The 889,693-nt window shown below is 67.0% G+C and carries 879 protein-coding genes, 5 tRNA genes, 1 other RNA gene, 4 pseudogenes and 1 CRISPR repeat array (1 of these 890 running past the window's edge); of the genes and pseudogenes, 487 read left to right on the top strand and 402 right to left on the bottom strand.

The genetic code is table 11. The features are described from left to right. The first annotated feature begins 65 nt into the window (after nt 1-65). Complete coding sequence (locus DSHI_RS16825; protein ID WP_012179980.1) at nt 66-272, top strand: hypothetical protein; 207 nt, start codon at nt 66-68, stop codon at nt 270-272. Between the two features lie 13 nt (nt 273-285). On the opposite strand, the gene DSHI_RS16820 is transcribed toward DSHI_RS16825, so the two are convergent. The 3 genes from DSHI_RS16820 to DSHI_RS16810 form a co-directional block, all read right to left on the bottom strand. Then, nucleotides 286-1,020: a metallophosphoesterase gene (locus tag DSHI_RS16820; protein WP_012179979.1), complete on the bottom strand. Its 735-nt coding sequence runs from the start codon at nt 1,018-1,020 to the stop codon at nt 286-288. Nucleotides 1,021-1,074: 54 nt separating this feature from the next. After that, entirely contained in the window at nt 1,075-2,670 is a 1,596-nt protein-coding gene (gene serA, locus DSHI_RS16815) for a phosphoglycerate dehydrogenase (protein ID WP_012179978.1), read from the bottom strand. A 156-nt stretch (nt 2,671-2,826) separates the two neighbouring features. After that, nucleotides 2,827-3,981 (bottom strand): phosphoserine transaminase, encoded by a 1,155-nt coding sequence (locus DSHI_RS16810; RefSeq protein WP_012179977.1) that lies wholly within the window; start codon nt 3,979-3,981, stop codon nt 2,827-2,829. Nucleotides 3,982-4,205: 224 nt separating this feature from the next. On the opposite strand from DSHI_RS16810, the gene serB reads away from it, so the two are divergent. Next, nucleotides 4,206-5,084 (top strand): phosphoserine phosphatase SerB, encoded by an 879-nt coding sequence (gene serB, locus DSHI_RS16805; protein WP_012179976.1) that lies wholly within the window; start codon nt 4,206-4,208, stop codon nt 5,082-5,084. Nucleotides 5,085-5,098: 14 nt separating this feature from the next. Here the strand turns inward: serB and DSHI_RS16800 are convergent, their stop codons facing one another. Beyond that, nucleotides 5,099-5,410 (bottom strand): hypothetical protein, encoded by a 312-nt coding sequence (locus DSHI_RS16800; RefSeq protein ID WP_012179975.1) that lies wholly within the window; start codon nt 5,408-5,410, stop codon nt 5,099-5,101. A 386-nt stretch (nt 5,411-5,796) separates the two neighbouring features. On the opposite strand from DSHI_RS16800, the gene DSHI_RS16795 reads away from it, so the two are divergent. Continuing rightward, nucleotides 5,797-6,330, top strand: a complete 534-nt coding sequence (locus DSHI_RS16795) for an invasion associated locus B family protein (protein ID WP_012179974.1) — start codon at nt 5,797-5,799, stop codon at nt 6,328-6,330. Between the two features lie 445 nt (nt 6,331-6,775). Further along, nucleotides 6,776-7,486, top strand: coding sequence for a dimethylsulfonioproprionate lyase family protein (locus DSHI_RS16790; protein ID WP_012179973.1), 711 nt, complete (start codon nt 6,776-6,778; stop codon nt 7,484-7,486). Here the strand turns inward: DSHI_RS16790 and DSHI_RS16785 are convergent. Further along, a complete protein-coding gene (locus DSHI_RS16785; protein ID WP_012179972.1) occupies nt 7,483-8,160 on the bottom strand; it encodes a hypothetical protein in 678 nt (225 codons plus the stop codon). The genes DSHI_RS16790 and DSHI_RS16785 overlap by 4 nt on opposite strands. Nucleotides 8,161-8,342: 182 nt before the next feature. Here DSHI_RS16785 and rlmN point away from each other — a divergent pair, with 182 nt between their 5' ends. The 7 genes from rlmN (at nt 8,343) to DSHI_RS16750 (ending at nt 14,320) form a co-directional block, all read left to right on the top strand. Further along, a complete protein-coding gene (gene rlmN / locus DSHI_RS16780; protein WP_044029070.1) occupies nt 8,343-9,527 on the top strand; it encodes a dual-specificity RNA methyltransferase RlmN in 1,185 nt (394 codons plus the stop codon). After that, entirely contained in the window at nt 9,527-10,330 is an 804-nt protein-coding gene (locus DSHI_RS16775; RefSeq protein WP_012179970.1) for a patatin-like phospholipase family protein, read from the top strand. The genes rlmN and DSHI_RS16775 overlap by 1 nt, the downstream gene beginning before the upstream one ends. Nucleotides 10,331-10,404: 74 nt before the next feature. Next, entirely contained in the window at nt 10,405-11,130 is a 726-nt protein-coding gene (gene mtgA, locus DSHI_RS16770; RefSeq protein WP_044028090.1) for a monofunctional biosynthetic peptidoglycan transglycosylase, read from the top strand. Between the two features lie 50 nt (nt 11,131-11,180). Continuing rightward, on the top strand, nt 11,181-11,846 hold the full coding sequence (gene fzlA / locus DSHI_RS16765; protein WP_012179968.1) for an FtsZ-binding protein FzlA: 666 nt from the start codon (nt 11,181-11,183) through the stop codon (nt 11,844-11,846). Beyond that, a complete protein-coding gene (queG, locus tag DSHI_RS16760) occupies nt 11,843-12,877 on the top strand; it encodes a tRNA epoxyqueuosine(34) reductase QueG (RefSeq protein WP_012179967.1) in 1,035 nt (344 codons plus the stop codon). The genes fzlA and queG overlap by 4 nt, the downstream gene beginning before the upstream one ends. 290 nt (nt 12,878-13,167) lie before the next feature. Beyond that, the gene (locus DSHI_RS16755; RefSeq protein WP_044028088.1) at nt 13,168-13,350 is read left to right on the top strand and encodes a hypothetical protein; all 183 of its coding nucleotides are present in this window, start codon (nt 13,168-13,170) and stop codon (nt 13,348-13,350) included. Between the two features lie 28 nt (nt 13,351-13,378). Next, nucleotides 13,379-14,320 (top strand): DMT family transporter, encoded by a 942-nt coding sequence (locus tag DSHI_RS16750; protein WP_012179965.1) that lies wholly within the window; start codon nt 13,379-13,381, stop codon nt 14,318-14,320. A 3-nt stretch (nt 14,321-14,323) separates the two neighbouring features. Here the strand turns inward: DSHI_RS16750 and DSHI_RS16745 are convergent, their stop codons facing one another. Then, a complete protein-coding gene (locus DSHI_RS16745) occupies nt 14,324-15,127 on the bottom strand; it encodes a DUF4198 domain-containing protein (protein WP_012179964.1) in 804 nt (267 codons plus the stop codon). Here DSHI_RS16745 and DSHI_RS16740 point away from each other — a divergent pair. After that, a complete protein-coding gene (locus tag DSHI_RS16740) occupies nt 15,126-16,277 on the top strand; it encodes a HupE/UreJ family protein (RefSeq protein WP_245533022.1) in 1,152 nt (383 codons plus the stop codon). The two genes, DSHI_RS16745 and DSHI_RS16740, sit on opposite strands and share 2 nt — an antisense overlap. On the opposite strand, the gene DSHI_RS16735 is transcribed toward DSHI_RS16740, so the two are convergent. From DSHI_RS16735 to DSHI_RS16730, 3 genes are all read right to left on the bottom strand, one after another. Next, nucleotides 16,274-16,582 (bottom strand): pentapeptide repeat-containing protein, encoded by a 309-nt coding sequence (locus DSHI_RS16735; protein WP_012179962.1) that lies wholly within the window; start codon nt 16,580-16,582, stop codon nt 16,274-16,276. The two genes, DSHI_RS16740 and DSHI_RS16735, sit on opposite strands and share 4 nt — an antisense overlap. Nucleotides 16,583-16,593: 11 nt before the next feature. Next, nucleotides 16,594-16,752, bottom strand: a complete 159-nt coding sequence (locus DSHI_RS22625) for a hypothetical protein (protein WP_203426291.1) — start codon at nt 16,750-16,752, stop codon at nt 16,594-16,596. A 113-nt stretch (nt 16,753-16,865) separates the two neighbouring features. Continuing rightward, nucleotides 16,866-17,735: a branched-chain amino acid aminotransferase gene (locus DSHI_RS16730; RefSeq protein ID WP_012179961.1), complete on the bottom strand. Its 870-nt coding sequence runs from the start codon at nt 17,733-17,735 to the stop codon at nt 16,866-16,868. Between the two features lie 160 nt (nt 17,736-17,895). Here DSHI_RS16730 and DSHI_RS16725 point away from each other — a divergent pair, with 160 nt between their 5' ends. Next, nucleotides 17,896-18,402, top strand: coding sequence for a MarR family winged helix-turn-helix transcriptional regulator (locus DSHI_RS16725; RefSeq protein ID WP_012179960.1), 507 nt, complete (start codon nt 17,896-17,898; stop codon nt 18,400-18,402). Continuing rightward, nucleotides 18,402-19,115 (top strand): response regulator, encoded by a 714-nt coding sequence (locus tag DSHI_RS16720; protein ID WP_012179959.1) that lies wholly within the window; start codon nt 18,402-18,404, stop codon nt 19,113-19,115. The genes DSHI_RS16725 and DSHI_RS16720 overlap by 1 nt, the downstream gene beginning before the upstream one ends. A gap of 7 nt (nt 19,116-19,122) precedes the next feature. Here DSHI_RS16720 and DSHI_RS21500 read toward each other — a convergent pair whose 3' ends face one another. Continuing rightward, nucleotides 19,123-19,671: a hypothetical protein gene (locus DSHI_RS21500; protein ID WP_012179958.1), complete on the bottom strand. Its 549-nt coding sequence runs from the start codon at nt 19,669-19,671 to the stop codon at nt 19,123-19,125. Nucleotides 19,672-19,698: 27 nt separating this feature from the next. Here DSHI_RS21500 and DSHI_RS16710 point away from each other — a divergent pair, with 27 nt between their 5' ends. The 6 genes from DSHI_RS16710 to DSHI_RS16685 are packed head-to-tail and all read left to right on the top strand — an operon-like array spanning nt 19,699 to nt 25,428. After that, entirely contained in the window at nt 19,699-20,640 is a 942-nt protein-coding gene (locus DSHI_RS16710; protein WP_012179957.1) for a histone deacetylase family protein, read from the top strand. Then, nucleotides 20,637-20,879: an exodeoxyribonuclease VII small subunit gene (locus tag DSHI_RS16705; protein ID WP_012179956.1), complete on the top strand. Its 243-nt coding sequence runs from the start codon at nt 20,637-20,639 to the stop codon at nt 20,877-20,879. Before DSHI_RS16710 ends, DSHI_RS16705 begins: the two co-directional genes overlap by 4 nt. A gap of 45 nt (nt 20,880-20,924) precedes the next feature. Further along, on the top strand, nt 20,925-21,758 hold the full coding sequence (locus DSHI_RS16700; RefSeq protein WP_245533088.1) for a polyprenyl synthetase family protein: 834 nt from the start codon (nt 20,925-20,927) through the stop codon (nt 21,756-21,758). 20 nt (nt 21,759-21,778) lie between these two features. Beyond that, complete coding sequence (gene dxs / locus DSHI_RS16695; protein ID WP_012179954.1) at nt 21,779-23,710, top strand: 1-deoxy-D-xylulose-5-phosphate synthase; 1,932 nt, start codon at nt 21,779-21,781, stop codon at nt 23,708-23,710. A gap of 12 nt (nt 23,711-23,722) precedes the next feature. Further along, nucleotides 23,723-24,541, top strand: coding sequence for a class I SAM-dependent methyltransferase (locus DSHI_RS16690; RefSeq protein ID WP_012179953.1), 819 nt, complete (start codon nt 23,723-23,725; stop codon nt 24,539-24,541). A gap of 5 nt (nt 24,542-24,546) precedes the next feature. Beyond that, nucleotides 24,547-25,428 (top strand): glycosyltransferase family 2 protein, encoded by an 882-nt coding sequence (locus DSHI_RS16685; RefSeq protein ID WP_012179952.1) that lies wholly within the window; start codon nt 24,547-24,549, stop codon nt 25,426-25,428. Between the two features lie 29 nt (nt 25,429-25,457). On the opposite strand, the gene DSHI_RS16680 is transcribed toward DSHI_RS16685, so the two are convergent. Both DSHI_RS16680 and DSHI_RS16675 read right to left on the bottom strand, forming a co-directional pair. After that, a complete protein-coding gene (locus tag DSHI_RS16680; protein WP_012179951.1) occupies nt 25,458-26,330 on the bottom strand; it encodes an SDR family oxidoreductase in 873 nt (290 codons plus the stop codon). A gap of 38 nt (nt 26,331-26,368) precedes the next feature. Then, nucleotides 26,369-26,788 (bottom strand): VOC family protein, encoded by a 420-nt coding sequence (locus tag DSHI_RS16675; RefSeq protein WP_012179950.1) that lies wholly within the window; start codon nt 26,786-26,788, stop codon nt 26,369-26,371. A 126-nt stretch (nt 26,789-26,914) separates the two neighbouring features. On the opposite strand from DSHI_RS16675, the gene DSHI_RS16670 reads away from it, so the two are divergent. From DSHI_RS16670 to DSHI_RS16650, 5 genes are all read left to right on the top strand, one after another. After that, nucleotides 26,915-28,384 (top strand): AMP nucleosidase, encoded by a 1,470-nt coding sequence (locus DSHI_RS16670; protein ID WP_012179949.1) that lies wholly within the window; start codon nt 26,915-26,917, stop codon nt 28,382-28,384. Between the two features lie 753 nt (nt 28,385-29,137). Beyond that, nucleotides 29,138-29,428, top strand: coding sequence for an HU family DNA-binding protein (locus DSHI_RS16665; RefSeq protein ID WP_012179948.1), 291 nt, complete (start codon nt 29,138-29,140; stop codon nt 29,426-29,428). Between the two features lie 114 nt (nt 29,429-29,542). After that, a complete protein-coding gene (locus DSHI_RS16660) occupies nt 29,543-30,406 on the top strand; it encodes a DMT family transporter (RefSeq protein WP_044029059.1) in 864 nt (287 codons plus the stop codon). A gap of 58 nt (nt 30,407-30,464) precedes the next feature. Next, nucleotides 30,465-31,178 carry a cytochrome c biogenesis CcdA family protein gene (locus DSHI_RS16655; RefSeq protein ID WP_012179946.1) on the top strand — a complete coding sequence of 238 codons (714 nt, stop codon included), beginning with the start codon at nt 30,465-30,467 and terminating at the stop codon, nt 31,176-31,178. A 15-nt stretch (nt 31,179-31,193) separates the two neighbouring features. Next, nucleotides 31,194-31,610, top strand: a complete 417-nt coding sequence (locus DSHI_RS16650) for a thioredoxin family protein (RefSeq protein ID WP_012179945.1) — start codon at nt 31,194-31,196, stop codon at nt 31,608-31,610. Here DSHI_RS16650 and DSHI_RS16645 read toward each other — a convergent pair. From DSHI_RS16645 to DSHI_RS16635, 3 genes are read right to left on the bottom strand one after another with little or no spacing between them, the layout of a single operon-like run. After that, nucleotides 31,607-33,379: a bifunctional molybdopterin-guanine dinucleotide biosynthesis adaptor protein MobB/molybdopterin molybdotransferase MoeA gene (locus tag DSHI_RS16645; protein WP_012179944.1), complete on the bottom strand. Its 1,773-nt coding sequence runs from the start codon at nt 33,377-33,379 to the stop codon at nt 31,607-31,609. The genes DSHI_RS16650 and DSHI_RS16645 overlap by 4 nt on opposite strands. Continuing rightward, nucleotides 33,376-34,011, bottom strand: a complete 636-nt coding sequence (mobA, locus tag DSHI_RS16640; protein WP_012179943.1) for a molybdenum cofactor guanylyltransferase MobA — start codon at nt 34,009-34,011, stop codon at nt 33,376-33,378. The genes DSHI_RS16645 and mobA overlap by 4 nt, the downstream gene beginning before the upstream one ends. Further along, the gene (locus DSHI_RS16635) at nt 34,008-34,892 is read right to left on the bottom strand and encodes a formate dehydrogenase accessory sulfurtransferase FdhD (protein ID WP_012179942.1); all 885 of its coding nucleotides are present in this window, start codon (nt 34,890-34,892) and stop codon (nt 34,008-34,010) included. The genes mobA and DSHI_RS16635 overlap by 4 nt, the downstream gene beginning before the upstream one ends. A gap of 329 nt (nt 34,893-35,221) precedes the next feature. Between DSHI_RS16635 and DSHI_RS21495 the strand changes: the two genes are divergently transcribed. The 7 genes from DSHI_RS21495 to aroC all read left to right on the top strand — a co-directional run bounded on the left by DSHI_RS21495 (nt 35,222) and on the right by aroC (nt 43,943). Beyond that, a complete protein-coding gene (locus DSHI_RS21495) occupies nt 35,222-38,575 on the top strand; it encodes an ExeM/NucH family extracellular endonuclease (RefSeq protein ID WP_157865353.1) in 3,354 nt (1,117 codons plus the stop codon). A 139-nt stretch (nt 38,576-38,714) separates the two neighbouring features. Further along, the gene (locus tag DSHI_RS16625; protein ID WP_012179940.1) at nt 38,715-39,002 is read left to right on the top strand and encodes a hypothetical protein; all 288 of its coding nucleotides are present in this window, start codon (nt 38,715-38,717) and stop codon (nt 39,000-39,002) included. 2 nt (nt 39,003-39,004) lie between these two features. Further along, nucleotides 39,005-39,613, top strand: coding sequence for a glutathione S-transferase (locus tag DSHI_RS16620; RefSeq protein WP_044029054.1), 609 nt, complete (start codon nt 39,005-39,007; stop codon nt 39,611-39,613). A gap of 268 nt (nt 39,614-39,881) precedes the next feature. Further along, nucleotides 39,882-40,439, top strand: coding sequence for a ubiquinol-cytochrome c reductase iron-sulfur subunit (gene petA, locus DSHI_RS16615; protein WP_012179938.1), 558 nt, complete (start codon nt 39,882-39,884; stop codon nt 40,437-40,439). 14 nt (nt 40,440-40,453) lie between these two features. Next, nucleotides 40,454-41,803: a cytochrome b gene (gene petB / locus DSHI_RS16610; protein WP_012179937.1), complete on the top strand. Its 1,350-nt coding sequence runs from the start codon at nt 40,454-40,456 to the stop codon at nt 41,801-41,803. A 24-nt stretch (nt 41,804-41,827) separates the two neighbouring features. After that, nucleotides 41,828-42,622 (top strand): cytochrome c1, encoded by a 795-nt coding sequence (locus DSHI_RS16605; protein ID WP_012179936.1) that lies wholly within the window; start codon nt 41,828-41,830, stop codon nt 42,620-42,622. Nucleotides 42,623-42,839: 217 nt separating this feature from the next. Beyond that, on the top strand, nt 42,840-43,943 hold the full coding sequence (aroC, locus tag DSHI_RS16600; protein WP_012179935.1) for a chorismate synthase: 1,104 nt from the start codon (nt 42,840-42,842) through the stop codon (nt 43,941-43,943). Between the two features lie 167 nt (nt 43,944-44,110). On the opposite strand, the gene DSHI_RS16595 is transcribed toward aroC, so the two are convergent. Then, entirely contained in the window at nt 44,111-45,097 is a 987-nt protein-coding gene (locus DSHI_RS16595) for a tetratricopeptide repeat protein (protein WP_012179934.1), read from the bottom strand. A gap of 93 nt (nt 45,098-45,190) precedes the next feature. After that, a complete protein-coding gene (locus DSHI_RS16590) occupies nt 45,191-46,138 on the bottom strand; it encodes an LpxL/LpxP family acyltransferase (protein WP_012179933.1) in 948 nt (315 codons plus the stop codon). Between the two features lie 285 nt (nt 46,139-46,423). On the opposite strand from DSHI_RS16590, the gene DSHI_RS16585 reads away from it, so the two are divergent. The 4 genes from DSHI_RS16585 to DSHI_RS16565 all read left to right on the top strand — a co-directional run bounded on the left by DSHI_RS16585 (nt 46,424) and on the right by DSHI_RS16565 (nt 49,723). Then, nucleotides 46,424-46,621, top strand: a complete 198-nt coding sequence (locus tag DSHI_RS16585) for a DUF6494 family protein (RefSeq protein WP_012179932.1) — start codon at nt 46,424-46,426, stop codon at nt 46,619-46,621. After that, nucleotides 46,618-47,691: an Mrp/NBP35 family ATP-binding protein gene (locus DSHI_RS16580; RefSeq protein ID WP_012179931.1), complete on the top strand. Its 1,074-nt coding sequence runs from the start codon at nt 46,618-46,620 to the stop codon at nt 47,689-47,691. The genes DSHI_RS16585 and DSHI_RS16580 overlap by 4 nt, the downstream gene beginning before the upstream one ends. Before the next feature lie 181 nt (nt 47,692-47,872). After that, entirely contained in the window at nt 47,873-48,562 is a 690-nt protein-coding gene (gene dnrF, locus DSHI_RS21835; protein ID WP_157865352.1) for an Fnr/Crp family transcriptional regulator DnrF, read from the top strand. 54 nt (nt 48,563-48,616) lie between these two features. Further along, the gene (locus tag DSHI_RS16565) at nt 48,617-49,723 is read left to right on the top strand and encodes a CaiB/BaiF CoA transferase family protein (protein WP_012179929.1); all 1,107 of its coding nucleotides are present in this window, start codon (nt 48,617-48,619) and stop codon (nt 49,721-49,723) included. Here DSHI_RS16565 and DSHI_RS16560 read toward each other — a convergent pair. From DSHI_RS16560 to fliF, 5 genes are all read right to left on the bottom strand, one after another. Then, a complete protein-coding gene (locus tag DSHI_RS16560) occupies nt 49,720-50,949 on the bottom strand; it encodes a Coenzyme F420 hydrogenase/dehydrogenase, beta subunit C-terminal domain (protein WP_012179928.1) in 1,230 nt (409 codons plus the stop codon). The genes DSHI_RS16565 and DSHI_RS16560 overlap by 4 nt on opposite strands. A 74-nt stretch (nt 50,950-51,023) precedes the next feature. Continuing rightward, nucleotides 51,024-51,752, bottom strand: coding sequence for a flagellar type III secretion system pore protein FliP (fliP, locus tag DSHI_RS16555; RefSeq protein WP_012179927.1), 729 nt, complete (start codon nt 51,750-51,752; stop codon nt 51,024-51,026). 2 nt (nt 51,753-51,754) lie between these two features. Then, nucleotides 51,755-52,024 (bottom strand): FliM/FliN family flagellar motor switch protein, encoded by a 270-nt coding sequence (locus DSHI_RS16550; RefSeq protein ID WP_012179926.1) that lies wholly within the window; start codon nt 52,022-52,024, stop codon nt 51,755-51,757. Continuing rightward, nucleotides 52,017-52,622, bottom strand: a complete 606-nt coding sequence (locus tag DSHI_RS21490) for a FliH/SctL family protein (RefSeq protein ID WP_012179925.1) — start codon at nt 52,620-52,622, stop codon at nt 52,017-52,019. The genes DSHI_RS16550 and DSHI_RS21490 overlap by 8 nt, the downstream gene beginning before the upstream one ends. Further along, nucleotides 52,622-54,292: a flagellar basal-body MS-ring/collar protein FliF gene (gene fliF, locus DSHI_RS16540; protein ID WP_044028082.1), complete on the bottom strand. Its 1,671-nt coding sequence runs from the start codon at nt 54,290-54,292 to the stop codon at nt 52,622-52,624. The genes DSHI_RS21490 and fliF overlap by 1 nt, the downstream gene beginning before the upstream one ends. 120 nt (nt 54,293-54,412) lie before the next feature. Between fliF and DSHI_RS16535 the strand changes: the two genes are divergently transcribed. The 9 genes from DSHI_RS16535 to DSHI_RS16495 all read left to right on the top strand — a co-directional run bounded on the left by DSHI_RS16535 (nt 54,413) and on the right by DSHI_RS16495 (nt 63,042). Continuing rightward, nucleotides 54,413-54,913, top strand: coding sequence for a flagellar basal body-associated FliL family protein (locus DSHI_RS16535; protein WP_012179923.1), 501 nt, complete (start codon nt 54,413-54,415; stop codon nt 54,911-54,913). 8 nt (nt 54,914-54,921) lie between these two features. Further along, nucleotides 54,922-55,302 (top strand): hypothetical protein, encoded by a 381-nt coding sequence (locus DSHI_RS16530; RefSeq protein ID WP_012179922.1) that lies wholly within the window; start codon nt 54,922-54,924, stop codon nt 55,300-55,302. Next, entirely contained in the window at nt 55,302-55,907 is a 606-nt protein-coding gene (locus DSHI_RS16525) for a MotE family protein (RefSeq protein ID WP_012179921.1), read from the top strand. The genes DSHI_RS16530 and DSHI_RS16525 overlap by 1 nt, the downstream gene beginning before the upstream one ends. A gap of 49 nt (nt 55,908-55,956) precedes the next feature. Continuing rightward, nucleotides 55,957-56,826, top strand: a complete 870-nt coding sequence (gene motA / locus DSHI_RS16520; RefSeq protein WP_012179920.1) for a flagellar motor stator protein MotA — start codon at nt 55,957-55,959, stop codon at nt 56,824-56,826. Further along, nucleotides 56,823-58,688, top strand: a complete 1,866-nt coding sequence (locus tag DSHI_RS16515) for a hypothetical protein (RefSeq protein WP_012179919.1) — start codon at nt 56,823-56,825, stop codon at nt 58,686-58,688. The genes motA and DSHI_RS16515 overlap by 4 nt, the downstream gene beginning before the upstream one ends. A 73-nt stretch (nt 58,689-58,761) precedes the next feature. Beyond that, nucleotides 58,762-60,795 carry a flagellar biosynthesis protein FlhA gene (gene flhA / locus DSHI_RS16510; RefSeq protein ID WP_050757908.1) on the top strand — a complete coding sequence of 678 codons (2,034 nt, stop codon included), beginning with the start codon at nt 58,762-58,764 and terminating at the stop codon, nt 60,793-60,795. Then, complete coding sequence (locus DSHI_RS16505; protein WP_012179917.1) at nt 60,792-61,565, top strand: flagellar biosynthetic protein FliR; 774 nt, start codon at nt 60,792-60,794, stop codon at nt 61,563-61,565. The genes flhA and DSHI_RS16505 overlap by 4 nt, the downstream gene beginning before the upstream one ends. Further along, nucleotides 61,562-62,650, top strand: coding sequence for a flagellar type III secretion system protein FlhB (gene flhB / locus DSHI_RS16500; protein ID WP_012179916.1), 1,089 nt, complete (start codon nt 61,562-61,564; stop codon nt 62,648-62,650). Before DSHI_RS16505 ends, flhB begins: the two co-directional genes overlap by 4 nt. Continuing rightward, nucleotides 62,647-63,042, top strand: coding sequence for a hypothetical protein (locus tag DSHI_RS16495; RefSeq protein ID WP_044028079.1), 396 nt, complete (start codon nt 62,647-62,649; stop codon nt 63,040-63,042). The genes flhB and DSHI_RS16495 overlap by 4 nt, the downstream gene beginning before the upstream one ends. Here DSHI_RS16495 and DSHI_RS16490 read toward each other — a convergent pair. The 9 genes from DSHI_RS16490 to DSHI_RS16450 are packed head-to-tail and all read right to left on the bottom strand — an operon-like array spanning nt 63,027 to nt 67,558. Beyond that, entirely contained in the window at nt 63,027-63,518 is a 492-nt protein-coding gene (locus DSHI_RS16490) for a flagellar basal body-associated FliL family protein (protein ID WP_012179915.1), read from the bottom strand. The genes DSHI_RS16495 and DSHI_RS16490 overlap by 16 nt on opposite strands. 8 nt (nt 63,519-63,526) lie before the next feature. Further along, nucleotides 63,527-64,255 carry a flagellar basal body L-ring protein FlgH gene (flgH, locus tag DSHI_RS16485; protein ID WP_012179914.1) on the bottom strand — a complete coding sequence of 243 codons (729 nt, stop codon included), beginning with the start codon at nt 64,253-64,255 and terminating at the stop codon, nt 63,527-63,529. Between the two features lie 12 nt (nt 64,256-64,267). Continuing rightward, nucleotides 64,268-64,693 carry a flagellar basal body P-ring formation chaperone FlgA gene (gene flgA / locus DSHI_RS16480; RefSeq protein ID WP_012179913.1) on the bottom strand — a complete coding sequence of 142 codons (426 nt, stop codon included), beginning with the start codon at nt 64,691-64,693 and terminating at the stop codon, nt 64,268-64,270. After that, nucleotides 64,690-65,475, bottom strand: a complete 786-nt coding sequence (flgG, locus tag DSHI_RS16475; RefSeq protein ID WP_012179912.1) for a flagellar basal-body rod protein FlgG — start codon at nt 65,473-65,475, stop codon at nt 64,690-64,692. Before flgG ends, flgA begins: the two co-directional genes overlap by 4 nt. A gap of 21 nt (nt 65,476-65,496) precedes the next feature. Further along, the gene (locus DSHI_RS16470) at nt 65,497-66,213 is read right to left on the bottom strand and encodes a flagellar hook-basal body complex protein (RefSeq protein WP_012179911.1); all 717 of its coding nucleotides are present in this window, start codon (nt 66,211-66,213) and stop codon (nt 65,497-65,499) included. 6 nt (nt 66,214-66,219) lie between these two features. Beyond that, nucleotides 66,220-66,486, bottom strand: coding sequence for a flagellar biosynthetic protein FliQ (locus tag DSHI_RS16465; protein WP_012179910.1), 267 nt, complete (start codon nt 66,484-66,486; stop codon nt 66,220-66,222). Then, entirely contained in the window at nt 66,486-66,764 is a 279-nt protein-coding gene (fliE, locus tag DSHI_RS16460) for a flagellar hook-basal body complex protein FliE (RefSeq protein WP_012179909.1), read from the bottom strand. Before fliE ends, DSHI_RS16465 begins: the two co-directional genes overlap by 1 nt. Before the next feature lie 14 nt (nt 66,765-66,778). Then, nucleotides 66,779-67,171 (bottom strand): flagellar basal body rod protein FlgC, encoded by a 393-nt coding sequence (gene flgC, locus DSHI_RS16455; RefSeq protein WP_012179908.1) that lies wholly within the window; start codon nt 67,169-67,171, stop codon nt 66,779-66,781. A 6-nt stretch (nt 67,172-67,177) separates the two neighbouring features. Continuing rightward, nucleotides 67,178-67,558, bottom strand: coding sequence for a FlgB family protein (locus DSHI_RS16450; protein ID WP_012179907.1), 381 nt, complete (start codon nt 67,556-67,558; stop codon nt 67,178-67,180). Between the two features lie 94 nt (nt 67,559-67,652). Here DSHI_RS16450 and DSHI_RS16445 point away from each other — a divergent pair, with 94 nt between their 5' ends. Then, entirely contained in the window at nt 67,653-69,005 is a 1,353-nt protein-coding gene (locus DSHI_RS16445) for a FliI/YscN family ATPase (protein WP_012179906.1), read from the top strand. Between the two features lie 102 nt (nt 69,006-69,107). Here DSHI_RS16445 and DSHI_RS16440 read toward each other — a convergent pair whose 3' ends face one another. The 4 genes from DSHI_RS16440 to DSHI_RS16425 all read right to left on the bottom strand — a co-directional run bounded on the left by DSHI_RS16440 (nt 69,108) and on the right by DSHI_RS16425 (nt 73,246). Next, nucleotides 69,108-69,857, bottom strand: coding sequence for a proteasome-type protease (locus DSHI_RS16440; protein WP_044028077.1), 750 nt, complete (start codon nt 69,855-69,857; stop codon nt 69,108-69,110). Nucleotides 69,858-70,031: 174 nt separating this feature from the next. Then, nucleotides 70,032-70,868: a transglutaminase family protein gene (locus DSHI_RS16435; protein WP_012179904.1), complete on the bottom strand. Its 837-nt coding sequence runs from the start codon at nt 70,866-70,868 to the stop codon at nt 70,032-70,034. Between the two features lie 4 nt (nt 70,869-70,872). Continuing rightward, nucleotides 70,873-71,814, bottom strand: a complete 942-nt coding sequence (locus DSHI_RS16430) for an alpha-E domain-containing protein (RefSeq protein ID WP_012179903.1) — start codon at nt 71,812-71,814, stop codon at nt 70,873-70,875. A 4-nt stretch (nt 71,815-71,818) separates the two neighbouring features. Beyond that, complete coding sequence (locus DSHI_RS16425) at nt 71,819-73,246, bottom strand: circularly permuted type 2 ATP-grasp protein (RefSeq protein WP_012179902.1); 1,428 nt, start codon at nt 73,244-73,246, stop codon at nt 71,819-71,821. Between the two features lie 185 nt (nt 73,247-73,431). On the opposite strand from DSHI_RS16425, the gene DSHI_RS16420 reads away from it, so the two are divergent. Both DSHI_RS16420 and DSHI_RS16415 read left to right on the top strand, forming a co-directional pair. Continuing rightward, nucleotides 73,432-74,481, top strand: coding sequence for a glycosyltransferase family 4 protein (locus tag DSHI_RS16420; RefSeq protein WP_012179901.1), 1,050 nt, complete (start codon nt 73,432-73,434; stop codon nt 74,479-74,481). A 217-nt stretch (nt 74,482-74,698) separates the two neighbouring features. Next, nucleotides 74,699-75,721 carry an aspartate-semialdehyde dehydrogenase gene (locus tag DSHI_RS16415; protein ID WP_012179900.1) on the top strand — a complete coding sequence of 341 codons (1,023 nt, stop codon included), beginning with the start codon at nt 74,699-74,701 and terminating at the stop codon, nt 75,719-75,721. A gap of 6 nt (nt 75,722-75,727) precedes the next feature. Here the strand turns inward: DSHI_RS16415 and DSHI_RS16410 are convergent, their stop codons facing one another. The 4 genes from DSHI_RS16410 to DSHI_RS16395 all read right to left on the bottom strand — a co-directional run bounded on the left by DSHI_RS16410 (nt 75,728) and on the right by DSHI_RS16395 (nt 78,275). Then, nucleotides 75,728-76,201 (bottom strand): relaxase family protein, encoded by a 474-nt coding sequence (locus DSHI_RS16410; RefSeq protein ID WP_012179899.1) that lies wholly within the window; start codon nt 76,199-76,201, stop codon nt 75,728-75,730. 41 nt (nt 76,202-76,242) lie between these two features. Then, entirely contained in the window at nt 76,243-76,554 is a 312-nt protein-coding gene (locus DSHI_RS16405; RefSeq protein WP_012179898.1) for a P-II family nitrogen regulator, read from the bottom strand. 10 nt (nt 76,555-76,564) lie between these two features. Then, a complete protein-coding gene (locus DSHI_RS16400) occupies nt 76,565-77,539 on the bottom strand; it encodes a sodium-dependent bicarbonate transport family permease (protein WP_012179897.1) in 975 nt (324 codons plus the stop codon). 85 nt (nt 77,540-77,624) lie between these two features. Further along, nucleotides 77,625-78,275: a carbonic anhydrase gene (locus DSHI_RS16395; protein WP_012179896.1), complete on the bottom strand. Its 651-nt coding sequence runs from the start codon at nt 78,273-78,275 to the stop codon at nt 77,625-77,627. A 146-nt stretch (nt 78,276-78,421) separates the two neighbouring features. Between DSHI_RS16395 and DSHI_RS16390 the strand changes: the two genes are divergently transcribed. The 3 genes from DSHI_RS16390 (at nt 78,422) to DSHI_RS16380 (ending at nt 81,622) form a co-directional block, all read left to right on the top strand. Further along, nucleotides 78,422-78,844: a hypothetical protein gene (locus DSHI_RS16390; protein WP_012179895.1), complete on the top strand. Its 423-nt coding sequence runs from the start codon at nt 78,422-78,424 to the stop codon at nt 78,842-78,844. A 550-nt stretch (nt 78,845-79,394) separates the two neighbouring features. Then, nucleotides 79,395-80,786: a leucyl aminopeptidase family protein gene (locus DSHI_RS16385; RefSeq protein WP_012179894.1), complete on the top strand. Its 1,392-nt coding sequence runs from the start codon at nt 79,395-79,397 to the stop codon at nt 80,784-80,786. Next, the gene (locus DSHI_RS16380; RefSeq protein WP_012179893.1) at nt 80,783-81,622 is read left to right on the top strand and encodes a C40 family peptidase; all 840 of its coding nucleotides are present in this window, start codon (nt 80,783-80,785) and stop codon (nt 81,620-81,622) included. The genes DSHI_RS16385 and DSHI_RS16380 overlap by 4 nt, the downstream gene beginning before the upstream one ends. Nucleotides 81,623-81,625: 3 nt before the next feature. On the opposite strand, the gene DSHI_RS16375 is transcribed toward DSHI_RS16380, so the two are convergent. From DSHI_RS16375 to dapF, 4 genes are all read right to left on the bottom strand, one after another. Continuing rightward, a complete protein-coding gene (locus DSHI_RS16375; RefSeq protein ID WP_012179892.1) occupies nt 81,626-81,976 on the bottom strand; it encodes a DUF2794 domain-containing protein in 351 nt (116 codons plus the stop codon). Nucleotides 81,977-82,360: 384 nt separating this feature from the next. Continuing rightward, on the bottom strand, nt 82,361-84,019 hold the full coding sequence (locus DSHI_RS16370) for a Y-family DNA polymerase (RefSeq protein WP_012179891.1): 1,659 nt from the start codon (nt 84,017-84,019) through the stop codon (nt 82,361-82,363). A gap of 480 nt (nt 84,020-84,499) precedes the next feature. Beyond that, nucleotides 84,500-85,750 carry a tRNA (N(6)-L-threonylcarbamoyladenosine(37)-C(2))-methylthiotransferase MtaB gene (gene mtaB / locus DSHI_RS16365; RefSeq protein WP_012179889.1) on the bottom strand — a complete coding sequence of 417 codons (1,251 nt, stop codon included), beginning with the start codon at nt 85,748-85,750 and terminating at the stop codon, nt 84,500-84,502. Next, entirely contained in the window at nt 85,747-86,595 is an 849-nt protein-coding gene (gene dapF / locus DSHI_RS16360) for a diaminopimelate epimerase (protein WP_012179888.1), read from the bottom strand. Before dapF ends, mtaB begins: the two co-directional genes overlap by 4 nt. A 96-nt stretch (nt 86,596-86,691) precedes the next feature. Between dapF and DSHI_RS16355 the strand changes: the two genes are divergently transcribed. The 4 genes from DSHI_RS16355 (at nt 86,692) to DSHI_RS16345 (ending at nt 89,448) form a co-directional block, all read left to right on the top strand. Further along, nucleotides 86,692-86,767: transfer RNA gene (locus DSHI_RS16355), tRNA-Lys, on the top strand. A gap of 136 nt (nt 86,768-86,903) precedes the next feature. Beyond that, on the top strand, nt 86,904-87,674 hold the full coding sequence (locus DSHI_RS16350; protein WP_012179887.1) for a hypothetical protein: 771 nt from the start codon (nt 86,904-86,906) through the stop codon (nt 87,672-87,674). After that, the gene (locus tag DSHI_RS22825) at nt 87,658-87,969 is read left to right on the top strand and encodes a hypothetical protein (RefSeq protein WP_083768401.1); all 312 of its coding nucleotides are present in this window, start codon (nt 87,658-87,660) and stop codon (nt 87,967-87,969) included. The genes DSHI_RS16350 and DSHI_RS22825 overlap by 17 nt, the downstream gene beginning before the upstream one ends. Before the next feature lie 39 nt (nt 87,970-88,008). Next, nucleotides 88,009-89,448, top strand: coding sequence for a 7-cyano-7-deazaguanine synthase (locus DSHI_RS16345; RefSeq protein ID WP_012179885.1), 1,440 nt, complete (start codon nt 88,009-88,011; stop codon nt 89,446-89,448). A gap of 3 nt (nt 89,449-89,451) precedes the next feature. Here the strand turns inward: DSHI_RS16345 and DSHI_RS16340 are convergent, their stop codons facing one another. From DSHI_RS16340 to DSHI_RS16295, 10 genes are all read right to left on the bottom strand, one after another. After that, entirely contained in the window at nt 89,452-90,510 is a 1,059-nt protein-coding gene (locus DSHI_RS16340; protein ID WP_012179884.1) for a tyrosine-type recombinase/integrase, read from the bottom strand. Continuing rightward, a complete protein-coding gene (locus DSHI_RS16335; protein ID WP_012179883.1) occupies nt 90,488-90,994 on the bottom strand; it encodes a helix-turn-helix domain-containing protein in 507 nt (168 codons plus the stop codon). Before DSHI_RS16335 ends, DSHI_RS16340 begins: the two co-directional genes overlap by 23 nt. Then, nucleotides 90,994-91,197: a MerR family transcriptional regulator gene (locus DSHI_RS16330; protein WP_012179882.1), complete on the bottom strand. Its 204-nt coding sequence runs from the start codon at nt 91,195-91,197 to the stop codon at nt 90,994-90,996. Before DSHI_RS16330 ends, DSHI_RS16335 begins: the two co-directional genes overlap by 1 nt. Before the next feature lie 225 nt (nt 91,198-91,422). After that, nucleotides 91,423-93,463: direct repeats of the CRISPR family, unit length 29 nt; unit sequence GGGTCTATCCCCGCGGGGGCGGGGGAGCC. Nucleotides 93,464-93,526: 63 nt separating this feature from the next. After that, nucleotides 93,527-93,820: a type I-E CRISPR-associated endoribonuclease Cas2e gene (gene cas2e / locus DSHI_RS16325; protein ID WP_012179881.1), complete on the bottom strand. Its 294-nt coding sequence runs from the start codon at nt 93,818-93,820 to the stop codon at nt 93,527-93,529. Between the two features lie 31 nt (nt 93,821-93,851). Beyond that, nucleotides 93,852-94,727 (bottom strand): type I-E CRISPR-associated endonuclease Cas1e, encoded by an 876-nt coding sequence (gene cas1e / locus DSHI_RS16320; protein WP_012179880.1) that lies wholly within the window; start codon nt 94,725-94,727, stop codon nt 93,852-93,854. Nucleotides 94,728-94,731: 4 nt separating this feature from the next. Continuing rightward, on the bottom strand, nt 94,732-95,523 hold the full coding sequence (locus DSHI_RS16315) for a type I-E CRISPR-associated protein Cas6/Cse3/CasE (protein WP_012179879.1): 792 nt from the start codon (nt 95,521-95,523) through the stop codon (nt 94,732-94,734). After that, nucleotides 95,520-96,206, bottom strand: a complete 687-nt coding sequence (cas5e, locus tag DSHI_RS16310) for a type I-E CRISPR-associated protein Cas5/CasD (RefSeq protein ID WP_012179878.1) — start codon at nt 96,204-96,206, stop codon at nt 95,520-95,522. Before cas5e ends, DSHI_RS16315 begins: the two co-directional genes overlap by 4 nt. Beyond that, on the bottom strand, nt 96,203-97,324 hold the full coding sequence (gene cas7e / locus DSHI_RS16305) for a type I-E CRISPR-associated protein Cas7/Cse4/CasC (RefSeq protein ID WP_012179877.1): 1,122 nt from the start codon (nt 97,322-97,324) through the stop codon (nt 96,203-96,205). Before cas7e ends, cas5e begins: the two co-directional genes overlap by 4 nt. Then, a complete protein-coding gene (locus DSHI_RS21485) occupies nt 97,317-97,892 on the bottom strand; it encodes a type I-E CRISPR-associated protein Cse2/CasB (RefSeq protein ID WP_012179876.1) in 576 nt (191 codons plus the stop codon). Before DSHI_RS21485 ends, cas7e begins: the two co-directional genes overlap by 8 nt. Further along, a complete protein-coding gene (locus DSHI_RS16295; protein ID WP_203426289.1) occupies nt 97,885-99,399 on the bottom strand; it encodes a hypothetical protein in 1,515 nt (504 codons plus the stop codon). Before DSHI_RS16295 ends, DSHI_RS21485 begins: the two co-directional genes overlap by 8 nt. 198 nt (nt 99,400-99,597) lie before the next feature. Between DSHI_RS16295 and DSHI_RS16290 the strand changes: the two genes are divergently transcribed. Beyond that, on the top strand, nt 99,598-102,150 hold the full coding sequence (locus DSHI_RS16290) for a CRISPR-associated helicase/endonuclease Cas3 (RefSeq protein WP_050757855.1): 2,553 nt from the start codon (nt 99,598-99,600) through the stop codon (nt 102,148-102,150). Nucleotides 102,151-102,641: 491 nt separating this feature from the next. On the opposite strand, the gene DSHI_RS16285 is transcribed toward DSHI_RS16290, so the two are convergent. Then, nucleotides 102,642-103,808 (bottom strand): tyrosine-type recombinase/integrase, encoded by a 1,167-nt coding sequence (locus DSHI_RS16285; RefSeq protein WP_012179873.1) that lies wholly within the window; start codon nt 103,806-103,808, stop codon nt 102,642-102,644. A 622-nt stretch (nt 103,809-104,430) separates the two neighbouring features. On the opposite strand from DSHI_RS16285, the gene soxC (DSHI_RS16280) reads away from it, so the two are divergent. Further along, the gene (gene soxC, locus DSHI_RS16280) at nt 104,431-105,702 is read left to right on the top strand and encodes a sulfite dehydrogenase (RefSeq protein ID WP_012179872.1); all 1,272 of its coding nucleotides are present in this window, start codon (nt 104,431-104,433) and stop codon (nt 105,700-105,702) included. Next, nucleotides 105,689-106,309: a c-type cytochrome gene (locus DSHI_RS16275; RefSeq protein WP_012179871.1), complete on the top strand. Its 621-nt coding sequence runs from the start codon at nt 105,689-105,691 to the stop codon at nt 106,307-106,309. Before soxC (DSHI_RS16280) ends, DSHI_RS16275 begins: the two co-directional genes overlap by 14 nt. A 252-nt stretch (nt 106,310-106,561) precedes the next feature. Here the strand turns inward: DSHI_RS16275 and DSHI_RS16270 are convergent, their stop codons facing one another. Next, nucleotides 106,562-108,091: a phospholipase D family protein gene (locus DSHI_RS16270; protein WP_245533021.1), complete on the bottom strand. Its 1,530-nt coding sequence runs from the start codon at nt 108,089-108,091 to the stop codon at nt 106,562-106,564. Between the two features lie 218 nt (nt 108,092-108,309). Between DSHI_RS16270 and DSHI_RS16265 the strand changes: the two genes are divergently transcribed. Beyond that, nucleotides 108,310-109,302 carry a hypothetical protein gene (locus tag DSHI_RS16265; RefSeq protein ID WP_012179869.1) on the top strand — a complete coding sequence of 331 codons (993 nt, stop codon included), beginning with the start codon at nt 108,310-108,312 and terminating at the stop codon, nt 109,300-109,302. On the opposite strand, the gene DSHI_RS16260 is transcribed toward DSHI_RS16265, so the two are convergent. Together DSHI_RS16260 and DSHI_RS16255 are read right to left on the bottom strand one after the other, a co-directional pair. Further along, nucleotides 109,299-110,780: a hypothetical protein gene (locus DSHI_RS16260; protein WP_012179868.1), complete on the bottom strand. Its 1,482-nt coding sequence runs from the start codon at nt 110,778-110,780 to the stop codon at nt 109,299-109,301. The genes DSHI_RS16265 and DSHI_RS16260 overlap by 4 nt on opposite strands. Before the next feature lie 275 nt (nt 110,781-111,055). Next, entirely contained in the window at nt 111,056-112,288 is a 1,233-nt protein-coding gene (locus DSHI_RS16255) for a urate hydroxylase PuuD (RefSeq protein ID WP_012179867.1), read from the bottom strand. A 99-nt stretch (nt 112,289-112,387) separates the two neighbouring features. On the opposite strand from DSHI_RS16255, the gene DSHI_RS16250 reads away from it, so the two are divergent. After that, complete coding sequence (locus tag DSHI_RS16250; RefSeq protein WP_044028075.1) at nt 112,388-113,320, top strand: LysR family transcriptional regulator; 933 nt, start codon at nt 112,388-112,390, stop codon at nt 113,318-113,320. Here the strand turns inward: DSHI_RS16250 and uraH (DSHI_RS16245) are convergent. Beyond that, complete coding sequence (gene uraH, locus DSHI_RS16245) at nt 113,317-113,670, bottom strand: hydroxyisourate hydrolase (RefSeq protein ID WP_012179865.1); 354 nt, start codon at nt 113,668-113,670, stop codon at nt 113,317-113,319. The genes DSHI_RS16250 and uraH (DSHI_RS16245) overlap by 4 nt on opposite strands. Before the next feature lie 150 nt (nt 113,671-113,820). On the opposite strand from uraH (DSHI_RS16245), the gene puuE reads away from it, so the two are divergent. The 3 genes from puuE to DSHI_RS16230 are packed head-to-tail and all read left to right on the top strand — an operon-like array spanning nt 113,821 to nt 117,199. Further along, entirely contained in the window at nt 113,821-115,233 is a 1,413-nt protein-coding gene (gene puuE, locus DSHI_RS16240) for an allantoinase PuuE (protein WP_012179864.1), read from the top strand. Then, nucleotides 115,230-115,724 (top strand): ureidoglycolate lyase, encoded by a 495-nt coding sequence (locus DSHI_RS16235; RefSeq protein ID WP_012179863.1) that lies wholly within the window; start codon nt 115,230-115,232, stop codon nt 115,722-115,724. The genes puuE and DSHI_RS16235 overlap by 4 nt, the downstream gene beginning before the upstream one ends. A 50-nt stretch (nt 115,725-115,774) precedes the next feature. After that, complete coding sequence (locus DSHI_RS16230) at nt 115,775-117,199, top strand: uracil-xanthine permease family protein (protein WP_012179862.1); 1,425 nt, start codon at nt 115,775-115,777, stop codon at nt 117,197-117,199. Between the two features lie 74 nt (nt 117,200-117,273). Here the strand turns inward: DSHI_RS16230 and DSHI_RS16225 are convergent, their stop codons facing one another. From DSHI_RS16225 to dnrE, 11 genes are all read right to left on the bottom strand, one after another. After that, entirely contained in the window at nt 117,274-117,615 is a 342-nt protein-coding gene (locus DSHI_RS16225) for a RidA family protein (protein WP_012179861.1), read from the bottom strand. A gap of 204 nt (nt 117,616-117,819) precedes the next feature. After that, nucleotides 117,820-118,689: a bifunctional allantoicase/(S)-ureidoglycine aminohydrolase gene (locus tag DSHI_RS16220; protein WP_012179860.1), complete on the bottom strand. Its 870-nt coding sequence runs from the start codon at nt 118,687-118,689 to the stop codon at nt 117,820-117,822. A gap of 419 nt (nt 118,690-119,108) precedes the next feature. Beyond that, a complete protein-coding gene (locus tag DSHI_RS16215) occupies nt 119,109-120,017 on the bottom strand; it encodes an FAD:protein FMN transferase (RefSeq protein WP_012179859.1) in 909 nt (302 codons plus the stop codon). Between the two features lie 4 nt (nt 120,018-120,021). After that, complete coding sequence (locus DSHI_RS16210) at nt 120,022-120,591, bottom strand: nitrous oxide reductase accessory protein NosL (RefSeq protein ID WP_012179858.1); 570 nt, start codon at nt 120,589-120,591, stop codon at nt 120,022-120,024. Then, nucleotides 120,588-121,412 (bottom strand): ABC transporter permease, encoded by an 825-nt coding sequence (locus DSHI_RS16205; RefSeq protein WP_012179857.1) that lies wholly within the window; start codon nt 121,410-121,412, stop codon nt 120,588-120,590. Before DSHI_RS16205 ends, DSHI_RS16210 begins: the two co-directional genes overlap by 4 nt. Then, nucleotides 121,409-122,305 (bottom strand): ABC transporter ATP-binding protein, encoded by an 897-nt coding sequence (locus DSHI_RS16200; protein ID WP_012179856.1) that lies wholly within the window; start codon nt 122,303-122,305, stop codon nt 121,409-121,411. The genes DSHI_RS16205 and DSHI_RS16200 overlap by 4 nt, the downstream gene beginning before the upstream one ends. Continuing rightward, nucleotides 122,271-123,608 (bottom strand): nitrous oxide reductase family maturation protein NosD, encoded by a 1,338-nt coding sequence (locus DSHI_RS16195; protein ID WP_012179855.1) that lies wholly within the window; start codon nt 123,606-123,608, stop codon nt 122,271-122,273. Before DSHI_RS16195 ends, DSHI_RS16200 begins: the two co-directional genes overlap by 35 nt. A gap of 2 nt (nt 123,609-123,610) precedes the next feature. Beyond that, nucleotides 123,611-125,554 (bottom strand): TAT-dependent nitrous-oxide reductase, encoded by a 1,944-nt coding sequence (gene nosZ / locus DSHI_RS16190; protein WP_012179854.1) that lies wholly within the window; start codon nt 125,552-125,554, stop codon nt 123,611-123,613. Nucleotides 125,555-125,565: 11 nt separating this feature from the next. After that, nucleotides 125,566-127,752: a NosR/NirI family protein gene (locus DSHI_RS16185; protein WP_012179853.1), complete on the bottom strand. Its 2,187-nt coding sequence runs from the start codon at nt 127,750-127,752 to the stop codon at nt 125,566-125,568. After that, a complete protein-coding gene (locus tag DSHI_RS16180; protein ID WP_012179852.1) occupies nt 127,749-128,408 on the bottom strand; it encodes a hypothetical protein in 660 nt (219 codons plus the stop codon). The genes DSHI_RS16185 and DSHI_RS16180 overlap by 4 nt, the downstream gene beginning before the upstream one ends. A gap of 12 nt (nt 128,409-128,420) precedes the next feature. After that, nucleotides 128,421-129,104: an Fnr/Crp family transcriptional regulator DnrE gene (dnrE, locus tag DSHI_RS16175; protein WP_012179851.1), complete on the bottom strand. Its 684-nt coding sequence runs from the start codon at nt 129,102-129,104 to the stop codon at nt 128,421-128,423. Between the two features lie 137 nt (nt 129,105-129,241). Between dnrE and hemA the strand changes: the two genes are divergently transcribed. Together hemA and dnrD are read left to right on the top strand one after the other, a co-directional pair. Then, nucleotides 129,242-130,465, top strand: a complete 1,224-nt coding sequence (gene hemA / locus DSHI_RS16170) for a 5-aminolevulinate synthase (protein WP_012179850.1) — start codon at nt 129,242-129,244, stop codon at nt 130,463-130,465. A 79-nt stretch (nt 130,466-130,544) separates the two neighbouring features. Continuing rightward, complete coding sequence (gene dnrD, locus DSHI_RS16165; RefSeq protein ID WP_012179849.1) at nt 130,545-131,255, top strand: Fnr/Crp family transcriptional regulator DnrD; 711 nt, start codon at nt 130,545-130,547, stop codon at nt 131,253-131,255. 12 nt (nt 131,256-131,267) lie between these two features. Here dnrD and DSHI_RS16160 read toward each other — a convergent pair whose 3' ends face one another. From DSHI_RS16160 to DSHI_RS16125, 8 genes are all read right to left on the bottom strand, one after another. Then, complete coding sequence (locus tag DSHI_RS16160) at nt 131,268-131,537, bottom strand: cytochrome C oxidase subunit IV family protein (RefSeq protein WP_012179848.1); 270 nt, start codon at nt 131,535-131,537, stop codon at nt 131,268-131,270. After that, on the bottom strand, nt 131,534-132,088 hold the full coding sequence (locus DSHI_RS16155) for a cytochrome c oxidase subunit 3 (RefSeq protein ID WP_012179847.1): 555 nt from the start codon (nt 132,086-132,088) through the stop codon (nt 131,534-131,536). Before DSHI_RS16155 ends, DSHI_RS16160 begins: the two co-directional genes overlap by 4 nt. After that, nucleotides 132,085-134,019, bottom strand: coding sequence for a nitric oxide reductase activation protein NorD (locus DSHI_RS16150; protein ID WP_012179846.1), 1,935 nt, complete (start codon nt 134,017-134,019; stop codon nt 132,085-132,087). The genes DSHI_RS16155 and DSHI_RS16150 overlap by 4 nt, the downstream gene beginning before the upstream one ends. An 8-nt stretch (nt 134,020-134,027) precedes the next feature. After that, entirely contained in the window at nt 134,028-134,834 is an 807-nt protein-coding gene (locus DSHI_RS16145) for a CbbQ/NirQ/NorQ/GpvN family protein (RefSeq protein WP_012179845.1), read from the bottom strand. Between the two features lie 5 nt (nt 134,835-134,839). Then, nucleotides 134,840-136,219 (bottom strand): cbb3-type cytochrome c oxidase subunit I, encoded by a 1,380-nt coding sequence (locus DSHI_RS16140; protein ID WP_012179844.1) that lies wholly within the window; start codon nt 136,217-136,219, stop codon nt 134,840-134,842. A 13-nt stretch (nt 136,220-136,232) separates the two neighbouring features. After that, a complete protein-coding gene (locus DSHI_RS16135) occupies nt 136,233-136,685 on the bottom strand; it encodes a c-type cytochrome (RefSeq protein ID WP_012179843.1) in 453 nt (150 codons plus the stop codon). Between the two features lie 109 nt (nt 136,686-136,794). Then, complete coding sequence (locus tag DSHI_RS16130) at nt 136,795-137,985, bottom strand: NnrS family protein (RefSeq protein WP_012179842.1); 1,191 nt, start codon at nt 137,983-137,985, stop codon at nt 136,795-136,797. After that, nucleotides 137,982-140,045 carry a NosR/NirI family protein gene (locus DSHI_RS16125; protein WP_012179841.1) on the bottom strand — a complete coding sequence of 688 codons (2,064 nt, stop codon included), beginning with the start codon at nt 140,043-140,045 and terminating at the stop codon, nt 137,982-137,984. Before DSHI_RS16125 ends, DSHI_RS16130 begins: the two co-directional genes overlap by 4 nt. A gap of 113 nt (nt 140,046-140,158) precedes the next feature. Between DSHI_RS16125 and DSHI_RS16120 the strand changes: the two genes are divergently transcribed. The 11 genes from DSHI_RS16120 to DSHI_RS16070 all read left to right on the top strand — a co-directional run bounded on the left by DSHI_RS16120 (nt 140,159) and on the right by DSHI_RS16070 (nt 149,903). Continuing rightward, nucleotides 140,159-141,910: a nitrite reductase gene (locus DSHI_RS16120; RefSeq protein ID WP_012179840.1), complete on the top strand. Its 1,752-nt coding sequence runs from the start codon at nt 140,159-140,161 to the stop codon at nt 141,908-141,910. An 88-nt stretch (nt 141,911-141,998) separates the two neighbouring features. Continuing rightward, nucleotides 141,999-142,793, top strand: a complete 795-nt coding sequence (cobA, locus tag DSHI_RS16115) for a uroporphyrinogen-III C-methyltransferase (protein WP_012179839.1) — start codon at nt 141,999-142,001, stop codon at nt 142,791-142,793. Beyond that, nucleotides 142,786-143,097: a c-type cytochrome gene (locus DSHI_RS16110; protein WP_012179838.1), complete on the top strand. Its 312-nt coding sequence runs from the start codon at nt 142,786-142,788 to the stop codon at nt 143,095-143,097. The genes cobA and DSHI_RS16110 overlap by 8 nt, the downstream gene beginning before the upstream one ends. A 4-nt stretch (nt 143,098-143,101) precedes the next feature. Beyond that, the gene (locus DSHI_RS16105) at nt 143,102-144,268 is read left to right on the top strand and encodes a cytochrome D1 domain-containing protein (RefSeq protein WP_012179837.1); all 1,167 of its coding nucleotides are present in this window, start codon (nt 143,102-143,104) and stop codon (nt 144,266-144,268) included. A 4-nt stretch (nt 144,269-144,272) separates the two neighbouring features. Further along, a complete protein-coding gene (gene ahbB / locus DSHI_RS16100) occupies nt 144,273-145,268 on the top strand; it encodes a siroheme decarboxylase subunit beta (protein ID WP_012179836.1) in 996 nt (331 codons plus the stop codon). Then, nucleotides 145,265-145,714: an Lrp/AsnC family transcriptional regulator gene (locus DSHI_RS16095; protein ID WP_012179835.1), complete on the top strand. Its 450-nt coding sequence runs from the start codon at nt 145,265-145,267 to the stop codon at nt 145,712-145,714. The genes ahbB (DSHI_RS16100) and DSHI_RS16095 overlap by 4 nt, the downstream gene beginning before the upstream one ends. Continuing rightward, nucleotides 145,711-146,196, top strand: coding sequence for a siroheme decarboxylase subunit beta (gene ahbB, locus DSHI_RS16090; protein WP_012179834.1), 486 nt, complete (start codon nt 145,711-145,713; stop codon nt 146,194-146,196). The genes DSHI_RS16095 and ahbB (DSHI_RS16090) overlap by 4 nt, the downstream gene beginning before the upstream one ends. A 1-nt stretch (nt 146,197) precedes the next feature. After that, nucleotides 146,198-147,412, top strand: a complete 1,215-nt coding sequence (gene nirJ / locus DSHI_RS16085) for a heme d1 biosynthesis radical SAM protein NirJ (protein ID WP_012179833.1) — start codon at nt 146,198-146,200, stop codon at nt 147,410-147,412. Further along, nucleotides 147,387-148,940, top strand: coding sequence for a nitrite reductase (locus DSHI_RS16080; protein WP_012179832.1), 1,554 nt, complete (start codon nt 147,387-147,389; stop codon nt 148,938-148,940). The genes nirJ and DSHI_RS16080 overlap by 26 nt, the downstream gene beginning before the upstream one ends. A 1-nt stretch (nt 148,941) precedes the next feature. After that, a complete protein-coding gene (locus DSHI_RS16075) occupies nt 148,942-149,658 on the top strand; it encodes a sirohydrochlorin chelatase (RefSeq protein ID WP_012179831.1) in 717 nt (238 codons plus the stop codon). Next, entirely contained in the window at nt 149,655-149,903 is a 249-nt protein-coding gene (locus tag DSHI_RS16070) for a hypothetical protein (protein ID WP_012179830.1), read from the top strand. Before DSHI_RS16075 ends, DSHI_RS16070 begins: the two co-directional genes overlap by 4 nt. Before the next feature lie 19 nt (nt 149,904-149,922). On the opposite strand, the gene DSHI_RS16065 is transcribed toward DSHI_RS16070, so the two are convergent. Further along, the gene (locus DSHI_RS16065; RefSeq protein ID WP_012179829.1) at nt 149,923-150,303 is read right to left on the bottom strand and encodes a c-type cytochrome; all 381 of its coding nucleotides are present in this window, start codon (nt 150,301-150,303) and stop codon (nt 149,923-149,925) included. A 33-nt stretch (nt 150,304-150,336) separates the two neighbouring features. Further along, complete coding sequence (locus DSHI_RS16060) at nt 150,337-151,176, bottom strand: FAD:protein FMN transferase (protein ID WP_245533020.1); 840 nt, start codon at nt 151,174-151,176, stop codon at nt 150,337-150,339. A 516-nt stretch (nt 151,177-151,692) separates the two neighbouring features. On the opposite strand from DSHI_RS16060, the gene napF reads away from it, so the two are divergent. Genes napF through DSHI_RS16020 form a run of 8 tightly spaced genes read left to right on the top strand, consistent with a single transcriptional unit; the run spans nt 151,693 to nt 158,234 of the window. After that, the gene (napF, locus tag DSHI_RS16055) at nt 151,693-152,205 is read left to right on the top strand and encodes a ferredoxin-type protein NapF (protein ID WP_012179827.1); all 513 of its coding nucleotides are present in this window, start codon (nt 151,693-151,695) and stop codon (nt 152,203-152,205) included. Further along, nucleotides 152,202-152,504 carry a chaperone NapD gene (locus DSHI_RS16050; RefSeq protein ID WP_012179826.1) on the top strand — a complete coding sequence of 101 codons (303 nt, stop codon included), beginning with the start codon at nt 152,202-152,204 and terminating at the stop codon, nt 152,502-152,504. The genes napF and DSHI_RS16050 overlap by 4 nt, the downstream gene beginning before the upstream one ends. After that, nucleotides 152,491-154,986 carry a nitrate reductase catalytic subunit NapA gene (gene napA, locus DSHI_RS16045; protein WP_012179825.1) on the top strand — a complete coding sequence of 832 codons (2,496 nt, stop codon included), beginning with the start codon at nt 152,491-152,493 and terminating at the stop codon, nt 154,984-154,986. Before DSHI_RS16050 ends, napA begins: the two co-directional genes overlap by 14 nt. A gap of 21 nt (nt 154,987-155,007) precedes the next feature. Continuing rightward, nucleotides 155,008-155,820: a ferredoxin-type protein NapG gene (napG, locus tag DSHI_RS16040; protein WP_012179824.1), complete on the top strand. Its 813-nt coding sequence runs from the start codon at nt 155,008-155,010 to the stop codon at nt 155,818-155,820. Beyond that, nucleotides 155,817-156,725, top strand: a complete 909-nt coding sequence (napH, locus tag DSHI_RS16035; RefSeq protein WP_012179823.1) for a quinol dehydrogenase ferredoxin subunit NapH — start codon at nt 155,817-155,819, stop codon at nt 156,723-156,725. The genes napG and napH overlap by 4 nt, the downstream gene beginning before the upstream one ends. Before the next feature lie 19 nt (nt 156,726-156,744). Next, the gene (locus DSHI_RS16030; protein WP_012179822.1) at nt 156,745-157,188 is read left to right on the top strand and encodes a nitrate reductase cytochrome c-type subunit; all 444 of its coding nucleotides are present in this window, start codon (nt 156,745-156,747) and stop codon (nt 157,186-157,188) included. A 27-nt stretch (nt 157,189-157,215) separates the two neighbouring features. After that, nucleotides 157,216-157,929, top strand: coding sequence for a NapC/NirT family cytochrome c (locus tag DSHI_RS16025; RefSeq protein WP_012179821.1), 714 nt, complete (start codon nt 157,216-157,218; stop codon nt 157,927-157,929). A gap of 47 nt (nt 157,930-157,976) precedes the next feature. Beyond that, nucleotides 157,977-158,234 carry a hypothetical protein gene (locus DSHI_RS16020; RefSeq protein ID WP_012179820.1) on the top strand — a complete coding sequence of 86 codons (258 nt, stop codon included), beginning with the start codon at nt 157,977-157,979 and terminating at the stop codon, nt 158,232-158,234. A gap of 184 nt (nt 158,235-158,418) precedes the next feature. On the opposite strand, the gene DSHI_RS16015 is transcribed toward DSHI_RS16020, so the two are convergent. From DSHI_RS16015 to DSHI_RS15970, 10 genes are all read right to left on the bottom strand, one after another. Next, nucleotides 158,419-159,714, bottom strand: a complete 1,296-nt coding sequence (locus tag DSHI_RS16015) for a TRAP transporter large permease (RefSeq protein ID WP_012179819.1) — start codon at nt 159,712-159,714, stop codon at nt 158,419-158,421. After that, on the bottom strand, nt 159,714-160,211 hold the full coding sequence (locus tag DSHI_RS16010) for a TRAP transporter small permease (protein ID WP_012179818.1): 498 nt from the start codon (nt 160,209-160,211) through the stop codon (nt 159,714-159,716). The genes DSHI_RS16015 and DSHI_RS16010 overlap by 1 nt, the downstream gene beginning before the upstream one ends. Nucleotides 160,212-160,213: 2 nt before the next feature. Next, a complete protein-coding gene (gene dctP, locus DSHI_RS16005) occupies nt 160,214-161,224 on the bottom strand; it encodes a TRAP transporter substrate-binding protein DctP (protein WP_012179817.1) in 1,011 nt (336 codons plus the stop codon). An 84-nt stretch (nt 161,225-161,308) separates the two neighbouring features. Beyond that, a complete protein-coding gene (locus tag DSHI_RS16000; protein ID WP_012179816.1) occupies nt 161,309-161,962 on the bottom strand; it encodes a DUF2848 domain-containing protein in 654 nt (217 codons plus the stop codon). A gap of 3 nt (nt 161,963-161,965) precedes the next feature. Beyond that, nucleotides 161,966-163,255 carry a TRAP transporter large permease gene (locus tag DSHI_RS15995; RefSeq protein ID WP_012179815.1) on the bottom strand — a complete coding sequence of 430 codons (1,290 nt, stop codon included), beginning with the start codon at nt 163,253-163,255 and terminating at the stop codon, nt 161,966-161,968. Beyond that, nucleotides 163,252-163,800, bottom strand: coding sequence for a TRAP transporter small permease subunit (locus tag DSHI_RS15990; protein WP_012179814.1), 549 nt, complete (start codon nt 163,798-163,800; stop codon nt 163,252-163,254). The genes DSHI_RS15995 and DSHI_RS15990 overlap by 4 nt, the downstream gene beginning before the upstream one ends. A gap of 22 nt (nt 163,801-163,822) precedes the next feature. Then, complete coding sequence (locus DSHI_RS15985; protein ID WP_012179813.1) at nt 163,823-164,857, bottom strand: TRAP transporter substrate-binding protein; 1,035 nt, start codon at nt 164,855-164,857, stop codon at nt 163,823-163,825. Further along, nucleotides 164,841-165,743 carry a putative hydro-lyase gene (locus DSHI_RS15980; RefSeq protein ID WP_012179812.1) on the bottom strand — a complete coding sequence of 301 codons (903 nt, stop codon included), beginning with the start codon at nt 165,741-165,743 and terminating at the stop codon, nt 164,841-164,843. Before DSHI_RS15980 ends, DSHI_RS15985 begins: the two co-directional genes overlap by 17 nt. Before the next feature lie 45 nt (nt 165,744-165,788). Continuing rightward, on the bottom strand, nt 165,789-166,685 hold the full coding sequence (locus DSHI_RS15975) for a LysR family transcriptional regulator (protein ID WP_044028069.1): 897 nt from the start codon (nt 166,683-166,685) through the stop codon (nt 165,789-165,791). Between the two features lie 52 nt (nt 166,686-166,737). After that, nucleotides 166,738-167,592, bottom strand: coding sequence for a D-amino-acid transaminase (locus DSHI_RS15970; protein WP_012179810.1), 855 nt, complete (start codon nt 167,590-167,592; stop codon nt 166,738-166,740). Between the two features lie 104 nt (nt 167,593-167,696). Here DSHI_RS15970 and DSHI_RS15965 point away from each other — a divergent pair, with 104 nt between their 5' ends. Next, nucleotides 167,697-168,509 (top strand): M15 family metallopeptidase, encoded by an 813-nt coding sequence (locus DSHI_RS15965; protein ID WP_012179809.1) that lies wholly within the window; start codon nt 167,697-167,699, stop codon nt 168,507-168,509. Further along, entirely contained in the window at nt 168,506-168,982 is a 477-nt protein-coding gene (locus tag DSHI_RS15960; protein ID WP_012179808.1) for a hypothetical protein, read from the top strand. Before DSHI_RS15965 ends, DSHI_RS15960 begins: the two co-directional genes overlap by 4 nt. A 2-nt stretch (nt 168,983-168,984) precedes the next feature. Here the strand turns inward: DSHI_RS15960 and DSHI_RS15955 are convergent, their stop codons facing one another. The 3 genes from DSHI_RS15955 to DSHI_RS15945 form a co-directional block, all read right to left on the bottom strand. Next, nucleotides 168,985-169,725, bottom strand: a complete 741-nt coding sequence (locus DSHI_RS15955; protein ID WP_012179807.1) for a YbaY family lipoprotein — start codon at nt 169,723-169,725, stop codon at nt 168,985-168,987. A 34-nt stretch (nt 169,726-169,759) separates the two neighbouring features. Continuing rightward, nucleotides 169,760-170,722: an acetyl-CoA carboxylase carboxyltransferase subunit alpha gene (locus DSHI_RS15950; RefSeq protein ID WP_012179806.1), complete on the bottom strand. Its 963-nt coding sequence runs from the start codon at nt 170,720-170,722 to the stop codon at nt 169,760-169,762. Nucleotides 170,723-170,801: 79 nt separating this feature from the next. Continuing rightward, nucleotides 170,802-171,563, bottom strand: coding sequence for an HpcH/HpaI aldolase family protein (locus DSHI_RS15945; protein WP_012179805.1), 762 nt, complete (start codon nt 171,561-171,563; stop codon nt 170,802-170,804). Between the two features lie 138 nt (nt 171,564-171,701). On the opposite strand from DSHI_RS15945, the gene DSHI_RS15940 reads away from it, so the two are divergent. Genes DSHI_RS15940 through DSHI_RS15905 form a run of 8 tightly spaced genes read left to right on the top strand, consistent with a single transcriptional unit; the run spans nt 171,702 to nt 179,512 of the window. Then, nucleotides 171,702-173,027: an ABC transporter substrate-binding protein gene (locus DSHI_RS15940; protein WP_157865350.1), complete on the top strand. Its 1,326-nt coding sequence runs from the start codon at nt 171,702-171,704 to the stop codon at nt 173,025-173,027. A gap of 60 nt (nt 173,028-173,087) precedes the next feature. Next, entirely contained in the window at nt 173,088-173,960 is an 873-nt protein-coding gene (locus tag DSHI_RS15935) for a carbohydrate ABC transporter permease (RefSeq protein WP_012179803.1), read from the top strand. A 3-nt stretch (nt 173,961-173,963) separates the two neighbouring features. Next, a complete protein-coding gene (locus DSHI_RS15930; RefSeq protein WP_012179802.1) occupies nt 173,964-174,791 on the top strand; it encodes a carbohydrate ABC transporter permease in 828 nt (275 codons plus the stop codon). A gap of 40 nt (nt 174,792-174,831) precedes the next feature. Then, a complete protein-coding gene (locus tag DSHI_RS15925) occupies nt 174,832-175,890 on the top strand; it encodes an ABC transporter ATP-binding protein (RefSeq protein WP_012179801.1) in 1,059 nt (352 codons plus the stop codon). 4 nt (nt 175,891-175,894) lie between these two features. Then, complete coding sequence (locus tag DSHI_RS15920; RefSeq protein ID WP_012179800.1) at nt 175,895-176,947, top strand: LacI family DNA-binding transcriptional regulator; 1,053 nt, start codon at nt 175,895-175,897, stop codon at nt 176,945-176,947. Between the two features lie 2 nt (nt 176,948-176,949). Then, complete coding sequence (locus tag DSHI_RS15915) at nt 176,950-178,080, top strand: cupin domain-containing protein (RefSeq protein ID WP_012179799.1); 1,131 nt, start codon at nt 176,950-176,952, stop codon at nt 178,078-178,080. 3 nt (nt 178,081-178,083) lie between these two features. Beyond that, nucleotides 178,084-178,836, top strand: coding sequence for an alpha/beta fold hydrolase (locus tag DSHI_RS15910; RefSeq protein ID WP_012179798.1), 753 nt, complete (start codon nt 178,084-178,086; stop codon nt 178,834-178,836). After that, nucleotides 178,802-179,512, top strand: coding sequence for an RraA family protein (locus DSHI_RS15905; RefSeq protein WP_012179797.1), 711 nt, complete (start codon nt 178,802-178,804; stop codon nt 179,510-179,512). The genes DSHI_RS15910 and DSHI_RS15905 overlap by 35 nt, the downstream gene beginning before the upstream one ends. A gap of 7 nt (nt 179,513-179,519) precedes the next feature. Here DSHI_RS15905 and DSHI_RS15900 read toward each other — a convergent pair whose 3' ends face one another. The 13 genes from DSHI_RS15900 to DSHI_RS15840 all read right to left on the bottom strand — a co-directional run bounded on the left by DSHI_RS15900 (nt 179,520) and on the right by DSHI_RS15840 (nt 192,241). Then, nucleotides 179,520-180,419, bottom strand: coding sequence for a DUF2927 domain-containing protein (locus tag DSHI_RS15900; protein ID WP_012179796.1), 900 nt, complete (start codon nt 180,417-180,419; stop codon nt 179,520-179,522). A gap of 140 nt (nt 180,420-180,559) precedes the next feature. Next, nucleotides 180,560-181,030, bottom strand: coding sequence for a hypothetical protein (locus tag DSHI_RS15895; protein WP_012178723.1), 471 nt, complete (start codon nt 181,028-181,030; stop codon nt 180,560-180,562). Between the two features lie 483 nt (nt 181,031-181,513). Next, on the bottom strand, nt 181,514-182,650 hold the full coding sequence (locus tag DSHI_RS15890) for a M56 family metallopeptidase (RefSeq protein ID WP_245533019.1): 1,137 nt from the start codon (nt 182,648-182,650) through the stop codon (nt 181,514-181,516). Further along, entirely contained in the window at nt 182,634-183,041 is a 408-nt protein-coding gene (locus DSHI_RS15885; protein WP_012179794.1) for a BlaI/MecI/CopY family transcriptional regulator, read from the bottom strand. The genes DSHI_RS15890 and DSHI_RS15885 overlap by 17 nt, the downstream gene beginning before the upstream one ends. Before the next feature lie 38 nt (nt 183,042-183,079). Further along, the gene (locus DSHI_RS15880; protein ID WP_012179793.1) at nt 183,080-183,478 is read right to left on the bottom strand and encodes a DUF2160 domain-containing protein; all 399 of its coding nucleotides are present in this window, start codon (nt 183,476-183,478) and stop codon (nt 183,080-183,082) included. Continuing rightward, the gene (locus DSHI_RS15875) at nt 183,478-184,275 is read right to left on the bottom strand and encodes a carbohydrate ABC transporter permease (protein WP_012179792.1); all 798 of its coding nucleotides are present in this window, start codon (nt 184,273-184,275) and stop codon (nt 183,478-183,480) included. Before DSHI_RS15875 ends, DSHI_RS15880 begins: the two co-directional genes overlap by 1 nt. Continuing rightward, nucleotides 184,272-185,135 carry a carbohydrate ABC transporter permease gene (locus DSHI_RS15870; RefSeq protein WP_012179791.1) on the bottom strand — a complete coding sequence of 288 codons (864 nt, stop codon included), beginning with the start codon at nt 185,133-185,135 and terminating at the stop codon, nt 184,272-184,274. Before DSHI_RS15870 ends, DSHI_RS15875 begins: the two co-directional genes overlap by 4 nt. Beyond that, the gene (locus tag DSHI_RS15865; protein ID WP_012179790.1) at nt 185,132-186,205 is read right to left on the bottom strand and encodes an ABC transporter ATP-binding protein; all 1,074 of its coding nucleotides are present in this window, start codon (nt 186,203-186,205) and stop codon (nt 185,132-185,134) included. Before DSHI_RS15865 ends, DSHI_RS15870 begins: the two co-directional genes overlap by 4 nt. A 1-nt stretch (nt 186,206) precedes the next feature. Continuing rightward, nucleotides 186,207-187,268, bottom strand: coding sequence for an ABC transporter ATP-binding protein (locus DSHI_RS15860; RefSeq protein WP_012179789.1), 1,062 nt, complete (start codon nt 187,266-187,268; stop codon nt 186,207-186,209). 72 nt (nt 187,269-187,340) lie between these two features. After that, a complete protein-coding gene (locus tag DSHI_RS15855; RefSeq protein ID WP_012179788.1) occupies nt 187,341-189,080 on the bottom strand; it encodes an ABC transporter substrate-binding protein in 1,740 nt (579 codons plus the stop codon). Between the two features lie 154 nt (nt 189,081-189,234). After that, complete coding sequence (locus tag DSHI_RS15850; protein ID WP_012179787.1) at nt 189,235-190,236, bottom strand: ABC transporter substrate-binding protein; 1,002 nt, start codon at nt 190,234-190,236, stop codon at nt 189,235-189,237. Next, entirely contained in the window at nt 190,206-191,579 is a 1,374-nt protein-coding gene (locus DSHI_RS15845) for a sensor histidine kinase (protein ID WP_012179786.1), read from the bottom strand. The genes DSHI_RS15850 and DSHI_RS15845 overlap by 31 nt, the downstream gene beginning before the upstream one ends. Continuing rightward, complete coding sequence (locus DSHI_RS15840; protein ID WP_012179785.1) at nt 191,576-192,241, bottom strand: response regulator transcription factor; 666 nt, start codon at nt 192,239-192,241, stop codon at nt 191,576-191,578. Before DSHI_RS15840 ends, DSHI_RS15845 begins: the two co-directional genes overlap by 4 nt. Before the next feature lie 101 nt (nt 192,242-192,342). Between DSHI_RS15840 and DSHI_RS15835 the strand changes: the two genes are divergently transcribed. The 5 genes from DSHI_RS15835 (at nt 192,343) to DSHI_RS15815 (ending at nt 197,354) form a co-directional block, all read left to right on the top strand. After that, nucleotides 192,343-193,323, top strand: coding sequence for a tripartite tricarboxylate transporter substrate binding protein (locus tag DSHI_RS15835; RefSeq protein WP_012179784.1), 981 nt, complete (start codon nt 192,343-192,345; stop codon nt 193,321-193,323). 80 nt (nt 193,324-193,403) lie between these two features. After that, complete coding sequence (locus tag DSHI_RS15830; RefSeq protein WP_012179783.1) at nt 193,404-193,892, top strand: tripartite tricarboxylate transporter TctB family protein; 489 nt, start codon at nt 193,404-193,406, stop codon at nt 193,890-193,892. Between the two features lie 3 nt (nt 193,893-193,895). Further along, nucleotides 193,896-195,413 carry a tripartite tricarboxylate transporter permease gene (locus tag DSHI_RS15825; RefSeq protein ID WP_012179782.1) on the top strand — a complete coding sequence of 506 codons (1,518 nt, stop codon included), beginning with the start codon at nt 193,896-193,898 and terminating at the stop codon, nt 195,411-195,413. Then, the gene (locus DSHI_RS15820) at nt 195,403-196,593 is read left to right on the top strand and encodes a CaiB/BaiF CoA transferase family protein (RefSeq protein ID WP_012179781.1); all 1,191 of its coding nucleotides are present in this window, start codon (nt 195,403-195,405) and stop codon (nt 196,591-196,593) included. The genes DSHI_RS15825 and DSHI_RS15820 overlap by 11 nt, the downstream gene beginning before the upstream one ends. Then, nucleotides 196,590-197,354 carry a citryl-CoA lyase gene (locus tag DSHI_RS15815; RefSeq protein ID WP_012179780.1) on the top strand — a complete coding sequence of 255 codons (765 nt, stop codon included), beginning with the start codon at nt 196,590-196,592 and terminating at the stop codon, nt 197,352-197,354. The genes DSHI_RS15820 and DSHI_RS15815 overlap by 4 nt, the downstream gene beginning before the upstream one ends. A gap of 18 nt (nt 197,355-197,372) precedes the next feature. Here the strand turns inward: DSHI_RS15815 and DSHI_RS15810 are convergent, their stop codons facing one another. The 8 genes from DSHI_RS15810 to DSHI_RS15775 form a co-directional block, all read right to left on the bottom strand. Next, entirely contained in the window at nt 197,373-198,617 is a 1,245-nt protein-coding gene (locus DSHI_RS15810; RefSeq protein WP_012179779.1) for a BatD family protein, read from the bottom strand. After that, a complete protein-coding gene (locus tag DSHI_RS15805) occupies nt 198,614-200,125 on the bottom strand; it encodes a vWA domain-containing protein (RefSeq protein WP_012179778.1) in 1,512 nt (503 codons plus the stop codon). Before DSHI_RS15805 ends, DSHI_RS15810 begins: the two co-directional genes overlap by 4 nt. Then, a complete protein-coding gene (locus DSHI_RS15800; protein WP_012179777.1) occupies nt 200,122-201,108 on the bottom strand; it encodes a VWA domain-containing protein in 987 nt (328 codons plus the stop codon). The genes DSHI_RS15805 and DSHI_RS15800 overlap by 4 nt, the downstream gene beginning before the upstream one ends. Continuing rightward, on the bottom strand, nt 201,105-201,578 hold the full coding sequence (locus tag DSHI_RS15795) for a DUF4381 domain-containing protein (RefSeq protein ID WP_012179776.1): 474 nt from the start codon (nt 201,576-201,578) through the stop codon (nt 201,105-201,107). The genes DSHI_RS15800 and DSHI_RS15795 overlap by 4 nt, the downstream gene beginning before the upstream one ends. Beyond that, on the bottom strand, nt 201,575-202,510 hold the full coding sequence (locus DSHI_RS15790) for a DUF58 domain-containing protein (protein WP_012179775.1): 936 nt from the start codon (nt 202,508-202,510) through the stop codon (nt 201,575-201,577). The genes DSHI_RS15795 and DSHI_RS15790 overlap by 4 nt, the downstream gene beginning before the upstream one ends. Before the next feature lie 11 nt (nt 202,511-202,521). Beyond that, the gene (locus DSHI_RS15785; protein ID WP_012179774.1) at nt 202,522-203,487 is read right to left on the bottom strand and encodes an AAA family ATPase; all 966 of its coding nucleotides are present in this window, start codon (nt 203,485-203,487) and stop codon (nt 202,522-202,524) included. A gap of 68 nt (nt 203,488-203,555) precedes the next feature. Beyond that, nucleotides 203,556-204,512: an HAD family hydrolase gene (locus tag DSHI_RS15780; protein WP_012179773.1), complete on the bottom strand. Its 957-nt coding sequence runs from the start codon at nt 204,510-204,512 to the stop codon at nt 203,556-203,558. Between the two features lie 77 nt (nt 204,513-204,589). Further along, nucleotides 204,590-206,191, bottom strand: a complete 1,602-nt coding sequence (locus DSHI_RS15775; RefSeq protein ID WP_012179772.1) for an arylsulfatase — start codon at nt 206,189-206,191, stop codon at nt 204,590-204,592. Between the two features lie 105 nt (nt 206,192-206,296). Between DSHI_RS15775 and DSHI_RS15770 the strand changes: the two genes are divergently transcribed. Genes DSHI_RS15770 through DSHI_RS15760 form a run of 3 tightly spaced genes read left to right on the top strand, consistent with a single transcriptional unit; the run spans nt 206,297 to nt 209,155 of the window. Next, nucleotides 206,297-206,527 (top strand): hypothetical protein, encoded by a 231-nt coding sequence (locus tag DSHI_RS15770; RefSeq protein WP_044028066.1) that lies wholly within the window; start codon nt 206,297-206,299, stop codon nt 206,525-206,527. Next, the gene (locus tag DSHI_RS15765; protein ID WP_012179771.1) at nt 206,520-207,188 is read left to right on the top strand and encodes a Crp/Fnr family transcriptional regulator; all 669 of its coding nucleotides are present in this window, start codon (nt 206,520-206,522) and stop codon (nt 207,186-207,188) included. Before DSHI_RS15770 ends, DSHI_RS15765 begins: the two co-directional genes overlap by 8 nt. 32 nt (nt 207,189-207,220) lie before the next feature. After that, nucleotides 207,221-209,155, top strand: a complete 1,935-nt coding sequence (locus DSHI_RS15760; protein ID WP_157865349.1) for a multiheme c-type cytochrome — start codon at nt 207,221-207,223, stop codon at nt 209,153-209,155. 4 nt (nt 209,156-209,159) lie between these two features. Here the strand turns inward: DSHI_RS15760 and DSHI_RS15755 are convergent, their stop codons facing one another. Further along, nucleotides 209,160-209,927, bottom strand: a complete 768-nt coding sequence (locus DSHI_RS15755; protein WP_012179769.1) for a DsbA family protein — start codon at nt 209,925-209,927, stop codon at nt 209,160-209,162. Nucleotides 209,928-210,060: 133 nt separating this feature from the next. Continuing rightward, nucleotides 210,061-210,678 carry a LysE family translocator gene (locus DSHI_RS15750; RefSeq protein WP_012179768.1) on the bottom strand — a complete coding sequence of 206 codons (618 nt, stop codon included), beginning with the start codon at nt 210,676-210,678 and terminating at the stop codon, nt 210,061-210,063. Between the two features lie 90 nt (nt 210,679-210,768). Here DSHI_RS15750 and DSHI_RS15745 point away from each other — a divergent pair, with 90 nt between their 5' ends. The 4 genes from DSHI_RS15745 (at nt 210,769) to DSHI_RS15730 (ending at nt 213,230) form a co-directional block, all read left to right on the top strand. Next, nucleotides 210,769-211,428, top strand: a complete 660-nt coding sequence (locus tag DSHI_RS15745) for a pseudouridine synthase (RefSeq protein ID WP_012179767.1) — start codon at nt 210,769-210,771, stop codon at nt 211,426-211,428. A gap of 443 nt (nt 211,429-211,871) precedes the next feature. Further along, nucleotides 211,872-212,537, top strand: coding sequence for a CDP-diacylglycerol--glycerol-3-phosphate 3-phosphatidyltransferase (pgsA, locus tag DSHI_RS15740; RefSeq protein ID WP_012179766.1), 666 nt, complete (start codon nt 211,872-211,874; stop codon nt 212,535-212,537). Further along, nucleotides 212,534-212,785, top strand: a complete 252-nt coding sequence (gene moaD, locus DSHI_RS15735; RefSeq protein ID WP_012179765.1) for a molybdopterin converting factor subunit 1 — start codon at nt 212,534-212,536, stop codon at nt 212,783-212,785. Before pgsA ends, moaD begins: the two co-directional genes overlap by 4 nt. 1 nt (nt 212,786) lies before the next feature. Continuing rightward, nucleotides 212,787-213,230, top strand: coding sequence for a molybdenum cofactor biosynthesis protein MoaE (locus DSHI_RS15730; RefSeq protein ID WP_012179764.1), 444 nt, complete (start codon nt 212,787-212,789; stop codon nt 213,228-213,230). A 7-nt stretch (nt 213,231-213,237) separates the two neighbouring features. Here the strand turns inward: DSHI_RS15730 and DSHI_RS15725 are convergent, their stop codons facing one another. Genes DSHI_RS15725 through ubiA form a run of 3 tightly spaced genes read right to left on the bottom strand, consistent with a single transcriptional unit; the run spans nt 213,238 to nt 216,449 of the window. Further along, the gene (locus DSHI_RS15725; RefSeq protein ID WP_012179763.1) at nt 213,238-213,570 is read right to left on the bottom strand and encodes a hypothetical protein; all 333 of its coding nucleotides are present in this window, start codon (nt 213,568-213,570) and stop codon (nt 213,238-213,240) included. Next, nucleotides 213,567-215,420, bottom strand: a complete 1,854-nt coding sequence (locus DSHI_RS15720; protein WP_012179762.1) for an OmpA family protein — start codon at nt 215,418-215,420, stop codon at nt 213,567-213,569. The genes DSHI_RS15725 and DSHI_RS15720 overlap by 4 nt, the downstream gene beginning before the upstream one ends. A gap of 60 nt (nt 215,421-215,480) precedes the next feature. Beyond that, nucleotides 215,481-216,449, bottom strand: coding sequence for a 4-hydroxybenzoate octaprenyltransferase (gene ubiA, locus DSHI_RS15715; protein WP_012179761.1), 969 nt, complete (start codon nt 216,447-216,449; stop codon nt 215,481-215,483). Nucleotides 216,450-216,477: 28 nt separating this feature from the next. Between ubiA and DSHI_RS15710 the strand changes: the two genes are divergently transcribed. The 3 genes from DSHI_RS15710 to DSHI_RS15700 are packed head-to-tail and all read left to right on the top strand — an operon-like array spanning nt 216,478 to nt 219,166. Next, complete coding sequence (locus DSHI_RS15710; RefSeq protein WP_044029002.1) at nt 216,478-217,215, top strand: 16S rRNA (uracil(1498)-N(3))-methyltransferase; 738 nt, start codon at nt 216,478-216,480, stop codon at nt 217,213-217,215. Beyond that, nucleotides 217,212-217,760 (top strand): hypothetical protein, encoded by a 549-nt coding sequence (locus DSHI_RS15705; RefSeq protein ID WP_012179759.1) that lies wholly within the window; start codon nt 217,212-217,214, stop codon nt 217,758-217,760. The genes DSHI_RS15710 and DSHI_RS15705 overlap by 4 nt, the downstream gene beginning before the upstream one ends. Nucleotides 217,761-217,795: 35 nt before the next feature. After that, nucleotides 217,796-219,166 (top strand): glutamate--cysteine ligase, encoded by a 1,371-nt coding sequence (locus DSHI_RS15700; RefSeq protein WP_012179758.1) that lies wholly within the window; start codon nt 217,796-217,798, stop codon nt 219,164-219,166. Between the two features lie 16 nt (nt 219,167-219,182). Here DSHI_RS15700 and DSHI_RS15695 read toward each other — a convergent pair whose 3' ends face one another. From DSHI_RS15695 to DSHI_RS15670, 6 genes are read right to left on the bottom strand one after another with little or no spacing between them, the layout of a single operon-like run. Continuing rightward, entirely contained in the window at nt 219,183-219,689 is a 507-nt protein-coding gene (locus DSHI_RS15695; protein WP_012179757.1) for a DUF805 domain-containing protein, read from the bottom strand. Between the two features lie 2 nt (nt 219,690-219,691). Next, nucleotides 219,692-220,303, bottom strand: a complete 612-nt coding sequence (gene plsY / locus DSHI_RS15690; protein ID WP_012179756.1) for a glycerol-3-phosphate 1-O-acyltransferase PlsY — start codon at nt 220,301-220,303, stop codon at nt 219,692-219,694. Next, entirely contained in the window at nt 220,303-221,601 is a 1,299-nt protein-coding gene (gene pyrC, locus DSHI_RS15685) for a dihydroorotase (RefSeq protein ID WP_012179755.1), read from the bottom strand. The genes plsY and pyrC overlap by 1 nt, the downstream gene beginning before the upstream one ends. Then, nucleotides 221,601-222,179 carry a hypothetical protein gene (locus DSHI_RS21480; protein WP_012179754.1) on the bottom strand — a complete coding sequence of 193 codons (579 nt, stop codon included), beginning with the start codon at nt 222,177-222,179 and terminating at the stop codon, nt 221,601-221,603. The genes pyrC and DSHI_RS21480 overlap by 1 nt, the downstream gene beginning before the upstream one ends. Next, nucleotides 222,176-222,601, bottom strand: coding sequence for a hypothetical protein (locus DSHI_RS15675; RefSeq protein ID WP_012179753.1), 426 nt, complete (start codon nt 222,599-222,601; stop codon nt 222,176-222,178). Before DSHI_RS15675 ends, DSHI_RS21480 begins: the two co-directional genes overlap by 4 nt. Next, nucleotides 222,598-223,548, bottom strand: a complete 951-nt coding sequence (locus tag DSHI_RS15670; RefSeq protein ID WP_012179752.1) for an aspartate carbamoyltransferase catalytic subunit — start codon at nt 223,546-223,548, stop codon at nt 222,598-222,600. Before DSHI_RS15670 ends, DSHI_RS15675 begins: the two co-directional genes overlap by 4 nt. A 109-nt stretch (nt 223,549-223,657) precedes the next feature. On the opposite strand from DSHI_RS15670, the gene DSHI_RS15665 reads away from it, so the two are divergent. Together DSHI_RS15665 and moaB are read left to right on the top strand one after the other, a co-directional pair. Next, nucleotides 223,658-224,455, top strand: a complete 798-nt coding sequence (locus tag DSHI_RS15665) for a uracil-DNA glycosylase (RefSeq protein ID WP_012179751.1) — start codon at nt 223,658-223,660, stop codon at nt 224,453-224,455. Then, nucleotides 224,452-224,994, top strand: a complete 543-nt coding sequence (gene moaB / locus DSHI_RS15660) for a molybdenum cofactor biosynthesis protein B (RefSeq protein ID WP_012179750.1) — start codon at nt 224,452-224,454, stop codon at nt 224,992-224,994. The genes DSHI_RS15665 and moaB overlap by 4 nt, the downstream gene beginning before the upstream one ends. A 24-nt stretch (nt 224,995-225,018) precedes the next feature. On the opposite strand, the gene DSHI_RS15655 is transcribed toward moaB, so the two are convergent. The 4 genes from DSHI_RS15655 to DSHI_RS15640 all read right to left on the bottom strand — a co-directional run bounded on the left by DSHI_RS15655 (nt 225,019) and on the right by DSHI_RS15640 (nt 228,632). After that, a complete protein-coding gene (locus DSHI_RS15655) occupies nt 225,019-225,627 on the bottom strand; it encodes a hypothetical protein (protein ID WP_012179749.1) in 609 nt (202 codons plus the stop codon). Nucleotides 225,628-225,639: 12 nt separating this feature from the next. Continuing rightward, entirely contained in the window at nt 225,640-225,777 is a 138-nt protein-coding gene (locus DSHI_RS15650) for an aa3-type cytochrome c oxidase subunit IV (RefSeq protein WP_012179748.1), read from the bottom strand. Nucleotides 225,778-225,867: 90 nt separating this feature from the next. After that, nucleotides 225,868-226,917: an MBL fold metallo-hydrolase gene (locus DSHI_RS15645; protein WP_012179747.1), complete on the bottom strand. Its 1,050-nt coding sequence runs from the start codon at nt 226,915-226,917 to the stop codon at nt 225,868-225,870. Next, nucleotides 226,917-228,632 carry an acyl-CoA dehydrogenase gene (locus tag DSHI_RS15640; protein WP_012179746.1) on the bottom strand — a complete coding sequence of 572 codons (1,716 nt, stop codon included), beginning with the start codon at nt 228,630-228,632 and terminating at the stop codon, nt 226,917-226,919. Before DSHI_RS15640 ends, DSHI_RS15645 begins: the two co-directional genes overlap by 1 nt. Before the next feature lie 125 nt (nt 228,633-228,757). Here DSHI_RS15640 and DSHI_RS15635 point away from each other — a divergent pair, with 125 nt between their 5' ends. Beyond that, nucleotides 228,758-229,735 (top strand): L-threonylcarbamoyladenylate synthase, encoded by a 978-nt coding sequence (locus DSHI_RS15635; RefSeq protein ID WP_012179745.1) that lies wholly within the window; start codon nt 228,758-228,760, stop codon nt 229,733-229,735. Between the two features lie 57 nt (nt 229,736-229,792). On the opposite strand, the gene DSHI_RS15630 is transcribed toward DSHI_RS15635, so the two are convergent. Next, on the bottom strand, nt 229,793-230,371 hold the full coding sequence (locus DSHI_RS15630; RefSeq protein ID WP_012179744.1) for a YqgE/AlgH family protein: 579 nt from the start codon (nt 230,369-230,371) through the stop codon (nt 229,793-229,795). Nucleotides 230,372-230,490: 119 nt separating this feature from the next. On the opposite strand from DSHI_RS15630, the gene DSHI_RS15625 reads away from it, so the two are divergent. Beyond that, a complete protein-coding gene (locus DSHI_RS15625) occupies nt 230,491-231,300 on the top strand; it encodes a protein-disulfide reductase DsbD domain-containing protein (protein WP_012179743.1) in 810 nt (269 codons plus the stop codon). Nucleotides 231,301-231,409: 109 nt separating this feature from the next. Here the strand turns inward: DSHI_RS15625 and DSHI_RS15620 are convergent, their stop codons facing one another. The 6 genes from DSHI_RS15620 to greA all read right to left on the bottom strand — a co-directional run bounded on the left by DSHI_RS15620 (nt 231,410) and on the right by greA (nt 239,007). Then, nucleotides 231,410-234,817, bottom strand: coding sequence for an efflux RND transporter permease subunit (locus tag DSHI_RS15620; protein ID WP_012179742.1), 3,408 nt, complete (start codon nt 234,815-234,817; stop codon nt 231,410-231,412). Between the two features lies 1 nt (nt 234,818). Further along, nucleotides 234,819-236,282 carry an efflux RND transporter periplasmic adaptor subunit gene (locus DSHI_RS15615; RefSeq protein ID WP_012179741.1) on the bottom strand — a complete coding sequence of 488 codons (1,464 nt, stop codon included), beginning with the start codon at nt 236,280-236,282 and terminating at the stop codon, nt 234,819-234,821. Nucleotides 236,283-236,375: 93 nt separating this feature from the next. Further along, nucleotides 236,376-236,708 carry an AzlD domain-containing protein gene (locus DSHI_RS15610; protein WP_012179740.1) on the bottom strand — a complete coding sequence of 111 codons (333 nt, stop codon included), beginning with the start codon at nt 236,706-236,708 and terminating at the stop codon, nt 236,376-236,378. Beyond that, nucleotides 236,705-237,409: an AzlC family ABC transporter permease gene (locus DSHI_RS15605; protein ID WP_012179739.1), complete on the bottom strand. Its 705-nt coding sequence runs from the start codon at nt 237,407-237,409 to the stop codon at nt 236,705-236,707. The genes DSHI_RS15610 and DSHI_RS15605 overlap by 4 nt, the downstream gene beginning before the upstream one ends. A 63-nt stretch (nt 237,410-237,472) precedes the next feature. Beyond that, nucleotides 237,473-238,507 (bottom strand): hypothetical protein, encoded by a 1,035-nt coding sequence (locus DSHI_RS15600; RefSeq protein ID WP_083768399.1) that lies wholly within the window; start codon nt 238,505-238,507, stop codon nt 237,473-237,475. 29 nt (nt 238,508-238,536) lie between these two features. Next, nucleotides 238,537-239,007, bottom strand: a complete 471-nt coding sequence (greA, locus tag DSHI_RS15595; protein ID WP_044028061.1) for a transcription elongation factor GreA — start codon at nt 239,005-239,007, stop codon at nt 238,537-238,539. 204 nt (nt 239,008-239,211) lie between these two features. On the opposite strand from greA, the gene DSHI_RS15590 reads away from it, so the two are divergent. From DSHI_RS15590 to DSHI_RS15580, 3 genes are all read left to right on the top strand, one after another. After that, a complete protein-coding gene (locus DSHI_RS15590) occupies nt 239,212-240,861 on the top strand; it encodes an electron transfer flavoprotein-ubiquinone oxidoreductase (protein ID WP_012179736.1) in 1,650 nt (549 codons plus the stop codon). A 161-nt stretch (nt 240,862-241,022) separates the two neighbouring features. Continuing rightward, on the top strand, nt 241,023-242,711 hold the full coding sequence (locus DSHI_RS15585; protein ID WP_044028059.1) for a tetratricopeptide repeat protein: 1,689 nt from the start codon (nt 241,023-241,025) through the stop codon (nt 242,709-242,711). Continuing rightward, a complete protein-coding gene (locus tag DSHI_RS15580) occupies nt 242,695-243,558 on the top strand; it encodes a 4-(cytidine 5'-diphospho)-2-C-methyl-D-erythritol kinase (RefSeq protein ID WP_012179734.1) in 864 nt (287 codons plus the stop codon). The genes DSHI_RS15585 and DSHI_RS15580 overlap by 17 nt, the downstream gene beginning before the upstream one ends. Here DSHI_RS15580 and DSHI_RS15575 read toward each other — a convergent pair. After that, entirely contained in the window at nt 243,551-244,555 is a 1,005-nt protein-coding gene (locus DSHI_RS15575; protein ID WP_012179733.1) for a polyprenyl synthetase family protein, read from the bottom strand. The two genes, DSHI_RS15580 and DSHI_RS15575, sit on opposite strands and share 8 nt — an antisense overlap. 55 nt (nt 244,556-244,610) lie before the next feature. Between DSHI_RS15575 and DSHI_RS15570 the strand changes: the two genes are divergently transcribed. From DSHI_RS15570 to DSHI_RS21825, 3 genes are all read left to right on the top strand, one after another. After that, nucleotides 244,611-244,838: a putative signal transducing protein gene (locus DSHI_RS15570; protein ID WP_012179732.1), complete on the top strand. Its 228-nt coding sequence runs from the start codon at nt 244,611-244,613 to the stop codon at nt 244,836-244,838. Then, nucleotides 244,838-245,608 carry a tRNA1(Val) (adenine(37)-N6)-methyltransferase gene (locus tag DSHI_RS15565; protein WP_012179731.1) on the top strand — a complete coding sequence of 257 codons (771 nt, stop codon included), beginning with the start codon at nt 244,838-244,840 and terminating at the stop codon, nt 245,606-245,608. The genes DSHI_RS15570 and DSHI_RS15565 overlap by 1 nt, the downstream gene beginning before the upstream one ends. A 95-nt stretch (nt 245,609-245,703) precedes the next feature. Continuing rightward, complete coding sequence (locus DSHI_RS21825; RefSeq protein WP_012179730.1) at nt 245,704-245,871, top strand: YdcH family protein; 168 nt, start codon at nt 245,704-245,706, stop codon at nt 245,869-245,871. Nucleotides 245,872-245,930: 59 nt separating this feature from the next. Here the strand turns inward: DSHI_RS21825 and DSHI_RS15560 are convergent, their stop codons facing one another. Then, a complete protein-coding gene (locus tag DSHI_RS15560) occupies nt 245,931-246,878 on the bottom strand; it encodes a transcriptional regulator GcvA (protein ID WP_012179729.1) in 948 nt (315 codons plus the stop codon). A gap of 107 nt (nt 246,879-246,985) precedes the next feature. Between DSHI_RS15560 and DSHI_RS22400 the strand changes: the two genes are divergently transcribed. Beyond that, nucleotides 246,986-247,126 carry a hypothetical protein gene (locus DSHI_RS22400; protein WP_157865348.1) on the top strand — a complete coding sequence of 47 codons (141 nt, stop codon included), beginning with the start codon at nt 246,986-246,988 and terminating at the stop codon, nt 247,124-247,126. Between the two features lie 54 nt (nt 247,127-247,180). Here the strand turns inward: DSHI_RS22400 and phbB are convergent, their stop codons facing one another. The 3 genes from phbB to DSHI_RS15545 all read right to left on the bottom strand — a co-directional run bounded on the left by phbB (nt 247,181) and on the right by DSHI_RS15545 (nt 250,344). Then, entirely contained in the window at nt 247,181-247,903 is a 723-nt protein-coding gene (gene phbB / locus DSHI_RS15555; RefSeq protein ID WP_012179728.1) for an acetoacetyl-CoA reductase, read from the bottom strand. A gap of 100 nt (nt 247,904-248,003) precedes the next feature. Further along, nucleotides 248,004-249,179 (bottom strand): acetyl-CoA C-acetyltransferase, encoded by a 1,176-nt coding sequence (locus DSHI_RS15550; RefSeq protein WP_012179727.1) that lies wholly within the window; start codon nt 249,177-249,179, stop codon nt 248,004-248,006. 319 nt (nt 249,180-249,498) lie between these two features. Further along, entirely contained in the window at nt 249,499-250,344 is an 846-nt protein-coding gene (locus DSHI_RS15545; protein WP_012179726.1) for an EAL domain-containing protein, read from the bottom strand. Nucleotides 250,345-250,455: 111 nt separating this feature from the next. Between DSHI_RS15545 and DSHI_RS15540 the strand changes: the two genes are divergently transcribed. Next, nucleotides 250,456-251,025, top strand: a complete 570-nt coding sequence (locus tag DSHI_RS15540) for a DNA-3-methyladenine glycosylase I (RefSeq protein WP_012179725.1) — start codon at nt 250,456-250,458, stop codon at nt 251,023-251,025. Here DSHI_RS15540 and DSHI_RS15535 read toward each other — a convergent pair. Beyond that, on the bottom strand, nt 251,022-251,597 hold the full coding sequence (locus DSHI_RS15535) for a TlpA disulfide reductase family protein (protein ID WP_012179724.1): 576 nt from the start codon (nt 251,595-251,597) through the stop codon (nt 251,022-251,024). The genes DSHI_RS15540 and DSHI_RS15535 overlap by 4 nt on opposite strands. A gap of 34 nt (nt 251,598-251,631) precedes the next feature. Between DSHI_RS15535 and argH the strand changes: the two genes are divergently transcribed. From argH to DSHI_RS15515, 6 genes are all read left to right on the top strand, one after another. Continuing rightward, nucleotides 251,632-253,023 (top strand): argininosuccinate lyase, encoded by a 1,392-nt coding sequence (gene argH, locus DSHI_RS15530; protein WP_012179723.1) that lies wholly within the window; start codon nt 251,632-251,634, stop codon nt 253,021-253,023. Then, the gene (locus DSHI_RS22395) at nt 253,020-253,190 is read left to right on the top strand and encodes a hypothetical protein (protein ID WP_012179722.1); all 171 of its coding nucleotides are present in this window, start codon (nt 253,020-253,022) and stop codon (nt 253,188-253,190) included. Before argH ends, DSHI_RS22395 begins: the two co-directional genes overlap by 4 nt. Continuing rightward, the gene (locus DSHI_RS22620) at nt 253,187-253,339 is read left to right on the top strand and encodes a hypothetical protein (RefSeq protein WP_203426287.1); all 153 of its coding nucleotides are present in this window, start codon (nt 253,187-253,189) and stop codon (nt 253,337-253,339) included. The genes DSHI_RS22395 and DSHI_RS22620 overlap by 4 nt, the downstream gene beginning before the upstream one ends. A 2-nt stretch (nt 253,340-253,341) precedes the next feature. After that, nucleotides 253,342-253,677, top strand: a complete 336-nt coding sequence (locus DSHI_RS15525; RefSeq protein WP_012179721.1) for a DUF2834 domain-containing protein — start codon at nt 253,342-253,344, stop codon at nt 253,675-253,677. A gap of 78 nt (nt 253,678-253,755) precedes the next feature. Further along, the gene (gene lysA, locus DSHI_RS15520) at nt 253,756-255,051 is read left to right on the top strand and encodes a diaminopimelate decarboxylase (protein WP_012179720.1); all 1,296 of its coding nucleotides are present in this window, start codon (nt 253,756-253,758) and stop codon (nt 255,049-255,051) included. A 3-nt stretch (nt 255,052-255,054) separates the two neighbouring features. After that, nucleotides 255,055-257,739 carry a DUF4175 domain-containing protein gene (locus tag DSHI_RS15515; protein ID WP_012179719.1) on the top strand — a complete coding sequence of 895 codons (2,685 nt, stop codon included), beginning with the start codon at nt 255,055-255,057 and terminating at the stop codon, nt 257,737-257,739. 288 nt (nt 257,740-258,027) lie between these two features. On the opposite strand, the gene DSHI_RS15510 is transcribed toward DSHI_RS15515, so the two are convergent. Beyond that, nucleotides 258,028-258,774, bottom strand: coding sequence for a zinc-ribbon domain-containing protein (locus DSHI_RS15510; protein WP_012179718.1), 747 nt, complete (start codon nt 258,772-258,774; stop codon nt 258,028-258,030). 164 nt (nt 258,775-258,938) lie between these two features. On the opposite strand from DSHI_RS15510, the gene DSHI_RS15505 reads away from it, so the two are divergent. The 9 genes and pseudogenes from DSHI_RS15505 (at nt 258,939) to denD (ending at nt 266,317) form a co-directional block, all read left to right on the top strand. After that, on the top strand, nt 258,939-259,610 hold the full coding sequence (locus DSHI_RS15505) for a cell division ATP-binding protein FtsE (RefSeq protein ID WP_012179717.1): 672 nt from the start codon (nt 258,939-258,941) through the stop codon (nt 259,608-259,610). Continuing rightward, nucleotides 259,607-260,500, top strand: a complete 894-nt coding sequence (locus tag DSHI_RS15500) for a cell division protein FtsX (RefSeq protein ID WP_012179716.1) — start codon at nt 259,607-259,609, stop codon at nt 260,498-260,500. Before DSHI_RS15505 ends, DSHI_RS15500 begins: the two co-directional genes overlap by 4 nt. Next, nucleotides 260,500-261,255 carry a lysophospholipid acyltransferase family protein gene (locus tag DSHI_RS15495; protein ID WP_012179715.1) on the top strand — a complete coding sequence of 252 codons (756 nt, stop codon included), beginning with the start codon at nt 260,500-260,502 and terminating at the stop codon, nt 261,253-261,255. The genes DSHI_RS15500 and DSHI_RS15495 overlap by 1 nt, the downstream gene beginning before the upstream one ends. Nucleotides 261,256-261,538: 283 nt before the next feature. Beyond that, complete coding sequence (locus DSHI_RS15490; RefSeq protein ID WP_012179714.1) at nt 261,539-262,249, top strand: hypothetical protein; 711 nt, start codon at nt 261,539-261,541, stop codon at nt 262,247-262,249. After that, nucleotides 262,195-262,581: pseudogene (locus DSHI_RS23140) on the top strand (TniB family NTP-binding protein); the annotation flags it as partial. The gene DSHI_RS15490 and the pseudogene DSHI_RS23140, both read left to right, overlap by 55 nt. Before the next feature lie 13 nt (nt 262,582-262,594). Further along, on the top strand, nt 262,595-263,392 hold the full coding sequence (locus DSHI_RS21475) for a phage protease (RefSeq protein ID WP_083768398.1): 798 nt from the start codon (nt 262,595-262,597) through the stop codon (nt 263,390-263,392). 146 nt (nt 263,393-263,538) lie between these two features. After that, a complete protein-coding gene (locus tag DSHI_RS15480) occupies nt 263,539-263,901 on the top strand; it encodes a hypothetical protein (protein WP_012179712.1) in 363 nt (120 codons plus the stop codon). Between the two features lie 271 nt (nt 263,902-264,172). Beyond that, entirely contained in the window at nt 264,173-265,129 is a 957-nt protein-coding gene (locus DSHI_RS15475; RefSeq protein ID WP_012179711.1) for an L-malyl-CoA/beta-methylmalyl-CoA lyase, read from the top strand. Between the two features lie 243 nt (nt 265,130-265,372). Continuing rightward, nucleotides 265,373-266,317, top strand: a complete 945-nt coding sequence (denD, locus tag DSHI_RS15470; protein ID WP_012179710.1) for a D-erythronate dehydrogenase — start codon at nt 265,373-265,375, stop codon at nt 266,315-266,317. A gap of 3 nt (nt 266,318-266,320) precedes the next feature. Here the strand turns inward: denD and DSHI_RS15465 are convergent, their stop codons facing one another. Beyond that, entirely contained in the window at nt 266,321-267,103 is a 783-nt protein-coding gene (locus DSHI_RS15465; RefSeq protein WP_012179709.1) for a FadR/GntR family transcriptional regulator, read from the bottom strand. 120 nt (nt 267,104-267,223) lie between these two features. Between DSHI_RS15465 and DSHI_RS15460 the strand changes: the two genes are divergently transcribed. Then, the gene (locus DSHI_RS15460) at nt 267,224-268,108 is read left to right on the top strand and encodes an NAD(P)-dependent oxidoreductase (RefSeq protein WP_012179708.1); all 885 of its coding nucleotides are present in this window, start codon (nt 267,224-267,226) and stop codon (nt 268,106-268,108) included. Beyond that, on the top strand, nt 268,105-269,352 hold the full coding sequence (locus DSHI_RS15455; protein WP_012179707.1) for a glycerate kinase type-2 family protein: 1,248 nt from the start codon (nt 268,105-268,107) through the stop codon (nt 269,350-269,352). Before DSHI_RS15460 ends, DSHI_RS15455 begins: the two co-directional genes overlap by 4 nt. Before the next feature lie 3 nt (nt 269,353-269,355). Here DSHI_RS15455 and DSHI_RS15450 read toward each other — a convergent pair whose 3' ends face one another. The 5 genes from DSHI_RS15450 to rbfA form a co-directional block, all read right to left on the bottom strand. Continuing rightward, entirely contained in the window at nt 269,356-270,372 is a 1,017-nt protein-coding gene (locus tag DSHI_RS15450; protein ID WP_012179706.1) for a glycosyltransferase family 2 protein, read from the bottom strand. Nucleotides 270,373-270,434: 62 nt separating this feature from the next. Beyond that, on the bottom strand, nt 270,435-271,865 hold the full coding sequence (locus tag DSHI_RS15445) for a tannase/feruloyl esterase family alpha/beta hydrolase (protein ID WP_012179705.1): 1,431 nt from the start codon (nt 271,863-271,865) through the stop codon (nt 270,435-270,437). A 122-nt stretch (nt 271,866-271,987) separates the two neighbouring features. Next, on the bottom strand, nt 271,988-272,266 hold the full coding sequence (locus tag DSHI_RS15440) for a DUF1294 domain-containing protein (protein ID WP_012179704.1): 279 nt from the start codon (nt 272,264-272,266) through the stop codon (nt 271,988-271,990). Beyond that, nucleotides 272,266-273,180, bottom strand: coding sequence for a tRNA pseudouridine(55) synthase TruB (gene truB / locus DSHI_RS15435; RefSeq protein WP_012179703.1), 915 nt, complete (start codon nt 273,178-273,180; stop codon nt 272,266-272,268). Before truB ends, DSHI_RS15440 begins: the two co-directional genes overlap by 1 nt. 3 nt (nt 273,181-273,183) lie before the next feature. Then, nucleotides 273,184-273,591: a 30S ribosome-binding factor RbfA gene (rbfA, locus tag DSHI_RS15430; protein ID WP_012179702.1), complete on the bottom strand. Its 408-nt coding sequence runs from the start codon at nt 273,589-273,591 to the stop codon at nt 273,184-273,186. Nucleotides 273,592-273,709: 118 nt separating this feature from the next. On the opposite strand from rbfA, the gene dapB reads away from it, so the two are divergent. Continuing rightward, nucleotides 273,710-274,519 (top strand): 4-hydroxy-tetrahydrodipicolinate reductase, encoded by an 810-nt coding sequence (gene dapB / locus DSHI_RS15425; protein ID WP_012179701.1) that lies wholly within the window; start codon nt 273,710-273,712, stop codon nt 274,517-274,519. A 118-nt stretch (nt 274,520-274,637) separates the two neighbouring features. Further along, the gene (locus DSHI_RS15420; protein ID WP_012179700.1) at nt 274,638-275,045 is read left to right on the top strand and encodes a BLUF domain-containing protein; all 408 of its coding nucleotides are present in this window, start codon (nt 274,638-274,640) and stop codon (nt 275,043-275,045) included. A gap of 3 nt (nt 275,046-275,048) precedes the next feature. Here the strand turns inward: DSHI_RS15420 and DSHI_RS15415 are convergent, their stop codons facing one another. Beyond that, nucleotides 275,049-275,687, bottom strand: coding sequence for a TetR/AcrR family transcriptional regulator (locus DSHI_RS15415; RefSeq protein ID WP_044028057.1), 639 nt, complete (start codon nt 275,685-275,687; stop codon nt 275,049-275,051). A gap of 170 nt (nt 275,688-275,857) precedes the next feature. Here DSHI_RS15415 and DSHI_RS15410 point away from each other — a divergent pair, with 170 nt between their 5' ends. The 3 genes from DSHI_RS15410 (at nt 275,858) to DSHI_RS15400 (ending at nt 280,788) form a co-directional block, all read left to right on the top strand. Continuing rightward, on the top strand, nt 275,858-277,066 hold the full coding sequence (locus tag DSHI_RS15410; RefSeq protein ID WP_012179698.1) for an efflux RND transporter periplasmic adaptor subunit: 1,209 nt from the start codon (nt 275,858-275,860) through the stop codon (nt 277,064-277,066). Further along, nucleotides 277,063-280,290, top strand: coding sequence for an efflux RND transporter permease subunit (locus DSHI_RS15405; protein ID WP_012179697.1), 3,228 nt, complete (start codon nt 277,063-277,065; stop codon nt 280,288-280,290). Before DSHI_RS15410 ends, DSHI_RS15405 begins: the two co-directional genes overlap by 4 nt. Before the next feature lie 102 nt (nt 280,291-280,392). Further along, nucleotides 280,393-280,788 carry a hypothetical protein gene (locus DSHI_RS15400; RefSeq protein ID WP_012179696.1) on the top strand — a complete coding sequence of 132 codons (396 nt, stop codon included), beginning with the start codon at nt 280,393-280,395 and terminating at the stop codon, nt 280,786-280,788. An 18-nt stretch (nt 280,789-280,806) separates the two neighbouring features. Here the strand turns inward: DSHI_RS15400 and DSHI_RS15395 are convergent, their stop codons facing one another. Beyond that, the gene (locus tag DSHI_RS15395) at nt 280,807-281,031 is read right to left on the bottom strand and encodes a DUF1674 domain-containing protein (RefSeq protein WP_012179695.1); all 225 of its coding nucleotides are present in this window, start codon (nt 281,029-281,031) and stop codon (nt 280,807-280,809) included. Nucleotides 281,032-281,134: 103 nt separating this feature from the next. Here DSHI_RS15395 and DSHI_RS15390 point away from each other — a divergent pair, with 103 nt between their 5' ends. The 7 genes from DSHI_RS15390 to DSHI_RS15360 all read left to right on the top strand — a co-directional run bounded on the left by DSHI_RS15390 (nt 281,135) and on the right by DSHI_RS15360 (nt 287,133). Beyond that, nucleotides 281,135-282,466, top strand: a complete 1,332-nt coding sequence (locus DSHI_RS15390; RefSeq protein ID WP_012179694.1) for an RsmB/NOP family class I SAM-dependent RNA methyltransferase — start codon at nt 281,135-281,137, stop codon at nt 282,464-282,466. A 68-nt stretch (nt 282,467-282,534) separates the two neighbouring features. Next, a complete protein-coding gene (locus DSHI_RS15385; RefSeq protein WP_012179693.1) occupies nt 282,535-284,253 on the top strand; it encodes a heparinase II/III family protein in 1,719 nt (572 codons plus the stop codon). Between the two features lie 342 nt (nt 284,254-284,595). Beyond that, nucleotides 284,596-284,928, top strand: a complete 333-nt coding sequence (locus DSHI_RS15380; protein ID WP_012179692.1) for an AtpZ/AtpI family protein — start codon at nt 284,596-284,598, stop codon at nt 284,926-284,928. Between the two features lie 3 nt (nt 284,929-284,931). Next, on the top strand, nt 284,932-285,678 hold the full coding sequence (locus DSHI_RS15375) for a F0F1 ATP synthase subunit A (protein WP_012179691.1): 747 nt from the start codon (nt 284,932-284,934) through the stop codon (nt 285,676-285,678). 63 nt (nt 285,679-285,741) lie between these two features. Continuing rightward, nucleotides 285,742-285,966 (top strand): F0F1 ATP synthase subunit C, encoded by a 225-nt coding sequence (locus tag DSHI_RS15370; protein WP_012179690.1) that lies wholly within the window; start codon nt 285,742-285,744, stop codon nt 285,964-285,966. A gap of 77 nt (nt 285,967-286,043) precedes the next feature. Next, on the top strand, nt 286,044-286,568 hold the full coding sequence (locus DSHI_RS15365; RefSeq protein WP_012179689.1) for a F0F1 ATP synthase subunit B': 525 nt from the start codon (nt 286,044-286,046) through the stop codon (nt 286,566-286,568). A 4-nt stretch (nt 286,569-286,572) separates the two neighbouring features. Further along, nucleotides 286,573-287,133: a F0F1 ATP synthase subunit B gene (locus DSHI_RS15360; RefSeq protein ID WP_012179688.1), complete on the top strand. Its 561-nt coding sequence runs from the start codon at nt 286,573-286,575 to the stop codon at nt 287,131-287,133. Between the two features lie 62 nt (nt 287,134-287,195). Here the strand turns inward: DSHI_RS15360 and DSHI_RS15355 are convergent, their stop codons facing one another. The 3 genes from DSHI_RS15355 to DSHI_RS15345 form a co-directional block, all read right to left on the bottom strand. Then, entirely contained in the window at nt 287,196-287,963 is a 768-nt protein-coding gene (locus DSHI_RS15355; RefSeq protein WP_012179687.1) for a FadR/GntR family transcriptional regulator, read from the bottom strand. 55 nt (nt 287,964-288,018) lie between these two features. After that, on the bottom strand, nt 288,019-288,645 hold the full coding sequence (locus tag DSHI_RS15350; RefSeq protein ID WP_012179686.1) for a YiaD family glycine zipper/OmpA-like lipoprotein: 627 nt from the start codon (nt 288,643-288,645) through the stop codon (nt 288,019-288,021). A gap of 106 nt (nt 288,646-288,751) precedes the next feature. After that, nucleotides 288,752-289,615, bottom strand: a complete 864-nt coding sequence (locus DSHI_RS15345; protein WP_012179685.1) for a methylated-DNA--[protein]-cysteine S-methyltransferase — start codon at nt 289,613-289,615, stop codon at nt 288,752-288,754. A gap of 111 nt (nt 289,616-289,726) precedes the next feature. Here DSHI_RS15345 and nth point away from each other — a divergent pair, with 111 nt between their 5' ends. Next, nucleotides 289,727-290,371 (top strand): endonuclease III, encoded by a 645-nt coding sequence (gene nth, locus DSHI_RS15340; RefSeq protein WP_012179684.1) that lies wholly within the window; start codon nt 289,727-289,729, stop codon nt 290,369-290,371. Continuing rightward, nucleotides 290,368-291,369, top strand: a complete 1,002-nt coding sequence (locus DSHI_RS15335; RefSeq protein ID WP_012179683.1) for an adenosine kinase — start codon at nt 290,368-290,370, stop codon at nt 291,367-291,369. Before nth ends, DSHI_RS15335 begins: the two co-directional genes overlap by 4 nt. Before the next feature lie 182 nt (nt 291,370-291,551). On the opposite strand, the gene DSHI_RS15330 is transcribed toward DSHI_RS15335, so the two are convergent. Continuing rightward, nucleotides 291,552-293,009 (bottom strand): aldehyde dehydrogenase family protein, encoded by a 1,458-nt coding sequence (locus tag DSHI_RS15330; protein ID WP_012179682.1) that lies wholly within the window; start codon nt 293,007-293,009, stop codon nt 291,552-291,554. A 26-nt stretch (nt 293,010-293,035) separates the two neighbouring features. Then, entirely contained in the window at nt 293,036-294,331 is a 1,296-nt protein-coding gene (locus tag DSHI_RS15325) for an acetylornithine deacetylase/succinyl-diaminopimelate desuccinylase family protein (RefSeq protein ID WP_012179681.1), read from the bottom strand. Nucleotides 294,332-294,436: 105 nt separating this feature from the next. On the opposite strand from DSHI_RS15325, the gene DSHI_RS15320 reads away from it, so the two are divergent. Further along, nucleotides 294,437-294,700, top strand: coding sequence for a hypothetical protein (locus tag DSHI_RS15320; protein WP_044028055.1), 264 nt, complete (start codon nt 294,437-294,439; stop codon nt 294,698-294,700). Between the two features lies 1 nt (nt 294,701). Next, nucleotides 294,702-295,355, top strand: coding sequence for a DUF1523 family protein (locus DSHI_RS15315; protein ID WP_012179679.1), 654 nt, complete (start codon nt 294,702-294,704; stop codon nt 295,353-295,355). 159 nt (nt 295,356-295,514) lie between these two features. On the opposite strand, the gene DSHI_RS15310 is transcribed toward DSHI_RS15315, so the two are convergent. From DSHI_RS15310 to DSHI_RS15300, 3 genes are all read right to left on the bottom strand, one after another. Next, entirely contained in the window at nt 295,515-297,857 is a 2,343-nt protein-coding gene (locus DSHI_RS15310; protein ID WP_012179678.1) for an aldehyde dehydrogenase family protein, read from the bottom strand. Nucleotides 297,858-297,901: 44 nt separating this feature from the next. Further along, a complete protein-coding gene (gene deoC, locus DSHI_RS15305; protein ID WP_012179677.1) occupies nt 297,902-298,921 on the bottom strand; it encodes a deoxyribose-phosphate aldolase in 1,020 nt (339 codons plus the stop codon). 68 nt (nt 298,922-298,989) lie between these two features. After that, nucleotides 298,990-299,841, bottom strand: a complete 852-nt coding sequence (locus tag DSHI_RS15300; protein WP_012179676.1) for a helix-turn-helix transcriptional regulator — start codon at nt 299,839-299,841, stop codon at nt 298,990-298,992. An 89-nt stretch (nt 299,842-299,930) separates the two neighbouring features. On the opposite strand from DSHI_RS15300, the gene DSHI_RS15295 reads away from it, so the two are divergent. Continuing rightward, nucleotides 299,931-300,758 carry a phytanoyl-CoA dioxygenase family protein gene (locus DSHI_RS15295; protein ID WP_012179675.1) on the top strand — a complete coding sequence of 276 codons (828 nt, stop codon included), beginning with the start codon at nt 299,931-299,933 and terminating at the stop codon, nt 300,756-300,758. A 9-nt stretch (nt 300,759-300,767) separates the two neighbouring features. Here DSHI_RS15295 and DSHI_RS15290 read toward each other — a convergent pair whose 3' ends face one another. Continuing rightward, nucleotides 300,768-301,214: a DMT family transporter gene (locus DSHI_RS15290; protein WP_044028054.1), complete on the bottom strand. Its 447-nt coding sequence runs from the start codon at nt 301,212-301,214 to the stop codon at nt 300,768-300,770. A gap of 169 nt (nt 301,215-301,383) precedes the next feature. Here DSHI_RS15290 and DSHI_RS15285 point away from each other — a divergent pair, with 169 nt between their 5' ends. From DSHI_RS15285 to rpe, 7 genes are all read left to right on the top strand, one after another. After that, the gene (locus DSHI_RS15285) at nt 301,384-302,073 is read left to right on the top strand and encodes an MBL fold metallo-hydrolase (protein WP_012179673.1); all 690 of its coding nucleotides are present in this window, start codon (nt 301,384-301,386) and stop codon (nt 302,071-302,073) included. 117 nt (nt 302,074-302,190) lie between these two features. Continuing rightward, the gene (locus DSHI_RS15280; protein ID WP_012179672.1) at nt 302,191-303,924 is read left to right on the top strand and encodes an ABC transporter substrate-binding protein; all 1,734 of its coding nucleotides are present in this window, start codon (nt 302,191-302,193) and stop codon (nt 303,922-303,924) included. 174 nt (nt 303,925-304,098) lie between these two features. Beyond that, entirely contained in the window at nt 304,099-305,118 is a 1,020-nt protein-coding gene (locus tag DSHI_RS15275; RefSeq protein ID WP_012179671.1) for an ABC transporter permease, read from the top strand. Continuing rightward, nucleotides 305,115-306,059, top strand: coding sequence for an ABC transporter permease (locus DSHI_RS15270; protein ID WP_012179670.1), 945 nt, complete (start codon nt 305,115-305,117; stop codon nt 306,057-306,059). Before DSHI_RS15275 ends, DSHI_RS15270 begins: the two co-directional genes overlap by 4 nt. Nucleotides 306,060-306,070: 11 nt before the next feature. After that, the gene (locus DSHI_RS15265) at nt 306,071-307,801 is read left to right on the top strand and encodes an ABC transporter ATP-binding protein (RefSeq protein WP_012179669.1); all 1,731 of its coding nucleotides are present in this window, start codon (nt 306,071-306,073) and stop codon (nt 307,799-307,801) included. 43 nt (nt 307,802-307,844) lie between these two features. Further along, a complete protein-coding gene (locus DSHI_RS15260) occupies nt 307,845-311,012 on the top strand; it encodes an alpha-mannosidase (protein ID WP_012179668.1) in 3,168 nt (1,055 codons plus the stop codon). Between the two features lie 113 nt (nt 311,013-311,125). Next, the gene (rpe, locus tag DSHI_RS15255) at nt 311,126-311,824 is read left to right on the top strand and encodes a ribulose-phosphate 3-epimerase (protein ID WP_012179667.1); all 699 of its coding nucleotides are present in this window, start codon (nt 311,126-311,128) and stop codon (nt 311,822-311,824) included. On the opposite strand, the gene DSHI_RS15250 is transcribed toward rpe, so the two are convergent. Then, complete coding sequence (locus tag DSHI_RS15250) at nt 311,825-312,133, bottom strand: hypothetical protein (protein ID WP_012179666.1); 309 nt, start codon at nt 312,131-312,133, stop codon at nt 311,825-311,827. 107 nt (nt 312,134-312,240) lie between these two features. Beyond that, nucleotides 312,241-312,897 carry a GntR family transcriptional regulator gene (locus DSHI_RS15245; RefSeq protein ID WP_012179665.1) on the bottom strand — a complete coding sequence of 219 codons (657 nt, stop codon included), beginning with the start codon at nt 312,895-312,897 and terminating at the stop codon, nt 312,241-312,243. 134 nt (nt 312,898-313,031) lie between these two features. Between DSHI_RS15245 and dctP (DSHI_RS15240) the strand changes: the two genes are divergently transcribed. The 5 genes from dctP (DSHI_RS15240) to DSHI_RS15220 all read left to right on the top strand — a co-directional run bounded on the left by dctP (DSHI_RS15240) (nt 313,032) and on the right by DSHI_RS15220 (nt 318,724). Beyond that, nucleotides 313,032-314,015, top strand: coding sequence for a TRAP transporter substrate-binding protein DctP (dctP, locus tag DSHI_RS15240; RefSeq protein ID WP_012179664.1), 984 nt, complete (start codon nt 313,032-313,034; stop codon nt 314,013-314,015). A 67-nt stretch (nt 314,016-314,082) separates the two neighbouring features. Continuing rightward, nucleotides 314,083-314,634 (top strand): TRAP transporter small permease subunit, encoded by a 552-nt coding sequence (locus DSHI_RS15235; protein WP_012179663.1) that lies wholly within the window; start codon nt 314,083-314,085, stop codon nt 314,632-314,634. Further along, nucleotides 314,634-315,950, top strand: a complete 1,317-nt coding sequence (locus tag DSHI_RS15230) for a TRAP transporter large permease (protein WP_012179662.1) — start codon at nt 314,634-314,636, stop codon at nt 315,948-315,950. The genes DSHI_RS15235 and DSHI_RS15230 overlap by 1 nt, the downstream gene beginning before the upstream one ends. Beyond that, nucleotides 315,947-317,200 (top strand): malonyl-CoA decarboxylase domain-containing protein, encoded by a 1,254-nt coding sequence (locus DSHI_RS15225; RefSeq protein ID WP_012179661.1) that lies wholly within the window; start codon nt 315,947-315,949, stop codon nt 317,198-317,200. Before DSHI_RS15230 ends, DSHI_RS15225 begins: the two co-directional genes overlap by 4 nt. A gap of 3 nt (nt 317,201-317,203) precedes the next feature. Further along, nucleotides 317,204-318,724 (top strand): malonate--CoA ligase, encoded by a 1,521-nt coding sequence (locus tag DSHI_RS15220; RefSeq protein ID WP_012179660.1) that lies wholly within the window; start codon nt 317,204-317,206, stop codon nt 318,722-318,724. Nucleotides 318,725-318,868: 144 nt separating this feature from the next. Here DSHI_RS15220 and DSHI_RS15215 read toward each other — a convergent pair whose 3' ends face one another. Beyond that, entirely contained in the window at nt 318,869-321,349 is a 2,481-nt protein-coding gene (locus tag DSHI_RS15215; RefSeq protein WP_012179659.1) for a mechanosensitive ion channel domain-containing protein, read from the bottom strand. Between the two features lie 201 nt (nt 321,350-321,550). Beyond that, nucleotides 321,551-323,686, bottom strand: a complete 2,136-nt coding sequence (gene pnp / locus DSHI_RS15210) for a polyribonucleotide nucleotidyltransferase (protein ID WP_012179658.1) — start codon at nt 323,684-323,686, stop codon at nt 321,551-321,553. 224 nt (nt 323,687-323,910) lie between these two features. Here pnp and DSHI_RS15205 point away from each other — a divergent pair, with 224 nt between their 5' ends. After that, the gene (locus DSHI_RS15205) at nt 323,911-324,819 is read left to right on the top strand and encodes an exonuclease/endonuclease/phosphatase family protein (RefSeq protein ID WP_012179657.1); all 909 of its coding nucleotides are present in this window, start codon (nt 323,911-323,913) and stop codon (nt 324,817-324,819) included. A 39-nt stretch (nt 324,820-324,858) separates the two neighbouring features. Further along, a complete protein-coding gene (locus tag DSHI_RS15200; RefSeq protein ID WP_012179656.1) occupies nt 324,859-325,215 on the top strand; it encodes a hypothetical protein in 357 nt (118 codons plus the stop codon). 98 nt (nt 325,216-325,313) lie between these two features. Here the strand turns inward: DSHI_RS15200 and rpsO are convergent, their stop codons facing one another. Then, nucleotides 325,314-325,583, bottom strand: a complete 270-nt coding sequence (rpsO, locus tag DSHI_RS15195; RefSeq protein WP_012179655.1) for a 30S ribosomal protein S15 — start codon at nt 325,581-325,583, stop codon at nt 325,314-325,316. 242 nt (nt 325,584-325,825) lie between these two features. Here rpsO and DSHI_RS15190 point away from each other — a divergent pair, with 242 nt between their 5' ends. Then, nucleotides 325,826-326,539 (top strand): hypothetical protein, encoded by a 714-nt coding sequence (locus DSHI_RS15190; RefSeq protein WP_012179654.1) that lies wholly within the window; start codon nt 325,826-325,828, stop codon nt 326,537-326,539. Here the strand turns inward: DSHI_RS15190 and DSHI_RS15185 are convergent. From DSHI_RS15185 to DSHI_RS15175, 3 genes are all read right to left on the bottom strand, one after another. After that, a complete protein-coding gene (locus DSHI_RS15185; RefSeq protein WP_012179653.1) occupies nt 326,536-327,423 on the bottom strand; it encodes an alpha/beta fold hydrolase in 888 nt (295 codons plus the stop codon). The two genes, DSHI_RS15190 and DSHI_RS15185, sit on opposite strands and share 4 nt — an antisense overlap. After that, on the bottom strand, nt 327,416-327,934 hold the full coding sequence (locus DSHI_RS15180; RefSeq protein WP_012179652.1) for a DUF1643 domain-containing protein: 519 nt from the start codon (nt 327,932-327,934) through the stop codon (nt 327,416-327,418). Before DSHI_RS15180 ends, DSHI_RS15185 begins: the two co-directional genes overlap by 8 nt. Before the next feature lie 127 nt (nt 327,935-328,061). Continuing rightward, on the bottom strand, nt 328,062-328,961 hold the full coding sequence (locus DSHI_RS15175) for a LysR family transcriptional regulator (RefSeq protein ID WP_012179651.1): 900 nt from the start codon (nt 328,959-328,961) through the stop codon (nt 328,062-328,064). An 83-nt stretch (nt 328,962-329,044) separates the two neighbouring features. On the opposite strand from DSHI_RS15175, the gene DSHI_RS15170 reads away from it, so the two are divergent. Continuing rightward, entirely contained in the window at nt 329,045-329,323 is a 279-nt protein-coding gene (locus tag DSHI_RS15170) for a hypothetical protein (RefSeq protein WP_245533017.1), read from the top strand. 264 nt (nt 329,324-329,587) lie between these two features. On the opposite strand, the gene DSHI_RS21815 is transcribed toward DSHI_RS15170, so the two are convergent. The 3 genes from DSHI_RS21815 to DSHI_RS15155 all read right to left on the bottom strand — a co-directional run bounded on the left by DSHI_RS21815 (nt 329,588) and on the right by DSHI_RS15155 (nt 330,690). Then, the gene (locus DSHI_RS21815) at nt 329,588-330,100 is read right to left on the bottom strand and encodes a YbjQ family protein (protein WP_157865346.1); all 513 of its coding nucleotides are present in this window, start codon (nt 330,098-330,100) and stop codon (nt 329,588-329,590) included. Nucleotides 330,101-330,188: 88 nt separating this feature from the next. After that, nucleotides 330,189-330,264 (bottom strand) — tRNA-Ala (locus DSHI_RS15160). A gap of 99 nt (nt 330,265-330,363) precedes the next feature. Further along, nucleotides 330,364-330,690, bottom strand: a complete 327-nt coding sequence (locus DSHI_RS15155) for a TIGR02300 family protein (protein WP_012179648.1) — start codon at nt 330,688-330,690, stop codon at nt 330,364-330,366. A 102-nt stretch (nt 330,691-330,792) separates the two neighbouring features. Between DSHI_RS15155 and DSHI_RS15150 the strand changes: the two genes are divergently transcribed. The 3 genes from DSHI_RS15150 to yecR all read left to right on the top strand — a co-directional run bounded on the left by DSHI_RS15150 (nt 330,793) and on the right by yecR (nt 332,641). After that, entirely contained in the window at nt 330,793-331,485 is a 693-nt protein-coding gene (locus tag DSHI_RS15150) for a M48 family metallopeptidase (RefSeq protein ID WP_012179647.1), read from the top strand. A 31-nt stretch (nt 331,486-331,516) separates the two neighbouring features. Further along, the gene (locus DSHI_RS15145) at nt 331,517-332,176 is read left to right on the top strand and encodes a GntR family transcriptional regulator (protein WP_012179646.1); all 660 of its coding nucleotides are present in this window, start codon (nt 331,517-331,519) and stop codon (nt 332,174-332,176) included. A 144-nt stretch (nt 332,177-332,320) separates the two neighbouring features. Then, nucleotides 332,321-332,641, top strand: coding sequence for a YecR family lipoprotein (yecR, locus tag DSHI_RS23135; RefSeq protein ID WP_044028052.1), 321 nt, complete (start codon nt 332,321-332,323; stop codon nt 332,639-332,641). Between the two features lie 31 nt (nt 332,642-332,672). Here the strand turns inward: yecR and DSHI_RS15135 are convergent, their stop codons facing one another. The 6 genes from DSHI_RS15135 to cobU all read right to left on the bottom strand — a co-directional run bounded on the left by DSHI_RS15135 (nt 332,673) and on the right by cobU (nt 337,469). Beyond that, complete coding sequence (locus DSHI_RS15135; protein WP_012179645.1) at nt 332,673-333,371, bottom strand: glutathione S-transferase; 699 nt, start codon at nt 333,369-333,371, stop codon at nt 332,673-332,675. A gap of 79 nt (nt 333,372-333,450) precedes the next feature. Further along, nucleotides 333,451-334,449 (bottom strand): NADP-dependent oxidoreductase, encoded by a 999-nt coding sequence (locus DSHI_RS15130; protein WP_012179644.1) that lies wholly within the window; start codon nt 334,447-334,449, stop codon nt 333,451-333,453. 63 nt (nt 334,450-334,512) lie between these two features. After that, nucleotides 334,513-334,863: a hypothetical protein gene (locus DSHI_RS15125; protein ID WP_012179643.1), complete on the bottom strand. Its 351-nt coding sequence runs from the start codon at nt 334,861-334,863 to the stop codon at nt 334,513-334,515. 74 nt (nt 334,864-334,937) lie between these two features. Beyond that, nucleotides 334,938-336,200 carry a sulfite oxidase gene (locus DSHI_RS15120; protein ID WP_012179642.1) on the bottom strand — a complete coding sequence of 421 codons (1,263 nt, stop codon included), beginning with the start codon at nt 336,198-336,200 and terminating at the stop codon, nt 334,938-334,940. 175 nt (nt 336,201-336,375) lie between these two features. Then, nucleotides 336,376-336,948, bottom strand: a complete 573-nt coding sequence (locus DSHI_RS15115; protein WP_012179641.1) for a histidine phosphatase family protein — start codon at nt 336,946-336,948, stop codon at nt 336,376-336,378. Further along, the gene (gene cobU, locus DSHI_RS15110) at nt 336,945-337,469 is read right to left on the bottom strand and encodes a bifunctional adenosylcobinamide kinase/adenosylcobinamide-phosphate guanylyltransferase (RefSeq protein ID WP_012179640.1); all 525 of its coding nucleotides are present in this window, start codon (nt 337,467-337,469) and stop codon (nt 336,945-336,947) included. The genes DSHI_RS15115 and cobU overlap by 4 nt, the downstream gene beginning before the upstream one ends. A 117-nt stretch (nt 337,470-337,586) precedes the next feature. Between cobU and DSHI_RS15105 the strand changes: the two genes are divergently transcribed. The 7 genes from DSHI_RS15105 (at nt 337,587) to DSHI_RS15075 (ending at nt 345,165) form a co-directional block, all read left to right on the top strand. After that, nucleotides 337,587-338,468 carry an RNA polymerase factor sigma-32 gene (locus DSHI_RS15105; RefSeq protein WP_012179639.1) on the top strand — a complete coding sequence of 294 codons (882 nt, stop codon included), beginning with the start codon at nt 337,587-337,589 and terminating at the stop codon, nt 338,466-338,468. A 47-nt stretch (nt 338,469-338,515) separates the two neighbouring features. After that, complete coding sequence (locus DSHI_RS15100) at nt 338,516-339,268, top strand: ChaN family lipoprotein (protein WP_012179638.1); 753 nt, start codon at nt 338,516-338,518, stop codon at nt 339,266-339,268. A 66-nt stretch (nt 339,269-339,334) separates the two neighbouring features. Beyond that, nucleotides 339,335-340,528 (top strand): bifunctional phosphopantothenoylcysteine decarboxylase/phosphopantothenate--cysteine ligase CoaBC, encoded by a 1,194-nt coding sequence (coaBC, locus tag DSHI_RS15095; protein WP_012179637.1) that lies wholly within the window; start codon nt 339,335-339,337, stop codon nt 340,526-340,528. Then, nucleotides 340,525-340,992 carry a dUTP diphosphatase gene (dut, locus tag DSHI_RS15090; RefSeq protein ID WP_012179636.1) on the top strand — a complete coding sequence of 156 codons (468 nt, stop codon included), beginning with the start codon at nt 340,525-340,527 and terminating at the stop codon, nt 340,990-340,992. The genes coaBC and dut overlap by 4 nt, the downstream gene beginning before the upstream one ends. A gap of 4 nt (nt 340,993-340,996) precedes the next feature. Beyond that, nucleotides 340,997-342,037 carry a HesA/MoeB/ThiF family protein gene (locus DSHI_RS15085; RefSeq protein WP_012179635.1) on the top strand — a complete coding sequence of 347 codons (1,041 nt, stop codon included), beginning with the start codon at nt 340,997-340,999 and terminating at the stop codon, nt 342,035-342,037. A 99-nt stretch (nt 342,038-342,136) separates the two neighbouring features. Further along, nucleotides 342,137-344,158: a M3 family metallopeptidase gene (locus tag DSHI_RS15080; protein ID WP_012179634.1), complete on the top strand. Its 2,022-nt coding sequence runs from the start codon at nt 342,137-342,139 to the stop codon at nt 344,156-344,158. A gap of 95 nt (nt 344,159-344,253) precedes the next feature. Beyond that, nucleotides 344,254-345,165: a PAS domain-containing protein gene (locus tag DSHI_RS15075; protein ID WP_012179633.1), complete on the top strand. Its 912-nt coding sequence runs from the start codon at nt 344,254-344,256 to the stop codon at nt 345,163-345,165. Here the strand turns inward: DSHI_RS15075 and DSHI_RS15070 are convergent. Further along, complete coding sequence (locus tag DSHI_RS15070; protein ID WP_012179632.1) at nt 345,138-345,752, bottom strand: SH3 domain-containing protein; 615 nt, start codon at nt 345,750-345,752, stop codon at nt 345,138-345,140. The genes DSHI_RS15075 and DSHI_RS15070 overlap by 28 nt on opposite strands. Nucleotides 345,753-345,885: 133 nt before the next feature. Between DSHI_RS15070 and DSHI_RS15065 the strand changes: the two genes are divergently transcribed. Further along, complete coding sequence (locus tag DSHI_RS15065) at nt 345,886-346,872, top strand: 2-hydroxyacid dehydrogenase (RefSeq protein WP_012179631.1); 987 nt, start codon at nt 345,886-345,888, stop codon at nt 346,870-346,872. Between the two features lie 85 nt (nt 346,873-346,957). Further along, a complete protein-coding gene (locus tag DSHI_RS15060; RefSeq protein WP_012179630.1) occupies nt 346,958-347,296 on the top strand; it encodes a carboxymuconolactone decarboxylase family protein in 339 nt (112 codons plus the stop codon). 12 nt (nt 347,297-347,308) lie between these two features. Here DSHI_RS15060 and DSHI_RS15055 read toward each other — a convergent pair whose 3' ends face one another. Together DSHI_RS15055 and DSHI_RS15050 are read right to left on the bottom strand one after the other, a co-directional pair. Beyond that, nucleotides 347,309-347,902, bottom strand: a complete 594-nt coding sequence (locus tag DSHI_RS15055) for a Hint domain-containing protein (RefSeq protein ID WP_012179629.1) — start codon at nt 347,900-347,902, stop codon at nt 347,309-347,311. A 269-nt stretch (nt 347,903-348,171) separates the two neighbouring features. Then, the gene (locus DSHI_RS15050; protein WP_012179628.1) at nt 348,172-350,667 is read right to left on the bottom strand and encodes a GcvT family protein; all 2,496 of its coding nucleotides are present in this window, start codon (nt 350,665-350,667) and stop codon (nt 348,172-348,174) included. 236 nt (nt 350,668-350,903) lie between these two features. On the opposite strand from DSHI_RS15050, the gene panB reads away from it, so the two are divergent. Continuing rightward, nucleotides 350,904-351,725, top strand: a complete 822-nt coding sequence (gene panB / locus DSHI_RS15045; RefSeq protein WP_012179627.1) for a 3-methyl-2-oxobutanoate hydroxymethyltransferase — start codon at nt 350,904-350,906, stop codon at nt 351,723-351,725. A gap of 168 nt (nt 351,726-351,893) precedes the next feature. Beyond that, nucleotides 351,894-352,088 (top strand): YgaP family membrane protein, encoded by a 195-nt coding sequence (locus tag DSHI_RS15040; protein WP_012179626.1) that lies wholly within the window; start codon nt 351,894-351,896, stop codon nt 352,086-352,088. An 84-nt stretch (nt 352,089-352,172) separates the two neighbouring features. Here DSHI_RS15040 and DSHI_RS15035 read toward each other — a convergent pair whose 3' ends face one another. From DSHI_RS15035 to xdhA, 7 genes are all read right to left on the bottom strand, one after another. After that, nucleotides 352,173-353,270, bottom strand: a complete 1,098-nt coding sequence (locus DSHI_RS15035) for a BMP family ABC transporter substrate-binding protein (protein ID WP_044028046.1) — start codon at nt 353,268-353,270, stop codon at nt 352,173-352,175. Between the two features lie 158 nt (nt 353,271-353,428). Beyond that, nucleotides 353,429-354,355 carry an ABC transporter permease gene (locus tag DSHI_RS15030; protein ID WP_012179624.1) on the bottom strand — a complete coding sequence of 309 codons (927 nt, stop codon included), beginning with the start codon at nt 354,353-354,355 and terminating at the stop codon, nt 353,429-353,431. 22 nt (nt 354,356-354,377) lie between these two features. Continuing rightward, nucleotides 354,378-355,463: an ABC transporter permease gene (locus tag DSHI_RS15025; RefSeq protein WP_012179623.1), complete on the bottom strand. Its 1,086-nt coding sequence runs from the start codon at nt 355,461-355,463 to the stop codon at nt 354,378-354,380. A gap of 222 nt (nt 355,464-355,685) precedes the next feature. Then, nucleotides 355,686-357,221, bottom strand: a complete 1,536-nt coding sequence (locus tag DSHI_RS15020; RefSeq protein ID WP_012179622.1) for an ABC transporter ATP-binding protein — start codon at nt 357,219-357,221, stop codon at nt 355,686-355,688. Beyond that, nucleotides 357,218-358,180, bottom strand: coding sequence for a xanthine dehydrogenase accessory protein XdhC (gene xdhC / locus DSHI_RS15015; RefSeq protein ID WP_012179621.1), 963 nt, complete (start codon nt 358,178-358,180; stop codon nt 357,218-357,220). Before xdhC ends, DSHI_RS15020 begins: the two co-directional genes overlap by 4 nt. Continuing rightward, complete coding sequence (xdhB, locus tag DSHI_RS15010) at nt 358,177-360,522, bottom strand: xanthine dehydrogenase molybdopterin binding subunit (protein WP_012179620.1); 2,346 nt, start codon at nt 360,520-360,522, stop codon at nt 358,177-358,179. Before xdhB ends, xdhC begins: the two co-directional genes overlap by 4 nt. Continuing rightward, nucleotides 360,519-361,970 carry a xanthine dehydrogenase small subunit gene (gene xdhA / locus DSHI_RS15005; RefSeq protein WP_012179619.1) on the bottom strand — a complete coding sequence of 484 codons (1,452 nt, stop codon included), beginning with the start codon at nt 361,968-361,970 and terminating at the stop codon, nt 360,519-360,521. The genes xdhB and xdhA overlap by 4 nt, the downstream gene beginning before the upstream one ends. A gap of 245 nt (nt 361,971-362,215) precedes the next feature. Here xdhA and dnaE point away from each other — a divergent pair, with 245 nt between their 5' ends. After that, nucleotides 362,216-365,710, top strand: coding sequence for a DNA polymerase III subunit alpha (gene dnaE / locus DSHI_RS15000; protein ID WP_012179618.1), 3,495 nt, complete (start codon nt 362,216-362,218; stop codon nt 365,708-365,710). Nucleotides 365,711-365,936: 226 nt separating this feature from the next. Here the strand turns inward: dnaE and DSHI_RS14995 are convergent, their stop codons facing one another. Beyond that, entirely contained in the window at nt 365,937-366,146 is a 210-nt protein-coding gene (locus DSHI_RS14995) for a SlyX family protein (RefSeq protein ID WP_012179617.1), read from the bottom strand. 88 nt (nt 366,147-366,234) lie between these two features. Between DSHI_RS14995 and hisS the strand changes: the two genes are divergently transcribed. The 5 genes from hisS to DSHI_RS14970 all read left to right on the top strand — a co-directional run bounded on the left by hisS (nt 366,235) and on the right by DSHI_RS14970 (nt 371,545). Continuing rightward, nucleotides 366,235-367,728 (top strand): histidine--tRNA ligase, encoded by a 1,494-nt coding sequence (gene hisS, locus DSHI_RS14990; protein WP_012179616.1) that lies wholly within the window; start codon nt 366,235-366,237, stop codon nt 367,726-367,728. A 3-nt stretch (nt 367,729-367,731) separates the two neighbouring features. Continuing rightward, nucleotides 367,732-368,838 carry an ATP phosphoribosyltransferase regulatory subunit gene (locus DSHI_RS14985; RefSeq protein ID WP_012179615.1) on the top strand — a complete coding sequence of 369 codons (1,107 nt, stop codon included), beginning with the start codon at nt 367,732-367,734 and terminating at the stop codon, nt 368,836-368,838. Continuing rightward, nucleotides 368,835-369,554: an ATP phosphoribosyltransferase gene (gene hisG, locus DSHI_RS14980; protein WP_012179614.1), complete on the top strand. Its 720-nt coding sequence runs from the start codon at nt 368,835-368,837 to the stop codon at nt 369,552-369,554. Before DSHI_RS14985 ends, hisG begins: the two co-directional genes overlap by 4 nt. Further along, nucleotides 369,551-370,396 (top strand): pantoate--beta-alanine ligase, encoded by an 846-nt coding sequence (panC, locus tag DSHI_RS14975; protein ID WP_012179613.1) that lies wholly within the window; start codon nt 369,551-369,553, stop codon nt 370,394-370,396. Before hisG ends, panC begins: the two co-directional genes overlap by 4 nt. Before the next feature lie 72 nt (nt 370,397-370,468). Next, nucleotides 370,469-371,545, top strand: coding sequence for a PLP-dependent cysteine synthase family protein (locus DSHI_RS14970; protein ID WP_280985182.1), 1,077 nt, complete (start codon nt 370,469-370,471; stop codon nt 371,543-371,545). Between the two features lie 213 nt (nt 371,546-371,758). On the opposite strand, the gene DSHI_RS14965 is transcribed toward DSHI_RS14970, so the two are convergent. Beyond that, nucleotides 371,759-372,190 (bottom strand): DUF1489 family protein, encoded by a 432-nt coding sequence (locus tag DSHI_RS14965; RefSeq protein WP_044028956.1) that lies wholly within the window; start codon nt 372,188-372,190, stop codon nt 371,759-371,761. Nucleotides 372,191-372,355: 165 nt separating this feature from the next. Between DSHI_RS14965 and DSHI_RS14960 the strand changes: the two genes are divergently transcribed. The 6 genes from DSHI_RS14960 to DSHI_RS14935 all read left to right on the top strand — a co-directional run bounded on the left by DSHI_RS14960 (nt 372,356) and on the right by DSHI_RS14935 (nt 380,047). Further along, a complete protein-coding gene (locus DSHI_RS14960) occupies nt 372,356-374,653 on the top strand; it encodes an adenosylcobalamin-dependent ribonucleoside-diphosphate reductase (RefSeq protein WP_012179610.1) in 2,298 nt (765 codons plus the stop codon). A gap of 354 nt (nt 374,654-375,007) precedes the next feature. Next, a complete protein-coding gene (rpsD, locus tag DSHI_RS14955; RefSeq protein WP_012179609.1) occupies nt 375,008-375,628 on the top strand; it encodes a 30S ribosomal protein S4 in 621 nt (206 codons plus the stop codon). 88 nt (nt 375,629-375,716) lie between these two features. Further along, complete coding sequence (locus DSHI_RS14950; RefSeq protein ID WP_012179608.1) at nt 375,717-377,135, top strand: homospermidine synthase; 1,419 nt, start codon at nt 375,717-375,719, stop codon at nt 377,133-377,135. 76 nt (nt 377,136-377,211) lie between these two features. Continuing rightward, entirely contained in the window at nt 377,212-378,297 is a 1,086-nt protein-coding gene (hisC, locus tag DSHI_RS14945) for a histidinol-phosphate transaminase (protein ID WP_012179607.1), read from the top strand. Further along, nucleotides 378,294-379,235, top strand: coding sequence for a prephenate/arogenate dehydrogenase family protein (locus DSHI_RS14940; RefSeq protein WP_012179606.1), 942 nt, complete (start codon nt 378,294-378,296; stop codon nt 379,233-379,235). The genes hisC and DSHI_RS14940 overlap by 4 nt, the downstream gene beginning before the upstream one ends. After that, nucleotides 379,232-380,047, top strand: coding sequence for an extensin-like domain-containing protein (locus tag DSHI_RS14935; RefSeq protein ID WP_012179605.1), 816 nt, complete (start codon nt 379,232-379,234; stop codon nt 380,045-380,047). Before DSHI_RS14940 ends, DSHI_RS14935 begins: the two co-directional genes overlap by 4 nt. Here DSHI_RS14935 and DSHI_RS14930 read toward each other — a convergent pair. Further along, complete coding sequence (locus DSHI_RS14930; RefSeq protein ID WP_012179604.1) at nt 380,044-381,042, bottom strand: DUF2125 domain-containing protein; 999 nt, start codon at nt 381,040-381,042, stop codon at nt 380,044-380,046. The genes DSHI_RS14935 and DSHI_RS14930 overlap by 4 nt on opposite strands. Nucleotides 381,043-381,108: 66 nt before the next feature. On the opposite strand from DSHI_RS14930, the gene DSHI_RS14925 reads away from it, so the two are divergent. The 3 genes from DSHI_RS14925 (at nt 381,109) to DSHI_RS14915 (ending at nt 384,975) form a co-directional block, all read left to right on the top strand. Continuing rightward, nucleotides 381,109-381,651: a gamma-glutamylcyclotransferase gene (locus DSHI_RS14925; RefSeq protein WP_012179603.1), complete on the top strand. Its 543-nt coding sequence runs from the start codon at nt 381,109-381,111 to the stop codon at nt 381,649-381,651. Nucleotides 381,652-381,741: 90 nt separating this feature from the next. After that, nucleotides 381,742-383,025, top strand: coding sequence for a hypothetical protein (locus DSHI_RS14920; RefSeq protein ID WP_012179602.1), 1,284 nt, complete (start codon nt 381,742-381,744; stop codon nt 383,023-383,025). 3 nt (nt 383,026-383,028) lie between these two features. Continuing rightward, the gene (locus DSHI_RS14915) at nt 383,029-384,975 is read left to right on the top strand and encodes a peptidoglycan -binding protein (protein WP_012179601.1); all 1,947 of its coding nucleotides are present in this window, start codon (nt 383,029-383,031) and stop codon (nt 384,973-384,975) included. A 48-nt stretch (nt 384,976-385,023) separates the two neighbouring features. On the opposite strand, the gene clpA is transcribed toward DSHI_RS14915, so the two are convergent. Then, nucleotides 385,024-387,351, bottom strand: a complete 2,328-nt coding sequence (gene clpA, locus DSHI_RS14910; protein ID WP_012179600.1) for an ATP-dependent Clp protease ATP-binding subunit ClpA — start codon at nt 387,349-387,351, stop codon at nt 385,024-385,026. A 480-nt stretch (nt 387,352-387,831) separates the two neighbouring features. On the opposite strand from clpA, the gene DSHI_RS14905 reads away from it, so the two are divergent. The 7 genes from DSHI_RS14905 (at nt 387,832) to DSHI_RS14875 (ending at nt 394,153) form a co-directional block, all read left to right on the top strand. After that, the gene (locus DSHI_RS14905) at nt 387,832-388,578 is read left to right on the top strand and encodes a class I SAM-dependent methyltransferase (RefSeq protein ID WP_044028037.1); all 747 of its coding nucleotides are present in this window, start codon (nt 387,832-387,834) and stop codon (nt 388,576-388,578) included. 286 nt (nt 388,579-388,864) lie between these two features. Continuing rightward, on the top strand, nt 388,865-389,425 hold the full coding sequence (locus tag DSHI_RS14900) for a F0F1 ATP synthase subunit delta (protein WP_012179598.1): 561 nt from the start codon (nt 388,865-388,867) through the stop codon (nt 389,423-389,425). Further along, complete coding sequence (gene atpA, locus DSHI_RS14895; protein ID WP_012179597.1) at nt 389,426-390,964, top strand: F0F1 ATP synthase subunit alpha; 1,539 nt, start codon at nt 389,426-389,428, stop codon at nt 390,962-390,964. A 12-nt stretch (nt 390,965-390,976) separates the two neighbouring features. After that, nucleotides 390,977-391,849: a F0F1 ATP synthase subunit gamma gene (locus DSHI_RS14890; protein ID WP_012179596.1), complete on the top strand. Its 873-nt coding sequence runs from the start codon at nt 390,977-390,979 to the stop codon at nt 391,847-391,849. A gap of 17 nt (nt 391,850-391,866) precedes the next feature. After that, a complete protein-coding gene (gene atpD / locus DSHI_RS14885; protein WP_012179595.1) occupies nt 391,867-393,291 on the top strand; it encodes a F0F1 ATP synthase subunit beta in 1,425 nt (474 codons plus the stop codon). A 9-nt stretch (nt 393,292-393,300) separates the two neighbouring features. After that, entirely contained in the window at nt 393,301-393,696 is a 396-nt protein-coding gene (locus DSHI_RS14880) for a F0F1 ATP synthase subunit epsilon (RefSeq protein WP_012179594.1), read from the top strand. A gap of 106 nt (nt 393,697-393,802) precedes the next feature. Next, on the top strand, nt 393,803-394,153 hold the full coding sequence (locus DSHI_RS14875) for an H-type lectin domain-containing protein (protein WP_012179593.1): 351 nt from the start codon (nt 393,803-393,805) through the stop codon (nt 394,151-394,153). Nucleotides 394,154-394,162: 9 nt separating this feature from the next. Here the strand turns inward: DSHI_RS14875 and DSHI_RS14870 are convergent, their stop codons facing one another. After that, nucleotides 394,163-395,185 (bottom strand): ribose-phosphate pyrophosphokinase, encoded by a 1,023-nt coding sequence (locus DSHI_RS14870; protein ID WP_012179592.1) that lies wholly within the window; start codon nt 395,183-395,185, stop codon nt 394,163-394,165. A 134-nt stretch (nt 395,186-395,319) separates the two neighbouring features. On the opposite strand from DSHI_RS14870, the gene DSHI_RS14865 reads away from it, so the two are divergent. Together DSHI_RS14865 and DSHI_RS14860 are read left to right on the top strand one after the other, a co-directional pair. After that, on the top strand, nt 395,320-395,919 hold the full coding sequence (locus DSHI_RS14865; RefSeq protein ID WP_012179591.1) for a 2-hydroxychromene-2-carboxylate isomerase: 600 nt from the start codon (nt 395,320-395,322) through the stop codon (nt 395,917-395,919). Beyond that, on the top strand, nt 395,919-396,752 hold the full coding sequence (locus tag DSHI_RS14860; RefSeq protein ID WP_012179590.1) for an alpha/beta fold hydrolase: 834 nt from the start codon (nt 395,919-395,921) through the stop codon (nt 396,750-396,752). The genes DSHI_RS14865 and DSHI_RS14860 overlap by 1 nt, the downstream gene beginning before the upstream one ends. Here the strand turns inward: DSHI_RS14860 and DSHI_RS14855 are convergent. The 6 genes from DSHI_RS14855 to DSHI_RS14830 form a co-directional block, all read right to left on the bottom strand. Continuing rightward, nucleotides 396,719-397,132 (bottom strand): YcgN family cysteine cluster protein, encoded by a 414-nt coding sequence (locus tag DSHI_RS14855; RefSeq protein WP_157865426.1) that lies wholly within the window; start codon nt 397,130-397,132, stop codon nt 396,719-396,721. The two genes, DSHI_RS14860 and DSHI_RS14855, sit on opposite strands and share 34 nt — an antisense overlap. Before the next feature lie 74 nt (nt 397,133-397,206). Then, the gene (locus DSHI_RS14850; protein WP_044028948.1) at nt 397,207-398,157 is read right to left on the bottom strand and encodes a bifunctional riboflavin kinase/FAD synthetase; all 951 of its coding nucleotides are present in this window, start codon (nt 398,155-398,157) and stop codon (nt 397,207-397,209) included. Between the two features lie 52 nt (nt 398,158-398,209). Next, nucleotides 398,210-398,653 (bottom strand): MaoC family dehydratase, encoded by a 444-nt coding sequence (locus DSHI_RS14845; protein WP_012179587.1) that lies wholly within the window; start codon nt 398,651-398,653, stop codon nt 398,210-398,212. A gap of 120 nt (nt 398,654-398,773) precedes the next feature. Beyond that, on the bottom strand, nt 398,774-399,646 hold the full coding sequence (locus DSHI_RS14840) for a TIGR01459 family HAD-type hydrolase (protein WP_012179586.1): 873 nt from the start codon (nt 399,644-399,646) through the stop codon (nt 398,774-398,776). 292 nt (nt 399,647-399,938) lie between these two features. Further along, nucleotides 399,939-400,859, bottom strand: a complete 921-nt coding sequence (locus tag DSHI_RS14835; protein ID WP_044028033.1) for a manganese-dependent inorganic pyrophosphatase — start codon at nt 400,857-400,859, stop codon at nt 399,939-399,941. Between the two features lie 159 nt (nt 400,860-401,018). Then, a complete protein-coding gene (locus tag DSHI_RS14830; protein WP_012179584.1) occupies nt 401,019-402,254 on the bottom strand; it encodes a LytS/YhcK type 5TM receptor domain-containing protein in 1,236 nt (411 codons plus the stop codon). A gap of 203 nt (nt 402,255-402,457) precedes the next feature. Between DSHI_RS14830 and DSHI_RS14825 the strand changes: the two genes are divergently transcribed. Further along, a complete protein-coding gene (locus tag DSHI_RS14825) occupies nt 402,458-403,123 on the top strand; it encodes a DUF2161 domain-containing phosphodiesterase (protein WP_012179583.1) in 666 nt (221 codons plus the stop codon). A 26-nt stretch (nt 403,124-403,149) separates the two neighbouring features. On the opposite strand, the gene DSHI_RS14820 is transcribed toward DSHI_RS14825, so the two are convergent. After that, nucleotides 403,150-404,133 (bottom strand): hypothetical protein, encoded by a 984-nt coding sequence (locus DSHI_RS14820; RefSeq protein ID WP_012179582.1) that lies wholly within the window; start codon nt 404,131-404,133, stop codon nt 403,150-403,152. Between the two features lie 376 nt (nt 404,134-404,509). Here DSHI_RS14820 and groES point away from each other — a divergent pair, with 376 nt between their 5' ends. From groES to DSHI_RS14795, 5 genes are all read left to right on the top strand, one after another. Beyond that, on the top strand, nt 404,510-404,821 hold the full coding sequence (groES, locus tag DSHI_RS14815; RefSeq protein ID WP_012179581.1) for a co-chaperone GroES: 312 nt from the start codon (nt 404,510-404,512) through the stop codon (nt 404,819-404,821). Between the two features lie 43 nt (nt 404,822-404,864). After that, the gene (groL, locus tag DSHI_RS14810) at nt 404,865-406,508 is read left to right on the top strand and encodes a chaperonin GroEL (RefSeq protein WP_012179580.1); all 1,644 of its coding nucleotides are present in this window, start codon (nt 404,865-404,867) and stop codon (nt 406,506-406,508) included. 169 nt (nt 406,509-406,677) lie between these two features. Further along, nucleotides 406,678-407,169: a GNAT family N-acetyltransferase gene (locus tag DSHI_RS14805; RefSeq protein WP_012179579.1), complete on the top strand. Its 492-nt coding sequence runs from the start codon at nt 406,678-406,680 to the stop codon at nt 407,167-407,169. A gap of 40 nt (nt 407,170-407,209) precedes the next feature. Beyond that, complete coding sequence (locus DSHI_RS14800) at nt 407,210-408,355, top strand: alpha-D-ribose 1-methylphosphonate 5-triphosphate diphosphatase (protein WP_044028031.1); 1,146 nt, start codon at nt 407,210-407,212, stop codon at nt 408,353-408,355. Between the two features lie 250 nt (nt 408,356-408,605). Next, complete coding sequence (locus DSHI_RS14795; protein WP_012179577.1) at nt 408,606-409,454, top strand: DMT family transporter; 849 nt, start codon at nt 408,606-408,608, stop codon at nt 409,452-409,454. Here the strand turns inward: DSHI_RS14795 and DSHI_RS14790 are convergent. Beyond that, a complete protein-coding gene (locus tag DSHI_RS14790; RefSeq protein ID WP_012179576.1) occupies nt 409,451-409,897 on the bottom strand; it encodes an NUDIX domain-containing protein in 447 nt (148 codons plus the stop codon). The two genes, DSHI_RS14795 and DSHI_RS14790, sit on opposite strands and share 4 nt — an antisense overlap. A 75-nt stretch (nt 409,898-409,972) precedes the next feature. Between DSHI_RS14790 and DSHI_RS14785 the strand changes: the two genes are divergently transcribed. Continuing rightward, a complete protein-coding gene (locus tag DSHI_RS14785) occupies nt 409,973-410,740 on the top strand; it encodes an alpha/beta fold hydrolase (RefSeq protein WP_012179575.1) in 768 nt (255 codons plus the stop codon). A 54-nt stretch (nt 410,741-410,794) separates the two neighbouring features. Here DSHI_RS14785 and DSHI_RS14780 read toward each other — a convergent pair whose 3' ends face one another. Next, on the bottom strand, nt 410,795-411,760 hold the full coding sequence (locus DSHI_RS14780) for an ABC transporter ATP-binding protein (protein WP_012179574.1): 966 nt from the start codon (nt 411,758-411,760) through the stop codon (nt 410,795-410,797). A 133-nt stretch (nt 411,761-411,893) separates the two neighbouring features. Here DSHI_RS14780 and DSHI_RS14775 point away from each other — a divergent pair, with 133 nt between their 5' ends. The 5 genes from DSHI_RS14775 to DSHI_RS14755 all read left to right on the top strand — a co-directional run bounded on the left by DSHI_RS14775 (nt 411,894) and on the right by DSHI_RS14755 (nt 417,100). Continuing rightward, the gene (locus DSHI_RS14775; RefSeq protein WP_012179573.1) at nt 411,894-412,082 is read left to right on the top strand and encodes a zinc-finger domain-containing protein; all 189 of its coding nucleotides are present in this window, start codon (nt 411,894-411,896) and stop codon (nt 412,080-412,082) included. A gap of 24 nt (nt 412,083-412,106) precedes the next feature. Then, nucleotides 412,107-412,793, top strand: a complete 687-nt coding sequence (locus tag DSHI_RS14770; RefSeq protein WP_012179572.1) for a TIGR02117 family protein — start codon at nt 412,107-412,109, stop codon at nt 412,791-412,793. Between the two features lie 60 nt (nt 412,794-412,853). After that, entirely contained in the window at nt 412,854-413,519 is a 666-nt protein-coding gene (gene trhA / locus DSHI_RS14765) for a PAQR family membrane homeostasis protein TrhA (protein WP_012179571.1), read from the top strand. A gap of 63 nt (nt 413,520-413,582) precedes the next feature. Next, on the top strand, nt 413,583-416,381 hold the full coding sequence (gene polA / locus DSHI_RS14760) for a DNA polymerase I (protein WP_012179570.1): 2,799 nt from the start codon (nt 413,583-413,585) through the stop codon (nt 416,379-416,381). Between the two features lie 182 nt (nt 416,382-416,563). Continuing rightward, nucleotides 416,564-417,100, top strand: a complete 537-nt coding sequence (locus tag DSHI_RS14755) for a pseudouridine synthase (protein ID WP_012179569.1) — start codon at nt 416,564-416,566, stop codon at nt 417,098-417,100. Between the two features lie 60 nt (nt 417,101-417,160). On the opposite strand, the gene DSHI_RS14750 is transcribed toward DSHI_RS14755, so the two are convergent. Further along, nucleotides 417,161-417,766 carry a DUF1285 domain-containing protein gene (locus DSHI_RS14750; protein ID WP_012179568.1) on the bottom strand — a complete coding sequence of 202 codons (606 nt, stop codon included), beginning with the start codon at nt 417,764-417,766 and terminating at the stop codon, nt 417,161-417,163. A gap of 61 nt (nt 417,767-417,827) precedes the next feature. Between DSHI_RS14750 and DSHI_RS14745 the strand changes: the two genes are divergently transcribed. Genes DSHI_RS14745 through DSHI_RS14730 form a run of 4 tightly spaced genes read left to right on the top strand, consistent with a single transcriptional unit; the run spans nt 417,828 to nt 424,589 of the window. Beyond that, complete coding sequence (locus tag DSHI_RS14745) at nt 417,828-418,835, top strand: AAA family ATPase (protein WP_012179567.1); 1,008 nt, start codon at nt 417,828-417,830, stop codon at nt 418,833-418,835. Then, a complete protein-coding gene (locus DSHI_RS14740) occupies nt 418,832-419,734 on the top strand; it encodes a DUF58 domain-containing protein (protein WP_012179566.1) in 903 nt (300 codons plus the stop codon). Before DSHI_RS14745 ends, DSHI_RS14740 begins: the two co-directional genes overlap by 4 nt. Continuing rightward, entirely contained in the window at nt 419,734-422,508 is a 2,775-nt protein-coding gene (locus DSHI_RS14735; RefSeq protein ID WP_012179565.1) for a DUF4159 domain-containing protein, read from the top strand. The genes DSHI_RS14740 and DSHI_RS14735 overlap by 1 nt, the downstream gene beginning before the upstream one ends. Beyond that, nucleotides 422,505-424,589, top strand: a complete 2,085-nt coding sequence (locus DSHI_RS14730) for a membrane protein (RefSeq protein ID WP_012179564.1) — start codon at nt 422,505-422,507, stop codon at nt 424,587-424,589. The genes DSHI_RS14735 and DSHI_RS14730 overlap by 4 nt, the downstream gene beginning before the upstream one ends. A gap of 3 nt (nt 424,590-424,592) precedes the next feature. Here the strand turns inward: DSHI_RS14730 and DSHI_RS14725 are convergent, their stop codons facing one another. After that, nucleotides 424,593-424,958, bottom strand: a complete 366-nt coding sequence (locus DSHI_RS14725) for a hypothetical protein (protein ID WP_050757902.1) — start codon at nt 424,956-424,958, stop codon at nt 424,593-424,595. 158 nt (nt 424,959-425,116) lie between these two features. On the opposite strand from DSHI_RS14725, the gene DSHI_RS14720 reads away from it, so the two are divergent. From DSHI_RS14720 to DSHI_RS14660, 13 genes are all read left to right on the top strand, one after another. Then, on the top strand, nt 425,117-427,276 hold the full coding sequence (locus DSHI_RS14720; protein ID WP_012179562.1) for an esterase-like activity of phytase family protein: 2,160 nt from the start codon (nt 425,117-425,119) through the stop codon (nt 427,274-427,276). A 400-nt stretch (nt 427,277-427,676) separates the two neighbouring features. Continuing rightward, on the top strand, nt 427,677-427,832 hold the full coding sequence (gene pufB / locus DSHI_RS14715) for a light-harvesting antenna LH1, beta subunit (RefSeq protein WP_012179561.1): 156 nt from the start codon (nt 427,677-427,679) through the stop codon (nt 427,830-427,832). 12 nt (nt 427,833-427,844) lie between these two features. Beyond that, nucleotides 427,845-428,186, top strand: a complete 342-nt coding sequence (locus tag DSHI_RS14710) for a light-harvesting protein (protein ID WP_012179560.1) — start codon at nt 427,845-427,847, stop codon at nt 428,184-428,186. A 70-nt stretch (nt 428,187-428,256) separates the two neighbouring features. After that, nucleotides 428,257-429,660 (top strand): PucC family protein, encoded by a 1,404-nt coding sequence (locus DSHI_RS14705; RefSeq protein WP_012179559.1) that lies wholly within the window; start codon nt 428,257-428,259, stop codon nt 429,658-429,660. A 48-nt stretch (nt 429,661-429,708) separates the two neighbouring features. Beyond that, a complete protein-coding gene (locus DSHI_RS14700; RefSeq protein WP_012179558.1) occupies nt 429,709-430,395 on the top strand; it encodes a hypothetical protein in 687 nt (228 codons plus the stop codon). Between the two features lie 155 nt (nt 430,396-430,550). After that, the gene (locus tag DSHI_RS14695; protein ID WP_012179557.1) at nt 430,551-431,993 is read left to right on the top strand and encodes an FAD-linked oxidase C-terminal domain-containing protein; all 1,443 of its coding nucleotides are present in this window, start codon (nt 430,551-430,553) and stop codon (nt 431,991-431,993) included. Between the two features lie 85 nt (nt 431,994-432,078). Further along, nucleotides 432,079-433,215, top strand: a complete 1,137-nt coding sequence (locus DSHI_RS14690; protein ID WP_012179556.1) for an FAD-binding protein — start codon at nt 432,079-432,081, stop codon at nt 433,213-433,215. A 22-nt stretch (nt 433,216-433,237) separates the two neighbouring features. Continuing rightward, complete coding sequence (gene glcF / locus DSHI_RS14685) at nt 433,238-434,542, top strand: glycolate oxidase subunit GlcF (protein WP_012179555.1); 1,305 nt, start codon at nt 433,238-433,240, stop codon at nt 434,540-434,542. A gap of 63 nt (nt 434,543-434,605) precedes the next feature. Next, nucleotides 434,606-435,424 carry a trypsin-like serine peptidase gene (locus DSHI_RS14680; RefSeq protein WP_012179554.1) on the top strand — a complete coding sequence of 273 codons (819 nt, stop codon included), beginning with the start codon at nt 434,606-434,608 and terminating at the stop codon, nt 435,422-435,424. A gap of 139 nt (nt 435,425-435,563) precedes the next feature. Continuing rightward, the gene (locus tag DSHI_RS14675; protein ID WP_012179553.1) at nt 435,564-436,022 is read left to right on the top strand and encodes an Hsp20 family protein; all 459 of its coding nucleotides are present in this window, start codon (nt 435,564-435,566) and stop codon (nt 436,020-436,022) included. A gap of 112 nt (nt 436,023-436,134) precedes the next feature. After that, the gene (locus tag DSHI_RS14670; RefSeq protein WP_012179552.1) at nt 436,135-436,863 is read left to right on the top strand and encodes a glucose 1-dehydrogenase; all 729 of its coding nucleotides are present in this window, start codon (nt 436,135-436,137) and stop codon (nt 436,861-436,863) included. Further along, nucleotides 436,860-437,171 (top strand): hypothetical protein, encoded by a 312-nt coding sequence (locus DSHI_RS14665; RefSeq protein WP_012179551.1) that lies wholly within the window; start codon nt 436,860-436,862, stop codon nt 437,169-437,171. Before DSHI_RS14670 ends, DSHI_RS14665 begins: the two co-directional genes overlap by 4 nt. Continuing rightward, entirely contained in the window at nt 437,168-438,151 is a 984-nt protein-coding gene (locus DSHI_RS14660; RefSeq protein WP_012179550.1) for a P1 family peptidase, read from the top strand. The genes DSHI_RS14665 and DSHI_RS14660 overlap by 4 nt, the downstream gene beginning before the upstream one ends. Here DSHI_RS14660 and DSHI_RS14655 read toward each other — a convergent pair. Next, complete coding sequence (locus DSHI_RS14655) at nt 438,148-438,921, bottom strand: alpha/beta hydrolase (RefSeq protein ID WP_012179549.1); 774 nt, start codon at nt 438,919-438,921, stop codon at nt 438,148-438,150. The two genes, DSHI_RS14660 and DSHI_RS14655, sit on opposite strands and share 4 nt — an antisense overlap. Nucleotides 438,922-438,995: 74 nt before the next feature. Here DSHI_RS14655 and DSHI_RS14650 point away from each other — a divergent pair, with 74 nt between their 5' ends. Beyond that, nucleotides 438,996-440,474, top strand: a complete 1,479-nt coding sequence (locus DSHI_RS14650; RefSeq protein WP_012179548.1) for an NAD-dependent succinate-semialdehyde dehydrogenase — start codon at nt 438,996-438,998, stop codon at nt 440,472-440,474. A gap of 94 nt (nt 440,475-440,568) precedes the next feature. On the opposite strand, the gene lpdA is transcribed toward DSHI_RS14650, so the two are convergent. The 12 genes from lpdA to DSHI_RS14585 all read right to left on the bottom strand — a co-directional run bounded on the left by lpdA (nt 440,569) and on the right by DSHI_RS14585 (nt 454,408). Continuing rightward, complete coding sequence (gene lpdA, locus DSHI_RS14645; RefSeq protein WP_012179547.1) at nt 440,569-441,963, bottom strand: dihydrolipoyl dehydrogenase; 1,395 nt, start codon at nt 441,961-441,963, stop codon at nt 440,569-440,571. A 90-nt stretch (nt 441,964-442,053) separates the two neighbouring features. After that, complete coding sequence (locus DSHI_RS14640) at nt 442,054-442,443, bottom strand: MAPEG family protein (protein ID WP_012179546.1); 390 nt, start codon at nt 442,441-442,443, stop codon at nt 442,054-442,056. 273 nt (nt 442,444-442,716) lie between these two features. Next, nucleotides 442,717-444,207, bottom strand: coding sequence for a 2-oxoglutarate dehydrogenase complex dihydrolipoyllysine-residue succinyltransferase (odhB, locus tag DSHI_RS14630; protein WP_012179545.1), 1,491 nt, complete (start codon nt 444,205-444,207; stop codon nt 442,717-442,719). Between the two features lie 4 nt (nt 444,208-444,211). Beyond that, on the bottom strand, nt 444,212-447,175 hold the full coding sequence (locus tag DSHI_RS14625) for a 2-oxoglutarate dehydrogenase E1 component (protein ID WP_012179544.1): 2,964 nt from the start codon (nt 447,173-447,175) through the stop codon (nt 444,212-444,214). Between the two features lie 189 nt (nt 447,176-447,364). Then, nucleotides 447,365-448,246: a succinate--CoA ligase subunit alpha gene (sucD, locus tag DSHI_RS14620; RefSeq protein ID WP_012179543.1), complete on the bottom strand. Its 882-nt coding sequence runs from the start codon at nt 448,244-448,246 to the stop codon at nt 447,365-447,367. Nucleotides 448,247-448,365: 119 nt separating this feature from the next. Next, entirely contained in the window at nt 448,366-448,812 is a 447-nt protein-coding gene (locus DSHI_RS14615) for a hypothetical protein (RefSeq protein ID WP_157865345.1), read from the bottom strand. An 89-nt stretch (nt 448,813-448,901) separates the two neighbouring features. Then, nucleotides 448,902-449,450: a hypothetical protein gene (locus tag DSHI_RS14610; RefSeq protein ID WP_012179541.1), complete on the bottom strand. Its 549-nt coding sequence runs from the start codon at nt 449,448-449,450 to the stop codon at nt 448,902-448,904. Next, nucleotides 449,447-450,109, bottom strand: coding sequence for a hypothetical protein (locus tag DSHI_RS14605; RefSeq protein ID WP_157865344.1), 663 nt, complete (start codon nt 450,107-450,109; stop codon nt 449,447-449,449). Before DSHI_RS14605 ends, DSHI_RS14610 begins: the two co-directional genes overlap by 4 nt. A gap of 168 nt (nt 450,110-450,277) precedes the next feature. Further along, the gene (gene sucC / locus DSHI_RS14600) at nt 450,278-451,471 is read right to left on the bottom strand and encodes an ADP-forming succinate--CoA ligase subunit beta (protein ID WP_012179539.1); all 1,194 of its coding nucleotides are present in this window, start codon (nt 451,469-451,471) and stop codon (nt 450,278-450,280) included. Nucleotides 451,472-451,674: 203 nt separating this feature from the next. After that, nucleotides 451,675-452,643 (bottom strand): glycosyltransferase family 2 protein, encoded by a 969-nt coding sequence (locus DSHI_RS21470; RefSeq protein ID WP_012179538.1) that lies wholly within the window; start codon nt 452,641-452,643, stop codon nt 451,675-451,677. Between the two features lie 112 nt (nt 452,644-452,755). Continuing rightward, nucleotides 452,756-453,718, bottom strand: coding sequence for a malate dehydrogenase (gene mdh / locus DSHI_RS14590; protein ID WP_012179537.1), 963 nt, complete (start codon nt 453,716-453,718; stop codon nt 452,756-452,758). A gap of 366 nt (nt 453,719-454,084) precedes the next feature. Beyond that, a complete protein-coding gene (locus DSHI_RS14585; protein ID WP_012179536.1) occupies nt 454,085-454,408 on the bottom strand; it encodes a hypothetical protein in 324 nt (107 codons plus the stop codon). A 306-nt stretch (nt 454,409-454,714) separates the two neighbouring features. Between DSHI_RS14585 and DSHI_RS14580 the strand changes: the two genes are divergently transcribed. Genes DSHI_RS14580 through DSHI_RS14565 form a run of 4 tightly spaced genes read left to right on the top strand, consistent with a single transcriptional unit; the run spans nt 454,715 to nt 457,416 of the window. Then, complete coding sequence (locus tag DSHI_RS14580) at nt 454,715-455,602, top strand: HpcH/HpaI aldolase/citrate lyase family protein (RefSeq protein WP_012179535.1); 888 nt, start codon at nt 454,715-454,717, stop codon at nt 455,600-455,602. A 3-nt stretch (nt 455,603-455,605) separates the two neighbouring features. Next, a complete protein-coding gene (locus DSHI_RS14575) occupies nt 455,606-456,169 on the top strand; it encodes an NnrU family protein (protein WP_012179534.1) in 564 nt (187 codons plus the stop codon). Between the two features lie 12 nt (nt 456,170-456,181). After that, nucleotides 456,182-456,385 (top strand): DUF1737 domain-containing protein, encoded by a 204-nt coding sequence (locus DSHI_RS14570; RefSeq protein ID WP_012179533.1) that lies wholly within the window; start codon nt 456,182-456,184, stop codon nt 456,383-456,385. Next, complete coding sequence (locus DSHI_RS14565; RefSeq protein ID WP_012179532.1) at nt 456,385-457,416, top strand: MaoC family dehydratase; 1,032 nt, start codon at nt 456,385-456,387, stop codon at nt 457,414-457,416. The genes DSHI_RS14570 and DSHI_RS14565 overlap by 1 nt, the downstream gene beginning before the upstream one ends. A 36-nt stretch (nt 457,417-457,452) precedes the next feature. On the opposite strand, the gene DSHI_RS22390 is transcribed toward DSHI_RS14565, so the two are convergent. The 3 genes from DSHI_RS22390 to DSHI_RS14555 form a co-directional block, all read right to left on the bottom strand. Then, a complete protein-coding gene (locus DSHI_RS22390) occupies nt 457,453-457,611 on the bottom strand; it encodes a hypothetical protein (RefSeq protein ID WP_157865343.1) in 159 nt (52 codons plus the stop codon). A 122-nt stretch (nt 457,612-457,733) separates the two neighbouring features. Further along, a complete protein-coding gene (locus tag DSHI_RS14560; protein ID WP_012179530.1) occupies nt 457,734-458,612 on the bottom strand; it encodes a cytochrome c in 879 nt (292 codons plus the stop codon). Between the two features lie 9 nt (nt 458,613-458,621). Continuing rightward, a complete protein-coding gene (locus DSHI_RS14555; protein WP_012179529.1) occupies nt 458,622-459,101 on the bottom strand; it encodes a c-type cytochrome in 480 nt (159 codons plus the stop codon). A 299-nt stretch (nt 459,102-459,400) separates the two neighbouring features. On the opposite strand from DSHI_RS14555, the gene sdhC reads away from it, so the two are divergent. The 8 genes from sdhC (at nt 459,401) to DSHI_RS14515 (ending at nt 465,646) form a co-directional block, all read left to right on the top strand. Beyond that, nucleotides 459,401-459,784, top strand: coding sequence for a succinate dehydrogenase, cytochrome b556 subunit (sdhC, locus tag DSHI_RS14550; RefSeq protein ID WP_012179528.1), 384 nt, complete (start codon nt 459,401-459,403; stop codon nt 459,782-459,784). A gap of 11 nt (nt 459,785-459,795) precedes the next feature. Continuing rightward, a complete protein-coding gene (sdhD, locus tag DSHI_RS14545; RefSeq protein ID WP_012179527.1) occupies nt 459,796-460,167 on the top strand; it encodes a succinate dehydrogenase, hydrophobic membrane anchor protein in 372 nt (123 codons plus the stop codon). A 16-nt stretch (nt 460,168-460,183) separates the two neighbouring features. Then, nucleotides 460,184-461,986: a succinate dehydrogenase flavoprotein subunit gene (gene sdhA, locus DSHI_RS14540; protein ID WP_012179526.1), complete on the top strand. Its 1,803-nt coding sequence runs from the start codon at nt 460,184-460,186 to the stop codon at nt 461,984-461,986. 145 nt (nt 461,987-462,131) lie between these two features. Beyond that, entirely contained in the window at nt 462,132-462,959 is an 828-nt protein-coding gene (locus DSHI_RS14535) for a polysaccharide pyruvyl transferase family protein (protein ID WP_012179525.1), read from the top strand. Between the two features lie 2 nt (nt 462,960-462,961). Next, entirely contained in the window at nt 462,962-463,783 is an 822-nt protein-coding gene (locus DSHI_RS14530) for a hypothetical protein (protein WP_012179524.1), read from the top strand. Then, nucleotides 463,780-464,559 (top strand): hypothetical protein, encoded by a 780-nt coding sequence (locus DSHI_RS14525; protein ID WP_012179523.1) that lies wholly within the window; start codon nt 463,780-463,782, stop codon nt 464,557-464,559. Before DSHI_RS14530 ends, DSHI_RS14525 begins: the two co-directional genes overlap by 4 nt. 29 nt (nt 464,560-464,588) lie before the next feature. Beyond that, nucleotides 464,589-465,368 carry a succinate dehydrogenase iron-sulfur subunit gene (locus DSHI_RS14520; RefSeq protein WP_012179522.1) on the top strand — a complete coding sequence of 260 codons (780 nt, stop codon included), beginning with the start codon at nt 464,589-464,591 and terminating at the stop codon, nt 465,366-465,368. Between the two features lie 92 nt (nt 465,369-465,460). After that, nucleotides 465,461-465,646: a hypothetical protein gene (locus DSHI_RS14515; protein ID WP_012179521.1), complete on the top strand. Its 186-nt coding sequence runs from the start codon at nt 465,461-465,463 to the stop codon at nt 465,644-465,646. Here DSHI_RS14515 and DSHI_RS14510 read toward each other — a convergent pair. The 3 genes from DSHI_RS14510 to DSHI_RS14500 form a co-directional block, all read right to left on the bottom strand. Further along, nucleotides 465,643-466,086 (bottom strand): hypothetical protein, encoded by a 444-nt coding sequence (locus tag DSHI_RS14510; protein WP_012179520.1) that lies wholly within the window; start codon nt 466,084-466,086, stop codon nt 465,643-465,645. The two genes, DSHI_RS14515 and DSHI_RS14510, sit on opposite strands and share 4 nt — an antisense overlap. Next, nucleotides 466,083-466,787, bottom strand: a complete 705-nt coding sequence (gene deoD, locus DSHI_RS14505) for a purine-nucleoside phosphorylase (RefSeq protein WP_012179519.1) — start codon at nt 466,785-466,787, stop codon at nt 466,083-466,085. Before deoD ends, DSHI_RS14510 begins: the two co-directional genes overlap by 4 nt. A gap of 146 nt (nt 466,788-466,933) precedes the next feature. Then, nucleotides 466,934-467,404 (bottom strand): hypothetical protein, encoded by a 471-nt coding sequence (locus DSHI_RS14500; RefSeq protein WP_012179518.1) that lies wholly within the window; start codon nt 467,402-467,404, stop codon nt 466,934-466,936. A gap of 67 nt (nt 467,405-467,471) precedes the next feature. On the opposite strand from DSHI_RS14500, the gene DSHI_RS14495 reads away from it, so the two are divergent. Next, complete coding sequence (locus DSHI_RS14495) at nt 467,472-468,005, top strand: DUF4329 domain-containing protein (RefSeq protein ID WP_044027988.1); 534 nt, start codon at nt 467,472-467,474, stop codon at nt 468,003-468,005. A gap of 114 nt (nt 468,006-468,119) precedes the next feature. On the opposite strand, the gene DSHI_RS14490 is transcribed toward DSHI_RS14495, so the two are convergent. After that, nucleotides 468,120-470,093: a protein meaA gene (locus DSHI_RS14490; protein WP_012179516.1), complete on the bottom strand. Its 1,974-nt coding sequence runs from the start codon at nt 470,091-470,093 to the stop codon at nt 468,120-468,122. 259 nt (nt 470,094-470,352) lie between these two features. Here DSHI_RS14490 and DSHI_RS14485 point away from each other — a divergent pair, with 259 nt between their 5' ends. The 7 genes from DSHI_RS14485 to DSHI_RS14460 all read left to right on the top strand — a co-directional run bounded on the left by DSHI_RS14485 (nt 470,353) and on the right by DSHI_RS14460 (nt 477,276). Further along, entirely contained in the window at nt 470,353-471,744 is a 1,392-nt protein-coding gene (locus DSHI_RS14485; protein WP_050757852.1) for a 1-acyl-sn-glycerol-3-phosphate acyltransferase, read from the top strand. Nucleotides 471,745-471,866: 122 nt separating this feature from the next. Further along, nucleotides 471,867-473,159, top strand: a complete 1,293-nt coding sequence (gene ccrA / locus DSHI_RS14480) for a crotonyl-CoA carboxylase/reductase (protein WP_012179514.1) — start codon at nt 471,867-471,869, stop codon at nt 473,157-473,159. A 210-nt stretch (nt 473,160-473,369) separates the two neighbouring features. Continuing rightward, nucleotides 473,370-473,588 (top strand): hypothetical protein, encoded by a 219-nt coding sequence (locus DSHI_RS22385; RefSeq protein ID WP_157865342.1) that lies wholly within the window; start codon nt 473,370-473,372, stop codon nt 473,586-473,588. After that, on the top strand, nt 473,563-474,240 hold the full coding sequence (locus DSHI_RS14475) for a helix-turn-helix transcriptional regulator (RefSeq protein WP_245533016.1): 678 nt from the start codon (nt 473,563-473,565) through the stop codon (nt 474,238-474,240). The genes DSHI_RS22385 and DSHI_RS14475 overlap by 26 nt, the downstream gene beginning before the upstream one ends. A 102-nt stretch (nt 474,241-474,342) precedes the next feature. Then, a complete protein-coding gene (locus tag DSHI_RS14470; RefSeq protein ID WP_012179512.1) occupies nt 474,343-474,963 on the top strand; it encodes an acyl-homoserine-lactone synthase in 621 nt (206 codons plus the stop codon). 49 nt (nt 474,964-475,012) lie between these two features. Further along, nucleotides 475,013-476,548, top strand: a complete 1,536-nt coding sequence (locus DSHI_RS14465) for an AAA family ATPase (protein WP_012179511.1) — start codon at nt 475,013-475,015, stop codon at nt 476,546-476,548. Beyond that, entirely contained in the window at nt 476,545-477,276 is a 732-nt protein-coding gene (locus DSHI_RS14460; protein ID WP_012179510.1) for an SDR family oxidoreductase, read from the top strand. Before DSHI_RS14465 ends, DSHI_RS14460 begins: the two co-directional genes overlap by 4 nt. Before the next feature lie 130 nt (nt 477,277-477,406). Here DSHI_RS14460 and DSHI_RS14455 read toward each other — a convergent pair whose 3' ends face one another. The 13 genes from DSHI_RS14455 to trpS form a co-directional block, all read right to left on the bottom strand. Then, nucleotides 477,407-478,165, bottom strand: a complete 759-nt coding sequence (locus DSHI_RS14455) for a TIGR02186 family protein (RefSeq protein ID WP_012179509.1) — start codon at nt 478,163-478,165, stop codon at nt 477,407-477,409. After that, nucleotides 478,162-479,082: a sulfite exporter TauE/SafE family protein gene (locus tag DSHI_RS14450; protein ID WP_012179508.1), complete on the bottom strand. Its 921-nt coding sequence runs from the start codon at nt 479,080-479,082 to the stop codon at nt 478,162-478,164. The genes DSHI_RS14455 and DSHI_RS14450 overlap by 4 nt, the downstream gene beginning before the upstream one ends. 57 nt (nt 479,083-479,139) lie before the next feature. Beyond that, nucleotides 479,140-480,105, bottom strand: a complete 966-nt coding sequence (locus tag DSHI_RS14445; RefSeq protein WP_012179507.1) for an ABC transporter permease — start codon at nt 480,103-480,105, stop codon at nt 479,140-479,142. Nucleotides 480,106-480,109: 4 nt separating this feature from the next. Beyond that, the gene (locus DSHI_RS14440) at nt 480,110-480,739 is read right to left on the bottom strand and encodes a LysE family translocator (protein WP_012179506.1); all 630 of its coding nucleotides are present in this window, start codon (nt 480,737-480,739) and stop codon (nt 480,110-480,112) included. Further along, complete coding sequence (locus DSHI_RS14435) at nt 480,736-481,854, bottom strand: ABC transporter permease (RefSeq protein WP_012179505.1); 1,119 nt, start codon at nt 481,852-481,854, stop codon at nt 480,736-480,738. Before DSHI_RS14435 ends, DSHI_RS14440 begins: the two co-directional genes overlap by 4 nt. After that, nucleotides 481,854-483,449: an ABC transporter ATP-binding protein gene (locus DSHI_RS14430; protein WP_044028930.1), complete on the bottom strand. Its 1,596-nt coding sequence runs from the start codon at nt 483,447-483,449 to the stop codon at nt 481,854-481,856. The genes DSHI_RS14435 and DSHI_RS14430 overlap by 1 nt, the downstream gene beginning before the upstream one ends. 74 nt (nt 483,450-483,523) lie before the next feature. After that, nucleotides 483,524-484,513, bottom strand: a complete 990-nt coding sequence (locus tag DSHI_RS14425) for a BMP family lipoprotein (RefSeq protein ID WP_012179503.1) — start codon at nt 484,511-484,513, stop codon at nt 483,524-483,526. 181 nt (nt 484,514-484,694) lie between these two features. Continuing rightward, entirely contained in the window at nt 484,695-485,114 is a 420-nt protein-coding gene (gene rimI / locus DSHI_RS14420; protein ID WP_012179502.1) for a ribosomal protein S18-alanine N-acetyltransferase, read from the bottom strand. Further along, nucleotides 485,111-485,767, bottom strand: a complete 657-nt coding sequence (tsaB, locus tag DSHI_RS14415; RefSeq protein ID WP_012179501.1) for a tRNA (adenosine(37)-N6)-threonylcarbamoyltransferase complex dimerization subunit type 1 TsaB — start codon at nt 485,765-485,767, stop codon at nt 485,111-485,113. Before tsaB ends, rimI begins: the two co-directional genes overlap by 4 nt. A 4-nt stretch (nt 485,768-485,771) precedes the next feature. Continuing rightward, complete coding sequence (locus DSHI_RS14410; RefSeq protein WP_012179500.1) at nt 485,772-486,335, bottom strand: NifU family protein; 564 nt, start codon at nt 486,333-486,335, stop codon at nt 485,772-485,774. An 89-nt stretch (nt 486,336-486,424) separates the two neighbouring features. After that, complete coding sequence (locus DSHI_RS14405; RefSeq protein ID WP_012179499.1) at nt 486,425-486,880, bottom strand: universal stress protein; 456 nt, start codon at nt 486,878-486,880, stop codon at nt 486,425-486,427. Between the two features lie 79 nt (nt 486,881-486,959). Then, the gene (locus tag DSHI_RS14400) at nt 486,960-487,820 is read right to left on the bottom strand and encodes a branched-chain amino acid aminotransferase (RefSeq protein ID WP_012179498.1); all 861 of its coding nucleotides are present in this window, start codon (nt 487,818-487,820) and stop codon (nt 486,960-486,962) included. Nucleotides 487,821-488,325: 505 nt separating this feature from the next. Further along, nucleotides 488,326-489,351, bottom strand: a complete 1,026-nt coding sequence (gene trpS / locus DSHI_RS14395; protein ID WP_012179497.1) for a tryptophan--tRNA ligase — start codon at nt 489,349-489,351, stop codon at nt 488,326-488,328. Between the two features lie 99 nt (nt 489,352-489,450). Here trpS and DSHI_RS14390 point away from each other — a divergent pair, with 99 nt between their 5' ends. Further along, nucleotides 489,451-490,134, top strand: a complete 684-nt coding sequence (locus DSHI_RS14390) for a rhomboid family intramembrane serine protease (RefSeq protein ID WP_012179496.1) — start codon at nt 489,451-489,453, stop codon at nt 490,132-490,134. Nucleotides 490,135-490,322: 188 nt separating this feature from the next. Here the strand turns inward: DSHI_RS14390 and murJ are convergent, their stop codons facing one another. Genes murJ through DSHI_RS14375 form a run of 3 tightly spaced genes read right to left on the bottom strand, consistent with a single transcriptional unit; the run spans nt 490,323 to nt 495,985 of the window. Further along, a complete protein-coding gene (murJ, locus tag DSHI_RS14385) occupies nt 490,323-491,927 on the bottom strand; it encodes a murein biosynthesis integral membrane protein MurJ (protein ID WP_012179495.1) in 1,605 nt (534 codons plus the stop codon). Between the two features lie 37 nt (nt 491,928-491,964). After that, nucleotides 491,965-494,796, bottom strand: coding sequence for a [protein-PII] uridylyltransferase (locus tag DSHI_RS14380; RefSeq protein WP_012179494.1), 2,832 nt, complete (start codon nt 494,794-494,796; stop codon nt 491,965-491,967). A 4-nt stretch (nt 494,797-494,800) separates the two neighbouring features. Then, a complete protein-coding gene (locus DSHI_RS14375; RefSeq protein WP_012179493.1) occupies nt 494,801-495,985 on the bottom strand; it encodes a penicillin-binding protein activator in 1,185 nt (394 codons plus the stop codon). Nucleotides 495,986-496,095: 110 nt separating this feature from the next. Here DSHI_RS14375 and rsmI point away from each other — a divergent pair, with 110 nt between their 5' ends. From rsmI to gshB, 3 genes are all read left to right on the top strand, one after another. Further along, the gene (gene rsmI / locus DSHI_RS14370; protein ID WP_012179492.1) at nt 496,096-496,950 is read left to right on the top strand and encodes a 16S rRNA (cytidine(1402)-2'-O)-methyltransferase; all 855 of its coding nucleotides are present in this window, start codon (nt 496,096-496,098) and stop codon (nt 496,948-496,950) included. 24 nt (nt 496,951-496,974) lie between these two features. Then, complete coding sequence (locus DSHI_RS14365; protein WP_012179491.1) at nt 496,975-497,379, top strand: YraN family protein; 405 nt, start codon at nt 496,975-496,977, stop codon at nt 497,377-497,379. 76 nt (nt 497,380-497,455) lie between these two features. Continuing rightward, nucleotides 497,456-498,403: a glutathione synthase gene (gshB, locus tag DSHI_RS14360; protein WP_012179490.1), complete on the top strand. Its 948-nt coding sequence runs from the start codon at nt 497,456-497,458 to the stop codon at nt 498,401-498,403. Here gshB and DSHI_RS14355 read toward each other — a convergent pair. From DSHI_RS14355 to DSHI_RS14335, 5 genes are all read right to left on the bottom strand, one after another. Continuing rightward, nucleotides 498,400-499,914: a YifB family Mg chelatase-like AAA ATPase gene (locus tag DSHI_RS14355; RefSeq protein ID WP_012179489.1), complete on the bottom strand. Its 1,515-nt coding sequence runs from the start codon at nt 499,912-499,914 to the stop codon at nt 498,400-498,402. The two genes, gshB and DSHI_RS14355, sit on opposite strands and share 4 nt — an antisense overlap. Nucleotides 499,915-500,006: 92 nt before the next feature. Further along, the gene (locus DSHI_RS14350) at nt 500,007-500,570 is read right to left on the bottom strand and encodes a YceI family protein (protein WP_012179488.1); all 564 of its coding nucleotides are present in this window, start codon (nt 500,568-500,570) and stop codon (nt 500,007-500,009) included. Nucleotides 500,571-500,607: 37 nt separating this feature from the next. Beyond that, nucleotides 500,608-501,261 carry an ImuA family protein gene (locus DSHI_RS14345; protein ID WP_012179487.1) on the bottom strand — a complete coding sequence of 218 codons (654 nt, stop codon included), beginning with the start codon at nt 501,259-501,261 and terminating at the stop codon, nt 500,608-500,610. A gap of 46 nt (nt 501,262-501,307) precedes the next feature. Then, nucleotides 501,308-502,483 carry a thioesterase family protein gene (locus DSHI_RS14340; protein ID WP_012179486.1) on the bottom strand — a complete coding sequence of 392 codons (1,176 nt, stop codon included), beginning with the start codon at nt 502,481-502,483 and terminating at the stop codon, nt 501,308-501,310. Between the two features lie 51 nt (nt 502,484-502,534). Next, a complete protein-coding gene (locus DSHI_RS14335) occupies nt 502,535-503,434 on the bottom strand; it encodes a DMT family transporter (protein WP_012179485.1) in 900 nt (299 codons plus the stop codon). A gap of 103 nt (nt 503,435-503,537) precedes the next feature. Between DSHI_RS14335 and DSHI_RS14330 the strand changes: the two genes are divergently transcribed. Next, on the top strand, nt 503,538-504,584 hold the full coding sequence (locus tag DSHI_RS14330; protein ID WP_012179484.1) for an aldo/keto reductase: 1,047 nt from the start codon (nt 503,538-503,540) through the stop codon (nt 504,582-504,584). A gap of 10 nt (nt 504,585-504,594) precedes the next feature. Here DSHI_RS14330 and DSHI_RS14325 read toward each other — a convergent pair whose 3' ends face one another. The 3 genes from DSHI_RS14325 to DSHI_RS14315 all read right to left on the bottom strand — a co-directional run bounded on the left by DSHI_RS14325 (nt 504,595) and on the right by DSHI_RS14315 (nt 507,304). Next, nucleotides 504,595-505,272: an NUDIX hydrolase gene (locus DSHI_RS14325; RefSeq protein WP_012179483.1), complete on the bottom strand. Its 678-nt coding sequence runs from the start codon at nt 505,270-505,272 to the stop codon at nt 504,595-504,597. A gap of 23 nt (nt 505,273-505,295) precedes the next feature. Further along, nucleotides 505,296-505,694: a DUF983 domain-containing protein gene (locus DSHI_RS14320; RefSeq protein WP_012179482.1), complete on the bottom strand. Its 399-nt coding sequence runs from the start codon at nt 505,692-505,694 to the stop codon at nt 505,296-505,298. 221 nt (nt 505,695-505,915) lie between these two features. Further along, a complete protein-coding gene (locus DSHI_RS14315) occupies nt 505,916-507,304 on the bottom strand; it encodes a diguanylate cyclase (RefSeq protein WP_012179481.1) in 1,389 nt (462 codons plus the stop codon). A gap of 84 nt (nt 507,305-507,388) precedes the next feature. Here DSHI_RS14315 and DSHI_RS14310 point away from each other — a divergent pair, with 84 nt between their 5' ends. The 6 genes from DSHI_RS14310 to DSHI_RS14285 all read left to right on the top strand — a co-directional run bounded on the left by DSHI_RS14310 (nt 507,389) and on the right by DSHI_RS14285 (nt 513,919). Continuing rightward, a complete protein-coding gene (locus tag DSHI_RS14310) occupies nt 507,389-507,667 on the top strand; it encodes a DUF3572 domain-containing protein (protein ID WP_012179480.1) in 279 nt (92 codons plus the stop codon). A 382-nt stretch (nt 507,668-508,049) separates the two neighbouring features. Continuing rightward, on the top strand, nt 508,050-508,772 hold the full coding sequence (locus DSHI_RS14305) for an HAD family hydrolase (RefSeq protein WP_012179479.1): 723 nt from the start codon (nt 508,050-508,052) through the stop codon (nt 508,770-508,772). Between the two features lie 110 nt (nt 508,773-508,882). After that, nucleotides 508,883-510,442: a trimethylamine methyltransferase family protein gene (locus tag DSHI_RS14300; RefSeq protein ID WP_012179478.1), complete on the top strand. Its 1,560-nt coding sequence runs from the start codon at nt 508,883-508,885 to the stop codon at nt 510,440-510,442. A gap of 38 nt (nt 510,443-510,480) precedes the next feature. Continuing rightward, nucleotides 510,481-512,196: a DUF4153 domain-containing protein gene (locus DSHI_RS14295; protein ID WP_012179477.1), complete on the top strand. Its 1,716-nt coding sequence runs from the start codon at nt 510,481-510,483 to the stop codon at nt 512,194-512,196. A 101-nt stretch (nt 512,197-512,297) separates the two neighbouring features. Next, complete coding sequence (locus tag DSHI_RS14290) at nt 512,298-512,882, top strand: heme NO-binding domain-containing protein (RefSeq protein WP_012179476.1); 585 nt, start codon at nt 512,298-512,300, stop codon at nt 512,880-512,882. Continuing rightward, the gene (locus DSHI_RS14285) at nt 512,879-513,919 is read left to right on the top strand and encodes a diguanylate cyclase domain-containing protein (RefSeq protein ID WP_012179475.1); all 1,041 of its coding nucleotides are present in this window, start codon (nt 512,879-512,881) and stop codon (nt 513,917-513,919) included. Before DSHI_RS14290 ends, DSHI_RS14285 begins: the two co-directional genes overlap by 4 nt. Nucleotides 513,920-513,931: 12 nt before the next feature. On the opposite strand, the gene DSHI_RS14280 is transcribed toward DSHI_RS14285, so the two are convergent. Genes DSHI_RS14280 through DSHI_RS14265 form a run of 4 tightly spaced genes read right to left on the bottom strand, consistent with a single transcriptional unit; the run spans nt 513,932 to nt 516,308 of the window. Next, nucleotides 513,932-515,020 (bottom strand): YeeE/YedE family protein, encoded by a 1,089-nt coding sequence (locus DSHI_RS14280; RefSeq protein ID WP_012179474.1) that lies wholly within the window; start codon nt 515,018-515,020, stop codon nt 513,932-513,934. Between the two features lie 20 nt (nt 515,021-515,040). Next, on the bottom strand, nt 515,041-515,376 hold the full coding sequence (locus DSHI_RS14275; RefSeq protein WP_012179473.1) for an ArsR/SmtB family transcription factor: 336 nt from the start codon (nt 515,374-515,376) through the stop codon (nt 515,041-515,043). A 21-nt stretch (nt 515,377-515,397) separates the two neighbouring features. Further along, the gene (locus DSHI_RS14270) at nt 515,398-515,910 is read right to left on the bottom strand and encodes a GlcG/HbpS family heme-binding protein (protein ID WP_012179472.1); all 513 of its coding nucleotides are present in this window, start codon (nt 515,908-515,910) and stop codon (nt 515,398-515,400) included. Beyond that, a complete protein-coding gene (locus tag DSHI_RS14265; RefSeq protein ID WP_157865340.1) occupies nt 515,907-516,308 on the bottom strand; it encodes a thioredoxin domain-containing protein in 402 nt (133 codons plus the stop codon). The genes DSHI_RS14270 and DSHI_RS14265 overlap by 4 nt, the downstream gene beginning before the upstream one ends. 87 nt (nt 516,309-516,395) lie before the next feature. On the opposite strand from DSHI_RS14265, the gene DSHI_RS14260 reads away from it, so the two are divergent. The 11 genes from DSHI_RS14260 to DSHI_RS14210 all read left to right on the top strand — a co-directional run bounded on the left by DSHI_RS14260 (nt 516,396) and on the right by DSHI_RS14210 (nt 526,218). Next, complete coding sequence (locus DSHI_RS14260; RefSeq protein WP_012179470.1) at nt 516,396-517,130, top strand: cytochrome c biogenesis CcdA family protein; 735 nt, start codon at nt 516,396-516,398, stop codon at nt 517,128-517,130. A gap of 27 nt (nt 517,131-517,157) precedes the next feature. Continuing rightward, a complete protein-coding gene (locus DSHI_RS14255) occupies nt 517,158-517,724 on the top strand; it encodes a thioredoxin family protein (RefSeq protein WP_012179469.1) in 567 nt (188 codons plus the stop codon). Nucleotides 517,725-517,840: 116 nt separating this feature from the next. Further along, nucleotides 517,841-518,323: a sulfur oxidation c-type cytochrome SoxX gene (soxX, locus tag DSHI_RS14250; protein WP_012179468.1), complete on the top strand. Its 483-nt coding sequence runs from the start codon at nt 517,841-517,843 to the stop codon at nt 518,321-518,323. 35 nt (nt 518,324-518,358) lie between these two features. Further along, nucleotides 518,359-518,775: a thiosulfate oxidation carrier protein SoxY gene (gene soxY / locus DSHI_RS14245; RefSeq protein WP_012179467.1), complete on the top strand. Its 417-nt coding sequence runs from the start codon at nt 518,359-518,361 to the stop codon at nt 518,773-518,775. An 18-nt stretch (nt 518,776-518,793) separates the two neighbouring features. Beyond that, a complete protein-coding gene (gene soxZ, locus DSHI_RS14240; RefSeq protein WP_012179466.1) occupies nt 518,794-519,123 on the top strand; it encodes a thiosulfate oxidation carrier complex protein SoxZ in 330 nt (109 codons plus the stop codon). Between the two features lie 49 nt (nt 519,124-519,172). Next, nucleotides 519,173-520,027, top strand: a complete 855-nt coding sequence (gene soxA / locus DSHI_RS14235; protein ID WP_012179465.1) for a sulfur oxidation c-type cytochrome SoxA — start codon at nt 519,173-519,175, stop codon at nt 520,025-520,027. A gap of 134 nt (nt 520,028-520,161) precedes the next feature. Then, nucleotides 520,162-521,856, top strand: coding sequence for a thiosulfohydrolase SoxB (gene soxB / locus DSHI_RS14230; protein ID WP_012179464.1), 1,695 nt, complete (start codon nt 520,162-520,164; stop codon nt 521,854-521,856). 58 nt (nt 521,857-521,914) lie between these two features. After that, the gene (gene soxC / locus DSHI_RS14225) at nt 521,915-523,192 is read left to right on the top strand and encodes a sulfite dehydrogenase (protein WP_012179463.1); all 1,278 of its coding nucleotides are present in this window, start codon (nt 521,915-521,917) and stop codon (nt 523,190-523,192) included. Beyond that, nucleotides 523,176-524,204, top strand: coding sequence for a c-type cytochrome (locus tag DSHI_RS14220; RefSeq protein WP_012179462.1), 1,029 nt, complete (start codon nt 523,176-523,178; stop codon nt 524,202-524,204). The genes soxC (DSHI_RS14225) and DSHI_RS14220 overlap by 17 nt, the downstream gene beginning before the upstream one ends. A gap of 4 nt (nt 524,205-524,208) precedes the next feature. Then, complete coding sequence (locus tag DSHI_RS14215; protein WP_012179461.1) at nt 524,209-524,916, top strand: c-type cytochrome; 708 nt, start codon at nt 524,209-524,211, stop codon at nt 524,914-524,916. Nucleotides 524,917-524,949: 33 nt separating this feature from the next. After that, entirely contained in the window at nt 524,950-526,218 is a 1,269-nt protein-coding gene (locus tag DSHI_RS14210; protein WP_012179460.1) for an NAD(P)/FAD-dependent oxidoreductase, read from the top strand. 120 nt (nt 526,219-526,338) lie between these two features. Here DSHI_RS14210 and dtd read toward each other — a convergent pair whose 3' ends face one another. Together dtd and DSHI_RS14200 are read right to left on the bottom strand one after the other, a co-directional pair. Then, entirely contained in the window at nt 526,339-526,776 is a 438-nt protein-coding gene (gene dtd, locus DSHI_RS14205) for a D-aminoacyl-tRNA deacylase (protein ID WP_012179459.1), read from the bottom strand. Further along, nucleotides 526,773-527,699, bottom strand: a complete 927-nt coding sequence (locus DSHI_RS14200) for a carbohydrate kinase family protein (RefSeq protein WP_012179458.1) — start codon at nt 527,697-527,699, stop codon at nt 526,773-526,775. Before DSHI_RS14200 ends, dtd begins: the two co-directional genes overlap by 4 nt. Before the next feature lie 164 nt (nt 527,700-527,863). Between DSHI_RS14200 and DSHI_RS14195 the strand changes: the two genes are divergently transcribed. After that, a complete protein-coding gene (locus DSHI_RS14195; RefSeq protein ID WP_044027972.1) occupies nt 527,864-528,283 on the top strand; it encodes an Hsp20/alpha crystallin family protein in 420 nt (139 codons plus the stop codon). 6 nt (nt 528,284-528,289) lie between these two features. Here the strand turns inward: DSHI_RS14195 and DSHI_RS14190 are convergent, their stop codons facing one another. The 6 genes from DSHI_RS14190 to DSHI_RS14165 form a co-directional block, all read right to left on the bottom strand. Then, nucleotides 528,290-529,405 (bottom strand): TFIIB-type zinc finger domain-containing protein, encoded by a 1,116-nt coding sequence (locus DSHI_RS14190; RefSeq protein ID WP_012179456.1) that lies wholly within the window; start codon nt 529,403-529,405, stop codon nt 528,290-528,292. 6 nt (nt 529,406-529,411) lie between these two features. Beyond that, entirely contained in the window at nt 529,412-530,542 is a 1,131-nt protein-coding gene (locus tag DSHI_RS14185) for an SPFH domain-containing protein (protein ID WP_012179455.1), read from the bottom strand. 22 nt (nt 530,543-530,564) lie between these two features. Then, nucleotides 530,565-531,512 carry a DUF2927 domain-containing protein gene (locus tag DSHI_RS14180; RefSeq protein ID WP_012179454.1) on the bottom strand — a complete coding sequence of 316 codons (948 nt, stop codon included), beginning with the start codon at nt 531,510-531,512 and terminating at the stop codon, nt 530,565-530,567. Next, nucleotides 531,509-532,702: a toxic anion resistance protein gene (locus DSHI_RS14175; RefSeq protein ID WP_012179453.1), complete on the bottom strand. Its 1,194-nt coding sequence runs from the start codon at nt 532,700-532,702 to the stop codon at nt 531,509-531,511. Before DSHI_RS14175 ends, DSHI_RS14180 begins: the two co-directional genes overlap by 4 nt. A gap of 35 nt (nt 532,703-532,737) precedes the next feature. Further along, the gene (locus DSHI_RS14170) at nt 532,738-533,616 is read right to left on the bottom strand and encodes a 5-bromo-4-chloroindolyl phosphate hydrolysis family protein (protein WP_012179452.1); all 879 of its coding nucleotides are present in this window, start codon (nt 533,614-533,616) and stop codon (nt 532,738-532,740) included. 361 nt (nt 533,617-533,977) lie between these two features. Next, nucleotides 533,978-534,946 carry a pseudouridine synthase gene (locus DSHI_RS14165; protein WP_012179451.1) on the bottom strand — a complete coding sequence of 323 codons (969 nt, stop codon included), beginning with the start codon at nt 534,944-534,946 and terminating at the stop codon, nt 533,978-533,980. Between the two features lie 84 nt (nt 534,947-535,030). Between DSHI_RS14165 and DSHI_RS14160 the strand changes: the two genes are divergently transcribed. Further along, entirely contained in the window at nt 535,031-535,486 is a 456-nt protein-coding gene (locus DSHI_RS14160) for a nucleoside deaminase (protein WP_012179450.1), read from the top strand. A 165-nt stretch (nt 535,487-535,651) separates the two neighbouring features. Here the strand turns inward: DSHI_RS14160 and DSHI_RS14155 are convergent, their stop codons facing one another. Further along, nucleotides 535,652-536,344, bottom strand: a complete 693-nt coding sequence (locus DSHI_RS14155) for a metal-dependent hydrolase (RefSeq protein WP_012179449.1) — start codon at nt 536,342-536,344, stop codon at nt 535,652-535,654. Nucleotides 536,345-536,397: 53 nt separating this feature from the next. Here DSHI_RS14155 and DSHI_RS14150 point away from each other — a divergent pair, with 53 nt between their 5' ends. The 10 genes from DSHI_RS14150 (at nt 536,398) to DSHI_RS14115 (ending at nt 542,268) form a co-directional block, all read left to right on the top strand. After that, on the top strand, nt 536,398-537,063 hold the full coding sequence (locus tag DSHI_RS14150; RefSeq protein WP_012179448.1) for a ceramidase domain-containing protein: 666 nt from the start codon (nt 536,398-536,400) through the stop codon (nt 537,061-537,063). Nucleotides 537,064-537,099: 36 nt separating this feature from the next. Continuing rightward, a complete protein-coding gene (gene gatC / locus DSHI_RS14145) occupies nt 537,100-537,387 on the top strand; it encodes an Asp-tRNA(Asn)/Glu-tRNA(Gln) amidotransferase subunit GatC (RefSeq protein ID WP_012179447.1) in 288 nt (95 codons plus the stop codon). 4 nt (nt 537,388-537,391) lie between these two features. Then, on the top strand, nt 537,392-538,879 hold the full coding sequence (gene gatA / locus DSHI_RS14140; RefSeq protein ID WP_012179446.1) for an Asp-tRNA(Asn)/Glu-tRNA(Gln) amidotransferase subunit GatA: 1,488 nt from the start codon (nt 537,392-537,394) through the stop codon (nt 538,877-538,879). Nucleotides 538,880-538,945: 66 nt separating this feature from the next. Continuing rightward, on the top strand, nt 538,946-539,515 hold the full coding sequence (locus DSHI_RS14135; RefSeq protein WP_050757850.1) for a hypothetical protein: 570 nt from the start codon (nt 538,946-538,948) through the stop codon (nt 539,513-539,515). Further along, complete coding sequence (locus DSHI_RS14130; RefSeq protein WP_085930400.1) at nt 539,476-540,207, top strand: N-acetylmuramoyl-L-alanine amidase; 732 nt, start codon at nt 539,476-539,478, stop codon at nt 540,205-540,207. Before DSHI_RS14135 ends, DSHI_RS14130 begins: the two co-directional genes overlap by 40 nt. Before the next feature lie 11 nt (nt 540,208-540,218). Beyond that, an RNA gene (gene rnpB, locus DSHI_RS21530) (RNase P RNA component class A) lies at nt 540,219-540,602 on the top strand. A 77-nt stretch (nt 540,603-540,679) separates the two neighbouring features. Beyond that, the gene (locus DSHI_RS14125; RefSeq protein WP_012179443.1) at nt 540,680-541,168 is read left to right on the top strand and encodes a PAS domain-containing protein; all 489 of its coding nucleotides are present in this window, start codon (nt 540,680-540,682) and stop codon (nt 541,166-541,168) included. A 132-nt stretch (nt 541,169-541,300) separates the two neighbouring features. After that, nucleotides 541,301-541,468, top strand: a complete 168-nt coding sequence (rpmG, locus tag DSHI_RS14120) for a 50S ribosomal protein L33 (RefSeq protein WP_012179442.1) — start codon at nt 541,301-541,303, stop codon at nt 541,466-541,468. 96 nt (nt 541,469-541,564) lie between these two features. After that, a complete protein-coding gene (locus DSHI_RS22380; protein ID WP_157865339.1) occupies nt 541,565-541,717 on the top strand; it encodes a hypothetical protein in 153 nt (50 codons plus the stop codon). Between the two features lie 77 nt (nt 541,718-541,794). Next, nucleotides 541,795-542,268 carry a hypothetical protein gene (locus DSHI_RS14115; protein WP_012179441.1) on the top strand — a complete coding sequence of 158 codons (474 nt, stop codon included), beginning with the start codon at nt 541,795-541,797 and terminating at the stop codon, nt 542,266-542,268. Between the two features lie 69 nt (nt 542,269-542,337). Here the strand turns inward: DSHI_RS14115 and DSHI_RS14110 are convergent, their stop codons facing one another. After that, the gene (locus DSHI_RS14110) at nt 542,338-543,060 is read right to left on the bottom strand and encodes a Bax inhibitor-1/YccA family protein (protein ID WP_012179440.1); all 723 of its coding nucleotides are present in this window, start codon (nt 543,058-543,060) and stop codon (nt 542,338-542,340) included. Between the two features lie 179 nt (nt 543,061-543,239). Beyond that, complete coding sequence (locus DSHI_RS14105; RefSeq protein ID WP_012179439.1) at nt 543,240-543,458, bottom strand: DUF1127 domain-containing protein; 219 nt, start codon at nt 543,456-543,458, stop codon at nt 543,240-543,242. A gap of 125 nt (nt 543,459-543,583) precedes the next feature. Between DSHI_RS14105 and DSHI_RS14100 the strand changes: the two genes are divergently transcribed. Then, nucleotides 543,584-544,438: a LysR family transcriptional regulator gene (locus DSHI_RS14100; protein ID WP_012179438.1), complete on the top strand. Its 855-nt coding sequence runs from the start codon at nt 543,584-543,586 to the stop codon at nt 544,436-544,438. 176 nt (nt 544,439-544,614) lie between these two features. Here the strand turns inward: DSHI_RS14100 and DSHI_RS14095 are convergent, their stop codons facing one another. Then, a complete protein-coding gene (locus DSHI_RS14095; RefSeq protein ID WP_012179437.1) occupies nt 544,615-545,574 on the bottom strand; it encodes an NADPH:quinone oxidoreductase family protein in 960 nt (319 codons plus the stop codon). Nucleotides 545,575-545,926: 352 nt separating this feature from the next. Between DSHI_RS14095 and DSHI_RS14090 the strand changes: the two genes are divergently transcribed. From DSHI_RS14090 to DSHI_RS14075, 4 genes are read left to right on the top strand one after another with little or no spacing between them, the layout of a single operon-like run. Further along, nucleotides 545,927-546,298: a helix-turn-helix domain-containing protein gene (locus tag DSHI_RS14090; protein ID WP_012179436.1), complete on the top strand. Its 372-nt coding sequence runs from the start codon at nt 545,927-545,929 to the stop codon at nt 546,296-546,298. 58 nt (nt 546,299-546,356) lie between these two features. Further along, entirely contained in the window at nt 546,357-547,178 is an 822-nt protein-coding gene (hisN, locus tag DSHI_RS14085; RefSeq protein WP_012179435.1) for a histidinol-phosphatase, read from the top strand. Beyond that, the gene (locus DSHI_RS14080) at nt 547,175-548,515 is read left to right on the top strand and encodes an 8-oxoguanine deaminase (protein ID WP_012179434.1); all 1,341 of its coding nucleotides are present in this window, start codon (nt 547,175-547,177) and stop codon (nt 548,513-548,515) included. Before hisN ends, DSHI_RS14080 begins: the two co-directional genes overlap by 4 nt. Then, complete coding sequence (locus DSHI_RS14075) at nt 548,512-548,970, top strand: CAP domain-containing protein (protein WP_012179433.1); 459 nt, start codon at nt 548,512-548,514, stop codon at nt 548,968-548,970. The genes DSHI_RS14080 and DSHI_RS14075 overlap by 4 nt, the downstream gene beginning before the upstream one ends. Before the next feature lie 146 nt (nt 548,971-549,116). Here the strand turns inward: DSHI_RS14075 and guaD are convergent, their stop codons facing one another. Further along, entirely contained in the window at nt 549,117-550,403 is a 1,287-nt protein-coding gene (gene guaD, locus DSHI_RS14070; RefSeq protein ID WP_012179432.1) for a guanine deaminase, read from the bottom strand. 137 nt (nt 550,404-550,540) lie between these two features. Here guaD and mgtE point away from each other — a divergent pair, with 137 nt between their 5' ends. The 8 genes from mgtE to DSHI_RS21465 all read left to right on the top strand — a co-directional run bounded on the left by mgtE (nt 550,541) and on the right by DSHI_RS21465 (nt 558,798). Then, nucleotides 550,541-551,923 (top strand): magnesium transporter, encoded by a 1,383-nt coding sequence (gene mgtE, locus DSHI_RS14065; RefSeq protein WP_012179431.1) that lies wholly within the window; start codon nt 550,541-550,543, stop codon nt 551,921-551,923. Further along, a complete protein-coding gene (locus tag DSHI_RS14060; protein ID WP_012179430.1) occupies nt 551,920-552,513 on the top strand; it encodes a 5-formyltetrahydrofolate cyclo-ligase in 594 nt (197 codons plus the stop codon). Before mgtE ends, DSHI_RS14060 begins: the two co-directional genes overlap by 4 nt. 42 nt (nt 552,514-552,555) lie before the next feature. Beyond that, nucleotides 552,556-553,389 (top strand): TIGR00282 family metallophosphoesterase, encoded by an 834-nt coding sequence (locus DSHI_RS14055; protein WP_012179429.1) that lies wholly within the window; start codon nt 552,556-552,558, stop codon nt 553,387-553,389. Then, nucleotides 553,386-554,351, top strand: a complete 966-nt coding sequence (locus tag DSHI_RS14050) for a DMT family transporter (RefSeq protein ID WP_012179428.1) — start codon at nt 553,386-553,388, stop codon at nt 554,349-554,351. The genes DSHI_RS14055 and DSHI_RS14050 overlap by 4 nt, the downstream gene beginning before the upstream one ends. Then, the gene (locus DSHI_RS14045; RefSeq protein ID WP_012179427.1) at nt 554,348-556,147 is read left to right on the top strand and encodes an SLC13 family permease; all 1,800 of its coding nucleotides are present in this window, start codon (nt 554,348-554,350) and stop codon (nt 556,145-556,147) included. The genes DSHI_RS14050 and DSHI_RS14045 overlap by 4 nt, the downstream gene beginning before the upstream one ends. A 90-nt stretch (nt 556,148-556,237) precedes the next feature. Next, nucleotides 556,238-556,642, top strand: a complete 405-nt coding sequence (locus DSHI_RS14040) for a hypothetical protein (protein ID WP_012179426.1) — start codon at nt 556,238-556,240, stop codon at nt 556,640-556,642. A gap of 29 nt (nt 556,643-556,671) precedes the next feature. Then, nucleotides 556,672-557,016, top strand: a complete 345-nt coding sequence (locus DSHI_RS14035; RefSeq protein WP_012179425.1) for a hypothetical protein — start codon at nt 556,672-556,674, stop codon at nt 557,014-557,016. Nucleotides 557,017-557,133: 117 nt separating this feature from the next. Then, nucleotides 557,134-558,798 carry a calcium-binding protein gene (locus DSHI_RS21465; RefSeq protein WP_012179424.1) on the top strand — a complete coding sequence of 555 codons (1,665 nt, stop codon included), beginning with the start codon at nt 557,134-557,136 and terminating at the stop codon, nt 558,796-558,798. 67 nt (nt 558,799-558,865) lie between these two features. Here DSHI_RS21465 and DSHI_RS14025 read toward each other — a convergent pair whose 3' ends face one another. Beyond that, entirely contained in the window at nt 558,866-559,606 is a 741-nt protein-coding gene (locus DSHI_RS14025; RefSeq protein ID WP_012179423.1) for a YebC/PmpR family DNA-binding transcriptional regulator, read from the bottom strand. Between the two features lie 119 nt (nt 559,607-559,725). Here DSHI_RS14025 and DSHI_RS14020 point away from each other — a divergent pair, with 119 nt between their 5' ends. Further along, nucleotides 559,726-561,504, top strand: a complete 1,779-nt coding sequence (locus DSHI_RS14020) for an SLC13 family permease (RefSeq protein ID WP_012179422.1) — start codon at nt 559,726-559,728, stop codon at nt 561,502-561,504. A gap of 136 nt (nt 561,505-561,640) precedes the next feature. After that, the gene (gph, locus tag DSHI_RS14015) at nt 561,641-562,306 is read left to right on the top strand and encodes a phosphoglycolate phosphatase (protein ID WP_012179421.1); all 666 of its coding nucleotides are present in this window, start codon (nt 561,641-561,643) and stop codon (nt 562,304-562,306) included. On the opposite strand, the gene DSHI_RS14010 is transcribed toward gph, so the two are convergent. After that, nucleotides 562,296-563,417, bottom strand: coding sequence for a Gfo/Idh/MocA family protein (locus DSHI_RS14010; protein ID WP_012179420.1), 1,122 nt, complete (start codon nt 563,415-563,417; stop codon nt 562,296-562,298). The genes gph and DSHI_RS14010 overlap by 11 nt on opposite strands. Beyond that, entirely contained in the window at nt 563,414-564,124 is a 711-nt protein-coding gene (locus DSHI_RS14005; RefSeq protein WP_012179419.1) for a GntR family transcriptional regulator, read from the bottom strand. Before DSHI_RS14005 ends, DSHI_RS14010 begins: the two co-directional genes overlap by 4 nt. A gap of 101 nt (nt 564,125-564,225) precedes the next feature. On the opposite strand from DSHI_RS14005, the gene DSHI_RS14000 reads away from it, so the two are divergent. The 8 genes from DSHI_RS14000 to DSHI_RS22375 all read left to right on the top strand — a co-directional run bounded on the left by DSHI_RS14000 (nt 564,226) and on the right by DSHI_RS22375 (nt 570,513). Then, on the top strand, nt 564,226-565,380 hold the full coding sequence (locus tag DSHI_RS14000) for an LLM class flavin-dependent oxidoreductase (protein ID WP_012179418.1): 1,155 nt from the start codon (nt 564,226-564,228) through the stop codon (nt 565,378-565,380). Next, nucleotides 565,380-566,270: an aldo/keto reductase gene (locus DSHI_RS13995; RefSeq protein WP_012179417.1), complete on the top strand. Its 891-nt coding sequence runs from the start codon at nt 565,380-565,382 to the stop codon at nt 566,268-566,270. Before DSHI_RS14000 ends, DSHI_RS13995 begins: the two co-directional genes overlap by 1 nt. A gap of 25 nt (nt 566,271-566,295) precedes the next feature. Continuing rightward, nucleotides 566,296-566,805, top strand: a complete 510-nt coding sequence (locus DSHI_RS13990) for a flavin reductase family protein (protein ID WP_044028903.1) — start codon at nt 566,296-566,298, stop codon at nt 566,803-566,805. Nucleotides 566,806-566,871: 66 nt separating this feature from the next. Continuing rightward, entirely contained in the window at nt 566,872-567,462 is a 591-nt protein-coding gene (locus DSHI_RS13985) for a TRAP transporter small permease (protein WP_012179415.1), read from the top strand. 1 nt (nt 567,463) lies between these two features. Then, entirely contained in the window at nt 567,464-568,753 is a 1,290-nt protein-coding gene (locus tag DSHI_RS13980) for a TRAP transporter large permease (RefSeq protein WP_012179414.1), read from the top strand. Between the two features lie 46 nt (nt 568,754-568,799). Beyond that, the gene (locus tag DSHI_RS13975) at nt 568,800-569,858 is read left to right on the top strand and encodes a TRAP transporter substrate-binding protein (protein WP_012179413.1); all 1,059 of its coding nucleotides are present in this window, start codon (nt 568,800-568,802) and stop codon (nt 569,856-569,858) included. 139 nt (nt 569,859-569,997) lie between these two features. Further along, nucleotides 569,998-570,234 carry a hypothetical protein gene (locus DSHI_RS13970; protein ID WP_044027967.1) on the top strand — a complete coding sequence of 79 codons (237 nt, stop codon included), beginning with the start codon at nt 569,998-570,000 and terminating at the stop codon, nt 570,232-570,234. A gap of 111 nt (nt 570,235-570,345) precedes the next feature. Then, nucleotides 570,346-570,513, top strand: coding sequence for a hypothetical protein (locus DSHI_RS22375; RefSeq protein WP_157865338.1), 168 nt, complete (start codon nt 570,346-570,348; stop codon nt 570,511-570,513). A gap of 79 nt (nt 570,514-570,592) precedes the next feature. On the opposite strand, the gene DSHI_RS13965 is transcribed toward DSHI_RS22375, so the two are convergent. Both DSHI_RS13965 and DSHI_RS13960 read right to left on the bottom strand, forming a co-directional pair. Next, nucleotides 570,593-571,060 carry a hypothetical protein gene (locus DSHI_RS13965; RefSeq protein ID WP_012179411.1) on the bottom strand — a complete coding sequence of 156 codons (468 nt, stop codon included), beginning with the start codon at nt 571,058-571,060 and terminating at the stop codon, nt 570,593-570,595. A gap of 10 nt (nt 571,061-571,070) precedes the next feature. Next, complete coding sequence (locus DSHI_RS13960) at nt 571,071-571,529, bottom strand: tetratricopeptide repeat protein (protein WP_422703358.1); 459 nt, start codon at nt 571,527-571,529, stop codon at nt 571,071-571,073. A 9-nt stretch (nt 571,530-571,538) separates the two neighbouring features. On the opposite strand from DSHI_RS13960, the gene DSHI_RS13955 reads away from it, so the two are divergent. Next, nucleotides 571,539-572,852, top strand: a complete 1,314-nt coding sequence (locus DSHI_RS13955; protein WP_012179410.1) for a cytochrome-c peroxidase — start codon at nt 571,539-571,541, stop codon at nt 572,850-572,852. A 59-nt stretch (nt 572,853-572,911) separates the two neighbouring features. Continuing rightward, a complete protein-coding gene (gene gltX / locus DSHI_RS13950; protein WP_012179409.1) occupies nt 572,912-574,234 on the top strand; it encodes a glutamate--tRNA ligase in 1,323 nt (440 codons plus the stop codon). Between the two features lie 7 nt (nt 574,235-574,241). Here the strand turns inward: gltX and DSHI_RS13945 are convergent, their stop codons facing one another. Further along, nucleotides 574,242-574,832 carry a gamma-glutamylcyclotransferase family protein gene (locus DSHI_RS13945; protein WP_012179408.1) on the bottom strand — a complete coding sequence of 197 codons (591 nt, stop codon included), beginning with the start codon at nt 574,830-574,832 and terminating at the stop codon, nt 574,242-574,244. A 121-nt stretch (nt 574,833-574,953) separates the two neighbouring features. Between DSHI_RS13945 and DSHI_RS13940 the strand changes: the two genes are divergently transcribed. Continuing rightward, nucleotides 574,954-575,214 carry a hypothetical protein gene (locus DSHI_RS13940; RefSeq protein ID WP_012179407.1) on the top strand — a complete coding sequence of 87 codons (261 nt, stop codon included), beginning with the start codon at nt 574,954-574,956 and terminating at the stop codon, nt 575,212-575,214. A gap of 31 nt (nt 575,215-575,245) precedes the next feature. Here the strand turns inward: DSHI_RS13940 and DSHI_RS13935 are convergent, their stop codons facing one another. From DSHI_RS13935 to secG, 3 genes are all read right to left on the bottom strand, one after another. Further along, nucleotides 575,246-576,106 carry a PhzF family phenazine biosynthesis protein gene (locus DSHI_RS13935; RefSeq protein ID WP_012179406.1) on the bottom strand — a complete coding sequence of 287 codons (861 nt, stop codon included), beginning with the start codon at nt 576,104-576,106 and terminating at the stop codon, nt 575,246-575,248. A gap of 60 nt (nt 576,107-576,166) precedes the next feature. Next, nucleotides 576,167-577,810, bottom strand: coding sequence for a CTP synthase (locus DSHI_RS13930; RefSeq protein ID WP_012179405.1), 1,644 nt, complete (start codon nt 577,808-577,810; stop codon nt 576,167-576,169). A 191-nt stretch (nt 577,811-578,001) separates the two neighbouring features. Continuing rightward, complete coding sequence (secG, locus tag DSHI_RS13925) at nt 578,002-578,370, bottom strand: preprotein translocase subunit SecG (RefSeq protein WP_012179404.1); 369 nt, start codon at nt 578,368-578,370, stop codon at nt 578,002-578,004. A 200-nt stretch (nt 578,371-578,570) separates the two neighbouring features. Here secG and DSHI_RS13920 point away from each other — a divergent pair, with 200 nt between their 5' ends. Further along, entirely contained in the window at nt 578,571-579,866 is a 1,296-nt protein-coding gene (locus DSHI_RS13920) for an adenylosuccinate synthase (RefSeq protein WP_012179403.1), read from the top strand. Between the two features lie 24 nt (nt 579,867-579,890). Beyond that, nucleotides 579,891-580,127, top strand: coding sequence for a DUF2842 domain-containing protein (locus tag DSHI_RS13915; RefSeq protein ID WP_012179402.1), 237 nt, complete (start codon nt 579,891-579,893; stop codon nt 580,125-580,127). Nucleotides 580,128-580,169: 42 nt separating this feature from the next. Here the strand turns inward: DSHI_RS13915 and DSHI_RS13910 are convergent, their stop codons facing one another. Then, nucleotides 580,170-582,116: a hypothetical protein gene (locus DSHI_RS13910; protein ID WP_012179401.1), complete on the bottom strand. Its 1,947-nt coding sequence runs from the start codon at nt 582,114-582,116 to the stop codon at nt 580,170-580,172. A 175-nt stretch (nt 582,117-582,291) separates the two neighbouring features. On the opposite strand from DSHI_RS13910, the gene DSHI_RS13905 reads away from it, so the two are divergent. The 7 genes from DSHI_RS13905 to DSHI_RS13875 all read left to right on the top strand — a co-directional run bounded on the left by DSHI_RS13905 (nt 582,292) and on the right by DSHI_RS13875 (nt 589,305). Then, nucleotides 582,292-582,948, top strand: coding sequence for a thiamine diphosphokinase (locus tag DSHI_RS13905; RefSeq protein WP_157865337.1), 657 nt, complete (start codon nt 582,292-582,294; stop codon nt 582,946-582,948). Between the two features lie 105 nt (nt 582,949-583,053). Further along, the gene (rpiA, locus tag DSHI_RS13900) at nt 583,054-583,836 is read left to right on the top strand and encodes a ribose-5-phosphate isomerase RpiA (RefSeq protein ID WP_012179399.1); all 783 of its coding nucleotides are present in this window, start codon (nt 583,054-583,056) and stop codon (nt 583,834-583,836) included. A 45-nt stretch (nt 583,837-583,881) separates the two neighbouring features. Beyond that, the gene (locus DSHI_RS13895) at nt 583,882-585,333 is read left to right on the top strand and encodes an FAD-dependent oxidoreductase (protein WP_012179398.1); all 1,452 of its coding nucleotides are present in this window, start codon (nt 583,882-583,884) and stop codon (nt 585,331-585,333) included. A gap of 66 nt (nt 585,334-585,399) precedes the next feature. Then, entirely contained in the window at nt 585,400-586,548 is a 1,149-nt protein-coding gene (gene hflK, locus DSHI_RS13890; RefSeq protein WP_012179397.1) for an FtsH protease activity modulator HflK, read from the top strand. Next, on the top strand, nt 586,548-587,441 hold the full coding sequence (gene hflC / locus DSHI_RS13885; RefSeq protein ID WP_012179396.1) for a protease modulator HflC: 894 nt from the start codon (nt 586,548-586,550) through the stop codon (nt 587,439-587,441). The genes hflK and hflC overlap by 1 nt, the downstream gene beginning before the upstream one ends. Then, nucleotides 587,441-587,635, top strand: coding sequence for a DUF2065 domain-containing protein (locus DSHI_RS13880; protein WP_012179395.1), 195 nt, complete (start codon nt 587,441-587,443; stop codon nt 587,633-587,635). The genes hflC and DSHI_RS13880 overlap by 1 nt, the downstream gene beginning before the upstream one ends. Nucleotides 587,636-587,865: 230 nt before the next feature. After that, nucleotides 587,866-589,305 (top strand): DegQ family serine endoprotease, encoded by a 1,440-nt coding sequence (locus DSHI_RS13875; RefSeq protein WP_050757849.1) that lies wholly within the window; start codon nt 587,866-587,868, stop codon nt 589,303-589,305. Between the two features lie 112 nt (nt 589,306-589,417). On the opposite strand, the gene DSHI_RS13870 is transcribed toward DSHI_RS13875, so the two are convergent. Then, nucleotides 589,418-589,795 (bottom strand): OB-fold nucleic acid binding domain-containing protein, encoded by a 378-nt coding sequence (locus DSHI_RS13870; protein ID WP_245533014.1) that lies wholly within the window; start codon nt 589,793-589,795, stop codon nt 589,418-589,420. A 107-nt stretch (nt 589,796-589,902) separates the two neighbouring features. On the opposite strand from DSHI_RS13870, the gene DSHI_RS13865 reads away from it, so the two are divergent. Further along, nucleotides 589,903-590,226 (top strand): 2Fe-2S iron-sulfur cluster-binding protein, encoded by a 324-nt coding sequence (locus tag DSHI_RS13865; RefSeq protein WP_012179392.1) that lies wholly within the window; start codon nt 589,903-589,905, stop codon nt 590,224-590,226. Beyond that, nucleotides 590,226-590,984, top strand: a complete 759-nt coding sequence (locus DSHI_RS13860; protein WP_012179391.1) for an FG-GAP repeat domain-containing protein — start codon at nt 590,226-590,228, stop codon at nt 590,982-590,984. The genes DSHI_RS13865 and DSHI_RS13860 overlap by 1 nt, the downstream gene beginning before the upstream one ends. Before the next feature lie 42 nt (nt 590,985-591,026). Here the strand turns inward: DSHI_RS13860 and DSHI_RS13855 are convergent, their stop codons facing one another. Together DSHI_RS13855 and purD are read right to left on the bottom strand one after the other, a co-directional pair. Further along, on the bottom strand, nt 591,027-591,722 hold the full coding sequence (locus tag DSHI_RS13855) for a potassium channel family protein (RefSeq protein ID WP_245533084.1): 696 nt from the start codon (nt 591,720-591,722) through the stop codon (nt 591,027-591,029). Between the two features lie 249 nt (nt 591,723-591,971). Beyond that, the gene (gene purD, locus DSHI_RS13850; RefSeq protein WP_012179389.1) at nt 591,972-593,234 is read right to left on the bottom strand and encodes a phosphoribosylamine--glycine ligase; all 1,263 of its coding nucleotides are present in this window, start codon (nt 593,232-593,234) and stop codon (nt 591,972-591,974) included. A gap of 77 nt (nt 593,235-593,311) precedes the next feature. On the opposite strand from purD, the gene xseA reads away from it, so the two are divergent. Beyond that, complete coding sequence (xseA, locus tag DSHI_RS13845; protein WP_012179388.1) at nt 593,312-594,883, top strand: exodeoxyribonuclease VII large subunit; 1,572 nt, start codon at nt 593,312-593,314, stop codon at nt 594,881-594,883. A gap of 68 nt (nt 594,884-594,951) precedes the next feature. Here xseA and DSHI_RS13840 read toward each other — a convergent pair whose 3' ends face one another. Then, nucleotides 594,952-595,356: a hypothetical protein gene (locus tag DSHI_RS13840; RefSeq protein WP_012179387.1), complete on the bottom strand. Its 405-nt coding sequence runs from the start codon at nt 595,354-595,356 to the stop codon at nt 594,952-594,954. A gap of 127 nt (nt 595,357-595,483) precedes the next feature. Between DSHI_RS13840 and ftsY the strand changes: the two genes are divergently transcribed. The 3 genes from ftsY to DSHI_RS13825 are packed head-to-tail and all read left to right on the top strand — an operon-like array spanning nt 595,484 to nt 598,535. Next, a complete protein-coding gene (ftsY, locus tag DSHI_RS13835; protein ID WP_012179386.1) occupies nt 595,484-596,983 on the top strand; it encodes a signal recognition particle-docking protein FtsY in 1,500 nt (499 codons plus the stop codon). A gap of 23 nt (nt 596,984-597,006) precedes the next feature. Continuing rightward, complete coding sequence (locus DSHI_RS13830) at nt 597,007-597,909, top strand: EamA family transporter (protein WP_012179385.1); 903 nt, start codon at nt 597,007-597,009, stop codon at nt 597,907-597,909. 14 nt (nt 597,910-597,923) lie between these two features. Beyond that, on the top strand, nt 597,924-598,535 hold the full coding sequence (locus tag DSHI_RS13825; RefSeq protein ID WP_044027941.1) for an inner membrane-spanning protein YciB: 612 nt from the start codon (nt 597,924-597,926) through the stop codon (nt 598,533-598,535). Nucleotides 598,536-598,748: 213 nt separating this feature from the next. Here the strand turns inward: DSHI_RS13825 and DSHI_RS13820 are convergent, their stop codons facing one another. From DSHI_RS13820 to DSHI_RS13795, 6 genes are all read right to left on the bottom strand, one after another. Next, nucleotides 598,749-599,090, bottom strand: coding sequence for a DUF427 domain-containing protein (locus DSHI_RS13820; protein WP_012179383.1), 342 nt, complete (start codon nt 599,088-599,090; stop codon nt 598,749-598,751). An 84-nt stretch (nt 599,091-599,174) separates the two neighbouring features. After that, nucleotides 599,175-600,974 (bottom strand): aminopeptidase P family protein, encoded by a 1,800-nt coding sequence (locus DSHI_RS13815; protein WP_044027939.1) that lies wholly within the window; start codon nt 600,972-600,974, stop codon nt 599,175-599,177. A 132-nt stretch (nt 600,975-601,106) separates the two neighbouring features. Beyond that, nucleotides 601,107-602,234 carry an endonuclease/exonuclease/phosphatase family protein gene (locus tag DSHI_RS13810; protein WP_012179381.1) on the bottom strand — a complete coding sequence of 376 codons (1,128 nt, stop codon included), beginning with the start codon at nt 602,232-602,234 and terminating at the stop codon, nt 601,107-601,109. 57 nt (nt 602,235-602,291) lie between these two features. Beyond that, a complete protein-coding gene (cobT, locus tag DSHI_RS13805; protein WP_012179380.1) occupies nt 602,292-604,166 on the bottom strand; it encodes a cobaltochelatase subunit CobT in 1,875 nt (624 codons plus the stop codon). Between the two features lie 55 nt (nt 604,167-604,221). Beyond that, complete coding sequence (locus DSHI_RS13800; RefSeq protein WP_425358959.1) at nt 604,222-604,479, bottom strand: helix-turn-helix domain-containing protein; 258 nt, start codon at nt 604,477-604,479, stop codon at nt 604,222-604,224. Beyond that, nucleotides 604,472-604,993 (bottom strand): DUF2975 domain-containing protein, encoded by a 522-nt coding sequence (locus DSHI_RS13795; RefSeq protein WP_012179378.1) that lies wholly within the window; start codon nt 604,991-604,993, stop codon nt 604,472-604,474. Before DSHI_RS13795 ends, DSHI_RS13800 begins: the two co-directional genes overlap by 8 nt. Before the next feature lie 70 nt (nt 604,994-605,063). Between DSHI_RS13795 and DSHI_RS13790 the strand changes: the two genes are divergently transcribed. Then, a complete protein-coding gene (locus DSHI_RS13790; RefSeq protein ID WP_044027937.1) occupies nt 605,064-605,573 on the top strand; it encodes a hypothetical protein in 510 nt (169 codons plus the stop codon). A gap of 145 nt (nt 605,574-605,718) precedes the next feature. On the opposite strand, the gene DSHI_RS13785 is transcribed toward DSHI_RS13790, so the two are convergent. Then, nucleotides 605,719-607,035, bottom strand: a complete 1,317-nt coding sequence (locus DSHI_RS13785) for a DEAD/DEAH box helicase (protein WP_044027935.1) — start codon at nt 607,033-607,035, stop codon at nt 605,719-605,721. A gap of 442 nt (nt 607,036-607,477) precedes the next feature. Between DSHI_RS13785 and DSHI_RS13780 the strand changes: the two genes are divergently transcribed. From DSHI_RS13780 to DSHI_RS13770, 3 genes are read left to right on the top strand one after another with little or no spacing between them, the layout of a single operon-like run. After that, entirely contained in the window at nt 607,478-608,155 is a 678-nt protein-coding gene (locus DSHI_RS13780; RefSeq protein ID WP_012179375.1) for a phosphatidylserine decarboxylase, read from the top strand. Next, nucleotides 608,152-608,901 (top strand): CDP-diacylglycerol--serine O-phosphatidyltransferase, encoded by a 750-nt coding sequence (gene pssA / locus DSHI_RS13775; RefSeq protein ID WP_012179374.1) that lies wholly within the window; start codon nt 608,152-608,154, stop codon nt 608,899-608,901. The genes DSHI_RS13780 and pssA overlap by 4 nt, the downstream gene beginning before the upstream one ends. 16 nt (nt 608,902-608,917) lie before the next feature. Next, complete coding sequence (locus DSHI_RS13770; protein ID WP_012179373.1) at nt 608,918-609,598, top strand: class I SAM-dependent methyltransferase; 681 nt, start codon at nt 608,918-608,920, stop codon at nt 609,596-609,598. Between the two features lie 60 nt (nt 609,599-609,658). Here the strand turns inward: DSHI_RS13770 and cobS are convergent, their stop codons facing one another. Then, nucleotides 609,659-610,642 (bottom strand): cobaltochelatase subunit CobS, encoded by a 984-nt coding sequence (cobS, locus tag DSHI_RS13765; RefSeq protein ID WP_012179372.1) that lies wholly within the window; start codon nt 610,640-610,642, stop codon nt 609,659-609,661. Between the two features lie 119 nt (nt 610,643-610,761). Then, nucleotides 610,762-611,967, bottom strand: coding sequence for a BaiN/RdsA family NAD(P)/FAD-dependent oxidoreductase (locus DSHI_RS13760; protein ID WP_012179371.1), 1,206 nt, complete (start codon nt 611,965-611,967; stop codon nt 610,762-610,764). Between the two features lie 136 nt (nt 611,968-612,103). Between DSHI_RS13760 and msrB the strand changes: the two genes are divergently transcribed. After that, entirely contained in the window at nt 612,104-612,580 is a 477-nt protein-coding gene (gene msrB, locus DSHI_RS13755) for a peptide-methionine (R)-S-oxide reductase MsrB (protein WP_012179370.1), read from the top strand. Between the two features lie 8 nt (nt 612,581-612,588). Here msrB and DSHI_RS13750 read toward each other — a convergent pair whose 3' ends face one another. The 4 genes from DSHI_RS13750 to hemE all read right to left on the bottom strand — a co-directional run bounded on the left by DSHI_RS13750 (nt 612,589) and on the right by hemE (nt 618,485). Continuing rightward, a complete protein-coding gene (locus DSHI_RS13750) occupies nt 612,589-614,181 on the bottom strand; it encodes a response regulator (protein ID WP_012179369.1) in 1,593 nt (530 codons plus the stop codon). Between the two features lie 108 nt (nt 614,182-614,289). Then, on the bottom strand, nt 614,290-616,008 hold the full coding sequence (gene metG / locus DSHI_RS13745; protein WP_012179368.1) for a methionine--tRNA ligase: 1,719 nt from the start codon (nt 616,006-616,008) through the stop codon (nt 614,290-614,292). A 54-nt stretch (nt 616,009-616,062) separates the two neighbouring features. Continuing rightward, nucleotides 616,063-617,277 carry an MFS transporter gene (locus tag DSHI_RS13740; RefSeq protein WP_012179367.1) on the bottom strand — a complete coding sequence of 405 codons (1,215 nt, stop codon included), beginning with the start codon at nt 617,275-617,277 and terminating at the stop codon, nt 616,063-616,065. Nucleotides 617,278-617,450: 173 nt separating this feature from the next. Next, nucleotides 617,451-618,485 carry a uroporphyrinogen decarboxylase gene (gene hemE / locus DSHI_RS13735; protein WP_012179366.1) on the bottom strand — a complete coding sequence of 345 codons (1,035 nt, stop codon included), beginning with the start codon at nt 618,483-618,485 and terminating at the stop codon, nt 617,451-617,453. Nucleotides 618,486-618,589: 104 nt separating this feature from the next. Between hemE and hemC the strand changes: the two genes are divergently transcribed. Both hemC and DSHI_RS13725 read left to right on the top strand, forming a co-directional pair. Further along, a complete protein-coding gene (hemC, locus tag DSHI_RS13730; protein WP_044027934.1) occupies nt 618,590-619,546 on the top strand; it encodes a hydroxymethylbilane synthase in 957 nt (318 codons plus the stop codon). Between the two features lie 160 nt (nt 619,547-619,706). Then, complete coding sequence (locus DSHI_RS13725) at nt 619,707-620,114, top strand: hypothetical protein (protein ID WP_012179364.1); 408 nt, start codon at nt 619,707-619,709, stop codon at nt 620,112-620,114. A gap of 73 nt (nt 620,115-620,187) precedes the next feature. Here DSHI_RS13725 and DSHI_RS13720 read toward each other — a convergent pair whose 3' ends face one another. The 8 genes from DSHI_RS13720 to urtA all read right to left on the bottom strand — a co-directional run bounded on the left by DSHI_RS13720 (nt 620,188) and on the right by urtA (nt 629,012). Next, complete coding sequence (locus DSHI_RS13720; RefSeq protein WP_012179363.1) at nt 620,188-621,180, bottom strand: threonine ammonia-lyase; 993 nt, start codon at nt 621,178-621,180, stop codon at nt 620,188-620,190. After that, the gene (locus tag DSHI_RS13715) at nt 621,177-622,001 is read right to left on the bottom strand and encodes an alpha/beta fold hydrolase (RefSeq protein ID WP_012179362.1); all 825 of its coding nucleotides are present in this window, start codon (nt 621,999-622,001) and stop codon (nt 621,177-621,179) included. Before DSHI_RS13715 ends, DSHI_RS13720 begins: the two co-directional genes overlap by 4 nt. Further along, nucleotides 622,001-622,690, bottom strand: a complete 690-nt coding sequence (locus DSHI_RS13710; protein WP_012179361.1) for a haloacid dehalogenase type II — start codon at nt 622,688-622,690, stop codon at nt 622,001-622,003. Before DSHI_RS13710 ends, DSHI_RS13715 begins: the two co-directional genes overlap by 1 nt. A 476-nt stretch (nt 622,691-623,166) precedes the next feature. Beyond that, complete coding sequence (urtE, locus tag DSHI_RS13705) at nt 623,167-623,862, bottom strand: urea ABC transporter ATP-binding subunit UrtE (RefSeq protein WP_012179360.1); 696 nt, start codon at nt 623,860-623,862, stop codon at nt 623,167-623,169. A 1-nt stretch (nt 623,863) separates the two neighbouring features. After that, nucleotides 623,864-624,601: an urea ABC transporter ATP-binding protein UrtD gene (gene urtD, locus DSHI_RS13700; protein ID WP_012179359.1), complete on the bottom strand. Its 738-nt coding sequence runs from the start codon at nt 624,599-624,601 to the stop codon at nt 623,864-623,866. Continuing rightward, the gene (gene urtC, locus DSHI_RS13695; RefSeq protein ID WP_012179358.1) at nt 624,598-625,701 is read right to left on the bottom strand and encodes an urea ABC transporter permease subunit UrtC; all 1,104 of its coding nucleotides are present in this window, start codon (nt 625,699-625,701) and stop codon (nt 624,598-624,600) included. The genes urtD and urtC overlap by 4 nt, the downstream gene beginning before the upstream one ends. A gap of 301 nt (nt 625,702-626,002) precedes the next feature. Continuing rightward, nucleotides 626,003-627,619, bottom strand: a complete 1,617-nt coding sequence (urtB, locus tag DSHI_RS13690; RefSeq protein ID WP_050757847.1) for an urea ABC transporter permease subunit UrtB — start codon at nt 627,617-627,619, stop codon at nt 626,003-626,005. 109 nt (nt 627,620-627,728) lie between these two features. Then, on the bottom strand, nt 627,729-629,012 hold the full coding sequence (gene urtA / locus DSHI_RS13685) for an urea ABC transporter substrate-binding protein (RefSeq protein ID WP_044028887.1): 1,284 nt from the start codon (nt 629,010-629,012) through the stop codon (nt 627,729-627,731). A gap of 521 nt (nt 629,013-629,533) precedes the next feature. Here urtA and DSHI_RS13680 point away from each other — a divergent pair. After that, a tRNA-Met gene (locus DSHI_RS13680) sits at nt 629,534-629,610 on the top strand. Nucleotides 629,611-629,657: 47 nt separating this feature from the next. Here DSHI_RS13680 and DSHI_RS13675 read toward each other — a convergent pair. Continuing rightward, nucleotides 629,658-630,059: a c-type cytochrome gene (locus DSHI_RS13675; protein WP_012179355.1), complete on the bottom strand. Its 402-nt coding sequence runs from the start codon at nt 630,057-630,059 to the stop codon at nt 629,658-629,660. A gap of 142 nt (nt 630,060-630,201) precedes the next feature. On the opposite strand from DSHI_RS13675, the gene DSHI_RS13670 reads away from it, so the two are divergent. Beyond that, nucleotides 630,202-630,636 (top strand): DMT family transporter, encoded by a 435-nt coding sequence (locus tag DSHI_RS13670; RefSeq protein ID WP_044027927.1) that lies wholly within the window; start codon nt 630,202-630,204, stop codon nt 630,634-630,636. Nucleotides 630,637-630,671: 35 nt separating this feature from the next. Further along, nucleotides 630,672-631,400, top strand: a complete 729-nt coding sequence (locus DSHI_RS13665; protein ID WP_012179353.1) for a DUF1194 domain-containing protein — start codon at nt 630,672-630,674, stop codon at nt 631,398-631,400. A gap of 12 nt (nt 631,401-631,412) precedes the next feature. Here the strand turns inward: DSHI_RS13665 and gloB are convergent, their stop codons facing one another. Continuing rightward, a complete protein-coding gene (gene gloB, locus DSHI_RS13660) occupies nt 631,413-632,183 on the bottom strand; it encodes a hydroxyacylglutathione hydrolase (RefSeq protein WP_012179352.1) in 771 nt (256 codons plus the stop codon). A 143-nt stretch (nt 632,184-632,326) separates the two neighbouring features. Between gloB and DSHI_RS13655 the strand changes: the two genes are divergently transcribed. Next, entirely contained in the window at nt 632,327-632,881 is a 555-nt protein-coding gene (locus DSHI_RS13655) for a hypothetical protein (RefSeq protein WP_012179351.1), read from the top strand. A gap of 20 nt (nt 632,882-632,901) precedes the next feature. Here the strand turns inward: DSHI_RS13655 and DSHI_RS13650 are convergent, their stop codons facing one another. From DSHI_RS13650 to DSHI_RS13635, 4 genes are all read right to left on the bottom strand, one after another. After that, complete coding sequence (locus tag DSHI_RS13650) at nt 632,902-633,915, bottom strand: cytochrome d ubiquinol oxidase subunit II (RefSeq protein ID WP_012179350.1); 1,014 nt, start codon at nt 633,913-633,915, stop codon at nt 632,902-632,904. A 4-nt stretch (nt 633,916-633,919) separates the two neighbouring features. Further along, nucleotides 633,920-635,314 (bottom strand): cytochrome ubiquinol oxidase subunit I, encoded by a 1,395-nt coding sequence (locus tag DSHI_RS13645; RefSeq protein ID WP_012179349.1) that lies wholly within the window; start codon nt 635,312-635,314, stop codon nt 633,920-633,922. 277 nt (nt 635,315-635,591) lie between these two features. Then, on the bottom strand, nt 635,592-636,077 hold the full coding sequence (locus DSHI_RS13640) for a pseudoazurin (protein ID WP_012179348.1): 486 nt from the start codon (nt 636,075-636,077) through the stop codon (nt 635,592-635,594). Between the two features lie 226 nt (nt 636,078-636,303). Next, entirely contained in the window at nt 636,304-636,720 is a 417-nt protein-coding gene (locus DSHI_RS13635; protein WP_012179347.1) for a universal stress protein, read from the bottom strand. A 302-nt stretch (nt 636,721-637,022) separates the two neighbouring features. On the opposite strand from DSHI_RS13635, the gene DSHI_RS13625 reads away from it, so the two are divergent. Together DSHI_RS13625 and uraH (DSHI_RS13620) are read left to right on the top strand one after the other, a co-directional pair. Next, nucleotides 637,023-638,012: a type I glyceraldehyde-3-phosphate dehydrogenase gene (locus DSHI_RS13625; protein ID WP_012179346.1), complete on the top strand. Its 990-nt coding sequence runs from the start codon at nt 637,023-637,025 to the stop codon at nt 638,010-638,012. A gap of 394 nt (nt 638,013-638,406) precedes the next feature. Continuing rightward, the gene (gene uraH, locus DSHI_RS13620; protein WP_012179345.1) at nt 638,407-638,772 is read left to right on the top strand and encodes a hydroxyisourate hydrolase; all 366 of its coding nucleotides are present in this window, start codon (nt 638,407-638,409) and stop codon (nt 638,770-638,772) included. A gap of 81 nt (nt 638,773-638,853) precedes the next feature. Here the strand turns inward: uraH (DSHI_RS13620) and DSHI_RS13615 are convergent, their stop codons facing one another. Then, entirely contained in the window at nt 638,854-639,858 is a 1,005-nt protein-coding gene (locus tag DSHI_RS13615) for an aldose epimerase family protein (RefSeq protein ID WP_012179344.1), read from the bottom strand. Nucleotides 639,859-640,050: 192 nt separating this feature from the next. Between DSHI_RS13615 and gcvT the strand changes: the two genes are divergently transcribed. The 3 genes from gcvT (at nt 640,051) to gcvP (ending at nt 644,474) form a co-directional block, all read left to right on the top strand. After that, nucleotides 640,051-641,136, top strand: coding sequence for a glycine cleavage system aminomethyltransferase GcvT (gene gcvT / locus DSHI_RS13610; RefSeq protein ID WP_012179343.1), 1,086 nt, complete (start codon nt 640,051-640,053; stop codon nt 641,134-641,136). A 13-nt stretch (nt 641,137-641,149) separates the two neighbouring features. After that, nucleotides 641,150-641,518, top strand: a complete 369-nt coding sequence (gcvH, locus tag DSHI_RS13605; RefSeq protein ID WP_012179342.1) for a glycine cleavage system protein GcvH — start codon at nt 641,150-641,152, stop codon at nt 641,516-641,518. Between the two features lie 91 nt (nt 641,519-641,609). Next, complete coding sequence (gene gcvP, locus DSHI_RS13600) at nt 641,610-644,474, top strand: aminomethyl-transferring glycine dehydrogenase (RefSeq protein WP_012179341.1); 2,865 nt, start codon at nt 641,610-641,612, stop codon at nt 644,472-644,474. Between the two features lie 410 nt (nt 644,475-644,884). Here the strand turns inward: gcvP and DSHI_RS13595 are convergent, their stop codons facing one another. Then, a complete protein-coding gene (locus DSHI_RS13595; RefSeq protein WP_012179340.1) occupies nt 644,885-647,413 on the bottom strand; it encodes an ABC transporter permease in 2,529 nt (842 codons plus the stop codon). Then, nucleotides 647,410-648,114, bottom strand: coding sequence for an ABC transporter ATP-binding protein (locus tag DSHI_RS13590; RefSeq protein ID WP_012179339.1), 705 nt, complete (start codon nt 648,112-648,114; stop codon nt 647,410-647,412). Before DSHI_RS13590 ends, DSHI_RS13595 begins: the two co-directional genes overlap by 4 nt. Here DSHI_RS13590 and DSHI_RS13585 point away from each other — a divergent pair. Beyond that, nucleotides 648,113-648,838, top strand: coding sequence for an arylesterase (locus DSHI_RS13585; RefSeq protein ID WP_245533012.1), 726 nt, complete (start codon nt 648,113-648,115; stop codon nt 648,836-648,838). The two genes, DSHI_RS13590 and DSHI_RS13585, sit on opposite strands and share 2 nt — an antisense overlap. Here the strand turns inward: DSHI_RS13585 and DSHI_RS13580 are convergent. The 5 genes from DSHI_RS13580 to DSHI_RS13560 all read right to left on the bottom strand — a co-directional run bounded on the left by DSHI_RS13580 (nt 648,835) and on the right by DSHI_RS13560 (nt 655,618). After that, nucleotides 648,835-650,865, bottom strand: a complete 2,031-nt coding sequence (locus tag DSHI_RS13580; RefSeq protein ID WP_012179337.1) for a hybrid sensor histidine kinase/response regulator — start codon at nt 650,863-650,865, stop codon at nt 648,835-648,837. The two genes, DSHI_RS13585 and DSHI_RS13580, sit on opposite strands and share 4 nt — an antisense overlap. Then, nucleotides 650,837-652,036: an FIST N-terminal domain-containing protein gene (locus DSHI_RS13575; RefSeq protein ID WP_012179336.1), complete on the bottom strand. Its 1,200-nt coding sequence runs from the start codon at nt 652,034-652,036 to the stop codon at nt 650,837-650,839. Before DSHI_RS13575 ends, DSHI_RS13580 begins: the two co-directional genes overlap by 29 nt. 54 nt (nt 652,037-652,090) lie before the next feature. After that, complete coding sequence (locus DSHI_RS13570) at nt 652,091-652,777, bottom strand: response regulator transcription factor (protein WP_012179335.1); 687 nt, start codon at nt 652,775-652,777, stop codon at nt 652,091-652,093. 357 nt (nt 652,778-653,134) lie between these two features. Further along, nucleotides 653,135-654,901 carry a PQQ-dependent methanol/ethanol family dehydrogenase gene (locus tag DSHI_RS13565; RefSeq protein WP_012179334.1) on the bottom strand — a complete coding sequence of 589 codons (1,767 nt, stop codon included), beginning with the start codon at nt 654,899-654,901 and terminating at the stop codon, nt 653,135-653,137. A gap of 297 nt (nt 654,902-655,198) precedes the next feature. Further along, on the bottom strand, nt 655,199-655,618 hold the full coding sequence (locus DSHI_RS13560) for a c-type cytochrome (protein WP_012179333.1): 420 nt from the start codon (nt 655,616-655,618) through the stop codon (nt 655,199-655,201). 174 nt (nt 655,619-655,792) lie between these two features. On the opposite strand from DSHI_RS13560, the gene DSHI_RS13555 reads away from it, so the two are divergent. Both DSHI_RS13555 and DSHI_RS13550 read left to right on the top strand, forming a co-directional pair. Beyond that, on the top strand, nt 655,793-656,764 hold the full coding sequence (locus DSHI_RS13555; protein ID WP_012179332.1) for an ABC transporter substrate-binding protein: 972 nt from the start codon (nt 655,793-655,795) through the stop codon (nt 656,762-656,764). Then, nucleotides 656,739-657,491: an ABC transporter ATP-binding protein gene (locus tag DSHI_RS13550; RefSeq protein ID WP_245533011.1), complete on the top strand. Its 753-nt coding sequence runs from the start codon at nt 656,739-656,741 to the stop codon at nt 657,489-657,491. The genes DSHI_RS13555 and DSHI_RS13550 overlap by 26 nt, the downstream gene beginning before the upstream one ends. Here the strand turns inward: DSHI_RS13550 and DSHI_RS13545 are convergent. The 6 genes from DSHI_RS13545 to DSHI_RS13520 all read right to left on the bottom strand — a co-directional run bounded on the left by DSHI_RS13545 (nt 657,431) and on the right by DSHI_RS13520 (nt 662,775). Further along, nucleotides 657,431-657,976: a tetratricopeptide repeat protein gene (locus DSHI_RS13545; protein WP_012179330.1), complete on the bottom strand. Its 546-nt coding sequence runs from the start codon at nt 657,974-657,976 to the stop codon at nt 657,431-657,433. The two genes, DSHI_RS13550 and DSHI_RS13545, sit on opposite strands and share 61 nt — an antisense overlap. Nucleotides 657,977-658,022: 46 nt before the next feature. Beyond that, nucleotides 658,023-658,814: an ABC transporter permease gene (locus DSHI_RS13540; protein WP_012179329.1), complete on the bottom strand. Its 792-nt coding sequence runs from the start codon at nt 658,812-658,814 to the stop codon at nt 658,023-658,025. Between the two features lie 481 nt (nt 658,815-659,295). Next, nucleotides 659,296-660,015 carry an ABC transporter ATP-binding protein gene (locus DSHI_RS13535; protein WP_012179328.1) on the bottom strand — a complete coding sequence of 240 codons (720 nt, stop codon included), beginning with the start codon at nt 660,013-660,015 and terminating at the stop codon, nt 659,296-659,298. A 6-nt stretch (nt 660,016-660,021) separates the two neighbouring features. Further along, entirely contained in the window at nt 660,022-660,468 is a 447-nt protein-coding gene (locus DSHI_RS13530; RefSeq protein ID WP_012179327.1) for a hypothetical protein, read from the bottom strand. A gap of 106 nt (nt 660,469-660,574) precedes the next feature. Then, a complete protein-coding gene (locus tag DSHI_RS13525) occupies nt 660,575-661,552 on the bottom strand; it encodes a YVTN family beta-propeller repeat protein (protein WP_012179326.1) in 978 nt (325 codons plus the stop codon). Between the two features lie 62 nt (nt 661,553-661,614). Then, entirely contained in the window at nt 661,615-662,775 is a 1,161-nt protein-coding gene (locus DSHI_RS13520) for an ABC transporter substrate-binding protein (protein WP_012179325.1), read from the bottom strand. A gap of 312 nt (nt 662,776-663,087) precedes the next feature. Here DSHI_RS13520 and pedF point away from each other — a divergent pair, with 312 nt between their 5' ends. The 7 genes from pedF (at nt 663,088) to DSHI_RS13485 (ending at nt 669,936) form a co-directional block, all read left to right on the top strand. Further along, nucleotides 663,088-663,762, top strand: a complete 675-nt coding sequence (gene pedF / locus DSHI_RS13515) for a cytochrome c-550 PedF (RefSeq protein ID WP_012179324.1) — start codon at nt 663,088-663,090, stop codon at nt 663,760-663,762. A gap of 73 nt (nt 663,763-663,835) precedes the next feature. Next, nucleotides 663,836-664,738 (top strand): substrate-binding periplasmic protein, encoded by a 903-nt coding sequence (locus tag DSHI_RS13510; RefSeq protein WP_012179323.1) that lies wholly within the window; start codon nt 663,836-663,838, stop codon nt 664,736-664,738. Nucleotides 664,739-664,814: 76 nt separating this feature from the next. Continuing rightward, nucleotides 664,815-665,345 carry an SRPBCC family protein gene (locus tag DSHI_RS13505; RefSeq protein WP_012179322.1) on the top strand — a complete coding sequence of 177 codons (531 nt, stop codon included), beginning with the start codon at nt 664,815-664,817 and terminating at the stop codon, nt 665,343-665,345. A 48-nt stretch (nt 665,346-665,393) separates the two neighbouring features. Continuing rightward, a complete protein-coding gene (locus tag DSHI_RS13500; protein WP_012179321.1) occupies nt 665,394-665,882 on the top strand; it encodes a (2Fe-2S)-binding protein in 489 nt (162 codons plus the stop codon). Nucleotides 665,883-665,955: 73 nt separating this feature from the next. Beyond that, complete coding sequence (locus tag DSHI_RS13495; RefSeq protein WP_012179320.1) at nt 665,956-668,331, top strand: xanthine dehydrogenase family protein molybdopterin-binding subunit; 2,376 nt, start codon at nt 665,956-665,958, stop codon at nt 668,329-668,331. Between the two features lie 48 nt (nt 668,332-668,379). Further along, nucleotides 668,380-669,168 (top strand): FAD binding domain-containing protein, encoded by a 789-nt coding sequence (locus DSHI_RS13490; protein ID WP_012179319.1) that lies wholly within the window; start codon nt 668,380-668,382, stop codon nt 669,166-669,168. Nucleotides 669,169-669,345: 177 nt separating this feature from the next. Next, nucleotides 669,346-669,936 (top strand): hypothetical protein, encoded by a 591-nt coding sequence (locus tag DSHI_RS13485; protein WP_012179318.1) that lies wholly within the window; start codon nt 669,346-669,348, stop codon nt 669,934-669,936. Between the two features lie 93 nt (nt 669,937-670,029). Here the strand turns inward: DSHI_RS13485 and DSHI_RS13480 are convergent, their stop codons facing one another. Continuing rightward, nucleotides 670,030-672,105 (bottom strand): bifunctional sulfate adenylyltransferase/adenylylsulfate kinase, encoded by a 2,076-nt coding sequence (locus DSHI_RS13480; RefSeq protein ID WP_012179317.1) that lies wholly within the window; start codon nt 672,103-672,105, stop codon nt 670,030-670,032. Between the two features lie 256 nt (nt 672,106-672,361). On the opposite strand from DSHI_RS13480, the gene DSHI_RS13475 reads away from it, so the two are divergent. Further along, complete coding sequence (locus DSHI_RS13475) at nt 672,362-673,414, top strand: cytochrome-c peroxidase (RefSeq protein ID WP_012179316.1); 1,053 nt, start codon at nt 672,362-672,364, stop codon at nt 673,412-673,414. A 46-nt stretch (nt 673,415-673,460) separates the two neighbouring features. Here DSHI_RS13475 and trxB read toward each other — a convergent pair whose 3' ends face one another. After that, the gene (gene trxB / locus DSHI_RS13470; protein WP_012179315.1) at nt 673,461-674,459 is read right to left on the bottom strand and encodes a thioredoxin-disulfide reductase; all 999 of its coding nucleotides are present in this window, start codon (nt 674,457-674,459) and stop codon (nt 673,461-673,463) included. Between the two features lie 164 nt (nt 674,460-674,623). Here trxB and DSHI_RS13465 point away from each other — a divergent pair, with 164 nt between their 5' ends. Continuing rightward, nucleotides 674,624-675,124 (top strand): Lrp/AsnC family transcriptional regulator, encoded by a 501-nt coding sequence (locus tag DSHI_RS13465; protein WP_012179314.1) that lies wholly within the window; start codon nt 674,624-674,626, stop codon nt 675,122-675,124. A 19-nt stretch (nt 675,125-675,143) separates the two neighbouring features. Here DSHI_RS13465 and DSHI_RS21460 read toward each other — a convergent pair whose 3' ends face one another. The 5 genes from DSHI_RS21460 to lgt all read right to left on the bottom strand — a co-directional run bounded on the left by DSHI_RS21460 (nt 675,144) and on the right by lgt (nt 679,078). Beyond that, nucleotides 675,144-675,848, bottom strand: a complete 705-nt coding sequence (locus DSHI_RS21460; RefSeq protein WP_012179313.1) for a Hint domain-containing protein — start codon at nt 675,846-675,848, stop codon at nt 675,144-675,146. A 108-nt stretch (nt 675,849-675,956) separates the two neighbouring features. After that, a complete protein-coding gene (locus tag DSHI_RS22370) occupies nt 675,957-676,109 on the bottom strand; it encodes a hypothetical protein (RefSeq protein ID WP_157865335.1) in 153 nt (50 codons plus the stop codon). A gap of 238 nt (nt 676,110-676,347) precedes the next feature. Further along, the gene (gene pgeF / locus DSHI_RS13455; RefSeq protein ID WP_012179312.1) at nt 676,348-677,106 is read right to left on the bottom strand and encodes a peptidoglycan editing factor PgeF; all 759 of its coding nucleotides are present in this window, start codon (nt 677,104-677,106) and stop codon (nt 676,348-676,350) included. After that, nucleotides 677,103-678,194: a class I SAM-dependent methyltransferase gene (locus DSHI_RS13450; RefSeq protein ID WP_012179311.1), complete on the bottom strand. Its 1,092-nt coding sequence runs from the start codon at nt 678,192-678,194 to the stop codon at nt 677,103-677,105. The genes pgeF and DSHI_RS13450 overlap by 4 nt, the downstream gene beginning before the upstream one ends. Further along, nucleotides 678,191-679,078 carry a prolipoprotein diacylglyceryl transferase gene (gene lgt / locus DSHI_RS13445; protein ID WP_044028876.1) on the bottom strand — a complete coding sequence of 296 codons (888 nt, stop codon included), beginning with the start codon at nt 679,076-679,078 and terminating at the stop codon, nt 678,191-678,193. The genes DSHI_RS13450 and lgt overlap by 4 nt, the downstream gene beginning before the upstream one ends. 112 nt (nt 679,079-679,190) lie before the next feature. Here lgt and DSHI_RS13440 point away from each other — a divergent pair, with 112 nt between their 5' ends. Further along, nucleotides 679,191-679,433 carry an accessory factor UbiK family protein gene (locus DSHI_RS13440; protein ID WP_012179309.1) on the top strand — a complete coding sequence of 81 codons (243 nt, stop codon included), beginning with the start codon at nt 679,191-679,193 and terminating at the stop codon, nt 679,431-679,433. Nucleotides 679,434-679,435: 2 nt separating this feature from the next. On the opposite strand, the gene DSHI_RS13435 is transcribed toward DSHI_RS13440, so the two are convergent. Then, on the bottom strand, nt 679,436-680,356 hold the full coding sequence (locus tag DSHI_RS13435; protein WP_012179308.1) for a hypothetical protein: 921 nt from the start codon (nt 680,354-680,356) through the stop codon (nt 679,436-679,438). Between the two features lie 283 nt (nt 680,357-680,639). Between DSHI_RS13435 and DSHI_RS13430 the strand changes: the two genes are divergently transcribed. From DSHI_RS13430 to DSHI_RS13410, 5 genes are all read left to right on the top strand, one after another. After that, the gene (locus tag DSHI_RS13430; RefSeq protein ID WP_012179307.1) at nt 680,640-681,170 is read left to right on the top strand and encodes a type III secretion system chaperone family protein; all 531 of its coding nucleotides are present in this window, start codon (nt 680,640-680,642) and stop codon (nt 681,168-681,170) included. A 31-nt stretch (nt 681,171-681,201) separates the two neighbouring features. Next, on the top strand, nt 681,202-682,023 hold the full coding sequence (proC, locus tag DSHI_RS13425) for a pyrroline-5-carboxylate reductase (protein WP_012179306.1): 822 nt from the start codon (nt 681,202-681,204) through the stop codon (nt 682,021-682,023). A gap of 3 nt (nt 682,024-682,026) precedes the next feature. After that, nucleotides 682,027-682,365 (top strand): tRNA-binding protein, encoded by a 339-nt coding sequence (locus tag DSHI_RS13420; RefSeq protein WP_012179305.1) that lies wholly within the window; start codon nt 682,027-682,029, stop codon nt 682,363-682,365. Beyond that, the gene (locus DSHI_RS13415; protein ID WP_012179304.1) at nt 682,365-683,315 is read left to right on the top strand and encodes a 2-hydroxyacid dehydrogenase; all 951 of its coding nucleotides are present in this window, start codon (nt 682,365-682,367) and stop codon (nt 683,313-683,315) included. The genes DSHI_RS13420 and DSHI_RS13415 overlap by 1 nt, the downstream gene beginning before the upstream one ends. 82 nt (nt 683,316-683,397) lie before the next feature. Further along, nucleotides 683,398-684,234 (top strand): hypothetical protein, encoded by an 837-nt coding sequence (locus DSHI_RS13410; protein WP_012179303.1) that lies wholly within the window; start codon nt 683,398-683,400, stop codon nt 684,232-684,234. Here the strand turns inward: DSHI_RS13410 and DSHI_RS13405 are convergent. Beyond that, nucleotides 684,231-684,821 carry a thymidine kinase gene (locus DSHI_RS13405; RefSeq protein ID WP_044027920.1) on the bottom strand — a complete coding sequence of 197 codons (591 nt, stop codon included), beginning with the start codon at nt 684,819-684,821 and terminating at the stop codon, nt 684,231-684,233. The genes DSHI_RS13410 and DSHI_RS13405 overlap by 4 nt on opposite strands. A gap of 122 nt (nt 684,822-684,943) precedes the next feature. On the opposite strand from DSHI_RS13405, the gene DSHI_RS13400 reads away from it, so the two are divergent. Continuing rightward, nucleotides 684,944-685,735 carry a hypothetical protein gene (locus DSHI_RS13400; protein ID WP_012179301.1) on the top strand — a complete coding sequence of 264 codons (792 nt, stop codon included), beginning with the start codon at nt 684,944-684,946 and terminating at the stop codon, nt 685,733-685,735. A 114-nt stretch (nt 685,736-685,849) separates the two neighbouring features. Here the strand turns inward: DSHI_RS13400 and carB are convergent, their stop codons facing one another. Further along, nucleotides 685,850-689,167 carry a carbamoyl-phosphate synthase large subunit gene (gene carB, locus DSHI_RS13395; RefSeq protein ID WP_012179300.1) on the bottom strand — a complete coding sequence of 1,106 codons (3,318 nt, stop codon included), beginning with the start codon at nt 689,165-689,167 and terminating at the stop codon, nt 685,850-685,852. Between the two features lie 182 nt (nt 689,168-689,349). Between carB and DSHI_RS13390 the strand changes: the two genes are divergently transcribed. The 3 genes from DSHI_RS13390 to bchJ all read left to right on the top strand — a co-directional run bounded on the left by DSHI_RS13390 (nt 689,350) and on the right by bchJ (nt 691,897). Next, nucleotides 689,350-689,562, top strand: a complete 213-nt coding sequence (locus DSHI_RS13390) for a Flp family type IVb pilin (RefSeq protein WP_012179299.1) — start codon at nt 689,350-689,352, stop codon at nt 689,560-689,562. A gap of 68 nt (nt 689,563-689,630) precedes the next feature. Beyond that, the gene (bchE, locus tag DSHI_RS13385) at nt 689,631-691,274 is read left to right on the top strand and encodes a magnesium-protoporphyrin IX monomethyl ester anaerobic oxidative cyclase (protein WP_012179298.1); all 1,644 of its coding nucleotides are present in this window, start codon (nt 689,631-689,633) and stop codon (nt 691,272-691,274) included. After that, entirely contained in the window at nt 691,274-691,897 is a 624-nt protein-coding gene (bchJ, locus tag DSHI_RS13380) for a bacteriochlorophyll 4-vinyl reductase (RefSeq protein WP_012179297.1), read from the top strand. Before bchE ends, bchJ begins: the two co-directional genes overlap by 1 nt. 42 nt (nt 691,898-691,939) lie before the next feature. Here bchJ and DSHI_RS22515 read toward each other — a convergent pair whose 3' ends face one another. Next, the gene (locus DSHI_RS22515) at nt 691,940-692,542 is read right to left on the bottom strand and encodes a pentapeptide repeat-containing protein (protein WP_162017714.1); all 603 of its coding nucleotides are present in this window, start codon (nt 692,540-692,542) and stop codon (nt 691,940-691,942) included. Between the two features lie 135 nt (nt 692,543-692,677). On the opposite strand from DSHI_RS22515, the gene DSHI_RS22510 reads away from it, so the two are divergent. Both DSHI_RS22510 and aspS read left to right on the top strand, forming a co-directional pair. Then, entirely contained in the window at nt 692,678-693,154 is a 477-nt protein-coding gene (locus DSHI_RS22510; protein ID WP_044027916.1) for a hypothetical protein, read from the top strand. A gap of 99 nt (nt 693,155-693,253) precedes the next feature. Beyond that, a complete protein-coding gene (gene aspS, locus DSHI_RS13365; RefSeq protein WP_012179294.1) occupies nt 693,254-695,026 on the top strand; it encodes an aspartate--tRNA ligase in 1,773 nt (590 codons plus the stop codon). Nucleotides 695,027-695,076: 50 nt separating this feature from the next. Here aspS and DSHI_RS13360 read toward each other — a convergent pair whose 3' ends face one another. Further along, nucleotides 695,077-695,271, bottom strand: a complete 195-nt coding sequence (locus DSHI_RS13360) for a hypothetical protein (protein WP_012179293.1) — start codon at nt 695,269-695,271, stop codon at nt 695,077-695,079. A gap of 166 nt (nt 695,272-695,437) precedes the next feature. Next, the gene (locus DSHI_RS13355) at nt 695,438-696,142 is read right to left on the bottom strand and encodes a response regulator (RefSeq protein ID WP_012179292.1); all 705 of its coding nucleotides are present in this window, start codon (nt 696,140-696,142) and stop codon (nt 695,438-695,440) included. A 131-nt stretch (nt 696,143-696,273) separates the two neighbouring features. Here DSHI_RS13355 and mce point away from each other — a divergent pair, with 131 nt between their 5' ends. Both mce and DSHI_RS13345 read left to right on the top strand, forming a co-directional pair. After that, nucleotides 696,274-696,678 (top strand): methylmalonyl-CoA epimerase, encoded by a 405-nt coding sequence (gene mce / locus DSHI_RS13350; RefSeq protein WP_012179291.1) that lies wholly within the window; start codon nt 696,274-696,276, stop codon nt 696,676-696,678. Nucleotides 696,679-696,681: 3 nt separating this feature from the next. After that, nucleotides 696,682-696,969, top strand: coding sequence for a DUF1467 family protein (locus DSHI_RS13345; protein WP_012179290.1), 288 nt, complete (start codon nt 696,682-696,684; stop codon nt 696,967-696,969). A 27-nt stretch (nt 696,970-696,996) separates the two neighbouring features. Here the strand turns inward: DSHI_RS13345 and DSHI_RS13340 are convergent, their stop codons facing one another. The 5 genes from DSHI_RS13340 to DSHI_RS13320 all read right to left on the bottom strand — a co-directional run bounded on the left by DSHI_RS13340 (nt 696,997) and on the right by DSHI_RS13320 (nt 700,324). Then, on the bottom strand, nt 696,997-697,707 hold the full coding sequence (locus DSHI_RS13340; protein WP_012179289.1) for an EI24 domain-containing protein: 711 nt from the start codon (nt 697,705-697,707) through the stop codon (nt 696,997-696,999). Continuing rightward, nucleotides 697,704-698,309, bottom strand: coding sequence for a nitroreductase family protein (locus DSHI_RS13335; protein ID WP_203426285.1), 606 nt, complete (start codon nt 698,307-698,309; stop codon nt 697,704-697,706). Before DSHI_RS13335 ends, DSHI_RS13340 begins: the two co-directional genes overlap by 4 nt. A 46-nt stretch (nt 698,310-698,355) precedes the next feature. Then, nucleotides 698,356-699,534 (bottom strand): MFS transporter, encoded by a 1,179-nt coding sequence (locus DSHI_RS13330; RefSeq protein ID WP_012179287.1) that lies wholly within the window; start codon nt 699,532-699,534, stop codon nt 698,356-698,358. Between the two features lie 103 nt (nt 699,535-699,637). Continuing rightward, nucleotides 699,638-699,892 carry a hypothetical protein gene (locus DSHI_RS13325; protein WP_012179286.1) on the bottom strand — a complete coding sequence of 85 codons (255 nt, stop codon included), beginning with the start codon at nt 699,890-699,892 and terminating at the stop codon, nt 699,638-699,640. A 9-nt stretch (nt 699,893-699,901) separates the two neighbouring features. Then, nucleotides 699,902-700,324, bottom strand: coding sequence for a thiol-disulfide oxidoreductase DCC family protein (locus tag DSHI_RS13320; RefSeq protein WP_012179285.1), 423 nt, complete (start codon nt 700,322-700,324; stop codon nt 699,902-699,904). Nucleotides 700,325-700,460: 136 nt separating this feature from the next. Here DSHI_RS13320 and DSHI_RS13315 point away from each other — a divergent pair, with 136 nt between their 5' ends. From DSHI_RS13315 to DSHI_RS13300, 4 genes are all read left to right on the top strand, one after another. Continuing rightward, entirely contained in the window at nt 700,461-701,213 is a 753-nt protein-coding gene (locus DSHI_RS13315; protein WP_012179284.1) for a M48 family metallopeptidase, read from the top strand. A 96-nt stretch (nt 701,214-701,309) separates the two neighbouring features. After that, nucleotides 701,310-701,558, top strand: a complete 249-nt coding sequence (locus tag DSHI_RS13310; RefSeq protein ID WP_012179283.1) for a DUF6455 family protein — start codon at nt 701,310-701,312, stop codon at nt 701,556-701,558. Nucleotides 701,559-701,611: 53 nt separating this feature from the next. Then, nucleotides 701,612-701,947: a DUF6455 family protein gene (locus tag DSHI_RS13305; protein WP_012179282.1), complete on the top strand. Its 336-nt coding sequence runs from the start codon at nt 701,612-701,614 to the stop codon at nt 701,945-701,947. A 30-nt stretch (nt 701,948-701,977) separates the two neighbouring features. Further along, complete coding sequence (locus tag DSHI_RS13300) at nt 701,978-702,313, top strand: hypothetical protein (RefSeq protein WP_044027913.1); 336 nt, start codon at nt 701,978-701,980, stop codon at nt 702,311-702,313. A 3-nt stretch (nt 702,314-702,316) separates the two neighbouring features. Here DSHI_RS13300 and cutA read toward each other — a convergent pair whose 3' ends face one another. Both cutA and rimO read right to left on the bottom strand, forming a co-directional pair. After that, nucleotides 702,317-702,652, bottom strand: coding sequence for a divalent-cation tolerance protein CutA (gene cutA / locus DSHI_RS13295; protein WP_012179280.1), 336 nt, complete (start codon nt 702,650-702,652; stop codon nt 702,317-702,319). 74 nt (nt 702,653-702,726) lie between these two features. After that, the gene (gene rimO / locus DSHI_RS13290; protein ID WP_012179279.1) at nt 702,727-704,097 is read right to left on the bottom strand and encodes a 30S ribosomal protein S12 methylthiotransferase RimO; all 1,371 of its coding nucleotides are present in this window, start codon (nt 704,095-704,097) and stop codon (nt 702,727-702,729) included. A 337-nt stretch (nt 704,098-704,434) separates the two neighbouring features. Between rimO and DSHI_RS13285 the strand changes: the two genes are divergently transcribed. Further along, on the top strand, nt 704,435-705,076 hold the full coding sequence (locus DSHI_RS13285; protein ID WP_012179278.1) for a VPLPA-CTERM sorting domain-containing protein: 642 nt from the start codon (nt 704,435-704,437) through the stop codon (nt 705,074-705,076). Between the two features lie 200 nt (nt 705,077-705,276). Here the strand turns inward: DSHI_RS13285 and DSHI_RS13280 are convergent, their stop codons facing one another. Next, a complete protein-coding gene (locus DSHI_RS13280) occupies nt 705,277-705,900 on the bottom strand; it encodes a GcrA family cell cycle regulator (RefSeq protein ID WP_012179277.1) in 624 nt (207 codons plus the stop codon). 154 nt (nt 705,901-706,054) lie between these two features. Between DSHI_RS13280 and DSHI_RS13275 the strand changes: the two genes are divergently transcribed. Further along, entirely contained in the window at nt 706,055-706,858 is an 804-nt protein-coding gene (locus DSHI_RS13275; RefSeq protein ID WP_012179276.1) for an ABC transporter permease, read from the top strand. 115 nt (nt 706,859-706,973) lie between these two features. Continuing rightward, nucleotides 706,974-707,279: a hypothetical protein gene (locus DSHI_RS13270; protein ID WP_012179275.1), complete on the top strand. Its 306-nt coding sequence runs from the start codon at nt 706,974-706,976 to the stop codon at nt 707,277-707,279. On the opposite strand, the gene DSHI_RS13265 is transcribed toward DSHI_RS13270, so the two are convergent. Next, on the bottom strand, nt 707,276-707,725 hold the full coding sequence (locus DSHI_RS13265; RefSeq protein ID WP_044027901.1) for a low molecular weight protein-tyrosine-phosphatase: 450 nt from the start codon (nt 707,723-707,725) through the stop codon (nt 707,276-707,278). The two genes, DSHI_RS13270 and DSHI_RS13265, sit on opposite strands and share 4 nt — an antisense overlap. Before the next feature lie 61 nt (nt 707,726-707,786). Here DSHI_RS13265 and DSHI_RS13260 point away from each other — a divergent pair, with 61 nt between their 5' ends. Next, nucleotides 707,787-708,473, top strand: coding sequence for an NAD-dependent deacylase (locus DSHI_RS13260; RefSeq protein ID WP_012179273.1), 687 nt, complete (start codon nt 707,787-707,789; stop codon nt 708,471-708,473). A 203-nt stretch (nt 708,474-708,676) separates the two neighbouring features. On the opposite strand, the gene DSHI_RS13255 is transcribed toward DSHI_RS13260, so the two are convergent. Continuing rightward, complete coding sequence (locus tag DSHI_RS13255) at nt 708,677-709,009, bottom strand: DUF6476 family protein (protein ID WP_157865333.1); 333 nt, start codon at nt 709,007-709,009, stop codon at nt 708,677-708,679. Here DSHI_RS13255 and DSHI_RS13250 point away from each other — a divergent pair. The 7 genes from DSHI_RS13250 to DSHI_RS13220 all read left to right on the top strand — a co-directional run bounded on the left by DSHI_RS13250 (nt 709,008) and on the right by DSHI_RS13220 (nt 713,766). Beyond that, nucleotides 709,008-710,051, top strand: a complete 1,044-nt coding sequence (locus tag DSHI_RS13250) for an RluA family pseudouridine synthase (RefSeq protein WP_012179271.1) — start codon at nt 709,008-709,010, stop codon at nt 710,049-710,051. The genes DSHI_RS13255 and DSHI_RS13250 overlap by 2 nt on opposite strands. A 193-nt stretch (nt 710,052-710,244) precedes the next feature. Continuing rightward, nucleotides 710,245-711,141, top strand: a complete 897-nt coding sequence (rpoH, locus tag DSHI_RS13245; RefSeq protein ID WP_012179270.1) for an RNA polymerase sigma factor RpoH — start codon at nt 710,245-710,247, stop codon at nt 711,139-711,141. A gap of 52 nt (nt 711,142-711,193) precedes the next feature. Next, complete coding sequence (locus DSHI_RS13240) at nt 711,194-712,180, top strand: Gfo/Idh/MocA family protein (RefSeq protein WP_012179269.1); 987 nt, start codon at nt 711,194-711,196, stop codon at nt 712,178-712,180. Between the two features lie 217 nt (nt 712,181-712,397). Continuing rightward, nucleotides 712,398-712,700, top strand: coding sequence for a DUF4389 domain-containing protein (locus DSHI_RS13235; protein WP_012179268.1), 303 nt, complete (start codon nt 712,398-712,400; stop codon nt 712,698-712,700). A gap of 119 nt (nt 712,701-712,819) precedes the next feature. Beyond that, the gene (locus DSHI_RS13230; protein WP_012179267.1) at nt 712,820-713,062 is read left to right on the top strand and encodes a CDGSH iron-sulfur domain-containing protein; all 243 of its coding nucleotides are present in this window, start codon (nt 712,820-712,822) and stop codon (nt 713,060-713,062) included. A gap of 65 nt (nt 713,063-713,127) precedes the next feature. After that, nucleotides 713,128-713,352, top strand: coding sequence for a hypothetical protein (locus DSHI_RS13225; protein ID WP_012179266.1), 225 nt, complete (start codon nt 713,128-713,130; stop codon nt 713,350-713,352). Between the two features lie 12 nt (nt 713,353-713,364). Further along, entirely contained in the window at nt 713,365-713,766 is a 402-nt protein-coding gene (locus DSHI_RS13220; protein ID WP_012179265.1) for a DUF805 domain-containing protein, read from the top strand. An 84-nt stretch (nt 713,767-713,850) separates the two neighbouring features. On the opposite strand, the gene DSHI_RS13215 is transcribed toward DSHI_RS13220, so the two are convergent. From DSHI_RS13215 to DSHI_RS13165, 12 genes are all read right to left on the bottom strand, one after another. Further along, on the bottom strand, nt 713,851-715,686 hold the full coding sequence (locus DSHI_RS13215) for a M3 family oligoendopeptidase (RefSeq protein WP_012179264.1): 1,836 nt from the start codon (nt 715,684-715,686) through the stop codon (nt 713,851-713,853). 401 nt (nt 715,687-716,087) lie between these two features. Continuing rightward, the gene (locus DSHI_RS13210; protein WP_012179263.1) at nt 716,088-717,293 is read right to left on the bottom strand and encodes an acyl-CoA dehydrogenase family protein; all 1,206 of its coding nucleotides are present in this window, start codon (nt 717,291-717,293) and stop codon (nt 716,088-716,090) included. A 180-nt stretch (nt 717,294-717,473) separates the two neighbouring features. Further along, nucleotides 717,474-718,502, bottom strand: coding sequence for a helix-turn-helix domain-containing protein (locus DSHI_RS13205; RefSeq protein ID WP_012179262.1), 1,029 nt, complete (start codon nt 718,500-718,502; stop codon nt 717,474-717,476). Further along, nucleotides 718,492-719,388: a DMT family transporter gene (locus DSHI_RS13200; protein WP_012179261.1), complete on the bottom strand. Its 897-nt coding sequence runs from the start codon at nt 719,386-719,388 to the stop codon at nt 718,492-718,494. Before DSHI_RS13200 ends, DSHI_RS13205 begins: the two co-directional genes overlap by 11 nt. After that, nucleotides 719,385-720,179, bottom strand: a complete 795-nt coding sequence (locus DSHI_RS13195; protein WP_044027898.1) for an ABC transporter permease — start codon at nt 720,177-720,179, stop codon at nt 719,385-719,387. Before DSHI_RS13195 ends, DSHI_RS13200 begins: the two co-directional genes overlap by 4 nt. Continuing rightward, a complete protein-coding gene (locus DSHI_RS13190) occupies nt 720,172-721,110 on the bottom strand; it encodes an ABC transporter permease (protein WP_012179259.1) in 939 nt (312 codons plus the stop codon). The genes DSHI_RS13195 and DSHI_RS13190 overlap by 8 nt, the downstream gene beginning before the upstream one ends. Then, nucleotides 721,107-721,832, bottom strand: a complete 726-nt coding sequence (locus tag DSHI_RS13185; protein ID WP_012179258.1) for an ABC transporter ATP-binding protein — start codon at nt 721,830-721,832, stop codon at nt 721,107-721,109. The genes DSHI_RS13190 and DSHI_RS13185 overlap by 4 nt, the downstream gene beginning before the upstream one ends. After that, nucleotides 721,826-722,509 carry an ATP-binding cassette domain-containing protein gene (locus DSHI_RS13180; protein ID WP_012179257.1) on the bottom strand — a complete coding sequence of 228 codons (684 nt, stop codon included), beginning with the start codon at nt 722,507-722,509 and terminating at the stop codon, nt 721,826-721,828. Before DSHI_RS13180 ends, DSHI_RS13185 begins: the two co-directional genes overlap by 7 nt. Further along, nucleotides 722,506-724,029, bottom strand: coding sequence for an ABC transporter substrate-binding protein (locus tag DSHI_RS13175; protein WP_012179256.1), 1,524 nt, complete (start codon nt 724,027-724,029; stop codon nt 722,506-722,508). The genes DSHI_RS13180 and DSHI_RS13175 overlap by 4 nt, the downstream gene beginning before the upstream one ends. 10 nt (nt 724,030-724,039) lie before the next feature. After that, the gene (locus DSHI_RS21795) at nt 724,040-724,312 is read right to left on the bottom strand and encodes a DUF6525 family protein (protein WP_012179255.1); all 273 of its coding nucleotides are present in this window, start codon (nt 724,310-724,312) and stop codon (nt 724,040-724,042) included. Beyond that, nucleotides 724,309-724,944: a DUF1826 domain-containing protein gene (locus DSHI_RS13170; RefSeq protein ID WP_012179254.1), complete on the bottom strand. Its 636-nt coding sequence runs from the start codon at nt 724,942-724,944 to the stop codon at nt 724,309-724,311. The genes DSHI_RS21795 and DSHI_RS13170 overlap by 4 nt, the downstream gene beginning before the upstream one ends. Beyond that, nucleotides 724,941-726,152, bottom strand: coding sequence for a GTP-binding protein (locus DSHI_RS13165; RefSeq protein WP_012179253.1), 1,212 nt, complete (start codon nt 726,150-726,152; stop codon nt 724,941-724,943). Before DSHI_RS13165 ends, DSHI_RS13170 begins: the two co-directional genes overlap by 4 nt. A 104-nt stretch (nt 726,153-726,256) precedes the next feature. Between DSHI_RS13165 and DSHI_RS21790 the strand changes: the two genes are divergently transcribed. Continuing rightward, nucleotides 726,257-726,661, top strand: a complete 405-nt coding sequence (locus DSHI_RS21790) for an RrF2 family transcriptional regulator (RefSeq protein ID WP_083768390.1) — start codon at nt 726,257-726,259, stop codon at nt 726,659-726,661. A gap of 116 nt (nt 726,662-726,777) precedes the next feature. On the opposite strand, the gene DSHI_RS21785 is transcribed toward DSHI_RS21790, so the two are convergent. The 4 genes from DSHI_RS21785 to DSHI_RS13150 form a co-directional block, all read right to left on the bottom strand. Continuing rightward, nucleotides 726,778-727,410 carry a tyrosine-type recombinase/integrase gene (locus DSHI_RS21785; protein ID WP_012179251.1) on the bottom strand — a complete coding sequence of 211 codons (633 nt, stop codon included), beginning with the start codon at nt 727,408-727,410 and terminating at the stop codon, nt 726,778-726,780. A 222-nt stretch (nt 727,411-727,632) separates the two neighbouring features. Next, nucleotides 727,633-729,237, bottom strand: a complete 1,605-nt coding sequence (locus DSHI_RS13160) for an ATP-dependent DNA ligase (RefSeq protein WP_012179250.1) — start codon at nt 729,235-729,237, stop codon at nt 727,633-727,635. After that, complete coding sequence (locus tag DSHI_RS13155; protein ID WP_012179249.1) at nt 729,234-730,130, bottom strand: alpha/beta hydrolase fold domain-containing protein; 897 nt, start codon at nt 730,128-730,130, stop codon at nt 729,234-729,236. The genes DSHI_RS13160 and DSHI_RS13155 overlap by 4 nt, the downstream gene beginning before the upstream one ends. Further along, a complete protein-coding gene (locus DSHI_RS13150; RefSeq protein ID WP_012179248.1) occupies nt 730,127-731,155 on the bottom strand; it encodes a ligase-associated DNA damage response exonuclease in 1,029 nt (342 codons plus the stop codon). The genes DSHI_RS13155 and DSHI_RS13150 overlap by 4 nt, the downstream gene beginning before the upstream one ends. Before the next feature lie 289 nt (nt 731,156-731,444). Here DSHI_RS13150 and DSHI_RS13145 point away from each other — a divergent pair, with 289 nt between their 5' ends. After that, nucleotides 731,445-732,200, top strand: coding sequence for an HpcH/HpaI aldolase family protein (locus DSHI_RS13145; RefSeq protein WP_012179247.1), 756 nt, complete (start codon nt 731,445-731,447; stop codon nt 732,198-732,200). 18 nt (nt 732,201-732,218) lie between these two features. On the opposite strand, the gene DSHI_RS13140 is transcribed toward DSHI_RS13145, so the two are convergent. The 4 genes from DSHI_RS13140 to meaB form a co-directional block, all read right to left on the bottom strand. Beyond that, nucleotides 732,219-732,731, bottom strand: coding sequence for a copper chaperone PCu(A)C (locus tag DSHI_RS13140; protein ID WP_012179246.1), 513 nt, complete (start codon nt 732,729-732,731; stop codon nt 732,219-732,221). 43 nt (nt 732,732-732,774) lie between these two features. Then, nucleotides 732,775-733,131, bottom strand: a complete 357-nt coding sequence (locus tag DSHI_RS13135; protein ID WP_012179245.1) for a hypothetical protein — start codon at nt 733,129-733,131, stop codon at nt 732,775-732,777. Nucleotides 733,132-733,455: 324 nt separating this feature from the next. After that, entirely contained in the window at nt 733,456-733,743 is a 288-nt protein-coding gene (rpmB, locus tag DSHI_RS13130; protein ID WP_012179244.1) for a 50S ribosomal protein L28, read from the bottom strand. Between the two features lie 123 nt (nt 733,744-733,866). Then, a complete protein-coding gene (gene meaB, locus DSHI_RS13125; protein ID WP_012179243.1) occupies nt 733,867-734,943 on the bottom strand; it encodes a methylmalonyl Co-A mutase-associated GTPase MeaB in 1,077 nt (358 codons plus the stop codon). A gap of 151 nt (nt 734,944-735,094) precedes the next feature. Between meaB and DSHI_RS13120 the strand changes: the two genes are divergently transcribed. Next, nucleotides 735,095-735,826 carry a DUF3108 domain-containing protein gene (locus tag DSHI_RS13120; protein WP_245533082.1) on the top strand — a complete coding sequence of 244 codons (732 nt, stop codon included), beginning with the start codon at nt 735,095-735,097 and terminating at the stop codon, nt 735,824-735,826. Between the two features lie 48 nt (nt 735,827-735,874). Then, nucleotides 735,875-738,379, top strand: coding sequence for an ATP-dependent helicase HrpB (gene hrpB / locus DSHI_RS13115; protein ID WP_012179241.1), 2,505 nt, complete (start codon nt 735,875-735,877; stop codon nt 738,377-738,379). Nucleotides 738,380-738,544: 165 nt separating this feature from the next. Here hrpB and DSHI_RS13110 read toward each other — a convergent pair whose 3' ends face one another. Further along, nucleotides 738,545-738,934, bottom strand: coding sequence for a DUF2147 domain-containing protein (locus tag DSHI_RS13110; RefSeq protein ID WP_245533010.1), 390 nt, complete (start codon nt 738,932-738,934; stop codon nt 738,545-738,547). Between the two features lie 158 nt (nt 738,935-739,092). On the opposite strand from DSHI_RS13110, the gene hisA reads away from it, so the two are divergent. After that, nucleotides 739,093-739,815, top strand: coding sequence for a 1-(5-phosphoribosyl)-5-[(5-phosphoribosylamino)methylideneamino]imidazole-4-carboxamide isomerase (gene hisA / locus DSHI_RS13105; RefSeq protein ID WP_012179239.1), 723 nt, complete (start codon nt 739,093-739,095; stop codon nt 739,813-739,815). A 260-nt stretch (nt 739,816-740,075) separates the two neighbouring features. Here the strand turns inward: hisA and DSHI_RS13100 are convergent, their stop codons facing one another. Next, nucleotides 740,076-741,200: a THUMP domain-containing class I SAM-dependent RNA methyltransferase gene (locus DSHI_RS13100; RefSeq protein WP_012179238.1), complete on the bottom strand. Its 1,125-nt coding sequence runs from the start codon at nt 741,198-741,200 to the stop codon at nt 740,076-740,078. 100 nt (nt 741,201-741,300) lie between these two features. Here DSHI_RS13100 and hisF point away from each other — a divergent pair, with 100 nt between their 5' ends. Next, complete coding sequence (gene hisF / locus DSHI_RS13095; protein WP_012179237.1) at nt 741,301-742,062, top strand: imidazole glycerol phosphate synthase subunit HisF; 762 nt, start codon at nt 741,301-741,303, stop codon at nt 742,060-742,062. Then, entirely contained in the window at nt 742,059-742,367 is a 309-nt protein-coding gene (locus DSHI_RS13090) for a phosphoribosyl-ATP diphosphatase (protein ID WP_012179236.1), read from the top strand. Before hisF ends, DSHI_RS13090 begins: the two co-directional genes overlap by 4 nt. Before the next feature lie 88 nt (nt 742,368-742,455). Here DSHI_RS13090 and DSHI_RS13085 read toward each other — a convergent pair whose 3' ends face one another. The 4 genes from DSHI_RS13085 to rlmB form a co-directional block, all read right to left on the bottom strand. Beyond that, the gene (locus DSHI_RS13085; RefSeq protein WP_012179235.1) at nt 742,456-742,941 is read right to left on the bottom strand and encodes a CoA-binding protein; all 486 of its coding nucleotides are present in this window, start codon (nt 742,939-742,941) and stop codon (nt 742,456-742,458) included. Nucleotides 742,942-743,211: 270 nt separating this feature from the next. Beyond that, a complete protein-coding gene (locus DSHI_RS13080) occupies nt 743,212-743,667 on the bottom strand; it encodes a YHS domain-containing (seleno)protein (RefSeq protein ID WP_012179234.1) in 456 nt (151 codons plus the stop codon). Nucleotides 743,668-743,773: 106 nt separating this feature from the next. Further along, nucleotides 743,774-744,106: a hypothetical protein gene (locus DSHI_RS13075; protein ID WP_012179233.1), complete on the bottom strand. Its 333-nt coding sequence runs from the start codon at nt 744,104-744,106 to the stop codon at nt 743,774-743,776. Nucleotides 744,107-744,149: 43 nt separating this feature from the next. Further along, on the bottom strand, nt 744,150-744,941 hold the full coding sequence (gene rlmB, locus DSHI_RS13070) for a 23S rRNA (guanosine(2251)-2'-O)-methyltransferase RlmB (protein ID WP_012179232.1): 792 nt from the start codon (nt 744,939-744,941) through the stop codon (nt 744,150-744,152). A gap of 118 nt (nt 744,942-745,059) precedes the next feature. Here rlmB and DSHI_RS22365 point away from each other — a divergent pair. The 3 genes from DSHI_RS22365 to DSHI_RS13060 all read left to right on the top strand — a co-directional run bounded on the left by DSHI_RS22365 (nt 745,060) and on the right by DSHI_RS13060 (nt 746,964). Next, a tRNA-Tyr gene (locus DSHI_RS22365) sits at nt 745,060-745,143 on the top strand. Nucleotides 745,144-745,297: 154 nt separating this feature from the next. After that, nucleotides 745,298-745,939 carry a GntR family transcriptional regulator gene (locus DSHI_RS13065; RefSeq protein ID WP_012179231.1) on the top strand — a complete coding sequence of 214 codons (642 nt, stop codon included), beginning with the start codon at nt 745,298-745,300 and terminating at the stop codon, nt 745,937-745,939. Then, complete coding sequence (locus DSHI_RS13060; RefSeq protein ID WP_012179230.1) at nt 745,936-746,964, top strand: AbrB family transcriptional regulator; 1,029 nt, start codon at nt 745,936-745,938, stop codon at nt 746,962-746,964. Before DSHI_RS13065 ends, DSHI_RS13060 begins: the two co-directional genes overlap by 4 nt. 8 nt (nt 746,965-746,972) lie before the next feature. Here DSHI_RS13060 and DSHI_RS13055 read toward each other — a convergent pair whose 3' ends face one another. The 3 genes from DSHI_RS13055 to DSHI_RS13045 form a co-directional block, all read right to left on the bottom strand. Continuing rightward, on the bottom strand, nt 746,973-747,617 hold the full coding sequence (locus DSHI_RS13055; RefSeq protein ID WP_012179229.1) for a response regulator transcription factor: 645 nt from the start codon (nt 747,615-747,617) through the stop codon (nt 746,973-746,975). After that, entirely contained in the window at nt 747,610-749,916 is a 2,307-nt protein-coding gene (locus DSHI_RS13050) for a cache domain-containing protein (RefSeq protein ID WP_012179228.1), read from the bottom strand. Before DSHI_RS13050 ends, DSHI_RS13055 begins: the two co-directional genes overlap by 8 nt. 397 nt (nt 749,917-750,313) lie before the next feature. Further along, entirely contained in the window at nt 750,314-752,503 is a 2,190-nt protein-coding gene (locus DSHI_RS13045; protein WP_044027892.1) for a dehydrogenase E1 component subunit alpha/beta, read from the bottom strand. A 218-nt stretch (nt 752,504-752,721) separates the two neighbouring features. Here DSHI_RS13045 and DSHI_RS13040 point away from each other — a divergent pair, with 218 nt between their 5' ends. From DSHI_RS13040 to DSHI_RS12940, 19 genes are all read left to right on the top strand, one after another. Further along, complete coding sequence (locus DSHI_RS13040) at nt 752,722-753,363, top strand: LuxR C-terminal-related transcriptional regulator (RefSeq protein ID WP_012179226.1); 642 nt, start codon at nt 752,722-752,724, stop codon at nt 753,361-753,363. Nucleotides 753,364-753,583: 220 nt separating this feature from the next. Beyond that, complete coding sequence (locus DSHI_RS22615; RefSeq protein WP_012179225.1) at nt 753,584-755,929, top strand: phage tail sheath family protein; 2,346 nt, start codon at nt 753,584-753,586, stop codon at nt 755,927-755,929. A 26-nt stretch (nt 755,930-755,955) separates the two neighbouring features. Next, complete coding sequence (locus DSHI_RS13025; protein WP_012179224.1) at nt 755,956-756,465, top strand: phage tail protein; 510 nt, start codon at nt 755,956-755,958, stop codon at nt 756,463-756,465. Further along, nucleotides 756,462-757,280 (top strand): hypothetical protein, encoded by an 819-nt coding sequence (locus DSHI_RS13020; protein WP_012179223.1) that lies wholly within the window; start codon nt 756,462-756,464, stop codon nt 757,278-757,280. Before DSHI_RS13025 ends, DSHI_RS13020 begins: the two co-directional genes overlap by 4 nt. 870 nt (nt 757,281-758,150) lie before the next feature. After that, nucleotides 758,151-759,230, top strand: coding sequence for a Pvc16 family protein (locus DSHI_RS13010; protein WP_012179221.1), 1,080 nt, complete (start codon nt 758,151-758,153; stop codon nt 759,228-759,230). Nucleotides 759,231-759,235: 5 nt separating this feature from the next. Next, nucleotides 759,236-760,570: an ATP-binding protein gene (locus tag DSHI_RS13005; RefSeq protein WP_012179220.1), complete on the top strand. Its 1,335-nt coding sequence runs from the start codon at nt 759,236-759,238 to the stop codon at nt 760,568-760,570. Further along, the gene (locus DSHI_RS13000) at nt 760,567-760,800 is read left to right on the top strand and encodes a hypothetical protein (protein WP_044027889.1); all 234 of its coding nucleotides are present in this window, start codon (nt 760,567-760,569) and stop codon (nt 760,798-760,800) included. The genes DSHI_RS13005 and DSHI_RS13000 overlap by 4 nt, the downstream gene beginning before the upstream one ends. Next, on the top strand, nt 760,797-761,459 hold the full coding sequence (locus DSHI_RS12995) for a hypothetical protein (RefSeq protein WP_012179219.1): 663 nt from the start codon (nt 760,797-760,799) through the stop codon (nt 761,457-761,459). The genes DSHI_RS13000 and DSHI_RS12995 overlap by 4 nt, the downstream gene beginning before the upstream one ends. Nucleotides 761,460-761,462: 3 nt before the next feature. Continuing rightward, on the top strand, nt 761,463-761,825 hold the full coding sequence (locus DSHI_RS12990) for a hypothetical protein (RefSeq protein ID WP_012179218.1): 363 nt from the start codon (nt 761,463-761,465) through the stop codon (nt 761,823-761,825). 4 nt (nt 761,826-761,829) lie between these two features. Further along, complete coding sequence (locus DSHI_RS12985) at nt 761,830-762,969, top strand: phage late control D family protein (protein WP_012179217.1); 1,140 nt, start codon at nt 761,830-761,832, stop codon at nt 762,967-762,969. Beyond that, nucleotides 762,966-763,787 carry a phage baseplate assembly protein V gene (locus tag DSHI_RS12980; RefSeq protein ID WP_012179216.1) on the top strand — a complete coding sequence of 274 codons (822 nt, stop codon included), beginning with the start codon at nt 762,966-762,968 and terminating at the stop codon, nt 763,785-763,787. The genes DSHI_RS12985 and DSHI_RS12980 overlap by 4 nt, the downstream gene beginning before the upstream one ends. 10 nt (nt 763,788-763,797) lie before the next feature. Continuing rightward, the gene (locus tag DSHI_RS12975) at nt 763,798-764,193 is read left to right on the top strand and encodes a GPW/gp25 family protein (protein ID WP_012179215.1); all 396 of its coding nucleotides are present in this window, start codon (nt 763,798-763,800) and stop codon (nt 764,191-764,193) included. A gap of 1 nt (nt 764,194) precedes the next feature. Continuing rightward, nucleotides 764,195-765,388, top strand: coding sequence for a baseplate J/gp47 family protein (locus DSHI_RS12970; protein WP_012179214.1), 1,194 nt, complete (start codon nt 764,195-764,197; stop codon nt 765,386-765,388). After that, the gene (locus DSHI_RS12965; RefSeq protein ID WP_012179213.1) at nt 765,385-768,204 is read left to right on the top strand and encodes a baseplate J/gp47 family protein; all 2,820 of its coding nucleotides are present in this window, start codon (nt 765,385-765,387) and stop codon (nt 768,202-768,204) included. Before DSHI_RS12970 ends, DSHI_RS12965 begins: the two co-directional genes overlap by 4 nt. 3 nt (nt 768,205-768,207) lie before the next feature. Further along, complete coding sequence (locus DSHI_RS12960) at nt 768,208-769,758, top strand: hypothetical protein (protein ID WP_012179212.1); 1,551 nt, start codon at nt 768,208-768,210, stop codon at nt 769,756-769,758. 54 nt (nt 769,759-769,812) lie between these two features. Continuing rightward, the gene (locus DSHI_RS21450) at nt 769,813-774,228 is read left to right on the top strand and encodes a DUF6519 domain-containing protein (protein WP_012179211.1); all 4,416 of its coding nucleotides are present in this window, start codon (nt 769,813-769,815) and stop codon (nt 774,226-774,228) included. Between the two features lie 12 nt (nt 774,229-774,240). Further along, entirely contained in the window at nt 774,241-775,728 is a 1,488-nt protein-coding gene (locus tag DSHI_RS21445; RefSeq protein ID WP_012179210.1) for an eCIS core domain-containing protein, read from the top strand. 3 nt (nt 775,729-775,731) lie between these two features. Further along, the gene (locus DSHI_RS12945) at nt 775,732-779,943 is read left to right on the top strand and encodes an eCIS core domain-containing protein (RefSeq protein ID WP_012179209.1); all 4,212 of its coding nucleotides are present in this window, start codon (nt 775,732-775,734) and stop codon (nt 779,941-779,943) included. A gap of 16 nt (nt 779,944-779,959) precedes the next feature. Next, entirely contained in the window at nt 779,960-780,340 is a 381-nt protein-coding gene (locus tag DSHI_RS12940) for a hypothetical protein (protein ID WP_012179208.1), read from the top strand. Nucleotides 780,341-780,431: 91 nt separating this feature from the next. Here DSHI_RS12940 and DSHI_RS12935 read toward each other — a convergent pair whose 3' ends face one another. From DSHI_RS12935 to DSHI_RS12915, 5 genes are read right to left on the bottom strand one after another with little or no spacing between them, the layout of a single operon-like run. Further along, entirely contained in the window at nt 780,432-781,487 is a 1,056-nt protein-coding gene (locus tag DSHI_RS12935) for an Ldh family oxidoreductase (RefSeq protein WP_012179207.1), read from the bottom strand. Next, nucleotides 781,480-782,334, bottom strand: coding sequence for an ABC transporter permease (locus DSHI_RS12930; protein WP_050757898.1), 855 nt, complete (start codon nt 782,332-782,334; stop codon nt 781,480-781,482). Before DSHI_RS12930 ends, DSHI_RS12935 begins: the two co-directional genes overlap by 8 nt. A gap of 5 nt (nt 782,335-782,339) precedes the next feature. Continuing rightward, entirely contained in the window at nt 782,340-783,149 is an 810-nt protein-coding gene (locus DSHI_RS12925; protein ID WP_012179205.1) for an ABC transporter ATP-binding protein, read from the bottom strand. Continuing rightward, nucleotides 783,149-784,177: an ABC transporter substrate-binding protein gene (locus DSHI_RS12920; RefSeq protein WP_050757897.1), complete on the bottom strand. Its 1,029-nt coding sequence runs from the start codon at nt 784,175-784,177 to the stop codon at nt 783,149-783,151. The genes DSHI_RS12925 and DSHI_RS12920 overlap by 1 nt, the downstream gene beginning before the upstream one ends. A 60-nt stretch (nt 784,178-784,237) precedes the next feature. Then, nucleotides 784,238-785,164 (bottom strand): fumarylacetoacetate hydrolase family protein, encoded by a 927-nt coding sequence (locus DSHI_RS12915; protein ID WP_012179203.1) that lies wholly within the window; start codon nt 785,162-785,164, stop codon nt 784,238-784,240. A gap of 183 nt (nt 785,165-785,347) precedes the next feature. Between DSHI_RS12915 and DSHI_RS12910 the strand changes: the two genes are divergently transcribed. Continuing rightward, complete coding sequence (locus DSHI_RS12910) at nt 785,348-786,028, top strand: FadR/GntR family transcriptional regulator (protein ID WP_012179202.1); 681 nt, start codon at nt 785,348-785,350, stop codon at nt 786,026-786,028. Nucleotides 786,029-786,182: 154 nt separating this feature from the next. Here the strand turns inward: DSHI_RS12910 and DSHI_RS12905 are convergent, their stop codons facing one another. Next, on the bottom strand, nt 786,183-786,734 hold the full coding sequence (locus tag DSHI_RS12905; protein WP_012179201.1) for a hypothetical protein: 552 nt from the start codon (nt 786,732-786,734) through the stop codon (nt 786,183-786,185). A gap of 65 nt (nt 786,735-786,799) precedes the next feature. Beyond that, on the bottom strand, nt 786,800-787,489 hold the full coding sequence (locus tag DSHI_RS12900) for a FadR/GntR family transcriptional regulator (RefSeq protein ID WP_012179200.1): 690 nt from the start codon (nt 787,487-787,489) through the stop codon (nt 786,800-786,802). Nucleotides 787,490-787,657: 168 nt separating this feature from the next. Here DSHI_RS12900 and DSHI_RS12895 point away from each other — a divergent pair, with 168 nt between their 5' ends. From DSHI_RS12895 to DSHI_RS12835, 13 genes and pseudogenes are all read left to right on the top strand, one after another. Continuing rightward, nucleotides 787,658-788,344 carry a fumarylacetoacetate hydrolase family protein gene (locus tag DSHI_RS12895; RefSeq protein ID WP_012179199.1) on the top strand — a complete coding sequence of 229 codons (687 nt, stop codon included), beginning with the start codon at nt 787,658-787,660 and terminating at the stop codon, nt 788,342-788,344. A 46-nt stretch (nt 788,345-788,390) separates the two neighbouring features. Next, nucleotides 788,391-789,419, top strand: a complete 1,029-nt coding sequence (locus DSHI_RS12890) for a substrate-binding domain-containing protein (protein WP_012179198.1) — start codon at nt 788,391-788,393, stop codon at nt 789,417-789,419. Nucleotides 789,420-789,421: 2 nt separating this feature from the next. After that, nucleotides 789,422-789,769, top strand: coding sequence for a TSUP family transporter (locus DSHI_RS21440; RefSeq protein ID WP_012179197.1), 348 nt, complete (start codon nt 789,422-789,424; stop codon nt 789,767-789,769). Nucleotides 789,770-789,999: 230 nt separating this feature from the next. Continuing rightward, entirely contained in the window at nt 790,000-790,158 is a 159-nt protein-coding gene (locus tag DSHI_RS22355) for a hypothetical protein (protein WP_157865332.1), read from the top strand. Between the two features lie 54 nt (nt 790,159-790,212). Then, nucleotides 790,213-790,847: pseudogene (locus DSHI_RS12880) on the top strand (tripartite tricarboxylate transporter permease). A gap of 337 nt (nt 790,848-791,184) precedes the next feature. Then, nucleotides 791,185-791,487, top strand: a complete 303-nt coding sequence (locus DSHI_RS12875; protein ID WP_012179193.1) for a hypothetical protein — start codon at nt 791,185-791,187, stop codon at nt 791,485-791,487. 269 nt (nt 791,488-791,756) lie between these two features. Beyond that, a complete protein-coding gene (locus DSHI_RS12870) occupies nt 791,757-792,029 on the top strand; it encodes a hypothetical protein (RefSeq protein WP_012179192.1) in 273 nt (90 codons plus the stop codon). Between the two features lie 489 nt (nt 792,030-792,518). Continuing rightward, entirely contained in the window at nt 792,519-793,733 is a 1,215-nt protein-coding gene (locus DSHI_RS12860) for a TsoY family (seleno)protein (RefSeq protein WP_012179190.1), read from the top strand. Nucleotides 793,734-793,770: 37 nt separating this feature from the next. Continuing rightward, a complete protein-coding gene (locus DSHI_RS21425; protein ID WP_157865331.1) occupies nt 793,771-794,466 on the top strand; it encodes a Crp/Fnr family transcriptional regulator in 696 nt (231 codons plus the stop codon). Between the two features lie 926 nt (nt 794,467-795,392). Beyond that, complete coding sequence (locus DSHI_RS12850) at nt 795,393-796,694, top strand: NAD(P)/FAD-dependent oxidoreductase (RefSeq protein WP_012179187.1); 1,302 nt, start codon at nt 795,393-795,395, stop codon at nt 796,692-796,694. A 12-nt stretch (nt 796,695-796,706) separates the two neighbouring features. Beyond that, on the top strand, nt 796,707-797,075 hold the full coding sequence (locus DSHI_RS12845) for a DUF5368 domain-containing protein (protein WP_012179186.1): 369 nt from the start codon (nt 796,707-796,709) through the stop codon (nt 797,073-797,075). 71 nt (nt 797,076-797,146) lie between these two features. Beyond that, the gene (locus DSHI_RS12840) at nt 797,147-797,350 is read left to right on the top strand and encodes a hypothetical protein (protein WP_044027884.1); all 204 of its coding nucleotides are present in this window, start codon (nt 797,147-797,149) and stop codon (nt 797,348-797,350) included. Then, nucleotides 797,347-798,324 (top strand): SLAC1 anion channel family protein, encoded by a 978-nt coding sequence (locus DSHI_RS12835; RefSeq protein ID WP_012179185.1) that lies wholly within the window; start codon nt 797,347-797,349, stop codon nt 798,322-798,324. The genes DSHI_RS12840 and DSHI_RS12835 overlap by 4 nt, the downstream gene beginning before the upstream one ends. Before the next feature lie 22 nt (nt 798,325-798,346). Here DSHI_RS12835 and DSHI_RS12830 read toward each other — a convergent pair whose 3' ends face one another. Further along, on the bottom strand, nt 798,347-799,264 hold the full coding sequence (locus DSHI_RS12830; RefSeq protein WP_012179184.1) for a hydrogen peroxide-inducible genes activator: 918 nt from the start codon (nt 799,262-799,264) through the stop codon (nt 798,347-798,349). Nucleotides 799,265-799,335: 71 nt separating this feature from the next. Here DSHI_RS12830 and DSHI_RS12825 point away from each other — a divergent pair, with 71 nt between their 5' ends. From DSHI_RS12825 to DSHI_RS12795, 7 genes are all read left to right on the top strand, one after another. Beyond that, nucleotides 799,336-800,028 carry a peroxiredoxin gene (locus DSHI_RS12825; protein ID WP_012179183.1) on the top strand — a complete coding sequence of 231 codons (693 nt, stop codon included), beginning with the start codon at nt 799,336-799,338 and terminating at the stop codon, nt 800,026-800,028. Between the two features lie 84 nt (nt 800,029-800,112). Then, complete coding sequence (locus DSHI_RS12820; protein ID WP_012179182.1) at nt 800,113-800,790, top strand: Crp/Fnr family transcriptional regulator; 678 nt, start codon at nt 800,113-800,115, stop codon at nt 800,788-800,790. Nucleotides 800,791-800,891: 101 nt separating this feature from the next. Next, complete coding sequence (locus DSHI_RS12815; protein WP_012179181.1) at nt 800,892-801,104, top strand: YgaP family membrane protein; 213 nt, start codon at nt 800,892-800,894, stop codon at nt 801,102-801,104. Further along, nucleotides 801,101-801,535: a YeeE/YedE family protein gene (locus DSHI_RS12810; protein ID WP_012179180.1), complete on the top strand. Its 435-nt coding sequence runs from the start codon at nt 801,101-801,103 to the stop codon at nt 801,533-801,535. The genes DSHI_RS12815 and DSHI_RS12810 overlap by 4 nt, the downstream gene beginning before the upstream one ends. Before the next feature lie 4 nt (nt 801,536-801,539). After that, nucleotides 801,540-801,977 carry a DUF6691 family protein gene (locus DSHI_RS12805; RefSeq protein ID WP_012179179.1) on the top strand — a complete coding sequence of 146 codons (438 nt, stop codon included), beginning with the start codon at nt 801,540-801,542 and terminating at the stop codon, nt 801,975-801,977. A 28-nt stretch (nt 801,978-802,005) separates the two neighbouring features. Continuing rightward, nucleotides 802,006-802,890 (top strand): MBL fold metallo-hydrolase, encoded by an 885-nt coding sequence (locus tag DSHI_RS12800; RefSeq protein ID WP_012179178.1) that lies wholly within the window; start codon nt 802,006-802,008, stop codon nt 802,888-802,890. Nucleotides 802,891-803,273: 383 nt separating this feature from the next. Beyond that, on the top strand, nt 803,274-805,010 hold the full coding sequence (locus DSHI_RS12795; RefSeq protein ID WP_012179176.1) for a SulP family inorganic anion transporter: 1,737 nt from the start codon (nt 803,274-803,276) through the stop codon (nt 805,008-805,010). Nucleotides 805,011-805,141: 131 nt separating this feature from the next. Here DSHI_RS12795 and DSHI_RS12790 read toward each other — a convergent pair whose 3' ends face one another. Further along, nucleotides 805,142-806,134, bottom strand: a complete 993-nt coding sequence (locus tag DSHI_RS12790) for a hypothetical protein (protein ID WP_012179175.1) — start codon at nt 806,132-806,134, stop codon at nt 805,142-805,144. A gap of 84 nt (nt 806,135-806,218) precedes the next feature. On the opposite strand from DSHI_RS12790, the gene DSHI_RS12785 reads away from it, so the two are divergent. Continuing rightward, nucleotides 806,219-806,632 carry a hypothetical protein gene (locus DSHI_RS12785; RefSeq protein WP_012179174.1) on the top strand — a complete coding sequence of 138 codons (414 nt, stop codon included), beginning with the start codon at nt 806,219-806,221 and terminating at the stop codon, nt 806,630-806,632. A gap of 15 nt (nt 806,633-806,647) precedes the next feature. Here DSHI_RS12785 and dusA read toward each other — a convergent pair whose 3' ends face one another. Next, entirely contained in the window at nt 806,648-807,664 is a 1,017-nt protein-coding gene (dusA, locus tag DSHI_RS12780) for a tRNA dihydrouridine(20/20a) synthase DusA (RefSeq protein WP_012179173.1), read from the bottom strand. Nucleotides 807,665-807,883: 219 nt separating this feature from the next. Here dusA and DSHI_RS22815 point away from each other — a divergent pair, with 219 nt between their 5' ends. The 3 genes and pseudogenes from DSHI_RS22815 to DSHI_RS12765 all read left to right on the top strand — a co-directional run. Further along, nucleotides 807,884-808,555, top strand: a complete 672-nt coding sequence (locus DSHI_RS22815) for a hypothetical protein (protein WP_012179172.1) — start codon at nt 807,884-807,886, stop codon at nt 808,553-808,555. A 5-nt stretch (nt 808,556-808,560) separates the two neighbouring features. Then, complete coding sequence (locus tag DSHI_RS22810; protein ID WP_245533008.1) at nt 808,561-809,097, top strand: tyrosine-type recombinase/integrase; 537 nt, start codon at nt 808,561-808,563, stop codon at nt 809,095-809,097. A gap of 260 nt (nt 809,098-809,357) precedes the next feature. Further along, nucleotides 809,358-810,340, top strand: a pseudogene (locus tag DSHI_RS12765) (IS3 family transposase); the annotation flags it as partial. Nucleotides 810,341-810,366: 26 nt separating this feature from the next. Here DSHI_RS12765 and DSHI_RS12760 read toward each other — a convergent pair. After that, nucleotides 810,367-811,478 (bottom strand): IS3-like element ISDsh2 family transposase gene (locus DSHI_RS12760; protein ID WP_076611556.1). Its coding sequence is split into 2 segments (ribosomal slippage): nt 810,367-811,223 and nt 811,223-811,478, totalling 1,113 coding nucleotides; the frame shifts between segments, so codons are not numbered across the junction. Between the two features lie 75 nt (nt 811,479-811,553). Here DSHI_RS12760 and DSHI_RS23130 point away from each other — a divergent pair. From DSHI_RS23130 to DSHI_RS12740, 4 genes are all read left to right on the top strand, one after another. Continuing rightward, on the top strand, nt 811,554-811,664 hold the full coding sequence (locus tag DSHI_RS23130; protein WP_083768428.1) for an integrase core domain-containing protein: 111 nt from the start codon (nt 811,554-811,556) through the stop codon (nt 811,662-811,664). Between the two features lie 31 nt (nt 811,665-811,695). Continuing rightward, a complete protein-coding gene (locus DSHI_RS23125; protein WP_422703360.1) occupies nt 811,696-811,860 on the top strand; it encodes a pyocin activator PrtN family protein in 165 nt (54 codons plus the stop codon). Between the two features lie 610 nt (nt 811,861-812,470). Then, a complete protein-coding gene (locus DSHI_RS12745) occupies nt 812,471-812,887 on the top strand; it encodes a hypothetical protein (RefSeq protein WP_012179170.1) in 417 nt (138 codons plus the stop codon). Nucleotides 812,888-812,961: 74 nt separating this feature from the next. Beyond that, nucleotides 812,962-813,369, top strand: a complete 408-nt coding sequence (locus tag DSHI_RS12740; protein ID WP_044027879.1) for a hypothetical protein — start codon at nt 812,962-812,964, stop codon at nt 813,367-813,369. A gap of 78 nt (nt 813,370-813,447) precedes the next feature. On the opposite strand, the gene DSHI_RS12735 is transcribed toward DSHI_RS12740, so the two are convergent. Then, the gene (locus tag DSHI_RS12735) at nt 813,448-814,791 is read right to left on the bottom strand and encodes a DUF3987 domain-containing protein (protein WP_012179168.1); all 1,344 of its coding nucleotides are present in this window, start codon (nt 814,789-814,791) and stop codon (nt 813,448-813,450) included. A 279-nt stretch (nt 814,792-815,070) separates the two neighbouring features. Here DSHI_RS12735 and DSHI_RS12730 point away from each other — a divergent pair, with 279 nt between their 5' ends. Then, nucleotides 815,071-822,414 carry a cadherin-like domain-containing protein gene (locus tag DSHI_RS12730; RefSeq protein ID WP_157865330.1) on the top strand — a complete coding sequence of 2,448 codons (7,344 nt, stop codon included), beginning with the start codon at nt 815,071-815,073 and terminating at the stop codon, nt 822,412-822,414. A gap of 4 nt (nt 822,415-822,418) precedes the next feature. Here the strand turns inward: DSHI_RS12730 and DSHI_RS12725 are convergent, their stop codons facing one another. Genes DSHI_RS12725 through DSHI_RS23175 form a run of 4 tightly spaced genes read right to left on the bottom strand, consistent with a single transcriptional unit; the run spans nt 822,419 to nt 827,337 of the window. Continuing rightward, entirely contained in the window at nt 822,419-823,738 is a 1,320-nt protein-coding gene (locus DSHI_RS12725) for an HlyD family type I secretion periplasmic adaptor subunit (RefSeq protein ID WP_012179166.1), read from the bottom strand. Continuing rightward, complete coding sequence (locus DSHI_RS12720) at nt 823,735-825,936, bottom strand: type I secretion system permease/ATPase (protein WP_012179165.1); 2,202 nt, start codon at nt 825,934-825,936, stop codon at nt 823,735-823,737. Before DSHI_RS12720 ends, DSHI_RS12725 begins: the two co-directional genes overlap by 4 nt. A 27-nt stretch (nt 825,937-825,963) precedes the next feature. Continuing rightward, nucleotides 825,964-826,959 carry a TolC family protein gene (locus tag DSHI_RS22805; protein WP_479690973.1) on the bottom strand — a complete coding sequence of 332 codons (996 nt, stop codon included), beginning with the start codon at nt 826,957-826,959 and terminating at the stop codon, nt 825,964-825,966. Between the two features lie 9 nt (nt 826,960-826,968). Further along, complete coding sequence (locus tag DSHI_RS23175) at nt 826,969-827,337, bottom strand: TolC family protein (protein ID WP_479690980.1); 369 nt, start codon at nt 827,335-827,337, stop codon at nt 826,969-826,971. A 181-nt stretch (nt 827,338-827,518) separates the two neighbouring features. Here DSHI_RS23175 and DSHI_RS12710 point away from each other — a divergent pair, with 181 nt between their 5' ends. Then, nucleotides 827,519-828,205 carry an OmpA family protein gene (locus DSHI_RS12710; protein ID WP_044028816.1) on the top strand — a complete coding sequence of 229 codons (687 nt, stop codon included), beginning with the start codon at nt 827,519-827,521 and terminating at the stop codon, nt 828,203-828,205. 215 nt (nt 828,206-828,420) lie between these two features. Here DSHI_RS12710 and DSHI_RS12705 read toward each other — a convergent pair whose 3' ends face one another. Both DSHI_RS12705 and DSHI_RS12700 read right to left on the bottom strand, forming a co-directional pair. After that, nucleotides 828,421-829,782 carry an ATP-binding protein gene (locus tag DSHI_RS12705; protein ID WP_012179163.1) on the bottom strand — a complete coding sequence of 454 codons (1,362 nt, stop codon included), beginning with the start codon at nt 829,780-829,782 and terminating at the stop codon, nt 828,421-828,423. Next, nucleotides 829,779-830,498 (bottom strand): response regulator, encoded by a 720-nt coding sequence (locus DSHI_RS12700; RefSeq protein WP_012179162.1) that lies wholly within the window; start codon nt 830,496-830,498, stop codon nt 829,779-829,781. Before DSHI_RS12700 ends, DSHI_RS12705 begins: the two co-directional genes overlap by 4 nt. Before the next feature lie 241 nt (nt 830,499-830,739). On the opposite strand from DSHI_RS12700, the gene DSHI_RS21420 reads away from it, so the two are divergent. After that, nucleotides 830,740-831,300 carry an EF-hand domain-containing protein gene (locus DSHI_RS21420; RefSeq protein WP_012179161.1) on the top strand — a complete coding sequence of 187 codons (561 nt, stop codon included), beginning with the start codon at nt 830,740-830,742 and terminating at the stop codon, nt 831,298-831,300. A gap of 104 nt (nt 831,301-831,404) precedes the next feature. Further along, nucleotides 831,405-831,971, top strand: coding sequence for a cytochrome b (locus DSHI_RS12690; protein ID WP_012179160.1), 567 nt, complete (start codon nt 831,405-831,407; stop codon nt 831,969-831,971). Nucleotides 831,972-832,102: 131 nt separating this feature from the next. On the opposite strand, the gene DSHI_RS12685 is transcribed toward DSHI_RS12690, so the two are convergent. Genes DSHI_RS12685 through DSHI_RS12660 form a run of 6 tightly spaced genes read right to left on the bottom strand, consistent with a single transcriptional unit; the run spans nt 832,103 to nt 838,505 of the window. Next, nucleotides 832,103-833,344: a CoA transferase gene (locus tag DSHI_RS12685; protein WP_012179159.1), complete on the bottom strand. Its 1,242-nt coding sequence runs from the start codon at nt 833,342-833,344 to the stop codon at nt 832,103-832,105. Nucleotide 833,345: 1 nt separating this feature from the next. Then, a complete protein-coding gene (locus DSHI_RS12680; protein ID WP_012179158.1) occupies nt 833,346-834,212 on the bottom strand; it encodes an HTD2 family dehydratase in 867 nt (288 codons plus the stop codon). Continuing rightward, nucleotides 834,202-835,101 (bottom strand): succinate--CoA ligase subunit alpha, encoded by a 900-nt coding sequence (gene sucD, locus DSHI_RS12675; protein WP_012179157.1) that lies wholly within the window; start codon nt 835,099-835,101, stop codon nt 834,202-834,204. The genes DSHI_RS12680 and sucD (DSHI_RS12675) overlap by 11 nt, the downstream gene beginning before the upstream one ends. Nucleotides 835,102-835,113: 12 nt before the next feature. Then, entirely contained in the window at nt 835,114-836,292 is a 1,179-nt protein-coding gene (locus DSHI_RS12670) for a malate--CoA ligase subunit beta (protein ID WP_012179156.1), read from the bottom strand. A 23-nt stretch (nt 836,293-836,315) separates the two neighbouring features. Then, entirely contained in the window at nt 836,316-837,269 is a 954-nt protein-coding gene (locus DSHI_RS12665) for an HpcH/HpaI aldolase/citrate lyase family protein (RefSeq protein WP_044027875.1), read from the bottom strand. A 33-nt stretch (nt 837,270-837,302) separates the two neighbouring features. Further along, entirely contained in the window at nt 837,303-838,505 is a 1,203-nt protein-coding gene (locus DSHI_RS12660; RefSeq protein ID WP_012179154.1) for a pyridoxal-phosphate-dependent aminotransferase family protein, read from the bottom strand. 137 nt (nt 838,506-838,642) lie between these two features. On the opposite strand from DSHI_RS12660, the gene DSHI_RS12655 reads away from it, so the two are divergent. Further along, nucleotides 838,643-840,046, top strand: coding sequence for a helix-turn-helix domain-containing protein (locus DSHI_RS12655; protein WP_012179153.1), 1,404 nt, complete (start codon nt 838,643-838,645; stop codon nt 840,044-840,046). Nucleotides 840,047-840,092: 46 nt separating this feature from the next. Here DSHI_RS12655 and DSHI_RS12650 read toward each other — a convergent pair. Further along, nucleotides 840,093-840,167 (bottom strand) — tRNA-Gly (locus DSHI_RS12650). Nucleotides 840,168-840,343: 176 nt separating this feature from the next. Between DSHI_RS12650 and DSHI_RS12645 the strand changes: the two genes are divergently transcribed. Together DSHI_RS12645 and DSHI_RS12640 are read left to right on the top strand one after the other, a co-directional pair. Continuing rightward, nucleotides 840,344-841,549: a GTP-binding protein gene (locus tag DSHI_RS12645; protein WP_012179152.1), complete on the top strand. Its 1,206-nt coding sequence runs from the start codon at nt 840,344-840,346 to the stop codon at nt 841,547-841,549. Beyond that, nucleotides 841,549-842,190, top strand: coding sequence for a DUF1826 domain-containing protein (locus DSHI_RS12640; RefSeq protein ID WP_012179151.1), 642 nt, complete (start codon nt 841,549-841,551; stop codon nt 842,188-842,190). Before DSHI_RS12645 ends, DSHI_RS12640 begins: the two co-directional genes overlap by 1 nt. 277 nt (nt 842,191-842,467) lie before the next feature. Here DSHI_RS12640 and DSHI_RS12635 read toward each other — a convergent pair whose 3' ends face one another. Then, nucleotides 842,468-845,905, bottom strand: a complete 3,438-nt coding sequence (locus DSHI_RS12635) for a pyruvate carboxylase (RefSeq protein ID WP_012179150.1) — start codon at nt 845,903-845,905, stop codon at nt 842,468-842,470. Between the two features lie 41 nt (nt 845,906-845,946). Beyond that, the gene (locus tag DSHI_RS12630) at nt 845,947-847,116 is read right to left on the bottom strand and encodes an alpha-hydroxy acid oxidase (RefSeq protein ID WP_012179149.1); all 1,170 of its coding nucleotides are present in this window, start codon (nt 847,114-847,116) and stop codon (nt 845,947-845,949) included. Nucleotides 847,117-847,218: 102 nt separating this feature from the next. Here DSHI_RS12630 and DSHI_RS12625 point away from each other — a divergent pair, with 102 nt between their 5' ends. Next, a complete protein-coding gene (locus tag DSHI_RS12625) occupies nt 847,219-849,630 on the top strand; it encodes an ATP-dependent helicase (RefSeq protein WP_044027873.1) in 2,412 nt (803 codons plus the stop codon). A 36-nt stretch (nt 849,631-849,666) separates the two neighbouring features. Here DSHI_RS12625 and DSHI_RS12620 read toward each other — a convergent pair whose 3' ends face one another. The 3 genes from DSHI_RS12620 to DSHI_RS12615 form a co-directional block, all read right to left on the bottom strand. After that, nucleotides 849,667-849,975: an EthD family reductase gene (locus DSHI_RS12620; protein ID WP_012179147.1), complete on the bottom strand. Its 309-nt coding sequence runs from the start codon at nt 849,973-849,975 to the stop codon at nt 849,667-849,669. 224 nt (nt 849,976-850,199) lie between these two features. Further along, complete coding sequence (locus DSHI_RS23000; RefSeq protein ID WP_012179146.1) at nt 850,200-850,322, bottom strand: hypothetical protein; 123 nt, start codon at nt 850,320-850,322, stop codon at nt 850,200-850,202. Nucleotides 850,323-850,413: 91 nt separating this feature from the next. Next, nucleotides 850,414-851,274, bottom strand: a complete 861-nt coding sequence (locus DSHI_RS12615; RefSeq protein WP_012179145.1) for an SDR family oxidoreductase — start codon at nt 851,272-851,274, stop codon at nt 850,414-850,416. 141 nt (nt 851,275-851,415) lie between these two features. Between DSHI_RS12615 and DSHI_RS12610 the strand changes: the two genes are divergently transcribed. Further along, on the top strand, nt 851,416-852,303 hold the full coding sequence (locus tag DSHI_RS12610) for a LysR family transcriptional regulator (RefSeq protein WP_162017712.1): 888 nt from the start codon (nt 851,416-851,418) through the stop codon (nt 852,301-852,303). A 6-nt stretch (nt 852,304-852,309) separates the two neighbouring features. Here the strand turns inward: DSHI_RS12610 and DSHI_RS12605 are convergent, their stop codons facing one another. After that, nucleotides 852,310-852,906, bottom strand: a complete 597-nt coding sequence (locus DSHI_RS12605; protein WP_012179143.1) for a LysE family translocator — start codon at nt 852,904-852,906, stop codon at nt 852,310-852,312. A 72-nt stretch (nt 852,907-852,978) separates the two neighbouring features. Between DSHI_RS12605 and DSHI_RS12600 the strand changes: the two genes are divergently transcribed. From DSHI_RS12600 to mraY, 9 genes are all read left to right on the top strand, one after another. Beyond that, complete coding sequence (locus tag DSHI_RS12600) at nt 852,979-853,434, top strand: Lrp/AsnC family transcriptional regulator (RefSeq protein WP_044027871.1); 456 nt, start codon at nt 852,979-852,981, stop codon at nt 853,432-853,434. Nucleotides 853,435-853,817: 383 nt separating this feature from the next. Continuing rightward, nucleotides 853,818-854,906 carry an Mrp/NBP35 family ATP-binding protein gene (locus tag DSHI_RS12595; protein ID WP_012179141.1) on the top strand — a complete coding sequence of 363 codons (1,089 nt, stop codon included), beginning with the start codon at nt 853,818-853,820 and terminating at the stop codon, nt 854,904-854,906. Nucleotides 854,907-855,552: 646 nt separating this feature from the next. Further along, a complete protein-coding gene (gene mraZ / locus DSHI_RS12590; RefSeq protein WP_012179140.1) occupies nt 855,553-856,065 on the top strand; it encodes a division/cell wall cluster transcriptional repressor MraZ in 513 nt (170 codons plus the stop codon). A 4-nt stretch (nt 856,066-856,069) separates the two neighbouring features. Further along, nucleotides 856,070-857,071 (top strand): 16S rRNA (cytosine(1402)-N(4))-methyltransferase RsmH, encoded by a 1,002-nt coding sequence (gene rsmH / locus DSHI_RS12585; protein ID WP_012179139.1) that lies wholly within the window; start codon nt 856,070-856,072, stop codon nt 857,069-857,071. Then, complete coding sequence (gene ftsL / locus DSHI_RS12580) at nt 857,068-857,424, top strand: cell division protein FtsL (protein ID WP_012179138.1); 357 nt, start codon at nt 857,068-857,070, stop codon at nt 857,422-857,424. Before rsmH ends, ftsL begins: the two co-directional genes overlap by 4 nt. Further along, nucleotides 857,421-859,214: a peptidoglycan D,D-transpeptidase FtsI family protein gene (locus tag DSHI_RS12575; protein WP_012179137.1), complete on the top strand. Its 1,794-nt coding sequence runs from the start codon at nt 857,421-857,423 to the stop codon at nt 859,212-859,214. Before ftsL ends, DSHI_RS12575 begins: the two co-directional genes overlap by 4 nt. 17 nt (nt 859,215-859,231) lie before the next feature. Beyond that, nucleotides 859,232-860,713: a UDP-N-acetylmuramoyl-L-alanyl-D-glutamate--2,6-diaminopimelate ligase gene (locus tag DSHI_RS12570; RefSeq protein ID WP_012179136.1), complete on the top strand. Its 1,482-nt coding sequence runs from the start codon at nt 859,232-859,234 to the stop codon at nt 860,711-860,713. Further along, complete coding sequence (locus DSHI_RS12565; protein ID WP_012179135.1) at nt 860,710-862,149, top strand: UDP-N-acetylmuramoyl-tripeptide--D-alanyl-D-alanine ligase; 1,440 nt, start codon at nt 860,710-860,712, stop codon at nt 862,147-862,149. Before DSHI_RS12570 ends, DSHI_RS12565 begins: the two co-directional genes overlap by 4 nt. A 12-nt stretch (nt 862,150-862,161) precedes the next feature. After that, nucleotides 862,162-863,247, top strand: a complete 1,086-nt coding sequence (gene mraY, locus DSHI_RS12560; RefSeq protein WP_012179134.1) for a phospho-N-acetylmuramoyl-pentapeptide-transferase — start codon at nt 862,162-862,164, stop codon at nt 863,245-863,247. Nucleotides 863,248-863,256: 9 nt separating this feature from the next. On the opposite strand, the gene DSHI_RS12555 is transcribed toward mraY, so the two are convergent. Next, the gene (locus DSHI_RS12555; RefSeq protein WP_044027867.1) at nt 863,257-864,132 is read right to left on the bottom strand and encodes a hypothetical protein; all 876 of its coding nucleotides are present in this window, start codon (nt 864,130-864,132) and stop codon (nt 863,257-863,259) included. A 406-nt stretch (nt 864,133-864,538) separates the two neighbouring features. Here DSHI_RS12555 and DSHI_RS12550 point away from each other — a divergent pair, with 406 nt between their 5' ends. From DSHI_RS12550 to DSHI_RS12465, 20 genes and pseudogenes are all read left to right on the top strand, one after another. After that, entirely contained in the window at nt 864,539-865,537 is a 999-nt protein-coding gene (locus DSHI_RS12550; RefSeq protein ID WP_012179132.1) for a hypothetical protein, read from the top strand. Nucleotides 865,538-865,620: 83 nt separating this feature from the next. Beyond that, nucleotides 865,621-867,114: a phage tail sheath family protein gene (locus tag DSHI_RS12545; protein ID WP_012179131.1), complete on the top strand. Its 1,494-nt coding sequence runs from the start codon at nt 865,621-865,623 to the stop codon at nt 867,112-867,114. A 23-nt stretch (nt 867,115-867,137) separates the two neighbouring features. After that, on the top strand, nt 867,138-867,596 hold the full coding sequence (locus DSHI_RS12540; RefSeq protein WP_012179130.1) for a phage tail protein: 459 nt from the start codon (nt 867,138-867,140) through the stop codon (nt 867,594-867,596). A gap of 12 nt (nt 867,597-867,608) precedes the next feature. Next, a complete protein-coding gene (locus DSHI_RS12535; RefSeq protein ID WP_012179129.1) occupies nt 867,609-868,091 on the top strand; it encodes a phage tail protein in 483 nt (160 codons plus the stop codon). Between the two features lie 33 nt (nt 868,092-868,124). Next, on the top strand, nt 868,125-868,298 hold the full coding sequence (locus tag DSHI_RS22345; RefSeq protein WP_157865329.1) for a DUF5908 family protein: 174 nt from the start codon (nt 868,125-868,127) through the stop codon (nt 868,296-868,298). Between the two features lie 10 nt (nt 868,299-868,308). Next, the gene (locus DSHI_RS12530) at nt 868,309-868,971 is read left to right on the top strand and encodes a CIS tube protein (protein ID WP_012179128.1); all 663 of its coding nucleotides are present in this window, start codon (nt 868,309-868,311) and stop codon (nt 868,969-868,971) included. Continuing rightward, complete coding sequence (gene vgrG / locus DSHI_RS12525) at nt 868,964-870,751, top strand: type VI secretion system tip protein VgrG (RefSeq protein WP_012179127.1); 1,788 nt, start codon at nt 868,964-868,966, stop codon at nt 870,749-870,751. The genes DSHI_RS12530 and vgrG overlap by 8 nt, the downstream gene beginning before the upstream one ends. 10 nt (nt 870,752-870,761) lie before the next feature. After that, nucleotides 870,762-871,061 carry a PAAR domain-containing protein gene (locus tag DSHI_RS12520; RefSeq protein WP_012179126.1) on the top strand — a complete coding sequence of 100 codons (300 nt, stop codon included), beginning with the start codon at nt 870,762-870,764 and terminating at the stop codon, nt 871,059-871,061. 4 nt (nt 871,062-871,065) lie between these two features. After that, nucleotides 871,066-871,515 carry a GPW/gp25 family protein gene (locus tag DSHI_RS12515; RefSeq protein ID WP_012179125.1) on the top strand — a complete coding sequence of 150 codons (450 nt, stop codon included), beginning with the start codon at nt 871,066-871,068 and terminating at the stop codon, nt 871,513-871,515. Nucleotides 871,516-871,532: 17 nt separating this feature from the next. Then, nucleotides 871,533-875,393, top strand: coding sequence for a baseplate J/gp47 family protein (locus tag DSHI_RS12510; protein ID WP_012179124.1), 3,861 nt, complete (start codon nt 871,533-871,535; stop codon nt 875,391-875,393). A 13-nt stretch (nt 875,394-875,406) separates the two neighbouring features. Further along, nucleotides 875,407-876,447: a hypothetical protein gene (locus DSHI_RS12505; RefSeq protein WP_012179123.1), complete on the top strand. Its 1,041-nt coding sequence runs from the start codon at nt 875,407-875,409 to the stop codon at nt 876,445-876,447. A 15-nt stretch (nt 876,448-876,462) separates the two neighbouring features. Further along, nucleotides 876,463-879,063 carry a hypothetical protein gene (locus DSHI_RS12500; protein ID WP_012179122.1) on the top strand — a complete coding sequence of 867 codons (2,601 nt, stop codon included), beginning with the start codon at nt 876,463-876,465 and terminating at the stop codon, nt 879,061-879,063. Beyond that, nucleotides 879,060-879,563: pseudogene (locus DSHI_RS23120) on the top strand (contractile injection system tape measure protein); the annotation flags it as partial. The gene DSHI_RS12500 and the pseudogene DSHI_RS23120, both read left to right, overlap by 4 nt. Before the next feature lie 1,671 nt (nt 879,564-881,234). Then, nucleotides 881,235-883,673, top strand: coding sequence for a contractile injection system tape measure protein (locus DSHI_RS12495; RefSeq protein WP_157865328.1), 2,439 nt, complete (start codon nt 881,235-881,237; stop codon nt 883,671-883,673). Beyond that, nucleotides 883,610-884,995, top strand: a complete 1,386-nt coding sequence (locus DSHI_RS12490) for an ATP-binding protein (RefSeq protein ID WP_085930399.1) — start codon at nt 883,610-883,612, stop codon at nt 884,993-884,995. The genes DSHI_RS12495 and DSHI_RS12490 overlap by 64 nt, the downstream gene beginning before the upstream one ends. After that, the gene (locus tag DSHI_RS12485; protein WP_012179119.1) at nt 884,992-885,558 is read left to right on the top strand and encodes a Pvc16 family protein; all 567 of its coding nucleotides are present in this window, start codon (nt 884,992-884,994) and stop codon (nt 885,556-885,558) included. Before DSHI_RS12490 ends, DSHI_RS12485 begins: the two co-directional genes overlap by 4 nt. A gap of 43 nt (nt 885,559-885,601) precedes the next feature. Further along, a complete protein-coding gene (locus DSHI_RS12480) occupies nt 885,602-886,633 on the top strand; it encodes a hypothetical protein (protein ID WP_012179118.1) in 1,032 nt (343 codons plus the stop codon). 51 nt (nt 886,634-886,684) lie between these two features. Further along, on the top strand, nt 886,685-887,626 hold the full coding sequence (locus tag DSHI_RS21415) for a glycoside hydrolase family 25 protein (protein WP_012179117.1): 942 nt from the start codon (nt 886,685-886,687) through the stop codon (nt 887,624-887,626). A gap of 227 nt (nt 887,627-887,853) precedes the next feature. Then, nucleotides 887,854-889,248 (top strand): UDP-N-acetylmuramoyl-L-alanine--D-glutamate ligase, encoded by a 1,395-nt coding sequence (gene murD / locus DSHI_RS12470; protein WP_012179116.1) that lies wholly within the window; start codon nt 887,854-887,856, stop codon nt 889,246-889,248. A 375-nt stretch (nt 889,249-889,623) separates the two neighbouring features. Further along, nucleotides 889,624-889,693, top strand: the 5' end (the start) of a protein-coding gene (locus DSHI_RS12465) for a Bug family tripartite tricarboxylate transporter substrate binding protein (RefSeq protein ID WP_012179115.1). Its footprint extends 875 nt past the window's final position; 70 of the gene's 945 nt are visible here — the first part of the coding sequence; it begins with the start codon at nt 889,624-889,626; its stop codon lies beyond the right edge, outside the window.

The following is an 889,693-nucleotide window of genomic DNA, read 5'->3' as shown; positions in this document are numbered from 1 at the left end:
GCCATGACAGGGCAGATCAGGGGTGCGGCGCGGTCCTTCGGGGCGGACGCGGCGGGTTGGCGCGGATGAGCAAGTTCGGGCCAACGCGGGGGGAGCTGTGGTTCCGGCTCGGCTTCAGCCTGTTCGGGCTGGGGTTGATGGGGTTTGCCTTGCTGACGCGGGGATTTGGCGGGATCGCCTGGGTCGAGGTGGTGCTGATCGCCAGCGCGTTTTTCGGCGGGACCGCGGTCTGGGCCGCGCGGCGTCTGTGGCAGACGCGCAACCGGCCCTGACCATGGACCGGACTCAGGCCGGGGTGAGCGGGCGGCGTCCGGTCTCGGTCAGGATCGCGGCATGGGGGCCTTCGAATACCGCCGGGACCAGCGGGCGGCCATAGCCTGCGCCACCATCGAGATCGACCCGATTGCCGAAATGGGTGGGTGCATCGAGCGCGGTATGCCCATGCACCACCAGCCGTCCATGGGAACGCACGTCGGACAGAAAAGGCTCCCGGATCCAGAGCAGATCCTCGGTATCCTGGGCGGTCAGCGCGCGACCGGGGCGGATGCCCGCATGCACGCAGAGCAGGCCGGGGGCTTCGAACCACAAGGGCAGGCTTTCGAGGAAGTTCAGATGGGCCTCCGGCACGGTGCGGGCGGCGGCTTCGGCCGCGGGCGCGAAATCGCCGTCCTCGGCGGCGATCCCGTAGGAGGCCAGCGTCGCCGTCCCGCCCAGCAACGGGTGCAGCCAGCTCTTGCCGGATTTCACGTTGGTGTCATGGGCCAGCCCATTGCGGGCGAAGCGGGCGAACATGCGGTCATGGTTGCCCTTGAGCACGATCCAGGGCGCGCCGGCCGCACGCCCGGCGATCAGGTGGTCGAGCACGCCGCGACTGTCCGGGCCGCGATCCACCAGGTCGCCCAGATGGACGACGGGCGCCTCCGGGTCGGCCACGCGCGCCTTGTCCTCGGCAATCAGCCGGTGGGCCCGGCGGAGCTGGTCGAGTTGTCCGTGGATATCGCCGAGAATGTAGAGGCGCATGCTCTCTCCGAGGGGCGACCGGCCCGCCCTGGGCCGGTCGCGGATTTGTCACGCTCAGGCGACGTTGAATTGCAGGGGGCGCACCTGCTGGAACAGGCCGGTCGCGATCAGCTTGTCCTGCACGTCCCGCGGCAGGGGGGCGTCGAGATAGAGCATGGCGATGGCGTCGCCGTTGGTCTCGTTCCGGCCGAGGGTGAAGTTCGCGATGTTGACCTGGTTCTCACCCAGGATCCCCCCCAGGGTGCCGATCATGCCCGGCGTGTCCTTGTTGGTGGTGTAGAGCATGTGCTCGCCGATCTCGGCGTCGATATTGATGCCCTTGATCTGGATGAAGCGCGGCTTGCCATCGGAGAACACCGTGCCCGCGATGGACCGGGTCCGCTGGTCGGTCTTGACCGTCAGCTTGACGTAGCCGTCGAACACGCCGGACTTGTCCTGGGTGGTGGTCGACAGACCGATGCCGCGTTCCTTGGCGATTACCGGGGCGGAAACCATGTTCACGTCCGGGTTCGTGGCCTGCATGATGCCCGCGATCACGGCGCAGTTCAGCGCCTCGAGGTTCATCTTGGCGACCGTGCCGTTGTAGAGGATCTCGATGCTGTCGATGGGCTCGTCGGTCAGCTGGCCCACGAAGGTGCCGAGATGGCCCGCCAGTTTGACCCAAGGCCCCATGGTCTTGGCTTCCTCGGCGGTCACCGACGGCATGTTGAGCGCGTTTTCCACCGCCCCGCTGAGCAGGTAGTTCGACATCTGCTCGGCCACCTGCAGGGCCACGTTTTCCTGCGCCTCGGTGGTGGAGGCGCCCAGATGCGGGGTGCAGACCACGTTGGGCAGGCCGAAAAGCGGGTTCTCGGTCGCGGGTTCCTCGGCGAAGACGTCGAAGGCGGCTCCGGCCACATGACCGGATTTCAGAAGATCCGCGAGCGCCTGTTCGTCCACCAGCCCGCCGCGCGCGCAGTTGATGATACGCACGCCCTTCTTGGTCTTCTCCAGCGCCTCGCGGCTCAGGATGTTGCGGGTCTGGTCCGTGAGCGGCACGTGCAGCGTGATGAAATCGGCCCGCGCCAGCAGGGTGTCGAGATCGACCTTTTCCACCCCAAGCTTGTCGGCGCGTTCTTCGGACAGGAAGGGATCATAGGCGATGACCTTCATCTTCAAGCCCAGGGCGCGTTCGCAGACGATACCGCCGATATTGCCCGCGCCGATCACGCCCAGGGTCTTGGCGGTCAACTCGACCCCCATGAATTTCGACTTCTCCCACTTGCCCGCATGGGTCGACGCGCTGGCCTCGGGGATCTGGCGGGCGACGGCGAACATCATCGCGATGGCGTGTTCGGCGGTGGTGATCATGTTGCCGAAGGGGGTGTTCATCACGATCACGCCCTTCTTGGAGGCGGCGACCTTGTCCACGTTGTCGGTGCCGATCCCGGCGCGGCCCACGACCTTGAGGTTGTCGGCATGGGCCAGCAGCTTCTCGGTGACCTTGGTGGCCGAGCGGATGGCCAGACCGTCATATTTTCCAATGACTTCCGCGAGCTTGTCCTTGTCCTTGCCGAGGGACGGTTCGAAATCGACCTCGATGCCGCGGTCGCGGAAAATCTGAACGGCGGTTTCCGAGAGCTTGTCGGAGACGAGTACTTTGGGCGCCATTTCGGGCTCCTTTTTTGGGGTCTGAGGCAGGTCGGATCGGCGTCGGCCATGTGTCGGACCTTTGTATGCCTCGTAAAATTGTCAGGAATAGCCCGGCCGAGACTGGCCGGACCGGATCTGTTCGGGGGGTAGGCCGGGGTTCACCCCGGCATGCGCTCAGGCTTCGGCCAGTTGCGCGGCGATCTCGGCCTCGAAGGCCCAGGAGAGCCAGGGCAGCAGGGCCTCGACATCCGATGTCTCCACCGTGCCGCCGCACCAGATGCGCAGGCCCGGAGGGGCGTCGCGATAGGCGCCGATGTCAAAGGCGATGCCCTCGGCCTCCAGCCGCTTGGCCACGGCCTTGGCGAACGCCGCCCCGTCCGCGATCCGGTCGTCGGTGAATTTCAGGCAGACCGAGGTGGTCGAGCGTGTCGCCGGGTCCGCCGCCAGGAAGTCGATCCAGTCGTTAGCCGCCACGAAGGCCGCGATGGCGGCGGTGTTCGCCTCGGCCCGCGCGATCAGGCCCGGCAGGCCGCCCACGGATTTCGCCCAGTCGAGCGCGAAGAGGTAATCCTCGACACAGAGCATCGAGGGCGTGTTGATCGTCTCGCCCCGGAAGATCCCGTCGATCAGCTTGCCGCCCTTGGTCAGGCGGAAGATCTTGGGCAAAGGCCAGGGCGGTGTGTAGGATTCCAGGCGCGCGACGGCGCGGGGGGACAGGATCAGGATGCCGTGTGCGGCCTCGCCGCCCAGCACCTTCTGCCAGCTGAAGGTGGTGGCATCGAGCTTGTCCCAGGCCAGATCCATGGCGAAGGCCGCCGAGGTCGCGTCGCAGAGCGTCAGGCCCGCGCGGTCGGCGGGGATCCAGTCGCCATCGGGGACGCGCACGCCCGAGGTCGTGCCGTTCCAGGTGAAGCACACGTCCTTGTCGAAATCGACCGCGGCCAGGTCGACGATCTCGCCGTACTCTGCGGTGCGGGTGGTGGCGTCCAGTTTGAGCTGCTTGATCGCGTCGGTGACCCAGCCGGACCCGAAGCTTTCCCAGGCGAGCATTTCCACCGGGCGTTCGCCGAGCAGGGACCACATCGCCATCTCGTAGGCGCCGGTGTCGGAGGCGGGCACGATGCCGATCTTGTAATCGGCAGGCACGCCCAGCACCTCGCGCGTGGTCTCGATCGCGGCTTTCAGCTTGTCCTTGCCGACAGTGGCGCGGTGCGACCGGCCAAGGGCGGCGTCGCCGAGCGTATCGAGGGTCCATGTGGGGGGTTTGGCGCAGGGGCCAGAGGAAAAACGCGGGTTTGCCGGCCGCGTGACCGGAGCGTCGAGTGCCATGTCTGGTATCCTTCCAGATATCTGCCCTTCGTTGGGGAAGGGTGTCCCGGGGACGCGTATAAGCGGCGGTGCCGGGGGGCGGCAAGCCGGAAAATGCGGCGATTGCGTCGCAATTCCGGGCGTTACAGGGGAGACTGTTTCGGATCGGAAACTGGGTGCGGACGGACTGGCGCGCGGGCGCGGGTCGTGGTTTATGCGCGCCAAACCGGAATGGAGCTGCCCCGATGTTCGTTGCCACCCTGCTGACCGATCCTGCCGCGCCCGCGCTGGAGGAGGCGATGGTCACCGCCCTGCGCGATGCCTGGGGCGGGGGCGATGCGCGGTGGTTGGCCGCGGGGGAGGCGGCGGAGTTTCCGCTGCAGGAGGTGCCCGGCAACCTGTGGCAGGTTTGGGCGGACTTGCAGGGCCAGCGCGTCGATCTGGTGGTGCAGCCCGCGGCGGGGCGGCGCAAGGCGATGCTGCTGGCCGATATGGACAGCACCATGATCCGGCAGGAGTGTATCGACGAGTTGGCCGATGAGGCCGGGGTCGGGCCGCGCGTCGCCGAAATCACCGCGCGCGCGATGAATGGCGAGCTGGATTTCGAGGGTGCACTGCGGGAGCGGGTCGGGCTGCTGGCCGGGCTGGATGCGGCGGTGATCGACCGGGTTCTGGAGACGCGGATCGATCTGATGCCGGGGGGGCGGGCGCTGGTGGCGACGATGAAGCGGGACGGGGCCTATGCGGCGCTGGTCTCGGGCGGGTTCACGGCGTTCACAGCGCGGGTGGCGGCCCTGTTGGGGTTCGACGAGAATCGCGCCAACACGCTGGAGATCGTGGACGGGGTGCTGACCGGCCGGGTGATCGAGCCGATCCTGGGTCGGGCGGCGAAGGTCGCGGCCCTGGAGGAGATCACCGCGCGGCTGGGGATTTCGGAGGCGGATGTGATGGCCGTGGGCGACGGCGCCAATGATCTGGGGATGCTGGGCCGGGCGGGGGCGGGCGTGGCGCTCCACGCCAAGCCAGTGGTGGCCGCGGAATGCGACCGGCGGATCAATTTCGGCGATCTCAGCGCGCTGCTGTTCCTGCAGGGTTACAGCCGGGCGGATTTCGCGACGACCTGACCGCGGACCCGGCCCTAGAACCGCAGGATCAGCCCGGCGATCCAGCCCTCGGAGGCGGGGCTGGGCAGGTCCCGGCTGCTTCTCGTGATCATGACATCCCAGGTTGCCTTTTCGACCGCGCGCTCCGCCGGTTCGGGATGGAGCCGTTCGGGATTGAACAGTCGAAAGGACGTGGACAGGTCGACCTCACGGCTGCGCAAGATGGCGCCGATCCGTTCGGCCCAGCCCGCGTCGGGCGACACGACGAGATCCTGCGCGCCGGCCGAAAGGGGCAGGAGCGCCGTCGCAGCGGACAGGCACAGGGCAGTCACAAGACCTTTGGTCATTGGTCCCTCGCATCATGGTGGCAGCGGGGCGCGCATCGTCCCGACATGTGGCGCCGGGCAGGACAGCGCGCCCCGAGGATGCCGCAGAACCCTTAAGAACGCGTAAAATCCGCCAGTCCAGGGCGCAGGCGGTGCGCGTTGGGCACCGCTTTCGGGCGGGAAAGTGCCCTGCCTGCGCGGTCAACGCTTCCAACCCGTGGCAGAACGTGACATAGGCGCAGGCGGGGTTTTGCCGAGGTTTTGACTGGAAAGGTCTTTGCCTGCGCCATGGGGGGAGTTAGTTTCTCTGCAACAGGGCGAGGTGCCGGACCGGGGCTTCGTGCAGCGACAGGTCCCGAGACGCGGGGCAAGGCCCGGAAGGCGGCAAGACGTTGGAGGCAGCGACGATGAAACGGATGGCAGTGGGTGTTCTGGGACTGGCCTTGGCGGCATTCGCCGTACCGGGGGCCAATGCGCAGGACGTGTCCGACAACCGGGTGGCGGTGAAGACGGATTGGAATGTTTTCGTCGAAAGCGACCCGCGCGAATGCTGGAGCGTATCGATCCCCAAGGAGACGGTGAACACCCGGGACGGGCGGCCTGTGGCCGTGAACCGGGGCGATATCCTGATGTTCGTTGCTTATCGCCCGTCCGAGAATGTCGCGGGTGAGGTGTCCTTCAAGGGCGGTTACGATTTCCGCGAAGGCTCCACCGTGACGGTCGAGATCGGCAGTTCCACCTTCGAGTTCTTCACCGAAGGCGGCAATGCGTGGCCTGCCTCCGCCGAGGACGACGCCAAGGTGATCACCGCGATGAAGCGCGGGGCCGAGGCGGTCGTGACCGGCGTGTCCGAACGCTCGGGCACCACGACCCGCGACACGTTCAGCCTGCTTGGGTTCACCGCGGCGCTCGAAGAGGCGGAGGCGCGCTGCGCCGGCTGAGCCTGCCCTGGCGAGCCGCTTGATCCTCGTCATGCCCGGGGCCTGTGATTCAAGGTGCGGGACGGGCGCAGCGCATGTCGATGATCGCGATGAAATCTTCGCGGACCATTTCTCTGCCTTGGCCTCGATAGACTGAACGCCTGCAAGAGCACGCGACTGGCGTGGGTGCCGGCGGCACTCCGGGGGTTGCGGGTCCAGAGACGCGGACGCGCCTCGGCCTTGGCCAGGCACGCAGCCATGGGCCACCCCATATCGCCGAGGCCGATGAGCCTGATCCGATCTTCCATGCCTGCCCCCCTTGCAACCAGAGCGCAATATGGGCCAGCGGCCCGCGATTGAAGACCCGCATGTCGGTTTCGTCCCCGGGCGGCCGCTGATGCGTTGCATCGCGTGGACCGCGGGGCTATCGGCTGGCGGAACGCAGTCGTGACCGAGAGACATCGCCATGCCGGACCTGCCAAACCCCGAGACGCCCGCCGAGGCATCGGCCCTGCGGCTGATGGATTGCCCCAACTGGGTGTACCTGTTGCGGGAGTTCGACGCGCTCTACCGCTATGGCTCTGCCGGGGGCAGCCCCGCGATCCGCAGTCATCGCAAGCGGGTGCGCGACCGGCTGTCGGCCGTTTTGGCGGCCAATCCGGCGATGGTCGACCGCCCGCGGGAGACCAAGCCCGTGGTGGCCCATTTCGCCCGGGCGCTGGACCTCGGGGAGCGGGCCGCGATGCAGGGGATGGTGCGGGCCCTGCGGGAAGTGAAGGACGACCTGACCTGGGAATACGGGTATGAGAAGGTGCCCAAGGCGCTGGCGCAGAAATACGCCTATTGCGAGGTCTTGGGGCCGCGGGGGCCGGTGCAGGGGACGACCCTGACCCTGGGCTTCGTGCTGTTCGCGCCGAATACGACCTATCCGCAGCACAGCCATCACGACATCGAGGAAAGCTATACCTCGGTCTCCGGCGCCTGGTCGGAGAACAACGCGGCGGTCTTTGCGCCCGGATCGCTGATCTTGAACACGTCCGGCCACGAGCATCGGATCACGACTGGCGATCGCGACCCGTGCCTGTTGGCCTATGCCTGGGCCGGTCCGGCGGAGCGTCTGGCCACACCGGACATGAAGCTGACCGCCCCGCGGCGGGCGCGGGGCGCGGGGGTCTAGGCGGCCTTGCGGCGGGCGCGCAGCAGGCCGAGCGCGCCGAGTCCCAGCAGGGCGAGCGGCGCACCGGCGGGCAGCGGCACGGGCGACGGCTCTTGCAGGGTGTTCACGGTGGTGTTGAAGTTGTCGAAGGCGATGCCGATCTTGCGGGTGCCCCCGAAGGTGGTGCCCGTGATCTCGATTTGCGAAATCAGGCTGCCCAGGCCGCTGAACCCGATCCGGGTCACGGCCCGGTTGCCGGCATTGGCGTCCTGGCCGGTCACGGTCTGCGTGGCGAGGGCATTGCCGGTGGCGTCCCGCGCGATGAAGGTAAAGACCTCGAGGTTGTTGCCGCGCCCGTCGATATCGGCCACGTCGAAGGAGGTGGCCAGCACCGCCTCGGCGAAATCGATGGTCAGGGCGGTCACGGTGCCGAAATCCGAGGTCAGGAAATAGTCGCCGAAGGCGTCCGCCGGGTTCGGCCTGTCGAAGGGCACGAAGCCGTCTGTCTTGCCGCCCACCTTGACGATGTAGAGGCCATTGGGGCTGGAGAAGCTCACGCCGGAGCTGGCCTGGAACTCGGTGCCGGTGATGGCGGTCTTGTTGCCGGAAAACCCTGTCTCGAAGTCGAGGACGGCGGCGGAGGCGGCGGAGGCGAGGAAGGTCAGCGCACAGGCTGAAAGAACAGGTCTCAACATACTCGATACTTTCTTGGCATGGGGGCAGTCCGGAGATTCTGTAGCATTTGCGCAGAATTCATGGAAAATGCCATGGAATTGTCCTGGATTGGTTAACGGCCGTGCCGGGACGCCAAAGGGTGTTTTCAAGCCGGGGTGCGTGCTATATGTCCCGGGCTTTCCCAAGTTTATCGAGCATGCCCATGTCCGCCACGTCGCCGATCACGCAGGATGTCGTCACCTTTCCGCGCAAGCTGCCGGAGGGGGGCAAGCGCAATCTCGTGGGCCTGACCCGGCCCGAACTGGCCGAGGCGCTGGCAGCGGCGGGCACGCCCGAAAAGCAGGTCAAGATGCGGGTCAATCAGATCTGGCAATGGCTTTATGAACGCGGCGTGCGCGATTTCAACGACATGACGAACCTCGCCAAGCCCTACCGCGCCCTGCTGGCCGATCAGTTCGAGATCGCCGTGCCGGAGGTCGTCAGCCGCCATGTCTCGGAGGACGGGACGCGCAAGTACCTGGTGCGGATCGCGGGCGGGCACGAGGTGGAGGTCGTCTATATCCCCGAGGAGGATCGCGGCACGCTGTGTGTCTCGTCCCAGGTGGGCTGCACCCTGACCTGTTCGTTCTGCCACACGGGCACGCAAAAACTGGTGCGCAACCTGACCGCGGGCGAGATCGTCGGCCAGATCATGATCGCGCGCGACGATCTGGGCGAGTGGCCCCTGCCGGGGCGGAACCCCAAGAACGAGACCCGGCTTTTGTCCAATATCGTCCTGATGGGGATGGGTGAGCCGCTTTACAATTTCGAGGCAGTGCGCGACGCGATGAAGATCGCCATGGACCCCGAGGGCATCAGCCTGAGCCGTCGGCGGATCACGCTCTCGACCTCGGGCGTGGTGCCCGAAATCGCCCGGACCGCCGAAGAGATCGGCTGCATGCTGGCGGTGTCGTTCCATGCGACCACGGACGAGGTGCGCGACAAGCTGGTCCCGATCAACAAGCGCTGGAACATTGCCACCCTGCTCGACGCGCTGCGGGACTATCCCAAGGCCAGCAATTCCGAGCGGATCACGTTCGAATACGTCATGCTCAAGGGCGTCAATGACAGTGACGAGGATGCGCGGCGGCTGGTCGAGCTGATCAAGGGCATTCCGGCCAAGATCAACCTGATCCCGTTCAACGAGTGGCCCGGCGCGCCTTATGAGCGGTCCTCGAACAACCGCATCCGGGCGTTTGCCGACATCATCTACAAGGCCGGGTATGCCAGCCCGATCCGCACCCCTCGGGGCGAGGATATCATGGCCGCCTGCGGGCAGTTGAAATCCGCGACCGAGCGCGCGCGCAAGTCCCGCGCGCAGATCGCCGCCGAAACCGGGCTGGGATAATGGCCGGGTTCGGTCTGGCGCTCAGCGGCGGTGGGGCGGCAGGGTTCGGGCATATCGTGGCGCTGGAGGCGCTGGACGAGCTGGGCGCGCGGCCCGTGGCGATTGCGGGCACCTCCGTGGGGGCAATGATCGGCGCGGCCTATGCCAATGGCATGACCGGGGCCGAGATGCGGGCCCATATCCTCGACATGGTGGAGGCGCCCTTTGCCTCGGTGCGGACCTTCTGGGCCGCGCGGCAGGCTGCGGGCGTGGGCATTTTCAGCCCCGTGCCGCCCCTGGCGGCGGTCGAGACGGTGCTGCCCCATGGCCTGCCGGAGCGGTTGGAGGACCTGCCGATCCCCCTGACCGTGGTGGCGACGGATCTCGTGTCGCGCGAAAGCGTCGCCTTTACCGAGGGCGCGCTGCGCCCGCGTCTGGCGGCGTCGGCGGCGATCCCGGGGGCCTTTGCGCCGATGGAACTGGACGGGCGGTATTTCATCGATGGCGGGGTGCTCAACAACCTGCCCTATGACTGCCTGCCCGAGGGGCTGGTGCGGGTAGCGATCGACGTGGCCTCGGAGCCGCCGGAGCCGCATGACACACCGCCGGGCCCGCTGGACGTGGCCACCGGCGCGATGCGGATCATGATGCAGGCGCTGCTGGACGCCAAGCTGGCCAAGGACCCGCCCGAAGTGCTGATCCAGCCCGGTTCGAACCGCTACAGCGTGTTCGACGTGATGAAGGCCGAAGAGATTTTCGAGGTGGCCGCCCCGACGCGCGAGGCGGTCAAGCGCGAGATGGCTGCGATTTTGGAGACCGCGTGAGCGCGCCCGCGCTGGCCCGGCGCGCTGGCCCGGTGTAAGCTGCGCCCCAACCCGTGACACAAGCGGACAGAGCAGTGCCCAGAAAGACCAGAGCCAAGGCCAAACCCCGCAGGAAGGCCGCTGCGCCGTCGTGGCGGGCGCGTCTGCGGCTATGGGTGCTGCGCGGGGTGCTGGGGGTGGTGGGCCTGGGCCTTGCGTGGATCGTCGCCTATCGCTGGATCGATCCGCCGACCACGCCCTACATTCTGGCCGAGCGCGCCCGCCTTGGTGCGGTGCAGCAGGACTGGGTGCCGATGGAGCGGATTGCGCCCGATCTGGCCCGGGCGGTGGTTGCGGCGGAGGACGCCAATTTCTGCCGCCACTGGGGTTTCGACATGGCCGCGATCCGCGATGCGATCGAGGCGGGGGGCAATCGCGGGGCCTCCACCCTCAGCCAGCAGGTCGTCAAGAACGTGTTTTTGTGGCACGGCCGGTCCTGGCCGCGCAAGGCGCTGGAGGCGCTGATCACCCCGGTGATGGAGGCGACCTGGCCCAAGCGCCGCATCCTGGAGGTCTATCTCAACGTGGCGGAGTTCGACGCGGGCGTGTTCGGGGTCGGGGCCGCGGCGCCCCATTACTTCGGGACTGCGGCGGGCGATGTCAGCTTGCGGCAGGCCGCGGCGCTGGCGGTGGTGCTGCCCAATCCCAAGGCGCGCTCGGCCAGATCGCCGGGCCCGGGCCTGCAACGCCGGGCCGCCAGCGTGGCTGACGGGGCGGAGACGATCCGCCGGGATGGGCGGTCGGCCTGTTTCGAGGATTGAAGCCGCCCCGCACCCAAGGCACAAAGGACCAAACAGGATCGAGCCCGCCCATGAATCGCCTCTATCACGTTCCGTTGTCCCCGTTCTGCCGCAAGGTGCGGCTGGTTCTGGCCGAGAAGAAGATCGAAGTGGAGCTGGTCGACGAGAAATACTGGGAACCGTCGGCGGATTTCCTGCGTCGCAACCCGGCGGGCAAGGTGCCGGTTCTCAAGATGGGTGGCACCCATCTGACCGAGAGCCACGCGATCGTCGAGTACCTTGAAGAGCTGCACCCGACCCCGGCGCTCCTGCCCGGCACGCCGCAGGACCGGTTCGAGGCGCGGCGGCTGGTGATGTGGTTCGACGACAAGTTCCACAACGAGGTGACGAAGAACCTGCTCTATGAGCGGGTGAACAAGAAGATCATGGGCCAGGGCTACCCCGAAAGCCGGGCGATCAAGACCGGGGCGCAGAAGATCAAGTACCATATCGACTACATGGGTTGGCTGCTGGAGCAGCGGCGCTGGCTGGCGGGCGATGCGATGACCATCGCGGATTTCACGGCGGCGGCGCATTTCTCGTGCCTCGATTACATCCGGGATATCGACTGGAACCGGAACGCGGCGGTGAAGGACTGGTATGCCAAGATCAAGTCGCGCCCGGCCTTCCGGTCGATCCTCGCCGACCAGATCCCCGGCTTCATCCAGCCGCCCCATTACGCGGACCTGGATTTTTGAATGAGGGCCTCGCGTCGAACCTGAAGGCCGAGGCGGCACGGCTGGGATTTGTCGGGGCCGGGATCTGTGCGCCGGATGCGATCCCCGAGGCGGCTGGGCGGTTGGCGGCCTTCGTCGAGGCCGGACGCCATGGGCAGATGGGTTGGATGGCCGAGCGGATGCATTGGCGCGGCGATCCCGCGAGCCTCTGGCCCGAGGCGCGGTCGGTGGTGATGCTGGCCGAGAGCTACGCGCCGGACAGCGACCCGCTGGCGGATCTGGCGGCGCGGGATCGGGGGCTGATCAGCGTCTATGCCCGGCACCGGGATTACCACGATGTTCTGAAGAAGAAGCTCAAGGCGCTGGGCCGGTGGCTTCTGGCCGAGGCGGGGGGCGAGATCAAGGTGTTCGTGGACACCGCCCCGGTGATGGAAAAGCCCCTGGCGCAGGCGGCGGGGTTGGGTTGGCAGGGCAAGCATACGAACCTTCTGGGGCGCGGGTTCGGGAACTGGGTGTTCCTGGGGGCGCTGTTTACCACGGTCGATCTGCCGAAGGACGCCGCCGAAGTTGACCATTGCGGGTCGTGCCGGGCGTGCCTGGACATCTGCCCGACGGACGCCTTTCCGGCCCCCTATCAACTCGATGCGCGGCGCTGCATTTCCTACCTGACGATCGAGCACAAGGGGCCGGTGGACGAGGCGCTGCGCCCGGGGTTGGGCAACCGGATCTATGGCTGCGACGATTGCCTCGCGGTCTGTCCCTGGAACAAGTTCGCGGCTGAGGCGCGGGAGGCGAAGTATCACGCCCGCGATGACCTGACCCTGCCTGCGCTTGCGGAGTTGGCCGCGCTGGACGACGCGGGGTTCCGCGCGCGGTTCTCAGGCTCGCCGATCAAGCGGATCGGGCGGGACCGGTTCGTGCGCAATGTCTGCTACGCCATCGGCAATTCCGCCACGCCTGCCCTGCGCCCGGCGGTGCAGGCGCTCTGCGACGACCCGGACCCCGCCGTCGCGGATGCGGCGCGCTGGGCGGTGGCGCGGCTGGGCGGCTAGGTCCGGGCCAGCGAGGTGCCCAACAGACCGCAGGCGATGCCCGGGCCTTCATCGCGATCATGGCGACGGTATCAGAGACCGGCAGGGGCAAGGGCGAGAAAGGGCACAAGGGGCATGGGTCGATCAATCCAAAGATGCTGAAATCAATGGGAAACCTGAGCATGTTTGCGGCGTTCGGCCTGCGCACCGCCCGCGCGGGCATGGCCCGCCCGAACAGCTCAAGGCGGAAACCCTATGGATTTGGCGATTCGCGTGTTAGATTGCGTGTCCGATCATGGAAGGAGGACTTCATGAAGCATATCGTGGATACCCAACGCGCCGCCGAGGCGCCCATGCGTGCGGTGCGCTACCTGGCGCAGGAGCGCCGCCTGGGCCGGCACCCCAATACCCTGGCCCTGCACCAGCGCACGCGGCCGGTCAAAGGGACCTTCGTGCAGAAATATCTCCGGATCGACCGGGGGATCGAGGTCTGATCCCTGACGCGGCCTGATCTAGGCAAGCATGGGAAAATCGGATACCGCGCTGGGCATGTCACCGGTGCGCGGTATCCTTTTGAAACTTGGCGCCGTCACGGCGTTCATGGTGATGGCCTCCCTGGTGAAGGCCACGTCCGAAACCGTCCCGCCCGGTCAGGCGGTGTTTTTCCGCTCTTTCTTCGCCTTTCCCATCCTGTTCGGGTGGCTGGCCCTGCGCGGCCAGTTGCGCACCGGGCTGAAGGCGCATCGGCCGGTTTCCCATGTCTGGCGCGGGCTGGTCGGCACCAGCGCCATGGCGTTCGGGTTTGCGGGTCTGGGGCTTCTGCCCTTGCCCGAGGCCACGGCGCTTCGCTTTGCCCAGCCGATCTTCGTGGTGGTTCTGGCAGCCCTGATGCTGGGGGAGCGGATCCGGCTTTTTCGCACCACCGCGGTGCTGGTGGGGCTGGCCGGGGTGATCGTGGTGCTGTCGCCGCGGCTCGGCGGGTTTGCAGATCTCAGCGCGGATCGCGCGGCCCTCGGCGCGCTCTTTTGCCTGCTGTCGGCGGGGCTGGCGGCGCTGGCCCATGTGTTCATCCGCAAGATGGTCGCCACCGAAAGCACGAGTGCGATCGTCTTCTGGTTCACGATCACCTCCACCGTGATGTCGTTGCTGACCCTGCCCTTCGGCTGGGTCTGGCCCAGTGTCGAGGTCGCGGCGCTTCTGGTCATGGCGGGGCTGTGCGGTGGGACGGGGCAGATCCTGCTGACCTCGGCCTATCGGTTCGCGCCCGCCTCGGTGGTCGCGCCCTTCGACTATGCCTCGATGCTGCTGGCGCTGCTGATCGGGTATTTCATCTTCAGCGAGGTGCCCACGGTGCCGATGCTCGCGGGCGCGGCGATCGTCATGGCCTCCGGCGGGGCGATCATCTGGCGGGAGCGGCAACTGGCGCTCGCCCGGGGCGCGGCGCGGCCGGTCCGGCCGGAATAGGGATCACTCGTTTGGCGTGCGGAAGGTCAGCGACGCCCAGAGCGTGTACCAGACCGGATCGCCCTCGGCCGCGGGCTCCAGCGGTTCCAGGATCACCGAATCCACCAGGTATTCCGTCCCCGCCATCATGGGCAGCACCGCCACCCCGGCCCCGTCCGTGCGGTGCAGGGAGGTGGAGACGGTGCCATCCGCGCCCCGGGCGAAAAGCGTTACCTGCACGTCGCTGCGCGGGGCCCCGAAATGCAGTACCCGCACGGGCAAACCGCCCGACAGGTCGTCCGTGTAAGGGTTCGCCAGCGCCACGATCTCGGTATCGAGCCCGATGGGCCGATCCGCGCCCGCCCCGTCGCCCACGGCCACGAGCGCCTTGCCATAGCGGCGATAGACCTCGCTAAAGCCGTGCTCGGGCAGGCCGCGGTCGCGGTGCATGTCCTGCGCCCAGGCGAAATCCTTCTGGCTGGTGAAGGCCTCGAACTTCTCCCAGCTGGGGTACTTGAGGAAGGTGTCGGCGGTTTCATGGACCACGATGGCCAGACCCGGCGTCTCCACCACCCGTTGCAGCGCCGGGCGGTCGCCGATTCGTGCTTGCGGGTCGAGGCGGGTGTCGCCCTGCAGGATCTCGAACCGGGCGGTGCGGGTCGGGATGTAGGGAAAGCCCGCGCCTTTGAGCTTTTCACCCACGCGCAACTCGGCGATGATTTCGCCGCCCGGGGCCACCTGATACGTCTGGGGCGAGATCCAGAACTCATGGGCCTGCGCCTGCGATGTGAGCGACAGAACGAGTGTCAGAGGGGCAAGAGCACGCATGGAACGGAACCTTCGGGGCTGGGTGCGGCTCAGGGTGGCCTGCTGGATGCTGGTGTCAATGGCGCTGCTCCGGGCCGCGCAGGCCGGGGCCCATGAAATCCGCCCGGCGGTCGCCGATGTGATCATCGGGCCGGACCGGGCCGAGGTGGTGGTGCAACTGACCGCCGAGGCGCTGGTGGCCGGGATCGACGTCACGGGGATCGAGGATACCGACGAGGCCCCAGAGGCCGAGGTCTATGACGCCCTGCGCGCCCTGCCGCCGGACGAGATGGCCGCGGCCCTGCGCGCGGCCTGGCCCGAGGTCGCCCGCGGTTTTATCGCCGAGGTGGACGGCGCGCGGCTCGATTGGGTGCTGCGCCAGGTGCGGATCGCCGACGAGCCGGAGCTGGAGCTGCCTCGCGACACCCAGATCACCGCCGAGATCGCCCTGCCGCCGGGGGAGGCGCCCGTGGTGCTGGGCTGGGTGGCGGCGAACGGGCCGCTGGTGGTGCGCCAGAACACCGAGGACGGCGGGGAGGGGTATTCGGGGTACCTCACCGATGGGGCGTTGAGCGCGCCCTTGCCCCGGACCGGCACCGCGACGCAGTCCATCGGCGCGGCCTTCGTTGATTATATCGGGATCGGGTTTGCCCATATCGTGCCCAAGGGGCTGGACCATATCCTGTTCGTGCTGGGCCTGTTCTTCTTCAGCCTGGCGCTGAAGCCGCTGGTGTTCCAGGTCACGGCCTTCACGCTGGCCCATACCGTGACGCTGGCGTTGGCGACGCTGGGGCTTGTTTCGGTGCCGCCCGCCATCGTCGAGCCGCTGATCGCGCTTTCGATCGTCTACATCGCGGTGGAGAACATCCTCGGCGGTGCCATCGGCTGGCGGCGCACGGCGGTGGTGTTCGGGTTCGGGCTGCTGCACGGGCTGGGCTTTGCCAGCGTGCTGGGCGAGATCGGGCTTGATCCGGCACGGTTCCTGACCGGGCTGATCGGGTTCAATATCGGGGTGGAACTGGGACAGCTCGCCGTGCTGGCGGCGGCCTTCGTGTTGCTGGGCCTGCCGTTCGGGCGGATGGACTGGTACCGGCCCGCGGTGGCTGTCCCGGCCTCGGTCGGTATCGCCCTGGTCGGGGCCTGGTGGGCGGTGGAGCGGGTGTTTCTCTAGCCCTGCTTGGCGCGCCAGGCGGCCAGCAGCGCGGTGACCGGGATGCCGTCGATGGTCATGCCGGTCACATCCGCGTTGCGGATCGCGGCATTGCGCAGGGAGACGTCCTCCAGCTCCAGCCGGTCGAGATTGCCGTCGCGGATGAGGCTGCCGGCCAGGGTGACATCCTCGAACCGGCAATCGGCGAGATTGGCGCTCTCGAACACGCTGTTTTCCAGGGTGACGTCGGTGAAGCTGCTCCCGATCAGGCGGGCGTCGCGGAGGGTCAGGGGGCCGTCGCGCCGTGTGTTTTCTGGCTCGGACATGGGGGCGATCCTCAGAAGAACGTGGTGCGGAGAAGGGGCAGGACGGCGGCGGCCAGCACGCCGACCAGCGCGCCCACCACCAGCCGCGCCGCGCGTCCGCCGAGGCGCGGGGCAAAGAGGCTGAGAACCGCACAGACAAGGGCGTAAAAGGCAAGGCTGACAGGGTCCATGCCGGTATCCTTGCACAGGCAGGGGGCGCCGCGCAGTGTGACACGTCGTTCTGATGGACGGTTTTCGCCCCGCGCCCGTGCCCGGGCGCAGGCATCGGGGCAGGCGCGGGCGGTCAGGCCCGCACGAGTTGCTCGTAGCTTTCCGCGATGTCGCGGGTCAGGGCGCCGACCTCGAAGTTGTAGGTGCCGATCTGGCCGACGGGGGTAACCTCGGCGGCGGTGCCGGTCAGCCAGCACTGCTCGAACCCTTCGAGTTCCTCGGGCATGATGTGGCGCTCGTGCACCTTCACCTGCTTGTCGCGCAGCATCCCGATCACTGTCTGCCGGGTGATCCCATTGAGGAAGCAATCGGGGTCGGGCGTGTGCACCTCGCCGTCCTTGACGAAGAAGATGTTGGCCCCGGTCGCCTCGGCCACGTAGCCGCGGTAATCCATGAACAGAGCGTCCGAGCAGCCCTTGGCCTCGGCGGCGTGCTTGGACGTGGTGCAGATCATGTAGAGCCCCGCGGCCTTGGCGTGGACCGGGATGGTCTCGGGTGAGGGGCGCTTCCACTTGGCGATGTCGAGCTTGGCGCCGCGCGTCTTGGCGTCGCCGTAATAGCTGCCCCATTCCCAGCAGGCGATGGCCAGATGGACGGGATTGCGGGCGGATGCGACACCCATGTCGGGCCCCGCCCCGCGCCAGGCCACCGCGCGGACATAGGCATCCGACAGCCCGTTGACCTTCATCACCTCGTATTTTGCGGCCTCGATCTCGTCCACGGTGAAGGGGATCTCGATATCCAGCTCGCCCGCCGAGAAATGCAGCCGCTCGGAATGGCGGCGGCTCTCGAAGATCTTGCCGTTATAGGCGCGCTCGCCCTCGAACACCGAGGAGGCATAGTGCATGGCATGGGTCAGGATATGGACATTGGCGGCGCGCCAATCCACCAGCTTGCCATCCATCCAGATCGTTCCGTCGCGGTCGTCATAGGCCCCAACCATGGTCTTTCCCCCTCATATCCCCACAGGGATTTACAAAAGTTGCGCACATAGGTCCGGTTCGGTCCAAATATTGCGCTAAAGCTGCGATTCGATAGCAATCGGCTCTTGGAAAGTCAACAAGGCTGACATAAAATGCCTGCAACATCGAAAAGAGGCCGACATGAACGAGATCGCCAGCCGCGCCGCCCAGGGTGAGAACCTGCTGTTTTTGACCGACGAACAGCTGCGCAAGGGGATCGAGGCGATGTTCTTTGCCTATCGCGGCTTCACCGCAGATCCCGACCGGATCCTGGCGCAATACGGCTATGGCCGGGCGCATCACCGGGCGGTGCATTTCATCAACCGCGCGCCGGGGACGACGGTGAACAACCTTCTGGATATCCTCGGGGTGACCAAGCAGAGCCTGAACCGGGTGCTCCGCAGCCTGATCGAGGATGGCCTCGTCGAGAGCCGCGTGGGCACCCGCGACAAGCGCGAGCGGCATCTGCACCTGACCGAAGCCGGTGCGGCGCTGGAGCGCGAGTTGTCGGAGGCGCAGCGGGCCCGCATGCGCGCGGCCTTCCGCGACGCGGGGCCGGAGGCGGTGGCCGGGTTTCGCACGGTGCTCGAACAAATGATGGACGCGGAGAGCCGGGCGTTGTTCAATGCGCTCAAGGAGACTTCTTGATGCAGGACGAAGACGCCCATCTGCTGATCGTGGATGACGACGAGCGCATCCGCACGCTCTTGCAGAAATTCCTGATCCGGAACGGATTCTGGGTTTCGGCGGCCCGGGATGCGGCCCAGGCGCGGCGGCTGCTGGCCGGTCTGGATTTCGACCTGATCGTGCTCGACGTGATGATGCCCGGCGAGGATGGCGTTGCCCTGACCAGATCCCTGCGCGAGACGCGGGAGACGCCGATCCTGCTGCTGACGGCGAAGGGGGAGGCGACCGACCGGATCGCGGGGCTTGAGGCAGGGGCGGATGACTACATCGCCAAGCCGTTCGAGCCCAAGGAGCTGCTGCTGCGGATCAACGCGGTGCTGCGCCGGGTGCCCAAGACCGACGAGCCCGCGGCCCGGCCCAAGGTGCTGCATCTCGGCCCGGTGCGCTACGACGTGGAGCGCGGCGAGATGTGGCGCGGCGACGAGCCCGTGCGCCTGACCGCGACCGAAAGCGCCCTGATGCGGATCTTCGCGTCCTGTCCCGGCGAGGCGCTGAGCCGGTCCAAGCTTGTCGATGATCTGGGCCGGGGCAGCGGCAGGGATGGCGGACAGGCCCAGGAACGCGCGGTGGACGTGCAGATCACCCGCCTGCGCCGCAAGATCGAGGCTGATCCGAAGCAACCCCGCTTCCTGCAGACCGTCCGCGGGGCAGGCTACATGCTGTCGGTGGAGTGACGGCCCGCTAGTCCAGCCCGCAACTGCGCGGTGGCTGGCCGTCCCAGAGGGTGACGGGCAGGCGGTCGGGGGGCTGCGTGATTGCGGTCTCTTGCCCGTTCACGGTCAGCACCCCGCGCCCGGTCAGCAGGTTCACGTCGCAGCGTCCGGTATTGGCGGCATCGAGCGTATCGCGCCAGCCATAGGTGAACCCGGCCAGCAGCAGGTCGTCGTCGCGCCAGGCCAGGGTCAGGGTTTGCGACCAGCGCTCGCGCCCGATGCTGTCATTGCCGGTGACGACCTGCAGGCTGCCCGCGGAGGTGGCCTCGAGGCTCGGGCCCGGCGCAGGGCCGCCGAGCCAGGCGATCTTGGGCGCGGTCACGCGGCGCTGACCGGTGTCGAGCACGAGCACCGCATCCGCGTCCGTTCCGACGACCAGTCGCGCGGTGTCGGGCGTGCCGTCGCCGGTCACGTCGACGGTGATCTCGGCCAGCACGGTGCCGGGGGCCGGGAACTCCGCCCGGGCGAGGCCAACGGAAGCCAGCAGGGCGATCGCTGCCCAGAGCCCTTGTTTCATCGCGGTCGATCCTCTAGCCATTCGGTCATGTCCACCGCTGTCTATACCCATTCCGAGTGTCTGTCACACGTCACGCCCCCGGGCCATCCCGAGCAGGTCGCGCGCCTTGTTGCGGTGGCCGAGGCGCTGGACACCCCCGGTTTTGCCGCGCTGGAGCGCCGGTCCGCGCCCCTGGGCGAGATCGCGGATATCCTGCGCTGCCACCCGCAGGGGTACGTCGACCGGGTACGCGCCGCGATCCCCGAGGAAGGCGCGGGTGTGGTGTCGCTGGATGCCGATACGCATGTGATGTCCGGGTCCTGGAACGCGGCCCTGCGCGGGGTCGGCGGAGTCTGCGCGGCGGTGGATGCGGTGCTGGCCGGAGAGGTCGGCAATGCCTTTGTCGCCTGTCGCCCGCCCGGCCACCATGCGGAGACCGAGACCGCGATGGGGTTCTGCCTGTTCGGGAATATCGCCATCGGGGCGAAGCGAGCGCTGGATCACCACGGGCTCTCTCGGGTGGCGGTGGTGGATTTCGACGTCCACCATGGCAATGGCACTCAGGACCTGCTCTGGGACGAGGCGCGGGCGTTCTTCATCTCGAGCCACCAGATGCCGCTCTATCCCGGCTCCGGCGCGCGGCACGAGACCGGCGCCCATGGCAATGTCTTCAACCTGCCCTTCCCGCCCGACACCGCAGGCCCCGCCTTCCGGCGGCAGTACGAGGCGGAGGTATTTCCGGCCCTGGAAAACTTCCGGCCCGAACTGATCCTGGTCTCGGCCGGGTTCGACGCGCACCGGGCGGACCCGCTGGCGCAGATGGCGCTGGTGGAGGAGGATTTCGCCTGGGTGACGGGTCGGCTGTGCGAGATCGCGGCGGAATTCTGTGACGGGCGCGTGGTCTCCACCCTCGAAGGGGGCTATGATCTGCCCGCCTTGGGGGCGAGCACCGCCGCCCATGTAAAGACCCTGATGGAGCACGCGCAATGAGCGATACCCCGGTGGAAGAGATGAGTTTCGAGGCGGCGATGGCCGAGCTGGAAAAGGTCGTCGGCGAATTGGAACGGGGCAGCGTGCCGCTGGAGGATTCGATCAAGCTCTATGAGCGCGGCGCGGCGCTGAAGGCGCGCTGCGAGACCAAGCTGAAGGAAGCCGAGGAGAAGGTGGCGCAGATCACGCTCGATGCGGATGGTCAGCCCACGGGCGTGAAGCCCGCCGACGGGCTCTGAGCCTTGTCGGGGTTTGCAGCGGCCCAAGCCGACGGGGCCACACGGATTGCCGCCTGTCTTGACGATCTGATCGGAGCTCAGCCCGAGAGCGTTATCCGCGACGGGATGGCCTATGCCACCCGGGGCGGCAAGCGGTTGCGCGGAGTGCTGGTGCTGGAGACGGCCTGGCTGCACGGTGTGGCGCCGGAGCGGGCGGTTTACGCCGCCGCCGCCATCGAGTGCCTGCATGCCTATTCCCTGGTCCATGACGACCTGCCTGCGATGGATGATGACGATCTGCGCCGGGGTCAGCCCACGGTGCACGTCAAATGGGACGAGGCGAGCGCGATCCTCGTGGGCGATGCCTTGCAGACCCTGGCCTTCGAGGCGCTGAGCGATCCGCGCATGACCGACGATCCGGCCGTGGCGCTGGCGCTGGTGCGGTCCCTCGCACAGGCCTCCGGGGCGGCGGGCATGGTGCTGGGCCAGGCGCTGGACATCGCGGCCGAGACTGCGGCGGCCCCCCTGAGCCTCGACGAGATCACCCGGTTGCAGGCGGGCAAGACCGGCGCGCTGATCCGCTGGTCGGCGGAGGCGGGCGCGCTGCTGGCCCGGGCGGACCCGGCCCCCCTGCGGCGGTATGCCGAGGCCATCGGCCTTGCCTTCCAGATCGCGGATGACATCTTGGACGTCACGGGCGATGCTGAAAAAGCGGGCAAACGGCTACAGAAGGATGCCGAGGCGGGCAAGGCGACCTTCGTGTCGCTCTTGGGGCTGGAGGCGGCGCGGGCGCGGGCGGCGGCGCTGGTGGCAGAGGCCGAGGCGGCGTTGCAGCCCTATGGCGCGGAGGCAGAGACCTTGTGCGAGCTGGCGCGTTTCGTTATCGCACGCGACACCTGAGGCTGACCGGAGGCCCTGTTATGAGCGACCGTCCCCATACCCCCGTGCTCGACCGGGTGAAGACCCCGGACGACATGAAGGGGCTGAGCGACCGGGAACTGGTCGCACTGGCGCGCGATCTGCGGGCCGAAACGATCAGCGCGGTGTCGGTTACCGGCGGGCATCTGGGGGCCGGGCTGGGGGTGGTGGAGCTGACCGTGGCGCTCCATGCGGTGTTCGACGCGCCCCGGGACCGGATCATCTGGGACGTCTCGCACCAGTGCTATCCTCACAAGATCCTGACCGGGCGGCGCGACCGCATTCGCACGCTGCGGATGAAGGACGGGCTGTCGGGGTTCACCAAGCGGTCCGAGAGCCCTTATGACCCTTTTGGGGCGGCGCATTCCTCGACCTCGATCTCCGCCGCGCTGGGCTTTGCCGTGGCGCGGGACCTGGGCGGCGCGCCGGAGCATGGGATCGGCGACGCGATCGCGGTGATCGGGGACGGGGCGATCAGTGCGGGCATGGCGTTCGAGGCGCTGAACAACGCGGGTCATCTGAAAAAGCGCCTGATCGTGATCCTGAACGACAACGAGATGTCCATCGCGCCGCCCACGGGGGCGATGTCGAGCTATCTCAACCGGCTCTATGCCGGCGCGCCGTTCCAGGAGTTCAAGGCCGCCGCCAAGGGGGCGGTCAGCCTGCTGCCGCCGCCGTTCCAGGAGGGGGCAAAGCGCGCCAAGGACATTCTCAAGCACATGACCATCGGCGGCACCTTGTTCGAGGAGCTGGGCTTTTCCTATGTCGGGCCGATCGACGGCCATGATATGGAGCAGCTTCTGAGCGTGTTGCGGACGGTGAAGGCCCGGGCCGACGGGCCGATCCTGATCCATGCGATCACCAAGAAGGGCAAGGGCTATGCGCCCGCCGAGGGGGCCGCGGACAAGGGCCATGCCACGGCGAAGTTCGACGTGGTCTCCGGCGCGCAGAAGAAGGCCCCGTCGAACGCGCCGACCTATACCAATGTCTTCGCCGAAACCCTGATCGACGAGGCGGAGCGGGATTCGCGGATCGTGGCGGTCACGGCGGCGATGCCTTCGGGCACCGGGCTCGACAAGTTCGCCAAGCGGTTCGCGGCGCGGACCTTCGATGTGGCCATTGCCGAGCAGCATGGCGTGACCTTCTGCGCCGGGCTGGCGGCGGGCGGGATGAAGCCCTTCTGCACGATGTACTCGACCTTTTTGCAGCGCGGCTATGACCAGGTGGTCCATGACGTGGCCTTGCAGAACCTGCCCGTGCGCTTCGCCATCGACCGGGCCGGGCTCGTGGGCGCGGACGGGGCGACCCATGCGGGGGCCTATGACACGGCGTACCTGTCGAACCTGCCCAACATGGTGGTGATGGCCGCGGCCGACGAGGCGGAGTTGCGGCACATGGTGGCCACCGCGGTCGCCCATGACAGCGGACCCATCGCCTTTCGTTTCCCGAGGGGCGAGGGCGTGGGCGTCGAGTTGCCGGAGCGCGGCGTGCCCCTGGAGATCGGCAAGGGCCGGATCATCGCGGAAGGCAGCCGGGTTGCGATCCTGTCCTTCGGCACGCGGCTGGCCGAGGTGCGGGAGGCCTGCGAGGCGCTCACCGCTCGGGGGATCACGCCCACCGTGGCCGATGCGCGCTTTGCCAAACCGCTGGACCGGGACCTGATCCTGCGGCTGGCGGCCGAGCACGAGGCGTTGATCACCATCGAGGAGGGCGCGGTGGGCGGCTTCGGTTCCCATGTGGCGCAGCTTCTGTCGGAAGAGGGGGTGTTCGATACGGGCCTCAAATTCCGGTCCATGGTGTTGCCCGATACCTTCATCGACCAGGCGAGCCCGCGCGACATGTACGATATCGCCGGTCTGAACGCGCCGGATATCGAGGCAAAGGTGCTCTCGGTGCTCGGCGTGGCCCAGATCGACCGCCGCGCGCAATCCTGACCGGAGAGAGCCATGACCGACCAGACGCCCCCGGGGGACCGTGACGACACGGCGCAGAGCGTCCCGCCCGTCCCCGAGGTGTCCGATCTTGCCCCGATCCTGTCGGAGATGCGGAGCACCCTGCGGGATCTGGCGGTCAGCGCCCGGATCATGGCGCTGGGGTCCGAGCGGATCGCGCCGGTCTTCTTTCGCGACAGCATCATCCACACCCATGTCCCCTTCGTGGATTTCGACGAGGGGCAGCGCAAGCTGGCCATGACCGCCCGCCATGACGACGAGTTGTCGTTCTTCCAGTTGGCCGAACATGACATCGTGCCGCCGGGGCGGAGCCTGGTGGTGGTGGGCGGCTATCTCGGGGCCTCCACCGTGGCGCTGGCGCGGGTGACCGCCCCCGGAGCGGTGCATGTGTTCGAGCCGCAGGGCTGCCTGCAGGCGCCCTTGCGCCGAACGCTGGAGCTGAACGGGCTGCAAGAGGCGGTGGTGCATCCGGACGTGGTGACCGAGGACGGGGCCGCGATGACCCTGGGCACCCAGAAGCCCCTGCGATTGGCCGAGACGGTCTTCGTCGCGCGGGACGGCGGGGGCTATCCCGCCACCAGTCTCGATGCGCGGGATCTCGGCGATGTCGGGGTGCTGCACCTGTGTTTCAACGGCACCAAGATCCCGGCCCTGCGCGGGGCGCGCGAGACCATCGCGCGGTGCAGCCCGGTGATCCTGTGCGACAAGTCCGGGCGCGACCTGGGAGAGATCGCGGCCTTTCTGGGTGAGTTGGGCTATGCCCACCAGGCGGTCGGGCCGCGGCTGTTTCTCTACGTTCGCGAGGGGGCCTGAGCCCCATGGCCGTCGCGTTCGTCACGATGGTCTATGACGATGCCTTCTTTCTCGACATCTGGGTGAAGTATTACAGCCGGTTTACCGATCGGCGGAACCTCTATGTCATCACCCACGGGCCGCAGGACTATGCCCATGACATCGCGGCGGGGTGCAATATCGTCGAGGTGAACCGCCGCGCCCCGTACCGGGCCATGGACAGCGACCGGTTCCAGCTGGTGAACCATTTCTGTTCCGGTCTGAACTTCATGTTCGACTGGGTGGTCTATAACGATGTGGACGAGCTGCTCGTGCTGGACCCGGAGGTGGGCCCCGATCCGGTGGCCCATATCGCCGGGCTGGACCGGAGGCTGGAGGTGGTGTCGGCCCTGGGGGTCGAGGTCATTCACAGGGTCGACCTGGAATCCGACTACGACCCGCGGCGGCCGATCCTGTCCCAGCGCAAGCACATGCGGATCAATGCCTGGTACTGCAAGCCCTGCATCACCTCGATCCCGCTGCGTTGGGGGCCGGACGGGCACGGGTCGGAACACGGGACATACAACCTGAGCGACGATCTCTACCTGTTCCATCTCAAGTGGTTCGATCAGAAGTTTCACACCGACCGGCACGCGGATCGGCTCGCCATGCGCGGCACCAATGCCGATGGCAGCGACCTGGTGTTCGGGGCCGGATCCTGGGGCTGGTCGAAATTCGAGTACCAGCGGATCAGCAACGACTATCTGCGCTTCACCATCGAGAAGAAGGGCAAGGGGTTCGATTTCACAGAGGAACGCAAGCGGCTGAAAGAGAGCTTCGTGCAGGGCAAGACCGGGTTCTATTCCACCGACTGGTTCGTGGATGGCGATCTGCGGATCCTGCCGGAACGGTTTGGCGGATTGTTCTGAGCAGCGGGCAGCGCGTGCGGTCCGGGGTGTCAGGGGGTCGCGTTGTGGCTCTCCTCGGCCAGCATGGCCGCCAGGCCGGCGCGGTAGTCCGGATAGATCAGGCGCACGCCCAGCTCGTCCTTGATGCGGTCGTTGCGGACCTTCTTGCTCTCGGCATAGAAGCTGCGCGCCATGGGGGACATCTCGGCTTCCGCGATCGGGATGGCGGGCGGGATGGGCAGGCCGAGCAACTCCGCCGCATGGGCAATCACGTCTTCGGGTGGGGCCGGGTCATCGTCGCAGACATTGTAGGCCGCTCCGGGGTTGGGCCGGGCGATGGAGGCGGCCAGCACCTGGGCGATGTCGTCCACATGGGTGCGGGAGAACACCTGCCCTTCCTTGATGATCCGCCGCGCCGTGCCGTTGCGCACCTTGGAGAACGGCCCGCGCCCGGGGCCGTAGATACCCGCCAGCCGGAAGATATGCAGGGGCAGGTCCGCCTCGTCCGCCAGCGCGCGCCATTCGGCTTCCGCCGCGACCCGGAGCTGTCCGCGTCGTGTCGCCGGGGTCAGGGCGGCGGTCTCGTCGACCCAGTCGCCCTGGTGGTCGCCGTAAACCCCGGTGGTCGACAGGTACCCGACCCAGTCCGGTTGTGCGGCGGCGAGGGCCTCGCGCCATTCCGCGAGCACCGGGTCGCCCGCGTCGGTCGGTGCCGCGGAGGTCAGGATGTGGGTGGCTGCGGCAATGTCGGCGGACAGGTCCGCGCCGGGCCAGACCCGGGCTTCGATCCCCTCGGCCTCCAGCGCTGCGGCCTTCTCGGCGCTGCGGGTGGTGCCGATGATGCGCCAGCCTCCGGGTAGGAGCAGGCGGGAGAGCGCACGGGCGGAGTAGCCGTGCCCGAAAGAGAGGAGGGTTTGTGTCATGGGCGCAATCTGGAAGCGGGACGCGCGGGATGCAAGGCTCAGAGCGCGCGGCTGGGCACCCAGGCGTAGCCATCGGGATCGAGGATCACCGCTTCGCGCAGCCCGTGGGGCTTGTCGGTCGCGCCTTGCAGGATCAGCCCTCCTGCGGCTTCGGCGCGTGCGGCGGCCGCATCCGGGTCACAGTCATAGAGCCGCAGTTCCACCCCGCCGCCGCGCGGGCCGCTTTCGGGAAGCAGGCTGGGCAGGGGATGGGCGTGGTAGGTGGCATCGGCGTGGATCTGGAACACGGCGTCCCCATAGGTCAGGATCGCGAAGTCCCGGGTCGGCTGGTGGGCGGTCATGCCGAACACCTCGGTCAGGAACGCGACGCTGCGTTGGGCGTCCTGTACCAGCAGGTTGATCCCCAAGCCGCGCAGGCTGCGCCCGAACGTGACCGCATCGACCGTGTCGTACTGCATGAAGTGCCCCCTTTAGGTCAGCATTAATGACATAAAATCGGTGGCCGTGCAACTTCGGGCTTGCGGGCCGGGTTCAATCGCGCTCATGGTCTGAAACGCCCGCCCAAGCCGGAGAGACATCGCACCGTGACCCAGACGCTGAAGACCCCTCCGCGGACCCTGCCGCGCAGCTTTGACGATGCCGCTGCCGCGGTGGCCGAGTTGCAGCGCCTTTATGACGAGGGTGTCCTGTTCTTGCAGACCAGCTTCGCAGATGCGGTGCGCGAGGGCGCGGTTTCGGCACGCTACCGGGCGTTTTACCCGGAGATCCGGGTACGGGTGAGCAGCTTCGGGCAGGTGGACAGTCGGCTGTCCTTCGGCCATGTCGCCGAGCCCGGCAGCTATGCCACGACCGTCACGCGCCCGGATCTGTTCGCGAACTACCTGACACAGCAGATCGGCCTTCTGATCCGCAATCACGGGGTGCCCATCGAGATCGGGCAGTCCGAGACGCCGATCCCGCTGCATTTCGCCATGGCGGGCGGGCCGGTGGCCTCGATCCCGCAGGAAGGCGTTCTGGCCTTCACCCTGCGCGATGCCTTCGACGTGCCGGACCTGGCCACCACCAACGACCAGATCGTCAACGGCTACGGCTTCAAGCACGAAGACGGCGCGGGCCCGCTGGCGCCCTTCACGGCGCAGCGGATCGACTATTCGCTGGCGCGGCTGCAGCATTACACCGCCACCAAGGCGGAGCATTTCCAGAACCATGTCCTGTTCACCAACTACCAGTTCTACGTGGACGAGTTCATCGCCTTCGCCCGCAAGGCGCTGGCCGATCCCGACAGCGGGTATCAAAGCTTCGTGGCCCCGGGCAACGTGGAGATCACCGACCCGGACGCGGAATTGCCGGTGCTGCCGAAGGCACCGCAGATGCCGACCTATCACCTGACCCGCAAGGGGCAGGCAGGGATCACGCTGGTCAATATCGGGGTGGGGCCGTCCAACGCCAAGACCGCGACCGACCATATCGCAGTGCTGCGGCCCCATGCCTGGCTGATGCTGGGGCATTGCGCGGGGCTGCGGAATACCCAGAGCCTGGGCGATTACGTTCTGGCCCATGCCTATCTGCGCGAGGATCACGTGCTGGACGACGATCTGCCGATCTGGGTGCCGATCCCGGCCCTGGCGGAGATCCAGATCGCGCTGGAGCAGGCGGTGGCGGAGGTGACCAAGCTGGAGGGCTATGACCTCAAGCGGATCATGCGCACGGGCACGGTGGCCACCATCGATAACCGCAACTGGGAGCTGCGCGACCAGTCCGGCCCGGTCCAGCGCCTCAGCCAGTCCCGCGCCGTGGCGCTGGACATGGAAAGCGCCACGATCGCCGCCAATGGATTCCGGTTCAGGGTGCCTTACGGCACGCTGCTATGCGTGTCGGACAAGCCGCTCCATGGGGAGTTAAAGCTGCCGGGCATGGCGACGGAGTTCTACACCACCCAGGTGGCCCGGCATCTGCTGATCGGGATCCGGGCAATGGAGACGATCCGCGACATGCCGCTGGAGCGTATCCATTCCCGGAAACTGCGCAGTTTCGAGGAAACCGCGTTTCTTTAACCGCTTTCGCGCCGCCGCAAGGCCCCAAAACCGCCGTGCCCGACCAGGGCCAGCGGCAGTATTCCCGAGATGGAAGGTCACCGCATCGCTGTTGCCGACGACGCGGAACAGGTCGCTTGACGCCATGCTGCTTGTGTCAAGGACGACTGTCGGGGTCGCCGGGATCCGGAAGTTCGCGGTGGTGACCTCTTGGATGTCTGCATCTCCACCGTTGACGATGAATTCGAACCCGGGATCGAAGGGGCTCACCGATGCTGTTGAAGGTGCGGAGGCGCGGCCAAGCTCTGCCGAAAGCCCGATGCGCTCGAGGCTGCCGGAGACCGCGATGGCGACGTATGACCGGCTCTCTTCCACCGCGACGACCACGGCCGCCTGGGCGGTACTGGCAAACGCAGCGCAGAGAAACGTCGTCCAAAAGTTTCGAACACAATGTGCCCCTTCAAGATCGGGCAAAAAGGTCGCAACCGTGGTGATCTCGCTGCGGTGTGTCGAAGAAATCTGAGATCGGGATGTGGGTTTCAGGGCCGGATCGGTCGTTCGTTTTGGGTCGCCGAACCCCCGCGCCGTGGCCGCCAAGAGGCCCGAACGGGGCCAGTTGGACAGATACGGGGGGCTCAAGGGGGCAGAAACTCGGGCCAGCCCTGTTTTTTATGGGGTTTTAGGCGCGGGGACTCTTGTTGTTCCCGACAATCCTCTGTTTATCTGTGCACGAGCCTCAGAAGGACCGGGGCTGACAGGAACAGGGAGAGACCTATGGCAGCCAAGCCGCTCACAAAGACTCAACTCGTCGCCGCCCTCGCAGAAGGGGCTGAGCTGGACAAGAAGACCGCGGCCGCGACGCTCGACGCGCTGACGTCGATCGTGACCAAGGAAGTGACCGACGGCGGTGCGGTGACGCTTCCGGGTATCGGCAAAATCTACTGCCGCGAGCGTCCGGAGCGCATGGTGCGGAACCCGGCCACGGGCGAGCAGATCAAGAAGGACGCCGACAAGGTGGTCAAGGTGACCATCGCCAAGGCGCTCAAGGACAGCGTGAACGGCTGAGCCGGACATGTCTGACTGAACGAGAGGGTCGCCGCTCCGGCGGCCCCTTTTTTTGCGAAAGCCCCATGTAATGCCCCGCAAGACCCCCGACAGACCAAAGGCCCGGGCCGCATGATGGACTTGCGGGCACTGGTGATGGGGCTTGGCTTTGCCCTGATGTGGTCGAGCGCGTTCACTTCGGCCCGGATCATCGTGGCGGCGGCACCGCCCCTGACGACCTTGTCACTGCGATTCCTGATCTCGGGGCTGATCGCCGTGGGGATCGCGCTGGCCCTCGGGCAGACCTGGCGGTTGAGCCGGACCCAGTGGAAGGCGACCTTCCTGTTCGGGCTCTGTCAGAACGCGCTCTATCTCGGGCTGAATTTCGTGGCGATGCAAACGGTGCAGGCCTCGCTGGCCGCGATCATCGCCTCGACCATGCCGCTGGTGGTGGCCTTGGCGAGCTGGCTCGTGCTGCGGGAGCGGTTGCGGCCCCTGGCGATGGTGGGGCTGCTGGCCGGGATCGCGGGTGTGGTCCTGATCATGGGGGCGCGGTTGCAGGCCGGTGTGGACCTCGTGGGTGTGCTCTACTGCGGGATCGGGGTTCTGGCGCTGGCCTTTGCGACGCTCGCCCTGCGGACCGCGTCCTCGGGGGGCAATCTGTTGATGGTGGTGGGCTTGCAGATGCTCGTGGGGGCGGTGGCGCTGGCCCTGGTCGGGCTGCCCACCGAGACGCTGGAGGTGACCTGGAGCTGGCAGCTGGTGGTGGCGTTTGCCTACACCACGCTGGTGCCGGGGCTGGCGGCGACCTTCGTGTGGTTCCTGCTGGTGGACCGGATCGGCGCGGTGCGGGCGGCGACGTTTCATTTCCTCAACCCGGTCTTCGGGGTGGCGATTGCCGCGGCCCTGCTGGGCGAGGCGCTGGGCGCGCGGGATGTGGTGGGGGTGGCCATCGTGACCCTCGGCATCCTGGCGGTGCAGCTGTCGCGGGCGCGCTGACGCAGCTGTGATAGTCCGTGTCGGTGACAGGGCCGCTGCCGCGCGGTAGGTCCGGTGCATGGATCTGATCCTTGGATATGGCGCGGGGCTGCTGACGCTCATCAACCCCTGCGTGTTGCCGGTGCTGCCGATCGTGCTGGCCACCGCGTTGCAGGCGGACCCGCGCGGCCCTCTGGCCCTGGCCGCAGGCATGAGCCTGGCCTTCGTGACGCTGGGGCTCGGGGTGGCGACCCTGGGCCGGAGTGTCGGCTTGGGCGAGGAGCAGGTCGGGCAGGCGGCGGCGGTTCTGATGATCCTTTTCGGGCTCGTGCTGCTGGTGCCGCGGTTCAGCGCCGGGTTCGCCACGGCCACGGCGGGCATGTCGGCGCGGGCCGATGCCGGGATGGACGAGATCGACCGCAGCGGCGTCAAGGGCCAGTTCATCGGTGGCATGTTGCTCGGCGCAGTCTGGAGCCCCTGTGTGGGCCCGACCCTGGGGGCCGCGATCTCGCTGGCCTGGCAGGGGGAGAGCCTGTGGCGCGCGGGCAGCATCATGGCGGCCTTCGCGCTGGGTGTGAGCACGGTGATCCTGGCGCTCGGCTATGGCGCGCGGGCGGCGATCCTGCGCCGCCAGGCCCTGATGCGCCGGATCGCTCAGTATGCGCGCCCGGTGATGGGCGGCGTTTTCGTGGCCGTGGGCACGGGTCTGTTATTCGGGGTCCATCACATGGCCGAAGCTTGGGCGGTGGAGACCCTGCCGCCCTGGCTGATCGACCTGTCCGTTTCGTTGTAATCATGGGAGAGAGACATGAACCGTCGTGAGATTTTGGCCCTCGGGGCCGCATTCGTGACCGCGCCGATGGCGGCGCAGGCGATGGAGGGGGCGAAGGCCTATACCCCCGGCATGGTCGACGCGGCGCTGGCGCGGGGCGAGACCGTGTTTCTCGACTTCAAGGCAAGCTGGTGCAGCACCTGCGCGGCGCAGGGCCGGGTGCTTTCTGCGCTGAAGGCGGAGATGCCGGACTATACCTCCAGCATCACCTTCATCGACGTGGATTGGGACGAATTCAAGGACGCCGAGATCACCCGGCGGCTGGAAATTCCGCGGCGCTCGACCCTGGTGGTGCTGAAGGGCGATGAGGAGTTGGGGCGCATCGTGGCCGGGACCGGCAAGGAGCAGATCAAGGCGCTGATGGATACGGCTCTGGCCGCCGCGACGTCCTAGGGGGTCAGCAGCCCGGCATAGGGCAGATAGCGCACCGGGGTGCCTGGGGCGATTTCCTGCGCCTCCGGGCCGAGGGCGACGAGCCCGTCGGCCCAGCTCAGCCCCGAAACCCGGCCCGACCCTTCGGAGGCGAAGACTTCCGCCGTCCCTTCGGGGCTGAGGCGCGCGCGCAGATACTCGCTGCGACCCGGCTTCTTGCGCTTGGAAAACGCGGCGGGCACGGTGAAGCCGAGCGGCTCCTGCCACGGCCCGCCGGCCAGCACCGACAGGGCGGGACGGGCGAAGATCAGGGCGCAGACGAGTGCGGCGACCGGGTTGCCCGGCAGCCCGAAGACCGGAACCCCCCGCCACAGCCCCAGCGCTAGCGGCCGGCCCGGTTTCAGGGCGATCCGCCAGGAGGTCATGGTGCCTTCGCTTTGCAGGATGGCGGACATGTGGTCCTCGTCCCCCGCCGAGGCGCCGCCGGAGGTCAGGATCACATCGCAGCGCTCCGCCGCGTCGTCGAGGATCGCGCGCAGCCCGTCGCGGTCATCGGGGGCCTGGCCGAGATCCACGGGCCGGTAGGCCCAGCCCGCCGCAATCCCCAGCAGCATGGGCCGGTTGGCATCGAAGATGCGCGCAGGGTCATCCGTCTCCCCCGGTGTGGCCAGCTCATCCCCGGTGGACAGGACGCCCACGCGCAGGGGGATGCGGACCGCGACCTCCGCCACGCCGACCGACGCCAGCAACGCCAGGTCCGGCGCGCGGACCCGGTGGCCCGCATCGAGGACCGTGTCGCCGCGCAGCTTGTCCTCCCCGGCCTTGCGGGTATTCGCACCCCGTTTCAGCCCGGCGCCAAAGCGCACGGTATCGGCGTCGAGGGTCACGTCCTCTTCGAGAACCACTGTATCCACGCCCGCAGGCAGGCTCGCACCGGTGAGGATGCGCAGGGCCTGCCCCTCGGGCACGGGATGCGGGTGGGGCACCCCGGCAGCGGCGCGGCCACCGGCCAGCGGCAGCGCGCCCCCCTCGGGGCCGAGGGCGGCATGGGCAAAGCCATAGCCATCCACGGCCGAGTTCGCGGCGGGCGGGTTGGCGCGCAGGGCGGTCACCGGGGCGGCGAGGATGCGGCCAAGCGCGTCCCGGGCCGCCAGTGTCTCGGTGCCGGTGACACAGGTCAGCCCGTCGCGCAGCAGGTCGAGCGCGTCGGCCACCGGGGTCCAGTCGACGCCGGGGGGCAGGGCGAAACAGTCATTGCGCAGCTGCGAGGGCGGCTGATCCTCGGCGGGCTGCGCGGTCAGCCCGGCCTCGCGCAGGATCAGGTCTGCGATGGCGGCGGTGTCGTCGAGGTCGATCACCGGCACCGGAAGTCCCTCCGGCGCACCGTTGGAGGCTACCGCGCGCACGGTCGTATCCTCGCGCGCCAGAAGACCTTTGCCGGTTTCGACCCGGTGCGCTTCGATTTTCGGGTGGCGGCTGCGCTTGTAACCTTCGACCAGCACCAGGTCGACCGGCGTCAGCTTGGGCAGCAGGTCTTCGAGCTCCGGCTCGGGGGTGTCGCGCAGCTCGTGCATCATCGCCCAGCGTTTGCGCGAGGCCAGCACCACCTCTACCGCGCCGGCCTGCCGGTGGCGGTAGCTGTCCTTGCCGGGCTGGTCCACATCCACCGCGTGATGGGCGTGTTTCAGGGTCGAGACCCGGAAGCCCCGACCGCTGATCTCGGCCACGAGACGTTCCATCAGCCCGGTCTTGCCGGAGTTCTTCCAGCCCACAACGCCGAAGAGTTTCATGCCGTGCCCTCGGTCAGGCGGGCGCGGGCAAGCTCCAGATCCTCGGGGGTGTTGACGTTGAAGAACGGGTCGGGGCCGGGCGCGTCGAAGAGCGCTGTGGCCGTGCCGTGCCGGTCGGTCCAGAGCACCACCTTGCGCAGCCCGTCGGTCAGCGCCGCGCGCAGGTCGTCGCGCAGGCCGACGGGCCAGAGCCCGAAGGTCGGGTGGCGGCCCATGCCGCTCTTGCGGCCCCCGTCGGGGGAGGCGGCCATGGCGATGGGATGCCCGGTCTCGGTCCGCGCGGCGTCGAGCCGGGCGACGAGGTCGGTGGGAAAGAACGGGGTATCGGCGGCCACGCTGACCAGGGTGTCGGCGCCAAGCTCCGCCGCCCAGTCGAGCCCGGCGAGCACACCCGCCAGGGGTCCGGCGAAGCCTTCGATACTGTCGGCGATGACCGGCAGGCCGAGATCGGCGAAGCGCGCCGGGTCGCCATTGGCGTTGAGCGCGATCGGCCCCGCCTGGGGGCGCAGCCGGTCGATCACATGGGCGAGGATCGGTTTGCCGCCGAGGTCATGGAGGCTCTTGTCGCCGCCGCCCATGCGGGTGGCGAGCCCCCCCGCCAGGATCACACCGGGATAGCGCGCCGCACTCATGGCTGCGCACTCTTGCGGCGGGACTTCGGGTCTTCCTCGGCCACCTGGGCGAGATCTGCGTCCCAGATCAACCGGTCTTCGCCTGCAAGGCAGATGAAGCGTTTGCCGCGCATCCGGCCGATCACCGTCAGGCCCACGTCGCGGGCGATCTCCACCCCCCAGGCGGTGAAGCCGGATCGTGAGGCGAGCACGGGGATGCCCATCAGGGCGGTCTTGATCACCATTTCCGAGGTCAGCCGACCGGTGGTGTAGAGGATCTTGTCCGCGCCGGAGATGCCCTCGGCCCGCATCCAGCCCGCGACCTTGTCCACCGCATTGTGGCGGCCGACGTCCTCCATGTAGACCAGCGGGCGGTCGCCTTCGCACAGCACGGTGCCGTGGATCGCGCCCGCGCTCAGGTACAGGCTGGGGGTGCGGTTGATCTTGGCCGCCAGCGCATAGAGCCAGGAGGTGCGGACCTGCGTGTGCGGTAGCGCCAGCCCTTCGAGCCCTTCCATGATGTCGCCGAACACCGTGCCCACGGCGCAGCCGGAGGTGCGGGTCTTCTTGGCGAGCTTGTCCTCGTAATCGGTCTCGGTCTCGGTGCGCACGACCACCACGTCGAGATCGTCGTCATACTCCACCCCGGTGATCACATCCGCCTTGGCCAGCATGCCCTGATTGCGCAGAAAGCCCACGGCCAGGTATTCGGGGTAGTCCCCGATGGTCATGGCGGTGACGATCTCGCGGCTGTTGAGGAAGATGGTCAGGGGGCGTTCCTCGACCACGGCGATCTCGCTGGCTGCGCCGGTCTGATCCACGCCGGTCACGGCCCGGGTCAGGCGCGCGCGGCCCGGATCGGGGGCGATCAGATACTCGTCGGACGGGTTCTCGAGTCCCATGGCGCGCGCCTCCCCTTTCCCCACGAACTTGCCCTGTTTCGGCCCTGCTCCGGGCCCATCGGCCTGTCAGTGCCCGCGGGGCGCTCTGCCCGCAGTTGCGCCCGCCGCGTCGAAAGTGTCAAGCGGATGCCCGTCCGTTAAGCTTCGTGAAGATTTGGTTAACAAAACCCTATGCAGTCGCCCCTTGTCATGCTGTTGTTATCGCATCGCGTCAGGACAGACCCGTGATCGGGCAGGCTGTTTCCGCCTGCCTCGCGGCTGTCGTGCTTTGGTGCGGCGCGGCGATACATGACAACAGGGGTACAACCATAATGGCACGCGATTTTTCCTTGGATGAGACGCATCAGGCGGCGGCTGGCAGCATTTTGATCAACGAGGTTCTGGGCAGCACCACCGGCCCCGACGCGGAATATATCGAGCTGATCGGGACACCAGGCGCGTCGCTCGCCGGGCTGTCGCTGATCGTGGTCGAAGGCGACGCGGGCAGCCCGGTCGGCAACATCGACCAGCGTCTGGACTTCGGGCCTGACGACGCGATTGCGGGCAACGGCTTCTTCCTGGTCGCCAGCGTGCAGGCGCAGCTGGTCTACGGGGTCGGCACGAACCTGGAGCTGCCGGAGAACTTTCTCGAGAACTCCTCCTACACCCTGGCGCTGGTGGAGACCGCGTCGCTGAGCGACGGGGCCGTGAGCGGGTCCGAGGTGGTTCTGGACGCGGTCGGCGTGACCGATGGTGGGCCGGAGGATACGTTTTTCTTCGGTGCGCCGGTCATCGGGCCGGACGGGTCCTTCCTGCCTGCGGGCGTGGGGCGGATCGTGGATGGTGTCGATACGGATACCGCCGCGGACTGGCAGATCCTGAATTTCAACAACGAGACACCGAATGACCCTACCTTCGGCGAGGCCGCGCCCGTACCCCTCGTGATCAACGAGGTCCTGGGGAGCACCACCGGCCCGGACAGCGAGTATATCGAGCTCTTCGGTACGCCGGGCGCGTCCCTTGCCGGGCTGTCGATCATCGTGATCGAGGGCGACAACGGGTCTCCCCAAGGCAATATCGACGCGCAGTTCGATTTCGGCCCCGGCGATGTGATTGGCGACAACGGGTTCTTCCTGATCGCCAATGCCACGGCGGCAGGCACCTATGACGTGACGCCCAACCTCGCCCTGCCCGACAATTTCATCGAAAACTCCACCTATACCATCGCGCTGGTCGAGACGGGTTCGATCACCGACGGGGTCGTGACCGGGACCGAGGTCGTGCTGGATGCGGTCGGTGTCACAGATGGCGGCGACGGCGATCAGACCTTCTTCGGCGCGCCCGAGGTCGGTCCGGACAGCAGTTTCCTGCCCGCGGGCGTGGGCCGGATCGCGGACGGGGTGGATACGGATACAGCCGCCGACTGGCAGATCCTGAGTTTCAACAACGATGCGCCGAACGATCCCACACCGGGCACCGGCGATTCTGGCGGGGGCGGTGGCGACGTGTCGCTGGATGACGATCCCACGCTGCTCTCGGCGATCCAGGGCGATGGGGACGAGAGCCCGCTCGTGGGGACCGAGGTGGTGATCGAGGTCGTGGTGACCGGCGACTACCAGGATGGCGACGCCGACAGCTTCCGTGAACTCGGCGGGTTCTTCGCCATGGAAGAGCCGGAGGATTTCGACGCCGACACCGCCACCTCCGAGGGGATATTCGTCGATGACAGCGGGCTGGCCGCGCCGCTCGACGTGGCGGAGGGCGACATCGTCCGCGTGGTCGGCATCGTGCAGGAGGATTTCGGCCGCACCGTGCTGGTGGCCAGCCAGATGCGGGTCGAGGTTGCCGGGGCCTATGAGGACATCGCCGACCTGGCGGTGGAGACCGATCTGCCGGGCCTAGAGGACCGCGAAGCCTTCGAATCGATGCTGATCGAGATCACCGAGACCCTGACCATCACCGAGAGCTTCGATTACGAGCAGTTCGGCGAAATCACCGTCTCGTCCGAAGGCGTGCTCTATCAATACACTCAACTCAACGCGCCGGATGTGGACGGCAACGCGGCCAATGCGGCCTTCGTGGCCGACAACACGATCCAGATCGACGATGGCAGCGACGGGCGCCGCAGCGATCTCAGCCCGCTCTTCGAGCCGGACGGGGACCTGATCGGCGGGGTGGCGGACGGTCCGCGCCTGGGGCAGGACCTGGAGCCGATCATCGGTGTGGTGGATTTCAATTTCGGTGAATACAAGCTGCGCCTGCCTCAGGCCGCCAGCTTCGAGGCCATTGCGGAAAGCAACCCGCGCCCGGAGGAGGCCCCCGACGTGGGCGGCAGCCTCAAGGTCGTCAGCTTCAACGTGCTGAACTACTTTACGACGCTGGAGGGGCTGACCGATAACGGCAACACCCCGCGCGGGGCGGAAAGCCCCGAGGAGCTGGAGCGGCAGGCCGAGAAGCTCGTGAGCGCGTTTCTGGAGATGGACGCGGATGTCTACGGGCTGATCGAGCTGGAGAACGATTTTGCCTCCGATCCGAACGATCCCACGGATGTGACCGCGATCCAGGACCTGGTGGACCGGCTGAACGCCGCCTCGGGGGCCGAGATCTACGATTTCGTGGACCCGGGCCAGGAATTCGTGGGCACCGATGCGATTGCGGTGGGCTTCATCTACAAGACCACCACGGTGGGTCTGGTGGGCGATGCCGCGATCCTCGACACCCAGGCCTTCCTCGATCCGCTGGATGACGGTGACGACAGCAATGGCGACGAGACCCCGAATGGTGACAGCTTCAACCGGGCCGCGGTCGCGCAGACCTTTGTCGAGATCGAGTCCGGTGGCGAGTTCACGGCGGTGGTCAACCATTTCAAGTCCAAGGGCTCTCTCACCGGCGCGGCCGAAGATGAGAACGCGGGCGATGGGGCGGGCAACAACAATGCCACTCGCGAGGCCGCGGCGGCCGAGCTGGCCGCCTGGCTGGAAACCAACCCGACCGGCTCGGACGATCCGGATGTGCTCATCCTCGGGGACCTGAACTCCTACGCGCGGGAGACGCCGATCACTACGCTGGAGGACGCGGGTTACACCAACCTCGTCAGGGCGCTGTCGGGGGAGGAGGCCTATGGCTACCGCTTCAGCGGAGAAGTCGGCTCGCTCGACTATGCCATGGGCACCGACAGCATGACCTCCCAGGTCACGGGCGCGGTGGAGTGGACCATCAATTCCGATGAGTTCGTGATCTACGATTATAACGAGGAATCCACCTTCGGCAGTCCGATCCTGCGGCCCACCGACCAGGGTCTGTTCGACGGGACGAACCCGGCGCGCAACTCGGACCACGACCCGGTGATCGTCGGGCTGGATCTGGAAAGCGACCGGATCAACGAAATCCTCGGAAATGTGCGCAGCAACTTCCTGCGCGGCACGGACGAGGCGGACCGGATCGACGGGCAGGGCGGCGCCATCGACGTGATGACCGGCAATGGTGGCGCGGACGTGTTCGTCTTCTTCGACGAAGAAGGGTTGAACAACCGGCTGCGCATCACCGACTACACCGTGGGCGAGGACGTGATCGACCTTGCCGGGCTGGAGGTGCGCAGCGTGTTCGAGGGCGCGCGCGGCGTGACGATCCGGCTGGACACGGACGGTGTCGATTACATTCGCGTCCTCGGGGTCAGCGATATCGACGACATCGCCTTCCTTTGATCCGGCGGGCCTGACGGGGAAGGGGCGTCCGGGTGGGCGCCCCTTCGGCATTTGTGGCCCCACCGGGCATCGCATGTGCTTTTCCACTTTGCAGAACCGGCCTGCGCGCCCTACCTTGTAAGGCAACAAGGAGGTCGTCATGCCCATTCCCGTCGTGCCCATCGCCAGTGCTGTTCTGAAATACGGCCCGCTCGCCGCAGCGGCCTTGGCCACGGTGGCCTATGCGAGGGCGAGACCGGCACCGGTGAACCAGGCGGCAGAGGACCTGATGGAGGATGTGGACGAAGGCGTGGCCTTCAGCCGCGCGCCGGAAGGGCAGCAGGTCAATGGCCAGGGCCGTTACCGCCGCACCGTGCGGATGCCGAATGGCATCGGGTTCGAGGTAGATGCCAGCGTGCTCGGGCGTGTCCGGTTGCGGCGCGTCTGATGATGGAACTTTTCGGGGCGCCCGCCTCGCCCTTCGTCCGGAAGGTGCGGGTTCTTCTGGCCGAGACCGGTTATGACGACATGGTGACCTTCACCCCCGTGGCCACGGCCGTGGTGGGCGAAGCCGATGCCGCGATCAAGGCGGCCAACCCCCTGGGCAAGATCCCGGCGCTGCAACGGCCCGACGGGCCTGCGTTGTACGACAGCCGCGTGATCTGCCGCTATCTGGATGCGAAATTCACCCTGGAGGCCTATCCCGCCTCGCGCCTGTGGGAGGTGCTGACCCTGGAGGCGACGGCCGACGGGATCATGGATGCGGGTGTCCTGATGGTCTACGAACGCCGCTTCCGCCCGGCGGAAAAACAGGACGACGCCTGGATCGACGGGCAATGGGCCAAGATCGCCCGCGCACTCGACGCGATCGAGGACCGTTGGATGAGCCATCTCGCCGCCCCGATCGACATGAGCCAGATCGCCGTGGGCTGCGCGCTGGGCTATCTCGACTTCCGCCACGCGGATCGGTCCTGGCGCGAGGGACGGCCGGCGCTGGCGGCCTGGGCGGACACGTTCCTGGCACGGGAGGCAATGATCGCGACGACCCCGTCGAACTGACAACCGATTCTCGACAAGGGGGCTGATCATGGGTCGAAACCCGTGGCATGGCGGATTTGCGGGGAACAGGCGCGCCGCGGCATAGCGTCCGTTAGCGATCCCATTTCAAAAATGCGGCGCAAACAAGCCCCCTGCGACAAAACTGCGCTCCTATGTCCCCTCGACGGTCCCAAAAGCACTTCTATAACCCCAATGGAGTTGGGCCGCCGCCTGTGCGGTCCTGCGTCATCGCTGGCGCCGCATTGCGCCCCGAGTAAGGAGAACCCACGTGTCCCACGCAGAGGATCAGACCGGCACACGCCGGGACTTTCTGTACTATGCTACGGCCGGCGCAGGTGCCGTCACCGCAGGCGCGGCCATCTGGCCGCTCGTGAACCAGATGAACCCTTCCGCCGACGTTCAGGCGCTGTCCTCGATCCTGGTCGATATCGGTGAGGTTGCCGAGGGGACGCAGATTTCCGTGATGTTCCTCGGCAAGCCGGTGTTCATCCGCCGCCGCACCGCGGCCGAGATCGAAGACGCCCGGTCCGTGTCGCTGGACGATCTGCCGGACCCCGTGGCCCGGAACGAAAACAACGAAGGCGCGCCGGCGACCGACGAGAACCGGTCCTACGGCGAAAATGGCGAATGGCTGATCATGCAGGGCGTGTGTACGCACCTGGGTTGCGTGCCGCTCGGCGATGCCGGTGACTTCGGCGGCTGGTTCTGCCCCTGCCACGGCTCGCATTACGACACCTCGGGCCGCATCCGTCGCGGGCCCGCCCCCGAGAACCTGCCCGTTCCGCTGGTAGAGTTTATCGACGAAACAACAATTCAACTCGGTTAAGGGAGAGGAACGACATGTCTGGCATCCCGCACGACCATTACGAGCCGAAGACCGGTGGCGAGAAGTGGATTCACTCTCGCCTGCCGATCGTCGGCCTCATCTACGACACGATCATGATCCCCACACCCAAGAACCTGAACTGGATGTGGATCTGGGGCATCGTGCTCATGTTCTGCCTGATCCTGCAGATCGTCACCGGTATCGTGCTGGTGATGCATTACGTCCCCCATGTGGACATGGCCTTCGCGTCCGTCGAGCACATCATGCGCAACGTGAACGGCGGCCACATGCTGCGTTACCTGCACATGAACGGCGCATCGCTGTTCTTCGTGGCGGTCTACCTTCACATCTTCCGGAACCTCTATTACGGCTCCTACAAGGCGCCGCGGGAGATCACCTGGATCATCGGCATGCTGATCTACCTGCTGATGATGGCCACGGCCTTCATGGGCTACGTGCTGCCCTGGGGTCAGATGTCCTTCTGGGGTGCCACGGTGATCACCGGCCTGTTCGGCGCCATCCCCTTCGTGGGCGATGCGCTGCAGACCTGGCTGCTGGGCGGACCGGCGGTGGACAATGCCACGCTGACCCGCTTCTTCTCGCTGCACTACCTGCTGCCGTTCGTGATCCTGGGCCTTTCGATCGTGCACGTCTGGGCCTTCCACACCACGGGCAACAACAACCCGACCGGTGTCGAAGTGCGCCGCACCTCGAAGGAAGAAGCTGAGCGTGACACCCTGCCGTTCTGGCCCTACTTCGTGATCAAGGACCTGTTCGCGCTGGCCGTGATCATGGTGGTGTTCTTCGCCGTGGTCGGCTTCATGCCGAACTACCTCGGCCACCCGGACAACTACATCGAGGCAAACCCGCTGGTGACGCCGTCGCACATCGTGCCTGAATGGTACTTCCTGCCGTTCTACGCGATCCTGCGCGCCTTCACCCCGGATGTCTGGGTAGTGATGTTCGCAAGCTGGATCACCGGCGGGATCATCGACGCGGCATTCTTCGGCGTGCTGGCCATGTTCGGCGCGATTGCCGTGATGGCGTTGGCACCGTGGCTCGACACCTCCTCGGTGCGTTCGGGCCGCTATCGTCCGATGTTCAAGTGGTGGTTCTGGCTGTTCATCGTGAACTTCGTGGTGCTTACCTGGGTTGGTGCGATGCCGGCCGAGGGGATCTATCCGATCATCGCGCTGATCGGGTCGGCCTACTGGTTCGCCTACTTCCTGGTGATCCTGCCGCTCCTGGGCGTGATCGAGAAGCCCACGGCGCCGCCCGCAACCATCGAAGACGACTTCAAAGCCCATTATGGCAAGGCGGATTCCGCCGACGGTTCGGCCGCTGCGCCGACACCGGCCGAATAATCGGGCGAGAGAGAGGATCAACCCATGATCAAACAACTCGCAATCGCCGCCACGGCCCTTTCCCTGTCCGGGGGAGGTGCCTTGGCCGCGGGGTCGGTCGGCGAGATCACCGATTATGCCTTCCCGTTCGAAGGCCCCTTCGGCAGCTATGATACGCAACAGCTCCAGCGCGGCCTGCAGGTCTATACCGAGGTCTGCGCCGCGTGCCATGGCCTGCGCTACGTGGCCTTCCGCAACTTGTCCGACGAGGGCGGTCCGATGCTGCCCGAGGACCAGATGCGGGCTTATGCGGAGTTCTACGAGGTCTATGACGCGGAACTCGACGATTTCCGCCCGGCAAAGCCAACGGACCACTTCCCGGAATCTGCGCTGGAGAACGCCCCTGACCTCAGCATGATGGCGAAGGCGCGGGCAGGCTTTCACGGGCCCTACGGCACCGGTCTGAGCCAGCTTTTCAACGGCATGGGCGGGGCGGAGTATATCGCGTCCCTGCTGACCAAGTATAACGGGTCGGAGAAGGAAGAAGCGGGCACCGTCCTCTATGGCAACGACGCGTGGGGCGGCTATTTCGCCATGGCGCAGCCGCTCTGGGGCGATGATGTGGAATACGCGGACGGCACCGAGGCCACCATCGAACAACAAGCGGTGGATGTGGCGGCCTTCCTGATGTGGACAGCCGAGCCCAAGCTGAACGCACGCAAGGAGGCGGGCTTCACCGCCGTGGCCTTCCTGATCGTGTTGTCGGTGCTTTTGTACCTGACCAACAAGCGCCTCTGGGCGCCGATCAAGCGCAAGGAAAAGAGCCAACCCGCGGAATAACGCCGGGTTCGTGAAACGGATGGAGCGCGCCCCGGATCGGGGCGCGTTTTTCTTTGCCGCTTGGCAAGCGGAGCGCCTGCGGCGCAAGTCTTTCGTCTCGCCTCTGTCCCCTGGGACAGAGGCTCGGGCCGCGCCGCGGCACCGCCCGGGGCGGAAGGCGGGTTGAGTGCCGCGCACGGGCCGGGTAGAGCAAAGCGCGCAGCGGTCAGGAGCGATCATGTCCTTCAACACTTTCGGTCATTTGTTTCGGGTCACCACCTGGGGGGAAAGCCACGGGCCGGCCCTTGGCGCCACGGTGGATGGCTGCCCGCCGGGTGTGCCGATCACCGAAGAGGCGTTGCAGGTCTGGCTGGACAAGCGCAAACCGGGGCAGAACAAGTTCACCACCCAGCGCCGGGAGCCCGACGCGGTGGAGATCCTGTCGGGCGTGTTCGAGGGGCAGAGCACGGGCAGCCCGATCCAGCTGATGATCCGCAACGCGGACCAGCGGTCCAAGGATTACGGCGATATCGCCGAGAAGTTTCGCCCGGGCCATGCGGACATCACCTACTGGCAGAAATACGGCATTCGCGATTACCGGGGCGGCGGGCGCTCCAGCGCGCGGGAGACCGCCGCGCGGGTGGCCGCGGGCGGGGTCGCACGGGCGGCCCTTGGCGCGCTCGTGCCGGATCTGCGGATCACCGGCTACATGACCCAGATGGGCCCGCACGGCATCGACCGCGCCCGGTTCGACTGGGAGCAGATCGACCAGAACCCGTTCTGGACCCCGGACGCCGCAGCGGCGGAAGATTGGGCGGCCTATCTCGACGGGCTGCGCAAGGCGGGCAGTTCCGTGGGCGCGGTGATCGAGGTGACGGCGCGCGGTGTGCCCGTGGGTCTCGGCGCGCCGATCTATGCCAAGCTCGACACGGATCTCGCCGCGGCGATGATGTCCATCAACGCGGTCAAGGCCGTGGAGATCGGCGAGGGGATGGCGGCGGCGTCCCTGACCGGGGAGGCCAATGCCGATGAGATCTTCATGGGCGGGGATGGTCCTGAATACAGCTCCAACCATGCGGGGGGCATCCTGGGCGGCATCTCCACCGGGCAGGACGTGGTGGTGAGGTTCGCCGTCAAGCCGACCTCGTCGATCCTGACCACACGACAGACGATCACCAAGTCCGGCGCGCCCGCAGAGATCATCACCAAGGGCCGCCACGACCCCTGCGTCGGCATCCGCGCCGTGCCCGTGGCCGAGGCGATGATGGCCTGCGTTCTGCTCGATCACCTGCTGCTGCATCGCGGCCAGGTGGGCGACGGGCCGCGCGGCGCGATCGGCTAGGCATCAGCCCGGTCGCCCCCCGACGTGGGTCTCCGGCTCTCGGGCGAGAGCCTGAGACTGCCGATGCGGCCTCGGTCAGCCCGAAGCCCACGGGGAATTTGGTGTTCGATGATGCGCGGTGTGTGGCTCGGAAATGCGGTGATCCGGTCTTTGGGTTCAGGTCTGGTTCAGTCGCGAATGGCGTTCTGCAGGGCCACGACTTCCTTGTAGGCCAGGGCCGCCTTCTGGTACTCGCCGGCCTCTTCGTAGATCGCGCCGAGCGATTCCGAGAACGCCATGAGCCACAACGGATAACCCATCTCCTTGGCGATGGCCTGCCCTTCGGTCAGATGGTCGAGCGCACCTTGCGGGTTCCCGAGCAGATGGTGCGCATGGCCGCTCTCCTTCAGGATCTGGCAACATGCGCGGCGGTCCCCCTCGGTCCGTGCCAGGGCCAGGCCTTCTTCGAGATGGGGCAGGGCCTTGTCGGCCGCACCCTGCTGGATCAGCGCAGCGCCGAGCACCTCCAGAGCATAGGGCAGGATCACCCGGCTGTTAAAGCGACGGCCGAGTTCCAGCGCGGTTTCCGCGTGCTGCGCGGCCTTGGCCGCCGCGCTGTCATGGATATGCGCGCGGGCGATGTTGTGCTCCACCCGGGCCTTTTCCGCGCCACTGGCATGGTCCCAGGCAATCTCCAGCGCCTGGCGGGCCTCTTCCATGCGCCCCCGGTAGCGCAGGATCGTGGAGCGGGTGATGTGGATGTCCACATGTCCCTCGGCCGGCACCGACTCGTCCAGAAGGTTCATGCCGCGCTGCACCATCCGCCCGGCAAAATCCCGCCGTCCCGCGCTGTAATGGATCACACCGAGGAGCGAGTAGACATCCACCAGAATCGCGCGCGCCGCTGTGGGGTCGACGCGCTGCTTGGCCTGCAGGCAGAAGGACGCCGTGGCTTCGAAATCGCCGCGCCACTTGGCCTGCCATGCCAGGGTACGCAAGGCGCTGGCGCGTGCGAGCGCATGCTCGTCGCTCTGGGCTTCGGTGATCTCGAGCACCTGCTCCGCCAGCGTCTGGCTGCGCGCCCGGTCCATCCAACGACATTCCCAGGCCAGCCGCGTCAGAAGCTGGGGGTCGGGCGTCAGGGCCGTATTTGGCGCGCGTCGATCGGTTTGCATCCGGACGTATCGTCTTTGCGGCTGGGACGTATCACTGATTTGAGATAGTCGAAAATCGATTGATCGAAAAGATGAAGTTTACCTAGTGGAAATCTAGGTCAATTGCGGTGGGTCCGCTCGGGCCCTGTCCAGCACCTGACGCCAGTGCTTGTCATAAAGAAACACCCATTCGGCCGGATGGGCCCGGATCAGGGTTGCCAGATCGTCCGCGATCGCTTGCGTTGCGGTCTGCAGGTCCTCGGGGCGGCGCGGCGGAGACAGGTGCAGGACGATGCGGGTCGGTGTCTGCGCCACCATCGCAGGCAGGATCGGGCTGCCGAGCCGCGCGGCAAACCGGACCGGCCATCCGATCCAGCCCACTGGCTGACCGAAGGCATCGACCCGCACCATGTCGCGCATCTTGTCATAGGGCTCCTCTGCGAGGGGCGCGGCCTGGATACGATCCACGACACCGACCACCAGCTTGCCCTGCCGAAGCGCCTTGAGCACCACCCGGGCGACCGCGGCGTCGCTGGTGCGGCGCACGTCGACGCAGTCGCACCCGAGATGGTCATAGTAGCTGCGCTGCGCCTCCGCGCGGGCGCCTTCCCGGCTCTCGCGGACGAGCATCAGGACCGGATACCGGGCCGCCAGCCCGCGCACCATGGCAATCGAGGCATGGCAATGGGGCATGGCGATCACCGCACCCTTGCCTTCGCTCAGGGCACGGTCGATCAAATCGGCCCGCGGGATGTCCAGCATCGCCCCGAGCGCCTGCGCCTGGCCGCTGCGCAGCATCTCCATCCGTTGCAGTCCGAAGGCAAACTGCCGGGCGAACTGCCGATACATGGCAAAGGCATCCCGACGGCCCAGCAGGGCTGCGAAATCCCGCGAGGTTTTCGCCAGCGGCGTGCCCGGCAGCAGATAGGCCACGAGAAACAGCCCCTGCAGCGGGCCGTAGGCCAGGGTCTGCACCCATCCGGGCATCCCTGCGAGCGCGCGCAGGCTTGCGTCGAACCCGCCCCAGATGCGGTCCTTGAAACGGGTGAAACTGAGGGCCAAGCGCGGCTCCGGAATACTGATACAACGGGCTCCGGTTTGGCGCGCGGCGGCCGATCTGTAAACCGGGCAAGATCACCCATGCGCCAAAAGAAAACGCGCTCGCATGGGGCCGGGGCTCTTCGCAGGCCGCAAAACGGGCCCCTCAGGCGCTTTTACGGTCCCAGGCCTTGCTCCGCATCACGCGGCCTGAAACGCCCGATCGGAAAGTCATCGTCGCGCGGCTTGACGCCCGTTACGCGCCGGGTCAACACGGTGTGAACACAAGCGAGACGAAAGGAGATCGCCATGAGTGACGAATTCAACATGAGCATGCGGAAATTCCTCAAGCAGGTGGGTGTCACCTCCCAGCAGGCCATCGAAGAGGCCATGCGCAATGCCGACGGCACCGCGGGCAAGACCTTCGAGGCGAAGGTGGTTCTGACCATCGACGGGGTGAACCTTGAACACGTGGTGACCGGCACGATCCAGGCACCCGACGCATGAGCGTCACCCGCGACGCCGTTCTTGAAACCCTCAAACAGGTGAAGGACCCGCTCGGTGGCGGGGACCTCGTCTCGGCTGGTATGATCCGCGCTCTGACGGTGGATGACGGCGTCGTCCGCTTCGTGATGGAGGTGGACCCCAAGCGTGCCGCCGAGGTCGAACCGGCCCGGGCCGAGGCCGAAGCCAGGCTCAAGGCGCTGGCGGGGGTCGCCAGCGTGTCGGCGGTGATGACCGCCCATGCCGCCCCCGCCGCGCCACCGGAGTTGAAACCGCAGAGCGCCAAGGCCGCCGGGCCGGCGGGGCCGCAGAAGATCCCGGGCATCGACCGCATCCTCGCGATTGCCAGCGGCAAGGGCGGGGTGGGCAAGTCCACGGTCGCCTCGAACCTTGCCACCGCACTGGCGGCCGAGGGGCGGCGCGTCGGGCTGCTCGATGCGGATGTCTACGGGCCGAGCCAGCCGCGTATGCTTGGCGTGTCCGGTCGCCCGGCCAGCCCCGATGGCAAGACCATCCTGCCCCTGCGCAACCATGGCGTCACGCTGATGTCCCTCGGCCTGATGACGGGCGAGAACGAGGCGGTGGTCTGGCGTGGCCCGATGCTCATGGGCGCGCTGCAGCAGATGCTCACCCAGGTGCAATGGGGCGCGCTCGACGTGCTGCTGGTGGACCTGCCCCCGGGCACGGGCGACGTGCAGATGACCCTCGCCCAGAAGGCCGAAGTGACCGGTGCGATCATCGTCTCGACGCCGCAGGACATCGCCCTGCTCGATGCCCGCAAGGGGATCGACATGTTCAACAAGCTGGGTACGCCGATCCTGGGGATGATCGAGAACATGAGCACCCATATCTGTTCCCAATGCGGCCACGAGGAACATGTCTTCGGCCATGGCGGCGTGCGGGACGAGGCCGCCAAGCTCGGCGTGCCGGTGATGGCGGAAATCCCGCTCGACATGTCGATCCGCATGGCCGCCGATGGCGGAACACCCATCGTGGTGTCCCATCCACAAAGCCCGCAGGCTGAGTCCTTTCGAATGATCGCGCGTCAACTCATCGCGGACGGGAACGCATGACCGAAACCACCACGCTGTCCCGGGGTGAGACCCGGGGCGCCCGCGGCGTCTGACATCGGCGCGCATCAGGCTGTCTCAGGTCCTATGTCTTGAAACGTACCGCCCAAAAATTGATGCAGGTCAAAGATATTTTGCGCATGCAGCATTTATAATGGCACAGATCAAGGATGAGACCTGTACTATGTCCAATGCCTCTGTTGCTCAAGTCGCGCGTCTGCTGACCGGTCCTGATTGGCGCGGGCTGAGTGCAGAAGGGTTGAGCTTGCTCGCCCAGACCGCGGAGTTATGCAGCTTCGCCCAGGACGAGGATCTTACGCCCGGGATTTTTGTTATAATCGAGGGTCTTGTCGGAATGATGCGCGGCATTCGCGCGGATCAGAGTGCCGTGACCGCGCTTTACCTGAAATCCGACCTCGTCGATCTGACGCGCATTCCGGATGATGATCAGGATCGCCTCGTCGCCTTGCGACCAACCCGCGCCCTGCGATTTCCGGCGGAGGCGTTTCATGCTGCAATGCGGAATAGTCCTGAGCTTGCCGAGGCGGCCTATGCAAATATCAAGCGCCAGGCTTTCAACCTGCGTGAGCACGCGGCGGAATTGCACACCAAATCGCCCGATCAGCGTCTCGCGGCCTTCCTGCTCTGGATCGAGGCGCTGTCGGGGCTGGGCGAGAACCGCTCCGGCTTCGATCTGCCCATGCGCCGCTACGATCTGGCGCGCTATCTCGGGATGCAGCCCGAAACCCTCAGCCGCAAGATCAAGGCACTGGTCTCCACCGGCGCGATTTCGCAACGCTCCCCGACCCGACTGATCATCGAGGATCGCGACGCGCTCTCGGGCCTTGCGGTCGGCCCGCGCCGCGTCGCCTGATCCCGCGCTTGCGGCCCCGCCCCGCGATGCTAGTTTGGCGCGGGGGAGAGGCACATGACACCTTTGGAAGGCCTGAAAGTCGTCGAACTGGCACGCATCCTTGCCGGTCCCTGGATCGGCCAGGCGCTCGCGGATCTCGGCGCCGAGGTGATCAAGGTCGAAGCGCCCCAGGGCGACGACACCCGCACATGGGGCCCCCCCTTCATCACCCGCGACGGCGACCGCTCTGCGGCTTATTTCTATGCCGCCAATCGGGGCAAGCGGTCTGTGGTAGCCGATTTCCGCACCGAGGCGGGGCAGGCAAAGGTGCGCGACCTGGTCGCCGACGCCGATATTCTGATCGAGAATTTCAAGGTCGGCGGGCTGGCCAAATACGGACTGGATTATGCCGCGCTGGCCGCGATCAACCCCCGCCTGATCTATTGCTCGGTCACCGGGTTCGGTCAGGATGGGCCCTATGCCCATCGCGCGGGCTACGACTTCATGATCCAGGGCATGAGCGGGCTGATGTCGATCACCGGCGAGCCGGACGCCGCGCCCCAGAAGGTCGGCGTGGCGGTGACCGACATCGTCACCGGCCTTTACGGGACGATCGGCATCCTCGCGGCGGTCGAGCAGCGCCATCGCACCGGGCGGGGGCAGCATCTCGACATGGCCTTGCTCGATTGCGCCACGGCGCTTCTGGCCAACCAGGCAATGAACCAACTCGCCACCGGGACAGCGCCCACGCGGCTCGGCAACGCGCACCCCAACATCGTGCCCTACCAGGTCTTCGAGGCTGCGGATGGGCACATGATCCTTGCGGTCGGAAATGACGGACAGTTTGCGAGCCTGTGCGAGATCCTCGATCTGCCCGGCACCGCCTCGGACCCGCGGTTCGCCACCAACGCGGGCCGGGTCGAAAACCGCGATGCGCTGACCGAGTTGCTGAGCCTGCGTTTGCGGGGCTGGTCCGTGGCGCAACTGCTTTCGGCGCTGGAGGCCGCGGGCGTCCCCGCAGGCCCGATCAACACCATCGACCAGGTCTTCGCCGACCCGCAGGTGCAGGCCCGCGGCCTGCAGGTTTCTGTCGAAGGTGTGCCTGGGGTGCGCGGGCCGTGGCGGTTTTCCGATGCGGAGCTGTCCCTAGATCGGACCGCGCCCAAGCTGCCCGACCCCTAATCCTCCGACCGCTCGCCCGGCTTCGGTGTCAGCCCATAGGGTTCTGCCAGCCGCCAGACATGGTCCGGGATCATCGCGCGCATCCGTTTCGGGTGCGCCCGGCGGAGGTGCAGAACCGTCTCCACCGCCTTCATCTCGACCCGGGCCCGCGCGAATTCCAACCCCTTGGGTCCGATCCTGGGCATCAGCCAGCCGACGATCCCCCGCGCCCAGTCAGGCATCTTGCGCAGGGGCAGCCCGCCAGCGGCCCGCGCCGTGTTCTCGGCAAACCCCTTGACCGACCCGGCCCGCTTGCCTGCCGATCCGGGCGTTTCCAGGCGCACCTCGTCGCCCAGCCGGTCGAGGATCTCCTGCCCCCGCGCGTTGCGCACGATCAGCCACTGGTCACCCTCGCCCGCCATGTAGCCCACCGTGATATCGGCCAGCGTATTGGTGTAGTCGACACAGGTCCGGCAGGTCATCGGGAAGAAATCGTTGGGCAGGTCCGACAGGGGCAGTTTCAGAAACGGGATGTCCCGGCGGCTGCCATCGATGAAGCGCAACTCGACATGGTAATCGGCGCGAAACTCGAGATAGGTGATGTCCTCGGGCCGCGGCGAGAGGCGGGCGAGAAACTGGTGGAAGTTCTCGGTCGTGGTGTTGTCCGAACAGGGCGTGCCGATGACATAGAGCCGCTCGAACCCCAGCTCCGCCTCCATCGCGCGCAGGGCATAGACCTGGCAGGGGATGCCGATGATCGCCAGGCGCCGCAGACCCGTTTTCGCCGCCGGCTCCAGCAGCGACAGCAATGGCGCGTACCCCATCCGCATCCCGCGCAGATGGGCCATCTCCGCGGGGTCGGTGATGATGACCGGGCGCGGACGCCAGCTGTCCTCGGGGTCGGGCCCCATGCCGAGCACCGCGTCCACCGCCCCGTCCTCCAGCAGTTTTTGCGCAAGCCGCGTGGTCAGCCCCGTCCATTGCGCGCCGGGTTTGGGGGCGTGCAGGGCGGCGCGGTACATCCGCCGGTAGGGGCCGAAGAATTGCTCGTCGCCCCGGCCGGGATCCCGCGCCCGGCCATGCACCTGCGCTTCCATCTTCGGATAGTCCGGCTGGATGAACTGGCAAGCCTGTCCGCATTTCGCGGCATCCTTGGTCCGTGACAGCCCGCAATCGGTGCACAGCTTGCGCTGGGCCGCGGGGCCGGGTGTCGGCGCCCAGAGGGCAGGCGGGGTCTGGTCGAGCATCGGCAGGTCCTTTTCGGTCTCGCCAATTCTGCGACATCCGCCAAAAATGTCAACTCAAGTTTACACTTTGCCCGTCACATGTAACTGCGCAGCAAAGCCTCCGACAGAAGCGTCCAACCATCGGCGACCACGAAGAACGCCAGCTTGAAGGGCAGCGACACGATCGCGGGCGGCACCATCATCATGCCCATGGACATCAGGATCGCCGCGACGATCAGGTCGATGATCAGGAAGGGCAGGAAGATCAAGAAACCGATCTGGAACGCCTTCTCGATCTCGCTCAGCAGGAAGGAGGGGATCAGCACCGAGATCGGCGGCGCGTCCAGCTCGAAGGGCGCGACCCCCGCGGTCTCCATCCGCAGATTGCCGAGTCTTGCGAGCGTTTCCGGGTCGGTCCGCGCCTGCATGAAGCGAATGAACGGCTCGAGCGCAGCCCGGAACCCTTCCTCCATGTCCACCGCCCCGTCCACCATGGGCTGAATGCCCCTGCTCCAGGCTTCGCGGAACACCGGGTCCATCACGAAATAGGTCAGGAACAGCGCCAGGCTGATGATCAGCATGTTGGGCGGCGATTGCTGCAACCCAATCCCCTGGCGCAGGATCGACAGGACCGTCACCATGAACGGAAAGCAGGTGATCATGATCGCCAGACCCGGCGCGATGCTGAGCACCGTGATCAGGGCGATGATCTGGAAGGTGCGCGCCGAGAGCGAGGTCTCGTCGCCGAGATTGATGGCCAGCTCCTGCGCACCCGCACTGCCGGCAAACAGCGCCAGAAGCGCGAAGGCGAGGGCCAGCCGCATGGTCAGACGACGCGCTCGGGCGAGATCACCTCGGTCAGCCGCACCGACAGGCGGTGGCTGTCCGCATCTTCCTCCAGCACGCCGCGGGCGATCAGGTGGGTGCCGACATAGAGCTCCACCGGGTCCTCGATCCGCTTGTCGAGCAACAGAACCGCGTCCTTTTCCAAGGCGAGCAGCTCTCGCACGGTGGGATGGGCCTGTCCCACGGACACGCTCAGGGCGATCGGTACGCCCACCAGCGGGCTTTCGGGACGCGGGCTCGGGTTATCCATGGGCCTCTTCCTCTTGCAGGTCCTCGAAGAAAGCCGTCGTGCAGCGCTGGATGTTTTCCAGAAGCGCTGCCGCGTCGACCTCGTGTGTCTCGTGACCCAGGGCGAACCGCACCTGGCCTTGGGAGAAGGTCGGCTCGGTGCGCAGCGCCACGGGCAGGCGGTCCTGCTGTGCCAGGAGTTCCTTGAGAAGTGCCTCGTCTTCCGGCGCGCAGACCAGGTCCACGGTGGTTTGGCTTTGCTCTTCGATCTGGGGCAGCAGGGTCTGTTCGAGGAGTTGCGTGAAATGCGCCCGCATCAACTCCGGCGTGACATGGTTGACCAGGGCGGCCACCAGGGGTTTGAGCGAGAAACACACCTGGCGCCGCGCCTCGAAGAAGGTGAAGGACAGCTCTTCGAGATTGCGTGCGAACTCCGCCTGGATATGGGTGTGCTCCATTTCGCTGGATTTCAGCGCGTCATCCCAGCCGGCCTGGTAACCCGCGTCGTACCCGGCCAGCCGCGCGGCTTCGATCTCCGCACTGGGCACGGTGCCTGATGTCGCTTCGGCGGAGGTCGTCTCCGGCGCCGCGAAGAAATCTTCGAGAGACAGGACATTCATCAGCGTACCTCCTCGTTTTCATTGATCCAGGAGCTCAGGATTTCGATGGTCTCGGTCTCCCGTTCCTTGATGAGCTGCCGCAGGCGCGTGACCGGGTCGCGCTCCTCGTCCTGAGACGTGAGCGTTCGGGCGGCCGCAGCGACATCCGACGCGTCGGTGCTGATCTCGCCGGACAGGACCTCTGGCGTTGCCTCCTTCGCAGCGGTGCCCGCGGATTGCTGCAGCCGGGCGACGAGGTTGGACCCCGTCTCGCCGGCGCGGGTCGCGGAACCGGCCGGCGCAGGCAGCCCGGCGGTCTCGGCCGCGGGCAATTGTGCCTGGGCGGGGGCTGATTTCAGGATCGGGCGCAAAACGAACAGTCCCAGGAACAGCGTCACGAGGGCCAATGCCGCGATCTGGATAACCGACATTGTGTCGACCGGCTGCGGCGCGAACCAGCCGCTGCTCTCCACCGGGTCGGGTGCGGCACTTCCCGGCATCTCCATCGAGCGCAGGGTGATGACATCGCCCCGGGTCTCGTCGAACCCGACGGTGGATTTGACCAGCTCTTCGAGGTCCGCCATCTCCCGGTCCGGGCGGGGCGTGAAAGAGACGGTCCCGTCTTCGGACACGCTGGGAATACCATTGACAAGGACTGCGACGGTCAGGCGCTTGGTGGCCCCTGGCCCCCGCTCGATCTCGCGCTGGGTCTCGGACACCTCGTAGTTGATCCGCTCCCGCGTTTCGGTTTCGTTCTGAGCATCCTTGGCGGACTCGGCATTGGCATCGCCGTCGGGCAGGTTGCTCGCCACCGACACCGACCCTTCTGAATCCCGGGAACTCTGCAAGGTGCTTTCGGTCGTCTCGCGGCTCACCGGTACGGTGCCGTTGGGGTCGAACACCCGTTCCACGATCCGCTCGCGATCCCGCTCGGTTTCGATATTCACTTCGACGAACGCGTTGCCGACGCCCACCCGGGCCTCGAGCAGCCGTTCGATCCGCAGTTTCAGCGCGTCCGCCTTCGTCGTCTGCTCCGCGATGGCGGAGGCCGGGCCCTCCCCGGTCAGCATGGTGCCGCTGACGGCGTCTATGATCGACACGTTCTCCGGCCGCATCCCGGCAATGGCGGAGGACACGAGATACCTCAACGCATCGGCCTGCCCGCCCGACAGCGAGCCGCGCGCGGGCGTCAGGAAAACAGAGGCCGTGGGTTCCTTGCGCGCCTCGAAGGGACGGCTGCTGGCGGCTGAAACATGCACCCGGGCCGAGCGCACCGAGGCGCTCGAGGCGATCGTCCGTGCCAGCTCGCCTTCCTTGGCTCGCCAATATGCCGCATCGAACATCTGCGAGGTGGTACCGAACCCGGACAGGGAATCGAGCAATTCGTACCCCGCCCCGCCCGCGGCCGGCAGTCCTTCGGCAGCCAGGGCGATTCGCAGCCTGTCCTGCTGCGCGCGGTCCACGTAGATGCCTGTTCCACGCACCTGGTGCGCAATCCCGCGCTGTTCGAGGTTGGCAATGACCTCCCCCGCGGCGGCAGGTTCGAGGCCTGAATACAACAAGGCGTAATCCGGGGCCAACGCCGTACGGGACAAGGCCAAGAGCGCCCCGAATACCCCAAGGACCGCGGCAATCGCGATCAATTGGTTCCGCAGCCCAAGCCCGGTCCATGTGGTGCGTATCTGCTCCATGGCCATTCTTTCCCTTCTGACCTTCTGGTCGTCGATGAAGCCAAGCTAGAGCGGTCGGTCTTAATAATCGGTTAGTGCTGTTGAGCTAATCCGGTGGGAGAACGAACCGGGAAAGGTGACATGGCCGACGCGGCACAGACAGAGACCGAGGAAACGGAAGGCACGCCCAAGAAGAAGGGCGGAAAGCTGTTTCTGATCATTGGCTTGGTGCTTCTGCTCGCGGGCGGAGGCGGCGGTTTCTATGCCGTCTATTCCGGACTGATTCTCGCCCCGGCGACGGAAACCGCCGAGACCGAGCCCGAACCGCGGGACCAGGGCCCTGAAGTGGCCTTCGTGCCGCTTGACCCGCTGGTGGTGACGCTGGGGGAGAACGGTCGCAACTCCTATCTCCGGTTCACCGCCGAACTGGAAGTCGAGAGCCGCTACGAGACCGAGGTGGCCCATCTGCGACCCCGGGTGCTCGACGTGCTTAACGGCTACCTGCGTGCGGTCCAAGCCCAAGACCTCGAAGCGCCGGCCGCCCTCGCGCGGCTGCGCTCGCAGATGCTTCACCGGGTCCAGATCGTGACCGGCGAAGGCCGGGTGCGAGACCTTCTCGTGACCGAATTCGTGCTGAACTGAGGGGATCCATGACACTCATCGCAGACATCTTTCTCGCAGCAGGGGCGCTTGGCGCCGCGATCTATTGCCTTGTGCTGTCCCGGCGTCTCGCGCGGTTCTCAGATCTCGAAAAAGGCATGGGCGGCGCCATTGCAGTCCTGTCTGTCCAGGTCGATGACATGACCAAGGCACTGGCCAAGGCCCAGGGCACGGCGAGCACCGCGCAATCCGATCTCGATGCGGTCGCCGCCCGTGCCGAGGCCGCCGCGCAACGCCTCGAGCTTCTTCTGGCGTCCATGCACGACCTGCCGACCCCCGCGGCGGAGGCCAAGCCGCAGCCACAGCAGCCCGCCGCCGAAGATGCCGCGATCCAGTGGCGCACGCGACGCCCTGTTGGGGGGGCCTTGTGATGGCCCGGGGAACCTTGTCCATGCGCAGCCTGACCCGGCCGTTGATGGTGGTGGCGATCATGCTGGTCGGTTCTGCCGCGATCCGTTTCTCGGAAGGAATCGGTCCGGTCATGGCCGATGCCACCAGGGGCGCCATGGACAGCGGCGCCGCCGCCATCCGCGCGGCGACGGAGCCCGAGCTGGACCTTCTGCAGAAATCCCTGCTGTCGCGGGAGGCCGATCTGGTCGCCCAGGCCGAGATCGTGGCCGCCCGGGAAGCCGCGGCACAAGCCGCTGAAGAGGAAATCGCGCGCCGCCAGGCCGAGCTTGATGCGGCCGAGAACGAGCTGGCCCATGCGGAGGCGGACCTGGAACGTCGGGTCCGGACCGCCAAAACCGCGAACGAGACCGACATCGCCAAACTCGTGGCCGTCTACGAGGCCATGAAGCCGCAGGATGCCGCTGAGGTGTTCGAGGCGATGTCGCCCGAGTTCGCCTCCGGTTTTCTCAGCGAGATGTCCCCAAACACCGCCGCCATGATCCTCGCGGATCTGTCGCCGGAATTTGCCTACTCCGTGAGTGTTCTGATGGCCGGTCGCAATGCCGGTATGGACGAGTCGAATTGACGCCGGGCGCCTCCCACGCTCCGCGTTGCTTACCTGAAAGGGTCAAGGCGTGATTGGAATTATCGGAATAGTCGTTGTCTTCGTCATGGTCTTCGGGGGTTATCTCGCGGCTGGCGGCAAGATGGGCATCATCCTGAAATCCCTGCCGTTCGAGATGACGATGATCGGGGGCGCCGCGGTGGGTGCCTTCGTGATCGGCAACGACATGAGTGGCATCAAGCACACGCTCAAGGACGTCAAGAAGGTGTTCAAGGGGCCGACCTGGCTGGCGCAGGACTACAAGGACCTCTTGTGCCTGCTGTTCGAACTCATCCGGCTGGCGCGCCAGAACCCGGTGGGGCTCGAAGAGCATATCGAGGATCCCGCGGCCTCCAATATCTTCTCGAAGTATCCCAAGATCATGGCGGACCGCGAAGCGATCGACCTGATCGCCGACACCATGCGCAGCGCGGCGATGAATTACGACGACCCTCACCAGGTCGAGGAAGTTCTGGAGAAACGGATCGAGTCCAATCACGAGCATGCCATGCATGGCAGCCACGCGCTGCAGACCGTCGCGGACGGCCTGCCCGCCCTCGGCATCGTCGCGGCCGTTCTCGGCGTGATCAAGACCATGGGCTCCATCGACCAGCCGCCCGAGATCCTCGGCAAACTCATCGGCGGGGCGCTCGTCGGCACCTTTCTGGGGGTGTTCCTGGCCTACGGTCTCGTCGGGCCGTTCTCGGCCAAGGTCAAATCCGTGGTCGAGGAAGACGCGCATTTCTACCTGCTGATTCGCGAGGTTCTCGTCGCCAACCTGCACAAGCACACGGTCAACAACTGTATCGAAGTGGGCCGTCAGAACACGCCCAGCCACATCCGCCCGACCTTCTCTGACCTCGAAGAGGCGCTCAAGCAACTCAAGCAGGAGGCCGCATGATCCGCGCCCTTCCGCTTGCGCTGCTGGTTGCCGGGCTTGTCCCGCCTGCCTTTGCGGCCGAGATCCGTTCCGGGGAGCACGCGGATTTCTCCCGCCTCGTGATCCAGTTCGACGGCACGTTCGACTGGGAGTTCGGCCGGTCCGCGGATGGCTACGTCCTGAGATCGGAGGGGCTCGAGGCGGCCCTCGACACGTCTCGCGTCTTCACCCTGATCCCGCGCGACCGGATTGCGCGGATTGTGCATGACCGGGATGGCGCGGAGTTCCAGATCACCCTTGGCTGCGACTGCCATGGCGATGCGTTCGAGATCCGCGCCGGACGTGTCGTGATCGACATCAAGGATGGAAAGGCGCCCGAAAACAGCCCGTTCGAAACCGTGCTGACCGGGTCCGCCGCCCCGGTGCCCGTCCCGTCGTCCACCCCACCCGAGGATTTGGTGGACACTCCGGTGCCGGTGGCAACGCGCGCGGCGCCGGCTCAGTTCGAAACCTCGGCCTTCCGGGATGAATTGGTCCGCGGGCTGTCGCGCGCGATGACCCAGGGCCTGGTTGGGTCGGGCCTGTCGCTCGATGACCTGCTCCCGGCGCCCGATCCGACGCCGGTCGAGCCGGAACCGCCGGTCCAGACGGCCGACCCGGAACCCGAGCGGGACGCGCCGGGCGAGATCGGGCTCAGCACCATGACCCAGGTCGAGATCGACCGGCTGCGCAGGTTCCTGAACGATCCCGTGAGCGAAGCGCAGCAATGCGCCAAGCTTGCCGATCTCGACCTGGCTCTTGACGCCTCCGACCCCCTGGCCAAGGTGCGCCACGACCGGGCGGCGCTCTTCGATCCCATGGGCCGCTTGTCTCCCTCTGTCGCATTCGATCTTGCGGTTGCGTATCTTTCGCTGGGCTTCGGGGCCGAGGCGCTCGAAATACTGCAGCTCGTGGACCAGGACGATCCCAGAACCGCGGCCTACCAGGCCATCGCGGCCATTCTCGAACAGCAATCCATCCAGACGGAAAACCCGTTCTGGGGCCAGATCGAATGCCGCGGCGGCTACGTGATCTGGGAGGTGCTTTCGCGCAACATCGCCAGCCGTCTCGACGAAGAGCATCTGCGCGGCATCCAGCTCCATTTTCTTGAGCTGCCCAAGCAGTTGCGCCGCCGCATCGGTCCCGAGCTGGGCATGAAACTCGCCGATGCCGGCTATGTCGAAGTGGCCCAGGTCATCCGCAACAGCCTGGTGCGCGCCGAAAGCGAGGATTTCCCGGCGCTTCGCAACCTCGACGCGTCCATGGACCTCGAAACCGACAACCCGCTCGGCGCGATCCGGCATCTCGAAGAACTCGTGCTCTCCCGCGGCGATGAAAGCCCCGGTGCCCTCGCACGTCTGTTCCGCGCCTATTTCGCCGAAGGCATGGCACCCCCGGAACAGTTTCGAGAACTCCTGTCGAGCTACAGCTTCGAGTTGCAAGGCTCCGAGCTCGGTCATAATCTCGCGATCCTCGAAGTCGAGATGCTCCTGCGCAACGATGCGGCGCCACGCGCGCTCGAGATCGTGGCCCGGATCGAAGAAGGCGAGCGGACCCTCTCGTCCAGCGAGACGACCCAGCTTCTGCAGGCCAGCCTGAATGTGCCGAACGATGTCGGCTTTGCGCGCTTCGTCATGGACCGCATGGCCTTCGTCACTTCCCGCGACATCTCCAAGGAGCTGTTCGAAACCCTCCTGACCCGCGTGATCGACGCAGGCCTGCTCGAATTGGCCCAGCACCTCCTGGACGAAGCCCAACAGAAACCGCCCGAGCTCACAGAGCGTCTCCTGGCCCTGCATGCGGACCGCCAGGCGCGCGTCCTGCTGGCGCTGGACGGACGGTAAGGGAAACGTCGTGATCAAAGAGAACGTCGTCAGCAGCCGACACTTCCTGCAGCCCACCGTCTTCTTCGTGATCATGCTGCTGGGCATCATCGTCATGATGATCCTGCCCATGCCCTCGATCGTGCTCGATATCGGGCTGGCGCTGTCCTTCTCGCTCTCGATCCTGATCTTCACGGTCACGCTCTTCATCAACCGGCCCCTCGATTTCTCGGCCTTCCCCACGGTGCTGCTCGCGTCGCTGATGCTGCGGCTGTCCCTGAACGTCTCGTCGACCAAGCTGATCATCGGGCAGGGGCACGAGGGCACCCATGCTGCCGGCGGCGTGATCGAAGGCTTCGCCAATTTCGTCATGGGCGGCAGCATCTTTCTCGGCCTCGTGGTGTTCCTCGTGCTGCTGATCGTGAACTTCATCGTCATCACCAAGGGCGCCTCGCGCATGGCCGAGGTGGGCGCCCGCTTCGCCCTCGACGGGATGCCGGGCAAACAGCTCGCGATCGACGCCGACATGTCCGCCGGGGCCATCGACCACGCCGAGGCGAAGCGCCGCCGCGAAACCGAACAGGCCGAAACCACCTTCTTCGGCTCGCTCGACGGGGCGTCGAAATTCGTCAAGGGCGACGCGGTCGCGGGGCTTCTGATCACCGCGCTGAACCTGATCATGGGCCTTGTGATCGGCATGACCCTCCATGACATGCCCCTGGGGGAGGCGTTTCGCACCTACTCCATCCTGACCGTGGGCGACGGGCTCGTGACCCAGATCCCCGCGGTCATCATCTCGATCGCGGCCGCCCTGCTGCTGGCCAAGGGCGGCTCGGACGAAAAGGCCGACATCGCCATCAGTGCGCAATTCGGACGCCACCCGGCCGCGCTGGCCACGGTCGGCTTCATGATGTTCCTCTTCGCCCTGATCCCCGGACTGCCCTTCATCCCCTTCACACTTGGGGCGATGGTGCTCGGGGGGGCGGCGCTCTATCTCTACCGCAAGACCCCCGACAGCCCGGAGGGGGAGGACAAGCCCGCCGCACAAACCGACCGCCCGCGCGAGGCGACCATGGGCGATATCCTCGACGTGGACGAAATCCACGTCACCTTCTCGACCGACCTTGTCTCCTCGATCCTCGACGCCGCGGGTGGCCTCGACACCCGGATCCAGAGCATGCGCAACCATATCGCCAGCGAGTTCGGCGTCATCCTGCCCGAGATCCGCCTGACCGACGATGCCGGCCTGCCGGATGCCAGCTACGCCATTTTCCTGCATGGCGTCGAAGAGGCCCGCGGACAGCTCTACCCCGATCGCATCTTGCTGCTTTTGCCCGAAGAAGGTTTCCGCGAGCCGACCGAGTACGACGTCAAGGAGCCGGTCTACGGCGCCCCCGCCCGCTGGATCGAGAAGTCCGAGCGCGACGAGGTTTCGCTGCTCGGCATGACCACCGTCGCCTCGACCGAAGTTCTGGCCACCCACCTGCTCGAAGTGGTGAAGGGCAACCTGGCGCGGCTGATGACGCTCAAGGCCCTGCGCAAACTGATCGGAGAGCTGACCAACACCGCCGACGCCGCCCGCAACGAGGCCAATCGCCTGCTCGTCGAAGAACTGATCCCCGACCGCGTCACCAACGACACGTTGATCGCGATCCTGCGCCTGCTGCTGGAAGAGCGGGTCTCGATCCGCAACCTGCCCCTCATCCTCGAGGCCATCGCCGAGGCCAAGCAGATCAGCTCCGCCATCGACGGTATCCACGAATATGTCCGGCAACGGCTCTCGTTTCAGATTGTCTCCGACCTCAAGCGCAGCGATGGCACCATCCCCCTGATCCAGCTCGCCCAGGAATGGGAGCAGATCTTCGCCGCCAACTCCATCGGCCGCGAGGACGGTGCCGCGGACGTGGCCCTGCCGCCCGATCTGTTTCAGAAGCTGATCCAGAACGCGTCCGAAAAGGTGGTCAAGGCCAATGAAAGCGGCGTGAACCCGGCGATCGTGACCTCCGTCCGGCGGCGCCGCTTCCTCTCCACGGTGCTGGCGAGCAAGGGCTTGCAGGTGCCCGTATTGTCCTTCGAAGAGCTCGGGAAAACCAACCGGCCCTCCCTGGTCGGGGTGGTCTCCGCGTGACCTGGACCCTGGCAGAAATCGCCGGCGATGTGTTTCCGGTTTTCATCCTGGCACTTCTGCGGATCGGCGCGGCCATGGCCTTCCTGCCCGCCTTCGGCGAGCGCGCGGTCCCGCTCCGCATCAAGCTGGTGCTCACCCTCGCGCTCACGGCGCTTGTCCTGCCCACGCTGCTGGCCACCGGCGCACCGCCGCTGGAGCGCCCGGCGGACTGGGTCCTGGCGGGCGGCGCCGAGGTCGTGAGCGGCCTGTTTCTCGGCTTCACCTTCCGGCTGATGGTCTTCGCGCTGCAGGTCGCCGGCACGATCGCGGCCCAGTCCACCTCGCTTGCCCAGGTTTTCGGCGGTGCGGTGACACCGGATCCGCAACCGGCGCTGGGCAATATCTTCCTGATGGCCGGACTGGCGCTCGCCGCGCTTTCGGGGCTCCACGTCCACCTGACCGAGGCCTTCCTTCTGTCCTTCCTGCTGCTGCCGGTCGGCAATTTTCCCAATTCCGACATCATCAGCGCCTGGGCCATCGCCGATGTCAGCCGGATGTTCGTCGTCGGCTTCACGCTCTCGGCTCCGTTCGTGGCGGCCGCGATGCTCTACAACCTTGCGCTCGGGGCGATCAATCGGGCCATGCCGCAACTGATGGTGGCCTTCGTCGGCGCCCCGGCCCTGACCCTGGGCGGCCTGGCTCTCGCCGCCCTCAGCGTCCCCTTCCTGCTGACCCACTGGTGGTACCTTTTCGAGGCGTCAATCTTCGCGCCCTTCGGACCCGTGAGATGAGCGAAGACGAATCCCCCGACGACAAGCCGTTCGAGGCGTCCGAAAAAAAGCTGCTCGACGCGCGCAAGAAGGGCGAGTTGGTCAAATCGACCGACCTCATCGCCACCGGCAGCTATGGTGGCCTGATCCTCGGCCTCGTCTTCGCCGGGGCGGGCACCCTGACGATCTCCGCCGCCACCATGCAGGGCCTGTTGCGCGAGGCCGACACCCTTGCGCCCGAGCTGTTCGCCGGCGGCGCCTCCAGCATCTCGCTCACCCTGATCCTCGGCACGGTCGGTGCCCTGTCGCTGTGGTTCTTCCTGCCCATGCTCGGCGCCATCGCCAGCCTCGTGCTGCAACGGGCGCTGGTCTTCGCCCCGACCAAGCTGGAGCCGAAGCTCAACCGGATCTCCATCCTGTCCAACGCCAAGAACAAGTTCGGCCGCGAGGGGCTGTTCGAATTCCTGAAAAGCACCTTCAAACTCGTCGTGTTCTCGATCCTGCTCGGGCTGCTCTTCATGTACGAGCTTGACACCATGATCAGCCTCGCCGCCCAGCCGGTCAGCGCGATCATCGGGTTCGTCTTCTACCTGCTGATCGAATTTCTCGCCCTTGTCTTCCTGGCCACCCTGCTGATCGGTGGTGTGGATTACATCTGGCAACGCGCGCAACACCTGCGCAAGAATCGCATGTCCCGGCAGGAGGTGGTGGACGAAACCAAATCCGCCGAGGGCGACCCGCACTCCAAACAGTACCGCCGTCAGCGTGCGATCGAGATCGCGACCCAGCAGATGCTGGCCGATGTGCCCGATGCCAGTGTCGTGGTGGTCAACCCGACCCATTATGCCGTGGCCCTGAAATGGGACCGGTTCTCCCCCACCGCGCCCATCGTGGTGGCCTCGGGCGTCGACCACGTGGCCGCGGCCATTCGCCAACGCGCCCAGGAAGCCGGGGTCCCGATCCACCGCGACCCGCCCACGGCCCGGGCGCTCTACGCGACCTGCAAGCTGGGTCAGGAAATCCCGCGCGCCCAGTTCAAGGCGGTGGCCGCCGCGATCCGCTTCGCCGAGGCGATGCGCGCCAAAGCCCGGAAGAAACCGCTATGACCCCCGATGAACTCGCTGCCCTCGCCATGTTGGCCGAAGTAAAGAAACAACAGGAACTCGCGCGCCTGCATCCGCTCCTGGCCGCGCGGCAGGCCCTGACCGAGGAGATCGCGGGCCTGCGCACCCGTCTTGCCGCTCCGCCCGCCAGCCCCGAAGATCCCGGCGCGCTGCTGCGCGCCTCCGAGCATCGTGCGGTACTCGACAAGAAGCTGCGTGAAAAACTGCAAGCCCTCAGCCGGCTGGAGGCGCTGATCGCCCAGGCCTCCCCGGCGCTGGCCCGGGCCACCGCGCGGCTGGACGTGGCTGAAAAACTGGAAACCGATGCCCGCAAGGCTCAGAAGAAACGCGCCGCCGCCCTGCAGCTGGCGCGCAACACTCAGCTCACGTCCTGACGGACGATATCCATCACCAGAACATCCTTGATGTCATCGCCCATGAGCGACCGGGTCGCCTCGCGCATGGCCAGCCGCAGTGTCTTGAGCGTGAAGCTCTCCGTGAACACCCCGTCGAACCCGCCCGAATTCGAATGATCGAACAGGACCGCCAGCAGCGTGTCGCGGATCCGCGGCTCCTTGGCATAGACCTCTTCGCGCAGCCCGTTCGTCACCTCGAGCGTGATCGACAGCACCACCAGAGATGCCACCCGGCCGTCCCGTACCACCGGGACCACGAACTGGTTGTTGAGCTTCACATACTCGAAATTGCCGCTGGGATCGAAAGACTCCTCGGTGGAGATATCGGGCTCTTCCACCACTTCCGGCGTCTCGGTCACCTCCGGCTCCGGCGGGGGCGGGCGCAGGAAATACCCCGCAGCCCCGCCGCCGCCAAGGCCGACAATCAACAACAGGATCGGAAGGATCTTTTTCATGGTACGCCTCAGAACGGCAGAATGATGTCGGCGATCTGCTGGCCGTAGCGCGGCTGCTGAACGTCCGTGATCTGACCGCGTCCGGCATAAGAGATCCGCGCCGAGGCGATCTTGTCATAGGTGATCTCGTTCTGCCGCGAGATGTCCTCGGGCCGCACGAACCCGGTCACGATCAGCTCGCGCAGTTCGAAATTGACGCGCACCTCCTGGGTGCCCTGGATCTCGAACACCCCGTTCGGCATCACGCCGACGACCGTGGCCGCGACCCGCAAGGTCAGTTTCTCGCGCCGCGAGACCGACCCGTCGCCGGAGGATGACCCGTTCGACGAAACCCCGACCGCCGATCCCAGGCTCGCCCCCTCGGGCAACCGGGGATCGATCCGCTGGGGCAGGCCGAAGAAATCGTCGATGGCCAGGGTTTCGCTGCCCGAGCGCGAGCGTTCGGAACTGTTGGAAATCTCGGCACGATCGTCGATCTCGATCACCACGGTCAGGATATCGCCGTTCTGACCCGCCCGCCGGTCCCCCAGCAGCGAGTTGCGCGTCCCGCTCCAGAGCGAGGCGCGCTCCGGGGCCCGGTCGATCGTCCGGTCACTGGCAATCGGGGCCGAGATCATGGCCTGGTATTCGCTGCCCGAGGACGACGCCGTGAAGTCAGGGGCCTGACCCACATCTGCGATCCGCCCGCACGCGCTCAGCACGACAAGACAGGCGACGAAAGGAACAAAAATGCGCATGGGTCACTCCGCTCAGGGGGTTTCGACAATGGCTTGGCCGGGCCCGGTGACCCGGGCGCGGACAGTGGTCTTGGAGGAAATGTTCAGCACCCGCAGGGACTCTCCGAGCCCCGCGCGCCCCAGGGCCCGCCCCTCGGTCGCGATCCGCATGAAGGGCGTGGCGTAGACCAGCGAGACGAGCTCGTTGCGCTCCACCAGGGCCGGGGGACCGACCTGGTCGGCCAGGATCGGGCGCCCGGCATAAAGGATCACGCGACTCTCCAGCCCGATCGCCTCTTCGGGACGGCTCAGCGCCCCCGGCGTGCTGCCCGGGGTCAGGTTCAGGTCCTCCGCCGTCAGGATGGCCTGGGCCCGGATGGTCCGCGCGGCCACCAGGGTCTCTGCGGCGGCCGGCACGCCCATCAGGACAGCGAGGGAGAGAATCAGCCAACGGGTCATCGGATCTGCGACGTCGCCCCCATCATCTGGTCGGCGGCGGTCATCACCTTGGAATTCAACTCGTATCCGCGCTGCGCCTCGATCAGCTCGGTCACCTCGCGCACCGCATCCACCGAGGAGGCCTCGAGGTACCCCTGCCGGAAGGTGCCCAGCCCATCCTCGCCCGGCACCCCGATCAGCGGCGGGCCGGAGGCGTTGGATTCCATGAACAGGTTGCTCCCGATGGCCTCCAGTCCCTTGGCATTGGTGAACCCGGCCAGCGAAAACTGCCCCAGAAGCTCCGGCTCGACCGTGTCGCGGAAATAGGCATAGACCTCGCCCTCCGCATCCACGGAGATCCGCATGGTGCCCTCGGGAATGACGATCTCCGGCACCACCGGATAGCCGTCCGAGGTCACGATCAGCCCCTCGGCCGAGCGTTTGAGCGACCCGTCTCGGGTATAGGCCGAGGCCCCGGAGGGCAACGTGACCTCCAGATACCCCTTGCCCTCGATCGCCAGGTCCAGGTCGCCCCCGGTCTGCGACAGCGAGCCCTGGCTCAGCTCCACGGTGACCGCGGCCGCCCGCACCCCGAGACCCAGCTGGACCCCCGTGGGCAGGGCGGTCCCGTCGGAGGCATTGATCGTTCCCGGCGCCTTCACCTGCTGGTAATGCAGGTCGGCGAACTCCGCCCGGCGCGCGTTGTAGCCGGTGGTGTTCATGTTCGCGAGGTTGTTCGAGATCACCTCGACCCGCATCTGCTGGGCGCTCATGCCCGTGGCGGCGATTGTCAGAGCACGCATTCTGCCTCTCTTTCCGGCCGGTTAGCGGCCAAGGGTCTGGATGACGGTCTTGATCCGGTCATCTTCCTTATCGATGAAGGACTTCGCGGATTCGTAGCGGCGCTGAACCTCGATCATGCGCGCCACCTCCACGATGGGGTTGACGTTGGAGCCTTCGATGAAGCCCTGGTGCACGCTGGCATTCTCCGCCGGCAAAACCCCGCCATTGGGGATGAAGGACGCACCGGGTGCGCGCTCCATCAGCAGCGGGTCCTCGGGCACGACCAGCCCGATATTGGTCAACGGCCGGCCATCGGCGCTCAGGGTGCCGTCGGCGGCCACCGCGATGCTGCGGGCATCGGGCGGAATGAACACTGGCGCCCCCCCGGCATCGAGCAGCTGGTAGCCATCCGGCGTGACCAGCAACCCGTTGGCATCGGGCTCGAACGCCCCGGCCCGGGTCAGCCGTACCCCCTCGGGGGCCGCGACCTGGAAAAACCCGTCCCCCTCGATCGCCATGTCGAAGGATCCGCCGGTCTGGCGCAGCATGCCCTGGCTGTAATTGGTGATCTTCGCGCCACTGTCGGTCATCGAGATCGACGCCTGCCCATGGCCCGTGGCCTGCACGTATTCCGAGAACACCAGCCCCTCGGCCCGGTAGCCTGTGGTCGAGATGTTGGCGATATTGTTGGCGATCACCGTCATCTCGCGTTTCAGCGCGTTCTGGCGGGACAGGGCGGTGTATTGTGTGGCGTCCATGGCGGGTCAGAACCTCTCGATCGTCGGCAGGATTTCCGCCTGGAAGAAGTCCGTGAGGGTTTCGGTCATGAAGCTCATGCTCACCCAGAACACCGCCAGCATCAGCGCCGCCTTGGGCACGAAGGTCAATGTCATCTCCTGCACCGAGGTCAGGGCCTGGAACAGACCCACGATCACCCCCGCCACCAGCGCCACGGTCAGGATCGGCGCCGACATCAGGACCGATACCCAAAGCCCCTGCCGCAGGGTGTCGAAGAAGATGATCTCCGTCATCAGACCGGCATCCTCAGGATTTCCTGGTAGGCCTCGACCACCTTGTTGCGCACGGTCACCGCGGTCTCCACGGCCAGCTCGGTCTGGGCTAGTGCCTCGACCAGGGCATGGGGATCCGCCCCGCCGGTCATCGCCGCTTGCGTGACGGCCTCGCCGTTCTGGAGCGTTTCGGCAAAGCTCCGCGCCGCACCGGCAATGTCGGGCCCTTCGTGTTTCGGCGCGGTCAGCTCCTTGGAACGTGTGTAGAGCTGTGCCGCCGTGCTGGAACGGATATCCATTCTAAACTCCGATCTTAGCGTTTGAGTAGTTCGAGCAGGGAGCGCGACATCTGCCGGGCATTGTCGAAGCTGCGCAGGTTCGCTTCGTAGCTGCGCTGGGCTTCCCGGGCGTCAGCGACCTCCACCATCGTGCTCACGTTCGATCCTTCGTAATACCCAGTGGGGTCCGCCAGCGGATGGGACGGGTCGTAGATCCGCTTCAGCGCCGAGTCGTCGAGCGAGACCCGCAGCACCGCGACACCGTCGGTGCCGTCGAATGTGTCGAACATCTGCTGGAACTCGGCCTGCTTGCGCTGATAGCCGGGCGTGTCCACATTCGCGATGTTCTGCGAGACCACGTTGAGCCGCTGGGCCTGGGCCATCAGCCCGCTGGCCGACACGGTCATGGATTTGAGTAGATCACCCATCGCCCGTCACCTCCCCAGGCTCGTGCGCAGGATGCTCATGGAGGTCTTGTAGACCGACAGGGCCAGCTCGTGCTGGTGCCGGTTCTCCGCCATGCGGATCATCTCGTGTTCAAGGGAGACCGAGTTGCCATTGGGTGCCACGGGGGTATCCAGCACCGTCTGCACCGACAGGTCGAGCCCGCGATGGGCACCGAAGGCATGGTCGTCGCGCGTGGCCCGCAGCCCGGAGGAGGTCATCTCACGGTAGCTGTCGGTGAAATCCTTCAGATCCTGCGTGCGGTACCCGGGCGTATCCGCATGGGCGATATTCCGGGCGATCACGCCGTGCCGCTCGTTGGCATGGGCGACCATGGCACTCGCGGTATTGAGAATCGTCAAATTTTTCATATCGGGGCTTCTCCCACGATGGTTTCAACCAACGCTTAACCCCGATTCCTTTAGAAACAGTAAGTGAACATCCAACGGACCAGAAAGGCCGACGATGACCCCTGACTTCTCAAGCCTCGCCGCGCAGATCGAAGGCGCCTCGTTCCATCGCATCTCCGGGCATGTCTCGGCCCTGAGCGAAGCGGTGGTCGAGGTGACCGGCCTCAACCGCCATGCCCGGCTGGGGGACCGCGTGGTGCTCACCGGCGCCACCGGGGCCGAAGTGGGCGGGGAGGTCGTCACCCTCTCCGGCTCCCATATCGAGGTTCTGCCGGAGGCCCGGCTCGAAGGATTCGCGCTCCGCGACCGCGCCTATTTCCAGGGCCGGTCCGAGGTGCGGCCGTCCGAGGACTGGATCGGCAAGGTGATCGACCCGTTCGGCCGCTGCCATGACGGCACCATTCCCGCCCCCGGCCCGACCGCCTATCCCCTGCGCGGCACACCGCCCTCGGCCATCACCCGCAAACCCCTGGGCCACCGGCTGGAAACCGGCACGGCGGTCTTCAACACCTTCCTGCCCTTGGTGCGCGGCCAGCGTCTGGGCCTTTTCGCGGGCTCCGGGGTGGGCAAATCCACCCTGCTGGGCAAGCTCACCCGTTCCGTGCAGGCCGACATCGCCGTGGTCGCCCTGATCGGCGAACGTGGGCGCGAGGTGCGCGAATTCGTCGACCGCACCCTCGGCGCGGACGGGATGAAGCGCGCCATCGTCGTGGCCGCCACCTCCGATCAGGCGCCGCTCCTGAAACGCCGCGCGGCCTGGCTGGCCATGTCCATCGCCGAATATTTCCGCGACCTCGGCGGCCATGTCCTGTTCCTGACCGACAGCGTCACGCGCTTTGCCGAAGCCCATCGCGAGGTCGCGCTGACCGCGGGCGAGGCGCCCTCGATGCGCGGCTTTCCCCCGTCGACGGGCCAGATGATCATGGACCTGGCCGAACGCGCCGGCCCGGGGCCCGAGGGCAAGGGCGACATCACCGGCATCTTCAGCGTCCTGGTGGCCGGCTCGGACATGGACGAACCGGTGGCCGACATCCTGCGCGGGGTGCTCGACGGTCACGTGGTCCTGTCGCGCGAGATCGCCGAGCGGGGCCGCTTCCCCGCGGTCGACGTGCTGCAATCGGTCTCCCGCAGCCTGCCCGACGCCGCCAGCGCCGCGGAAAACGAGCTTCTGCAACTCGCCCGCCGGACCATGGGCATCTATGAACGCTCCCGCCTGATGATCCAGTCCGGCCTCTACACCCAGGGCAGCGACGCGGAGATCGACGCGGCCATCACCGCGCACCGGGAGCTCGAGGGCTTCCTCGCGCGGGTCGAGACCGGCACCGCCGCCGACAGTTTCGAGCATCTCGCCCAGGCACTCCGGCGCGCAGGCGTGGCGCCGCAACCGCAAGACCCGGGTGCGATCTAGCCCCGCGCCCGTCGCGACCGGTAGGCCGGGGATCTTCCCCGGCCCGCGCCCCGGGCCGACCCGCCACCGCACACGCGGCGGTCGGGGCCGCCCCGGCGCGGCTCAGGTCTCCCGGCTGTCGTCCATGCGGAATTTCGGCAGGCTGTCGAAAGCCATCTTCAAGGCCTCGCCCCAGCCGCTGGAAATCGTCTGGAAATAGCTGTCATCGGCGGTGATCCGGGCGGCATAGCCCAGACGCAGCGCATCGGTCTCGATCACCTGCACGTCCAGCGGCAGATCCACCGACAGGTTCGCCTTGATGGTCGAATCGAAACTCACCAGCAAGAGCTTGATCGCGTCCTCGAAACTCATCTCCGGATCGAAGGCGCGCACCAGGATGGGCCGGCCGTATTTCGTCTCCCCGATCTGGAAGAACGGCGTGTCGTCCGAGGCCTCAATGAAATTCCCCTCCGGATAGATCATGAACAGCCGCGGCGCGCTGCCCTTGACCTGCCCACCCAGAAGCAGCGTCGCGTTGAACGTGCTGTCGGCCCGCGCGCCGGTATTGGCGTTCGACTGGATCACCTCGCGCAGGGTCGCACCGACCATCCGCGCCACCTGGAACATCGACGGCGCCTCGAAGACCGAGGGGCTGCGTTCCCCCGGGGCCTTCATCCGCTCCTCCAGCAGGCTGACCACCGACTGGGTCGTGGCCAGGTTGCCCGCGGTCATCAGGGTGATGACCCGCTCGCCCGGCTGCTCCCAGCTTGCCATCTTGCGGAAGGTCGAGATGTTGTCGACGCCCGCATTGGTGCGCGTATCCGACATGAACACCATGCCGCGGGCCATTTTCAGCCCCACACAATAAGTCATTTCACGTTCCCGGCTGCCATGCTCCGGCAGCGCCATCAAAGCCCCGCCGGGGGCAGGGACTCGCGCCCCGGCCAACGGCCAACGCTTCCGCATACAGAGGATTGCAGGCGCTGTCATCCGCCATGATGCCCGTTGGGGCACGTGCCGCATTGGGGTGTGGCACTGCCGGGGGGGTTATGCCTGGCCCTGGCTCTGGGATTGCGTCTGCGCGCCCTGGGACTGCACCTGCAAGGTCACGTCCAGCCGCTCGGCCCCGTCCCCGAACCGCATCCCCGAGACCGGGGCGGCATCGGTGTAATCCAGCCCCGTCGCCACCCGGACATAGCGTGCATCCGGGCAGATCGCGTTCGACACGTCGAACCCGATCCAGCCGATCCCGTCCACATGGGCCTCGGCCCAGGCATGGGTGGCGTCCTGCTCCACCCGGTCCTCCATCATCAGATAGCCCGAGACATACCGCGCCGGCACCCCGAGCGCGCGCGCCGCGGTGATGAAGATATGGGTGTGGTCCTGGCACACCCCCTTGCCCGCGGCGACCGCCTCCTCGACCGTGGTGCCCACATGGGTCTCGCCCGGGGCATACGCCACCGCGCCCGCGATATGGGCCATCAACCCGTGCAACTGATCCAGCGGCGTGCCTCCCGCGTCGAACTCCCGCATCAGCTTGCGCAGCCCCGGCCCGGCCTTGGTCAGCGGCGTGGTCCGCAAAAACATCCACAACGGCATGAACCCCGAATGCTTGCCGGTCACGCCGCTGGTGTCGGTCACATCGACCTCGCCCTCGCAATGGATCGTCACCCCGGTGACCCCGGGATCGAAGCTGATCAGGTTGGTCTCGTTCTTGTGCTCGTCCTCGTAGCTCACCTGGGGCTGGGCGCCCTCGAAGCTCATGGTCCAGTTCAGCACCTTCTGGGTATCGCGCGACTTCGGCGTCAGACGCACCTGCTGCAACCCGTAAGGGATGGGCGTGTCGTAGCTGTAGGTCGTCCTGTGGGTGATCTTCAGTATCATGCGCCTATCCGTAAAACCTGTAATCCTGCTCGATCTGCTGACCGAGCATGGCGTTGAACCGCAGGAAATCCTGGATGAACTCGTGCAAGCCCCCCTCGAAGATCAGGTCCACCGTACTCGCCCGGATCCGCGCATTCACCGCGTCGGCCGTATCGTGGCAGGGGTGCCGGTCCCCGTAATCCGCCTCCAGGTAGCCCAGGTTGGCCGAGATCTTGGAATAGCAGAACGCCAGCGATCGCGGCATCCGGCGATCCAGGATCAGGAACTCGGCAATATCCGCCGGCGTGCTGTCGGAGCCGTAATTGTGCCGAAACGCCCCTTCGCCCGAGACCGAGCGCAGGATCGTCTCCCACTGCACGTTGTCGAGCGAACTGCCCACGAAATTCGCCGAAGGCAGCAGCACGTAATACTTCACGTCGAGGATCCGCGCGGTGTTGTCCGCCCGCTCCAGGAAGGTCCCGATCCGGGCGAAATCGTAGATGTCGTTGCGCATCATCGTGCCGTGCAGCGCGCCGCGCACATAGACGCTGCGCTGCCGGATGATGCCCAGAACGTCCGGCAGATCGCGCTCCGATATCTTCCGCGCAAGCAGCTTTTTCAAGGTCAGGTAGCATTCGTTCACCGCCTCCCAGACCTCCCGGGTCAGCGCGGTCCGCACCAGCCGTGCATTGTCCCGCGCCGACGAGATCACCGACATCACGCTGGACGGGTTGTCCTTGTCGCGAAGCAGGAAATCCACCGCGTTCGCGCCCTCGAACGCATCGTATTTCTGCAAATAGGCATCGCGCGCCCCCGCCGTCGCCAGGATCGAGCCCCACTCGCTCGCCGCCGCGTCCGAGCGGGTCAGCGCGATCCGCTGCCCGGCATCCACGAGCCGCGCGATGTTTTCCGACCGCTCCAGATACCGAAACATCCAGAACAGGCCCCCGGCTGTCTTGCCCAGCATGACCCTACTCCTCCAGCACCCAGGTGTCCTTGGTGCCGCCTCCCTGGCTCGAATTGACCACCAGCGACCCCTTCTGCAACGCCACCCGCGTCAGCCCGCCGGGCGTGATATGGATCTTCTTTGGCGAGACCAGCACGAAGGGCCGCAAATCCACATGCCGCGGCGCCAGCCCCGAACGCGCGAAAATCGGCACCGTGCTCAGGCTCAGCGTCGGCTGGGCGATATAGCTGTCGGGCTTGGCGATCAGCTTCTCGCGGAAGGCGGCGATCTCCTTTTTCGAGGCCGCAGGCCCCACCAGCATCCCGTAGCCGCCCGAGCCATGCACCTCCTTGACCACCAAGTCGGCCAGATTGTCCAGAACATAGGCCAGCGTGTCGGGGTCGTTGCAGCGATGGGTCGGCACGTTCTTCAGGATCGCCTGCTCGCCGGTATAGAACTCGACGATCTCCGGCATGTAGGAATAGATCGCCTTGTCGTCCGCGATCCCGGTGCCCGGGGCGTTGGCGATGGTGATCCCGCCCGCGCGGTAGACATCCATGATACCCGGCACGCCCAGCAGGCTCTCGGGCCTGAAATTCATCGGGTCGAGGAAATCGTCATCCACCCGCCGGTAGAGCACGTCGATCGGGGTGAAGCCGCGGGTGGTCCGCATCGCCACGCGCCCGTCCACCACCTTCAGGTCATGCCCCTCCACCAGTGCCGCGCCCATCTTGTCGGCGAGAAACGCATGCTCGTAATAGGCCGAGTTGTGGATCCCCGGGGTCAGAACCCCCACCACCGGCTTGCCGGTACAGGCCGGCGGGAAACAGTCGCTCAACGACCGGCGCAGGTTTTGCGGGTACTCGCTGACCGACCGCACCCGGTTGCGCGCGAACAGCTCCGGGAACATCTGCAGCATCGTCTCCCGGTTCTCCAGCATGTAGGAGACCCCCGAAGGCGTACGCGCATTGTCCTCCAGCACGTAGAACTCGTCCTCGCCGGTGCGCACCAGGTCGATGCCGACGATATGGGTATAGACATTGCCCGGCGGCGTCATGCCGATCATCTGGGGCAGGAACGCCTCGTTATTGGCGATCATCTCGGCGGGTATGCGGCCCGCGCGGATGATCTCCTGCCGGTGATAGATGTCGTGCAGAAAGGCGTTGATCGCGCGCACCCGCTGCTCGATCCCCTTGGCCAGCCGGGTCCATTCCCGGGCCGAGATGATGCGCGGCACGATGTCGAAGGGAATGAGCCGTTCGGCCGCCTCTTCGCGCCCATAGACGTTGAAGGTGATCCCCGTCAGCCGGAAAACGTCTTCGGCTTCGCGGGCCTTCTTGCGCAGGCGGGCGGGGTCCTCGCCGCTGAACCAGGTGTCAAAATCTGCATACGGGGACCGGATCGCGCCGTCCCCCATGCCCGTCATCTCGTCAAAGGGCTGCTTTATCTTCATGAATTCCACGCTAGCGATTTCAGCCCCCACTGCAATGGCTAGGTGAACGCGCCTCGGGCGGGGAAAGTTCCCGCACATGCCTCGAAATCGGGCGCTGTCCTTCTGTGCGCCTTGCCGCATTGCTGTGCAGCCCGGGTGTGCGCCTGGCCGATTGCAATGGCGCCCGCCCTGTCCTAGACGACCTCATGTCCACGCGCCCGTCCCCCCGCGACCTCGATGTCATCGCGCCCAACCTCAAGCAGCGGCTCTCGGGCGTGACCTCCACGATCATCCGGCTGGTGCCGCTGCAGGCGCGCCAGATCGCCATCGCCGCGACCGGGCCGGGCCTGCCCGACCATGTCCCCCATATCCCGCTCTCGGCGCTCGTCACCCTGCCGCGGGACCGCTGGCGGGTCTGGCACGCGCGCCGCAATACCGAGATGCTGCTGGGGCTGGTGCTGCGTCACGTGTTCCGCCGCAAGCTGCGGCTGCTCTTCACCACCGCCTCCCAGCGGCAGCATTCGGCCTATACCAAGTGGCTGATCCGGCAGATGGACGGGGTCGTCGCGGTGTCGCGGAAATCCGCGGCCTATCTCGACCGGCCCGCCACGGTGATCCTGCACGGGATCGACCTCGACGACTTCACCCCGCCCGCCGACAAGCCCGCCCTGCGCGCCCGCCTCGGCCTCGATCCGAAGGCCACGCTGATCGGCTGTATCGGGCGGATCCGAGCGCAGAAGGGCACCGATCTCTTCGTCGATGCCATGCTGCGCCTTCTGCCCGACCGTCCCGGCGCCCAGGCCATCGTGCTCGGCCGTGCCACCGAGGCGCACAAGGAGTTCCTTGCGGGCCTTCAATCGCGCATCGCCGCCGCCGGATTGTCCGACCGCATCCATTTCCCCGACGAGGTGCCCCCGGACCAGGTCGCCGCCTGGTACCAGGCGCTCGACCTCTATGTCGCGCCGCAGCGGTGGGAAGGCTTCGGCCTCACCCCGCTGGAGGCGATGGCCTGCGCCGTGCCCGTGGTCGCCGCGGATGTGGGCGCGTTCTCCGAACAACTCGACCCGCCCGAGATCGGCTTGCTCGTGCCCCACGACGACCTTGCTGCGCTCACCGCCGCCACCGACGAGATGCTGGACCGCGATCTCGCCGCCGAGGGTGCGAAGGCCCGCGCGAAGATGGAGGCGGAGTTCTCCCTCAGCCGCGAGGCCGAGGCCCTGATCGCCGTCTACCGCGACCTGCTCTCCCGGCCCTGACCCCGCCCGCGCGCCGGGCGGCCTGCTGCGCTGCGGCAGGATTGTCAGACAATGTGCCCGACACTTGCCCGACACTTGCCCGACAGATGTCCGACGGCGATCCGACCGGTGCCGGACGGGCCCGGCAGGGGCTGCGCGCGCCCTGCGACCACGCCCCCCTTTCGCCGCGCAGAGGCTTGCGATAGAGAGCGCTTCGAACCCCAAAGGAGACCCGAAAATGGGCTACAAAGTCGTCGTCGTCGGGGCCACGGGAAACGTGGGCCGCGAAATGCTGAACATCCTGGCCGAGCGCCAGTTCCCGGTGGACGAGATCGCCGTTCTGGCGTCTCGCAAATCCCTGGGCACCGAGGTGAGCTTTGGCGACAAGACCTTGAAAACAAAGGATCTCGACACGTTCGACTTCACCGGCTGGGACATCGCGTTCTTCGCCGTGGGCTCCACCGCGACCAAGGAATACGCCCCCAGGGCGGCCGCAGCGAAATGCGTGGTGATCGACAACTCCTCGCTCTATCGCTACGACCCGCAGATCCCGCTGGTGGTGCCCGAGGTGAACCCCGAGGCGGTCGAGGATTACAAGAACAAATACATCATCGCGAACCCCAACTGCTCCACCGCGCAGATGGTCGTCGCCCTCAAGCCGCTGCACGACCGCGCCCGGATTAAACGTGTTGTTGTAAGCACTTACCAGTCCGTCTCCGGTACCGGCAAGGAGGCGATCGACGAGCTTTGGGACCAGACCAAGGGCATGTACGTCCCCGGCCAGGAAAAGGCGCCGTCGGTCTACCCCAAGCAGATCGCCTTCAACGTCATCCCCCATATCGACGTGTTCCTGGAGGACGGCTCCACCAAGGAAGAATGGAAGATGGTCGCCGAGACCAAGAAGATCGTCGACCCGGCGATCAAGGTCACGGCAACCTGCGTCCGCGTACCTGTTTTCGTGGGCCATTCCGAGGCGATCAATATCGAGTTCGAAGAGTTCATCGACGAAGACGAGGTCCGCGACATCCTCCGCGAAGCGCCGGGCATCATGGTCGTCGACAAGCGCGAAGACGGCGGCTACGTCACCCCGGTGGAATGCGTCGGCGACTTCGCAACCTTCATCAGCCGCATCCGCCAGGACAGCACGATCGACAATGGCATAAACCTGTGGTGCGTGTCCGACAACCTGCGCAAGGGCGCGGCCCTGAACGCGGTGCAGATCGCCGAAACCCTCGGAAACCGGGTCCTGAAGAAGGGTTGATCCGGATCAGCGCCCCGGGCGCGCGGATGGCATGTCCTGCTCGGCACGCCTCATCACCCGCTCGGCCGGCCACCGGTGGCTGTGGCTCGGGAAGGGCTGGCCGAAACGGCGCATCAGGGTTGCATAGCTGTAGCCCAGATCGGAGCCTTTGCACTGGCGCGCGCCGTCGGGCCAGCTGTGCAGGGCCAGTCCGCCCCCGGCTTCCTGCAAGCTGTATCCCTTCGCCCGAAGCCGGTTTTGCAGCTCTTCCCATCCCCGCGCTTCGGCAAGGTCATTGGCGAGGAGCACCCGCAAGGGTGCGAGGAGCCGCTCATCCGCCCTTGTGGGCGTCTTCGCGTGTTTTCGGTTTCGCCGCGCAATTTCCGCGCGCAACGCGTCACGGATCAATTGCCCCAGCGAGATGTCTTCCGCGGACGCGACCGTTTCGGCGGCTGTGCGCAGCGGGTCGGGCAGTCGGATTTCGATGCGGGTGTCGGCCATACCGCACCCTGTCACGTATTGGTTAAGGGTTTCTCACCGGCTCAGAACCGCTCCGCCCGCAGCACTTCGCAGTCGCTCACGGTGACGACGCCGATATGACGCTCCACCACCTTGAAGGCCGCATCCAGCAGCGTGTCCAGACGATCCGGCCGGATGATGCAGACGACCTGGATCATGCCGCCCGCGCGCCCCACCTGTCCCTCCCGGCTCCAGAGGCCCGACCGACCCGACCCGCCCAGCACCGGCAGGATCGAGAAGCCGGTCACCCCCGCCCCGGTCAGCGCGTCGGTCAAGCGCCGCTCCATGGGTGCTTCGATGATGATGGCGACCCGTTTGGCCTTGTGCGTTTCCATGCGCCTATCCTTATGTCAGGACCGATGCCACGGCGACGTAGATCGGGATTCCAAGTGTCAGGTTGAAGGGGAAGGTCACCCCCAGTGACAGGGTCAGGTAGATCGACGGGTTCGCCTCCGGCAGCGCCACCCGCATCGCCGCCGGCACCGCGATATAGGAGGCCGAGGCAGCCAGGGTCGTGAACAGCACCACGCCCCCCGTCGACAGGCCCAGCAGAAGCCCCGCCGCGAGACCCAGCGTGCCGCCGACCAGCGGCATCACCACCCCGAAGGCAAAGACCGGCGCGGTCATCACCCCGCGCGCTTGGCGCAGACCCCGCCCGGCCACCAGCCCCATATCCAGCAAAAACAGGCACAAAACCCCCTGGAACGGCGCCACGATGAAGCTGGAGATCGAGGCGAGCCCCTCTTCGCCGGTGATCCAGCCGATCGCGAACGCCCCCACCAACAGCACGATCGACCCGTTCAGCAGGATCTCGCGCCACAACTCGCTGTCCATCCGGTCGCCGCCCCCGGCGGTGCGGCTGACCAGGAACAGCGCGGCGAGGATCGCCGGCGCCTCCATCACCGCGGCCACGGCGACCATGTACCCCTCCGAGGCGATCCCCTGGCTGTTGAGCACCGAGGTCGCGGCCACGAAGGTCACGATCGAGATCGAGCCGTAATGCCCGGCCACCGCGGCGGCATCGAGGGTGCTGAGATTGGTCATCACCCGCAAGAGCCCGAAGGCGATGAACGGAATCGCGAAGGACAGCACCCCGCCCGACAGCAGGGCCAGCACCAGCGTGGTGTCGAGCCCGTGGGCCGCCACCGCCGCACCGCCCTTGAAGCCGATTGCAAAAAGCAGGTAGATCGACAGCCCCTTGGCCACCGCTTCGGGCACGGTCAGGTCCGACCGGGCAAACGCCGCCGCCAGGCCGAGGGCAAAGGACAGGATGATGGGCGAGCCGAGATTGTCGGCTGCCAGCGCTAGAATGTTTTCCATGGGTCTCCGAAGCCTGCCCGTCTTGCTCGATGCGCGCTGTCGCTGCGCCGCGGCACACTAGACGCGACCTTGTGTCAATTCCACCCTAAACGGCCTCGAAGGCTTCGGTGTCGCCATGGAAGGCATAGAGCCGACCATCGCCGATATCGTTCCACAACCCGTGCAGGGACAGTTCGTCCCGCTCGACCGCCGCACGGACGCAGGGAAAACTCATCAGGTTCTCCAGCGAGATCAGAACCCCCTCTTTCTCGAGGCTCTGGGCTGGATTGTTGTTCTCCGGTCCGGTGTCGATCCGGGCATAGCCAGGGCGCAGGATGTCGAGCCAGCGGCCGATGAAACTGGTCTCTTCCTCCAGCTCCGCCGCATGTCCGCCGCACATGTCCAGGCATCCGCGCACCCCGCCGCAATCGGAATGGCCCATCACGATCACATGGGCCACCTTCAGCTGGGTGACCGCGTATTCGATGGCCGCCGAGGTGCCGTGATGCGCGCCCGAGGGCGCGTAGGGCGGCACGAGGTTCGCGATGTTGCGGTGAATGAACATCTCGCCGCTGTCGGCGCCGAAGATGTTGGTGACATGCACCCGGCTGTCGCAGCAGGCGATCAGCATGGCGCGGGGCCGCTGGCCTTCCTCGGCCAGGCGCCGGTACCAGAACTTGTTTTCATCATAGGTCGTCGCTCGCCAGCCATGGTAGCGCTGGGCGAGGTACGACGGCAAAGGCTTGGCCGGGGTCATGGGCGCCTCGTTTCGTCATCCGGGGCCTCCCCTATAGCGCGGGTTTCACTAAAAAACGATGGAGTAAATTGGCGCGGGGCAACGGAGTGTTCATAGTGTCGGGGCCATGGTCCTGCCCGAGGTGGACGACAAGACACGAGGGTAAGATGCTCCGACAAACCGCATCAATACAACACAAGCTGAGTGGCGAGCCGAACGTGGTCGTGCTCCGGCCCCACGAACCGGTGGTGCTGGACCAGGACCGGGTGGTGGAGCTGTTCGTGGACCTGGGCGAGATCGGCGCGCAAAGCACCGTCTCCGAAACCCTGACCGACATCCGCGACCGGGTGGGCCTGCTGCCTATCGAGTTCGCTCGCGGGACCTGGGACGGGCTCGAAGGTCTGGCGCAGGAAATCATGGCACTGGCGAGGTCGATCGGGTTCGTATCCTGCGAACATGCCGCGCGACAGGTGGCGGCCTGCGCCCGTGGGCACAAGGCCAACGACATGCCGCCGGTGATCGCCCGGCTCGATCGGGTCTGTGCGATGCCCGGCCCCAAGGCCTGGGGGTCGGCCGAAGTGCTGAACTGACCCGGGCGCGGGGCAGGGCAAGCCAGCCTGCTCCCGTTGAGGCGTGTTGGCCACCGGCGGGATGGCACGGGCGCGCTCCGGATGCAGGTCCGGGGCTGCGGCGTCGCGGCGAGATCGACGGAAGGCCCGGTGCCCGCCGCGACAGGATCGGCGCGCGCGGCATGGCGGCGCGATGTTCCGTTGCGCGGCGAAACCCGACCTCGGGATCGGCGCCTGTTGTTTGCGCGCAGCCTTGCCATCCCGCCGGGTTGCCTGCGCTGCGCGCCGGTCGCAGGCTGGCTTGTGCCCCTTGCGGGGCATACGCCTGGCCGCATCTACAACGCAGACGATCGCAATTTGCGCATGCCGGGCACCACGTCGCCGCCGGCGCCCCCCGGCGCCGCGCATACTGGTTTCCGGCAAACCGCGCGTGCCATCCCGCCGCCCTCCCGCCCGCGTGCCGGAGGCAGGCTGGCTTGCCCGGACTGCGCGCGCCCCCTTGCACCTGCAGGCGGTGCCTCTAACCTGCGCGCACCCCGCCGGTAATCCCGGTCCAGCCCACAGGCCGTCCATGTCAGACCCGCTCTACTCCTTCGCCCCCCCCGGTGTCCCCGCCCGCCCGATCCACGTCGTGCCGGAAGGGGAGACCGACACGGCCCTCGCATCCCTGTCCGGCCCCCAGCGCCGCTGGGCCGAGGCGCAGGGCTTTACCGGCAAGCTTGGCAGTCACGTGATCCTGCCGGACCCGGAGGGCGCGCCGGTCGCCGTGCTCGCAGGCTACGGCACCGCCGAGAGCCGCGCGCGACAGCGCTTCGCGCTCGCCCCGCTCGCCACCGCACTGCCCGCGGGGGACTATGCGTTCCACGGGCTCGACGATCCCGCGGCGCTGGCCGAGCAGAGCCTCGGCTGGCTGCTCGCAGGCTACGGGTTTACCCGCTACAAGGGCACGCCCGCCACGCCCGCGCGATTGCAGCTGGCGCCGGGCCTCGACGCCGCGCGCCTGATCGCCTGTGCCGCGGGCGAGGCGCTGACCCGCGACCTGATCAACACGCCCGCCAACGACATGGGGCCGGAGGAGTTGGAGGCCGCCGCGCGCAGCCTTGCCAGCCGTTTCGCCGCGGACATCACCGTGATCCGCGATCAGGACCTGCTGGCGCAGAACTTCCCGCTGATCCACACGGTGGGCCATGCCTCCGACCGGCGCCCACGGCTGATCGACCTGCGCTGGGGCGATGCGGGGCCGGCCCTGACGCTGGTGGGCAAGGGGGTGTGTTTCGACACGGGCGGGCTGAACCTGAAACCGGGGGTGTCCATGGCCCTGATGAAGAAGGACATGGGCGGCGCGGCCACGGTGCTGGGCCTGGCGCAGATGATCATGGCGCTGGGCCTGCGCCTGCGCCTGCGCGTCCTGATCCCGGCGGTGGAGAACAGCGTTGCAGGCGGCGCGTTTCGCCCCGGTGACATCCTGCCGTCGCGCAAGGGGCTGACGGTGGAGATCAACAATACCGATGCCGAGGGGCGGCTGGTGCTCGCCGATGCCCTGGCGCTCGCGGACGAGGAGTCGCCGGACCTGATCCTGTCCATGGCCACCCTGACCGGGGCCGCGCGGGTGGCGGTCGGCCCGGACCTCGCGCCCTTCTATGCCACGCGGCCTGAGGATGCCGCGGCCCTGCGCGCCGGGGCGGTCCGTGCCGCCGATCCGGTCTGGGAGATGCCCTTCCACGCGCCTTACGAGAAGATGATCGAACCGGGCATCGCCGATCTCGACAACGCGCCCTCGGGCGGGTTCGCAGGCTCGATCACCGCGGCGCTCTTCCTGCGCCGGTTCGTGGAGGCACCGCGTTACCTGCATTTCGACATCTACGGCTGGCAACCCAGTGCGGCGCCGGCCCGGCCCAAGGGCGGGGCGGGGCAGGGCGCCCGCGCGGTGCTGGAGGCGCTGCCGGAGCTTCTGGGCCTGTGACGGGCCCCGACCCGCGCCGGACGCCCTTTGACGGCACCACCGCGCTGGAGGTCTTGCGCGGCGCGGTGCCCGCGGCCCGGTTCACGCCCGGCAGGGCGGCGCAGGTCGTGTGGCCCGAGACCCCGCTGCTGCGCCGCCCCGGAGGCGCGATCGACAAGACCCTGCTGATGGGGGAGCCGGTCACCGTGATTTCCGAGGGCGCGGGCGCGGCCTTCGTCCAGTCGGGCTGGGACGGTTATGTGGGCTATGCGGATCCTGCCGCGCTTGGCCCTGCCCGTGCCGCGACCCATGTGGCGACCGCGCGCGGCAGCCATCTTTACACAGAGCCGGATTTCAAATCGCCGCCGCGGTTCGCGGTCTCCCTCGGCACGGCGCATTCCGTCACCGGGCAGACCGACGGGTTCCTCGAGACGCCCCACGGCTTCCTGCCGGTCCAGCACGCGGCCGCGCTGCCCACACGCCTGCCGCCGCCCGAAACTGCCCGTCGGCTGCGCGGCACGCCCTATCTCTGGGGCGGGAACAGCGGGACGGGCATCGACTGCTCGGGCCTCGTGCAACTGGCTTGCCGCCTTGCGGGCATTGTTGCGCCGCGCGACAGCGATCAGCAGGCGGCGGAGCTGGGCACGCCGCTGCCCCCCGATGCCGCCCTGCAGGCCGGGGACCTCGTGTTCTGGAAAGGCCATGTGGGGATGATGGCCAGCGCGACCGACCTCATCCATGCCAACGCCCATCACATGGCCGTGGCGCAAGAGCCGCTGTCTGAGGCCGCCGCCCGGATCGCCGCGAATGAGTTCGGCGCGATCACCGACCGCCGCCGCCTGCCGGAGTGGGCCTGAGCCTCAGTCCACCGCGCGGATCAGCTTTTTCTCCAGCACCCGCAGCACCGTGCGCAGGTCGTGCCCGCGCTTGAGGATCTGCCCCTCGGCACCGATCACGGCATACATGCCCTGCCGGTTCGCCAGTTTGGGGCGTTTCTCGATCCGGTAGAGCGGATGCTCCGCCGTGCGCCGGAACACCGCGAAGATCGCCACGTCCCGCAGGCAGGAAATGCCGTAGTCGCGCCACTCCCCCGCGGCGACCATGCGCCCGTAAAGCGACAGGATCACCCCAAGCTCGCGGCGATCGAACGCAACCTGTTCGGGCACCGGCGTCTGGGGTTTGCGGAACGGGATCGGATCTTGCACCACCATGGGGGGATGGTGATCCTGATTCCGCCGCAGATCAAGGCCTGACGCGGATTTCGCATCCGCCCCGGAATTGCCATGAAATCACCCCGGCCCGGCCCGCCCGTGCCCGCACAAGCGCCACGGGATCAGCGCAAAGTGATCTGGTCGAGAGCGGCAACGCTCCGATCTCCCGGGCCGGTGTTCTTCATTGCCCCCACCCAGCACACCGTCCCGGGAGATCCCTTTTCCGATTGAAAACGCCCCGCTCGTTTCGTGCGGGGCGTTTTCTGTGCGAGTTCCGCGGTCCGCGTGCGTCTGTGCCTGCGGCCATTGCGCCGCACCGCCATCCCGCCGGTCGGCCTGCCCGCGCGGCGGCGGCAGGCTGGCTTGCGCCCCTGTGTGGGCCCGTCAGGCGAACTGCCCCTGGCAGAACCAGCCCGCGGACAGGGCGCCGCCATGGGCGTAGAACAGCCACAGCCGTCGTCCGTCGCCGGTCTCCACCCGCCAGTAGTCGCGCACGCCGCTGCGCCAGTTGGGATCGTCCAGCCACCATTCCGGGGCCAGCCGTTCGGGCCCCTCGGCCCGGCCCAGCTCCAGTGTCTGGCCGCGCCAGCGGAACCGGGCGGGCGGGGTCGGGTCCTGGGGGGCATGGACGGGCTCGGGGGCAAACAGGGTCAGGGGCCGGGGCCGGTCGCTGCCCGGCCAGTCGCCGTCATGGGCCGCGGACCAGGCCGCCGAGAGCACCGTGGCGCCTTTTTCGGGGATATGGCTGTCGGCGGGGTGCCAGCGGGTGATCGCCTCCAGCCCGATCCGGGCGCCCAGCGTGCCGAGCAGGTCGTCCAGCGCCGTGCGCGTCCGTCCGGCCTTGGCGGCGCGGGTGGCTTCCAGGTGCCCCGCATGCTGGGCGGCCTGGACCGGCTCGGTCTGCACCGCCTCCAGCCGGATCACGTCGATGCCGAACCCGGCCTCGGCCTCGTCCAGTTTCTGCAGGATCAGGGGGCGCAGCCGCGCCGGGTCCGCCGAGGGGTGCGCCAGGCCCAGATCGAAGCTCTGCCGGGTCTGATCGCAGCGCAACAGCTCCAGCCGCAGCCGCCGCGCCCCGCGCCCCGCCGCGGCCAGCTTGTCCCCCAGGGGCGGCAGCAGCCGGTCGATTCCTGCGGTCAGGTCCTCGATCAGCCCGATGGGATCGGGCAGGGTCAGGCGCACCGCAAAGACCGCATCCGGCGCGGCGGGGGAGACGGGCTCGGGCTCCAGCCCGAGGGCCTGGTCGAGCCGTCGGGCGACCTGCAGCCCGAAGCGGCGGGCCAGGGCCGCGCGCGGCAGGCCGGTCAGGTCCTCGATCCGGCGCAATCCGACCCGCGCCAGCCCGGTCTCGGTCTCCGGTGCGAGCCGCAGGGCGGCCACGGGCAGGGGGTTCAGGGCCTGCCGGATGCGCCCGGGCGGCGCGATGCGAGCGACTTCTGCCGGGGCGAGGTCGGCGCGCGGGGCGGTGCCGCCCCGGGTCCAGTGCCGCCGCTTGGTCGCGCGGGAGCGGGTCGCGCGCGCCTCCTGGTCGATGGCGTCGCCGCTGCGCACCGGGTCGAGGCGGCGGCCCGCGTAATGGGCCAGCGCCCAGGCCCCGCCGAGGCTGTCGGCGAGCCCGGCGCGCACGCTCAGCCCCATATCGGCGCAGTCCCGTTCCATCAGCGCGATCACCTCGGCCTCGCCGCCAAAGAGATGGGCGCAGCCGGTCAGGTCGATCACCAGGGTGTTGTCCGGTTGCGCCGCCACCCAGGGGGAGACCTTGCCCGCCCAGCGGCGCAGGGCGGCGAGAAACGCGGCCTCCCCCGGCGGGTCGGCGGGGCGGGTCAGCAGGGCGGGGCAGATCGCCTGGGCGTCGCGCAGGGGTTGGCCCGGCTGCAACCCCCTCTCGCTGGCCGCGATCGAGAGGCTGTCGAGCACCTGGGCTGCCCCCTGTTCGGCGACCGTGGCGAACGGGCCCGGTTCGATCAGGCGGGCGATGCGCAGGGCGCGTTCGGCCCCGAGACGGGGAAACCACAGGGCGAGGATACGGCGTGCCGGTGACATGAATCCAGATGTTCTTTTTTTGTTCACGTTATAGGGCGAGTTGCGGCCGGAGTCGATCTTGTCTGACGGGTCATTTTTGGCGGGTGTGGGGTCGTGAGTATTTGGGCAAAGATGAAGATGAAGATGCGGGTGCGGATTTGGGACCTGCGGGTAAACACATGCAGAAAAACGAATGTTTCGCACGCGAAACAAATCTCTGGAAGTCCTTGATCTAACCGGATTCGCCGGAAAAATTTGTCGGCGGATTTCGCGGGGTCTGCGCGGCGGCGTTTACAAAGGTTAAGGCCGTCGGCGGGGAGGGGAGGCTTGCGTGACCTGCGGGGGCGCTGCCCCCGTCACCTGCGGTGACTCCCCCGGAGTATTTTCGCACAAAAGAAGGGCTCGGGCGCGTCGTGCCGGTTAACGAGGGAGGCAGGATCGCGGAGCGGCGCGGCGGGTAACCTTGATGCTGTTTCAAGGACGCTCCGAGAGGGTGCCCGGTCAGGCCGCCAGCCGCTGTCCTGCGATGCCGGTGATCCGGGCTTCGACGATCTGGCCCTCGGGGTGGTCCTCGGCGAAGGCGACCTCGGTGAACTGCTCTGTCCGGCCCAGGCGGGGAGATTCGATCAGGATCTTGTGGGTTCGGCCCTGTTGTGCGGCCAGGTGGCGCGCGACCTGGGTGGCGCCCAGGGCCCGCAGGCGGGCGGCGCGGTCCTTGATCGCAGCACCCGGGACGGCGGGCATCCGGGCGGCGGGGGTGCCCTTGCGCGGTGAATAGGGAAAGACGTGCAGCCAGGTCAGGTCGCAGTCGGTGACCAGCCGAAGCGAGTTTTCGAACATCGCCTCGGTCTCGGTCGGAAAGCCCGCGATGATGTCGGCGCCGAAGGTCATCTCGGGGCGCAGGCGGCGGGCCTCTTCGCAGAAGGCGATGGCGTCGTCGCGCAGGTGGCGGCGTTTCATCCGTTTGAGGATCAGGTCGTCCCCGGCCTGCAGGCTCAGGTGCAGATGGGGCATCAGGCGCGGTTCGGTCGCGATGGCGCGCATCAGGTTCTCGTCCGCCTCGATACTGTCGATGGAGCTGATCCTGAGGCGCGGCAGGTCCGGCACCAGGCGCAGGATGCGCATCACCAGATCGCCCAGCCGCGGGGTGCCGGGCAGGTCCGCGCCCCAGCTTGTCAGGTCCACGCCGGTCAGCACCACCTCGTTGAAGCCCCGGTCCACCAGCCGCTTGATCTGGTCCACCACCACGCCGGCTGGCACGGAGCGGGAATTGCCGCGCCCGTAGGGGATGATGCAGAAGGTGCAGCGGTGATCGCAGCCGTTCTGGACCTGCACATAGGCGCGGTGGCGGCCGAACCCGTCGATCAGATGCCCGGCGGTCTCGCGCACCGACATGATGTCGTCGACCTGCACGCGCTCGGTCCGGCCAATGAGGTCGGGGACCAGCGCCGCCCAGGTCTCGGGCTGCATCTTCTCGGTATTGCCGAGGACGCGGGTGACCTCGGGCATGGCGGCGAAGGTTTCGGGCTCGGTCTGGGCGGCGCAGCCGGTGACAATGATCGGGGCGTCGGGGTTGTCGCGGCGCAGGCGGCGGATCTCCTGCCGGGATTTGCGCACGGCTTCGGCGGTCACCGCACAGGTGTTGACCACCAGCGCGTCCGACAGGCCCGCGGCCTCGGCCATCTCGCGCATGGCTTCGGACTCGTAGGCATTGAGGCGGCAGCCCAAAGTGGTGAAACGCGGGGCGGTCATCGGGCGGTCTCGGCCAGGAATTGCGGTGTCAGGCGGCCCTCGAACACGGTCATGTTCGGGCCGGTCATCCAGACCCCGTCCTCGCGCCAGTCGATCCAGAGCGTGCCGCCATCAAGGTCGATCCGCGTCTTGCGCCCGGTCAGCCCGCGCCGGGCAGCCGCGACACCGGTGGCGCAGGAGGACGAGCCCGAGGCCAGCGTCACGCCCACGCCCCGTTCCCAGACGCGCATGCGGATATGGTCGGGGCCGACGATCTGGGCCACCTGCACATTGGTGCGCTGGGGATAGAGCGGGTGGTGTTCGTAGCGCGGTCCGAAGGTGTCCAGCGGGATCGCCTCGGCATCGGCGACGAAGAAGGTGCAATGGGGGTTGCCCATGCCCGTGGCGGTGGGGGTGCCTTCGATCGGCAGTTCGAGCGTGTCCATCGCCTCGGCCAGGGGCACCTCGGACCAGAGCGTCTGGGGCTGGCCCATGTTGACGCGGGTGAGGCCGTCGCCCGCGTCCTCGGCCAGCAGCAGGCCCCGGTCGGTGGACAGGCGCAGGGCTGTCGCGCCGGTCTCGTCCAGGATCATCCGCGCGATGCAGCGGGTGGCGTTGCCGCAAGCCGCGGAGGTCGAGCCGTCGGCGTTGTAGAAGGTCAGGTGGGCGTCCGCTTCGGGGGCGGGCGCGATCACGGCCAACTGGTCGAACCCGACGCCCCGGTGCCGGTCGGCCAGGGCCGCGACCAGACGGTCCGACACGGGCCGGGGTGCGGCGCGCGCGTCGATCACGACGAAGTCGTTGCCAAGCCCGTGCATCTTGAAGAAGGGCAGGCCGTCTGGTGCGGTATCGGTCATGGCGGGCATATACGCGTGATCCGCGGCATAATCCAGAAGCTGCGGATTTGTGGAGATTCCACCCTTGACCGTCTTGAACCCACTGGCTAAACGGGCCGCCAGAGTGGGCCGTTAGCTCAGTTGGTAGAGCAACTGACTTTTAATCAGTGGGTCGCAGGTTCGAATCCTGCACGGCTCACCACTGTTTTCAATATCTTACGTACAGATGCAGATCTGGGTGCTAGTGCCGGGTAAGCGCCAGGTAAGCTTTGTGCGTCGTTTTGGCCTTTGATTTTGGTGGCTGCATCGGCGAGCGTCTTTCCTAACGGGAGGATGCCATGGGCCATATAAGGCTGGGCACGTTGCCGCGGTCCAGGAAGTGGCGCGAGGTCATTTCTCTGATCGGCTCGGACGCGCCCCTGGAGGCTGTCGCGGAGGCAGCGGCCAAGGCATCCGAGCGCGACCTCTCGAAGGCCAGCCAAGACCCCCGGTTTCAGTTCGTTGCATCCTTACTCGTGCGCCTGCCGCTTCTGGCGCGCGCGCCTGGCTTCGAGGCGGCGCTGGCTGATCTGGGCGTTGGCGAGACCGCACCGGGATCCGTCACGGGGCTGCTTGCAGGGCTGGAGCTAGCGATCGATCGCAACACCTTCGAGACAGGCGTGTCGTCCGATGCTGGTGAGTTGGCCAAATCCGCCTTTCTGGAGTCGTTATCGGTTCAACTGCGCGACCGGTTGCCCACGCTCTTCGAGCCCACGCCCCAGGAGATCCGCGCCGCGCTTGGCAGCTTTGCCTCGGGTGATCGCTTTGCGGGGTTGGCGCGGGATTTCTTTGCACGTCTGACCCAGCGGTCGCTTGATTATTATCTGAGCCGGGAGTTGGCCAACCATACAGGCCAGGGTGCCCGCTTCGCTGATGATAGCCAGCGCGTCGCCTTCCAGCAGGCGCTGGCGCGGCACACGTTCGAGGCGTCGCGCATCGTCGAGGAGTTTGCCGGCGGATGGTATGGCAAGACCGTGTGGCAGAAGCAGGCGCTGGATCAGCCCGCCATCGACCGGTTCACGGACTATGCCTTCAAGAAGTTGAGACAAGAGCTTGGCCGCCGCCGCTGAGCCGCCGGTGCATGAGGTCGTGTGCCTGCCCCATGAGAGCGCGCGCGACGGCGATGATCTGCTGCGCCTGACGATCGACGGCGCGCCTGTCACCATGAAGCTCAGCATCGGTAGGCTCAGTGCCCGGCTGGTGGCCGATCTGCCCGATCGGGCGCTGGACCTGCTTGAGATCGCGGCGCTGGTTTATGGCGCGGACGCCGCCGTCAGCCGGGGCGGGTCCGCGGATCAGCACATGGGCGCGAAGTGGCACCGCCGGTTCTCGGTGACGGTCCTGGTGCGCGACGCGGCGTTTTGAAGCGCGCCAGAGGTCACGCATGCACTGGAAGAGACGCTCATGTTCCTGACCGGAGATCGGTTCGCCTTCACGTTCACCGAAGCGCCCTCCGCAAAGGCGCCGAGATCGCCTTTCTTCAAGTTCGACAAGGAAAGCTCCTGGCAGGCAACGCGGGTGCTGATGTTCTCGGGTGGTCTCGATTCCCTCTCCGGGGCTGTGGAGGAGATCGCCGAGCATGGCCAACGGGTGGCACTTGTCAGCCATTTCTCCGCGACAAAGATCGCGCCGGTACAGCGATACATGCAAAGGAGTCTCGCGGACGCGTTCGGCGCCAACACGTGCCAGCATGTCCCTGTGCAGGTTCAGATGATGGGGCGCTCACTGAAGGAAGGCACGCATCGCAGCCGGTCGTTCCTGTTTGCAGCCTTGGGAGCGATCACGGCGGAGGCCTTCGACCTGAACCGGGTGTCCTTTCATGAGAACGGTGTGGTGAGCCTGAACCTCCCGCCGGTCGGAAACGTCCTTGGTACAAGGGCCACACGGACGACGCACCCACAGACGCTCTCCCGGTTCACCGCGCTGCTGGGGCAGGTTTTCCAAGGCGCGATGCGCGTTGATAACCCGTATTTCTGGCGGACGAAGAAAGAGGTGGTCGAGACGATCGCGCGCCTGAACATGGCTGAACAGATCGCTGTTTCGCGCAGTTGCGCCGACGTCCACAACCAGACCCGGCAACATCCGCATTGCGGCCGGTGTTCCCAGTGCATCGATCGTCTCGAAGGCAGCAGAACTGATGTTCGCGACCGCGAGATTGCGCTGTCATATGTGCGCAATGCCCAGGCCTTCGAGTATATGACGCCGGAGGATCTCGAGAGATCCTTGCCTGCGGTGCTCGATGCCGTGATGCATGTGCAGCAGCCACCCGAAACCGCCCTGGACATGATCCGCGGCCTTCTGGCGCGCCACGGGTCAAGCGTTGCAGGCGTCATGCGCAAGGCCCTCGATCAGCGCGCCGCGGGGAGCTTTCCTGCGCATAGCCTGCCCCGACTGTACGGTGAGATGCAGACACAGGTTTTGTTGCCGACCGTAGCCGTCGCTGCAGCACCGGCTGGACGCGCCGAGCCGGAGACAATCGCGGTCGAGATCGATGGCGCCGCGCGATGGGTACGAGTAGGACCGCATATCACGTTCCAGCGCGATGCCAATGCAGACCTGCTCCTTGTCCTTGCAGAGAGCTGGTTGTCCGGGGCAGGGCAGGGCCTCACTCCCCTCGACTACCCTTGTATCTCTGCGCCGGAGCTCGCCAGGCGGCTCGGACTGGAAAGTGAAGAGGCGCTGCGACGCCGGGTTCTGAGAGCGAGAAACGCCTTGCAAAAAAAGTTCGCGTCGTCTGGATTGGACGCGGATGCGACGAGGGAAATCATCGAGAACGTGCCGTGGCAGGGCTATCGCCTTGCTCCGGACCGGGTGACGGTCCGTCGTCGCGTGGACAAAGGCTAGGCTTTACTCGATCACGTCAAGGTCGTCGTCGATAGCCGCGCGTTCGCGGAAGCGGGTCATCAGTTCCATCTGGCGGCCAGGTGCGACCGATCCGTAGGAGCGGAAGGTGGTGAGAACGTCGTCGTGGCCCATGTTCTGTGACCATGCCTTGAACTCCTCCGGTGTGCGGCAATGCGCACTCGCCAGTTCGGCGATGGTGTCGCGAACGCGGTGCGGCGAGAAGGGCGGCAGCCCCGCATCGACAAAGGCCCTTTTGAAGATCTTCGCAGCGCTTGACGGACTGGCCCAAGGGGCTCGCGCAATGCCGAGAGCTTGGAACCGGCGATCCGGGCCAACACCCACCCGGGTCTTGGGAAAGAGAGGATCGCCACCGGAAAAGAGATGGTCACGCTTCAGCTCATTGATCCAGCCGAAGAGGATCTTCTCGAGCGCTGCGCCCATCGGATAGAAGCCCGTGGTGAAGGATTTGCCGAACTTGGTGTACACGTCGCGCCCGTCGAATTGCACGCAGCGATGGATCTTGTCGACATGGCGAACTTGCACGGAAATGGCCGCCCCCTCGCGGGAGCCGGTGAGGAACAGAAATGCCAGGAAAGCGCGGTTTCGGCGCTCGATGATAGAGCCGACGGCCATATTGGTGATGACGTGGCGGGCTTGGTCTGGCGAGGGATGCGGCTTCCAGAGCGACCCGCGGCGCGCCTGATCGGACTTGCGATCCGGGCTCAAGTAATCGGCATCCGACCGGCTGATGCGCGATTTGTAACCTGGTTGATCGGCAAGCCAATAATAAAACGCCTTGAGTTCCCGTAGGATGCTGTTCACCGTCGAGGCCGACAGCGGTGACCCGGTGCGCGCGTTCCTGAGACCGCCGAGATGGCGCTTGAAGGATCGGGCGCGTTCGCTGTGAAAAGCGCGAAAGTCCTTCCCGCCGAGCCAATCGTCGTAGCCGGTTATCGCGGCCGCTGTCTTGTCGATCGATGCCTCGGACAAACCGCGGGCGTCCTTGAGCCAGACGAGGTATTTGCGCTTGATGCGCTGGTTATCGCTGTTGCGTCTTGCCATGGGTCCGGCGCTCCCTAGTGGAGGTGACATTTGAACGGGGATCTTCAAGGGACACTAATCTTGGCGAGGCCTGTTGGATTGTGACCTCCAGTTTGGCCCGGATGGCCTCCAGATCGGCGCGCCTAACCATCTTGTTCATGAGGGCGCCACAGGCCGGGCAGATCCCTGTGAGCTGCCCGGTTTCCGTGGTCTGCTGGACGTAGTCCGCCATCCGGCCGTCGGGTTCCTGAGGTGCCTTGCAGCCAAGGCAGTAGCAGTGATGCAGCGCCAGTTTGCAGCGGAGCCGAGCGACCCGTTGGCCCAGAAACGCCTTCAGATCGCGCCCGTCGATGAGCCAAGGACGCTTGCGCATGTCCGCTGCAAGCGCCCCGGACCTGATCCAGCGCCCGACCGTCTGCTTGTGGCACCCGAGCGCGTCGGAAACCTCCCAGACCGTGTAGATGCGGTGGGTCTTGATCCGATTGGCGGGGAACCGCTTCGCCATCAGCCGCGCCCCGGATCGAGCGGGCCGTGGGTGTTCTGGCAAACCTGCCCGGCCTCATAGGCCTCGATCTCGGCCTCGTCATAGAGTACCCGCGCCCCGATCTTGAGAAACCGTGGTCCCTTCCCCAACCACCGCCACTGCTCCAGTGTCCGCGGCGACACATACCACCGCGCCGCCAGTTGCGCCTGCGTGAGCTTTGCCATTTGCTTTCCTCTTCACCTCAATGCGGACCGCCAGGATGCGGTGCGCTTCTAGAGGAAAAGATGTGCTTCTACGGGGAGGAAAGATGTGGACAGAGTCGCAAAAGTTGTGACGGTTTCTGTGGTAAGCTACTGAAATATCTAGGGCGAAAGCTTGAAGTCGTGGCTATCCTGGAAAGCACGTGACCTGCCACTGAACTTTCATCCAGCCGCGACCGAAGCCTGCGGGGGTCTATCCCCACAGGGGCGGGGGAGCCCCACCCAGCGATGTGCAGGAAGCGCTCGCGCCGGGTCTATCCCCGCGGGGGCGGGGGAGCCTGACGCACGTAGTCCGGCCCGAGCGGGGCCTTGGGTCTATCCCCGCGGGGGCGGGGGAGCCTCCACACCAATAATATACCGCTGGCGGTCGTAGGGTCTATCCCCGCGGGGGCGGGGGAGCCTACCTCGAAGGAGGCGACACCCCAATCGCTACGGGTCTATCCCCGCGGGGGCGGGGGAGCCGTGATGCGGTTTCAGTTGACGACGCGAGCCGAGGGTCTATCCCCGCGGGGGCGGGGGAGCCTCGGCGCTGGTGGCGGTCGCAGTGCCCTCGCTGGGTCTATCCCCGCGGGGGCGGGGGAGCCCGGCCCAGGATTATCGACGTGCACGTGTTCCACGGTCTATCCCCGCGGGGGCGGGGGAGACACCTTTTGGGGATCGAGCATATCGGCCATTGCGGGTCTATCCCCGCGGGGGCGGGGGAGCCCTCGATATAGGTCAGGTGCTTTTCGTAATCGCGGGTCTATCCCCGCGGGGGCGGGGGAGCCACCAGATCCTCGATAGTGTCACCCTTGCCGCCGGGTCTATCCCCGCGGGGGCGGGGGAGCCAGGAACGCCACCACAGCCAGCAGGAGCGCGCCGGGTCTATCCCCGCGGGGGCGGGGGAGCCGCGTTGATCTTCAAGAATAGGTCGTCACCAAAGGGTCTATCCCCGCGGGGGCGGGGGAGCCGATCACTAACCGTCACGCCAAAACGCTCGGCGGGGTCTATCCCCGCGGGGGCGGGGGAGCCGCGGCGCCGGACTCCGTGGCGATGATGCGGATGGGTCTATCCCCGCGGGGGCGGGGGAGCCGGTGAAACGGTCGCGGATCAAGCGATCCCACTGGGTCTATCCCCGCGGGGGCGGGGGAGCCATATGAAGCTGCGCCCGAACATGATTTACTACGGGTCTATCCCCGCGGGGGCGGGGGAGCCGTGAATTCATCCAGGCCGCTGGTTTCGGGTGGGGGTCTATCCCCGCGGGGGCGGGGGAGCCCCTTGCCCGTCGGGTGGGCCGAGGGGTTCAAGGGTCTATCCCCGCGGGGGCGGGGGAGCCTTGAACGTCTCAACCGCGACGCTATCAGTCTCGGGTCTATCCCCGCGGGGGCGGGGGAGCCGGTCGGGATCTTGACTTCGCGACGTGTGGTCGGGGTCTATCCCCGCGGGGGCGGGGGAGCCAGCGGGTCAGGTCCAACCACAGCTCCCTCCGGGGGTCTATCCCCGCGGGGGCGGGGGAGCCCGCTGAGCGTCCGGTCTTCGTCATAGGTGAGTGGGTCTATCCCCGCGGGGGCGGGGGAGCCGGCTTTGGCGGCTTTTTCGACGGCATAGGACAGGGTCTATCCCCGCGGGGGCGGGGGAGCCCCCGGCGCGGGGGTGTTCGAGGACCAGGACGGGGGTCTATCCCCGCGGGGGCGGGGGAGCCCAGAATCACCTCCCCCCTCGTGCTGTCCAAGAGGGTCTATCCCCGCGGGGGCGGGGGAGCCACGCTGCCCAACGATCCCGAGGTGCTGTCCAAGGGTCTATCCCCGCGGGGGCGGGGGAGCCAACCTCGGCGGCGCAAGTCCAAGCACCTTCCCGGGTCTATCCCCGCGGGGGCGGGGGAGCCGCATCCAGCGCCCCGGCCAGGCGCGTCAGCAGGGGTCTATCCCCGCGGGGGCGGGGGAGCCAGCGGGTCAGGTCCAACCACAGCTCCCTCCAGGGGTCTATCCCCGCGGGGGCGGGGGAGCCATGAACCCCGGCGACCGGATCGCCCCGGTGTCGGGTCTATCCCCGCGGGGGCGGGGGAGCCCGGCATTCAGGGCCAGGCCCGTTGTCTGGAAAGGGTCTATCCCCGCGGGGGCGGGGGAGCCAGCGTCTCCGCGAGATACGTCCAGCCCGACCAGGGTCTATCCCCGCGGGGGCGGGGGAGCCCTGGTGGTGTCGGTGGCCGCCGGGGCGATGCCGGGTCTATCCCCGCGGGGGCGGGGGAGCCTCTTGGAGCCATTTCCTTGAAATTGCTCGCGATGTCAAAGGGCCGGGTTGAGCGGGTCGCGCTTCACTTTCGTTTTACGAGCAAAATTCCGTCCGCGTCCACGATTTCCTTCGGAGGTGTGCCCAGCATCTCCATCCCGAGACTGCCTGTGGCGGCCGGGTCCCGCCAGACCATGACGATCGCACCGCGGCCCAGGGTTTCGTACCAGTCCGACAGGACCGCCCAGACCCGTTGCCGCACGCCCGCGGACAGATCCGGGGCGACGTAGACCCCCGGTGCGACCTCAAGCATGACGGAGGTGAGAAATCCACGGTAGCGGGCCTCGACATCGCGGGTGACGACCATCGTCATGGGCATGGCGCGGCTGTCTCCGGCCGTGGCTCGCGGCTCATGGGCCCTCTTCGATCAGGGTCTTGATCCGGTCGATCATCGCGGGGATGACCTGCTCCTTCGCCAGCGTCTCGCCGGTCAGGCGGCGCGCGATACGCTCGACGGGCATGTCCGGGCGCTCGGCCGCGCGTTTGGCGGCGCGGAAGGCGCAGGGCAGTGTCACAGTTTCGCGCCAGAGGTCGGCGATATCGAGGACGAAGGACTGGCCGGGATCCTCGTGGATGAAGCCCAGTTGTGGCACGGTCGCGGTTGCGCTCACGGCGATGGCCGCAGCGGCCTCGACGGCGCTGGCGGCGTGGTTGAGGGCCTGGTTGGGCAGGTCGGCGGCTAGCGGGTCGGCCCGGTCGTAGCGCCGGCCGCGCCAGGGCACGCCGAAGCGCTCTGCGGTGATCTTATAGCTTTCCTTGACCCGGGCGCCTTCGATCCCGCGCAGGACATCCAGCGTGCGGTGTGGCAGGACCTCGCCAAGCCGGAGCGCGTACATGCGCCGCGCGATCATGATACGCATGTCGTCATCGGCCCAGAGCCGGGCCTGAAGCCGGGCGAGGCCGGAGCGGTCGGGGATCAGTGGCGGTGCGGTGTAGAGGCGCACGCCGTCCTCGCCCACGGCGGCGAGGGCCGTACGGGCATGGGCGAGCAGGCGCAGGGCGTCGTGGCTGACGGTGGAGCCGGGTCCAAGCAGGATCATCGACACGCCCTGGAGCGGGATCGCATGGTCCCCCTGCGCGAGGGCGTCGGGACCTTCGGCGGACCCGCGCTGGAAGGCAAGTGTGCCATCGCGGGCGGTCAGCGCCCCGCGCGCGAGATAGAGTAGCCCTGCGCGGTCCCCGTGGGGGACCTTCGCACTGTCGAGACCGAGCCGCCCCTTGAGCATTGCCCTATCCTTTCGGCACCGGGCGCCCGGGCGGGCGGATCAGCAACATGCCGTAGCCATAGGCTTTGTGGCGTCCGACCCCCCGGTGCAGTCGTTCCGCGAACGCTTTCGCGTCGCCTACCGTCAACGTGCCGTGCAGGGTCGCATCCGGACCTTCGCACCCCCGGCCGTCCTTGCGGGCGGCGAAGCTGCGGCGGAACGCGGCGAGGGTGACTTGCTCCAGTTCGGCGGCGGGGCCGAAGCGGTCGGCGAGCCAGGCGGCATAGACCGTCTCGCGGCTGCGTTCGGCGGTGTGCATGGCCTCCCGGTCGGGCTGGCGCAGAGCTTCGGCGAGAAAGGCATCGACTTCGGCGCCGGCCTTAAACCCGTGATCCCTTCCGGCGGCGCGATCGGCAGGCGCGGGGATGGCGGAGGCGAGGCGCACGACCGGGCGAAGACGGATGTCGAAGCCGAGCCTGCGCCCGGGCACGGCAAGCTCTGGCATCGGCTTGGTCTCGATCCGGTCGGGGGAGAGTGCGGTCACCATCGCCTCGGACAGCGGGACGGGCGCTGCGATCTCGCGTAGAGCGGTCGCATCCACGTCAGTGTAGGCCCAGAGCGTGCCGGACTTTGCCCGCGGGGCGACCACCAGTCGGAACGGTTGCAGGGCGCCGGGGCCGAAGGTCTCTGCCAGCAGGTGATGCAACGCCCGGCCCTCATCAAACGCCGCACGTCGGCCGCGGGTCCAGCCGCGCTCTCCCGCAGCCCGCGCAAGTGCGGGCAGATCGACCGGCAGACGCGCGAGATAGAGCGTCACAGTGTCCCCTCCACCAAGGCGCGAGTGCCGCCATGCAGCCCGCTGGACCAGACCCGTGTGTCGGCCACGTCGTGCACGCGGTGCCCGTCCGGGCCGTCGTCCTTGGGCCAGGCAGCTGGGCAGGGCGTTGCGCAGTTCAGTTCGGCGAGCGCCGCATATACGGTTGCGCCCCGGACCTCGCCCGCGCGCAGGGGTCGTGTCGGCAGGCATGGCTTGCGCCCAAGAAAGAGCGGCCGCGCGGGTCGGTCCAGCGCGGCGCCGATACGGTCGAGGGTCGGCTCGGCTTCGGCGAGGGCAAGCGTCAGGACGACCCTATACTCCGCATCCATGAGGAAATCGCGCCGCCGCCTGTGAGGCGCGTCGTAGCTTGCCCCGGCCCGGCCCTCCGGCGCGCCGCGCGTTGTCCAGCCCCGATCGGCCTTGGCGAGCTGAGCGTTCTGGCTGTCGGTCAGGGTGTCGCCCTCGCGCAGGATCAGCGCGCCAAAGCGCAGCCGGTCCTGCAGCGCCTGGAGTCGAGCTCTGTCGTCCCAGTCCCAGCCGAGCGCATTGGCGAGAAGCCCTGTCAGCATTGACGACCCAGGCCAGCGCGCGGTGGGGCCGACCTGGTCGATAGAGACCCTCCCGAAGGACAACATCGGCGCGCTCAAGCGTAAAACGAGCCAGCGTGTGTCGGTCCCGCTCATGACAGTTGGGCGGGCAGGGCGGCGGCCCAATCGGCCAACTCCTTGAGCGTTCCGCGCGCCGCACCGGGCAGATCGGTATTCCGCAGCGACAGGAAGCGCCGATCTTCGCCCGTCGAGTAGGCGGCATCCATCTCCGCCAGATGCTCCGTGAGTGCGTCGGTCGCCCCTGCCATGCCTGCCGCGGCCGGAACTGGATCACGGAACGCTTCGGCGAGGGAGCGGGGCTGGCGATCGCCGGCCTCCAGCAGCATCAGACCCGCTCGACCATAGGGCGCGGTCGAGCCCAGCTTGGCCCCCGGGGAGACCTCGGCGACCAAGTGGACGAGGTTGTGCAGGATCGGCCCCGACAGATCGGCCGCGGCAGGACCGAGGTTTTTCGCAAGCCCGGGCAGGTCGACGACCACGTAGCCGTAGTAGAGACCGCAGGTCAGCTCGGTTTCCTGGATCGTGTCTGCGCCTGGCTCGTCCTCCGAGAGGTCATCCACAGCCGTGAAATAGTCTGACTCACTTTCCTCGCCATGAACGGTAAAGGCATGGGCCACATGGACCGGCGCGGTGATGTTGGCCGAGGTGTCCGAGGTCACCATCCGCCCGAAGAGCGCGGCCGTCAGACCGCCGGGCAAGGCGACCGCGTCGCGCATCGCGGCGATGTTCTTCTTGAAGTCCTTGGCCCAGGCTTCAGCGGTCTTGGCCGCCGCCCCGGCATCGCCGCCCGCTTCGGCGACCAGGCGCTCGGCCTCGCCGCGCAGCCAGGCGATTTCCCGGTCCCCGAACAGGAGCGTCTGTCGCGCGGTTTTGCTGGTGCCCTTGTCCCCGTAGACGGCCTTTTGGAACACCGGCTCGATCGCGGCCACCACCGGTTCGGGGCCGAGGCCGCCGAGCACCTTGCGCGTCACCAGCTCGCGCGACCGAGAGGCCGCGTCGGCGCCGTCGATTGCGTGCAGAGCATGGGGATCCTCGGCGATCCGCCAATGCCGCTTGAGGCATTGGGACGAGATCCGGGTGCGCGGCGCGCCGCCATAGGTCAGCCGCTTGGCCAGCCCGCTGTCGTCGCGGTTGAGCAGGGCCGCCGTGTATGAGGTCAGCGTGTGGATCTGCAGAAAGCGGGGCTCAGGCATCAGCTCGGGTCTCCGTGTGGGCGGCGCGTTCGGCGCGGTCGAGGCATTGGTAGTATGGGCGGGCAAGCATGTCCGACGGATCGGCGCGCAGGAAAGCCCAGGCAATGTCGGGCACGTGCACCCCCATTTTCCCGGAGCGCGAGGCGGCAAGCGCACGGATCGCGCGGGTCAGCAGGATGGTTCTTTGTGCTCCGCGTGCGGCCAGAAGCTGCGCCAGACGGCGTTCGCTCAGCTTTGGCTTCGGTTTCTGCCCCGGTCCGAGCTTGCCCGGCCAATCGGGATCGCCCCCGTCACAGAGCACCTTGCCGAGGGGCCGCGCTGCGTCATGCAGGTCGCTGCGATCCTCGGGGGCGCCCTTTGGTGTCAGGATGCCAATCGCGCGGACGATGGGCACCCATTTCTCCGGCGCGTCCGACAGCATCGGGCGCGACGCGGCGAGACGCCAATAGGCGGGCACCGATCCGTCCCCGGTCATCCGGCGCAGGGCGGCCAGGGCCCCTGGGTCGAGAGGGCGAAGGGCGGCGGCGATGGACAGGGCCGTCGCGCCGTGGTCGCGGTCGTCAGGCATGGGTGACCTCCAACAGGTTGGCTTTGCGCAGCGCGCCCTCCAGTCGGCCCCGGGCGCGGATGCGGGCGCGGGGGGCGTGGATGCGCGCGCAGGGGATCGCGTCGAAGGCCCGGGTTAGCTCGTCGCGGGCGGTCGTCACTAGTACGGCACGGAAGTTGGCCCGGGCTTCGGCCAGTGCATCATCGCCCTCATCCATCCCGGCGATACGCGCCCAGAGATGGTCGAAGAAAATCCGGTCAGCGGTGGCATCCAGGCGCTCGCGGGCCGCCGCCGCCCGCTGACGCTGCGGTTTCCCCACAGTCTCGAAATCGCCGCGGGCCGCATAAAGCGCAACCGCTTCGCGCAGAGCTGCATCGGCCGCGGCGATTTCGGCCATCTGCTCCTGCGCGGCCCGCGCGATTCGGTTGCGTATGTCCGCAAGACCACGCACCCGTTTCGGCATCGGCACATTCCGCGACTGCAAGCCGTCCGTCTTGGAGTTACCCCGCGCTAGTGCCTCGGCGACCAGCACCATGTTCCCGGCGACCTCCCCTTCATCGAGGCGGGCCGCCAGCGGCAGTTGCCAGTAGCCTCCGGTCAGCAGATCGACCATGCGTCGGTAGTGAAACCGCCCCCCCTCACCAAGCGTCAGGGTTTTCGGGGTCGCGTCCTTGACATTCACCGGCGCCCAGGGATCGTCGAGCACCCCGTTGAAGGCTTTCGCCTCCACCCGTGCCGCTTTTGATGCCGCGCGTTCGGCGACGACGGTGCCGTCCCGCGCAACCAGCCGGATGCGGCGGCAGACCTCGATGGCGAGTGGGTCCATCTCGAGCGCTGGGATCTGACGCCCCTCAGGCCAGGGCAGCGTCCAGAGCAGGGCTTTGCCGCCGCGGGTCAGCAGGGTTGGCGCATTGCGATTGCGCAACACCAGCGCCAGGTCGCGCCGCCACCAGGATGCCGGGTCCGGCCGTCCGTCCGGACCGGCCGGAGCAAGACCCAACATCGCACGGCTGGATGAGCCGCCATTCATCCGCGCAATCCCAAAGTTGCCGCGCCCTCCATAGCCCTCGGAGGTCTGGAGGGAGATCAACGCGTACACCCAGTCCTCTGGCGCCGCCTGCGCCGCAATCTCCGATTTCAGGTCGTGGTTCCGCGATGTGATCAGCAGGTCCAGCGCGTCCGGCGTCGCAACCGGCTCCCATTTCAGCCCACCCGGATCCGGTGGCTGGAGAAAGGCCGGCTTGGTGCGATCAGGCCCGGTCAGATCCCATGGCCCAGCGACACCTTCTGTCAGCGCGACCAACAGGGCGTGCCAGTCGGCCTCATCCTGAGGGGGCTCCGCGCGCCCGGCCTTGTCTAGGGCCAGAGCGGCAAGCTGAACGCGGAACATGTGCCAGGCGGCGCGCTGATGGGCGCGCAGGCGGGGGAAACCGCGGACCTCATCACAGGCGAGCGCCGCGAAGAGGCCGGGTAGGTTAAGACGCCTGCCCCCTTCGGCGGAAAAGATCGGATCGGAAAGAAGGTTCACCGGCATGCTTTCCTGCACCGCGATAGCCCCGAGGGCCGAGCCCGAAGACCGCGACCTGGCGCGCTGTGCGCGAGCGATGATCCATTCTTGGGAACAGGCGTGCCGCGATGGGGAGAACAGGCCATACCAAGGAACCTTCAACTTGCACGCGAAACGTAGCAAGATGATGCCAGCTATTTGCGAAGGGTCAAGTACAACGTGGACGCGCGCATTACACACAACCCGGCCTGGGGAAAGACCGACGCGGCCGGACGCCCCTCGCATCACCTGGCCCACCATTCGATGGATGTGGCCGCGGTGCTGGAGGGGTTGCTTCGCCATCCGGTGATCTCGGCGCGCGCAGCCGCGGCGGCGGGCATTTACCTTAAGCCGGAGGCTGTCGCCTGGTTAAGCGCCTTTGCCTTTCTCCACGACATCGGCAAGCTGTCCCCGCGCTTTCAGGCCAAGGTCTGGCCCGATGGCATCGCGGGCGGAACGGCCAGTCACCTCAGCGAGGGGCTGATCTGGGCGGATCGGCTGCTAGACGGTCAGCCGCTTCTGGACGGGGCGGCCGGTCCGCTCGTTGCGCCGCTGGTCGCCGGCGGTATGGAAAAGGCGTGGTTTGGCGCGTTGCTGGCCCATCACGGTCGCCCGATGGCGTTCGACAGCTTTGTTTATCCGCCCAACCCGCGGGACGTCTTTCGAGACGTGCCGGGCTACGACTGGCGGGCCGAGGATCGCCGGATGGGTGCGGCTCTGCGCCAGTGGTTCCCTGAGATCGCCATCGATCTGGCGGTCCTGAGATCCCACCGCCTGGTGCACCTCTTCGCGGGTCTGCTGGCGCTCGCGGACTGGATCGGCTCCGACGACGGGGCGTTTCCCCAGCGCCGCGACTTTGACCCTGACTATGGCGCATCCGCCCGCGCGCGCGCCGCGGCGGCGCTTGTGGCCATCGGCCTGTCGAACCCTGCTTGGCCGGGGACCGCGCCCAGTTTCCGGGATTTGACAGGCCACCCGGTGCCGCGCGGCGTGCAACAAACGATCGCAGATATTCCCCTCGAGGCCCGCCTGGTGATCATCGAGGCAGAAACCGGCTCGGGCAAGACCGAGGCGGCGCTGGCCCATTTCGCGCGGTTGCGGTCCGAGGGGCGGGTCGATGCACTTTATTTCGCGGTTCCGACAAGGGCTGCTGCGGGACAGTTGCACCGCCGCATACAGGAGGCGATGGCGCGCATCGGCGGCCCGGAGGCGGTGCTCGCTGTGCCAGGAATGCTTCGCGCCGGGCTGGCGGAGGGACGCAAGCTGCCCGGCTTTCGCGTGCTGTGGGACGATGATCGCGTCCATTGGGCGGCGGAGCACCCCACGCGGTTTCTCGCTGCCCCTGTGGCGGTCGGAACGATCGACCAAGCACTTCTGGCGGGCTTGCAGGTGAAGCACGCACCCTTGCGGGCCGCCGCGCTGTCGCGGAGCCTTCTGGTGATCGACGAGGTCCATGCTTCGGACGCCTACATGAACGCGGTCGCCAGACCTCTGGTGGCTGGGCATACCGCGCTGGGGGGCCATACGCTCTTGATGTCGGCGACGCTCGGCGCGGGGCAACGGGCAGCCTGGCTCGGGCAGCCCGCCCCGTCGCAAAGGGCTGCGAGCGGGCTTCCATACCCCGCGATCTGGCACGATGCAGCTCCTGCGGACCCCCTGCGGCCCGATCCAGTTGGCTACGCCAAGTCGGTACATCCCCGTCTTGTCGGCACGATGGACGCGGAGGCCGCCGCGCACAAAGCCGTTGCGGCGGCTGAGAAGGGCGCCCGGGTTCTGGTACTGCGCAACACGGTGGAGGCGGCTGTGGCGACTTGGCGGGCGGCGACGCGTGCGCGCGCCGATTTGTGCCTCTCAGTTTTGGGCCAGCCAGCCCTGCATCACGCCCGGTTCGCGGCGGAGGATCGGCGAAAGCTGGATGCAGCGGTCGAGCAGGCTCTTGGGCGTGCGGGAGTGACAACGGGAATAGTGGTCTTGGGTACGCAAACCCTGGAACAATCTCTCGACATCGATGCGGATTTCCTGATCACGGACCTCTGCCCCATGGATGTCTTGTTGCAACGTATTGGTCGCCTGCACCGCCACGCGGATCGCACCCGGCCCGCAGGTTTCGAAGCAGCCGTCGCGTCCATTATGGTCCCCGAGTGCGGGCTGGCCGCCTTGGCCGATGGTCCGCGTTTCGAGAACGGGCTGGGCGCGTGGCAGACCGCCGGTGGTTACGCAGGGATCTATCTTGACCTGCGCGGCCTCGAACTCACCCGACGCTGCATTGCCGACCGGCCTGTTTGGCAGATCCCCGAGGACAACCGGACCCTTGTGGAGGCTGCGACGCATCCCGATGCCTTGGCTTCTGTCGAAGCCGCGCTGGACTGGGACGAGTATGGCCATCGCATCGATGCAAAGTCCCTCGCAGAAGGGCGCGCGGGCGGGCTTTTGTCCCTTGATCGGGGCGCGCCGTTCCCCACGGCTTTCCCGGGCGCTGACGAAGCGGTGCAGACCCGGCTGGGCGCGCGCGGCCCGAGTTTCGCATTGCCCACTGGCACCGTCGGCCCCTTCGGCACGCCAATCTCTGTGATCGCTCCCCCGGCCCACTGGTGCGTCGGCCTGACCGGAGAAGAGCCCGTGAACGTGACACAAGGAGAGACTGGGATTCGTCTGACCATTGGCGATAACGAATTTCTCTATGATCGCTCGGGGCTGTCACGCGCACGCGCGCCTCGGCGACCACTTGGATAACTCTATGGTTTTCATAGAAGCCGCACTTCGGTGCTGCGTGCTCTTTATGCAGGCTCATTGTTGCAACGAGGTAGAAATGTCTCACTTGGGCGCTGAGGGGAGAAAAAAACCGTGGCAGGGCGGAGACCTCAGAAGAGTAGGAATCAATTGTCCAACCCGCATTTGACAACGTTAATGCCTTAATATCACGTGGTTTTCCGGATTCGGCGCATGATTCTTAGGGTTCTCTGGCTAGACTTGTCGTTTCGCTGCGCAGCTTTTCCAAGCTCCTGTCTCCACACGAACCCGCATTTGCTCTCGCATGGACGATCTGGGCAGTATCGAGGCCGCCGCATAGTTTGAGCAAAGAGATCTGGCTGTTTTCTCGACTCTGATAGTCTTCTCGCCGACGATGCTGCAGGAGGCTGCATCCTGACCAACGGTTTCCGAAGGCTAGTTTTGCGGGTTGACGAAAAATGAGCCGGCGAGCGTGAAGCTCGTGGGTCGCCTCTTCATTTTTTTTCCGTGTTCGTCAGCTTCTGACCCATCACTTCGGCCGCCTGCCGCAAAGGATCATCTGCCAGATGCGCATAGCGCTGTGTCGTCATAGGGTTGGTGTGGCCAAGAAGGCGCCCAACAATGGGCAAGCTATGCCCACTAGAGACCAAATGGGACGCGTGGGTGTGCCGGTTGTCGTGGAGGCGATAGTCTTTGAGCCCGGCAGTGCTGGTGACCGATGTCCAGAAGCGCTTCAGGTCCTTGATGGGATGACCGGGCTTCCGGCCCGGGAAAACGAAAGGGCTGTCGTCGGTCCGTCCATGCGCAATGGATCGCAGGAGCGCCACGGTCGCTGCCGACAATGGCAGGTGCTCCGTGCGCTTCTGTTTCGTGTGATGAGAGGGCTTCACCCAGACACCGCGGTCAAGATCGAAGTCTGACCACTGTGATGTGAGAACCTCGCCGGTACGGGCGCCGGTCAGCAATTGAAGACGTATGGCATTCGCGGCGCGCTGATTTGGGTGCGCATCCAAGGCTTCACGCAGGCGGTCCAGTTCATTATCGGACAGCCATCGATACCGCTTCTCCTCCGCGAACCGCGGGACGCCCTTCACCGGGTTGTCGCCGCGCAGACCCCACCGGATCGCCAGTTCGAACATCTTGGACAGTAACGCGAGGACGCGATTGGCCTGGTAGGGCGTGTCACGGAGGCTGTTGTGGAGCCGCTGAATGTCCTTGTGGCTCACCTCATCCACCGATTGTCGACCGAATGCGGGAAGGACCACGCGATCCAGCAAAGATCGATCCATGGCCGCACTGCGGGGCCGCTTCTTGGGGAGCGCATGGTTGGTCATGTAGTCATCCGCGAGGTCTCGCATCGACTTCGCCTTCCGCCGCGCCTGCGCCTCCATGACGGGGTCGCCGCCGCGCAGCGCGTCCGCAAGATATCCACGCGCGATCTCGCGCGCCTGGTACAGGGTCATCAGCGGACCGTGCTGGCCGATCGTCTTGCGCCGTGAGCGCCCGGTCTGACGGTTGCGATACTGGACCACGTAACTTTTCGACCCGCTGCTTTTGACGCGCAAACCAAAGCCGGGCAGAGCGGTGTCCCAGAACACCTCGTCGCCGTCACCCGCGGCTGCACTCTCGACGAGTTTCTTGCTCAGTTTTACTTTGGGCATGGGTAAATGCTTCTCTTGGGTAAGCACTGGGTAAGCGTAAGGGAGCGAGTTGGCAAGTAGTGCAAAGTAATATGGAAAGGGTGGAATCTACTCAAGGCCTTGTGAAATATAATAAAAAATAGAAGTAACGAAGCAACCAGAGATCTATAGAAAATCTGACCTCACGACTCTTAATCAGCGGGTCGCAGGTTCGAATCCTGCACGGCTCACCACTGTTTCATCAAATGATCGATCCGTGCGTGATCTGCTTTTTGGGTGGGTTGGTATCGGCGGGTCTTGTGCGTTGAGCCTGCGCGGTGGCTGTAACGGTCTTTTCGAGACGCAAGGCCAGGCATGGTTTTCGGCCGGTCACATGTGCCATGCGCCCGAAATCAGGGGGGCCTCAGCCAAGGTCGGTATCGCGCGGTTTCAAGGGGCGAAACGCGGAACCTGATTTCGGCATGCGCCTTGGGGGCCATGGAGGCGGAGTGCTGGCGCATCCTGTCCCTGCCCAAGCTGGACGAACGACCAATTCCGCTCGATCGAAATAATAAAATCAAATTATTGAATGTAAGATAATAAAATTGCCTCGAATCGTTTTACTGGGCAATGATCGAACCTTACTTGCATTGGGAGAGCTTTCATGGACCAACCTGAGAAGTCTTCATCGCGCCTGCTGGCATCTTCTGGTCGCCGCGCTTTTCTGGGGGCCAGCGCCGGGCTTGGGGCTGCTGCCGTCGCCGGGCTTGCGGCCAGGGCCGCGCCGCTTGCCGTACCCGAAAGCAACCGGACCATGGGCGATCCGATCCCGGAGACGGATTACGGTATGCCGATCGAGTACGAGGACCACGTCCGGCGCAGGCGCACGGATGTTTTCGTCAATCGGCAGAACTATTCTGACTGGAGCATGACCCCCCTGCATCAACAGTTGGGCATCGCGACGCCCAACGGGCTGTTCTTCGAGCGCCACCATAACGGCGTTGCCCGGATTGACCCGGATGTGCACCGGGTCGCGATCCACGGAATGGTGCGGCAGCCGCTCCTGTTCTCGATGGACGACCTGATGCGGTATCCTTCGGTCTCGCGGTTTCATTTTCTGGAGTGCTCCGGCAACGGGCTGACGGATTGGCGCGAGGCACGTTCGACCACCGTGCAACAAAGCCATGGCCTTCTGTCCTGCGCGCAATGGACCGGCATCCCCCTGTCATGGCTTCTGGATGAAGCGGGCCTGCAGGACGGCGCGAGCTGGGTCGTTCTGGAGGGCGCCGATGGGTCCGGGCACCTGCGATCGATCCCGATCGACAAGATCATGGATGATGCGCTGCTGGCCTATGGTCAGAATGGTGAGATGCTGCGGGCGGAGCAGGGCTATCCGGTGCGTGCGATCCTTCCCGGCTGGGAAGGAAACACCAACGTCAAATGGCTGCGCCGGATCTATGTGACAAACGAACCGTTGCACGTTCGGGGCGAGACCGCGCGCTATACCGACCCCATGCCGGATGGCAAATGGCGGCAGTTCTCCATGGAGATGGAGGCGAAATCGGTCATCACCAACCCGTCCGGGGGCATGCGCCTGCCCGGACCGGGCCCGGTGGAGCTGTCCGGCTTTGCGTGGTCCGGAAACGGCACGATCAGCCATGTGGACGTGACCGTCGATGGTGGGCGCAGCTGGGTCGAAGCGCAACTCGAAGGCCCGGTGATGGAGAAGTGCCTGACGCGCTTCCGGTTCCGGTGGAACTGGGACGGAACGCCGGCGAAGATTGCCAGTCGCGCCGTCGACAGCACGGGATACGTGCAGCCCACCGCCGAGCAACTGGCGCGAGTCCGGGAGATCTCGGGCTTCGTGCAGCACAACAATGCGATCTTCCCATGGACGATCGCTTCCAACGGGGAGGTCGGCAATGCAATCGCGTAACTTGATCCGTGCGGCGGGGGTGTTTCTCGCGGCAACCGCGTTTCCGGTGTTCGCCTCCGACTGGGACCGGCCGGACGCCGCTTTTGGCACGCCGATCTCGGAGGCGGACCTTGTTTTGTGGGATATCGCGATTGCGACCCCGTCGGGGGGTAACCTTCCCGAAGGACAGGGCACCGTGGCCGAAGGCGCGGCGGTCTACGACGAGCTCTGCGTCGCTTGCCACGGCGAGAATGCGGAGGGCGGTGCGGATCTGATGTACGGCTCCATGGTGGGGGGCATCGGCACCATGACCGAAAGCCGCCGCGTCCTGACCCCGGGCAGCATGTATCCCTATGCGCCGATCCTGTTCGACTATGTCCGCCGGGCGATGCCCTTGGACAATCCGCACTCCATGACCAATGACGAGGTCTACGCGGTATCTGCCTATCTCTATCATCTCAATGGCCTGATCCCGGAGGATTTCGTCATGAATGCCGAGACCATGCCGGAGATCCAGATGCCGAACCGGGACGCATTCATCACCGACACACGGCCCGACACGATGAACGAGCGCTGCATGGAGGGGTGCGACCCGATCGGGACGGTCGCCATGGCGGACGAGGGCTGACGCCTGCGCAAGTCGGTTTGTGTCTGTGCCAGGCAGTGGCGGGGCCTTTGTGCTCGGCCGCCGCCGAAACAGGCCCGGAGGCCGCGCGGGGCGTCGTGGACACGATCCCGTAACGGAGGGTGGGTCGGTGCGAGTACACGGCTCCGGCGCGACCGGATCACCACGACACCGTTTTCGCAGCACCCCTCATCTTCTTGTACCGTGCTCTTTGCCTGACGCGGTGCCCGCAGAAACCGCTGGGAACAGGCAGCCTCAGAGTTGCGAGCCGATGGGCAGCAGAGCATAGAGCCCCGCGACGAAGTGGTCCCAGGGGGACCCGGTCGGCTCATGATAATAGATCCTTTGGGTGCCATCCGGGTCGGTCTCGGTCCACGAGATCCGATTGTCCTCTTCGAGCCGAACGGCAAATGCCTCGGCCTCCAGGGCCTCTGACAGAGCTTCCGAGGCGTTGGCGGTGAACGTGGGCGAGTCGATCAGGATGCCCATCTCGGTGTTGATGTTCACCGAACGCGGGTCCCAGTTGAACGACCCCACGAAAAGGTACCGATCATCGATGGTGAAGGCCTTGGCGTGCAAACCGGATTGCGATTGACCCCAGTTCACGCCCCGCCGCTGCGCGCGGTCCGCATCGGGTCGCAGCTCATAAAGGCTGACCCCGCTTTCCAGAAGCCGTCGTCTGTCCTTGGCATAATGCGCATAAACCGGTTTCACATCGTTGGAAGCCAGTGAGTTGGTGACTACGGAAACCTCGACGCCCTTGTCCTCGAGCTCGGCCAGCCAGGCGCTGCCGCGGTCGCGCGGCACGAAATAGGCGGAAATGATCTGAACGTCCGATTTCGCCGCGGCGAAGTATTTTGCGAGCTGCGACGCCAGGATTTCCCCGTCATCGTTTGCACCTGCCGCCTTCGACGGCGGGTCGGAATACATCCTTGCAGGCACCCATTCGAGCGCGAGGGTCGAGGCGGTGAAGTTCTGCGCCCTCGCCCGGCGGATGACGCTGGCATATTCCAGTTCGCGAGCATCCCCGATGAGTGCGTCGAGACGGTCGCGCGCTGCATCGAGGCTCATGTCTTTCGGTGCGCCGATCACGGCGCGGGCGGGCACCGCGAACCTGCTGTTCCAGTATGCATCGAAGTTGGTGGACACCGCGTCCACAACGGGGCCTGCCACCAGAACGTCGATATCCGAATAGTTCATGTCCCGCTTGGCGAGGAAATACTCGTCGCCGATATTCCGCCCCCCGACAATCGACATGGCATTGTCGGCGGTCATCGACTTGTTGTGCATCCGCCGGTTGATCCGCTTGAAGTCGGTCAGACCGGCGGCAAGCAGGTTCTGATCCCGCCAGAACGGATTGAAGAGCCGAATCTCGACGTTTTCATGGGCATCGAGGGCCGCCGTGGCAGCGTCATAGCCCCCTGTGTCCATGTCATCGAGCAAGAGACGGACCCGCACGCCCCGATCCGCGGCTTGAAGAAGGCTCCAGGCGAAGACATGTCCGGTGAGGTCATCGTGCAAGAGGTAGTATTGGGCGTCGATCGTCTGCTCGGCGGCGGCGGCCAGAGCAAGGCGGGCGGCGATCGCCTCTTCTCCGTTGCCGATCAATCTGACACCGGACCGGCCATCGCGCGGGTCGCCCAGCTGGCTGACGGCCCTTGCAAGCTGCGTGCGTGTCGGCTGGTCCGGTGCATAAGACGGCGTCTGCTCGAATGTGCGCACCGCTGGTCCGCAAGCGGACAGAAGCATCACGCTCAGACTGGCCATCAGGAAGAAGGTTTTCACGATATGCCTCGTTCGGGCTGCTGCGTTTGCGGTCGGATCGAGAGCACCCAGACCGCCCATGCGACGTGATCCCATAAATCTGCCGTGTTGGTCAAACGCCTCTGCTGCGCGCGTGGCCCGGCGTGGTTCGTGCCTCGACCCTGCCCGAGGCGCGGGGCGACTGGACAGGTTGCAGGCTGGCATGAGACGTTTGGGCACCTTTGGCGGAGGAGGGGGCGATGGACTGGCGCGAGGCGGAGGAGATCATCGGACGCAAGGACGAGGGCGACTACCTGCTCGACCTGCCGGCCCACGAGGCGCGATATCGCGAGAAGGCGCCCGTGCTGGCGGATCTGATGGTTTCGGCGGCCTCGCGCAGTGCGGTGCAATCCTATGCCCGGTTCGATGCGGCAGCCATCGCGGCACAGCGGGGCTACCGGCGGGCTATGAGTTGCGCCAATCTCGGTGCGCTGTTCACCTCGGTCTTCGGGGCCGGGGCCATGGCCTGGACGATCCTGGCCGGCGCGGGCGGGCCGCTGGCGGGCTACGGCGCGGGGGCAACGGTGCTCAGCGTCGGCGCGGCGATCAGTGCTGCGGCAGGGGCCGCGGGGCTTTACTGGTTGCGGCACGGGCGGCTTCTGGAGACCTGGATGGGCAAGCGGGCGGAGGCGGAGACCCACCGCATAGGCTATTTCAGTGGCCTGCTTGCGCGCGCGGCGGAGGGGCCGCAGGAGAGCGCGATGTTGGCGCTGGAATACGTGCGCCGGTACCATTTCGATGTGCAGCGGACGTATTATGACCACCGCGCACGGCAGCATGAGGCCAGCGCCAACCGGACGCTCGCCATCGGGGCGGCAGGCGCATTCCTTGCCACCCTGTCGAGCTTTGTCAGTGTCGGCGCGGATGGGTCGCTGCAGGCGATCTCGGCGCTCGGCGTGTTCGGGGCGGCGATCGGGGCCTATGCCATCGGGCGCGAGCAGATGACCCAGGACCGGCGCAACGCGGAGCGCTACGACCGGACCTATTCGGCGCTGGTGGCGATCACGGCCAAGCTCGACGAGGTGCGCGCGGCGGTGGCGGCGGGCCGGACCGGGGCAGCAAGCGCCTTTGGCGCGGCGGTGAACGAGCAGATCTCGAACGAGCATCGCCAGTGGCTGGAGGGGCAGGAGGCCGCGCGCGAGGCGCTGGAGCGGATCGAGACCGCGCTGCGTCCTGACGGGCAGGGGGTTTAGGCGGTCCGCAGGGTCAGGCGGTCGGTTTGTCCTTCCCGGCCCGCGCGTGCCCAGGCTCCGTCAAAGAGCGCGGTGACCTGCTCGACCGCATCGGGCGCGCAAACCACCAGCAGCCGGTCGGTGGGCACGCGGGCGGCGAGCGCGTCGATCTCGAACAGGATCCCCTGGTTGGCCGGGTCGAAGCCGCGCATGTCCACGAGAATGCGCCTGGCCTGAGCCATCAGTGTCAGGACCGTGGGCTGCCAGGTGCTGTCGCGGCAATAGTAGTCCTGCATCGGGAAGAGCCCGTCGCCCTGCCGCGCGGTGCCGGCGGCGCTGGCCGCCGCCAGGTCCACAGGGCTGTCGATGAAGAGCTCCGACAGGCGTCGGCGCAGGAAGGCGGCGAGTTCGGGCGCGTCGAGGGTTTCGGTGGCGAGATCCTCGGCGCCGATCATAAGGACCGGGCCACGCTGCCGCCAGTCCAGTAGGAGCGAACGGGCGAGGCGGGTCTGGGTGCCCTGCTGGCCGAAGACCCGCAGCAGCAGATGCGTCTCCTGCGCCGGGGCGCGGGGGCGGAGCAGGGCGAGGGTGCCCCGGTAGGCGGCGAAGGCCAGCAGGTAGGCGAGGGTCAGCGGGCCGTGGCTGCCCCAGCCGAGACCGATGACCCAGACGCATTGGAAGAGCCACAGCAGGTCATGCTGCATCATCAACTCGCTGGAGCGGGCCGTGAGCCGCGCCACCGCGCGCACGACCAGCAGCGCGAGCCCCGTCCCGACCGCGAGCATCAGCGCAAGGCCGAGGATCACGTAGATCGCGGCCACCAGGCCCGGAGGGAGCAGGAAGAGCAGGAAATCAAGCACCCCCGCCAACATCATCAGGTAGATCGCTTCGAGCGCGAAGACGAGCGGGACGACCAGCGCGACCGCCACCATGAAGAGCGGCACGGCAGTGGTGCGCAGGGCCGGGTTGCCCACCAGAAGCGCCAGCATCAGCGCTGGGCCGACGAGAATGCCGAGGACGTCGTTGCTCTCCGGGGCGATGACATAGAGCAGCCATGTCCAGAACACTCCCGCCGCCACCATCCAGTACCAGCGCAGCCCGGCCACGTAGAGCGCCATGATCAGCGCGGGCAGCAGGAAGGCCGCCACCACCACGGCAAAGCGCAGGGGCGCGAAGCCGATCCCGTCGAGCAGGAACATCACCGTCACCAGTACAAGCGCGAAGGCCAGGCCCGCCGCGAGATACCGCAGCGCGAGCGCGGGCCGCAGGGGGGGCGCGCGGGACAGGGGCGCGACATCGACCTGCAGGGCGGCGCCGTTGGGATGGCTGGGGCCGGGCACGGCGAAGGCGGCCCCGGGGCTGGGTGTGCCCGCGCGCATCGCGCGCGCGATGGCCTTGCGGTAACGCCGCCGGATAATCGCCCCGAGCAGCGCCGCGAGCGGCACAGCCAGGAAAAAGACAAAGGCGAGAAAGCCGTTGAAGTTTTCATCCGTGAGCATGGCTTGATCCGTCTCCGGGGCGAAGGTCCCTGGTCGCCGATCGGCGGTTGGGCGCCCTCAGAATGCCCAGACAGCGCCCCGAAAGATACCCGTTCGGGCCCGCCTCCCGGGGGGGCTTTCGCAGTGCATAAAAAACATGCTTGGACCTGCAAGGCGAGCTGTCGCGCGCGCGGCCATTGCACGGTCCTGATTTGGCTGCGCTGCGCCAACTGTGCGACGTCTTGGCTGCGAAACCGTCGGGTGGGATCGTGCGGAGAGGTGCGCGGCGTGGCGGGTTACTGGCTTCGCACCTCGCGCACCCATGCGACGATGGCCTGCCGCGCCTCATCATCCATCTGGACGGCGCTGGGCGGGGGCATGGCGTGGCTCACACCGGCCTGCAGGTAGATTGCGCTGGCCTGCCGGGCCACGTCGCCGGGGGTCTCCAGGTGCACATCCTTGGGCGCCCATTGCATGTTGCCCCACAGCGGCTCGCGCGCATGGCACATGGAGCAGTTGCCCAGGACCGCCTCGTAGGCGGCGTCGAACCCCGCGGCGGAGGCGTATTGTTGTTCATAGGGGGTCAGCGCGCGCGCCTCGGCGTCCTCAAAGGTGTTGCCGCTGCTGAAGGTGGAGAGCCACGCAATCGCGATCATCAGCCCGACCGTCACGCCCCAGGTCCAGATCGGGCCCTTGCCGGTCTTGTGCATGGTGTTGAAATAGTGGCGGATCGTGACCCCCGTCAGGAAGATCAGGCTGGCGATGATCCAGGCAAACTCCGTGGCGAAGGCCAGCGGATAGTGGTTCGACAACATCAGGAACACGACCGGCAGCGTGAGATAGTTGTTATGGGTCGACCGGACCTTGGCGATCTTGCCGTATTTTGGGTCCGGCTGGCGACCGGCCTTGAGGTCTTCGACCACGATCCGCTGGTTCGGCATGATCTGGAAGAACACGTTCGCGGTCATGATCGTCGCGGTGAACGCGCCCAGATGCAGCAGCGCCGCGCGCCCGGTGAAGATCTGGTTGTAGCCCCACGACATGATGACGAGGATGACGAACAGCAGCAGCATCAACAGCGTCGGGCTATCGGCGAGCCGCGACTTGCACATGGCATCGTAGAGCAACCAGCCGATCGTCAGCGATCCGGCCGAGATCGCGATGCCCTGCCAAAGGGCCAGGTCCGCCTTGGTGGGATCGAGCAGGTAAAGCTCCCCGCCGACCCAATAGATGATCGCCAGGAGGGCGGCGCCCGACAGCCATGTCGCGTAGCTTTGCCATTTGTGCCAGGTCAGGTGCTCGGGCATCCGCGCAGGGGCCACCAGATATTTCACGGTGTGATAGAACCCGCCGCCATGCACTTCCCATTCCTCGCCATAGGCGCCGTCGGGCAGGGCCTGGTTGGGTTTCAGCATCAGATCCAGCGCGATGAAATAGAAGCTGGCACCGATCCACGCCATCGCGGTGATCACGTGCAACCAGCGGACCGAGAACGCGATCCAATCCCAGAGGATTGCCAAATCATACATGTGTCTCTCTCCAAGCCTGTCTTTGCAGGCACTCTATGCGGGGCGTGATTGTTCCGCTATATCTACCCAAGGCCAAGCAGCATCAAAAAAAACAGAATAATGTCCTATCTCGACAACATCCGCACCTTTGTCCGTGTCTACGAGTTGGGCAGCATGTCGGCGGCCGGTCGGGACCTGCGGATTTCCCCGGCGGTCACCTCGTCGCGCATCTCGCAGCTGGAGGAGCATCTTGGGGTGCGCCTGTTTCAGCGCACCACGCGCAGCCTGGCGCCCACGGATCAGGGCAAGACGTTCTTCGGGGCCGCCTGTGAAGTGCTGGAAGCCGTCGAGAATGCCGAGGCGCAGGTGATCAACATGACCGACAATCCGAAGGGGTCGCTCTACGTGGCGGCGCCTCTCGGTGTCGGTCGCCGCCTGATCGCGCCGCAGGTGCCGGGGTTTCTGGAGCTCTACCCCGAGGTCCGGATGCGGCTCAGGATGACGGATCGCAAGGTGGACCTGACCACGGAGGGGCTCGACCTCGCGTTCTTTTTGGGACACCCCGAGGACAGCAACTTGCGGATCCGCAAGATCGCCGATGTGCGTCGGGTGCTGTGCGCATCGCCGGACTATATCGCGCGCCGTGGGCATCCCCAGAACGGTGATGCCCTGGTCTCGGAGGGGCACGAATGCCTCAACCTGCGGTTTCCCGGGGCAACGGAATTCCAGTGGCGCCTGGTGACGGACCAGGGGCCGAAACGGTTCCGTGTGGCGGGGCGCTACGAATCCGATGATGGGGATGTGTTGACCGATTGGGCGTTGGCAGGCCACGGCATTGCCATGAAGCCGGTTTTCGAGGTGACGGACCATTTGCAGGACGGTCGTCTCGTGCCCGTCTGCGAGGACACGCCGCCGGAACCGATCCAGATGGCCTGCCTGTTCACCCACAGAAAGAGGCAGGATCCCAAGACCCGCCTCTTCATGGAGTACATCATCGAAAAGATCTCGGATGTGGTCAGCGCAGACCGCTTCGGACCGGGCGCGTCAGCCTAGCTTCCGCGATAGGTCGAATACCCGAATGGCGACAGCAGAAGCGGCACGTGGTAGTGAGAGGCCTCCGACATTCCGAACCGTAGGGGAATGACGTCGAGAAAGCGTGGGGCCTCGGGCGGCGTTCCGATCGCATCGAGATAGGCACCCGCGTGGAAAACCAGTTCATAGACACCTGTCCGGAACGCATCCGTCGGCAGGATCTGTTCGTCGGTACGGCCGTCGTCGTTGGTCACCAGCGTTTTGAGATGCGTCCTGCGTTCCCCTTCGATGCGAAAGAGCTCGATCTTGAGCCCCTGTGCCGGGCACCCGCGCGCCGTGTCGAGAACATGTGTCGTCAAGTATCCGCCCATGAAACCCTCCCTTTCGTTGGGCCCAGTGTCTGACAGACTGGTCTGCGCGCTTCAAATCCGGATCGACAAGAGGCTGTATCAATTTTTTTTTGAAAAACAAATCGATTGTATTGCTATATTGCGTAGTGGCAACTTTTGAGGAATGTAAACGTGAACCGCTATCCCCGAGATTTGACAGGATATGGCGCGACCCCGCCGACCGTAACATGGCCCGGTGGGGCGAAGATCGCCGTTCAGATCGTGCTGAACTATGAAGAGGGGGGCGAAAACAACATCCTCCACGGGGATGCGGCGTCAGAGGCTTTCCTGTCCGAGATCACGGGAGCGGCCCCCTGGCCCGGGCAGCGTCACTGGAACATGGAATCGATCTATGAATACGGCGCGCGGGCCGGGTTCTGGCGTGTGCACCGGCTTCTGAAGGACCTGCCGGTCACCGTGTATGGCGTGGCCACCGCCCTGGCGCGGGCCCCGGCGCAGGTTGCCGCGATGAAGGCCAGCGGGTGGGAGATCGCCTCGCACGGGCTGAAATGGGTCGAGCACAAGGATATGGACCCCGAGCAAGAGCGGGCGCAGATCCGCGAGGCCATCCAGCTGCATACGGAAGTGACCGGCAGCGCGCCGCGCGGGTGGTATACCGGGCGCTGTTCCATGAACACGGTCGACCTGGCGGCCGAAGAGGCCGATTTGGCCTATATCGCGGACAGTTACGCCGATGATCTGCCCTACTGGATCCGCGCGGGCGGCAAGGACCAGCTCATCGTGCCCTATACGATGGATTGCAACGACATGCGCTTTGCGATCCAGGCGGGCTACACCAATGGCGACCAGTTCGAGAGCTATCTCAAGGACAGTTTCGACATGCTTTATGCCGAAGGAGAGGCAGGGCATCCGGCGATCCTGTCCATCGGTCTGCATTGCCGCCTGATCGGGCGGCCCGGGCGGGCCATGGCGCTGAAACGTGCGCTGGAGCATTTCCGCAAACACGAGGGCGTCTGGTTCGCCACGCGCGAACAGATCGCCGACCATTGGGCGCAGCAACACCCCCCCGCCGCGCAGCGACGGCCCTCCGAGATGGATCGCGACAGCTTCGTGGCCGCGTTCGGCGGCATTTTTGAGCACAGCCCCTGGATCGCCGAAGGCGCCCACGCGCTGGAGCTTGGTCCGACCCATGACAATGCCGCCGGGGTGCACAACGCCCTGTGCCGGATTTTCCGCGGCGCGTCCGAAGCGCAACGGCTGAGCGTTCTGACCGCGCACCCGGATCTTGCGGGCAAACTGGCGGCGGCGGGCAAGCTCACCGCGGAAAGCACGGCGGAACAGGCGGGCGCGGGGCTCGACCTGCTGACCGACGCGGAGCGCGCGACATTCCAGAAGCTCAACGCGCAGTACGTGGCGCGGCACGGGTTTCCCTTCATCATCGCGGTCAAGGACAACACCAAGGCCACGATCCTCGACGCGTTCCACCGCCGTATCGAAAACGACCGGGAGACCGAGTTCGCTGAGGCCTGCCGCCAGGTGGAGCGTATCGCGGAACTGCGCCTGATCGAGAAGCTGGGCGCATGACACCCACCTTGAAAGCCGAACCGATCTCGCAGGCGGCCATCGCGGGCCTGGCCGAGCTGATCGAAGCCGAGGGCGCGGCGGACAAGCTGATCAACCAGGGGCTTTGCGGGCGCTTCCATGATCGTGCCTCCCTCGACATCGCGGGGGATGCGGGCATCAGCGTATTCAAGTCGGCGTCGTTCTCGCTGCCATACCGGATGGAGATGATGGAGCGTCACCCCCACGGCAGCCAGGCGTTCCTGCCGATGCAGGAGGGTACCTATCTCGTGGTGCTGGCCGAGGACAAGGCCGGCGCACCGCACAACCCGCGCGCCTTCATCGCCGGGCCGGGGCAGGGCGTGAACATCGGGCGCAATGTCTGGCACGGGGTCTTGTGCCCCTTGTCGGACACACCGCCCCAGGCGGCCCTGTTCATGGTTGTGGACCGCGTCACGGACGGGCCGAACCTGGAGGAGCACTGGTTCGACGAACCATACACCATCGAAAAATAAGAAATGCGCGGCTTTGGAGGGTCGCGCAGCATCAAAAGGGAGGGACACTCATGTCAGATGCAACCATTGGGACGCCGGAACAGCTCCGCGATCCCAATTACACACCGCCGCTTCACAAGGCGGTGCCCCTCGGGATCCAGCACGTGCTGGCCATGTTCGTGTCGAACGTGACGCCGGCGATCATCATCTGCGGCGCGGCCGGGTTCGGCTTCGGCTCGAACAGCCCCGATTTCCCGCAGATGATCTACATGATTCAGATGTCGATGTTCTTTGCGGGGGTTGCGACCCTGTTCCAGACCATCGGACTCGGCCCGGTGGGCGCGCGCTTGCCGATCGTTCAGGGCACGTCCTTTGCGTTCATTCCGATCATGATCCCGCTCGTTGCGGGCAAGGGTGTCGACGCTATCGCCGTTGTCATGGGCGGCGTTATCGTGGGCGGCCTGTTTCATGCCTGCCTGGGGCTTTTCATCGGCAAGATCCGCTTTGCCCTGCCGCCCCTGGTCACCGGCCTGGTGGTCACGATGATCGGTCTCGCCCTGGTCAAGGTCGGCATCCAGTACGCAGCCGGCGGCGTGCCTGCCATCGGGACGGAGCAGTACGGCTCGCTTCTCAACTGGACGATGGCGCTGGTGGTGATCTTCGTGACGCTGGGGCTCAAGTTCTTCGCCCGGGGCATGCTGTCGGTCTCGGCGGTGCTGATCGGGCTTCTGGCGGGTTATGTCTATGCCTTCACGCTGGGCGAGGTCAGCCTCGACAATGTCGCCCGCGCCGCCACCTTCGCCTTGCCGAACCCGTTCCATTTCGGGGTGGAGTTCACCGCTGCCGCGATCATCGGTTTCTGCCTGATGGCTTTCGTGTCAGCCGTGGAAACCGTCGGCGACGTGTCGGGCATCACCAAGGGCGGCGCGGGTCGCGAGGCGACCGACAAGGAGATCGAAGGGGCGACCTATGCCGACGGTGTCGGCTCAGCCATTTCGGGGGTCTTCGGCGCGCTTCCGAACACGTCCTTCAGCCAGAATGTGGGCCTGATCGCCATGACCGGCGTCATGAGCCGCCATGTCGTCACCATCGGTGCGCTGTTCCTGATCGCGGCGGGCGTGGTGCCCAAGGTGGGTGCGGTTGTCTCCTCGATCCCAATCGAAGTGCTGGGCGGCGGCGTGATCGTCATGTTCGGCATGGTCGTGGCGGCGGGTATCTCGATGCTGTCGGATGTGCGCTGGAATCGCCGCAACATGGTAATCTTCGCGATTTCCCTGTCGGTCGGTCTGGGCCTGCAGCAGGAGCCGGGCGCGCTTCAGCATCTGGAGGGCACGATCAAGGTCCTGCTGACCTCCGGGCTGCTGCCAGCGGCGCTGATCGCCATCGTCCTCAACCTCATCCTGCCGGACGAGCTGAGCGACGAGGCCACGGAGGAAGTCTCCGGCGGCATGGCCGGGCATGGTCACGGGGAGCTTGTGAAGGACGATCACGTCTGATCCCACCCCACGCACAGCAACGCAAAAGGCCCGGTCACATCGACCGGGCCTTTTCTGTTGCGGGTCGCGCGATGTCAGTCGTAAGCCGCGTCCACGATGAATTCGACTTTCAGTTCGGGCCGCGCGAGCTTTGCCTCACCACAGGCGCGGGCCGGCGCATGGCCCGTCGGAACCCAGGCGTTCCACACCTCGTTCAGACCGGCGAAATCCTTCATGTCGGCCAGCCAGATCGTGACACGCAGCATGTTCTCGCGCGACGATCCGGCCTTTTCCAGAAGGGCGTCGATCTTCTCGAGGCAGAGGCGGACCTGCTCCTGAACGGTCTCGCCCTCCGCGACCTGCCCGGTCAGGTAGGCCACGCCATTGTGCTTGACGATCTTCGAGGACCGTTCCCCGGTTTCGATGCGTTCGATCATGTCATCTTTCCCTTGATGGTGTCTTGATGTGTGTCGGTCGGGCGCGGCGTATCAAGAATGATCCCCGCCTGACAGTCAGAAGCCCGGCATACCGACCCGGATGCCAGACAAAAAAAGCCCCGGGCCATGGAGACCGGGGCAATGCGCTGTGGCATGGGTCCGCGCTTTCAGGGGGCTGCCAAACGCACATCCACGGGCGGGCGTTTATTGCGCCGCCGTCCGAAACGGTGTTGGCATCCGCGCGCCGCCGGACAAGGCCGACACGTTCATGTGGCGGTTCACGTCCTTGTAGAGCAGGTACCGGAACCGGCCGGGACCGCCCGCATAGCATGCCTGAGGGCAGAAGGCGCGGAGCCACATGTAATCCCCCGCCTCGACTTCGACCCAATCGTTGTTGAGGTTGTAGACCGCCTTGCCTTCCAGAACATAGAGTCCGTGTTCCATCACATGGGTTTCCAGAAACGGAATGACGCCGCCGGGCTCGAAGGTCACGATGGTCACATGCATGTCGTGGCGCAGATCCGCAGGATCCACGAACCGGGTCGTCGCCCATTTGCCATCGGTGCCGGGCATCTCGGTGGGCGGGATGTCCTGTTCATTGGCGACGATCGGGTCGGGCAGGGGCAGTCCCGGCACCGCCTCATATGCCTTGCGCACCCAATGGAAGCGCAGCATGTCATCGCTCTTGTTGTGCAACGCCCAATCGGCGCCGGGCGGGATATAGGCATAACCGCCCTCCACCATCTCGTGCTTGGTGCCCGCGAGGGTCAGCGCCGCCGTGCCCTCGACCACGAACAGCACGCCCTCGGCGCCCGGGTCGAGCTCCGGCGTGTTCGAGCCTCCGCCCGGGGCGACTTCCATGATGTATTGCGAGAAGGTTTCGGCAAAGCCAGACAAGGGCCGCGCGATTACCCAGAGCCGTGTCTTGTCCCAGAAGGGCAGGAAACTCGTCACGATATCTCGCATCGTTCCCTTCGGAATGACGGCATACGCTTCGGTGAAGATCGCGCGATCCGTGAGCAGTTGTTCCTGTCCGGGATGGCCGCCGCGAGGGGCGAAATACTTCGGTGTCATATGCACTCCGCAAGTTGAGGACTCAGCCCGAGTATGGCGGTCGCGCTGACCGTCAAACACCCTCGAAAGCCCGACAACTCCCTTCGGGAAAATTTGATAATTGCGAGCATTGCCTCGGGAAAGCGGAAGGTACTTGTCGGAGGCGACCTGGTTTCTGGCGTCTGCCTTGGGCGGATACCGCGCTTGGGCAAGCAGAGGCAGGCTCTGCGCCGCCCGAGAGCATCGGTAAAGGCGGGATAAGCATCAGGCGTGATGTGCTCGGAGGGAACGAGACGATCCTGCCGGACCTGTGCTTGCACCGAGACCGGTCAGGTCACTTTGGAACGGCTTCCGACCCCGGTGTCACGGCGATGCGGGCCGGGTTTCTCATGGCACGCGCGCTGGCCGTCCGTGGCGCTTTGGGATGATAACCCCGTCCCCTAAGCGCGATGCGCGGCTTCCAGGCGCGTGTCCGGGAAGGCGTCGCAGAGCCCGAACACATCTGCGCGGGTGTCACAGAGGCACGCGGCCGTAGAGACCGCGTCAGCCAGGGCCGCCGATGACGAAGAGACCGACAGGGCCGCCCAGGGCGACGCCGCGCTGCTGCCGGTCCGGGGATCGAGGATATGGCCCTGCACCCCATCGCCGCCGAAGGTCATGCCCAGAGGGGCCGAGGTCGCAAGGGCGCGCTGGGCGAGGCCAATGTCGCCGCCCGCCGCGAAGCGCACGGGCCAGGGGCCGCCGGTCCGCGGGTCGTGGCCGAGCGCGCGCAACTCGCCGGTGTCGATCAGGGTGTTGGTCAGGCCCCGGTCCGCAAGGAACGTCGCGACCCGGTCCGCCACATAGCCCTGCGCGATCCCGTTCAGGGTCAGCGCCGCGCCGGAAGGCAAGGAAATCGCGCGGGCCTCGAGGGTCACCTTGGGCCAGCCGGTCACCTCCAGCGCTGCGCGCCGAGCGGTGTTCGACAGTGGGCGGCCCGTTTGCGCGGCGGTGGCCAGCGCCCGCCAGAGTGGCTGAATCGTCGGGTCGAAACGCCCCGCGCTGGCGTGGTAGACCGCGCCCGCCAGCGACAGGCATTCCAAAAGCTCCGCCGGCGGGGCCTCCAGCCGACCCACGGCGTTGAGCCGGGAAAGCGCCGAGTCGGGCCGATAGAGGCTGAAGATATCTTCCAGGCGGGATATTTCCGCCAGGGCCGCGGCGGCGATCACGGGGGCCTCGGGATGGGCCAGCCGCAGTGAAACCTGCGTACCCAAGGCCCAACCGGTTTCCACGTGCAGGGGCGTTCGGGCGGCGGCGGGCCAGGCGCAGGCCGCGGCGGCGATGCTCAGAACTCTGCGACGGGTGAGCATGGGGTCATCCTTCATTGCGGTTGGACAGGGATTGCAGGCGACGGTCGAAATCCGCGTCGTCCTCGGTGTCGTCGCCGATCTGCACGGGGGCGATCACGGCGCTGTCGGGGATGTCGTCGAGCGCGACCAGGGTGCCGCCGTTCGCGGCCATGAAGGCCTGCGCGGCGGCGGTATCGGCGAAGGGCACGATCTCGGGTGCGCCCATGCCGCCGTCGCGCCGCGAGCCGATCACGAACTGCGCAGAGTCCAGCGCGATCCAGTTCTCGGCCCCCGGATCGGCCCAGTCCGCGCCCGGCGCGCCCATGTCATTGACCCAGACCGCGAGGATCCGGTGGGTCTGTTCGGGCAGGCGCATGTAGGCGACCGCGTCGCGAACCTGGCTGAAGAACAGCGGCGCGCCGGGCAGGCCTTCGAGATGGACCTGGGCCTTGGGACCTTCATGCTCCAGAAGGTTCATCTGGCAGAAATGGCCTGTCGCCTCGGGGGTCAGCGCCACGGGATCGACGATCTGCTGCTGCACGTCGTCTTTGCAGGCCGCCAGCGCGAGCAGGAACATAAGGGGCAGGGCTCTCATGGCGTCACCTTGCGGAAGGCCAGTCCGGCCAGGGCGGTCGCGCAGATCGGCCAGATCAGCACCGGTAGCAGCGATTGCCAGACAGGGATCGTGCCGGCCGCACCGCCGATCCCGCTGGCCGCGGCCATGGCGCCGGAGGCGGTCAGGTTGAACAGGCGAAAGGCATCCGCCGGGTTGGCCAGCAGGGCGTAGGGGAAAACGTCGGTGGTGAACCAGCCGCCACCATCGGCTACGATCGCGGCCAGAAGGGCAAGATCATAAAGCACCACCAGCCCGAGCCAGAGCCCGATCGCCAGCCCCGCCGCACCGGAGGGCCGCCGCGCCAGGGCCGAAAGGCCGTAGCCCGCCCCGAGGAAGGTCGCCCCCAGGAGCACCGAGGTCCAGGTCAGCCGCCACAACGCGACTAGCCCCGCCCCGGCGTCGGAATCGCTGGCAAAGGCTATCGCGGCGGCCAGACCGTAGCCCACGACCACCGCGAGGGTCAGCACCGCGAGATGGGCCAGCAGCTTGCCCAGCAGAACCTCCTGCCGGGTGATCGGGTAGGTCAGCAGAAGCGGCAGCGTGCCCCTCTCCACCTCGCCGGCGATGGCATCGAAGCTCATCAGCAGCGCGAGAAGCGGCACGAGGTAGACCGAAAGCGAAGTCAGCGACGCCACCGTCACCGACAGCCGGTCGACCCCGAGCCCGCCGCTGGTGGGGGCGGACCCCACCGCGGCGAGGACCAGCGAGAACACCGCCATAAGGATCAGCGCGATCAGCACCCATCGGTTGCGGATGGCGATGCGCAGTTCAGTTTTTGCCGTCGCGAGGATGCGTGTCATTCTCCGGTCCTCCGGCTGAAATGGCTGTAGAGGTCTTCGAGGCTGGGCGGCATCACCTCCAGCTCGGCGACCTTGGACCCCAGGGCGGCGATCTGGGCGAGCGTGGCGAGTTTCTCGTCCTGGCTGCAGGTGAGCTTCACGCCGGTGTCGAGCCGGATCGCATTGGGCAGGGCGGCGACGATGTCGCTGCCGTAGCCGTTATGGGGGGTGATGATCATGGTGACCGGCAGGTTCGCGCGGCGCCTGAGTTGCGGCAGGCTGCCATCGGTCATCAACTGACCCTCGGACAGGATCGCGATTCGGTCGGTGCGCGCCTCGACCTCGGTCAGCGCATGGGAAGACAGCAGGATCGCGGCACCCTCGGCGGCCAGCCCGTCCATCAGGTCGTAGAAATTGCGTCGTGACACCGGGTCCAGCCCGGAGGTCGGCTCGTCCAGCACCAGCAGTTTGGGCTGCCCGATCAGGGCCTGGGCGAGGCCGACGCGCTGCCGCATGCCTTTGGAATAGGTGCCGATCCGGCGCTTGCCCGCATCCCCCAGACCGACCCGCGCCAGCAGTTCGCCCGCCTGCCGCGGATCGGCGCCGCGCAGGGACAGGTAGTGGCGCAACTGCTCCAGCCCGGTCAGCGCCGGGTGAAAGGCGACGTTTTCCGGCAGGTAGGCCACCTGCCGACGCGCCGCCGCCGAGCCGGGTGCGGCCCCGAGCACCGAGGCCTGCCCGGCGCTTGCATCGATCAGCCCGAGGACGATCTTGATCAGCGTGGACTTGCCCGCGCCGTTATGGCCCAGCAGGGCGACACGCTCCCCGGCGGCGACCTCCAGCGAGACATCGCGCAGGGCGGTTACGTCGCCGTACCGCTTAGTGAGCGTTGAAATTTTCAGGATCGAAGTCATCCTGGTCTCCTTCGTCCCAGCGTCCGGCGGCGGCGGCTTCGAGCGCCAGCAGCGCGTCCGGCACGGGAATGGTTACGGGCGTCATGGCCGGGTGGCTGTCGACGACACCGCCCGGCAAGGTTGCGGGAAAGGACGATTGCGACCAGCGCACGAGCTGCACCGCGGGCGCGCCCAGCAGGAGGGCCGCGGCCGGTTGCGACCACAGGATGTGATCCATCAGGTCGTTTGGCCGGAAGACGTTGTCGGCTGCGCCATCGCCGTTCAGGTCATAGGCAGGGTGATCGGACCAGTAGTTCCCGGCACCCTCATGGCTCCATTCCACGGTCTTGGTGCCGACATAGCGGACCTGCTCGCGGTTGCCGATGAACGCATTGCCGGTCAGCACGTTGCGCTCGGAGCCGGCGGTGAAGTGGATGCCGATGTCGCAGCCTTCGAACCGGTTGTCATAGATCAGGTTCTTGTGGGCGTTATAGATGAACAGGCATTTTTCGGACCCGCCGCGCACCAGGTTGTTCGCCACGTCGGTGTTGTTGGAGAAGTTCAGCATCACGCCGTGGTTGCGGTCGCCGAGGCTGAGATTGTCGCGCACCACCACGCGGTTGGAATACATGATGGCATAGCCCAGCCGATTGCCGATGCTGACATTGCCGATCACTTCGCTGTTATGGGTGTGCATGTAGTGTACCGCAAAGCGCAGGTCGCGGAAGATGTTGTTCCGGAACACGTTCTTCTTCGAGGTATTGGCGAAGATCCCGTCGCGCCCGTAGCGCACGGAGTTGCCCTCGACCACGGCGCCGGGACTGTTCCAGACATAGATGCCGTTGCCGCGATCGTTCAGGCGCGGCTGGAGGGTGCCGACGATCTCGTTATGGGCGACGAGGGCGTCATGGCCGCCGTGAATGTCGATGCCGTGCAGGTTTCCCAGCACGCGGTTATGGGTGATCACGGCGCGGTGGGCCTTGCGCAGGATCTTGATCCCGGCGTCGAGGTCCTTGCTGCTCATGCCGGAGCCGGTGACCGTCAGCCCGCGGATCGTGACGTCTTCGGCCGCGATCTCCACGGCGGTGCCCTGGCCGAGGCCGTCGATGATCGCCTCGCCTCCTTCGGCGGTCAGGGTAACGGGCACGTCGATCCGGAGTGCCCCGGGATAGCGTCCGGGGGCTAGGATGAGCACATCGCCGGGACTGGCCCCGGCGATGGCGGTTTGCAGGTCGCCCGGTGCCCCTGGCGCAAGCCGTCGCTCTGCCGCGGCCAGGGGCAGCGACAGGGTCAGGAGCACGGCGAGCACCAGGAGACGGACCATTGTCAGGCGTCCCGCGGTTCGACGAACATCCGGCCGCGCATCTCCATGTGGAGCGCGTGGCAGAACCACTGGCAGTAGTACCAGTAGACGCCGGGCTGGGCGGCGGTGAAGGTCACCGATGCGGTCGCCTGGGGCCCGAGTTCCATCGCGACGCCGTGGTTGCCCATGGTGAAGCCGTGGGTCAGGTCGTCGATATCGTCGAGATTGGTGACCGTCACCGTCACCTCGTCGCCCTCGGTCACCGTGAAGGTTTCCAGCGAGAAGTTCGGTGCCTGGCTGGTCATGTAGACCCGGACCTTGTTGCCGTCGCGGATCACTTCCTCCTGCCAGTCATCGAGATCGATTCCATCGGCCTCGGCTTGCCGGCGGGTTTCGGCCCACATCGGGTCGTTCCGATCCCAGACCGAAACCGGGTTCACCTTGGAGGGATGGACGATGATGCTGTCATGGGGCTCGGCGAAGGTCGGGCCGTCATGGACCAGTGTCAGCTTGGTGTCGTCGATCACGAAGACCTGCTCGTTCTCGGGCTTGAGCGGGCCGACATTCAGGAAGCGGTCCTTCGAGAACTTGTTCATCGTGATGTAGAACTTGTCCGATGCGTCGAGGGTTTCGCCCTCGGCGGTGGAGTTGTGGCCCGGCTGGTAGTGCACATCCGTCTTGGACAGGATCGGGTTCACGTCGGCGCCGCCATAGGCCTCAACGGCCTTGGCGATGTCCCATTGCACCACCTGGCTGTCGAGGAAGAGCGTGGTATAGGCCCGGCCCTTCCCGTCAAAGCAGGTGTGAAGCGGGCCGAGGCCCAGCTCCGGCTCTGCCACGACTGCCGAGCGCGGATCGGCATCCTCTTCGAACAGCGCGTCGAGCTTGCGCACGTCGATCACCGAAACCGTGGGCGACAGCTTGCCGCCGATGCACAGGTGCACCTTGTCCGGCGCCATGTTGCAGCCATGGGGGTTGTTGGGGATCGGGATGTAGCGGGTGTATTTCTTGTTCGATCCCTTGCGCCCGTCGATGACCTTGACGCCGTTCAACTCGATATAGTCGCCCTCGGCGATGCCCTTCTCGATCTCGGCGATGTTGAACACCACCACGTGGTCCATGTCGGATTCGGTCATGTCCGCGAGAGTCATGCCCATTTCCGAGTTGTAGGAGGTCGAGAAGGCGTACTTGCCCTCGTAATCCGCATCGGTGTTGTCGAGGTTGCCGGTCACCATGACCTGCCAAGCGACGGTCATCTCATCGGCGTTCAGGGCGGTGTAGAAGTTGGTGTACTCCTCGGGCTTGTCCAGGATCTGGCCGTCATTGACGATCGGCACCTCGTCCTCGCCATTGGCGAACACGTAGTTGGTGCGCGGCCATTTCTGCGGACGCAGGCCGTGGATACCCTTGGCGTTCGGGATCTCGATGATCTTGTCGCATTTCATCACGTCGCAACGGATCCGGGCCACGCGGGTGTTGGCCTTGTCGTTCATGAACAGGAAGCGCCCGTCATACTTGCCTTCGGTGAAGGACATGTGGACGTGGTGCAGATCGCCGTTGCGCGGGAATTCCAGCCCGTTGGCAGCGAGGTACTTCTTGGTTTTCTCCGTCAGGCCCTCGGTCAGGATCTTCTTGGACTCGTTGGTGATGCCCCAGCCGGTGGCCGAGCAGATGTTGAAAACAGGGATCCGCATCAGCTCGCGCATGGAGGGCACGCCGATGATGCGCACCTCGCCGGTCTGGCCCGAGGACCAGAAGCCGTAATATTCGTCCAGCTGGCCCGGGGCCACGTGGGTGGACTCGGCGGCCGCGCTGGCCTTGGTGGTCGAGGCTGCGGTCGCCGCACCGAGGGCGCCGCCGGCAAGCATGGCCCGCCCGCCATAGGTTCCGGCCAGAGCCGCGCCTCCGGCGGTTGCGCCCAGAAGGCCTCTGCGGGAGATCCCGCCTTTGGGTGTCTTGTCAGTCATGGTCTGTCCCTTCATTCAGCTGGTTGAGGTGTCTTGACGTTTGGATGCCCGGTCAGGTCGCGCGGGGTCACGGAGCCCACCGTTTGCCGGCGCTTGAGTTTCTTGATGACGACCGGGCAGGTCGTTTCGGATTGATAGAGCACCTGACAATGCAGGCAGTTCACGCATTCGTTCGGGTTGATCTCGCCCGTGGGGTGGATCGCCTGAACGGGGCATTGGTTGGCGCAGCTCTGGCAGGGATTGCCGCATTCGCGGTACCGCTTGAGCCAGTCGAACATGCGCAGCCGGGCCGGGATCGCCAGGGCCGCGCCCAGCGGGCACAGGTAGCGGCAGAAGAACCGCTCGACGAAGAGACCGGCTGCCAGCAAGGCCAGCGCATAGGCCACGAAGGGCCAGGCCCGCTGGAAGTTCAGGATGATGGCGGTCTTGAAGGGCTCGACCTCGGCCAGATGCTCGGCCTGCTCCAGGCTGGCGAGGCTGACGCCGAACAGGCCCAGGAAGATCATGTATTTGACCGGCCAGAGACGCTCGTGCAGGCCCCATGGCAACTCCCACTGGGGAATGCGGCAGGCGCGCGCGATCTTGTTGGTCAGCTCCTGCAAGGCGCCGAACGGGCAGAGCCAGCCGCAATAGGCCCCGCGCCCCCAGAACAGCAGGGCCGCGGCGACAGCGAACCACAGGATGAAGGTCAGCGGATCGAGCAGGAAGGCCTGCCAGCTGAAATCCGTGGTCAGCGCGCCGAAGAGCGCCATCAGGTTGACCACCGACAGCTGTGCATTGGCATACCAGCCGAGATAGACCAGCACGACGCTCAGGAACGTCATCCGGAACCAGAAGAATGCCCGCGCGTTGCGCGTCGCCATCCCCTGGAAGAAGAACACCAGCGTCAGCAGACCCAGCAGCCCGCCGGTCACGGCGATCTCGACCGTCTTGTCCGCCCAGATCCGTTTCCAAAGCGCCTGCTGCGCCGCGGCTTCGTCCTGTGCCAGCAGGTCGTTGACTGCGTTGGACGGCGCAGGCGCGGCTGGAGGTGTCACGGCGCGCAAGTAGCCCGCCGGCAACTGGTAGCCGAGGTCGAACGTGGTGAAGACCTTCTCGATCGGGCCAACCTCGCGCTGCACCAGCAGCTGGATGCGGAACGGCTCGGCAGGATCGAAGCCGCTGTCGGCCGGGATCTTGAACAGGTCGGCTTCCACGAAGACAGGGGCGCCCTCTGCCTCGACCGAGACGATGCGCTTGTGCATCCGGTCGCGGAAGCGGACCGAGATCTCGTCCTGAATCAGTACGATCCGGTCGAAGATGCCGCCGCGCACATAGCCCGAGCCCTTGAAGCTGTAGAGCCCGCGGCCGAAGACCGCGATGGCGTGGTCGCCCGGTTCCAGCCAGTCGGCGACGTTGCGCGCCGTGGCCTCGCCCAGCAGCGACGCGGCGATGGCCGGGTGGGAGACGAGCGCGGTCTGCATTTCGATGAAAGTGGTTTCGGGCGGCAGGGTCAGGGCGCGTTCGGCGGCACGCGGATCGCCCATGGTGGCGAAGGCGGCGTTGATCTGGCCCACGTCCAACGACAGCCGTCGTAGGGTGCCGTCGCCTTCCAGGGTCATCCAGTCCGGCGCGGCAGGGGCGTCGAGATCCAGCTCGAAGGCGGGGCCGGTGTCGGGCGGGGGCGGGGCCAGCCCGCCGAGGCCAAGCGCGCGAGCCACCCGCAGGCCGGAGCGTACGATCGAGTCGTCGATCACCATCACCGTCACCGTCGCGCCCGAGATGATATCAAGCTCATGGGCCGTGCCGCCGGATTCCGCCTCGGCTACGAGGTCGAGCCCGGCATAGGCCTCGATCAGGGTACGCATCTCGGATTCGGGGATACCGATCAGCACGATGGGTTCGGAATGCTTGACCAGCCTGACCGCGCTGACCGTGGCATCCGGGGCGACCGCGACGAGTACGTCGATGGGCTTTCCCGAATACCCGGTGGTGGAGACGAAATCAGAGGTGATGAAAGCCCAGGCGGCGACCTCGCCATCCTTGAGGATTGGCGCTACGGGCACGTCCTCGCGGATGGGGCCGTAGCCCTCGGCACCGGGCACGAGGTCGGCTGCGGGGGTCTTGGCGAGGTATCTGGGCAGAACGGGGTCGGCCCATGCGGGCATCGCCAGGGTCAGCAGAAGGAGGAAATGGGCGATCCATCGTAGGGGGGTCATCGGGGCTCCTGACCGGGTTCGCCGCCGATGAGGACGAGGGACAGCCTTGCGCCGCGCGGCAGCATCGTCTGGTGCGCCTGCAGCATTGCCGCGTCGCCAGGGGCTTCGGGGCGGCGTGTCACGTCGTTCGGCCCCGGAGGGGCGCGCGGCATGGGGATTCTGATTTGACTGGATTGACCGGACTGATCCGGGACGGACCAGTTCACGGGAACCAGGTGGTAAGGCGTAAGGCCAGGCGCGGTCGCATTCGACGCATGGGCGAGGTCCATCCCGCCGAGGCAGTGCTTGCACTGGATACAATGCCGCGCCGGATCGACCGGATTGCCATTGGCATCGATCCAGACGGTCTCGGACTCGTCGCCTGCGCACAGAACCATGGGGATGAGTCCACCGGTTCTGTCACCCCCGCCGGTGGCAAGCGCGCCATGGGCGGTCACCAGCGTGATGCAAAGCCAAAGCAGGCAGAGATTCAGTCCCTTGATCATGCGAAGAGGCTGCGGGAACGGCGAACGCGTCTCCTTGACTTTTGTTAAGTGGGGGCTGCGACCAAAAGACATGCCGCAGGTGCGGGTTTGGGGAAAAGGCCTGCGCAGGCCGTGTGCAGCAAGCGTCTGTGCAGAGCGGCGCCCGAGGGTTGCGACGAAAAGGCTCAGCATGCGCCTGCGACCTCAGCGGACACGGTTGTCGGCAAATTCGGCCAGACGCGCGACGTCCTCGATTCGGACCGAGGCGCGGGTGTTGACGACGCCTTGCGCGCGCAACTGGCGCAGGATGCGGCTGAGGCTTTCGGGCTTCAGGCCGAGCCTGCCTGCCACGAGTTCCTTTTCATAAGGCAGGCTCAGGGTGCAGGCGCCTTCGCGGACCGGTGCCAGGCTGACAAGGAATTCCGCGACGCGCTGCGCGCCGTTGCGGGCCACCAGGGTCTCCACTTGGGCAAAGAGGTTCGTGACATGATCGAAGGCCGACGACAGGAGAGCCTCGGCCACATCGGGGTCCTGCCGCATTCGGGCCAGGAGCGCGTCGGCGCGGATTTCCAGCACGCGCCCGGGGGTGACCGCGTGGCAGCTCACCGGATGGCCCATATCACTCGACGGCAAGGGGTCCCCGAGGGTGTCGCCCCGGGTGAACACGCCGAACACCGCCTCCGTGCCGTTGGACGACAGGCGCGACAGTTTCAGCCACCCTTCGATCACCAGGTAGATCGCCCGCGGCGGCTCGCCCTGAACGAACACGGGCTCACCGCGGTTCAGCGCGAGGGGCCGCGCGCCGGCGAGGATCTTGTCCGCGACGGTCTTGTCCATCCGGGTGAAAAACTTCGCCTGTTTTGCGATGGCGCTATCGTTCAAGGTCATGTCGCCGGTCCCAGTGCGCGCAAGGAGTCCTCGGGAACGCTTGGTCGCACCAAACGCGGCGCGATGTCTTGACGTTGGTTAAGGAACGGCGCGGAGTGCGGTTTTAGCCTTGGGGCAGACAGTTCCAGGAGGCCTCCATGCAGATCGACCGCTATATCGCCGACCGGCTCGCCCAACTTCGCGAAGAAGGCAATTATCGGGTCTTTGCCGATCTCGAGCGTCACCGGGGGGCGTTTCCCCGCGCCACGCGCCGCAGCGGTTCGGGCAGTGGTCCTGTCACCATCTGGTGTTCGAACGACTATCTCGGCATGGGCCAGCACCCCGATGTCCTAGCCGCGATGCACGGCGCGCTTGATCGGTCCGGCGCAGGCGCGGGCGGGACGCGCAATATCTCGGGCACGACCCATGACCATGTCGCGCTCGAAGCCGAGTTGGCGGACCTCCACGGCAAGGAGGCGGCGCTTCTGTTCACCTCGGGCTACGTTTCGAACTGGGCCGCGCTGGGCACCCTGGGCGCGATGTTGCCCGATTGTCTGATTCTCTCCGATGCGCTGAACCATGCCTCGATGATCGAGGGCATCCGCCATTCCCGCGCCGACCGGGTCATCTGGACCCATAACGACATGGCCGACCTGGAGGCCAAGCTGGCGGCCCAACCTCTTGAGCGGCCCAAGATCATCGCCTTCGAAAGCGTCTATTCCATGGATGGGGACATCGCCCCGATCGCCGAGATCTGCGACCTGGCCGACCGCTACAATGCCATGACCTATCTCGACGAGGTGCACGCGGTGGGTCTCTATGGTCCGCGGGGCGGTGGGGTGGCCGAGCGCGAAGGGCTGATGGAGCGCATCACGGTGATCGAGGGTACGCTGGGCAAGGCCTTTGGCGTGGTCGGCGGCTATATCGCGGCGAGCGCGGACCTGTGCGATTTCGTGCGGTCCTTTGCGTCGGGTTTCATCTTCACCACCGCTCTGCCGCCCCATGTGGCGGCCGGGGCCTGCGCCTCTGTTCGGCATCTCAAGCAGAGCAGTATCGAGCGACGCATCCAGCAAGAGCGCGTGGCCGAGTTGCGTGCCCGGTTCGATGCGATCGGCCTGCCCCATGTGCCGAACCCCAGCCACATCATTCCGCTGATGGTGGGCGACCCGGTGAAGTGCAAGTTCATCTCGGACACGCTGCTGGACGAGTTCGGCATCTATATCCAGCCGATCAATTACCCGACCGTGCCCAAGGGGACCGAGCGGTTGCGCATCACCCCGTCGCCGGTCCACGACCCGGCGGATCTCGACCGTTTGTGCACTGCGCTCGAAACGCTCTGGACCCGGTGCCAGCTCGCCCGGATGCCCCGCGCGGCCCAGTAGGGCCGCAGCGCAAAGATGACTCGTTCATGCGACGATTAAGCATGTAGCTTTGAGCGCTGCGTGCTGCGCAAGTAGGGCCATGGCTTTATCGCATCTCAATACGGCAAAAGCGAGTTTGCTGCTGTCGAACTGCCCGGACGAGGTGGCCACGAAGATCCTCAAAAGGTCGTCGGTCAAACGCTATGACCGCGGCCAGGTGCTGTTTTCCCACGGCGAGGATGCGCACTCGGTCTATATCGTGATCGACGGCTGGGTGAAGCTGTATCGAATCACCCCCAATGGCAGCGAGGCGGTGGTCGGCGTTTTCACCCGGGGGCACAGTTTCGGCGAGGCGGTGGCGCTGCGCAACGATACCTATCCGGTCGCGGCCGAGGCTGCCACGGATGTGCGTGTGGTGCAGGTGCCATCGGCCGAGGTGCTCAATGTCATGCGCTCCCATCCGGAGGTCTGCATCGCCATCTTGTCCTCGACCTTTGCGCATCTGCACGCGCTTGTGGCGGAGGTGGAGCAGCTCAAGGCCCGCTCCGGAGCGCAGCGCGTCGCGCAGTTCCTGTTGTCGCTCGTGACCTGCGATGAAGGGAGCTGCCGCGTGATGCTGCCCTATGACAAGATCCTGATCGCGGGGCGCATCGGGATGAAACCCGAAAGCCTCAGCCGCGCCTTTGCGCGCCTCAAATCCCAGGGCGTCACGATCAAGCAGAACCATGCGGAGATCGCCTGCATCGACACCCTGCGCGACTTCGCCGACGAAGACGGCACGGGCGAGGTGCCGCGCCAGCGCATGATGTAGCGCCCGCGAGCGTCAGCCAACCATGTAGAGCCCGGCCAGAAGCAGCCCGGCAAACACCAGGCAGGTGACACCGGCCCGCCGCCAGCTGGGCGCGCCACGCAGGCCAAGATAATCCAGCAGGATGATGCGCGCCTTGGCGATTGCAACCGCGAGGATCGCCAGCCCTTCATACTGCGGTCGCAGCCAGGACACCGCGTCCTGCGACAGAACCGTGCCCAGCACCGTCAACGCCAGCAGCGCCCCCCAGGCCCGGAGGCTCACGATATGCGCCGCCGCTCTCATGCCATCAGGTAGATCACGGGAAAGAGCAGCACCCAGACCAGGTCTACCATGTGCCAGAACGCCGTCGCCGCCTCGACCGGGGCCGGACGCGGGCGCCAGGCCACCAGGGCCAGGACGAGAACACCCGCGACCACATGGGCGGCGTGAAACCCGGTGAGCAGGAAGTAGAAAGTGAAGAAGGCGTGGGTCTCGGTCGACAGCCCCAGCGCCGCGAGATCCGCGAACTCGCTGCCCTTTATCACGAGAAAGACCAGCCCGAGCGTCCCGGCCGCCGCAAGCCAGCCGCGCGTGGCCGCCGTCCGTCCAGCCGTACAGGCCTGCGTTGCCAGCGCCGCGAAAAGCCCGCTGGTGACCAGAACGACCGTATTGATGCCCGCCCGGACGGGGTGCAGGGCCTCCTGTGCGGTGGCGAACCCGCCGGGATCCGTGATCCGGACCCCGAGAAAGGCCGCAAGTCCCGCGCCGAACACCAGAAGCTCGCTGACCACGAGCACCCAGATCATCAGGCCACCCGGCAGCTCGTCGAAAGGGTCCCGCGATGTGTCGCTCATGCGCCGATCAGTTGACGATAGATCGCGGGCAGCGCCTGGATCAGGCGGTTGGGATCGGGCACGACCGAGAAGCCGCCCGCGCCAAACATCCGGGTGAAACTGGCCTTCGAGCGGCTGTCGATGGTGATGGCGAAGACCGCGTGGCCCTGTCGGCGCGCTTCGCGCACGGCCATGCGGGTGTCCTCGACCCCGTGACGCCCCTCGTAATGGTCGAGGTCGTTGGGTTTGCCATCGGTGATTACCAGCAGCAGGCGCCGTTTGCGTGCCTGCCGCGCAAGCCCGGCGGAGGCATGGCGGATCGCCGCCCCCATCCGCGTGTAGAAGCCGGGGCGCAGGCTGGCGATGCGCGCTTCGACCCCGGTGTTCATCGGCGTGCCGAAGCCCTTGCAACGGGTCAGGTAGACCCGGTCCCGTCGCAAGGACGAGAACGCATCGATGGCGAACTCATCGCCGCAGGCCTGCAGGCCCCAGGCCAGTGCTGTCAGGGCCTCCCGTTCGATATCGATCACCTGGCGGCCCGCCACGGCACTTTCGGTGGAGCGGGACACGTCCAGCAGGATCGAAACCGCGAGGTCGCGCGCCTGCGGGCGGGTCTGACGCCAGATGCGTTCGCTTCCGGCCCCGCGGGTGACGAGATCCACCTGCGCGCGCACGCAGGCCTCCATGTCCAGCTCCTCGCCCTCGGGTTGGCCGGGCAGGACCACGCGGCCGGGGCGCAGAGCCTCGAACTGGCGGCGCACGGCCTCGATCCGGCGGTGGGCATCGGGGGCGCGCAGGGCGTCGGTCTGGACCGGGGCGGCCCAGCTGGCCAGCACGCGCGCGTGGTTCGGCAGGTAGCTGCCGCTGCGCGCCTCCCATTCCGGGTAGGTCAGGACATCCGACAGCGCCTCGCGGTCGGCATCCTCGGGCGCAAGGTCCAGGTGCAGTTTCAACTTCGTGGCCGGCGCCTTGGAAATCTGCCCCAGCCCGATCTCGTCGAGATCGTCCGCGGCCTTCTTGGCGTCGTCATTGTCGTCGTCATCCACGCGGCGGTTGAGGTTGAGGAACTCGGCAAAGCTGAGGATCGCCTCGAACTTGTGCAGGATCAGGCTGTCCTGACGCTCTGCCTGTTCGGATTTGCGCCGCCGGGCGCGGTGGGTTTTCTCGCTGCCTTCCTCGGCGGGACCGTCCGTGTCGCGGGTCTCGACCTCGCTGCGGGCACTGAAGGCGACCGGGCGCAGATCGGGCCAGAGCGGCACCGGCCTGTGCGGGCGATACCGTCGCGCGGCGGGCGGCAGGGTGTCGAGCGGTGCGCCCTCGAGCACCGCGTCGATCTCGGCGGCCAGCCCTTGCAGCGGGGCCGGGTGGCCGAGCAGGCGCCGGATGACCGCTTCTGTGGCGGCCTCCTGCGGGGGCAGGCTGTGATCGCGGCGCATCTGCAGCGCGGCTTCGGCCAGGGTGCCGAAGAGCGGCACCAGGCCCGGGCATTCCGCGCAAGCCGCGGTCAGCATGGTCTTGGCGGCCTGCAGCCCCGCGATGTCGGCGTGAAACGGGTCCTCGGGGACGACCGGGTCCGGCGCATGGGCCGCGGCCGCCGTCAGCCAGAGATAGAGCGCCGCATTGGCCTCCCGCATCGGAAACACCGCCAGCCGCTCGGGCAGGCGCAAAGCTTCGCCATCGAAACTGGCGCGCGCATGGCGCTCGGTCTCGGTGCCCAGCCGACGCCGCCAACTGAGCCTGTGGCCCACTGCCTCGTCGGCTGCGGCGCGGAACTCGACGGCTGGATCGCCGCCAAGTCCACGGAAAAAAACGGCCAGACGCCCTGATATCTCCGTCAGTTCAACGGCCGCGTCCGAGAAAATCTCGGGCGCATCAAGACGACTGGCCAGAGCGTGCCACAGCTTCCCGACGGTTTCTTCGGGTTCCCATGGCTCGATCTCGATCTTGCTCATACCATACCTCACCCAAAGACGGCTGTTACAAGATCGGTCAGTCCGCGTTTCACGTCCTCTTCGTCTGTGAGAGGTTCGATCATCGCGGTGCGAATGGCGCGCTCCACCGGCATGCCTTTGGCGATCAGTGTCGCCGCATAGACAATCAGCCGGGTGGAGACGCCTTCTTCGATGTCCTGGCCCTTGAGATCGCGCAGCTTGCCTGCAAGTCGCACCAGCGGCTTGACGCGCTCGACGGACAGACCGCTTTCGCTGGCGACAATCTCGACCTCATGCGCGGGCGCCGGGAAGCCGAACTCCAGCGACAGGAAACGCTGCCGCGTCGAGGGTTTCAGGGTTTTCAGGATATTCTGGTAGCCCGGGTTATAGGAGGCCACGAGCATGAAGCCAGGGGTGGCTTCGAGTTCTTCGCCGGTGCGGTCGATCGGCAGGATGCGCCGGTCGTCGGTCAACGGGTGCAGGACCACGGTGACGTCCTTGCGGGCTTCGACCACCTCGTCGAGATAGCAGATCGCCCCTTCGCGCACCGCGCGGGTCAGCGGCCCGTCGACCCAGACCGTCTCGCCCCCCTTGAGCAGGTAGCGTCCCACCAGGTCGGCGGCGGTCAGGTCGTCATGGCAGGCCACGGTGTAGAGCGGCCGCCCGAGCCGTGCCGCCATATGCGCCACGAAGCGGGTCTTGCCGCAGCCCGTCGGGCCCTTGAGCAGCAGCGGCAGGTTGTTGTCATAGGCAGCTTCGAAGAGGCTGCACTCATCGCCCTGGGCGAGGTAGAACGGGGCCGAAGCCCCATTCCCGTTCATGTGTGATCCATCCATGGTAGTCACTCCGCAGGTGTTTCGGCTGCAACGGACCGGTCGTTGGGTTCAATGATCTCCTTGCGGGGCACGAAGATCGCGTAGATGAACAGCAACGCCCCGAGCACCACGACCACACCGGATCCGAACCGCATCCAGTAGAAGATGGTGATATCGTCCTGCACGCTCATGTAGTCGATGCCCATGACGCGCTGCAGGTGGGTCTGCACGGTGCCCGCGAAGGTCAGCACGAAGGTCATGAAGGTCATGCCGCCGGCCATCATCCAGAAGGATGCCATATTGAGCACCTGGTTGTACGGATCGCGGCCCTTCAGGATCGGCATCGCGTAGCTTATGATCGCGAGGTTGAGCGCGACATAGGCTCCGAAGAAGGCCAGGTGACCGTGCGCGGCAGTGATCTGCGTGCCGTGGGTATAGTAGTTCACCCCGTGCAGCGTGTGCAGGAAGCCCCAGACACCGGCACCGAAGAACGCGAGGGTCGCAGTCCCGAGCGACCACAGCAGCGCGGCCTTGTTCGGGTGATCCCGGCGGCCCTTCCAGACCATCACGAAGGCGAAGGCCATCATGGCGAAGAAGGGGATGACTTCGAGGCTGGAGAAGATCGATCCGATCCACTGCCAGTAACCCGGCGTGCCGATCCAGTAGTAGTGGTGCCCGGTCCCCAGGATGCCCGAGAACAGCGCGGCGGCGACGATGACATAGAGCCATTTCTCGACCACTTCGCGGTCCACGCCGGTGAGCTTGAGCATCAGGTAGGCCAGGATGGAGGCCATGATCAGCTCCCACACGCCTTCGACCCACAGGTGCACGACGTACCACCAGTACATCTTGTCGAGCGACAGGTTGTGCGGGTTGTAGAAGGAGAACAGGAACAGCAGCGCCAGACCCCACAGACCGAGCAACAGGATGTTGGTGATCGCGGTCTTGCGGCCTTTCAGCGAGGTCATGGAGACGTTGTAGAGGAAGATCAGCGCCGCCACGACGATGCCTGCCTTGACCCATTTCGGTTGTTCGATGAACTCACGTCCTTCCTTGCCGAGCAGCCAGTGGCCCTCGAACGGGTTGAACAGGTATGTGACGACCACACCCAGGGTGCCGACGACCAGGATCGCCAGCTGGACATAGGCGAGCATGGGCGAATGGATCTCGCGCTCCGCCTCCTCGGGGATGAGGAAATAGGCTGCCCCGAAGAAGCCCAGCAGGAGCCAGACGATGAGGCTGTTGGTGTGCAACATGCGAATGGTGTTGAAAGGCACCAGTTCCGATAGCGTGTTGGGGGAGACATAGACCCACCCCGCCAGCAATCCGCCGATAACCTGGATCGCGAACAGCCCGAGAGCCGTTGCGAAATAGGCATAGGCGATTTTCTGTGATTCGTATTTCATGGCTTTGCTCTCCTTAACCGGCGTCGTTCGGCGGCCAGCCCTGGGCGTCGATCTTGTCGGTCCAGATCAGGAAGTCCGACAGACCGCGGATCTCCTCATCGGTGAGTTCGAAGTAAGGCATCTGGCGACGGCCCTCGATGCCGGTCGGCATTGCCTGGATCCAGCCCTTGAGGGTTTCGAAGGCCGCTTCGGGATCGTCAACGACGCCCCAGCGGGTCATCACGTTGCCAACCTCGGGCGCGAAGTAGGCGCCTTCGCCGAGGATGGAGTGACAGTTGACACAGGTTTTGTCTTCCCAGACCTTCTTGCCGAGAACCACGCTGTCGGTGAGCTCCATCGACGCGGTCGAGGTGTTCACGATATAGAAATGGCTATGTGCAGTAAGGCCAAGGAAGATCGCTAGGAAAAACAGGGACCCGCCGTAGAAGATATTGCGGGCCATGCCTTTCGTCATGACGTCTTTCATGGGTAGTGCTCCTTGTCGGAGGGTTTAGGACCTCTTCAGGGTGCCTTGCGGGCGCGGCGGGAGTCTTAACCAACGTCAAGACCGGGGCGTGTTGCCGCGCCCGCTTGCGTTACTCCGCGGCGCTCGACCCGAGAATGGCCGGCAAAAGGCTGAGGACGAACAAGGCCATAGCCGCGATCCACAGGGCGCCTGCGACCAGCATCGCCGCGAAGTAGAGGTCGATCTGGGCCGAGGAACCGACCCATCGGATCACAGCGGCCAGCCCGATCAGCCCGAAGGCCAGCGCGACGGGGCGCGGCGCAACCAGGGCGCGTCCGGAATGCCCCAGGATCGCCCGGGACATCACCGCGACGGTCATCCCGCCCACCGTTCCGATCCCCAGAACGTGCAAGGCGGCGACCTCGCTGCCCATGCCGGTCAGCGACAGCCCCAGAAGCAGGTACCCCGCCCCGAGCATTCCGAAGGCCAGGTGCAGGCTCCACAGGATCGGCTGTCCCAGGGTCCAGCCGGTGCGCCACCCCGCCAGCCGCGCGAGTTGTGCAGCACCGCAGATCACGGCCAGCACCGCGATGAGCCGCTCGGGGGCTTCGGCGAGCACGAGCACAGGCAGCCCGATGGCCAGGGCGATCCCAATCAGCTCGACCGGCTTGCGCGACGCGGGCAGGTCGGTCTCCCGTCCGGCGCGGGTCATCGCGTTGCGGGTGAAGGCCGGGGTCACGCGCCCGCCCAGCACCGCGATCATTGCGCAGATGCCGAGCAGCCCGGCGCGCAGGCCGACTTCGGCGCCTGGCCCGCCAAGCCCGATCCAGTCTGCATGGACCGTCGCATTGGCCAGCCAGACCAGGGTCAGAAGCCCAAGGAACATCATGTTCTGTGGCTTCGGGCGGTTCAGAAGCTGGGTCAGGATCTTGGTGGCCAGCACCGGCAGGAACGCGAGGTCCACCGCCGCGACCAGAACCGGCGGCAGGCTGCCGGACATCCAGATCGCCACCCGCCCAGCCAGCCACAGCCCCGCGACCAGCACGATGAAGCCGTGCCGCGCGGCCTTGGCCCCGGTCCAGTTGGGCACTGCCGTCAGGAAGAAACCGCCCAGGGCCGCACCGGCATAGCCGAAGATCATCTCATGGGCGTGCCACAGGTGCGGCGGCGGCGCGAAGCTGTGCTCGGTCACCATGCCGCCGAAGGCATGAACCCCCAGCCACGCCTGCCAGTAGATCGCCGCCAGCAGGCCGAACACGCCCGCCGCGAGGAAGAAGATGCGAAATCCGTCGCCGAAAAGGCGGTGCAAGCTCTGTTTCATGGGGAACCTCCGGGGGCCGCAGCGGTGCTTCGGGCGCGGCGTTTCAGGATCGTGCAGGTGTCTTTGTCGTGGAAGATCCACTGGCATTTCAGGCACAGGATGCATTCGTTCGGGTTGATCCGGCCCAGTGGGTCGATCGCGCCCACGGTGCATTTCTGCTCGCACAGGCGGCATTCGCGGCCACATTGCGGCCGCCGGTGCAGCCAGTCGAAGATCTTCAGTTTTGCGGGAATGGCGAGCCCCGCGCCCAGCGGGCACAGGTAGCGGCAGTAGAACCGCTCGATGAATAACCCGGCCGTCAGGATCGCCAGCACGAACAGCACGAAAGGCCAGGCGCGCAGCATCCGCATGGAGATCGCCGTCTTGAACGGTTCGGCCTCGGCGAGGACCAGGGCGCGTTCCATGGAATAGAAGGACAGCGCAACGATCCCGACAAACAGAACGTACTTGATCACCCAGAGCCGTTCATGGATCGGCTGCGGCACCGCGATCTGCGGCACGCGCAAAGCCTGTGCCGCGCGATTCGTCAGCTCCTGCAGCGCGCCGAAGGGGCACAGCCAGCCGCAATAGACCCCCCGCCCCCAGAACAGCAGGCCCAGGGCCACGAAGCTCCAGAGCATGAAGATCACCGGGTCGATCAGGAAGGTCTCCCAGCGGAAGCCCGAGAGCAGGGAATGCAGGAAGGCCACGATCTGCACCACCGAGAGCTGTCCATTGATGCCCCAGCCGAGCCAGACCAGCGTGGTCGCAAGAAATGCGATGCGACCCGCGCGGTAGAGCCGGGGCCGGGACACGAAGCTCTCCTGCGCGAACAGGATCAGGGTCAGCACCGCCAGCATGGTGGCCACGCCTGCGATCTCGGGGCGCTTGTCCTGCCAGACCGTTTGCCACAGCGGCGTGTCGGGTGCCGCGTCGGGCAACAGGAACGCCGCGGGCAGGCTGTAGTCGACCGGAATCGTGAAGACCACGTCGCCCGAAGCGGTGGCGCGGGTCGCCTGGACTTCGAGCGTGAAGGGCGCGGTCGGGTCAAAGCCCGAATCGCCGCGGATGCGGAACACGCTGCGCTCCTTGAACTCCGGCGCTCCGTCGGCGGCCAGCCGGTCGATGCGCACATAGTCGTCTTCGGTGAAGACATGGACCGTCTCGCCCTGCCGCAAGCTGAGCCTGTCGAACACGCCATCGCGCCGCCAGGCCGTGCCGCGGTGGGAATGCAGCCCGCGGGACGCCACGAAGAGTGCGACCTCGTTTGGACCGAGCCCGCCCACGGCACTGGTGAAGCTCTGTTGGCCCAGCAGGTTACGGCCGATGGTCGGCGGATCGAGAATTGCGATCCAGAGATCGAGGAACGCGCCCGGTCCCGGTTCGGGCGGCAGGCGTCCATCCTTGAGGGCCTCATGGGCTTCGGTCATCGTCACGAGGGTATGGGCGAGGGCGCCCGAGGTCGCGAGCGCGTCCCAGTCGCGCGGCTCGAATGCCACGCGGTCGATCCCGCCATCGCCCGCCATCACGCCGCGCCCCAGGGCCAGGGTGCGCGCGCTGCGCAGCATCGAATCGCGGATCACCCCGGTGGAGACGGTCGCACGCGAGATCACGTCTGGGATCTGCGCCAGCCGGGTCTCCTGCGGGGCGCGCAGGTTCAGGCCTGCGAAGCTGCTGACGAAGGCCTCGATATCCTCGGTCGATATGCCGAGTGTCAGAATGGGCTCGTTGTGCTGGACCAGTTCGGCCCCCGAGACGCGCGCATCCGGTGTCAGCCCGAAGAGCACGTCGAGCGGCCGGCCCGAATATCCGACGGACCCCGACAACTCCCAGGTGGAGCCGATATACCCGGCCACCTGTCCATTGGCGAGGACCGTCCAGCCGGGAACCGGGGCATCCTCTCGGACAAGGCGCACGGGCGGTGCCACCCCGATCAGGCGGGCGGCCCGGGCGGGGTCGGGTGTGCTCACGGCCAGCGTGTCGCCCGGCAGTACGCCGCCGCCAGCGGCCATCAGGGGGGCTGTGGCGCCGGCTCCAAGCCAGAGCACCAGACCCAGAATGAGAAGGATCAGTCTGTGCATGGTGCAGAGTATCTGCCGCGACCACCTGTCCACCCTTAACCAAAGTCAAGGCCGGGGAGTCGTTTCTCGCTCAGGGTCGGGGGGCCTCACCAGCGAAATGGAGACATCCTGAGATGACCAGATCCGCAATCCGGCGAACGAGCCTACTTGCCAGTGCCGCGTTTTTCGCAGTCCTGACAGCGGGCGGAGCAATCGCGCAGGACAAGCCCGAAGACCACGCCAACAGCCCCGCGGGCGCCTATGAGCCCAGCATGACAACGCTTGGGCAACTCAACATCGAAATTCCCGGCCGCAAGCCCGGTGATCCTGTGATCTCGCAGGCCGAGTACGACAAGGCCAACACGATCTATTTCGAGCGTTGCGCCGGCTGCCACGGGGTTCTGCGCAAGGGCGCGACCGGCAAGGCGCTGACGACTGACCTCACCCGCGAAGGCGGCTACGAGTACCTGCGCGACTTCATCACCTATGGCTCCCCGGCGGGCATGCCCAACTGGGGCACCTCGGGCGAGATGACCGAAGAAGACGTGGACCTGATGGCCCGCTACCTTCTGCTGGAGCCCGCGCAGCCGCCCGAATTCGGGATGGCCGAGATGCGCGAGACCTGGAAGGTGCTCGTGGCACCGGAGGACCGCCCGAAAGAGAAGATGAACGATATCGATATCGACAATCTCTTCTCTGTCACGTTGCGCGATTCGGGCCAGATCGCCCTGATCGACGGCGCCACCTACGAGATCCACAGCATCATCGAAACCGGCTACGCGGTTCATATCAGCCGGATTTCGGCCTCGGGACGGTACCTGATGGTGATCGGGCGCGACGCGCTGATCAACATGATCGACCTGTGGATGGAAGAGCCCGCAACGGTCGCCACGATCAAGATCGGCACCGAAGCGCGGTCGGTCGAAACCTCGAAGATGGAAGGCTACGAAGACAAGTACGCGATCGCCGGGGCCTACTGGCCGCCGCAATACGTGATCATGGACGGCGACACCCTGGAGCCGCTCAAGATCCAGTCCACCCGCGGCATGATCTTCGACGAGCAGACGTACCACCCCGAACCGCGCGTGGCGGCGATCCTGTCCTCGCACTACCGGCCGGAGTTCATCGTCAACGTCAAGGAGACGGGCAAGATCCTGTTGGTCGACTACTCGGACATCCGCAACCTGAAGGTGACCGAGATCGAGGCCGAGCGCTTCCTGCACGACGGCGGTCTCGACAGCACCAAGCGGTACTTCCTGACGGCGGCGAACGCCCGCAACAAGATCGCGGTGATCGACACCAAGGAAGGCGAACTCACGGCGCTGCTCGACTCCGATGGCCTGACCCCCCACCCGGGGCGTGGCGCGAACCTGAACCACCCGGTGCACGGGCCGGTCTGGGCAACCTCGCACCTCGGCGACGAGACGGTGGCGTTGATCGGCACCGACCCCGAGGGTCACCCTGACGAGGCCTGGACCGTGGTCCAGCAGCTCTATGCCATGGGCGGCGGGTCGCTCTTCGTGAAGTCGCACCCGACCTCCGAGCACCTCTATGTGGACGCACCGCTCAACCCGGATGCCGAGGTGTCGGGATCGGTCGCGGTCTTCAAGGTGTCCGAGCTTGGCCAGGAAGAGCCGGAATACACGGTTCTGCCGATCGTCGAGTGGGCCGGTATCACCGAGGGCCAACCCCGCGTGGTGCAGGGCGAGTTCAACAAGGCAGGCAACGAGATCTGGTTCTCTGTCTGGAACGCCGCTGACCTGACCTCCGCCATCGTGGTGGTCGACGACAAGACGCTGCAGCCCAAGCACGTGATCAAGGACGAGCGCCTGATCACGCCGACCGGCAAGTTCAACGTCTACAACACCAGGGCCGACGTCTACTGACGCCGTCCTGGACCCCGGGGGCTCCGCGCCTCCGGGGTCCTTCTCCAGAATTTCAAGAAGGCCCAGCCCGCAGCTAGGAGAACGCCCCATGAGACCCTTTGGAAAAGTCAGCCTCGTCGGCGCGGGTCCCGGAGATCCGGAATTTCTGACCCTGCGCGCCCTGCGCCTGATCCTCGACGCCGAAGTCATCGTTCACGACCGGCTCGTCCCCAGCGAGATCGTCAATCTCGCCAAGAAAGGCACGCGGCTGATCTCTGTCGGCAAACGCGCAGGCTTCCATCCGGTGCCGCAATCCGAAATCAACGACATGCTCGTGGACATCGCCATGACCGGCCAGGACGTGGTCCGCCTGAAGGGTGGGGACCCGTTCATCTTCGGGCGGGGCTCGGAAGAAGCCGCCGAGTTGCGGGCCCATGGCATCCGCGTGGAAATCGTGCCCGGCATCACCGCCGCGCAAGGCACCGCGGCCTCGACCGGTGTGCCCCTGACCCATCGCGGCCTGGCCACCGGCGTGCGCTACGTGACCGGCCATCGCAAGGCGGATGAACCGCTGGACCTGGACTGGGCGAGCCTGGCCGATCTCGACACCACCCTCGTGGTCTACATGGGCGGCGCCAATATCGCCGAGATCTCCCGCAACCTGATTGGCCAAGGCCTGCCCGTGGACTTGCCCGTGCTGGCCGTGTCCCGCGCCACCACCCCGGGCGAGCAGCGCTGCCTGACCAACCTCAGCCGTGTCGCCACCGACGTGGAAGCCCGCGTCTTTCCCAGCCCGGTCCTGTTTGTCATCGGGCGCGTCGTCGAATTGGCGACCGATGTCGGCGCCGTGATGCCCGAAGCCGTCGGGCGCGTGAACGACAAGGTGAAGGTGCTCCATGTCTAGGACCGTCGCAGCGCTCTGTCTGATCCTGTGTGCCGCGGGGCCGCTGCAGGCCGGCGAGACACCGCTGGATACCGCTGCGCTCGAAAGGCTTGTCCTGCAGGATTGCGGGTCCTGCCACGGGTTGACCCGAAAGGGCGGGCTTGGCCCGGACCTGCGCGCCGAGGCCCTTTCCCATTGGGCGCCCGAAGATCTCGCTCAGATGATCCTCGACGGTTTGCCCGGTACCGCAATGCCCCCCTGGCGCGCGCTGATGACCGAACGCGAAGCGGCGTGGATCGCCGATTATCTTCTTGCAACGGAGTAGACCCATGGTACGCCCCATCGCCTCGACCCTGCTGTTCCTGACTTTGCTCTTTGCGTTCTGGTTCAACCAGGCGCTCGCCTCGGAACCCCGCAGCACCGCCGGGCTGGGCGTGGTGATCGAACGCGCGACGGGCGCTGTCCTGATCGTCGACCGCAGCACCCACACGGTGCTCGACCAGGTGGAGGGGTTCGGAGACCTCTCCCACGCTTCGGTCGTGTTTTCCGATGACGGGCGGTATGCGTTCGTTTTCGGGCGCGATGGGGGTCTGACCAAGCTCGACCTGCTGACCGGACAGATCGTGGGCCGGGTGATCCAGTCGGGCAATGCCATCGGCGGCGCGATCTCCGATGATGGCACGCTGGTCGCCGTGGCCAATTACGAGCCGGGCGGCGTGCGCATCTTCGACGCGGATACCCTCGAGCACGTGGCCAGTTTCGACACCGGGGCCAAGACCATCGGCCTCGTGGATGTCCCCGGTCGGCGGTTTGCCTTCACCATGTGGGACAGCGGCGAGACCTGGCTGGTGGACATGAACCAGCCGGACCCCGAGCCGCTGATCATAGCCGGTATGGGCGAGAACCCCTATGACGCGCTGATCACCGGTGATGGCCGCACCTATATCGCCGGGCTGTTCGGCGAAGACGGGCTGAGCCTGCTGGACCTGTGGGAGGCCGAGCCCACCCCGCGCCGCATCCTGCCCGGCTACGGTCGCGGCGAGGAACCGCTGCCGGTCTACAAGATGCCCCATCTCGAAGGCTGGGCACTTGCCGGGGATCGCTTCGCGCTTCCGGCTGTCGGCCGTCACGAGGTGCTCTGGCTTGATTCCCGCAGCTTCGAGGAAGTCGGTCGCACGGCGACCCACGGCCAGCCGGTCTTCGCCGTCGCACGCCCCGGAGGGCGGCAGGTCTGGGTGAACTTCGCGCATCCGCTCAACGACACGATCCAGGTGCTCGATACCGCGACCGGCGACGTCATTCACAGCTTCCAGCCTGGCCCGGCGATCCTGCACATGGAATTCGCCCCACGCGGCAACGAGGTGTGGGTGTCCGTCCGCGACGCCGGAAAGGTGCTGATCTACGACACCGAGACCTTTGCGCTGACGGGTGAGATCGCGGCGGAGAGCCCCTCGGGCATCTTCTTCACCGCGCGCGCTCACCGGATAGGATTGTGATGCTATGACACTGGCTGAAATCTCTCTCGACGATCGGCTACTGAACGAGTTTCAGCGCAACGTACCCGTGGTCGCGCGTCCCTTTGCCGAGATCGCCAAGTCCGTGGGCACGACCGAAGACACCGTCCTCGCCCGGATGCAGGCGCTCGTGGCGCGCGGGGCGGTCACCCGCTTCGGCGCGACCTGCCGACCCAACACCGCCGGGGCCAGCACCCTCGCGGCCGTCTCCGCCCCCGAATGGGAGGTGGAAAAGACCGCGGCCATCATCAATGCGCAACCCGGTGTCAACCATTCCTACCTGCGCGAGCATCGCTGGAACATCTGGTTCGTGGCCACCGGCCCCGACCGTGCCCATGTGGATGCCGCACTCGCCCAGATTGGGGCAGAGACGGGCCTGCGGGTGCTCGACCTGCGTCTGGTGGCGCCGTTCAACATCGACCTGGGCTTCGACATGAGCGGCAAGGCCGCCCATGGTGTCGAACCGTCCCGGGTCGCCACGCTGGGGGCGATCGATGCCACGGACCGCAAGCTGATGCAGGTCCTCTCCACCGGCCTGCCGATGGTTGCCCGCCCGTTTCGCGCGGTGGCCCCGGTCTGCGACCTGGACGAGGCTGGCGCGTTGCGCCGCGCCGCCCGGCTTCTGGAGGAGGGCTATCTGACCCGGTTCGGCGTGATCGTGCGTCACCGGGCCCTTGGATGGCGCGCCAATGCCATGGTCGTGTGGCAGGTGCCGCCCGCACAGGTGGCCCAGGCGGGTCCGGCGCTTGCCGCAGTGCCGGGCGTGACCCTGTGCTATCAGCGCAAAGCCGTGCCGGGTGTCTGGCCCTACACGCTTTACAACATGATCCACGGGCGCAGCCGCGAGGACGCGATGGCGGTCCTGAAACGCGCCCGCGCCCTGCCGGAACTGCGCGGAGTGCCGCATGAGATCCTGTTCTCGCTGCGCTGCTTCAAGCAGACCGGCGCCCTGATCGACCTGCCGCGAAAGGAACCCGCATGACCCTTGATGCCACTGACCGGCTGTTGCTCAACGAGTTGCAGGCCGGCTTTCCGATCGCGGCCTCGCCTTTTGCTGTCGTGGGCGATGCGCTGGGCCTGACCGAAGATGACGTGATCGCCCGTATCGCCCGGATGCGGGAGGCAGGCTATGTCACCCGCTTCGGCCCGTTCTACGATGCTGCGGCCATGGGGGGCGGCCTGTGCCTGTGCGCCATGGAGGTGCCCGCGGACGCGTTCGACGCGGTCCTAACCAAAGTCAATGCGCTGCCCGAGGTGGCGCATAATTATGAACGTACGCACCGGCTGAACATGTGGTTCGTTCTCGCGACCGAAACCGAGGATGGCATCACCGAGGCCCAGGCGCGGATCGAGGCGGAAACGGGCCTTCCCGTTCTACTCTTTCCGAAATTGCAGGAGTTTTTCATCGGGTTCCGGGTGGCAGCATGAAAATGGATCATATCGACCGAGCGCTCATCGCCGAAACCCAGGCCGGGTTGCCCCTGGTGGCCGAGCCCTATGCCGCCGTGGCCGAGGCGCTCGGGATGCCCGAGGACCAGGTCATGGCGCGCCTGCGCAGCCTAAAGGCTCGCGGGATCATGCGCCGGATCGCCATCGCGCCCAACCACTACAAGCTGGGCATGACCGCAAATGGCATGACCGTCTGGGACGTGCGCGATGCGGATGTGGCCGAGCTGGGTGCCCGGATCGGCGCGCTCGGCTTTGTCTCCCATTGCTACGAGCGGCCCCGCGCGCTGCCGGACTGGCCCTACAACCTCTTCGCGATGGTCCATGGCGACACCAGAGACGAGGTCGAGGCCAAGCGCGCCGAGATCGCCACCCTGCTGGGAGCGGCCTGCCGGGCGTCGGACGTCCTCTATTCCAAGCGCATCCTGAAAAAGACCGGCCTGCGGCTGGCAAAGGGGAAATGACATGTTCCGGCTGAGCCATTATCTCGACCAGCTCTATCATCCGACCCCGCCGCGTATCGCCAGGGGCACGCCAAAGCCGGTCGTGATCTGGAACCTGACGCGGCGCTGCAATCTCAAGTGCAAGCATTGCTACACGGTCTCGGCGGATGTGGATTTCCCGGGCGAGCTGACGGCGGCCCAGGCCCGCGAAACGCTGGAGGATATCGGACGCTTCAAGGTGCCCGCGCTGATCCTGTCCGGGGGCGAGCCCTTGCTGCGCGATGACCTCTTCGCGCTGGCCAAACGCGCGCGGGCGTTGACCCGCGTGCTGGCCCTGTCCACCAACGGTACCGGCGTGATCGGGTCCAAGGCCGACCGCGTGGCGGAGATCGGGTTCGACTATGTCGGCATCTCGATCGACGGGATCGGCGCCACCAACGACGCTTTCCGCGGCGTGATCGGTGCCTATGAACAGGCGCTGGCCGGCGTGCGTTCGTGCAAGCGGCGCGGGATCAAGGTGGGCCTGCGCTTCACCATCACCGAACAGAATGAGAGCCAGCTGCCCGAGCTTCTGAAGCTCTGCGATGACGAGGGGGTGGACAAGTTCTACCTGTCGCACCTGGTCTATGCCGGGCGCGGCAACAAGAACCGGGGCGAGGATGCCGACCATGCCCGCACCCGCCGCGCCATGGACCTGCTGATCGCACGCGCGCTGGAAAGTGCCGAGGGCAGGGGCCATCCGCTGGAAATCGTGACCGGCAACAACGATGCCGACGCGGTCTATTTCCTGAACTGGGCAAAAGCCAATTTCCCCGCCGCGCAAGTGGCCCATCTGCGCAAGCACCTGGAGGCCTGGGGCGGAAATGCCTCGGGCGTGGGGGTTGCCAATATCGACACCCAGGGCGACGTGCACCCTGACACCTACTGGTCCGAATACACCGTCGGCAGTGTCAAGCAGACCCCGTTTTCCGAGCTCTGGACCGGGCCCGACCCGATGCTGGCCGAGCTGCGCCGCCGTCCGCGGCCGCTAAAGGGCCGGTGCGGAGCCTGTGCCCACCAGGCGGTCTGCGGCGGCAACACGCGCATTCGCGCGCTTCAGCTGACCGGCGACCCCTGGGCCGAAGACCCTGCCTGCTATCTCACCGCGGCCGAAACCGGCACTGCAACGGATATCGACCGCCTGACCGTCAGACCTTTCATCGGAGACCGACATGACCCCAAGCCGGCTTTTGTCTAGCCTCGCGGTTCTGGTCGCCCTGACCACGCCGGCGCTGGCCGATCCTGCGCAAATCTACGCCGAGGAGTGCGCCATGTGCCATGGCGGCGACCGTCTTGGCGGCACCGGCCCCGCGCTGATCCCCGAAACCCTCAGCCGCATGCGCGGCCCGCACCTGCACGATGTGATCGCCCATGGCCGTGCCGCGACGCAGATGCCAGGTTTCGAGGATGTGATCTCCGAGACCGAGATCGCCGCACTTGCGGAATGGCTCAACACCCCGCTGAACGAGATCCCCGCCTGGGGTCCCGAGCAGATCGCGGCCAGCGCGACCATGAACGCGGGCTATGTCGCGGCACCGGCCCCGGTCTGGGACGCGGACCCGATGAACATCACGCTGGTCGTGGAGACCGGCGATCACCATGTCAGCGTGCTCGACGGCGACAGCTGGGACGTGCTCGACCGATTCGAAACCCCCTTTGCCGTCCATGGCGGCCCGAAATTCACGCCGGACGGGCATTTCGTCTTCGTCATGTCCCGCGATGGCTGGGTCCAGAAATACGACCTGTGGTCCCTGCAGGAGGTCGGGCGCGTGCGCGCGGGCCTCAACAGCCGCAACATCGCCATGAGCCATGACGGCAAGTGGCTTGCGGTGGCCAATTACCTGCCCCAGACCCTGACCATCCTGTCGACCGAAGATCTCTCCGTGGCGCGGGTGATGGACGTGATCTCGAAATCCGGGCAGACCAGCCGGGTCTCTGCGGTCTACCAGGCACCCCAGCGGCAGAGCTTCATCCTCGCACTCAAGGACGCTCCCGAAATCTGGGAAGTGGCCACGGACCCGGAAGCCGACCCGGTCTACGAAGGCTTCGTGCACAGCCGCGAGAAGGACATGGTCGAGGCGATCGCCTCCTCTGAGGGGCTCTTCGCTCGCCGCCGGATCGAGACCGCCGAGCCGATCGACGATTTCTTCTTCACCCCGGATTACCGCTTCCTGATCGGGGCGGCGCGCGACGGGGCGCACGGGGTGGTCGTGAACCTCAATGTCGGGCGCGAGATCGCCAAGCTGCCCCTTCCGGGCATGCCGCATCTCGGCTCCGGCATCTCCTGGATCCGGGGCGACACCCGCGTCATGGCCACGCCGCACCTGCGCGAGGGCAAGCTGTCTGTGATCGACATCGAAAGCTGGGAGGTCCTGAGCACGATCGAAACCGAAGGCCCGGGTTTCTTCCTGCGCAGCCATGAGAACACGCCCTATGTCTGGGCCGACGTGTTCTTCGGTCCGAACAAGGACGTGATGCACGTGATCGACAAGCAGAGCCTGGAGATCGTCAAGACCCTGCGCCCGGAACCCGGCGCCACGGTTGCCCATGTGGAGTTCGACCGCGACGGAACCCATGCGCTTGTCAGCATCTGGGAAGAAGACGGCGCGGTGATCGTCTATGATGCGGCCACGCTCGAAGAGGTCAAGCGCCTGCCCATGAACAAACCATCGGGGAAATACAATGTCTGGAACAAGATCACCTTCTCCGAAGGCACGAGCCACTGACATGCCGGAGGCCGTGCTGATCGCTCACGGGGCACCGTCCGACCCCGAACCCACGGAGCTGGCGCTGCAGCAGCTCGCCCGCGACGTGGCCGCCGAATTGCCCGGCTGGCGCGTGCGGGGGGCGACCGTGGCTGCCCCCGGCGCGCTGGAGCGGGCGTTCGACGGGCTCTCGCCCGAGGCGGTGGTCTTTCCTGTCTTCATGTGTGACGGCTGGATCATCCGCCGGATCCTGCCCGACTGCCTTGCCGCGATCGGCCGCGCCGGAACCCGCGTCCTGACGCCCTTGGGACAGGTGCCGGGGTTCCGGTTCCATTGCGCCCAGATGCTGACCGCGGCGATGGCCGAGGCCGGGCTGACCCCGTCCGAGACCACCGTGGTCCTGGCTGCGCACGGATCGGCCCGCGGGCCGATCCCCGAGGCTTGGGCGGCGGGGCTGGCGCGCGATATCACCGATCTGACCGACCTGCGCATGGTCATTCCCGCCTATCTCGAACAGGCGCCTTACCTGGCCGATGTGCTGGCGATGGTGCCTGGACCGGCGATCTGCCTGCCGGGCTTCGCCACCAACGCCGGTCACGCCATGGGCGATGTTCCCGAAGCCATTGCCCAAAGCCATTTCGCCGGGCTGGTTCTGCCGACCGTCGGGACGACGCCGGGTATCGTGCACCTGATCGCGCGCGAACTGCAGGCCAGCGAGATCGCGGAGGTCGCGGCATGAACGCACAGAACTCTTCCGATGCGCCCTGGCCGGTCTGGAAACTGGCCGTGCTGCTTTATCCGCTGGCGGCCGGGGCCGTCGCGGTCAACCTCTTCATGCTTGCATTGATGGGGCGGGTCTTCGGGATCCAGGAATTGTCCCCGGTGGCCGCTGTCCTGGCGGGGTTGCTTCTGGGCATTCCCGCGGCCTGGGCCACGGGCAAATGGATCCGCCGCCTGATGGACGAGGCGGACGGACGCCGTTGAGCGTCCGCCCGGATCAAGGTCACTCGTAGCTTGCGATGTACGCCAGGACGTTCTGGACATCCGCTTCCTTGCGCAGACCGGCAAAAGACATCTTGGTGCCTTTCATGAAGTCGCGCGGCTTGGTCAGGTAGGCGGCCAGGTTGGCTTCGTCCCAGACCAGCCCGTCGGCGGCCATCTCCAACAACACGTCGGAATACTTGAAGTCCGGGACCTGGCCGGCGGGCGCGCCGATGATCCCGTTCAGGACCGGCCCGACCTTGTTCTTGGCATCGGCGCCAAGAGCATGGCAGGCCTTGCACTTGTTGAACACCTTCTCTCCGGCTTCCGGGTCGCCTTCGGCCAGGGCCGGAAGGGCAAGCACGGCCAGGACGGCGGTGGTTGTGATCGTTCTGATGAGCATGGGGTCCTCCTATATTGCTCGGGTGTGGTGGCTTCAGGTGGCAAACTCGACACGCGCACCGGGAAACCGGGCGATGACGGTGGCATGGCTCTCCGGCGGCAGAACGCACAGGGCCGTGGACAGCCCGTCTGCCAGCATCGCGGCCGGGGCCGACACGGAAGTCATACGCCCCCTGTCGGCACTGCGTCCGCTGGCCGGATCGAAGATGTGGCGTGCGCCCGCAAGCGTCATGGCATCCGGGGCGGATGTGGCGATCGCCCGATCCCGCAAGCGGAGCTCGCGGCGCGAGGTGCCGGCGGCATCCGCGATACGGCAGCGCCAGGGCGTTGCGTCCGGCCCGTGGCCCAGGGCGACGATTTCGCCCGCCTCAAGCAGGATGTCGGTCAAACCCCGGTCCCGCAGCCAGGCAGCGATTCGGTCGCTGATATAGCCCTGCGCGATCCCGTTGAGCGTCAGCTGCCCGCCGGGCCTTGCGAACGCTACGCTGTCGGTGCCGATCCTCAGATGGTGCCAGCCGACCGCGGCGCGGGCCCGTGCGACCTCGTCGCCCGAAGGGGTCCGCCCGGCCGCCGCCGCCTGCGCAAAGGTCGCGAAAAGTGGCTGCGTGGTCGGATCGAACGCCCCCCCGGTTCCCCGGTGCAACGCATCGCATTGGGCCAGAACCTCCAGAAGCTCGGGCGCGGGCGCATCCAGTCGACCCTCCCGGTTCAGCCGCGAAACCTGGGATTCGGGCCGGTAGAGGCTGAACAGGGTTTCAAGCCGCCGCAACTCCCGCTGCAGCCCGACCAGGATGTCGGACGCGCTTGCAGGGTCCAGGCCCACGAGTTGCGCGGAGGCATCGGCGCCAAGGGCCGTGCCCTGCCAACGCGTCACGGGTCGGCTTGCCGCGGCAACGCTGCTCGCGCCGCACAAGGCGCCCGCGGAAAGCGCGAGAAACCGGCGCCGAGTCAGCCCTGAGATCACTCCGTTTTTCATGCTCAGAAGCTTCGCCGGGCAAGTCGAATCTGTCCTTAACAAACGTCAAGCGTGTCTCCTTTGCCGCGGGGCGGGTGGGCATTTTGGCGCAGGGCGCCCGGTGTCCCGCGGGACCGCAAAGCGGAATTTGCCATCGACCGGCGCAAGGTGCCTTGCTCGCCCGAATCGGGGAAGTACCCGCGCAGGTGGATGCGGGACGCCGTCTGCCGCGGCCTGGTTCCGCCCATTTGCCCTGCCTTCTGGCGACCCTAAACCCTTATTTGAAAGTCATATTTTTCTGACAGATTAAATGTCAGCTTTGCGCGTCAATTTGCGCCAACGACATGGAAGTTTTTTACGCGCTAAGGTTGAATGATAGCGATAACTCGGGCGGAACGCGCGGGAATCGCACGGAAAAAATACCTAGGAAGCGACATGACCCAACAGGTCAGTCGGCGCGGGTTTCTGCGCCGAGCCACCCTTTGCGACGACTCGAACGCGATCCGCCCCCCCGGCGCGCACCCGGATCACTTCCTCGACCTGTGTCGGAATTGCGACCTTTGCCAGAAGGCCTGCCCGGAAAACGTGCTGGTTCTGGACGAGGGCGGGCGACCGCAACTTTCGCCCGCGCAAGGCGCCTGCACCTTCTGCGGGATCTGTGCCGAGGTCTGTCCGACGGACGCGCTCGATCTCGCCCGGGTGGACGACTGGCCCTGGCGCGCCGAGGCATCCTCGGCCTGCCTGTCGCAGCAGGGCGTGTCCTGCCGGGCCTGTCAGGACAGCTGCGATGCGCGCGCGATCAGCTTCCGATTGATGACAGGAGGTCGCGCGCTCGCTGAGATTGATCTCGATCAATGTGTAGGCTGTGGCGAATGCGTAGCAAGCTGCCCAGTCGGAGCACTCCAGCTCACCAAAACTCAACAAAACGGACGGGAGGACGTCGCATGAATGTTTGTGGTTGCCTTGTGCACGCCGCACCCGATCGGGTCGATGGATGTGCCGAGGACATGCTTGCCATGGATGGCGTGGAGATCCACGGCCGGTCTGACGAAGGCCGCTTCGTCGTCGTCGTCGAGGACACGCCGTCGCTGCGCGCATCCGAGACGATCATGGCCCTGCACCAGATCCCCGGCGTTCTGTCCGTCACCCTGACCTATCACCATTTCGAGGACCTGACCGACACCCCGGCGCAGGCTCCGCTTTCCAGCCCCACTCAATCCGGAGCCCAGACCCATGACCATCTCTGACTCTCGCCGGACATTCCTTAAGGCCAGCGCCGCGGCTGCGACCGCTTCCGCTGCGGGGATCCCGCTGGCCAATGGCACCGCCGCCGAAGCCCAGGCCATCTCGACGGGCATCCGCTGGGACAAGGCAGCCTGCCGGTTCTGCGGCACCGGCTGCTCGGTGCTGGTGGGCACCAAGGAAGGCCGCGTGGTCGCTACCCAAGGTGACCCGGACGCCCCGGTGAACCGCGGGTTGAACTGCATCAAGGGCTATTTCCTGTCCAAGATCATGTACGGCGAAGACCGCCTGACGATGCCCCTGCTGCGCAAGACCAATGGCGTCTACGACAAGAACGGCACGTTCGAGCCGGTGTCCTGGGACGAGGCCTTCGACGTGATGGCGCAGAAGTGGAAAGAAGCGCTGGCCAAGAAGGGGCCGACCAGTGTCGGCATGTTCGGCTCGGGCCAGTGGACCGTCTGGGAAGGCTATGCCGCCGCCAAGCTGATGAAGGCCGGTTTCCGCTCCAACAACATCGATCCGAACGCGCGGCACTGCATGGCCTCCGCCGTGGTCGGCTTCATGCGCACCTTCGGCATCGACGAGCCGATGGGCTGCTACGATGACTTCGAGCATGCGGATACCTTTGTGCTCTGGGGCTCCAACATGGCCGAGATGCACCCGATCCTCTGGTCGCGCCTCACCGACACCCGCCTGACCAAGCCGGGCTCCGAGGTGCATGTGCTGTCCACCTACGAGCACCGCTCGTTCGAGCTTGCCGATAACGGCATGGTGTTCGCGCCGCAGACCGATCTCGCGATCCTGAACTACATCGCGAACTACATCATTTCGACCGGGCGCGTGAACGAGGACTTCATGTCCAAGCACGTCAACATCACCAAGACCGCGACGGATATCGGGTACGGCTTGCGGGATGAACACGCCCTGCAACAGGAAGCGGAGAATCCCAATTCCGGCAAGCTGGAACCGATCAGCTTCGACGAGTACGCCGCCAGCGTCGCCGAATACACGGTCGACAAGGTTTCCGAGCTTTCGGGCGTGCCCGCCGCGCAGCTGGAGAAGCTGGCCGAGCAATACGCCGACCCCAACCGCAAGGTGATGAGCCTTTGGACCATGGGCTTCAACCAGCACACTCGCGGCTCCTGGGTCAACTCGCTGATGTACAACGTGCATCTCTTGGTGGGCAAAATCTCCGAGCCGGGCAATTCGCCCTTCTCGCTGACCGGGCAGCCCTCGGCCTGCGGCACCGCCCGCGAGGTCGGCACCTTTGCCCATCGCCTGCCTGCGGACATGGTCGTGATGAACGACGCGCACCGCGCCCTGACCGAAAAGAAGTGGAACCTGCCCGAGGGGACCATCCCCGCCAAGCCCGGCTTCCACGCCGTGTTGCAGCACCGCAAGCTCAAGGATGGCGATCTGAACGCCTACTGGGTGCAGTGCAACAACAACATGCAGGCCGCGCCGAACATGAACGAAGAAGGCTATCCGGGCTATCGCAACCCGGAAAACTTCATCACCGTGTCCGACCCCTATCCGACCGTCACCACCATGTCGGCCGACCTGATCCTGCCCACGGCCATGTGGGTTGAAAAGGAAGGCGCCTATGGCAATGCGGAGCGCCGGACCCAGTTCTGGCGCCAGCAGGTCAAGGCCCCGGGCGAGGCAAAATCCGACCTCTGGCAACTGATGGAATTCTCCAAGCGGTTCACCATCGAAGAGGTCTGGGGCGAGGAATTGCTCGCCAAGATGCCCGAGCATCGCGGCAAGACCATGTACGACGTGCTCTTTGCCAACGGCAAGGTGGACAAGTACCCGCTGTCGGAGACCGCCGAAGGGTTCGACAACGACGAGTCCGAGCATTTCGGCTATTACGTGCAGAAGGGCCTGTTCGAGGAATATGCCGGTTTCGGCCGCGGCAAGGCCCATGACCTGGCGTCTTTCGAGACCTACCACCAGTCGCGCGGCTTGCGTTGGCCCGTGGTGGACGGCCAGGAAACCCTGTACCGCTTCCGCGAGGGCTACGACCCCTATGTGCCCGAAGGCGAGGGCGTCCGGTTCTATGGCCACAGCGACGGCAAGGCGAAGATCATCTACGCCCCCTACGAGCCTGCGCCCGAAGTGCCGGATGCCGAGTTCGACCTGTGGCTCTGCACAGGCCGGGTGCTGGAGCACTGGCATTCGGGGTCGATGACTCGGCGTGTGCCCGAGTTGCACCGGGCCTATCCGGCGGCCGTGGTCTACATGCACCCCGAGGATGCGAAGGCGCGCGGGTTGCGGCGCGGACAGGAGATCAACATCTCCACCCGGCGCGGGGACATGCTCAGCCGGGTCGAGACCCGGGGCCGGAACAAGGTGCCGCAAGGCCTCGTGTTCGTGCCGTGGTTCGACGAGGGCCAGCTGATCAACCAGTTGACGCTCGATGCGACCTGCCCGCTCTCGAAAGAGACCGACTTCAAGAAATGCGCCTGCAAGGTGGAACGGGCCTGAGGCGCGTCACGGAGAGGTCCCATGTCGGTGCCCGACATATCGCCCGATCGCCGTCGTTTCCTCAAGGATGCGGCGCGCATGGCAGGCGGCTGCATGCTCGCAGGCGGCGGCCTGGCCTGGCTGGCCCGGGATGCCCGGGCTCTGCCGGCCCAGGCGCTGCGGCCCCCCGGGGCCCTGGCGGAGGCCGCTTTCCTGTCGGCCTGCATCCGCTGCGGGCTCTGCGTGCGGGAATGTCCCTATGACACGCTCGTCCTCGCCGAGCTCGGCAGCGACGGCCCGGCAACCGGCACGCCTTATTTCATTGCGCGCGACGTGCCCTGCGAGATGTGCGAGGACATTCCCTGTGTCGCGGCCTGTCCCACCGGGGCGCTCGATCCGGCGCTCGATGATATCGATGACGCGCGGATGGGCACGGCCGTGCTGGTGGATCAGGAAAACTGCCTCAACTTCCAGGGGTTGCGCTGCGATGTCTGCTACCGGGTTTGCCCTGTGATCGACGAGGCGATCACCCTCGACGTGTCGCACAACACGCGCTCCGGTCACCATGCCATGTTCATCCCCACGGTCCACGCGGATCACTGCACCGGCTGCGGGATGTGCGAGAAAAGCTGTGTTCTGCCCGAAGCCGCGATCAAGGTCCTGCCCCTGCGCATGGCCCGCGCTACCCCGGCCGAGCATTACCGCAAGGGCTGGGAGGAAAAGGACGCCAAGGGCGGCCCGGTGGTCGAAGGGATCATCGACCTGCCGGATCGTCTGCCCGGACCGGGCACCGACAATCTCGCCACGCCGGGCGGGTTCGAGCCTGCCTTCAAGCTGCCGGGGACGGGGCAATGAGCGCGCGCACCCGGATGCCTGTCGGGCTGGAGGCCCGGCAGAAGAAGGGCTGGATCGGCGCTAACCGCTACCTGTTGCTGCGTCGGACGAGCCAGCTGTTTTTCCTGATGCTCTTCCTGCTCGGCCCGTGGTTCGGGATCTGGATCGTGCAGGGCACGCTCGCGGGGTCGCTGACCTTGGGCGTGCTGCCGCTGACCGATCCGTTCATCGCGCTGCAAAGCCTCGTGGCCGGGCATCTGCCCGCGACCTCGGCCCTCGTCGGTGCGCTGATCGTTCTGGGGGTCTACGCGGTCCTGGGCGGGCGGGTCTATTGTTCCTGGGTCTGCCCGATCAACCCGGTAACGGACGCGGCCCATTGGCTGCACGTCAAACTGGGCCTCTCCAAAGGCTGGCAGCCCAAGCGCCAGACCCGGCTGTGGGTCATGGCCACCGCGCTGCTCGTGTCGGCCCTCGCCGGAACGGTCGCCTGGGAACTGGTCAACCCCGTGACCATGGTCCATCGCGGTCTCGTCTTCGGGATGGGCGCGGCCTGGGGCATGGTGGCGGCGATCTTCGTCTTCGACCTCGTGGTGTCGCGCCGGGGCTGGTGCGGCCATGTCTGCCCGGTCGGTGCCTTCTACGGGCTGTTGGGCCACAAGAGCGTCGTGCGCATCAGCGCCGCGCAGCGCAGCGCCTGCGACGACTGCATGGACTGCTACGCCGTCTGCCCGGAACAGCAGGTCATCTCGCCCGCGCTCAAGGGCAAGCCCGGCTCCAGCCCGCTGATCCTGTCGCCCGACTGCACCAATTGTGGCCGCTGCATCGATGTCTGCGCCATGGACGTTTTCAATTTCACTCACCGGTTCGACGACCGTGTCGACGACCGCCCTGACCCCCTGACTGCGCCCGCGGGGCGCATCGCATGACACGCAAAGGAGTGCCCCAATGAGAAAGCCGGTCACACTGGGCCTCGCCGCCCTGACAACGATCCTCGTTTTCGGCGGTCTGGCCATGGCCCAGCAAGCCGAGGTGATTACCCTCCGGGGCGCCGAGGTCGACGAACCCGTCCATCTCGACAAGAACCACGGACAGATCGAGACCCGGATGCAGCGGAACTACCGCCAGCAGCCGCCCCTGATCCCCCACACCATCAGCCAGTACCAGATCGATCTGCGCACCAACCAGTGCCTGACCTGTCATGACTGGACCAAGGCGGGGGAGCGCGGTGCGCCCACCCTGTCCATGACCCACTACCTGGACCGCGACGGCAACGAGCTCGATCACATCGCGGGCACCCGGTACTTCTGCAACCAATGCCATGTGCCGCAGGCCAACGCGCCCGCCCTGGTCGAAAACCTGTTCGAGCCGTCCTCCCCGACGGTTCGCTGAGGCGAGAGCACGAAAGGAACACCCGAAATGGCAGATTCCCCCGAAAAAGATCCGCGTCGCAAAGGGCTCATGGGGCTTTGGGACCGGTTCTGGCTCCCCACCACGGTTTTCAGCGTGGGCTTCGTCCTGATCGGCGGCTTCGTTGCAGGTATCCTGTTCTGGGGCGGCTTTCACTGGACGCTGGAGGCAACGAACAAGGAAGAGTTCTGTGTCTCCTGCCACACCATGGAAACCAATCTGGGCGAGTACCGCGAGACGATCCATTACAACAACCACTCCGGGGTGCGGGCGGTCTGTGCGGACTGCCACGTGCCAAAGGAATGGAACCACAAGATGAAGGCCAAGATCATCGCGGTGAAGGATGTCTACCACGAAATCGTGGGGACGATCTCGACCCCCGAGGATTACGAGGAGCACCGCCTGGCCATGGCGTCGGCCGTCTGGACGAAGATGAAGAAATCCAACAGCCGGGAGTGCCGCAACTGCCACGAGTTCGAATACATGGACTTCACCCTGCAGGAAAACCGTGCCGCGGTTGAACACCAGAGGGCCATCGACACCGGCATGACCTGCATCGATTGTCACCAGGGCATCGCGCACAGCCTGCCGCCCGGTCACCTGGAGGAATACCAGCGCATCACCCGCGAACTGGCAGGGCCGATGGCCAGCCATGCCGACGAGCCGCTGGCAAGCAACACCTCCCGTCTGCGCAACTATCTGGACACAGCTCCGGCAGACTGACGCGCAGGCGCAAGCTGTCGGAAAACCCGTAACAAGAGGCCATTGTGATGCTCGATCTTCTTGGAACCATCGGCGGAAACGCCCTCAGCCTGCCCGGAATTCTCGGGCTGGCCCTGGGCATGATGACCCGGAACTGGCGGCTCGCTGCGATCTTGGGCGGTGTTGTCGGAGTGGTCGAGACCCTGATCTTCGCCGGCTTCACGCTCGACAACATCTACCTGCTCGACGCGGTCGTCGCGGTGGTGGTGGGCATGGTCGCCGGCACCCTGGGCTGCGCGATCCGCAACAAGGGCGCGACCGTCTGATACGCCCCTCCGACCGAGGGTCTTGCGTCCGTTCGGGCATCTTGCGCTCGAACGGACGCAAACCTGCGGGACCGCCCCTCGCCAGGGATACCTTAGTGGCGCGTGCCCCTGACCTTGCAGGACCGCGCCATCCCGAACGCTTACCCGCTTCCCGTCGCTGCCCTCGACCGAGCGGACGGCACAGCTACATCAGCGCCCCGGGCAGGAACAGCGCCAGCGCCGGCAGGGCGGTCAGGATCGCCACCCCCGCCAGCAGAATCAGCCAATAGGGCACCGTGGCCTTCGCCGCCTCGCCCAGGGACACCGCGTTCTTGGTGACCGAGACCAGCACCGACAGGTTCAGTCCCACAGGCGGCGTGACTTGGCCGATCTCGATCAGGATGGTGATGATCACCCCGAGCCAGATAGCGTCATACCCCAAACCCGTGAGCAGCGGGAAAACGATGGGCAATGTCATGATCATCAGGGACAGCCCATCGAAAAAGCAGCCCAGCACCAGGTAGACCAGCACCACGACCGCCAGAACCGCGAGCGGGCCCAGATCCGAGGCGCGCACCGTTTCCAGGATCGCTTGTGGTACGCCAAGCAGGCTGACCGCTTGCGCGAGGATCGTCGCCCCGATGACCACGAAAGCGATGGCACCATAGAGCCGGATCGCGGCATAAACCGCCTCGGCCAGCGCCCGCAGGGTCAGCGTGCCCCACAGCCGCCCGATGATGATGGTGGCGATCACGCCGATCCCCGCAGCCTCGGTCGGCGTGGCAAAGCCCAGGGTGATGCTGCCCATGATCGACAGGATCAGCAGCAGGAAGGGCCACAGACCCAGCACCCCGCGCAGGATCTCGCGGCCCGGGGGGCGGGCGGCCTCTGCCGGGGCGAGGCTTGGCGTGATCCGGCAGCGAAGGTAGATATAGACCATGAACATCGCCGCAAAAAGCAGCCCCGGCACGAGCCCGGCGAGGAACAGCTGCCCGATGGACGTCTCCGTCAGCGCCCCGAAGATCAGCAGCGACAGGCTCGGTGGGATCAGCAGCCCCAGCGTCCCGCCCCCCGCCAGCGACCCCACCACCGTCCGGCGATCATAGCCCCGCCGCGTCATCTCGGGATAGGCGACCGACCCCACGGCGGCGGCGGTCGACAGGCTCGATCCGCTGACCGCCCCGAAGAGCGTACAGACCGCCACATTCGTGTGCAGCAACCCGCCCGGCACCCGCATGAACACCGGCGACAGGGCGGAATAAATCCGTGCGCTGACGCCGGAGCGCAGCATGATCTCGCCGAGGATGATGAAGAGCGGTATCGCGCTCAGCGTGAAGGAATTCAGCACATTCCACACCGCGTCCACCGCCACGAAGGTGGCGCCGTTGGCGACGAAGTGCAGGATCAGAAGCCCCGTCAGGCCGAGCGCGGCCCCCAGCGCCAGACCCGAGCCGGCAAAGGCCAGCAATCCGCCCAGAAAAACGCTCCAGAACCCCGCCATCAGTCGCGGACCGCCCCCCGGATCGCGAAGGCCAGCGCAGTCAATATCATAGACACCGGCAACAGCGCCATCCACGGCCAGAGCAGCAGCCGCGCCACCTCGGTCTTGATGGTGCGGGCGAAGGCGAACTCGAACCAGGGGATCGAGAGCCAGAACAGCCACGCACAGAAAATGATGCCGAACAGCGCGGCCAGCCCGGTCACGACCCACGCGATCCGCTCCGGCAGGGCGTTGAGCAGGATGCGCACCTGCACATGCTCGGATTTCAATGTCACGAGCGGCAGCACCAGGAAAAATGCCGCGGTCATCAACAGCCCCACCAGCTCCTCGGTGAACCGGAAGGGCGCGTTGGCGATATGGCGCATGGCCACGCTGGCGCCGATCAGACCGACAATGGCGCTGCCCGCCACGGCGCCCAGCAGGGCGAGTGCCTGGCAGATCGGCGTCACCCCGCGCTCAAGGTGCCGGGCCAGGCGCACCAGGCGCGGCTCGGCCATGCTCAGCGCCCGAGCGCGTCGAGCATCCGCTGCCGGTAGGCCGGGGCGTTTCCGCCCGCCTCTTCGGCCAGTTCCGCCCAGGTGGCGGAGGCCGCTTCGAGGAAGGCCGCCCGGTCCTCGTCCGAGAACGGCTCCAGGAATTCAAGCCCCTGTTCTTCCAGCTTGGCCCGCGCGGCCATCTCGTTCTCCTCGGCGGCCTCATAGGCGTTGGTGCGCTCCCACACCCGGTCCGCGGCGGTGGTGATCGCCGCGCGATCCGCGTCGCTCAGGTCTTCCCAGGCACCCGCGCTCACACCCAGCACATAGGGCACGCCCGCCACCGGATAGAGGTAGGAGGCATAATCCGTCACCTCATGCAGCGAGATCGTGTGTGCAAAAAGCGCCGGGTACACCGCGCAGTCCACCACGCCGGTCTGCAGTGCCACGTAAAGCTCGGTTTGCCCGACGATCTGGGCCGCCACGCCAAGCTTGGTGAAGGTCTCCACCTGGTCGCCGCTCCAGACGCGCAGCTTCTTGGTGCGCAGATCGTCGAGGGTGCGCACCGGCTCGCCCTTGCAGAAGATCGACGCCTGCAAGAGCGGCAACGCCATGTAGCCCGCCGGCACGATGCCCCATTCCGCCAGTTCCTCGGCATAGATCTCCTGGATTTCCGGCAGGACGGTGATCAACTCCTCCGGGCTGCCGACCGACCCCTGCACCAGCACCGCGTTCAGCGCGGGCGCGTCACGGCCCAGGTAATTCGCCCAGACAAGACCCATCTCCACCGCGCCCTGGGGCAGCCAGCGCACCACATCCTCGTTCTTGAGGTTGAGCGACCCGCCATGGAACACGTCGATATTGACCCGGCCCTCGGTCAGCTCGGCCACATCCGCGGCGAACTGGTCGAGCTGCTGGGATTCGCTTCGACCCTCGGGCAACCCGTTGTTGAACTTCCAATCCGCGGCGAGCGCCGGGGTGACCAAGGCGCTGAGTCCGAGTGAAGCGATGGCAAGCGTGTGAAGTTTCCAGGTCATGACCGATCCCCGCTGGTTTTCAATGCGTTGTGCAAAACGGTAACGGTGAACTCCCGCCGCCACAAGCCGGACCCGCGGCAGGCGTCAGGCCACCACCGGCAGGGTCGTGACCGCGTAGGCCAGCGACAGCGCGCGGTCCCGCACCGGGTCGATCAGAGACATCCGGTACCGTGCCGCCGGGCGCACACCGCCCTTGGCCGCCAGCGTCCCGCAGAGCATCGCCGCCCCCTCGCCAAGCCCCGCGCCCGCGATCAGCTCGGGCAGGGGGCGGATGCTGGCGAGCGTGCCCTCCTGGTATCGCACCCAATCGCCACCCTCTTCGATGTCGCAGGTCAGGCGTAGCTGGTCGAGATGGCTCTCCACCTCCGCCAGGGGCCAGAGGCCCCGGCCCACCGGCTTGGCGCAGATCTGCTTCGACGCGGCGACCGAAACCGCCTCTAACGCCCGGTCCGTATGGTCGGAGGCCAGCCCCAGCCACAGCGCCCCGTCCACGCGCAGGATCAGTGGCTCCACCTCGCCCGAGGTATCGGGGCCCAGCACCTGAACCTCCTCCGCCTGGGTCAGCAGGTCGCGCGCCACACGGTAGTAAAGCGGCACGTCCGAGGGCGGCGGCACCCCGATCTCGGCCAGCTCGGCGATATGGTGGTCCACCGCCGCCCGGTCGCGCCCGGTCCAGCCCGCCACGTGGGCGGCGCTCAGGGTGACCTCCAGGGGCCCGGTGGGGGTGTCGAAACGCATGGGTCAGCTCCCGCTCAGCACAGATGGAAGATAAAGGGCGATGGACGGAAACAGGATCAACAGGCCGACCATGATCAGCATGGCGATCACGTAAGGGATCGCGCCCACCATCACTTCGCTCATCTTCCCGGATTTGCGCGCCCCCTGCACCACATAGAGGTTCAGACCAACCGGCGGCGTAATCAGGGCCATCTCGATCAGCACGATCATCAGGATGCCGAACCAGATCGGATCGAACCCCTGTGCGACCACCAGCGGCACGATGATCGGGATCGTCACCACCATGAGCGACAGCGTCTCGATGAAGAAACCCAGCACGATATAGATCAGCACCACCACCAGGATCAGTCCGGTGGGCGTGAGGCCCAGACCGTCCAGCAGGGATTGCAGCTCCCGTCCCAGCCCCGCCGAGGCCAGCGTGAAGTTCAGGAACGAGGCGGCGATGACCACCAGCATGATCATGGACGTGATCTTGATGGTGCCGAGGATACTGTCCGCGAACATCTTTACGCTCACCCCGCCGAAGAGCGCCGCGATCACCACCGCGCCGGCCACGCCCACGGCGGCGGCCTCGGTCGGGGTGGCCCACCCTTTGTAGATCGTGCCGATGATGACCGTGAAAAGCAGGATGATCGGGATCAGCTGCAAGAGCGCGCGCAGCATCTCGGGGAAGGGAAAGGTCCGGCGCAGCCCGCCAAGTTCGGGGCGGATCAGGCAGATCACCACCGTGATCGCCATGAACCCCAGCGCCAGCGCGATGCCCGGCACGAGCCCGGCAAGGAATAGCTGCGGGATCGAGGTCTGGGTCAGGAACCCGTAAACGATCAGGTTGATCGATGGCGGGATCATGATGCCCAGCGTGCCGCCCGCCGCGATCGCCCCGGAAAAGAGCCGCGGGTCATACCCCAGCTTCTCCGCCTGTGGCATGGCGACCGTGGCGACCGTGGCCGCCGTGGCGACCGACGAGCCGGAGGTGGCCGAGAACATGGTGGCCGTGGCCACGTTGGCATGCACCAGCCCGCCGGGCAGCCAGCTGACCCAGCGGTCCAGCGCGGAATAGGTCCGCGTCGCGATGCCAGAGCGTACAAGGATCTCGCCCAGAAGCACGAAGAACGGGATCGCGATCAGAGTGGCATTGTTCGAGGTCGACCAGACCAGGTTGCCAAGCCCCCGGATCAGCGGAAAGGGGCTGAAGAACGCATCCACCCCGAAGCCCAGCAGGAACAGCACGATCCCCACCGGGATCGACAGCGCCAGCAGCCCCAGAAGCCCCGCGGAAATGGCCCAGATCATTTCGCCAGATCCTCTTCCCCGAAGCAGCCGATGGCTTCATCCGCGGTCTCGAAACGCCCCTTCATCACCAGCATGGCCGCCGCGACAAAGGTCAGCCAGGCGACAATCGCGAACCACACCCAGCCCGCGAACCACGGGATCTGCACCCAGGCCAGCGGGGTTTCCAGCGGCGTGTTGGCCCGTGAGTCGTTGGCCAGTGACCGTGCGACCACGGGCCAGCACTTGTACGCGATCAGCGTCACCGTGCCCGTCAGAACCAGCATCGAGAACAGGTCGAAAAAGGCGCGGGCGCGCTGGCCCGCGCGGCCGCGCAGGATGTCGATGCGCACATGGCCCAGCTCCAGCAGGGTGAAGGCCATCCCCCAGGAGGTGGCAATGGCCATCACGTAGCCCGAGATCTCGTCCGTCCCGCCGAAGGAGGACCCCATTTGCCGCAGCACGATATCCGCCAGGACGATCGCGGCGCAGCCCATCAGCACCACGCCCGTGGCGAGCGCGATGCCGCGGTTCAGGCGGCGCAGAATGTGCAGCAGGCTCTCTTCCATGGGATCCCCCGGGGGGCGGGCCTCAGCCGCCGATGCTCACACCGACGACGCTGCCGACACTGGCATTCCAGCGCTCGGCCCAGTCGCCGCCCGCACGCTCCGCCCAGTCGGGGAGAACTTCACCGACCAGCACGCCGCGTGCCTTCTCGAAATCCGCATCCGACACTTCGACCAGCGTCATGTCCCGCGCCTCGCCGGAGGGGCACTCCCCGTTGCCGGTCAGGCAGGCGATGTCATTGACCAGGGCATCCTGCGCGCTGGCCCAGGCCGGGGCTTCGAACTCCGCCTGCACCTGGGACATGATCAGCTCCTGCTTCTCGGCGCTCAGGCTGTTCCAGCGGTCCATGTTCATGGCCGTCACCACGCTGTCCCAGCCACCCAGCGGGATCGCCATCAGGTGTGTGGACACTTCCCACCAGCCCGCCGAATAGCCCGATCCAGCCCCGGTCACGGCACAATCCACCACGCCCTTCTGCAGCGCGCCGGGCACTTCCGAGAAACTGACATTCACGCCCTCGGCTCCCAGCGCTTCGAGGAATTTCGCCGTCATCCGGCCGGAGGCACGCACCTTCAGCCCCTCAAGGTCCGCCAACTCCGACACCTCGGCGTTGCAGAACACCACCTGCGGCGGGTAGGGCGCGATGGCCAGAACCTTGCTGTTGAACCGGGCGGCGTAGATGTCGTCGACCATCGGGCGGGCCGCGTCGACCATGGCGCGCGCCTCGTCCGCCGTCAGCGCCAGCAGCGGCACATCCAGCCCTTCGAGCTCGGGCGCATCGGCCACGGCATAATCCGCCACGGTCATCGCCACGTCATACACTCCGTCCCCAAGCAGGCGGAAAACATCACCCACCCCGAGGTTCATCTGGTTGTGCGTGGTCAACGCCACGGTGATCTCGCCCCCCGAGGCCGCGGGCAGGGTCTCGCCCCAGAACGGCGCCTCGTATTGCTTGTGCAGCGGCAGGCCGGACCAGCTGCCGACCACGGACAGTTCTTCGGCGAAGGCCGGCGTGGCCAGCGCGGTTGTGAGGGCCAGAAGGCTAAGCGTGCGTGTCATGGGTCTCTCCTTGTTGGGTCTGAGATGTATGTTGGTCTTGCGGTCGCAGGATCGGAATCTCGGCATCCTCGGGGATGTCGCTGATCAGCATGTGACCGGGTTTGTGGGTGATGCAGATGGGCATGGAGGCGGCCTCCAGCGCCACTTGCGGGGTCACGCCGCAGGCCCAGAAGACCGGCACATGCCCCTCGGGCACGGGCACCGGATCGCCCCAGTCTGGGCGGGCCAGATCGGTTATGCCCAGCCCCGCGGGATCGCCCCAATGGACCGGTGCGCCATGGGCGAGCGGAAAGCGGCGCGAGATCTCCACCGCCTCGGCGACCCGGTCCTCGGGGATCGCGCGCATGGACACCACCATCTTGCCCCGGAACGGGCCCGCGGGCACCGTGTCGATGCCCGAGCGGTACATCGGCACGGTCTTGTCATTGTCGATATGCCACAGCGCGATGCCCGCCTGTTGCAGCGCGTGCTCGAAGGTGAACGAGCATCCCAACGCGAAGGCCACGAAGTCGTCTTGCCAGAGGTCGCGAATATCCGTCACAGACCCTGCCAGCCGTCCGTCGCGATAGATGTTGTAGGCCGGCACATCCGTGCGGATGTCGATCTGCCCGCCCATGGTGGTCATCATCGGATTGCCGGTGTCCGACACACCGCTCAGGGGGCAGGGTTTCGGGTTGCGCTGGCAATACCGCATGAAGTCCAGCGCATAGGCCTCCGGCATGATTGCCAGGTTGGCTTGCAGGAACCCCTTGCCCAGCCCCGCCGTGTGGGAGCAGTACTGCCCCGCACGGATCGCGGCCCGGACCTCGGCGAGGGGCTTGTGCTTGAGCGTTTGGTAAATGCCGACCTCCCCCGTGACATGACGACAGTGCGCGGGCCAGGGCATAAAATCAAATCGAATAATTTTACCCTTGGCGATAAATTTGGTTTATTACCCATGTTGCTCGGCGTAGTCCGTCGACACCTCCAACGCCAAGGCCGCGGCGGTCTCGGTCAGGTGGCTCTTGGGTTCGCTGACGAAGGACGCGGTGAACTGCAACGGGCTCGGCACCCAGCCGGGATCGAACTCCCGGATGCGCCCGGCCCGCACATGAGTCTCGCCCAGGGACCGGGGCAGGGCCGCGACCCCCATATCCGCCGCCACCAGCCGAAAACAGGCCGAGAGCGACGAGGACGGGAACAGCGACGCATCCGGCCCCACCCGCTCGAAGAGCTGCGCCTTCAACTCCCGGTAGGGGCGGGTGTTGCGGGCATAGGTCAGCACGGGCCGCATCAGGTAGCTGGTCTCATCCGCCACCCGGCGCCCGGAGGCGGCGGTGTACCAGGCCAGATCGAAGCCGGGCAGCAGGATGTTGTCGACCGAGTATTCAGAAATCGGGCCCAACAGGATCGCCAGATCGATCTCGCGATTGATCAACGCCTCCCGCAGGTCGCTGGACACGTCCACCTTCAGCTCGATCTCCAGCTTGGGATAGGCCCCGTGCAGACGGGAGACCAGCTCCGGCAGCCAACATGCCGCCACGGTTTCCGACGCACCGATCCGCAGCCGCCCCTCCAGCCCCGCCGGGTCCACCACATCGCGTTGGACCAGTTCGACCAGGTGTTCGAACTTCTCCGCATGGGCGACCAGCAACTCGCCCCGCTTGGTCAGTTTCAGCCCCCCCGAGGTCCGCTCGAACAGGGCACAGGACAGGGCATGTTCCAGGTTCTTGATCCGCGCGGTCACCGCAGGCTGGGTCAGACCCGCCGCCGCCGCGGCCCGGTGCAAGCTGCCCAGCCGCACGACCGCGAGGAAGGTCCGGATCTGTTCGATGGTGAATCGCGCCATGGGCTCAGTCATGGCACGACCGCGCCCCCGTTGGACAGGGGCGTAGCGTGGGTCAGACCGCCTTCTTCAGGCTCTCTTCGAGATAGATTTCCCGCAGCCGCGTGGCGACCGGGCCGGGCGTGCCGTCCCCGATCTGCGCCCCGTCCAGCTCCACCACAGGCATCACGAAGGTCGAAGCCGAAGTGATGAAGGCCTCCGCCGCGTCCTTGGCCTCCTCGATGGTGAAGGAACGCTCTTCCACGGCCATCTGCGCCTCGCGGGCAAACCGCAGCACGGCGGCGCGGGTGATCCCGTGCAGGATCTCGTTGCCCAGGTGTCGGGTCACGATGGTGCCGGCCTTGGTCACGATATAGGCGTTGTTGGATGTGCCCTCGGTCACGGCGCCGTCCTCCACCATCCAGGCGTCATCGACCCCGGCGGCCTTGGCCATCATCTTGCCCATGGACGGATAGAGCAGCTGCACGGTCTTGATGTCCCGGCGGCCCCAGCGCTGATCCTCGATCGAGATGACCTTGATCCCGGTCTTCGCCACCGGCGCATCGGCGAGCGTCTTGGTCTGGGTGAAGAGCACCAGCGATGGTTTGGGTTCGGCAGGATAGGCGAAATCCCGATCCGCCGCGCCCCGCGTCACCTGAAGGTAGACAAGCCCCTCGTGCACCTCGTTGCGCGCGACCAGCTCCCGGTGGATCTCCAGCAACGCGTCCATGGTGACCGGCGCGGGCATGTCCAGCTCCGACAGGGACCGCTCCAGCCGCTTCGCGTGCCCCTCGAAATCGATCAACTTGCCGCCGAGTACGCTGGTCACTTCATAGACCCCGTCCGCGAACAGGAACCCGCGGTCGAAGACCGAGATCTTCGCGTCTTCCTCGGGCAGGTAGTCTCCGTTGACATAGACGATGCGGCTCATGGGGGTCCTCCGGTCTCGCGCGTTGGCCCGGATATGGCGGTCTGCGCCGCGGCGGGTCAAGCGCGGAGTTGCAATCGGCGGCATCTCCACCCAGTCTGGCCGCCATGAGCCCCGCCCGCCCCCTGCGCCTTTCCGACGGTCCGCTTGCCGCGCTGCGCGCGCGGCCCCTCGCCGCCGAGGTCGCCATCGCCACCGCGCGCAAGGGCGATTACCGCGCCCATCCGATCGACCAGGCCCATGCACTCCATGCCGACCCGATGGTCGATCTGGCGGAGTACGGGGTCGCCGGGGCCAACCACTACCACGCGACCCATAACCCGCCCTACCATGCCGACATCACCGGCAGCATCCCGGCCCTGCGCGCCCGGCGCTCCGTCGCCCAGCGTCTCGCGCGGGTGAACGACCGCCTTGCGGCCTACGGGCTGGAGATTTGGGTGTTCGATGCCTGGCGCCCCATCGCCGTGCAAAACCATTTCCACGACCACTGGATGCCCGATTACCTGCGCCGGGCGCGGCCCGAGTTGGACGCTGCGGCGCTGCAGGCCGAAGTCACCCGCTACTGGGCGAAGGGCGCGCCTGGCGGGCGGATCGACCCGGCCTCGCCCCCGCCCCATGCGACCGGTGGCGCGGTGGACCTGACCCTGCGGGACAGCGCCAGCGGCGCGCATCTCTTCATGGGCTCGATCTTCGACGACGTCACCGCCCTGTCCAACACCGACGCGTTCGAGGCGACCGACGACGCGATGTCCTTCTCGGCGTTGGAGGCCCGCGATAACCGCCGCCTGCTCTTCTGGCTGATGGCGGGGGAGGGGCTGGCCAACAACCCCACCGAATGGTGGCACTTTTCCCATGGCGACCAGATGTGGGCGCGGATCACCGGGGCGCGCGCGGCCCTGTTCGGCCCCGCACCCCCATGACCGCCCCTCGCCGCGCGGGGCATCCCGCCTATCTCATACCCATGCGCCTGATCCTGCCCCTTCTCTTGTTGCTTCCCACCACCGCCCTGGGGTGGGAGGCCGGAACCGATGGCCCCCTGTGCACGCTGGAGCATGCCGAACCCGGGGCGGAGGTGCGCCTGACCTACGACCCGGCCGGGCCGACCTACACCATCACCCTCACCGCGCCGGAGCCCTGGCCCAGCGGGCCGGTCTTCGCCCTGCGGTTCGAGGGCGGGCAGGGCCTGACGATCTCCACCGATCGCCATGTGCTGTCACAGGCAGGCCGCGCGCTCACGGTCACGGATCGGGGCTTCGGCAACGTGCTGCGCGGCCTTGCGGAAAACACCACGGCGACAGGGCTGCTCGGCGCCGCCTCCGTCGGCTTCTCGCTGGACGGCGCGGCCCCGGCTGTCGCTGAATTCGAGGCTTGCGGGCGCACGCCCAGCGTCTGAGGCTAGGGGCGCAGGCGGATGCGCACGGCCCCATCGGCATCCAGAAGGCGCAGCATCTCGCCCTCCATCTCGTAGCGTCGCACGGCCTCCAGCGCGGCGATCATGTCCCGCTCCCACAGGGATTCGGGCTCCGGACAGGCCATCATCGTGCCCGCCATCGGCCCCGGGAAGGACAGCGTGCCCGGCCCGATCTCGGCGCGGCCCGCCAGCCGGTTGCACCCGGCGAACACCGCCGCCGCCCCGTCCTCGGTCAGCTCCAGCGTCGGCGGGCGCGGCAAGCGCGCCGGGGCCCCGTCCACCTCCGTCACGGTCCAGAGTGTCCCGGTCAGGGTCGGCTCCGGCACGGCCCTGCGAGCCTGCTCCAAGGTGATCTCGACCTCGGACCCGGCCCCCCGGGTCAGCACCGGATAGGCCTGGGTGCTGCGAAAGATCACCTCGCGCCCGCTGAACAGCCGGGCGGACACCGTATAGGTCATCCGCGGGTCGATCACCGCCGGGTCATAGGGCAGGGACAAGCTCATCGGCACGCCCGTCATCACCACCCGCTGCGACGCGATCCGCGTGGCCGCCACATCCATAAGCGAGGTGTCGAGCAGCTCGACCTCCAACTGCGCGCCGGGGGGCAGGGCGATCCGCTCCCGGTAGCCGACGGTGACCTCCAGCGTCGCGGTCTCCGCGGGCGCGCGATCAGGCACCGCGATCACCGTCGCGAGCAGCACCAGCATAGCCATCAGACGTCCCATGAGCACCTCCCCTTGCGTGCAACAATGCCATGGCTCAGGCCGCCAGGCCCTTGGTCCCCATGGCCAGGAATTTCTTGCGCCGGTCGCTGACCAGCTCCGCCGGACTGCGCCCGTGCAGATCGCCCAGCATCCCCGCCAGGGCCTTACCGACCCGGGCGATCATCTCGTCCTTGTTGCGCTGGGCGCCGCCCACGGGCTCCGGCACCACCCGGTCCACCACGCCAAGCGACTGCAAATCCTGCGCGGTCAGGCGCAGGGCCTCGGCGGCTTCCTTCATCTTGTCGGCATCCTTCCACAGGATCGACGCACAGCCCTCGGGCGAGATCACCGAATAGATCGAGTGTTCCAGCATCGCGACCCGGTTGGCCGTGGCAAAGGCCACCGCCCCGCCCGATCCGCCCTCGCCAATCACCACCGAGATCAGCGGTACGCCGATCTGCAGGCATTTCTCCGTGGCGCGCGCGATGGCCTCGGACTGCCCGCGTTCCTCGGCGCCCTTGCCGGGATAGGCCCCGGGCGTGTCCACCAGCGTGATCACCGGCAGGCCGAACCGGTGCGCCATGTCCATCAGCCGGATCGCCTTGCGATAGCCTTCGGGCCGGGCCATGCCGAAATTCCGTTCGATCCGGGTCTTGGTGTCATGGCCCTTCTCATGCCCGATCACCATCACCGGCGTGTCGTTGAACCGTGCCAGCCCGCCCATCACCGCATGATCGTCGGCAAAATTCCGATCCCCGGCCAGGGGCGTGTATTCCTCGAACAGCCCGTCGATATAGTCCTTGCAATGGGGCCGCTCGGGATGCCGCGCCACCAGGCATTTCTGCCAGGGCGTCAGGTCCGCATAGAGGTCCCCCAGAAGCTGCGCCGCCTTGCGGTCAAGCGCCGAGACCTCCTTCTCGATATCCATCTTGCCGGACTTGCGCGCCACGGCCCGCAGCTCCTCGGCCTTGCCTTCGATCTCGGCCAGAGGTTTCTCGAAATCCAGGTAGTTCTGCATGGGTGCTCTCCGGTGACCGTGGCCCGGGTTATGACCCCTGCGCGGCACGGGTGCAATATCCCTGGCCGCAGAGCGCCGATCAGGGTCGGCGGGTTTCGGCGATCGCGGCCGACATGGCCCCCATCAGCAGGTTGAAATCATTGCCCGGGGTGACCAGGTCGAACCCCTCCGCCAGCCGCTGGCGCGACAGGGCTCCATCGCCGCAGAAGATACCCGTGGCCACCCCGGCGGCGCGCGCCCGGTCCAGCACATGGGCAATGGCGTCGGTGGTGGCCCTTGGATGCCACTCCGCCCCCGGCCCCTCGCCCAGGTCGAGCGCCAGGTCGTTTGGCCCGACATAGATCATGTCGACACCGGGCACGGCGAGGATGGCCTCGATCCTGTCCACGGCCTCGGCGGTCTCGATCATCGGAATGGCCAGGATCTCGGCATTGGCCGCCTCGAAGTAATCCGGCCCGCCATAGAGCTTGCCGCGTGCCGGACCGAAAGACCGGCTGCCCTGCGGCGGATAGCGACAGGCCGCGACGAAGGCCGCGGCCTCCTCCGGGGTGGAGATCATTGGACAGATCACCCCGTAGGCGCCCGCATCCAGCAGATGCATGATCACCTCCGGCGCCTTCGACGGCGACCGCACCAGCGGCACCGCCTCCGTGGCCGAAATCGCCTGGAGCATGCTGACCGCGGTCTCGAACCCGATCAGCCCGTGTTGCAGGTCCACGGTCACGCTGTCGAACCCCTGGTGCCCCGCCCCCTCGGCCACGTATCCCGACGGGATCGACAGCCAGGCATTCACGATCGGCGTGTCTTGCGCCAGCAGCGTTCGCAGCTTGTTCGGTCTCATGGTTCTGGTCTCCTGTGGCTGCCCCGTGCCGGCGCGCGCGTCGGCGTGGGCTGGCAGACTCGTGATTTAGATGCCTGTTGAATGCGTATTCAAGATGGGTATAGTCGAGCCAATAACGCGTCGCAACGGGAGGAAGAGATGCGCAAGAGAACCTTTTTGGCCACGGTCGCGACCGCGGCCCTTGTCGCCATGGCCCCGGTCACGGTCTCGGCTGAAGAGCTCGGCAAATACAACCTGCTGCCGGGCAAGCCCTTCGAAGGCACCACCCTCAACATCCTCAGCGTGGTCACCCCGCAATTCGACGGGCTGATGCTGCGGGACGAGGAGTTCACCGAGCTGACCGGCATCGAGACCGAGTGGACCTTCATCCCCTTCGGCTCCCTGCAGGAGAAGATCAATGCCGAAGGCATCGCCGCCAACGGCACCTTCGATGTGGTCAACTACCTCGACAGCTGGGGACCGCCCAACGCCCACTGGCTCAAGCGGATCGACGAGTTGATGGCCCGTGACGGGATCTCCATGGACCGCTACCCCGCGGCCTTCGCCCGCTCGGCGCAGTTCGAGGGCGAGACTCTGGGCTTCCCGCTGCGCGCCCATCCGCAGCTGATGTTCTATCGCAAGGACCTGATCCCCGAGCCGCCCGAGACCTGGGAGGACGTGATCCGGATCGGCAAGGAGCTGAAGGAAACCAACCCCGACATCGCGCCGCTCGCGCTCTACTACAACAATGACGGCAACCGGCAGAACCTGTTCATCTGGCTCAACTTCCTGTGGGCCGCCGGGGCGGATATCTTCAACGAGGACGGCACCGCCGCCTGGGCCACGCCCGAAGGCATTCAGGCCACTAAGGACTATATCGAGCTGCACACCGTCCACCAGATCACCAACCCCAACTCGCTCGCCTTCGTCGAGCAGGACGCGCGGCAGTCCTTCATGCAAGGCAACTCGGCGATGATGCCGGTGTGGTGGTGGGCCTATTCCGGCTTCTACAACCCCGACAGCTCCACCCTGACCAAGGACCAGGTCGGCTTCACGGGCATGCCCTCCTATAAGGGCGTGACCAAGACCTATGCGATCTCTATGCCCTTCTCGATCTCGGAGTATTCCGAGAACCAGGAAGCGGCCTGGGAGTTCCTGAAATGGCTGTCCAACCCCGAGATGGACAAGGCCAACGCCATCGAACGCGAGGTGGGCGGCAAGACCATCATCAACAACGTGGTCACCCATATCTCGTCCTTGCAGGACCCGGAGGTGAACGCCGCCAATGACGGCATCCAGGCCGCCGCATGGGAGAGCCTGAAGGAATCCGACATCATGCCCCAGATCCCGGAATGGTCCGAGGTCGGTGACATCCTGTCCGCCGCGATCGCCGAGGCCGCCGCGGGCGGCGATGTCGAGGAACTGATGACCGCCGCGGCCGACCGCGCGGACCGGGTTCTGCGGCGCGCAGGCCGGATCCAGTAACCCCAGGGCACGGGGCGCGGTCATCCGCGCCCCGGCTGCCAGATTGCGAGCGGCGGGACCATGCGTGACAACACCCTGAAATACTTTCTCGTGCTGCCGGCGGTGGTGGTCGTGTTCGCCACGGCGATCTGGCCCCTGATCGAAGCCGCGCGCATGTCCTTCACCGTGGGCCGCCTCAACCGCCCCGGCTCGCTGGAGCAATACATCGGCTGGGAGAACTACGCCTGGGCCTTCTTCGAAGAGCCCGCCTTCTGGAATTCCGTCTATGTCACCGCGCTTTACACCGTGGTGACCGTGGGGCTGACCACGTTGCTGGCGCTGGGCCTCGCGCTCCTGCTGGCGCCCGGCGGGCGGCTGCGGGTCTCGGCCCAGACCCTGCTGATCCTGCCCTTCGCCATGAGCCCGGCGCTGATCGGCGTCTCCTTCCGGTTCATGTTCAACCCCGAATTCGGCCTCTTCGATGCGTTCTTCGGCGTGATGATCCCGCCGCTGGCGGATGTCAGCTGGCTGGCCGACCCGACGCTCGCCTTCGCGGTGGTGGTGATGGCCGATGTCTGGGGCTGGATCCCCTTCCTGACGCTCGTGCTGATCGGCGGTCTGGCCAGCGTGCCCCGCGACACGATCGAGGCCGCCCAGGTCGACGGCGCCAGCAGCTGGCGGGTCTTTCGCGACGTGACCCTGCCGCAACTCGGCCCGGTCCTGGCCGTGGTCATCATCCTGAAATCCATCTTCAGCCTGAAAACTTTCGACCAGGTCTTCATGCTGACCAATGGCGGGCCGGGCACCGCTACCCAGACGCTCAGCCATTACATCTACTTCAACGGCATGAAATACGGGCAGATCGGCTATTCGGCCTCGGTCGCCTGGCTGATGGTGATCCCGATGATCTTCCTCACCTACGCCTATGCCAAGTTCGTCTTCCGGAAGAACTGAGCGATGACCGGCAAACAACGCAAACAATTCTGGAGCGCGGTCCATGCGGTCCTGATCATCGCGGCGATGTTCGTGATGCTGGTGCCGATCCTGTGGATCTTCCTCGCGGCGTTCAAATCCCACGTGGATGTCTATCAACTCAAGCTGTTCTTCACGCCGACGCTGGAAAACTTCGGCACGGTGTTCGACGACCCCTACCGGCTGGGCGAGAAGCTGTTCAACTCCACCGTGGTCGCCCTGGTCACGGTGGTGATCGCCATCCCCATCGCCACGCTCGCGGCCTATTCCTTCAGCCGGTTCCGGCTGGTGGGCGAGACCGCGATGCTGGTGGTGATCCTGGCCACGCAATTCCTGCCGGCGGTGGTGATCATCCTGCCCTTTTTCATCATGTTCCGGGATATCGGCCTGCTGGATACGCGGCTGGGCCTGATCCTGGTGAACCTCGCCATCGTGATGCCGTTCGCGATCTGGATGATCAAGGGCTTCATCGACGGCATCCCCCTGGACACCGAAGAGGCGGCGATGGTCGACGGCTCCTCGCGGTTGCAGGTGATCTGGAACATCGTGCTGCCCATGGCCGCCCCGGGTCTGCTGACCTCCGGCATCTTCTGTTTCATCATCGCCTGGAACGAGTTCCTTTTCGCGCTGATCCTGACCAACAAGGACGCGGTGACGCTGCCCATCGGGCTCGCGCTCTTCAAGGGGGAGGAAGGCGACCTGTGGAACCTGCTGAGTGCAGCGGGGATCATCATCATGGCGCCGATGTTCGTGCTCGCCCTGATGATCCGGAAATACTTTGTCCAGGGCATGACGATGGGGGCGGTGCGGTGACACTGACGTTGGAGAACAACCACAAGAAAGCGGTGCGCTGATGGCCGAGGTGATCCTCAAGGACCTGACCAAGCGGTGGGGCGATTTCGTCGGGGTGGACAACCAGTCCCTGCATGTCCGCGACGAGGAATTCCTGGTGCTGCTGGGCCCCTCGGGCTGCGGCAAGACCACGACCATGCGGATGATCGCCGGGCTGGAGGATCCGACCGATGGCGAGATCTGGATCGGCGACCGAATGGTCAACGACGACCTGCCCAAGGACCGCGACGTGGCCATGGTGTTCCAGAATTACGGTCTCTATCCGCATATGACGATCTTCGAGAACATCGCCTATCCCCTGCGGGTGCGCGGCGTCGACAAGGCCGAGATTCCGCCGCGGGTCCAAAGGGCCGCCGAGCAGGTGGAACTGACCAAGTTCCTCCACCGCAAGCCCAAGGCGCTCTCCGGCGGGCAGCGGCAGCGCGTGGCCCTGGCCCGCGCCATCGTGCGCAAGCCCAAGGTCTTCCTGATGGACGAGCCGCTGTCGAACCTCGACGCCAAGCTGCGCGTCACCATGCGGGCGGAGCTGAAACATCTCAGCCGCGAGTTGCAGATCACCACCGTCTACGTGACCCACGACCAGATCGAGGCGATGACGCTGGCCGACCGGGTCGCGGTGATGAAGCACGGCGTGATTCAGCAACTCGGCACCCCGGACGAGATCTACAACGACCCCGCGAACCTCTTCGTGGCGGGCTTCATCGGCTCGCCCGCCATGAACCTGATCAACGGCTCGGTCGAGGACGGCATGTTCGTGACCACCGGTGGCACCCGGCTGGTCAAGGTGCCCTCCCCGGACCGGGCGCGCGCGATCCTCGGGGTGCGCGCCGACGACATGCAGGTCCACGAAGCCGGGCAGGGCGATATCGACGTGACCATCTATGCCTTCGAGAATACCGGCGAGAGCACCCTTCTGACCGTGCAATGGGGCAAGCAGCGGGTGATCGCCCGCGGTGACCGGCACCTGCGCAAGGAACAGGACGATGTCGTCGGCATCAGCCTGAACACCGACCATTTGTACCTCTTCGATCCGGACACCGAAGAGCGCATCAGGATGTAGCCCCATGGGATCGACGCGCGTGACAGCCAGGGATGTGGCGCGGGCCGCCGGGGTGAGCCAGCCCACCGTCAGCCGCGTCTTCAGCCGCTCGGCGGCCGTCGATCCGGCCAAGGCCGACCGCGTCCGCGCCGCCGCACGGGAGCTGGGCTATATCCCCAACCTCGTGGCGCGGTCGCTGAACTCGGGCCATTCCTTCCGCATCGGCATCGTGCTCGCCTATCTCAAGAACGGGTTTTTCAGCGACGCGTTGCAGCGGCTTTCCAAGGCCCTGAACGCGCGGGGCTATTCCGTGACGGTCTATTTCGCGGGCAACCAGTCCGACGAGGTCGACGCCATCGTCGACGACTTGCTGGCGGACCGGGTGGACGGGATCATCCTTGCCTCCATCAGCCTGTCCAACAGCCTCGTTGCGCGGGTGCGCAAGTCGGGCATCCCCTGCGTGCTTTTCAACCGCGGGCAGGCGGACCCGGATGTCTCGATGGTGACGGCGGCGAATGTCGCCGGGGCACGGGCGGCGACCGAGTTTCTGATCGCCGGCGGGCATACCCGGATCGCCCATCTCGCCGGATGGCGCAAGTCGATGAACGGGCGCGACCGGCAGGCGGGGTTCCTGGCGGCCATGGCGGCGGCCGGACTGGCCCCGGTGGCCTGTGTCGATTGCCATTTCCGCCGCAGCGTGGCGATGGACGAGACCCGCAAGCTCTTTGCCGAGGGGCCGGGCGCAGACGCGATCTTCGCCGCCAACGATCACATGGCCTTCGGCGTGCTCGAAGTGCTGCGCGCCGAACTGGGCCTGCGGGTGCCCGAGGATGTCTCGGTCATCGGCTATGACGACGCGCCCATGGCGGGCTGGAAGACCTTCGATCTGACCACGGTGCGCCAACCGCTGGAACGGATGACCCGCAAGACGGTCGACCTTCTCATCGCCCGGATCACCGAGCCCGACGCCCCGCCCGAGAAGATCGAGATCCCGGGCGACCTGATCGTCCGCGGCTCCGCCCGGCACCCGCCCGGCTGGACCCCACCCCCTGAACACACGCCCCAACCCAGGACCTGAACATGACCCGGATCACCCAGACCGAAGCCGAGGCCCGCCGCGTCAAACGCAGCGACTACACCTCCTGCACCGTCGCCTTCATCGACTGCAAGAAGCCCGGCTCCCACCTCAAACAGAACTACTCGATCATCGGCCCCGGCGTGACCTCGTCCTCCGAGCAGGTGATCAACCTGCCCGAAGCCCACGGGTTCAACATCGGGGCTGCCGCCATGCCCACCGGCATCACCAACAACCTGCACATCCATTTCACCGCCGAGGTGTTCATGGTCTATGACGGGGAATACACCTTCCGCTGGGGCTCGAACGGCGAGCACGAGATGGTCGGCCGCCCGGGCGACATCCTGTCGGTGCCCACCTGGATCTTCCGCGGCTTCACCAATACCGGCGCGGGCGAAGGCTGGATCTTCACCACGCTGGGCGGCGACAACACCGGCGGCGTGATCTTCCATCCCGACATCCTCCGCGAAGCGGCCGATTACGGGCTCTACCTGTCGCGCAACAACGTGCTGATCGACACCACCCGGGGCGACCCCACCCCCGGCGAGGGCGAAACCCTGCCGCCGATGAGCGATGCGGAGGTCGCCAAGCTCCGCCATTACAGCCCCGAGGAGATGCGCGAGCGCCTCGTCAGCACCGCCGAGCGCGACTTCCGCCCCGCCTTCGTCGACCGGGCGCTGGACGGTTGCGGCGCCGAGATCGCTCCGGTGATCGGCCACGGCATCAGCCAGAACCGCGACCACGCCGCCAAGATCCGCAACCCCCACGGGTTCTCCATGGAATGGCTCCGGGTCGCACCGGGGCAGACCGTCTCCCCCTTCACCCTCGACGACAAGATGGTGGTGATCCCGCGCACGGACGGGCTGCGGGCGAGGCTCAACCCCGAGGGCGACGTGACCCTGGACCTCGGCGGGTGGGAGACGTTCTCGATCCCCGCCGAAATCACCCGCGCCTTCGAGAATACCTCCGACAGCCCGGTCGAAGCCCTGATCATCGTCTCCGGCGACCACCAGAAACGGCCCCGCTTCGCGCCGCAGGTGCTCGCGGCGGCGGCGGAAAAGGACCTCGCCCTGGATGCCCAGGGCTACGTGGCCGCCGCCCACCTGATCCCGAGCTATGGCCTCGTGGCCGAGTAAGCCATGATCCCCCATGCGTCCGACGCCTGGGTCCTGGTGCCCGGCACCCTGTGCACGGGGGAGGTGTTCGCACCCATCCTCGACCGTCTCGGCGTGGCCCCGGCGCGCCGTCATGTCCTGATGCCCGACGCGCCCGCGGTCACCGACTATGGCGACCGGCTGCGCGCGGCGGTGCAGGGGGGCGAGATCGTCTGCGGCTTCAGCCTCGGCGCGCTGATCCTGTCGCACAACCTGCCCGCCCTCGCGCGCGCCAGGGCGCTCGTCCTGCTGGCGGCCAACCCCCATCCCGACCCGCCCGAGAACCGCGCGGGCCGCCTTGCGGTGCGCGACCGGGTGCTGGCGGGGGAGGGCCCGGCCTGGGTCGCACAGAACTGGGAAGCCATGTCCACCGACCGGGGCACGGGACTGCGCGACCGGGTGGCCGTCATGGCCGCGGCAACCGCGTCCCTGATCCCGGCCCAGACCGACCTCGCCGCCTCCCGCCCCGGCGCGGCGGCGGCCCTGCGTGCGACCCACCTGCCCACGGTATTCGTCACCGGCGCCGAAGACCGGATGACCCCGCCGGACATGGTCTGTGACATCGCCCGCGACATGCCCCGTGCCACCCTCGCGGTCCCCGATGGGCTGGGCCATTTCGCCCTGCTCGAAGACCCCGACCGGGTGGCGCAGGCCATCCGCGACGGGCTTGCCCAGGTGCTTTCCCCCAACCCCGAGGACTCCCATGGACCGCAGACCGATCCCTCCCACGTTGCTTGACCGCCTCCGGGCCGTGGACACCCCGACCGTTTGCAACGCCATCGAGGTGGTGCAGGGCGGCCGCGGCTTTGCCCGCCTGACGCGCGGCACGATGCAGCATTCCCGCCCCGGCATGCCGCCCATGGTGGGCCGCGCCCGCACCGCCAGGATCGCAGGGCTCGCGCCCCCGACCGAGGCGGAGGACACCATCAAGGCCCGCCGCCGCGCCTATTACCGGGCCATGGCCCGCGGCCCCCAGCCCACCGTCGCGGTGATCGAGGATCTGGATTACCCCAACTGCATCGCCGGGTGGTGGGGGGAGGTCCATGTGGCGGTCCACAAGGGGCTGGGCATGGCCGGGGCCGTGACCAACGGGGTGATGCGCGATCTCGACGTCCATGATGATGGCTTCCCGGTGCTGGCGGGCTCCATCGGGGTCAGCCATGGCTTCGTCCATGTCCGCGAACTGGGCTGCGAGGTGTCGATCCTTGGCCTGCAGGTCGCCGAGGACGATCTCGTCCATGCGGATCGCCACGGCGCGCTGGTCATCCCCGAGGACGTGATCCCGTCACTCGAGGCCGCCATCGCCACGGTGATCGAGAACGAGGCCCTGATTCTCGGGCCTGCCCGGGCGCCGGGGTTCGACCTGGGAAAGCTCGAAGAGGCCTGGGCGGTGTTCGAGGCCCGGCGCACCTGAAGGGCGTTCAGAACTGCGCGCTGGCCACCGCGTGCAGGTAGGGCGCGACCTCGTCGATCTTCATCCCCGACCGCAGCCGGGGGTCATAGAGCATGCCCAGCAGCTTCTCGTCGCGCTTGGTCAGCAGGGCGAACTCCTGGTCGTCGTTGAAGATCGACGGCCAGACCTCCTTGTGGTCGTTCGACAGGCCCAGCCCCTGGGCCAACTCCTCCTGGATGCAGGAGACGCGCATCCGGTCCGGATGCTCGGCCCGCACGATCGCCACCGCGCGGCGAAACCCCTTGCGCCGGTTGCCATGGGGCTCGGCCACCACCATGCACAGGTGGTTGGGCCGCATCCGCGCGATACTGTTCACGGTCGAGGCGGCAATGCCCGGGATCAGCTTGGGCAGGGTCTTGGCCAGGGATTTCCGCTCCGCCTCGGTCACCACGAGCACATGGAAATTGGGCTTGTGCGGGTTCAGGGTGATCGGGTGGCGCGTGGCGCGGGCCAGCGTGTTGACATAGGTCGAGATGGTCCGGACATCCTTGGCCCGGTTCGACTTGGGCACGTTCGGGCCGAACTGCACCTGCACCCGCACGGGCGTTTCCCAGCGCAGAAGCGGCTTGGCGGTCTTGCTGCCCGAGGCGCTCAACCCGCTGCCATATTCCTTGTGAAGTGCGATATGGACGAAGTCGCGCTGGAGAGAGACCGGGTCCATCGGGGCGTTGGGCACATGGCGCGCAGTCTTCATCTTGCCTTGTGCGAGGAACTGCGCCTCCAGCGTGGCGTAATAGGCCGCGAGACTGGATTTGGAGACGGTCGCCGTGCCTTGGCTGCTCTTTTGCACGTCCGCGGCGCCGGGCAGGGCCATGCAGGCGCAGGCGACCAACCCGAGGATGGCGGTGCGGGACGTCGATTTCGCCATGTGGCCACTCTCCGAAAACCAGAATCAGGGTGCCACGAACCGGGTCCGCGTGCAAATGCATCAAGTCAGTCGTTCAGGGTCCTCTTTTTGCAGACGAATGGCCGACCCCGGGTGTGTTCGGGGTCGGCCTTGGCTTTGGTTTACTCGTTGCTTGAGCCTTTTGCGCCCTTGATTGCGGCGAGGTCTGCGAAGGAGTAGTCGGCTGCGTCGAGGCCCAGTTGGGCGGCCAGCTGTGCCTGGGCGGGGGAGGTGCCGACCGACTGGGTGGAGACGACGCCGCCCGGTGCGGACGCGTTGTAGCCGGTGTCGCTGTCGAAGGAGCCCTTGATGGCGGCCAGTTCGGCGAAGGAATAGTCGCCTGCGTCGAGGCCCAGGGTCGCGGCCAGCTGTGCGTGGGCGGGCGAGATGCCGACCGACTGGGTTGAGACGACGCCGCCCGGTGCGGGGATGGTGTAGCCGGTGTCGGTGTCGAAGGAGCCCTTGATCGCGGCCAGTTCGGCGAAGGAGTAGACGCCGGGTGCGACGCCCAGGGTGCGCTCGAGTTGCGTGTTGGCGATGGCCGGGGCGGCGATGGCGGTGCTCAGGGCGGCGATGAGTGCGATGCGTGTCATGTGAGTAGTCCTTTGTGTGCGTTGCGATGCGTGTCGCGGTTGATGTGGCGGCCGTGTGCGGGCCGGTAGGGTCTGGATGGCCGGTTTGGCCGGGGTTTGCTTGAACACCCGTGCGGATGTCTTGCAGGATCGTGCTTGGCAGGTTGGAGTGTGTCCGTGCTGCCGATGGGATGGATTTGGACCTGCCGGGGGTGCAATGAAACGGCGATGATGCGGGGGGTCTATGTGCGGAATTGCACATCACGAGGCGGTGAGGGGTATTTGTGCGCGCGGATTTGTGGTTTTTGCGAAAGGCCGAGCGATATCAGCGCCTTGGCCTGACACGAAGGCTCACGCGCGGGTGATGTTTCCAACACGGCGCCCGATCGGGCCCAAACCCGCCCCGCGACACACGCGGATCACATGTTTCGTGAGCGGGCGTTTCGGGGGCGGCAGGGGGGAGGTGGGTGTGAACAGCCCTTCCCGGCGGGGAAGATGGGGTGTCTAGCGGGACATGGGGGCGACGCCGAGCAGGCCGCTGGCCGGGGTGGCGCGGCCCTGCTGCCGGGTGATGGCGTCGAGGCGTTCGAGATTGACGATGGTCGACAGCATCAGGCGATCCTGGCTCCAGTCGCCCGGGGCGCGCACGGTGGCGGCGATGCTGCCGATGCCCAGGGCAAGGACCAGCGCCAGCGCGGCCAGCATGGGCCGGGTGTGGCGGAAGCTGGGCAGGCGGTAAAGCGACAGGATGCGATGCTCCAACACGCGCTTGGGCGTGTTCGGCGCCACTGACACGAAGGCCACCCGGGCAAGGGCGGGGCCGGTCCGGCGACGCGCGCAGAAAGTCAGCAAACAGGCCGCGTACTCGTGCGGCGTGATGCAGCGGGAGGCGAGGACCCTCTGGTCGCAGCTCAGCTCGCGCAGTTTCTCGAACGCGCGTTTCCACAGAATGAAGGCCGGGTTCCAGAACACCAGGGGACGGAGGGCTTCCAGCGCCAGCTCCCATTCCACGTCGCCCGCGCGCAGGTGCTGGAACTCGTGGGCGAGCACCACGCGCAGGTCACGGGGCCGGGTCAGCAGGCAGGTGGGCAGGACCACATGCCGCCGCCGCAAACCGCGCGCCGCGAAGGGCACGGTGATTCGATCCGAGAGCCGGATATCCACCCGCCCGGTGCGCCGCCACAGGTAGCTGTCGGCCAGGGTGCGCCGAACGCAGAGGGCGGAACGCAGCAGCCGGAGGGTCAACGCAACACTCACCACCGCGAAACCCGCCAGCAGCGGTGCGGCCCAGGAAACCTTCCCCGCGGAGAAGGTTTCCACAAATGTTCTGCGGGTATTCAGCAGGGCCTCGAAGTCCACCGCAGGCATCGCGATGCTGCCGCCGAGATATGCCGCCACGGCAATGTCGCTGAGCGTCGTCGGAGTGTCGGGGACGAGATAGTTTCCCAAGCTGGTGAAACCGAGGCCGAGAATCGGGCTCAGAAGGGTGATCAACAGCACCGTCTTGAGCAAACCGGCCTGGAACCCGTGGTCGTGGCGCAGGGCCGTGCGCTGCAGAAAAAATTGCGCAACGCGCCAGAGGCAGAAAGCCAGCAGCAGCAAGATATTCGCATCAATGAACAGATCAATCGCGGGGGTCATCGCCGTCATCCTGGAGCCTCCTCTCCACCAGCGCCCGAATATCCTCCAGATCCGAGGCGCTCAGCCCCGCATCATCCACCAACCGTGCCACAAGACTGGCCGGTGTGTCGTCAAAAAGCGTGCGCGACAGATTTTGCAGCGACCGGGTCTGATAGGCGTCCTTTTCCAGCACAGGGGTATAGATGAGCGTCTTGCCCTCCTTGCGGCTGGAGACGAACCCCTTGTCGTCGAGAATGCGCAGGATGGTCGCCCCGGAAGTATAGGCGAGGTTGCGCTCCGGTGGCAGCCGGTCCAGCACGTCGCGCACGCCGCCCTCGCCCAGGACCCAGAGCTCGGTCATGAATTCCAGTTCGACATCGGTCAGCAGGTGGGCGGGTTTTTTCTTGCGCATGGGTTCCGGGCCTGGGTGGTTTCGGGGGCGGCGGTCGCTCAGACCTTCCAGAAGGTGAAGATGCCCCAGGCGATGGCGAGGGCAAGCGGGGTCCAGATCGGTTGGCCGATGAAGCCGAGCCAGGCGAGGAAGATGTAGACCGAGCCGAGCAGGGTGATGAAAAGCCGGTCGCCCAGGGTGGTGGTCAGGCCGAGCACGCCCTTGCGCTCCAACCCGTCCTTGTACTTGAACCCCTCCATCAGGCCGATGACGGCGATGGCCGAGAAGATGCCGATGAAGACGGCGAGGGTCGCGGGCGTCCAGGCCATCCAGAAATCGGGCCAGAGCGGGTCGGTCCAGGAGAAGCCTGTCTCTTCGGGTTGACCGACATTGCCCCAGCCGGCCTGTTGGGCGGCGGCCATGCCGGGGGTCAGTAGGAGGGGGAGGAGGACGCGCATCACACCCTCCCCATGGCGAAGCCGCGCGCGATGTAGTTGCGCACGAAATAGATCACGATCGCGCCGGGAATGATGGTCAGCGTTCCGGCGGCCGCCAGCAGGCCCAGCTCGTAGCCCGCGCTGGACGCTGTGCGGGTCATCACCGCGGCGATGGGCTTGGCTTCGACCGCCGTCAGGGTCTTGGCCAGCAGCATCTCCACCCAGGAGAACATGAAGCAGAAGAACGCCGCCACGCCCACGCCCGCGCCGATATTGGGCAGGAAGATCTTGATGAAGAAGCGCGGGAAGGAGTAGCCGTCGACATAGGCGGTCTCGTCCAGCTCCTTGGGGATCGAGCGCATGAACCCCTCCAAGATCCAGACCGCCAGTGGGACATTGAAGAGCGTGTGCGCCAGGGCCACGGCGAGGTGGGTGTCGAAGATCTTCACCGAGGAATAGAGCTGGAAGAACGGCAGGGCGAAGACCGCGGCGGGCGCCATGCGGTTGGTGAGCAGCCAGAAGAACAGCTGCTTGTCGCCGAGAAACCGGTAGCGCGAGAAGGCATAGGCCGCGGGCAGGGCCACCGCGACCGACAGCACGGTGTTCAGCGACACGTAGATGATCGAGTTGATATAGCCCCAGTACCAGGTCGGGTCGGTGAAGATGGTGATGTAGCTGTCCAGCGTGAAGGTTTGCGGGAAAAGCGTGAAGCCCGCCAGGATCTCGTTCGTGGTCTTGAACGACATCGTCACCAGCCAGTAGATCGGCAGCATCAGGAACAGGATGTAGAAGATCGGGATGAGACTGCGTTTTCTCATTTCGGGTCATCCTTGGTCATCAGGGTGTAGAAGACCCAGCTCACCAGCAGGGTGATGGCGAAGTAGATCAGGCTCATGGCCGCCGCCGGGCCGAGGTCGAACTGCCCCAGGGCGATCTTCACCAGGTCGATGGACAGCAGCGTGGTGGAGTTGCCCGGCCCCCCGCCGGTGAGCACGAAGGGTTCGGTGTAGATGTTGAAGCTGTCCATGAAGCGCAGCAGGATCGCGATGGTCAGCACGGTCTTCATCTTGGGCAACTGGATGTAGCGGAACACGGCCCAGGGCGAGGCGCCGTCGATCTTGGCCGCCTGGTAGTAGGCGTCGGGGATCGACACCAGGCCCGCGTAGCACAGCAGCACCACCAGCGAGGTCCAGTGCCACACATCCATGACGATCACGGTGATCCAGGCCGCCAGCGGGTCCTGGGTCATGTCGTAATGCACGCCCAGCACATCGTTCATGAAGTACCCCAGCATCCCGATCTTGGGCAGGGCGAAGATGTTCCACATCGCGCCCACCACGTTCCACGGGATCAGCATCGGCAGCGCCATCAGCACGAGGCAGACGGGCACCCAGATCCCCTTGCGCGGCATGGACAGGGCCACGATGATGCCCAGCGGGATCTCGATCGCCAGGATGATCGCGGTGAACATGAACTGGCGTCCCAAGGCGGCCTGGAAGCGGTCGGAGCGGAGGATCTGCTCGAACCAATCCAGGCCCTGCCAGAAGAAGGTGTTGTTGCCGAAGGTTTCCTGCACCGAGTAGTTGACCACGGTCATCATCGGCACGAGTGCGTTGAAGGCCACAAGGAACAGGACCGGCAGCACGAAGAACCAGGCTTTCTGGTTTTCGGTTTTCATGGGCGGGCCTCCGTGGCGATCCATCCGTCGCGATAGACGCGGGTGTGTTCGGGGCGGAAGCTGAGATTGACGGGGCTTCCGGTGGGGGGCGGGGGCGTTTCGCTGACCGCCTTGACGCGGGTGTTGCCGACCATCGCGTCGAGCACGAAGTGCCGGCCCACGTCGGAGACCTTGACCAGCTGCGCGGGCAGGCCGGTCTCGCCCAGGCGGACGTATTCGGGCCGGATGCCGAGTTTGAGCGTGCCGCCGGTGCCGGTGGCGGGGCCTTCGAGCGCGACCTCGTGGCCTTCGAACACCGCGTGGTCGCCGCGCAGCTCGCAGGGCAGCACGTTCATGCCGGGCGAGCCGATGAAATGGCCGACGAAGGTGTGTTGGGGGCGCTCGAAGAGCTCCACCGGGGTGCCGATCTGCACGACCTCGCCGTCCTGCATCACCACGACCTCATCGGCGAAGGTCAGCGCCTCGGTCTGGTCGTGGGTGACGTAGATCATGGTGGCGCGCACCTTCTGGTGCAGCTCCTTGAGCTTGGAGCGCAGTTTCCATTTCAGGTGGGGGTCGATGACCGTCAGCGGCTCGTCGAACATCACGACATTCACGTCGTCGCGCACGAGGCCGCGGCCCATGGAGATCTTCTGCTTGTTGTCGGGGCCGAGGTTGGACGCCTTGGTGTCGAGCATGTCGGTCACCTCCAGCATCTCGGCGATCTCGCCCACGCGGGCCTCGATGGTGGCGGCGTCCACGCCCCGGTTCTTGAGCGGGAAGGCGAGGTTCTGGCGCACGGTCATGGTGTCGTAGATCACCGGGAACTGGAACACCTGGGCGATGTTGCGCTGGTCGGGAGGCAGGCCGGTGACGTCGCGGTCGTCGAACAGGACCTGGCCCTCGGAGGGGGTCAGAAGCCCCGAGATGATGTTGAGAAGCGTGGATTTCCCGCAGCCCGAGGGGCCGAGCAGGGCATAGGCGCCGCCGTCGCGCCAGGTCACGTCGATCTCCTTGAGGGCGTAGTCCTCGGGGCCCTTGGGGGCGGGTACGTAGCTGTGCCGCAGCTTGGACAGTCGGATCTGCGCCATGTCAGGCCACCCTCTTTCCATCGGTGCCGAAATAGCGGCAGTTCTCGGGGTTCATGTAGAAGACGTGCTCTTCGCCGACCTTGTAGGGGTGCACGCCATGGGCGAGGGAGACCCAGTCGGTGTCGCCGAGGCGGAAATGGGCACTGGATTCCGACCCCGACAGCTCGGTGACCAGCACCGTGCCGCGCAGCTCGACCTCGGCGTCATGGCTGCGCTGGGGGGTGACGCGGTGGGGGCGCACGGCGACGGTGTAGCGCCCGTCGGGCAGGGCGGCGGGCGGGCCCGAGACCTCCCACCCCGCGCCGTTCTGCATCCGGATCTGTGCCCCTTGCTTGGTGATCTCGGCCGCGTTGATCGGCGGGTCCGAGAACACCCGCGCGGCGGTCAGGTTCTCGGGCTCGCGATAGACCTGGGCCGTGGGGCCGAACTGCGTCACGCGGCCGTCGTCCATCAGCGCGGTGCGGCCGCCGAGCATCAGCGCCTCTTCGGGCTCGGAGGTGGCATAGACCACGACCGCCCCGCGCCCGGCGAACAGCTCGGGCAGTTGCTCGCGCAGTTCCTCGCGCAGCTTGTAGTCGAGATTGGCGAGCGGCTCGTCGAGGAACACCGCGCGGCTGTCCTTGGCGATGGCGCGGGCCAGGGCCGTGCGCTGCTGCTGGCCGCCTGACAGCTCGTTGGGTTTGCGGTGGAGCATCGGGCGCAGTTGCAGAAGGTCGGCGGCCTCTTCCACGCGGCCCTGAATTTCGCTCTTGGCCATGCCTGCGACCCGCAGGGGGGAGGCGATGTTTTCAAAGACCGACATATGGGGGTAGTTGACGAAGAACTGGTGGACGAGGCTGATCTGGCGTTTCTGCGTGTTCAGCTTCGTGACGTCCTGCCCGCCCATCAGGATGCGGCCGGAGGCCATGGGGTCGAGACCGGCCATCAGCTTGATCAGCGAGGTTTTCCCGGTGCCCGTGGCGCCCAGAAGGACGTTGAATTCGCCGGGATGAAAGACCAGCGAGGTGGGTTTGATATGGGTGACGCGCCCGACGCGCTTGGTCACTTCCTGCAGCTCGATCATGCGCGATGCGCCCTGTTCCAATCCCAGAGAGGGGAGGGCCGCCGCGATACGGCGGCCCCCGGGTTCATGGCGTCACTGCGCCTGCCAGCGGGCGACAAGCTCGTCATAGTTGACGGTCTCGCCCTGGGGCTTCTCGTTGGCGAGCTTGGGCTTGGGCGAGCCGGGCTGGCTGAACCAGTACTCGGCGTCGCGCTCTTCGTTCAGGCGCGGGCCGCAGCCGCCATAGACACCGGCGGCCTCGTCAGCCTGCTGCATCCGGGCCATGGTGATGTCCATCTCCTCGGCGAGACGGTCCATGGCTTCCTGCGGGGTGAAGGCACCGGAGTTCACGTCCCCGATCTGCTGCCACCAGATCTGCGCCAGCTTCGGATAGTCCGGCACGTTGATGCCTGTAGGCGACCATGCGGTCCGGTCCGGGGAGCGGTAGAATTCCACCAGGCCGCCGAGCTTGGGCGCGCGTTCGGTGAAGCTCTCGTGGCGCACGCTGCTGTCGCGGATGAAGGTCAGGCCCACATGGGACTTCTTCACATCCACGGTCTTGGAGGTGACGAACTGGGCATAGAGCCAGGCCGCCTGTGCCCGGTCGGACGGGGTGGATTTCAGGAAGGTCCAGGAGCCGACGTCCTGGTAACCGACCTTCTGGCCTTCGGTCCAGTAGGGGCCGTGGGGCGAGGGGGCCATCCGCCATAGCGGGTTGCCGTCGTCATCCACGGTGTTGTTGCCTTCGGATTTCGGCTTCACCATGTCGGCGGTGAAGGCGGTGTACCAGAAGATCTGCTGGGCGACGTTGCCCTGGCTGAGCGCGGGCAGCGACTGGTAGAAGTCGTAGCTGGCCGCCCCCGGAGGCGCGTAGTTCCGCAGCCATTCGTCCCATTTGCGGATCGCGTAGACCGCCGCCGGGCCATTGGCCGCCCCGCCGCGGGTGACGGAGGCGCCGACCGGGTTGCAGGTGCCCGCTTCCATGCGGATGCCCCATTCGTCCACGGGGACGCCGTTGGGCTCGCCCACGTCGCCGGCGCCGGCCATCGACAGCCACGCGTCGGTCATGCGCCAGCCGAGGTCCGGGGCGCGCTTGCCGTAGTCCATGTGGCCGTAGATGCGGACGCCGTCGATTTCCTGCACGTCGTTGGTGAAGAATTCGGCGATGTCCTCATAGGCGGACCAGTTCACCGGCACGCCCAGCTCGTAGCCGTATTTTTCCTTGAACGCGGCCTTGTTGGCTTCGTCGTCGAACCAGTCCTTGCGGAACCAGTAGAGGTTCGCGAATTGCTGGTCGGGCAGCTGGTAGAGGTTGCCGTCCGGGCCGGTGGTGAACTGGATGCCCATGAAGTCTTCGAGATCCAGTGTCGGCGAGGTCGTCGCCGCCCAGTCGCCCGCCATCTGCTCGGTCAGGTTGTAGGCCAGTTGCAGCCGCGAGTGGGTGCCGATCAGGTCGCTGTCATTGACGTAGCCGTCATAGAGGTTGCGCCCGGTCTGCATCTGGGTCTGCACCGCCTGGACCACTTCGCCCTCGCCGAGGATCTGGTGGTTGACCTTGATGCCGGTGATTTCCTCGAAAGCCCGGGTGAGGACCTCGGATTCGTAGCTGTGGGTCGGAATGCCTTCCGACAGCACGTTGATTTCCATCCCGGCGAACGGTTCGGCCGCCTGGATGAACCAGCGCATCTCTTCGAGTTGCTCTTCCTTGCTGAGCGTGGATGGCTGGAATTCTTCGTCGATCCAGCGTTGGGCCGCGGCCTCGTCGGCCATAGCTCCGCTTTGCCCCGCGATGACAGCGCCAGCTGCCACGGCGGAGAGTAGATACTTGCGCATCGGTCTCCTCCCAAATGGTCTTGTCTGGTCTCCACCAGACCGCCCAAGCGTGCCGTCCCGGAGATCGTCTTGTCAAACTAAATTTTTAGTATGAATTGGTCCGGGGGCGGGTCCGGATTGGTTTCGGTCGGAATAGTTATCGGGAAACAGGGGGTTACTGCAGGATCGCGCTTTCCCATTCCTCGACGAAGCCGCGCCGTTTGAACCGGTCGAGATAGACCAGAAGGGCCGGGCCGAGGTCGATCCGGCGCAGGGTGCCCTCGCCCGGGGTGGGCTGGACAGGGCGCAGGGCGCTGCCGTCGAAACTGCGCGCCAGCAGTCGGTCGATGAACTGCCCGGCGAGGGCCGGGTTGGGCGCGCGGGCCGGGATCAGCACCGAGCGCAGCATCAGCGTGGTGAAGTCCGCGGGCAGCACCACGGTGAAGGCGTCGCGGTCCGCGCGTTTCAGGGCGTAGCTGGCCAGCACGTTGTAGGCGATGGCCAGCTCGCCCGAGACCACCGCGTCGATCATGTCCGACGAGCAGCAATAGAGCTTGGCGTTCAGGCCGCCGAGCACCTCGGTCAGCCGCCAGTAGGTTTCGGATGTGCGGGCGTCCTGGGTGGCGAAGAGGTAGCCCAGCCCGGAGCGGCGCACGTCATAGGTGCCGACGCGGTCGCGGAACCGCTCGGGATTCTCGCGCAGGGTGGCGATCAGGTCCTGACGGTTGCGGGGGATCGCCATGTCCGCGAAGGCGGCGTTGGACACGACGATGGCGGCGGGTTCCTGGGTGAAGGCGAAGACCTCGTCGTTCCAGGCGGCCCAGTCGGGCAGCCCCGCGGTGATGTCGGAGCGATGGGCCAGTGCACCGCCGTCATTTGCGAACTTGATCTGCAGGTCCATGGCGCTGGAAATCGCGAGGTCGAAGTCGCGCGCGCCGGTTTCCAGCTCGGCCATCAGGTCGGCGGAGCTGACGACCGTGTAGGCCACGGCGAGGTCGGTGCGGCCCGCGAGGAAGGCCTCGATGTTCGGCTTGAAGAAGGCGGTGTCCGCGGTGGAGATGATTTCGAGCGTGGTGGAGGCGTCCTCCGGGCCGAAACGCTGGTAATCCTCGATCTCCAGCGCGGCGGCGGGCAGGGCCGTCAGGCTCAGGCAGAGGGAAAGGATACCGAGACGCATGCGCCACCTTCGGGTCTGTTGGACAGGGACAGGGTGCCACCGTGCACGCGAATGACCTCTTCGGCAATCGTCAGGCCGAGGCCGGAGCCGACGATGTCGCCCACATCTGGGCCGCGCACGAAGCGGTCGGTCAGCGGGGCGGTGGGGTTTTCGGGAAAGCCCGGGCCGTCATCGGCGATGGTCAGGACCGGGCCGGTATCGGTGCGGTGGATGGCGATGTCGATGCGCCCCTCGGGAGGCGTGTATTTCAGCGCATTGTCCAGCAGGTTCGCCAGGGCGTTCTGCAACAGGATCAGGTCGCCGCGCAGATGGGGGTCGCCATGGGTGGCGACGGCGATCTCGATCTCCTTCAGCTCGGCCATGGGGCGGACCCGGGCGACCGCGTCCTGGGCCAGCGCGCTGAGCGAGACGTCCTCGTCATCGAGCGAATCCGCGCGGAAGCTGACCATGGCGTGATCGAGCAGCTGGCCGGCCGTGCGCGAGGTCTCGTCGATGGCGCGGATCACTTCGCGCAGGTTCTGGCGGTTCTCGGGGGTCTCGGCGCGGCGCATGCCGATCTCGGCCTGGGTGCGGACGATGGCCAGCGGGGTGCGGACCCGGTGCGCGGCCTCTGCGATGAAATCCTCGGACCGCGAGAGCGAGGTCTGCAGCCGCGTCATGAAGCTGTTGAGGGTCGCCACGAGCGGGGCCATCTCGCGCGGCACCTCGGTGCTGACCGGGCGCAGGTCGGCGGGACCGCGCCGGGACAGGGAGCGGGTCAGGCGGTTGACCGGGCGGATGGTCATGTTCGCGACCACCAGCGCCAACGCCGCGGTCAGCACGAAGAAGCCCGCGCCGATCCCCACCGCCATGGCCGAGATTCGCCCCAGGGTCGCGCGCTGCCCCTTCAGCGTCTGGGCAACGGAGACTTCCAGCGTCGAGGACCCCTCCAGCACGGAAAACGGGCGCCGGATCGTCGCGATCCGCACCTCGTCGCCCAGGAATTCCGCCGAGCGCAGGGATGTGGCGCCGGTGTCCCGGTCACGGGGCAGGCCGCCATAGCCGGTCAGGAATTCGTCACCCAGCCAGATGGCGTAGAACACGCGTTCATCGGTGGTGCTGCCCAGCATGGAGAAGGCGAAATAGGGGATATCCACCCTGATCTCGCCGCCCCGCACGCGGGTATTGTCCACGATGGAGACCGCCGAGGCGGTCAGGATGTTGTCGAGGCTTTCCTGGGCCAGTTGGCGGGCCACGGACTGCACCACGAAATAGAGGATCACGGCGGTCGCCGCCGCCCCCGCCAGCAGGTAGGTCAGCAGGCGCTGGCGGATCGACGTGGTCGGGCGCAGCAGGGCGATCATGGCAGGTCCAGCTTGTAGCCGAGCCCGCGCACGGTCGTGATCCGGACGGAGCTGTGCTCCAGGTGTCGCCGCAGGCGGGCGACATAGACCTCGATCGCGTTCTCGGTCACATCCTCGTCGAAGGAGAACAGCCGGTCCACCAGGGCCGGTTTCGAGAAGATCTGTCCTGGCGCGTTGGCGAAGGTCTCGAACAGGCGCAGCTCCCGGGTGCGGAGCTGGACGACGCCGCCCGCGGTCTCGAGCGTGCCCGCGAGCGCGTCGAACACCAGGTCCGCGAGGGCGAGCCGGTTGGCCGCCGACCCGCCGCGGCGGCGCAGGACCGCCCGGCACCGGGCTTCGAGTTCGGAGAAATCGATCGGCTTGACCATGTAGTCGTCGGCCCCGAGATCGAGGATGCTGACCCGGTCGGAGACCTCTGAGCGTGCGGTCAACACGATGACCGGGGTCGCCTCGGCGGTCTCGCGGCAGCGGCGCAGGAAGGCGCGGCCATCCCCGTCGGGCAGCATGATGTCCAGCAGGATCAGGTCATAGGAGGTGGTCGCCATGAAATCCCAGGCCTCGGTCATGCTGTCGGCGTGATCGACAACATGACCGTCGAGGCTCAGCCGGTCGATCACGGCCCGGGCGAGCGGGGCATGGTCCTCGATCAGCAGGAATCGCATCGGGTCCAGTTTTCTCCGGCGTGTCAGGTTTGTGTCAGCTTCGAGTGCCACACAGGGTTCATGGGCGGCGCAGGCCGCTTTTGTCAAATGGGAGGACACACATGACACTCGAATTCACGCGTCGGACGCTGATCGCGGCGGCCGCGGCACTTGCGATGACCGGCGGGGCCCATGCGGAAGGGGAGCAGATGCTGGAGAGCATCCATTTCCTGATCCCCGGTGGCGCAGGCGGCGGCTGGGACGGCACCGCGCGCGGCACGGGCGAGGCGCTGACCAAGGCCGGTCTGGTGGGCTCGGCGTCCTATGAGAACATGTCCGGCGGCGGCGGCGGCAAGGCCATCGCCTATCTGATCGAGAACGCCAACAGCAGCCACGGCACCTTGATGGTCAACTCGACCCCCATCGTGATCCGGTCGCTGACGGGCGAGATTTCCCAGAGCTTCCGCGACCTGACCCTCGTGGCCGGCACCATCGGCGACTACGCGGCCATCGTGGTCGGCAAGGACAGCCCGATCAATTCCATGGCGGACCTGATCGCGGCCTATGACGCGGACCCGAACGCGACCGCGGTCGGCGGCGGCTCGGTGCCCGGCGGGATGGATCACCTGGTGGCGGCCATGGTAATGGAAGCGGCGGGCAAGGATGCGCTGGGTGTGAAGTACATCCCCTATGACGCGGGCGGCAAGGCCATGGCGGCGCTGCTGTCGGGCGAAATCGCGGCCCTGTCTACCGGGTTTTCCGAAGCGATCGACCTGGCCGAGGCCGGCGAGGTCAAGATCATCGGCGTGACCGCGCCGGAGCGCGTGGCCGCCTATGACAGCGCCCCGACGATGGTCGAGCAGGGCATCGATACGACCTTCGTCAACTGGCGCGGGTTCTTCGCGGCGCCGGGCCTGCCGGAGGAGCAGCTTGCGGCCTACCAGGCGACGCTGGAGAAGATGTACGACACCCCCGAGTGGGAAGAGGTCCGGGCCCGCAACGGCTGGGTCAACATCCACAACAGCGGCGCGGATTTCCAGAGCTTCCTCGAAGCCCAGGAAGCCCAGATCGGCGATCTGATGAAGAAGCTCGGCTTCCTCTGAGCCCGGGCGCATGACCTTGGGGTGAGGCGGGAGCATAACCCGCCCGCCCCGTTTCAAACGACTTTACGGGAGGGATGGACATGGCGCTCGATCGCTGGATTGCGCTTGTTTTGCTGGGGGTGTGCCTGATCTACGGCTACACGGCCTGGTTCACGATGGATGCCGATCTTGCCCCGTTCATGCGGCGCAATCCGATCTGGCCCTCGACATTCCCCAAGGTTCTGTCGGTGCTGGGCGCCGTGGCCGCGTTGGTGATCCTGCTGGGGCTCGAAGGGCCGCAGAAGCCGCCCAAGGCGGGCGACATCGATTACCGGCGGCTGGGCGATTACAAGATCGGGCAGGCGGCCCTGTTGCTGGGGCTGATGGTGGGCTATGCGCTGTTGCTGCGTCCGGCGGGGTTTTTGGTGTCGACCACGTCCTTTCTGATCCTCGGCTCGGTGATCCTCGGCGAGCGGAACTGGCCGGTGATGATCGGTGTGGCGGTCGTGGCGACCGGGGCGATCTGGTACCTGGTGCAGGAGGTGCTGGGCATCTTCCTGCGTCCGCTGCCGATGTTCATGGGGGTTTGAGAGATGCTTGAAGGACTCCTGATCGGCCTGCAGACGGCCTTTTCGATCCAGAACCTGGCGATGGTGATCGGCGGCTGCCTGATCGGCACCTTCATCGGCATGCTGCCGGGGCTCGGCCCGATGTCGATCATCGCGATCATGATCCCCGTGGCGATCTCGCTGGGTGATCCGTCCGCGGCGCTGATCCTGCTGGCCGGGGTGTATTACGGCGCGATTTTCGGCGGCTCGACCTCGTCGATCCTGCTGAATGCGCCGGGGGTGGCGGGCACGGTCGCCACCAGTTTCGACGGCTACCCGATGGCGCAGCAAGGCAAGGCGGGCAAGGCGCTGACCATCGCCGCCATCGCGTCGTTTGCCGGTGGTACCATCGGCGCGATCCTGTTGATGGTGTTCGCGCCGGCGCTGTCGTCGGTGGCATTGCTGTTCCATTCGGCGGAGTATTTCGCGCTGATGGTGGTGGGGCTGTCGGCGATTGCGGCCTTTGCGGGCACGGGGCAGGTGGCCAAGGCGCTGTTGATGACGATCCTGGGGCTGATCATGGCCACGGTGGGCGAGGGGGCGCTGTTCGCCAGCCCGCGCTTCACCATGGGGTTGATGGACCTGCAATCGGGGTTCGGGTTCATCACGCTGGCGATGGCGATGTTCGCCCTGCCGGAGGCGTTGTTCCTGGTGATGAACCCGCTGCGCGCGGCCTCGGGCCAGGGCGGTGGCGAGATCAAGGACCTGCGCATCACCCGGGCGGAGGCGCGGTCCATCGCGCCGGTGATCGGGCGGCAGTCGGTTCAGGGGTTCTTCATCGGCGTGCTGCCCGGGGCGGGGGCCACCATTGCCTCGTTCCTGGGCTACGCGGTGGAGCGCAACATCGCGTCGAAGGACGAGCAGGCCGAGTTCGGCAAGGGGTCGGTCAAGGGGCTCGCCGCGCCGGAGACCGCCAATAACGCGGCCTGCACCGGGTCCTTCGTGCCGCTGTTGACGCTGGGCATTCCGGGGTCGGGGACCACGGCGATCCTGCTCGGCGCGCTGCTGGCGCTGAACGTGTCGCCGGGGCCGCGGTTGATGATCGACGCGCCGGAGATCTTCTGGGCGGTGATCATGTCGATGTTCATCGGCAATCTGGTCCTGCTGATCCTGAACCTGCCGCTGATCCCCTATATCGCCAAGATCCTGTCGGTGCCGCGGAACTACCTGATCCCCTTCATTTTGTTCTTCACGCTGATGGGAGCCTATATCGGGCAAAACAACGCGACCGAATTGTTGTTGCTGGTGGGTTTCGGGATCTGCGCGACGATCCTGAAATTCGCGGATTACCCGCTCGCGCCGCTGCTGATCGGGTTCATCCTCGGGGGGCTGCTGGAGAACAACTTCTCCCGCGCGATGCAGCTTTACGATGGGATCAGCTTCATCTGGGAACGGCCGATGACGCTTGGGCTGCTGGTGATCGCGGCACTGCTGATCATCCTGCCGAGCTACCGCAATCGCCGGGCCAAGGCCCGGGCGGCCGGGGTGGCCGATGGGGACTGAGACACGCGCGCCCGCGCCCCTGACCGGGGTGCGGGTGCTGGACCTGACCAATGTGCTGGCCGGGCCTTATTGCGGCTATCAGCTGGCGCTGATGGGGGCGGAGGTGATCAAGGTCGAGCGCCCCGGCAGCGGTGATCTGGCCCGGCAGCTTGGGGCGGATCCGGCGCGCAACGCGGCCAATATGGGGATCAGTTTCCTGGCGCAGAATGCGCAGAAACGCTCGGTCACACTGGACCTCAAGCACCCGCAGGGCAAGGCGTTGCTGCGGCGGCTGGTGGCGGGGGCTGATGTGCTGGTGGAGAACTTCCGGCCCGGGGTGATGGACCGGTTGGGGCTCGGCTACGACGTGCTGCGGCTGGATAATCCCGAGCTGGTCTATTGTGCGATTTCCGGGTTCGGGCAGGACGGGCCGCGCAAGGATGACCCGGCCTACGACCAGATCGTGCAGGGGGTTTCGGGGGTGATGTCGATCACCGGCGCGCCGGAGACTGCGCCTTGCAGGGTGGGCTATCCGGTGGCCGACACGTTCGGGGGCATGACCGCGGCTTTCGCCATTGCCGCGGCGCTGAATGCCCGGCCCCGTGGGGCGTTTCTGGACGTGTCGATGACAGAGGCGCTGTTGTCGAGCATGGGTTGGGTCGTGTCGAACTACCTGATCGGAGGGGTCGCGCCTGCACCCCATGGCAATGAGAATACGACCTCCGCCCCGTCGGGCACCTTCGCGACCGCGGATCAGCCGATCAACATCGCCGCGAACCGGGACAGCCAGTGGGAAAGCCTCGCCCGGCACCTGGGGTTGGAGGCGCTGCTGCGCCATCCGGATTATGCCACGCGGGAGGCGCGCAAGGCCCATCGCGACGCCCTGCGCGCGGAGTTGGAGCGCGTGTTGACCACCCGGGCGGCGCGGGACTGGGTGGCGGAGTTGAACGCGCTCGGTGTGCCCGCGGGGCAGGTGATGACCGTGCCCGAGGCGCTGGCCGAGCAGTCGGGGTTGATCGCGGAAGTGGCGTTGGCAGAGGAACGCTTGCCGCTTGCGGGCGCCCCCTGTCGAGTGGATGGGCGGCGTCCGGTTCCGGATGCGCCGCCCCCGACCTTGGGCGCGGATACGGAGCGGGTTCTGGCAGAACTGGGAGTGCCCGGGGCGGAGATAGCAGCCTTGCGCGCGGAGGGCGTGATATGAGCGATGTGGCCGACTGGTGGCGGACCGAGATCATCGACATGGAGCCGGGGCGCATCCATCTGCGCGGCATCCCGATCCAGGAGTTGATCGGACAGGTCGGCTTTGCCGAGATGATCTGGCTGATGGTGCGGGGCGACCGGCCTGACCCGGCGCAGGCGCGGCTGTTCGAAGCCGCATTGGTCTCGGCGGTGGATCACGGGCCGCAGGCGCCCTCCATCGCGGCGGCGCGGATGGCGGTGACCTGTGGTCTGCCCCTGAACAATGCCATGGCAACGGCGGTCAACATGCTGGGCGATGTGCATGGCGGCGCAGGCGAGCAGGCGGTGGAGATGTTCCATGCGCTGCGGCGGGCCGAAAGTGTCGCGGCGGGGCTCGACGGCTGGATCGCGGCGCGGGGCAAGATCATTCCGGGCTATGGCCACCGGTTTCACACACCGGTCGATCCGCGCGCACCGCGGCTTATGGCGCTGACCCGGGAGGCGGTCGCCGCAGGCGCGTGTTCCGGCGCGTTCATGGCGCTGGGCGAAGCGGTGGAGGCGGAACTGGCCGCACGCAAGGGTCGGCCGATCCCGATGAATATCGACGGCGCAACGGCGGTGATCTATGCCGAGCTGGGCTTTGCCCCGCCACTCGCACGAGGGCTGTTCTGCCTCTCGCGGTCGGTGGGGATCCTCGCCCATGCCTGGGAGCAGCAACAACAGCGCGGGCGCAACAAGGGGCCGACCCCGCCCCAATATCGCTGGACCTATGATGGGCCCTGAGCGCGGGGCGTGCGCGCCCTAGAACGGATTGAGCGCTGGCAGGGTCTGTTCGGCCTTGTGCACGCGGTGGGGGCGCAGGCCCGGCAGGGCCTTGTGCAGCGCGGCCCAGCGGGCGCTGATCGCGCCTTGATCGAGCGTGGCGCGGCCGAACCTGATTTCCGTGACCGCATGGAGGGCCGCGTCGAGATCGGCGGGCCTTCGGGCCTCGGGGTGGTGCGTTTCGTAAAGGCGCAGCGCCTGCAGGCTCAAGGTGAGGTCGCGGGCCCCGACGGCCTGTTCCAGGGTCTTGTAGAGGTGCGCCTCGGAGAGCTGCCGCGCCGCGCGGCGGGCCCTTGCCCGCGCGCGCAGGCCGGGGCCGAACCGCCGCCAGCCGAAAAACGCCGCGCTGCCCATGGCGATCAGGGCCAGAAGCCAGCCCGCGATCTGGCCCGGGTCCGGACGGAATGGGGCGGGGGGGCCGGCGGCGACCTCGACCGTGGTGCCGTCGAGCTCGATGGTTTCCACCGCCTTGGAGGACAGGTTGTACCAGGACAGGCTGAGGGGCGGCAGGGTGGCGGTGCCTTCGGCCAGGGCCACGTAGGTGACGGTTTCGGTGCGTGTGCCCGACAGGATCCCGCGGTTCTCGGACTCCTCCAGTACCGGCTCCTTGGGGTAGGGGCGCAGGGTTTCGGTGCCCTCGGTGCCCATCAGGGGCGGGATGAAGAGTGGCGGGGTGCCTTCGATCTTCACCACGATCTGGCGGGTGATCGCGTCGCCCACGGTCAGGTCGCCTTCGGGGAGGGTGATCTGCTGCGTTGCGGTCAGGTCGGAGGCGATCAGGGGCGGGTCCAGTCCCTCGGCCCCCTCGGGCAGGATCGCCTCGAACCGGATTTCTTCGGTCATCACCGTGGTGGTTTCCGGGGTCGCGCCGTCCGCGGCATAGGTGATCGCGACCTCTTGCGGAGGCAGCACGAAAGGGCCGGGGATCATCGGATAAAGGCTGTAGCTGCGGGTGATGCCGGACCAGGTTTCGCCATCGACCTGCTGGCTGGTGGGGGTTGTGGCGCGATCGTTGAGCCGCACCATCAGGTCGGGGATCTCGAAGCTGGGCAAGGACGGCGGGTCGGGCATGAAGCTGGGCACGAGCACGGTAAGCCGCAGGATCAGCGGTTGGCCGATCTCGGTCTCCTCGGCCGCAAGTTCGAGCCGCACTTGCGGGTCCTGGGCCGCGGCGGCGGACGGCAGGAGCAGGGCGATCCAGAGGCAGAGAAGGGCGCGCATCATTCCGGGGCCTCGGCAGATTCGATGCGGAAACGGGTGGCGAGGAAGTCGCTGACATCGGTGTCCACGGAGCGCATCCATTCCTCGGCGCTCTGGACCCCGTCGCCCGCGCCGGAACGTTCCACCTCGGTCTGCTCGCCGAGGCCGCTTTCGTTGTCCATGACCACATCGTCGGCGCCGATGCCGGTCTCCTTGCCGGTGTCGGACTGGGACTGGGTGCTTTCCACCAGCGCCACGATGGCCTGGGCCACCTCGAGGTTCTGTGCGGCTTCGGGGTAGTCCGGGCGCAGCTCCAGTGCGTGTTCGAAGGCGCGCACACCGGCGCGGTATTTGCGGTTGCGCAGGCGGGCCATGCCCTCGCCGAAGGCGGCCTCGGGGCTGTCGAGGGTGGCGTAGGCCTCGGCCGCGGCCTCGTATTGGCCGTCACGGAAGAGCGCCAGCGCGCGCCACATCGGGTCTTCGAACAGCGCGGCCGCGCGGTCGTAGTCCCGTGCCTCGAAGGCGCGGCGGCCCTGCTGGTCCGGAGTCCAGAACCAGTCGGCGATGCCGTCGGCCCGGGCGGTTTGCGGCGTCGACAGGCCCGTGGCGAGGACCGCCAGCGCCGCCCACCGCATGGTCCAGCCGCGGCGGAACCAGATCAGCACGAGGAGGGCCGCGGGCCAGGCGAGCCACCAGCCGCGATCCTCCCAGAGCTGTGTCTCATCCTCGGATTGCGCAGCGCGGTAGGCAGAGACCAGGGCGCGTTCGATCCGGTCGAGATCGCTGTCGTCGGGGCTGAGGCGAACCACGGTCGCGCCGGGCAGCCCGTCGAGTTGCGGCAGGGTCACGGTATCGGGCGCGGCGGCCAGGATCGTGATCGGCGGCAGGTCCATCGCGGCGATGTTCGGGATCGCGTCGGGGGCCATGTCGTCGAGCACCATCAGGATCGCCCCGGCGGCCTCGGCGCGGGCGAGTTCATCGGTCGCGCGGGACAGGGCGGCGGCGGGGTCGTCGCCGTCCACCGGCATCACCGCCGGGCTCAACCCGTTGAGAAAGCTGGTCAGGATGCCGGGATCGGTGGTCAGGGGCACGACCCGGTGGGCGCTGCCGGCATAGGCGATGAGCGCGGTTTCCGCGCCCGCGCGGCGGGCCACCAGGTCGAGGATCTTGAACCGGGCGCGGTCGAGCCGGGTGGGCGACAGGTCGGTTTCGGTCATGGACGGGGTGAGTTTCAGCACCACCACCAGGGGCGCGGTCTCGGCCTGAAACGGGTCGGGCAGGCGCGACCAGGTGGGCCCGGAGACGGCGAGCGTCAGAAGGACCAGCGCCGCCGCGACCCCGTCGATCGGATAAAGCCGCCGCCGCCGGGAGGCCCCGGTCGCCAGGGCTTCGGCCAGGTGCGGCGCGAGGCCGGTGGTGGCCTGCGTGGCGGCCTGGGGCTTGGGCCGGATGCGCCACCACAGCAGCGCGATCACCGGCAGGGCCAGCAACGCCCAGGGGCGGATCAGGTGGAAGGCGTCGAGCAGGCTCATCCCGCAGCCTCCGGTCGGCGCGTGGCATGGAGGAACCCGACCGTGCCGAGGCCGATCAGCAGGGCCAGGGCGAAGGGGATATGGGCCATCGGTTCGCGCGGCTGGTAGCTCGCGCTGTCGGTGACGCGGGGGTTCAGCGCGTCGATCTCGGCATAGATCTCCGACAGGCCCTCGACATCGTCCGCGAAGTAGAACGCGCCGCCGCCGCGGGTCGCGATGTCTTCCAGGGTCGCGGGGTCGAGCCGTTCCTCGCCGCTGCCATCGGGGTTGCCGACGCCGATGGTGTAGATCGTGATCCCCTCTTGCGCCGCGATTTGGGCGGCGTTGATCGGGGTCATCGTGGAGGCGGTGTCGGCCCCGTCGCTGAGCAGGATCAGCAGGCGTTCTTCGATCTCGCTGTCTTCGAAGCTGCGGATGGCGAGGCCTATGGCGTCCCCGATGGCGGTGTTTGGCCCGGCCATGCCGGTCTGCACCTGGTTGAGCAGTTCGACCACGCTGTCGAGATCCTCGGTGAACGGGGCCTGGATGAAGGGTTTCGCGCCGAAGACGATGAGCGAGATCCGGTCGCCCTCGCGCTCGGCCACGAAGGCGCCGACCACGTCCTTGACCGCTTGCAGGCGTTGCAGGCGGGTGCCGTCCGGGGCGGTCATGTCGCGGTCGTCCATGGAGCCGGAGATATCGACCGCCAGCACCAGGTCGCGCGCGGCGCTTGTGATCGTGATCGGCTCCCCCAGACGTTCGGGGCGGGCAAGACCGGTGATGAGCAGGACCCAGACGAGGCTCGCGGCCACCAGTTGCAGGCGGGAGCGGGCAAGGATCAGCGCCCCGTCGGAGGCGGGGCTGCCCACGGCCTCGGTCACTTGCCGGAAGAACGGGATGCGGGTGGCGCGGCTGCGGTCCCGGTGCGGCGGTGCGAAGCGCCAGACCAGGAGCGGCAGGGGCAGCAACAAGAGCACCCAGGGCGCGGCGAGGGTCAGGCTCATGGCTGCGCCCCCTCGTGGCGGGTGATCCAGTGTCGGGCCTTGGTTGCCAACCCTTTGGCGGGCGGCGCCTGCCGGTAGGGGGCCTGGGTCAGCGCCGTGCCCTCGGGGCTGGCCGCGAACCCGGTGCCGGGGGCGGTGCGGTCGAGAAAGGCGAGCCAATCCGGCCCGTGCAGGCCGGCCACCTCGGCCCGGGGGAAGGCGGCCAGCGCCGTGCGGCGCAGGACGGCGGCGATCTGCACCGGGTCCTCGCCCGCATCCGCGAGCGCCTTGAGGGCCGCGCGCCGATAGGCCGTCGCGCGGCGGTGACGCATCCAGGCCAGAACCGCAAACGCGAGCAGGGCAAGCAGCGCGGCACCGAGCACCCACCAGCCCGCAGTCTGGGGCGCGAGCGAGATCGGAGCAGGCTCGGCAATCGGGGCGAGCGCGTCGAACAGGTCCACCAGGTTCTGGGTGTCGAGCGTGTCGTTCATGTCCGCATCCCCCGTGCGCCCATCAGCTCCAGCATCTGCGGCAGGGTTTCCCGGGCGGTTGTCAGGGGCAGGACGGGGATGCCGAACTTCGTGGTCAGGCGCATCAACGCATCGAGGCGTGCGGACGCGAAGTCCTGCAGCTTGGCGCGGGTGTCGGAGGCGCCGAGGTCGATCTGGGCCTGCAACTGGCCGTCGGAGACCACGAAGGACAGGTCTGCGGGCAGCGTGTCGAGCGTTGGATCAGTGACGGTCACGACCACCACGTCATTGCGCCGCTTGATGTCGCGGAGCAGGGTTTCGGTGGTCTCGTCCCAGGCGTCGAAATCGCTGAACACCATGACCAGCCCGCCGGTCTTCACGATCCGGGCGGTGGCGGCGAGGGTCTGGTTCAGGGTCAGTCGGGAGTGTGGCGCGTAATCCGCGGAAAGGGCCTGGTTGGCATTGGCCAGCGACGCGAGGAAGCGGTGCAGGGCGCGCGGCGTGCCCGTGGGGCGATGCTCGATCACCTCTTCGTCGGCGAAGACGATGCCGCCGACCCGGTCGCCCTGCTTGCGGATCGCGTGGGCGGCGATGGCGGCTGCCTCCGCGGCGGTGACGGATTTCATGTTCAGGACGCTGCCGAAGAACATCGACATGCGCTGATCCACGAGCAGCATCGCGGCGCGGTCGCGTTCCTCTGTATAGACGCGGATATAGGGTTTGCGGGTGCGGGCCGTGACCTTCCAGTCGATGGTGCGGATATCGTCGCCCTGGGTGTAATGGCGCAGCTCTTCGAAGTTCAGCCCGCGCCCCTTGAGTCGCGAGGCGTGGCGGCCGTTGAGGATCGATTTCACGGGCTGCCTTGGCAGAAAGCGCAGGGCCGCCGCCCCGCTGCGCAGGGATTGCAAGTGGGGCAGGTCCACATGGATGCGGGTGTCGAGACCCGGGCGCATCGGGTCCTCCTTCAGGGCAGGGCCACCAGGTCGAGCAGGCGCGCGGTGACGGTGTCGGGCACGATCCCTTCGCCCTGGGCCTCGAAGCTGAGTGTGAGCCGGTGGCGGAACACGTCCGGCGCGACCGCCTGGATGTCCGTGGGGTCGAGATAGTCACGCCCCTCCAGCCAGGCATGGGCGCGCCCGCATTTGTCCAGCGCCAGCGAGGCGCGAGGGCTGGCACCAAGGTCGATCCAGCGCGCGAGATCCGCATCAAGGGCCGCCGGGGTCCGCGTGGCGGTGACCAGGTCGGCCATGTAGCGGGCCATGGCCTCGGAGACATGGATCGCGCCGATCTCGGCCCGTGCGTCGAAGACGGTCTGCTGCGGCAGGGGGGCGGCGGGGTCGGGGGCGCTGCCGGCGTCTTCGCCACGCACCAGGGCGATGACCTGCGCTTCTTCCTCCGGGGTGGGGTAGTCGACCTGCACATGCATCAGGAAGCGGTCCATCTGGGCCTCTGGCAGGGGGTAGGTGCCTTCCTGCTCCACCGGGTTCTGGGTGGCCATGACGATGAAGAGCGGCTCCATGCGGTGGGTGGTGCCCGCCACGGTCACCTGGCGTTCCTCCATCGCCTCCAGCAGGGCGGCCTGCACCTTGGCCGGGGCGCGGTTGATCTCGTCGGCCAGCACGATGTTGGCGAAGATCGGGCCCGGCTCGAAGCGAAACTCGGCGCCGGTGTCGGTCTGGTGGTAGACCTCGGTGCCGGTGACGTCGGAAGGCAGCAGGTCCGGGGTGAACTGGATGCGGCCGAAGCTGGCCTCCAGCCCGCCCGCCATGGCCTTCACCGCGCGGGTCTTGGCGAGGCCCGGCATCCCTTCGATCAGCAGGTTGCCATTGGCCAGAAGGCCGATCACCAGCCGGTCGATGACGCGCCGCTGGCCGATGATGGACTGGCCCATCCGGGTGCGCAGGGTTTCGATCTGGTCTCTTGCTGTCATCGTCGTGCTGCCTTGGGTCGGGGTCCGAGAGGGGGCGTGGGTCGGGTATCACGCCGCCCACGACATAGTTACGGCCAGACGCGGGACCAGTCACGGGCCATGTCGACGATGACCCAGCCCCGGTCGGGGCCTTCGTCGAGGCCGCGGTTCAGCACGCCGACATGGCCTTCGCGGTCATAGGCGAACTCGCGCTCCGCATCCGTGTGGTGCAACAGCAGGCCGAACCCAGGCCCGTCGCCGGAGGTGGTGTATTCCAGCATGGCGAAATCGCCGTCGGAATTGCCGCTGGCGAAGATCGGGCGTTTGCCGATGCGGCTGTCGATGCCGACGGGCTTGCCCTCCTTGTCGTCGACGAAGTCGATACCCGGCAGTTTCATGACCTGGCCATCGACGTATTCGGTGGGGCCTGCGGAGCCCATGACCTGCTCGGGAGGGATGTTGTAGGCCCGCTCGGCGAAGGCGCGGATGAAATGGACGCCGCCGCCGGAGACGATCCAGGTCTGGAACCCCTCGTCGCGCAGGTAACTGAGCAGCTCCAGCATCGGCTGATAGATCATCTCGTCATAGCGCATGCCGGTGGTGGGATGGCGCGCGCTGTCGAACCAGGCGTTCACGTCGGCCTGGAAATCCTCGACCGAGATCCCGGCATGGCTGACGGCGAGGACTTCGAGCAGCCCTTCGATCCCGCCCGCAGCGAGGGTTTCGAGATCGCCCTCGGCGGCGGCCTTGAGCGCATCGGTGGACAGGATGGACGGGTCGGCCTCGGCGCGCTCCTTCACCCGGTCGAGCGCATAGATCAGCTGGAAATAGATTGGCTGTTCGGCCCAGAGGTTGCCGTCATTGTCGAAGGTGGCGATGCGGTCGGCAGGGGGGACGTAGTCGGGCGAGGCCGGGTCGGTCACGCGGTCCACGAAGCCGATGATCGCGGATTTGGTGTCGGTATCGTTCCAGGACGGCAGGGGATCGGCGAGGGCGGGAACCGCCGACAGTGCCAGAACCAAGACAGCTTTGCAGAGCGCCCGCATGGGATCCTCCGGAATTTCGAGTGTGGGGAGAGGAAGGGGCCGCGCCCGAGAACGCGGCCCCTTCGTGTCGGTGCGGCTTAGCGCGCGCCGCTGGGTGCGGTCAGCTTCTCCATCACCTTGTCGAGGCTGAAGGAGGCGGCTTCCTGCCGGGGTGGATACTCCTGGAAGGTTTCCAGGAAGTCCGCGACGTAGGCTTGCGCGGGCACCAGCATGTAGGCCCGGTCGAGCATCCAGTCGTAATAGGTGTTCGACGTGCGATACCCGCGCTCATAGGGGTCGCGGCGCAGGTTGGCGATGAGCGGCACCCGCAGCGGCGTCAGAGGCTCCATCCAGGCGCGCAGAGTCGCCCATTCCTTCTGCTCCAGGAAGGTGATCTTCCAGTCGCCGAAGCGCAGGGCCGCAAGATCCCCGTCATCGGTGAAGTAGAAGATCTCCTGCCGGGGGCCGGTGTCAACTTCGCCCGCGAAATAGGGCAGGAAGTTATAGCCATCCAGATGCACGCGGTAATCGCGTCCGCCGCCGACCTCGGCCACGGTTATACCGTCGAGAAGTTCTTCCTTGATGTTCGGACGCCCGGCTGCGGCCAGGTAGGTGGGCAGCCAGTCCATGTGGTGCATGATCGAGTTCGACACGGAGCCGGGTTCGATCAGGCCGGGCCAGCGGACCATGGAGGGCACGCGCCATGCGCCTTCCCACTGGGTGTTCTTCTCACCCCAGAACGGCGTCATGGCGGCATCGGGCCATGTGTTCATGTGCGGGCCATTGTCGGTGGAGTAATGCACGATGGTCTCGTCGGCGATGCCGAGCTCGTCCAGCAGGTCGAGGAACTGACCGATATGCATGTCATGTTCGATCATGCCGGCGGTGTATTCGTCCACCGACTTGCCGACGATTTCGTTGGCCATCTGGCGACGCTCGTCGCTGACATGGGTGCGGAAGTGCATCCGGGTGCCCGACCACCAGACGAACCAGGGGTTGCCCGCCTCTTCCTGGCGCTTGATGAAGTCGATCGCCGCGGCGACGGTCTCGTCGTCCACGGTTTCCATCCGCTCCTTGGTCAGGGGGCCGGTGTCTTCGATCGTACCGTCGGCGGAGGACTTGATCACGCCGCGGGGCCCGAACGCCTCGCGGAAGGTGCGGCCGTCTTCGAGCACGAGATCGCCCGGGTAGTCCTCGTTCTCGGGCTCTTCCTCGGCGTTCAGGTGATAGAGGTTGCCGAAGAACTCGTCGAAGCCGTGGTTGGTCGGCAGATGCTCATCCCGGTCGCCCAGGTGGTTCTTGCCGAACTGGCCGGTTGCGTAGCCTTGGGCCTTCAGCAGGCCCGCGATGGTTGGGTCTTCGACCTGCATGCCTTCTTCGGCACCGGGCAGACCGACCTTGGAGAGGCCCGTGCGGAACACTGACTGGCCCATGATATAGGAGGACCGGCCCGCGGTGCAGGACTGCTCGCCATAATAGTCGGTGAAGATCATGCCTTCTTCGGCGATCCGGTCGATATTGGGCGTTTCGTATCCCATCAGACCCATCGTGTAGGCCGAGATGTTCGACTGGCCCACATCGTCGCCCCAGATAACCAGGATGTTGGGCTTGTCCGTCTCCTGGGCGGCGGCGACACTTGCCGAAATGCCCAGCAAGACCGCCCCCAGCGCGCAGCGCCGCAGCCTTCCTAAGTTGACCATATGTATTCTCCTTGTTGAGTGTTTCTTCTTGTGACGCATGTCGCCCCGTGAAGGTAACGCGATACTTCCGAGGGCCATAGCCTCAGAGCCGGGCCGGCCTTTCGGATGACCGCAGGCGTTCGCCGCGAGGTAATTCTCGCGGTCGCGGATTTTGACGCCGGTGCCATCGCCGCCCTGTTTCACGTTGCCTTCGCGCCCATCGTTTGTTTCAGTTTCCTAAGCGTTGATGTCGCCAAGTCGCCACCGTTTCCGTATGGTGACACGCCATCAGGGCGAAAACTCCATCAAATGATGGATTTCCAATTTTTCTCGAAGGGGGCGGTGCGCCTTGTCTGACGCGGATCTGTTGCAGAAACATGGCTGGCTGGCCGGGCGGTCGCAGGCCTCTCAACGCCGCATCCTGTCCTGCGGGCGGCCGCGCCATTTCGCCAAGGACGAGGCCCTGTACCATTTCGGCGACTCGTCGCGGGGCGTGTATGGCATCGTCGCGGGCAATGTCAGCGTGTCGATTCCCAACGACGTGGGCGCCGCGCAGACGGTTTACCTGGCGACGCCCGGGTTCTGGATCGGGGATGCCGCGCTCTTTTCCGATCAGACCCGGCTTGTCACCGTGATCGCGGAGACCGAGGTCGATGCGCTGTTTCTGCCCAAGGCGCAACTCGATGACCTGGTGCGGGAGCATCCCGACCTGCTGCGCGATTTTTATGCGCTGAGCCATCTGAACCTGAATGTGGCGCTGTCGCTGATCGCGAATCTCGTCACGCCCAACGCGGCACAGCGGCTTGCGGCGTTTCTGTTGAACGTGGACGAGCGCCAGGTGAACCCGGGGGACTGGATACAGGTGGCGCAGGATCGGTTGGCGTCGATGGTGGCGTTGTCGACGCCGACGGTGCAACGGCATCTCAGGAATTTGAGCGCTGCCGGGTTGGTCGAGATCGGATATGGGCGTATGCGGGTGATCGAGCGCGCGGCGTTGCGCCGGTTTTTGATGGAATGACAACGGGTATCGCGCGCATGGGTTTTTCCGTGATGACAGTTTTCCTGGCGCTTGGCGTGGCCCTCACGGCCTCGATCGCGCGGGCGGAAGACCCGCGCGTGCCGGACTATATCGGCACGGCGGTGTGCGCGGATTGCCACCAGGAGGCGTATGAGGCCTGGCAAGGCTCCCATCACGACTTGGCCTGGACGCCGCCCGATGCGCTGCATGTGCTGGGCGATTTCGACGATGCGGAATTCGTCCATAACGGCGTGCGCACGACCTTCACCACCGAGGACGGCGTGTTCTACATCACCTCCGACGGGCCGGATGGCAGGTTGCAGAAATACCCGGTGCACAGCGTTGCGGGGATCGCACCGTTGCAGCAATACCTGATCGAGACGGAGCCGGGGAAGATCCAGTCCTTCGACGTGGTCTGGGATATCGAGCGGGGCGCGTGGTATCACCTCTATCCGGATCAGGACTTGCCGGCCTCGGACGGGTTGCACTGGACCGGGCCCTACAAGAACTGGGGCGCGCGCTGCGCCGAGTGTCATGCCACGGGCTACAAGAAGGGGTACGACCCGGCGACGCGGACCTACACCAGCACCCAGGCGGAGATCGGCGTGGGATGCGAGGCCTGCCACGGACCGGGGGAGGCCCATGTGAGTTGGGCCCTGCCGGGGGGCGATTACGATCCGACCCGCTGGGACCGGGTGGGCGAGACCGGGCTGACCATGGATTTCGCGGCCGGTGCGGAGGCGGAGATCCAGCAATGCGCAGCCTGCCATTCCCGGCGCGAGGCGTTCGAGGAGGGCAATCCGCTGCCCGGCACGCCTTATCACGATGCCTATCGGCTCAGCCTCTTGCGGGACGGGATGTATCACCCGGACGGGCAGATCCTGGAAGAGGTCTATGTCTATGGCTCGTTCATCCAGTCCAAGATGTACGCCGCCGGGGTGGCCTGCACCGATTGCCACGATGCGCATTCGGCGCAGCGGCTGACCGAGACCAATGACCTGTGCACCCAGTGCCATTCGACGGCCGGGAACCCGGAGTTCCCGACCCTGCGGCTGGCGGAGTATGACGACCCGTCCCACCACTTCCACGAGGTCGGCAGCGAAGGGGCGCAGTGCAAGAGCTGCCACATGATCGAGCGCGACTACATGGGGATCGACGGGCGGCGCGACCATTCCTTCCGGGTGCCGCGCCCGGACCTGACTGTCGAGACCGGCGCGCCCAATGCCTGCAACGATTGTCACACGGATCGCAGCGCCGAGAAAATGGCGGCCGAGCTGGAGGCGCGCTTTCCCGACAGCATCCATCGCGGTCCGCATTTCGCCCAGGTCTTCGCCCGCGCCCGGATCGCGCCGCAGAGTACGGCGGAGAACATCGTGGCGCTGACCGAATACCTCGATCTGCCGGGGATCGTGCGGGCGTCGGCGCTGGAGCTGCTGCATCCGATGGCGGGCCCGGAGCTGGCGGATCGCATGGCGATGGCTCTGCGCGATCCTGATCCGCTGGTGCGGGCCGCGGCGGTGCCGATCCAACGTGCGGCACCCGCGCCGGTTCGGGTGGAGCGCCTTGCGCCCCTGCTGTCAGATCCGGTCCGAAGCGTGCGGATGGCGGCAGCCCGTGAATTCCTCGATCTGAACATGCGGGTTGTTCCGCCGCAGACCACGCAAGCGCTCGGAGCCGCGATGTCGGAATGGCAGTCGTCGTTGCGGGCAAAGGCGGATTTCCCGGAGATCCAGATCATCCTCGGCGGTGTCGGCTTGACGATGCGGAACATGCCTGCCGCCCTGTCGGCTTTCTCCGAAGCGGTCGACCTCGATCCGCAGCGCGAAGAAGCCTGGTCTATCATTGTACGCATCTATGCCGCGCTCGGGGATATGGCGGCGGCGAGAGATGCCGTGGACGCAGCACTGGTTGCAAACCCCGAGAGTGTGGCGCTGCGGGTTCTGCGGGGTGAAATCCTCCAGCAATAGCGGGTTAACTGCAGCTGGGGATCGGGCCGTCCCTGCGCTCCAGGGCGATGAGGCGGTCGAGCGTGCGGGCGCTGACTTCGCCCTGCACCAGTGTGCGCCCGACCAAGAGGGCCGGGGTGCCCACCAGGCCAAAAAGCTGCGCCAGCGCCCGGCTGTCAGTGAGGGCAGCGGTGACCTGAGGGCTGTCCATGTCGCGCAGCAGGCGGTCCGCGTCGAGGTCGAGATCTGTGGCAAGAACGCGGAGATAGGCCTCGCTTGGCTGGAAACCGGCCCGGATCAGGCGCGCATGAGCGTCGGCATAGCGCCCCTGCAGTCCGGCGGCGAGGGCGGCGCGCGCCCCGTCGGCGGAGGCCGGACCGAGGAGGGGCAATTCGTGCCATTTGATCCGGATGGTTCCGCCGGAGGTCTCCTCCAGCGCCTGAAGGCGCGGGGTTAGCACCCGGCAGAACGGGCAGGCATAGTCGGAAAAGGACGCGATGGGGACGACGCCCTCGGGCACGGCGTCCATTCCGAAGAGCGCGTCGCAGAGGCGCCCGCGCAGCACGTTGGGCGCAAGCTCTGTCACTGTGGCAGGCTCCAGCCCGATCATCGGGTCGAGCCCCCGGGTCACCGGGCCGAGCGGCATCGTGCGAAAGCCCTCGGGCGCTGCCAGCGGCTCCAGCGCAGGCAGGCCGCGAAACAGGTCGGTGAGCGCCGGCACCCCGTAGCGTAGAGCCGCGTAGCCGCCGCCGAGGATCGCGGCCCCGGTCAAGAATTGTCGTCGTGTCGCCATGGGAGTCCGATCTTTGCGAGTCCAGAAGGTGCCGGCCGGGCCGGTGCGTCAAGCCACGGCTGCGTGAGGCGCATGCTCCTGCCCTCCAGGGCGGGGTCTCTGCGCGTTGCAAGGTTTGGCCTGCTCGGATCGGTCATGTCCTTCCTCCCGGTGCGTAGGCGCCGAGGGCGATCCCGTAGCCGATGAAACACAAGGCCAGGCCGCGGCGCACCCAGAAGTTCAGGATCGCCCCCATCGCCAGTTTCCCAAGCCCCGCGCCGAGGGCGGTGTAGCCGGTATAGGACAGTGCCGTGAGCGTCAGCGCCGTGGGCACGATCACGGTCATCTGCGACAGGATCGGCACGTCGGGTTGGACGAATTGCGAGAAGGCGGCGATGTAGCCTGCGAGGCTCTTGGCGTTGAAGGTCGCGATCAGGAAGGCCCGGCCATAGATCGACCCGGCCCCGGCCTGGGGTTTGACCGGATCCCGGGCGGTGCGCCATGCGCGGATGCCGAGGGCCACCAACACGAACGCTCCGGCAAGCTGGACCCAGCGGAACACGTCCGGTGCAGCGGTGATCAGGGCGGTCACGCCAAGGGCCGACAGGGCGAGAAACAGGCTGGCCTGGGTAAGGATCGCCAGCACGCCCCAAAGCGACCGTCGAAACCCATGGGTCATCCCGTTGGACATGCAGTTGACCGCGTTCGGTCCGGGGGTCGTGACGAACAGCGCCCAGAAGAGCGCGAAGATCGTCCAGGCGTCGAAACTCATTGGGGCCTCCTGCGGCGCACCCTAGGCAGGGCGGGGCTGGCGGGCAACAAAGCCCTGTTCCTTTGCCCGGCTGTGGCGTAATCCGCCCCCATGCCGCCGATCCCGCCAGATACCTATGCTCCGCCCCAGGAGCCGCTGCGCCTGGTCCACGAGGATGCGCATCTTCTGCTGGTGGAGAAACCCTCCGGGCTCTTGTCGGTGCCCGGGCGCGGGCCCGAGTTGGCTGATTGCCTGCTGAGCCGGGTGCAGGGGGCGTTTCCCGACGCGCTCCTCGTGCATCGGCTGGACCGGGACACATCGGGGCTGATGGTGTTCGCGCTGACCGCCCATGCCCAGCGGCACCTCGGCCTGCAATTCGAAAAACGCCAGATCAAGAAGAGCTATGTGGCGCGGGTCTGGGGGCAGGTTGCGGAGGCGACGGGGACGGTCGATCTGCCGCTGATCGTGGACTGGCCGAACCGTCCCTTGCAGAAGGTCGATCCCGAAACGGGCAAGGCCGCCGTGACCGATTGGCGCGTCCTGAAGCGGTCCGAGGCGGAAACGCGCGTGCGGCTCTTTCCCAAAACCGGGCGCTCGCACCAGTTGCGGGTCCATATGCAAGCGTTGGGGCATCCGATTCTCGGGGATCCGTTCTACGCGGAGGGCGCGGCACGGGCATTTCCGCGGCTGATGCTGCATTCGGAGTCCCTGCGATTGCGGCATCCGGATGGCGGTGTGGGCATGACGTTTCGGTCAAAACCGCCCTTCTGAAAGTTAACGACGAGGTGCAGGTGATTCGCAAAACGCAATGATCCACCGCGTGATTCCGGCGCTTTGAGGAAACGATTCCACCTAATCCCTAGTGTTGTTGCGTGGACCAGCCACAAAATAGCCGCCTGCTTCTCCTATAGGTTGAATCGCCTGCCGTGATGGCAGTTAATTTTTTGAACGCTGCGAACCCTATGCTAGCCTCTCGGCACCGGGGCATGCATTTCGCCTCGGCGGAAGCTTTGAAACGGAAAGCTGCGGCGCGTGAGGCGTAGGGGGATGGTACAAGCCTACTTGTGATAGTCGCGTGCCGCAGCCATTTCCGCATCGAGACCCGAAACCGGCAGAGCTCCGCCGAGAGGGATGGCGGAGCATGGCGCGTGTGAGCGCCCCGCCGACGCCGGTTCCCCTTTCCGCCACATCGTAGAGCCGTTACAAGGTGGCGCATGCGATGGACGATCCCGAACCTCATGACTGTAGCGCGGCTGCTGGCCGCTCCGGCGGTGGCAATCGTCTTTGCCCTGCTGCCCCGACCGCTTGCGGATTGGGTGGCGCTGGCGTTGTTCATCGGTGCGTCGCTGACGGATTTCCTCGATGGCTGGATCGCGCGGACCTGGGCACAGACCTCGCGCTTCGGGGCGATGCTGGATCCGATCGCGGACAAGGCCATGGTGATTACGGCGCTGGCAGTGGTCATGGCGCTCTCGGGGCTCGACCCTTTGGTGATCATTCCGGCGGCGATCATCCTGTTTCGGGAGGTGTTCGTGTCCGGGCTGCGGGAATTCCTCGGTGCGGATGCCAGCAAGCTGTCGGTGACCAAGCTTGCCAAGTGGAAGACGACGGCACAGATGGTGGCGATCGCGGTGCTGATGGGGGCCATCGCGCTCGATTACATGCATCTCGCGGCGTTCGCGGCGCTGCCCCGCGATGCGTACCAGGCGGCACTCGACAACGGGCCGCAGGACTGGAACCTTGTGTGGGCGACCATGTCGGTGGGAGGGCCGGCCGGTGTCCTCGGCATGGGGCTGTTGTGGATCGCGGCGCTTTTGACACTTATCACCGGGGCGGACTACTTCAGGAAATCACTGCCTTTTCTATCGGAGAAGCCATGAAACTCGACGTGTTGTATTTCGCCTGGCTGCGCGAACGCATCGGCCTGTCCCAGGAGCGGATCGAGACGGAGGCCAGGACCGTGGCGGAGCTGGTCTCGGAATTGCGCGCGCGGGAGGATCGCTACGATCTCGCGTTCTCCGATCTCTCGGCCATCCGCGTGGCGGTCGACCAGGACCTGACCGAATTCGATGCGGAGCTGACGGATGCCCGGGAAGTGGCGTTCTTTCCGCCCATGACCGGGGGGTGAGATGACCGTTCGGGTACAGCAAGCCCCTTTCGCGCTGGGCGCAGAACTGGACAGCTTCGCGGCGGGGCGCACGGATATGGGCGCCATCGTGAGTTTCACGGGCGTGGTGCGGGACGTGGCGACCGGCGATCTCGACGTGATGGAGATCGAACACTATCCAGGCATGACCGAGCGCGCGATCGGCAAGATCGTCGACGAAGCCAAAGCGCGCTGGTCGCTGGGCGATGCGCTGGTCATCCATCGCTATGGCCGGATGGGTCCGGGCGACCGGATCATGATGGTGGCCACGGCCGCCCCACACCGGGTGGATGCCTTCGCTGCGGCGGAGTTCCTGATGGATTACCTGAAATCCCGGGCGCCGTTCTGGAAGAAGGAAATCAGCGGCGCGGGCGCGTCCTGGGTTGCGGCCACGGACGAAGACGAAGCCGCCCTGACACGCTGGTAAGCCGCGCTCAGCGCCCGGATCGCGCCGATTTCTCGATCTGGCTGCGCAGGTCCTGAGTCTCGCGGCGCGCATCGCGCAGGCCTTCCATCGCGGCGGCCAGTTCGGCCTCGGTCTGGGCCATCTGCGCGCTCAGTTCGCGCTCCCGCTCTTCCAGCAGCACGAGCGCCTGGTCGCGCTCTTCTTCGGCCTCGTGCAGGGATTGCGCCATGGATTCCAGCTCCCCCATTTCCGCCTTGGTGACCCGCGAGAACCGGGCGATGGCCCAGTGGGTGAACCAGCCGAGCAGGAACACCACGAACAGGATGATCGCGGTGGCGGCGATGAATTCCGTCTGGTTCACTGGGGGTCTCCTGTTTCGGTCTCGGCGGTGGGGGAGGTCACGGGCGGCGTCGGGGCGGTAAAGCTGATCCGGCGGTTGGCCTCTCGGCCTTCGGCGGTGCTGTTATCTGCGATCGGCATGGCCTCGCCATATCCCCGGGCGACGAGATTGCCGGTCAGGATCCGCCGTTCCGACAGGGCGGCCAGCACCGCGTCGGCGCGCGCCTGGCTGAGATTGAGGTTCATCACCTCCCGCCCCTGGTTGTCCGTGTGCCCGGCGATCTCGAATTCGACATGGCTGCAGTCCACGAGCACCTGTGCGATGCGGTCCATGATGGCCTCGGCCTCGGCGGCGATCTGGGACGAGCCCGGCTCGAAGGTGATCTTGCCCTCGGCCTGGATCGCGTCGATGCGGGCGTAGCATTCCTCGGGTGTCGGCAGGGCCGTGGCCGGATCGAGGATCGGATCGTAGGTGACGTCGAGCCGCAGATCGGACTCTTCCGGCAGGCGCCGGGCCAGCAGGCCGGCGATCTCGGCGGGGCCATCCTCCGCCCCGGTGCGGCCGCCGATGCGCATGAATTCGGGCGTGATCGTCACGCTGCCATTGTGCAGATGCCCGAGCGCCTCGAGCCCCGCAAGCACCCGCACGGACCAGCCTTCGGGCACGTCCTCGGCCACGGTGGTGGCGGAATAGACATTCGGGGCACCGAACATTGCCTTGGCCATGGTGGCGGTCACCTCCTTGCGGATCGTGTCCGTTACATGGCCGCGCAGCTGCACCAGTCCCTCGGGACTGAGCGTCGCGGTGAAGCGTGTCAGGTTTGGATCGAAGATGCCCGGGCGGGGGGCTTCCGGGCGCGGCAGCGTGCTGGTGAGGGAGAACACCGCCGGCAGATCCGCCTCGAACTCGGCTGCCACGCGCTCGAACAGGGCGGCATTCGTGTCTTCGCGACCGACAAGGGTGACATCGGCATCCGACAGGGTCACGACCCCGCCGCCGAGGGCTGCGACGGCCCGGATGCCCAGGGTGGCGGCCTCGGCCCAGTTCTGCGACGGGGCGCCGAGGCCGAGCACGCAAGTTGTCTCACGCGGGGCGCCGGTTTCCGCGGCGGCGGCGAGGATGCGGGCGCGCCCCGCCTCGGTTTCGGCCGCGCAAGCATCGAATCGTGCCCCGCGGTCATCCAGCGTGAAGCGCAGCAGGAAAGGCGTGATCGCCGGGCGGGGGGCCGCGATATCGAGCGTGACGGCGACGCCCGCGGGGGCCGTGCGCCGCAGGCGGGTCTCCAGCGCGGTCTTCTCGGCGGCGCTGTCGGTGAGGGCGCTGATATGGACCGATTGCGGCGTGACGCTAATCTTTGCGCGCGGAATCTCCGCCGCCGCATCCAGGGCATAGCCGACCGCCCCGAGCCAGCGCCCCGGGATCGGGAAGTCCGCGGTTTCGACCATGTTCGACACCGGGCCCAGCCCGGCCAGCTCGGCGCCCAGGGAGTCGGAGTCCATATCAGCCGGGACCAGCCCGATCAGCGAGATCCCGTCCGCGTTGCGCAAAAGCTCCAGCGAGAAGTCCGGCGGTGCGATGCGGGTTGAGGCCGCCACCGTCATCTCGTCGATGATCCGGTCGGGGGCCACCACGCGCCCCACCGCCGAGAGGGTGGCAAAGCGCGTCGCCTCGTCCGGGGCGGTGCCCAGGAGCGTGACATGGGTGCCATCGATGGCGGCCTGGGCAAACTCGGCATTTTCGGTGAAGAGCACCTCCTCGACCGAAGCGAGGGTGCGTGTCTCGACCTGCTCGACGAGCAGGCGGGCGGTGAAAACCGATGCGAGGGCCGCAGCGGACAAGGCAAGGAGCGGCAGGTATCGACGCTTGGACATGGGGCACGGGGTGCTTTGTTCGAGTGGTCTGGTCCTATCGTCCCCGGCGTCCGGGTGCAATCAAGCGAGCAAGGTCAGGGCGAGAAACAGCGCAAGGATCAGACCGGCGTCCCGATTGGACCGAAACAGCCGCAGGCAGTTGCCGGGGTCGTTCGGGTCGAGCTGCCGCAGCTGCCACACCATGTGCCATCCGAAGGCCCAGACCCCGCCGAGCCCGAGCGCGAGCGCCAGGGGCGCATCCAGTGGGGCCAGCGCGGCAATGACGGCCCCGCCCGCCAGCACGGTTGCCGCGATCAGGAACAGCCCCAACCACCGCCGCGATCGATCGCCGAAAAGCCGCGCGGTCGATTTTACGCCGATCAGGGCATCGTCCTCGGTGTCCTGATGGGCGTAGATCGTGTCGTAGAACAGGGTCCAGGCGATCCCGGCGACATAGAGCAGCACGCTGGGCGCATCGAGCAGAGTACCGGTCTCGGCCGTCCAGGCCAGCAGCGCGCCCCAGTTGAACGCAAGCCCCAGGAAGATCTGCGGCCACCAGGTGAACCGTTTGGCGAAGGGATAGACGCAGACCAGCGCCAGCGAGGCGATGCCCAGCCCGATGGCGGGCAGGTTGAAGCTCAGCAGGATGCCGAAGGCCAGCAGCGCCTGCACCACCATCCAGACCAGCGCGCCGCGCACGCTGACCTGACCCGACGGGATCGGGCGGGAGCGCGTGCGTGCGACCTTTGCGTCGAAGTCGCGGTCGGTGATATCGTTCCAGGTGCAGCCCGCGCCGCGCATCAGGAAGGCGCCAATCCCGCAGCCGACCATGATCCAGGCAGTGCCGCGGTCGAACCCGTCACCCGCCGCCGCCCCCAGAAGAGCGCCCCACCAGCAGGGGATCAGCAAAAGCCAGGTGCCGATCGGCCGGTCCGCGCGGCTGAGCCGCAGGTAGGGGCGGGTTGCGGGCGGCGCGTAGCGGTCGACCCAGTTATCCGCGGGCGCGTCGGCGACGGTTCCGCCGTCTGGTGTCTGCGCCTCGTTGCTCATCGGGATCGCCCCCCATATGGTTCGCGCCATGTCGGCTGGAAAGATCAGGCTTTATGTAGAGCACCCTCTGGGTCAGGGGCAAACGGTTCCGTTGTCGGGCGCCCAGGCCCATTACCTGTTCGGGGTGATGCGCCGGGGTGTGGGCGAGGTCGTAACCCTGTTCAATGGTCATGCCGGGGCCTGGGCCGCGCGGGTGGTCGAGGCCGGGAAACGCGGTGGCGTGCTGGAGGTCGAGACCCAGACCGCGCCGCAGCGCGATCCGCCGGACCTGTGGCTCTGTTTCGCGCCGATCAAGAAGGCGCGCACGGATTTCATCGTCGAGAAGGCCGCCGAGATGGGCGCGCGCCGGATCGTGCCGGTGCAGACTGCCTTCACCAATGCCGAACGGATTCGCCGCGACCGGCTGCAGGCCCATGCGGTCGAAGCGGCCGAGCAATGCGGCGGCACCTTCGTGCCTGAGGTGGCGGATCTTGTGGGTCTGGACCGGCTGTTGTCGGACTGGCCATCGGATCGGTCCCTGATGTTCTGCGACGAAGCCCTTGCGGAGGAGGGGGCGGCGGCGGCGGCGGATACGCCCGCGCTGCCGGACGGGCCCTGGGCGATCCTCATCGGTCCGGAAGGCGGGTTTTCCGAGCCCGAGCGCGCCCGCCTGCGCGCCATGCCGCAGGCACAATCCGTGCGCCTCGGCCCGCGGATCCTGCGGGCGGACACGGCGGCGGTCGCGGCGCTCACACTCTGGCAAATTCGGTACGGGGACTGGCGATGAGCTTCATCCGCCCCCAGGTCGCCGCGCGCCTGCACAAGGGGCGTGAACTTCTGGCTTGCCTTGCGGTGCTCGCCGTCGGTCTGTGGATGACCCAATCGCCGGGGCCGGTGGTCAAGGCGGTGGGCGCGCTGGCCGTTGTGGCGAGCGTGGGTTTCGGCGCGATTGCCTGGCGGCGGTTGCGGTTCGTCGCCGACGACAGCGCGCCGGGTGTGGTGTCGGTGGACGAGCGGCAGATCACCTATCTCGGCCCGGTGATGGGCGGGGCGATGGGTCTCGATGCGCTCATGGTGCTGCGCCTGCGCCGGGAGGGGGCGCGCCGGGCCTGGCTCTTGCAGGGCGAGGACGGCACTGCGCTCGCCATTCCCCACGGCGCGGCAGGGGAGGAGCAGCTTTTCGATGCCTTTGCCGCCTTGCCCGGGTTTCGGATGGTCCATGTGCTCCAGCAGTTGGAAACCGGCCCGGACGGATCGTTCATTGTGTGGCAGCGCACAATGTCCGGCACGGCCCCGCGCTTGACTTCCCGGACACAACGGGACACGTCCTGACAAAACTCGCATCGGCCCGCGGAGAGCTTACCCCCATGTCCATACCCCAATCCGGCGGCGGCCCGATCGAAAGCCGCGCGCAACTGGCCGAGTATCTGAGCGACGGCTCCAAGCCCAAGGATGCGTGGCGCATCGGCACCGAGCATGAGAAGTTCGGCTACTGCAAGGATACCCTGAAGCCGCTTCCCTATGATGGGACGCGCTCGATCAAGGCGATGCTCGAAGGGCTGCGCGACCGCTTCGGTTGGGCGCCGGTGATGGAAGCCGGCAACATCATCGGGCTGGAAAAGAACGGGGCCAATGTCAGCCTGGAGCCCGGCGGGCAGCTGGAACTGTCGGGCGCGCCGCTGGCGACCATCCACGAGACTTGCGACGAGGTGAACAGCCACCTGCGCGAGGTGCAGGACGTGGCCGAGAAGATCGGCGTCGGGTTCATCGGGCTCGGGGCGGCGCCGATCTGGTCTCACGAAGACATGCCGGTGATGCCCAAGGGGCGCTACCGGCTGATGACCGACTACATGGACCGGGTGGGGACCATGGGTAAAACCATGATGTACCGGACCTGCACGGTTCAGGTGAATCTCGACTTCGCCTCCGAGGCGGACATGGTCCAGAAGCTGCGCGTGGCCTTCGCCTTGCAGCCCGTGGCCACGGCGCTGTTCGCGAACTCCCCGTTTCTCGATGGCAAGCCCAATGGCCACAAGAGCTGGCGCAGCCGCGTTTGGCGTGATCTCGACCCCGACCGCACCGGCATGCTGCCCTTCGTGTTCGAAGACGGCTTCGGGTTCGACGCCTGGGTGGACTATGCCCTCGATGTGCCGATGTACTTCGTCTATCGCGACGGGCAGTATATCGACGCGCTGGGCCAGTCGTTCCGGGATTTCCTCGATGGCAAACTGCCCGCTCTGCCCGGCGAGGTGCCGACGCTCAGCGACTGGGCCGATCACCTGACAACCATCTTCCCCGAGGCACGGATCAAGAAATTCATCGAGATGCGCGGGGCCGATGGCGGTCCCTGGCGGCGGCTCTGTGCGCTGCCGGCGTTCTGGGTCGGCCTGACCTATGATCAGGGCGCGCTGGACGCGGCCTGGGACCTGGTGAAGGGCTGGGATGCGGAGACGCGGGAGGCCTTGCGCGTCGCCGCCTCGGTCGACGGGTTGCAGGCGCAGGTCGGCGATCTGCGGATGCACGACCTGGCGCGCGAAGTGGTCTCGATCGCCGAGGCGGGGCTGGCGGCGCGGGCCATGCCGGGGGCGGGCGGGATGATCCCGGACGAGACCCATTTCCTCAACGCGCTCAAGGACAGTATCGAGAGCGGGCGTGTTCCGGCGGACGAGTTGCTGGCCCATTACCACGGGGATTGGGGCGGCGACCTGTCGAAGATCTACGCCGCCTACAGCTACTGAGCGCGGGGCCGGGTGGTCAGTTCGTCAGGCACTTCACCCGCGCCTGGTAGAGCGCGCGGACCTCGGCCTTGCGGTCTTCCTCGGTCTTGCCCGGCGTGACGTCCGGACGCGCGAACCGGCTGCGGGCCGGGCGCGCGCCGCCCCGCGGCGGGCCGAAGCGGTTGTTGCCCCGGTCTCCGGGCTGGACCGCGAAGACCAGCAGCACCAGCAGCCCGATAATCGGCACGAACCCGATCAGCGACCAGAATCCGGAGCGATCCGTGTCGTGCAGGCGCCGCACCAGCAGCGACCAGCTTTGGATCCACAGAAATACGGAAACCCCGAAATACCACGGATTGTCGTCCGTTGCGGCGCCGAGGAGGGCGATCTGCTCGGGCTGAAGAGCGAAGATCACGAACAGGACCCCGCCGATCGTCAGGGCATAGATGAAGAGCTGGAAATACCAGAACTCGGCCCGCGTCGCGCGCCCTCCGAAGTTCACGACATTGACAAATGCGGATGCGATGGCGCGCAGGAATCCCATCTCTACCTCTTCTTGGCTCCGATCCTCGGTTCGGTTCCAGAAAGCAGGCGGATTATGTTTTCTCTGTGGCGGATCCAGATCAAAAAGCCGAGGAACAGGCTCAAAACGACCAATTCCCGCTGGCCGAAACCCCAGGCGAAGATCGGGGTCATCAATGCAGCCATCAGGGCCGAAAGCGATGAGATGCGGAAGGTATAGGCGGTGGCGAGCCAGATCGCACCGGCCGCAAGCCCCAGCGGCCAGGACAGGGCGATCACGGTGCCGAAGAAGGTGGCCACCCCCTTGCCACCGTTGAATTTCAGGTAGACCGGGAAGCAATGGCCGAGAAAGGCCGCCGCCCCGGCGATCTGTGCGGCGTCCTCGCCCACCAGAACGCGCGCAAGGATCACCGCGAAGGCCCCTTTGCCCGCGTCGAGGATCAGGGTCGCCGCCGCGGCCGGTTTGCTGCCCGTGCGCAGCACGTTGGTCGCCCCGATATTGCCCGACCCGATCTCGCGCAGATTGCCGAGGCCGAACAGTTTCGCGATCAGCAGGCCGAAGGGAATCGCACCCAGCAGGTAGGCCGCGAGCCCGACAAGGGCGAGCAGGCCGGGGGCGGTGGTCAGCTCGGGCATCAGTGCCCGTCCCGCACGTGGACGGGCCTGCCGTCGACATAGGTGCGCAGCACGCGCCCCTGCAGCCGGGCACCGTCGAAGGGCGTGTTCTTGGATTTCGAGTGTAGCATCGTGCGGTCGAGAACGAAGGGCGCATCCGGGTCGAACAGCACCAGATCCGCCGGGCTGCCCGGATCGAGCCGCCCTTGCGGCAGGCCGAGCCGGTTTGCCGGGTTCAGCGACAGCGCGCGCCAGAGCTGCGGCAGGGTCAACTCCCCCGAATGCACGAGCCGCAGGGCCGCGGGCAGCAGGGTCTCCAGCCCGACCGCGCCCGAGGCGGCTTCCTCGAAGGGAAGGCGCTTGCTCTCTTCGTCCTGGGGCGTGTGCATCGACGAGATGATGTCGATCTCTCCGGCGGCCACGGCGGCGACCATGGCGACCCGGTCGGTCTCGGCCCGCAGGGGCGGCTTGACCTTGAAGAAGGTCCGGTAGTCGCCCACGTCGAATTCGTTGAGGGTCAGGTGGTGGATCGAGATGCCCGCCGTCACGTCCAGGCCGATCTCGCGCGCGCGGCGCAAAGAGGGCAGGGCGCGGGCGGTGGTGATCTGGTCCGCGTGATAGCGCGCACCCGTCATCTCCACCAGGGCGAGGTCGCGCTCCAGCCCCATGCGCTCGGCCATGGGGGACACCGCGGGCAGGCCGCGCAGGGTGGCGAACTTGCCCGAGGTCACGGCGGCACCGGCGCTCAGCCCCGGGTCCTGCGGATGCGCCATGACCAGCGCGCCGAGGCTGGTGGCATAGGCCAGGCAGCGCTGGAACACCTTGGGGTCCGCGACCACGTGGTCGCCGTCGGAAAAGGCCACGGCGCCCGCATCCTGCAAAAAACCGATCTCGACCATCTCGCGGCCCTGTCGGCCCTTGGTCAGGGCGGCCATGGGCGCAAGGCGCACGGGGCTGGCCTCCGCTGCGCGGCGGGCGGCGAATTCGAGGGTTTCGGGGCTGTCGATGGCCGGGGTGGTGTCGGCGCGGGTGACCATGGTTGTCACGCCGCCGGCCGCCGCCGCGCGCCCCGCGGTGCGGAAACTCTCCTTGTGGCGCTCTCCGGGCTCGCCCACCTTCACGCCGATATCGACGATGCCGGGGGCCAGGCATTTGCCGCCGCAGTCGAGTACCTCGGTGTCGGCCGGGAGCCGTTCTGCGGGTCCGAGATGCGCGGCGATCACCCCGTTGCGCAGCAAGAGCCCGCCTTCGCGGAGCTCTCCGGTGCCCGGGTCCACGATCCGCGCATGGATCAGGGCGAGGGGTTTCGCAGGCGCCATCAGTTGCTCGCCCCGACGATCATGACCAGCAGCGCGGCGATCAGCAGGGCCGCGCCCACGATCAGGGTCCGGCGCCCGGTGGAGATTTCCTCAGGCGCGTCGATTTCGTCGACGGGCGTCGGCGCAGGCATCGGGTCCGGCGGGGGTGCCTTCACGGGTCCGGTCAGCGGCACCTCCGCCATCTTGTAGGCCCCGATAAAGGTCAGGTCCGCCCCCGGCGTGAGGGTTTGTGCGGTGTCGCCGAGTGCCCGGGAGAGCACGATCAGTACCTCGCCCTCCAGCGCATCGAGGCGCGCGCGGTCGGGGGCCAGCGTCTCCATCGGGACGTCCATGGCGGTGGCGATATACCGGCTCAGGCCGAGATCAGCGACGTCCTTGACAGCGAAGGTCTCGGTATAGGTCGGGTCGATCTGGTCTGCGCCCAGCATCTCACGCAGGCGTACGGCTTCGGCGGCGATGTCCTCCGGGTCCTGTTCCAGCCGCGTCAGGAAGCTCTGGGCCGTCCCGGAGCCGCGGCTGTCGCCATTGACGGCGAAGACCCGGACGATGCCGGTCTCGTGGGCGGGCACCTCGATCATGCGTCGGGCTCTGCGGCCGGGGCGGGGCGGGCCTTGGCCACGCCCACCGCGGCCTCGATCCGGGCCTGCACAGCCTTGGCATCTTCCTGGTACTTGATCAGGTGCTTGTCGCCGCTGGCGGTGATGACCTGCACCGAACTGCCCAGCGTGCGCACCAGCGTGATGTCCCGCAGCGCCATCTTGCGCCAGCCAGGCCCTTCGAGCCGGTCGTCGGTCAGGGTCCACTCGATCGCCAGCTCTTCGGAGCCGAGATACCAGCCGCGCAGGGCAATCGCCGCAAGGCCCCCCACCGCCCCGGTCCAGGGGTACGGGTTGCCCAGCGCCCAGAGCACGCCCATCCCGATCGCCATGGCAAACGCCGCCATGGTGGCGTAGGCGCGCAGATACGCGGTGCGATCCGGGCGCAGGACCTCTGTCGTCATGCGCGAACTCCTTCTCGTGCGGCGCGCAGGTTGCGCGCCAGCAGGTCCATCGCCGCCATGCGCACGGCCACGCCCATCTCGACCTGCTCCTGGATGACGGAGCGGTTGATGTCGTCGGCCAGGGTGCCGTCGATCTCGACCCCGCGATTCATCGGGCCGGGATGCATGACGATGGCGTCGGGCTTGGCATAGGCGAGCTTCTCGGCATCCAGCCCGTAGCGGTGGTAATATTCGCGCTCCGACGGGATGAAACCGCCATCCATCCGCTCCTTCTGGAGCCGCAGCATCATCACCACGTCGACCCCGTCCAGCCCGGCCTTCATGTCCTCGTACACCTCGACGCCAAGCTCGGCGATCTCGGCGGGCATCAGGGTCCGCGGCCCCACGAGGCGGATGCGGTTCTCCATCTTGCCCAGCAGCAGGATGTTGGAGCGCGCGACCCGGGAATGGGCGATGTCGCCGCAGATCGCAACGTTGAGCCGGTGCAGCTTGCCCTTGGCGCGCCGGATCGTCAGCGCATCGAGCAGGGCTTGCGTCGGATGCTCATGCCGCCCATCGCCTGCGTTCAGAACCGCGCAATTCACCTTTTCCGCCAGGAGGTTGACCGCCCCGGAATGGGGATGTCGGACGACCAGCAGATCCGGGTGCATGGCGTTCAGGGTCATCGCCGTGTCGATCAGGGTCTCGCCCTTCTTGATCGAGCTGGCGCGCACTTCCATGTTCATCACGTCCGCGCCGAGCCGCTTGCCCGCGATCTCGAAACTGGCCTGGGTGCGGGTGGAGTTTTCGAAGAACATGTTGATCTGGGTGAGCCCGTCCAGCGCGTCGCCATGCTTGTCCGGGCGTCGGTTCAGGTCTGCGTAGCGATCCGCGAGGTCCAGCAGCGTGACGATCTCGTCCGGGGCCAGGTGTTCGATCCCCAGAAGATGACGCGCGCGGAGTGTCATGGCTGCCCCTGTCCTGACTTGCCCGCTTATAGGCGGAGGCCGCAGGCGCGGGCAAGGGGGCGCGCGGGTTGCGATTGCCGCGCGGTGCGGGCTTGGATAGGGTCGCGCCATGGAGCAGGAGCTGGACTATCACACCTTGCGCGCGGCGCTGGAATGGCAGGTGGAACTTGGCGCCACCGAGGCCATCAGCGACGCGCCCGTGGACCGGACCGTCGCGGTGGAGCCGGAGCGCCCGAAAGCGCCCGCAGCGGCCCCCGCGGCGCCGTCCGTGGCCGCCGCCCCTGCGCCGGACGGGCCCGAGATGGCGGTCACCGCCGCGCGCGGAGCCGCCGCGCAATCGGGCAGTCTGGAGGCTTTGCGCGACGCGCTCGCCGCCTATCCCCATTGCGAGCTGCGCAAGGGCGCGCGGAACCTCGTCTTCAGCGACGGGCGGCCCGGGGCGCGGGTGATGATCCTCGGCGAAGCGCCGGGCCGCGACGAGGACCGGGAGGGGCGACCATTCGTCGGGCGGGCCGGGCAGCTTTTGGACAAGATGCTGGCCGCGATCGGCCTGGCTCGGGACGCGCCGGATCCAGGCCATGCGGTCTATATCACCAACATCCTGCCCTGGCGCCCGCCCCAGAACCGCGACCCGCGCCCCGACGAGATCGCCATGATGATGCCCTTCGTGCAGCGCCATGTGACGCTGGCGGACCCGGAGATCCTCGTTCTGATGGGCAATATCTCCTGCCAGGCGGTGCTGGGGCGCAAGGGGATCACCCGGCTGCGCGGCCAATGGACCGAGGCCATGGACCGACCGGCCCTGCCGATGTTCCACCCGGCCTTCCTGCTGCGCCAGCCGGCCCAGAAACGCGCGGCCTGGGCAGATCTGCTCGACCTTCAAGCCAGACTGAAAGGGACCGAATGAGCCGTATCGACGAGAGCAAGACCTTTCTGCCCATGCGAATCGCGGTGCTGGCGGTGTCCGACACGCGGTCTATCGAGGAGGACCGCTCGGGGCAGACGCTGGTGGACCGGATCGAGGGCGCAGGGCACCGCGTGGCCGACCGCAAGATCCTGCGCGACGAGCGCGCCGAGATCGCGGATCAGCTGCGCGCCTGGTGTGCGGACCCGGAAATCGACGTGGTGCTGACCACGGGCGGCACGGGTCTTACCGGGCGGGATGTGACGGTCGAGGCGCACCGGGATGTCTACGAGAAGGAGATAGAGGCCTTCGGGACGGTCTTCACCATGGTTTCCATGAAGAAGATCGGCACCTCGGCGGTGCAGTCGCGGGCCTGCGGCGGGGTGGCCAACGGCACCTACCTGTTTGCCCTGCCGGGCAGCACCGGCGCGTGCAAGGACGCCTGGGACGAGATCCTGCAATGGCAATTCGACTACCGCCACCGCCCCTGCAACTTCGTGGAAATCCTGCCGCGTCTGGACGAGCATCTGCGCCGGAAATAGATCCGCCCGCCTGCGCCGCGCGGGTCAGCCCGCGCCGCCCGGCACCACGCGCAGCGGGTTGGTCCGGTCGAGGTCGTCGTCGTCGAAATAGGTGGTGGTCGTCACGCCGGGCAGGGCGGCGAAGTCTTCCATGATATCCACCGGGAACCAGGTGGAGCGGATGGTCTCGAACCCCGGGTAGTCCCGCAGGATGTCGGATGTGACCCGGGCGCAGTTGGCCCAGCCCGCGGCACCGTTGGCAGCGAAGGCGGCGATCATCGCATCGGCTGTCTGCTGGGGCACCTCGACCCTTTGCTCGACCACGCGCCAGGCCTCGCGGGCATGGTAGTCGATATAGTGGGTCTCCAGCTGCGGGGTGATGCCGTAGTGCAGATCGTTGCGCTCGGGCGACCAGGGGTGCCACCAGGTGCCCGCCGGATCCCAGATCACGCGCTCCGCGCCGTCGATCAGAACGGCCGTATGGCCACCCTCGCCGGTGCTGTTGCGGATAACCGTCAACAAGGTGACCGACGCGGTCCCGCCATCCGCGTAGCGCGATTGGTTCACCTCGGCGTCACTTGCCCATTCCGACTCCGCCGCGCAGGCCGCCAACAGGGTCAACGCCCCCAGGGCGCCCGCGATACGGAACCTCATGTTGCGCCGGGATCAGCCGTTGATCATGTACAGCAGGATCAGGAAGACGATGATCGAGATCGTTGTCCACTTGGTGATGGCCAGGAACCCGTGGAAGGTCTTTTCCTGCTCGGAAATGTCCATCGAACCGTGCTTGTGCTCTTCTGCCATGGTGTCTCTCCCGTTCGCGTGTCGTCCTTCGACTAGCCGATCCGTGCGTCCGTGTCACGAGGGACGGGGCCGCACACCGCAGCGGGCGGGTCAGTCCGCGACAGCGTGCCACAGGCGCACGCCATCCGGCCGCTCGGTCCAGCGCGCCCGCCCGGTGGCGTGCAAGTGGTTGAGATGCGCCACCGCTTCGACCAGCGCGAGGCCGTAGGTGTCGCCGGTGATCGTCCGCTTGAACAGCAGGCCGAAGCAGTCGGGCGCGGTACGCGGCGCTTCGGCCAGAAACGCTTGCAGCCGGGCCAGCGCCTGGTGGTGGTTGTCGATCAGCTGGTCGAGCCGCTTGGGCAGACCGGTGAACGGCAGCTTGTGACCGGGCAGAACCAGGTGATCCTCGGTGGCGTGGGTCGCGAGACGGGTGCAACTGTCGAGCCAGCCGGACAGGGGGTCCGCCTCGGGCTCGGTGGCGTAAACCCCGATATTGGGGGAAATCGTCGATAGCAGCTGGTCGCCGCCCAGCACGAGGTTGCAATCCGCGCTCCACAGAGTTGCGTGTTCGGGCGCGTGGCCATGGCCGATCCGGACGTGCCAGCGGCGGCTCCCGGCTGTGACGGTGTCGCCCTCCCGGATGCGGGTAAAGCCGAGTGGCATGGGGGCCACGGTATCGGCGAAGTTGAACGGCCGCTCGGCCGCGCGCCTTGCAAGGATCTCGGGGTCCATCCCGGCCCGGCGCCAGAAGGTCAGGGTTTCGGGCGTGGGCCGGTCCTGGGCATCCAGTTGCAGCATCCGCGCCATGAGCCAGGCCGTGCGGGTGGTGATCAGCTCGGCCCCGTGGTCGGACTGGAACCAGCCGGCGCAGCCCATGTGGTCCGGGTGGTGGTGGGTGACGATCACCCGGCGCACGGGCTTGCCCGCCAGTGGCCCGGCCAGCAGGTCGTCCCAGAGCGCGCGGCTCTTGCGGCTGTAAAGCCCTGTGTCCACCAGCGTCCAGCTGTCCCCGTCATCCAGCGCGTAGACATTCACATGGTTCAGCACCATGGGCAGGGGCAGGCGCATCCAGAGCACGCCTTGGGCGATCTCGGTCGCGGTGCCCGTGTCCGGCGCGGTCTCGAACGGGGTCCGCAGGGGGCCGAAGGGCATGTTCATCAGGCGACGAGGTCTTCCGGGTCCAGGGCGTAGAGGTCCTTATCCCCCGCAAGGGCCTGGGCGGCAAGGGCGCCGTGTTCGGGCAGAAGCCGCCCGACGAAGAACCGCGCAAGCGCGCTGCGCGGGCCGCGGCCACCCTCGGCAATGGCGGCGGCGAGATGGGCATGCCCGCCCAGCACCCGGGCCGCGGCCATCAGGTACGGCTGTGCCCCGCCGAAGCGGGCATTGAGCCGGGTCTCGGCCACCAGCGCCTCGGTCGTCTCGCGCAGGGTCTCGCAGGCTTGCCATACCGGCTCGGCCAGTTCCGGCAGGCTCCCGCGCGCGGATTCTGCCAGCGCCTCGATCTCGTCCAGCAGGCGGGACATGGCCTCGCCCCCATCCGCGAGCTTGCGGCCCACCAGGTCCATGGCCTGGATGCCATTGGTGCCCTCGTAGATCGCGGTCACCCGCACGTCGCGCAGGTATTGCGCGGCCCCGGTTTCCTCGATCACGCCCATGCCGCCATGGACCTGCAGGCCGAGATCGGCGACCCGGATGCCGGTGTCGGTCCCGTAGGCCTTGCAGATCGGGGTCAGCAGGGCGGCGCGGGCAGCCCAGCTTTCCGCCCCGGTGGCGTGGTGCATGTCGGTGGCCACCGCGGTCGAGAGCGCGATGGCGCGGGCGGCGAAAACCTCGGCGCGCATGGTCATCACCATCCGGCGCACATCCGCATGGGCGAGGATGCTGTCTGCGTCGGCAACCGGGGTCTGGCCCTGTTTACGGTCGCGGGCATGGGCCAGTGCGTGCTGGTAGGCGGCCTCGGCCACGCCGATGCCCTGGACCCCGACGCCGAGCCGCGCGTTGTTCATCATGGTGAACATCGCGCGCATCCCGCCATGCTCCGGCCCCACGAGCCAGCCGGTCGCGCCTTCGTACTGCATCACGGCGGTGGGGCTGCCATGCAGGCCCAGCTTGTGTTCGAGACTGACCACCTTCAGCGCGTTGGCCACCCCCGGATTGCCCGCCGCGTCGGGCAGGTGCCGCGGCACGAGGAACAGGCTGATCCCCTTGGTCCCCGGCGCCCCGTCCGGCAGGCGCGCCAGCACCAGGTGGCAGACATTGCCGGTGAAGTCGTTGTCGCCCCAGCTGATATAGATCTTCTGGCCGGTGATCGCGTAGGTCCCGTCGCCCTTGGGCACCGCCTTCGTGGTCAGTGCGCCCACATCCGAACCCGCCTGCGGTTCGGTCAGGTTCATGGTGCCCACCCAGTCGCCGGAGGTCAGCCGGGGCAGGTAAAGCGCCTTGAGTGCATCGGAGGCATGGGCCTCCAGTGCCTCGATCTGGCCCTGGGTCATCATCGGCGCGATCTGCAGCGAAAGGCAGGCCGAGGACATCATCTCGTTCATGCAAGTGGCCAGTGCCATGGGCAGGCCCATCCCGCCATAGGCCGGGTCAGCCGACATCCCCACCCAGCCGCCAGCAGCAATCGCGCGGTAACCTTCGGCAAAGCCCGGCGAGGTCCGCACCACCCCATTCTCCAGGCGCGCAGGGTGCAGATCGCCCGCGCGCTGCAACGGGGCAAGCTCCCCCTCGCAGAGCTTGGCGGCCTCGGTCAGGATCGCCTCGGTCACGTCCGGCGTGGTCTCGGCGAAACGGTCGGTCGCCTGCACCGCGTCGAAGCCCACCACGTGGTCGAGCAGGAAGCGCAGATCGTTCAGCGGTGCGGTATACGGCATGGTCTCTCCCGAATGGGCAGGGTGTGCGGGCTTGGCAGGGGCGCGGCAGCGGTTTATGCGCTGGTCCCCGAACGGCAGCTTATGGAGCAGGGCCATGACCCTCAAACGGAACGCGACGTCACGGCATGGCTGAAACCGCAAGGACCGAGCGCCTGGGCGCGGATGGGGCGGGCCTTGCACGGGCCGCGGCGCTGTTGCGCGCGGGGAGGCTCGTGGCGTTTCCGACCGAGACGGTCTACGGGCTCGGCGGCGATGCGCGCTCCGACCGGGCGGTGGCGGGTATCTTCGCGGCCAAGGGGCGGCCCAGTTTCAACCCGTTGATCGTCCATGTGCCCGACCTCGCGGCGGCCGGCCGGTTGGTGGACCTGCCTCCGGCGGGATTGGCTCTGGCAGAGGCCTTCTGGCCCGGGGCGCTCACCCTCGTGGCGCCCATGCGCGCGGAGGCAGGGATTTCCCCGCTGGTGACCGCGGGGCTGGAGACGCTGGCCGTAAGGGTGCCCGCGCATTCCGCCGCCCAGGCGCTGCTGCGCGGCTTCGACGGGCCGGTGGCCGCGCCCTCGGCCAATCCTTCCGGCGGGGTCAGTCCAACCACCGCGGCCCATGTTCTGGACGGGCTCGACGGAAAAATCGCGGCGGTGCTCGATGGGGGCGCCTGCCCGGTGGGGTTGGAGTCGACCATCGTCAGCCTGGCGGGGGAGACCCCGATGCTCCTGCGGCCCGGCGGCGTGACCGCGGAGGCATTGGCGCAGGTTCTGGGCGCACCGATTGCCGAGGGGGCCGGGTCCGCGACCCAGCCCACAGCGCCGGGGCAGCTGGCCTCGCATTACGCGCCCGACGCGCCTGTGCGGCTAAACGCAACCGCGCGCCAGGATGGAGAGGTCTGGCTCGGCTTCGGCCCGGACTGCCCGGGCGACATGAGCCTCTCGGAGAGCGGCGAGCTGGCCGAGGCGGCGGCGCGGCTCTTCGCGGCCCTGCGGGCGATGGATGCCCTGGCCGAAGGGCGCCGGATCGCCGTGGCCCCGGTGCCCCAAACCGGGCTCGGTGCGGCGATCAATGACAGGCTCCGCCGAGCGGCGGCCCCGAGGGCGGAAGGCGAGGACTGAGGCCCCAAACCGGGCCGGCGCGGCAGGTGCGCATTCCGGGCCGATCTGGCCCGTCCCTCAGGCCCGCCCGCCCGTGGCCGACAGCATCAGCGGATCGATCCCCAGCGTGCCGAGCGCCATCTGCCATTTCTGCTCCGCCGCGGCCTCGAACACCAGTTCAGGGGCGGCATCGCAGGTCAGCCAGCCATTGCGCTGCAACTCGTTCTCCAGCTGTCCCGGTCCCCAGCCTGCGTAGCCGAGCGCGAGGAAGCAGCGACGCGGCCCGGTGCCTTGGGACAGATCCTCCAGCACATCAAGCGTTGCCGTCATGCCGAACCGGTCGTCGACCTGCAGGGTGGAGCTGTTGCCGGTATAGTCCCCGGTATGCAGCACGAAGCCCCGCCCGCCCTCGACCGGGCCGCCGTAATGGACCAGCACCTCCGGCGCCTCGGCGGGTGGCGGCGAGATCTGCAACTGTTCCAGCAGATCGCTGAACTTCAATTCCGGCGTGGGCTTGTTGATGATCAGGCCCATGGCGCCGTCATCGGAATGGGCACAGATATAGACGACCGAGTGCTCGAATCGCGGATCTCCCATGCCCGGCATGGCGATGAGGAGCTTTCCACGGAGCCCGTCCTGAGGATGCTGCGCTTGCATAGGGCGAAAATGGGATGGGGCTTTACGGGTTACAATAGGCGGTTTGTCTCACCACACGAAGGCACGCTATCGCCTTTTCGTGATTTCCGTTCCCGGGGCGGGGGGCTAGGATCGCTCGGATGATGAAAGACTGGTTGTTGATTGCCCCGACCCTTTGCGCGCTGGCTTTTGCCGGCCTCCTGCCGCAGCGCGGGGTCGCGCAGGAATTCACGGGGGCGAACCTGGTGCAGGTGGACGTGCTCCCGGGCTGGCGGGAGGCCGATGGCAGCCATTTCGCCGGGATCCGCATCCGGATGCAGCCGGGCTGGAAAACCTATTGGCGCACGCCCGGCGATGGGGGCATCCCGCCGCTCTTCGATCTGGCGGCGTCGGGTAACCTCGCCGGGTTCACGCCGCGCCTGCCCGCGCCGGTAGTATTCGACGTCGATGGGCTGCGGTCGATCGGTTACGTGGACGAGGTGGTCTTTCCGCTCCAGTTGCAAACCGTGCAGGGCGACGCGCCGATCCAGCTCGACGGGGCGCTGCATTTCGGTGTCTGCGAAGAGGTCTGCGTGCCGGTGGAGGTCCGACTGAAGGCGGAGTTGACGGCGCCGGGCCAAAGCAGCGCGATGATCGCGGCGGCACTGGCCCAGGAGCCGAAGCTGCATGCGGGCGCGATCAGCTGTGTCTTTACGCCCACCGAGGACGGGCTGCGTCTGCGGGCGGCGATCGCCGAGCCTGCGCGGCCTGGCGAGGTGGCCGTGATCGAGTTGGCGGACCCGACCCTCTGGGTGTCCCACGCGGAGACCCATCGCGAGGGCGGCCAGTTGATTGCGGATGTAAAGATCTATGCCGCCCATGACGGGCCTGTCCCCATCGACCGCAGCGGGGTGCGGATGACGGTCCTTGCCGAGGGAACGGCTTACGAGCGGCGCGGTTGCGGCGGGTAGCCGGGCCGCGGTGGTGCCGGTGTCTCCGAGAGGTGTTGCGCCGACCTTCGGTCGTCGCCGGGGGCCGGACCTGCGGTCCGGCCTGCCAGCGGCGCGGTTGTTTTGAGGCTCAAGCGGTTGGACGCGTCTCGCCCCTCAGACGGGCGCGACCCCGCAAGCCCAGGATCAGCGCGCTGAGCAACCAGGTTGCAAGCGCGATGGCACAGACCCCGCCCAGGAAGGCGACGAAGGTGGCCATGGGCGCCGAGAGGCCCGCGGGCAGCATGTCCGCCAGCGGGGCAGGCAGAGCTCCGGTGACGGCGGACACCCCGAAGGTGGCTGCGGCCCAGCCGGCGCAGAGGGCCGTGGCCAGGATGGCCGCGCGCCCGGCGCCCCCGGCGCGCAGCGGCGCGCCGAGCGCCCGGCGCAGGGCGGCCAGTTGCCGGCCGATATCCTGCTGCATCGCCATGAAGGCGGGCACGAGGATCAGCACCAGCACCATCCCGAACCCCAATCCGTAGACCAGCGTGATCACCGTGGGCTTGAGGAACTGCGCCTGCTGCGAGCCTTCGTAGAGCAGCGGCGTGAGGCCGAGCACCGTGGTCAGGGTGGTCAGCAACACGGGCCGCAGCCGGTCCACCGTCCCGTCGATGATGGCGGGGACGAGGCCCCGCTCCTTGCCGTATTCGTCGATCGTGCTCACCAGCACGATGGAATCGTTGATGATGATCCCCGCCATGCCGATCAGGCCCACCACCGAGAACATCGACAGCGGCACGTCCCAGACGTAATGCCCCCAGATCGCCCCGATCAACCCGAACGGGATCACCACCATCACCACAGCGGGCCGCGTCCAGCTGGAGAAGATCCAGGCCAGGCACAGGTAGATCCCCACGAGGCAGAGCAGGAAGCCGATGGTGGCGTCGGTCAGGAAGGCGCGCTCCTGCTCCGCGAGGCCGGTCTGAACGTAGTTGACGCCGAATTCTTCCTGGATGCGGGGCAGGTGCTCTTCGATCAGCAGGGTGTTGATCTCGGCGGCCCGGACCGGGTCGTCCTCCGAGATGTCGCCGGTCACCGAGACCACCCGAAGCCCGTTCTCGCGCTGGATGCGGGAGAACCCCTCCTGGCTGCGGACCGAGACGATATCGGCCAGGGGCACATAGGCGCCCGAGGGGGTGCGCAGCAGCATCCGGTCGAGGAAATCCGGGCCGATCTCGGCGGCGGGCAGTTCCACCCGGATTGCGCCGGTGCGGGTGCCCACGGGATAGGTCGCCGCCTCGATCCCGTTGAGCCGCGCGCGCAACTCGCGCCCCAGCGCGTCGATGTCGAAGCCCAGCTGGCTGCCCGTGGGGGTCAGATCGAGGATCAGCTCTTGCTTGTCATAGGCCAGGCTGTCCTCCAGCGCCGAGACCTCCGGGTAGATCGCGAGCCGGGTCTTGAGCGCCTCGGCGGCGGCCTTGAGCGTTTCTGTATCCGCGCCGTAGAACTCCACCGAGAGCGCATCGCCGCCCGGACCGGAACGCCAGCCGCGGAAGCTCAGGGTCTCCAGCATCGGGTGGCGCGGGACGGCGTCCTGCAGGTCCGCAAGGAAGGTGAAGGACGAATAGGGGCGCAGGTCGGCGTCGATCAGGTCGATGGCGATGGAGCCCAGCTGATCGGTATCCTTGCTGTCGGCGCCGGCAAGGCCGCGCCCGGTGGTGCCGCCCACCTCGGTCAGCACGAAGGCCAGCGGATTGAGCCCATGCTCGGCCTCGTAGCGGGCGGCAACCTCGTCCGTGCCTTGCTGGATCAGGCGCATGGCCTCGAACGTGTCTTCGCGGGTCGCGCCGGGCAGCATGGCGAAATTGCCGGTGATCGAGCCGCGCTCGGGCGCGTTGAAGAAGCGCCATGTCACGTCGCCCCGCACGAACAGCGCCGCCTGCGCCAGGAGCAGCACGATGGCCCCGGCAAAGACCGGGTAGCGCGCAGCGATGCAGAAGGCGATCAGGCGGCGGAACAGCACCCGTTTCACCCAGTCAAGGCCCCGGTTCACCTGGCGCGAGGGCCAGTCGTACCAGTGTTCCCTGGCGGAATGGGCCAGCGCATGGGCCATGTGGTTCGGCAGGATCAGGAAACACTCCACCAGGCTGGCCAGCAGCACCGCGATCACCGTGAAGGGAATCGCATAGATCAGGTTGCCGAAACTCCCGCCGATGGCCGTCAGACCGAAGAACGCGATGACCGTGGTGATCGTGGCCGTGAAGACCGGGGGCGCCATGCGGATGGCGGCATTGGCGGCGGCGGTCGGGCCGTCCTCGCCCATGTACCGCGCGCGGTAATCGGCATGCTCGCCCACGACGATGGCGTCATCGACCACGATCCCCAAGGTGATGATCAGCGCAAAGAGCGACACCATGTTCAGGGTGAGCCCGCCGAGATACATCAGCGACATCGCCGCCATCATCGCAACCGGGATGCCGGCGGCAACCCAGAAGGCGGTGCGCGCGTTCAGAAACAGGAACAGCAGACCCACAACAAGTGCGAGGCCCAGCAGCCCGTTATCCACCAGGATGTTCAGGCGGCTGGAAATTTGCTCCGCCCGGGTGCGGATCAGCTCGATCCGGACCCCTGCGGGCAGGTCCCGTTCCAGCGCTTCGGCGACCTCGGCCACCTGGGCCTGGATGGCGATCGCGTCGCCCTCCTCGGAGCGGTCGACGCGGACCGAGATGGCCGGATTCGCGCCGACGAAATAGGCCCGGTCCCGGTCCACGCCGCCGACGAAGATCGTCGCCACATCGCCCACGGTCAGCACGTTGCCGTCCGCATCCGTGCGCAGGGGCAGGGCGGCGAGGTCCTCGGCGCTGCGGGTCTCGGTGCCGGTGCGCACCCGGGCGCTGCCCCCGGCGATGTCGCCGGAAGGGGCGCTGTCCACCGCGCCCGCGATCACGTCGGCGATCTCGCGCAGGGTCAGGTCGTGGCGGATCAGGTCGAGCGTGGCGACCTCCACCAGGGTCTCGGGGGCGGCGATGCCGCGGATCGTGGTGCGGGTCACCCCGGCCTCGAAAAGGCGGGCGACGAATTCGTCTGAGAACCGCGCCAACTGGTCCACACCCACGGGGCCGTGCACCACCACGTCGGTGATCCGGTCGCGCCAGTTGTTGCGCCGGATCACCGGCTCCTCGGCGTCTTCGGGCAGGTCGGTGATCGCATCCATGGCGGCGCGCACATCGTCGGTGGCGCGGCTCATGTCCCAGCCGGGCTCGAACTCCACCGAAATCCTTGCGCTACCTTCGCGGGCGGTGGCGTCGCTTTCGGTCACGCCCTCGACCGCCTGCAGGGCAGGCTCCAGCAGGGACACGATGGCGCGGTCCACATCCTCGGCCCCGGCGCCGTCCCAGCTGACCTGCACGGTGATGTCGTCGACCACCACGTCCGGAAAGAACTGGGTCCGCATCTGGGGGATCACTGCGAAGCCGATGGCCAGCAGCATCAGCAGCAGCAGGTTCGCCGCCGTCCGGTGCCGGGTGAAATAGGTGAGAATTCCGCCCAGAGCGCCCATGTCAGCTGCCCATCCGGCTCTCAAGCCGCGCGACCACGGCGGCCGGCACCTGGTCCTCGGCCAGTTGCGCCACCAGCCGGGCCTTGGCCTCTGCGGGCATCCGGTCATTGCCCTCCACGAAGGCGATCAGGCGCGCGCGGCGGTCCGGGTCGAGGGTGAGCATCTCGGTACTGGCGGCGGTCACCGCCCCCTCCGGCGTGGCCCGGATCGGACGGACCTTGATCCCAGCGCCCAGGACCGGCGCGCGCTCGGTCACCACTTCGCGGCCCGCATGGCCGCCGACGCGCACGATCATCTCGTCGCCCTGACGGCGCAGGATCTCCACCCGGCCGACCTCCAGCCGGTCCTCCGCGCCCAGCAGCAAAACGCTGCCATCGGGGGCCACGGCGGTCGCGGGCAGCACCACCGCGTCCTCCACCGGCGGCTCCGGGGCGGTGACGGTCACGAAATCGCCGGGGCGGAAGGCGGGCGCGTCGTCCAGACGGGCGAAGAGCAGCCGGCCGGTCTGCCCCTCGCCGACCCGTGCCGCGGCGCGGTTGAGCTGCGCCGTGGCGCGGATCGCCTCCCCCAGCACCTCGAGCGTGACCTCCACCTCGGTGTCCCGCAACCGCCCGCTGTCGTCCAACAGGCGCAGGTACTGGGTGGCGGAGGTGCGGAAGGCCACTTCCAGCGCCGTGGGGTCGATCAGATCGGCCAGTTTCTCGTTCGCCGCCACGCGCCCGCCGATCACGGCGGCAGTGCCGCTGAGCGTGCCGTCGAAGGCCGCCGTCAGGGTGGTATCCTCCAGGTCGCGGGCGGCCTCGGCCACCTCGATCTCGCGCCGGGCGATCTGGGTCCGGGCCTGGTCGATCCGGGCCTCCACCGCGGCCAGTGCCGTGCGGCGCGACAGCAGTGATTGCAGGGCGGCGGCCTCGGCCAGTTCGGCCCCCTCCACATTGGCTTCGGTCCCGACGCCGCGGGCCAGAAGGTCGCGTTGCCGCGCCAGCGCCCGCCGCTGCAGGTCCAGCTGCGCCTGTGCCGCGGCGACGTCATCGGTCGCCAGCACCAAAGAGCGTTCCGCATCCGCCAGCGTCGCGCGCGCCTCGGCCAGGTCGTTGCGCGCCTTCTGCAAGGCGGTTTCCGCATCCGCCGGGTCGATCTGGGCCAGAACCTCGCCCGCCGCCACGCGCCCGCCCTCTTCGAACGAGGGGTGCAGGGCGGTGATCACGCCGGCGCTGGAGGCGCGCAGCTCCAAGGTGCGGCGGCTGCGGATTTCTCCGAAAACAGTCAGGACCGGGGTGACGACCTCCGGCTCCAGGGTCATCACGCTTGCGGCATAGACCCGCTCGCGGGCCGTGCTGCTCGCCGGGGCATCGGCATTGCGCGCGGTGATCGCATCGGACAGGATCAGCCCGCCCAGCCCCAGAAGCCCCAATGTCAGGGACAGAAGCACAAGGCCCACAAGGCTGCGGGTCAGGAATCGCATGGCTAGGGGTCTCCGGGCTATGAGCGGACCTGCTCTGTATAGCGTAAGAGATAATCGTTTCCGGCGCAGAAAAAAGTCAAACTCGCGCAGGTGTTAGCCCAGGAGCGCCAGCATCCCGTAAAGCGTCGCGATCCCGCAGATGATCGAGAGCAGGACATTCCGGCTCAGCACCCCGACCGCGAGGGTGACGACGGCGGCTGAAATGCGGGCGGGCTCGGCCTCCCCGCCCGTGGCGGCGGGCCAGACCACCAGCGGCGCGATCAGGGCCGGGAACACCGCGACCGAGGTGTAGCGCAGGTGCCGCAACAGCCATTCCGGCAATTCCCGGTCGCCGATCAGACCGAGGAAGGAATAGCGGATCAGGAAAGTCCCGATCCCAAGCAGCACGATCAGCCCCCAGAGCGTGACGGGCGAGATGTCGATCATCGGGCAGCCTCCCGGCGGCGGGTCTGCCACAGCTCCACCCGGGCGCCGACGAGCATCGCGCAGCCCGCCGCAAAGATGGTGCCCAGGCTGAAGGGCAGGCCGACAAAGGCCAGCGCCAGAACGGTCGCGGTGAAGGCCGCGACCACATGGGCCAGGCTGGTCAGGGCCGGGGCCACCAGCGCGAGGAAGGTGATCGGCAGGGCGAAATCCAGCGCCATTTCCGGCGGTATCCGCGCCCCCAGGACCGCCCCGGTCCAGGTCGCGGGGTACCAGCACAGGCAGATCAGCGAGGCCGCGCCGAGATGGAAGGCGAACCGCTCCCGCAGGGGCAATGCGGGGTCCTTCTCGAACCGGGCGACAGAGACGGCATAGGTCTGATCCACCAGAAAATAGGCGCAAATCGCCTTCTGCCAGACGGGCAGGGGGCCGAGATGCGGCGCGATCGACGCGGAATAGAGCGCCATGCGCAGGTTCACCGCCAGGGCCGAGGCCAGCACGATGATCACCGGGGCGTTCTCGCTCAGAAGTTGCACGGCCGTGAATTGCGCGGCCCCCGCGATCACCAGAAGGCTGAATCCCATCACCTCGGCGATGTTCAGCCCCGCCTCGGTGGCGACCACACCGAAGAGCATGCCGAAGGGCACGGTCACGAGCAGAAAGGGCGCGCCTTGGCGCAGGCCCTGGAGATAGAGGCTGGACATGGGTTCACCGTGTTGCCGATACCGGGGCCTGCTAGACCACCGGCGCGGCAGGGGCAAGCGCGCTCACTCGAAGGTCTTGGTCACCCGGCCGAGCAACATGAAGGCCCGCGCCGACCGGGTATCGGCAAGCTTGATGATCTCTTCATCCGTGGCATGGGCCGCGAAGGCCGAAAACGTCCGGTCGAAATGGCGTAGAAAATGGTGGACCGTGTCGCGAAAGATCGGGTCGGACTTCATCCGCGCCGAACTCAGCGCAAGGCAGGACCGGTCCCGGATGCCCCCCAGGGCCGCGACCGTCCGCCCGCGCTCGCCCTCGGCGAAGCGGCGCCAGGCATCGGGCTTGGCCCGGTCCGGGGTCAGGTCGTCCATGTAGATCCCGTCCTCGGACAACAGGGTCAGCACATCCTGCGCCGACCGAATCAGCTTGCCCGCATCCCGATCCTCCAGCGCGCGGCGCAGGGCGCGAAAGCCTTCCTTGTCCTCCGTGGTCTCGGGGAAATTCGCCGCGCGGATGAATTCGGACACGGAAATCGGCTCCCGCAGGTCCTCCGGCGTGTCGAAGCCGAGCGATGGCTGCGTCTCGCGCGGCAGGCGCTTGACCTGCGGCTCGGCCAGGGCGGCCTTGCTCTCGGAGGATTGCGCCGGGCCGGTCCGCGCACTGGCGAAGGTCACCAATGCGGTCTCGGTCTGCTTGGCGGTCTGGGCGATCTGGTCGATCTTCTGGGCGACCGTCGGCGGCATGGCGCCCTGACTGCGGGCCTGCTGCACCACGGTTTCGCGCATGGCGGCAATGGCCCCCTGCAGCCGGTCGGCCTCGTCGCGCATGATCCGCGCCGTGCGCGCCACGGAGGCCGCCACCCAGATCAGCGCGATGGGCAGGAACACCGCCAACAGGATCATCACGATCCCCAGCGCCCCGGCCCCGGTGGCGGCGATGCTTGCGCCGAGGTCGAGCACGAAGAACAGGATCAGCACCATCACCAGCCAGACCAGGCTGAGCCCCAGCGCGATGATCTCGATCGCGGTGATCCCGTGGCGGGCGCCAGGCATGCCGAACCCGCCAAGGTCCTGACCGGTCCCTTTCGACTGCTGCGCCATGCTCGTTTCCGTTTTTTGTGCCGTCGCGGTTACTTGTACGCGATCTCGAGGATTTCGTAAGACTTCGTGCCGCCCGGGGTGCGGACCTCGACGCTGTCGCCTTCCTCCTTGCCGATCAGGGCGCGGGCGATGGGCGATTTGAGGTTCAGCAGGCCCTTTTCGATATCGGCCTCCGCCTCCCCCACGATCTGGTAGGTCTTCTCCTCGTCCGTGTCCTCGTCGACGATGGTCACGGTGGCGCCGAACTTGACCGCGCCCGACAGGGTCGCGGGGTCAATCACTTGTGCGCGCGACAACAGCGCCTCCAACTCCTTCACCCGGCCTTCGATAAAGCTCTGCTTTTCGCGCGCGGCGTGGTACTCGGCATTCTCGGACAGGTCACCATGCTCGCGCGCCTCGGCAATCGCCCGGATCACGGCGGGGCGTTCCACGCTCTTGAGCTGTTTCAGCTCCGTATCCAACGCCGAATGACCCCGGCGGGTCATGGGGATTTTTTCCATGGGTCTTTCCTGAGAATTCGAGTCGAAACCTGAAACAAGAACCATAATCATGCCCCGCGCCCACGCAAGGCCGGTTTGCAGGGCGTGTTCCCACGTCAGAATTCGTTGCAGCGCAGCGTCACAATTGACCCTTCCGGACGCGCCCGCTATCTCGTGGCGCAATATTATTTCAATCCCCCTCGGGGCTAGCCAGTGTGAGAGCGAATGACCCAGATCGAGCGTGAAGCGATGGAATACGACGTGGTGATCGTCGGAGCGGGCCCGGCGGGCCTGTCGGCGGCGATCCGTCTGAAACAGCTGGACGCGGATCTGAACGTCGTCGTGCTGGAAAAAGGCTCAGAGGTCGGCGCGCATATCCTGTCCGGCGCGGTGCTGGATCCCGTCGGTCTCGATGCGCTGATCCCCGACTGGAAGGACCGCGGCGCGCCCATCACCGTGCCCGTGCGCGAGGACAAGTTCTACATGCTGGGCGAGGCGGGCGCGATGCGCATCCCGACCTTCCCCATGCCGCCGCTGATGAACAACCACGGCAACTACATCGTCTCGATGGGTAATGTCTGTCGCTGGATGGCCGAGCAGGCCGAGGAAATGGGCGTCGAGATCTTCCCCGGCATGTCCTGCTCGGAGCTGGTTTACGGCGAGAACGGCGAAGTCAAAGGCGTGGTCGCCGGCGAGTTCGGCAAGAACCCCGACGGCACGCCCGGCGACAGCTACGAGCCGGGCATGGAGCTACACGGCAAATACGTGATGCTGGGCGAAGGCGTGCGCGGATCGCTCAGCAAGCAAGTGATCGAGAAATACGACCTGTCCATGGGCCGCGAGCCGCAGAAATACGGCCTTGGCATGAAGGAAATCTGGGAAATCGACCCCGAGAAGCACCGCGAAGGCAGGGTCGTGCACACCATGGGCTGGCCTCTGGGCAAGAACGCGGGCGGCGGGTCGTTCATCTATCACCTGGACAACAACCAGGTCTATGTGGGCTTCGTGGTGCACCTGAACTACGAAAACCCGTACCTGTTCCCCTACATGGAATTCCAGCGGTTCAAGCACCACCCGATGGTGGCCGAGCTGCTCAAGGGCGGCAAGCGGGTGGCCTACGGCGCGCGCGCGATCTCCGAGGGCGGGTACCAGTCCATGCCCAAGGCCTGCTTTCCTGGCGGGGTGCTGCTGGGCTGTTCCGTGGGGCTGGTGAACGTGCCGCGGATCAAGGGCAACCACAACGCGATGTTGTCGGGCAAGGCGGCGGCGGAGGCGGCCCATGCCGCGCTGGCGGCGGGCCGGTTCGGCGATACCCTGAAGGAATACGAGGGCGAGTTGCGCTATGGCCCGGTGGGCCAGGACCTCAAGAAGGTGCGCAACGTCAAGCCGCTATGGTCGAAATACGGGCTGACGGCATCCCTGACCCTGGGCGGGCTCGACATGTGGACCAACACGCTGGGCTTTTCACTGTTCGGGACGGTCAAGCACGGCAAGACCGACGCCGAGGCCACCGGCAAGGCGGCCAGGTTCACGCCCATCGACTACCCCAAGCCCGATGGCGTGCTGTCCTTCGACCGGCTGACCAACGTGGCCTATTCCTTCACCAACCATGAAGAGGCGCAGCCCGCGCACCTGACCCTGAAGGATGCCAGCATTCCCGTGGGCAGGAACCTGCCCGACTACGCCGGCCCCTCGGCGCGCTATTGCCCGGCGGGGGTCTACGAGTTCGTCCGCGAAGAGGGCAAGCCGACCCGGTTCGTCATCAACTTCCAGAACTGCGTCCACTGCAAGACCTGCGATATCAAGGACCCCGCCCAGAACATCGTCTGGACCACCCCCCAGGGCGGAGACGGCCCGAACTACCCGAACATGTGAGGCGCAGGCGCCCGCCGGGGCGCCCGTGCCCCGTGATGATGCCGTGACGATCCCGTGATCCGCCCCCGTCCCGCCCGGCAGGGGCGGTTGCGCGGATGGACAGTGCCGCGCCGCGCCGCTACGCTCTGGTGTACCTCTCTTCCCCATCGAAAGGCGCAGTCATGGATAGAAAGGCGAAACGCACACTCGGATGGGTTCTGGCCGCGGCCCTTGCGCTGCCCCTCGCCCCGCCGGTCCAGGCCGCGCCCGATGGGGTTGCGGGCGCCTATCTCGCCGGTCGGGCTGCGAGCCTGAACAGCGATTATCGCGATGCCGCCCGCTACTACGCCCGCGCCCTGATGCGTGACCGTGCGAACCCGGCGCTGATGGAAAGCGCCGCGATTGCCTTCCTCGCCCTGGGCGACCAGGCCAGCGCCTATCCCATCGCCCTGAAACTGGCCGAGGGGTATCCCACCAACCAGATCGCCAACCTGATCCTCGCCGCCGATGTGCTTGGCCCCGATGGCAGCCTCGACATGGATGTGCCCAGCGTCGGCCCCGTGGGCGACCTGCTGGTCGCGGGGTGGCGCGCGCTCGACCGGGGACGGCCCGCCGAGGCGCTCGCCGCCTTCGACGAGATGATCGACGACCCCCGCACCCGCGCCTTCGGGATCTACCACAAGGCCATGGCGCTCGCGCAGGTGGGGGATTTCGAAGGGGCCGATGCGCTTTTCCTCGAAGACGGCAGCATCGCCGCAAGCCTCTCGGGCCGCGCGATCATCGCCCACGCCCAGGTACTGGCCCAGCTCGACCGCGCCGACGAGGCCCGCACCCTGATCGAGACCCGGATCGGCGCGGACGACCCGCGTGGGGCCGCCATCCTCGACGCGCTCGACGCAGGCACCCTGGTCTTCGACGTGGTGCCGGACCCCGCCGCGGGCTATGCCGAGACCTTCTTCACCGTGGCGATCGCGCTGAACGGTCAGGCGGCGGATGCCTTCACCCTGCTCTATGCGCGCCTCGCCCAGATCCTTGCGCCGGAACATATCGACGCGCTCCTGCTGACCGCGAGCCTGCTGGAAGACCTGGAACAGTTCGATCTGGCCAACCAGGTCTATGACAAGGTCCCCCGTGACAGCCCCGCCTTCCTGACCGCCGAGATCGGCCGCGCCAACGTGCTGCGCGAGGCGGGCAAGGCCGACGCCGCGATCGAGGTGCTGACCCAGCTGGTCGAAACCCATGGCGACGTGGCCCGGGTTCATGCGGCGCTCGCCGACACCCACCGCCGGATGGAGAATTTCGCCGAAGCCGCCGAGGCCTATGACGCCGCCATCGCCATCGCCGAAGCCCAGGGCCAGGACGACTGGGTGCTCTACTACGCCCGCGGCATCGCCCATGAACGGATCGGCGACTGGGACGAGGCGGAGGTCGACCTGCGCCGCGCGCTGGAACTCAATCCGGGCCAGCCCATGGTGCTGAATTATCTCGGCTATTCCTTCGTCGAGATGGGCGAGAACATGGACGAAGCCCTCGCCATGATCGAAGAAGCCGTCGCCGCCCGGCCCGACAATGGCTATATCACCGACAGCCTCGGCTGGGTGCTCTACCGGATGGAACGCTACGAGGAGGCCGTGCCGCTGATGGAGCGCGCCGTCGCGCTCGAGCCGCTCGACCCGATCATCAACGACCATCTGGGCGACGTCTATTACGCCGTGAACCGCAAGCGCGAGGCGGAGTTCCAGTGGAAGCGCGCCCTGTCCTTCGATCCCGAGGAAGAAGACGCCGAGCGTATCCGCCGCAAACTGCAGGTCGGGCTCGATGCCGTGCTGATCGAAGAGGGGGCCGACCCCATCCATGTCGCCACCGACTGAGGGGCGCGCCCCGGGGTCGCGACCGATCGCGGGCTTTGCCCCGGCGAAGATCAACCTGACCCTGCATGTCACCGGGCAGCGGGGCGATGGCTATCACCTGCTCGACAGCCTCGTGGTCTTCGCCGATATCGGCGACCGGCTGGTGCTCGACCCCGACGCGGCCCTCGGGCTGACCGTGTCGGGCCCGCGCGCGGCGGGCGTGCCCACGGGGCCCGAAAACCTGATCCTGAAGGCCGCGGCCCATCTCGGGGCGGTGCGCGGTGCGATCCATCTGGAAAAACACCTGCCCGCGGCGGCGGGGATCGGTGGCGGGTCCTCCGATGCCGCGACCGCGCTCCGGCTCCATGCGCAGGCGATGGGCCGCGCGCTGCCCGACGATGGCGCGGCCCTTGGTGCCGACGTGCCCGTCTGCCTGCGAGGGAAGGCGACCCGCATGTCCGGGATCGGCGAAGCGCTCACCCCCGTGGCGGGTCTGCCGCCGCTGCCCGCGGTGCTGGTCAACCCTGGCGTGGACGTGCCGACCCCGGCCGTGTTCAGGGGCCTGCGTCAAAAGGAAAATCCGCCCATGCCCGCCGACCTGCCCGGCTTTGCAACGCCGACCGATTGCGCCCGATGGCTCGCCACCCAGCGCAACGACCTGGAGCCGCCCGCCCGCGCCGCGGCCCCCGTGATCGACAGCGTTCTGGCGGAGATCGCGGGCGATCCGGACTGCCTGCTGGCCCGGATGTCCGGCTCCGGCGCGACCTGTTTCGGTCTCTTCGAAACCCCTGCACAGGCGCAGGCGGCGGCGGAAACCCTCTCAACCCGGCACCCGGACTGGTGGGTCGCGCCGACCGTGCTCAGGTGACCCGCGCCACCACGTAATCGGCCAGATCGCGCAGCATGTCGGTCAACGGATGGGGCGCCACCGCCTCCAGCGCGGCCTTGGCCTGGGCGGCATAGGCCACCGCATCGGCCCGGGTCGCCGCCATCGCGCCGTGCCGGTCCAGAAGCGCGAGCGCATGCTCAAGATCCCCGTCGCGCTGGTCGCCCTTCTCGATCACCCGGCTCCAGAAGGCGCGCTCTTCCAGATCCGCCTTGGCCACCGCCTTGATCACGGGCAGGGTCAGCTTACGCTCCCGGAAATCGTCGCCGATATTCTTGCCGGTCTTGGTACTGTCCCCGCCGTAATCCAGCAGGTCGTCGACGATCTGGAACGCGATGCCCAACGCATCGCCATAGGTGAAGAGCGCGCGCACCTGCGCCTCGTCGGCGCCTGCGATCACGCCGCCCACCTCGGTGGCCGCCGAGAACAGCGCCGCGGTCTTGCCCCGCACCACCTTGAGGTAGATGTCCTCGTCCGTCGCCAGGTCCTGCGCCGCCGACAGTTGCAGCACCTCGCCCTCGGCAATCGTCGCCGCCGCGTTCGCCAAGATGTCCAGAACCCGCAGGGAGCCGGTCTCGACCATCAACTGGAAGGACCGCGCGAACAGGTAATCGCCCACCAGCACGCTCGACTGGTTGTCCCACAAAAGGTTCGCCGTGGGCCGTCCGCGCCGCTGGTTGCTCTCGTCCACCACGTCGTCATGAAGCAGCGTCGCGGTGTGAATGAACTCCACCGTCGCCGCGAGATGCACATGGTAAGGCCCGGTGTAGCCGCAGAGCCGCGCGGTCGCCAGCGTCAGCATCGGGCGCAGCCGCTTGCCGCCGGCCTCGACCAGATGCGCTGTCACCTCGGGGATGCGCGGCGCGTGTTCCGAGGCCATCCGCTCCCGGATCAGCACGTTCACCGCGTCCATGTCTTCGGCCAGGTGGGTCGCGAGGCGCTCATGCGGTTTGGTTGCGGCAGGGGTATCCAAGCTCATCACGGCTCCGTCAATCGGCTCGACATCCGAGCCCGGCTACTCTTATCTCGCTAACATGAGAGAGCTTCTGCGCACCAACGATCCCACGATCATCGCCTATGCCTCCGCTCTGCTGCAAGGCGAGGGTATAGACTGCTTCCAGATGGACGTCCACATGAGCGTCCTCGAAGGCTCCATCGGCGTATTGCCGCGGCGCCTGATGGTGCGGCAGCGCGACATGTTCCGCGCCCGGGCGGTGATGATCGACAATGACATCCCCATCAGCGAGGACCGGTCCGCGTGATGCCCTCGGCCTGCGTTGAGACCTCGCTCGATGGGTTCCTCGGCGGACGGCTGGTGCTCGAACAACCCGTGCAGGGCTACCGGGCCGGGACCGACCCGGTGCTTCTGGCCGCCTCGGTGCCCGCGCGGGCCGGGCAAAGCTGCCTCGACCTGGGCTGCGGTGTCGGTGCGGCGGCCCTGTGCCTGATGGTGCGCACGGGGGCGGCCTGCACGGGGGTCGAGTTGCAACCGGGCTACGCCGCCCTGGCGCGCGCCAACGCGTCCCGCAACGACCTGCCCCTGGAGGTGATCGAGGGCGACGCGACCGACCTGCCTCCCGACCTGCGGCAGCGCAGCTTTGACCACGTGTTCTTCAACCCGCCCTATTTCGCCGCCGAGGCCAGTACCGCACCGGCCGATGCGGGCCGCGATCTCGCCCTGCGGGACAGGGGGGATCTGACCGACTGGCTGGCTGCGGCAGTCCGTCGCACCAGGCCCCGGGGAACGGTCACCCTGATCGCCCGGACCGACCGGCTGCCCGAGGTCATGGCGGCGGTGCCCCGCGTGCTTGGCTCGCTGCGATTGCAACCTCTGGTTGCGCGCGCGGGCCGTCCGGCCAAGCGCTTTGTTTTGCAGGGCATCAAGGAGGGCCGCGCCCCCTTCACCCTGCGTGCGCCGCTGGTGCTCCATGACGGATCGCGGCACCTGCGCGATGGCGAGGACGGCTCGGACATCGCCCGGCACCTGCTGCGTGACGGTGGCGCGCTGTCGCTCTCCGACCCGGCCTGCTGACAGTTCGATACAAAATCGCGCACCTGTTTCTCGTGACACGACTCGGCATCTGTGCTGCACTTCGCATACTGTCCACGTCAACAAGGAGGACGCCCATGACCGTGAGTTCGCATCTCGAGGAACTCCGCCGGAAACACCAATCGCTTTCCGCTCGTGTGGATGACGCGCAACGTAGCGCCGCAACAGACAGTCTGACGATTGCCTCGCTCAAGAAGCAGAAGCTACGTCTCAAGGAAGAGATCGAGCGTCTGCAAGCGAACTGACCCTTCCCCCTTAGCCTGCGGTTCGGTCCAGCACCGGGCCGCAGTTTCCCGACCGACCCTCAGGTGCCCACGTCGCCCGCGTCGATGAAGCTCATCTGCCGGTCATGGGCCGCAAACTCCCCCACGTTATCGAACAGCCAGGACAGGAACGCCTGAACCTGGGGCTTTTGCTCCGCGCCCGCCGGGCAGAGCACCCGGTAATGGGCCCTGGTGGTCAGGGCCGTGGGAAACGGGATCACCAGCCGCCCGTCCTGCAGCGCCTTGGTCGTCAATGATATCCGGCCCAGGATCGCCCCGCCCCCGGTCTCGGCCGCATCGATCGCATGGTCGGCCTGGCTGAATTGCGGCGTCACCTCCGGCGGATCGGCAACGCCCATGGCACGGAACCACGCGGCCCAGTCGCAGGGCGGGCGCACGAAATCCAGGTTGCCGTCATCCAGAAGCCGCAGCTTCAGCAAGTCCGCAGGAACGCGCAGCCGCTCCGCCAGATGCGGCGCCACCATCGGTGCCAACCACTCGCGCACCAACACCCGGCTGTAGACCCCCGCGTCGTCACCGCCCATCCCGAATCGGATCGCGAGATCCACGTCGTCCCGGTCGAAATCCACCAGTCGCAGGCTGGCGGAAAACCGCAGCTCGATATCCGGGTGCTTCTGGGCGAAATCGAACAGCCGTGGCGCCAGCCACTTCGCCGTGAACGCAGGCCCCGCCGTCACTGTCAGCGTCCTTGCGTCCAGGCTCCGCCGCGTCGCCATCCAGGCCCGCCGCAGCGCGTCGAACCCTTCCGCGGCCCCGGGGGCCAGCGCCTTGCCCGCCTCGGTCAATTCCACCGCCCGGTTCAGCCGCCGAAAGAGCGGCGCGCCCAGATGCTCCTCCAGCCCCTTGATCTGAAAACTCAGGGCGGCAGGCGTGACGTTCAACTCCGCCGCCGCCTTGGCGAAACTCATGTGCCGCGCGGCGGCGTCGAAGGCGCGCAGGGCGGTCAGCGGGGGGAGGCGATCATGCATTTCGCATAAGTATACCTTAACCGAGGGCGGGAAAAGTCTCGTTTGTCACCACCAATGCAGGCGCTCATATTCAGGACAGTTCAGAAATTCATACAAGGACATGCCCGATGACCCATGCCACCGCTACCCTGACGACCCAAGCCGCCATCGCCCGTGGGCGCCAGGCCCGCGCCGCCGCTTTCGCCCGTCTTTTGGCGTGGGCCAACCCGTTTCATGCCGCTCGTCCCGCCATGGAGGTTACGGCATGAAAATGGGCCGGTCCCGCGCGCGGGGACCGGCCCAACCCTAACGCGCAAACGCGCTCAGACGAAGAACTGCGCCCCGTTTGCCGAGATCGTCGAGCCCGAGATGAAGCCCGCGTCATCGGAGGCCAGGAACGCCACGCAGCGCGCAATCTCCTCGGGCTCGCCCAGACGGCCCACCGGGATGCCCGCAATGATCGACTCGCGCACCTTCTCGGGGATCGCCATGACCATTTCCGTGGCGATATAGCCCGGGCAGACCGCGTTGGCGGTGATCCCGGCGCGCGCGCCTTCCTGGGCGAGGGACTTCACGATGCCCAGATCGCCCGCCTTGGTCGCGGCATAGTTCACCTGGGCGAACTGGCCCTTCTGGCCGTTGATCGACGAGATCACGATGATGCGGCCGAACTTGCGCTCGCGCATGCCGGGCCAGACCGGGTGGATCGTGTTGAACACGCCGGTCAGGTTGGTGTCGATGACCTCGTGCCACTGCTCGGGCGTCATCTTGTGGAACGGCGCGTCGCGGGTGATCCCCGCATTGGCGACGACCACCTCGATCGGGCCGAGATCGGCTTCGACCTGGGCGATGCCGGCCTTGCTCGACTCGTAGTCGGCCACGTTCCACTTGTAGGTCTTGATCCCCGTGGCTTCGGTGAAGGCCGCGGCCTTCTCGTCATTGCCCGCATAGGTGGCGGCCACGGTATACCCGTCCGCCTTCAGTTTCTTGGAAATCGCTTCGCCGATGCCACGCGAGCCACCGGTCACTAGTGCAACACGTCCCATGATATGTCCTCCTCGAGGTCAGTTTTTTGTCCGGCCGGGACGGGTGCGTTCAGGATCCCGCCGGAAGGGGGGGTGGCCCGTCGGGCCACCCGGGATCAGGTCAGGGGCGCTCGACGCAGAGCGCCACGCCCATGCCGCCGCCGATGCACAGCGTGGCAAGGCCCTTCTTGGCATCCCGCCGCTGCATTTCGAACAGCAGGGTGTTGAGAACCCGCGCGCCGGAGGCGCCGATCGGGTGACCGATGGCGATTGCGCCGCCGTTCACGTTCACGATCGCCGGATCCCAGCCCATGTCCTTGTTCACGGCACAGGCCTGGGCGGCGAAGGCTTCGTTGGCTTCCACCAGGTCCAGGTCGTCGACCTTCCACCCGGCCTTCTCCAGCGCCTTGCGCGAGGCATAGATCGGCCCGACGCCCATGATCGACGGGTCGAGCCCGGCGGTGGCGTAGGACGCGATGCGCGCCATCGGGGTGATCCCGCGCTTCTCGGCATTTTCCGCCGACATCAGCAGAACGCCGGCCGCGCCGTCGTTCAGCCCCGACGCATTGGCCGCCGTGACCGAGCCGTCCTTGGTGAAGGCCGGGCGCAGTTTCTGCATGGCCTCCATGGTCGCGCCGTGGCGGATGTACTCGTCCTTGTCCACGACGATGTCGCCCTTGCGGGTCTTGATGGTGAAGGCCACCACCTCGTCATCGAACTTGCCCGCCTTCTGGGCGGCCTCGGCCTTGTTCTGGCTGGCGACGGCGAACTCGTCCTGCATCTCGCGGCTGATCTGCCACTTCTCGGCGACGTTTTCGGCGGTCTGGCCCATGTGGTAGCCGTTGAACGCGTCCCAGAGGCCGTCGCGGATCATCGAGTCGATGAACTTCATGTCGCCCATCTTCTGGCCCGCGCGCAGGTTGGCCACATGGGGGCTGAGCGTCATGTTTTCCTGGCCGCCGGCGCAGACGATCTCCGCATCGCCGAGCTGGATGTGCTGGGCGCCGAGGGCGACCGCGCGCAGGCCCGAGCCGCACACCTGGTTGAGACCCCAGGCCGCGCTTTCCTGCGGCAGGCCTGCGTTGATATGCGCCTGGCGCGCCGGGTTCTGGCCCTGGCCGCCGGTCAACACCTGGCCGAGGATGGTCTCGGAGACTTCTCCCTTCTCGATCCCCGCGCGCGCTACCAGCGCTTCGAGCACGGCGGAGCCCAGGTCATGGGCAGGCGTGTTGGCAAAGGATCCGCCGAAGCTGCCGACGGCAGTACGCGCGGCGGATGCGATTACGACATTTGTCATCTGTAAAGGTCCCTCTTTGGTCTTCCAGGCGCCCGGTTTCGGCCGGCTGCTTGCGGTGCATGACGGAGCGTCCACACTGCTCTAGTGGAGGAACGTGCCTGCGGGCACCTGACATCGTGTCTCACTGGCGCGGAACGGTCCCGCGGCGCGCGATGGGGGATCCACGCGTCGTGGGCCGAGAAGCGGCTTGCTTACAAGGGGTTGGCTGTCGCGGCGGGCCGCGTTTGCCCGCATTGCGCGGGGTGCGGTGCCCATGCGGTCCGTGCAAGCCCGCCTTGCAGCGGGCTGTGCCGGGTCTGTGTGCTGCCCGTTTTCAGGCTCAGGCGCGCAGGCGCTGGGGCTGGTCCAGCCAGGGCGGATTGGTGCTGGGGGCGGCGAAAAGATAACCCTGCATGCAGTCGATCCCGGCCGCGGTCAGGAAGGCCGCGTCGGCAGCGTTCTCCACCGACTCCGCGACCGTGAACATGTCGAAATGTCCGGCCACGGAGATCAGCGCCTGGGTCAGGACCTGGTTGTCCGCACTCAGGGAGATGTTGCGGATGAACTTGCCGTCGATCTTGAGGATGTCGAAGAAGAAGTCCCGCAGATAGGCAAAGGACGTGTGCCCGGCCCCGAAATCATCCAGCGCGAAGGTGATGCCCTTGCGCTGCAGATCGCGCATGAACACGGTCACGATCTCGGGGATGGTCATCGCGGACTGCTCGGTGATCTCCAGGATCAGCCGCTCGGCGATGGTCGGGTCCTTGGCGAGGCCCCGTTCCAGGGTCTCGGTCCATTCCGGATACCCGATGGAGCGCGCGGACATGTTGATCCCCAGCCGCAAGGTCGGCACAAGGCGCAGCGCCTCCAACCCCCGCTCCAGCGCGAGGCAGTCGATCTGTCGGCCAAGCTCCATTTCCTCGACCACGGTGATGAAGTCCTTTGCGGGAATGAGCCGCCCACTGTCATCATGGATGCGGATCAACCCCTCCTGGTAGGCGACCTTGTTCTGCCGTCCGGCCTGCATGATCGGCTGGAAAGCCAGAAGGGCGTTCTTGTGGTTGACGGCCTGTTTCACCAGGGCGATGACGGACTTGTCCCGCTGGGCCACCGCTTCGGCAAGGGGCGTGTTCTGGGGGTTGCGATTCCGGGGTCCGGGGCGTTTCGGCGGTTGCTTCGGCGGCATGGGCAGCTCCAATCGTTACGGGGCGATCCTTGCGCATGAGTCCTTAATTCGCCATGAATCTTCCCGGTTTGTTCCAAATTCAGTTCAAATGCCGCAGATCGGGAGGACAGGATGGCGGAGCGTTGTGGATGGTGCGGGCAGGACCCGCTCTATGTGGCCTATCACGACACCGAATGGGGCGTGCCCGACCGCGACCCCCGGGCCCTGTGGGAGAAACTGGTGCTCGACGGGTTCCAGGCGGGCCTGAGCTGGATCACGATCCTGCGCAAGCGCGAGGCGTTCCGCGCCGCCTTCGCCGGGTTCGACCCCGAGGTGATCGCGGGCTGGGGCCCGACGGAGGTGGAGCGCCTGCTGCAAGACCCCGGCATCGTCCGCCACCGGGGCAAGATCGAGGCGACGATCACCAATGCCCAAGCCTATCTCGGGATCGAAGCCGCGCAGGGCTTCTCGCCCTACCTGTGGGGCTTCGTCGGCGACGCGCCGCTGCAGAACCGCTGGCAAAGCCTTGCGGAGGTGCCCGCCCAGACCGATATCTCCCGCGCGCTGTCGCGCGACCTGAAGGCGCGCGGCTTCAAGTTCTGCGGGCCGACCATCGTCTATGCCTTCATGCAGGCGACGGGCATGGTCAACGACCACCTGGTCACCTGCCCCTCCCACGCCCGCGTGGCGCGCCTCGCCTAGCTGTCCGCGCCGATCAGGGCCGTGACAATCGCCTTGGCCGAGGGCGTGTCCCACTCCGCCTCCCCGGTCATGCGGGCGATCTCCCGCCCGTCGCGATCGAGAATCACCGTGGTCGGCAGGCCCGGCACCTCCATCTCGCGGGCGATGCCCTGCTTGATGTCGCGGTACTGGGGGAGCGTCTGCAAGGCCGTGTCCTCGAAGAATTTCGCGATCCCCGTGGGGGAGTTCCGCCCCGTGGCCAGGGTCACCACCGCGAAATCGTCCCCGCCCAAGGCCTGGTTCAGCCGGTCGAGCCCCGGCATCTCCTTGCGGCAGGGCGCGCACCAGGTCGCCCAGAAGTTCAGCACCACGACCTTGCCGTCATAGGCCGCAAGGCTCGATTCGCTGCCATCGGCGCGCATGAAGGCCAGATCCGACCGCGCCCGGGGCGCCTCGTGAAAGCGCAGCTTTTCCATCTGGCCCTCGCGCAGCGCCTCCAGCGCCGCGATATCGAGCGCCGGCGCTCCTGCGGTCTCGGCGTTTGCACCAAGGGCAACGGCCATATATAGCACGGCGGACGCGATCCAGCGCATGTCTCATCCTTCCTACGTTTCACGGGGCCGTACCATGTCCGACACCAAATCCAACGCCATGTGGGGCGGCCGCTTCGCCGCCGGGCCGGACGCGATCATGGAGGCGATCAATGCCTCGATCGGGTTCGACCGGCGCCTGGCGCGGCAGGATATCGACGGCTCCCGCGCCCATGCGGCCATGCTCGCACAGCAAGGCATCCTTTCCAGTAAAGACGCCGAGGCGATCCGGGAAGGCCTGCTCACGGTCTTGTCAGAGATCGAAACAGGGCAGTTCGCCTTTTCGGCGGCGCTGGAGGACATCCACATGAACGTGGAAGCCCGCCTGAAAGAGCTGATCGGGGAACCCGCGGGCCGTCTGCACACGGGCCGGTCGCGCAACGACCAGGTGGCGACGGATTTCAAGCTCTGGGTGCGCGACCAGCTCGACGCGGCGGATGCGGGGCTCCTCGCGCTCTTGCGCGCGCTCCTCGCCCAGGCAGAGGCCGGGGCCGACTGGGTCATGCCAGGCTTTACCCACCTGCAGACCGCGCAGCCGGTGACCTGGGGCCACCACATGATGGCCTATGTCGAGATGTTCGCCCGCGACCGCGGCCGGATGCAGGACGCCCGCGCCCGGATGAACGAATGCCCCCTCGGCGCCGCGGCGCTGGCGGGCACGTCCTTTCCGCTCGACCGCGACGCGACCGCGCAGGCGCTGGGCTTCGATCGCCCGGCGGCCAATTCGCTCGACGCGGTGTCGGACCGGGACTTCGCGCTGGAATTCCTCGCCGCCGCCAGCATTTGCGCGATGCATCTCAGCCGCATGGCCGAGGAGCTGGTGATCTGGTCCTCGGCGCAATTCCGCTTCGTCACCCTGTCGGACCGGTTCTCCACCGGCTCGTCGATCATGCCGCAGAAGAAGAACCCGGATGCCGCCGAGCTGATCCGCGCCAAGATCGGCCGGATCGTCGGGGCCAATGTGGCGCTGCTGACGGTGATGAAGGGGCTGCCGCTGGCCTATTCCAAGGACATGCAGGAGGACAAGGAACAGGTCTTCGATGCCGCCGACACGCTGATGCTGGCGCTCGCGGCGATGGAAGGCATGGTCCGCGACATGACCGCGAACCGCGCCAGCCTCGAGGACGCGGCGGCCAGCGGCTTCTCCACCGCGACGGATCTCGCCGACTGGCTGGTGCGGGAGTTGAACTTGCCTTTCCGCGATGCACATCATGTCACGGGCACGCTGGTGGCCATGGCCGAAGCGAAGGGCTGCGACCTGCCGGACCTGAGCCTGGCGGAGATGCAATCGGTCCATGGCGCGATCCGGGCCGATGTGTTCGAGGTGCTGGGGGTCCATAACTCGGTCGCCAGCCGGACAAGCTACGGCGGCACGGCCCCGAGCCAAGTGCGCGCGCAGGTTGCGCGCTGGAAGGAGAGACTGGGATGAGTTTGACCAAAGCCTGCCTGGCCGCAGCCCTCTGCCTCGCGCTCGCGGGCTGCAACGTGACGAACCCCCGGGTCGGCGCCGGTGTGAGCATCGGCACCGATGGCGTGAACGTCTCTCCCTATGCCGGGGTCAGCCTCGGCCGCGCCCGCGTGGGGATCGGGCTGTGATCCGCGCCTTAGCCTTGTGCCTCGTCGCGGCCCTTGCCGCCTGCGGCGTCGACGGCCCGCCCACGGCGCCCGACCCGGCGCCTGAGCGGACCACGGGCGTGACCGTGTCCGGCAGCGCCCAGGCTGGCGTGATCTACCGGGAGCAATGACCATGACCCCGCTGCGCTGGCTTTACCTCGCCCTCGCCATCTGGGGCGCGATCCACCCGATGTATTATTTCATCTCCTACATGCAGGCGACGGGCACCGGCCTCTCGGGTCTGATCGACGCGTGGTATGTGAACGACTCGACCACCGGGCTGACCTGGGACCTGACCATCGCGGCGATCGCGCTCACGGTGTTCGTGGTGTCGGAAACCGTGATGCGGCGGAACTGGATCGGCCTGATCGCGGTGCCCGCGACTTTCTGCATCGGTGTGTCCTGCGGGCTGCCGCTCTATCTCTTCCTGCGCGCGGGACCGATCCGCGGGGCCAAGGATCTTGAGTAAGATCCTTGGCAAAATCCTTTCTCAAGGATTTTGCGCCCGGCCCCACCCCTCTGCCTGAGACCACCAAGGACCCGCCCGATGGACCATTTCACCTATATCAAAGGCCAGCTCCATGCGGAGGATGTCCCGGTCTCCGCCATCGCCGACGCGGTGGGCACGCCTTTCTACGTCTATTCCACCGCGACCCTGACCCGGCATTTCAAGCTCTTCGACGAGGCGCTCTCCTGGGGCCCGCACCTTGTGTGCTTCGCGATGAAGTCGAACTCCAACCAGGCGATCCTGAAGCTGCTTGCCGATCTCGGCGCGGGCATGGACGTGGTCTCGGGCGGCGAATACGCCCGCGCGCGGGCCGCCGGCGTGCCCGGCGACCGGATCGTGTTCTCCGGCGTCGGCAAGACCGCCGACGAGATGCGCATGGCCCTGACCGGCGGCATCCGCCAGTTCAACGTGGAATCCGAACCCGAGATGCAGCGGCTTTCCGCCGTCGCCCAGGGCCTCGGGATGCAGGCCCCGATCACCATCCGCGTCAACCCGGATGTGGACGCCAAGACCCACGAGAAGATCGCCACCGGCAAGTCCGAGAACAAGTTCGGCATCCCGATCTCCCGCGCCCGCGAAGTCTATGCCCAGGCCGCCCGCCTGCCGGGGATCAAGGTCATCGGCATCGACGTCCATATCGGCAGCCAGCTGACCGAGCTCGAACCGTTCGAGCTGGCCTATGCCAAGGTGGCCGAGCTGACCCGGCACTTGCGCGCGGACGGGCACGAGATCACCCGCCTCGACCTCGGCGGCGGCCTCGGCATCCCCTATGCCCGCACCAACGAGGCCCCGCCCCTGCCCACCGACTACGGCGCGTTGATCCAGCGCACGGTGGGCGATCTGGGCTGCGAGATCGAGATCGAGCCGGGCCGCCTGATCTCCGGCAATGCGGGACTGTTGGTATCCGAGGTGATCTACGTCAAGCAGGGCGAGGACCGGCAATTCCTGATCCTCGACGCGGCAATGAACGACCTGATCCGCCCGTCGATGTACGGCGCCTACCACGACATCGTCCCGGTCCGCGAGGCCGCCCCGGGCACGCCCACGACCCCCTACGACATCGTCGGCCCCGTCTGCGAGAGCGGCGATACCTTCGCCAAGAGCCGTGAAATGGTGCCCCTCACCGAGGGCGATCTGGTGGCCTTCCGCTCCGCCGGGGCCTACGGCGCCGTCATGGCGTCGGAATACAATACCCGCCCCCTGATCCCGGAAGTTCTGGTCCACGGGGATCAATTCGCTGTCATCCGTCAGCGGCCCAGCTTTGACGAAATCATAAATCGCGATACCATTCCTGCATGGCTGGTGGATACTCCCGTCCCCGCCGAGCAGGAATGACCCATGCCAGACCCCAACGCGGCACCGCGTGACGAGGATTTTGCAACCGGCAAGGACAGCGCCCTCCGGCACCTGACCTGGCCGCGCCGCCTGACCCAGATCGGCATGACGGCCGAGCGCTTCGCGCGCGCTTTCTGGCCGCTCTGGTGCGTGCTGGCGCTCGGCCTCGTGGTGGTGATCTTCGGCGCGGGGCTGAGCGCGCCGCTCGAGGCGATCTGGATCGCGACCGTCGTCTTCCTGCTCGCCGCCGGGGGCGCGCTCTGGCACGGGCTGCGACAGTTCCGCCTGCCCAGCCGGGCCGAGGCCGAGGCCCGCCTCGACCAGACCGTCCCGGGCCGCCCGATCGAGACCCTGCGCGACCTGCAGGCCATCGGGGCGACCGACGCGGGCTCCCGCGCGGTCTGGGACGCGCACCTGCGCCGCATCGCCGAACGCGCCCGCGGCGCCAAGGCGGTCCTGCCCAACCTGCGCCTGGCCGACCGCGATCCGTATGCCCTGCGCTACGTGGGCGCGACCGGGCTCGCGGTGGCGCTGCTCTTCGGCGGGCTGGGGCAGGTGCGCGACCTCGACCGCGCCCTGACCCCCGGCGGGCAGGCGCTCGCCACCGGCCCGGCCTGGGAAGGCTGGATCGAACCGCCCGCCTATACCGGCAAGCCGAGCCTCTATCTCAACGACCTCACCGGCGCCGCCCTGGCGGTCCCCGAAGGCAGCCGCATCACCCTGCGCCTCTACAGCAACGAGGGCGCGCTGTCGGTGCGCGAGGATGTGTCCGACGCGCCCGCCGCACCCTCCAACGATCTCGCCCAGGAGGTGATCGTCGCCCGTGACGGCACGCTCGCCATCGAAGGCGAGGGCGGGCGCAGCTGGGATCTGACCGTGCTGCCGGACGAGCCTCCCACCATCGCCGTGGACGGCCCGGTCACCCGCACCGCCATGGGCGAGATGGAGCTGCCCTTCGCGGCCCAGGACGATTACGCCGTGGTCGGTGGCACCGCCCGGATCACTCTCGACCTGCCCAACGTGCCCCGCACCCACGGGCTCACCGCCGCGCCCGAGCCGCGCGAGACCATCGAGGTCAACATCCCGCTCTCGATCTCCGGCGACCGCTCGGATTTCACCGAGGTGCTGGTCGACAACTTCTCCGAACACCCCTGGGCAAACCTGCCCGTGACACTCACCTTCACCGCCCAGGACGACCTGCGCCAGGAAGGCGTGGCCGAACCGTTCGAGATGCTCCTGCCCGGGCGCCGCTTCTTCGACCCGATGGCCCAGGCCATCATCGAACAGCGCCGCGATCTGCTGTGGACCCGCGACAATGCCGAACGCGTCAGCCAGCTTCTGCGCGCCGTCAGCCACCGCCCCGAGGGGTTCATCACCAACGACACCGCCTACCTGATGCTGCGCACCGCGCTCTCCCGCCTTATCGTCGGGCTGGAGACCGAGGTCACGCCGGTCCTGCAGGAAGAGGTGGCCGAGGCCCTCTGGAATGCCGCCCTGCAATTCGAAGAAGGCGATCTTGCCAACGCCGCCGAACGCCTCCGCCGCGCGCAGGAGCGTCTGTCGGAGGCCATGGAAAACGGCGCCACGGACGAAGAGATCGCCGAGCTGATGCAGGAATTGCGCGAGGCAATGCAGAACATGATGCGCGAGATGGCCGAGCAGTTTCAGCGCGACCAGGAAAACGGCCAGCAGCAGGCCCAGACGCCCCAGGACATGCAGGAAATCACCGGTGACCAGCTGCAGGACATGCTCAACCGGCTCCAGCAACTGATGGAAGAGGGCCGCATGGACGAGGCCCAGGCCCTGCTCGACCAGATGATGCAGATGATGCAGAACATGCAGATGGCTCAGCAGGGCCAGCAAGGCCAGCAGGGCGAGGGCCAGCAGGCCATGGAAGGCCTGCAGGAAACCCTGCGCCAGCAGCAGGATCTGGCGGACGAAGCCTTCAACGACATGCAGAACCAGCAGGGCCAGCAAGGTCAGCAGCAGGGACAACAACAGGGCCAGCAGCAAGGACAGCAGCAGGGCCAGCAGCCGGGCCAGCAACCCGGCCAGGGCCAGCAAGGCCAGGGCCAGCAAGGCCAGCAATTCGGCCAGGGTCAGCAGCCGGGCCAGGGACAAGGTCAGCAGCAGCCGGGCCAGACCCCGGGCCAGGGCCAGGCGCAGAACGGGCAGGGCATGCCCGACGCCGAGAGCCTCGCCCGCCGCCAGGACCAGCTGGGCGACATCCTAGACGAGCAGGCCCAGAACCTGCCCGGGGCCGGCACCGAGCTGGGCGATGCCGCGCGCGACGCGCTGGACCGCGCCGGGCGCAGCATGGACGACGCCGCCGACGCGCTGGAACGGGGCGACCTGGCCGAAGCGCTCGACAACCAGTCCGACGCCATGGATGCCATCCGCGAAGGCATGGAAAACCTCGGGGAGCAAATGGCCCAGCAGCAGCAACAGCAGCAGCCGGGTGGCCAGCAGGGCCAGGCCGCCAACGAGGGCCCGGGCCAGCAACGCGACCCGCTCGGCCGCGACAACGGCAACCAGGGACGGCTCGGGACCGACGAGAACCTGCTCCAGGGCGAGGACCGCTACCGCCGCGCGCAGGAGCTTCTGGACGAAATCCGCCGCCGCTCCGGCGAGCAGGAGCGCCCGGATGCCGAGCTCGACTACCTCAAACGTCTGCTCGACCGCTTCTGACCCGCGCCCCGGGCCCGCGCCCGGTTGGCGTAATCGGGGCAGGGGGCCCGGTCCGCGGCCCCGGAACGCCCCCTCCCGCCCCGCGCGCGCCTTGAACAGGGGGGCAGGCCCCGCCGCCCACGCTCGGCGCAGGGAATAGGCCATGTTGCCCAAGGCTCGCCGCCGGGAAAGCCCACGGATCCGCAGCCGCCCCGCATCGCCCCGCCCTGCGCCACGGCAGCGCGCGCCCTCTTCATCTTTGCAGAAATACGTCGGGGGCTCGGGGGCAGCGCCCCCGCACAGACCGCTTTACCCCTCGGACCCGGTCAGCATTCCTTCGATCGCCGCACCGGCATCCATCAGCTTGCCATTGAGCCACAGCCGCCCCGCGTTCATCTGGCCGACATAGGCCTCCAGGTACGGCGTCGTGGCGGGCAGGCGCGCACTGATTCCGGGCGCATTGGCATAGACCAGCACCGCAAACAGCGCCACCAGCAGCACGCTCGCGAATCCCAGCCGGAAGCCGCGCCCACTGCGCTTCTGCGCTTCGACTTCCGCCTCGGTCAGCCGGTTGGCGGCGGCGGCCTTGGTCAGGGTCTTGGCCCGCAGGCTGGAGTTGATCTCCTCGATATCCGGCAACAGGTCGCGCCGGGGCACCTCGGACCGCTTGGCCTCGGCGAACCGCGCTGGCGCCGGGGCCATGCTGTCTTCCGCCGCCTCGGGCGTCTCCGCCGGGGCAGGCGGGTCGTCCAGGGCAAGTTCTTGCTGAGTTTCCACCAGATCGGCGGTTTCGCGCCGCCGCTGCTGCGCCTCGCGCTCCGCCTCAGCCTTCAGGACATCCGCGATCGCCGGATCGAGCTCCCGCTGGGCCGCCCGCGGGGTTTCCGGCTCCGGGCGCGGCGCCATCCGCGCCTCCGCTACGGCCGTCCGGCCCGCATCGGGCAGCTGGAACCACCCGTGCCCGCAGCTGGAACACTGCACATCCCGGCCCCGTGCCGGTATGGCACTGTCCGCCACCTCGTATTGTGCCCGACAATTGGGACAGGTCAGCCGCATTCTCTGCCCACCGTCTCGATCCTGACCGCTCGTTTCTGTCCGGCGCGTCCCCTAGTATGGCCGCATCCGAACCCCTCGACCACCATGATCGACCCCACCGCACGCAATTGCAACTGCCAAGAGACATGCGCTACAGACAGGCAGCACGAGGGAGACCCCCACCCATGATCACACTGGACAACGTGGCGTTCCGCTACGGCGACCGCCCGCTCTTCGGCGGCGTGTCTCTCGATGTCCAACCGGGGGATTTCTACTTCCTCACCGGTCCCTCCGGCGCGGGCAAGACCACCCTGGTGCGCCTGTGCTACCTCGACCTCGCCCCCGAGGACGGCACCGTCACCTGCTTCGGCAAACCCGGCACCACCCTCGCCCGGGACGAGATCGCCGACATGCGCCAGCGGATCGGCGTCGTCCACCAGGACTGCCGCTTCCTCGACCACCTGAGCGTCGCCGACAACATCGCCCTGCCGGTCTCGGTGGCGGGCCGCGCGGTGTCGGAGGGCGACCTGAGCGAGTTGCTCAAATGGGTGGGCCTGTCGGGCCGCGCCGACGCCCGGCCGCCGGAACTGTCGGGCGGCGAACGCCAGCGCGCCGCGCTCGCCCGCGCGGTGATGATGGACCCGGACGTGATCCTCGCGGACGAGCCCACGGGCAATATCGACTGGGAGATGTCCCAGCGCCTGCTCACCCTGCTGGTGGAGCTCAACCGCATGGGCAAGGCGATCCTGCTGGCCACCCACGACATGGCCCTGATCCGGCAGGCCAAGACCATGACCACCGCCCGCGTCCTGCGCCTTGCAGGCGGGACGCTGCAACAGGCGGGGACCGACCTGTGACGACACACGCCGACGCGCCCAAGATCGACCTCTCCGCCGATGACGTGGTCCCGCCCACGGGCTTCACCGCGTCGCTCACCGTGTTCACCGCCGCCGCCATGGCGTTTCTCGCGGTCTTCGCCCTCGCGCTCGCGGTCTCGGCGGGCCAACTGGCCGACCGCTGGTCCGAGGCGCTCTCGCGCACCGCCACCATCCGCATCGCCGCCCCCCCGGGCCAGGTGGAGGCGCAGACCCGCGCCGTGCTCGACGTGCTGCAAACCACCCCCGGCGTGGCCGAGGCCCGCGTGCTGGACCGGGCCGAGCAGCAGGCCCTGCTGGAGCCCTGGCTCGGCCCCGACCTGCCGCTCGACACCCTGCCGATCCCGCGGCTGATCGAAGTGACCGAAACCGCCCAGGGCTACAGCCCCGAGAACCTGCGCCTGCGGCTCGCGGCCGAAGCCCCCGCCGCCGTGCTCGACGATCATACCCGCTGGCGCCGCCCGCTGGTGGACGCCGCCGACCGGCTTCGCGCCCTGGGCCTCGTCTCGGCGCTGCTGATCGGCGGGGCGATGGCCGCGATGATCACCCTGGCGGCCAACGCGGCCCTCGCGGCGAATGGCCAGGTCATCACCGTCCTGCGCCTGGTGGGCGCGCGCGACATCTTCATCGCCCGCGCCTTCATGCGCCGCTTCACCCTGCGCGCCCTGATCGGGGCCGCGGCGGGCAGCCTGCTGGCGACCCTCGCCTTGCTGCTGGTGCCGTCCTCGGGGCCGCAGGACAGCTTCCTGTCGGATCTCGGCTTCTCGGGTGCTGCCTGGGGCCTGCCGGTCCTCGTGCCGCTGCTGGCCGCCGCCACCGCCTATCTCGCCACGCGCCTCGCCGCGCTGCGCATGCTCAGAAAGCTCGCCTGATGCAACTGATCCGCTCGCTCCTGTTCAACATCCAGATGTATGTGGCGATGTTCCTGCTGTTCTGCTGGTTCACCCCGGTGGCGATCTTCCACCGCCCGGCGGCCTATGCCGCGATCCGCACCTATTGCCGCTACGTGCGCTGGTCGGCCGCCTGGATGATCGGCCTGAAATCCGAGATCCGGGGCACGGTGCCCCAGGGCGAGCTGATCATCGCCGCCAAACACCAGAGCTTCTTCGACATCATCCTGATCTGCTCGGTCATTCCCGCCCCCCGCTTCATCGCCAAGAAAGAGCTGCGCCGCACCCCGATGCTCGGCTGGTACGCACGGCGCGTGGGCTGCGTCTTCGTCGACCGGGGCAAGCGCGGCAAGGCGATCCAGGACATGGTGGCGGGCGTCACCGACCCCGAGGCGCCCAAGGGCCAGCTGGTGATCTACCCGCAAGGCACGCGCGTGGCCGCCGGGGCGGACAAGCCCTACAAGACCGGTGTCGGCGCGCTCTACACCCGCCTGGGCCAGACCTGCGTACCAACGGCGACCAATGTGGGCGTGTTCTGGCCGCGCTCGGCGGTGCTGCGCAAGCCGGGGCTGGCGGTGGTCGAATTCCTCGACCCGCTCGGCCCGGACCTGTCGATCGAGGAATTCATGGCCGAGATCGAAACCCGGATCGAGACCGCCTCCGACGCGCTCATGGCCGAGGCCGGGTTCGACGCCCCCGCCGCCCGCGCGGCTGGCCGCACGGCGTCGGCGGAGTGACCGCAGGCCCCGCAGCCCAACCTCCCGCCCCCGACCCCGCGCCTCGGTCCCGACCCCGCGCCTCGGTCCCGACCCCGCGCCTCCGTCCCGACCCGGCGCCTCGCACCGTCTCAAGTCTCGAAATATCCCGGGGGAGGCGCCGCATGGCGCCGGGGGCAGTGACGGCTTTCACAGGGTTTGAACCCCCTGAAAAACCGGGTGTAATGATTTAAAGGGGTTATGAGAGGGCGATTTCAGCCGGGTTTGCGCGCGAACTCGAAAAAATGTTCAATGATTTCAATGCATGGTCTGCGAAGTCGTGCGCGAAAATGGACTTGGTGAAATACCTTCCCATCGCACCTCAGCTAAGTCGTGGTTTCAAGGTAATGGAATTGCGACCATCACCGACAGGTCTGATGGTCGAAACCCGGAGTTCGTCCGGCTCTACGACCTTCCCGCGCCAGAGCGTCTTGCCTATCTGACGCGCGAGCTGGAGCATTTGCACCTTTCCCCTGGCAGCTATGACGCGGCGGCGCATGAGGCGTTCCTTGCGGCGTCGCCGTCGCGGCGGGACCGGGCGGAGCGGCGGGCGGCGGTGGCGCGGGTTCTGGTAGCGCTCGGACTGGACGTGAACTGGTCGGACCGGCTGCGGATCGTGCATGAGAAGTTCGGCGTAAAAGGGCTCTCAAAGCCTCGTTTGAAGGCCATTTTACGGGCCGTCGAAGGGGTCGATCCGATCAACTTCGCGCCTGCGCTGCTGGACGACTACAAAGGCACGACTGCACGCCAGCCGTTCGATCCGGCCTGGCGCACTTTCATGACGCTGATCCGCGATACAGGGCCTGATTGGCCTCTCAAGTCTGCCATGCGGGACGTGCGCGATATCGGAGCAATGCAGGGCTGGCATGTGCCGTCCTACCCGACCTTCTATCGGCGCTGCCTGAGCCCAACTCGCGCAACATGCCGCGCGTGGGTGACGAGATCGCCGAGGCGCTGGAGCCAGAGAGCTTCGTGATGATCGACGAGGCGCAATACCTTGTACAGGAAAACCCGCGCGGGCCGGACAACTGGATGGTGCTGGAATGGTTGCGTGCCTTGTCCGAGAAGGGCGGCTTCGGCGTGGCGTTCATCGGGGACCGGCGGCTTCTGGACAAGCTCAAGGGCGCGGACCAGCTCCAGCGCCGCACCCATCCCCGCGTGGTCATTCACCACGCCAGCGAAGCGGACGTGGACGCGTTCTGCCGGGCCGCTGGGCTGACCGACCCGGCAATCGTCAAGGTACTCGCCAAGGTCGCGAAACGCTATGGCGGCTTGGGGGATGTGGCCGAGGTGCTGACCACGGCGCGGGACATGGCCGGGGCTGGTCGCGCTCTTTCACCAGGGCGGGATCGACCTGCCCATCGACCACGAACACCAGGGCGACGACCCGGCCCGGCAGAAGAACGGCCCCGTGCCCGCCGCCGGTTGGATCAAGGGGCTCGAAGTGCGCCCCGATGGCATCTGGGGCGATGTGAGCTGGACCGCGAAGGCGCGCGAGATGTTGGAGGCGCGCGAGTACCGCTTCCTGAGCCCGGTCCTGATGCACACCAAGACGGGCGGCAGGATCACGCGGCTCAAGGGCGCGAGCCTGGTGCACCGCCCCAATCTCGACCTGACTGCCCTTGCCAGCGAAGGAGACGACATGACCGACCCCGAAGACACCTCCGCCCTGGCTGCGATTGCCGAGGCATTGGAGCTGGAACCCGTCGCCGACGCGGATGCGATCATGGCGGCAATTCCCGAGCTGCGCAGCAAGGCCGAAACGGCGGAACCGGATCCGGCGAAGTATGTCCCCATCGCCGCCCTGAAGGAGCTGATGCAGGACCGGGGGGCCACCAAGGCGACCCTCTCCGAGCACCTGGTCGAAGCGCGCGTCACCGAGGCTCTGCATGCGGGCTATATCACGCCCGCCATGCGGAGCTGGGCAACGGCGCTATGTGCGCAGGACCCCGACAGCTTCGAGGACTTCATTGCATCTACGACCCCGGCCTATGGCCATCTCTTCAAGCGGGCAGCAATCCCCGGCCTGCCAGCCGACGCGTCGGCCCCGCCTGAGACGGTCGTCCAGTCCCTCTGCGATCAGCTCGGTCTGAAGCCCTCGGACTTCGATATCCGCTGACGAGACACCCGCCGAACACACGTCCGGCGGGCCGAAACCTGCGGGGAGCGCACGCAATCTCCGCTTCGCGAGGGTCGGAAGGCGGCGCGAGCCGTCTGAGCGAAGTTCCCGCGCTGCCCGCAGGTGCCTCAAGACCAGGAGAAACCATGGCCAATACCAAAGACGCGCTTCTCGCAATCGCCCTTGCCGACCTACAGGCCGTCCAGGCGAAAACCGACGCCGCGCAGATCGCTCGAAAACGCGCCTTAAACAGCCTTTCAAAGGTGCTTCACTCGCACGAGTTGGACGCAGCCACACCGCGCGGCAACGCACATCTTGCGAACCATCGAACCGGCGTGCCTGAGAAGATAGACAGCGACCCGGAACTGGAAGCCTTCCTTATGGACCGCATCCACAACACAGGCTTTGTCCAACTCGCCGCAGAGGTGGCGGAGCACTTCCCCCCGAGCGCCGCGTCGGAAAGAGCGCAATCAACGACTGGTGGAACCGAAAACTGCGCCCTGATCTGACCTGACAACCGCCCCCTCCCATCCAAGAACTTCCGGGTTCTTGGGGTTTCTTCCGGGTTCAAACCCAGTGAACAGGGGGGTACAATCCAGATGAAAGCATACACGGGGGCAGCGCCCCCGGGAGCCCCACGCCAGCCTCCCTGTCCCCGCGCCGGTGGTACGCGCCGCACCTGCAATGCTGCGCCCGCAAAATTACGCTTGCGAGCCATGGCGCAATATTCTATCCCGCAGCGAACCCTACGCGAAATATAAGTGCAACAGGAACGCCCCAATGTCCTTCCGCCTCCAGCCCCCGGCCCCCGCCCGTCCCAACCGTTGCCAGCTCTTCGGCCCCGGCTCCCGCCCCGCGATCTTCGAGAAGATGGCCGCAAGTGCGGCCGACGTCATCAACCTCGACCTCGAGGATTCCGTCGCCCCCGACGACAAGGCGCAGGCGCGCAAGAACGTCATCCAGGCGATCGGCGATGTCGACTGGGGCAAGAAAACCCTCTCCGTCCGCATCAACAGCCTCGATACCCCGTTCTGGTACCGCGATGTGGTCGACCTGATGGAACAGGCGGGCGAACGCCTTGACCAGATCATGATCCCCAAGGTGGGCTGCGCCGAGGACATCTATGCCGTCGACGCGCTGGTGACCGCCGCCGAGGCCGCCGCGGGCCGCACCAGAAAGATCAGCTTCGAGGTCATCATCGAAAGTGCCGCCGGCATCGCCCATGTCGAGGATATCGCCGCCGCCTCGCCGCGCCTGCAAGCCATGAGCCTCGGCGCCGCCGATTTCGCCGCCTCCATGGGGATGCAGACCACGGGCATCGGCGGGACGCAGGAAAACTACTACATGCTCCACGAGGGTGCGAAGCACTGGTCCGACCCCTGGCATTGGGCGCAGGCCGCCATCGTCGCCGCCTGCCGCACCCACGGCGTGCTGCCCGTGGACGGCCCCTTCGGCGACTTCTCCGACGATGAAGGCTTCCGCGCCCAGGCCCGCCGGTCGGCCACGCTGGGCATGGTCGGCAAATGGGCGATCCACCCCAAGCAGGTCGCCATCGCCAACGAGGTCTTCACCCCCTCCGCCGAGGCCGTCGCCGAGGCCCGCGAGATCCTCGCGGCCATGGAGCAGGCCAAGGCCAACGGCGAAGGGGCAACGGTCTACAAGGGTCGGCTGGTGGACATCGCCTCGATCAAGCAGGCAGAGGTGATCGTCGCGCAGTCCGAACTGATCGGCGGCTGAGCCGGGTTTCAGGCCCGGTCGGCGTCTTGTCGGGCGACATGCCCGACAGATGCCCGACACTTGCCCGACAAAAGTCCGACAGGTATCCGACGCCCATTTTCGCTGTCTTATGAGGGACTTATGCTCTGCTGCCGGTTTCACGCCCGCACGGCGGCATGGTCAAATCTGTAAAAAATTTACAGACACGGACGCCGCCCTGCTCTATCTCCCGAGGGCGATACCGACAGGACGGAGGAGGCACCCATGCGGGCCATGATCATCGGCGCGGCGGGCATGCTCGGCGCGAAACTCAGCACCCAAATCGCCCAAGGCGCCGTGCCCGGCATCACCGATCTGGTCCTTGTCGACCGGATCGCGCCGGCCCCGGTCCCCGGCCTGCCCTGCCAATGCCTCGCCGCCGATCTCGGCGCGGCGGGCGCGGCGGCGGAACTTGCCGCCCTCGCCCCGGACCTGGTGTTCCATCTCGCCGCCGTGGTCTCAGGCCAGGCGGAGGCGGAATTCGACACCGGCTACGCGGTCAATCTCGATGCCTCGCGGGCCCTGTTCGAGGCGCTCCGGGCCTTGGAAACAAGGCCCCGCGTGGTCTTCGCCTCGTCGCTTGCGGTCTACGGCCCACCCTTCCCGGACGTGGTGCCCGAAGACTTCGTGCTGCGCCCGGCCTCCAGCTACGGCACGCAAAAGGCGATGGTCGAACTGCTGCTCGCCGACTACAGCCGCAAGGGGTTCCTGCGCGGCACCTCCCTGCGCCTGCCAACGGTGTCGGTCCGCCCCGGCGCGCCCAATGCGGCCGCCTCGGGCTTTTTGTCGGGCATCCTGCGGGAGCCTTTGGCGGGGCAGGCCGCGAACTGCCCGGTGCCCGACGTCACGCGGGTCTGGATCGCCTCTCCGGACGTGACGGTGGCCGGGCTTGCCCATGCCGCCGCCCTCGACTGGGACCGGATCGCGCCGCACCCGGTGCTGAACCTGCGCGGGATCAGCGTGACCGTGGGCGAGATGCTGGACGCGCTGGAGCAGCAGGCCGGACCCGACGCCCGCGCCCTGGTGAGCCGTAACCCGGACCCCGCCATCGCGCGGATCGTGCAGAGCTGGCCGGAGGCCTTCGTGACCGACACCGCCGCCGCGCTCGATTTCCCGGTGAACCCGGATTTCCCTGCGATTCTAAGGGAATATATCGACCAATACGCCTGAGGCTCAGCCCGCCTGCCCCAGGCTGTCGCGCAGGCGCGCATGGGGGGCGGCCTCGGTGCTGCCTTCCTCGGGCGCGTCCCACTGGGCCAGCAGGGTCCGGGCGAAATTGTCCAGATGGGCGTGCATGGCGGCGCGCGCGGCCTCCGGCGCGCCTTCGGTCAGCGCCTCGATGATCGCCTCGTGTTCGGCCACCAACTGCGGGCGCAGGTTGCTGTCGGCCACGGCACTCCGGATCGCGGTCCAGAGGGGGTTTTCGGTCTGGTCGCGCCAGAATTGCGCCGCCAGACGAGCCAGGACCGTGTTGCCCGCCGCCGTGGCGATCACCTCGTGGAACCGGGCGTCGGCTTCGGCGTCCCAGCCGCTCCCAGCGCTCTCCAGCGCCTGAAGGCAGCCCCAGAGCGTGTCGAGCTGTGCGGGCGTGATCGCTTGCGCGGCGAGCGCGGCCAGCTCCCCTTCGATCAGGCGCCTTGCCTCCAGCGCCTCGAACGGCCCCGGCACCGGGGCGACGGGCACCACGGCGGCGAGCTTCTGGTCCGCATCCTCCGCCACGGCACCGGGCGGGCCGAGCACATAGGCCCCGGACCCGAACCGCGTCTCGATATAGCCCTTCACCTCCAGCGCGATCAGCGCCTCGCGCAGGGTCGCGCGGCTGACGCCCAACTCCTCGACCAGCACCCGGTCGGGGGGCAGTTTCTCGCCGGTGGGAAAGACGCCTTCGGTGATCTTGCCGGCGATGGCTTCGGCCACGAGCCGGTAGCGGGGGGTCTGGGCGATGGGGTCGAACATGGGCGCTCCCGGGCTAGGCTTGCAGGCATTGACCGGAACGGGGCTGGCGCCCGACGCTCCGGTTGGCTACAGATTGTCTGACAATACTGCCGGGGGACCGGAACTCAAGGGAGAAGACCAATGGCGAAAGTGGCATTCATCGGGCTCGGGGTGATGGGGTATCCGATGGCGGGGCATCTCAAGGCGGCGGGCCACGAGGTGGTGGTCTACAACCGCACCACCGCCAAGGCAGAGGCCTGGGTCGCCCAGCACGGCGGCAGTCACGCCCTGACCCCGCGCGCCGCCGCCGAGGGGTGCGATTTCGTGATGACCTGTGTGGGCAACGATGACGACCTGCGCTCGGTCGTCTTCGGCGAGGAGGGTGCGCTCGCGGCGCTTGGCTCCGGCGCGATCCTGGTGGATCACACCACCGCCTCGGCCGAGGTCGCACGCGAGATCGCCGCGGCGGCCGCCGAGAACGGCGTCGGCTTCGTCGACGGCCCGGTCTCCGGCGGGCAGGCGGGGGCCGAGAACGGCCAGCTTGCGGTGATGTGCGGCGGGACCGAGACCGACTATGCCCGGGCCAAGCCGGTGATGGACAGCTATGCCAAGGCCACGGACCTGTTCGGCGCGGCGGGCGCAGGGCAGCTCACGAAAATGGTCAACCAGCTCTGCATCGCCGGGTTGGTTCAGTCGATCTCGGAGGGGTTGTTCTTTGCCATGAAGGCCGGGCTCGACGCCAGGAAGGTCGCGCAACTGGTCAGCCAGGGCGCGGGCGGGTCGTGGCAATTGGCCAACCGGCACGAGACGATGATCGACAACGAGTTCGACCATGGCTTCGCCGTGGACTGGATGCGCAAGGATCTGGGCATCGCGCTGGACCAGGCCAAGGCGATGGGGGTCTCACTGCCCGTGGCGGCGCTGGTCGATCAGTTCTACGGCGAGGTGCAGCAGATGGGCGGCGGGCGCTGGGATACCTCCAGCCTGATCCAGCGGTTCCGCAAGATGGACGGCCAGGACGTATGATCGCCGATCCCGAACCTTTCCTGCGCGGGCTGTTCCGGGCGGCTGTGGCGGCGGCGGATCCGGGCCTCGCGGTGCCGAACTTCCTGCCCGCCAAGCCCGCCGGGCGCGTGGTCGTGGTCGGGGCCGGGAAGGCGTCGGCCAAGATGGCGCAGGCGGTCGAGGCCGCGTGGGGCCCGTGCGAGGGGATTGTGATTGTGCCCTATGGCGGCGCGTTACCCACTGAAGGCATCGAGATTGTCGAGGCCCGTCACCCGGTCCCGGATGCCGCCGGTGAGGCGGCGGCGGGCCGGATCCTGAACCTCGTCTCGGGGTTGGGCGAGGGAGATCTGGCGCTGTGCCTGATCTCCGGCGGAGGCTCGGCGCTGATGGCGGCCCCGGGCGAGGGGCTGACCCTGGCTGACAAGCAGGCCGTGAACAAGGCGCTCTTGTCTTGCGGGGCGGCGATCGACGAGATGAACTGCCTGCGCAAGCATCTCAGCCGGATCAAGGGCGGGCGGCTGACCGTGGCGGCCTGGCCTGCGCGCACCGTGACGCTGACGATCTCGGACGTTCCCGGGGATGATCCGGCGATCATCGCCTCGGGGCCGACGGTGGCGGACCCGACCACGGCGACCGAGGCGCGGGCGATTGCCGCGCGCTATCACCTGGCGCTGTCGGATGCGGTGGCGGCGTACCTGCAGACCCCGGCCGCGGAGACGCCCGACCCGTCGCACCCAGCCTTTGCCGCGGCCGAGTGCCACCTGATCGCCACGCCGCAGATGGCGCTGGAGGCGGCGGCGGCCACGGCCCGGGCCGAGGGGGTCACGCCCCTGATCCTGGGCGACGCGCTGGAGGGCGAGGCGGCGGAGCTGGGCATCGTTCTGGCCGGTATCGCGCGGGCGGCGGTGACCCATGGTCATCCGGTGACGGGGCCTGCGGTGCTTTTGTCGGGGGGCGAGACGACCGTCACGGTGCGGGGCGGTGCGGGCAGGGGCGGGCGCAATTCCGAGTGCCTGCTGAGCTTCGGGCTGCATGCGCCGGAGGGGGTGTCGGCCATTGCCTGCGACACCGACGGGATCGACGGGTCCGAGGACAACGCAGGCGCGCTCTGGGTGCCGCGCGTGGCAGCCCACAAGGCGGAGGCGCGGAAGTATCTGGAGGCGCATGACGCCTATTCGTTCTTCGAGAAGGCGGGGGGGCTGGTCGTCTCCGGCCCGACCCACACCAATGTCAACGATTTCCGGGCGGTGTATATCCCCGGCTGAGGCTCAGTTTCCCGTCGTCTTGACGTAGAGCTTCGAGGCGCGCCCGAAGAGCCGGGTCAGGCGTCCGGCGATCCAGCCTGCCTGCCGGAAGAGCGATACCAGCCCGTAGCTGCGCGTCACCGGCAGCGACAGGGCGATCAGGACCAGCGACAGCGCCTTGAGCGGCAGCAAAATCAGGATGCTGGTGGCCGCACTGGCCCATTTGCCTTCGGCAACTTTCTGGCCGAAGGAGGTGGCCGACTGGTCCCGGCCGCGCGTGTACTGATAGGGCAAGGTGAGCCGTTCGGGCGGGACGGTTTCATAAACGATGGCGGCAGGGGCCCAGCCGGTCTCGACCCCCTTGGCGCGGGCGTCGCGGAAGAACTTGGTGTCGGACCCGCCGGTGAATTGCAGCGCCTCGTCGAAGCGCAGGCCGAGGTCGCGCACCAGCCGCATGTCGCAAAGCCAGTTGTTCGTGACCACGGTCACCCGGTCGGCCTGCCCGGCCTTCATGCGGTCGACCGCGCGGGCCTCCTTGGTGGCGAAGCGTTTGACCATGCCATCGAAGACGGTTTTCTGGGGTCCGCTGAGAGGTGCCTGCGGCTCGGTCAGCCGCACGGGGCCGCCGATCAGCTCGGCCGTGCCGCCGCGCCAGGCGGCCACGATCTCGGTCAGCCAGTCGGGCGCCACGGTCTCGTCATCATCGACATAGAGCACCAGGTCCGCGCCGAGGGCGGCGGCCTCCACCAGCCCGCGATTGCGTGCCATGGGGATACCCGGCACGGTTTCCAGAACGGCGTGCAGAGGCCCGGGCAGCTTGTCCTCGAAGGCCGCGATCACCTCGGTACTCCGGGCGGTCTCGTCATTCTCGACCACGAGGAAGATCGGCGTGACGTTCTCCGGCACCTCCAGCGCGGCGTAGGAGCCAAGCAACCGCTCCAGCATCTTCGGCCTGCGCCTTGTGCAGGCGGCGACCACCACGGTCAGGGGCCGCGTGGCGCGGATCTCGGCGGGCAGGGGGGCGGAGGGTGACTGGCTCATGGGCGGACCCTAGGGGAGGGCATGATCGGTGCCAAGGGCCGGGCTTGCCCCCCCGGGGCTTGTCAGTTCGCGCTGAGGATGCTGGTGGGGGCGGTGCCGTCCGCCAGCCATGCCTCCAGCGGCGTCATCGGGTCGAGCCCGGCCTGGGTCAGACCGCTCGGCCCGGCGAGGATCCCGCAATGGTCGAGCCCCGGCACCATGAAGAGCGCCACGTTCTCGGCCAGCGTCTCCTCGCCGCCCGCGGCCTCCGCCGCCTTCTCGTACCAATCGACCGTTTTGTAGGGCGTGACGATCGCATCCGCCCAGCCGTGCCAGACGATCATCTTGCCGCCCGCGGCGCGGAACGCGCTCAGGTCCGGGCTGTCGGCGTTGTAGAAGCCCGCGGACCGGGACATCCGGGCGGGGTCGGTTTCAAAGTCGAAATCGGCGGCGGTCCAGCCATGGCCCGGGTCCTGGTCGAAGGCCATGTAGGCCCCGAAATTATCGGCGAAGGCACTCACGAGCCGCCCGCCCCCATCGGCGTTGCCGGTGAGCCACAGCCACCAGAACGGCTCGGACCCTTCGGGAATGCCGCCCGGGTAAAGCTGCTCTCCGGCGGCGTTCACCGGACCCTGCCGCCATTTGGCCAGCACGTCCAACTCCGCTTCGGTGAGGCAGTCATCGCCCGCTGCCCCGGTGCATTGCAGTCCCGACAGGTCGACCTCGCAGGCGCGCGGGTCGGCGATCACCCCGTCCTCGGCCCCGTCCACGGCGTCGCATTGGGCCATCACCGCGTCGCCGATCAGCCCGTCCTTGCCGGGGCCGAGGATCGGGTTGCCGTCCGCATCGAGGTTCACCTGCATCAGATAGGACATCTTGGTGCCCACCAGATCGGTGTAATTCATCGCGGGCGCGCCGGAGATGATGCCGTCGAACAATTCGGGGAAGCGTTGGGCGGCCATATGGGCCATGCGCCCGCCGGTGGAACAGCCCTGGAAAATCTCCTGCTCCGAGCCGCTGCCATAGAAGGCCTCCAGCATCACCTGCGCCACCCGGTGGGTTTCCGAGATCGAGCGATAGCCCCAGTCGCGCTCCGCATGGGGGTTGTTGTCGGCCCAGGCGGCATCGACCACGGACAGCCCATGGTGCCCGCTGTCGGATGTGGCGGTGGCATAGCCGCGCTCCAGCCCCGGGCGCATGGCGTTGATCCAGCCCGCACCTGCGTCCGCGCGCCCCAGGATGCCGCAGAATCCGCCGCACCCGGCCTGGTAATACTTGCCGTTCCAGCCCGCCAGCGGCAGGCGCACCTCGATCGAGATGGCAGGCAGAGCGGTGGCGCGCACCTCGCAATACTCCGGTAGGGTCTCGGCCGCCGGGATCACCCGGGCCGAGGTGACGTAACCCCCGGAGAACACCGTATTGCGCAGCCCCTCGCAGGTGGCGGCATCGGTGGCGAGCGCGGCGGACGCGCTGGCCCCGAGCAGGACGGTGGACAGGAAAATCGCGGCGCGCATGGGCACCTCCCTCGTGCTGTTGGACAGGATGCACGGCCTCTGGCGGGCCGTTGCTGTCCAGTGTTGCCAATGTCACGCGGTGAGGGAAGGGCAAACCTCGAACGCCCCGGAAAAAGCCGGGGCTACTGCGCGAGGTAGAGGGCGAGCGCGGCGTGCGCGACAAGGATGCCGGTCAGGATATGCCGAAAGCCGGGCTTGACGCTCTTGTGGCGGAACACGATCTGCCCGAGCTTTGCGCCCAGGCTGCCGCCGATGATCGCCAGCAGGATCAGGCGGCGTTCCTCGATCCGGGCGCCGCCCTGCACCGCCTGCCGCTTGTCCAGCCCGAAAAGCGCGAAGGCCCCGACATTCAGAAGCAGCAGCGCCAGCCAGACCGGCACGTTCGGGAGAAGGTCGTCCATCACAAGGCTCCGTGTTGGAACACGCGGGTGGGGTGCAATTCCCCGGCGCGGTAGGTGCCCACGGCCACGGCCGTGCCGTTGTAAGAGGCCCAGGCGGTCTCGCCATATTCCGCGTCCGAGGCGCGTACCATGCCCGGGTTGCCGTTGCGCATCCGCGCCGCCCCCTCGGGGGTGCAGGGCAATTCCGGCAGGTCGGCAAGCCCGGTCTCCAGGGGCATCAGGTGGGCATCGAGGGCCGGGTCCTTGGCCAGGTCTTCAAGCGTCTCCAACGGAGTCGCATCGGAGAGCTCGAAAGGCCCGGACCAGGTGCGGCGCAGGGATTTGACATGGCCGAAGCAGCCGAGCGCACGGCCCAGGTCGCGAGCGATGGACCGGACATAGCCGCCCTTTCCGCAGACCATCTCGAGCGTGACGTGGTCGGGGTCGGGGCGGGCGATGAAGGTGAGGCTGTCGACATAGAGCGGGCGGGCCGCGATCTCCATCTCTTGCCCGGCGCGGGCGCGGGCATAGGCACGCTCCCCATCGATCTTCACGGCCGAGAATTGCGGCGGAACCTGCAGGATGTCGCCTTCGAAAGGGGGCAGGGCGGCGCGGATCTCGTCATCGGAGGGGCGCGCATCGCTGGTCTCGGTCACCTCTCCTTCGCCGTCATCGGTGTTGGTGGCTTGGCCCAGCCGCACGGTGAATTCGTAGGCCTTCAGCGCGTCGGTCACGAAGGGGACGGTCTTGGTCGCCTCGCCGAGTGCTATGGCCAGAACGCCCGTCGCCTCGGGGTCGAGGGTGCCCGCATGGCCCGCCTTCTGTGCATCGAAGGCCCAGCGGACCTTGCCCACCACCGCGTTGGAGCTCAGCCCCGCGGGTTTGTCGATCACGATCCAGCCGGAGACCGCGCGGCCCTTCTTGCGCCGTCCCATGGCTCAGTCCTCGTCCGGCTTGTCGAGATCCTGCCGGACGTGATCCTGGCTCAGCAGTCGCCGGGTTTCGTCCATCCGGTCGAAGGTCTCGTCGATCTGGAACCGCAGCTCGGGCGAGAATTTCAGGGTCAGCTCCTTGCTGACCGCGCGGCGCAGCTCGTGCCGGTTGCGGCGCAGGGCATCGAGTGCGTCCTGTGCCCCGTGCCCGCCCAGCGGCAGCACATAGGCGGTCGCCACCTTCAGGTCCGGGGAGGTCCGCACCTCGCCCACGGTGATCGACATCCGGTTCAGGTCCGGGTCGTGGATATCGCCCTGGTTCAGCACCGAAGACAGGGTGCGCCGGATCAACTCCCCCACGCGCAACTGGCGCTGGGACGGGCCGGAGCCGGTATCAAATCGCGAACGTGCCATGGTGGGGATCCTTTCGAGCCGCCCGTGTACCCGCCCCGCGCGCCCCATGCAACACGTGCGTTTGCGCGGGACGCCGCGTCGCGCTAGGAGGGGCGGGACAGACCGAAGGGGACACAAGATGAGCGATGTGCCGGGGATCGTGGTGACAGGGGGCTCTGGCCGGATGGGTCGGATGCTGATCGAGACGGTGCGTGGGTCGGACGCGGCACGGCTGGTGGGCGTGACCGAGCGGCCCGGCCATGACTGGATCGGTGCGGATATCGGCGTAGCGCTGGGCGGGGCGGCGATCGGGGTGACCGTGACCGACGACCCGCTGGAGGCGTTCGCGACCGCACAGGCGGTCATCGATTTCACCTCCCCCGCCGCGACCGTGGCCCATGCGGAGCTGACCGCCCAGGCCCGCGCGGTGCATGTCATCGGCACTACCGGGTTTTCGCCCGCGGATCTCGCCCATCTGGAGGCGGCTGCGCGCCATGCGGTGATCGTGCGGGCGGGGAACATGAGCCTCGGCGTCAACCTGCTTGTGAAGCTGACCGAGAAGGTCGCGGCGGCGCTCGATGCGGATTACGACATCGAGGTGATCGAGGCCCATCACCGCCACAAGGTCGATGCGCCTTCGGGCACGGCCCTGATGCTCGGCGAGGCGGCGGCGGCGGGCCGGGGCGTCGCGCTGGCGGATGTCTCCGACCGGGGGCGCGACGGGATCACCGGGGAACGCAAGCGGGGCGATATCGGCTTTTCGGCCATCCGGGGCGGCGACATCGTGGGCGAGCATGATGTGCTGTTTGCCGCCGAGGGCGAGCGGATCACCCTGCGCCACGTGGCGTCGGACCGCTCGGTCTTCGCGCGCGGGGCGCTGAAGGCGGCGCTTTGGGGGCAGGACAAGGGGCCGGGCGCCTATGACATGATGGATGTGCTCGGTCTTTGAGCATGGGCGCGGCCCGGCGGGTCCGTTCGCCACGCAAACGGCGCATTTCCCGAGGCGTTGTGTTAGTGTGCCCCAGCGGGGCTCACAGGCTGCGCGAGCAGCGCAGGAGCCCGCGCAGATGTCCCTGATCCAGATCGCCTATGTCTCCCGCCCGTTCGGTTACGACGCCGCGGCGCTTGCAGGCATCCTCGTGGATGCACGGGCGCGCAACCGGCAGGACAACCTGACCGGTGCGCTGATCTGTCGGGCGGATCTCTATTGCCAGCTGCTCGAAGGTCCCGAGCAGGCGGTACAGGCCTGTTTTGCCCGCATCGCCCGCGACGACCGCCACCTGGAGGTGCGCAAGCTCGCCACCCTGCCGATCAGCGACCGGCTCTTTCCAGGCTGGGACATGCGCCATGACCCGGCTGAGTCGTGGATGTGGAGCCGGGAAGAGACCACTGCCGGGCACGTGGAAAGCGCAACCGCTCTCGATATCCTCGCGGTGTTCCGCAAGCTGGCGGCCGGGCGCGGCGCGCCGGAATAGGCCTCAGGCCTTCAGTCCGTTCAGCACCAGGTCCAGGTGGCCTTCGAAATAGCGGTCCATGTCGATCGGCTCGTTCTCGGCGAAGGTCATGCCCCAGATCGCGGCCATCAGGCCCGGGGCCATCACCAGGCGCGGAAACTCGCGAATCGGGCCGTCGCGAAACTCCCCCCGGTCGATGCCGCGCTGCACCACCCGGTCGAGTACGGTCATGCCCGGACGGATGCCCTTGTCGTAGTAGAGCGTCCTGATCTCGGGAAATTGATGCCCCTCGCCGATGATGATCCGCATCAGCAGACGGGTATCGGACAGCACGATGTTCTCGTACATCTGCCGCAGCATCCCGCGCAGCAGCGCCTCGGTCGGCCCCTCGAACCCGTCCACAAGGTCGCCCACACGCGACAGCGCGGCGCTGACCTTGGCCTCGATCACGGCCTGGAACAGGGCCTGCTTGTTGGGAAAATACAGATAGACCGTGCCCTTGGCGATCCCGGCCTCGCGGGCGACCTCGTCCACCCGCGCCTTGCCGTAGCCATGGGCGCAGAACACCTTGAAGGCGGCCTCGACGATCTCGGCCGGGCGCGCGTCCTTGCGGCGACGCCGCGGCGGGGCGGCGGATTTCGGTGCGTCTGTCAGGTCGGTCATGTCCTTTCCTTCCTTCGCGGCGTTGCGGTCGCCGGGCACATATACCTTTCGCACAGCCCCTGTGTCCCACCGCACGTAAAAATGACTACTGGGTCAGTTTGGCACTTGATTTAATGACGCGCAAGTCATTAAGTCGAGGCAACCCCAAGCCGCCGCCGGAGGTCGAACCCATGTCGCGCCCGTTTTCCCTGCTCAAGGACCTGTTCTGGGTCGTGTTCTCGGTGGCCCTCGTGGGTGGGGGCGTTCTGGGCTTCCAGTATCTTGGCGCGAACCGGGACGTGGTCGCGCCGCAGCCGGTGGAGCGGCCCGTGGCGCTTGTGGCGACCGAGGTGCTGACCCCCTATGACGGCGCCTTGCCGATCCGGGGCGACGGCTTCATCACCCCGTTCCGGCAAGTGGCCCTGTCGTCCCAGACCCAAGGCCGGATCGTGACGCTGCATCCGGCCATCGACGCCCGCGGGACCTTTGCCGAGGGCGATATCCTCGTGCGGCTCGACGAGCGCGCGGCGCAGGCCGCCCTGGCCCAGACCGATGCCAATATCGCCTCTACCCAGGCGCGGCTCGATCTGGTGGTCTCGCAGCTGGCGCGGGGCGAGACCCTGCGGGAACGGGGCATCATCTCGCAAGAGGCGCTCGATTCGCTTCTCAGCCAGCAGTCGGAGCTGACCGCGACCCTCGACAGCCTGCGGGCGGCGCGGGAAACCGCCCTTGTCACCCTGGACAATGCGCGGATCGCAGCCCCGTTTGCAGGGCGCGTGCTGCGCAAGACCGCCGAGATCGGCGCCGTGGTCAGCCCGGGCCAGGAGATCGCGGTGCTCTACAGCGATGGCGCGCTGGAGGTGACCGTCCCGCTGCGCCAGGCGGATGCCGCGCTGATCCCGGGCCTGTTCGAAGGTGCGGCGGTCCCGGCCGAGGTCCATGCGCGTTTCGCCGGGCAGGATGTGACCTGGGCGGCGGAGGTCGCCCGCGTGGACGCCGCGCTCGACAGCCGGACACGGTCGCTCAACGTCACCGTGCGGCTCAAGGCGCAGACCGGGGCGACCGCCGCGGGGGCGCTGCCGTCGGGCGCGCCACCGGCGCTGATCAACGCGTTTGCCAATGTCACCATCAGCGGGGCCGAGGTGCCGGGCGCCTATGCGATCCCCTCCACCGCCCTGCGCGATGGCGGCGCGATCTGGCTCTATGACGCCGGGGCGCTTGCCGTTGTGCCCGCCGCGTTGATCCACGTGGATGGCGAGCAGAGCTTCGTGCGGCTGGGCGCGCTGCCCGCAGGGGCGGAGTTGATCACCAGCCCGCTCGACACGGCGGTGGCGGGCATGGCGCTGCGCCGCGCGGCGGTGACCGAACGCACCGCCGCCCTGACGGAGCAGCCCCGATGAACCCGGTGATCAAATGGATGACCGAACACCCGGTCGCCGCGAACCTGACCATGGTGCTGGTGCTTGTGGTCGGGCTTCTGAGCCTGTTCGCCATCCCGCAGAAGACATTTCCGGACTTCACCCTCGAAGTGGTCGATATCCGCGTGGTCTATCCCGGGGCCTCCCCGGGCGAGATCGAGCAGAGCATCATCCGCCCGATCGAGGACCAGATCAGCGGCATCGACGGTGTGGACGAGGTCACCGCCACGGCGCGCGAAGGCTCCGGCCAGGTGTCGGTGGCCCTGCTGCTGGGGGCGGATGTGGCCGAGAAGCTCGACGAGGTGAAGACCGAGATCGACCGCATCACCACCTTCCCCGAGGATGCCGAGGAGCCGACCGTCACCCAACGCTCCAACCGCTCCCGCGCTTTGGAGATCGCGATTCACGGCCCGGTGCCGGAACAGGTGCTGAAGGAAGAGGCCGAGCGGCTGAAATCCGAGCTGACCCAGCTGCCCTCGGTATCCTTTGTCGAAACGGCGAACCTGCGCGACTACGAAATTTCCATCGAGGTGGACCGCGACACGCTCAATGCCTATGGGCTGACACTGGCGCAGGTCAGTCAGATCGTCGCTGCGAATTCGCTGGAACTGCCGGGAGGCGAGATCGAAACCGCGACCCTGTCGATCCCCCTGCGCACGCTCGGGCGGAACTACACCCGCGCGGATTTCGAGAACATCGTGGTGCTGACCAATGATGCAGGCGCCAAGGTGTTCCTGCGCGACATCGCGACGGTGATCGACGGGTTCGAGGACAGCGATATCTCCGCCCGGTTCGGCGGCAACCCTTCGGCCACGGTCAACGTGTTCCGCGTGGGCGACGAGCAGCTTCTGGATATCGTGTCGGATGTGAAGGTGCATCTGGACGAGAGTTTCCGCGCCTCCCTGCCGGCAGGGGTCGACGTGACCCTCTGGCAGAACGATGCGGACGAGTTGCAGAGCCGGCTCGACCTGCTGATCGAGAACGCGGTGCTGGGCCTGGCGCTGGTGGTGCTGTGCCTGACGCTGTTTCTCGACTTCCGGCTGGCCTTCTGGGCGGCGGCGGGGATCGCGGTCGCCTTTGCCGCCAGTTTTGCGGTGCTGAACACCATCGGCATGTCGATCAACATGATCTCGCTCTTTGGCTTCATTCTGGCCATCGGGATCGTGGTGGATAATGCCATCGTGATCGGTGAGAACATCTACAAGAACGGCGAGGCGGGGCTGAGCCCCATGGATGCCGCGGTCAAGGGCACCCAGCGCGTGGCGGTGCCGGTGGTGTTCTCGGCGCTCACCACGGTGGTGGCGTTCATGCCGCTCTTCGAGATGCCGGGCACGCTGGGCAAGTTCCTGGGCGATATTCCGGCGGTGGTGATCATCGTGCTGCTCTTGAGCCTGTTGCAGGCGCTCTTCATCCTGCCGCGCAACCTCAGCCGTTTGGACGTGTCGCCGAGCTATCGCCCCAATATCGTGCTGCGCGGGCTGAACGCGGTGCGCCGTGTGATCGACCGGGGCCTGCAATGGTTCATCGCCCGGCCCTTCGACGCGGCACTGCGGTTTGCCACGCGCTACTGGCTGGTGCCCATCGGGGCGGTGATCGGCATGATGATCGTGACCGTCGGGTTGCTGGCCCATGGATATGTGAAGTTCAATTTCTTCCCGGCGATCGACGGCAAGTTCGTCACCGCCAATATCGAGATGGTCGACGGCACCACCTTCGATCGAACCGAAACCGTGGCCGAGCAGGTCCGCGTCGCCGCCGTGCGGGCGGGCGACCGGATCGCGGCGGACCTGCCCATGGACGAGGCGGCGGTGGTCGAGAATATCGCCGTTGTGATCGGGCAGGGCGCCGGGGGCGGTGGTCCTGCGGGCGGCACGGCCACGACGGGGGCGACCCTGGCCAACGTTGTGGTGCGCGTCACCGATCCCGAGCTGCGCGACTGGCCGACCCGGGATTACGTCGCCGCCTGGCGCGACGAGATCGGCGATATCGCCGGGATCAAGGTGCTCGATGTGTCGTCGGCCCTGATCGACGCGGGCGATGCCATCGCGGTGGAGCTGTCCTTGCCCGACGGCCAGGACATTGCGCCGGTGGTGGACGCATTGCGCGAGGGGCTGCGGGGTATTCCCGGTGTGTTTTCGATCCGCGATGACCTGTCGGCCGGGCGGCTGGAGTACAAGCTGTCCCTGCGCGAGGATGCCCGTATCTACGGCGTGACCCTGTCGGACCTGGCCAGTCAGATGCGCAACGGCTTCTTCGGGATCGAGGCGACGCGGGTGCAGCGCGGCCGGGACGATGTGCGGGTCTTCGTGCGCCTGCCCGCGAACCAGCGTGACAGCCTCGCGGACCTTCTAGACTTCAAGATCCGCACCGCCGCGGGCGACCTGATCGCGCTGGGCGATGTGGCCGAGATCACCGAGGGGCTTGCCCCCACCGAGATCCTGCGCCGCAACGCCCGCACCATCACCACGGTCACCGCCGATGTGGATGCCTCGGTCATCACGTCCAGCGAGGCCAACGCGCTGATCACCGCCGAGCTGATCCCGCCCCTCGCGGCGCGTTACGAAGGCCTGATCGTGGAATTCGGCGGTGAACAGCGCACCCAAGGCGATGCGGGCACGGCCCTGGGCAAGGCGCTGGCCGTGGCGCTCTTCGTGATCTTTGCACTGCTGGCGCTTGTGTTCCGGTCTTACGTGCAGCCGCTGGTGGTGATGGTCGCGATCCCGCTGGGTCTGATCGGGGCGGTGATGGGGCACATGATCATGGGGCTGCCCCTGACGATCCTGTCGATCTTCGGGATCATCGGGCTGGCTGGTGTTGTGATCAACAACTCCCTGGTGATGATCGACCTCTACAACGAGTATCTGGACAAGGGCCACGCCCTGCGCGCCGCGGTGATCGAGGGCACGAAGGACCGGTTCCGGCCGATCCTGCTGACCTCGCTCACGACCTTCCTCGGGGTCTTTCCGCTGATCATGGAAACCTCGCTGCAGGCGCAGTTTCTGATCCCGCTGGCGGTGTCCATCGGCTACGGGGTGCTCTTCGGTACGGCGATCATCCTGCTGGCGGTTCCGGCGGTGTTCATCGCACAAGCCCGGGCGTTCGACCTGGTGGCGCGGCTCTTCGGAGCGGCCGCGCCGCAGCTGCCCGAACCCGCACCCGACCCCTTGCCTGCGTCCCGTCTCGCCTCGGTCCGGGCGGCGGAATAGCGCCGAGTGCGGCAGAACTCACGGTCCCGTGACGGGAAAAGTCATCCAGACGGCACATCTTTGCGTAATCCTTTTGAACCTCTTGCGTGAAGGAGCAAAGACATGGGTTTCCAGAAGCCTCTGACGGCCTTGGCGGCGATGGCCGCAGCACTTGTGCTCGGCACGCCCAGCCTGGCCAGTGACGACTTCCAGCGCGTCCAGAGCGAAACCGAATTCGTGGAGATCGTCGCTGGGCGCGAACTGGCAATTGTGCGGCCTTTCTACCTGCGCAATGCGATCAAGCTGCAGGTCCGCCCCGAGGGGGAGATCGCCGGGACCGCCCTGCGCAAGCCGGTGACCGGCGCGTGGAGCTGGCAGAACGGGTATTTCTGTCGCGAGATGACCTATGGTGACAACTCCATCGCGCCGAATTGTCAGCTTGTCGCCGTGAAAGGTGACGAGGTGCGGTTCATCGCAGACCAGGGGGCGGGCGATCGGGCGGATTTCCGGCTCGACTGATCCCGACGGGCTGCGCGATCAGAAATCGATCGCGATGCCCTTTTTCTCCCAATCCCCATAGCGCACGGGTTCTGGCCCGTTCCGACCGCCAAGCTCGGGGGGAAACTCCCGGGCTTTTTCCTTGGCCTTGCGCGCATCGGCTTCTGCGAGCGCCCGGCGCGCGGGTTCTGGCAGGGCTGCGCGGCGCGCGGCTTCCTCCGGGCTGAGGGCCGGGGGCTGGTCGGGTGTTTCGCTGTCGGTCATGGCAGGGCTCCGTCTCGGGGCGTGGGCTGCTTGTCTCGCGCCTGGGGTTGATATACCCCCGCGCGATCCGCAGACAAGCGCGGTGCAACAAGGAGACGCAGCCGTGGCCACCCCCGCCCTCGATCCCGCACGGGCCGCCGCCCTGGCCCTTTTGGCGGGTGTGCTGTCCGAGCGCATGTCCCTGGCCGACCAGACCGCCCACCCCAAAGGGCCTTTTGCGGAGTGTGCCCCGGCGGAGCGTGCCCGGGCGCAGCGGCTGGCCACCGGCGTGCTGCGCCACCTGCGGACCTGCGACCAGATGCTCGGGCCGCACCTTCGCATGCCGCCCTATCCCGCGATCCACAATATTTTGCGGCTCGGCGCCTATGAGCTCTGCGCGCTGGGCGAGGCCCCGCACGGGGTCGTCCATGCCGCGGTCGACCTGGCCCGGGCCGAGGACCCGCAAAGCCGCGCGCCGGGGCTGGTCAACGCGGTGCTGCGCAAGGTCGCCGATCTCGGCCCCGCGCTTTGGGCCGCGGCGCCGCCCGCGCAGCTGCCCAAGCCGTTCCGCAAGGGGTTGGTCAAGGTTTGGGGCAACAAGACCGTTATCGGTTTCGAGGCCGCCCACGGGGCGGGGGCGCCACTGGACCTGACCCTGCGCGATCCGTCCGAAGCCGCGCTCTGGGCTGATCGGCTCGGGGCGGTGGTGCTGCCCACGGGGGGGCTGCGCCTGTCCGATGCGGGGCAGGTCAGCCAGCTGCCGGGCTATGCCGAGGGCGCGTGGTGGGTGCAGGATGCCGCGGCGAGCCTGCCCGCGCGTGCGCTCGGGCCCGTGGTCGGGGCGCGGGTGCTGGACCTGTGCGCAGCACCGGGGGGCAAGACCCTGCAACTGGCCGCGGCGGGGGCGCAGGTTACCGCGCTCGATATCTCGGACGCGCGTGTGGCGCGGCTGCGGGAGAACCTGGCCCGCACGGGGCTGGCGGCGGAGGTCGTGATCGCGGACGGGCTGACCTATGCCGCCGAAACGCCGTTCGATGCGATCCTGCTCGATGCGCCTTGCTCGGCCACGGGGACGATCCGGCGGCACCCGGATCTGCCCTTCCTGCGCGACCTGAGCGATCTGTCGGACCTGACGGCGTTGCAGGCCGGGCTGCTCGACCGGGCGGTGGGGCTGTTGCGGCCCGGTGGGCGGCTGGTCTTTGCCACCTGTTCGCTCTTGCCTGCCGAAGGGGAAGACCAGGTCGCCGCGGCGCTGGCGCGCCATCCGGGCCTGGCGCAAGTGCCGCTGAGCGACCTGGCCGGTAGCGCGGCGGAGTGGCTGACCGACACGGGCGCCCTGCGCCTGCGACCGGATTTCTGGGCCGAGCGCGGCGGGCTGGACGGGTTCTTCATCGCGGCGCTCGCAAAACCGGGGTACGCGCGTTTTGGCCATGACTCGGGGTCCGGCACATCCTAGAGTGCGCCCCGGGCAACAGGACCCGACCCAACACCACAGCTGAGAAAACCACCGAAAAGACAGGGGCAATGGCGGGCAGTCTGCAACAGGACCTTTCGCGGTCGACGGGCTCGCGTTCCCTCGGCCACAGGGTCATGGACGGGTTCCATGCCCGGCTGGCGCGGTTCGGGCGTCCGGCCACGGCCTTCGTGTCGACGCCGGAGCCGACGAGCTTCGGCGATCCGGCGCGGGGGCGGCAGTTGCTGGCGGGCAATCACCTGATCAATGGCGAGGTGATCACCGCGCCGGGCGTGTCGCTGTGGGAGATTGCCGAGAACGCGCCGGGGCGCGATGCGCTGCTGCTGCATGATTTCAAATGGCTGGATGATCTCGCGGCCCTGGGCGGCCCGGCGGCACAAGGGCTGGCGCAGACCGCGCTGGGCGAGTGGATCGCGCGTTACGGGACCGGGCGTGGGCCGGGCTGGACCCCGGACCTGACCGCGCGGCGGATGATGCGCTGGATTTCCCATGCGGTGATGTTGCTGGGCGGGGAAGGATCGCGCCTGTCGCCGGGGTTCTTCCGGTCGCTCGGGCAGCAGGGCGTATTTCTCAGCCGCCGCTGGAAGACCGCCGCGTCGGGGCGCGCGCGGTTCGAGGCGCTGGCCGGGATGATTTACGCGGGGATGAGCCTGCGCGGGCTGGAGGGGCGGGTGGATGCCGCCGCCGCCGCCCTCGACCGGGCCTGCGCGGCGGAAATCGACGGGCAGGGGGGGCTCGCCTCTCGCAACCCCGAAGACATGCTGGAGGTGCTGCTCCTGCTGACCTGGGCCGCGGACGCGTTGGAGGAGCGGGGCCGCAGTCCGAGCGTGGAGCAGGTGCGCGCCATCGCCCGGATCGCGCCGTCCTTGCGTGCGCTGCGTCACGGCGATGGCGGGCTGGTACGTTGCCACGGCGGCGGGCGCGGCGCGGCAGAGCAGGTGGCGCAGGCGCTGGCCCGAACCGGGATTGTCGCGACCTCGGATGCGACGCTGGTGATGGGCTATGCCCGGCTGGCGGCGGGCAGCACCACGCTGATCCTCGATGCCGCGGTGCCGCCGCGGGGGGCAGGGGCGCTCTCGGCCCATGCCAGCACGCTCGCCTTCGAGATGACCTCGGGCCGGTTCCCGATCGTGATCAATTGCGGCTCGGGGGCGAGTTTCGGGGCGGAGTGGCGCCGGGCCGGGCGTGCGACTGCGTCCCATTCCACCCTGGGGATCGACGGCACCTCTTCCTCCCGGCTGGAGCCGCGGGCGCGGCGGCGGGGCCAGGAGGAGGCCCTTCTCGACGTGCCCACGCGGGTGACGGTGGAGGCGTTCGATACGTCGCCGCATCTGCGCGGGCTGCTGCTGACCCATAACGGTTATGACCCGACCCACGGTTTGACCCATGCAAGGCAGGTGCAGTTGAGGGCCGATGGGCGGATGCTGGAGGGCACCGATACGCTGGCTGCGCTGGAGCCCGGCGCACGCCTGCGCTGCGACCGGGCGATGACGGCGGCGGGCGGCGCGGGGCTGGCCTTCACGGTGCGGTTCCACCTGGCCCCCGAGGTGGAGGCGCAGGTCGACATGGGGGGCACCGCGGTGTCGTTGCTGCCGGGCGGTGACGAGGTGTGGATCTTCCGGGCGCGGGGGGCGCGGATGGCGCTTGCCCCCAGCGTCGCGCTCGAACGCGGGCGGCTGAAGCCCCGCGCTACCCGGCAGATCGTGCTGACCGGGCGGCTTCTGGATTACGCCACGGAGCTGGACTGGTCGTTCACCCGGGTGAGCTGACCGGTCTTGAACGGCGCGCCTGCGGCGCAGGGGATACCTGGCCCTGCGGGCCGTTCGGGGGCGCTGCCCCCGCCGCGCTATGCGCGTCTCCCCCGGAGTGTTTTCACGCAGATGAAGGGAGGGGCGGCGCGCCCGGTGGTGGGCATGTGGGTCAAGATCAACCGGATGGTTGAATGTGCCAAGGGGGCGAGGCGGCGCTGACGACCGGGTGGCCAGCTTGTCGCACCAATGAATTATTACACATTATCAATTTGTTACGGGATTCACGCGCCGCGACGCAGCGCGTTGACTCTGCCCCATCCCTCGGCCTAGCTTGCGCGCAACAACGCGGAGACGTGCGGTATGGCTGACGGGCCTGAGGAGCACCGCCTGCGGGCGCTGGAGGAGAGGATCGCGGCGGCCAAGAAGGCGCAGGCCCCTGCTCCGGCGAAGGACGAACATTACAGCCTGGCGCAACACGCCTGGCGCATGGTGGTGGAGCTTGTGGCCGGTCTCGGGATCGGCTTCGGCATCGGGTACGGGCTGGACAGCCTGTTCGGCACAACGCCGATCCTCCTGGTGCTTTTTACATTGCTGGGGTTTGCGGCGGGGGTGCAGACGATGATCCGCTCCTCGAACGAGATCCAGGCACAGAGACTGAAGGCGGAGCGTTCCGCCGAAGACGAAGGGGACTGAAACGTGGCGACCGAAGAAGGCACCGGCCTCACATTCTATCCGATGGATCAGTTCATCGTGTCTCCCCTGTTCGGGGATGGACCGGTGCACTTCTACACCCCGACCAACGTGACCTTGTGGATGGCCCTGGCCGTGGCGGCGATCGCGCTTCTGCTGGTGGCGGGGACCCGCGGGCGCGCTGTGGTTCCGAGCCGGGCGCAGTCGATTGCCGAACTGGCCTACGGGTTTGTCTACAAGATGGTCGAGGACGTGACCGGCAAGGACGGGATCAAGTATTTCCCGTATATCTTCACGCTCTTCATGTTCATCCTGGTGGCCAACTTCCTCGGGCTGATCCCGATGAGCTTCACCACCACCTCGCATATCGCGGTGACCGCGGTGCTGGCGCTGGCGGTGTTCATCACCGTGACCGTGATCGGTTTCGTCAAGAACGGCGCGGGTTTCCTGAGCTTGTTCTGGGTGGCCTCCGCGCCCCTGGCGCTGCGCCCGATCCTCGCGGTGATCGAGATCATCTCCTACTTCGTCCGTCCGGTCAGCCATTCCATTCGTCTGGCGGGCAACATGATGGCGGGCCACGCGGTTCTGAAGGTGTTCGCGGGCTTTGCCCAGGTGGCGGCCGTAGCCCCCATCGCGATCATCGGCGTCATGGCGATCTACGGGCTCGAAGTTCTGGTGTCGGCCATCCAGGCCTACGTCTTCACCATCCTGACCTGCGTGTATCTCAAGGACGCACTGCACCCGCATCACTAAGACAACCGGCGGGGGCGACCCCCGCCTCCGCAACTCAGCAATTCCATCGTAAGGAGACATATCATGGAAGGCGAACTCGCACATATCGGCGCAGGCCTGGCAGCAATCGGTTCCGGCGCAGCCGCAATCGGTGTGGGCCACGTGGCAGGCAACTTCCTGGCAGGTGCTCTGCGGAACCCGTCGGCAGCCGCCGGCCAGACCGCGACCCTCTTCATCGGCATCGCGTTCGCAGAAGCTCTGGGGATCTTCGCATTCCTCGTTGCTCTGCTGCTGATGTTCGCCGTCTGATCTTTCCCAAGCCATCCTTACGGTCGGGTCAGCCTCAAACGGGCTGATCCGATGGATTGAGGGCCAAGGAGGGACGTATGGCAACCGAAGCAACAGGGGCCGTCGAGGCCGCGCCGGGGATGCCCCAGCTCGACTTCTCGACCTTTCCCAACCAGATTTTCTGGCTGATCATCACGCTCGTCGCGATCTACCTGATCCTGACGAAAGTGGCCCTGCCGCGGATCGGATCCGTTCTGGCGGAACGCAGCGGCACGATCACCAACGATCTGGCGGCGGCCGAAGAGCTGAAGCTCGCGGCGGTCGAGGCGGAGAAAGCCTATAATCAGGCGCTGGCCGATGCCCGTGCCGAAGCGCAGAAGATCGTCGCCGAAGCGCGGGCCGAGATCCAGGCGGATCTCGATGTGGCCACTGCCAAGGCGGATGCGGAGATCGCGGCCAAGTCCGCCGAAGCGGAGAAGGCCATCGCCGAGATCCGCGAAGGCGCCATGGCCAGCGTGACCGAGGTCGCGACGGACACTGCGCAAGCGTTGGTCGCCGCGTTGCTGCCCAGTGCCAAGGATGCGGATGTCTCCGCCGCCGTGGCTGAGCGTGTGAAAGGGTAATGGCATGAAAAAGCTACTCCTGCCTGCCCTGCTGACCTTCAGCGCCACACCGGCGCTGGCAGCGAAGGGGCCTTTCTTCTCGCTGGCGAATACCGACTTCATCGTCCTGATCTCGTTCATCGCCTTCATCGGGGTGTTGGTCTATTTCAAGATCCCCGGCATCCTGAGCGGCATGCTCGACAAGCGGGCCGAGGGCATCAAGGCCGAGTTGGAAGAGGCCAAGGCCCTGCGCGAAGAAGCGCAGACGCTGCTGGCCTCCTACGAGCGCAAGCAGCGCGAGGTGCAAGCCCAGGCGGATGCCATCGTGGCTACGGCCAAGGAAGATGCCGAGGCCGCAGCGGCTCAGGCGAAGGTCGACCTCGAAGCTTCCATCGCACGCCGGTTGGCCACCGCCGAGGACCAGTTGGCGTCGGCTCAGGCCGCTGCGATCAAAGAGGTCAAGGACAAGGCCGTAACGGTCGCGATTGCCGCCGCTGCGGACGTGATCTCGTCCAAGCTGGGCAAGGCCGAGCTGAATGCGCTGAACGCCGATGCGATCAAGGAAGTGAAAGCCAAGCTGCACTGATCCGCATCACGGAACCACGTGGAAAACCCGGCCTCCGTGCCGGGTTTTTTGCTGTTCGGGGCTCAGCGGGCCTGTTCGTGCTCGTAGCGCTGGCGCGCGATTTCCTCGTTCTTTTCCATCTGGCGCCAGTCCGCGAGGGAGCCTTCGACGAAATCCAGATGGTGCTGCACCGCCCCCCGCGCGGCCTGGGGATCGCGGGCCTGCAAGGCGGCGTTGATCGCCCGGTGCTGTTCTAGCAGCTGATCCCGTGTGGCGCGCTGCTTGAACATGATCTTGCGGTTGTAGAACACGCCTTCGCGCAGCAGGTCGAACATTGACCGCATCATGTGCAGCATGATCACGTTGTGGCTGGCCTCGACAATCGCCAGGTGGAACTCCGCGTCGAGCATGGATTCCTCGTCCGGGTTGCGCTTGGAGTGGGCCGCTTCCATCTTGCGGAAGATCGTGTCGACCACCTTGAGGTCCGTCTCGGAGCCGAGCCGGGCGGCCCGGTCCGCCGCCAGCCCCTCCAAGTCGCGGCGGAAGGCAAGATAGTCGAACACCGCCTCGTCATGCTTGGCGAAAAGCTGGATCAGCGCGTCCGAGAAGGCGGAGCCGAGCACATCGGCCACGAATACGCCCGCACCCGCGCGGGTCTCCAGCAGCCCACGGGTCTGCAACTCGGCCAGTGCTTCGCGCAGGGACGGACGGGAGACACCGAGCTTCTCGGACAGCTCCCGCTCCGAGGGGAGCCGCTCTCCGGGCCGCAGAATGCCGCGCAGAACGAGTTGTTCGATCTGGCGAATGACCGAGTGCGAGAGTTTTTCCGACTGGATACGCTGGAATGGCATGGCGCTCTCCCTGATTGGTCAATTGATATGACCACTGGGGGCGCGCTGCAAGCGCTTAGCGGGGCGTTATGATGATCTCCACCCGGCGGTTCTGTGCGCGCCCGGCCTCGTCCAGGTTCGATGCGATGGGTTGATCCTCGCCCCGTCCGAAGGCGACGACCCGCGACGACGGCACCCCGTTCTGCAAAAGAATCGCCGCGACCGCGCTGGCGCGCCGCTGGGACAGCTCCTGGTTGTAGCCCGCAGAACCGGTGTTGTCGGTGTGGCCTACGACCTGCACCGTGGTGTCGGGATAGTCGAGCAGGTTGCGCGAAAGCGCCGCCAGATCCGATTGCAGGGTGGATTGCACCACCGCACTGTCCACGGCAAACAGGATATCCTGCGGCATGGTCACCACCAGCTCGGAGCCGGTGTTGACGATCTGCACAGCGTCATTGCCGAGTTCGGCCTGCAGGTCCCGGGCCTGGCGGTCCAGCATGTCGCCGATGGCCGCGCCAACGCCCGCCCCGACCACGGCACCGATCAGGGCCTTTTCCCGATCCTCGGTCGCCCCGAGCGCGCCCCCGGCCAAAGCCCCGATTGCCGCGCCGGTGGCCATGCGGCGGTTGTCTTCGGTCACGGTGCAGGCGCTCAGCGCAAGCAGGCTCGCACAGGCGGCGATCAGGGGTACATGTACTCGCATAGGGCTCGTCCTCGATAGGTTTTGTTTGTCCGCATATCGGGTCAGTCGCGCCGGATATTCAATAGCAGACGGCGCAAGCCCACGGTCGCGGCGCCCTTTTGCCGGTTCAGCCGGCCTGTTCCAGAAGCGCGGCCTCCTGGGCCAGCATGGCGCGTTTGACCGGCAGGCCCCAGTGATAGCCGCCCAGTCCGCCTGATTTGCGCAACGCGCGGTGGCAGGGGATAAGCCAGCTGACCGGATTGCGCCCCACGGCGGTGCCCACGGCGCGCACGGCCCGGGGGGATCCGATGGCTTCGGCAATCTCCGAATAGGTTGTGACATGGCCCGAAGGGATGCGCAGCAGCGCCTCCCACACCTTGATCTGGAATGGCGCCCCGATCAGGTAGAGAGGCGCGCGGGCCAGATCTCCATCCCCCGCGCCGAAGGCCGCCACCGCCCAGGGCCGGAGCCGCGTCGGGTCCTCCACATACCGCGCCTTGGGCCAGCGCGCGACCATGTCGGCCATGGCGGCGTCGGTGCCGGTTTCGGCGGCGAACGCGATGCCGCAGATCCCCTTGTCGGTGCCCATGACCAGCGCGGGTCCGAACGGACTGTCGAACCAGCCCCAGCGGATCGTCAGCCCCGCGCCCTTGCGGGCGAACTCGCCGGGGCTCATGGCCTCCCAGGTCACGAAAAGATCATGGAGCCGCCCGGAGCCGGACAGTCCCAATTCCCCCGCCGCCTCCAGGGTGGTGAAGCGGTCGGCCAGCAGGGCCTTGGCATGATCGAGCGTCAGGTATTGCTGATACCGTTTGGGCGACACGCCGACCCAGGCCGAAAACGTACGCTGCAAATGGGCCGGACTCATCCCGATCCGGCCCGCCAGATCGTCGAGCGGCAGGGGTGTGCCCCCGGCGGCATCGATCTCTTCGATGGCGCGGCGGATCACGCCGTAATGGTAGCGGTCGTCTGCGGTCTCGGGGTCACTCATCTCGGGCCTCCTGTGACGCCCAAGGTAATCCGCCCCCCGCGCCCCCGCGACCCGAATTTTGCGCATTTGGCCCGCTTGCCCCGCGCGGGCGCATTGGGCATACCGGCGCGGATGGCCAAGCAACTCGATTATCATACGATCCGCGAGATCTTCACCCGGTTCCAGGCCGCCGAGGCCGAGCCCAAGGGCGAGTTGAACCATGTCAACGCCTACACCCTGGTTGTGGCCGTAGCGCTTTCGGCACAGGCCACGGATGCGGGCGTGAACAATGCCACCGAGGCCCTGTTCAAGATCGCCGATACGCCCGAGAAGATGCTGGCCTTGGGCGAAGAGGGCGTGATCCAGCATATCAAGACCATCGGGCTGTATCGCAACAAGGCCAAGAACGTCATCAAGCTCAGCCGCATTCTGGTCGAGCAGTATGGCGGTGAGGTGCCGAATTCCCGCGCGGCACTCGAGAGCCTGCCGGGGGTGGGCCGCAAGACCGCCAATGTGGTGCTCAACATGTGGTGGGGGCATCCGAGCCAGGCCGTGGACACCCACATCTTCCGCGTCGGCAACCGCAGCGGCATCTGCCCGGGCAAGGACGTGGTCGCGGTCGAACGCGCCATCGAAGACCACATCCCCGTCGATTTCCAGCACCACGCCCATCACTGGCTGATCCTGCATGGCCGCTACATCTGCAAGGCGCGCAAACCGGCCTGCGGGGCCTGCCTGATCCGCGATCTCTGCCAATTCGAGGACAAGACCGAATGAGTGACACTTCCAAGGACCCTTACCAGGTGGTGGGGATCGGCAATGCCATTGTCGATGTTCTGGCCCAGACCGATGACAGCTTTCTCGACCATATGGGGATCGAGAAAGGCATCATGCAACTGGTCGAACGGCCCCGGGCCGAGATGCTTTATGCCGCCATGTCCGACCGGGTGCAGGCTCCGGGCGGGTCGGTGGCCAACACGCTCGCCGGATTGGGCGAACTGGGCTTGCGCTGCGCGTTTATCGGGCGGGTGAAGGACGACACGCTGGGCCGGTTCTATGCACAGGGGATGGAGGCCGAGGGCACCGCCTTTCCGAACCCGCCACAGCAGGTGGAGGCACCCACGTCCCGCTCGATGATCTTCGTGACCCCGGACGGGGAGCGGTCGATGAACACCTATCTCGGTGCCGGTGCCGATCTCGGCCCCGAAGATGTGCCGGAGGCGGTGTTTGCCCAGGTCGGGCTGCTGTTTCTCGAAGGCTACCTCTTCGACAAGGTGCCCGGAAAGGCCGCGTTCGAGGCCGCGGCGCGCTATGCGCGCGGGGCGGGGGGGCATGCGGGGATCACCCTGTCCGATCCGTTCTGCGTGGACCGGCACCGGGCGGATTTCCAGCGCCTCGTGGCCGATGAGCTGAACTTCGTCATCGGAAACGAGCATGAATACATGGCGCTGTACGAGACCGAGGACCTCGGGGCCGCGCTTGCCCGCGCTGCGTCGGTCTGCGAGCTTGTGGTCTGCACTCGGTCGGGTGACCCGGTGGTGATGATCCGCGGCGACGCGCGCGTCGAGGTGCCGGTCACACGGGTTGTGCCGGTGGATGCGACCGGGGCAGGGGACCAGTTCGCCGCCGGGTTCCTCTACGGGCTGGCAACGGGCAAAAGCCTCGAGGTCTGTGGCCGCATGGGCGTGATTGCCGGATCCGAGGTGATCAGCCATTTCGGCGCGCGTCCCAAGACGGATGTCCGCGCGCGTTTCGTCGCCGAGGGGCTGCTCTAGGGACGGTGCCGGGGCAAGCGGTTTCGAAACCGCTTGGGCGCCCGGTTGTGGGCACTCGGCGCAGGAGCGGCCGTAATTCGGCTTGAGTCGTTGCGCGATCGGGGCGTCACAAATGGGCTGCCCTGTCCGCGAAGGGCTGCAAGCGGCTTCGAAGCGGCTTGGCCCGTGGCCCGCGCGGGTCCCTAGCCGTGATGGGTCGCCACCGTCTTGAGTTGCGAGAAGCCGAAAAGCGCCTCGAACCCCTTCTCGCGCCCATGGCCGGACTTGCCCACCCCGCCGAAGGGCAGCTCGACCCCGCCGCCCGCGCCATAGGTGTTCACAAAGACCTGCCCGGCGCGCAGTCGCTTCGGCATCCGCATTTGGCGCGCGCCGTCGCGGGTCCAGATGCCCGCGACGAGGCCAAACTCCGTGCCATTGGCCAGCGCGATCGCCTCTTGCTCGGTCTCGAAGCGCATCAGGATCTGCACCGGGCCGAAGATTTCCTGCTGCGCCAGCGGGTGATCGGCGGCAATCCCGCCCAGCAGGTGGGGCAAGACGTAACACCCGCCCTCGGGCGCCTCTGGCAGCAGATGCCCGGTGGCGAGGATCTGGTCCGGTTGGGCCTGCGCCAGCATTGCCGAGACGCGCGCCTTCTGCTTCGGCGAGATCAGCGGACCGACTGCCGGATCGCTCAGGGCGGGACCCACGGTCAGGGCGCGATAGGCCTCCGCCATACGGTCCGCGACCGCGTCGAATACGTCCGTCTGCACCAGGATGCGCGCCGCCGCCGAACAGGTCTGGCCCGCGTTCTGCACCCCGCCTTTCACCAGAAACGGCAGGGCGGCGTCGAGATCGGCATCGGCGAACACGATCTGGGGAGACTTGCCGCCCAACTCCAGTGTCACCGGTGTGATGTGACGCGCCGCGGTCGCCTGCACTTCCGCGCCCACGGGGACCGAGCCAGTGAAACTCAGGTGATCCACGCCCGGGTGATCCGACAGGGCCGCGCCCGCCTCGGCCCCGAGCCCGGTCACCACGTTCAGCGCGCCGGGGGGCAGGCCCGCCGCCTCGGCCAGTCGCGCGAAGGCCAGCGCGGTCAGGCAGGCATCCTCGGCCGGTTTCAACACGCAGGCATTGCCCATGGCCAGGGCCGCGCCCACTGAACGGCCGATGATCTGCATCGGGTAGTTCCAGGGCACGATGTGCCCGGTGACCCCGTGCGGCTCGCGCAGGGTGTAGACGGTATAGCCGCTCTGATAGGGGATCGTTTCCCCCATGACCTTATCCGCGGCCCCGCCGTAGAATTCCAGATACCGCGCCAGCGCCAGGGCATCGGCGCGGGCCTGGGACAGGGGCTTGCCCACGTCGCGGGCCTCCATCTCCGCCAGGCGGTCGACCTCACCCGCCACCAGCGCGCCAAGTCGGGTGAGGCACCGCCCGCGCTCGGTCGCACTCATCCGGCCCCAATCGCCGTCCAGTGCGGCCCGGGCCGCCGCAACCGCCCGGTCGATCTCTGCAGCACCCCCGCGGGCGATCTGCGCCAATGGCGTGCCATCGGACGGGTCGATCACCTCCAGCGTGTCGGCGCAGCGCTGCCACACCCCGCCGATCAGGATCTCGTCGCCGGGAAATCCCGGATCGTATGTCGGTCTGTCCAGCATGGCCCCCTCCTTTGCCCGGCGCGAGGTTACGAACCCGGCTGCGGCACCACAAGCAGGTCCTGCAGCGTCAGGGCCATCACCTTGGCGCTGTCGACCATGTCGTCGATCCCCACCCATTCGTCCGGCTGGTGGGCCAGGTCGAGGATCCCCGGCCCATACGCGATGCAGTTCTTCAGCCGCCCGATCCGGTCGATATGTTTCTGGTCATAGGTGCCCGGGCTGACCACGTAATCCGGCTGCCGCGCCAGCACCCGCTCGATGGACGCCGCGACCGAGCGGACCACGGGCGCGTCCCGGTCCGCCATGGTGGGCTGCACCTCGAAAAGCTCGCGGATCTCGTACTCGAAACTGGGTCGGGTGGCCTTCACCCGCTCCAGCAGCGCCGTGATCTCGGCCTTCACCTCCGTGATGTCCTCTTCGATCAAAAACCGCCGATCGAGCACGATCCGGCAGCGGTCCGCGACGCAGGGCGCGGGCAGGCCGGTGTAATCCGCGTCCTGCTCCGGTTCGCCGCCATGGACAGAATTGATGTTCAGGGTGGACTGTCGCGCGCCCTCGGGCACCACGGGCATCTTGGTGCGCTTGGTGGCGAGCAGGGGATAGAGCACCGTCTCGATCTCGTGCAGCACCGCGCCCATGTGGCGGATCGCGCTGTCGCCCAGAAACGGCATGGAGCCATGGGCGATCCGGCCCTTGGTCTCGACCTCCGCCCACCAGACGCCGCGATGGCCGAGGCAGATGCGGTCCTTGTTGAGCGGCTCGGGGATGATCACATGCTGCACACGCTCAGGCGAGAACCAGCCCTGTTCAGCGAGGTACGCCACCCCGCCGAAGCCGCCCGATTCCTCGTCCGCGGTGGCACTGATCTCGATGGCGCCGGAAAACTCCGGGTGGGTGGCGATGAACGCCTCCGCCGCGATGACCGAGGCGGCCAGCCCGCCCTTCATGTCGCAGGCCCCGCGGCCATAGACGCGGCCGTCCCGCACCTCCCCGCCGAACGGGTCCATGGTCCAGCCATGGCCCACCTCCACCACGTCATGGTGCGAATTGAAATGCACGCAGTCGCCCGGGCCCCCGCCCTCGTAGCGTGCCACGAGGTTCCAGCGGGGGTAGCGTTCGCTGTCGGCGGGGGCACCCGTGGCGCGCACCAGCTCGCACCGGAACCCCAGAGGCGCGAGTCGTGCCTCCAGAAAGGCACAGATGTCGTGATAGTGCCGGCCAGGCGGGTTCAGGGTCGGGATCCGGATCAGATCCCGGGTCAGCGCCACCAGATCGGCGCGCCGGGCGCTCACCGCATCGGTCAGGGAGGTTTCGTCGGGCATGGCCGCAGCCTAGGCCCCGGGCCGGGCAGGCTCAAGCGCCGTTGCGATCCAGCCCGCGCGCCCCACATATGCAGCAGGCAACATCCACAGGGCAGGGAGCACGACATGGCCGTCGCACGGGTTGGATTGATCGTTTTTATGGTGCTGGCAGTGGCACACATCGTGGCGGCCATGCTACAGCGGTCACGGAAATCGGCGGAACTGGAACGTCGGTGGATCGAGGAAGGCCAACCCGGCACATGGGCGGCCTATGAAAAAGAGGGGCTGGCCCCCCTGGAGCGGTCGCTGCGCCAGCGGTTGATCTGGGGCGTCTATGCCTTTCCGGCTGCCCTCGTGGGCATGCTGGCGATTTTGACGAATTGGGACTGACATGTTTTGGACCTATCTGCGCTGGACGCTGAAACTCACATTGTTGGTGCTGATAGGGGGGCTTCTGCATTATGTGCTGCCCCAGCACGATGTGGTGCGGATCGTGGACGCCTATGAGCGGCGGATCGACTTCACCGACAACAACCGGATCTTCTGGGCCCAGCCCGACAGTGGCGCGCCGGTGGCGGACAATCGCGATGTGCGCTTCATCGATGCGGTGCGGCCCAACGGCAAGCAGATCGTCTATCGCAACGAGGACACGAACTGGAGCTGGCCGTTCTATTTCAAGTTCGACTCAAGCGACCTGAATGCGGCGGCCAAGGACCTGGTCTCCACCGCCGAGGAGCCGACCTGGGTGATCATCCGGCACTACGGCTGGCGGTCCAATTTCTTCTCGATCTTCCCGAACGCGGTGCATCTGACGGTGACGGACACGCCAGATCCGCGGATCATCCCGTGGTTCAACATCGCGTTCTTCCTTGTGCTGGCCCTGATCGGGCTGCGGATCTGGCGCTGGTGGGTGAATTTCCACGAGGACCGGATCGAGCCGCTGGTGGATGACGTGGTGATCGCCATGCACCGGGCCGAGGACAAGGCTGACCGGACCGGCGGGCGGATCGCGCGTTGGTGGGATCGGGTACGCGGTCGCGCCTGACGTCGGCAGAACTGGCGACCGAGGAACCGGGCGCTGCCCCGGACCCCGGAGTATTTTTCCAAAGATGAAAAGGGCTGCGCGCCTCCGGTCGACCAAGGGACGGGTCCGGATGCGGGGGCGCGTTAACCTTAACGGGGGCCAAGGGAGGTGGAGCGGGGCTTAGGCGCCGTAGGGCACCCAGATCGTCTTGGTTTCTGTCGCTTGCGCCAGGAAGCTGCGCGCGTCCACCTGCATCCAGTCGCGCGCCCGGCCGTGATTGACCCATGTTCGCTTGAGGTTGCCTGCGGCCTCCGCTTCGATCGTGGTGGAAATGTCCGCACCTGAGAAGCTCCAGACCGCGTCGACGCCGAGATGGCTGGCCAGCGGTTTGGCCAGGGCCTCATGCGCGCCGGTGACGATGTTGACCACGCCCGCGGGCACATCCGACGTGTCGAGCACCTGGTAGAGGTCGGTTGCCGCCAGCGGGAAGGGCTCGGACGGCACCAGCACCAGCCGGTTGCCCATCGCAAGGGCAGCCCCGAGGATCGACACCGCACCCAGGAGCGGCGCGTCATCCGGCGCGAAGGCCCCGATCACGCCGACGGGTTCCGGCATGGCCAGGGCGACCCCGCGGATCGGCACCGGCTTGACCGCCCCATCATACTTGTCCGCCCAGGCCGCATAGGTGAAAAGCCGGTCGATGGCCGCCGACACCTCTGCTTCGGCGCGGGGGACGCGGCTGCCGGTCATTTCGGCGATCCGGGTGGCGAATTCTTCGGTGCGGGCGGACAGGTTCTCGGCCACGTAGTAGAGGATCTGCGCCCGCAGATGCCCGGTGGTCCGGCCCCAGCTTGCAGCACCGGTGGCGGCTTCGACGGCGTTGCGGATGTCCTTGCGGCTGCCCTCGGGTGCATGGCCCAGCAGTACGCCCTTGGGGGACCAGACGGGGCGGGAGTACCCGCTGTCAGGCCGGGCCTGCTTGCCGCCGATATACATCTTGGCGGTGCGATCGAGACCGCCGGGCTTCGGCGCTGCCGGGGCCGGGATCGCCGCCACCGGTACCAGCGCCTTGGGGGGCGCCGCTTGCTTGGTATAGGCGCGCAGGCCTTCCCAGCCGCCCTCCCGCCCGAAGCCGCTCTCGCGCACCCCGCCGAACCCCGCTGCTGCGTCGAACAGGTTGGTGGCATTCACCCAGACCACGCCCGCCGCCAGCTTCGGCGCGATGTCCAGGGCGCGGTTGATATTTTCAGACCACAGGGTCGCGGCCAGTCCGTAGCGCGTGGCATTGGCCACCTCCACCGCCTCGGCGGGCGTGCGGAAGGTGGTCGCGACCAGCACAGGCCCGAAAATCTCGTCCCGCATCAGCGGATCGGCGGGCTCAAGCCCGGTGATCAGGGTGGGTGGATAGAACGCGCCCTCCGCCGGAACCGTGCCGGGCTGGTGCACCTCCCCGTTACTGCCCGCGACCATCTCGGCCACCTTGGCGCAGTGCGCCGGGTCCACCATCGCGCCCACGTCGATGCACTTGTCGAGCGGATCGCCGATGCGCAGGGTCGCCATCCGCGCGCGCAGCTTGGCGTAGAACGCCTCTGCGATGCCTTCCTGCACAAGCAGTCGCGAGCCCGCGCAGCACACCTGCCCCTGGTTGAACCAGATCGCGTCCACCAGCCCCTCGACCGCCGAATCGAGATCCGCATCCTCGAACACGACGTAGGGCGACTTTCCGCCCAGCTCGAGCGTCAGCGCCTTGCCCGTGCCTGCCGTGGCGCGCCGGATCTCCCGGCCCACGTCGGTCGAGCCGGTGAAGGCGATCTTGTCCACGCCGGGATGCGACACCAGCGCGGCCCCCGTCGCCCCGTCTCCGGTGACGATGTTCACCACCCCCGGCGGCACCCCCGCCTCGCCGCAGATCTCGGCGAAAAGCAATGCCGTCAGGGGCGTCCATTCCGCAGGCTTCAACACCACCGTGTTGCCCATGGCCAGCGCGGGCGCGATCTTCCACGCCAGCATCAACAGCGGGAAGTTCCACGGCACGATCTGCCCGCAGACCCCCACCGGCACCCGGTCTGGCAGTTCATCCTCCATCAGCGCGGCCATGCCCGCATGGTAGTAGAAGTGTCGCTGCGCCAGGGGGATGTCGATGTCCCGGCTCTCGCGGATGGGCTTGCCGTTGTCGAGTGTCTCCAGCACCGCGAAAAGGCGTGAATGTTTCTGCAAGAGCCGCGCAATTGCATAGAGCACCCGCGCCCAGCCCTGCCCGCCCAATCGCGCCCAGGCGGGCTGCGCGCGGCGTGCGGCGGTCACGGCGGCCTCGATATCCGCCTCCGTGCCCTGGGTGACCTGCGCCAGTTCCGTGCCCCGGGCCGGATTGCGGGTGGCAAAGGTCTTGCCCGGTGCCTGAAACGTGCCGCCGATGAACACACCGAAGCGTCGGCCATGGCGATCGAGCCAGGCCTGCGCGGGCCCGTCATCCTCGGGCGCGGGGCCGTACTCCATGGTCTCGAAGATCTCCTTGACCGTCATCGCACCGCCCCCTTCATTGTTCTGAAAATACTCAAGCCGCGCCCTCAGCCCAGCGCGTGCCGGTGCGTCGCGGAATAGGCGCCGGTGACGTGGTGCTCCAACTGCCGCTCGATATCGCCCAAGAGAGACGAGGCCCCGAACCGGAACAGATCCGGCTGCAGCCACCGATCGCCCAGCTCTTCCTTGATCAGGCTGAGGTAGACCAGCGCATCCTTGGCCTTGGAGATCCCGCCCGCAGGCTTGTAGCCGACCTTCACCCCCGTCGCGGCCTCATAGTCCCGGATCGCCCGGATCATCACGAGGCTCACGGGCAGGGTGGCATTCACGCTCTCCTTGCCGGTGGAGGTCTTGATGAAATCCGCGCCCGCCATCATGCAGACAAGGCTCGCGCGGGCGACGTTGCCCAGGTCCCCCAACTCGCCCGTGGCCAGGATCGCCTTCACATGGGCGTCGCCGCAGGCCGCGCGAAACGCCCGCATCTCGTCATAGAGCGCTTGCCAATTGCCGGTCAGGACATGGCGGCGCGAGATCACGATGTCGATCTCGGCAGCCCCCGCCGCAACGCTTTCCTCGATCTCGGCCACGCGCAGGTGGAAGGGCGACAGGCCGGCGGGAAACCCGGTGGAGACGGCGGCGACGGGGATGCCGGAGCCCTCCAGCGCCTCGACCGCCACGTGGACCATGTCGTGATAGACGCAGACCGCCCCGGTGGTGACCGGCCCCATGCCGAGCGCGGCCAGAACCTCCGGTGCGACGGGCTGGCGCGCCTTGGCACATAGCCGCCGCACCCGGCCAGCCGTGTCGTCGCCCGCCAGCGTGGTCAGGTCGATCAACGTGACCGCCTTCAGCAGCCAGGCCGCCTGATGGTCCTTCTTGACCGATCTCCGCCCGGGCAGGCTTGCGGCCCGGCGTTCCACGGCCGAGGTGTTCACTGCCGCCGACCGCACCCAGTCGAGGTCCAGCGGAAGCCCCGGATTGCGGGGCAGAACCGTGTCGGGCAGGTGCCCCCGGTGCAGGTCGATCTGTTGGCCCGTGGTCGTGGTGTCCGTGGGGGTGCTGCTCACGGCATGGTCTCCTCTTCTCCCTGCGAAGGCTGACATGGGGGCGGAGAAGGCGCAAGCACGCCGCACCGTCACCCGCGCGGGGCCGGGCGGGCGGGCTGGACCACCTCGTGGCGATGGGCCCGGCGCCAGCGCGCGGGCGACGTGCCGTAATGGGCCTTGAAGAGCGCCTGGAAATGGCTTGGCGTCTCGATTCCGCAGGCCTCCGCGATCCGCGTCAGGCTCATATCAGTGCTGGTCATAAGGCGCGATGCATGGGCCATTCGGCGGGCATTGATCCATTCGGTCGGGCTGGCGCCCAGATGCGTGCGGAATGCCCGGGCGAGATAAGCAGGCGACTTGCCCGCGACATCCGCCAGCGCCCTTGGTCCGCGGGTGAAAACGGCGGGGTCCTCGGCAGCGCGCAGCGTTCGGGTCAGCCAGCCGGGCAGGCCCCCGGGCAGGGCGGGCAACGGGCGGAGGATGCGCGTGTGCAACTCCAGCAGCAGCGCCTCCACCGCCAAACGGCTGCGCAGCCCTTCCTCCAGGCGCGCCAGCGCCCGGGCCAACATCCCCGCCTGCTCGGCGTCGAGGGCAAGGGTCACGGGGCGCGCCGCATCGCTCCAGAACGTGCGCCCATCCAGTTCCGGGTAGCGCGCGACCAGGTGGGCGAGGCTGTCGGGGGCCACCAGCAGGTTGATCAGACTGGCCGGGCCGCCGAGCCCGTGGCGATCTTTTGGACGCACGAAGCACAGGGACCGCGCGGGCAGCGCCTCCCGCGTCCCGTTGATGCGATGTCGGACCGTGCCGCCGGTGACAAGGAACAGCTCATGGAAATCCTGGCCATGGGGGGCGGGCATCGGTCCGTCCTCCAGTGTCACGCGCGCGAAATGGCATGCCACGGGCGGCGACAGGTAATCGCGATGGCGCAGGATCAGGGGCATCGGGTGTCAACACAGAGGATATTTTGGGAAATTTACAGTCGGATCCGTTGCTCTACCAGAGAAATACTAACCGCGAAAGGAGCCTTGCCATGCTCGACACGCCCCCCGACCTGTCCTTTGCCCCTGTCCGTACCCCGGCCCCGGCGACCCTGAACGCGGCCCAGATCGACCACTACAACCGCGAGGGCTACCTCACCGGTCTGCGCGCCTTCCCGCCCAGCGTCGCGGAGGCGAATCGCGTGATCTTCGACGGGCTTCTGGCGGGGCTCGGGCGCGAGGGCGCCTATGCGATCAACTGCTACCAGGCCCGTGCCCAGGCGATCTGGGACCTCTGCACGGCCCCCGCGATCCTTGATGTGGTCGAGGACCTGGTGGGGCCCAACGTGATCTGCTGGGCGTCGCATTTCTTTTGCAAGCTGCCGGGCGATCCGAAACACGTCCCCTGGCATCAGGACGCCGCCTTCTGGCATCTGGCGCCCGCGCGCACGGTCACGGTGTGGCTGGCCATCGACGATGCGGATGCCGAGAACGCGGCGATGCAATTCATTCCCCGCAGCCACGACAAGGGCGCGCTGGACTGGCGGGCGTCCGAGGGCGGGGTACTGAACAAGGAACTGGTGGATGCCGAGAGGCTGGGCGCACCGGTCACGAACGCCCTGCGCGCTGGCGAGATGTCGGTTCACGCGGACATGCTGGCCCATGGTTCGGCCGCGAACCTGAGCGACCGGCGCCGCTGCGGTCTGACGATCCGCTACTGTCCGCCGGAGGTGCGCATCACCGACCCGGTCTGGGCACGGGGGATCGAGGCGATCCTCTGCCGCGGCACGGATCCGACGGGCCATTGGCGCCACCATGCGCGGCCCCGGGGCAACGATGTCTCGCCGGAAAACAGCCCCCGCAACCTGGGCGGCAACTGAGTCCACGGTTCACAGCCGTGAGAGAAGCAGCCCGGCGCCGACAAGAACCACGGCGGCGATGCGCGTCGGGCTCACCTCGCGCATCGCCATGCCAAACGCCCCGATGGCATCCAGCAACAATGCTGTCAGCAATTGCCCGAAGACCAGCGCCGCCACCAGCGTAACGACCCCGATCCGGTCCACGCTCCACGCCGCGGCCCAGACATAGACCGCCCCCAGCGCTCCGCCGCACCAGGCCCACCAAGGCAGCCCGCCCATCGCGCTCCAGCCGGGCACGGTGCCCCGCACCGCGACGATGCTGCACAGCACCACGAACCCCACCCCGAAGGAGATCGCCGCAGCCACCACCGGGTCCCCGGAGGCCCGCGCCAGCTGCGCGTTGATCGGCGCCTGCAGGGCAATGCCCGCACCGCCAAGGGCAATCGCCCCGATTGCCAGCCAATAGGTCATACTCATGTCCTGCCTCGCGTTCTCTCCGGGGATCGTCCCGGCCACGAAACCACGTCCCGCCCGCGCGGACCAGAGGTCACGAAGAGGGTTGCTTTGTCCCGCGGCCTATGCTTGCATACCTATGCAAAATCATCGTGCACCATTACGCACCGACTTTGGGAGGGGAAGGGCGGGCATGCAGATCACATGGTTCGGCCATGCGGCGTTCAAGCTGACGGATGCCGCCGGTGCGTCGGTCATAACCGACCCCTACACGCCCGAAGGCGTAGGCTACGCGCCCATCACTGAGACCGCGGACCTGGTCGTGATCTCCTCCGACGACGACGATGCCCATTGCCGTGCCGACCTGATCTCGAGCGCACCCGCGGTGTGCAATGCGCTGAACGTGGCGCTCGATCACGGCGGGGTCCAGACCGTTGCGGGCCGCGAAATCCGCGCCATCGCCGCCGCCGAGTGGGAGCATCACCCCCGCGGCGTCCCGGGACAGAACGGCATGTACCGCTTCGAAATGGATGGAATGCAGATCGCCCATATGGGCGACTTGGGAAACCCGCTCACCAATGACCAGATCGCCTTTTTCGAGGGCACCGATGTGCTGCTGGCGCTGGCGGGCGGGTATCTGACCATCGAGTTGCCGGACCTGATGAAGATGATCCAGGTCGCCAAGCCGAAACTGGTCATCCCGATGCATTTCCGCACGCTCACCTACCGGCCGCGCAATACCATGTGGATCGAGAGCTTCCTGAGCCATTTCGACGAGGCCCAGGTCGATTTCGCCTTTGGCCCCCACGCCACAATCACCCCCGACACCCTGCCTGACACGACCCGCGTTCTGGTGATGGACTACCTGCGACCAGGCGGCTGACCAACTGTGGGGAACTCAGCGCTTGAACTGCGCGCGCAGCCTGCGACATTCTGACTGCAAAGCGCTTTCAAAAGAACAACCGGCGCCATGGCCGGAGATGACAACAGGAGTACAGACATGACCCTTAGACGCACGCTGCTCACGGTCTCCGCCCTGGTCCTTGCGGCCACATCCGGCGCGGCACTCGCCCAGGATGTTGCCCGCGAGGACACGGTGATCTTCGACCTGGACCGCACCATCAAGGACCCGGAGAATTTCAACTGGTTCACCCCGGGCACCAAGCGGATGCATGGCGCGCACCAGGCCATGTGGGAGCCGCTTTTCATCCTGAATTACGGCACGGGGGAACTCGAACCCTGGCTCGCCAGCGGGTTCGAGGGCAACGAGACCAACGATGAGTTCACCGTCACCCTGCGCGAGGGCGTGGAGTGGTCCGATGGCGAGGCGTTCAACGCCGATGACGTGGTCTTCACCGTCAACATGGCGCTGGAGAACGAAGAGATCTCCTCGCGCGAGGCGGCCACCATCCGGGCCCAGGTCGCCAGCGTCGAGAAGATCGATGACCTGACCGTGCGCTTCAATCTGAACGCTCCCAACCCGCGGTTCCTGGTGGAAAACTTCGGGGTGCGGATCTTCGGGTCGTTCCTGATCATGCCCGAGCACATCTGGGCCGGGCAGGATCCCGCCACCTTCGCCTTCTTTCCGCCCATCGGCACCGGGCCCTATACCTACACCTCCAGTGCGACCAACCGGGCCATCTGGGACCGCAACGACGACTGGTGGGGCGCCAAGACCGGCTTCATGGACCTGCCCGAGCCCCTGCGCCTGATCTTCTTGGAAACGGGGGGCGAGGAGAGCCGCGCGCAGTTGATCGCCACGAACCAGATGGACGCGGCGCAGAACGTCTCCGTCGGCACGTTCGAGGCGATCCGCTTCCAGAACCCGAACGTCATCGCCTGGTATTCCGACTACCCCTATGCCGCCGCCGACCCCTGCGCGCGGCAGTTGGAGATCAACACCACCGTCGCCCCCTGGGACAGTGCCGCGATGCGCAAGGCCGTGTCGCTGATCATCGACCGCAACCAGATCGTGAATGTCGCCGCCGAGGGCGCGACCGTGGCGTCGGAGACGATGTTCGCACAATACGGCTCCATGGCGCCGTTCATCGACGCCGTGAAGGCGGCGGGCTTTGGCCTGTCGGACGAGCCGGACCTGGAGGCTGCGGCGGCCCTGATCGAGGGCGAGGGCTGGGCCAAGAACGGCGACGGGTTCTACGAGAAGGATGGCGAGGTCCTCAGCGTGGACATCCACGTGAATTCAGCCTCCACCGAGTATACCCGCACCATCGACGTGGTGGCCGAGCAATTGACCCGCGCGGGCATCCAGGCGCGGTCGGTGCCGGTGGAGAACGGCGTGTTCTGGGGCGAGGTGCTGCCCTTCGGCACGTTCGAGATGTCCTATAGCTGGCTGTCCTGCGGGTCGGTGAACGAGCCCTGGGCGTCCATGGGCCGCTACACGGTCAAGGACGTGGTGCCGGTGGGCGAACGCTCCCCGGGCTTCAACAACACCGCCCGGTGGGACGGCCCGGCGGCGGAGGCCTACAGTGCGATCGTCGACGAGATCGCGAAACGACCCCTGGGCGATCCGGAAGTGCCCGAGCTGGTGGCGGAGGCCTATCAGTATCTGGATGCGGAAATGCCGTTCATCCCGCTGGTGCAGTCGGCGAAGCTCCTGCCGATGAATACCACCTATTGGACCGGCTGGCCCACGTCGGAGAACTACTACAACCACCCGTTCTTCTGGTGGAACCACACGCACCAGATCATCCACAACCTCGAAAAGGTCGAGTGATCCAGGCCGGGGCCGGGGGCGCAAGCCAGTCGGCCCCGTCCCGTGGGATGGCCCGCCGCAGCGTCGGGAGCCCGGTGCGCCCCAAACCCCAGGTGCCGCGGCACCCGCAGGCCAGGCATCCCAGCCCCGCGCCGCCCCCGGCGCAGACCCGGTGACACCCAGGAGGAGACGGCCATGTTCGGCATCCCGCGATCCTATCTGATCAATCGCACGATCACCTTCGTGCTGACGGTGTTCATCGCGGCCACGCTGATCTGGCTGATCCCGCGGTTCTCGCCCGTGGATCCGGCCGAGATCATGCTGTCGCGCATGGCCGCCGGTGGCGGGGCCGTGGCCGACAGCGAGGCGATCCTCGCCCAGTTGCGGGCCGACTTCGGGCTGAACGACCCGCTCATCGTCCAGTACCTCAAATACATGGGCAACCTGCTGACCTTCAACCTTGGCATCTCCACCGCCTCCTTCCCGACGCCGGTCTCGGTATTGATTGCGCAGGCCCTGCCCTGGACGCTCGGGCTGATGATCCTGTCGGTGGTCATTACCTTCGTGATCGGCAATGCGCTGGGCGCTTTCATGGTCTGGGAGCGCACGCCGAAGATCTGGAAGGTCGTGATACCCACCTTCATGATCTTCACCTCGATCCCGCCGATCCTGTCGGGGCTGTTGTTGATGTATATCTTCTCGATCACCCTGCGCTGGCTGCCGCTCACGGGCAGCTACGGGCTGACGGTGGAGCCCGGCTGGGACTGGGCGTTCATCTCGTCGGTGATCGAGCATGGCACCCTTCCGGCGCTCTCGATCATCGTCGTGACTTTCGGGTTCTGGACGCTCGGGATGCGGGGGCTGATGATCTCGGTGCAGGGGGAGGATTACGTCAACCTCGCCAAGGCCAAGGGGCTGAAGCCGCGCTACGTCCTCTACAAATACATGGTGCGCAACGCGATCCTGCCGCAGATCACGGCATTTGCGCTGAAGATCGGGCTGCTGGTCTCTGGGCAGATCCTGGTGGAGCGGATCTTCGGCTATAACGGCATGGGCAAGCTTCTGTACGACGCGATCCTCGATCAGGATTTCGCGGTGATCCAGGGCGTCAGTTACATCATCATCCTGATGACCGCGCTCTCGGTGTTCCTCGTGGACCTGATCTACCCGCTGATCGACCCGCGCATCCGCCTGTCCGAGGAGGCCGCGACATGACCGTGACACCCGACCCGCAGGCCCCGAACCAGCAAACGGCCGAGGCCAATCTCGACCCGGTCTCCCGCTTCAATCGCTTCGATAATCCGTGGCTGAACCCGAGACTCCTCTGGGGGTCGGGCATCCTGCTGGTGATCATCCTCGGTGGGATCATCGGGCGGATGCTCTGGGACACGGACCTCGTTTTCACAGGCTCTACGCCCCTGAAGCTGCCCCCCCTGGGGTTCGAGAACCTGCGCCGTCAGGAAGGCATCGCCGATTACCCGCTGGGCACCGACGGGGCCGGGCGCGACATGCTGGCGATGCTGATCATCGGCACGCCCAACACGCTGATGATCGGGGCGATCGCATCGGTGATCGGGATGAGCCTGGGGATCTTCCTGGGCTTTACCGCAGGCTTCGTCGGCGGCCGCGTGGACGACACGATCCGCGTGCTGTCGGACGTGATGATCACCATCCCGCCGCTCCTGATACTCGTGGTGTTCCAGGCGTCCTTCGGCGATGTGAGCCTGGTGATGATGGCCTTCCTGATCGCGGGGTTCATGTGGCAATCGCCCACGCGCCTCATACGGGCGCAGGTGCTGTCCATGAAACGCTCGGGCTACGTGCAGATGGCGCAGCTCAGCGGCGCCTCGACCTTCCACATCATGTTCCGCGAGATGCTGCCGAACCTGATCCCGTACCTGTTCGGCTCGTTCATCGCCAACGTCACCACCGCCATTGTCACCGCCGTGGGGCTCGAAGTGCTCGGCCTCGGCCCGCAGCGGATCCCGACGCTCGGCCGGGTGATCTACGACGCGATCAACTCCGGGGCGCTGATCCAGAACCTGTGGTGGTGGTGGGGCCTGCCCACGGCCCTGCTGGCGACCATGTTCATCGCGCTCCTGCTGATCAATCTCGGCCTCGACGAGGTCTCCAACCCGCGCCTGCGCAAGATCTGAGGGCCGCAGCCATGAACAAACACGTCCTCGAACTCACGGATCTGTCCATCGACTTCCCCACGGCCCGCGGGGTGGTCCATGCGGTCACGAAACTGTCCCTGAACATCCGCCCCGGCATCCGTGTCGGTTTCATCGGGGAAAGCGGGTCGGGCAAGACCACCACGGCGCTGTCGGTGATGCGCATGCTGGGTGGGTCGGGCCGGGTGGCCGAGGGGGCAATCCGGCTGGGCGAGACGGATATCCTCGCGCTCAGCGAGGAAGAGATGCGCCTGACCCGTCTCAGCCGCGTCAGCTACATCCCCCAAGGGGCGATGAACTCCCTCAACCCGATCATGCGGATCGAGAACCAGATATGGGACGGCATCGTCGCCCATGAGGGCAAGACCGACGCCGCCACCCTCAAAGCCCGCTCCAATGCCTGCCTTGAAAGCGTCGGCCTGCCCGCGCGCACCGGGCGGCTTTACCCGCATGAGCTGTCGGGCGGCATGAAACAACGGGTCTGCATCGCGCTGGGCGTGTCCCTGAACCCCGAACTGATCATCGCGGACGAGCCGACCTCGGCGCTGGATGTGGTCACGCAGCGCCACGTGATGCAGACGCTCAAGGACGTGCAGGCGCGGATCGGCTCGGGCCTGATCCTGATCGGGCATGACATGGGGCTGATGGCGCAATCGGTGGACGAGTTGGCGGTGCTCAAGGACGGGGTGCTGGTCGAACACGGGACCGTCAAGCAGATCCTGGAGGCCCCGAAACACCCCTACACCCGCCAGCTGATCTCGTCGGTCCCGCTGGTGGGCGGGGACAGCTTCCTCGATCCGCAGGTCGGCGCGCCCCCCGCCCGTCGCGGCAAGGAAGGTGTGCCGCTGCTGGAGTTCAAATCCGTCTCCAAGACTTACGGCGACGTCACCGCCCTGCACCCCATGAGCTTCGCGCTGGATGGCGAGACGCCCAAGATCATCTCGATCGTTGGTCAGTCGGGGTCGGGTAAATCCACCATGGGCAGCCTGATGCTCGGCTTCAATCCGCCCTCCACCGGGCAGGTCCTGTTCGAAGGCGAAGACATCGCCAAACACTCCGCCGCCGACCGGCTGGAATTTCGCAAGAACGTGCAGGCCGTGTTTCAGGATCCCTATGCCTGCTTCAACCCGTTCTACCGCGTCGATCACGCGCTCAAGTTCCCCTACAAGCGCCTCGGCCTCGGCACCTCCGACGACGAGATCGAAGCCAAGATGCTGGAGGCCTGCGAGGCCGTGGGCCTCGACGGCGCGCTCATCCTGCGTCGCTTCCCGCACGAGCTGTCGGGCGGCCAACGCCAGCGCCTGATCGTGGCGCGCGCGCTCATGCTCTCCCCGAAACTGCTGATCGCGGACGAGCCGGTCTCGATGGTCGATGCGAGCCTGCGCGCCACGATCCTGAAAAACATCTACGACCTGAAGGACCGCTACGGCATCTCGATCCTCTACATCACCCACGACCTCGCCACCGCCTACCACGTCAGCGACTATGTCATGGTCCTCTACCACGGCCATGTGGTCGAGGCCGGCCCCCCGAAACAGGTCATCGGCGACCCGCAGCACCCTTACACCCGGATGCTGATCGAAGCGATCCCATGGCCCGATGTCAGCCGCGACTGGGGCGAGGCGGACGAGGCGTCGGACGCCGCGCGCCTCGCCGAAATCGCCCGCGCGACCGAAACCGTGATCCGCGGCGAGATACCCGGCTTCACCCTCGCGGCGGGCTAAGATCCCGCCCGACCTCTCCGCCTTGAAAGGCTCCCGAACGCCCATGAAGCACCAGATCTTCTGGACCGAGCAGAAAATCCTCAGCCGCCTGCCGCTGATCGCGCCGCTGGTCCACCGCCGTGCTGCCCCGATCCCGCCCTTCCGGTACCTGCCGCTGGACAGCCCGCGGGCCGAGGCCCCGGTGGGCCGCGATGTGGATACCGCCGACTGGGCCGAGATCCCGTTCGACAGCTATTGGGGCGACTGGAGCCAGGATTTCGTCCTCCGCTCCGAGTTCGCGGTGCCCGAAGGCTTCGGCATCCACGGCCCCGTCGCCCTGCACCTGCCGCTCGGGGTCGCGGGCGACATCTTCTGCCACCCCGAGGCGCTGGCCTATATCGACGGGACCGGCTTTGCCTCCGCCGACCGTCAGCACCACGAGATCTACCTCGACCCCGACCTCTGCGACGGCGCGCGCCACAGCCTCGCGCTCCATGGCTGGACCGGGCTCAGCGGCTGGCCGCCCGACCGCAACGCCAGGACCAAGCTCTTCATGAAGCCCTGCGCCGTGGTCGAGATCGACACGCCCACACGCGAGCTGGTGGCGCTCGTGAGCCGTGCGCTGGACGTGGCCAGCCACATGGAGGACGGCAACACCGCCCGGAGCCGGATCCTCCGCGCGCTCGATCTGTGCTTCAAGGCGCTCGACACCCGCGACCCCATCCGCTCCGACGCCTTCTACGACAGCGTCCCCACGGCCCTGGCCACGCTGCGCGAAGCGCTGGAAGGCTACAAGGGCCGGATGGAGGTCGACATCCTCGCCATCGGCCACGCCCATATCGACATCGCCTACCTGTGGCAGGTCGACCAGACCCGGCGCAAATGCGGGCGCAGCTTCTCCAACGTGCTCAAGCTGATGGAGGAATTTCCCGACTACCATTTCAGCGCCTCGCAACCGGTCCTCTACGAGATGACCGAGGCCGACTACCCGCAGGTCTTCGACGGCATCCGCGCCCGCGTTGCCGAAGGCCGGTGGGAGCCGATGGGCGGCATGTGGGTCGAGCCGGATTGCAACCTCGCGGGCGGCGAGAGCCTCGTGCGGCAGCTGATGTACGGGCGGCGCTATTTCATCGACAAGTTCGGCGAAACCGCCGAGACCCCCGTGCTCTGGCTGCCCGACACGTTCGGCTTCACCGCCGCCCTGCCGCAGCTGATGCAACAGGCCGGGCTGAAGTGGTTCGTCGCCAACAAGCTGAACTGGAACCAGTACAACCAGATGCCCAACCAGTTGTTCTGGTGGGAAGGCATCGACGGCTCGCGCGTGCTCAGCCACTTCCTTACGACCCCCTCCACGGTGCAATACCTGCCCCATCCCACCACCTACAAGGCCGAGATGACCGCGCGCGAGGTCTTCGGCACCTGGGACAATTTCCGCCAGAAACACCTGCACCAGGAATTGATCACCTGTTTCGGCTACGGCGATGGCGGTGGCGGGCCGACCCGCGAGTTGATCGAGGCGGCCCGCGCCTATGCCGAATTGCCCGGCACGCCCTCGGTGCGCATGGGCACCGTGCGGGAGTTTTTCGAGCGCGTCGAGGAAAACGCCGCCCATGACCTGCCCACCTGGTCCGGCGAGTTCTACCTGGAACTGCACCGCGGCACCTTGACCAGCCAGGCCCGGATCAAGCGCGCCAATCGCAAGGCGGAGGTGCTGCTGCACGACGCCGAGTTCCTCGCGAGCCTCGCGGGGGTCATCACCGACCACCCCTATCCGGGCGACGCGCTCGAAGAGGCGTGGAAACTCGTCCTTCTGAACCAGTTCCACGACATCTTGCCCGGCACCTCGATCACCCAGGTGTTCGAGGATGCGACCCGCGACTACGCCAAAGTGACCGAGATCGGCACCGCCGCGCGCGACACGGCCCTCGCCGCCCTCACCACCCGGATGCCGCCCGAGGCGCAGGTGATGGCCGTGAACCCCACCGGGTTTTCCGTGGACCGGATCGGCTGGATCGCCGAACCGGTGGCGGGGCTGTGCGACCTGCGCACCAACCGCCCCCTGCGCACCCAACCCGTGGCCGATGGCACCCTGATCGACCTGCCCGCCCTGCCGGGCTATGCCGCGCTCGGCCTCGGACCCTGCGCCGAGGCGCCCGAGCCCACGTCGCTGCGCATCACCGACTTCCCAGATGGCGCCGTTCTGGAAAACGACCTGATCCGGGTCCATGTCGCGCCCAACGGGCAGCTCGTGTCGGTCTTCGACAAGACCGCCCTGCGCGAGGTGCTCGCCGCAGACGCCTTCGGCAACCAGCTCCTTGCCTTCGAGGACCGACCCATGGTCTGGGATGCCTGGGATATCGACATCTTCTACGAAGACCGCTGCGAGGTGATCGACGCGCCCGTGCGGTTCGAGATCACCGAACGCGGTCCCCTGCGCGCATCACTGGAGGTCGAACACCATTGGCGCGGCTCCACCATCACCCAGCGCATCAGCCTGCATCACAACTCCAAACGGATCGAGTTCAAGACCGACGTGGACTGGCAAACCTCCCATATCCTGCTCAAATGCGCCTTCCCGGTGGAGGTCTTCTCCCCCCGTGCCACCTACGACATCCAGTTCGGAAATACCGAACGCACCACCCACCGCAACACCAGCTGGGACTGGGCCCGGTTCGAAAGCGTCGGGCACAAATGGGCGGACCTGAGCGAAGGCAACTATGGCGTCGCCCTGCTCAATGATTGCAAATACGGCTACGACATCCACCACAACGTGATGCGCCTGAGCCTGCTGAAATCCGCCACCATGCCCGACCCGGTGCAGGACCGCGGCCGCCACGAGATGACCTATGCGCTCCTGCCGCATGAAGGCAACTGGCGCTCCGACGTGACCGAGAGCGGTTATATCCTCAACAACCCGGTGCTTTGCCGACCCGTCGCGGCCGGGCAGGGCGACGCAGCCCTGGTGCAGATGGTCGGCGTCTCGGGCTTTTCGACCGTGATCGACACGGTCAAACGGGCCGAGGACGGGCAGGGCTATATCGTGCGTCTTTTCGAGAACGAGCGCACGCGCGGCCCCGTCACGCTACGTTTCGGGTTCGACCTGGGCGAGGTGCGCGCCGTCACCATCCTGGAGGACGACATCGGCCCGGTGGCCATGCGCGGCCGGGAGGTCACGGTGGAACTGACGCCCTACAAGATCGTGTCGCTCCGTGTGATCCCCGCCGGGGCCTGAGGCGCGCGGGTCAGGGCGCGTTGCTCCCGGTGTATTTCGGGAAGAAGGAGCGTGGCGCATTTGTTGATCCCGGGCGTGCGCCGGGCTATAGCCGCGCCAACAGGAGAATGCGCATGCCCTTTGACCGTTCCATCAAGATCGCCCCGTCCATCCTCGCCGCGGATTTCGCCAATTTCGGGGCCGAATGCGCGGCGGTGGAAGCCCAGGGCGCCGACTGGGTCCATGTGGATGTGATGGACGGCCATTTCGTGCCCAACATCACCTTCGGTCCTGCGACCTGTGCCGCGATCCGGCCCCATATCAAGGGGGTGATGGATGTGCATCTGATGATTGCGCCGGTGGACCCCTATATCGACGCCTTCGCCGATGCGGGTGCGGACGTGATCACCGCGCATCTGGAGGCCGGGCCCCATATTCACCGCACCCTGCAAGCGATCCGCGGGGCCGGGGCCAAGGCGGGGCTCGCGCTCAACCCGGGCACCGGGCTCGGGGATGTGGGCCATCTGCTGGACATGGTCGACCTCGTGTGCGTGATGACCGTGAACCCGGGCTTCGGCGGGCAGAAATTCCTCGACATGTCGGCCAAGATCCGTGACCTGCGCGCCATGATCGGCGACCGCCCCATCCATATCGAGATCGACGGAGGTGTGACGCCCCAGACCGCGCCTCTGGTGGCCAAGGCCGGGGCGGATGTGCTGGTCGCAGGCTCGGCGGTGTTCAAGGGCGGCTCGGTCGCCGACCCTGCGCCTTATGGGGCCAATATCGCCGCAATCCGGGCCGCTGCAGAGGCCGCGACCGGGGTCATGGCCTGATCAGGGCAACTCGCTCAGCCACAGCTTGAGCAGGGCGGCCCCGTTCGGCATGGCCTGCCCGCGCGCCTCGAAGGCGAAAAGGTCCGCCGCCACCATCGCCGCCAGCCTGTAGAGCCCGGCGGCCTTGGGATCGCCCGCCATGTCCTCCAACCCGCTCGCGGCGGAGGCGATGGCAAAGACCAGCGCCAGACCGCTTGCCTCGGGGTAGGCCTTGGCCAGTGCCCGCGCCACGTCATAGTCGATCCGGGGTGCCGATGCGGCCTCTTGCAGGACCGATGCGATCATCCGGTCCGTAAAGATCTCTGTCATTCTGGGCACCTGGCAACGCGTTACACGGCCCGAACCTCGTGGACCGGCAACTGGCCTAGTCCGATATGCGCCGGTTTTGAAGTCCCGACGCTGCGACAGGGGTGGGTTTACTCCGCCACTTTCTGCATGCTGGCGAGCACATGATGGAACTTTTCGCCCTGCACGGCGACATGGCTGCGCAGGGCCTCCCCGGCGGCAATCGCGTCTCCGGCGGCCAGGGCGGCGACGATCGCGCGGTGCTCGGCCATGGACTGCGACAGCCGCCCGCGCAGCTGCAATTGGATCCTGCGGAAGGGTTTGAGGCGCTTGTGCAGACGTATTACGTCGTTTTGCAGAAAACTGTTCCCGGATTCGGCGTAAATGATGTGGTGGAAGCGCTCGTTCTCCCGGTAGTAGCCATCGCTGTCCGCGGCCTCCACCGCGGCCTCGCAGGTGGCGTTGGCCTGCTCCAGATCGTCCAGCGCAGCGTCGCTGATCCGGGGGGCGGCCAGGCGGCCGCAGGCGGCCTCCAACTCGGCCATGTACTCGAACAGCGCGATCAGCTCCATTGGGCCTGGATGGCGGACAAACACGCCTCTGCGCGGAATTTGTTCCACCAGACCCGCCGTCCCGAGGTGATAGAACGCCTCGCGAATCGGGGTGCGCGACACACCGAAATGCTCTGCCAGCTTGATCTCGTTCAGCCGGTCGCCGTCCGAGAACCCTCCGGTGAGGATCATGTTCTCCAGTTCCTGGGCAATGGTGTCTGCGCGGCGCGTATCCATCCCCTGACCATGGGCCAAGCCCACATGAAATGCAATAGCGTGTAAATTGTATACAGTTTGCTTGACTTGGCATGCGATCTAGGTCACGTTGATCGCAACTCGTCACAGGGCGAGAACTAACGGGAGGAAAATCCATGAAACATACTTTGCTTGCGGCGGTCGCCGCATCGGCCCTCGGGGTCGCGACCATGGCCGGCGCCACGGAACTGCGCCTGTCGCACCAGTGGTCCAACCAGGACATCCGCCACCAGGTCGCCCAGATCGTGGCCGACGAGGTCGCCGCGGCGGACGTGGATCTCGAGATCAAGATCTTCGGGTCCCAGTCGCTCTTCAAGGCGCGGGAGCAGTACAAGCCCCTGTCGCGCGGCCAACTCGACATGACCGTCTTCCCGCTCAGCTACGCAGGCGGCCAGCAGCCGGCCTTCAACCTGACCCTGATGCCGGGCCTGGTGAAGAATCACGATCACGCGGCGCGCCTGAACGAAAGCGCGTTCATGGAGGCGATCGAGGCCAAGATGGCCGAGGATGACGTCATGGTTCTGGTCCACGGCTACCTCGCGGGCGGTTTCGCCGGCAAGGACAAGTGCATCACCAAGCCCGAAGACGTCCAGGGCCTGCAAACCCGCGCCGCCGGTCGCGCCTTCGAGCAGATGCTCGCCGGGGCAGGGGCGTCGATCGCCTCCATGGGCTCGGGCGAGATCTACAACGCCATGCAGACCGGCGTTCTGAACGCCGCGAACACCTCGTCCTCGTCCTTCGTGTCCTTCCGGATCTACGAGCAGGTCGCCTGCTACACCCCGGCGGGCGACTACGCGCTGTGGTTCATGTACCAGCCGCTCCTGATGAACAAATCCACCTTCGAGGGCCTCACCGCGGAGCAGCAGGAGGCCCTGCTCGCCGCCGCAGAGAAGGCCGAGGCGTTCTACCTCGAAGAGGCCAAGAAGGAAGACGCCGCCTCCCGCGAGGTATTCGAGAAGGCCGGCGTCGAGATCGCCGAGATGACCCAGGCCGATTTCGACGCCTGGCGCGCCCTCGCACAGGAAACCTCCTACGCGGCCTTCGTGGCCGACACCCCCGGCGGGCAAGAGCTTCTGGACAAGGCCCTCGCGGTCGAGTGATCCTTTCGGGGCGGCGCCCCTGCGGGCCCGCCCCACCCAAGACACCCCCAACATCCGAGGTAGACCCATGGCAGGGCAAAGCTCTGCCGCCGAGGCCCGGACAGGCGACAACCTGTTCCTGAAGGCCGTGGCGGCGCTTTCCACACTCGCAGGTTGGTTGTCCGCAGCGATGATCGTCATCGCCGTCGGAATCACCTGCCAGATGATCTTCATCCGCTTCGTGCTGAACGGCTCCACCGTGTGGCAGACCGAGGCGGTGGTCTACCTGATGGTGGGCGCGACCCTGATGGGCCTACCGTACGTGCAACGTCTGCGCGGTCATGTGAATGTCGACTTGATCCCGCTGATGATGAGCCGTCGCCTGCGCCGGGTCATGGCGATTTTCACTCTTTGTGTCTCGATTGCCATCATCGGGGTGATGCTGTTTTACGGCTATGAATACTGGCACTTCGCGTGGGAACGCGGCTGGCGTTCGGACACGGTCTGGGGCCCCAAGCTGTGGATCCCCTACCTCGCCATCCCCCTCGGGTTCGGCCTGCTGATGCTGCAACTGATTGCCGATCTCGTCGCGGTTCTGCTGCGCATCGACACCCCCTTCGGTCTCGGGGAGGACGCCTGATGGACCCGCTTACCCTCGGCGCGCTGGTCGCGTTCGCCACCATCATCGTGCTCTTCTCCGGCGTGTCGGTGGCCATCGGCCTGCTGATCGTCTCGGCCGGTTTCCTGATCGTGTTCGACGGGATGCGCTCGCTCGAACTCATGCCCGAGATCTTCTTCGGCAAGCTCGACAATTTCGCCCTGCTCTCGATCCCGATGTTCATCATCATGGGCGCCTCGATCGCCTCCACCCGGGCGGGCGCCGACCTCTACGAGGCGTTGGAGCGGTGGCTGACCCGCGTGCCCGGGGGCCTCGTGATCTCCAACCTCGGGGCCTGCGCGCTGTTCTCGGCCATGTCCGGATCCAGCCCGGCGACCTGTGCCGCCATCGGCAAGATGGGCATCCCCGAGATGCGCAAGCGCGGCTACCCCGATGAGGTCGCGGCAGGCTCCATCGCCGCGGGCGGCACGCTCGGCATCCTGATCCCGCCCTCGGTGACGATGATCGTCTACGGCATCGCGACCGAGACCTCGATCGGCCGTCTGTTCCTCGCGGGCGTGTTTCCGGGGCTCTTGCTGGTGGGGCTGTTCATGCTGTGGTCGCTCTATTCCACCTGGCGGTCGGGTAATACCGCCGTGCTGACCGCGACCGTCTACACCTGGAAGCAGAAGTTCGAGATCCTGCCCCGCGTCCTGCCCTTCATCGTCATCATCATCGGTGTGCTCTACGCCATGTATGGCGGCGTCGCCACACCGTCCGAGACCGCCGCTGTGGGCGCGCTGCTGTGCCTGCTGATCGCGATGATCATCTACAAGCTCTGGTCGCCCGTGAAGCTCTGGGAAGTGCTGCGCGACAGCACCAAGGAAAGCGTGATGATCCTGTTCATCATCGCCGCCGCCGGGGTCTTTTCCTACATGCTGTCGAGCCTGTTCATCACCCAGGCCATCGCCGAATGGATCGGCACGCTGGAGGTCAACCGCTGGGTCCTGATGGGGGCGATCAACCTGTTTTTGCTGGTGGCGGGCTTCTTCCTGCCGCCCGTGGCGGTGATCCTGATGACCGCGCCGGTGCTTTTGCCGATCATCACCACCGCCGGGTTCGACCCGATCTGGTTCGCGGTTATCCTCACGATCAACATGGAGATCGGCCTGATCTCCCCGCCCGTGGGGCTGAACCTCTATGTGATCAACGGCATTGCCCCGGATATCAAGCTCAAGACGATCCTCGTGGGCTCGCTGCCCTACGTCGCCTGCATGGTGCTGGCAATCCTGATCCTGTGTGTCTTCCCGGGCATCGCCACCTGGCTGCCCGACGCGGTGATGGGGCCGGGCTTTTGAGCGTGATGGCCGACCTTCTCGGCACGCTCTTCGAGCGGCGCTACCGCGCGGGGGCCCCGGATCCGCGCGCCCTGCCAGAGCTGTCCCGCGCGCTGGTAGAGGCGCGGGCCGAAGGGCCGGGGGGCGAGTTGGCAAGGGCGCTTCTGGACCGCTATGCCGCCGCGGAGCGGGATGAACGTCTGGCCTGGTTCACCTTCCTGGCCGAGGAAATGGATCTCGACACCGCCGCCCTGACCGACGCGCTGGCCACCTATGCCGAGGACAGTGACCCGGAGGCCTATCGCCGCCTCGCAGCCCTCTCCGAACCCCCGCGGCAGGAGCTTGCCCGCCGCCTCAACCAAGTGCCCGGGGCCACGGCGCAACTGGTGGCGATGCGCGCCGACCTGCTGAGCATGATCCCCGACGCCCCGGGCCTGCAACGCGTGGACCTGGACTTCCGTCACCTGTTCAAGAGCTGGTTCAACCGCGGCTTTCTGGTGCTGCGCCCGATAACCTGGGAAAGCCCGGCCCATATCCTGGAGAAGATCATCGCCTACGAGGCGGTGCATGAAATCCACTCCTGGGATGACCTGCGGCGGCGGCTGGAGCCTGCGGACCGCCGCTGCTTTGCCTTCTTTCACCCCTCCATGCCCGACGAGCCGCTGATCTTCGTCGAGGTCGCCCTGACCACCGCGGTGCCCGGCTCGATCCAGGCGCTTCTGTCCGAGGACCGCGCGCAGATCGACCCGGGCCAGGCCACCACCGCGACCTTCTACTCGATCTCGAACTGCCAGGACGGGCTGGCGGGCATCTCCTTCGGCAATTTCCTGATCAAGCAGGTGGTCCGCGACCTGCAACGCGACCTGCCCCAGATCACCCGCTTCGTCACCCTCTCGCCGATCCCGGGCCTGTGCGCCTGGACAGCCGAGACCGGCCTCGACTGGCCCGACGATGGCGCCGCCCAGGCCGCGCTCGCCGCCCATTACCTGCTGAAGGCCAAGGGCCGTGGCACAGCCCCACGCGACCCGGTGGCGCGCTTCCACCTGGGCAACGGCGCGCTGGTCCATGCGGTCCATTCGGGGGCCGATACCTCCGACAATGGCCGACGCCAATCGGGCGGTGTCATGGTGAACTACCTTTACGACCTCGACCGGATCGCCGAAAACCACGCCAGGTTCCACGATGACGGCACCATCGCCGCCAGCCGCGATATGGTCAGCCTCGCCAAGCGCGCGCCCATGCCGAGACTCGAGCAGACGGAGACGACCTGAGACATGACAAACCCGCTCTATGATGCCCTTTTCGGACGCAACGCCGGCAGTGACGCCCCCTTCCTGCAGCTGCCCGGCGGCGACACCCTCACCCATGGCGGCTTCGTGGAGCTCGCCGCCCGCTACGCCGCCACCCTGACCGGGCTGGGCCTTGCCCCCGGCGACCGGCTGGCCCTGCAGGTCGAAAAATCCCCCGAGGCGCTGGCGGTCTATGCGGGCTGCGTGCAGGCGGGCATCGTGTTCCTGCCGCTCAACACCGCCTATACCCCGGCCGAGATCAGCTATTTCGTCGGCAACTCCGGTGCGAAACTCGTGCTCTGCGATCCGCGCGCCGAGGCCGGTCTCACCCCCGTCGCGGCCGAGGCGGGCGCGCAGCTTCTGACGCTCGCCGCCGACGGCACCGGCAGCTTCCCCGACGCCGCCGCCACCGCCCCCGCCACGTTCGAGACCGTGGCCCGGACCGAGGACGACCTCGCCGCCTTCCTCTACACCTCCGGCACCACGGGCCGGTCCAAGGGCGCGATGCTCAGCCAACGCAACCTGCTCAGCAACGCCGAGGTGCTGGTCGATTACTGGCGCTTCACCGACAAGGACGTGCTGCTCCACGCCCTGCCGATCTTCCATACCCACGGGCTGTTCGTGGGCACCAACATCACGCTGCTGGCGGGCGGGTCGATGATCTTCTTGCCGAAATTCGACGCCGAGGCGGTGCTCGCCAACCTGCCGCGTGCCACCACGATGATGGGCGTGCCGACCTTCTACACCCGCCTGCTGGCCGAGGACCGGTTCGATCGCGACCTCGTCGCCCATATGCGGCTCTTCGTGTCCGGCTCCGCGCCGCTTCTGGCCGAAACCCACCGGGAGTTCGAGGCCCGCACCGGTCATCGCATCCTCGAACGCTACGGCATGACCGAGACCAACATGAACACCTCCAACCCCTATGACGGCGCGCGCCGGGCGGGCACCGTGGGCTTCCCGCTGCCGGGGGTGGAGTTGAAGGTCTGCGACCCCGACACCGGCGCCGAGCTGCCCCAGGGCGAGATCGGCCAAATCGAGGTGCGCGGGCCGAACGTGTTCCAGGGCTACTGGCAGATGCCCGAGAAAACCGCCGCCGAGCTGCGCGCGGACGGGTTCTTCATCACCGGCGACCTCGGCCTGATCGACGACCAGGGCTATGTGCAGATCGTCGGACGCGGCAAGGATCTGATCATCTCGGGCGGCTACAACATCTACCCCAAGGAGGTGGAGCTGGCCCTCGACGAGGCCCCCGGAGTGCTCGAATCCGCCGTGATCGGCGCGCCGCACCCCGATTTCGGCGAGAGCGTCGTCGGCATCCTCGTCCCCCAACCGGGCGCGCGGATCGACACCGAGGCGGTGGCGGCACGCCTCGCCGGACAGCTCGCCCGGTTCAAGCAGCCGCGCAAGCTGGTGGTGATGGACGCGCTGCCGCGCAACACCATGGGCAAGGTGCAGAAGAACGTGCTGCGCGAGCAATTCGCCGACGCGTTTTCGGAACCGGCCTGACGGGCGTTAACCTATTCAGGAAATTGAATGTTTCGCATGCGAAACAAATCTCTGGAAGGTCTTGGAATCCCACAATTCCGCGAAAAAATTTGTCGGCGCTCCGGGCCCCTTTCAGGGCCCGGGCGTTAATATCTGGCGCAGGCCCTAGCGGCCCGCCCCGTCGTCGTCCTCCTGGCCGGGGATGGTCTCGTCGCCGCGGTCCGGGGGCACCTGCCTGCGCCGCGTCTCGTCCATCTCCAGCTGCTCGGGGCCGCGCGCGTCCGGGATCGCCTCGGTCACCGGATGCGCCTGGGACGCCGCGGCATCGCCGGTCTGCATCATCACATGGATCGGCGGCGCCTTGCCCTTGCGGTCCTCGCCGAAATAGATCGTCTGGTGCGGGAACGGGATCTCGATGCCGCGATCGTCGAAGATCTTCTTCAGCAGCAGGTTATAGGCCCGGCCCACGCCCCATTGCTTGCCCGGCTGGGTCTTGATCCGCGCTCGCAGCACGATCGCGCTGTCGCCGAAGGAATTCAGCCCGAACCACTCCAGATCGTCGATCAGGAAGCCGCCCTGGTCGGGATCCGCGCGCAACTCCTCGAAGGCGTCGAACATGGCCTGTTTCGCCATCTCGATATCCTCGCGATACGCAACGCCCATGTCGCAGACATAGTACGAGAATTCCCGCATGTAGTTCGAGATCATCGAAGCCGAGGAGAACGGGATCATGTGAACCACGCCCTGCAGATCGCGCAGGGTGACCGATCGCACGGTCAGTTTCTCCACCGTGCCCACGACGCCGCCCACATCCACCACGTCGCCCACGTTCATGGCATTCTCGAACTGGATGAAGATGCCGGTGATGATGTCCTCCACCAGCTTCTGCGCACCGAAGGAAATCGCCAGCCCCAGAACCCCGGCCGAGGCGAGCAGCGGCCCGATGTTCAGCCCCAATTGCGACAGGGCGAACATCCCGCCGAAGATCACCAGCGCAATGGTCACCGCGTTGCGCAGCAGCGTCAGCAGCGTGACTGTCCGCGGGGTGGGCGGTTTCCCGACGAACGGGTTGAGCTGGTAGTCGACCCAGGACGACACGGCCAGGTAGACGACCGCGACGAACACCAGCCCCAGCGCCACGCCGAAGATCGCGCCCACCATGGCACCGCCCGCGTCCGAGCCCAGATATCCCGAGAAATCGAACAACTCGACCACGTCCAGGATCGACAGCACCACCAGGATCACAACCGCGATCCGTACCACGACCAGCCCCGCAGGAAGCAGCCGGTTCAACCGGCTCGCCAGCAGGGGCAGTCGGCTATCGACCATCTCCGGCAGCCGCACCCGGCGCTGGGTGGCGCGGCGCGCCAGCATGGTGACCGTGCCGCCGATCCCGAGGATCAGCACCACCCGCACCGTGTCCGCCGCGAGCGGACCCAGCACGTTACCCGGCCGCGTCAGCACCACCACGAGGACGTAGACCAGGTAGGCCAGCACCGGCCAGTGCCAGCGCAGCGCGAAATAGGACAGCACCTCGTCAAGGGTGACGTCCTCCTTGCTGTAGCGCGTCAGCCAGGCGCCCACCTTCTTGCGATAGGCCAGAACGACGCCTACGAGGTAGACGATCACGATCGCCCCCAGCAGGGTCGCCACCGCCCGCCCGATGAAGACCGAGGTCTGCTCGGTCACCACCGGCACGGCGACGAGTTGCCCGTAGGCCGCCAAACCGATGGCGAAGGCGATCAGCCGCTGGATCTGCCGGGCGGCCTTGTCGCTCACATCGATGAAGCGCAGTTGGTCGGTCCGGGGGGTCAAAACGAAGCGCGATGGCAGCTTCAGCATCTCGACCAGCGCGAAGGCGGCGAAGAAGGCAGCCTGCGCGGTGTTCAGGGAAGCGCCGTTCTCGGCAACGACCGAAACGCTGACGACCGCCACGCCGATCACCAGCGCGATGGGGATGGCCAGGGCCAGCAAGCCCGTGCCGATGATCCTCAGGATGAAGCGATACAACCAGTTGGTACTGACTGCCTTGCGCCCGATCATGCGCAGCAAGGGGCGCATCGCAAGCCGCAGCAGTATCAGCGCGCCGTAGGTGACCAGCACGGCCTCGACCAGATCTCGCACGATGGTCAGCAACAGATCCGAATTCAGCCCCCGGATCGCGAGGCCGAGGGTCGTTGGGATGCGTTCCACCCGCGCCATGAAGCCGCGCAGGTTGTCCGCCATGGTGGTGCGCAGGTCCTGGATCAGGCGGGTCGAGAAATTGCCGACGGTGCTCGTGGTTGTGGTTGTGGCCTCGGGCGCGGCGGCGGCCGGAGCGGTGGCGCTTCCCTCGGGCGCGGCCGCGGTGCCGGCGGCGGCCTGTTCCAGCTGTGCGATCAATGCGGCGCGTGCCGCCTCGTCCTGCAAAAGCTCGATCAGGGCCTGGGTCGGGTCCGCCGGGGTGGTGGCCTCGGCAGGGGCGTCCTCGGCGGGGGCCTCGGTGCTGCTGTTGCCGGTCATCCCCGGGATGGGGAAGGTCGACTGGGCGCTGGCGGTCCAGCTTCCCAGCACCAGGGCCAGCAGGGTCGCAACCGCGACAAGGAAGCCGCGCAAGAAAACAAATCGTGCGGCGCAGAGCGCCATCGGGGCAGAGGGGGTATGCATGAAGCGGTCTTGGGTCCGTCGTTTCGGGGGGCAGGCCGGGACGCCCGCCCTTTGCAAGGCAACATGGCCCAGACCGGGAACGCCGCCAAGGGCCAAGCGGTTCCGTGCCCGGGTCTGAACACCACAGCACCCTCGGCGCAAGGCCGAGGGTGCCGGAGTGTTTCGCGGCGCAACCCCGTCCGGGGCCGCGCCAGAGCGCGCTCAGTCGGCAGGCGCTTCTTTCTTGATCTCTTCGCCGGTCTCCTGATCCACGACTTTCATCGACAGGCGCACCTTGCCGCGATCGTCGAAGCCCAAAAGCTTGACCTTCACCTCCTGGCCTTCCTTCAGAACGTCCGAAGGATGGTTCAGGCGGCGGTTTTCGATCTGGCTGACATGCACCAGCCCGTCACGCTTGCCGAAGAAGTTCACGAAGGCGCCGAAATCGACGATCTTCACCACGGTCCCGGTATAGACCTTGCCCTCTTCGGGCTCGGCCACGATCGAATGGATCATCTCGTAGGCCTTCTTGATCGCCTCGCCATTAGCGGACGCGATCTTGATGATGCCATCGTCGTTGATGTCCACTTTCGCGCCCGAGGTCTCCACGATCTCGCGGATGACCTTGCCGCCGGAGCCGATGACTTCGCGGATCTTGTCGGTCGGGATCTGCATGGTCTCGATGCGCGGGGCATGTTCCGAGAACTGCGAGCGGCCCTCGCTCAGCGCCTTGGACATCTCGCCCAGGATATGCAGACGCCCGGCTTTCGCCTGCTCCAGCGCCTTCTCCATGATCTCGGGCGTGATGCCCGCGACCTTGATGTCCATCTGCAGCGAGGTGATGCCCTCTTCGGTGCCAGCGACCTTGAAGTCCATGTCACCGAGGTGATCCTCGTCGCCCAGGATGTCGGTCAGCACCGCGTAGGAGCCGTCCTCTTCGAGGATCAGACCCATGGCCACACCGGCCACGGGGGCCTTCAGCGGAACGCCCGCATCCATCATGGACAGCGACCCGCCACAGACCGATGCCATCGAGGACGAGCCGTTGGATTCGGTGATCTCGGACACCAGACGAATGGTGTAGGGGAAGTCCGTCGCCGCGGGCAGAACCGCCTGCAAAGCGCGCCATGCGAGCTTGCCGTGGCCGATCTCGCGCCGTCCCGGAGGACCGAAGCGGCCCACTTCGCCGACCGAGTAGGGCGGGAAGTTGTAGTGCAGCAGGAAGTTGGATTTGAAGTTGCCATGCAGCGCGTCGATGAACTGCTCGTCATCGCCGGTGCCCAGCGTGGTCACGACCAGGCCCTGCGTTTCGCCGCGCGTGAACAGCGCCGAGCCGTGGGTCCGGGGCAGGATGCCCACTTCGGACTGGATCGGACGCACCGTGTCCAGCGCGCGCCCGTCGATCCGGCGCCCGTTCTTGACCACGTCACCGCGCAGGATGCTGGATTCCAGCTTCTTCAGGGCGGAGCCGAGGTTCGGATCGGTCTGCTCTTCGTCGCTCAGTGTGGCGAGGATCGCGTCGCGGGCCGCAGAGATCGCGGTGACCCGCTCCTGCTTGTCGGTGATCGCGAAGGCGGCGCGCATCTGGTCTTCGCCAGCCGCTTTGACCTTGGCATAGAGTTCCGAGTAATCGGCGGGCTGGAAATCGAACGGCTCTTTCGCCGCGGTCTCGGCCAGCTCGATAATCAGGTCGATGACCGGCTGCATCTGCTCGTGCCCGAACTTCACCGCGCCCAGCATTTCAGCCTCGGACAGCTCATAAGCCTCCGATTCGACCATCATCACCGCGTCCTTGGTGCCCGCAACCACCAGGTCGAGACGCTGGTCGGGATTGTTGCGCAGGTCGTGCATGTCGTCCACGACCGGGTTCAGGACATACTCGCCATCCTCGTAGCCCACGCGTGCCCCGGCAATCGGGCCCATGAAGGGCACGCCCGAAATGGTCAGCGCCGCCGAGGCCGCGATCATCGCCACGATGTCGGGATCGTTTTCCAGGTCGTGGGACAGCACGGTGCAGATCACCAGCACCTCGTTCTTGAACCCGTCCACGAACAGCGGGCGGATCGGCCGGTCGATCAGACGGCTGGTCAGCGTCTCTTTCTCGGTCGGGCGCGCCTCGCGCTTGAAGAAGCCGCCGGGGATCTTGCCGGCCGCATAGTATTTCTCGTTGTAATGCACGGTCAGCGGGAAGAAATCCTGCCCCGGCTTTTGCGACCGCGCGTAAGTCACTGCGGCCATCACGGAGGTCTCGCCATAGGTGGCGATGACGCAGCCATCGGCTTGACGGGCGATCTTGCCCGTTTCGAGGGTCAGCGTATCTTCCCCCCATTCCATGGTCTTCTTGACTTGGTTGAACATCTGTTTTTCCTGTAGGGGAGCACTCCCGGCCTTCCGGGTCTCCCAGTCCTATGGCGGCCCCATTGCCGCCGACCCCTGTCCTTCGCATCACGCCGGGGCCCGAGCGTCACGTCTCAGATTTCTCGCGGATACACCTTTTGCGCCCGTAAGAAAACCTGCAATCTGGGTGCGCTAACGGGACGTGCGGATTTCGCGCAGGTCCGGGCCGGAAAGGGCGGGGCGGTTTGACGGGGGTTCTGAGGGCGATCACGGGACTGGTTCTGGCCCTGGGGCTGGTGGCCTGTACGCAGTTGGTGCGCAATTCCGGTGCCGAAACCCTGCCACCGCGTCCCGAGGGCGCGCTGCGGCTGGCAAGCTACAACGTGCACTACATTGTGCTGGGCCGGGCCGAGGGCGCCTGGTCGCGCGGCGACTGGGAGCGGCGCAAGGGTCCGCTGAACGCCGCGTTCAAGGCGCTGGAGGCCGATCTCGTGGGCTTTCAGGAGATGGAGAGTTTCCTGCGCGGCTCCGATGGCAGCGTGAACCTCGCCCGCGACTGGCTGTTGGCGCAGAACCCGGGTTTCGCCGCGACCCATCACGGGGACTGGCGGGACACACCCCAGACCCAGCCGATCTTTTACCGCGCGGACCGGCTTGAGGCGCTGGAGGAGGGCTGGTTTTTCTTCGCCGACACCCCGGACGTGATCTATGCGCCGACCTTCAACGGGTCGTTCCCGGCCTTTGCCTCCTGGGCGCGGTTCCGCGACCGGGTGACCGGGCGGGTTTTCCGGGTGGTGAACGTTCATTTCGAGTTCAGAAGCATCTCGAACCGGCGGCTGTCGGCCGCGCTGGTGGCCGACCGGTTTGCCCCCGCTCTGGCAGCGGGGGAGCGGGTCGTGCTGTTGGGCGATATCAACGCGCGTCTGGGCTCGGCCACCCACGGCATTCTGGAGGACGCCGGCTGGACCTTCCTGCCCGTGGCCGGGGCCACTTATCACTTCAACCGGGGGCTGAATCTGTTCGGCGCCATCGACCACATCGCTCTGGCCGGGCCGATGGATGCCGCCGGGCCGCCGGTTGTCCTGCGGACGCGGTTTCCCGGCGAATGGCCCACGGATCATTACCCGGTGGTGGCGGACATTCTGCTGGAGTGAGCGGGCGAGCCGATCACACGCGGAGCGGGGGAAATTGGGATGGCGGTTATCTACGGTGCACTGATCCTTGGTGTGATCGGCTTTCAGGTCGCGCTGATCCTCGGAGCTCCCTGGGGGCGTCTCACGCAAGGCGGGCAGGTCGAGGGGGCCTTGCCACGGTCCGGACGGATGGTGGCCGCGCTGTCCATCGTCCTTCTGGTGGCCATGGCGCTGGCGATCCTGTCTGCGGATGGGCACTGGCCGGGCTGGCCGCGCTGGACCGGGTGGGGCGCTGTTGCCGTGACCGGGGTCAGCATGGTGCTGAACTGGATCACACCGTCGGCCGCGGAACGCAGGCTCTGGGGTCCGATCATGACATTGATGTTCGGACTGTCCTTCGCGGTGTGCTGGGCGTGAGGCGCAGATTTCGCTGTCTCGTTTCGTCTCGGACGCTCCGCACAGCAAAAAGCCCGCTCGGGTCGGAGCGGGCTTCGAAATCTCAGTCCGAGGGGCGCTTAGCGGCGCAGGCCCAGGGAGGAGATCAGCTTCTGGTAGCGGGCCTCGTCCTTGCCCTTGACGTAGTCGAGCAGTTTGCGGCGCTGGGCCACCATCATCAGAAGGCCACGACGGGAGTGGTTGTCCTTCTTGTGCGACTTGAAGTGCTCGGTCAGGGTGGCGATGCGGCTCGACAGGATCGCGATCTGCACTTCGGGGGAGCCGGTGTCGCCCTCCTTGGTCGCGTATTCCTTGATCAGGCGGGCTTTTTCTTCGGCGGTGATCGACATCGGTGTCTCCTTCGATAGAGGTTTCAGGGTCAGCGCAGGCCGGGATGTCGTCCAGCAAGGCTCGTGGAACCCGCGCAGCGCGGCGCAGATGCGGGCGTATAGGCAATAACCTGGCCGGTGAAAAGCCCCGATCTGCCCAGCGCGGGCAAAATCCTTGAGCAAGGATTTTGCCAAGGATTTTTCTCAAAATCCTTGGCCCCGTGGCGATGGACCGTGCGGGTGGGCAGGTGTTAGGGTGAGGCATGTCCAAGTTTCCCGCCATCGCGACCGCTATCCTGACCCTCTCCTTCGTGCTCTCGCCCCTCGTGACCGAGCCGTTCAGCGGGTTTCGCGCCGAACAGTTGCCGATCCCGCAGGTGCGCCCCCCGGTGCAGCCCGCGGGCTATGCCTTCGCGATCTGGGGCGTGCTTTATGTCTGGCTGGTGGTGTCGGCGGCCTTCGGGCTCTGGAAGCGGCCCATGGCCGAAGATTGGGACCATGTGCGCTGGCCGCTGATGGTCAGCCTCGCGGCGGGCACGCCCTGGCTCTGGCTTGCGACCCATTCGGCGATCGGGGCGGCGGTGCTGATCTTCGCCATGCTGATCCCGGCGGTCATCGCGCTTCTGCGCGCGCCGCTTCGCGACCGGCTCTGGCTGCGCACGCCTATCGCGCTTTATGCCGGGTGGGTGAGTGCGGCGGCCTGCGTGTCGCTCGCCACGGTCGCGGCGGGCTACGGGGTGGGGTTCGGGGCGCTGTTCTGGGCAGTGGTGGGCGTGTCGCTGGCCTTTTTCATCGCACGCTGGACCCAGAGCCGCCGGGCCGACACGCCGGAATACAGTGTCGCGGTGATCTGGGCCCTGACCGGCATCGTGGTGGCCAATGGCACGACCGAGCCGCTGGTCTCTGTGCTGGCCATGGTCGGGATCATCGCGCTGGTGCTGTTGTGGTGGACCGACCGGCATCCGGCCAAGACCTAGGACCCCTTGAAGAACGGCAGGAAGGTCGCGAGCACGTCCTCGGGCGCCTCCTCCATGGCGAAATGGCCCGAGACGCAGGACGCGTCTCGTACATCCGTGGCCCAGGCGCGCCAGTGGTTTGCGGGATCGCCGGTCTGGGCGGGAAAGCCGCCCTTGGCCCAGAGGAACATCAGCGGCGCGCTAATCTTGCGCCCTGCCGCGGCGTCCGCGTCATCGAGCGCCCGGTCGAAGGTGGCCCCGGCGCGGTAGTCGGCGCACATCGCGTGGATGCGGGCCGGGTCGCGGGCCTGGGCGCGGTAGCTGTCGAGGGCCTCGGGCGGGAACACGTCGAGCGATTTCGCCCGGGTCCAGGCGGCCAGGGTCCAGTCGATATAGGCCACAGGGTCCGCGCCGATCATCCGCTCGGGCAGGGGCGCGGGCTGGGCGAGGAAGGTCCAGTGATAGGCCTTCATCGCGAGGGTTGCGTCCCAATTGGCCCAGAAGGCGCCGGTCGGCACGATCTCGATGATGCCCAGCCGGTCGACGCGGTCGGGCGCATCGAGCGCCAGCCGGTAGGCCACGCGGCCGCCCCTGTCATGACCGAGGATATGAGCGCGGGGCAGGTCGAGCGCATCCATCAGCCCGGTGATGTCGCGCGCCATGGTGCGCTTGGCATAGGTGCTGTGATCTGCGTTGTCGGGGGGCGCGTCGCTGTCGCCGTAGCCGCGCAGGTCGGGGATGATCACGTGGAAATGCTCCGCCAGGGTGGGGGCGATACGGGACCAGCAGGCATGGTTCTGCGGATAGCCGTGGAGCAGGATCAGCGGGGTGCCGCGGCCCGCCTGGTGGACCGAGAGCGTGATCCCGTTGGTGGCGAAGCGGGAGCGGGTGAAGCCGTCAATCATCGCGGAACTCCCACGGTTCGGGCTGTTGCGTGTAGGCGATGTAGAGCGGGTGCTTGGGGTGGCCCGCCTTGCTCAGCCCCAGGTGCAAGAGCGGTTTGCCCGTGCCGCGCAGCAGCTGCGTGACCTGCGGTCCGCGGTCCAGATGCGCGCCGTGGGTGCCCCAGGCGCAAAGCACCGCGTCGGCCCAGGCGGCCCCGTCGGTGATCGCCGCGTCATTGCCTGGGCCCACCGGGTCGCGGGCCGCGCGCATCGCCCGGGGATCGGTGTCGCGCCAGGCGAAGATGTTGCAGACCCGGAACGCGCCATAGCCCAAGGCCCGGGCGCGGCGTTCGCAGCGCTCGACCGTGGGGTCGTTCTGCACCTCGGTGGCGGTGGAGGGGTTCAGCATCACGAATAGGATGCGCCGCCCGTCCGTGTCCCATGTCCGGGTCAGCGCGTAACGGTAGTGCTCGCAGGGGGAATAGACGGCCGTGGAGGCGGCGTCGTCCTTTTGATGCGTGCGGGTGATCATCGCGCGTTTGTGGCCCGGGCGGGCGCGGGCGTCAACGGAGGTTGAGGGCGCCGCCCCCGTCGTGGTCGCGCCCCCCCCGGAGTATTTCTGCACAGATGAAGGCATGTTTCGCGGCGGGCAGGGGGCGTCAGGGGGCGGTGCTGATCTCGGACAACTCCGCCAGCACGGTTTCCTGGGTGGCGTCCACCCGGGCGACGATGGTGTCGAGTGCTGTGTCGGCGGTTTCGCGCAGGGGGGTGGGCACGTCCTCGCGCCAGACCACCCAGACCGGGTAGGGAAACCGTGGCGCGTCGGGCACGAGGTGCAGGCGCCCGGCCTCCAGATCGGCGGCAATGGCGCGGGCTGGCAGGTAGGCTGCGGCTTGTCGCGACAGCAGGTAGTCCCGGGCCATGGCTCCGAGAGCCAGGGTCAGGCCGGGATTGGTCAGCTCCGGCAGGGCGAGGGTGTGGGCGTGGTGAAACTCCGGCCCCCAGTCGACGAAGACATAGCGCGTGGCCAGATCGTCGAGCCCGGCCTGCCACGACGCGACGAGCACGAGATCTTCTTCCATCAGGTTGCGGGCGGCGAGGCCCGGGCGCAGGTGCGGGGTGTAGACCAGGGCCGCCTGGATCACGCCTTCGATCAGGAACCGGGTGAGGCGGTCTGGCATCCCGAGTTCCGCCCGCAGGCTGAGGGTCGGGGCGGCGGCGCGCAGACCGTCGATCCAAGGAAAGCCGAGCCGGGGCCAGAGGGAGTATTGCGCGCCGAGCGTGAGCGACTGGGTGAAGCCCTCGGGGACGCCGACCTGCTGGCGGGCTTCCTCCCAGACCTTCAGCAGCGACAGGGCGTAGGGCTCGAACGCGCGGCCGGCCGGGGTCAGCTCGGCCCCCGACTTGGACCGGGAAAAAAGCGGTTTGCCGAGCGTGTCTTCGAGGCGCTGGATGCGCAGGCTCACGGCGGATTGGGTCACGAACAGCCGGTCGGAGGCGTTCACGAAGGAGCCGGTGGCGGCGACTTCGAGGAAGGTGCGGATGAGAGTGATGTCCATCAGGACTTTATATCATCAAAACTCGTTTCAAACATAATTCCAATTCGTTTTTCTTGCTTCAAGCCGCGTTGTAGGTCGTGCCCATGGAAGCAGGCCTCGGCCACGCCCGCCGGGCGGAGACTTCCCAACCCTGCTGCCCGATGGAGATCTCGGAGATGATGACGAAGATTGCCGCTTCCAAACCCGCTCTGGCCGTGCTGTGCGCGGCGCTGCTGGGCCTTTCGGCCTGCTCCACCGACCAGGTGATCGACGGCTCCGTCCGTGTTGCCGCGGGGACCACCAAGGTCGTCGCGAAAGGGGCGATCGGGGCGGGCAAGCTGGCCTACCATGGCGGGGCGAAGGCGGTCGGCGCGCTGAAGTGAGCGGGAGGTCGTCGGGTTCGGTTCCGACCTGAGTGTACCTGTCTCGACTTCGTGTTGAAACAGGCCAAGACCCAGAGGCGAGCCGTTCTGTCCTTTGGCTTCGGTGGTCATGGCGTCCGGCGGGGCGCCTTGGCCCCAATGGTGCCAAGACGTGCGCGGGGCGTGGCGGGCGCGCATGCAGGAGGTGGGAAGGGCGATTCAGGGCTCAACGCCCATCGGTCCGGAAGGCCGTGGGATAAGATCGACGTTTGCCACGCAAGAGGGCTAGGTCTGTTCAGACCTGGCCGCTAGCTTGACCGCAGTGCCGGAAGCCAGGACCATCAGCATGGATTGCGCTTTGGAACCTATTTCCTGATAGTCGAGACTGACCGCGATAACGGCATTCGCACCAGTTTTCAGCGCTTCGGCTTGCAATTCGCCTATCACTTGTTCGCGCATGTTTCTCAAATCGTCCTGATAGGTCTTGCTGCGGCCGCCAACCGTGTTGCGGATGCCGACGAGAACATCCTTGAAAATGTGCATCCCGATCACGACCTCGGCCGAGATGATACCAAGCCTTTCCTCAATCACGAGGTCGGAGGTGGCTGTTTCCGTGGTCACCAGCACCTGTAGAACGGCGTTTTCTCGGGCCTCCAGCGAGTCAGATGCAGCCGCCTGACGGGCCAACGCATCGGGATTGCCCATTTCGGCGCCGAGATTTATGAGATTGCAGTCGCGGCAACGCCCACCAACATGCGAAAAAATTCCGACCTCGATGCCGCAGTCTGAACACTTCATGCAGGTGCTCTCTATATGCATACTGGAACTTCCAAGGCTTACCTGCGCAACCCGTGGAACGTTTGATTGCATGTCCTGGAAAAGAATTTGGTGGAGCCTAGCGGGATCGAACCGCTGACCTCCTGCATGCCATGCAGGCGCTCTCCCAGCTGAGCTAAGGCCCCGAATGCGCGAATGCTGTCGCATCCGCTGGCGCTGTTTAAGTAAGCGGCGCGGGGAGTGCAAGAGGGTTTTTCACCCCCCTGGAGACCCGCGCCAGCCGGTCAGTCGTCGTCGTCGCCGTCCGAGGCCACGTCGGCCAGATCGTCGAGCGCGACGGTGTCGTCATCGTCATCGTCGAGCACGTCGTCGTCGAGTTCGACCTCTGCATCGTCGAGTTCGACGACATCATCGGTCGCGGTCTCTTCTTCCTTCTTGGCGGCGGGAACCGCCTTCTTGTCCCGGGTCAGGGACACGGACGATTTGCGCCCGGTCTCGATCACCACTTCCTCGCCGGTATAGGGGCTGATGATCGGGGTGCGGTTCAGGTCGTAGAATCGCTTGCCGGTGGTCGGGCACAGGCGTTTTACGCCCCAGTCTTCCTTGGGCATTGCAGGTCCTCTTTGCATCGGGTGCCGGATCGGATCGGGGTCGGTTGCCACAAGCGGATGGGCATGTCAAAGGCTTTTGCAAGAGAGAGGAGCGCGCTGTCCATGACCGAGTACGAGTTGCCGGGTCCCCCGCCGATCGCCGTGTCGGTCAAACGCTCGGCCCGGGCCAAGCGGTACGGGCTGCGGATCTCGCGGCTGGACGGGCGGGTGACCCTGACCGTGCCGCGGGGCGGGACCGAGCGCGGGGCGCTGTCTTTCCTGCGCGCGCAGGAGGACTGGCTGCGCGCGCAACTGGCCACGCAGCTGCCTGCAGAACGGGTCGGGATCGGCACGCGGCTGCCGCTGGAGGGCCGGTTGGCCCGGGTGGTGGAGACCGAGGCGCGGCGCGGCGGGCTGGCGGGCGATTTCATCGAGGTGCCGGTGCGGGCGGCCTCGCCCGGTGCTTATGTCGCGGGATTGCTGAAGGCGCAGGCCCAGGCGCGGTTGTCGGAGGCGAGCGCGCATTATGCCGACCTGGTGGGACGGGCGTTCAGTGGGATCAGCCTGCGCGATACGCGGTCGCGCTGGGGGTCTTGTTCGTCGGCGGGGCGGCTGATGTATTCCTGGCGGCTGATCATGGCGCCGCCCGAGGTGCTGGATTACGTGGCCGCGCATGAGGTCGCGCATCTGGTCGAGATGAACCATTCGGCGGCCTATTGGCGGGTGGTGGCGCGGATCTGCCCGGACTATGCCGTCCATCGCGACTGGCTGCGTCAGGAGGGCGCGGGGCTGCACCGCTACCGGTTCAAGGATTGACCTGGCCCCGGGGCGGGGGTCTGATGCGCTCATGCTCCTGTCTTCGCGTCCCAACGATCCGGCCCCGGCGGCGCCCCATGTCCATGACCGGGTGTACCGGTCCCTGCGCACGCGGATCATGCATGGCGAGCTGGCGCCGGGCACACCGCTGACCCTGCGCGGGATCGGGCGGGAATACAGTGCGTCGATGACCCCCGCGCGGGAGGCCGTGCGGCGTCTGGCGGCGGAGGGGGCGCTGACCCTGACCGCCTCGGGCCGGGTGTCGACGCCGGAGCTGTCGAACGAGCGGATCGAGGAGCTGGCGGCCCTGCGCGCGCTGCTGGAGCCGGAACTGGCGGCGCGGGCCCTGCCGCGGGCGCACCTGGCGCTGATCGAACGGCTGGAGATGATCCAGGCGAGCATCGCGCAATCCATCGCGCGGGAGGACGCGGTGGGCTATCTGCGGACCAACCTCGAATTCCATCGGACCTTGTATCTACGGGCTCAGGCGCCCGCGATCCTGGCCATGGCCGAGACCGTGTGGCTGCAACTGGGTCCGACCATGCGCAAGCTGTACGGCCGGTTGCGGCGCACCGAGCCGCCGCATTTCCACAAGCTGATGATCGCGGCGCTGAAGGCGGGTGACGAGCCGGGTTTGCGGTTGTCGGTGCGGATGGATGTGACGCAGGGGCTGAAGCTGCTGGCGCAGTAGGCGGGCGCTTAGAAAAATGCGCGCAGCCATTTTCGTTGCAATCAAGCAAAGATGTCGCAGAAAGATTAAAGCGTATTGAACTCCTTTTTTACGAGGTAATATTCTGCGGACATCTTCAGAGCCCAAACGCAAAGGAATATAATAATGGGTAGCTTCCGAATTTTTGGCGCGTTGTGCTTAGTTACGGTGGTTGGCTGTACAGAAGTCACCAAGGTGCCTGTGCCCACTGGCGGTAGTCGTGCCGATGCGAGTGTCACTTTGTCTTATAACACCAATCCATATGAGATTGTGACGCCTGACTGGGAAACTGCTCAAAGTTCAGCAAACGCGCGATGCCAAGCTTGGGGCTATTCGAGGGCTGAGCCTTTTGAAGGTGTCCAAACACAGTGCCAAGCATTCGATGGCTGGGGCAATTGTTCCTCGAGCGTCGTATCTAGAACTTACCAATGTCTTGGCCGAGGCTAATTCAATTAGCTTTAATAATTGGAGCATGCGGTCAGCTGGGCCAGTCCACGGTGGTGTAATCCCGGCGGTAGGCGGGTTGTTCGGGCTGGGCGAGGCCCCTGGCGCGCCAGTCGCGCAGGAGGGGATGCGCCAGATGGGCGGCGACATAGGCCTGTGCGTCCGTCCCGACGCCGAGACCGTAGCCCGCGATGCGCATGGCCACGGGGGCAAAGAACACATCCGCGAGGCTGTAGGCCCCGAAAAGCCATGGCGCGCCGCCGCGCGACAGGCCCGAACAGCTTTCCCAAAGCGCCTCCAGCCGGTCGAGGTCCGCGCGGACCGCGTCGGACACGGGCACGTCGGTATAGGCCACGCGCAGGTTCATCGGGCAGGCCTCCCGCAGGGCGGAGAACCCGCTGTGCATCTCGGCCACGAGGCTGCGGGCGAGGGCGCGGGCGACCGGGTCGGCGGGCCAGAGCCCGGCTTCCGGGTGACGCTCGGCCAGGGTCTCGGCGATGGCGAGACTGTCGGTCAAAAGCCCGCCCTCGGGCAGGCGCAGGATCGGGACCGTGCGCGGGGCGGCGGCCCCGGTCAGCTCGGGCGCGAAGGCGGCGAGGTCGGTGCGGAAACCCGGCAGGTACATGCGGGTTTCCGTGAGGCTCACGGGCAATTCGAACGCGGCGAGGCTCAGCCAGCCGCGCAGGGACCAGCTGGAATAGGAGCGATCGGCGATCAGGAGGCGATAGGTCATGGGGCGAGCCTAGGGGCGGGCGGGGGGCGTTGGAAAACGCTTTTGCGTGACGCCGGGCATCACGATCCGTGATGAAAGTTCACACCGCGATCAGCAGCTTGCCTGTATTCTCGCCGCGATAGAGCATGGAGATGGCGCCGGGCGCGGCCTCGGGGCCTTTGAGGATATGCTCGCGGGTGGTGATCTGCCCGGCGCGGAGCCAGTCCGCCAGCGCTGCGCGCGCCTCGGCCAGCCTGTCGCGGTAGTCGAAGATCAGGAACCCCTGCATCCGGGCGCGGGCGACCAGCAGTTGCCGATGCACCCGGGGGCCGGATGGGATCGGATCCCATTCGGTGATGGCGGCGGTGCCGCAGATGGTGATCCGCGCGCCTTGGGCCAGATGCCCCATCACCGCATCGGAGATCGGCCCGCAGGTGTTGTCGAAATAGCAATCGACCCCGTCGGGGCAGGCATCGGCGAGGGCGGCGCCCACATCCTGTGCCTTGTAGTCGATGGCGGCGTCGTAGCCGAAGGCCTGGGTGCAGAGGGCGGTTTTCTCGGGCCCGCCGGCGATCCCCACGGTGCGGCAGCCCATGAGCCGCGCGATCTGGCCCACGGCGGAGCCGACCGCCCCCGCGGCGGTGGAGACAACCACGGTGTCGCCTGCCCGGGCCGCGCAGGTCTCCCGCAGGCCGAAATACGCGGTGGTGCCGTTCAGCCCGAGAATGCCGAGCGCGTAGCTGCGCGGCAAGTCGGTCTCGGTCACCTTGCGGGCAATGGCGTCGCCGGAGAGGCAGGCATGGGTCTGCCACCCGAAGAGGCCCTCGACCACGTCGCCCTCGGCGTAACCGGCATGCCGCGAGGCCAGCACGTCGCCCACCGCGAAGGCCCGCATGGGATCGCCGAGCGCCACGGGTGGCGAGTAGTTGGGCACGTTATTGGCCCAGCCGCGCTGGGCAGGATCGACCGACCAGTGGGTGATCCGGATCAGGACCTCGCCCTCTGCCGGGTCGGGCACGGGGGTTCGGGTGATGTCGAAATGTTCGGGCTGCGGCACGCCCACGGGGCGGCGGGCGAGTATGACCTGGGTGTTCTGCATCGGGGTCCTCCGGCCCGCACAAGAGGACGGAGGCGCGGGCGCGTCAAGGCCCGCGCGGCCCGGTCAGTTCTGGGGAAAGTGGGGGCGGTCGGGATTGTAGTAGGTGGCGAGGTAATCGAGGATCAGGTCGCGATCCTCTTCGACGATTTCGCCCATGCCCATGTCCTCCACCATCCAGACGAGGATCTCGTCCCAGCCCTCGCGGGTCTGGCCCTGCTGGGCGATGATCATCTCTGAATGGCAGGCGGTGCAGTAATCATAGGTGATCTGCGCCCCCGGCGCGACATGGAGCTTGCCCACGTCATAAATCACCTCGGAGTTGCCGTCATCGTCCGTGACGGTGATCTCGGCCATGGCCGCGCCGCAGGCCAGCAGCAGGGCCGCGCCCCAGAATGTGGTCTTGGTCAGTCGCATATGTCTCGTCGTCCTTGGCAGGGAGCGGTGCAGCCCGCGCGGGGCTGCGCCGGTGTCTTGCGGGTCGGTCGGGGTCAGCTGACCATCAGGCCGACGCGGTGCAGGCTGTTGTTGTTGTAGCCGCGGGGGTTCCAGGCAATGGCGTGGGGTTGCGAGACGCCCTCGCTGTCGGTGGCGCGGGCCCAGACCTCGTAATAGCCTGCCTGAGGGAAGCTGACCGATGTGCGCCAGTTCTGCCAGGCGCCCGGGTTCACCGGCGCGTCGAGATCGGCCTCGGCCCAGGTCGCGCCGAAGTCGATGGACACCTCGAGCCGCTCGATGGTGCGGTCGCCGACCCAGGCATGGCCGCGCACCTCGGTTTCCATGCCCGACTCCGCGCCGTTCATGGGAAAGGTGATCAGCGATTTCACCGGCATCGCGCCCATCACGACCATGTCCTCGTTCGGCACATCGGTGCCCGGGGCGACCGGATAGGCGGGCACGCGGTAGGACTGGCCGCCCATCTTCTCGCCGTCATGCTCCTGGTCGCGGACCCAGATCCGGGTCAGCCATTTCTGCGAGCACGAGCCCGGCCAGCCCGGCACCACCAGCCGCAAAGGCGCGCCGTTCATCGGGTGCAGCGCCTCGCCGTTCATCTCGAAGGCGATCAGCACGGTTTCGTCCAGCGCCTTCTCGATCGGGATGCCGCGCGAGAGGGGGAACTTGTCCGGATCGCCCGACAGGTGGATGTCAGCGCCCTCGTGGCCGGTATAGACGGCGGCGTCCTGGACGCCCGCAGCCTCCAGCACGTCCTTGAGCCGCACGCCGGTCCATTCCGAGCATCCAACCGCGCCCACGGTCCACTGGTTGCCGCGCGCGGGCGGATCGAAGGCCGCCCGGCCGTTGCCGCCGCATTCGATGTGCAGGGCACGGGTGACGACCTCGAAATTGTTGCGCAGATCGTCGATGGTCATGGTCATCGGATTGTCGACGAAGCCGTCCACGGTCAGGGTCCAGCCCTCGGGCGAGGTGCTGTCGGGCAAGAGGCCGTTGTTGCGAATGAAGTGGCGCTCGGTTGGCGTGATGGCGTCGTCGAGCAGATGCGCGGGCGTCTCCGCGTTCACCGGGCGGTCGCCCAGCAGGGTCAGCCCGTCCTTGCCGGCAAGCGGGCTGTCATCGGCGAAGGCGGCCAGGGTCATCCCCTTGGGCATGTGCCGCTCGAACGGGATGGTCAGGCCCGCGACCGCGCCCGCGGTGGCCAGCCCCGCGGTCCGCAGGAAGCGGCGCCGGTCCTTGCGGATCGGCGCGTCCTGTGGGCCCGCATCGGCGGGGGTGTCTGTGTGGCTGTGGTTGTCCATTGCTTCTCTCCCAAAAAACGATGGCCCGCCGCGTGTTGTGCCCGTCTCTCGTATCCGCGGGCATGCGCGGTGGCCCTCCCCAAGCGCTGCGACCATATGACCAACCGCGCCGACGACGCAAGGTAACCTGCGTCAAAAATTCATGTAATCCGATGCGGGAGGTTTCCCACACCGCTCAGGGCAGATGATTGATCGTCTCGACCTGCCAGGCGGTGCCCGTGCGGCGCAGATGGGTGACTGACAGGTTGTCGATCTTGTGGGCGAAGGCCTCCCGCGCGGTGACGCCGAGCGCGCGCTGCACCTGGGTCAGGATCACGCCGAAATGCGCCACGGCGACGAGGGGGCCGGGGGTGGCCTGGGCGTCGACCCAACCGTCGACCCGGGTGCGCAGGGTGTTCCAGCTCTCGCCGCCGGGGGGGGCGACATCGCCGGGCTGGTCCCAGAAGGCGAAGATGCGGTCGCGGTCCTCGGCCTCGATCTCGGCGTGGTGGCGCATTTCCCAGGCGCCGAAATGCATCTCCCGCAGGGCGGGGGCGTGGGGCAGGCGGAGGCGGCCGGCGGCGATCGCGTCCGCCGTGGTCGCCGCACGGGTGAGGTCCGAAGACACCACCCGCGCCGCAGCCGGCAGGTAGGTCGCCAGCCGGGCGAGGGCGGCGGTGTCGCCGAGATCGGCGGGCAGGTCGGTCCAGCCGACCATGCCCTTCGCATGGGTCGGGCCGTGGCGCACCCAGTACCAGTCCTGGGTCATGGCGCACCCTTGAGGAACATCGGCAACCCGGCGGCGACGAAGACCACCGTCTCGGCGCGGGCCGCAAGCCGCTGGTTCAACCGGCCTTGCGCGTTGCGGAAGTCCCGCCCGAGCCGGTGTTCGGGCACGATCCCCATGCCGGTTTCGTTGCTGACCACCACCACGGGGGCGGGGCAGTTTTCAAGTGCCTCGAAGAACTCCTCCACAGCGATGGGGGTCTCGACCTCGTCGGCGAGCATGACGTTGCTGAGCCAGAGCGTGGCGCAATCGAGCAGCACGACCTCCGCGGCGTCGACCTGCGCGAGGGCTGCGCCGATGTCGCGCGGCGCCTCCAGCGTGCGCCAGCCCGGGCCGCGATTGTGGCGATGGGCGGCGATTTTTTCGGCCATTTCGGCATCGAATGCCTGGGCGGTGGCGACATAGACCCGGGGGCGGCCGGTTTTCGACACAACGCCTTCTGCAAAAACGGATTTTCCGGATGCGGCCCCTCCGATAACCAGGGTCAACCGCGGCAGGTTCATGGTCAAAACCGGCTCCTTTTGAAAAATATCGTCATTTTTGGTGATCCGGTTTGGATTTGCCCGCGTACCTCCTATGCCAAGCGAGAAAACAGGACGCAATGTCCGCAGGGGGTTGATATGGCGCTAGACGGATATTCAGGTGAAATGAGTTTGTCCCGGCGTGCGATGCAGGCCGAATTGCTCGACGCGGAAACGGAGCTGAGGCTGGCCTATGCCTGGCGCGATCAGCGGGACGAAGAGGCGCTGCACCGCCTCATCACCGCGTATATGCGCCTTGCGATCTCGATGGCGGCGAAATTCAAGCGCTACGGCGCCCCGATGAACGACCTGATCCAGGAAGCGGGTCTGGGCCTCATGAAGGCCGCTGACAAGTTCGACCCGGATCGCGGTGTGCGGTTCTCGACCTATGCGGTGTGGTGGATCAAGGCGTCGATCCAGGATTATGTGATGCGGAACTGGTCGATGGTGCGGACGGGGTCCACCTCGTCCCAGAAGTCGCTGTTCTTCAATATGCGCCGGGTTCAGGCCCGTCTGGAGCGCGAAGCGGCCTCGGCGGGCGAGCCCCTCGACCGGCACCAGCTGCGCCAGATGATTGCCACCGAGGTCGGTGTGCCTCTGCATGACGTCGAGATGATGGAAGGACGCCTCGCGGGCTCCGACTATTCCCTGAACGCCACCCAGTCGACCGAGGACGAGGGCCGCGAATGGATCGACACGCTGGAAGACACCGGCGCGCAAGCCGCCGAACTGGTCGAGCAGGATCATGATATCGAGACCCTGCGCGGCTGGCTGATCACGGCGATGGACGCGCTGAACGAGCGGGAACGCTTCATCGTGCGCGAGCGCAAGCTGCGCGACCAGCCGCGGACATTGGAAAGCCTCGGCCAAGAGTTGGGCCTGTCTAAAGAGCGTGTGCGGCAGCTCGAAGCGGCCGCCTTCGGCAAGATGCGCAAGAACCTGATGAACCAGTCTTCCGAGGTTCGCCAATTCTTCGCCTGATCCTTCCGGCTCTCCTCCTGCTCGCCCGCCCCCTCCCGGCGGGCGAGTTGCTGTCTGAGGACCTCACGCAGCTGCCCCAGGCGGATGTGATCATCCTGGGCGAGTTGCATGACAGCCCGATCCATCACCTGAACCAGGCCACGGCGGTGGCGGCGATCGCGCCCAGGGCGCTGGTCTTCGAGATGCTGTCGCCCGGGCAGGTGCAGGGCCTGACCGAGCTGGATCGGATGGATGCCGAGACCCTTGGCGCGGCGCTGGGCTGGGCCGAAAGCGGCTGGCCCGATTTCGAGATGTATTGGCCGATCTTCGAGGCCGCGCCGGATGTGCCGCTTTATGGTGCGGCGCTGCCTCGGGCGTTGGTGCGCGGATCGGTCGCCAAGGGCCCGGCAGAGAGCTTTGCCGAGGCCGGGGGCGATCCCGCGCGCTACGGGCTTGATCAGCCTTTGCCCGAGGACCAGCAGGCCGAGCGCGAAGCGATGCAGATGGAGGCCCATTGCGATGCTTTGCCCGCCGAGATGCTGGGCGGCATGGTGGGCGCGCAGCGGTTGCGCGACGCGGCCTTTGCCGACACGGTTTTGCAGGCGCTGGAGGCCCATGGCCCGCCCGTGGTCCTGATCACCGGCAACGGCCATGCGCGCACAGATTGGGGGGTGCCCTGGTACCTCAGCCGCGCCGCGCCCGACGTGACGGTCTATGCGCTGGGCCAGTTTGAGTCCGCGCCCGAGGAGGCGCCGCCCTTCGACGGCTGGCTCGTGACCGCACCGACAGAGCGCGACGATCCGTGCGCGGCCTTCCGGTAGCGCGCAGTTGAGTTCCGGGCCTGCCGGGCCTACACCTTGGGAAATCGCGCAAAAAGGGCGGCCAACATGCTGGCAGGCAAACGCATTCTCCTGATCATCGGGGGCGGTATCGCGGCGTACAAGGCGCTCGACCTGACGCGGCAATTGCGCCGGGCGGGGGCGTCGGTCACACCTGTGCTGACCCGGGCCGCCGAGGAATTCGTCACCCCCTTGAGCGCCTCGGCCCTGGCCGCCGAGAAGGTCTATCGCGACCTGTTCGACCTGACCGACGAGGCGGAGATGGGCCATATCGAGCTGAGCCGGGCCGCGAACCTGGTGGTGGTGGCCCCTGCCACGGCGGACCTGATGGGCAAGATGGCAGGCGGGCTGGCCAATGACCTGGCCTCGACGCTTCTGATGGCGACGGACAAGCGGGTGCTGATCGCACCGGCAATGAATGTGCGGATGTGGGATCACCCCGCGACCCGGCGCAACCTTGCGACATTGCAGGGCGACGGCGTGCTGGTGGTGGGGCCGGACGAGGGGGAGATGGCCTGTGGCGAGTTCGGCCCCGGACGGATGAGCGCGCCCGAGGACATCGTGGCGGCCATCGAGGCGGCCCTGTCGGAGGGGCCCTTGGCGGGACGGCATGTGCTGGTGACTTCCGGCCCGACCCATGAGCCGATCGATCCCGTGCGTTACATCGCCAACCGCTCCTCCGGGGCGCAGGGCACGGCGATTGCGGCTGCCTTGCGGGACCTGGGCGCGCGGGTCAGTTTCATCACCGGCCCCGCGGATGTGCCGCCCCCCGCGGGCGTGGCGGTCACGCGGGTGCAAACGGCCGTTGAAATGCTTGCGGCGGTGGAGGCGGCCTTGCCCGCGGATGCGGGCGTCTTTGCCGCTGCGGTGGCGGACTGGCGGGTGACGGAGGCGGCCACATCGAAAATGAAGAAGGACGCGGCAGGTACGCTGCCCAGCCTCAGTTTCGCCGAAAATCCGGATATCCTGGCCACGGTGTCCAAGGGGCCGCAACGGCCCGCGCTGGTCGTGGGGTTCGCCGCCGAGACCGACGATGTGACCGCCCATGCCACCGCGAAACGGCTGCGCAAGGGCTGCGACTGGATCGTGGCCAATGACGTCTCACCCGCCACGGGCATCATGGGCGGCACCGAGAATGCCGTGACCCTGATCACCGCGGCGGGGGCCGAGGATTGGCCGCGCATGGACAAGGCGCAGGTCGCCGCGAAGCTCGCCGCCCGGATCGCCGAGGCGCTTGCATGAGCCTGATGATCGAGGTGCTGCGCGAGCCCTGGGCGGATGAGGCAATCCCCTTGCCCAGCTATGCGACCGTCGGAGCGGCGGGTGCGGACCTGCGCGCCAACCTGCCGCCCGAGATCCGCGATCAAGGCGTCGAGATCCAGCCGCTCTGCCGGGTGATCGTGCCCACGGGGCTGCGGGTGGCGATCCCGGCGGGCTACGAGATGCAGATCCGGCCGCGATCTGGCCTTGCGCTGAAACATGGGCTCAGCCTGCCCAACACGCCGGGCACCATCGACAGCGATTATCGCGGTCCCCTGGGCGTGCTGCTGACGGTGATCGGGACCGAGGCGGTGACGCTGCACCATGGCGACCGGATCGCCCAGGCGGTGATCGCGCCGGTGGTCCAGGCGGTGTTCGCGCCGGTGGACCGGCTGGAAGAGACCGCGCGCGGCGCGGGCGGCTTCGGCTCGACAGGGCGGGGGTAGCGCGATGATTTTCGTCTTCTTTCTTGCCCTGACCATCTGGCTGGTGGCGCGCCGCGCCGGGCTGCCATCGCAGGCGCGCTGGCTGCTGCTGGGTCTGCTCTACGTGGCGGTGCTGGGCATCCAGGTATTGTTGCCCGAGGGCACGCCCTTGCGGGTGATGACCGGTGGGTCGCCCGCGCTCTGGCTGATCCTTGGCGGGTTCGCGGTGCTGGTGGTGCTCTACCGCGCCGGGCTGCGCCGGGTGCGGGCACGGGTGCAGGCCCCGCCGCCCTCGGAAACCCGGCAGACCGGCCCGTTCTCGGACGTGGAACTGGACCGCTACGCCCGCCACATCGTGATGCGCGAGATCGGTGGGCTGGGCCAGAAGCGGCTGAAGGAGGCCAAGGTGCTGGTCGTGGGGGCCGGGGGGCTGGGCTCGCCCGTGCTGCTTTATCTGGCGGGGGCCGGGGTCGGCACCATCGGGGTGATCGACCACGACACCGTGAGCCTGAGCAACCTGCAGCGGCAGGTGATCCATACGGATGCGCGGTCGGGCATGCCCAAGGTTTTTTCCGCCGAGATGGCGATGACCGCGCTCAATCCGCACATCACCGTGCGCCCCTACAACCGGCGGCTGACGGCGGAGATCGCCGAAGAACTGTTTGCCGAATACGACCTGATCCTCGACGGCAATGACAATTTCGAGACCCGAACCCTGGTCAACAAGGCGGCGGTGGCCACGGGCAAGCCTCTGATTTCCGGCGCGATTGCCCAGTGGGAGGGGCAGATCAGCCTGTTCGATCCGGTGCGCGGCGCGCCCTGCTATGCCTGCATCTTCCCCGAGGCGCCGGCGGACGGCCTCGCCCCCTCCTGCGCCGAGGCGGGGGTCGCGGGGCCGCTGCCCGGAGTGATCGGCACCATGATGGCGCTGGAGGCGATGAAGGAGCTGACCGATGCCGGCACGGGGCTGAGTGGGCGCATGATGCTCTACGATGCGCTGAACGCCGAGACCCGGACCGTGAAGCTCAAGCGCCGCGCCGACTGCCCGGTCTGCGGGCATATCTGAGCCAGGATCGCGCGCCCGGGTCTGATACCGCTTGTTTTCAGGGCTGTGGTTGTTGCCGGGTCGCGGGCGTCCTAGGTTCATTCCAAAGGAGACCCGCCCATGACCAACCCGCTTCTCGACACCTGGACCCCGCCCTACGGCCTGCCGCCCTTCGACCGGATCGAGGATGCCCATTTCGCGCCGGGGCTGGAGGCGGCGCTGACCGAGGCGCGGGCCGAGATCGCGGCGATCGCCGGGTCGGCCGAGGCCCCGACATTCGACAACACGATCCGCCCGCTGGAGGCCGGGGCGCGCAAGCTGGGGCAGGTGGTGCGGGTGTTCTACCACGTCGCCGCCACGGACAGCACGCCCGCGCGCGAGGCGCTGCAGAAGGACTTCAGCGCCAAGCTGAGCGCCTATAATTCCGAAGTGATCTCCAACGCGGCGCTCTTTGCCCGGATCGCGGCGGTCTGGGAGGGGCGCGAGGCCCTCGGGGCCGAAGAGGCGCGGGTTGCGGAGCTGTATTACAAAGACTTCACCCGGGCGGGCGCGGCCCTCACCGGGGCCGACAAGGACCGGATGACGGAGATCAAGGCGCGGCTGGCGATGCTGGGGACGGAGTTTACCCAGAACCTGCTGGCGGATGAGCGCGATTGGGTGATGCCGCTGGCCGACGCCGATCTGGAGGGGCTGCCGGAGTTCGTCGTCGCCACGGCGCGCGCGGCGGCCGAGGAGCGCGGGATGGAGGGGCATGTCGTGACCCTGTCGCGGTCTCTGATCGTGCCGTTTTTGCAATTCAGCCCGCGCCGGGATTTGCGCGAGAAGGCCTATGAGGCCTGGGTCGCGCGGGGCGAGCATGATGGCCCCACGGACAATCGCGGCATCGCGGCAGAGGTTCTGGCCCTGCGGGAGGAGCGCGCCAAACTGCTCGGCTACGACAGCTTCGCGGACTACAAGCTGGAGCCGGAGATGGCCAAGACCCCGGCGGCGGTGCGCGATCTGCTGATGGCGGTCTGGGCCCCGGCCAAGGCGGCGGCGGAGGCCGATGCCGAGGTGCTGACCGCGATGATGCAGGAGGATGGGGTCAACGGGCCGTTGGAGGCCTGGGACTGGCGCTATTACTCCGAAAAGCGGCGGCAGGCGGAGCATGACCTGGATGAGGCGGAGCTGAAGCCGTACCTGCAACTCGACAAGATGATCGAGGCGGCGTTCGATTGTGCCGCGCGCCTGTTCGGGCTGTCCTTTGCCCCCATCGATGCACCGCTGGCCCACCCGGACGCACGCGCCTGGGAGATCCGGCGCGGCGAGCGGCTGATGGCGGTGTTCGTGGGGGATTACTTCGCACGGGCGGGCAAGCGGTCGGGGGCCTGGTGCGGGTCGCTGCGCGCGCAGCACAAGCTCGACGGGGATACCCGCGCGATTGTCACCAATGTGTGCAACTTCGCCAAGCCGGCCAAGGGGCAGCCCGCGCTGCTGTCGTTCGACGATGCGCGGACGCTGTTTCATGAGTTCGGCCATGCGCTGCATCATATCCTGTCGGACGTGACCTATCCGATGATCTCGGGCACCTCGGTGGCGCGGGACTTCGTCGAACTGCCGAGCCAGCTTTACGAGCATTGGCTGGAGGTGCCCGAGGTGCTGCGCGCCTTCGCGGTCCATGCGGAGACCGGCGCGCCGATGCCCGCCGACCTGCTGGCGCGGATGCTGGCCGCGGCAACCTATGACATGGGGTTCCAGACGGTGGAATATGTGGCCTCGGCCCTGGTCGACCTGGATTTCCACGAGGGCGCGGCCCCCGCGGACCCAATGGCGCGGCAGGCGGAGGTGCTGGCCAAGCTGGGCATGCCCCACGCGATCCGGATGCGCCACGCAACGCCCCATTTCGCCCATGTGTTCGCGGGCGACGGCTATTCTTCGGGGTATTACAGCTACATGTGGTCCGAGGTGATGGATGCCGATGCCTTCGCGGCCTTCGAGGAGGCCGGCAGCGCCTTCGACCCCGACACCGCCGCCAAGCTGGAGGCGCATATCCTGTCGGCGGGCGGATCGGCGGAGGCAGACGGGCTATACCGCGCGTTCCGCGGCCGGATGCCGGGGGTCGAGGCCCTGCTCAAGGGACGGGGGCTGGACAAGGCCGCGTGATCCTGCGGCGCAGGCAGGGCCGGGAAGATTAATCCCCCGCAAAAGGTCTGCCGTGGTATATTGGCCGCAGTCGTCGTTTCACAGAGTGTGCCACCATGCCCGAGAGCGTTCCCGACCCAGCCGTCCCCTCCGACCCCTCGGAAATCGCGGCGCTGAGCCGGGAGATCATCGAGGGACGGACCGATGCATTGCGGATGCTGTTCGCGGCCCAGGACGCCAGCGCACCGATCCTGATCTGGGACCCCCAGGCGCGCGACCTGCGCCACCCGGTGATCCGATCCTTCGCGGCCGAGTTGCGCAAGCTTTGCGGCGATGACGGGCGGTTGACCCTCGCGGCGTTCGAGGCGGCGGATCTGGCCCATTACAAGGGCTGGATGATGGTACTGGCGCCGGTGCGCGATGCAGAGGGGGCGCCGGTGGATTTCACTTATCTGCATTACGGCGACGAGGTTGCCGCGACCTATGGCCGGGATATGAGCGGGCGGCGAACCTCCGAGATTGGCGGCTATATCTCCAGCTTCTTCCGGGCACTCTACCAGGCGGTCATCGCCCGGGGGCAGTGGGTCAAGAGCCTGCATGAGCCGCCCTCGGACGTGTTCGCGCGGATCTGGCGGCGGTTGATCGTGCCGCTTTATGATACCGCGGGGGAGGTCGCACAGCTTCTGGTGCTGAACGTGGCCGATAACGATCTGCGCGCCGGGCTGGAGGCGGTGCCGGACCCGGTCATGGTGGTGCGCCAGAACGGCAATGTGACCTTCGCCAACCGGGCGGCCCGGTCCCTGTTCGGAGAGCGGCAATTCCTCGGCGCGGCGATCAGCCTGGAGGCCTATTCCGGCCTCGTGCTCGATCTCAGCCAGCCGCAGGACGCAGTGGTGGACCGGCGGATGTTGACGGAAGAGACGCAGATCGGCGTCAACAACAACCTGATCGTGCATTTCCGGGTGACGCGGAGTGTGATCTACTACCGCGACCAGCTGTATTACCTGGTCATCGCCAAGCCGGAATAGGCCTCGGCCTCGCCTTCGGGCAGGGCGACGGGCGGCGGGGTGTGGGTCACGCCCCAGAGTTGGGCTTCCTGCATCCAGCCGCGGGTGCGCCCGACCCGGACCCGGCACCAGGCGTTCTCGCAGCCTTCAAGCCGGGCGATCACGCCGAGTTCGGCCCGTGCGCGGACCTGGGCATCTTCGTTGGGCTGGCTCAGCACGGGGGCGAGATCTTCCTCGATGATCACCGTGCGCGCGCCGCTCAGCAACGAGTAGTGCATCCAGCCGCCCGCGCCGTCGCGGTCGCGTACCCGGCGCCAGTGACCGTACTCGCCGGTGATCTCCAACGGCATGTTGCGGTGCTTGAACACCCAGTCGATCCGGTGGGTCAGGGACGGGCCACGGCGCACATTGCCCTCGGCGGCCTTCATCGACACGAAGCGCGGCAGGGGCAGGTTGGTCACCGGCCCGGTGCGCGGTTCGGCCTCGGCCGCGGTGCGCGCCGCGGGATCGGCGGCCCGGGCCGGGCCGGCCACGGCGAGCGACCCGGACAGCAGCACAAGCGTGACACACAGGACACGAAGACACCCGGCGGGCGCGCGGTGGATCATCTTGGGCCTCGACTGCTCGTGGGGCCGGAAAATCGGCCCGGTCATTTTATTGCGCGACGGGGTCTATCTGCTTGCCCCTGTTCTCCACTTATTGCCACTATGGCGCGGGATTGCAAAGTGTGGAGGTGGGCCGATGCCCGGTGAGCGCCTGAGTGTTGTCGTCACGCGACGGTTGCCCGAAGCGGTGGAAACGCGGCTGAAGGAGTTGTTCGACGTGGAGTTGAACGAGAGCGACACGCCGATGTCGCGCGACGCGCTGCAGGCCGCGATGCGGCGGGCGGATGTGCTGGTCCCCACGGTGAGCGACCATATCGACGGTGCGATGCTGGCCGGGGTTGGCGACCGGCTGAAGCTGATCGCGAATTACGGGGCCGGGGTGGATCATATCGACGTGGCCACGGCGCGGCAGCGCGGCATCCATGTCTCGAACACCCCCGGGGTTCTGACCGACGACACCGCCGACATGACGCTCGCCCTGATCCTCGCGGTGACCCGGCGCATTCCCGAGGGGCTCGCGCTGATGCAAACGGGGGCCTGGACCGGCTGGAGCCCCACGGCGCTGATGGGGGGACGGATCGCCGGGCGGCGGCTGGGTATCCTCGGCATGGGCCGGATCGGGCAGGCGGTGGCGCGGCGGGCCAAGGCCTTCGGGATGCAGATTCACTACCACAACCGTCGGCGGCTCCATAAGGGGATCGAGGAGGAACTGGAAGCCACCTGGTGGGAAAGCCTCGACCAGATGGTGAGCCGGATGGACGTGATTTCGGTGAACTGCCCGCACACGCCTTCGACCTTCCATCTGATGAATGCGCGGCGGCTGAAGCTGATGAAGCCCTCGGCGGTCATCGTGAACACCTCGCGCGGGGAGGTGATCGACGAGAACGCCCTGACCCGGATGTTGCGCGCGGGCGACATCGCGGGCGCGGGGCTCGATGTGTTCGAGCATGGTCACGAGGTCAACCCGCGCCTGCGCGAGCTGCCCAACGTCGTTCTGTTGCCCCATATGGGCTCGGCCACGGAAGAGGGCCGCGCCGAGATGGGCGAGAAGGTGATCATCAACATCAAGACCTTCGATGACGGTCACCGCCCGCCGGACCTGGTGGTGCCGTCGATGCTCTGAGCCCGGCGGGGCGGTTGATCGTGATCAAGGTGTGCGGCCTGCGGCCGGGTCATGTCCTGTTGGAAACATCGGAAGGGAGAATGGTATGGACTGGACGGCGTATATGGACGAGGTCCGTGGCGATCTGAGAACCCTGAACGCGGCGATCCCCGAGACCGCGCGGGGCTTCGGGGCGCTGACAAAGGCCTCCAAGGAGAGTGGGGAACTCGACCTCAAGACCCGCGAATTCGTGGCGCTCGGAATTGCCGTGTCGCAACGCTGCGCGCCCTGCATCGGGTTTCATGTGGAAGGGCTGGCCAAGGCGGGCGGCACCCGGCAGGAGCTGGCCGATGTGCTCGGCGTGGCAGTGCAGATGGGTGGTGGGCCGTCGCTGATGTATGCCGCGCAGGCGATGGCGGCCTGGGACGCGCTGGCCGAGAAGTGACCTGAGCGGGGCTCAGAGCGCGAGGCGCACGGGTTTGCTGCGCAGGTGCGGAAAGAGCCGCTCGAGGGCCTTGCGCGTGTCCTCGTCCATGTGACGCAGGCTTGACGCGTCGGGCGTCGCGCTTTCGACCAGCACGCCATTGACCATCAGTGCCTGGGGGCGGTCGAAGACCAGCCCGTGATAGATCGCGCCGTTGGCCGACATGTCCACGAAGATCTCGTCGAAATAGTCGGCCAGGCTGCGCGCGGTCAGGCGCAGGGTCGGGTCGGGGACGCTCTGCCCCAGCAGGTGGGCCGGCACGCGCACCGGGTGGTCCGGGGCAAGTGCGAGGCTGCGGACGGGCATCAGCGGGCCGAGGGCGCGCGGGGTCAGCCGGATCGGGGCGAGCGCGGGATCGGCGCGCATCTCGGCGAGCGACACCCGGGTGCGCAGGATGTGGCGCAGGGGTTGCAGCCCGTCGGAGCGCGTGACGATCAGGTCGCCGGGGCGCAGGAATTCCACCCGCCGCTCGCCGCAGGGGGTACGGACATGGGCATCGCAGGCAAGCCCGGTCAGTGCGGGTTTGGTCGCGGCCAGGGCCGCATCGACGCGGGTCATCAGGGTCATGGCGGTCTCCGGGGCCGCAAGAGAGAGTCGCGACCGGTATAGATCGAAACCGTTAAATGTGACGAAACGGGGGAGCACGCGTGGTGCGGTCTGGACAAGTCCCGCGCCATGTCGCCGCCGCTCAGCGTTCCGGCCGGGTGCTGGCAAGCGGTTTCGAAACCGCTTGGCACCTTACCCGTTTCGCGCCCCACGGCGAACGCGCCCGGCTGCGACGTCAGCGGCCTCCGGTAGGGATATGTCCGGACTTGGGCCCTTATGGAAGGCGCGCTTCAGCCGTCGGCGCGGATGGTGGCGTTTTGCGGGTCGAAGGGGCTGTCTTCGGTGACCTCCGCATCCCAGAGAGCGTTGAACATCCGGACCTTGAGTTTGGTCCCCGGGGCCGCGTGGTCGGGGGTGACGTAGCCCATGGCGATGGATTTGCCGAAGGCCACGGAGTAGCCCCCCGAGGTCAGGCGGCCGACCCGGGTGTCACCGGCATAGAGCGCCTCGCGGCCCCAGGGGTCGGCATCGTCCGGCCCGTCGATCAGCAGGGTGACGCAGCGCGACCGAATCCCGGTTTCCACCATCGCCGCCTTGCCGTGGAAGTCCTTGGACAGGTCCACGAAACGGTCCAGCCCGGCTTCCAGCGGAGTGGCGTCGCGGCCCAGTTCGGTGCCGAAGGCGCGGTAGGATTTCTCTTGCCGGAGCCAGTTCTGCGCCCGCGCGCCCACGGGTTTCAGGCCATGCGCCGCGCCGACGGCCATCAGTTGGTCCCAGAGATAGGTCTGCATCTCGATCGGGTGATGCAGCTCCCACCCCAGCGCGCCGGTATAGGCTACGCGGACGGCGCGCAGGGGGCACATGCCCAGCTCGATCTCGCGGGTGCCGAGCCAGGGGAAGCGTTTGTTCGAGAGGGCCGTTTCGGGGTCCGGGTCGCGGATCAGCGCCTTGAGGATGTCGCGCGCCTTCGGTCCGGCGAGGGCGAAGACGCCGGTCTGGGTCGTGGTGTCCTGCAGGGTGATGCGGCCGAAACGGGGCTCTGTGTCCTCGATCGCCTTGGTCAGGAAGTCCTGGTCATAGGCGTGCCAGGCCCCGGCGGAGATCAGGGTATAGTCGTCCTCGCCCGTTCGCAGGATCGTGTATTCGGTGTGGGTGGTCCCGGCCCCGGTCAGGGCGTAGGTCAGGTTGATCCGGCCCACGCGCGGCAGGGTGTTGGTGGTGAACCAGTCCAGGAACGCGGTCGCCCCCGGCCCCGACACCCGGTGCTTGGCAAAGGCGGTGGCGTCGATCAGCCCGGCGGTGCTTCGCACAGCCTCGGCCTCGGCCCGGGCGTAGTCCCACCAGCCGCCGCGCCGGAAGGACCGCGCGTCGTGATCGAAGTTGTCGGGCGCGTCCAAGGGGCCGTAGTAATTGGGCCGTTCCCAGCCGTTGACCTGCCCGAACTGGGCGCCGAGCGCTTTCTGGCGGTCATAGGCGGGGGTGGTGCGCAGGGGGCGGCAGGCGGCGCGCTCTTCATCCGGGTGGTGCAGGATGAAGACATGGGCATAGCATTCCTCGTTCTTGGTCGCGGCATACTCGGTGGTCATCCAGGACCCGTAGCGGCGTGGATCCAGCGAGGCCATGTCGATCTCCGCCTCGCCCTCGGTCATCATCTGCGCGAGGTAGTATCCCGTGCCCCCCGCCGCGGTGATGCCGAAGCTGAAGCCTTCGGCCAGCCACATGTTGCGCAAGCCGGGCGCCGGGCCGACCAGCGGGTTGCCGTCGGGGGTGTAGCAGATCGGGCCGTTGTAGTCGTCCTTGAGCCCCACGGTTTCCGAAGTCGGAATCCGGTGGATCATGGACATGTATTCCTCTTCGATCCGCTCCAGATCGAGGGGGAAGAGGTCCGCGCGGAAGCTCTCGGGCACGGCGTATTTGAACCGCGCGGGCGCGCCCTGCTCGTAGGGGCCGAGGATCCAGCCACCGCGTTCCTCGCGCACGTACCATTTCGCGTCCGCGTCGCGCAGCACCGGGTGCTCGGGGTTGTCCTTGCGCCACTGCACCAGCGCCGGGTCGGGTTCGGTGACGATATACTGGTGTTCCACCGGGATCGCGGGGATCTTGATGCCCAGCAGTTGCGCGGTGCGCTGAGCGTGGTTGCCGGTGGCGGTCACCACATGCTCGGCGCGGATGACCTGCTGTTCGTCCGTGGGCACGAGGTTGCCGCCCCGGTCGGCCATCTTGGTCACCGTCACCGCCCAATGATCCCCCTGCCAGGCGTAGGCATCGACCTGCCACTTCCGCTCGATCGCGACCCCGTGCTGGCGCGCGCCCTTGGCCATGGCCTGGGTCACATCGGCCGGGTTTATGTAGCCATCGGTCGGGTGCAGGATCGCGCCCTTCAGATCCTCGGTCCGCACCAGCGGGTAGCGGTCCCTGATCTGGGCCGGGGTCAGCCATTCATGGGGGATGCCCACGGTCTCGGCGGTGGCGGCATAGAGCATGTATTCGTCCATCCGCGCCTGGGTCTGGGCCATGCGCAGGTTGCCCACCACCGCAAAGCCCGGGTTCAGGCCGGTCTCAGCCTCCAGTCCCTTGTAGAACTTCACCGAATAGTCGTGGATATGCGACGTCGCGTAGGACATGTTGAAGAGCGGCAGCAGGCCCGCCGCGTGCCAGGTGGAGCCCGAGGTCAGCTCGTCACGCTCCAACAGCAGCACGTCCCACCCCGCCTTGCCCAGGTGATAGGCGATCCCGGTGCCGACCGCACCGCCGCCCACGACGAGCGCCTTGACTTGGGTTTTCATGGGGCTTCCTCCGACTGTCCTGCGGGGCAGTCTACAGCGCTCTGCAAAGCATGGGGCGTTCAGCCGACCATGTCGGGCCGATTTGCGACAAGGCGGGATGTTTCGAGGGCCTGCGCGGGGGCTGGTGCCGGAGGGGCCGGGAGGGCGCCGGGCTGGCGCGCCGCAGGCTGCGCGGATAAGCGCGCTTGAGGGTGCGACGGACGTGGGGAAAGCTGCCCGAAACCGGAGGTTATCCCATGTCCGCACAGCCCCCAGCACCGGCCCCTATCCGCCGCCTGACCGTCCCCCAGATCGCCGCGCGCAAGGGGGCGGAGCCGATCGTGGCGCTCACCGCCTCCCATGTGCAGTTCGCGCGTATCCTCGATGCCCATTGCGATGTGCTGCTGGTGGGGGACAGCCTCGGCATGGTCAGCCACGGGTTCGAGACCACCCTGCCCGTGAGCCTGGAGTTGATGATCGCCCACGGGGCGGCGGTGGTGCGGGGCACGGCCCGGGCGCTCGTGGTGGTGGACATGCCGTTCGGGTCCTACGAGGAGAGCCCGCAGGTGGCCTTCCGGTCCGCGGCGCGGATCATGGCCGAGACCGGCTGTCAGGCGGTCAAGCTGGAAGGGGGCGCGCGCATGGCCGAGACCATCGCCTTTCTGACCGCGCGCGGTATTCCGGTGATGGCCCATATCGGGCTGACGCCCCAGTCGTCCAACACGATGGGCGGGTTCAAGACCCAGGGCCGCGAGGCGGACAGCTGGCCGCTGCACCATGCCGATGCCGCCGCCGTGGCCGAGGCGGGGGCGTTTTCCGTGGTTCTGGAGGGGATGGTGGAGCCGCTGGCGGCAGAGGTGTCCGCGGCCTGCCCGATCCCGACCATCGGCATCGGCGCCTCGGCGGCCTGCGACGGGCAGATCCTGGTGATGGAGGACATGCTGGGGCTGGGGGACTGGGCGCCGAAATTCGTGCGCAAGTTCGCCGATCTGCGCGGCGAGGTGGACCGGGCCGCGGGAGCCTATGCCGCCGAGGTGCGCGCGCGCAGCTTCCCGGCCGAGGACGAGACCTACCGCTGAGGTTCGCTGCTGCGCCCGCGCGGTGCGCGCCCTGCTCCGGCGTGGTTCGGGAACACCGAAGGTTGCCGCCTGTGTCGCAGGAACCTTTGTGACCTTGTCACCGACGGGCGGCGCAGGATCGTGTAAGATCGGGTCAGGAAGTCGATTCAATCCAAGAGGAACACGTCCATGCCCAAGAATGAAGGTACCCTCGACCGCGCCCTGCGCGTCATCGCCGGTCTCGTCCTGCTGTCGCTGGTCTTTGTCGGCCCGCAGACCCTTTGGGGCCTGATCGGGATCGTCCCGCTGCTGACCGGGTTGGCGGGATACTGCCCGGCCTATTCCATGCTGGGGATCAACACCTGCCCGATGAAGAAGGGCTGACCTTCGCCATCCGTGGTTCGGGCCGTTGCATAAAAAAACCCGCCGTCGGGGTGACGGTGGGTTTCGTGTGTCTGGGGCGCGGGATCAGTTCGGGATGTCGCCGTCGATGCCCTCGATGTAGAAGTTCATGGTCAGGAGCTGCTCATCCGTGGCGACCTCGCCCTCGGCCAGGAAGACGCTGCCGTCCTGCTTCATGATCGGGCCGGTGAAGGGGTGGTATTCGCCCGCAGTGATGGCGGCGATCATGGCCTCGGCTTCGGCCTTGATGTCGGCGGGGACCTCGTCGGTGATCTCGCCGATCACGACCTCGCCCTCCGGCATCCCGCCCCAGCTTTCCATGCTCTCATAGGTGCCATCGAGCAGCTGGCCCACGCGCTTGATGTAGTAGGGATTCCAGTTGTCGATGATCGACGCGATCCGCGGGGCGGGCGCGTAGGGCAGCATGTCGGAGGCCTGCCCGAAGGTGAAGACGCGGGTGCCCGCGGCGATCGCCTCTTCGGCGGCGGCCTGGGGGGCCGTCGAATCGGTGTGCTGGGTGATCACGTCGACGCCCTGCTCGATCATGGCGCGGGCGGCGTCGGCTTCCTTGGCCGGGTCGAACCAGGAATAGACCCAGACCACGGTCAGTTCCACATCGGGGTTCACCTTCTGGGCGTGCAGGAAGAACGAGTTGATCCCCATGATGACCTCGGGGATCGGGTAGGAGGCGATATAGCCGATCTTGTTGGTCTCGGTCATCTTGCCCGCGATATGGCCGACCACGGCGCGGCCTTCATAGAACCGCGAATTGTAGGTGGTGACGTTCGGATGCTCGCGCTTGTAGCCGGTGGCGTGCTCGAATTGCACATCCGGGAAGCGGGCGGCCACGTTGTTGGTCGCGTCCATGAACCCGAAGGAGGTGGCGAAGATGATGTCCGCACCGGACAGGGCCATCTGGGTCATCACCCGCTCGGCATCGGCGCCTTCGGAAACGCTCTCCTGGAAGATGGTTTCGACCCTGTCGCCATACTCTTCTTCGATGGCCTGACGGCCCACATCGTGCTGGTAGCTCCAGCCGAGATCGCCGATCGGGCAGCAATAAATGAAGCCGACCTTGAGCGGCTCATCCTGGGCCGAGGCTATGCCGGCAAGGCCGGTAGCCACGGCAAGGGCGGCGCCCTTGAGTGCGAGACGGAAGTTCATACGCATGTTCCCTGTAAATCCGGTTCTTGTTCTGCGTCCCCGGGCGGACGCGGGTGACGGTCGCATCCTACAGGCCCCTGAGGGCGCGGCAAGAGGGGGCGGCGCCTGGCCTGCCGGATCGCTATGCGGGTGCCCGGAAAACGGGCAGTTCGCGCGGGTCAGCTGGAGGCGTGGAAGCTGCGCCCGAGTGCGGCGGGCGCGTTGAGCGCGGTGCGCGTGCGGTCGCGGGACATCAGCACCAGCACCACGATGGTAATCACATAGGGGCTCATGGACAGAAGCTCCACCGGGATCTTGATGCCCGCGGCCTGCAGGTTGAGTTGCAGCACGCTGATCCCGCCGAAGAGATAGGCGCCGAGCACGATCCGCCAGGGCCGCCAGCTGGCGAAGACCACGATTGCCAGCGCGATCCAGCCCGCGCCGGCGGTCATGCCCTCGGTCCATTGCGGCACGCGCACGAGGCTCAGATACGCACCGCCCAAGCCCGCCAGCGCCCCGCCGAAGGCGATCGCCAGCAGGCGGATGCGCACCACCTTGTAGCCGAGCGCATGGGCGGCGTCGTGGCTCTCGCCCACCGCGCGCAGGATCAGGCCCGCGCGGGTATGGGCCAGCACGTACCAGACCGCCGCCACCAGCGCGATGGAGGCATAGACCATGGCGTCATGGGAAAACAGTATCGGCCCGACCACGGGCAGGTCCGCCAGCGGGCCGAAGGGCACCGCGGGCGTGGCCGGGGCCTTGAGCCCGACATAACCCTGCCCGACGAGCGCCGAGAACCCCAGCCCGAAGAGCGTCAGCGCAAGACCCGTCGCCACCTGGTTGGACAGCAGAAACTGCGTCAGCACCCCGAAGATCATCGACAGGGCCGCCCCCGCCAGCGCCGCGCACAGAAAGCCGAGCAGGGGGCTTTCGGTCTCCACCGCGATGGCGAAGCCGCAGATCGCGCCGAAGATCATCATCCCCTCGACCCCGAGGTTCAGCACCCCCGCCTTTTCGCAGACCAGCTCGCCCAGGGCGGCCAGCAGGATCGGCGTGGAGGCCACGATCAGCGAGGCGATCAGGATGACCGGGTTGATGGCGTCCATCAGTCTGTTCCTTCCGGGGGGATCATGCGGGCGCGCCCTTGCCGATGCGGATGCGGTAGTTCGAGAGCACGTCGACTCCCAGCAGGAAGAACAGCAGCATCCCCTGGAAGGCCTGGATCGCGGCCGCGGGGATGCCCAGCATGAACTGCGCGAGCTCGCCGCCGATATAGGTCAGCGCCATCAGCAGCCCCGCCAGCAGAATGCCGACGGGATGCAGGCGCCCGAGAAAGGCCACGATGATCGCGGTGAACCCGTAGCCCGAGTTGAAATCGATCGAGATCTGGCCGGCCGGGCCGGTCACCTCGAACAGCCCCGCCAGCCCCGCCAGCGCGCCGGAGACCCCGAGGCAGAGCGCGACCAGCATCGACGGGTTCACACCGGCAAAGCGCGCCGCCCGGGGCGCCTGGCCGGTGAGCTTGATCTGGTAGCCCAGGATATGGCGATTGAGCAGCACATAGGCCGCGATCACGGCGGCAAAGCCTGTCACCACGCCCCAATGCATGCCCGTCCCGGCGATCAGCTCGGGATTGGCCATGGCGTCGATCTGCGACAGGTTGCGCGAGCCCGGGAAGCCGCCACCCTCCGGGCTGCGCAGGATACCCAGGGCCGCCGAAGCCAGCAGCGCCTCGGCCACGTAGACCAGCATCAGCGACACGAGGATTTCATTGGTCCCGAAGCGGATCTTGAGCACCGCGGGGATCATCGCCCAGGCCCAGCCCCCCAGCGCGCCCGCCACCACCATGGCCGGGAAGATCAGCGCGCTCTGCGTGGGATAGAAGGCCAGGCCGAGACCGGCGCCGCAGAGCGCGCCCATGATGTACTGCCCCTCGGCGCCGATATTCCAGATCCCCGCCCGAAACCCAAGGCTGAGCCCGATCGCGATCAGGATCAGCGGCCCCGCCTTGATCAGCAGCTGCGGGCGCGAAAAGGCGGCGAATTGCTCCGAAAACAGCGGATCCCAGAAGATCGTGCGCAGGGCCTCGAACGGGTCCTTGCCGAGCGCCGCGAAGAGAATGCCACCCGCGATCATGGTCAGCACCACCGCCACGACCGGGGTCAGCGCGGTCCAGAGCCGGGACGGGTTGGGACGCTTTTCGAGCCGGATCATCGGCGGCCGCCTCGGTCATCGCGTGGGACTGGCGCAAGAATTTTAAGTAAAATTCTTGCCGCTTCGCTGCGGGCGGCGGGCGCGGTCGGGACACGTATCGCCCCGCGTGCGGGCGCGCGTGTCGCGCACAGATCCCATGGCGCCACAGCGTCGTACGGCTGGGGGCCGCCGGCGGGAATATTCAGGGACTTCAGGCAGGTGCTCATGCGGCGGATGGCGCGGTCAGGCATGGAGGACCGCCTCCGCGTTCGGGTCGGGCAGGTCCATGTCATGGGCACCGCCCAGCATCAGCCCGATCTGCTCCACCGTCAGGCCCGCGGCGGGGACCTTGCCGCTCAGCCGTCCGCCGTTCAGCGCGGCGAAAGTGTCGGAGATCTCCATCAGCTCGTCCAGGTCCTGACTGATCACCACCACGGCGGTGCCGCCCGCGGCCAGATCCAGGAGGGCCTGCCGGATCGCGGCGGCGGCGGAAGCGTCCACTCCCCAGGTCGGCTGGTTCACGATCAGCACCTCGGGCCGCTGCAGCACCTCGCGCCCGATCACGAATTTCTGCAGGTTGCCGCCCGACAGGGCCCGGGCTGCAGCCTCGGGGCCGGGGGTGCGCACATCGAAGGTTTCGATGATGCGCTCGGCAAAAGCCCGGGTTTTGGCCCAGTCGAGAAAGCCGTTGCGCGTCAGCTTCTCGCGCACCGACCCGGTCAGCAGGGCGTTTTCGGTCAGGCTCATGTCCGGGGCGGCGGCGTGGCCGAGGCGCTCTTCGGGGCCGCTGAGCACGCCAAGCTGGCGCCGCGCCGCCGGGCCGATCTTCGAGATTGGTGTGCCGTGCAGGAAGATCGCATCCTCGGCCCGCCGCTCCCCCGAGATCGCCGAGAGCAGCTCGTCCTGCCCGTTCCCGGCCACCCCGCCGATGCCCAGCACCTCGCCCGCGCGCACCTCCAGCGAGATGTCGCGCAGGGGGGTGCCGAAGGGCGTCGTGGCCGGTTGCGACAGACCGCGCAATTCCAGCACCGGCGCGCCAAAGGCGTTGCCGGCCGATTTCGTCTGCTGCAGGGTCTTGCCGACCATCATCTCGGCCAGCTCGCGCGCCGATTTCTCCCGCGGGTCGCAGGTGGCGACTACCTTGCCCAGCCGCAGGATCGTGGCACTGTCGCAAAGCGCCCGGATCTCTTCGAGCTTGTGGGAGATATAGAGGATCGCGGTGCCCTCGTCGCGCAGTTTGCGCAGCGTCGCGAAAAGGATGTCGACCTCCTGCGGGGTCAGCACCGAGGTCGGCTCGTCCATGATCAGCAGCTTGGGCTCCTGCAACAGGCAACGGATGATCTCCACCCGCTGGCGCTCGCCCGCGCTGAGCGTGCCGACCAGCCGCGACGGGTCCAGCGGCAGGCCGTAGGCCTGGCTGACCTGGGTGATCCGGGCGGCGAGGTCACGCATCTTCGGCGGGTCCTCCATCCCGAGGGCGATGTTCTCGGCCACGGTCAGCGCCTCGAACAGGCTGAAATGCTGGAACACCATCGCCACACCGGCGCTGCGCGCGGCGCGCGGTTCTGGCGGGGCGAAAGGCACACCGCCAAAGGTCATGGTTCCGCTATCCGGGCGCACGAGGCCATAGATCATCTTGACCAGGGTGGATTTGCCCGCGCCGTTCTCGCCCAGCAGGGCATGGACCTCGCCCTCGGCGATTTCGAACGAGACGTCGTCATTGGCGACCACGCCGGGATAGGCCTTGGTCAGCCCCGCGACGCGCAAGAGGGCCGTCATCGGGCAGCGGCCTCAGCGGACGCAGGGTATGCGGAGGATTGCATCATCTGCCCGGAAAGTAGGCTGGAAGCCACGCCCACCGCAATGGCTTGTGGGTGTTTGCCCAAGGCCGGGTCGCCAATCGGGCAGGTGATGCGCGAAATTTGGGCATCCGCATGGCCCAGCTGGCGCAGCCGCGACCGGAACCGCGCCCATTTCGTCGCCGACCCGATCAACCCGATCCCCGCCGCGGGCCGGGACAGCAGCGCATGGCACAGGGCGAGATCGAGCGCATGGGAATAGGTCAGGATCAGGTGCACCGCGTCCTCGGACGCGCGCCCCGCCGCCAGTGCCGGGTCAGCGGCTGGCAGGACCGTGACACCCGCGGGCAGGGCCTCTGGGAAACGCTCCGGCCCGGTATCCACCCATGTGATCGCGAAATCCGGCAGGGGGGCGAGCGTGTGTACCAGGGCCCGGCCCACATGTCCGGCCCCGTAGATCCAGAGCGGCCGTGTGGCGCGCGCCATTGGCTCCAGCACCCAGCCTGCGCGCAGGGTCAGCGACGCGGCATGCCCCTCGCCTCGGGCAGTGCGCAGCGCCTTGCGGACGCTGAGCGGCATCTGCGCCGGGCCACCGGGGGCGGGGCGGGCGAAGATCGCGCCCTCCATATGATCCAGCCGGGCCGCATCGAAGCGCTCGGTCAGCAAGGTCACCGCCCCGCCGCAGCATTGGCCCAGCCCCGGGCCGAGCGGCGCGTGGTCCAGCCGGTCGGTGCCGTCGCGCAGCACTATCCGGGCGCGGGCCGCGGCCTCGAATTCGAGCGCGCCGCCACCGATGGTGCCGGATTGCCCGCCCTCCCAGACCAGCATCGCCGCCCCCACCTCGCGCGGGACCGAACCCTTGATGCCTGCGACCACCACCCGGGCGACCGCGCCATGGGCGGCCACCGCGGCGCGCAGGGCGTCCGCGTCCAAGCTCATGCCCGCACCCGCTCGATCGCCCAGAGCAACCGCTCCGGCGTGGCGGGCGCATCCAGCGCGGGATAGACCGTCCCGTCGCCGCAGGCGGCCACCGCGTCCGACAGCGCCATGAGCGCCGAGATGCCCAGCATCAGCGGCGGCTCCCCCACGGCCTTGGAGCGGTACACGGTCTCTTCGCGGTTCTCTCCCTCCCACAGCGCCACGTTGAATACCGGCGGCGTGTCCCCGGTCGCGGGGATCTTGTAGGTGGCGGGCGCATGGGTGCGCAGCCGGCCCCGATCGTCCCAGACCAGTTCCTCCGTGGTCAGCCAGCCCGCGCCCTGCACATAACCGCCCTCGATCTGCCCGATATCGAGCGCGGGGTTCAGGGAGGCGCCGCAATCATGCAGGATATCGGTGCGCAGGATGCGGTTCTCGCCGGTCAGCGTATCCACCACCACCTCGGTTACTGCCGCGCCATAGGCGAAGTAGAAAAACGGCCGCCCGGTGCCCTTGATCCGGTCCCAGACGATCTTGGGCGTCTTGTAGAACCCCGTGGCCGACAGGCTGATCCGGGCCATGTAGGCTTTCTGCACCGCCTCGGCGAAGCCGTAGGTCGCGCCGCCCACATGGACGAGACCATCCGCGAAGCGCACCGTGGCCGGATCGGCCTGATGCTCCTCGGCGAGGAAGGCCGCGATCCGGTCGCGGATCGTGTCGCAGGCCGCCTGCACCGCCATGCCGTTCAGGTCCGAGCCCGACGAGGCCGCGGTGGCGGAGGTGTTGGGCACCTTGCCCGTATCCGTGGCCGTGATCTTCACCGCGCCGATATCGACCCCGAACCGGGCCGCGGCCACCTGTGCGACCTTCTGGAACAGGCCTTGCCCCATCTCGGTGCCGCCATGGTTCATGTGGATCGAGCCATCGGTATACACATGCACCAGGGCCCCCGCCTGGTTGAGATGGGTCAGCGTGAAAGAGATACCGAACTTCACCGGCGTCAGCGCGATCCCGCGCTTGAGGATCGGGCTTTCGGAATTCCACGCCCGGATCTCGGCCCGGCGCACTCCGTAATCCGCTGTCTCGGCCAGCCGATCCGTCAGCCCGTGCAGGATGAAATCCTCCACCTCCATGTGATAGGGCGTGGTCTGAACCGGCGGAGCCTCTGCCTTCTCAGGTCCGGAAATATCCTCGGGGGGTGTGGGGGGCAGACAGCCCCCCGCTTCGGCATAGTAATTCAGGCGCCGCACTTCGAGCGGATCGCGCCCGACCGCGAAGGCCACGTGATCGAGCACCCGCTCGATCCCGACCATGCCCTGCGGACCGCCGAAGCCGCGAAAGGCGGTGTTGGACTGGGTGTTCGTGCGCAGCCGGTGGGAGCGGATCGAGACATGCTCCAGATGATAGGCATTATCCGCATGCAGCATCGCCCGGTCCGCCACGGGCAGGCTGAGGTCGAGCGACCAGCCGCAGCGGCAGTATTGCTCGAAGGCGAGCCCGAGGATGCGCCCCTCTTCGTCGATGCCGACCTTGTAGTCGATGCGGAAATCGTGGCGCTTGCCGGTGATGACCATGTCGTCATCGCGGTCATAGCGCATCTTGGCGGGCCGTCCGGTCAGGGCCGCAACCACCGCGCTGGCGCAGGCCAGCGCATTGCCCTGGCTTTCCTTGCCGCCGAACCCGCCGCCCATGCGGCGCACCTCCACCCGGACGGCGTTCATGGGCACGCCCAGGGCCTCGGCCACCTTGTGCTGGATCTCGGTCGGGTGCTGGGACGAGGAATGCACGACCATGTCGCCGCCTTCCTGCGGCAGGGCGAGTGCGGCCTGCCCTTCGAGGTAGAAATGCTCCTGCCCGCCGATCTCGATCCGCCCTTCGATCACCTTCGGGGCCGCGGCGAGCGCGGCGTCCGCATCGCCCTTGGTGTAATGGCGCGGGGCGTCCTCGAAGATCGCCCCGGCCGCAAGCGCGTCGTCGATGCTCAGAAGCGCCGGTTTTTCCGCATAGACGATCTTCGCCCGGCGCACCGCCTTGCGCGCGGCAAGATGGCTCTCGGCGGCCACCAGGAAAATGGGCTGGCCAACGTAATGCACCTGGCCCGTGGCCAGCATCGGCTCCGGCAGGGGCGAGGGGGAGACGTCGTTGTGATGCGGCAGGTCATCGGCGGTCAGAACCGCGACCACGCCCGGGGCGGCGCGCACCTCCGAGAGATCGATCGCGGTGATCTCCCCATGGGCAATCTCGCTCAGCCCGAAGGCCAGGTGCAGCGCATTGGCGGGGGTGGGAATGTCGTCGACATAGCGCGCCGCCCCGGTGACATGGAGCGCGGCGGCATCATGGGGCAGGGGTTTGGCGACGCTCATGACGCCACCTCCCGCAGGTCGGTTCGGGTGCCTTCGGTCTCGTGGAAATAGCGGACCAGCATGTTCTGCGCCGTCCGGAGCCGATAGGCCGCCGAGGCACGCATATCCGACATCGGCGCGTAGTCGTCGCCCATCCACTCGGCGGCGGCGGTGACGGTCTCCAGCGACCAGGGGGCGGAGATCAAGGCTGTTTCAACAGCCTTGGCCCGGTGGGGCGTGCCCGCCATGCCGCCGAACGCGATGCGCGCCCCGGTCACCCGGCCTTCGGCCAGGGTGATGTTGAACGCGCCGCAGACGGCGGAGATATCCTGGTCCATTCGTTTCGACAGCTTGTAGACCCGCAAGCCGTCGTGGCCGCGCGGGATGGTAATCGCCTCGACGAATTCGCCGGGGGCGCGGTCCTGGTTGCCATAGGCAAGGAAGAAGTCTTCGAGCGGCATCTCGCGGCGGCTGTCGCCCTTGCGCAGGTGCAGGGTGGCGCCGAGCGCGATGAGCGGCGGCGGGCTGTCCCCGATGGGCGAGCCGTTGGCGATATTGCCGCCCAGGGTCGCGGCGTTGCGCACCTGCACCGAGCCGTAGCGGCGCAGCATCTCGGCAAAGCTCGGGTGCTCCGCTCGGACGGTTTCCAGCAGCGCGGAAATCGTGACCATGGCCCCGAGCCGCCAGTGGGTGTCCGTGGTCTCGATCGTCTTGAGGTCGTCGCAGCGGTTCAGGAAGGCAATCGGGGCGAGCTCGCGCAGCTGTTTCGTGACCCACAGCCCCACATCCGTCGCCCCGGCCACGAGGGTGGCGTCGGGATGTTCGGCATACCATGCGGCGAGCGCGTCGGAGGAGCGCGGCTGCGCCCAGAGCGCATCCACGCCCGCCTCCGCGCCCGCTGTCGTGTCCTCCCGGACCGCGTTTAAGCTTGTGTCCTCCCGGACCGCGGTAAAGCTTGTGTCCTCCTGGATATGCGGCAAGGCAGGCTCGGCCATCCAGTCCGGCACCGGGGCTTCGGCGGCGGCTTCGGCGGCGCGCAGGATCGGGGCGTATCCGGTGCAGCGGCAAAGGTTGCCCGCCAGCTGGTCGGCGTGATCCGTTTCCCCCCTCGTGTGGGCGCAGGCCATTGCCGCGATGAAGCCAGGGGTGCAGAACCCGCATTGGGAGCCGTGATGGGCCACCATCGCCGCCTGCACCGGGTGCAGGCTGCCATCCGGGCCGCTGATCCCCTCGACCGTGCGCACCGCCTTGCCCTGCAGTTGCGGCAGGAACAGGATGCAGGCATTCAGGGTCCGCGGACCGTCCGCATCGCTCACGATCACCGTACAGGCCCCGCAATCGCCCTCGTTGCAGCCTTCCTTGGTGCCGGTCAGCCCGCGCCGTTCGCGCAGCCAGTCCAGCAAGGTGCGCGTGGGCGCCTCGTCTGCCACGCGCACGGTCTCTCCGTTCAGAAGAAACGTGGTCTCCATGAATATATTGCCCGCCGCGTTACCAGGTTGGGTCTCTGTCGTGCCCGGTCGATGCGGCGTAGACCGGGCCGTGAATGCACCCGAGGAAAGCGGGAAAAACCCAGTTTGGCAAGTGGGTTTGCAGGCGGAAGGCCCGCCCAGACCTCCGGCAGCCCTCTGGGCCCAGGTTGGAATGACCCCTGCCGACGCGCATATCTCGCGGCAGGCTCTTGGCGGGCCACCAGATGTCGCGCTAGGGTCGCGGCATGACCCAGCCCCCCCGATTCATCCATCTCCGCCTGCACACCGAATACTCCCTACTCGAAGGGGCCATGCGGCTGAAAAAGCTGCCCGATCTCGTCGCCGCGGCCGAGATGCCCGCGATTGCGATCACCGACACCAACAACATGTTCGCCGCCCTGGAGGCGTCGGAGGCTCTGTCCAAGGCCGGCATCCAGCCGATCATCGGCTGCCAGGTGGATGTCGCGTTCGACCCGGCCGCCCCGGGCGAGCGTCCGCGCGCGCCTGCGCCCGTTGTCCTGCTGGCCCAGACCGAGGCGGGCTATGAAAACCTCATGGCGCTCAACACCTGTCTTTATGTGGACAAGGGCGGCCAGCTGCCCCAAATCACGGTGGAGGAACTCGCCGCCAATGGCAGCGACCTGATCTGCCTGACGGGCGGGCCGCGCGGCCCGTTGGGGCGGTTCCTGTCGGCAGGCCAAAGGCCCAAGGCACAGGCCCTGATGGCGCGCCTGGCCGAGATCTTCGGCGACCGGCTCTATGTGGAGTTGCACCGCCACCCGGGCGATCCGCTCTGCGCCGAGACCGAGCCGGGGTTCCTCGATCTGGCCTACGACATGAACCTGCCGCTGGTGGCAACCAATGACGTCTATTTCCCCGACCCGGGGATGTACGAGGCCCATGATGCCCTGATCTGCATCGCCGAGGGCGCTTATGTCGACCAGCAGGCCCCGCGCCGCCGCCTGACCGATCAGCATTACTTCAAGTCCCAGACCGAGATGGCGACGCTGTTCGCGGACCTGCCCGAGGCGTTGGAGAATACCATTGAGATCGCGCGCCGCTGCGCCTTCAAGGCCTTCAAGCGCGACCCGATCCTGCCACGCTTCGCCGAGGACGAGGTCGAGGAACTGCGCCGCCAGTCCCGCGAAGGGCTCAAGGCGCGGCTCGCGGTGATCCCCCACGCGGCCCCGGTGGAAGAGTATGAAAAGCGGCTGGAATTCGAGCTCGACATCATCGAGGGGATGGGGTTTCCCGGCTACTTCCTCATCGTGGCCGACTTCATCAAATGGGCCAAGGATCGCGGCATTCCCGTGGGGCCCGGGCGCGGCTCCGGCGCGGGCAGCCTTGTGGCCTATGCGCTGACGATCACCGATCTCGACCCGCTGCGCTACTCGCTCCTGTTCGAGCGCTTCCTGAACCCCGAGCGGATCTCGATGCCCGATTTCGACATCGACTTCTGCATGGATCGCCGCGAAGAGGTGATCCACTACGTTCAGGAGAAATACGGCCGCGACAAGGTGGGCCAGATCATCACCTTCGGCGCGCTTCTGTCAAAGGCCGCCGTGCGCGACGTCGGCCGGGTGCTGCAGATGCCCTACGGGCAGGTGGACCGGCTGTCGAAGATGATCCCGGTCGAGGGCGTCAAGCCCGTCTCGATCGAGAAGGCGCTGAAGGACGAGCCGCGCCTGGCCGAGGAGGCGAAAGCCGAGGAGGTCGTCGAGCGGCTGCTGAAATACGGCATGCAGGTCGAGGGGCTCTTGCGCAACGCCTCCACCCACGCCGCCGGGGTGGTGATCGGCGACCGGCCGCTCGACAAGCTCGTGCCGCTCTACCAGGATCCGCGGTCGGACATGCCCGCCACCCAGTTCAACATGAAATGGGTGGAACAGGCGGGGCTGGTGAAGTTCGACTTCCTCGGGCTGAAAACCCTGACCGTGATCGAGAACGCGGTGAAGCTGATCCGGGCCACCGGGCGCGACCTGCATGTGGCCGCCGACGGCACTGAATTGTATTCTCCCGCGCCGGGCACCGAGAACGACATCAACGCGATCCCGCTGGATGACGAGGCGTCCTACAAACTTTATGCCTCGGCCAAGACTGTCGCCGTGTTCCAGGTGGAAAGCACGGGCATGATGGACGCCCTGCGCCGGATGAAACCCACCTGCATCGAGGACATCATCGCGCTCGTGGCGCTCTATCGACCCGGCCCGATGGAGAACATCCCCAAGTATTGCGAGGTCAAGAACGGCCTGTCGGAGCGCGACCTGCTCCATCCGACCGTGGATCACATCCTCGACGAGACCCAGGGCATCATCGTATACCAGGAACAGGTGATGCAGATCGCTCAGGAGATGGCGGGCTATTCCCTGGGCGGCGCGGACATGCTGCGCCGCGCGATGGGCAAGAAGATCCAGGAGGCCATGGATGCCGAGCGGCCCAAGTTCCTGGCCGGGGCCGCCGAGAACGGCGTCGACAAGGACAAGGCGCTGGAGGTCTGGCACCTCCTGGACAAGTTCGCCAATTACGGCTTCAACAAGTCCCACGCGGCAGCCTATGCGGTGGTCAGCTACCAGACCGCCTGGCTGAAGGCGAACCACCCGGTGGAGTTCATGGCCGGGGTGATGAACTGCGATATCCACCTGACCGACAAGCTGGCCGTCTATGCCGAAGAGGTCCGGCGCGGCCTGGGGCTTGAGATCGTGCCACCTTGCGTGAACCGCTCGCGCGCGAGCTTCTCCGTCGCCGAGGGCAAGCTGGTCTACGGGCTCGGCGCGCTGAAGAACGTCGGAGCCGACGCGATGGAACTGGTGGTGACCGGGCGCGGCGACAAACCCTTCGCGACACTCTTTGACCTGGCGCGGCGGGTCGACCTGAAACGCGTCGGCAAGCGCCCGCTGGAAATGCTGGCGCGTGCCGGGGCCTTCGACCAGCTCGACCCGAACCGCCGCCGCGTGTTCCAGAGCCTCGACGGCCTTGTGGCCTACTCGGCCGCGATCCACGAACAACGCGCCTCGGCCCAGGTCTCGCTCTTCGGGGAGGCGGGAGAGGATCTGCCCGAACCGCGCATCCTGCCCTGCGACGACTGGCTGCCCGCCGAGCGGCTGGCCGAGGAACACAAGGCGATCGGCTTCTATCTCTCGGGCCACCCGCTGGACGACTACATGGGCGCGCTGAAACGCAAGGGCGTCGTCACGCTCGAAGCCCTCGCGCGCAAGGTGGAAACCGGCGCCGCCGTGGCCAAGATCGCGGGCACCATCGCAGGCCGGCAGGAGCGGAAATCGGCCCGCGGCAACCGGTTCGCCTTCGTGCAGGCCTCGGATCCCACGGGGCTCTACGAGGTGACGGTGTTCTCCGACACGCTTGAGAAGGTCCGCGATCACCTCGAGACCGGCAAGAACGTGGTGATGCAGGTCGAAGCGACCCTGGAGGCGGATCAGCTGAAGCTGCTCTGCCGGTCCGCCGCCCCCATCGACGACGCGGTGGCCGATGCGCGCGGCGCGATGATGGGCCTGCGCGTCTTCGTGGAGGCCGAGGCCGCCCTGCCCAATATCGCGGGGCTTTTGGGCCGGATGGCCGAAGACCCGAGCATCCGTACCCGCGGCCCGGTCACCCTGGCCCTGATCGATCCCGACCTGCCGGGCGAGGTCGACGTCCTGCTCGGCGAGGCCCTGCCCGTGAACCCGCAGATCAAGGGCGCGCTCAAGAGCCTCGCCGGTGTCGCGCTGGTCGAGGAGATGTGAGGGCGTGCCGCGCCCAGCCGGGGCAAAGCGGTTTGGAAACCGCTTCTTCGGCCCAGCTGCGCTAGGCCGATCCGTCCTGCGGCCGGAGCCTCCGGCGGGGATATTTTAAGACTTGAGCAACCGGAATCGTTCCACACTCAGGTCACGGTACAGGCGGGGACGCCGATGGCCGTGACTTGAGGGATGCCTCGTCCGACAGGGCGGGGCATTCTTGTTTTCGGTGGGTTCAGTAATGCGGTGGGCGCTCGTCGGCGAGGATCACGCCGCCGGTGCCCTCGGCCTCCCGCGCGGCACTCTGGTCGCGCAACCGGCGCAGTTGCAGCTCCATCCGGTCGATCTGCCTGGCCTGGCCCGCCACCACCTCGGACAACTCGTCCACGGTCTTCTCCAGATGGGCCAGTTTCTCTTCCAGCCTGGCGGTATCGTGCTGTGTCATGGCGTCCTCCTCTGCGGGTCCGTGCCCGCCTTGCTCCCTCGGCTCGCCTCGGCTAAACGCAGCCCCACCAGACCCGAGGGACCCGAGAATGGCCAAGCCCAAGAAGACCCCGCGCCCCAAGGCCCAGACGCCCAAGGGCTTTCGCGACTATTTCGGCACTGAGGTGACCGAACGCAAGGCCATGCTCGACAAGATCGCCGAGGTGTATCACCTGTACGGGTTCGACCCGCTGGAAACCTCCGCCGTCGAGACGGTCGAGGCGCTGGGCAAGTTCCTGCCGGACGTGGACCGGCCCAACGAAGGCGTCTTTGCCTGGCAGGAAGACGACGCGGACTGGCTGGCGCTGCGCTACGACCTGACCGCGCCGCTCGCCCGGGTCGCCGCCCAGTACCGCAACGACCTGCCCAGCCCCTATCGGCGCTACGCCATGGGCCCGGTCTGGCGCAACGAGAAACCCGGCCCGGGGCGGTTCCGGCAGTTCTATCAATGCGATGCGGACACCGTGGGCGCGCCCAGCGTGGCGGCGGATGCCGAGGTCTGCGCGATGCTCGCCACAGCGCTCGAGGCCGTGGGGATCGCCCGCGGCGACTACATCGTGCGGGTAAATAATCGAAAAGTACTGAACGGCGTATTCGAGAGCGCTGGTCTGCTGGATTCCGAATACCTCGCAGACAACCTAAAGCGCGTGGGAATTGCGATCCGCGCCGTCGATAAGTTTGATCGTTTGGGTTCGGACGGGGTGAAAGCTCTTCTCGGTAAGGGGAGAGAGGATGAAAGCGGAGCGTTTGTAGAAGGTGCCAATCTAGCAGAGTGGCAAATTGACCGTATTTTAGGGTTCGCGACGGCAAAGCAATCAACCGAATTGGAGACGCTTGATCGTCTTACAGAACTCGTTGGCAACTCAGATGAAGGTTTGCAGGGCGTTGAAGAGCTCAAGCACATCTCGGATCTGCTTTCCGCCCAGGGCTTCGGCCCCGATCGCATCGTCATCGACCCCTCCGTCGTGCGCGGGCTGGGCTACTACACCGGTCCGGTCTTCGAGGCGGAACTGACCTTCGAGGTCCAGAACGACAAGGGCCAGACCGTGCAATTCGGCTCCGTCGCGGGTGGCGGGCGCTATGACGACCTGGTCAAGCGCTTCACCGGGCAGGCGGTGCCGGCGACGGGGGTCTCCATCGGCGTCGACCGGCTGCTCGCGGCCCTGCGCGCCAAGGGGCAGGCGCAAACCGCGGCCCCCGGCCCGGTGATCGTCACCGTCATGGACCGCGACCGGATCGCCGACTACCAGGCCATGGTCGGCACCCTGCGGGACGCGGGCATCCGGGCCGAGCTCTACCTCGGGAACCCCAAGAATTTCGGCAACCAGCTCAAATACGCTGACAAGCGCGCCGCTCCCGTGGCCGTGATCCAGGGCAGTGACGAGGCCGCCCGCGGCGTGGTCCAGATCAAGGACCTCGTACTCGGTGCGCAGATCGCAGAAAGCGCCAGCCTCGATGAATGGAAATCGCAACCGGCCCAACGGGAGGTTCCCGTGGCCGACCTTGTGGCCGAGGTGCAGGCCATTCTCGCGCGCGGGGCCTGAGCCGTGACCATTTCCCAACGGGATCGCGCCGTGGCCGCGCGCCTCTTCGCGGCCTTCTTGGATGCGGGCGCCGTGCCGGTGGAGGCCGACATCCTCCAACCGGCCGAAACCCTGCTCGATCTCTATGGCGAGACCATCCGCCACCGCGCTTATGTCACTGCCGACCCGGTGCGCGGCGAACAGATGCTGCGCCCGGATTTCACCGTCCCCGTGGTGCAGATGCACATGGCGGGCGGGGCGGAGCCTGCGCGCTACGCCTATGCCGGGGAGGTCTTCCGCAAGCAGGAGGCCGGGGTCGAGCGCCCGCGCGAGTTCCTGCAAGTGGGCTACGAGGTTTTCGACGGCGCTGACCCCGCGGCCGCCGATGCGGAGGTCTTCGCCCTGCTGCGCGCCCAGTTCGGTGCCATCCCGACCCGGCCGGTGATCGGTGACATCGCGATCCTGCGCGCGGCGATCTCTGGGCTGTCCACCACCGACGAACGCAAGGCCGCCCTGCGCCGCCACATCTGGCGTCCCCGCCGGTTCCGGGCGCTGCTCGACCGGTTCGGCGGGCGACTGCCCGTGCCCGAAGGGCGGCGCGCGCTGGCCAGGGCCGTGGCCGATCGGGGCGTGGCCGAGGTACTGGCCGCGCACGGGCCTGACATGGGCCTGCGCAGCCCGGCGGAGGTGCTGGCCCGGGTCGAAACCCTGCAGGCCGACCTCGCCGCCCCGCCGATCCCGGCGGCGGAGGTCGCGGTGCTGGAGGATATCTCCCGCCTGCGCGAATCCGCCCCCATGGCGCTGGAGCGGCTGCGCGATCTCGCGGTGGACATCCCCGAGCTGACCCCTGCGCTCGACGGGCTGGAGGCGCGGCTGGACGCGCTGGCGGCCCTCGGTCAGACGCCCGAAACCCTAGAATTCGACGGTACCTACGGGCGCGCGTCGCTGGAATATTACGACGGCTTCGTCTTCGGCATCTTCGCCCGCGCGCGCCCCCACATGGCCCCCGTCGCTTCGGGCGGGCGCTACGACGCGCTGACGGCGGTGCTGGGCCAGGGCCGTGCGATCCCGGCGGTGGGCGGCGTGATCCGCCCGGGCCTGCTGGCGCAGCTGGAGGAGGCCCGGACATGACCCTCAAGCTCGGCGTGCCGTCCAAGGGGCGGCTGATGGACAAGACCTTCGACTGGTTCGGCAGGCACGGCATCACCCTGCAGCGCACGGGCTCGGAGCGGGAATATGCCGGCTCGGTCGACGGGGTCGACGGCGTGGCGCTGGTGCTCCTGTCGGCGGGCGAGATCCCGCGCGAGCTCGCGGCCGGACGCATCCATCTCGGCGTGACCGGCACCGACCTGGTGCAGGAAAAGCTGCCCGACTGGATGCGCCAGGTCCGCAGCATCGCGCCCCTGGGATTCGGTCATGCGGACCTGATCCTCGCGGTGCCGAAATGCTGGATCGATGTGGAAACGCTGGACGATCTCGACGCCGTCGCGGCCCAGTTCCGCGCCAATCACGGCTTTCGTTTGCGCATTGCCACCAAGTACCACCGCCTGGTTCACAGCCACCTGAGCGCCCATGGCGTCGCCGACTACCAACTGGTCGACAGCCAGGGCGCCACCGAGGGCACGGTCGCCAACCTGACCGCCGAGGCAATCGCCGACATCACCTCGACGGGGGAGACTTTGCGTGCCAATCACCTCAAGATATTGAAGGGGGAGCCTGTCCTGAAATCCCAGGCCACCCTGTTTGCCTCGCGCATGGCCGACTGGGATCCCACGGCGCGCGCCGCGATGCGGGCCCTGGGGGCGGCCATGGGACGGGACGACGCGACGGACGGAGTGTTCCAATGACGGATGTGATGCGGGATGTGGCCTCCCTGCGGATGCTGCAGGGGATGTGGCGCCGCGCGGGCGAGACCGTGGGCCTGGTGCCGACCATGGGCGCGCTCCACGATGGGCACATGGCCCTGGCGCGCGCGGCGCGGGAGGAATGCGGCAAGGTGATCGCGACGATTTTCGTGAACCCGACGCAATTCGGGCCGACAGAGGATCTCGACGCCTATCCCAACACGTTCGACTCGGATCTGCACATGCTGCGCGAGGTCGGGGTGGACGTGGTCTTCGCCCCCACCCGCGACGTGATGTATCCCGCAGGCTTCGGCACCACGGTGAAGGTCGCCGGGCTGACCGCGCCGCTCTGCGGTGCTGCGCGGCCCGGGCATTTCGACGGGGTCACGCAGGTGGTGGCGAAGCTGCTGAACCTGGGCCAGGCGGATCGCGCCTATTTCGGCCAGAAGGACTGGCAGCAACTCGCCGTGGTCCGGCAAATGGTGCGCGACCTGAACTTCCCGACCGAGATCGTCGGCATCCCCACGGTGCGGGCCGAGGACGGGCTCGCGCTCAGCTCGCGCAACGCCTATCTGACCGAGGCCGAGCGCGAGATCGCGCCGATCCTCTACCGCACCATCCGCGACGCGGCCGCACGGGTCGCGGCGGGTCACGGAGCGACCGGCGTGTGCGAGGCGGCGGCGCGCGGCCTGCTGGGCAAGGGATTCACCCGGATCGACTACCTCGAATGCCGGGACGCTACGACGCTGGCGCCGGCAGAAACCCCGGACCCCGGCACGGCGCGGATCTTCGTTGCCGCCCAACTCGGCGGGGCCCGCCTGATCGACAATGTCTCCGTTGGGTGAAGCGCCTTGCAAGGCGCTTGGCAAGGCCGTTGCAACGGCCTTGGTCGCCGCCGAGGGCGCGGATCACATCGCGTGCAGCTGAGCGCCGCCGCCAGTACCCGCGACTGGGTCGCCGAGGCCGTCCGCAAGCTCGAAGCGGATGTCCAGCGCTCCGCCGACACCCACCTGTTCAAGCTCGAGCTGCCCGGACTGCGCGGCGTGGACCTCTATCTCAAGGACGAGAGCACACACCCTACCGGCAGCCTGAAACACCGGCTGGCGCGATCCCTGTTCCTCTACGCGCTCTGCAACGGCCAGCTGTGCGCAGGCCGCCCGGTGATCGAGGCCTCCTCCGGCAGCACCGCGGTGTCCGAGGCCTATTTCGCCCAGATGCTCGGCCTGCCCTTCATCGCGGTGATGCCGCGCAGGACCGCGCGCAGCAAGATCGCCGAGATCACGCGCTTCGGCGGCACCTGCCATTTCGTCGACAGCGCGCCCGAGATGCACGCCGCCGCCACCACACTCGCCGCAGAGACCGGCGGCTACTTCATGGACCAGTTCCTCTATGCCGAACGGGCGACGGACTGGCGCGGCAACAACAACATCGCCGAGAGCATCTTTCGCCAGATGGCGCGCGAACGCTTCCCCATCCCCGCCGCCCTGGTGATGAGCGCGGGCACCGGCGGGACCTCGGCCACCCTGGGGCGATACATCCGCTACCGGGGCTTCGAGACGCAGCTGGTGGTGGTCGATCCCGAGAACTCGGTGTTCTACGACAGCTACATGAGCGGGGATGCCACGCTCAGCCGGGCCTGCTCCAGCCGGATCGAGGGGATCGGGCGACCCATCGTGGAGAAATCCTTTCAGCCCGACGTGATCGACACCATGCTGCAGGTGCCCGATACCGCCAGCGTCGCCACCGCCCTGTGGCTGTCGGACCGGATCGGGCGCAAGGTGGGCGGGTCCACGGGCACGAACCTCTGGGGCGCACTGCAGATCGCGGACCGGATGCAGGCGGCAGGCACCGAAGGCTCGATCGTCACGGTGATGTGCGACGCCGGGGAGCGGTATCTCGACACCTATCACGACCCGGACTGGGTGGCGCGGGAGATCGGCGATATCGGGCCTGCGTGCGCCGCGCTCGCCCGCTGGGACCGGCACGCGGGCTGAGCACCCCGGACCGTCCCGCGGCGCACCCGTCGGGCTGGACCAAGGCAATTCGAATTGCCTTGCCAGCGGCACAGGCAGCGCAGGCCGAGCTACGGCAGGTCGGTCTTGAAATCGGGCCCGAGCCTGCCGGATGATCCTTGGGGTTCTGGGTGCAACAGCTTCGGCCGCAGCGCCGGGTCCAAGGCAATGCGAATTGCCTTGCCAGTCGCCCGGTCAGCGCACGCCGATCTCCGCCAGCGCCAGTTCCAGCGTCGGGGGCAGGGTCTCTTCGCGGCGCAGCGCACTGGACAGGTCCGCCGGGGCGTCCTCGGGCGGCAGGTAGCGCCAGCCCTGGAACGGGCGCTTGGGCGCGGCCTCGGTCCGGTGCACCTTCGGGTCCAGAACGATGCCGCAGCGGCGGATGCCGTCGCCTCCGGTGACCTCGTCCAGCCGCAGGATCCGCTGGCGCGCCAGAACGATGCCCTTGAACACCCAGTAGATCGAGCCGCCGTTGAGAACCTCCGCCTCGCGTTTGGGCCACATCCGGGTGACATGCCGGGGCAACCCGTCGGGGCCCTTGGCGCGGGGCGAGGCCTGCCAGTCGGTCAGATCCTCGACCTTCTCCGCCCCGACGCAGAGCTTGATCAGATGTACCGTCTTGTCCACAGGCTTGTCCCCGGTTGCCACCACACTTATCCCCAGAGTCGTCCACAGGGGGCGTCTCCGTCCACCCTGCATATCGTAGTTTGATCGGCGGCATCTGCAACCTGTTGTGTATTTTGTGGTCTCTGGGCTATTGTAGAAGGCCGTTCATCAGAAAGAATCGCTGCCATGACACGCTTTTCCGCGCCGATCTCGGAGTCGATCTGGGACATGAAATACCGCTTCAAGGAGGCGGATGGGACGCCCATCGACGTGACGGTCGAGGACAGCTGGCGCCGGATCGCCCGGGCGCTTGCCTCTGTCGAGTCGGACCCGGCAGCATGGGAGCCGAAGTTCTACGCCGCCCTGGAGGATTTCAAGTTCCTGCCCGCGGGCCGGATCACCGCCGGCGCGGGGACCGAGCGGTCGGTGACCCTGTTCAACTGTTTCGTCATGGGCACGGTGCCGGACGACATGGGCGGGATCTTCGAGGGGCTGAAAGAGGCCGCCCTGACCATGCAGCAGGGCGGCGGCATCGGCTACGATTTCTCGACGATCCGGCCCAAGGGCGCGGCGGTCAAGGGCGTGGCGGCGGATGCCTCGGGGCCGCTGTCCTTCATGGATGTGTGGGACGCCATGTGCCGGACGATCATGTCCGCGGGCTCGCGGCGCGGGGCGATGATGGCCACCATGCGCTGCGACCACCCGGATATCGAGGCGTTCATCGCCGCCAAATCCGACCCGGCGCGGCTGCGGATGTTCAATGTCAGCGTGCTGGTCACCGACGCGTTCATGGAGGCGGTGAAGGCCGACGGCTCCTGGGACCTGGTGTTCGACGGCAAGGTCTATCACACGGTCGAGGCCCGCGACCTGTGGAACAAGATCATGAAGGCGACCTTCGAGTATGCCGAGCCCGGGGTGATCTTCATCGACCGGATCAATGCGGCCAACAACCTGAGCTATTGCGAGACCATCGCGGCGACGAACCCCTGCGGCGAGCAGCCGCTGCCGCCCTATGGCGCCTGCCTTCTGGGGTCAATCAACCTTTCGCGGCTGATCTCGGATCCGTTCGGGGAAGGCGCGGCACTGGACGAGGCGGCGCTGGAGGAGTTGGTCGCCACCGCAGTGCGAATGATGGACAACGTGGTCGATGCCTCCCGCTTCCCGCTGGAGGCGCAGGCCGCCGAGGCCCGCGCCAAGCGCCGGATCGGGCTGGGGGTCACGGGGTTGGCCGACGCGCTTCTGATGGTGGGGCTGCGCTATGGCTCCGAGGCAGCGGCGCGTCAGACCGAGCGCTGGTTGCACCGGATCGCCCGCGCCGCGTACCTGGCGTCGGTGCAACTGGCGACCGAAAAGGGCGCCTTTCCGCTCTTCGAGGCCGACGCCTATCTGCAGTCAGGCACGATGCAGACCATGGACGCCGACGTGCGCGCCGCGATTGCCGAGCACGGGATCCGCAACGCCCTGCTGACCTCGATCGCGCCCACCGGCACGATCAGCCTCTATGCCGGCAACGTGTCCTCGGGGATCGAGCCGGTCTTTGCCTACAGCTACACCCGCAAGGTGCTGCAAAAAGACGGCTCGCGCACCGAGGAAGAGGTGGTGGATTACGCCGTCCAGCTCTGGCGCGAGAAGTTCGGCGATGCGGACCTGCCAGACCACTTCGTCAACGCCCAGACCCTGGCCCCGCTCGACCACGTCCGGATGCAGGCGGCGGCGCAGAAATGGGTCGATTCGAGCATTTCCAAGACGATCAACTGCCCCGAGGATATCAGCTTCGCCGAGTTCAAGGACGTCTACATGGCCGCCTGGGACCAGGGCTGCAAGGGCTGCACGACCTACCGCCCGAACGCCGTGACGGGCTCGGTGCTGAGCGTGTCGGACAGCGCCACCAAGGACAGCGAGGCGGAAAAGGGCGAGGTCAAGCCGGTCTCCGAGGCGCGCCTCGACGGCGACGTGGTCTATATCTCCGAGCCGCTCGACCGGCCCAAGGCGCTGGAGGGGCAGACCTACAAGCTCAAATGGCCGCTGACGGACCACGCGATCTACATCACCATCAACGACGTGATCATCAACGGCCATCGCCGCCCGTTCGAGGTGTTCATCAACTCCAAGAACATGGAGCATTTCGCCTGGACCGTGGCGCTCACGCGGATGATCTCGGCGGTGTTCCGGCGCGGGGGCGACGTGTCCTTCGTGGTCGAAGAGCTCAAGGCCGTGTTCGACCCACGCGGCGGCGCCTGGATGGAAGGCAAGTATGTCCCCTCCATCCTCGCGGCCATCGGCGGGGTGATCGAGCGGCACATGATCGCCACGGGGTTTCTCGAAGGCGAGGGGATGGGCCTGAAGACCGACCCCCAGGCCGAGGTGATGGCCGTCGGCGAGGCGCCGCGCGGCCCGGCCTGCGCGAACTGCGGCAGCCATGCCCTGCGCATGATCGAGGGATGCAACACCTGCGCCGATTGCGGCTTCTCCAAATGCGGCTGACCGATCCGCGGCGACCAAGCGCCTTGCAAGGCGCTTGACAAGGCGATTGCAATCGCCTTGCGCCCGGCCCGCCCCGGGGGCGACATTTTTCGCCGCAGCTCCCGGTTGCCGTTGACTCCCCCACGGCCCTGCGTATAAGCGCGCATTCATTGGTGTTGGTGGCCCCCGCGAGGGGATGCCTGTCGGGACCCGGGCAACCGGATCATTCCAGAGGACAACGCCCTTCAACCGCAGCTTTTTTGCGGAACGAAACCGACCCCCGGGTGGAGCGCGCGACGCGATCTTCATCCCGAAAACTGGGAACCGGTGTTCGGACCAAGATGAAGATGCAAATACAACTGAAGGAGACCAGCCGTGACCAAACGCACGTCTGCCAAGTACAAGATCGACCGCCGCATGGGCGAAAACATCTGGGGCCGTCCGAAATCCCCGGTGAACCGCCGCGAATACGGCCCCGGCCAGCACGGCCAGCGCCGCAAGCAGAAGATGTCCGACTTCGGCCTGCAGCTGCGCGCCAAGCAGAAGCTCAAGGGCTATTACGGCGACCTGACCGAAAAGCAGTTCCGCCGCATCTATGCCGAGGCCGAGCGGGTCAAGGGCGACACCGGCGAGAACCTCATCGGTCTGCTGGAGCGTCGCCTCGACGCCGTGGTCTATCGCGCCAAGTTCGTGCCCACCGTGTTCGCCGCGCGCCAGTTCGTGAACCACGGCCACGTCCTCGTGAACGGCGAGCGGGTGAACATCCCCTCCTACCGGGTCAAGGAAGGCGACGTCATCGAGGTGCGCGAGAAGTCCCGCCAGATGGCCGCCCTGCTCGAGGCGACCCAGCTGCCCGAGCGCGACGTGCCCGACTATGTCGATGCCGACCACAACAAGATGAAAGCGACCTTCGTCCGCACACCGGGCCTTGCGGATGTGCCCTATCCGGTGATGATGGAACCGAACCTCGTGATCGAATACTACGCACAGAACTGAACCGTTCGCGCATACTTGCCTCAAGGGCCGCGCGACCCCCGCGCGGCCCTTTTCGCGTCCGCCAACAGACCGAAGCAGGAGAGCCCCCATGACCGATTATCCGATTTACGGCCGCATCGACGGCCCGCTGGTGATGATCGGTTACGGCTCCATCGGGCGGGGGACGCTGCCGCTGATCGAGCGGCATTTCGACTTCGACCGGGACCAGCTCCTGGTGGTGGAGCCCAAGCCGGAGCGGGTGGAATTGCTCAGGTCCCGGGGCATTCCCTGCAAGCAGCTGGCCCTGACGCCCGAGAATTACCGCGACGAGCTGAGCGCGCTCTTCCCCGACGGCAAGGGGTTCTGCGTGAACCTGTCGGTGGATACCTCCTCGCTCGACCTGATGAAGCACTGCCGCGCGCTCGGTGTGCTCTATATCGACACCGTGGCGGAACCCTGGGCCGGCTGGTATTTCGAGACCGCCGACAACGCCGCGCGCACCAACTACGCCCTGCGCCAGGCGGTGCGGGACGAGAAGGCCGCGAACCCCGGCGGGACCACCGCCGTGTCCTGCTGCGGGGCCAACCCGGGCATGGTGTCCTGGTTCGTCAAGGCCGGGCTGATGAAGCTGGCCGAGGATCTGGGCCACGGGACCCAGGCCCCGAGCACCCGCGAGGGCTGGGCCGCGCTGATGCGCGATCTGGGCGTCAAGGGCGTCCATATCGCTGAGCGCGACACCCAGGTCCGCGCCGAGCCCAAGCCGCACATGGTCTTCGTGAACACCTGGTCGGTCGAGGGGTTCATCGCCGAAGGCTACCAGCCGTCGGAAATGGGCTGGGGCACGTTCGAGCCCTGGATGCCCGAGAACGCCCATCGCCACGAGACCGGCTGCAAGGCGGCGATCTGGCTCGAACAGCCCGGCGCCGACACCCGGGTGCGCAGCTGGTGCCCGACGCGCGGGCCGCAATTCGGCTTTCTCGTGACCCATAACGAGGCGATCTCGATTGCCGATTACTACACCGTGGGCGCGGGGGATCACCCCGAGTTCCGGCCGACCTGCCATTATGCCTACCATCCCTGCGACGACGCGGTGCTGTCGCTGCACGAGATGTTCGGCTCGGGCGAGATCCAGACAGAGCATCACATCATGGATGTGGACGAGATCACCGACGGGATCGACGAGTTGGGCGTGCTGCTCTACGGGCACGCGAAGAACGCGCTGTGGTACGGCTCGCGCCTGTCCAACGAGGAAACCAGGTCGCTCGCGCCGGACCAGAACGCCACCGGGTTGCAGGTGACCTCCGCCGTGCTCGCGGGCATGGTCTGGGCGCTGGAGAACCCGCGCGCGGGCATCGTCGAGACCGACGAGATGGACCATGCCCGCTGCCTGGAGGTGCAGTTGCCCTATCTCGGCCCGGTCGAGGGGCATTACACCGACTGGACGCCGCTCACCGACCGCGACAGCCCGTTCCCCGAGGACCTCGCGCTCGACGAGCCCTGGGCGCTGCAGAACACCCTGGCGCGGTAGGAGGGAGCGGATTGTCAGACAATTTGCCCGACACTTGCCCGACATATGCCCGACACTTGTCCGACGCGAGGCCGACATGACCCAGATCACCCCCCAGCCCGGCATCATGGACATCGCGCTCTACGAGGGTGGGGCGTCGAAAGTGGACGGTCTCGACACCGTCATCAAGCTCAGCTCGAACGAGAATCCGCTGGGCCCCAGCCCCGCCGCGATCGCCGCCTACAAGGCGGCTGCGGGGGAGTTGCACCGCTATCCCTCCACCGATCACGCGGGCCTGCGCGGCGCGATCGCCGAGGTCTATGGCCTTGATCCCGAACGGATAATCTGCGGCGCCGGGTCGGACGAGATCATCGCGTTCCTGTGCCAGGCCTATGTCGGGCCCGGCGACGAGGTGATCCATACCGAACACGGCTTTGCCATGTACCGCATCAGCACCCTGGCCGCCGGCGGCACCCCCGTCGAAGTGCCGGAACGGGAGCGCGTGACGGATGTGGACGCGATCCTCGCCGGGGTGACCGACCGCACCCGGCTGGTGTTCATCGCCAACCCCAACAACCCCACCGGCACCATGATCGGCGGCAACGCCTTGGCCCGTCTCGCGGACGGGTTGCCGGAGGGGTGCTTGCTGGTTCTGGACGGGGCTTACGCGGAATATGTGCCGGATTACGACGCCGGAAAGGCGCTGGTCGAGAGCCGCGAGAATGTGGTGATGACCCGAACGTTTTCAAAGATTTACGGGCTGGGTGCCCTGCGCGTCGGCTGGGGCTACGGGCCGCGCCACGTCATTGATGTGCTCAACCGCGTGCGGGGTCCGTTCAACCTGTCGACCGGGGCGCTGGCGGCGGCGGAGGCGGCCGTGCGGGACCGCGCCTATACCGAGACCTGCCGCGCCGAGAACGCCAAATGGCGCGGCTGGCTGGCCAGCGAACTGGCCGCTCTCGGCATCCCCTCGGATACCTCCTCGGCCAATTTCGTGCTGGCCCGTTTCGCCAGCCCGGAGGAGGCAGGCGCCTGCGACGACTTTCTCAAGGCGCGCGGGATCATCGTCCGGCGCGTTTCGGGCTACAAGCTGCCCGCCGCCCTGCGCATGACCGTGGGCGACGCGGAAGGCTGCCGCGCACTCGTGGACGCCGTCGCCGCCTTCAAGGCGCAGGCGGCATGAGCGCCGTGATCTACCCGAAGGTCGCCCTGATCGGCCTGGGTCTCATCGCGGGGTCCATGGCCCACGCCATGCGCCGGGCAGGCCTCGCCGAGACCATCACCGGCTATGCCCGCAGTGCGGAGACCCGGAAAATCGCCCGGGAAATCAACCTGGTGGACGAGGTCTGCGACAGCGCGCTGGAGGCCGCCCGCGACGCCGATCTCGTGGTGCTCTGCGTGCCCGTGGGCGTCATGGGCGCGGTCGCCGCCGAGATCGCGCCGGGGCTGAAACCGGGCGCGGTGGTCACCGATGTGGGCTCGGTCAAGGCCGCGGTGATCGAGGCGGTCGCCCCCCACATCCCCGAGGGCGTGCATTTCATCCCCGGACACCCGCTCGCAGGCACGGAGCATTCCGGCCCCCGGTCGGGCTTTGCGGAGCTTTTCGACAACCGCTGGTGCCTCCTGGTGCCGGTCGAAGGGTCCGACCCCGGCGAGGTCGCGCGCCTCACCCGGTACTGGGAGGGGCTGGGCAGCAATGTCGACGTGATGGACGCCGAGCATCACGACCTCGTCCTCGCGGTCACGAGCCACGCGCCACATCTCATCGCCTATACGATGGTCGGTGTGGCCGACGACCTGCGTCGGGTGACCGACAGCGAGGTCATCAAGTATTCGGCGGCGGGGTTTCGGGACTTCACCCGGATCGCGGCCTCGGACCCGACCATGTGGCGCGACGTGTTCCTGAGCAACAAAGCCGCGACGCTGGAAATCCTCGGGCGGTTCACCGAGGAATTGTTCGCGCTGCAGCGCGCGATCCGCACCGAGGATGGCGACCACCTGCACGACTATTTCACCCGGACGCGCGCGATCCGGCGGGGCATCATCGACGCGGGCCAGGACACGGACGCGCCGGATTTCGGGCGTGCGGTGGCGTCGAAGGCCAAGGCGCGCACCGAATGAGGGCGGCGCGGATCGGGATGCTGGGGGCGCTGGTGCTTGCGCTCGCCTCTCCCGCGGCCGCGCTCGACCGTTCGCCCCATCCAACGCCGCGGGCCGAAGCCCTGATCCTTGCCCAGGTGGGCGCGCGGCTTGCCCCCGCGCCCCGCGCGGCCCCCGAAACCGCCACCGAGCCTGCGCTGGGTCAGGCGGGGGGACTTCGTCTCTCTCCCCATCCCGCGCCGCGGGGGGCGTTCGTGCCGCGCCAGGTGTCGCGCGAAGTCACCCGTCCCCCGGGCGGGCCGTCGAAAATCGGTCGCATCTGCGGCAGCCGCAAGATCCTGGGACGCACGGCATCGTCGATCCCCGGCACCCTGCCCGGATGCGGGGTGCGCAATCCGGTGCAGGTGGTCGAGGTGTCCGGCGTGCGCCTGTCCACGGCGGCGACCATGACCTGCGAGACCGCCGAGGCCCTGCGCAAATGGGTGGATAACGGCGTCAAGAAATCCGTGCGGCGCACCGGTGGCGGGGTCGCGGAACTGCGCGTCGCGGCCCATTACAGCTGCCGCACCCGCAACCATAAGCCCGGCGCGAAGATCTCGGAGCATGGCAAGGGCAAGGCGATCGACATCTCGGCCATCGTGCTGAAGGACGGGACCGTGGTGACCTTGCAGAAGGGGTGGAACGACCGCCGCTACGGCAAGATGTTGCGCCAGATGCACAAGCGCGCCTGCGGGCCCTTCGGCACCGTGCTCGGCCCCGAAAGCGACCGGTTCCACAGGGATCATTTCCACTTCGACGTAGCCCGCCACCGGGGCGGCCCCTACTGCCGCTAGCGCAGCCGGAAACGCGGCCCCTGGCCCAGGTTGAGAAAGCCCAACCGCATCTGCCCGTCGCGGAAGGTCAGCGGCACGTCGATCGAGGTCTCGGGCCCCGACAGGCCCGCCAGCGCCCGCAACCCGGTCTCCAGCAGGGGCAGGACCGCGGGCGGCACCAGCCCGGAGCGTTCGGCGAGACGCAGGATCTCTTCCCAGTTGGTGGCCTTGATCGTGATCTCCCCCGTGCCGCGGCCTTGCGCGTCGATGTCGAGCGCGCCCGCCGCCCGCAGGCCCAGCGGGCCCCAGGCCGCGCGCGCCTCGTTGAGGGTGATGGCGGTGGGTTGCGGGCGGCGGTCTTCTAGCGCGCGCAGATCCCATTCCTGGTCGAAGCGGATCACCGCGTCGAGGCGCAAGGTCTCCAGCGCGGGGGGCAGCAGATCACCCGGATCGAGGCGCCGTTTGAGGGCCACGGGCGGGGCGAGGCTCAGCGCCTCCAGCCCGATGTCATAGGTCAGATCGGTGCCCTCGGTCTCGCGCATGGCCAGACGCAGGGTCTGCGCCCGCAGCCGGGCCTCCCCGGCGGTGAACTCCGGCGCGTCGGCCACGAAGACCGCGCTGCGCAGGGGCATGCCCGCCGCCGCCCCGAGATGCAGCGATCCGCGCATCTGGGTGCTGTCGAGCTGCGTGCGCCCGAACGGTGTCAGGATCTCCTGGGTGTTGGGAAAGACCGCGATCACCTTGTTCGGCTGATAGCTGAGCGCCAGAAGTTGGAAGAACGGCGCCTGCCACGCCAGCCCGGTCTCGGGGTCCGCGAAGGCCGGGTCGGTCAGTTCGGTGTCGAACCGGTTGGGAAAGCCGCGCACGGACAGGTCGGAATACTCCACCTGCCAGCCCTCGGCGCGCCGGTCCTCAAACCAGGCGGTCAGGTTGCGTTCCAGCGCGGAGGCGCCCAGATACCAGTAGGCACACCAGGCCAGCGCCGCGGTCACGGTGATCCCAAGCAGCCATTTCATGCAGGTTTTCCCTTTCCTCGGCGCACGGGCTGATGTTTAACCGCGCGCGCAACGGAGGACCAGCGCATGAACACGCCCCTGTGGGTCTTCGGATACGGATCGCTGATCTGGAACCCGGAATTTCCCGTCGCCGAGCAGCAGATCGCCCGGCTGGACGGCTGGCACCGGTCGTTCTGCATGCGCTCTATCCACCACCGCGGGACCGAGACCGATCCGGGGCTGGTCCTGGCGCTGGACGCGGCGGGGCAGGGGCATTGCAACGGCGTCGCCTTCCGCGTGGCGCCGGGGGCCGAGGCGCAGACCATGGCGGATTTGCGAGAGCGGGAGCTGGTCTCGTCGGCCTATCTCGAGATCACCAGCGAGCTGATCCTCCATGACGGGCGCGCGGTGCGGGCGGTCACGTATGTGGTGGACCGCGATCACGTGCAGTATTGCGGCGACCTGGCCCTGGAGGAGCAGGCCCGCATCATCGCGCGCGCCGTGGGTGGGCGCGGGCCGAACACCGAGTACCTGTGGAATACCGAGGCGCATCTGCGCGAGATCGGGCTGCATGACCCGGATCTCGCCTGGCTGGCGGAGCGTGTGCGGGAGTTGACCGACCCGGTCTGAGCCGCTCTTGGCGGTGCAGCAAACGCGCACTTTGCAACATCGCCCGCAGCCCCTATCGTGCAGCGCCATAAGGTGAAGAAGGCAGAGAGAATGGAAAATCCGGCAATGCGGGCCCGACCGTCCTTCAGTCGGCCCACACGGCAGCTTCTGCTGATGCTGCTCGTCCTGGTCCTGGTGGGGATCGGGGGGTGGGTGGCCTATCCGCGGGTCGCGCCGATCTTCCTTGCCAATCCCTATCTCAACGGGGTGATCGTTCTGGTCTTTGTGGTGGGGCTCATGTCCTGCCTGGCGCAGCTTTACCAGCTTTCGGCGGCGACGCGCTGGATCGAGGGGTTTGCCAACAACGTGCCGACGGCCACCCGGGACACCGCGCCGCGGCTGGTGGGGACGCTGGCGAACCTGCTGGGCGCGCGCAAGGCGCGGATGCAGCTCAGCGCGAACTCGTCGCGCTCCATCCTCGATTCCGTGGCCACCCGGATCGACGAGGCGCGCGACATCACGCGTTATATCGTCAACCTTCTGATCTTTCTGGGCCTTCTCGGCACGTTTTACGGCCTTGCCACCACGGTGCCCGCGGTGGTCGACACGATCCGCTCCCTCGATCCGTCCGAAGGCGAGGGCGGGGTGGCGGTGTTTTCCCGCCTGATGACGGGGCTGGAGGCGCAGCTGGGCGGGATGGGTACGGCGTTCGCCTCGTCGCTGCTGGGTCTTGCGGGCTCGTTGGTTGTGGGGCTTTTGGAGCTCTTCGTGGGCCATGGCCAAAACCGGTTCTACCGGGAGCTGGAGGAATGGCTGTCGACCATCACCAAGGTCGGGTTCGCGTCGTCGGAGGTCGAGGGCGGCGGGTTCGACATGGATATCGTGGCCCAGGTGCTCGATCACATGGTGGCGCAGATCGAGTCGCTGCAGGACCTGTTCGTGCAATCGGATGAACGGGCCACGCGGCTCGACCAGCGCCTCGTCGGGGTGGCGCAGTCGGTCACGGCGCTGACCTCGCAGCTGGGGCGCAACGACCAGACCACCGAGGCGCTGGAACGGGTGGCCGCGGGCCAGGAACGGATCGCCAACCTGCTGGAGCAGCAGATCACCGCGGGCGAGGGCGGCATCGACGCCGAAAGCCGGATGCGCCTGCGCAGCATCGATGTGCAGCTTCTGCGGATCTTCGAGGAGATGTCCGCCGGACGGCAGGAAACCGTGGCGGAGTTGCGCGGCGATCTCGCCTCGCTGAACATGACGGTGAAACAGGCCGCGCGCGCGGGCGACCCGGCGGCCGTGGCGGCAGAGGCCCTGCGCACCGTCCTGCACGACGATTTCGACCCGCAGGATGCGTTCCAGCGGGCCCGCCGCCCGGGCGATCCCCCGGAAGAGCGCTGACCGATGGCGTTTGTGCGACGCTTCAACCAGCGCGCGACGGGCAATATCTGGCCCGGCTTCGTCGATGCGATGACGGCGCTGCTGCTGGTGCTGTTCTTCGTGCTGACGATCTTCATGGTGATGCAATCGGTGCTGAGTGAGCAGATCGAGGTCAAGGATGACGAGCTCGACAGCCTGAGCCTGCAACTGTCGGACCTCGCCGATGCGCTGGGGTTGGAGCGGGAGCGGACCGAGACCCTGACCGAGACCGTGGGCGCCTTGTCGGCCACGCTCGACGATGCCGAAGCCCAGGCCCGGGCGCAGGAAACGATGATCGCCACGCTCACCGCGCAGGTCGCCACCGCCGAGGCGGAGATCGCCGAGCGCGACGCGCGGATTTCGGGGTTCGAGGACCGGGTGGCGGCCCTGCTGGCGGACAATCGCAGTCTCGGCGCGCAACTGGCAGAGACCGGCGCGGATCGCGATGCGCTTTCGGCGGAACTGGCGCAGGTGGAGGCCGCGCGCGATGTGGCCCTAAGCGAGGCGGAGGCGCTGAACCTCGCGCTCGCGCGGCTGCGCACGGAAGTGGACGCGCAACAGGAGGCTGCCCGCCTTGCTGCCGCCCGCTCCGACGCGCTGGAGGCGCTGGTGGCGGATCTGCGCAACGACGCGGCGGCACAGGAGACCCGGCTGAGCACCCTGATGGCGCAGCTGGCGGCGGCTGAAGAGACCGACGCCAGCCTGCGCGCGGACCTCGCGGACCTGGAAGCGACCCTCGCGGACCGGGAGGCCGCGCTCGACCAGGCGGAGCTCGCCCGTCTCGAAGGCCTGGCCCGGCTCGAAGAGTTGCGCGCGCAGGTCGTGGACCAGGCAGCCGAGCTCGACGCGGTCGAGGCGGCGCGTCTCGAAGAACTGGCCGCGGCGGAGGCCCTGCGCGCCCGGCTGGCCGAAAGCGAAGGCGCGCTGTCGGAGGCCGAAGCGGCTCGCCTGGCGGAGGCGGCGGCGGCCGAGGCCCTGCGCGCGCGGCTGCAAGACGCGGATGCGGAGCTGACCGCCATGACACTGGCGCTGGAGGCGCGGCGGCAGGAGGCGGAGGATACGCTGACCAAGCTGGCCGCAGCGGAACTCGCACGCGAGGCGCTGTCGGGCGAGTTGGCGGAGGCGCGGGCACAGGCCGACACGTTGGATCAGCGGCTGACCGAAGCCGAGCGCGACCGGCTGTTGCTGGGCCTGGCGCAGGAGCAGTTGCGCCGGGTGGAGGCCCAGTCGGCGCAGGACGCGCGCCGGGTCGCCGTGCTCAACGAGCAGGTCGCCGCCCTGCGTACCCAGCTCAACAGTCTGCAGGGGCTTCTTGACGAGGCGAGTGCGCGCGATGCCGAAGCGCAGGTACAGATCGAGGCGCTGGGGACGGAGCTGAACACCGCCCTGGCCCGGGTCGCCGCCGAACAACGCGCCCGCGCCGACCTGGAGGAGGCCGAGCGGCGGCGGCTGGAGGCCGAGGCGCAGGATCTCGCGCGCTATCGCTCGGAGTTTTTTGGCGAGTTGCGTGATCTGCTCGGCGGTCAGGAGGGCGTCCGGATCGAAGGCGACCGGTTCGTGTTCTCGTCCTCGGTGCTGTTCGACACGGGCGAAGTGGCGCTTTCGCCCCAGGGGCAGGCGGAGGTTGCGAAGGTCGCGGGCATCCTGCGCAGCGTGGCGGACCGCATCCCCGAAGGCATCGACTGGGTGCTGCGTGTGGACGGGCACACCGACAACGTGCCGGTGACGGGCGGTGGCAAATACGCCGATAACTGGGAACTGAGCCAGGGCAGGGCGCTGTCGGTCGCGCGGTTCCTGATTGAGGACCAGGGCATCCCGCCTGACCGGCTCGCGCCCACCGGGTTCGGCGAGTACCAGCCCGTGAGCTTGGAGGATACGCCGGAGGGCCGGGCGCTCAACCGCCGAATCGAGTTGAAGTTCACCGAGAAATGAAAACGCCCGGCGCGGGGGCCGGGCGTTTAAGGGTGCTGTGGTCCGGGATCAGTCCGCGGTCAGAAGCGGGGGCTTCTTGCTGGAGATCCGGGGTGCGCCGATCGGCGCGATCTGCAGATCGATCTTGCCGTCCTTCACGCCGACCTTGACGATGCCGCCCTTGGCCAGCTTGCCGAAGAGCAACTCTTCCGCCAGCGGCTTCTTGATCTGCTCTTGGATCACGCGGCCCAGGGGGCGGGCGCCCATCTTGTCGTCGTAACCCATGTCGCCGAGCAGCGTCGCCGCTTCCTCGCTCAGCTCGATGGTGACGTTGCGGTCCAGCAGTTGTGCTTCGAGCTGGAGCACGAACTTTTCGACGACCTGCATGATGATCTCCTTGCCGAGCGGCGCGAAGCTGATCACTGCGTCCAGGCGGTTGCGGAACTCGGGCGTGAAGGTCCGCTCGATCGCGGCGGTATCCTCGCCCTCGCGCCGGTCGCGCCCGAAGCCGATGGCGGCCTTGGCCTGTTCCGCGGCCCCCGCGTTGGAGGTCATGATCAGGATCACGTTACGGAAATCCACGGTCCGCCCGTTATGGTCGGTGAGCGTGCCGTGATCCATCACCTGCAGCAGGATGTTGTAGACATCCGGGTGCGCCTTCTCGATCTCGTCGAGCAGGAGCACGCAATGCGGGTGCTGGTCGACCCCGTCGGTCAGAAGACCGCCCTGGTCGAACCCGACATAGCCCGGAGGTGCACCGATCAGGCGCGAGACCGCGTGTTTCTCCATGTATTCCGACATGTCGAACCGCAAAAGCTCCACCCCCAGCGTACTGGAGAGCTGCTTGGCCACCTCGGTCTTGCCGACACCCGTGGGGCCCGCGAAGAGGTAGTTGCCGATGGGCTTTTCCGGCTCGCGCAGGCCCGCGCGGGCCAGCTTGATCGCGGAGCTGAGCGCCTCGATCGCATTGTCCTGGCCGAAGACCACGCGCTTGAGCGAGACCTCGAGATCCTTCAGCACCTCCGCATCGTCCTTGGAGACGTTTTTCGGCGGGATGCGGGCGATCTTGGCCACCACGGCCTCGATTTCCTTGGCGCCGATGGTCTTGCGGCGCTTGGATTCGGCCACCAGGTGCTGCGCGGCCCCGGCCTCGTCGATCACGTCGATGGCCTTGTCCGGCAGTTTCCGGTCGTTGATATAGCGCGCCGACAGCTCCACCGCGGTCTTGATCGCGTCGGAGGTGTACTTGATCGCATGGTGATCCTCGAAATAGGGCTTGAGGCCCTTGAGGATCTTCACCGTGTCCTCGACCGAGGGCTCGGTCACGTCGATCTTCTGGAACCGGCGGCTCAGCGCGCGATCCTTCTCGAAATGCTGACGGAACTCCTTGTAGGTGGTCGAGCCCATGCAGCGCAGCTTGCCGCCCTGCAACGCGGGCTTGAGCAGGTTGGAGGCGTCCATCGCCCCGCCGGATGTTGCCCCGGCCCCGATCACCGTGTGGATCTCGTCGATGAAGAGTACCGCATCCGGGTGGTCTTCAAGTTCGGTAACAACGGCCTTCAACCGCTCTTCGAAATCGCCGCGATAGCGGGTGCCCGCCAGCAGCGCCCCCATGTCCAGGCTGTAGATGGTGGCACCGCGCAGCACCTCGGGCGTTTCGCCCTGCACGATCTTGCGCGCCAGGCCCTCGGCGATGGCGGTCTTGCCCACGCCGGGATCGCCCACCAGAAGCGGGTTATTCTTGCGCCGACGGCACAACACCTGGATACAGCGCTCCACCTCGCTGTCGCGCCCGATAAGCGGGTCGACGTCACCCTTGCGCGATTTGGCGTTCAGGTCCACGCAGTACTTTGCAAGCGCGGACTCCTTCTCGTCCCCGCCCTGATCGGTGCTGGCGCTGGCCTCTTCTTCCATGTCCGACGCGCCCGACACGGGCCGGGATTCGCCGAAACTGGGGTTCTTGGCCACGCCATGGGCGATGAAATTCACCGCGTCATACCGGGTCATGTCCTGTTCCTGCAGGAAATACGCGGCATTGGACTCGCGTTCCGCGAAGATCGCGACCAGCACATTGGCGCCGGTCACTTCCTGGCGGCCCGAGGACTGCACATGGATCGCGGCGCGCTGGATCACCCGCTGGAACGCAGCGGTGGGCACGGCTTCGGACCCCTCAACATCCGTGGCGAGCGTTGCGAGATCTTCCTCGATGAAAGCCTCGAGGGTCTGGCGCAGGGCGTCCAGGTCGACATTGCAGGCTTTCATGACCTTGGCCGCGTCCGGCTCGTCGATCAGCGCCAAAAGCAGATGCTCAAGCGTCGCCAGTTCATGACGACGCGCATTGGCCTGGGCGAGCGCGGTGTGGATGGCCTGTTCTAGCGTATTCGAAAACGAAGGCACCGGGGGCTCCTTTCACTGGGGCCGGGACGCGAGGGAGGACGTCACAACCATTTCCCTTATAGGTTAAACTTCGGTGTTCTTCGGCGCGCTTCAAGGCTTTTTTCAGCAAAGCGGGTCCGCGCGGGCGATAAGGGCATCTGACCAAAGGCCAATTCCCGTCATTCGGCGGGTCGGAAAAACGCTGCAAGGGCTCCAAAAGCAGCGCTTAGCGTTGGAAATCCTTCGTTTTGCGCGCGGTGTGCGGGGGCGGGCCGGTTGCGCGGCCGGCAGATGGAGATAAACCAGTCCGCACGATGTGCCTAAAAATAGTGCAGAATTTGAGCGCGCCACCCTGCATCGCGTTCCAGCGCGCGACATTTCGCACGCAGCGCACGCGCGGGCGTGGGTTTTCGCAACGCGGCCCAGAGTGTACATATTGTGTAGTGGCGCTGCGGCGTCGGACGGGCCGAACCCCTTGTGCGATCAACTGAAAGTGCGCCTGTGCATCTCGACGTTCTGGATTTGCGGCAATTCTATTATCGCACCCGTCTCGGCCGCGTGGCGCAGGGTGCGATCCGCGATGCGTTGCTGTATCACTGGCCCGATGCCGAGGGGCAGACCGTGGTCGGCTTCGGCTTCGCCGTGCCGCTGTTGCGACCCTACCTGACCGATGCGCGGCGCGTGATCGGGCTGATGCCCGGGCCGCAGGGGGTGATGCATTGGCCGGCGGGAATGCCGAATATCTCGGTTCTGTGCGACGAACGCTCCTGGCCGCTTGAGACCGGCGGCGTGGACAAACTGGTTCTGCTGCATGGGCTGGAGACGTCCGAGACCCCCACGGATCTGCTGGAAGAATGCTGGCGGGTGCTGTCTCCGGGCGGGCGGGCGATGTTCATCGTGCCCAACCGCGCGGGGCTCTGGGCGCGCAAGGACGGCACGCCGTTCGGGTATGGCCGCCCCTACAGTCTCGGGCAACTTGAGGCGCAACTGACCAAGCACGGATTTGTCAACGAACGCCACGCCAGCGCGCTCTTCACCCCGCCGAGCGAGAAGCGCTTCTGGCTGCGATCCACGCGGATGGTCGAGAAAACCGGGCAGAACCTGTCGGCGGTGCTGGGCGGGGGGGTGTTCCTGGTGGAGGTGTCCAAGCAGGTGTTCGAGCCGCTGAAAGCCGACCGGTCCAAGGGACTGCGGCGGCCGTTGCGGGTGCTGGAGGGGATCCCCGCGCCGGGCGCGAAACCGGTCTGAGGGACCCGTCGCGGGTCAGCGCAGCCGATTCACCCTTGCGGCGATAGCATGCTCGCCGGTTTCGGCAATACCAAAGCTTCAAAGTGTCGCGCTCGGCGGCCGTATTCCTCAGGGCCTGTATAATAACGTGCTCCGGCGGGGTGATCCGGAGCACCATGCCTGTTGCGGCACCCATACGCGTCTGCTAAATCCGCCGAGAATTTCTCGAATTTGCGATCTCGTAAGTTCTCTAGCTGCTTGCTCCGATACCTCCATCCGGAGCGGCACAGACAGCGGAAGGGTGGACGTGTCAGACTCAGCTTCGATCTCCTCCGGTATCGCTGATCGTTATGCGACGGCGATCTTTGAACTGGCCAAGGAAGAAAACAACATCGGTGCGCTGGAGGCAGGGGCCGACCTGCTGGATGCGGCCCTCAAGGAGAGCGCAGAGTTCCGTGATCTGATCTCGTCACCGGTCTACAGCCGCGACGAGCAGGCCGGTGCCATCGGCGCGATCGCCAAGAAGCTCGAACTGGCCCCCATGCTGAGCAACGCGCTGGCGCTGATGGCGTCCAAGCGCCGCCTGTTCGTGCTGCCGCAACTGGTGGCGAGCCTGCGCGCGCTCATCGCCGAGGAAAAGGGCGAGATGACCGCGGACGTGATCTCGGCCCAGCCCCTGAGCAAGGCGAACCTGGACGAGCTGACCAAGGTGCTTAGTGCGTCCGCCGATAAAACCGTCAAAGTGAATGCGACCGTCGATAACAGCCTTATCGGCGGTCTTGTCGTCAAGATGGGCTCGAAGATGATCGACACGTCGATCCGCGCGAAGCTCAATGCACTCCAGAATACTATGAAAGAGGTCGGGTAAATGGGAATCCAAGCTGCCGAAATCTCTGCGATCCTCAAGGAGCAGATCAAGAACTTTGGCCAGGAAGCCGAAGTCGCCGAGGTGGGCCGCGTGCTCAGCGTCGGCGACGGGATTGCACGGGTCCACGGGCTGGACAACGTGCAGGCCGGTGAAATGGTCGAGTTCCCGGGCGGCATCCGCGGGATGGCCCTGAACCTCGAAATCGACAATGTGGGTGTCGTGATCTTCGGCTCGGACCGGGACATCAAGGAAGGCGACATCGTCAAGCGCACCAAGTCCATCGTGGACGTGCCCGTGGGCGACGCGCTGCTGGGCCGGGTCGTGGATGGCCTGGGCAACCCGCTGGACGGCAAGGGCCCGATCGAGACCACCGAGCGCAGCATCGCGGACGTGAAGGCGCCGGGCATCATCCCGCGCAAATCCGTGCATGAGCCGATGGCGACCGGCCTGAAATCTGTCGACGCCATGATCCCGATCGGGCGCGGCCAGCGCGAGCTGATCATCGGCGACCGCCAGACCGGCAAGACCGCCGTGGCGCTCGACACGATCCTGAACCAGAAGGCCTATAACGACGCCGCCGGCGACGACGAGAGCAAGAAGCTCTACTGCGTCTACGTGGCCGTGGGGCAGAAGCGCTCCACCGTGGCGCAGCTGGTCAAGAAGCTCGAAGAAACTGGTGCCATCGAATACTCCATCGTCGTGGCCGCCACCGCCTCCGACCCGGCGCCGATGCAGTTCCTCGCACCCTATGCCGCGACCTCCATGGCGGAATTCTTCCGCGACAATGGCCGCCATGCGCTGATCATCTATGATGACCTCTCGAAGCAGGCCGTGTCTTACCGTCAGATGTCGCTGCTGCTGCGTCGCCCGCCGGGCCGCGAAGCCTATCCGGGCGACGTGTTCTACCTGCACTCCCGCCTGCTGGAGCGGTCGGCGAAGCTGGGCGACGATCATGGCAACGGGTCGCTGACCGCGCTGCCGATCATCGAAACGCAAGGCGGCGACGTGTCGGCCTTTATCCCGACCAACGTGATCTCGATCACCGACGGCCAGATCTTCCTGGAAACCGAGCTGTTCTACCAGGGCATCCGCCCCGCCGTGAACACCGGTCTGTCGGTGTCGCGCGTGGGCTCCTCGGCCCAGACCAACGCGATGAAATCCGTCGCTGGCCCGGTGAAGCTGGAACTGGCGCAGTACCGCGAAATGGCGGCCTTCGCGCAGTTCGGCTCCGACCTCGACGCCGCCACACAGCAGCTGCTGAACCGTGGTGCGCGCCTGACCGAGCTGATGAAGCAGCCGCAATACTCGCCGCTGACCAATGCCGAGATCGTCTGCGTGATCTTCGCCGGCACCAAGGGCTACCTCGACAAGATCCCCGTGGGGGACGTGGGCCGTTACGAGAAGGGCCTGCTGGCGCACCTGCGCGGCAAGCACAAGGGCCTGCTGGACTACATCACCAAGGAAGATCCCAAGATCAAGGGTGAGGCCGAAGACAAGATCCGCGCAGCGCTCGACGAATTCGCCGCGACCTTCGCGTAAGGGTTCCTGAGCATGCCAAATCTCAAGGACCTCAAGAACCGGATCGAGAGTGTCAAAAGCACTCGCAAGATCACGAAGGCCATGCAGATGGTGGCCGCCGCGAAACTGCGGCGGGCGCAGGACGCGGCCGAGGCCTCGCGCCCCTATACGGAACGGTTCAACGCCGTTCTCGCGGGGCTTGCGGCATCGGTCGGTGACAGTGACTCGGGACCCAGGCTGCTTGTGGGCACCGGCAGCGATCAGACCCACCTGCTGGTGGTGATGACGGCGGAGCGGGGCCTCTGTGGCGGCTTCAACTCGTCGATCGCCAAGCTGGCGCGCGCCCATGCCGAGAAGCTGGTCGCCCAAGGCAAGACGGTCAAGATCCTGACCGTCGGCAAGAAGGGCCGCGAACAGCTCAAGCGCGACCTGAGCAAGCATTTCATTGGCCATGTGGACCTGTCGGAGGTCAAGCGCGTGTCCTATGACAATGCTGCCGACATCGCCGCCGATGTGCTGGGCCGCTTCGACGCGGGCGAGTTCGACGTGGCGACGATCTTCTTCAACCGCTTCCAGTCGGTGATCAGCCAGATCCCGACCGCCCAGCAGATCATCCCGGCCTCGTTCGAAGGGGACGCGGATGCGGACGCCACGCTCTACGACTACGAGCCGTCCGAAGAGGCCATCCTGGCCGACCTGCTGCCGCGCGGCGTGGCGACACAAATCTTCGCGGCGCTGCTGGAGAACGGGGCGTCCGAGCAGGGCGCGCGCATGTCCGCAATGGACAACGCGACCCGGAACGCGGGCGACATGATCGAGCGGCTGACGATCGAGTACAATCGTTCCCGCCAGGCCGTCATCACCAACGAGCTTATCGAAATCATTTCGGGCGCCGAGGCGCTCTAGAGAACCGGAGACACACCATGGCAAACGCAAAAGGCAAGGTGACCCAGGTCATTGGCGCCGTTGTGGACGTGCAGTTCGAGGATACCCTGCCGGAGATCCTGAACGCGCTGAACACCGAGAACAACGGCAAGAAACTGGTTCTGGAAGTGGCCCAGCACCTGGGCGAGAACACCGTGCGGACCATCGCGATGGACGCGACCGAGGGTCTCGTGCGCGGCGCGGAAGTGACCGACACCGGCGGCCCGATCACCATCCCCGTGGGCAACGCGACCCTGGGCCGCATCATGAACGTCATCGGTGAGCCGATCGACGAGAAGGGCCCGGTCGAGGCTTCGGAAAGCCGCGCGATCCACCAGCCCGCGCCGGAGTTCAGCGAACAGTCCACCGGGTCCGAGATCCTCGTGACCGGCATCAAGGTGATCGACCTGCTGGCGCCCTATTCCAAGGGCGGCAAGATCGGCCTCTTCGGCGGTGCCGGCGTGGGCAAGACGGTTCTCATCATGGAGCTGATCAACAACATCGCCAAGGTGCACTCGGGCTACTCCGTGTTCGCCGGCGTGGGGGAGCGGACCCGCGAGGGCAACGACCTCTACCACGAGATGATCGAATCCAACGTGATCAAGCCCGACAACCTGTCCGAGAGCCAGGTGGCCCTGGTCTATGGTCAGATGAACGAGCCTCCGGGGGCCCGTGCCCGCGTGGCGCTGACCGGCCTGACCCTGGCCGAGCAGTTCCGCGACCAGTCCGGCACGGACGTTCTGTTCTTCGTGGACAACATCTTCCGCTTCACCCAGGCAGGCTCCGAGGTGTCGGCGCTTCTGGGGCGTATCCCCTCGGCCGTGGGCTACCAGCCGACGCTGGCCACCGACATGGGCCAGATGCAGGAGCGGATCACCTCGACCAAGGGCGGCTCGATCACCTCGATCCAGGCCGTGTACGTGCCCGCGGACGACCTGACCGACCCCGCGCCCGCCACGACCTTCGCCCACCTGGACGCCACGACCGTTCTGTCGCGCGCGATCTCCGAACTGGGCATCTACCCCGCCGTCGACCCGCTCGACAGCTCCAGCCGGATCCTCGATCCGGGCATCGTCGGCGAAGAGCATTACCAGGTGGCCCGCGACGTGCAGGGGATCCTGCAGCGCTACAAGTCGCTCCAGGACATCATCGCGATCCTCGGCATGGACGAGCTGAGCGAAGAGGACAAGCTGACCGTGGCCCGCGCCCGGAAGATCCAGCGCTTCCTCAGCCAGCCGTTCGACGTGGCCAAGGTCTTTACCGGCTCCGACGGGGTGCAGGTGCCGATCGAGGACACCATCAGCTCGTTCAAGGCGGTTGTCGCCGGTGAATACGACCACCTGCCCGAAGGGGCGTTCTACATGGTGGGCGGCATCGACGAAGTGATCGCCAAGGCCGAGCGCATGGCCGCGGACGCGGCCTAAGAGGGTATCATGGCAAACACCCTGCAATTCGATCTCGTCAGCCCCGAGCGGAGCCTTGCTTCGCTCGAGGTGACCGAGGTCCAGATCCCTGCGGCCGATGGGGACATGACGGCGATGGCCGATCATGCGCCGACCATCACGACCCTGCGCCCAGGCATCCTGACGGCCGTCGGGCCGTCGGGGCGCGAGAGCTTCGCGGTCACCGGCGGCTTTGCCGAGATCAGCGCCGAGGGCACCACGGTTCTGGCTGAGCGGGCCTATCCCGCCGGGGCCGATGCCCGTGCCGCACTCGAAGAGCATCTCGAAGCGGCGCGCGCCAAGGCGAGCGAAGCGCAAGGCGAGCATAAGGACGTGGCCGAGAAGCTGGTCGACGACATGGTCAAGCTGCTCGCCGACATGGTCTGAGCCCCCAAGACAGCAAGATGACAGGGCCCCGCTTCGGCGGGGCTTTTTCTTGTTCTTCCCCGTCGGTCTTGCGAAAAGGGCGTCACGGGTGGAGGAGCGTACCAGTATGAAGCGGCTGCGGAACCATTTGATCGGGGTCGATCAGGGCTATGTCTCGCTGTTTTCCGATTTCGAGGACGGGGGCGAGATGTGGACGGGCGAGGGACAGCGCGAGGTGCGCCGTGCGATCCGGTTTGACGAGCCGTTTCGCACCCGGCCCGTTGTCCATGTGGGCCTCGCCCTGTGGGACATGGATCATGCGTCCAACCAGCGTGCCGATCTGCAAGCCCAGGAGGTGACCGCCACCGGTTTCGACCTGGTGTTCCGGACCTGGGGCGACACGCGCGTCGCGCGCCTGCACGCCACATGGCTTGCCATCGGCGAGCTGGCTTACGAGGATGACTGGATGGTGGACTGACCCGCCGGGTCAGCTGGCGTTGGCGTACATGCCCTCATAGATCGGATGAAGCGTGTCCGTGTCGAACAGGGATGACACACTCGTCCCGTTCCAGATGTTCAGGATCGCCTGGGCAAAGACCGGCGCCGTGGGCACGATGCGGATGTTGGGTGCGGCCTTCACCGCGTCCGTGGCGCCGATGGAGTCGGTGATCACCAGGCTCTTCATGTTCGACTTCGTGATCCGCTCCACCGCGGGGCCCGAGAGCACGCCGTGGGTGATGTAGGAATGCACCTCCGACGCCCCCTCGGAGATCAGCAGGTCCGCCGCCTTGCACAGGGTTCCGGCCGTGTCGCAGATGTCATCCACGATGATGCAGGTCTGGCCCTCCACCTCGCCGATCACGGTCATCTCCTCGACCACGCCCGGCTGCGACCGGCGCTTGTCCACGATCGCGAGGCCACACCCGATCCGCTGGGCCAGCTCCCGCGCGCGGGCCACGCCGCCCACGTCCGGCGAGACCACCGTGACGTTGTCCAGCCGGCCTGCGAAATTGTGCATCACGTCCAGCGCGAAGATCGGCGCCGCATATAGGTTGTCCACGGGGATGTCGAAGAAACCCTGGATCTGGGCCGCGTGCAGGTCCATGGTCAGCACCCGCTCGATCCCCGCCTCGACCATCATGTTCGCCACCAGCTTGGCGGTGATCGGGGTGCGCGCCTTGGTGCGCCGGTCCTGCCGTGCATAGCCGAAATAGGGGATGATCGCCGTGATCCGCGCCGCCGAGGACCGCCGCAGCGCGTCGCACATGATCAGCAGCTCCATCAGGTTGTCATTGGCCGGGTTCGAGGTCGACTGGATGATGAACATGTCCTCGCCGCGCACGTTCTCGAACACTTCGACGAAGATCTCGCCGTCGTTGAACCGCTCGACCCGCGCATCCACCAGCCCCACGGTCATGCCGCGATAGGCCGACATGCGGCGCGAAATGGCATGTGCGAGTTCCTGGTTTGCATTGCCCGAGATGATTTTCGGAGAGATTTGTGCAGGCATCTGGTCTTTGTCCTTTGCGGGCCACTTTGCCGGGGACTCACCTTGCGGCGGAGTTGACACCGCTTACCACTGCCATACGGTCTTGCCTAGGCGGGCGGGGCGGCTGTCCCACACCGGGGGCAAAAGGGAACGACATGGCACAGCTCGACTACTATTTCGCGACAATCTCGCCGTTCACCTACCTGACCGGAGAACGGGTCGAAAAGATCGCGGCAAAGCACGGCCTGACGGTCGTCTACAAGCCCCTCGACATCATGGCGCTCTTCGGGCGCACGGGCGGCGTGCCGCCCAGGGACCGCCACCCCTCGCGGCAGGAATACCGCCTCCAGGAACTGGCGCGCCAATCGAAGAAAACCGGCCTGCCGCTGAACCTCAAGCCCGCCCATTGGCCGACCAACCCCGCGCCCAGCTCTTACGCGATCATCGCGGCGCAGGCGGCGGGCGGCGGCGATGTGGGCAAGCTTGTCAACGCCCTGACCGCCGCCTGCTGGGCCGGGGAGAAGGATATCGCCCAGGACGATGTGATCAGAGACTGCCTGTCGCAGGCCGGGTTCGACCCGAGCCTTGCGGACAGCGGGCTGCTCAGCGGGGCGGAGGCCTATGCCCGGAACCTCGAAGACGCGGTCGCCCGCGGCGTGTTCGGCGCACCCTTCTTCATCACCGAGGACGATCAACGCTTCTGGGGCCAGGACCGGCTCGATGATCTGGAGGCGCATCTCGACGGGCGCCTCTGATGCCCGCCACCCGGCTGGCCGGCACCTGGACCCATTGGGACGAGGGCGGGGCCGGGCAGAACACCCTGTTTCTCCATTGCGCGCTGGCCCAGGGGGCGGCCTGGCGGCCCCTGCGCGCCGCCCTGCCGCACAGGCACCATATCGCGCCCGATCTGCCCGGCCATGGCCAGTCGGGCCCTTGGGACGATGCGCAGGAGCCCACCGATCAGGCACTGGCGATGGCCGCGGCGCTGCTCGACCAGCGGCCCGGCCCGGTGGACGTGATCGGGCACAGCCTCGGCGCGGTCATCGCCCTGCGCCTTGCGCTGGCACGGCCCGACAGGCTGCGCACGCTGGTTCTGATCGAACCGGTCTTCTTCGCCGCCGCCCGCGTGCATGCGCCCGCGGTCTTCGCCGCCTTCGCCGCCGACACCGAGGCGGAAAGCGCCGCCTTCGCGCGCGGGGACTGGCCGCGCGCCGCACGGCTTTTCTACGACCGCTGGAGCGGACCTGATGCCTGGCAAAACCTGTCACTGATGCAGCGCGCCCGCATGATCGCCCAGATCCCGCTGATCCCGCGCACCGAGCCCGCGTTGGTGCAGGATATCCACGCTATCCTCCCGCGCCTGGCGGAGGTGGCCTGCCCCTGTCTCGTGCTGGCCGGGGACCGCTCGCCGCCCATCATCCCGGCGATCCAGCAGGCGCTGGTGGCCCATCTGCCCGATGGGATGGCGCAGGTGATCGAAGGGGCGGGGCACATGCTGCCCCTGACCCATCCGGGGGCTGTCGCGGCCGCGATCGAGCGTCTGCCGCCCGGCGCTCAGGCCCCGGCGTCGTCCGGGTCGATCAGGTAATCCTCAAGCTCGTCTTCGGCGACCTCGAACTCGGGCACGGCCCAGCCCGCGACGGAGATCCCCGCCTCCCGCACGCTTTCGGCCCGCCCCGAGATCAACGGATGCCATGTCTTCAACCGCTGCCCCTCGTAGAGCAACCGATAGGCGCAGGTCTCCGGCATCCAGTAGGCGATCTGGTCGAGGTTTTCCGGCGTCAGCACCACGCAATCCGGCACGAATTGCTTGCGCAGCTCGTACTGCCCGCAGCGGCAGGTGTCGGTGTCCAGCAACCGGCAGCTGACCCGGGTAAAGGCGACCTCGGCGGTGTCCGCGTCCTCCAGCTTCAGCAGGCAGCACCGGCCGCAGCCGTCGCACAGCGCCTCCCACTCCGCCGTTGTCATATCGGCCAAAGGCACGGTTTCCCAGAACCTCGGCCGCAGGGTCTCCTTGGCCGGGCGCCTGGCCTTGCGGCGTCTCACGCGGCGGCCTCGATCCGGGCGAGGATGTCGCGCGCCTTGGCGCAGTCCGCGTCCATCTGCGCGATCAGCGCGTCGAGCCCGTCGAAATTGGCCTCTGGCCGCAGGAAGGAGACCAGCGCGACCGACAATTGCGCACCGTACAGGTCGCCCTTGAAGTCGAACAGGAAGGTTTCGATGTTCGGAACCGCGCCGCCGAACATCGGACGCACCCCCATGGAGGCTGCCCCGTGGTAATGGCCCGCATGGGGGCCGTCGAGCACATCGACCAGCACCGCGTAGACCCCGAATTTCGGCGGGTGCAGTCCTGCGATGGACATGTTGGCGGTGGGATAGCCGAGGGTGCGTCCGCGCTTCTCCCCATGCTCCACCGGTCCGTCGATCCGGTGCCAGTGGCCCAGCATCCGGGCGGCATCCTCGGGCCGGCCCTCGGCCAGCGCCGTGCGGATCGAGGTGGACGAGACCACGAGGCTGTTGTCCTGCAAGAGATCGGCGATGGTCACACCAAACCCCATTTCGGCCCCGAAGCTGCGCAGGTTCTCGGCCGTGCCCTTGCGCCCCTTGCCGAAACAGAAATCCGCGCCCACGATAACGTGCCGCAGCCCGAGCGCGTCCACGAGAATGCACTGCGCGAAGTCCCGCGGCGTCAGCCCGGCAAGGGAGGCATCGAAGGGCAACTGGTACAGGATGTCGACATCCAGCTTTTCCAGCCGATGCGCCTTGGCGGTCTCGGACATCAATCGGAAGGGGGGGGCCTCCGGGGCGAAATACTCACGCGGATGCGGCTCGAAGGTCATCACGCCCACGGGCGCATCCAGCGTTTGCGCGATCTCGCGGGTGCGGGTCAGGATGCTCTGGTGGCCCAGGTGAACCCCGTCGAAATTGCCGATGGCAGCACAGGCCCCCCGATCCTCGGGGCGCACATACTCGGCGTCGCGCACAATCCTCATCATGGGGCTGAGGTAGCCCGCGTGCGCTCAGGGCGCAAGCACTGGTCGTGGGTCAGTCGAACTTCCGGCTCGGCGCGATGACCAGGGCCTCGCCCTTCAGGACCACCTTGTCGTCCACGTAGCATTTGGTCTCCAGCGAGACCCGGCGCTTGGGGAAGTTGATGTCGGTCACGGTCACTTCGGTGAACACCATGTCGCCGGGCCGCACGGGCCCCATGAACTTCAACGACTGGCCGAGATAGACCGTGCCGTGCCCCGGTAACTGCTCCCCGATCACGGCGGAGATCAGGCTGGCGGTCAGCATGCCATGGGCGATGCGGCCTTCGAACCGGGTGTCCTGGGCGTATTCTTCGTCCAGGTGGACCGGATTGCGGTCCGTCGAGACCTCCGCGAACATCTCGATATCGCGATCGGAGATGATCTTGCGCAGGGACCGGGTCATGCCGATCTCGATGTCTTCGATGCAGATTGTACCGCGTGGCGTGTTGTCCAACATCTGTCTCTCCAGTTCCTTTGGGGCGGATATAGGCCAGAATCGAACTTTCTGCAACTGCATTGGCAAGAATGCGACGATTTTTGTGTGGATCTTGAAATAAAGTTACTCGCCCGATTGCGGTTATCTCAGTTTCCCAATGGCGTAGGTGGGGGTGACCTGGCTCTGGGCGAGGAAGGCTGCGAGCTTGTCGGGATCGGGCTGGTCGGTGGTGCCGGTCTCGGCGGCGGCCAACCCGCCGGTGATGAAGAGCGAGTCGATATCCTCGCCCTGGGCGCCCTGGATATCCGTGGCGATGCCGTCCCCGATGGCCAGGATACGGTCATTGGCCGGGACGGGGCCAAGCTCGGCCAGCCGCGCGCGGGCGAGGTCGTAGATCGGCGGATGGGGCTTGCCGAAATAGAGGCTCTCGCCCCCCATCTCGGCATAAAGCTGCGCCAGCGCACCTGCGCACCACTCCCGCCGCGCGCCGCGATCGACCACGATATCGGGGTTGGCGCAGAGCAGTTTCATCCGCTTCTGCTTGGCATAGAGGAAGTCCGCGCGGTTCACCGACGGGTCGGCGGTGGGGTCGAAAGGTCCTGTGCAAACAATGCCTTCGGCCTCCTGCAGGGGCACCTGGGTGATCGTGACCGGGTCGTCGACGAGGGCGAGCGGCTCGAAGAAGCGCTGGTCGTGATCCTCGCCCATGAAATAGACCTTCTCGCCCACCACGCCGCGGAACATGGCGGCGCGCGCGCTGTCGCCGGAGGTGGCGATGGTATGCCAGCAATCCTCAGGCACGCCGATGCTGGCAAGCTGCTGCTCGACCCCGGCGCGGGGGCGCGGGGAGTTCGTCAGGAGCAGGACGGTGCCGCCGCCGCGCTTGAACCCGCGCAGGGCGGCGATGGCCTCGGGAAAGGGGGTGATGCCGTCATGGACGCAGCCCCAGAGGTCCACGAAGAGCGCGTCGTACTGGGCGGCGATGTCGGCGAGGGAGGCGATCAGGCGGGTCATGGGGCGTCCTTTTCGAGCGAAAATTCAGGCGTCGGAGGCGGTGCGGCCCCCCGTCGGACAGGTGTCGGACATCTGTCGGACTTTTGTCGGGCATCTCCGCGCGGTGCAAGCGGGATTGCGCAACGGGGCGGCTGCGCCCGGCCCGCCGCAGCCGCGCGGGCCTGCCGAGCGGGGCCAAGGCCCTTGCAAGGGCCTTGCAAGGTTTTTCCAAAAACCTTGGTCGCGGCGGCGGCGCGGGGCGCGCGAAAAGGGCGCCCGAAGGCGCCCCTGGAAAGCCCGGGATCGGACCCGGTCAGACCTTGAGGTTCGGGATGATCTGCTTCTTGCGGCTGACCACGCCGGGCAGCAGCACGGTGTTGCCCGCGGCTTCGGCGGCGAAGCTCCTGGAGGCCACGTCCCGCACCAGGTCGTTGGGCACAAGCAGGGTCGATTCCTCGTTCAGGATGTCGACCACGAAGAGCAGCACCTGGTCGACCCCGTCCTCGGAGGCGACGGTCGGCATGGTCTCCATCAGGGACGCCTTGCGGTCGAGCACGGTGCCCGGCGAAGTGGTCTCGAGCACCGAGACGCGGAACTTGGTGCCGCCCACCTCGTAAGCCTTGCTGTCCATGCGCAGCAGCTCCGCGTCCGAGAAGGCCGAGACGTCGGACTTGGCGGCGAACATCTCGGCCGCGTAGGACGGGATGTCGATGCCCAGCTCGTCGGCCAGGGCGTGGGCGACGGCCTTGTCTTCCTGGGTGGTGGTGGGCGAGCGGAATTCCAATGTGTCCGACAGGATGCAGGACAGCATCGCGCCCTTGATCGCGGTCGGGGCCTGGGCCATGTCCTTGCCGATCATCTTCCACATGATCGTGGCGGTGCAGGCCACCGGCTCGATCCGGATGTCGATCGGGCCCTTGGTTTCCAGCCCGCCCACCAGCCTGTGATGGTCGATGATCTGCTGCAGGTCGGCGTCGTTGATGCCCGCGGGCAGCTCGGCGGGGTTGTTGGTGTCGACCACGACCACGGGCGCGCCCGCCGCCACGTCCTCGATGATGGTGGGCTGCTCGAAGCCCCAGCGGTCGAGCATGAAGGCGGCCTCGGTGTTGGGCGTGCCCAAGAGCACGGCTTCGGCTGGGGTGCCTTTGATCTCGCTCAGATACCAGGCCCAGATCAGCGGCGAGCCGGTGGAATCGGTGTCGGGAGATTTGTGGCCGAATACTTTGATCGTCATGGGGAGGATCCGTCTGTCAGGTGTGGTTGCGCGCCTTATAGGAGCGTGTCCGGTGCCTGTCACCACGGCGGGGGGCGGCATTTTGGCCCCCGGGCCGGGCGCGGCGACCCGCGCGGGCCGCGCCCTTGGGGAAAGGTGGCTCGACCGGCTTGGGCGCGGTCAGGCGGCGTCAGAGCCGGTATCGGTGCGGCGGTGGCTGTGGTGGCGGGGCTGCCGGGTGGTCATCAGCATCTCCGCCTTGGCGAAGATCCGGTCGAGGGAGCCGTGATTGGCAGTGCGCAAGGCCGCGGGATCGGGGTCTGCAGCGCCCCGGGTCTGTGCAGAGGGGGCTGCCGGGGTCCGGACCGCGCCGCTGGCATTGGCGAAGGACAGCCGGTCGAGGATCGGGCGCAGGGAATCTGAGTGCGGCAGCGTCAGCATCTGCACATCGGCGCTGATGCGGGCGCGCATGTGTCCCTGGTCATAGGGCGCATCCGTCACGATCCGCCGGGCCATCGCCAGGGTTTCCTCCGGCGCGAGCAGCGCGTCCCGCGGCAGGGCCACCAGCAGGGTGCTGTCGCCATAGCCGCAGGCCAGCTCGGCCTCGGGCCATTCGGATTTCAGCCGCAGATGGATCGCGGCGAGCAGTTGTTTCCTGGAGCGGGCGCTGCGCCAGGGGGCGAGGCCCGACGGCGAGCGCAGGCGCAGGGCCAGGGCCGCGGTGAAGCCGCCATCGTCCCGCGCGCAGGCTTGCACCGCGCAGTCGCGCTGGAACACCTCGGGCGTGGCGAGGCCGTTGTCGGGGTCGTGGTGGACCGACGCGCGCAGCCGGTCTTCGGCCAGCACCAGCCGGCGTTCCCGTTCGAGGATGCTGGCCGCGATCGGCATGGCGATCATGTTCACCAGGAAGATCGGCAGGGCGGCCTGCGCCAGGAACAGGGTGCGCGCGGCCTCCGGCAGGATCAGGGCGGCGACCAGGTGTGCGGACATCAGGAGTGCCAGCGACAGCAGGGCGAGGATGCCGCGCCGCTCCGCCCCCTTGGTCTTGCGCGCCCAGTAGATCCCGGCGGCCAGTGCGAGGACCATGCCGAGTGCTCCGGCCCACATGCCGACGCCCCCCACATAGAGCCGGGTCGCCACGGTCACGGCCAGGCAGGCAGCCGCCCCGCGCCAGCCGAGAAACGCCCCGGCTAGGGCGATGGGGATGTTGCGCAGGTCGATCAGCAGACCTTCCATCGGCTCGAACGGGCGCAGCATCTGGGTGATCGCCGAGAGGCCGAAGATCGCGCCGAGGAACGCCTCGCTCCCCCTGGGGTGGCGCATCATGCGTTGCACGCGGGAATAGGCGAAGCCCAGCACGAAGATCAACCCGAGGGAGGCGGCGAGGTCAATCAGGTTGGTCAGGGTGTAGATCATGGAGCGGGCTTTCGAAAACTGTCGGGTGTAAACTGTGCGGTCAGGATTAACACTTCGCTATCAGATAAAATTGGCCCAGTTAAAATTGGCCATCTTGATTGAGATCAAGGTCAGGGTTTTGTCCGTCGGGGGGGTGTCTTTGTGGTTTCCTTCTCGGGACGCGGGCTGGCAGGGTGGGATTGCAGGACGGGTGGGGCAACGGGATGCGCGAGACCGAGTTGTACGGGCCGATCAAGGCGCTGCTGGAGGCGCAGGGTTACGCGGTGAAGGGCGAGGTGGGCGCGGTGGATATCGTGGCCGTGCGCGGGGACGAGGCGCCGGTGCTGGTGGAGCTGAAGACGGGCTTTGCGCTCGGCCTCTATCATCAGGCGGTGGCGCGGCTGGCGGTCAGCGATCTGGTCTATATCGCCGTGCCCAAGCCCCGGGGGCCCCGGGCGAAGCGGGCGTTGAAGGACAACCGCGCTCTGTGCCGGCGGCTGGGGCTGGGGCTGATCACGGTGCGGGCGGACGGGGCGGTGGAGGTGCAGTGCGATCCGGGCCCGTATGTGCCGCGCCCGTCGAAGGCCAGGCGGGCCAAGCTGCTGCGGGAGTTCGCGCGGCTGGAGGGGGATCCGAACGAGGGAGGGGCCACGCGGCACGGGATCGTGACGGCCTACCGGCAGGATGCGCTACGGTGTGCCGCGTACCTGGCCGAGCAGGGGGCGTCGCGGGGGCGGGACGTGGCGGCGGCGACCGGCGTGGCGGGGGCCACGACCCTGATGCGCAACAACCATTACGGCTGGTTCGAACGCCTGGGCGGCGGGGTCTACGGGTTGACCGATGCGGGCCGCGCCGGGCTGACCCATTGGGCCTATAGCTGGGAGGGGTAGGGGGCGGCGAGCGCCCCCTGTCCGGGTCAGGCGCAGGCGCCGCGACAGCCGTCGATGAAGGACGACCCGCCGATCCCGGTGGCGGCGCAGCAGGCCGGGTTACCCGCCACGCAGCACCCCGCGCCGACGGCGACGCCCGCCAGCAGCACCGAGCAGGAAAAGCAGCTCTTTTTCGCGGTCTCGGACCCGCCGGGGTTGGCGAGACCCATCAGCGGCTGGGCGATCCGGCCCCATTGGACCAGGAGCGCCAGCCGGGCACTGTCCAGGGGCAGCTCGCGCGCGGGGGCGCAGGCCCCGGTCCGGTCGATGGGCAGGTCGAACGCGGCGCCGTCGATCTGCCCGGCGATATGGCGGCGCCCATCCCGGCCTTCGGAGAGGCTCAGCGCGCCGCGCAGACAGAGCGCGCCGCGGGTGATCTCGAACTCGGCGGTCATGTCGTCGGTCTGGCGGGTCACATGGCGTGCCAGTTCGCGCCCCCGGGGATCTAGGCCGGTGATCGTGACGCTTGGGCCGGTTTCGTCCACCGCGACCCGGTAGATTGTAATGCCGCTCTCGGCGGTGGTCTCCCGCGGGGCGGGGAGGGTCAGGAGGTCGGCCGACCCCGTGGTGCCGCAGCCGCAGCCGCCCGGTTTGGGCGCGGGGTCGCGCAGCAGGGCCTCGACCGGCAGGCTTTCGATGCGGTCCACGAGGACCTTGGCGCCCCGGGTGACGCGGTACCGGTCGATGGCGCGGCCCTCGTCGCTCCGGCGCAGGGCGGGCTCGGTGCGTACCACACCGTCCCGGGGCAGCCAGACGATGGGGCCGGTGCAGGGGCAGGGGTTGTCCGGGGAATCCTGAACGCAGAGGCACCACAGGATCGGGAAATGCGTCTCCCAGAAGCCGCGGGCGGTGGCCTTGGCTTCGCTTTCCTTCAGGGCGATGCCGTGGACGGCGACGCTGCTTGCGTCCTCGACCAGTTGCGCGCGGGCGGTGTCGTAGTCGAGCTGTCGGGGGGTGGGTTGCTTGGTCATGAAACAGATTCCTTGAAAAGGATTTCGGGCGCCGTCGCGGCACCGGAAATGACTTGAAAAATAGCGGACGAAAAAAGGTCCACGGCGGCTCAAATAGGGGGCAAAGATACCAGCGCGAGCCGGGTCGGTCAAACCCGTGGGCGGTTCTGTGCCGGGCGAGGCCGTGCCCGGGCGGGGCGACGGCCGGGATGGTCGCCCGCCCGGGGTGTCACGCGGCGCGCGCGGCTTGCCCGGGCTCCATGCGCATTTTTGCCCATCGTCCCCGTTGACAGGCTGCTGCGGCGTCTCTAACTACGGCGCGTTAGCACTCGGACAAAGTGAGTGCTAATGGCCCCGCAGGGGGTCAGGGAGAAACACTGAGCGAAGGAGCCTACAGATGGCATTCACACCGCTTCATGACCGTGTTCTGGTCCGTCGCGTCGAAAGCGAAGAAAAAACCGCAGGCGGGCTGATCATCCCCGACAGCGCCAAGGAAAAGCCCGCCGAGGGCCTGGTGATCGCCGTTGGCGCAGGTGCCAAGGATGACGATGGGGACCGGATCCCCATGGACGTCAAGGAAGGCGACAAGATCCTCTTCGGCAAGTGGTCCGGCACCGAGGTGACCGTGGACGGCGAAGAGCTGCTGATCATGAAAGAGAGCGACATTCTCGGGATCATCACCGACGAAGCCGCGGCCAAGGCCGCCTGAACGCCTCGACTGATCACAAACATAGACTCAAGGAGCGAACAACATGGCTGCTAAAGACGTCAAATTCGACATCGACGCCCGCAACCGCATGCTCAAGGGTGTCAACATCCTCGCAGACGCGGTGAAGGTGACCCTGGGCCCCAAGGGCCGCAACGTGGTTCTGGACAAGAGCTTCGGCGCGCCGCGCATCACCAAGGACGGTGTCTCCGTCGCCAAGGAAATCGAACTGGAAGACAAGTTCGAGAACATGGGCGCGCAGATGGTCAAGGAAGTCGCCTCGCGCACCAATGACGAGGCCGGCGACGGCACCACAACCGCGACCGTGCTGGCGCAAGCCATCGTCAAGGAAGGCATGAAGTCGGTTGCCGCGGGCATGAACCCGATGGACCTCAAGCGCGGGATCGACCTGGCGACCTCCAAGGTTGTCGAGGCGATCAAATCCGCCGCCCGTCCCGTGAACGACAGCGCCGAAGTGGCGCAGGTCGGCACCATCTCCGCCAACGGCGAGAGCGAGATCGGCCAGCAGATCGCGGATGCGATGCAAAAGGTTGGCAACGAGGGTGTCATCACCGTCGAGGAGAACAAGGGCCTGGAGACCGAGACCGACGTGGTCGAGGGCATGCAGTTCGACCGTGGCTATCTGAGCCCCTATTTCGTGACCAACCCCGACAAGATGACCACCGAGTTGGAAGACGCGATCATCCTGCTGCACGAGAAGAAGCTCTCGTCGCTGCAGCCGATGGTGCCGCTGCTTGAGTCGGTGATCCAGTCCGGCAAGCCGCTGCTGATCATCGCGGAAGACGTGGAAGGCGAAGCGCTCGCCACCCTCGTGGTCAACAAGCTGCGCGGCGGTCTGAAGATCGCGGCCGTCAAGGCACCGGGCTTCGGCGATCGTCGCAAGGCCATGCTGCAGGACATCGCGATCCTGACCGGTGGCCAGGTGATCTCGGAAGACCTCGGCATGAAGCTCGAGTCCGTGACCATCGACATGCTGGGTTCCGCCAAGCGCGTGTCGATCACCAAGGACGAGACCACCATCGTCGACGGCGCCGGTGCCAAGGCCGAGATCGAAGCCCGCGTGGCCCAGATCCGCAACCAGATCGAGGAGACCACCTCGGATTACGACCGTGAGAAGCTGCAGGAGCGTGTGGCCAAGCTCGCCGGTGGTGTGGCTGTCATCCGCGTCGGCGGCATGACCGAGGTCGAAGTGAAAGAGCGCAAGGACCGTGTGGACGATGCGCTAAACGCGACCCGCGCGGCTGTGCAGGAAGGCATCGTCGTCGGCGGCGGTGTGGCCCTGATCCAGGCGGCCAAGCATCTCGACGGTCTGGAAGGCGCGAACAACGACCAGAACATCGGCATCAACATCGTGCGCAAGGCGCTGGAAGCTCCGCTGCGCCAGATCGCCGAGAACGCAGGTGTCGACGGGTCCGTCGTGGCCGGCAAGATCCGCGAAAGCAGTGACCTGGCCTTCGGGTTCAACGCGCAGACCGAAGAATATGGCGACATGTTCAAGTTCGGTGTGATCGACCCGGCCAAGGTGGTGCGCACCGCGCTGCAGGATGCGGCCTCCATCGCCGGTCTGCTGATCACCACCGAAGCAATGGTGGCCGACAAGCCCGCCAAGGAAGGTGCCGGCGCCGGTGGCGGCATGCCCGACATGGGCGGCATGGGCGGCATGATGTAAGCTGCCGGACATTCCGGATGGAAGGGGCCCTTCGGGGCCCCTTTTTTCATGCGCGCGCCCGATCGGTCCGATCGACGTTTCGGGGCGCGCGCGGAGAAAGCGGCAGTCGCCGGTTTTTTTGCTTTGCGCCCCGTGGGTTTCCCGCGCAAGCTGTGCCGGAGGTGTCACTTTGGTTGAATTCGAGTTGAGAGAAGCGGGTCGGGCGGATGCCTTTGCGATCTCGATCCTGGTGGAGACCAGCTTCGAAGGCTCGCGTGAGGACCGTTTGATCAAGGACTTGCGTGCGGAGGATGCGCTGGGTCTGGAACTGGTCGCCATTGAGCGCGGGCACGTGATCGGCCATGCCGCCTTCCCGAGGCTCTCGCGGCCCGAGGGCTGGTATGCGCTCGCCCCCCTGACGGTGCGGGCGGACAGGCGCCGAATGGGCGTCGGCTCGGCCCTGGTGCGGGTGGGCATCGACCGGTTGCGGCAGGCCGAGGCGCCCGCGCTGCTGGTGCTGGGCGATCCGGACTACTACGAACGATTCGGGTTTTCCCTGGGTGCTGCGGCCAAGCTGCGCAGTGCGTATCCGAAGAACAACCTGATGATGCTGGCCTTCGCGCCGGGGTTGAGCGGGGCCGCGTTCGACGTGGACTACCCGTCGGTCTTTCTGCGCAACTGAGCCCTTGCCCTCGGGCGGTGTCCGGCGCATGACGCGGCCCATGCTGGAGCTTGTCTTCGAAAACGGTCTGATCCTCGATCCGGTGGAGGGCCCCCTGCCGGGGCTGGCCATGGCGGGCGGACGCCTGGGTGCGCCGGGCCCCGCCGCGCGGCGCGTGGATCTGGAGGGGTTCGTGCTGCTGCCGGGGATCGTGGATCTGCATGGCGACGGGTTCGAGCGGCATCTAGCGCCGCGTCGCGGCGCGTTGCGCAGCATGGCCGACGGGCTGCGCGCGCTGGATGCGGAGCTGGCGGCGACGGGGATCACCACCGCCGTGCTGGCGCAGTTCTGGTCCTGGGAAGGGGGGCTGCGCGCGCCGGAGTTTGCCCGCGCCCTGGCGGCGGCGTTGCGGGACATGGCGCCGGTGTTGCGCACGCAGATGCGGATGCAGCTGCGGCTGGAGACCCACCTGGTCGACGATTACGCGGAGGTGCAGGCGTTTCTGCGGGCCGAGGGGATCGGCTACGTGGTGTTCAACGACCACCTGCCCCACCGGCGTCTGGCGGAGGGGCGGCGGCCGCCGCGGCTGACCGGGCAGGCGCTCAAGAGCGGGCGGAACCCGGAGGCCCATCTGGCGCTGATGCAGGGTCTGCACGCGCGCCGCGCCGAGGTGCCCGCGCGGCTGGCGGAGTTGGCTGCGGCGTTGCGGGCGGAGGGCGTGCTGCTGGGCAGTCACGATGACCGGAGCGCAGAGGCGAGGGCGCAGGCCCGGGCATTGGGCGCCACCATCGCGGAGTTTCCCGAAACGGCGGAGGCGGCCCGGGCCGCGCGGGCGGCGGACGAGCCGGTGATCCTGGGCGCGCCCAACGTGATGCGCGGGGCGTCCCATGCGGGCAATGCCTCGGCCCGGGACCTGATCGCCGAGGGGCTCTGCGATGCGCTGGTCTCGGATTATCACTACCCGTCGGTGCGGGCGGCGGCCTTGCTGCTCGCGGGCGGAACGGGGCCGGAGTTGGCGCAGGCCTGGCGCATGGTCAGCACCCGCCCGGCGGAGATCCTCGGGCTGCGGGATCGCGGGCGGCTGGTGGCGGGCGCGCGGGCGGACCTGACGGTGCTGGAGGCCGCGACCGGGCAGGTGGCGGCGAGTTTCGCGGGAGGGACGGTGTCCTTCCTGGCGGGCGCGTTCGCCGACCGCCTGCTGGGCTGAGCGGCCGCGCGGAGGAGGTTTTGCGCCGCCCTTCGGGCGTCGCCGGGGGCCGGACCTGCGGTCCGGCGGGATGCTGGCGAGCGAGTGCCTTGCGCGGCTTCGAGTTCCGGCACCCCAGGCTGTCCCACGGTATCGAAACTCCGAGGCATTGCGCCGCCCTGCGGGCGTCGCCTGAGGCCGGACCTGCGGTCCGGCTGGGGCGTTGTGACGCCGTCTTGCGCGGGGCGCGGCCCTGTGATCATGCTGGCCCATGACCGGCGCTTCCCCTTTGCGACTGTTTCTGCTCGTCGCGCTCACCATGACGGCTTTTGCGGCCAATTCCCTGCTCAACCGCGCGGCCCTGGCCGGGGGGGAGATCGGCCCGGCGGCCTTTGCGGCGATCCGGCTGGGCTCCGGCGCGCTGGTGCTGGCCTTGCTGGTGATGCGGACCCGGCCCTTGCGGCTGCGCAAGCCCGGGCGGTGGATCGGGGTGGGGAGCCTTGCCCTGTACATGGCGGGGTTTTCCTATGCCTATCTCAGCCTCGATGCGGGGTTGGGGGCGCTCATTCTGTTCGGCGGGGTGCAGATCACCATGTTCGCCGGTGCGCTGCTGTCGCGCGACGCGATCCCGGTGACGCGGTGGCTGGGCGCGGGGCTGGCGCTGGCGGGGCTGGCGCTGTTGCTGTGGCCCGGGGCGGTGGGGCGGCCGGACCCGCTGGGCCTTGCGCTGATGAGCCTCGCGGCGGTGGGCTGGGGGATCTATTCGCTGCACGGGCGGGGCAGCACCGAGCCCCTGGCGGACACGGCGGCGAATTTCGTGCTGACCCTGCCGCTATGCCTGCTGGTGGTGGCGATCTGGCCCGACGGGGTGGCGATCAGCCTGTGGGGGATCGTCCTGGCGGTGATCTGCGGAGCGGTGACCTCGGGGCTGGGCTATGCCCTGTGGTACACGGTGCTGCCGCAGCTGGGTGCGAGCCGGGCGGCGGTCGCGCAACTGACCGTGCCGGTGATCGCGTCCCTGGGCGGGCTGCTCCTGCTGGGCGAGGCGATCACGCTGCTCTCGGTGCTGGCGACGGTGCTGGTGCTGGGCGGCGTGGCCCTGTCCCTGCGGCGCGGTTAGCGGACGATCGGCTCCAGCGGGTCGTAGAGCAGGCCCTGGCCCCAGGCGACCTGCGCCAGGCTGTCGGGCTTCACGCGCAGGCGGGCCATCTCGGTCCGGGTGACGAAGCGGCGCTCGGTCACGATGCCCTCGGGGTCCTGCCAGGCCGCGTCGAGGGTGCCGGAGAGGATGGTGGCGCGGAAATAGATGTCCACCTGGTGGAAGCTGCCCGCGGGATCGTGGAACTCGTTCACGAGGCAGGGGGCGCCCACGGCGATCCGGAGCCCGGTTTCCTCGTGCACTTCGCGGGCGAGGTTCTCGGGCAGGGAGGTGCCGGGCGCCACGCCGCCGCCCGGGGCGCACCACAGGTCGCTGCGCCCGTCCGGGTAGGCATTGACCAGCAGAAGCCGGTTGTCGCGCAGGATCACGGCGCGGGCGGCGAGGCGGGGTGAGGGCGCGGGCATGGGCCGACAGTGTCGCTGCGTAACGGGCTTGGCAAGCCCCTCGCCTTGGCCCGGACGGGCGGGTAGGGTGTGGACATGACTTTCCGCGCGCTTCTTTTGTGTTTCGGCCTGCTGGTGCCGCAAACGGCCTCGGCGGCCTGTGTCGTGCTGTTGCACGGGCTGGCGCGGAGTGACGCGTCTTTCACGGTGATGGAGGCGGTGCTGCGCGGGCTGGGCCATGCGGTGGTCTCGCCCACCTATCCGTCCACCGAGGCGACGGTGGAGGAACTGGCGGCACAGATTGTGCCCGCCGCCCTGGGCGCCTGCGCGCCCCGGAAGGCGCATGTGGTCAGCCATTCCATGGGCGGGATCCTGGTGCGGGCGCAGGCAGCGGTGGCGCCCCTGGAGAACCTGGGCCGGGTGGTGATGCTGGCGCCGCCGAACCAGGGCTCGGAGCTGGTGGATGCGCTGGGCGACTGGGCGATCTTCCAGTGGGTGAACGGGCCTGCGGGGCGGCAGCTGGGCACCGGGCCAGACAGCCTGCCGAACCGGCTGGGCCCGGTGGGGTTCGAGACCGGGGTGATCGCGGGCACGTCGAGCTGGAACCCGCTCTTCTCGCAGCTGTTGCCGGGGCCCGATGACGGCAAGGTCACGGTGGCGCGGACCAAGGTGGCGGGGATGGCCGATCACATCATCCTGCCGGTGTCCCATACCCTGATGATGAACGACCCCAAGGTGATCGCCCAGACGGTGCATTTCCTGGAGAACGGCCGCTTCGCGCCGGAGATGAACTATGCCGAGGCGGTGCAGCGGCTGTTCAACGCTTCGGAGCTGAGCACGCGGCTGGAGGCCCTGGGCGAGTAAAATCCTTGACGAAGGATTTTACCAAGACCCTTGCTTAAGGGTCTTGGACCCGGCTCAGGCGGCCTGGGCGTTGTGGGTCAGGGCGAGGAACACGTCTTCGAGGTCGGGCTCTTCGGTGGCCAGTTCGCGGATGCGGATGCCCGCGTCATGGACCGCCTGCAGGATCGTCTCCACCGGGATCTGGCCGCGCCGGTAGGTGAAGCCCAGGGTGCCGTCGGGCCGGGCCTCGGCCTGCACCCCGTCGATCCGGGGCAGGGTGCCGTCATGGCCGTCCTCGGGGGAGATCACCAGCGTCTTGGCATCCAGTCGGCTGAGCAGGGTCGGGGTCTTGTCCTGGGCGATCTTTGCGCCGTGGTTGATGATCGCGATCTCGTCGCACATCTGTTCGGCTTCTTCGAGGTAATGGGTGGTCAGGATGATCGTCATGCCCTGTTCGTTCAGCTTGCGCACGTTGCGCCACAGCATCTGGCGCAGTTCGATATCCACGCCGGCGGTGGGCTCGTCGAGCACCAGCACATGGGGGGTGTGCACCAGCGCCTTGCCCAGCAGCAGCCGCCGCCGCATCCCGCCCGAGAGCGACCGGGAATAGGCGTCCGCCTTGTCCGACAGCCCGATCAGCGCGAGGATCTCGTCGGTGCGCCATTCCGAGCGCGGCACCCCGTAGAGACCGCTTTGCATGTCGAGCGCACCGCGGGGGGTGAAGAACGGGTCGAGGTTCAGCTCCTGCGGCATCACGCCGATGGCCGCGCGGCTCTGGCGGGGGTTCACGTCCTGGTCGAAGCCCCAGATCCGCACCTGTCCTGCGGTCTTGCGCACCAGCCCGGCGAGGATGTTGATCAGCGTCGACTTGCCCGCGCCGTTCGGGCCCAGCAGCCCGAAGATGGAGCCGGCCGGGATTGTCAGGTCCACGCCCTTCAACGCCTCTTTCGCAGGCTGGCCGTTGGCGGCCCGGTAGGTCTTGCGCAGGCCGGTGATCTCGATGGCGGGGGGGCGTGTTTGGCTCTGGTCTGGCTGTGACATGGCGTCCCTTCGTCCGTTCCCTGCGCGGCGGCGGCTTGTCCGTGCGCGCGCAAGACGTATGATGCGCCCGACCTAGGGGCGGTCGCGCCCCGTGGCAAGCCTTTGTGATGCCAGCCCTTGATGGAGCCGCCCCATGCCCACCGCCGTCCCCGAGACCAAGATCGTCAACCAATGGCGGATCGCCTGCGATGGCGGCGAGGGGGCGCTGGGGCATCCGCGTGTCTGGCTGCAGATCCCGCAGGAGCATGGCTGGGTCGAGTGCCCTTATTGCGATGCGCGATACATTCACAAGGATTTCGAAGGGAAGATCGACGTCGCCTGACGGGGTCGGTCCCGCGCAGCCCCGATGAGGGGGCTGCGCCACCTGGCCTTGGGCGCGGTCGGGGTGCTGGGCCTGTACCTGGGCGCGGCACTTCTCGGCGCGCTGGTGCCCGCCGGACCCGACCCGGACGACAGCCCCGCCGCGACGCGCGGCCCGGAAGTGACGATCGGATTGATCGGCGGGCCGATCCACTATGACTTCGTCCTGCCGATGACGCCCGAAACACGGCAAGCCTTCGCGCCCCTGGCCGCGGCGGGCGTGCCGGTGGACGCGCCGGAACTCGCCTGGATGGTCGTCGGCTGGGGGTCGGAGGCGTTCTACACCACCGTGGGCACCTGGCGCGATGTCTCGGCGCGGGCGCTCTTCCGGGCGGTGACAGGGGATGCCTCGGTGCTGCGCGTGGGCCTTTACGGCCCGGTGGACTGGGGCGCGCGGTGGCGCGAGGTCCGGGTGAGCGGGCCGGAATATGCGCGGCTCCTGGCGGCGATCCGCGGCAACTTCGCGACCGGACCGGGCAGCGCACCGGGGCTGGTCGCGGGGCCAAAGCCGGGGCGGTCCGGGTGGTTCTTTGCGGCGGAGGGGCGGTTCAATGCCCTGCGGACCTGCAACACCTGGGTCGGCACCATGCTGCGCGCCGCGGGCCAACGCTTCGGCATCTGGACGCCGACGCCTTACGCGGTGCGCTTGTCCCACGTTCTGCACCTGCGCTGAGGGCAGATTGCCGTTTGGTCAAGCGCGGACCTGGTGCGAAATCGTGCTATCTTGGCTTTCATGACGCATTTTCACGACCCAGAACGCCCCTATTCCCGCGCCGAGGTTCTCAGCGACGCGGCGGTGCATCTGGGCGCGCTGGGCGCGGCGCTGGCGGCGGTGCCGGTGCTGATCACCCTGGGCGCGGTGTGGCAGCTGGGGGCCGGTCCGGTCACCGGTCTGGCGGTTTATGGCGGCAGCCTGATCGTGATGCTGCTGTGTTCGTACCTGTACAACCACGTGCGCTGTTCGGACTGCGTGATGCGCCTGCGCACGCTCGACCAGAGCGCGATTTTCGTCAAGATCGCAGGGACTTACACGCCCTTTGCCCTGATCTCGGGCACCGGGTTCGGCTTGCTGACCGCGATCTGGAGCGGGGCGGCCCTTGGCGTTGTCCTCGCCGCCTTGCGCGGGCGCGGCTCGGTGCTGCCCTGTGCGCTCCTGTGTCTTGGTCTCGGCTGGGCGATCGTGGTCGGGGGGCAGACCCTGCTGGCGACACTGTCGATGCCGGTGATCGTTCTGATGGCGGTGGGCGGGGTGCTCTATTCGGTCGGGGTGCCCTTCCTGCTGGCCAAGCGGATGCCCTATCACAACACGATCTGGCACGGCTTCGTGGTGGTGGCGAGCGTGCTCTACTTCATCGCGATCTTTGTCCACATGGTCCAGACCGCCGCCCCGGTCACCTGACCCCTCGCCAATTCCACGGCAAGGCTATATCGCTGTCCACGTAGTGCGACGAGGGGGCAAGGCATGGCATTCGGCAAGGGACATCACCTGCATCTGATCGACGGATCGGCGTTCATTTTCCGCGCCTATCACGCGTTGCCGCCGCTGACACGGAAGTCCGACGGGCTGCCCGTCGGGGCGGTGTCGGGCTTCTGCAACATGCTGCAGCGCTATGTCGAAGGGAACGCCGGGGGCGACGTGACCCATGTGGCGGTGATCTTCGACAAGGGCAGCCATACCTTTCGCAATGATCTTTACGACCAGTACAAGGCCAACCGCGAGGCGATGCCCGAGGACCTGCGCCCGCAGATCCCCCTGACCCGGACCGCGACCGAGGCGTTCAACATCGCCTGCAAGGAGATGGAGGGGTTCGAGGCGGACGATATCATCGCGACGCTGGCCTGCCAGGCGCGCGAGGCCGGGGGGCGCTGCACGATCATCAGCTCGGACAAGGACCTGATGCAGCTGGTCGGCGGCGGGGTCGAGATGCTGGATGCGATGAAGAACAAGACCATCGACGTGGACGGGGTGTTCGAGAAATTCGGCGTGGGCCCCGACCGGGTGGTCGATGTGCAGGCGCTGGCCGGGGATTCGGTGGACAACGTGCCCGGCGCGCCGGGGATCGGGATCAAGACCGCGGCGCTGCTGATCAACGAGTATGGCTCGCTCGAGGAGCTTCTGGACCGGGCCGGGGAGATCAAGCAGCCCAAGCGCCGCCAGACCCTGATCGAGCATCGCGCCCAGATCGAGCTGTCGAAGCGGCTGGTGCAGCTCGATTGCGACATGGAGCTGGATTTCACAATCGAGGATCTGGAGGTGCGCGATCCGGAGCCTGAGACCCTGCTGGGGTTTTTGGCGGAGATGGAGTTCCGCACGCTGACAAAGCGGATCTCGGGCGCGTTGGGGGTGGAGGCGCCCGCCGTGCCGGAGCCCGCAGCGACGACGGCCTCGCCAGAGGCGGAGGAGCACCCCCCCCTGAGCGCCTCGGAGCATGTCACCATCCGCGACGCGGAAACCCTGCAAAGCTGGATCGACGCGATCCATGCGCGCGGGGTGGTGGCGGTGGATACCGAGACCACGGGCCTCAACGAGATGCGCGCGGATCTGGTGGGCGTGTCGCTCTGCGTGGATCCGGGGCGCGCGGCCTACCTGCCGCTGGCGCACAAGGACGGTGGCGGGGCCGACGACCTGTTCGGCGGGGAGGCGAAGCTGGCCGAGGGGCAGCTGGATTTTGAGACCGCGCTTGGGATGCTCAAGCCCGTGCTGGAGGACCCTGCGGTCCTGAAGATCGGGCAGAACATGAAATACGATGCCAAGATCCTCGCCCGGAACGGGATCACGGTGGCGCCCATCGACGACACGATGCTGCTGAGCTACGCGCTCCATGCCGGGTTGCACGGGCACGGGATGGACGCGCTGTCGGAGCGGTATCTCGACCACACGCCGATCCCGATCAAGACCCTGCTGGGCACCGGCAAATCCGCGATCACTTTCGATTTCGTGCCCATCGAGGAGGCGACGAAATACGCCGCCGAGGATGCGGAAATCACGCTGCGCCTGTGGCAGCGCTTGAAGCCGCGCCTGCATCTGGCGCAGGTCACCCGCGTCTACGAGTGGATGGAGCGGCCCATGGTGCCGGTTCTGGCCGAGATGGAGATGCGCGGGATCAAGGTCGATCGCGACACCCTGAGCCGGATGTCGAACGCGTTCGCGCAGAAGATGGCCGGGCTGGAGGCGGAAATCCACGAACTGGCGGGGGAGAGTTTCAACGTGGGCAGCCCCGCCCAGCTGGGCGAGATCCTGTTCGAGAAGATGGGCTTCGAGGGGGGCAAGACCGGCAAGTCGGGCAAGTATTCGACCCCGGCGGATGTGCTGGAGGATCTCGCGACCGAGCATGACCTGCCGCGCCGGGTGCTCGACTGGCGGCAGCTGTCGAAGTTGAAATCGACCTACACGGACGCCTTGCAGGATCATATCAACCCCGAGACCGGGCGGGTGCATACGTCCTACTCGATTGCCGGGGCGAATACGGGGCGGTTGGCTTCGACCGATCCGAACCTGCAGAACATCCCCGTGCGCTCCGAGGAGGGGCGGCGCATTCGCGAGGCCTTCGTGGCGGAGCCGGGGCATGTGCTCGTGTCGCTCGACTATAGCCAGATCGAGCTGCGGATCCTCGCCCATATCGCCGGGATCGACGCGCTGAAGACCGCGTTCCGGGACGGGCTGGACATTCATGCGATGACCGCGTCGGAGATGTTCGATGTGCCGCTGGACGAGATGACGCCGGAGGTGCGGCGCCAGGCCAAGGCGATCAATTTCGGGGTGATCTACGGGATTTCGGGCTTTGGCCTCGCGCGGAACCTGCGGATCCCGCGGGCGGAGGCGCAGGCCTTCATCGACACCTATTTCGAGCGGTTCCCCGGCATCCGGGCCTATATGGACGACACGGTCGCCTTCGCGAAGGAGCATAAATACGTGCAGACCCTGTTCGGGCGGAAGATCCACACGCCGGAGATCGGCGCGAAGGGGCCCCAGGCGGGCTTCGCCAAGCGCGCGGCGATCAACGCGCCGATCCAGGGAACGGCGGCGGATATCATCCGGCGCGCGATGGTGCGGATGCCCGCGGCGATTGCCGACCTGCCCGCGCGGATGCTGCTCCAGGTCCATGACGAGCTGATCTTCGAGGTGGAGGAAGACGCGGTGGACCGGGTGATCCCGGCGGTGCGCCAGGTGATGGAGGGGGCCGCCGCGCCGGTGGTGCATCTCGATGTGCCGCTGACGGTGGATGCGGGCCAGGGGCGAAGCTGGGCGGAGGCGCATTAGGGCGCCGGTGGCGCGGGCCAACGGCTTTCGAAAGCCGTTGAGCGGCCCGGCGGCTGCCGGAGGCGCACCGCCAGCCGGGAGGCGCGGCGGTCGGGCCAGCGCCGGTCAAGGGCTTTGCAAAGCCCTTCCAAGCGCGTTCGAACGCGCTTGACCCGCGCGCGGTGGACACGGAACTTGCGAGCATGCTGATCGCCTTCAACAAGCCCATGAATGTGTTGTCGCAATTCACGTCCGAGGGGAAGTGGCGCGGGTTGAAGGACTGGATCGATGTGCCGGGCGTCTATGCCGCCGGGCGGCTCGACCGGGATAGCGAGGGCTTGCTGTTGCTGACCGATGACGGGCGCCTGCAGGCGCGGATCACCGACCCGCGGGCGAAGATGCCCAAGACCTACTATGCGCTGGTGGAAGGCCGCCCGAGCCAAGACGCGATCAACCGTCTGTGCGAGGGGGTCAGTCTCAAGGACGGGCCGACGCGGCCCGCCAAGGTCGCCGCCGTGCCCGCGCCGGACTGGCTCTGGCCGCGCGACCCGCCCGTGCGGCTGCGCAAGACCGTGCCCGATGCCTGGCTGCGCCTGACCATCACCGAGGGCCGCAACCGGCAGGTGCGGCGCATGTGTGCCGCCGTGGGCCTGCCCTGCCTGCGCCTGATCCGCACGCAGATCGGGGATTGGACCCTCGACGGGCTGGCCCCGGGGCAGTGGCGCCGGATCGCCCCCTGACTTCGGCCTCCTGACTTCGGCCCCGTGGCGCGGTGGCACGCACGGGCGGCGATGATCGCGTCAGTCCTCGGCCAGCTCCGCCGTCGGGATCATCGGGAAGAACCGCCCGCTGGAGCGGATGCCGAACCAGTCGGTCCCGTCGAGCGCGGCGGTCTCGCCGATCTCCACCAGCCGGTAGAAGCTCTTGCGGTCGATCAGCGCCTCCAGCCCGCGGCGGATATGGACGTAGGGTGCGGGCTCCCCGGTTTCGGGGTGGCGCGTGACCCGGATCGGGTTGTCGGGGCCCGCGTCGGCGGTGTCGCCCACATGGGTGGTGAAGGTGATGGTCTGATCCGGGCCGGGGTCGGTGACGTCGAAATCCGTGGCCACGAAGGGCGCGTCCTCTACGGTGATGCCGACCTTCTCGACCGGGGTGACGAGGTAGAATTTCCCGTCCTCGACCTTCAGGATCGAAGAGAACAGGCGCACCAGCGGCGCGCGCCCGATCGGGCTGCCCTGGTAGAACCAGGTCCCGTCGCGGGCGATGTGGATATCCAGATCCCCGCAGAAGGGCGGGTTCCACAGATGCACCGGCGGCGGGCCCTTTTTCGAGGCGGCGCGCGCCGAGGCCGCCAGCCCGTCCGCGGTGGGGGTCACGATGTTTTGTCCGCTCATAGTTTTTGCCATTTGTCAGTGGGGCCATACTTTCCTGTAAGGTGACCATATAAGGCAATGGCAAGGAGCGGACATGGCTGACGCAGAGACCCTGGTTAAAGATATCGAACGGCTGGGGGAAAAGTTGGCCGAGGCCAAGGCCAGCATCGCCACGCAAATCATTGGGCAACCTACGGTTGTGGACCTGTCCCTGAACGCGATGCTGTCCGGGGGGCATGCCCTGCTGATGGGTCTGCCGGGGCTCGGCAAGACCCTTTTGGTCGATACGCTGAGCACGGTAATGGGGCTGAGCGCGAATCGGGTACAATTCACGCCTGACCTGATGCCGGCGGATATTCTCGGCTCCGAAGTGCTGGAAACCGGCGCGGATGGCGCGCGGTCCTTCCGGTTCCTGGAAGGTCCGATCTTCTGCCAGCTGTTGATGGCGGACGAGATCAACCGCGCCTCGCCCCGGACCCAGTCGGCGCTGTTGCAGGCGATGCAGGAAAAGCATGTGAGCATCGCGGGCCAGGAACGCCCGCTGCCCGCGCCGTTCCATGTGCTCGCCACCCAGAACCCGATCGAGCAGGAGGGCACCTATCCGCTGCCCGAGGCGCAGCTCGACCGCTTCCTGCTCAGGATCGACGTGGATTACCCGGACCGCGAGACCGAGAAGGGCATCCTCATGGCCACCACCGGCATCGACGGCGCGACCGCGCATCCGGTGTTCACCGGGGCGGAGTTGATCCACGCCCAGGAGGTCGTGCGCCGGATGCCCGTGGGCGACGCGGTGGTCGAGATGATCCTCGACCTGGTGCGCGCGTGTCGGCCGAACGAGCCGGAGGCCCATGACGCGGTCAACCGCTCGGTCTCCTGGGGGCCGGGGCCGCGGGCGGCGCAGTCGCTGATGCTGTGCGTGCGGGCGCGGGCGCTTCTGGACGGGCGGCTGGCCCCGTCGGCGGAGGATGTCGCGGCCCTGGCGCGGCCGATCCTGTCGCATCGAATGGCGCTGAGCTTTGCCGCGCGGGCCGAGGGCGTGATCCTCGAGGAGGTCATCGAGAATGTCACCCACGGCGTGACCCGGATCGAGCGGGCCGCGTGAGCAAGACGGGCTTCTCCGAGGCGCGCCATACTCCCGACAGTCTGCGCCACCGTTCGGAAACGGTTTCGGGCACCCTGCCGCCGCTCATGGTGGCGGCGGAACATCTGGCCGCGACCATCATGCTGGGCAATCACGGGCGCAAGCGGGCCGGGACCGGGGACGAGTTCTGGCAGTACCGCCCGGCGGAGGCCGGGGACGGCGTGCGGTCGATCGACTGGCGCCGATCCGCGCGGGCCGACAGCCCCTTCGTGCGGGAAAAGGAATGGCAGGCGGCGCAGAGCCTGATGCTCTGGGTCGATGATGCGCAGTCCATGGGGTTTACCGGCGGGCGCAACCGTCCTTCGAAGTTGCGCCGGGCGCAGACCATCGGCATGGCCTTGGCGATCCTGGCGATCCGGTCGGGGGAGCGGGTCGGGCTGATGAACCTGCCGGAGCCGCCCAAGGCGGGCAATTCGCAGCTGATCCGTCTGGCCGCGGCCCTGATGGACCCCAAACACCCCGAGGATTACGGCAAGCCGGTGGCCCGGGTGATGCCCGCAGGCGCACGGGCGGTATTCCTGTCGGATTTCCTCGGCGACACGGCCTCGGTGGAGAAGGCCCTGACCACGGCGGCGGACCGGGGCGTGAAGGGGGCGCTGGTCATGGTGCTGGACCCCGATGAAGAGGCGTTTCCCTTCGACGGGCGCACGGTGTTCGAGAGCATGTCGGGCGCGATCCGGTTCGAGACGCTGAAGGCCAAGGGCCTGCGCGAGGCCTATCTGCAGCGGCTGGCGGAGCGGAAGGACTGGCTGCAGACGCTGGCGCGGCGCACGGGCTGGCGGCTGGACATTCACCACACCGATCATCCGCCGGAGGACCCGCTCCTCTGGCTCTATCATGCACTGGAACAGGTACGCTGATGTTCACTCTGGGACCCATCGCCTTTGCGTCGCCCGGTCTGCTGCTGCTGCTTCTGGTGCTGCCGATCCTGTGGCTGATCCTGCGCGCGGTGCCGCCTGCGCCGATCACGCGGCGGTTTCCCGGTGTGGCGCTCCTGCTGGGGCTGAACGACCCGGAGAGCGAGACCGACAAGACGCCCTGGTGGCTGTTGTTGCTGCGCGCGCTGGCAGTGGCGGCGATGATCCTGGGCTTCGCGGGCCCGATCCTGAACCCCGACGAGCGGACGCCGGGGACCGGCCCGTTGCTGATCGCGGCCGATGCCAGCTGGGCCTCGGCGCGGGACTGGTCGGCGCGGCAGGACCGGTTGGAGGCGCTGCTGGAAGAGGCGGCGCGCGATGGCCGCCCGGTGGCGCTGGTCACCCTGACCGACCTGCCACCGGCGGAGATCGCCTTCGGCGCGCCGGAGGCCGAGCGCGCGCGCCTGCCCGGTGTGCAGCCCAAGCCCTGGCCGGTGAACGGGCCGGAGGTTCTGGCCTGGTTGGAGGCGGTCGAAGGCGATTTCGACACGTTCTGGATGTCGGACGGGCTGGACTGGCCGGAGCGGGACGCGGTGCGCGCGGCGCTGGAGGCGCGCGGCGCGGTGCGTGTGTTCGAAAGCCCGCGCGCGGTCTTCGGGATCAGCCCGGCGCGGATCGAGGATGGTGAGGTGCGGGTCGAAGTGCTGCGGTCCCCGCCCGCCGGGGAGCGTCCGGTGACGGTGATCGCCCGCGGCCCCGGCCCGAACGGGGTGACCCGGGAGCTGGGCCGCACCGAAGTGGTGTTCGAGGCCGGTGAGGCCACCCAGGAGGCGGTGTTCGACCTGCCGCCGGAGCTGCGCAACCGGGTGACCCGGTTCGAGGTGACGGGGCAGACCACCGCCGGGGCGGTGAGCCTCGCCGATGACGCCCTGCGGCGGCGGGAGATCGCGCTCTTCGCCGGGCGGGACGACCGCGAGGGGCTGGAGCTGCTGACGCCGCTGCACTACCTGCGCCGAGCTTTGGAGCCGACGGCCGACCTGCTGGAGGTGCCGCTGGTCGATGCGCTGCCGGCGAACCCGGATGTGATCATCCTGGCGGATGTGGCGCAACTGGCCCCGACCGAGGCCGAGGGGATCACGGAGTGGGTGGAAAACGGCGGTCTGCTGGTGCGATTTGCCGGGCCGCGGCTGGCGGCGTCCGATGTCTCGCGGCTCGAAGAGGACCCGTTGATGCCGGTGCGCCTGCGCGCGGGCGGGCGGTCCGTCGGGGGCGCGATGAGCTGGGGCGAGCCCAAGGCGCTGCGGCCCTTTTCCTCAAGCTCCCCCTTCTTCGGCCTGCCCCTGCCGGAGGATGTGGCGGTCACCGCTCAGGTAATGGCGCAGCCGGATCCGAACCTGCCCGATCGGGTGGTTGCGGCGTTGACCGACGGCACACCGCTGGTCACCCGCAAGGCCTTGGGGCAGGGGCAGGTCGTTCTGTTCCATGTCACCGCGAATGCGGAATGGTCGAGCCTGCCGCTCTCGGGGCTGTTCGTGCAGATGCTGGAGCGGTTGGCGGTGTCGTCGCGGCCCACGGCGCTGACCGCCGAGGCGCTGGCGGGCACCACATGGGTGCCCGAGCAGCTGTTGGGGCCCTTCGGGACGCTGGAGGAGGCCGGGCAGTTGGCCGGGATCCCGGGCGAGGATCTGGCGGAGGCCCCCCTGAGCGCGGAGGTGCCGCCGGGGCTTTATGCCGGGGATGACCGGCGGCTGGCGCGTAATGTGCTGGGGGCCGGGGCCGTACTGGCGCCGTCCGTCTGGCCCCCATCGATCACGGTCGAGGGGCTGGAAGCGCAGCGGGATCAACCCTTGGCGGGCTTCTTGCTGACGGCGGCGCTGGCGTTGTTGGCGTTGGATATCCTGGCGGCTCTGTGGCTGTCTGGACGGCTGCGGCAGGCCCATGGGGCCGCGGCGGCGGCCCTGGTGGTCGTGCTGCTCGGGCTGGGGACGCCCCCCGCCACGGCGCAGGAGGGCATCCCGGATGACGTGCTGGCGCTGGAGGCGACCACGGCGGTGGTGCTGGCCCATGTGCGCACGGGCGATCCGCGGCTCGACGAGATCGCCTATGCGGGGCTGCGGGGGCTGTCGCAAATCCTCACCCAGCGCACCTCGATCGAGCCGGACGATCCGATCACCGTGGACCTGGAGACCGACGAGCTTGCGTTCTTCCCGTTCCTCTACTGGCCGGTATCGGACAGCCAGCCGCTGCCCTCGGCGGAAGCCTATGCCAAGCTGAACCGCTACTTGCGCGGGGGCGGGATGATCCTGTTCGATACGCGGGATGCGGATGTGGCGCAGTTCGGCAATGACAGCCGGGGAATGCGGGCGCTGCGGCGGCTGGCGGCCCCGCTGGACGTGCCACCCCTCGAGGTGCTGCCGGCCGATCACGTTCTGACGCGGACGTTCTACTTACTGCAGGACTTCCCCGGACGCCATACCAGCCGCACGCTCTGGGTGGAGGCCGCGCCGCCCGACGCGGAGCAGGTCGAGGGAATGCCCTTTCGCAACCTCAATGACGGGGTCACGCCGGTGGTGATTGGCGGGAATGACTGGGCGGCGGCCTGGGCGGTGGACGAGGCCGGGCGCGCCATGGTGCCGGTCGGGCGCGGCTTCTCGGGCCGCCAGCAGCGCGAGCTGGCCTATCGGTTCGGCGTCAACCTGATCATGCATGTGCTGACCGGCAACTACAAATCCGACCAGGTCCATGTGCCGGCACTTCTGGAAAGGCTGGGCCAATGAACAGCGGTACGGTGATCTTCGACCCCTATCTTCCCTGGGCGGTGCTGGGCGCGCTCGGCGTGCTGATGGCGGCGCTTCTGCTCTTTGCGGGGGCGCGGGGGCTTCTGGGCGCCTGGGTGCGCGGGCTGGCGACGGCGGCGCTGCTCCTGGCGCTGGCGAACCCGTCCTTGCAGGAAGAGGATCGCAGCCCGCTGACCGATATCGTGCTGGTGGTGGTGGACGAGACCGCGAGCCAGCGGATTTCCGACCGTACCGAGCAGACCGAGGCGGCGCTCGAAGCGCTGAGCGCCGAGATCACCGCCCGCACCAACACCGAGCTGCGCGTGGTCCGGGTGGGCGACGGGCCGGGCAATGCGGGTACGCTGCTGGTCGCGGCGATGACCGAGGCGCTGTCGGAGATCCCGCAGGCGCGGCTGGCGGGCACGATCCTGCTGAGCGACGGGCAGGTCCATGACCTCGGCCCGATGCCCAACCTGCCGGCGCCCTTGCACCTGCTGCTGACCGGGCGGGAAGGCGACTGGGACCGCCGCCTCGTGGTCAAGACCGCGCCCGCCTTCGGCATCCTGGGCGAAGAGGTCGAGCTGACCGTGCGGATCGAGGACCAGGGCGACGTGCCCGCCGCCGCCCAGGGGCAGGTGTCGCTGGAGATCGCCGTGGACGGGGGGGAGCCCTTTGCCGTGGACGTGCCTGTGGGCCGGGACATCACGGTGCCGCTGTCGCTCGACCATGGCGGCATGAACGTGGTGCAGCTGACCGTGCCCGAGGCCGAGGGCGAGTTGACCGACCGCAACAACGCCGCCGTGGTGCAGATCAACGGGGTGCGTGACCGGTTGCGGGTGCTGCTGGTCTCGGGCGAGCCCCATGCGGGGGAGCGGACCTGGCGCAACCTGCTGAAATCCGACAGCGCGGTGGACCTGGTGCATTTCACCATCCTGCGCCCGCCGGAGAAACAGGACGGTGTGCCGGTCTCGGAATTGTCGCTGATCGCGTTCCCGACGCGGGAGCTGTTCCTGGAGAAGATCGACGATTTCGACCTGATTATCTTCGACCGTTATCGGCGGCGCGGGATCCTGCCGCAGATCTACCTCGCGAACATTGCGCAATATGTCGAAGCGGGCGGTGCGGTCCTGGTGGCCGCGGGGCCGGATTTCGCCTCGGCCAATTCGATCTATCGCTCGCCGCTGGCGGATATCATCCCCGGCGAGCCCACGGCACGGGTGATCGAGGAAGGCTTCACGCCGGAGATCAGCGATGTGGGCAACCGGCATCCGGTGACCGCCGGGCTTGCGCCGACCAACCTGGCCGAGGGGGAAGCGCCCTGGGGCCGCTGGTTCCGCCTGATCGAGGTGGAGCCGATGGCGGGCGAGGTGGTGATGACGGGCCCGGGCGACCGGCCGCTCCTGATGCTGGACCGGGTGGGCGAGGGGCGCGTGGCGCTCTTGGCGTCGGATCACGCCTGGCTGTGGTCGCGGGGCTACGAGGGCGGCGGGCCGCAGCTGGAGCTGCTGCGCCGGTTGGCCCATTGGATGATGAAGGAGCCCGAGCTGGAGGAAGAGGCGCTGACCGCCACCGCCGAGGGCCAGACCATGACCATCACCCGCCGCGCCCTGACCGACGGGGAGCGGGAGGTGACGGTGATCGGCCCGGACGGGGTCGAAACGGTCGTGCCCCTGACCGAGATCGCGCCGGGGCGCTGGAGCGCGGAGTTCACCGGCGCCGAGCCAGGGCTCTACCGTCTGAGCGACGGGGAGCTGGACGCGGTGGTGGGCCTTGGCCCGTCTGCGCCGCGGGAGTTCGAGGAAACCCTGGCCAGCGGCGACAAGCTCGCGGCGGCGGTGGATGCGACCCGGGGCGGGGTGCTGGCGCTGGAGAACGGTGTGCCGCGGCTGCGCGATGTGGGCGAGGGCCGAAATGCCGCCGGGCGCGGCTGGATCGGCCTGACCCCGCGGGAGGCGGCGCTGACCACGGACCTGCGGATCAGCCCGCTCATCGCCGCGTGGCTGTTCCTGGCGCTTGTGGCGCTCCTGACCATCGCGGCCTGGCTGCGCGAAGGGCGGCGAAGCACGCCGAAGGCCGGTTGAGGCTCAGTACGGCAAGCGCAGGGTAAAGGGCGTGCCGGTGTAGCCATCGAGGTTGCACCGGGCGCGGATCACCAGTTCGGTCACGCCTTCGGGCACGCGCACCCCGCCGAGGCTGCGGGTGAAGGGCTGCTCTTCCACATGGGGATGGGCGAGGACCCGTGTGCCCAGGGAGACGCCGTCGGGGGTCAGCACCTCCCACCCGTCCGCGTAATGGTCCCAGCCGGTATCCGGATGGCTCAGGGTGACGGAGATGCGCCAGCCCGCACCGCTACGCTGGGCTTCGGCGGTCTCGATGACCGAGGGGCTGGCCCAGAGCGGGGCGGTGCAGAGCAGGCCCAGGGCCAGCGCGGGGATCAGGGGTCGGGGCATGGGGGTCTCCATCATCAGGGCCCCGCGATCCTGCCACAGGTCGGAGCGCGCGGGGCTCACGAATGCGCCAGCGCGGCTTTCACGCAACTGATACAAATCTGAAGGGCCGTTGTTACAGAACCGTTGCATCCCGAAGGCGCTAAACCTTGGGGAATCACATGAAAAAATCCGTTCTGCTGAGTGGCGCCGCCTGCGCGCTCACCGCCGGGCCCGCACTGGCCGACATGAATTTCAACCGGATCGCGTCCTTTCCGGTCACGGCCAACTTCGACGGGGCGGTGCCGGAAGAAACCTCTGCCGAGATCATCGATGCCACCGCCGATGGCATGGTGCTGGTCTACACCGACAGTCCGGCGGGGGTGCTCGGGGCGATCGACATCACCGACCCGGCGAACCCGCAGCCCCTGGGCACCATGGCGATGGATGGCGAGCCGACGGCCGTGTCGATCATCGGCACAACGGCCTTCGTGGGGATCAACACCTCCGAGAGCTACACCGAGCCGTCGGGCATGGTGAAGGCCATCGACGTGACGAGCATGACCGAACCGGCCCGTTGCGACCTCGGCGGGCAGCCCGACAGCACCGCGAAGGCGCCGGACGGGTCGTTCATCGCCGTGGCCATCGAGAACGAGCGTGACGAGGACCTGGGAGAGGGCCGCGTACCGCAGATGCCGGCGGGCGACCTGGTCATGATCGACGTGGTCGATGGCAGCCTCGATTGTGGCAGCCTGATCCGCGCGGACCTTACGGGGCTTGCGGATGTGGCGGGAGAGGACCCGGAGCCGGAATTCGTGGATATCAACGGGCTCGGCGAGACGGTCGTGACCCTGCAGGAGAACAACCATATCGTCGTGGTTGCGCGGGACGGGTCGATCGTCTCGCATTTCTCCGCCGGGTCGGTGGATCTGGACGGGATCGACGCCACGGATGAACGCGGCGCGCTGATCTTCACCGAGAGCCAGCCGGACCGGGTGCGGGAGCCCGACGGGGTGCAGTGGATCGATGATACCCATTTCGCCATCGCCAATGAGGGCGACATGGATGGCGGGGCGCGGGGGATGACGATCTTCGCCAAGGATGGCACCGAGCTGTTCGAAACCGGCGCGTCCTTCGAGCATGCCATTGTGCAGATCGGGCATTACCCGGACCGGCGCTCGGATGCCAAGGGGGTTGAGCCAGAGGGAATGGAATTCGGGGTATTCGACGGCACGCCGTTCGTCTTTGTCATGGCGGAGCGGGCCTCGGTCGTGGGGGTCTATGACGTGAGCGACCCGGCGGCACCGGTGCTCAAGCAGCTTCTGCCTTCCGGCATCTCTCCGGAAGGGGCGGTGGCGATCCCGTCCCGGGGCCTGCTGGCCACGGCCAACGAGTATGACGGGCTCGAGGACGGCGCGGCGCGTGCCCATGTGATGCTCTACGAATACCAGGAAGCCCCTGCGGCCTATCCGCAGCTGACCTCTGAAGGCGCGGGAGAACTGATCGGTTGGGGGGCGATCTCGGGCATGGTCGCTGGGGAAGGCAGCACGATCTACGCGGTGAATGACAGCTTCTATGGCTTCCAGCCGACGATCTACACCATCGACGCCTCCACCACCCCGGCGCGGATCACCGCCGCGACGCCGGTCACTCGCGCGGGCCGTCCGGCACAGAAGCTCGACCTCGAAGGCATCGTCCTAGACGGGGAGGGCGGCTTCTGGGTCGCCTCCGAAGGGCGCACGGACCGTGTTGTGCCCCATGCGCTCTATCATGTCTCCGCCCAGGGCGAGATCCAGGCGGAAATCGGTCTTCCGCCGGAGCTGATGGCGGTGGAGCGGCGCTTCGGCTTCGAGGGCATCACCAAGGTTGGAGATACCCTGTGGATGGCCGTGCAGCGGGAGTGGGCGGACGATCCCGAGCACCACGCCAAGCTGGTGTCCTACAATATCGAGACCGAGGAATGGGGCGCGGTGCTTTATCCCAAGGCAGCGCCGGAGACAGGCTGGGTCGGCCTGTCGGAGATCAGCGCCCATGGCGATCACGTCTATATCGTGGAGCGGGACAACCGGCACGGGCTGGAGGCAGTCACCAAACGGGTCTACCGCGTGCCGCTGGCCGAGATGGTGCCCGCCACGCTGGACGGAGACGATATGCCCATCGTGTCCAAGGAATTGGTGCGCGACCTGCTGCCGGATCTGACTGCGACGGGTGGTTACGTGCTCGACAAGGTCGAAGGGCTCGCAATCCTGCAAACCGGAGAGATCTTCGTGTCCACCGATAATGACGGGGTCGAGGATCATTCCGGGGAGACGATGTTTTTCTCCATCGGCACCGCGCCTTAGGCCCGGTTTCCATCAATGGATCGACCCGTCAGGGCCCACCCTCCTGTGGGCCCTGTCTGTTCTGGGGTTCAGCGACTCGGTTTCCCGCCGCCGCCTTGGGCGAATGCCGTTCTGATGAGCGGTTGAGTGCGAAAACCTCCTCCTTAACCCGAGTCAAAGCCAGATATTTTCATTTTGCAAAAGCTGGTTGTCCCTGAATTCATTGCGATAAAATGCGCCAGTGGATGAAAGGGTGTAAATGTGTAAATCAAAACTTACAGATTGCAATGTCCATCAACTATGACATACTGCGAAGGTCGATTGGCCGCATGCTTGGCCAGTCGTGGGACGATCCGGTTCTGAACCCAGACCTCGGCGCCAGTGAGTCCCCCTCGGAAACTGAATAACGGAGGAGATCAGCATGGCTGATGACACCGATAAGGTCTGGCCGACAGGTCTGACACTCGAAGAAGCCGAAGAAGTGCATAGCTATCTCATCGATGGTACGCGCGTTTTCGGTGTGATCGCGCTGCTTGCGCATTTTCTCGTGGCGGCCGCCACGCCCTGGCTCGGATAAGGGGGTCACGTCATGAACAATGCAAAGATGTGGCTCGTCGTTCCGCCCGCCGTGGGCGTCCCGGTTTTCCTCGGCGCTGTGGCTGTCGGCTCCTTCGCGGTCCATGTGGCCGTTCTGAGCAACACCTCCTGGGTGTCCGACTTCCTGTCCGGCAATGAGCTCGGCTCCGGGGATTCCGCAGCCCTGTTGCAGCAGCAAGAGGCCGCGACCGCCAAGGCGTCCTATGTTCTTCCGGATGTGAACGGAGCCCAGCAGGTTCTGATCGTCATGCCGGACGGAACGACCCGGACGGCCGTGCTGCAGGGCGAGACCCTGGCCTCCGCCTCGCCGACCGTCCCGCCGTCGTCCTACTGAAGGGGCACGGCAGAAATATCTCCGCCCCGGGTATGACCGAGCCCCGGGCGGAGACCTGACGGAGAAATTCATGTCCTTCAACCTCAAGGCACTTGCCCTGCAACGGATTGCGACCCTCGGGCCGCGCTACCTTCCGTTTGCGGATGTCGCGACGCCGGAGGTTCCCCTCAGCCGCCTTCTGCGGCTGTCATTGTTTCAAGTCACGGTGGGCATGGCGCTCGTTCTGCTGGTCGGCACCCTGAACCGGGTAATGATCGTGGAGCTTGACGTGCCGGCCACGCTGGTCGCGGGGATGCTCGCGCTCCCCTTGCTGTTCGCGCCCTTCCGCACGCTGATCGGGCATCGCTCCGACGCCCATGTCTCGGCTCTGGGCTGGCGGCGTGTGCCCTATATCTGGAAAGGCACGCTCTATCAGTTCGGCGGGTTCGCCATCATGCCCTTCGCGCTGCTTGTGCTGTCGGGCTATGGCGAGTCCGGGGACCTGCCCCGATGGATCGGGATGGCGGCCGCGGGCCTTGCCTTCCTGCTGGTCGGTGCGGGGTTGCACATGGTGCAGACCGTGGGGCTGGCGCTGGCCACGGACCTGGTGCCGGACGAGGACCATCCCAAGGTCGTGGGCCTGATGTATGTGATGCTGCTCTTCGGGATGGTGGCGAGTGCGCTGGTCTATGGCCTGCTTTTGGAGAATTACACGCCAGGCCGCCTGGTGCAGGTGATCCAGGGCAGTGCGGTGGTGACCGTTGCGCTGAACCTGACCGCCATGTGGAAGCAGGAGGCGCGCAACCGGGACCGGGCCGCCGCGCAGAAGGCCGCGCCGAGGGTCACGTTCCGCGAGGCATGGGACCGGCTGGTGGCCGTGCCGGGGACGCTGCGCCTGCTGGTGGTGATCGGGCTTGGGACCTTCGGGTTCGGCATGGCCGATGTGTTGCTTGAGCCCTATGGCGGGCAGGCCCTCGGCCTGTCGGTGGCGCAGACCACGAAGCTGACCGCGCTGCTGGCCGGCGGTTCCCTGATCGGTTTTGCCATCGCCTCGCGCGTCCTGAGCCGGGGCCTGGCGCCCGATGCGCTGGCCCGGGTGGCGGCCAGCATCGGCATTCCGGGATTTGCGGCGATCATCGCCGCCTCGCAGGGCTTCGGCACAGCACTTTTCCTGACGGGGACGTTGACCACGGGGATCGGTGCGGGCCTGTTCGGCCACGCCACCCTGACCGCCGCGATCCAGCGCGCACCCAAGGGCCAGATCGGCCTGGCGCTCGGCGCATGGGGCGCGGTGCAGGCGACCTGCGCCGGGATCGGCGTGGCGCTGGCCGGCATCCTGCGCGATGTGCTTGTCAATCTGCCGGGCGAGGAGGGACTTGGTGTCCACACGCCCTACAATGTTGTATTCGGAATCGAGATCCTGTTCCTGGCCTTGGCCGTGCTCGTTGCACTCCCTCTCGGAGCGCGCCTTGTACGTCGGGCCATTCAGTCCTGACCTTCGGCGTGCGAAAGCCGCGGGCAACCCGGGAGGAGAAAGACCACCATGGCAACAGTAATTTCACGGCTCTTCAGCGCCGAGGCGGGGGCCAACAAGGTCGCCAAAACGTTCGAGCGCGCGCGGTTTCCCCGGCGCGATACCCACGTGGTGCGCATGGGCGAGGATCATACGGTGGCTTCGGTGACCGACGCGATGGTGTCGCTTGGCGTCGCCGAAGAGACGGCCCGGGCCTATACCTCCAAGATGGCCGATGGCGGTGCGGTATTCGTGGTGAAGGCGACCTATAAGCCGCTGACCGCCAAGACCATCGCCCGTGAGATCCTCGATGCTGCCGATACGGTCGACATGGGGGCGGTCGAGGAAGAGAACTGGGTGAAGGACGAGATCGAGCCGATGTCTTCGGTGCTTGACGATCACCCGCTGTTCTTCACGCGGGTCCGCGAGACCCACGAGCGCAAGGGGCCGGTGACCGCCGGGATCATGCCGCTTCTGTCCAAGCGCAAACCGCATTCCAGTTCGGTGATTTCCGGGGGCAAGAAAATGTCCTTCTGGCCCATGCCGCTCCTGCGCGAGGGGCTGATCACCAAGCCGCGCCTGCGCAAGGATGGGCCGGTGACCGCCCGGCTCCCCTTTCCCCTGCTGAGCGGCGGCAAGCGGGACAAATCGGTGATCCCCGGCGGCAAGCTGATCGTGGAAGAGAACCTCGGCATCCCGTCGATCATCCGGCGCTGAGCGCAGCGCCATCGTGTAAAGGCCCGCTTCGGCGGGTCTTTTGCGTTCCGGGGCAGGTGTTTCGGGCGCAGTCTCCGGACCTGGGGGAAGAAAACGCTTGCCAAATTCTGAATTGGTTATATTTTCTTACCAATCGAGATTGGGGAGAGCAGATCATGGAGATGCCGACACCGGATGCGGGGATCCTGGCCAAGAAGGACAGGGTCGTCGCGTTGCTGCAAGAGGTTCTGCCAAGGGACGCGGTGATCCATGAGCCGCATGAGACCCGCGCCTATGAATGCGATGCGCTCACAGCTTACAAGTGCCCGCCGCTTGCCGCGGTCCTGCCGTCGAGCACCGAGGAGGTCGCCGCGGTCCTGAAGATATGCCATGCCGAAGGGGTGCCGGTGGTGCCGCGCGGGTCGGGCACGTCGCTTGCGGGCGGGGCCTTGCCCACCGCCGATTGCGTGATCCTCGGCGTGGCCCGGCTGAACAAGGTGCTGGAGACCGATTATGACAACCGGATCATCCGGGTGCAGTCGGGGCGCACGAACCTGAGCGTGAGCGGCGCCGTGGAGGAAGAGGATTTCTTCTATGCGCCCGACCCGTCCTCGCAGCTGGCCTGCGCCATCGCCGGCAACATCGCGATGAATTCCGGCGGGGCCCATTGCCTGAAATACGGGGTGACGACCAACAACCTGCTGGGGGTCACCATGGTGATGATGGATGGTACCGTGGTCACGATCGGCGGTGCGCATCTGGATGCGGGGGGGCTCGACCTGCTGGGGGTGATCTGCGGCTCCGAAGGACAGTTGGGCGTGGTGACCGAGGCGACGCTGCGCATCCTGCGCAAGCCCGAAGGCGCGCGTCCGGTCCTGATCGCCTTTGACGAGAACGAGGTCGCGGGGGCCTGCGTGGCCGACATCATCAAGGCCGGCGTGCTGCCCGTGGCGATCGAGTTCATGGACAAGCTCTGCATCGAGACCTGCGAGAATTTCGCCAAGGCGGGCTACCCGGAATGCGAGGCGCTGCTGATCGTGGAGGTCGAAGGCTCCGAGGCGGAGATCGACGCGCAGCTCGGCGTGATCCTCGACATCGCGCGCAAGCACAACCCGGTGGAGCTGCGCCAGAGCCAGTCGGCCGAGGAAAGCGCCAAGATCTGGTTGGGTCGGAAATCGGCCTTCGGCGCCATCGGGCAGTTGAACGATTACATGTGCCTCGACGGCACGATCCCGGTCTCGGAACTGCCCTATGTGCTGCGCCGGATCGGGGAGATGTCCAAGGAGTACGGGTTGCAGGTGGGCAACGTGTTCCATGCGGGCGACGGCAACATGCATCCGCTGATCCTGTTTGATGCGAACAAGGACGGGGATCTGGAGCTGTGCGAGGCGTTCGGGGCGGAGATCCTCAAGCTCTGCGTGGAGGTCGGCGGCTGCCTGACCGGGGAGCATGGGGTCGGGATCGAGAAACGCGACCTGATGGGGGCGCAGTTCACGGGTGCGGACATGGAGATGCAGTTGCGGGTCAAGGACGTGTTCGATCCGGCCTGGCTGCTCAACCCGGCGAAGGTGTTTCCCCTGGCGGTGACCGAGGCGCGCCGGGGGCGTGCGGCGGCCTGAGCGGGGCATCGGGGGAGGGGGCGCCGCCCCCGCGCGCCTTGGGCGTCCCCCCGGAATATTTTTGCAAAGATGAAGGGACGGGGTCATGCAGACACCGGGGAGCGAGGCCGAACTGGCCGAGGTGATCGCAGGTGCCGATGCGCCCTTGCGCATACGGGGCGGCGGGACGCGGCCCATCGGCAAGCCCGTGGCGGGGGAGGTTCTGTCCACGGCGGCCCTGTCGGGGATCGGGCTTTACGAGCCCGGCGCGCTGACGCTGGTGGCGCAGGCCGGCACGCCGCTGGCAGAGGTGGAGGCCGCGCTTGCGGCGGAGCGGCAGCGCCTGCCGTTTGAGCCGATGGACCACCGGGGGCTGCTGGGCAGTGCCGGGGAGCCGACCCTCGGCGGGGTCGTGGCGGGGAATGTTTCGGGCCCGCGCCGGATCCAAGCCGGCGCCTGCCGCGACAGCCTGATAGGGGTGCGCTTCGTCACGGGCGAAGGGGCGGTGGTCAAGAATGGTGGGCGGGTGATGAAAAACGTGACCGGCTATGATCTTGTGAAGCTGATGGCGGGCAGTCACGGCACCCTCGGGGTGCTGACCGAGGTCAGTTTCAAGGTGCTGCCCCAGACCGAGACCGAGGCCACGCTGACGGTCACCGGGCTGGACGATGCGACCGCGGTGGCGGCGCTGTCCAGGGCGCTGGGCGCGCCCTATGAGGTGAGCGGGGCGGCACATCTGCCGCGCGGTGCGGACGGGCCGGAGACCCATGTGCGGATCGAGGGGTTCGAGACTTCGGTCATCTACCGGACAGGGAAGCTGACGGAACTGCTGGGCAAATTCGGGCCGGTGCGCGTCGAGGCCGACCCGGCGGCGAGCCGTTCGACCTGGGTCGCGATCCGCGACGTGGCGGCGTTCCATGGCACCGCGGGCGATGTCTGGCGCATCTCGGTCAAGCCGTGCGATGGGCCAGCGGTCGGGGCGGCCCTGGGCGGTGACGTGATCTATGACTGGGGCGGCGGGCTCGTCTGGGCCCATGTGGCGCCGGGCCGGGATGTGCGCGGCGCGCTGGCCGGTCTGCCGGGCGGTTTTTCCGGACACGCGACCCTGATCCGGGCCGCCGAGGCGACCCGCGCCGCCCAGCCCGTGTTCCAGCCCGAACCCGCGCCCCTCGCCGCGATCAGCGCAGGCCTGCGGGCGAAATTTGACCCCAAGGGCATCCTCAACCCCGGCCTGATGGCCTGACCGCACCGCCAGGGAGACATTCATGCAAACCCATTTCACCCCCGAGCAGCTCAAGGATCCGGCCACGGCCCGGTCCAACGAGATCCTGCGCAGCTGCGTCCATTGCGGGTTCTGCACCGCGACCTGCCCGACCTACCAGGTACTGGGCGACGAGCTCGACAGCCCGCGGGGCCGGATCTATCTGATCAAGGACATGATCGAGAACGACCGGCCCGCGGACCCGCAGACCGTCAAGCATATCGACCGCTGCCTGAGCTGCCTTGCCTGCATGACCACCTGCCCCTCGGGGGTGCATTACATGCACCTGGTCGATCACGCGCGGGAGTATATCGAGAACACCTACAAGCGGCCCCTGTACGAACGCATGCTGCGCTGGACGCTGGCGCGGATCCTGCCCTATCCGATGCGGTTCCGAGTGGCGATGCTGGGCGCGAAGATCGCGCGCCCCTTCGCGGGCCTGATCCCCGAAAAGCGCCTGCGCGCCATGGTGGAGATGGCGCCCAAAACCATCCCGCCGGTCAGCCGCAATGACGACCCGCAGGTCTTCCCGGCCATTGGCCCGCGCCGTAAGCGCGTGGCGCTGATGACCGGCTGCGCCCAGCGGGCGCTGAACACCGATATCAACGATGCCACGATCCGGGTGCTGCGGCGGCTCGGCTGCGAGGTGGTGATCGCGGAAGGGCAGGGCTGCTGCGGGGCGCTGACCCATCACATGGGCAAAACCGCCGAGAGCCATGGGACCGCGGCCCACAACATTCGTGCCTGGCACCGCGAGATGGCGGGCGAAGGCCTCGACGCCATCGTCATCAACACCTCGGGCTGCGGCACGACGGTGAAGGATTACGGCCACATGTTCCGCAACGAGGCGCTGGCCCAAGAGGCCGCCGCGGTGGCCGCCATCGCCAGGGACATCTCCGAGGTGCTGATCGACCTGGAGGTGCCCGAACAGGATCGCTTCAGCCAGGGCCTGACCGTGGCTTATCATGCCGCGTGCTCGCTGCAACATGGCCAGCAGATCAAGACCTATCCCAAGGACCTGCTGCGCCGGGTCGGGTTCAAGGTGGTGGAGCCGGAGGACGCGCATCTGTGCTGCGGTTCGGCCGGGACCTACAACCTGATGCAACCGGACATCTCCAAGGAACTGAAGGCGCGGAAAGTCGCCACTCTGGAGGCCAAGGCGCCGGATCTGATTGCCGCGGGCAATATCGGCTGCATGATGCAGATCGGCTCTGGCACCGGCATCCCGATCGTGCATACGGTCGAGCTTATCGACTGGGCGACGGGCGGACCGAAACCTGCTGGGCTGGGTACGGTGGAGGCTGCCTGAGTTCTGCCCCATTCGGGGTGTAGGACAGCGCAACCAGACGGTCGGCAGAGGACGGAGACTGGGATGATCGGATTGCGCGCCGCGCTGCTGGTGCTGCTCGGCCTGATGGGCGGGCCGCTGGCGGCGCAGGACAAGCCTCTGGAGGCGTTGGAGACCGCCGACAAGATCCGCGCCTACCAGGCGGTGGGGCGGCTCGATATCGGCGGGCGGGGGTTCTGTACCGGCACGCTGGTTACCATGGACCTGGTGCTGACGGCGGCCCATTGCCTTTATGACAAGCGCAGCGGCGCCCGGGTGCCCGCGACCGAGATCACCTTCAAGCCGGGGCTGCGCAACGGACGGGCGGCGGCCTATCGCAGCATCCGGCGCGCCGCGGTGCATCCGGACTATACCTACGGCGACCCCGACACGATCCAGCGGGTCGCGACCGACCTCGCCATCCTGGAACTGGCCCAGCCGATCCGGCAATCCAACATCACCCCTTTGGTCGTCGACCAGACGCCGCGCTGGCTGACCCAGGTGGCGCTGGTGTCCTATGCCCGCGACCGCGAGGAGGTGTTGTCGCTGCAGCAATCCTGCCGGGTGCTGGAACGCGAGGCGGCGGTGCAGGTGTTGTCCTGCGATGTGGATTTCGGCTCTTCCGGGGCACCGGTGCTGAGCTGGCTCGGCGGGGTGCCGCGGGTGGTGTCGGTGGTCTCGGCCAAGTCGATCTATAACGAGGAACGGGTGGCCCTGGCCGTGAAGGTCGAGACCGCAGTGGAGGATCTGCGCGCGCACCTGTCCGAGACCGACGGGGTGTTCAAGCGCGAGGCCCCGCAAATCCGCACCCTGACGCGAGAGCGCGCGATGGACGGGGCCGGGGCGAAATTTCTGCGCCCCTGAGCCGCGCCGGGCCCTTGAAAGCCTGAGATTCCCTTCCCACATTCCGGATGTCGGACGCCACACGGGTCCGGCGATTTGACAGGGGTCGCCCCGGATGGGGGGCCTCGCACATCGTGAACATCGCTCAAGGAGGATGACCATGCGAACCATTGATATGTCCCCGCTTTACCGTGCCACCGTCGGTTTTGATCACTTCGCCGACCTCGTGGACCGGGTCATGCGCGCCGATGCCGGCAACCAGCCGAGCTACCCGCCGTTCAACATCGAAAAGACCGACGACGACGCCTATCGGATCTCGATCGCAGCCGCCGGGTTCGGCGAAGACGACCTGAACATCGAGGTGCGCGAGAACGCGCTGATCGTCACCGCCAAGAAGCCCGAGGATGATGCCGAGCGCACCTATCTGCACCGCGGGATCGCCACCCGCGCGTTCGAGCGGCGCTTCCACCTGGCCGACCATGTCCATGTGACCGGTGCCAGCCTCGTCAACGGGATGCTCGACATCGAGCTCAAGCGCGAGGTGCCCGAGGCGCTGAAACCCCGGCGCATTGCCATCGGCAACAGCACCCCGGCGGTCGAAGGCACCGTCGCCGCCTGAGCCGCGGCTTTTACCGACCTCGTGACGGGCGTGCGCAAGCGCGCCCGTTTTGCGTTTCGCCTTGCGCTGCCCGTCGCAGATTTGCACCCTGTGCCTTGAGGGAGGGCTGCTCATGCGACTGGAAGGAAAAACCGCGATCGTCACCGGGGGCGGGTCGGGATTCGGGGCCGGGATCGTGCGCAAGTTCGCCGCCGAGGGCGCGCAGGTGATCGTGGCCGACATCAACAAGGGCGCGGCCGAGGCCGTGGCCGAAGAATATGGCGGAACGGCGGCGCAGGTCGATGTCTCTGACGCGGACAGCATGGCCGCTTTGGCCGAGGCCCACGGCGCGCCCGATATCCTCGTCAACAATGCGGGCATCACCCATCTGCCGAAACCCATGGAAGAGGTGACCGAGGAGGAGTTCGACCGCGTGCTCGCCGTCAACGCCAAGTCGGTCTATCTCAGCGCCCGGGTCTTCGTGCCCGCGATGAAGGCGCGCGGCAGCGGCGCGATCCTCAACATCGCGTCGACCGCCGGGGTCAGCCCGCGCCCGAAGCTCAACTGGTACAACGCCTCCAAGGGCTGGATGATCACCGCCACCAAGGCGATGGCGGTGGAACTGGCGCCTTTCGGCATCCGCGTCAACGCGCTCAACCCCGTGGCGGGTGAGACGCCGCTGCTCGCCTCCTTCATGGGGGAGGACACGCCGGAGATGCGCGCGAAATTCCTCGCCACGATCCCCCTGGGCCGGTTTTCGCAGCCCGAAGACCTGGGTAACGCGGCGGCCTTCCTGTGCTCGGACGAGGCCAGCATGATCACCGGGGTCGCCATGGAAGTGGACGGGGGCCGGTGCATATGACCGGCGCGCGCCAGATCGACGTGGATATCGCGGTGTTCGCGGGGCGGTTCGACAGTCAGCCGCTGGTTTTCGCGCATCTGCTCGACGTGGCGCCGGATCTCGATCTCGGCCATGTGGAGGTGCTGCAGGATCGCGGCATCCGGCGCCGGCTGGAGGGGTTCTTTCCGCCGCAAACGGTCACCCGCCTGCTGGTGGCGCTGGACGAGGATGACACGCTCGTTCTGGTACTGCCGGAGGCCGGGTTCTTCGAGGGCAGCGCCCGCCTGAGTGCTCTCGGCCCGGCGCGGGGGCGGGTCCTGCGGGCATGAGCGCGCGGATGCGGCCCGGTCCGCGCAACCTGATCACCGATGTGGCGGGGCTGCGCGTGGGTCATGCGCAGGACGCGGGCGTGAAATCCGGGGTCACGGTGCTGACCGCGGACGCCCCCTTCACCGCCGGGGTGCATGTCATGGGCGGTGCCCCCGGCACGCGGGAGACGGACCTTCTGGCCCCGGACAAGACGGTGGAGCAGGTGGATGCGCTGGTGCTGTCGGGCGGCTCGGCCCTGGGGCTCGACGCGGCCTCGGGCGTGGCGGATGCCCTGCGCGCGGCGGGGCGCGGGTTCGACGTGGGCGGGCAGCGCGTGCCGATCGTGCCCGCTGCGATCCTCTTCGATCTGCTCAATGGCGGCGACAAGGACTGGATGGTGAACCCCTATAACTGGCTGGGGCGCGAGGCGCTGGAAGCCGCAGCACCCGAGTTCGCGCTGGGCACCGTCGGGGCCGGGACCGGGGCCTTGACCGCGACGCTGAAGGGTGGGCTTGGCTCTGCCTCGGTGGTGCTGCCGGACGGGGTGTGCGTGGGCGCGCTCGTGGCCGTCAATGCGCTGGGCTCGGCGACCATGGGTCCGGGGCGGCATTTCTGGGCGGCCCCGTTCGAGATGGGCACGGAATTCGGCGGGTTGGGCATGGGCGCGGTCGATCCCGCGGCGCTGCCTGCAATCAAGGGCGGGCACAAGACCGCGACGACCATCGCCATCGTTGCCACCGACGCGGCGCTGAGCCAGGCCGCCTGCACCCGCATGGCGGCGGCCGCCCATGACGGGATGGCCCGGGCGCTGGTCCCGTCGCACACGCCCATGGACGGCGATCTGGTCTTTGCGGCCTCCCACGGGGACAAGGCGGGCGATCCGCTGATGATCGGCCATGCGGCGGCCCTGTGCCTCGCCCGTGCCATCGCCCGTGGGGTGTACGCCGCGACGCCGGAGGCGGGCGACCTGCTGCCCTGCTGGTCGGACCTGCCGGGTTAGGCCAGCAGCGCGCTCGTCAGCGGGCCGTCAGGCTCTGCCAGATCGTCGATCACGTCGAAATGGTGCCGCCCCGCGGCGATGCGATGCTGCGCGCCCCAGGCCTCGGCCAGCCAGCGGGCCTGGTCGAGAAAAACCGGCCGTTCCTCGGCCCCGACCCAGACGGTGACCGGGCAATCGGGGGCGGGGGCGTGCAGGGGGCTCTCGGCCGCCGCGATCTCCGGGGTCAGGCGCAGGGTTTCGGCCATCTCGGTCCTCAACAGCGGCTCGAGATCGCTGACCGGCGAGATCGGCACGATCCGCGCCACCCGCGACAGCACCTCGGGCGCGAGCCCGGCCGCGGGCATCCGGGCCACCAGGTGCCCGCCGGCGGAATGGCCCGTCAGCCGGATCGGACCCGCCACATGCCGCGCGGCCAACGCGATCGCGCCGCGCACCGATGCGGTGATCTCGGGGATCGTCACCTCGGGGCAGAGCGGATAGCCGGGCATGGCCACGGCCCAGCCCCGCGCCAGCGGCCCAGCGGCAAGATGGGACCAGTCCGTGCGGTCGAACCGCCGCCAGTAGCCGCCATGGACGAAAACGACCAGCCCCGCCGGTGTACCCTCGGGCAGGAACAGGTCCAGCTTCTCGCGCGGATGGGCGCCATGGGCGATCCCGATCTCGCCGCGCGCGCCCTCGCGGAACGCGGCCGCCGCCCGTGGCCAACGCTCCACATACGCACTTGCCCCGGGGATGAAGCTCGCGTTGTCATATGCCGCCGTCCAGTCCATCCGCGCCTCTCTTGTCCTTGTCCGGTCGCCCGGTTAGCTGTGGGTGTGACACATCAGACGTGGGAGGGTCCAGAATGCTCGATACAGTGACGGAATTGCGGGAACACCTGAAGGATCCCGCGCTCCTGGCCAGCAAGGCCTATTTCGCGGGTGCCTGGACGGATGCGGACAGTGGCGCGACCTTCCCGGTGACCAACCCGGCGCGCGGCGACGTGATCGCCCATGTGCCCGACCTGGGCCGGGCCGAGACCGCCCGCGCCATCGCCGCCGCAGACGCCGCGCAGAAGCCCTGGGCCGCGCGCACCGCCAAGGACCGCGCGCAGGTGTTGCGGCGCTGGTTCGACCTGATCGTCGGGAATGCCGACGACCTGGCGCGGATCCTGACCGCCGAGATGGGCAAGCCGCTGGCCGAAGCCAGGGGCGAGGTGATGTATGGCGCGTCTTTCGTGGAATGGTTCGCCGAAGAGGCCAAGCGCCTCTATGGCGAGACCATCCCGGGTCATTTGCCGGACGCGCGCATCCAGGTGATCCGCCAGCCCATTGGCGTGGTGGGGGCGATCACCCCGTGGAACTTCCCCATTGCCATGATCACCCGCAAGGCCGCGCCGGCGCTGGCGGCCGGCTGCGCCTTCCTGTCGAAACCGGCCGAGGACACGCCGCTCTCGGCGCTGGCGCTGGCGGTTCTGGCCGAACGGGCGGGGATCCCTGCAGGGCTCTTCGCCGTGCTGCCGAGCAGTGATTCCTCGGCCATTGGCAAGGAATTCTGCGAGAACCATACCGTGCGCAAGCTGACCTTCACCGGCTCGACCCAGGTGGGGCGCATCCTGCTGGCGCAAGCCGCCGATCAGGTGAAGAAATGCTCGATGGAGCTGGGCGGCAACGCGCCCTTCATCGTGTTCGACGATGCCGATCTCGACAAGGCGGTCGAGGGGGCGATGGCCTGCAAGTTCCGCAACGCGGGCCAGACCTGCGTCTGCGCCAACCGGATCTATGTGCAGGACGGGGTCTATGACGCCTTCGCCGAGAAGCTGGCCGCCGCGGTGGAGGAGCTGAAGGTCGGGGATGGCGCGGCCGAGGGTGTGACCATCGGCCCGCTGATCAATATGCCCGCGGTGGAGAAGGTGCAGGATCACCTCGACGACCTGCGCGCCAAGGGTGGAACGGTCGTGACCGGGGGCGAGACACATCCCCTCGGCGGCACGTTCTTCACCCCCACGGTGGTGACCGGCGTGACGCAGGAGATGAAAGTGGCGCGGGAGGAAACCTTCGGCCCGGTCGCGCCGCTCTTCCGGTTCACGGAGGAGGACGAGGTCATCGCCATGGCCAATGACACGATCTTCGGGCTCGCGGGGTATTTCTACGCCCGCGACATCGGCCGGATCACCCGGGTGTCCGAGGCGCTGGAATACGGCATCGTCGGGATCAACACCGGCATCATCTCGACCGAAGGGGCGCCCTTCGGCGGGGTCAAGCAATCGGGGCTTGGGCGCGAAGGGTCCCGCCACGGGATCGACGAGTATCTCGAGATGAAATACATCTGCCTGTCGATCTGACGGGTCGCCGCCGGGGCCAAGCCCGTTGGAACGGGCTTAAGCCGCTTGCAAGCGGCTTGGTCGAGGCGCCCTACGGCGCCTCGATGCCCGGATGTCAGGCGTGGATCGCCCCGTCGCCGCAGGCCAGGGCCGCTTCGCGCATGGCCTCGGAATAGGTCGGGTGCGCGTGGCAGGTGCGGGCCAGGTCCTCGGCCGCCGCCCCGAATTCCATCGCGACGCAGACCTCGTGGATCAGGTCGCCCGCCATGGGGCCGATCACATGGGCGCCGAGGATCCGGTCGGTTGCCTTGTCTGCCAGCAGCTTGACGAACCCGTCGGCGGCGAAATTGGCCTTCGCCCGACCGTTGCCCATGAAGGAGAACTTGCCCACCTTGTAGGCGACGCCCTCGGCCTTGAGTTGTTCCTCGGTCTTGCCGACGCTGGCGACCTCGGGATGGGTGTAGATCACCCCGGGGATCACGCCGTAATTCACATGGGGGTGCTGCCCGGCGATCATCTCGGCCACGGCCATGCCCTCGTCCTCGGCCTTGTGGGCCAGCATCGGCCCCTCGATCACGTCTCCGATCGCATAGACCCCGGGCACATTCGTGCGGTAGCTGCCGTCGGTGGCGATCTGCCCCCGTTCGGTCATCTTCACCCCCAGGGCGTCGAGCCCGAGCCCCTCGGTGAACGGTTTACGCCCGGTGGAGACGAGCACGATGTCTGCTTCAAGGCTATCCTCGCTGTCATCCTTGCGCATCTTGTAGGTGACCTTGGCCTTGCTCTTGGTCGCGGCCACTTTCTGCACTGCAGCGCCGGTGATGAATTTCAGCCCCTGCTTGGTGAGGATCTTCTGGAACTGGCGGGCAACCTCGAGGTCCTGGCCCGGGGTGATCCCGTCCATGAACTCGATCACCGAGACCTCGGTGCCGAGCCGCGCATAGACCGAGCCAAGCTCCAGCCCGATCACGCCGCCGCCGACCACGACCATGCGCTTGGGGATCTTGCCCAACTCCAGCGCGCCGGTGGAGGTAACGACGACCTTTTCGTCGATCTCGACCTCCGCGCCGGGGATCGAGGCAGGCTCGGAGCCAGACGCAATGATGATGTGCTTGGCCTCGTGGGTCTCGTCGCCAACCTTGACCTTGCCCGCCTCGGGGATCGAGGCCCAGCCCTTCAGCCAGTCGACCTTGTTCTTCTTGAACAGGAACTCGATGCCCTTGGTGTTCTGGCCGATCACGTCGTCCTTGTAGGCCAGCATGGTTTTCCAGTCGATTTTCGGCGCGGGCACCTTGATGCCCATCTTCTCGAAGTTGTGCTCGGCCTCGTGGACTTGGTGGGAAGCATGGAGCAGCGCCTTGGACGGGATGCAGCCCACGTTCAGGCAGGTGCCGCCCAGGGTGTCGCGCCCTTCCACGCAGGCAGTCTTGAGGCCCAGCTGCGCGCAGCGGATCGCGCCGACATAGCCGCCGGGGCCGGAGCCGATGATGATAACGTCATAGCTTGCCATGGTGAGGTCCTTTCATGGGGCGGGCGGGGTCGAGGGGGCGCTGCCCCCGTCGCTGCGCGACTCCCCCGGAGTATTTTTGCACAAATGAAGTCACAGAAGGGCCGAGAGCAGCATGACCACGGTGGCGATGAAGCCGACCATCCAGATGACGGATCGCCAGGGGGCGAGGCCCTGGGCATAGGCGGGCACATAGAGGATGCGCGCGATCAGGTAGGCATGGGCGCAGAGCGCGGTGAACGGGGTGGACTGATCCGAGAGGGTGACGACGACCACCGCGATGGTGAAGAGGGTGAGCCCCTCGAAATGATTGTTCATCGCGCGCTGCAGCCGTCCCGCAAGGCCGGTCAAAACGATCGGTTCGTCCCTTGGGCTCATGGCGCGTTTGGGGCCCACCTGGATATTGGCGGCGACCGAGTAGAGGATGAATTGCACGACCTGGAGCAGGGCGGCGAGGGCGAGGACGGTAAGTTCGGTGGTCATTTATTCGTCGTAATGTCGTTTGATTAGGCGCGATCCGATGAAAAGGCAGGCGATAACCACCGCTCCGCTTAGCAGACCAACAATACCGGAATAAGAAAGCCGCTCGCCCTCTGACATTCCTGCGGGCGCATTGGCGACCATCACTGCCAAGACGATCCGAGAGAAAACCCATCCAATTATGAGCGAAGCCACGAAGGCCAAGACACCGGCTAGTTTTCGATTCATTTCTACCCCCAGAAGACAAGAGCGGGGCATGATGCCCCGCTCTACGGGTTACAAATCCATCAGCAGCCGCCGGGGATCCTCCAGCGCCTCTTTCACGCGCACGAGGAAGGTCACCGCCCCTTTGCCGTCCACGATCCGGTGGTCGTAGCTGAGGGCCAGGTACATCATCGGGCGGATCTTGATTTCGCCGTTGATGACCATCGGGCGGTCCTGGATCTTGTGCATGCCGAGGATGCCCGACTGCGGCGGGTTCAGGATCGGCGAAGACATCAGCGAGCCGTAGACCCCGCCGTTCGAGATCGTGAAGGTCCCGCCCTGCATCTCGGCCATGCTGAGCTTGCCGTCCCGGGCGCGGCGGCCCTTTTCGGCGATGGCCGCCTCGATCTCGGCAAAGCTCATGCGGTCCGCGTCCCGGATCACTGGCACCACGAGGCCCTGGGGCGTGCCCGCGGCGATGCCCATATGGACGAAGTTCTTGTAGACGATGTCGGTGCCGTCGATCTCGGCATTGACCTCGGGCACCTCCTTCAGGGCATGACAGCAGGCCTTGGTGAAGAAGGACATGAAGCCTAGGCGAACGCCGTGTTTCTTCTCGAACAGGTCCTTGTACTCTTTCCGGAGCGCCATGGTCTCGGTCATGTCCACCTCGTTGTAGGTGGTGAGCATCGCGGCGGTGTTCTGGCTGTCCTTCAGGCGCTTGGCGATGGTCTGGCGCAGCTTGGTCATTTTGACCCGCTCTTCGCGCGCCGCGTCCTCGGCGGCCACCGGGGCGCGCGGGGCGGCGGACGGGGCCGGGGCGGCGGCTTTCGGTGCGGCCAGTGCGGCCAGCACGTCGCCCTTCATCACGCGCCCGTCGCGGCCCGTGCCCTGAACATCGCCAGAGGCAAGGTTGTTCTCCGCCATCAGCTTCTTGGCCGAGGGCGCGTCCTCCACATCTTTGCCCTGGGCGGTGGGCGCCGCCGGTGCGGGAGCCGGTTCCGAAGGGGCCGCGACCGCGCCGGCCCCGCCGAGCACGGCGAGCTTGGCCGAGGCCTCCACCGTGGCGCCCTCGGGCGCCAGGATCTCGGTCAGAACACCCGCCGCCGGGGCAGGCACCTCGACCGACACCTTGTCGGTTTCCAGCTCGCACAGCATCTCGTCCTGGACAACCGTGTCACCGACCTTCTTGAACCAGGTCGACACCGTGGCCTCGGTCACGCTCTCGCCCAGGGTCGGGACCATCACGTCGACGCTCTCGCCGCCGCTCTCGGCCGGGGCCGCTTTCGGGGCCGCCGGCGCCGCCTCGGCCGCCGCTGCGCCGGAGCCTTCGCCGATCGAGGCCAGCAGGGCATCGACGCCCACGGTGCTGCCCTCGGCAGCGACGATTTCGGCCAGGGTGCCGGCGGCGGGGGAGGGGACCTCCACCGTCACCTTGTCGGTCTCCAGCTCGCAGAGCATCTCGTCCACCGCGACGGTATCGCCGGGCTTCTTGAACCAGGTGGCCACCGTGGCTTCGGTGACACTTTCCCCCAGCGTCGGGACGCGGACTTCTACAGACATATTCTTATCCCTCAATCGTAAGCGCTTCGTTCACGAGCGCGGCTTGTTGTGCTTTGTGCTGGCTGGCCAGACCCGTGGCGGGCGACGCCGATGCCGCGCGTCCGGCATAGACCGGGCGGGTATGCTTGGCGCCGATGCGGCTCAGCACCCATTCGAGGTTCGGCTCCACGAAGGTCCAGGCCCCTTGGTTCTTGGGTTCTTCCTGGCACCAGACCATCTCCGCGCCCTTGAAGCGCTCCAGCTCCTTCATCATGGCCAGCGCCGGGAAGGGATAAAACTGCTCCAGACGCAGCAGGTAGATATCGTCGATCCCGCGGGCGTCGCGTTCCTCCAGCAGGTCATAATAGACCTTGCCGGAACACAGCACGACACGCTTGATCTTGTCGTCCGGTCGCAGCGTGGTATCCGAGTTGCCCTTCTGCGCGTCGTCCCACAGCACCCGGTGGAAGCTCGACCCGGTGGTGAAATCCTCGGCATTCGAGATCGCCAGCTTGTGCCGCAGGAGCGACTTGGGCGTCATCAGGACCAGCGGCTTGCGGAAGGTCCGGTGCAATTGCCGCCGCAGGATGTGGAAGTAGTTCGCCGGTGTGGTGCAGTTCGCCACGATCCAGTTGTCCTCCGCCGACATCTGCAGGAACCGCTCCAGCCGCGCCGAGGAGTGCTCCGGCCCCTGGCCCTCGAACCCGTGGGGCAGCAGCATCACAAGGCCGGACATCCGCAGCCATTTGCGCTCGCCCGAGCTGATGAACTGGTCGAACATGATCTGCGCACCGTTGGCGAAATCGCCGAACTGCGCTTCCCACATGGTCAGCGCATTGGGCTCGGCGAGCGAATAGCCATACTCGAACCCGAGCACCGCGTATTCCGACAGGGCGCTGTCGATCACTTCGTAGCGCGCCTGGCCCTCGCGGATGTGGTTCAGCGGATAGTAGCGCTCTTCGGTCTCCTGGTTCACGATGCCCGAATGGCGCTGCGAGAACGTGCCGCGGGTGGAATCCTGCCCCGACAGTCGGACCGGGTAGCCCTCGGTCAGGAGCGAGCCGAAGGCCAGCGCCTCGGCCGTGGCCCAGTCGAAACCTGCGCCGGTCTCGAACATCTTGGCCCTGGCGTCCAGCAGCCGTCCGATGGTCTTGTGCATCGGGAACCCGTCGGGCACCCGGATCAGCGCTTCGCCGACCTCGGCCATCGTCTCGGGTTTGATGGCGGTCTGGCCGCGCTGGTAGTCTTCCTTGTCGGTGTTCAGGTGCGACCAGCGCCCGTCCAGCCAGTCGGCCTTGTTCGGCTTGTAATCCTTGCCGATCTCGAACTCTTCGTTCAGATGCGCCTGGAAGGCGGCCTTCATGTCCTCGATCTCGCCCTCGGGGATCAGCCCGTCCTTGACCAGCCGGTCGGTATAGAGCTGCAGGGTCGTCTTGTGACCCTTGATCCGCTTGTACATGATCGGGTTGGTGAACATGGGCTCATCGCCCTCGTTATGCCCGAAGCGGCGATAGCAGAAGATGTCCAGCACCACGTCCTTGTGGAATTTCTGGCGGAACTCGGTCGCGACCTTGGCCGCATGGACCACCGCCTCCGGATCGTCGCCGTTGACGTGGAAGATCGGGGCTTCCACCACCAGCGCGTTGTCCGTGGGATAGGGGCTGGAGCGGCTGAAATGCGGCGCTGTGGTAAACCCGATCTGGTTGTTCACCACGATATGGATCGTGCCACCGGTCTTGTGCCCGCGCAGGCCCGACAGCGCGAAGCATTCCGCCACCACGCCCTGGCCTGCGAAGGCCGCGTCCCCGTGCAGCAGGATGGGCAGCACGCCCACCCGTTCGGGATCGCCCAGTTGATCCTGCTTGGCGCGTGCCTTGCCCAGAACCACGGGGTTCACCGCCTCCAGGTGCGAGGGGTTCGCGGTCAGCGACAAGTGCACCGTGTTGCCGTCGAATTCCCGGTCCGACGACGCGCCGAGATGGTATTTCACGTCGCCCGAGCCGTCGACATCCTCGGGCTTGAACGATCCGCCCTGGAATTCGTTGAAAATCGCGCGGTAGGGCTTCGACATCACGTTGGCCAGCACCGACAGGCGGCCGCGGTGGGGCATTCCGATGACGATTTCCTTGACCCCCAGGCTGCCGCCGCGCTTGATGATCTGCTCCATCGCCGGGACCAGCGCCTCGCCGCCATCCAGCCCGAAGCGCTTGGTGCCCATGTATTTCACATGGAGGAACTTCTCGAAGCCCTCGGCCTCCACCAGCTTGTTCAGGATCGCCTTCCGGCCCTCGCGGGTAAACGCGATCTCCTTGCCGAACCCTTCGATCCGCTCCTTGAGCCACCCGGCCTGTTCGGGATCGGAAATGTGCATGTATTGCAGCGCGAAGGTGCCGCAATAGGTCCGCTTCACGATCTCGACGATCTGGCGCATCGAGGCGACCTGCAGCCCCAGCACGTTGTCGATGAAGATCGGTCGATCCATGTCGGCATCGGTGAAGCCGTAGGATTTCGGGTCGAGCTCCGGCTGCAGGTTTTCATCGCGCATGTTCAGCGGGTCGAGATCCGCGGCCAGATGCCCCCGGATCCGGTAGGCCCGGATCAGCATCAGCGCCCGGATGCTGTCGAGCACCGCGCGCTTGATCTGGTCGTCGGACACCTGGATGCCTTTCTCGGCGGCCTTGGCGGCGATCTTCTCGCCGGCGGCCTTGGTCTCGGTCACCGGGGCGGCGGGCCATTCGCCCGTCAGCGCGCCGGTCAGGTCGTCATTCGGGGTCGGCGGCCAGTCGCGGCGCGCCCAGGACGGGCCCTGTGCCTCGGCCTTCACGTCGAGCTCGGCATCCCCGAGCGCGCGAAAGAACTCCGCCCAGGCGGCGTCGACCGCGTTGGGATCGTTGGCATACTGGGCATAGAGCTGCTCAAGGTAGGCCGCGTTGTGCCCTTGCATGAAGCTCGAGGCATGGAAGAGGTCGTTCGGAGATTGGTCGGTCATTGGTGTCCCCCCTCACTTGGGCGTGGGTCCGCAGCATCGCGCGTGTGGGCCCGTGGTGATCTGTCGGTGCCGCGGGGTGCGGCGCCGATGCCTTGAAACGAGGCAGCGCCGCCGTCCCGTTTGAAAGCATCGCGCACGCCCCCCGAAGGGGACGTGCCGTGTGCGGTATGTCGGGCGCAGTGGCCCATGTCAGCCGATCGCCTTGAGCACGGCTTCGCCTAGGCCCGCCGGGCTCTCTGCCACCACGATGCCCGCGCTCTGCATGGCTTCGATCTTGTCCTCGGCGCCGCCCTTGCCGCCGGCGACGATTGCGCCTGCATGGCCCATGCGGCGACCCGGCGGGGCCGTGCGGCCCGCGATGAAGCCCGCGGTGGGCTTCCAGCGGCCGCGCTTCTTCTCGTCGGCGAGGAATTGCGCGGCCTCTTCCTCGGCGGAGCCACCGATCTCGCCGATCATGATGATGCTCTCGGTCTCGTCATCGGCAAGGAACCATTCCAGCACGTCGATATGCTCGGTCCCCTTGATCGGGTCGCCCCCGATGCCGACGCAGGTGGACTGGCCCAGCCCCACGTCGGTGGTCTGTTTCACCGCCTCGTAAGTCAACGTGCCGGAGCGCGAGACCACGCCCACGGTGCCGCGCTTGTGGATATGGCCGGGCATGATGCCGATCTTGCAGGCATCCGGCGTGATCACACCGGGGCAGTTCGGCCCGATCAGGCGGCTGGCGGAGCCTTCGAGCGCGCGCTTGACCTTCATCATGTCCAGCACCGGGATACCTTCGGTGATGCAGACGATCACTTCCATTTCGGCATCGATCGCCTCCAGGATCGAGTCGGCGGCGAAGGGCGGCGGGACATAGATCACGGTGGCATTCGCCTCGGTCACGGCCTTGGCCTCGTGGACCGAGTTGAACACCGGCAGGTTCAGGTGGGTCTGGCCGCCCTTGCCCGGGGTCACCCCGCCGACCATCTTGGTGCCGTAGGCGATCGCCTGCTCGGAATGGAAGGTGCCTTGGCTGCCGGTGAAGCCTTGGCAGATAACCTTGGTGTTTTCGTCGATAAGTACGGCCATTGGGTGTCCTTCGGGTCGTTTATTGCAGTGTCGCCGACGCGGGGCCGACGGGTGTTTCGGTGGGGGCGACCCGGTTGCGGGCCTTTGGAGATCGAAGCGGGATCAAGTGCATTCCGTCCTCAAACCTTGGGAATGCTGTAGAGTTTGCTGGTGCCATCCTCGACGCAGGGTTGGCTGGACTGGTCGCGGGCACTAACAACGCCGATGCGCTGCCCGATTTCATTGTTCGGTTCGTCATAGAACACGCATTGGACAGGGCGACCCGTGCGCGCATCGACCGGACCGGTGTCCGCGCCCCGGATATAACCGGGACGCATTTGAGGAATGAGCCGGTCGAGCATCTGCGACACGGCAGTAACGCCGATATGGTTCGAGAAGATGCGGCACTCGGCAGGTAAATTGCCGTAGTAGACCTCCACCACTACCGTATCGGCCGGGGCGCGAAAGGTATGGGTGACATCTGGCCCGCCTTCATGGACGACGGTCTCGACGAACCCGGCTGCGCGCAGGCCGTTGAGCCAGGCCTCAACGCCGCGCACATCGCACAGGCGAAACGCCAGTTCCATGTTGATCGCGGCTGCCTCCTGCATGGTCAATGCAGTCGCGGGACCCGTCAACCCGAGGGCCATGAGCCCAGAGATGAGCGCGCGCCGGATCACAACATCACCATCACTTGCATGGTGCCATCTTCGACGCAGACCGGATCCTGGCCGGCATTGCCGATCTCGATGACGATGGGGCGCTGTCCGTTCCAGCCGACAAATCCGGTGCACTTGCGGTAACTCGGGTTGGCTCCGCCTGGCACGATGGGCGGCGTGTTCTCCATATTGCCGGGCTCGAAAAAGCCCGGGTAAAGCTGCCCCAGCACCTGGCCCACGAAGGGCACGCCATGCGTGACACCGAACTGCTCGGTGGTGACTCGGCATTCCGGGCGCGCGGGATCGCCGATCACTGCGATATGTGCGGTGTTGCCCGGGGCGTAGAACCAATGCAGGATATCCGTCGGGCCACCGCCGAAATCCTCGATCTCGTAGGAGAAGCCCGCGGCCTGAAACGCAGCAATCGCGGCCTCCGGCACCCGGCCGTTGGAAATGCACAGCTGCAAGCCCAGTCGCACGTTCGCAGCCGCTGCCTCGAGCGGGGTCACTGCCGGAGCAGGGGATGCCGCCAGGGCCGCCGTCACGATCATGGCCCAGCGAGTCATTGTCCGCTCCCGATCGTGTGGCTCAGCCCGATCCAGAGGCCGCCATGTTGTACTTCGGCGATGGCATGGACGGGCACGTTTTCGAAGCGGGTTTCGATTGCGAAAGCGTGGTAGTTCTGCGCTGAGACATCGGCATGGTCGCCAAAAAGCGGTGCGGCATAAGTTTCCAGCGCGGTAAGAGGCATCGCGCCGCCCGAGATACTCACCCCGGGTTCCTGTGCGAGTTGTTGCGCCAAGGCAGCTCCGATCGCCGTGTCAGCGACCCGCATATCCGGCATCTCCGCGGCGTTCATCTCCCGCTCCATTTGCGCAAGGAATGCCGGATCGTTCATGAGTTCGGGGTTTGCGAGGACTCGTTCCGTCAGTTCGGCGGACATACCCGTCTGGATGATCGCGTCATACGCGCTGATATGGCAGAACACCACCATGCGGTCGGAGAAGCCAAGAAACTGCACTCTTTCCTCGACCCCGTTGCGGAACAACATCGTCGAGACGACCTTGCCATCGGGGCTCCCCGCCACTGCGCGCACACCGGGGGGGGCAGCCGCCGGCGCGCTGTCGAGGTAGCCTTGCGGATCGGTCACCGCCTGGCCGCAGGCGGATTTGAAAGCAGTCCAAGCTCGTTGCGCGACCGCGTTGGCATCGAAACCCTGCGCCATGGCGGAGGTACCCGCCAGCACCGACAGGAGCGCACCCATGGCCAGGCACCGCCCGGAACGGGCAGGCGCGAGGCGGGGAAGGGGCCGGGTCTGGGTCAACATCGGAGGCGTTCTGTTATGCAGGGGATGCCACGGGCCCCGAAAGACCCGCGGCCATGACCGCTGGCGTCAGCCCTTGACGGCTGCGACGATCTTCTCGGCGCCGTCCCGAAGGTTCTCGGCGGCGATGACGTTCAGGCCGGAGGAGTTGATGATCTCCTTGCCCTTCTCGACATTCGTCCCCTCCAGGCGCACCACCAGCGGCACTTGCAGACCGACCTCTTTCACGGCGGCCACCACGCCCTCGGCAATCACATCACAGCGCATGATGCCGCCGAAGATGTTCACGAGGATGCCTTTGACCTGCGGGTCCGAGGTGATGATCTTGAACGCCTCGGTCACCTTCTCCTTGGTCGCACCGCCGCCCACGTCGAGGAAGTTGGCAGGCTCCGAACCGTAGAGCTTGATGATGTCCATGGTCGCCATGGCGAGGCCCGCGCCGTTCACCATGCAGCCGATCTCGCCGTCGAGGGCGATGTAGTTCAGGTCGTATTTCGAGGCGGCGAGCTCCTTGGGATCCTCCTCGGTCTCGTCGCGCAACTCGGCGATGTCCGGGTGGCGATAGATCGCGTTGCCGTCAAATCCCATCTTCGCGTCCAGGCATTTCAGATCGCCACTGTCGGTCACGATCAGCGGGTTGATCTCCAGCATCTCCATGTCCTTCTCGACGAAGCACTGGTAGAGTTGGCCCATCAGCTTGACGCATTGCTTGACCTGCGCGCCGCTCAGCCCGAGCGCAAAGGCAATGCGGCGGCCGTGATAGGGTTGATAGCCGGTCACCGGATCCACGGCGAAGGACAGGATCTTTTCGGGGGTGGAGGCTGCGACCTCCTCGATATCCATGCCGCCCTCGGTCGAGCAGACGAACGAGATCCGCGACGTGCCGCGATCCACCAGCAGGGCGAGGTAGAGCTCGGTCTCGATCCCCGACCCGTCTTCGATATAGATGCGGTTGACGGTCTTGCCCGCGGGCCCGGTCTGGTGCGTCACCAGCGTCCGGCCCAGCATCTTCTTGGCTTCCTCGGCGGCCTCTTCGACCGACTTGGCCAGGCGCACGCCGCCCTTCTCGCCTGCATCGGCTTCCTTGAACGAGCCCTTGCCGCGTCCGCCCGCATGGATCTGCGCCTTCACCACCCAAAGCGGCCCGTCCATCTCGCCGGCGGCGGTCTTGGCCTCTTCGGCCCTCAGAACCACGCGCCCATCGGAAACCGGCGCGCCGTAGCTGCGGAGGAGGGCTTTCGCCTGGTACTCATGAATGTTCATGAAACTGTCCCGTTCTGCTTGTATTTGTTCGGGTGTTGCACAGGGATGAGGCGCAGCAAAACGCCATTTCGCCGCATCCTAGAATTTTTCGACATTTGTGATCACACGCTTGAAAACTGTGATCACGAATTCCGCAGGGGGAGGAATGCAAGCTGCGTCAGGGGCCGGGCGCGGTCAGGTGAGTCGCAAGAAACTGCGCGGATTCATGCGATTTTGAACGTATCGAATGCGTCCATGCTCAGGTCTAGATCAACGCCTGGGAACTCGGTTGCAATGCCAATCGTCGGATCGAAGGCATGGGTCTTGAGCAGTCCCATGGCTTCCAACGTGCCGGCGCGTTCGGGAGTGTACTGCTTCAGAAGCAGATAGAATTCCCGCAAGGCTTCCGGGTCGCCCTGAAGCGTGTCCATTTTCAACAATTGACGCTGCCGATGCTCAGTTTCGTTTCTACGGGCGTTTGGCTGCTGCCTGAGCAGTCTGAGGCGTTTGTACACCCAGTGCTTCGGAGTCAGGCCGTCGAAATGGAGCAGATCCAGAGTATCGAGCAGGCGACCCGTCGCAGGCTTGGGCGGTTTGGGGCCATGTATGCCTACAGCGAGGCCAATCCGAGGACGGAACGCGGATTTCCCGCCGCAGTATGCAGTCATGCCTCGCTGCAGGTAGGGCGTTGCCGCCCCGTCCGCTGCCTCCGCATCCTCCAGATACCTGCGCGTGGTCTGCACCCGAAAGGCTCCGTCAAAAATATTGCCCGGATCCGGAGGGCCCAGATAGACACGTTCTTGCGCCCGCGTGGCAACATGCTCGATCTCCGGCGGCTGTGCCGCGAGCAACTCGTCCAAGTCATCCGGCGTCCAGAGAAACTCGTCCACGTCGATATGGAAAACCCAGTCCGCCGTGGAATGATCAACCACATCCTGCAAGATCGCCTTCTGTCTTGGACCTTGCTTCGGAGGGCGCGCCCCGGCCGGGTGATTTTGCCAGAATGCGTCGTCACACACGGCAAGCCGTACCCTTGGGTGATTGCCCAGCACCGCCTCGACGCGCGGTATGGAGGTATCGAGAAAGAGGTTGATCCGACGCACCCCGAGGTTGAGGTGATAGGCCGCCCAAGCCAAGATCAGATCCGGCGCTTCTTGCGCGAGCGCTACAATATCCCACTGCGATTTCGGCATCTGCCCCCACCCGTTCTTGTGGTCAGCTCTAAGCGTGGTGCCCGGTTGGTGCAACCTTGGCGCATGCAAAGGGGGGCCCGTAGCCCCCCTTGTTTCCGGCATTTCCCGAGGATCAGACCAGCGAGTCGTCGATGCCCTTGCAGGCTTCCATCAGGCCCTTCACCGCGTTGACGGAGTTGTCGAACATCGCCTGCTCGTCCTTGCCAAGCTTGATGTCGACGACCTTCTCGATACCGCCGGCCCCGATGATGGTCGGCACGCCGACATACATGTCGTTCAGGCCGAACTCGCCGTCGCAATAAGCCGCACAAGGCAGCAGGCGCTTCTGGTCCTTGAGATAGGCTTCCGCCATCTCCACCGCCGAAGCGGCCGGAGCATAGAAGGCGGAGCCGGTCTTGAGCAGGCCGACAATCTCGGCGCCGCCATCGCGGGTGCGCTGCACAATCGCGTCGAGTTTCTCCTGGCTGGTCCAGCCCATCTCCACCAGGTCCGGCAACGGAATGCCCGCCACGGTGGAATAGCGTGTCAGCGGCACCATGGTATCGCCATGCCCGCCCAGCACGAAGGCGGTCACGTCCTTCATCGAGACATTGAATTCCTCGGCCAGGAAGTGGCGGAACCGCGCGCTGTCCAGCACACCGGCCATGCCGACGACCTTCTCCTTGGGCAGGCCCGAGAATTGCTGCAACGCCCAGACCATCGCATCCAGCGGGTTGGTGATGCAGATCACGAAGGCATCCGGCGCGTTGGCCGCGATGCCCTCGCCCACGGATTTCATCACCTTGAGGTTGATGCCCAACAGGTCATCGCGCGACATGCCCGGCTTGCGCGGCACACCGGCGGTGACGATGCAGACATCCGCGCCCGCAATGTCGGCGTAATCCGTGGTGCCCTTCAGGCTGGCGTCGAAACGCTCCACCGGGCCGCTTTCGGCGATATCCAGTGCCTTGCCCTGGGGGGTGCCGTCCGCGATGTCGAACAACACGACGTCCCCGAGTTCCTTGAGTGCGACGAGGTGGGCAAGGGTGCCACCGATCTGACCTGCGCCGATAAGGGCGATCTTGGGTCGGGCCATGGAAATTTCTCCGGCTTTCGTTGATCTTGGCCGCGTCCTAGCCTTTGGGGCATGGCCTTACAAGGCATCGGGCGCGCGGCGGAACGCCCCAAGCGCCTGTCGGTCGGGGCGCGCGCGGCCAAGATCCCGAAATCGTTGAGAATTGGTCCAGGGCAAGAATGTGCGACCCATCGCCCGGGTTGCGTGCCATGGCATGCCCGCAATCGCGATCGCTCGTGGTGGCCGAACCGATTCCATTTTCGCAGTCCCCCTTGGCCGAGGCAAAATCGGCAAAATTCAGCGGCCCGGAACAGGACCGCTGGCGTGCGCAAGCCGGCTGGACTGGGGGCGGAGTTTCCAACCGGCGTGCGTGTGACGCGGCGGGGGCTAGACGTCGTCGCCCGCCGCGATCCGGTCCATCACGTCGGACCCTTCAAAGGCCTGGCCGGAGGCGATCAGGCAGGTCTGGCCGTTCGGCATGGTCACCGTGATCGTCCAGGTACCGGTCTCTTCCGAGGCGAACACCTCCATCACGCCGTTATTGGCGCCAAGGCCCATGCTTTGCACGGTCTCGCCGTAATTCGTGGTCAGGCGCTGTACGACCTTTTCGCGCTCCGCGCAAGGCAGCGCCCTGGTCTGGCCAAGCGCGGCGCCGGTCAGCAGAAGCGTGGAGAGCAGGCCGAAACAGAGGGTCTTCAACTGGGTCTTCATGGGTCTACCTTTCGTTGCAGATCCAGACCGGGGCCGGAAGCTGCGTCTTGGTTAAGCCATGTCGGACCACCCGCTTGTATCGCACGGTCCCTGCGAACCGCTCATCCCTCCAAAGTCCGACGCATGGGATCATCCTGCACAGAGATTGCCTCAGAACTGGTTAACGCGCCGCGCGATGGTCCTGCGCGTCCACCATACCGGGTGAACCGCCCCGCTCCGCGGCACTTTCTGCATCGCAGCAGAAATATTCTTGCAAAATTGTCCCACCTGAGGTTCTTTTCGCGAAATTTCGCTGTGGAGAGAATCATGGACCGCCCCGTCGATCATCGCGCCCGCCCCTACCGTTCGGTGCTCTATATTCCCGGATCGAAAGAGCGCGCGTTGCACAAGGCGCAAAGCCTGCCGGTCGACGCCATCATTTTCGACCTCGAAGACGCCGTCGCGGTGGAGGAAAAGGCCAATGCCCGCCACCTTTTGGCCCGGACGCTGGCCGAGACCGACTACGGCCCGCGGGCGAAGATCGTGCGCATCAACGGCTTCGACACCGACTGGGGGCAGGCGGATCTCGACGTGATCGCCGCCGCGCGCCCCGAGGCGATCCTGCTGCCCAAGGTGAACACCGCCGCGGATGTCGAGACGCTCGCCGACAGGCTCGATGCCCGTCCCGAGACCGCCGAGACCACCATCTGGACCATGATGGAAACCCCGCTCGGCATGCTCAACGCAGCGCAGATCGCCGCCGCCCCGCGCATGGCGGGCTTCGTGATGGGCACCAACGATCTGGCCAAGGAACTCGACAGCCGTTTTCGCCCCGATCGCCTGCCGATGCTGACCGGGCTCGGCCTGTGCCTTCTGGCCGCGCGGGCCCACGGGCTCGTGGCCGTCGACGGGGTCTACAACGCGTTCAAGGATGACGAAGGTCTCGAGGCCGAGTGCGCGCAGGGCCGCGACATGGGGTTCGATGGCAAGACCCTGATCCACCCCGCCCAGGTGGCCATTGCCAACGCCGTCTTCGCCCCGTCGGACTCCGAACTCGCCCTCGCCTCGCGCCAGATCCTCGCCTTCGAGCAGGCCGCGGCACGCGGCCAGGGCGTCGCCGTGGTCGACGGCAAGATCGTGGAAAATCTGCACGTTGCCACCGCACGGCAACTTCTGGCAAAAGCGGAGGCAATCCAAGCCATAGCCGCGGAGTAAACCATGTACTTTCTTGTCCTGATCGCCGGTCTCGCCCTCTGGGCCGGGGCCCACTACTTCAAGCGGCTGATGCCGGCGCAGCGCGCCGCGATGGGGGACAAGGGCAAGGCCGTCGTCGCCGTCGCCATCGTCGCCAGCATCGTGCTGATGGTGATCGGTTACCGCGGGGCGGAGTTCGTTTTTCTCTGGTCGCCGCCCGCCTTCATGACCCATGTGAACAATACGCTGATGCTGTTCGCGCTCTGGGTCTACGGATCGAGTGCGGCCAAGGGCGCGAAGGCCTGGCCCGCCAACAAGATCCGGCACCCGCAACTGACCGGGGTCAAGATCTGGGCGCTCGCGCACCTGCTGGTCAATGGCGATCTGGCCTCGATCGTGCTTTTCGGCGGCTTGCTGGCCTGGGCGGTGGGCGAAGTGATCCTGATCAACAAGGCCGAGCCCGACTGGACCCCGCCCGAGACGGCCGGGATGAAGACCAAGATCCGCCTCGCTGTGATCACGGTCGTCCTCTACCTGGTGATCGGCGGCATCCATGCCTGGCTCGGCGTCTGGCCGTTCCCTGCATAAGACTCTGATAACATGAAGATATACCGGTTTCTGACTGAGGACGACACCTCGGCCTTCTGTCACAAGGTGTCCGACGCCCTCGCCAAGGGGTGGGAGCTTTACGGCCCCCCGACCTATGCCTTCGACGCCGCCCATGGGGTCATGCGCTGCGGCCAGGCGGTCACCAAGGAGATCGACCGCCCCTACAGCCCCGACATGAAACTAGGAGACCAGTGATGGCCAAGACGAACCCGGGCCGCTTTTTCGAGGATTACCGTGTCGGCCAGGTGATCGAGCACGCCGTGCCGCGCACCGTCTCCGGCGGCGAGCGGGCACTCTACCACGCGCTCTACCCGGCGCGGCACGCGATCTATTCCTCGGACGAATTCGCCAAGCTCTGCGGTCTGGCCGAAAGCCCGATGGACGACCTGATCGCCTTCCACACGGTATTCGGCAAATCCGTGCCCGATGTGTCGCTGAATGCGGTCGCCAACCTGGGCTATGCCGAGGGGCGCTTCCACCGGCCCACATGGCGCGGCGACACCCTGCGCGCCCGGTCCGAGGTGATCGGGCTGAAACAGAACTCCAGCGGCAAGACCGGTGTGGTCTATGTCCGCACAGAGGGGCGCAATCAACGTGGCGAGCTGGTGCTCGACTACGTGCGCTGGGTGATGGTGCGCAAGAACGACCTCGCTGCGCCCGCGCCGGATACCGTGGTGCCGGAGCTTGCCGCGGCGGTCGATCCCGCGACCCTGCTGGTGCCCGAGGGGCTGACCTTTGCCGACTACGACACCGTTCTGTCGGGTGAGCCGCACCGCCTGCGCGACTATGCGGTGGGCGAGATCATCGACCATGTGGACGGGGTGACCATCGAGGAAGCCGAACACATGATGGCGACCCGGCTGTGGCAGAACACCTCCAAGACCCATTTCGACGTGACACCGCGCGCCGATGGCAAGCGGCTTATCTATGGCGGGCACGTGATGTCCATGGCGCGCGCGCTCAGTTTCAATGGCCTCGCCAATGCCCAGATGATCGTGGCGATCAACGGCGGCAGCCATGCCAACCCGTGCTTTGCCGGCGATACCGTGCGGGCCTGGTCCGAAGTGCTGGATGTGGCCGAAACCGGCGCGCCGGGCGTCGGGGCGCTGCGCCTGCGGCTCGTGGCGACGAAGGATGGTTCCGTGGGGGCGTTGAAGGGAGCGGACGGCAAGTACCTGCCAGGCGTCCTGCTCGACCTCGATTACTGGGCGCTCATGCCCCAGTGAAGGCGGCGGCCCCGGGCGTCCGGGGCCGATCCAGGGTCAGTCCAGCGCGATGAACAGCATCAGCAGCGCAAAGAGCCCGCCGCCTGCAAAGACCCATGTGGGCGCGGTGATCGTCATCGGTGCCTTCAGCTTCGCCATCAGGTCCTGTGCCTGCGTTGCGGGCGGCGTCTGGGGGTTCGTCTTCTCGTCTGCCATGGTCTGCGTCTCCTGTGAAAAAGGGTCGTCGAGGCCTGTGACACACATGGGGGCTGCGGGCCCCGGCACAAGGGCCGCCGGGCGCTTTCTCGGCCCCGGCGGCACCGCGCCGCCCACAGGGCTCACTCCGCCGGTTGCAGCGCCTTCACATACGCCGCAATGGCCTCCCGGTCGGCCGCGGTCAGCTGCGCCATGTTTGTGATCACGGACGCCATATGCCCGCCTGCGCTGTCGAAATCCGGGGTGAAGCCGGTCTCCAGGTAATAGGCGATATCGCCCGCCGACCAATCGAGCTGCGCCGGGGTGATCCCCGGAATGCGCCCCTTGCCCGACGGGTTCGGCGCCCCCGCCATCCAGCGCGCCCTGTCCAGCCGACCCAACCCGTCCCGCGGTGTGTGACACTCGGCGCAATGGGCCAGGGCCTCGACCAGGTAGCGCCCGTCGCCCGGCACCTCCGGCCCGACCCAGTCCGGCATCGGCGACAGCAGCTTCCACGCCCCGACACTGCGCCGGATATTGAACGGAAAGCCCAGCTCGTGGGGGGCGTTGGGCGTATCGGTTTCAGGCAATCCCTGCATATAGGCCCAGAGGTCCGCGACGTCCTGATCCTCCATCAGCGCATAGGCGGTATAGGGGAAGGCCGGGTAGTAATGCGAGCCGTCCGGCGCGACCCCGGCCAGCACCGCCGAGGCGAAATCCGCCTGCGACCAGTCCCCGATCCCGACCTCCGGATGGGGCGAGATATTGGGCGCCACGAAGGTCCCGAATGGCGACGCGAAGCGCTGCCCCCCGGCCAGAACCAGCCGCGCCTCGCCGGACGCGCCCGGGGCCGCGTGGCATGACGCGCAGCCCGCCGCGTGGAAGACCGCCTCACCCGCTTCCGCGTCGCCGGTTAGCGCGGCAAAGCGCTCCTCCGGCACGGGCACCGCCCGGGTGAAAAACAACCCGAGCGAAACCCCAGCCGCCAAAAGCAGCCCTGCAAATGCGAGAAATCGCTTCATGTCCGTGACTTAGCTGTCCGGTTCGCGATGCGCCTCGTGGCAGGACTTGCACGTGGCCCCCATCGGCCCGAGCGCGGGGCCAAGCGCCGCCTGCCCATCTCCTGCCACGGCGGCGAGCCCATCGGCCGCTGCCGCAACCGCCTCCCATTTCTCCACGAAATCTGCATTGTCTTCCCAGATCGAAGGCATCGCGCGGGTGCCGTCGATGCTCATGGCATCCGAACCTTCGGGCCATAGCAAGCCTTGGGTGATCGCCGCCACGGTCACGAGGTTGTCCGCCGCCGCCTGCGCCGCCTCGGCATCATAGGGGATATCGCCCTTGGCCATGTTTCCCAGAACCCCGAGGTTCAGCGCGATCAGGCGAAACTGACCCTGCCGCGCCTTGAGCTGGTTCTCGAAACTGTCCTGGGCCACGGCGATTGTGGGTACCCCGGCCCCGAGCCCGAGGGCCCCGATCAGCGCTGCCGCGCAAAGGCGTGTGTGGATCATCGTTCGCTCCTGTGATTTGCGTTGCTGCGGCAGAATGTAGCATGGGTATCCGGGATTCCGATGACAACCCTGTGCTTTGGGCGGATTTTCCGCAAAAAACCGCGCTTGCCCCGGCTCTGCACAGAGGCCGCAATTATGTGATCACGTGGTTTCTAACCGTGATCACAAATCGCGGAAAACGCTCCGGTTGCGCCAAAGTACCGCGCCGCATCCGGGCGAGTTCAGGTGACAGCCGGACAAAATTCACTATGCATACTAGCAACTAGCCCCGTTCGAGAGACTCAAGATGAGGTGCCGTCATGGCTGACGTGAACCGGGGGGACCGGCCCCTGTCCCCGCATATCCAGATCTATCGCCCGCAGCTGACCTCCGTCACCTCGATCCTCACCCGGATCACGGGGAATGCGTTGCTGGTCGGCGCGTTGCTCTGCGTATGGTGGCTGATCGCCGCCGCCGCCGGGCCGGAATACTTCGCCTTCGTCGACGGCCTCGTGACCTCCTGGTTCGGCAAGCTGGTCTTTCTCGGCTCGATCTGGGCGCTATGGTATCACACGCTCGCCGGCGTTCGGCACCTGATCTGGGATGCCGGGTACGGGTTCGAGCTGAAGGATGCCTATGCGCTCGGCTACATGGTCATCGGCGGTTCCGTCGTCCTGACCGTGATCACCGTCATCGCGCTCTGAGGGAGGCTGACATGGGATTTATGACCGACCGCAAACGCGCCATGGGTCTTGGCTCCGCGAAATCCGGGACCGAACACCACTGGCACATGCAGGTCAGCTCCGTCGGGCTGCTGATCCTCGTGCCGCTCTTTCTGTTCACCTTCGGCCGAGTCGTGGGCGCGCCTTATGAAGAGGTGATCGCCTATCTCGCACGTCCCTTCCCGGCCATCGTCACGGCCCTGATGCTCGTCGTCGGCTTCGACCATTTCCGCCACGGCGTGACCGTCGCGATCGAGGACTACGCCCAAGGCACCACCCGGAAGGCGCTGATAATTGCAATGACCTGCGTGAGCTACGGCGCCATGGCCACCGGCCTATTCGCCATTGCCCGCCTCGCGCTGTGACCCCAGGGAGCACTTGATGTCTGCTTACGAATACGAGACGCATAACTATGACGTCGTGGTCGTCGGGGCCGGTGGCGCGGGCCTGCGCGCGACCCTCGGCATGGCCGAGCAGGGGCTGCGCACCGCCTGCATCTCCAAGGTCTTTCCGACCCGCTCGCACACCGTGGCGGCCCAGGGCGGTATCGCCGCCTCGCTGTCCAACATGGGCCCCGACCATTGGCAGTGGCACATGTACGACACCGTCAAGGGCTCCGACTGGCTGGGCGATACCGACGCCATGGAATACCTCGCCCGCGAGGCGCCCAAGGCGGTGTACGAGCTGGAACATTACGGCGTACCGTTCTCGCGCACCGAAGAGGGCAAGATCTACCAGCGGCCCTTCGGCGGCCATACCACCGAGTTCGGCGAAGGCCCCCCGGTGCAGCGCACCTGCGCCGCCGCCGACCGCACGGGCCATGCGATCCTGCACACGCTCTACGGCCAGTCGCTCAAGAACAATGCCGAGTTCTTCATCGAGTATTTCGCCATCGACCTGATCATGTCCGAGGACGGGCAGTGCCAGGGCGTCGTCTGCTGGAAACTCGATGACGGCACCATCCACGTGTTCAACGCCAAGATGACAGTGCTGGCCACGGGCGGCTACGGGCGCGCCTATTTCTCGGCCACTTCCGCCCATACCTGCACCGGCGACGGCGGCGGCATGGTCGCGCGCCAGGGGCTGCCGCTCCAGGACATGGAATTCGTGCAATTCCACCCCACCGGCATCTACGGCGCGGGGTGTCTGATCACCGAGGGCGCCCGCGGCGAGGGCGGCTACCTGACCAACTCCGAGGGCGAGCGGTTCATGGAGCGCTATGCGCCCACCTACAAGGATCTCGCGTCGCGCGACGTGGTCAGCCGCTGCATGACCATGGAGATCCGCGAGGGCCGCGGCGTCGGCCCCGACGGCGACCATATCCACCTGCACCTCAACCACCTGCCGCCGGAAACCCTGGCCCTGCGCCTGCCGGGTATCTCGGAGAGCGCGCGCATCTTCGCCGGGGTGGACGTCAACAAGGAGCCGATCCCGGTCCTGCCGACGGTCCATTACAACATGGGCGGTATCCCCACGAACTACTGGGGCGAGGTGCTGAACCCCACCGCCGAGGATCCCGACCGCATCGCGCCGGGCCTGATGGCCGTGGGCGAGGCGGGCTGTGCCTCGGTGCACGGGGCCAACCGGCTCGGGTCCAACTCCCTGATCGACCTTGTGGTCTTCGGCCGGGCGGCGGCGATCAAGGCCGGGCAGGTCGTGGACCCGACCGTGTCCAATCCGACCCTGAACCAGGCCTCCATCGACGCCGCACTCGCGCGCTTCGACGGGCTGCGCCACGCCAAGGGCAACGTGTCGACCGCCGAGCTGCGCCTCGAGATGCAGAAGACCATGCAGGCCGACGCCGCCGTGTTCCGCACCGACAAGACCCTCGCCGAAGGGGTCCAGAAGATGTACGGCGTCGCGGGCAAGGTGGACGACATCAAGGTCACCGACCGCTCGCTGGTGTGGAACTCCGACCTGATGGAGACGCTGGAGCTGACCAACCTGATGCCCAACGCACTGGCCACCATCGTGTCCGCCGAGGCCCGCAAGGAATCCCGCGGCGCCCACGCCCACGAGGATTACGCCGACCGCGACGACGAGAACTGGCGCAAGCACACGCTGGCCTACGTGAACGGCAAGGTCGACCTCGACTACCGCCCGGTCCACCTCAACCCGCTGCTGGGCCACAACGAGGGCGGCATCGACCTCAAGAAAATCGCACCCAAGGCGCGGGTGTATTAATGGCGCAATCACCTGCGCGCGGTAGGGTGGACTTATCTGCCGCAGGCGCCTGTCCGGTGTCGCCATGCGTGTGAGCGCAGCCCTGTGGGAGAAATCCTCCGAGCTGCGCCACATGCACCTTTCGACTTGATGGAGGCAAGGCAGTTTGTCTTTGCGGGATCAGCCCTGTTTTCTGGAATTGGCCGACGATGTCCGTAAATTCGCCGGCGGGGACCGCGTGGTGGAAATCGTCAACTCGGGCAATTGGGGCGACGCACTCATCCACGCGGGACAGCGGGCCTTCCTGTCGGATCTCGGAATAGCGACCGTGCCGGTGCCGATCGCACGTCTGCGCAAGGACAAGTTGCGTCATCGCATCCTCGCGGCGATGCGGGGGCTCCAGCCCAAGGCCATCATCACCGGCTCCGGTGCCTATCGCGACTTCTACAATCGCCCGGCAGAGCTCGGGGTCGCGGCGGCGCGCTTCAGGAATGTGCTGGTGATGCCCTCCTCCTTCCCGTTTCGCCCGGACCTTGATCCTGATCGGACGATTTTCTGGCGCAGGGACATGCTCGAAAGCTACGAGGCCATGCCGGAGGCGTCCTTCTGCCACGACATGGCCTTCTATCTGGACCCGGCGCCCCGGGCACCGGGCAAGGGCGTCGGAATAATGTTGCGCAACGATGTGGAGCGGCTGGAGCTGGAACTGCCGGAGGGCAACATCGATTTGAGCAACGAGGGCACGCATCTGTCGGACCCGGATCAGTTTCTGGATCGGATCGGCGCCTACGAGGTCATCCACACCAACCGTCTGCATGTCGGCATCGGCGCCGCCCTGCTCGGGCGCGAAGTCCACCTCTATGCAAGCCGCACCCGGAAACTGGAGTCGATCTTCAAATCGTCGCTCGAGCCGTTTTACCCGAATGTGCACTACCATTCCGACCCCTCGGACATCTTGAAGCTCAAGCACATCACCGCGAGACAGGACCATTGACGATGTCTGGCGCAAATCAGGGCGCGCAGGACCCAAAGCCGCCGAGGATTGTGGTCGGGAGCGGCTGGTGGTCATCCGAACGCGCGTTCTCCGACGAGTTTCCCGACCGCAAGGAACTGGGCGACGCTATGATCCGGTCCGTGCCGTTTTTCGAGCTCTGGCTCGAGAGTGTCACCTCTTCGGTGGCGGCGTCCGAAATCGTCGTTGTCGACTCGGCCGCCCCCCTGAAGCCCGCCCCCGAACTCCGCGACAAGGTGCGCTGGATCGAACTGCCCTTCAATGCGCGACACTCGACAAATCACGTTGGCGGCTGGAGCGGATGGACCCGCTCCGTCCTCGTTTCGGGAAACTATGCTCTCGCCTCCGATTGCGAATTTTTCGTCTATGTGGAACAAGGCTGCCTTCTCAAAGGGGACGGTCTGGCCGAGGCCTGCATTGCGGCCATGACCGCCGATCACATGTTCGGCTCCGGTGCCGGTACGCCTCAGCCCCTGCAACAATCCCTCTTCGTTGTGCGCGGGGCCGCCTTGTCGCGCTTTCTGGGGAACCTCGCAAAACTCAAGTATCGCGATTGCGACATGGCGCCGGAGTGGAAATTCGTGTGGGCCACGTCGGCAACACTCACCTGGTTGGCCAATATCGGCATTTTCCAGAGTAAACTGACACGCAAGATCGGGTTCAAGCTCGCCAGGCTCTCGGGCGCTCTGTGCTTTCTGCCCTTCGGCTCCGGTCGTGCACGGCCCATTCCTTTCGACGCCCCGCATTGCTATTTTCAGCATGGGACCAGTGCCGAAATCGCTCGTTACCGGCGGAGCGACGCATGATCGTCGCAAACCTCGCCACCTATCCTCCGCGGGCTCACGCGCTCGGTCGTGTCGTTGCCAGCATCGCGCCGCAGGTCGATCGGCTCAACGTGGTCCTGAACGAATACGATACGGTTCCGGTCAACCTGCTGGACTATGACAATGTCGTGCCCATTCTGATCGACCGGGATCTGAAAGATACCGGCAAGTTCTGGCCAAGTGTCGAAGACGCAGAGTGGGTGGTGTTGATCGACGATGATCTGCACTATCCCGACGACTATGTCGCGACGACCCTCGCGCGTGCCACCGCATGCGAGACGCCCCGTGCGGTTTACGGTTATCACGGTGTTTACTATCGCAAGCCGGGCCTGAAGCGCCTGAAGTTCTGGAAGTATCCGCCCCTGGCCCCGGACACCGTGATGCGATACCGCCGTGTCCACACGTTCTGGAACGTGGTTGAGCGGCCCCTCCGCGTCGATCAACTCGGTACAGGGACCGTCGTTCTCAAATCGGAACACATGCCGCCCTTCGACTTCATGGAGACGTCGCAGAAGTTCGTCGATGTCCGGTTTGCGCTCTGGGCTTTCCAGCAGGACCTCGCATGCATATGTCTGCCGCGACCGCGCGAATGGCTCGGGGTCGAAGAATTCGAAGACACGATCTATCAGTTTACGCAGTCAAATCCGGGACATGTCGCGGATGAAATTTGGCAGTACGCGTACAAGACCCCGGATGTGGGCACGCCGCTGCGACGCTCTGCGGACTTACCTCCATCTCGAAAACATGGCTCACCGTAACGACAGCCAGTGAACCGAAGGAAACGACCATGGTACAACTGACCCTGCCGAAGAACTCGAAGATCCGCACGGGCAAGACCTGGCCCAAGCCCGAGGGCGCGACCAACCTGCGCAAGTTCCAGGTGTATCGCTGGAACCCCGATGACGGGGAAAACCCCCGGGTGGACACCTACTGGGTGGACATGGACACCTGCGGGCCGATGGTTCTGGACGCGCTGATCAAGATCAAGAACGAGATTGACCCGACCCTGACCTTTCGCCGCTCCTGCCGCGAAGGGATCTGCGGGTCCTGCGCGATGAATATCGACGGCGCCAACACGCTGGCCTGCATCTACGGCATGGACGAGATCAAGGGCGACGTGAAGATCTACCCCCTGCCGCACATGCCCGTGGTCAAGGACCTGATCCCGGACCTGACCCATTTCTACGCGCAGCATGCCTCGGTCATGCCCTGGCTGGAGACCAAGACAAACCGCCCCGCGACCGAGTGGCGGCAGTCCATCGACGACCGCAAGAAACTCGACGGCTTGTACGAGTGCGTGATGTGCGCCTGCTGCTCCACTTCCTGCCCGAGCTACTGGTGGAACGGCGACCGCTATCTCGGCCCGGCGGCTCTGCTGCATGCCTATCGCTGGATCATCGACAGCCGCGACGAGGCGACGGGGGAGCGTCTGGACGACCTCGAAGACCCGTTCAAGCTCTATCGCTGCCACACGATCATGAACTGCGCCAAGACCTGCCCCAAGGGTCTGAACCCCGCCAAGGCGATCGGCGCGATCAAGAAGATGATGGTCGAGCGCCAGGTCTGAGGGCCGCGCCGATCCGCGTGTAAGGGAAACGGGGCCAATGGCCCCGTTTTCGCGTTCCGGGGTTGGCGCTGCGCGAGGCAAGGATCTGAAAGATGGCGTTTTTTCCGATCGCGATCCTGATCGTGTTCCTGCTGATGTACCTGCTGCGGACGCGGCGCACGCGGATGTGCCGCTGGCGGCGGCGGGGCAAGACCGACTGGCGCTGTGCCGCTTGCGGGGCGGTGGCGATCACCGGGGATGACAAGCAGCCCCGGGTCTGTCTGCGCAAGGATATCTAGCGCAGGCGCGTGGCGGCGCCGGTGGCGATGTTCACCGACCAGCGCGCCTCGCCGGTGGGGCAGCAGCGGGGATCGCCGGGGTTGGGCATGGTAGTGGTCAGCTCGACCCGGTCTTCGTAATACACAACGTCGCGCGGGCCTTGCCCGAAGAGGCCGGAGACGGGATTGGCAAAGGCCCATCCAGTGCCGGTCCCCAGGAAGTAACCCGTTGCGATATTGGTGGAATTTCCGCCATTCGCCACCTCGAAAAACGCGATGCCGAGGGCCCGGCGCGCCTGGCCCGGGTCGGCATGGTCCGGCAGCCAGAACGCCCCGACCAACGAGGCCTGGGGCGGCAGCAGTTGCGCGCGCAGCAGCCCGTCGAGATCGCCCCAGCCCTGTTGCGCGGCCGCCGGCGGGGTGAGCGCCAGCAGCGCCGCGATAAGAGCCGCGCGGATCATGCGAAGGCCGCCTCCAGCGCGATCTCCACCATGTCGCCGAAGCTCGATTGCCGCTCCGCCGACGGTAGCGCGTCGTGGGTCAGCAGGTGGTCCGAGACCGTCAGCACCGCCAGCGCCCGGCGGCCGTGGCGGGCGGCGAGGGTGTAGAGCTCGGCTGCCTCCATCTCGACGCCCAGCACCCCGTGGCGGATCATTTGTTCCGTCAGATCAGGGCGTTCGTCGTAGAACACGTCCGAGGAATAGATCCCGCCCACATGGGTTTTCGTCCCCTTCGCCCCCGCCGCGGCCTCGGCGGCCTTGAGCAGGCCCCAATCGGCGCAGGGGGCGAAGTTCAGCTCGCAGAAGATGCCCGAGGACGGGGTCGAAATCGACGAACAGGTCATCGCCAGGATCACGTCGCGCAGGGCCACGTGGTTCTGCATCGCGCCGGTGGATCCGATGCGGATCAGGGTCTGCGCGCCGTACTCTGTAATCAGCTCGTTGGCGTAGATCGACAGGCTGGGCATGCCCATGCCGGAGCCGTGGATCGTCACCCGGTGCCCGCACCAGGTGCCGGTGAAGCCGAGCATGCCGCGCACCTCGTTGACGCAGACCGGGTCGTCCAGGAACGTCTCCGCGGCCCATTTCGCGCGCAGGGGGTCGCCCGGCATCAGCACGGTTTCCGCGATGTCGCCGGGGGCGGCGCCGATATGGATGGTCATGGTCTGGTCCCTTTCGTTCGCACCGATTATACCGCGCGCGGCCCCGGCGAAAAGACCCGCCCGACCCCGTCGGATCGGCGTCGGCCCCGTGTCGGACTTCTGTCGGGCAGGTGTCGGGCACCTCCGCGCGCCCGGGTCACGAAGCGTTAAGGATTGCCGGGATCCGCGAGGCTGGTGAAGCGGCGCGCATCGGTGTCCCAGACCAGCGCCTCGACACAGGGGGTGAGGTTGGTGCCGCCGCATGCGCTGCCATGGACCTGGTTCAGCACCACGGTCAGGGGACCGAAACGCTGCACGGTCCACCCCTTGGACAGCCGTTCGGTCACGGTATCGCCTACGGCGAACATCACCGAGCAGCCGCCGGTGCCGCAATAGAGGCTGGCTATCGACGAGCATTGCAGTTTGCCCAGGTCGAGCACCAGGTCGGGCTGCCCATCGCCGGTGAGGTCGGTGCGGGTGGTGGCCCCCCAGGTCACCTCCAGGGTGCCGCTCTCGAAATTGGCGCAATCGGTGCGCGCTGTGTCGATTGCCGCTTGCAGGGGGGCAGGCAGGTCCTCGACCGGTTGGGCCGCGGCGGGCAGGGCGAGGAGAAGCAGGGCGAAGAGGGGTTTGAGCATGGGGCAGAGGTCCTTTGCGGGGCGCGCACGGCGCGGTAGGGTTGGCGCCAGTATAAGGAGGCCGCGGATGTTGCCCAGATGGCGTTTGGCCGGGGTCCTTGCCTTTCTGGCCGGGCCGCTGGTGGCGGAGAGCGGTGCGGCGCCCGCGGCGGAGTTGGCCTTCGTCAAGGGTGTTTTGGCCGAGTTGCAGGCCAGGTCCTTCCGGTGGGACCGCGAGTATTGCGGCTATATCGGCTACACTGCGGAGGGGGAGCTGGTGGCGAGCCGGGCGCGGCGCGGGACGGCGGACAGCTGCCTGCCGCCCTGGCCGCGGCGGTTCGATCCGGTGGCGTCCTACCACACCCATGGGGGCTACGACCCGGGGGCCTGGTCGGAGATCCCGAGCGACATCGACATTGTGTCGGACGCCGCGGACGGGATCGACGGTTATGTGGCCACGCCGGGCGGGCGGCTGTGGTATATCGACGGCTCGGAGCGGATGGCGCGCCAGATCTGCGGGGTCGGGTGCCTCCCGATGGATGCGGATTTCGCGCCCGAGACCGACATCACCGTGGCGGAAAGCTACAGCTACGAGGATCTGTTGGGCATCCTGTCCCACTGAGCCGCGGGCAAGCCCGTTCGAACGGGCTTGGTCACGCGATTTGCAAATCGCGTCCCAAGCGCCTTGCAAGGCGCTTGTCCAAGGCGTTTCGAAACGCCTTGTCCGGCGGGTGGCCTATTCCGCCGCGATCGGGGTGTCGTCCACCAGGCCGACGATGTCGAACATGATCCGGTTCAGCTCGAAATCCTTCGGCGTGTAGACCTTCGCCACGCCCATGGCGCGCAGCCGCTCGGCGTCGTCCTCGGGGATGATCCCGCCCACGATCACCGGGATATGGGTCAGATCGGCCTCGCGCATCCGGCCCATCAGTTCCTCGATCAGGGGGATGTGGGAGCCCGACAGGATCGACAGGCCGACCACATGGGCGTCCTGTTCCCGCGCGGCGCGCACGATTTCCTCGGGCGTCAGGCGGATGCCCTCATAGGTGATGTCCATGCCGCAATCGCGGGCGCGGGCGGCGATCTGCTCGGCGCCGTTGGAATGGCCGTCGAGCCCGGGCTTGCCCACCAGGAACTTGAGCTTGCGGCCCAGCTTGGCCGACACCGCCGAGACCGCGTCGCGGATCTCGTCCAGCCCCTCGGTGCGGTTCGACGGGTTCGCGGACACGCCCGTGGGCGCGCGGTACTCGCCGAAGGATTTGCGGATCTCCAGCCCCCATTCGCCCGTGGTCACCCCGGCCTTGGCTGCCGCGATGGAGGCGGGCATGACATTGGCCCCCGAAAGCGCGGCCTCGCGCAGATCGGCCAGCGCCTTTTGCGCCGCGTCCTCGTCGCGGGCGGCGCGCCAGGCCTGGAGCCGGGCGATCTGGTCGGCCTCCACCGCGGGGTCCACCACCATGATCCCGCCATCGGCATCCATCAGCGGCGAGGGCTCGCCCTGCTGGTACTTGTTGACGCCGACCACCACGGTCTCGCCCCCCTCGATCCGGCCGAGCCGGTCGGAGTTCGCCTCCACCAGCCGGGATTTCATGTATTCGATCGCGGCCACGGCCCCGCCCATCCCGTCGATGGTGGCCAGTTCGGCGCGCGCGCCTTCCATCAGCTCGGCCACCTTGCGGTCCACCGCCGGGTTGCCGTCGAAGAGGTCGTCGAACTCCAGAAGGTCGGTTTCCAGCGCCATGATCTGCTGCATCCTGAGCGACCATTGCTGGTCCCAGGGGCGGGGCAGGCCAAGGGCCTCGTTCCAGGCGGGCAGCTGCACCGCGCGGGCACGGGCGTTTTTCGACAGGGTCACGGCCAGCATCTCGATCAGGATGCGGTAGACGTTGTTTTCCGGCTGCTGCTCGGTCAGGCCCAGGGAGTTCACCTGCACCCCGTAGCGGAAGCGGCGGAATTTCGGGTCCTCGACGCCGTAGCGGTCGCGGCAGATCTCGTCCCACAGGGTGACGAAGGCGCGCATCTTGCACATCTCGGTGACAAAGCGGATGCCCGCGTTCACGAAGAACGAGATCCGGCCCACCATGGCCGGGAAATGTTCGGCCGGGACCTTGCCCTTGAGATCGTCGAGCACGGCGGTGGCGGTGGCCAGCGCGAAGGCCAGCTCCTGCTCCGGGGTCGCCCCTGCCTCTTGCAGGTGGTAGGAGCAGACGTTCATCGGGTTCCATTTGGGCAGGTGTTCGCGGGTATAGGCGGCCACGTCGGTGATCATCCGCAGGGACGGTTTGGGCGGGCAGATATAGGTGCCGCGGGAGAGGTATTCCTTGATGATGTCGTTCTGCACCGTGCCTTGCAGTTTCGTCACGTCCGCGCCCTGTTCCTCGGCCACGGCGATGTAGAGCGACAGCAGCCAGGGCGCGGTCGCGTTGATCGTCATCGAGGTGTTCATCTGGTCGAGGGGGATGTCCTTGAAGAGCGCCCGCATGTCGCCCAGATGCGCCACCGGCACGCCGACCTTGCCGACCTCGCCCCGGCTCAGGACATGGTCGCTGTCATAGCCGGTCTGGGTCGGCAGGTCGAAGGCCACCGACAGCCCGGTCTGCCCCTTGGCGAGGTTGCCGCGATAGAGCGCGTTGGAGGCCTCCGCCGTGGAGTGCCCGGCATAGGTGCGAAACAGCCAGGGGCGGTCTTTCTTGGTCTCGGTCATGGGCATCCTCGTGAATCACCGGCGGCAACGATCTTGCGTTTCGGCGCATTTATCTGGAACTTTATGTCTTTGTCAATTCGCTGCGCTGCGGAGAGAGCGCGTTCTGCGCGACAGCATACTGCATCTTCGGCGCGGAGCCGAACCCAAACATCGCGCGCCGGCCGCGGGTGCCGGACTGCGGTGGTGGCGGGCAGGGTGGAAAATCAGGGGGCCTGTGACATCGGGCGAGTTCCCCGGTTCGGGCTTTGTGATACAAGCTCTTGTAATGACGCAGACCATCGACATCCCGTTCTGGCAGTTCGCGTTGCTGATCGCCTTCGCGGCGGTGACCTTTGCGTCGCATTTCCTGTTTCCGTCCGTGCGCTGGTTCTTCCGGCGGCGGTTCGAGCGCGCGGTGGCGCAGCTCAACACGCGGCTGGCGCGGCCCATCGAGCCCTTCAAGCTGATGCGGCGGGCCGACAACATCAACCGGCTGCTCTATGACCCGCAGGTGATGGAGGCGGTGGTGGCCCATGCCAAGGCCGAGGGCGTGCGCGAGGACGTGGCCTTCGAGAAGGCGCGCCGCTACGCGCGGGAGATCGTGCCGGGGTTCTCGACGGCGACCTATTTCGGCTTCGCGATCCGGATCGGTCATTGGCTGACCCAGGCGCTCTACCGGGTGCGGATCGAGCGGGTGGAGATGTCGGTCGCGGGCATTCCGCCCGAGGCGACGGTGGTGTTCGTGATGAACCATCGCTCCAACATGGATTACGTGCTGGTCACCTGGCTGGTGGCGGACAACACGACCCTGTCCTATGCGGTGGGCGAATGGGCGCGGATCTGGCCGCTGCGCTGGCTGGTGCGGGCCTCGGGGGCGTATTTCATCCGGCGGCGCAAGATCACCCCGCTCTATCGCAGCGTGCTGGCCCGGTACGTGCAGATGGCGCGGGACAACGGGGTGACCCAGGCGATCTTCCCCGAGGGCGGGCTGTCGCGGGACGGGCGGCTGGGGGCGCCGAAGCTGGGGCTGCTGAGTTACCTGTGGGACGGGTTCGATCCAGAGAAGGCGCGCGACGTGGTCTTCGTGCCCGTGGGGCTGAACTACGACCGGGTGTTCGAGGACGCGGCCCTGGTGGCTGCGCCGCCCAAGGGCCGGTTCAAGCTGTCCTGGCGGCGGGTGATCGGGGCGGTGCTGCCGGAGGTCTGGCCGATCCTGGCCGGGCGGCAACGCTTCGGCCATGCGGCGGTGTCCTTCGGGGCGCCGGTCTCGCTGCGGGCGGCGATGCTGGCGGGCGGTCGGGTGGAGGACCTGGGCCGCGAGTTGATGGCGCGGGTCGGGGCCAGCGTGCCGATCCTGCCGGTGCCGCTGGTGGCGGACCTGCTGCTGGCCGGGCCGCCGGAGGTGGAGGAGGCCGCCCTCGATGCGGCGTTCCGCGACCGGATGACGGGGGCAACGCCGGTGCCCCTGACCGATGCGAGCGCGCCGGCGGATTTCACGCTGGAGGATGGCCTGCGGGTGCTGCTGCGCCGGGGGCTGGTCACCCGGGAGAACGGACGGATCACCGTGGCCGCCGAGGCCGGTCCGATGCTGCGCTATTATGCCAACACCCTGCCGGGGCGACAGACACCGCCGCCCGAAGCCCCCGAGACGCCAGAAAAATACGTGATCGCGACATAAAATTACACAAACGATCCGTTTTTCGTTTGCATTGTTGCTGCGCGCCCCATATTCCCCTCAAAAGCGCCGCAGCATTGCGATTCTGCGCTGCGGAATACCAACTCTGTTTCCTGGAGGCCCCCATGGCACTCGATACCGACCAGGCCCTCGTGTCCTACGACGCACCGATCAAAGACCTGTATGACATGGCCGAGATGCCCCCCCTGGGGCATGTGCCCAAGCAGATGCATGCCTGGGTGCTGCGGCAGGAGCGCCATGGCGAGCCGGTCACGGCGCTCCAGCAGGAGGTGGTCGACACGCCCGTCCCCGACAGCCACGAGGTGCTGGTGCTGGTGATGGCGGCGGGGGTCAATTACAACGGCGTCTGGGCCTGCCTCGGTACGCCGCAATCGGTCTTTCTCGGCCACAAGGCACCCTATGCGATCATCGGCTCGGATGCCGCCGGGATCGTCTGGGCCGTGGGCGACAAGGTCACCCGCTGGAAGGTGGGCGACGAGGTGGTGATCCACTGCAACCAGGACGATGGCGACGACGAGGAGTGCAATGGCGGCGACCCGATGCTGTCGCCGAGCCAGCGTATCTGGGGCTACGAGACGCCGGACGGCTCGTTCGGGCAGTTCACCCGGGTGCAGTCGCAGCAGCTGATGCCGCGGCCCAGGCACCTGACCTGGGAAGAGAGCGCGTGCTACACCCTGACCCTGGCCACGGCCTACCGGATGCTGTTCGGGCATGAGCCCCATGACCTCAAGCCCGGCCAGAACGTGCTGGTCTGGGGCGCGTCGGGGGGGATCGGATCCTTCGCGATCCAGCTGATCAACACCGCGGGCGCCAATGCGATCGGCGTGATCTCGGACGAGGACAAGCGCCAGTTCGTGATGGAGCTGGGCGCCAAGGGCGTCATCAACCGCAAGGATTTCAACTGCTGGGGCCGTCTGCCCGAGGTGGGGACCGAGGCCTACAAGGACTGGTTCACCGAGGTGCGCAAGTTCGGCAAGGCGATCTGGGAGATCACCGGCAAGGGCAACAATGTCGACATGGTGTTCGAGCACCCCGGAGAGGCGACCTTCCCGGTCTCGACCTTCGTGGTCAAGCGCGGCGGCATGGTGGTGATCTGTGCCGGCACGTCCGGGTATAACTGTACCTTCGACGTCCGGCACATGTGGAGCCACCAGAAGCGGCTGCAGGGCAGCCATTTCGCCCATCTCAAGCAGGCTTCGGCGGCCAACAAGCTGATGCTGGAGCGGCGGCTCGATCCGTGCATGTCCGAGGTCTTCCCCTGGGAGGAGCTGCCCCAGGCGCATATGAAGATGATGCGCAACGAGCACAAGCCGGGCAACATGAGCGTGCTCGTCCAGGCGCCGCGGACGGGGCTGCGGACCTTCGAGGACACGCTTGAGGCGAGTAAAACCGCCTAATAAAATCTTAACGAATCAATGAAAGGCTCGTGGCACGGAAGGTGCTGCGAGCCTTCTTTCATGGCCCACACCCCTGGACCACCCGAACTCAAAGGGTTGCCGGATCGGCCCCTCGCCATTTTTGGGGAGGTATATTTCGCGAATACTTCCACTAAATCCCTCGTGCTATAGTTGTGTTAATGTTTCGTTAACCTTTGGAAAGAAACACTGATGGCACAAGATTGGATCGTGGACGTCCTCGCAGACCTTCGCAGCTTTGCTACGCAAAACGGCCTTACCGCTCTGGCCGAACAACTGGATGATACGATTCTGGTTGCCGCGACGGAGATTGCGCAAACGGACGAGGTGCACCCGAAGGCTGTGGAGACAAATGCACCAAGGGTTGGAATCGTTTCTGGAAGATTTGCAGGAAGCAAAGTCGCTGGATGACGTCCAGGCGCGTCTCTTCGGGTTGCGAGAAAGCCTGGAGGTCGAGAATTTCGCCTATCACTGTCTGGATGCATCGGGGAACAAATACGGCGCGATGACCTATGACGCGCCCTGGGTCAAACGCTACATCGAAATGGACTATGCCCGGGTCGATCCGGTCATCAAGGGCACCTACCAGCGGTTTCATCCCGTGGACTGGAAGCAGCTCGACTGGTCTCCCAAGGCGGCACGGGAGTTCATGGGCGAGGCGCTCGAAACCGGGGTCGGCAACCAGGGGCTGTCGGTGCCGGTGCGGGGCCCGAACGGGCAGTTCGCGGTGTTCTCGGTCAACAATCGCGCCACGGATGCGGCGTGGGAATCATACCAGAAGGAGTACCTCAAAACCTTCATCCTGGCGGCGCATTTCATCAATCAGCGCGCGCTGGAGCTCGAAGAAGACATAAATCCGACGGCCAAGCCCCTGTCGCCCAGGGAATCAGATGCCCTCACCCACCTGGCCAACGGTTTGAGCCGGGGACAGGTGGCCGAGAAGCTGAAGATTTCCGAGCATACTCTAAGGGTTTACATTGAAAGTGCGCGGTTCAAACTGGGGGCCGCGAACACCACCCACGCGGTGGCACGGGCGATGGTCAGGGGGCTGATCGTCGTCTAAACACCCCTATGTGCAAGATTTTTTTGCTTGCGACCGCTAGGAAATCCTTAACCGGGTCCGGGCGTTTCTTCCTCTCGTTTTCGCAACAAGAGGGCCGCCCCCATGATCCGTTTCGTCTATGCCGACCAGCTCGATACCTATCCCCGTCTCCGCGACAGCATGTTCCGCGACCGGGCGGAGCAGTTCAAGACGCGCCTGCAATGGGATGTCACCGTCGATGCCGACGGGTTCGAGCGCGACGCGTATGACGCGGAAAACCCGATCTACGTGATCTACGAGTTGCCCGATGGCACCCATGGCGGATCCATGCGGATCCTGCCCACCACCGGGCCGACCATGATCAACGATCATTTCCTGCACCTGACCGACGGGGTCGCGATCCAGTCGCCCTTCATCTGGGAATGCACGCGGTTTTGCCTCTCGCCCAAGGCCGATGGCCGGGTCGCGGGCGCGCTGATGCTGGCGGGCGCCGAGTTCGGCCTGTCCTCGGGTCTGTCGCACTCGGTCGGCGTGTTCGACGCCCGGATGACGCTGGTCTACCGGCGCCTGGGCTGGATTCCGGAAATCCTCGGGCAGGAGGGCGAGGGCCGCAGTGCCGTCGCCGTCGGTCTGTGGTCGATGGATGCGGATCTGCGCGAGCGGCTCTCGGCCCGGTCCGGGATCAGCCGCGAGGTCTCCGCCCATTGGTACGAACGCGCGTTTGGCCCCAGCTTGGCGGCCTGAGGGGGCATTCGCGCTGGCGGGGAGGGAACGGGTGGTTTAGCGTTTCGCCATGACCCTCCCCGCCATCCAGTTCTCCGACGATCAGGCAGATGCCTATGACCGCGTGGCCGACGCTCTGGCCGCCGCCGGGGTGGACCTGGCCGACGAGACGCTGATGCCCCCGCGGGAGGGGGCGGCGTCCTCGGTGCTGGCGGTTCTGGGCAAGGCGGGGTCCGGCAAGACGCTGCTCCTGGCGCGGCTGGCGGAGGATCTGATCCGGGCCGGGGTCGAGATCGTCTCGGGCGACTGGGAGGGGCGGCGGCGCAAGGACCGGCGCACCCTGGCGATCCTGGCGCCGACCAACAAGGCCGCCTGGGTGCTGCGGATGCGGGGGGTGCCGGCGACGACCATTCACCGGATCCTCTACACCCCGGTCTACGATCCGGAATACGAAAAGATCGCCGAATGGCTCGCGGGCAGCGGCGACCGGCCGGTGGTCGAGGGGCTGTCGGAGGCCGCGCTGGACCGGGCCAAGGCATTTTTCGAGGCGCAGAAATCGGTGCCCGGGGCGCTGGCGGCGGCGGGGCTGCGGGGGTCGGATTTCATCACCGGCTGGAAGCGGCGCGAGGACCCGTTGGACATTGGATTCGTGGACGAATCCTCGATGCTCGACGCGCGCCAGCTCGACGATCTGCGCGAGATCTTCCCCACGCTGTGCCTGTTCGGCGACCCCGCACAGCTCGCCCCCGTGGGCCAGTCGGGCCAGATGGTGTTCGAGACCCTGCCCGCGGAGCGGCAGCTGACCCTGAGCCGGGTGCACCGGCAGGCCAAGGACAACCCGATCCTCGATCTCGCCCATGCGCTGGCCGACCCGGAGGTGGATTTCAACCGGTTCGAGCGGATGGTCGAAGAGGCTGCGTCCCGCGACGACCGGGTGGTGGTGCAGGGCCGGGTGGAGGCGGCGCTGATGGCGCGGTCTCCGGCGCTGGTCTGGCGCAACGCGACGCGGATCCGGATGATCCATGCGTTCCGGGCGGCTTACGGTGCGCCGCCGGATGCGCTGCTGGAGGGCGAGCCGCTGATCTGTGACGGGATCGAGTTGCCGCTGAAGCATCGCAAGAAGCGGATCGACCTGGAGGCGCGGGGGCTGATCAAGGGGGCGCAGGTGATCTATCTCGGGCCCGGTCGCAAGCCCGGGTTTTCCAAGCTGCATGTGGTGGGCGCCGAGGCGCCCGAGGTCAGCGCCGCCTCGATCGTGAAGATCGAGATGCCCGACGAGGAGGAGCCGTTCATCCCCTATGCTGCGCGGATGGGGGCGACGTTTCTGCACGGGGCGGCGGTGACGATCCACAAGGCGCAGGGCAGCCAGTGGGACACGGTGCAGGTCTTCGCGCCGGACCTGTCGGCGGCGGCCTGGGCCGGGCGGGTGGAGGCGGGGCAACCGTTGTGGAAGCGGCTGGCCTACGTGGCGATCACCCGGGCGCAGGAGCGGCTGATCTGGGTGACGCGGGCACGGCTGGCGCGGCCGGACGCCCCCCTTGGCACGGCGGATCTGAAGGCGGCGCCTGCGCCGCTGGTGTTGGAGCAGGAGGAGGTGGAGCCATGAGCGGGACGATCCTGATCACCGGGGCGAGCGGCGGCATCGGGGCCGCCGTGGCCGACAGGTTCCTGGCCGAGGGCTGGGAGGTCGGGCTTCTGGCGCGGCGGGCGGCGGCGCTGGAGGAGGTGCGGGCAGGCCGCGCGAACGGGCATGTCCTGGTCGCGGATGTGGCCGATCCGGAGGCGGTGGCGGCGGGTTTTGCCAGCTTCGAGGCGGCGGTCGGGCGGCTCGATGTGCTGTTCAACAACGCAGGCATCTTCGTGCCCGCCGCGATGATCGACGAGGTGCCGCTGGCCGATTGGGACCGGGCGGTGGCGGTGAACCTGACGGGGATGTTCCTCGCTGCACGGGCGGCCTTCGGGCAGATGCGGCGGCAGGACCCGGCGGGGGGGCGGATCATCAATAACGGGTCGATCTCGGCCCATGTGCCGCGGGAGGGGGCGGTTTGCTATACCGCCACGAAACACGCGATCACCGGGCTGACCAAGCAGCTGTCGCTGGATGGGCGCGCGCTGGGCATTGCCTGTGGGCAGATCGATATCGGCAATGCGCGCACGGAGCTGCTGGAGGGGATCGACGCGGCGGGCCGGGCGCGCGGGGAGCCGCCGGTGCCGATGATCGAGACCGATCTGGTGGTGGACGCGGTGTGGCAGATGGCGGCGCTGCCGCTTGAGGCCAATGTCCAGTTCATGACGCTGATGGCGACGAAAATGCCCTATATCGGACGCGGATGAGCGCCGCGGGGGCCAAGAATTTTGCAAAATCCTTGCACCGCGCAGCCCGTGCCCCAGGCGCAGACGGTGCCGCAGGGGCGAAGAATTTTATCTAAAATTCTTGGCCCCGCGTGGGGGCCAAGGGCCGATGTCAGCCGCGGATGTAGCGGAACACGGCGGACGCGCTCCAGCCCGCCGCGATGGCGATGGCGATCGACAGCATCCCGTAGATCAGCGGCCGGTCATGGGCGAGATTGTAGATCCACCGCTCCAGCCCCACCTTGCGCACGTCGATCGCGGTCTCGAAGGCATCGATCACCTGCCGGTCCCGGGTCAGGAAGATCCGGGTGCGGTAGCTGCCTTCGGTCAGGTTCGCGGGCAGGGTGAACTCGGTCGAGAACAGGGTCTGCGCCCGCAGGACCACCGCCGACTCCCGGGTCTGGTAGAGGTCCTCGCTGGCCCGGATACGCACCAGCGCGTCGGTGAAGAGATCCAGCTCTTCGGCGGCCCCGCTGTCGATGGCGCGGATCGCATTGCGGGTGGTGATCCGGTGGCGCAGGTCCTCGGTCTCGCTCAGGATGCTGCGCAGCGGGGCGGAGGTCGCCACGGCGTAGAAGGTGGGGGCGGCGTCGATCTCGGCGGCGGCGGTGTTCACCCAGATGCCCGCGACCCGGGACTTGCGGCGGATCGTGACCGGCTCCGGCGGGCCTTCGACGGCGATGATGACGCCCAGGTCGTTTGCCGGTGGGATCGGGCTTTCGCGTTTCACGGCGCCGAAGATCAGGATCTCGGAGCCGTCGAAATTCGCCGTGATCGCCACCCGCGTCTGGCTGAGATCGGCGACGACCTCTTCGGCGCGCAGGGGCAGCGCGACCAGCAACAGCAGCAGGGCGGCGGCGAGGCGGATCATCCGTGTCCTCCTTCACCGATGGAGTAGAGCTCGCTCGGCATCACCAGCAGGTCGAAGGCGAGCTTGCCGCAGACCGCCAGCACGATGATCGCCAGCAGGATGCGCAGCTGTTCGGCCTTCAGCTTGGTACCCAGGGCCGTGCCGATCTGCGCGCCCACCACCCCGCCGATCAGCAGCAGCACCGCCAGCATCATGTCCACGGTGAAGTTCGTGGTGGCATGGAGCAGCGTGGTAAAGGCGGTCACGAAGATGATCTGGAAGAGCGACGTGCCCACGACCACCTTGGTGGGCATCCCGAGAATGTAGATCATCGCGGGCACCATGATGAACCCGCCGCCCACGCCCATGATCGCCGCCAGCACGCCCACCGCGAAGCCCACGATCAGGGGCGGGATCACCGAGATGTAGAGCCCCGAGGTGCGGAAGCGCATCTTGAACGGCAGGGCATGGACCCAGTTGCGCTGCCGTCTTGCGGGGGGCGCTCCGCCGGATTTCCGGGATTTGCGGATGGCGTTCAGGCTCTCGACGAACATCAGCGCGCCGACCACGCCCAGGAAGACCACGTAACACAGCTTGACCAGCAGATCGACCTGGCCGAGCGCCTTGAGGTAGTTGAACAGGATCACGCCGATCCCGGCCCCGAAGAGCCCGCCCACCAGCAGGACGGTGCCCATCCTGAGATCCACGGTCCGGCGGCGCAGGTGGGCCAGCACACCCGAGAAGGACGAGGCGACGATCTGGTTGGCCTCGGTCGCCACGGCCACGGCGGGCGGGATGCCGATGAAGAACAGCAGCGGTGTCATCAGGAATCCGCCACCCACGCCGAACATCCCCGACAACACGCCCACGATCCCCCCCAGTCCCAGAAGCAGGAACGCATTCACCGAAACCTCGGCTATGGGGAGGTAGATCTGCATGTCTCTCCTTACGCGCCCCGGCGGGTTTTACGCAATGCGGCGAGACTGCCTACGGGCTCAGCGTTCCTTGACATAGGGCTCGCCGCCGGCGCGGGGCGGGATCGCCTTGCCCACGAAACCGGCGAGGATCACGACCGTCAGGATATAGGGCAGGGCCTGCATCAGCTGGACCGGGATCGGGATGCTCAGGATCTCGATGTTCTGGAACCGGTTGGCGATGGCTTCGAGAAAGCCGAAGAGCAGGCAGGCCATGAGCGCGTACCAGGGCCGCCATTTGGCGAAGATCAGCGCCGCCAGCGCGATGTAGCCGCGCCCGGCGGTCATGTCCTTGACAAAGCCCGCCGAGAGGCCCGTGGCCAGATACGCCCCCGCGAGACCGCAGAGCAGCCCGCAAATCGCCACGGCGGCGTAGCGCAGGCCCACGACCGAGATCCCCGCCGTGTCCACGGCCGCCGGGTTCTCGCCCACCGCGCGCAGGCGCAGGCCGAACCGGGTGCGAAAGAGGATATACCAGGTTGCAGGCACCGCGAGCAGGGCGACATAGACCAGGATCGTGTGACCCGAGATCAGTTCATAGTAGATCGGCCCGAGGATGGGGACGTTCTGCAGCGCTTCGGCGAAGGGCAGGGTGATCGGCTCGAACCTCGCACCGCCGATGAGCGAGGGGGTGCGGCCGCCCTGGCTGAACCAGCTCTGTGCGATCAGGACGGTCAACCCCGCGGCAAGGAAGTTCAGCGCCACGCCGGAGATCAGCTGGTTGCCCCGGAAGGTGATCGAGGCCAGCCCGTGGATCGCCGAGAAGAGCAGCGCCGCGAAGACGCCGGCAAAGAGCCCGATCCAGACCGAGCCGGTGATCGCCGCCATGGCCGCCGACAGGAAGGCCGCGACCAGCATCTTGCCCTCCAGCCCGATGTCGAAGATCCCCGCGCGTTCGGAAAACAGCCCCGCCAGGCAAGCGAGCAGCAGCGGCGTGGCGAGACGGATCGTGCTGTCGAGGACTTGCAGGAGGGTGGCGAAATCCATGGGCTCAGATCCTCGTGGTCAGCAGCTTGAAGCTGGCGAAGGCGAAAAAGCCGGCCAGCGCGCCTTCGACCCAGCGGCGCCCGGACAGGTAGGCGCGGCGCATGGGCGGGGCGGCGAAAACGAGGCCCCAGGCGGCGTGGCCGAGAAACGAATTCAGGAAGGCGCCCGCGACGAAGATCAGGATGACGGGCCAGGGCGCACCGGCGAGGCCGCCCAAGCTGGCGATGGCGATCCAGAACAGGATCGCCTTGGGGTTGGAGACCTGCAACAGGAAGCCCCGGCGCGCCAGCCGGGTGGCGGTGGCGCGGGTGGCCACGGGGGCGGGCAGGGGCGGCAGGGTCACCGCGCGCCGGACCGCGCCCCAGGCGAGCCAGGCCAGATAGGCCGCGCCGACCATTTTCAGCACCACCATCGCCTCGGCCAGTTGGGCGAAGATCACGGTCAGCCCGAGCACCGTCGCGACCGACAGCACCAGCGAGGCGGACGCGATCCCGGCGCAGGTCAGCAGGGCCGCCCGTGCCCCTTGCGCCGTGCCGACGCCCAGCAGCAGGGCCACCGACGGGCCCGGGGACATCACGCCGACCAGTTGCACGCCCCAGGCGGCCAGCAGGGCGGGCAGATACTCGGCCATCATTCCGCGGGCTCCGACCGGCGGGCGGTCTTGCGGCGGTGCGCGGCGAGGAAGGCCTTTTCGATGGGCATCCGGACCATGTTGTCCAGCGCCCCGGTGAACAGGATCACCAGCGCCTGGATCACCACGATCAGCTCGCGCGGGATGTTGGTCCACAGCGCCAGTTCCGCCCCGCCCTGGTAGAGAAAGCCGAAGAGGATCGCCGCCAGCAGCACGCCCACCGGGTGCGAGCGGCCCATGAGCGCCACGGCGATGCCGATGAAGCCCGCGCCTTCGACCGCGTTCAGGACCAGCCGCTCGGCCTCGCCCATGACGTTGTTGATCGCCATCATCCCCGCCAGCCCGCCGGAGATCAGCATCGCCACCATGATGATCTTGGTGGGCGAGATCCCGGCATAGACAGCCGCCGTCTCGGAATTGCCATAGGCGCGGATCTCGTAGCCGAGCTTGGTCCGCCAGATCAGCAACCAGAACAGGTAACACGCCACCAGCGCCACCAGCAGGCTGATATTGACCGGCGCGGCGCGGGAGAACTCGATGCCCAGCGGGGCCAGCAGGTCGTGGAGCGTGGGCAGATGCGTGGCCTCGGGGAATTTCGCGGTGGAGGGGTCCATGCTGCCTTGCGGGCGCAGCTGGTTGACCAGCAGGTAGTTCAGCACCGCCGCGCCGATGAAGTTGAACATGATCGTGGTGATCACGATATGGCTGCCGCGCTTGGCTTGCAGGTAGGCCGGGATCGCCGCCCAGGCCGCGCCGAACACCGCGCCGCCGATCACCGCCGCGGGCAGCGCCATGGCCCAGTGCGGCCAGGGGATATAGAGGCAGATCAGCGCCACGCCGAGCCCGCCCAGCATCGCCTGCCCCTCGCCGCCGATGTTGAACATCCGCGCGTGGAAGGCCACGGCGACCGCGAGGCCGGTGAAGATGAAATTCGTCGCGTAATAAAGGGTATAGCCCCAGCCATAGGTCGAGCCGAGCGCGCCGGTGACCATGAGCTTGAGCGCCTCCCACGGGTTCTCGCCAATGGCGATGATCACCAGGCCGGAGATCACGAAGGCGATCAGGACGCTGAGCAGCGGCACCAGCAGCGCGTCGGCCCATTTCGGCATCCGATCCATCAGCTGTGCTCCGCGGCGGCGGCGAGGTTTTCCTCGACCACCTGGATCAGGGGTTTGTCGGTGGGCGGTTCGGTGATCCCGGCCATGAGCAGGCCCAGCTCCTTCTCGTTGGTCTCGGCGGCGGGGCGTTCGCCCATGATGCGCCCGTCGAACATCACCGCGACCCGGTCCGAGAGCGACAGGATTTCCTCCAGCTCCACCGAGACCAGCAGGATCGCCTTGCCCGCATCGCGCAGGGCGATGATCTGCTGGTGGATGAATTCGATCGCGCCGATATCCACGCCGCGGGTGGGCTGCCCGACCAGCAGCAGCTCGGGATTGCGCTCGATCTCGCGGGCCAGCACGATCTTCTGCTGGTTGCCGCCGGAGAAGTTCTTGGCCGCCAGCCAGCAATCGGCCGGGCGCACGTCGAAGCGGGCGATCTTGCCCTCGGCATCGGCGCGCACGGCGCGGTTGTCCATCAGGAGGCCGCGATTGTAGGCCGGGTCATCATGGTAGCCGAAGGCGACGTTTTCCCAGGCGTGGTAGTCCATGATCAGACCCTCGGCCTGCCGGTCCTCGGGCACATGGGCAATGCCCTGGGCGCGCCGGGTCTTGCCGTTGGAATGCTTGCCGGTCAGGTCGATCTGCTGGCCGCTGACGGTGACGCGGCCCGTGGCGGGGCGCATGCCGCCCAGCACCTCGAGCAGTTCGGACTGCCCGTTGCCGGCGACCCCGGCGATGCCCAGCACCTCGCCGGCGCGGACCTGCAGCGAGATGCCCTTGACCCGTTCGACGCCTTGGTCGTCCACCACGCGCAGGTCGTCCACGGTCAGGATCGGGGCGCCGGGTTGCGCGGGGGTCTTGTCGACGCGCAAGAGCACCTTGCGCCCCACCATCAGCTCGGCGAGTTGTTCGGGGCTGGTGTCGGCGGTCTTGACGGTGGCGGTCATCTCGCCGCGGCGCATGACCGAGACCGTGTCGGTGGTTTCCATGATCTCGCGCAGCTTGTGGGTGATCAGGATGATGGTCTTGCCCTCGGCCTTCAGCCCTTCGAGGATGCGAAAGAGGTGGTCGGCCTCGGCCGGGGTCAGCACGCCCGTGGGTTCGTCCAGGATCAGGATGTCGGCCTTGCGGTAGAGCGCCTTGAGGATTTCGACCCGCTGCTGGTGGCCGACGCTGAGATCCTCGATCAGGGCGTCGGGGGCCACGTTCAGCTCGTATTCTTCGGACAGCTCGCGCAGCAGCTTGCGCGCCTTGGCAAGCGAGGGGCGCAGCAGCGCGCCCTCCTCGGCGCCGAGCACGACGTTTTCCAGCACGGTGAAGTTTTCCACCAGCTTGAAATGCTGGAACACCATGCCGATGCCCGCGCGGATCGCGGCCTGGCTGTCGGGGATTTCTGTCTTCTGGCCCTTGATGAAGATCTCGCCCGCGTCGGCCTTGTAGAAGCCATACAGGATGCTCATCAGCGTGGATTTGCCTGCGCCGTTCTCGCCGATGATGCCGTGGATGGTGCCGGGCATGACCCGGATCGAGATGTCCTTGTTGGCCTGCACCGGTCCGAAGGCCTTGGAGATCCCGCGAAGCTCGATCGCAGGTGCTTGCGTGTCGGACATGGAGCCCACCCCGTTGGTCAGTCCTGCGCGCGGGGGGTGTCCCGCGCGCATGTTTCTTGTGTCGGATCGGTGGCTTACATCACCGGGCAGGTGTTGTCGGACATGTAGTCATGCACGGTGATCTCGCCGGCGATGATCTTGGCCTTGGCCTCTTCCACGGCGGCCTGCATCTCGTCGGTGACCAGCTCGGCGTTGAACTCGTCGAGCGCATAGCCCACGCCGTCTTCGGCGAGACCCAGGACACGGATGCCGGTCTCGAAGCCCGGGCCGTCGGACATGGCGGCGAAGACCGCGTTGTCGACGCGCTTCATCATCGAGGTCAGAACCTCGCCCGGGTGCAGGTAGTTCTGGTTGCTGTCCACGCCGATCGACAGGATGTCCTCGTCGGCCGCGGTCTGCAGCACGCCGACGCCGGTGCCACCGGCGGCCGCATAGACCACGTCGGCGCCCTGGCTGATCTGGGCGCGGGTCAGCTCACCGCCCTTGACCGGGTCGTTCCAGGCCGCGGGCGTGGTGCCGGTCATGTTCTGGATCACGGTGGCGTCGGGGTTGGCGGCCTTCACGCCCTGGGCGTAGCCGCAGGCGAACTTGCGGATCAGCGGGATATCCATGCCCCCGATGAAGCCGACGGTGCCGGTTTCGGACGCCATGGCGGCCATCATGCCCACGAGGTAGCTGCCCTCGTGCTCGTTGAACACGACCGAGCGCACGTTGGGCTGGTCCACGACCATGTCGATGATCGCGAAGCTGGTGTCGGGGTAGTCGGGCGCGACCTCGCCCAGCACGTTGCCGAAGGCGAAGCCGGTCATCACGATGGGGTTGTTGCCGGCCTCGGCGAAGCGGCGCAGGGCCTGCTCGCGCTGGGCCTCGGAGGTCAGCTCGATCTCGCGGTAGGTGCCGCCGGTCTCCTGAACCCAGCGCTGGGCGCCGTTGAAGGCGGCCTCGTTGAAGGATTTGTCGAACTTGCCGCCGAGGTCGAAGATCAGGGCGGGTTCGGCCAGCGCGGCTCCGGTCGAGAGCGCCAGTGCGCCGGTCGCGCCGAGCAGTTTCTGCAGGATGGTCATGTGGTAACTCCCAGTTGATGTCAGGCTGCGGGTGCCTCTTGATACGGGTCACCCTGCGAGCACAGGCAGATCGAGTGATCCCGCCAAGTAAGGCGGCGCGTCCCGGCAGGGTCAACAGGATTCTGGACCCGATTGCGGGATTTGGGGGCGATTGCCCGTGCCTTGGGCGCGTGACCCGGCGTCAGCTGTCGTGCAGGGGGCGGCGCAGCACGAGCGCGTCCTGCCGCGCCCCGTCCGGGCCGCGGTAATAGCCCTTGCGACGGCCTGCCTGGGCATAGCCGAGCCGGGCATAGAGGGCGCGCGCGGCGGTGTTGTCCGCGGCCACTTCGAGAAAGGCCTCCTGCGCGCCCCGGGCCCGGGCGGTGGCGTGGAACCGGGCCATGAGCGCGCGCGCGATGCCTTGCCTGCGGGCGGCGGGGGCGATGGCGAGGGTCAGAAGCTCCGCCTCTGGACCGGCGACCTGGGCCAGGGCGAAGCCATGGGGGGCGGTGATGGTGAAACTGCCCGGGCGCGCGAGGGTTTCGGTAATCTCCGCCTCGGTCCAGGGGCGCGGGGTGGTGAAGCAGGCCGCGTGGAGCGTGGCCATCTGCGCCGGGGTCATCGCGGGCGGAGCAGGGCCGGGGCCGGTTTGGCCGGGGCAGCGTCGGCGGGCCGGATATAGAGCGGGATGGGCGGCGGCAGGGCGGGCTGCGCCCGGGCGGCGGCGATGCGCGCGATGGCCTCGGCCTGCGGTGTGGCAGGTGTGCCGGAGGTGCCGCCGGTGCGCAGGGCAAGGGCCGCGGCGGCCGGGCCGAGGCAGAGCGGCGGTGCGGGCAGGTCCGGCAGGGCCAGGGTGGCGGGATCGCCCATATCCGGCGGGGCCAGCGGCTGGCCCATCGCGTCAAAGGCCTGGACATAGGCGGCATCCCGGCGGGCATCGAGGCTGGCCAGGGCCGCGCGGCCCGTGCCGTAGACCTGCGCCTCCAGCCCCGAGACGCCCATGGCGGGAATGCCCCGGGCAAGGGCGATGCCGCGCGCGGCGGCGACGGAGATGCGGATGCCTGTGAAGTTGCCTGGGCCGATCCCGACGCCGAGGGCCGCGAGGTCGCGCCAGCCGATCCCGGCCTCGGCCAGCAGCTCTTCGAGCAGGGGGAGCAGGCGTTCGGCCTGGCCCTTGGCCATGGGCTCGTGCCGGATCGCGACAATGCGGTCGCCGCACAGCAAAGCAGCCGCGCAATGCGCGGCCGCTGTATCGAAGGCCAGAACGGGGTCCAAGGGGTCAGGCCGCGACGGGGCGAACCTCCAGCACCTCGGGGATGTAGTGGCGCAGCAGGTTCTCGATCCCCATCTTGAGCGTCAGGGTCGAGGACGGGCAGCCCGCACAGGCGCCCTGCATGTGCAGATAGACGATGCCGCGATCGAAGCCGTGGAAGGTGATGTCGCCGCCATCCTGGGCCACGGCGGGACGCACGCGGGTGTCGAGCAGTTCCTTGATCTGTCCGACGATCTCGGAATCCGGGCCGTCATGGGCGGCATGGCCCGCGGGTGCGCTGGCCTCGCCGGTCATCACCGCGTCGCCGGACTGGTAATGTTCCATCACCGCGCCGAGCACGGCGGGTTTGATGTGGTCCCATTCGACGCCCTCGTCCTTCGTCACGGTGACGAAGTCGGTGCCGAAGAACACCGCCGTCACGCCATTGACCGCGAAGATGCGGCCGGCGAGCGGCGAGGATCCGGCGGCCTCGGCGGATGGGAAGTCGGCCGTGCCCGTTTCCAGCACGGTCTGCCCGGGCAGGAACTTGAGCGTGGCGGGGTTCGGTGTCGACTCGGTCTGAATGAACATGGGGTGCCTCCGTGCAGCTATACCCTATATGCGCTGCCCGGGGCGTTCGGTCAAGAACTTGGAACGATTCTAAACTGTCCCGTGAAAGGTCAGCACACCGCCTCCAGCTGGTCCTTGCTCAGCTCGCCCGGCACGATGGTCAGGGGCACGGGCAGGGTGCCTGCGGATTTCACCAGGGCCGAGACCAGCGGGCCGGGCCCCTTGCGCCCGCTCCCGGCGCCGAGCACGAGCACGCCGACCTCCGGGTCGTCGGTGATCTGGGCGAGGATCTCGTCCACCGGCTCGCCTTCGCGGATCACCAGTTCGGGGTCGACATTCTGCTTGTCGCGCATCCATTTCGCGAAGACCTCGAAATGGGCGGTGATGCGCTCGCGGCTTTCCTCGCGCATGACCTCGCCCACGCCGATCCAGTGGTTGAATTCATCGGGCGGGATCACCGACAGGATCTGCACGCCGCCGCCGGTATTGGCCGCGCGCATGGCGGCGAAGCGCATGGCATTCAGGCATTCGCGGCTGTCATCGAGCACGACGAGAAACTTGCGCATCGGGGCCTCCTGTCCGGCGGCGATCATGGCGAATGGGGGCGGGCTTGGCAACGGGCTTGGGGGCGGGCGGGGCGCGCGGTCAGGTCGCGTGCGCCCAGTCCCAGTAAAGCGCCCGCGCGCGGCGGGTCAGCGGGCCGATCTGGTACTGCCGGTCGTCGAAGGCGGTCACGGGGGTGACCTTCATCATGTTGCCCGACAGGAAAACCTCGTCGGCCTCGGCCACGTCCTCGAAGCTCAGCACGGTCTCGCGCACTTCGACCCCGTCGGCGCGCAGGTTGGCGATGTGGCGGGCCCGGGTGATCCCGGCCAGAAACGTGCCGTTGGGGATCGGGGTGAGGACCACCCCGTCGCGCACGATGAACAGGTTGGAGGTCGCACTTTCGGCGACATTGCCCATGGCATCGGCCACCAGGGCGTTGCCGAAGCCCTTGGCGCGGGCCTCGGCCAGCATCCGCGCGTTGTTGGGATAGAGGCAGCCGGCCTTGGCGTTGGTCAGGTTGTCCTCCAGCACCGGGCGGCGGAACCGGGTGCGGGTCAGGGTGGTGGCGGTGTCGGGCGGGGCCATGGGGATCTCTTCGAGGCAGAGGGCAAAGCCCGTGGCGTTTTCGCGGGGCACGATCGCCAGGTGCCCGCCATCGAGCGCCCAATACATCGGCCGGATATAGACCGCCGCCTCGGGCGGGTAGGATTTCACCCCCTCCAGCGCGATCTCGACCATCTCCTCGGTGGTGACCGTCGGCGTGATCATCAGCGCCTCGGCGGAGGCGTTCACCCGCGCGCAATGGGCGGCGAGATCCGGGGCGACCCCGTCGACCCAGCGGGCGCCGTCGAACACGGTCGAGCCCAGCCAGGAGCCGTGATCGGCCGCGCGCATGATCGGCACGTCGCCGTCGTGCCAGCGGCCTTCGAAATATGTGCGGATATTGGTCCCGGTTGCCATGGCGTTCCCTCCCGTCGGGCACGCTAGTGGCGCCGCGGGGCAAGGTCCATCGATTTTCGGGGGGATTGGGGGGGTATGGCGCGAGGCGATCCCTGTGACCGCCTCGCGTGTACTCGTCAGTCGGACCTCAGCCTGCGGCGAAGCCCAGTTGGTAATCCATCGTTCCAGGTCCTGCGGGCGTTTTCGTCGCCCCGATGGCAGGACCCTTCTTGTCCGACGCGGTCGTCGGCTGAGACCGCACAGATTGCGGTGTTGCGTTCACATACGCCATGGTACCTCCATGTCAGTTGGGAGGGTGATATCTAGCGGATGCGCGGAAGTTTGCCAAGCCCCTTGTGCATGGTTACCCCGGTATTCACGCAGCCTGCCACCTCGGGGCCGGTTGGAAATCCGGTCGGCAGACTGAGATAAAGACATGGATGTCAGGGGCCTGGCGGGTTGCGCCGGTGGCGGCAGGCTGGCGCGGGCAGGCGCCTGCGCGGTGCCTGTCCGGACGCGCCCCCGGTCAGCTGCGGACCATGCCCACGATGTCGTAGGTCTTTTGCAGGATCGGGGTGGCGATCTCGCGAGCCTGGGCCGCGCCCTTGCCCAGCAGCCGGTCGATCTCGGCCGGATCGTCCATCAGCCGGGCCATCTCGGAGGAGATCGGGGCGAGCTTGTCCACGGCGAGGTCCACCAGCGCGGGCTTGAACGTGCCGAATTGCGCGCCGGCATGGGCGGCGATCACCGCCTCGACGCTCTGGTCCGACAGGGCGGCGTAGATGTTCACCAGGTTGCGCGCCTCGGGGCGGTCCTTCAGCCCCTCGACGGTCTCGGGCAGGGGTTCGGGGTCGGTCTTGGCCTTGCGGATCTTCTTGGCGATGGCGTCGGCATCGTCGGTCATGTTGATCCGGCTCATGTCCGAAGGGTCGGATTTCGACATCTTCCTGGAGCCGTCGCGCAGGGACATCACGCGCGTCGCCGCGCCCTCGATCACCGGCTCGGTCATGGGAAAAAAGTCCACGCCGTAGTCATGGTTGAACTTCGCGGCGATGTCGCGGGTCAGCTCGATATGCTGTTTCTGGTCCTCGCCCACGGGCACATGGGTGGCGTGGTAGACCAGGATGTCGGCGGCCATCAGCGCCGGGTAGCCGAAAAGGCCCAAGGACGCGTTCTCGGCGTTCTTGCCCGCCTTGTCCTTCCACTGGGTCATCCGGCCCATCCAGCCCATGCGCGCCACGCAGTTGAAGATCCAGCCCAATTGCGCGTGCTCCGGCACCTGGGACTGGTTGAACAGGATCGAGCGCGCGGGGTCGATCCCGGCGGCCAGATAGCCCGCGGCCAGCTCGCGCGTGTTCCGGGTCAGGGCGGCGGGGTCCTGCCAGACGGTGATCGCGTGCAGGTCCACCATGCAATAGAGGGTCTGGATGCCGCTGTCCTGCATGTCCACGAAGCGTTTGATCGCGCCGAGATAGTTGCCCAGCGTCAGCCCGCCCGAGGGCTGGATGCCGGAAAAGACCCGGGGGGTGAAGCTGCTGGCAGGCTCGGTCATGGCGGTCCCTCTTGATCTGGCAGGCGCGGCGCGGGCTGGACGCGCCCCGGTGCGTCGCTTACCCATGGCCCAAGCTGTCGTCAACCAGAGGGCCTGTCCATGACCCCCGAGCCGCAATCGCCCTTCAATCCGCTGCCGCCGCTGGTGGTGGCGCTCGCGGTCGTGATCCTGGGGATCGAGGCGCTGTTCTCGCTGGGCGCGCGCGGCATCCTCGGCGGCCCGGAGGCGGTGGGCTGGCGGATCGCGGCGATCCGGGATTTCGGCTTCGTCGACCAGGTGTTCGACTGGATGCTGGCCAATGGGCGCTTTCCGCCGGAGCAGTTGGCGCGGGTCGTGACCTATCCGCTGATCCACGCGAGCTTCACCCATGCGGTCTTCGTGGTGATCTTCGTGCTGGCCATGGGCAAGATGGTGTCCGAGGTGTTCGGGGGGCTTGCGTTCCTGACGATCTTCTGGGTTTCGGCGGTGGTGGGCGCGCTGGTCTACGGGCTGTTTCTGAACGAGGATCTGCCGCTGATCGGGGGGTATCCGGGGGTCTATGGGCTGATCGGGGCCTATACCTTCCTGCTGTGGGTGTCGCTGATCGCCACGGGCGGGCAGCAATATCGGGCCTTCACGCTGATCGGGATGCTTCTGGGCATCCAGCTGTTCTTCGCGATCTTCTTCGAGGTGGGGATGGATTGGGTCGCGGACCTGTCGGGTTTCGTGGCGGGGTTCGGGCTGTGTTTCCTGATCGCGCCGGGGGGGTGGGGCCGGGTGATGGCCAAGCTGCGCGGGCGTTAGGCGGGGACGTCTTGCTTTCGGGCTGCTCGTCGCGCGCTTGCGCGCGCTCCTCGCTATGGTGATGCGCTTGCGCGCGCTCCTCGCTACGATAATGCGCTTGCGCGCGCTCCTCGCTACGACGATGCGCTTGCGCTCGCTGTCGTGGCGCTGCGCGATGCGGTTTGGCGGGGGCCCGGGCCTTCGACGGGTCAGGGCCCGCGGCGCAGGGCGCGCTTGACCTCGGCCATCCGGAAGGCGCCCAGCAGATGCCCGGCCGCGCCATAGCTGACGATCCCGAGGGCCACGAGGGCGGCCAGCGCGCCGTAGCGCAGGGTGGGCGTGCGCAAAGCTTCCGACAGCAGCTCTTGCGCGCCCAGCAGGACCGCGCCCATGGCCAGGGCCGCCAGAACGATCCGTCCGATCCGCGCCTTGAACCGGGCGTCGAAGGCCGCGGCCTCCCCCAGGGGGCGGGAGCCGCGCCAAAGCAGCCAGACCATCGCCCAGCCCGCCAGGGACGCCCCGAGGGCGGCGGCGACATAGCCGATCACCGGGGCCAGTCCGATCGCGATGCCGGCATTCACGACCATCGCCCAGAGCGCGTAGCGCAGGGGGCTGCGGGTGTCCTCGCGGGCGAAAAACAGCGGCTGGAACACCTTTTGCAGCACGAAGGCGGGCAGGCCGACCCCGTAGACCGCCACGGCGAGCGCGGTCGCGGCGCTGTCCTCGGCGGTGAAGCGCCCGCGTTCGAACAGGACCGAGACCAACGCCTCGGGGATGCAGAGCAGCGCCACGGCGGCGGGCACGGTCAGGGCGAGGCAGATCTCGCCCGCGCGGTTGAACGCGTCCTGCCCGCCCGCGGTATCGCCGGCCTGGAGCCTGCGCGACAGGTCCGGCAGCAGGACGATCCCGATGGCGATACCCACGACCCCCAGGGGCAGCTGGTAGAGACGGTCGGCATAGTTCAGCCAGGCGATGGCTCCGTCGAAGAAGCTCGCCACCTGGCGGCCCACCAGCAGGTTGACCTGCACCACGCCGCCCGCGAGGGCGGCGGGGGCGGCGATGATGGCGAGCCGCTTGAGTTCCGGCGTCATGCGCGGGCGGCGCGGGCGCAGCGGGAAGCCCGCCTTCGCCGCCGCGCGCCACAGAAGCCAAAGCTGCGCGATCCCGGCCAGCACGACGCCGATGGCCAGCATGGTGCCGTGGTGCAGCCCGGCGATCTCGCCCAGCTCGAACGCGCCGATCCCGCCGAGGATCAGCACCTCTTCCAGCACGCCGGTCTCGGCGACCAGCAGCGCGGTGATCAAGATCACGTTGAGCAGGATGGGTGCCGCGGCGGCCGCCGCGAAGCGCCCGGTGGCGTTCAGCACCCCCGACAGCAGCGCCGCGAGGGAGATGAACAGGATGTAGACGAACACGATCCGCCCGAAGCCCACGGCCAGGTCGAACCGCGCGTCCCCGACGAACCCCGACGCCATGGCCAGCACCAGCCAGGGCATCGCCGCGAGGGCGACCAGGGTGAACAGGATCAGGATCAGCCCCAGCCCCGACAGGGCGTCGCGGGCGAAGCCTTCGGGGTCGTCGCCGCTCTGGACCCGTTTGGAGAACATGGGCACGAAGGCCATGTTGAACGCGCCCTCGGCGAAGAACCGGCGGAACATGTTGGGCAGGGAGAACGCCACGAAAAACGCGTCCGCCACCGGCCCCGCGCCCAGGAGCCCCGCGATCAGGATATCGCGGACGAAGCCCAGCACCCGGCTTCCCATGGTCCACAGCCCCACGGTCATGAACCCCGCCAGCAGCCGGATCGGTTTCACGCGGCCGCTCCTTGCGTGCGGGCCCGGGTCGTCCAAGTCATGTCCGCGCGCGCTCCGCGCCGTGTTCCACTGCCTCGCGCAGGCGCTTCTCGATGGTCCTCTGCTTGGCCTCGCCATGCAGCTTCAGGCCGAACATGTCCTTGACGTAGAACGTGTCGACCACCTGCGCCCCGTAGGTCGCGATCTGGGCGGAGGCGACGTAGATATTGGCATCGGCCAGCGCCTTGGCCAGATCGAACAGCAGCCCGGGGCGGTCGCGGGTGTCGACCTCGATCAGGGTGTAGATCTCGGAGCCTTCGTTGTCGAAACTGATCGAGGTCGGGAAGCGGAACTGGGCGTCGCGTTTCTTGACCTTGTCCTTGCTGACCAGGGCCTGGCTGGTGACGACCTCGCCGCTGAGGGTCTTGTCGATCATCTTGCGCAGGCGGGGCAGGCGCGACTCGTCATAGGGTTTGCCATCGGCGTCCTGCACCCAGAAACAGGCGGTGACATAGCCGTCCTTGGTGGTGTAGGTGCGCGCGTCCACCACGTTGGCCCCAACCAGGGCCAGGGCCCCCGCGAGCCGGGCGAAGATGCCCGGGTGATCGGCCATGGCGAAGGACACGCGGGTCACGTCGCGGTCCGCGTCCAGCGTCAGGTCGAGCCGGACCTGGTCATCCTCGATCCCGCGCAGCAGATGCGCCAGCGTGACATGGGCATCGCCGGGCAGGCCTTGCCAGTAGGGGCCATAATGGCGCCCGGTCTCCAGCCGCAGGTCCTTGCGCGGCCAGTCCGACAGGGCAGCGCGCAGGGCGCGCTTGGCGTCGGTCTCCAGGGTTTCGCGGTTCAGATCCTCAAGCCCGTTTTCCAGCGCCTCGGCGGTCATCCAGTAGAGCGACCGGATCAGCTGCGCCTTCCAGTTGTTCCAGGTCCCGGGCCCGACGCCGCGGATATCGCACACGGTCAGCACCGTCAGCAGGTCGAGCCGTTCGCGGGTGCGCACGGCCTTGGCAAAATCGCGGATGGTGCGCGGATCGGCCAGATCGCGTTTCTGCGCCATGTCGGACATCAGCAGGTGATAGCGCACCAGCCATTCCACGGTTTCGCAATCGCGCGGGTTGAAGCCCATGTGCGGCGCGACCTGGCGGGCGATCTGTGCGCCGACGACCGAATGGTCCTCGGGCCGACCCTTGCCGATGTCATGGAGCAGGAGCGCGGTATAGAGCACCTTGCGGTTCACCCCCTGCTTGAGGATGCGACTGGCCACGGGCAGGCTCTCGACCAGCTCGCCGCGCTCGATCTCGGCCAGGTTCGAGATGCACTGGATGATGTGCTCGTCCACCGTGTACTGGTGGTAGACGTTGAACTGCATCATGGCGACGATCTTCTGGAACTCGGGGATCAGCGCGCCGAGCACGCCAAGCTCGTTCATCCGGCGCAGGGCACGCTCGGGGTTGCCGTGTTTCAACAGCAGGTCGAAGAAGATCCGGTTGGCCTCCTTGTTGGATCGCACGCGATTGTCGATCAGCGACAGGTTCGCCTTGATCCGCAGCATCGCGTCCGGGTGCAGCAGGTAGCCGGTGCGCAGCGCTTCCTCGAAGATGCGCAGCATGTTGATCGGGTCTCGGAAGAAGGTCTCGGGGTCGGCGATGGCCAGACGGTTCTGGCGCACTTCATAGGCCTCTTTCACCTTCTTGCGGCGGGAGCGTTTGATCATCCCGATCAGGCGGGGCTCCCGTTTGGCGTGGCTGGCCTCCAGCGCGGTCAGGAAGATGCGGGTGAGGTCGCCCACGCTGGTGGCGTGGCGGAAATAGAGCTGCATGAAATGCTCGACCCCGCGCCGCCCGTCCCGGTCGGCAAAGCCCAGCCGGTCGGCCACCTCGACCTGCATGTCGAAGGTCAGCTGGTCCGTGGCCCGGCCCGACACGATGTGCAGGTGGCACCGCACCGCCCAGAGGAAGGTTTCCGCGGTATCGAAAAGCACGCGTTCCTCGTGGGTGAAGACGCCGAGGTTCTCGAGCTCCTGGACGGTTTCGACCCCGTGGACGTATTTCGCGATCCAGTAGAGCGATTGCAGGTCGCGCAGCCCGCCCTTGCCTTCCTTGACGTTGGGCTCCAGCATGAAACGCTGCCCGCCCTGGCGGGTGTGGCGCTGCTCCCGCTCCTCCAGCTTGGCTTCGATGTAATCCTGGGAGGTGCCCTGAAAGAGCTCGGACTTCAGCCGTTTGCGCAGCTTGGCTGCGAGCTCCGCGTCGCCATAGAGCAGCCGGTTTTCCAGCAGGGCGGTGCGGATCGTGTAGTCGTCGCGCGCCAGCCGCAGGCAGTCGCGCACCGTGCGCGAGGCATGGCCGACCTTCAGCTTGAGATCCCACAGCATGTAGAGGGTGGTCTCGATCACGCTCTCGGCCCAGGGCGTGATCTTGTAGGGCGTCAGGAACAGCAGATCGACATCGGAATGGAGCGCCATCTCGCCCCGCCCGTAGCCGCCCACGGCCAGCACGCTGAGCCGTTCGCCATCGGTCGGGGTGGGCAGCGGGTGCAGGTGGGTCTGGGCCACGTGCAGGGCGGTCGTGACCAGCCCGTCGGTCAGGTAGGCATAGGCGCGCACGGTCTCGCGGGCACTGAACGGCGCGGCGTCGAGCCCGGCCCGGATCGTGGCAAGGCCCTGTTTGCGGGCGTCCTTGAGCAATCCGACCACCGCCTTGCGGACCGCGCTCGCGGAGGCGCCCTCCGCTTGGCTCAGCCGGTCGGCCTCGGCCCGGATCGTGGCGGTGTCGAAGATCGCGTCGGCGGGGGCGACGAGCGGCAGGTTGACCAGGCCGATCCCACCCGCCGGCGCCGTGCTGGCCGGGGGCGGGGACAGGGCGACATCGACGGCCTGCGCGGGCACCGGGTCAGGACCCGCCTTCGAGGCCGAAGCTGCGCTGGGCGGGGGAGACGATGGTGACCGAGCGGTCGACGATCCGGGCCACGGCGAGCGCGCGCTCGTTGGTGCCGTCCGCGCGCAGGCGGAAGGTGCCGGACACGCCCGCGAACCCCGCGCCCTGGGTCAGGGCCGAGGTGGTCAGGGCCTGGCCCTGCTGCGATTTCACCAATGCGCCGATGGCCGCGATCCCGTCATAGGCCAGCCCCGCGATCGGGTGCGGCTGCGCGCCAAAGGCAGCCACGTAGCGATCCTGGAAAAGACTGGTCAGCGCCGGGTCCGGCAGGGCGAACAGCCCGCCTTGCAGTCCGGGCAGCTCCAGCGTGGCCGCGGGCTGATCCCAGCGCGTCAGGCCGACGAACTGGGTCTCGGTGGGATCGACCCCGTTCTCCAGCAGCAGTTGCGACAGCAGCGGCACGCCCCCGGTGGTGTCATCCGCCAGAACGATAGCGGTGGCCCCGCTGGCGCGCACGGCGCCGGCGATCTCGGGCACCGCGTTGATCACCCCGGTCTGGGACGGCTCGTAGCTGAACGTGCCGGCGTTCTGCGACCCGGTCGTCGCGATGGCCTGCACGACCGCGTCCCGGCCCACGGTGCCGACCTGGCTCTGCGGGTAGGCGACGAGGACCGACCGGTTGCCCAGGCTGGCCAGGTAAGACACCACCCGGCGCGCGGTATTCTCGAAGGTGTTGCCCAGCACGAAGACATTGCCGCCCGCAATGGCGGTGTTGTTGGAAAAGCTCAGAACGTTGATCCCGCGGGGTGCGACCGCCACACCGGCGGCATTCGCGGCCGCCGAAAAGACCGGCCCGAGCAGGATGCGCGCCCCGTCCGCCACGGCCTCGCGGGCGACGGTCGCCGCCTGCTCGGGGCTGCCGGCGGTGGCGTAGACCTTGAGGTCGATCTCCACCCCGTCGAGGTCGGCAATCGCCAGCCGGGCCGCGTTCTCGAGAGAGCGGGCAAGATTGACCTCGCTCGCGTTCTCGGTGCCATAGGGGACGAGAAGTGCCACGGGCACGGGGGCGCGGGCATTGATCGACGGCCCGCCGCCGCCGCCGCCCACCGGCACATCGCAGGCCGCAAGCGCGACCGTGGCCGCCGCCGCCGCGACGCCGGCGCGCAGAGCCTTGCGCCTTGAGAAGAAACGATTGAACATGGCAGCCTCCGCGCGGCCTGGGTGGGGTTGGGTCACTCGCTGGCCGAACCTAGAGGCCGGGGGCGGCTATGTAAACGGCTCTGCGCGGGCTCTCAAACCGGAGGCATTCCTTGGCTCAAACCCTGCAAGCGGGACTGCTGCTCGTCTCGACCCCGATCGGGAATGCCCGGGACATCACCCTGCGCGCGCTGGATGCCCTGCGGGAGGCGGATGTGCTGGTGGCCGAGGACACGCGCAGCTTGCGGCGGCTGATGGAGATCCACGGGGTGCCGCTCGCGGGGCGCCCGCTGCTGGCCTATCACGATCATTCCGGCCCGCCGGCGCGACAGAAGGTGCTGGCGTATCTGACCGAAGGCCAGCGTGTCGTCTATGCGTCCGAGGCCGGAACCCCGCTGATCGCCGATCCCGGCTACGACCTGGTGCGCGCGGCCCGTGAGGCGGGGGTGGCGGTGAGCGCGGCGCCGGGACCGGCAGCGGCGATCATGGCCCTGAGCCTGTCCGGCCTGCCCACGGACCGGTTCTTCTTTGCCGGTTTCCTGCCGTCCCAGGCTGGCGGGCGGCGCAAGGCGCTGCGGGCGCTCGGGGCGGTGCCCGGAACGCTGATTTTCTACGAGAGCCCCAAGCGGCTGAAAAAGAGCCTCGCGGACATGGCGGAGATTCTCGGCCCCGGTCGCGACGCCGTGGTGGCGCGGGAGTTGACCAAGCTCTTCGAGCAGGTCGCGGCGGCCCCGCTGGGCGATCTGGCCGAGCGGTACGCCGAGGCCGCGACGCCCAAGGGCGAGATCGTGGTGCTGGTGGGGCCGGGCGCGGAGGGCGAAATCGGTGAAGACGACCTGACGGCGCTGCTGCAGGCGGCGCTGGCGCGGCACTCCACCAAGGATGCGGTGGCCGAGGTCTGCGCCCAGACCGGGCTGCCCCGCAAGCAGGTGTATCAAAAGGCGCTGGCGCTCTTAAACGGGTCTTAAGGTCTTGCCCCCACACTGTCGCGCATGACTATTGCCGTCCAGACCCGTGATCTGTCGCCCCTCGCGCGCGCCCGTCAGGCGCGCGGCACCCGTGCCATGCTGTCGGGCGCTGCCGCCGAGGCGCGGGTCGAACGGGCCTATCGCGACCGGGGCTGCGACGTGCTCGCCACCCGCTGGCGCGGCAGCGGCGGGGAGGTGGATCTCATCGTGCGGCGGGGTGACCTTCTGGTCTTCGTCGAGGTCAAGTCCAGTGCCAGCTATACCCGCGCCATCGAAAGCCTCAGCCTGGCGCAGCTGACCCGCATCCAGAATACCGCGCTCGAATTCCTCGACCGCAGCCCCGATCTGGCGGGGCTGGAGATGCGGTTCGACCTTGCGGTCGTGGAGGGCAGCGGGCGGTTCCGTGTGCTGGCGAACATCACCATGTGAATGCGCGATCCGCCAGGGCCATTGCACCCGACCGACAAGCGCGCCATGACAGGCAAGCCAAGTCAGAGGAGCCGCCATGAGCCTGAACGTCGCTTTCCAGATGGACCCGATCACCGAGGTCGACATTGCCGCCGACAGCTCCTTCCGGCTGGCCGAAGAGGCCCAGTCGCGCGGGCATTCGCTTTTTGTCTACGGCCCGGCGGACCTGACCTATGACCGAGGCGCGCTGAAGGCCACAGGGCACAGCTGCCGCGTGCAGCGGGTCGCGGGCCAGCCCGCCATTCTCGGGGCGCGCGAGACGGTCGATCTGTCCACCATGGACGTGGTCTGGCTGCGCCAGGACCCGCCCTTCGACATGGGCTACATCACCACGACCCATCTGCTCGACATGGTCGGGTCCCAAACGCTGGTGGTCAATGACCCGTTCTGGGTCCGCAACGCGCCCGAGAAGCTGCTGGTGCTGCAATTTCCCGACCTCACCCCGCCCACGATGATCGCCCGCAATCTCGACGACCTGAAGAAGTTCAAGGCCGAGTTCGGCGATGTAATCCTCAAGCCGCTCTACGGCAATGGCGGCGCGGGCGTCTTCCGGCTCACCCCCGAGGATCGCAACCTCAACTCCCTGCATGAGCTGTTCTCGGCGATCAACCGCGAGCCCCTGATCATGCAGCAGTTCCTGCCGGACGTGGCCAGGGGCGACAAGCGGATCATCCTGGTGGACGGCGCGCCCATCGGCGCCATCAACCGGGTGCCCGCGGCCGGCGAGACCCGCTCGAACATGCATGTGGGCGGGCGGCCGGAGCCCGTGACCCTGACGGATCGCGATCGCGAGATCTGCGACCGGATCGGTCCGTTCCTGCGCGAGAAGGGCCAGGTATTTGTCGGCATCGACGTGATCGGCCCCTTCCTGACGGAGATCAACGTAACCTCGCCCACGGGCCTGCAGGAGCTGGAGCGGTTCGACGGCACCAACGGCGCAGCCCTGATCTGGGACGCGATCGAGGCCCGCCGGGCCGCCGCCTAGGCCATTTCCCGGGTGACGATCCGGTAGCTCAGCGCCTCGGCCAGGTGCGGGCGCTGGACTTGCTCCGCCCCTTCCAGATCGGCGATGGTGCGCGCCACCTTCAACACCCGGTGATAGCCGCGCGCGGTCAGCCCGAAGCGCTGGGCCGCGTCCTGCAGCAGGGTGCGCCCCTCCGTGTCCGGCGCCGCGACCTCTTCGAGCAGGGTGCCCTCCATGTCGCCATTGACCCGCATGTCGGGTGTCTCGGCGAACCGGGCGGTCTGGATCTCCCGGGCCGCGCTGACCCGGGCCGCGATGGCCGCCGAGCCTTCGGCGGGCGCGGGCTGGTCCAGGTCCGAGAAACTGACCGGTGGGATGTCCAGCCGGATGTCGAACCGGTCCAGCAGCGGCCCGGAGATCCGGCTCAGATACTCGGTCCCGCAGCCCGGGGCGCGCCCGCAGGCCTGGGCCGGGTCGAACATCATCCCGCATTTGCAGGGGTTAGCCGCCGCCACCAGCAGGAACCGGCAGGGGTAGCGCAGATGTGCGTTGGCGCGCGCCACCACCACGTCGCCGGTCTCGATGGGCTGGCGCAGGGTTTCCAGCACGTCGCGGGGGTATTCGGGAAACTCGTCCATGAACAGCACCCCGTTATGGGCCAGCGACATCTCCCCCGGCTTGGCGCCCTTGCCGCCCCCGACGATCGCCGCCTTGGAGGCGGTATGATGGGGCTCCCGGAAGGGGCGCAGTCGCGAGATCCCGCCCGCGTCGATCAACCCCGCCAGCGAGTGGATCATCGAGGTTTCCAGCGCCTCCGCCGCACTCAGCGGCGGCAGTATGCCGGGCAGGCGCTTGGCCAGCATCGACTTGCCCGAGCCCGGCGTGCCCACCATCATCAGGTGATGCCGCCCGGCGGCGGCCACCTCCAGCGCGCGCTTGGCGCGCTCCTGTCCCTTCACATCCGCCATGTCGGGCAGGTGCCGGGCGGTCTCGACCTCGCCGGGGCGGGCGGGGGCGATGGGCGCCGCGCCGGTGAAATGGCGCATCACGCTCAGCAGCGATCCCGCCGCGATCACCTGGGTGCCGCCGACCCAGGCCGCCTCCGGCCCGCAGCCCTCGGGGCAGAGCAGGCTGCGCTCGGCCTCCGCCGCGGCGAGGGCCGCGGGCAGCGCGCCCAGCACCGGCACCAGCGTGCCGTCGAGGGACAGCTCCCCCAGTGCGACGGTCTGATCGACCGCCTCGGCGGGGATGATCGACAGCGCCGCCATCAGCGCCAGCGCGATGGGCAGGTCGAAATGGGAGCCTTCCTTGGGCAGGTCCGCGGGCGACAGGTTGATCGTGATTCGCCGCGACGGCAGGGCGAGGCCGAGCGCCGACATCGCCGCGCGCACCCGTTCGCGCGCCTCCGAGACCGCCTTGTCCGGCAGGCCCACGATGGCAAAGCTGGGGATGCCCGCGGACAGGGCGCATTGCACCTCCACCGGGCGCGCCTCCACGCCCTCGAAGGCAACGGTATGGGCGCGCGTGGTCATGGGGGCCTCCGGGCTTCAGGTTCCGTTAACCATGCCCCGCAAATCCTTTAAGCTTTGTTAATCGCCGCCGCGGTCGGTGCCGGACCGCCGGGTCAGCCCTGCCGGGTGATCTCGGCCAGGATGCGCAGGTCGATCCGGTCGTCGACCAGGTCGGCAAAGCCGGTCGCACCGAAGGCGGCGCGGCTCAGTCCCCCGGTCAGTTCGATCACCAGTTCGGCCAGGTCCTGCGGCGCACGGTCCGGTTTGCGGAAGAACCGCGCGGTCAGCGCCACCGGGGCGGTCACGTCGCGGACCCGCAGGTCGCCCAGAACCTCTGCGCCGGTCTCGGTCCGGCGCATCGCGGTGCTGGCATAGGTGATCGTCGGAAACCGGGCGGTGTCGAGCACCGAGGGCCCCTTCATCGCGGTGTCGGCCAGCGGCAGGGTGGTGCGGGCCCTAGTCGCGTCCATGGTGACCGTGACGCGCGAATTGCCCAAGGTCGCGAAATCCAGCCGCAGATCCGCGTCGCGGATCGGGATCTGTCCGCCGCTGGCAATGCCCGACAGCCGATAGGTGAAGGCCACGGTGCTGCCGGGGCCCAGCCGGTAGGGGCGGGGGGCGGCCCGTCCGGCCAGCGGCCAGAGCAGCGCCCCGAGGAAGAAACCACGCCGGTGCATGCGCCCAGGCTGTCACGGGCAGCGGGGGCTGCGCAAGTCAGCCGGGCCCGGGTGTCGCATCCGTGATCCAGGGGGTGTCGCGGGACGGGCCGCGCCGCAAGGTCCAGGCGGCCGGGGGGGCGGTGCGGTCGCGCAGCCGCGTCAGTTCCCAGGCGGCGCGCCCGCCGCGGTGGCGCGGGGCAAGCGACCAGCGGCTCTCGACCCCCGCGGCCCCGCCCGTGCCGGGCGTGACCAGCAGCCCGAGCGTCGCCCCCTCCCGCGCGCTGCCCTGCTCGGCGGCCAGGTGCAGCCGCCGCACGGGCGTCAGGGCGGGCGGTTCGGGCAGTTCCGCGACCACCAGAGCCGCTGCCCCGCTGCGCAGCGCCTCCTCGGTGCACCACAGCAGGTCCTGCGCCCGCCGGACATGCACCGTCAGCAGCCGGGCGGGATTGATATGGGCCGCGATCCCGTCGGGGTTCAGCCCCTCCCGGTCCCAGTCGGGCCGGATCCACAGCACCGGCCCCCGCTCCGTGGCCGCCGCGGTCAGCACGGCGAGAAACCGGCGCGCCAGTCCCGTCACCTCGTGCACCCGGCGGTAGGCCAGACGCATCTGCGGCAGGACGGTCAAGCCCGGACGGGGCTGCGCCTGCAGGCTGCCGGGCCGCAGGCCGGCGGTGGTAAGGTCGTGAATCGCCATGGGGGCAGGGTACATTGTTCACCTTATGTTCTCAATGTCTCATCCGCCGCCCCGCTCGAATTCAGCGCGGATCGCCGATGGCCCGGCCCACCCCCTCGGCCCGGGCGAGCCGGGCATGGGCGGCGGCGATGCGCGCCAGGTTGGCCGCCACCGGCGCGGCCGGAGGGGCCGGGCGGCGGGTCCGCAGGCTGACATGGATCAGCATATGCTCCCCCGTGGCCACCAGCCGCCCGTCGCAGCGCATCTCGTGCCACAGATGCATCCGCTTGCCCGCCCCGGCGAGGCAGGTGGTCCGGATCTCGAATGCCGCGCCGATCCGCATCTCGCCCAGATGCCGGATATGGGTTTCGGCGGTGAAGAAGCTGCCCCCCGACGCGAGATAGGCCGCGTCCACCCCGATCAGTTCCATGAATCTGTCGGTGGCATTGCCGAAGGCGTGCAGATACCGTGCCTCGGTCATGTGTCCGTTGTAATCCGCCCAATCCGCGGGCACCACGCGGGCCGCCGTGAGCAGCGGCGCGCTCTCGGCCCCCGGCGCGGGCATCCGGGCGCGGTCGGTCGCGGCGAATGCGGCCCCGACGCCCCGGCCTTCGGCCTTCAGGGCGCGCAGGACGCCCACGAGGGTTGCGTCGCGCCGGGCATCTGTCGCGGGGCCTTGTTCCGCGGCCAGCCCCAGGGCGGCGGCGATCTGCGTGCCCTCCGGGCCGAGGGTTTGCTCCCCCTGCAGAGGCGTCATCCCGATGCCGCGCAGAACCGCCTCGGCCTGGGCCCCGCAGGCGGCATCGCGCGCCTCGAGCACCACCGGCGGCAGCAGGTAGACCGGCGCGACCGCCCGCGCGATCACGACCCGCTCCGGGCGGGCGGCGCCCTCTCGCAATGCCTCCAGCGGGATGTCCGAGGCGGCGGAGGCGACGATCGCCTCCGGGCCATGGGCCTGCACCTCCCGCACGACCTCCCGTTTCAGGGACAGGTCCTCGGGCACACTCTCCTGCACCCAGACCGCGCCCGCCACGGCCTCGGCGATGCTCCCGTGCTGGCTGAGCCGTCCGGGTGGGGGCAGGGGCGTATCATAGAGCCCCAGCAGGCTCGTCCGGGCCGCCTCGATCACCTGCGTCAGCCGCGCCTGCGCCCCCGGGTCCGCATCGAAAACCCGCACATGCCAGCCGAACAAGAGAAACCGCGCGGCCCACCCGCTCCCGATCCTGCCGCTGCCGATGATCGCTGCCGTTCTGTCCATACCCGCCCCTCCTGCGCGCCGAGGGTGGCTGTGCCGCCCGGTGCGCGCAAGTCAAAGCGTCAGCACCAGTACCAGCACGCTCGCCACGATGGCCGCGACGCCCAGAACCTCCCGCCCAGTGGTCTTCTCGCGGAACACGAAGGTGGTGGCGAGGAAGGAAAACACAAGCTCCACCTGCCCCAGCGCCTTCACATAGGCCGCGTTCTGCAGGGTGAAGGCGGTGAACCACGCCAGCGATCCGGCCAGCGACGACAGCCCCACCAGGGTCGAGACCCGCCAGGAGGCGACGACCCGAGTGATCTCGCCCCGTTCGCGCCAGGCGAGGTAGCCGGCCATGAGCGCGGTCTGAAACGCCGTGACGCACATCAGGGTGACACTGGCGCGCTGGAACACATCGTCGCTGGCAATCTCCAGCGAGGCCGCGCGGTATCCGATCGCCGACACCCCGAACAGCGCGCCGGAGGCCAGCCCGAGCGCCGCGCCCCGGTTGAACAGCCGCCGCCAGTCGCCCACCGCCTCGGGCGGATCCGACAGGATCACCACGCCCACGAAGCCGATGGCGATGGCCAGCGCCGCGCCGAGGCTGACCGCTTCCCCCAGCACCACGAACCCGATCAGCGCGGTCAGCATCACCTCGGTCTTCTTGAAGGTGATCCCGATGGCGAAGCTGCGATGGGCAAAGAGCGCCACGACGCACATGGTCGCGAAAATCTGCGCCGTGCCCCCGAGGGTTGCCGCCACCCAGAAGCGCGGGCCGAGTGCCGGAAACTCCAGCCCCCGCACCGCGCCGTAGCCAAGCGCGATCACCGCCACCAGCGGGGCCGAGAACAAAAACCGTGAAAACGTCGCGCCCCCGGTGGACAGGCCCGTCACCTTCAGATGCCGCTGCAACATGAAGCGCAGGTTCTGGGCGAAGGCAGCGAAGATGGTGACGGGAATCCACAGGGCCATGGGCCCTTGTGCCGCCCGCCCCGGGCGCTGGCAAGCCTCGCGCCGGACGGGTTGCACCCGCCGGGCAGGACGGTAGGGTCCGCCGGAGCGACGGAGAGACAAGATGCAAAAACACCCCATCGGCCGCGGCGGGCCGGACGTCACCCGGTTCTGCCTCGGCACCATGACCTTTGGCACCCAGACCGGGCAGGCCGACGCCCATGCCCAGATCACCATGGCGCTGGAGGCTGGGTTGAACATCCTCGACACTGCCGAAATGTACCCGGTCAACCCGGTCTCGGCCGAGACCGTGGGCCTGACCGAAACTATCATCGGGGCCTGGAACGCGGCCAACCCGGGGCGGCGCGGCGAGTACGTGCTCGCCACCAAGGTTTCCGGCGAGGGGCTGAAGGCGGTGCGTGACGGCGCACCGATCTCGCGCGCAACCATCGAAACGGCGGTGGAAGCCTCCCTGCGCCGGTTGCAGACCGACCATATCGACATCTACCAGCTGCACTGGCCGAACCGGGGCTCCTACCATTTCCGGCAGAACTGGACCTTCGATCCGAGTGGGCAGAACAAGTCCGACACGCTCGCCCATATCGAGGAGGTGCTGGAAACCGTCGACCGCCTCGTGGCCGCGGGCAAGGTCGGCCATATCGGGCTGAGCAACGAGAGCGCCTGGGGCACCGCCCAATGGCTGCGCGTGGCCGAGACCCACGGCCTGCCCCGGGTGGTGTCGGTCCAGAACGAGTATTCCATGCTCGCACGGCTCTACGACACCGATCTGGCGGAGTTGTCGGTCAACGAAGAGGTCGGGCTGCTGGCCTTCTCGCCCCTGGCCACGGGGCTGCTGACGGGCAAGTACCGGGGCGGCGCGGTGCCCGAAGGCTCCCGCATGTCGCTCAACGGCGCGCTGGGCGGGCGGGTGACGGACCGGGTCTGGGGCGCGGTCGACGCCTATGCCGCCATCGCCGAGGCCCACGGGCTCGACATGACCCATATGGCGCTCGCGTGGTGCGCGCAGCGGCCCTTCATGGGCTCGGTGATCTTCGGCGCGACCACGCGGGACCAGCTGGCTCATATCCTCGACGGTCTGGACCTGCGCCTGTCGCCGGAGGTGCTGGCCGAGATCGACGCCGCCCACAGGGCGCATCCGATGCCGTTCTAGGTTCGCGCGATCACAGCCGCTCGAACCGCGAAAGCTGCGCGTCGTGGTGAAAGAACGGCACGGTCTCGGGCGGGTCGAGCCGGGGCAGGGCCGCCGTGACCTCGCCCAGCACCACCTCGGTGATGAACGGCAGATCCAGCGCCCGCGCCTCGCGCAGGGGCACCCAGTGCAAATGGCTCAACTCGTCCGAGGCCTTGGAAAAATCGTCCGGATCGTCCATCAGCGCGCTGGCCGGGGCCAGCAGGAACCGCGCATCGAACCGGCGCGGGCGGCCCGGCGGCGTGATCGCCCGGAAGACGAAGCGCAAGGGGGCCGCGGTCGGCGCCGCCCCACTGGCCAGGAAGCTGGCCCAGCTGTCTTGCAGCGCGCCATGCGCCGAAGGCCGCCCAGGCCGACCCAGCCGCAGCCCGGTCTCCTCCCAAAGCTCCCTTATGGCCGCGGCGAAGACAGCTTCGGGTGTGCAGCCGCGGGCATCCTTGGCGAGCTTCTCCCGGCAGGTGGCATGGGTGTCCTGAAACAGGGATTGCGCGCTGTCCTCCGGGTCCACCGCCCCGCCGGGAAAGACGAATTTCGACGGCATGAACGCCGCCTTTTCGCCGCGCTGCCCCATCAGGACGCGGGGCGTGTCGCTGTCCTCGTCGCGGATCAGGATCACCGTCGCGGCATGGCGGATCGCAGTCTTGTCCATGGCTCCTCCGGCGCGGCCTGGGCTCAGGAGGGAGTCTCCTCCACCCCGCGGAAGCCATACATCCGGCGCGCCCATTGGTAGCCGATCATGGCCCCTTTCAGACGCGGCAGCAAGTAGAGCGACAAGGCCACGCAGCCCACCGAGAAGATCGCCACGATGTTCAGCGGATCGGGCCGGAAGGTCACGAAATACCAATGCAGCAGCGGCGCCATCAGGTGCCCCACGATCAGGATCGTGAGATAGGCCGGCCCATCATCCGCGCGGTGCCCGTCAAGCTGCTGGCCGCAGACAGCACAGCTGCCGCGGACCTTGAGGTAGCTGCGCATCATCGGCCCCGAGCCGCAATTCGGGCAGCGCCGCCGCCACCCGCGGACCAGGGACGGACGGAGCAGACGCTCCTCCGTGTCGGTGTCATGTGTCATTCCGGAGCTCCCAAACCCCTGTTCGCATCCCCACCTTACAAAAGCGCTTTCAAGAAAGCTGCCTGACAGATTGACTTGCGGCGGGATGTCGCGAAGCGCTGTCGCGCTTTTCCGGTTGCTCCAAGACCGCCCAGGGCCGGTCCGGCACTCTGCGGGCGGCAAGCGGTTCGGAGCGCCTGCCGCCAAGGCGGCGGCGCGCTGGCGTGACGAGGTGCCGGGCCTCAGGCGGCCGAGCGGACCGTGCCGACCGAGACCTGGTTGCGGCCTTCGGACTTGGCCGCATAAAGCGCCCGGTCCGCGGTTTCCAGCAACTCGGACACGCTGGCCTCGGGCGCCGCCGCTCCGCCGATCGCCAGCCCGATACTGATGGTGACGGGAATGCTGCCCTTGCCATGGGGCAGGGCGATCGGATGGTCGTCGATGCTGGCGCGCAACCGCTCCGCCACCCGCCGGGCCTCGTCGAGATCGGTGTCGGGCAGGACCATCAGGAATTCCTCGCCCCCGATCCGCGCGATCACGTCGAGCGAGCGCAGCCGCGTGCGCAGCAGCGTCGCGGTCTCGGCCAGAACCTTGTCGCCGGCGGCATGGCCATAGGCGTCATTGATCTTCTTGAAATGGTCGAAATCCAGGAGCAGTACCGCGAAGGTGCGATGGGTCTTGAGCGCCTCCTGCGCGATGTTGGACAGCTGCCCGAGCGCGAAGCGGCGATTGTAGAGCCCGGTCAGCGGGTCGATCACCGCCTGGCGCAGCCGGTCGGACACCTCGCTGCGCCACTGGTCGTTCGCCCGCTTGCGCTGGAGCTGGGCGCGCAGGCGCACGGCCATTTCCTCCACCGCGATGGGGGCAAAGACCACGTCATCGGCCCCCAGGTCCAGCGCCCGCGCGGCCAGTTCGGTCTCGCCCTGGGGCAGAATGAAGATCTGTCGGCTTTGCCGCGTGGCCGGGCGCGACCGCAGGTCGGTCAGGATGCCGAGGCTGGAGCCCAGCCGCCGCGGATCCGCTTCGATGATGAAGACTTCCGGCTGGTCCTTGCTGGCCTCCAGGGCCTGGGACAGGGTGAACATCCGGATATCCTCGCGGATCAGCCCGGCAAGCCCGTTGGCCCAACCCGGTCCCATCCCGCCCTCTGCCAGCAGCAGCCCGACACAATCGGTCTGGGCAAGCTTGAACGGCGCGGGCCCTTCCGCGAACCCCTGGGCCGCCGCCCCCGCGACCGGTATTGGGAAATCGGTCTCGCGCGAATGGGCCCGGAGCAGGCTGCGCACCCGCGCCAGAAGGGTCAACTCCGTCACCGGCTTGGTCAGGAACTCGTCCGCGCCGCAGGACAGCCCGCGCACCCGCGCCTCGGTATCGTTGAGCGAGGTGATCATGATGATCGGGATATGGGCGGTCTCGGGATCGGCTTTCAGCCGTTCGCACACCGTGTATCCGTCCATGTCCGGCATCAGCACATCGAGCAGGATCAGGTCCGGCTGGGCCTCGTGCGCCATCTTTATCGCGCTGGCGCCGTTGTCGGCTTGCAGGACATCGTAACATGCGGTGGCGAGCTTGACCTTCATGACGATCCGGTTCGTCGCAACGTCATCGACTACGAGGATCTTGCCGGACATGTTCACCTCCGATTTACGTTGTGGTCATGACTGTTAGCGCCCGTTTGGTTAACAAAGTGTTGCCACCGCCCGAAGGAGTTCCCGATGCAGCAAGAAGCAGCCGAAGCCCTCGCCCTCGAAGCCCTGGGCTGGATCGCGTCTCAGGAGGATCTCATGGGGGTGTTCCTGGGGGCCACGGGCAGTGATGTCGCCACCGTCCGAGCCCAGGCGCAGGACCCGCAATTCCTTGTTTCCGTTCTGGATTTTCTGCTGATGGACGATGCCTGGGTGATCGGGTTCTGCGATGCCCAGGGGCGGGCCTACGACGCGCCGATGCGCGCCCTGGCGGCCCTGCCGGGCGGGGCGCAGATGCACTGGACCTGAGCGCGGACCTCGCGCATTCGTGAGATCACGGGCCCGCGCGCGGCGCGCATTCGTTAACCCTTTCCGGACCGAAAGGTTAACGCGCCGGGCGCGTTCCGCACGATTCGCGGCGCGGAATGTTTCGCTTTTGCACGATGTCATGGAATGCGGCAGTATCCTGTGGTACGCATCGCGAAAGTCGTTGAAAAACGCGGCATTCTGCCGCCCATGGGCTGCCGCGACGCGCCATGGGGGCCATATGCGGCACACGCGTCTCGGCTCGCCACGGACGTGGCGCGCCTCTCTCCCTGCGCAGGGGACCGTGCGGTCCGGACCCGGCGAAAGGGGTGGCAAACCGGCAGGCGCGCAGGGGCGCGGCGCCGTCAGGACAAGGGGTGACGCCGTGCTGCGTGCCATCATATTCGACAAGGACGGCACGCTGTTCGACTTCCACGAAACGTGGAGCGGCTGGGCCGCCGATGCGCTGCTTCATCTCGCCGGGGGCGACGGGGCGCTGGCGATGCGGCTGGCCGATGCGGTGGGCTATGACCTGATGCTGCGGCAGTTCCATCCCGACAGCCCCGCGATCGCCGGAACCAGCGCCGAGATCGCCGTCCTGCTCACACCCCACCTGCCGGAGCGGGAGGAAGAGGACGTGCTGCTGGAGCTTCAGGCCCGCGCCAACACCGTGACCCTGGCCGAGGCCGCGCCGCTGCCGCCGCTGATGGACTGGCTCGCCGCGCGTCACCTGCTCCTTGGGCTGGCCACCAACGATTCCGAGGAAGGCGCGCGCGCCCATCTGGGCGACGCGGGCGTTCTGGACCATTTCGACCTGGTGCTCGGCTATGACAGCGGCTTCGGCGCGAAACCCGACCCGGGCATGTTGCTCGCCTTCTGCGACCAGTTCGGCCTGGCCCCCCACGAAGTGGCCATGGTGGGCGACAGCCTACACGACCTGCGCGCCGGGCGCGCGGCGGGGATGCGCACCATCGGCGTGCTCTCCGGCGTGGCCCCCGCCGAAGAGCTGGCGCCCATGTCCGACCGCGTTCTGCCCCATGTGGGCCACCTGCCGGATTGGGTGGGTGAACAACGCCTGCCGGTCCGGGCCCGCCAGGCGCTGGCCTAGGCCCGCCCGGCCGGGTCTGCGGCCGAAACCGACGCTCCGCGTCGCAGACAGGCCCGCACCCCGTTCCGTCCCGCCGTTTGATGAAGAGGTTCCAGCGAAGGACCTCTGACATGGCCAATGACGCAACCCCGAGGCGCAAGCGCAGCGGTGGCCGGGCCGCCAATGCCCGCCGCATCCGCGCCCATGCGATCGAACAGCTGCCCTTCCACGTCCCCCGAAACCCCGACGCGCCCACCGAACCGCTCGCCCCCGAAGGGGTCGCCGCGATCCACGACACCGCCATGCGCGTGCTCGAAGAGATCGGCATCGCCTTCCTGAACGCCGAAGCGCTGGAGATCTTCCGCGAGGCCGGCTGCCACGTGACCGGGGAGCTGGTCCGCATGGACCGCCATTTCGTTCTGGAGATGCTGTCCCGCGCGCCTGCGCAATTCACCCTCACCCCCCGCAACCCGGACCGCGAGATCACCATCGGCGGCCAGCACATGGTGTTCGTCAACGTCTCGTCGCCGCCGAATTATTGGGACATGGAAACCGGAAAGACCCCCGGCACGCGGGCGCAATGCCGCAACCTGCTCAAGCTGTGCCAGTATTTCAACTGCATCCATGTTGTGGGCGGCTACCCGGTCGAGCCGGTGGATGTCCACGCCTCTGTGCGCCACCTCGATGTGCTCTTTGACAAGCTCACCCTGACCGACAAGGTCGCCCATGCCTACAGCCTCGGCAAGGAACGGGTCGAGGACGTGATGGAGATGGTGCGCATCGCGGGCGGGCTGACGGAGGCGGAATTCGCCGCCAGGCCGCACATGTATACCAACATCAACTCCACCTCGCCGCTCAAGCATGACCAGCCGATGATCGACGGCGCCCTGCGCTGCATCCGGCGGGGACAGGCGCTGATCGTGACGCCCTTTACCCTTGCCGGGGCCATGGCCCCGGTAACCCTCGCGGGGGCGGTGGCGCAATCGGTGGCCGAGGCGCTCGCCGCCATCGCGCTGGCGCAATACGTCCGGCCCGGCTGCCCGGTGGCGCTGGGCACCTTCACCTCGAACGTGGACATGAAATCCGGCGCGCCCGCCTTCGGCACCCCGGAATACATGCGTGCCACCCAGATGACCGGCCAGATGGCCCGGTTCTACGGCCTGCCGATGCGCGCCAGCGGGGTCTGCGCCGCCAACGTGCCCGATGGGCAGGCGATGTGGGAGACGTCCAATTCCCTGTGGTCCGCGGTGCAGTCCGGGGCCAACATGGTCTACCACGCCGCCGGATGGCTCGAAGGCGGCCTGATCGCCAGCCCCGAGAAGTTCATCATGGATTGCGAAATGCTCCAGCAGATCGCGCGCTATTTCAGCCCCGATCTGACCGCCACCACCCCCGACGATCTCGCCTTCGACGCCATGGCAGAGGTCGGTACCTCGGGCCATTTCTTCGGGATCCAGCACACCCAGGACCGCTACGAGACCGCCTTCTATCAGCCCTTCCTGTCGGACTGGCGCAATTTCGAAGCCTGGGAACGGGATGGCGCCACCTGGACGGTCGCGCGCGCCCACCGGATCTACAAGGAGATCCTGACCGAGTTCACCCCGCCCCCCATGGACCCCGCCATCCGCGAGGAACTGAGCGATTTCGTCGCCCGCCGCAAAGCCGAAGGCGGCGCGCCCACGGATTTCTGAGCTTTCGGTTCGCCGCCGCGCACGGTATCCCGAAAGGTATGGAACCCAAGCTCGATCAAACGGCGTTTCGCGCCACCCTGGGCCTTCTGGGGCTGGTCACCGGTCTGGCGCTGTGGTCGCTCGACACCTTCGTGATCACGCAGCTCGGCGCACCCCGGCTCGAGCTGGCAATCAGCGCGGCCGCCTTGGGGTTCTTCTCCGCCACCCTGATGATGTCCGGCCCGATGCTGATCGGCCGCGCGATGGCCTGGGCCTGCCTGATGGCGACGCTGCCGGCGGCGCTGCTGCTCTGGGCGAGCTTCCGCTATGTCTCGGTCGAGGCGCTGGCGGACGATCCCATCGTGCTGCTGGCCTTCGCGATCCTGCTGACCGTGCCGCTCCCGTTCCTGATCGCGGCGGACCGCGGCATGCCGCGGGACTACCCGACCCTGTTCAACGAATCCTGGCGGCTGGTGATCCGGGCGGCGGCGGCAGCGGTGTTCTTGGGGGTGTTCTGGGGCGTCTATTTCATCTGCAGCCTGCTTCTGTCGCTGGTGGGGGTCACCTTGCTCGACCGGCTGGTGGATCAAGCGCCGTTTGTCTTCGGGCTCTCCGGCCTCGTGATCGGCCTCGCGCTCGCCGTGCTCTACGAGATGCGCCGCTACCTGTCGCCGCTGCTCCTGCTGCGTCTTCTGCAACTGCTCCTGGTCCCGGTGACGGCGGTGGTGGTGGTGTTCGTGGTGCGTGTCCCGCTCGAAGGGCTGGACCAGGTGTTCTCGGGACTGAGTGCGGCAGCGACCCTGCTGGCCATGACCTTCGGGCTTGCGACCCTTGTGACCTCCGCGCTCGATTGCGAGCCGAGCGAGGCGGGCCTGACCTGGCTCTTGCGCTGGACCGTGCAGCTCGCCTGCTGCCTGATGCCGGTGCTGGCGGGGCTCGGAGCCTATGCGGTCTGGCTGCGCGTGGCGCAATACGGCTGGACGCCCGAGCGGGTCGCGGCGGCCTGCATCTGCGCCGTGGCGTTGACCTATGCGCTGCTCTATTTCTGGGCGGTCGTGCGGCGTGGCAACTGGGATCCACGGATCCGCCAGGGAAATATCTATGCCGCGCTCATCGGGATTGCGCTGGCCGCGGCCTCCCTCTCACCGCTCCTGAACCCGCAGCGGATCGCCGCCCAGAGCCAGCTGGCCCTGTTCAGCGCCGGCCAGACGGACGCCACGCAACTGCCCGTGCGCGACATGGCGCGCGACTGGGGGGTGGCGGGGCAGGCGGCGCTGGAAACGCTCCGCGCCCAGGCCGACCGGGACCTGCAGATCCTGCTGGACGACGCCCTGCGCGAGAGCGCCACCCCCGTCGCCCTGGAGACCCCGGAAGAACAGCGCGCGGCCCTGGCGCGACTGCTGCCGCTGATGCCCGCGGGCGCGAGCTGGCCCGAACCGCTTTGGGACGCGCTCGATGCAGACCAGATCGCCACCTGGCTGGCCGCCTGCCGCGCCGGGCCGGACAGTTGCGTGGCGGTGATCGGCGAGAGCGCGCCGGACCTTCCCGGAGACGAGGCGATCGTGCTGCTGGTGCAGGGGGCGCGCTTCGTGTCGGCCACCATGGTGGGGCTCGACGCGGCGGGCGAGCCGGTGAACTACGTCACCCGCCGCCAGACCAGTGACGAGGCACGTGAGTTGGTGCGCGCCACCCGGCAGGGGGACTATACGCTCGAAGTGCCACGCCGCCGCGGGCTGGTCATCGGCGCGACGCGCCTCTTCCCATCGGGCGACTGAAACTCTCCCATCGATGATTTGAATTGATTGTATTCGCGGCGGCGTTTCTTGGCGCTTTGTTAAGACTCCTGCGCCTAGGATGGCGCGCAAGGAGTCATTTCATGCACGGATTGATCAACAAATCGCTCGAGCTCTTTGTTCGCGAGACCTACGGTGCCGAGACATGGTCGCAGATCGCCATGCGTGCCGAGATACCGGACAATCGCTTCGAGTCGATGCTGATGTACCCGGACGCGCTGACCGACCGGACCCTCGCCGTGTGTCTGGAGGTTCTGGAAAAGGAAAGCAGCGGGTTTCTCGAAGACCTGGGCACGTTCCTGGTCTCGCACCCGTCCGTGCCCGGTGTACGGCGGCTGTTGCGGTTCAACGGCGCGACCTTCCACGACTTCGTCGACGGCCTCGACGACCTGCATGACCGCGCCCGCCTCGCCGTGCCCGATCTCGACCTGCCGGTGTTCGAGGTGGCCCCCCAGGGCCGCAACGCGTTCGAGGTGCGCTGCATCTGGCACCGCGACTTTGCCCTGCCGGTGATCACCGGAGTGCTGCGCGCCATGGCCGATGATTATGGCGTGCTCGCGTTCCTCGCGCCCAGCGACGAAGGCGCCCCCCCGGGGCTGAGCGTGACGCTGCTCGACAAGGAATTCTCCCCCGGGCGTGAATTCAGCCTCGGGGCCTTGCCGACATGACCGCCCCGACGAAACCGCAACAGGTTCTGTGCCTGTCCCGCGATGCGCTCGACACGCTGATGCCCCTCCATGTCTGGGTCGGTCCCGCGGGCGACATCCTGCAATGCGGCCGCACTTTGCAGAAACTCCTGCCGGACACGCAGATCGCGGGCTCGCATTTCTTCGACCATCTGGAGGTTGTGCGCCCGCGCAGGGTCACCCGGCTGGAGCAGTTGCTGCGCATGAATGGGGCCCAGCTCAAGCTGCGCGTCAAGGAGGAGCCGAGCATTCCGCTCAAGGGCGTGGTCGTGGCCCCGCCGGACGGAAACGGTGCCTTTCTCAACCTCTCCTTCGGCATCTCGATCCAGGATGCGGTGCGCCGCTTCGATCTCAGCCTGACGGATTTCGCCGCCTCCGATCTGGCCGCCGAGGCGCTCTACCTGATCGAGGCGAACTCCGCCGCGATGAGCGCCTCCAAGAACCTGGTGGCGCGCCTGCAAGAGGCCAAGACGGTCGCCGAAAGCCGCGCGCTGACCGACACGCTGACCGGGTTGCACAACCGCCGGGCCATGGACCTGACATTCGAGCAATTGCTCGCCAATCCGCCCCGGGACGGCTTCGGCCTGATGCTGATCGACCTGGATTACTTCAAGTCGGTCAACGACACGCTCGGCCATGCGGCGGGGGACATGGTGCTGCTCGAAGTGGCCCGCATCCTGCGCGAGGAAACCCGGTCGGAGGATTTCTCGTTCCGGGTGGGCGGCGACGAGTTTGTGCTCGTCCTGCGCAACTGCAATGATCTGGGCCTGATGACCCGGGTTGCGGACCGCATCATCGCGCGGCTCGAAGAGCCGTTCTATTACGACGGCAAGCCCTGCCGGATCTCGGCCAGCATCGGGATCACGATCTCGGAATTCTATGACCCGGTGGAAATCGACAAGATGCTGTCGGATGCGGACGAGGCGACCTACGCCTCCAAGAACCGCGGCCGGGCGCAGCACACGATCTACCGGCCGGCACCGCCGCCGGGCCCGCCCCGGTCGCAGGATCTGCACTGATCCGGGCGCGCCCTAGATCCCGCGCGACCCGCCCACGGGCCAACCCTCGATCAGCACCCGCAAGCCCAGCGCCGCCCCCGCGAAGATCGACGCCGCGGCCAGGGGCGCGCTCACGGTCAGGATCGCGAAGGCCGACAATCCCTGGCCGATGGAACAGCCCAGGGCGAGCGTCGCGCCGAACCCCATGAACACCGCGCCCATCAGCTGCCGCTTGAGCTCGCGGGGGTCCTCGCAGGCCTCCCACCGGAACTGTCCCAGCCACAGACTGCCCAGCACCGACCCCGCGACCACGCCCAGGACCGAGCCCACCGCGAAGGACAGGGGCCGCACGTCGGACAGCATGAAATAGGCCAGGGTTTCGCCAAGGGGGGCCGAGAAGTTGTGCGACCGTACCCCGATCACTTCGAAACTCGTTTGCGCCAGATACCCGGTCCCGGCCCAGCCCGACACGATCGCCGCCGCCACCACCGCGCCCCAGCGCAGCACCGGCCCGCGCGCCTCGGCCCCGTGCAGCGCCACCGCCAACAGGCCGATCCCGGCCCCGACGCCCACCGCCCAGGGCGGCACCGACAGGACGCCGCCAACCAGGGCGTCCAGCGTCACCGCCGCTTCGAAGCGCAGCACCGGCAACTCGAAGATCCACAATCGCAGTCCCGAGAGCGGCCCGAACAGCGCCGCATAGGCCGTCACCCCCAGCACCCCGACCAGAACGAAGGCCCGGATATCGCCGTTGCCCAGCCGCGCCAGCGCGCCGTAGCCGCAATTGCCTGCCAGGGCCATGCCGAACCCGAAAAGCGCCCCGCCGAAAATCACCGCCACGGGCGAGAACCCGTCGCGCACCAGGAACACCTCCGCCGGAACCAGCAGTCCGGCCCCGGTTAACCCCGCGCAGCCCAGAATGCTCAGCCCCAGTGCTGCGCCCCACATCCGCAGTCGCGCGCCGCTGCCGCCGTAAAGCGCATCCTCGATGGCCCCGAGGGTGCAGAACCGCCCCACCCGGGCGGCCACGCCCAGGGCAAGACCCCCCGCAAGGCCGATCAGGGCGGCCAGCATGGTGCCGGACATCATCTCCATGGTCTCCTCCCGTTCCCATGGATCCATGAACTCATTCTGCCGGGGCCTCAGGTCTCCTTGCAGAACAACTCATAAACCAGCTCGATGATCGCCCGGGAGCGATCATCCGTCAGGCTGTAATAGATCGTCTTGCCCTCGCGCCGCGGTGTGACCAGCCCCTCCAGCCGCAGGCGCGACAACTGCTGCGACACCGCCGCCTGCCGTGCGGCAAGGAGCGTTTCCAGCTCGTTCACCGATTTCTCGCCCGAAGCCAGGTGGCACAGGATCATCAACCGGCCCTCATGTCCGATCGCCTTGAGGAAATTTGCCGCAAGGGTCGCGTTGGCGAGGATCTTGTCCATCTCCGCGTCGCTGATGTCGTCGGTGACTTCGGGCAATGCCATGTGTCGCGCCTCTCTTGGGGCCTAGAATGCAATCTCATCGGCGATGGCGTCAATTCCCGCCTGCGCGCACTCATCGTCGATATCCGGCCCCGGCGCGCCGGACACGCCGATCCCGCCCACCAGCGACCCGCCGCCCTCCTCGATCATCAGCCCACCGCCCAGGGGCAGGGCCTGGCTGATATGGCGGATGCCCTCGGCGAGCGTGCCGGGCTTGGTGGCGGCGTCGAGCTCGGTCGTGCCGCTCCGGAAGCTCACGGCGGTCCAGGCCTTGCGCGTGGCGGTCTCCCAGACATGGGCGCCCGCGAACCGGTCGCGCACGAAGGCCTGCGGCACGCCGAACCGGTCGACCACGGTCACGCCAACCTGGTAGCCGCCCGCGCGGCAGTGCTCCATCGCCGCGGTGGCCGCCGCCATCGCGAGTTCGGGCTTGAGCACCTTGAACTCGACAAAGGCGCTGTCGTCCTGGGCGCTGGCCGCCCCCGCCGCACCGGCGGCAACGGTCATGGCAATCGCGAGTGTTTTCAGATGGTTCATTGGTCCTCCCCGCGCCCTGAGCCGGGCGCTTCACTTTGCGTCGCAGGCGACGCGTCCTCGATCATCTTCGCCAGGATCGGCCAGAAGAAATCCGCCCCCGGATACCCCTCCAGCCGCGCGATCTCCCGCCCCTCCGAGATCAGCAGGAAAGTCGGCGTGAACCGCGCCCGTTGCGCCAGGTCCAGCTCGCCCGGCATATCTCGCAGCTGCATCACCCGCAGCGGCGCCGCGCGCCCCTCGTCGGTCTTGGGGTAGGCGGGCCCGATCTCCCGGTGCCAGGCGGCGCAATAGCTGCAGCCCACCTGCTCGACCATCACCAGTTCCAGCGATTGCGCACGCATCGGTCCCTCCGCCAGGATCAGGGCAAGCGAGACCAACGGGAGCAGGAAGCGGGGCATGGACATTCCGGGTGATCGCAGCCCAGTTGACGGGGCCAATTTCAAATAACATAATTTGAATATGTGAATTGATCAAGGAACCGCGCCATGTTCGACGTCTCGATCCTCGGTGCGGGCTTTGCGGGCCTGTTGTCCTTCCTGTCGCCCTGCATCCTGCCCATTGTTCCCTTCTATCTGTCCTACATGGCGGGCGTGGGCATGAACCAGCTCGAACAGGACACCGAGATCACGCCCGCGATCCGCACCCGCGCGGTGCTCTCGGCGCTGGCCTTCTCGGCGGGGGTGATCACGATATTCGTGGCGATGGGGGCAGGGGCCTCGGCCTTCGGACAGGTGTTGGGGCAGTATATGGACGTGTTGCGCTGGGTCGCGGCGGCCCTGATCGCCACCATGGGGCTGCATTTCCTGGGCGTGATCCGAATCGGCTTTCTCTATCGCCAGTTCCGGATGGAGGCCGGGTCCACCACGAACATGAGCTTCCTGGGCGCCTACCTGATCGGGCTGGCCTTCGCCTTCGGCTGGACCCCTTGCGTCGGCCCGGTGCTGGCGGCCATCCTGTTCACCGTGGCGACGGAGGGGACGGGCATGACGCGCGGCATGTTGCTGCTGACGGTCTACGGGGTGGGCATGACGCTGCCCTTCGTGCTGGCGGCGCTGTTCATCGGCCCGTTCCTGCGCTGGATGCGCGGCTTTCGCCGCCACCTCGGCCGGATCGAGAAGGCCACCGGCGTTTTCCTAGTGCTGTTCGCCGTGCTGATCGGCACCAACAGCATGAACATCATCGCGAACTGGATGCTGAACTATCTGCCCGCCCTGGGCTGAGGCCGCATCCCACAAGTGGAGGATACCATGGGACGTTTTCTGACACTCTGCGCCGCGGCGCTGCTCTGGACGCTGCCGGGACTGGCCGCGCAGCTCGGGGATGACGGGCTGCACAAGACCGCCTGGATGAAAGACACGTTCAAGGACCTGCGCGAGGATCTCGCCGAGGCCAATGCCGAGGGCAAGCGCCTGGCGCTGATCATCGAGCAGCGCGGCTGCATCTATTGCGACAAGATGCACAAGGAGGTGTTCCCCATCCCCGAGATCGACGCGCTGCTGAACGACCAGTTCTTCGTGGTGCAGATCAACATGTTCGGCGATGTGGAGATCACCGATTTCGACGGCGAGGCGCTGGCCGAGAAGGACGCCGTGCGCAAATGGGGGGCGCTCTTCACGCCCACCTTGATGTTCTTTCCCGAAGAGGTGCCCGAGGGCGCCAGCGCCGCCCAGGCGGCCGTCGCCACCATCCCCGGGGCCTTCGGGAAATGGACCACGCTCAACATGCTGACCTGGATTCTCGAAGAGGGCTATACCACCGACGAGCCGTTCCAGAAGTACCACGCCCGCAAGTTCATGGAGCAAAATACCGAGTAATTAGAATGCCCTGGCGATGCTGCAATGCGACATATGCAAAAAATTGAATTTTTTGTTGCATACCGTTGCACGCGGCGCTTATCCTGACCGCCGAGGACAATCTTGGGAGGAAGCGTATGAAGCGCCAAGCGTTGATCGGCACCATTGCCGGTCTGGCCTTCGCCACCGGACCCGCCACGGCTGAGATCATGGCGGAACAGGTTGCATTTACCGAGTATGGCGAGATCGAGCAGTCGCTTTCGGGCACGCCGGGCGATCCCGCCGCGGGGCGCGAGGTCATGGCCTCCCGGGCCCTGGGCAATTGCGTGGCCTGCCACATGGTCTCCGACATGAGCGACATTCCCTTCCACGGGGAAGTCGGCCCCATGCTCGACGGCGCCGGGGACCGCTGGACCGAGGCGCAGCTGCGTGGCATCGTGGCGAATGCCAAGATGACGTTCGAGGGCACGATCATGCCCTCCTACTACAAGAAATCCGGCTACATCCGGCCCGGCAACGCGTTCACCGGCAAGGCGGCAACGCCCGAACAGCTTGAAACGCTTCTGACCGCACAACAAGTGGAAGATGTGGTCGCCTACCTGATGACCCTGACGGAGTGATCCGCCCGGATCGCTCCCAGACAAGGAGAAAACCAATGGAGTTCACGCGACGTGAAACGATGGCCATTGGCGCCGGGGCTGCGCTTGCCGCAGTGCTGCCCGGGGTCGTGTCCGCGGCCGTCAAGGCCAGTATCGACGAATTCACCGGGGGCGCCGAGGTCGGCACCGGCGGTGTCACCCTGACCGCGCCGGAGATTGCCGAGAACGGCAACACCGTTCCGATCTCCGTGAGTGCCCCCGGCGCCACGGCGATTCTGGTGCTGGCTCTGGGCAACCCGACCCCTGCCGTGGCCGAGTTCAAGTTCGGTCCGCTTGCGGGCGACCAGTCCGCCTCGACCCGCATTCGCCTCGCCGGCACCCAGGAGGTCGCCGCCATCGCCAAGATGGCCGACGGCACTTTCTCGTCGGAGACCAAGACCGTAAAGGTCACCATCGGCGGCTGCGGCGGCTAACCAGAGGAGACCAGGAACATGGCAAAAGGTGTAAAACCCCGCGTGAAAGTCCCGAAGTCGGCCTCTGCCGGGGACACGATCACGATCAAGACCCTGATTTCGCACAAGATGGAATCCGGGCAGCGCAAGGACAGCGATGGCAACACCATCCCGCGCTCGATCATCAACCGCTTCGTGGCGAGCTTCAACGGCGAGACCGTGATCGACGTGGACATGGCGCCCGCGATCTCGACCAACCCGTATTTCGAGTTTGACGCGAAGGTTCCGGAGGCCGGTGAATTCACCTTCACATGGTATGACGACGACGGCTCGGTCTACGAGACCACCAACGCCATCGCCGTCAGCTGAAGGCCCGCGCGGCCGGACCCCCCGGCCGCGCCTTTCTGGGAGGAAACACATGAAGACACTGTCGCTCAAGGCCGCCTTCAGCATAGCTACCGCGGTGACAGCTTTCGGTCTCGGCACCGCGGCCCATGCCATCGACGAGCTGGTGATCAACGGCGAAGAAAAGCTGGTCACCGAAACCGCCGCCCCGGCGCACCTGGAAAACATGTCGACCATCCGGTCCGGCTGGACCTTCCGGACGGATGAGACCAAGTCGCTCCAGATGGACGATTTCGACAATCCGGGCATGATCTTCGTCGACAAGGCGATCGACGCCTGGAACACCGCCGAGGGTGCCGCGGAAAAGGCTTGCGCCGACTGCCACAGCGGTCCCGAGAGCATGAAGGGCCTGCGCGCCAAGCTGCCCAAGTGGAACGAGGACGCCGGCGAAGTCTGGACCATGGAGATGTATGTCAACGACTGCCGCACCAACCGGATGGAGGCTGAGGCCTGGGACTGGAACAGTGCCGACATGCGCAACATGACGGCCCTGATCGGCCTGCAATCGCGCGGAATGCCCATGGATGTGGCGATCGACGGGCCCGCCCAGTCCACCTGGGAGAAGGGCAAGGAGATCTACTATACCCGCTACGGGCAGCTCGAACTGGCCTGCGCGAATTGTCACGAGGACAATTACGACAACTACATCCGCGCCGACCACCTGAGCATGGGCATGACCAACGGCTTCCCGGTCTACCGGCTGAAACAGGCCGACCTCGTGTCCCAGCACAACCGCTTCCGCGGCTGCATCCGGGATACGCGGGCCGAAACCTTCGGCATGGGCTCGCCCGAATTCATCGCGCTGGAGCTTTACGTCGCCTCCCGCGGCAATGGCCTCTCGGTCGAAACCCCGGCCGTGCGCAACTGATCCCGTGCCGGGCGCGCCCGCAGCGCCCGGCCCACCGACCCCAATCCGACACCGCAAACCCAGCCCCGGGCGCGGAGGGAGACCTCCGCACCGCACGCCCGGATCATGCCGACGCAACCGCAGGAGCCGCCCCGATGATTTCCCGCCGTGACTTTCTCCAGGCCACCGTTGCCGCCTCCGCCATCTACGGCGCGTCGGGTGTGGGCAACTGGTCCCGCCTCGCCGCCCAGCAGGCGATGTCCCAGGACGATCTTCTGCAGTTCGACACCACGGGCAATGTCACCCTGATCCACATCACCGACATCCACGGGCAGCTCAAGCCGATCTATTTCCGCGAGCCCGAGATCAATCTCGGCGTCGGTGACAATGCCGGGATGCCGCCCCATGTGACGGGGGAGGATTTTCTCAAGCTGTTCGACATCGCCCCCGGCACGCCCGAGGCCTATGCCCTGACCTATAACGACTTCACAGCCCTCGCCCGGACCTATGGCCGGATGGGCGGGCTCGACCGGGTCTCGACGATCCTGAACGCGATCCGCGCCGACCGGCCCGATGCGCTGCTGCTCGATGGCGGCGACACCTGGCACGGCTCCTACACCGCGCTGCGCACGGATGGGCAGGACATGGTCAACATCATGAACGCCCTGCGCCCCGACGCCATGACGAGCCATTGGGAATTCACCTTCGGCATCGACCGGGTCAACGACATCGTCGAGAACCACCTCAACTTCCCCTTCCTCGGCGCCAACATCTTTGACGCCGAATGGGACGAACCCGCCTATGAGCCCTACCAGATGTTCGAGCGCGGCGGCGCGAAGATCGCCGTGATCGGCCAGGCCTTCCCCTATATGCCGATCGCCAATCCCGGCTGGATGTTCCCCAATCTCAGCTTCGGCATCCGCGAGGACCGGATGCGCGAAATGGTGGCCGAGGTCCGCGCCGCCGGGGCCGACGTGGTCGTCGTGCTCAGCCACAATGGCTTCGACGTGGACAAGAAGATGGCCGGCAACGTGGACGGGATCGACGTGATCCTCACTGGCCATACCCATGACGCCCTGCCCGAACCGGTGCTGGTGAATGGCACGATGCTGATCGCCTCGGGCTCCAACGGCAAGTTCGTCAGCCGCCTCGACCTCGACGTGCGCGACGGCGGGATCCAGGGCTTCGCCTACAAACTCATCCCGGTCTTCTCCGACGTGATCGCGCCTGACCCGGCGATGACCGCGCTGATCGACGCCGAACGCGCCCCGTTCGAGGCGGATCTGCGCGAAGTGCTGGGCACCACCGACAGCCTGCTGTTCCGGCGCGGCAATTTCAACGGCACCTGGGACGACCTGATCTGCAACGCGCTGATCGACGAACGCGAGGCCGACATCGCGCTGAGCCCCGGTTTCCGCTGGGGCCCGAGCCTGCTGCCGGGCGACGACATCACCCGCGAGGATCTCTTCAACGCCACCGCGATGTCCTACCCCAACGCCTACCGTTCTGAAATGACGGGCGAATTCCTCCACATCATCCTCGAAGACGTGGCCGACAACCTGTTCCACCCCGACCCCTATTACCAGCAGGGCGGCGACATGGTCCGCGTCGGCGGCATGGGCTACCAGATCGACATCTCCAAACCCCAGGGGCAGCGGATCACCAACATGACCCTCCTGAAGACCGGCGAGGCAATCGACCCGGCCAAGACCTATATCGTCTCCGGCTGGGCGAGCGTGAACGAAGGCACCGAAGGCCCGCCGATCTGGGACGTGGTAGAGAGCTACATCAAGCGCAAGGGCACGGTCTCGGTCGACCCGAACCAGAGCGTGAAGGTCATCGGCGCATGATCGCTTTACTTATTCAAACATCTGAATATCATTCCGATCATGTTTTCGGGAGGACAGCATGAGCACATCAAACCCCTCTGATCCAGGACGCCGCGGGTTCCTCAAAGGCGCCGCCGCCGTCACCGCCGGGGCCGCTACCGCCGGGGCCGCCCGCGCCGCGGACGACCCGCTGATCACCGAGGTGCAGCCCTGGGCGCAGAGCTTCGGCGACGGCGTGGACGCCACCCCCTACGGGATGCCCATCGAATACGAGAGCGACGTGGTCCGCCGCAATGTCGAATGGCTGACCGCCGACACGATCAGCTCGATCAACTTCACCCCGATCCATGCCCTCGACGGCACGATCACCCCCCAGGGTTGCGCGTTCGAGCGGCACCATTCCGGCGCCATCGACCTGCCCAAGGAAGACTACCGGCTGATGATCAACGGGCTGGTGGACACCCCCCTCGTGTTCACCTACGCCGATCTCGAACGCTTCCCGCGCGAAAACCACGTCTATTTCTGCGAATGCGCCGCGAACACGGGCATGGAATGGGCCGGCGCGCAGCTCAACGGCGCGCAGTTCACCCATGGCATGATCCACAACATGGAATATTCCGGCATCCCGCTCCGCACCCTGCTGAACGAGGCCGGACTCGATGCGGCCGGGGATCTCGCCGACAAATGGGTCTTCGTCGAAGGCGCCGATGCCTCGTCCAACGGCCGCTCCATCCCCATGGTCAAGGCGCTCGACGACGTGCTCGTCGCGTTCAAGGCCAATGGCGAGGCGCTGCGCAAGGAACACGGCTACCCGGTGCGCCTGGTGGTGCCGGGCTGGGAGGGCAACATGTGGGTCAAATGGCTTCGCCGGGTCGAGGTGATGGACGGCCCCGTGGAAAGCCGCGAGGAAACCAGCAAATACACCGACGTGCTCGAAGACGGCACCGCCCGCAAATGGACATGGGAGATGGACGCGAAATCCGTCGTCACCTCCCCCAGCCCGCAAGCCCCGATCACCCACGGCAAGGGGCCGCTGGTGATCACCGGGCTGGCCTGGTCCGGCCGCGGGTCCATCACCCGCGTCGATGTCAGCCTCGATGGCGGCAAGAACTGGCAAGAGGCGCGGCTCGCCGCCCCGGGCACCGACAAGGCGCTGACCCGGTTCTATCTCGACCACGACTGGCAGGGCGAAGAAATGCTGCTGCAATCGCGCGCCCATGACAGCACCGGCTACGTCCAGCCCACCAAGAACCAGCTGCGCGAGATGCGCGGGCTGAACTCGATCTACCACAACAACGGCATCCAGACCTGGTGGGTGCGCGAAACCGGGGAGGCAGAGAATGTCGAGGTTTCCTAAGCTCCTGACCGCCGCCGCCCCGGCCTTTGTGTGCGCGCTGACCCTCGCCGCGCCGCCGGTGCTGGCCGACACGCTCGGCCTGGGCCGCCCCGCGACCGAGGCCGAGATCAAGGCCTGGGATCTGGACGTGCGCCCCGACGGGCGCGGCCTGCCGCCCGGCTCCGGCTCCGTCGCCGATGGCGAAGAGCTGTTCGTGGATTACTGCTCGGTCTGCCACGGGGTCTTTGCCGAAGGCGTGGACAACTGGCCCGAACTCGCGGGCGGCGACGACACCCTGGCCGACGAGGATCCGGTCAAGACCGTCGGCTCCTACTGGCCCTACCTGTCGACCGCCTGGGACTACGTGCATCGCTCCATGCCCTATGGCAACGCGCAATCCCTGACCCATGACGAGGTCTATGCGATCGTCGCCTACATTCTCTATTCGAACTTCCTGGTGGAGGACGATTTCGTCCTGTCCCACGAGAATTTCCTCGAGGTCGAGATGCCCAACGCGGACGGCTTCATCGTCGATGACCGGGCCGAGACCGAATACCCCGTCTTCAGCACCGCGCCCTGCATGACCGACTGCAAGGACAGCGTCGAAATCACCATGCGCGCCCGCGTCCTCGACGTGACCCCGGAGGATGACAGCGCCGCCGCCCCGGCTCCGGAGCCGGAGGTTACCCAGGCCGCCGCCCCCGCCGGACCCGACCCCGAACTGGTGGCCGCCGGCGAAAAGGTGTTCAAGCGGTGCGCGGCCTGTCACCAGGTGGGCGAGGGCGCCCAGAACCGCGTTGGCCCGGTGTTGACCGGAATCGTCGGGCAGCCCGCCGGGGCCGTTGCGGATTTCCGCTATTCCAAGGCCCTCGAAGAGCGCGCGGAGGAAGGCCTCATCTGGGATGCGGAAACCCTCAAGGCGTTCCTGGCCAAGCCCAAGGAATTCCTTCCGCGCAACAAGATGTCCTTCCCGGGCCTGCGCAAGGACGAGGACCTCGCGGCCATCGTGGCCTTCCTGCAAGCGCAGGAGTGACGGAATGCAGGGTAAGCTGACACCCCTGCTGTGGGCGGCGGCGCTGGTCGGGCTGACCGGTGCCGCCCCCGCGGACGAAATCGGTGACCCGGAGCGCGGCGCGCAACTCTTTCGCCAATGCGCAAGCTGCCACCAGATCGGCGACGGCGCCGAAAGCCGGGTGGGCCCTCACCTGAACGAGATCTACGGTCGCCGCGCCGGCAGCATCGAACGGTTCAGCTATTCCGACGGGATGCTGCGCATGGGGGCGGACGGGCTGATCTGGGATCTGCGCACGCTCGACGCCTATATCGCCAACCCCCGCGCGCTGGTATCGGGCACCCGGATGAGCTACCGCGGCATGCCGGAGGCGCAGGACCGCGCCGACCTTCTGGCTTACATGCGCGACTTCACCGCCAGTCCCGCCGACATCCCCGAGGCCGAACCGACAGCCCTGCCGTCGGTGCCCGAGTTGCCGCCGGATGTGCTGGCGCTGCAAGGGGATGCGGAGTGGGGGGCCTATCTTTCGTCCGAATGCACCTCCTGTCACCAGATTGACGGGACAGATCAGGGAATTCCCTCCATTACCTATTGGCCGGAAGAGGATTTTGTGCTCGCATTGCACGCATACAAGACCAAGCTGCGCCCGCATCCGGTCATGCAGATGATCGCCGGCCGGTTGAGCAACGAGGAGATTGCCGCGCTCGCAGCCTTTTTCAAGGATCCTGACTAGGGGACAGGTCAGGGTCGCATCGGGAGGAAGACCATGACTGCACTTTCAAGACGCCACTTCATCGCCACCAGCGCCGCCGTATCGGCCAGCCTCGCGGCGCCCATGGTGCGCGGCCAGGGTCGCCCGCGCGTGGTCGTGGTCGGCGGCGGCTCCGGCGGGGCCACGGCAGCGCGCTATATCGCCAAGGACAGCCAGGGCGCGATCGACGTCACCCTGATCGAGCCCCAGCGCACCTATTTCACCTGCTACTTCTCGAACCTCTATATCGGCGGGTTCCAGGACTATGACGATCTGGGCCATTCCTATGGCAAGCTTGCGTCCGAGTACGGGATCAACGTGGTCCATGACTGGGCCATTGGCGTGGACCGGGACGCCAAGACCGTGGCGCTGGCGGGCGGCGGCTCGGTCCCCTATGACCGCCTGATCCTCAGCCCCGGCATCGACTTCAAGGACGGCGCGATCCCCGGCTGGGACCTGGCGGCCCAGAACGCGATGCCCCATGCCTACAAGGGCGGGACGCAAGCGCAGCTGCTCAAGGCGCAGATCATGGCCATGCCCGAGGGCGGCACCTATGCCATGGTCGCGCCGCCCAACCCCTATCGCTGCCCGCCCGGACCCTATGAGCGGATCTCGATGGTGGCCCATGCCCTGACCCAGATGAACCCGACCGCCAAGATCCTGATCGTCGACCCGAAGGAGAAATACTCCAAACAGGCGCTGTTCGAGGAAGGCTGGCAGAAGCACTATGCCGGCATGGTTGAACGGATCGGCCCGGATTTCGGCGGCGACAAGGTCGAGGTCCGGCCCGACGCCATGGAGGTCGTGGTCGACGGGGTGGTCGAGAAGGTCGATGTCTGCAACGTGATCCCGGCCCAGAAGGCCGGTCGCATCGCCGAGCTTGCGGACCTGACCAACGAGGAAGGTTGGGCGCCGGTGGTGCCCGCGACGATGCAGAGCCGCGAGGACGAGAATATCCATGTGCTCGGCGATGCCAGCCAGCAGGGCGACATGCCCAAATCCGGCTACTCCGCCAACAGCCAGGCCAAGGTCGCGGCCATGGCCGTGCGCGGCGCGCTCACCGACAGCCGCGTGTTCCCGGCGAAGTTTTCCAACACCTGCTGGTCGCTGATCGCCACCGAGGACGGGGTGAAGGTGGGCGCGTCCTACGAGGCGACGGAGGAGAAGATCGCCAAGACCTCCGGCTTCATCTCCAACACCGGGGAGGATGCGGCGCTGCGCAAGGCCACCTACGAGGAAAGCCTCGGCTGGTACGCGGGCATCACGACTGACATGTTCGGCTGACGGCCGCCGCGGCGACCAAGCCCGTTCGAACGGGCTTGGTCACGCGATTTGCAAATCGCGTCCCAAGCGCCTTGCAAGGCGCTTGTCCAAGGCGTTTCGAAACGCCTTGGTCCCCGGGCGCTACCCTTCCATCCAGATCGTGACCGGCCCGTCATTGACCAGGGCCACGGCCATATTCGCGCCGAACCGCCCGGTCTCCACCGCCACGCCGGTCTCCGCCAGGGCCGCGGCGAAGGCCTCGTAGAGCCTCTCGCCCTCTTTCGGCGGCGCGGCGGCGGAAAACCCCGGCCGGTTGCCCCGGGAGGTGTCCGCCGCCAGGGTGAACTGGCTGACCACCAGCGCCCCGCCGCCCACGTCCAGCAGCGACCGGTTCATCCGTCCCTCCGCGTCGCGAAAGATCCGCAGCTTCGCGATCTTGCCCGCGAGTGCCGCCACGCTCCGGTCCGTATCGCCGGGCATCCCGCAGACCAGCACCAGCAGCCCAGGCCCTGTCCGCCCGATCACCGCCCCCTCCACGCGCACCGACGCCTCGGTGACCCGCTGGATCAGGGCCCTCATCGTGGCAACTCGTCCCGCCAGGGCGGGTTCGCGCCCGCCCGGCTGACGGTGATCGCGGCGGCCTGCGCGCCCAGCCGCAGGGCCGATGTCAGCACCGGCGCGTCCAGCGCCCGCAGGCGGTCCTTGTCCAGCGCGCCCGCCTCCGCCAGCCCTGCCAGGAAGCCCGCGTTGAACGTGTCGCCCGCACCCACCGTATCCACGACCTCCACCGCTTCGGCGGCGACATGGGTGATGCCGGTGGCGGTATGGGCCTCCACCCCGGCGCCGCCCCGCGTCACGCAGACCACCGCCGGCCCCCGCGCGCGCAGGGCCGCGGCACTTTCGGCCAGATCCCCCGGCCCCATCAACCAGGCCAGATCCTCGTCCGACACCTTCACGATATCCGTCACCGCCAGCATCCGGTCGATCCGCGCCCGGAACGTCGTCTCATCCTTGATGAACCCGGGCCGGATATTCGGGTCCAGCATCACCACCCGCCCCGCGGCGGCCTTCAGGCACAGCGCCTCATAGGCCGCGGCACAGGGCTCCACCGCCAGGGAAATCCCCCCGAAGAACAGCGTGCCCACCTCCGGCCCCGGGTCGGGCATATCCGCCGGGGCCAGCATCCGTCCGGCGGTGTTCTCGTCGTAGAACGCGTATTGCGCATGCCCGTCGGTCAGGGTCACGAAGGCCAGGGTCGTGGGGCGGTCCGACAGCACCGCCATGTCGCTGTCCACGTCCGCAGCCGCCAGCGCAGTCATCAGAACCTCGCCGAACAGGTCCCGCGACAGCCCCGTCACCAACCCCACATCCGCCCCCAGCCGCCCCAGCGCGACCGCGGTGTTGAACACCGCTCCGCCCGCCACCGGCGCGAACCCCGCCGTACCGTCCGGCAGCGCCCGCGGCAGCATGTCGATCAGGGCCTCGCCCGCACACAAGATCATGGAACCCTCCGTCCTGTCCTGCCCCGCAATACCGCGCCGCCGCGCGAATCGCTAGCGCTAACACAGTCCCGCTGATCCTTGGGATTTAACCTGAATCAAGGACATTGCCGCGCAAACGGCCGCATATGGGCGCGGGAGTGAGTCCAGCACAAAAGGAGGACAAGATGGTCGAGAAATCCCACGCCACCGGCTTCTGGCCGAGCCTTGCCGATCCCTTCCGGACAATGGGGTCGAAGCTCGCGGAATGGGTGGCCCCCGCATCCGAGGCCAGCGTCAAGGACACCGCCTACACCATCCGCATGGAACTGCCCGGCGTGGCCGAAGACGACGTGGATCTCAGCGTCCATGACGGCGTCGTCACCGTGAAGGGCGAGAAGAAATCCGAACGCGAGGAGAGCGGCGAGACCTGGTACTTCTCGGAGCGCCAGTATGGCAGCTTCTCGCGCAGCTTCCGCCTGCCGCCCGATGCTGACGAAGAGGCCGTCGCGGCCGAGATGAAGGATGGCGTGCTGACCGTCAGCGTGGACAAGAAAAGCCCCGAGAAGACCGGCGGCACCCGCAAGATCCAGATCTCCAGGGGCTGACGCGGCTCAGCCGGACATCGCGGCGACATAGCCCAGGGCGCCCGCCAAAAGGGCGCCCAGCACCACCGCCCCGGCGATCTTCCAGATCGAATAGGGCCGCTCGCCCGCCACCTTGCCGGTCTGCCCGTTGACCACGAAACGGTAGCTCTTGCCGTTGTACTTGTAGGCCGCCACCCAGATCGGCAGCAGGATGTGCTTGAAGGTCACGTCCGAGATCTGCGTTTCGATCCCGTGGATCCGCTGGCGATCCCCGCCAATATCGAACCGCACGTCGCGGGCGATCATCCGGTCCATCTCGGCGCGGGCCTCGTCCATCCCGTCCTCCAGCGCGACGGTGTAGCCCTCGGCCCGGAACCCGGCGATCAGCTCGGGCGTGTACGGCACGAGATCCGACAGCCGCCAGGGCGGCAACGCATCGGTCAGCCCCTTGGGCAGGCTGCGCGCCGCCAGCACCAGCAGGTCGTCGAACGCTCGCGCCACCGCGCCCGACACCCGCCGCCAGCGTACCTTCTGCACTCGCACCGTGGTCGGCTTGCCGTCGCGCATCACCGTCCGCGTGGTGTAATAGACCGTGCCCCGTTCCCCCGAATACCGGCTGCGGGTCGCCGCGTCATAGGTCCAGAACGGGGCATAGACGCCGCTCATCCGCCGCCCCTTGCGGGCGTAGGCCGCCAGCCCGTTGGGCGCGAACCACAACCGTCCGAGCCACGCGGTCATGGCGCGTCGGGCGGCGTCTTCGCTCAGCACGAAGGGGGCGATGGCCTGCGGCTTGATATGCCGGTGCGCGCCCGTGTCGGTGACCACCGGCGTTGCGCAATAGGGGCATTCGGCGGCATGCACCTCGGGCGAGAACTCGATCTGCGCGGCGCAGTTGGGGCAGGACAGCACCCGCGTGACCTCCTGCTCCAGCCCGTCGGGGCGGCGCAGGGCGGCGCGGTAGTCCTGCTCCGCGATGCCCCAGGGCGACGGGCCCAGCCCTTCGATCTCGGCCACGTTCCCGCAATGATCGCAGACCATCCTGTCCGCGCCCGGCTCGAACCGCATATCCGCGCCGCAGGCCTCGCAGGGGAAGCGATGCTCCTCCATCGAAGGCTCGGCCGGGGCCGTGGTCTCGTCGCTCATGGGCGGTTACGCGCCCGGCGGCGGGGGCGGGGGCGGCAGAATGGTGAAAAGCTGCGCCAGCTCGGTGACATCCTCTGCCCGCATCCAGCCGTCCTGCCCGGGCGTCCAGACATGGGTCTGGCGGGTCAGCCCGCCCTCGGCGGCCATGCGCCCCAGATCGGCCTTGGAAAACGGGCCCTTGGTCTGGCCGCCCTCGGCGATGTGCCAGACATGCTCCACCGGCGGGGGCGGCGGCGCGACCGGGGTGGCCGCCGCAGGTGCCGGGGCAGGGCGCGCGCCCCAGGGCCCGGCCTGGGCCATCTGCGCGCCCATGGCCATGCCCATGCCGGCCCCCAGGCCCGCGCCCATGCCACTGTCGCCCCCGGCCTTGCCGGCGGCCGTCATCGCCTCGGCGGCCGAGTATTGCGTGAACTTGCCCAGATCGCCCACCAGACCCATCGAGGTCCGCTTGTCGAGCGCCGTCTCCACCGCCGGGGGTAGCGAGATGTTCTCGATGTAAAGCTCCGGCAGGGACAGCCCGTAGCCCGCGATGGTCTCGGAGATCGCCGTGGCCACCCCCTTGCCCAGCTCGGCGGTGTTGGCGGCCATGTCCAGCACCGGAATGCCCGCGCCCGCGATCACCCGGCTGAATTCCTGCACGATGATGTTGCGGATCTGGAAGCTGATCTCATCCATGGTGAACTCGCCATCGGTGCCCACGATCTCCGACAGGAACCGCGCCGGGTCCACCACGCGCACCGAATAGGTCCCGAAGGCCCGGATCCGCACCGGCCCGAACTCCGGATCGCGCAGCATGATCGGGTTCTTGGTGCCCCATTTGAGGTTGTTGAACCGCGTCGTGTTGACGAAATAGATCTCGGACTTGAACGGGCTGCGAAAGCCGTGATCCCAGTGCTGCAGACTGGTCATGATCGGCATGTTGTTGGTCTCGAGCATGTAGAGCCCCGGCGTGAACACATCCGCCAGCTGCCCCTCGTGCACGAACACCGCCGACTGGCCCTCGCGCACGGTCAGCTTGGCGCCGTACTTGATCTCGTGGCCCTGCCGCTCGAACCGCCACACCATCGTGTCGCGGGTGTCGTCGGTCCAGTGGATCACGTCGATGAACTGACCGGAGAGGAAATCGAAGATACTCATGGCAGGGGTCCTTTCACAGGGCTCAACTTGCGCCGCCCATCACTTCACTGGCGATCTGGCGCACCAGCGGGCGCGCCTCCTCGGGGGTAAGACCGGGGGTCAGCCGGGGGTCGTAGAGCATCTGCAACAGCCGCTCGTCATGGGAGGTGAGCAGCGCGAACTCGTCGTCGTCGTTGAAGATCGAGGGCCGCGCATCGGGGCTGTCATTGGCCAGACCCAAGCCCTGGGCAATCTCCTCGTGGATGCACGACAGCCGCATCAGGTCCGGGTGCTCGGAGCGGATGATCGCCACGGCGGTGGTGTAGGTATACGGCTCCGCCCGGGTCGAGATCGCGTAGACCGAGCAGAAGGTGAACCGGTCCAGCGTCGTGATGTCGCGCAAGGTCGCATCGTCGATCTGCGGGATCAACTCGCGCAACAGCGGCCCCGCCGCGCGCAGCTCGTCCACGTTCAGAAACAGCACATGGTAATTCCCGCCCCCCGTGCTGGTGCGGATATCCGCCCCCGTCAGCCGCGCCAGCCGCCGCGTGTAGTCGCGCAAGGCGGCACTGTCCTGGGCCTTGCGCTCCGGCGGGGTCGCGGGGCCGAAGATCGCCTGCACCCGCACCGGCCCGGCCCAGCGGCGCAACCGGCTCTCGGACTGCTCGGCCACGAACCGGCCCGCGCGCAGGGTATACTCGTCAAAGAGCGCAATCCGCTCGAAATTCTCCGCCAGCTGTCGCGCGTTATAGGGCGTGTCCGGCCCGCCCCCGTCGGTGCGCATCAGCCCGGCGGTCAACTGGCGCTGCTGGAACCGGGCATAGAACTCGGCGGCCTCCAGCGACTCCTCCGACACCACGGGCGGCACAGCCCGCGGCGTGGGCGCGGGGGAGGTGACGGGCGCCACCGGCTCCAACGCACAGCCCGCCAGGGCCAGCCCGGCACAAAGCGCCGCGAGACCCGCGCGCCACGTATTCCAGTGCGCGATCATGCCTTGGGCACGGCGCTCCCGGCGTTGTAGCCCGTCTTGTCGCCGCGGGACTTGGCCGAGGCCAGCGTGTCGCGCAGCTCGGCTTCCATCTTCTGCAGCTCCTCCTCGGCGGCAGCCCTGCGGGCCTTGCCCTCGTCGGCGATCTTCAGGCTGTCCTCGATGGTCCCGATCAGGGTGGCGTTGGCCTGCTTCACGGCCTCGATGTCGAACACCCCGCGCTCCATCTCCTCGCGCACCACCTTGTTGGCCTGGCGCAGGTTCTCGGCATTCGCCGTCAACAGCTCGTTGGTCAGGTCATTGGCCCCGCGCACGGCCTCTGCGGCCTCGCGCGACCGCTGGATCGTCACCGCCTGGGCCAGCTGGGTCTCCCACAGGGGCACGGTGTTCACGAGCGTCGAGTTGATCTTGGTGACCAGCGACTTGTCGTTCTCCTGGACCAGCCGGATCGACGGCAGCGATTGCATCGTGACCTGCCGCGTCAGCTTCAGGTCATGCACCCGCCGCTCCAGGTCGTCCCTTGCCGCGCGCAGATCGCGCAGCTCCTGGGCGCGCATCACCTGGTCGTCCTCGGGCGCGGCTTCGACCTCCGCCTGTTTGGCGGGAATGGTGGTGGCGTCCAGCTCGGCGATCTTCTCCTCGCCCGCGGTGATATACACCGCCAGCTCGTCGTAGAACTCCAGCGTCTTCTCATAGAGCTTGTCGAGCGACTTGATGTCCTTGAGCAGCGTGTGCTCATGGGCCAGCAGCTCGTCGGTGATCCGGTCGATCTGGCCCTGCACCTCTTCGTAGCGCGCCGCGAACTTCGCCATGGGCGCGGCCTTGCCGGTCAGCTTCTCCCACCAGCTGCGCTCGCGCCGCACATCCAGCTCGGAAATGGAAAACCCCCGGATCGTGGTGACGATGTTGCGCAGGCTGTCGCCCGCCGGGCCCACATCCTTGTTGCGCACCCCGGCCAGCATCGACTGGCTGATCTGCTGCAACTCCGCCTGGGCCGCCGAGCCGAACTGCACGATCGACTGGGTGTCGCCCATGTCGATCTCGTCCATCGCGCGGCGAATATCGGCGGCGAGGGGCGCCTCGGCCTCGGCCAGCGGCACCAGCGCCGTGGACGGCTCCGGCAGGACCGCGGCGGTCACTTCCTCGACATCGGCGAGCGCGGCCTCGGCCTTGGCGCGAATGGTGTCTGACATGGGGTCCTCCGGTTGCAATCGTTCTGGGTCAAGACTCAGGCCCGCACACCTTCGCGGGCGAGCCGGTCGCGCAGCACCTCGATCTCCACATCGAGGTCCGAGCGGTCATCGAGCAGCATCGCCTGGCTGCGCGCGGTGAAATTCGCGGTCAGATCGTCGAGCAAGGCGACATAATCCGCGCGCACGCTGGCATCGCGGTTGCGGGCATAGAGATCGGCGAACTTCACCGTCGCGTCCCGCGCGCCCATCAAATACACGCCCAGGTATTTCCGCGCCGCGGTCAGGTCACGCGGGTCTTCCTCCACCTGGCGGCACATCTCCCGCGCGGTGGCCTTGAACGCCTCGACCTTGACCTCCAGCTGCCGGTCGCCGGACCGCAGGATCGCATCCGACATCGCCTTGAGATAGGCCTCCGCCTCGTCCACCACCCGCGCCACGCGCTCGGTCTGGAAGGCATCGACCCCCTCCGCCCCCTTGTCGCGCAGCGGATCGATCCCGAAGGCCGCCAGGTGCAGCCCCGCGCCGAGCGCCGCGAACAGCCCCGCGCCCATCGCGCCGACCCCGTTGGACAGCCCGGCAAAGGCCAGCCCCACGCCGCACATCACCGCGGCAAAGATCTTGCGCGGGATCGCCGGGCGCTTGGCCACCTTGCGCGCGTCATAGGCCTCCTCGGCCAGAAGCCCCTCGCGCAGCATCCAGGCCGCGCCCAGCAACAGGACCAGCCCCCCGATGCTGTAGGACATCTCGGCCGCGGGTTTGCCAAAGGCCGTGAACCCGAGAGGAAGCGGCAGGAAAAACAGCGCATTGACCCGCGCGCCCACCCTGGAGCGGCGCGCATGGGCCACCGGGGCCACGGGCGGCGTCTGGTCGCCCGACCCGCCGGGGCTGTATTTGCCGCCGAACCGCTGGCTCATCCCAACCCCCCGCCGAGACCGGCATAGAGGATCAGCGCCGCCAACAGCGTATAGGCCAGAACCTGCAACCCGCTCGCACTCATATCTCGCCCCTGATCCCTGTTTGTCCTCAATATAGGCGGTGTCGCGTCCAGCGCCTAGCCCGCAACCCTGCCTAGGGGAGATTCTCGCCCAGCGGGCAGGATTTCGGCCGCCGCGGACAGGCCGCCGCCTGCCCGGACCCGGGCCAAAGGTTAACGCCCCGCGCGCAGGTTTCCCGGAGTGCGCAACATAAAGCCCTGAAATCGCTGTGAAACCTTCCCCGCGGGGAAGGTTTTGGGCCCCAATCCCGCCTCGTGGCGGTGTTGGCCCTGTCCCCGCCTTAACGGCCCCGCTCCGGACGCGGCCGCGCCGGGGCCTTGCGCCGGGCCGATCCGGCCCGCGCGCCTGGCTTGGGGTCCGGTTTCGCACCTGGCTTGCCGCCCGGCTTGGCACCCGGCCGTGCATTCGGCGCCCTACTGGGCTTTCCCGTCGGCTTCCCACCGGGCGTTGCACCGGGCTTGCGCCCTGGGCCGCGTTTCGGCCTGGCCTGCGCGGTGCCCACGGGCGGCTCGGGGCTCTCCAGCCCCAATTGCTCGCGCAGGATGCGGCCCTTGATCTCCTCGACCTCGCCCGGTTTCAACTCGCCCAGCCGGAACGGGCCATAGCTGATGCGGATCAGCCGGTTCACCACCAGCCCCAGCGCCCCCATGGCGCGCCGGATCTCGCGATTGCGCCCCTCGCGCAGCCCCAGGGTCAGCCAGGCATTGGCCCCCTGAAGCCGGTCGAGCCGCGCCTCCATCGGCTTGAACCGCTCGCCCTCCACCTCGATCCCCGCGCGCAGGGGGGCGAGGTCGTCCTCCGTGGGCGCGCCCTTGACCCGCACCCGGTAGCGCCGCAGCCAGCCCGTGGTGGGCAACTCCAGCCGCCGCTTGATCTCGCCATCGTTCGTCAGCAGCAGCAGCCCCTCGGAATTCAGGTCCAGCCGCCCGACGCTCATCACCCGGGGCAGGTCCGCGGGCAGGGCGTCGAACACCGTCTCCCGGCCCTTCTCGTCCTTCGCGGTCGTCACCAGGCCCACGGGCTTGTGATACCGCCACAGGCGCGGCGGCTCCGGTTCCGCGATGGGCGTGCCGTCGAAGGTGATCTTGTCGGCCTCCGTCACGTTCAGCGCGGGGCTGTCGACGGTCTTGCCGTTCACCGCCACGCGCCCTTCGGCGATCAGGCGCTCCGCCTCCCGGCGCGAGGCGATGCCCGCGCGGGCCAGAACCTTGGCGATCCGGTCGCCGGGGGGAGTGGTGTTGTCAGCCATGCTGCGGGCTTAGCCGAGACCGGCGCCGCGCGAAAGCCCTCTCCACCTTGCCAAGCGGGGCGATCTCGCGGCATCACCCTCCCCATGTCGCCCTTCGCCCGCCATATGGACATCGCCCTCGCCGAGGCCCGCGCCGCCGCCGCCCGCGGCGAGGTGCCCGTGGGCGCGGTGCTGATCGACCCCGCGGGGAAGGTGCTGGCGCGCGCCGGCAACCGCACCCGCGAGCTGTCGGATCCCACCGCCCATGCCGAGGTGCTGGCGATCCGCGCCGCCTGCGCCGCCGCCGGGTCCGAGCGGCTGCCCGGCGCGGTGCTCTACGTCACGCTGGAGCCGTGTGCGATCTGCGCCGCCACCATCGCCGCGGCGCGCATCGCCCGGCTGGTCTATGGTGCCGCGGACCCCAAATCCGGCGGCGTGGCCCATGGCGCGCGGGTCTTCTCCCACCCCCAGAGCCACCATGTGCCCGAGGTCATCGACGGCATCGCCGCGGCGCAAGCCGAGGCGCTGCTGAAGGATTTTTTCGCCGCGCGACGCCCCTGACGGCCCATGGCACGGCCCGTCATGCGGTAACCTATTCAAGAACCGTAATGTTTCGCGCGCGAAACAAATCTCTGGAAGCCCTTGATCCAGCCCGGTTTTGCGAAAAAACTTGTCGGCGCGCCGGACCCTTCCGGACCGGCGGCCGTTAACCTTTCCGGCCCCACCTCACAGCTCGATCGTCTCCATCACCTCCGGCGTGCGCACATCCGTGCCCGGCAGCCCGTCGATCAGCGGCTGGGCCGATTGCGCCAGCAGGGGAAAGGTCTTGTAGTGGCACGGGATCACCGTCTTGAAATCGAAGAAGGTCCGCGCCGCGTAGGCCGCGCGCTCCATGTCCATTGTGAAATGCCCGCCGCTGGCGAGGATGCCGATCTCGGGCTGGTGCAGGTCGTTGAACACCTTCATGTCCGCCATCACATCCGTGTCGCCCGAGACATAGACCGTCCGGCCCTCGCCCTTGATCATGAAGCCCGCCTCGGCGCCCGCATACATCGGCCCGTGATCCGTGCCGAGCGACGAGGAATGCACCGCGTTCACCATGGTCACCGCCACATCGCCCAGCATGACCGTGCCGCCCTTGTTGAAGCCCACGGTCTCGACCCCCTCGGTCTCGGCCCAATAGCTCATCAGGTCGTAGATCCCCACGATGGGCGCGCCGAGCTCCTTCGACAGCGCCACGGCATCGGCGGTGTGGTCGCCATGCCCGTGGGTGATCAGGATATGGGTCGCCCCCGCCAGCGCCGCGTCACGCCGATCCGCCGGAAACACCGGGTTGCCGGTGATCCACGGGTCGATCAGCAGCACCTGATCCGCGATCTCGATCCGGAAACTGCCATGCCCCATCCAGGTGATTTTCATCTGGTCTCTCTCCCTCTTGCACCTAGCTGCCAGCCTAGCAAGGAGGGACCAGAATGGAAGGCCTGCTGCGGCAGATCGACGGCTATTGCGAGCGGGTGGACCCGTCCTATTGGGCCGAGCCGGTCAATGCGCTGACCAATGCCGCGTTTCTGATCGCCGCCTGGGTGATGTGGCGGCGGATCGGCGCCGCATCCCTGCCCCTGGGCCGGGTGCTCTGCGGGTTGCTCGCGGCCATCGGGGTGGGCAGTTACCTGTTTCACACCCATGCGCAGGTCTGGGCGGCCTTGGCCGATGTGATCCCCATCGTGGGCTTCACCCTGGTCTATATTTTCGCTGCGAACCGGGATTTCTGGGGCTGGCGCGCCTGGGCCTCGGCCCTCGGCGCCTCGGCCTATATCCCCTTTACCGCCGCCCTGACCCCGGTGTTCGAAGCACTCCCCTTCTTCGCCATCTCGTCCTTCTACTGGCCGCTGCCGGTCCTGATCTTCGCCTATGCGATCCTGCTGCGCCGCCGCGCCCCCGGGACCGCGCGGGGGCTGGCCATCGGGGCGGGGATTCTCTGCGTCTCGCTGACCTTCCGTTCCATCGACGAACCGCTCTGCGCCGCGGTCCCGCTGGGCACCCATTTCCTGTGGCATGTCCTCAACGGCATCCTGCTCGGCTGGATGATCGAGGTCTACCGCCGCCACATGCTTGCAGGCCCCGCGGACCAAGGCTAAACCCGCCCAAACAGTGCTGACCGGAGCCACACCCCCATGTCCATTGATATCGAGACCGCCCGCCGGGTTGCGAAGCTCGCCCGGATCAAGGTCGAAGACGACGCCCTGCCCGCCCTGGCGGGGGAGTTCAATCACATCCTCGGGTTCATCGAGCAACTCAACGAGGTCGACGTGGACGATGTCGAGCCGATGACCTCGGTCACCCCCATGCGCCTGAAACGCCGCGAAGACGTGGTCACCGATGGCGACCAGCAGGCGGCGGTCCTGTCCAATGCGCCCGATGCCCGCGAGGGGTTTTTCGCCGTGCCCAAGGTTGTGGAGTAGACCCATGTCGGAGCTGTCTTCCCTGACCATCGCCGCGGCCCGCGACAAGCTGCGCGCCCGCGAGATCACCGCCACCGAGTTGACCGAGGCCTGCCTGGCGGAGGTCGAGGGCGCGGGTGCGCTGGGCGCGTTCGTGCACAACACCCCCGACCTGGCCCGCGCCCAGGCCGAGGCGGCGGATGCCCGGCTTGCGGCCGGAGATGCCCCCGCCATGTGCGGCATCCCGCTGGGGATCAAGGATCTCTTCTGCACCAAGGGCGTGCCGTCCCAAGCGGCCTCCGCGATCCTGGGCGGGTTCAAGCCGGAATACGAGAGCACCGTGACCAGCCAGCTCTTCGCGGCCGGTGCCGTGATGCTGGGCAAGCTGAACATGGACGAGTTCGCCATGGGCTCGTCCAACGAGACCTCGACCTATGGCAACGCGGTCAACCCGTGGCGCCGGGGCAACGAGGACACGGCCCTGACCCCGGGGGGCTCCTCCGGAGGCTCGGCCTCTGCGGTGGCCGCGGACCTTTGTCTGGCGGCCACGGGCACCGACACCGGCGGGTCGATCCGCCAGCCTGCGGCCTTCGTCGGGATCACGGGCCTCAAGCCCACCTATGGCCGCTGCTCGCGCTGGGGGATCGTGGCGTTCGCCTCGTCGCTGGACCAGGCGGGGCCCATGACCAAGGATGTGCGCGACTGTGCGATCATGCTGGGGGCGATGGCCGGGCACGACCCCAAGGATTCGACCTCTGCCGACCTGCCGGTGCCGGATTTCGAGGCGATGCTGACCGGCGACATTCGCGGCAAGGTGATCGGCATTCCCAAGGAATACCGCATGGACGGGATGCCCGAGGAGATCGAGGCGCTCTGGTCCCGCGGCGCCGAGATGCTGCGCGACGCGGGCGCGGAATTGCGCGATATCACCCTGCCGCACACGAAATACGCGCTGCCCGCGTATTACGTGATCGCGCCCGCCGAGGCGTCGTCGAACCTGGCGCGCTATGACGGGGTGCGGTTCGGGCATCGGGCCAAGCTCGCCCAGGGCGACGGCATTACCGAGATGTACGAGAAGACCCGCGCCGAGGGCTTCGGGCACGAGGTGCAGCGCCGCATCATGATCGGGACCTACGTTCTGTCGGCGGGGTTCTATGATGCCTATTATAACCGGGCGCGGAAGGTGCGCGCCCTGATCAAGCGGGATTTCGACGAGGTGTTCGCCGCGGGCGTGGACGCGATCCTGACGCCCGCCACGCCCTCGGCGGCCTTCGGGCTGGGCGAGATGGCCGAGGCGGACCCGGTACAGATGTATCTCAATGACGTGTTCACGGTGACGGTGAATCTGGCCGGTCTGCCGGGGATCGCGGTGCCCGCGGGGCTGGACAAGCAGGGGCTGCCGCTGGGCCTGCAACTGATCGGGCGGCCCTGGGAAGAGGGCGACCTGCTCAACACGGCCTACGCGCTGGAGCAGGCGGCGGGCTTTGTGGCAAAGCCGAACCGCTGGTGGTAAGCTGGCACGAACGCTGATCAGAGGTCTTTGGAAATGCGCGGTTTATCCGGTTTGATTGGGGGGGGCTTGCTGGTCCTTGTGGCGGGCTGCAGCTCGGTGCCGCCGAACGACGTGATGACCGCGGAGCAACGGGCGCGGGATGCGGCCCTTGTCAGCGGCCAGCCGATGGCGTTCGCGGAGGACGGCACGCCGGTGGTGGCCGAGGGCGCGGCGGCGGTGGCGCCGGACCCGGATCTGCTGCGCCGGGGCGCGGGGATCTCGGATGAGAACGACTTCGACGCGGTATCGGACCGGGTCTCGATCGAGGCCGACCAGCAGCGCCTCGCCGCGCAACGCGAGATGTTTCAGGTGATCCAGCCCACCGCGCTGCCGGAGCGGCCCTCGGGCGACCTTGCGGCAATCGTGGAGTTCGCGCTGGCCACGTCGCATCCGGTGGGGCGGGCGGTCTATCCGCGCTCGACCCTGCGGGTGGGCTCAGGGAGCAACTGCAACCGCTATTCCAACCCGAACGAGGCGCAGCAGGTGTTCCTGGAGGGCGGCGGGCCGGAGCGGGATCGCCGCGGTCTGGACCCCGATGGTGACGGCTATGCCTGCGGCTGGGATCCCACGCCGTTCCGGATGGCGGTGCGCAACTGATCCCCATTGCCGAGCAACGCTCGCCCAATTGCGGGCCGCGCCGGGACGGGGCGGTGCCGCGGCTGGTGGTGCTGCATTACACCGCGATGGCGGATGCGCAGGGGGCGGCGGACTGGCTCTGCGCGCCCCGGGCGCAGGTCTCGGCCCATTACGTGATCGGCCGGGACGGGGCGGTGATGCGGCTGGTGCCGGAGCATCTGCGCGCCTGGCACGCGGGGGCGGGGGCCTGGGGCGGCTGCACGGATGTGAATTCCGCATCGATCGGGATCGAGCTGGACAATGACGGGACCAGCCCGTTCAGCGCGCCGCTGATGGACGCGCTGGAGGGGCTGCTGGGCGATATACTCACGCGACATGGCATCCCGCGCAAAGGGGTGATCGGGCATTCCGACCTCGCCCCGGGCCGCAAGATCGACCCCGGCCCGCGGTTCGACTGGCGGCGGCTGGCGCGGCGGGGGCTGTCGATCTGGCCCGAGGGGGCGGCGGCGGGCGCGGCGCCGGATCCTGCGCGTTTCGCAGCGGACCTCGCCCGGTTCGGGATGACGGCGGAGGTGGACGCGGAGACCCGGCTGGCGGCCTTCCGGGCGCGGTTCCGGCCCGGGGCGACGGGGCCACTGGCGCCCGAGGACATGGGGCTTGCGGCGGACCTGGCCGCGCGCTGGCCCGTTGACCCGCCGCCTGTCTCGGGCTAGGTCCACCGGGCGCGGGGGGCTGGATGGCCGCTTGGGCCGATGTTTCGGTTCGAGAGGAAAGTCCGGACTCCACGAAGAGACGGTGCCGGGTAACGCCCGGGCGGAGTGATCCGACGGAAAGCGCCACAGAGAAAAGACCGCCTGCCACAGGGCGGGTCAGGGTGAAACGGTGGGGTAAGAGCCCACCGCGGGGCTGGTAACAGCCCCGGCACGGCAAGCCCCACCGGGAGCAATGCCAAATAGGGACCTCGTCGCGTCGCAAGGCGCGGGGCCGCTTCAGCCCAGAGGTCCGGGTTGGCAGCTAGAGCGGCCGGGCAATCGGTCGCCCAGAGGAATGGTCATCCACGGGGGTCCGCCCCCTGGACAGAATCCGGCTTACAGGCCCCTCCGCGCATACTGTAAACTTTTTTAGACTGTCAAACTGTCAGTTTTGTGTTACACTCCATCCTGTCCAGCAGCCCGAGAGGACAGAATGGAAGACATCCCCGGCAATTTTGGTCCGCGTTCGGGCCTGTTTGCGCTGGATCCTGCGACCTCGACCAAGAGCGAATCCATCCATCTTAGCTTCGTGCACGGCCTGCTGGATGTGATGGCCGCCAAGCTGGGGCAGAGCCTGCTTCTGATCAGTGACAACGGCACCATCCTGGCGGTGTCCGGCGCGGAGGCGTTCCCCGGCGGCGACGATCTGCGCGGGGCGCGCTGGACCTCCCTGTGGCCGAAGGAGAGCCGGCCCCTGGCGCTGGGCGCGCTGGAGATGGCGGTGACCGAGCTGCGCGAATTGACCATCCAGATCTCGCGGATGCCCGATCCGGGCAGTGCCCAGTTCTGGGAGGCGGTGCTGAGCCCCTTGCCCCTGGGCGAGACCGGCACGGGTCCGGCGCGCAAGTCGGCGGTTCTGGTGGCGCTGCGCGAAATCACGGCTGCGCGGCGCGTGGCCCATATGCGGTCCCGGGCTGGATAGGCACCGGCGCGCGGCGGGATCGGTGTCGAATCGCGGTTGACAGCCGCGCGGGTGCCGGTAAAAGCCGGGGTTCAATCTGTTCGGGGGTCGTGGGACGACTCTCGCCCGCCCATTCTGCCAGGAGACCGCGACATGGCGAAGCCGACCACCATCAAGATCCGCCTCAACTCGACAGCGGATACCGGCCATTTCTACGTGACCAAGAAGAACGCCCGCACCATGACCGAGAAGATGGTCGTGCGGAAATACGACCCGGTCGCGCGCAAGCACGTGGAATACAAGGAAGGCAAGATCAAGTAATCTGCCCGCCCTTGCGATCCGACCCGACAAGCCGCGCCCCGAGCGCGGCTTTCGCATTTTCGGGGGGGGGGGGGGGGCAGGCAGCGCGTGATTGCCATGGCGCGGATCGCGCGGAGCGAGGCGGTCTCGACCCTGATGGCGGTGCCGTTCTACGCGGCGTTGGGCCCGCGGGCGGTGCGTGGCCTGTCGGTGCCGCCTGGCCTGACGAAGATCGGGGTTCCGGCGGTGCAGATGCGGCGCGATCCGTGAGGTTTTGCCATGGCTGCGCCTTGGGGCTGCCGTTTTTGCATGGTGCTTTGGTGCGGTTTCAACCCGGAGGGCCCGTCATGCGCCGCATCTATCCCTGTCTCGCCTTGCCCGTTGCCGGGCTGCTCGCGGCCTGCGCGCCACCGCCGCCGGAGGCGTTCGACAAGCACCCGGTCGGGGCCACCAGCACGGCAATCGCGGCCAAGCGGGCGGAGCAGGCGGCGATTGCCGATTACGTGGAACCGGCGCCGCGCTACGCGTTCAGTTCGGGCGACGGCATGCCGGTCTCGTCCGATCTGGCGGCGGCGCGGGCGATGGAGGCGGGCAGCGCCGCGCCCGGCGTGGCGATGAAGGTCAGCGGAGAGATTCTGGACGTGGCCCAGGTGCGCTATGACGGGCAGGACTTCCTCGTCGGCACGGTGACGGACGGGGCGGCGGCCTTCGATCTGTCGGAAGCGTTCAAGTCGCTGGCACCCTCGGTGACCCTGTGCAGCGCCACGGGGCCGGTCTGGCAGAGCGGGGCGCGCTATGCGGCGGCGTTGAGCTGCCTCTGAGCCGGTTGGCGTGCGCAACGAAAAAGCCGGCCCGAGGGCCGGCTTTCCTGTGTCTGCCTGTCGCTGGCGTTACTCGCGATTGCCGAGGAACTGCAGCAGGAACATGAACAGGTTGATGAAGTTGATGTAGAGGCTGAGCGCGCCCATGATGGCGGACTTGTTCAGCCATTCCTGGTCGCCGTACTGCGCATGCTCGATATATTCGGTCTTGATGCGCTGCGTGTCGTAGGCGGTCAGGGCGGCAAAGATCAGCACCCCGAGGCTGGACACGGCGAAGGCGATCGCCGGGGAGCCGAGGAAGAGGTTGATGATCGAAGCCACGATCAGGCCGATCACGCCCATGAACAGGAAGCGGCCCCAGCTGCTGAGATCCTTCTTCGTGGTGTAGCCGAAGAGGCTGAGCGATGCGAAGGCGATCGCGGTCACGAGGAAGGTCGAGGCGATGGAGACGCCGGTATAGACCGCGAAGATGAAGCTGATCGACAGGCCCATGGCGGCCGCGAAGGTGTAGAAGAACACCTGGGCCGCGGCGGCGGACATCTTGTTGATCATGGCCGAGAAGGCGAAGACCATGATGAGCGGCGCGAACATCACGACCCACTTCATCGGGGTTGCGAAGATCGCGGCGAGCATGGCTTCGTTCGTGCCGACCGCCCAGGCCACGGCGCCGGTGAGCACCATGGCGACGGACATCAGGCCGTAGACCTTGTTGAAATGGGCGCGCAGGCCCTCATCGATCTGCGCGGTGCGCACGCCTGCGCCGGCCGTGCGGATCGTGTCATATTGTGCCATAGAACCCTCCTTGAAAAAGAACGGACCGATGGCGCGGCCCGGTTGGGCTAAATATTGGCCAAGGAGGGCGCATTTTCAAGGGTTCACCCGGGACAATCGGCCCCGGGTGGCCTGCGATTTTCTCAATTTTTACACGGGCTGGGAAAAAATGCGTGTTTTTCGCGCAGGTTTTTGCCGGATCAGCGGCGCCAGCCGGTGGGCACGTCCCAGATCGGGCGCCGGGCTTCGGTCAGGGCCTCGCTGCGGGAGACGCCGATGTCGCGCAGCATCCGGTCGTCGAGATCGCGCAGCGCCCGCCGCGTGCGCCACAGCCCGACAAGCGCGGACAGGGCCCGGCGGGACAGCGACGGCAGGGCGGCCTGGCCGCGGATCGGGCGGGAGAGGGTGTGTGCGGGCATGGGTCTTTCCTTTCCGGAATCGTATGGGTGGAGCGCCTTGTATCGAGTACGTTGATGTATATGGCGCAGCATGATAGATTTTTGAAACGAATGATTGTGATAGCTTAGTTCAAGGAATGTGATGGATGCCCCGTAATCTCGACCTGACGGCCCTGCGCTCTTTCGTGTCCGTGGCGGAATCCGGCGGCGTGACCAAGGCGGCGGGGATGCTGAACCTGACGCAATCGGCGGTATCCATGCAGCTCAAGCGGCTGGAGGAGAACCTCGGGCTGGCGCTTCTGGACCGGACGGGGCGGGGGGTGGCGTTGACGCCCACGGGCGATCAGCTGTTGTCCTATGCCCGGCGGATGCTGGCGCTGAACGACGAGGTTTATGCGCGGATGACGGATCATGCCTTCGAGGGGCAGATCGCGCTGGGCGTGCCCCACGACATCGTCTATCCGGCGATTCCGCAGGTGCTGGCGCGGTTCACGCAGGAATTTCCGCGGGTGCGGGTCGATCTGATTTCCAGCTTCACGGTGCAGCTAAAGGAATACCTGGCCGATGGGAGCTGCGATCTGATCCTGACCACGGAGGATGCGGCGGGCCCGGGCGGCGAGGCGCTGGTGGAGCTGCCGTTGATCTGGCTGGGGGCGGTTGGCGGTCAGGCCTGGCGCAAGCGGCCGCTGCCGCTGGCCTTCGAGCAGAGCTGCCTGTTTCGCGACTCCGTGCAGCGGGCGCTGGATGCGGCGGGAATCGAGTGGACCATGCGGGTGCAGGCGGAATCGGCGCGCACCATCGAGCCGATCGTCGCGGCGGATATGGGGGTACACGCGGTGCTGGAGGGCACCGAGCCCGCCCATCTGGAACGGATCGCCCATGGGGGTGAATTGCCCAAGCTGACCACGAAGAAGATCGTGCTCTACGGACATAACGGTGCCCACGACCCGGTGCGCGACGCGCTGGCGGGGCTGGTGCGGCAGGCCTATGCGCAGCTGTGATGCCGGGCCGTTGAGGCGCGTGTCCTGGCGTGCCTCTGGTGCGTGTCGCGTAAACGGTCGAGGGCCTGGGGGGGCACAACGCGGGACGGGACGATGGGGGCGTTTGGGGGTGGGAGCTGTCATCTGGGGCTTGGGCGCGGCGTGCGGGCCTCGGGTGCGGGGCCGGGGACGCAGGGTCAGGGGGTGATGACGACCTTGCCGGTGGAGCGACGGCTGCGCAGCAGGTCGAGCCCGTCGGCGGCTTTCTCCAGCGGCAGGACGTGGCTGACATGGGGTTTGATGCGGCCCTGGGCGTACCAGTCGAACAGCTGCGCCAGGCTGTCGGTGAGGGCGGTCGGGTTGAAGTTGAGAAATCCGCCCCAGTAAAAGCCCTGCACCGAGACATTCTTGACCAGCAGGTGGTTGGGCTTGATCTCGGGCAGATCGCCGGAGGCAAAGCCGATCAACAGCATACGCGCCTCGGGCTTGCAGGCGCGGAGCGCCTCGGTGAAGGCCGCCCCGCCCACCGGGTCATAGACCACGTCCGCGCCGCCCAGGGATTTGACCGCCTCGCGCAGGTCGTCGGTGTCGCTGTCGACCAGGTGGTCGGCCCCGGCCTTGCGCGCCTGGTCGAGTTTCGCGGGGCCGCGGGCGCTGGCGATGACGGTGGCGCCCATGAGCTTGCCGATTTCCACCGCCGTCAGCCCGACGCCGCCCGCAGCCCCGAGCACCAGCAGGGTCTCGCCCGGTTGCAGCCGTGCGGTGTGGCTCAGCGCGAGGTGGGAGGTGCCATAGGCGATCTGGAAGCCCGCCGCCTCGGTCTCCGGCATGCCGTCGGGCAGCGGGACGCAGCGGGCCGCCGGAAAGACGCCGTACTTGGCCAGCCCGCCTTGCCCGCCGAACACCGCGACGCGGGTGCCCGGCGCCGGCCCGGTCGTGTCGGGGCCGAGCGCGTCCACGGTGCCTGCGACCTCCATCCCCAGGGTGAGGGGCAGGGGCGGCTGCTCCTGGTACTGGCCCCTGGCCATCAGAAGGTCGGCGAAATTCAGCCCGCAGGCCGCGATCCGCAGGCGCAACTCCCCCGGGCCGGGATCGGGGACGGGGATGTCTTCGAGGGCGGGGGGGGCATCATGGGCATGGGTGCGAAAGGCGCGCATCGGGGTCTCCGGGTCAGGGTTGGCGGCACCCTAGCCCGCCGCTGGGGCGACAGCCAGCGCCGTGGCCGCGACGATCCGGGCGTGCTTGCGGGCGGCAAATGCGCAAAACGGGAATCTACCTAGAGATGTATTGCAAAATGCAATGCAAAATGCGAAACACCTATAGGGCGACTCGTACCGACCGGCGATAACCCGCTTGGGGCGCGCCGCGTTAGCACCTTGGCATTTCAGAACTGGTACATTTTCTCAGGGCGAGTCGCCGTTTGTAGTTGGTTTCGGGAATTTTTTTCCAAGGTTGGCGAGCTTGGCATGGTTCTTGCTTGTTAAACCCTCAGGAGAAAAGGAGCGTTCAATGAAACATCCCGTTGATGTCCATGTGGGCAAGCGTGTGCGGCACCGTCGCTGGATGGTGGGCATGACCCAGCAGCAACTGGCCGACAAGGTGGGGATCAAATTCCAGCAGATCCAGAAGTACGAAACCGGGATGAACCGGGTCAGTGCGTCTCGTTTGTGGGAAATCGCGTCCTCCCTTGGTGTGCCGGTGAGCTTCTTCTTCGAAGGGCTGGGCGCGGCACAGGTGGCCCAGACCCACGATATCGACATGCCGGGCGACCTGCTGTCGGACAAGGAAGCGCTGGAGCTCGTCCGCTCCTACTACGCGATCCCCGAGACCCAGCGCCGCCGCCTGTTCGACCTGGCGCGCGTGCTCAGCGACGCGGCCTGAGGCTTGACCTGACCCGGGGCGGTCTGTAGCGCGGTGGAAACATCGCGGAGCGGACCCGATGGGCAAGACAGGCGAAGAGTGGGGCTTTCCGGCGGACCGGCTGTGGCAGGTCGCGGAGGCTCTTGCGCAGGCAGCACGGGGTCCGACCCTGGCGCAGTTCCGGCAGCACGGGCTCGGGATCGAGAACAAGGCTGGGGTGGCCGCGTTCGATCCCGTGACCGAGGCGGACCGGGCGGCGGAGCGCGCGATGCGCGATCTGCTGGCGGTCGAACGGCCCGATGACGGCATTCTCGGCGAAGAGTACGGCGCGCAGGCGGGGACATCTGGCCTGACCTGGGTGCTCGATCCGATCGACGGCACCCGGGCCTATATGAGCGGCACACCCACCTGGGGCGTTCTGATCGCGCTGAGTGATCGCGACGGTCCGCGGATCGGGATCATCGACCAGCCCTACACGGCCGAGCGGTTCATGGGCGGCGCCGGACGCGCGCGCCTCGACGGCCCGCACGGCAGCTTGCCGCTGGCCACGCGCCGGGTGGCGGGCCTGTCCGAGGCCACGGTATTCACCACCTTTCCCGAGATCGGCACCGCGGCGGAGCGCGCCGGGTTCGAGGCCGTCGCCCGGGTCTGTCGGCTGACGCGGTTCGGGATGGATTGTTATGCCTACGGGTTGCTGGCGGCGGGGCAGATCGACCTGGTGATCGAGGCCGGGTTGCAACCCTATGACATCTGCGCGCCCATCGCGGTGATCGAGGCCGCAGGCGGGATCGTCACCGACTGGCAGGGCGGTCCGGCCCATGGCGGGGGCCGGGTGCTGGCGGCGGGCGGGCCGGAGGTGCATGCCGCCGCCCTGGAGATCCTGCGCAAGGTGCCGGCATGACCGAGATCCTGGTTCGGAATGCCCGGGTGCTGGTCACCATGGACGACGCGCGGCGTGAGCTGCCCGAGTGCGATCTGCGCCTGCGGGACGGGGTGATCGCCGAGATCGGGCCGGGACTGGCCACGGACGGGGCGGAGGTGATCGACGCGGCGGGCTGCGTGGTCACGCCGGGGCTGATCAACACCCATCACCATCTTTTCCAGACCCTGACCCGGGGGGTGCCCGCGGCGCAGGACGCGCTGCTTTTCGGGTGGCTGAAGGCGCTCTATCCGATCTGGGCGCGGATGGGGCCGGAGGATATGCGGGTGTCGGCGGAGGTAGGCCTGGCGGAGCTGGCGCTGACCGGCTGTACGCTGAGTTCGGATCACCTCTACCTTTATCCCAACGGCGTGCGGCTGGAGGATACGATCGAGGCGGCGGCCAATATCGGGCTGCGGTTTCATCCCACCCGCGGCGCCATGAGCATCGGCGAGAGCGCGGGCGGTCTGCCCCCCGACGCGCTGGTGGAGGACGAGGCGGCGATTCTCGAGGATTGCATCCGGGTGATCGACGCCTTCCACGACCCGTCGCCTGGGGCGATGGTGCAGGTGGGGGTGGCGCCGTGCTCGCCCTTCTCGGTCAGCCGGGAGCTGATGCGCGACGCGGCGCTGCTGGCGCGGGACAAGGGCGTGCGGCTGCACACCCATCTGGCCGAAAACGCCGAGGACATCGCCTATTCCGAGGCGCAGTTCGGCTGTCGTCCGGGCCAGTACGCGGAGGATCTGGGCTGGACCGGGCCGGATGTCTGGCATGCCCATTGCGTGAAACTCGATGCGGCGGAGATCGAGCTTTTCGCCCGGTCGCGCACCGGGGTGGCCCATTGCCCGTGCTCGAACTGTCGGCTCGGCTCCGGCATCGCGCCGGTGCGGGCGATGCGGGATGCGGGCGTGCCGGTGGCGCTGGGCGTAGATGGGTCGGCATCGAATGACGCGGGCAGCCTGATCGCCGAGGCGCGTATGGCGCTGCTGCTGCAGCGGGTGCAGACCGGGGCGGATGCCATGGCGGCGCGCGAGATGCTGGAGATCGCCACGCGCGGCGGCGCGCAGGTGCTGGGTCGCGACGATCTGGGCCAGCTGGCGCTGGGCAAGCGCGCGGACCTGGCGATCTGGGACGTGTCGGGGCTGGAGGCAGCCGGCGCCTGGGATCCGGTGGCGGCGCTGCTGCTGTCGGGGCCGGGGCGTGTGCGCGACCTGCTCGTCGAGGGGCGCGCTGTGGTGCGCGCGGGGCAACTGGTGCATCGGGATGCCCGGGCGCTGGCGGCGGAGCAAGCCCGCCGCCTGGCGAGGTTGATGGCATGAGGCGGGCGCTTTGGGCTCTGGCGCTGGGGCTGGCGGGCTGCAGCGCGCCGCAGGCGCCGACGCAACCCGGGCCGAGCCGCGCGCTGCCCGCGCCGGATCTGATCGCCGCGGTGAACGAGGCGCGGTCGGCCGTCGGCGTGGCAGCCTTGGCCGAAGATCCGGCGCTGTCGGCGGCGGCCATGGCCCATGCCGCCGACATGGCGCAAAAAGGCTATTTCGACCACAGGGCGCCAGATGGCTCCACCCCGCTGCGCCGGATGCGGGCGGCGGGCTACGACGCCTGTTATGCGGCGGAGAACCTGGCCAAGGGGCAGCCGGACGCGGGCACCGTTCTCGGAAGCTGGACCCGGTCCGAAGGTCACCGGTCCAACATGCTCAGCCCGAACCCCCGCGCCGCCGGGGCCGGACGCGGACCCGGAAACATCTGGGTGCTGACCCTGGCCCGGGCCTGTTGAGTTGCCGCCGCACCTCTCCCCAGGCGTTTTCCTCTTCATTTGTGTAAAAATACTCCGGGGGTGCGGGGGCAGCGCCCCCGCCCCGGCGACGCGCGCAGCGCGGCGCAATACCCACCAGCTCGACCCGCGCCGCGCGGCGCACGCCCTCAGCTCACCTGCGCCCCGGCCACCCAGACCCCGGCCACGGCCCGGTCGTCGCCCATCATGATCGTCGGGAACACCGCCTCCCACAGGTCTTCCGCCTCCGCCGCGCGCTGGGCGATGGCCGGGGTGGAGGCCAGATCCAGCGCCACGAGATCCGCCTCCATCCCCACCGCGAGCCGTCCGATCCGGTGGCCGAGCCGCAGCGCCTCCGCCGACCCAGCGGTGGCCAGCCACAACAACTGCGCCGGGTGCAGGGCCATCCCTCGCAACTGCGCGATCTCGTAGGCCGCCGCCATGGTGCGCAGCATGGAAAAGCTCGACCCGCCCCCGGTATCCGTGGCCAGCCCCACCGGGCAGCGGGACGCGAGCCCGGCCATGTCGAAGAGCCCAGAGCCGATGAAACTGTTCGAGGTCGGGCAATGGACCAGCGCCGCGCCGACTTCTGCCAGCCGGTCTCGCTCCCGCGCGGTGAGGTGGATCGCGTGGCCGAAGAGGCCCGTCGGGCCGAGGAGGCCTGCCGCCTCGTAGGTGTCGAGATAATCGCGCGCCTCGGGAAACAGCTCCGCTACCCAGGCGATCTCGTCGGTCTGCTCGGAGATGTGGGTCTGCATCAGGCAGTCGGGATGCTCGGCATAGAGCGCGCCGAGGGCGGCGAGCTGCTCCCGGCTGGAGGTGGGGGAGAACCGCGGCGTGATCACATAGGACAGCCGATCCACCCCGTGCCAGCGCTCCAGCAGCCGCTTGCTGTCGTCATAGGCAGTCTGGGGGGTGTCGCGCAGCCCCTCGGGGGCGTTGCGATCCATGCAGGTCTTGCCAGCAAGCGCCCGCAGGCCCCGGCGCCGGGCCTCGACAAAATAGGCCTCCACGCTTGCGGGATGCACGGTGGCATAGCTGCAGACCGTGGTGGTCCCGTGGGACAGGGTCAGGTCGAAATACCGCGCCGCGCTTCTGGCGGCATAGTCCGGATCGGCGAAGCGCAGCTCTTCGGGGAAGGTATAGGTGTCGAGCCAGTCGATGAGCCGCTTGCCCCAACTCGCGATCATCGCGGTCTGGGGATAATGGGCATGGGCATCGACGAAGCCCGGCAGGATCAGCGCCGCGCCCAGATCGACCACCGGCAGGGCCGGGTGCGCGGCGCGCAGCACCTCGGCCGGACCCAGTGCGGTGATGATCCCGCCGGTCACGCGCAGGCCACCATGCCGCTCGGTGCGCACGCAGGCCGCCCAGGGGCAGCGCAGGGGATTGTCGGTGAAGGCGAGGGTCTGGCCCAACAGCAGGAAATCGTCCATCCGCGCAGCCTAGGAGCGCTGCCGCGCGAGGTAAATCTGCAAATTTCCCCGGCCCGCTCCCTCGCCATTCGGGTGCGCGGGGGCTATGGTTTGCCCAGATCGCAATGACCCCGGCAGCGGGGCGGCCCGGAGGCGATATGGCGGACAGCCAGGAGCTTGTCGAAGACACCGCGGACGAGGATTACGCCCTGCGCAGGGACGTGGTGGAGACCTTGTTCGATGCGCTGGATGCGGAGGACCCGGCCCGGGTGGCCGAGGTTCTGGAGCCGCTGCACCCGGCGGATATCGCGGACCTGTTCGAGCAGATCGGCGGGTCCCGGTTGCGCGCGCTTCTGGCGATCTGGACCTCGGACGAGATCGGCGCCGTCCTGTCGGAGCTGGACGAGGGCCTGCGCGAGGACGTGATCGACGCGCTGCCCCAGGCGGTGCTGGCGGATGCGGTGCGCGATCTCGACAGCGACGACGTGGTCGACCTGGTCGAGGATCTCGATGCGGCCCAGCAGACCGCGATCCTTGACGTTCTGGAGGCGCCGGACCGGGTCGCGGTCGAGCAGTCGCTGCAATACCCGGAGTATTCCGCCGGGCGCCTGATGCAGCGCGAGTTGGTCAAGGCGCCGGAGCATTGGACCGTGGGCGAGACCATCGACCATATCCGGGCCGAGGACGACCTGCCGGAGCAGTTCTACCACGTGATCCTGATCGACCCACGGATGCGGCCCACGGGCTATGTCACCCTGGGCCGGATCATGGGCGCGCACCGGGATGTGCCGCTGCAGGACCTGACCGAGGACAGTTTCCGCAAGATCCCCGTGACCCAGCCCGAGAGCGAGGTCGCCTATGCGTTCAACCAGTACCACCTGATTTCCGCGCCGGTGGTGGATGAAAACGAGCGTCTGGTCGGCGTGATCACCATCGACGATGCCATGGTGGTGCTCGACGAGGAGCATAACGAGGACATTCTGCGCCTGGCCGGGGTGGGCGACGAGTCCGTCTCCGACAGCACCTGGGAGATCACCAGGCAGCGCTTTCCCTGGCTGGGGGTGAACCTGGCCACGGCGATCATCGCGTCGCTGGTCATCTCGCTCTTCGAAGAGGTGTTGACCCAGGTCGTGGCGCTGGCCGTGCTGATGCCCATCGTGGCCTCCATGGGCGGGAATGCGGGCACGCAGTCCCTGACCGTGGCGGTGCGGGCGATCGCGACCAAGGACCTGACCGGCTCGAACGCCTGGCGGGTGCTGCGGCGCGAGGTGACGGCGAGCCTGCTCAACGGCGCGGTGTTTGCGGTGATCATGGGGGCCGTCAGCCTGGTGTGGTTCGGCACGCCGGTCCTGGCCGGGTTGATCGCGGTGGCGATGGTGATCAACCTCGGGGTGGCGGGGTTTGCCGGGCTGCTCATTCCGCTGGCCCTCGACAAGTTGAAGATCGACCCCGCGCTGGCCTCGGGCACCTTCGTGACCACGGTGACGGATGTCGTGGGTTTCTTCGTGTTCCTCGGGCTGGCCTCGATGATCCTGCTATGACGGCGCTGGCCCTGGCCAAGGCGGAGGCCCGCAAGACCGGCTTTGCCCGGCGCAAGGTGGCGTTCGACGCGGATCGGGCGGCGGGGTTTGCCGGTTTGGCGGCGGCGACCGAGGTGCTGTGCGACCTGCTGGCGGGGCGGGCAGGGCCGGTGGCGGGCTACATGCCGATCCGGACGGAGATTTCGCCCCTGCCGGCCATGACCCGGTTGGCGGCGGCGCGCGAGATCGGCGTTCCGGTGATCGCGGCAATGGGCATGCCGCTGGATTTTCATCGCTGGACCCCCGGGGCGGAGATGGTGGCGGGGCCTTTCGGCGCGCAGGTGCCCCGCGCCGCGCAGCCCATGGTGCCCGAGGTGGTGATCGTGCCGCTGGTGGCGTTCGATGCCACGGGTGGGCGGCTGGGCTATGGCGGGGGATTCTATGACCGGACGCTGGCGAAACTGCGCAGCACGGGGCCGGTGCTGGCCCTCGGGCTGGCCTATGCCGCGCAGCAGACGGATGCCCCCTTGCCGGTGGAGGCCACGGACATCCCGCTCGACGGGGTCGTGACCGAGGCGGGGGCGCTGGTCTTCGACGGGCTGCGCCATTAGGGCGCTTGCACGCTGCTGCCGCGCGGCATAACGCTGGGCCACATGCGTATCCTGTTTCTTGGCGATGTGATGGGCCGGGCCGGTCGGGCGGCGGTGGCGGAGACCCTGCCGCGAATGAAGGCGGCGTGGAAGATCGATTTCGCGGTGGTCAATGGCGAGAACGCCTCCAACGGGGCGGGCCTGACGCCGGATCACGCCAAGGGGCTGCTGGAGGCGGGGGCCGATTGCGTCACCCTGGGCGATCATGCCTTCGACCAGAAGGACATGCTGCAATTCATCGAGCGGGAGCCGCGGATCCTGCGGCCGTTGAACTACGCCAAGGACGCACCGGGCAAGGGGCACCGGGTCTATACCGCGCCGGGCGGGCGCAAGATCCTGGTGGCGCAGGCGCTGGGCCAGGTGTTCATGAAGCGGCCCTTCGACGATCCGTTCTCGGCGCTCGACACGGTGCTGCGGACCAACACGCTGGGCGGGCTGGTGCAGGCCGCACTGGTCGACATTCATTGCGAGGCCACCTCCGAGAAGATGGGGGTGGGGCATTTCTGCGACGGGCGCGCGTCGGTCGTGGTGGGCACGCACACCCATATCCCCACGGCGGATGCGCAGATCCTGCCCCGGGGCACCGCGTTTCAGGCCGATGCGGGGATGTGCGGCGATTACAACTCGATCATCGGGATGGACCCGGCCGAGCCCTTGCGGCGCTTCGTGACGGGCATGCCCAAGGGACGGTTCACGCCCGCGATGGGGGCGGCGACGCTCTCGGGGTTGTATGTCGAGACCGATGACCGAACCGGCAAGGCAGTCCGGGTCGAGATGGTGCGCCAGGGCGGGCGGCTCGCACCGGCGGGCCCGGCGCCCTTGCCGGACGCGCCGTGAAAACCCGGCTCTGGCTGACGGCGATCCTGGTGGTGCTGGGCGCGGGCTGGGGCATCACCCAACCCCTGAGCAAGATCGCCACGTCGAGCGGGCACGGCCCCTTCGGCCTGGTGTTCTGGCAGTTGGCCATCGGGGCGCTGGTGCTGGGGGCGGTAACCTTCGCGCGGGGCAAGGGGCTGCCCCTGGGGGCGGCGCAGATGCGGCTTTACGTCGTGATCGCGCTGATCGGGACGGTCATTCCCAATGCGGCGTCCTACGCGGCGCTGGCAAAGCTGCCCTCGGGGATCCTGTCATTGTTGCTGTCGCTGGTGCCGATGCTGGCCTTTCCCATCGCGCTGGCGCTGGGGCTCGACCGGCCATCGCTGGCGCGGCTGGCGGGGCTGGCGCTGGGTCTTGGGGGCGTGGCGCTGATCGTGCTGCCGGGCACGGCGCTGCCGGAGCCGGGGCAGCTGTGGTGGGTGCCTGTCGCGCTGATCGCGCCGCTTTTCTATGCGCTGGAGGGCAACGTGGTCGCGAAATGGGGGCGGCTGGGGCTCGACCCGGTGCAATTGCTGTTCGGGGCCTCGGTGGTCGGCACGGTCATCGCCCTGCCGCTGGCGCTGGGCAGCGGCCAGTGGATCGACCCGCGCCCGCCCTGGGGCGCGCCGGAGCTGGCGCTGATCGCTTCGGCGGTTGTCCATGGCATCGTCTACAGCAGCTATGTCTGGCTGGTGGGGCGCGCCGGGCCGGTCTTTGCGGTGCAGGTAAGCTACCTCGTGACCGGTTTCGGGCTGGCCTGGGCCATGTGGCTGCTGGACGAGCGTTATGCGGGCGCGGTCTGGGGGGCGGCGGCACTGATGGCGCTGGGGCTGATGCTGGTCACGCCGCGGCCGAAATCAGCCCTTGCCCCCGCCGGTGCCGCTTCGCAGACTGGAGCGGCTGCCCGCGCTGCCCCGGCGCGGCGTAACGGAACCGACCCATGATCGATCTCGGCCTGACCAGTACCCAAGACGCGATCCTCGCGCTTTGCGTGGTGGGGGCGATGTTCGTGCTGTTCCTGCGCGAGATCTATCCGACCGAGGTGGTGGCGATCGGGGGGGCGACGCTGCTCCTGGCGCTGGGGGTGTTGCCTTATGCGGATGCGCTGGCGGTGCTGTCGAACCCGGCGCCCTGGACCATCGCGGCGATGTTCATCGTGATGGGGGCGCTGGTGCGTACCGGCGCGCTCGACTGGTTCACGTCGCTGGCCCAGGCCCGGGCAGAGGAGCGACCCAAGCTGTCGGTGGCGGTGCTGATTTCCTTTGTGGTGCTTTCCTCGGCGGTGGTGTCGAACACGCCCGTCGTGGTCGTGATGATCCCGGTTTTCGTGCAACTGAGCCAGACGCTGGGCATCAAGGCGTCGAAAATCCTGATCCCGCTGAGCTATGCCGCGATCATGGGGGGTACGCTGACCCTGATCGGGACGTCGACCAACCTGCTGGTGGACGGGGTGGCGCGGGCCAACGGGCTTGAGGCGTTCACCATGTTCGAGGTCACGCCCCTGGGCCTGATCGTGGTGGGTTGGGGGATGCTCTACCTGACGCTGCTGGGGCCGAAACTGCTGCCCAATCGGGACAGTATGGCGATGCTGTTGTCGAACAAGTCGAAGATGAAATTCTTCACCGAGGTGGCGATCCCGGAGGACAGCGCGCTGATCGACCGGCCCGTGCGGGAGGTGGAGTTGTTCAAGCGCGAGGGTGTGCGGCTGATCGATGTGCTGCGTGGCGATGCGTCCCTGCGGCGCGACCTGAGCGAGGTGACGTTGCAGGCGGGCGACCGGGTGGTGCTGCGCACGGAGATGGCGGAGCTTCTGAGCCTCAAGGCGGTCCGCTCGGTGGAGACTGCGCAGCCGCCGGAGTCGGCGGTGGACAAGCTGAGCTCGGTGCAGACCACGACCGTGGAGGCGCTGATCACGCCGGGCTGCGGGTTGGTGGGGCGGTCGCTCGGCCAGCTGCGTCTGCGGCGGCGTTACGGGGTCTATCCCCTGGCCGTGCATCGGCGGAACCAGAATATTGGGCGGCAGCTTGACGACCTGGTGGTGCGGGTGGGCGATACGCTGCTGCTGGAGGGCGCGCCGGCGGACATCCAGCGGCTGGCGGCGGATGTGGGCCTGGTGGATATCGCGCAGCCCTCGGCCCGGGCGTATCGCCGCAAGCATGCGCCGATTGCCCTTCTGGCGTTGATCGCGGTCGTGGGGCTGTCGGCGGCGGGGGTGGCGCCGATCCTGATGGCGGCGATCGTTGCGGTGGCGGTGGTGCTGCTGACGAGGTGCATCGACGCGGAGGAGGCGTTTTCCTTCATCGACGGGCGGCTTCTGGCGCTGATCTTTGCGATGCTGGCGGTGGGCGCGGCCCTCGATGCCTCGGGCGCCGTGGCGCTGATCGTGAACGCGGTCGCGCCCAGCCTGATGGCCTTGCCGCCGTTCTTCATCATCTGGGCGATCTACCTGCTGACCTCGGTTCTGACCGAACTGGTGTCGAACAATGCCGTGGCGGTGGTGGTCACGCCCATCGCCATCGGGCTGGCGACCGCGCTGGGCGTGGACCCGCGGCCCCTGGTGGTGGCGGTGATGATCGCGGCCTCGGCCAGTTTTGCCACCCCGATCGGGTACCAGACGAATACACTGGTCTTCGGCCCCGGCGGTTATCGATTCACGGATTTCATGCGGGTGGGCATTCCCCTGAATTTGAGTACAGGACTTATTGCCAGCGCGGTGATCCCGTTGATCTGGCCCCTTTAGCCAACTTGACACGAATGGCGCGAAACGCGCATGTCGACGTATTATTTTCCGGGAATTGGCCCCTGTACGTTTGATTTCAGGATTTTATTGATGTCATCACTTTCCGTGATTCTGGGCAAGGTGCGCACGATCGACGGCGATATCGCCGGGTTGAGATCGGCCGCCGAGACAGGGTTCGAGGTCGCCTTTTCCATCAACACCCTGACCGCGACCCCGTCGAAGCTCGCCGGTGTGCTGAACGATGCGCGCGATGTTCTGGGTTTTGCACTTGGCGTGATCGAGGACGCGGTGACCGGTTTCCTCGACCTGTTGGGTTTCGATGTGTTCGGGGCGATCAACGGGCTGCTATCGGACCTGCTGGCGCCGCTCGCACCGGTTCTGGACATCGTCGATCGACTTGAGGCGACGCTGGTCGCGGCGGTGCCCCCCTCGGGGATCTGCTGGGCGAGGCGCTGGACACGCTCGGGGCGGCGGCGAGAGCGCTGGGCAACCTGACGCGTTTCGGTGTCGATCTCTTCGATAACGTGATCGAGGGCGCCCAGGGCGAGGGCAACTTCCCGGAGCGGATCTTCGACGATCTGAGCGGGACCGATGGCGCGGATGCGATCTTCGGGTTGCGCGGGGTCGACCGGATCGACGGCGGCGACGGGAACGATCGGATCATCGGGTATGAAAGCGCCTTGTTCATTCTCGCACGCGCGGCCGGGGAGCCGTATATCGAGGACGAGGTGTTCGATCCGGAGGCGTTTCTCGCGGACAATGCGGAGGTGGGCCTTTCGGGGACGACCATCACGACGGACGAAGGCTCGATCCTGTTTGTCGGGGTCCATGACACGAGCGCGTTTGATGGCTTCCTCCTCTTGGGGTGAATGCCCCATCGGAAATTGACCATACAGACAGGTTTACAGATGATTTGAATTCAGTTTACCGTTTGAACGAGATTTCTATGAACCGTCCATCGTCAAATTCCATTCCGGGGAAACACCATGTCCTTTTTTCAGAACTATATCGATAATGCGGCCCTCATTGAGGGCGATCTGGCGACAATCCAGGATGTGACGGGCGATGTGGCCGATGCGCTGGAGGCGGTGGATGCTTTCCTCGGCATCCCGGCGCAGATTTCTTCGGCGCTCGATGCGGCAAACGATGCCCTGTCGATCCCGACAACCGTCATCAACGCGCTCAAGGCGCTGCCTTTCGGTATCGGAAGCGCAGTGTCCGCCTTTCAGACCGCATCGACAGGGTTGAAGACGACGATCACAACCACGCGCCAGACGATGGATAGGATCGACGACCGGCTGGAGCCGGTGCGCGACGCGGTGGAGGACGGAAGCGAGGCGGTATCGGTGGCCGTGACGACCGTGAGCCTGGCTGCGACCGCCTTCATCGTCGTGGAGGATGAGGCGGCCCGGTTGGAGGCGAGCCTGGGGGACCAGCAGTTCATCGGCGGCGACGTGTTCCGCCTGCCGACGCAGCTGGAGGATTTCAACACGGCGGTGGACGAGTACGAGGCGCTGCGAAACGAGGTGCTCGGCACCATCAGTGCGGTGGCCGCCCTGGCCGAGAACGCGGCGAATGCGATTGCCGACGCGATCCCGGATCTGAGCTTGGCCACCGGGTTGAAGGCCGCTCTAGAAACGGTGTTCGACCCGATCACCGACTTGCTGAACGATGTCGAGGACGCGCTCGACTTCAACATCGGCATCGGGTTCGTCAGCTTCAACGTGCTCGACGTTCTGAAATCCATCGGGGATTTTGCAGGGTTCATTGTGGACGCCGTCGAGGCCGCGGCGAATGCCGTCCTCGGTGTGATCGGGCTGAGCCTTGGCTCCATCGACGACGCGATCAATGGGTTGATTTCGGATCTGCTGGCACCGTTCAACCCGATCCAGCAGGCGATCGAGGACCTGAACGCGCAGTTCGACAGTCTGCTGGCCGAGCTGACCGCGCCGCTGAACGAGGCGGTGGGCGACCTGATCGATCTGACACGCGAGCTGCGCGATGCGGTGGATGTGGGCATCCTGTTCGACAACTCGATCGTCGGGGACGAGGCGCCCGATCTGGTGCGCTTCGCCGATGAGCTGCGCGGCGTGGACGGGCAGTCGGACGCGATATATGGCCTGTTGGGCCGCGACACGCTGATCGGCGGTGAGGATGATTTCGTCTTCGGCGGGCGCGGCGGCGACACGATCATCGCCGAGGGCGGCCGGATCGAGGCCTATGGCGGGGTCGGGCGCGACCGGATCACCGTGTCGGACGAGGTGCCGGGCGGGTCCTTCGTGGCCGATGGCGGCGCGGGCAACGACATCATGATCGGCGGCGATCTGGCGGATGTGTTCTTCGGCAACACCGGCAACGACATCATGGTCGGCAATGGCGGGGTGGACGCGTTCTACTTCGCGGGCGAGGTCGGCAATGACCGCATCTTTGGCCGGGACGCGATCCTGGACGACCTGTTCTACGTGGACTTCGCGCTGGTGGGCGGCGACGCGCTGACCGAGACGGAATTCCTGGAGGATTACGCCGAGGTGTCGCGCAACCGCACCACGGTGACCTTCGACGACGAGGCCGGGTCGGTGACCTTCTTCGGCGTCCGGGATGCGGCGGCGCTGTTCGACCAGTTCATCTTCACGGACACGGCGCTGGCCTGAGAACCGATTTCTGAGATGCGAAAGGCCCGGGAAGTCCCGGGCCTTTGTCTTTCTCTGCAAGCCGTTTTCAGAGTTGCGCCATGACCTCGTCGGAGGCTTCGAAATTGGCGGTGACGTTCTGGACGTCGTCGTCATCCTCCAGCGCGTCGAGCAGTTTCATCAGTTTCTGCATGCCTTCGAGGTCGAGCTCGGTGGTGGTGGTGGGGCGCCAGACGAGCTTGGTGCTCTCGCTCTCGCCCAGTTCGGCCTCAAGTGCTGTGGAGACCTCGTTCAGGTCGGTGTCGGCGCACCAGATGATGTGTCCGCTCTCGTCGCTTTCCACGTCCTCGGCGCCGGCCTCGATCGCGGCCATCATCACGGTGTCGGCATCGCCCGCTTCGGCCGGGTAGCTGACCTGGCCCTTGCGTTCGAACATGAAGCTCACGGAGCCGGTCTCGCCGAGGTTGCCGCCGTTCTTCGAGAAGGTCGAGCGCACGGTCGATGCGGTGCGGTTGCGGTTGTCGGTCATCGCCTCGACGATCACCGCGACGCCGCCGGGGCCGTAGCCCTCATAGCGGATCTCGTCATAGTTCTCGCCCTCGCCGCCGAGGGATTTCTTGATCGCGCGTTCGATCACGTCCTTGGGGACCGATTGCGACTTGGCCTCCTTCACCGCGAGGCGCAGGCGGGGGTTCTTGTCGGGGTCCGGATCGCCCATCTTCGCGGCGACGGTGATCTCCTTGGACAGTTTCGAGAACAGCTTGGCGCGCAGCTTGTCCTGGCGCCCCTTGCGGTGCTGGATATTGGCCCATTTGGAGTGGCCTGCCATGGGTGCCTCATGTCTGGTTGGGTGCGGTTTGCGCGCGGTTATAGGGGCTGGCCGGGAAGCGGGCAAGGCTTGGCGCGCGGGTGGGTTGCCGCCGCAGGGCGTTGGGGTAGGGTGCGGGGATGACCTCGGACCAGATCCTCTTGTTCAGCCTGTTCGGTCTGGTGTTTGCCTTCCTGCTCTGGGGGCGGATCCGGTATGACGTGGTGGCCTTCAGCGCACTGTTGCTGGGCGTGGTTCTGGGCGTGGTGCCGACGGAGGCCGCGTTTTCCGGGTTCGGCCATCCCGCGACGCTGGTGGTGGCGCTGGTGCTGGTGGTGTCGGCGGGGCTGGTGCGGTCCGGCGCGGTGTTGCTGATCACGCGGACGCTGGTGGATGCGACGCGCGGGTTGGCGGCGCATATCGCGATCATGGGGGCGGTGGGCGCGGTTCTGTCGGCGTTCATGAACAACGTGGCGGCGCTGGCTTTGTTGATGCCGGTGGATATCGCGACCGCGCGCAAGGCGGGGCGGGTCGCGGGGCTGAGCCTGATGCCGCTGAGTTTCGCGACGATCCTAGGCGGGATGGTAACGCTGATCGGTACGCCGCCCAACATCATCATCGCCGCGATCCGCGAGGAAGCGGTGGGCGCGCCCTTCGCCATGTTCGATTTTGCACCCGTGGGCGGGGTGGCGGCCATCGCCGGGCTGGCCTTCGTGGCGCTGGTGGGATGGCGGCTGATCCCCAGCCGGGAGGGGGCGACGGTTTCGGGCGGCGGTCTGGAGCAATTCGCGGACTATATCGCCGAGTTGACCGTGCCGGAGGAGAGCGCGCTGATCGGGGCCCCCCTGAGCGATGTCTATCCCGAAGCGGAGCGGGCGGACGTGGCCCTGCTGGGCGTGATCCGGAATGGCAAGCGGCGGTTCGCGGCGCGGCATCTCAAGCTCGCGGCGGGCGATGCGCTGGTGCTGGAGGCGCAGCCCGAGGCGCTGGACGAGTTCCGCACGGCGCTGAAGCTGGATTTCTCTGACGCGCGACGGTTGGAGGATTTGCAGGCGGATGGCAGCGGCGTCAGTTTCGTCGAGGCCGTGGTGCCCGATACCGCCCGGATCGTGGGGCGCAGTGCCGAGGCCATCGGCCTGGCCTGGCGGCGACGGACCGTTCTGATGGGGATTGCGCGGCAGGGCACGCGGATTTCGCGGCAGGTGCGCAAGACCGAAGTGGCACCGGGGGATATCCTGCTGCTGCTGGTGCCCAGCGAGGCGAAGGACGAGGTTCTCGACTGGCTCGGGGTTCTGCCGCTGGCGGATCGGGGCGTGCGGGTGACGCAAGGGGCCAAGACCTGGGCTGCGATCGGCATATTCGCGGCGGCGGTTGCGGTGGCGGCGCTCGGGCTGGTCTATCTGCCCGTGGCGCTGGGGATCGTGGCGATGGCCTATGTGCTGTTGCGGATTCTGCCCGTGGCGGAGCTTTACACCCATATCGAGTGGCCGGTCGTGGTGCTTCTGGGCTCGATGATCCCGCTGGGGGCGGCCCTAGAAAGCTCTGGCGGTACCGAGTTGCTGGCGGGGGCTTTGCTGGGGTTGACCGAGGGATTGCCGGCCTGGGCGGTGCTGACCGTGCTGATGGTGGTGACGATGACCCTTTCGGATGTGCTCAACAACACCGCGACGACCATCGTGGCGGCCCCGGTGGGGATCGAGATGGCAAGAGTGCTGGGCGCGTCGCCCGACCCGTTCCTGATGGCGGTGGCGGTGGCGGCCTCGGCAGCGTTCCTGACGCCCATCGGGCACAAGAACAACACGCTGATCCTGGGGCCCGGGGGGTACGGGTTCGGGGATTACTGGCGGATGGGGTTGCCCCTGGAGGTGTTGATCATCGCCGTGTCGATCCCGACGATCCTGGTGGTCTGGCCGCTTTAGGAGGGCCTCGGGATGCTGTGCTGCCCAGGGGAGCGCTCGGGTCCATGTGTCGGAGCCACCGGGCGGGTCGGTTTCGCGCTTGCGCCCGTCTTGCGCGCGCGGCAGGAGCGGGGGAAACGGATGCGGAGGGTTTGCGATGCGGTATGACGCGGTGGTGTTCGACCTGGACGGGACGCTGGTCGACAGTGCGCCGGACATGGCGCGGGCGATCAACGGCGTGTTGGCGACAAGGGGGCGGCGCGCGCTGAGTCTGGCGGAGGTGATCTCCTTCATCGGGTCGGGCGCACGGATCCTGGTGCAGCGCAGCCTGCGCGCCACGGGCGGGATCGAGGGCGAAGACGACGCGCTGGCCGAGTTCCTGCGCCGCTACGAGACCGGGGTGGATCACGAGACGGCGGTCTATACGGGGGTGATGGAGATGCTGGGGGCGTTGCGGGCGGCCGGTTTGCCGATGGCGCTGTGCACCAACAAGCCCGAAGCCCCGGCGCGGGATCTGTCGGCGCGGCTCGGGCTGGGGGGGTTCTTCCCGGTGATCGTGGGTGGTGACACCCTGCCGGTGCTGAAGCCCGATCCGGCGCCCTTGCACCATGCGATCACGGGGCTGAGCGCCGATCCGGCGCGGACGCTCTATGTCGGGGACAGCGAGACGGACTACAAAACCGCGCGGGCCGCACAGGTGGATTTCGCCTTTGTCGAGGGCGGGTACCAGAGCCGCCCGATCCCGGATTTCGCACCGACCCATCGGCTGGCGCGTCCTGCGCTGGTGGGCGACCTGGTTCTGTCCGGGGTCGTTACGCGCTGATCTCTACCGGGTCCTGAACGAGGCTGACGGGCAGGCCGGTTGCGATCGAGCGCTGGGCGGCGAGGCCCATTTCGACGGCGCGCCAGCCATCTTCGGCGGTGACCTCGGGGGTTGTCCGCTGACCCCAGAGCAGGTCCAGAAATGCGCGGTGCTGGTAGAACGTCGCGCCGTTGTGGTCGCCCGCGGCCAGCAGGGTCGGGTCGACGGGGATCTCGCGCAGCTCGGGGCGTTGCGGGGCGCGGGGGCTCAGTTCCAGCAGCGGTGTCGGCGGCGCGCCGAGATCCGCGGGCCAGAACCGGCCCGGGCCGGGCACGCGGGCCTCGATCTTGCCCGCGGGGCCCACGGCGCTGAGCTCTTCCTGGTAGCGCGCGCCCTCGGCATACATGCACAGCTCCAACATGGCGCGGGCGCCACTGTCGAATTCGCAGATCGCGTAGCCGGCATCGAGGATGTCGGGGCGCGCGCCGTCGTAGCACTCGTCGGCATGGTTCAGGGGGGGCGTGGCACTGGCCAGGATGCGGGTCGGCTCCGCCCCGAGAGCGAGGCGCATCAGGTCGAAGAAGTGGCAGCATTTCTCGACAAAGGTGCCGCCGGTGTAGCGGTTGAAGCGGTTCCAGTCGCCGACCTTGGCCAGGAAGGGGAAGCGGTGTTCGCGGATGGTGAGCATCCGCACGCCGCCCGTTGCGGCCTGCAGCTGGTCGAGGAAGGCCGCGATCGGGGGCATGTAGCGGTATTCCATCGCCACCCAGATCGGCGCGGGATAGGCCGCCACCAGCGCCTTGAGCCGCGGCAGGTCCGCGGGGTCCGTATAGAGCGGTTTTTCCACCAGCAGCGGCAGGGGCCGGGTCGCGGCGATCTCGGCGAGCTGCTCCATATGGCGGAAATTGGGGCTGGCGATGACCAGCGCATCGAGCGCCGGCATCGCCAGCATCTCGGCCAGGCTCGATGCGCGCACCGCGCCGGGGGCCAGCGCAAGGGCGGCGGCGGCCATCGTGTCATCGGGATCGAACAGCGCGGTGGCCTGCGCGCCGGGCAGCAGGGCGAGGTTGCGCAGGTGTTCCTGGCCCATCATGCCGGCCCCGATCAGGCCGTATGTCTTGGTGTCTGTCATTGGGATGCGGTCTCACTCAGGCGCTGGACATAATGGGCGCGCGTCCCGTCGAACCAGGTGCGCGAATATTCGATGGCGGGGCCGGGGCCGGCCCAGGCGAAGCGTTCCACGAAGCCCGCCATGGTGTCGGGGGGGGCCAGTTGCGGCGGGGTCCAGGCGGGAAACGGAGCCAGCCGGACGCGGTCCTCGGCCCGCTGGATCGTGAGCCCGAGCCGGGCGGTGTAGCTGCGATAGAGCGATTCGGAGAGGGGGCCTTCGGCGAGACTCCCGGCGCTGGCATCGAGCCAGATCTCTTCCACCGCGACGGGCTGGTCGTCCAGCGCGCGCAGCCGTCGGAACCGGGTGGCGGCGGGGGCGCGACCGAACGCGGGCAGGTCGGCGGGCTTGTCCATCAGCGCGCGGTCGAGCATTTCGGCCCGGGGCAGGCCGCCGCCCGAGCGCCGTTCGAGCCGGAACATGGCATAGACCCCCGCCGCCGGGCCGCCCTTGCGCACGTAATTGCCCGAGCCCTGCACCCGGTGGAGCAGGCCCTGTTCTGTCAGGTGCGCCAGCGCCTTGCGCAGGGTGCCGACGGAGGTGCCCATCTGCACCGCCAGATCCCGCTCGGGTGGCAGACGCGCGCCTTCGGCCAGCCGCCCGGCGGTGATGTCGCGGATCAGGACTTCGCTGATCTGCATGTGTTTGGGGAGGGCGGAGAGGGGCGGCATGGGGCGAGGGTGTCACGATGGCAAATAATTGATACAGGATTGATCTACATCATGGCGGGTGCTACGCAAAGGGAAATCGCACTTCGTTCGGAGCCTCCCCCATGACCGTCGTTCCCGTCACATCCGCCGATCTCGATGCTGCCGAGGTGTCCTGGTTCGCGGCCTTGTGTTCGGATGATTACCGGTTTCTCGGGGTGCCGGAGGGGGATTTGCGGTCGTCCTGGGCCCATTGTTCGGAGATCGTCAAGACCGCGGAGCGGCTGGGCTTTCGCAATATCCTGTGCCCGTCCTCCTACCAGGTGGGGCAGGATACGCTGAGCTTCGTGGCGGGGTGTGCGCCGATCACGGATCGGATCAACCTGCTGGCGGCCGTGCGCTGCGGCGAGATGCAGCCGATCATGCTGGCGCGGACCATCGCGACGCTGGATCACATGCTGCAGGGGCGGCTGACGGTCAACATCATCAGCTCGGACTTCCCCGGCCAGAAGGAGCCGAGCCCCTATCGCTATCAGCGCTCCCGCGAGGTGGTGGAGATCCTGAAACAGGCCTGGACACGGGACGAGATCAACCACGAGGGCGAGGTTTACCAGTTCAAGGGGCTGACCACGGACCCGGCCAAGCCGTACCAGACCGGCGGGCCGCTGTTGTATTTCGGGGGGTATTCGCCGGATGCGCTGGATCTGTGTGCCGAGCATTGCGATGTCTACCTGATGTGGCCGGAGCCCAAGGACCAGATCAAGGGCCGGATGGAGGCGGTGCATGCCCGCGCGGCCGAGAAGGGTCGGACGCTCGATTACGGGTTGCGGGTGCACATGATCGTGCGGGACACCGAGGCCGAGGCCAAGGAATATGCCGAGCACATCACCTCGAAGCTCGACGACGACTATGGCCGTGCCATCCGGGAGCGGGCGCTGGACGCCGGATCGCTGGGCGTGTCGCACCAGGCCAAGAATCGCGATATCGCGGACGAATACGGCTATGTCGAGCCGCATCTGTGGACCGGGATCGGGCGGGCGCGCTCGGGCTGCGGGGCAGCACTCGTCGGGTCCGCCGACCAGGTCCTGTCGGAGATCGAGGCCTATCAGAAGATGGGTATTCGCGCCTTCATCTTCTCGGGCTACCCCCACCTGGAGGAAGCCACGCATTTCGGGCGCCTCGTGCTGCCGCATCTGAAAACCTGTTCCCTGCCGGAGGCTTATGGGCGTGTGCCCGCCAGCCCGCCGGCCACACCCCTTGCTGCCGGAGAGCGCCGTTGATGGATCGCACCCAACTCACCCCCGACCTGAGCCTGAGCCGGATCGTTTACGGCATGTGGCGGCTGGACGAGGATGCCGACACCTCGCCCGCCCATATCCAGGCCAAGATCGAGGCGTGTCTGGCCCAGGGCATCACGACGCTGGACCAGGCGGATATCTATGGTGGGTACATGGCCGAAGAGCTGCTCGGCGCGGCCTTCAAGGCCGCCCCGGACCTGCGGGCCAAGTGCGAGATCGTGACGAAATGCGATATCGTGGCCCCCGTCGGGCGCTATGCCAGTGCAAAGGTGAAGCATTACGACACGTCGCGGGCGCATATCGAGGCCTCGGTCGACCATTCCCTGCGACTGATGAACATCGAGCGGATCGACCTGCTGCTGATCCACCGCCCGGACCCGATGATGGACGCGGGCGAGACCGGCGCGGCGCTGGACGGGCTCGTGGCCTCGGGCAAGGTCGGCGCGGTGGGCGTGTCCAATTTCAAGCTGCACGACTGGACGCTTTTGCAGTCGGCGATGGAGACGCCGCTCGTCACCAACCAGATCGAGATCAGCCTGACCGCCAATGCGGCCTTCACCAACGGCGATATCGCCTTCCTGCAGGAGCGGGGCATCGCGCCCATGGCCTGGTCGCCTTTGGGCGGTGGCAGCCTGATGACCGGGGATCACGCCGCGGGCAAGGCGCTGGATGCGGTGGCGCGCGCCCAGGGGGTGGACCGCGCGGCGGTGGCGGTGGCCTGGCTGCTGGCGCATCCGGCGGGAATTGTGCCGGTGATGGGGACGAACAGGCTTGACCGCATCGCTGCCTTTTCCGATGCGTTGAAAGTGGAGATGGACCGCGAGACCTGGTTCGCCCTATACGAGGCGGCCAACGGGGCGGAGGTTCCCTGACATGGCAGATGGAGCAGCCCCGAAGATGACCGATACACCCCGCCTTGCGCCCTTTACCCCCGGACCGGACACAGCGCGCGAGTTCCGAAACGCGATGGGTCGGTTTCCCACCGGCGTGACCGTGGTGACCGTGCAGGGGCCGAAGGGGCCGATGGGGATCACCGCCAACAGTTTTTCCAGCGTGTCGATCGACCCGCCGCTGCTGCTGTGGTGTCCGGCCAAATATTCCAGCCGGTTCGAGACGTTCGCGACAGCGCCCCGCTTTGCCATCCACATCCTCGGGCAGGGCCAGATGGATGTTGCGCGGGGCTTTGCCCAGAGGGCCGATGCGTTCGAAGGGCTGGCGCTGGATCCATGCCCGCATGCGGTGCCGCTCCTGGCCGATTGTTTGGCGCGGTTCGAGTGCAAGACCGTGCAGACACATGATGCGGGCGATCACATGATCGTGGTCGGCGAGGTGATCGAGGCAGGCTACCGGGACGGTGAGGCGCTGGTCTTCAGCGAGGGCATGTTCGGACGGTTCGTCGGTCACTGACCGGGTTTCTCGCGGAGACGGGGGCGCGCAACGATCCCCGCCCGCGCCATGGGAGGAGGACGCGCCATGGGCGCATTGCTGGCGGTGCTTGCACCGTTCCGGATCGTCAACGAGGCCCTCTTCAAGGTCGGGCGCGGGCTTGGCGTGATCTGCGTGGCGGCCATGGTCGTGGCGATCCTGATCCAGGTGTTCTTCCGATATGTTCTGAACAATGCGCTGCCCTGGCCGGACGAGGCCGCGCGGTTTGCCATGCTGTGGATGACCGGGTTGATGGCGCCGACGGCGTTCCGGCGCGGCGGCTTCGTGGCCATCGACATGGTGGTGCGGCTGCTGCCGGTGCGTCTGGGCGCGTTGCTGTCGCTGTTCTTGTTGTTCGTGATGCTGCTGGTGCTGGTCATCGCGGCGCAGATCGGCTGGTCCGAGGTCACGGGCTTTGGCGGGCGGTTCGCCACTGCTTCGCTCTACCTGCCGACGAACCTGAGTTTCACCGAATGGTTCCGGGTGCCGCGGAGCTGGATGATGGCCTCCCTGCTGGTGGGGATCATCATGATGATCTCGGCCAATATCGAGCTCATCCTGCGGGCCGTGATTTCCCTTCTGGGCGGTGCGGAGAATTTGCCGGAGATCCCCGGCACCGAAACCATAGGGGCCGAATGACATGCTGATCTGGTTCCTGCCGCTGTTCCTGCTGTTCCTGATGATCGGCTTGCCGGTCTTTTTCGGCCTGCTTGCAGCCCCCGGTCTGCTGCTGTGGCTGAACGGGCAGGAGCGGGACATCACCCTGCTTTATCGGAATGTCTATAACGGGATGGACAGCTTTCCGCTGATGGCGATCCCGTTCTTCATGCTGGCAGGCGAGTTGATGAACCGGGGCGGGATCACGTTGCGGCTGGTGGAGTTTGCCCAGGCCCTGATGGGGCATTTCCGGGGCGGACTGGCCCATGTGAACATCCTCAGCTCGATGCTGTTCGCGGGGCTCTCGGGCTCTGCGGTGGCGGACACCTCGGCGCTGGGCTCGATGTTGATCCCGGCGATGGAGAAGCAGGGCTATACCCGCCGGTTTGCCGCCGCGATCACCGCCGCAAGCTCGGTGATTGGGCCGATCATCCCGCCCTCGGGGATCATGATCATCTATGCCTATGTGATGGGGGAGAGCGTCGCGGCCCTGTTTTTGGCAGGGATCGTGCCCGGTATCCTCGTGGGTGTCGGCCTGATGGGGGTCGTGAAACTGATGGCGGACAAGTACGACTTCCCCGTCGCATCGGCCAAGACAACCTGGGGCCAGCGGGGGCAGGCCAGCCTGAAGGCGTTCTTCCCGCTGATGACGCCGGTGATCATCCTGGGCGGTATCCTCGCGGGGGTGTTCACCCCGACCGAGGCTGCGGCGGTGGCGGTGGCCTATGCGCTGATCATCGGGTTCTTCGTGATGCGGACGCTGAAGGTCTCGGACCTGCCGGATATCCTGGGTCGCGCCGGGATCACGTCGGCGGTGGTGCTGCTCCTGGTGGGGGCGGCGATGGCGTTCAAGACGGTGGTGAGCCTGTCCTACGCGCCGCAGATCATGGCGGATTTCATGCTGAGCCTGTCGGAGAACCCGCTGATCCTGCTGTTGCTGATCAACCTGTTGCTGTTCGTGGTGGGAATGTTCCTCGATGCGGGGCCGGCGATCATCATCCTCGGCCCGATCCTCGGCCCGATCTTCGTCGATCTGGGGGTCGATCCGATCCATTTCGCAATCATCATGTCCGTGAACCTGACCGTGGGGCTGGCCACGCCGCCCATGGGGCTTGTCCTGTTCGTGGCAAGCTCGGTCTCGGGCGAACGGGTCGAGCGCATCGCCAAGGCGATCCTGCCCTTCCTGGCGGTGGAGATCCTGGTGATCTTCCTGATCACCTATTTCCCCGCGATTTCCATGACCATTCCGCGGCTCACCGGCTTTGCGCAGTGAGGTGCGGGCGGCCGAAACAGACAAAGACCAACTGAGGAGGAACGAAATGTTCAAAACCACCCTGAAGGCGCTTCTGGCCGGAGCGATGCTCCTGTCCGCGCCGCTGGCGGCCACGGCGCAGGAATATACCCTGCGCGCCACCGCCAATTCCAACGAGAACGACGAGGATTACGACGGGCTCGTGGTGTTCAAGAACTACGTCGAGAGCGCGTCGAACGGGGCCATCGCGGTGGAGCTGTTCATCGGCACGCAGCTGTGTTCGAACGGGGCGGAGTGCCTGCAAGGGGTCGCCGACGGGTCGATCGACATCTATATCTCGACCTCCGGCGGTGCGTCGGGGATTTTTCCCTATGTTCAGGTGCTTGACCTGCCCTACCTGATGGCGGACGACCGGATCGCCGAGGCGGTTCTGGCGGGCGATTTCACCCGCAAGGTGCGCGAGATGGCGCTGGAGGATTCCGGCGGGATGATCCGGCTGATGACCATCGGCAATACCGGCGGCTGGCGCAACTTCGCCAACACCCAGCGCCGGATCGCGGCACCCTCGGACATGGAGGGGCTGAAGATCCGCACCGTGGTGGCCGATCTGCCGCAGGAACTGGTGCGCGTGCTGGGCGCCGCGCCCACCCCGATCCCGTGGCCGGAGCTGTTCACCTCGCTGCAGACCGGCGTGGTCGAGGGGTCCAAGAACGGCATCACCGATATCATGGGGATGAAATTCCCCGATGCGGGTCTGCAATACCTGACCCTGGACGGGCACGCCTATATGGGTGCGCTGTGGTGGATGAACAACGAGCGGTTCCTGTCCATGCCGGAGGATCTGCGCAGGGTCGTGGTGGATGGGTTCTACGCGTTGCAGCAGGCGACCTTTGCCTCGCCCAAGCGCAAGTCGATCCCGGCCTATGAGGAGTTCGTCGCCGGGGGCGGGGACCTTTATGTGCCCACGCCCGAAGAGAAGGCGGCATTCAAGGAGGCCGCGGCCCCAGTGTTTGACTGGTTCAAGGCCAATGTCGGGCGCGGGGAAGAGGTGTTCAACGCGTTGAACGAGGCCGTTGCCGAGGCCGAGGCCGAGGTCAACGCGGCGCGCGACGCCGACTTGAATTGAAGCCGGTCAAGGGTTTGCGGGGGGCGCGCCACGGGTGCGCCCCTTCGGCGTTATCCTGTATCTGCCGGGAATGTTTGTCTTTGCGCTCGGGCGCCCGGTTTCGTACTGTTGCGCCATGGCGGAGGAGATAAGAGCCCTGATGTCCGGATTAGGCCAGCGCGCCCGTGTCGTGGCCTTTGCCCTTGTCGCCGGGATCGCCCGGCTCTGCGGTAAGCCCGAGGTCGACAAAACCCTGCGCGATCTTCCCGCCCACAAGCAACGCCGCGTGACCGTTCTGGCCCTGTCGGGACTGTTGATGACGAGCCTTCTGGCGGCGCAGTTCGGCTGGATCGGGATGCTGGTGTTTTTCATGGCTGTGGTGCTGATTATAAACTGAGTTTTCGGTACACCATTGCATGCGATTGAAAACATTCGAAAAAATTTTTGACTTTTGAGATCTATCCTCCATCTCGCTGCGTATAGACAGCATGACCAACAGGAGGACGACATGGACTTCGGACTTGGAATACTGACTTTCGGAACTTTGGGCTTTGTGGTGGCTTTCGGCTATATCAGTGCACGGGCCACGGAAAAGCTGCGCCAGCAGGGGGGACCGAAATCGTCCCTGTCGGCGGACGGAATTGCCGAGCGCATGGCCGCGCGCGGCGCGAAGTGATCATCGACCCCGCCCGGTTCGGGCAGGCGAAGTTGAGGGGGGCAGGCCGTGGGTCTGCCCTTTTTCATGGGCGCGGGGCTCAGGTCTGCGCGAGCGAGGCGATCTGGGCGACGATGTAGTCCTTGACCTCCTGCGCGGGCGCGAAGGTGCTGGCGCCAAGGCCGCCAGCGCCATCGGAGCTGTAATACACTTCGGTAAAGCCGTGTTCCGCGATGGTTGCGGCGATCGCGTCGACCGCGCGGTCAATCAGCGCCTGAACCTTCGGGGTGAGTGCCGCATAGCCCATGCCGTGACTGCCGGTGGGGATGCCGCCCGCCCGGGGCGGGGTTTCGCATTGCCAGGGTCGCAGGACGCCGTTGCCCGCCCCGGGAGCGCAGGCGCCGGGCGGGCGTGCCCCGGCGGCATGGTCGTGGAAGTCGAGAAACTGCTCCTCGTTGTCGTTGAAGATGAAGAACGCGGACTTGTAGGCGTCCTGCACCACCATCCAGCCGCAATCGCCAGGTTTGCCAACGCCCTGGAACACGGAACCGATCACCTGCACTGCCATCGCGACCTCCCTAGCGAAATGGATACATCCAGACCTTGTAGTCATCCACAAGCGCGTGGGCCTGCGCCACTTGCTCGGGCGTCATCTTCTTGCGGACCTCTTCCTGACTGTCGGCGGCGTCCGGGTCGCCGCCGATCGCACTGAGCACATACCACATATAGGCGCGGACAAGGTCGGGCGCGGGCATGCCGAGGCCCATCTCGTAGTACCACCCGACCCCCGATTGCGCGCCCGCATGGCCCTTCATGGCAGAGCGCAGATACCACTCGAACGCACGGGTGTAGTCCTGCGCCACGCCCAGCCCGAGCGCATGCATCACGCCGATCAGTTCCTCGGCCTCGGCATTGCCGGACCGTGCGGCGGGCCAGAGCAGCGCCTTGGCCTCGGCGAAGCGGCCTTCCTCCATCAGGTCGCGGGCGGGTTCGAGATCGGCCAGGGTCGGGCTTGCAAGGGTCAACGAAACCGCCATGATCGCCCCATGAAGCGCGCGCTGCATATCCTCGCCTTTCTTTGTGCCGGGCCCGCGGTGGCGGAGGTGCCGCCGCCGCTGTCGCCTGCGGATTTCCACGCGTTCGACCCGGATCAGGCCCGGATCGGTCAGCTTCTGTTTTACGACAAGATCCTGTCGGGCAACAGGAACATCGCTTGCGGGACCTGTCACCACCATGACCACGCGGGCGGCGACGGGCTGAGCCTGGGGATCGGCGAGGGGGGCGTGGGTGTCGGGCCGGAGCGGACGGCAGGAACCGGCGCGGATCGTATCCGCAAGCGGATCCCGCGCAACGCCCCCGCCCTGTGGAACCTCGGGCACAAGGACATCCGGGTGCTGTTCCATGACGGGCGGCTTGAGGTGTCGGAGCTTTATGGAAATGGGTTCAACTCGCCTGCGCAGGAATGGCTGCCCACGGGGTTCGACCATATCCTTGCGGCGCAGGCGGTGCTGCCGTTGGTGGCGCAGTTCGAGATGGCGGGAAATCCCAAGGAGAACGAGATCGCCGGTGCGGTGCATGACCGGATCGACGCGGCCTGGCCGATCCTGGCCAAGCGGGTGCGGACGATCCCGGAATACGGCGCGATGTTCGTGGACGCGTTTGACCATGTCGAGACGCCCGAGCAGGTCACGATTGTCGAGATCGCTAATGCGCTGGCGGCGTTCATCGGCACGGAATGGGCCAATTACGACAGCCCGTTCGACGCCTACCTGGCCGGGGATGCGGGCGCGCTCGACGCAGCGGCGGCGCGAGGGATGGCGTTGTTCTACGGGGCGGCCGGGTGCGCGACGTGTCATTCCGGGCCCTTGCTGAGCGACCAGAAGTTTCATGCGCTGGGCCTGCCGGCCTTCGGCCCCGGGCGCACGCGGCAATGGGATCCGATCCCGCGTGACATGGGCCGGGTGGGGGAGAGCAACCGGCTGGAGGATGCCTACCGGTTCCGCACGCCGCCCCTGCGCAATGTCGCGCTGACCGGGCCCTACGGCCATAACGGGGCCTACCGGACGCTGGAGGGGATCGTGCGCCACCATCTCGACCCGGGTGGGATGGGGGCGGCCTGGAGACCGCAGGATGCGCAGCTGCCCGAGGCACCCTGGCTGGCCGAGATTGATTTCGTGATCCGGTCCGACCGGGCGGAGATGGCGCGGCAAGCGGCGGCGCGGGATATCGCGCCCGTCGCGCTGGACGATGCCCAGGTGGCGGATCTTGTGGCCTTCCTGCACGCGCTGACCGGGCGGACGGCGGAGGCGCGGCCCCTCGGGCGGCCGGAGACGGTGCCTTCGGGCCTGCCGGTTGACTGACCCGGCCCCCGTGGACAAGCCCGCCCGATAGTGGCAAGGGACCGGGCAAGGAGATACCCATGACCACCACCCGTTTCGCGCCGTCGCCCACCGGATACCTGCATGTGGGCAACCTGCGCACCGCCCTGTTCAACTACATGATCGCCCGCAAGGCCGGGGGCACCTTCATCCTGCGGATCGACGACACGGACCCGGAGCGGTCGAAGCCCGAATACGTCGACGCGATCCAGGAGGACCTGACCTGGCTCGGGCTGACCTGGGACCGGATCGAGTATCAGTCGAGACGCCTTGACCGCTATGCCGAGGCGGCGGATGCGCTGCGCGCGGCGGGCCGGTTCTACGAGGCGTTCGAGACGCCGACCGAGTTGGACCTCAAGCGCAAGAAGCAGCTGAACATGGGCAGGCCGCCGGTCTATGACCGCGCGGCCCTGGCCTTGTCGGAGGACGAGAAGGCGGCGTTGCGCGCCGAGCGGGGGCAGGGGGTTTGGCGGTTCAAGCTGGATCACGAACGGATCACCTGGACCGACGGCATCCTTGGCGACATCTCGATCGATGCGGCCTCGGTGTCGGACCCGGTGCTGATCCGGGGCGACGGGCAGGTGCTCTATACGATCGCGTCGGTGGTGGACGACACGGAGATGGGCGTGACCCATGTGGTGCGCGGCTCGGACCATGTGACGAACACCGCCACCCAGATCCAGATCATGGCGGCGCTCGGGCATGGGCACCCGGAGTTTGCCCATCACTCGCTGCTGACCGGGCCGCAGGGGGAGGCGCTCTCGAAGCGTCTCGGCACGCTGGCCCTGCGCGATCTGCGCGCCGAAGGTATTGAGCCGATGGCGCTCTTGAGCCTGATGGCGCGGCTTGGCTCGTCCCAGCCGGTGGAGGTGGCAGGCAGCCTTGAGGCGCTGATCGAGGGGTTCGATCTGAGCACCTTTGGGGCAGCACCGACCAAGTTCGACCGTGCGGACCTGTTCCCGCTGACCGCGCGGCTGTTGCACGCGACGCCGTTTGCGGAGGTCGCCGATGAAATCGCGGCCCTGGGCGTGCCCGCCGCGCAGGCGGAGCTCTTCTGGGAGGTGGCGCGGGCCAATATCACCACGCGCGCGGACCTTGCCGGATGGTGGCAGCTGTTCCGCGACGGTGGTGCGCCACTGGTGGCCGAGGAGGACCGGGCGTTTGTCGCCGACGCCTTCGCGCGCCTGCCCGAGCCGCCCTACGGGCCGGAGACATGGGGCGCCTGGACCGCCGAGGTGAAGGCGGCCTCGGGCCGCAAGGGCAAGGGGCTGTTCATGCCCCTGCGCAAGGCGGTCACAGGGTTGGAGCGCGGGCCGGAAATGGCCGATGTCATGCGGCTTCTGCAGAAAAAGCCGACGCTCTGAGACTGGTTCAACCTTGGGCCGAGGGGCGCAGCGCTTCAGGCGGTTGCACCTGGGCAAACAGGGAGCGCAGCGCACTGTCCACGAGGTCGCGATCCCGGGCGGGCAGGGGTTGTGCCCGGGGATAGATCGGCGCCGCCCGGTCGTTGAGGATGGGCGCATCCCAACCGTCGGTGGTGTCGAAAAACGCCTCGGCTCCCGCGCGCCCGAACTCCGCCAGGTAGCCGCCGATCACCGTGTCGAGGTAGCTCAACAAGATGGGGTGTCGCAGGCTGGGGGCCGTGGTGTGATGCGCACTGGCCTCGTAGAGATGCAGGGCGAGCGCGTCGGCATCTCTGACCTCCGACCCCGAAAGGCGCACCCGGTCATAGGCATGCTCCCGCGCGTCGAGGGCGGCCCAGTCCGCGCCCGGCACGGCGGCGACGAGCCCCGCGATCTCGCTGCCCGGGGCGCGCGTGACGGTCAGGAATGCAACCTCGCGGTGGCGCGAATGCCGCCAGTCCCGGCGCCAGCCGCGGACCCGGGCATGGCCCTGGACCGGGTAGCGATGGGTGCCGCGATGCACCAGCGAGCCGTAGCCGAAGAAATGCGGAGGGGTCATGGCGGGTTTCTGCGCAAAGGGCACCTGCGACAAGCTGTTCACGGTTATTCCATGTCGGGCACCCTTGACCCAGGAAGGTTCCGCAACATTTCCCGACAAGGGATAGTTGTACGGAGTGGTCATGTCCAATCTTGAAGATCGTAAGCTGGCGTTGTCGGAAAACCCTTACGCCGAGAAATACGCTGCGGCGCGGGCCTCGATCGAGGCGGAAAAGCGCAGCAAGGAAGCGTCGGGTTACGCCTGGATGTCGGCTGCGATGAATTACGGCGCGGCCGCCGAGGGGCCCGGCCGGTTCGGCAAGATCTCCTCCGGGGCGAAGTGGTTCTGCATCTGGTTCGCCATGATCGTGCCGAACCTTCTGTTCATCCGCGTCCTGCTCTGACGCGATTTTGGTGACTGCGCCGTCGGGGCGGTCACGGCACACGGATATGGCCGCTTGAGATCGGCACCGCCTGACCGCTGATCCGGATGGCGGTCAACGCGCCCGAAGCGACATCCGCCGAGAATCCGATTGAACTTCGCCGGCCCATGTCCTCGCCCTGTGTCAGTTTGAGACTCGTGGTGCCCTCGCCGAGCGCGCCGCTGGCCAACAGTTGGGCGGCGAGGATCGCGCTGGCCGATCCGGTGGCCGGATCCTCTGGGATGCCTGCCGTGGGCGAAAACATCCGCGCAGCGTACCCATCCTCCGCCGGGCAGTAGAGAAAGGCGCTGTCGACCGCGCAGGCCTCCATCAGCGCCGTCCAATGGGGCTCGATGGGCCGGGCGCGTGCCAGGGTCGCGCGATCCGGGACCGGCAGGTAGACAAAGCCCGGCCCGCCGATCCAGGCCGCGGGGCGATGGGCGCCGAACCCGACCTGGTCAAGGCCCACGGCGCGGGCGGCCAGCACCGGGTCCACGGGGCCGCCCAAGGGTTCGGGCAACACGGGCGCGGTGAACTCGGCCCGTTCGCCGGTGATCGTGACCGGGACAAGACCTGCTTCTTCCTCCAACACCAGCTTTGACAGACCGCGCTGGCCTGCCAGATGCAGCGCACAGCCGATGGTGGGATGCCCGGCAAAGGGGATCTCGTCCGTGGGAAAGAAGATCCGCACCCGTGCCGCATGGGCCGGATCGGCCGGGGCCATCACGAAGATCGTCTCCGACAGGTTGAACTCCCGCGCGATGGTCTGCATCTGCGCGGTGCTCAGCCCGCCCGCATCCTCGACGATCGCCAACGGATTGCCCGCGAAGGGCGTGTCGGTGAAGACGTCATAGACATGGAAGGGCAGCCGCATGCGTGTCCTCATCGTTCCTGCAATATTCCGGGGGCAGCGCCCCCCAAGGTCCGGGCGGGATCAGACCAACCGGCTGACCTCCTTGGCGGCGCGCACGAAATCGGCAAAGAGCGGGTGCGGCGCGAAGGGTTTGGATTTCAGCTCCGGGTGGAATTGCACGCCGATGAACCAGGGGTGATCCTTGACCTCGACGATCTCGGGCAAACGCCCGTCCGGGGACATGCCCGAGAAGATCAGCCCCTCGGCCTGCAACTGGTCGCGATACTGGATATCGACCTCGTAGCGATGGCGGTGCCGTTCCTCGATGGTGGTGCTGCCATAGATCTGCGCGACTTTCGAACCCTCGACCAGCTTCGCGGTATAGGCCCCGAGCCGCATGGTGCCGCCCTTGTCGTCATCGACCTTGCGTTCGACCTTGTGGTTGCCCTGCACCCATTCCTTGAGGTGATAGACCACCGGGGTGAAGCGGCGCTTGCCCGCCTCGTGGTCGAATTCCTCCGAGCCAGCATCGGTCAGGTCCGTCAGGTGCCGGGCGCTTTCGATCACCGCCATCTGCATGCCGAGGCAGATGCCGAGGTAGGGGATCTTGTGCTCGCGTGCGAATTGGGCGGCCTTGATCTTGCCCTCGGTGCCCCGTTCGCCAAAACCGCCGGGCACGAGGATCGCGTCGAACTTTTCCAGATGCGGGACCGGGTCCTCGCGCTCGAATATCTCGGCGTCGATCCATTCGGATTTCACCTTCACCCGGTTGGCCATGCCGCCATGGGTCAGCGCCTCGGCAATGGATTTATAGGCATCCTCGAGCTGGGTATACTTCCCGACGATGGCGACGTTCACTTCGCCTTCGGGGTTGTGGATCCGGTCGGCCACGTCGTGCCAGACCGTCAGGTCGGGCTTGGGCGCGGGCGAGATGCTGAAGGCGTCGAGCACGGCCTGGTCCAGGCCTTCGCGGTGATAGGCGAGGGGGGCTTCGTAGATCGATTTGAGGTCCTGCGCAGCGATCACGCTTTCGGGCCGGACGTTGCAGAAGAGTGCAAGCTTGTCGCGCTCCTTCTGTGGGATCGGTCCCTCGGAGCGGCAGACCAGCACATCGGGCGCGATGCCGATGGAGCGCAACTCCTTGACCGAGTGTTGGGTCGGCTTGGTCTTCAACTCGCCCGAGGCCGCGATATAGGGCAGCAGGGTGAGGTGCATGAAGATGCACTGGCCGCGGGGCTTGTCCTGGCCGAACTGGCGGATCGCCTCGAAGAAGGGCAGCCCTTCGATGTCGCCCACGGTGCCGCCGATCTCGCAGAGCATGAAATCGACCTCGTCCTCGCCGATCGAGATGAAGTCCTTGATCTCGTTGGTGACGTGGGGGATGACCTGGATCGTCTTGCCGAGGTAGTCGCCACGCCGTTCCTTTTCGAGAACATTCGAATAGATCCGGCCGGAGCTGACGGAATCGGTCCTGCGCGCGGCCACGCCGGTGAAGCGCTCGTAATGGCCGAGGTCCAGATCGGTCTCGGCGCCGTCATCGGTGACGAAGACTTCGCCATGCTCGAACGGGCTCATGGTGCCGGGATCGACGTTCAGATAGGGGTCGAGCTTGCGCAGGCGGACCGAGAAGCCGCGGGCCTGAAGGAGTGCGCCGAGGGCTGCCGAGGCCAGTCCCTTGCCCAGCGAAGAGACGACTCCGCCCGTGATGAATACAAAGCGTGCCATATGGGCCCGAGTCCCCCAAGTCCTGCCCCGTCAGCCGGGGTCTTCCGATGATTTTGCTGGAAAGGACGCGGGGGTTTCGCACCCCCGAACCCGTGTCTCCACGGGATTTGACCTATAGAAGATTCGCCCGAGTTTGGCAACCGGACCGCAATATCCTGCGGCCAGCGTTAACTTTTTCCCTAGGGATTGCGTTAGTCTGCCCGCGGCGGCAGCGCCGGTTGATCCGTTGCCGCCGGCGGCAGCAGATCGGACGCGGGCGGAAGCTGCTCGTTGCTCTCGACCGGGGGCGGGACAGGCTGGTCGGTCAGCCGGTCGAGCACCGAGGCGTTGTTCGAGTTCGCCGCGGCCAGAATTGTCAGGGTGATCGAGGTGCCAATGAACGCGACGGCGAGGATCCAGGTCATCTTGCCGAGGGCCGTCGCCGCGGACCGGCCGGTCATGGCCCCGCCGCCACCGCCGCCGCCCATGCCCAGGCCACCGCCTTCGGACCGCTGGAGCAGCACGACGCCGATCAGCGCGAGCGCAAGGAGCAGGTGGACGATCAGGATGACGTTTTCCATGGACGGTTCGGCCTCGTTATGCGGACCCCGGCTACCTAAGGCGTTGCGATGCGGCTCGCAAGCCCCGAGATGCCCCGGGTAGCCAGATCTCCGCTATTCGCGGCTCGGCTTGCGCGTTGCGATGGATTTAGCGGTTTCCACCTCTTCTGCGCGTCGATATACCGACGCGGGTTTGCAAGACACAACGCAAGAGGGCCGAGATGGCGAATGTAGTGGTCGTGGGCGCGCAATGGGGCGACGAGGGCAAGGGCAAGATCGTGGACTGGCTCTCGGAACGTGCGGACGTGATCGCGCGGTTTCAGGGGGGGCACAATGCGGGCCATACCCTGGTCATCGACGGCACCGTCTACAAGCTGCATGCGCTGCCCTCGGGCGTGGTGCGCGGCGGCAAGCTGAGCGTGATCGGCAACGGCGTCGTGCTCGATCCCTGGCATCTGGTGGCCGAGATCGAGACCGTGCGCGCCCAAGGGGTGGAGATCACGCCCGAGACGCTGATGATCGCGGAGAACACGCCGCTCATCCTGCCCATTCATGGCGAGCTGGACCGCGCCCGTGAAGAGGCGGCTTCCAAAGGCACCAAGATCGGGACGACCGGACGCGGGATCGGTCCGGCCTATGAAGACAAGGTGGGGCGGCGGTCCGTGCGGGTCGCGGATCTTGCCGATGATGCCACGCTGGAGGCGCGGGTGGACCGTGCGTTGCAGCACCATGATCCACTGCGGCGCGGCTTGGGCATCGAGGCGGTGGACCGCGATGGGCTGATCGCGCAACTCAAGGAGATTGCCCCGGCGATCCTGACCTATGCAGCGCCGGTCTGGAAGGTGCTGAACGAGAAGCGCAAGGCCGGGCACCGGATCCTGTTCGAGGGGGCGCAGGGGGCGCTTCTGGACATCGATTTCGGGACCTACCCGTTCGTGACCTCGTCGAACGTGATCGCCGGGCAGGCGGCCACCGGGGTCGGGATCGGTCCGGGGGCGATCGACTACGTTCTGGGGATCGTGAAGGCCTATACCACGCGGGTGGGCGAGGGGCCGTTCCCGACCGAGCTTGACGATGCGGATGGTCAGCGGCTGGGCGAGCGGGGACACGAGTTCGGCACGACCACCGGGCGCAAGCGGCGTTGCGGCTGGTTCGATGCGGCGCTGGTGCGGCAGACCTGTGCCACTTCCGGGGTGAACGGGATCGCGTTGACGAAACTCGATGTGTTGGACGGGTTCGAGACGCTGAAAATCTGCGTGGGTTACGATCTGGATGGCAAGGTGCTGGACTATCTGCCCACGGCCGCGGACCAGCAGGGGCGCTGCGCCCCGATCTACGAAGAGATGGACGGGTGGTCGGAAAGCACCGAGGGCGCGCGCAGTTGGGCGGACCTGCCTGGGAATGCGGTGAAATACGTTCGCCGGATCGAAGAGTTGATCCAGTGTCCCGTGGCCCTACTATCCACGTCACCCGAACGGGACGACACCATCCTGGTGACCGACCCCTTCGCGGACTGAGACCGGCAGGAGGCGAACCCCAACATGGCATTGTCCTACAAGGCGCGGAAGCGGTGGTCGCTGGTCATCCTGTTGGTGGGCCTGCCCGTCTACATCGTCGCGGCGGTGAACGTGGTGGAGCTGTTCGAGCGCCCCTCGATCCTGGTCGAGCTGCTGATCTACGTGGCACTTGGCATCGTCTGGGCCTTGCCGTTCAAGTTCGTGTTCAAGGGGGTGGGCAAGGCCGACCCGGATGCGCCGCCGGAAACGGACGGTCGCTGACCGGCCTGACCTGAGGACGGTTTTCGCCAATGCCGGGCGCGGTCAGCCGTTGGCGACGAATTGCGAGTCGGTCGAGATCACGAACTGGCCCCGGTCGATCTTGGCGATCGTGCCGTTGCGCAGCAGGTCGCCGAAGCTGCGCAGGGAGGCTTCGCGGCTGAAACTACGGTCGCGGTCATGGCGCATGACCATGTGCATGACTTCCGGACGCGAAAAATGAGTCTTGCCCTCGACGGTGCTGAGATAAGCTGCAGCGGCTTCCAGCAGGTCTTGCAACTCCGTCGCGCCCACGGTCTCGGCGTACTCGGCAAAGCCGCTGTCCTGGGCGCGGGTACTGTCCTGGGCATTCAGGGCAGAGCGGGTGATGCGCCGTGGGCGCACCGCGCTTGCCTCGGGGTCGCTGTCCACACGTGCCTGTGGGCGCAGGACGAGCGGGGCGATATTGCTCTCGCAATCTGGGGCTGCGTCCGTGGCGACGATGGCCGCCACGTCTTCGCGAAAGGCATGATCATTGTCCGGTTCGGGCGCCGAGTCCGTGTTGCGCTTGGAGCCAAGCCGGTCGGCCAGGGTCGCGGCAACGGCGGCCTTGAGGTGCGATAGCGCGTTCTGCCGGCGCTGCGTGCCGTCCTCCTGCAAGGCACCTTCGGATTGCGCGAGGAGACGATCCACCAGCGCGTCGCCGGGCGTTTCGGAAACCACGTTCTCGTCCTGATCGGCGCCGATGTTCTCGGCATCTGCCTCATCGTGGGCGGTTTCGGTGTCGTCGAAATCCGCGCCCTCGGAAGCGGTCACATGTAGTTGGAAGGCCTCTGGCCGGGGGGCGCCGCGCCCCCTGGTCAGGCGCGCTGCAGCCTCGAGGTCTTCTTCCGTCAGTCCGCGCGACGCGGGGAAGAGCACGTCTGGAGCGTCCTCTTCCCATGCGTCGGGTTCTGTGTCCTCCACGGGTGCCGGAGCGGTCTCGATCGCATCCTCGTGGCTGTCATCCTGCACCTCTGAGACCCAATCGGCATGGTCCGGCGTTTCAGGGGGCACCGACGCGATCTCTGGATCGTCCACGTCGACCGCGTCTTCTTCGGGACGAAAGGCCGCAGGCGCGGACTGGTCGTCCTCGTCCGCGGCAGGAGGAAGGGCCACGGTCGCCGCCACGTCGACCTCTTCGGCGTGGGACGGGTCGGTCCCGGCCACGGTCTCGGGGTCGGGCGCCGCCCGGCCCGCCTCTTCGTCCTCTTGGTCGATTGCCTGTGCCGCCGGGCTGGTCCGAACGGGGACCTCGTCGGTCAGATCGTCCGTCTCGACGTCCTCGAAACCGGGCATTGCCGAGGCCGGGGACGTTGTCACATTGGCTGCCACCACGGAGCGGATCCGCTGCAGTTTCGCGGCGATGCTAGTCGCGCTCAGGCCGCTGTCATCGGCGAGGCTGCGCGCCTTGAGCGCGGGCTCCGGAAGGTCCGTCGAGGGCATCTGGAACAGCTGCGAGACCTCCGCCGCCGGGGAGGCCGGCGCCTCGGAGCTTTCGGCAGCGGGCATCTCGGCGGCGGCATCTTGCTGCCAGAGCGCGACCTCGCGCGCTGCCAGGTCTGAGAGATCGGGCATATCGCTCTCGACAAATACCGCGGGCTCGGAGACGACGTCAGCGACGTCAGCGACGTCAGCGACCGCCGTGTCATCCTCTGTGGCGCTGTCGTCGGCCTCGTCTGGCATGCGCGCTTCGGCCTGATCCTCGGTCGGGCGGGTGGAAGCCTGGCGAAGATGCACGGCATCACCCTGCATTTCGGCCTCCACGGATTTGCGGGAGGCGTTTTCCGCAATGGCGTGTAGCATCTGCACATCCGGTGTCGGGGGTTCGGCACCGAAATACCGATCGTCGGCCGCGAGGTCGCGAAAATACTCCGCGATGTCCTTCATGGCCGAAAACGGATCGTCGAACCCTTCGAGCGTGCAGGAAAAGGTGCCATACGACACTGTCAGGATCTTGCTCTGTCCAACCATCTGCCTGCTCACTTCCTTCCCCCGAGCCAGCCTCGAGAATCTACCCGCGGCTATTTCCATTTCACAAACAAAAACCGGAAACCGGTGGTGATCGCGCTCTAATGTGGTTGCAGTTCGTTAAGGAACTCCAAATTATCGCCGAATGCGGCAAAACAATGAAAACCCGGCCACATTCGTGACACATTTGGGGGCCGGACCGGCGACGCCGGAGGTGATTGCGCGGGCGTTGGCGATCGCACCGATTCTCGTGGCCGTGGATGGGGGTGTGGCCCATGCCGTCGCGACGGGGCAGGTGCCTGCGCGGATCATCGGCGATCTGGACAGCCAGCCCGCCGCGCTTCCCGAGGCATTCGCGCAGGTCCCCGTGACCCGGATCGCCGAGCAGGACAGCACGGATTTCGACAAGGCGTTGCGGAGCACCGACTGCGACCTGAGCGTTGGGGTCGGGTTCCTGGGCGGGCGCGTGGATCACGAGTTGGCCTGCCTGCATAGCCTGGCCGTGCATGCGTCGCGTCGCGTCGTGCTTTTGTCGGAAACCGATGCGGTGACACTGATGCCCCCCGAGGGGCGGATGCGCCTGCCGCCGGGCACGCGGCTGTCGCTGTTTCCCCTGGCTCCGGTGGAGGTGACAAGCGCGGGCGTGCGCTGGCCGCTGGCGGGCGAGGTGCTCGATCCGCTGCGGCGGGTCGGAACCTCCAATGAAACAACGGCCCGAGAGGTCACTTTCGCAGTCTCGGCGCCCTGCTGCCTGATCATCGTGCCGGCCAGCGAGGTGCGGGCCCTGGTCGAGATGCGGCTGAGTGCGCCGCCGTGGTCGCGGGACATGGGCTGAAAATTCGCCCCATCCGCGCTTGACCTTCCGGAAATCCATACACACTCTCGCGCCCCATCCGGTTTTCGCGCATAAAGCCGTCACGCACAGTCAGGAGCCCCCGCCATGTCCGGAGAAATGTCGCCCATCGACCGCGCCAAGTACGTCGCCGCGAAGCGCGCGGTGGGCTTTGTCGAGGACGGGATGCGGGTCGGGCTCGGGACCGGGTCCACGGCGGCCTGGATGGTGCGCCACCTGGCCGAGACCGTCGACCAGGAGGGAATGGACATCACCTGCGTGGCCACCTCCACCCGCACGGCGGAGCTGGCGCGGGATCTCAAGCTGCACGTCACGACGCTGGACGAGGTGAAGTGGCTCGATCTGACCATCGACGGGGCGGATGAGTTTGACCCGACCCTGAACCTGATCAAGGGCGGTGGCGGGGCGCTCTTGCAGGAAAAGATCGTCGCAACGGCATCCGATCGCATGATCGTGATCACGGATGCGTCCAAGGCGGTCGCTACGCTTGGGGCCTTCCCGCTGCCGGTGGAGGTGATTCGCTTCGGCTGGGAAACGACGCGGACATTGATCGAGGAAACCCTCGTCAACGTGGATGTGGGTGGGCGCGAGGCTATCCTGCGGATGGAAAACGGCATGCCTTACGTCACCGACGAGGGCAATTTCATCGTCGATCTGCACCTGGAGCGGATCGGCAACCCCCGGCAAGTCTCGCTGGTGCTCAACCAGTTGCCAGGGGTGGTGGAGAACGGGCTTTTCCTCGACATCTGTGACGTGGTGGTCATCGGCAAGAGCGACGGGTCGGTGGAACTGCGCGATATCAACGAGGGCTCGGTGCACCAAGAGCAGGTTGAAGTCACCGCGACCGGCAACGTATTCTCCGACCTGTAAAGAGGCAGGCCGGTTGGGTCGGCACGGCAAGACAGGAGCGGCCCCATGAGTTTTGACTATGATCTGTTCGTCATCGGAGGAGGCTCCGGCGGCGTCAGGGCCGCGCGGGTCGCCGCCGCCGAAGGGGCGAAGGTGGCCTTGGCCGAAGAATACCGCATGGGCGGGACCTGCGTGATCCGCGGCTGCGTGCCCAAGAAACTGATGGTTTTCGCGTCCGGCTATCGCGAAATGCCGGGCGAGGCGCGCGCGTACGGCTGGGACGTGCCAGACGGGGTTTTTGACTGGGTGCCCTTCCGGGACAAGCTGCACAGCGAGCTCGACCGGCTGGAGCAGGTCTATCGTGGCCTGCTCAAGGGCTCGGAAGTGGAGGTCTTCGACACCCGCGCCACCCTCAAGGATCCGCATACCGTGGCGCTGGCCGATGGCGGCACGAAGACCGCCAAGCATATCCTGATCGCCACCGGCGGCCACCCCGTGCGGCCGGACCTTCCCAACGCGGAGTTGGGCATCACCTCCAACGATATCTTCAATTTCGAAACCCTGCCCAAGTCGATCCTGATCATCGGCGGGGGCTATATCGCGTGCGAGTTTGCCTGCATCCTCAACGGCTTGGGCGTGGAGGTCACGCAATTCTACCGCGGGGCGCAGGTTCTGCGGGGCTTCGACGACGAGGCGCGCGGGCTCGTCGCGGAATCCATGCGCGAGAAGGGGATCGGGCTGCATCTGGGCACCAATATCGTCGAGATGCGCGCGGCGGCGGATGCAGAAAACGCCACTACCCTGACCGGGACCGACCCGGCCATGGGCGCGCCCGCCCAGGAGGCCGAGGCATTGACGCCGAAAGCGCGAAAGGGCGGGCCGATCTGGGTCAAGGCCACCAACGGCATGACCGGAGTTTACGACCAGGTGCTGTTTGCCACCGGGCGCGATCCGTCGACCGAAGGGCTCGGGCTGGAGGCCGCGGGGGTCGAGACCGGGCGTCGCGGCGAGATCTTGGTCGATGCCTATTCCCAGACCAGCGTGCCGTCGATCTATGCCATCGGGGACGTGACCAACCGGGTCCAGTTGACCCCGGTGGCGATCCGCGAGGGCATGGCCTTCGTCGAGACCGTGTTCAAGGGCAACCCGACCAAGCCCGACCACGACCTGATCCCGTCCGCGATCTTCACCCAGCCCGAGCTGGGCACGATCGGGATGAGCGAGGAGGAAGCCCGCGAACAGGAGCCGGTGGATATCTACTGCACCTCCTTCCGGGCGATGCGCGAAGCCTTCGCGGGCAAGACCGACCGCGTGCTGATGAAACTCGTGGTCAGCAAGGCCACCGACAAGGTGCTGGGCTGCCACATCGTGGCCGAGCATGCGGGCGAGATGATCCAGCTTGCGGGTATCGCGGTGAAAATGGGGGCCACGAAGGCGGATTTCGACCGGGTCTGCGCCGTGCATCCGACGATCTCGGAGGAACTGGTCACAATGAAATCACCGGTGCGAAGTGCTTGATAATCGGGCGCGCACAACCATGTCCTGAAGGGACTGATGAAGTTATGACTACGACAAGGAAATCGGATGGCGAATAACAACGGTGGACCCTGGGGCGGCGGGGGTGGTCGCAACGGTGGAGACAACCGAGGCGGAGACAATCGTGGCGGGCGACGGCCCGGCGGACCGGGTGACAACGGTCAGATTCCCGAAATCGACGAAATCATGAAGAAGGGCCAGGAGCAGCTTCGGGTTCTCATGGGCGGTCGCGGCGGCGGGTCGAACGGGCGTGGCCCGGGCGGCGGCGGCGGTCCGCGGATCACCAAGGGAACGGTCGGGCTGGCCGGGATCGCGATCCTGGGCCTGTGGCTCTATTCCTCGTTCTACACGGTGCGTCCGGAAGAGCAGTCGGTGGAATTGTTCCTCGGCGAGTTCTCCGCGGTGGGCAACCCGGGTCTGAACTTCGCGCCCTGGCCGCTGGTGACCGCAGAAGTGCTGCCGGTCACGCGGGAAAACACCGAAGAGATCGGCACGTCGCGGAACGGTGCACGTGGCGAGGACGGTCTGATGCTGACCACGGACGAGAACATCGTGGACATCGACTTCGACGTGGTCTGGAACATTTCCGATCCCGCGGCTTTCCTGTTCAACCTGCGTGACGGGCAACAGACCGTGCGCGCGGTCTCCGAGGCCTCCATGCGCGAGGTCATCGCACGATCCGAACTGGCACCGATCCTGAACCGCGATCGCGAACTGATCGCCCAACAGGTGCAGGACCTGATCCAGACCACGCTCGACAGTTACGACAGCGGCATCAACATCGTGCGTCTCAACCTCGACCGGGCAGACCCGCCCGAGCAGGTGATCGATGCGTTCCGCGAAGTGCAGGCCGCCGAGCAGGAACGCGACCGTCTCGAACGGCAGGCGGATGCCTATGCCAACCGGGTGCTCGCGGGCGCGCGGGGTGAGGCTGCACAGCTTCTCGAACAGGCCGAAGCCTACCGGGCGCAGGTCGTCAACGAAGCCGAGGGTGAAGCCAGCCGCTTCACCGCAGTTCTGGCCGAGTATCAGAACGCACCGGAAGTGACCCGAAAGCGTCTCTATCTCGAGACGATGGAACGTGTGCTTGGCGGGATCGACAAGGTGATCCTCGATGAGGGCGCGTCGGGCGGCCAGGGCGTTGTGCCCTATCTGCCGATCAACGAGTTGCGCCGCAGTGCAGGGGAGACGAACTGATGAAAAAGGGACCCATTGGCCTGATCGCCCTGGCCGTCGTCGGCTTCGTTGCGATCAACTCGGTCTTTATCGTGGACGAACGCGAAAAGGCCCTGGTGCTGCAGTTCGGTCAGATCAAGGCCGTGAAGGAAGAGCCCGGACTCGCGTTCAAAATCCCGTTCATCCAGGAAGTCGTGCGCTATGATGACCGGATCCTGAGCCTCGATACACAGCAGATCGAAGTCACGCCTTCGGATGACCGGCGCCTCGTGGTCGACGCGTTCGCGCGCTACCGGATCGCGGATGTGGTTCAGTTCCGGCAGGCGGTCGGTGTCGGCGGCATGCGGGCGGCCGAGCAGCGGCTCGAAGGCATCCTGAACCCGCAGATCCGGGCCGTTCTTGGTTCGGACGGGGTGACGTCGAACACCATCCTTTCGGCGGATCGTGGCACGCTTGCCGCGCGGATCACTGCCGGGGTGCGCAGCCGTGCGGCGGATATCGGGCTGGAGGTTGTCGACGTGCGGCTCAAGCAGACCAACCTGCCCACCCAGAACCTCGACGCGACCTTCGCGCGGATGCGGGCGGAACGGGAACGGGAGGCCGCGGACGAGATCGCGCGCGGTGAAGAGGCCGCACAGCGGGTTCGCGCCCAGGCCGACCGGACCGTGGTCGAACTGGTGTCCGAGAGCCAGAAGGAAGCGGACATCACCCGAGGTGAGGCCGACGCCCGTCGGAACGCCATCTTCGCGGCGGCGTTCGGGGCCGACCCTGACTTCTTCGAGTTCTATCGCTCGATGACCGCCTATGAGCGTGCGCTGCAGGGCAACAATTCCACCATGGTGATCGCGCCGGACAGCGAGTTCTTCGACTATCTCGACGGCTCTGACGCCGTGTCGGGGCGTCCTGTCCCGTAATGGACGTCTTTCTGACCGCCCTCGGGCTGGTGCTTGTGATCGAGGGGCTGGTGTTCGCACTGGCCCCTTCGCGTATCGAGGACCTGCTGGAAATGTTCGCGCGGATGCCCCTGAGCACCCGCCGCACCTTGGGTTTGGGCGCAATCGCCCTAGGTGTTCTGATCGTAGCACTTGGAAAGACCTTGGCGGGATGATCCCGCCGTGGAACACTCTTTTCACACCGACGTGACGGGCCGAGAGACCTGCCAAGGTTGAAACGACGCGCCACGATGCGAATATCTGTGGCAATCCGGGCCAGATCCCCGGAATACGAAAATGACCCGCTTTCCCGTGGCGGAGTTTCAGGAGGACCCCAAGAGTGAATAGAACAGACCCTCAGCGACCCCAGGCCCGGATCCTGGCGAAGGTCGCAACGCCCGCGGGCGTGCCCCGTGCGGCGCAGGCCGCCGCCGGGGCGCTGCTTGCGCTGGCCCTGCTGCTCGCGCAGACGCTGATCGTGCAGGCACGTGAAATCCCCGGCAGTTTTGCCGACCTCGCCGAGCGTGTGAGCCCGGCGGTCGTCAACATCACAACCTCGACCAATGTCGCCACCCCGGGCGGGCCGCAACCGATGGTGCCCGAGGGCTCGCCCCTCGAAGACTTCTTCCGCGATTTCATGGATCGGCAGGAGCAGGATGGTCGCCCCGCACCCCGGCAGCGGCGCTCCAACGCGCTCGGCTCCGGCTTCGTGATCTCCGAGGACGGCTATATCGTCACGAACAATCACGTGATCGAGCAGGCCGACGAGATCCTGATCGAGTTCTTCTCCGGTGAAGAGCTGGCGGCAGAGGTCGTCGGCACCGACCCCAACACCGATATCGCGCTCTTGAAGGTCGAAAGCGACACGCCGCTGCCGTTCGTCACCTTCGGGGACAGCGATGCGGCCCGCGTGGGCGATTGGGTGATGGCCGTGGGCAACCCGCTGGGCCAGGGTTTCTCGGTCTCGGCCGGGATCGTCTCGGCGCGCAACCGGGCGCTTTCGGGCACCTATGACGATTACATCCAGACCGACGCGGCGATCAACCGGGGCAACTCGGGCGGACCGCTGTTCAACATGGACGGTGAAGTCATCGGCGTGAACACCGCGATCCTGTCGCCCAACGGTGGCTCTATCGGGATCGGTTTTTCCATGGCAGCCGGTGTCGTGACCAACGTGGTCGATCAGCTCAAGGAATTCGGCGAGACCCGCCGCGGCTGGCTGGGCGTGCGCATCCAGGACGTGACCGACGACGTGGCCGAAGCCCTCGGGCTGGAGCAGGCCGCCGGGGCGCTCGTGACCGATGTGCCGGACGGCCCGTCGCTCGATGCCGGGATGGAGGCGGGGGACGTGATCCTCACCTTCGACGGGCGCGACGTGGAGGACACCCGTGAGCTGGTCCAGATCGTCGGCAACACAGCGGTCGGCAAGGCCGTGCGCGTCGTGGTGTTCCGCGACGGCGCAACCCAGACCCTGCTGGTGACCCTTGGGCGTCGCGAAGAGGCGGAGCGGGCGATCCCGGCTTCCGCGTCTGCGGATGAAGAGATCCTCGAGAAGGAGATCATGGGCCTGACCGTCAGCGAGTTGACCGATGAGCTGCGCGAGCAGCTCGGGATCGCGGCGAGCGATACCGGGCTTGTCGTGGCCGATATCGACGAGACCTCGGAGGCCTTCGACAAGGGTCTGCGCGCGGGCGATCTCATCGTCGAGGCCGCACAGGTCCGTGTGACGACCATCGAAGAGTTCGAAGAGCGGGTCGAGGCCGCCAAGGAGGCGGGGCGCAAGTCCATCCTCGTGCTGGTGCGCCGGGATGGCGACCCCCGTTTCGTGGCCCTTTCGCTGAGCTGATCGCGGCCAAGACAGGTGACACAGACGCCCCCGGTCCTGCCGGGGGCGTTTTTCTATGGGTCGATGGCCGATCCGGGCAGAGAGGGGGCGCGTGAACCGGGGCCGGGCGCGGCTAGGGCTGATCCGCGGCGCGACAGATCTCGGGGCGCAGCAGGTCGTCGAGCAGGTGCGAGCAATCCTCGATATCCTCGGCGATCAGGTGCAATACCGCGCCCTCGCGCTGAATGCGTCCGGTCACGCGCAGCATCCGACCCGCGATCACGGCCCGGCGAAACCGCTCGTAGATCGCGTTCCAGACCACCACGTTGATGGTGCCGGTCTCATCCTCCAGCGTGATGAAGATGACCCCATGGGCGGTGCCGGGTCTCTGGCGCAGCAGGACGAGCCCGGCCACCCGCACCCGCGCACCGTTCGGCGGGCGGTCCAGCAGCTGCGCCGGAACGCAGGCCGGGGGGCGTGGCCAGGAGGCCGGGGCGAGAGTGATCGACATTCGGAACATATAAAGAACATTTGTCCTGCGTTGCAAGGCTGGCAAATCCCTGCGCACTGAATTATGTCCAACCGAAATGTCCAATGCAGAATGAGGATGGGGCCAGCATGGCGAAGATCACCTACGTGGAACACAACGGCACCGAGCATGTGGTTGACGTGGCCAATGGCCTGACCGTGATGGAAGGCGCGCGGGACAACAACATTCCCGGCATCGAGGCCGATTGCGGCGGCGCCTGTGCGTGTTCGACCTGCCATGTCTATGTCCATCCCGACTGGGTCGGCAAGCTGCCGGGCAAGGAAGCGATGGAAGAAGACATGCTCGATTTTGCCTATCAGCCGGACCCGGTCCGGTCGCGCCTGACCTGCCAGATCAAGGTGTCCGAGGCGCTGGACGGGCTCGTGGTCCAGATGCCCGAAAAGCAGATCTGATGCCGACCCGGGCGCCGCGTCGCCCGTGGCGCCCATGGCACCGGATCGCCCGCGGCGCGCTGCAGGCCGCGGCGCTCTTGGCGGGCGTTGCAGGCGCTCCGGTGGCGGCGGAGGGCGTTGTGAGCGCCCGGTATGCCGAGGAAACGACGCGCTATGCCCATGGCGTGCTTGGAGATACCATCGAGTATGGCGCGCTGATCCTCGACACCTCCGAGGGGCGCCGCTTGCGCATTGTCCTGCCGGCGCATTCGGTGTTCGAGGATCTTGCGCCCCGGGTCGTGGATCTCGATGACGATGGGAAGGCAGAGGTGATCGTGGTCGAGAGCCATCGCGATCTCGGCGCGCAACTGGCGATTTATGGCCCCGGTGGCAAGATCGCGGCGACCCCGCATATCGGTCAGACCAACCGCTGGCTGGCCCCGATCGGGGCAGCAGACCTGGACGGGGATGGGGCGATGGAGATCGCCTATATCGACCGCCCGCACCTGGCCAGGATCCTGCGTGTCTGGCGTTATGCGGAAGGGCGGCTGTCCGAGGTCGCGCAACAGCCGGGTCTGACCAACCATCGCATCGGCGAGGATTTCATCTCGGGCGGCATTCGGGATTGCGGGTCGGGGCCGGAAATGATCGTGGCGCGGGGCGATTGGCGCGGTACGGTCGCGCTTGACCTGATCGACGGGCAGCTCCGCGAGACCGCGTTGCCCTTTGTGCCTTCATCGGACGGCTTCGCGCAAGCCCTGGGGTGTGCCGACCGCTGAGCCGGCGGTGTGGGTGGCACGCCCCGACCCCGGGTGCCAGTCTTACGAGAACCCGCGGGTTTCGATCGTGATCCCGGCGCCGCAATGTTTGCAATGGACCGCGTCCGGCTCGTGTCGGCTCAGCCCGCAGCCGCCGCACACATGGTGCACCTTGCTCGGCAGGAAGATCACCCGCGCAAGGTTCAAGAACAGCGAGACCCCGATGATCATGATCCCGACGGAGACCAGCTTGCCGGTCACCGTCGTCGGGGTGATGTCCCCGTAGCCCGTGGTGGTGAAGGTCGTCACCGTGAAGTAGATCGCGTCGATATACCCCGGCACACCGCCCTGCAGCCCGACGAAAAACGTGAATACCCCCGCCGCGGTAACGAACACGAATACCACGAGGTTCAGCGCCGCGCCAAGGGCGTCCTCATGTTCGCGAAAGAACCGCCAGTCACGCCGGAGATCCGCCAAAAGATACTCCGAATGCCCCAACCGCAGTCCCCGCAAGATCCGCAGGAAGGCGAGGTTGACCGCCGTGATCGGGTTGAGCAGCAGCGCTCCCAACACCACGATATCGGCCAGAACGTAGATCCGCAGCATGTAGCGCACCCGATCTTGCGCGATCAGAACCCGGCAAGCGAGGTCCAGCGCGATGATCAGCGCGAGCAGCATGTGCAAGAGGCTCTGCGCGGGCGAGACCGGAAAGGGTGTGGCAAGAATGAAGTAAACGACCGTCAGCAGGTCGAACACCATAAGTCCATACCGGAACCGGACCGCTTTCCGGGACCGTCCGGTATAGAGTGTGGTAATGGCGTACTTCACAGGCTTTGAACTTTCGCAGGCTGCGCGCGGAATTGGACGCGAATCCGATCCTCCATTCAACCCCATTGCCGCTGGCGCGCCGCGCGCAACCCGGACCTGCATGCGCGAACATGCGCACGGCAGCCATTTTGCGCAGGGCACTACGTTGCGGAGTCCGCAGCCGGTTTCGGCAGTGCCCCCCTAGAGCGCCCGCCAGCCGATATCGCGGCGGCAGAACCCTTCGGGCCAGTCGATCGCATCGACCATCGCGTAGGCGCTGGCCTGGGCTTCGGCGAGGGTATCGGCCCGGGCGGTGACGTTCAGCACCCGCCCGCCATGGGCCTCCAGCCGACCGGACGCCCGCTTCGTGCCGGCGTGAAAGACCATGCGGAAGCTGTCCTCGACCAGATCGTCCAGCCCGCGGATCTCCGTACCTTTCTCGTAGCCCCCGGGATAGCCCTTCGCCGCCATGACCACGGTCAGGGCGTGATCGTCGGCCCAGGTCACCTGTGCGGCGTCCAGCCGCCCTTCGGCACAGGCGAGCATCAGGTCGAGCGCCTGCGCCCCCAGCCGCATCATCAAAACCTGGCATTCCGGGTCGCCGAAACGCGCATTGTATTCCACCAGCCGCGCGCGCCCGTCCGCGATCATCAGCCCGGCGTAGAGAACACCCTGGTAGGGCATGCCGCGTCGCGTCATCTCGGCCATGCAGGGGCGGATGATCTCGTCCAGCGCCTGCGCGGCAATGGCATCGGTCAGCACCGGCGCCGGAGAATAGGCGCCCATGCCGCCCGTGTTCGGCCCCTTGTCGCCGTCGAAGGCGCGCTTGTAGTCCTGGGCGCTGCCGATCGGCAGCACCGTCTCGCCGTCGCAGAGCACGAAGAAGGACGCCTCCTCGCCGGTCATGAATTCCTCGATCACCACCTCGGCGCCCGCGCCGCCGAAGGCCCCACCGAACATGTCGTCGACGGCGGCCAGTGCCTCGGCCTCGGTCATCGCCACGATCACCCCCTTGCCTGCGGCCAGCCCGTCGGCCTTGACCACGATGGGCGCGCCCTGCGCCTGGACATAGGCGCGCGCGGCGGCGGCGTCGGTGAAATGGGCATAGGCGGCGGTCGGGGCCCCGGTGGCATCGCAGATCTGCTTGGTGAAGGTTTTCGATGCCTCCAGCTGTGCTGCGGCGGCCGAAGGCCCGAAACACAAGACCCCCGCCTCGCGCAACCGGTCGGCCACGCCCGCGGCCAGCGGCGCCTCCGGCCCGATGATCACGAAATCGATGGCCGCATCGGCGGCAAAGCTCGCCACGGCGCCCGGATCCTCGATATCCAGCATGGCGCACTCGGCGATCTCGGCCATGCCCGCATTGCCCGGCGCCACGATCAGCCGGTCGCATTTGGGGTTCTGGGCCGCGGCCCAGGCCAGGCTGTGCTCGCGCCCGCCGCTGCCGAGGATAAGGATGTTCATGGGGCCTGCGTCCTTTGTCTTTCGCCGGAGGTTGCGGCGTTCTAAGGTGCGCGGAAGGGCGAGGCAAGCGAGGCGAGATGTCCGATTTCGATCTGATCGACGATCCCCAGCCGGGGCAGAACGCGCCGGAATTCACGGTGTCCGAGTTGTCGGGCGCGATCAAGCGCACCCTGGAGGGCGAATTCGGCCGCGTCCGCGTCAGGGGCGAGATCGGGCGGGTGATGCGCGCCAAGTCGGGCCACCTCTATTTCGACCTCAAGGATGCCCGCGCCGTGATCAATTGCACCACCTGGAAAGGGCAGGTGTCGGGCCTGGGCGTAATGCCCGAAGAGGGGCTGGAGGTCGTGGCCGAGGGCAAGCTGAGCGCGTATGCGCCCGCCTCGCGCTACAATATCAACGTGGACCGGATCTCGGTGGCCGGGATCGGCGCGCTCATGGCGATGCTGGAGAAGCGCAAGGCCGCACTGACGGCCGAGGGCCTGTTCGAGGCGTCGCGCAAGCAGCCGCTGCCCTTCCTGCCCGAGGTGATCGGGGTCGTGACCAGCCCTTCGGGCGCGGTGATCCGCGACATCCTGCACCGGCTGCGCGACCGTTGCCCGCGCAAGGTGCTGATCTGGCCGGTGGCGGTGCAGGGGCAGAACTGCGCGCCCGAGGTGGCGAATGCCATCCGCGGCTTCAATGCGCTTGGCCCCGGCGGGCCGTTGCCGCGCCCGGACCTGCTGATCGTGGCGCGCGGTGGCGGCAGCCTGGAGGATCTCTGGGGGTTCAACGAGGAAATCGTGGTCCGCGCGGCGGCCGAGAGCGATATCCCCCTGATCTCCGCCGTGGGGCACGAGACGGACACGACGCTGATCGATTACGCCGCCGATTGGCGCGCGCCCACGCCCACGGCAGCGGCCGAGCGCGCCGTGCCGGTGCGGCTCGACCTGTTGGCCGCCCTGGACAGCCTGGGGTCGCGGATGCTGACCGGGCTGACCGGCGGGGTGCGCGCGCGGGCGCAGCGGGTGCGTGACCTGTCGCGGGCTTTGCCGCGCAGCGAGGATTTGCTGAGCACCCCGCGCCAGCGGCTCGACCATGCAACGGCGCGCCTGCCCGCGGCGCTGCGCAGTGCCACCCAGACCAAGCGCGGCGCGCTCACCCAGGCCGCGGCGGTGCTGCGCCCCCGGCTCCTCGCGGGCCGGATCGAGGCCGAGCGCAAGGATCTGCGTGCGGCCAGCGCGCGGCTCGGCGCGGCCCTGCCGCGCGCGGTCGCTGCGCAGGCGGAGCGCCTGAGAACACGCGTGGCCCGGCTACGGGGCGAGATTTTGACCCAGGGGCGCGCCCGCGATCAGCAGCGGCTGGAGGCCCTCTCGGCCCGCCTGTCCCGGGCAGGCACGGCCCAAGTCCGGACCTGGCGCAGAACACTCGACGGGCTCGACCGGGTGCGCGCCACCGTGGGCTACGAGGCGACCCTCAAGCGTGGCTACGCCGTGGTCCGCGACCAGGACAGCATCGTCACCACCGCCGCGGCCGCGGCAACCCATCCCAGCCTGGAGGTACAATTCGCCGATGGCCGCGTGACCGTGATCCCGAACGCCTCCGCCGAGGGCGCCAGGCCCCGAAAGGGCCGGTCGAAATCCGCCCCGGACGACCAAGGCTCGCTTTTCTGACTGAAACCCGCATCTTCATCTTTGCCCAAATACTCCGGGGGAGGCGCGCGCAGCGCCCCCTCCCGCGCTCAGGCCCCGAAATAGGGCCGGTCGCAGATCAGGGGCGCCGGGCTTTCGCGTCGTCCGACCAGATCGTCCGCGGGATCGGCCCCCAGCGCACGCCCGACCAAGCCGTCGGGCTGGTCGAAGAAATGCCAGCACTGGGGCTCGGTCGGCGCGTATTCGTAAACAAAGCAGATCGCGTCCCCCTGCGGATACCACTGCCCGAAGCGGCACTCCTCCCCGGAAAACCGCCAGATGACCCTGCCGTCGGGCTTGTAGGTCTCCGCCCCATAGGCAAACCCGTGCTGCTCGAAATAGATGGTCTTGCCGGTCACGCGCGCGGCGAATTCCGGACCGGAGAGCGGCGGGCTCTCCTCCAGTGCCGCGGCGGGGAGCGTGAGGGCGAGACAGGCGAGGGCAGGGCGGATCATTGGATCAGACTGCCACAGGGGCGGGCTGGCGTCGATCCCTCGCAGGCGGAGGCCCGCGTGCTCTTCCCCTCGCGGCCATGTGGGATTAGGTGTCAGGGGCAAGCGCACACTCGCGAGAAGGCCCCCGATGTCGTTTTTCAAGAAGCTCAAAAGCCGGATGTTCAAATCTTCCTCCAAGCTGGAGGAAGGGCTCGATGCGATTGTCGAGGAGGGGGGCGAGGCCGATCCGTCCCCGGAGGATCCCCCGCGCGCCGCGCCCCCGGCACAGCCACGCCCGGCGGTGCCCGAGGATCCCGTCCCGGACCCCGGCGACACCCCGCCCCCGGTCGACAGCTTCCCCGCCACGCGGGAGACCGACCCGTCCGAGGCGCCGACGGACGACACACCGCACCTGGTCGAAGAAACCACCGTTCCGAGGGAGCCCTCCGACGCGCTGGACGCCGACGGCCTGCCGCGCGCGCCGGAGCCCGACATCCCGGTCGAGGCGGACCCGATCCCGGTGCCCGAGCCCGATCCCACGCCGGAGCCCGAGCCCGAGCCTGTTGCGCCTGCTTCGCCTGTGCCTCAGCCTTCCCCCGAACCCGAACCCGAACCCGAACCCGAACCCGAACCCGAACCCGAACCCGAACCCCAGCCTGAGCCTGCCAAAAAGCCAGGGCTGATGGGGCGGCTTTTCGGGGGCGGGAGTGCGCCCGCGGCGGACCCTGCGCCGCAACCTGCCGCCGCGCCCACGCCCATGCCCATGCCTACCCCGACCCCGCCGGCCCCCTCCGCCGCCCCTGCGCCGACCCTGCGCCGAGTGATGGACGACGCGATGCTGGAGAGCCTCGAAGAGGTGCTGATCGCGGCGGATATGGGCGTCGACACGGCGCTGCGGGTCAGTGCGAACATCGCGGAAGGGCGGATGGGCCGAAAGGTCTCCACCAACGAGATCAAGCGCATCCTCGCCGACGAGATCGCCCGCATCATGGAGCCGGTGGCCAAGCCCCTGCCGATCTATCCCAAGCGGCCGCAGGTGGTGCTGGTGGTGGGCGTCAACGGGTCGGGCAAGACCACGACCATCGGCAAGCTCGCCAGCCAGTTCAAGGCCGCGGGCAAATCCGTGGTGATCGCCGCGGGCGATACGTTCCGCGCGGCGGCGGTCGAACAGTTGCAGGTCTGGGGCGACCGGGCCGGGGTGCCGGTGCTGACAGCCCCCGAGGGGTCCGACCCGGCCTCTTTGGCCTTCGATGCGATCAAGCAGGCGCAGGCCTCGGGCGCGGACCTGTTGATGATCGACACTGCCGGGCGGCTGCAAAACCGCGCCGACCTGATGGAAGAGCTGGCCAAGATCGTCCGGGTGATCCGCAAGGTGGACGAGACCGCGCCACACAACACCCTGCTGGTGCTGGACGCCACCACGGGCCAGAACGCGCTCAGCCAGGTGGAGACCTTCCGCAAGCTCGCGGATGTCTCGGGCCTGGTGATGACCAAGCTCGACGGCACGGCCAAGGGGGGTGTCCTGGTGGCGCTGGCCGACAAGTTCGGTTTGCCGATCCATGCCATCGGGGTGGGGGAGCAGATCGACGATCTCGCCCCCTTCGACCCGGAGGAGTTCGCCGATGCACTCACCGGGTATGAGCGCTAGACGCAGGTGAGGATGCGCGCAACATGAGCGCCTGGCTCGTGTCCCTCGAAGGGACGGCGGATGGCAAGACGCTCGCCCTGATCCTCGCGCTGACCGCGGCGGTGCTGCATGCGGTGTTCGGCGCGCTGCAGAAGGGGCGCCACGACCCCTGGCTGTCCCGCGGGGCGATCGACACCGTGCTGTTCGTGATGGCGGCGCCACTGGCGCTCTGGGTGGTGCCCTGGCCCGAGCCGCATATGTGGCCGATCTTCGCCGGGGTCTTCGTGATCCATACGGCCTACAAGACCCTGCAGGCCTTCGCCTATTCCAAGGGCGCCTATACGGTCGTCTACCCGGTGGTGCGCGGCACGGGGCCCCTGTTCACGGTAATCGGGGCCTATTTCGTCTTTGGGGAGTATTTCACGGCGACCCAGTGGCTGGGGGTCGCGGTGCTTCTGGCGGGGATCTTCGGGCTGGCGGCCTACAACCTCGTGCATATCGAGATCGACCGGGACACGCTGGTCCCGGCGCTCTGGCTGGCGGTGGCGACGGGGCTCTTCGTGGCGCTCTATACCACCTATGACGCATACGGTATCCGCGCCACGGCGGACCCCTTCACCTTCCTCGCGTGGTTCTTCTTCATCGACAGCGTGGTCTTTCCGGTGCTGGCGGTCCTGCGCTGGCGCCGCATGGCCGATGCACCCCGCCTGGCACCCCTGGCTCTGCGGGGCGTGATCGGGGCGGTGGTGGCCTGGGGCAGCTTCGGCTCGGTGATGATCGCCACCCGGCTCGACAAGGTGGGCGAGGCCGCGATCCTGCGGGAAACCTCGACCGTTTTCGCCGCCGTGATCGGCTGGGTCTTCCTGAAAGAGACCGTGGGGCCGCGACGGATGGGCCTGATGGCATTGATCGCGGCGGGAGCTGTGATAGTTGAGTTGGGAGCATGAGCGAAAGGCGCCCGATGGCAGAGCAGAAACCGATCAATCCCTGGGTGAAGACGGGGCTGGAGCTTGGTCCGGTCCTCGGGTTTTTCATCGTCTACATGCGGATCAAGGATGAGGTGTACCCGATCCTCGGGCAGGACTACAGCGGCTTCATCGTGGCCACGGTCGGGTTCATCCCGATCCTGCTGCTGTCCATCGCGATCCTGTGGAAGCTGACCGGCAAGCTCAGCCGGATGCAGATCATGACCGCCGTGCTGGTGATCGTGTTCGGCGGGTTGACGGTGATCTTCAACGACGAGGCGTTCTTCAAGATCAAGACCACGATCGTCTACGGCATGTTCGCGGCGATCCTCGGGGTCGGGCTGCTGCGCGGGCAATCCTACCTTGCCTTCGTGATGGAGGACCTGATGCCCATCGCGCAGGAAGGCTGGATGCTGCTGACCAAGCGCCTGGCGGCCATGTTCGCGGCCATGGCGGGGGCCAACGAGATTGTCTGGCGCACCATGTCCACGGAATTCTGGGTCAAGTTCGAGACCTTCGCCCTGCCTGCGGCGCTCTTTGCGTTTTTCATTGCCCAGGCGAAGATGCTGGAGCGGTATTCCCTGGAAAAAAAGGGACCGGAGGCCTGATCTGCAAGAGACGGCCGCGCGCCGCGGCGCCCGTGTGTTGCCAAAAGGCGCGCCTGTCGGCGCACGCGGTCCCTCGTGCCGCCCTGCGGGCGGCAAGGGGGCGCTGCCCCCGCCGCGCGGCGCGTGTCTCCCCCGGAGTATTCTCGCAAAGATGAAGACTGGCGCGGCGGCCTGCGACGGGGCGGTGTGGATGGTGCGCCTGTGCCTCGGTGGTCAGAGTTGTTCCACCGTGACCTTGTCCGGGAAAAAGGCGATGTGGTCGCGGATCCGCGCCACCGCGTCCTTGGGGCTTTCGTAGGACCAGCCGGCATCGGGGATCAGCCCACTTTTGGCCTGGATCGAGTAATAGCTGGCATCGCCCTTGTGCGGGCAGTGGGAGCGGGTTTCGGACGGCTCGAGGAAGGCCATGCCGATATCGGACCGGGGGAAGTAGATTACCGGCGGCATGCCGCCTTCGACCAGTTCGAGGGCGTTGGCGCTTTCGACCAGCACGGCACCGCCCGCGCGGACGGTCCAGGTGCCGGGGGCCTTGTGGATCTTGATATGCTCGCTCATGGCTTGGTCCTTTGAGTTGTGGCAACGTCGGGGATGTCCGGCGCGCGTCGTGTCGGGTGTATCGCCGTCAGGCGGGCTGCGCGGTCACAGCGGGCGCGTTGCCCTGTCCAGCCAGCGACGCGCCTCGGGCGTCAGCCGGTCCCGGAGGCGCTGGCGGGTTTCCGCGTGATAGGTGTCGATCCAGTCGATCTCGGCCTGCGACAGCATCGCGGTGTCGATGAGGGCGGTCTCGAGCGGGACGTAAGTCAGGGTGTCGAAGCGCAACATCTCGCGTTGCGGATCGCCGCCCTCGGGCGGGTCGGCCTGCGTGACGACGACGAGGTTCTCTAGCCGGATGCCGAAGGCGCCTTCGCGATAATAGCCGGGCTCGTTGCTGAGGATCATGCCCGACTCGAGGGGCACTTCGCTGATCCGGCTGAGCCGCTGCGGGCCTTCGTGGACGCACAGATAGGTGCCCACACCGTGCCCGGTGCCGTGGTCGTAATCTTGCCCGGCCATCCACAGCGGGGCGCGGGCCAGCGCGTCCAGGTCGCGACCTGCCAACCCCTTGGGCCAGCGCGCGCGGCTGATGGCGATCATGCCCTGCAGGACCCGTGTGAAGGCGGCTCTGGCGCCCTCCGGCGGGGTGCCTGTGGCCAGCGTGCGGGTGATGTCGGTCGTCCCGTCCGCATACTGGCCACCGCTGTCGATCAGCAGCAGATCGCCGGGGGTGATCCGCCGGTTGGTGCCTTCGGTCACGCGGTAATGGACGATGGCGCCGTTCGGGCCAGTGCCGCAGATCGTCTCGAAACTGATGTCGCGCAGGGCGCCCGTGGCCTGCCGGGCGGCTTCGAGCGCCATGACCACGTCGATTTCGGTCAGCTCCGCGGGGTTTTGACCCGAGAACCAGGTGAGGAACTCGACAACCGCTGCCCCGTCGCGCAGGTGCGCCTCGGTGGTGCCCGCGATCTCGGCCGCGGTCTTGCAGGCCTTGGGCAGGATGCAGGGGTCGTCGGCCTCGATCACCGGGGTGTCCTGGGCGGCCATCAGGTCGAAGATCGCGACAGGCGCGGTGTTCGGGTCGACCTGGACCGGACCGGCCAGCGCGCCGAGGGCTGCGGCCAGGTCGTGCGGCGGGTGGCAGCGGATCTCGGGCCCGAGATGGGCGCGCAGATCGTCATCGAGCTTGGCCGGATCGATGAAGAGATCGCAGCTTGCATCGTCATGTAGGACCGCGAAGGCATGGACCACCGGGTTGCGTGGGATATCCGCGCCGCGGATGTTGAGCAGCCAGCACAGGCTGTCGGGCAGGGTGAGGACCACGGATTTTGCCCCGGACTCGGTCAGGTGCTGCGCGAGGGACCTGCGCTTCTCGGCGCTGCTGCGACCGGCCAGGCTATCGGGATGGACGATGACCGCGCCTTGGGGTGGCGCGGGCTGATCCGGCCAGATCCTGTCGATCAGGTTGTCCGTGCGGCGCAAGGACAGCGCGTCGCCGAGGCTCGCCTCCAGCCGCGCGATCTCGGCATTGGTATGCAGCCAGGGGTCGAACCCGATCACCCCGGTGGGAAGCGCTTCGCGCAGCCAGGGGCCCGGTTGCGTCTTGGGCCAGGGAACCGGGGTGAATGCCCCGTTGTCGACCTGCGCGCGGACCTGCAGGGTGTAGCGCCCGTCGATGAAGATCCCTGCGGTCCCGGCCAGGGCGATGCAGAACCCCGCGGAGCCGGTGAACCCCGTGAGCCACGCAAGCCTGTCGTCGCGCGGGGCCACGTATTCTCCCTGATGCGCGTCGGCGCGCGGCACGAGAAAACCCGCGAGCTCCTCCGCGGCCATTTCGGCGCGCAGGGCCGCAAGACGGGGTGGCCCCTGATCGGGGGTGGTGGTGGCGGAAAAAGATTGGAACATGGGTGCTTTGGTTGTTTCTTGCCGGTACAATCTAGCGTTGCGGGCAGAAACCGCCATGGCAATCCGCAGGCGCGGGGCAAGCGCCTTCAAGGGCGCCTCTAAAGGCGCTGCGAAGCGCCTTGAGCCCGTTGCTCAGATGTCGAATTCCACGACGACCGGGCAATGGTCGCTGGCCTTGGGCCGGTCCCATCCGATCCGGGGGTAACGCGGGGTATCGAGGTTGGGCACGCGCTGGGGCATGCCCGTCCGGATGATCTCGGGGGTGCTGCGCACCCGTGCGGCCAGGGCGGGCGAGGCGATGACATAGTCAAGCTGGGTCTTCGACCGCCCCCCGGCGTAGTAATGGGTCCAGCGCGCGGCCTCGGGCAGGGCCGCCACAAGGTTGATCCCGAACCCATCCTCCAGCAGCGGCGCGACCCCCGATGCGTCTTCGCCGGAAGGCGGCCTGTCGCGTAGGCTTTCGGCAAAGCTGCCATCGGCCTGCCGCACCGAGCTGACGAAGCGGTAGCTCAATGCGTCGTTCAGATCGCCGCAGATCGCCCAGAGCCCTGCCGCGGGATCCGGGAATTTCCGGGTGATCAGCTCGCGCACCAGGATCGCTTCGGTCTGCCGCGTGGCGAGGGATTTCTCCGCATCGCGCCCGCCCATGGATTTGAAATGACAGTTGTAGAGCGTGAGCGTCCCGTCCCCCACGGGCACCACCAGTTCCAGACAATCGCGCCGAAACACCCGCGCCGAGCGCAGCGACCGCGCGCGGCCCCTCGCCAGAGGATAGGCGTCGAGCAGGGCCCGTCCCGTTTCGGTATTGTCGATCACCGAGCCCGTCAGCCAGGCATGGCTGCGGCTGTAGAACGGAAACCTGCGCACCGAGATCGCGGCCACGTCGATGCCGCGCGGGTCGTTGCCTTCGTGCAGGACGCGGTTGTGGAAACTCTCGCCCATCGTCTTCTTCACATAAGCCTCCAGGAACCGGGTCAGCGGGTCGAACCCGTCAACCTCCTGCAGGCAGTAGAGATGCGCATCCGCTTCGGCGATGGCGAGGGCGGTCTGCTGACGTTTGTCGTCGTCCTGCGCGATGGCGGCGGTTTCCACCATGCGCTTGAACGCGGCGAACTTGCTCAGGTCATCATCCCCGTAATCGCCGTAGAACTGCACGATCGGCGACAGGTAGCGCGCCGCATCCGGGTCGGAAAAGCCCGAAAAATTGAACCGGGTGAACAGGTTTTCGATGTTGAAGGTGCAAAGGCGGAACTTGGTCATGGAAAATCTCCCTGTCTCTCAATGAGAGCAGGATAGCACATCCGGCCGCGGGCGGGCTCAGCTGGCGCGCTTGATTCCCATCACCCGGGCCCGGGCCCGGGGGTCGCTGTCGAACAGGGCGGCAAGTTGCTCGGTCATCGCGCCTGCCAGCTGCTCCACATCCGTGATGGTCACGGCACGGTCGTAGTAGCGTGTGACGTCATGGCCGATGCCGATGGCGATCAATTCCACCGCGCGGCGCTTCTCGACCATGGCGATCACGTCGCGCAGGTGCTTTTCGAGATAGTTCGCCGGGTTCACCGACAGGGTCGAATCGTCCACCGGGGCGCCGTCCGAGATCACCATCAGGATCTTGCGCGCCTCGGGCCGTGCCAGCATGCGGCGGTGCGCCCATTCCAGCGCCTCGCCATCGATGTTTTCCTTAAGCAGCCCTTCCTTCATCATCAGGCCGAGGTTGTTCCGGGTCCGGCGCATGGGCGCGTCGGCCTGCTTGTAGATGATGTGGCGCAAATCGTTCAGGCGTCCGGGCTGCTGCGGGCGACCATCGGCGAGCCATTTCTCGCGGCTCAGCCCGCCTTTCCAGGCGCGGGTGGTGAAGCCCAGGATCTCGACCTTCACCTGGCACCGCTCCAGCGTCCGCGCCAGCACATCGGCGCAGATCGCCGCAATCGAGATCGGGCGCCCGCGCATGGAGCCGGAATTGTCCAGCAGGAGCGTGACCACCGTATCGCGAAACTCGGTGTCCTGTTCGACCTTGAAGCTCAGCGGGGTCGTCGGGTTCGCGACCACGCGCGCCAGCCGCCCGACATCGAGGATGCCTTCCTCCATGTCGAATTTCCAGCTGCGGTTCTGCTGCGCCTGGAGACGCCGCTGCAGCTTGTTGGCCAGCCGCGAGACCGCGCCCTTCAGCGGCTCGAGCTGCTGGTCGAGATAGGCGCGCAGGCGTTCGAGCTCTGCAGGCTCGGCCAGATCCTCGGCCTTGATCTCCTCGTCGTGCTCGGTGAGGTAGACCACGTAGTTCGGGTCCGCATCGGAATGGGCGGGCGGCGGCGGCGGCTCAAGCGGGGCCTCGCCCTCGGGCAGCTCGGCCTCGTCGCCCAGCTCCATATCCGCCAGGTCGTCCATGGCGACCTCGGCCTGGGACGGGTCCATTTCCTGGGTGTCGGAGGGGTCGGGGGCGGCTTCGCCCTGTTCGGACTGCTGGTCGTCCTCATCGCCGTCCTCGGCGGCGCTGTCCTCATCCTCCTCCTGTTCGGAGGTGTCTTCGGACTCGTCCTCTTCCTGGTCCGGGTCGTCGCCCAGCTGGTCGCCATAGCCCAGATCGTCGATGATCTGCCGGGCCAGCTTGGCAAAGGCGGCCTGATCGCTCAGGTCCCGCTGCAGCGTTGCAAGCGTCTCGCCGCACTGGTCCTCGATGTGATCGCGCCATAGGTCCATGACATTCTGCGCCCCCTTGGGCAGATCGCGCCCCGTGGCCAGGTGCCGGATCAGGTAGCCCGCGGCAATGGCCAGCGGCGCTTCGGAGGCCTGGGTGACCTGGTCATAGCCCTTGCGCTGGGCCTCGGCACCGATCTTGGCGTCGATATTGCCAGCCGTCCCCGGCATCACCCGTGCGCCCATCGCCTCGCACCGGGCGGTCTCCATCGCCTCGTAGAGGTCGCGCGCCATCTGCCCGGCGGGTTCGTATCGCGCATGCGTGCCCGCGTCGTGATACTTCCGGCGCATGGCATAGGCATCGGCGGTGCCGCGCGCGAACATCACCTCTTCGCGGGTCATGCGGCGGCTGATCTGGGGCAGGCGCATGGAGTCCGATGTCATCCCCGGCGGATCGACGGAATAGGTCACCGCCATGTCCGGATCATCGGCCAGCACGCGGGTCGCTTCGGCCAGGGCCTTCTTGAAGGGTTCGACGGGGTTGTCGGGCTTGCTCATGGGGGCCTGCGCAGGGGTGGCGGCCCAGACGGGCCTGATGGGAAATACATAGGGTTTATTGCGCGGATGGGGAGGATTGGCCAGAGCCGGATGCCTCCCCGCCGGGCAGATATTCCAGCAGGTCGCCCGGCTGGCAGTCGAGCTCCCGGCAGATCGCCGCGAGCGTCTCGAACCGTACGCCCTTCACCTTGCCGGATTTCAGCAGCGACAGGTTCTGCTCCGTGATCCCGATGCGGCGCGCGAGCTCGCGCGAGCGCATCTTGCGGCGGGCCAGCATCACGTCCAGCCGCACGGTAATGTCTGCCTCAGACAAAGAGCCGGTTCTCGTCCGCCTGGCGCGTGGCCTCGGCCAGCACCCAACCCATCACCATCAAAAGCGCCCCCAGAAGCCCCAGCAGCACATCATGTCCCGCGAAGGACACCGCGAGCGTGCGGGCCCCCGGCGGGTTGTCATGGGTCAGGATCAGCACCGCCGCCGTGCGTCCGGCGATGGCCAGCCCGGTGCCGAGCAAAAGGGCTGCGCCGATGCGCCGGATCGCCGCGGCATTGCAATGGCTGAACACACAGCCTTGCCCGTAACGCCCGAAAAGCCCGCGCGCTGTCCAGAGCGCGACACCCGCCGGGGCGAGGATCACCGCGGCAAGCGTCGCAAGGGCCACCCGCTTGCCCGGGGTCAGGCCGGTCGCGGTCTCCACCGGTGGCAGGAAGGGCTCTGGATCGACTAGAACCACCCCGTAGCCTGCGATCAGCAGGGCGCAGGCCAAGGTACAGCCATGGCCGAGCAAGGTGCAAAGCCGGGCAAGGCGCGGGGGAAGAGAAGTTTGCATAGTTTCAATCTCACAATTGATAATTTAACGTAAAACAATAAATGATTCGTGTCGAGAGAGGAATTGAAAGATGCGCTATCCCTGGATTGCCGCGCTTTGCGTTGCCGGATGCTCGCAGGTGCCCTTGGCCAGCATGGTGGAGCTTGCGAGGTTCGATCCTTTGCAGACGGACCTGGCGGGTATCACCGTGGCGGTCGATGTGACGGAGGGGCTGAGGGTCGCGCCCGACGGGGCCATCATGGTGCTGGCCGCGCAGGCGCCGAGCGGGGCTTCGGTATCCGAGCGCTTCGTGCTGGATCAAGCGGCAGTGTCCGAGACGCGCTGGTTTTTCGGCGTCGCGCCGCAGGATGCCGCTAGATTGGAACGTGCCCGGCAGCAGATCGTCGCGTTGAAGGCGGAGGACCCCGCCACGGCAGGGCAGCTGTCGGTCACGGCAGAGCCCTGTCGCGCCGTGGCGGGGGCGGGGGGCACGGTGGATGTGTTCCTGCAACTGGCCGCGGACAGACCTTTCGTGCCCGTCGCCCCAACGGTCGATCTGGAGGACGAGGGCGTGCCCGTGCCAAGGTGCGAAGGCATGTAACCTCGCCCCGAACCTTCGGCGGAACTCAGGGCGTTGCGTCGTGAGATTTTTTCGGAACACTGAAGCCGCAAGCGCGCCGCGCAAGGGGCGCTAGGGGCCCGGGGCCTGACCCGGATTTCGGGTCAGGCCGTTCGTGGCTGAGCGGTTACGCCGCGGCGCGGGCGCGCCGGGGGCGGCGGCGCTTGTTGGCCGGTTTGCCCTGGGGCTTCGGCTGGGGCTTGCCCTGGCCGGTCGGCTTGCCGCCGCCGCTGCCGCGACGCTGGCCCCCACCACCGCCGGGGCCGCGCCCGCGACCACCGCCGCCGCGGCGGGGTTTGGACGGCTCGTCCATCACCTCCCACGGGGTGCCGCCGGCCACGGGCAGGGTCAGGCCCATGACCTTCTGCACCGCGCGCAGCTCGCCCATTTCCTCGGGCGCGCAGAAGGCGACCGCCTGGCCATCGCGGCCCGCGCGGGCGGTCCGGCCGATCCGGTGCACGAAATTCTCCGGCACGTTGGGCAGGTCGAAATTGTAGACGAAGCGCACATCGGGGATGTCGATCCCCCGGGCAGCCACATCCGTGGCCACCAGCACCTTGAGCGTGCCCTCGCGGAAGGCCTTGAGCGCGCGCTCCCGCTGGCCCTGGCTGCGGTTGCCGTGGATCGCGGCGGTCTCGAAGCCCGCGTTGCTCAGCTTGCGCGCCAGCCGGTCGGCCCCGTGCTTGGTGCGCGAGAAGACCAGCGCCAACTCGTCCCGGTGATTGCCGAGAAGGTCGATCAGCAGCTGCGTCTTGGCGCCCTGTTCGACGAAATGCACCGACTGGGTGATCTTGTCGGCGATCTTGCCCGGAGGCGCGACCTCGACCCGCGCAGGATCAGTCAGGTAGGCGCGGCTGAGCTCTTCCATCTGCTTGGGCATGGTGGCCGAAAACAGCATGGTCTGGCGTTCCGCGGGCAGGAGCGGCGCGATCTTGCGCAGGGCATGGATGAAGCCGAGATCCAGCATCTGGTCGGCCTCGTCCAGCACCAGGAACCTGGTTTCGCTCAGGCGCAGGGCCTTGCGGTCCAGCAGGTCGATCAGACGGCCGGGCGTGGCCACGATCAGGTCGGCGCCCCGCTCGGCGCGCTTGATCTGCGGGCCGATGGCAACACCGCCCACGATCACCTGCAGCTTGAGATGGGAGCCTTCGGTGAAGGCGCGCAGGCTCTCACAGATCTGGCTCACCAATTCCCGCGTGGGGGCGAGGATCAGCCCGCGGCAGGTGCGCGGCGCAGGCTTGGTGCCCGCCTTCATCAGCGCATCGAGCAGGGGCAGCCCGAAGGCCGCGGTCTTGCCGGTGCCGGTCTGGGCGATGCCCAGCACGTCGCGCCCGTTGAGCCCGTGCGGGATCGCGCGGGTCTGGATCGGGGTCGGGTCGGTGATGTTCTGGGCGGCAAGGCCGGCCACGAGGCGGGGCGAGAGCCCCAGCATGTCGAAATCCAAAGGATATGTCCTTTCGCGCCACGCAATCGGCGTGGCTATGGGGGATGCGCGCGGCCGGTTTCGGCACGCGGCATGTACAGGGACGCGCTGCCTCGGCAAGGCGCGCGACGGCGTTTGGCCGCGTCTGCGGCGCTCGGGTTCCGGGTCAAGGACGCGCTGCGCCGTGACCCTCTGGACCCAGGCGTGAATGGGAACCGGTCGGAGAGGCATGCTGGCATCTGTCTGCGATCCGGGGACCGCAACGACCCTGAGGCCGGACAGTTCTGCTCACGCGGCAGGCCTGCAATGCTCAGCAGCACATGGGGGAGTTTTGCCCAAAGGTCAATGGGGAGCCGCGCATTCGAGGGATATTTGACGCCGCGACGCCTGGCCGGGGTGGTTGCAAACAGCGCAGATTGGCCCTAGCGCTGTTGGGGATCAGACATAGCGGAGAGCCGCGCCCATGCGCATGACCGACACCTTCATCAAGCCGATGCATCCCGAGGGCCGCAAGTTCGTGGCGATTTTCGGGGCCATTGCCCTCGCGCTCTTCATCGTGTGGGAGCCTCTGGGCTGGATCGGGGTCGGTGCGACGGTGTGGTGCTACTATTTCTTCCGCGACCCCGAGCGGGTGACGCCGCAGCGCGACGGGCTGGTGATCAGCCCCGCGGACGGGGTCGTCTCGCTGATCGAGCAGGCCGTGCCCCCGGCGGAGCTGGGCATGGCCGACACCCCCCTGACCCGGGTCAGCGTCTTCATGAACGTGTTCAACTGCCACGTGAACCGCACGCCCGTGCCCGGGACGGTGAAGGCCGTGGCCTACCGGCCGGGCAAGTTCCTCAACGCCTCGCTCGACAAGGCCAGCGAGGATAACGAGCGCAACTCGATCTGTGTCGAGATGGCCGATGGCCGCCAGATCGCCATGGTGCAGATCGCGGGGCTGGTGGCCCGGCGCATCGTCAGCTTCGTCAAGGGCGGCGAAACCCTCGCGGCCGGCGAGCGGTTCGGTCTGATCCGCTTCGGCAGCCGCGTGGATGTCTACCTGCCCCAGGGCGTGCAGCCACTGGTCTCGGTCGGGCAGACCATGGTCGCGGGCGAAACCGTGCTGGCGGAGCTGGGCGCCGGAGGCCGCGCAGCATGACACGCCCGCCCCGCCGCCCGCGCACCGAGTTCTCGATCACCAACCTGTTGCCGAACATGCTGACGGTGGCCGCGATCTGCGCGGGGCTGACGGCGATCCGCTTCGGGGTGGACGGCAATTACGAGCCCGCGGTGCTGCTGATCCTGCTGGCGGCGGTGCTGGACGGGCTGGACGGGCGCCTTGCCCGCGCGCTGGGCAGCGACAGCGAGATGGGCGCCGAACTCGACAGCCTGGCGGATTTTCTGAACTTCGGGGTCGCGCCCCCGCTGATCCTGTATTTCTGGGCGCTGCAGGACATGCGCGGTGCGGCCTGGATCTCGGTGCTGGTCTTCACCGTCTGCTGCGTGGTGCGCCTGGCACGGTTCAACGCCACCTCCAAATCCGACGAGGGGGCCAGCAAGCTGTCGGAGTTTTTCACCGGCGTACCGGCCCCCGCGGGCGCGGCGCTGGTCATGCTGCCGATGTTCGCCTCCTTCTCCGTGGGGGAGGAACCGCTCTTCCCGCCGGTGCTGATCATGCTCTACATGATGGGGGTCGGGCTGCTGATGATCAGCCGGATTCCAACCTGGTCTTTCAAGACCGCGCGGGTCTCACGCGAAAATGTTAAGTTTTTTTTGGTCGGATTTGTGGCAGTCGTCGCCGCACTGTTTACTTTTGCTTGGACGACATTGGTGATCCTGTGCCTCGTATACGTGGGCGTTGTGATCTGGGCGCTGCTCATGCGGCGACCCGGAGCAGGGTCGTAACAGACCCGGAGAGGCTATGCGCCCTGAACAAGTTGAAACTGCCTATGCCCGCTGGGCACCCATATATGACTGGTCATTCGGCAAGCTGACCTCGGTCGCCCGCCGTCGAACGATGGAGTATGTCTCGGGCCGCGATGGCTCGGTTCTGGAGGTCGGGGTCGGGACGGGATTGTCCCTGGGCCTCTATCCCGAGGGCCGCCCCGTGACCGGCATCGACTACAGTGCGGACATGCTCGCCCGCGCGCAGGACAAGGCCGCGCAGGGCAATCTGCCGGTCACGCCGGAGCTGCACCGCATGGATGCGCGGGACATGGACTTCCCGGACGATCATTTCGACACGGTGCTGGCCATGCACGTGCTGTCGGTGGTGCCCGAGCCGCACCGGGTCATGGCCGAGATGACGCGCGTCTGTCGCCCCGGGGGCGAGATCGTGGTGGCGAACCATTTCGCGCGGGAGACAGGTTTGTTGCACCTGGCAGAGCGGGCGATCTCGTCGATCCCGGGCACGGTGGGCTGGCATTCGGACTTCGAGCGCGAGATCGTGACCGAGGCACCTGGCCTGCGGGTGGCGCATTACGAGCCCTTGCCGCCCCTCGGCGTCATGACGCTGGTGGTGCTGGAAAAGCCGGTGCCCGAGGTCAAGCTGCCGGAGGCGTCGCCCCGTGCTGCGGAGGCGGTCGCGGAACCCATCGCGTAACCCGCGTCCGGGCACGGTGTCTTGCGCTGCCGTGCCCGGGTGGGTCTTGCAGCCCGGGTGTCAGGTGATCGCGTTGGAGGCCGCGCTTTCGGGCAGTTCCTCATCGAAGCAGCGCTGGTAGAACTCTGCCACGGTCTCGCGCTCCAGCTCATCGCATTTGTTGAGGAAGGTCAGCCGGAAGGCGTAGCCCACATTGCGGAAGATCTCGGCATTCTGGGCCCAGGCGATGACCGTCCGCGGGCTCATCACCGTCGACAGGTCACCGTTCATGAACGCGGTCCGGGTCAGGTCCGCGACGGTGACCATGTGCCCCACGATCTTGCGGCCCTTTTCGGTGTTGTAATGGGGGTTCTTGGCCAGCACGATGGCGGCCTCCGCATCGTGGCGCAGGTAGTTCAGGGTCGCCACCAGGGACCAGCGGTCCATCTGGCCCTGGTTGATCTGCTGGGTACCGTGATAGAGCCCCGTCGTATCCCCGAGCCCGACGGTATTGGCCGTGGCGAAGATGCGGAAATAAGGGTTCGGCGTGATCACTTCGTTCTGGTCGAGCAGCGTGAGCTTGCCGTCCACCTCCAGCACCCGCTGGATCACGAACATCACATCCGCCCGGCCCGCGTCGTATTCGTCGAACACGATGGCCGTGGGGTTGCGCAGGGCCCAGGGCAGGATGCCCTCGTGGAATTCGGTGACCTGCACCCCGTCCTTGAGCTTGATCGCGTCCTTGCCGATCAGGTCGATCCGGCTGATATGGCTGTCGAGGTTGACCCGCACGCAGGGCCAGTTCAGCCGTGCGGCGACCTGTTCGATATGGGTGGATTTGCCTGTGCCGTGATAGCCCTGGATCATCACCCGACGGTTGTGGGAAAACCCGGCCAGGATGGCCAGGGTGGTGTCGGGGTCGAACTTGTAGGTCGGGTCGATATCCGGCACGCGGTCGGAGCGTTCGGAGAAGCCTTTGACCTTCATGTCCGTGTCGATACCGAACACCTCCCGCACCGAGATTTCTTCCGTGGGTTTACCGATATCCAAGCCACCGTCTGCCATGCTGTCCCCGAATCTTGTGAGTCGCGCCAGAGGGATCCGGCACGTGTTTGTGCGCAACATATCGTAGGGGACGCGGAGGGAAAGGGGGAGACCGGGACGCAATAGCGGTTTTTGGCAGATCAGCCGCCCGCGCGGGCCGCGATCTCTTGGCCCGCGGCCCAGCCCGAGGACCAGGCCCACTGGAAGTTGTACCCGCCGAGCCAGCCGGTCACGTCCACCACCTCGCCGATGAAGTAGAGCCCGGGCTGATGCGCGCTCTCCATGCTGCGCGACGACAGGGCCGCGGTCTCCACGCCGCCAAGGGTCACTTCGGCCTTGCGATACCCCTCGGTGCCCGTGGGTTTCAGGTGCCAGTCGGTCAGCGCCGCGGTGATCTCGCGCAACCGCGTGTCGCTCAGGTCGGCCAGGTTGCCGGTGGCGCCCACCTGCGCGGCGATGGTCTGGGCCAGCCGCTTCGGAAGCCATTCCGTCAGCACCGTGGCCAGGTCCCGCCGCCCGGCCCGGGCGCGCCGGTCGCGGAGGGCGGTGAAGAAGTCGGTCTCGGGGCACAGCCGCACGGTGATCCCGTCGCCCTCGCGCCAGTAGGACGACGCCTGCAGGATCGCCGGTCCCGACAGCCCGCGATGGGTAAAGAGAAGCGCCTCGTCGAAACTGGTGCCATTGGCGGTCACCCGGGCGGGGCTGGCAAGGCCCGACAACTCGGCGAACGCGGCCTCCGCCCCGAACGTGAGCGGCACCAGCGCGGGCCGCGTCTCGGTCAGGGCATGGCCGAACTGCCGCGCGATGCGGTAGCCCTGGTCCGACGCTCCGATCTTGGGGATCGACTTGCCGCCGCAGGCCACCACCACCTGCCGCGCGGTCACGCGCACGGACCGCCCCTCCCGCGTCACCGACAGCCGGAACCGGCTGCCGTCATGGGCGATCTCGTCGAGCGTGCTGCGCAACCACAGCACCGCGCCCGCCCGGTCCATCTCCGCCAGCAGCATCGCGATGATGTCCTTGGCGGAAGTGTCACAGAAAAGCTGCCCCAGGGTCTTTTCGTGATAGGGAATGCCGTGCCGCGCCACCAGGTCGATGAAATCCCATTGAGTGTAACGGCTGAGCGCGGATTTGGCGAAATGCGGGTTTGCGGAGATGAAGTTCTCCGGCCCCGCATACATGTTGGTGAAGTTGCACCGCCCCCCGCCCGAGATGCGGATCTTCTCGCCCGGATTGGCGCTGTGATCCAGCACCAGCACCCCGGGCCCTGCATGGGCCGCGCACATCATGCCCGCGGCCCCGGCGCCGAGGATCACGGTCTCGAAACTGTCAGCGGGTTGTGCCATGGGCGCGGGATGGCCCAGAGCCGCCCGAGGTGCAAGCCCTCACGGGTCCACACAAGCCCGTGACAGGGATGACGCAATCGCGACAGGTGGCCGCCCCCGCGCTTATATAGCCGGGACACGACCGAAAGGATGCCCCATGAACCGTCGCCATTTCCTCGCCGCCACCGCCGGACTTCTCGCCAGCGCCGCGATCCTGCCCCGCGGCCTGCAGGCCAGCGCCGGCCCGTTCGAGATCACCCTGACCGAGGCGGAGTGGCGCGCGCGCCTGACACCGGCGCAGTTCAAGGTGCTGCGCAAGGAGGGGACCGAGCGCCCCTTTACCAGCCCCCTGAACGACGAGACCCGCGCCGGGATCTATCACTGCGCGGGATGCGACCTGCCGGTCTATCCGTCGACCACCAAGTATGACAGCGGCACGGGCTGGCCGTCCTTCTGGGCACCGCTGGAGGAGGCCATCGGCACCAAGGCGGACCGCAAGCTGATCTATCTGCGCACCGAGGTCCATTGCCGCCGCTGTGGCGGGCATCTGGGCCATGTGTTCGATGACGGGCCGCAGCCCACGGGCAAACGGCATTGCCTCAACGGGGTCGCGCTGACGTTCAAACCGGCCTGAGCGCGCCGCTAGGTTCCGGGACCGTGCGAGAAGGCGCCGCCCGAGACGGCGCTGTTGATCGCGGCTTCCAGGGCGCGCGGGTCCACCGGCTTGGGCAGGAACCCGTCGATCCCCGCATCGCGGTAGCGCGCCTGCACGTCGCCGCCCACATGGGCGGTGCAGGCGATGATCGGCACCTTGCTCTTTTCCGGCCCCGAGGTGCGGATCTGCGCCGTCGCCCCCAACCCGTCAAGCCCGGGCATGGTGATGTCCATCAACACCAGGTCGAAACTCTCCGACAGGATCGCCTCGACCGCCTCGAACCCGTTGGAGACCACGCGCACCTCGTGCCCGAGATCGCGCAGCATCGCCTCCATCACGTTCTGGTTCAGCGGATTGTCCTCGGCCACCAGCACCTTGGCCGACGGCCCCCGGGGCGCCCGGGCGGGATGGGGCTGTGGGGTCTCGCGCGGCTCGGGGCAGGGCTCCAGCGGCAGCGTCAGCTCGAAATGAAAGGTCGCGCCCGCGCCGGGCTGCGAGGTCACGCCGATATCGGCGCTCATGGCCGCGGCGATGTTGTGGCAGATCGACAGGCCAAGGCCCCAGCCGCCGCGATCCTTGCCGAAATCGCTCTCGATCTGCACGAAGGGCCGGAACAGCAACGCCTGCTGCTCTTCCGAGATCCCGATCCCGGTATCCTCGACCTCCAGCCGCAGGCGCGAGAAGCTGTCGCTGCGGCTGATTTCCCGCACACGCAGGGTGATCGTGCCCCGGTCGGTATAGCGCAGGGCGTTGGCCATGAAGTTGTTGAGCACCTGTTGCAGCCGCACCGGGTCGGTCAGCACACGGGCCGGCATCCGGTCGTCGATCTCGACCTGCAGGGTCAGGCCCTTCTCGCTGACCGAGCTGTACCACCAGTCCGCCACCTGGTCCAAAAGCGGCATCAGGTCCGTCGCGCGGCTTTCGATCCGCATGCGCCCGGTTTCCATGTGGCTCAGATCCAGCAGGTCGGTCAGCAGGTTCATCAACTGCCCGCCCGCCGCGATGATCGCATCCACATGGCCGCGCCGCTTCTCGTCCAGGTCCGACAGCCGCAACAGCTGCGCAAAACCGAGAATGGCGTTCATCGGGGTGCGGATCTCGTGGCTCATGGCGGCCAGGAACCGGCTCTTGGCGCGGCTGGCATCCTCGGCCCTGATCAGGGCGGCCTGCAGGTCCTGCTGCAGCCCGTCCGTCCCGTCATCGGCACTGACAATCGACAGGGTGCGCAGGAAGGCGCCGTCCGCGTCGCGCAGCACCACGGCCGAGACAAGGGCGTGGAACGGCGTGCCGTCCTGGCGCAGGAACGTGTGCCGGATCTTGTCCACCGAAGATGTCCGCAGCAGGGTCGGCATGACCTCGGTCCGGGCACGGTTCGCCGATTCGGGTACCATGAACTCCATGATCGACCGGCCGATCATGTCATCGGGGCTGTAGCCGAGCCGGGCCGCCCAATAGGCGCTGATCGCCACGATGACGCCGTCCCGATCCACAGAATGCATCAGTACAGGCGCCTTGCCGAAGAACTCGAGGAACGGGTTCGCGGCGTGGTCGTCAAGCCCCTTGAGCGTTGCCTCAGGCATACACTGTGTCCTTAGAGTGGCGTCCGGAGACAGAATTCCCCCGGCCAGAACATCATCGTCTTCCCAAGGGGAACCTTCGCATTCCCGGTTGCAATATGCAAATAAAGCTTAGTCGCGCGTGCCGGAAAACTTCTCGGCCCAGGCCTCCCGATCCGCGTCGGAGATCTTGGCAAAGGTCACCTCGGGCACCGCGAAGGCATGGCCCGCGGGCAGGGCGGCAAGCGCCTCTGCCACGTCCCCGGGCCAGCCGGCGTCCTCGGCCTTCATGGCGCGCAGCAGGGCGGCACTGGCATCCGGGATGAAAGGCTGCGACAGCACCGCGTAGAACCGCACCAGGTTCAGCCCCAGCCGGATGATCGCCGCCGCCGCGTCCGGGTCAGTCTTGAACACGCTCCAGGGGGCGGCGGCTTGCAGGTACTCGTTGCCCGCAACCCAGATCGCGCGCAACTCGGCCGCGGCCTTGCGCACCTCCATGGCGTCCATGTGCCCCTCATAGGCGCGCAGCTTGGTGGTCAACTCGGCGATCAGCGCCTCCTCGGCGGGCCCATAGGCACCGCCCGCAGGCACCTCTTCGCCGTATTTCGACCGGCAGAACTTGGTCACGCGGCTGGCGAAATTGCCCAGCACATCGGCGAGATCCTTGTTCACCGAGGCCTGGAAATTCTCCCATGTGAACTCGGAATCGGAGTTTTCCGGCGCGTGGCTCAGCAGCCACCAGCGCCAGTAATCCGCCGGCAGGATCTCCAGCGCCTGGTCCATGAACACGCCCCGCCCCTGGGAGGTCGAGAACTGCCCCCCGTCATAGGTCAGGTAGTTGAACGACTTGATGTAATCCACCAGCTTCCAGGGATCGCCCGAGCCCATGATCGTGGCCGGGAAGCTCAGGGTGTGGAAGGGCACGTTGTCCTTGCCCATGAACTGCACGTAGCGCACCTCGTCCGCGCCCTTGTCCGTGCGCCACCAGCGTTCCCATGCCGCATCGTCCAGCCCGTTGGCATCGGCCCATTCGGCGGTCCCGGCAATGTACTCGATGGGCGCGTCGAACCAGACGTAGAAGACCTTGCCCTCCATCCCCGGCCAATCCTCGGTTCCCTTCTTCACCGGCACGCCCCAGTCGAGATCCCGGGTGATGCCCCGGTCCTGCAACCCGTCGCCATCATGGAGCCATTTCTTCGCGATCGACGTGGTCAGGATCGGCCAGTCGGTCTTGCTGTCGATCCAGGCGTCCAATTGGTCCTTCAACGCGGATTGGCGCAGATAGAGGTGCTTGGTCTCCCGCACCTCCAGGTCGGTGGAGCCGGAGATTGCGCTGCGCGGGTCGATCAGGTCCGTGGGGTCGAGCTGCTTGGTGCAGTTCTCGCACTGGTCGCCGCGGGCCTTGTCGTAGCCGCAATTGGGGCAGGTGCCCTCGATGTACCGGTCCGGCAGGAACCGGCCGTCCGCATGGGAATAGACCTGCTTTTCCGAGACCTCCTCGATCAGCCCGTTCTCGGCCAGCTTGCCCGCGAAATATTGGGTCAGCGCCTTGTTGCGCTCCGACGAGGAGCGGCCGAAATGATCGAAGCTCAGCCCGAAGCGTTTCGCGATATCCGACTGGACCGCGTGCATCTCGGCACAATACTCCGCCACCGGCTTGCCCGCCTTGGCCGCGGCCAGCTCGGCCGGGGTGCCATGCTCGTCCGTGGCGCAGATGAACATCACCTCATGTCCACGCGCACGGGCATAGCGGGCATAGAGGTCCGCAGGCAGCTGGCTGCCCACGAGATTGCCCAGATGCTTGATGCCGTTGATGTAGGGAATCGCGGAGGTGATGAGTATACGTGCCATGGATCGGGCCTTTGTGACGTGCCCGCCCGAGGTAGCGCAGGGGCGCGGTGAGGTCTAGCGCTTGCGGCCCAGAAGCCGTCCGATGGTGAAGCTGGTGCGCGGGGTATAGACGTAATCCGTACGCTCCTGCGGTGCCGGCCGCACCCGCATCCGCGCCAGGCCGAACACCACCAACACGAGATGCCCCAGACCCAGGAACACGAAGAGCGCCATCGGCCCCCGCGCCTCGATCAAGAGCGACGAGACCAGCGGGCTGGCAATCGCGCCCACGGCGAACATGAACATCAATGCCGCCGACAGCTCCACCCGCTCGTCATCGCTGGCGAAATCATGGGCATGGGCGGCGGCGACCGAGAAGATCGGAAAGGTCGTCACCCCGAACAGAAGCGCCGCGCCGAACACCGCCAGCGTCCCGGCGCTCTGGGTGTGGATCGTGATGGCGCAGCTGGCGATGGCGGCGACCGACAGGGCGATCAGCACCCTGCGCCGGTCGAACCGATCCGCGAGCCAGCCCGTGGGATACTGCGCCAGCGCCCCGCCCAACACGTAGGCGGCCAGAAAGAGCCCGATCTGGTCCGAGCGCAGGCCCACATCCTGACCGTAGATCGGGCCGACCATGCGGAAGGCTGCACTGGTCAGCCCCGCCACGATCACCGCCGCCGCCGCCAGGGGGGATTTGGCGAGGGCGAGGGCAGGGCGCAGGCGCGGGGCCTTGGGCACCGCGGGCTGGCTCGCCTGGGTCAGGGCGATGGGCAGGAGCGCCATGCAGCACAGGATCGCCAGCAGGTTGTAGGACACGTACTCCGCCGGGGGCAGCACCGCGATCATCAGCTGCGCGATCAGCGCCGCACCCAGGTCCACCACCCGGTAGAGCCCGGTCGCCCGGCCCCGCGTCTCGTTGGTCAGCCGCGCATTCAGCCAGCTTTCAATGATCGTGTAGCAGCCCGCGACACACAGCCCCGTGGTGACCCGCAGCCCGGCCCAGGCCAAGGGATGCACCACCATCATATGCGCCAGCAGCCCGATGGCGCCCGCGGCGGTGAAGGCCGCGAAGGCGCGCGAATGGCCCACCGTGCCCAGCAGGCGTGGTGCACCCCAGCAGCCGATGAAGAACCCGATGTAATGGGCCGAACCGAGCATGCCGATCTCGGCATTGGAAAACCCGAGAACCGCGCCGGAAAGCGCATCCAGGGGCCCGACCGCGCCCGACGACACCTGCAACAGGGCGACGGAGGCGAAAAGGGCGGCAAAAGTGATCAGTACGCGCATGGGAACCGGGGCGGGCAGGACAGGCCCCCCCTATGGCACCGAAGGCGCAGCCCGGGGCGGCCGATTTCGACGCGCCCGTGTCGGTTTTGAGCCTGCGGCGCGCGGTGCGCCCTCAGAGCCCGAAAGATGCCGCGCCGCGGGGCAAGAATTTTAAGTAAAATTCTTGCCCCCGCTCAGGCGCTGCGCACGGTGTCGATCATCAGTTGCACGTTCTCGGGGTCCGCATCGGGTGTGATCCCGTGGCCGAGGTTGAAGATATGCGGGCCCTTGGAGAACGCCTGCACGATCTCGCGGGTCTCGTCCACCAGGGCCTGCCCGCCGGTCACCATGTGCGACGAGGCCAGGTTGCCCTGCACGCAGCCATCGACCTGCACATGCTCGGCCGCCCAGGCCGCCGAGACGGAATTGTCCAGTGCGACGCAATCGGCCCCCGTGGCCTTGGCAAAGCCGATATAGCCGTCGCCCGCCTCGCGCGGGAAGGCGATGATCGGCGTGTCGGGATGTTTCGTCTTCAGCGCGGCGATGATCTTTTTCGTCGGCTCCAGAGCGTATTTCGTGAACGCCTCGCCCTTCAGCGACCCGGCCCAGCTGTCGAAGATCTTCACCGTCTCGGCCCCCGCCTCGATCTGCATCGAGAGGTACGCGATGGTCGCCTCGGTCAGCCGGTCCATCAGCGCGTCGAACACCTCGGGCGCCTCGCGCATCAGCTTGTGCGCCGGGGCCTGGTCGGGCGTCCCGCGCCCGGCGATCATGTAGGTCGCCACGGTCCAGGGCGCCCCGGCAAAGCCGATCAGCGCGGTCTCGGCGGGCAACTCGCGCGACAGGATCCGCACGGTCTCGTAGATCGGGGCGAGATGGTCATGGACCTCGTCGGCGGGCTTGAGCTTGTTGAACTCTTCCATGGTCTCGATGGTCGACAGGCGCGGCCCCTCGCCGGTCACGAACCACAAATCCGCCCCCAGCGCGTCCGGGATCAGCAGGATATCGGCGAACAGGATCGCCGCATCGAACCCGTAGCGGCGGATCGGCTGCAGGGTCACCTCGGCGGCCAGCTCCGAGTTGTAGCACAGCGACAGAAAATCCCCGGCCTCCGCCCGCGTGGCGCGATATTCGGGCAAATACCGCCCCGCCTGGCGCATCATCCAGATGGGTGGGACCTTTTGCACCTCTCCATCCAGAGAACGGAGGAGTTTTTTTCTGTCAGTCATCGAGGTCGTTCCTTAGTATGGGGATACTGAGATCCCGCCGTGATGTCAGCTTGATGGCGCAAAATGGGTTGTCAAGTCAAGTTGACACTTATAGAGATGCGACCATGACTATCACACTCCCGACCCCCGATTCACCCTTGAAAATCGGCACACGCGGCTCGCTGCTCGCGCTGGCCCAGGCCCATGAGACGCGGGCCCGTTTGTCGGCCGCGTTCGACCTGCCGGAGGAGGCCTTCGAGATCGTGGTCATCAAGACCACCGGGGACCGGATCCAGGACCGCTCGCTGAGCGAGATCGGCGGCAAGGGCCTGTTCACCCGGGAAATCGAGGACGCCATGCTGGACGGGAGCATCGACATCGCGGTGCATTCGATGAAAGACATGCCCGTGGACACGCCCGCGGGACTGGCACTCGACACCTACCTGCCGCGCGAGGACGTGCGCGACGCCTTCGTGACGCTCGACGGGGGCACGCTGGCGGATCTGCCCGAGGGGGCCGTGGTCGGGTCCAGTTCCCTGCGGCGGCGCGCGCAGCTGGCCCATCGGCGCCCGGACCTGCAACTGGTCGAGTTCCGCGGCAATGTGCAGACCCGGATGAAGAAACTCGGCGACGGCGTGGCCCATGCGACCTTTCTTGCCATGGCGGGGTTGAACCGGCTCGGCATGGACGAGGTCCCGCGCAGCGCGATTGCGCCCGAAGACATGCTGCCCGCGGTCGCCCAGGGCTGCATCGGGATCGAACGGCGCGCCGATGATCCGCGTGCGGCCGAAATGCTGGCCGCGATCCACGACGGACCTTCCGGACACCGCCTGGCCTGCGAGCGCGCCTACCTGTCGGCCCTGGACGGCTCGTGCCAGACCCCGATCGCCGGTCTGGCGGAGCTTGACGGCGGCTCGATTCACTTGCGTGCCGAAATTCTGCGCCCCGATGGCTCCGAAGTGCTGAGCGATTCCGAAACCGCACCGGTGGAAGATGCCGCAAAAATGGGCAGGGAGGTGGCCGAACGCCTCCGCGCCCGCGCGCCCGACGGGTTTTTCAGCTGGCTGACGGCGCACGCGTGACCTGAAACGGGCGTTTGATGCCCGAGGCTGCGACCGATTGCTGCGCTGCGGCGCGACGTCCCTTTGGATTGCCGGGAACTCTGCCAAACTGTGTCACGCGATACCGGCCCTGTCGGTCCGGTGTCGCGCGGTTAGGACAGTTGCAGAATCGGATCCCGGAATGTTGACCCCAGAAGAGCCCATTTCCCCGCCCCTCGACGCGGACCGCGCTCAGGAGGTTCTGGCCTTGATCCGCCGTCGGGCGGATGCATCGCGCAGCGCCGCGCGGCTCGACCTCTTCAAGGCCTGCGCGGTGCTTTCCCTGCGCGAAGAGGCCTCGGCCCATGATTTCGCCGATGCCGTGGCCCGCACCCTGGAGCAGGCCTTGGGCCGCGCCCCCGAATGGCACGGCCCCGACGCCCGCAGCGTGACTTTCGACGAAACCTGGCTGCTGCGGCTGGTGGACCGCTCCATCGCCTGTGACAGTGCCAGCGTCGCCTTCCTGATCTCCAGCCGGGTGCAACGGGGCAAGCGTGCCTCGCTCGCCTACCTGGTGAACGGGCTGGCCGAACGGCTCGAGGCGGCCTGACCGCCGCAGGGGGCGCTGCCCCCGTCGCGGACGCGACGCCCCCGGAGTATTTTTGCAACGATGAAGCGGGGCGTCAGGCGCGGGTCGGAGGCATGCTCAGGGCGCGGGCGAAGACCTCGGCGCTGACATTGCCCCCGGTGGCCACGGCAATGACCGCGTCGCCGGAGAGCGCGTCGGGGCGGAACAGTGCCGCCGCGAGGGCCACCGCGCCGCCCGGCTCCAGCACCAGTTTCAAGTGCTGGAAGGCCAGCTTCATGGTCCGCAGCACCTCACCCTCGGTCACCACGAGCCCCGGTCCCGCCCGCGACGCGAGCACGGGGAAGGTGATCTCGCCGGGCATCGGGGTCAGGATCGCGTCGCAGATCGAGCCGTCGCGCGCGCTGTTGGCCAGCCGTGTGCCCGCCGCGAGCGAGCGGGCCATGTCGTCGAAGCCGTCCGGCTCCACCGGCCGGACGCGCATCCGTGGCGCGGTCTCGGCCAGGGCGAGGGCGATCCCCGCGCTCAACCCGCCGCCGCCGCAACACACCAGCACCTCCGCCGCGTGGACGCCTTCCGCAGCGGCCTGGGCGGCGATCTCCAGCCCGGTGGTGGCCTGACCCGCGATCACCTCGGTGTCGTCATAGGGTTTGATCAGGGTCAGCCCGTCGCGCTCCGCTAAAGTCGCGGTCAGCCCGTCCCGATCCTCCCGCGCCCGGTCGTAGAACACGACCTCCGCCCCGAGGGCGCGGGTGTTCTCCACTTTCGGCGCAGGCGCATCGCCGGGCATCACGATGAGCGCCCGCGTGCCATGGGCCGCCGCCGCGCGGGCCACCCCCTGGGCGTGGTTGCCGCTGGAACAGGCGATCACTCCGCGCGCCCGCACCGCCGCGGGCAGCGCCGAGACCGCCGCCCAGCCGCCCCGCGCCTTGAAGGAGCCGGTGTGCTGCAGGCACTCGGCCTTGACCAGCACCCGGCGCCCGGCAAGCGCATCGAGCGCGGGCGCGCTCAGGATCGGCGTGCGCCGGACATGCCCGTCCAGCCGCGCCTCCGCCGCCTTGATCCGGTCGAAATCCGGGGCGCCGCTCATGGGGGCACGGCGGCAAGAAAGGCGCGCAGGGCCGCGCCCGACTCCGGCTCGTCGAGGAAGGGAATATGCGCGCGGTCCGGCACTTCGGCGGCGATCAGGCCCGGGTGGCGGCGCGCCATCTCGGCCACGGTCGCCGCACTCAGAAGGTCCGAATTCGCCCCCCGGATCACCGCCACGGGCAGCCCCGCCAGCGCCTCGAAGAACGGCCAGAGGTCCGTGGCCGCCGTGGCCCCGGCCTCCTCGACGGCATCGCGGAGCTTCGGATCATAGGTGATCTGCAGCCCGCGCGGGGTTTCGGTATAGTGTTTTTGCACCTCCTGAAGCCAGCGGCTCGCGGGCACATTGGCAAAGCCGGTCATCAGCCCGGGCATGGCCGCGGCCATCTCGGCATGGGTGGCATAGGCCGGGTTGCGGCCCAGGTATCCCATGATCACCTCCAGCCCCTTGGGGTCAAGCTCGGGCCCGATATCGTTGAGGCACACGCCCAGCAGTCGCTCCCGCGCCCCCAGCCCCAGCCCCATGGCGATCAGCCCGCCGCGGGAAGTGCCGAGGATCGCCGCCCTGTCCAGCCCGAGATGGTCGAGCAGTTGCAGCGCGTCCGCGGCCTCCTGTTGCAGGGTGTAGGACCTGTGGTCGGCCCAGTCGCTTTGCCCCCGGCCGCGGAAGTCCATCCGGATCACCCGCGCGCCGGTCAGGTGGGGCAGGGCGTAGTCGAAATCCCGGGTGGTCCGGGTCAGGCCCGACAGGCACAGCAGCGGGATGCCCGCCCCCTCGTCGGTGTAATGCAGGCGGGTGCCGTCGGGGGCGGTGATCTGGGGCATCAGAGCTCTTTCACGAGGACGGGAAGCGGGCGGAGGTCGGCGACGATCCGGTCGGGCACCGCGGGCAGGCGGTCGACGGGCTCTTCGGCGCGGTTGGCCCAGACCGCGCGGAACCCGTAGGCGGCGGCCGCCGCCGCGTCCCAGCCGTTGGAGGAGACGAACATCACCTGCTCCGGGCTGCAGCCGAAGCGCGCGCCGACGAGGTCATAGACCAGCCGCGCGGGCTTGAAGATGCTGACCGATTCGACGCTGAGCACATCGTCGAGCAGCGCCCCGATCCCGGCGCTGTCCACCGCGCCTGCGAGCATGTCCGGCGCGCCATTGGACAGGATGCCCGTGTTCAGGCCCTGGTCCTTGAGCGCGCCGAGCATGGCGGGCACCTCCGGGTAGGCCGACAGCTCCCAGTAGAGCTGCAGCAGGCGTTCGCGCAGCTCCGCATCGTCGCCGAGGCCCGCGGCCTCCAGCGCCCAGTCGAGGCCGTCCTGCGTGACCTGCCAGAAATCGCAATGGTCCCCGGTGATGGCGCGGAGCCAGGTGTATTGCAGTTGCTTGAGCCGCCAGTCCCGCGCGATCTGCGGCCAGCGGGTGGCGAAGGCGGCGCGCCCGGGCTCCGCGGCGGCTTCGCGGGCGGCGGCGCTGACATCGAACAGGGTGCCATAGGCGTCGAAAATGCAGGTGGTGATGGGCATGGGGCGTGGGTCCTTCGTCGGGGCCAAGGTGACGTTGCGGGGCGGGAAGGGCAAGACCCGGATGGACGGCGGGTCAGGTTTTGCGCCGCGCTGCGCGCGTCGCCCGGTTGACGATGCACTGTTCCTGGGTGCTGGACGGTTTGGCATGGTATTGCGCCGCGCGATGCGCGTCGCCCCGGCGGGGGGCAAGCCCCCCGCACCCCCCGATCTGCGTGGGGGCGCTGCCCCCACACCCCCGGAGTATTTTTGCACAGAAGAAGACATACGCGGAGCGCATGGAAGGGTCTGTGGCGTCCGAAACGCAAGGTCGGAGGCGCGTCAGAAGGGCCTTCGGGGCGGGCCCACCGCCGCGTAGCGGCGGCCGGGCCCAACGCCGGTCCAGCCCCGCAAGGGGCGTGGACCGGGTGCGGGAGAGCCACGACTCCGCCTGTTCGGGACGCTGTGAAGCCCGGACGCTGGCGCGGTCCTGCGGGAAGTTACACCGTCAGAAGGCCGCGCAGCTCTGCCTCATCCATGGAGTCGCGCGTGCCGGATTTCACGATCTGACCGCGATCCATCACAGCGAAGCTGTCGCAGAGGTCGCGGGCGAAGTCGAAGTACTGCTCCACCAGCAAGATCGCCATGTCGCCCCGGTCGCGCAGGTAGCTGATCGCGCGGCCGATATCCTGGATGATCGAGGGCTGGATGCCCTCGGTCGGCTCGTCGAGTACCAAGAGGCGCGGCCGCATCACCAGCGCCCGACCGATGGCAAGCTGCTGTTGTTGCCCGCCCGACAGGTCTCCGCCACGGCGACCCAGCATGTCCTTGAGCACCGGGAACAGGGTGAACACTTCGTCCGGGACGTGGCGCAGGGCGCGGGGCAAAGCGCCGAAGCCGGTTTCCAGGTTCTCCTGCACCGTCAGCAGTGGGAAGATTTCCCGCCCCTGGGGGACCGAGGCGATCCCGGCGCGGGCGCGGGCATCGGCGCGCAGGGTCGACAAATCGGTGCCTTCCCAATCCATCCGGCCCGCCGAGATCGGCTGTCGACCCGTGATGGCGCGCAGGAGCGTGGTCTTGCCCACCCCGTTGCGGCCCAGCACGGTGGTGACCTTGCCCGGCTCGGCGGAAATGGAGACCCCGCGCAAGGCCTGCGCCGCGCCATAATGGAGGTCGATATTGTCGATGTTCAGCATCTTAGCGGCCCAGATAGACTTCAATGACTTGTGGGTTGGCGGAGACATGGTCCAGCGAGCCTTCGGCCAGCACATGGCCCTGGTGCAGCACCGTCACACGGCAGTCAAGCGCGCGGACGAAATCCATGTCGTGTTCGACCACGATCACCGTGTGCTTGCCCGCGATACCGCGCAGAAGCTCGGCGGTGCGCATGGTCTCGGCGTCGGTCATGCCCGCAGCAGGTTCGTCCACCAGCAAGAGTTCCGGGTCCTGGGCGAGCAGCATCCCGATCTCCAGCCACTGCTTCTGGCCATGGCTCAGGTCGGCGGCCAGCCGGTCGCGGTCACCGTCGAGTTTGACCAGTTCGAGCAGCTCGGTGATCCGCGCCTCCTCGGCGGCGGTGCGCCGGTTGAAGAGCGTGGCCCAGATGCCCCGGTCTGCCTTCAGGCTGAGCGCGATGTTGTCGGCCACGGTGTGGGTTTCGAACACGGTGGGTTTCTGGAACTTGCGCCCGATGCCGAGATTGGCGCTGTCGGCCTCGTCGGTGCGGGTCAGGTCCACGGTCTGGTTCCACAGAACCTCGCCCTCGTCGGGCCGGGTCTTGCCGGTGATGATGTCCATCATCGTGGTCTTGCCCGCGCCGTTGGGGCCGATGATGGCGCGTAACTCGCCCTTCTCGACCGTGAGGCTGAGGTTGTTGATTGCCTTGAACCCGTCGAAGCTGCGGTTCACGCCGTTGAGGGAAAGCTGAATGCTCATGCCTCTGCCTCCCTCGGTTCCGGCTCTGGTTTCTTCTTGCGTTTCAAGGTGTTCTCGACGACGCCCAGCACGCCCTTGGGCATGAAGATCGTCACGAAGATGAAGAGCGCGCCGAGGGCGAAGAGCCAGATCTCGGGGAACCAGCCCGTCAGAAGGGTCTTGGCGGCCGCCACGAGGATGGCGCCGATGGCCGCGCCGACGAGGGTGCCGCGGCCGCCGAGGGCGACCCAGATCACGATCTCGATGGAGTTGGCGGGGCTGAACTCGCCGGGGTTGATGATGCCCACCTGGGGTGTGTAGAGCGCGCCCGCGACCCCCGCCATCATCGCCGAGACTACCCAGACGAAGAGCTTGTAGCGCTCCACCCGGTAGCCGAGAAACCGCGTGCGGGCCTCCGAATCCCGGACACAGACGAGGATCTGGCCGAGCTTGGACTTGGTGATCGCCTTGGAGATCAGCAGCCCCGCCGTCAGCGCCAGGGCCGAGAGTACGAAGAGGCCCGCGCGGGTGGCGTCCGATTGCAGATCGAAGCCCAGCACGTCCTTGAAATCCGTCAGGCCGTTATTGCCGCCGAAGCCCATCTCGTTGCGGAAGAACGCCAGCATCAGGGCATAGGTCATGGCTTGCGTGATGATCGACAGGTAGACGCCGGTCACCCGGCTGCGGAAGGCGAACCAGCCGAAGACGAAGGCCAGCGCACCGGGTACCAGAAGCACCATCAGGCAGGCGAACCAGAACTGGTCGAACCCGTACCAGAACCATGGAAGCTCCTGATAATTCAGGAAAACCATGAAGTCGGGCAACTCGGGATTGGCATAGACGCCGCGGTCGCCGATCTCGCGCATCAGGTGCATGCCCATGGCGTAGCCACCAAGCGCGAAGAAGGCCCCGTGACCCAGCGACAGGATGCCCGTGTAGCCCCAGACAAGGTCCAGCGCGACGGCGAGCAGCGCATAGCACAGGTACTTGCCCAGCAGGCTGACGATGTAGGAGGGGACGGGCTGGCCCTCCATCCACAGGTTGCCCGCGGGGATGGCCACGGTGAGGATGAAGAGGCCGGTCAGGAAGATGCCCATGCGGCGGTCGACAAGGCGGGTCATGGGGCGATCCTCCCATGGGATCGGAAGGGCAGAGAGGCAGCCTCGAAGCGCTTCGTGCGGCCGCCCGCGTCCCTGCCGGACGCGCAGCGGCCGGCCGGGCCCAACGCCGGGTGAGGGGCGGCGCAGCGGTCCGAAAGCCGGGGGCGGGAGAGCCATGTTGCCGCCTGCTCGGGTGTCCCGAGAATGGCCGTCCGACCGTGTCGGATCGGCGTCGGGCCTGCGTCGGACATGTGTCGGGCAAGTGTCGGGCACCTCCGCGCGGTCGCGTAAGGATCGGTTAGGGAAATCACGCGCGTCATGGTCAGTTCTCCACCGCCCGGCCCTTCACCGCGAAGAGCCCGCGGGGCCGCTTCTGGATGAAGAGGATGATGAACACGAGCACCAGGATCTTGGCCAGCACCGCGCCCGCGTAGGGCTCCAGGAACTTGTTGGCGATCCCGAGGCTGAAGGCCGCCGCCAGCGTGCCCCAGATGTTCCCGGCGCCGCCGAAGACCACGACCATGAAGCTGTCTACGATGTAGCTCTGCCCGAGGTTCGGGGAGACATTGTCGATCTGGCTCAGCGCCACGCCCGCGAGCCCGGCGATGCCCGCGCCCAGCCCGAAGGTCATGGCATCGACCCAGCCCGTGCGGATGCCCATGTTGGCCGCCATGGCGCGGTTTTGCGTGACTGCCCGCATCTGCAAACCGATGGCGGTTTTCTTCAGCACGAAGAGGAGCACCGCGAAGACCGCCAGGGCAAAGAGCAGGATCCACAGCCGGTTGTAGGTGATCGTCATCTGGCCCACCTCGAAAGCGCCGGACATCCAGCTGGGGTTGCCCACCTCGCGGTTGTTCGGCCCGAAGATCGAGCGCACGGTCTGTTGCAGGATCAGGCTGATCCCCCAGGTGGCCAGCAACGTCTCCAGCGGGCGGCCATAGAGGAAGCGCACGCAGCCCCGCTCGATCGCGACGCCCACGGCGCCCGCGACCGCGAAGGCCAGGGGGGCCGCGATCAGGAGCGACCAGTCGAAGAGGTGCGGAAAGGAGGTGCGGATGATCTCCTGGACGAAGAAGGTGGTGTAGGCGCCGATCATCACCAGCTCCCCATGGGCCATGTTGATCACGCCCATCACCCCGAAGGTGATCGCAAGCCCAATGGCCGCCAGCAGCAGCACCGAGCCGAGCGAGAGGCCAAACCACACGTTCTGCGCCATGTTCCAGAACCGTTGATTGGCCTCGATGGCGGCGAGCGCGTCGGCGGCGGCCTGGGCCAGCACCGGGTTGGTGGCTTGCAGCAGCGGGGTGAGGATCGAGAGCGCGTCCTGGTTGCCCATCTCGCGCAGGACTTCGATGGCCGCGACCTGCTCGGCTTCGGGGGCGTCGGCGGCGATCAGGGTGGCAGCGATGGCGTAGTCCAGGGCCTCGGCCACCGTGCCGGTGTTCTCGGCCTCCCGCGCGGCGCGCAACAGGTCCAGCTGGTCGGGGTCCGGCGCGGAAAAAGCGGCCTCGGCGGCGGCCAGGCGCAGGGCGGGGTCCGGCGCCCGCAGGGTCAGGGTGCCGATGGCCGCCCGGATGTCCCGGCGCAGGCCGTTATTGACGCGGATCTTGGTGGCGCCGCGCCGGGGCACGATGCCGTATTCCGCGCCGGTGATCGCGTCGTAGGCCACGTCATCGCCCGCGATCTCGCGAATGGCGACCACGGCGCCGTTGGATTTCAGCACATGCAGATTGCCGTCGCGCAGCACCTCCAGCACGGGCACGGCCCGGGGATCGCCCAGGGCGGCAAGCCGGGCGACTACGGCGCTGCGCTCGGCGAACTTCCCCTCGGGCAGGTCGGCGACGAGGTCCTCGAAGCTCTGGGCCGCGGCGGGGCCGGGGGCGGTCAGCGTGGCAAGGCAGGTCAACAGGACTGCAAGGCACAGGCGAAGGATTGTCATGTCTCTCTCGGGGGCGCAGGTCGGGTTTCTCGGAGGCGCGGCCCGCATCGGGGCCGCGCACCGGGTCAGGCGGGACCGCACCCCTTGCGGGGCGCGGTCGGGGCGGGGCTCAGGAGCCGCCGCCGCAGGTGCCGGTTTCGGTGTTGAAGTTGCCGCAGGACATGGGCGGCAGCCAGTTGGAGATCAGCGGTGCGCTCTCGGGCAGGTGGTCGGACCACGCATCCCCGCGCACCAGGCCGGGGGTTTCCCAGACCACGTCGAACTGGCCGTCATCCTGGATCTCGCCCACCAGCACCGGCTTGGTGATGTGGTGGTTGGGCAGCATGGTCGAGAGGCCCCCGGTCAGGTTCGGCACGGACACGCCCACGATGCTGTCGATCACCGCATCCGGGTCGGTGGTGCCCGCGGCCTCGACGGCCTTCACCCACATGTTGAAGCCGATATAGTGGGCCTCCATCGGGTCGTTGGTGACTTCGTTCTCGTCGCCGATGAATTCGATCCAGGTGTCGATGAACGCGTCGTTTTCCGGCGTGTCCACGGACATGAAGTAGTTCCATGCGGCCAGGTGGCCCACGAGCGGCTCGGTGTCGAGACCGGCCAGCTCTTCCTCACCCACGGAGAAGGCGACCACGGGGATGTCTTCGGCGGAGATGCCCTGGTTGCCCAGCTCCTTGTAGAACGGCACGTTGGCGTCGCCGTTGATGGTCGAGACCACGGCGGTTTTCTTGCCCGCCGAGCCGAAGGTGGCGATATCGGAGACGATGGTCTGCCAGTCGGAATGGCCGAAGGGCGTGTAGTTGATCATGATGTCCTCGGGGGCGACGCCCTTGGACTGCAGGTAGGCTTCGAGGATCTTGTTGGTCGTGCGGGGATAGACGTAGTCGGTGCCCGCGAGCACCCAGCGTTCGACGCCTTCCTCGTTCATCAGGTAGTCGACCGCCGGGATCGCCTGCTGGTTCGGAGCCGCCCCGGTGTAGAACACGTTGCGCTGGCTTTCCTCGCCCTCGTACTGGACGGGGTAGAAGAGGATCGAGTTCAGCTCCTCGAACACGGGCAGGACGGATTTGCGGGACACGGAGGTCCAGCAGCCGAAGACCACGTCGACGCCTTCGCCCTCGATCAGCTCACGGGCCTTTTCGGCAAAGAGCGGCCAGTCGGAGGCGGGGTCCACGACCACGGCTTCGAGCATCTGGCCGTTGATGCCGCCCTTCTTGTTCTGCTCTTCGATGAGCATCAGCATGACGTCCTTCAGGGTTGTCTCGGAGATTGCCATGGTGCCGGACAGCGAGTGCAGGATACCGACCTTGATCGTGTCTTCCTGGGCCAGGGCGGTGGTCGACAGCAGGGCCGTCGCGACGCCAGCGGCCATCAAGGATTTGTTGAAAAATTTCATGCGCTTGTTTCCCAAAGAGCGCGTCGCAGGAGGGCAGGGCGGGCCCGCGGATTGAACCGGGGCCGGGATCTGCATACATACCCTCTTGCAACACCTGTGTTGCATCCAGTGCGGCGGCAGAGAACTGCCAGGACCCTTGCCGTCGCACACCTTCCTTGCCGCGCGATCGACCGGGGGCCGGGGCGGCGCCTGCAACTTCGGACAGGACGGCACCGGGCAGAACCGGGAATCGGGGGTCAAGGGCGTTCTGGCGCCGCATGGGCCCCGGGTTGGGGGTCTCTTGCTCGTGAAATGAGCGGCTTGCGCAATTATCGGGCGGAAATATGGGCTGAAACCTGCCGGAGCCGGGTCTTCGGGCGATCCGCGGGCGCGACAGACTCGCGGCGGGGCAGGGCGGCGTTGCGCGTCGGGGGTCCTGGGGGCGGGTGAGCTGTCCCGGGCGTGGCGGCGGTGATCCGCGCCCCGGGGGCGAAATGCCCCTTGACGCCCCAAACCCGGTGGCATACCCACCCGCGCACGGCGGCGTGGTAGCTCAGCTGGTTAGAGCGCACGACTCATAATCGTGAGGTCGAGAGTTCAAGTCTCTCCCACGCCACCAGGTTTCTTTCCTGGAAAATGTCAATCGCAGGCGGTCCGCGGGCGCGGTCAGTCCTGGAGGGATTGCAGGTACGCCACCACGGCGACCATGGCGCGGCTGGTCAGGATCGGGGCGCCGGTTTCACTGTCCAGCGCGCCGGCTTCGCCGTCGAAGAGATCCCCGAAGACCGGCATGGGGCCGCCATGGCCCAGGATGGGCATGCGCCCGTCGATCCGGGCGACCACGCGGCTGACCGGGAAGACCCCGTCATTATCCACGCTGAGCCGCGCAAGGTCCGGGGGCGCGATGGTGAGCACCTGCGTCATCGGCCCGTCGCCACGCCCCTCCATCCCGTGGCAGGTCACGCAATAGTCGCGAAAGAGCTGCCGCCCCTCGTCCACCGGGTCCGCAAGGCCCGGTCCGGAAAACAGCATGGCGGCGGTGCCCAGTCCGAATAGAAGCTCACGCATGTCCAGATACCTCCTGCAATCTGCCTCGTTCCGGGTCGAGCATAGCCGGGTCTTGTTTCCGACTCCTTGATTTCGCGCAACTTTGCTTGCCGCCACGGCGGGGCGCGGTCAGGATGGGCCGAACGGATCGCGGAGCCCCCAGATGCCCACACACGCCCTTGTCATGCTGCTCGCCGGGATCGGTATCCCGGTGCTGGCGGCGCTCAACGCCCGGTTGGGCAGCCAGATCGGCGCGCCGGCCACGGCGGCGTTCATCCTGTTCCTGGTGGCGCTGTGTGCGACGACGGTGGTGATGCTGGCCACGGGGCGGCAGGGGTTCGACGGGCTTGCGGCCCAGCCCCGGCATCTGTTCCTGGGCGGTGTGCTGGTGGCGTTCTACGTGCTGTCGATCACCTATGTGGCGCCGAGTTTCGGGGTCGGCAACGCGGTCTTCTTCGTGCTGCTGGGGCAGCTGGCCTCGGCGGCGGTGATCGACCATTTCGGCCTGTTCGGCGCGCGCCAGACCCCGTTGGAGACGACGCGGGCGCTGGGTATCGCGGCGATGGCGCTGGGCGTGTACCTGACCCAGAAGGCCTGACTTTTCCGGATCGCGGGGCGCGCTACCTCCAGGGGATGAAACGGATCGCGCTTGGCCTCCTTCTTGCCTTGATGCCGCAGCTGGCCACCGCCGAGGAGGTGGAGGTCGAACTGGTGCTGCTGGCCGATGCGTCTGGTTCCATCGACGCGGCGGAGATCGCGTTCCAGCGCCAGGGCTATGCCGAGGCGATCACCGACCCGTCGGTCCTGGCGGTGATCGAGGGCTCGGCCTATGGCAAGATCGCGGTGACCTACGTGGAATGGGCGGCGGCGGGCACCGAGGACGTGGTGGTGCCGTGGATGGTGATCTCGGATGCGGCGAGCGCCCGGGCCTTTGCCGAGGCCCTGCTGCCGCCGCCGCGCCGGGCCTTCGGGCGCAACGCGATCGGCTCGGCGCTGCTCAAGGGCAAGGAGCTGATCGAGACCAACGCCTATGAGGGCTGGCGCAAGGTGATCGATTTTTCCGGCGACAGCGCGAACAACTGGAACGGGCCGTCCATTGCCGAGGCCCGGTCGGAGGTTCTGGCGGCGGGGATCACGATCAACGGCCTGCCGATCCTGTGCCGGTTCTGCAACGGGCGGCCCAGCGGCGCGGACCTGGAGCGGATTTATGCAGAGCGGATCATTGGCGGGCCGGGGGCCTTCGTCATCACCGCCGATAGCGAGGCGAGCCTGGGCGACGCGATCCGGCGCAAGCTGATCCTGGAGATCGGCGGCTGGGTGCCTGCGGACGCGCCCGCCCGGCGGGTGGCCGGGGCGGACTGAGCGGCGCCCGCGTCAGGAATTGTCCTTGCGGCGGCGGATTTCGGTGAAGACCTCGGCATCGCTGGCCGTTTCCAGGCCCAGATGGGCGCGGATGCGGGTGTCATGGGCGCGCAGGAAGGGGTTGGTCGCCAGCTCTTCGGCGAGCGTCGTGGGCACGGTGGGCTTGTCCTGGGCGCGCAGGGCCTTCACCCGGGCGGCCTTGTCCTTGAGGTCCGGGTTTTCGGGGTCCACGGTCAGGGCGAAATCCGCGTTGGCCTCGGTATATTCGTGGGAGCAATAGATCACCGTGTCGGCGGGCAGGGCGGCGAGTTTCTGCAGGCTGGCATGCATCATCGGCCCGTCGCCCTCGAAGAGCCGCCCGCAGCCCATCACGAAGAGCGTGTCGCCGGTGAAGACGACGCCCTCGGCGGGCAGGTAGAAGTTGATCATGTCGATGGTGTGGCCCGGCGTGTGGATCACCCGCACCTCGTGGCCGGAGAAGTCGAACCTGTCGCCGTCGCCGTAGCGGGTATCGACCCCGGCAATCGGCGCGCTCTGGGGTTTGGGGCCGATCACGGTGCAGCCGGTTTCGGCCTTGATCTCCGCCACCCCGTCGGTGTGGTCGGCATGGTGGTGGGTGATCCAGATCTCCGACAGGGTCCAGCCGGTCTTCTTCAGGGCGGTGCGCAGGGCGGCGGCGTCGCCGGCATCGACCGAGGCGGTGGCCCCGGAGGACGGGTCATGCAGCAGAACCCCGTAATTCGCGCCCGGTCCGTATGGGTATTGGTAGATTTCCAGTGCCATGATGGTCCCCCTTGCGTCCGTTCGCGCTCAGACAATCGAAGCGCGGCCGGTTTGGCAAGGGGCCCCGCGGCGCGGGTTTCCGCCAGGGGTTTGCCTGGGGCTGGCCGTGCCGTAGGCTGGGGGCGGTCACGGGGAGGGACGGGATGCGCGCAGGATGGGGCGGTTTGGCGGTGGCGGTCTGGGGGGCGACGGCGGGGGCGGTGGTGCTCGACGGGCAAATCCTGCGCCAGAGCGGCGCGGGCAGCTTCGTGAAGCTGGAGACCAGCCCGGGGTTTGCCGTGGGGGCGGACAATTTCGACACCGATCACCTCTATGCCTTCGACGAGGACCAGAACATCGCGCTGGCCGCGCCGATCCGGGTGGATATCGGCGGACAGGATGGGGTGATCCCGGCGGGGCAGGTGGTGGCGAGCCATTACGTGTTCTTCGACAGCATCGACGGGGTGCAATACGGCTATGTGGAGTTCGACGCGCCGATCCTCGGCATCGCGGCGCAGCCCGGGACGATGGACGCGACGGATTTCCTGGCCAATACGGACGTGACCTATCTCAGCACCGACTTGCGCGGGCTGGAGCGGGGCGACGAGGTCTGGATCGACCCCGACAATCCGTTCCGGCTCTGGGTCTATTGGGCGGGGTCGTCGCCCGGCGATTACATCCGGGTGTTCACCGAACGCTCGCCCGCCGCGATGATGTGAGCCCGGCGCCGGGCGGCGGCTCAGTCGTAGCTGAGCGCGCGCGCCTTGCCGCGGAAGATCACGTAGCTGAGCACCGTGTAGCCCAGGATCGCCGGGAGCACGAAGACCGTGCCCACGAGGATGATCAGCAGGCTTTCCGGCGCGCTGGCGGCCTCGTAGATCGTCAGCTGCTCGGGCACCACGTAGGGGTAGAACGAGTAGGCCAGGCCGAAGAACGCCAGGATGAAGAGCACGATGGTCGCCGCGAAGGGCAGCCAGGCAAAGCTGTCATCGGCGGTGGGCAGGCGTTTGAGCCCCACGAACAGCAGGCCGATCAGCAGGCAGAACATCAAGGGCAGGGGGGCCAGCAGCACGATCTCGGGGAAAGAGAACCACTTGTCGAAGATGCGCGGGCTGACCAGCGGCGAGGCCAGCGACACCGCGCCCAGGCCCAGCACCAGCCCCCAGATCCCGCCCTTGGACCACTCCACCGCCTTGAGTTGCAGCGCGCCTTCGGTCTTCAGAACCAGCCAGGTCGCACCGATGAAGGAATAGGCCACGGTCAGGAACACCGCCGTCAGGGTGGCGAAGCCCACGGTCCAGACCGTCCATTGCAGGCCCATGATGTAGAGCCCCAGCATGAAGCCCTGGCTCAGCGAGGTCATCATCGAGCCGATGAAGAACGCGTTGTTCCAGGCGCGTTTCTGGGCGGCCGGGGCCTTGGCGCGAAACTCGAAGGATACGCCGCGCAGGATCAGCCCGATCAGCATGATCGCCACGGGCAAGTAGAGTGCGGTGAGGATCGCGCCATGGGCGGCGGGAAAGGCCACCAGGAGGATGCCGATGGCCAGCACCAGCCAGGTCTCGTTTGCGTCCCAGAACGGGCCGATGGAGGCGACCATGCGGTCCTTCTCGGCGTCCTCGGCGAAGGGGAAGAGCACCCCCACGCCCAGGTCGAACCCGTCGAGCACCACGTAGATCAGGATCGAGAGCCCCATGAGGGCGGCAAAGGTCAGCGGCAACCACTGGGCCGGGTCGGAGAAGATCGCGCCCATGGTCCTACTCCGCCGGGGTGATGGCGCGCACTTCGGCCTCGCCCGAACGGGGCGTGTCGAAGATGCGGGTGGGCTCGCCCTTGGCCGCCTTGGCCGCGAGATAGGTCAGCACGCTGATATAGCAGAAGATCAGCGCCGCGTAGACCGCGAGATAGGCCAGAAGCGTGCCCAGCACCATGCCGGCGGGCACGTCCGCCACCGCGTCGGCGGTGCGCAGCACCCCATCCACCAGCCAGGGCTGGCGGCCGATCTCGGTGGTGTACCAGCCCGCCAGCGTGGCGATCCAGCCGGAAAAGCCCATGGCGACGAAGCCGTAGAGCATCGGTTTGGGCAGGCCTTCGATGCCGCGGCCCCGGCGCATGAACCACATCGCGGCCCAGCTCATCACCAGCATGGCCATGCCGGTGGCGACCATCACCCGGAACGACCAGAACACCTTGGCCACGGGTGGATGCAGCACCTCGCCGTCCTCGGTGACGAAGTCGTTCAGGCCGGGGATCTTGCCGTCGAGCGAATGGGTCAGGATCAGCGAGCCGAGATAGGGGATGGCGATCTCGAAATCGTTCTCGCGGGTCTCGGCATTGGGCAGGGCAAAGAGCACCAGCGGCACCGGGCTCTTGTCGCCGTCCCAGTGTCCTTCCATCGCCGCGACCTTGGCGGGCTGGTGTTCGAGCGTGTTGAGCCCGTGCATGTCGCCCACGAAGATCTGCACCGGGATCAGCAGCGCGCCCAGCGTCACGCCCGTGCGCATCGCCGCGCGCACGCCGTCGGAGCGGTCGCCGCGCAGCCAGCGGAAGGCCGACAGCCCCGCCAGCAGGAAGGCGACCGTCAGGCCCGAGGCCAGCAACGTATGGCTGAACCGGTAGGGCAGGGACGGGTTGAAGATGATCTCCAGCCAGTTGGTGGCATAGGCCACGCCATCGCGGATCTCGTACCCCTGGGGCGTGTGCATCCAGCTGTTCAGCACCAGGATCCAGAAGGCGGACATGGTGGTACCGAAGGCCACGAGGAAGGTGGCCAGCGTGTGCAGCCAGGGCGGCACACGGCTGACCCCGAAGAGCATGATGCCCAGGAACACGGCTTCGAGGAAGAAGGCGGTCATCACCTCGTAGGCCAGAAGCGGCCCGGCGATGTTCCCGACATGCTCCATGAAGCCCGGCCAGTTGGTGCCGAACTGGAACGACATGGTGATGCCCGACACCACGCCCATGGCGAAGCTCAGGGCGAAGACCTTCACCCAGAAGCGATACGCCTCCATCCATTTGCCGTCCCCGGTGGCCTGGAAGCGCAGCTTGAAGAACAGCAGCACCCAGCCGAGCGCGATGGTGATCGTCGGGAACAGGATGTGGAACGAGATATTCGCGCCGAACTGGATGCGCGACAGGATCAGTGTGTCCATCGGGAACTCCGCGGGAGGGCTACGCTCGGGTCTTCGGGTCTTGGACCTGAGTTAGCCTTGCGGCTTTGCGGGTCCAGACGCCCCGGGTGCGACCCGCTGTCCCGTCCTGTGGCCTGCCTCCGGGCGCGCGCAGCGGCGCGCAGCGGCGCGGATCGGAGGCGGGCGGGGCCAGCCGCGGCGCGGCCCCGGAGGTTTGCGCGCGCGCCCCGCCTTCCCGCGGGCGTCGGCCATGGGCCCGCAAGAGCGCGGGCGCGGGGGCGGCCGGCCCGCGCCTGCGTCAGGAGGTGGCGAACTCCATCTCCGCGACTTCGGCCCAGATCTCTTCCCAGACCTTCGCGGCGCGCCCGCGCTGTTTGACGCCTTGCGCCGCCTCGAGATTGGCCATCATGCCCGCGCCCTCGACGATCACGAGACCGACCATGCCGGTGGCGGCGTGGGGTGTGCACTTGTAGCCATAGAAGCCGGGTGTCGGGAAGGGCACGACGATTTCCTCGTTGATCTTGCCGTTCCAGGCCTCGGCGCCTTCGGGGAGCATCCCGTCGATCGAGGCGCTGTTATGGCTGGGATCGGTGGCGGCGAATTTCACCGTGTCGCCGGGCTGCACGACCACGATCCGTGGCGAAAACACCATGCGCAGCCTGGGGTTGTCCGGGTCCTTGTTGAGCATTTCCACCACGGTCTGGGACTGTGCGAGGGCCGGTCTGGCGACCGAAACCGCCGCCGTGGATGCAAGGAAGAAACGCCGTGTCATGCGCGAGGTCATGGCAAGCTCCTGTATGGGATTGTTGTTGGAAAGCGTGCGTTCGGCGCCTTCGGCGCGGAGCTGGCGGTCGACAATTACCAGACCCTCGTACGAAGTCTACTAAAATTGTCGGAAATAGGGGGTGCCGCGCGCTCCGTGCGCGCGTGGGCCCATGTCGCGGCCGCGCATAGGTCCCGAACGCCCCCGGCCCGGCCCGTTCGGGCCACGGCCGGACGACGGGGCCGCGTCAGCGCACCACGGTCACCGTGATCGGGGCGTGGGTGGCGACGTAGCCGGCGTTGGAGGACAGGAAATACTCCTTCAGGCCGGGCATGTGAGTGCCCATGACGATCAGGTCGGCCTGGGTATCGCGGGCGGCCTTGAGGATGTCCGCGCCCACGTTCAGGCTCAGATCGCCGCGCAGGGTGACATGGCCGCGGGTCTTGATGTCATGGGCCAGACCCTGGTCGGCGGCGAATTGCGCGAGCCGCGCGCCGGCTTTCTGCCCTTCGGTGCGGGTCGAGGTCGTGGGCACGGCGTCGACCACGTCGACATAGATCACCTCGGCCCCGTGGGCCTTGGCGGTCTGTCCGGCCAGATCGAGCGCCTTTGTCAGCTTGTCGGCGTTGTCGAGGTCCACGGGGACCAGAATGCGTGTGTACATGGGGGTCTCCTCTCTTGCGCCTCAGCATAGCGCATCGCGGGGCGGTGTCGCTGATCTCGGTCAAAGGGCGCTGCGCCGCCCGTGCCGTGGGCCGGGCGGTGTCGTGCCGGGATATGCCGGTCCGATTGGCGCGGCACGATCCGGGGGCGGGGGCGCCTGCGCGGATGGCGGATCTTTCCGACCCGTCCGCGCAGGTGCCGCTGCCGGTCTCGGGGAAGGGGCATGGCGGGTATCCGTCCGCTGACAGGGCGTCTTGCGCGGGCTGCGCGCTTGGGCCATGTCAGGGGGCGAGGAGGCCCCCCATGCGACAGTACAATGTGATCATCAACGGGTTCGGTCGGATCGGCCGATCCGTCCTGCGGGCCTGGCTCCGCGGTGGCTGGCCCGGGCTGCAGATCGTGGGCGTGAACGATATCGCGCCGCTGGAGACCTGCGCCTATCTCTTCGAATACGACAGCGTGTTCGGCCCCTGGCGGGGCGAGGTGGGCATGGAGGCCGGGGCGCTGGTGGTCGACGGGCGGCGGATCCCGTTCTCGACCGTGGCGAACCTGCGGGACCGGGACCTGTCGGGGGTCGACCTGGTGATGGAGTGCACCGGGCGCGGCTCGGACCGGGCCTTTGCCGAGCGGGCGCTGGAGGCGGGGGCGGCGCGCGTGCTGGTCTCGGGGCCGTCGCTGCAGGCGGACTGGACCCTGGTGCTGGGCGCCAATGACGCGGAGCTGGGGCGCGGGCACCGGATCGTGTCGAACGCGTCCTGTACGACCAATGCGGTCGCGCCGTTGGTGAACCTGCTGGACCGCGCGTTCGGGATCGAGACCGGGCACATGACCACGGTGCATTGCTATACCGGCAGCCAGCCCACGGTGGACATGCCGATGGACACCCCGGTGCGCAGTCGGGCGGCGGCCCTGTCCATGGTGCCCACGACCACGAGCGCCCAGGCGCTGACCGACCTGGTGCTGCCGGGGCTGGCGGGGCGGATCCAGGGGGCGGCGGTCCGGGTGCCGGTGGCGTCGGTCTCGGCGGTGGATCTGAGCGTGATGCTGCGCGCGCGGCCCGGGGTGGCGGCGGTGAACGCGGCGCTGGAGAAGGCCGCGGGCGGGATCATCGGGGTGACGGGCAAGCCGCTGGTGTCGTCGGACCTGCGCCAGCGGCCCGAGAGCGTGATCATGGCGACGCGGGAGACCCAGGTGAGCGCCGGCGGGATGGTGCGGGTGTTCGGCTGGTACGACAACGAATGGGGCTTCGCGAACCGGATGCTCGACGTGGCCATCCGGATGTCGAAGTTCTGAGCGGCGCGGTGCAACGGTCTTCGAAGACCGTTGGCCCGGTGGCAGGTGGCGCGCGTCGGGCCGGGCGCTGCGCGTGCGGCGCGGTCCGGTGCTGGTCCGGGCATCGTGACCAGAGGCCTGGGCCGGGCGCGGCAACGATCTTCGAAGATCGTTGGCCCGGTGGCCGAGCGCGCGCCTGCGCCTGCGCGAGGCGTCCCGCCCGGGGCCCGTTGTCCCTGCCCCTGGCGCGGTGCGGGGGGCAAGATTTCCCTTCCCTTCGGGGTCGGAATTGCGCCTACTGCCAGGCGATCCGCAGGGGCTGCACCGGCGCGGCGCGTGACCCGATCCTCGGGCCGGAGCGCTGTGGCGGCGGTCTGCCGCGGAGCCGCCTCGGGACCACAGGAAGGGGAGCGCCATGGCGCAAGACACAGGTTATCTGACCACCCATGTGCTCGACACCGCGCGGGGCGTGCCGGCGGCGGGGATGCATATCGTGCTCTACCGGCTGGACGGGACCATGCGCGAGGTGGTCGCCGCCAAGCACACCAATAGCGACGGGCGCACCGATGGCCCGATCCTGCCCCAAGCTGAGTTCCGCACCGGCGTGTTCGAGCTGCTGTTTCATGCGGGCGACTACCTGCGCGACACCGGGCAGGCGGGGGCGGAGCCGCTGTTTCTCGACGAGATCCCGATCCGCTTCGGGATGAGCGATCCGGGGGCGCATTACCATGTGCCGCTGCTGCTCTCGCCCTTCTCGTTCTCCACCTATCGCGGCAGCTGAGCCCCGGGCCGCGCGAGGACGCCCGCAGGGCGGACGAGCGGCGCGGCGGGTGTCAGGGGCGGACGAGCGGCGCGGCGGGTGTCAGGGGCGGCGGAACCGCCAGCGCGTGTGCTGGTGATAGGGGTGATCGGGGCCGATCTCGATCGGCGGGAAGCCCGCATGGTTCGCCGCGTCGGGCCAGCCCTGCGCCTCGAGCGCGATGGCCGCGAAGCGCGGATAGGGCGTGCCCGCATGGCCCGGATGGGGCGCGGTGGTGAAGGTGCCCAGATCGAAGACCTGCAACCCCGGCTCGGTGGTGGACATCTCCATCTGCACGCCGGAGGTGCCGGTCAGGGTGCAGGCATGGCTCAGGGGCCGCTTGGCATCGGCCAGCACGTAATTCAGGTCGAACCGGTTCTCGGGGCCCGGGTCGAACGCGCGGGGCCTGCGGAAGTCGAACCGGGTGCCCGCCACCGCCATGACCTCGCCCGTGACCATCAGGTCGTCGCCGTTCACCGTCACCCTGTCCGCGGCGATCTGCAGCGTATGGCCCGCGATGCTGTCGGAGCCGTCGAGGTTCCAGTAGCTGTGATTGGCGATGTTCATCAGGGTCGGGGCGTCCGTGGTGCCGATCACCACCAGGTCCAGATCGGCGCCGTTCACCCGGTACTCGGCGCGCAGGGTGCGGTTGCCGGGAAAGCCCGACAGCCCGTCCTGCAGCACCGTCTCCAGCAGGGCATGGGTCGGGCTGCTCTCCAGCAGGTGCCAGACCCGGTATTGCGGCCCGTGGCTGCCGCCATGCTTGGTATGGGCGCCGTCGAGATTGGCCTCGAAGGCGTGGCGCTGGCCCGCGATCGGGGCGGCGGCCCCCTTGATCCGGTTCACAACCGGCCCCATCAGCGCGCCGAAGCTGTTCATCGCCCCGGCATAGGCGGCCAGATCCGCGGTCCCGAGGGTCAGCGGCTGCGCCACCCCGGTCAGGCGCACATCCTGGATCACCGCGCCCCAGGTCAGCAGCGTCACCCGCAACGCGTCGCTGGCGAGGGTGATCGCGTGGACCTGCGTGCCTTGGGCGGTCTTCCCGAACGGGGTGATTTCTGCGGACATGGGGCCTCCGGACGTGGTTCGGATCAGGATGGGCGCGGGCCGCGGGCGGATGCAAGCGCCAAAGGCGCGGTAGTCGGCTCGGGCAGGCGGATATTTCGCCGCGCCCGCCTTCCCGGCTTGCACGGGGGGGCGTGTTTCCGATAGGAAACCGGCACGGATGTCCCCTTGGCGACTCACCTCGGAAAGCGCCCCATGTTGAAGAAAACGCCGCTGCACCCCCTACATCTTGAGTTAGGCGCAAAGATGGTGCCCTTCGCCTGGTGGGAGATGCCCGTGCAGTACCCCACGGGCATCATGGCCGAGCATGCCGCCTGCCGCGAAGGCGCCGCCCTGTTCGATGTCAGCCACATGTGCCAGATGGAGATCACCGGCGACGACCCGGCCGCCGCCCTGGAGCGGCTGGTGCCCGGCGGCATCACCAGCCTCGCCCCCGGGCAGGCGCGTTATACCCAGCTGACCACCGGGGCGGGGGGGATCTATGACGACCTGATCGTGACCCGCGATCCCGGGGGGCTCTATGTGGTGGCCAACGCCTCCATGGCGGACCAGGACGTGGGCCTGCTGCGCGCGGGGCTGCCCGATTGCACCCTTCGGGTCATCGAGGACCACGCCCTGATCGCCGTGCAGGGCCCCGCGGCAGCCGCGCTGGTGGCCGGGCTGGTGCCCGCGGCGGAGGATCTGCGCTTCATGCAGAGCGCGCAGGCGGCGTGGGACGGACAGGATCTGCGCCTGTCGCGGCTGGGCTATACCGGCGAGGACGGGTTCGAGATCTCCCTGCCCGCCACCGCGGCGGAGGCCTTCGCCCGGGCGCTGATCGCCGGGGGGGCCATGCCCGCCGGGCTGGGCGCGCGCGACACCCTGCGGATGGAGGCGGGCCTGCCGCTTTACGGCCAGGATATCGACCAGGGCACCTCGCCGCCCGAGGCGGGGCTGGGGTTCTCGATCCCGAAGCGCCGCCGCGCCGAGGGGGGCTTCCCGGGTGCCGCGCGGATCCTGGGCGAGCTGGCCGACGGTCCCGCCCGCCGGCTGGTCGGCCTGCGCCCCGAGGGGCGCGCGCCCGTGCGTGCGGGCGTCGAGATCACCGCGCCCGACGGCACACCGCTCGGCACCGTGACCAGCGGCGGGTTCGCCCCCACGCTCCAGGCGCCGATCTCCATGGGCTACGTGACCGCCAGCCACGCCGCCCCCGGCACCGAGATCCACGTGATCCTGCGCGGCAAGCCCCAGCCCGCAACGGTCACCCCGCTCCCCTTCGTTCCGCACCGCTATAAACGTTGAAAGGCCCCGCGCGATGCCCACAACATACTACACCGATGACCACGAATGGATCGAGGTCGAGGATGACACGGCCACCATCGGCATCACCAAACACGCCGCCGAGCAACTGGGCGAGGTGGTGTTCATCGAGCTGCAGCCCGAGGGCGAGACCTTCGTCAAGGGCGACGAGATCGGCGTCGTCGAGAGCGTCAAGGCCGCCTCGGACATCTTTGCCCCGGTGACGGGCGAGATTCTGGAGGCCAACGCGGCGCTGGTCGAGACGCCCGCGGAACTCAACGAGGATCCGGAGGGCAATTCCTGGCTCTACAAGATCAAGCTGAGCGATCCGGGTGAGCTGTCCGAGCTGCTGGATGCCGAGGGCTACGCCGCCTTGATCGGGTAAGGCCGCGCCCCTTATCGTTCCGGAAATACGCCCGCCCGAGGCGGTCCCGACCCCGCCTCAGGCCCCCGCCGCTTCGCGCAAGGAGACCACCATGGGTTTTTCGCTGACGGACTACGCGCCCTACGATTTCGCCAATCGCCGCCATATCGGCCCCTCGCCCAAGGAGATGGGACAGATGCTCGCCACGCTCGGCGTGCCGTCCCTGGAGGCGCTGATCAACGAAGCGCTGCCCGAGGGCATCCGGCGGCGTGATCCGCTGGCTTTCGGCCCGGCCCTGAGCGAGCGCGACACCCTGCACCGGATGCGGGAGCTGGCGGACAAGAACACGGTCCTGACCTCGCTGATCGGGCAGGGCTATCACGGCACGCACACGCCGCCGGTGATCCTGCGCAACATCCTGGAAAACCCGGCCTGGTACACGGCCTATACCCCCTACCAGCCCGAGATCAGCCAGGGTCGGCTCGAGGCGCTGCTGAACTTCCAGACGATGATGGCGGACCTGACCGGGCTGCCAATCGCCAATGCCTCGCTGCTGGACGAGGGCACCGCGGCGGCCGAGGCTATGGCCATGGCGCAGCGCGCGTCGAAGTCCAAGGCGCGCGGCTTCTTCGTGGCCGAGGATTGCCACCCCCAGACCATCGACGTGATCCGCACGAGGGCCGAGCCCCTGGGGATCGAGGTGATCGTGGGCGCGGTCGACGCGCTCGACCCAGAGGCGGTCTTTGCCGCGCTCTTCCAGTACCCGGGCAGCTATGGCCATGTGCGCGACTATTCCGACGTGATCGAGGCTTTGCACGGCGCCCGCGCGCTGGCCGTCGTGGCCGCGGACCCGCTGGCGCTGACCTTGCTGAAATCCCCCGGCGAGATGGGGGCCGATATCGCCATCGGCTCGACCCAGCGTTTCGGCGTGCCCATGGGATATGGCGGCCCGCACGCGGCCTACATGACCTGCACCGACGCGCTGAAGCGGTCCATGCCGGGCCGCATCATCGGGGTGTCGGTGGATGCGCGCGGCAACAAGGCCTACCGGCTGTCGCTCCAGACGCGCGAGCAGCATATCCGCCGCGAGAAGGCCAATTCCAACGTCTGTACCGCGCAGGCGCTGCTGGCGGTCATGGCGTCCATGTACGGGGTGTTCCACGGGCCCGACGGGCTCAAGGCCATCGCTCAGACCGTGCACCGGAAAACCGCGCGCATGGCCGACGGGCTGACCGAGCTGGGCTTCAAGGTGGACCCGCAGGACTATTTCGACACGATCACGGTCAAGGTGGGGTCGATGCAGGGCGTGATCCTCGCCGCCGCCCTGCGCGAGGGCGTCAACCTGCGCAAGGTCGGCACGGACCGGATCGGGATCACCCTGGACGAGCTGACCCTGGGCCGCACCATCGAGGCGGTCTGGCGCGCCTTCGGGGCCGAGGGCATGGTCTATGACAAGACCCGGATGGTCTATCACCTGCCCCAGGAGATGCTGCGCGAGAGCAGCTACATGACCCACCCGATCTTCCACATGAACCGCGCCGAGGCGGAGATGACCCGCTACATGCGGCGTCTGGCGGACCGGGACCTGGCGCTGGACCGGGCGATGATCCCGCTGGGGTCGTGCACCATGAAGCTGAACGCGACGGTCGAGATGCTGCCGCTCACCTGGCCGGAGTTTGCCAACCTGCACCCGTTCGCGCCCGCGGACCAGGCGGCGGGCTATCACGAGATGATCGCCGAGCTGTCGCAGATGCTGTGCGATGTGACGGGCTATGACGCGATGTCGATGCAGCCCAATTCCGGCGCGCAGGGGGAATATGCGGGCCTTCTGGCCATTCGCGGCTATCACCGGGCGCGGGGCGAGGGACATCGCAATATCTGCCTCATCCCGACCTCGGCCCATGGCACCAACCCCGCCAGCGCGCAGATGGTCGGCTGGAAGGTCGTCGTGGTGAAATCCGCCGAGAACGGCGATATCGACCTGGAGGATTTCCGCGCCAAGGCCGAGCAGCATTCGGAAAACCTCGCCGGCTGCATGATCACCTATCCCTCGACCCACGGGGTGTTCGAGGAGATCGTGCGCGAGGTCTGCGACATCACCCATGCCCATGGCGGGCAGGTCTATATCGACGGGGCCAACATGAACGCCATGGTGGGGCTGTCGGCCCCGGGCGATCTGGGCGGCGATGTGAGCCACCTGAACCTGCACAAGACCTTCTGCATCCCCCATGGCGGCGGCGGTCCCGGCATGGGGCCGATCGGGGTGAAGGCGCATCTCGCCCCGCATCTGCCGAGCCATGCGACGGCCACGGGCGCGGGGTTCGGCGACGCGGGGGCGGTGGCGTCGGCGGCCTATGGCAGCCCGTCGATCCTGACGATCTCCTACGCCTATTGCCTCTTGATGGGGGGCGCGGGGCTGACCCAGGCGACCAAGGTGGCGATCCTGAACGCCAATTACATGGCCAAGCGGCTGAGCGCGGGCTTCCCGATCCTCTATGCCAACGACAAGGGGCGGGTGGCGCATGAGTGCATTCTCGACACGCGGGTTCTGGACAAGATCGCGGGCGTGACCGTGGAGGACGTGGCCAAGCGGCTGATGGATTGCGGCTTTCACGCGCCGACCATGAGCTGGCCCGTGGCGGGGACGCTGATGGTGGAGCCGACCGAGTCCGAGCCCAAGGCCGAGCTCGACCGGTTCTGTGACGCGATGCTCGCGATCCGCGAGGAGGCGGATGCGATTGCCGCGGGCAGCCTGGATGCGGAGAACAACCCGCTCAAGCGCGCGCCGCACACGGTCGAGGATCTGGTGGGCGACTGGGACCGCCCCTATAGCCGCGAGCAGGCCTGCTACCCGCCGGGCGCGTTCCGGGTCGACAAGTACTGGCCGCCGGTGAACCGGGTGGACAACGCCTATGGCGACCGCAACCTGGTGTGCACCTGCCCGCCGGTCGAAGACTACGCCGAACCGGCGGAATAGGTCGGCCCGGGCGCCTTCAGGGCCGTCTCCGGCGGCTCTTGGCCGCTCTCGCGGTTCTGGGGGCTCCCGCCCGTCGTTGCCGCACACTGCCGGGCGCAGCGCCTCCCGTTGGGCCCGGCCCGCCCCCTGTCGGGGGCGGGTAGTCGCAGCGCCGGTCCGGGTGAGCGCCAGGATGCGCGGGCGCGCTTGCCCGGCGCGACAGGCGCGGCGACGGCACCGGCGAGCGCCCACCGTCTGCTTCATCTTTGTCCAAATACTCCGGGGGCCGTCATTGGCGCGCCATTGGTCCGAGCGACAATGGCGGCGGGGCGGAGCCCCCGCCCCGGCGACGCGCGTCAGCGCGGCGCAATACCTCGTGAAACCCCGGCGACGCGCATAGCGCGGCGCAACCCCTCCCCGGTCCTTGCGGGCTACTCCCGGGCGCGGAGGGTCCGGGCGGGGCGGGTGGCCAGGGGCCGCCAGGCGAAGGCAAGCCCCGCCAGCAGGGTCGCCAGCGCCCCGCCGGTGACGATGGCCAGCGCCGAGACGGGCTCGAACCGGTAGCCCGCCTCCATCACAAAGGTCATCACCCCCCAGCCCGCCAGCCCGCCGGCGAAGATCGCCACCAGCCCCGCCGCCAGCCCCAGCATCGCCGAGCGCAGCGCGAAGCTCGCCAGGATCCGCCCCCGGGTCGCGCCCACGGTCTTGAGCACCGCGGCCTCGAACACCCGCGCCCGCTCGCCCGCCGCCGCAGCCCCGATCAGCACCACGAAGCCGGTGACCAGCGTCGCCGCCGCGCCGTAGCTTGTCGCCGCCGCCAGCCCCGAGAGCGCCTCGGTCACCCGGTCGATGGCGTCGCGCACCCGGATCGCGGTGATGTTCGGCGCGTCCGCCGCCACGTCGCGCAGAAGCTGCGCTTCGGCGGCCTCCTCGGCATAGACGGTGGAGATGAAGGTGTGCGGCGCGCCGCGCAGGGCGGCGGGGTTCATGGTCAGCACAAACCCGATCCCGGCGGTGGAAAAGTCCACGACCCGGAAGCTCGTGATCTCCCCCTCGATATCGCGCCCGAGGATGTTCACGGTCAGCCGGTCGCCGAGTTCCAGTCCCAACTCGCGGGCCTCTTCCTCGGCGAAGCTGATCTGCGGTGGGCCGTCATAATCCTCGGGCCAGAATGCGCCTTCGACGATGCGGGTGTCCGGCCCGGGTGCGGTGGCATAGGTCACGCCCCGGTCGCCGCGCAGCACCCAGTGATCGCCCGCCACCTCGCGGGCAGGTTCGCCGTTGATCCGGGTGATCACCCCGCGCAGCATCGGCGCGCTGTCCACCCGCCGCACGGCCGGGTCGCCCCGGGTGCGGCTGAGGAAATCGCCGATCTGGTCGGGCTGGATGTCCACGAAGAAGTAGCTCGGCGCGTCATTGGGCAGTTCCTCGGCGATCACGTTGCGCAGGTTGCTGTCGATCTGGCCCACGGCGGCCAGCACCGCAAGGCCGAGGCCCAGGGACAGGACCACCGAGGTCGTCTCGCCGCCCGGTCCGCCCACGGCCCCCAGGGCCAGGCGCAGAGCGGTCCGCCCCCGCACCATGCGCGACCGGGCGAGCCGCCGGGCGGCGCGCCGCACCAGCCAGGCCGCCCCCACCAGCAGCAAAAGCGCCCCGGCGATCCCGCCGAGCGAGCCGAGCGCCAGGGTCGGGATGCCCGAGAAGGCCACGGCACTGCCGATCAGGGCCGCGACCGCCAGCCCCAGCGCCACCATGTAGCGGCGGCTGGGCAGGTGGAATTTCGGCGCCGCCGCATCGCGGAAAAGCTCCGCCGCGCGCACCTGTTCGGTCCGGGCGAGCGGCCAGAGCGTGAAGACCAGCGCCGTCAGCACCCCGTAGAGCGCGGCCTCGGCCAGGGGCCCCGGATGCAGCCCGAAGGCCGCGGGCATGGGCAGGTTCGCGGTCAGCAGCGGGGCCGCCACGATCGGGATCGCCGCCCCGAGCACCAGGCCCAGGCCCACGCCGATCGCCGTCAGGATGCCGATCTGCATCAGGTAGGCCGCGAAAATCGTGCCCCCCTCGGCGCCAAGGGTCTTGAGCGTCGCGATCACCTGGGTCTTGCCGTCGAGATAGGCGCGCACCGCCGCCGAGATGCCGACGCCGCCGACGGCGAGCCCCGCCAGCCCGACGAGCACCAGAAACGACCCGATCCGTTCGACGAAGCGTTCGACCCCCGGCGCGGCGTTGCGGCTGTCGCGCCAGCGCATGCCGGTGTCGCGGAAGAGCGCCTCGGCCTCCTCCTCCAGCGCCTGCAGGTCCGCATCCTCGGGCAGCGCGAGGCGGTACTCGGTCTCGTAGAGGGTGCCGGGGCCGATCAGGCCGCTCTCGGCCAGCGCCTCGGTGCGCAGGATGGTGGTGGGGCCAAGGCCGAACCCGCCCCCGGCACTGTCCGGCTCGCGCTCCAGCGCGGCGGTGAGGCGAAACTCCTGCGTGCCCAGCCGGAAGGTGTCGCCGATCTCCAGCCCCATCCGGTCGATCAGAACCCGCTGCATGACCGCGCCGGGGATCTCGCCGCCCAAGGCCTCGGCCAGGGGGATCGCGGGCTCCAGCACCACCGCGCCCTTCAGCGGATAGAGGTCGTCGACCGCCTTGACCTGGGTCAGCCCGCGTTCGGGTCCCTCGGGCCCGTCCACCACGACCATGGAGCGGAACTCCACGATTTCAGAGACTTCGAGCGCGTTCTCTTCCATCCACGCCAGTTCATCCGGCTCGGCGAAGCGGTAGGTGAACTCCATCTGGCCATCGCCGCCAAGGATCACCGCGCCTTCGCGCTCCAGCCCCTGCTGGATCGCCACGCGGACTGAGCCCACGGCGGCAATCGCCGCCACGCCCAGCACCAGGCACAACAGGAAGACCCGGAACCCGCGGACCCCGCCGCGCAATTCCCGCCGGGCGATCCGGCCCGCGACGGCCAGGTTCATTCCGCGGCCTCGCGTGGGGCGGTGGCGCTGTCGCTCTCGATCCGGCCGTCGCGCAGGCGGACCACCCGGTCGCAGCGCGCGGCCAGTTCGCGCGAATGGGTCACGAGAACCAGGGTCGCCCCGTGCCGGTCACGCAACCCGAAGAGAAGGTCCATGATCGCCTCGCCGGTGCTGCCATCGAGGTTGCCCGTGGGCTCGTCGGCCAGGAGCAGCGCCGGGCGCGGGGCGGCGGCGCGGGCGAGCGCCACGCGCTGCTGCTCGCCGCCGGACATCTGCGACGGGTAGTGATGCACCCGGTCGGCAAGCCCCACGGCGACCAGTTCGGCCTCGGCCCGTTCGAACGCGTCTGCCGCGCCGGCCAGTTCCAGCGGGGTGGCGACGTTTTCCAGGGCGGTCATTGTCGGAATGAGGTGGAAGGATTGGAACACCACGCCCATATGATCCCTGCGGAACCGGGCGAGCGCGTCTTCATCGAGCCGGGTCAGGTCATGGCCGAGCGCCAGCACCTGCCCCGAAGACGCACGCTCCAACCCGCCAAGCACCATGAGGAGAGACGACTTGCCAGACCCCGACGGCCCGATCAGCCCCACAGTTTCCCCGGTTTCGACCTTCAGCGAGATATCATGCAGGATATCCACCGGCCCCGCGTTGCCATCCAGGCGCAGGGACACATCGGTCAGGGACAGAACGGGATCGGTCATGGGAAGGGGTCTCCGGTGGGGGATGCGGGCATTGCGGGGCGTTGCGTCTGGATATGGGGCGGATGGCGGCATTCGCAAGGCTGGCGCGGGACTTGCCGCGGCCGCGAGCGCACTGTGGCTGAGCCTTGCGCCCGCCTGGGCCGAGCCGGTGGTGGTCGCGGCCCTGGGCGACAGCCTGACCCAGGGCTACGGGCTGCCGCAGCAGGACGGGTTCGTGCCGCAGCTGCAGGCCTGGCTGGAGGCGCAGGGCGAGGAGGTCACGCTGATCAATGCGGGCGTGTCGGGCGATACCACCGCGGGCGGGCTGAGCCGGGTGGACTGGACGCTGACGCCCGAGGTCGACGCGCTGATCGTGGCGCTGGGGGGCAATGACCTGCTGCGCGGGATCGACCCGGCGGTGAGCCGCGCCAATCTCGACGGGATCCTGAGCCGGGCGGCGGCGCGGGGGTTGCCGGTGCTGCTGGTGGGGCTGGAGGCGCCGGGCAATTACGGCCCCGACTACAAGGCCGCGTTCGACGCGATGTATCCCGAGCTGGCCGCGCAATACGGGGCACTGCACGAAGAGAGTTTCCTGGCCGCCTTGACCGCCGAGGACGACCAGGCCACGGCCTTGCGCAACTACATGCAGAGCGACGGGATCCATCCCAATGCGGCCGGGGTCGCCAAGATCGTCGCAGCGCTCGGCCCCTCGGTGCAGGCCCTGATCGCCCGCGCCGCGCCCTAGGCGCGGAAATCGCGCGCCGATTTCAGCGCTTCGGTCAGGAACCGCTCCAGGGTGCGGGCATCGATGGGCTTGTTGAGCAGCTCGATGTTTTGCGCCGCGCAGCGCGCCCGCAGCTCCGGCGAGCGGTTGGCCGAGATCAGCCGCGTGGGCACCGCCCCATGGCGCGCCTGCACCTGCCGGATCAGGTCGAGCCCGTTCTCCCCGCCGTCGAGCTGGTAGTCGATCAGCATGGCGTCCGGCGCGATCTCGATCTCGTCCAGCAGCTCGACCGCCTCGGAGGCGCCGTGCACGTCCAGAACGCTGATATCCCATTTCTCGAGCAGCAGGGTCATGGCGCGGCGCAGGTCGAGATCGTTCTCCACAAGCAGCACGATCATCCCGCTGCCCTGAAGGCCCGCGCTGCTCATCTTGGTCAGGCCGGTGTTCAGGGTCAGGTGCGGTTGCATCGACCGGGCGACGTTGACGAAGAAGCCCGAGCCCTGGCCCATCACCGACCACAGGCCCAGCGGGTGGCCGAGCCGCGCGCAGGCCCGCTCCACGATGGCGAGGCCCAGCCCCAGCCCCTCGGAGGCGCTGGCCTTGGCATCGAGGCGCTCGAACTCCTGGAAGATGATGTCCTGCTTGGCCTCGGGGATGCCGGGGCCGGTATCCCAGACCTCGATCCGGATGGAATTGCCGTTGCGCCGCGCCCCCACCAGAACCCGCCCCTCGGCGGTGTAGCGGATGGCGTTGGACACCAGGTTGGCCACGATCCGGCGCAGGTAGGATGGGTCGGATTCCAGCACCACCGCACAGGGCATCACCTTGAATTCCAAACCTTTCTGGGCAGCCAGCGGGCTGAATTGTTCGCGGATGGCGTCGAACACCGTGTTCAGCGGCACCGACGACACCTCCAGCGCGGCCATGCCGGCTTCGAGTTTCGAGATGTCGAGCAGGGCGTCGATGATGTTCTCGACACTGAGCAAGGCGCGGTGGGCCTTGTGGGCGATCTCCCGCGTGGCCTCGGTCGTCTCCGGCCCGTCCAGCGCCGAGACATAGAGCTTGGCCGCCGAGAGCGGTTGCAGCAGGTCGTGGCTGGCGGCGGCCACGAAGCGCGATTTGGAGGCATTGGCCCGCTCCGCCGAGGATAGCGCATCCTCCAGCTCCAGCGTGCGCTCCATCACCCGCTGTTCCAGCAACTCGTTGACCTGGAACAGGGTGCGGGTGGCTTCGCGTTCGGCGGTCACGTCGGTGAAGCTGATCACGAAGCCCTTGTCGGGCATCTCCTGGGCGAAGACGTCGAGGATCATGCCATCCCGGCGCTTGACCTCGAAGCTGATCGGCTTGCGATTGGTCTTGCGCATCACCCAGCGCCAGAGGTTCGCACGGTTTTCCTCGGACTCGAAGCTCAGCTCGGCCTCGAAACGCTCCAGCAGGGACTGGAACTGCGTGCCCAGGCGGAACCGGTTCAGCGGCAGCGCCAGCAGGGTGCCGACGCGCTTGTTCCAGCGGTCGCGCACCATGCGGACGTTGAAGATCACGTGATTGTCCTGGTGCCGTTTCAGGCGTCGCGCGGCCCAGTCCGCGGAGCCGACCCCCTCGGGCAGGGCGAGGTACTTGCTGCGGCTGACCAGCTCCACGTAGCGCGCGAAGCTCAGCCCCGGCGTCAGCTCGGTCTGCAGATCGAGCATGTGCATTCCGAACCGGCTGTTGCACATCACCAGCTCGTCGCGCGCGTTGAAGAGCGCGAAGCCCTCCTGGATCGTCTCGATCGCACTGGACAGGTCCGCCCGCGCGCTCTCGGCGGCGCGATTGGCCTCGGCCAGCCGCGCGTTGGATTCGTTCAGAAGGTCGAGCGCATGTTCCAGGTCGGCGGTGCGCTGGCGGACCTGGTCCTCCAGCAGGGCGGCGCGTTCGAACTGGCGATAGGCGACACCGGTGCGGTCGGTATCCTGTTCGACCCGGCGCATGAGCACGCCGGTGATCTGGCGCAGCTTGGCGTTCTGCTGCTCCAGCGTATCATTCGGGTCGATCAGCCAGTCGGTCATGCAGGCTCCCGGCCTCACCATCTTCCGGCGGCGGTGGATAGATCGCCACCCCGGTCATGGTATGATTCACGTGCATTGCGTTCAGTTGTTCACCATAGGTTGAAAAGCCGACAACGCAATGCTCGGCCAGCGTGTTCGACATGCGGCCCAGAAGCTGCTTCTGACCGGCCTCCAGCCGCCGCAGGATGCAGTCGCAGGCGATGATGGCGGCCGGTTTGACCTCGGCCGACAGGGCCTGGAATTCCCGTTCGAGATGCTCGACCAGGTGGTCGGGCTCGGCCAGGGTCAGCACCAGCCCCTCGTCGATGGCGGAAAAGAACACCAGGTCGCCCTGTTCGGTCACCTGCTGGATCGCGCGCACATGGTGGGTGCCGCCGATGGTGACCACCACCGGGTGGGCGGCGAAGGTGAAGGGGCCGAGCTGCTCGGGATCCTTGCCCAGGATACGGGCGTATTCCCGGGCGGCGGGCGCGGCATTGAGCGTGCGCACGATGCGGCGGCTCGGGTCGGCCCCGGTCACCACCATCCGCCGGTCCGTGGGCCGCAGGTGGTCGAGGCTGAAGACCCGCACCGGGCAGCGGGTGCGCACGAAGGTGACGATCGCCGCGTCCTGGTAGGCGATGCCGTTGAGCGCGACGAAGGTTTCCTCGAACCGCGCGCCGTCCCCGGCGGACCCGCCGAAGAGCGGCACGGGACCGAGCCCCGTGGCCAGCCCGAAGGCCAGCTCATCCTCCTTCAGCGACAGCCCGTCGATCATCAGGAAGGCGAACTCGTTCTGCCAGTCGGGTGCAAGCCGCATCAGCGATTGCCGCCGCCGGATCGTGCGCCCGATCAATTCCTGGGAGTCGATCTCTTCGAGCGTGTCGATCAGCATGGTCTCGATGGCGAAATGCCGCGATGGCAGGCCGACCGCGACGATCTCGTCCTCGGTGTACCCCTGGGCCGAAATCTCGCCCGCGGTGGTGCAGGCCAGCACGGGGGTCTCGCCGAACCGCGCGCTGGCGGCCCGGATCACCTCGCCGAAATCGGTGGAGGGGCTGACGAACAGGATGACGAGGGCGAGAGGCTCGGCGCCGAGGGCCGCGCAGAGCGTGTCCACCGGATCCGGGTCCGTGCAGAGCACGCTGGCCTGCACGACGGGCTGCGCCGCGGTCTCCGGCGAGCTGAGCATCTGTGGTCCCCTCCCATGGGCCGTCTTCGGTGCGGCCCTCGTCGTCGCCCCGTATCAGGCCAACGTATTGTCGCTCGCCACAAAATTGGCGAAATTCGCCTCCTGTGCAATCAAAACCGCCTGCGTCCGGCTCTGGACCCCCAGCTTGCGCATGATCGCGGTGACATGGGCCTTCACGGTCGTCTCGGCGATGGACAGGTCATAGGCGATCTGCTTGTTCAGCTTGCCGGCGCAGATCAGCTGCAGGATGCGGGCCTGCTGCTTGGTCAGCAGGCCGAGCCGTGCGAGCGCTTCCTCGGCGTTGTTCTGGGGGCTGTCGGCATCGGTGTTGGGCACGTAGTTCTCGGGGGTGAAGACCGTGCCGTTCTGGATCGCGTCGAAGGCTTCGCGGAAGACTTCGCGCTTGGAGTGCTTGGGCACGAAGCCCGAGGCGCCCACGCGCAGGGTCGAGGTGATCATCCGGTTGTCGGCCATGGACGAGACGACCACCACCGGGGTGGAGGGGACAGCGGTCTTGAGCCGGATCAACCCGTCGAGCCCGTTCACGTCCGGCAGGTTCAGGTCGAGCACGATCACATCCGGTGTGGCGCCATCCAGTTGGGACAGAGCGGATTCCATCGTGTCCGCAGTCGCGATCTCGTCGATGTCGGAGACCGTTCGCAAGGTCATGGAGAGCGCATCGAGAAAGAGGGGATGATCGTCCACGATCATCGCGCTTCGGAATGCGACTGGCGAGGTCATGTGCCCGTGTGTCTCCCTGCGGTATGTGCCGCGCCCCCGCGTCTGGTGCGCGTTCTCGAGTGGGTCGAGCATAGGTGAAAAACCTGTGCTGGAAACCAAGCCATTGGTCTCATGGACCGGGTTTCGATGCAATCCGGCGGGGCCTGGCGCGGGCACGCGTTTTCGAAAACGCGTAAGCGGGCGCGCGCCCGCTTGGCCCCCTCCCCGGGCCGGGCGCAGATGCCGACGCGGGGCGGGTCAAGCGGTTTCGAAACCGCTTGGTCCGCGGTGCTGCCCGCCTGCGCCCGGGCTCCGGTCGAACGCAAAACGCGCGCCCGGATGGGGCGCGCGTCGCGTGAGTTGCAGTGGCAGGTTGCCTTAGTTGGCCGCGTACTGCTTGGGCAGGCGGAAGGTCCAGAGCATCCCCCCCTGGTTGAGGTAGTTGACCTTCTTGGCCACTTCGCCGCCCCAGAGCGGAACCGCGCCGCCCCAGCCGGAGATGACCGAGACATACTGCTCCCCATCCTGTTCCCAGGTGATGGGCTGGCCGACGATGCCGGAGCCGGTCTGGAAGGACCAGAGCTTCTCGCCGGTCTCGTCGTCGAGCGCGATGAACTCGCCCTCCGGGGTGCCGAAGAACACCAGGCCACCGGCCGTGGTCATCACGCCGCTCCAGAGCGGTGCGTCGTTCTTGTAGACCCACTTGGTTTCCATCGTGTCCGGGTCGATCGCCTTGATCGCGCCGATATGGTCCTCGAAGAGCGGCTTGATGGTAAAGCCGGAGCCCAGATAGGCGGCCCCTTTCTTGTAGGTGATCGGCTCGTTCCAGATATCCATGCCCCATTCGTTGGCGGGCACGTAGAAGTTGCCGGTGCGCTGGCTGTAGGCCATGGGCATCCAGTTCTTGCCGCCCAGGAAGCCCGGAACCGCGAAGACCGTCTCCCCCTTCTTGCCGTCGGCGGCCTCGGCCGGATCGCCCGGACGGTTTTCCTCCACGAAGATCGGACGCCCGTTCTCGTCGAGGCCCGAGGCCCAGCTGATCTGCTCCACGAAGGGCATGCCCGACACGAAGCTGCCATCCGCGGCATCCAGCACGTAGAAGAAGCCGTTGCGGTCGGCGGTTGCCAGGCGCGGGTTGCCCTCGCGGTCGTCATAGGCGACGACTTCGTTCACGCCGTCGAAGTCCCAGCCTTCCCGGGGGGTGGTCTGGAAATGCCACTTGATCTCGCCGGTGGCCGGATCGATCCCGAGACGCGAGGCGGCATAGAGGTTGTCGCCCATTCCGTCCTCGGACGGCTTGCCCGCACCGCGCAGGTGGCTGTTCCAGGGCGCTGGGTTGCCCGTGCCGAAGATCAGCGTGTCGGTGCGCGCGTCATAGGAGCCGCCGAGCCAGGTCGCCCCGCCGCCGGTTTTCCACATGTCGCCCGGCCAGGTCGCGTTCAGCGTGCCGGTCATGGTGGACGGCTCGCCGTTCAACTCTCCCATGTGACCTTCGATCACCGGACGCTTCCAGACCAGCTCGCCGGTTTCCGCGTCGCGGGCTTCGACCGCGCCGACGATGCCGAACTCGCCGCCGGAGTTGCCGGTGACCACGAGGCCGTTCACGATCAGCGGGGCGGCCGTGTAGGAATAGCCCGCCTTGTAATCGTCGATCTTCTTGCGCCAGACCACGTCGCCGGTCTTCAGGTCGAGCGCCACGATGCGGGCATCGAGCGTGCCGAAGTAGAACTTGTCGCCATAGATGGCGCCGCCGCGGTTGATCACGTCACAGCAGGGCAGGATGCCTTCGGGCAGACGCGCGTCGTACTGCCAGATCTCCTTGCCGGTCTCGACGTCGATCGCATAGACGCGGCTGTAGGAGCCGGTGATGTACATGATCCCGTCATAGATGAGCGGCTGAGTTTCCTGTCCGCGCTGCTTTTCCCCGCCGAGGCTGAAGGCCCAGGCCGGAACCAGGTTTTCCACGTTGTCCTTGTTGAGCGTCTCGAGCGGCGAGTAGCGCTGCAGGTGGCGGCCCATGCCGTTGGTCAGCACGCGACTCGTATCCGCCTGGTCATTGGCCAGGTCTTGTTCCGTGATGCCTTCTGCGTAGGCCGCGCCTGTCGCGACAACGGCAGCGGTTACAGCGGCAATAAACCGATTCATGCGGTTTCCTCCATGGTGTTACTGTCCCTAAGATCCCCGAGCAGCGGGGACTCCTCTGGGCCGTTTGTCCCCCAGAATCCGCACGCGCACCTATTGCACAATAGTCGTAACCCGTATTTTAGATGCATCTTTGGGTCCCCATACAAGCGGATCATGCTCCTCCGGACCCGTTTCTGCCGACCAAAGTCGCAGGGCTGGGTCGCGCCCGGCGCGCCTTGTGCCGGCAAATTCCCACCCCTAACACGCAAAACGGCGACCCAGGGGCCGCCGCGTGCGAGATCGGACAGGATGTCGGGGCTACTTGTCCAGCGACTGGTTCATCTCGACATCGGAGATGCTGGTCAGATAGGCGATGATGAAATCCTGCACGGTGCGGTCCTCGATGCCCACATGGCGCATCTTGGTGCCGGGCATGAAGCCGTCATTGTCTTCCATCCAGGCGCGCAGGGCGGCCGGGGTCCAGACGATGCCCGAGGCTTCGAGCGCGATGGAATAGTCGTAATCCTCGACGATCCCGGCCGCGCGCCCCACGATATTGTTCAGCGGGGGACCATAGCTTTCATGGTCGCTGTCCGGGGCATGGCAGCGGCGGCACTCGGCCTCGTAGAGCGCCGCGCCCGCGTCGATCTTGACTTGTTCGAATGTTGCCGGACCTGCCTGCGCAGCCGGTGCCAGCATCGTCAGGCCCAGGGCTGCGGCGGTGAGTATTCGGGTCATGTCGTCCTCCATTGCTTGCGGGAAGCCTAAGCCGGAGCCCCGCTTCGAAGAATGAGGTATGTCAAATCACGGCACCCTTTGAATGACGCTTTGGTCGTATTCGGGATGACGCTTTGGTCGTATTTCACCCCCTGCGCGCCTTGGTAGAGTGTGGCAAATCCGGGAGGGATCATCATGTTCATGACCAAGCTGTGCGCCGGGGTCGCGGCCCTTGCGATTACCACCGTGGCCGCATTGGCCGAAACACCCGTCCTGCGGGCACAGGTGCTGAAATTCGGCACCGTCAACTGGGAACTCGACACCATCAAGCATCACGGGTTCGATGCGGCCAACGGCTTCGAGTTGCAGGTCACCGGCGTGGCCGGCGGGTCCGCGGCCCAGGTCGCATTCCAGGGCGGCGAGACCGACGTGATCGTGTCGGACTGGCTCTGGGTGGCGCGGCAGCGTGCCGCGGGCAAGGACTACGTGTTCCTGCCCTACTCCAAGGCCGTGGGCGGCGTGATGGTGTCCGAAGACAGCCCTGTGCAGTCGCTCGCTGACCTCGAAGGGGGCAAGATCGGCATCGCGGGCGGGCCGCTCGACAAGAGCTGGCTGATCCTGCAGGCCTACGCGAAGCAGGCCCATGGGCTCGATCTCAAGACCGGGACAGAGCAGGTCTACGGCGCGCCGCCGCTGATCTTCAAGACCGCGCTGCAGGGGGAGTTGGACGGGGCGATCAACTACTGGCATTTCATGGCCAAGATGGGGGCCTCCGGCATGCGCCAGGTGGTCAGCGTCACCGATGCCGCGGAATCCCTCGGGCTGGACAGTGAGACCCCGCTGCTGGGCTACGTGCTGACCGGCGAGATGCTGGCCCAGCACCCCGAAATCGTGCGCGGCCTGGCGGCGGCGTCGCGCAGTGCCAAGGATCTGTTGGCCTCCGACGACGCCGAATGGGACCGTCTGCGCGACCGGATGAATGCCAACACCGATGCGGAATTCGAAGCCCTGAAGGCGGGCTTCCGCGCGGGTATCCCGGCGCCGGGTCCGGTGGACGAGGATGCGGCCAACCGGATGCTCAAGCTGATGGCCGAACTGGGGGGCGAAGAGCTGCTCGGCGCGGCCACGGAGTTGCCCGAGGGTGTCTTTGTCCAGCCCGGAAGCTGATCGGCGGCCCCTGCGGGTGGCTACCGACGCCAGCACCGCGGCGGGGGCGCAAGCCGAGCCGCGCGCGCCCCTTGTCCGGCTCGAGTTGCAGGAGATGGGCTTTGAGCCCGGCGCGCCGATCCTCGGGCCGCTGACGCTGGAGGTGCGCGCGGGGGAGACCCTGGCCATCACCGGGCCGTCCGGGGTCGGCAAATCCACCCTGCTGCGGATCATCGCGGGGCTCGAGTCGCGCTATCGCGGTCGGCTGACCACGCCGCCGCGGCTGGCCATGGTGTTCCAGGAACCGACGCTGCTGCCCTGGCGGTCGGCGCTGGACAATGTCCGGCTGTCCACCGGGCTGGGGGTCGAGGCCGCGCGGCGCGCGCTGGCCGAGGTCGGACTTTCGGCCCAGGAAAAACAGTACCCGACCCAGATGTCCCTGGGCCAGCAGCGGCGGCTGTCGCTGGCGCGGGCCTTCGGGTCGGACCCGGATGTGCTGCTGATGGACGAGCCTTTCGTGTCGCTCGACCCGGACCTGGCCGAGGACATGATGGTGCTCTTTGCCCGGCTTCGGGCGGCGCGGGGGCTGGCCACGATCCTCGTCACCCATGTGGAACGGGAGGCGGAGATGCTCGCCTCGCGCATCGTGGCCCTGACCGGCAGCCCCGCGACCCTGGGCGCGGAGCGTCAGAACAAGGGCGCGTATTTCCAGTTGTCGGCGTCGGGAGTGACCTCGTCCAGATCATAGCCCGCGCCGCGCAGGCGCTGGGCGGCGACGATGCCCTCGGCCGCGGCCTCGTCCACCATCCGGCGGCCCTTGATCGGATCCTTGGCGATCCCGCGTCCGCGCAGCAAGTCTATGCCATGGTTGAGTTTTCCGACCGCATCCCCGGCCTCGGCGGCGCGGCGGTTCCACTCGGCGGCGGCATCCGGGTTCTCGTCGGCCCCGAGGCCGTTGTCGTCGAGCTGGCTCATCCAGGTCATCGCCCCGGTATAGCCGGCCTCGGCGCAATTCTCGAAAATCTTGCGCGCGTTCTCGTGGTCGCCGGACTTCGTGAGCATGTAGCCCGAGGCGCAGAGCACCATGTCGGTCTCGCCCCGGTCGGCGCGGTCCAGCATGGATTGCCAGGTCATCTCGTCGGGGTTCAGGGTGCCGCCGGGATCGACCTCCGCTTCGTCGGCCAGCGCGGGGCCGGCCAGAAAGGCACAGAGAATCAGGGGTATGGTACGCATGGCGCCTCCAGGGTTCGGGCCATGATAGCAGGGGCCGGGGCTTCGGTCATCCCTTGCGCTTGATCATGCCGCGGGCCGGGTCGTAGCCCCAGAGCGCCAGCGCCATGAACCCCGCGCAGGCCAGCGTGGTCCAGCCCAGGGCGGGCAGGTTCAGCTCGCCGTAGAGCGCGAAGCGGATCAGCTCGACCCCGTGGGTGAACGGATTGAGCGCGCAGATGTCATGCAGAAGTTCGGAACTTTCGGCCATTTTCCACAGCGGATAGAGCGCGGAGGAGAGGAAGAACATCGGGAAGATCACGAAGTTCATCACCCCGGCGAAATTCTCCAACTGCTTGATAAAGCTCGACAATGCCAGCCCGAGCGCGCCGAGCATCAGGCCCGCCACGAGCAGCGCGGGAAAGGCCAGCAGGTAGCCGTGCCAGGGCATCTGGATGCCGAAAAGCGCGGCGATGGCGAGAAACGCATAGGCCTGGGCGATGGAGATCAGGGTGCCGCCCGTGAGCTTGCAGAACAGGAGCCACCAGCGCGGCAGGGGCGAGGTCAGCAGGAGGCGCATGGAGCCCATCTCCCGGTCGTAGACGAGGCTGAGCGACGACTGCATCCCATTGAAAAGCAATATCATTCCGCACAGGCCGGGCACGATGTAGACCTCGTAGGTGATGTAGGTCTGGTAGGGCGGGATGATGCTGAGTCCCAGGGCCGCGCGGAAGCCCGCGGCGAAGACCAGCAGCCAGACGAGGGGGCGCACGAGGGCCGCGACGAAGCGCTCGCGCTGTTGCAAAAAGCGGAAGGCTTCGCGCTCGACGATGGCGAAAAGGGCGATCAGATAGGGGCTCATGGGCGCGTGCTCCGACCGTCGAAAAGGCGCGCCAGACCCGGTCGGATCGGCGTCGGGCAGGTGTCGGGCAAGTGTCGGGCAAGTGTCGGGCACATTGTCTGACAATCCGGGCGCGGGGGCCGGGGACGGACGCCGCGACAGGCACGCCCACAGCTTGCGATGCGGATCGGGCGCGGGGCGCGCGCGGCGGGACAGCGCGCCCCTCGGGGGTGCGGTGCGCGCGCGGTGGCCGCGATCTTCGGCCGCTGGGGGCCAGGGCGCGCAAGCGGTTTCGAAACCGCTTGGTGGCGCGTGCGTCCGGCGCAGGCGCGAGGCGGCCGTGGCGGCGGGCTGTCTGGCAACCGGAAGAGGGCGCGGCGCTGCGACCCGCGATCCGGCGCGCAGTCCGGGCCCTCCGGGTGCGACCGGGCGGGGTCAAGCGGTTTCGAAACCGCTTGTCGGCGCCGGATGTCGGGCGGGGGCGCAGGGGGGCGGCGGGCGGTCATGCGGGCTGCGCCGTGACGCGGAGGAAATGCTCGGTGAGCGGGGTGTTGCCGCGGATCTCGGCGGCGGTCCCGTCGGCGCGGATCTCGCCCTTGTGCAGGATCAGCAGCTGGTCGGTATCGCGGATCTCGTCCGTGAGGTGGGTGGCCCAGAGCACGGTCAGCCCGGTCTCCGCGGCCAGATCGTGGACATGGGCGGTGATCGCGGCGCGGGAGGCCGCATCGAGCCCCACGGTCGGCTCGTCGAGCAGCAGCACCGAGGGTGAATGGATCAGGGCGCGGGCGATCTCGGTCCGGCGGCGGTGGCCGCCATTGAGGTCGCGCACGGTCTCCCGCCGCCGCTCGGCCATGTCGAGCCGGTCGAGCGCGGCGTCGATCCGGCGGGCGGCCTCGGCCCCGGCCAGCCCGTGCAGGGCGGCGAAGTATTTCAGGTTCCGCTCCACCGAGAGCGACACGTCCAGGGTGGATTGCTGGAACACCACGCCGATCTCGGCAAGGGCCGCGCGGGGCGTCTTGCGCAGCTCATGCCCGGCCACGGTGATGGTGCCTTCGGGGCTGGTGAAAAGCCGGGTGAGCAGCCCGAAGAGCGTGGACTTGCCCGCGCCATTGGGGCCGAGCAAGGCGCAGAACGCGCCTTGCGGGATGTCGAAGCTGACATCCGACAGGGCGCGCCTGGAGCCGTAGGAGAAGCTCAGGTTGCGGACGGACAGGCCCGTCACGCGCGTCTATTCGATGGTGATTTCAAGGCGCTGGGTCTCTCCGGTGGAGCCTGGGATACGCAGATAGTAGCTGCCCGGCTTGATGGCGACAAACCCGATTTCCATCTCGCCCGCATCGTCGAACTCGATGGAGTTGACGCCGAGGGGGCGAATCTCGAGGTCGTTGACCACGATTTCGTCGATCCAGATCGCGCGGAAGAACTCGGCCCCTTCCAGGGCAAGCTCGGCCGAGCCGTCGCCCTGGATCTCGAACTCGTAATAGGTGCCGGATGTCAGCACCCACGGGGCTTCGGAGAGCGGCGTGCCGGAGCTGAGCATGATCGGGGGCAGGTCGGCCTTGTTGGCCGAGGACAGGATGCCCGCGCGGCCCCAGTCGCTGCGCGGCGCGCCGTCGGCGAAGCTTGCGGCGGGCAGGGCGAGGGCGGCGACGAGGGGGAAGATGAGGTGTTTCATGGGGTCTCCATCAAGTTTGAGTCACGGGTAGGCCGGGGTTCACCCCGGCGCGGGAAAGGTTTTTTTGGGGGGGAAGGCGGGGAAGTCCCGCCCTGAGGATGCAGATCTATTCGGTGGGACGCATGGCGGCCCCCCAGGGGAACCGGCCGACCTTGATCGACTTGATCGCCTCGCGCTTGGCCACGTCGATCACGGTCACGTCGCCGGACACCCCATTGGTGGTGAAGACCAGCGAGCGGTCGGGCGAGAAATCCATGTGCCAGACCCGGCGGCCCACGAGGATGTAGTCCTCCACCTCGTAGGTTTCGGCGTTCACCACCGCGACGTGGTTCGACGGCCCGAGTGCCACATAGGCGTGGGTTTCGCCTTCAGTGAATTCAAACCCCACGGGCTGCACCCGGTCGGGGTGGACGCCATCGACCTCGAAGGAGATCTTGGTGATCTCGCTCTGGTCTTCGACGTTGAACACCGAGATCGTGCCACCGATTTCGGCGCTGACCCAGAGCTCGGTCCCGTCCTTGATGAATTCCGCGTGGCGCGGGCGGCTGTCCACCAGGGTGTTGGCGAAGAGCGTCTGGGTCTCGGTGTCGATCCAGTGCGCCATGTTGGTGGTCTCGGAGGTGGTGATGGCGATCTTGCCGTCCGGAGAGACGGCCATGCCCTCGGGTTCGATCCCGACATCGATCTGGGCGATGACCTGGCGGGACTCGGTATCCACCACGGTGGTGATCGCGTCATCCTCGTTGGCGATGTAGAGGTGGCGGTCGTTGGGGTGCAGGACGAACTGCTCGGGGTCTTCGCCCGAGGGCAGGTCGTGCAGGATCTCGCCGGTGACCGGGTCCATCACCTGCACCGTGTCGCTGTCGGAGGCACAGATATAGACGCGGGAGTAGTCCTTGGAGAAGGTGATGCCGCGCGGGCGCTCGCCGGTCTCGATGGTGCGGACCACTTCGAGGGTGGCGATGTCGATCACGCTGATCGTGTCGTCCTTTTCGTTGGTCACCCAGATCTCGCCCGAGGCGAGGGCGGCGGTGGTGCCCAGCAGCAGGGCGGTGGTGGCGGCGGCGGTCAGGGTCGGTCTCATGGTGTGGCTCCGGCTCTGGATGGTTGGGGGGCGCGTTGGCCCCGGGGAACGGGCGGGACGGGTCAGTCGAAGGCGGTGCAGGCGCTTTCGGGCTCGTCGAGGCCGAGCGTGTCAAGCTCGGTACGCTGGTGCAGGAAACCCTCCAGCGGGGCCTGGGCGACCAGGGCGCGGGGGTGGACGATCGGGATCGGTTGGCGCAGCTGGCCGTTCCAGGGGCGGAAGGTCAGCGGGCGGCCCTTGAAGCCCGCCAGCTCGAACGTGTCGCCGAGGATGTAGCTGCGCAGGGTGGGCAGATCGGCGGCGGAGGTGCGCACGACCGCCTCGCCCAGGCTGCGCATGGCCGCCCAGGCGGCGTAGTCCTTCGACTCCATGTCGCGCCCGATCGTGTCGGTGAAGCGGGACTGGAGCTGGGCCGCGCCCCATTGTTCGACCACCGGCGACCAGGTGCGGGGGCTGAGCCCCTCGGAGCCGGCGACCGGGCGGGGCTGCCAGGTGTTGTAGAGGATGTAGCGGCCGAAATCCTCGACCTCGTCGGCCACCAGCAGGGCGTCGTAATCGCCGAAATCCTGGGTGAAGAGGGGCACTTCCTGCGACGCGTTGCGGCGCATGTCGGCATCGAAGGCCCAGGTTTTTTCGGCCTCGAGGGACAGGCCGAACTTGCGCAGGGATTTGCGGAGCGCATCCGCATAGGCCACGTCCACCGGGTAGGTGCCGGAGATCAGCACCAGGTCGTCCCAGCGTTTGAGCACCAGAAGCTGCGCCAAGGCATCGGTGCGCATGGCATCCGAGGGCAGGGTGTGCAGCACGTTGGCGCGGCACTCGGCGTCGCGCAGGGCCACGTCCGCGGCGGCGACGTTGAAGATCAGCGCCTCGGCCGCCTCTGGCATGTCGGCGATGGCCAGCAGGTCCGCCGCCGGGGCGTCCACCAGCAGGTAGGGGGTTTCGGCCAGGGCCGCGCGGGCCGCGGCCAGCAGGTCCTCGCCCTCGGCCACCTCGGTGATCTCGAGCGTGTAGGTATGGCCCAGGAACTTGCCGGTGGTGGTATTGTCGTCCAGCCCGACGCGGGCTCCGGCCATGCCGAGATCCTCGGGCTGGGGGTCGAGATTGGACAGGGTCGGCGGAAGGGGGACGTCTTGGCGCAGGTAGTGAACGGACAGCTCCACGGCGGCGGCAGGGCCTGCCAACAGGGCCGCGGCACAAAGGCCCAACGGTATGCGATGCATGTGATCCTCCCTTTTGACCGGACGGTACGAACAACGCTCTGCGGAGTAAAATGCGACCAAGGTATGAGGATGCGTGCCGCCGACCGGGGCGGTGCCGGGTCGACCGGGCCTCGGCGATGAGCGCGGGCGGTGCACCGGATTAGACGCTTGTTTTCAGGGGTTAACGGTCGGGTGCGCGGGGATGGGCCCTGCCGCGGCATCATGCCCTTGCTGCACGAAGGTCTGTTGAACCAAAGTCCAATTCTGCGGCTGCACGCTCTCGGTTAAAAGCGGGGCGAACATATCAAACAACCTTCGTGGGAGCTGAGGAAAATGGACCTGAAGACGACAACACAACTGGCCTTCGCCGCCGTTCTTGCCGCCACGATGGCCCATGCCCATGGCGATGTCTCGCCACAGCCGGTCGATACGGACGTCCTGCCGGAGGTCGGTGAAGAGTGGCTGACCGAGAACCCCTACCGGGACCTGGAGCCGGAGCTTTGGAAGACCGCCATCGATATCGGGGCGTCGGGCTACAACCAGAACTGCGCGCGCTGCCACGGGCTGGGCGCGGTGTCTGGCGGGTTGGCGCCGGACCTGCGGTACCTGGAGGCCGAGGAGTATGGCGACGAGTGGTACATGGAGCGCTACATCTATGGCTACACCCAGAACGGGATCACCAAGATGCCGGCTTTCGGCGACCTGCTGGGCCAGAAGGCGGCCTGGGCGATCCGGCTCTATATCGAGACGCGGCCGGGCGAGGGCGCGCTGGATGACCACCAGGACCGCCTGAAGGAGATCCGGGACCAGCTCATCGCGGGGGATGTCGGCGACGAGGCGGCGCTGAAGGCCGAGCTCGAAGCGATCGCCGCTGAGGTTTACACCGAAAGCGGCGCGCCGCTGGCCGACAGCGTGGCCTGGCGGGCCGCGGCCCAGCTGGCGGGATCGCCGGAAAGCTACAAGTCCGCCGCAGAGACCTTGACGGTCGGCCTGTCTGCCGCGCAATAATCGGCTCAGCCACGTTTCGGCGCGCGCCGAACAACATAAAAAAGCGCGCCGATCCAATACCATGGGAGGAAGAATGGTCCGCATTTCCGTCTGGATTGCTGCTGCCATCATGTCGACGATTACCCTGAGCGCACCGGCCCATGCCGACCGGTGCGCCGATTGGGTTCCGCAACCCAAGCCCCAGAATGTCGGCCGCGACATCGTCGGTCAGGACCTGGACACGATCCAGGAGCGGGGCTTCGTCACCATCGCCGTTTACGAGGATTTTCCGCCCTATTCGTGGAAAGAGGGCAACACGCCCCGGGGGATCGATATCGAGATCGGCAAGCTGATCGCCGAGGATATCGGGGTGGAGCCGCGGTTCAACTTCGTGGCCGCGGGCGAGACGCTGGATGCGGACCTGCGCAACAATGTCTGGCGCGGCCCGATCATCGGCGGGGCGGTGTCCAACATCATGATGCGCGTGCCCTATGACAGTGCCTTCACCTGCCGGGTCGAGCAGGTCGTCTTCACCGGGCAGTATTACAAGGAGAGCATCGCCATCGCCTATGACAAGGCGAGCTATCCCGAGGAAAAGCCGGTGCCGGCCTATTTCCGGTTCGACACCGTGGCGGTGGAGAACGACTCGATCGCGGATTTCTACCTGTCGTCCATGGCCGGGGGGCAGCTTCTGAACAACATCCGCCGCTTTACCACCATGGAGGAGGCGATGGCAGCGCTCGATGCGGGCGAGGTCAAGGCGGCGATGGGCCCGCTTGCGCAGCTGGAGCATGGGGCGACGGAGCGGATCGGCGTCCACCAGCCGCCTTTGCCGGGCTTCGCGCGCGGCGAGTGGACCATCGGGCTGGGCATCAATTTCGCCTATCGCCCGCTGGCCTATTGGGTCGATGACGCGGTGCGCTATGCCCTGGAGGACGGGCGCATAGAGCAGATCTTCGCCGACTACGGCCTGCAATTCCGGCCGCCGGAGCGTTGAAATCTGCGACCTTAGTCTGAATAGTCGCACCCTGTGCCCGTGCTAGGCTCACTCACAACCGGAAAGGAAGACCCCGATGCATCTTACCGACTCGCGCGACATCGCCGCGGACCCACAGACGGTCTGGAATGCCTTGCTGGATGCAGAGGTTCTCAAGGCCTGTGTGCCGGGCTGCCAGGAGATGCACGGCTCCCCCGAGGAGGGGTTCGAGGCCGTGGTGGTTCAGAAGGTCGGCCCGGTAAAGGCCACGTTCAAGGGCTCGGTCGAGTTGCAGGACATGGTCGCGCCGGAGAGCGTCAACATTGTCGGCGAGGGCAAGGGCGGGGCCGCGGGCTTTGCCAAGGGCGGCGCCAATGTGCGGCTGGAGCCGATCGAGACCGGCACGCGGCTGCATTACGACGTGGATGCCAAGGTGGGCGGCAAGCTCGCGCAGCTCGGCAGCCGGATCATCGACGGGTTCGCCAAGAAGATGGCGGATCAGTTCTTCGCCAAGTTCCAGGAAACCATCGAAGGCCCGGCGCCGGAGGGTGGCGACGACGAGGGCGGGACGGATGAGGCCGCCGAGGGCGGCAAGAAGAAGGGTTGGCTCAAGAAGCTCGTAAGCTGAGGCCGACCCGTCGGACGAGACATGATTAAGGGATCAGGGAGGATCTGAATGACATCTGTAACGATGACCGTGAACGGCAAGGCCCGCTCCGGCGAGGTGGAGGGGCGCACGCTGTTGTCGTCGTTCCTGCGCGACCAGCTGCACCTGACGGGCACCCATGTGGGCTGCGATACCAGCCAGTGCGGCGCCTGCGTGGTGCATGTGGACGGCGAGGCGGTGAAGGCCTGCACGGTGCTGGCGGCGGACGCGGACGGGGCCGAGGTCACGACCATCGAGGGCATGGCGAATGCGGATGGCTCGCTGTCGGCGATCCAGGCGGCGTTCCAGGAGCATCACGGGCTGCAATGCGGGTTCTGCACGCCGGGCATGGTGATGTCGGCGGCGGCGCTGCTGAAGGACAACCCCAAGCCGAGCGAGCACGAGATCCGCGAGTATCTCGAGGGCAATATCTGCCGCTGCACCGGCTACCACAACATCGTCAAGGCGATCCTGGCGGCCTCGGGCCAGCAGGTCGCGCCGCCGATGGCCGCGGAATAACCACTGAGCTTGGCTGCTGGCGCTATGGTGCGCCCGGCCGGATTTGACCCAGGATACTCCGAGGGAGAATGACATGCCCAAAGATGGTGGCATTGGCGCCAGTTCAAAGCGCCGCGAAGACGTCCGGTTTCTGACCGGCCGGGGACGCTACACGGACGACATCAACCTGAACAACCAGACCTACGCCTATTTCCTGCGCTCGGAAGTGGCCCATGGCAAGATCAACGGGATCGACACCGCCGCCGCCGAAGGCATGGACGGGGTGATCCGGGTGTTCACCGCCAAGGATTTCGAGGGCGTGGGCGGGGTGCCCTGCGGCTGGCAGGTCACCGACATCCACGGACAGCCCATGAAGGAGCCCAAGCACCCGGTGCTGGCCGAGGGCAAGGTGCGCCATGTGGGCGACCCGATCGCCGTGGTCGTGGCCGAGAGCCTGGAGCAGGCCCGCGATGCGGCCGAGGCGATCGAGCTGGATATCGAGGAGCTGCCCGCGGTCATGGACATGAAGGCCGCGCTGGCCGAGGGCGCCACCAAGGTGCATGACGATCTGGACGACAACCTCTGCTACGAGTGGGGCTTTGTCGAAGAGAACCGCGCAGCGGTCGATGAGGCGATCAAGAACGCGCACCATGTCACGACGCTGGAGCTGACCAACAACCGGCTGGTGGCCAACCCGATGGAGCCGCGCGTGGCGGTGGGGGATTATCACCCCGGCACGCAGGATTACACGCTCTACACCACCTCGCAGAACCCCCATGTGATCCGGCTCCTGATGGGCGCCTTCGTGCTGGGCATCCCCGAGCACAAGCTGCGCGTCGTGGCCCCGGATGTGGGCGGCGGGTTCGGCTCGAAGATCTATCACTATGCCGAGGAAGCCTTCGTCACCTTCGCCAGCGGCCAGATCGGGCGGCCGGTGAAGTGGACCTCGTCGCGCTCGGAGGCGTTCGTGTCGGACGCGCATGGTCGCGATCACGTGACCAAGATCGAGCTGGCCCTGGACGAGAACCACAAGTTCACCGCCCTGCGCTGCGACACCTATGCCAACATGGGGGCGTATCTGTCCACCTTCGCGCCGTCGATCCCCACATGGCTGCATGGCACGCTGCTGGCGGGCAACTACACCACGCCGCTGATCTACACCAACGTGAAGGCGGTGTTCACCACCACCACGCCGGTGGATGCGTACCGTGGCGCGGGCCGTCCCGAGGCGACCTTCCAGCTGGAGCGGGTCGTGGACAAGGCCGCGCGGGAGCTTGGCGTCGACCCGGCGGAGCTGCGCCGGATCAACTTCATCAAGCCCGAGCAGTTCCCCTATGACACGCCGGTGGCGGTGACCTATGACACCGGCAACTACCACGCGACGCTCGAAAAGGGCCTGGAGATGGCCGGGGCCGACACGTTCGAGGCGCGCGCCGCCGAGAGCAAGGCTCGCGGCAAGCTGCGCGGCTTCGGCCTGGCGCATTTCATCGAGGCCTGCGGCATCGCGCCCTCGAACCTGGTGGGACAGCTCGGCGCGCGCGCGGGACTCTACGAGAGCGCCACGGTGCGGGTCAACGCCACCGGCTCGATCAGCGTGATGACGGGCTCGCACTCCCACGGGCAGGGGCATGAAACCGCCTTCCCGCAGGTGGTCGCGGAAATGCTCGGCATCGACGAGAACATGATCGAGATCGTCCATGGCGACACCGCCAATACGCCGATGGGCATGGGCACCTATGGCTCACGCTCCATCGCGGTGGGCGGCTCGGCCATGGTGCGCGCGACCGAGAAGATCATCAACAAGGCCAAGAAGATCGCAGCCCACCTGCTGGAGGCCGCCGAGGGCGACATCGAGCTCAAGGACGGCGCGTTCACGGTCGCGGGCACGGACAAATCCGTCGCCTGGGGGGATGTGACGCTGGCGGCCTATGTGCCCCACAACTACCCGCTGGAGGATATCGAGCCGGGGCTGGAGGAGACGGCGTTCTACGATCCGTCGAATTTCACCTACCCGTCGGGCGCCTATATCTGCGAGGTCGAGGTGGACCCGGACACCGGCAAGGTGGACGTGCTGGCCTTCACGGCGGCGGATGATTTCGGCAATGTCATCAACCCGATGATCGTCGAGGGCCAGGTCCATGGCGGCGTGGCGCAGGGGATCGGGCAGGCGCTGCTCGAGAACTGCTCCTACGATGCGGACGGGCAGCTCCTGTCGGGGTCGTACATGGATTACACCATGCCGCGGGCCGACGATCTGCCGATGTTCGAAGTGGACCACTCCTGCATCACGCCCTGCACCCACAACCCGCTCGGGGTGAAGGGCTGCGGCGAGGCCGGGGCCATCGGCTCCCCGCCGGCGGTGGTGAACGCGGTGATCGACGCGCTGCACCGGGCGGGCCAAACCCATGTGACCCATATCGACATGCCCCTGACGCCGAGCCGCGTCTGGGCAGCGATCCACGGCAAGTAAGCGACGGGCCCTGCCTTCGGGCGGGGCTCCCTTCAACGGGAGAGAGATATGCACAATTTCGAGTTTGTGAAACCGACCACCGTCGCGGATGCGGTCAAGGCCCTGTCGCGCGACGAGGCCCAGGCGCTGGGCGGGGGGCAGACCTTGCTGCCCACCATGAAGCAGCGGCTGGCCGCGCCCGAGACCCTGGTGAGCCTGTCGGGCATTGCCGAGATCAAGGGTGTCTGCACCAATGATGCGGGCGAGATCTGCATCGGTGGCGGCACGGTTCACGCGGTCGTCGCGCGCGAGACCGCGGCCAAGTACCCGGCTCTGTCGGACCTGGCGGGCAAGATCGGCGATCCGGCGGTGCGCAACCGCGGCACGATCGGCGGCAGCCTTGCCAATAACGACCCGGCGGCCTGCTATCCGGCGGCGGCGCTGGGATCGGGGGCGACCATCGTGACCAACACGCGGGAGATCGCGGCGGACGACTATTTCCAGGGGATGTTCACCACCGCGCTCGAAGAGGGTGAGATCATCACGGAGGTCCGCTTCCCGGTGCCCGAGAAGGCAAACTGGCAGAAGTTCGTCCAGCCCGCCTCGCGCTTCAGCCTTGTGGGCGTGTTCGTGGCCAAGTTCTCGGGCGGCGTGCGCGTGGCCGTGACCGGCGCGTCGGAAGAAGGCGTGTTCCGCTGGACCGAGGCCGAGGCGGCGCTGAGCGGAAATTTCTCCGCCGATGCGATCAAGGATCTGTCGGTTCCGGCGGACGGGATGATCAACGACCTGCATGGCACGGGCGCCTACCGGGCGCATCTGGTCAAGGTGCTGACCGGGCGCGCGGTTGCCGCCGCCTGACACGGGCGCGCATTCGACAGACAAGACCCCCGTTCGGCGCGCGCCGGGCGGGGTTTTCTTTTGAGCCCCGCGACGGGCTGCGAAGGGTCTGGTCCTGCCCGCGGGCTTTTTCTATGTCTTGAAGCGCGCAAGGGAGTCGCGCGGCCGTCCCGGCCGTGGCCTGAGATCGGAGAGTACATGCGTGATGTGAAACGAAAGATCGGCGCGCTCGCGTTGTCGGTCGCCTGTGTCGGGCCCGGTGCGGCCGCGGCCTTCGAGCTGGGCCCGGCCTGGGAGCGGCATGTGACGGTGTTCGGCGCCTCGATGACCGAGAACACCTCGTTCGACGTGATGTCCTTCGATGTGACCTGGGCGGACTCCTACCTGGTGGGCGTCGCGGCCGGGATCGAGCGGCAGATCGGTGCCAGCCGGTTCAGCTGGGGCATCGAGGGGCAGTTGGTGCGCCATTTCGGCAAGATGGACCATTGGGAGGTGAACCTGCCCGTGGTGCTGCGCTATACCCCGCCGAACCCGTGGATCGATGCGTTCGAGAGCTTCGCCTACGGGCTGGGCCTGTCCCACGCGACCGATGTGCCCAGCGTGGAGGTGGAGCGCACGGGCGAGTCCCAGCGCAACTTCTTCTTCTGGAAGGCGGAGCTGGAGTTCAACACGCCGGTGGAGGACAGCACCTTGCTCGTCGGGTTGCACCATCGCTCGGACGGTTATGGCACGTTCGAGAATGACAGCGGGTCGACCGCGGTGTCGGTGGGCTGGAAACGGGCGTTCTGAGCCTGGTGTGCCAATGACAACAGCCTCCCCGGGGGGAGGCTGTTTTCCTGTGGGCCGGTGCCGGGGTCGGGCGGCGGTGCCCAGGGGCGCGGCTCAGGCCGCGACGAGGCCCATGGATTCGAGCTTCAACAGCACCTGCTGGGCGCAATAGTCGACCTCGGTCCCTTCGGTGTCCAGCACCAGCTCGGCATTGGTCGGCGCCTCGTAGGGGTCGGAGATCCCGGTGAACTCCTTGATCTTGCCCTCGCGCGCCAGCTTGTAGAGCCCCTTGCGGTCGCGGCGCTCGCATTCCTCGAGGCTGGTGGCGACGTGGATTTCCACGAAGGCGCCATAGGCCTCGATCATCTCGCGCACGGCCCGGCGGGTGGCGGTGTAGGGCGCGATGGGGGCGCAGATCGCGATGCCGCCGTTCTTGGTGATCTCGGAGGCGACATAGCCGATGCGGCGGATGTTGATGTCGCGGTGTTCCTTCGAGAAGCCGAGCTCGGACGACAGGTGCTTGCGGACCACGTCGCCGTCCAGCAGCGTGACCGGGCGGCCGCCCATTTCCATCAGCTTGACCATAAGCGCGTTGGCCACGGTGGACTTGCCCGAGCCGGACAGCCCCGTCAGAAACACGGTGAAGCCCTGCTTGGCCCGCGGCGGGCGGGTCTTGCGCAGTTCGGCCACCACTTCGGGGAAGGAGAACCATTCGGGGATCTCCAGCCCCTCGGACAGGCGACGGCGCAGCTCGGTGCCCGAGATGTTCAGGATCGTGACCTCGTCCTTGTCCTTGATCTCGTCCATGGGTTCGTATTGCGCGCGCTCCTGGACCCAGACCATGTGTTTGAAGTCCACCATGGTGATGCCCATTTCCTCTTCGTGCTCGCGGAAGAGGTCTTGCGCGTCATAGGGGCCGTAGAAATCCTCCCCGGCGGAGTTCTTGCCGGGGCCGGCGTGGTCGCGGCCGACGATGAAATGGGTCACACCGTGGTTCTTGCGGATCAGCCCGTGCCAGACCGCCTCGCGCGGGCCGGCCATGCGCATGGCCAGGTTCAGAAGGCTCATGGTGGTGGTGGCGGCCGGGTACTTGTCGAGCACCGCCTCGTAGCAGCGCACGCGGGTGAAGTGGTCCACATCGCCGGGCTTGGTCATGCCGACGACCGGGTGGATCAGCAGGTTGGCCTGGGATTCGCGCGCGGCGCGGAAGGTCAGCTCCTGATGCGCGCGGTGCAGCGGGTTGCGGGTCTGGAAGGCCACGACCTTGCGCCAGCCGAGCTTGCGGAAATAGGCGCGCAGCTCGTTGGGCGTGTCGCGGCGGGCGCGGAAGTCGTAATGGATCGGCTGCTGGATGCCGGTGATGGCACCGCCGAGATAGACCGGGCCCGCGACGTGGTGCAGGTAGTTCACCGCCGGATGCGCCAGGTCGTCGGCGCCGAAGACCATTTCGGCCTCGCGGGCCTTGTTGGGCACGTATTTGTCGGAGATCGACAGGATGGCGAGGATCACGCCCTCCTGGTCGCGCAGGGCGATGTCCTGGCCCGGCTCGACCGTGTCGGCGAAATCCTGGCTGATATCCAGGGTGATGGGCATCGGCCAGAGCGAGCCGTCCGCCAGGCGCATGGTTTCCACCACGCTGTCGTAGTCGTCCTTGCCGAGGAAGCCCTTGAGCGGGTTGAACCCGCCATTCATTAGCAGCTCCAGATCGCAGATCTGGCGCGGGGTCAGGTCCCAGGAGGGAAGCGACGCGGCTTCGACCTTCAGCTTCTGGGCGCTGTCGGCGGAGACGTAGAGCTCCGTGATCGGGGCGTGGGGGTTTTGCATCGGAAAGCTCCTGAATTGGGGGGGGATCGGGTATTGGGCCGAGCCGGTCAGCTCGGCATGAAGGGCGGTGAACTCGGTGAACTTGCGGGCGAGGAACTTGTCGATGAGCCGGGTTTTCTGCGCTGCACCCCGGGCCGTCAGGCCATAGGCGAAACGCTGGCGCCGGTCGGTCCCGGTCCGTTCTGTGATCTCGATCAGCCCGGCCTCCGCGGCGGCGCGCAGCTGCGCATTGACCCGGCCCAGGGAGATGCCCAATGCCCCGGCCAGGGCGCGCTGGGAGGCGTCCGGGGTCAGGTCGAGCTGCCGCAGCAGGCGGAAGAGCAGGTCTTCCTCCTCGGCGGAGATCGGTTTGGGCTGGGCGTTCATCGGGGCGGGACTCAATATGTGTTCACGGCTGAACGCATATGGCAGCCAACCCGATCTGCCAAGAACAATTTGCGATCGCGGTAAACGCTGTGTTGATCCGGGCACAGGGCGGGCGATGGACGGGTTTCGCGCGGCGTATTGATAGGAATTTCCTATCGTGTGGCGTTGGGCGTTCGGATTTGACCTGAGTCAACAAACTTAGAACGATTCCAAGTTAGGCCGGGCAGGCTAAGGTCCACAAGAAAAGGAGTTTCTCATGGCCTGTCACCCAGCCCTCCGGTTTGGCACTGTTTCCATGCTTGTTCTGGCCGCGTCCGCGGCGTCCGCGTCCGACCTGCAGGAGCAGGCGCGCGAGCTGTTCGAGCCGGTGCCCTCCACGATCCCGGCGCTGCGCGACAACCCCGTCACGCCGGAGAAGATCGACCTGGGCAAGGCGCTGTTCTTCGACCCGCGGATGTCCGCGTCGGGGGTGTTTTCGTGCAATTCCTGCCACAACCTGGCGACGGGCGGCGACGACAACATGCCGGTCTCGATCGGCCATGGCTGGCAGAAGGGGCCGCGCAACTCGCCCACGGTGCTGAACGCGGTGTTCAACATCGCGCAGTTCTGGGACGGGCGGGCCGAGGACCTGGCAGCGCAGGCCAAGGGGCCTGTGCAGGCGGGGGTCGAGATGGCCAACACGCCGGAGAACGTGATCGCGACGCTCAACTCCATGCCGCAATATGTGGAGTGGTTCACGGCCTCCTTTCCCGAAGAGGCCGACCCGGTGTCCTTCGACAATTTCGCTAAGGCGATCGAGGCCTACGAGGCCACGCTGATCACGCCCGCGCCCTTCGATGCCTATCTGAACGGGGACGAGGCGGCGCTGAGCGAGGACCAGAAGGAGGGCCTGGCGCTCTTCATCGACAAGGGCTGCGCCTCTTGCCATAACGGGGTGAACCTGGGCGGCAACGGCTACTATCCCTTCGGGCTGATCGAGAAGCCGGGGGCGGATGTGCTGCCGCCCGATGACATGGGCCGATTCGCGGTGACCGAGACGGCGGATGATTCCTATGTCTTCCGGGCCTCGCCCCTGCGCAATATCGAGCTGACGGCGCCCTATTTCCATTCCGGCGTGGTGTGGGACCTGAAGGCCGCGGTGCAGATCATGGGCGACTCGCAGCTCGGTGCCGATATCACCGAGGATGAGGCGGACAAGATCGTGGCCTTCCTGCGCGCCCTGACCGGGGAGATGCCGGAGGTGGTCTATCCGATCCTGCCGGTGGAAACGGCGGCGACGCCGCGGCCCACGGGCGAGGTTCTGCCCTGAGCCAGCGCGGTCCGGGCCTGCGGGCCCGGGCTGCCTTGCGGGGCGGTTATTCCGCCGCGTTCACCGGGGCCGCGTAGACGCCCGCATCGGCGGTGGTCTCGCCGTCCATTTCCGCCAGAAACCGCTCGGCCTCCAGCGCGGCCATGCAGCCCATGCCCGCGCTGGTCACCGCCTGGCGGTATTCGTGGTCGGTCAGGTCGCCCGCGGCGAAGACACCCGGGATCGAGGTCGCGGTGCTGTCCGGCGCGGTGACGACATAGCCGCCCATATGGGTTTCGAGCTGGTCGATCACCAACTCGGAGGCCGGGGCATGGCCGATGGCCACGAAGAACCCCGCGCAGGGCAGGGTGCGCGTCTCGCCGGTGTCGCGGTGCTTGATCACCACGCCTTCGACGCCGCGCGGGGTGTCGGTGCCCACCACTTCCTCCACCGTGTGGTCCCAGATCACCTCGACCTTGGGGTTCTTGAACAGTCGGTCCTGCAGGATCTTTTCGGCGCGCAGGCTGTCGCGGCGGTGCACCAGGGTCACCTTGGAGGCGAAATTGGTCAGAAACAGCGCCTCTTCGACGGCCGTGTTGCCGCCGCCGATCACCACGACCTCCTTGCCGCGGTAGAAGAATCCGTCGCAGGTGGCGCAGGCCGAGACGCCGAAGCCCTTGAAGTGTTCCTCCGAGGGCAGGCCGAGCCATTTCGCCTGCGCCCCGGTGGCCAGGATCAGCGCCTCGGCCTTGTAGATCGTGCCGCTGTCGCCATAGGCGGTGAAGGGGCGGGACGACAGGTCGAGCCGGTTGATATGGTCGGCGATGATCTCGGTCCCCATGGCCTTTGCATGCTCTTCCATCCGCACCATCAGGTCGGGGCCCATGACGCTGCTGTCGCCGGGCCAGTTTTCCACATCGGTGGTGATGGTAAGTTGGCCGCCGGGCTGGATGCCCTGGACCAGCACCGGGTTCAGCATCGCGCGGCTGGCATAGACCGCCGCCGTGTAGCCCGCCGGGCCGGAGCCGATGATCAGGACCTTCAGGTGACGTGTTTCGCTCGACATGGGGCAGCTTCCTCGACAAATGATCCCCCCGATATAAAACCCGGGGACAGAGAGGAAAAGGGGCCACGGTTCTGATCGCCGGTAGAAAAATATTGCCGAAGTGAGAAACATTATTGCGCAGGTGGGGTGTCTGGCGTAAGAAAGCCCCACGGGAAGAGGGCCTTATGCACGCATCCAAACTTGATCCGATCGACCGCAAGATTCTTGCTGAATTGCAGGGGGACGGGCGCATGACCAATGTCGAATTGGCCAGGCGCGTCGGCATCTCGGCCCCGCCCTGCCTGCGCCGGGTGCGCGCGCTGGAGGAGGCCGGGTTCATCCGCGGCTACCATGCCAGTGTCGACACCCGCGCCTTGGGATTCGAGGTGCAGGTCTTTGCCATGGTCGGGCTGAACAGCCAGGCGGAGGCGGATCTGAGCGCCTTCGAGGCGCGCTGCCGGGCCTGGCCGCTGGTGCGCGAGTGCCACATGCTGAACGGCGAGATCGACTTCATCCTGAAATGCGTGGCCCCGGACCTGTCGTCCTTCCAGAGCTTCCTGACCGGCGAGTTGACCGCGGCGGAGAACGTGGCGAGCGTGAAGACCTCGCTGGTGATCCGGGGGGCCAAGGACGAGCCCGGCGTCCCCTTCGATGTCATGGAAGCGCGTCTCAGCCAGATCGCCTGACGGGCGGGCGTCCGGGGGCTCAGCCCAGGCGGGCGCGGCGGAAGGGCGAGGCGGTGACGAAGCGTTCGGGTGCGGGCCGCGTGGTCAGCCCGGGCATAAACCTGGCGAACATCTGTGCGAGAAGATCGGGTTGGCGGGACAGGAAACCGTCCGTGTTCAGGGTACGAATCGACAGACCGTTGGCCACGGCCCAGGCGGGGCTGGCGCAGGCGATCTGGAACATGCGGACTGGGGCTTGCGGGACCAGCGCGGTGATCATGTCGTCATGACCGAAAGTCGAGAGCGGCTTGGAGATGTCGCGGGCGCCGCCGAGTTGTACCTCGGCAGCGGCGCCGAGGATGCTGTCGCTGAGGGGGCGGCCGAAGCCGAAGCGTTCGGGCTGTACGCGGCGCAGCCAAGGGGTGTCGAGCGCGTCGGGCCGCAAGGTGACCTCGCCGATCCAGGTGATCTGAGCGGTGCCGCCGTCACCCGGGGCGATGGTGTCGCCGAGGCCCAGATCCTCGATCGCGACGCTGCCCGTGGGTACTCGGATCTGGGTGCCTTGGGCGAGGATCCCGAAGGCCGGCAGCAGGCGCGTTACGATCTCGGGCTTGCGGGCGCAGAAGCTGCGCGCGCCCTGTTCGATGCAGTGGCTGTCGAATCTGGCCAGAACGGACGGTTGCGCGGTGGCGTCTGCACCATTGGATACGGTGACCGGGACCGGCGGACGGACGAGTGGAGCCATGTTCTTACCCTCGGGTTGCTGTACGGCCCCCACCGTGGTCAGCCCGCTGAACCTGTGCGCTTTGACTAAAATTGTCAAAGAATTCGACGGGTCATCCTTAACGCGGGGTCAGCCTCCCGCGGCGCGGCGCCGCTCCGGTGCAGGTGGCGCGTCGCGCAGGGCAAGCGGCGGGCGCACCTGGCGGGCATAGGGCGGGGGCGGGGTGTGTTCGGCCGTGGCGCGCAGCAGCGCGCGGAGCCAGCGGGGCGTGTCTTTCATCATGGTTTGTGCCTTAATTTGGCGCCGTGAGTGGCAGTTGGGAACAATCCGCGCTCGTGATCGCGAATTGTGGTCAGCCTTGCGGGCAAAAAAGGCCGAAATTTGACGAAAATTGTAAAAGTTGCGGGGGGCAGTGGCCCTGCGGAAATGCCCGCGTTTGCAGGTATTCCATGCATCTGACGCGGGGGGCCGGGGCGAAACAAGGCAGGAATGTGGCGGGCATCGGGCCCGACAGGGCCGCTCAGAGCCGGATGGTCGAGATCAGCCGGCCGTAATCTGCCTCGCCCCCATGGACGCTGCGGCGGTAGGAAAAGAACCGGCCCGGATCGCTGTAGGTGCAATGGCCGGTCCACTCGGCCTGGGCGATGCCCGCGCCCCGCAGCCGGGTCAGCCCGTAGGAGATCAGGTCGAAATGCGCCCGGCCGTCCTGGCCCCCGGCGAAAAAGCGGCTGTTCTCGGGGTCGTCGTCGAGGAAACGGTCGAGAAACTCGGGCCCGACCTCGTAGGCCCGCTGGGAGATCGACGGGCCGATCACCGCGGTGATCGCCTCGCGCCGGGCGCCCGCGGCCACCATGGCGTCGATCGTGGCCTCCAGCACGCCGTCCAGCGCGCCGCGCCAGCCCGCATGGGCCGCGCCGATGACGCCCGCCTGCCCGTCGGCGAAGAGCACCGGCTGGCAATCGGCGGTCAGGATGCCGAGAACGAGGCCCGGGGTCGCGGTGACCATGGCGTCGGCGGTGGGTTTAGGGCCGGGCGCCGGGGCGGCCTCGAGCGTGACCACGTCCGGCGAATGAACCTGGTTCACCGTGGCGAGCGCACTGACCGGCACCTCCATCGCCGCGGCCACGCGGGCGCGGTTCAGGGCCACGGTGTCGGACTGGTCGCTGGAGCCGGGGCCGCAATTGAGCCCCTCGAACACGCCCGAGGACGCGCCGCCCTTGCGGGTGAAGAACCCGTGCGCCACCGGCAGGGCGGGCGATGTGAGGATCTCGAGCGTCATGGGGCGTCGGGTTTCCCGGGGTTGGGCGGGGCGATGGACCCCGGCACGGGGGGCGCGGATGGGGGACTCACACAGAGCACTTTGAACAGGGTTCCCATTTCCTCCGGGTGGGTCAAGCGGCGATGTGCGGCGATGTGGCTTTGCAATGCCGCGCCTTCCAGTCCCGTGGCGAGGGCCTGGGCGCGGGTGGTGATGCCCAGCCGTTCAAGAAACACGCCCTGGGGGATCATCGCTGATACGCTCGCGCCGGCGGTGCGCGCGGCCTGCGCCAGCGGCTCGAAATCCACATGAGCGGTCAGGTCGGCCTGGCCGGGATGGGCCAGCACCGGGTCCGGGCGATGGGCGCGCACCGCCTGCAACGTGTCGCCCTTCGAGCGCCAGTCGCCATAGTCTGCAATGATCGCCGCGCCGCCGTGGCGCGCGATGCGGCCCGCGATCTCGGCGATGATCGGCTGCGCCGGGGCGCAGGTTTCGACCAGATCGCCGGGGCCTGTATCCGCCATCCGGTGGGCGAGGGATGCCAGCGCCGCGGGTTGGGCGCGCCCGAAGGCCAGCGCGCCCTCGGCCAGCCCGATCTGCCGTTCGGCCCAGCCCGCGGCGTGGCGCTCGAACTGGCGGATGGGCAGGGCATCGAAGAACTCGTTGGCCACCAGCAAGAGCGGCGCGTCGGGCAGATCCTCCACCCGGTCGAGCCGGACGGCCTCCGGCACGCGGGTTGCCTGCTCGGCGCGCAGGGCGGGGCTGGCCTCAACCAGGTGGGGGCGCAGGGTGGCGGCGCCGGGCACCTGTTTCAGCACGCGCCGGATGTCGGCCATGAGCGTGCCGCGCCCCGGCCCGATCTCGGCAAGAATGGCGCCGGGCGGTGCGCCCTGGTCGTGCCAGGCCTGGGCCAGCGCGAGGCCCAGCAATTCCCCGAACATCTGGCTGATCTCCGGTGCGGTGGTGAAATCGCCCGCCTGACCGAAGGGCGTGCGCGTGGTGTAATAGCCGTGGGTGGGGTGCAGCAGGCATTCGGCCATGAACTCGGCCACGGTGATCGGGCCGGTCGCGGCGATCCGCGCGGCGAGGATCTCCGCCAGCGGGGTCATGGCGCGGTGCGGCGGGCGCGCGCGATCAGCCACAGGCCGAGCGCGATCATCGGCAGGCTCAGGATCTGACCCATGGTCAGGCCCCAGCCGCCGAAGTGCAGCGCATGGCCCACCGGGTTGCCGGCGGAGACGAATTGCGCATCCGGCTGGCGGACCAGTTCGACCACGAAACGCGCCGCGCCGTAGCCTGCGAGGAACGTGCCGAACACCGTCCCCGTGCGCGCCAGCGCGCCGCGCCGCACCAGCCACCACAGCACGAGGCCGAGCAGAAGCCCCTCCAGCCCCGCCTCGTAGAGCTGCGAGGGGTGGCGCGCGCAAAGCTCCCCCGCGGGCTGGCCGCAATTCTGGGCCGAGACACCGGGGAAGATCACGCCCCAGGGCGCGTCCGTGGGCCGGCCCCAAAGCTCGGCATTGATGAAATTCGACATCCGTCCGAGCAACAGCCCCGGCGGGGTCGCGACGGCCAGCGCATCGGCGGCCTGCAAATGGGGCACGCCTTCGCGCCAGCAGAAGATCGCCACCGCCAGCACCACGCCCACAAGCCCGCCATGGAAGGCCATGCCGCCCTGCCAGACCATCAGGATCTCGGCCGGATGGCGCAGGTAGTAATCGGGCTGGTAGAACAGCACGAAGCCCAGCCGCCCGCCCAGCACCACCCCGAGGATCACCCAGGTCAGCAGGGCCTCGACCTGCGGCGGGGACATCGGGGCGGGGCGCGCGCCCCAGAGCGCGGGGCGCTTGACCAGCCCGGTCACGATCCGCCAGCCCAGCACCAGCCCGAGGATATAGGCCAGCGCATACCAGCGCAGGGCGAGGGTCACCCCGCCGATCTCGATCGCGAAGATCTCGGGGCTCAGCGGCGGGAAGGGTATGGCGAACGGCATCACGGGCTCCGGCATCTGGGGCGATGTGTCCGGGCTGGCCGAGGGCTTGTCAACCTTGAGGTTTCAGGGGGACGGGGCCATATACGGGGTCACGCAGCAGATGGAGCGCCCCATGCAGACCCGCAACAAGTTGTTCGACGATATCGGCCAGTTGATGACCAACGCCATGGGCGTGGCGCAAGGGGCCAGGGACGAAGCCGAGACCGCGATGAAGGGGATGATGGACCGCTGGCTGGCGGACCGGGATTTCGTCACGCGCGAAGAATTCGATGCCGTGCGCGGCATGGCGCAGAAGGCCCGCGAGGAGAACGAGGCGCTGAAGGCGCGGATCGAAGCGCTGGAGGCGAAGGGCTAGGCTCAGCGCGCGATCGCGGTGGCGTTGGCCTCGACCAGGGGCATCACCTTGTCCATCACGAGCGGCGCGGCGAGGATCAACCCAGCCAGGAGCGCGATGCCCGCCACCAGGCGCACGAGGGTCAGCTTTCTGTCGGGCGCGGGGTCTTGCGCCGCTTCGGTGTCCACGTCGTCCTCGTAACCGGGTGCGTCCCAGATGTCCTCCGCCATGTCCGGGGCCGCAGCCGCGTCTGTGTCGCGGTTCTCTGTCGGCCCTTCATCCGCGGATTGCCATTCTGCATCGTCTTCCGCGGCGCTATCCGGGGGAGACGCGCGCTCCGCGCCTTCCGTGAATTTCGCGATCAGGTCGACCCAATTTTCCTCTTCGGGGGGCGCGGCCGGGCTCTCGGCCGCGTCCTCCGGGTCCGTGCGAGGCGCGGGTTCGGTGGTGTCCGGGTCCAGCGGCTCTGCGGTCTCGGCCGCGGCAAGTTCGGCCGAATCCCAGGCGTCCGCCTCCGTTGGCTCCGGCGGGGCCGGGGGGTCCTGCGCCAAGGGCTGTGCCGTCTCCAGGCTGTGCAGAAAGGCGGGCAGGTCGAATCGGTCGCTGTCGTCCTTCGGCGTGGCAGGTTGCAGGTCGTCGGCGGTCAGGTCCGCATGGGGCAGGCGGGCGGCAAGCTGCGCGATCAGCGCGAGGCGGGTTTCCTCGTCCTCGGCGGGATAGGTGCCCTCGGGCGCGCCGCTGTCATGGGCGGTCAGGCCGAATCCCGACGCCTCCAGGTAGACGCGCAGGCCGTCGGGCGCGGCCTTCAGGGCGTCCACCGTGGCGGGATCGCGGAACAGCGCCATGCAGGAGACGCCCAATTCCCGGGCAGGGGCCATATCTTCCGACGCGGCGGGAGCGTCGTCGCAGACAGGCAGGATGTCGAAATCGTAGCGCAGTGCCATGGCGGGCCTCCGGTCGTGGGGAATGGTTTCAGGAATTGTTCTCAGACAATTGAGACCCGATCTTGACGCAAACGGGTCGATTCCACGCCGGGGCGCAGTCTATGGGGTTAAGCAGCTGTTAACACAAATTATTGTGGATAACCCCAGCTCTCGACGGTTTCACGCTGTTTGTCACAAAAATTCTTCTTTACAGGTGAAGCCATCGCTTACACCATATCTAGTAAGACGCGGGCCGCCGCGGCGCGGGTCTTGTAACGACACCCAGCCTATTGTGGGACACCCCATGGCAGGCAGAAAAACGGGGCCGGGCATGTCACTTGTCGAGCAGCATTATGAGACCGAAGACCTTCACCCGATCGACATCGTCGAATCGCTGGCGGAGCATCATGACTGGGATTTCGACCGTATCGCGGATGACCAGATCGCCATGGCGGTGGAAGGCCAGTGGCGGACCTATTCGGTCACGCTCGCCTGGTCCCATTACGACGAAACCCTGCGGCTGGTGATGACCTTCGACATGGAGCCGCCGGCGCACCGGGTTCCGGCGCTGCACGCGGTGCTGAACGCGGCCAACGACAAGTGCTGGACCGGGGCGTTCACCCATTGGGCGCAACAGAACCTGCTGGTGTACCGCTACGCCCTGGTGCTCAGCGGCGGCGCGCTGGCCGGGCCGGAGCAGATCGACCGGATGCTGACCACGGCGTTTCTGAATTGCGAGCGGTTCTACCCCGCCTTCCAACTGGCCACATGGGGCGAGGAAGCCCCCGAGGCGGCCATTCAGGTTGCCATTGCGGAGGCTTACGGGCGCGCCTAACCTGCCGCGCAAGGACGACGCGGGAGGGGATATGGGTCTCGAAGATGTGCGCCGCCGGGGCTTGTTCCTGCTTGGCTGCGGAAAGATGGGGTCGGCCATGCTGCAGGGCTGGCTGGCACAGGGGATCGCGCCCGGGTCGGTCTGGGTTCTGGACCCCAAACCATCCGATTGGCTGACGGGGCTGGCCGCCCAGGGGTTGCACCTGAACGCGGGCGTGCCCGAGGCCCCCGCGATCGCGCTGCTGGCGGTCAAGCCGCAGATGATGGGCGACGCGCTGGGCCCGGTGACCGCGCTGGGCGGGGGCGCGACGCTGGTCCTGTCCATCGCGGCGGGCACCCCGATCCGGTTTTTCGAGGCGGCCTTCGGACCCGCGACCCCGATCATCCGTGCCATGCCCAACACCCCCGCGGCCATCGGCAAGGGGATCACGGCGCTGGTCGGCAACGGGGCGGCCACCGAGGCGCATATGGCCCTGGCCGAGGCGCTGCTCTCGGCCATCGGGCAGACCGTGCGGCTGGAGGGCGAGCACCAGATGGACGCGGTCACGGCGGTGTCCGGGTCCGGGCCGGCTTATGTCTTTCACCTGATCGAGACGCTTGCCGCCGCCGGGGAGGCGGAGGGCCTGCCCCCCGCGCTTGCCCTGCAACTGGCGCAGGCGACCGTGGCGGGCGCGGGCGCGCTGGCCGAGGCCGCCGACGAGGGACCTGCGCAGTTGCGGGTCAATGTCACCAGCCCGGGTGGGACCACGGCGGCGGCGCTGGAGGTGCTGATGGATGCCGAGACCGGGTTTCCTCCGCTTTTGCGCCGGGCGGTGGCGGCGGCGGCGCAGCGCGGGCGGGAGTTGGCGGACTAACCCATGGCCGAGATCACGTTCGACGATTTCCTCAAGGTGGACATCCGCGTGGGCCGCGTGGTGCAGGCGGAGCCGTTCCCGGAGGCGCGCAAGCCCGCGATCAAGCTCTGGGTGGATTTCGGTGGCGCGCTGGGCGTCAGGAAAAGCTCGGCCCAGATCACCCGGCATTACGCCCCAGAGGCGCTGATCGGCACGCAGGTGATGGCGGTGGTGAATTTCCCGCCGCGCCAGATCGGCAAGTTCATGTCCGAGATCCTCGTGCTCGGGGTGCCGGATACAGACGGGGAGGTGGTGCTGCTGCGCCCGGATCTCGACGTTCCGCTGGGAGGGCGGCTTTACTGATGAAACTTCTGATTTCCCGGCCCTTGCCGGAGGCGGTTCTGGCGCGCGCCCGGGCGCGGTTCGATTGCACGCTGCGCGAGACGACCCAGCCCATGCGCGCAGAGGAGCTGCGCGGGGCCCTGCGGGATTATGACCTCGTGCTGCCCACGCTCGGCGACGCGTTCTCGGCGGAGGTGTTCGCCGATGTGCCGGAGCCCCGCGCGCGGCTGCTGGCGAATTTCGGGGTGGGCTACAACCATATCGATGCGGTGGCGGCGCGCGCGGCGGGGGTGGCGGTGACCAACACCCCGGGTGCCGTGACCGATGCCACGGCGGACACGGCGCTGACCCTGATCCTGATGGCGGCGCGCCGCGCGGGCGAGGGGGAGCGGCTGGTCCGCGCGGGCACATGGACGGGCTGGCACCCGACGCAGATGCTGGGCCTGCATGTGACCGGCAAGACCCTGGGCGTGATCGGAATGGGCCGGATCGGCCAGGCGATCGCCGCGCGCTGCCACCACGGGTTCGGGATGGAGGTGGTGTTCTACAACCGCTCGCCCAAGACGCCCGATCTGCCAGCGCGGCAATTGGCCAGCGTGGCCGAGGTCATGGCAGCGGCGGATATCGTGGTGGTCGCCGTGCCCGGCGGGGCCGAGACCCATCACCTGATCGGGGCGGAGGCGTTTGCCGCGATGCAGCCCCATGCGGTTTTCGTCAACATCGCCCGGGGCGACGTGGTGGACGAGGCCGCGTTGATCGCGGCGCTGCAGGCAGGGCAGCTCGGCGCGGCGGGGCTCGATGTCTACGAGTTCGAGCCTGCGGTGCCCGAGGCCCTGATCGGGATGGAGAATGTCGTGCTGCTGCCCCATCTCGGCACCGCCGCGCTGGAGGTGCGCGAGGCGATGGGGCACATGGCGCTCGACAATCTTATCGCTTGTGCCGAGGGCGCGCCGCTGCCCAACCCGGTGTGATGCCAGGCTGCTGAAACTTCTTTCTTTTGCCAAGGCGCGGTGCGTAGAGTGGCGGCAAGAGAACCGTGGGAAAGCAGAAGGCATGGACGGGACGACAGCGGTCGCAATTTACGGCGAGATGCGGTTGCCGGTATTCTCGCTGGGCACGACGGTTCTTCTGCTGGCCCTGACCTTGCCGGCAGCGGCGGTCACCGGGTTTCTCTTCGGCCAACGGCAGCGTGCCCGGACCCTCGCCAAGGGCAAGATCATCGACAAGGTGCTGGGCGAGACAACGCTGGGCGCGATCCTCGGCCTGCTCGGGCTGCTGCTGGCGTTCAGCTTCGGCCATGCCCTGTCGCTCGCCCAGACCCGCAAGGTCGCGGTGATCGACGAGGCGGCGGCGCTCGGCACGGTCTTTCTGCGCGCCGATTACGCGGGCGAGGGCGCGCGCACCGACCTCAAGACCGCGATTTACGACTATACCCTGACACGGGTCGTGCCCGATGTGGCCCGGGTCGAAAGCGAGGCGGATGTCCGGGCGTTCCTGGAAACGAGTCTCGCGGCTCAGGCCAAACTCTGGCCCGCGACCTTGGCGGCAACCGACGGTGTGGAGCCGCCGGTCGCGACCTTCATCGCCTCGGCCATGAACGACGCGATCGATGCCCATCTCTACCGGATGCAGACCTTCGCGGTGCCGGTCTCGGACGTGACGCAGCTGATGCTGCTGGCAACGGCCTTGGCATCGCTGTTCCTGCTGGGCAACCGGGCGGGCATGCAGGGACGCGTGCTGTCCTGGCGCACCTTCATGTTCTCGGGCTTCCTGTTCGTGGTGATGGTCACAATCGTGGATGTGCAGCGCAGCTCGGCCGGGTTCGTCCAGACCGACCAGTCGCCCCTGTTGGTGACGATCTTCGATATGGAGCAGGCGCTGCGCCTCTAACCCCTCGGGCGGTCGCCCGTGGCTTCCCGCCAGTGGCGGCGGCAGAGCGACAGGTAGGTCTCGTTGCCGCCCACCTGCACCTGGGCACCGTCGGTCACCGTGCGCCCCTCGGCGTCGCGGCGCACCACCATCGTGGCCTTGCGCCCGCAATGGCAGATCGTGCGCACCTCGCGCATCTCGTCCGCCAGCGCCAGCAGCGCCGCCGAGCCGGGAAACAGCTTGCCGCGAAAATCGACCCGCAGCCCGTAGCACATCACCGGCAGGTTCAGATCGTCCACCGCTCGGGCGAGTTGCCAGACCTGGTCCTCGGTCAGGAACTGCGCCTCGTCCACGAAGACGCAGGCGCAGGGCCCGCCCTTGAGCCGCAGGGCCAGCGCGTCGAAGAGGTCGGTCTCGGGCCCGAAGGTGTCGGCAGGCGCGCTCAGCCCGATCCGGCTGCCGATCCGGCCCTCGCCCGCCCGGTGGTCGAGCCGCGCGGTCATCAGGTGGGTCTGCATCCCCCGCTCGATATAATTGTGCGAGGCTTGCAGCAGCGCGGTCGATTTGCCCGCGTTCATGGTGGAGTAGTGGAAGTAAAGCTTGGCCATGGCGCGCAATAGCCCGGTCCGCACCCTGCGGCAAGCGTCCGGGGCCGGGGTCGCGGCGGAATGACGGAGATCTAACGCAAGATGCTGAATCCATGCCGGATATCTTGTCAAAGGAGTTTTTCATGCCTTCGTTTTCCCTTCGCCTTTTGCCCGTTTGTGGCCCGGCCCTTGCCCTGGCCTTGACCGCGGCTGTCGCCCTGCCCGACGCGGCCTCTGCCAATGAATGCGCGCGCCAGCTCAATTTTCTCGGCAGCAATGCTTCGGACACGCGCAAGATCAACGCGTTGCTGACCTGCGCCGAGGAGACGCGGAGCGATCTTGCGGCGCTGGAGACCCGGGTGGCGGAATTGGAGCGCAAGCTGGGCCGCACCGAGCGGCAAGTGGAGGGCCTCGCGGACCTGGGCATGCGCGTCTCGGGTCTGGAGCGCAGCGTGACCCAGCAGGGCCGCAGCCTCGAGGGGTTGGACGACCGGATTTCGCGGGCGGTCACGGCCGCGACACGCGACCTGCAGGCGTCGGTCAACGCGGATATCCGCGCCCTGCGTACCGAGATCCGCGGGGCCGCGGCAGGGGACGGGGATGTCACGCGCCTGACGCGGCGGATCGATCAGCTCGCCGGACGGAAATGGGAAGAGTTCGGCGCCGCGCAACGGCCCGTCGGGCGCAGCCAGACCAACAGCCGGGAGTATCCCATCGTGGTCGCCGCCACGATCAATGTGGGGGACTCGAACCGCTGTCATGCCCGGCTCAAGGTGAACGGCGTGACCGTGGCCGAGACCAGGAACAACAACGACAGCTGGGACAAGGCCTGTTTCGTGACCACCACGGTGCCGCCCGGCGCGTCTTACGTGCTGGAATCCGCGCCCCATGGCGGCGGTCGGCCCCGGGTGTCGAAATGGGCCGAGCTGCGCTGAGCGCGGCGCGGGGTCAGATGATCGGGATGAGGGGCACGCCCCCGCATCCCGCCAGTGCAGCGAGTGTCAGCAGGGCAAGTCCCGCCCTGGCCGTGGCCGATCGCGCGCGCCCGGTCATCCCTGCAACGCGCGGACGCCGATCTCGCCCTCGCGGCGGGCGATCATGGCCTGGGCCGCGGCATGGCTGGCCGCCAGCGTGGTGAAGTAGGGGATGCGGTCATAGAGCGCGACGGACCGGATTTCGCGGCTGTCATTGACCGCCTGCGCGCCCTCGGTGGTGTTCATCACCAGCGCGATGCGCCCGTCCTTGAGCATGTCGACCACGTCCGGGCGGCCCTCGTAGACCTTGTTGACGACCTTGGAGGCGATGCCGTGATCCTTCAGGAAGGCCGCGGTCCCTCTGGTCGCGACGATGTCGAGGCCCAGTTCGGTCAGCATCGCCGCCGTTTCCACCAGCATCTCGGTCTTGTCGGCTTCCTTGATCGACAGGAACACCGTGCCTTCCGTCGGCAGTACGGTGCCCGCGCCCATCTGTGCCTTCAGGAAGGCGCGGGGGAAGGACCGGTCCCAGCCCATCACCTCCCCGGTGGAGCGCATTTCCGGGCCGAGGATCGTGTCGACGCCCGGGAAGCGCGCGAAGGGCAGAACCGCCTCCTTGACCGAGAACCAGGGCGTATCCGGGTGCGCCAGCGTCATCGGGTCGCCGATCGGCAGGTGCTGGTCCTCGGGTGCGTCATGGGGCAGGGGGTCGCGCAGCGGGAAATTCGACAGGGGCTCGCCCGCCATCAGCCGGGCGGCGATGGACGCGATTGCGCTGTCGGTGGCCTTGGCCACGAAGGGCACGGTGCGCGAGGCGCGCGGGTTCACCTCGATCAGGTAGATCTCGTCATCCTTGATCGCGAATTGCACGTTCATCAGGCCCTTGACCCGCAGGGCGCGCGCCAGTGCCTCGGTCTGCACGCGAATGCGCGCCAGCACGTCGTCGGAGAGCGAATAGGGCGGCAGGGAACAGGCGCTGTCGCCGGAATGGACGCCCGCCTCTTCGATATGCTGCATGATGCCCGCCACATGAACGTTCTCCCCATCGCAGAGCGCGTCCACGTCCAACTCCACCGCGCCGGCGAGATAGCTGTCGAGCAGTACCGGGCTGTCGCCCGAGACCACCACCGCCTCGGCGATATACCGCTCCAACTGACCCATGTCGCGCACGATCTCCATCGCGCGCCCGCCCAGAACATAGGACGGCCGGATGACCAGCGGGAAGCCGATGTCGCCCGCGGCGGCGAAGGCCTCGGCATCGGTGCTGGCGATGGCGTTGTGAGGCTGTTTGAGGCCCAGGTCGTTGACCAGCGCCTGGAACCGCTCGCGATCCTCGGCCAGATCGATGGCATCGGGCGTGGTCCCGAGGATCGGGATGCCTTCGGCCTCCAGCGCATTGGCGAGCTTCAGGGGGGTCTGGCCGCCGAACTGGACGATCACCCCGTGCAGCGTGCCGTTCTCCTGTTCGGCGCGCAGGATCTCCATCACATGCTCGAAGGTCAGCGGCTCGAAATAGAGCCGGTCCGAGGTGTCGTAATCGGTCGAAACGGTCTCGGGGTTGCAGTTGACCATGATGGTCTCGTAGCCCGCCTCGGTCAGCGCGAAACACGCATGGCAGCAGCAGTAGTCGAACTCGATCCCCTGGCCGATCCGGTTCGGCCCGCCACCGAGGATGACCACCTTGGTGGCGTCCGTGGGCCGCGATTCGCATTCGGCCTCGCCCATCACCGGGGTTTCGTAGGTCGAGTACATATAAGGCGTCTGGGCCTCGAACTCGGCCGCGCAGGTGTCGATCCGCTTGAACTGCGCGGTCACACCGAGCCGGGTGCGGGCGCGGCGGACCTGGCCCTCGTCCCGGCCCGTCAGCTTGGCCAGCCGCGCATCGGTGAAGCCCATCATCTTGAGCTTGCGCAGGCCCTCGGCCTCCAGCGGCAGGCCGTCGCGGCGCACCTGTGCCTCGGTCTCGACGATCTCGCGGATGCGCGCGAGGAACCACGGATCGTATGAGGTCGCGGCCTGAATCTCGTCATCGCTCAGCCCGTGGCGCATGGCCTGGGCAATCACGCGCAGCCGGTCGGGCGTCTGCCTGGCCAGTGCCTTGACCACGGCGGCGGTGTCGGGGGCGTCCGACCTGTGGTCCGCAGAAATCCCGGGGATGGCGATCTCGTCGAAGCCGGTCAGCCCGGTCTCCATCGAGGCGAGCGCCTTCTGCACGCTTTCGTGGAAGGTGCGGCCGATGGACATGGCCTCGCCCACGGATTTCATCGCCGTGGTCAGGTTCGGCTCGGCGCCGGGGAATTTTTCGAACGCGAAGCGCGGGATCTTGGTCACGACATAGTCGATGGTCGGCTCGAAGCTGGCGGGCGTGACCTTGGTGATGTCGTTGTCGAGCTCGTCCAGGGTATAGCCCACGGCAAGTTTCGCGGCGATCTTGGCGATGGGAAAGCCCGTGGCCTTGGAGGCCAGCGCCGAGGACCGCGACACCCGCGGGTTCATCTCGATCACCACCATGCGCCCGTCGGCGGGGTTGACCGCCCACTGCACGTTGGAGCCGCCGGTTTCCACCCCGATCTCGCGCAGCACGGCGATCGAGCCGTTGCGCATGATCTGGTATTCCTTGTCGGTCAGGGTCAGCGCCGGGGCCACGGTGATCGAATCGCCCGTATGCACGCCCATCGGATCGACGTTCTCGATGGCGCAGACGATGATCGCATTGTCCGCCTTGTCGCGGACCACCTCCATCTCGAACTCTTTCCAGCCCAGCAGGCTCTCGTCGATCAGGATCTGGTTGACCGGCGAGGCATCGAGCCCGGATTTGCAGAAATGCTCGTAATCGTCCCGGTTGTAGGCCACGCCGCCCCCGGTCCCGCCGAGGGTGAAGGCGGGCCGGATGATCGCCGGCAGGCCAATATCGTCCAGCGCAGCCATGCATTCGTCCATGGTCGTGGCGATGGTGGCACGGGGGTTCTCGATGCCGAGGCGATCCATCGCCTCGCGGAAAAGCTTGCGGTCCTCGGCCATCTCGATGGCTTCGCGCTTGGCGCCGATCATCTCGACCCCGTATTTCGCCAGCACGCCCATCTCTTCGAGCGCGAGCGAGGTGTTCAGCCCGGTCTGACCGCCCATGGTCGGCAAGAGCGCGTCCGGGCGCTCCTTCTCGATGATCTTGGCGACGATCTCGGGGGTGATCGGCTCGATATAAGTGGCGTCGGCCAGGCCCGGGTCGGTCATGATGGTGGCGGGGTTGGAGTTGACCAGGATCACCCGGTAGCCCTCTTCGCGCAGCGCCTTGCAGGCCTGGGCCCCGGAATAGTCGAACTCGCAGGCCTGCCCGATGATGATGGGCCCGGCTCCGATGATCATGATCGACTTGATATCGGTTCTCTTGGGCATCGGGCAGACTCCAGTGGCGCAAATTGTCGGCGTTATACATGCGGGCGGTGCGGGCGCAAGGCCGCTGGGGTCGGGGTGCTATCTTGATCTCGCCCAATTTCCGTCGCGCCGCCGCCCCATCGCTCTGGCATCCCGGGAGGACATGCGGCTGGCCGGTTTCGGCCCGGGAAGGACAGGACATCATGCGGTACGCGCAGCTCGAACCATTCATCCGGTCCGAAGACGGGGCCGTCACGGTCGATTGGGTGGTTCTGACCGCAGCGCTCGTCGGGCTGGCGATCGCCGTCGCCGCCGTGCTGGGCCCCTCGATGACCACCAATTCCGGCTCCTTGAATCGGCAGCTGAACACGCACCAGATTCACACCGATTTCAACGTGCCGGTTCCCGTGGACTGACTTGACTTGTGTCAATGTTGATTGACACACAAACTGTCAGACTTCTCTAAAATCGCGGAGGGGTTCTAATGCGCATCGTTTTCGTCCACCCAAATTATCATTCCGGCGGCGCCGAGATTGCCGGCAACTGGCCACCGGCCTGGGTGGCCTATCTCGCCGGGTCGCTGAAGGCGGCCGGTTTCGACGACATTCACTTCCTCGATGCCATGACCAACCACATGCCCGACGAGGATCTCCGGGCAAAGCTCGCAGAACTGCAGCCCGATATCGTCGGCACCACCGCGATCACCCCCGCGATCTACGAGGCTGAAAAGGTTCTGAAAATCGCGTCCGAGGCCTGCCCCGACGCGGTGCGCCTGCTGGGTGGGATCCACGGCACCTTCATGTACAAGCAGGTGCTGGCCGAGGCCCCCGAGGTCGAGGTGATCATCCGCGGCGAAGGCGAAGAGATCATGGTCGAACTGGCCCGCTGTGTCGCCGAGGGGCGCTGGCCCGAGGATCAGCGCAAGATCAAGGGGCTGGCCTTCCGCGAGGGCGATCAGATCGTCGCGACCCAGGCCGCAAGCACGGTCAAGGACCTGGATGGAATCAACCCGGACTGGTCGCTGCTGGAATGGGACAAGTACATCTATGTCCCCCTGGGCGTGAAGGTCGCGATCCCGAACATGGCGCGCGGTTGCCCGTTCACCTGTTCGTTCTGCTCGCAGTGGAAATTCTGGCGCGACTACCGTGTCCGGGACCCGATAAAGGTCGTGGACGAGATCGAGAACCTGGTCGACAATCACGGCGTCGGTTTCTTCATCCTCGCGGACGAGGAACCCACCATCAACCGGCGCAAGTTCATCCAGTTCTGCGAAGAGCTGATCGCGCGCGGCCTGCCCGAGAAGATCCAGTGGGGCATCAACACCCGCGTGACCGACATCATGCGCGACAAGGAGCTGTTGCCGCTCTATCGCAAGGCCGGTCTCGTCCATGTCAGCCTCGGCACCGAGGCCGCTGCGCAGCTCAAGCTCGACCAGTTCAACAAGGAAACCAAGGTCGAGGAAAACAAGGAGGCGATCCGACTGCTGCGCGAGGCCGACATCTTCACCGAGGCGCAGTTCATCGTGGGTCTCGACAACGAGACGGCGGAGACGCTGGAGGAAACCTTCCAGATGGCCTGGGACTGGCAGCCGGACCTCGCCAACTGGGCAATGTACACGCCCTGGCCCTTCACCCCGCTCTTCCAGGAACTGGGTGACAAGGTCGAGGTCTTCGACTTCTCGAAATACAACTTCGTCACGCCGATCATGGCCCCCGATGCCATGACCCGGGGCGAGCTGTTGGACGGGGTGATGAAGAACTACCGCCGGTTCTATTCCCGCAAGGCGCTGTTCCACTATCCGTGGCGCGGCACGGGCTACCGGCGAAAATACCTGCTGGGCTGTCTCAAGGCCTTCCTCAAGGCCGGGTTCGAACGCAAGTTCTACGATTTGGGCAAGGCGAATTACTGGGGCCCGCAATCCAAGGACAAGGTCAATTTCAACTTCGACCGGACCCGGAAGATCGCCAAGGCCCAGATGGACGACTGGGAGGCCGCCGCCGACCGCGCGTCTCAGGCCAAGGCCCGACGCAAGGCGCTCGACACCTCCTTCAAGCTGCCCGAGGGCCATGAGAAGCGTGAACCGATCAAGGCCTGTGGCGGGGGCTCGCAGCAGATGGAAGATGTCTGATGCCCCTTGATACCGCCGCGGGCCGCGTCTGGGCGGCCCCGGACACCACGGCCCGGATCGGCCCCAATGCGGTGCTGCAGCTGATCACCGTGCTGGATGAAGAGGGCGGCCCCGAGCTTGTCGCCCATGTCATGGCGCTCGCGGGGCTGTTCGATATCCCCTCCGACGATGCCATGATCGACGAGCGTCCGGTCGCGCGGCTGCACCAGGCCCTGCGCCGGGACCGCCCCGGCGACGCGCCCCGGCTCGCTTGGGCGGCCGGGGAGGCGACGGCGAATTACATCATCGCCAACCGGATCCCCAGGCCGGTGCAATGGCTCTTGCGGGCTCTGCCCGTGGGGCCGGCGGCGAAGCTGCTCAGCGTGGCGATCGCGAAACATGCCTGGACCTTCGCCGGCTCCGGCCGGTTCTCGGTCGTCTCGACCCGCCCCATGGTGTTCGAGATCGCCGACAACCCGGTGGTGCGTGGCGAACAGGCGCAAAGCCCGATCTGTTTCTGGCATGTCGCCGTGTTCGAGACCCTGTTCCGGCGCCTGGTGGCCCCGGACTTCCGGGCCCGCGAGACCGCCTGTTGCGCGGTGGGCGCACCCGCCTGCCGCTTCGAGCTGCGGCGCATCGGCTGAGCGCCCCGCGCGCCGCCACGCGCGCTGTGCGCCGAGGCGCCCCTAGGGACAGCCGTCGCTGCGCAGCGTGCCGTCGGGCATCACCGTGCGGCAGAAGACAGCCCCCGAGAACCCCGCCGCCTGCGTGACCGCGCCTGTCAGGTCCGCCTCCGACAGGTCGGCCCCGGTCAGCCTCGCACCGGTCAGGTCAGCCTCGCGCAGTACGGCGCCCACCAGCCGGGCATTGCCGAAATTCGCCCCCTCCAGAAACGCCCCGCTCAAATCCGCTCCGCCGAGATCCGCCTCGGTCAGCGTTGCCCTCGGCAAGGCCACCCCCACCATCGACGCCGCGCGCAGGTCCGCCCCCGCGAACACGGTGTCGCGTGCATTCGTGCGGTCGAACAGGATCCCGCGCATCCGCGCGCCGGAAAACTGCGCAAACGGCATGAACGCATCGCGCAGATCCGCCCCTTCCAGATTGGCGCCATCGAACACCGCATAGGTCAGATACGCGTCCCGCAGATCCGCCCCGGCCAGCTCGGCTCCCGCCAGGTCGCAGTCCCGGCACTGATTGTCCGCAAGAAGGGCGTTCACCGAATCGCGGTCCGCCCCCGTCGCGGGGAGCGCGAGGCAGGCTAGCGCGACCCCCAAAGCCGTTGCTTTCATCTCTCGGTCTCCCCCGATCTTGTCCGCTGTGTCGATCATCGCGCGATCGTGGTGCGGCGCCATCCGACTTTGGCATCGGTTGCTGATGCACCCGACAGCGCGCACCTTGGAGCCGAAAACCACCGGGAGGTTCATATGACCAGTTTGACACAAGCCGCGGCCGTGCTCGCACTCGCATGCGTCACCGCTTCCGGCGCCTTCGCGGATGCGCAGGAATCCGGTCGCGTCGGGGCCGGGGCGCCCGAGGACATCTTCATGGAAATCACGCGCGCAGAGGACGGCGCCGTGACCATCGCCCCGGAGGAGTTCACCCTTGCCCATGGCGGCTACTACCGCTTCAACGTGGTCTGCCCGGAGGCGTTGACCTCCGAGACCGGCTATCATTTCGAGGCGACCGAGCTGCTGGAAAACGCGCATATCCGGGTGCTCTCCGTGGGCGAGGTGGATATCGAGTTTTACATGCAGGGACTGACCTTCCGGGCGATCGAATGCGACGATGCGGGATCCGCGCGGTTCAGCTTCCATCCGATGCGCAAGGGCGTCTATCCGATCCATGTGCGCGACCAGGCCGTGCCCCCGACCGAGGCTTTCGGGCGCGTGGTGGTCGAATAGGTCCAGCCCGCCGCCCGCAGGCTCTGACGCGACCTTGACAGCCAGAGCCCGGTCGTATGTATGGCCCGAGACTTCACACCAGAGTTCCGGGGACCCCAGATGCACGCCTTTCGCACCCATACTTGCGCCGAGCTGACCAAGGACGCCGTTGGCCAGACGGTCCGGCTGTCGGGCTGGGTCCACCGGGTGCGGGATCATGGCGGCGTGCTCTTCATCGACCTGCGCGACCATTACGGCATGACCCAGGTGCTGTGCGATCCCGACAGCCCGGTCTTCTCGCAGGTCGAGAAGGTCCGCTCCGAATGGTGCATCCGCATCGACGGCACCGTGAAGGCCCGCGACGAGAGCCTGATCAACCCCAAGATCCCCACCGGCGAGATCGAGGTCTTCATCCGCGACATGGAGGTGCTGGGCACCGCCGAGGAACTGCCCCTGCCGGTCTTCGGCGACCAGGAATACCCCGAGGAAACCCGGCTGAAATACCGCTTCCTCGACCTGCGCCGCGAGAGCCTGCATGACAACATCATGCTGCGCTCCAAGGTGGTGCAATCCATCCGCAAGCGCATGTGGGACATCGACTTCACCGAGTTCCAGACCCCGATCATCACGGCCTCCTCGCCCGAAGGTGCCCGCGACTTCCTCGTGCCGTCTCGCCTGCATCCGGGCAAGTTCTATGCGCTGCCCCAGGCCCCGCAGCAATTCAAGCAGCTGATCATGGTCGGCGGCTTCGACAAGTACTTCCAGATCGCGCCGTGCTTCCGCGACGAGGACCCGCGCGCCGACCGCTCGCCCACCGACTTCTACCAGCTTGACCTTGAGATGAGCTTCGTCAGCCAGCAGGACGTGTTCGACACGATCCAGCCGGTGATCGCCGGCATCTTCGAGGAATTCGGCGGCGGCCGGCGGGTCGACACCGACTGGCCGCTGATTTCCTATCGCGACAGCGCGCTGTGGTACGGTACCGACAAGCCCGATCTGCGCAACCCGATCAAGATGCAGATCGTCTCAGACCACTTCGCGGGCTCCGGCTTTGCCATCTTCGCCAAGCTGCTCGAACAGGAGGGTACCGAGATCCGCGCCATCCCCGCCCCCGGCGGCGGCTCGCGCAAGTTCTGCGACCGGATGAACAAGTTCGCCCAGGAACAGGGCCTGCCCGGGATGGGGTATATTTTCTGGCGCGACCAGGGCCAGGGGATGGAAGCCGCGGGCCCGCTCGCCAAGAACATCGGCCCCGAGCGGACCGAGGCGATCCGCCAGCAACTGGGACTGCAAGTGGGCGATGCCGCGTTCTTCCTCGGCGGCAAGCCCGCCAGCTTCGAGGCGGTGGCGGGCCGCGCCCGCACGGTGATCGGCGAGGAGCTGGGCCTGATCGATCAGGACCGCTTCGCCTTCGCCTGGATCGTCGATTTCCCGATGTACGAGAAGGATGACGAGGGGCGGATCGACTTCTCCCACAACCCGTTCTCCATGCCCCAGGGCGGGATGGCGGCGCTGGAGGGCGACCCGCTGGAGGTGCTGGGCTACCAGTACGACCTGGCGTGCAACGGCTACGAGCTGGTCTCGGGTGCCATCCGGAACCACAAGCTCGACATCATGTACAAGGCGTTCGAGATCGCGGGCTACGGCGCCGATGAGGTCGAGAAACGCTTCGGCGGCATGGTCAATGCGTTCAAATACGGCCCGCCCCCCCATGGCGGATGTGCAGCGGGGATCGACCGGATCGTGATGCTGTTGGCGGATACGGCGAATATCCGCGAGGTCATCATGTTCCCGATGAACCAGCGCGCCGAGGACCTGATGATGAACGCGCCCTCCGAGCCGACGGGGGAGCAGTTGCGCGACCTGTCCCTCCGCGTGATCCCGCAGGAATAAGGGGCGGCCCGGGTCGGGGGCCTTCGGCATCGCAGGCTGTCGCGCGCCATTCAGTCTTGCGGCAAGTCGCCTTGGACGTTTTCGGCCTCGATCAGGCCCGAGGCGATCGAACCTGCGTCGAAATCGCTGATCCCGATCACGATGGCCGCCACCATGGCCAGCGCGAGGATCGCGTTGGCCGCCAGAGACGACGCCCCCGGGGTCCGCCGGGGCAGGAGGCGTGAAGGGGTGAAGCGATTAGCCATGTTTCCGTCCCTGGACTGCTCTCGGTCAGGTCATGCCTCTTGCTGGGCAAGCTCCCGTCCGAGAGGTGACTTTGCTGATAAAGCCCTGTTTTCGCCACAGCGATGACAGAGCTGTGTCAGAACTGTGGCAAAAAGGCGGCAGGCTGCCGATCAGGCCCCTGCGCGGCTAGATTGCAACACGATTGGCCAGCCGATCCGCCAGCAGCGCGCGCACCAGCGACAGGCTGGACCGGTCGCCGCGATCCGCAAGGCTCCGGGCTGCCTCGGCCAGGGGCACATCCTGTGATGCAATGGCCAGACCGTGCAGGAACTGCGCCGAATAGGCCCGCTGGATCGGGTCGTCGGGATCCGACAGCAGGTCGTTCACGTGGGCGAAGTCATCCTGCAAGGCGATCAGGTCCGGGCTGACCTCCGTATCCGGGACGATGCGGGGACCGGCGGGATGCGATTCGGGCGGCAGGTGCGCCAGAACGGCCGCCTGGAACTCGGCCAGCCGGGTCAGCGGCTTGGCCAGGAACCCGTCCGCGCCCGCGGCGATGGCGCAAGGCTCCCCGCTCAGATCGCCGCTGAAGCCGAGGATGACCGGCAGGCGCGGTTGCGCCGCGGCCAGTTCCGCGATCAGGTCCTCGCCCGCACCATCGGGCAGGCCCAGATCGATGATCGCCACCGTGGGGCAATACATGCGCAAGTGTCGGTGCGCCGCGGCGATGCAGTCGGCGCGCCGCAATCGGGCACCGGACCGCAGGCACAAGAGCCGCATCGATTCCGATGCAAATCGGCTGTCTTCGACCAACAGGACCGTCACGCCCAGCAGCGGGCGCGCGGATGTCGGTCGCGGGGCGGTCGAGACAAGGGCAGCAGTGTCGTCCATAACGTCCTCCGAATCTTCCCTAAGAGTGCCGCAAGCATCCCTAATGATCGGTAAACGGGCGCGAGAACCCTTGTCGGGCTGGGTCTGGCGGGTCATAACCTGCCCAACTCTAGCCATGTACGGAGCCCGCCATGATCGGTCGCCTGAACCACGTCGCCATCGCCGTTCCCGATCTGGAGGCCGCGTCGGCCCAATACGCCAACACGCTCGGGGCCAATGTGGGCGCGCCTCAGGACGAACCCGATCACGGCGTGACGGTCGTGTTCATCGAGCTGCCCAACACCAAGATCGAGCTGCTCTATCCCCTGGGGGAAAACTCCCCCATCGCAGGGTTTCTGGAAAAGAACCCCTCGGGCGGCATTCACCATATCTGCTATGAGGTGGAGGATATCCTGGCGGCGCGGGACAAGCTGAGCGCCGCGGGCGCGCGGGTGCTGGGCACGGGCGAGCCCAAGATCGGCGCCCATGGCAAGCCGGTGCTGTTCCTGCATCCCAAGGATTTCAACGGCACCCTCGTCGAGCTGGAGCAGGTCTGAGCCATGCAGATTACCTCCGCCCTCGTGCTGCTCGCTGTCTTGTGGTTCATGACCCTGTTCATCGTCCTGCCGATCCGGATGCGGACCCAGGGCGACGAGGGCCGGGTCACCATGGGCACCCCCGCCGGCGCGCCCGCCCGCATCGACATGCGCCGCAAGGTGAAGATCACCTCGATCGTGGCTTTCGTGCTCTGGGTGCCGCTCTGCGCGCTGATCCTGTCGGGCTGGATCACCGTGGACGATTTCGATCTCTTCAACCGGTTCGGCGGCGGGCTGCCGAAGCTGGAGTGACCCCGGGCCCCGCCGGGTGCAAGGATTTTAAGTAAAATCCTTGCCCCGCTCCGACCCGGCGAGCGTGTGATAGAGGTGGGTGAAGGCCGCGGCCCCCACAACCGGGATCACCAGGTTCACCAGGGGCAAGGACAGCACCATCGCCATCGGCACCCCGGCGAGCCAGATCTTGCCGATATGGCGCTTGCGCATCTGCGCGGCCCCCTGACGGCCCAGTCTGCGCATGGCGGTGACCTGGAAGTATTCCCGGCCCAGAAGGAACCCGTTGAGCCCCCAGAAGATCAGTGGCGCGAGCGGGACGAAGAACAGATACAGCACCAGTGCCGCGAGGTTGGCGACCACCAGCACCCCGAGAAACCCGAACGTATCGCGCAGCCCGTCGGCGAAGCTGACCTTCGGCGCGGGCGGCAGGCCGGGGTAATGGCGTGCCTCCACCGCATCGGCGATGTCCTCCAGAAACAGCGACGTGAAGGCCGAGGCCACCGGCACCATCAGGAACACCGACAGCCCCAGCATGCTCAGGATGCCGAGGCCCGAGGCCAGATCGTCCAGCCAGGTGATCTCGCCGACAAAGGGCAGTGTCAGCGCATCGGGCACCAGCCAGCCCAGCAGGGTCACGAACACCCAGGCGATCGCCACCAGCAGGACCACCGTCGCCCCGATCCCGATCAGCAGGACCCGACGAAACGCCGGATCGCTCAGCTGGCCGAGCGCGCGGGTATAGATCGTGACGATCATTCCGACATCCAGCGTGTCAGGGCCGCCACATCCGGGCGGGGCCGCTCCGGGGGCACCGCGCTCTCGGTGCCGAGATGGATGAACCCCGCGACCCGTTCCTCCGCCTCCAGCCCCAGCGCTTCGGCGCCGAACACCGGGTCATGGGCCACGTAGCCCGTCAGCCAGTTTGCCCCCCAGCCCGCCGCAAGCGCTGCATTGACCAGCGCCAGGCACACCGCGCCCGCCGACAGGTCCTGCTCATATCGGGGGATCTTCTCCGACGCCTTGGGCGCGGCGATCACCGCGACCACGCAGCCCGCGGTGTCGAAACTGGCCCGGGCCTTGGCGATCTTCTCGGGCTCCTGGCCCAGGGCCACGCCCCGTGCCTCGGTCAGCACCGCCAGACGGTTCAGGGCCGCGCCCTGCAGCACCACGAACCGCCACGGCTCCAGCTTGCCGTGGTCCGGCGTGCGCGCCGCCGCGGTCAGCAGGGTCTCCAGCACCGCGCGGTCCGGATAGGGCGCGGTCAGGGTCTTGGCCGGGCGCGACCGGCGCGTCAGCAGGAAATCGAGCACATCGGTGCGGGGGGTCAGGGCGGGCAGCGGGGCGGGGGCGGTCGTCATGGGCTCTGCGTCTCTCTCGGGGGCGACCGCGCGGGCCGGGATCATATCACTGCCCCGATACCTCGGGGTTTTCGCCGCGGGCTTCAAGGGGGGGCTGCAAGGCCCGCGCCAACACCACCACCATCAACCCGAGTGCCGCGAGCAGGGCAAAGCTCGCCGGGTACCCGGCGCGCGCAGCGACAAACCCGATCAGCGGCGGGCCCAACAACACCCCGCCATAGGCCAGCAGAGCCACCTGCGCGATCCCCGCGCCGGGCGCCACCTTGTCGTCGCGTGCCGACCGCGCAAAGGCCAGCGGCATCAGCAGCGCCGCCCCGCAGCCCAGGATCGCAAACCCGGCCAGCACGCTTGCCGCCGAGGCGCCGAGCACCGCCAAACCCGCCCCGATGGCCAGGCACAGGCCCGAGATCCTCACCGCGCGCACCACGCCCAGCCGGGTGACCAGCCAGCCGCCGCTCAGCCGCACGACCACCATGGTCACCGAAAAGGCGGCAAACCCCAACGCCGCGATCTGCGGCGGGGCTTCGGTGACAATGCTCAGATACACCGCGCTCCAATCGGCGATGGCCCCCTCGCTCAGCCCCGTCGCCCCGGCGACCAGCCCGACCGGCAGCAACGCGCCCTTGGGCAGCAGGGCGCCCTTGGCGGCGGGACCCGCGGGACGGGCGGGCGGTGTCGCCGCCCGGGCGCCCGGACGCAGGATCACCGGCAAGCCCGCCAGCGCCAGCGCCCCGGAAACCCAGGCGAAATGGGCCAGCGGGTCGAGCCCCGCGGCCACCGCGCCCGCACCGGCCCCTGCGCCAAGACCCGCGCCAAGGCTGAACAGCGCATGGAGCTGCGGCAGGATCGGGCGGCCATGGGCGGTCTCCACCTCCGCGCCCCAGGCGTTCATCGCCACGTCCATCCCGCCGAAGCAGACCCCAAAGGCCGCCAGCGCCAGCGCCAGCAGCCAGACATTGGGCGCCATCGCGACCAGCGGTAGGGAAAAAAGATAGAGAAGTGCCAAGAGCTTGCTCAGCCCGGCGGGACCGTGGCGGTCGATCACCCGGCCCGCCAGCGGAAAACCGGCGATCGCGCCCGCCGCCAGACACAACAGCACCAGACCCAACCCGTCCGCATCCAGCGCGAAGCGCGCCTTGAAGGCCGGGATCCGCGCGGTCCAGCTGCCGAACAAAGCTCCGTTGAGGAAAAACAGCGCCAGAACGGCGTGAAGGGCAAGGCGCATGGCGGCTCCGGGGCTCAGGCCATGCCCCCATCGCCCGGCACCTGCGCGCCTGTCAATGGGCGGGGCGCAGGGCCTCGCGCGCCAGCCTGTCAGTCCAAGGGGCTCAGGCGGAGCGGGCCGGTTCCACCGGCTTGCGCAAGCGGTACACCCCTTCGGGCAGGTCCAGCGCCGCCCCGAGGTCGTTGAGTTGCGCGATGGAGAGGGTGATCCGCACGGTCTGATCCGTGCGCGGATCGTACTGCTCCACGGTCACGCATTCCTCGAAGGCATGCACGATCACGTCCTCTTGGAGAGGGGCTTCGCCCTCATCCACAAGGGTCACGACGGTCGAATCGAAGTCATGCTCGATGGTAAACATGCCGAAATGTTAACGTGTCGGGGCATGTTTTCCAGATTTTTCTGCACCTGCATAACGACGGCGCTGCCAGTGGTACAAAATTGGCGCGATCACCCGGTCATAGGTGACGGATGCGAAACAATGGATCCCGGGGAGTGCCACGATCCGCGCCAGCCAGCGGTACTTCGGCATCTCGCGCCAGAGCGCCACGAAGGCTGGAATGCCGCTGAGCAACACGCCGGCCTTCAGGACATAGAGCCGTCTCGCGGCCTCGTCGCGGGTCAGGCCCCAGCGGTCCATGTCCGTGGCATTGAGGTCCTCGAACCGGATCGGCAGCGCCTCTCGCCCGGCATAGTCGGCATAATGGTCGATCTCGAACCGGCAGACCGGGCAGGCGGCATTGTAGAGAACCGCTGTCTCGGTGTCGGATGGGGGTGTGTGCTCTGTGCTCATGGCGAATGACCTAGGTCCGCCCGGCTGTGCGCCAAGGGAGCCATTGCGTCGCGGGCGGGCGCAAATCTGCCGAATCGGGCCGTCCCGCGGGATCGCGCCACTGGCGTTTTCACCGGCGGCGGCCTACATCCCGGGCATGGTGTTGCAATACGTCTCCCTCGCCCGCGTGGCCCTCGCAGGCGCTCTGGCCGCCGCCCTGGCGGGGTGCAGCGTCGCGCCCGCGCCGCAACAGGCAAGCCGCCCCGTCCCGTCGGCGCCCGAACCGGTCGCGCGACTGTCCTCCGATCAGGCGGTGCGCAATTTCGATGCGGTGGTCCGGCGGGTGGAGCCCGTGGCGGAATCCGAATGCCGCGCGCGCACCCGCGGGCTGGATTGCGACTTCCTGATCCAGGTGGATACCCGGCCGGGCCAGCCTGTGAACGCCTTTCACACCCTCGATGCCGAAGGGCGCCCGCTGATCGTGTTCACCGTCGCCATGATCGCCGAGGCGCGCAACCAGGACGAGCTGGCCTTCGTCATGGGACACGAGGCGGCCCACCATATCGCCGGCCACCTGGTCCAGACCCAGCGCAACGCGGGCCTTGGCGCGGTCGTTTTCGGCACGCTCGCCTCCCTCGCCACTTCGGGGGCCAGCGACGCGGTCCGGCAGGCCACGGTGGAACAAGCGCTTCAGGCCGGTGCCCTTGTCGGGGCGCGGACCTACAGCAAGGAAAACGAGCTGGAGGCGGACGCGCTGGGCACGGTCATCGCCGCCCGCGCGGGATTCGACCCCCTGCGCGGGGCGCTGTTCTTCTCGCGCCTGCCCGATCCCGGTGATCAATTCCTGGGCAGTCATCCCCCGAATGCGGCACGTTTTGAAACCGTAAGGCAGGTCGCCGCCACGCTTTGAGCGCTTTGTGCGCCACCCGGCGCGCCGGTTTGATCTGCCTCAAGGCCCCGCGGCCCCGCGCCGCCCAGACTGTCTCCCATGTGAGGGAGATCGCCTATGCTGAACCAAACCGTCGTTCGAAAACACGCAGCCCTGGTGGACCGGATGTCCGACCGGCTCGGCGTGGACCTGGAAGAAAGCGCGTTCCGCGGCGAGATTTCGCCGGAACTGATCCCGGATCTGGTGCTGCGCTGCACCAACTGCGCCAACCCCGAAGCCTGCACCCGACTGCTCGACAGCATGGAGCAGCTGGAGGCCGCGCCGTCCTATTGCGTCAACCGCGACACCCTCGCAAACCTGCGCTGAGCGCGCGCGCCGCTGGGCCACATGGGGGCCCGCCCCTGATACGGGAGATTGCCATGACACGCGCTGCACCCCGCGCGCAGTCCACACAAGACAGTGCCTGCCCGAAGAGACTGGGCAAGGCCAACGCGCATTTCTGGCTCGTCCAACGCATGGCCAAGACCGCGGGCCTCGATCTGGCCAAGGCCGTGGAGGCCGGTCTGCTGAGGCAAGACGACTGGGCCAGCATGGTCCAGTGCTGCCGCGGTTGTGCCTGGGCGGACGGATGCGAACACTGGCTGGACACCGCTGACCAGAACGCGGACGCCCCGCCGGTGCCCTGTCTCAACCGCACACGCATGGCCCGCCTGAAGGAGGCTTTGGCTGTGGAAACCGAGGCCGATGTCGCCTAGGATCCGCGCGTGGCTTTGGAGACCAAGCTTATGAAACGCACGAAGATCTGGCCCCTCGCACTTGGCTGTGTCGTGCTTGCGGGATGCGACGGGATGGGGTCGGCGCCCCGTGGCGAAACCCCGCCGGTCGCGACCTCCAGCCCGGGCACCGGTGCGCTGATGCTGCTCGGCGGCTACCGCGCGACCGACGATCCCTGCCGCCGCGTGGGCGAGACCGCCGCCACGGTCGATTTCCTCGATCACACCGCCGATCTCGTGGGCTGCCCCGAAGGCTCCGCCCAAGCCGCCACCTTCGCCGCCGAGATGGGCGCCCAGCCGATTTCCGTGATCGACGGCTACCAGCTCTTCACGGTGCCGCGCGGCTGACCCTCAGCCCTCGGTCTCCGCCGTGATCCAGGCGACCAGGTCGTCGGACATCGCCACCGGGATCCAGGTGATCGCCGGCAATTCATACGGATGCCCCTGCGCGATCAGGGCCGCGAGGGCGGTCCGATGCCGCTCCAACGTCTTGAAACTCAGAAGCACCTCCGCATCCTCGCACAGCGTGCCCTGCCACCAATACAGGCTCGACACCCCCGGCAGCACATTGGCACAGGCCACCAGCCGCGCCGACAAGGCCCGCCGCCCCAGCAGCTTGGCCGTCTCCACATCCGGGCAGGTCACACTCAGGTGCAAGGGGGTCTCGGGGGCCAGGGCTTCTGTCACGGTGCACTCCGTCGCAGTTTCAGTGTTCCCAAGACACGCACATCCCGCCAGCGCCGCGCGCGGCACGGTCGGGATCAGACGCGCGTCCCCCAAAGGTCATAATCCGACGCCTCGTCCACGTCCACGGTCACGATATCGCCGGGTGCGAGTCCCTCAAACCCCGCGTCGATGAACAGGTTGCCGTCGATCTCCGGCGCGTCGGCCTTGGTCCGGCAGGTCGCGGCCTCCGCGTCCACCTCGTCCACGATCACCTCGATCCGGCTGCCCACCTTCGCCGCGAGTTTCGCCGCCGAAATCGCCTGCGCCTTGGCCATGAACCGCTCCCAGCGGTCTTGCTTGACCTCCGGCGCCACATGGTCGGGCAGGGCGTTGGACCGCGCGCCCGCCACGTTCTCGTACTGAAAACACCCCACCCGGTCGAGCTGTGCTTCGTCCATCCAGTCCAGCAGGGTCTGGAACTCCGCCTCCGTCTCGCCGGGATAGCCCACGATGAAGGTCGAGCGCAGGGTGATCTCCGGGCAGATCGCGCGCCACTCGGCGATCCGGTCCAGCGTCTTCTCCGCCGCCGCAGGCCGCGCCATGCGCCGTAACGTGTCGGGGTGCGCGTGCTGGAACGGGATGTCGAGATAGGGCAGCACCAGCCCCTCGGCCATCAGCGGGATCAGGTCTCGCACATGGGGGTAGGGATAGACATAATGCAGCCGCACCCAAGCCCCGAGCCCCCCGAGATCGCGGGCCAGATCGGTGATATGCGCCCGGTGCCCGCGATCCTCGGCATGGCGGATATCGACCCCGTAGGCCGAGGTATCCTGGCTGATCACCAACAGCTCCCGCACCCCCGCCTCGACCAGCTTCTCGGCCTCGCGCACCACCGCATGGGCCGGACGACTGGCCAGACGCCCGCGCATGTCCGGGATAATGCAGAACTTGCACTTGTGGTTGCAACCCTCTGAAATCTTGAGGTAACTGTAGTGCCGCGGCGTCAGGCTGACCCCCGAGGCCGGCAGCAGATCGACAAACGGATCCGGGCTGGGGGGCACGGCGGCATGCACCGCGTCGAGCACCTGCTCGTACTGGTGCGGGCCGGTCACGGCGAGCACGCTGGGATGATGCCCGGTGATATACTCCGGCTCCGCGCCCAGACAGCCCGTGACGATCACTCGCCCGTTTTCGGACAGGGCCTCGCCGATCGCCTCCAGGCTCTCGGCCTTGGCACTGTCGAGAAACCCGCACGTGTTCACGATCACCGCCTCGGCGCCCGCGTAATCGGGGCTGATCGCATAGCCCTCGGCCCGCAGCCGGGTCAGGATCCGCTCGCTGTCCACCAACGCCTTGGGACAGCCCAGACTGACCATCCCGATGGTCGGCTGCCCGGGCCGCGCGGCCGGGTCGATCTTGATGCCGGGCGCAATGTCCGGGCGCAGTTCAGGCGGATTTTGGCTCATGCCCAGCCTATAACGCCATGTGTGTTTCGCGGGAAGGGGGGGCGTGACGAACTGATTTTGCAGGTTAAGTGAGGGCGGCAGCGTGTTGGACTTTCAGCCTCGGACGGTTTCCGCTTCTCGGTCCATGGCACGGATGCCCACCACGAGGCAGATTACGTGACCGCATCGTCCCAAAAGGGCGTCGGAGCAAACCGCTGGTCCGCCCGGACGCATCTTTCTTGACGTAAGGTCATTCTGAGAATGTGTTATTTTGCCTCCTTTTTTATGGCACGAAGAGTTTGCATCGAATGCCCGCCATCGGGTATAGCCTGACCACCTAACTAGTGGAGATGATTTTATGAGATTTCTTGCGACTGCCGCTCTCGGCGCGGTTCTGGCCACCTCCGGCGCTCAGGCCGCCGTCATCGATTTCGAAGGTTTCAACGCCGGCGATATCCTGTCGGGCCTTGGTGGTCTGTCCGTCGATGGCGTGGGCTACAGCATCACCGTAGACAGCAATGGCAGCAACGATATCGCCATGGTGTTCGACACCGACAATCCGACCGGGGGGGACTCCGACCTGGCCGCACCGTTCACCAATCCGGCGACCGGGGCGCAGTTGTCGCCGGGCAATGTGCTTATCATCTCCGAGGATGGCGACACCTCCGACCCCGATGATGAGCGCGCGGGCGGCAAGATCACCTTCGCTTTCGACTCGGCGGTGAACCTGCTTGGCTTCGATGCGTTGGATGATGTCACCCTGACGGTCACCGACAGCGCGGGAGGCACGGTCACGGTCAGCGTGGCCAAGGACAACCAGTTCGCCAGTGTCACCACCAGCTTCTTCAACATCTCGTCGGTCCAGTTCGACTTCGGTAACCAGTCGGGTGCTATTGATAACCTGAGCATCTCGGCCGTGCCGCTTCCGGCGTCTGCCTTGCTGCTCTTCGCCGGCCTGGGGGGGCTGGGCGTGATGTCACGCCGTCGCAAGTCGGCCTGAGCTGGCACTCCAGCGGGACTTGAAGGCGCCTTTCGGGGCGCCTTTTTCGTGGGGTGTCGGCAGGTCCAGATGCGGCGATGGCGCGGTGTCGGGGCAGCTATCTAAACGGCCATCCGCCACGTCCCCTGTCATCTACAAGGGGGGCGCGGCCTCACGCAGGGCGGGCGTATCAGGGCCCGAGCGCCGTTTGCAGTGCTCGGTTAGCGCCGCCGGTCGCGGCGCGAGGACATGGGTTGGAACGCCACGCCCACATGGGCCTCGCAGTAGGGCTTGCCCGCCTGCACCGGCAGGCCGCAGAACCAGAATTCTTCCGTGGCCGGATCGCCGATGGGCCATTTGCAGGTCCGCTCGGTCAGCTCCATCAGGCTCAGCTTCTTGGCCTTCTTTTCCACCTCGCGCACCGAGGCCAGCGCCTCGGGGCTGATCTCGTTGGCCGAGGGTTGCGGCGGCAGGGGCTGGCCCGCGGGCACGATGGTGCGGCGCAGGGGCGTGGGCTCCGGCGCGCTGGCCGCGGCGGGGGCCGCTTCGGCCGGGCGCGCGGCGTCGGTCTTGGGGGTGTTGGCAGGCTCCGGGGCGGGCCGCGGCTTCTCCGCCGCCTTCGCCGGTTTCGCCGCGGCCTGTGCGCTGTCCTTCTTGGCCGGCTCGGCCGCCTTGGCCGCGGTACTGCCGCCGCCGCCATTGCGGTTCGACAGGCCCAGCCGGTGGACCTTGCCGATCACCGCGTTGCGGGTCACGCCGCCCAGTTCCTTGGCGATCTGACTGGCGCTCTTTCCTTCGCCCCACATGGTCTTGAGAATTTCAACGCGCTCGTCAGTCCAGGACATCGCCACCTCGGTAAGCATAAAGGAGGGGTCAGGCCGCACCGGCCCAACCCCGCCCCTTGGAGTTTTCCAATCTTTCTCTATTTTAGCCACCGCAGACGAGGATACAAGCACCCCCGGACCGACAGATGCATGACGCACGGTCAGAAAGGCCCCGATGACAGATCAAACCCGCATGGGCACCCGCAGGTTCGGGCGCATCAACTGGCTCGGCGTGGCCACCCTGGCCGAACGGGAGATGCGCCGCTTTCTCGCGGTCTGGACCCAGACCGTGGCCGGCCCCCTGGTCACGGCGGGGCTGTTCATCCTGATCTTCAACCTCGCCATCGGACCCCGGCGGGGCGAGGTGATGGGCGTGCCCTTCATCGAATTCCTCATCCCCGGCATCCTGATGATGACCGTAATCCAGAACGCCTTCGCCAACACCTCCAGTTCGATCATGGTGGCCAAGGTGCAGGGCAATATCGTCGATACTCTGATGCCACCCCTGTCGGCGGCCGAACTGGTGGCGGGCTACATCATCGGCGGGATCGGACGCGGGCTGCTGGTGGGCCTGGCGATCGTTGCGGCCACCATGTTGCTTCTGGGGACATCGGTCGCCCATCCGCTCTGGGTGCTTGTCTTCATCCTGCTGGGGGCGGCGGTGCTGAGCGGGCTCGGCATCATCGCCGCGATCTACGCCAACAAGTTCGACCAGATGGCCGCGATCACCAATTTCGTCATCACGCCCCTGAGCTTCCTGTCCGGCACCTTCTACTCGCTCGAAGCCCTGCCGCCCCTGATGCAGACCCTCAGCCATATCAACCCGATGTTCTACATGATCGACGGGGTGCGCTACGGCATGCTCGGCACCTCCGACAGCTCGCCCTGGCTGGGGCTCGCGGTCTGCGCCGCCTCCGCGGTCGCGATCCTGCTGGTCTGCTGGGCCTTCTTCCGCTCCGGATATCGGCTGAAGCCCTGACAAAGCGGAATTGAAAACCGCCCCGTTTCAAGCTATTCTTAAGGCTCACGGGGTTACAGAGCCATGAGGCCACTCCCGGTGCGAGGCGGTTTTCACATATAGGCAGGTGAGCAGAATGCGCGCAGCTATACTCGGACTATCCCTGACACTCATGCTCGGCGGTGTCGCCCCGGCACAGGCGGACGCGATCAAGCGTGCCTGCATCGATTCGGGCCGAACGGGGGCGAACTATGCCCTGTGCGGCTGCATCCAGAGCGTCGCGAACCAGACCCTCAGCCGGTCGGAGCAACGCAAGGCCGCGTCCTTCTTTGCCGAGCCGCACCGCGCCCAGGAGGTCCGGCAATCGGACCGCGCCTCGGACGAACGGTTCTGGACCCGCTATCGGCAGTTCGGCGCCGTGGCCCAGAACGCCTGCAGCTAGAGCCGGGCGAGCAGGCCGCGACTGGCGGCCTCCAGCATGTCGAACACCTCTGGGAAGTTGTCCTCGTAATAGGGGTCCGGCACCTCCGCGCGCCCGATCCCGGGCGCTTCCCCGAGAAACAGCGCGACCGGCGTGGCGTTGCCCGCCGGGCGCAACGCCTCCAGCTTGGCGATATTGGCCCGGTCCATCCCGTAGATCAGATCGAAGCGGTCGAAATCCGCCGTGCCCACCTGCCGGGCCCGCAGCCCGCTCAGGTCGATCCCCCGCCCGCGCGCTTCGGCCACCGCGCGCCGGTCGGGCGGCCCGCCCACGTGCCAATTCGACGTGCCCGCACTGTCGCAGATCACATCCGCACCCGCGGCCTCGGCCAGGTGCCGAAACACCCCTTCGGCGGTGGGGGAGCGGCAGATATTCCCGAGACAGACAAAAAGAACCGAAACCGTCATGGACAATCGCGCAAGGCGCCTCTTGGATAGGGGTCTCGGGACGGTAACGGAGCGGCGCGCAATGCCCAAGCGGATTGTCATTCTCAGCGGCGCGGGCCTGTCGGCCGAAAGCGGCCTGGGCACGTTTCGCGACAAGGACGGGCTCTGGACCAAGTATGACCTGGCCGAGGTCGCCACCCCCGAAGGCTTCGCCGCCAATCCCGCCCTGGTTCATGGCTTCTACAACGCGCGGCGCGCCAATTGCCTCGATGCCCGGCCGAACGCCGCCCACGCGGCGCTCGCGGCGCTGCAACGGCAGGCCGAGGTCACCCTCGTGACCCAGAATGTGGACGACCTGCTGGAACGGGCGGGCGCGCGCGACGTGATCCACATGCACGGCCAGCTCAACCGCGCGCTCTGTGCGGCCTGCGGGCACCGCTGGGACGCCCCGCGCGAAATGGCGCCGGATGACCCGTGCCCCGCCTGCGCGCGCCCCGCCACCCGCCCGGACATCGTCTGGTTCGGCGAGATCCCCTACCACATGGCCATGATTGAGGCCGCCCTCGCCGCCGCCGAGCTCTTCGTCTCCATCGGCACCAGCGGGGAGGTCTATCCGGCCGCCGGGTTCGTCCAGGAGGCCCGCGCCGCAGGCATTCCGACGCTGGAGCTGAACCTGGAGCCGTCCTCGGGCAGCGCGCTTTTCACCGACGCCCGCTATGGTCCCGCGACCGAGATCGTGCCCGCCTGGGTAGCCGAACTGGGCGCCTGACCCCTCCGCCGGGTCCAAGCGGTTTCGAAACCGCTTGCCCGCGCCCGGTGATCAATCTTGATCGGCTTTTCGGGCCTTCTGCGCAGGCCCGCCCTTGCGCGCAGCACAGGGGGCTGCCGGTCTCTCCCTGACCGCGCCGCCGGGGGCCAAGCGGTTTCGAAACCGCTTGTCGCGCTCCGGCCCCACCGTCCGCGCCCGGCGGGCTATTCTGCGCCGCCGCCCACCGCGATCCGCTGCCGCAGCGCACCGTCGCCCGCGCCGTAGATCAGGATCTCGTCCCCCGCGACCACGGCAATCCAGTCACCGCCGAAGGTCACCGCTTCGGCCACCACACCGGCGGGCAGGGTGATACTCTCGGGCAGATCTGGCAGGGACGGGGCCTGCAAGCGGATGACAAGCAACCCGATTACCGTTACCACCCCGGCAATCATCACGACCGTCAGCACGGTCACCAATCGCCGCAGGAACTTCAGGTTCGCCGGCTCCGGCATTTCCGGGCCGGGCTCGGCGCCAAATTCGGACGGGTCATCGCGCATGTCGGGCATCCCAGAGGCCAGCGAGGAAATCACGGTCGAGGTCCAGCCGGACCCGCCGCCGCGCCTTGATAGGGCGCTGGCGCGGGATGTGCCAGAGGGGCTGGGCCTGAGCCGGTCGCGGCTCGTCAAGCTGATCGAGGCGGGCGATGTGCGCCGGGGGGCGGAGGTGCTGGCCAGCCCCAAGGCCCGCGTCGCGGCGGGCGACGTGCTGACCCTGCGGCTGGGCGCGCCCGCCGAGGTGCCGCTGGTGGCCGAGGCGATCCCGCTCGATGTGATCTTCGAGGATGCGGACCTGATCGTGGTCAACAAGCCCGCGGGCATGGTGGTGCACCCCGCCCCCGGCAGTCCCGCGGGCACGCTCGTGAACGCGCTGATGCACCATTGCGGCGACAGCCTGTCGGGCATCGGTGGCGAGAAGCGGCCCGGCATCGTCCACCGGATCGACAAGGACACGTCCGGCCTGCTGGTGGTGGCGAAATCCGACCACGCCCATCAGGGGCTCGCGGCCCAGTTCGCCGCCCACAGCGTCGAGCGAATCTATGACGCGCTGGTCCACGGGGTGCCGGAGGCCTCCGATCCGCGCCTGCGCGGCCTGCCCATGGTCCGGTTCGAGCCCGGCGGCGTGCTGTGTCTGCGCGCATCCCTCGCGCGCCACCGCACCGACCGGCAGCGCCAGGCGGTCGTGGCCGAAGGCCAGGGGCGTCACGCGGTCACCCGGGCGCGCGTCGAGGCGCGCTTCGGCGATCCGGCCGGGGTGGCGCATCTGGCCTGCTGGCTGGAGACCGGCCGCACCCACCAGATCCGCGTCCATCTGGCCCATATCGGCCACGGGCTGCTGGGCGATCCGGTCTATGGCGGGCGCAAGCGCCTGTCGGCCAAGGCTTTTTCGCCTCAGGCATTGGCCGCCGCCGAAGCCTTCCCGCGCCAGGCCCTGCATGCCCGGACCCTCGGCTTCGTGCATCCCGTGACCGGGGCGGCGCTGTCCTTCGCCGCCCCGATGCCTGCCGACATGGCGGCCCTCTGGGCGGCGCTGGGCGGTTAATTTTCGCTTAATTCGAGAATGTTACAAAGCTGCACAAGGCAGTGACATCCGGTTTCAGCCGCTCGCCCTCGGGCCCGGGCTGACCCATATTGACCCCCAAGCACAAGGCGCAGGCCTTGACGAATGTTCATTTGATTAACATATCAGGCTGGTCCGGGCAGAGACCCGACCCGAGCCGACACGGAGGCGCAACATGGCATCATATACCAATCTTCCGGCCCCCTCTCCGGAGCAGGGCCTCAACCGGTACCTTCAGGAAATCCGCAAGTTTCCCATGCTGGAGCCCGAAGAGGAATACATGCTGGCCAAGCGCTGGGTGGATCACGAGGACACCGAGGCGGCGCACAAGATGGTCACCTCGCACCTGCGTCTCGCCGCGAAAATCGCCATGGGCTACCGCGGCTACGGCCTGCCCCAGGCGGAGGTGATCTCCGAGGCCAATGTGGGCCTGATGCAGGCGGTCAAGCGGTTCGATCCCGAGAAGGGGTTTCGGCTGGCGACCTATGCCATGTGGTGGATCCGCGCCTCGATCCAGGAGTATATCCTGCGGTCCTGGAGCCTGGTGAAGCTGGGCACGACCTCGGCCCAGAAGAAGCTGTTTTTCAACCTGCGCAAGGCCAAGAACCGCATCGGCGCGCTGGAGGAGGGCGACCTGCGCCCGGAAAACGTCGCCCGGATCGCCAATGACCTGAACGTCACCGAGGACGAGGTGATCTCGATGAACCGGCGGATGTCGGGCGGGGATGCGTCGCTCAACGCGATGATCGGCTCGGATGGCGAGGGCGCCACCGAATGGCAGGACTGGCTGGAGGACGAGGACGCCGACCAGGCCGACGACTTCGCCGAGAAGGACGAGTTGATGGTGCGCCGCGAACTCTTGGCCGAGGCCATGGGCGTGCTCAACGACCGCGAGAAGGACATCCTGATGAAGCGCCGGCTGGAGGACAAGCCCGCGACCCTGGAAGAGCTGTCGGAGGTCTACGGCGTCAGCCGGGAGCGGATCCGCCAGATCGAGGTCCGCGCCTTCGAGAAGTTGCAGAAGGCGATGCGCGACCTGGCCAAGGAGAAGGGGTTGATGGCGACCGCCTGACCCTTCCCCTCCCCCCGCGGGGCGGTCTAGGCTGCCCGCGGGAGGAGACCACATGACCACACCACTGCGCTGGGGCATCCTGGGGGCCGCGAAATTTGCGCGTGAGCAAATGGGCCCCGCCATCCATGCCGCCAGGGGCGCCACGCTGGCGGCGCTTGCCAGCCGCGATGCGGCCAAGGCGGCGCCGTTCCGGGCCTTCGCGCCCGGGCTGCGGGTCCATACCGATTACGACGCGCTGCTGGCGGATCCGGAGGTGGACGCGGTCTATATCCCGCTGCCCCACCCGATGCATGTGCCCTGGGCGATGAAGGCGCTGGAGGCGGGCAAGCATGTGCTCGCCGAGAAGCCGCTGGCCATGACCGCCGCCGAGATCGACCCGCTGATTTCGCGGCGAAACGCGACCGGGCTGCACTGCGCCGAGGCCTACATGATCGTCCACCACCCCCAATGGCAGCGGGCGCGCGCCCTGCTGCGCGAGGGGGCGATCGGGCGGCTGGTGCATGTGGCGGGGATCTTCACCTATGACAACCGGGCCGATCCCGGCAACATCCGCAACGCGGCCGATCAGGGCGGCGGGGGCATCCCGGATATCGGGGTCTATACCTATGGCTGCACCCGCTGGATGACCGAGGCCGAGCCCGAGGCGATCACCCATGCGGATATCACCTGGGAGAACGGCGTGGACACCATCGCGCGGGTCTCGGCGCGCTTTCCCGGCTTCACCGCCCATTGGGTCAACTCCATGCGGATGGCGCCGTTTCAGGACATGGTGTTTCATGGCGAAACGGGCGTTCTGCGGCTGACCGCGCCGTTCAATGCGCAGGTCTTCGGCGAGGCGCGGGTGGAGCTGCACCGGCCCGGGGGCGGCGGCGATCACACGGTCACGGTGGAGCGGTTTCCGGCTGCCAATCAGTACGTCGCGCAGGTCGAGGCGTTCGGGCGCACGGTGCGGGAGGGCGCGGAGTATCCCTGGTCCCTGGAGGATGCGCGGGGCACGCAAGCCATGATCGACGCGGTCTATGCCGCGGCCAAGGGTTAACGCAGGGGAGGTTTCGCGCGCGAAACATCGCGATTTATCCAATGTTTTCAGAACAGCCTGGTTAATTTTGCGTCAGCACATTGGGGTTTTCGCGCCTTTTGGTCGCGAAAGGTTAACGCGACCCCGGGTCCCGGCGCCGCCGCCAAAGGCGTTGACAGGGCGCGGGCACACCGCTTCCCTTGGCGAGGCGATCCGGCATGGGGTGAGGTGAGGTGCGATGACCGACGACGACAAGGTGACGGGGCGGCTCCATGGGGAGCAGCCCGACCCGGGCAAGCCGGACGGGCTGTTTCTGCGGCTGATCTACATGGTGCTGATCGCGGTGATGCTGAGCCTCGGTCAGACGGTCTTGACGGTTCTGACCGTGATCCAGTTCGTCATCATGTTGGTCAGCGGCGGCAAACCGAACCCGCGTCTGGCGGAGGTTGGCACGGATCTGGGCATCTGGATCGCCAAGGCCGCGCGGCACCAGACCGCCGCGTCCGAGGTGAAGCCCTGGCCCTGGACGGAGCTGGACTAGGGACCGTGGTACCCGGCCCCGAGGGCAGTATGCGCGAGCATATCGGGGAGGATGAAAGACTGGGCGCAGCGCCCCGCAAGGCTAGGTACTCGCGCGGAAGCCAGCACAGGAGCACGCCCATGTCCGACACACCCATCATCGCCCAGAAAGCCCCGTACCCGGTCGAGGTGACCGCGGGAAAGACCTATTTCTGGTGCACCTGCGGACGCTCCGGCGCGCAGCCTTTCTGCGACGGGTCGCACAAGGACACCGGGCTGACCCCGATGAAATACGAGGCGGCGGCGGACAAGACGCTCTATTTCTGCGGCTGCAAGGCGACGGCAAAAGCGCCGCTGTGTGACGGGGCGCATAACAAGCTCTGAGGGCTTGACCCTGCGCGCTGCGCCGGGTCTTGTCATGCGGGTCAACGGAAAAGGGACACGCGTTCATGTCGAAGACCCTCTCTGCGGGCCTGATGGTCATCTGTGTTGTGGGCCTTGCGGCCTGCGGGATGTCCGACGAGGAGGCGGCGGCCTTGTCCGACGCCGTCGTGATAGACATGGAGGTGGCCGAGACGCAGCGGGAGGTCGAGAAGTCCCGGGATTTCGACCGGATCGCGCAAGAGACCGTGGCCGGGATGGATACATCCGGGCTGGAGGCCTTGGGTCAGTAAAGGGAGTTCGGAGTGGAAAACCTCAGCCTGGCCATGCGGTCGGCCCTGTCGAACTACGCCACCTTTTCGGGACGCGCGGCGCGTCCGGCCTATTGGTGGTGGGTGTTGTCGGTTTTTCTGTTGCTGTTCGTGCTGGGGCTGCTGGATGCGTTCGTGATGGCACCCCTGCTCGGGGCGGGCATCGCGGATGAGAACGCCGGGCAGCCGCTGTCCTTCCTGGCCAGCCTCGCCCTGCTTTTGCCGAACATCTCCATCGGGGTACGGCGACTGCACGATACCGGGCGGACCGGGTGGTGGATGCTGCTCGCGCTCATCCCGGTGCTCGGGGTACTGGTGCTGATCTACTTCTACCTCCAGCCGAGCGAGGAAGGCGAAAACGCCCACGGCCCGCAGCCGGTCTGGCCCCCGGCCTGAGGGATCCGAGGGGGCGGCCCTCATGGCGCGCCCCTGATTTCTTTTGTGCCTAAATACTCACGGCAAGACGGTCGCCCGGGGCGCTCAGTCCTCCATCGCTTCCAATTCGTCGATCATGCCGGAGATCATGCTCAGCCCCTTGTCCCAGAAGGCCGGGTCCGAGGCATCGAGCCCGAAGGGTTCCAGCAGGTCCTTGTGGTGCTTGGACCCGCCCGCCTTGAGCATGTCGAAATACTTGGTGCGGAAGTCGGGATCGCCTTCTTCGTAGACCGCGTAGAGCGCGTTCACCAGCCCGTCGCCGAAGGCATAGGCGTAGACGTAGAAGGGCGAGTGGACGAAGTGGGGGATGTAGGCCCAGAAGGTCTCGTAGCCGTCCATGAACTCGAAGACGGGGCCGAGGCTTTCGCCCTGCACGCTCATCCACAGATCGCCGATCTCGTCCGGGGTCAGCTCCCCCGCCTTGCGCGCGTCGTGCAGCTTGCACTCGAAGTCGTAGAAGGCGATCTGGCGGACGACCGTGTTGATCATGTCCTCGACCTTGCCGGCGAGCAGGATCTTGCGGGTGGCCTTGTCGGGGGCGGCGTCGAGCAGTTTGCGGAAGGTCAGCATCTCGCCGAATACGCTGGCGGTTTCGGCAAGCGTCAGGGGGGTGGAGCTGAGCAACTCGCCCTGGCCCGCGGCGAGGACCTGGTGGACGCCGTGGCCCAGTTCGTGCGCGAGGGTCATGACGTCGCGCGGTTTGCCCAGGTAGTTGAGCATGACGTAAGGATGCACCTCGGCCACGGTCGGGTGGGCGAAGGCGCCGGGGGCCTTGCCCGGTTTGACGCCCGCATCGATCCAGCCGCGGTCGAAGAACGGCTCGGCGATGCGGGCCATTTCCGGGTCGAAATCGGCGTAAGCCTCCAGCACGGTCGCCTTGGCCTCGTCCCAGTCGACGATGCGATTGTCTTCGCGGGGCAGGGGGGCGTTGCGGTCCCAGACCTGCATCTTGTCGAGCCCCATCCACTTGGCCTTCAGCGCGTAGTAGCGGTGCGAGAGCTTGGGATAGGCGGCGACGACCGCGTTGCGCAGGGCCTCGACCACCTCGGGCTCCACGTGGTTGGCGAGGTGGCGTCCGGCCTGGGGCGTGGGCAGGCCGCGCCAGCGGTCGGTGATCTCCTTCTCCTTGGCCAGCGTGTTGTGGACGCGGGCGAAGAGCTTGATCTGGCTGCCGAACTGGGCGGCGAGCTCGCGGGCAGCGGCCTCGCGCTTGTCGCGCTCCGGCTCGGACAGGAAGTTGAGCGTGCCCTCGATATTGTAGGCCTCGCCGTCGACCTCGAACATCATGCCGGCGATGGTCTCGTCGAAGAGCCGGTTCCAGGCGGCCGCGCCCACGGTGGAGCTGTCATGGAGGAACTTTTCCAGCTCGTCGGAGAGCTGGTAGGGCTTCATCGCGCGCAGGCGGTCGAAGATCGGCTTGTAGCGCGCGAGATCAGCGTTGGCGGCAAAAAGCCCGTCGAGATGGTCGTCCGGCAGGCGGTTGATCTCCAGCGTGTAGAATACCAGCGGCGTGGTGTAGGTGGTGATCTTGTCCTGGGCGTCGGCCATGGCCTTGGCGCGCTCGGCATCGGTGGTGTTCTGGTAATAGCGCAGGCCCATGTAGGACATCAGGCGGCCGGAGACCGTGTCGATCCGCTCGTAGCGCAGCACGCAGTCGAGCATGCCCGCGGCGTCGAGGTCCGCCAGCTTGCCCTCGTAATCGGCGGCGAAGTCGCGACAGGCGGCCTCCAGCCAGTCCATGTCGCGCTTGATCTCGGGGGCGTCGGGGGCCGGGTAGAGGTCCGACAGATCCCAGTCCGGCAGCGCCCCGAGGTTCTTGCCCCCGGTGTCGGTGGCGGCGTCGCGGAGGGGCGTGGGGGCAGGGAAGGGCAGGGGGTGCATGGGCGGTCCTCTTGTTGGCTTGGGCTAGAGGTAAGCCGGGAGGGGCGGGGGCTCAAGCGGGGAAGGGGATTTTGCGTATAGGTTGGGGCGGTTCAGAGCGGACCTTGACGGTAACCGCAGCGAATGATCGCTCCGAGCCCATAGGAGAAGTCTCAATATTTCGCTGCGTGCGCACGCAGCACAGACTTCTCTGCATCTGCACAATTCCTAACATGTTGGCGCAAGACGGAGGAACCGGCCGTTTACCAGCAATGCCATAACTCCTCTTAGGGCAAGAGCCACATAGTTATCCGAAAGTGATTCATGGACGCTTCGATATCGAGCGAAATGATCCGGCTGGCCACTTTGTTGCGGCCCGCCGGCTTGTTTGTCAGTTGATCACCTCAATGGCTTTGGCTGATTTATTGCGCTGCGATCGAGGAGGCTTCTTCATCCCGCTCGCCAAACCCCTTGGGGACAGGCAGGTCAGGCAAGCCAGCAGCCCGCTTTTGCAACGCACGCCCAATGACCACACGGCTGATTTCCGTTGTGCCATCGACGATCCGCAGCATCTGCGCCAGTCGCGACAAACCGTCGAGGCCATAGGGTTGCAACAACCCCATGCCGCCTAGCACCTGCGTGCAGGTATTGGCAGCCTTCACAGCGGCATCCGGGACAAAGCGTTTTGCATGTGCGGCCATCAACGGGCCGTCGGGGGTGCCAAGTGCCTCGGCGGCTCTGCGATAGAGCAGCTTGGATGCTTCAAGGTCAGTTGCGACTTCGCCCAACATCCATTGGATTCCATCGAGATCGAGGTTCTTACCCCCAAACATCTTGCGGCTCTTGGAATAGGAGAGTGCTGTATCGAGGGCAGCTTGCATCAAGCCACAGCACCCGGACGCGATTGAGACCCGTGCGATGTCAATCGCCATGAGCGAACCCTGCAGACCTTGCCCGATCGGCAGAATGATGTTCTCCTCGCTGACCACAACGTTGTCGAGATACATCTCGGACATGGGCAAGAAGTTGTAGGATGGGGTTTCATACAACGGGCCAAAGCTGATCCCCGGTGCATCTGCGGGAATAGCGATCATTGCCATGTCCTTGTGGCCGGGTGCGTCGCTCGTCTTGACGACCGTAAAGTAAATGTCGGCCTCAGTCGCCAAACTTACCCAAGCTTTTGATCCGCTGATCGTCCAAGTGCCGTCCCCGTTGATCATGGCGCGTGTATACATCTTCATCGGATCCGAGCCGGATTGTGGCTCAGTCAATGCGAAGTTCGCAAGTTTCCGACCCGCCGTCAGATCCCGCGCCCATTTCTTTTTGAATGCGTCGGTGCCGTACCCGCAACCGGCAAATGTGCAGATGTTGTGCATCGAAAGGGCAAAAGCGTAAGCGCCATCCCCAAGGCCCAGTTGTTCGTAAACTTGTATGCCTTCCGACAAAGGCAGGCCTTGTCCACCCCAATCTTCGGGGGCGTAAAGCCCTGTCAGGCCAGCAGCGCCTGCTTTGTCAGATGCGTCGCGCGGCCACGCCTTTGCTGCGTTCCACGCGTCTACATTGGGCGCTACGACCTCAGTGGCGTGCGTGTGAGCTGCGGCAAGAATGGCATCGAGTTTTTCTGACATGGGAGTGTTCCTTGAGATAGGCGCACACTGTCGCATCCCGCCGTTTTCACAGGAGTGGGAGCAGAGCGTTGCATGTAGCAGTCAATGAGGTTGAGTTCTTTTTTCAAGGCCTCGGATAGCAGATTCATTCGGCTCGCTCTATCTCACGAGGTGACAGTTTATTGTCGAAAAGTGACAGAATTACACGCCGGAGTAAGGCTTGCGTCGATATGAGCTGGGTGTATTGCCAGTCCACCTTTGAAACGCTTTGTGGAAGTTAGCCGCCGACGAAAACCCCACCTCATGGGCGATGGCTTCGACACTATGCTGCCCTGTTTGCAGATGACGGATCGCAATGTCGCGACGTAAGGCGTCCTTGATGGCCTGAAACGATGTGCCGTCGGCCTCCAACTTGCGGATGAGTGTGCGCGGGGTCACGTGCATCGCGGCCGCGGCCTCTGTCAGGTTTGCACTGTCCCAACCCGTCTGGCTCAGATAGGTGCGGACCCGCAAGGACTGGGTATGCACTTGGGACTGGGTAAATATCCAATCCCGGGGCGCGTTTTCCAAAAACAGAGTCAAGTCTGCCGAACTGCGCACCTGAACCGGACCCAAGACGCCAGGACCAAATGCAATCGACGTCGCCGACTGAGCGAACCGCACGGGCGCAGGAAAGATCACTGCGTAGTCTTCCTCGAAGGCTGGCGCCTCGAAGGCGAAACCCACCGCTTTGACGGGGACTTCATATCGGGCCAGCCAGGAAATCAGTCCATGTGCCAGTTTTAGGATCAGCATGTGGCCGAACCGCTGAGCGGCTTGATCGGTCTGCGGCACAAGCTTCAACACCGACACATTATCCGCTTCCGCAAACGAGAATTGGTAATCATCAAGCAGCAGGTTCCAGAAAGTCGAGAACCGGTAGAGTGCTGAGGAAAGGGTTGTCGCTTCGCGGATCGACGTCAGCAAGTGTTGCAGTGCGCGTTGGCGGATGGGGCGGGACCAAAGGCCCATCATCTCATCCTCGGTCTCGACAGCTGCCAGTTGATAGAGACAAACAACTTGATCAAGCGTCACCCTGCCGGTCGGGGCGTCGCAATCGTCTTGAAGTGCGGCGCGTTTCAGGAGAGATCGAAAATGATCCACGCTGCACAGGGGTCGCAGCGCCTGCAGCCAGTCCGCAATGAACTGACTGGAAACTGTTGACAGTTGTGGCGTGCTCTCAGGCGGCATTCCGAGTTCTTCTTTTGCCTTCCAACGCTGCAACGGCAGCACCGGCTAAGACAAGAGGCATCGCGAGTAGAAAGCTGCCGGACAGGGGTAATTTGAAGATCAGCAAATCCGCTAGAACCGGCCAAAGAAGCGCGACATATTCGAACGGCGCTAGACGGGAGGCCTCGGTATAGCTGAACGAGAGTGTCATCGCGATATGCGCGAACCCACCGAAGAGGCCTGCAAGTATCAGCAACATGAGCGTTTGCGAGTCAGGGAATGCCCAGCCCCATGGCAGCGTCAGTATTCCACCGGCCATAGACGCGACCACGAAGTAGAAGGCGATGGCCCCGGGGCTCTCGGTCCGTGTCAAGCTGCGCACCATGATCAGCGCGAAGGCGGTCAGAAGTGCAGTCAATAGTCCAAGACCGATCCCGAGGAACCGCTGCGTATCGACAGTGCCGCCTCCAATGTCGGGCCAGACCAGGACCAGAACACCTGCCAGCCCGAAAGCGAGCCCAATCACACGCCATTTCGTGAGCCGTTCTGACAGAACCACAACGGCTGTGATTGCGGTCAGCACTGGCGCGAGTTGGGCGAGCAGGACCGCCTCGGCCAACGGCAGAAGCGCTACTGAGGCGAACGAGGTGAACATCGCTGCCGCCCCGAAAAACGACCGCACCAGATGACCGATGGGGCGTTTGGTGCGAAGACCGCCAGGAAATTCATGGCGCACCATCAGGAAAATCACGAGTGGAATAAGCGCAAAGAAGGATCGGAAGAAAACGATCTGACCAAGCGGAGCGGCGTCGCTTAGGGCCTTCACGCAGACGACCATGCCGGTAAACAGGACCCCTGACAGGATGCGCAATGCGATCCCAAGAGATGGATTGTCAGGCCTTGTCACGTCTTTGCATCCTGCTCGGCGAGCGCATCCCGCAGGGCATCGCCGGCCAGATTGATCGCAAGAACCGAGACCACAACACACAGCCCGGGCCAGATCATTTGCAGCGGGGTAGAACGCATGTGAATCCGCGCATCCAGGAGCATCGTTCCCCATTCCGGCATAGGGGGCTGCACACCGAACCCCAGAAACCCAAGTGTGGAAATTCCAAGGATCGCGCGAGCGAGCATGCCGGTCCAGACAACGGTCAGCGAAGGCAATAGCGACGGCAGATAATGCCAGCGCGCAATCGCAAGTGGCGAAAGTCCCGCAAGCTGTGCTTGCACAACGTATCCCCTGTTGCTGATGGACAGACCAATGCCGCGGGCCACGCGGGCATAACGCATCCAACCTGTCACGGTGAGAGCGAAGATGAGGGAGCCTGTGCTTGCCCCGAGAACACCCGCAATGACCACCGCCGCGATAAGCTCGGGAAAGGCCAGGAACGTGTCCGTTGCGCGCATGGCAATCCAGTCGGCCACACGACCACCTTGGGCTGCAATCAGTCCTATGGTCGTACCGATGATCAACCCCAGCAGCGACACGACGAAAGCCAGACCAAGCGACCAGCGCGCGCCGTGAAGAAGCCTAGAAAGGATATCACGGCCAAGTGCATCCGTTCCCAGAAGCCATTCCCCACCCGGCGGTCTAAGCCGGTTGGGAATGTTGATGGCGGTCGGATCATGGGGCGCGAGCATGGGGCCGAATATCGCAAGCAGCGCGCAAACGGTGACGAGAACATAAACGCTACGCATCGCGCCCACTCACTCTGGGATCAAGGCTGCGATAGATCAGGTCGATGGCAAGGTTTACCACGACAAAGACAACCGCAGCCAGAATGACAACAGCCTGCACCTTTGGGAAATCGCGCGCAAAGATGGCGTTTACGAGAAAGCTTCCGAGACCGGGTCGCGCAAAAATCACCTCAACCACGACAAGCCCTTCCAACAGGAAGGCGAGTTCCAGACCGAGCACGGTGACGACGGGCACGGCAGCGTGGGGGGCGACGTGGTCGCGGGCAATGTCGCGGCGCGCGACGCCCCGTCTAGTGAAGGCTGGCAGGAAAGGCTGTCCGCGTGCCTCCAGAATGCCCGAGCGGATAATGCGCGTGAGGGACGCGGCAACACCAAACCCCAGCGTCATTGCGGGCAAGATGCTGTGTGTGGTCGTTTCGGCCCCCATGGCAGGCAACCAGCCAAGCTGCACGGCGAAGAGCAGGATCAACAGCAGCCCAAGCCAGAAAGCCGGGATGGCGACGCCAACCGAGGCCAGGGCAACGGCCCCGCGATCCAGCCAACTGCCGGGTCTGCGCGTGGCAATCAGGGCAAGGGGGACAGAGACGGCCAAGCCGAGTGCCAAGCTCACGAGCGCAAGCGGAAACGTGTAGGACATCGCCGTCACAAGGTCAGGCCAGACGTCTCGGCCATTGACGGAAGACTGACCAAAATCACCCTGCATAAGCGGGGCAAGCCAGGCCCAGAAGGCTGTCCAGAACCCGTCGTCAAACCCGGCCTCGGCCCGGATGAAATCCAGAACCTCTTTGGATACGTTCTGGCCATAGCGCGCTTCTGCAATCGCCAAAGCAGGGTCGCCTGGTGCGTGCCACAATAGTGCGAATGTCGCCAAAGCCGCGCCGGTGAGAACGACCAAGGCGCGCAGCAAGAGACCCGCAAAGACGCCAATCATGCGACACGCTCCAATGCACCAAGGGCGAAGGCGGCATCGCGGAGCGTGCGTCCATAGTCGGTCTGCGGTGCTTCGACAAAAGCTTGCGCGGTCGCTAACTCTTCGATCCGCCCCGCCCGCAGCACGGCAATCTCATCCGCGAAGGCGGCGGCATATCCCAGATCATGAGTCACGATCAGCGCTGCAAAGCCTTCCTGTTCTTGCATATCGGCGATCAGACGCGCGGTGTGTTTTTGCGTGACGGCATCGAGGGCGGACAGCGGCTCATCAAACAAGATCAATGGTGGGGCAGCGGTAAGAGCGCGAAGGATGCCCACGCGCTGTGCCTGCCCGATGGACACCTGATCGGGACGCCGGTCCAGAAGGTCGGGTCGAACTTCAAGAGCGCGGCACAGCGCCGCCAAACGATCCGTGTCCAAAGCCAGCTTCTGAGCCATGACAGGTTCCATGACAGAGCGACGGAGCGACAGGCGCGGATTAAACGCCGCGCGCGGTTCCTGCATGACGAGCGCGGGACGGCACTGCGAGACCGGTGCACCATTCCACGACACGCTTCCCGCTGAGCACCGGACCAACCCAAGGATTGCGCTGATGAGGGTGGACTTGCCCGCGCCGCTTTCGCCCACCACCGCCAGCGTGCGTCCCGGTTCGAGTAAAAACGAGACCTCCTGGAGCGTCGTTGAAACGCCGCGCCGGACAGAGATGTTGTCTACCGTCAGCATGGCAGCTCCAGCCAATTCCGGTGGGCGCAAAGGGCCTTGGCGGTTCGTGTTTTCGGCGATGCGAGAAATGCTTCGGTCGGTGCATCCTCTACAATGCGCCCGGCATCCATCACCATCAAGCGCGCGACCCGGCGTGCCGCAAGCCCAAGATCGTGGGTGATGAGCAAGAGCGCCGTTTGCCGATTTTTGAGATAGTCCTCAAGCAAATCCATGGTACCCGCTGCCACCACGGGGTCCAGCGCGGAGGTAGGTTCGTCCATAACCAACAGGTCAGGTGTGCCGATCAAAGCCATGGCGATCACAAACCGCTGCTGCATCCCACGGCTCCAGCACCAGGGGCGTTTGCGAAGGTCGCCCCCTTCGATCCGAAGGGCTTTGAACAGCACCTCGCGGCGCGCGTCGTCCGGGGCTAGACCCAAGGCCCGCTCCGCTTCCCGCCAATGGAACGCCATCGACCGAAGTGGGTCGAGCGCTTCATCCGGGCTTTGCGGCACATGGGCAACGCTGGCTCCTTGCGCGCGCAACGCGTCCACCAGTTCATGCCCAAGGGTCGACTTGCCGGATCCCGAGCTACCTACAAGCCCGACGCGTTCGCCGGGCTTGAAGTCCACATTCGTGGGATGAAGGATGGTGCGACCTGAGCGTTCGGCGCTCAGGCCTTGGACTTCAATCGTCATTCAGCGAAGCGTGTCTCGTGGGTGATCCAGTAGGTCTCGGTCGGGTGGACCTGGTAACCGGTCAGACCGGCACGGGCCACAACGGCCTGGCTCACGTGGAAGACAGGGATAAGCGGGACATCGGTGGCAATGATCTGCTGAACCTCATCGTAAATCCGCTCACGCTCGGCTTGTTCAAACGTGGTCTGACCTTCGACAAGTAGGGCGTCCATCGCGGGATTGGCGTAGTTGCCCGCGTTCGAGCCGCCGTCGCTGGCCAATAGAAAGCCGAGGATCGAACCGGGGTCGCCCTGAGGCAACATCACCCATGCTTGCAGGAACATGTCGCCGTCACCCGCTTTGAGCGCATCGTTGCTGGCGCCGTACTCGCCCACACGCACAGATGCTGTGATCCCGATCTGCTGCAGAAAGGCCTGCGTAATCTCCGCCGTGGGCGGCAGCGCCGCACGCGACGAATAGGTCAGGATCTCGATCTCAAGCGGTTCACCATCAAGCATCCAGGTGCCGCCCTGCTTGACCGCTCCGGCTTCGGCAAGCAATTCCTCTGCCCGTGCCGGATCATATGTGGGCGCGATGTCCGCGGCCCAGCTCTTGCCCTCCGGATAGATGGTGCCTGCTGGCACACCGCCAACGCCGGAAAGAACCGCCTCAACGATGCCGTCCCGGTCAATCGCCAAAGATACGGCTTGCCGGATCAACGGGTTTGCCAGCGGGCCGGACGCTGTGTTCATCGAATAGAAGTAAAGCCGGGCGGTTGGAGCGGTAAAGCCCTGCGCACCCGTTTCCTGGATACGTGCAAAATCGGTTTCGGGGTAGTTGATCACCATATCCACATCACCGGCTTCAAAGGCCAGTGAGGCTGTGGCTGGATCAGGTGAGGCGACAACCCGCACTTCGTCGAAGCCGGGCTCGCCCATGCGATAGTCTGAGTTTGCTTCAACGCGGTAAAGCTGCTCCGGCACAGCCTCACGGAAGATGTAGGGGCCGGTTGCGTTGATTGGGAATGCGTCTGAAGGCGCGCCGAGAATGGCGACACCCGGATCAGACAGGCTCCATTGGAAAGCGGCGTTCGGGCTGTTGGTCTCGAACACCACAAAGCGGTCGCCATCTGCAGACATGCCCGCCAGATCAAGCACACTGGCGATGCGTTTGTTGAACGCAGGGTCCGCTTCATCCGAGATCGGCGCAATTGCATCGATGACCGCCTGTGCCGTCACGGGAGAGCCATCGTGGAATGTCAAACCATCGCGCAAGGTCACACGCCAGGTCGTCGGTGCGGTTTGCTCAATGCTCTCTGCCAGGCGCGGATAGAGGTTCAGGTCATAGTCGATGCCCATCAGCGTTTCTGTGACGCCAGTCTGGTTTGACATCCAGCCGTTGTAGCCTGCACGCGGGTCAGGCACCTCGGCCGTGGGGCCGAATGTAACTGAAATGGTGAGCGTGTCGTCCTGTGCTGCGGCTGGCAAGGCGGTGCCAAGCGCGATTAAGGCAGCGGCGGTCATGCGGGTCAAAAGTGACATAAAGGTTCCTTCAGGTGTTCGTTGGCAGATGGTTGGTGTTTGCGAAGCGGTCGCGCGCCAAGGTGCGGGCTTCCGCTTGCGATAAGGTGGTGAGTGCTTCTTCGGCACTGAGCCCCTTTGCACATGCGCGGTTCCAGACGCGTCGCGCCGATGCGGGGGACCAGGGCAGCGTTGCTTGTGCGAGCCAGTTCCTGAGCGGCGCAGGCAAAGCATCGTAGCTGCGCATCGGGTCAGCAGAACGCCGTTTGCGATGAAGAGAGGTCGATCCGAGGTTGCGGGTCAAATGTGGTCCTCCGGACTATCTACCGCATCCAGCACGAGAACGAGGCGGGTCTCTCCCGTCCCTTCAATGGGGGGCGAGCGATGGAGGAGACCTGAGGCGGGATATTCGGGCCAAAGTGTGCCGCGCAGAAGGATCGGTGCACCCGTTGCAACCGAGAATACTCGCGCCGGGTCCCGGCCGTCTGTTGAAATACCGTATTGAGTGCCTTGGCCCCGATAGGTGCACACAAGTCGCGCTGTGATCGCGTCGATGTGGAACTTGCGGCACGCATTCGTCGTCACGGCCTGAAGGCGCAGCCGCAAATAGGGTGCCTTCATCAACCCGGCGAAGATCCCGGCCAAAGCGCTGATATCGCCGATGAGTTGATCGCGTTCGTGGCAGTCTGGTGCTTCTGCCACATCGCAAAGCGCTGTTACCGCAGATGGGACGGCACTGGCACGCAAGACGATCCGTCCTTGCGGCGATAAGGATGGATTGAGAGTGTCGATCCATTTCTGAAACGTAGGCTCGGGTTGTCTGCGCCAGATCGCACCGGCGCAACCGGGCTGAAGAAATGTCTTGAGGTCTTCCGGCTTGTCCGCGACGGCGACACCGATTGCTGCGTTCCGGACGAGGGCCCGCGCCAGCGTCATGCCGCTTCCTCTAGCCGTCTCCAAGCTGGGAATGGATCCGGATAATCCGGCAGATCATCTGGACCACTTGTCGCCGTAGCGGGAACCAAGCAGGCATCCAGCCGCGCCTTTAGCGCTGGCCAATCGATGCCCGCACCAATGAACACGATTTCCCGCCGTCGATCCCCCCATGGCTCTTGCCAGTGCTGCTGCATGTAATTGCGCGCGCTCTCATGATCGGGCCAACGCTCCTTCGGCACGGACGCCCACCAGGTTCCAAGTGGCTTGACGCTCGACAAGGCTCCGGCGAGCGAGAACTCGGCAACCCATCCGGGTCGTGTGGAAATCCAGAAATGCCCTTTGGCGCGGATCACGCCCGGCAAATCGCCGTTCAGAACGCTCAGGATCTTCTCTGGGATGAACGGGAGCCGCGCGCGGTAGACAAAAGAGGCCACACCATATTCCTCGGTTTCCGGCGTGTGATCAGCGAAGCCATAGAGTTCCTTGGCCCACATCGGATGCTCGTGGGCCTTCTCGAAGTCGAACATGCCGGTATCGAGGATCGCTTCGGCAGCGACATCGGAATGGTCCGTTTCGATAATCTTGGCATCGGCGTTCAAACTGCGGATAATCTTGCGCGCGGCGTCCGTGCGCTCTGGCCCCGCGTCCGTCACCTTGTTGAGGATAACCACATCGGCGAATTCAATCTGCTCGACCAACAGATTGACGAGCGTCCTATCATCCTCTTCGCCCAGCGTCTCGCCACGATCCTTCAGGAAGTCATGGCTGGAGTAGTCATTCAGCAGGTTCACGGCATCGACCACTGTCACCATTGTGTCCAGCCGGGATACGTCCGACAGGCTGTCGCCGAACTCGTCCCGGAAATCAAAGGTGGCCGCGACGGGAAGCGGCTCAGAAATCCCGGTGGATTCAATCAGCAGATAGTCGAAGCGGCCTTCCGCTGCCAACCTTCGCACTTCTTCCAACAGATCGTCCCGCAAGGTGCAGCAGATACAGCCGTTCGACATCTCTACAAGTGTCTCATCGGTCCGGCTCAGCTCCGTGTCTGCCCGCACGAGATCAGCATCGATGTTCACCTCGGACATGTCGTTGACGATGACCGCAACCCGGCGGCCTTCACGGTTGTTCAGAACCCTATTGAGGAGCGTGGTTTTTCCAGCGCCAAGGAAACCTGAAAGGACGGTGACGGGCAGTCGTTGGTCTGTCATAACGCGCTCCAAATCTGATCTAACAGATCACGCAACTTATGCAGTTACTTTACAAATGCAACTGTAAAAGTTACGGTTGGTGCTCGTTTGGAAAAAAATCGCAGATGAAACGCAACTCTCGTCTTTCTCTTGCTTTGCACACGCTCAGCCATATGGCAGGTGAGCCGGACCGTATGCGCACTTCTGCGGATATTGCCGAACATGCAGGGACAAACCCAGTCGTCGTCCGCAGGGTGTTGGGCAAACTCAGAGAAGCCGGCCTGCTAACTTCTGAAAAAGGACATGCAGGCGGATGGCGTCTGGCACGCCCACCTCAGGACATCACGCTCGCCGATGTCTATCTGGCCCTTGATGAGCGGATGGTTGCAACAGGCAACGCCGAAGATGTTCCCGCCTGTTCAATCGAGCACGCACTTCATCGACGCGTTTCGAGCGTTCTTGAAGAGATCGAAGAAAGCCTGGTCCAGAGACTGCGTGAAACGTCGATCTCCGAGGTGCGGGGAGCCTAATGGAGAGCATAAGCCAGACAGCACGCAAATAGATCGCAGGAGACCTGGTTCTTCCTGAAATCGAAGACTGATCTCCTGCAGCAGCAGTCATGGACTGCTTGGAAACAGTGCCAAATTCAGATGTCAATCTGCTCGGCGATGGTCAGGGCATCTTCAAGCTCAACACCGAGGTAGCGAACTGTGCTGTCAACTTTCGTATGACCTAGAAGCAGCTGAACGGCGCGCAGATTGCCTGTCTTCCTGTAAATTGCCGCTGCTTTGGTGCGTCGCAATGAATGTGTACCGTATCCACTCGGCTCAAGACCTATCGCGGTAACCCAATCCCGAACTAACCTCCCATATTGGCGCGTCGAGATGTGAGGGCGATCATGAAACCGGCTTGGAAACATGAACCCGCATCCAAGCATCTCGGGAGATCGAAGCCAAATCATGATCGATTGTCTGGTATTCTCGGTCAATTCGAACCTAACGGGATTTCCCGTTTTGGTCTGGATAACGGACGCCCGTTCCTTGATCTGGCTGGTACTAGCCAGATCTGACACCTTAAGTTTCACAAGATCGCAACCGCGCAATTTGCTATCTATTGCGACATTGAAAAGGGTGAGATCGCGTAGACAGTTCGAAAGCTCCAATCTTGTACGAATAGCCCAGACCTGCCTCGGCCGCAGTGGCCGTTTCTGTCCGACGATGCGGCCCTTGTTCCAAACCTTGCGTCTTGGCGTTACTGCGGGAAGTTGGACTCTTGGCATAGTTTTTCCTCCAAACCACCCGCCAATCCCAACATCAGCACTGCGCTGACAAGACTATCTTACACAACAACGAAAGGCCGGTTTGGCGAACTATTGCGGTTCTCGTTAAGTTTCATTCTGCACTTGCACCAAGATGCTGCGTCAGCAATAGCCGCAGCGAAAGTCCACTCCGTCCGCACTCCAGACTTTGACCCGCATCGGAGCGGATGACTACCCCCTCCGCTACCCATACACCTCCAACATCCCTTTCAAATCCTCCAGCGTGTTCGCCTCTTGCAGCGGTTTGTCCTTGCGCCAGCGCAGCATCCTCGGGAACCGCAGGGCGACGCCGGATTTGTGGCGGGGGCTGGCTTGTATCCCCTCGAAGGCGATCTCGAAGACGTGTTCGGGGGTTACGCGGCGCACGGGGCCGAAGCGTTCCAGGGTGTTCTTGCGGACCCAGGCGGTGATCTGGCGGAACTCGGCGTCGGTGAGGCCCGAATAGGCCTTGGTGAAGGGGACAAGCTCGTTTCCGTCCCAGACCGCGAAAGTGTAGTCGGTGAAAAGGTTCGCGCGGCGTCCGTGGCCCGCCTGGGCGTAGATCATCACCGCGTCGATGGTCAGGGGATCGACCTTCCATTTCCACCAGTCGCCCTTCTTGCGGCCCGCGAGGTAGGGGGAGGCGCGGCGTTTGAGCATGATCCCTTCGGCGCCCATCTCGCGCGATTTTGCGCGGATTTGGGCCAGCGCGTCCCAGCTGTCGAAGGTCAGGGTCGGGGAGAGCCGCAGGGGCAGCGTGTCGGGCAGGGCGGCGGCCAGGGCCTCCAGCCGCGCGCGGCGCTCCGACAGGGGGCGGTCGCGCAGGTCGGTGCCGCCGTCCTCCAGCAGGTCGTAGGCGCGCAGGATCACCGGGGCCTCGGACAGGAGTTTTTTGGGCACGGTCTTGCGGCCGATGCGTTTTTGCAGGGCGTTGAATGGCAGGGGGGCGTCGCCCGCGCCGTTGTAATCCCAGGCGAGCAGTTCGCCGTCGAGCACGGTGCCGTCGGGGAGGAAGTCGCGCAGGGCGGCAAGCTCGGGGAAGCGGTCGGTCATCAGCTCTTCGCCCCGGGACCAGACGAAGTGCTGGCCGCCGCGCAGGATGAGCTGGCCGCGGATGCCGTCCCATTTGTGCTCCGCCTGCCAGTCGGCGGGGGGGCCGAGGGTGTCGGGCGGATCCTCCAGCCCGTAGGCGAGGTAGAACGGATAGGGTTTGGACAGGTCCGCCGCCGGGTCGCGGGTGAGCACGAGGGATTGGAAGCTGGTGGTCTCCGGCGTCCAGTCGCCCATGAGGCGGTGGGCCAGTTCGGGTTCGGGAATGTCGGTGGCCTGCGACAGGGCGCGCGTCATCAGCTTGGCCGACACGCCCATGCGGAAGCCGCCGGTGATGAGCTTGTTGAACACGAAGCGTTCGGTCTCGGGCAGGCTGTCCCAGGCCGCGAGGATTTCGGCGCGGCGGTCGGGTTCGTCGCGGGCGGCGAGGCCGCGGATGGTGGTGATCCAGTCGGTGAGCGAGCGGGTGCTGGTGCGGGTGGGGGGCGGCAGGACGAGGGCGATGGTTTCGGCCAGATCGCCGACGACCGGGTAGGCCTCTTCGAAGAGCCACAGGGGGATGCCCGCGCGCTCGGCCGCCCATTCGCGCAGGCGGGTGGTGGTCACGGTGCGCTTGGGGCGGCGGCCGGACAGGAGCGCGATGGTCCAGAGGCGGTCCTCCTCGGGGGCGGTGCGGAAATAGGCGGCGAGGGCGGCGACCTTGGGCGTGATCTTCGTGGTCTGGTCGAGGGAGGTGAAGAGCGCGGCGAAGTCCTTCACGGGGTGTGCTCCCGCAGGAAGGCGCCGATCCGGGCGATGGCGGTATCGGCGGCATGGGAGCGGCCCGCATGGAGGTGCCAGACATGGGCGACACCCGGGGTGGCCTCGACCGTGACGGGTCCGCCCGCGGCGCGCAGGGCATCCGCCGTGTGCAGGCTGTCGGGCTCCAGCGCCTCGCCGGTGGCGTATTGGATCAGGGTCGGGGGGGCGCAGGGAAAGGGGGCGGCGAGCGGGGAGGCGAGCGGGTCGGCGGGGTCGTGGCCATCGAGATAGGCGGCGACAGCGCGGCGGGCCCAGCTCTCGGGGATCAGGAGTTCGGTGTCCGTGGACCGCTGGAAGCTGCCCTGGTCGAGGTCGAGATCAGCGACGGGGGAGAGCAGGACGAGGGCGGCGGGGGGCGGTGTGCCGGGCCCGAGGGCGTGCAGGAGCGACAGCGCGAGGGCGCCCCCGGCGCTGTCGCCGGCGATCATCACGGGGCCATCGGCGGCCATCGCGGCATAGGCGGCGCGGGTGTCGTCGAGGGCGGCGGGGAACGGGTATTCCGGTGCGCGGCGGTAGTCGGACAGGAAGGTGGTGCAGCCGGCAGCGCGGGCGATATGGGCGACCATGTGGCGATGGCTGGTGCTGCTGCCGATGGTGAAGCCGCCGCCATGGAGGTAGAGCAGGCGGCCCCCGGTGCCGTTCTCGGGCGTCAGGCGCAGGCCCGGCACGCCGCCCACCCGGCTGCGCATGGCCGTAACCCCGGCGCAGCGTTTGGCCAGCAGGAAGGTGGTGCCGTCGAAGATTCCGCGCAGCAGTTTCTGCGACGGGGTGAGCGCGAGGACCGGGCGCTGGACCCAAGCCGCATAGTGCGGCCAGATCCGGTCGCCCGGGCCGGTGGGGGCGGCGGTCATGGGGCGGCTCCTTCGGGCTCGGGATCCGGTGCGTCGATGCTTTCGCCTTCGAATTCCGTCTCGACGATCTGGGCGTCGTAGCCCTGATCCTCCAGCCATTTGCCAAAGACGGAGGTATAACCATGGGTGACGAAGATCCGTTCCGCCCCGGTTTCGGCGATGGCGGTATTCAGCCCGGTCCAGTCCGCGTGGTCCGACATCACAAACCCCCGGTCTGCGCCGCGTCGGCGCCGGACCCCGCGCATCCGCATCCAGCCCGAGGCAAAGCCGGTCTCGGCGGGCCCGAAGCGTTTCATCCAGGGCGTGCCGAGGGCGGAGGGTGTGGCGAGTACCAGCGCGCCCGGGTGGGTTTTCGCGGTGATCTCGGCGGTGACCTGGGTCGTTGGGGGCAGCGAGAGTCCCTGGGCGCGCAGGATGCGGTTGGTGCCCTCCACCGCGCCATGGGTCAGGATCGGGCCCTGGGCGGGGTCCAGGTGGGCGAGGATGCGCTGGGCCTTGCCCAACGCGTAGGCGCCGAGCACGGCGGTCTTGCCCGCGGCGGCGCAGGTCGCCCACCAGCGGTGGATGGCGGCCATGACATCGTCCTGCGGGTCCCAGCGGAAGACCGGCAGCCCGAAGGTGCATTCGGAGATGAAGGCGTGGCAGCGCACGGGCTCGAACGGTTCGGAAAACCCGTCCGCGTCGATCTTGTAGTCGCCCGAGACCACCCAGACCTCGCCGCGATGGGCGATCCGGATCTGGGCGGAGCCGGGGACGTGGCCCGCGGGATGGAAGCTGACCTCGACGGCGCCGATCCGCCGGGTCTCGCCGTAGCGGATGGTGTCGAGGGCGATGTCGCCGAGGCGGTGGCGCATCACGGGGGCCGCGGCCTCGGTCGCGAGATAGGCGCGGTGGCCGGGACGGGCGTGGTCGGCATGGCCGTGGGTGATCAGCGCCCGGTCCACGGGGCGCCAGGGGTCGATGTGAAAGCCGCCCGCCGGGCAGTGGATGCCGCGGTCGGTGAAGGTGAGGAGGGGCTCTGCCATGGCAGGCAACCTAGGGCCGGGGGGACGCGGAGCCAAGATGCGCGCGGGTGGGGCGGGACAAGCCCGTTCGAACGGGCTTGGGGTGCGGAGCGGGGCCGGGGGATCGGGGTGACAGGGGCGGGCTGCCGCCGACCCGGAGGGCGCGGCGCGCGCGGGAGCGGCCTGTGACCGGGGCCCGTTGGGGGCAAGCCCGTTCGAACGGGCTTGGACGCGCCCCGGGATCGACCCGTGCCGCTTGCGGGGGGCGGTCGGGTCTGATTCAGTGCCCGGGCGCATCAGGGAGGCGGAGATGGACGATTTCAGGACACGGATGCTGGCGGGCGAGATGCTGGCGGGGACGTTCGTGAAGACACCGGCGATCGAGATGGTGGAGGTGCTGGCGCTCTCGGGGCTGGATTTCGCCTGTCTCGATGCGGAGCACGCGCCGTTTGACCGGGGCCGCATCGACGCCTGCCTGGCGCTGGGCCTGGCGCTGGGCTTTCCGCTGCTGGTTCGGGTGGCCGAGGCGACGCCGCCTGCGTTGATGCAGGCGCTGGACGCGGGCGCGGCCGGGGTCGTTGTGCCCCATGTGGACAGTGCCGCGGCGGCGGCGCGGATCGCCAAGGCGTGCCGTTACGGCCATGGCGGGCGGGGCTTCGCAGGCTCCACCCGGTCGGCGGGCTACGGCACACGGGGCATGGGGGATGTGTTGAGCGACGGGCCGAAGCCGCTGGTGATCGCGCAGATCGAAGACCCCGAGGGGGTGGACGCCTGCGAGGGGATCGCGGCGACGCCGGGGGTCGACGGGATTTTCCTCGGCCCCGCGGATCTGTCGGTGTCCCATGGCAAGATGGACCAGACCTCGCCGGAGTTGATGGCGGCGATTGACCGGGTGGGGGCGGCCTGCGCGGCGTCGGGCAAACCCTACATGACCTTCACGCCGGATGTGGAAAAAGCCGCGGCCTGGCGGGCGCACGGCTTTTCCGTGTTCTTCGTGGCCTCCGAGCATGCCTGGATGTTGCAGGGCGCGCGGGCGGTGGCCAAGGGGATCAAGGCGCTGGGCTGAGCGCGACCTGGGGCGGGGTCAGTTGGTCTTGTTGCCCATGTTGTGGCCGCCATGGCCGTGCCCCTGATGGCCGTGGCCGCCATGCTCGGGGCTGCGTTCGAGGTCGACGGGGATCTCCACCATGACCTCGCCGGCCTGCTCGAAGACGAGCGTGACGGGGACCGTGTCGCCGTGGGACCAGCTGTCGGTGAGGCCCATGAACATCACGTGATCGCCGCCGCGCTGGAGCGCGTAGGTCTCGCCCGCGGGGATGGTGAAGCCGTCCTCGACCTCGCGCATGAGCATCACGCCGTTGCCGTCATCCACATGGGTGTGCAACTCGACCCGCGCGGCGGCGGGGGAGGTGGCGGAGACGAGCCGGTCGTCCGTGTCGGAGCGATTCATGATCTGCATGAAGGCGGCGCCGGATTTGGCGACCGGGGAGGAGACCCGCGCATAGGGGTCCATCACCATGATGGGGCCGTCCATGGCGAGGGCGGGCAGGGCCGCGAGGCCGAGGCCTGCGGCAAGAGCGAAAGCTTTGAAAGACATGAGGGTTCTCCTGGTCTGAACAGTTCTGTTTTTCGAGGTGTGTTCAGATCGGGAGCGGAGGCGCGCGCGGGGCGCCGCCCTGTTGCGGCGCGGTTTTCCAGAGGGAGGTGGCCAGCGGGGTGGGCCTCCAGCGGGTCTGCGTGTCGAGTTTTGCCAGTTCGAGCCCCTGCGCGCCAAGGCTTGCAAGGCCGAGCAGGGCGCAGTCCGGGCAGGTGTGGCCGGGTGTGATCGGCTGGCCGCGGCTATCGACCCGGACAATATCCGTGTCGCTGCCGTGGCAGATGACCATCACCGTGCCGGGTGCGGTGGCCATCTGGCCACGGGCCACGGCCATCGCTTCGCTTGTCACGATCAGGACAAGGGCGAGGCAGGCGGCGATGCAGGTGCGGATCATCGGCATGGTCGATAGCTAAGCCGAGGGCCGGACCAAGCGAAACGGGCGCGATGTCGCAGGCGGCGGTCGGCGCGGGACAACGGCGGTAGGGCGCGCCTTGCCCCGCGCCGTCGCGGTTGAACAGGGGCTGCGTAAGCGGTGTGGTTCGGGCGCCCAAGGCGCTTGCAAGCGCCTTGCCCCGCGCCACGGTTGGATCCAGGCGAAGCCGTGGAGCGTCGATCCGCCCTTGCCGCCGGGCCAAGGCGCGATGACGCGCCCCGGCGCCCGCGCGGACACGAAAAAGCCCCGCGCGGACGGGCCGGCGGGGCGCTTTGCAGGATCGCGAAGGGATCAGGCGGCGGCCTGGGCCTTTGCGATGTCTTTCTTGATCTTCAGCGCCTTTTCGGACAGCTCTGCATCCTTGGCCTTCGCAAGGAAGCTGTCGAGTCCGCCGCGGTGATCCACGGTCCGCAGCGCCGCCGCAGAGATCCGCAGCTTGAAGCCCCGGCCCAGGGTTTCGGACATCAGAGTCACGTCGTTCAGGTTCGGCAGGAAGCGCCGCTTGGTCTTGTTGTTGGCGTGGCTGACATTATTGCCCACCTGGACGCCTTTTCCGGTCAGTTCGCAGCGGCGCGACATCGGCTCGCTCCTCGTTCTCTGGCGATTTGTTCTCGCGGTTCGGGTCGGATGGGCGCGCGCAGGTCGGGCACCCGGAAACTCAGGCGTGTCATCTAGGATGGATGCACGCGGGCGTCAAGCGATTCATGTGGTCTTTTCCGGGGTATCCCCGGCGGGTGCGCCCTCCGGGTCGGTTTCCAGGGCTGGGGCGGCGCCAAGGGTCTCGAGGATGTTCTCGGCGGCCTGGCTTGCGGTCAGTTTGCCTGCGGCCACATCGGCCCCGAGCCGGTCCATGGCGGTGCGGGTGGCGGTGTCCTCGGTCAGCCGGGCAAGCAGGCCCGCGCGCACCTCTGCCTCGAACCAGCCGCGGGCCTGGGCGGCGCGGCGGGCGTCCCAGTGTCCCTCGGCCTGGCGCCATTTCGCCAGCGCCTGCATCTCGGACCAGGCCTGTTCAAGGCCCAGCCCGGTGACGGCGGAGACCATCAGCGCCTTGGGGAAGCCTTCGGGGTCTTCGGGGCGTTTGCGCAGCAGGCGCAGGGCCCCGGCATAGTCGGCGCAGGTGCGGGTGGCGGTGGATTTCAGATCGCCGTCGGCCTTGTTGACCAGGATCAGGTCGGCGGTTTCCATGATGCCGCGCTTGACCCCCTGCAACTCGTCCCCGCCTGCGGGCGCCAGCAGCAGCACGAAGAGGTCCGACATCTCGGCCACCATGGTTTCGGACTGGCCCACGCCCACGGTTTCGATCAGCACCACGTCGAAGCCCGCGGCCTCCACCAGCGCCACGGCCTCGCGGGTGCGGCGGGACACACCGCCCAGATGCGACAGGGAGGGCGACGGGCGGATGAAGGCCTCCGGCGCGCGGCTGAGCCGCTCCATCCGGGTCTTGTCGCCGAGGATCGAGCCGCCGGTGCGGGTCGAGCTGGGATCCACGGCGAGCACGGCCACCTTCAGCCCGGCGTCGATCAGGGCGATCCCGAAAGCCTCGATGAAGGTCGATTTGCCGACGCCGGGGGTGCCCGAGAGCCCGATGCGCAGGGCCTGTCGTTTCAGCCCGGAGAGCTTCTGCAACAGCGCGGTGGAGAGGGCGCGATCCTCGGGCCGGGTGCTTTCGATCAGGGTGATGGCGCGGGCGAGCGCCCGGCGCTCCCCGGCGGCGACGCGGTCGGCGAGGGTGTCGAGATCGGGCAGGCGGGCCTTGCGGCGGGGCGGAGCGGCGGTCAAGGGCGGTCTTTCGCTTGGGTCTGCGGTCTTTCGCCGGGGCGATTGACGGGGTCGTCGTTTTCTTGCCTCGTCCCTATATGAAATGTCCAGATGGCAGGCTGTCTCTCTCGGCCTGCTGCCCCTTGCAGACAGGATGTCGCCCGTGCCGAAGATGATGATTACCCGCTTTTTCGCCGCCGCGCTGGTGGCTGGTCTTGCCCTGGGGCAGGCGACGCAGGCCCGGGCAACGGAGACCGGGGTGTTCGACATCTCGCTAGGCGGGATCCGGGCGGCGGTGGTGCAATATGCCGCCAATACCGAGGGCAACCGCTATGCGGTGACCGGCAAGATGAACACCACCGGGTTGCTGGGCGCGGTGGTGCGGGCGTCCTACGAGGCGACCGCCCGAGGCACCGAGCCGCGCCCGGGGCAGTATCGGCCGACCTCGTTCACAGAGGTGCGCGACGCCTCCAAGGAGGTGAGCCGGGCCGAGATGCTGTTTCGCAGTGGCCGGCCCCAGATCAAGACCTATGACCCGCCGCGCAAGTCCGACCGGCATGCGGTGGACCCGGCGACCCAGTCGGGGACGGTGGACCCGATGACGGTGATCTATGCCGCTCTGCGTGACCAGCCGCGAGAGCGGGTGTGCGACCTGTCCTTGCAGGTTTTCGACGGCAAGCGGCGCAGCGAGGTACGCCTGTCGGACCCGGCGGAAGCGAGCGATGGGCGGATCACCTGCCAGGGGGTCTATCGCCGGATTGCGGGGTGGTCGCCGGAATCCCTGGCCGAGCGGTCGCGGTTTCCGTTCCAGATGACCTATGCGCCCAAGGGCGAAGGGGTCTGGCGGGTGGTGCGGGTGACGACCGATACGACCTTCGGACGCGCGGTGCTGCAACGGCGCTGAGCGCGTTGCGCGCCTGAGGCGGGCGCGCTAGGTCGGGGGCCGGGGCGGATGTTGCGCCCCTGGCGGGAGTACGTTCGGAACAATGAGGCGGTTGGTGTGACCTCTGGGGGCGGCAAGAGCGCGTCCTTGCCCATCGACGGGGCGCTGCCGGAGCTGTTGGCGGCCATGGCCGGGTCCGGCATGGCCGTGCTGCAGGCCCCGCCCGGGGCGGGCAAGACCACGCGCGTCCCATTGGCCCTGCTGGAGGCCGGGGCCGCGGGCCGGATCGTGATGCTGGAGCCGCGGCGGCTGGCTGCGCGGGCGGCGGCGGAGCGGATGGCCGCGAGTTTGGGCGAGCCCGTGGGCGCCACCGTGGGCTACCGGATGCGGGGGGCCAGCAAGGTCGGGCCCGCGACCCGGATCGAGGTGGTGACCGAGGGCATTCTGACCCGCTGGCTGATGGCGGATCCGGAGTTGCCGGGGATCGGCACGGTGATTTTCGACGAATTCCACGAACGCTCTCTCAACGCGGATTTGGGGTTGGCCTTGTGCCTGGAGGTGCGCGGCGCGCTGCGCGAGGATCTGAACCTGCTGGTGATGTCGGCGACGCTCGATGCGGAGCCGGTGGCTGCCCTGATGGGGGGGGCGCCCGTGGTGACCAGCGCGGGCCGCGCGTTTCCCGTGGAGGCGCGGTACCTAGAGCGCCCCTTGCCGCGCGGGGCGCGGTTTGCCCCGGCGGTCGCGGACCTGGTGCTTCAGGCCTTGGAGGAGGCCGAGGGCAGTGCGCTGGTATTTCTGCCCGGCGAGGGGGAGATCCGGCAGGTTGCGGCGCTGTTGCGGGACCGTGTGGGACGAGATGTGGTGGTGCGGCCCCTGTTCGGGGCGATGAAGCTGTCCGAGCAGCGCGCCGCGATCGCGCCCGCGCCCGAGGGCCAGCGCAAGGTGGTGCTGGCCACGGCGATTGCCGAGACCTCCCTGACCATCGAGGATGTGCGGATCGTCGTGGATGGCGGCCGCGCGCGGCGGGCGCGGTTCGATCCGGGCTCGGGCATGTCGCGGCTGGTCACCGAGCCTGTGAGCCGGGCCGAGGCGGCCCAGCGGCAGGGCCGGGCGGGACGGGTGGCGCCCGGGGTCTGCTACAAGCTCTGGACGCGGGGCGCGGAGGGGGCGTTTGCGGCCTATGCGCCGCCGGAGATCGCGGTGGCGGACCTGAGTGGGCTGGCGCTCGATCTGGCGGTCTGGGGGACCGGGCCGGAGGATCTGGCCCTGCTGACGCCACCGCCGGAGGGGGCCTGGGCCGAGGCGCGGGCCTTGTGCGCCATGTTGGGCGCGCTGGATGCCGAGGGGCGGGTGACGGACCACGGCCGGGCGCTGGCGCGGATGCCGACCCACCCGCGGTTGGCCCACATGCTCCATGTCGCGGGGCGGCAGGGGACGGAGTTGGCAGCGCTCCTGTCTGAGCGGGATCTGGATCGGGGGGCGGGGGTGGACCTGGCGCGCCGGGTGGCGATCCTGCGGGGCGATGCGCCGGCCCCGGATCCGGGCGCGCGGGCGCGGGTGCGCGAGGAGGCGAAGCGTCTGGCGCGCGACCTGCCGGAGCGGGCGGCACTGAGCCTCGGGGCGCAGGCGGCGCTGGCCTATCCGGACCGGATCGGGTTGCGCCGGGCGGGGGAGGCGCCGCGCTACTTGCTGGCGGGGGGCAAGGGGGCGGTGATGGAGCCGGACGCCCCGCTGGCGGGGATGCGGTTGATCGTGGCGACGGATCTGGACGGCGACCCGCGGGAGGCGCGCATCCGGCAGGCGGTGGCGGTGACCGAAGGGGAGGTGCGGGCGCTGTTTGCGGATCGGATCCTCTGGCGCGACCTGTGCGCCTGGTCGAAGCGGTTCCGAAAGGTGGTGGCGCGGCAGCAGGAGTGCCTGGGCGCGCTCGTGCTGGCCGACAGGGTCTGGCGCGATGTGCCGGAGGCGGCGCGGGCGGCGGCGGCGCTGGAGGGGGTGCGGGATCTGGGTCTCGCGGCTCTGGGCGGTGGGCCTGCGTTCGAGCGGTTGAGGGCGCGTGTGGCGCTGTGCCGGGCCGGGGGGCTGGAGGTGCCGGACATGTCCGAGGCCGCGTTGCTGGAGGCCGGGGAGGCGTGGTTGCTGCCGGTGCTTGGGCAGGTGCGGGATGCGGACGATCTGCGCCGGATCGATCCGTTGGAGCCGCTGCGCGCCTGGTTGGGCTGGGACGCGTTGCAGGCGGTGGAGGCGCAGGCGCCCGGCGCGATCACGACGCCCTTGGGGCGCAAGCTGCCGGTGGATTACAGCGGCGAGGTGCCCGAGGTGCAGGCGCGGGTGCAGGAGTTCTACGGGGTCACACGGCATCCGACCGTGGGGCCGGGGCGGGTGCCGCTGCGTCTGACGCTGTTGTCGCCGGGGCAGAAGCCCGTGGCGGTGACCTCGGACCTGCCGGGGTTCTGGGTGGGGGGCTATGCGGACCTGCGCAAGGATATGCGGGGGCGGTATCCGCGCCATCCCTGGCCGGAGGATCCGACGGAGGCTGCGCCCACGACCCGGGCCAAGCCGCGCAAGGGGTAGGGCGGGGGCAAGCCCGTTCGAACGGGCTTGGCGCGCTGAGGGCGGCAGGTGGTGTTGGGCGTGAGGGCTGAGCGTCGCGGGGCCCGACCGCGCCGCGGCTCGGGACCGTATCGCAGGCCCCACATCTGTGCGGGGATCAAGCCCGTTCGAACGGGCTTGGGCCGCTCAGCGGACGCGGACCCATGTATTGGCGCGGCAGATCGGGCCGATGCAGCCGGACACTTTCAGTTGGTCGCCCTCCAGCACCATCTTGGAGCGGTAGGTCTTGTCGGCGCCCGGATCCCAGATCTTGCCCTTGCCGAACTTGCCGCCGCCCTCGTCCTGCATGTCCCAGACGATGTTGCGCCCGACATTCGGGGACTCGATGGGTGTGCCACCGGCATTGAAGGACCGCACAAGCTTGCCGCAGGTCAGCCCGCCGCAATCGTAGAACTCCACATGGCCCACATTGCCATCGTCGTTGGGGGCGGTCTGGAACAGGCCGCGCACCTCCTGCGCGGCGGCGGGACCAGCCAGGCAAGCCAAGGCGGCCAGGGTGGCGAGTTTTCCGAGCATGACGATCTCCTCCATGTCATGTGCTGCCAGAGCGTGGCAAGGCGGGCGGGGGTGGGGCAAGCGTGACGTTACGCCAGCCGCGGGTGTCACGTTACGTCTTTGCATTCGGGGCGCGGCTCGCTAGACCGCTGCCACCTGTCGTAACCGGAGCCTCAGCCATGATCCTTTATCCCGCCATCGATCTGAAAGACGGCCAGGCCGTGCGGCTCTACAAGGGCGACATGGACAAGGCGACCGTGTTCAATGACAGCCCCGCGGCCCAGGCGCGCGCCTTTCAGGACGCGGGCTGTGCCTGGTTGCACCTGGTGGACCTGAACGGGGCCTTCGCGGGCGCGCCGGTCAATGCCGCGGCGGTGGAGGCGATCCTCGCGGAGACCTCGGTGCCGGCGCAGCTGGGCGGTGGCATTCGGGACATGGCAACGATCGAGATGTGGCTCGGCAAAGGCATCGCGCGGGTGATCCTGGGCACGGTCGCGGTCGAGGACCCGGAACTGGTGCGCGCGGCGGCCAAGGCGTTTCCCGGACAGGTGGCCGTAGGGCTGGATGCACGGGCCGGCCGGGTGGCCACGCGGGGCTGGGCCGAGGAGACCGACCTGATGGTCACCGACCTCGCGCGATCCTTCGAGGATGCGGGCGTGGCGGCGATCATCTACACCGATATCGACCGGGACGGGGCGATGCAGGGGCCGAACGTGGCGGCCACGGCGGCCCTGGCGCGGGCCACGTCGATTCCGGTGATTGCCAGCGGGGGGGTCAGTTCGCTCGACGATCTGCGGGCGCTCAAGGCCTCCGGCGCGCCTCTGGACGGCGCGATTTCGGGGCGGGCGCTCTATGATGGGGCGATCGATCTGGCCGAGGCGCTGGCGGTTCTGGCGGACTAGGGGGCTCGGCCCCCGGCGCTGCGCGCCTCCCCCGGAGTGTTTTCGCACAGATGAAGAGGTGGGGTTTTGGAAAGAGCGGGCCGTTCTCTGGCGCGTTTTTTTGCGGGGTTTGACCAAGCTGTGGGCCGAGCTTCGGTTCGGGCGGTGGAGGGTGCCCTCGGCGGGGCGGACCTGGGCTGCGCGCTGTAAGCCGCCCGGATCGCGCAATCGATTTGACAAGTGCACACGGGTCGAGCCCAGACCGGACCCGAGACGAAGGGTCAGGGCAGCGGATCGCTTTGCCACAGCTGCACGGTCAGGCCGCCATGGGCCACGTGCGGGCCGGGGGTGATGGGCAGGGCGGTGGCCTTGGCGAGCGCGGGCTCGGAGGTCACGAGGCCCAGGCGCCAGCCGGCGAACCGGGTGCGGAGGGTCTCTCCCAGGGCGCCGTAGAGGCCATAAAGCAGTTTCTTGTTGCCGATCCGGGCGCCGTAGGGCGGGTTCACCATGATGAGGCCGGGCCCGGGGACGGGCGGCTCCAGCGCGCTGATCGGTTGGCAGGCGAACTGGCACAAGGCCGTGACGCCGGCCTGTTCGGCGTTGCGGGTCGCGCCGGTGATCGCGCCTTGGTCCCTGTCGAAGCCGAAGAAGCGGGGCGGGCCATCAGGGGGGACTACCGGTGTCCGGAGCGCAGCCCAGGCGGCGGGGTCGTGATTGGCGAAGCGCTCGAAGGCGAAGGCGCGGGCGCGGCCCGGGGCCAGGCCGCTTGCCATGCTGGCCGCTTCGAGCAGGAGCGTGCCGGAGCCGCACATCGGGTCCACCAGGGGTTCGCGCCCGTCATGGCCCATCTGGCGCAGGAAGAGCGCGGCCATGGTTTCACGCAGGGGCGCCTTGCCGACGAAGGTTTTCAGCCCGCGGCGGTGGAGCGGCGCGCCGGAGCTGTCGAGGCTGATCGTGACGAGGTCGTCGTCGATTCGGGCGATCAGGCGGAGCGCCTCGTCGGCCTCTGCGTCGGCCTCGCCCCGGGCCAGCACCGCGCCCGCATCCGTCACGGCCTTGGCGATGCGCTGTGCGGCGGCACGGTCGTGGTAGATTTTCGACTTTCGGCAGGTGGCCTCCACCCGCACCGGGGTGCCGGGGGCGATCCAGGCGGCCCAGTCGATCTTGCGCGCGCGCTTGTCGAGTTGCGCCAGGTGGAAGGCGCGGAACTCGGCGATCCGTACCAGCACGCGGCCCGCGCCCGCGAGCACGAGATTGGCGCGCCGCATGTCCTGCAGCGTGCCGGTGATCTCGACGCCGCCGGGGACCGGGCGCGGGTCCAGGAAGCCCGCGGCGCGGGCCTCCTCGGCGAGGGCGGCTTCCAGCCCGGGCTGGGCGGCGAGAAACAGGGGCAGGGTGTCGGCCATGGCGGTCTTGTAGGGGGCGGCGCGGGTCTTGGCGAGAGGCAGGGTTGTCCGGGGCCCCGTGGCGGCGTACACGAAGGCCGGAACCGCGCCGGAGGGCCCCATGCTGAAAATCCGTGTCATCCCCTGTCTCGACGTGGCCGATGGGCGCGTGGTCAAGGGCGTGAACTTCGTGGACCTCGTGGATGCGGGGGACCCGGTGGAATCGGCCAAGGCCTATGACGCGGCGGGGGCGGACGAGCTGTGCTTTCTCGACATCCACGCGACCAATGAGAACCGCGGCACGATGTATGACCTGGCCACGCGAACGGCGGAGCAATGCTTCATGCCGCTGACCATCGGCGGCGGGGTGCGGACCACGGAGGATGTGCGCAACCTGCTTCTGGCGGGGGCGGACAAGGTGTCGTTCAACTCGGCGGCCGTGGCGGATCCGGACGTGATCGCGCGGGCCGCCGACAAGTTCGGCAGCCAGTGCATCGTCTGCGCGATAGATGCCAAGACCGTGGCGCCGGGGCGGTGGGAGATATTCACCCATGGCGGGCGCAAGCCAACGGGGATCGACGCGGTGGAATTCGCCAAAACGGTCGTGGAAAAGGGGGCGGGAGAGATCCTGCTCACGTCGATGGATCGGGACGGGACCAAGCAGGGCTTCAACATAGCCCTGACGCGGGCCATTTCGGATGCGGTGTCGGTGCCGGTGATCGCGAGCGGTGGGGTTGGCACGCTCGATCACCTGGTCGAGGGCGTGACCGAGGGGGGGGCGAGTGCCGTGCTGGCGGCGTCGATCTTCCATTTCGGGGAGTTCACCATCCGCGAGGCGAAGGAACACATGGCGGAGGCGGGGATCCCCGTGCGGTTGTCATGAGCGTGCTGGCGCGACTGGAGGCGACGATCGCGGCCCGGAAGGGGGCCGATCCGGACAGTTCCTGGACCGCGAAGCTGCTGGCCAAGGGGCCGGAGAAATGCGCCGAGAAATTCGGGGAAGAGGCGGTCGAGGCGATCATCGAGGCGGTGAAGGGCGACCGGGCGAAGCTGACCTCCGAGGCGGCGGATGTGCTCTATCACCTGCTGGTGATGCTGGCGGCGCGCGATGTGGCGCTGGCGGAGGTGCTGGCGGAGCTGGAGCGGCGCGAAGGCATCTCGGGGATCAGCGAAAAAGCCAGCCGCTAGGGCCAAGCGGCTTCCAAGCCGCTTAAGGATTTTCCAAAATCCTTGGCCCCTCTCCATTGCAACGGACAGGCGAGCGCCCGCCGGGGTCTCAGAGTTTCGAGCTGATCACGCCGGTGTTGAATCCGCCCATCCGCAACTCGCCGAAGAGGCGTTGGTACTCGATCTTGGGGCATCTGTCCTGGATGACCTCGATCCCGGCGGCGCGGGCCTTGGCGGCGGCTTCCGGGTGGGTCACACCGATCTGCATCCAGATCACCTTCAGCCCCGGCAGCGCCTCCAGTGCCGCGTCCACCACCTCCGGCACGGCTTCGGAGCGGCGGAAGATGTCGAGCATGTCCACGGGCTCGGGAATATCCGCAAGAGAGGCGCGCACGGTCTGGCCGAAGAGGGTCTTGCCCGCGTGGCCGGGGTTCACGGGAATGACGGTCTTGCCCTTTAACGACAGGTAGCGTGCGACGTAGTAGGAGGGCCGCACGGTGTTCATCGATACGCCGACGCAGGCCACGGTGCGGGTCCGGGTCAGGATGCGGCGGAAATCGTCGTCGCTCGGCGGTGTTATGGGGTCGTGGATCATGGTGCGAGCCTAGCGTCATGCGGGCCGCGCGGGAAGTCGGGATCCTGCGCGGGCGCAGGTTGGCCATGCGCGTTTCGCCAAAAAAAACGCCCGTGCCGAGAGGGCCGGGCGTAAAGTAACGGAACGAGGGACAGTGAATGAAGCGCGGGAGTTCCGAGCCCGCCTTCCTCAGGAATACGTAGGAACGCGTTGTCGGATTGAAAGGTATTCTTCACGATTCTGTGATGAGGCCTGTGTCCTGAGCGCCATCGGCCGCTCTTGGGTGCGCGATCAGGCGAGAACCTGCGGCCAGTTGGCGTTTCCGCGGGCGATATTGCCGGGAATGTCCCTTTCCCAGCGGCGCTGCACGCGTCTGGAGAAGTTCATGTAGAGCTTGCCATCGACGATGCGCCAGGCTTCCGGGATGGTGGAGGCGGTATAGCCCTCGGCCACAGCCCAGGCGCAGTAGCCGCCAAATTGCGGGGCGTAGGCCACAGGGTCGGCGGCGAAGGCTGCGCGATGCGCGTCGGACGCAAAGCGCCAGGTCACGCCGTTCCAGTCATGGGTGAAGGCGTCGCTTCCTTCGGTGGGTTCGCCCAGGGTGAAGTAGGCCACCGGGTCATAGCCGCGGATGGCAGCACCGCGGTCCGAGAATACCGGCGGTTCAGCGGCCAGGGCAGGGGCCGCAAGGGGGGCTGTGGCGAGCGCGGTGGCGGTGCCGATCAGGAACTGGCGTTTGGTGAGCATGGGGCGATCCTTCCGAGGTTATGACGCCGAGGTGGCCTCGGGTGATCGCCTGCGCAACCCGTCTGACTTCCATGTGAAACGGCGCGGCGCCCCCGTGAGAATTGTTTCAGTCGAAAATGTCTTCGATCACATCCACGGCTTCGGAAAGGGCACGCTTCCACAGGGGCTTCTTGCGTTTCTTGCGCCGACGCGGGTCCGGACCCATGCGGGCGGACTGCGGGCGCGCGCCGTGTTCCGGGCCGTGCACGCCGGGGATATAGCCCGTGGCCTTCTTGCGCTTGGCAGGCTTGGTCCCGCTGGGCGCTTTGAGCCATTTCATCTCGTGCAGGGGCGCGCCGCAGGAGCCGCAGGCCAGCTCATGCCCGTCCCGCGCGGACGGCACCAGCATGGTCCGGGCGCTGCAATAGGAACAGGTGGCTAGTTTCGTATGCTCGGGCATCTGGATCTCCTTGACCCCTAGATAGGGGCCGGGCGGGCGCGTGTCATCCCTCGCCCCGGCAAGCATAAAGTGCGACCGCCGCCGCGTTCGAGACATTGAGCGATCCGAAGTCGCGGGCGAAGGGAATTTTCACCAGCCGGTTGCAGGTTTCCTTAGTCTTGTCCCGCAGGCCCGGTCCCTCGGCACCCAACACCAGGGCGATGGGACGGTCTGTGAGGTCGCGCAGGGCCGTGCCGATGGTGTCCTCGGCGGTGCCATCGAGCCCTAGGAGCACGAAGCCCATGGCGCGCAGCTCTTCCATGGTCTCGGCCAGGTTGCGCACCCGCAAATAGGGTTGGCGTTCGAGCGCGCCGGAGGCGGTCTTGGCCAGCGCGCCGGTTTCGGGTGCGGCGGACCGGGCGGTGGAGATCACGGCCGCGGCCCCGAACACCTCCGCCGAGCGCAGGATCGCGCCCACATTGTGGGGATCGGTCACCCGGTCCAGCAGCACCACCAGCGGCGGGCGGTCCGCCGGGCCGGTGAGGACCGTCTCGGCCAGCGGACCCCAGGCGAGCGGCTTGACCTCCAGCGCGGCGCCCTGGTGGACCGAGCCGGGGTCGAGCGGCGCGGGAAACCGGCGCGGGTCGGCAATCTCCGGTGCGATCCCGGCCCCGGCGATGGCCTCGGCCAGCTTGTCGGCGGCGTTGCGCGTCACCACCAGCCGCAGTTTCGTGCGCGCGGGGTTTTCCAGCGCATCGCGCACCGCGTGCAGGCCAAAGAGCCAGACGGTCTGGGCCGCCGCCGCCCGTTTGGCGCGTTCCTTGTCGATCACCCAGGTCGGTTTCTTGCCAGCCATTGCCTGTCATCACACGCGGTTTCGAAGCGTCGGGCATAGAGGACCGCCCCGCACGGGTCAACGGGGCGGTTTTTGCCGTTGACGCCCCCGGCACAAGGGCTTAAGCAGCGCGCCAGTTGGGCGACAGGCCGCAAGGTGTGGCAGGGGACTGTAACTCCCTCGCGGAGACGCACGCCTGGTTCGATTCCAGGGTCGCCCACCACTTCTCTCTTCCAGACCATTCCAGAGAACCTGCCCGGGTTGGGGCGGGGACGGGGCCGTTCATCCGGCTCGCGAGACGCCGTGTTCGGGCGTTTGACCTGAGTGCCCGGCTGGTGCTAGGTGCATTGTATCCTTTCGGATACAAGAGGCTCTTCTTGAAAGAATCGTCGAAATCCAGCGGCGAGGCCGCTTATGGCGCGCTGCTCGATGCCATTCACTCCGGCGAGTTCCGCCCGGGGGACAGGTTGCGCGAGGAATCCGTGGCCGAGCGATTGCGCCTGTCGCGCACGCCGGTGCGAGAGGCCCTGCGGCGGCTGGAGGCCGAGGGGGTGGTGGAGCATCGGCCACGGGTGGGCGCGGTCATTCGCAAGCTCTCCCAGCGTGAGATCGTGGAGCTTTACGAGATGCGCGTCGTCCTGGAGCGCACGGCCGCGGCCATGGCGGCCAAGCACGGTGCGGAAGCGGAGTTCGACGCGCTATCAGACCTCAATGAGGCGATCAGGGCCGAGCGGACGCACCCGGCCAGGGCAGCGGAGATCAATCAGCGGTTTCATCTCGGGCTCTATCATGCGGGCCGCAATCGGTTCCTGATGGATGCGGCGCGGGCGCTCAACAACTCGTTGATCCTGCTGGGGCCGACCACCTTCACCGACCAGGCCCGGATCGACCAGGTCACCGCCCAGCATACCGATATCGTCGCGGCCCTGCGGGCGCGCGATTCGGACGCGGCCAGCGCCGCGGCGGAGACACATTTGCAGACCTCCCTGCGGCACCGATTGCGGGCGTGGGACGCATGATCGGCATTTTCACCGCCTTCGCGGTCGCGCTTGCGGGCGTCGGGCTGTTTCAATGGCTGGACCTGCCGCTGCCCTGGCTTCTGGGGCCGATCTTCGCCTGTCTGACGGCGGCGATGCTGGGCGTGCCCATGCGCAGCCTCAAGCCGATCAACGAGGCGACGCGCATGGTCCTTGGCGTGGCGGTCGGGGCCACGCTGACGCCGCCGGTCCTGGCGACCTTTCCCGCCATGTGGCCGACCCTGATGCTGGTTCCGGTGATGGTTGTTGCGATCGGACTGGTGGGGGTACCTTATTTCCGCAGGCTGTGGGGGTATGATCCGGCCACGGCCTATTACTCGGCCATGCCGGGCGGGTTGCAGGACATGCTCCTTTTCGGGGAGGAGGCGGGGGGCAATGTGCGGACCCTGTCTCTGATCCATGCGACGCGGGTGACGGTGATCGTCGTGGCATTGCCCTTTTTGCTCAAGGGGGTGTGGGGGGCGGATCTGGGCAATCCGCCGGGTGCGTCTCTCGGTGTCGTGCCGGTTCACGAGATGGGTTTGATGGGGCTGTGCGCGATTGTCGGCTGGTGGGGCGCGCGTCGGATCGGGCTGTTCGGCGCGGCCATCCTCGGGCCGATGATCGTGACCGGGGCTGCGGCCATGTCCGGACTTCTGGAGAACCGCCCGCCGGCGGAGGCGATATGGGCCGCGCAGTTCTTCATCGGCGTGACCATCGGCTGCAAATACGTGGGCATCACCTGGGGCGAGATCCGACGCGATCTTGCCGCGGGTCTGGGGTTTTGCGGGATCCTGATCGTGCTGACGCTGATCTTCGTCGAAGGCGTCTATCTCGCCGGTCTTGCGCCGGGAATGGAGACGCTGCTGGCCTTTGCACCGGGGGGGCAGGCGGAGTTGACGGTGCTGGCGCTGATCGTGGGCGCGGATGTGGCCTTCGTGGTGGCGCACCATATCCTGCGGATTTTCGTGGTGATCCTCGGCGCGCCCATCGTGGTGCGGATGCTTGGGGACAAGGACGCGCGCTAGGGTCGGGCTTAGGGGTCGGTCTTGAACAGGTCCGCCTTGAGGGCGGCCTCGACCAGTTCGGCGACGGTGCGGACGTCCATTTTCTCTAGGATGCGGGCGCGGTGATGGTCCACGGTGCGCGGGCTGATCCCCAGAGTGCGGGCCACGTCCTTGGAGGAATTGCGCGCCGGGTTCGTGGCGATGATCAGCGCGATTTCCTGTTCGCGGCTGGTCAGGCCCTGGTACCGCGCCACGATCTCCGACTGGTGCTGGTTGACCTCGCGCCGCTTGGCATCGGCCTCGAAAGCGGCGTCGATCCGTTCGATGAGGATCGATTGCTTGAAGGGTTTTTCCAGAAAGTCGATCGCACCCATTTTCATGGCCTGCACCGATTCCGGGACACCGCCATGGCCGGTGATGAAAATGATCGGCACGTCGATGCCCGCGGCTTTCAGATAGGCCTGCAATTCCAGCCCGTTCATGGTCGGCATGCCGTAATCAAGGATCAGGCAGCCCGAGGCCGAGCCATCATAGGTGCCCAGAAACTCATGGGCGGAGGCGAAGGTCTTGACCGTGTAGCCGCGTAACCCCAGGGCCCGGGAGAGCGATGCGCGTATATCCGCATCGTCATCCACCAGAAAGACGCATGGCTCCTGCAATTCGCTCTCAGACATCACCGATTCCCCTCACCGGCAGGGTGAAACAGAACCGGGTCATCTGACCAGAGCGTTCGTGCCAGATCTTGCCGCCATTCGCCTCGATCAGCGTACGGCTGATCGACAGGCCGAGCCCCATTCCATCCCGCTTGGTGGTCTCGAAGGGTGTGAACAATTCCAGCGCGTCGTCGATGCCCGGCCCGTTGTCTTCGACGACGACGCGGACATGGTCGCCCTCCCGGGTGGCGCTAACGCGCAGGATGCGTGCGTCGCTGTCCAGCAGCGCGAGGGACTCCACGGCGTTGCGCAGCAGGTTGACCACCACTTGGGCGACCTGCACCTTGACCGCCCGAACCATGATTTCCTTGCCCTTGGGGAGCACGAAATCGACGCTGTGCTGGCGCGCTTCGGGCAGAACGAGGCGGCGGGCCTGGGTCACCAGTTCGATGATGCCGAAATCGCTGGGGACGTTCTCGTCCTTGCGCACGAGGGCCCTCAGCGCCCGGATGATGTCGGCGGCCTGATGGGCGTGATCGTCGATTTCGCCGAGAAGCGCGCGTACGTCATTCATGCGGTTCGGTGTCTTCTCGATGGTCAGCTGGGCGGCATCCACGTTCTGGGTGATCGCGGTCAGGGGTTGGTTCAGTTCATGGGCCAGCCCGGTTGCCAGCTCCCCCATCATTTCCTGCCGCGAGAAATACGCGATCTCCCGGTTCAGGGTTTCGATGGTCTCTTCGGTGGCGCGGGCCTGGGTGATGTCGTCAATGGTGGCCACCACATAGGTATCATCCGGGCCGCCCTCGTGCACGTAGATGCCGTTGAAGCTGATCCAGACGGTCTCGCCGCCCCGGTGCAGGACTTTCGCCTCGAACCCGAAGGCTTTCTGCCCGCCGATCCAGTCGCTGAACTCAGCCCGTATCTCGGTTTCTTCGGGATCGAGCAGCATGCGGAAATCCACCCCTTCGAGATCGCCGGGGCTGTAGCCGAGCAGTTGCGCGAAGCTTTCGTTGACGCGCTTGAGCCGACCGGAGCTGCTGTCGATCCGGACCATGCCGCGGGAGGCGCGCTCGAAGATCTCGCGGTACTCGGTTTCTGTGCGCCTGCGCTCCGAGATCTCGTGGACCAGCGCGGTGTTGGCGTTCTCCAGTTCCTTGTAGGTGCTGGGCAGGGGTTCGTTCGGGTCGACCTCGCCCTGGGAGATCAGCGAGGAGCGCACGGCAAAGGCGCGCACGGGGGCGTGAATCCGGTTGGCGAGGGCCAGGCCCAGGAGGGCGGTGGTGGCCGCCACGGCAATGGCGATGAGGGTGTTCTGGGCGCGGTTCTCTTTCAGAGCTCCGGTGAAATCCACCTGTGGGGCATAAAGAACGATGGTCCAGGGAATGTCGTCGAGCCCGAAGGGCATGATCAGGGACACGAACCGCTCGCCCAGAAGCTCGAAGTCAGACTGGATCGGGCTGTCCACGGCCACCCCGTCCGGGCCGAGGCGGTCGCCGAACGCGGCGCGTGCAATGGGATCGTCGATCTCGGTAATCGAGGGGAATTGCAGGGTGCCGCCCTCGCCCTTGGTCGTCAGAAGATCCGGGTTCGGGTGGGCGATCACATCCCCGTTGCGATTGAGGATCAGGGCTGCACCGGTCTTCCCGATCCGCAGGTTGGATAGGAAATTCGACAGCTCGGCGATCTCGATATCGACACCCACGACCCCCTGGACATTCCCCTTGAACCCCACCACCGGCGTGGCGGCCGTGATGCCGGGGGATTGCGAAGTAAAGAAGATATAGGGATCGGTCCAGATGCTGCTGCGATATGCGGTCGCCTCTATATACCAAGGGCGCGCGCGGGGATCATAGGTGTCCGTCGGGTCGACATACCGCCCGATATCCGCGAAATCGTCGCTGCGACGGATGAACAGGGCGCGGTGGGCGGACTCCACATCGACGATCTTGGTCAGGTATTGCTGGTCGCCTTCCCGTTTGACGTAAACGAAGTTCCCGTCGGAATCTCCGTAATAGGCCCCGGCGAACTGGGGGGCCGAGCGGAGTTGCTGAAACAGCAGGCCTTCGAGGTGGTCGCGGTCTTCGCGGCGCACGATCTGGTTGGTGGCAAGCGCGGTGGACAGTTCCGCCGCACTGCGGGCCGGAGACATGAACCATTTAGTATGCTGGATCACGTTGGTGCCAACGTCATAGAGTTGGCTTCTGGCGTGTTCCAGCAGGCTGCGCTCGGATGTGAAGTAGGACGAGAACACCACCACGGCCACCGCCAGCAGCTGCAACCCTGCCAAAGCCAGTGCAAGAATGGCCCCCAGTGACTTCATGCGTCCGCCCTGTCCCGTCAGTGGTTTCCCGCCGACAATCCCGGAGGGGTGTCGCGTGTTCTCCAAACTCATTCTAGAATGCATGTTGAGCGCATGGCTACCATCCCAAAAGCAACACGCTCTGCCCCAAGGGGACAGAGCGTGCCGATCCAAGCCACTCACTCCTGGAAAGTCTCGGGCGTCTCACGAAACACCCTTAAATGTCTGTCCCGGCAAAAAAACGCACGCACCGGCTGATAGAAAGCCTAGAGGCTGCGAAGATGAGGGGCTATTCGCTGTGTTACCTACGTAGTTTTGCCTATGTGGGCGAGTGCGCGGATTTTTGCGCAACCCGGGGCTGCGCCCCGATCGAACCCGGGCTGTCGCGCGCGATTTGCCCGAGGCGCTGGACCGCGCTTCAGACCGGGGGAAACACCAGGGTTCTGGCTGCTGTGGTGATGCTGTCGACCGAGGGCAGGGTGGCGGCATAGGCCGGGCCGGTGGCGATGAAGCTGTCTGCGGCGGTGTCGCGCGCGAGCCGGGCATTCGTGCGCTCCGATAGGAGGGCCATGAGCCCTTCGGCGACCCCGCCGGAGTGGCGGGTTTCGTCGACGATCAGGATGTTGGGGATGCCGTCAATCGCCTCCAGCAAGGACCTTTCCGGCAGCGGCGACAGCCAGCGCAGGTCGATGATACGCGGATCGATCCCGGCGGCGCGAAGTTGCGGCAGGGCCTTGTGGCACAGGTAGTGCCCGTTGCCGAAACTCACGAGCGCGAGATCCGTACCGGTGCCGTGCTGGCCGACTTGGCCGAGATCGATGCGCTCCCCCGGCGGGGGGTAGCGGGTCATCCAGCCGCCATCCTTGTCGCCCTGCAGATCGCGCATCGGGTAAAGCGCGATGGGTTCCAGGAAAACCACCACACGCTGTTCCTCCCGGGCCAGCCGCACACATTCGCGCAGCATTCGGGCGGCATCGGCACCGGTGGACGGGCAGGCAAGGATCACGCCGGGAATGTCGCGCAGGACCGCCAGCGCATTGTCGTTGTGAAAGTGCCCGCCGAACCCTTTCTGGTACCCCAGCCCCGCGATGCGCAGCACCATGGGGTTCGTGTATTGGCCGTTGGAGAAGAAGGGCAAGGTCGCTGCCTCGCCCCGCAACTGGTCCTCGGCATTGTGCAGATAGGCGAGAAACTGGATCTCGGGCATCGGCACGAAACCGTTCTGGGCCATGCCGATGGCGAGCCCGAGGATGGATTGTTCGTCCAGCAGGGTGTCGATCACGCGGTCGCGCCCAAAACGTTGCGCCAGCTTCTGGGTGACGCCGTAGACCCCGCCCTTGCGGCCGATATCCTCACCCATCAGGACGATCTCGCCATGCTCCAGCATCAGGTCGGTGAGCGTGAAGTTCAGGATCTTCGACAGGGGCTGAGGCGCATCGAGACTGTCGAAATCGGCCCCGAAGGCCGCCGCGCGCGCGTCCGGCGCAGGCCCGTTCCCGGTGCGGCAGGGGCGTTTCGGGGGGATGAGGCTGTGCATGACCTCTGCCGCGGTGCGCAGGCGAGGTCGTTTAACCACGTCACGCGCCAGATCGGCCACCTCGCCATGACAGTCGGTGTAAAGCGTCAGCGCGTCGGCAGAGGGCAGCACGCCCGCCGCATCCAGCATCCGCACCATGTGCAGGAGCGGGTCGTCCGCCTCCGCCGCTTCGACCTCGGCGCGGGGCAGGTAGCTGGTGGGCACATCCGCGCCCGCATGGCCATAAAGCCGGATCGTTTCCAGGTGCAGGATCGCCGGGCGCCGCTTGTTGCGGACATGATGCGCCGCCTCCCGGGCCACGCGGAAGGTTTCGTAGATGTCGCGCCCATCGGCGTGGAAATAGGTGATCCCGGGCCGCGCGCCGAGGCTCGCGGAAATCCAGCCCGGCGGGGTTTTGGTCGAGATGCCGATCCCGTTGTCTTCGCAGACGAAGAGAAGGGGCAGGGGGATATTCCGGTATGCGGTACAGCTGGCGGTGTTGAACGCGCCCTGCGCGGTGGAATGGTTAACCGAGGCATCCCCGAAGCTGCAACAGACGATTCCGTCCGGGTCGAGTACCCGATGTTCAGGCTTGTGCCGCGCCGCCGGGGCAATGGAATAGGCGGCGCCCACCGCCTTTGGCAGGTGGCTGGCGATGGTCGAAGTCTGGGGCGGGATGTTCAGCGCCCTGGAGCCGAGCACCTTGTGGCGCCCCCCCGATATGGGGTCCTCGGCCGAACAGGCGAAGCTCAGAAGCAGGTCGCGGGCCGGGGTCTGGCCCGGCACCTGGGCGGCGCGCGCGACCTGGAAGGCGGCGTCACGGTAATGCAGGAAGGCCATGTCGGTCGGGCGCAGGGCGGTGGCGACGGCCGCCATCGCCTCGTGCCCCGAGGAGCCGATGGTGTAGAATCCCTGTCCGGCCTTCTGCATCTTGCGGCTCTGCAGGTCGAGCACGCGGGTCAGGCAGGCGGCGCGGTAGATGCTGCGCGCTTCGTCTGCCGAAAGCGGGCCGTCTGGCGCGGCGCCGGGGGGCAGATCGCGCGCCGCGACCCGGCGCAGGAAGTTCTGATGCACGATATCGGCGCGGTCCATGGCTCGGGCCCGGTCTCCAGTGGTGGCGGCAGGCTTGCCCATCGGGCACGCGGGCGCAAGAGCGGAAACCGCGACGCAAGCTTACAGGCCGAACCGCAGGGGTGCGTTGGCAAGGAGTTGATACAATGCCTCTGCGCGTGGTAGCATTGTAGCTGGCGTTCACAGGTATTTCCGGACGTCGCAGTTTTTGAGATTAACAAGTGATTTCAGGGGGATGTATGATCAGAGTCCTGATCATGTCGGATGTGCAGGTGTTTCGTGAGGGCTTGGCCATCGCGCTCTCGCAAAGTGGGGAGTTAGATGCGCGGCAGGCATCCTCCCGATCACAGGAGGCTTTGCGGACCATTCGGCGGTCTGCCGCCGATGTCGCGCTTGTCGACCTTCAGATATGTGAAGCCACCGATTTCATGGCGGCCTTGTCCCGGGGAGCACCGGAGACAGCCCTGATCGCCATGGGTGTCGACCGGGACGGTGGCCAGATTCTCGAATGCGCAGAGGCCGGGGCGCGGGGGTTCGTGGCGCGGGACGCATCCCTGGCCGATCTCACCCGTGCCATTCACGATGCGCGGGCGGGTGCCCTGCGTTGCCAGCCCGAGGTGGCGCATATGCTCTTTTGCCATGTTGGGCGGCTGAGGGCTCGGCGCGAGGCGGAGCCCTGCGCGCAGCCCGGCATGCAACTGACCCGGCGCGAGCGGGAAATCCTCGACCTGATCGAGCGGGGCAAGCCCAACAAGGTGATCGCCTGTACACTGGGCATCGAGGTCTCGACGGTGAAGAACCATGTCCACAGCCTGCTGGGCAAACTGGGGGTCCGCCGCCGAGGCGAGGCGGCCGCCCTGCATCGACGCAGATCGACGTAGCATCGCCCCTCCGGACCGTCACCTGCCGCTGCCGCCTGTTTCGGGAGGCTTTTTTTGTGTGGTCTGTGAAGATCTAGATCCAACGGTCCCCCGCATGGGCCCGAGGGTACAGATCATTTTTGAACCCAAGGCTTCATTTGCAGCCACTGTCGGTTCTGGAACGCTGAGACGATCCGTTCCGCGGACAAGAGCCGCGGCTGTCTCAGTCAGGAGCCCTGTCATGGCGGTCTACCAATCCCCCGGCGTCTATATCGAAGAAATCCCCAGCGGCGCGCGTCCCATCGAGGGGGCGGCCACGTCCGTTGCGGCCTTTGTCGGCTCGGCCAGGCGAGGACCGGCGGGCAGCGCCGAGCCGATCGGCAAGCTGGACGATTACAAGTCGCTTTATGGAGACATCACCTCCGAGGACGACGCCATGGGGCTTGCAGTGCAGGCCTTCTATCTCAACGGGGGCAAGAAGGCCTTTATCTGCCGCTTGGCGGGAGGGCTTTCGAAGGCGGCCTCGGTCTCGGTCAACGGTCAGGGCTCGGGTGGGGCGAACACGGCGCAGCCGGTCCTCGTTGTTTCGGCCTCCAGCGTGGGCGACTGGGGCAATGATCTCTACATCCGCATCGTGAAGCCGGACCCTGATGCCCTGAGCTTCGATCTGGAGGTCGGCGCGCGGATCGATGGCACGTTCGAGTTGATGGAGCGTTTTGCGGGGCTCGACATGCGCGCGGGCTCGGACCGTTATGTCATTGACGTGATCGCGGATCAGTCGCGGCTGATCGATGTGGCGCTGGGCCCGGATGCGCAGGCCGAGCTTGCCGCGAGCGATTATGCCGATGCGACGCTGCAAGGCGGCGATACCGGCACCGAGGCGACCTATTTCACCGCGGGGCTGGGCGGTGCGACCTCTGGCACGCTGACGCTCAACCTCAATGGGCGGGGGACAGAGACCATCACCGTGGACCTGTCCACCGCCGGGCTCGATGGCAGTGACCATGTGGACGATGCGGACCTGCTGGCGGCGGCGGTGCAGGCGGGTATCCGGGCGCATAGTCCGCTCGATGTGTTTCAGACCGTCACCGTGGACTACACCGCGCCCCGCTTCACCATTACCGCGCCCGAGGACGGATCGGTCGCGTCCCTGGCGGGGGGCGGTGGGACGCTTGGCGCGCTGATGCGGATGACGCCGCAGGATCGCGCCACCCTGACCAGTGAACCTGCGGTCGGGGCCAGCGGGACGTTCTTTTCCAGCGCGGCGAACGGGGTGAATGCGGCGGCCAATGCCCCGACGGAGATCTCGATCACCATCGATGGGCATGGTCCGGTGGCGGTGGCGATGGATTTCACCGACACCGGCTTTGTCGGCACCAACGGCACGGACGGTGCGCTGGTCGCGGGCGTGATGGAGACCGCGATCCGCGCAGCACGGCCGGACCTTGTGTCCTTCACCGAGGCGACGGTGGTCTATGACACCAACCGCTTTGTCATCACGTCGGGCAACCCGGCGCCACGCGTCAGTGGCGTGTCGGTCGCGGCGGGCAACTTCGCCGATTACCTGAACCTGAGCACGGGCACATCCGTGGCCGGGCGCGCAGTGACCCAGGGCACTTCGCCGGTCATGCCGCTGCAGACCCTCGGATCCGGTGGCGAGGGGGAGCAACTGGTCGGCGGCACCACGGTCGCGCCGTCGGCGGCCGATTACGCCGCCTTTTACGACGGGGTGCTGCGCAAGGTGCCGGATGTGACGATGATCCTGTTGCCGGGCCAACCCTATACCGAGACCGGACCGAGCCTGGAGATTTCCAACACCATCGCCTTCGCCGAACGGGAGCGACGGATGATGTTCATCGCTGATCCACCGCCGGGGGTGGAGTTGACCACCGATACCGGGATCGACGCGCTGCAGCTGACCTCGTCGACCTATGCGGCGACCTATTACCCTTGGGTGCGCTCGCCCAACCCGCTTTACAATGTGGACTTAAACCCGACCGCGCCCAAGACGGTTCTGATCCCGCCTTCGGCCTTTGCCGCGGGGCTGTGGACCAAGACGGATGGGCGGCGCGGGGTCTGGAAGGCGCCCGCGGGGGTCGAGACCCGACTGGTCGGAGCTTCGGCGCTCGAATTCGAAGTCGAGGAGTTGGAGCAGTCGACGCTCAATCCGCGCGGCATCAACTGCTTTCGGAAGCTGCCGAGCTTCGGGTCGGTGGTCTGGGGGTCCCGGACGCTGGCCACCAAGGCGGTGCCGGAATGGCGCTATGTGCCGGTGCGGCGCACCGCGCTCTTCATTGAAAAGTCGATCAAGGACGGGATCCAGTGGGCGGTGTTCCAGCCCAACGCGCATCCGCTCTGGGCATCCCTGCGGACCAATATCGGCGGGTTCATGGATGGGCTGTTCCGGGCCGGGGCTTTCCAGGGAGAGAAGGCCAACGACGCCTATTTCGTGCGCTGCAATCTCGGCGACACGATGACCCAGGCGGATATCGACCGCGGCCAGGTGATCGTGATCGTCGGCTTTGCGCCGCTGAAACCTGCGGAATTCGTCATCGTGCGAATTCAGCAGAAGGTCGCAGAACAGTAATCGAGACAAGACGAGGAGATACGATCATGGCGGCCCCTCTTTTTCCGGCCAACGCCCACCGGTTCGATCCCTACCGGACCTTCAACTTCCAGGTGCTGATCGATGGTCAGACGGTGGCCGGGCTGCGCAAGTTCTCTGGCCTCAAGCGGACCGTAGAGGCGGTGAAATGGCGCTCTGCCGGGGAGCCGAACGTGGAGCGGGTGATGCCCGGTGGCGCGACCTATGAGCCGATCACCCTGGAACAGGGGCTGACCCATGACCCGGTGTTCGAGAACTGGGCAAACCTGGTCAACAACATCCAGGGTAATGCGGCGATGTCGCTGGTGCAGTACCGCAAGGATATCACACTCAACATCATGAACCTGCAGGGGGCGGTGGCGCTCAGTTACCGCATCTATCGCTGCTGGGTGAGCGAGGCGCAGTTGGTGCCGGAGCTTGATGCCGGAACGCGCAATGCAGTGGGCATCCAGATGATCAAGCTGGAAAACGAGGGCTGGGAACGCGACGTGTCGGTGGCCGAGCCGGTCGAGACGTGAGCGAGCTGACCCTCATCGGAGGTGTGCCGGGCGAGGGCGGGCTGCGCCAGGATGTCGTGCTGCGCCCGATGACGGGCCGGACCGAGATGGCGCTGGTCGATCTGGGGGATGCGGCATCGAACTTGTCGCAACCCGCGCGGGTCAGCCGGTTTCTGGCCGAGACGGTGGAGAGCGTCGGTGGCGCGCCGGTGGATCCCGGGGCCCTGAGCGTCGGAGACCGGCAATACCTGGTGCGCCAGATCGGCGCACGGCTCGGGCCGGATACGGTCTGGCTTGGCGGAACTTGCCAAACCTGCGACGGGCCCTTCGAGGTGCCTGTGACCCAGTCGGACTTGCCGGTCAAACCGGCCGGGCCGGGCTACCCTCAGACGCGCCTGTCGGTCGAGGGTACGGCCTGCGTTCTGCGCAGCCCGACCGGGGCCGACCAGGAGGCGATCGCGGGTCTGCCGCCCGGGGCCGCGGCCGACGCGCTGTTCGCGCTGCTGGTGGAGCAGGTTGAGACCGGGGCGCTGGGCGTGGAGGCAAAGCAGCAGCTTGAGGCCGCCATCGAGGACCTGTCACCGGAGGTCGCGCTGGAGGTCGCCACGTCCTGTCCGGAGTGCGGTGCCGCGCTGCGGATCGAGATCGATCCCTACCTGGCTCTCAGCCGGCCGTCCTCGGACATTCTCGACGAGATCCACCTGATCGCCAGTCAGTATCACTGGTCCGAGGCGGAGATCCTCGCCCTGCCAAGGGCACGGCGGCAGGCCTATCTTGCGCGGATCGACCGGGCGCGCGGCATGGTACGCGCCCCCGAGTTCGGCGCGGAGGGCTAGGCGATGGGGTATCTCGGCCAGGTGGTTCGTGACGCCCAGCCCCGGCGCAGGGCCACGCCCGCTTTCCCGGGCGCGCGCGCCGCAGGCGTGGTCGCGGAGCCCTTGGTGTCGGCGTGTCTGATGGAAACGGAGGCTGAGGGATCGCCGCCATCGTGGGAAAACGACACCGGAGCCGCGGCGCGCGTGGCGCCCGACCCCCTCGAATCCGACAGCGAGCAGGGGAGCGCCGCTGAGCCGGTCCGCAAGGACAGCAAGGACAATCTTGTCCAGCCGCCGATGCCGCATTTCAGAGCCGCTGGTCCCGACGGTGCGCAAGGGCCGAGCCTTGCGACAGGCACCGCGCGGAACTCGTCCGTGCGGCATGCCGAGACGACACGGCGCGCCACAGAGCAGGCGCCGAGCGCATCAGGAATGCCGGGGCAGTTATCCCAGAGCCCCGTCGCGCCCGGACACGCCGTCCCGCGCTGGCCCGGGTCACCCGATGCGCAGACGGATGCGGAATATCGAGCGTATCGCCGCCCGCAGCATGCCGACCGGGATCTGTCCTCTGACCCGCCGGTCTCGGAGCTTGCATCGGTGGCGCGGTTCGCAGGAGATCCCCCGGTGGACCCTGAGAGAGTAGCTGATCCGCAGGCGGCCCTCTTGCCCGCGGCGATTACCCCCGAGATCCGCAGTCCGGTTGACGCGTCCTCATCCCGGCCGGTGCCATCGGTCAGCGCGGCCCAGATCCCCGCCGAGGCCCCGGAGGTCCGGATCGGTCATGTGGAAATCGTCGTGCAGGATCCCGCGCCTGCGCAACCCCGGCCTGGGCGGACCCGTTCCTCCGCTCCGATATCGCCCAGCCGCTTCCATGTACGGAGTGTCTGAGCCATGCCGGTGCCCACCTCCTCGCTGGCGCAGGTCTGCATGCAGGTGCGCGACGTGATCAGCGCGGGCATCCAGGCCCAGGCCCGCGGGATCGAGGTGACCATGGGGGCGCCCGCGGTGGTGGGGGGGATCGACAACCCGACCGAACATCATCTCAACCTGTTCTTCTACCGGTTCGAGCCCTCGGGGTTTCAGCCCGACACGCAGCCCGACCTGCCCTGGCGGATGCGGATGTTCTGCATGATCACGCCCTTCGGTATCGTGGAGGCCGATGGCGGTCAGACGATCTCGGCAGGTGAGAACGACATGCGCATCCTGAGCGAGACCATGCGCGTGTTGCATGAGACGCCCGTACTCGACCCGGTGACTGTGAGCGCGGCGGGGGGTGCCAATGGGATCGAGGTGCGCACGCGTGTGGTTTTCCTGCCCGCCACAGATGAGCAGATCAACCAGATCTGGTCGACCCAGGGCGAGACTCATTACCGCCCGTCTGCGGTCTACGAAATGTCACTGACCCCGGTGATGCCTCTGGAGCTGGCTTCCGAGCCGCGGATGGTGGGGGCCATCGGGACCGATATCCGCGCGAACTTCTCGGCGCGGAGGGCGGCATTTGACGGGGTGATCCTCGGCCCGCCGGTCCCTGCTGTGCTGGTGGACACGACCGGTCCGGGCTGGGCCCCGGCCACGGCATTGATCTTTGAAGGTGCGCTCCACCGCACCCTTTCGTTCGACGTGACAGCCCCGGCCTTTGCCGGGTTCGTCCCGCAGGTCTGGATCGCCGGAGAGACCAACACGCCGGTGGATCTGGTCTGGCAGGCGTGGCGCGACACCGGCTGGGAAACCGTGGGCGCGGCGCAGGCCGCTACACCCGCAACCGAGGATATCGATCCGCGCAACATTCCCGCAGGGTTGCCGGGGGTGCCCGTGGCCGCGCCGCTGCCGGAGGCGCTGGCGCCGGATGAGACCTCGCTGCAACTGATGCTGACGGCGCAGCGGCAGTTCACGCGGTATGCCGGGGGGCCGGTGGAAACCGCGCGCAGCGCGCCCTTGCTCATCACCCTGTGGCGGGAGGTGAGCCCGTGAACGCGATGGACGAGATCACCGGCTTTGCCGCGCTGGAACCGGAATGGGACCGGATCGAGGCGCTGGCCCTGTGCCTGGTGGAATCGCGGCAAGGTCGGGAGCCTCCAGAGGCTCTTTTGGAGGCGTTGACTGCGCTGCAGGTTGCAGTTTCCGCCCTGCGCACGGAGACGGCCCATTGGCACGGTCTGCCTCTCGATGGTTTGAGCATGCTGGAGATGGATATCCTCGCCGCGCTCGTGGCCGTGGAGGTCCAGCCGCGGGTAGGCTGGCTTTTCCAGTCCTTGCAGAGTGCCGGACCGCAGCCGTCGCCCGCGTTGCTGCAGGAGCTGTTGGCCCTGCGTCCGGCCGAGACGGCCGGGTTGCACCGGGCAATGTCGCCGGAAGGGGCGCTGGTCAGCCGCCGGATCATCAGCGTCGAGGCGCCGGGGCTCTACGGCGCGCTGCAGATCGAGCCGAGGATGCTGGCGCGGCTTATGGGCTGGCAGCGTGTTCTGGCACCGCCGCCCGGCGCGACCCTAATCCGCGATCCGGCGAGCTGGCAGGACCTGGTGCTGCCGGAGACGCAGATGCGCATGCTGCGTGAGTTCCTGATCTGGGTGCGGCAGCGGTCGCGCGTGGTGACCGACTGGGGCGGGCGCGATGTGGGCGGCCCGCTGGCGCTGTTTTCGGGGCCGTCGGGGACGGGCAAGACTTTCACCGCCTCGGTGCTGGCGGCGGAGCTGGGCTGGCCGCTCTACCGGGTCGATCTGGGGATGGTCGTGTCGAAATATATCGGCGAGACCGAAAAGAACCTCAACGCGCTGTTCGATGCCGCCCATGGCGCGGAGATGGTGCTGCAATTTGACGAAGCCGACAGCCTTCTGGGCAAACGGGCCGAGGTTAAAGAGGCGCGCGACCGGTACGCCAATATGGAGGTGTCGCATCTGCTCAGCCGGATCGAGCAGCATCGCGGCCCCTGCATCCTGACCACCAACCTGCGGACCCATCTGGACCCGGCGTTCATGCGGCGCTTCCAGGCGGTGATCGAGTTTCCGCGCCCGGATCTCGCGGCGCGGGAGGCGCTCTGGGCGCGGCTTCTGCCTGCGGGCGCGCCGATCGCGGCGGAGGTGAAGCTGGCTGAGCTTGCCGCGGCGGTGCCTCTGACCGGCGGGGGGATCCAGAATGCGGCCTTGCACGCGGCCTATCTGGCGGCGGAGGACGACACGGAGATCGGGCTGGCACAGATCGCAACGGCGATCTGGCGCGAGTTGGGCAAGTCCGGCAAGGCGACGGGCCACAAGGAGCTGGGGCCGCTGGGCGCGCATCTGCCGCAGGCCGAGCGGCTGGAGGGCGCATCATGAGCCGGCGCAAGACCGTGATGCTCGACAAGGTGACCCTGCATGTGCCGCCCGGGGCGGATCCGCAGGCGGTGCTGCGTGCCGTGACAAAGGCGATGGGGCAGGGGGCGTCGTCCTCAACCGCCACAGTGCGCGTGACCGTACCTGGCATTCCGGGCGAAGGCCCGCAGGCGCTGGCGCAGCGCATCGGGCGCGCGACAGCGGCAAAGCTGAAATCGGGGGGCGGGGCATGAGTGTTGCGCTGATCCGCGGCTTCCTGATCGAATACGGCATCAGCCTGCCGCCGCTGGTGTTCCAGTTCACGTTCAACCCGACCACCCTGTCGCGGACCCGGTCGATCTCGCTCAGCCAAGGCGGTGCGCCGGGGACGAACCGGGGATACGACTTCACCACGCCTGCCGAGACGCCGCGCGTGGCCCAGGGGGTCGAGTTGCAGCCCGAGACCTTCACCATGGCGATCCTGCTGGATAGCTCGGACCGCATGGCCGAGGGCAATCCCATCGCGGGTGTGGCGGGGATCGAGCCGGAGCTGGACACGTTGCGGTCCATGGTCGAGCCGAAGGTGCAGGGGCCCGGGGGGCTGAATACGTTGGCCGCGCTGGGCTTTGGGGGACAGCGGGCGTTCCAGCGCAACGAGACGGCCTCGGTGCTCTTGCTGGTCTGGGGCACGCATGTGCTGCCTGTGTTCCTGACGCAGGTGCAGGTGGAGGAGACCGCCCATCTGCCCACGCTGATCCCGTACCGGGCCAATGTGCAGCTCAGCTTCACGGTGATCGAGGGCAACAACCCGTTCTATACGGTCGAGAAAGTGCGCCAGTCCATCGGGGCGGGCCTGAACGCGGCGGACACGGTCGCGAGTGCCGTGTCCTTCAGTTTTGGCGGAGGGTTCTGAGCCATGTTTTCCCGCAACTCCCGGTACGCAGCGTCGCGCCTGTTCGAGCCCGGTCAGGACGGAACATCGGTGTTTCGGGGCATTCGGCCCCGGGCGATCGCGCCCACCGAAGGGGTGATCGAGCATACCCAGACCGAGGATGACCGGCCCGACCTGATGGCGCTGAACTTCTACCAGGCGGACCGGGCGTGGTGGCGGATCCTCGATGCCAATCCGGAGTTCCTGCTGGCGGGTCCCGTGCGGGACGCAGACGGCGCGCGGGTGAGTTTCGGCGCCGGGCTGCAGCCCGACCGGGGCGTTGGCGACGTGATGATTTCGGACGCGATGCAGGGCGATGCCGTCCTGATCCCGCCGAAGAAGGGATGAGGGGATGCTGGAGCTGATCAAGACCCAGAGCCGTGCGCCCGGCGAGTGCCTGATCCATATCGGGGACGCGGAGATCGTCGATCTCTACCCGTTTCTGATGGAGGTGACGGTCGATACGGCGCGGGAGGCGGCCTCCGAAGCCGTCCTGAAATTCGAGACGCGCCGGGATCTCGACGGCAGCTGGATCGTGCAGGATGACGACCGGATCCGTCCCTGGAAGCCGCTTCGGATCGAGGCCGCGTTCGGGGACGAAACGGAAGAGGTCATGCGCGGCTATATCCGCCAGATCGATGTGTCCTTCCCCGAGGATACAGGGGGCGCGACGGTCACGTTGGCGGTGCAGGATGACAGCCTCGCCCTTGATCGCACCGCGCGAACCGAGGCGTGGGGCGCGGAGGGGCGGACCACGGATCAGGCCATCGTCACGGACATCCTGTCGCGCAACGACCTTGTCCCGGAGGGCATGCCGGCCCTGGGCCAGACCGACCTCGCGGTGACCCAGGACGACACCGATGCGGCCTTTCTGCGCAAGCGGGCGGAGGTGAATGGTTTCGAGCTGATCTACCGCCGGGGCGCGGTCTATTTCGGACCCCGGCGCTTGACGGCGGCGCCGCAGGCCACGGTGAAGGTCTATGCCGGGCCGGACACCACCTGTTTGAGCTTTGCGGTCACCGATGACGGGATGAAGCCCGACGGGGTGGAGTATGACGTGGCGAGCGCCGAGGGCGCCAGGACCGAGACCCGGCGTCTGGCTCCGAACCTCGATGCGCTGGGCCCGGAGCCAGCAAGCTCGGTCGCGGCGCTGGACGACGGGTTCGTCTGGAAGATCCGCAAGGAGGGTGAGAGCGACGCGGCCAAGGCCGAAACCCTTGCGCAGGAGAAGGCCAACGCCAATGCCATGAAGATCAGCGGCAAGGGTGTTCTGGATGGCGCGCTCTATGGTCATGTGCTGCTGACCGGGCTGCCCGTGGGCGTGGACGGGGTGGGCAACCGCCATTCGGGCATCTGGTACGTGGACCGGGTGCGCCACGTGTTCGACACCACGGGCTACCGGCAGGAGTTCGAGTTGCAGCGCAACGCCTATGGCGACAACCTGCCCGAAACAGGCGATCCGCTGGCGCGGCTGCGGGGGGTCGGCACATGAACAAGCCGCTGGACATCCAGGTCGCGCAGGAGCAGGCGCGCCGCTATTACGGCAAATTTCGAGGGTTTGTGGTGGACAATGCCGACCCTGAGACGCTCGGGCGACTGCGGGTCCGGGTGCCTTCGGTGATGGGCAACGAGGTGTCGGACTGGGCCTTGCCCTGCGCGCCCTTTGGCGGGCTGGACGGGCAGGGGCTGTTCCTGATCCCGGAGGTCGACAGCCAGCTCTGGGTGGAATTCGAAGAGGGTAATCCGGACAAGCCCATCTGGGTGGGCACCTTCTGGCGTGCCTCGGACCTGCCCCCCGAGGACGCGCGCCAGCCGGAGCCGACCACGCGGATGCTGCAGACCCCGTCGGGACATCGGCTGCGCTTCGACGACGCGGATGGGGACGAGCGGATCACGCTGGCCCACAAGAGCGGCGCGGAACTGGTGATGGACCCTGAGGGAGGTCTTGTGCTGACCAATGCGGGCGGTGCGATCCTGACCCTCGACGAGACGGGCAACAGTGTCACGCTCGAAGACGGCAATGGCAATGAAATGACCATGACATCCACCGGGACGACGGTGAGCGATGCCAATGGCAACGAGGTCGTGATGGGGCCGTCCGGCGTGACCGTGAAGGGCACGACCGTGACCATCGAGGGCAACCAGGTCGCGGTGGCGGGACAAGGGGGCGAGCCGCTGATCAAGGGCATGAGCTTCCTGAGTCTCTTTGCCACCCATGTCCACACCACGACCTTCCCGGGCTCTCCAACATCGCCGCCCATCCCGCAGGGCGAGTTTTCCAGCCTGACCACCAAGACAACGGCCAACTGAGGATGACCCGATGACCCGCCTCAACGCACCGGACTACATGAAATTCCCCCTCACTGTGGGGCCGGAGGGGGCTGAAGTGTCGTCTCGGCTCGCCCATGTGCGCGAGATCATCGAGCAGGTCTTGTTCACCAACCCGGGCGAACGCTGGTTCCGGCCCGAGTTCGGGGTGGGGGCCGTGGCGCTGGTGTTCGAGCCGAACGCGCCGCCGCTCTGGGAGGTGACGCGCAAGCGGCTGACGGCGTCGTTGACCGATGCGCTGGCGGGGGAGGTCGATCCCAAGACCATCGAGGTGGGCATCGACACGGCGGCCTCGTCGGAGGCGCATCTGCTGGTCACGGTCGGCTTCACGCTCGCCGCGATAAACCACACCGAACGCAACACCTATGCCATCGGGGGGGCGGGCTGAGATGGCCGACACGCCGCAAAGCGTTCTGAGCTTCGACGCCGGGTGCCCCGATTGCGGCGTGCGGCGCGTGCAGCTGCCTGACCCGTTGCCGCCGGTGGGGGATGATTTCGACTGGCTCCAGCGGGACTATGACGGTTTCCGCATCGCCATGATGGAGGAGTTGGCCGCGCGCTTTCCCGAGCGGCGCAGCTGGTCGCCCGCCGACCTGGAGGTGGTGCTGGTCGAAGCATTATCGGTGGTTCTGGATCAGCTTTCGGACATGCTCGACCGGGTGCATGCGGAGGCGTTTCTTGAAACGGCACGGCGGCCCGACAGCGTTTGGCGCCTGTTGAACTTCATCGGCTATGACCCCTTGCCGGGTTCGGGGCTGGCGTATGACCCGGATGACGCGGCGCAGGTTGCCGCGGCCAAGGCAGTCCTGTTGGACCGCTGGTTGACCTACCCGGCCGAGATGGCGGCGGCCAAGATCGACGGGCCGCGTTCCATTCAGCGCCAGCGCCGGATGGTGACCGAGGCGGATGTGGTCTCCCAACTCGAAGCGCACCCCCTCGTGGAGCGGGCCCATGCGCGCATGCGCTGGACCGGGTCGTGGAATACACTGCGCGTGGCTTGCCTGACCCGGGAGAACACGCCGCTCGATACACCCATCGGCGGGATCTACGGCCCTGCAAGCGATGAGACCGCGGCGTTGCGGGCCGAGATCGACGGACTGCACCGGGAGGCGGGGATCGACCTGATCAACTGGGACGCAGAGCCAACCCTGCGCAGCGGGTTGCGCGAGTTGATCGATGCCTACCGCATGGCCGGTCAGGAAATCTGGCTGGAGGATCCGGTGGAGGTGCCGGTCCTGATCGATATGACCGTTCTGGTACGGGACAATTTCTACCGCTCCGAGATGCAAGCGGCGGTTGCACGAGCGCTGGGCACGGGGCTGGACGGGTTCTTCTCGCCCACGCGGTTGCGGTTTGGTGAAGACTTGCACGCGTCAGATGTGATTGCGGCGGTGATGGCGCTGGACGGCGTGGAGGCAGTCTGTCTGAACCGGTTCAAGCGCCTTGGGGACAGGTATTCGGACCAGTCCGAGAGCGGGCGCATCGAGCTGGTCGAACGCGAGATCGCGATCTGTGACAACGACCCGAGCATGCCCGGGCGGGGTCTTTTGCGGTTGCGGACGAGCGGAGGTCTGGCGGGATGAGCGGCGATTTCACACGTTGGAACCGGGCCGGGCTGCGCCGCTTTCGCTATGTCGGTGGCAACGCGGTCACCTTTCTGGAAACGCTGCGTGCGCATCTGGCGGAGGGATACCGCGCACCCGGGGAGGCCTTGCCGCGCTGGAGCGATCTGGTCACCCGCAACCCGGTCGCAGCGGACGAGGACCCGGCCGAGCGCGAAGCGCGGCTTCTGGCGCAATACGCGGACATCCGGCGGGATCATGGGTGGGAAATCCTGCGGGCCTTTGCCCGGTCCACCCATGTTCTGACCGAGCATATCGATGCCTACGCCAATGAGACCTTTATCCGTACGGCGACCCAGTGGGACAGCGTGCGGCATCTGATCAAGCTGCTGGATGCGCGGCCCGCGCCGCCTGCATCAGCGCGCACGGTCCTGGCGTTTGATGCCAGCGAGGCGGGCAAGCTGGCCAAGGGGTTCCAGGTCAAGGCCGGGCCGGGTGGCGACGGGCCGCCCCCGGTCTTCGAGACGATTGCCGATCTGGATCTGGACCCTGCGCTCAATGTGCTGCGCCCGACCGACTGGAATCGCGGTCAGGAGGATTTCGCCTACAGCGCTGCAGCGAGTGGTCATGTCGCTAGTTTTCCCCTGCCCGATTCCGGGATGGCGCCGGTGGTGGGCGAGATCGCGGTGCTGGAGATCGCCGCGGCAGACGGGGTGTCCGCGCCGAGTGCTTTCGGGGTGCAGGTCAACCCCGGCATAGGGGGCATGGCCATGTTGCAGGGCCAGAGCCCCGCAGGCGGGGGCGACCTGACGGTCAAGCGCTGGCGCGTGGCGCTCCATGCGGGCGCGCGTCTGGTGCAGACGCCGCGGCTTGCAGGTCCGGACGTGGTGATCCTGACACCGGAGCACAATCTCGCCGCCGGGCGCAGCACAGTGACCTGGCTTGCGGGCGGGACCTGGCGCACGGCGCGGGTGATGGAGATCGACGGGGACCGCGTGCGGTTGGACGGCGGTCTCATGCCAGGGGTCGGCGCGGATCTCTACGCGATGGTCGAGGCGCGGTCTCAGGTGCTGCCCGGGTCAGAAACGCTTGTTCTGCCGTTCGAGCGGGGCGCGTCCGGGCGGGTCTGGTCCGTGGCGCTTGTCGACAAGACGGCGGATGTCCGGACCAAGAGCTCCAATGACGCGCTGGGCAACTCGTTCCCGGAATATGACTTCGTCACGGGCCTCGCCACGGCGCTCTATGTGCCCGGAGGAAGCGATCCGGTGGCCCGGGTCGAGGTCGCGGCCCCTTCCGGTCTTGTGCTCGGCGGCGCGGTGGAGGGGCTGCGTCAGGGCGACTGGATCGTCTCGGCGGGTTCGCAGTTGCAGGCGGTTCGGGTGACGGCGGTGACTGAGCGGGAGGGCGATACAGCCATCGATACGGTCCCGGAGATTACCGATCTGCAAGCGCCCGTGCACTTGCACTTCGCCGATGTCTTGCGTCCGCTGGATCATGATCGCAACCGTAGTTCGGTTCATGATGCCACGGCACTCTCAGACCGGGTGACGCGCGTGCTGGTCGATGTCGGGGGCTCGGCGCGGCTGGCCCGGGGGCGACAGGTTATACTTGAGGATCCGGAGCGCTCCCATGCCGGGGAGATCACCGCGACCGGTCCGGGCTGGATCGAAATTGCGCCGGTGATCCCGGGAACGGAATTGACCGACCCCCTCGATGTCACGCCGTTCGAGCGGTGGTCCACCACCCTCTCTGCAAATGTGGTGACCGCCGATCACGGGGAAACACAGGACCTGAAGATCATCGGCTCGGGGGATGCGACGGCCTCCAACCAGGTGTTCGAGATCAAGGCGCAGGAGCTCTCGTTCACCACCGACCCGCTGATGCCAGCAGGGGTGCGGGCGGGGGTCGAGATCTTTGTGGGAGCCCGGCGCTGGCGCCAGGTGGGCAACCTGCGCGACAGTGGGCCGACGGATGCGGATTACGAGGTCCGGGTGGCCGAGGATGGCACGGTCACTGCCCATTTCGGCGATGGGCGCCATGGGCGACGTTTGCCCACGGGCACAGACAATGTCCGCGCGACATGGCGCAAGGGCGTAGGTTCGGTGGGCAATTTGCCGCGCAGCACGCTGCGCAAGATCGTGCAGCCGGACCCACGGCTCTCCGCTGTCCGGCAGCCTGTGGCAGCGGCGGGCGGGGCAGAGGCCGAAGGGGTCGAGTCTCTGCGGGACAATGCGGCGGCGGGCCTTCTGACCCTTGGGCGCGCTGTCTCGGTCAGTGATTTCGGCAAGCTCGCGGCGCAGAACGCCCAGGTCTTGCAGGCCATGTCCTACAGGGTGGCGCCGGGTACGGCACGTGGCGAACTCGTTGAGGTGGTCGTGGTCCCGGCAGGTGGGCGCATGGGCACACTGGGCGAGGATCTGACGCAATTTCTCGCAGGAAACGGGCTCCCCGGTGTCAATCTGCGAGTGGTGCCGTATGTGGCGTTGCCACTGAGCCTGTCGGTTCGGATCGAAGTCAGGAGCGCCGCGTACGATCCCGATGAAGTGGCCGAGGTCGTCCGCGTGAAGATCAGTGAGGCCTACGCGCTGGAGCGTGCACAACTCGGTGCGCCGCTCTTCCGCAGTCAGATCCTGCACCTCGTGGAAGGGGTAGAGGGGGTCGAGAACGCCCGGGCCGATATCCTGACCGCGGGGTGGGCGGGGATCACGCCCGCGCCCGGCATCGGCCTGGGCACAGGGAGCGGGGTGCGCAGCGTGCGCCCGCGGCCGAACCAGATGATCCACCACGACCCGGACCTGTCCCAGCTCACCATCAGCACACAGGAGTTCACGTTGTAGGCCATGCCCGAGGATTTCGCCCAGACGCTCTATCGTATCCTCCCGGCCTATTACAGGCAGCGCGACGAGACAGGGGATCTGAAAACCTACCTCGCAGGGTGCGGGGCCTTGTTGGATGCAGTCCATGCCACCCTGCGGCAGCGTTATGCGGACAACTTCCCCGACGCGCCCGACCCCGGCGCGCAGGCGGCGCAGGACTGGCTGCTGCCCTATTTCGCCGATCTGGTGGATGCGCGGCTTGTCTCGCCCTTGCCGGATGGGCGACGGGACGAGTTGGCCCATGCGATCCGGTGGCGCCAGGGCAAGGGCACCTTGGCGACGCTCGACAGTATCATCGAAGCGATCGGCCAGACCGAGGCCGTGGTGCAGGAGGGCTGGCAGCGAGTCGCGATGACACCGCGGATCGACCGCCCCCTGCGCCCGGCCCGGTCGTTAGGCTACGGGCAGGAGCCCGCGGGCAGCCCCGCAAACCACGCGCGGCATCCTGACCTGCCTGCGGCCACGGTCGATATGCGCTGCCCAAGCCGCGCCATGGCGGCCGATCCGAACCGGCCGGGCGTGCAACGCGCCCGGATCGACGGGGTGGACCGGGTCTGGCGCCAGGGCGCGCACCACGGAGCGCCTTGCTTTCCCGGCAGTTTCGAAGATATCTCTCCCCGGACCCCGGACATGCGCACGCCGGACTGGCGTGTGGGGCATTTCCATCCGCGCCGGGTCCTTGCATTCCTGCCGCCGCCATCGGGGTTCTTCCCGCCTTCTGCGGAGGTGGTGACCTGGCAGGACACGCCCTCGGCGGGTTATCTCGCCCGGATCGAGATCGACACTGAGACCGAGCCAGGCGTGGTCATCCATCGAAACATGTCGCTTGTGGAAGGACCGTTTCGGCCTGTGCAGGTGCAGGGATCGGTCGACCTTGACCTTGCCGAGACCCAAGGCACCACGTTCCGCTTCGAGGGGATCAGTTTCACCGGCGCGGTCACCAGCGCTACCGCGCGGCTGGAATTCTACCGCTGTGCGATGGTTCGGGCCGCGACCGAGCGTGTCGATCTTCTGGAACCTGCCTTGTGGTTGCGGAGCTGCCTGACGCAGGGACTGTCCGCGCCCGAGGGGCGCGTGCGACTGGAGGGTGTCACGGTGCTGGGGCCGACTGTCGCGCGGGCGGTCGAGGCCAGCGAGGCCCTGTTCGACGGGCCGGTGCACGCGCCGGACAATGACACCGCAGCGCCGCCTGATGGGGGGTGTCTGCGATACTCCCGCATTCTACCGGATCAGCCCGCGGGGCTCCTGCAACTCCGGCAGGTCACGACGGAGGCACCGGCGTTCTTCAGCCGCGATTTTCCGGCCCGCCATGTCGGTGTTCTGAGCCCGGCCACTCATCCCGCACTCCTCACCGGGGCGGAGGACGGGGGCGAGATCGGAGCGTTTCACGAAGCCCGTCACGCCGCGGTGCGGTCTGCGATTCATGACAAGCTGAGCGATTTCCTCCCCGTGGGGCAGGAGGTGGTTCTGATCCCCGACATCCGGCTGACCGCCGAGCCCTGGTCGCCGCCCTAGGCGCATAGCCGACCACCCCAGACGAGCCCAGAGACGACGCGCGGAGGACGTGCCATGAAAACGCAACTCAGCCAATTCCCGACCAGCCTGCACCAGCCCTATTCCGGGGTCTTTCAGCAGCAGGGCCGGATGATCACCGATGCGGATTGGAACGCCGCGATGCAGGTCTCCAGGGACAGGCTGGAGCGCGCGCTGGGCGATGTGATCGGCACCGGCACGCCCGAACAGGGGGGGATCATTGCCGGGGACGAAGCGAGCGGTTTTTCGATTGTCTGGGGCGATGTTTATGTCGACGGGCTCCGGGGCGTGCTGGCTTCCCGCAGCGGCGCGGCGGCCTTCGACCTCGCGGACCAGGCCGATTTTCCCGGCGCGCCCGAGGCGCCAGAGGGGGCGCATCGGCTCTACCTCGATATCTGGGAGCGGAGCCTCACCGCGCTGGAAGAGCCCCATCTGATGGACGCCGCCCTGCATGGCGCGGATACCTCCACGCGCAAGCGCGTAATGACGCAGGTGAAGCTATGCCCGCAGGATTTCGACCCCGAGGATCCGGCGCAGAACCCGTCGATCGGCGAGGGCCGCCTGGATATGCGTCTGCGCGCGGGCACGGCCTCGCCGGACGCCTGCGAACCCTGTCTGGACGAGATCGACGTCAGCGGACGGGTAGGCAACTATGCCTTCCGGGTGGAGGTGCATGCGGTTGATCGCAACGCGGCGGGCGCGCCGCGCCGCATCACCCTGAAATGGTCGCGGGAAAACGGTGCCGAAGCCGCCGTTATCGGTCAGGAACCGCCGGGGTTTCAGGCCTCGGACTGGATCTACGAGTTCTATCATGCGGCGTCCGAAGACAGCCTGAGCGAGAGCCACGCGGGTTTTCACCATCCCGAGGTCATCGCGGCCGGGTTCACGCCGGCTGTGGGGGCGCTGGTGGAAGGCTATCCGCAGGGGGCGCCGTCCGCGGGGTTTTCCCTCGTGCGCCGCTGGGACGGTTACGTCGTGCTGGAAAAGAACGGTGCGATCTGGGAGATGGCGACACAGACCGTCGACGGTGAGAGCGTGCCCTTCGGGGCCGATCGCGGGCAGCGGCTGTCCACGGTTCTGGCCGAAGCCCAGCATGGCCATGTTTCCGAGGGCGCCACGATCCTGATGTCGCTCGACACCATGACTCTGCGGCTGGAGCTGGCCGATCACCAGCATCTCGCAGGGGATTACTGGATCGGGACCGTGCGCGAGGCTCTGCACGGCGTCGGCGACGTGATACGGCAGGACGCCACACCGGATGGTCTCCAGCATCATTACATGTGTCTGGCAGATGTGGCCGAGGACGGTACCTTCTGCCTGCTGAACAAGGACGCCTGTAAACGCTTCCAGTTTCCGCCCCTGACCAACCTGCACGCGGACGATGTCTGCTACGACAATACCGCCTGCGAAATGCCCGGGGTCGAGAACGTGCAGGATGCGCTCGACCACCTCTGTCGGCAGAAGGACCTGAAATGGCACAACAAGCATCTCCATGGCTGGGGGATCGTGTGTGGCCTGATCGTGGAATGCTGCCCTGAGAACCCGGACTCGGACGAGGATCCGTCGCAATGCGTGACGGTGACCAAGGGATACGCCATCGATTGCGAGGGCTCGGACATCATCGTCGAGGATCGTATCCACGTGGACCTGATGGACGCGGTGCGGGCCTGGGATGCCGAGAACCCGAATGCGCCGATCCTGCAGGAGGGGCGCGGCACCGCGTGCCTGCACATCGCGCAAGTGGATGGCGCGCCCATGGTCCGGGTCGAACCCCATGAAGGCGGTGACACCAGCGTTTTCGATCAGTTGATGGATGGCACGCTGCTGGGCGCTTTCATCCAGCATTGCATTCTCGATCTGATCAACGAGCTGAGCGAGGAGCTGTCCTTCATGGAGGATGGCCAACTCGCCGTGGACGAGGACGGCGACGTGATCGTCAGCCAGGCGCGCCGCAAGTTCATCAGCTTCGTCAACCTGGTGCAGCAGATTTGGTTCAAGGACAACGGCCCCTATGTGTGGCTGTCGCGGCGCGAATACGACATCCTGCGCGAGCTCTATGACCGGCTGCGCGCGCTGATCGGATCCAAGACATTCTGCGGGCTTCTCAACGCGGATGTCTTTCCCGAGTATCCTTTTCCCGAGACCGAAATCGACACCTGGTTCGGGGCGGACAACCACACCCGCCTGAAGGCGGATCCGACCGGCGCGCGGGTCTACACCTATGGCGGGACGGACGAAGCGATCCATGTGTTCGACACCGCCAAGGGCGAGTTGGTCGAAATCATCCGGGCGCCGATCCCTTCAGGCGGTGAGGTCACGGCCATAGCGCTCAGCCCGGATGGGCAGTTGCTCTATGTTGCGGCGTCGGTGAATGGCGAGGACACGGTGCTGGGCATCGCCCAGGTCGGAGAGACCCATGTGTTCGAGAAGCCGATGCAGATCCTCTGCGGGATCACGCTCTCGGACATGGAACTGGACCCACGTGACCCCAAGCTGATCTTTGCCACGGGACCTGGTGCGGGGCTCTATGCGCTCCGGCCCGATGTGCTGTCGCAGCAGGACAAGCCGCGGCCGGACCCGGTCCATGCCTTCAACGCGACGGGGCAGATGGCGGTGGACACGGTCGCGCGGCGTATCTTCTGTCCGGCGGCGGCGCCGGTAGACGGACAAACGGCGACGGCGCCCCCGGTGGACTATGACCGGGTGGCGGTCTGCGAGATGAACGAGACGGGCGGGGGCGCGCCGCCTATGGTTGTTCTCGGCCAGCTCAGTGATCGCTTCGTTTCCGGCCGCGATGACATCGCCGTGCGTCCGGGCGATGACAGCCGGGTGTATCTGGTCGTCGACGGGGTCGAGCCGGCTGGGGACAAGCAGATCATCACTTTCGATGTCCCGAGGGCAGGTCCAGACCAGGCCAAGTTGCAGGCACAGATTGCAGTCCAGAACAGCCTGATCAGCCTGGGATTCGACCGGGGCAGTGATACGCTCTATGCCAGCTTTGCAGAGAGCTTCCGCCTGCAGGCCATCGCCGCCAACGGCACGGGTGTCATCCAGCCCCGCATCCCCGTGCAGCTCTGGCCGACGGGTATCGCGGTGGGGCCGGAGGGCGATGTGCAGGTGGTCAATGCGCTCTCCAGCACCGTAACTTTCATTCCGCGGGCCGAGGTGGCCCGGTCCGCCGATCGGCTGGCGCCGCTGGCCGAGACACGCTGGCGCATCCTGATGGCGTTCTATGCGCTGGTGGGAAACCTGTTTCAGTATCTCAAGGACTGCTTCTGTCACCATCTGCTGGTGAAATGCCCCGAATGCGACGGGTCCGAGAAGATCTATCTCGCCTGTGTCGATATCCGCGACGGCGCGGTCTTCAACATCTGCAATTTCGGCAAACGCAAATATGTGCAGACCTTCATGGCCTGGACCTATTGGCTGTCCCTGGTGCCGATCATTCCCCTGATGAAACAAGCGATTGCCAAGGCATGCTGCACTGTCTTGCCCAATTTCCTCGATCAGTTCTCGGACGGCATCGCGCCGCCGCCAAAACCGCCGGAATTCGGGGCCGCCTCGGGCGTTTCCACACCGGTGAAGGCCAGCACGGGGCTGGTGGCGATGCGGGCCTACAAGCGGGCAGATGTGCCGAGTTTCCAGCGGAGGCAGATGGAGAAGCTCAATATCTATACTGGCTTTGTCGGCGATGCGGTTCTGTCCACGGATACGCAGAAGTTCCTGGCCCCCCAAGGCGTTCGCAAGGAAAGCCTGCAGAACAGCGCGACCGACGACGCTCTGCGCAACCTGCAGGAGGCCGGGATCGAGAACATCGAGGTGCGGCCTTACGACCCCAAGCTGGCTGACCGCTACCTGTTGGATTTCGCGCGCACGCCCAGTCGACTGGACCCGAGCGCGAAGATCATCGTCTATGAGCGGGACGGCAAGGCTGCCTTCGTGGCCGAAGAGCGGATCACGACAGTGACGACACCGGCGCCCAAGCTCACCCCTGCCGAGGAGGCGCGCATTGTCGAGCTGACCAGCCGGATCGAAAAGGCCAAGGACACGTCGGCGGCGGAGGAAGCCCTCGCCAACCTGAAGCTGGAAACCGCCAAGATCGAGACCGAGGTGGATGCCCTGCGTGTCATGCGGGAGGCGGAGGCCCAGAGCCTGGAGGCGCTCAAGATAGAGCGCGACAGCCTCAAGACGGAACTGGAGGGGCTGCGCTCCGGTCTGGATGCGGTGGGTGAGATGCAACGCAAGATGAAGGTCGATGTGGACAGCCTGCGACCGGTGACCGAGCTGGAAGGGGTCTCGCGCGAGGTCGCGGCCCGGCTTGAACGTGCAGGCGTGCGGACGATCGGGGACCTGGCCACGGCGTCCACCGCCAAGCTCAGAACGGCAGAAATCGGGCAGGACACGGCGGCGCGCAAGGCCCTGATCGACACCGCCAAGCTGCGGTTGCGCTAGGGAGAGGGTATCATGGGCCATTTTATCGGGCGCATTCGCAAACGCGCAAGATGCAGCGTCAAACCGGGGGCGCGGGGAAACTCCCCCGCCGTCCGCGCCGCCCTTCACGCAGGGCAGGTACAGGCCAAGCTGCGGGTGGGACCCCAGAATGACGCCTACGAAAGGGAGGCGGATGCGGTCGCCGCGCGGGTCGTCGCGGATCAGCCCGTCGGGCCGATCTCGACCTTGGCCGGTTCCGCCAGCCAGCGCAAATGCGACGCTTGTTCGGACGAGGACGAGCACATCCAGGCGCAACGCAGATCCGATGTGCAACGGCAGCCCGAGGAGGAGGAAGAAGAACTCCAGATGAAGCGGCGAGACGTCGTGCAGCGTCAGCCGGAAGAGGAAGAAGAGGAGGTGCAGGCAAAGCGACATGACACCCTGCAGCGTGCGCCCGAGGAGGAGGAAGAGGAGCTTCAGATGAAAGGGCGCGAGGTTGGGGCAGGCACAGGCCCCGTCCCAAGCGCCCGGATCGACAGGATGCGCGGCGGGGGCCAGCCGCTGGCCTCGGGGGCACGGCGGTTTTTCGAGGCGCGCATGGGTGCGGATTTCTCGGATGTGCGGGTGCATACCAGCGCTGACGCGCAACAGGCCGCCAAGGCGCTGAACGCGCGGGCCTTCACCACCGGACGGGACGTGGTGTTCGGGCCGGGTGAATACGCGCCGGGCACGCATCGAGGGGCCGAATTGCTGGCCCATGAGCTAACCCATGTCATCCAGCAGCGCGGTTATCGCGGTGCGCCCGCAGACGCCGCACCGATCCAGCGTTGGCAGATCGGTGCCGGGCCTGTTCCTGCCGGGACGGATTGGGAAACAGTGCCGGACGGGACGCCCGCGGGTCAGCCGAACCATCGCCGACGCCTAGCCGCGGCCCGGTCCATTGTCGCGCGGCTCTTGTCCAGCACCCGGTGCCAGAACTATTTCGCCGACAATTGTGACGGGGGCACGCGGACCGCGCTCCGCGATGCCTTTGATGATTCCCGCGTCTACCGGATGGATGATGACGGCATCCGGCTGGGTGAAAACATCCGTGGCACCAGCGACATCGCCTATAATAATACGGCGTATGACCAGGGGCGGTACTTCCTTGCCGCGACCCTGCTCCATGAGATGTACCATGTCTGCGCGCCGAACCGGCCCGCGAACTCCCGGGAATTGTTGGCCGAAAACGCGCTGGAGGCCTGTCGGCTGTATGCGCCTTACCTGCGGCGGATCTTGCCCCGCAGTGGTCCGGCGGGCTCGGCGGTCACGCTCACAGGTTGGGGGCTCGGGCCGAGCCAGGGACCCAGCGACCGGGTGGAATTCAACGGTGCGACGTGCCGCGTGCTGTCCTGGACCTTTGATCGCGGCACCTCGATGGTCACGATCCGGGTTGTGCTTCCGGCGGGTGCGCGCACGGGCCATTTCCGCGTCTTCAACAACAATGTGGGCTCCCGCCCGGCGGCCTTCACCGTGACCTGAGCGATGCTGACCCACGCCAAGACACGGGAGCCGAAAACCACCGGTGCCCCTGTGGCGGCGAGGGGTCGCGCCGCACCTGTTCGCCCATGTCTGGAGCCGGGGCTCATTCAGCGCGCGGCCACGCTTGGCAAGCGCGACGATGTCTATGAGCGGGAAGCGGAGCGCGTGGCGAAGGCCGTATCCAGTGGGGATCGGCCGGAACCGGTCAGCATGGCGGCCCCAAGCGGTGTCCCGCAGCGGCTGACCGAAACGGATGCCGAGGCCGAGCGACCTGGGGAATATCTCATCCAGCCCAGCCGCGAGGGCGCGCAAGGGGGCGAGCCGCCGCTGCGCAAGGGCTTCCTTCAACGGCTTTTGGAATTGCGGCGCGGCGGGCGGCCTCTGCCTGACACGGTGCGCAGCGAGATGGAGGCCCGGATCGGCGAGGACTTCTCCGACGTGCGCATCCATACCGGGCGGGAGGCATCGGACCTCGCCGCGGAGATCCACGCCCGCGCCTTTACCGTGGGGCGCGATGTGGTTTTCGCGGGCGACAGTTTCGCACCGGACACTTTGTCGGGTCGCCATCTGATCGCCCATGAGTTAACCCATGTGGCGCAGCAGCGGGGCCCGCGCGCTGACAGTGCCGTGGCGCAGGCCGCACCGGGCGGACTGCAACGGGACGTTTCGGACTATATCCCCGACCTGCCGGATGTCGGCAGCATTGTAATGGGGCTGGTGCGCGACTACGCCCCGCGGCTTGCCCCGATCCTCGACAAGGGGCCGTTCAACTGGCTGACGGATCAACTCGCAGGCGTGTTCTCTGGCGTGATCGACAAGGTCACGGCGCTCGATCCGGGCCAGCATGTCACCGCCCTGGTCGAGACATTCGGCGGGATGGTGGAGAGCGCCGCCGAGATCATCGGCGCGCTCGTGACGGGCGATTGCGGGCCGATGATGGCGGCGCTGGGCCGGATGAAGGCCCTGGTGCTCGAGGTCGCGGGCAAGGCCTGGGACAAGACAAAGGCGTTCTTTGCCCCGGTCGGTGCGTTTTTCTCCGACCTGTGGTCTTCGGTCTCGGCGGCGGGCAGTGCCGCGATCACCTGGATCAAGGAGTTCGCTGGCGAGATCTGGACCGGCATCGAGGAAATAGGTGCCCATATCTGGGACAAGACCAAGACGATCCGCGACTACGGCATGGGCGCGTGGGATTGGCTGTCCGAGAAGCTTTTCGGGGCAAGCGATGCCGGGAAGGCCACGGATGGAAATGGGGTCCTTGGGCTGATCACCGACAAGGCCATGGAGGCCTGGGACTGGGTCAAGGCCCGCACGCGACCCGTGTGGGAGCCGGTCAATGAGGCCATTGAGACAGTCAACGAGTTGATCCCGCCGGACTTCGTTGCCGATCTCGGCGAGAAGATGACCAGCTTCGCCGATGACGTCGAAAGCACCGCGGACGAACTGGACCAAGGCAATTCGCTGGCCGAGAACCGCGAGGCGCTGTCAGGGGTGTTGCCGTCCCTGGACGGGATCATCACGACTGTGCGGGGCGTGATCGAAGGTGCGGGCAGCTTCCTGACCACCACCATCGGCAAGGTCGCGGGCAAGGTCACAAGCTTCATGACGAAGCTGCGCAGCAGCGATCTGGTCTCCGGTCTTGCGAGCGCACTGGGCTGGCTTGAGACCGCGATCGAGGATGTCTCAGGCTGGGCGGCGGACAAGGTTGGCACGCTCTTCGAGTGGTACCTGAAGGCCTTCGATTTCCTGTCGCCCTTCGTGAAGCAGTTGATCGAGATCGTCGGCAAGGTGGTCGAGATCGCGGTCGATATCCTTCTGTTGCCCAAACTTCTTCTGACCAAGGCATGGGACCTGATCCCCGAGTGTATCCGGGAGCCGATCAAGAGTTTCGTGTTGGACACGGTGCTGGCGCAAGTGCCGATATTCAACCAGTTGCTCAAGATCGGTGGCCTGTGGAAGAAGGTGCAGGAGGTCGCGTTCGAGATCCTCGCCTCGATTTTGGCCAAGGGCGATATCCTCAAGGCCGCCTGGACCTTCTTCAAGGAGATGCTGGCGCTGATCGGCTTGCCAGCGAAACTCGTGGTGCAGATCCTCGCAAAGGCCGCGCGGGCCTACGGGATGATCCTGCGGAACCCCATCGGTTTTCTGATCAACCTGCTGAAGGCGATGAAGGAGGGCTTCACCCTCTTTTTCGACAACATCCTGACTCACCTGATGAACGGGGTGGTGGGGTGGCTGACCGGGGCGGTGAGCGCGGCTGGTCTGAGCTTTCCGACCGAGCTCACTTTCCAGGCGGTGCTCGATTTCGTGCTGCAACTGCTCGACATCACTGTGGAGCGGGTTCTGGAGCGGCTGGAAAAGAAAATCGGACAGGAGAAGGTCGCCAAGATCCGCAAGGCGCTCGATTACGCCGACGGGGTCTGGGAGTTCATCCGGGTGATCGTGACCGAAGGCGTTGGCGGGCTTTGGCGGTTCATCCAGGAGAAGCTGTCGAACCTGTGGTCCATGGTGTTGCAGAGCACTATCGGCTGGGTGGTCGAGAAGATCATCACCGAGGCCACGGTGAAGATCCTGTCCTTCCTCGACCCTTCGGGTATCATGGCGGTGATCAACAGTTGCATCGCGATCTATCGGGCGATCGAGACCTTCGTACAGCAGCTCAAGGCGATGTTGCAGATCGTCTCGAAGGTGCTGGACGGCATCGTCGGCATTGCCAAGGGCGCCATAGACGTGGCGGCCGGGTTCCTCGAGAAAGCCATGGCCGACAGCCTGCCCGTCGCCATCGCATTCCTCGCCGATCAGGTGGGGTTGGGCGATTTGTCCGACCGGATCAAGGAGTTCGTCGAGGGGCTGCGAGATTTGGTCAATGGCGCCATCGACTGGCTCATCGACAAGGCGCTGAAGTTCGGGCAGGGGTTCTTGAAACTGGTCGAGAGCGGCGTGGATCTTGCCAAAGCCGGGGTCCGCAAACTGAAAGATTGGTGGACCGCGCGGACGGATTTCAAGACGACGGGCGGCGAGCCGCACAGCATTTCGATCGAAGGCCAGGGGCGCAATGCCAAGGTCATCCTCCGCTCCACCCCGGTGACCTATGCGGATTGGATTGCCGACACGAGCAACTTCACCCTGGACACGCCCAAGAAGCAGAAGGCCTATCAGGATGCCGTGGTGAAGTCCGGCGAGCTTGATGCGGCGATCTCGGCTGCGGCCTCCAACCCGTCATCGGCAACTCCCGAGGCTAGGGATGCCACCCAGGGGGATCACGGTCCCAAGATACAGGCTCTTGTCAACGAACTCGGAGACCTGACATCCGTGTTCATGCCCAACTCGGCAACGAAGGATGAAGAAAGCAGTCCGCCGATCTACGGGGGCCTCTACAAAAACAAGTACGGCACATCGGTCACGGTCCAGCGACTGACAAACCAGGTGCCGAAAGGGGGCACAGCCGCGAGCGGGCGCGGAGACCGGTGGACCGAACTCGCCCCTCGTGGCACCAGCCCTGGCTCGCCCGATGGTTATTATGTCCGCGGCCACCTTTTGAACCAGAAACTCGGCGGACCTGGGGCGAAGTGGGAGAACCTCACCATTCTCACGCAGGATGCGAACAATCGCGAGAAGGCGTCCCACGAGAAAAAGTTCGAGAGCAAGGTAAAGGATGCGGTGATACCGGATGCGGGCACGATCGCGCCCAAGGCCGTCAACTTTGTCTGTACCGTGAATTACGGACGGGAAGACCGGGTCGATCAAGCCGATCGGTTCCTGGAGAGAACGACACCCGCTGTGCGATCCAACCGTTTGAGTATCGCGCAGACGGAAAGTATCGCGCGCATCATCCGCGCGGAGACCGACGTTCCCTTTTCCATGGATTGCTCGGCGTTCGAGTTGAACGACGACGGCGCGAAGAAAGCCGAGTTGGTAACCTTCCGGGTGCAGAATCCGATCAAGACGGATGACAAGGACTACTACGTCAAATCCGATACTGCCAAACCGACGCTCAACATGAACACGGCGAACCGCAACCAGCTCAAGCTCGTGTATGGGATCGGCGACAAGACGGTGGACAAGTTCTTTGCAATTCGGACTGCGCGCATGGCCAAGTCACCGCCCGAACCGTTCGAGAGTCTCGACGATCTCAAGGCGCTCAAGTCCGGGGGGGCCGTGCTCTTCAACAAGATACAGATCGAAGAGCTTCCCCTCACCTACAAACTCCAATTCTGACCAAGGAGCCCACGCAATGACAGATGATCTTGATAAGAAAAGCCTCGGCGACAGCTTTGCCGTCGCGATCCTGCAGTGGCCCGCCGTGATCGGGGCCTTGACGCTGGAGGGCGAGGGCTGGGTCCTCGTGCTGCGCGGCGTTCTGGCGACCTGGGCAGCGCTGGTCTCTCTCGGGTTGATCTTCGGGCGTCCGGAGGGCGCGCGCTGGGGTCTGGTGATGACCCTCACCGCCGGCTTCGCAGCGGCGTTCTGGATCACGGTTCCAAGTTTCTGGGCGCTGATCTGGTTCGTGCTGCTCATGATCGGCTTGCACACGTCCATCAAGGTAAGGATGGACGAGGCGTGCGTCGGCGGGTCGGATGAACGTAAGGCAAGCATTGCGGTGCAAAGGCAGTGATGCGCCGCAGGACCAGTCCGCGCGCGGAATAGTCGGTGGGCCTCGACTACGGCGGGGCGGGCGGCCCGACCGGGACCGCCCATAGGTTCGATCAGGACGAGACGGGCTCTACGCCGTATTTTTCGGCCAGCGCATCCAGATCCTTGCGAAGCGCCGGATTGAGGGTGAGGCCCTGCCGGCGTCGTGTCTCGGCGGCCTGTGTCTTGCCATCGCCCGGCAACCGGACAGGGTGGTGCCCGGGCAAGGGGGGCGAGGCGCGCATCTCGCCAAAGACGCGGCGCGCCGTCTCGGCAAACCCGTCGCCCAGCCCGAACGCCGCGGGGTCGAGGGCCATGACGAACTGGCCGGTATTCGTGGGCGAGGTCGTGTCGGAGGTGAAATCCACCACGTCCGACCCGAAGGCGGCACCGTTCAACACACCGGCCATAAGGCCGATCGCCACCGACAGCCCGAAACCTTTGGGCCCGCCGATGGGCAGTAGGAAGCCTTCCGACTTGCGGGCAGGATCGGTCAGCGGCTTGCCGTCGCGTCCGACCATCCAGCCCTCGGGCATGTCGGCCCCCTGTTGCAGCAGGGTCTTGATCTTGCCCATCGCGGCGACCGTGGTGGCCATGTCGAAGACGAACGGATCCGGCCCCTCGGCGGGGGCGGAAAAGGCGATGGGGTTGGTGCCGAGCAGCAGGTCCGTGCCCCCATAAGGTGGCACATGGTTGGCACTGCCCACGGCGGCGGCCATGCCCAACAGCCCGGCCTCGGCCTGGGGGCGCACATAGAGGGCGAGGGGCCCCGCGTGGTTGCCACGCCGCACTCCGACCCAGCCGATCCCGGCTTGGCGGGCCTTCTCCATGGCCAGATCACGGGCGGCGGCCATGGCGAGATGCCCAAAGCCGTTGTCGCCGTCGATCAGGGCCGTGGCAACGGTCTGTTGCAGGACCGATATGTTCGGGGCCGGGTTACAGCCTCCGCCCTCCAGCCGGGCGAGGTACTGGCGCAGGCGAAAGACGCCATGGGTGCCGTAGCCATAGATGTCAGCTTCGACCATCAGGCCGGCCACCTTGTTGGCGTCTTGCGTCGGCACCCCGCGCGCAGAGAGCGCGCGGGCCACGAAGTCCTGCAGCGCCTCGGCGCTGATCGTGTCGTCAGGCATCGTAGGAGCCCACGCTTTCTTTCTGCCAGAACACGACGCGGCGCTGGGTCCACTGCACCAGCAGGTAGAGCGTCAGCCCCACGAGGCTGAGATAGAGGATCAGCGAGAACACGCGGGGCGTATTGAGCTGCGACGCGGCCACCCGGATCAATTCGCCGAAGCCCTTGCCACCGCCGAGGAATTCGCCGGTAATCGCCCCGGCCATGACGCCGACCGCGCCGATCTTGAGCCCGGTGAAGATCTGCGGCAGGCCCGTGGGCAGCTTCATCTTGATCAGGGTCTGCATCCGGCTCGCACCCATGGTCTTGAACAGCATCCGCGCGTTCTCATCGGCGGCATGCAACCCTGCCGCGGTGCCCACGACGATGGGGAAGGTCGCGATGAAGGCCGCCAGCGCCACCTTCGACTCGATCCCGAAGCCGAGCCAGGCGACGAAGAGCGGTGCGAAGGCGACCTTGGGCATGGTGTCGATTGCCACGAGATAAGGCATCACCGCCTTCTCGCCGAACGCCGTCTCGCCCACGAGTACGCCGAGGGAAAACCCGATCGCGATGGCAAGCGCGAAGCCATAGATCACCTCTTTCACGGTGATCCAGAGCGCCCCCAGCATGTAGCCTCCGCTAAGCAGGTTTTGACCGACGAAGATCATGTCCTTGAGCGTTTCCCACGGCGTCGGCAGTATGATCGGCGAGACGAGCCCGAAGCTGGTTACCAATTGCCAGGTGCCGATGAACACCACGAACACGAAGGTCATGGCGATCCAGCGCGGCACGCTGTCGATGAAGGCCACTTCCTGTTCCCAGACCGTGTCTTCGAAATCGTCCTTGTCGGACAAGTTGTTGGTCATGTCGGTCACATGTCTTCTCCCTTGTCCAATTGACCACGTATATGGTCGACGATGGCGCCGAATTTCGGGGTTGTCATCATGTCGAGCGTGCGCGGCCGGGGCAGGTCGACCTCGACGATCTCGGCAATCCGGCCGGGGCGGGGTTTCATCACGACAATATCGTCGGACAGGATGACGGCCTCCTGGATCGAGTGGGTCACCAGGAAGGCGGTGGCGTTCTGCTCTCGGCAGATCCGCTGCAATTCCATGTTCATCATGTCACGGGACAGCTCGTCGAGCGCGCTGAAGGGCTCGTCTAGCAGAAGGACCGCCGGCTCCGTGATCAGCATCCGGCAGATCGAGGCGCGCTGCGCCATGCCGCCGGACAATTCGTTGGGGTAGACGTTCTCGAACCCTTTGAGCCCAACGATCTCGAGCAGTTCATAGGCCTTATCCATGGCTTTGTTCGCGGCAGCCTTGCCATCCCGGATCTCGATTGGCAGCACGATGTTCTCGACCGCGGTCTTCCACGGAAAGAGCGTCGCTTGCTGAAACATCATGCCGATGTCCCGCCGCGCGCCGCGCACCGGCTCTCCTTGCAGGATCACACGCCCCTTAGAGGGTGGGATCAGGCCGGCCATGATTTTCAACAGGGTTGACTTGCCGCATCCGCTCGACCCGATCACGGAGGTGAAGCTGCCCTTGCGCAGGGTCAGATCGACATCCTCAAGCGCCACGACGCTGTTGCGCGCATAGGTCTTGCTGACGCGCGTCAACTCATAAACTGGCGCGCCGAGAGGCGCGCCAGAGTAATCGGAAGCAACTGCGGGCGTCATCAGTTGACTGCCGCGGCGCCGATTTCAGCGAATTCATTGGTCCAGGCCGCGTCGAGATCCTCCAGAGGACCGGGCAGCTCTCCACCGGCGACCAGCGCGTCCTGCCATTCGGCCCAGACCGCACCCGGGTACCAGCCCAGGTGTTCGGCATCGTCCGTCGGGATCGTCTTGGACCGGACTGCGTCGAACAGGGCGGATTGGAACTCCTTGTCCTCACCTTCCTGGGGGTTGCCGGCGGCCAGATGTGCAAGCACGGCTTCGCGGTTTGCATCGTCCAGCGCAAAAGCATGACCCCTGGCGAAGGCGCGGCTCCAGGCTTCGACCAGTTCGCGATCGTTGCGGATGGTTTCGCCCATGGTCGCGATGCCATTGCCGAAGAACCGCCCGAATTCCGCGGGCGTGATGTCGCGCACGGCCATGCCGCGCTGGTTCAGGATCGCCGTATCCGCTGTCGAGGCCGAGTATGCATCGATCTCGCCATTCAGGAAGGCAGCTGTTGCCGGGCCACCATCACCAACTGTCAGGAACTCGTAGTCCTCGCCTGCCGTCATGCCGGCGCCGGTCATCACGTTGCGCGCAAAACCGACTTCGGCGCCATCGGCGGTACCGGTGCCGATCACCTTGCCACGCAGCCCTTCCACATCCTGGATGTCGGAGCCTTCCTGTACCGCGATGCCGAAGTTGCTGCGCGCGGCCACGTTATAGATATGGACTGCGTCCACGCCGCGCGCACGGGCCGCGATCAGGGGGCCGGGGCCGGGCCGCCCGAAATGCGCCTGGCCTGCGGACAGGGCCTGCAGAACGGCGCCCGAGCCGTTGATCGCTTCGACCGTGACGTTCAGGCCTTCTTCCTCGAAGAAGCCTTCGCCAATGGCGACGAAAACCGGGAAAGAGTTGATCGCCGAGGGGCTGGGCTGCACGAAAGTGATGTCGCGCAGTTCGTCGGTGGCAAGGGCGGGCGCCCCGAAAGTGCCGGCCAGGGGCAGGGACGCGACCATCGCGGCGGTGAAAAGTCTTCTGTTGATCATGGGTGTCTCCTCCAGGTTGGATTTCGTCATGGCCACTCACCGAGCGGCCTGCTCAGTGCGTCATGCAACGCGCACCGTGTTCTTGAGTTGTCCGATATTTGCGATATCGCAGATCACCGTGTCGCCCGGCTTGAGGTATTGCGGCGGGTCCATCGCGTAGCCCACGCCCGAAGGTGTGCCGGTTGCGATGATATCCCCCGGCTCCAGGGTCAGGCCCTCGGACAGCGATGCGATCAGGGTCGGAATGTCGAAGATCATGTCATGGGTCCAGCCGTTCTGGCGCAGCTCGCCATTGACCGACAAGCTGATCGACAGGTCCTGCGGGTCCGTGATTTCGTCCGCCGTAACGATCCAGGGACCGATCGGGCAGGAGCCGTCCAGGGACTTGCCCTTGAAATACTGCCCGCCATGGCGGCGCTGAACATCGCGTGCGGTAATGTCGTTGAGGATGGTGTAGCCGAACACATGCGCGAAGGCGCGGTCCTTTGGGATATCGCGACCAGTGGTTCCGATCACCACGGCCAGTTCGACCTCGTAGTCGATCTTTTCCGACACGGACGGGAAAATCAGAACATCTCCACCATGACCCACGACTGCCGTGGCAGGCTTTGTGAAATAGACCGGATGCTCGGTGATGCCGATCTTTGCGTTCTGGGCGCGCTCGCCCTCAGCAATGTGTTCGGCATAGTTCCGGCCCACGCAGAAGATATTCTTGCGCGGCGTGTGCAGTGGCGCCAGGAACGGATTGTCGAGGGAGATCCGCGCATCGCGATAAGACCCGTTCTCGGCGGCCTCGACGATTTCGCGCAAGGCGTCCAGTGCGTCCGGGCCCGCGTCGATGAGCGCCTGCAACGTGCCGGTGCGTAGGGCATCGCCAGCCTCCCCGGGCACATCCCAGGCGCAGGCGGCATAGTTCAGCGCCGCACCATTCGATAGTAAAACTACCGCCATGGGGTTACCCCCCACGGCCAGCGTCGCAAGTTTCATGCCATTCTCCTCCCCAAAGAACGGGTTTCTTGACGTGCTGCACCAAACTCGCGCCAGATCCCTTGCGGACCTCGGCACCCCAGGTGCATTTTCAGCGAAACCGCAGAGCAGCCTCGTGCTTGCAAATAGGAACACAGTTGGGTGCCCAGGCAATCAACCAATGTGCCGATTGGGTGGAATTTCATGGCGCAGGCCAAAGAACTTGTCAGCATCATCCGCCAGCTCATCGCCGAGAAGGGCTACAAGCTGAGCGATCGGTTGCCGCCGGAACGGGAGCTGTGCAAGACCCTTGGCGTCTCACGGCACATCCTGCGCAACGCCCTGATCGAAATGGAAAAAAGTGGCCTAATCTGGCGCCATGTGGGGCGGGGGACCTTTGTCGGGCCCCGGCCCATCCTGAACCTAGATGATGTGCTGTTCCTGCGGGATCTGGTGACGCCGGCGCAGGTGGTGACGGTGCGGTTCACGATTGAGCCGGAGTTGAGCCGGCTGGCGGCCTCCCACGCCAAGCGGTCCGATTGCGACCGCATGAAGCAGTGTGCGGATCGGTGTCGCGAGGCCGAGGATTGGCGCACCTACGAGGCATGGGACAACAATCTTCACCACGCCATCGCGCGCGCAGCCCGCAACCAGCTCTTCTTGTATTTCTTCGAAACCTTGAATTCCGTTCGGCGCTCCATCGTCTGGGGACAGGCGCGTGAGACCCGCAAACCGGAAGAGGGATATGTCAGCTTCCGCCAGCACGATGATATCGTGGCCGCGATCGCCGAGGGGGATGGCGACCGCGCGGCGCGTTGCATGATCCGACATCTTGAAACTGTCTATGCGGATGTGCTGCGCAAAGGTGTCCCCAGAGACACCTGAAGCGGTGCTACACCTTTCGGGTTCGGGTCCGAATGGCGTCTCGCCCGCCTTCGTTCAACGGTGCTGCGCGGTTTGGTTTCCGCTCCGATCGTGTTTGTGGCGGGCAAAGAGCGCTCGGGCGGTCGTGACTTGCCAGCAGATCAATGAGCAGAGGTCAGACCCGCATCTGCGAGTATTCGCCAGCCCTCCTCGGAGCCGAAATAGGCGAGCACTCCAGGTGAGGCTCGTCATGGTGGCCCGTGTTCGAGAGACCGGCAGAACAGCATGTCCGGGGGACGAGGTCGTCGGGCAGAATGCCGGCAAGCTCGATGCCCAGATGCGCATGCAACCGGATCTCGGTGACCTGTCGGAAGCCCAGGGGGCGTGCAGACCGTCGCCTCGCCAGCGCCTCCATGTTTTCCGCTCCGGTTTGGGTTCGGATGGTCTTCGTTGAGGTTATTTCCGAAAGGCCGAGCCGCTCGATCAGGCGTGCGATCTTCATGCCGCTGGAGGCGCGGTTGTGGATCAGCGCCTCCGCTGCGGTAAGCGTGCAGTACAGGGAGCTTTCGCTGCTGAGGTCATAGCGGGGCGCGCCGGTCGGAACGGCGGCACCGACTGAAATGCAGCCCAATTGCGCTGTGGTGTCAGCGCGCAGGGTGCTGCTGGCAAAGGCCTCGACGCAACGCCGGACGCCCTCGTTCAGCCCTCCGGCGCTGAGAACACGCAAACGGGCTGTCACGAAGACGGGGCCGGTGTCTCTGGGGCGGATCCCGCCGCGCGCCCCACCACATGCTAGAGTTCTCCGAACAGACGGCCCGAGACAGAGCGGAGGTGCAGATGCATGGCCGCCTGCGCGGCGACAGGGTCGCGCGCTTCGATCCCCTCGAGGATTTTCTCATGCTCTTCAAAGCTTGTGTGGTTGTCATCGGGCCGGTTGGTCTGGCGTACCACGTTGTTCCAGGCCACCGTGCGGCGGACCTGATTCAATTGGTCAAACAGGGAAAGCAGCAACACATTGTCTGTAGCTTCCGCGATGGACCGGTGGAACGAGTCGTCCTGCGCTTCATAGGCGTCCCAGGTTCCGGCATTTCTACACCTGCGCATGGCCTGCCGAAGCCGGACCACAGCCTCGTGCGATGCGTGCAGGGCAGCTTCGCGTGCAAGCGCCGGTTCCAGAGCGATCCGCGCGCGCATCAGCTGCACCGGGGTAATCTGCTGGCTCAGTTGGACAAGTGATCCAGCACCGGCCGCACTGCCCTGGGCGGATACGAAAGTGCCCTTGCCCACGTGGCGCCAGATCTCTCCGTCGCGCTCCAGTGCATCGAGCGCCTTGCGCAATCGGTTGCGGGTCATGCCGAGGCTGCCGATCAGTTCACGTTCCGACGGCAGGCGGTCACCGGGCACGTAACCGCCGCTTTCGATGAATGCGCGAAGGACGCTAACCGCGTTATCCCGTTCAGACTGTTCCGGCCGTATCAGCACGATGCGCCCATAAAATGGTTGACCAATTTTGCTTGATTGATCATGATTGAACTGCAGATCTAGGGAAAATTCAACATAAAAGAGCGTTAATCTAGGATTGATCTTGATTGGTTCCGCGCTCCCTCGGGCGATCTGGAAGAACAGCAGAAGAAGACATCGGAGGAATTTATGTCTGAGTACGTGATCGACACACCGCCCTTGGTGGCCTTGCCAATCGCCGGGATGGACGCACTTTTTCCGGTGCGGCGTGTCTACTGCATCGGGCGTAACTATGCCGCCCATGCAATCGAGATGGGGCACAATCCCGATCGCGAGCCGCCGTTCTTCTTCCAGAAAAACCCGAACAATCTCGACCCTTCCGGTGAGTTCCCCTACCCGCCCCACACCTCGGATGTGCATCACGAAGCCGAAGTTGCGGTAATGTTGAAATCCGGCGGCACGAACATCCCCATCGACGAGGCCGAGAGCCATATCTACGGCTATGCGCTATCGTTGGACATGACGCGCCGGGATCTTCAGGGCGAGCAGAAGAAGATGGGGCGTCCCTGGGAAATCGGCAAGGCGTTCGAGCGGTCGGCGCCCGTTGGTCCGATCCACCGGATCGAAGAGACCGGCCCGCTGAACGAGGGCGCTCTGCGCCTGACCGTGAACGGTGAGACACGGCAGGAAGGCGACCTGAACCAGATGATCTGGAAGGTTGCTGAGATGATTTCCTATCTTTCGGAATATTTCGAGCTGGCGCCCGGGGATGTCATCCTGTCGGGCACGCCGTCCGGTGTGGCGGCGGTTGAGAGGGGCGATGTGATGGAGATCTCCGTCGAAGGGCTCGGCAGCATGTCGGTCAAGGTCTTCTGAGACCCGGCATGGCGACAGTAACGCCAGACACATGGGACTCGAGGTGATGGATCAGGCTGATCGGACCGCGCCGGGCACGTCGGCGCAGGGCTTGAGCCTGTCGCTGGCGAGTTGGGATCATGACCGTGTCATGGCGTTACATGATGGCCGGGTGCGCGTGCCGGGTGTCGCGCTGCGGGGAACGGTTGCGCCGACATCCGAGCTGTTTCCGCGCGCGGTGGGCGATGCCCCTTACGATATCACCGAGATGTCGATTTCCAGCTACGTGCTGCAGGTGTCGCGCGGGGTTGGCGCGTATGTTGCGATCCCGGCCTTCGTCAGCCGCGCATTCCGGCATGCAGGCTTTTTTGCCAGGGCTGGCTCCGGCATCGAAACTCCGGCGGATTTCGCCGGACGCAGGATCGGCGTGCCCGAATACCAGATGACCGCCGCGCTCTGGATGCGCGGCATCCTGGCCGATGAGTACGGGGTCGCTGCCCGGCAGGTGCATTGGCGTACCGGCGCGCTGGACGCGGGCGTCCGGCGCGAGCGCCTTGAACTTGAGCTGCCGGAGGGGATGCGCGTGGAGCCCATCTCGGAGGGCGAGACCCTGCAAGACCTGCTGCTTGCCGGTGAAATCGACGGGCTGCTCGCCCCGAAGCCACCCAATGCCTTTCTGGCCGGCGATGCCCGTTTTGTCCGGCTGTTCCCGGATTTCGAAGCCGCGGAGCGCGCCTATCACGCGAAGACCGGGTTTTTCCCGATCATGCATCTGATTGGCGTGCGCAAGTCCCTCGTCGATGCGCATCCGTGGTTGCCGCGCGCGCTCTATGACGGGTTCGTCGAGGCCAGGGACATGGCCCTGCAGCGTTTGCGGTCCGTGTGGTTGGGCAATGCCAACCGTCTGTCGCTGCCTTGGCTCGGGGCCACGATGGAGCGGACGATTTCGGCGCTGGGCCCCGATTACTGGAGCTACGGCTACCGCGCCAATCGCGAGGAACTGGCCGCCGTTTGCCGCTACTCTGTGGAGCAGCATCTGGCCGCGCGCGCGGTGCAGCCGGAAGACCTGTTCCACCCCTCCGTGCTGGAGACCTGACAATGGCGGAATTCCTCCATGCGGGTCTGGGGTGGTCGATCGCATCGACCCTCACCGCGCTGAGCTTCTTCACGTTCTCCATGACGGCGGCCTTCGGCATTGGTGGCACGGCGGTGATGCTTGCGGTCCTGGCGACACTGTTGCCTGCGGCGGCGATCCCCCTGGTGCACGGGTTCGTGCAACTGGGGTCCAATGCGGGACGGGCGACGATCATGTGGCGGCACCTGCGCCGCGAGATCGCCCCGATGTTTCTGGCAGGCGCGGTCATCGGGATCGCGCTTGGCAGCGTGTTCTTGGTGCAATTGGACCCTGCGATTCTGCAGATCGCCCTAGGCTCCTTTATACTTTAGTCGATCACAGTCACGCCACCGGCCTTCATGCGGAGGTCGACCGCGATCGCTGGGGGCTTATCAAGTTTCCTGACGATGTTTTTCGGCGGCACCGGCCCATGTGTCGGCGCTTATCTGCGCAGCCTCAAACTCGATCGGCTCACCCTTGTGGCGCCCCACGCGACGCTGATGACCTTTCAGCACCTTCTCAAGACCGTAGCATTCGGATTGCTGGGCTTTGCATTTTCCACTTGGGCCAGCCTGTTTGCGTGCTGATCGGACAGCTGGGGTTCACGCTTACAACGTTTCTGTTCCTGCTCAGCAGCATGGCGATCCTGTCAAGGTTCCAGGACCCCGCCCGGATCACGGGATTGGCCGCGGTGATCTCGCTGATCGGGTGGGTGGTGTGAACCTTCGCCTTAGACACCCGGTTTCCCCGCGGATGGTTCGAGCCGGCCCTGGCCATGGACCCCCAGATGGGGCTGGTCTTCATGGTCACGCTCTATTGCGCGGCCCGGATGGGGGCGGGCATCCGGGCCATTCTCTTCAACATTCCCGGCACGGCGGGGGCCGCGGCAACACCCCAGGATGGCTATCCCATGGCCAAGCAAGGCAAAAGGCAGCAGGCGCTGGCAATCAGCTTCGTCGCCTCGGCCCTTGGCGGGCTGCTGACCACCATTAACGCGCTCCCGGCCATGCCGCTGCTGGCCCGTACCGGGTCCTACGTGCATTCGGTCGAGATGATCGTAGTGATGCTGTTCGGGGTTTTACTGATCGCGTCGATTGCAGCCCAGGGCATGCTCAAGGGCCTGGTCGCTGGTTTCTTCGGCTTGATGATCGGTGCGATCGGGACGGATGTGGTCTACGCCACGCCCGCGGCACCTTCGGGTTTCTGACACTTTACGACGGTGTGCCGCTCGTCCCGGCGCTGGTGGGCCTCTTTGCCGTGTCCGAGGCGTACATTATCATCGAAAAAAAGGCGATCATCACCGACGATGCCGAGCTGAAGGATCCCAACTGGCATGACACGTTCGACGGGGTGCGCATCGCGCTCTCGCGTTGGTGGCACATCGCCTGGAGACGGATGGGCTGCGATTGATACGGGATGGCAGAATTCCGGCACTGGTCCGGTCGGATGGGTGGCAAGTGGTCGACCATGCGTCGAAATTCGCCTCGGCCTGCACATGGTCGCAGGACATGGGGCTGGATGAAGCTGACGTGTTCGAAAGACTGACCCAGTCCAACGCAAAGCGGTTCACGGTGATCGACAGCACGCCGGTCGAGACGGCGATCCCGGATCCCCTACCAATCCTGCGGTCGAGGCATGTTACGAGCGCCCCTACAGGATGCACGGCTTACTTGCGCCCTCCGCCGCGATGGCGATTGATGCAGCTGGCATTTTGGCTGTCCACACCCACAGCTAGGGGATCTATGCCTTGCGCGAAAGTATCGCAGACAGTCTCGATCTGCCTTTGGAAGAGGTCGTGCTGATCCGCACGCCGGGCGCGGGCTGTTACGGGCACAATGGCGCCGATGACGCGGCTTTCGAGGCGACACTGGTCGCCATGTCCATGCCGGGCTCGCCGGTCCTGCTCAAGTGGACCCGGGAAGAGGAGCGCGCCTGGGAACCATACTGCACCGCAGTGGCCGCGGAGTTGCGCGCAACGCCGGATGCGGAGGGGGGGCGTTTCCGCCTATTCCGCCGAAGCCATCAGCGGAACGCATCGCGGCGCCCGTGACTGGGGCCGTGCAGGGCGGGTCCGGCCAAGCTCTTGGCCAATCATCTGCAGGCGGATCCCATCGGGCCCTTGCCCGCGCAGCCGGACCTCAACCGGCATGGGGAAATGCACCGCTCTCTCGACCCGATCTACGCGTTTCCCGAAAAGCGGTTCGTCAAGAACCTGGTCGATGACATGCCGCACCGGACCTCGGCCCTGCGTTGCCTCGGAGGGGCGCGCAACAATTTTGTGCTGGAGAGCTTCATGGAAGAGCTCGGTCATGCGCAGTCGTGGATTCTCTGGAGTACCGGTTTTCTCAACTGCAGGACCCGCGGGCGATTGCCGTGCTCGGCCATCTCGAGGACTGCCTTGGGGCGCTGCCCCTGGCGGCGAGCCTGAGCCGCGGGATCGCCTATGCCCAATACAAGAACGAAATGAACCGGCTCGCGGTGGCCGTGGATCTCAGGGTCACGGATGATGCGGCCGTCGAATTGATCAACCCGGTGGTGGTCGCCGATACGGGATCAGTCGTGGACCGTGCCGGTCTGGACGCACAACTCTAGGACGGTTTCCTGCAAGCCGCGAGCTGGGCGCTTTGCGAGGAAGTCACTTGGGACCGCGATGGAACTACCTCGCGGGACTGGGAGAGTTATCCGGTTATGCGCTTCGAGCAGGTGCCGCACATGCAGGTGCATATCCTCGACCGACCGGACGCGCCATCGGTCGGGGCAGGGCAGGCGTCCCCGGGCCCCACCTCGGCGGCTATCGGCACCGCACACTTCGGTGCAACGGGCCTCCGGATGCGACGACTGCCTTTCGCGGCAGATGCCATCCGGCGACAAGCGCTCATGACCTGACAGGTCACTCCCGGCGCGGGGCAGCCGGGGGGGGGGTCACCGACGCGCCTGCAAGGTACCGAACTTGGCCGCGATGACCCCCCTGGACGCAACCCATGACGAGAAAGTACCGGATCTGCCAAGGTGGGTGACGATGTCACCGTCGTTATGGGGGATGGTATGGCACTGCTTCTCCATCATTTGTGGAGAAGCGCCATGAACACATCCCGCCACAGACCCGCTGACGCCTGGTCGCCCCTCTATTTCCTAGCATCGCTGGGGTCCGGAGGCCTCGTTGTCACGTTTTTCATGTACCTGATGTTCTGGGTGCCCCACCCGGGCCAACCCGTGCCGGTTTTCGAAGATATCCGAGCCGCATTCGGGACCGGCGGACTGCCTCAGCAGGCTGCCATCGTCATTGCGGTGGCCGGGATCGCGGGGTTTGCCTTTCTCAACATCAAACTGCTGATCTGGAACCTCGCCCGCCTGTCGGAATTCCGCAAGACAGACGCCTTTGCGCGGCTCGTCAACTCGAACGGCGAAACCCAACTGCTGGCAATGCCGCTGGCGCTGGCGATGTCGGTCAATGCCGGTTTCATCCTCGGCCTTGTCTTTGTTCCGGGACTGTGGAGCGTGGTGGAGTATCTCTTTCCACTGGCCATGCTTGCCTTTGCCCTCATCGCCATTGTCGCGTTCCGCCGGATCGGGGCGTTTCTCGGGCGGGTTCTGAGCGATGGCGGCGTCTTCGATGTGACCGCAAACAATTCCTTCGCGCAGCTTCTGCCCGCTTTCGCCTTGTCGATGATCGCTGTCGGCATGTCCGCACCCGCGTCGTTGAGCACGCTGCCCCTGACCGTGGGCATTTCGCTTGTTCTGTCGATCATGCTCGGGGTCATCGCGGGGCTTTACGCCTCGGTCGCGGCGATCGTTGCGTTCAACTCGATGCTGCATCACGGCACCGCGCGGGAAAGCGCGCCGACGCTGATGGTCGTCGTGCCAATCCTGACGGTGCTGGGGATCATGACCATGCGGCAGGAGCACGGTTTGCACACAACATTCGGCGGCCAAGGCGGTATGGCCGACACGCTCTTGCTGACAACCGCGATCCTCGCGGTTCAGCTTGTTTTCCTCGTGCTCGGGCTGTTGGTGCTGCAGCGTCAGAAATACGCCGACGCCTACCTGCGCAGAGATGGCTATTCGGCGGGCTCCTACGCGTTGATTTGCCCCGGTGTCGCCCTCAGCGTGATGCTGCATTTCTGGATCAACAAGGGGCTGGTCGATGCGGGGCTGATCGCCAAGTTTGGGGGCGCCTACTGGTCCCTGACGGCGCTGGCCATCGCCAGCCAGTTCGCCATGATCGGGCTCTTGGTCCTGCTCAACCGGCGCCACTTTGCCAGACGCGCTGCGGATGCCGCGGTCCCGGCGGAGTAACGGCGGGGCCGGCCTGCGCCTTGAGAAGGGGCAAGACGTGCAGCCCTGCGATGCGACATTGGAAGACATCTCGCTGGTCGACGGTCTCGTTGCGGCAGGGGGCGTTGTCAAATCCGCCGACAAGGGCGACACGGCGTTTCAGTGGCAAGGGCAGCCCAAGGCGTTCGTGCTTGTGACGCAAGGCAAGTTGACCGTTCATTTCCGCAAGACGGGCCAACGGCTTGCCTGGGCCGAATGTCGGGCGACGCAGGGACAGGATTGCATGCCGGTCACAGCTGCCATCCTGTCCGGAAGCCCGATTGCGATAAGCGCGACCTGCACGGCGCCCTGTTCCTGGATCGAACTCGCTCCGAAACGGTTCCACCAACTCGTCGATGATCATCTCGGGTTCCGGCGCGCCTTGTTTGCAGCACATGCCAATCGCTTGCCCAAGTTCTTTGCGCGCGTCTCGGCCAAGAATGTGCTCGGTTTCGACCAGCGCCTTGCGGATTGGCTCTTGGGTCATGTGCGTGAAGGGGCTGTCGTCGCGACCCATGGCGATATTGCCGCCGAGTTGCTGACAGCGCGGGAGGTCGTTTCGCGCGGGTTGCGGGACTTCGCCGTGAAAGGCTGGATCACGCAGGAACGTGGCTGCATTTTCCTGGAGGCGCCTGCCGCCCTGGCGAGGGTTTCGAAGGGCTACCTTGCCCGACCGAGTTCCGGTTCAAGGCCCAGGGGCATCCCGGCGCCTTGATCATGCCAGGCAAGCGGCAAGCTGAAGATGCTCAGAGCGCACCAAAGACGCCCGCCTGCGCCGCAGCCCGACGCGCCGAGGCTGCCCTACCGTTGCAGCGCGCGTCGATCGCAGCCGTGGTCTTTCTCGCCTCTGCGCTCCTGCCCGCAATGCCGAGGCACTATACCCGGGGTCTTCTGTGCGATGCCAAGGGCACCGACCCGGTGCTGCCTGTCCTCGTGGTTTTGTCGTCGGCTCGGGCGGGGATGCTGGCATCCGGGTCCAAGGGTTGGCGCGGACCGCCCGGCCTGAAACTGCACAAGGGCAGACGGTTTGCGGCTCTGCCGAAGCAACGTGCGCATCGCAGGTTCGGTGCGGGCTGGTGCCCTGTTCGAAGAAAGTCGCGCCCGCCTGTCTCTGGCGCGCAGCATACTCGACCGCGTGCCGGTTTTATTTTCAATGAGACGCCAAGGGGCTGGACCCGGCGCCCGCAACGTCGGTTTTGAGCGGGGTCTGAAAGGCGCTGTCGATGGTCCTTGTCCCTGCCGCGATGCTTCGTGGGGCGGATCATTCGATTTTCGATCGCACCTGTCACTTTCCATGCCTGTTATGTGACAGAGTCACCAACGCTTTCGGTCCGCCGGGTTTAGTCATTGGCCAGTTGGACATGAAGGTTCGTCGCACTCGCGGCGTTGCTGGAGGGCTTATGTTGGAACTGGACATTGTAAAGCAGCCGTTCGCCTTGCGCGATGACTGCCATCCATCACGGTCTCTCGCTGCCTGTCACGCGGGGACTGTCCCGGGCCGCAATCTTCGTCGTGATAAGCGCCCATGGGCTGGAGCGGCAGCGTGACCGCAGGCTGATCGAGGAACACGACCCACCGACACCTGCGGTCGGGGCGGAACAAGGGAGTGCCGGAGGGCGACCCTACCCGAAGGAGGACATCATGGACAGAAGACAATTCCTGACAGCGGCAGTCGCCGGGGGGGCTGCGGCCTCGCTCGTCTCGCCAAGCGCCGAGGCACAGGTCAGCCCCGTTCAGACATCGGCGCGCATCGTGATCATCGGCGCGGGGGCGGGTGGCACCGCCCTGGCCAACCGGCTGGTGCGGCGGCTCGAAGGGGCGCAGATCACGTTGATCGACCCGCGCCGGGAGCACCTCTACCAGCCTGGCCTGACGCTGGTGGCGGCCGGTTTGAAACCGGGGGGATACGTGGTCTCGGACACGGCAAAATGGCTTCCGGAGGGGGTGACATGGCTGCCCGAGCGCGTGGTCGCCGTGGACGCGGAGGCTAAGACCGTCTCAACCGAGAGCGGCGAGACGCTCGGTTACGACTGGCTGGTCGTCGCACCAGGTCTGGTCCTCGATCACGACGCGATCGAGGGGTTCAGTCTGGACATGGTGGGCGAGAACGGGATCGGCGCGCTCTATGCCGGGCCCGAGTATGCTGCGCGCACCTGGGCAGCCGCTAGCCGTTTTGTCGAGGACGGCGGCACGGGGCTCTTCACCCGTCCGTCGACCGAGATGAAATGCGCTGGCGCGCCGCTCAAGCATACGTTCCTGATCGACGACATCGCGCGTCGGGCGGGCAATGCGGGGCGGATGAACATGGTCTACGCCGCGCCGCAAGCCACGCTCTTCGGGGTGCCCATCGTGGCCGAGAAGGTCCGGATGCTGTTCGAGGACCGCGGTGTCGACACCATGATGAACCGCACGCTGACCGGCATTGATGCGGGCGCGAGACGGGCAACCTTTGCCACCGGGTCCGGCTCGGAAGAGGTGGAGTATGATTATATCCACGTCGTCCCGCCGCAACGTGCGCCGGACTTCGTGCGCCGCTCGGGGCTGTCCTGGGCCGACAGATGGACCGACCAGGGCTGGGTCGAATGCGACATGGCCACCCTGCGCCATCTGCGCTACCCCGAGGTTTTCGCGCTCGGCGATGTCGCCGGGGTGCCCAAGGGCAAGACCGCGGCGTCAGTCAAATGGCAGGTGCCCGTGGTCGAGGATCACATCGTTGCGGGCATCGAGGGCCGGGAAGGCACCGAGACCTATGACGGCTACACTTCCTGCCCGATGATCACCCGGATCGGGCGCGCCATGCTGGTGGAGTTCGACTACCACGACAACCTCGTGCCGTCCTTCCCCGGCATGATCGCGCCGCTCGAAGAGCTGTGGATCAGCTGGCTGATGAAGGAAGTGGCGCTGAAGGCCACCTACAACGCGATGTTGCGTGGCCGAGCCTGAGGAGAAAAAGAAATGCAAGATCTGACATTCGAAACGCTGATCGCCGTTTTCGAGGAAATTTTCGGCCGCGGCCTGTTCTGGTTCATGGTGGCCGCAGCGGTTTTGGTGACTTTCGGCTATTTCTACGTGCTCATTCGCGACCGGGAGGTGAGCTGGAAGAAATTCCTCGTGGCGCAGCTGTCCATGCCCGTGGGCGCGGTCCTTGCGGTCTGGTTCGTCATGGTGATGACCGACAGCCGCCTCGCGGATCTCGGCGGGCCGATCGACATCATCCTCTTTCTCGGCATCGCCGTGACGGGGGCCATCGGCATGGCCATTCTCGTCTACACTCTAGAAGCGCTTCTCGGCACAAAGCGTACCAAGGGTGAGGCGGACATCTGACACCGCTGTCGGAGCGGGGGATTTCCCGCACCCTCGCTCCGGGCAATGCTACCAAATCAAGGGCAGGCCACATGTCGACTTCTGATAGGTATTCCCGCATTCAAGTGGCCCTGCATTGTGGGATCGTGTTTCTCGTGGCCGCTCGATACCTGCTGCTCGCGCTGCATGTCGCGGGGGCCGTTGTGCAGAAAGTCTGGTTGAAAACCGATGGAATGACACGAATGTCTCCGGCACGCATCTTCGCGGACGGGGCGGCACAGGAGCGTGAAACATGAGCACCGACGCAAACCCGGGCGATGCATCCGCGGCACCGCAGCCATGGCTCGCCCATTATCCGATCACGGTCTTCGGGATCACCATGGGGGTTCTGGGCCTTGCCCTGGCCCTGCGGGCGGGCGGCTTTGAGGGGGCCTCGGTGGCGATTACCGTCCTTGGGGCGCTTGTTCTGATCCTGCTCGGCGCGCTCTATGGGCTGAAGTCCCTGCGCCATTCCGCCTTTGTCGCGCAGGAATGGCACCACCCTGTCCGGCTGGCGTTCTTTCCTGCCGCCAACATCTCGATCCTGCTTTTGTCCTTGTTGCTGCAGAGCGGGATGCCCGTACTTTCTGCAGCCCTGTGGATCATCGGCGCCGTCGTGCAGGCGATCCTCACGGTGGTGATTGTCTCGGCCTGGATCTCCCATCGCGCCTTCGGCCCGGCTATGCTGTCGCCTGCCTGGTTCATCCCGGCCGTGGCCAACGTGATCTTGCCCCTTGGGGGGGGGCATCTCGGCTATCTCGAGGTCAGTTGGTATTTCTTCTCGGTCGGGTTGCTGTTCTGGCTGATCCTGTTGACACTGGTCTTTAATCGCTTGATTTTTCACGATCCTCTGCCTGGCAAGCTGCGCCCGACCCTCGTCATCCTGATCGCCCCGCCGTCCGTCGGCTTTCTCGCCTGGCTTGCCTTGAATGGCGGGCAGATCGATGCGCTGGCCCATGTCTTGCTCAGCACTGGGGTCTTCTTCGCAGCACTTGTCGCGGTGCAGGTACCTGCGCTGCTGCGGCTGCCCTTCGCGATGTCGTTCTGGGCACTGTCCTTCCCGCTGGCCGCGCTGACGACGGCGATGTTTCGCTATGCAGACCTGTCGGGGTCCGGGATGCACCGTGCGGCCGGCCTTGTCCTGCTATGCCTGCTCGGCCTCACCATTCTCGGGCTCGGCCTGCGGACGATCCGCGCGGCGATGGCCGGGGAAATCTGCCAACCGGAATGACGTGCACTCCCAAGCCGCCGCTTCAGGCGGCTGCAGGCGAGTTCTGCAGATCGGCGCGGGCCGCCTTGAGGCATGCACCGATCTTTCGAAACACCTCGATATTTGGCGAGCTCTTGCGCCACGCCAGCGCCACCCTGCGCGGACAGGCACCATCAACCCGGCCCAGATGCAACCTGTGGCCCTGCGAGATCCCGGCATCGACCGCCAGGTTCGGCAAGAGCGTGATCCCCAAATCCTCTTCCACCATCGCAACCAGGGTCGAGAGGCTGGTGGCCGAGAAACTCTGATCCTCGTCCAGGTTGATCCCGGAAAAGCTGGAAATCGCATGGCGCTGCAGGCAATGACCCTTCTCCAGCAAGAGCAGTTGCCGATCATCCAGGTCGTCCGCGCCCACGCTGCTGCGATTGCCTAGCGGATGGTCCGTCGGGGTGGCCAGTCGGTAGCCGTCGGAGAACAGCACCTCGGCCTCGATCTGCGTCGGCAGCGGATGCGGAAGCGCCAGCAGCAAAAGGTCAAGCCGCCCCTCCAGCAGCCCGGCCACCAGCGGCTCTGTCAGTTCCTCGCGCAGATAGAATTTCGTCTCCGGCAGGGCGCGCCGCAGCAGCGGCATGGCCCGCGGCATCAGGAATGGTCCCACCGTGGGGATGGCCCCCAGACGCAGGACCGAGGCGCCCGCAGCGTTCTCACGGGCGGCGCGCTGTTCGAAATCCTGCACCTGTGCGAGGATGGCCCGGGCACGCTCGGCCAGATCGCGACCGACCGGGGTCATCATCACGCTTTGTTTCGTGCGTTCGGCCACCTTGATCCCCAGACGTTCCTCGAGCTCCTTCAGGCCGGTGGACAGGGTGGATTGGGTCACATGGCAAAGCTCGGCCGCCCTGGAGAAATTCCCGGTGTCATCGAGCGCCGCGAGAAAGCGGAGTTGGCGCAGGGTGGTCATGGATTATCGCTTTATTGAATTACGATGAGGGATACAATCAATTTCAAAGATCAGGGCGGAGCGACTACGTCATGTTCATCATCACAACACGGAGCCAAGACATGAATGCCCATGCCACCCCCACGCCCGAGACCTCTGTCGGCCTGCCACGTCTGAACGAACCGGCGCCCGCCTTCGACGCACTGACAACCGATGGGCGCAAGACGAACGCCGATTACAAGGGCAAGTGGCTGATCCTGTTTTCGCATCCGGCGGATTTCACGCCGGTTTGCACCACCGAATTCGTGGCCTTCGCCAACCGCGCAGAAGAGTTCGCCGCGCTCGACACGCAGCTTCTCGGCCTGTCGATCGACAGCCATTATGCTCATATTGCCTGGATGCGGTCGATCAAGGAAAGCTTCGGCATCGAGATTCCGTTTCCGATCATTGCCGATCTCGACATGAAGGTCGCGCAAGCCTACGGCATGATCCAGCCGGGTGCCTCGGACACCCAGGCCGTGCGGGCGACCTTCGTGATCGATCCCGAAGGCATCCTGCGGGCGATGGTCTACTATCCGATGACCAACGGGCGCTCCGTAGACGAATTCCTGCGCCTTGTGAAAGCGCTGCAGACCTCGGATACGCACAAGGTCGCCACGCCGGAAAACTGGACGCCGGGCCAGGACGTCATCGTGCCGACCCCGCAAACCGCGGCAGCGGCAGAGGCCCGCATTTCCGAAGGGTTCGACACCAAGGACTGGTATTTTTCGACCAAGTCGCTCTGATGGGCTGAGCAGAAGTTCAGGTGCAACCGCCATGCGGTTGCGCCCGTGCGCCGAAAGTGAACCGATCGCCTGGGAGGCAAGAATATGGACGCGTCATGGATCGCCAAGTTCAAGGGGCTGAGCCGTCTGCCCGCCGACATACAAGCAGAGCTCGAAGACGGCAGCCAGATCGTATCGGTCCCTGCGGGGACACAGATCTTCGCCCCCGGTCAGACGGCCGATAACCTGCTTCTGCTGCTCGACGGCACCGTCAAGGTGCAGCAGAAATCCGAAACCGGGCGGGAGGTGTTCCTCTACCGGGTGCATGCCGGGGAAAGCTGCGTTCTGACCACCGCCTGCATGCTGGCATTCGAGGATTACTCGGCCGAAGGCACTGCGGAAACAGCGGTGAAGGCCGTCGCCATTCCCCGCAAGATGTTTGACGATCTCGTTGCGAAGTCTCCGGTGTTCCGCGAGTTTGTCTTTACGGCCTATTCGCGCCGGATCACCGATCTTTTCACCTTGATCGACGATATCGTGTTCCAACGTATGGACGTGCGCCTGGCGTCGCGGTTGCTGGAACTCGCGGATCGCAGCGACGTGGTGCATGCCACACATGCCGTCCTCGGCACCGAGCTTGGAACCGCGCGCGAGGTCATCTCGCGGACCCTGTCGGAATTCCAGCGCCGAGGCTGGATCGAGCAGTCGCGGGGCGAGGTGCGTATCGTCGGCCGGGAAGGTCTCGAACGGCTGGTGAAATCCTCCGGCGCCCACGGCTCATAGCCGGCTCCCGGTTCGTGATGTGCCGCTCGGTGACCAAGTCACCAAAGCCACGCCGCGCGTCGTGGCATAGAGGATGCATCGATTCTGGAGGGAACGAAATCATGACCACGAACATGGGAACACTCGACCGGGTCGCGCGGCTCCTCATCGCCGCAGCGCTGCTCTTTGCCGCCCTCGGCACCTCGATGCTGGGCGCGGGCCTTCTGTTCTGGATCGCCTTGATCTTCGCGGGCGTATTCACCCTGACCGCCTTTGTCGGCAACTGCCCGCTCTACAGCGTCGTCGGGCTCAAGACGTGCAAGGACTGCGGATGATCGAGACGGCATTCACACCCTGGGCCTCGTTGTCGGGGGGCGTTCTGATCGGGGTCGCCGCGACCCTGCTGATGCTGGTGCTCGGTCGCGTCATGGGCGCGACCGGTGTGCTCGCCGGTTTGGTCCAGCCGTCCTCGGGACAGGATTTCGCCTGGCGTGCCGCGCTCCTGGCGGGCATGGTCACGGGCCCTGCCGTTGTTTGGCTGATCACCGGCCAGATGCCCGCCGTGCAGGTCCCGGTTTCGACCGTGGCCCTCGTGATCGGCGGTCTGATCGTCGGTATCGGTGTGACCTTCGGGTCGGGCTGCACCTCCGGGCACGGGGTGTGCGGCATGGCGCGGTTGAGCCCGCGGTCGATCGTGGCGACGCTCACCTTCATGGCGGCGACCTTCGCGACCGTCTTCGTCGTCCGTCACGTGATCGCAGGGTGATGCCATGAAACTGATTGCAACTTACCTGATCAGCCTGATCTTCGGTGTGGGCATCGCCCTGTCCGGCATGGCGAACCCCGCGAAGGTTCTGAATTTCTTCGATATCGCAGGGTCTTGGGACCCTTCGTTGATATTCGTGATGGGCGGTGCGCTGATCACGACCTTCATCGGCTACAAGCTGGTGTTCGGTCGCGCAGCACCGCTCTTGGAGGAGAAGTTCAGCCTGCCGACATCCAGCGCAATCGACGCAAGGCTTGTCGGAGGCTCCGCCGTTTTCGGCATCGGCTGGGGAATTGCCGGGTTCTGCCCGGGCGGCGCCTTGCCCGCGCTCGGCACTGGCCGGTGGGAGGTCTTCGCCTTCACCGCCGCGCTCATCGCCGGCATCTTCCTGGCCAAGTTCATCCAGTCTGCGGCCACACGCCGGTCCGCGTCCGCGACCTGATCTCTTTACTCTGAGGAGTATAACGCAAATGACGACCTATCCCGTCAACATGGACATCAAACCGTCCGTTCAGGCCTTCTTCGACGAGGCCACGAACACGATCAGCTATATCGTCAAAGACCCGTCATCCAACGCCTGCGCCATTGTCGACAGCGTGATGGACATCGACTACGCCGCCGGGCGCATCACCTATGATCACGCCGACGCATTGATCCGCGAAATCGAGACGCAAGGGCTCAAGCTGGAGTGGATCATTGAAACCCACGTCCATGCCGACCACCTGTCCGCCGCGCCCTACATCCAGCAAAGGTTGGGTGGCAAGATCGGCATCGGATCGAAGATCCTGGTCGTGCAGGACACGTTCGGCAAGGTCTTCAACGAAGGCACCGAATTCCAGCGCGACGGCTCGCAGTTCGACCGGCTCTTCGAGGATGGCGATACCTACACTATCGGCAACATGCAGGCCTTCGCCATGTACACCCCGGGTCACACACCCGCCTGCATGGTGCATGTGATGGGCGACGCGGCCTTTGTGGGCGATACGCTCTTCATGCCGGACGGCGGCTCGGCCCGGGCCGATTTCCCGGGTGGGGACGCGGGCGTGCTCTATGACAGCATCCAGAAGGTGCTGGCCCTGCCGGATGAGATGCGGCTTTTCATGTGCCACGATTACGGGCCCGATGGCCGCGACATCCAGTGGGAAACCACCGTCGGCGAAGAGAAGGCGCACAACATCCATGTGGGCGGCGGCAAGACGAAAGAGGAATTCGTCAAGTTCCGGACCGAGCGGGATGCGCAGCTGGATATGCCGAAACTGATCATCCCGTCCCTGCAGGTCAACATGCGCGCGGGCGAGATCCCGACCGACAAGGACGGCAAGCCGATGCTCAAAGTGCCGGTCAACGGTCTGTGAACCCCGGCAGCGACACGATCTTGGACCTCGGAAAGATCACCGACGCGGTCACGGCTACGGGTCCTGCGCGCTCACGCCGACGTGCGGCAGGATCGTCCTGGCCGCGTTCGGTTATGGCGGCGCGCTCAAGCCCGCTTTCCCGGTCTTCCTGCTTGACGGCACCGGGCGCTTGCGGGCGGCCTCGGTCCTGAACGAGCCCTCGCTGCCGCCGATCCGCTGGACGGCGATGCTGCACGGCACGGCGTTTATGGCGAGGCCCGAGAGGCTGAAAGTCGCCGTCACGTGACCTGATTGCCAATGTCGCGCAGGTCCTCGCATCCTGTGCGCTGACTTGCGGGCGGAGCGCTACGGCTCCGCTTGCGCCTTTCTTCGGACCAGACATCATGATCGACACACTCAGGCGCCATATCCCCGTGCTCGATTGGAGCCGCACCTATAGCCGTCAGGCATTTTCGAACGACATGATCGCGGCTGTGATCGTGACGATCATGCTGATCCCGCAATCGCTGGCCTATGCTTTGCTGGCCGGTCTGCCGCCCGAGGCCGGGCTTTACGCCTCGATCGTGCCGATCATCCTCTACGCGATATTCGGCACCAGTCGCGCGTTGGCGGTCGGACCCGTTGCGGTGGTGTCGCTCCTGACCGCCGCCGCGGTCGGGCAGGTCGCCGAGCAGGGCACGGCGGGCTATGCCGTCGCGGCGCTGACGCTCGCTTTCCTGTCGGGTGGGTTTCTGGTGCTGATGGGGGTCTTCCGCCTCGGGTTTCTTGCCAACTTTCTGAGCCATCCCGTGATTGCCGGGTTCATCACGGCCTCGGGCATCCTGATTGCCGCGAGCCAGCTCAAACACATTCTCGGGGTCCGTGCCGGTGGGCACACCTTGCCGGAAATCCTTGTCTCCCTGGTCGCGCATCTCGACGAGATCAACTGGATCACGGTCGTGATCGGGGTCGGTGCCACCGGGTTTCTGTTCTGGGTTCGCAAGAACCTCAAGCCGACGTTGCGCAGGCTTGGCGCCCCCCCATTGCTCGCCGATATCCTGACCAAGGCCGGTCCGGTGGCGGCGGTGGTGGGCACGACATTGGCTGTCTGGGGCTTCAGTCTGGCCGAGCGTGGTGTCAATATCGTGGGCGACGTGCCCCAGAGCCTGCCACCGCTGACCCTGCCCGGCCTCTCGCCTGACCTGGTCGGGGCCTTGCTGGTGCCGGCGATCCTGATCTCGGTGATCGGGTTCGTGGAATCCGTCTCCGTCGCGCAGACGCTCGCGGCCAAGAAACGCCAGCGGATCGACCCGGACCAGGAGTTGATCGGGCTGGGCGCGGCCAATATCGGGGCGGCCTTTACCGGCGGATACCCGGTCACGGGCGGTTTTGCCCGCTCGGTAGTGAATTTCGACGCCGGGGCCGAGACACCCGCCGCGGGGGCTTTCACCGCCGTGGGACTCGCGATTGCCGCCGTGGCCCTGACGCCGCTGGTCTACTACCTGCCCACCGCAACGCTGGCGGCCACGATTATCGTGGCGGTGCTGAGCCTCGTCGACCTGTTGATCCTGCGGAAAACCTGGGATTACTCTCGCGCCGATTTCACGGCCGTTGCGGCGACGATCCTGCTCACCCTCGGGCTCGGGGTCGAGGTCGGCGTGGCTTCCGGCGTGACGATCTCGGTCCTTTTGCATCTCTACAAGACATCGCGCCCCCATGTGGCCGAGGTCGGCCTGGTGCCCGGAACCCAGCATTTTCGCAACATCAACCGCCACAAGGTCGAAACCGACCCCACCCTGGTGTCCCTGCGTGTGGACGAAAGCCTCTATTTCGTGAATGCCCGCTTCCTCGAGGATCTTATTCAGAAGCGCGTGACCGAAGGATGTCGCATCGAAAACGTCGTTCTGATGTTCTCGGCGGTCAACGAAGTGGATTACTCCGCGCTGGAAAGCCTCGAGGCGATCAACCACCGGCTGAAGGACATGGGCGTCGGTCTGCACCTGTCCGAGGTTAAGGGGCCGGTGATGGACCGGCTCGAAAGGTCCCATTTCATCCGCGATCTCAACGGGCAGGTGTTTCTGTCGCAATACGAAGCCTGGATGCTCCTTACGAAACCCGGGCTTGGGCAAGTGACGGACTAAACGCGCGCGGTCGAAATGTTCTCACGCGACGGGACGCAGAAGGCCGAGTCGGTCCATGGGCGCGTCCATTTCCCGAAGATCGCCGATGTCATTGTCCCCAAGGCGGCGACGGGAAGGCGCCGCGCGCAGCTTCAGCGCAGCCATAGCCTGTTGCGCTTGAGCGTGTTGCGGATCGTGCGTTCATTGGGGGGCAGGGCGGTCCGGTCGAAGAGTGCCCGCGCCTTGGCTCCGCGCCCCTGATAGATCATGCGCTTGGCGGCCTCGGAGCCCTTGAGCACCTTCTTGACCCGGTTGGGGGCGGTGACCCGCATCAGCGCCTCGACCACCGCGTCGCTCTCTCGCGCGAAGAGCAGCGGCAGCAGCCGGTAGTGACAACTGACCCGCCCATCCAGCAGCCCCTCAGGGATCGTGTTGCGCGCGCCACCGAGCCCATGGATCACCAGCGGCAGCGCCACCTGGTCGAGCCACGGATCCAACGGCTGGCAGATCAGCGCCGCGGGCGGGTCGTCCCGGATACTGCGGGCGATCTCCTGGAACTGCTTATGAAACACCTGCGGACAGGCGCCGAAAAACCAGCCCGCGTTGAAATAGAGATACCGCTCCCAGTATTCCTCCGGCTGGCTGTGGTCGAGGGAGCTATCGAAATCCAGCCCGAACCGGTCATAGAGCGCGCCCCAGATCTCGGTATAGCCGGGACCGTACAGTTCAATCACCGGCCAGGTTCCCGTCCGCCGCATCGAGGCCGTGGGCCGCGCGAAGTCGAACGGCACCTCCGACAGTGGTCCGGTAAACAGCGTGTCTGTGTCGAAAAACACGAAGGGCGTGCCCTCGGGCAGCACCTTCAATGCCTCGATCTTGTTGCCATGGGGGTAGGAGGCCCCGAACACCTCCGAGGCGAAGGGCAAAATCACCGCCGCGAACTCCGCCTCCAGCAAGGCGCGCACCTCCGGCTCCGCCCGCGGATCGGTGCCGGGCCAGAGCGGCCCGGGCTGCGGCTCGGCAAAAACCAGCCTTCCTGCAAACTCCGGATTGGCCGCCCGAAACGACGCCGCGAAGATCACAGCCTCATAAGACAGCCGTCCAGCCTGAATCACCGCCAGGACATCGGGCGCGGGGTTGCTCATCTCTGGGCCTGTTCCATTTTTTGCAGTATGCCGGGACCACCGGTGGGCACAATTGCTATTCCACCTTGGTAAACGGAGTGTGCAATGATCCGAACTTCTCTTGCCGTGCTGTTGCTGGCGATCGCAACCCCGACTTGGGCGGCCAACTTCACCACCGCCGCCGAGGTGAAGCCCATCCTCGACGCGACGAAGTCCAGCTGGGTGGCGATCCGCAAGCTGAACGGCCAGGACCTGCTGTATTTCACCCAGATCGAGAGCTGGCGCTGTGGGCTGACGCAGATCACCTTCCGCGTCAACGGCGCGCCCGAGACCTACAACAAGTTCATGGAGCCCTGCTACGAAGGCACCCCGGCCCCGAACGCGTTCCGCCTCGACAGCCATCTGCCTTACGTGACCTTCCAGCCCGACAGCCTGACGAGCGTCGAGGTCACGCTGACCTACGAAGACGGGACTACCGACACCGCTACGTTCCAGCGCTCCGAGATCGAATTGCAATAGCAGGGGGCGCGGGGCCTACCCGGCCAGCCGGTGTGGGCCCGCGATATGGGCCAGCGCCCGGTCCAGCGTGCCGAGCCCGGCCTCAGGGCGATGCCCTTCTTCGGACAGCACTCGCCGCCAGCCCCGCGCCCCGGGCCGTCCGGCAAAGGCACCGAGCATATGGCGCGTGATCTGCGCCAGCTTGCCGCCGCGCGCCAGATGGTCGGCGATGTAGGGGCGCATCGCCTCCACCGCCGTCTCGGCACTTACCGTTTCCGCCCCACCGAAGAAACGCCGGTCCGCATCGCCCAGCACCCGGGCAGGCTCGTGATAGGCCGCGCGCCCGATCATTACCCCGTCGAGTCCCGATGCCAGATGCGCCGCCGCCTGATCCAGATCGGTGATCCCGCCATTGATCGACAGGTGCAGCCCCGGGAAGGCCTGTTTCATCCGCACCACCAGCGGATAGTCCAGCGGCGGAATATCCCGGTTCTCCTTCGGGCTGAGCCCCTGCAACCACGCCTTGCGCGCGTGGATGGTGAACCGGCGCACCCCGGCCTCCGACACCGTGCGCAGGAACCCCGGCAGCATCTCCTCCGGTTGCTGGTCATCGACACCGATCCGGCACTTCACGGTGATCTCGGGACCGTCCGAAGCCGCGATCATCGCCGCCACGCAGCGCGCCACAAGCGCCGGCTGCTCCATCAGAACCGCACCGAAACATCCCGACTGCACCCGGTCCGAGGGGCAACCGACATTCAGGTTGATTTCGTCGAAGCCATGGCCGCAAGCGATCCGCACAGCCTCCGCCAACTCCACCGGGTCCGACCCCCCGAGTTGCAGCGCCAAGGGATGCTCGGCTTCGGCATGCTCCAGCAGCCGTCCCGCATCCCCCCGCACAACTGCCGGAGCCGTCACCATCTCGGTATAAAGCAACGCATGCTGCGTGAACTGCCGATGGAACATCCGGCAATGGCGGTCGGTCCAATCCATCATGGGCGCCACGGAAAGCCGAGAAGAGCCGCAAGAATTTGATTTTTCTTCACTAATCATCTCTCACCCGTCGGCTGCTCAGCTTCAAAACCACTCCATTCCGGCGGGTTATGCCTTATTTCGCCGGGTTTCGCGAGCCGTGTTGCTACGGCGTAGCAACTCACGACGCCACGCGTTTAAGCGGTCGAGAGGCCCTCCCACGCCGTCAGAGCGTCCCGATTTCCGGGGTTCTGACCTCGGACCAACCTTCTGTCTACAATCGACCAAGGAAGTCCAACTATGACCGCAAACATCATCCAGTTTCCCGGCAACCGAGTGGCCGCACCGCTCCCCGCTCCTCAAAATGAAAAAGTGCGTGATGACGGTGCATCGACGAAGAATCTGCCGAGGAGGGATTCGAACACGCGATCAGATGGTCGCCGAATGCATAACCCCAAACCTCGCAGTGTCGAACCCAACATTCAAGAGATTCCTGACGAGAATGGCAGATGCTCCTATCGCGTTCAGATCAGCAAGTCCGTTCAGGGGGAAAGCGTCAGCTTCACCAAGACCTTCTCTAAGCTTGCCGAAATCGAACTCGATGGCGTTCAAACGGTTTCGAAAAAAGGTGATACGGTAGCAGCTGCGATCACAGCTCGCCTCGCAAAGCAAAAGCACTTGGGGCGTTCGGCGAGGCAGCAACTCGACTGGCTGAAGAATAGCGACTTCGGGAAAAAGAAGTTGACCGACCTGTCGTTAGAGAGCCTGACCGACCTCGCAGACGACATGCTGGCGGAAGAGCGGCAACCTCAGACGGTAGCCGGGTACCTTGCAATTCTCGTGAACACGCTGCACTGGGCGTCCCGGCGCAATTTCATCATTCCTGTTGCCACCCTTAAAGAGGCGATGGAACATATGTGGGAAGACGAGATACTTACTCGCTCAGAGGAGCGGGATCGTCGGCCCGCATAGACGAGTTGGACAGAATTCTCGGGGCTGCGGCAGATAACAAGCGACAGAAAATTCCTCTTGCAAAGATAATCGTCTTCGCGATTTTCAGTTGCCGGCGTCTCGGAGAAATATGCCGCCTCCGGTGGGAAGACCTCCGTATCGAGCAGAAGAAGATCCTTGTTCGTGACATGAAGCACCCGAGGAAGAAAAAAGGCAATAATGTATGGTGCAATTTGACCGACGAAGTGCTTGCCATTATCCTGTCAATGCCCCGGGAAGGAGAGTTCATCTTCCCGTTCAAAGCGTCGTCCGTTGGAACCGCTTGGCGTCGCCATCGCGACCGGCTCAATATCCAAGATCTCCGGTTCCACGACCTTCGACATGAAGGCATCACTAGGCTCTTCGAAATGGGAATGCCTGCAGCCATCGTTGCCAAGCATTCAGGACACAAAAACGGCGGATGCCTCTATCGCTACGAGCACGTCGAAGAAGAAGGCGACAAGTTCGCTGGATGGCCTTGGAGTCAGTGGGCAGCTGAGGAGGGTGTAAGCAAAGTTGTCTGATGACAGCGGAAATTTCTGATTCCTCGCCTGAACAGGATGAACCCACTGCCTGAGCATCCTGAAAACGGAGGCTCAGATGGATACCTTGGAACTGCTCCTAAAACACTTCAACTTCCTGCCTTTCATTCTTCTTGAAGAGGCAGGAACGCTATAGGGGCACACAGAAAAGACGATTAAGGAGAAGATCGACGCCGGCGATGACCTGAGAGCCGCTTCTTCCTCCAGTTTGAGGTAGAGTCCGCCCAACCAGGAGACGGACAATGAAGCGATCAAGGTTCACGGAAGAGCAGATCATCGGGATGCTGAAGGAGCAGGAGGCCGGAATGACGACGGCCGATGTCTGCCGCAAGCACGGGGTCAGCACGGCAACGTTTTACAAATACAAGGCGCGGTTCGGCGGCCTCGAGGTATCGGACGCGCGCCGACTGAGGGCGCTCGAGGACGAGAACGCCAAGCTGAAGAAGCTGCTGGCCGAAGCGATGCTCGACAATGCGATACTGAAGGATGTCACTTCGCGAAAGTGGTAGCGCCCGGCGTCAGGCGGGAAGCGGTGGCACACGTTGTGGAAGTCCACGGAGTGAGCCAGCGACGGGCGGGCAAGGCACTGGCCGTGGATCGGTCGAGCGTGCGCTATCGCAGCGTGCGGCCTGACGATGCCGAAGCGAGGGCCGCCATGAAGGCTGTCGCGGCCGAGAGGCGGCGGTTTGGCTATCGCCGCATCCACGTGATGCTGGAACGGCAGGGGATCATGATGAACCTGAAGAAGCTCAGGCGGCTCTATCGCGAGGAGAAGCTCCAAGTGCGCCGCCGGGGCGGCCGAAAGCGGGCTCTGGGGACACGCTGGCCGATGCTGGTGCCAGATGCCCCCAACCAGCACTGGAGCCTGGACTTCGTCAGCGATGCGCTGACGGATGGCAGACAGTTCCGCGTTCTGGCCGTGGTCGACGACTACAGCCGGGAGTGCCTGGCCTTGGTGGCGGACACGTCGCTCTCTGGCCTGCGCGTCGTGCGCGAGCTCGATGCGTTGATGTTGCGCCGCGGCCAGCCTGCAATGGTGGTTTCGGACAATGGAACGGAACTGACCTCGGTGGCTGTCCTGAGCTGGTGCCAGCGCACGGGCATCGAATGGCACTACATCGCGCCAGGAAAGCCCATGCAGAATGGCTTCGTCGAAAGCTTCAACGGACGCTTCCGGGACGAGCTTCTCAACGAGTCGCTATTCTCGTCTCTGGCCGATGCCCGCTGACCTGCTCCCCTTTGAGTCCGCGTTTATAGGTTAGCTCTGTTCAGGGTTTGGTCCTCTCTTGACCGTTGGTGATACTCCCGCGGGGTGAGCCCGTCGAGACTCGAGTGCGGGCGGTGGTGGTTGTAGTCGTCGCGCCATGCCGCAATCATGCGGCAGGCATGGCGCAGTGACGGGAACAGGTGTTCGTTCAGGCATTCCTCTCGCATCCTCCCGTTGAAGCTTTCGACGAGGCCATTCTGCATGGGCTTTCCGGGCGCGATGTAGTGCCAGTCGACTTTACGGTCTTCCTGCCATTTCAGCATCGCGTTGCTTGTCAGTTCGGTTCCATTGTCGCTGACCACAAGGCAGGGGTACCCACGCAGCTCGGCGATCCGATCCAACTCGCGGGCGACACGTGCGCCGCTGATGGATGTATCGACCACAGCGGCCAGACATTCCCGGCTAAAGTCATCAATCACGTTTAGCACCCTGAACCGACGCCCGTCTTCCAGCGCATCCGACATGAAGTCGAGGGACCACCTCTGGTTTGGCCCCTGCGGGATCGCCATGGGCGTCCTGGTGCCCACTGCGCGCTTGCGTCCGCCCCGTTTACGAACGGTTAACCCTTCGTCGCGGTAGAGCCGGTACAGTTTCTTCCAGTTTACCTCCCAGCCCTCACGCTTCAGCAGCATGTGCAGGCGGCGATAACCGAACCGACGCCGCTCGGACGCCAGTTCTTTCATCCTCACCCGCAGTTCCGTGTCGGCAAGGCGCTTCGACCGACGCCGATACACACGCGGATCGATCCCCGCCAGCGCGCACGCCCGGCGCTGATTGTAGCCTTTTGTCTTCATGGCCCAGTCCACGGCATTCCTCCTTGAACCGGGCCTCAGAAGTTTTTTCCAAGCATTTCCTTAAGCGTCGCAACATCCATCATCTGCTCAGCCAGCATCTTCTTCAGTTTGGCGTTCTCAGATTCCAGCGTCTTCAAACGTCGCGCATCTGACACTTCCATGCCACCATACTTGGATCGCCACTTGTAGAAGGTCGCGTCACTGATCCCGTACTTGCGACACAACTCCTTCGCGCCCAACCCAGCCTGGTGCTCCTTAAGAATGCCAATGATCTGTTCTTCACTGAAACGGCTTCTCTTCATCGTCTGTCTCCTCACTTAGAGAACAGGCTAACCAAAATTTGAGGACATTTCAGGGGAGCAGGTCACCGCGAGCAGATCCGGGCATGGCAGCACGACTACAACCACCATCGCCCTCACTCAGGACTGGGGAACATTCCGCCCGTCGAGTTCGTGGCAAAGAAGGGGCTGGAAATGCGCGCCGCGTAGCCTCAGAGATCAACCTGCGGACTCTCCGAAAATCCGGAGGAGAGTCGGGTCTCAGGTCAGCGATATTCGCCTTCCCTATTTTACCACTGACGGAAAGCAGAAATCAGTCAAGCTCGTCCGCATCGAAACCGTTGCAAAGATCTTGGACCAACGGGCGACGGACGCAGAGAAAGAGTTTCAGAAACTCTGGAGCTGATTGTATCGTCAATCGCTTTGGAGCGCGCGCAAGGTATCATTCCAGCCATGCGCGTCCTCCCAAGCCCTCGCCCTCAGAAAAAAAGAAAAGCCATAGACCCCTCGAACTCGCCATCTCGAACAATACACCCTCAGTTCTACCCAGTTACTTCCATCCGCCCTCTCACAGGAATCTCATCATCCGCCGCAAGAATCCGCTTCCTGCTGTTTCCGCCGGAGAGCCGCTCGACCGATTTCCTGATCACAACCCGAGCAGCAACGGAGATCAGGAATGCTTGCCCGCCTCAAATCCCGCTTCGGCAAGGTCGACGCCAAAGCGTCGAAGCCGGACTTTTCAGTCCCGCATGGAGAAACGGCCACTCCGCCACGAGAGCCCACGCCGCTGCCCCACGCGGAGCCGCCCGCCAGTGCCTTCCCCCTCGACTGCCTGACGCCGAAGCTCCGTAGCGCGGCAGAGGCAATCGTCAGCAAGACACAGGGGCCGGCCGCCCTTGCCGCGCAATCCGTTCTGTCCGTGGCCTCGCTCGTTGCGGGGACACCCCCGATCCGGAAAGAAGATTTCTCGGGGCCTTGACTGCCACGAACGGCGTCGACCTCCACAGGAGACCCCCATGTTCAACTTCTCGAGCAATTCCGTCCCGGCGGGCCGCGATCCCGCGCTCGTCGCAACCAGGACCTTCTTCCAGGAGCACGGCTCTGCGCTGCTCAATGCCGCCGCCTTGCTCGGCGGTCCCTCCGCGCACCGTCGCTGCCTCCGTCTTCTGTCCGGAATTTCCGAGAGCTCCTCTCTCACGCGAGCGCTCAGGCAGGAGCTGGTCTGGCTGCATCGGCTTGTCTGCCTCGATTTCGTCGGGGATCCGGAGACCGAGGAAACAGCCCGCTTCGCGATGATCGACCTTCTGGATCCGCGGGTCGAAGAGATCTGCCTCGAGGCCGACCGTCTCTACGATCTTCTCGTCGCGATTTCGGATCTGGATCCTGGGTGCGATGTAATCCTAGGCGAGCTGTTCGACCTCTCTGCTGCATGACGCAGTCGGCCCGCAAGGGCCGGCAGCTTGAAGGCGTGGCAATTCCGCCGCGACCGATTCTTCTGGAGAAAGACATGCAGACCTATTACCAGATGCCCCTCGATGAGGTGTGCTCGCTGCTGATCGGGATGACCCGGGCTTTCATCGACCATTTCCCTGCCAACGAGGTCGCCGCCGATGCGCTCGAGCGCGGATCGCTGCGCCGCACTCTCGAGGCGATGCGCGCCTGTGCTGGGCTCTCGCGTCGCGACGACACGGACGTCGAGCTCCTGTCGGCCGTCCTGGAACGGGAGCGAGAGCGAGAGACCCTGGGCACCTTCATGGTGTTCGATGGCCGTGACGATCGTGATCTCGGCGCCGTCGGGGAAGTGCAGGAGATGCTGGACCTGACCTACAGGAGACAAGCGATCGACGCATGCGTCAGGTCCCTGCGGCGCATCACGCATATCCGCTCCATCTGCCGGGCCCTGATCGACGCCTAGAAGCTGCTGCTGGGGCGGTGAGTCCACCTTCCAAAAGCGTCCCGGTGGCCGGCAGGAATGCCGGCCACAACTCGGGGGTCATGACTTGGGGCTGAGCCGGAAGGCCTTGCGCCGCTTCTTGCCGCTGATCTTCGTGCCTGCGGGAAGCTCCTGGACCCATCCATATTGCATCAGGACGGCCAGCTGCCGATCGAGGGCCTTCAACCGCCGGGAGGCGACCGGCCCGAACTGCAGAACCCGGTCGGTCGCGAACCCGTCGCCGGGCTGCAGGTTCTTCAGTAGCCAGTCGAGTAGGGTCTGGGCCTGGGCGATCTCGGTTTCGTTCGTGGCCGCGATGCACAGGAACTTGTATTGGCCAAGGTAGTATTTGACCATATCGCAGGCGGCTTTCATCACCTCGCCGGATACTGTCACGGCGTCCCGGTCCTCGAAGAGCGTCATTATCGCCGCGAGGCGACAGGCATGTTCCGGTGCCTTCCCGGCGAACCCGGAGATGTCCGCAGCCCAGCCGCCTCGGCCGAGTTCAGTCTCGATCTTGTCGTGAAACTCGACACAGATGGCCAGGGCGTCCTCCGAAAGAGTGAGAAGCCGTTCGGTGGTATCCTCCAGCGTGGTTATCAGCGCGGCCTCCACCTCGTCATGAAAGTGACTCACAGCGGCTTCGTCTTCTTTGTTCGGCCGCCGATATTTTCGGTTGCCCATGTTGCTGACGGGCCAGCACGGCAGCATCCTCGCCAGAATGCCCTGACCGATCAGAAATTCGTCGCCGTAGGTGTCACGGATCAGCGTCGGCTGGAACATGAGGTTGATCGTGGTTGCAGTGGGAGGGACATAGCCGTCGCCCTCCTGACCGGCACGCGGACGGAAGAAGTAATCGCCGTCCCAGAATTTCGACACGATGCCGCTGGTCTTCGCACGTTGGTCTTTTGACATGGAATGGCCTCCCCAGAAGCTGGCCGCTTCGTCGGTGAACCAGCCCAGGAAACCGCATCCGGACGCGATTGCTTTGAAGGCACCCTCGACCGTGGGTTCTGTCACCAGAAAGCTTGGACAGACCGGAGCCGCGGGTTTCTCTTCTCCGCGCCCGGCGCTTGCAACCTCTGACTTGTGCCGCGCCATGGTAATCTCGTGCTCCTTCCGGAGACGCATGATCACCCGGTCGATACCGGTCTTGGCGATCTTGTCTGCTGCGCTCTTACGCTCGCCCGACAATGCGATCGTGACGAAAGCTGCGGTCGCGTTCGAAAGCGATCTGAGTGTCTGGACCTTCGCCCGGCTCTTGCCGGGGTATCGTAGCAGCAGAAGAAGGGGCCGCCTGCTTGGTTGACTTCGTTGATCGCGAGGCGCCGCGTTTCCGTTGGCCGCGCTCTCGCCCCGAGGAGCGCGACCAACGGAATGACGGCGCCCATTCCCTCTCTTCACCCTTGGCTGGACGGTTCCGGACGAGGAATTGAAGAATTCGCAGTTTCGGTCCGGATGTTGCCGCAGGTTGCGGCGGAGGACGGAAAAAATTGAGAATGGGCACTTCCAACCCCGTGCGGGTGAAAAGGACCCGTCTTCAATTGAACCGGAAAATTGAAGATATTACAGTATTTTGCGGCGGTGGGCGGCGGGCCCATCAACACCTGCGATCAGGCTCAGGCACCATCATGTCCGCATGACGGTGACCACTGGGCCCCGCTGGCCGAATACAACTTGCTGGTGATCGAGCTTCCCGCCGATTTCTCGACGCAGAACCCTGGAACCACCCTGACCGCGCAGATCGTGGCGGTATCGAACGAACCGGTGGGGCCGCAAGCCTCCGGCAGCGCGATCCTGACGGTGGACCTGGCCGCCGAGGGCGATATCGAGATCACGGGGCCGGGGACCCTGGCGCTGGCGGAAAACGACGCGCCCGGAGATACCGATGAGGACACGACCTCCCAGGCGCCCTTGCAGTTTCGTCCGTTCGATGCGCTGCAGGCCACGGCGCCGGATACGGATGGCTCCGAAGCCGTCGCGCAGGTCGATGTCACACTGACCGGCCTGCCCGCAGGCGCCACCTATTCCACCGGGGGCGGCTTCGTCGCGGTCCCGGTGGGCGGTGTCCTGCCCACCTTGACCCCGGCGGACTACACCGCCCTGATCATTCAACTGCCCAGCGATTTCTCGACCGCGTCTCCCGCCGCCACGCTCGCAGGCACGGTCACCTTCCGCACCGACGAAGCCCTTCTGGCGGGGGAGGGCGATACCGGCTCCACCGACGGGGTCGAAACCGCGGGCTTCACGGTCACCGTCACGGATGAGGCGGATGTCGACCTGCGCCTGGCCGACCTCACGGTTGCCGAGGATGCGATCCTGCTCGATCCGTCCGTCTCCGAGATCCCGCTCAATATCGACGCCGTCCTTACGGATATCGACGGCTCTGAAACCATCACCGGCGCCTCCATCGCATTCTCCGGTCTGCCGACCGGTGGCCCGACCACGCTCAGCGACGGCACGGTCCTGGCCGGCCCCGCGGCAACATGGACCGGCAGCTTCGCCGCGATGCAGGGGCTTGGTATCGCGTCATTCCCCGAACACTTCTCGGGCATTGTGACGATTACTCCGACGGTCGTGACCGACGAGGGCGACCCGGCCGGGACCAGCGCGACGTTCCTGCTGAACGTCACGCCCGTGGCCGAACCCGAGGTCACGCTTTCCGTGGACGCCACCGAGGCGCAAGTCACCGCCACCGGGCCCGACAGCTTCGCGGTCAAGGAGGACACGAGCTTCCGGCTCCTGATCGATGCCACTACCCCGGACCAGGACGGCAGCGAGAACCTGAGCCGGATCGTGATCGACAATGTGCCCGCAGGCTGGTTGCCCGAAGGTGCGGTGCCGCCCGGCCTGTTCGAGACCGGGGGCGGCGACGTGGCAAACGCCACCGTTTCCGGCGGCCGCCTGACCATCACCCTGAACACCGGCGTTGCGAGTTTCGCGGGCGCGCTGCGCGTCACCCCGAGCGAAAACGAGGACCGCGATGTCGAGACCATCGTCGGCGCAGACCTCGCGGCGACGGTCACGGCGGTCGATACGGCGACCGGCTTGCCCGACAATACGGCGACAGCCGGGGACGACACGGATGTTGATCTCGACGCGGTTGTCGATCCGATCGATCTTGCCGTGGCGGATGCAGCGACCGACGAGAACACCGGCGGGCGCGCAACGCGGCAACTGAATATCACCAATGTCGATTTGCGGGACACCGACGGCTCCGAAGCGTTCGAGAGCGTCGAGATCACCCTGACCGTGCAGACCGAAAGCGACCCGTATGACCCCGCCACCCTGGAATTGCGGATCGGGGATGGCGGGATCAGCGGCTTCGTGACGATCACCCAGACCGGCAGTACCGCCGACACCGTGACCTACGAGGTTCTTCCGGTCGCCGGAACGACCTCTGCGCAATTCGCCACCGCCCTCGAAGCGCTCCAGGTGCGGGTGGACCAGAATTTCAGCGGCATCATCGAGACCGAAGGCACGATCTTCTGGTCCGAGACCCAAACCGGCGATACCGAGATCGACCCGTCCGACAATCCGGCTTCGGAGGATTTTGCCACAACCATCACCTTCCGCCCCGTCGCCGAGGCGGAGCTGAGTGCCTCGGTCTTCGTCACAGACAGTGCCTTCTCCGCCGATGGCACCACGGCCGTGTCCGGCATTGCCCAAAACGCAGACACGCAGGCAAGCGGGACGCTGACACTGCTGGAAAGCACCGATGACGGCTCGGGGCAGGGTCAGGTGTCGGTCTTCGTTGGCATCGACGCCGCAACTCCCGACCCGGACGGCTCCGAGGCGCTGCAAAGCGTGGTGGTCTCGAATATCCCGACCTCCTGGATCGACGAGCGGCTGACTGGCGCCGCCCTCGACCCCAGCGCCTTTTTCATCCAAGACGGGACGGCACCGCTCTCGGCGGCGGAGTTCGCCAAGATCGACACGGCGCTCTACGACCCGGGCACAGGCGCCCTGACCCTGACTTTCGTGCCCGAAGTGACCGCGTTCGAGGCGGCGATCCTGCTGCAGCCAGCCTTGTACGAAGACTACGACGTGGACCGCGCCCCGGGGGACCCGTTTACCGCGGATGGCACCTTCTTCGCCGATGACATCACGGTGACGGCCACCACGGTCGACGACAACTCCGCGCATACCGCCACTGCATCCGCCAGTGTCGAGATCGATGTCGATGTCGACCCGGTCAACAACATCGCCACCATTCCGACGATCCCGCTGAATTTCGAGGATGTCGTGGATGCCGCGGGCGGGATCGCCCAAATCCCGCTTTCGCCGTTTATCCGCGACATGGACGGTTCCGAGACGATCACGGCGGTGGTCCTCAAGGACGTTCCCGATAACCTCAGCGTCTATGCCACCGACCCCGAGGATCCGACGGGCCCGAAAGTGCCCGTGCTTCTGACCGAGATCAACAGCCCGCCGGGCTTCAACACCTGGAGCCTCGAGAACGGCCAGTGGCTCGACGCCGAGGTGCGCGGCGTCGCGTTGCACGCCGCAGGTGATTTCCCCATCGAGATCGACGTGGTCACAACCGAGGACGACGGGGGCGGGACCGCGGTCACGACGCTCAACACCGTTTTCCGGGTCGAACCGGTCGTCGATGGCGGCGATCCCGGCCGCAGCGTGACGGTGAATGAAGACACCGCCATTCAGGTGCCCATCGATGGCAACCTGATCGACAATCCGAGCAACTCACCCGACTCTCCCGAGGCCATCCTGGACGTGGTCGTCATCCGGGAAGTCTTTCCCGATTCCTTCGGCAGATATCCGCGCTTTTTCGACGGCGAGCCGGTGCCCCTGCCCGGATCGCACGGCCAGTTCACGAACGAGTTGGGGCTGACCATCCCGCTCCCGGGTGGGGCCGGGGATTTGACCCTGACCGCGACGCAAGCCAGCAACCTCTGGGTTCTGCCGGGCCGGGACAGCAACGAGGATGTCTCCTTCGATGTCCAGGTGACCTATTTCGAAACTATCGAGCCGACACAGGCCACGATCGGCACCGGGCGGGTGAGCCTCGATGTCGTGGGCGTGGCCGACGACCCGATCGTCGACGCGCAGGACGCCGCCGCCTTCCCCGCGCCGGGCCAGATCGATGACGCGGTTTTCCGCCCGTCCGAGGTCGTCGACGGCACTCCGAACTCCGAGCGGGTCTATGGCTATGCCGGGTTCGATGACGGCCCGTTCCTGCTCGACAGCCGCCTGCAGGATAGCGTGATCACCTCCGGCACCCTCGTGCCCGACCCGGATCAGGTGTTCACCACAGACGGGGTCGTGCCCTTGTCGGGGACTGGGACCGAGATCCTGGTTCCCGAAGGTGACCCCGCCGCGGATTTCGACGGCTCCGAGGTTGTCTACTACGTGATCACCGGCGTCCCGGACACGGTGTCGTTTCTGAACGCGTCACCCGTGGACCTCAGCGGGGCGAGCTTTGTCGTCGGCGTCGAGCGGCTCGACCAGTTGGAGTTCGTGCCCGACCAGGGCATCAGCGAGGTAACCTATTATGACATGGCGCTGAACGTTATCGTTCTGGAAGACGACCAGGTATTACCGGATTTTACCGGCCTGACGCCGGAGGAAGTCTTTGCCGAGATCAACAGCCTGCAGGGCGGCTCGGTCCGCTCCACGGATTTCACGGTCGTTGTCGTGCCGACCCCGGGCGGCACGGGGCCAACCCCCTGCACCCCGGAACAGGACCTGCCGCTGCCGGAGTTGACGATCGAAGGCTCCGGTCCCGAAGACAGCGTCATCCCGCTCACGATCACCCTGACCCCCAATCCGCCTTTCTGGAGCACGATTGCCGATGTTTCCACCCTGCCCAACGGGGTGCAGGGCAGCCTCGGCGTGGGGATCAGTGTTCCGGCCGGTGCCGTGCTGTCCTCCTCGGTGCCCGGCGCGGTGCTGTTCGACCCGATCACCGGCCTCTATGTCGTTGATTTCGAACAGCTGGGTGTCAATCCATCGGATCCCACTCAGACTGCCGTGCCGCTCCTGTTCACCCCGCCCGAGCATGAATCGAGCCCCGCCAACACTTTCGATCCCGACGATACGTTCGGCCCGGCCGACCCCTATGATGAGCTCGAAGCACTTGAATTCCAGCTGATCCTGAACAATGTCACCTGCGGCACGCAGACCAGCGGCACAGGCACCGTCGACCTGGAAATCATACCCGTCGCCGATGGCCCGCAGATCAGCTTCGCCGCCGCTGCCAGCGTGCTGGAGGACACCGACTATCTGCCGGGCATCACCATCGAAGGGATCGATCCCGGCGAACAGCCCTTCGGACAGGTTTTTATCGAGGTGGATGCCACCAATGGCGGGCAGATCTTCGACGCTGCCGGCAATGCCCTGACGGGCAGTCCGACCGCGGATGGGTTCGTGCGCTATGCCCTCGACCAGGCGGATCTGGCCGGTGTCTCGGTCCGCGCGGCGGAGCACTATAGCGGCCCGCTGGAAATCCGCGTCACCGCCGCATCGCAGGACATCAACCTCGAGACCGCCGAGACGACCGTGTCGCGGGTGATCGACATCATTCCGGTCGCGGACTTGCCCGAGTTCATCTTCGACACCTCGGAAATCGACCCGGACACCGGCGCGCCCTTCGTCGATCCCGCCCAGACCCCGACAGTGATCCAGGCGATCGAGGATGTGCCCTACAACCTGTCCACCGGGTTGCAAGCCTTTTCCCCCGACCGGGACGGGTCCGAGATCGTCTCCATCGTGATCTCCGGCATTCCGTCCTACCTGCTGGTCCAGGCCGGCGCGGGGGCCCCGGCGGGCGGCATCATCAACAACGGCGATGGCAGCTTCACCATCTCCGAAGACGCCTATCCGTTTGTCGAGCTGGTGCTGCGGGACGAACATGCCCGCACGCCCGATCCGCTCGACAGCACCATCGCGGATGGCATCCCGCTGGAGGTTACGGTCAATACGTTCGAGCTCGACAATGCCGATCAGAATACCGCCTCGACCGAGTTCATCTTTCGGGTCCGACCGGATGCTGACGTCCCGAGCCTGACCGCGTCCCTTGAGCCGGAAACCGGCGTGGAAGACGATGGCAGGGCTTTCGAGCTCGTTCTCGCAGGTACCACCCCGGACCCGCATGAGGATATGGAGTTCGTGGTCTCCCTGCCGCAGGGAGGCACGCTCTTTGTCGATGGTGTCGCGCAGACAGCGCAACCCGACGGCACGTTCCTGCTCCAGTCCGGTGTGCCCATCGCGTCCCCGGGCGGCGGGGGGCTCGTCTTCGGTGTTCCGGGCACAGTCACCATCGCCCCCCCCGCTGATTTTTCCGGCGACTTTACGGTTTCGGCTGCCGCCGTCACGCTCGATCAAAGCGTGGATGGCAGCTTCATCGACCGGCAAAGCTCCGATCCCGCCGATCTGGACGTGGTGATAATCCCCGCGGCGGACTTGGTTGTCACGCAAACCAACGATACCCTGGTGATCGACGAAGGCGATCCGCCGGACCAGCCGTCCTTCACCCCTGCCGACGAGATCACGATTGCTGTCACGGATAGGGACGGCTCCGAAACCGTCGACAGCCTCGTCTATACGCTGTCGGGCGTGCCGACCGAAACGACCTATACGGTTGGCGGTACGCAGACGGCGGTCACGGGGCCCGACCTTGTCTTTTCGGGCTCCGAGGCGGAGTTTGCCACACTGGACATCCAGTTTCCCGAGAATTTCGCAACCAACGGCGCCCCCCTTGCCGGATCTCTGGCCGTGACCACCAACGAGGGCGGGGCAGAGACCGTCAGCTTTACCGTGGATGTGACCGGTGAGTTGGACGTCGCGGTCACCGTCACCCCGACAGACCAGGCGCAGACCGGCATGGATGTGACCGTGCCCCTCGGCATCGACGCGGCCGTGATCCTGCCGCAGCCGGGGGATGTGGAAACGCTGGACGAGGTGGTCGTCACTTTCGATACCGCGCTTCCCGCCGGGGCGGTGCCCTCGGCCGGAGGGCTCTCGGGCGACCGCACAACGCTGACGGTGAGCCGTCCTGCGGCGACCAATTCGCTCGATTTCACGATGCTGGTGGCGGCGCTGGCCGTGACCCTGCCGGGCGATTTCTCCGGCCCGCTCTCGGGCGCGGTCACGGCGACGACCACGCATGGCACCTCCGCCCCGGTGGCGTTTACGGCGAACGTGAACGACCAGCCGGTCGTGTCGGACCCGGTCGATCTGGGAGAGACCGCGCAGACCACGCTGGTGGTTCCGGTCGGCACCTTCCTCGGGAATGCCAGTGATCCCGATGGCCTTGCAGGGATTTCGAACCTGGTCAGTGATGTCGGCGACGTGACTGCCATCGTGAACGGCAGCGACGTCGAGATCACCGTGCAGAACGGCTACGCCGGCCCGGTCAGCTTCAGCTACGACATATCGGACAGTGGCAGCCCGGTCGCCGTCACCCCCGCCACCGCGACGCTCGACATCACAGTCGAGTTCGCGCTTGCCTTCTCGGGGGGGCAGACCACCGGCCCGGATGGCACCCTGATCCCGGTTGCCGACGATCTGGACGGGGGCACAGGCCCGACCGATGTGGCCCTCGGCACTGCCGGGGCCGAGGCGGTGATCGTCGATCCAGCCGCGCGGGATTACGCCGGGATAGAGAGATTCTCGATGCTGGACGGAAACGACCTGGTGGACCTGTCCCAGGCGATGACGGGCTTTGCCGTCGATCTCGGGGCCGGGGACGACGCCGTGCGCGGCGGGGCCGGGGCCGACACCCTGACCGGCGGCGCCGGTGCGGACAGTTTCGCGCTCGGCGTGGCCCTTGATATCACGGACGTCATTACCGACTACGAGGCGGGCCTCGACCAGATCGACCTCAGCAGCGTCCTGACCGGCAGCGATACGCTCGACGGGCGTGCAAGCTTTGACGATACCACCGGCACCCTGACCGTGCTGGGCGAGGCCGCGGCGCAGATCACGGCGGCGGGCGGCGGCATTCCCGCCAGCGTCGAAGTTGTCTTCGAAAATGCCAGCGGCGCCCAGACAACGGCCGTGATCTGAAGCGTCAGCGCTCGCGCAAGGCCTCCGCCCGGGCCTTGCGGAATGGCTTGAGCAAGTAGTCGAGCACCGTGCGCTCCCCGGTCAGGATATCGACGCTGGCGACCATGCCGGGCCGGATTTCCAGCACCTCCTGACCGCGGGTCAGCTGGGTCTCTTCGGTCTGGATGATGATCGGAAAGAAGGTCTCGCCGGTGCTGTCGTCCTGTTCGGCATCGGCACCCACGCGCACCACATGGCCCGGCAGGGCACCGTAGATGGTGAAATCGAAGGCGGTGATCTTGACCTTGGCCGGCAGGCCCGGGCGCACGAAGGCAATGTCCTCGGGCCGCAACCGCGCCTCGATCTCCAGTCCGGTGCCTTCGGGCACGATCCGCAACACTTCCTCGCCGGGCGTGACGACCTCGCCCTGACTGCTGACATTCAGCGCCGAGACGACCCCGGTCACCGGCGCGCGCAGGGCCGCGCGGGTCACCACGTCTTCCGCCCGGCGGATCGATTCGAGGATGATCGCCAGATCGTTCAGCGTCTGGCTCCGCTCCGCGTTGATCTCGGCCCGGCGCAGCAGGTCCAGCTCCGTAAGTCGTGCCTCCGCCTCCATCAAGGCGGCCTCTGCCTGGGCGCGACGGCTGTCCAGACGGTCACGCTCGGACCGCATGCCGGTCCGCTCCCGCTCGACCGGAATGATCTGCGCCCGCGGAATGACGCCCGAATTCTCGCGGATCGCGATCTCTTCGTCGAGCAGCGCAAGGCTTTCGTCGCTGCGCGCCAGCCCGTTGGTCAGTTCGGTAATCTCCTGTCGGCGCTGCAGAACCTGCGCCTCCAGTACCGCGCGTTGGCTGACATAGGACGCCCGCCGACTGTCGAAAAGCGCCCGCTCGCGCAGCGCCAGGGGGTCATCCGCCGCCAATCCCGCTGGTGCGAAATCCACCGCCGCCGCATCGCCCAACTCGGCCTCCAGGCGCAGGGCGCGGGCGCGCAAGGCGGCGCGCCGGGCAGCAAGCTCGCCCAGATCGGCCGATGCGCCGGTGTCGTCGATCCGCACCAGTTCCTGCCCTGCATCCACCCGGTCGCCCTCGGCCACGAGGATTTCGGCGACGATCCCGCCTTCCAGGGTCTCGACCCCCCGCGCGCTGCCCGAGGGCACCACCCGTCCGTCGGCGCGCGAAACCTCTTCGATCGTGGCCCAACCGGCCCAGACCAGCCCGACCCCCGCCAGCGCCATGATCAGCAAGAGGATCGCGGTCAGCCCGCGCCGGGGCCGGGCCATGCGTGACGCTTCCGCGCCGATGGCGAACTCCTCCAGCTGCCAATCTCGCGCGTTCATGACGTCCCGCCCTTGAGCGTGGCGAGGATATCCGCCTTCGGCCCGTCCATCTGCACCTTGCCCGCCTGCATCAGCACCACCCGGTCGGTCAACTCCAACAGGCCCATCCGATGCGTGGCCACCACCAAGGTCATCGGGTGCGCGTCCAGCGCGCTCCGCAACCGGTCGATGAACCGCCGCTCCGCCTGCTGATCCATGGAAGAGGTCGGTTCATCCAGCAGCAGCACCTTGGGCCGAGGCAGCAGCGCCCGCGCCAGCGCCACCATCTGCCGTTGCCCGCCCGACATGTTCCGCCCGCGCTCGGCAATGGGCATGGCGAAGCCTTCGGGATGGCTGGCCGCGAGGGCATCCACCCCCGCCAGCCGCGCGGCGCGCAGGATCTCCGCATCGCTGGCCCCGCGTTTGCCGAAGGCGATGTTCTCAGCCAGGGTGCCCGAGAACAGGACAGGTTCCTGCGGGACCAGCTGCACATCCGCGCGCAGCTCCGCCGGGTGCAGCTGGGCCATGTTCAGCCCGTCGATCAGCACCAGCCCCTCGTCGGGCTGGTAGAGACCCGCCAGCAGCCGCACGAGGCTCGTCTTGCCCGCCCCGACCGGGCCGATCAGTGCGACCCGCGCCCCGGCGTCGATCGACAGGGACAGATCGGTGAGCGCGGGCTGAGGCGCATCGCCATAGGTCAGCTTGGCACCGCGCAACTCCAGCGCTCCATCCGAGACCCGCTTGTTGAGCCGCCGCGCGCCCGGCGTGCCGTCCGACGGCAGCGCCATCAACTCGTCCAGGCTGCGCAGGGTGGAGACCGCGAAGCTCGCCCGCACGAATAGCGCCGCGAGCGCCGCCGTGGGCGCCAGCGCCCGACCCGACAGGATCATCGCCGCGATCACCGCCCCCATGGTGATCTGACCCTCCAGCGCCAGGTACACCCCGATCACAACGATCCCGACCGAGGACAGCTGCCCCACCAGCCCGGTCAGCGTCGTTGCCACCGTCGACAGGCGTCGGGCGCGCTCTTCGGCCTTGGCGTTCTGCGTGACCTGCTGCTCCCACCTGTCCTGCATCCGGCCTTGTCCGCCCACGGATTTCAGGGTTTCGAGCTCGTTCATCGCCTCGCTGGCCACCGCCGTCTTCGCGCCGCCAGTCTGGCGCACCGTGCCCACCGCGTTTCGCAACGGGATCAGGACCAGCACCCCGAAGACAAGAACCGTCAAAACCGCCAGCGCCGGCGGCCAGGCCAGCGGTCCGCCGATATAGGCGATCACCGCGATGAACACCGCGGTAAACGCCAGGTCGGTCAGCGTGGCGACCGTTTGCGACGAGAACACATCGCGCACCTGCTCGAAATCCTTGAGCGTGTTCATCAACGTGCCTGCCGGGGCCGTGCGCGCCGACAGTCGCAAGTCCGAGACATGGCGGAAGATCTCCGACGATACGGCCAAGTCCACCTGCCGTCCCACCACGTCCACGAGCTGCGCACGCAGGGCCTTCAGCCCCGCATCGACGATCAGGGCCAGCCCGACACCGATCACCAGCGACCAGAGCGTGATCAGCGCCGCATTGGGAAACACCCGGTCATAGACATTCATGGTGAAGATCGGCACCGCGAGCGCCAGCAGGTTGATCACCGCCGAGGCGAGGATGACCTGGGTATAGGCGGGCCAATGCCGCCGCACAGCCCCCCAGAACCAGTGCCCTTGCCCCTGTATCGCGCTGCCGGGTGCCGGTGCCGCGACACCCGGCTCGGCGCGGATCAGCAATACATGTCCCATGTATACCGCGCGCAAAGCCGCCAACTCGACCGTGAACTCCTCCGACCCGCGGGAGGGCCAGAGCACCCGCACGGTGTCTCCGTCGCGCGCGATCAGCACGCAAGCATCGCGGCCCTCCAGAAACAGGACCGCCGGCAGCACCGCGTCCGGCAGGTCCGACAGATCCCGGCGCACCAGCCGCGCGGCGTGGCTTTGGGCCTCGGCGGCGGCAACGGCGCGGGCGGGCGTCAGCTTGCCATCAGCCGGTAGGGACAGGTTGGCCACCAGGGCCCGTGCCCCCACATCATGCCCGCGCAAGCGCAGCGCACCTCCCAGCGCCTCTGCGAGCGGGTCGAAAACCTGCGGGTCGAGATCCCAGTCCAGCTGTGGCGCCTGCGCGCCGTCCCGCCGCGAAATGGTCAGACGCGCGGTGTCCTTGCGGTCAGCAGGGCGCATCGAACAGCCCCTCCGCAAGCGATCCGATCACTGCTTGAGGCTCTTGCGCCACTCGGCGAAGCTCTTGGAATCCACCGCCTCGGCGGACGGCGCCGCGCCCACATCCGGCGCGCCACGCTGCGCGCGAGCGTAGGCGGCGGCATCGGTCGGCGGCTCGATCCCCAGCGTCGGCAGCAAGACGCCCATCGACGCCAGAATGCGATAGTTGATATAGGTCTGCAGCGATTTCAGGTTCGCCAGGTTGATCTGCGCCTCGAAAAGCGAAATCTGGGTGTTCAGAATGTCCAGCAGGGACCGTGACCCGACCTGAAATTCCTGCTCGTAAGAGTCCAGCACATCTCGCGACAGGCTCACCTGCCGATTCAGCAACTGCACCCGCCGCGCGGCCGCATCGCGGTTCGCCCAGCTCTGCCGCACCTCGCGCTCCACCAGCCGCACCTGGGCAAGCAGGGTGGAGCGTGCCTCGTTCACCCGGCGCACCTGCTCCTGGCGCAGCGCCCGGTTTTGCGAGCCCTGGAACTCGTAGCGTAGGAACAAGCCTACACCGTAATCCTCGACCGACCCCTCGAAGCCGTCCAGGTCCTCGCCCCGGCGGGCGAAGGCCTCCGGGTCGAGCGACGGGTACCGGTTGGCCGCCGCCTTGCGCGCCAGCGCCTCGGCCCCGCCCACATCCGCCTGTAGAAACAGGATGGTCGGGTTTGTCCGCCGTGCGACACCCAACGCGCCCTCCAGCGACGCAGGGATCGTGCCGCCAAGGCCCGGAACCTGCCCGAGGTTCCGTGCATCGATGCCGACGACCTCCTGGAAAAATGCCTCGGCCTCCGCGGTGTCGAGCCGGAACACCGCCAGCGTGTCCTCGGCGAGAAAAACACGTTCCTCCACCTGTTGCAGGTCGGAAGTGCCGACAATCCCGTTGTCGAACGCCTGCTGGATGCGGCGGAGGATATCCCTGTGATACTCCAGGTTCTGCTGCGCCAACCCGACCAGCGCGCGATTGCGCAGCACCTCGGCATAGACCCGCACCGCCTCCAGCTACAGAAACTCCGCCCGCTCCAGAACGCGCAGCGCGGCCCCGTCCACGCGACAGGCCTGGCGCTCGATCTCCGAGCGGGTGGCGAACCCGTCGAACAGGTTCTGCGTCATCCGCACGCCGACGCCATAGCCGGTGATCGCATCATCCCCCGCGGGCAGGGACGGGGTCGTGGTGCCATTGTTCCGGCTGATCCCGGTTTCCGCCTCTAGCGAAAAGCGTGGCACCCGGAAAGAGCGCGCCTGGTCCAGTTCGAACTCGATCGCCTGCTTGTTGGCCGCAGCTGCGCTGATCTCCGGGTTGGATTCCAGCACGTAAAGGATCGCCTCCTCGACCGTCAGCGCCGAAGCCGCCGAAGCGGAGAGAAACATCGCACCTGACACTGCCAGCCGAACATAGTACCGCGTCTTGCGTGCAAGCTCTCTGGTGCTGGACTTAACTCTTCTTAAGCCTGTTGTTTGTGCCCTGTTCACAGCCGGAGGCCGCTCACCTCGTAAAGAATGGGCCTGGGATGTCATGGCTCGCCGCAACGGTTTTGGGGACCCCGTCTTGATGAAACGCCTCTTGATCCGCCTGATCCTTGCGCCCGCGGTCCTCGTCTGGGGGGCGATCGCCCAGGCGCAGGATCTCGGAACCGTCCTCTTCGATTTCGACAGTGCCAGCCTCGATGCCGAGGCCGCGACCCAGGTTCGGGCCATCGCCGAGGCGCTGGAGGCGACACCGAGCTACAAACCGACCATCGTGGTGGGCTACACCGATGCCGTGGGCAGCACCGGCTACAACCTCGCCCTGGGCCAGCGCCGGGCGCAGACGGTCGCCGATGCCCTGACTGCGCAGGGCGTACCCGTCAGCCGGATCGGCAGCATCGCAAGTCGCGGCGAGTCGGACCTCGTCGTCGCCGTGGCCACCGCCGAACGCCGCAACCGTCGGGTGAACGTGGCGCTCGACGACATGCTCTCGGCCTGCCGCAGCTACCGCGATATCGACCTCAACCCCGCAGGCTTCGCGGACGCGTTCCAGGTCGACCTGCAATCGCGCCTGGCCGAGGCGGTCAACGCCTACAGCCGCTTCACCGGCGATGGCCAGAACGGTCCCGCGTTCCAGATGGCCGGGGCGGCCAAGTACGATTGCGGCATCGCTGCGGGGCTTGGGCCGAACGAGGATCGCAAACTCGAATACGGCAAAAAGTGCTTTTGCAATTCCGCGCGCCTCCGCGTGGCCCTTGGCGGCGCGCGCTAGGGTGCCGCTGCGCGCGGGTTACAAGCCCCTTGTACCCAAAGCCCGGTAAGTTGAAGGCTGCGAGCCCGACTCCCGTGTGACCGCGATGGGCGATGCGTGCTCACTTGGCCGTCCCGCAAACGGTGCCAGCGCGGTGTGACCCATTCCCCGTGCGATCGTGTGCTCTTTGCCCACCGGGCTCTTTCGCAGGCTCCGCGACCCCTCTTTGCGACCGGTCAGGTGATCGCCTGCAATCTCACGGTCGCCCTCAGCCCGCCTTCGGTCCGGTTTTCCAGCGTGAGGATTCCCCCATGCGCCAGCACGATCGTGCGCGCGATGGACAGGCCCAGCCCGACACCGCCGGTCTCGGCGCTGCGGCTGTGGTCCCCCCGCCGGAACGGCTGGAACATCTCGTCCATGCGCTCCGGCGCGATGCCCGGGCCGGTATCATCGACCGTCACGATGGCATGCCCGTCCTGACGGGCAAGCGTGACCCGCGCCGCCTCTCCGTAGCGCAGGGCATTGTCGATCAGGTTGCCGATGGCGCGGCCCAGCCCGATCGGCCGTCCCATCACCTGAACCTCGCTGATGCCGTCATACTCGGCACCCCGCTCCGCGCAGAGCTTCGAAAGCAGCCCGCCCAGATCCACGGCCTGCATGGCCTCGCTGTCCTGCCCGTGCCTGGCGTAGCTGACAAGCCCATCCGCCATCACCGTCATCTCGTCGAGTGTGCGCACCATCGCTTCGCGCTGCTTGGCGTCATCGACCATCTCGGCCCGAATGCGCAGGCTGGTCATCGGCGTGCGCAGATCATGCCCGATCGCGGCGATCATCCGCATCCGTTCGGCGTCGAACCGCGAAATCTCGGTCTGCATCGCGTTGAAGGCGCGCGCCGCCGCGCGCATCTCCCGCGGCCCTTCCTCTGGCACCCGGGCGTCGCGGTCACCGCGCCCGGCCGCCTGGGCGGCATCCGACAGGCGCCCGAGGGGCCTGGCGAGCCGCCTGGCAAACACGATCCCCACCGCCAGCACCGACAGCAGCGACAGCGCCAGGAAGGTCAGGAAGGGCCGACTGTCCACCGGGCTGGGCCGGGGCGGGCCGCCACCGGTCGTGACGTTGAGCCACGCGGCCTCGCCCTCCCGGGGGCTCAGCGGCACGCTCACCGCGATGATCCGGCCCGCGCGTGCGCCGGGCGTCCGCTCCGGTGCTGGGCGCGACGCAGGGCGGTCGATGAGGGCCACGCGCAGATCGGTCCGCCCGAGCGTTTCGGCAAGCCCGGCGGCGAGGGATGCCGACCGGCTGTCCCGGCCGGTCCGTGCCACGAGGGGCGTCTGCCCGACCCGGAACCGGGCGAGACGGTTGGACACCTGTTGCGTGAGCACCTGGCGGGTGTCGGCATCGACGGTCTCGAGCACCGGGATCAGGGCCGCGATCCGCGCGATCCAGCGGTCGTCGAGGGTCTGGCGATCGAAGCGCTGTTGTTGCAGCCCGAGAACGACCAGCCCGATCAGGTTTGCCGCAAGGATCGCCGTCGCCAAAAGCAGCACGAACCGCCCCGCCAGCGTGTCGGGCAAGAGCCGCGCGCGCCGCATGGTCATGGCGCGCCCTCCACATCCGCGGCCAACCGGTATCCGCCGCCCCACTCCGTCACCAGGATCTGCGGGTGCTTCGGGTCGGCTTCGATCTTGCGACGCAACCGGCTAACCTGGTTGTCGATGGCGCGGTCATAGGCCTTGGCCTCCCGCCCGGCGGACAGGTCCAGCAATGTCGCGCGGCTCAGAACCGTGCGCGGCTGATCGAGAAAGATGCCCAGAAGCCGGTTTTCCGCACTGGTCAGCTCGGCGCACCGGCCATCGGCATGGGCCACGGTCAGCGCATCAGGATCATGCACCCAGCCCGCGAAGCCGCGGCGCGCGCTCGGTGGCGCGGCGATTTCGGGCGGCGCGCGGCGCAGGATCGCGCGCACCCGCGCCAGCAACTCGCGCGGGTTGAACGGTTTGACGAGGTAATCGTCGGCGCCCAGCTCCAGCCCGACAATGCGATCCGTCTCATCCGCCATCGCCGTCAGCAGCAGAACCGGCGGGCCATCATGGGCGACCAGCCACCGGCACAGGCTCAGCCCGTCCTCCCCCGGCATCATGATGTCGAGCACCACCAGGTGGATCGTCGCCTCGGCCAGAACCTCCCGCGCCTCTGCGGCATGGGCAGCCAGCCGCGTGCGGAACCCTTGCTTGCGCAGGTACTGTGCCAGGGGCTCGCGAATGTCGCGGGCATCGTCGACGATCAGGATCTGGGGGGCGATGGGGTCTGTCACAGTCGATCTCCAAGGCGGGCCGGACGCCTGCCACAGATCCTTATTGCGCGTGTCGGCGCCGGGAAATCAACCGATCGGGCGGCCGTTTCGGATCCGAATTGTCGCAAGATGTATCAGGCCGGGCGCTTGCGACAGATGACGACAAACCGGGGGGCGCGCTGACAAACCTTCGCACGCAAGACCGCCTAGATGAGGGTCACGAAGCGATGAATGCTTCCCCACGAACCCGAAAGGACACGACATGAATTCCTCGATGATCTACCGCAGCGGCCTGCTCGCCACCGCCGTCCTGTTGACCGGCATGACCCTGGCCGTGGCACAGACAGCCACCGACACCACCCCCGTCCAGGCGCCGCAGGCCAAGGAGATGCGCGTCGATTTCCGCATGGAGCGCGGCGCGCGCGGCGGCGGCATGATGGGCCGGATCCTGCAACAGGCCGACGCCAATGGCGATCGCGCCCTCACCCAGGACGAGATCGACACGTTCCGCGCCGCGCTTGTGGCCAATGCCGATGCGTCGGGCGACGGCAACATCTCCCTCGACGAGTTCGAGACGCTCTATCTCGAAGTGACCCGCGCGCGGATGGTCGATGCCTTCCAGGCGCTCGATGCCGATGGTGACGGGGTCGTCACCCAGGCCGAGAGCGACGCGCGGTTCGGCGACATCGTCGACCGGATGGACCGCAACCAGGACGGCCAGATCGACCGCGACGACCGGCCGAGCCGTGCCAGCCGGGACCACGACCGGGAAGGGCGCGGCCACGACCGGGATGGCGGCCGCTGGAATGAGCGCCGCGGCTGAACGCATGGCGGCGGGGGCTGACATCCCCGCCGCGATCCCTCGGCAGCGGTTCGCACAGCGCAGAAAGGCGCGCGGCATCACGCCGGGTGCAAAGGAACTCGAAAATGGCACAGAAAACCGAAACCCTCCAACTCAAGGACAGCCCCGCGGCATACGGGGCGATCTCCAGGGTCAATCACTGGGGCGTTGCCCTCGGCATGATCGCATTGCTCGGCTCCGGGCTGCTCATGGCCTACGGACCGCTCACCCGCGAGGCCGTGGCCCCGATCCGGGATTGGCACAAGGCCCTCGGCGTCGTGGTCCTGATCGTCGGGCTGTGGCGGGTGGGCTGGCGCCTGGCACAGGGGGCGCCGAGACCGGCCTCCGACATGCCACCCTGGCTGGCCCGCGCGGCGAAGGCGGTGCACTGGGGTTTGCTCGCCACGGTGCTCGCGATGCCGATCTCCGGCATCCTGATATCGGTCTATAACGGGCGGGCGGTCACGTCCTTTGGGGTGGTTATCCCCGCCCAGGACAAGGTTGGCTGGATTGCAAATGCGGCCCACGGGGTCCATCAGTTTGCAGGCTGGGCGCTGGCCGGGCTGCTGGTCGTGCATGTCGCGGGTGCGCTCAAACACCATTTCCTGGACCATGACGCCACCCTGCGGCGCATGCTGCGCGGGGCCGCCTGAAGGCCCCGCACGCTGGTGTTGAAAAAGGGGCAGGGCGATGCCACGCATCGCCCTTTGTGCGTACCTCGGCCCGCAAACCTCCGGTCCGGTGCCGACCAGCCCGCGGGCCGCTGACCGCCGGGGACCACGGCTCAGGCAGCGCTGTAGAGCGTCCGGCGCGCTGAGGACCCCACGATCCCTTCGTCGAAGAGCCGCGCGATCTCCGTGTCGTCGAGGCCGGTGACCTCGCTCAGGATCTCCTCTGTATGGCTGCCCAGGGCGGGCGCGGGTTTGGGCGCCTCGCGCGCCAGGGCCGAAAACACCGCCGCGTGGCCGGGGACCGGGAAGGTGCCCAGCCCCTCCTGGGCCAGCGCGGTAAAGACCGGGTTGTCCGGCGACAGGTCCGGGTCCTGCTCCACCGCTTCCTTGACGGTGCGGAACTCCGACCAGGTCAGCTTGGCATCGTCGAAGATCTCGCCGATCACGGCGGCGGGTCGCGCCGCGAACCACGGGGTCAGAATCTCCGTGATCTCCCGCCGCAGTTCCCAGCGCACGCCCTCATTGCCCAGATCGCGCCCGGTCGCCCGGGCCAGCTCGGCCATCTCGGTTTGCGTCCCCGTGGTCTTGACCAGCCCCGACCATTGCCGCCCGGTCAATCCGATCACCATGATCCGCCGCCCGTCCGCACACAGGAAATCCTGCCCATAGGCGCCATAAAGCGCATTGCCCGACTTGGTCCGCGCGGTCTCGTTCAGCACTGCATCCCCGATCATGCCCAGATGCCCCAGCGTCGCCGCCGCCACGTCCTTCAGGGTCAGCACAACCTCTTGTCCCACACCCTTGCGCAGCCGGTGCCGCTCGGCGGCCAGCACGGAGGACACGCACATATGCCCCGCCATCAGGTCCCAGGCCGGCAGCGCATTGGCCACCGGCGCATCATGCCCCTCCGGCCCGGTGATATCCGGAATGCCGAGCGCCGGGTTCACGGTGTAATCGACCTGGGGGCGCCCATGCCGGTCGCCCAGCAGCGTCACCATGATCAGGTCCTCGCGCAGCTTGCTCAGGGTCTCGTAATCCATCCAGCCGCGCACCCGCAGGTTGGTCAGGAACACGCCCGCATCCTCGCCCGGCGCGGTGATCGTGCGGGTGATCAGCTCCTTGCCCTCGGGGTGGCTCATGTCCACCGCGAGCGAGCGTTTGCCCTTGTTCAGCCCCGCCCAGAACAGGCTCTTGCCCGACGGCGCCAACGGCCAGCGCCCAGAATCGAGCCCGCCCTGCAGCCGGTCGAACCGGATCACATCCGCCCCCATCTGCGCCAGCGTCATCCCCGCCAGGGGCACCGCGACAAAGGCCGAGCCTTCGACCACGCGCAATCCGTTCAGAATTCCTGGCATGTCAGTCCTCCCAGTCTGCACTTGCTGTCAAACCCATGTAGCCCGCATCGGCCACAGTGCACATTTTCAGTGCATGCGCCCCCTCGCGCACCCCGCGCAGGGTCAGCCCGGTGTCGTGAAACATCGGATGCACGCCGCGAAACCGGAACCGGTCCGGGCGGCGCCCCTTCCAGGCGGTCGCCTCCGCCATCAGCAGGTTGGCCTGCAACGGCCCGTGCACCACAAGGCCCGGATAATGCTCCACTTCCTGCGCATAGGGCAGGTCGAAATGGATCCGGTGGGCATTGAAGGTGATCGCCGAATAGCGAAAAAGCAGCGCGGTCGAGACCGGCTGCGTCACGTCGAAAACCAGGCTGTCCACGGGGCCGGGCTTCTTCGGCGGGGGGCGGAACTCCGGCGCGATGGGCAGGTAGACGATGGATTGCGTCTCGCGCACCGCAAGGCCTGCCGCCCCGCGCAACTCGTGCGCAACGGTGACGAACACCATGCCCCCGGTGGAGCCGGTCTTTTCCTCGACGCCGGTGATGGTGGAGGTTTTCTCGATCTGCTCGCCGACGCGCAGATCTGCGTGGAATTCCAGCGCACCACTGGCCCACATCCGCCGCTCATAGGGCACCGGGGGCAGAAACCCGCCAAGGGCCGGGTGCCCGTCGGCACCCAGATCCTCCATCCCCACCGCCGGGGGGAAGGCATACCAATGCCACAGGGCTGGCAAGACATCGCCCGGGCCGGGGCAGGGGCGGCCCGCGCGCGCAAGCGTGGCGTGGATCATGGTGGCGACCGTGGGGGGCACGCAGCCCGCCACGGTCTCGGTCCGCCCGATCCAGTCGGTCAGCGGTGCGCCGTTTTCAGGCGCGTCAAGCGGCATTGCGCGCCGGGTTCAGGATGCGCGCCACGGTCTCGCCCATGGCCGACGGGTTCGGCGCCACCTCGATCCCGCAGGCACTCAGCAGCGCGACCTTCTCCTGCGCGCTCTCGCCGAAGGCCGAGATGATCGCGCCCGCATGGCCCATCTGCCGGCCCTTGGGGGCCGCAAGCCCGGCGATATAGGCCGCCACGGGCTTGGTCATGTGATCGCGCACATAAGCCGCCGCCTCGGCCTCCTGCGGACCGCCGATCTCGCCGATCATGATCACCGCATCGGTCTCCGGGTCGGCCTCGAACAGCTCCAGGATATCCTTGAAAGACGAGCCGTTGATCGGATCGCCCCCGATCCCGATCGACGACGACACCCCGATCCCCAGGGCCTGCATCTGGCTCGCCGCCTCGTAGCCCAGCGTGCCCGACCGGCCCACGATGCCCACGCGCCCGGGGGTGTAGATATGCGGCGGCATGATCCCCATGAACCCCTTGCCGGGGCTGATGATGCCCGCGCAGTTCGGCCCGATCAGGCGCATCTTGCGCTCCCGCGGGAAGCGGCGCAGGAAGCGTTTGACCCGCATCATGTCCTGGGCCGGGATGCCGTCGGTCACACACACGGCGGTGCGAATGCCCGCATCCGCGGCCTCCATCATCGCGTCCGCAGCCCCCGCGGGCGGCACGAACAAAAGGCTCGCCTCCGCGCCCGTGGCCTCGACCGCCTCGCGCACGGTGTTGAATACCGGCCGGTTAAGCACCGTGGTGCCCCCCTTGCCCGGGGTGACGCCGGCGACGACCTTCGTGCCGTACTCGATCATTTCCTGCGCATGAAACTGCCCGATCCGGCCGGACAGGCCCTGGACGACGACGCGGGTGTCTTCGGTGATGACAATGGCCATGACTGTGGCTCCTTACTGTGCGGCGATCAAGGTGGGGCGGGCGGCAACGGCGGCCTCGGCCGCCTCGGCCAAGGTGTCGGCGCTGATGATCGGCAGGCCGCTCTCGGCTATCAGCTTGCGCCCGGCCTCCACATTCGTGCCCGACAGGCGCACCACCACCGGCAGCTCGATGCCGAGCTCGGTATAGGCCTTGATCACCCCGTTCGCGATCCAGTCGCAGCGGTTGATGCCGGCAAAGATGTTGACGAGGATCACGCTGACATTCTGGTCCGACAACACCGTGCGGAACGCCTGGCAGACGCGTTCAGGACTGGCCCCGCCGCCGATATCGAGGAAATTCGCAGGCTCCCCGCCCGCCAGCTGGATCATGTCCATCGACGCCATGGCAAGCCCGGCGCCGTTGATAATGCAGCCGATATCCCCGTCCAGGCCCACATAAGCCAGCCCGTGATCGGCGGCGAAGCTCTCGCGCGGGTCTTCCTGGCCCGGATCGCGCAAGGCCGCGATCTCCGCCCGGCGGAAGAGCGCGTTGGTGTCGAACGACATCTTCGCGTCCAGCGCCACCAGCGAGCTGTCCTTGCACACCACCAGCGGATTGATCTCCACCATCATCGCATCGAGATCGCGGTACGCCCGGTAGCAGGCCTTGAGCACGGTCACCATCTGGCCGATCTGCGCGCCCTGCAGGCCCAGCTTGAAGGCCAGCTCCCGCGCCTGGTACTCGGCCAGACCCACGGCGGGGTCCAGAACCATGCGGATCAGGCTCTCGGGGTCTTCCTCGGCGAGGTCCTCGATCTCCATCCCGCCATGGCCCGAGGCCACGATCATGATCCGCTCGGACTTCCGGTCGAGCACGAAGCCGAGATACAACTCCCGCTCGATGGCGGACGCCTCTTCGACCCAGAGCCGGTCGATCCGCTTGCCCGCGGCATCGGTCTGCTTGGTGACCAGCGACGTACCCAGGAGGCTGGCGGCGAAGTCGCGCACCTCCGCCTCACCCTCGCAGAGCTTGACGCCGCCGGCCTCGCCGCGCCCGCCGGAATGGACCTGCGCCTTGACCACGCAGCGCCCGCCCCCCAGTTCGCGGCAGCGGAAGGCCGCCTGTTCGGGCGAGAACGCCACGCCGCCCTTCGGCACCGGCACGCCAAAGCGCGCCAGAATGTCCTTGGCCTGATGCTCGTGAATGTCCATGTCGTCTCCTCCCCAGGATTGGCTTATTCCGCCGCGACCGCCTTGGCGGCGATGGCGTTGGCGGTGTCGATCACGTTGCGGGCCATCTTCTCGCTGGCCGCGTCGATCATCTTGCCGTCGAGGCTCGCGGCCCCCTTGCCCGCGGCCTCGGCATTGCGCAGCTCTTCGATGATCCGATGCGCCTTGCTGACCTCGGCCTCCGGCGGGCTGAACACGTCGTTCGCCATCTCGATCTGGCTGGGATGAATGGCCCATTTGCCCTCGCACCCCAGTGCCGCCGCCCGGCGTGCCCCGGCCATGTAGCCGTCGGGATCGCTGAAATCTCCGAACGGCCCGTCGATCGCGCGCAGCCCGTAGGCGCGGCAGGCAATCACCATCCGCGTGATCGAGGCGTGCCACTGATCCCCGGGGTAATCCGGGTTCAGCCCGCCGATATTCACGGTCCGCGCCCGCATCGAGGCCGCGTAATCCGCCACCCCGAAATGCAGCGCCTCCAGCCGCCCGCCGAACTGGGCGATCGCCTCCACATTGGCCATCCCGAGCGCGGTCTCGATCAGCGCCTCAAGGCCCACCCGGGTCTCCAGCCCGCAGGCCATCTCCGCCTGGTTGACCATCGCCTCGACCATATACAGGTCCGCCGTCACCCCGACCTTGGGCACCAGCAGCGTGTGCACCCGGTCGCCCGCCTGCTCCATGATGTCGACCACGTCGCGGTACATGTAATGGGTATCCAGCCCGTTGATCCGCACCGACACGGTCTTGCCCTTGGCGGCCCAGTCGATGTCGTTCAGCGCCTGGATCGCGTTCTTGCGCGCCTGCACCTTCTCGGGCGGGGCAACCGCGTCCTCCAGGTCGAGAAATACGAAATCCGCGGCGCTCTCGGCGGCCTTGTCGATCATTGTCGGGTTCGAGGCGGGCACCGCCAGCTCGGACCTCTGAAGGCGCTGCTTGCGCAAGGGGTGAAGCGTATGGGACATGTCAATCTCCGTGCGTGAAAGGGCAGGGGCGGTTCATTCCGCCGCGATATGCAGGAAGGGGCGCGCCGCGGCATCGGCGGCGAACCACGCCTGCGCCGCCCCCACGCCGGAGCCGAGCTGCACCTGCATCCCCGCCCGGTAGAGCGCCATCTCCGCCACCGACAGGGCGGTCAGGCACATCGCCTCGTTCAGATCGCCGAGATGCCCGATCCGGAAAACCTTGCCGTCGAGCGGCCCCAGACCGCTCCCGAAGGAGGTGTTGAATTCCTCGTATGCGATGCGCAGAACCTCGCGGGCGTCGATCTCCTGCGGCACTCGAATGGCCGACACCGTGTCGGAATAAAGCGTGTGATGCTCGGCCACCAACGGCAGCCCCCAGGCCGCGATCCCGCGGCGCACACCCTCGGCCAGCCGGGTGTGGCGGGCGATCACGTTGTCCAGCCCTTCGGTCGCGATCCGCGCCAGCGACGCCCGCAACCCGTGCAACAGGGGCGTGGGCGGGGTGTAGGGGAAATACCCGTCCGCATTCATCGCCAGCATGTCGGAAAACTCGAAATAGGCCCGGCGCATGGTCGCCGACCGCGCAGCCTCCAATGCCTTTTCGCTGACACCCAGAATGCCCAAGCCCGGCGGCAGCATCAGACCCTTTTGGCTGCCCGTGACCACCAGGTCGACCTCCCATTCGTCCATCCGGAAGTCCAGCGAGCCGACCGAGGACACCCCGTCCACGAACAAGAGCGCATCGTGGAAATTCTCGTCCAGCGCCCGGCGCACCGCCGCGATGTCCGAGGCCACGCCCGTGGCGGTCTCGTTATGGGTGACGAAGACCGCCTTGATCTCGTCATGGGCATCCCGGCCCAACCGGCGCGCGATCTCCTTGACCGGCGCGCCTGCGCCCCAGGGAATGTCGATCAGCTCGACCTGCAGGCCCAGCCGCTCGGCCATCTGCGCCCAAAGGGTCGAGAAATGCCCGTGCCGCGCCATCAGCACCTTGTCGCCGGGATTTAGCGTGTTGGTGATCGCCGCCTCCCAGGCCCCGGTCCCCGAGCCGGGAAACAGCATCACCGTCCCGCGTTCGGTGCGCAGCACCGATTTCATCCCCTCGAACAGCCCGAGGGTCAGGTCCCCGAAATCCGCCGCACGCATGTCCTGCATCGGCACATTCATCGCCTGCCGCACCGCTTCGGGCACATTGGTGGGACCCGGAATGAAGAGATGTGTCTGACCTGTTCGCATGAGTTGACCTCCCTGATCGTCGTCTGCCTACCCCGCGCCCTTGCCATGCTGCAAAAGCATTCGGGTCCTGCTGTGAGTGCGAATGTTCACAAAGCACACAAATTGTGAACTTGTGAAATCTGTGATATGACAGGTGCATGAAGACTTTCATCGGACCCCGCCTGCGCCGTCTGCGGCGCGACGCCAACCAGACCCAGGCCGAAATGGCCAAGGCGCTGGGCATCTCCAACTCTTACGTGAACATGCTGGAAAAGAACGAGCGCAGCGTGTCCGTCCCGGTGCTCCTGCGCCTGTTCGAAGCTTACGGCGTCGATTGGCGCGACATCGCCGACGAGGACGATACCGCCACCCTCAACGCCCTGCGCGCCGCGTTCCAGGACCCGCTCTTTCACGATCACAGCCCCGATCTGCCGCAGCTGCGCGCGCTGCTCTCGCACGCGCCGGACGTGGCGCGCAGCTTTTTGCAATTGCACCACGCCTACCGCGCGGCCACCGATCAGCTCTTGGTGCTCTCCAATGCCAGCGAGACCGATCTCGACATCCTGCGTGCCTCCCCCGAGGCGATCGTGCATGATTTCTTTCGCGACAACCGCAATCATTTCCCCGAGCTTGAAGCCGCCGCCCAGGAGTTCTGGGCCGGCCCCATGCCCGAGGCCGACGACATCTACGGCGCGCTCAAGGCTCGGCTGAAGGACAAGCTGGGCTTGCGGACCCGGATCGTGCCCGTGGGCGACATGCCCGAGGCCCTCCGCGAATATGACGAGGACCGGCGCGAAGTCCGTCTGTCCGAAGGGCTCGACCATCCCAACCGTGCCTTCCAGCTGGCCCATACGAGCGGGCTGATCGAACAGAGCGCGGTGATCGACGCGTTGCTGTCGCGGCTCGACCTGGACGACCCGTCCGGGCGCAACCGCTGCCGGGTGGAGCTGGCCAATTATTTCGCTGCGGCCGTGCTCATGCCCTATGACGCCTTCCGGGCCGAGGCGCTGGCCTGCAAGTACGACTTCGCCCACCTGTCCCTGCGCTTCGGCGTCAGCTTCGAGCAGGCCTGCCACCGCGCCACCACCCTGCAACGCGACGGGGCGGAAGGCGTGCCGTTCTTCTTCCTGCGCATCGACAAGGCCGGCAACGTGACCAAGCGGTTCAACTCCACCGGCTTTCACCTGGCGGAATATGGCGGCGCCTGCCCGCGGCTCGATTTGCATACGAGCTTCCGCAGCCCCGGCAGCATCGTGCCGCAATTCGTCGAGATGCCCGATGGCGGGCGATTCTTCGTCTTCGCCCGCACGGTCAATCGCCCCCGCTTCTCGCGCCACACCCAGGACAAGCGCCTGGCCATCGCCATGGGCTGCAGCATCGAACATGTCGCGGCGATCGGCTATGCCGAGGATATCCAGCAAGGCTCCCCGCGTTTCGCAGAGGTCGGGATCAACTGCCGGATCTGCCCGCGCGCCAATTGCGACCAACGCGCCCATAACGCGATGATCCTGAACGAACCGGTGGATGTCCGCCGCCGCGGCCCGACACGCTACGCCAACTGAGGCAGCGCCCCCGGGGCGGGGTGAATTCCGTGTTATCTGGTGAAATTGGAGCGGGCGATGAGATTCGAACTCACGACCCCAACCTTGGCAAGGTTGTGCTCTACCCCTGAGCTACGCCCGCGTCCTTGGGTGAGCCGTGGGATACTTCTGACACGCCGCCCCTGCAAGTGAAAAAAGCGGCCAAGGGGGAAAAACTTTGCCGCGGGGGTCGGGGCCAACCGGGCCTCGGGGTGGTTGCTTATTGTAATGTTATACTATATCAAAACGGGCAGCATTTCATAACCACAGGGCAAACCCATGCAGGACCGACTCCCCGTAACCGTGCTCTCGGGATTTCTCGGGGCAGGAAAGACAACACTGTTGAACCGCGTGCTCAACAACCGCGACGGACGCAAGGTCGCGGTCATCGTCAACGACATGTCCGAAGTGAATATCGACGCCGACCTCGTGCGCGCCGAAACCGCGCTCAGCCGCACCGACGAGACTTTGGTCGAGATGTCCAACGGCTGCATCTGCTGCACCCTGCGCGACGACCTGCTGCACGAGGTGCGCAGGCTCGCGGCGGCGGGGAAGTTCGACTACCTGCTGATCGAATCCACCGGCATCTCCGAGCCGCTGCCCGTGGCCGCCACCTTCGAGTTTCGCGACGAAGCGGGCGAGAGCCTGTCAGATGTCGCCCGGCTCGACACGATGGTGACGGTCGTGGATGCGGTGAACCTGCTGCGCGATTATGCCAGCCATGATTTTCTGCGCGATCGCGGCGAAACGCTGGGAGAGGCGGATGACCGCACCCTGGTGCATCTGCTCACCGACCAGATCGAGTTTGCCGATGTCGTGATCCTGAACAAGGTCGCAGATGCCGGGCCCGAGCGCACCGATGCCGCACGCCAGATCATCCGCAGCCTGAATGCCGATGCCAAGATCATCGAGACCGACCATGCCCAGGTCGCCGTGTCCGAGATCCTGGGCACCGGCCTGTTCGATTTCGACAAGGCCCATGACCACCCGCTCTGGGCCAAGGAGCTCTACGGCTTTGCCGACCATGTCCCCGAAACCGAGGAATACGGGGTGGCGAGCTTCGTCTACCGCGCCCGCCGTCCCTTCGTGCCCGAAGCGGCGATGGCCGTGCTCGAGGGCGAGATGCCCGGCGTGATCCGCGCCAAAGGGCATTTCTGGCTCGCCACCCGCCCCGACTGGGTGGCGGAGTTCTCGCTCGCGGGCGCGCTGTCCTCGGTCCGGCCGCTGGGCACCTGGTGGGCGGCGGTCCCCGAGGCCCGCTGGCCGGAAAGCGCGGCCGCGCGTGCCTATTTCACACAGCACTGGCAGGAGCCATGGGGTGACCGGCGGCAGGAGATCGTCTTCATCGGTGTCGGGATCGACTGGCCCGCCCTCAAGGCCCGGCTCGACGCCTGCCTGCTGCCCGAAGACTTGGCGACCGGCCCCGACACCCTGCCGGACCTGCCCGATCCCTTCCCGGCCTGGCGCCGGGCGGAGGCCGCGTGATGGACGGGGGCGGCGTTTCGCTGCACAACGGGATCTGCCCCGGGGTGATCGTGGCAACCGACCCGCAGGGGCTGCGCGATGTGACCGCGCCCACGGGCGTGGGGGCCGCGCTTTGGCTGCGGCGACCGGCGGCCAGCTTCCAGGAGTGGATCGACGGGCTCGACCCGGCGCAGCTGCCATCGGCCCGGGTGGTTTTGACCCCCGAAACCGTGCCCGCGGTGCTCACCGCTCTCTTCGAGGCCGCGGGCACGCCCGAAGGGCACCACCGCGACCGGCTGCGCGACGATATCGCGGTGCTGGCACGGCTTTTCGCGACGGTGACCGGCGCGCCCTACCTGCGGCTGCGGCTTGACGTGGTGACCACCGATGCCTGCCGGAAATTCCATCTCGACGCGGTCACCTTGCGGCTTGTCTGCACCTATCGCGGCCCGGGCACCCAGTACGGGGCGGCGGCACGCCCGGGCACCGAGCCCGCGGAGGTGTTTGCCGCGCCCACCGGCGCACCGATCCTGATCCGCGGGTCGCTCTGGCCCGGCACGCGCGAGACCGGGCTGCGCCACCGTTCGCCGCCCATCGAAGGCAGCGGCGTCACCCGCTTGGTGCTGGTGCTCGACCCATTGACCGGGCCCGACGGGGACTGAACGCTCGCCCAAGGCGCCCGCCTTGCCCTTCTTTTGTGGCGAAATACTCCGGGGGGCGGCCCGGCACGGGCCGTGGGGGCAGCGCCCCCTCCACCGCCGGTCTCCGGGCCAAAGGTTAATCCCGGCGCGAAATCTGCGCCAAATCCGCCGACAAATTTTTCGGCGAAATCATGGGAGTCCAATGGCTTCCAGAGATTTGTTTCGCGTGCGAAACATTCCAGAATTTGAATAGGTTAACAGCCCCGGGCGCCCGCATCGCGCCGCCCGGGCGAGCGGTTCACTCCAGCTCCACCAACAGGTCCTTGGCGTCGATCTGGGCGGCGGGGGTGACGTGGACGGCCTTGACCACCGCGTCGCGCTCCGCATGGATGCCGGTTTCCATCTTCATCGCCTCGATGGTCAGCAGCAGATCGCCCTCCTTGACCGAGGCCCCCGCCTGCACCGCGACCGAGGCCACCACACCGGGCATCGGCGCGCCCACATGGTTGGGGTTGCCCAGCTCGGCCTTGGGCCGTTTCGCCACGGACGCGGCGGCCTTGCGGTTGGGGACGCGGACTTGCCGGGGCTGGCCGTTCAACTCGAAGAACACCTTGACCTCGCCATCCTCGTTGGTCTCGGACGCGGTCTGCATCCGCACCACCAGGGTCTTGCCCGGGTCGATCTCGACCTCGATCTCGTCGCCGGGCTGCATGCCGTAGAAAAACGTCCGCGTGGGCAGGGTGCGCACGGGGCCGTATTCGGCATGGCGGGTCATGTAATCGGTGAAGACCTTGGGATACATCAGATAACCGTTGAGGTCCTCGTCGTCGATATCCACCTCCAGCTGCGCGGCGAGATCGGCCCGGGTCTTCTCGAGATCGACGGGCGGGATATGCTTGCCCGGGCGCTCGGTATTGGGGGACTCGCCCTTGAGGATCTTGGCGACGATCGCTTCGGGAAACCCGCCCGCAGGCTGGCCGAGATTGCCGCGCATCATGTCGATCACCGAATCCGGGAAGGACACGTCGCGGTCGGGGTCCTCCACATCCGCGCGGCTCAGGCCCTGGCTGACCATCATCAGTGCCATGTCGCCCACCACCTTCGACGACGGCGTGACCTTCACGATGTCGCCGAACATCTGGTTCACATCCGCATAGGTCTGGGCGACCTCGTGCCAGCGTTCCTCAAGCCCGAGCGAGCGGGCCTGGGCCTTGAGGTTGGTGAACTGTCCGCCGGGCATCTCGTGCAGGTAGACCTCGGAGGAGGGGGCCTGCATGCCGCTCTCGAAGGCCGCGTATTCGCCGCGGACGGCTTCCCAGTAGTCGGAGATCTCGCGCACCGCCTTGATGTCGAGCCCGGTGTCGCGGTCGGTGTGTTGCAGCGCCTCGACCACCGTGCCGAGCGTCGCCTGGGAGGTGTTGCCCGACAGCGCGTCCATGGCGCAATCGACCGCGTCCACGCCGCTCTCGGCGGCGGCCAGGATCGTGGCGCTGGCGATACCGGCGGTGTCATGGGTGTGGAAGTGGATGGGCAGGCCGACCTCTTCCTTCAGGGCCTTGATCAGGATCCGGGCGGAGGCGGGTTTCAGCAGCCCCGCCATGTCCTTCAGCCCCAGGATATGGGCGCCAGCCTCGCGCAGCTCCTTGCCCATGGTGACGTAGTAGTTCAGGTCGTATTTCGCCCGGTTCGGGTCGAGGATGTCGCCGGTGTAGCAGATCGCGCCCTCGCAGACCTTGCCCGATTCCAGCACCGCGTCCATGGCGACGCGCATGTTCTCGACCCAGTTCAGGCTGTCGAAGACGCGGAAGACGTCGACGCCGCTCTCGGCGGCCTGCAGGGTGAAGGCGCGCACCACGTTGTCGGGGTAGTTGGTATAGCCCACGCCGTTCGAGCCGCGCAGCAGCATCTGGGTCATCACGTTGGGCATCGCCGCGCGGATGTCGCGGAGCCGTTGCCAGGGGCATTCCTGCAAGAACCGGTAGGCCACGTCGAAAGTCGCGCCGCCCCAGCATTCGACCGAGAAGAGCTGCGGCAGGTTCGCGGCGTAACTCGGCGCCACCCGGATCATGTCGATGGACCGCATCCGCGTGGCCAGCAGGGACTGGTGCCCGTCACGCATGGTGGTGTCGGTGATCAGCAGTTGTTTCTGCGCTGCCATCCAGTCGGCCACCGCCTGCGGGCCTTTTTTCTCCAGCAGGGTCCGGGTGCCGGGGGCGGGCGCGGCCTTCGGCGCGGGGGCCCTGAGCGCGCGCGGCGTGGCGGGCGGCTTGGGGCGGCCTTCGGTCTCGGGATGTCCGTTGACGGAGATATCCGCGATGTAGCGCAGGATGCGGGTCGCCCGGTCGCGGCGCTTGGGGAACTGGAACAGCTCCTCGGTCTCGTCGATGAACTTGGTGGTATACTGGTTGTTGAGGAAGGTCGGGTGCTTCAGCAGGTTCTCGACGAAGGCGATGTTGGTGCTGACACCCCGGATGCGGAATTCGCGCAGGGCGCGGTCCATCCGGGCGATGGCCGCCTCGGGCGTGGGGGCCCAGGCGGTGACCTTTTCCAGCAGGCTGTCATAGTAGCGTGTGATCACCGCGCCGGAATAGGCGGTGCCGCCGTCGAGCCGGATGCCCATGCCGGTCGCCCCGCGATAGGCGGTGATCCGGCCATAGTCGGGGATGAAGTTGTTCTGCGGGTCTTCGGTGGTGATCCGGCACTGGATCGCGTGGCCGTTGAGTTGCACGTCGTACTGGCTGGCCATGCCGGTGGCCTCGACCAGGGATTTGCCCTCGGCGATCAGGATCTGGGCGCGAACGATGTCGATGCCGGTGACTTCCTCGGTCACGGTATGCTCGACCTGCACGCGGGGGTTCACCTCGATGAAGAAGAACTCGCCGGTATCCATGTCCATCAGGAACTCGACGGTGCCGGCGCATTCGTAATTCACATGGGCGCAGATCTTGCGGCCCAGTTCGCACAGCTGCTCGCGTTGCGAGGACGACAGGTAAGGCGCGGGGGCGCGTTCGACGACCTTCTGGTTGCGGCGCTGAACCGAGCAGTCCCGTTCCCACAGGTGATAGATGTTGCCCATGCTGTCGCCGAGGATCTGCACCTCGACATGCCGCGCGCGGGTGATCATCTTTTCCAGATAGCCCTCGCCATTGCCGAAGGCGGCTTCGGCTTCGCGCCGGCCCTCGCGCACCTTATCGGCCACCTCGTCGGGGTCGAAGATCGGGCGCATCCCGCGCCCGCCGCCGCCCCAGGACGCCTTGAGCATCAGCGGAAAGCCGATCGCCTCGGCCTCGGCGCGGACCTTGTCCATGTCGTCGCCCAGCACCTCGGTGGCGGGGATCACCGGCACGCCTGCCTCGATCGCCACCCGGCGCGCGGAGGCCTTGTCGCCGAGCGCGCGCATGGTTTCGGCCCTGGGCCCGATGAAGGCGATGCCGTTGGCGACGCAAGCATCCACGAAATCCGGGTTCTCGGACAGCAGGCCGTAGCCCGGATGGATTGCGTCCGCGCCCGAGAGCTTCGCCACGCGGATGATCTCGTCGATCGACAGGTAGGCCGCGACCGGGCCGAGCCCCTCGCCGATCTTGTAGGCCTCGTCTGCCTTGAACCGGTGCAGGCAGAGCTTGTCTTCCTCGGCATAGACCGCGACCGTTTTCTTGCCCAGTTCGTTGGCCGCGCGCATCACCCGGATGGCGATCTCGCCGCGATTGGCAATCAGGATCTTCTGAAAATCAGTCATGGAGGCCCTCATTGGTAAACTTTATTGTCCGTATAGGGCGTTCAGGCCTGTCCTGAAACCCCGTAGGAGTGGGTAGCCAATTGGTCGCGGAAGTCGGCGAGCTTGGCAATGCCGCAGATTTGCATGTTCGTGACCAGGTCCTGGGTCAGGATGTGGATCAGGTGGCGCACGCCTGCCGGGCCGAGGCCTGCGAGCGCGAAATGCCACGCCCGGCCCAGCATGACGAAATCCGCCCCCAGCCCCACGGCGCGCAGGATGTCGAGCCCGCCTTCGATCCCGCTGTCGTAGATCACCGGGCAGTCGGGGCCGACCGCGCGGCGGATCGCGGGCAGTTGGGTGATGGCGCCGGGGCCGCCCTCGAACTGCCGGGCGGAATGGTCCGAGACCCAGATCGCGTCGACCCCGGCGGCGCGCAGGCGCACCGCATCCTCGGGTCGCAGCACGCCCTTGACCACCAGCGGCCCGTCCCAGCCCGCGCGCACCGCGTCCAGGTAGGCCCAGTCCGGCGCGCCCCGGATCGCCTTGCCCGCATGGGCCATGTAGCTGGCAGCGCCCGTTTTCTCGACATAGCTCTCGGCGAGTTTCAGCGACGGTGTGCCGTGCCGCGCCATCCCGAGGGCCCAGGTCGGGTGGAGGATCATCTGGAAGATCATGCGCGGGGTGATCTTCGGCGGAATGGTCAGGTTGGCACGGCGCTGGCGCTCCCGGCGGCTGTCGGCGGGCACGTCCACGGTCAGCACCAGGGTGCCGAAGCCGGAGGCGCGGGCGCGGGCCATGATGTCGTCGCGAATGCCCGGGTCGGCGGGGGGGTAGAGTTGGAACCAGCCCATCTCGCCCGCCACGGGGCCGACCCGTTCGGGCGTCTGCGTGGCCACGGTCGAGAGGCCATAGGGAATGCGCGCGGTCGCGGCCTCCGCGGCCAGGAGCCGTTCCGCATCGGGCCAGATCAGCCCGGACATGCCCACGGGGGCGATGCCGAAGGGGCGGGCATAGGTCTGGCCGAGCAGTGGTGTTTCGAGCTCCGGCGTGATCTGCCCGTGCAGGATGCCGGGCAGCAGGTGGATCGCGTCGAGCGCCGCGCGCGTGGTCTGCACCCCGATCTCGCGGTCGCCCGTGGCACTGTCGAGATATTCGAACACGAAGCCGGGGATGCGGCGCCGTGCTGCGCGCCGCAGGTCGGAAATGGCCGGATGGGTCGTGTCGAAATCCATGCGCCCTTGCTAATCCATTCATCTGATTGCGCAATGACGGAATTGCGAACAGATGTGGAACATAGCTTTCCCCCCGGGGGGCTTCGCGCTATGGTCAGAGGCATGAACAGTTTTGACGACTCCGATGCGTTCGAGAAGGGCGCGGCCCTGTCCCTGTCGGCGCGCGCCCGAGCACAGGCCGCAGGGGCGCGGGCGGCCCCCTATCTCGACACGTTGAACCCGGCCCAGCGGCAGGCGGTTGAATCGCTCGACGGTCCGGTTCTGATGCTCGCAGGCGCGGGCACGGGCAAGACCAAGGCGCTGACATGCCGGATCGCGCATCTGCTGCTGACAGGGACGGCGCGGCCGAACGAGATCCTGGCGGTGACCTTCACCAACAAGGCCGCCCGCGAGATGAAGGAGCGGGTGGCGACCCTGATGAACCAGCCGGTGGAGGGGATGCCCTGGCTCGGCACCTTCCACGCGATCGGCGTGAAGCTGCTGCGCCGGCATGCGGAACTAGTGGGGTTGAAGTCGAACTTCACCATTCTGGACACCGACGACCAGGTCCGGCTGCTCAAGCAGATCATCGTCGCCGAGAATATCGACGAGAAACGCTGGCCCGCGCGGCAGCTGGCGCACATCATCGATGGCTGGAAGAACCGCGCCTGGGCGCCGGATGCGGTGCCCGCCGCCGAGGCGTCGGCCTTCAATTCCCGCGGGGTGGAGTTGTATGCCGCTTATCAGGAGCGGCTGAAGACCCTGAATGCCACGGATTTCGGCGATCTGCTGCTGCATGTGGTGGGGATATTCCAGAAACACGAGGACGTGCTGGCGCAGTACCAGCGCTGGTTCCGCTACATCCTGGTGGACGAGTACCAGGATACGAACGTCGCGCAGTATCTCTGGCTGCGGCTTCTGGCGGGCGGGCACAAGAATATCTGCTGCGTGGGTGATGACGACCAGTCGATCTATGGCTGGCGCGGGGCCGAGGTGGGCAACATCCTGCGCTTCGAGAAGGATTTCCCCGGCGCGCTTGTCATCCGGCTGGAGCAGAATTATCGCTCCACCCCCCATATCCTGGCCGCGGCCTCCGGGGTGATTTCCGGCAACAAGGGGCGGCTCGGCAAGGAGCTGTGGACCGATGCGCAAGAGGGCGAGAAGGTCCGCCTGATCGGCCATTGGGACGGGGATGAAGAGGCCCGCTGGATCGGTGAAGAGATCGAGTCGATGCAGAACGGCACGCGCGGGATGCGGCCCTTCGCGTTGAACGAGATCGCGATCCTCGTGCGTGCCTCCCACCAGATGCGCGCCTTCGAGGACCGGTTCCTGACCATCGGGCTGCCTTACAAGGTGATCGGTGGCCCGCGGTTCTACGAGCGGATGGAGATCCGTGATGCCATGGCCTATTTCCGCGTGGTCACCAGCCCCGAGGACGACCTGGCCTTCGAGAGGATCGTGAACACCCCCAAGCGGGGTCTGGGCGACAAGGCCCAAGCGAAGATCCAGGCGGCCGCGCGGGCCAATGGCGTGCCGCTCAAGGAAGGCGCGCGGATATTGCTGGCGGCCAAGGGGCTGGGCGGCAAGGGGGCCGCGGAATTGCGGCTGCTGATCGACGGGTTGGACCGCTGGTCGGCGGCGGCGCGGGACGGTGCGAACCATGTGGAGCTGGCCCAGGTGATCCTGGACGAGAGCGGCTACACCACCCATTGGCAGAACGACAAGACGCCGGAGGCGCCGGGGCGGCTGGAGAACCTCAAGGAACTGGTTAAGGCCCTGGAGGGGTTCGAGAACCTGCAGGGGTTCCTGGAGCATGTTTCGCTGGTCATGGACAACGACAAGGGCGATGCGGGGCCGCAGGTGTCGATCATGACCCTGCACGCGGCCAAGGGGCTGGAGTTTCCGGCCGTGTTCCTGCCGGGCTGGGAGGACGGCATATTCCCGTCGCAACGTTCGATAGACGATCAGACAGGCAAGGTCGAAATAGGCCGAGAAGCCGATGAGGAGCGCCGCTTGGCCTACGTCGGCATCACTCGCGCCGAGGAACTCTGCACTATCTCTTTCGCGAGCAACAGGAGAGTCTTTGGTCGATGGCAGGATCAAATGCCCTCGCGGTTCATCGACGAGCTGCCCGAGGCCCATGTCGAGGTGCTGACCCCGCCGGGGCTTTATGGCGGCGGCTATGGCGCGGCTGCGCCGGGGGCAATGCCGGACGGGGTCTTTGCCGGCTCCCAACTGGAAACCAAGGCGGCGGAGGCGAATGTCTACAATTCGCCAGGTTGGCGGCGGATGCAGGCGCGCGCGGGCGCACGGGGCACGAGCCAGCCGCGCGAGGCGCGCAACATGGTGATCGACGCGACGGCGGTGCCGGCCCATGGGCTCGGCGACCGGGTGTTTCACCAGAAATTCGGCTACGGCGCGGTGACGGGGATCGAAGGCGACAAGCTGGAGGTCGCCTTCGACAAGGCCGGGGTCAAGAAGCTGGTGGCGAAATTCGTGGTTGCGGCGGACAGGGCGGATGACGTGCCGTTCTGAGCGGCGCGCCTGCCCGACACCCCGTCCGCGCGCCGGTCAGCCGATCTGTTCGCCGATGAGCATCTGGGGCTGACCGCTGTAGAAATTCGGGATGTCCCCGACCGCAGGACCCGCGGCAGCAAGGCAGGCGTCGAGCGCGGCCTGGTCGGCGAAGGTGAAGGTGGCGACCGCGTGGAAGCCGGGCGGGGTGTCGGGGCCGCCCGCGAGGCCGCGGGTCACCAGCACGCTGTCGAAATGCGCGGACATGTGTTCGGTTACGATCTCCATGTGTTTGCCGGTGTAATAGGCATAATCGAAGCTGGTACCACCTTCGGTGGGGTAGAGCACTTGCAGGGTCATGGGCATGGGGGCGTCCTCCTCATTCGGCGGTGTGCCGACGGACATCACCGTAGCCAATCAGCGGGGCGCGACAAGCGGGACGTTCTGGTTGTCCGGCGCAAAGCGCGGCGGCTGAGGCGGGAGAAGCCGCTTCGAAGCGGCTTGGACAAGCGCCTTGGAAGGCGCTTGCAACGCGATTTGCAAATCGCGTGCTCAAGCCCGTTCGAACGGGCTTGGGCGCCGTGGCGGGATCAGAGGGAAAACACCAGCCCGGCCGCGAGGGTCTGGGCCAGAACCAGCCCGGAAAACGTGGCGAGGCTGCGCAGGGCGATCCGGCGATAAGCGGTGCGGTTTTTGGCGTCTTGGTGGCTCATGGCCTGTCTCCTGTCGGTTTGGTGTCGGGGGGTCGCCGCCCCCGCCCGGATGTGCGTCGCGGGGCGGGGGCGAGAGGATCGGGCGGGCCTGTCAGCGGGTCAGGTAGCCGCCGTTGATCCAGACGGTCTGGCCGTTGATCCACTGGCTCTCGGGACTGGCGAGAAAGCCCGCGAGAGGCGCGATATCCTCGATCCGGCCCAGCCGCTGCTCGGTCGAGAGCCGCGCTGCGAATGCTGCGCTCTGCTCGGTTTCTTGGGCGTGGAAGAACGGCGTGTCCACGGGGCCCGGGGCGATGGTGTTCACGGTAATAAGGCGCGGCCCCAACTCCTTGGCGAGCATGCGGGAGTATTCCTCCACCGGGGCCTTGGTGCCGGAATAGATCGTGTAGCCTGGCGCGGCCCCGGCCTTCAGCGAGGTGCCGATGTTGATGATCCGCCCGCCGTCGCGCATCCGCAGGGCGGCTTCGCGCAGGGAATAGAACAGGGCCCGGTTGTTGATCGCGTCGAGTTGCTCGAACTCGGCATCGGTGAATTCCGCCATCGGTTTCTTGAGGATGGCGCCTGCGTTATTGATCACGATATCCACCCCGCCGAAGGCTTGCTCGGCGGTGTCGTACATGGCGCGCACGTTCTCGACTTGGCCAAGATTCCCCATGGTCAGGGCTGCGCGCCCGCCTGCGGCCTCGACCAGCCGGGCGGTGTCTTCGGCCTGGTCGAGGGTTTCCGCCCGGTGGTAATGGACCACCACGTCGGCGCCCATCTCGCCCATCTTGATAGCGAAGGCCCGCCCCATGTTGTTGCGTGCCCCGGACACGATGGCGACCTTGCCCGCCAAGGGGCGGGAGGGCGCGGTCTGGGCGGTTGCGGCGGTGACAGTGGCGCCGGTGAGCCCGGTGGCGCCGAGCCCCAGAAGGGTGGCGCGGCGGGACAGGTCAGGTCCGGTCTGGGTCATGTCGATCTCTCCTGTTTGGGCCGCGGGCCTGTTCCTGCGGCGATGATTGAGAGATAGGCGATGGGGTTTTCCCGCGGCAGCCGCGGTATTGACAACCTGATGTTGCGTATTTCACAACACCTCATGCGTAATGCGAGCGAGATGGCGTTCCTGAAAGTGGTGGAGACCGGCTCGGTTCGGGCAGCGGCCCGGGCGCTGGGGCAGGACCCGTCGGGTATCTCGCGTCGGGTGGCGCAGCTCGAGGCGCGACTGAACGCCAAGCTGGTTCGGCGCAGCGGCAATGCCACCCGGCCCACGGCGCAGGGGCGGGCCTATTACGCGCGGCTGCGGGCGATCATCGACCAGCTGGAAGCGCTGGAGGCGGAAATCGGCGGCGAGACCGATACGCCCTCGGGGCTCTTGCGGGTGACAGCGGCGATCGATTTCGGGCAGGAGTTCCTGGCGCCCTGGCTGCTGGAGTTCCGCGCGCGGCATCCGGCGGTGGAGTTCGACCTGGTGCTGGCCAGCGGCTTCGTGGACATGGGCGCCAACGAGATCGACGTGGCGATCCGGGCGGGCAAGCTGCCCGACAGCAGCCTGATCGCCACCAAGCTGGCCGAACTGCCCCGGGTTCTGGTGGCCTCGCGTGCCTACGTGGAGGCTCACGGGGCGCCGCGGACGCCTTCGGATCTGCTGGCGCATCCCGCGATCTTCTTTGTCCCCGGCAATCGCAATGCCCCGCTGAAGCTGCGATCGCCGGAGGGGCAGGTGGTCGAGGTGCGGCGCAGCAACGGCATCGCGATCAACGCGGTGCGGTCGGCCGTGGCGGCGGTGCGCGCGGGGGCGGGTATCCATAGCGGGCCGCGATGGGCCTTTTCCGACCTGATCGCCGCGGGCGAGGTGGTCGAGATCCTGCCGGATTACACGCAGGACGCGTTCCCGCTCTATGCGGTGCGCCAGCCGGCGATTGTCGTTCCGGCCCGCATCTCGCGGTTCATCCCGTTCCTGCGCGAAAAGGTGCGCGGGGTGGGCGGCCTGATCGTGTCCTAGGCGCCGCTATCCGAACAGGACCGGCACCATCGAGGCGATGAGCAGCACCGCCATGGTCCAGTTGAAGGCGCGCAGCCGTGCGGGGTCGCGCAGCCAGCGGGCGACTTGCGTGCCCATCCAGGCCCAGACCGAAACCGAAGGGAAGTTCGTGGCGCAAAACGCCAGCGCCACCAGGGCCGCCCCCAGCGCCCCGCCCCCGGGGGCGGCGTAGACCGTCACCGCCGTCACCCCCATGATCCAGGCCTTGGGATTGACCCATTGGAACGCGGCGGCCTGCAAGAATGTGAAGGGTTTGCCTGTGCCTGCCCCGCCCTCGGGGGCGGCGGCATGGGCGATCTTCCAGGCGAGCCAGAGCATGTAGGCAAGGCTGGCAGCCTTCAGGAGGGTGTGGGCCGGGGGCCAGGCGACGAACACCTCGCCAAGGCCCAGCCCCAGCAGCAGCACCATGAAGGCATGGCCCAGGCTGATGCCCAGCAGGTGCGGAAGGGTGCGGCGCATCCCGAAATTGGCCCCCGAGGTCAGCACCATGAGGTTGTTCGGCCCCGGCGTGATCGAAGAGACCAGCGCGAAGGCCATGAGGGCGAGGAGTGTATCCAGTGTCATTGCGCAACCTTGCGCCTTGGGGCGCCGAATTGTATTGCGAAGATCGCACAGAAACCGAAAAGTTTGCAACTCATGGCGAAATTGGACCAGATCAACGAAAGGATATTGCATGAGCTGAGCTGCGATGGCCGGCTCAGCAATCTCGACCTGGCGGAGCGCGTGGGGCTTTCGCCCTCGGCCTGCCTGCGCCGGGTTCAGGAGTTGGAGCGCACGGGAATCATCCAGGGCTACAAGGCGGTGCTGAACCGCGCGGCGCTGGGGCAGGGGTTTACCGTCTATATCGCGGTGGGACTGTCGGAGCATACAAAGGCCGACCAGACCGGGTTCGAGCGGGCGGTCGCCAATGCGCCAGAGGTGCGGGAGTGCCACAACGTGACCGGCACGGTGGAATACCTGCTGCGGGTGGAGGTGGCGGATCTCGCCGCTTACAAGACGTTTCACACCGATGTGCTGGGCACGCTGCCGCAGGTCTCCAGCCTGACATCCTATGTGGTAATGGACAGTCCCAAGGATGCGCGGGCTTGCTGAGCTTGGCGTCGGGTGGCGATCGGGCAAAAAAAAGCGGCGACGCTAGGGAGGAGGAAAGCGCCGCCGCATATTACAGAAAACCCAGGGAGGAGGAGGGGCTTTCTGATCTGGTTCGCGGTGCTTACGCTTGGGTCTGCACCGCTGGGCTTCGAAGTTCGTGTCATCGCCGCCCGTTGTTGAGGTTGAATATACGCGTATGCTGCGCTGCAACAAGACCTGTGACGACAAATCAGTTATGCAATTCCTGCATTACTCATTCTGCAATTCCGAATTAAGGGGCCTGCAAGCGCTTTGAATCGTGGGGGAGGAGTGGAAAAAGCCCCGGCTCTCTTGTCTTGCGCATGCCTGTGCCCAATCTTTGACCAAACGGTTTGGGGGTTCACGTGACACGCGATGATATTCTTGCTGCACTTGCGAAGGTGTCGGTGCCCGGCGGCGGCGACCTGGTCTCACGCGACCTGGTGCGGGCGTTGGCGGTCGAGGGGACCACGGTCCGCTTCGTGATCGAGGCCGAGAGCGCCGAGGCCGCGCAGGGCTTGGCCCAGGTGCGGGACGCGGCGGAGGCGGCGGTCAAGGCCCTGCCAGGGGTGGAGGACGTTCAGGCGGTGCTGACCGCGCATGGACCGAAATCCGCGCCCAAGGCTGCACCGGCGGGCGAGCCGCCGAGCCTCAAGATCGGGCGGCATCCGACGCCGGACAAGGGGCAGGGGCCCGCCAAGATCGCCGGTGTCGACCGTATTCTGGCCGTTGGTTCGGGCAAGGGCGGCGTGGGCAAATCCACGGTGTCGTCGAACCTTGCCGTGGCGCTGGCGCGTCAGGGGCGGCGGGTCGGGCTGCTGGATGCGGATATATACGGTCCGTCGCAGCCGCGGATGATGGGCGTGTCCAAGCGGCCTGCCTCGCCCGATGGCAAGACGATCCTGCCGCTGACCGCCCACGGGGTGACGATGATGTCCATTGGCCTGATGCTGGACCCGGCCAAGGCGGTGGTCTGGCGCGGCCCGATGCTGATGGGGGCGTTGCAGCAGATGCTGAGCCAGGTGGCCTGGGGCGAGTTGGACGTGTTGATCGTCGATCTGCCGCCGGGGACGGGGGATGTGCAGATGACCCTGTGCCAGCGCAGTGCGGTCACGGGCGCGATCGTAGTCTCGACCCCGCAGGATGTGGCCTTGCTGGACGCGCGCAAGGCGCTGGACATGTTCAACACGCTCAAGACGCCGGTTCTGGGCCTGATCGAGAACATGTCGAGCTATCACTGTCCCAAATGCGGGCACGAGGCGCATCTGTTCGGCCATGGCGGCGTGCGGGCGGAGGCCGAGGCGCTGGGCCTGCCCTTCCTGGGGGAGCTGCCCCTGAGCATCGACGTGCGGGTCGCGGGCGACGGGGGCACCCCGATTGCAGCCGGGGACGGGCCCGAGGCGGAGGCTTACGCCCGACTGGCCGAGGGGCTGGTGCGTGGCGGCATGGCTTGAGCCGGGCGGCCGCGGGCTGAAAATGGGATCACATGGGATAGTCCATGGGACGGTATGGGAAATTTCCGGCCGGCGCTGAGATCGCCGCCGGTTTTTCACGGGTTTCCGGGCCATCACAGACGCCAAAAAGCCGGTGATTCGGCCGGATCGGCCCGGATTTCGCCCAAAATCCCCTGTTAACCCAAAAAACTTTCACCGTGCCACGCGCGCGCGGCACCGGCTCGGTATGTCCATATCTAGAGGCGCTCGCCGCCCGAAGCCGCAAATTGAGACAAAATGTAGAGGTCTTAACGCATCTTTACTTGCATTAAGATCCCCGGTTTGCGAGTGTTGAGGTGTCTCTTCCCAAACTTTTCCATTGCTTCCCAAGTTTTCCCATGGAATAAAGATCCCATCGAAAGCGACGGACAACACGCGGCACACAACGACCGCAACCGACAAAAGGACAGGTTTCATACAGGCCCGCGCATTTCGAACGACGGTTGGCGCGACACGAGCAGACATCCCCCCAGATGGTGTCAGCGTTGATCACACCCAGTCTCTGGGTCGAGTGCGGCGGATCGGGCTATGGCAGCAGCACGATCCGCCGTTTTCCATTTCTGGCCCCTCGGGGTCGTCGGGGGGGCAGGCAAAGGGGCGGGTCTGCGTGGCGCGCATGTTCCGAGGCGAAAGCGTCCACAAGGTGGACAGCAAGGGCAGGGTGTCGATCCCGGCCAATTTTCGCCGTGTGCTGGAGGATAACGATCCCCGCTGGACCGCCGGTGGCAACCCCGAACTGGTGATCGTCTATGGCGATCACCGTCAGAATTACCTCGAATGCTATACCATGGCCGCGATGGCGGAGGTCGACGCCAAGATCGCGCGCCTGCCGCGTGGCTCCAAACCGCGCCGGATGCTCGAGACGCTGTTCACCGGGCAGGCGCACGAGACCTCGGTGGACGAGACCGGGCGCCTGGTGCTGCCTGCCAAGCTGCGCGCCAAGATCGGGCTGGAGGGCGAGGCGCATTTCCTGGCCACCGGCGATACGTTTCAGATCCTGTCGCCCGAGGGCTATGCCGCGAAGATGGGCGAGATGGGCAGCTGGCTGGACGATCTCGACGAAGATGTGGACCCGCTCACCTTCCTGGAGCCCACGCCGCCGCCGGGCGAGACGCACTAGCGCCATGGTCGCGGCGCAAGATCCCCCCAACGCGCCCCATATCCCGGTTCTGCTGGAGCCGATCCTCACCCGCTGCGCACCGATCACGGGCACCTGGCTCGACGGCACCTTCGGGGCGGGGGGCTATGCGCGCGGGTTGCTGGAGGCCGGGGCGGACCGGGTGATCGGGGTGGATCAGGACCCTCTGGCGCTGGAGATGGCTGCGGATTGGGCCGGGGATTACGGCGACCGGCTGCGGCTGGTGGCGGGGAATTTCGAAGCGTTGGATGCCCATGCGGGCGGGCCGTTGGACGGCGTCGTGCTTGATCTGGGCGTGTCGTCGATGCAGCTTGACCGGGCCGAGCGGGGGTTCTCGTTTCTGCGCGACGGGCCGCTGGACATGCGTATGGCGCAGCACGGGCGCTCGGCGGCGGACCTGGTGGCCGAGGAAGACGCGGACATGCTGGCCGATATCCTGTTCCATCTGGGCGAGGAACGCGCCGCGCGCCGGATCGCACGAGCCATCGTGGCGGCGCGGGCTGTCGCACCGATCACCCGGACATCGCAGCTGGCCGAGATCGTGGCGAGTTGCCTGCCGCGCCCCAAGCCGGGCCAGAGCCATGCCGCCACGCGCAGTTTCCAGGCCCTGCGCATCGCGGTGAATGACGAGTTGGGCGCGCTGGTGCGCGGGCTGGAGGCGGCGGAAGGGGCGCTGGAGCCCGGCGGCTGGCTGGCGGTCGTGACGTTTCATTCCATCGAGGACCGCATCGTGAAGCGGTTTTTCACCCAGGCCAGTGGCGGCGCCGGGCGTGCCAACCGCTATGCGCCCGAGACCGAAGACACGCCCGCCCGCTTCAGGCTGGAGCCGCGCAAGGCCATCGCGCCCACGGAAGCCGAGGTCGCCGCCAACCCGCGCGCCCGGTCGGCCCGGCTGCGCATCGGGCGGCGCACGGCCGCGCCGGCGATGCCGGCTGATCGCGCGGCCCTTGGCCTGCCGCATCTCTACACCCTGACGGAGACACCATGAGGACGCTGCTTTATACCCTCGCAATCGGCTCGGTGGTCGGTTTGGCCTACTGGGCCTATCAAGAGAATTTCGAGACCCAGCAGGCGCTGAAACGCCTCAGCGCGGTGCAGGCGCAGATCGGCGATACCCGCGAGGCGCTGGCGGTGCAGCGCGCGGAGTGGGCCTATCTGAACCGGCCGGATCGGTTGGCCGACCTGGTGAAGCTCAATTTCGAGGACCTGGAGCTTCTGCCGCTCACGCCCGGGCATTTCGGCCTGGTGGAGCAGGTGGCCTATCCGCGACCGCCCTCGCTGGAGGGGGCGTTGATCGACACCATCGAGGTGAGTGAGCAGAACGTGGGACGGCGGCCATGAGCAACCGTCTGCGCACCCCGCTGCGGCCGCTGGCCCGGATCCTGCATGCTCGCCAGACCGGCGGCAATCCCGACCTGATCGAGCGCGAGAACATCCGGCGTCGTCACGAAGCGCTGCGCGACGACTGGCGGGTGATGGCCGAGCAGCGGCTGCTGCTGGCGGCCTGTGTTTGCCTGCTGGTGTTCGGCCTTGTGGGCGTTCGGATGTGGGCCATCGCCTCGGAGCCCGTGGCCGAGCCCGTGGCCGCCGTGAGCGACGCGCGCATCGATGCCGCGCGGGCCGATATCGTCGACCGGGAGGGCCGCGTGCTGGCCACCAACCTGGTGAGCCATTCGCTCTATGCCCAGCCACCCCTGATGACCGAACCGGAACGCTCCGCGGCGGAGCTGGCGCGGATCTTCCCGGACCTCGACGAGGCGCGGATGCGAGACTGGTTCACCGGCGAGCGCAAGTTCCTCTGGCTCAAGCGCCGAATCTCGCCGGAGCAGATGCAGGCGGTCCATGATATCGGCGATCCGGGGCTGCAGTTCGGGCCACGCGAGATGCGGCTTTACCCCAACGGCGCCCTGGCGGCGCATATCCTGGGTGGTACTGGTTTCGGGCGCGAGGGGGTGCAATCGGCCGAACTGATCGGTGTCGCGGGGGTCGAGAAGGCCTTCAACGCGCGGCTGAGCGATCCCGCCACGGCCTCGACCCCGCTGGCGCTGTCGATCGACCTGACCGTGCAGGCGGTGGTGGAGGATGTGCTGGCCTCGGGCATGCGGCTGATGAATGCCAAGGGGGCCGCGGCGGTTTTGATGGATGTGCATACGGGCGAGATCATCGCCAAGGCGTCCTTGCCGGATTTCGACCCCAACTCCCGCCCCCGGCCCCTGACCCAGGGCGACCAGGGGGACAGCCCGCTCTTCAACCGGGCGGTGCAGGGGGTCTACGAGCTGGGCTCGTCGTTCAAGATCTTCACCACCGCGCAGGCGCTGGAACTGGGCCTGGTGAGCCCCGAAACCATGCTCGACACCACCAGCCCGATGACCTGGGGCCGGTTCCGGATCCGGGATTTCCGCAATTACGGGCCCGAACTGAGCGTGACGGACGTGATCGTCAAAAGCTCCAACGTCGGCACGGCGCGGCTGGCGCTGCAGATCGGCGGGGCGCGGCAGAAGGATTTCCTCGAACAGCTGGGCTTTCTCGCGCCCACCCCGGTGGAAATGATCGAGGCGCCGGGGGCCGTCCCGCTCTGGCCGTCGAACTGGTCCGACATCCACACCATGACCATCAGCTATGGCCACGGCATCTCGACCTCGCCGCTGCACCTGGCGGCAGGCTATGCCTCGCTCCTCAATGGCGGGACGAAGGTGACGCCGACGCTGCTGCGTCAGGACGCGCCGGTGAAGGGGCCGCGCGTGGTGTCGGAGCGGACCTCGCGGATCTCGCGGGAGATGCTGCACGCGGTGGTCGAGCGGGGCACGGCGAGCTTTGGGCGCATCGAGGGCTATGCCATCGGCGGCAAGACCGGCACAGCTGACAAGCCCCGCGCGGCGGGCGGCGGATATTACGACGACAAGGTGATCGCCACCTTTGCTTCGGTCTTTCCCGCGGACGATCCGGAATACGTGCTGGTCGTGACCCTGGACGAGCCGGTGGAGACCTCAGGCGAGGAGCCGCGCCGCACCGCGGGCTGGACCGCCGTGCCGGTCTCGGCCGAGATCACCCGGCGCATCCTGCCGCTTCTGGGATTGCGGCCCACCGTTGAATATCTCGGGGATCCTGAGATAACGCTGGTGAGCGACTGAGCAGGGAGCACGGGGACATGAGCGTAGGCTACGGGCCGAAATCGCTGGCGGAGCTGGGCTTCGCGGAACGCGGGCGCCCGGTGACGGGGCTTGCGCTGGACAGTCGGCAGGTCAAGGAGGGCTACTTGTTCGCCGGCCTGCCCGGCAGCCGGGTGCACGGGGCGGAATTCATCCAGTATGCGTTGCGCATGGGGGCGGGGGCGATCCTGACCGATGCGGAGGGCGCGCGGATCGCGCGCGATGTGCTCGACGGCGCCGAGGTCACCCTGATCGTGGCCGAAGACCCGCGCCAGGCGTTTTCCGCCGCGGCCGCCCTGTGGTACGGCGCGCAGCCCGCGACCATGGTCGGCGTGACGGGGACCAATGGCAAGACGTCCGTGGCGAGCTTCACCCGGCAGCTCTGGCAGGGGCTGGGCCACGCGGCGGCCAATATCGGCACCACGGGGATCGAGGGGGATTTTTCCGCCGATCTCGCCCATACCACGCCCGATCCCCTGACCCTGCATGCGGCGCTGGCCGAGATGGCCGCGCAAGGCATCACCCACGCGGCGATGGAGGCGTCGTCCCACGGACTCGACCAGCGGCGGCTGGATGGCGTGCGGCTGGTGGCGGCGGGGTTCACCAATTTCAGCCAGGATCACCTGGACTATCACGAGACGTTCGAGGCGTATTTTGCCGCCAAGGCGGGTCTGTTTTCGCGGGTGCTGGCCGATCAGGGCATGGCGGTGATCAACCTCGACGACCCGAAAGGCGCGGACATGATGGCGATTGCCCATGGGGCGGGGGCCGAGTTGCTGACCGTGGGCACGCACAAGGACGCCATGCTGCGGCTGACCGCGCAGCGCTTCGATGCCGACGGGCAGGAGATGCGGTTCACATGGAAGGGCGTGGCGCACCAGGCGCGGCTCAACCTCGTGGGCGGATTCCAGGCCTCCAACGTGCTGGTGGCTATGGGGCTCGTCATGGCCACGGGCGCGCAGGTCGGGGATCTCGTACCGCTCCTGCCGCGGCTGGCCACGGTGCGCGGCCGGATGCAGAAGGTCGCGCGTCGCGAGAACGGCGCGACGGTCTTCGTGGACTATGCCCATACGCCCGATGCGCTGAAAACGGCGTTGCGCGCGCTCCGCCCCCATGTGCTGGGCCGTCTGGTGGTGGTGTTCGGCGCGGGCGGCGACCGGGATTCGGGCAAGCGCCCCCTGATGGGCGCGGCCGCGGCGGCGGCGGCGGATGTGGTCTTCGTGACCGATGACAATCCCCGCTCCGAAGACCCCGCGCTGATCCGGGCGCAGGTGCGGGCGGGCTGTCCCGAGGCCACGGATGTGCCGGACCGGGCGGAGGCGATCCTGCGCGGGGTCGACGCGCTGGAGCCGGGTGACGTTCTGCTGATCGCGGGCAAGGGGCACGAGACGGGGCAGACGGTGGGCGACGTGGTCTACCCGTTCGACGACGCGGAACAGGCCAGCGTGGCGGTCGCGGCGCTCGAAGGGCGGCTGGCATGAGCGCGCTGTGGACCGCCGCCGAGGCGGCTGCGGCCACGGGCGGGCAGGCGCGGGGCGACTGGGCGGTCACCGGCGTGTCCATCGACACCCGCGAACTCGCGCCCGGCGATTTGTTCGTGGCACTGACCGCGGCCCGGGACGGGCATGATTTCGTGGCCCAGGCGCTGGCGGCCGGGGCGGGCGCCGCGCTGGTCTCCCGCATTCCGGAGGGTGTGGCCGAGGACGCGCCCCTGTTGCTGGTGCCCGATGTGCAGACCGCGCTGGAGGCGTTGGGCCGGGCCGGGCGGGCGCGGACCGAGGCCCGGGTGATCGCCATCACCGGCTCGGTCGGCAAGACCTCCGCCAAGGAGATGATGCGCGCGGCCCTTGCCAGCCAGGGTCGGGCCCATGCCGCCGAGCGCAGTTTCAACAACCATTGGGGCGTGCCCCTGACCCTGGCGCGGATGCCCGCGGGCACCGAGGTCGCCGTGATCGAGATCGGCATGAACCATCCCGGCGAGATCGCGCCGCTGGCCCGCATGGCCCGGCCTCATGCGGCGCTGATCACGACCATCGCCGCCGCGCATCTGGAGGCGCTGGGCTCGCTGGAGGCGATCGCAGTCGAGAAGGCGAGCATTTTCGAAGGGCTGGAGCCGGACGGGCTGGCCGTGATCCCCGGCGACCTGCCGCAGACCCCGATCCTGCGCGCCGCCGCCGAGGACGCCGGGGCGCGGATCGAGAGCTTCGGCACGGGCGCGGGCAATACCCACCGGCTGAGCGATGTGCAGGCGGTCGGGACGGCGGCGGTGGCGCGGGCGCAGCTTTCTGGTGCGGAGATGGCGTTGAAGATCGCCACCCCCGGCACCCATTTCCTGGAGACCGCGCTGGGCGTTCTGGCCTGCGTCGCGGGCGTGGGCGCGGACCCGGCGCGCGCCTTGATGGCGCTGGGGGCCTGGGCGCCGCCCTCGGGCCGAGGCACGCGGGAGCGGCTGCAGCTCGACCCGGTGATCGAGGCGATGTCGATCGAGCTGATCGACGATGCGTTCAACGCCAACCCGACCTCGATGGGCGCGGCCCTCGACATGCTGGCCCAGGCTGCCCCCGCCCATGATATCGGGCGGATCGCCAAGGGGCGCCGGATCGCCATTCTCGGCGACATGCTGGAGCTCGGCCCGGACGAGGCCGCGATGCACGCCGCGCTTGCCGCCCATCCCGCCATGGCGCAGATCACCCTGGTGCATTGCGTCGGGCCCCGGATGCAGGCCCTGCACGCGGCCTTGCCCGAGGACAAGCGCGGTCGCTGGGTCGAGACGGCGCAGGCGCTCGTGCCTCACGCGCATGCGCTGGTGGACGCGGGGGACGTGGTTCTGGTCAAGGGGTCAAAGGGCAGCCGGGTCAGCCTTGTTGTTGACGCCCTGCGCAAACTTGGGCATCCCGCATCCCGGTATGAGAGTTAAGGATTTCTGAACATGTTGTATTGGCTGACCTCGATTTCCGATGGCGGGGACGCCTTCAACCTGTTCAGGTATATCACCTTTCGCGCCGGTGGGGCGTTCTTCACGGCGCTGATCTTCGGCTTCATCTTCGGCCGTCCGCTCATCAACTTGTTGCGCAAACGGCAACGATTCGGCCAGCCGATCCGCGAGGACGGTCCCGAAAGCCACCTGGAGACCAAGCAGGGCACGCCGACCATGGGGGGCCTGTTGATCCTGTCGGCGCTGACGCTGGCGACGCTGCTCTGGGCGCGGTGGGACAACGGCTATGTCTGGCTGGTGCTGTTCGTCACGGTCAGTTTCGGGCTGATCGGATTCATGGACGACTTTCAGAAGGTCACCAAGAACTCCCACGCGGGCGTGTCGGGGCGGGTGCGGCTGGCCATGGGGTTCGGTATCGCGGGGATCGCGGGGGCGGGGGCGCTGCTGCTGCATCCGGAGCCCTTGGCGGGGCAACTGGCCCTACCGGTGTTCAAGGACACGCTGATCAACCTGTCGATCCTGTTCATCCCGTTCTGCATGATCGTGATCGCGGGTTCCGCCAATGCGGTGAACCTCACGGATGGTCTGGACGGGCTGGCGATCATGCCGGTGATGATCGCCGCCGGAACGCTCGGGGTCATTGCCTACGCGGTGGGGCGGGTCGACTTCACCTCTTATCTCGATGTGCATTACGTGCCGGGCACGGGCGAGATCTTCGTCTTCACCTCGGCGCTGATCGGGGGTGGGCTGGGCTTTCTGTGGTATAACGCGCCGCCCGCGGCCGTGTTCATGGGCGACACCGGGAGCCTTGCGCTGGGTGGCGCCCTTGGGGCCATCGCCGTGGCCACCAAGCACGAGATCGTGCTCGTGGTGGTGGGCGGCATCTTCGTGGTCGAGGCGCTGTCGGTGATCATCCAGGTCGCCTATTTCAAGAAGACCGGCAAGCGCGTTTTCCTGATGGCCCCGATCCACCACCATTTCGAGAAGAAGGGCTGGCAGGAGAGCCAGATCGTGATCCGGTTCTGGATCATCTCACTGATCCTGGCGCTGATCGGGCTGGCGACGCTGAAGGTGCGCTAGGCCAGTGGGCTAGTCATCCGCGTCCTTGTCGGCGCCGTCCCCGGCGTCTCGCTCCGCTGCGAGCCGCGCCAGCCTCTCGGACAGCTCGGCACTGAAGGCATCCTGTCCCATTGGTGTCCTGCGCCCGTCGGGCGTGTGGGGCCGTTCGATCTGCGCACCGTCGGGCGCTTCGGCAAAGAATTTCAGGCCGGTCTGGAAGCCGATGGCGTCTCTCACCGCCCTTTGGTGCCGCCTTTCCAGCCGCGCTGCGGCTGTTTTGGGCCGTGGAAAGCCGCGCCGGTTGATGTCCCGGTCACGGCGGACGTCCGCACCAACGACACCCACGTCGATATCGCTCCGGTAGTCGGCCTTGTCGAAGCCCGCCGGTTTCTTGCGCGGTGGGTTGGGGTAGTCGGCCCCACGGAAATCGCGGCTGCCGTCCCCTGATTTGCCTGTGACGCTGCTGCCGCGCACGATGATGCTGCGATGCCGGTTGGCGACGGCCACCGGACGCGTGGCGTCCCGAAACTCTTTCATCGAGCCGAAGCCGAGCGGATAGCCGCGCTCACTCGGCGTGAGGGGGCGAAGAGGGGCAGGCGGGGGGGACGCGCGCTGGGGCGCGCGTGACCTCAGCGGCGGCGCTGTGGGGGGTGCGCTGGACCCCGCTCCGCTTGCCGGGGCCGCATCGGCCGTGGACGTACTCGCGGATGCGCTTTCCGCTTGGCTCTCGGCTGCCGCGGCCAGCCGTTTGTCGGCGGCTTCAGCTTCTTCGCGCGATTTGTAGCAGATATCGGGCGCGTAGGAGGAGGCATAGGTCCTGGGATATGCGTAGCTCGACTCCTTGCCCAGAATGACCTCCCGCTGGATGACACCGGCGGCGGGTGTTGCAAGTACCGCGCCGAACATCGCACGTTGCCGGGCGAGTTGTGCGATGACCCTTGGACTGGTGTCGAGTGCGCCGGGCGAGACTGAGCGGCGCGATCTGTGCGCCGCCGCTGCGCCTGCGGGGGGTTTGACCCTGCCTTTTTGTGCCATTTGTTCCTCTCTGCCTGCGCGCCCGGCCCAAGGTGACGTGGACGGCAGCATATGCCGAGGAAACCGGCACTGTCAGCCCCGCTGCCCGCGCCGGGTCAAAAAAAGGTTTACGTTAGGGTAAAAAAAGCTGTTCAAACGAGAATTGTTGTGGAATCGTGAACTCCACAAAGTTTTTGCTGTACCGGCCCCTTCATTCGCTGCTGAGGGAGGGGTGCGTTTTCCAAAATGTAATTGACATAAGGCGTGCTCCATTATGGCGTATGCCTTGGGGGGAATAATGGCAGATACCGATAAGGACTCGGCTGTGGCATCGAAGGCCAAGACCGCGTCTGCACGCGTGGGCACGAAATCGAAATCTTCATCACCCAAACCCGATGCGTCCGCGACGCAGGATCCGAAAGCGGCCAAAGAGGCCGCCAAGGCGGCGAATGACGCCAAGCGCGCCGCGGAGCAGGATCGCGACCAGCAACAGGACGAAGAGGCCCGTGCCACGGCCGAGTTGACGCTGGAGCAGGCCGCCGCCGCCCAGACCACAGCCATGGCCGCCGCCGCCGCCGCCTACACCCAGACCACGGGACAAGCCCAGAAGGCCAAGGATGCGGCGGACAAGGCCGTCACCGAGGCCGAGAAGGAGCTCAAAGACCCGCAGGACGATTTGGATGCGGCCACGACAGCCGCGCAGGCGGCCGAGGATGCGCTGCCAGACTTGAAGAAGGCGGCGCAGTCGGCCAAGGACGCGGCGGTCAAGAAGCAGGCCGCGCTCGATGCGGCCAAGGCGGCACAGGCGACCGCGATTGCCAAGAACAAGGTGGCGCAGGACGCCCTGACCGCGCTGGCGGGGATCGCAAACGACGACGACCAGATGGCCGACGTCAAGGCGGACGTGCAGAAGAATGCCTATGCCATGGCCAGGAGCGTCGTGCAGGCCCAGATCGCCGTCAACAAGGCACAGAACGAGGTGGACGAGGCGGCAGCAGCCCAGACCAAGGCCGAGCAGGACTATGCCGACGGCAAGGCGAAGGCGACCGCGCTCACCGCCGATCTCGCGGCAAAGCAGGCTGTGCTCGACAAGGCGCAAGCCACTCTGGACGCGGCAAAAACCGCGGCCGAGGCAGCCGAGACCAAGCTCGGGATCGCCATGAAAACAGCCAGCAAGAAGATGGCGCTCGACAACGCCACGGCAGAGGCGGATTTCGCCGCGGCCAAGGCGACCTACGCCGCCACGCTCGCCGATATCGCTTCGAAAGCATCCTGCCGCATGGTGGCGGCAAGCTGACACGGTGGGCGCGCGACGGGTGGGGCGCGATGCCCTGCACCGGGCCCGCGCCCTGATTTCGCGCCACACCATCGGAGGTAGGCATGGCACAAGAGAAAACACCCGGCGTTTACATCAAGGAACTGCCCGCGTTCCCGAACTCGGTGGTCGAAGTGCCAACCGCGGTGCCGGTCTTCATAGGGTATACCGAGCGGGCCATGCGCGGCACGACGAATGTCACGAACATGCCCATCCGGCTTACCTCCATGGCGGAGTACATGAAAATCTTCGGCATGGGGCCGACGCCGGAATACACCTTTGCGGTGGATGATGCAGGCAAGATCACCCTGACCGCCGAGGCCAACAGCCTCTACAATCTCTTCAACGGGATGCGGCTGTTTTTCGACAATGGCGGGGGGCCATGCTGGATCGTGTCGATCGGCAACTACTCGGGCGACGAGAAGGCCGCGGACGCCTTCGGGGACAAGGTTTGGGCGGCCCTCAAGAAAGAGCCGGAGCCGACCATGGTCGTCATCCCGGACTCGGTGCTGATGCCCTCGGAGGCTGATTACAAGAAGATCTGGGACAAGGCGTTCCCCCATTGCATCGCAATGCAGAACCGCATTGCGATTCTCGATGTGTTCAACGGTTTCAAGCCCCGCAATTCCGACGACGGAATCGATGTCATTTCCGACGAAAAGGTCGGATTTCGCCAATTGATCGAGTATGACAATATGAGCTATGGCGCGGCTTATTACCCTTTCGTGAACACCAATCTATTCGGTCCCACGGACGTCAATTACCTCAACATCACGAAGGACAGCCGCAAGGACCTGGCCGATCACATCACCAAGGAGTTCTCCGGGGCGGCCGACAAGGTGGTCAAGGCGATCAAGGCATATCTGGATACGATGAACGGGGATGACACCTCCGACGGCGTTGTGACCAAGACCCACCAGGCGCTGGCCAGCATCAGCGAAACCTACAAGCAGGCGATGCTCGACCTGATGGACGCGATGAACCTGCAACCGCCCTCGGCGGCGATGGCCGGGGTCTATACCCGCACCGATAACGAGATCGGTGTGTTCAAGGCGCCCGCGAACACGGGCATCATGGACGTGATGTCGCCCGCCGTCTCGATCAGCGACGAAGAACAGCAAGACCTCAACGTGCCACTGGACGGCAAGGCGATCAATGCGATCCGGTCGTTCCTGGGGCGCGGGGTGTTGGTCTGGGGCGCGCGGACCCTCGACGGCAACAGCCAGGATTACCGATATATCAACGTGCGCCGCACGCTGATCATGCTGGAGCAATCCATCGCCACGGCCGCGGAATCCTATGTCTTCGCGTCCAACGATGCGAACACCTGGCTGACCGTGCGGACCATGATCGAGAATTTCCTCAACAACCAGTGGAAGTCCGGCGCGCTGGCCGGTGCGACTCCGGCCGAGGCGTATCAGGTCGATGTGGGGTTGGGGTCGACCATGACCGGCAATGACATTCTCGACGGTTACATGCGGGTCTCGGTCAAGGTGGCCATCGTGCGCCCGGCCGAATTCATCGTGATCACGTTCCAACAGAAGATGCAGACGTCCTGACGGGCGCGTAAGGGAGGCACAGCATGGCTGATGCAGGAGACAAGCAGGGCGCCACATGGCCGCTGCCGAAGTTTTACTTCAGCGTCAATCTTGGCGATCCGGGGCAGATCCCGTTTCAGGAGGTCTCGGGCCTCGACACCGAGTCCGAAGCGATCACCTACCGCGCCGGCGACAACCCGGCCTTCAACGTCATCAAGATGCCGGGGCTGATCAAGTCCGGCAACGTGACCCTGAAGAAGGGCATCTTCGTCAGCGACAACCGTTTCTGGACCTGGTTTGAGCAGATCAAGCTGAACACGATCAAGCGCCAATCCGTGGTCATAAGCCTGCTGGATCAGACCAACAAGCCGACCATGGTGTGGAAGCTCGCCAATGCGTTTCCGGTCAAGATCACCGGCACGGACATGAAGTCCGACGGCAACGAGGTGGCGGTCGAGACGCTGGAGCTCGCCCACGAGAAGCTGACGATCGAGAACGGGTAAAAGGGTCGGGCGATGACCTATTACCCCCCTGTCGCCTTTTCCTTCACAGTGCGGATCGCGGGCAACGCGGCAGTGGTGGACCAGGGGTTCCAGGAGGTTTCGGGGCTGACGGCCGAACGGGCCATGACCCCGCTGGAGGAGGGGGGGGAGAACCGGTTCGCGCACAAGCTGCCCGGCAAGGTCAAGTTGCCGAACCTGGTGTTGAAACGCGGGATGATGCTGGCCAGTTCGCCGCTGTTCACCTGGTGCAAGTCGGTCATCGAGGGCGATCTGGGCGTGCCGATCGAGCCCAAGTCCCTGTCGGTGTCGCTGCTCGATGCCAAGGCCAAGCCGACGATGAGCTGGTCGGTCGTCGAGGCCTGGCCGGTCAAGTGGACCGTGGACAGCTTCGGTGCGCAGAAGAACAGTATCGCGGTCGAAAGCATCGAGCTCGCCTACCAGCGGGTCGAACGCAAGATCAACCAGATGCAGAAGGCCAACACGCCCGGTACCTGACGGGCCGGGCCGGACGGACGAAAAGGGGGGGACATGCCGGTCGAAATTCGAGAGATCGTGCTGCAGGCGCGGATCATGGACAGCCCGTCGCAGGAGGCCCAGGGCCATGGGGAGGACCCGCAGGCCGCGGCCCGGCTGAAGGCAGACATCCTGGCGAGTTGCGCGAGGATGATCCGCGAGGAACTGACCCGCAGCCGGACCCGGTAGGGCGGCGGCCATGCTCTCCAAGCTTCAGATCCAGGCGTTTTCTGACAATGAGCTGCGGTCGCAGACCGGCAGCTACAGCTTGCAGATCAACCCCAACTCCCTGTCGCACAGCCACTCGGCCAGCTTCGCGCCCGCCAAGGACAACGACGCGGCGGGCACTGTTCTGAAATTCCACACCCAGAACGCCGAAGAAATGTCGTTCGACTTCGTGATCGACGCCACCGGCGTGGTGCCTGGCGTGACCGATGTGGCCAAGGAAATCGAGAGCTTCCGCACCCTCGCCTATACCTACCAGGGCGCGCAGCACAGCCCGAACTACCTCAAGATCGTGTGGGGCGGGCTGACCTTCAACTGCATGCTCACCAGCCTGAAGATCGCCTACCAGCTCTTTGCCCCTTCCGGCGCGCCTCTGCGGGCCCAACTCAGCGTGGCGTTCCGACAGCACCTGACGCCCGAGGATCTCGCCCGACTGGGGGACAAGAAATCCGCCGACCTGACCCATGCCCAGGTGGTCACCGCGGGCAGCACTCTGCCGCTGATGGCCTACGGGGTCTATGACCGGCCGGACCTTTATCCGCAGGTCGCGCGGGCCAATGACATGAACGACCTCGTGCATCTGACCGCGGGCCGGGCGCTGAACTTCCCGCCCTTCGAGGAGAGCCGCCATGACTGAGAGCGTCTGGCTGCCGAATGCGGATCTCGTGACCTCCGAGATCAAGACCAACGGGGCGACCATCCCCGACATGGTGATGGTGTCCGGCATCAGCGTCCACCACCGGCTCAACCGCGTGCCCGAGGCGGTGATCAACATCGCCGACGGGAGCCGCGCGGAGGCCGATTTCCCGGTCAGCGCCTCGTCCACCTTCACGCCCGGTGCCGAGATCGAGATCCTGCTGGGTTACCACAGCAAGAACCAGAGCGTCTTCAAGGGCATTATCGTGGGCCAGCGTATCCGGGCGGACCCGGGCGGGGGTACCTATCTGGAGGTGCTGTGCAAGGACAAGGCGGTCGCCCTGACCGTGAGCCGCGCGGCGGCCCAGTATCTCGACATGAGCGACAGCGACGTGATCGCGAAAATCGTGGGAGATGCGGGGCTGAGCGCGGATGTGACCGCGACAAGCCTGAAGGTCGCCCAGCAGGCCAGGGCCAACAGCTCGGATTGGGATTTCATCCTGTCCAGGGCCGAGGTGAACGGGATGGTTGTCACGGTGGAGGCGGGCAAGCTGACCGTGGCGCCGCCGAAATTCGATAACCCGGTGCTGAACGCCACCTATGGCGACTCGATCCTCGATTTCGACCTTGAATTGTCGGCCACGGCGCAGCTCGACAGCGTGACCGCCCAGGCCTGGGACCCCAAGACCCAGGCGGTGATCACCGGCAAAGGCGCCGAGCCCACGGTCAACAAGCAGGGCACCCTGACCGGCGCTAAGTTGTCCGCCGTGCTCGGCGGGCAGAGCGCCACCCTGCAGGGCCCCGGTGCCGAGACCGACGATGCCCTGGCCGAATGGGCGAGTGCCTGCCTGCTGAAATCCCGCATGGCGCGCTATGCGGGGCAGCTCAAGGTGCCCGGGAACCCGACCCTGAAACCCGGCACCCAGATCGAGCTGGCCGGGTTGGGCGCGGTGTTCAATGGAAGTGCCTACATGGTCGGGGTGCGCCATACGCTCGCAGAAGGGAGCTGGGACACACAGCTCGAATTCGGCCTGTCGCCGGACTGGTTTGCCGAGGCGCAGCGCGATGTCAGCCCCGCGCCGGCGGCCGCGGTCCGCCCCGGTGTCACGGGGCTGGAGATCGCCACCGTGCTCAAGACCGACGAAGACCCCGAGGGCGAGCGCCGGATCCAGGTCTCGATGCCCCTGCGGGTGGGCGGGGACCTGGGGGTCTGGGTCCGGATCGCCAGTCCCTATGCCACCAACAACGCGGGCTTCGAATTCCTGCCCGAGATCGGCGACGAAGTGGTGCTGGGCTTTCTCCATGGCGACCCGGACAGCGCGATCCTGCTGGGGGCGCTGCATTCCAGCAAGAACCCCGCCCCTGTCGTCCCCGATGCCGAGAACACCATCAAGACCCTCGTGACCAAGGCGCAGCACAAGGTCACCTTCGACGACGACAAGAAGATCATCACCGTCGAGACCCCGGGCGGGCACAAGATCGTGCTGAGCGACGAGGATACTTCCGTCACCATCACCGACAGCAACGACAACAAGCTGGAAATGTCGGGTTCGGGCATCGCCATGACCTCGCCCAGCGACATCACCATCTCCGCCGACGCGTCGGTGAAGATCTCGGGCGCCAGCGGGGTGACCGTTTCGTCGGACGCGGATGTGAGCGTGAAGGGCATGAACGTCTCGGCCGAGGCCGATATCGGCATGACCGCCAAGGGCGGCGCATCGGCGGAGTTGTCGGCCAGCGGCGAGACCACGGTCAAGGGCGCCATGGTCATGATCAATTGAGGAGACAGCAATGCCGCCAGCAGCGCGACTGACAGACATGCACACCTGCCCGATGCAGACCCCAGGGTTGCCGCCGATCCCCCATGTGGGCGGCCCGATCTCGGGCCCCGGCGTGCCCACGGTCCTGATCGAGAAACTGCCCGCCTCGGTGGTGGGCGACATGGCGATCTGCGTCGGCCCGCCGGATTCGGTGGTCAAGGGCTCGGGCACCGTGATGATCGGCGGCCGGCCCGCCGCGCGCATGGGCGATACCACGGCCCATGGCGGCTCCATCGTGCTCGGTGCGCCCACCGTGATCATCGGGGGCTAAGCGGATGTCCGATCCCGCACAGAGTTTTCTCGGCCGGGGCTGGTCCTTTCCGCCCCGTTTCGATGTGGCGCTCGATGGCCAGGGCCGCGCGTCGGGGCCGGGGGCGCTGACCATGGTGCGCGATCACGAAGATATCCATGAAAGCCTGCGGGTGTTGTTCTCGACTTTCCGCGGGGAACGCCTGTTGCAGCCTGAATACGGCGCAGGGCTTGCCGGGGATGTGGACACACCGCTGAATGCCACGCAGCTCGGCGCGCTGCGCTCCAGGATCGAGCACGCGATCCTGTTCTTCGAGCCGCGGATCAAGCTGCGCAGCGTCACCCTCGACACCGCCCGGGCGGCCGACGGGGTGCTTGCGATCCATCTCGACTACGACGTGCCCGCGATCAACTCGCGCAGCAACATGGTCTATCCGCTTTACATCAAGGAGGGCACGAATGTCCGAATGCCCTAGGGCGGTCTGACCGTCCGATGACCCGCCCGTCCCCCCATACCGCCCATACCGGGCACCTGTCCCGCGCCGCGCGGGCGCCCGAGGCTCTGGCCACGGATTACTTTCGGCTCGATGAGCGCAGCCGGGCGCAACTGGTGCACACGGCCACGGGGCTGGCGCGGCTGCTGACCTATTACGATGCGCAGAACCGACCCCATGGCCCGCGGCCCGAGGGGCAGGGCGCGTGGGAGGCGTTCTTCCGCCATGATCTGACTTTCCTTCTGGCCGAGATCGCCTCGGTCGATGCCGCCCTGGAATATCGCGCCACCATGAGCGACACCGCGCCGCAAGCGATGTGCCGCCGCGTGGTCATGGACACGGTCCGGATCTGGGACTGGCGCGACCGCGCGCGCGAGATGGCGGTGTTCGCAGCCCCAGACAGCCTCGTGGCGGATGTCGCCCATACCCTGTCCCGGCCCGACCAGACCGAGCTGACCAGCGCGCCCTTCACGGCGCTGCGCCGGGCGCTCGATCCCCTGGAGGTCGAAGCGCGGGCCGAGGCCGCCCGCCGTCTCGGCCCGACAGAGGTCTTCGCGGCTGCCTTGCCCGATCCTGCGGCGCTGTCGCGGGCGGTCAGTGCGGCGAACCGTGCCACAGCGCAGGTCGCGCTGGCCGCCGAGACCTATCTCGACCGCGCGCTGGCCGAGCGGCGCAACCATCCCGGCCATCTCGGTCTGTTCCTGGCCTTCGTGGACCTGTTGCAAAAGGCGCAAGCCGACTTGAACCGGATGACCGACCGGCATCTCGAGTTCTATTTCCGCAAGGTTCTGCGCAGCGCCCCGCAACCTGCGCGCCCCGACAGCACCCATGTCACCTTCGCGCTGGCGCCGGGCGCGCGCGCGCTGACCCTGGAGGCGGGCACGCCATTGGTGGCGGGCAGCGGCGCGGGACCGGAGGCGGCGATCTTCGAGCTTGACCGCGCGGTCGAAGTGACCGCCGCCCGTGTCGCGCATATCCGCGCCGTGGCGGTGCAGCGCAACATGGCCCTGCGGGATCGGGGTGGTGCGCCCTTCGTCGAGGCGGTGGATGTCTACCCGGTGGCCAATTCCGAAGACGGGCGGGGCGCGCCGCTCGCGGACCCGGACCTGGGTTGGTCGCCTTTCGGTCCCGGGCTGGACGCGCCGTCGCATGTGGGCTTTGCCCTCGCCGCGCCGATCCTGGAGCTTGCGGGCGGGCAGCGCGACATCACCGTGACGCTGGCCTGTGATCCCAAGGGTGAGAGCACGCTGGCGCGCGCATTGGCCGAGTACGAGGCGGTGCTCGCCGACCGCTACCAGGGGGCGCCGGAGGACACCGGCTCAGGCAAGCTGCCCCCTGACATTTTCGCGAAGTTTCTGGCCGAGGCGGTGCGGGTGTCGATCACCACCGCGACCGGCTGGCATCCGGTGTCCGAAGTCACTCTCGGGGCGGATCCCGACGACCCCGATGCGCTGCGCCTGCGGCTGTCGGTGCCCGCCACCGCACCACCGCTCGCGTCCCATCCCGACACCCATCCCGAGCCTGTGCTGCGCGTGGTCCTCAATCCCGCCGCGCGGGCGTTTGCCTACTCCCCGCTCCACCGGCTGCGCGTGCTGGGCGCGACCCTCGCGGTGGAGGTTACGGACCTCACCACCCTGAAGATGGAAACCGATATCGCCCCGGTGGCGCCGGGAAAGCCCTTCGCGCCCTTCGGGCCCATGCCCCTGCCGCGGGCACGCCTGACGGTCGCCGCGCCCGAACTGGCACGCAAGCAGCCGTCGCAGCTGCGCCTGTGTTTCCACTGGACCGGGCTGCCCCTGCCGCCGGAGACCTTCGCCAGCCATTATGCGGGCTACGCGCCCAAGCTGAGCGAGACCGATTTTCGCGCAAGCCTGGCGCGCAGCGACGGGGTGAGTTGGCATCCGCTGCCGGTGCAGGGGCCTGGTGTTGCGCGCCCGGAAAGGGACGCGCCGCTCTTTGGGATCGATGCCAAGGGCGGCGTGGCCACCGAGACCGCGTGGCATGTCCCCCACCTGCCGCGCCCCGAGGGGCGATCCGACCCCGCGGCCTCCGCGCCCCTCGCCCGGCCCGACACCAGGCCCCCCGGCACGCTCCGGGTGGAGCTGACCGGCCCGCGATTCGGCTTCGGCCAGCGGCTCTATCCCGAGCTCCTCGCCGCCGCGGCGATGAAGCCCAAGCCCGGCGCCCTGTCCAAGGCGCTGAAGGCGGTCACGCCCAAGGCGCTGGCCAAGGACACCGAGGCGCCGCCGCCCAGGCCACCGCTGTTGCCGATGCTGACCGGGGTCGGTCTGAGCTACCGCGCCGCCGTGCGTTGCGAGACCCTGGGCGAGGGCGATCCGATCGCCTTCTACAACTTGATGGTGCATGGTCCGATGCGCCCCTCCGGCAGCCGGCGCCTGCTGCGCGCGGATCTCGACGTGGACGGCTACCTGATGATCGGTCTGGAGCGCACCCGCCTGCCGGAGACGGTTTCGCTCTTCTTCGACATCCGCGACAGCCTTGCCGAAAGCTGGGCGCCCGGCGATCCCGGCCCGCGCCCCGGAGTGTGCTGGTACTACCTGGGCGCGGGCGGCTGGCGGGAAGTGTCCGCGGGTGCCCTTCGCGAGGACACCACGCACGGGCTGACCACCCGGGGCGTGGTCGAGATTGCCCTGCCGCAGACCGCGCAAGAGACGGATCAGTTTTCCGACGCGCCCCTGGTCTGGCTTTCGGTGGCGTTGCGCGGCAATCGGCGCCGGTTCGGCAGGATTGTCGACATCACCACCCACGGCGTGCGTGCCACCCGCCGGATCACCGCCGCCCCCGGCGTGGTCACGGCGCAGGCGGGCGCCGCGCCGCACTTGCCCGCGGGCCAGATCACCCGGTTTCTCGCCGCGCGCCCAGCCATCGCCAAGATCACCCAGCCCGTGCCCAGTAGTGGCGGCCGCGCGCCCGAGCGCGATGCGGCTTTCCGGGTGCGGCTGTCCGAGCGTCTCGGCCACAAGATGCGCGCCCAGCGGCCGATGGATTATGCCCGCATGGTGCTGCAGGAATTCGACGAGATCGGCGATGTTCGCGTGCTGCCCGATGGTGCGGGCGGGGTGGAGGTGGTCGTGGCACCTGTCCGCGCGCCCGACCGCCCGACCCGGTTTCCGCGCGTGCCCCTGCACCTGCGCGCCGAGATCGCCGCATGGCTGGCCGCGCGCAGTTCTCTGCCAGTGGCGCGGATCGACGTGCGCAACCCGTCCTACGAGACCATCCGCGTGCAGGCACACCTGGTGCCGCGACCGGGCAGCGTCGCGCTGTCGGTGACCGATGTGACGGCTCATGTGGCCGGGTTGATCGCGCCCTGGATGCAGACCCGGGACGCCCCGATGCCGATCGGGCAGGCCCGGCTCGACGTGGCCATGCTGCTGCAACATCTGCGCGCCATGCCCGGGTTGGAGGAGGTCCTGGGCTTCTCGGTGCTGCATGTCTTTCGCACCCGGCGTGCCAATGGCAGCGCGCTGGGGCCGCACGGGTTCAAGGACAGTGCCCGTTTGCGCGACGCGCCCGACGGCGATCGGGCGGCGGTCCTGCTCGGGGTGACGCCGTCCTCGGTCTTCGTGCCTGCGCGCCGTCACCTGATCTCGATCCTGCCGCCGCGCACGGGTATCGGCGACCTGGAGGTCGGGGCGGATTTCATCGCCGCAAGTCCCGCCAAGCTCGCCAGCTACAGCGCGGATCCCGCAAGTCTGCCGCTGCGCCCGAGCCCTGCGGGGATCGGCAACCTGACCATCGGGGAGGATCTCATCCTGACCCGTCTCGAAGACACGCGCCCCCCGGCCTTCGCCCCTGACACAAGACACCACGCGCTTGATGCGGTGTTCCTGGTAAAGTGAGCTCGTCCCAGTCATGACCATAAAAGTCGACGACCTGATCAAGAACTTCTCCGACGGCAAACTGCCGACCGGGGAGAACTTCGCCGATCTGATCAATTCCATGGTCCACAAGGACGATTTCACAAAGGCCCAGCAGGCCTTCGAGGACTTCAAGGCGCGCGGCGAGATCACCCTCGGGCCCAGCCCGGGCCAGTGGCAATTGGGGGTGAACGAGGACGCACAGTTGCGGGTGCTGGAACTCGACGCCGAGGGCAAGCCGCCCGCCAGCGTCGAGGCGGGCGACATCCTGCTGGGTGGCTGGGTCAATGCCGCCGGTCGGCTGGGTCCGAAGCTCGACGCCTATGCTTTCGAGGAGGGGCAGACCGAGCTGCCCGTGGCGCATATGTCGAGCGTGGCGAGCGATGGCGGCTGGCATGACATTCTCGCCATGCCGGGCCGGCCCTGCGCGTTCGAGATCACGGCGGCCACCGCCCGGACCGTGTATCCCGCGACCACCGGGTTCGGGACAGCGTTCAAATCCCTGCTCGGCATCACGACGGAGCCCAATGGCATCGCCCACGGGACCTGCACGGCGGTGGGCGGGCATCGCAAACCGGCGCTCTCGCTGACCAGCCAACCCTCCGCAGAGGGGGTCGGCACCAGCCTTGCCCTGTTTCTCGGCATCATCCTCGGTCTTTTCCTGCTGGGTCTGCTGCTGATCGGCACCCAGGCCGAGGGTGCGGCGCAGGACGCGCTGATCCGGGCGGCGGCGCAGCTCGAACAGGGGGTCGGAAGCCTGATGACCAGCCTGCGCATCACCGGGGTGGAGGCCAGCGAGGTGGTGACGGTCTACCTGCCCCTCGCGGTGCTGGGCCTGGCCGGGCTCTACCTGTTGCGCCAGCTCAACCGCCTGCGCCATCTGAAATCCCGCGCCGTCAGCCTGCGCTGGAAGAAGGCCGGAGGCAGTGCGCTGATGGACGACCGGACATGGACCTTGCAGCTGCGCGGCCCGCCCCTGCCGCCGGGGCCGGAGGAGGCCAAGGTCTATTACACCATCACCAAGCTCTGGGCCTGAGGGGCGCGCGCGCCGATGACCGAGCATGTCACCATCACCAAGGCGCCCGATACGCCCGAAACCCTCGATTTCGAGGCGTTGCTGGCCGCCGGTATTGCCGCGGCCCAGCACTATAGCGGGCAGGAATGGACCGACTACAACCTCCACGACCCGGGTGTCACCATCCTGGAGACGCTGGTCTTCGCGCTCACCGATGTGGCGTATCGCACCGATCACCCGATCGAGGATATCCTCGCCTCCTCGGCCAGCACCGCCGACCCCGGGCTGGAGCGACAGCCTTTCTTTCCGGGCCCGCAGGCCTTCGCCAGCGCCCCGGTGACCTCCAACGACTACCGCAAGCTGCTCTTTGACCAGGTGTCGGGCCTGCGCAATGCCTGGATCCTGCCCCATCCCGGTACCTCCGGGGCGGGGGGGCATTACGACGTCTGGATCCAACCCTATGCCACCGATGTGGCGGAGGAGGCCCAGCCCGCGCGGCTCCACCGGCAGATCGAAGACGACGCCATGGCGCTGTTGCGCAAGACCCGTGCGCTGGGCGTGGATTTCCGCCATGTCCGGATCGCGCCCACGGCCGAGTTCGCCCTGTGCGGTGACGTCACTCTCGCGCCGGAGGCCGATCCCGAAGCTGCCCTCTCGGCCATGCTGTTCGCGGCGGAAATCGCGCTGAACCCGCCGCCCCGGGTCGAGGACATCGATGAAGCGCTCGCCAGCAGCGCCGCGCCCGAAACCCTGTTCGAGGGACCAGCGCTGGAGCTTGGGCTGATCCCCGATAGTGGCCTGAGCCCGCCGGGACGCGATATCGACCTCGCTCGGATCCGGGCCGCCATCATCGCGCTGCCCCAGATCGAGACCGTGCATGGCCTCATGGCGCCCGAAAAGCCCTGTCCCAGGGGATGCGACGCCGAGGATCCGTGTCCCTGCGCGCTCTGCGCCGACAAGCGCGCCGCGGCCCTCGTCATCCCCGCCCTGTCGCGCAAGGCTGCGGACCTCGAGGGGCTGAGGGTGTTCCGCCGCGGGGCGCAGGTCAGCTTCGACGCGGACAAGGTGCTGGTGCAACTGCGCCACCGCGAGGAGAAGCTGCGCTGGGAGGAGCACTATGCCATCCGCCAGGTCGCCAGTTCCGACTATTCCCGCATCACCCTGGGCAATCCGGCGCGGCAGCTCGCGCGCTATCGGTCGATCCAGCACATGTTCCCGGGTGTCTACGGCATCGGCCCGGACGGCGTGCAGGGCAGTGCCCCGCTGGCCGAGGGGGTGGCCGACACCCGGGCCGCCCGCGATGCCCGCCAGGCCCAGGCGCGCCAGCTCAAGGCCTATCTCGCGATCTTCGAACAGATGCTCGCCAATCACCTTGCGCAGCTCGATGCCACCGCGGACCTGCTGGCCCTGCCGTCCGAGGGGCCGAGCTACCATGTGCAGCCCCTGACGCGGCCTGAGCCAAGCCCGGACGATGCGCCTGCCCTCGGCCCGATACTGGGCCAGCCGGAGACACCCGAGCCGGGCCGGACCCAAGGCTGGTTCACGGCCTACAAGGACGGTCTGGCGGAGCTGCGCGACAGCCAGGACCGCCCCCTGGCGCGGCGCAACCGTGCCCTCGACCACCTGCTGGCAAGGTTCGGCGAGAGGATCGACACCGCCGAGCTGAAGCGGCTCTACGATGACAAGGCCCAACCGCTGGAGATCTTCGAGCGCTGGCTGCTCGACCGCAAGGCCGCGCTCCTGCGGGACGTGATCGCGCTCGGGCAAGGGCGGGGGCAGGGGGTCGATCTCGCCGCGCCGGAGACCTGCCCGCTGCTGCGCCGGATCGCCCTGCGGTCGGGCCATGACGCGCCCATGTTCCTGATCGAGCACGTTCTGTTGCAGGATGACGGGCTGGAGGCCAGGATCGGCCGCGAGGAGATCGGCACCAGCTTCGCGATTTCCGCCCCCCTGCCGCGCTCGACCTTCCGGTTGGCGATCGGGGACCGGGCGGTGCACTGGGTGCTGGAGCCAGATCCCGCCCTGCCACCGCTGGAGATGCTGCTGCCGCAACTCCGTGCGCTCGGCGCGGATCCGGCCCATTACACCACGTCGCCCGAGCGTGGCTATGGCACGACCGTTAGCCTCGTCGGTCCTAATGGGCTCTCGATCGAAGTGGTGGAGAATTTCCGGTCCCGCTCCCATGCCGCCGACTGGATCGCCCGCATGGTTGCCACCTGCCAAGGGGCCGGGCGCGATGCCCGGGCGCTCGATGCGGTCTTCACCCCGGTGGTGATGCCGCTCGATTTCGCGGCCCGGGGTGCCACCCTCGCGCTGGCCCCGGATGCCTCGGGCACCTCGCCGGCACGTCGGGCCTATCTGGCTGACATCGTCACCGAGGAGATGCCTGCCCATACCCTGCCTGCCATGCTCTGGCTCGATGGGGAGACCCCGCAGGAGGCGCGTGATTTCGCACGGGCCTACGCCGCCTGGTGCGCCGCGCAGCTTTGCGTGCGTGCGACCCGCACCCCATCTGCCGAAGCACTTGCGGCGGGCGCGCAGGCCTCGCAGACCCTGCGCCGCCAGATACATGATCTTTTCTGCCGCGAGTTTCGTGCCTTGCGGGCCCGGCGGCGCGGCGACGCCGTGCAAGGATGAGCCTCGATCACCGCATAGACCGGCTGACCTTCGCCATTGACCTGCCCGATCCCGAACAGGCGGATGCGGTGCAGACCCGGCTCAGTGATTTCGCCGCCGCGCGCCTGCCCGGATTGCTGACCGAGCTGCTGGAGGAGGCGGGCGTGGACCTGCGCCTCGATCAGCTCGCGCTCGATCTGGGAGATATCCCTGCCTTCGTGCTGGAAGACGAGCTTGCCCGGCGGCTGACCGAGGCTCTGCGCGCCGCTCTCGATGCGCACCGCGCGGAGCAGGCGGTGGCGGCGGCGGGATCGCTCGCACGGGCTCGCATGCCCCGTGGCCCGCTCCAGCCCGCCCGGCTGCGTGATCTCGCCCATTACCTCCAGCACGGCACCTATCCGCACTGGCCCGGCGCCGCCGCGCCCGGGCTGTCCGGCCTGCTGGAGCCCTGCCTGGCCGACCATCCCGACGGCTTGCGGGCGCTGCTGGCTTCGCTGGCCGACCAGCCTGCCGTGGCGCAACGCCTGGCAACCCATGTGCCTGCGCCCCTGCGCGCCCGACTGGCCGCGCTGGCCCCCGAGGCCGGCCTCCCCGGGTCGGACAAGCCGCTCTCGCACGCCTCCCCGGCGCAACCGGCGGTCTCCGCCCCGCCTGCCGCAGGGCCTGAGGCCAGGGAAGACCGCGCAGCCACATCTGCCGTTCCCGGGGATCCAACCGCCGCTTTGGACCCGTCCACGCGGGCCGCACCATCCCCGCCACAGCGCCGCGCGGGGTCCGCTGCCGATCTGCCTGCCGAAAACGCCGTGCCTCCGATGCCGCGGGCCGCGCCGGGGCATCCCGTCGATCCGTCCGAAGCGGCAGGCTCCCGCGGGGCCACCCCGTCCGACCCTGCTCCCGCAGGTCCGACCGCACCGCAAGGGCCGGGCGCCGCGAACGAGCGGTCCTTGCCCGCGGGCGGTTCTGGGCGCCCACCGTCTCCCGGTCTTCCGAAGGCACCTTCGGCCGCGCCGAGCCCGCCCCCTGCCGTGGACGCTCCGGACGCCCGCGTGCCGCCCGGAGGTGACCGAGTGTTGCCCTTGTCCTCGGCCGACCCGGCATCGCCCACGCCGGCTGCGACCGGGACCGGACAGTTCCCCGCAGGACTGGACACACCGACCGGCCCCCGCTCCGCATCCCCAGCGGCGCGGGCCCCTGCGGGAGCGCAAGCGGATCCCCCAGGAGCCGCGCGCAGCGGTCCATCCGCATCCCCCATCCGGCGGGTAGCGCCCGCGCAAGACGTCCCCCGCCCGGGGCCATCCTCCGTACCGGGGGGCTCCAGGGCGCAGAACGTCTTCGAAGGGGGTGCGACAGACACCCCGCCGCCTGCTTCCGACCCGACGGGGATCGGGTCGTCAGGTTCGGCCGGGCCTGTCCCGCGCGCACCTGCCGCGCCACCGTCACATGGGCCGCAGGACCCGTCAGAGCCGTCGCATCAGCCTTCAGGATCGGAGGTGGATCGCGGGGCGCGCGCCCCGGACCCCACGTCTCGGACCAACGCCTCGCCTGGTTCGGACCCTGCCGAAGACACCGCCAGGGCCTTTCCGACCGCCCCCTCACGTCAGCGGGGCGACCCGGATACCCCGGACATGCTCGGCCAGGGGGCCAAGGTCGGTCCGGCCAGACCACAGGCGCCCGAGACCGCGCCGCCTGTTGTGCCCAGAGCCGCGCCACCGAACGCCCCTCCCGCACTGGGCGCGCGCAGGGCGCCCGAGGCTACGGAGGCGCCCGGCCCGGTCTTGGCGGATCCCTTACCCGCTCGTGACGGGGCACGGTCCCCCGTCGACACAACCGCACGTACCCCGCACGATGATCCGCCGCGGGCCCAAGCACCCGACGCAGTGCCCCGGGTCAACGACGCGCGGGCCGAGGTGTCCGAGGACACCCGAGCGGCGCCCGAAGACTCGCTGGCTGCCGCCGCCTCCGGAGAGCGCGCGCCCGCGGCGTCACTCCCGACAGCCCCGGGTCTTACCGCGCCGAACCCGGGGGCGCCGGCGCGGCCGTCCGCCTTGCGCCCCCCGCCGCAGGATCCGGGCGCCGCCCCTGTCCTGGCTGTCCGCGCAGGCGCGCATCCCGACGGGCAAGACGCCTCCCAACCGCGCCAGCCAAGCCATATCCGCGGCGACGAAACGCCGCCCGCGCCCCCCGAAATCGGTATGGATTGGGCCGGTCTCCTGCAGACCCCGACCGGGCGGCAAGCGCTGCTCTCGCCGCTGGACTGGACGCGGATCGAGGCGGCGCATCTGGCGCTGCTGCCGACCCTTGGCGGCTTCGCCGTGACCATCCTGCGGGCCGCGGCGCCGGATGACACACTGGGTCCGCATCTGGCGGAGGCGAGCTTGACCCTTCTTGCGGGTGGGGGGTTCGAGGGCGATGCCCGCCGCTGGCTACGCGCCGTTCTGCGGGCCGGAAGCCGGGGCCGGACTGCCGAGACGCCGGGAGCGCTCGCAGCACAACTCTCCGCGCTGGCATCGGGGCGCGCCGCCGAGCCCCGCTTCGCGCCCCTGATCGAGATGCTGCGCGACCTGCAGGCGGAGGAGTCCGCACCGCGGGACCGCGTGCAGGATACCGACCCTCCGCCCGCCACCACCCGCGCCCAAGGGCGCAGCCCCGCAGAAGAGCCACCGATGCGTGCCGAGGTGGTGCTCCCCCGCCCGCCTGCCGCGACCGAGACGCCATCTGCCGCAATGGACGTTGCGACCGCGCTGGTCGCGCGCTACCTCCGGCCCGATGCGGCCCGCGTCACGCCGTCCGGGCCGCCGCCCCTGGCAGCAGCCCTTGCCGCCGCCCTGGAACAGGTCAGCCCGGCGCAACGTGCCGCGACACTGTCCGCACGCCTCGGCCAGGACCAGGCGCAGCTGGCGCGCCGGGCGGCCGCGTGGCTCGCGGCGGTGGCGAACGTGCCACTGAGTGCTGCGGACCTGACCCAGGCCACGCTCCGCGCCTGGGCGAACGGGGCAGCGTCCGGGCCGGACCCGTCGGCCCCCGTGCCGCTGGAATCCGTTCTCTCGGCGCTTGCGGAGATCGCGTCGGAGCGCGCCGCTCAGCCGCTGGAGACCGTGCGCGCCCGGATGGCGCGCGATCTCTCAGAGCCGCCGGAGGGCGAGGCGGGGCAGGCGCTCTCGGGCCTGTCAGCGCATGAGCTGGCAAGCCTGCGCGCCGCCCTGGCGGAGGCGCTGGACACCTCCGCGTCCGCTGAGACCCACCCGAATGTCACGCCTCTGAAATCGCGCGACATTGCGCCGATCGCCGGGGAAGTTCCGCCGCACGGGCGCATGCCCGAGACTGCCTCGGATGGTCATGTGGATGGCAATCCGATAGGACGGCCTCAGCGTCCCGAAACCGCCGCCCCCCCGACGCCGGACCCAACCTCCCCGGAGACTGTCCGCACCGCGGCGGCACCCGCCCCGGCGCGCGGGGCATCCCCAGTCCCGACATCCGCGCCTCCGGACGGCGTTGCAGCACAGGACACGGCTGGCGTGCGGTCTTCGGAACGTGGGCGCGACCAATCTGCCTCATCGCCGTTCGACCGGTCAGTCACGGGGGGGCTCGCCGCCGAAACGCCCGAGGACGGAGCTACGCCGACCGATCCTGCCGATGGCAATCGCACGGACGCCCGGGCGCCAGGCCCGGATGCGCAGGTTGCGCTGCAGCAGGTCGCCCAGAGGCTGCGGCAGGCCGGTCTTGGTCTCGATCCGCAGGATCTCTCCAGGCGCCTCACGGCGGCCAATGCTGCCGCCCCGATCGATGCACCAGACGGGCCAGGGGCGTTCCACGCGGCACTGGCGGCGGGTTTGGGCACTCCGCTCGGGTCCCTGATGGACCATCTCTCTCCCATGGGCCTGCCCACGCCTCCGGCCCGCCACGTCGATGCGCTCGAAACCGTCGCCCGGGCGCTCCGCCGGGCGGGCATCGGCCTTGATCCGCGGGATCTGGCGGCGCGCCTCGCCGCGGCCCATGCCGCCGCGCCGATCGACGCGCCCGAAGGGCCGGGGGCGTTTCACGCAGCCCTGGCCGCGGCTTTGGACACCTCGGTCGAGATCCTGCTTGCCCATCTCGCCCCCCCGCCCGCGCCCCTTGCGCCCGCGGGCGAAATCCATACCGGGCTGGCGGGGCTGGTCCTGCTCCATGTCCACCTCGCGACCTATCTCGCGCGCAGCGATTGCCTCGATCCCTCCGGTGGGCTGCGTGACGACAGCCGCCCCAGGGCCGTCCACCTGCTGGCTCTGCTGGCCAGCGGACGCATGGACCTGCCCGAGCACGAGCTGGCCCTGCCCAAGCTGCTTTGCGGGATGCCCCTTGCGACGCCTCTTGCCCCGGGCGGTGCCGCGACCCCGGAGGAGGCCGCGCTGGCCGAGAGCCTGCTCGGCTTCACCGCGTCGCAGGTCGCGGCCTTCGCCAATACCGATGCCGACGCCTTGCGCGAGACCTTCGTGATGCGCCACGGGGTGATCCGCCGCCCCGGCCCGGACGCCGCCCTGACGCTGCAGGTCACCAAGGGCCCGTTCGACATGCTTTTGGGGGGTATCCCATGGCCGTGGTCGGTGGTGGCCTTGCCCTGGATGCCGGAGGCGCTGCACGTCTCATGGACATGATCGCCACTTCCCGAACCCTCAAGGCCGAGCTTGACTGGCTGGAGGCCGCCATTGCCGCCCGGATCGCGCGCCATTTCGGCACCGGGCAGGCCGCCTCGCCTTCGCCGCCCAGACTCAGCCCCAAGACCTGCCCGCTGGCCCGGGCGCTGCGCCGGGCGCAAGTCCCCCCGGAGGGTCGCCTGCTGCTCGCGCTGGCGCTGGCCCCGGTCTTGCGGCCCGAGGCGCTGGACCCGTTCCTCACCCGTAACCCCGCCACGGATCGGGTGTTTTCCGAGTTCTGCCTGGCAGCCCGGCCCGAGGGCGGGGCTCAGCCCAGCCTCGGCACGGCGATGTTCCTGCTCGACACCGAGGGCGACCGCCGCGCTGCGCTTGAAATGCTGAGTGCCGACGGGGCGCTGGTCGCCGGGGGGTTCCTGTTGCCTCTGCGCGGGCTGGACGCCCCAGGTCTGCACGCCCCTCTGGAGCTGGCGCCGCAATTCGTGGGCCGGATCCTGCTGGGCACCCGGCACCGGCCCGAGTTTCGGCCCGACTTCCCGGCCAAGCGGCTGGAAACACAGATGCGCTGGGAGGATCTGATCCTGCCCGAGCGCACCCTGCACGAGCTCGAAGAGGTGCTCGCCTGGACCGAGCACGGTGCGGCGCTGGCCGCGACCGCCGGGATCGGGCGGCTGATCCTTCCAGGTTATCGCAGCCTGTTCTACGGCCCCTCGGGCACGGGCAAGACCCTCAGTGCCGCGCTCCTGGGTCAGCGCAGCGGGCGCGATGTCTACCGGGTCGACCTGTCTCTGGTGGTGTCGAAATGGATCGGCGAGACCGAAAAGAACCTCGCCCGCGTCTTCGACCAGGCCGAGGCGGAGGGCTGGATCCTGTTCTTCGACGAAGCGGACTCGCTCTTCGGCAAGCGCACGGACGTGACGCAATCCAACGACCGCTACGCCAACCAGGAAGTGTCCTACATCCTGCAACGAGTCGAGGATTTCGCAGGCATCGTGCTGCTGGCCACCAACCTGCGCAGCAATATCGACGCGGCCTTCGCCCGCCGGTTCCAGTCGATGATCCGGTTCGATCTGCCCGACCCCGCGGCGCGGTTGGCGATCTGGCGCAACGCCTTTCCCGAGGCCCACCTTCTGGCCCCGGAGGTCGACCTTGTGGCGCTGGCCGAGGAGGTCGCGCTGTCGGGCGGCGAGATCGTCAACACCGCCCGCACCGCCCACCTGACACGTCTGCGCGCAGGCGCCCCGACCGTCACCGCCGCAAGTCTGCGCGCGGCCATCGCCCGCGAATTGCACAAGGCCGGGAAACTGGCAGGAGCCGGACCATGATCGATGCCACCCTGAAATTCCTCACCGCCATGCTGAACGAGGAACTGCGCACACGCTTTGCCGCCGCCAGCGATCTGGTGGCGCTCGAAAGCGTTGCGCGCGATCCCGGGGCAGGGGGGGAGGAAACCGCCAACCGCCTCGTCCTGACGCTGGTGAACATCGAACGCGAGGGCACTGCCGGCAATACCGGCCGGGTCTACCGCGAAGAGGGCGGCGTCACCCGGCGCGCGCCCCAGCCCCTGAACATCAACCTGATCTTCCTGCTGTCGGCCAATTTTCCCGACCAGTATGCCGACGGGCTGCGGGTGCTCTCGGCGGGCATCGGCGCCTTCCAGGCCCGACCGCTTTTCACCCCGCAATCAGACCCGACCCTGCCCGAGGGGATCGAGAGGCTGTCGGTGGAATGGCGCGATCTCGACCTGCAATCGATCCACAACCTGTGGACCGTGCTCGGCGGCACCTACCTGCCCTCGGCGGTCTACAAGGCGCGGATGCTGGTGGTCGAGGACGGCTTCGTCGGCACCGATGTCTCGCGTATCACCTCCACCGCCGTGGAGACCTGACCATGCCCCACCGTCTTGGATGTAGCCTTCAGGAGACAGGATAATGACCATCGGGATCACCCTCGCGCCGCTCCTCAGCCTGCGGATCGCCCATGACTACTATGACCCCGCCGCGGTGCCGATCGCCTTCGAGCCGACGCCCGAGACCGCCGCGGCTCTGCGGCGGGGCTGTTGTCGGCTGCGGGTGACCCAGGATGTGGCGGAGATCTATGCCCAGATGCCCTTTGGCGCGCCTCCCGCGCTCGACCCCGCGGCGCCGGCGCTGGTGACCTTCCGACTGGGCTTGCGCGATCCGGATTTCGCACTTGTGACCGAGCCGGACTGGGGCGCCGAAAGTGCCCGCGATGCGCTCAGCCTCGGCCCCGGCGGGCTCGATCCGCAGGGCAGCCTTCCCAGTGCCCGCGGTCGGACCCTTCCGGTGGTGGCCCGGCGCGGGCGCGTGTTGCTCGAGGCGGCGGTCGCGGGCGGCCGGATGGCCCTGCGCGCCCTTGGCGCCGACCCCGCCGACGACCCCGCCTGGAGCGCGCCGCTGCCGCCGGGCAAACACAGTCACCTCGACCTTGCGGCGAATGAAGTGCCCGAGGGCACCTACCGGCTGGAGGTCGACGACCAGCCGCTGCGCGACCTGATCCTGTCGGACGAACCGCCCGCGCGGCTCTACGGGCTGGTGACGGTGCCGCTGGCGGGTGCCACGCCGGTGGGGCCACGGGAGACACCCAGAACCCTGACCGTGCGGTTCCGGGCCCGCGCCCCGCGCTGGCGCTATGTGCTCCAGAGCCGAAGCGCTGCGCGCGATCTCGGCGCCGCGGCCATCAGCGCGCCCGACCCGCTGCGCTTTGCCGCCCCGCGCAAGGCGATGCGCAACGGGCGCACCGTGTGGCTCTGCGAGAGCGCGGGGCCGATCCCGCTGGCCCTGCGCCCCGCCCCCGCCCGCCGCATCGCCCTGACCCTGCCGGCGGAGGCAGGACCACCCCCGCCGCCCCGGCAGCTGCCGCAGCCGGGGCCCGCCAACACCGCCCTCGAACAGGGGCCCAACGGCCCCGAGGCCTGGTCCACGATTTATGTCACTGTCTGACGCCACCCTACGCGCCTGCGCGCGTTTCGGTCACCTCTGAAAGGAGACCCCATGTCGATGCCCGCTCTCAGCGCCATCCTGCTGGCCGTGCTCACAGTCCTCGCCCTGGCCCTGATCACGGTTCCGCCCGCGGACATCTCGTCCCGGGAACTGACCCGGGCCGAGCGCAAGGCCATCGCGCGGGAGACCGCCGCGGCGTCCGGCACACCCTCCCCGACGGCCCCCGCGACGCAGGACGGCACGGAAGCGCCCGCCGCAACCGCCGGGACGCCGGCCACGGCATCGGTGATCCCCCCGGGCGGCGCCTTCGGCTTTCCCACGAACGTACCCGAAGGCAGCACCGAGTTCGGCATCGACGTGTCACATTACAACATCCAGAAGGGCAACGCGAAGATCAACATCACTTGGGCAGACGTGGCCCAGAGCAAGGTGGCTTATGTCTATATCAAGGCCAGCCAGGGCCGGACGGTGAAGGATTCCGAGTTCGACACCAGCTGGAACGAAGCGGGCAAGGCCAAGATCCCGCGTGGGGCCTATCACTTCCTGTCGGCGCTGTCGGATCCGGCGGCCCAGGCGCGGTTCTTCCTGTCGGTCTATGACGCGCGCAGCTCCAGCGACCTGCCGCCGGTTCTGGACGTGGAATGGGACTATACCGAGAAGAAAGTCGACCGCTGGGAACAGAAAACTCCGGCCCAGATCGTCGCCGCCGTGGACACCTGGATGCGTGCGGTGGCCCTGGCCACGGGCCAGACCCCGGTGATCTACACCAATCGCGACTGGTGGACCGCGCGGATCGGCGATGCAGGGGCGGACCTGGGCAAGCGCTACCCGGTCTGGCTGGCGGACTACACGGCAGCCCCCACCGACAGCGGCTCGGCGCCTGCGGCGCTGGAGGGGTTCAACACCGTGATGTGGCAGTTCACCGACAAGGGTGCGGTGCCGGGGGTTAGCGGCGATGTGGACGTGAACGTCCGCGTCCAACCCACCCGCTGAGCCCGCAAGCGCCTTCGAAGGCGCTTGGGCCCGGTCTCGACCCCGCGGGCCCGGTGGCCGGGGCGAGCCGGGTTCCAACGCCACCGCCCCTTGATCCTCTGTCCCGACGGGGCCGCCCGCGCCCCGCCAAGCGCCTTCGAAGGCGCTTGCCCGCCCCACCTTGCCGCCGCCTGCGCCCCGGTGCATCTTGCGCCCGCAGACGACCCGGCCACAGACAGGAGCCCCCCATGATCCCCGTGCGCGGATTTTCCGGCGAAACCATCGCTGTGCTCGGACTGGGCCGCTCCGGCCTCGCCACGGCCCGCGCCCTGCGCGCCGGCGGTGCCACGCCGCTGTGCTGGGACGACAATACCGAGGCCCGCGCCCGGGCCGAGGCCGAGGGCTTCGCCTGCGCGCCCCTCAAACACGCCGACGCCTTCGACGGGGTCGCGGCCCTGATCACCTCGCCGGGCATCCCCCATCTCTACCCGACCCCGAATCCCACGATCGCGCTGGCCATGTCCCTCGGCATCCCCGTGGACAACGATATCGGCCTGTTCTTCCGCTCCTTCGCCACGCCGGACTGGGACGAGTTCGACAGCCTCCCGCGGGTCATCGCGGTCACCGGCTCCAACGGCAAATCCACCACCTCCGCGCTGATCCACCACGTCCTGACGGCGGCGGGCCGGCCCACCCAGCTGGCCGGCAATATCGGCCGCGGCGTGCTCGACATCGACCCGGGCGAGGATGGCGGCATCGTCGTCTTGGAGCTGTCGAGCTACCAGACCGAGCTTGCCCGCGCCCTGACCCCCGACATCGCGGTCTTCACCAATCTCAGCCCCGACCACCTGGACCGTCACGGTGGCATGGGTGGGTATTTCGCGGCCAAGCGGCGGCTCTTCACCATCGGCGGGCCGGACCGTGCGGTGATCGGCACCGACGAGCCCGAGGGCCTGTTCCTCGCCTCCCAGCTCTCCGTGGCGCCCGCCGATGACCGGGTGATCCGGGTGACCTCCGCCAAACCCTCGGGGCCCGGCTGGGTCGTTAGCGCGCGCAAGGGGTTCCTGGCCGAGCACCGCAAGGGCCGCCAGACCGGGTCCATCGACCTGCGCCCGATCCCGGGCCTGCCCGGGGCCCATAACCACCAGAACGCCGCCTGCGCCTATGCCGCCTGCCGCAGCCTCGGCCTTGCCCCGCGCCAGATCGAGGCGGGCTTTGCCAGTTTCAAGGGGCTGCCGCACCGCAGCCAGATCGTCGGCACCGCGAACGGCGTCACCTTCGTCAACGACAGCAAGGCCACCAACGTGGACAGCGCGGCCAAGGCGCTACAGGCTTTCGACCGCATCCGCTGGATCGCCGGCGGACTGGAGAAGGAGGGCGGTCTCGCGGCCCTCACCCCCCATCTGGGCGGGGTCCGCAAGGCCTACCTGATCGGGCGCTCGGCGGCCGAGTTCGCCCTGGGCATTCCCGACACTCCCCACGAGGTCTGCGAGACCATGGCCCGCGCCGTGGCCGCAGCCGTGGCCGAAGCCGAACCGGGCGATACGATCCTGCTTGCCCCTGCCGCGGCCAGCTTCGATCAGTACGACAATTTCGAGCGACGCGGCGAGGACTTCATCGCCGAGGTGGCGAAGTACTTATGAACTGACGGCAAGGCCGGTCCGCTTGTGCGGCCGCAAAATCCTGCCGTGAATCGGATGCCCGCCGCACCTTCGGGATGCGCCGAGCCGAGGTCCTGCACATGCCAGGGCGCTACGCCCTAGGGCCTCGGGCGCCCCCTTCATCTCCTCCGTGACGGCGCCGGTCGCGCCGCAACGCGCCAACGGACCGGTGCCAAAACGCGCGTCACCCCGGGCAAGATGCATCGCGTGAAAGTCCGGATGGTCCCGTTTCCAAGGGGGAACCTTCAGCGAAGGCGTATCTGTCCCGATATTCGAAATTTTGGTATTCCAAAATTTCGAATGCCATGGTATCCGGTTGTCCGGGCGCTGCATGCGCTGGATGAACGGGAGGACTCCATGAAGAAAGTTTTTGCCTTGGCGGCGGCCGCTGCGATTGTCGGTGGTGATGTCGTTGCACAGGAATTTC

It is taken from the genome of Dinoroseobacter shibae DFL 12 = DSM 16493 (assembly GCF_000018145.1).
Lineage (GTDB): Bacteria > Pseudomonadota > Alphaproteobacteria > Rhodobacterales > Rhodobacteraceae > Dinoroseobacter > Dinoroseobacter shibae.
This window is presented reverse-complemented; position numbering and strand designations above follow the sequence as displayed.

Bases quoted from the DNA above. Each gene is read 5' to 3' on its own strand.
- DSHI_RS22380 (WP_157865339.1), top strand. From the start codon at position 541,565: ATGGCGCGGATCGCGCGGAGCGAGGCGGTCTCGACCCTGATGGCGGTG.
- DSHI_RS16195 (WP_012179855.1), bottom strand. From the start codon at position 123,608: ATGGTCCGTCTCCTGGTGCTCGCCGTGCTCCTGACCCTGTCGCTGCCC.
- DSHI_RS12720 (WP_012179165.1), bottom strand. From the start codon at position 825,936: ATGCGCCCTGCTGACCGCAAGGACACCGCGCGTCTGACCATTTCGCGG.
- DSHI_RS15590 (WP_012179736.1), top strand. From the start codon at position 239,212: ATGACCCAGATCGAGCGTGAAGCGATGGAATACGACGTGGTGATCGTC.
- DSHI_RS13285 (WP_012179278.1), top strand. From the start codon at position 704,435: ATGAGATTTCTTGCGACTGCCGCTCTCGGCGCGGTTCTGGCCACCTCC.
- DSHI_RS15605 (WP_012179739.1), bottom strand. From the start codon at position 237,409: ATGTCCAGCCTCTATCTCCAGGGCCTGCGCCAAGGCGCGCCCTTTCTG.
- DSHI_RS16750 (WP_012179965.1), top strand. From the start codon at position 13,379: ATGGGAAAATCGGATACCGCGCTGGGCATGTCACCGGTGCGCGGTATC.
- DSHI_RS15850 (WP_012179787.1), bottom strand. From the start codon at position 190,236: ATGCGTCTCGGTATCCTTTCCCTCTGCCTGAGCCTGACGGCCCTGCCC.
- petB (WP_012179937.1), top strand. From the start codon at position 40,454: ATGTCTGGCATCCCGCACGACCATTACGAGCCGAAGACCGGTGGCGAG.
- DSHI_RS14445 (WP_012179507.1), bottom strand. From the start codon at position 480,105: ATGGATTTCGCCACCCTCCTGCAAGTCCTCGACAGCACGATCCGTCTC.
- denD (WP_012179710.1), top strand. From the start codon at position 265,373: ATGCGGGCCATGATCATCGGCGCGGCGGGCATGCTCGGCGCGAAACTC.
- DSHI_RS16030 (WP_012179822.1), top strand. From the start codon at position 156,745: ATGAGAAAGCCGGTCACACTGGGCCTCGCCGCCCTGACAACGATCCTC.
- metG (WP_012179368.1), bottom strand. From the start codon at position 616,008: ATGGCACGTATACTCATCACCTCCGCGATTCCCTACATCAACGGCATC.
- groL (WP_012179580.1), top strand. From the start codon at position 404,865: ATGGCTGCTAAAGACGTCAAATTCGACATCGACGCCCGCAACCGCATG.
- aspS (WP_012179294.1), top strand. From the start codon at position 693,254: ATGCACGCCTTTCGCACCCATACTTGCGCCGAGCTGACCAAGGACGCC.
- DSHI_RS16390 (WP_012179895.1), top strand. From the start codon at position 78,422: ATGCTCCGACAAACCGCATCAATACAACACAAGCTGAGTGGCGAGCCG.
- dapB (WP_012179701.1), top strand. From the start codon at position 273,710: ATGAGCGATGTGCCGGGGATCGTGGTGACAGGGGGCTCTGGCCGGATG.
- DSHI_RS16755 (WP_044028088.1), top strand. From the start codon at position 13,168: ATGAAGCATATCGTGGATACCCAACGCGCCGCCGAGGCGCCCATGCGT.
- DSHI_RS13480 (WP_012179317.1), bottom strand. From the start codon at position 672,105: ATGAACGCCCAGCCCAAACCGATCTCCGCCGAGGAGGAAGACCTGCTC.
- DSHI_RS14430 (WP_044028930.1), bottom strand. From the start codon at position 483,449: ATGTCCGACACGCAAGCACCTGCGATCGAGCTTCGCGGGATCTCCAAG.
- DSHI_RS15495 (WP_012179715.1), top strand. From the start codon at position 260,500: ATGCAACTGATCCGCTCGCTCCTGTTCAACATCCAGATGTATGTGGCG.
- DSHI_RS15535 (WP_012179724.1), bottom strand. From the start codon at position 251,597: ATGCGCTGGATCGCGTCCGCCGTGCTATATATGGCCGTTGCCCTTGGT.
- DSHI_RS12845 (WP_012179186.1), top strand. From the start codon at position 796,707: ATGCAAGATCTGACATTCGAAACGCTGATCGCCGTTTTCGAGGAAATT.
- DSHI_RS13165 (WP_012179253.1), bottom strand. From the start codon at position 726,152: ATGACAGACCAACGACTGCCCGTCACCGTCCTTTCAGGTTTCCTTGGC.
- deoD (WP_012179519.1), bottom strand. From the start codon at position 466,787: ATGACCATCCATATCGGCGCCGCCCCCGGCGACATCGCGGAAACCGTG.
- DSHI_RS13720 (WP_012179363.1), bottom strand. From the start codon at position 621,180: ATGAGCGGCGCCCCGGATTTCGACCGGATCAAGGCGGCGGAGGCGCGG.
- DSHI_RS12925 (WP_012179205.1), bottom strand. From the start codon at position 783,149: ATGACGCCCGCAGTTGCTTCCGATTACTCTGGCGCGCCTCTCGGCGCG.
- DSHI_RS15665 (WP_012179751.1), top strand. From the start codon at position 223,658: ATGGAGCAGGAGCTGGACTATCACACCTTGCGCGCGGCGCTGGAATGG.
- DSHI_RS15150 (WP_012179647.1), top strand. From the start codon at position 330,793: ATGACCGAGTACGAGTTGCCGGGTCCCCCGCCGATCGCCGTGTCGGTC.
- DSHI_RS14425 (WP_012179503.1), bottom strand. From the start codon at position 484,513: ATGACCATCCTGCAGAAACTGCTCGGCGCGACCGGCGCACTGGCGCTC.
- DSHI_RS15275 (WP_012179671.1), top strand. From the start codon at position 304,099: ATGTTCGGCATCCCGCGATCCTATCTGATCAATCGCACGATCACCTTC.
- DSHI_RS14105 (WP_012179439.1), bottom strand. From the start codon at position 543,458: ATGCCCGCACACACCCTCTCCCGCCCGATCCGCGGCCAGGCCGCCCTG.
- DSHI_RS13215 (WP_012179264.1), bottom strand. From the start codon at position 715,686: ATGCACCCCCTGCCCTTCCCTGCCCCCACGCCCCTCCGCGACGCCGCC.
- mtaB (WP_012179889.1), bottom strand. From the start codon at position 85,750: ATGACCGCCCCGCGTTTCACCACTTTGGGCTGCCGCCTCAATGCCTAC.
- pssA (WP_012179374.1), top strand. From the start codon at position 608,152: ATGACACGCCCGCCCCGCCGCCCGCGCACCGAGTTCTCGATCACCAAC.
- DSHI_RS13435 (WP_012179308.1), bottom strand. From the start codon at position 680,356: ATGGCACTGCGCTACGATTTCGACATCCTGCCTGTCTGCGACGACGCT.
- DSHI_RS14355 (WP_012179489.1), bottom strand. From the start codon at position 499,914: ATGACCACGCGCGCCCATACCGTTGCCTTCGAGGGCGTGGAGGCGCGC.
- DSHI_RS13360 (WP_012179293.1), bottom strand. From the start codon at position 695,271: ATGGCTAATCGCTTCACCCCTTCACGCCTCCTGCCCCGGCGGACCCCG.
- ahbB (WP_012179836.1), top strand. From the start codon at position 144,273: ATGACACTGGCTGAAATCTCTCTCGACGATCGGCTACTGAACGAGTTT.
- flgH (WP_012179914.1), bottom strand. From the start codon at position 64,255: ATGCGCATTTTTGTTCCTTTCGTCGCCTGTCTTGTCGTGCTGAGCGCG.
- DSHI_RS13565 (WP_012179334.1), bottom strand. From the start codon at position 654,901: ATGAATCGGTTTATTGCCGCTGTAACCGCTGCCGTTGTCGCGACAGGC.
- DSHI_RS12540 (WP_012179130.1), top strand. From the start codon at position 867,138: ATGGCTGATGCAGGAGACAAGCAGGGCGCCACATGGCCGCTGCCGAAG.
- DSHI_RS14680 (WP_012179554.1), top strand. From the start codon at position 434,606: ATGATCGGATTGCGCGCCGCGCTGCTGGTGCTGCTCGGCCTGATGGGC.
- DSHI_RS15360 (WP_012179688.1), top strand. From the start codon at position 286,573: ATGAAAAAGCTACTCCTGCCTGCCCTGCTGACCTTCAGCGCCACACCG.
- DSHI_RS16230 (WP_012179862.1), top strand. From the start codon at position 115,775: ATGTCAGATGCAACCATTGGGACGCCGGAACAGCTCCGCGATCCCAAT.
- DSHI_RS22815 (WP_012179172.1), top strand. From the start codon at position 807,884: ATGACCGCAAACATCATCCAGTTTCCCGGCAACCGAGTGGCCGCACCG.
- DSHI_RS15985 (WP_012179813.1), bottom strand. From the start codon at position 164,857: ATGACACGCACGCTTAGCCTTCTGGCCCTCACAACCGCGCTGGCCACG.
- DSHI_RS15805 (WP_012179778.1), bottom strand. From the start codon at position 200,125: ATGAGCCTGCTCGACGCCTTCCACCTGATCCGCCCCTGGGCGTTGCTG.
- DSHI_RS12505 (WP_012179123.1), top strand. From the start codon at position 875,407: ATGACCATAAAAGTCGACGACCTGATCAAGAACTTCTCCGACGGCAAA.
- DSHI_RS14860 (WP_012179590.1), top strand. From the start codon at position 395,919: ATGCCCGCCACCCGGCTGGCCGGCACCTGGACCCATTGGGACGAGGGC.
- DSHI_RS16820 (WP_012179979.1), bottom strand. From the start codon at position 1,020: ATGCGCCTCTACATTCTCGGCGATATCCACGGACAACTCGACCAGCTC.
- DSHI_RS12680 (WP_012179158.1), bottom strand. From the start codon at position 834,212: ATGCCGCTTGACGCGCCTGAAAACGGCGCACCGCTGACCGACTGGATC.
- DSHI_RS12565 (WP_012179135.1), top strand. From the start codon at position 860,710: ATGAGCGCGCTGTGGACCGCCGCCGAGGCGGCTGCGGCCACGGGCGGG.
- flgC (WP_012179908.1), bottom strand. From the start codon at position 67,171: ATGGGTGATCTACTCAAATCCATGACCGTGTCGGCCAGCGGGCTGATG.
- DSHI_RS16620 (WP_044029054.1), top strand. From the start codon at position 39,005: ATGGAACTTTTCGGGGCGCCCGCCTCGCCCTTCGTCCGGAAGGTGCGG.
- DSHI_RS12510 (WP_012179124.1), top strand. From the start codon at position 871,533: ATGACCCGCCCGTCCCCCCATACCGCCCATACCGGGCACCTGTCCCGC.
- DSHI_RS14025 (WP_012179423.1), bottom strand. From the start codon at position 559,606: ATGGCAGGCCACTCCAAATGGGCCAATATCCAGCACCGCAAGGGGCGC.
- DSHI_RS16740 (WP_245533022.1), top strand. From the start codon at position 15,126: ATGGAACGGAACCTTCGGGGCTGGGTGCGGCTCAGGGTGGCCTGCTGG.
- DSHI_RS16785 (WP_012179972.1), bottom strand. From the start codon at position 8,160: ATGTTGAGACCTGTTCTTTCAGCCTGTGCGCTGACCTTCCTCGCCTCC.
- DSHI_RS14695 (WP_012179557.1), top strand. From the start codon at position 430,551: ATGGAGATGCCGACACCGGATGCGGGGATCCTGGCCAAGAAGGACAGG.
- DSHI_RS15185 (WP_012179653.1), bottom strand. From the start codon at position 327,423: ATGATTGACGGCTTCACCCGCTCCCGCTTCGCCACCAACGGGATCACG.
- urtD (WP_012179359.1), bottom strand. From the start codon at position 624,601: ATGAGCATTCAGCTTTCCCTCAACGGCGTGAACCGCAGCTTCGACGGG.
- DSHI_RS14465 (WP_012179511.1), top strand. From the start codon at position 475,013: ATGACCCTCCCCGCCATCCAGTTCTCCGACGATCAGGCAGATGCCTAT.
- DSHI_RS15445 (WP_012179705.1), bottom strand. From the start codon at position 271,865: ATGCGCGCCGCGATTTTCCTGTCCACCGTCCTGCTCGGGGCCAGCGCG.
- DSHI_RS15945 (WP_012179805.1), bottom strand. From the start codon at position 171,563: ATGAGACCGAACAAGCTGCGAACGCTGCTGGCGCAAGACACGCCGATC.
- DSHI_RS13675 (WP_012179355.1), bottom strand. From the start codon at position 630,059: ATGCGTGAGCTTCTATTCGGACTGGGCACCGCCGCCATGCTGTTTTCC.
- DSHI_RS21480 (WP_012179754.1), bottom strand. From the start codon at position 222,179: ATGATCGAGGTGCCCGCCCACGAGACCGGCATCGTCCGGGTCTTCGCC.
- DSHI_RS15890 (WP_245533019.1), bottom strand. From the start codon at position 182,650: ATGACCCCCGCGATTGATCTGTTCATTGATGCGAATATCTTGCTGCTG.
- DSHI_RS14890 (WP_012179596.1), top strand. From the start codon at position 390,977: ATGCCAAATCTCAAGGACCTCAAGAACCGGATCGAGAGTGTCAAAAGC.
- DSHI_RS13830 (WP_012179385.1), top strand. From the start codon at position 597,007: ATGAGCGCCTGGCTCGTGTCCCTCGAAGGGACGGCGGATGGCAAGACG.
- DSHI_RS15230 (WP_012179662.1), top strand. From the start codon at position 314,634: ATGGACCCGCTTACCCTCGGCGCGCTGGTCGCGTTCGCCACCATCATC.
- DSHI_RS12895 (WP_012179199.1), top strand. From the start codon at position 787,658: ATGTCTGAGTACGTGATCGACACACCGCCCTTGGTGGCCTTGCCAATC.
- flgG (WP_012179912.1), bottom strand. From the start codon at position 65,475: ATGCGTGCTCTGACAATCGCCGCCACGGGCATGAGCGCCCAGCAGATG.
- DSHI_RS22385 (WP_157865342.1), top strand. From the start codon at position 473,370: ATGGCACAAGATTGGATCGTGGACGTCCTCGCAGACCTTCGCAGCTTT.
- DSHI_RS14745 (WP_012179567.1), top strand. From the start codon at position 417,828: ATGGCTGACGCAGAGACCCTGGTTAAAGATATCGAACGGCTGGGGGAA.
- DSHI_RS14470 (WP_012179512.1), top strand. From the start codon at position 474,343: ATGATCCGTTTCGTCTATGCCGACCAGCTCGATACCTATCCCCGTCTC.
- DSHI_RS13185 (WP_012179258.1), bottom strand. From the start codon at position 721,832: ATGCTGACGGTAGACAACATCTCTGTCCGGCGCGGCGTTTCAACGACG.
- DSHI_RS14825 (WP_012179583.1), top strand. From the start codon at position 402,458: ATGCGCGAGACCGAGTTGTACGGGCCGATCAAGGCGCTGCTGGAGGCG.
- DSHI_RS12790 (WP_012179175.1), bottom strand. From the start codon at position 806,134: ATGAGCAACCCCGCGCCCGATGTCCTGGCGGTGATTCAGGCTGGACGG.
- DSHI_RS15860 (WP_012179789.1), bottom strand. From the start codon at position 187,268: ATGATCGAGCTGCAGGAAGTGACCAAGCGCGTCGGGCGCGTCACCCAT.
- DSHI_RS15980 (WP_012179812.1), bottom strand. From the start codon at position 165,743: ATGCCCTGGCCCGCGCACTGTCGTCATGTCACGGGGGAGGTCGGCATT.
- DSHI_RS15315 (WP_012179679.1), top strand. From the start codon at position 294,702: ATGTTTTGGACCTATCTGCGCTGGACGCTGAAACTCACATTGTTGGTG.
- DSHI_RS16375 (WP_012179892.1), bottom strand. From the start codon at position 81,976: ATGGTGGTGCAAGATCCGATCCCGTTCCGCAAACCCCAGACGCCGGTG.
- DSHI_RS12485 (WP_012179119.1), top strand. From the start codon at position 884,992: ATGATCGATGCCACCCTGAAATTCCTCACCGCCATGCTGAACGAGGAA.
- DSHI_RS14580 (WP_012179535.1), top strand. From the start codon at position 454,715: ATGGACCGCCCCGTCGATCATCGCGCCCGCCCCTACCGTTCGGTGCTC.
- DSHI_RS16655 (WP_012179946.1), top strand. From the start codon at position 30,465: ATGGATCTGATCCTTGGATATGGCGCGGGGCTGCTGACGCTCATCAAC.
- DSHI_RS15560 (WP_012179729.1), bottom strand. From the start codon at position 246,878: ATGCATGATCGCCTCCCCCCGCTGACCGCCCTGCGCGCCTTCGACGCC.
- dnaE (WP_012179618.1), top strand. From the start codon at position 362,216: ATGACCCAGCCCCCCCGATTCATCCATCTCCGCCTGCACACCGAATAC.
- DSHI_RS14755 (WP_012179569.1), top strand. From the start codon at position 416,564: ATGCTGATCGCCTTCAACAAGCCCATGAATGTGTTGTCGCAATTCACG.
- DSHI_RS15025 (WP_012179623.1), bottom strand. From the start codon at position 355,463: ATGATCCGGCTCGAAAAGCGTCCCAACCCGTCCCGGCTCTGGACCGCG.
- DSHI_RS16825 (WP_012179980.1), top strand. From the start codon at position 66: ATGAGCAAGTTCGGGCCAACGCGGGGGGAGCTGTGGTTCCGGCTCGGC.
- DSHI_RS15865 (WP_012179790.1), bottom strand. From the start codon at position 186,205: ATGGCGCAGATCCGACTGTCCAAGCTGCGGCACAGCTACGTACCCGCC.
- DSHI_RS13485 (WP_012179318.1), top strand. From the start codon at position 669,346: ATGCGTGATGTGAAACGAAAGATCGGCGCGCTCGCGTTGTCGGTCGCC.
- dnrE (WP_012179851.1), bottom strand. From the start codon at position 129,104: ATGACCTTGAACGATAGCGCCATCGCAAAACAGGCGAAGTTTTTCACC.
- DSHI_RS13005 (WP_012179220.1), top strand. From the start codon at position 759,236: ATGGACGAGATCACCGGCTTTGCCGCGCTGGAACCGGAATGGGACCGG.
- DSHI_RS12805 (WP_012179179.1), top strand. From the start codon at position 801,540: ATGAAACTGATTGCAACTTACCTGATCAGCCTGATCTTCGGTGTGGGC.
- DSHI_RS14610 (WP_012179541.1), bottom strand. From the start codon at position 449,450: ATGACTCGCTGGGCCATGATCGTGACGGCGGCCCTGGCGGCATCCCCT.
- DSHI_RS13930 (WP_012179405.1), bottom strand. From the start codon at position 577,810: ATGGCACGCTTTGTATTCATCACGGGCGGAGTCGTCTCTTCGCTGGGC.
- DSHI_RS15415 (WP_044028057.1), bottom strand. From the start codon at position 275,687: ATGACCGACCTGACAGACGCACCGAAATCCGCCGCCCCGCCGCGGCGT.
- DSHI_RS16350 (WP_012179887.1), top strand. From the start codon at position 86,904: ATGGGCCATATAAGGCTGGGCACGTTGCCGCGGTCCAGGAAGTGGCGC.
- DSHI_RS14655 (WP_012179549.1), bottom strand. From the start codon at position 438,921: ATGGACTGGACGGCGGCATATGACAACGCGAGCTTCATCCCCGGGGCA.
- DSHI_RS15810 (WP_012179779.1), bottom strand. From the start codon at position 198,617: ATGATGCGCGCCCTTCTCTGCCTCTGGATCGCCCTGCTCCTGCCGTCC.
- DSHI_RS15900 (WP_012179796.1), bottom strand. From the start codon at position 180,419: ATGGCGAAATCGACGTCCCGCACCGCCATCCTCGGGTTGGTCGCCTGC.
- DSHI_RS21825 (WP_012179730.1), top strand. From the start codon at position 245,704: ATGACCGTGAGTTCGCATCTCGAGGAACTCCGCCGGAAACACCAATCG.
- DSHI_RS16710 (WP_012179957.1), top strand. From the start codon at position 19,699: ATGTCCACCGCTGTCTATACCCATTCCGAGTGTCTGTCACACGTCACG.
- DSHI_RS12655 (WP_012179153.1), top strand. From the start codon at position 838,643: ATGAAGACTTTCATCGGACCCCGCCTGCGCCGTCTGCGGCGCGACGCC.
- DSHI_RS13205 (WP_012179262.1), bottom strand. From the start codon at position 718,502: ATGCCGCCTGAGAGCACGCCACAACTGTCAACAGTTTCCAGTCAGTTC.
- DSHI_RS15670 (WP_012179752.1), bottom strand. From the start codon at position 223,548: ATGACACTCCGCGCGCGTCATCTTCTGGGGATCGAACACCTGGCCCCG.
- DSHI_RS12985 (WP_012179217.1), top strand. From the start codon at position 761,830: ATGCTGGAGCTGATCAAGACCCAGAGCCGTGCGCCCGGCGAGTGCCTG.
- DSHI_RS15055 (WP_012179629.1), bottom strand. From the start codon at position 347,902: ATGACCCTGATGACCCGCGTCGATGCGGCCCTGGCCGCGACCAAACCC.
- DSHI_RS14150 (WP_012179448.1), top strand. From the start codon at position 536,398: ATGGAAGGCCTGCTGCGGCAGATCGACGGCTATTGCGAGCGGGTGGAC.
- DSHI_RS16155 (WP_012179847.1), bottom strand. From the start codon at position 132,088: ATGAGCGACACATCGCGGGACCCTTTCGACGAGCTGCCGGGTGGCCTG.
- DSHI_RS13255 (WP_157865333.1), bottom strand. From the start codon at position 709,009: ATGCGCGATGACCCGTCCGAATTTGGCGCCGAGCCCGGCCCGGAAATG.
- proC (WP_012179306.1), top strand. From the start codon at position 681,202: ATGGGTCTCGAAGATGTGCGCCGCCGGGGCTTGTTCCTGCTTGGCTGC.
- DSHI_RS12530 (WP_012179128.1), top strand. From the start codon at position 868,309: ATGCTCTCCAAGCTTCAGATCCAGGCGTTTTCTGACAATGAGCTGCGG.
- hisG (WP_012179614.1), top strand. From the start codon at position 368,835: ATGACCCTCAAGCTCGGCGTGCCGTCCAAGGGGCGGCTGATGGACAAG.
- DSHI_RS14020 (WP_012179422.1), top strand. From the start codon at position 559,726: ATGACCTCGGACCAGATCCTCTTGTTCAGCCTGTTCGGTCTGGTGTTT.
- DSHI_RS13635 (WP_012179347.1), bottom strand. From the start codon at position 636,720: ATGTACACACGCATTCTGGTCCCCGTGGACCTCGACAACGCCGACAAG.
- DSHI_RS14460 (WP_012179510.1), top strand. From the start codon at position 476,545: ATGAGCGGGACGATCCTGATCACCGGGGCGAGCGGCGGCATCGGGGCC.
- trpS (WP_012179497.1), bottom strand. From the start codon at position 489,351: ATGACCGAGCCTGCCAGCAGCTTCACCCCCCGGGTCTTTTCCGGCATC.
- DSHI_RS13865 (WP_012179392.1), top strand. From the start codon at position 589,903: ATGGCGAAGATCACCTACGTGGAACACAACGGCACCGAGCATGTGGTT.
- DSHI_RS14165 (WP_012179451.1), bottom strand. From the start codon at position 534,946: ATGGCTGACAACACCACTCCCCCCGGCGACCGGATCGCCAAGGTTCTG.
- DSHI_RS13935 (WP_012179406.1), bottom strand. From the start codon at position 576,106: ATGCGGCTGCCCTTCCATGTCTATGACGTCTTCACCGACACGCCCTTC.
- DSHI_RS14650 (WP_012179548.1), top strand. From the start codon at position 438,996: ATGCTCGATACAGTGACGGAATTGCGGGAACACCTGAAGGATCCCGCG.
- DSHI_RS16400 (WP_012179897.1), bottom strand. From the start codon at position 77,539: ATGGAAAACATTCTAGCGCTGGCAGCCGACAATCTCGGCTCGCCCATC.
- DSHI_RS12625 (WP_044027873.1), top strand. From the start codon at position 847,219: ATGAACAGTTTTGACGACTCCGATGCGTTCGAGAAGGGCGCGGCCCTG.
- DSHI_RS12545 (WP_012179131.1), top strand. From the start codon at position 865,621: ATGGCACAAGAGAAAACACCCGGCGTTTACATCAAGGAACTGCCCGCG.
- DSHI_RS15835 (WP_012179784.1), top strand. From the start codon at position 192,343: ATGACACTCGAATTCACGCGTCGGACGCTGATCGCGGCGGCCGCGGCA.
- DSHI_RS23175 (WP_479690980.1), bottom strand. From the start codon at position 827,337: ATGTTTCTCTCCGCTTCGGCGGCTTCGGCGCTGACGGTCGAGGAGGCG.
- DSHI_RS15785 (WP_012179774.1), bottom strand. From the start codon at position 203,487: ATGACAGCAAGAGACCAGATCGAAACCCTGCGCACCCGGATGGGCCAG.
- DSHI_RS14625 (WP_012179544.1), bottom strand. From the start codon at position 447,175: ATGACCGACCAATCTCCGAACGACCTCTTCCATGCCTCGAGCTTCATG.
- DSHI_RS12820 (WP_012179182.1), top strand. From the start codon at position 800,113: ATGGACGCGTCATGGATCGCCAAGTTCAAGGGGCTGAGCCGTCTGCCC.
- DSHI_RS13060 (WP_012179230.1), top strand. From the start codon at position 745,936: ATGATCGGCATTTTCACCGCCTTCGCGGTCGCGCTTGCGGGCGTCGGG.
- DSHI_RS22390 (WP_157865343.1), bottom strand. From the start codon at position 457,611: ATGGCAGACGAGAAGACGAACCCCCAGACGCCGCCCGCAACGCAGGCA.
- DSHI_RS14185 (WP_012179455.1), bottom strand. From the start codon at position 530,542: ATGAGTATCTTCGATTTCCTCTCCGGTCAGTTCATCGACGTGATCCAC.
- DSHI_RS12910 (WP_012179202.1), top strand. From the start codon at position 785,348: ATGGCGCAGGCCAAAGAACTTGTCAGCATCATCCGCCAGCTCATCGCC.
- pufB (WP_012179561.1), top strand. From the start codon at position 427,677: ATGGCTGATGACACCGATAAGGTCTGGCCGACAGGTCTGACACTCGAA.
- DSHI_RS22400 (WP_157865348.1), top strand. From the start codon at position 246,986: ATGACCCATGCCACCGCTACCCTGACGACCCAAGCCGCCATCGCCCGT.
- DSHI_RS13085 (WP_012179235.1), bottom strand. From the start codon at position 742,941: ATGATCCACGACCCCATAACACCGCCGAGCGACGACGATTTCCGCCGC.
- DSHI_RS13415 (WP_012179304.1), top strand. From the start codon at position 682,365: ATGAAACTTCTGATTTCCCGGCCCTTGCCGGAGGCGGTTCTGGCGCGC.
- DSHI_RS15880 (WP_012179793.1), bottom strand. From the start codon at position 183,478: ATGCGCGTCCTCCTCCCCCTCCTACTGACCCCCGGCATGGCCGCCGCC.
- DSHI_RS12630 (WP_012179149.1), bottom strand. From the start codon at position 847,116: ATGGATTTCGACACGACCCATCCGGCCATTTCCGACCTGCGGCGCGCA.
- sucD (WP_012179157.1), bottom strand. From the start codon at position 835,101: ATGGCCATTGTCATCACCGAAGACACCCGCGTCGTCGTCCAGGGCCTG.
- guaD (WP_012179432.1), bottom strand. From the start codon at position 550,403: ATGGACGATTTCCTGCTGTTGGGCCAGACCCTCGCCTTCACCGACAAT.
- DSHI_RS14605 (WP_157865344.1), bottom strand. From the start codon at position 450,109: ATGGCGCAGGGTTTCGATGCCAACGCGGTCGCGCAACGAGCTTGGACT.
- DSHI_RS13355 (WP_012179292.1), bottom strand. From the start codon at position 696,142: ATGGACGACACTGCTGCCCTTGTCTCGACCGCCCCGCGACCGACATCC.
- DSHI_RS12960 (WP_012179212.1), top strand. From the start codon at position 768,208: ATGCCCGAGGATTTCGCCCAGACGCTCTATCGTATCCTCCCGGCCTAT.
- DSHI_RS12830 (WP_012179184.1), bottom strand. From the start codon at position 799,264: ATGACCACCCTGCGCCAACTCCGCTTTCTCGCGGCGCTCGATGACACC.
- DSHI_RS14375 (WP_012179493.1), bottom strand. From the start codon at position 495,985: ATGTTCAATCGTTTCTTCTCAAGGCGCAAGGCTCTGCGCGCCGGCGTC.
- DSHI_RS21785 (WP_012179251.1), bottom strand. From the start codon at position 727,410: ATGCCAAGAGTCCAACTTCCCGCAGTAACGCCAAGACGCAAGGTTTGG.
- rpmB (WP_012179244.1), bottom strand. From the start codon at position 733,743: ATGTCGCGCCGCTGCGAACTGACCGGAAAAGGCGTCCAGGTGGGCAAT.
- DSHI_RS14725 (WP_050757902.1), bottom strand. From the start codon at position 424,958: ATGCCCCGACCCCTGATCCCCGCGCTGGCCCTGGGCCTGCTCTGCACC.
- DSHI_RS14100 (WP_012179438.1), top strand. From the start codon at position 543,584: ATGCCCCGTAATCTCGACCTGACGGCCCTGCGCTCTTTCGTGTCCGTG.
- DSHI_RS12815 (WP_012179181.1), top strand. From the start codon at position 800,892: ATGACCACGAACATGGGAACACTCGACCGGGTCGCGCGGCTCCTCATC.
- DSHI_RS16215 (WP_012179859.1), bottom strand. From the start codon at position 120,017: ATGCTCACCCGTCGCAGAGTTCTGAGCATCGCCGCCGCGGCCTGCGCC.
- DSHI_RS13450 (WP_012179311.1), bottom strand. From the start codon at position 678,194: ATGACCCCGCTGGCGGAGATCCTCGCCGCGCGGATCGCCGCGACCGGC.
- DSHI_RS21460 (WP_012179313.1), bottom strand. From the start codon at position 675,848: ATGGCTCCACTCGTCCGTCCGCCGGTCCCGGTCACCGTATCCAATGGT.
- DSHI_RS15270 (WP_012179670.1), top strand. From the start codon at position 305,115: ATGACCGTGACACCCGACCCGCAGGCCCCGAACCAGCAAACGGCCGAG.
- hisA (WP_012179239.1), top strand. From the start codon at position 739,093: ATGATCCTTTATCCCGCCATCGATCTGAAAGACGGCCAGGCCGTGCGG.
- DSHI_RS15655 (WP_012179749.1), bottom strand. From the start codon at position 225,627: ATGAGGTTCCGTATCGCGGGCGCCCTGGGGGCGTTGACCCTGTTGGCG.
- DSHI_RS13780 (WP_012179375.1), top strand. From the start codon at position 607,478: ATGCGCATGACCGACACCTTCATCAAGCCGATGCATCCCGAGGGCCGC.
- DSHI_RS15215 (WP_012179659.1), bottom strand. From the start codon at position 321,349: ATGCATACCCCCTCTGCCCCGATGGCGCTCTGCGCCGCACGATTTGTT.
- gcvT (WP_012179343.1), top strand. From the start codon at position 640,051: ATGTTGAAGAAAACGCCGCTGCACCCCCTACATCTTGAGTTAGGCGCA.
- DSHI_RS15075 (WP_012179633.1), top strand. From the start codon at position 344,254: ATGCCCGAGAGCGTTCCCGACCCAGCCGTCCCCTCCGACCCCTCGGAA.
- DSHI_RS21490 (WP_012179925.1), bottom strand. From the start codon at position 52,622: ATGAATGTCCTGTCTCTCGAAGATTTCTTCGCGGCGCCGGAGACGACC.
- soxC (WP_012179872.1), top strand. From the start codon at position 104,431: ATGGACCAACCTGAGAAGTCTTCATCGCGCCTGCTGGCATCTTCTGGT.
- argH (WP_012179723.1), top strand. From the start codon at position 251,632: ATGTCCGACACCAAATCCAACGCCATGTGGGGCGGCCGCTTCGCCGCC.
- yecR (WP_044028052.1), top strand. From the start codon at position 332,321: ATGGGTAGCTTCCGAATTTTTGGCGCGTTGTGCTTAGTTACGGTGGTT.
- dut (WP_012179636.1), top strand. From the start codon at position 340,525: ATGAGCCTGATGATCGAGGTGCTGCGCGAGCCCTGGGCGGATGAGGCA.
- DSHI_RS12670 (WP_012179156.1), bottom strand. From the start codon at position 836,292: ATGGACATTCACGAGCATCAGGCCAAGGACATTCTGGCGCGCTTTGGC.
- DSHI_RS15245 (WP_012179665.1), bottom strand. From the start codon at position 312,897: ATGGATACGCGCCGCGCAGACACCATTGCCCAGGAACTGGAGAACATG.
- DSHI_RS14440 (WP_012179506.1), bottom strand. From the start codon at position 480,739: ATGATGGCCGAGTATCTGCCCGCCCTGCTGGCCGCCTGGGGCGTGCAA.
- DSHI_RS15155 (WP_012179648.1), bottom strand. From the start codon at position 330,690: ATGCCCAAGGAAGACTGGGGCGTAAAACGCCTGTGCCCGACCACCGGC.
- trxB (WP_012179315.1), bottom strand. From the start codon at position 674,459: ATGTCGAGCGAAACACGTCACCTGAAGGTCCTGATCATCGGCTCCGGC.
- DSHI_RS14615 (WP_157865345.1), bottom strand. From the start codon at position 448,812: ATGGAACTGGCGTTTCGCCTGTGCGATGTGCGCGGCGTTGAGGCCTGG.
- DSHI_RS15080 (WP_012179634.1), top strand. From the start codon at position 342,137: ATGACCAACCCGCTTCTCGACACCTGGACCCCGCCCTACGGCCTGCCG.
- DSHI_RS14285 (WP_012179475.1), top strand. From the start codon at position 512,879: ATGACCGCCCCGACGAAACCGCAACAGGTTCTGTGCCTGTCCCGCGAT.
- DSHI_RS22395 (WP_012179722.1), top strand. From the start codon at position 253,020: ATGAGTTTGACCAAAGCCTGCCTGGCCGCAGCCCTCTGCCTCGCGCTC.
- DSHI_RS16525 (WP_012179921.1), top strand. From the start codon at position 55,302: ATGGCCCGGGGAACCTTGTCCATGCGCAGCCTGACCCGGCCGTTGATG.
- DSHI_RS16385 (WP_012179894.1), top strand. From the start codon at position 79,395: ATGTCAGACCCGCTCTACTCCTTCGCCCCCCCCGGTGTCCCCGCCCGC.
- ccrA (WP_012179514.1), top strand. From the start codon at position 471,867: ATGGCACTCGATACCGACCAGGCCCTCGTGTCCTACGACGCACCGATC.
- serB (WP_012179976.1), top strand. From the start codon at position 4,206: ATGTTCGTTGCCACCCTGCTGACCGATCCTGCCGCGCCCGCGCTGGAG.
- DSHI_RS16535 (WP_012179923.1), top strand. From the start codon at position 54,413: ATGGCCGACGCGGCACAGACAGAGACCGAGGAAACGGAAGGCACGCCC.
- DSHI_RS15825 (WP_012179782.1), top strand. From the start codon at position 193,896: ATGCTTGAAGGACTCCTGATCGGCCTGCAGACGGCCTTTTCGATCCAG.
- DSHI_RS14930 (WP_012179604.1), bottom strand. From the start codon at position 381,042: ATGAAATGGCTGCTTGGGATCACCGTGACCGCGGCGCTGGCCTGGTGT.
- phbB (WP_012179728.1), bottom strand. From the start codon at position 247,903: ATGGGACGTGTTGCACTAGTGACCGGTGGCTCGCGTGGCATCGGCGAA.
- DSHI_RS14515 (WP_012179521.1), top strand. From the start codon at position 465,461: ATGGCGTTTTTTCCGATCGCGATCCTGATCGTGTTCCTGCTGATGTAC.
- DSHI_RS16135 (WP_012179843.1), bottom strand. From the start codon at position 136,685: ATGAAAGACGTCATGACGAAAGGCATGGCCCGCAATATCTTCTACGGC.
- DSHI_RS14175 (WP_012179453.1), bottom strand. From the start codon at position 532,702: ATGTCAGACACCATTCGCGCCAAGGCCGAGGCCGCGCTCGCCGATGTC.
- DSHI_RS14800 (WP_044028031.1), top strand. From the start codon at position 407,210: ATGCTGGAGCTTGTCTTCGAAAACGGTCTGATCCTCGATCCGGTGGAG.
- DSHI_RS15845 (WP_012179786.1), bottom strand. From the start codon at position 191,579: ATGATCGCCCTGCTGCGCCCGACCACGTCGATCCGCCAGCGCCTGCTG.
- DSHI_RS16410 (WP_012179899.1), bottom strand. From the start codon at position 76,201: ATGGCCGACACCCGCATCGAAATCCGACTGCCCGACCCGCTGCGCACA.
- DSHI_RS15970 (WP_012179810.1), bottom strand. From the start codon at position 167,592: ATGAGCCGCATCGTCTATGTCAACGGAGACTACCTGCCCGAGGAAGAC.
- rpsO (WP_012179655.1), bottom strand. From the start codon at position 325,583: ATGTCGATCACCGCCGAAGAAAAAGCCCGCCTGATCAAGGAATACGCG.
- hisC (WP_012179607.1), top strand. From the start codon at position 377,212: ATGACCCAGATCACCCCCCAGCCCGGCATCATGGACATCGCGCTCTAC.
- DSHI_RS15325 (WP_012179681.1), bottom strand. From the start codon at position 294,331: ATGCCCGACGAAACCTCCCTGACCGATGCGGTGAGCGCCCGGCGCGCC.
- DSHI_RS16235 (WP_012179863.1), top strand. From the start codon at position 115,230: ATGACACCCACCTTGAAAGCCGAACCGATCTCGCAGGCGGCCATCGCG.
- DSHI_RS15355 (WP_012179687.1), bottom strand. From the start codon at position 287,963: ATGCCATTCCAGCGTATCCAGTCGGAAAAACTCTCGCACTCGGTCATT.
- napA (WP_012179825.1), top strand. From the start codon at position 152,491: ATGACCATCTCTGACTCTCGCCGGACATTCCTTAAGGCCAGCGCCGCG.
- DSHI_RS13790 (WP_044027937.1), top strand. From the start codon at position 605,064: ATGCGCTATCCCTGGATTGCCGCGCTTTGCGTTGCCGGATGCTCGCAG.
- rimI (WP_012179502.1), bottom strand. From the start codon at position 485,114: ATGACCCCGGCGCAGATGGCCACGCTCCACGCGGCCTGCTTCACCACC.
- DSHI_RS13260 (WP_012179273.1), top strand. From the start codon at position 707,787: ATGCCCAAGCGGATTGTCATTCTCAGCGGCGCGGGCCTGTCGGCCGAA.
- DSHI_RS14435 (WP_012179505.1), bottom strand. From the start codon at position 481,854: ATGGATCGGATGCCGAAATGGGCCGACGCGCTGCTGGTGCCGCTGCTC.
- DSHI_RS14820 (WP_012179582.1), bottom strand. From the start codon at position 404,133: ATGACCAAGCAACCCACCCCCCGACAGCTCGACTACGACACCGCCCGC.
- DSHI_RS13990 (WP_044028903.1), top strand. From the start codon at position 566,296: ATGACCGATACACCCCGCCTTGCGCCCTTTACCCCCGGACCGGACACA.
- DSHI_RS13820 (WP_012179383.1), bottom strand. From the start codon at position 599,090: ATGAGCGAGCATATCAAGATCCACAAGGCCCCCGGCACCTGGACCGTC.
- DSHI_RS14350 (WP_012179488.1), bottom strand. From the start codon at position 500,570: ATGCACCGGCGTGGTTTCTTCCTCGGGGCGCTGCTCTGGCCGCTGGCC.
- cobA (WP_012179839.1), top strand. From the start codon at position 141,999: ATGAGACCCTTTGGAAAAGTCAGCCTCGTCGGCGCGGGTCCCGGAGAT.
- DSHI_RS12825 (WP_012179183.1), top strand. From the start codon at position 799,336: ATGTTCATCATCACAACACGGAGCCAAGACATGAATGCCCATGCCACC.
- rsmH (WP_012179139.1), top strand. From the start codon at position 856,070: ATGGTCGCGGCGCAAGATCCCCCCAACGCGCCCCATATCCCGGTTCTG.
- DSHI_RS16800 (WP_012179975.1), bottom strand. From the start codon at position 5,410: ATGACCAAAGGTCTTGTGACTGCCCTGTGCCTGTCCGCTGCGACGGCG.
- DSHI_RS14490 (WP_012179516.1), bottom strand. From the start codon at position 470,093: ATGCCCATGACCGAGACCAAGAAAGACCGCCCCTGGCTGTTTCGCACC.
- murD (WP_012179116.1), top strand. From the start codon at position 887,854: ATGATCCCCGTGCGCGGATTTTCCGGCGAAACCATCGCTGTGCTCGGA.
- DSHI_RS15720 (WP_012179762.1), bottom strand. From the start codon at position 215,420: ATGTCCAAGCGTCGATACCTGCCGCTCCTTGCCTTGTCCGCTGCGGCC.
- DSHI_RS14160 (WP_012179450.1), top strand. From the start codon at position 535,031: ATGTCGCCCTTCGCCCGCCATATGGACATCGCCCTCGCCGAGGCCCGC.
- DSHI_RS14180 (WP_012179454.1), bottom strand. From the start codon at position 531,512: ATGATCGCGCACTGGAATACGTGGCGCGCGGGTCTCGCGGCGCTTTGT.
- DSHI_RS16470 (WP_012179911.1), bottom strand. From the start codon at position 66,213: ATGGACGCCACACAATACACCGCCCTGTCCCGCCAGAACGCGCTGAAA.
- urtB (WP_050757847.1), bottom strand. From the start codon at position 627,619: ATGACAATCCTTCGCCTGTGCCTTGCAGTCCTGTTGACCTGCCTTGCC.
- DSHI_RS14530 (WP_012179524.1), top strand. From the start codon at position 462,962: ATGTCTGGCGCAAATCAGGGCGCGCAGGACCCAAAGCCGCCGAGGATT.
- DSHI_RS14195 (WP_044027972.1), top strand. From the start codon at position 527,864: ATGGTCGAGAAATCCCACGCCACCGGCTTCTGGCCGAGCCTTGCCGAT.
- DSHI_RS14780 (WP_012179574.1), bottom strand. From the start codon at position 411,760: ATGTCACAGCCAGACCAGAGCCAAACACGCCCCCCCGCCATCGAGATC.
- DSHI_RS14400 (WP_012179498.1), bottom strand. From the start codon at position 487,820: ATGGCAACCGGGACCAATATCCGCACATATTTCGAAGGCCGCTGGCAC.
- DSHI_RS12745 (WP_012179170.1), top strand. From the start codon at position 812,471: ATGTTCAACTTCTCGAGCAATTCCGTCCCGGCGGGCCGCGATCCCGCG.
- rimO (WP_012179279.1), bottom strand. From the start codon at position 704,097: ATGAGCCAAAATCCGCCTGAACTGCGCCCGGACATTGCGCCCGGCATC.
- DSHI_RS15320 (WP_044028055.1), top strand. From the start codon at position 294,437: ATGGCCGTCGCACGGGTTGGATTGATCGTTTTTATGGTGCTGGCAGTG.
- DSHI_RS12645 (WP_012179152.1), top strand. From the start codon at position 840,344: ATGCAGGACCGACTCCCCGTAACCGTGCTCTCGGGATTTCTCGGGGCA.
- DSHI_RS16065 (WP_012179829.1), bottom strand. From the start codon at position 150,303: ATGCTCATCAGAACGATCACAACCACCGCCGTCCTGGCCGTGCTTGCC.
- DSHI_RS15040 (WP_012179626.1), top strand. From the start codon at position 351,894: ATGCCCAAGAATGAAGGTACCCTCGACCGCGCCCTGCGCGTCATCGCC.
- DSHI_RS13235 (WP_012179268.1), top strand. From the start codon at position 712,398: ATGACCGACGACGACAAGGTGACGGGGCGGCTCCATGGGGAGCAGCCC.
- DSHI_RS12495 (WP_157865328.1), top strand. From the start codon at position 881,235: ATGGATTGGGCCGGTCTCCTGCAGACCCCGACCGGGCGGCAAGCGCTG.
- DSHI_RS14750 (WP_012179568.1), bottom strand. From the start codon at position 417,766: ATGGCAAAAACTATGAGCGGACAAAACATCGTGACCCCCACCGCGGAC.
- DSHI_RS15780 (WP_012179773.1), bottom strand. From the start codon at position 204,512: ATGCGGGCGCTCTGCAAAGCTGTCTTGGTTCTGGCACTGTCGGCGGTT.
- DSHI_RS14215 (WP_012179461.1), top strand. From the start codon at position 524,209: ATGCAGGGTAAGCTGACACCCCTGCTGTGGGCGGCGGCGCTGGTCGGG.
- DSHI_RS12535 (WP_012179129.1), top strand. From the start codon at position 867,609: ATGACCTATTACCCCCCTGTCGCCTTTTCCTTCACAGTGCGGATCGCG.
- DSHI_RS13240 (WP_012179269.1), top strand. From the start codon at position 711,194: ATGACCACACCACTGCGCTGGGGCATCCTGGGGGCCGCGAAATTTGCG.
- DSHI_RS12920 (WP_050757897.1), bottom strand. From the start codon at position 784,177: ATGATCAACAGAAGACTTTTCACCGCCGCGATGGTCGCGTCCCTGCCC.
- DSHI_RS15570 (WP_012179732.1), top strand. From the start codon at position 244,611: ATGAGAGAGCTTCTGCGCACCAACGATCCCACGATCATCGCCTATGCC.
- hisN (WP_012179435.1), top strand. From the start codon at position 546,357: ATGGGCAAGACAGGCGAAGAGTGGGGCTTTCCGGCGGACCGGCTGTGG.
- xdhB (WP_012179620.1), bottom strand. From the start codon at position 360,522: ATGAGCGTCGCCAAACCCCTGCCCCATGATGCCGCCGCGCTCCATGTC.
- DSHI_RS13405 (WP_044027920.1), bottom strand. From the start codon at position 684,821: ATGGCCAAGCTTTACTTCCACTACTCCACCATGAACGCGGGCAAATCG.
- flhA (WP_050757908.1), top strand. From the start codon at position 58,762: ATGCTGCTGGGCATCATCGTCATGATGATCCTGCCCATGCCCTCGATC.
- DSHI_RS16605 (WP_012179936.1), top strand. From the start codon at position 41,828: ATGATCAAACAACTCGCAATCGCCGCCACGGCCCTTTCCCTGTCCGGG.
- soxA (WP_012179465.1), top strand. From the start codon at position 519,173: ATGAAGACACTGTCGCTCAAGGCCGCCTTCAGCATAGCTACCGCGGTG.
- DSHI_RS15910 (WP_012179798.1), top strand. From the start codon at position 178,084: ATGATCCCCCATGCGTCCGACGCCTGGGTCCTGGTGCCCGGCACCCTG.
- DSHI_RS14450 (WP_012179508.1), bottom strand. From the start codon at position 479,082: ATGCAGATCTACCTCCCCATAGCCGAGGTTTCGGTGAATGCGTTCCTG.
- DSHI_RS12690 (WP_012179160.1), top strand. From the start codon at position 831,405: ATGGCACAGAAAACCGAAACCCTCCAACTCAAGGACAGCCCCGCGGCA.
- DSHI_RS15830 (WP_012179783.1), top strand. From the start codon at position 193,404: ATGGCGCTCGATCGCTGGATTGCGCTTGTTTTGCTGGGGGTGTGCCTG.
- DSHI_RS13640 (WP_012179348.1), bottom strand. From the start codon at position 636,077: ATGACCTCGCGCATGACACGGCGTTTCTTCCTTGCATCCACGGCGGCG.
- DSHI_RS16680 (WP_012179951.1), bottom strand. From the start codon at position 26,330: ATGACACAAACCCTCCTCTCTTTCGGGCACGGCTACTCCGCCCGTGCG.
- DSHI_RS15705 (WP_012179759.1), top strand. From the start codon at position 217,212: ATGAGCTTCATCCGCCCCCAGGTCGCCGCGCGCCTGCACAAGGGGCGT.
- DSHI_RS13225 (WP_012179266.1), top strand. From the start codon at position 713,128: ATGTCGAAGACCCTCTCTGCGGGCCTGATGGTCATCTGTGTTGTGGGC.
- DSHI_RS15925 (WP_012179801.1), top strand. From the start codon at position 174,832: ATGGCCGAGGTGATCCTCAAGGACCTGACCAAGCGGTGGGGCGATTTC.
- DSHI_RS15840 (WP_012179785.1), bottom strand. From the start codon at position 192,241: ATGCGATTCCTGCTGATCGAGGACCATGCCCCGCTCGCCCGGGCCGTG.
- gltX (WP_012179409.1), top strand. From the start codon at position 572,912: ATGACCACCACCCGTTTCGCGCCGTCGCCCACCGGATACCTGCATGTG.
- DSHI_RS16075 (WP_012179831.1), top strand. From the start codon at position 148,942: ATGCCGGAGGCCGTGCTGATCGCTCACGGGGCACCGTCCGACCCCGAA.
- DSHI_RS16275 (WP_012179871.1), top strand. From the start codon at position 105,689: ATGCAATCGCGTAACTTGATCCGTGCGGCGGGGGTGTTTCTCGCGGCA.
- DSHI_RS13025 (WP_012179224.1), top strand. From the start codon at position 755,956: ATGGCGGCCCCTCTTTTTCCGGCCAACGCCCACCGGTTCGATCCCTAC.
- DSHI_RS14835 (WP_044028033.1), bottom strand. From the start codon at position 400,859: ATGACGATCAAAGTATTCGGCCACAAATCTCCCGACACCGATTCCACC.
- DSHI_RS13645 (WP_012179349.1), bottom strand. From the start codon at position 635,314: ATGGACACACTGATCCTGTCGCGCATCCAGTTCGGCGCGAATATCTCG.
- DSHI_RS14220 (WP_012179462.1), top strand. From the start codon at position 523,176: ATGTCGAGGTTTCCTAAGCTCCTGACCGCCGCCGCCCCGGCCTTTGTG.
- trhA (WP_012179571.1), top strand. From the start codon at position 412,854: ATGACGCATTTTCACGACCCAGAACGCCCCTATTCCCGCGCCGAGGTT.
- polA (WP_012179570.1), top strand. From the start codon at position 413,583: ATGGCATTCGGCAAGGGACATCACCTGCATCTGATCGACGGATCGGCG.
- mce (WP_012179291.1), top strand. From the start codon at position 696,274: ATGATCGGTCGCCTGAACCACGTCGCCATCGCCGTTCCCGATCTGGAG.
- DSHI_RS13505 (WP_012179322.1), top strand. From the start codon at position 664,815: ATGCATCTTACCGACTCGCGCGACATCGCCGCGGACCCACAGACGGTC.
- odhB (WP_012179545.1), bottom strand. From the start codon at position 444,207: ATGTCTGTAGAAGTCCGCGTCCCGACGCTGGGGGAAAGTGTCACCGAA.
- DSHI_RS14405 (WP_012179499.1), bottom strand. From the start codon at position 486,880: ATGCGCAAGTTTCTCGTCGTGCTCGATGACAGCCGCGAATGCCTGAAT.
- DSHI_RS13275 (WP_012179276.1), top strand. From the start codon at position 706,055: ATGACAGATCAAACCCGCATGGGCACCCGCAGGTTCGGGCGCATCAAC.
- DSHI_RS15065 (WP_012179631.1), top strand. From the start codon at position 345,886: ATGCCCGGTGAGCGCCTGAGTGTTGTCGTCACGCGACGGTTGCCCGAA.
- DSHI_RS14995 (WP_012179617.1), bottom strand. From the start codon at position 366,146: ATGACACAGCACGATACCGCCAGGCTGGAAGAGAAACTGGCCCATCTG.
- DSHI_RS15540 (WP_012179725.1), top strand. From the start codon at position 250,456: ATGGCGGAGCGTTGTGGATGGTGCGGGCAGGACCCGCTCTATGTGGCC.
- DSHI_RS13915 (WP_012179402.1), top strand. From the start codon at position 579,891: ATGGCATTGTCCTACAAGGCGCGGAAGCGGTGGTCGCTGGTCATCCTG.
- DSHI_RS15575 (WP_012179733.1), bottom strand. From the start codon at position 244,555: ATGAGCTTGGATACCCCTGCCGCAACCAAACCGCATGAGCGCCTCGCG.
- DSHI_RS16675 (WP_012179950.1), bottom strand. From the start codon at position 26,788: ATGCAGTACGACACGGTCGATGCGGTCACGTTCGGGCGCAGCCTGCGC.
- DSHI_RS15800 (WP_012179777.1), bottom strand. From the start codon at position 201,108: ATGAGCCTGACCCTCGCCGCGCCCTGGGTGCTCTTGTTGCTGCCCCTG.
- DSHI_RS14570 (WP_012179533.1), top strand. From the start codon at position 456,182: ATGAAGATATACCGGTTTCTGACTGAGGACGACACCTCGGCCTTCTGT.
- DSHI_RS13740 (WP_012179367.1), bottom strand. From the start codon at position 617,277: ATGCGCGTACTGATCACTTTTGCCGCCCTTTTCGCCTCCGTCGCCCTG.
- DSHI_RS12795 (WP_012179176.1), top strand. From the start codon at position 803,274: ATGATCGACACACTCAGGCGCCATATCCCCGTGCTCGATTGGAGCCGC.
- DSHI_RS13310 (WP_012179283.1), top strand. From the start codon at position 701,310: ATGCTGAACCAAACCGTCGTTCGAAAACACGCAGCCCTGGTGGACCGG.
- DSHI_RS15730 (WP_012179764.1), top strand. From the start codon at position 212,787: ATGACCGTTCGGGTACAGCAAGCCCCTTTCGCGCTGGGCGCAGAACTG.
- DSHI_RS13750 (WP_012179369.1), bottom strand. From the start codon at position 614,181: ATGCCTGAGGCAACGCTCAAGGGGCTTGACGACCACGCCGCGAACCCG.
- DSHI_RS15770 (WP_044028066.1), top strand. From the start codon at position 206,297: ATGACCGCAGGCGTTCGCCGCGAGGTAATTCTCGCGGTCGCGGATTTT.
- DSHI_RS14875 (WP_012179593.1), top strand. From the start codon at position 393,803: ATGAAGCGGCTGCGGAACCATTTGATCGGGGTCGATCAGGGCTATGTC.
- mdh (WP_012179537.1), bottom strand. From the start codon at position 453,718: ATGGCCCGACCCAAGATCGCCCTTATCGGCGCAGGTCAGATCGGTGGC.
- DSHI_RS21415 (WP_012179117.1), top strand. From the start codon at position 886,685: ATGTCGATGCCCGCTCTCAGCGCCATCCTGCTGGCCGTGCTCACAGTC.
- DSHI_RS12635 (WP_012179150.1), bottom strand. From the start codon at position 845,905: ATGACTGATTTTCAGAAGATCCTGATTGCCAATCGCGGCGAGATCGCC.
- cas7e (WP_012179877.1), bottom strand. From the start codon at position 97,324: ATGCCTGAGCCCCGCTTTCTGCAGATCCACACGCTGACCTCATACACG.
- DSHI_RS16775 (WP_012179970.1), top strand. From the start codon at position 9,527: ATGGCCGGGTTCGGTCTGGCGCTCAGCGGCGGTGGGGCGGCAGGGTTC.
- dxs (WP_012179954.1), top strand. From the start codon at position 21,779: ATGAGCGACCGTCCCCATACCCCCGTGCTCGACCGGGTGAAGACCCCG.
- DSHI_RS15345 (WP_012179685.1), bottom strand. From the start codon at position 289,615: ATGAGTGACCCCGAGACCGCAGACGACCGCTACCATTACGGCGTGATC.
- DSHI_RS15625 (WP_012179743.1), top strand. From the start codon at position 230,491: ATGATGAAAGACTGGTTGTTGATTGCCCCGACCCTTTGCGCGCTGGCT.
- DSHI_RS15935 (WP_012179803.1), top strand. From the start codon at position 173,088: ATGCGTGACAACACCCTGAAATACTTTCTCGTGCTGCCGGCGGTGGTG.
- DSHI_RS15125 (WP_012179643.1), bottom strand. From the start codon at position 334,863: ATGCGACTGACCAAGACCACATTCTGGGGCGCGGCCCTGCTGCTGGCC.
- DSHI_RS14060 (WP_012179430.1), top strand. From the start codon at position 551,920: ATGACGGCGCTGGCCCTGGCCAAGGCGGAGGCCCGCAAGACCGGCTTT.
- DSHI_RS12620 (WP_012179147.1), bottom strand. From the start codon at position 849,975: ATGCCCATGACCCTGCAAGTGCTCTACCCCACCGAAGGTGGTACCAGC.
- DSHI_RS12890 (WP_012179198.1), top strand. From the start codon at position 788,391: ATGGATCAGGCTGATCGGACCGCGCCGGGCACGTCGGCGCAGGGCTTG.
- DSHI_RS14200 (WP_012179458.1), bottom strand. From the start codon at position 527,699: ATGATCTTGTGTGCGGGCGAGGCCCTGATCGACATGCTGCCGCGGGCG.
- DSHI_RS15480 (WP_012179712.1), top strand. From the start codon at position 263,539: ATGGCCAATACCAAAGACGCGCTTCTCGCAATCGCCCTTGCCGACCTA.
- DSHI_RS14775 (WP_012179573.1), top strand. From the start codon at position 411,894: ATGCCCACCGCCGTCCCCGAGACCAAGATCGTCAACCAATGGCGGATC.
- DSHI_RS13090 (WP_012179236.1), top strand. From the start codon at position 742,059: ATGAGCGTGCTGGCGCGACTGGAGGCGACGATCGCGGCCCGGAAGGGG.
- DSHI_RS16465 (WP_012179910.1), bottom strand. From the start codon at position 66,486: ATGACGGAGATCATCTTCTTCGACACCCTGCGGCAGGGGCTTTGGGTA.
- DSHI_RS14830 (WP_012179584.1), bottom strand. From the start codon at position 402,254: ATGATCTACACCCTGACCAACCTGATTGACCTCGCCGCCTCCCTCGGG.
- DSHI_RS14125 (WP_012179443.1), top strand. From the start codon at position 540,680: ATGGAAGACATCCCCGGCAATTTTGGTCCGCGTTCGGGCCTGTTTGCG.
- DSHI_RS14110 (WP_012179440.1), bottom strand. From the start codon at position 543,060: ATGGCACAATATGACACGATCCGCACGGCCGGCGCAGGCGTGCGCACC.
- DSHI_RS14510 (WP_012179520.1), bottom strand. From the start codon at position 466,086: ATGATCCGCGCGGCTCTTATCGCGGCGCTGCTGGCGCTCACCCCGCCG.
- plsY (WP_012179756.1), bottom strand. From the start codon at position 220,303: ATGCCCGAGCTGACCACCGCCCCCGGCCTGCTCGCCCTTGTCGGGCTC.
- napG (WP_012179824.1), top strand. From the start codon at position 155,008: ATGTCGGTGCCCGACATATCGCCCGATCGCCGTCGTTTCCTCAAGGAT.
- xdhC (WP_012179621.1), bottom strand. From the start codon at position 358,180: ATGAGCTTGGACGCGGACGCCCTGCGCGCCGCGGTGGCCGCCCATGGC.
- DSHI_RS12640 (WP_012179151.1), top strand. From the start codon at position 841,549: ATGGACGGGGGCGGCGTTTCGCTGCACAACGGGATCTGCCCCGGGGTG.
- DSHI_RS15050 (WP_012179628.1), bottom strand. From the start codon at position 350,667: ATGAAAACCCAAGTCAAGGCGCTCGTCGTGGGCGGCGGTGCGGTCGGC.
- DSHI_RS13540 (WP_012179329.1), bottom strand. From the start codon at position 658,814: ATGAGCCCCTATCTGATCGCCCTTTTCGCCATCGTCGAGCGCGAAGCC.
- DSHI_RS14300 (WP_012179478.1), top strand. From the start codon at position 508,883: ATGGCCAATGACGCAACCCCGAGGCGCAAGCGCAGCGGTGGCCGGGCC.
- DSHI_RS16730 (WP_012179961.1), bottom strand. From the start codon at position 17,735: ATGGTTGGGGCCTATGACGACCGCGACGGAACGATCTGGATGGATGGC.
- DSHI_RS12725 (WP_012179166.1), bottom strand. From the start codon at position 823,738: ATGAACGCGCGAGATTGGCAGCTGGAGGAGTTCGCCATCGGCGCGGAA.
- DSHI_RS14950 (WP_012179608.1), top strand. From the start codon at position 375,717: ATGACCGATTATCCGATTTACGGCCGCATCGACGGCCCGCTGGTGATG.
- lysA (WP_012179720.1), top strand. From the start codon at position 253,756: ATGGACCATTTCACCTATATCAAAGGCCAGCTCCATGCGGAGGATGTC.
- DSHI_RS12850 (WP_012179187.1), top strand. From the start codon at position 795,393: ATGGACAGAAGACAATTCCTGACAGCGGCAGTCGCCGGGGGGGCTGCG.
- DSHI_RS15610 (WP_012179740.1), bottom strand. From the start codon at position 236,708: ATGATCGACATCTCGCCCGTCACGCTCTGGGGGCTGATCGTGCTGCTT.
- DSHI_RS13870 (WP_245533014.1), bottom strand. From the start codon at position 589,795: ATGTCGATCACTCTCGCCCCGGCCTCCTGGCCACGCCCCCCGGCCTGC.
- DSHI_RS13665 (WP_012179353.1), top strand. From the start codon at position 630,672: ATGAAACGGATCGCGCTTGGCCTCCTTCTTGCCTTGATGCCGCAGCTG.
- DSHI_RS16415 (WP_012179900.1), top strand. From the start codon at position 74,699: ATGGGCTACAAAGTCGTCGTCGTCGGGGCCACGGGAAACGTGGGCCGC.
- DSHI_RS12660 (WP_012179154.1), bottom strand. From the start codon at position 838,505: ATGCGAACAGGTCAGACACATCTCTTCATTCCGGGTCCCACCAATGTG.
- DSHI_RS16560 (WP_012179928.1), bottom strand. From the start codon at position 50,949: ATGCTCGACCAGACCCCGCCTGCCCTCTGGGCGCCGACACCCGGCCCC.
- DSHI_RS15615 (WP_012179741.1), bottom strand. From the start codon at position 236,282: ATGCGATTCCTGACCCGCAGCCTTGTGGGCCTTGTGCTTCTGTCCCTG.
- urtA (WP_044028887.1), bottom strand. From the start codon at position 629,012: ATGAAATTTTTCAACAAATCCTTGATGGCCGCTGGCGTCGCGACGGCC.
- DSHI_RS12615 (WP_012179145.1), bottom strand. From the start codon at position 851,274: ATGACCCAGACCGGACCTGACCTGTCCCGCCGCGCCACCCTTCTGGGG.
- panB (WP_012179627.1), top strand. From the start codon at position 350,904: ATGTCCGCACAGCCCCCAGCACCGGCCCCTATCCGCCGCCTGACCGTC.
- bchE (WP_012179298.1), top strand. From the start codon at position 689,631: ATGCGCATCGTTTTCGTCCACCCAAATTATCATTCCGGCGGCGCCGAG.
- DSHI_RS16490 (WP_012179915.1), bottom strand. From the start codon at position 63,518: ATGAAAAAGATCCTTCCGATCCTGTTGTTGATTGTCGGCCTTGGCGGC.
- DSHI_RS15915 (WP_012179799.1), top strand. From the start codon at position 176,950: ATGACCCGGATCACCCAGACCGAAGCCGAGGCCCGCCGCGTCAAACGC.
- DSHI_RS22345 (WP_157865329.1), top strand. From the start codon at position 868,125: ATGCCGGTCGAAATTCGAGAGATCGTGCTGCAGGCGCGGATCATGGAC.
- DSHI_RS13140 (WP_012179246.1), bottom strand. From the start codon at position 732,731: ATGTCTTTCAAAGCTTTCGCTCTTGCCGCAGGCCTCGGCCTCGCGGCC.
- DSHI_RS13080 (WP_012179234.1), bottom strand. From the start codon at position 743,667: ATGCTCACCAAACGCCAGTTCCTGATCGGCACCGCCACCGCGCTCGCC.
- DSHI_RS14500 (WP_012179518.1), bottom strand. From the start codon at position 467,404: ATGCTCAAACCCCTCTTCGCCCTGCTTCTCCTCGCCCTGCCCGCCGCG.
- DSHI_RS14455 (WP_012179509.1), bottom strand. From the start codon at position 478,165: ATGATCCGCCTCGCCGCCGCCCTGCTGCTGTTGCTGGTCGCGCTGCCC.
- dctP (WP_012179817.1), bottom strand. From the start codon at position 161,224: ATGACCTGGAAACTTCACACGCTTGCCATCGCTTCACTCGGACTCAGC.
- DSHI_RS15640 (WP_012179746.1), bottom strand. From the start codon at position 228,632: ATGCCGTATACCGCACCGCTGAACGATCTGCGCTTCCTGCTCGACCAC.
- DSHI_RS13595 (WP_012179340.1), bottom strand. From the start codon at position 647,413: ATGAACCTGGCCGTCGCGGGCCGGATCGCCCGGCGGGAATTGCGCGGC.
- DSHI_RS15855 (WP_012179788.1), bottom strand. From the start codon at position 189,080: ATGCGCAAGTATCTACTCTCCGCCGTGGCAGCTGGCGCTGTCATCGCG.
- pgeF (WP_012179312.1), bottom strand. From the start codon at position 677,106: ATGACGCTCGAGATCCTCACATCGCCCGCCCTGCCGGTGGCGCACGGG.
- DSHI_RS16050 (WP_012179826.1), top strand. From the start codon at position 152,202: ATGAATGTTTGTGGTTGCCTTGTGCACGCCGCACCCGATCGGGTCGAT.
- DSHI_RS13815 (WP_044027939.1), bottom strand. From the start codon at position 600,974: ATGTTCCAATCTTTTTCCGCCACCACCACCCCCGATCAGGGGCCACCC.
- DSHI_RS15130 (WP_012179644.1), bottom strand. From the start codon at position 334,449: ATGCAGAACACCCAGGTCATACTCGCCCGCCGCCCCGTGGGCGTGCCG.
- DSHI_RS13520 (WP_012179325.1), bottom strand. From the start codon at position 662,775: ATGCATCGCATACCGTTGGGCCTTTGTGCCGCGGCCCTGTTGGCAGGC.
- DSHI_RS16265 (WP_012179869.1), top strand. From the start codon at position 108,310: ATGGACTGGCGCGAGGCGGAGGAGATCATCGGACGCAAGGACGAGGGC.
- rpoH (WP_012179270.1), top strand. From the start codon at position 710,245: ATGGCATCATATACCAATCTTCCGGCCCCCTCTCCGGAGCAGGGCCTC.
- DSHI_RS13650 (WP_012179350.1), bottom strand. From the start codon at position 633,915: ATGGGCGCGATCTTCTCCGACCCGGCCCAGTGGTTGCCGCTGACCTTT.
- DSHI_RS16435 (WP_012179904.1), bottom strand. From the start codon at position 70,868: ATGATACTGAAGATCACCCACAGGACGACCTACAGCTACGACACGCCC.
- DSHI_RS12970 (WP_012179214.1), top strand. From the start codon at position 764,195: ATGGCCGACACGCCGCAAAGCGTTCTGAGCTTCGACGCCGGGTGCCCC.
- DSHI_RS14770 (WP_012179572.1), top strand. From the start codon at position 412,107: ATGAGGGGGCTGCGCCACCTGGCCTTGGGCGCGGTCGGGGTGCTGGGC.
- DSHI_RS13465 (WP_012179314.1), top strand. From the start codon at position 674,624: ATGCACGCATCCAAACTTGATCCGATCGACCGCAAGATTCTTGCTGAA.
- DSHI_RS15930 (WP_012179802.1), top strand. From the start codon at position 173,964: ATGACCGGCAAACAACGCAAACAATTCTGGAGCGCGGTCCATGCGGTC.
- DSHI_RS15790 (WP_012179775.1), bottom strand. From the start codon at position 202,510: ATGCGCCCGGGTCTCGACACCCGCATCCATGTGGACCTGCCCCACTTG.
- vgrG (WP_012179127.1), top strand. From the start codon at position 868,964: ATGACTGAGAGCGTCTGGCTGCCGAATGCGGATCTCGTGACCTCCGAG.
- DSHI_RS16140 (WP_012179844.1), bottom strand. From the start codon at position 136,219: ATGAAATACGAATCACAGAAAATCGCCTATGCCTATTTCGCAACGGCT.
- DSHI_RS16495 (WP_044028079.1), top strand. From the start codon at position 62,647: ATGACCCCCGATGAACTCGCTGCCCTCGCCATGTTGGCCGAAGTAAAG.
- DSHI_RS16370 (WP_012179891.1), bottom strand. From the start codon at position 84,019: ATGTCACCGGCACGCCGTATCCTCGCCCTGTGGTTTCCCCGTCTCGGG.
- DSHI_RS21500 (WP_012179958.1), bottom strand. From the start codon at position 19,671: ATGAAACAAGGGCTCTGGGCAGCGATCGCCCTGCTGGCTTCCGTTGGC.
- DSHI_RS13570 (WP_012179335.1), bottom strand. From the start codon at position 652,777: ATGACCTCGCCAGTCGCATTCCGAAGCGCGATGATCGTGGACGATCAT.
- carB (WP_012179300.1), bottom strand. From the start codon at position 689,167: ATGCCCAAGAGAACCGATATCAAGTCGATCATGATCATCGGAGCCGGG.
- DSHI_RS14785 (WP_012179575.1), top strand. From the start codon at position 409,973: ATGACTTTCCGCGCGCTTCTTTTGTGTTTCGGCCTGCTGGTGCCGCAA.
- DSHI_RS14845 (WP_012179587.1), bottom strand. From the start codon at position 398,653: ATGTTGGACAACACGCCACGCGGTACAATCTGCATCGAAGACATCGAG.
- DSHI_RS21445 (WP_012179210.1), top strand. From the start codon at position 774,241: ATGGGCCATTTTATCGGGCGCATTCGCAAACGCGCAAGATGCAGCGTC.
- hrpB (WP_012179241.1), top strand. From the start codon at position 735,875: ATGTTGCGCCCCTGGCGGGAGTACGTTCGGAACAATGAGGCGGTTGGT.
- DSHI_RS14320 (WP_012179482.1), bottom strand. From the start codon at position 505,694: ATGACACATGACACCGACACGGAGGAGCGTCTGCTCCGTCCGTCCCTG.
- DSHI_RS15335 (WP_012179683.1), top strand. From the start codon at position 290,368: ATGAGTGACACTTCCAAGGACCCTTACCAGGTGGTGGGGATCGGCAAT.
- DSHI_RS16015 (WP_012179819.1), bottom strand. From the start codon at position 159,714: ATGGCGGGGTTCTGGAGCGTTTTTCTGGGCGGATTGCTGGCCTTTGCC.
- DSHI_RS15950 (WP_012179806.1), bottom strand. From the start codon at position 170,722: ATGCAGAACTACCTGGATTTCGAGAAACCTCTGGCCGAGATCGAAGGC.
- DSHI_RS13320 (WP_012179285.1), bottom strand. From the start codon at position 700,324: ATGAGCACAGAGCACACACCCCCATCCGACACCGAGACAGCGGTTCTC.
- DSHI_RS14275 (WP_012179473.1), bottom strand. From the start codon at position 515,376: ATGGCATTGCCCGAAGTCACCGACGACATCAGCGACGCGGAGATGGAC.
- DSHI_RS14850 (WP_044028948.1), bottom strand. From the start codon at position 398,157: ATGAGGATTGTGCGCGACGCCGAGTATGTGCGCCCCGAGGATCGGGGG.
- DSHI_RS14410 (WP_012179500.1), bottom strand. From the start codon at position 486,335: ATGTTCATTCAGACCGAGTCGACACCGAACCCCGCCACGCTCAAGTTC.
- DSHI_RS15020 (WP_012179622.1), bottom strand. From the start codon at position 357,221: ATGACGGCCCTCTTGCGCGTCGCGGGGCTGACCAAGGCCTATCCCGGC.
- cas2e (WP_012179881.1), bottom strand. From the start codon at position 93,820: ATGCCCATGACGATGGTCGTCACCCGCGATGTCGAGGCCCGCTACCGT.
- DSHI_RS15760 (WP_157865349.1), top strand. From the start codon at position 207,221: ATGACAGTTTTCCTGGCGCTTGGCGTGGCCCTCACGGCCTCGATCGCG.
- DSHI_RS16725 (WP_012179960.1), top strand. From the start codon at position 17,896: ATGAACGAGATCGCCAGCCGCGCCGCCCAGGGTGAGAACCTGCTGTTT.
- DSHI_RS14790 (WP_012179576.1), bottom strand. From the start codon at position 409,897: ATGCCCGCGCCCTCACCCCGCCTCGCCGCCCGCGCCGTGATCCTGCGC.
- fliP (WP_012179927.1), bottom strand. From the start codon at position 51,752: ATGCGGCTGGCCCTCGCCTTCGCGCTTCTGGCGCTGTTTGCCGGCAGT.
- pyrC (WP_012179755.1), bottom strand. From the start codon at position 221,601: ATGGCGCCTGCGAAACCCCTCGCCCTGATCCATGCGCGGATCGTGGAC.
- nth (WP_012179684.1), top strand. From the start codon at position 289,727: ATGGCCAAGCAACTCGATTATCATACGATCCGCGAGATCTTCACCCGG.
- DSHI_RS16025 (WP_012179821.1), top strand. From the start codon at position 157,216: ATGGCAGATTCCCCCGAAAAAGATCCGCGTCGCAAAGGGCTCATGGGG.
- DSHI_RS15905 (WP_012179797.1), top strand. From the start codon at position 178,802: ATGGACCGCAGACCGATCCCTCCCACGTTGCTTGACCGCCTCCGGGCC.
- hflC (WP_012179396.1), top strand. From the start codon at position 586,548: ATGAAAAAGGGACCCATTGGCCTGATCGCCCTGGCCGTCGTCGGCTTC.
- DSHI_RS15745 (WP_012179767.1), top strand. From the start codon at position 210,769: ATGCCGCCGATCCCGCCAGATACCTATGCTCCGCCCCAGGAGCCGCTG.
- DSHI_RS13545 (WP_012179330.1), bottom strand. From the start codon at position 657,976: ATGCGTACCATACCCCTGATTCTCTGTGCCTTTCTGGCCGGCCCCGCG.
- DSHI_RS12685 (WP_012179159.1), bottom strand. From the start codon at position 833,344: ATGCCAGGAATTCTGAACGGATTGCGCGTGGTCGAAGGCTCGGCCTTT.
- rlmB (WP_012179232.1), bottom strand. From the start codon at position 744,941: ATGGCTGGCAAGAAACCGACCTGGGTGATCGACAAGGAACGCGCCAAA.
- DSHI_RS13710 (WP_012179361.1), bottom strand. From the start codon at position 622,690: ATGCCCATCACCACCTGCATTTTCGACGCCTATGGCACCCTGTTCGAT.
- urtE (WP_012179360.1), bottom strand. From the start codon at position 623,862: ATGCTGAACATCGACAATATCGACCTCCATTATGGCGCGGCGCAGGCC.
- rpmG (WP_012179442.1), top strand. From the start codon at position 541,301: ATGGCGAAGCCGACCACCATCAAGATCCGCCTCAACTCGACAGCGGAT.
- DSHI_RS14310 (WP_012179480.1), top strand. From the start codon at position 507,389: ATGCAGCAAGAAGCAGCCGAAGCCCTCGCCCTCGAAGCCCTGGGCTGG.
- DSHI_RS12480 (WP_012179118.1), top strand. From the start codon at position 885,602: ATGACCATCGGGATCACCCTCGCGCCGCTCCTCAGCCTGCGGATCGCC.
- DSHI_RS12500 (WP_012179122.1), top strand. From the start codon at position 876,463: ATGACCGAGCATGTCACCATCACCAAGGCGCCCGATACGCCCGAAACC.
- DSHI_RS16530 (WP_012179922.1), top strand. From the start codon at position 54,922: ATGACACTCATCGCAGACATCTTTCTCGCAGCAGGGGCGCTTGGCGCC.
- DSHI_RS13940 (WP_012179407.1), top strand. From the start codon at position 574,954: ATGTCCAATCTTGAAGATCGTAAGCTGGCGTTGTCGGAAAACCCTTAC.
- DSHI_RS22615 (WP_012179225.1), top strand. From the start codon at position 753,584: ATGGCGGTCTACCAATCCCCCGGCGTCTATATCGAAGAAATCCCCAGC.
- DSHI_RS14290 (WP_012179476.1), top strand. From the start codon at position 512,298: ATGCACGGATTGATCAACAAATCGCTCGAGCTCTTTGTTCGCGAGACC.
- DSHI_RS16200 (WP_012179856.1), bottom strand. From the start codon at position 122,305: ATGACTTCGATCCTGAAAATTTCAACGCTCACTAAGCGGTACGGCGAC.
- DSHI_RS13390 (WP_012179299.1), top strand. From the start codon at position 689,350: ATGCGGTACGCGCAGCTCGAACCATTCATCCGGTCCGAAGACGGGGCC.
- DSHI_RS14330 (WP_012179484.1), top strand. From the start codon at position 503,538: ATGCAAAAACACCCCATCGGCCGCGGCGGGCCGGACGTCACCCGGTTC.
- DSHI_RS15995 (WP_012179815.1), bottom strand. From the start codon at position 163,255: ATGATCTGGGCCATTTCCGCGGGGCTTCTGGGGCTGCTGGCGCTGTCG.
- DSHI_RS15450 (WP_012179706.1), bottom strand. From the start codon at position 270,372: ATGAGCCAGTCACCCTCCGCCCCCCTGCCCGCCGAGATCCGCGCCACG.
- DSHI_RS13000 (WP_044027889.1), top strand. From the start codon at position 760,567: ATGAGCCGGCGCAAGACCGTGATGCTCGACAAGGTGACCCTGCATGTG.
- DSHI_RS15505 (WP_012179717.1), top strand. From the start codon at position 258,939: ATGATCACACTGGACAACGTGGCGTTCCGCTACGGCGACCGCCCGCTC.
- DSHI_RS12610 (WP_162017712.1), top strand. From the start codon at position 851,416: ATGGCGTTCCTGAAAGTGGTGGAGACCGGCTCGGTTCGGGCAGCGGCC.
- DSHI_RS15105 (WP_012179639.1), top strand. From the start codon at position 337,587: ATGGCGCTAGACGGATATTCAGGTGAAATGAGTTTGTCCCGGCGTGCG.
- DSHI_RS15710 (WP_044029002.1), top strand. From the start codon at position 216,478: ATGTCGGCTGGAAAGATCAGGCTTTATGTAGAGCACCCTCTGGGTCAG.
- DSHI_RS16645 (WP_012179944.1), bottom strand. From the start codon at position 33,379: ATGAAACTCTTCGGCGTTGTGGGCTGGAAGAACTCCGGCAAGACCGGG.
- DSHI_RS16205 (WP_012179857.1), bottom strand. From the start codon at position 121,412: ATGACACGCATCCTCGCGACGGCAAAAACTGAACTGCGCATCGCCATC.
- dusA (WP_012179173.1), bottom strand. From the start codon at position 807,664: ATGATTAGTGAAGAAAAATCAAATTCTTGCGGCTCTTCTCGGCTTTCC.
- DSHI_RS13345 (WP_012179290.1), top strand. From the start codon at position 696,682: ATGCAGATTACCTCCGCCCTCGTGCTGCTCGCTGTCTTGTGGTTCATG.
- DSHI_RS22370 (WP_157865335.1), bottom strand. From the start codon at position 676,109: ATGATGAAAGACACGCCCCGCTGGCTCCGCGCGCTGCTGCGCGCCACG.
- DSHI_RS14055 (WP_012179429.1), top strand. From the start codon at position 552,556: ATGCGTATCCTGTTTCTTGGCGATGTGATGGGCCGGGCCGGTCGGGCG.
- hemA (WP_012179850.1), top strand. From the start codon at position 129,242: ATGCAGATCGACCGCTATATCGCCGACCGGCTCGCCCAACTTCGCGAA.
- DSHI_RS14855 (WP_157865426.1), bottom strand. From the start codon at position 397,132: ATGACAACGGCGGAGTGGGAGGCGCTGTGCGACGGCTGCGGCCGGTGC.
- hisF (WP_012179237.1), top strand. From the start codon at position 741,301: ATGCTGAAAATCCGTGTCATCCCCTGTCTCGACGTGGCCGATGGGCGC.
- DSHI_RS14915 (WP_012179601.1), top strand. From the start codon at position 383,029: ATGGCGTTTGTGCGACGCTTCAACCAGCGCGCGACGGGCAATATCTGG.
- DSHI_RS14280 (WP_012179474.1), bottom strand. From the start codon at position 515,020: ATGGATCCATGGGAACGGGAGGAGACCATGGAGATGATGTCCGGCACC.
- DSHI_RS15875 (WP_012179792.1), bottom strand. From the start codon at position 184,275: ATGAGAAAACGCAGTCTCATCCCGATCTTCTACATCCTGTTCCTGATG.
- gatC (WP_012179447.1), top strand. From the start codon at position 537,100: ATGTCCATTGATATCGAGACCGCCCGCCGGGTTGCGAAGCTCGCCCGG.
- lgt (WP_044028876.1), bottom strand. From the start codon at position 679,078: ATGCCGTTCGCCATACCCTTCCCGCCGCTGAGCCCCGAGATCTTCGCG.
- DSHI_RS12800 (WP_012179178.1), top strand. From the start codon at position 802,006: ATGACGACCTATCCCGTCAACATGGACATCAAACCGTCCGTTCAGGCC.
- DSHI_RS23000 (WP_012179146.1), bottom strand. From the start codon at position 850,322: ATGAGCCACCAAGACGCCAAAAACCGCACCGCTTATCGCCGGATCGCC.
- DSHI_RS13860 (WP_012179391.1), top strand. From the start codon at position 590,226: ATGCCGACCCGGGCGCCGCGTCGCCCGTGGCGCCCATGGCACCGGATC.
- DSHI_RS14190 (WP_012179456.1), bottom strand. From the start codon at position 529,405: ATGAGCGACGAGACCACGGCCCCGGCCGAGCCTTCGATGGAGGAGCAT.
- DSHI_RS12840 (WP_044027884.1), top strand. From the start codon at position 797,147: ATGTCGACTTCTGATAGGTATTCCCGCATTCAAGTGGCCCTGCATTGT.
- hflK (WP_012179397.1), top strand. From the start codon at position 585,400: ATGGCGAATAACAACGGTGGACCCTGGGGCGGCGGGGGTGGTCGCAAC.
- DSHI_RS15490 (WP_012179714.1), top strand. From the start codon at position 261,539: ATGGTCTGCGAAGTCGTGCGCGAAAATGGACTTGGTGAAATACCTTCC.
- DSHI_RS15460 (WP_012179708.1), top strand. From the start codon at position 267,224: ATGGCGAAAGTGGCATTCATCGGGCTCGGGGTGATGGGGTATCCGATG.
- DSHI_RS15775 (WP_012179772.1), bottom strand. From the start codon at position 206,191: ATGGTCAACTTAGGAAGGCTGCGGCGCTGCGCGCTGGGGGCGGTCTTG.
- DSHI_RS15035 (WP_044028046.1), bottom strand. From the start codon at position 353,270: ATGAACTTCCGTCTCGCACTCAAGGGCGCCGCCCTTGCCGTGGCTACC.
- hemE (WP_012179366.1), bottom strand. From the start codon at position 618,485: ATGACTGACAGAAAAAAACTCCTCCGTTCTCTGGATGGAGAGGTGCAA.
- DSHI_RS16585 (WP_012179932.1), top strand. From the start codon at position 46,424: ATGAGTGACGAATTCAACATGAGCATGCGGAAATTCCTCAAGCAGGTG.
- DSHI_RS16210 (WP_012179858.1), bottom strand. From the start codon at position 120,591: ATGAGAGCCCTGCCCCTTATGTTCCTGCTCGCGCTGGCGGCCTGCAAA.
- DSHI_RS13180 (WP_012179257.1), bottom strand. From the start codon at position 722,509: ATGACGATTGAAGTCCAAGGCCTGAGCGCCGAACGCTCAGGTCGCACC.
- DSHI_RS16095 (WP_012179835.1), top strand. From the start codon at position 145,265: ATGACCCTTGATGCCACTGACCGGCTGTTGCTCAACGAGTTGCAGGCC.
- DSHI_RS15455 (WP_012179707.1), top strand. From the start codon at position 268,105: ATGATCGCCGATCCCGAACCTTTCCTGCGCGGGCTGTTCCGGGCGGCT.
- DSHI_RS13670 (WP_044027927.1), top strand. From the start codon at position 630,202: ATGCCCACACACGCCCTTGTCATGCTGCTCGCCGGGATCGGTATCCCG.
- DSHI_RS14705 (WP_012179559.1), top strand. From the start codon at position 428,257: ATGTCCTTCAACCTCAAGGCACTTGCCCTGCAACGGATTGCGACCCTC.
- fliE (WP_012179909.1), bottom strand. From the start codon at position 66,764: ATGGATATCCGTTCCAGCACGGCGGCACAGCTCTACACACGTTCCAAG.
- moaB (WP_012179750.1), top strand. From the start codon at position 224,452: ATGAGCCGTATCGACGAGAGCAAGACCTTTCTGCCCATGCGAATCGCG.
- DSHI_RS13615 (WP_012179344.1), bottom strand. From the start codon at position 639,858: ATGTCCGCAGAAATCACCCCGTTCGGGAAGACCGCCCAAGGCACGCAG.
- DSHI_RS16565 (WP_012179929.1), top strand. From the start codon at position 48,617: ATGACACCTTTGGAAGGCCTGAAAGTCGTCGAACTGGCACGCATCCTT.
- cobU (WP_012179640.1), bottom strand. From the start codon at position 337,469: ATGAACCTGCCGCGGTTGACCCTGGTTATCGGAGGGGCCGCATCCGGA.
- DSHI_RS13040 (WP_012179226.1), top strand. From the start codon at position 752,722: ATGATCAGAGTCCTGATCATGTCGGATGTGCAGGTGTTTCGTGAGGGC.
- DSHI_RS16650 (WP_012179945.1), top strand. From the start codon at position 31,194: ATGAACCGTCGTGAGATTTTGGCCCTCGGGGCCGCATTCGTGACCGCG.
- DSHI_RS15300 (WP_012179676.1), bottom strand. From the start codon at position 299,841: ATGCCCCTGATCCTGCGCCATCGCGATTACCTGTCGCCGCCCGTGGCA.
- DSHI_RS22375 (WP_157865338.1), top strand. From the start codon at position 570,346: ATGGACTTCGGACTTGGAATACTGACTTTCGGAACTTTGGGCTTTGTG.
- DSHI_RS16335 (WP_012179883.1), bottom strand. From the start codon at position 90,994: ATGGCGAAGCGGTTCCCCGCCAATCGGATCAAGACCCACCGCATCTAC.
- soxY (WP_012179467.1), top strand. From the start codon at position 518,359: ATGGAGTTCACGCGACGTGAAACGATGGCCATTGGCGCCGGGGCTGCG.
- dnrD (WP_012179849.1), top strand. From the start codon at position 130,545: ATGGCTTTATCGCATCTCAATACGGCAAAAGCGAGTTTGCTGCTGTCG.
- DSHI_RS21440 (WP_012179197.1), top strand. From the start codon at position 789,422: ATGGCGGAATTCCTCCATGCGGGTCTGGGGTGGTCGATCGCATCGACC.
- DSHI_RS16690 (WP_012179953.1), top strand. From the start codon at position 23,723: ATGACCGACCAGACGCCCCCGGGGGACCGTGACGACACGGCGCAGAGC.
- dnrF (WP_157865352.1), top strand. From the start codon at position 47,873: ATGTCCAATGCCTCTGTTGCTCAAGTCGCGCGTCTGCTGACCGGTCCT.
- DSHI_RS22515 (WP_162017714.1), bottom strand. From the start codon at position 692,542: ATGAAAGCAACGGCTTTGGGGGTCGCGCTAGCCTGCCTCGCGCTCCCC.
- DSHI_RS14095 (WP_012179437.1), bottom strand. From the start codon at position 545,574: ATGCGCGCCTTTCGCACCCATGCCCATGATGCCCCCCCCGCCCTCGAA.
- DSHI_RS13945 (WP_012179408.1), bottom strand. From the start codon at position 574,832: ATGACCCCTCCGCATTTCTTCGGCTACGGCTCGCTGGTGCATCGCGGC.
- DSHI_RS15180 (WP_012179652.1), bottom strand. From the start codon at position 327,934: ATGATCACCCGCACGCATCAAAAGGACGACGCCGCCTCCACGGCCGTC.
- bchJ (WP_012179297.1), top strand. From the start codon at position 691,274: ATGCCCCTTGATACCGCCGCGGGCCGCGTCTGGGCGGCCCCGGACACC.
- DSHI_RS14260 (WP_012179470.1), top strand. From the start codon at position 516,396: ATGTTCGACGTCTCGATCCTCGGTGCGGGCTTTGCGGGCCTGTTGTCC.
- DSHI_RS13420 (WP_012179305.1), top strand. From the start codon at position 682,027: ATGGCCGAGATCACGTTCGACGATTTCCTCAAGGTGGACATCCGCGTG.
- DSHI_RS16250 (WP_044028075.1), top strand. From the start codon at position 112,388: ATGTCCTATCTCGACAACATCCGCACCTTTGTCCGTGTCTACGAGTTG.
- DSHI_RS21450 (WP_012179211.1), top strand. From the start codon at position 769,813: ATGAAAACGCAACTCAGCCAATTCCCGACCAGCCTGCACCAGCCCTAT.
- DSHI_RS15695 (WP_012179757.1), bottom strand. From the start codon at position 219,689: ATGGGATTCCTGCGCGCCATCGCATCCGCATTTGTCAATGTCGTGAAC.
- DSHI_RS16595 (WP_012179934.1), bottom strand. From the start codon at position 45,097: ATGCAAACCGATCGACGCGCGCCAAATACGGCCCTGACGCCCGACCCC.
- DSHI_RS13560 (WP_012179333.1), bottom strand. From the start codon at position 655,618: ATGACCCGAATACTCACCGCCGCAGCCCTGGGCCTGACGATGCTGGCA.
- DSHI_RS13440 (WP_012179309.1), top strand. From the start codon at position 679,191: ATGCAGACCCGCAACAAGTTGTTCGACGATATCGGCCAGTTGATGACC.
- DSHI_RS15815 (WP_012179780.1), top strand. From the start codon at position 196,590: ATGAGCGATGTGGCCGACTGGTGGCGGACCGAGATCATCGACATGGAG.
- DSHI_RS12550 (WP_012179132.1), top strand. From the start codon at position 864,539: ATGGCAGATACCGATAAGGACTCGGCTGTGGCATCGAAGGCCAAGACC.
- DSHI_RS16720 (WP_012179959.1), top strand. From the start codon at position 18,402: ATGCAGGACGAAGACGCCCATCTGCTGATCGTGGATGACGACGAGCGC.
- DSHI_RS12940 (WP_012179208.1), top strand. From the start codon at position 779,960: ATGACAGATGATCTTGATAAGAAAAGCCTCGGCGACAGCTTTGCCGTC.
- DSHI_RS15475 (WP_012179711.1), top strand. From the start codon at position 264,173: ATGTCCTTCCGCCTCCAGCCCCCGGCCCCCGCCCGTCCCAACCGTTGC.
- DSHI_RS13190 (WP_012179259.1), bottom strand. From the start codon at position 721,110: ATGATTGGCGTCTTTGCGGGTCTCTTGCTGCGCGCCTTGGTCGTTCTC.
- DSHI_RS15265 (WP_012179669.1), top strand. From the start codon at position 306,071: ATGAACAAACACGTCCTCGAACTCACGGATCTGTCCATCGACTTCCCC.
- DSHI_RS14730 (WP_012179564.1), top strand. From the start codon at position 422,505: ATGAACAGCGGTACGGTGATCTTCGACCCCTATCTTCCCTGGGCGGTG.
- DSHI_RS15235 (WP_012179663.1), top strand. From the start codon at position 314,083: ATGGCAGGGCAAAGCTCTGCCGCCGAGGCCCGGACAGGCGACAACCTG.
- DSHI_RS16405 (WP_012179898.1), bottom strand. From the start codon at position 76,554: ATGGAAACGCACAAGGCCAAACGGGTCGCCATCATCATCGAAGCACCC.
- DSHI_RS15030 (WP_012179624.1), bottom strand. From the start codon at position 354,355: ATGGACGCCATCAACCCGGTCATCCTGATCGCCTCGCTGATCGTGGCC.
- DSHI_RS13325 (WP_012179286.1), bottom strand. From the start codon at position 699,892: ATGTTTACCATCGAGCATGACTTCGATTCGACCGTCGTGACCCTTGTG.
- DSHI_RS16080 (WP_012179832.1), top strand. From the start codon at position 147,387: ATGACCCCAAGCCGGCTTTTGTCTAGCCTCGCGGTTCTGGTCGCCCTG.
- DSHI_RS16000 (WP_012179816.1), bottom strand. From the start codon at position 161,962: ATGCGTTTCGACACCCCCACCGGGCCCCTGGAGGTCACCCTGAGCGCC.
- atpA (WP_012179597.1), top strand. From the start codon at position 389,426: ATGGGAATCCAAGCTGCCGAAATCTCTGCGATCCTCAAGGAGCAGATC.
- purD (WP_012179389.1), bottom strand. From the start codon at position 593,234: ATGAACATCCTTATCCTCGGCAGCGGCGGGCGCGAGCACAGCCTGGCC.
- mgtE (WP_012179431.1), top strand. From the start codon at position 550,541: ATGGCGGACAGCCAGGAGCTTGTCGAAGACACCGCGGACGAGGATTAC.
- DSHI_RS15940 (WP_157865350.1), top strand. From the start codon at position 171,702: ATGCGCAAGAGAACCTTTTTGGCCACGGTCGCGACCGCGGCCCTTGTC.
- DSHI_RS15895 (WP_012178723.1), bottom strand. From the start codon at position 181,030: ATGACACGCATCGCACTCATCGCCGCCCTGAGCACCGCCATCGCCGCC.
- DSHI_RS12515 (WP_012179125.1), top strand. From the start codon at position 871,066: ATGTCCGATCCCGCACAGAGTTTTCTCGGCCGGGGCTGGTCCTTTCCG.
- DSHI_RS13995 (WP_012179417.1), top strand. From the start codon at position 565,380: ATGGATCGCACCCAACTCACCCCCGACCTGAGCCTGAGCCGGATCGTT.
- gph (WP_012179421.1), top strand. From the start codon at position 561,641: ATGCGGTATGACGCGGTGGTGTTCGACCTGGACGGGACGCTGGTCGAC.
- DSHI_RS12930 (WP_050757898.1), bottom strand. From the start codon at position 782,334: ATGACCAACAACTTGTCCGACAAGGACGATTTCGAAGACACGGTCTGG.
- mobA (WP_012179943.1), bottom strand. From the start codon at position 34,011: ATGAGTGCGGCGCGCTATCCCGGTGTGATCCTGGCGGGGGGGCTCGCC.
- DSHI_RS13340 (WP_012179289.1), bottom strand. From the start codon at position 697,707: ATGATCGTCACGATCTATACCCGCGCGCTCGGCCAGCTGAGCGATCCG.
- DSHI_RS15365 (WP_012179689.1), top strand. From the start codon at position 286,044: ATGGCAACCGAAGCAACAGGGGCCGTCGAGGCCGCGCCGGGGATGCCC.
- DSHI_RS16450 (WP_012179907.1), bottom strand. From the start codon at position 67,558: ATGAAAAATTTGACGATTCTCAATACCGCGAGTGCCATGGTCGCCCAT.
- DSHI_RS15510 (WP_012179718.1), bottom strand. From the start codon at position 258,774: ATGCGGCTGACCTGTCCCAATTGTCGGGCACAATACGAGGTGGCGGAC.
- DSHI_RS14525 (WP_012179523.1), top strand. From the start codon at position 463,780: ATGATCGTCGCAAACCTCGCCACCTATCCTCCGCGGGCTCACGCGCTC.
- DSHI_RS21420 (WP_012179161.1), top strand. From the start codon at position 830,740: ATGAATTCCTCGATGATCTACCGCAGCGGCCTGCTCGCCACCGCCGTC.
- DSHI_RS15405 (WP_012179697.1), top strand. From the start codon at position 277,063: ATGAACCCGGTGATCAAATGGATGACCGAACACCCGGTCGCCGCGAAC.
- DSHI_RS12835 (WP_012179185.1), top strand. From the start codon at position 797,347: ATGAGCACCGACGCAAACCCGGGCGATGCATCCGCGGCACCGCAGCCA.
- DSHI_RS15290 (WP_044028054.1), bottom strand. From the start codon at position 301,214: ATGAGTATGACCTATTGGCTGGCAATCGGGGCGATTGCCCTTGGCGGT.
- DSHI_RS13840 (WP_012179387.1), bottom strand. From the start codon at position 595,356: ATGATCCGCCCTGCCCTCGCCTGTCTCGCCCTCACGCTCCCCGCCGCG.
- DSHI_RS12490 (WP_085930399.1), top strand. From the start codon at position 883,610: ATGGCCGTGGTCGGTGGTGGCCTTGCCCTGGATGCCGGAGGCGCTGCA.
- DSHI_RS15700 (WP_012179758.1), top strand. From the start codon at position 217,796: ATGTCCATACCCCAATCCGGCGGCGGCCCGATCGAAAGCCGCGCGCAA.
- DSHI_RS12935 (WP_012179207.1), bottom strand. From the start codon at position 781,487: ATGCCTGACGACACGATCAGCGCCGAGGCGCTGCAGGACTTCGTGGCC.
- DSHI_RS14270 (WP_012179472.1), bottom strand. From the start codon at position 515,910: ATGAACCATCTGAAAACACTCGCGATTGCCATGACCGTTGCCGCCGGT.
- DSHI_RS14675 (WP_012179553.1), top strand. From the start codon at position 435,564: ATGCGAACCATTGATATGTCCCCGCTTTACCGTGCCACCGTCGGTTTT.
- DSHI_RS15955 (WP_012179807.1), bottom strand. From the start codon at position 169,725: ATGGGACGTCTGATGGCTATGCTGGTGCTGCTCGCGACGGTGATCGCG.
- DSHI_RS14795 (WP_012179577.1), top strand. From the start codon at position 408,606: ATGACCGGCGCTTCCCCTTTGCGACTGTTTCTGCTCGTCGCGCTCACC.
- DSHI_RS16020 (WP_012179820.1), top strand. From the start codon at position 157,977: ATGCTCGATCTTCTTGGAACCATCGGCGGAAACGCCCTCAGCCTGCCC.
- DSHI_RS16790 (WP_012179973.1), top strand. From the start codon at position 6,776: ATGCCGGACCTGCCAAACCCCGAGACGCCCGCCGAGGCATCGGCCCTG.
- soxX (WP_012179468.1), top strand. From the start codon at position 517,841: ATGAAGCGCCAAGCGTTGATCGGCACCATTGCCGGTCTGGCCTTCGCC.
- DSHI_RS15260 (WP_012179668.1), top strand. From the start codon at position 307,845: ATGAAGCACCAGATCTTCTGGACCGAGCAGAAAATCCTCAGCCGCCTG.
- DSHI_RS13760 (WP_012179371.1), bottom strand. From the start codon at position 611,967: ATGGCACAACCCGCTGACAGTTTCGAGACCGTGATCCTCGGCGCCGGG.
- DSHI_RS14520 (WP_012179522.1), top strand. From the start codon at position 464,589: ATGGTACAACTGACCCTGCCGAAGAACTCGAAGATCCGCACGGGCAAG.
- DSHI_RS14365 (WP_012179491.1), top strand. From the start codon at position 496,975: ATGACTATTGCCGTCCAGACCCGTGATCTGTCGCCCCTCGCGCGCGCC.
- pedF (WP_012179324.1), top strand. From the start codon at position 663,088: ATGGACCTGAAGACGACAACACAACTGGCCTTCGCCGCCGTTCTTGCC.
- DSHI_RS13590 (WP_012179339.1), bottom strand. From the start codon at position 648,114: ATGACCGATCCCGTTCTGTCCCTGACCGATGTGTCCCTGCGCCTGGAT.
- coaBC (WP_012179637.1), top strand. From the start codon at position 339,335: ATGCTGGCAGGCAAACGCATTCTCCTGATCATCGGGGGCGGTATCGCG.
- DSHI_RS12665 (WP_044027875.1), bottom strand. From the start codon at position 837,269: ATGTCCCATACGCTTCACCCCTTGCGCAAGCAGCGCCTTCAGAGGTCC.
- DSHI_RS15820 (WP_012179781.1), top strand. From the start codon at position 195,403: ATGGGGACTGAGACACGCGCGCCCGCGCCCCTGACCGGGGTGCGGGTG.
- DSHI_RS13135 (WP_012179245.1), bottom strand. From the start codon at position 733,131: ATGCCGATGATCCGCACCTGCATCGCCGCCTGCCTCGCCCTTGTCCTG.
- soxZ (WP_012179466.1), top strand. From the start codon at position 518,794: ATGGCAAAAGGTGTAAAACCCCGCGTGAAAGTCCCGAAGTCGGCCTCT.
- DSHI_RS16125 (WP_012179841.1), bottom strand. From the start codon at position 140,045: ATGCACAGACTGATCCTTCTCATTCTGGGTCTGGTGCTCTGGCTTGGA.
- DSHI_RS15280 (WP_012179672.1), top strand. From the start codon at position 302,191: ATGACCCTTAGACGCACGCTGCTCACGGTCTCCGCCCTGGTCCTTGCG.
- DSHI_RS12600 (WP_044027871.1), top strand. From the start codon at position 852,979: ATGGCGAAATTGGACCAGATCAACGAAAGGATATTGCATGAGCTGAGC.
- DSHI_RS14870 (WP_012179592.1), bottom strand. From the start codon at position 395,185: ATGCCTGCACAAATCTCTCCGAAAATCATCTCGGGCAATGCAAACCAG.
- sdhD (WP_012179527.1), top strand. From the start codon at position 459,796: ATGGGATTTATGACCGACCGCAAACGCGCCATGGGTCTTGGCTCCGCG.
- DSHI_RS15465 (WP_012179709.1), bottom strand. From the start codon at position 267,103: ATGTTCGACCCCATCGCCCAGACCCCCCGCTACCGGCTCGTGGCCGAA.
- DSHI_RS13120 (WP_245533082.1), top strand. From the start codon at position 735,095: ATGATGATTACCCGCTTTTTCGCCGCCGCGCTGGTGGCTGGTCTTGCC.
- DSHI_RS15620 (WP_012179742.1), bottom strand. From the start codon at position 234,817: ATGGGCGCTCTGGGCGGAATTCTCACCTATTTCACCCGGCACCGGACG.
- DSHI_RS12945 (WP_012179209.1), top strand. From the start codon at position 775,732: ATGCTGACCCACGCCAAGACACGGGAGCCGAAAACCACCGGTGCCCCT.
- DSHI_RS15755 (WP_012179769.1), bottom strand. From the start codon at position 209,927: ATGGCGACACGACGACAATTCTTGACCGGGGCCGCGATCCTCGGCGGC.
- DSHI_RS14210 (WP_012179460.1), top strand. From the start codon at position 524,950: ATGACTGCACTTTCAAGACGCCACTTCATCGCCACCAGCGCCGCCGTA.
- sdhC (WP_012179528.1), top strand. From the start codon at position 459,401: ATGGCTGACGTGAACCGGGGGGACCGGCCCCTGTCCCCGCATATCCAG.
- DSHI_RS16580 (WP_012179931.1), top strand. From the start codon at position 46,618: ATGAGCGTCACCCGCGACGCCGTTCTTGAAACCCTCAAACAGGTGAAG.
- DSHI_RS15175 (WP_012179651.1), bottom strand. From the start codon at position 328,961: ATGGACATCACTCTCATCCGCACCTTCCTCGAAGTCGCCGCCACCGGC.
- DSHI_RS14045 (WP_012179427.1), top strand. From the start codon at position 554,348: ATGATCGATCTCGGCCTGACCAGTACCCAAGACGCGATCCTCGCGCTT.
- DSHI_RS13155 (WP_012179249.1), bottom strand. From the start codon at position 730,130: ATGACCGCCGCCCCCACCGGCCCGGGCGACCGGATCTGGCCGCACTAT.
- DSHI_RS16660 (WP_044029059.1), top strand. From the start codon at position 29,543: ATGGACTTGCGGGCACTGGTGATGGGGCTTGGCTTTGCCCTGATGTGG.
- napF (WP_012179827.1), top strand. From the start codon at position 151,693: ATGACCCAACAGGTCAGTCGGCGCGGGTTTCTGCGCCGAGCCACCCTT.
- DSHI_RS16070 (WP_012179830.1), top strand. From the start codon at position 149,655: ATGAACGCACAGAACTCTTCCGATGCGCCCTGGCCGGTCTGGAAACTG.
- ftsL (WP_012179138.1), top strand. From the start codon at position 857,068: ATGAGGACGCTGCTTTATACCCTCGCAATCGGCTCGGTGGTCGGTTTG.
- DSHI_RS16445 (WP_012179906.1), top strand. From the start codon at position 67,653: ATGACCCCTGACTTCTCAAGCCTCGCCGCGCAGATCGAAGGCGCCTCG.
- rbfA (WP_012179702.1), bottom strand. From the start codon at position 273,591: ATGGCACGTTCGCGATTTGATACCGGCTCCGGCCCGTCCCAGCGCCAG.
- DSHI_RS12980 (WP_012179216.1), top strand. From the start codon at position 762,966: ATGAACAAGCCGCTGGACATCCAGGTCGCGCAGGAGCAGGCGCGCCGC.
- xseA (WP_012179388.1), top strand. From the start codon at position 593,312: ATGTCCGATTTCGATCTGATCGACGATCCCCAGCCGGGGCAGAACGCG.
- DSHI_RS14690 (WP_012179556.1), top strand. From the start codon at position 432,079: ATGCAGACACCGGGGAGCGAGGCCGAACTGGCCGAGGTGATCGCAGGT.
- DSHI_RS14935 (WP_012179605.1), top strand. From the start codon at position 379,232: ATGAGGGCGGCGCGGATCGGGATGCTGGGGGCGCTGGTGCTTGCGCTC.
- DSHI_RS15170 (WP_245533017.1), top strand. From the start codon at position 329,045: ATGGAAGCAGGCCTCGGCCACGCCCGCCGGGCGGAGACTTCCCAACCC.
- hisS (WP_012179616.1), top strand. From the start codon at position 366,235: ATGGCCAAGCCCAAGAAGACCCCGCGCCCCAAGGCCCAGACGCCCAAG.
- flhB (WP_012179916.1), top strand. From the start codon at position 61,562: ATGAGCGAAGACGAATCCCCCGACGACAAGCCGTTCGAGGCGTCCGAA.
- DSHI_RS14560 (WP_012179530.1), bottom strand. From the start codon at position 458,612: ATGAAGCGATTTCTCGCATTTGCAGGGCTGCTTTTGGCGGCTGGGGTT.
- DSHI_RS21790 (WP_083768390.1), top strand. From the start codon at position 726,257: ATGAAACGCAACTCTCGTCTTTCTCTTGCTTTGCACACGCTCAGCCAT.
- DSHI_RS15580 (WP_012179734.1), top strand. From the start codon at position 242,695: ATGTCGCCACCGACTGAGGGGCGCGCCCCGGGGTCGCGACCGATCGCG.
- uraH (WP_012179345.1), top strand. From the start codon at position 638,407: ATGGCGCAAGACACAGGTTATCTGACCACCCATGTGCTCGACACCGCG.
- dapF (WP_012179888.1), bottom strand. From the start codon at position 86,595: ATGCCCGCCATGACCGATACCGCACCAGACGGCCTGCCCTTCTTCAAG.
- DSHI_RS15440 (WP_012179704.1), bottom strand. From the start codon at position 272,266: ATGGACGACCTTCTCCCGAACGTGCCGGTCTGGCTGGCGCTGCTGCTT.
- DSHI_RS13335 (WP_203426285.1), bottom strand. From the start codon at position 698,309: ATGACGACCGCCCCCGCCCCGCTGCCCGCCCTGACCCCCCGCACCGAT.
- DSHI_RS12785 (WP_012179174.1), top strand. From the start codon at position 806,219: ATGATCCGAACTTCTCTTGCCGTGCTGTTGCTGGCGATCGCAACCCCG.
- DSHI_RS16550 (WP_012179926.1), bottom strand. From the start codon at position 52,024: ATGGATAACCCGAGCCCGCGTCCCGAAAGCCCGCTGGTGGGCGTACCG.
- DSHI_RS14005 (WP_012179419.1), bottom strand. From the start codon at position 564,124: ATGCCGCCCCTCTCCGCCCTCCCCAAACACATGCAGATCAGCGAAGTC.
- DSHI_RS15295 (WP_012179675.1), top strand. From the start codon at position 299,931: ATGCTCGACACGCCCCCCGACCTGTCCTTTGCCCCTGTCCGTACCCCG.
- DSHI_RS14345 (WP_012179487.1), bottom strand. From the start codon at position 501,261: ATGTACCCTGCCCCCATGGCGATTCACGACCTTACCACCGCCGGCCTG.
- DSHI_RS16220 (WP_012179860.1), bottom strand. From the start codon at position 118,689: ATGACACCGAAGTATTTCGCCCCTCGCGGCGGCCATCCCGGACAGGAA.
- DSHI_RS13575 (WP_012179336.1), bottom strand. From the start codon at position 652,036: ATGCTCAGCTCGCCGGAGACCGCGGCGCAGCCCGTCGTGCAGGCCAGC.
- DSHI_RS13970 (WP_044027967.1), top strand. From the start codon at position 569,998: ATGTCCGGATTAGGCCAGCGCGCCCGTGTCGTGGCCTTTGCCCTTGTC.
- DSHI_RS14665 (WP_012179551.1), top strand. From the start codon at position 436,860: ATGACCGGCGCGCGCCAGATCGACGTGGATATCGCGGTGTTCGCGGGG.
- aroC (WP_012179935.1), top strand. From the start codon at position 42,840: ATGTCCTTCAACACTTTCGGTCATTTGTTTCGGGTCACCACCTGGGGG.
- DSHI_RS16625 (WP_012179940.1), top strand. From the start codon at position 38,715: ATGCCCATTCCCGTCGTGCCCATCGCCAGTGCTGTTCTGAAATACGGC.
- DSHI_RS16420 (WP_012179901.1), top strand. From the start codon at position 73,432: ATGTCCACGCGCCCGTCCCCCCGCGACCTCGATGTCATCGCGCCCAAC.
- DSHI_RS13045 (WP_044027892.1), bottom strand. From the start codon at position 752,503: ATGGACCGCGCCGATATCGTGCATCAGAACTTCCTGCGCCGGGTCGCG.
- gshB (WP_012179490.1), top strand. From the start codon at position 497,456: ATGAGCCTGAACGTCGCTTTCCAGATGGACCCGATCACCGAGGTCGAC.
- gatA (WP_012179446.1), top strand. From the start codon at position 537,392: ATGTCGGAGCTGTCTTCCCTGACCATCGCCGCGGCCCGCGACAAGCTG.
- DSHI_RS13270 (WP_012179275.1), top strand. From the start codon at position 706,974: ATGCGCGCAGCTATACTCGGACTATCCCTGACACTCATGCTCGGCGGT.
- greA (WP_044028061.1), bottom strand. From the start codon at position 239,007: ATGGAAAAAATCCCCATGACCCGCCGGGGTCATTCGGCGTTGGATACG.
- DSHI_RS14335 (WP_012179485.1), bottom strand. From the start codon at position 503,434: ATGGCCCTGTGGATTCCCGTCACCATCTTCGCTGCCTTCGCCCAGAAC.
- DSHI_RS15885 (WP_012179794.1), bottom strand. From the start codon at position 183,041: ATGCGCAAGAAAAAACCCGCCCACCTGCTGACCGATGTCGAACTGGAA.
- DSHI_RS13315 (WP_012179284.1), top strand. From the start codon at position 700,461: ATGGTGTTGCAATACGTCTCCCTCGCCCGCGTGGCCCTCGCAGGCGCT.
- flgA (WP_012179913.1), bottom strand. From the start codon at position 64,693: ATGACCCGTTGGCTGATTCTCTCCCTCGCTGTCCTGATGGGCGTGCCG.
- serA (WP_012179978.1), bottom strand. From the start codon at position 2,670: ATGGCGCCCAAAGTACTCGTCTCCGACAAGCTCTCGGAAACCGCCGTT.
- DSHI_RS13625 (WP_012179346.1), top strand. From the start codon at position 637,023: ATGCGACAGTACAATGTGATCATCAACGGGTTCGGTCGGATCGGCCGA.
- DSHI_RS13055 (WP_012179229.1), bottom strand. From the start codon at position 747,617: ATGTCTGAGAGCGAATTGCAGGAGCCATGCGTCTTTCTGGTGGATGAC.
- DSHI_RS14265 (WP_157865340.1), bottom strand. From the start codon at position 516,308: ATGCCCCGCTTCCTGCTCCCGTTGGTCTCGCTTGCCCTGATCCTGGCG.
- fliF (WP_044028082.1), bottom strand. From the start codon at position 54,292: ATGGAGCAGATACGCACCACATGGACCGGGCTTGGGCTGCGGAACCAA.
- DSHI_RS13475 (WP_012179316.1), top strand. From the start codon at position 672,362: ATGGCCTGTCACCCAGCCCTCCGGTTTGGCACTGTTTCCATGCTTGTT.
- nosZ (WP_012179854.1), bottom strand. From the start codon at position 125,554: ATGACTGACAAGACACCCAAAGGCGGGATCTCCCGCAGAGGCCTTCTG.
- DSHI_RS13075 (WP_012179233.1), bottom strand. From the start codon at position 744,106: ATGCCCGAGCATACGAAACTAGCCACCTGTTCCTATTGCAGCGCCCGG.
- DSHI_RS14920 (WP_012179602.1), top strand. From the start codon at position 381,742: ATGGAAAATCCGGCAATGCGGGCCCGACCGTCCTTCAGTCGGCCCACA.
- DSHI_RS16430 (WP_012179903.1), bottom strand. From the start codon at position 71,814: ATGCTGGGCAAGACAGCCGGGGGCCTGTTCTGGATGTTTCGGTATCTG.
- DSHI_RS13175 (WP_012179256.1), bottom strand. From the start codon at position 724,029: ATGTCACTTTTGACCCGCATGACCGCCGCTGCCTTAATCGCGCTTGGC.
- DSHI_RS15220 (WP_012179660.1), top strand. From the start codon at position 317,204: ATGACAAACCCGCTCTATGATGCCCTTTTCGGACGCAACGCCGGCAGT.
- DSHI_RS15795 (WP_012179776.1), bottom strand. From the start codon at position 201,578: ATGAACGACACGCTCGACACCCAGAACCTGGTGGACCTGTTCGACGCG.
- DSHI_RS12570 (WP_012179136.1), top strand. From the start codon at position 859,232: ATGAGCGTAGGCTACGGGCCGAAATCGCTGGCGGAGCTGGGCTTCGCG.
- DSHI_RS13100 (WP_012179238.1), bottom strand. From the start codon at position 741,200: ATGGCCGACACCCTGCCCCTGTTTCTCGCCGCCCAGCCCGGGCTGGAA.
- DSHI_RS13810 (WP_012179381.1), bottom strand. From the start codon at position 602,234: ATGACCAAGTTCCGCCTTTGCACCTTCAACATCGAAAACCTGTTCACC.
- sdhA (WP_012179526.1), top strand. From the start codon at position 460,184: ATGTCTGCTTACGAATACGAGACGCATAACTATGACGTCGTGGTCGTC.
- ahbB (WP_012179834.1), top strand. From the start codon at position 145,711: ATGAAAATGGATCATATCGACCGAGCGCTCATCGCCGAAACCCAGGCC.
- DSHI_RS15250 (WP_012179666.1), bottom strand. From the start codon at position 312,133: ATGACAGAGATCTTTACGGACCGGATGATCGCATCGGTCCTGCAAGAG.
- DSHI_RS13960 (WP_422703358.1), bottom strand. From the start codon at position 571,529: ATGGCGGTTTCGTTGACCCTTGCAAGCCCGACCCTGGCCGATCTCGAA.
- DSHI_RS12915 (WP_012179203.1), bottom strand. From the start codon at position 785,164: ATGAAACTTGCGACGCTGGCCGTGGGGGGTAACCCCATGGCGGTAGTT.
- DSHI_RS16705 (WP_012179956.1), top strand. From the start codon at position 20,637: ATGAGCGATACCCCGGTGGAAGAGATGAGTTTCGAGGCGGCGATGGCC.
- cas5e (WP_012179878.1), bottom strand. From the start codon at position 96,206: ATGAGCGGGACCGACACACGCTGGCTCGTTTTACGCTTGAGCGCGCCG.
- DSHI_RS16685 (WP_012179952.1), top strand. From the start codon at position 24,547: ATGGCCGTCGCGTTCGTCACGATGGTCTATGACGATGCCTTCTTTCTC.
- DSHI_RS13300 (WP_044027913.1), top strand. From the start codon at position 701,978: ATGAAACGCACGAAGATCTGGCCCCTCGCACTTGGCTGTGTCGTGCTT.
- uraH (WP_012179865.1), bottom strand. From the start codon at position 113,670: ATGGGCGGATACTTGACGACACATGTTCTCGACACGGCGCGCGGGTGC.
- DSHI_RS14325 (WP_012179483.1), bottom strand. From the start codon at position 505,272: ATGGACAAGACTGCGATCCGCCATGCCGCGACGGTGATCCTGATCCGC.
- DSHI_RS14255 (WP_012179469.1), top strand. From the start codon at position 517,158: ATGGGACGTTTTCTGACACTCTGCGCCGCGGCGCTGCTCTGGACGCTG.
- DSHI_RS12575 (WP_012179137.1), top strand. From the start codon at position 857,421: ATGAGCAACCGTCTGCGCACCCCGCTGCGGCCGCTGGCCCGGATCCTG.
- DSHI_RS21465 (WP_012179424.1), top strand. From the start codon at position 557,134: ATGTCCTTTTTTCAGAACTATATCGATAATGCGGCCCTCATTGAGGGC.
- DSHI_RS12975 (WP_012179215.1), top strand. From the start codon at position 763,798: ATGACCCGCCTCAACGCACCGGACTACATGAAATTCCCCCTCACTGTG.
- hemC (WP_044027934.1), top strand. From the start codon at position 618,590: ATGACTATCACACTCCCGACCCCCGATTCACCCTTGAAAATCGGCACA.
- DSHI_RS13920 (WP_012179403.1), top strand. From the start codon at position 578,571: ATGGCGAATGTAGTGGTCGTGGGCGCGCAATGGGGCGACGAGGGCAAG.
- rpiA (WP_012179399.1), top strand. From the start codon at position 583,054: ATGTCCGGAGAAATGTCGCCCATCGACCGCGCCAAGTACGTCGCCGCG.
- DSHI_RS15565 (WP_012179731.1), top strand. From the start codon at position 244,838: ATGCCCTCGGCCTGCGTTGAGACCTCGCTCGATGGGTTCCTCGGCGGA.
- DSHI_RS15380 (WP_012179692.1), top strand. From the start codon at position 284,596: ATGGCTGACGGGCCTGAGGAGCACCGCCTGCGGGCGCTGGAGGAGAGG.
- DSHI_RS15600 (WP_083768399.1), bottom strand. From the start codon at position 238,507: ATGGCGCAGCAGTCGAAAGGGACCGGTCAGGACCTTGGCGGGTTCGGC.
- DSHI_RS15385 (WP_012179693.1), top strand. From the start codon at position 282,535: ATGGCGGGCAGTCTGCAACAGGACCTTTCGCGGTCGACGGGCTCGCGT.
- DSHI_RS21815 (WP_157865346.1), bottom strand. From the start codon at position 330,100: ATGAAGTGTTCAGACTGCGGCATCGAGGTCGGAATTTTTTCGCATGTT.
- DSHI_RS16745 (WP_012179964.1), bottom strand. From the start codon at position 15,127: ATGCGTGCTCTTGCCCCTCTGACACTCGTTCTGTCGCTCACATCGCAG.
- DSHI_RS13725 (WP_012179364.1), top strand. From the start codon at position 619,707: ATGTTGACCCCAGAAGAGCCCATTTCCCCGCCCCTCGACGCGGACCGC.
- DSHI_RS16130 (WP_012179842.1), bottom strand. From the start codon at position 137,985: ATGAAACAGAGCTTGCACCGCCTTTTCGGCGACGGATTTCGCATCTTC.
- DSHI_RS16145 (WP_012179845.1), bottom strand. From the start codon at position 134,834: ATGGATGGATCACACATGAACGGGAATGGGGCTTCGGCCCCGTTCTAC.
- soxC (WP_012179463.1), top strand. From the start codon at position 521,915: ATGAGCACATCAAACCCCTCTGATCCAGGACGCCGCGGGTTCCTCAAA.
- DSHI_RS15120 (WP_012179642.1), bottom strand. From the start codon at position 336,200: ATGGACAACCACAGCCACACAGACACCCCCGCCGATGCGGGCCCACAG.
- DSHI_RS16515 (WP_012179919.1), top strand. From the start codon at position 56,823: ATGATCCGCGCCCTTCCGCTTGCGCTGCTGGTTGCCGGGCTTGTCCCG.
- DSHI_RS13955 (WP_012179410.1), top strand. From the start codon at position 571,539: ATGAAGCGCGCGCTGCATATCCTCGCCTTTCTTTGTGCCGGGCCCGCG.
- urtC (WP_012179358.1), bottom strand. From the start codon at position 625,701: ATGACCCGCCTTGTCGACCGCCGCATGGGCATCTTCCTGACCGGCCTC.
- DSHI_RS15650 (WP_012179748.1), bottom strand. From the start codon at position 225,777: ATGGCAGAAGAGCACAAGCACGGTTCGATGGACATTTCCGAGCAGGAA.
- DSHI_RS15350 (WP_012179686.1), bottom strand. From the start codon at position 288,645: ATGCGAGTACATGTACCCCTGATCGCCGCCTGTGCGAGCCTGCTTGCG.
- gcvP (WP_012179341.1), top strand. From the start codon at position 641,610: ATGGGTTTTTCGCTGACGGACTACGCGCCCTACGATTTCGCCAATCGC.
- DSHI_RS13825 (WP_044027941.1), top strand. From the start codon at position 597,924: ATGGCAGAGCAGAAACCGATCAATCCCTGGGTGAAGACGGGGCTGGAG.
- DSHI_RS12555 (WP_044027867.1), bottom strand. From the start codon at position 864,132: ATGTTCGGCGCGGTACTTGCAACACCCGCCGCCGGTGTCATCCAGCGG.
- DSHI_RS16345 (WP_012179885.1), top strand. From the start codon at position 88,009: ATGTTCCTGACCGGAGATCGGTTCGCCTTCACGTTCACCGAAGCGCCC.
- DSHI_RS13795 (WP_012179378.1), bottom strand. From the start codon at position 604,993: ATGCAAACTTCTCTTCCCCCGCGCCTTGCCCGGCTTTGCACCTTGCTC.
- DSHI_RS15420 (WP_012179700.1), top strand. From the start codon at position 274,638: ATGTCCCTGATCCAGATCGCCTATGTCTCCCGCCCGTTCGGTTACGAC.
- DSHI_RS14485 (WP_050757852.1), top strand. From the start codon at position 470,353: ATGACGCAGACCATCGACATCCCGTTCTGGCAGTTCGCGTTGCTGATC.
- DSHI_RS13280 (WP_012179277.1), bottom strand. From the start codon at position 705,900: ATGTCCTGGACTGACGAGCGCGTTGAAATTCTCAAGACCATGTGGGGC.
- DSHI_RS14170 (WP_012179452.1), bottom strand. From the start codon at position 533,616: ATGAGCCAGCGGTTCGGCGGCAAATACAGCCCCGGCGGGTCGGGCGAC.
- DSHI_RS13500 (WP_012179321.1), top strand. From the start codon at position 665,394: ATGACATCTGTAACGATGACCGTGAACGGCAAGGCCCGCTCCGGCGAG.
- DSHI_RS21485 (WP_012179876.1), bottom strand. From the start codon at position 97,892: ATGCCTGACGACCGCGACCACGGCGCGACGGCCCTGTCCATCGCCGCC.
- DSHI_RS14735 (WP_012179565.1), top strand. From the start codon at position 419,734: ATGTTCACTCTGGGACCCATCGCCTTTGCGTCGCCCGGTCTGCTGCTG.
- DSHI_RS12860 (WP_012179190.1), top strand. From the start codon at position 792,519: ATGAACACATCCCGCCACAGACCCGCTGACGCCTGGTCGCCCCTCTAT.
- DSHI_RS15750 (WP_012179768.1), bottom strand. From the start codon at position 210,678: ATGAGTTTCGACGCCTGGACGATCTTCGCGCTCTTCTGGGCGCTGTTC.
- DSHI_RS14495 (WP_044027988.1), top strand. From the start codon at position 467,472: ATGTTGCCCAGATGGCGTTTGGCCGGGGTCCTTGCCTTTCTGGCCGGG.
- DSHI_RS13150 (WP_012179248.1), bottom strand. From the start codon at position 731,155: ATGGCAGAGCCCCTCCTCACCTTCACCGACCGCGGCATCCACTGCCCG.
- DSHI_RS13230 (WP_012179267.1), top strand. From the start codon at position 712,820: ATGTCCGACACACCCATCATCGCCCAGAAAGCCCCGTACCCGGTCGAG.
- DSHI_RS13655 (WP_012179351.1), top strand. From the start codon at position 632,327: ATGCGCGCAGGATGGGGCGGTTTGGCGGTGGCGGTCTGGGGGGCGACG.
- DSHI_RS16010 (WP_012179818.1), bottom strand. From the start codon at position 160,211: ATGGCCGAGCCGCGCCTGGTGCGCCTGGCCCGGCACCTTGAGCGCGGG.
- DSHI_RS13210 (WP_012179263.1), bottom strand. From the start codon at position 717,293: ATGTCAGAAAAACTCGATGCCATTCTTGCCGCAGCTCACACGCACGCC.
- dctP (WP_012179664.1), top strand. From the start codon at position 313,032: ATGAAACATACTTTGCTTGCGGCGGTCGCCGCATCGGCCCTCGGGGTC.
- DSHI_RS14115 (WP_012179441.1), top strand. From the start codon at position 541,795: ATGCGCCGCATCTATCCCTGTCTCGCCTTGCCCGTTGCCGGGCTGCTC.
- atpD (WP_012179595.1), top strand. From the start codon at position 391,867: ATGGCAAACGCAAAAGGCAAGGTGACCCAGGTCATTGGCGCCGTTGTG.
- DSHI_RS13305 (WP_012179282.1), top strand. From the start codon at position 701,612: ATGACACGCGCTGCACCCCGCGCGCAGTCCACACAAGACAGTGCCTGC.
- DSHI_RS14660 (WP_012179550.1), top strand. From the start codon at position 437,168: ATGAGCGCGCGGATGCGGCCCGGTCCGCGCAACCTGATCACCGATGTG.
- DSHI_RS15645 (WP_012179747.1), bottom strand. From the start codon at position 226,917: ATGAACATGCCCTTCGGCCCCCTGCGGACCCCGTTCGAGACCGCGCCG.
- DSHI_RS15975 (WP_044028069.1), bottom strand. From the start codon at position 166,685: ATGGCGCGATTCACCATCGAACAGATCCGGACCTTCCTCGCGGTCGTG.
- DSHI_RS14090 (WP_012179436.1), top strand. From the start codon at position 545,927: ATGAAACATCCCGTTGATGTCCATGTGGGCAAGCGTGTGCGGCACCGT.
- DSHI_RS13715 (WP_012179362.1), bottom strand. From the start codon at position 622,001: ATGCCCCAGATCACCGCCCCCGACGGCACCCGCCTGCATTACACCGAC.
- DSHI_RS14940 (WP_012179606.1), top strand. From the start codon at position 378,294: ATGAGCGCCGTGATCTACCCGAAGGTCGCCCTGATCGGCCTGGGTCTC.
- DSHI_RS13170 (WP_012179254.1), bottom strand. From the start codon at position 724,944: ATGACGCTGGCGCGGGCCCTCGTCCGGAACGCAGCAATCGGTGTCGCC.
- DSHI_RS14000 (WP_012179418.1), top strand. From the start codon at position 564,226: ATGACCGTCGTTCCCGTCACATCCGCCGATCTCGATGCTGCCGAGGTG.
- DSHI_RS13580 (WP_012179337.1), bottom strand. From the start codon at position 650,865: ATGACCGACTGGCTGATCGACCCGAATGATACGCTGGAGCAGCAGAAC.
- DSHI_RS13880 (WP_012179395.1), top strand. From the start codon at position 587,441: ATGGACGTCTTTCTGACCGCCCTCGGGCTGGTGCTTGTGATCGAGGGG.
- DSHI_RS14155 (WP_012179449.1), bottom strand. From the start codon at position 536,344: ATGAAAATCACCTGGATGGGGCATGGCAGTTTCCGGATCGAGATCGCG.
- secG (WP_012179404.1), bottom strand. From the start codon at position 578,370: ATGGAAAACGTCATCCTGATCGTCCACCTGCTCCTTGCGCTCGCGCTG.
- DSHI_RS15675 (WP_012179753.1), bottom strand. From the start codon at position 222,601: ATGACGACAGAGGTCCTGCGCCCGGATCGCACCGCGTATCTGCGCGCC.
- DSHI_RS13770 (WP_012179373.1), top strand. From the start codon at position 608,918: ATGCGCCCTGAACAAGTTGAAACTGCCTATGCCCGCTGGGCACCCATA.
- DSHI_RS13980 (WP_012179414.1), top strand. From the start codon at position 567,464: ATGCTGATCTGGTTCCTGCCGCTGTTCCTGCTGTTCCTGATGATCGGC.
- DSHI_RS16255 (WP_012179867.1), bottom strand. From the start codon at position 112,288: ATGTATGATTTGGCAATCCTCTGGGATTGGATCGCGTTCTCGGTCCGC.
- DSHI_RS13985 (WP_012179415.1), top strand. From the start codon at position 566,872: ATGGGCGCATTGCTGGCGGTGCTTGCACCGTTCCGGATCGTCAACGAG.
- DSHI_RS12810 (WP_012179180.1), top strand. From the start codon at position 801,101: ATGATCGAGACGGCATTCACACCCTGGGCCTCGTTGTCGGGGGGCGTT.
- DSHI_RS16795 (WP_012179974.1), top strand. From the start codon at position 5,797: ATGAAACGGATGGCAGTGGGTGTTCTGGGACTGGCCTTGGCGGCATTC.
- DSHI_RS15085 (WP_012179635.1), top strand. From the start codon at position 340,997: ATGATTTTCGTCTTCTTTCTTGCCCTGACCATCTGGCTGGTGGCGCGC.
- DSHI_RS14575 (WP_012179534.1), top strand. From the start codon at position 455,606: ATGTACTTTCTTGTCCTGATCGCCGGTCTCGCCCTCTGGGCCGGGGCC.
- DSHI_RS15400 (WP_012179696.1), top strand. From the start codon at position 280,393: ATGGGTTTCCAGAAGCCTCTGACGGCCTTGGCGGCGATGGCCGCAGCA.
- DSHI_RS13195 (WP_044027898.1), bottom strand. From the start codon at position 720,179: ATGCGTAGCGTTTATGTTCTCGTCACCGTTTGCGCGCTGCTTGCGATA.
- cobT (WP_012179380.1), bottom strand. From the start codon at position 604,166: ATGAGCAAGCCCGACAACCCCGTCGAACCCTTCAAGAAGGCCCTGGCC.
- napH (WP_012179823.1), top strand. From the start codon at position 155,817: ATGAGCGCGCGCACCCGGATGCCTGTCGGGCTGGAGGCCCGGCAGAAG.
- DSHI_RS14710 (WP_012179560.1), top strand. From the start codon at position 427,845: ATGAACAATGCAAAGATGTGGCTCGTCGTTCCGCCCGCCGTGGGCGTC.
- DSHI_RS15870 (WP_012179791.1), bottom strand. From the start codon at position 185,135: ATGAAAACCGAAAACCAGAAAGCCTGGTTCTTCGTGCTGCCGGTCCTG.
- DSHI_RS15310 (WP_012179678.1), bottom strand. From the start codon at position 297,857: ATGACGGTCAAGGAGATCTTCGAGACCATGGAGTACGGCCCCGCGCCC.
- DSHI_RS12520 (WP_012179126.1), top strand. From the start codon at position 870,762: ATGCCGCCAGCAGCGCGACTGACAGACATGCACACCTGCCCGATGCAG.
- DSHI_RS15525 (WP_012179721.1), top strand. From the start codon at position 253,342: ATGACCCCGCTGCGCTGGCTTTACCTCGCCCTCGCCATCTGGGGCGCG.
- DSHI_RS14880 (WP_012179594.1), top strand. From the start codon at position 393,301: ATGGCAAACACCCTGCAATTCGATCTCGTCAGCCCCGAGCGGAGCCTT.
- truB (WP_012179703.1), bottom strand. From the start codon at position 273,180: ATGGGACGGCGCAAGAAGGGCCGCGCGGTCTCCGGCTGGATCGTGATC.
- DSHI_RS15135 (WP_012179645.1), bottom strand. From the start codon at position 333,371: ATGACCTATCGCCTCCTGATCGCCGATCGCTCCTATTCCAGCTGGTCC.
- DSHI_RS15285 (WP_012179673.1), top strand. From the start codon at position 301,384: ATGCAGATCACATGGTTCGGCCATGCGGCGTTCAAGCTGACGGATGCC.
- gcvH (WP_012179342.1), top strand. From the start codon at position 641,150: ATGCCCACAACATACTACACCGATGACCACGAATGGATCGAGGTCGAG.
- DSHI_RS13330 (WP_012179287.1), bottom strand. From the start codon at position 699,534: ATGCGCCTTGCCCTTCACGCCGTTCTGGCGCTGTTTTTCCTCAACGGA.
- glcF (WP_012179555.1), top strand. From the start codon at position 433,238: ATGCAAACCCATTTCACCCCCGAGCAGCTCAAGGATCCGGCCACGGCC.
- DSHI_RS16180 (WP_012179852.1), bottom strand. From the start codon at position 128,408: ATGCTGAGCCTTTTCGTCGCAACCCTCGGGCGCCGCTCTGCACAGACG.
- pgsA (WP_012179766.1), top strand. From the start codon at position 211,872: ATGCGATGGACGATCCCGAACCTCATGACTGTAGCGCGGCTGCTGGCC.
- DSHI_RS15145 (WP_012179646.1), top strand. From the start codon at position 331,517: ATGCTCCTGTCTTCGCGTCCCAACGATCCGGCCCCGGCGGCGCCCCAT.
- DSHI_RS15550 (WP_012179727.1), bottom strand. From the start codon at position 249,179: ATGACAAATGTCGTAATCGCATCCGCCGCGCGTACTGCCGTCGGCAGC.
- DSHI_RS13895 (WP_012179398.1), top strand. From the start codon at position 583,882: ATGAGTTTTGACTATGATCTGTTCGTCATCGGAGGAGGCTCCGGCGGC.
- DSHI_RS16810 (WP_012179977.1), bottom strand. From the start codon at position 3,981: ATGGCACTCGACGCTCCGGTCACGCGGCCGGCAAACCCGCGTTTTTCC.
- DSHI_RS15965 (WP_012179809.1), top strand. From the start codon at position 167,697: ATGAGCCCCGCCCGCCCCCTGCGCCTTTCCGACGGTCCGCTTGCCGCG.
- rlmN (WP_044029070.1), top strand. From the start codon at position 8,343: ATGTCCGCCACGTCGCCGATCACGCAGGATGTCGTCACCTTTCCGCGC.
- DSHI_RS14925 (WP_012179603.1), top strand. From the start codon at position 381,109: ATGAACACGCCCCTGTGGGTCTTCGGATACGGATCGCTGATCTGGAAC.
- DSHI_RS13145 (WP_012179247.1), top strand. From the start codon at position 731,445: ATGGACGATTTCAGGACACGGATGCTGGCGGGCGAGATGCTGGCGGGG.
- DSHI_RS12705 (WP_012179163.1), bottom strand. From the start codon at position 829,782: ATGACCATGCGGCGCGCGCGGCTCTTGCCCGACACGCTGGCGGGGCGG.
- DSHI_RS13555 (WP_012179332.1), top strand. From the start codon at position 655,793: ATGTTCATGACCAAGCTGTGCGCCGGGGTCGCGGCCCTTGCGATTACC.
- DSHI_RS15190 (WP_012179654.1), top strand. From the start codon at position 325,826: ATGTCCAAGTTTCCCGCCATCGCGACCGCTATCCTGACCCTCTCCTTC.
- DSHI_RS14010 (WP_012179420.1), bottom strand. From the start codon at position 563,417: ATGACAGACACCAAGACATACGGCCTGATCGGGGCCGGCATGATGGGC.
- DSHI_RS15410 (WP_012179698.1), top strand. From the start codon at position 275,858: ATGTCGCGCCCGTTTTCCCTGCTCAAGGACCTGTTCTGGGTCGTGTTC.
- DSHI_RS12740 (WP_044027879.1), top strand. From the start codon at position 812,962: ATGCAGACCTATTACCAGATGCCCCTCGATGAGGTGTGCTCGCTGCTG.
- DSHI_RS15920 (WP_012179800.1), top strand. From the start codon at position 175,895: ATGGGATCGACGCGCGTGACAGCCAGGGATGTGGCGCGGGCCGCCGGG.
- DSHI_RS16160 (WP_012179848.1), bottom strand. From the start codon at position 131,537: ATGAGAGCGGCGGCGCATATCGTGAGCCTCCGGGCCTGGGGGGCGCTG.
- fzlA (WP_012179968.1), top strand. From the start codon at position 11,181: ATGAATCGCCTCTATCACGTTCCGTTGTCCCCGTTCTGCCGCAAGGTG.
- DSHI_RS22625 (WP_203426291.1), bottom strand. From the start codon at position 16,752: ATGGACCCTGTCAGCCTTGCCTTTTACGCCCTTGTCTGTGCGGTTCTC.
- DSHI_RS12995 (WP_012179219.1), top strand. From the start codon at position 760,797: ATGAGTGTTGCGCTGATCCGCGGCTTCCTGATCGAATACGGCATCAGC.
- DSHI_RS16340 (WP_012179884.1), bottom strand. From the start codon at position 90,510: ATGGCAAGACGCAACAGCGATAACCAGCGCATCAAGCGCAAATACCTC.
- DSHI_RS14565 (WP_012179532.1), top strand. From the start codon at position 456,385: ATGGCCAAGACGAACCCGGGCCGCTTTTTCGAGGATTACCGTGTCGGC.
- rpe (WP_012179667.1), top strand. From the start codon at position 311,126: ATGCCCTTTGACCGTTCCATCAAGATCGCCCCGTCCATCCTCGCCGCG.
- gloB (WP_012179352.1), bottom strand. From the start codon at position 632,183: ATGGCACTGGAAATCTACCAATACCCATACGGACCGGGCGCGAATTAC.
- DSHI_RS14040 (WP_012179426.1), top strand. From the start codon at position 556,238: ATGTCATCACTTTCCGTGATTCTGGGCAAGGTGCGCACGATCGACGGC.
- DSHI_RS15200 (WP_012179656.1), top strand. From the start codon at position 324,859: ATGGCGGTTATCTACGGTGCACTGATCCTTGGTGTGATCGGCTTTCAG.
- DSHI_RS14640 (WP_012179546.1), bottom strand. From the start codon at position 442,443: ATGACCACCGAACTTACCGTCCTCGCCCTCGCCGCCCTGCTCCAGGTC.
- DSHI_RS14585 (WP_012179536.1), bottom strand. From the start codon at position 454,408: ATGAAGACCCAGTTGAAGACCCTCTGTTTCGGCCTGCTCTCCACGCTT.
- DSHI_RS13855 (WP_245533084.1), bottom strand. From the start codon at position 591,722: ATGGTGTTCGACCTGCTGACGGTCGTTTACTTCATTCTTGCCACACCC.
- DSHI_RS16425 (WP_012179902.1), bottom strand. From the start codon at position 73,246: ATGAAGATAAAGCAGCCCTTTGACGAGATGACGGGCATGGGGGACGGC.
- DSHI_RS13585 (WP_245533012.1), top strand. From the start codon at position 648,113: ATGGGAAGGGGTCTCCGGTGGGGGATGCGGGCATTGCGGGGCGTTGCG.
- DSHI_RS16330 (WP_012179882.1), bottom strand. From the start codon at position 91,197: ATGGCAAAGCTCACGCAGGCGCAACTGGCGGCGCGGTGGTATGTGTCG.
- DSHI_RS16440 (WP_044028077.1), bottom strand. From the start codon at position 69,857: ATGACTTATTGTGTGGGGCTGAAAATGGCCCGCGGCATGGTGTTCATG.
- DSHI_RS15070 (WP_012179632.1), bottom strand. From the start codon at position 345,752: ATGATCCACCGCGCGCCCGCCGGGTGTCTTCGTGTCCTGTGTGTCACG.
- DSHI_RS15585 (WP_044028059.1), top strand. From the start codon at position 241,023: ATGGATAGAAAGGCGAAACGCACACTCGGATGGGTTCTGGCCGCGGCC.
- DSHI_RS12965 (WP_012179213.1), top strand. From the start codon at position 765,385: ATGAGCGGCGATTTCACACGTTGGAACCGGGCCGGGCTGCGCCGCTTT.
- DSHI_RS22510 (WP_044027916.1), top strand. From the start codon at position 692,678: ATGACCAGTTTGACACAAGCCGCGGCCGTGCTCGCACTCGCATGCGTC.
- DSHI_RS13050 (WP_012179228.1), bottom strand. From the start codon at position 749,916: ATGAAGTCACTGGGGGCCATTCTTGCACTGGCTTTGGCAGGGTTGCAG.
- moaD (WP_012179765.1), top strand. From the start codon at position 212,534: ATGAAACTCGACGTGTTGTATTTCGCCTGGCTGCGCGAACGCATCGGC.
- DSHI_RS16665 (WP_012179948.1), top strand. From the start codon at position 29,138: ATGGCAGCCAAGCCGCTCACAAAGACTCAACTCGTCGCCGCCCTCGCA.
- DSHI_RS16635 (WP_012179942.1), bottom strand. From the start codon at position 34,892: ATGGGACTCGAGAACCCGTCCGACGAGTATCTGATCGCCCCCGATCCG.
- DSHI_RS16395 (WP_012179896.1), bottom strand. From the start codon at position 78,275: ATGACCCCGGCCAAGCCTTTGCCGTCGTACCTCGCCCAGCGCTACCAT.
- DSHI_RS16105 (WP_012179837.1), top strand. From the start codon at position 143,102: ATGGTACGCCCCATCGCCTCGACCCTGCTGTTCCTGACTTTGCTCTTT.
- DSHI_RS16735 (WP_012179962.1), bottom strand. From the start codon at position 16,582: ATGTCCGAGCCAGAAAACACACGGCGCGACGGCCCCCTGACCCTCCGC.
- DSHI_RS12710 (WP_044028816.1), top strand. From the start codon at position 827,519: ATGAAACGCCTCTTGATCCGCCTGATCCTTGCGCCCGCGGTCCTCGTC.
- DSHI_RS12990 (WP_012179218.1), top strand. From the start codon at position 761,463: ATGTTTTCCCGCAACTCCCGGTACGCAGCGTCGCGCCTGTTCGAGCCC.
- panC (WP_012179613.1), top strand. From the start codon at position 369,551: ATGACGGATGTGATGCGGGATGTGGCCTCCCTGCGGATGCTGCAGGGG.
- DSHI_RS14960 (WP_012179610.1), top strand. From the start codon at position 372,356: ATGACACGCTTTTCCGCGCCGATCTCGGAGTCGATCTGGGACATGAAA.
- DSHI_RS16110 (WP_012179838.1), top strand. From the start codon at position 142,786: ATGTCTAGGACCGTCGCAGCGCTCTGTCTGATCCTGTGTGCCGCGGGG.
- sucC (WP_012179539.1), bottom strand. From the start codon at position 451,471: ATGAACATTCATGAGTACCAGGCGAAAGCCCTCCTCCGCAGCTACGGC.
- DSHI_RS16185 (WP_012179853.1), bottom strand. From the start codon at position 127,752: ATGACCCCCCTACGATGGATCGCCCATTTCCTCCTTCTGCTGACCCTG.
- dtd (WP_012179459.1), bottom strand. From the start codon at position 526,776: ATGAGGGCCCTGATCCAGCGGGTCACCGAGGCGTCGGTGCGCGTGGAG.
- DSHI_RS13975 (WP_012179413.1), top strand. From the start codon at position 568,800: ATGTTCAAAACCACCCTGAAGGCGCTTCTGGCCGGAGCGATGCTCCTG.
- DSHI_RS15635 (WP_012179745.1), top strand. From the start codon at position 228,758: ATGGCTGAAACCGCAAGGACCGAGCGCCTGGGCGCGGATGGGGCGGGC.
- DSHI_RS13510 (WP_012179323.1), top strand. From the start codon at position 663,836: ATGGTCCGCATTTCCGTCTGGATTGCTGCTGCCATCATGTCGACGATT.
- DSHI_RS13250 (WP_012179271.1), top strand. From the start codon at position 709,008: ATGTCGGGCATCCCAGAGGCCAGCGAGGAAATCACGGTCGAGGTCCAG.
- DSHI_RS13965 (WP_012179411.1), bottom strand. From the start codon at position 571,060: ATGGCAGTGCAGGTGATCGGTTCCGTGTTCCAGGGCGTTGGCAAACCT.
- DSHI_RS15515 (WP_012179719.1), top strand. From the start codon at position 255,055: ATGCCAGACCCCAACGCGGCACCGCGTGACGAGGATTTTGCAACCGGC.
- DSHI_RS15330 (WP_012179682.1), bottom strand. From the start codon at position 293,009: ATGCTGGACAGACCGACATACGATCCGGGATTTCCCGGCGACGAGATC.
- DSHI_RS16260 (WP_012179868.1), bottom strand. From the start codon at position 110,780: ATGCTCACGGATGAAAACTTCAACGGCTTTCTCGCCTTTGTCTTTTTC.
- soxB (WP_012179464.1), top strand. From the start codon at position 520,162: ATGATTTCCCGCCGTGACTTTCTCCAGGCCACCGTTGCCGCCTCCGCC.
- DSHI_RS15630 (WP_012179744.1), bottom strand. From the start codon at position 230,371: ATGCAAGCGCAGCATCCTCAGGACGGGCTCCGTGGAAAGCTCCTCATC.
- DSHI_RS14295 (WP_012179477.1), top strand. From the start codon at position 510,481: ATGGAACCCAAGCTCGATCAAACGGCGTTTCGCGCCACCCTGGGCCTT.
- xdhA (WP_012179619.1), bottom strand. From the start codon at position 361,970: ATGGAGACCACGTTTCTTCTGAACGGAGAGACCGTGCGCGTGGCAGAC.
- DSHI_RS14720 (WP_012179562.1), top strand. From the start codon at position 425,117: ATGAAAAAATCCGTTCTGCTGAGTGGCGCCGCCTGCGCGCTCACCGCC.
- DSHI_RS14865 (WP_012179591.1), top strand. From the start codon at position 395,320: ATGGCACAGCTCGACTACTATTTCGCGACAATCTCGCCGTTCACCTAC.
- DSHI_RS14390 (WP_012179496.1), top strand. From the start codon at position 489,451: ATGACCCCCGAGCCGCAATCGCCCTTCAATCCGCTGCCGCCGCTGGTG.
- DSHI_RS14075 (WP_012179433.1), top strand. From the start codon at position 548,512: ATGAGGCGGGCGCTTTGGGCTCTGGCGCTGGGGCTGGCGGGCTGCAGC.
- DSHI_RS14555 (WP_012179529.1), bottom strand. From the start codon at position 459,101: ATGATCCACACACGCCTTTGCGCGGCAGCGCTGATCGGGGCCCTCGGG.
- DSHI_RS16285 (WP_012179873.1), bottom strand. From the start codon at position 103,808: ATGCCCAAAGTAAAACTGAGCAAGAAACTCGTCGAGAGTGCAGCCGCG.
- DSHI_RS12605 (WP_012179143.1), bottom strand. From the start codon at position 852,906: ATGACACTGGATACACTCCTCGCCCTCATGGCCTTCGCGCTGGTCTCT.
- DSHI_RS13490 (WP_012179319.1), top strand. From the start codon at position 668,380: ATGCACAATTTCGAGTTTGTGAAACCGACCACCGTCGCGGATGCGGTC.
- nirJ (WP_012179833.1), top strand. From the start codon at position 146,198: ATGTTCCGGCTGAGCCATTATCTCGACCAGCTCTATCATCCGACCCCG.
- DSHI_RS13410 (WP_012179303.1), top strand. From the start codon at position 683,398: ATGGACGGGACGACAGCGGTCGCAATTTACGGCGAGATGCGGTTGCCG.
- cas1e (WP_012179880.1), bottom strand. From the start codon at position 94,727: ATGCTCAAGGGGCGGCTCGGTCTCGACAGTGCGAAGGTCCCCCACGGG.
- DSHI_RS13495 (WP_012179320.1), top strand. From the start codon at position 665,956: ATGCCCAAAGATGGTGGCATTGGCGCCAGTTCAAAGCGCCGCGAAGAC.
- pnp (WP_012179658.1), bottom strand. From the start codon at position 323,686: ATGTTCAACCAAGTCAAGAAGACCATGGAATGGGGGGAAGATACGCTG.
- DSHI_RS14080 (WP_012179434.1), top strand. From the start codon at position 547,175: ATGACCGAGATCCTGGTTCGGAATGCCCGGGTGCTGGTCACCATGGAC.
- DSHI_RS13530 (WP_012179327.1), bottom strand. From the start codon at position 660,468: ATGAAACACCTCATCTTCCCCCTCGTCGCCGCCCTCGCCCTGCCCGCC.
- DSHI_RS15395 (WP_012179695.1), bottom strand. From the start codon at position 281,031: ATGACCGACAGCGAAACACCCGACCAGCCCCCGGCCCTCAGCCCGGAG.
- DSHI_RS16150 (WP_012179846.1), bottom strand. From the start codon at position 134,019: ATGAGCAAGATCGAGATCGAGCCATGGGAACCCGAAGAAACCGTCGGG.
- DSHI_RS13910 (WP_012179401.1), bottom strand. From the start codon at position 582,116: ATGGTTGGACAGAGCAAGATCCTGACAGTGTCGTATGGCACCTTTTCC.
- groES (WP_012179581.1), top strand. From the start codon at position 404,510: ATGGCATTCACACCGCTTCATGACCGTGTTCTGGTCCGTCGCGTCGAA.
- cobS (WP_012179372.1), bottom strand. From the start codon at position 610,642: ATGGCAGACGGTGGCTTGGATATCGGTAAACCCACGGAAGAAATCTCG.
- DSHI_RS15990 (WP_012179814.1), bottom strand. From the start codon at position 163,800: ATGGAAGAGAGCCTGCTGCACATTCTGCGCCGCCTGAACCGCGGCATC.
- ubiA (WP_012179761.1), bottom strand. From the start codon at position 216,449: ATGAGCAACGAGGCGCAGACACCAGACGGCGGAACCGTCGCCGACGCG.
- DSHI_RS14700 (WP_012179558.1), top strand. From the start codon at position 429,709: ATGGCAACAGTAATTTCACGGCTCTTCAGCGCCGAGGCGGGGGCCAAC.
- DSHI_RS13010 (WP_012179221.1), top strand. From the start codon at position 758,151: ATGCCGGTGCCCACCTCCTCGCTGGCGCAGGTCTGCATGCAGGTGCGC.
- DSHI_RS14840 (WP_012179586.1), bottom strand. From the start codon at position 399,646: ATGACCCGCCTGATCGCCTCCCTCGCCGACATCGCCGCCCAGTACGAC.
- DSHI_RS13400 (WP_012179301.1), top strand. From the start codon at position 684,944: ATGCCTTCGTTTTCCCTTCGCCTTTTGCCCGTTTGTGGCCCGGCCCTT.
- DSHI_RS13430 (WP_012179307.1), top strand. From the start codon at position 680,640: ATGGCAGGCAGAAAAACGGGGCCGGGCATGTCACTTGTCGAGCAGCAT.
- DSHI_RS16120 (WP_012179840.1), top strand. From the start codon at position 140,159: ATGACCAGATCCGCAATCCGGCGAACGAGCCTACTTGCCAGTGCCGCG.
- DSHI_RS13110 (WP_245533010.1), bottom strand. From the start codon at position 738,934: ATGCTCGGAAAACTCGCCACCCTGGCCGCCTTGGCTTGCCTGGCTGGT.
- DSHI_RS13265 (WP_044027901.1), bottom strand. From the start codon at position 707,725: ATGACGGTTTCGGTTCTTTTTGTCTGTCTCGGGAATATCTGCCGCTCC.
- DSHI_RS21470 (WP_012179538.1), bottom strand. From the start codon at position 452,643: ATGCCGAAATCGCAGTGGGATATTGTAGCGCTCGCGCAAGAAGCGCCG.
- DSHI_RS15370 (WP_012179690.1), top strand. From the start codon at position 285,742: ATGGAAGGCGAACTCGCACATATCGGCGCAGGCCTGGCAGCAATCGGT.
- DSHI_RS16225 (WP_012179861.1), bottom strand. From the start codon at position 117,615: ATGATCGAACGCATCGAAACCGGGGAACGGTCCTCGAAGATCGTCAAG.
- DSHI_RS14340 (WP_012179486.1), bottom strand. From the start codon at position 502,483: ATGGACAGAACGGCAGCGATCATCGGCAGCGGCAGGATCGGGAGCGGG.
- sucD (WP_012179543.1), bottom strand. From the start codon at position 448,246: ATGGCCGTACTTATCGACGAAAACACCAAGGTTATCTGCCAAGGCTTC.
- lpdA (WP_012179547.1), bottom strand. From the start codon at position 441,963: ATGGCAAGCTATGACGTTATCATCATCGGCTCCGGCCCCGGCGGCTAT.
- mraY (WP_012179134.1), top strand. From the start codon at position 862,162: ATGTTGTATTGGCTGACCTCGATTTCCGATGGCGGGGACGCCTTCAAC.
- DSHI_RS13525 (WP_012179326.1), bottom strand. From the start codon at position 661,552: ATGAGACCGACCCTGACCGCCGCCGCCACCACCGCCCTGCTGCTGGGC.
- DSHI_RS14315 (WP_012179481.1), bottom strand. From the start codon at position 507,304: ATGTCCGGCAAGATCCTCGTAGTCGATGACGTTGCGACGAACCGGATC.
- DSHI_RS15545 (WP_012179726.1), bottom strand. From the start codon at position 250,344: ATGCCGCCGAAGCAACCGCCGAAACGCCCCGGACCCCGGAATCGCAAC.
- DSHI_RS14670 (WP_012179552.1), top strand. From the start codon at position 436,135: ATGCGACTGGAAGGAAAAACCGCGATCGTCACCGGGGGCGGGTCGGGA.
- ftsY (WP_012179386.1), top strand. From the start codon at position 595,484: ATGTCGTTTTTCAAGAAGCTCAAAAGCCGGATGTTCAAATCTTCCTCC.
- DSHI_RS15060 (WP_012179630.1), top strand. From the start codon at position 346,958: ATGGACTGGACGGCGTATATGGACGAGGTCCGTGGCGATCTGAGAACC.
- DSHI_RS15115 (WP_012179641.1), bottom strand. From the start codon at position 336,948: ATGACCCAGGACTGGTACTGGGTGCGCCACGGCCCGACCCATGCGAAG.
- msrB (WP_012179370.1), top strand. From the start codon at position 612,104: ATGAACCGTCGCCATTTCCTCGCCGCCACCGCCGGACTTCTCGCCAGC.
- DSHI_RS15960 (WP_012179808.1), top strand. From the start codon at position 168,506: ATGACCGCCCCTCGCCGCGCGGGGCATCCCGCCTATCTCATACCCATG.